This is a genomic window from Candidatus Arthromitus sp. SFB-mouse-Japan, assembly GCF_000270205.1.
Classification (GTDB): Bacteria; Bacillota; Clostridia; order Clostridiales; family Clostridiaceae; genus Dwaynesavagella.
On the sequence record NC_015913.1, the window covers coordinates 230,685 to 1,153,430 of the forward strand.

Here is a 922,746-nt window from a genome sequence, read left to right on the forward strand (position 1 = left end):
ATATAGAAGTTTCTTATTCTTCTGTAGATAGTATACCAAGTGATGCTCAAGTTGTTGTAACGCATGATAATCTCAAAGATAGAGTTTTAAATGCAAATAAAAATTTACAGGTTATAGGAATACAAAACTTTTTAAATGATCCAAATATTGAGAATTTATTTAAAAATATTTTGGAGAATGGGAGAAAAAATGATAGTGATAGTCCATCAAATAAGGGAAATCATAAAAATACTCAGGATATTTTCAATGAGAATAATATTATTTTAAATGCTTCAGTTAAGACTAAGGAAGAAGCTATTGAAATGGCAGGAAAACTTTTATTTAAAAATGGCTATGTTAAAGAAGATTATATAGATGGAATGCTTAGACGTGAATCTTTAGTATCAACTTATATTGGTATGGGGGTTGCGATTCCGCATGGAGAGAATGATGTTAAAAGTAGTATTATAAAGAGCGGTATAACATTTATTCAACTTAGAGATGGGGTTTGTTTTGGAGAAGATATGGCTTATTTAATTGTTGGTATTGCTGGAGTTGGAGATGATCATATAAAAATACTTTCAAATCTCGCTGAGATTATTGGAGATGAGGAAAATTTAAAAAGACTTAAAGAGAGTAATAGCAAAAAAGAAATATTAGATATAATTTTAAGAGAGTAATAACTGTATATGAGTAAATTAAAGTTAACTTTTAGACAAAAACAAATAATTTTAATACTTATTGATAATTTTAAAAATCCCAAAAGAATAAAAGATATATCAAATGAGTTAAATGTGAGTTCTCGAACTATTATGAGGGAACTCCATCTTATTGAAGAATTTTTTGATGAGAGGGAGATATTATTTGTTAAAAAAAGTGGGGTTGGGATATTTTTAGATGGTGAGTATGAAAAGATAAATAAATTGAGAGAAGAGATGAGCTTAGAATATCCTTTAACTAAATATTCAAAAAATGATAGAGTTATATGTATACTTGAGAATATTTTACATTCAGAAACTAAGAGTACTTTATTTTTAAATAAGTTTAAGATATCTTATTCTACTTTTTCAAAGGATTTGGATTACATAAAAAGTAAAATTTTAACTAAGTTTGATTTAAAACTTTTAACTAAAAAAGGTTTAGGGATATATATAGAGGGAAGTGAAGATAAATTAAGAGAGCTTTCTTCTTATTTGTTTTATGAAAAGTTTTCAGGAAGGAATTTGTATTTAATTTTCCAAAATTATTCTTTGAATTTATATGATGATTTTGGTGGATTGCTTGAGGAACATCTTAAAATTATAAATCAAGTGGTAGAAGAGACTTTTTTATTATTTAATATAAAGTTATCGCATAAAGCGTATTCATCTCTTATGGTTCATCTTATTGTAACGCTTCATAGGATGAAAGATTCTTATAATTGTGAATTTCCATTATCTAAGATAAATGAGTTTAAAAAGGATATAGAGTTTAATATTTCAAAGATGATATTGAATAAATTGGATGAAAAATTTGAAATTGAAGTTAAAGATGGGGATATATGTTACATATCAATGCATCTTAAGGCAAATAATATATGCGGTGATAATTATGAGTATAGTGATGATTTTAATTTTGATCGTTTAGATAGGATTAAGATTTCAGGAGATATTATATGTGAGGTTCAAAAGATACTTGGAATATCTCTTATAGATTCAAGAGATCTTATAAAAAATTTAAGCCTTCATCTTGGACCTGCTATAAATAGATTATTTATGAATATGAACATTAGAAATTCATTTTTAGGGATGATGAAAACAGAGTATAAGGAAATATTTGATGCGACAAAGAAAGCATGTTTGGTTTTAGAAAATGTAATATCGAGAGAGGTTCCAGATAGTGAAGTTGGATATATAACGATGCACATAGTTGCAGCTTACGAAAGAAAGCTCCAATTAAAATTTAAATATAGAGTTTTAATATATTCAGAGGGAGAGAGGGGGGTTACCTCCTTTTTATATAATAAAATAACAAAGGAATTTCCAAATGTTGTTATTGTAAATACGATTGATTCTTTTGATGAACTTAGGAATTCATATGATGAAAATATAGATTTTATTATTTCAACAAGTGATATAAAAGATAATATGAACTATATAAAAGTTGGTGTTGATTTAAGTATAAGTGATATATTAATTATAAATGATAAGATAAAAGAAATATTTAAATTAAAGTCCAAAGCTATTAAGAATGTAGAAAATAAGAATAAGTCATTAGATATAGATGTGATAAATTATTTAGGAAATATGATTAAGTTTATAGAAGAAAACTTTAAGGTAAATAAAATTGATACATATGGATCAATACAAAATGTAATCAGAGATTTTGTGTATAAAACTCTTTCTTATAATAGGGATGAAATATTTCATGAAATATTAAGAAAAGAGATGATATCGAGTTCTTATGTAAAGGAATTAGGGATAATAATTCTTCATACAATAAGCAAATTTTCAAAGGATATATATATAGGGAGTTATATATTAAGTAAAGATATACCAATTTATAATGGAAATTTAAATATTATTTTTTATTTTATTATACCAGAAGAGTTAAATACGAAAGTTTTAAGGAAAGTTATAGGGGAGTTAACTTCAAATTTAGTAAAAGATGACACTTTTATAGATATTTTAAAAAAACAGGATATATTGATTATTAGAGAGTATATAAGAAATATATTATCAATTTATTATGTGGAAGAATTAAAGGGAATTATAGAGAAATTTGAAAATGGTATCATAAAGGAGAGGTAAAATATGAAAAGGGCAATACAATTTGGTGCAGGAAATATAGGAAGGGGATTTATTGGATATCTTTTAAGTAAGTCTTTATATGATGTTTTATTTGTTGATGTAAATAAAGATATAATAGATAAAATAAATGAAAATAAACGGTATAGAGTTGTAATTACAGATAATGTAAAGAGTGAGGAGATAGTAGAAAATATACGGGGTATGTATTCTTATGACGAGAATCTCATAAATGAAATATCTAATTCAAATATAATAACAACCGCAGTTGGTGTATCGATTCTTCCAAGAATATCTGAGATTATATCAAAAGGTATAATAAAAAGAATTGAGGATGGAAATAGATCATATTTAAATATAATTGCTTGTGAGAATTCTGTAAACGCAACAGATGTCTTAAAAAATGAGATTTTAAAATATTTAAGTGAAGATCAAAAGATCCAAATAGAAAATTTAGTAGGCTTTCCAAACTGTTCCGTTGATAGGATTGTTCCTCCATGCGATATAGATTCTATAGATGTAAATGTTGAAGAATTCTTTGAATGGAATGTTGAGAAAGATAAAATATTGGGTGATTTAGATATAAATGGCATGAATAAAGTATGTAATTTACATTCGTATATAGAGAGAAAATTATTTACGTTAAATACAGCTCATTCAATGACTGCTTATCTTGGATTTAATAAGGGATATGAAACGATTTTTGAGAGTATAAATGATCCATATATTTATAAAAATGTTTGTGATGCTATGGTTGAGAGTGGAGAAGGTCTTATATCAAAATACTCTTTTGATAGAGAAGAGCATATGAAATATATAAATAAAATAATTAATAGGTTTAAGAATCCATATTTAGTTGATTCTGTCTTGAGGGTTGGTAGAGAGCCTATGAGAAAATTATCAAGAAATGATAGATTTATAAAACCTATATTAACATCAAGTAGTTATGGAAAAGATATAAATGCACTATGTTTGGGAGTTGCATATGCTCTTAAATTTATAACAGATAAAGATGAGAATAGTCTAAAGATGAAATCTATAATAGATGAAAAAGGTATAAGGGATGCTATAGTTTATATTTGTAAAATTGATGATGAGGCTATAGTAGATAAAATTGTAAAACATTATGACAATATATAATTATTAGTAAATAGGAGTTATTTAATAACTCCTATTTTATTTTGCCTTTAATTAGATATTTATAGTATTATTATTCTGTTATTGTAATTTTTGGTGAGGGGCATATGAAAAAGGGGATCTTAATAGCATCATTTATTATTATAATTTTGGGTTTCATATTCATCTTTAAATATTTTAATAGAGGGAAATTAGGGCAGGTTATATCAAAGAGAATAATAGTTATCGATGCAGGACATGGTGGTGTTGATACTGGATCTATAGGATATAGTAATACACTTGAGAAGGATGTAACGCTTAATATTTCATTAAAGCTTGGTCAAAAGCTTGAGGAAAATGGATTTGATATTTATTACACTAGAGAGGAGGATGTTTCTTTGGGAGATAGCGAGTTTTATGATTTAAATAGTAGGATTAAAATTATAAATAATTTGAAGCCAGATGTATTTTTATCCATACATTTAAATGGGAGTGAGTACGAAAGTGCTAGGGGAGTTGAAACCTATACCAGATCATTAGATAATAAAAGTTATCTTCTTGGTGAGTGTATACAGGATGAACTATCTTCTATAGAGTATACAACAGATAGAGGAGTTAAAACAACTAAGGATAGAAGGCTTGCTATTTTAAATAGAACAAAATATGTGGGAGTATTACTTGAACTTGGATTTATAACTAATGAAAGTGATGAGGAATATTTAATTTCAGTAAGTGGACAAGATATTATAGTTGGTTGTATAGTATCCGGAATTTTGGATTATTTCAATAAAATTCAATAGTGAGGTCATATTATGAAAAGGATGGATCTTTTAAATGACGATTTAAAAAAAATATTTATTAGATATTTGATACCAGGAATTCTTTCCTCTTTGGCAATCTCTCTTTATATATTTGTTGATACTATGTTTGTGGGAATAGGGGTTGGTAGAGATGGTCTTACTGCTCTTAATGTTACAGTACCTCTTTTTACTTTATTTACATCGATCAATTTATGTATAGGAATAGGTGGATCAAATATACTTTCTTTGAATAAGGCAAGTGGTGGAAAAGACAGTAACAAAATATTTACTATTGCATTCCTATTTACAATTATGATAGGAATTATCATATCTGTTTTAGGTGTTGTATTTACTGATCAAATAGGTAAAGTTTTGGGAGCTACACCTGATATTAGTTATTTATTTAGGGATTATTTTAGAATACTTGTAGGATTTACTTGGGCATTTTTAATATCGGGAGTACTTGGATGTTTTATAAGAAATGATGGTGCACCAAAGCTTGTTATGACTGCAACAGTAGTTGCAAATATTACGAATGTAGTTTTAGATTATATATTTATTTTTGAGTGGAATTTGGGTATTAAAGGAGCTGTTATAGCGACTGTAATTTCCCCCATTGTGAATATATTGATATTGAGTACTTATTTTTTTAAAAAGAATAGTAATATAAAATTGTGTAAGGTTAGATTTGATTTTAGGTTATTATCTAGAATTTTAAATAATGGATTTGGAACATTTCTTTTAGAGATGAGCAGAGGAATTAGTATATTTATATTTAATAATATACTTGTAAGATTGGGAGGTAATATATATGTTGCATCTTATGGGATAATATTAAATGTATCATATGTTATAATTTGTATATTTTCAGGTATAGCGCAAAGTATACAACCTATAGTGAGTATGAATTATGGACATAATTCAATTAAGAGAACTAAAACAGTATTTAGATATGGCTTTATAACATCTATTTTTATAGGAGTATCGTCTTTTTTAATTGCACTTATGTTTTCGGAAAATATCTCATCTTTATTTATAAATAATGATTTTGAACTTCTATCTATAACAATTTATGGGATGAAGATTTATTTTATAGGATGCATCTTTATGGCATTTAATATTGTAACTATTTATTTTTTCCAGTCTATAAATCAATCGCAAAAATCTATATTAATTTCATTATGCTCAGGAATACTTTTCATAATACTAGGGTTTTTAATTTTGATTCCTATATTAAAAATAAATGGAGTTTGGTTTGTATATCCATTTTCAGAATTTTTAGGATGTATTGTATGTTTGTTAATTATAAAAAGAACAAATATTGAAAACAAAAAGGAGCTTATATTATAAATATGAGCTCCTTTTACATGAACTAAATGTTTAAACAATTTAAATATTGTTAACTAATTATGTAAAATTATTGTATAAAGTATTAAATTAAAGGAATAAATTAGTATTATGAATATATATTCATTTACAAACATACATCTTATATTATATTATTAATATGATAAGTTACAAAATTTAGGAAAATGAAAGAGGAATAATAGCTTTATGATTATCGCAAATATTAAAGAAGTAGCAGAAATTTTAAGGGTCTTATCTAATGAAAATAGACTCAATATAGTTTGTTATCTTCTAGAAAGACCAATGACAGTAAGTGAACTTCATAGTAAACTAAATCATGTAACCCAATCGGCATTATCTCAGCATTTATCAACTTTAAAGGCGCATAAAATATTAGTTTCTAATAAATCAGGACTTGCGATTACATACTCGATAAATGACCAAAATTTAGGAAAATTAATACAGGTATTAAAGGAAAATTATGGATATTAAAATTCGCTATTGTTAAGTTATAGCTTACAAATAGAGGTAAGATATTTATGATATATAGGAGTTTTAGAAGTTTATTTATAGTTGATGATTAATTAAGCATGTAGGATTATTTTTAAGAATACGCATGCTTTATTTTTTTATAATAATTTAGGTATACTTGATATGAATGAATAGATATATGGTGTATTCATATGAAGTTTGCGTAATAAATAAAGGAGACCTTTATGGTCTCCTGTTTTTTAGTCATTCCAAAAATTTGATCCACAACATTGGTTGTTTGAACAAGTTCCACTTTGAGGTTGAGTGTTACAAACATTTTGTATATATCCAAAGTTTTGAGTTGGATAACCATCTTGAAGTTCTTGAACGTTAGAGTATCCAGTGTTGCAGCATCCATCAGTGTTTGTAGTATTACAAGTACTGCAGTTATTATATACTCTGTTTTGGTTAAATGATGAAGTTTCACTACCTAAATACTCAACAGTGTATTCGCAACAGTTGTTTTGACTAGTATAGGCACAAGAATCCTCAGGATTGTTACAGCAGCATGAATTTCTCGTTTGAGAACATCCCCCTGAAACATAAGGTGTAGAGGATATTGGCATTACTGGTTGAGTAGTTTGACATGGCATGCTTGCGACTATTTTATATTTTTTACAACCAGAATTTCTATTTAGGAATAGATTGAATTCATACATTCCTCTGCAGTTTGAAGTTGTATAAGCTATGAGTTTATATTGACATCCGCAATTGCTTTTTTCAAATAATTGAAGATTTGCATAAGGTATAGATAATCCAGTACAGCTGTTTACAACCTCTCCTGTTATATATAATTTTTTAAATGGATTGATTGGAATGTTAACTCTAACAGTACAACTATTTTGGCTACTTCCTGGTTCTACATTTATATTAACAGAGTTTGAAATTGTATTTTGAGCAGTATTGCAACAATAAGACATTTTTAGTCCTCCTAAAGTGTATATATAATATTTTTATCAAACTTCCTTATGGAAGTTTTAAATGTTCTTATAGGGTATATTATTCATTTTAAGTAATTTGTGTTAACGGAAAATAAGAAAATATTAAAATTATTTTTTTAAACATTATTATATTGTTATATATAGAGGTCTTTGTTAATAAAAGAGGATGTGCATTTTGCACTTCCTCTTTAGTTTATAAAAGAATTATATGAAGAGTCTGAACTCATCTTAAAATCTCCTCTTGGAGAGAGTGATATTTCAGTTATTTTTGGACCATCAGGCATGGCTGATCTCTTAAATTGATTTTGAAAAAATCTTTTTATAAAAATATTTAATGAATTTTTTATGATATCGTTAGGATAGATGTCTTTAAATGCATTTAGAGCTAAAAATTCTATTTTATTAAATGAGGCATTGTGTTTCATAAAGTGGTATATGAAAAAGTCATGTAATTCATATGGACCTACGATGTTCTCAGTTTCTTGTAAAATTTTATCATTGCTATCTGTAGGAAGAAGTTCTGGTGATATCGGAGTGTTTATGATATCTATGAGTATTTTTTTTATATTGTCAGATATTGGATAATTTTCATAATAATGTTTTAATAAATGTTTTATTAATGTTTTTGGAATAGATGAATTTATGTTGTACATACTCATGTGATCTCCATTATAGGTCGAAAATCCCAAAGCTATTTCAGATAGATCTCCTGTACCTAAAAGTATTGCACCTTCTTTATTTGATAAATCCATGAGAATTTGTGTTCTTTCTCTTGCCTGTGAATTTTCGTAAGTTATATCAAAAATATTTTCATTATGATTAATATCTTTAAAGTGTTGTTTAACTGATTTTGTTATATCTATAGATTTTAATGTAACATTTAATTCTTTGCATAGATTTATTGCGTTATTTTTAGTTTTATTTGATGTTCCAAATCCTGGCATTGTCACAGCTATTATATTTTTGATATCTATGTTCATGAGATTAAATGCGTTATATGATGATATAAGTGCAAGGGTTGAGTCTAATCCCCCACTTATTCCAAGTATAATTTTATAACTATTTATGTGAGACAATCTCTTTTCAAGTGAGCATTTTTGCATAATAAATATCTCTTCAAATAATTCTTTATTCTTTTCATGATTCTCATATATAAACGGGTTTAATTTTATTTTTTTATCAAATTCTCCATATGAAATATCGTCAAATGGGATATTAATTATTTTAATATCTCGCTTGTAATATTTAAATGAATCTCTAAATGTTATGTTATTAATTCTACTAGTGTTTAGGTATTCTATATCTATTAATCCTGAGCATACAGTGTTCTCAAATAAAAATCTATTACTTTCTTTAATTAGCTCACCATTTTCATATATGGCGTTATAAGATGAAAATACAATATCTGTTGTTGATTCAGATGGGCTTGAATTTGCATATATGTATGCTGCATTTATTTTGTAACTATGATATTTAATCAGGTTTTTTCTATATTCATGTTTGAAGCTTGTTTCATTTGATGCAGATAGATTACATATTATGTTTGCTCCATTTATTGCAAGATATGAGCTATTTGGTATTGGAGCCCATAGATCCTCGCAAATTTCAATTCCTATTTTAATATCTTTATAACAAAATAAAATATCGGTTCCGAAGTATGTTTTATCGCCCATGAATGAAACTTCTATGCATTTTATAAAGCCTTCTGAAAAATATCTTTTTTCATAAAATTCTTGATAGTTTGGGAGATATGTTTTTGGGATAATACCGAGAATTCTTCCTTTGTGTACCACAAATGCTGAGTTGAAGAGCAAATTATTGTATTCAAAAATGCTTCCAATAATAATTAAAATATCCTTATTATTTGAAAAATCTAAGATTTCTTTGATACCTTCATAGCTTTTTTCGAGAGTAGTTCTTTTTAGGAACATATCAAAACAAGAGTAGGATGTTATTGAGAGCTCTGGGAATACAATGAGTTTTGATTTATCATTTAATGCTTTATTTATGCATTTTTTAATATTTGACACATTGTGAGAAATATCGCATACCTTTGTATTTATACTCGATGCACTAACTCTTAAAAAATTCATTTAATTCACTCCTTGAAATTAAAATATATAGTTTTTATACTAAATTGTATAGGGATAAATTTTGTATAGGTCAGGGGTATTTTTGTGGATTTGTTGAAGGAATTTGATATTTTAAAGGTTAAAGAGAAGTTCAGGGAAATTATATTAAGAGAAAGTCAGCATGAATATTTTAAAAGATTGATGAGTGATTTAAAAGATGAATATGAAAATAATACTATTTTCCCTAAAAAGAGTGACGTGTTTAATGCATTTAAATATAGGGATTTTCATGAGATAAAGTGTGTAATAATTGGGCAAGATCCTTACTATAAGAAAAATGAAGCACATGGATTATCTTTCTCTATTTGTGATAAAGATATAAAAATACCGAGTTCGCTTAGAAATATTTTTAAGGAGCTTGAATATGATTTGGGAATAAGTATACCATGTCATGGGGATTTAAGTTCGTGGTGTGAAAATGGTGTACTACTTTTAAATTCTGTATTAACTGTACGAGAAGGATTCCCAAATTCTCATAAAGATATAGGGTGGAGTATATTTACAGATAGTATTATAAAAAATTTATGTAAAAATAGGAGTAATTTAGTTTTTATTTTATGGGGTAATTTTGCTAGGAAAAAAGAAAAATTAATAGATAAAAATAGACATTTAATAATAAAATCATCCCATCCTAGTGGACTTTCAGCTCATAAGGGTTTTTTTACATCAAAACCATTTTCAAAGACTAACGATTATTTAAAAGATCACTTAGTAGGTGAAATTGATTGGAAGATAAATTGAAATTTAAATTATAGAAAATACTTTTGATGAAATAATATAAAAAATATTATTGGGAGATATGATTTTAAGTGGAAAATTTATATTTAGAAGTTAATTTATATAATATAGATAAAAATATTGGTATAATTAGGAATATTTTGGGGAATAAAAAATTTATAGCAGTTGTTAAGGGGGATGCATATGGGCTTGGGATCCATAAAATATGCGATTTTATTAAGGAAAAGGTAGATTTATTTGGTGTTTCAGATATTGATGAAGCTATAACGCTTTATAATATAGGGATTGAAAATGAAATTTTAATACTAACTCCAATTATTATGAAGGAATATTTTAAAAATCCGCTAATAGAAAAGTTTACTGTAACTATAGATAATAGGGAAATTTTAGATTTTATACCTAAGGAATTAAATATAAATGCACATATATATGTATGCACTGGGATGAATAGAAAAGGAATAAAGATTGAAGAATTAAATGAATTTATAAGATATGTAGAAAATAATTATAATAATATAAATATAACTGGTATATATACCCATTTACATAATGCAAAAGATGAAAAATATACATTAAATCAGATAGATATGTTTAAAAATGCTGTTTTAAAATATAAGGGGAAGTATTTAATACATGTTTTAAATTCAAAGGGATTTATAAATAAAAATATCAGGGAGAGGGCAGATTTTTGCGATGGAATAAGAATTGGAAATTTAATATATGGATATGATGGATCGAGTTTAGGAATATCTAAGAGTTTTAACTATTATTCAAAAGTTATATCTTCTTATATGGTTAAAAAGGGCGAATATGTAGGATATGGGAATAAGGTTAAGTTAAAAGATGATACAAATGTGTGCATACTTGGTATTGGAAATATACACCATATAGGATTTTATAGAGAATTTAAGAGGAATTTTATATATGATTTATTAAAATTTGTATATAGATATTTTGTTAAACCATGTGAGATATATAAAGGGAATACAAGAGTTAAAATACTTGGAAGTAGTAATATGAATTTAACGCTTGTTGATGGAGAAGGGCTTGAGATAGGTGATTATTTAAAAGTTTGCATATCTCCTATACTCGGAGATAGCTCTATACATAAAAAATATATAATTAAGGAGTGATTTTTTTGTCTACATATTTGTTTAATAATAAGAGGGACCGAGAAACTAATAAATTGATGGGAGTAGTTATATTTTTAATTTTATCCTTAGTATTTACTATAGTTATTTCTTTATCTATTTTTTTAGTTTATTTTGATGATTATATGAGTATACAAAAACAATATTCTATACTTGAAGAAAGACTACAAAGAATAAATGTTGAGAATTATGAGAGAAATAGTTATTATAATCGTTTAAATGATGAGCTTAATCAAGCTAAGAATGAAGTGAATAAACTAACATTAGAGAAGGATATATCTGATAAAAATATTAAGTTGGTTGAATATTTTATAAATGCTGTTAATTCTGGAAATTCTAAAGATATTAATAGATTTTTAGACGTTAGTAAGAGTAATCTTTTTACTATACCGAAGAATTATACATTTCCAACTGGAATGGAACCTGGGAGATTTGTATTGAATGATGATTTAGAAAGTGGAAGTGTTACATATTTTTATACACAGACGGGTCAACGAACTGATAAATACGTGTTTAATATGATTTTAAAAAATGATATTTGGTATGTAGAAAATTTTGAGTTAATTGAGTATACATTTGAAAAGGAGTTTTTAGAGTATTAAAAAAGCGCCATTAAGATTTTTATAATGGCGCTTTTTTGTTATAATTTTTTGAAGGAGGTAGAGTTATGAGAAAAATTTTTAAATATGAAGCATTAGGAAATGATTATATAGTTATTGATCCAAGAAATTTTGATATCCTTATGAGTGAAAAAAATATAATTAAAATTTGTAATAGAAATTTTGGATGTGGATCTGATGGTATATTGTATGGACCAATTTTTAAGGGTAATGATATATTTTTAAAAATATTTAATCCTGATGGAAGTGAAGCTGAGAAAAGTGGAAATGGAATAAGAATATTTTCAAAATATTTGAAGGATGAGGGATATGTGAAAGATAGTAGTTTTAGGCTTCAAACAAAGGGAGGAGAAGTTTTAGTTAGATATTTAAATGATGATGGAACTTTAATAAAGGTATCTATGGGTAAGGTATCATTTAATTCCAAAGATATTGGAATTACAGGGAATGAGAGGGAAGTTATAAATGAGAATATAGAGGTGTTAGATAAGAAGTTTAAGGTAACTTCTTTAACTATTGGAAATCCACATACAGTTTGCATATTTGACAAATTAGATGATGAGAGTATACATAAATACGGTCCATATATTGAGAATCATGAAATGTTTATAAATAGAACTAATGTTCAATTTGTTGAGGTATTGGATAGAAATACTATCAAAATAAAGATATATGAAAGAGGTGCTGGGTATACATTAGCTTCTGGATCAAGTAGTTGTGGGGCCGTTAGTGCTTGTTATAAATTATCTTTAGTGGATTCTGATGTTTTAGTTAAATGTGATGGTGGAGATATTAGAGTTGAAATTGATGACAATGGGGAAGTGTCTATGACAGGGAAGGTTTCTAAAGTTTATGATGGTATTCTTAGGATGGATTTATGATGGAGTTTGACTTTTTTGGGAAAACTGTTTTAGTTACAGGATATTTTAGTGACATAGGTTATGGTATATGTGATATGTATTTTAAAAATAATGCAAGAGTAATATCAACATACAATAGAACTTATATGATAGATAGGATAAATAGTAGTGTAGAATTATTCCATTTAGATTTAGAAGATTTAAATAGTGTATATGAATTTATAAATAATCTTAAAGATAAGGGTATAAATAAAATAGATATTCTCGTTAATAATATAGGGGTATATGATATAAATCCGCTTATATTTCAAGATGATTATAAGATTATATCTTTAATAAATATAAATTTAACTAATACGATAATTTTGACAAAGTATATTTTAAAGGATTTTATGGGTGAAAATGGTAAGATAATAAATATATCTTCAATTTGGGGAAGAGTTGGTGCTTCTTGTGAAATTCCATATTCAGTATCAAAGGGAGGTATTAATTTATTTACAAAGTCATTATCACAGGAAATGAACTCAAGAAATATAAAGGTTATAGGGATATCTCCTGGTTTTATAAAAACAAAAATGAATAAACATATAAAAGATGATGATATTAAGGAGATTATAGGGGAAATTCCACTTGGATTATTTGGCGAAGTTTATCATGTAGTTGATAGTATTAAATTTTTCTCAAGTGACTATTCGAATTTAAGTGGGGAAATTATTAATATAGACGGTGGATGGATGTTATAAGGATTATAAAATTATTTTATTTTATATATCTAAATGTTAAAATTATTTTAATAATTTTATAGGAGGATTTATAATTAATGAGTGCGTTCACGTTAAAATCGATAGCATTTGTTTTAATGATTTTAGATCATATTTTTTACTACATAGTTGATGTGCCAATATTTTTTACATATTTAGGACGTATTGTTGCACCTACATATTTTTATCTTTTGGTTGAGAGTTTTTTTCATACGAGGAATAGAAAGAAATTTACTATAAGATTGTTTGTTGCTGCATTTATAGTAATGATAATTTTAAATATTATTTTTAAGCAACCTATGAATATATTTTTGTCTATGGCTTTAGGGATTTTGATGTTAGATATAATCGAGTTCATTAAAAATAATAGAGGAAGCATGTGGAAAACATTATTCTCATGTATTGCTATAATTTTTATAATTATACTATCCTTGTTTACAGAGGGATCATACTTGGGAATTGGAATGGTTTTGATTTTTTATTTTTTAAGAGATAAGAAGTTTTGGATGATATTGTCTTACATTATATTATCATTAATTGAAATGCCATTTTTGTTAGCTGTACCTAATTTTATTAAGTATATTTTCATGGTAAATTATCAATGGATGATGGTATTTGCAGTTATACCTATTATGTTATATAACGGTAAGGTTGGATTAAGAAATAAGTTTTTTAATTATTTTTTTTATATAGCATATCCTATTCATATAATAATCATCTTAATAATTGGGAATACAATTAATCCTAATTGGTATTATTTTTAATTTAAATGTGAGATCTTATGTGATACAATTTATGTAACAATTAAGAGACAAATATATTAAGGAAAGGTTTGTTCAATTATGAAGCAAAGATATATCATTAATATGCAAGATATAGATAATCTAGATAATTTACAAATAGAGGTAGCTCCATTTATTATTTTTACAGGTGATAATAATAGCGGGAAGAGTACTGTTATGAATGTAGTGTATGGTATTTTTACATTATCTAAAGAAATAATAAAAAATGGAGATAAGGATTCTAAAGAATATTCTATATGTATGGAGTATATAAAGAATTTAAAAGAAACTAGAGAAGGATATATAGATAGTGAAGTTGGAAATATTTTTTGTAACTTTTTTAATATGTCTTTGCTTAAAAATAAGGAGGATTTTTTTAATAAGATATTCAATGTAAGTATTGAGAACAATTATAAGAGGTTTGAGAATTCCAATATTTTTATATCTAATTATAGAATTTTTCCAAAGGTATATATATCTGTAGATGATTTTTGCGATGAGATTTTAATCGAAGGGGATTATGTAAAAATACCATCCAATTTATTTGAGGATGAGGATTATGTTTTGGAACTCATATGCAATAAAATAATTGAGGATGGGTTCATGGACACAAATATTTCTAATTCTATTTTTATACCTTCAGGAAGAAGTACTTTTTTATGTTATCATGATATTTTTAGAACTATAAAGTATCAAAATTTAAGTACATCTGATTTTATAGATCGGGTTGAGAACCTTGAATGTATAGAGGATGGGGTATATTCTAGTATATATAATTTTATAGAGAGAGATATAGTTAAAGGTGTTTTTACGAATGATTCTTATAAGTGCAGTTTAAATGGGATAGAGATACCAATTAGCATGGCTTCAGATTCTATTAGAGAAATTGCATCTCTTGTGTTATTTTTGAAGTCTAAGGAAAGAATTACTTCATTTTTTATAGAAGAAGTTGAGAGTCATCTTGATTTGAAATTGCAAAGAAGTATTGTAAGTGCACTTGTTAGAATTATAAATTCAGGTACAGGTATTTTCATGTCTACAAATAGTAGTATTATATTAGATCAAATATGTAACTTTATATTGCTCAATAATTTAAATAGGCATAAAATTGAGGGATTTGGATACATAATAAATGATGTTTTAAACTCAAATGATGTAAGGATATATGAATTTAATCATAGTGATAATGATAGAGTATTTGTTAATAAACTTAATGTAGATTATAATGGGTTTAAAATTAATATGAGAGAAGAAATACTTGAGGATATATCAAAAGAGAATCTACAACTCAAATTTGAAATGTTTGATAATAATGGAAGATAGGGCTATCTATTAATAGATAGCCCTATCTTTTAATTTTTTTAATTAAATATTAAATAATAGAAAAAATAATTAATATATGGTAAAATTTATTAACAATGATAATAGAATTGTGGAGATAAATTACTATGGGAAAGTATAATTTGAAATTATTTAATAGTGATATAAAGAGTTGTAGAGTTTCAAATAGTGACATTAAGAGTGAAGATATTACGGTATTACATCCTTTTATTCAGATCAAACAAAATAATATTTGTATTTCATATAAAGAATATGATTTGAAAATGTGTGGCTTTTTATATATAGATAAGATTGAAATATATAAAGGTTCTTATTTTATTTGTGGTAGGGACAATATTTCAAATTATTATACTGAATTTCCATATTTTTCGTCAGACGGTATATATGAAATAAGAACTATGTTTTCGAATCATGATAATACAGTTAGTAGATGTGTTATTAGTTCTTTTGAGTTTTTTGGATTTAAGAGAGAGATTGAATGTGATAATCTTAATTTAAATTTAATTCATCAAGGTAAAAATTTAAATATAAGTTTACCTAAAAGAATTGGTCACATTGATTTATCAAATATAGTTTTGCCAGATGTACATATTTTTGATTCGAATGATCTAGAGATTAAAAATTTTGTTTCTAAATTACAGGTAAAAAATAATGAGATTGAGATTTTAATTTTGGATGTATTTAATGTCAATAATGTAAACAGGCTTGTACCAAATGAGGTTTATACTTTTAAAATAAGTACTATTGGGGGAGAAATATATTCCTCCTTTTCTTTTGAATATGAAAATTTAAATGTAGAATTATTTAATTTTGTAGAAGATATTTATTTTGAGGTGTTATCAAAGGGAAAATTTGGATTATTAGCTCTTAAGGTATTTATTAAACTAAGTAATTTAATCGATATAGATAATTATGAATATATGATATGTAATGTGTGGGGTAAGTTTCTGTATTTTAAGTCGTCAGATGGGGAAAGAAATGATACTTTAGTATTTGAATGCTTGATTAAAGAGGAGAAGGGATACTTTGAATTAAATATATTTAATGGAAGTAAGTTAAATAAAATAATTTTTAATTATGATTTTTCTAGTGAGGAAAATTATTTCATAAGTGAGAGAAGATGTGGACATGTCGAGTATATAGAGAAGGATAAGAATAAGTATGATTTTTTATTTAAAAGTGAATGTGATTATTTAGATGGAGCACCTAAGTTTTTTAAGTTTCAAAATATTGGGGAAGAGCCAACAAATAATTATATAGAAGGAGTTAAATTAAATGATTGCGAATTTTTATTTAAAGAGATTAATTTTTTAAATAAGTTTAGCGAGGTTTACGTTTTAGATTTTGGAGGATCTATAGCTCAGTTATTTGTTATATCTAATTCTATAGGTATTAAATTTATGAGATTCGATTGTGTGTGTAGGTTTGATAATACAAAGATATTTTTAGATATACTTAATGATAATTTTATTCATGGTAAAGGGCTATTTAAAAACGGGCGAGAAGAGGTATTTGATATACAACATGGGAGTGTTGAACTTAGAGTACATAATAAACTGGATAACCAATTTATATATCTTAAGTGTTACGATAAAGATAATAAAGTTTATCGTTCAACGTTAAGTTTTTACAATAATGAGAGAAAGGCCTTTATAAATAATTCAATTATTGAGAATGCTTATTTAAGTTCATCAAATGAATTGTTCATTATGAGTAAGAGTTTATTTAACGATTTTAAAAGTGATTTTGATGCTATGATCATCTCAAAAAATGGTGAGATAATAAGCTCTGTAAATATAAGTGGTGATGAGAATTTCAAGATATGTTTTAAGGACATAAATATAAGGAAAAGTGATTTATATTATTTGAGAGTAAAAGGTGGCGATAGGTTTAAGGTTTATTCTATGTTTATAAAACCTTTAATTCCTAAATGGAGTATTTATGTAGGCGATTTAAATAATAAAGGTATGGATCTTTTTGTGACTAGCTTTTCGGAAGAGTTTACACTAAGTATGAGTTTATTTATTATTTTTTATGGAAAGAGATATATGATTATAGAAGGAAATTGTACTTTTTATTCCTGTAGTTTTAAAGAGAAGTTTCTTCACAAATTTTTAGTTAAGGGTAATGAGTATTTGTTTTGTTTCAAATTGGGTAAAGATAGATATTATGATGTACATTTTACATATTTAGGAGATGATGGGGAGGAGTATATTTACGATCTTAATCATGAAATTGATATATAATTTTAAAAAGCAAATAAGGGGACTGTTTAGCCCCTTATTTATTTTTTGAGAAGAGGGGTTTTATAAATTTTAAATTATAATTTTTGCTATTTGGATATCTTGATTTAATATCTACTTTAACTGATTTAATTAATATGCTTTTTTTGTGAGTAAAAGTGTCAAATGAATATCTGCCATGATAAGCACCTATTCCACTATTTTTCAATCCACCAAATGGTAGATTATTTTCACAAACATGAACGATAGTGTCGTTTATACATCCACCTCCAAATGGAACGTTTAAGAATCTATTTATTATGGTTTTATTAGTTGTAAATAAATAGAGTGCAAGGGGAGGAGGGGTGCATTTTAATGAATATATAATATCATCTAAAATATCATAAGTTTTAATTTGAAGTATTGGACCGAAAATTTCGCATGGGATGATTTCATTTTTATCTATAATAGTTGGAGCGATTTTTAATTTTTCTTTAGAACTTTCACCTCCAAATATTATGTTGTCTCTATGATTTTCAAGTATTTTAATCAATCTCATAAAATGAGGTTCATTTATGATTTTTGAATAATGTTTAAAATTTAGAGGATCTTCAGAGTAAAAATGTTCTATATAAAATATAATTTTGCGTATAAATTCATCTTTAATTTTGTGATTTATATATATTATATCTGGAGCTAGACATGTTTGACCAGAATTTAGGAATTTTCCATGTACAATTCTTTTGCATGAAACATCTATTTTGCAATCATCATGTACGATACAAGGATTTTTACCTCCAAGTTCAAGTGTTATGGGTATTAAATTTTTCGATGATTTTTCATAGATTAATTTTCCGAAATTTGGATTTCCTGTTCCGAATATGTAATCAAAGTTTAAATCTAAAAGTTCATTTAGTTCATTTTCATCACCATATGTAGAGAAAATATAGCATTTTTCAAATATTTCTCTAAGTATTTTTTCTATTAATTTGTTTGTGTTATGGCTAAGAGGATGAAGTTTTAATATACAAGTGTTACCTGATGCTATTGCACCTATAAGTGGCATGAGCGAGAGATATAGAGGGTAGTTCCAGCATGATATTATTAGACATACTCCGTAAGGTTTTTTATATATGTAAGCCTTGCTTTTAAAATTAATAAAAGAAGTTTTAACTTTTTTTGGCTTTGATAGAGAACGAAGATTTTTAATGAAGTAGTTTATTTCATTTAAACAATGGGAGAATTCTGATATAAATGCATCTTCTTTTGATTTGCCGAGATCTTCATACAGTGCTGTGTAAATTTCATTTTCATTTTTTAATAATTCTTTTTTTAGTTTTATAAGGTTTACCATTCTAAAATTTATTGGGAGTGTTGCTTCTTCATTAAAGAACTCTTTTTGGCTGTAGAAAATACTTTTTATACTCATAATATCCTCCATTTTTGCAATATACCTTAATTTTAAATTAAATGAATAAAAATTAAAAGATTTTGTTTTTGGAATAATTGGAACTAATTTAGAGGAAACTACAATAAAAATTTTAGTTAATGATTAGGAGATGTTATGGATAAGATTATAATTAAGTTTTTATTATTTTTTACGATCTTATTTGGAATTATGAGTCATAAGGTCTATGCAAATGATGGTATGGTGATAGATGATTCTTTAGAGGAAATTCTTTATAGGTTTGATCAGATAAATGAAAATGGTGATGTGATTTATGATAAAAAATCTCCTATAATGGTTGATGGTAAGAAGATAAAACTAAAGAAGATATATGATTCAAATAAGGAGATGTTTAGGGGAACTTGGATAGCTACTATATCTAACATAAATTTTCCAAGCAGAAGAGATATGACTTTTGATGAACTTAAGGATGAATTTGATTTTATGCTTAATAGAGTTAAGGAGCTTAATTTGAATGCAATTTTTTTCCAGGTAAGCCCAGAACTTGATGCTTTTTATGAATCATCTTTTAGGCCGTGGTCTAAGTATCTCTCAGGAGAGCAGGGTAAGTCACCTTCTTATATAAGTGAGGGAAAGGATTTTTTAAAGTATGCAATTAATGAAACTAGAAAAAGAGGAATTGAGTTTCATGCATGGTTTAATCCTTATAGGGTTACGAAAGATCCTCTTATTAATAATACAAAAGAGGAGATATTAGAGACTTTACATAAAAATAATTTTGCAAGGCTTAATAAGGATTTGGTTTATTTATTTCAGGGTAAATTGTTTTTAGATCCAGGAAGATATGAGGTTATTGAGTTTGTTAAAAACACGATTCATGAATTTATAACTAAGTATGATGTTGATGGAATACATTTTGATGATTATTTCTATCCTTATGGATCTCAAAATATAAAGGGCGTTAATTATAAATTCGGAGATATGAATGAAGATTTAAAAACATTCAATGAAAATAATAGAGGAATAACTGATATAAAGGACTGGAGAAGAGATAATATAAGTATTTTAATAAAAGAGATTTCATCTATAATAAATCACCATAATTACATGAATGGTAAATCTGTTCAGTGGGGAGTATCTCCTTTTGGCATATATGCACATAAAGGTGAAGAAATTAAAGATGGAGTGAAGACTGGAAATTTATTAAATGGATCTAATACTCCACATGGATCATTATCTAGTTATAGAGATATTTATGTAGATACATTGAGATGGATAAATAATAATTTTATAGATTATGTAATCCCCCAGATATATTGGACCTTTGGTAAAGATGAGGCACCATATGAAGAACTTATAAATTTTTGGAGTGAGGCTGTTAAAAATAAAAGGTGTCAATTGTATATAGGTCATGGGAATTATTGTGTAAGAGAAGTAAAGGGTGATAAAAATTGGAATAATCCTTATGAGATAATTAATCAAATTAAATTTAATTCCAATTATGATGAAATATTAGGTAGTGTTTTTTTTAGTATTAAGGATTTATATAAGAGATTAGATTTCCCAGATAAAAGGGAAGGAGTATATAGAAAATATATAAATTTATTGGAGAGAGATATACTTAAGTTTAAGGCTATTGTACCCAGCAAGCCTTGGCTTGATTTTAAAACTACATTCGAAGTTTCAGATCTTCGTGTATTAAGAAGTGATGAGAATAAACATTATTTATTTTTCAAAGATAAGATATCAAATGATAGCAAATTTTATATAGTATATGGTTTTGAGAGTGAAGATAAGATTGATTTAAAAGATAGCAAGAATATATTAGGAATTTATGGCAGAGATTATACTAAGGAATCCCAGCATATTGTAATTGATAATTTGAAAGATAGTATTAAGATTTTTGTTGTAACTGTTCAAGATGAATCTGGTATTGAGAGTAGTGGAGTTAAATATACATTTGGAATTTAATAGAGAATAATTTATAAATACATGATAAAATATAAATTGAATCATTAAAGATATATGGAGGGATAAAATGAAAACTATAGTAGTTAAAAATTCGGATGAAGCATGCAAGAAAGCAAGTGATATAATATGTTCTGTAGTAAGAGATAATAAAAATGCATTGCTTGGATTGGCAACAGGTGGAACAGCAGAGGGTGTATATAAATATATTGTTGAAGAGTTTAAAAATGGAAAGATAGATTTATCAAATGTTAAAACTATTAATTTAGATGAGTATGTTGGAATAGGGGGGGATCATCCTCAAAGTTATAGAAGGTATATGGATGATCACTTTTTTAATCATGTTAATATAAATAAGGAAAATACATATGTTCCGATTACAACTGGGGACATAGATAGGGAACTTTTAAATATTAAAGAGATAATAGATGGAAATGGTGGAACGGATATACAGTTACTAGGGGTTGGTAGAAATGGTCATATTGCATTTAATGAACCAGGGGAGTGTTTAAATGCAAGTGCCAGTATTGTTGATTTAAATGAGGATACCATAAGAGCAAATTCTAGATATTTTTCTAATATAGATGAGGTTCCTAAGAAAGCTTTAAGCCTTGGAATAGGGGATATACTAAAATCTAAAAAGATAATTTTATTGGCTTTTGGAAGTGAAAAAGCTAATGCAATTAGAGAACTTTTAAGTAATGATTTTATTACAACTAAGGTTCCATGTACCTTATTAAAGGCTCATAATGATGTAACTATAATTATTGATGAAGCTCTATCAGAAAAGCTTTAGATTTATTTTAATTAAAATAGGTTTAAACTTTTTAAAAATGTAAATAATTAACATATACAATATTTGTTGGGGGTTTAAAAATGTTTTTATCATTATTTACAGATAGAGAAAGAGATTTATTTTATGCTTTATCTCTTCATTTAATTGAGAGTGATGGTATTATAACAGGGGAAGAGAAGACTATGCTCGAAGGTTTTAAGCTTGAGAGCGGTAGAGAGCTTGAGAGAATACAGGGAACTCCTAATGAGATTATAAGTGAGTTGAGTTTAAGTAGTGATAAGATTAAAAATTGCATATTGCTCGAGCTTATATATGTAGCTCTTGCAGATAACAATTATACAGAGAATGAGAAATCGATAATTTCTAAAGTAGTTAGTGAATTCGATATATGTGAGGATAAGTTTAGAGAGATTTTTGATTGGGTTATAAACTTAAAAGGAATGTATTCAAAGATACTTGAGCTAGTTATGTAAGGTAGTTTTTTAACTACCTATTTTTATTTTTTAGTTTATTTTAACAAAAAAAATAAATGCTTACTCATAAATTACTAAAATTTGAGCAAAATAGAATTAAGATGAAATGAATGAAAAAATATATATTATAAAAAATTCAGATTTGGAGGAATAACTATGAGTAATTTGAGTTTAAATAAGATTACTGTATCGTTATTGTTAATTTTGACATTTAGTCTAAAGACGGTTATAGGAGCAAAAGCTGTAGAGGTTTTTAATAATGAATCATTAGAAGAGTCAGGAAATTTTATATTTAAAGAGTTAGATGAGGTTAAGGATATATACAGTGATATATTAGTTGATAGAATAACTAATGATAAGAATGTAATAAGTGGTAAAACATTTAAAAATTCTATAGTAAAGTTTAACATAAATAATGTTGAGTATGTTTCAAATACTGATGATGAAGGAAACTTTGTTGTTTTGGTTGAAGAAGGGTTACTTGTTGATGTTGATCAAATACGTGTTAAGGTGTGTGATTATCTAGATAATGAGTTATCTAATTTATCTTTAGTCGTTCACGATATACTACCTCCTATTGATCCAAAGATTAATGGATTAGTTAATAATTCAGATATTATGGTTAGTGGTAGTGGTGAGCCAAATTCTATTGTAAAATTACTTATTGGTGATAGGGAATTTTTAGGATACATATCAAATGATGGGAATTTTGAAATAGAGGTTGGAGATTCTTTAAGAAATGTTGATAAGTTAAGATTGATTTCATATGATTATTTTAATAATTATTCCAATATGATTGAAAAAAGTGTGGAAGATGTTATATCACCAGATAGACCTAGTATAACAAATGTTGATTGTATTAATAGTTTTGTTTATGGAAATGGTGAAGCTAATTGTGAGGTTGTAGTTAGTTTTGATGGAAAGACTTATAAATCATATATAGATGAAAATGGGTATTTTTATGTTCAAGATGATGAAGGACTACTTGAAAATACTGAGCATATAAAAGTTCGAGTTGTTGATTTAAGTGGTAATAGTTCTGAGGAAGTATTTTTTGGAATAGAGAAGCAAAATGTTGGAGCGATAACGTTAAGGAGTTTAGATCCAGATAATAATGTTATAAAAGATGCTATGATAAGATTAAATGGAGCTGATGATTATTTGTATAATAATGAAGATAGAGTATTTAATTTAAATAGTGAAGGCAATCTTATGATAGAAGATATACCTTTTGGTGACTATGAACTTTTAATAAGGTATAGAACGATCAATAATAAATTAGAAGAAAATCTTCTTAGTATAAGTTTAAATGAAGAAAATTCTGATATAGAAATTTTAATTGATTAAGTTTTTAGTTTAGGGAAGTGGATAAATGAAGATATTTAAGATATGGCTTATCTTTAGTATTATTTTTATAATATCTGTAATTCCTTTAAATGCCACTTATGCTTGTGAAGAAAATAATGTTAGAGAACATAATATTTATACTATGGATGATGAGTATGTTTATAGGTTATCTGAAGATGGTATAGAGATTATAAAGATAAATAATTATGAAGATATGTATTTTGATTATAGATTAGATGAATATAAAATGAAAAATAGTAAGATCTATGTTTATAATAATAGATTATTTATTAGTGGAATTGAAAATGATGAAGACAAATCTTATATAAAGATATGTGTGTATGATATTTATGATAAAAAAAATCCTATTAAAATGAATGATTTTAAACTTGAAGGATATGAGTATTTATTTAAATATGATGATAATGGGAGTATTTATTTAGTAATTCAACAAACAGAGAGTAATATTCAGATTGTTTCTATAGATTTAAATAAAACAGAGGTAGATTTAAATATAGATTGTTTTGAAGGTGGAGAAATTAATTTTATATACTTATCAGAAAACGATCTATATGTTATTTGTAATGATGATATGATTGATAGATATTTTACAACGATACATAAATTTAATATAAATAGAAGTGAGTTTAAATATATAAACAAAATTTCATTTGATGGGATTATATACAATGATAAATTTATACATAAGTATGATGGTAATTTAAGAGTACTTGCAACATGTGAAAATTCAAAAAATAAAGTATATATTTTAGATAGAGATTTTACTTATGTAAATTTTATAGATGTTATACTTGACAATAAAAATATAAATAGTGTGTATTTTGATGGAGAATTATGTTATATATCTGGATTTTTAAAGGATGGATATTTTTCAATTTATAATTTAAATTACAGCAATCCAAACTATATGGGTAGTATAAAATTGACATCTTCTTTTAATTATATATATAAATTGAGTGATGATAAGTTCGTAGTTGTTGGTAATGAGCATAGAGCAGATACATATAAAAATATGCAAAGTGATAAAGTATTTGAGGTAATTAAAAACACAGGTATAAAAATTAATTTAATAGATGTTTCAGATAAGAATAGCCCTAAAATATTTGATGAGTATTTTATAAAGGGGAAGGAAGCTTATTTATCAGAATTTTTAGATGAAGGGAAGATGTTATTTTCTAAGGATAAAAACCTATTAGCATTTACATTAGATATGGGTGATAATAGTATAGATATGGATATAAATACTGCTATGGAAGTTAATTCAGATATTTTAATTCCTAACTGTGATAAATTATTTACAGGTGTATATGTTTTTGATTTGGATGACAAAGAGGGTATTGGTTTAAAATTTATAATAGAATCCAATGATAACTTATTTAAAGATAAGAGTATAGAGGGTATAAGTATACATAAAGATAGTATATTTATATTTTCAGATGACTACTTTGAAGTTTTTGATTTAGATGGGAAATTATTAGGAGAATATACATTCAAAAAAGAGGAAACAAGATAATTGTTTCCTCTAATTATTTTTACCTTCATTTATTATGTTTTGAACATAGTTTGGTAAAACAAAACTTGCTTTATGGAGTTTAGTATTATAATAATTTGTTTTGATATTATTTGAATTCCATTTAGAAATATCATCATTTATTGGATTTATAGATTTCGATGCAAATCCAAATAACCAATGACCAGATGGGTAAGTTGGAATGAATGATTGATAATATTTAAGTATTGGGAAAATTTTATTAATTTTTGATGCGGATCTTTTAAGTTCTTTTATATTAAATGGATAATAAGGACTCTCACTTTGATTTACAAGAATACCATCATCTTTTAGAATTCTATAGCAATTATTGTAGAAATTTAAACTAAATAATCCTTCACCAGGTCCTATTGGGTCTGTTGAATCGACTATTATTAAGTCGTATGATTTATCGTTAGAATTTTCAACGAATGTTATTCCATCTTGAAATAACAAATTAACCCTAGAATCTCTTTTAAGTGATTGAGAAACATTTGGGAAGAATTCAAGAGAAACATTTACAACTTCTTCATCTATTTCAACCATGGTAATAGAACTAATATTTTTATATCTACATAGTTCTCTAACTGTGCCACCATCACCAGCCCCAATAACAAGAACATCTTTAATATTAGGATTACTAGCCATTGGAGTATGAACTATCATTTCGTGGTATATAAACTCGTCTTTTTCAGTTATCATCATTATATCATCGATAACTAAATAATTCCCAAATAATTTATTATTATAAACGTCTATAGTTTGAAATTTACTTTTTTTGTGACAAAGATGTTTATCGATTTTATATGATATTTTAACATCATCATCGTATTTTTCTGTGAACCAAGTCATTATAAAAACCTCCTAAGCATTAGGTTTATGGAATATAGTATCAGCATTAAAATTTCCATGTTTGGCTATCTTTTGAGTAAGGCCTCTAGGAATTTCTGTAGATTCGCTTATATCAGCTAAGAGCTTTTTTTCTAAATAATCAAAACCAACCCATGGATCTATAGTTCCACAAGTAAACAAATCAACAGCTGCATAACCATATTCAGGCCATGTATGGATTGTTAAGTGAGACTCAGAGATTATAACTGCGCCACTTACGCCATAAGGGTTAAAATGATGAAAGCAACTTTCAACTATTGTAGCCCCCATTTTAATAGCAGATTCTTTCATGTAAGTCTCAATAAGTTTTGGATCTTTTAAAATTTCATTATTACAATTATAATATTCAACTAAAATATGACGACCTAATGCATTAATAGTATGCACTTTACACCCTCCCTCAGAGATACAAAAGTTTACTTAATAAATATATAAAGTTTAGTATAATTAAACTTTATATCATAAAAATTTAAGCCACTATAATATCTAATTAAGCTCAATTAAATACAATAATGACTTATATAAATTATTTAGAAATGACAATATATTAAACTTTAACTTGCAATATATCTAACTTAAAATATATAATAAATTTATTTCATAGTCAATAAAAAAATAAACTATTTGTTACAAAGTTAGTGAATTTATTTTCATTATATATAATTTATTATTTTTACATTTAAAACATTATAGCATAGGGAGAAAGTTTAATATGAATGATGATAGAGGTAGTATAGTTTCTCACTGTGAGAGTCATATGCCGATTGGAGCGAAGAAAAGTGTTAAGGAAATTGAGCAGAGTATCATAAAGAGGTATAGAAAAAGAATATGGACTAAATTTACGAAAGCGATAAATGATTATAATTTGGTAGAAGATGGAGATAGAATTGCGATTGCTATATCTGGAGGAAAAGATTCGCTTCTACTTGCAAAATTATTTCAAGAGCTTAAGAGACATGGTAGAAATAATTTTGAGTTAGAGTTTATAACAATGGACCCTGGATATCACAAACATATACGTATTTTATTGGAAGAAAATTGTAGACATTTAGAGATACCACTTAAGATATTTGATTCAGATGTGTTTACTGTTGTGGATAAGATAGCAAGAGATTATCCATGTTATATGTGTGCACGTATGAGAAGAGGGTTCTTATATGCAAAGGCTAAGGAACTTAATTGTAATAAACTTGCACTTGGACATCATTTTAATGATGTAATAGAAACAACACTTTTAAATGTGTTTTACTCGGGTAATTTTAAGACGATGTTACCAAAGTTAGAAGCGGATAATTTTAAAGATATAGAATTAATTAGACCAATGTACTATATAGAGGAGCAATCTATAATTACATTTATAAAAAATTCTGGTTTGATGGCACTTAACTGTGCTTGTATGGTATCAGCTAAGCGTATAGGTAGTAAAAGATATGAAATAAAAGATTTGATATCTAATATGAAGAAAAGTTATAAGCATGTAGATAAATCTATATTTGCAGCAGCTCAAAATGTAAATATGGACTCTATACTTGGGTGGATTAAAGATGGTAAAAATATTTCTTATTTAGATAGGTATGGTAAAAAATAAAGTAGAAACTAAAAATTTGTATTATTTTTAATAATAATTTCATTTAAATTTATTCTAATGTTATTATATAATAAGGTGTATGTTTATTATTAAGTATTGCAATATATTAGAGATTGAAATAATTTGTAAATTCAAAAAATAAATTAAATAAATTTTTAAAAATTCATAAATCTATTTATAAAATTAGAAATTAATTATATAATGATATATAGATTGATTTTATGGGGATTTAATATCTATAGTTTTATATTATTATAGGTTAGTTAAACATGTTTAATTAATGTTAAGGTAAGTTTTAATTATGACTTTTTATTTTTACAAGGAAGGAGATAACTATTTTTATAAATAGTTTTAAAATTTAGATGCCAAAATCGGTTCTATGTGATAAAAAGGAAATTTGTGAAAGAGTTAAGAATTTATTTCTTGTAAATGGATACTCAGGAGTAGATATAAAAACTATTGCTCAAAAGTGTAAAATGGCAGTAGGAACATTTTATAATTACTATGAAAATAAGGAAGAGATATTTTGTGAGGTTATAAGTAATAGTTGGAATTTATTTTTGGAGACTTTAAAAAGGAAAGAAGATTTAGCTAGTTTTATTAGGGAAATATATTATTATATTAAGAATAATAAAGGGTTTGGATTAACATTTAAGAGTATACCTATTGAGAAAGCTGCTAATGTTAATAAGTTGTATGATGCAATTATAACTGATGTTGAAGGTATTATTGTTAAAATTATAAATGAAAAATACAGGGATATAGCAAGAAGGATAGTATTATCTTTGTTTATGTCTGTAATATTATTTATAGATTCTTATGAGTTTAGCGATGAGGATAATATTAAGTTTATTTGTAATTTATTTTTGTATTATGAAAAATAAAAAGAACAGGCATTATCTTGCCTGTTCTTTGTGTTTAAATAGATATATTATGCAAAAAGCAATACTTCCTATTGTATTTGCTATTATATCTGTCATTGTATCAAGTAAGCTATTATTTTGAGTGTTTAGTAGAAGTAGTTTATCTACTGAAAATTCATATATTTCCCATAACATTCCACATGATGCTGCGAATCCAAATATTATAAGGATTATAAAACCCATTTTTAAATTACTTATTTTTAGGTTTGATTTATTGCAAAAATACCTTATGATTGGTATTGAAAGTATAGAACATACAAATCCAAAGAATAAGTGTAGATAAAAATCAAATTCTGGTAATATTGAGTAGAAGTTTAAAGTAGTTCCCAAGAATATGGAAATAAAAATATGAAATTGGAGTATATTGATTTCAAATTTATTGAAATCAATTGGTAATATTTTAATAAATAGTATCGAGATAATCGATGCAATTAATAATGATCCTCCGCCATAAATTAGATCATATTTGGTTGATATTAACGATAATACTAATGTTAGTATTGATAATACTAAATTTATTAATTCAAATGATGTCAATTTGAAAATTTTTTTGGTAATCACACTATAAATCTCCTTTATATACTTGTGCATATTTTTAATACTAGAATTGTACACTAAAGATTTTAAATATGCTATAGTTAAATAAATAAGAAAAATAGGGGTTAGAAAGGATTTTGTATGATTAATGAGAACAGAGTATCAAATTTTATTAGGAATATCATAATTGATGATATTAAAAATGGGAAAAATGATTCAATAATAACTAGGTTTCCACCAGAACCAAATGGTTATTTACATATAGGTCATGCTAAGTCTTTAGAGATAAACTTTTCTTTAGCGTCTGAATTTAATGGAAATACCAATTTAAGGTTTGATGATACAAATCCTATTAAAGAGGATATGGAATATGTTGAATCAATAAAAAGGGATGTTGAATGGCTTGGTTATAAGTGGGATAAGATAATTTTTGCATCTGATTACTTTGAAATTATGTACGATAAGGCGATACTACTTATAAAAAAAGGATTAGCATATGTTTGTGATTTAAATGGAGAAGAGATCAAAAAATATAGAGGAACTCTCCAAGAACCTGGAGTTGAATCTCCATATAGGAATAGATCGGTTGAGGAAAATTTAGATTTATTTTATAGGATGAGGAATGGAGAATTTAAAGATGGAGAGAAGGTATTAAGGGCAAAAATAGATATGTCTTCTAGCAATATTAATATGAGAGACCCTATAATATATAGAATTTCTCATGCGATTCACCATAATACGGGTGATAAGTGGTGTGTTTATCCTATGTATGATTTTGCCCATCCTATTGAGGATGCTATTGAAGGTATTACTTATTCGATATGTACCCTTGAATTTGAGGATCATAGACCACTTTATGATTGGTTTGTTCGTGAGTGTGAGATGGAAAATATACCAAGACAAATAGAGTTTGCAAGACTTAATCTTACAAATACTGTTATGAGTAAAAGGAAACTAAAAGCTTTAGTTGATAATAATGTTGTGGATGGTTGGGATGATCCGCGTATGCCTACGATATCGGGATTTAGAAGAAGAGGGTTTACTCCTGAATCAATAAGAAATTTTTGTCGTGCCATAGGTGTATCAAAGGCTAATAGTTTGGTTGATTATCAAATGCTTGAGTATTTTTTAAGGGAAGACTTAAATCCTAAGTGTGCAAGAATAATGGCAGTTATCGATCCAATTAAAGTTGTTATTACAAATTATGAAGAGGGAAAAGTTGAGGAATTGGTTATAGAAAATAATAAAGATGATGAGTCTATGGGTACTAGAAGAATAACATTTTCAAAGTATATATATATAGATAGAGATGATTTTATGGAAAATCCTCCTTCTAAATATTTTAGATTGTTTAAAGGAAATGAAGTTAGGCTTAAGGGTGCTTATTTTATAAAGTGTAATGATGTTATAAAAGATGAAAATGGTAAGATTTTAGAACTTCATTGTACTTATGATCCTGAGACTAAAAGCGGAAGTGGATTTACGGGAAGAAAGGTTAAGGGTACGATTCATTTTGTTGATTCAACAACAGCTATGAGAGCTCAATTTAGATTATTTAAACCTCTTATTTTAGATCAAGAAATTGTTAGTGATAATTTTTTAGATAACATAAATGAGGATTCTTTAGAGATATTTGAGGGATTTATTGAAAATAATGCGAAAGGTAGTATCCCTTATGATAAATATCAAATATTTAGGCATGGATATTTTTCTGTAGATCCTAAATATACAACGGATGATAAGCTTGTATTTAACAGAATTACTGCTCTTAAAAGTTCATTTAAACTAAATAAATAAATTTATTTTAAAGTAGCTTAATTGAAGAATAGTTTTTCAAAAAGTGTTAACTATATAAAGATGATTAGTTTCTTTTGTAGGTGATTTGTTTTGAAAAAATATTTTAAGCTACTTTTATTTTTTTTATGTTTATTGTTTCAGATTTTATTCGTACATAAGATTGTAATGGCTAAAGAAATTAAATATGAGATGAGAGGTGCATATCTTTGTTTAGATGCTATTAATTTAAATGGAGAATTTAATTTAATTGATTTTAGAAATTACATAACACAGTCGTACGACGATTTTAAGGATAGTGGATTTAATACCATATTTGTTGATATATCGTGGTTTATTGATTTAAATATCACAGGTAAATTTAATGATTTACATAAAAATGCATTGGAAGTTATTGTGAAAGAGGGAGTTAAACGTTCATTAGACATTCATGGGACTTTTTCAGATTTTCATTTAAAAGGTGTTGAGATAGGTAATTTGGAAGAGTATTTAATTTCTTTAAGTGATAAATCGTTTATAAAAGATAAACTGGATTGTATTATAAAATTTAATGATATGTACTACTTAGATCCAGGTGTTCATGAGGTTAGGGATTATTTAATAAATGTTATTGTAGACATTGGAACAAAATATAAGTTTGATGGGATTTATTTAGATGGTATTATTTATCCTAAAAATATAGATAAGTATACTTTTAATGATTCCTACAGCTTTAATACATATAATGAAGATAAACTTTCAAAGGAAAATTTTAGAAGGCAGAATGTAAATGATTTTGTAAAAGTTTTGGGAGATAAGTTTAAAAGTTATAAGAGTGAATTGAAATTTGGAATCGGGGTTAATTACATTTGGAGAACATTTAACGATGATTTTAATGGAATAAATTATGAAGGGTATTCTGATTATGATAAGGGTGCTTTTGATTCTTTGAATATATGTAAAATGGGATATGTAAATTATATAGTTATAAAGATTGATAATAGTATAAGTGAGATTTCTGATATAGAGAGTATAATGTGTTGGTGGGAGAAAAAATTTAGAACTCATTTAGTTGATGTATTTGTTCAAGGTGAAGATAATATTTTAGATGTTATAACTACCACTAGAAATAATAGTTTTATAAATGGATTTTTGTGCAAAAATTTTGATGAAATTGATAGACTCAGGGGACTTATGACTACAAAAGCAGTTGTTCCTAGATTTAAATCTTTTGATAGTTATTATACTTTATGTGATTTTAACATAACCTCTAAATTGAATGGAAATAAGATAGAGTTTAATATTTTAGACGAAGGATATGAGAATACTAAAAATATTTTAGTTTATAAATTTCCTTATGATGATTTGGATACGGAAAATGGAAATTATATAAAAGATATATTGCCGAGTGATGGATTGAGTACTAATATAACTTTAAATAAGGAAGATGGAGTTTATGCGATAACTAAACTGAATTATAATTCTATTGAAAATAGAATTGTTTGTGCTTTTATTGTGAATGATGAATTTGGACTTATTGAAGAGAGATTTGTAGATGATGGACCTAAAATTATAAATAGTAATATAGAATTTATGATAAAGTCTTACAATAAAAATAATGAATTTAAATTTGTATTAGAAAAAGATGGAAACGATGTATTAGAAAGAGATTTTGATAAAGATGGCTTGTATACATTTACTACAGATGATAGTGGGATATATAAATTAAATGTGATAGTTAGTAATTCTAAAAATAGGGAAAATATTTTAAAATTTTATTTTAGCTTTGAGGTTAAAGATAAGTATATAGTGGTGCTTGATGCTGGTCATGGTGGAGATGAACCTGGAGCTAAAACTCAAGAAGATATATTAGAGAAGGATATAAATTTATCTATTTGTAATTATACAAGTAATTTATTAATGGATAGTAATAAGGTTAGTATAAAAAATACGCGTATAAATGATATTAAAATAGATTTGAGTGATAGAGTTAAGTTATGTTCTTTTTTAGGTGGGGATATATTTATCTCTATTCATCAAAATGCTTTTGACAATGAAAATGCAAATGGTATTGAGACTTATTATTATTTTAAGGAAAATGATAGCAAAGATTTATGTAATTTGATTCAGAAAAATTTAATTGATAATACAGATGCCTTTGATCGTGGAGTTAAAACTTCGAATTTTGTCGTATTAAGAGAGAATATTATACCTTCGGTATTAGTAGAGTGCGGGTTTATTACAAATAAAAATGAATCAAATAATTTAATAGATGATAATTATCAGAGGAATATATCAGAAGCTATATACAGGAGTATACTATCCTATTTAGGGATTGAAGAAATATAATAAGTGGTTACTTTAAAAGAGTATCCACTTTATTTTATTATCGAAAAATATATATAATTTTGTCAAAAAATGAAATATACTTTTACTAAAAAATATATTATAATGAGTTTTAAGATTGACTGAAATTATAGTTTTAGAGTTTAGGAGAGCAATTAGATATGGTAGTGGTTTCTTTAGATATGTTTTTGAATAGTACCCAGGATAATTTTGTTAAATATAGAAATGATAAATTTTGCTTAGTTAAGGGTAAGCGAAATTCTGGTAAGACTATAGCTACAATTTTTAAAGCGCTGTATTTGAAGAGAAACTATTGTTTTGATTTGAATGATAAAATATTATTTTTATCATGTGAAAATGAAATTGAACAAGTTATAGATATATTTAATTACATAAATAGGAGCAACTTATATAAATCTATACTTCCTTCTGATGATATCGAAGTACATATTTTAACTATTGATCAATTGAGTAATTTAAATATTGGACGAGTGTATACCCATATAATAATTGATAATATCGAAAACTTTATTAAAAGTGACGTGTACAAAGTGTTTTCTATGTTTAAAAATTTATCTTATTCTAAGGTTTATTTTATACAAGATTCAAATGATAATATTGAGAGTGTGAATGATTTAGTTGAGTATTCTCGCAAAATTATTAATTTAAAAGAGGTCTTATATAAATTTAGATATGTAATTGAAGATGATGATCAAGATGAATTTACTCAAATAGATATGGATCCTGAGATTAAATATTTAAATTATGAATATAAGGATTATGTAGATTTTAATACTAAAGAAGTATTTAGATATTATACAAGTTGTAAATCTATATACAAAGATATGGGAACTTTTTTATATGATTTGACTTCTGAAAGTATAGATATATTTTTAATTGATAGATATTTAAATATAAAAGACACAATTAAAATATTGAAAGACTGGATATCATATGAAGAAGGTTTGTATTTTGTTGAAATAGATGATGAAGGCATGAGTAAGTATGATTTATTTATAGGAGATATGGTTTTAATTGATTCTAGTTGTGAGATAAATAATGGTGATGTCGTTGTAATAGTAAAAGAAAATCATTTGTATGCTAGGAAGTATGTGAAGGAAGATGGAGATGTAAAATTTATATCTGATTATAGTATTTTTAGTGATATATATTCAAATGACGATGTGAAGGTAGTTGGAAAGGTATTAGCTTATATAAGAAAGTATAATAATTTTTAACTAAGGATAGATATACAGTTATTTTATGTTATAATATGGTATAAAATTTTTTAGATTAATATTTGAGGTGATATTGTGAAGTATTTTAAATTGGGATTACTTGCTGTTACTTTGTCATTAACGGCTCTTATTATTGCACTTGATAAAAAAGAAAGTAAAAAATCTATAAATGAGCAATGTAATGAAGAAGATGTGGATACATGTGAATCGCCTAATGCAATAGTTATAGAAGAGTAGATATTATGAGTAGAAACTTCCTTAATTTATTTATAGGAAGTTTTAAGTTTTTTAGATAAAATAGGGGGATTGAAATGGATTTTTTAAAGATGGATAAAAATATGTTTTTTAGCATTGTTAATATGAAACTTAGAGATGAGTTTGACAGTATGGAGGAATTTTGTAATTATTATGATATTAGTGTTGAAGATGTTATGGAAAAATTAAATTCCTTAAATATGAAATATCATAAGGATATAAATCAAATTAAAATGTTATAGGGGATGGATTATGAAAAAAGTACTAAAAATAACAGGAATGACTTGTGCTGCTTGTTCATCATCAATTGAAAAGTCGCTTTCTAGAAAAAAAGGGGTAAATAATGTTGTGGTTAACTTGTCAACTGAGAAGTTAACCATAAATTTTGACGAGAAAGAGATAAATCTTGATCAGATTGAATCGTATGTAATTAAACTCGGATATGGAATTGATAAATTGTCAGAGGATAACTATTATGACCGTGAAAATGAGTATATAAGAAATATTTTGAAAAGATTTATTATATCCCTTGTATTTACTATACCACTTTTATATATATCCATGGGTCATATGTTTTCTTATAAGGTTATTGATTTCTTCGATCATATGAGCAATCCTTTTAATTTTACAATTGCTCAATTAATTTTGGTTATGCCCGTTATGATTGTTGGATTTCCATTTTTTAAAAAAGGTATTAAGAGTCTTATAAATCTTAAACCTAATATGGATAGTTTAATAACAATAGGAACATTTGCAGCATTTTTATATTCTCTCTATGAAACCATAAAAGTTATATTAGGTGATCATAGTAGAGCTATGAATTTATATTATGAATCTTCTGCGACTATATTAACTTTAATTACACTTGGGAAGTATTTAGAGGGTGTAACTAAGGGTAAAACTTCAAAGGCTATAAAGAAATTGATGGGATTATCGCCTAGGACTGCCTTGATTGAGAAAGATGGAGATGAGGTTGAAGTAAGCATTGATGAGGTTAAGGTTTCAGATATAGTTATTGTAAAATCTGGAGATAAGTTTCCTGTTGATGGGGAGATAATATATGGTAGCTGTTTAGTTGATGAATCTATGCTTACAGGTGAAAGTGTACCTGTTTATAAAAAAGTTTCAGATGATGTAATAGGTGCAAGTATAAATAAAAATGGATTTGTAAAATATAGGGTTACAAAAGTAGGTGACAATACCATGTTATCTCAAATAATTAAGCTTGTTGAGGAAGCACAGAACTCTAAGCCTAAAATTTCAAAACTTGCGGATACGGTTTCTTATTATTTTGTGCCAACGATTATAGCAATTGCACTTTTATCATTTATATTTTGGCTAATTTATGAAAGGAATTTTGGTTTTGCATTTTCAATATTTGTATCGGTTTTGGTCATAGCGTGTCCATGTGCCTTAGGACTTGCAACTCCTACATCTATAATGGTTTCAACTGGAATTGGTGCGGAAAATGGGATACTTATAAAATCTGGCAAAGCACTTGAGGATGCTCATAAAATAAATGTTGTAGTACTTGATAAAACAGGTACTATAACCGAGGGTAAACCTAAGGTTACAGATTTAATAATCGATAAGGATGTATTTAAAGATAATGAAGAGATGATCAAGTATGTAACTAGCATAGAAAAGGGATCTGAGCATCCACTTGGTGAAGCTATATTGGAGTATGGGAAAGAGAAAAATATAGATACTTTAGATGTAGATAATTTTAAGATTATAGAAGGTATGGGAGTTTATGGTGAAGTTGATGGAAGGAAAATATTTATAGGTAATAAAAAACTATTGGATGTGAATCATATAAGTATAGATAAATTTAAGGATGTAAGTGATGACTTATCGATGCATGGTAAGACTACGATGTTTGTCGTTATAGACGAAGTTCTTGGGGGAATTTTTAGTGTTGCAGATACGGTTAAAAAGAGTTCTAAGGATGCAATTTCAAAGTTAAAATCTATGGGTATAAAAGTAATAATGCTTACTGGGGATAATTTTAAAACTTCATTTGCTATAGGAAATCAGGTAGGTATTGATGAGGTGATTTCGGAAGTTTTACCTAAAGATAAATCCTCTGAAGTTCAGAAACTTAGAGATAAGGGATACAAAGTTTGTATGGTTGGTGATGGAATAAATGATGCTCCAGCACTTATGAATTCAAATGTTGGTATATCAATTGGATCTGGAACTGATATAGCTATCGAATCATCTTCCGTAATTTTAATGAAAAGTGATTTAATGGATATTCCAAAGTTTTTGAAACTTTCCAAGAGTACGATAGGGAATATAAAACAAAATTTATTTTGGGCATTTTTATATAATGTAATTGGAGTTCCTGTAGCTATGGGGGTATTTTATTTATTTGGAGGAATTCTTTTAAACCCAATGATTTCAGCTATTGCTATGAGTTTCAGCTCTGTATCTGTTGTAATAAATGCATTAAGACTTAAATTTATAAAACTGATCTAAATTTAGGAGGTTTTGAATTGAAATTTAAGTTTGTATATCTATTTATGGTTTTAATCATTTTATTAGGTTTTACAATGTCTTGTTCTTTTGAAGATAAGAATTTGCACAAGGTTCAATTTAATAAGGTTATAGATGGAAATACAATAAAGGTTATAATAGATGAAGAATTAAAGGATGTTAGATTAATTCTTGTTGATTCTCCAGAACTTAGAGGGAACTATCCTTTTGGAGTTGAAGCTAAGAAATATTTAGATAATAAGCTATCAAATGTTGACTATGTTTATTTGGAATTAAATGGCGAAGAGATGGATAAACATGGCAAGATATGGGCTTATGTATGGTATTATAATGATAAGAAAGAGCTTGAGATGATAAATGAGGATATTATAGAGAATGGATATGGAAGGCTTGCTTATATATTCGATTCTGCTAAGTATTTAAAAAGGCTTAAAGCATCTCAAGATAGAGCTAAGGAAAGACAAGAAAATATTTGGAGTATAGATGGGTATGTTACAGAAGATGGATATAAGAAATCGAAATAAAGGAGTGTTTATCAATTGAAAAAGATATATATAAATGGTATGAAGTGTTCTCATTGTGAGAAAAAGGTTAGGAGTGCATTAGAGGAGATAGGTGGAACAGATATAAAAGTTGATTTAGATACCAAGACAGTTATGTGTAATATAGATAGATCAAACGACGAAATAGTTGATATAATTGCGGATTATGGATTTGATGTAGATAATATAGAATAAATTTTATATAAACTGACAATTTTATAAGAGTTTTTCTTATAAATTGTCAGTTTTTTTGTATTTTATATGGAAATTTATTGGTGTAAAATTATTAGAAAAGGGGGAGTTGAAATAAGTGGATCGAAGAAGGTTGTATTATATATCATTTGGCATTGTTTCTTCAGTGTTTTTTATTACAATCTTTTTATTGCAGGTTTATTTTAAATATGGTGATACAAGACTGGTTAATGGTAGGATTAGTGAATTTAAGGAGAATGCAAATTTAGTTGATAAGGTTTATCTTGATTGGTGGAATACTTCTATAAATAAGGTATCATCTCAGGGGGCTAAGGATATTTATGAACTTAAAAATACATATGAGAATTTAAATATTTTAATAAGTAATAGTTCTGTATTAAATGATGTTATTTTAAATGAGATAATTATAGACAAGAAGCCACTTGGTGAGTATGCGTATGAGGTTATAGACTCAAAGGATGGGAAGAGGATATTTAAGATAAAATTAAAAGATCTAGACGATGGCAGTACAAATAAGATCACAAAACTTGTTAATATATATAATAGATACAATAACACATCTTATAATATAGAGATTGATTCTTTTGAGTTTAGGTTCAGTTACTCTAAAGATTCAGATTTTATATATTTAAATTTTGAAAATTACATATCGAACTTTTATGATAAGGAATTTAAAATAGAGAGCAATTATTATAGCGATTTAGATGGGAATTTTATTTATAATTTTGGTCATATAAACAAGAACATAAAGATTCCTGTTATAAATTCATTAAGTGCTCAGGTAGATGAGAATACTAAGAATTTATTTCTTAGAGATAATGTTAATTTTACTATTTATAATAGATTTCATACTCCTGTTATAACTTTTAGTGCTGGAAGTTCAGGAGATTTAAAAATAAGTAATACATATAGTTTGTCTAATATTTATGAGAGTGAGCTTAGGAATCAGGTTTTTATATTTGATTCTAGAGATGATAATATTTTTAAGATTGATAAAAGAGAAGATGGATCGGTTGATATTATAAATTTGATTGATAATTACAAGTTGTATTTTGATGATAATTTAATGAAAACATATAAGGCGTATGAAGAAAACGGTGAAACTATAGGAGATAATCTTATAAATTTTAAGATGTATAGAGATCTAAGAGGAGGAAACTATGTGTTTACTCCAAACAAGACGTTTGATATATATAAATTTTATGATATTAATGAAAATAAATTTTTGTCTTATGATTCGGGAACAAATATGTTTATTTTAAGTGATTTTCCATCTGATTTTATATTAACGTCAGAGAATAGAATATTTGATATATCAAATAGGGTATTTATGAAAAAAAACAAATCAAAAGATAAGACTTATTATTATACGGGAGATGCTGAAATTGAAAATGGAGATATATTTAGGTTTAATGATATGTCATCTTCAATTTTAAAAAAGGTTACTTATGGTGAGATGAAGGAGGAAATATTATCTTCAAATTATGTTCAAGTGATGTTTAAAAATAAAGAAACAGGTGAATTTTTAAGTGTAAATCCAAAAGATGGGGATGCGATGAATGAAACATTATATAATGATTCGTATTTAAATGGATATTTTAATTATGAAAAAGGGATAAATGATTTAGGTAAGTTTATCTTTGAGATAAGAACAAACAATGATGATTTTACGACTTTTAATTTATATAATAAGCTTGTTGGAACTTCTGTTAGTACGGATTATGGATTTTTAAATAACAAATTAATTTTTGATAAGAATAAGAATAATAAGGTTAGATTTATTATTGAGAAAAATGATGGTCGTGATGATGAATTTAAAATAAAAGATGATTATGGAAGTTACTTATCTTTTAAGGATTCAGATGATTTTGCTAGAGTTGTATCTTCTGGTTTTATGAAAAAATTCTTCAATATTGAAGATGAATTTGATGTATTTGAAATCTATATGCTTGATTTTAAACAGATTGATAAGATTAATTCGGGGAATTACATATCGTTATCTTCTAAAGGTTTTAATGATAAATATTTTTTAGATAAGACGAGTACTGAAGATAAACAAATAGAATCTAAGGGGATTGATGAGTACATTGTATTTAGGAATAAGGAGCTTATATTTTTGGAGGGGGACTCACTTTTAAATGATATGGTGGGTATTAATAATTTTAAGGATATAAAAGGAATAAATACATCTATGTTTCCAACTACAAATACTGAAAATAAAGGATATAGGTTTAATATATTAAATGGAATCTATTAGTTATGTTTGCTTATAAATTACAAAAAGGTTAAAAACTATTGAAGGCAAATATGAAATATTATATAATATTGTTAATATATCGTAAATTATAGTTTCTTAAATTTGAATAAATTATATGGTAGGAGGGATTGTTTTGGCTGTTGGAAGAGGAGTTAGTATGAGTACAGCTATAGTGACTGGATTTTTAAGTCTTGCGACTGTAGTTGGATTTTCGGTAGGACTCGGAATTGAAGGGAATAAAAGTACGTTAAGAGATACCGAACTTGATAGATTAAGAAGAGAAATAAAGACTGTTGAGGATATAACTAAAGATATAAATGTAACGCCACCAAATGGATTTATTAATTAATATAAGTAGGGGGTGATAATAAATGCAAGTGCGTTGGTTAATTGGAGGGATTGGAGTATTTACTACGTTAAGTTTAGCTGCTGCCTTAGCTGGAGTTGGAATTACGAATCAATCTAAATTAGATGAGATAGAAAAAAAGAAGTTGGAGCTTAATGCAAAAGAGGGAGTATATCCACCACCGGAATCTAGGGTTTTAAGAAGTCCATCTTCTCCTGCATATCCATCACCTGGATATGAAAATTAGTAATTTAAACATATTATAAAATTTCTACATAATTGACAATTTTTGAGTATGAACTTATAATTTTAGAAAAATGATTTAAATACTTCACCTTATTTGTTAAGGTGAAGTATTTTTAATTTAAATATTAGCTTGGAGGGTTTATGTATAAAAAGGTCGAATCTAATGCTCCTATGAGTCAAATAGATAAAAATATACTAGATTTTTGGGTAAAGAACAATATTGTAAAGAAGAACTTTGATAGAAATGAAGATGGTGAATATTTCAGCTTTTATGATGGTCCACCAACAGCTAATGGTAAACCACACATAGGTCATGTCATAACAAGGGTTATTAAAGATATAATACCTAGGTATAAGGTTATGAAGGGCTATAAGGTTTTGAGAAAAGCTGGATGGGATACCCATGGCCTTCCTGTTGAACTTGAGATTGAGAAGAAACTTTCTATTTCAGGTAAGAAAGAAATAGAGGATTTTGGTGTAAATAAGTTTGTTTTAGAATGTAAAAATAACGTGTTTAAATATGTTGAAATGTGGGAAGAAATGTCCAAGAAGATTGGATATTGGGTAGATATGGAAAATCCATATGTAACATATCAGAATAATTACATAGAGTCTGTTTGGTGGGCACTCAAAACAATGTGGGGTAAGGATTTGCTTTATAAAGGACATAAGATTCTTCCGTATTGTTCAAGGTGTGGAACTGGTCTTTCTTCTCATGAGGTTGCTCAAGGATATAAAGATGTTAAGGATAATACAGTAGTTGTTAAATTTAAGGTTAAGGGGTTTAACAATAAGTACATATTGGCTTGGACAACAACTCCTTGGACCCTTCCATCTAATACAGCTCTTGCGATAAATAGAGCTTATACATATGTTGAAGTTTCTGTAAACGATGAGATTTATATATTAGCAAAAGACCTTTTAAAAGTTTTGGGCGATACAGAGTATGAAATCATAAGTGAGTTTAAGGGAGATAAACTCGAAGGAATTGATTATGAGCAATTATTTACTTATATAAGACCAGAGGGTCGTGGTTTTTATGTAGTTCATGCAGATTATGTAACATTATCTGATGGAACGGGTATTGTACACATAGCTCCTGCATTTGGGGAAGATGATAACAAAGTTGGTCAGAAAAATAATTTGCCTTTTATAAATCCTGTCGATCTTCAAGGTAAATTTACAGATGAAATAAGTGACTTTAGTGGAACGTTTGTAAAAGATTGTGACCTTAAGATAATTAAGCTGCTAGAAGAGAGAGGTATGCTTTTTAAAAATGAAAAATATATGCACGCATATCCTCACTGCTGGAGATGTGATACACCTCTTTTGTATTATCCAAAAGATAGTTGGTACATTAAGATGACTTCAATTAAAGATGATTTGCTCAAAAATAATGATAAGGTTTCATGGTATCCAGATAATATAAGGACAGGAAGATTTGGAAACTTTTTAGAGAACGTTATAGATTGGAGTATATCAAGAGATAGATATTGGGGAACTCCACTTCCTATTTGGGAATGCGAATGTTTGCATAGAGATTGCATTGGTTCTATAGAGGAGCTTAAAGAGAAAGGAATAAATGTTCCAGATGATATAGAATTGCATAAACCATTTATAGATGATATTAAGCTTAAATGTGAAAAGTGCGGGGGAGAGATGACTCGTACAAAAGAAGTTATAGATTGCTGGTTTGATTCAGGTAGTATGCCTTTTGCTCAATATCATTATCCATTTGAAAATAAGGAATTATTTGAGAAAAATTTTCCAGCTCAATTTATATCAGAAGCTGTTGATCAGACTAGAGGCTGGTTTTATACTTTAATGGCTATATCTACAGCTATTTTTGATAAAAATCCATTTGAGAATTGTGTAGTTTTAGGACACGTTTTAGATAAGCATGGGAAGAAAATGTCTAAGCATTTAGGAAATGTTGTTGACCCAAATGAAGTTATTGATTCTCAAGGAGCTGATGCTGTTAGATGGCATTTTTATACATCGAGTTATCCATGGCTTCCATCAAGATTTTCAGAAGATGATGTAAAAGAAGTTCATAAGAGATTTTTATCAACATATTGGAATGTATATTCTTTTTATGTTCTTTATGCGAATTTAGATAAATTTAATCCAAATGATTATAAAGACTACGATGTATCAAACATTATGGATAGATGGATATTATCAAAATTAAATACTTTGATTAAAGAAGTAGATGAAATGCTTGATTCTTATAAGATAACTAATGCAGCTTATAAAATAGAAACTTTTGTTGATGAGCTTTCAAATTGGTATGTAAGGCGTAATAGATCAAGATATTGGACAAATGGTTTTGATGAAGATAAGATAAGTGCCTTTATGACACTTTATTTAGTTTTAATTGATTTATCTAAAATATTAGCTCCATTTATCCCATTTATAACAGAGGAAATTTATCAAAATCTTGTAAGGAATTTTGATAAAGATTCAAAAGAGAGTATACATTTGTGCGATTTTCCTAAATGTAATTACGATTTAATCGATAAAGAACTTGAGAGTAGAATGGACCTCGCATACAAAATAGTTAAGCTTGGAAGAAGTGCAAGAAATAATGCTAATATTAAAAATAGGCAACCACTTCAAAAGATACTTGTGAGTGGGGAAGATTTAGAAGTTTATTACCATTCTATTATAAAAGATGAGCTCAATATAAAAGAAATTGAATTTAATGCTAATGTAAGTAAGTATGTAAGTTTCAATCTTAAACCAAACTTACCTGTATTAGGGAAAGATTATGGTAGATATATTCCTATAATTAGGGAATTTTTATCAAAGAGTAATCAAATGGAATTATCATTAAAACTTAAAGATGGTGAGAGCATAGAGATTGACTTGGGGGATAATAAGGTTTCTTTAAATAAAGATAATGTATTAATTACAATGGATGGATTAGAAGGATATGCATTCTCTGGAGAAGGAACTATTGGGGTTGTACTAGATACTACTATTACAGATATATTAAGAGAAGAAGGGTTTGTACGCGAAATAATAAGTAAGATACAAAACTTAAGAAAAGAAAAGGGATTTGAAGTAAGTGATAAGATTAATATTTATGTAAAAGATAGTTTTAATTTAATCAATATAATCGATAAATATAAGGAGATTATACAAAGAGAAACGTTAACTCTTAACATTTATTTTAATGAAGATAAATTAGGTTTGAATTATGTAGATTTAAATATTAATAAGGAAGCTTTAGTTTTAGATGTTTTAAGGGTGTAAAATTTTTAGAAAGGATTAAGTTACCAAGTGTAGCGATTGTATTATGGCTATTTCAATTAAGGATGTTGCGAAAGAAGCAGGAGTATCCATTGCAACTGTTTCAAGAGTTTTAAATGGAATTGAAGTTGTAAATGAAGATACTCAAAAAAGAGTAAGAGAAGCAGTAGTTAAATTAGGATACAGGCCAAATATTATAGCAAGAAGTCTGAAAACACAAAGAACGAGGACAGTAGGTATTTTAATCCCTGATATATCTAATTCATTATATCCAGAGATAGTTAGAGGAATCGAGGATGTTGCAAATATTTATAATTATAATATAATTCTATGTAACTCAGATTTAAATCTGGATAAAGAAAAGGAATATATTTATATTCTTAAGGAGAAAATGGTTGACGGCATTTTGTTTATGAGTAATTCTCTTGAGGATATGTGTTTGGATATTATACAGAAATTAGATATAAAGACAGTTTTAATAGAAACTACAGTTTATAATAAAAATATTCCAAATATAACAATAGATAATATTAAAGCAGCAAATGAAGCTGTAAATAAACTTATATCAAATGGAAGACGAAGGATATTATACATAGGGGATCATAAAGATACTTTAAATGCATCAGCCTATAGATATAAGGGTTATATTAAAGCTTTAGAAGAAAATAGTATTGAGATAAACAAGGAACTTATATGTTTTTGTAAGCCATTTTTAAATAATGGATATGAGTATATACAAAAGAAAATTAAAGGTGGCATTTCTTTTGATGGGGTATTTTGTACATGTGATGAACTTGCCATAGGGGCGATGGATGCACTTCGTGAAAATGGAGTTAATATCCCTCAGGAGTGTGAGGTTATAGGATTTAATAATATTTTAATGTCATCGGCATTTTCTCCAAAGTTAACAACAATTGATACGGCAAGCTATGATTTAGGATCCATTGGTATGAGAACACTCATAAAGATAATTAATAATGAACAAATAGATGGTTTCAATTATGTAGTTCCATATAATTTAATAGAAAGAGAGAGTACAAGATAATTGTACTCTCTTCTTTTTTAACATAAAAACTTAATAAGAAAAATAAAATTATCTTAAAAAGGAGCGAGGTGATTATTTGATAAATTATATTTGGTTTTTTATGATAGGATCGGGACTTATTTATTCATTGATAGGGAATAATGGTGATAAAATAAGTAAATCGATCGTGGATTCTACATCATCAACAGTAACGTTAATTATTTCTCTTATAGGTGTTATGTGTTTGTGGTGTGGAATTATGAAGATAGCAGAGGAAAGTGGCCTCACAAAGAAACTTGCAAGCATATTAAGACCAATGCTTAGGCTTTTATTTAAAGAAAAGAATAATGAAAAGGTTATGGGACCTGTTGTTATGAATTTAACTGCTAATATATTAGGACTTGGAAATGCAGCAACACCATTTGGAATTAAAGCTATGGAGGAACTTGATGTGGTCAATGAAAATAAACATGTTGCATCGAATGATATGGCTTTATTTTTAGTACTTAATGCTAATTGTATACAGCTTTTTCCTACTACTATTTTATCTATAAGAAGTATGGCTGGGTCTGTAGATCATAGTGGAGTTATGCTTGGAATTATTGTAACAACATTTTTAACTAGTATTATATCGATAATCATATGCAAGTTACTTCAGAGAGTATTTTAGGAGGGATTTAATGAGTTTTTTATCGTCGTCATTTATTCCGCTTATAATATTGTTTATTGTTGGATATGGGGTAATTAAAAAAGTTAAGGTTTATGAGGTGTTTGTTGAAGGGGCTAAAGATGGTCTTAAAATTTGTAAAAACATATTTCCATATCTTTTGTGCATGCTACTTGCTATAAAAGTTTTTAGAGATTCAGGCATGCTTGATTACATAGTAAATCTTATTAAACCTTTTTTAGATATGATAGGTATACCAGCTGAGGTTATTACACAGATTTTTGTAAAACCATTATCAGGAAGTGGTGCGTTAGGTATATATACAGATAATATTAAGACATTTGGTCCAGATTCTTATTTAGGAGTGCTGACATCTGTGCTCATGGGATCGACAGAAACAATATTTTATACAATAGCACTTTATTTTGGATGCGTTAAAATTAAAAAAATAAGACATACTTTATGGACGGCTATATTTTCCGAGATAATAGGTATTATTATTGCGATAAATATTACTAAAATAATATTTTTTAATTAAACATAAAAAATAAATAAAACACATAAATTTAAGTAGGGTTTTTTAATATTGTACCAATGAGAATTAAGTTTAAGGAGATGTATTCCTTTGAAAGTAATAAAAAGTTTTCTTATGATAGTTGGATTACTTACTTGTTTTGTTGGTGTTGAACCTATACAGGATTTTTTAATAGGGAGTAGAAAACTTATTCTAACCTTTATTATAAAGGTATTTCAAACTACTATTTCTTGTTTTTTATTTTTAACTATGACTTCATTTGCTATTAATGGATTTATGGGAGTTTATATATGAAGAGTAGTGGATTAAAGGTAATTAGAAATGATGATTATGATAAATTTTTAGATTTAAAGAGTGGAAATGGGAAAAAACAAAAGGATTTAATTAAATTTGGATTATTTATTGCTTTATTTTTATTTATGTTTGGTATAATATTTTTCGCGAAAAATAGAATAGACACTTACAAAAATTTAGGAGAAGATTTGAATTTTCAGAAACAAAAAATTATGGAAGAACGTATGATTATGGAGAGGACATTAAAAGAAGAAAGAGAAAGGTTGTCAGCTCTTCAACTTGAGTATGAAAATAAAAATAAAGAGTTAGATAACAAATTGGAATCTATTAAAGAAAAACAGATAGAGTTTGATAATGAACTTAAGAAGGTTTATGAGCTTCGGGATATACTTAAGAATCAATTGGTTGAAATATATAATTTTAATATAGATAACATACATGGATTAACAAATGATAATGAGGATTTGAGTAGTTCAAATAAATTAATAGATGATAGTGATAATACAGAAAATCCTATACATACAAGTACTTTTATGGGAAAAGATGACAATGATGTACTTAATGATGTGGGAGAAAAAATACTTGGAGTTGCATATCCAGATTGGTTTATAAAATTCAATTCTTTAGGGGAATTTAGATATTAATTATTAAGGTGGTTTATAATGACAATAAGAGATATAAAAAATGATATCGAACAAGGTTTGCGTGAGATGAGTGCAAAAGAGAGACTTCAGTTTTATGTTACGGTTGGTATAGGAATATTTTTTATATTAGCAGTTATATTTTAAGGGCAATATTTTTGCCCTTAAAAATTTTTTTTGTAAGGATTTACTTTATACATATTCTTTATAATTATAGAAAATATTTTATTCATGATATAATATCTATGTTTCGGTAGATAAAATGAGATATTATATTTTTATGGTATTATTTTTAATTTTATATAGGAGGGGTAATTATGGAAAATATTTATTTATTAAGAAGAAAGAAGCTCTCATCTAATATGAGAAATGGCGATATGTGTATAATTTTTTCAGGTAAACAAGTTAGGATAAGTAGAGATGAATATTATGAGTTTAACACTAATAAGAACTTTTACTATCTTACTGGACTTAAAGATGAGAATCTTATATTATTTATAAGGAAGATAAATGGGGATGTTAAATCTACACTTTTTATAGAAAATAGACCAGAAGATATGATTAAGTGGATAGGAAAGACAATTTTAAAAGATGAGGCTATTTCTATAAGTAGTGTTGATGAGGTGATTTATATAGATGAGTTTTATTCGTTTTTAAATAATATAATCCTTGAGGAAGAATCTCCAACTGTGTATTTTGATTTTGATAGGGATGATTATAGACATGCCCATATTTATTCTGAGGAGTGTGCAAATAAGCTTAAGGTAAAGTATCCCCATGTGGATATTAAAAATATATATGTACATATTAAGAATCTTAGGATTATAAAAGATGATTATGAAATTTCAAAAATTAAGGGAGCTATTGATATAACAAGACTTGGGATACTTAACATAATGAGGAATTTAAAACCTAATATGTATGAGTATCAAATAGAATCCTATTTTGATTATATGATAAAATATAGTGGAGCAAATGGATATGCATTTAAGTCTATTGTGGCTTCTGGGGAAAATGCAGTTATTTTACATTACATAGAGAATGATAATAAAATTAAAGATGGAGATTTAGTTTTATTTGATTTAGGAGCTGAGAAAGATTTTTATAGAGCTGATATATCTAGAACTTTTCCTGCTAATGGAAAGTTTACGGATAGACAAAAGGAAATATATAATATAGTTTTAAATGCTCAGCTTAAAGTTATTGATGCGATTTGTCCTGGAGTTTCTCAGAGTGATTTAAATGAGATTGCTAAGGAGAATTTATATTTGGGGCTTAAAAAAATAGGTAAGATAGCTAATAGGGAAGAGTTATCTAACTATTATTATCACGGAATAGGGCATTTACTTGGACTTGATACTCATGATGTTGGTGGAAGAGATTTTGTATATAAAGAGGGAATGGTTGTAACTGTTGAGCCAGGTCTTTATATAAAAGATGAGGGTATAGGAATTAGGATAGAGGATGATATCTTAGTTACAAAAGATGGTCATGAGGTTTTGTCTAGTGGTATAATTAAAACCGTTGATGAGATTGAAGGATTTATGCGAGAGAATTGTAATTAATTATTGGAGGTAAAATGGATAAAATATTGTTTCCTAATCTTGGGTTGGAATTTACAGTAAATAAGATTGCGTTTTCTATCTTTGGTATAGATATCGCTTGGTATGCTATTTTAATTACTTTGGGTATTATAATAGCTATGATAATTTCATATAGAAATGCGAAGAAGATTGGGCTAGATACGGAGAAGTTTATGGATATGTTTTTCTATATGATAGTATTTGGAGTAATAGGTGCTAGGATTTATTACGTGTTATTTAATTTTAGTTTATATAAAGATGATCTTTTAAGTGTGTTTAATATAAGAGAGGGAGGAATTGCAATCTATGGTGCGATATTGTTTGGAGTTTTAACAGTTTTTATTTACACGAAGATTAGGAAACAGAAATTTTTAGATTGTACAGATTGTATAGTACCTGGACTTGCACTTGCTCAAGGAATAGGTAGATGGGGTAATTTTGTAAATCAAGAGGCATATGGATATGAAACGAATTCTTTATTTGGCATGAGTATTGTTGAAAATGGAAGAACCATAACTGTTCATCCAACTTTTTTGTATGAGAGTATGCTTAATATATTTGTATTTATTGTTTTGATGATATTTTTTAATAAGTATAGGAAAAATAGTGGAGAGGTAACCTGTATATATGGAATATTATATGGAACTGGAAGATTTTTTATAGAAGGTATGAGGACAGATAGTTTATATTTAGGTATGTTTAGAGTGTCTCAAATTGTTTCTTTAGCGTTTGTGATTATTGGAGTTGCTTTATTTATATATTTAAGAGTTAAATCTACTAAAAAGGCTTAATAGCTCACATAAATGTGAGCTATCTTTATTTTTTGAATTTGACTTATTTTGTTTTAAAGCTGAAATGTTTTTGAAGCTTTTGGCTAGCTTTCGTAAGATCCGACTTACTTGTATCAACTGCAGATTCTATAGTAGTTTTACCAGTAGTACTATCTTTTGATACATTTAATCTTAAAGTTGATGTTTGTGTGTCTTTGCTTTGAGTAGTGCTTGTTTGTGTAGATTGATTTTTAGTTAATGGACTTTTTGATGATGTTGCAACTTGTTTTTCCACTGCCATTATTTGTTTCGTTGCAGGAGAGTGTTTTTTAACAGTTGTATCAAATGCAGAGTTATCTACAAGAGAATCAGATTTAGGTGTTCCTTGATAAGCTGATCCATTTGATGTTGTAGATCCTGTATTTATAGATCCTTTTGATCCATTCAAGCCTCTAGATGTAGTTACAGTAGCACTACTATTACCAGCCTTAAATTTTGAGAACCCTTTATTATTTACAGTTGATACAGATTTTTGAATACCCTGATAAGCTGATCCATTTGATGTATTTAATCCAGTAAATATAGCTTTAAGTCCACCTAAGATTCTCATAGCTTTAGCATCTTTCATATTTGATGCTGCGATTGATCCTGCACCGATAGCTGCTATTCCTGCAAGAGTAAGTGCTACTGCTTTTGTTGCTTTAGAGTTTTTTGTTTTTTTGTTCATAAAAATTCTCCTTTTTATTATGGTTACTCTAAAATTATCGTTAAATGTTGTTGTAGATTTATGGTAAGTTCTAAAATAAAAATTTTAAATTGTTTTATTTTATTTTTTATAGTGATAAAATAGATTATAAGTTTCTTTAGGAGGTGCAGGGGTATTTATAAAAATCTGTTTATAGGTACTATTTAATTATGGATAGAGATAATAAGATCATGGAAGAATCACTTAATTTTAAAAAAATTAGAAAAGGAACAATATTAAAAGGAGAGGTTGTATCATCATATAAGGATGAGGTTGTTGTTAATATAAATTATTTTTGTGATGGAATAATAAAGAAAGATGAACTTTTGAGTGAAAACTATGAAAAAGGGAGTATTATCGATGTTTATGTCGTATCTCTTGATGATGGATTTGGAAATGTAGTGCTTTCTGAGAAAAAAGCTAATTACATAGTTGTTTCAAATGAGCTTAAGGATATATTAAAAAGTGGGAGTAGGGTTTCTGTTTACGTTAAAGATAGAGTCGATTCTGGGCTTATCTGTGATTACAAAGGAATTCGTGGATTTATACCAGGATCTAGAGTATCAACGCATAGGATTGATTTAAATGATTATATAGGGAAAACTTTGGAAGCTATACTTATAGAACTCGATTTAAATAAAAATAGAGTTATATTTTCATCTAAGGAAATTGAAGTAGAGAGAAAAGAGGAAGAGAAAAGGAAATTTTTTAAATCTTTAAGTGTAGGAGATAAATTTTTAGGTACGGTTAAGAGCGTGAAAGATTTTGGAGCATTTATAGATATTTCAGGATTTCCAGCATTCATACACAAGTCAGAAGTTTCGAATAAACACAAATTTGATATTAACGATATATTAAAAGTATCGAAGAAGGTAAGTGTATCTATACTAAGAATTGATGAGGAAAATAATAAATTATATTTAACTATGAAAGAATCTAATTATAACCCATATCTTGAATACAAAAATGATTTTGTTGAAGGGAATGTATATGATGTAGATGTAATTAAAATATTACCTTATGGTCTTGTAGTATCTTTGAATGATTATCTTACAGGATTTATTCATATAAGTGAGATTTCAAATGAGATTTTAGATTTAAATAAATTATTTAAAATAGGAGATAGCATAAAAGCAAAAATAACTTCAATTGACCATGATGAAAAGAAAATATTTCTAAGTTATAAGGATATAGATGAATGCACAAATTATGAAAAAGGATATACTGATAAGGATACCTCAAATAATACTCTAGGAGATGTTTTTAAAGATATATTTTCTAAATTAATGTAATAAGAGAGAGGAAGTTGTTACTATGAGTAGAGTTTTAGATAATATTGAACCAAGGGAAGTTTTTAAATATTTTGAAGATATAAGTATGATACCAAGACCATCTAATGATGAAAAAAGAATAAGTGATTATTTAATGAATTTTGCAAAAGAATTGGGTATAGAAGTTGTTCAAGATAAAAGTTTAAATATATACATGAGAAAGCCTGCCACTAAGGGATATGAAAATGGTAAAACTGTTATATTACAAGGTCATATGGATATGGTTTGTGAGAAAAATGAGGGGATAGATCATGATTTTTATAAAGATCCATTAAAGCTTAGAATTATTGAAGATAAAATTTATGCAACTGATACTACTCTTGGAGCTGATAATGGTATAGCTGTTGCATATATTATGGCTATAATGGCATCTAAAGATATTGAGCATCCAGAGATAGAAGCTCTTATAACTGTAGGCGAGGAAACTAGTATGGTTGGGGCTAAGAGTTTTGAGCCTAAATTTTTTAGAGGTAAATATTTAATTAATATAGATTCCGTGGATGATTCTAATCTTTTAGTTAGTTGTGCAGGTGGTTTGCGTGCAATTGTTATGAAAAAAGTTACAACTGAAGAGTTAAATGGGTGTGTTATAAGTATAAAAGTTAAGGGACTTAGAGGAGGACACTCAGGTATTGATATAAATAAGGAAAGAGGGAATGCAAACAAAATTTTGTCAAGAATTTTGATAAATGTTGAGAAAAATTATTCTAATATAAACATAGTGTCTATATCGGGTGGAGCAAAAGATAATGCAATTCCAAGAGAAGCTAAGTGTGAAATTAGGGTAGATAAGGAGGATATAGATAATGTAATACTTTCTATTAAGTCTGCAGAAGATGTTATTAGAGGTGAGTTAGAAGGAGAAGAAAATTTTTTCGTAGAAGTTTTTAAAGAAGATATTCCTCTTAGACCTGATATGATAAACTCCAAAGATTCTAAGGATTTAATAGAACTTATGTATCTTATGCCTAATGGTATTATATCAAATTCTGTAGATATAGAAGGCTTGGTTGTGACATCAAATAACTTTGGAGTTATAGAGTATGATGGAGAAACTGTGATACTTAAAAACGCAGTTAGAAGTTCAATAGGGTCTGCAATGTATAATGTTGCTCGTGAGATAGATGTATTAAGTAGAGCTTTTAGAGCAGTTACAAAAGAATCTTCTCCATATCCTGGATGGAAATATGAAAAAGATTCAAAACTACGCGATATATCACAAGAAGCATATAGGGAGATATTTGATGGTGAAATGGGAATTTATGCTATTCATGCTGGAGTTGAATGTGGTATTATAAAGGAAAAATTGCCAGATTTAGATATGGTATCTTTTGGCCCACTAGTTAAAGATAACCATACACCAGGGGAATGGGTTTCTATTTCTTCAACAGGTAAAGTATGGACTTTATTGAAAGGAATATTAAAGAAAATAAAATAGTATTGTATTAGTTAAGATAGGGAAAATGGAGGATTTTTAATGAAGACTTCAAAAATTAAGGGTAGGCGTGAAAACTTTGGTATCAAGGATTTAATGTTTATAATTTCTATGGCAAATTTACTAGTTTATGTATTATCAGTTTTCGGGAATACTAATTTGTCATTAGCTCTTGCACTTATTCCCGAAAAAGTTTTACAGGGTGAAGTTTGGAGGATTATAAGCTATATTTTTATACCACCAACGTTTAATCCGTTTTTCTTTGTGCTTGTAATATATTTTTATGTATTTATAGGACGAGAACTTGAAAGATATTGGGGTACATTTAAATTTAATATATATTATTTTACTGGTGTAGCAATAATATCTTTAGTATCTATGGTATTTAATGTACCTGTTACAAGTGTTTCAAATTTAAATATGTCATTATTTTTAGCTTATGCAATATTAAATTCCGAACACATAGTTTATTTGTTTATGATTATTCCAGTTAAGATGAAATATCTTGCTATAGTTATGTCGACTATTATTGTATATGATTTTATAAATGCGGGATTTTGGCAACTTAGAATTGTAGTATTAGCACCTATTATCAATCTTCTTATATTTTTTGTACCACGTTTTATTAAGAATACATCAAGTGGTGTTAAAGCAAGAAAACGAACACAGGAATTTGAAAGCAAAGTACTTAAGTTTGAAAAGGAGGATTCTTTTATACACAAGTGCTATATTTGCGGTAAAACCGATAGAAGCGATGAGAATATGGAGTTTAGATATTGTTCTAAATGTAATGGACATTATGAGTATTGTAATGATCATATTTTTGATCATGAACATAAATAAAAAAATAATCGGATTAATATCCGATTATTTTTATGTAAACTTATAAATAATATAGTAATATATTATTTTATAAGGGGGAATTTTAATGAAATTTAAATTACATAACATAAGAGTTTTTGTAGTTGCTCTTATATTTAATCTTTTAGGGGGTTATATTTCAAATAGGTTATCTGGAGATGTTAAGTTATTATATGATTCTTTAGAAAAACCTATATTTGCCATTCCAAGTAATTTATTTCCTATATTATGGGGAATAATTTATGTGCTTATTGCTGTAGCGGTTTATTTAAATTATAAAAATGGTGGTAGAAATTTTATTGCATATGTTTTATCTATGCTTGTTAATTTTTCTTGGAGCATTATATTCTTTGGACAAAGACTATATGGGATAGGATTTTTTATAATATTATTGCTTATTGTGTTTTCTGTATATTTAGGTATAAAATATTTTAAGAATTCAAAAGTTGCATCGTTTATCATGTGTGTGTATATAGTTTGGTTAAGTTATGCAGGTGTGCTTAATTATTTTATATGGATGTATAATGAGATGTAATTGATAATTATATCTTAGGAGGAGTTTAATTTATGTTAATAAGAAATGGTAAAATCTATACTATGAGTGATAAGGGAATAATAGATGGTGGAGATATTAGAGTTGAGGATGGTAAAATAGTTGATATAGGTAAAGATTTAGAGATGCGTGATGGAGAAAAGGTTATAGAGCTTAATTCTGAATTTGTATATCCTGGATTTATTGATTCACATTGTCATATGGGATTGTATGAATGGGGTATGGGATTTGAAGGAGCAGATGGAAATGAAATGACAGATCCTATAACACCACAAATGAGATCAATCGATGCTATAAATCCATTTGATAAGTGCTTTGAATATGCAAGAGCAGGTGGAGTTACGACTGTTGTATCTGGACCTGGAAGTGCTAACGTTTGTGGTGGAGTATTTGGTGCTTTTAAAACTTATGGTGAGTGTATTGATAAAATGGTAGTCAAAAATCCTATAGGTATGAAGATTGCTTTTGGAGAAAATCCTAAGAGAGTTTATAATTCAAAATCTAAAATGCCGATGACTAGAATGGGTACAGCAGCTCTTTTAAGATCTTTTATAGTAGAATCCATAAATTACTTAAATAAAAAGAGGAGAGCAGAGAGTGAAAATAAAGTTTTTGATATTAATTTAAAATATGAAGCTATGATACCTGTATTAAATAGAGAAATACCTCTTAAAGCTCATTGCCATAGAGCTGATGACATTTTAACAGCTATAAGGATTGCAAAGGAATTTGATTTAGATTTAACACTTGATCATTGCACTGAAGGTCATTTAATTTCTAAATACATAAAAGAGTCTGGATATCCAGCAATTGTAGGACCAACAATGACCATGGCATCTAAGATAGAACTTAATAATAAAACATTTAATACTCCTAGTGTATTAATTAATGAAGGAATAAAAGTTGCAATAACAACTGATCATCCAGTAATAGAGGAGCAGTATCTTGCATTATGTGCAGGCCTTGCTATGAAAGATACAGGACTCAGTGAGATTGATGCATTGCGTGCGATAACTATTAATCCGGCAGAAATAGTTAATATACATGATAGGGTTGGTAGCATTGAGATCGGGAAAGATGCAGATATAGTTATATTTAATAAGAGTGCATTAGTATCAGATTCAAAATGTTTATATACAATAATTGATGGAAACATAGTTTATAGTGTGTAATAATAGGAAATAAAAAATGTAATACTAAATCTGTATTACATTTTTTATTATGGTAAGATTAGGAATGATTTTAATTGAAACGTATTGACTTTATAGATGTTTTTAAAGGTATTGGAATATTTTTTGTTATACTTGGACACATGCCAATTAAATCTGAATTATTTTCATATGTTTTCTCTTTTCAGTTATCTATATTCTTTTTTGTAGGTGGATTTTTATATAGAGATGCACATTATATAAATTCATTTTGGGACTATGTAAGTAAGAAATTTAGGAGTATAATCATTCCATATATTATATTTAGCATAGTATCTATGATTATTTATATTTTGTATAGTGATTATCTAGGGAAAGAGTATGATATTTTAGATATAGTATGGAGTATTTTAATATCAAAGAGAAATGAAATTTATATAAATGTTCCATTATGGTTTTTAACATCATTTTTTACTGTTGAGATACTCTATTATATATTGAAATGCTTTTTTAACAATTATGTTATTTCGTTTATAATTCTTGTATTTGGTTTTATTGGAGTAGTTATTTTTAGGACAACAGGTTCTTTAAACACTTTACCATTTAGTTTTGATGCATCATTATATTTTATAATTTATTATTTTATTGGAGATTTATTTGGAGGGATAAACAAGTATTCGAATAGAGATTATAAGTATTTTTTTAGAAATTTATCTCCTATATTTATTGTTTCAATTATTGTAAATGTAATGAATTTATTAGGAAAGATAAAACATGCAGATATTATTTATTATGATTTTGGGTTTATAATTGCCTTAATATCATATTTATTTCATGTATTTATAAGTTTAACAGGTGTTTGTACATATTTATATTTATCATATATTTTTAGATGGGTCGGGATAATAAAATTTGTTGGAAGAAATTCAATTTATTATTTTGCTTTTCATATGCCGCTATATCAAATTTTATACAATGAGGGAATATTTGATACTTTGATTGGCAATTATTTGACGTATGATATTAATTTAAATCTAATTGGGATTATTTATTCTATTATAATCATATTGATTTTGACAATGCCTGTTTTATTGATAAATTTATACAAGAGTTTAATATATAAAATTAAAACATCTATATAGCTATAGGTGTTTATTTTTTTTAAAAAATATGTTAGATTAATTGTTAATGGGTTTATTTAGAATACAGAAAAGGTATTTTTACATATTATGTTTAGATTTAATATAAGTGAAGAAATTATTTTCGAATTGAAGAACAAGGATTTTAAGGTAAATACATTTATAACAGATAGTTTTTTCAAAGAAGTGTTAAAGAATCTTAATGATAAAAAAATTTTTATATGTTATGGTCTTTCAAATGATTTAAGAGAAAAGTTTTGTTTTAGACTTATATACAAGTATTTTAATGATAGATATGTACGGGATTTAGATGTAGGTGTTTTTAAGATATCCAGCGTTAGTGAATTAGATGAAATCTATTTAGAAGATGAGCTACAAATTTTTTATTTTTATGATTTCTTTGGAAGTGTAAAATTTACAGATAAAAAATTTGAAAATTATATAAATAGGATAAAAAATTCTGATAATAAAATATTATTAATTAATACTAGGAGTTTTTTAAAGGAAGAAATTATTTTATCTAAATTTTTTGAATATAAACAAGACTTAGAGTGCCATAAGGACGCAATTATTGAGTTTTTGGGTGTAGATTTAAATACTGATATTGATGATTGCTGTGATTTGGATTTTGAATATCAAAACTTTAATTATATTGATAAACTTGTTTTATTTTATGTTTTTATGAATTTTTCTTATGATATTAATAAGTGGATTGATACAATGGAGAAGTACTTACTTTATAGGGATATTTTTAATGATCATAATGAATTTAAAGAAATTGTTATTAATTCATTTAGGAAGTTAGAAGATTGTTTTATATGTGTTTATGACAATAGGAGATTTAATATAAAGAATCTTATAGTATATAATTTCATATTAGATAGGTTGAAAGATGATGTGAATATTATTAAAGATTTATTTAATAATATTCATAGTTATGATGATTTATATTCTGTATGCAGTATATTAAGTCAGAATAATATAAAATTATGTTATACTTTATATGAATACGAAAATAATTTTAAAGATAATTTACATAATATAGTTTTGTATAATGATTGTGTGGATGCGTTTTTACTTCTTAAAACAGTGTTTATATCTTTTTATGTACTTGATTTGTATGATATAGATATAATAGAAAATTTGAATGTAAGAATAACTTATTCTAAGCTTAATATAGATAGTGCGATAGAGTATTTTTTTTCTATAAGTAATTATAAGAAGTTTATGATTAGTGGTGAAATATTTAGGAATAAACTCTTAAATTTAGTTTATGAACATGAGATTGAAAGTAGTTCTGAGTTTTATAATTATAGTTTTAAATATTATTTATTTGTAAGTGAGTTTTATAAGTTATATGGTAATATAGATAATGATGGATTACTAAATTTGAGAAACCAATTTGATATATTAATAAGTATAATTTTAAATAATATAAATTCGTATTTTACGGTTGAATACTTTAATATTAGTAGTGAAATTAGAGATTCTTTAATAGATTTAAAGGAGCTTATTGATAAGTATAATGTAAGATTTATATTTGATAGGAATGTTTATGAGTTTTTTAATTTTATAGAGGACAAGTTATTAGATTTAATAAATAATGTTGATAGTTTTATGCCGAGAAATGTAGAGGAGTATCATAATTTAAAATATTTTGGTAGTGAACTTGAGAGGAATGAGGATTTTATAGAGAATGTTTTTACCACTATAAATTTAAAAAGTATTATTGAAAGAATAAATGAAAAAATTTGTTTATTTGAAGCATAAAAGAACAAATTTTTTAGTGATGATATAGTATAATAATTTTAAAGCAAGTGAGATTTTAGTTGTATTTTTAAGTTATTATAATTTTAAGGGGTGTCTAAGTGAACAATAACGACATAATAAACAATAATATTGATGTTATTATAAGGGGCATTTGTTGTTATGATTGTAAAAATAGAGGAGAGTATAACGAGTGCGAAATATATGGGAAGATTCCAAATAGTATTTTAAAAGAGCAGGAAGATTGTTCTTTTTTTCATAGTTAATTTTAAATAATAACATGAGCATAAAAGTGCTCATGTTATTATTCAGTATAAGAAATGGATTCAATATCTTTAAGCTTATTTTGTATTTTTTTAGTTTTATTATCAGATAAGGAAATTAAATCATTACTAACTTGTTCTAATTTATTTTTTGCTTTTTCCAATATAGTCGAAAAACTCTCAAATTCTTTTTTGACCTCTCCTAGTACTTTCCAAACTTTACTTGAATGTTTTTCAATTGAGATTGTTTTAAATGCCAAATTTAAGCTGTTTAATAGTGCGTATAGTGTAGTTGGACCTGTTATTATTATTTTATATTCTCTTTGTATAAATTCTATTAAATTAACTCTTTTTGATATTTCAGAATAAAGGCTTTCTATAGGTAAAAACAGTATTGCAAAGTCAGTTGTATTATTTAAATCTATGTATTTTTCATTTATATCTTTTGAAAATTTTTTAATCGATGTTTCCAAAAGTTTTGAGTATTTTTCTATGTTATCTTTGTCTGAAGACTCATATGATTCCACAAGTTTTGAATAGTTATCGAGAGGAAATTTTGAGTCAATTGGAAGAAGTAGTTCTTTATTTGAATTTTTTGAAGGTATCTTTAGTGCAAATTCAACACGATCTTTTGAATTATTTTTTGTTATAACGTTTTTAATATATTGATTTTCATTTAATGTTTGTGAAAGAAGATTTTCTAATTGGTATTCTCCTATTATTCCTCTAGTTTTTACATTAGATAAAATTTTTCTGAGATCATTTATTGATATAAATAATGTATTTATTTCTCCTATGCCTTTATATAAAACTTCCAAACGGTTACTAACTATTTCAAATGATTTAGATAATCTATTATCAAAAGTTTGTTGTAATTTTTCATCAACTGTATTACGTATAATATCTAGTTTTTTTTCTGTAGATGAAATTAAGTTGTTTTGTGTATTAGTAATATTTTTAAGTTGTTTTTCGAGAGATATAGATATTTTTTCAAAAGATTTTGATAATTCATCTCTGTTCATTTTAGACTCTAAGAGAGTTTGTTTTTTAAGAGAATCTAAAGATGTATTTAAGTTTATATTAGTATCATTTAGACGATTTGTAATTAAATCTATGATAGATATTATTTGTGTTCTTATCTCATCTCTTAAGTTTTTTTCATACGATGTTAGGGCATTATTTAATTTAGTATTTATGTTATTTAGCGAATGTTCTGTATTTATAATGTGATTTAAATAATTGTTTGTTTGAAATTTACCTATGTATTCTCTAAGACAGAGTATTAGAAATATATTTAGTAAGACTATTATTAATAGGAAAATAATTATAATGGTATTTATCATGTGTTAATCTCCTTTTAAAATAAATTTTAATTTCTAGAGAGGTATCGATATGGAAAGGGTTTTAATATTAGATAGTAATAGTATTTTAAATAGGGCTTTTTATGCTCTTCCACTTCTTAGCTGTTCTGAAGGAATACATACTAATGGAATACTTGGATATTTGACGATGTTTTTTAAAATGCAGGAAGAATTTAATGCTACATATGTGATTGCAACTTTTGATAGAAAGGCTAAGACATTTAGACATTTGGAGTATAGTAACTATAAATCTGGTAGAAAATCTATGCCTAATGAATTATTTGAGCAACTTGAACCACTAAAAGAAATATTAAAAGCAATGAATATAAATATTTTTGAGCTCGATGGTTTTGAGGCTGATGATTTAATAGGAACATTGTCAAGAATATATGAGGAAGAAGGATTTGAACCTATAATAGTTACAGGGGATAAAGATGCACTTCAGCTTAGTTCAAGTATAACAAAAGTAATTATAACAAAAAAAGGTATAACAGATAAAGAAGTTTATAATGAAGAAAAGATGATTGAGGTATATGGAGTAACTCCAACTGAGTTTATAGATGTTAAGGCTATTATGGGTGATAAATCTGATAATATTCCAGGTGTTTCTGGTATTGGAGAAAAGGGAGCAATTTCTTTAATAAAAGAGTTTAAGAGTATTGAAAATCTTTATGAGAATTTAGAATGTTTAAAGGAAGGTAAAATTAAAAAGAATTTAATAGAAGGAATGGAGTCGGCTTTTTTATCGAAGAAATTGAGTAAGATAAATAGATTTGTACCCATTGATTTTTCTTTGAATGATATGAAAGTTTATAGTGAGTTAGACCACTTAAGAGTGTATGAATTATATAATAAATATGAATTGAAGTCTTTATTGAATAAAATAAATTCAAATAATGAGTCTTATGAAATATTAGTTAATGAAATTTCTAGTACAGAAGATTTAACAGATTTATTAAATAAGATATATAATTCTAATTGTAATTTGTATATTTATTGTGATGTTTTAGGCAATAAGGTTTCTGAGATGCATTTTGGGAATATGTATATTAATTTTAATAATGAAAATTACATATTGAAAGAGAATTTTATATGCGAAAATTTTGATGATGTGAGTAGGATTTTTTCTTCTAAGAATGATAAAATATGTTTTGATTCAAAAATGATACATAAAGTTATGCTTATAAATGGTAAAGAAGTAAATAATATAATTTTTGATTTGGTTATAGGGGATTATTTATTAAAACCAGGTAGGGAACGCACTCTTATAAGTTTGTGCAGGGATTATGTATCTGTATCTTTAGATGAGGATGATACTTGTTTAGCAGTTTCATTTTTTGAAGATATCTATAAAACTATTTTAAATAAAATAGATAAATGCAATATGAGAGAACTTTATTTTGAAATCGAACATTTATTATCTCCAATTTTAGCTAGTATTGAATTAGAAGGATTTAGGGTTTCTGTTGAGATGTTAGGAGAATTGAAGGAGAAGTTTGATATAAAAATAAAGGAACACTCTGAAAAAATATATAGTTTATCAGGCGAAGTATTTAATATTAATTCTCCTAAGCAATTAGGTAAGATACTATTTGAAAAGCTGGATTTACCAGTTATAAGGAAGACTAAGACTGGGTATTCAACTAATGCTGAAGTTTTAGAAGCTTTAATGGACAAACATGAGATTATAGAGGAAATTGTAAATTATAGACAGATAACAAAGCTACAATCAACTTACATACTTGGACTTATGGATGTTATAGATTATGATTTTAAAGTTCATACATCTTTTAATCAAACATTAACAGCTACAGGAAGATTATCTAGTGTAGATCCTAATCTTCAGAATATACCTATTAAATATCCTCTAGGTCGAGAAATAAGAAAAGCATTTATTGCGGAGAAAAATAGCTATATATTATCTGCTGATTATTCTCAAATTGAACTTAGAATGCTTGCGCATATATCAGAAGATGATAATATCATAAAAGCATTTAGAGAAAATTTAGATATTCATAAAATGACTGCATCAGAGATTTTTTCTGTTGATGAAGATGATGTAACAAGTGAGATGAGAAATAAGTGTAAGGCTGTTAATTTTGGAATTATATATGGAATAAGTGATTTTGCTTTATCTAATGATTTGAAGATATCTAAAAAAGAAGCTAGAGAGTATATGGATAGGTATTTTAATAGATATGTTGGGGTTAAGAGATATCTAGATGAAATCGTAGTTAAGGCCAAGAAAGATGGTTTCGTGACAACTATTTTTAATAGGAGAAGGGATATTCCTGAGATAAAGTCATCTAATAAAATTATAAGATCTCTTGGAGAAAGACTTGCTATGAATACACCTATACAAGGCAGTGCTGCTGATATAATAAAACTTGCCATGATAAAAGTTTACAATAGGTTAAATGAAGAAAATTTAAAATCTAAAATAATACTTCAGGTTCATGATGAACTTGTGCTAAATGTGTATGAAGATGAGATTGATAGGGTATCTTTAATAGTTAAGGAAGAAATGGAATTATGCTATGATGGGATATTAGTTCCATTGAGTATTAATTTATCTTATGGAAAAAATTGGTTTGAAGCGAAGTAGTGTTGGGGGGAATTATTTGAAAAAGATAGGGTTAACTGGGGGTATAGCTACAGGTAAGAGCACATCAGTTAGAATGTTATTGAAAAAAGGGTTTAAAATTATAGATTCAGATAAGATTGTAGGAAGTATATTAGATGAAGATGAGGAAGTTTTATTGTATATAAAAGATGAATTTGGATGCAAATTTGTTTGTGATAATAAAATCTTAAAGCGTGATTTTGGGGAATATATTTTTTCTCATGACAGCGAGAGGATAAGATACGAAGATTTTATAATGCCTAAAATTTTAAAATGCATAGATAAGGAATTTAAATTTTATGAAGAGAGTAGTGAAGATATTTGTATACTAGATGCTCCTATTTTAATTGAAAAAGGTATACATCTCTCAATGGATTATGTTATATTGGTATGGGCTAAAAGAGATCAACAAATAAGTAGAATTATGCAGAGAGATAATTTGAATAGAGAAAGTGCTATCAAAAGAATAAATGCACAGATGGATATTGATATAAAGAAGAGATTTGCTGATTTCATAATTGATAATTCGAAGGGAGAAGAATGCTTAAAGGATCAAATAAATAAATTGAGTTTATTTTTAAATAATCTCTAATTTGAATGGTGGTACAATTAAATGGTAAAAGTAAGAAATATTATTGCAATTTTAATAGGTCTTGCATTAGCCTTTTTTGTTTCTGTAAGTATTTTGAAATCTCTATATACAGTAAAATATTATAATTATATTGAGAAGTATTCTGCTATGTATGATTTAGATAAATATTTGGTTATGTCTGTTATAAAAGCTGAGAGTAATTTTGATAAAGATGCAGTATCTGTAAAGGATGCAAGAGGTTTAATGCAAATAACACCTCTAACTGCTAATTGGATAGCAGAACAAATAAATTTAATAGAATTTTCTTTAGATAAGTTAAATGATCCAGAGATTAATATATTTATGGGTTGTTGGTATTTAAATAATTTAAGGAAGGAGTTTAATGGAGATTATGTTTTGATTTTATCTGCATATAATGCTGGAAGAGGGAATGTTAATAAATGGTTAAAGAACGAGGAATTTTCTAAGGATGGTAAAAAATTAGATTATATACCATTTAAGGAAACAGAATTATATATAAAGAAAATAGGATTAAATTATAATATTTATAAATATTTGTATAGAGATAAATGATAATATAATTGACAAATAATAATAATATAATTATAATTCTAAGTATATTTATATATTTGCAGGTATGCTGAAATTGGCAGACAGGCTAGATTGAGGGTCTAGTGTGCGTATGCACGTATGGGTTCAAGTCCCTTTACCTGCACCATTTTTGATAGCGATTGTATATAGTACATCGCTATTTTGTTTTTATATTTTATAGGTGGTGTATTTTATGAGTAAAGTGTTAAAGTTAAACCCTCTTTATATGGAGAAAATATGGGGGTATGAGAAATGGATTTTATCAACTCACAAAAATGGAATTTCTTTTGTTGATTCTGATCAGAGAAATTTGCTTGAGTGTATAGGTAGAGAATTGCCTATTCTGATAAAGGAAATAAAGGCGAATAATAACCTGTCAGTACAGGTTCACCCATCAGACGATTATGCTAATAAATATGAGAATGATTTTGGTAAAACAGAGTGCTGGTATGTATTAGATGCTGATAAGGATGCAACTCTTATTTGTGGTTTAAAGGATGGAGTTACTAAAGAAGATTTTAAAAATGCATTGGAATGTTCGAATGTGGAAGGATTGTTGAAAAGAATTAATGTTAAAGTGGGAGATATGATATATATACCAGCAGGAACTGTTCATGCTGTAGAAGGTGGAATAAAAATACTTGAGATACAACAATGTAGTGATGTTACTTATAGGATATATGATTGGGGAAGGGATAGAGAAGTCCATATAGATAAGGCACTGGATGTTATAAATTTTAATAGTGATGTAAATTATGGTAGGATAGAAAATTTTACAAGGTTGGAATCACCTTATTTTATAGTTGAAAAATTAATCATTGACGGGGAATACATAGATCATTGTGGTGATAATTATTGTGTTTATATTTGCTTAAATGGGAGTGGAACTATAACAATGAAAAAAAATGGAAATGCAATAAGTATATCAGAGTTAGATACAATATATATTTCTCAAAACATTGGCTGTAAAATTAACGGGAGCATAGAGGTATTAAAAGTGGTAGATAAAATCACCTTAAATTAGGTGGTTTTATTTATAGTTACAATTCAAGCGATTGTATAAATAGTTTATCAACTACGAAATCATTTTTAAAAAAAAGTAATATATTTGCCTTAGTTTTGATTTTATTATTAATTTGTATGTCATAATGTGTTATATTTTGAGTGATGTATGATGATATATCTAATATATTTTTAGCTTGTAAAATAGAATATAATTTATTAAAACCCTCTAAATTATCGGAATAATTGTTAAATAACAAGTATATTAAACAATCAATTAGATTTTTTAAAACTAAGGTTACTCTTGGCTTAGACAAACTTAGTAATTCTAATGAGGATACAAGTTCATTTTTTATCATGATAATTCCTCCCTTTGTAAATTTTTAAAAATGAATCTAAGTTCATCTTATAATAAATTTGAACTGTTTACTATTATACATTTGTCATATAAAATTGTACAGCAATTTAATATAATTTAAATTTTAACTATAGATGATACTGTGCTTAAAAAGTTAGTATATATAAAAAAGATAGTTATAATATTTTCCGAATTTGGTATAATTATTTAATATGTTAGGCTTTTAGGGTGATATTTAATGAATGAAATTAGAGATAAATATAATAAGTATATAGGAAATGAATTAAGAGACAAAATTTCAAATTTAAATATAGTGATTGGTAATTTCAATAATATTAAGTATACACATAATTTGGGAATATGTACTGCGCTTGAGAAACTTTATAGAGTTTTACCTTACAAAGAAGAGGAAATTAGTTTTTTAAATAAAATTATAAACTCTATTAAGAAATTAGATTTAAATTCTATAATTACATTATGTGATGATTATGAGTTTAGATTTTTTAAGATTTATGATTATTTAATTGATAATTTAAGTCAAAAATTTTTTGATTATCATTTAGCTAGTTTATTTATAGACGTTTTATTGAATACTCACACTGTTAATGGAGTGAATTTATCTTTATTTATATTAAGTTTTTTTAATCCTACAGGATTATGTGAATTATATATTGATAATTTGCAGGAGGATATGGATTATTTAGAGATCGGCTCTTTTGTTATATTAGATAGAAATATTATTAGTAATGAATATTTTTTAGTACTTAATTTGTTTTATAGTGGTAAAAAAATTAATTATCTTTTAAATGAATTTGGAAGAAATTGTAGTATATCTTTAGGATTATTATCATTTGTATTTTATTTATATGAAATTGATTTTTATAATTTAAATGATAACAATGGTATAGAAGATTTAAAAGTTTTAAGATATTTAAATAACTTAAGAAAGAAATTAAATCTAGTTTTTAAAAAGAACATATTTTCAAATAAGTTTATATATTTAGAACTGTTTAAGAAAGTTGAGGCTGTTATAAGTAATTTTAAGCATTTAGTGATGGGTAAAGAGGTTTATATTGATATTGAATATATACGAATTTATTTAGAATTAGTTGGTACAGGAAACAAGTTTTTTAATAATGAGGTTCAAGATTTTATAAAAAAAGAACTTATAAATAGCATAGGATATTTTAATATTAAAAAATGTAAAGACATATTTACTATATATGATATGTTAAATATAAATATTTCAGATATTATTAATGAATTAATTATAGAAAATTATGATAATGTTACATTTGCAGATTTATTATTTAGATCTATTAGGGAATATAGATATGGAATAGATATAGTTAGATATTTCGAGAATACATTTTATTTTAATAAATTGATATATAATAGAAAGATAATTACAACTGTATTAAGAGTGTTAGTTTTGATATACGAAAAAAATCAATCAGTTAGTGATGTTGGACTTAGGATTGTACGAAGTGTAATTAATGATAAGCATTTATATCTTACATATAGTGATTATGTAAAATATTTTGCTATTAAGATTATAGAAAGGGGGTAGATATATGTCATATATAGGATATTCTGATAAATTTCATGTATTTACTAAAATAATATCAGATATTGTCTTAGATAAAGAAACTGATATTTTAAATGATAATAACTATTTAAAATATTATAATAAGATATGTGATTATTTAAATCTTTACATAGATGAAAACGATTTGATTGCGTTTATCAATTGTAATAAATTTCCTATTATTAAAGCAGAGTTAATGATTTATAATTTGAATAATTTAATAGAAAAGAATGTGGAATATAAACAAAGATTACATAAATTTATTTCAAATAACATTAGACTTTTTTCGAAAAATATAGTTGTATCTATATTAGCTTTACTATTTGATGATTTTTTAAATCAGTATAAATCATGTATTTTAAGTGGTAATAATTTCTATATCTCATTGTTTGGTATGTATATTTCTCTAGAAGACAATGAGTTTTTACAATTAATAAGTTCTATTTTAGAAGATGTTATATTGGATGAAAATGAGTTTTATTTTTTGTTATTGTTTTTATCAGATGCTGTTGATTTTACTAGTTATAATAAATATATAAAGAATTTTATTGATTATTATTCATTTCATAAAGAATTAGGATTACAAAAAACTAATTATTTGTCTATAGTGATATATGAGATTTTTAGAATAGATAGTTTTTTTTCGTATATGTGGGAGGATAGAAAGGAAAATTTAATAAAAAATAAGGAGTTTTTATTAAATTTATTAAATTTATTAATTTCGTACCATTTAGAGTGTAAATGTGATTTTTTAATCAAACAGGATAATGAAAATATTGAGACTTATTTTGAATTGATATACAAATTATTAATTAGTTTGTTTGAATTTGAAGTTGATGATTTTGAATATAAGATTTTATTGGATATTTGTGAATATATTATTCTTGATGATTTAGATTTTGAAAGCAATTCAATTAAGAAGATAAGGGATGTAGTGTCTTGTATATTAAAGCCATATTATGATAAATTGGAGATTTGCTCTAAAGAAGAATTGAATATTAGTGATTATAATAAAAAGGTTATTTTGTTATGGTTATTTCAGGAAGATTATATTTATGTACTCGATGAGGTAATTAAATTTAATTTAGTTAAGTATGAGTTTGTGATTATTATTTTAAAACTTATATTTGGGGATATGTTAGATAATCGTGTGCGTTATTTATTGAAATTTAATGAAACTTTATTGTTAAATATAGATTTGTTTAGTGATGAGGAAATAAAGGAAATTGTTAATTATATGTTATGGATTTTAAAAGATATTTTGAAATATGATAATAACGGAAATTTATTATCAATTTTATTAACAGTTTTTAAATACTCTACTTTTAGTGATGATAGCATTTATGAATTAATAAATATAATATTTGATATTAAGTCCATGATTAGTAATAGTTTGATATTTGATGGTAAATCATTTTATAATAATTTATTGGAAAATAGTAGTGTGATTTATTGTAGATTGGACAGAGAATATGCATACGCCAAGAATATATTTACTAGATATAATAGTAAAATTTTAGATGAGAGGGATAGGCTTATATTTTATTTAGAAAGCTATCTTTCATGTAGTAATAGAGAGAATAGAGAAAAGAGAATTACATATTATTCGTATTTGTTAACCTTAAAATATTTTGATTTATATAAATTTGAAATTAAGTCTTATTTCGAACCTATAAAGTATAGATATAATAAACTAAAAAGTGAAATTAGTTTTTTAATTTATGATGCTATCCATGAAGAAGGATTTAAATTAGGGATTATATTATCTTTGCTATTTAAATCCGATGAGTATATTGATGTATATAAAAGCGTAGTTAATAAAGTGAGTTGGGGAGATATCTTTTATGGAATATACCAAATTTATGGTGATGAAATAGTAGAACTTAGTGATTTAATGAATCATAGTTGTTATATTTTTAGAATTAAGTTTAAACTTATCTCTATTTATGGTAGTACAAGATTTAAAAGTTTAAATAAGAGAAATGCTGTTATAAGAGAAAAAATATTTGAAGATTTAAATGCTTTTACAGGAAAACTTAATTCGTATGTATTTATATATAGTATAATTTTTTCTGATTATTATTCTGATAAAACAAGTAGTATAAATATATTAACATTAAATTTAAAGACTATACTTAAATTGATAAATGAAGATTTAAATGATGATATAATATTTGATAGTTATATATATTATAAATTTAGATTTTATATTTCGTTGTATTGTAATAAAATTATATCTTATACTCAAATACAAACATTAGATCATATAATTAAAACTCTTAGAAACAAATTTTTTGATATTAATAAAGAGATGGTTGTTAAGGAAATCGAAAATGATATAAGTTATAAAAATTTAATATCAGGCAAAAATATAAAAAGTGAATATAATGATATACTATATTTTTTAGATAAGGTTATAAATGGTGTTAAAACAAGTGATTACTATGATGAGATTTTTTATTCTGAAAATATAGAATTAATCACGAGTATATTGAATTCTGAAAAAAAATTTTATAATAAAGAAATGGAATTATTCTATAGTTATATAGAAACTATAAATTTTTTTATATTGGATAAAATATATTTATGTAGTTTGAATAAGCCTATTATAGCTAAAGTATTCATAAAGGTATTAAATAATTATCCTATAGTTCTTTATAAAACGTTAAATGATAATAATAAATTTTATATTTACAAAAAAATAGTGGAAATTAATAAATAATTTCCACTAAAACGATTTTAAAATATATTAAAAAAGTTATTGACTTATTTAATATGATTTGATATTATACTAAGGTAAGTTAAGTAATGTTATTAGATCATTGACAATTGGATAGGGAAAAGGAATGAAGAGAAGAAGTCAACGTTAATTTTGAGAGACTGGGAGAAGGATAAGAGTTTGATCCTGGCTCAGGACGAACGCTGGCGGCGTGCCTAACACATGCAAGTTGAGCGGAGATATATGGAGCTTGCTTTATATAACTTAGCAGCGAACGGGTGAGTAACACGTAGATAATCTATCCTATACTGGGGGATAGCCCGATGAAAGTTGGATTAATACCGCATATAGCTATATAGTTGCATGATTATGTAGTGAAAGATTTATTGGTATAGGAGGAGTCTGCGGCACATTAGCTAGTAGGTGAGGTAAAGGCTTACCTAGGCGACGATGTGTAGCCGGTCTGAGAGGATGAACGGCCACAATGGAACTGAGACACGGTCCATACTCCTACGGGAGGCAGCAGTGGGGAATATTGCACAATGGGGGAAACCCTGATGCAGCAACGCCGCGTGAGTGAAGAAGGTTTTCGGATTGTAAAGCTCTGTTAGCAGGGAAGAGGAAGGACGGTACCTGCAGAGGAAGCCACGGCTAACTACGTGCCAGCAGCCGCGGTAATACGTAGGTGGCAAGCGTTGTTCGGAATAACTGGGCGTAAAGGATGCGTAGGCGGTTAAACAAGTTATATGTTAAATATATAGGCTTAACCTGTAGAAAGCATATAAAACTGTTTAACTAGAGTGCAGGAGAGGTAAGTGGAATTCCTAGTGTAGCGGTGAAATGCGTAGAGATTAGGAAGAACACCAGTGGCGAAGGCGACTTACTGGACTGTAACTGACGCTGAGGCATGAGAGCATGGGGAGCAAACAGGATTAGATACCCTGGTAGTCCATGCTGTAAACGATGGGTACTAGGTGTGGGTTGTGAATAACAATTCGTGCCGTCGCAAACGCAATAAGTACCCCGCCTGAGGAGTACGATCGCAAGATTAAAACTCAAAGGAATTGACGGGGACCCGCACAAGCAGCGGAGCATGTGGTTTAATTCGAAGCAACGCGAAGAACCTTACCTAAACTTGACATACCTTGAATTACCTTGTAATGAGGGAAGCTCGCAAGAGCAAGGATACAGGTGGTGCATGGTTGTCGTCAGCTCGTGTCGTGAGATGTTGGGTTAAGTCCCGCAACGAGCGCAACCCTTGTTGTTAATTGCTAACAGGTTAAGCTGAGCACTTTAGCGAGACAGCCTAGGTTAACTAGGAGGAAGGTGGGGATGACGTCAAATCATCATGCCCCTTACGTTTAGGGCTACACACGTGCTACAATGGTGAGAACAGAGAGAAGCAAGCTAGTGATAGTGAGCAAAACTTATAAAACTCATCTCAGTTCGGATTGCAGGCTGAAACTCGCCTGTATGAAGATGGAGTTGCTAGTAATCGCGAATCAGAATGTCGCGGTGAATACGTTCCCGGGTCTTGTACACACCGCCCGTCACACCATGAGAGTTGGCAACACCCGAAACCTGTGGGCTAACCATATAGGAGGCAGCAGTCTAAGGTGGGGTCAGTGATTGGGGTGAAGTCGTAACAAGGTAGCCGTAGGAGAACCTGCGGCTGGATCACCTCCTTTCTAAGGAAAGAAAGAAGTGGATAACTTTTTCCTATTCAATTGTGAGTGACCTATAATTGGAAGGTTACTAAGAGGGACTATAGCTCAGTTGGTTAGAGTGCACGCCTGATAAGCGTGAGGTCGATGGTTCGAGTCCATTTAGTCCCACCATTACCGTTTAACATAGATCTTTGAAAATTGTATATAAATAGTAAAGATGCGAAAGGTAGCAAGTTAAATTATTAGCAATAGTAATTTAAGAGCTGGAAGAATATAGAAAGAAAAATAGGTCAAGCTACTAAGAGCGCACAGAGGATGACTTGGCATCAGGAGCTGATGAAGGACGTGATAAGCTGCGATAAGCTACGGGTAGACGCAAATAGTCATGGATCCGTAGATTTCCGAATGGGGGAACCCACATAGTGAGAGACTATGTATCTAGTAATGAATTAATAGTTATTAGAAGGTAGACGCAGGGAACTGAAACATCTAAGTACCTGTAGGAAGAGAAAGAAATATCGATTCCCTAAGTAGTGGCGAGCGAAAGGGGAAGAGCCCAAACCCAAGGAAACTTGGGGGTTGAGGGGGTCTATAATTGAGAAAGTAGGTTAGATGAATATAGATGGAAATCTAAGCCGAAGAGTGTAATAGCCACGTAATTTAAAACTGAAATTGAGAGAGACTTACCCAGAGTACCACGAGACACGAGGAACCTTGTGGGAAGCAGGGTGGACCACCACCCAAGGCTAAATACTACCTGATGACCGATAGAGGAGTAGTACCGTGAGGGAAAGGTGAAAAGAACCCCGGGAGGGGAGTGAAATAGAACCTGAAACTGTGTGCTTACAACCGCTCAGAGCACGTAATATGTGTGATGAGGTGCTTTTTGTAGAACGAGCCAACGAGTTACGATGTGTAGCGAGATTAAGGTCTTAAGGACTGTAGTCGAAGAGAAATCGAGTGTTAATAGCGCGAATAGTTGCATGTTGTAGACCCGAAACCGGGTGACCTATCCATGATCAGGTTGAAGCGAAGGTAAAACTTCGTGGAGGACCGAACCACGTTGGTGTTGAAAAACCATGGGATGAATTGTGGATAGCGGAGAAATTCCAATCGAACTCGGAGATAGCTGGTTCTCCCCGAAATAGCTTTAGGGCTAGCGTTAATACATAGAATATAGGAGGTAGAGCACTAAATGGGCTAGGGGCCGTAAGGTTACCGAACCTTATTAAACTCCGAATGCCTATATTTGTTTATTAGCAGTCAGTCTAAGAGTGATAAGATTCTTGGACAAAAGGGAAAAAGCCCAGATCACCAGCTAAGGTCCCAAAGTATGAGTTAAGTGGTAAAGGATGTGGAGATTCTAAGACAACTAGGATGTTGGCTTAGAAGCAGCCATTCATTTAAAGAGTGCGTAATAGCTCACTAGTCGAGAGTTTCTGCGCCGAAGATAAACGGGGCTAAAACTCATCACCGAAGCTGTGGAATGGAAACATTGGTAGGGGAGCGTTGTATAAGAGTTGAAGCTAAAGCGGGAGCAATAGTGGATTTTATACAAGAGAGAATGTTGGCATAAGTAGCGAGAATTAGGTGAGAATCCTAATGGTCGAAAGCCTAAGGTTTCCTGGGGAAGGTTCGTCCGCCCAGGGTAAGTCGGGACCTAAGCTGAGGTCGAAAGGCGTAAGTGATGGATAATCGGTAGATATTCCGATACCACTAATTATTGATTGATCGATGGAGGGAAGCAGAAGGATAGGATAGCCAACAGATGGAGGTTGGTCTAAGAGAAGAGATAGCATGTAGAGGCAAATCCATATATGCGATTAAGTTGATTCTTTATGGGGAGACGAATGAGTTGAAGTATCTGATTTCACACTGACGAGAAAAACTTCTAGGTAGATAATTAGTGCCCGTACCACAAACCGACACAGGTAGGCGAGGTGAGAATCCAAAGACCAGCGGAAGAATTGCAGTTAAGGAACTCGGCAAATTGACCCCGTAAGTTAGCGAGAAGGGGTGCCATAGAGATATGGTCGCAGAGAATAGGCCCAAGCAACTGTTTATCAAAAACACAGGTCTCTGCAAAAGCGAAAGCTTAAGTATAGGGGCTGACGCCTGCCCGGTGCTGGAAGGTTAAGGGGAGCTGTTATCGTAAGAGAAGCAGTGAACTTAAGCCCCAGTAAACGGCGGCCGTAACTATAACGGTCCTAAGGTAGCGAAATTCCTTGTCAGGTAAGTTCTGACCCGCACGAATGGCGTAATGACTTGGGCGCTGTCTCAACTGCAAATCCGGCGAAATTGTAGTGCAAGTGAAGATGCTTGCTACCCGCGATTGGACGGAAAGACCCCGTAGAGCTTTACTGTAATTTAGCATTGAGTTTTGGTAATATTTGTACAGGATAGGTGGGAGACTGGGAATCTAGATCGTCAGATTTAGAGGAGTCGATGTTGGGATACCACCCTGATATTGCTGAAATTCTAACTGGGATCCATGAACTGGGTACAGGACACTGTTAGATGGGCAGTTTGACTGGGGCGGTCGCCTCCAAAAGAGTAACGGAGGCGTTCAAAGGTTTCTTCAGAAGGGATGGAAATCCTTCGTAGAGCGTAAAGGCATAAAGAAGCTTGACTGCGACACCTACAAGTGGAGCAGGTACGAAAGTAGGACTTAGTGATCCGGTGGTACCTCGTGGGAGGGCCATCGCTCAACGGATAAAAGCTACCTCGGGGATAACAGGCTGATCTCCCCCAAGAGTTCACATCGACGGGGAGGTTTGGCACCTCGATGTCGGCTCGTCGCATCCTGGGGCTGAAGTAGGTCCCAAGGGTTGGGCTGTTCGCCCATTAAAGCGGCACGCGAGCTGGGTTCAGAACGTCGTGAGACAGTTCGGTCCCTATCCGTCGCGGGCGCAGGAGATTTGAGAGGAGCTGTCCTTAGTACGAGAGGACCGGGATGGACTAACCAATGGTGAACCAGTTGTTCCGCCAGGAGCACGGCTGGGTAGCTAAGTTAGGAAGGGATAAACGCTGAAGGCATCTAAGCGTGAAGCCCACCTTAAGATAAGATCTCCCATAGCGTAAGCTAGTAAGACCCCTTGAAGAACACAAGGTTGATAGGTAAAAGGTGTAAGTATGGTAACATATTTAGCTGATTTATACTAATAGGTCGAGGGCTTGACCAAAATTAGCAATATATTATTTATATACAATTTTGAGAGATTAAAATATTTCTCAATATCTGGTGATTATAACGTGTAGGCAACACCCCTATCCATACCGAACAGGAAGGTTAAGCTACACTGTGCTGATGGTACTATAGGGTTACCCCTATGGAAGAGTAAGTCATTGCCAGTTTGTTCCGCGGTAGCTCAATGGTGGAGCACTCGGCTGTTAACCGATAGGTTGGAGGTTCGAGTCCTCTCCGCGGAGCCAATTATTAGATCATTGACAATTGGATAGGGAAAAGGAATGAAGAGAAGAAGTCAACGTTAATTTTGAGAGACTGGGAGAAGGATAAGAGTTTGATCCTGGCTCAGGACGAACGCTGGCGGCGTGCCTAACACATGCAAGTTGAGCGGAGATATATGGAGCTTGCTTTATATAACTTAGCAGCGAACGGGTGAGTAACACGTAGATAATCTATCCTATACTGGGGGATAGCCCGATGAAAGTTGGATTAATACCGCATATAGCTATATAGTTGCATGATTATGTAGTGAAAGATTTATTGGTATAGGAGGAGTCTGCGGCACATTAGCTAGTAGGTGAGGTAAAGGCTTACCTAGGCGACGATGTGTAGCCGGTCTGAGAGGATGAACGGCCACAATGGAACTGAGACACGGTCCATACTCCTACGGGAGGCAGCAGTGGGGAATATTGCACAATGGGGGAAACCCTGATGCAGCAACGCCGCGTGAGTGAAGAAGGTTTTCGGATTGTAAAGCTCTGTTAGCAGGGAAGAGGAAGGACGGTACCTGCAGAGGAAGCCACGGCTAACTACGTGCCAGCAGCCGCGGTAATACGTAGGTGGCAAGCGTTGTTCGGAATAACTGGGCGTAAAGGATGCGTAGGCGGTTAAACAAGTTATATGTTAAATATATAGGCTTAACCTGTAGAAAGCATATAAAACTGTTTAACTAGAGTGCAGGAGAGGTAAGTGGAATTCCTAGTGTAGCGGTGAAATGCGTAGAGATTAGGAAGAACACCAGTGGCGAAGGCGACTTACTGGACTGTAACTGACGCTGAGGCATGAGAGCATGGGGAGCAAACAGGATTAGATACCCTGGTAGTCCATGCTGTAAACGATGGGTACTAGGTGTGGGTTGTGAATAACAATTCGTGCCGTCGCAAACGCAATAAGTACCCCGCCTGAGGAGTACGATCGCAAGATTAAAACTCAAAGGAATTGACGGGGACCCGCACAAGCAGCGGAGCATGTGGTTTAATTCGAAGCAACGCGAAGAACCTTACCTAAACTTGACATACCTTGAATTACCTTGTAATGAGGGAAGCTCGCAAGAGCAAGGATACAGGTGGTGCATGGTTGTCGTCAGCTCGTGTCGTGAGATGTTGGGTTAAGTCCCGCAACGAGCGCAACCCTTGTTGTTAATTGCTAACAGGTTAAGCTGAGCACTTTAGCGAGACAGCCTAGGTTAACTAGGAGGAAGGTGGGGATGACGTCAAATCATCATGCCCCTTACGTTTAGGGCTACACACGTGCTACAATGGTGAGAACAGAGAGAAGCAAGCTAGTGATAGTGAGCAAAACTTATAAAACTCATCTCAGTTCGGATTGCAGGCTGAAACTCGCCTGTATGAAGATGGAGTTGCTAGTAATCGCGAATCAGAATGTCGCGGTGAATACGTTCCCGGGTCTTGTACACACCGCCCGTCACACCATGAGAGTTGGCAACACCCGAAACCTGTGGGCTAACCATATAGGAGGCAGCAGTCTAAGGTGGGGTCAGTGATTGGGGTGAAGTCGTAACAAGGTAGCCGTAGGAGAACCTGCGGCTGGATCACCTCCTTTCTAAGGAAAGAAAGAAGTGGATAACTTTTTCCTATTCAATTGTGAGTGACCTATAATTGGAAGGTTACTTAAGGATATAGATCTTTGAAAATTGTATATAAATAGTAAAGATGCGAAAGGTAGCAAGTTAAATTATTAGCAATAGTAATTTAAGAGCTGGAAGAATATAGAAAGAAAAATAGGTCAAGCTACTAAGAGCGCACAGAGGATGACTTGGCATCAGGAGCTGATGAAGGACGTGATAAGCTGCGATAAGCTACGGGTAGACGCAAATAGTCATGGATCCGTAGATTTCCGAATGGGGGAACCCACATAGTGAGAGACTATGTATCTAGTAATGAATTAATAGTTATTAGAAGGTAGACGCAGGGAACTGAAACATCTAAGTACCTGTAGGAAGAGAAAGAAATATCGATTCCCTAAGTAGTGGCGAGCGAAAGGGGAAGAGCCCAAACCCAAGGAAACTTGGGGGTTGAGGGGGTCTATAATTGAGAAAGTAGGTTAGATGAATATAGATGGAAATCTAAGCCGAAGAGTGTAATAGCCACGTAATTTAAAACTGAAATTGAGAGAGACTTACCCAGAGTACCACGAGACACGAGGAACCTTGTGGGAAGCAGGGTGGACCACCACCCAAGGCTAAATACTACCTGATGACCGATAGAGGAGTAGTACCGTGAGGGAAAGGTGAAAAGAACCCCGGGAGGGGAGTGAAATAGAACCTGAAACTGTGTGCTTACAACCGCTCAGAGCACGTAATATGTGTGATGAGGTGCTTTTTGTAGAACGAGCCAACGAGTTACGATGTGTAGCGAGATTAAGGTCTTAAGGACTGTAGTCGAAGAGAAATCGAGTGTTAATAGCGCGAATAGTTGCATGTTGTAGACCCGAAACCGGGTGACCTATCCATGATCAGGTTGAAGCGAAGGTAAAACTTCGTGGAGGACCGAACCACGTTGGTGTTGAAAAACCATGGGATGAATTGTGGATAGCGGAGAAATTCCAATCGAACTCGGAGATAGCTGGTTCTCCCCGAAATAGCTTTAGGGCTAGCGTTAATACATAGAATATAGGAGGTAGAGCACTAAATGGGCTAGGGGCCGTAAGGTTACCGAACCTTATTAAACTCCGAATGCCTATATTTGTTTATTAGCAGTCAGTCTAAGAGTGATAAGATTCTTGGACAAAAGGGAAAAAGCCCAGATCACCAGCTAAGGTCCCAAAGTATGAGTTAAGTGGTAAAGGATGTGGAGATTCTAAGACAACTAGGATGTTGGCTTAGAAGCAGCCATTCATTTAAAGAGTGCGTAATAGCTCACTAGTCGAGAGTTTCTGCGCCGAAGATAAACGGGGCTAAAACTCATCACCGAAGCTGTGGAATGGAAACATTGGTAGGGGAGCGTTGTATAAGAGTTGAAGCTAAAGCGGGAGCAATAGTGGATTTTATACAAGAGAGAATGTTGGCATAAGTAGCGAGAATTAGGTGAGAATCCTAATGGTCGAAAGCCTAAGGTTTCCTGGGGAAGGTTCGTCCGCCCAGGGTAAGTCGGGACCTAAGCTGAGGTCGAAAGGCGTAAGTGATGGATAATCGGTAGATATTCCGATACCACTAATTATTGATTGATCGATGGAGGGAAGCAGAAGGATAGGATAGCCAACAGATGGAGGTTGGTCTAAGAGAAGAGATAGCATGTAGAGGCAAATCCATATATGCGATTAAGTTGATTCTTTATGGGGAGACGAATGAGTTGAAGTATCTGATTTCACACTGACGAGAAAAACTTCTAGGTAGATAATTAGTGCCCGTACCACAAACCGACACAGGTAGGCGAGGTGAGAATCCAAAGACCAGCGGAAGAATTGCAGTTAAGGAACTCGGCAAATTGACCCCGTAAGTTAGCGAGAAGGGGTGCCATAGAGATATGGTCGCAGAGAATAGGCCCAAGCAACTGTTTATCAAAAACACAGGTCTCTGCAAAAGCGAAAGCTTAAGTATAGGGGCTGACGCCTGCCCGGTGCTGGAAGGTTAAGGGGAGCTGTTATCGTAAGAGAAGCAGTGAACTTAAGCCCCAGTAAACGGCGGCCGTAACTATAACGGTCCTAAGGTAGCGAAATTCCTTGTCAGGTAAGTTCTGACCCGCACGAATGGCGTAATGACTTGGGCGCTGTCTCAACTGCAAATCCGGCGAAATTGTAGTGCAAGTGAAGATGCTTGCTACCCGCGATTGGACGGAAAGACCCCGTAGAGCTTTACTGTAATTTAGCATTGAGTTTTGGTAATATTTGTACAGGATAGGTGGGAGACTGGGAATCTAGATCGTCAGATTTAGAGGAGTCGATGTTGGGATACCACCCTGATATTGCTGAAATTCTAACTGGGATCCATGAACTGGGTACAGGACACTGTTAGATGGGCAGTTTGACTGGGGCGGTCGCCTCCAAAAGAGTAACGGAGGCGTTCAAAGGTTTCTTCAGAAGGGATGGAAATCCTTCGTAGAGCGTAAAGGCATAAAGAAGCTTGACTGCGACACCTACAAGTGGAGCAGGTACGAAAGTAGGACTTAGTGATCCGGTGGTACCTCGTGGGAGGGCCATCGCTCAACGGATAAAAGCTACCTCGGGGATAACAGGCTGATCTCCCCCAAGAGTTCACATCGACGGGGAGGTTTGGCACCTCGATGTCGGCTCGTCGCATCCTGGGGCTGAAGTAGGTCCCAAGGGTTGGGCTGTTCGCCCATTAAAGCGGCACGCGAGCTGGGTTCAGAACGTCGTGAGACAGTTCGGTCCCTATCCGTCGCGGGCGCAGGAGATTTGAGAGGAGCTGTCCTTAGTACGAGAGGACCGGGATGGACTAACCAATGGTGAACCAGTTGTTCCGCCAGGAGCACGGCTGGGTAGCTAAGTTAGGAAGGGATAAACGCTGAAGGCATCTAAGCGTGAAGCCCACCTTAAGATAAGATCTCCCATAGCGTAAGCTAGTAAGACCCCTTGAAGAACACAAGGTTGATAGGTAAAAGGTGTAAGTATGGTAACATATTTAGCTGATTTATACTAATAGGTCGAGGGCTTGACCAAAATTAGCAATATATTATTTATATACAATTTTGAGAGATTAAAATATTTCTCAATATCTGGTGATTATAACGTGTAGGCAACACCCCTATCCATACCGAACAGGAAGGTTAAGCTACACTGTGCTGATGGTACTATAGGGTTACCCCTATGGAAGAGTAAGTCATTGCCAGTTTGTTCCGCGGTAGCTCAATGGTGGAGCACTCGGCTGTTAACCGATAGGTTGGAGGTTCGAGTCCTCTCCGCGGAGCCAATTATTAGATCATTGACAATTGGATAGGGAAAAGGAATGAAGAGAAGAAGTCAACGTTAATTTTGAGAGACTGGGAGAAGGATAAGAGTTTGATCCTGGCTCAGGACGAACGCTGGCGGCGTGCCTAACACATGCAAGTTGAGCGGAGATATATGGAGCTTGCTTTATATAACTTAGCAGCGAACGGGTGAGTAACACGTAGATAATCTATCCTATACTGGGGGATAGCCCGATGAAAGTTGGATTAATACCGCATATAGCTATATAGTTGCATGATTATGTAGTGAAAGATTTATTGGTATAGGAGGAGTCTGCGGCACATTAGCTAGTAGGTGAGGTAAAGGCTTACCTAGGCGACGATGTGTAGCCGGTCTGAGAGGATGAACGGCCACAATGGAACTGAGACACGGTCCATACTCCTACGGGAGGCAGCAGTGGGGAATATTGCACAATGGGGGAAACCCTGATGCAGCAACGCCGCGTGAGTGAAGAAGGTTTTCGGATTGTAAAGCTCTGTTAGCAGGGAAGAGGAAGGACGGTACCTGCAGAGGAAGCCACGGCTAACTACGTGCCAGCAGCCGCGGTAATACGTAGGTGGCAAGCGTTGTTCGGAATAACTGGGCGTAAAGGATGCGTAGGCGGTTAAACAAGTTATATGTTAAATATATAGGCTTAACCTGTAGAAAGCATATAAAACTGTTTAACTAGAGTGCAGGAGAGGTAAGTGGAATTCCTAGTGTAGCGGTGAAATGCGTAGAGATTAGGAAGAACACCAGTGGCGAAGGCGACTTACTGGACTGTAACTGACGCTGAGGCATGAGAGCATGGGGAGCAAACAGGATTAGATACCCTGGTAGTCCATGCTGTAAACGATGGGTACTAGGTGTGGGTTGTGAATAACAATTCGTGCCGTCGCAAACGCAATAAGTACCCCGCCTGAGGAGTACGATCGCAAGATTAAAACTCAAAGGAATTGACGGGGACCCGCACAAGCAGCGGAGCATGTGGTTTAATTCGAAGCAACGCGAAGAACCTTACCTAAACTTGACATACCTTGAATTACCTTGTAATGAGGGAAGCTCGCAAGAGCAAGGATACAGGTGGTGCATGGTTGTCGTCAGCTCGTGTCGTGAGATGTTGGGTTAAGTCCCGCAACGAGCGCAACCCTTGTTGTTAATTGCTAACAGGTTAAGCTGAGCACTTTAGCGAGACAGCCTAGGTTAACTAGGAGGAAGGTGGGGATGACGTCAAATCATCATGCCCCTTACGTTTAGGGCTACACACGTGCTACAATGGTGAGAACAGAGAGAAGCAAGCTAGTGATAGTGAGCAAAACTTATAAAACTCATCTCAGTTCGGATTGCAGGCTGAAACTCGCCTGTATGAAGATGGAGTTGCTAGTAATCGCGAATCAGAATGTCGCGGTGAATACGTTCCCGGGTCTTGTACACACCGCCCGTCACACCATGAGAGTTGGCAACACCCGAAACCTGTGGGCTAACCATATAGGAGGCAGCAGTCTAAGGTGGGGTCAGTGATTGGGGTGAAGTCGTAACAAGGTAGCCGTAGGAGAACCTGCGGCTGGATCACCTCCTTTCTAAGGAAAGAAAGAAGTGGATAACTTTTTCCTATTCAATTGTGAGTGACCTATAATTGGAAGGTTACTTAAGGATATAGATCTTTGAAAATTGTATATAAATAGTAAAGATGCGAAAGGTAGCAAGTTAAATTATTAGCAATAGTAATTTAAGAGCTGGAAGAATATAGAAAGAAAAATAGGTCAAGCTACTAAGAGCGCACAGAGGATGACTTGGCATCAGGAGCTGATGAAGGACGTGATAAGCTGCGATAAGCTACGGGTAGACGCAAATAGTCATGGATCCGTAGATTTCCGAATGGGGGAACCCACATAGTGAGAGACTATGTATCTAGTAATGAATTAATAGTTATTAGAAGGTAGACGCAGGGAACTGAAACATCTAAGTACCTGTAGGAAGAGAAAGAAATATCGATTCCCTAAGTAGTGGCGAGCGAAAGGGGAAGAGCCCAAACCCAAGGAGACTTGGGGGTTGAGGGGGTCTATAATTGAGAGAGTAGGTTAGATGAATATAGATGGAAATCTAAGCCGAAGAGTGTAATAGCCACGTAATTTAAAACTGAAATTGAGAGAGACTTACCCAGAGTACCACGAGACACGAGGAACCTTGTGGGAAGCAGGGTGGACCACCACCCAAGGCTAAATACTACCTGATGACCGATAGAGGAGTAGTACCGTGAGGGAAAGGTGAAAAGAACCCCGGGAGGGGAGTGAAATAGAACCTGAAACTGTGTGCTTACAACCGCTCAGAGCACGTAATATGTGTGATGAGGTGCTTTTTGTAGAACGAGCCAACGAGTTACGATGTGTAGCGAGATTAAGGTCTTAAGGACTGTAGTCGAAGAGAAATCGAGTGTTAATAGCGCGAATAGTTGCATGTTGTAGACCCGAAACCGGGTGACCTATCCATGATCAGGTTGAAGCGAAGGTAAAACTTCGTGGAGGACCGAACCACGTTGGTGTTGAAAAACCATGGGATGAATTGTGGATAGCGGAGAAATTCCAATCGAACTCGGAGATAGCTGGTTCTCCCCGAAATAGCTTTAGGGCTAGCGTTAATACATAGAATATAGGAGGTAGAGCACTAAATGGGCTAGGGGCCGTAAGGTTACCGAACCTTATTAAACTCCGAATGCCTATATTTGTTTATTAGCAGTCAGTCTAAGAGTGATAAGATTCTTGGACAAAAGGGAAAAAGCCCAGATCACTAGCTAAGGTCCCAAAGTATGAGTTAAGTGGTAAAGGATGTGGAGATTCTAAGACAACTAGGATGTTGGCTTAGAAGCAGCCATTCATTTAAAGAGTGCGTAATAGCTCACTAGTCGAGAGTTTCTGCGCCGAAGATAAACGGGGCTAAAACTCATCACCGAAGCTGTGGAATGGAAACATTGGTAGGGGAGCGTTGTATAAGAGTTGAAGCTAAAGCGGGAGCAATAGTGGATTTTATACAAGAGAGAATGTTGGCATAAGTAGCGAGAATTAGGTGAGAATCCTAATGGTCGAAAGCCTAAGGTTTCCTGGGGAAGGTTCGTCCGCCCAGGGTAAGTCGGGACCTAAGCTGAGGTCGAAAGGCGTAAGTGATGGATAATCGGTAGATATTCCGATACCACTAATTATTGATTGATCGATGGAGGGAAGCAGAAGGATAGGATAGCCAACAGATGGAGGTTGGTCTAAGAGAAGAGATAGCATGTAGAGGCAAATCCATATATGCGATTAAGTTGATTCTTTATGGGGAGACGAATGAGTTGAAGTATCTGATTTCACACTGACGAGAAAAACTTCTAGGTAGATAATTAGTGCCCGTACCACAAACCGACACAGGTAGGCGAGGTGAGAATCCAAAGACCAGCGGAAGAATTGCAGTTAAGGAACTCGGCAAATTGACCCCGTAAGTTAGCGAGAAGGGGTGCCATAGAGATATGGTCGCAGAGAATAGGCCCAAGCAACTGTTTATCAAAAACACAGGTCTCTGCAAAAGCGAAAGCTTAAGTATAGGGGCTGACGCCTGCCCGGTGCTGGAAGGTTAAGGGGAGCTGTTATCGTAAGAGAAGCAGTGAACTTAAGCCCCAGTAAACGGCGGCCGTAACTATAACGGTCCTAAGGTAGCGAAATTCCTTGTCAGGTAAGTTCTGACCCGCACGAATGGCGTAATGACTTGGGCGCTGTCTCAACTGCAAATCCGGCGAAATTGTAGTGCAAGTGAAGATGCTTGCTACCCGCGATTGGACGGAAAGACCCCGTAGAGCTTTACTGTAATTTAGCATTGAGTTTTGGTAATATTTGTACAGGATAGGTGGGAGACTGGGAATCTAGATCGTCAGATTTAGAGGAGTCGATGTTGGGATACCACCCTGATATTGCTGAAATTCTAACTGGGATCCATGAACTGGGTACAGGACACTGTTAGATGGGCAGTTTGACTGGGGCGGTCGCCTCCAAAAGAGTAACGGAGGCGTTCAAAGGTTTCTTCAGAAGGGATGGAAATCCTTCGTAGAGCGTAAAGGCATAAAGAAGCTTGACTGCGACACCTACAAGTGGAGCAGGTACGAAAGTAGGACTTAGTGATCCGGTGGTACCTCGTGGGAGGGCCATCGCTCAACGGATAAAAGCTACCTCGGGGATAACAGGCTGATCTCCCCCAAGAGTTCACATCGACGGGGAGGTTTGGCACCTCGATGTCGGCTCGTCGCATCCTGGGGCTGAAGTAGGTCCCAAGGGTTGGGCTGTTCGCCCATTAAAGCGGCACGCGAGCTGGGTTCAGAACGTCGTGAGACAGTTCGGTCCCTATCCGTCGCGGGCGCAGGAGATTTGAGAGGAGCTGTCCTTAGTACGAGAGGACCGGGATGGACTAACCAATGGTGAACCAGTTGTTCCGCCAGGAGCACGGCTGGGTAGCTAAGTTAGGAAGGGATAAACGCTGAAGGCATCTAAGCGTGAAGCCCACCTTAAGATAAGATCTCCCATAGCGTAAGCTAGTAAGACCCCTTGAAGAACACAAGGTTGATAGGTAAAAGGTGTAAGTATGGTAACATATTTAGCTGATTTATACTAATAGGTCGAGGGCTTGACCAAAATTAGCAATATATTATTTATATACAATTTTGAGAGATTAAAATATTTCTCAATATCTGGTGATTATAACGTGTAGGCAACACCCCTATCCATACCGAACAGGAAGGTTAAGCTACACTGTGCTGATGGTACTATAGGGTTACCCCTATGGAAGAGTAAGTCATTGCCAGTTTGTTTTAGAAGTAAGAGCATCGCTCTTACTTCTTTTTGTTTACTATAATATATTATTTGGAGGAATTATGAATAAATGTTTGGAGCGAGGTTTGATATTGTCTTTGGATTATTTTTATGATAATATTAATTCCTATATATTAAATAAATTATTGTTGAATATTAATAGTTCTTTTAATAATAATGTATCAGCTATTAAAACTAGTTATTCAAATCTAATTTTGGAACTTAAATATTCTGTCGACTTACCTGTTATAGGATGTGTTAATAAAGTTTACCCTGATACAATTGTTAATCTTACACCAACTGTTAATGAGATCTATGAACTTGCAAAAGCTGGTGCTAGTATTATTTATTTAGATGCTTCTACTAAAATGAGATCTAATTTTATTACTATACATGAGTTTTATTATAAAATAAAGTCATTATTTCCTGAATTGTATTTTATAGGTGAGGTTTATACTTTAGAAGATATAAAAAATATATCTTGTTTAAAATTTGATGCAATATGTATAAGAAATGATTCATATACAATTAGTAATTTTGTTGATTATATTGATATAGATGTACCACTTATTTTTGATTCTATTGTAGATAATAACTTGTTAAATGATGATAAATATAATGAATTATTTAATGCTGGATTTAATAATATAATTGTTAATTCTAAAATTATTACACCTAAATATCAATTAAAAGAATTTATAGAAAATGTATTTAATTAGGAGTGATTTAATATGAAATTAAAGATCTTGTTTAATTGTACTATTATTGCACTATTCTTTGTTTGTTTTACAGTTTTTTATAGTAAAGCAAATGTAGTAGATAAGTTTATTTATAGTCCAAAAGATATTATGGAAGGTCAAAATACGACAATTGAAGGTGGAAGATTTTCTTATGATTCTATGAAAGTGCAGAAGAATTTATTTAATGCTGAAAAGATAAATAATGGTGAAAAAACAGTGTTTTTGACTTTTGATGATGGTCCATCACTCGATAATACACCAAAAGTATTAGAAGTACTTAAAAACTATGATGTCAAGGCAACTTTTTTTGTGCTTGGTGTGAATTTAGATAGGGGAGAGGAGTATAGACAACTTTTAAGGAATATTGTTAATGATGGACATGCGGTGGGAAATCATGGATATAGTCATAATTATTCTTATTTATATCCTGGGAGAGTTATAAGTTATGAGAATCTTATGAGTGATATGAATAGATCACTTGATATTATGAAAGATATATTAGGTCAAGACTTTGATACTAGAGTTTTAAGATTGCCAGGAGGACTCAGATCTTGGAAGAAGCAAGATGAAACTCTTGAAAGACTTAATAATGAAAATTATTCAGTTATTGAATGGAATGCTATGAGTGGAGATGCTGAGGGTAAAAATATTAAAGATCCTGATGTTTTATTTCAAAAAGCTATTGATACTGCAGGAAATTCAAAGTCTGTTGTTATGCTTATGCATGATTTCTCAGGAAGTGCTGGAGAAGTATCTAGCAGAGCTTTGCCTAAGATTATTAATTATTTTAAAGAAAATGGATATGAATTTAGAACTTTATATTAAGTTAAAAGGTGATAAGATGTTTTGTTCTTATCACTTTTTTTATGCTATAATTAATTTAATTATATATTATCGTAGGGGTATAGGAATGGAAAAAAAGATTTTGTTAGTGGAGAATGAAGTAAGTATTAGACAGTTTTTAAAGATAAATTTTGATAGGGAGGGTTTTAACGTTATTGAAGCAGATAGGGGAGATACTGCTATTGAAATTGCTTTAATTGAGAAACCGCAAGTTGTATTATTGGATGTAGGTCTTGAGGGAGATATGGATGGATTTCAGGTATGTTCAAATTTAAGAAAGCATTTTCCAAAGATGGGTATTATTATGCTTACTGCTAGATCTCAAGAAATGGAAAGAGTTATGGGACTTGAATTTGGAGCAGATGATTATGTTGTGAAACCATTTAATCCTTTAGAAGTTATGCTTAGGGTTAAGGCACTTATTCGTAGAATAGATGAAAAATTTAATAGTGATATGATAATTAATGGACCTTTTAAGTTAGATTTATATTCTCAAAAAATATATAAGAATGATAAGGAAATTGATGTTACACCTAAGGAATATATGTTATTTAAGATATTTGTAGAAAATCCAGGTAAGGCTTTGAGTCGTGATGAGCTTATGAATATGATATGGGGATATAATTATTTTGGAGATCTAAAGATAGTTGATGTTAATATACGTAGACTTAGATCAAAAATTGAAGATGAGTCTTCTAAACCTAAGTATATAGAAACAGTTTGGGGAACAGGTTATCGTTGGAATAATGAAAAATAATTTTATTAAAAATATATTTGTAAATTCAAGTATAAGATATAGTATTATAAAGAGTTCTATAAGTGTTTTTTTATTTATAATACTAGCTTTATCATTAAGTATATCCTATTATGTGCGTAAAGCCTACTATGATACTATAAGGGATAATTTATCTAATCAAATAATTAAAGCTGTTGAAAATTATCAGAATAATTATAAAAATTCGTCCCTTGAGACAAATATACTCTTAGATTTAGATGATTTTATAAATTCCACGAGTGCTCAGGTTCAGGTTATAGATTTGGATGGTCGAGTTTTGATGGATACTATAGGTGTTACATATGAAGAACCAATAGATACTCAAGATTTTAAGATTGCTATACTTGGAGGTTTAGGTCAGTGGATTGGAAAGGTATCCTATAGTAAATCTAAGGTGATGAGTGTATCTTATCCAATTGAAAATTATAATCAAGTTATTGGAGTATTAAGATTTACTGTTTCACTTGATTATGCAAATAAGAATATTACTAAGATAATTTTTACGTTTACTTTAGCAGTTGTTATTGCACTTATATTTTACATAATAATAATTGGATTAGTTACTGAAAAGATTATACAGCCGATAAAAACACTTACTAATATTGCGAAAAAGATGGCATTAGGAGATTTAGGTGTTAGGTGTAAGAATTTACCTAATAATGAAGTTGGAGCATTAGGAGATACCCTTAATTATATGGCAGATGAAATATCTAAAAAAGATCAATTAAAGAATAATTTTATATCCACAGTATCACATGAACTTAGAACGCCTCTTACATCAATTAAGGGATGGGCAATAACTCTTCAGTATGATGAGTTTGATAATCCAGCTATATTAAATGGGCTTAAAATTATAGAGGGTGAGACAGAAAGACTTGCTGTTATGGTAGAAGAACTTTTAGATTTTTCAAAGTTTATTTCTCAAAAAGTTACTTTAAACTTTGAGAAGATAGATATAAAAGATATAAATGAGTATATAGTTAATTATATAAAACCTCGAGAAGATAGAGAAAATTTTGAATTTATAATTAATGATATTAGTGAGGATATAGTATTAAATATAGATTTTAATAGAATAAAGCAAGTTTTAGTTAATGTTTTAGACAATGCTATAAAATTTCTAAAGGAAAATGGTAAGATAACAGTTAAATATTTAATTGATAGAAATAAGAATATTATTTGTTTAGAGATAACTGATAATGGTATGGGTATACCTAGTGAAGAATTATCACGAGTTAAGGAAAAATTTTTTAAGGGGAAAAGTAGTAAGTCTAAGAATGGATTAGGTTTATCGATAAGTGATGAAATTATGAAACTTCACGGTGGGGAACTTTTAATAGATAGTATATATGGAGAATGGACTAAGGTAACTTTAGTTTTACCTATGGATAAATAAGGAGATAATATGAAATTTAGGAAAATTATTAAGTTTAATTTTATATTACTTTTCATGTATTTAATTATTAATGTTATGTCTTGTTCTACATTTAATGCAAGTTTAGATAGTTTGCTTGTAGCACCTAAGGTTGAGAATATTTTAGTTAAAGGTACATGGAATCTCGATAGTTTTTATTATATGTATAATAAAAATACTGGGATTACGCCTAAAATTCCTTCAGATAGTTATTTATTTATATCTGATTATTACTTAAGGATTAATGATTTATTATTTGAGTATGATACGTTTAAAGTAAAGACATTTATGCTAAGCGACTATATGAGAGTCAAGTTTAAGATAGATGATTTTTCTTTTTTAAACCTTGAGGATAAGAGTGTAAATATTTTTACTATACAAGATGAAGATAAGAATATGCATGAATTTATAAAGTACGATGATGACACTATATTGTTTTATTATGATGATGATATTATGTACTCTTTTAAGAAAGTTAGCAATAAAATAGATACTGAGATTGAGGGATTTGTTAAAGATAATTTAAAGAATAATGTAATTACATATGATGGAGAGTACATGAATAATGTTGGATTTTTAATATCATTTAGATCTGAAAGAAAAGTTACGGATCATTCTATTCCAAAAAGTGTTTATAAAAGTATATGGGTATATCAGAATAATGATGGAACTTATGCGCATAAGGTATTTGATGATATAATTGTGCCAAAAGATGGTAAGATACTAAATATAAGTGTTGAGTCTAGCGATAAGAATGATTTATATGAAAAAATAGCTATTGATGATTTATTATCTGATGATGTATTTATTTTGGATGGTGATAATAATACAAATGAGGAATTTATAAATCAATTTATAGATATTACATATGTTAATGAAAATTATATTGGTATAAATTATGATCAAAATATAGAATATTTAGGTAATATTAATATAGATAAATGTGCTATGTTATCTATTGATGATCCTGTTATTGAGAGAAGACTTAAATTTTCAGATATATTCCAAAAGAGTGTTAAGATATTTTATAATAGTTATTATAAATTTATAAATTTACTTAAAAAGGTAAATTTAGATGCTTATGATACGGAACCTAGAGAAGATAGCTTTAAGCTTGAGAGATATGGTGGAGATTGGTTTTTGAAGGGGAGAGTTAACACAAAATTACCAAGCAGTACTCTTAAGCCACTTGATTTTGATATAGAGCTATTACCTAATAAAAAACTTATTAGTGAGAATAACGTATCTGCAAATCTTGGACAAATAAAACTTAGGAACCCAGAAGCAAGAGATGCATTTATGTCTCCAGATAGAGATCTTGTAGTAATTTTGACATCTACAACTATGGGAGTTTATAAAATTATTGGAGATAAGATAAGTAATAATGCAATTTTAGAACTATCTATAGATTCTGGAGACAATGTTATATTGGGTGAGTGGTATACTGGAGATAAGGCGGTAGAAGTTGAGTTATTGCTTGAAAAGTTAGAATAAATATAGGGGTGATTTTTAATGATAGAGTTAGATTTGAGGAAAAAGAGTTGTCCTATCCCATTAGTTGAGACAAGGAAATTTATTAATAATAATAAGAATGTTGATTTTAAGATAATACTTGACAATGAAGTATCATTTATTAATATTAAAAAGTTTTTAGAGAACAACAAAATAAATTATTCATCCAATAAGAGTGGTAATGATTTTTTGTTTGAAGTTATTTTTGATGGGAATGAACAATTATCTAAAAATGATTTCCAAATAAATAATTTTACAATATTAGTTATGAGTGAGCTTTTTGGAAATGGATCAGATGAATTGTCAAATGTATTGATGAAGTCTTATTTCTATGCATTAGATGAGAGTATAACTCTACCGAGTAATATTATATTTATAAATTCAGGAGTTAAACTTCTTACGAATGAGAATATAATAAAAAATATAGATTCTTTGAGAGAAAAGGGAGTAAGTATATATTATTGTGGTATTTGTGTAGATTATTATAGTATTAAGGATAAAGTAAGACTTGATGAAATAACAAATATGTACTCTATAATAGATATATTAAATAATAGTGATAATGTTATTAGAATATAAATAATCTTAAGCAAGGATATTAATTTATCTTTGCTTAAATTGTTTTTTTAAGACATTTTTTACATAAAATTAAGTTTGAGTTTGATATTTTTACAAAATCATTATTTTTTATGATATTTTCACAGACATAGCAAATTATTTTGTCTTTATCTAATAATATATTATCTTTTTCTAAAGGAACTCTTTTTGATTTAGATCTAGTATATAATACCTTATTTAATGGGATTTCTCTTTTTTTGATAGTTATGTCTATATCATATAAATGATTTTCAAAAAGAGTTAATTCAAATCTTGGGTTTTCTCTATCATAAAACTCTTCTATAAATAGTTTTGTTATTTGAGAATCATTTAGTATTATTCCACTTTTTTCGATTCCATCACAAATACTTTTTGTTATGTTATTTGTATCTGGATGTTTTTTTTCATATTTGTAAAAAACCTTAAGTATTGCTGTTAGAGATGTATTAAATTTTATATTTGGATATTGTTTTTTGATTTCGTATGCTATATGTTCTTCATAAATTCCATACCTATCGTAATAATTTCCAGTATTATTTGGCAATATATATCTTCCATATTTTGAGTTGAGTTTGAAATTTGATTTGGATATAGGAGTTCCTAAAACAGTTATTTTAACTATATTTTCCATAAATTCTCCTTAAAGAAAAGATTTAGAATATTTAGTTTGATAATAAAAAAATTTTTAATTATAATATTAATATAGGATATAATAAAAATTGGAAATTTTCAAATTTTATATTTTAGAAAGAGGTTTAACTAATGAATGATATATTAGTTTTATCAATAGAAACAAGTTGTGATGAAACATCTATTGCAGTAGTTAAAAATGGAAGAGATATATTATCAAATAAAATTTTATCTCAAATAAATATACATAATGAATTTGGCGGCGTTGTTCCAGAAATTGCATCAAGAAAGCACCTAGAAGCTATAAATATAGTTTTATATGAGGCATTAAAAGAGGCAAATGTGGAGTTAAATGATATAGATTTAATAGCTTCTACATATGGACCTGGACTTGTCGGTGCATTATTAGTTGGACTTCAATATGCTAAAGGATTGAGTTATGCTTTAAATAAAGATTTCATCGGGGTAAATCATATAGAAGGACATATAAGTTCTTGTTATTTAGAGCATAAGGATTTAGAACCACCTTTTATGAGTTTGGTTATATCTGGGGGACACACTATATTATTAAATGTAAATGATTATGGAATATATGATAAGATTGCTGAAACTCGAGATGATGCAATTGGAGAAGTTTTTGATAAGGTTGCTAGGAAATTAGGATTATCTTATCCTGGTGGACCGAATATAGAACGACTTGCAAAATTTGGAGATGAAGATGCAATTAAATTTCCTAAAAGTAGATTTGAGGATGATACCTTAGATTTTTCTTATAGTGGTATTAAATCCTCGGTTCTTAATTATATAAATCATTGTAATTTAAAAGATGTAGAGTTAAATAAAGAAGATATATGTGCTTCTTTCCAAAAAACTTCAGTTGATATGTTAATTGAAAATGTTGAAAAAGCCTTTAAAAGATATGGAGGTAAAAAGCTTTGTATTGTTGGAGGAGTTTCTTCTAATAATTATTTGAGAAATAGATTTTTAAGTTATTTTAAGGATATTGAGATATACTATCCAAGTAAGGAGTTATGTACAGATAATGGGGCTATGATTGCATCTGCTGCTTACTATTCGTTTTTAAAAAATGGAAAAAGTGATTATACACTTAATGTATCATCTAGTGTAAAATTTTAGAAATAGGGTAGTATTGTATGAAGTTTATAGAGCATTCTAATTCTGTATATAAAAGTAATAAAAAATTTATAAGCCCTAAACAAAAAAAAATTAGGAGAATTATTCTAGAGCTTAGTATTTTTGTTGTAATATTATCTATTTTGTTAGGAATTTTAAGTGAGGTTATACAGAGTAATAATACACTTTCATCATTAAAAAAATCTCATAGGCTTAGTGGATATGGTGAATATAAGATAGCTTATGCTGTATCTGGCATTGGAGATAATTTAGTATTGTTTGAGTCAGATATTGGGGAAACGCTTCTTGAATGGAATCCCATAGTAAGAGATGCTATAAGCGGTGTTAAAATGCTTTACTATGATAGATTTGGATATGGTGGAAGTGAAAAATACAAAGATAAAACATCTGTAGATACACAGGTTGATGTATTAAATAATCTTATAATTAATACGGGATATGATGGAAAACAGATACTTGTTAGCGAAGGATATGGTTCTCTTATACACATGGAGTATTTGGATAAATATAAGGATAAGGTAGGAGGAGTTATATTTATCAATCCCACTATATTTAATCATAGTGGGATTAACAATTCTGAAAAAATTAAGAATGAAGTACTTGGTATGTACTTTAAGTTAATCGCAACGCTTAATATTCCAAAGTTATTAGATAAGTTTTCTTGTTTGGATAATAGATTTATAGATTTATATAGAGAATCAGCTATATCGAGAAATCTAGATAATTATTTAAGCAGAATGATGAGTAGGGATTACTATAATACGGTTTATAATGAGGTTAAGATTAGGGATAAGTATTTATCAAATATAGATTTATCTAAATTTGGAACATATGATTTGCCTGTGATAGTTATAGAATCGGAGAGTAACAGGAACAGCGAATATGAACGAATGCTTAAGAGTCATTTTAGTAATTTAGAGATAATATATTTTGAGACAATTGATGATTTTACATACAATCATTCAGATTATTTAAAAAACTTAATTAAAAATATGAACTCAAGATTAGTAGAGTATAATTAAGAATTAATGAAAGAGGAGTTAAATATGGATAATAATTTTGATGAGAGGGAGTATAGTACTGTTTCGCAGAATAATAGAGATACTATTCCTGAGGTAAGTAACAAGATAGTATTAGCTAATAATAGGAGGAGGGGAAGTGGTTTTAGTGGTAAGTTTGTTATTTTAATAGTTATCATATGTGTTTTATGTAGTTCTATATTGGGTAGTTTGTTCACTTTATATATAGCTCCTAATTTTTCTTTTTTCCAGGGAACACCACTTTATAGTCAAATAGGAGGATATAAAACTCAATATGTCGGTCCTACATATTTTGAAGATGAGAAGGATTCGTTAACTGTAACAGAAATTGTAAATAGAGTTGGTCCAGCAGTAGTAGGTGTTAGTACAAAATCGATTGTTGATAGAGGATTTTTTGGACTTCAGCAACAAGAAGGGATAGGATCTGGATTCATTATAAATGAAGAAGGACATATTTTGACCAACTATCATGTTATAGAGGGAGCTCAGACCGTAAAAATAATATTCTATGATGGTACTGAAACTGATGGTAAAGTCATAAATTACGATGAATTAAATGATATTGCATTAATTAAACTTACAGATTCTACGGTTACAGTACCAGCTACCGTTTCTCTTGGAGATTCAGATGAATTATTAGTTGGTGAGTCTGTTGTTGCTATAGGATCGCCACTTGGAAAAGAATTTATAGGAACGACAACTAAAGGTATAGTGAGTGCTCTTGATAGAGATGTTCCAATTAATGGCAAAACTTTAAAATTACTTCAAACTGATACAGCGATAAACCCTGGAAATAGTGGAGGACCTCTTATAAATTCAAGAGGTGAGGTTATAGGAATAAATACAGCAAAATATGATAATACTGGAACAACAAGTGTTGAAGGAATAGGTTTTGCTATACCTATAAATCAAGCTAAACAAAAATTAGATGAATTATCTAAGCCTATTTTAAGAATTGGAATTAGGGGTAGAGTTATTGATCAGAGTATGTCTAGCAACTTGAATTTACCTGAGGGTATATATGTAGTAGAAGTTGAGAGTTTTTCAAATGCTGAGAAAGCTGGTATAAAATCAGGAGATGTTATTTTAAAATTTGGTGGGAATGATGTTAAGACATTTGATGATATTAATAGTGTAAAAGCTAATCATAATGTTGGTGATACTATTAAAGTTGTTGTTTATAGAAATGGATCTAATCAAGAAATTGATTTAGTTTTGAATGAATAGAGAAAAAGCATAGTGCAAATATTGTACTATGCTTTTAAATTTTTTAAATTAAGTTTTCCCATTCCTCGTATAGAGAAGATAAGTTGTTTTTGAGAGATGTTATTTCTTTATTTACTTCACTTAATTTTTCATAATTAGAGTAGATTTCTTCAAGTGACAAACTTTCTTGAAGTATAGAGATATTTTCTTCAATTTTATTAATTTCACTTTCAATTTTGGATAATTTTTTTATCACCTCTTTCCCTTTTTTGTTCTTTTGATGAATTTTATTTTTGTTTTTTGATTTTGTTTTACCATATCTTGAATTAACAGTATCTTCTACTAATTTAATAGAATCTTCTTTAGTTAATAAATTTTGTCGTGATATATAATAATCATAATTTCCTAAGTATTCTATAAGGGAATTATTTTTAAATTCATATATTATATTTGAAATCTTGTTTAAGAAATATCTATCATGGGATATTATAAGGCAAGTTCCCTCAAAGTTAATTATAGCATCTTCTAGTATTTCTCTTGTGTATATATCTAAATGATTTGTTGGTTCATCCATAAAGAGTACATTTGAATTAGATAATATTATTTTTAAAAGGTTTAATCTACATTTTTCTCCACCACTTAAAAGAGAAATTTCTTTATGTATATCATCATTTTTAAATAGAAAATTTGATAAATGGCGTCTTATAACTTGTGTTGTTATATGAGGGAATGAATCTCTTATTTCTTTAAATATGGTTTTATTTTTATTTAAATCTGATTGTTCTTGATCATAATATGTAATATTTAGCCCACTTCCATAAATTATTTCCCCTGAGCTTGGAGGTATTTTCTTACAAAGTATTTTAAAAAAAGTAGTTTTACCTATTCCGTTTTCTCCTATGATAGCTATTTTTTGATTTTTTGTGACACATAGGTTTATATTTTCAAATATTTTCTTATCTCCATAATATTTTGTTAGATTTTTTACTAGTAAAATATCATTTCCTGTTTTTTCAAAAAATTCGAATTTTATATCACGTATTTTGTTTATTGATTCAGGTTTATCTATCAGATCGATTTTGTTTAATCGTTTTTCTCTACTATCAGCTGCTTTGATTCTCTTTTTACTATAACACGCTCTATAGTTTTTAATGATTTCAAGTTCTCTATTAACAAATTTTTGCTGGACATTATATTTGTGTAGTAGAGTGTCAACATAGTTTTTTTTAAGATTTATAAATTTTGTGTAGTTTGAGTTAAATGTAAGTATATTTTTATTTTCGAGTTCAAAAATATGGGTTACTATTTTATCTAAGAAATATCTATCATGAGATACAACTACAATTGTGCCCTTGTAATTTTTTAGGTAATTTTCAAACCATTCAATAGAATCGAGATCTAAGTGATTAGTTGGTTCGTCGAGAAGGAGTATATCGGGTTTTTTTAATAATAGTTTAGCTAAATCAAGTCTCTTTTTTTCCCCACCGCTTAAATGTTTTGAGGATCTATGCATTTTTTCATTATCAAATTTTAAGTAATTTAAGATTTTTATTGTTTCAGTTTTATATGTATAACCGCCATTATCATTAAATTTTGCCATAAGATCAGTGTATTCTAGTATCAAATTTTCATCTTGACTTTTTTGAAGAAGTAATTCTAGCTCATGTAATCTGTTTTCCATTTTTATAAGATTATTAAATACATCTAAGGCATTTTCATATATGGATAAATTGGGATTTAATTTAGAATTTTGATTTAAATATCCAATGGTTTTATGTTTATTTATAAATATTTCCCCAGAATCATTGGATATTTCTTTTGTTAATATTTTTAGGAGAGTTGACTTACCTCCACCATTTTGGCCAATTAATCCAACTTTGTCTCCTTCATTAATATTGAAAGATACATTTGAAAGTACTTCTTTAACACCATAACTTTTATAAAGATTTTTAGTACTTATTACAAGCATGGTTTCACCTACAATTACATAAATTTTAATAAATTAGATTATAATAAACTTACATATAATTTTAAATATACATTGCGTAAAAATTATATTTTCTGTTATTATATTTCTATATCGATGTTTAATTATACCAGGAAAAATGTTTATACGCAATTTTGAAGAAGGGGGATGGAAAATTTATGTTAAATAAGATAAAAGATGGACTTGTGATATCTTGTCAGGCATTATATGATGAGCCATTACATAGTCCGTTTATCATGGGAAGGATGGCACTCGCAGCAAAAGAGGCAGGGGCAGTAGCCATAAGAGCACAAGGAGTGTCTGATATAATAGAGATTAAAAGAGCAACTAATTTACCAGTAATTGGTATTATAAAGAGAGATTACGAGGATTCAGATGTGTATATAACACCAACAATAAAAGAGGTAAATGAACTTTTAAGTTCTGGATGTGAAATGATTGCGTTAGATGCTACGCGTAGATCAAGACCGAATGATGAAAAACTTAAAGATTTAATTTTACACATAAAAGAAGAGAATATTTTGGTTATGGCAGATATTTCGAATTACGAAGAGGGGGTTATAGCTGAGGAACTTGGATGTGATTGTGTATCCACGACATTATCTGGATATACTTCTTATACACAAAGAATTGATGAACCAGATTTTGAGCTAATGAAAAGACTAGTTAAAGATTTGAGGATACCTGTTATTGCTGAAGGAAGAATAAACACTCCAGAAGATTTGAAGAGTGTGTATGATATTGGTGTATATTCTGCAGTAGTTGGATCAGCAATAACAAGGCCACAATTGATAGCTAAGAAATTTATTGATATTATAAAAGGCAGATAGAAGGAATTTTAAATTTGTTTAATAATTTATAGGGTTTTTATATATTATATGAAAACGTTTTATTAAGGAGGTTTTATTTATGAAAGGTATTTATTCAGCACTCTTAACTTCTTTTGATAAAGAGGGAAATATAAATGAAAGAGGTATAAGAGAACTTATTAGGCACAACATAGACTATGTTAAAGTTGATGGAATTTATGTTAATGGTAGTACTGGTGAGAACTTTATGTTGTCAACAGATGAGAAAAAGAAGATTTTTGAGATTGTAAAAGATGAAGCTAAAGACGATGTTAAATTGATCGCTCAGGTGGGTTCAATAAATTTAAAAGAAAGTGTTGAGCTTGGGAATTATGCAACTGAACTAGGATATGATTCTTTGAGTGCTGTGACACCATTTTATTATAAGTTTACATTTGAAGAGATAAAGGATTATTATGATACTATAATAAAGGAAACTCAAAATAGTATGATAATATATTCCATACCATACCTTACAGGGGTTAATATGGGACTTGATAACTTTAGAGAATTATTTAAAAATCCTAAAATAATAGGAGTTAAATTTACAAATCCAGATTTTTATTTACTTGAGAGGATAATATGTGCTTTTCCAGATAAGCTAGTTTATTCAGGATTTGATGAGATGCTTTTGCCTGCTGCATCAGTTGGTGTAGATGGAGCCATAGGCTCTACATTTAATGTAAATGGTAGAAGAGCAAAAGAGATATTTGAACTAGTTAGTGAAGGGAAAATAAAAGAAGCAAGGGGATTACAAACTCTTACAAATAATTTAATTACAGAAATATTGGATAATGGATTATATCAAACAATTAAATTGATATTAGAAGAATTTGGAGTAAATGCTGGTTATTGCAAGAGACCTTTTAGAGAAGCAAGCGAGGAAATGAAAAAAATAGCAAAAGAAATATTTAATAAGTACTTTTAGTTATGGATGGTAATTTATTATGGGATTTACTTTAATAGATCTTGGAGTTCTAATTGTTTACCTCGTAGCAGTTTTATTTATTGGGCTTTATTTTTCAAAAAAGGATATGGATGGAAAAGAATTTTTTAAGGGTGATGGAACAATACCTTGGTGGGTTACGTCGGTATCTATATTTGCTACACTTTTAAGTCCTATATCATTTTTATCATTAGTTGGTAATTCTTATAGTGGAACTTGGTCTTTGTGGTTTGCACAGCTTGGAGTTCTTATAGCAATACCGCTTACAATAAAGTTTTTTTTGCCAGTATTTAGTAAGCTTAAGATAGATACAGCATATCACTATTTAGAGATAAGATATAAAAGCAAAGGACTTCGTGTCATAGGAGCTATTATATTTATCATTTATCAAATTGGTAGAATGTCTATAATAATGTATTTACCATCCATGGTTTTATCTAGGTTATCTAATATAAATGTAAATATATTTATAATTCTTATGGGTGCTATTGCGATTGTATATTCTTATGCTGGAGGTATAAAGTCTGTTTTATGGACTGATTTTATACAAGGTGTAGTTTTAATTCTTGGTGTTATTGGAACACTAATCTTTATATTATTTAAACTTAATGATGGTTTTGGAGATATAGTAAATGCATTGTTTAATGAACAGAAGTTCTTATCGAGCAATGATGTATTATTTGATCCAAATTTGCTTAAAACTAGTATATTTATGCTCGTTGTTGGAGGAGGATTAAATACATTTTCTTCTTATATATCTAGCCAAGATGTTGTTCAAAGATTTACAACTACAACAGATATAAAGAAATTGAATAAAATGACATATGCAAATGGAATATTGTCTATTGGTGTTGCAACGTTATTTTATTTAATAGGTACAGCATTATTTGTATTTTATAGACAGAATCCAAATTTCTTGGTAGATGTTGCTCAAGATCAAATTTATGCGTCTTTTATAGCATATCAACTACCGGTGGGTATAACAGGATTACTATTAGCCGCTATATATGCAGCATCTCAGTCTACTTTATCCACAGGATTAAACTCAGTTGCAACGAGCTGGACATTAGATATACAAAATTATATAACTAAGGGTCTTAGTTTTAAAGCTCAAACTAAAATTGCTCAATTAGTTTCGCTATTGGTTGGAGTTGTTTCTGTAATCGTTGCGATGATTCTTGCAACAAGTGAAATTAATTCGGCATATGAATGGTTTAATGGATTTGTTGGAGCTGTTCTTGGGGTTTTAGCGGGAATATTTGTACTTGGAGTTATATGTAAAAATGCAACGAAAATATCTGCTTATTTGGGATTTATTACTGCAACAATAATTGTACTTTCACTCAAATATATGAATTTAAATATTGAAGTGTCTATATGGGCATATTCGCTTATAACTATAGTTGTGACTGTAGGAGTTGGGTTTGTAGTTAGTTTATTTAATCGAAAAAATAATTAAATATAAAAATAAAAATTTATGGATATTCTAGAAATAAGTGAATATCCATTTTATTATTTACTAAAAAATTCTTAGAGATTATACTATAAAAATAATTAAATTGGAGGTAGTAAAGTTATGGATTTGAAATATTGTTTATCATTTGATATAGGTGGAACATTTATAAAATATGCTATTATTGATAATGAAGGAGTAATCCATGAAAAAGATAAGATTAATACGCCTGGATATCCAGCACGAGAGACTATACCTGCTGCATTAATTGATATATTTGAAAAATTAAAATTAAAATTTAACATCATTTGTGTAGGAGTATCCACAGCAGGTCAAGTAGATGTTGATAAATGTGAAGTAATATATGCAACAGATAATATACCAGGATATATTGGGACTAATTTTAGAGATATTTTAGCAAAGAAATTTAATTTAGATGTGTTTGCAGATAACGATGTTAATTCAGCAGCTATTGGGGAAATGTGGCTCGGAAGTGCTAAAGATGCTAAAAACTTTTTATGTATGACATTGGGAACTGGAGTTGGTGGTGCTATTATAATAGATAATAAATTGCATAGAGGTAATAATTATTCAGCAGGTGAGATAGGACATTTTATTATTTTTCCAAATGGAGATAAATGTACTTGTGGTTTGAATGGATGTTATGAAAGATATGCCTCTACATCTGCTTTAATTAAGATGTATAAGGAAGAATTGATTAAAAATAATATGATATGTAAAGATAATTATACGGGTGAGTACATAGTTGATTTGTGTTATAGGGGGGATAGTATAGCCAGTTCAGTTTATAATAGATTTTTAGATTACATAGCATATGGTATAGCAAATTTAGTTCATATTTTAGATATTGGACTTGTAATAGTTGGTGGCGGTATATCAGAACAAGGAGATTTATTTTTTAATGAAATAAATAATAGGTTTAAGAAATATGTACTTAATGTTTATAAGAATGGTACTATAATAAAACAGGCTGGACTCAAAAATGATGCTGGAGTTATTGGTGCAGCTTTTAATACATTTTCCTATATAAATATTATGTAATTTATAGAATTTTGGAGGTATAAAGTGGAAATTTTATTGATTCCAATAGCACTAGCTTTAGATGCTTTTGGCGTAGCATTAAGTTTAGGGTTTTCTAATAAATATAAATTCAAACAACTTATGTTATTTTGCTTGAGTTTTGGATTTTTTCAATTTTTATTTTCCTTTATGGGAGGAGTTTGTGGAGAATTAGTAAATTCATATATTTTAGCGATTCCTAAGTTATTTGGTGGAATTGTAATTTTAATTGTAGGAATACTAATGTTCAAAGAGGCTATGTCGCATTGTGATGAGGATGATTATGAAGATAAAAAATTATTTAATAATTTATATATAACTCTTGGTATATCTGTTAGTATAGACGCATTAGTTGTTGGATTTACAGCGTATAATTTACATAATTTAAGTTTAATATTTTTAAATACACTTTTGGTTGGAATTGTAACATTAATTTTATCAATGTTTGCAGTGGTTTTATCTATGCATTTAAAGAAGATAAAAATTATAACAAAGTATGCTGATTTTTTGGGAGGAGTTTTGCTTATATTATTTGGTCTTAAAATGATCTTTTTTTAGATTTAAGGTATATTTATTCAACAGGAAATTAAAATGGTATTTATTAAGAATGTAGAGTAAAATACAATAAATATGTTATAATTTATAAAATGATTAGTAAGAATTTAAAATTGTAAGTCTAATGATCTAGAGGTAGTTGTTTATGGAATATATAGATATTTTAAATAAGGTAGGATTAAAGGTGACAAAATCTAGAAGTGTTGTTTTAAGCATATTTGAGAATGCCGATAGGATTTTAAATGTATCTGAAATTTATGATGTATGCAGGGATAGAGGTTTTGCCATAAATTTATCTACTATATATAGAACATGTGAAACATTTTCTGAAAAAAGGATATTGGATAAGGTTATTGGTAATGATAGAGTGAGTGGATATAGGCTTTCTATAAGATCTCATGTACACGAGATAAAGTGTAGTTTTTGTAATAAAATCGTACAGATAACGTGTCCATTTAATATTTTAAGGCAATACATAGAGAATAATACCGGGTTTACTTTGACAAAGCATAGTATAGATATAGCTGGTATATGTGACGAATGTAAAAAAAACAAGAGCTAATATTAGTTCTTGTTTTTTGTTATTATAAGACAAATTATTAAAATTGTTATGGAAGTGAGAGCTATTGTACCACCGGGCGCTGTATTTAGATGATAGGATAAAAAAAGCCCTAAAATAACGCACATAATTCCTAAAATAATTGAAATTAATATTGTCTTGGAGAATCCTTTTTTAAATCTAAATGCTGCTGCCACAGGTATAATCATAATTGATGATACTACAAGTAACCCAACGACTTTTATGGATGCAGATATTGTTAAGCTTAGCAATATGGAAAATAAAATATTATAAAATGACGTGTTAAATTTAGATATTCGAGAGAAATCTTCATCTAGTATTATTAAGGTAAATTTCTTGTAGTGAATTATTAATGTTATTAATACAATTAAGCTTGTACATATTATAAACATTAAGTCTTTTTTATTTAGCGTTAGTATACTTCCGAATATAATGCTTTCTATATTTATGTTGACAAGACTACTACTCGATATGATTATAGCTATGCCTAAACTTAAAGTTAGAATTATAGAGAGGGATATTTCTGAAAAATTCTTATAATAGTTTCTTAGGTATTCAATGAGAATAGCACAAATTATAGTGTATCCTATTGATACAAGTAATGAATTAATGCCTAGTATGTACGATAATGCAACGCCAGCGAAAGAAGCATGGGATAGTGTATCACTTATATATGAGTATCTCTTAAGAACGATAAAATTTCCTATAAATGGACATATTATGGATATAAAGAATCCTGCAATAAATGCATTTCGTATAAATTCATATTTAAACACGATATATTGAACCCTCTTTAACCAAAAATACTTTGTTAGCGTAACTATTTGAAAAATCCTTATTATGTTCAACTACAACAATCGTTATATTGCTAGATACATTTAATTCTTTTAAATTATCATATATCATAGATTTACTGTTTTCATCTAAGTTGTTTGTAGGCTCATCTACTATTAATAAATCTGTTTTTTTAAGAAGTGATCTTATTAGCATTAGTTTTTGCAATTGACCGCCAGATAGTTTTCCAATTAATGAGTTTAGATTATCTATTAAATCGTATTTTTTACATAAGTTAGTGACATGAGAAAATGGTACATTCAATTCTTTAGCATTATATTTTAAAAATTCTTTGACAGTTATAGGAAAATCTTTGTTAAAGTTAAATATTTGAGGAATATAGGATACATTTTTGGTTTCTATGTTTATATTAAAATTTTTATTTTTTATTAGATTTAGCATGAGTCTAAGCAGGGTACTTTTACCGCATCCATTTTTTCCTATTATGCATGCAAAATCTCCTCTATTTATAGATAGATTTGCACCTTTGAAAATATATTTTGAGTTATCATAACTGAAGGTTAAGTTTTCAATATTTATAATTTGATCTGAAGAAATATTTTTATTAATCATAAAATCATTTACACCTGCAATATTTAACATAAAAAACCTCATCTATATTATTGACACTTAATATTTTTATATGTATTATAAACTTAATGCGATTCGTTTGCAATAAAAATATATTAAGTTATAGGGGTTTAATTGTTATATGGGTAAAATGAAGAACATTATTTTGGGACTAGGTATTTTATTATTTGTATCTTGTACAAGCCAAATTGAAAAAGAAGGTATAAGTGTTGTTACAAGTTTAAATCCTAATTATAATCTTATTAAATACATAGCTCAAGATAAGGTTAGTGTATATAATATTTCATTTAGTGGAGATTCTCATAATTTTGAATTTACTCCTCAAGATATTAAAAATGTTCAGGATTCAGATATGGTTTTTTATAATGGATTAGGTATTGATGATAAGATTTTAGAATTGAGTGATGATAAAAATAAATTTGTACAAACGACTAAAGATGCAAATTTAATAAGTTTGGAAGATGAACATCATAATGATCATGATTCACATAATTATGATCATGGGGAATATGATCCGCATGTATGGTTGAGTATAAATGAATACAAGACTATGGGTAAAGTTGTATTAGATAGTCTTATTTTACTTGATCCTGATAATAAAGATTTTTATACCAATAATTTTACGAGTTTTAGCAAAAGAATTGATGATATATATAATTCATATATAAATGATTTTAAACTTGTAACTAATAAAGAATTTGTAAGTAATCATGCATCTTATGGGTATTTAGCAAGAGATTTTGGATTAGTAAATAGTAGTTTATATGATGTGAATAATCATGGTGAAGTAAATCCTAAAAATTTACAAGATATAATAGATATAGTTAAACAAAAGAATGTGAAACTTATTATAGGGGATAAATATGAGTCTAATAAAGAACTTGAGACTATATCTAATGAAACAAATATTACATATAAAGTTGTTAATAATCTAGAGAGTCAAGGAGATTATTTTACTGAATATGAAGAATTATTAAGTTCAATTTATGATGGATTAAGGTAGAGGTATTTATGGTATTTGAGAGTTTATTACTTATAGATAAGGGGAGAGATAATTTATTTAATGATGAATTTAGGATTTATATAGAAAATTGTTTTGATAATATAATAGAATTTTATCGTGAGGATAATAAAATATTTTTAGTTTTGGAACTAAAACAAGAGTATAGTGATTATGAGTTTGAAGATATAATATCTAAATTTCCGTATGATGAATTTGAGAATATAGGTGTAATTTCTTATCCAAAAGACGATGAATATTATCCTACTTTTATAATGGAAATGGATAATGATATTAGAGAAAATATACAATTTAAGATTGATAATTTAATGGACTTGTTTATGAAAAAGATAGTTAAAATTTATTGTAATAAAGTATAAATTAGTATAGAATATGCTATTATAGCTACCTATAACTTAAGTAGTTAACTTTAAGTTATAGGTAGCTTATTTTTAGGTGATTATTTATGAAAAGAGTTCGAAACATAAAGAATATTTTAATCTCTTCTTTTGAAAATGAGATTAATTTAAATAATTTATCTATATATTCTGAAGCACATAATAGAGAGATCCATCTATATGTAAAAGAGGTGAAGGATTATGTATTATGTATAGCCTTTGCATCTTTAAATTCGTATATAAGTATGAATAGGTGTATAGATAGTTATTTTAGTTCTAAGGGTATTAAGTATAATATAATAAATATATTTATAGTTGGTGATTTATCTAATGTTAGAGACACATATTTCCAGAGTGAGCTCTATGAGGAAGCAATTTTTATTGATCAAAAATCTGGGAAAATAGAGTGTTTTAATGTACATAGTGTAGGTTTTTTAAATATTTTAAGAAACGTAATTGAAAAACCATATTCTAGGTTTATGTCTAAGGGGAAGAGTAACCACTTGACAATGTTTATTATTTTGATTAGCATTATAGTTTACTTTATTATGGGTAATATAAATGGTGATATAGTGTCAATTCGTGATGAAGTGTTACTTTGGGCAGGAGGTAAAATGGATCCATATATACAAAGTGGCGAGTATATGAGGATATTTATATCACCATTTTTACATAAAAATTTTTTGCAATTATTAGTTGGGATTATAACATTATTTTTTACAGGTAGTATAGTTGAAAAAAATACTAGTAAAATTAAATATTTGATTCTTATAATACTTGGTATATTTTTCGGTAATTTTTCAAGTTATTTATTAAATTTTTCAAAAGTATTTGGAGTTGGACTATATGTAATAAATTATACTTTGATAGGGGCATTATTTGTTTTAGCGTTCAAATATAAATCAAAAGTAAATAAGTTATTTTTTGTATTTATATTTTTATTTATAGTATTAAATTTATTAAATAGTATATTTTTGAGTAACAATATAGATAACATTGGAAGTTTAGCTTCATTTATATTTGGTTTGATATTTATGAGAGGGATTGATTTGATTAAGAAGTAATTTACTATAAAATTAAGTAGCATGAGGAATAATTTGTATGGAAAATGAAAATTATAATTTAGATATTGATACTATAAAGATAGATAAAGATGATATTGTTAAGAATTTAATTAAGAAAAGACCAGTTTTTACTAATAACGAAGCATTTCCATGGCTTATGATAGGAAGTATAATTTTTTATGTATTATTTTATGTTTTATTAGTATATGGTAAAAATAATTTTGTTGATGTAGATTTGAGTTCGCTTAATTTATTTAGTGTATATACAGGATATGATATTATAAATGGAAATTATTTTGGAGTTATAACTAACATTTTTATACATAGAAGTTTGTGGGACTTAGTAAATACAATATTTGTATTATTATTTTGTGGATTTTTTATGGAAAGATATATAAAAAGGAATGTGATAGTTTTTATTTATGTACTATCAATTATATCTTTTAATTTAATCTCAATTTTTGTGTATCCAGACCAGTATTACTTGGGATCATTTACCATAGTTTCATCTTTGATTGGAATGTGTATATATTTTTGTTATAGATTTAGGAGATTTATATTTAAGATAGATAGATATATATATATATCTTTGATGTTTATAGGTTTTTTTATAAGTTATATGGTAGATTTTTATAGTATTTTGCAGTTTTTAGTTTCATATTTAATTGGTATATTTGTAATGTTTGTTTTAGATACTAAATGTTTAAGAAATAATAAATAGTAATCGGTATTATATAGTATATTGATTTATTAACCTTAATAAGTTGAGCAGTTTTGTATTATTTTGATAGACTTTAAGGTTTGCTTAAAATTATTTTTAATAGAATTTTATATTATTAATGTTAACTAGTTGATTTTGAGGAGTGATATTTTGAATTTATTACAAGTTGGAGTTAAGTTAAAAGCTGATAATATCCAATCATTTATAGATGATTTTCTTAAAATAGATGGTATTAATATTTCAGACATTCGATTACATGATGATATGATTTTGATAAATAAAATTAAATATAAATCATTTGGTACTATTTCTATAGGGCTTAAATTTCATAGAATAGAGGATGGGATTTTATCAATTGCCATAAAAAAACTCAAGGCGATAAGTATACCTATTAATGTTTTTACTGTAAATTTCATATTAAAAATGGTTATTAATAAGTTAAATATTAAGGGTATTAGCTGTGATGGTAAACAAATAAAGATAGATTTAAGGAAGGTATTTAAAGAATTTAATCTGAATTTTTTAGAAGTAGATATAAAGGATATACAAATAACTGAGGAAAGTATTAATGTTACTTTTGGGAATGTCGATATTGATATGATCGAACTTATAAATAGTAATAAAAAATCTCCATCTCAAGGATGTGAGATGGAGATTCAAAATGTTGAAAATAATATAGAACATAATGTTTCAGATATTAATGAGAATATAATATATAATGTTAAAAATATGGAAAATGATGAAGAATATAGGAAGTTTTGCAGTAATAATTTTACAGGATTTTGTAAGAATGATAAGGGTTATTTTTTAGAATATTCTAGATTTAGAAATAGGTTATACAATGGAAAATTCAAACAAACAAATAAAATAATTTTGGGTAAGATTGTATTTATAATGTCAGATATAGGTGTACTTTGTTACAGATTATTAAGGGATAATAGGGTTAGAAATAGTACTAAGATATTGATAGGATTTACAATATTTTATTTATTGAGTCCCATAGATTTTATAAATAATAAGTTTAGTATTTTAGATAAGATAGATGATGGTTTATTATTAGTATTTACTTTAAATAAAATATTTGTATCTGTTGATAGGGAAATATTAAATTATCATTTTGATGGTGATGAGGATACGCTTAATTTTTTAATGGATTCATTTGATTTATTAAATTCGATGTTAGGTATGAATAATATAGATAAGTTATATAGTGTGTTTGAAAAATTTGTTAGATTTTAAATTAGGAATAAAAATTATGATTGAACAAATAATAAGTCTATAAGGAAATTATATGGCTTATTATGGAGGTGGTTTAATTATGAAAGGTATCGTTTTAGGTACTACAGCTGGTGCTTTAATTGGTGTTATGATTTCGGTGATAGTTCCACAATCTAGTAAAAAACTTAAAAATAAAATAGGTAAAAATACGAGTAAGTTTATTAAGAAAGGAAGGAAAACTAAATCTCAAATAATGAAGAAAATAGCTAAAATTATGTATGAAGTTGCTTAAAGACTCCATAAAAGGAGTCTTTTTATTTTAGATATTTATTTATATGTAGAAATAAGAGATATGGTAATCCATATCTCTCGTATAATTATTTTAATCCATTTTCATATTGTTCAACCATTCTTTTTACCATTTCTCCACCGACAGATCCACATTGTTTAGAAGTTAAATTACCATTATAATCAGTGAAAGGTACACCCATTTCATTGGCAACTTGGCTCTTAAATTGTTCTAATCCATTTTTAGCATCTGGAACTAATTTACCCATGTTTAAATCCTCCTAAAAATTAAAACTTTTTAATATCCTGTAAATAATTAATTAACAGGACAATATTAGTATTAACTTATATTTTAAATATAATCCTGAAATATAATGGTATTTAGACATAGATTATCCATATAATTTTAAAGATTATGTAATCATTAAAATTGATTAATATTTTGAAATATGTTTCTTAAGATATATTTGGAGATATTAGGGAATATATCAACAGGAATAATAGGTATAGATATGATAAGATAAATATGTTATAATCTGAGTGTATATTTTAATTAAGCAATAAAACCTATTATTTTTTATAGTTGTGGTTTGAATTTTAGGAGGATAGTTTGGTGAATAAAAATAAGACACTTAGGTTATCAGTGTTTTTAATAATTGTATTTATTTTTGTAGTAAATAGTGATGCTATGGCAAGTGTTAAAGATTCATTAGAACAACAAATACAGCAGAATAATAAAAAAATTGATAATGTGCAAAACGAAATATATAGTATAAATGAAGAAATAGATGCTATTGACGATGAATTATCTAAAATTAAGAGTGAGATAGACCAAAGAAATGGCGTTATTAATGAATATTTGGAAAATATAGAATTACATCAAAAGAATATAGATGATAAAGCTTTATTAATAGACGGTATTGAAAAGCAGATGATTACTATGGAAGAAAATATAGAAAAACTTAATAAGGAAATTGAAAATAATCAGGCTGAATTAGTAAAATTAGAGGCTATACTTGCTGATAGAATAAAAGAATTTTATAAATATTCTCAAAATAATTCATTAGGATTAGATTTGTTTTTTTCAATGGTATTTGATATGAATAAGGATTTACAGGATGTATTGGATACCGTTCATAGTATGTCTAAAATAACTGAGAGCGATAGGAAGTTAATTGAAAATATAAAGCAAATTAAGGATAACATAAATAGAGACAAGGAAAATTTAGAAAAAGAGGTTCAGAGTTTAGCTCTATATAGAAAGGATTTAGAGAATCAGATACAAGAGATAGAGAACTCTAAAAATGAGTTAATTGTAAAGAAAAATGAGTTAGATGCAGAATTGCAAGTTGTTAGGGATTTAGAAAGAGAGTATCAAGAAAGATATGATGCTTTAGATGAGGATTCTAAAAGAAAAAGGGAGGAACTTATAAATATTCAGCAAGATAATGAACAATTACAACAGCAGTTAACAGATTATTTAAATTCGATAAATAATTCAGGTTTAGTTGGTGGTAGTAATGAAGTAAGTCCAAGTGGATACTTAAGACCTTCTACAGGACCAGTTACATCTGAATATGGTTGGAGGGTTCATCCAATAAGAGGTACAAAATCGCTTCATACAGGTACTGATTTTGGAGGTAAAATTGGAGATACGATAATTGCAAGCAGAGCTGGGGAGGTTGTATTTGCTGGTTGGTATAATAATGTTTATGGTAATGTTGTTATTTTAAATCATGGTGGAGGATATCAAACGTTTTATGCTCATATGTCTAGAGTTGCAGTATCTGAGGGACAAGTAGTTGATCAAGGAGTTAGAATTGGTTATATGGGTTCTACTGGTATGAGTACGGGGGCTCATTTACATTTTGAGATTAGAAAAGATGGAGTTAGTTTAGACCCATTTAATTTCTTATCTAGATAGAAATTTAAAAAGGATGCTATTAATTTAGCATCCTTTTTATTATAATTAAATTAAAAAATATGTATAAGTATGGGAAAATGGTTATAATTTAAATATAATTTAAATTTTGCATTATTTATTAGATATTTCATTGTAGAATATTGGAGGGAAGAATGAGGAGAACTAATATTTTTAGTAGGGAGTATGAAAGGAGAATAAGGAAAAAGCGCTTTTTTATATTAATAATAATTTTAACTATTTTGGTTATGGTTGTATTATATATGGTTAATTTTTCTGAGGTAAATAATTATGTAAGAGATAGATATTACTCAATTATATCTAAGGAAATTGTTAATATTAGTGAAGCAGAATCTGATAATTATAATATAAATGATGTAAGCAACATTAATGAAGAAACTCATACTCCCTTGGAAGAAAATATTTATAATAGTGAAAGTGATAAATTAATACATAATGTTGTTTTAGGAAATGATGAAATAAATATTTTATATACAAAGGATGACAATAATGTTCAGTATTTTGGATTAGAAGATAGTTTAGATTTTAAGTATAGTTTTGATATATCCCCAGATAATCTAAAGATTTTAATAGAAAATAATATTACTCAAGATACATATATGATTGATGAATCATTTAATACATTTAAGTTAGATCCAGAATTTTTTTATTCTAATTCGGCTAGAAGTAGATTTTATAAGGAAGATATAAAGAATACATATGAGGGATATTCTTGGTACAAAGGAGCCAGATTTTTAGATAATAATACTGTAGTATACATTAGTAATCTACCATGGTTTGGTAAAAATGAAGAGTATATATGGAGAACAGATGTGAGTGACACTCAGGATATAAAGCATTTTATGACGAGTATAGCGGGTGAAAATATTGAGTTTGGAGAGTTGACAGAGCAGGGGATTAAAGTTAATATAAATAATGAAATGAAGTTATTAACATTTTCTTTTGTTCTTAATTAAGAATTTTATATTGGTTTTAATAATTTATTGGTTTATATATTTTTCAGAAGTATTGGTTAATCGGGAGGAGTTTTGTAATGAACGTTCAGTTAAATAATCTTGAAAATAGTAGGGTAGAATTTATTATTAAGATAGATAAGAAAGAATTTTCTGATGCTATACAGATGTCTTTTAAGAAAAATGTTTCTAAATATAATATACCAGGATTTAGAAAAGGTAAAATTCCGTTTGAAATATTCAGGAAAATGATTGGAGTCGAGGCGCTTTATAATGATGCTGCAAATATTTTGATAGAGAGAACTTATAAAAATGCTGTTGAAGATCATAAGGTTGAAGTTGTAGATTATCCTAGTATAGATATTATAAATTGTAAAGGGGGAGAAGACTTTGAATATAAAGCAACTGTATATGTTAAACCGAATGTAGTACTTGGAGAGTATAAGTATTTAGATGTAGAGGAAGTTAGCTATGAAGTAAATGATAATGATATTGAACAAGAATTGCAAAATTTAAGAGAAAAAAATGCACGCTTAATTTTAAAAGATGGGACTATAGAGAATGGTGATATAGTTGTAATAGATTTTAAGGGATTTATAGATAATGAACCGTTTGATGGTGGAGAAGCTAAGGATTATAATTTAGTGATAGGATCAAATAGTTTTATAGATAATTTTGAAGATCAGCTTATTGGTAAATCTAAGGGTGATAAGGTAGATGTAAATGTTGTGTTTCCAATTGACTATGGTGTTGATAAATTAAAGGGTAAAGAGGCTAAATTTGAAGTTAATATAAATGAAATAAAAGTTAAAGAATTAGAAGAATTGGATGATAATTTTGCAAAAACTTATTCTGAATTTAGTACTTTAGATGAATTGAAAAATAGCATAAGAGAGAAGAAAATTAAAGATAATGATACGAAGCAAAAATATGAGTTTGAGAATTCTGTTATAGAGAAAGTGTGTAGTAATTCCCAAGTTGATATTCCTGAACCAATGATACAAAGTGAAATTGATAGACTTATACATGATTTTGAGAATAAAGTAAAGTACCAAGGCACAACTTTAGAACAATATTGTCAATATTATGGTATAGGTTTGGATGATATAAGAAATAATTTTAGAGATAGGGCAGTTAAACAAGTTTTATCTAATTTGGTTATAGAAGAGATATCTAAAAAAGAAAATATATCAGTAAATGGGGATGAGCTTGATGTCAAGGCATTAGAATTAGCTAAGATGTACTCTCATGATGAGGAAAAAATTAGTTCTATTAAAGAGAGTCTTTTATCATCATATAAGGATTCTTTAAAGAGAGATATAGTTATGTCAAAGACTGTAGAATTTTTAGTAAATCAAAATAAAAAAAGAGGTATTAAATAGAGTGTATTTTAAAGGAGGAGACTTATGGCTTTAGTACCTATAGTTGTTGAGCAGACAAGTAAGGGTGAACGCTCTTACGATATATATTCAAGGTTATTAAAAGAACGTATAATCTTTTTAGGAGATGAGGTAAATGATGTTACCGCGAGTTTAGTAGTTGCTCAATTATTATTTTTAGAAAGTGAAGATACAGATAAGGATATACATTTATATATAAATAGCCCTGGAGGGTCTATAACAGCAGGTATGGCTATATATGATACTATGCAATATATAAAGCCAGATGTATCCACAATTTGTATAGGTATGGCTGCATCTATGGGAGCATTTTTATTATCTTCTGGAGCTAAGGGTAAGAGATTTGCATTACCAAATAGTGAGATAATGATACATCAACCATTAGGTGGGTTTAGAGGTCAAGCAACAGACATAGATATACATGCAAGAAGAATATTAAGAATGAAGAATGATTTAAATAAAATATTGAGTGAAAATACAGGTAAATCACTATCCCAAATAGAGTTAGATGTTGAGAGGGATCATTTTTTGAGTTCTTATGAAGCTAAGGAATATGGATTAATAGATAATGTTATAAGTAAGAAGAAATAATATTTATTGAGTCTATTTGCGGGGTGTAGTTATGGCGAAATTAGATGAAAGCAAGCAATTAAAATGTTCTTTCTGTGGTAAAAATCAGGAGCAAGTGAGGAGGTTAATTGCTGGTCCTGGGGTATATATATGTGATGAATGTATAAATTTATGTTCAGAAATAATAACAGATGATTGTGTAGATGAACAAAAGGTTGAGGTATCTAAGGTACCTAAACCTATGGAGATAAAGGATTATTTAGATCAATATATTATAGGTCAGGATAAAGCAAAGAGATCAGTGTCAGTAGCTATATATAATCATTATAAGAGAATTAATTCACTTATAAAAGATAATAGCGTTGAGATACAAAAAAGTAATATATTATTACTGGGACCAACTGGTTCTGGAAAGACTTTAATAGCCCAAACTTTGGCAAAATTTTTGAATGTACCATTTGCTATAGCTGATGCTACGACGTTAACTGAAGCTGGATATGTTGGAGAAGATGTAGAAAATATATTGTTGAAGTTGATACAGAATGCGGATTATGATATAGAGCGTGCTGAAAAAGGCATAATATATATAGATGAAATAGATAAAATTGCTAGAAAGTCTGAAAATCCTTCTATAACTAGGGATGTATCTGGCGAAGGTGTTCAACAGGCACTACTTAAGATATTGGAAGGTACGGTAGCATCTGTACCACCACAGGGTGGGAGAAAGCATCCGCATCAGGAATTTATACAAATAAATACTTCTAATATATTATTTATTTGTGGTGGTGCTTTTGATGGTATGGAAAGGATTATAGAGCAAAGAATTAATGTTAGAGCTATGGGATTTGGAGCGGATATAAGTTCTAAGGAGAATAAGGAATTAGATAAAATATTTGCTAATATATTACCAGAAGATTTATTGAAGTTTGGATTAATACCTGAGTTTATAGGGCGTTTACCTATACTTGTTTCATTAAATGCATTAACTGTGGATGCATTAGTTAGAATATTAAAAGAACCTAAAAATGCTATAGTAAAGCAATATAAGAAATTATTTGAATATGATGAGGTTGAATTAGAGTTTGAAGAGAAAGCGCTCGAATGTATATCGAGGAAAGCTATTAGTAGGAATACTGGAGCTAGAGGTCTTAGAACTATAGTTGAAGATTTGCTGATTGATGTTATGTATAATATACCTTCAGATAAAAATATAGATAAAGTTGTAGTAACTGAAAGGAGTGTAGATGATAAAAAAATAGATATTTTTTATAAAAAAGATGGAAAAGGTAATAATGACATAGAAAGTGCTTAGTTAAATAAAAATGTTAAGTAGGATTTAGAATGTTTATATATGATAGTAAATTTATAAAATCAGCAGTAAGTTGTAAAGATTTTCCTAATGATGGATTAAAGGAAATAGCTATTGTAGGAAGGTCTAATGTAGGTAAGTCTAGTTTAATAAATTCGTTATTACAACGTAAAAGGATAGCAAAGGTTAGTTCTACTCCAGGTAAAACAAGGACTTTAAATTTTTTTTTGATAAATAATTCATTCTATCTAGTAGATTTACCTGGATACGGTTACGCTAAGGTTTCTAAAAGTGAAAGGGATTCGTGGAAGTATATAGCAGAATCATATTTTAATAATAGAGTGTATATAGATAGGGTTATACTTTTAATAGATTCGAGGCATGATCCGTTTGAAAGTGATGTAACGATGTATAATTGGATTAATAGTTTGAATTATAAGATAGATATTATAGCCACTAAATCTGATAAATTAAGCTATTCTCAGATTAAAAAAAATGAGCATATTTTTAAGAGACAGTTTAGTAAGTCTAATATATTATTTTACTCCTCTTTGAAAAATTATAATAGGGATGAATTGGTAAATTTTATATTTTCATAGATTAAAAAGTATATTATTTTTAGATAATATACTTTTTTTATTGTAGCATATTTTATTTTTATACATAAAATTATTATATAAATTATAAAATTAAGAGGAGATTAATAATGGATTTTATGAATTTTATGAATCAAGTTGGCAATAATTGTGAAGTAGGCCATAGAAATCATATTCACGATAATTGTGGATGCTGTTCACCAAACATTGGAAATCATCATAATGGATTTTCTGGTTTATTACCATTACTTTTTTTATCTGGTTTGGGTCAGACATCAAGCTGTAATTTAGGCAATATGGTTTGTTATCCAAATCAATGTCAAACACAACAATATGTAACCCCTACTTCTGTACCTTGTTTTAATAATGGATTAAAATATAAAACTAAAAAAGTTAGACAAGCATATATGGAAGTTCCTGTTTCAACTTATCAGGTAGCTCAACCTTACTACCCTTATCCGCAACAATTACCAATAACTGCAAATATGGGTTCTATAAATGGTAATAGGTGTTCATTTGATTTATCTACTATTCTATTATTTTTGCTTTTATGTAGTAGAAATAATAATAGATGTATGAATGTATGTAATCCACCACATCATAATAGACCATGTGGAAGTTGTTCAACTGAAATATAATTATTAAGAAATAATTATAAAAATATATGTTCAATTTTTATAGATTGAAATATTAGGAGGGCCTTTTGCCCTCCTAAATATATATATAGGGGTGTATTTATATGTCAAAACGCAAAAAGTCCTATGATAGAGCAGAATATGAAAATAATTATTATAATAATAGACTTATAGATAGTAATTATGTAGGTAATAATTTTAATCCATATTTAAATACTAAATTTCAATTTAATAATTTTAATGATATTTATAATAATTTGAATAATATTATGGATGTACTTAATAATGTAGATATTAATAATTTGAATAACATTTTTTCTTTATTATCTAATGGTTTTGATATTAATAATAATTTTAATGTTGAGAATAAAACGAATAATATATTTGATGAAATTCATAATAAAAATGAAATAATTATTAACTTTTTAAATTCTTTAAAACCTTTATTGGGAATTGAATTTGGTAATATAATAGATAGATTTATAGATTTTTATATGGAAGAAATAAATTCTGAGAAAGGTTGTATGTAAATTATTTTAAGATATGTATAATTTTATTGAAAATTGAAATAATATAAATGTAAATGGAGATGATATTTTTCTCCACTAATCCCCCTTTAATAAGACCATCTTTTGTTGATGGTCTTATATTTTTTGTAGAGATTTTTATATTTATTATCATGGTGGAATAAAGTAAAGGATTTAGAGATATATAAATTTTAAAAAATTAGAAATTTATATTATATATTATACTTTATTGAATATGATGATTTTGTTTGGGATGTATATGTTTAAATATTTATCACATTCTACAGTTTTCTTATAGTGTTATTTGAATATATTAATGTTATTATTCTTGTTAAAAATAAATCGTATATTATAAATATAGTAGAAAATATGAGTATTCCTGTTAGCATAATAAAAGGTGTTATTTTTATAGGAAAAAATAATTTAGAATACATAAAAAATATGGGTAAAAATATTACGTTAAAATATAGTATTTTAAGTGTAAGTTCAAGCTTTATATTATTTAATCTTTCTATGTAAAACTTTATTAAGGGATATGAACCGAAAAAGATAAAATATATAATACTATATTCAATTATACCTAATATTAAAGAGGATATTATAGATGATACCATTATTAACAATGAATGCTTACTTCCAAATTTTATTATCGATATGCAAATTAATAATGAGGATAAAGTTAATAAGCTTAAATCTGCAGTTGATATTAACCTACATAATATAAAAAGCATTACTGTAAGAGATGTCATTATTGAGGATTTTGTTAATTTATGTGTATTTTTCATTAACAGCAAGTTATAAAATCACAGCCACAACATTCGCAACATGAATCTATACACCATAATGTACAACAAGTATCGCAGCATCCATATCCATGATTTGTAGTAACTCTTTTTGAATAGGTTTTTCTAAATTGATTGTTTATGTTTTCAAATGAGTTGTAAGCATTGCTATATTCGAAGTTATTGGGCTCTAAATTATATGCGATTTCAAAGTGATTTCTACTCTTATCATACCAGCCTTCTTTGTAGTATATCTGACCCATTAAATAATTCCATTCTGCATTTCTATCTTCAATTTTCCAAAGTTTATTTTTTGCTTCATCTAGTTTGTTTAAATTTATCAATTCTCTAATTTGTGATAGTGATATTCTTTGATTATTAGGATTAATAAATAAATTATTCATTAAATAATCGTAGGCACTGTTTAACTCTGAGATTTTTTTATTTATTTCTTCATAGTTTGAGCTGTTGTTAATAAGTTGTTCATTATATATATTAATTAAGTTTTTATAGGAGGATTTTACTTGATCTAATGATGCATTTTCATGCAATTTTAATATTTCAAAATATTTTTTATACATTCATAGACACTTCCTTTTTATTATTGCAATTAAAGTTATTTATGATTTTATCTGTTTTAAAAGGCATTCCTAATTGTAGTATATTTTCAATTAAATCATAGTTTTTATTTAATTTCAAATACTTAAAATTTTCAAGACAATTGTAGTTAACATGAGTTAAGAGTGGATAATATTTATCTTGTATTGACTTTTTAAATTTTTCTATGTTTATTTTTTCTTTTGTAATATTATGTATATGAATTATGGGATTAAAGGAGCTAGTTTTGAGATCTTTTTCTATATCATTTAGTGAATCTATTATATATATCCATTTACCTAGACTGTAAGATAGTCTATTTATATGTACTAGGGTTTTATTGTCGAAATCATTAAATTTACAATAAAAATTAAATATTTCTTTCATTAGATTGCTAAATGGATGTGCATATTCGTCTATTGATAAAATTTTATTTTTATTTTCAAGTTCTTTTAAATTTTTCAGATGATTATTTATTTTATGTTTAATATTATTAAGATAGTTTGGTAAATTTTGCATATATTTATTGGAAATTGGGAGAAGTATTTTTGAAAGTAAATTATTTTCATCATTAATATCGTCAACAATTTTATTATGTGTTAAAATTATATTTATGTGACTTGAGTATTCTATGCTAGATATATTTTTCATTATATATTTTTTTTCAATTGGATGAATCAAGCATACCTTTTTTTCTATAACTGGTTTTTTAATTGAGAAACTATCAAGGAATATAGCCATAAAAGTTATATCGAAATTAAGGCTTATTCTCGGGATATTTCCATAATTTTTTTTAATTGTGTGACATAGGCTACAATAATAGCTTTTAAATGTGTTATAGTGTTTTAATTTTAAATCCATTTTAAATGGATATATATATCCAAACATTTTACATTAACCTTTCCTAACATTTTTTATCTTAAGAGTATAACATAAAAAAGTAATTATTAAATAAAAATTGTGTAATAAAAATAAATATTAAATTTATTAGATTAGATAATTTATTCGGAGGTGATGGTATATGGAATGTTATTTTTTGTCAACTTCGGTTGAAATTGTAGAATGCTTTAAAGAATGTGTTTATTATAATGTGAATAAAGAAAATCCAGCTGAAGATTGTCCTTTTGCACAGGTATTTAATGGGAAAAGTTATAGAGATTCAGATCAACAAGCTATAAATAATTAGTAAAAATCAAATTATTTACATAGAATCTAAGTATTTTTGATTTTAAAATACTTAGATTTTTTATAGATAAAATCATTTTAGTATTGTAATATTTATTTATATATTTATTTTGGAGTTGGTTATTTTGTTGAATAATATAGATTTTTTGAAAGAGGCTATAAACTTAAGAAATGAGATTATAAATCATAGAAGGCATTTTCATAAGCATCCTGAGATGGGATTCGAAGAGTTTGAAACGTGTAGAACAATATTAAATTATTTGAATCATTTGGGAATTGAAAATAAAGTTTTATCAGGAACAGGGATTGTGGCTATTATAAACGGGAAAGAGAAAGGAAAAACAATTGCACTTAGATCTGATTTGGATGCACTTCCAATTGACGATTTAAAAAATGTAGAATATTCATCAAAGATATCGGGTAAGATGCATGCCTGTGGACATGACGGTCATATTTCAATTTTAATGGGTGTAGCTAGAATACTTAATAATCATAAAGATAAGTTTAAAGGTAGTGTAAAACTTATTTTTGAGCCTGCTGAAGAAACTGTAGGTGGAGCTAAATTTATGATTAGAGATGGTGTTTTAGATAACCCTAAAGTTGATGCTATAGTGGGATTACATGTTTCTGAGCTTATAGACTCAGGATGTATTGGAATGAAATATGGAGTTGTTAATGCTGCTTCTAATCCATTTGAGATAATTATTAAAGGGAAAGGTGGACATGGAGCACATCCAGAAGATTGTATTGATCCTATAGTTGCTGCATGTAACATTGTTACATCTCTTCAAACTATTATAAGTAGAGAAATTAGTCCACACAATCCATCTGTTTTAACTATAGGGAAATTTATTGGTGGGACGGCACCTAATATTATTCCTGAGGAAGTTAAACTTGAAGGAGTTATTAGAACTTTAACCAAAGAAGATAGAGCAATGGTGATAAAGAGATTGAGGGAGATATGTAATGGTATTGCTGTGTCTATGAGGGTTAATGTTGAGGTTGAAATAGTAGATGGATACCCATGTTTGTATAATGATGATAAAATGGTATTTTTGGGAGAAAGAGTATTTAAAAAGGTAATAGGTGATGAAAATGTAATTATGGATATAAATCCATCTATGGGAGTTGAAAGTTTTGCATATTTCTCTCAAGAAGTGCCCTCACTTTTTTATTTTTTAGGTACAAGAAATATATCAAAAGGTATTATTCATCCAGCTCATGGAGGATTGTTTGATTTAGATGAAGAAGGTCTTGTGCTCGGAGTTGCACTCCAAAGTGCGATAGCGTTTAGTTATTTAAATAATTTAGATTAGGAGAAATAATGAAACAGGAGATTAGAATTGGTGGTAATGAGAAGAACCAAAGATTAGATAAGTTTTTAAGGAAATTATTTAAAAATGTTGAATTAAATTTAATATTCAGGGATATAAGAAAGGGGAATATACGAGTTAACGGTAAGAAACAAAAGATAAATTATAAGATACAAGAAAATGATATTTTGAGAATATTTGGATATTATTATAAGTTAGGTAATGATAGTCAAGGTATAGATACTGAAGAATATGTAGAATATAATAAACCAAAGATATGTTATGAAGATTCAAATATATTGGTTGTAGTGAAGAATATTGATACTCTAGTTCATTCAGATGGTAACCGTGATACAAAAGATTTAAGTAAAGATGTTAGGATGTATTTGTCTAAGAAAAAAGATATTAATTTAAATAATAATTTGATTTTTAATCCATCACCTGTAAACAGATTGGATAGAAATACTTATGGATTAGTTATATTTGGAAAAAATAATTTAGCTACAAGAGAGTTATGTGAACTTATTAAGGATAGAATAATCTCTAAGTATTATAGAGTTCTTGTTGAAGGTAAAATAAAAGATGGGATTTATACTGCATACATAAAAAAGGATAGTAAATTGAATAAATCAATAGTATATAAGTATAAAATACCGGAATCCAAGGAAATACAAATGGAAGTTAGGGTTATTGATACAAATGGTGTAGTTAGTTTGTTAGAGATAAATTTAATAACTGGAAGAAGTCACCAGATAAGAAGCCACCTTCAATTTTTAAATAATCCAATAGTTGGAGATATAAAATATGGCAATAAAGGATTAAAGAACTATTTTTTCAACAAATATGGAGTACAAAATCAGTTGTTATTTGCATATAAATTGTCCTTTAATGGAATAGATGAAAATATGAGCATAAATTATTTAAATAGTAAGGTGATAGTGGCACCGCTGCCGTCACAATTTAAAAGGATTATAAAACAGGAATTTAAAATTACAATTTAGAGGGATAGCACAATGAAAGAACAATCTACTGGTAGGAGTTTTATATCTTTATCTTTTGCAAGTATTCTTGTAAAAATTATGTCCCTTTTATATGTTCCAATAATTATAAGAATATTGGGAGATGAAGGATATGGGATTTATTTAGCTTCTTATGATATATTCAGTCTAATATATGTTATAACAAATTCTGGTATGCAAATCGCTATATCTAAGCAAATTGCTGAATTTGTTGCTATTAATGAATCGCAAAACATTTTAAAAGCATTTCAGATTGGGAATAGGATCCTATTTATTATAGGTTTTGTAGGTTCCATTGTTTTATTTTTAATTGCCAAACCAATTTCTTCATTGATAGGTAGTGAAAGAGCATATTTAGGAATTTTATTTCTATCTCCAACTATATTTTTCACATCTATATTAGCGGGGTATAGGGGATTATTTCAAGGTATATCAAATATGACACCCATAGCATTATCTCAAGTGCTTGAACAAATATGTAATATTTTTATAAGTATATTTTGTGCGTCGATGCTGGTAAATAATAGTTTAGAATTAGGAGCTGCAGGAGGTACAGTTGGTACTACAGTTGGTGCGATTATAGCTATTATATTTTTATGTATGACTATGAGGAAACAAAGAATATTGTATAATTTGAACATATCGGTGCCATATTTAAATTGTGAACTTGAGAGGAGAGAAAGCGATTCTACAAAAGATATAATATTTACATTTTTTAAATATGGTATACCTGTAATATTGACATCTGGAATACAGTATGTGGGGGCTGTTATAGATTTAGCTCTTGTTAAAAATAGACTTATGTTTGCTGGTTTTGATTACTCAACAGGGGATATTTTATATGGGTTACTTGGGAAATATAAAACTCTTATATATGTACCACTTGCTATTATTGCGGCTTTATCTGCAGCAGTTATACCTAGTTTGGTTAAATCTGTCGTACTTAAGGATAGAAATAATTTATTTAAAAAAATAAGATTTGCATTAAAGACAAGTTTATCAATATCAATACCTTCGTGTGTTGGATTAGCTTTGTTAAGTAGACCGATATATCTTATTTTATTTTCTACAGAGTATAGTAGTGGATATACCTTAATGCTTTATGGATCTAGTCTTGTAGTATTTATGTCTATTGTGCAAATTCAAACTACTATACTTCAAGGATTAAACAAATTTTATTCGGTATTTACAAGTTTATTTATTGGTGTCTTATTAAAATTATTGAGCAATTATTTTTTAGTTGGCATACCGAGTATAAATATAAATGGGGCTATTATAGGGAGTATAGTTGGATTTTTAGTACCTATGATTATAAATGGTATATTGATTAAAAAATATATAGGATTTAAGGGTATGGGTTTAATAAATAGTATAAAGCCATTCATTTCTTCTATTGTGATGGGTATTTTTATAATAATATTTTATAAATTTAATTCATTTTTATTTATGAATAATAATTCTATTATAATTAAATATTTAACTTTTGGTTTAGTAGTGATATTTGGATGTATAGTATATTTTGTATTTATAGTTGTTTTGAGATATTTTAATAAGGAAGATTTGGAATTTATACCTTCGTCTATTATTAGAATTATACCTAAAAAAATAATGAGTAAATTCTTTAATTAGGAATTTACTCATTATTTTTATTTAATATTAAATGGGCGTTGTCTTATATCACGGACGAGAGTTATTCCAAAAGCACCGAAGCCACAGAAAATTATTAATAGGTTTTGTATAATATCAAACTTAGGTGGTATATAAGATTTTATTAAATATAGTACTAATATCATCAATATACCTAAAAGTATATAAATGATATATTTTGTTATTTCTAGTTTAATTTTAATGTTCTTTTTAATTTCTTTAACATTTAAAATTATGGATAAACATGAATCTACTATTATTGCTATAGCGTAGCTAAATATATTTATTTTTGTAAAACCAGCTAATATATATATGATTAAAATTTCTATTATTGAACATATTAGAGAATTTAATAATATTTTATTTTGTTTGCCTAGTCCGTTTAAAATACTGTATGTAGTTATTGAAATGAAAAATACTGGAGTTACGATACTTGCAAACCAAATATATGATCCTAAATCAGTTCTCTTATAGAACATATATGATAATTCATCTGGTATTACAAAACATATAACCATAGTTGCAAGCCCGAGTATAAATGATATTTTTATTACTTCTCGTATTCTCTTTTCAGCAGACTTAATTTCATTTTTGCTTATGGACTTTGATAAATCTGGAATTAATAAAGTAGAGATCGAACTTATTATTATAAGTGGAAATAGTACAATATTTAGAGCCATACCATTGAATTTACCTATTACGGATAAGGCTTGTGTATAATTAAGACCAGATTTAATAAGTCTTCTGGGGATTATAAGTGTTGTTAATGTACTTAATAGTGTTGTAATTAAACCATTTATACATAATGGAAATGCTATTTTTAACATATCTTTTAATAATCTTCTTTTTGTAGTGGATATAGGTAGATTATTATTATATTTATTTTTAATTTTCCTATAATAAGAGTATAAAAAAACATAGCTTAGAAATTCGCCTATACAGATCGATACATATGCTGCAGTTACTGTAGCTTCTACAGTTTTTAAATTAAATGATTTAATGACTATTATCAATACTATTATACGTATAGATTTTTCTAATATATCGATTATAGATGGTATATTTATTTGGGATGTACCGTAGAAGTATCCCTTAAGTATATTTGATATAGAAATAAATATCATAGCAGGGCAAATTATTTTAATAGAAGTAATTATTCTTATATCTTTTATTATAAATTTGGCAATAATAGGGGCAAGAGTATATACGATTATTGCAATTATTAGTGACCATATCAGAGTAAATATCATTGATGTTTTTATTGTTATATTAACTTTATTAAAGTACTTATTATCAAAATATATAGAAGTTAGCCTTGATATAGCAGCTAATATACCACCACACATTAGACATATGAAAAGATTGTATATGGGCATAAGAAGACCATATAATCCTAAGGCTTCAGCACCAAGTTCTTTTGAAAGAATAATTGAGAATATAAAACCTAATATACCTGTTAATATATTTGAAGAGCTCAAAATAAAAGATTTTTTATAGAAATTTCTATTTTCCAAAAATTATACCTCCTTTTTACAGAATATTATATTAAAAAGGTATTATAGAAAAAAAAATTTATTCTTAATTAAATTTAGGGATAATGTTTTTGTTAAATAATCCGTAATACATATTAGGAAGAAAGTGTTAAATAATATATTTGTGATATTACATTATGTAAATATATATTTTTAAATAAGTTATGGAGATATGTTAAGTTATTTGATATAATTTTGATAATTATTATTAGATTGTTATTTTGTATATTAAGTTAATTTAGTAAATAAAGTCGAGTTTATATATATTAGGATTAAATTCCAATAGAGTGAGAGGGGAAAGTCGTATGGGTAGAGTTGAGTTAACGTATGGAAGAGCAGTTAAAAAAATAATGGGTATTACAAATCCTATAAAAAAGGTGTTAATGAAGACTCATTGCATTACACATAAATTTATAAATAATAATTCTATACAAATATTGAATAATGAAAGTTTATATAATATCAGTATTTTTATGAAAAAATATATGAATTTTATAAATGATGGTGTTGTTTGGGCGGATCAGGATTACAAAAGTAGTAACCATTTTTATAATATAGATACGTTAAGAGGATTATATGGATTTTCTGATCTTTTAAATGAATTTAAAAAGTATTATAGAACAGCAATGTATTATTTGGATAAAAATAAAATTGAAAAATGCATGTTTTATGTAGGGGTATGTTTACACCTTATACAGGACTCAACGGTTCCTCAACATGGAAGTGGAGATTTATTTAAGGAACATAGGACATTTGAACTTTGGATAATATCTAAGATATATGATGAAGATAAATTTAATATAGAATCAGGTGTTGTCAGATTTAATAGAATTGATGATTATATTGTTAAAAACATAGTATTTTCTCAAAATGTTAGTATGATTAATAAAAATATAAGTGATAGAGAGATACGGTATATGAATATAGCTTGTGAAATTTTGAGGAGAGCACATGAAACTACGGCTGGATTTTTAATTGATATATATGAGAAAATAAATAATGTGATTTAAAAAAGAGATATCCTAACATTTATTGGGATATCTTTTGTTTTGTGGTACATAATAATTGTTGTATTGGATTTGTATTTTTATTTTGAGTGTTGTATTATAGTATTTAGTTACTTAAATTTACTAGATTATTTATTTAATTTTTGGGTAAAAATATATGAAAATGAATATAAAAAATTAGGAATATTAGCTTAAATTATTGTATATTTTTATTTCTATCACGATATTAATTTATAAAATTGGGGTGATAATTTTATGGATATTAATGTTATACAGGAAATACAGCGTGCTGAGGAACAGGCAACTTTGATTTTAGATAAATCTAGAGATGATAGTAAGAAAATACTTAACGATGCTTTGATTAGAGCTAACAATGAGTATAATACTATAATTGATTTAGCTAATATAGAGTATAAAAAAATATTACAAGATTATGAAAATCAAGGGAAAAATGCAGTTACAAATTTAGATAGTAAGCATCATACATTTGAAGTATCCAGTATTTCTAATGATAAAAGAGAATTAGCTATAAATAAGATAATGCAGGAGATTATTAATTTATGGCAATAGTTAAAATGAAGAAATTTTCTTTATATTTCTTAGAGAGTGATAAAGAAAGAATTTTAAATGAATTACAAGCATTTGGAGGATTGGAATTTAATAATTTTGATAAATGTATTGATGGTAAAGAAGATAAGAAATTATCAGATATATTAGGTAAATTAAGACATTTAGAGTTGGATAATCAGAATATAGCTTTTGAGCAAAACTTGAATAAATTGAAGTATTGCTTAGATGTTTTAAAACCTTATGCGAATAAAAAATCTATGTTAAAGGTATTAACAGATGATAAATTAGAGATAGAATATCCCAAACTTGTAGAACATATGGAAAATAATAATTGGGAAAGAGTGTACAATAATTTACAGGAAATAAATAGTAGAATAGTCGAACTAGATTCTGAGTATTTAAAGTGCATGTCCGAAATAGATACAATTAAATATTGGAGAAATATAAGGGGCAATATTAAAGATTATAATAATTTAAAATATTCTACATGTTTTTTAGGTAATATTTCTAAACAATTCGAAAATGAAATAATAAATAAATTTGAACAAGATTTTAAATATTCATTTATTGACTTAGTTCATTCTACCCAAAAGGATTCATATTTTTTGATTGTAATTCACAATGATTTTAAGGATGAAGTATTGGAATTTTTAAAGAATAGAGGATTTAACTTTCAGACATTTCATTATAATACTAGTATTAATGAATGTTTACGTAACCTTGAAGAGAGTAAGAAAAATATATCAATAGAGAAAGATAGATTGAAAAAAAGTATAGAGAAGTATTCAAGTAATTATCTAGATTTGCAATATGCTTATGAATATTTTAATTCAAATAAGGAAAAAGCACATTTGTTACAAAAATTTGTGAGAAGTGATTCTGTTATAATTTCACAAGGGTATGTAGAAAGTGATAATGTGGTAAATTTAGAGAAATGTTTATTAGATATTAAGGAACTTGATTTTTATTTGCATATTGAGGATATAAATGATGAAGATATATTGGATGTACCAGTAAAGTTAAGTAATGGTTATGTAGCAGCACCTTTTGAAGGAGTTGTAGAGATGTATAGCTATCCCATATATAGTGAAATCGATCCTTCTCCTGTAATATCTGTGTTTTTTATAGTGTTTTTTGGCATGATGCTTGCAGATGCAGGATATGGAATTTTAATGGTGTTGATATCAATATTTTTATATATAAAGTCTAAAACTAGAGAGAAGAAAAATAGTTATAGATTATTTATATTTTCTGGTATATCTACTACTATATGGGGTGTATTGTATGGAGCATATTTTGGTGATCTATTAGAAAGATATTTTGGAATAAATGTACCAGTAGTGCTTGATGTAAATAACGATATAATGACAATATTTTTGATTGCTATTGCATTTGGGTTTGTACATTTAGTTTTAGGTTTAATTATGAAGGCTATAGTTTATTTTAAAAATGGGAAAATTATAGATATTTTATATGATGTTTTACCATGGTTAATGATTTTAGTAGGTGTTTTGATAATTGCATTACAAAATGTTATAACGTTTATTGCACCTCAAATACCAGGTATTATTATTGGTTTAGGGATATTAATTTTGTTATTTACCCAAGGAAGAGATGCGGAAAGTTTGGTAGGGAAGATAGGTGGAGGAGTTTATGGAGTTTATGGAATAAGCTCATATCTAGGAGATATAATTTCATATTCCAGGTTATTAGCATTAGGATTAGCTTCTGGATTTATTGCAAATGCTTTTAATATAATGGGTGGCTTGATTCCGTTTCCATTTAATATAATAATAACTCCACTTATGTTAATACCGTTACATTTATTTAATTTGGGTATAAATGCGTTAGGTACTTATGTACATTCGTCTAGATTGCAATACCTAGAATTTTTTGGGAAATTTTATTCAGGTGGCGGAAGAAAGTTTATGCCATTTAAGTATACAGATGAGTATATAAGAATTAAAAAATAATAATTGTTTTAAAATAGGAGGAAAAATAATATGACATTTTCAGATTTTTTAGTACAATATGGTGGTTTAATATTAGCTTTGTTAGGAGCAGCTTTATGTGTTGGGTTATCAGGGACTGGGTCAGCTAAGGGAGTATCTATTGCAGGTCAAGCTTCAGCCGGATTATTATCTGAAGAACCAGAGAAGTTTGGCCAAACGATATTATTAACGGCATTACCAGGAACACAAGGCTTATTTGGATTTGTTATCGCATTATTAATTTTTCTTAATTCAGGTGTTTTTAATGCTCAATTTCCACAGGTTGCGCAAGGATTTCAGTTTTTTATGGCTGGATTACCTATGGGATTAACAGGGTTATTTTCTGGAATAGCACAAGGGAAGGTTTGTGCAGCTGCAGTACAGATATTAGCTAAAAATCCAAAGCATACAACTAAGGGTGTAATATATGCTACATTAGTTGAAACTTATGCTGTTTTAGGTTTTGTTGCTTCATTATTTATGGTTTTATTTTTTAAATAGATTTGGAGTGATTTAAAGCATGTCAAATTATAAAAATTTAATTAACAGAATTATAGATGATGCTGAAATTAAAAAAAATGAAATAGTAAATAGGGCTAATGATGAAGCAAATAAAATAATAGATAATAAGATCATTGAGGCAAATAAGATTAGGGAACAGATAATTTTTAAGGCTCATAGTGATGGGGAACAATTAAAAAATAAAATAATTTTTAAATCTGAATCTAATATTAGAAAAAGTAGATTAAATTTTAAGAAGCAAATTTTAGATGATTTATTTATGGAATCTTTAGAAAGATTGATAAAGTTAGATAAAATCGAATTAAAAAATTATATAAGTTATACATTAAATAATTTAGATTTAGAGGGTGAATATGTACTAATAATTCCTAAAAATTATAGTAGTTATGATTTTGAAGATTTAATAAACTTTAGTAGTTATAAGTTTACAATAACAAAAATAAAACCATCTGATATTTTGAAAGGTGGTTTTATTCTAGAAAAAGATGGTGCTCTTATAAATTATTCTTTTGAAATTATAATGGAATTTATTAGAGAAGAAATTGAATTTGAAGTATCTAAAATTTTATTTGATTGAGGAGGTATATTATGGATAAATACTCGTATTTAGATGTTATACCTAAGATCAGAGTTTATGAAAAAAATTTAATAGATAATTCAATAATGGATAGGATGTTATCATCTAATAATATAGATGAATTATTAAGATTTTTATCAGAAACTACTTATAGTAGAAATGTAGATGGAGATATTACTCCTTTTAATTATGAAAAGGTACTTACTACTGAATTAGATAGTTTATTTACTGATATGAATAGTGTACTTAAAAATAATAATTTAATAAATATTTTCACATTAAAATATTTATATAACAATTTAAAAATAATGTTAAAAAGTAAGTTATTAGATATTGATTCATCTAATTTAACGTTCGAGTTTAATGTTATTAATAATTTAGGTATATATGAAGCTGTATATAATGAAAATTATAAATATTTAGAGGAAAGAATTAGTAGTATTATCAAATTATTAATGAATAATTTTAATGATAATAAAGATCTTAGTGAGATAGATATTATGTTGGATAAATTTATGTTTGAAGATTTGAAAAAAAAATCGCGTGAAATTGGAGATAGTTTTATAATTAGTTATATAGATAAGTTAATTGATATATTTAATGTTAAAGCGTTATTTAGGATTAAAAAACTTGGATTAGATAAAAAAATATTAGATAGAGTAATTTGTGTTTCAGGAAATATAGATTTGGAAAGAATAAAATCTCTATTTATAGAAATTAATGATAATTTATTGATAAAATTTTCGAGTATTTATATATACAAATATATCAAAAGTGGAATTGAGAAATTTATTGATAACAATGAGGTTAGTTTGTTAGATATAGAACTAGATAATTATTTAATGAATTTCCTAAAAAAAGGTAAGATATTTACATCTGGACTATCTCCTATTGTAGGATATATCAATGCTAAGGAGATGGAAGTAAGGAATCTTAGACTTATTATAATGAGTAAAATTAATAACATTCCTTCAGAAGTTATAAGGGGGAGGTTAGTAGTAAATTATGTATAGTATTGGGATTATAGGTGATAAAGATTCTGTATTTTCTTTTAAGGCTTTGGGTGTTGAGACTTTTTTTTGTAATGAAAGAGATACAGATGGATGTATTCAGATCATAAAAAAATTAATATCTATGAATTATGGAGTTATATTTATTACTGAAAATATAGCTAGAGGTGTATTGGATGTAATAGATAGATACCAGAAACATTATCTTCCGGTTATAGTTCTAATACCAGGTAGTCAAGGAAGTTTAGGAATTGGTATTTCTAGATTAAATGATAACGTTGAGAAAGCTATTGGTATAAATATTTTATAGAAAGGAGATATAAGGTTTGGATAATGGTAAAATTATTAAGGTTGCTGGACCATTAGTTATTGCTGAAGGTTTAGGTAATATCAAAATTTATGATGTTGTAAAAGTTGGTAAGAGAAAATTAATAGGTGAAGTAATAGAGATTAGATATAATCAAGCGTCTATACAGGTATATGAAGAAACATCTGGTATAGGTCCTGGAGATGAAGTAATATCTACAGGAGAGCCACTTAGTGTTGAGTTAGGACCTGGATTAATAGAGTCAATGTTTGATGGTATACAAAGACCATTAGAGGAGTATATGAAAGTATCTAATTCAAGTTTTTTAGAGAGAGGTGTAGAATTATTTTCTCTAAATAGAGAAAAAGTATGGGATTTTAAGCAGAGTGTTAATGTAGGAGATAAGGTTTCTACTGGAGATGTAATAGGTACTGTACAAGAAACACCATTGATTTTACATAAAATAATGGTACCTTATAATACGACAGGTATAGTTAAGGAAATAAAGACAGGGGAATTTAATATTACAGAAATTATATGTGTAATAAGTACAGATAATGGCGATAAAGAAATAAGCATGTTACAAAAATGGCCTGTGAGAAGAGGTAGGCCTTATGTTAAAAAATTGAAGCCAGAAGAACCCCTGATAACTGGTCAAAGAGTAATAGATACTTTTTTTCCTGTTAGCAAGGGTGGTAGTGCATCAGTTCCTGGACCTTTTGGTGCTGGGAAAACTGTCGTTCAACATCAAATTGCTAAGTGGGGAGATTCGGATATAGTTGTATATGTAGGATGTGGTGAGAGAGGAAATGAAATGACAGATGTTCTAATGGAATTTCCTGAACTTATAGATCCTAAGACTAATCAAAGTATAATGAAACGTACTGTTTTAATTGCCAATACATCTAATATGCCAGTTGCTGCTAGGGAAGCATGTATATATACTGGTATAACAATAGCAGAATATTTTAGAGATATGGGATATTCTGTTTCGATTATGGCAGATTCAACATCTAGGTGGGCCGAAGCCTTAAGAGAAATGTCAGGAAGATTAGAAGAAATGCCGGGAGATGAAGGATATCCTGCTTATCTGGGATCTAGATTAGCTGAATTTTATGAAAGAGCTGGAAAAGTAGTATGTTTTGGAAATGATGAGAGAATTGGTGCTATTACTGCTATTGGAGCTGTATCTCCGCCAGGTGGAGATTTGTCTGAGCCAGTAACGCAAGCGACTTTAAGGATAGTTAAGGTTTTTTGGGGACTAGATGCTCAATTAGCATATAAGAGGCATTTTCCAGCTATTAATTGGTTAAATTCGTATTCTTTATATGCGGATAGTGTAGGGAAATCAATTGAGAAAAATAATATTTATAGTAACTGGAATTTAATGAGATCTGAGGCCATGGAATTATTACAAGAAGAGTCTCAATTAGAAGAAATAGTTAGATTAGTTGGGGTTGATGCATTGTCAGATAAAGATAGATTAAAATTAGAATCTGCTAAGTCGATTAGGGAAGATTATTTGCAACAAAATGGATTTCATGAAGTGGATACTTTTTCATCAATTGAAAAGCAATATAAGATGTTATCAGCAATATTAAAATTTAAATCTCAAGCAGAATGTGCTTTAGAATCAGGAGTATATTTAGAAAAAATACTAGAATTACCTATAAGAGATAAAATAGCAAGATTAAAGTATGTGCCTGAAAAAGATATAAATAAAATCGATGATGTAGTAGAAGATTTAGAAATGGACATAAAAAATTTGATTGAGAAGGAGGGAGTAATCGGTGATTAAGGAATATAGCACTATTAGAGAGGTTGTTGGACCGCTTATGATGGTTGATGAAGTGTTTGGAGTAAAATATGATGAACTAGTGGATATAGAACTTGGTAATGGTGAGAAGAGAAGAGGTAAAGTATTAGAAGTTAATGGTTCAAAAGCTATGGTTCAGATTTTTGAAGGTTCTAGTGGAATATCTCCGTTTATGACTAAATGTAAATTTCTAGCAAGACCTCTACAATTAGGTGTATCTGAGGATATGTTAGGTAGAGTTTTTGATGGTATGGGTAAACCTAAGGATAATGGACCAGATATAATTCCTGAGTTTAAAAGAGATATAAATGGGATAGCGATTAATCCTGTTGCAAGAGATTACCCATCAGAATTTATACAGACCGGTATATCAGCAATAGATCATTTAAATACTTTAGTTAGAGGACAGAAATTACCAGTATTCTCTGCTTCAGGATTACCACATTCTCAGTTAGCTGCACAAATTGCTAGGCAAGCAAGAGTTTTAAATTCAGATTCTAAGTTTGCCATTGTTTTTGCAGCTATGGGTATAACATTTGAGGAAGCACAATTCTTCATAGATGATTTTACAGAAACCGGAGCTATAGATAAGTCTGTATTATTTATGAATCTTGCTAATGACCCTGCTATAGAGAGAATAGCTACACCTAAAATGGCATTAACATGTGCTGAATATCTAGCCTATGATAAAGGGATGCATGTACTTGTTATAATGACAGATATGACTAATTATGCAGAGGCTCTTAGGGAAGTATCAGCAGCTAGAAAGGAAGTGCCTGGAAGAAGAGGATATCCTGGATATTTGTATACTGATTTATCCAATTTATATGAGAGAGCTGGAAGATTGAAAGGAAAATCAGGATCAATAACTCAGATACCTATTTTAACTATGCCTGAGGAGGATAAGACGCATCCAATTCCAGATTTAACTGGTTATATAACTGAAGGTCAAATAATTTTATCTAAAGAGTTATATAAAAAAGGTATATTTCCTCCTATAGATGTATTACCGTCTTTGTCCAGACTTAAGGATAAAGGAATTGGTAAAGGTAAGACAAGAGAGGATCATGCAGATACTATGAATCAATTATTTTCTGCGTATTCTCAAGGTAAGCAGGCTAAAGAATTATCTTCTATTCTTGGGGAATCAGCGTTATCGGAAATTGATTTGAAGTATGCCAAGTTTGCGGAAGCATTTGAAGGTAGATATTTGAATCAAGGATTTGATACAAATAGATCTATAGATGAAACTTTGAAATTGGGATGGGAATTATTAGGAATTATTCCAAGGTCAGAGCTTAAGAGAATTAGAGATGAGTATTTAGATAAATACTTTAAAATAGATCAAACTTAAGGATGATTTGTTATGAATAAATTGAATGTTAATCCAACAAGAATGGAGTTAACAAAATTAAAGAAGAGACTGTCTGTAGCTACTAGAGGATATAAACTTTTAAAAGATAAGCAAGATGAATTAATAAGGAGATTTATAATACTCATAAAGTATAATAATGACCTTAGAAAGAAAGTTGAGAATAAATTATCTGATTCTTTTAAAGATTTTGTAATATCACGAGGAATTTTAGGGAACGAATTTTTAGATGAAGCTATGATATATTCATCTAATAAAGTTAGATTAGATATTGGCACTAAAAATATAATGAGCGTTAATGTTCCAGTTTTAAAATTTGATGATGTTCCAAATTATTCAGATCGCATTCAATATGGATTTTTTAATACCAATTCCGAACTTGATAGTGCAATTATAAATTTAAGATCTATATTTTCAGAGTTACTTGAATTAGCAGAAGTTGAAAAATCATCTCAACTTATGGCAGATGAAATAGAGAAAACTAGACGTAGGGTAAATGCTTTGGAATATAGAACTATACCAGATTTGAAAGAAACAATAAAGTATATTAGAATGAAATTAGATGAGAATGAAAGGGGAGCATTAACAAGATTAATGAAGGTTAAGGATATAATTAATGATAGATAAGGTTAAGAGACTACTTTATATTTAGTGGTCTCTTAATGTCATTGGAATTTAATGATGTACAAACTATAATAATGATATGTATAAAAGGTAAGAATGATTAATAGATTAAAGTTTAATAATAGATTGATTTATATTTTACTATGGATTATTTTTATAATTATAATACCTGTTTATCTTGCCAATAATTTAGTAAAAAGTGTATTTTTTGTAACTGTAACTTCCAATTCTATGTATCCAACAGTGAAGAGTGGTGATAGGTTAATAATTTATAGAAATTATAGAAATATTAAGAGGAATGATATAATTGTATTTTATTCAGAAGAATTGGATAAGAATCTTATTAAAAGAGTTATAGCTGTCCCTGGAGATATTATAGATTTAGATGAAAATTTAAACCTTATGGTTAATGGAGAGAAGGTTGCTGAATCTAATTATTTTATTAATAGAAATTGTCTTATACATAATCAATTTGTTGTACCAGATGAATCATATTTTGTAATAGGAGATAATTTTGATAATTCATTTGATTCTAGATTTTGGAATAATAAATTTGTATGTAGTAATTCGATATTGGGACGTGCAGTTATATTATTTTATCCTATTGAAAGATTTAAGTATTTGTTTATATAGATTAATTGTGTATTAATAATTTAAAATATAATATAGTTTATTTTTTACTTAACTATATATGTAAATTGTTCATAATATATATATAAGATAATAAAAATTTTAGGGTTGATATTATGACTTATGCTTTGATATTGGCAGGTGGGAGAGGTCTAAGGTTATACCCACTTTCCAGAAGGAAAAAACCAAAACAGTTTTTAGATATGATAGAGGGTAAAAGTCTATTATATAATACTATTTCTCGGGTTTCTAAAATAATTAGCAGTGATAGGATATATATTGTTACAAATAAGGAATTTGTAGATAATGTTGTTTTAGAATCTATGAATTTTATAGATAAATCTAATATAATTATTGAACCTTATGATAAAGAAACTGCTGTATGTATTGCTCTAGCATCAGTTAAATTACTAAAAAAAGATAAAGATGCTAATATCTTAATATTTCCATCGGATCATTATATAAAAGAATGTGATAATTTTTATGAGGTTATAGATTGTGCTATTAATATATCAAATAGAAAGAGATATATAGTTACTATAGGAATTAAGCCTACTATGCCTAATATGGGATATGGGTATATAAAAATTGGAGAAAAATTGAATTATAATTGTAATTTAGATATATATAGAGTAGCTAATTTTATAGAAAAACCCAATTTTGAAATGGCAAAGGATTTTATATCAGCTGGCAATTATTTGTGGAATAGTGGTATTTTTTGTTTTAGGGCAGATATATATTTAGGAGAGGTGAAAAAATATTTACCTAATATATATAATTCTATGATTAAAATATATAAGACTATTGATGATAAAAATCAAGATTTTTTTGTAAATAGTATTTATTCTGAGTTAGATGCTATTTCTATAGATTTTGGCGTCATGCAAAAAACTAGGAGGGCATATGTCATTGAAGGATTATTTGAGTGGGATGACATAGGTAGTTTTACATCCCTTAAGAAATTTTTGTATTTGTATGATACTAATTTTGTTATGGGAAATGTTTTATGCGAAAAAAGTAAAAATTGTATAATTTTCGGTAATGATAATTTAACAATTACTTTTGGTGTTAAGGATCTTATTGTTGTTAATTCTGATAATGTTACTCTAATTTTAGATAAGAATAGAGAACAAGAGATGAAATATATTTCTAATATTTTAAGTGATAATGATAATTTTGATAAATTTATATAATGAATGTTTATTAAGAGGTATATAATCTTGAAAAAAGAAAAGTCAGTATTTAAAACAGCATTTAGTGATACTAAAGAAAAGACGATAATAGATATTGGCAAATTAGAGAGTTTAAGCATAAATGAAGTGAAAATTAATTCTAGATATTTTGCATGTGTTAATGTTTATACTGATAATCTATACAGAGGTCTAATTTTAGATAATCCAATAATTGATGTTATTATAAATGATCAATATGTTCAAATAAGTGGTCTTGTAGTAGGTAAGATATATGATAATATGATTCTTAGTTTGGAGTATATAGATGGTAGTAAGTTATATTTATTAGAAACTTTTACTTTGAGTAATTCTGATAAATTATCAGAATATATATGTAAAAATTATAAATTAGCTTTTAAAGAAGATATTAGTGAAGAGGAGTTTAATGATTGGTATTTTAAAATACAGAATGATAATAGTAAAATAAATGATTTTATATATGATGTATTGAGTAATATTGATACATTAGAGTTAGATAGATTTATTAATTTAGTATATAGATTAATTTTTGATAAAGATATAGATAATGAATCGTTTAATTATTGGAAAAACTTTTATGAATATGAGCTTAAGAGTGGTAAATTTGAACGAAATATTAAAATAGATATTATAGATAAGATTTTTAATTCTAAGCAGATTTAAAAATTTATTTTAGAAATCATTAGGAGGATAGTAATGGAAAACATAATAAATCCATCAATTTTATCAGCGAATTTTATCAATTTAGAAAGGGATTTATATCAATTAAAAGAAAGTGGTATAAATAAGATACATGTTGATGTTATGGATGGACATTTTGTACCTAATATAACTTTCGGGGTTGATCAGATAAAACAATTAAAGGAATCTACTGATTTTTATTTAGATTGTCATCTTATGGTTCAGAACCCTGAAACTATAATAGATAAATTAATAGATATATCCGTAGGATGTATAACATTGCATGTAGAATCAAGCAATCATATTTATAAACTTGTACAAGAAGTAAAGAAGTGTAATGTTGACTGCGGCATAGCATTAAATCCAGGAACTTCTATATATAATATCATAGATTTATTAGATATAATTGATAAGATATTAATAATGACGGTTAATCCCGGATTTGGTGGACAAAAATTTATAGAGCATATGTTAAAAAAGATAAGATTGTTAAGTAGTATAATGAATAGATATAATATTAATAGTAAAATTATACAAGTAGATGGAGGAATAAATTTGTATAATATAGATACAATATACGATTTGGGAGTTAGGGATATAGTTGTAGGTTCTTATATTTTTAGTGGGGATTCTATTTACAATAATATAAATGGATTAAAAAATAAGATAAGTCGATTTATGTAGATTGACTTATCTTGTTTTTGTATATAAAGTAAAAAAAATGAAATAATTCATACTAGAATTGGAGGAGGATACATAGATGATTAAATATTTTTTTGTTATAATGATATTTTTATGTATTAATAAATTTTTGATTTTTATAAGAATACGTATTGAAACTAAGTTTAAAAATAATTTTAAAACAAGATCAATAATTAATAGAATTGATTTAATAGATTATGGAGTAGATTATTATTTATTATTGTGTAAGTATATAATATCTAAAATGAAAGATATAAGTGATATTGTTATTGAAGATATTAGTGGAAGGGAAGTTGTAGACATAAAATTTAATCAAAATGGCAAAATGGTATATTGCTCCTGCATATTAAAGGATAGATTAGAAAATAAAAAATTTGATTTAGTTACGTATTATGAAGTATTGGATTTATTAAATTATATGATTAAAGATAATGTAAATAGAGGTATAATATTTGTTAATTCAGATTTAATTGAAGATGCAAGTAAATTTATAAACGATATAAATTTAAATTCTAATAAGTATAAAATAGATATAGTAAGTGGGTATGATATAATTAAATTTGCTCGTAAACGTAATGAAGAGTATAACAAGGAGCTATTATATGCTTAATTTTTATGGATTTATGATATTTATATGTGTATTGATTATTTTACCAATTTTAATTAATATATTTGATAATTTATTTAATATATTTAAAATATTAAATAATAGAATATCTGTATTAGATAAGGTTTTAGAGTTTGATAATATGGAATTATCTGACTTTGCTTTAGAATTTTTAATGCGAGCATACAACTATAGATTTAAGATTAAGAATGATAGTATATATTTATATGATGATTTTTGTGAATGGTTTTTATATTATGATAATAGTACTTGTAATGTACTGAGTTTATACGATGTTAGAAATATAATTGGAATTTGTGAAAGTAAGGGATGCAAAAATATATTTATTTTTACAACAGGAATTATAAATGATGATATAAGAAGTTTTTTAGATAGAACATATAGTTATAAATTTAAATTCATTCATGGAGATGATTTGAAACTAGATTATAGTCAGTTAGTTAATAAGTTTTATATTTATAAGATGTAGTATTTATTTTATTTTGCTTTAAAATAGTGTAGAATTAGTTAATCATATTGTCAATAGTAGAATTTAGAAATGTATATTTATTAATTAAAGGGGATATGTAACAATGTCTAGTAAGATATCTAAAGTAGTAATAAAAAGGTTGCCTAAATATTTAAGAGTTTTAGAAGGTTTTTTGATACGAGAGATTGAGAGAGTATCATCTAGGGAACTTGCAATAAAATTAGGTTCGACAGCATCTCAGGTTAGACAAGACTTTAATTGTTTTGGAGATTTTGGACAACATGGATATGGATATAAAGTTAAGGAACTATACTTAAAAATTAAGGAAATATTAGGTTTAAGCAAAAAATATAACTGTATTGTTATAGGTGCTGGAAATATAGGACAAGCTATTATGAATTATTCAAAGTTTTTTACTATGGGTTTTAATATAGAAGCTATATTTGATATAAATCCTAAGATTATTGGGTTATCTTTTAGAGGTATAGAGGTATTGGATATTGAATTATTAAATGATTACATAAAAAATAATAAAATTGATTTAGCGATATTGTGTGTTCCTGAATTTCAAGCTGAATCTATATATACAGTATTAAAAGATAGGGTAATTGGAATTTGGAATTTTGCAACAGTAGATTTAGTATCTACTGAAAAAACATTTGTTGAAAATGTCAACTTAAATGATAGTTTATTTACATTAACATATTTTATAAATAATGGAGTTTAAAGATAAGTAATGGATTTTAAAAATTATAGATATTTGGATAATAAGATAATTGTAAAAAAAACAAACAATTTTGTATTAAAACATATATTTGAAAATGGACAGTGTTTTCGATGGGAACGGACTAATATAGGTACATATATTATTGTTGCCAAGGGAAGAGTTATAGAATTAGAAATGGATAGTGGGGATTTGCTTATACATAATTCAAATGTAGATGATTTTGAAAATATTTGGATAAATTATTTTGATTTTGAGAGAGATTATTGTAAGTTAAAGGGAGAGCTAAAACATGATAAATATCTAGATATTGCTATTAATTTTGGACATGGTCTCAGGATATTAAATCAAGATCCATTTGAAATGATTTTATCTTTTATAATTTCATCCAATAATAGGATACCTATGATAAAAAAAGCTATACTAAGTATAAGTGAGAAATATGGTGATCCTATTTCCTATAAAGGAAGAATATATTATAAATTTCCAAGTTTAGAAAATTTGGCTAATCTTAGCCAAGAAAAATTTAGAGAATGTTCTGTTGGATTTAGAGATAAATATTTATATAATACTGTAAAATTACTTAATGAAGATAATGATATTGAGTATATTATGAATTTAAATGATGATATGTGCCATAAAGAATTACAAAAATTTAGTGGTGTTGGATCAAAAGTATCTGATTGTATAATGTTATTTTCTATGAAAAAATATTCGGCATTTCCAGTTGATGTTTGGGTGAAAAGAGCTATGATGAAATTTTATGTTGCTCCAGATACTTCATTAAAAGGCATACGCGATTTTGGAAGAGAATTATTTAAAGACTCTAGTGGACTTGCTCAGCAGTATTTATTTTATTATGTAAGGGAGAATAATATAAAAGTTTGAATAATATTTTTAAAATTCAAAACTTTTTAAATGATAAAAATTGTCTTTATTATTGAGATTATTAAACTAAGAGGTATATAAAAATGAATAAAAATAAAATATTTTCTTTAGGATTAGCTAGTTCTTTATTTATGTTAGGTCTGAATGTTAATGTTAATGCTGTTGAAAGTAAAGGAGTTGTATCAAGTGAATTAACAAATAATATATATGAAGAATTTAAAGGATATAGTAGAATAGATATATTAGGAAATAATTATGATTTATCTAACGTAGATAGTGCAGTTTTACAGATTATTGCTAAGAAGTTTGATGCAATAAATGGAGGCAGTTTATCTGATGATAAAATAAAAGAATATCAAAAAGAAATTATGGATTTGTTAGATGATTATAATAAAGATCCTAAAAAATATGAGAATCTTCCAGTTACATTAGATCTTAATCCTGTTACTTTTCTGAGAGAGGAGATAGTTATTGTACAAAATAAAATTAATAGTTTAAAAGCAGAGCAGGATAATTTAAAAATAAGTGATATTGGGCAAGATTATATAGACAAAAAAGTAGAAGAAATACAATTATATATAGATAATTTAATTAGTTGGATAAATTATTCTGTAGTTAATTTCAAATCATCAGAATATAAACAAACCTTTACTGAAAATTTATTTAAAGAAAATAAATTTAGAAATGAACAACTAATTAATATGGTTTATGTTGATAGTGAGTATAAAAATGTTTTTATTGTGAATGTAAATTTAGATGGTAGTTTTAGTTCAGATAGTAATGATATTACAGATTTGGATTTAAATCAAGTTATTAAAAAAGGATTAGAATATGAAAATTTAAAGATAAGGAATATTAATGAAGAAATAGACAAGATTAGGAAATCCAAGATAGATGTTATTGATCAAGAAAATATGATAAATGAGTTGAATAGACAAATTGAGAGTGCTAAAGCTTATTCTTTAGCTCAAGAGATTGTCTTATTGAATTTAGAGATAGATGCAATTAAGAGTTCGAAAGCAAGTGTGGACTTTATTAATAATAAAGTAGAGGAATTGACTGATGAGATTAATTCAAGAATAGATAGTATAATAAAGCATAATAGTGATCCCAAATATGTAATAAATGATTTTGAAGTTGGTAAAAAGCCAACATATTTTGGATATGTTTTAGGCAATGAGGATGGTTTTTTATTTAAACTAAATTTAGATTCTGATTTTAAAATGTTGGTTGATAATGTAATTGGTGAAGAGTATAAATTTACTACTGAACAAAAAGATGTACTAAAAAATTTACTAAATAATAGTATTAATGATAGTATTGAGAAAATTAGTAAACTTAAAGATAAGAAATTAGAAATTTCAAAAAGTATGAATAATAATAAATATTATTTAACTGATTCTATAGATAAAGATATATCTATTTTAGAAAATAATATTTTAAATTATAAATCAATGATTTCCCAAATTTAGTTAAGGCTCCTTAAGGGCCTTAATTTTTTTACATAAAATTAAATTTATGAACACAAAATATATATATGTAATTTAATGTTTTGTAAGAGGTATTTTTATGAAATTGGGTATGGATGTTTTAGAAAATAAGCTTGATTTTCTTTATATCCTTGTAGAGGGTATAAGTAAGCATATTAATATTAATTTTGATTTTTTTATGTTTGTCATAAATAATAATTTGACTTGTACTGATGTTGTATTAATTACTAAAGCTTTAACAATTATGAATTATAGACGGTTTGGAGTGTTAGATGATAATACTATAGAATTTAACGATGATGGTAGGTTAAAAGGAATTTTGGTAGATAAGACTCCTAATTTTAAAGAGTTTAAGGATTTTCTATTAAGTATAAATTTGAATATAAATGCTGAAGAACTTTTAAATAGTTTAATTAATCAGAAAATTGGGATTAATATATGTAAATTTTTACTAGAAGATGGGGTGAATAATTGATATAATTTACTTGTCTAAGTGTTTTTAGACAAGTTTTTTGTGCTGTAGGGGGATAAAAAAATGGGAGTTTTTAGTACGTTAATGGGAAATGCTTCTAATTCTGATCCCAATAAATTGCAAGAAAAGGTATCAGATATATTATTTGAGGGTGAAGAAGTAGTATTTGCATTTTCATATGTAAGAGATTTTATTTTATTTACTAATTATAGAATAATGTTTACAGATAAACAGGGAGTTAGTGGAAAAAAGGAGAGCATAGAATCTATACCTTATAGAAGTGTAGTAAGATTTTCTATTGAAACTAAAGGAGTGTTTGATTTAGATTCTGAATTTAAGATTTGGATTAGTGGAGTAGATTCACCTATAGAGAGTAAGTTTTCTGGAGATAAAAATATATTGGAACTTCAACAGTTTTTAGGAGAGAAAGTTTGTAAAAAATAGTTTTAAAGGATAAGAATATGAGTTATTATAGTAAAGATGATAGATTTTATATGGATTTTATGGATGAAGATGGTAATAAAATAACCTTTGAAATTATCACAGAAATATTTCTGGATGGGAATAAGTATTTAATACTTGGAGATGATTCTCAAAATAATGAGGATTCTTATGTTGTACGTGAAGATTTTTCAGATCAAGGTGTGGAGTATAATTTTCTTGATAATGAGGAAGAATTTAGTCGTGTAAAAAAGGAATATAAGAAGATCATATATGGATAATATTAAATTTCTGCAGTTAACGTCAGGTTTTTATACTTAACCTACATTTCTTAATTGGGATTTCTAATACTAATATTGATGTCAAGCTTCCAGTTTTTTAAAGCGAAGTAGGCAGATAGATATTATGAGGATTGCCCACCTGTTGGAGAACAGGTCTTAAGTTTATTAGCCAGCGTCTCTGTGGATATATAAAAACACCTAGTTTACTAGGTGTTTTTATATTTTTTATACATTAAGAATGAATATATAGCCGGTATTATAGCTGATACTATTAATGAAATTGTTAGGGTGTAAAACGACAGATTAGGGAATATAATGGTTATAAGTATATTTAATATTCCAGATATAACAAATAGTAAACCAGCTAATCTATGTGTTTTTTTCCAATTTTCTTTATTATTTAATGTCCAAGGTAATCGTATTCCTATTGTATAATTTTGTCTACATTTTGGTAGATAATTACCTATGAATATGAATATAATTGACATAAAAACTGGTGCAATTACTGACATATTTATATTAATTCCAAGGCTGATTAATATAGTTGTAGGGATAAATATTACTGACATTAGTGGAGCTAAAAAATAAATTAGTATTTTTAAGGATTTGTTATGATTTTTTTTGTTTGGATCATTGTTAATAATGAGATGCGTTATTATATTAAAAATACAGAGAATTAATGGAAGAATTATACATATAAAAAGTTTGCTTCCATAGGAATCTATATTTCCATTTATATCAAAATGAGTTGGAATTTTGTCTGGAAGTTTATTGTATATAAATGAACACAATATTGTAGGTAATAAACATAATGCTAAAGATAGTATTAGGGGATTGTTTATTATTTTTTTATTCATTTTTTTTTACCTCCAAATTCTGAGAACCATAATATTACTTCTTCAAATATTGAAGTATTAATCTCATAATATATAAAATTTTTATATTTGGATTCAAATATAAGTCCTGATTTTTTTAGTATTGATAGATGATAAGATATAGTTGCTCCAGTCAAATTAAAATTCTCAATTATTTCTCCCACAGATAATTTATCTTTTTTAAGTAAAGTTAGTATTTCCCGTCTAATAGGGTCGGATAGAGCCTTAAATGTTTCTTTTAAACCCATAAGTTCCTCCAACTATTTAGAAATTTATATAAATAGATTATATATTTATATTCGATATTTAGTCAATATCTATTTAGATAGTTATAAAAATAGATCTCAGACTTTATTATTTTAGATATGATTATGATATTTAAATTAATTTAAATAATTTAGAGTGTAATTGAAGAAAAAAGCTAAATTATATATACTTAAATAAAGTTTATGAATTGAATTTTTTGGAAGGGAATTATTTGGATTATGAAACAAATGATAGATAGAATAAATTATCTGTATAATAAATCTAAAAAATTTGGATTAAGTGATGATGAAAAGCTTGAACAAGAGAAATTAAGAAGGGAATATGTAAAAATAATTAGGGGAAATTTTGAGAATCAGCTCAAAAATTATAAGAAAAAGGATGATAAATAAATGTGTGTAAGCATTAGTGATTTAATAAAAACCTTTAAATTTGAAGTTATTGTTGGAGGGGATTTTTCTATAAAAGTTAAAACAACACAATTAAATAGACCTGGACTTCAACTTACGGGGTATTATTCATATTTTTCGAATGATCGAATTCAATTAATTGGAATGACTGAGTGGTCTTATATGAATTCTTTAGATGAAGAAAGTAGGGATGAAAAATTTAAAGAATATTTAGAAAAATCTACTCCATGTATAATAGTGACACGTGGACTCGAAATTTTTGAATCATTAGAAAAGTATGCGCGCATATATGGGAGGACTATTTTAAGAACTAATGAGGATACCACTGGAATCATAAGCAGACTTAAAAGATATTTAGATGAGAAACTTGCAGCAGAGACTCGTGTCCATGGTGTTTTAGTTGATATATATGGATTTGGTATTTTAATTACAGGAGATAGTGGGATTGGTAAGAGTGAGACTGCTCTTGAACTTATAAAAAGAGGACATAGGATGATTTCTGACGATGCTGTCGATTTTCGGGAGATTGATAGGGAGATAATAGGATATTGTCCGAGTATAACTTTTGGTATGCTTGAGGTTCGTGGAGTTGGTATAATAGATATTACAGCTTTATATGGCTTATCTTCTGTTCTTGAAAGTAAGAAGTTAGATTTAATAATACAACTTGAGCATTGGAAAGATGATGATTCTTATGATAGGCTTGGGATTGATGATTTGTATAAAGATATTTTAGGAGTTAAGGTAAAACTTGTACGTATACCAATACGTCCTGGAAGAAATGTGTCCGTTCTCGTTGAAGCTGCAGCTGCAAGTTATAGATATAAGTTAACTGGTAGATTACCTGCAATAGATGTGATAGGTGAGAGGATGAAAGAAATCTATTAAGGTAATTAATAACGCATTTAATTTATTATAATAAGAGATACTAATTTATATAAATTAGTTAAGTTGGTGATTTGCTTTGACCATATATAACATTTCTAAGCTTTTTGAAGAGGAAGAAAATTATGATCTTAATAAATATTTATATTGGTTTATTTTGAGTGAAGATGAAATTTCTTCAATACCTTTTGAAATTGATAGAGAATGTATATTTGATTTAAATTCACTTAGAAGTTTTTCCCAAATTAATTTTTACAATGAATATACATTTATGGCTTTAGATGTGTTAGAATTTAACAATGATATGTTAAGTTTTAAAAATCTTAATATATTTTTTGGAAAAAATTATTTGATAACCGTATATAAGAATAACTTAGATGTTATAGATAAATTAATCCTAGATTTAAAGGAAAATAAAAATTGCTTTGTTGTTAAGAATAATCCTAAAATATCAACACTTTTATATATGATTATAGATAGGGTAATACTTAAAAATTATTCTACAATAAGCTCTATAAGTTCAGAGTGTGATAAAATTGAAATAAGTATATTAAAAGAAGATTCTCAGAAAAATTTTGAAGAATTAATTCGTCTCAGAGGTCAGGTATATAGAGTCAAGAAATATTTGTATCCTCTTAGATATATTGGTGACTCTTTAATATTAAATGAGAATGGCATTATAGATAATTGTGATATTGTTTTGTTTGAGAGGATAAATGAAAAATTCCAAAAGTTAATGGGAGCAATTGAAAGTTTAAATCAGCAATTATCTCTTGTTAGAGAAGCATATGAATCTGAACTTTCAAATAAGACCAATCAGCTTATGAAGGTTTTTACACTCGTTGCATCTATTTTTCTTCCTCTTGATTTATTGACGAGTTTTTTTGGTATGAGTTTTGAGATTATGCCACTTAGGCATTCGTGCTATTCTATACATATAGTTGTTGTTGTTATGATTGTAATTGTATGTTTGCTTATAATTTTATTTAAGAGGAAAGATTGGTTATAAAAAATTTTAAAAAAATGGAGGAGTGTTATTTATGGGCGATAAAACATTATCAAAGATCGCATGGGAAAATTATAGTGAAGAAAATTTATTGGAACTTGAGGATCTATGTAGTAAATATAAGGATTTTTTAAGTAAGAATAAAACTGAAAGAGAATGTGTTAATTATTTTATTAATGAAGCTGTTAAGCATAATTTTAAAGATTTAAGAGAAGTAATAAAAAATAGGGAAAAACTTAATAAGGGAGATAGAGTTTATTATTCTAAAATGGATAAAACTCTAATTTTAGCGGTAATTGGTGATGAAAGTTTAGAAAATGGATTTAATATAATAGGTTCACATATTGATGCTCCTAGAATTGATATAAAGCAATCTCCTGTATATGAATCTGATGGATTATGCTATTTTGATACTCACTATTATGGTGGTATAAAGAAATATCATTGGGTTGCACGTCCTATGTGTTTAAAGGGGGTAGTAATAAAAAGTAATGGAGATAAGGTTGTTATAAATATAGGTGATGATGATAATGATCCATATTTAGGATTTTCAGATTTACTTCCTCACTTGTGGAAAGATCAAGCTATGAAAAAAGGTGTTGATGTTATTGAGGGAGAACAGTTGAATTTGCTTGTAGGATCTAGGTCATTAGATGGTAAAAAAGATAAAGTTAAGAAATTAATATTATCAATATTAAGTGAAAAATATGGAATATGTGAGGAGGATTTAATTTCTGCAGAACTTGAGGTTGTGCCAGCTGGCCCAGCTAAGGATTATGGATTAGATAGAAGTATGATAATTGGATATGGTCAAGATGATAGAGTTTGTGCATTTACTTCATTTATGTCCATGCTTAAAATGGATGGTATACCTAAGAGAACAAGTATTTGTATGTTGGTTGATAAAGAGGAGATTGGGAGCACTGGGGCAACTGGGATGGAATCAAAATTATTTGAAAATTTTTCGGCTGAACTTTTAAATTCTTGTAGAGATAATTATTCAGAGATAGTTTTGAAGAGATCCTTAGATAGATCATATATGTTATCAGCTGATGTAACCTGTGCATATGATCCGAATTTTCCAAATGAGACTCCTAAGCAAAGCACGGCATTTTTTGGTAAAGGTGTTACGATATCCAAGTATACAGGTTCAAGAGGGAAAAGCGGATGCAATGATGCAAATCCTGAGTTTTTGGCAAAATTGAGAGATATATTTAATAGAGAAGGTATTTGTTACCAAGTTGGAGAACTTGGTAAGGTTGATCAAGGAGGAGGAGGAACAATAGCATATTTTTTGTCTAGGTATGGTATGGAAGTTGTTGATATTGGAGTTCCATTGCAAAATATGCATGCTCCTTTTGAGGTTTCATCAAAGGCAGATATTTATGAAACATACAAGGCATATGGTACATTTTATAAATATTTAGTTTAATTTTTTAAGAGGGTACGCTTTAGGGGTACCCTCTATTTTGTATTTATATTACTAAATTGTAATAATTATTAAATTCTTGAAAACTATTAAGAAATATGGTAAAATGTTAACAATAATAAAACATATTTAAATTCATATTAATAAATTGAATAAATTTAGGAGGGGTGTAGTTGGCTAGCAATAAAAAATCTAAAAATCTAAGAAAAGGAATTGCAACTACTACAGCTGTAGCAAGTGTTGTTTTACAGGCAGGAGTAGTTGCAGGTGCTACTGTTTCGTCTGAAAATCAAACAGCTCAGGATCAATTGACTCAAGATCAGACTAATCAAAATAAAACAAATGAAGATCAGAATCAAACAACTCAGAATCAATTGACTCAAAATAAAGATGCCCAAACAAGTTCTAATCATCCTGAGGTTCCTTATTTTTATTACTGGACTACTGGGGATAAAGTTTATATAAATTGGGATTATGGACATGTAGCTAATAGGCCTAGTAAGATTGAGGCTGTGATAGATAAGGATATTAGTTTTTTAAATCCAAGTTACATAGAGGTTAAACCTAAAGGGGCAGAATTTACACCTAACATTAAAGGAGAGTTTTATTTAAGAGTAAGATTCTTCGATTCTAAAGGAAGTGTTACTCATGAGAGTGTTAGGAAAGTTTCTATAAATTCAACTGAAACTAGAGATATAAAAGGTTTAAAATATGAGTTTGTAGGTGCAGGGGTAAAATTAAGCTGGGCGAATTTTGTTGAAGGTATTAAGACTGTAAAGATATCTGTTGATGGAAAACTTTATAAAGAATTAACAGCATCTGATGTAAAAGATAATTCTTATATTGTTGAAAATGTTAAGGATGGATCAGAAATAAAGATTACTATTATAAACGGGACTGGATTGGAGTATAATGGATCTGTTATTGTAAAAGAGGGTGCTATTCAACAATCATCGCTTATTAAGTTAGGTTTAAGTAAGGACTTAATAGGTATAGAAGTAAATTTATCTAATTCTAATTTTAAAGCTGGAAATGAATTTTTGGTTAATGTAGCTGAAAAGAGTAGCGGCACATCTATAGTTTCTAATTTTAAAGCCACTCTAAATGAAGATAGGGGTTCATTTACTGTTTATCCAGATGAAGGAAAATCTTTGTTTAATGGTGAGTATTCTGTTAAGATAACAGACGTTAAAACAGGAACTGTTTATACATATGATTATACTCATGTAGTACATAACCTCTCTAATTTTGTATATGCATCTGATAATGGTCAAGTAATGGCTTCATGGGATAGGTTGGAGTCGATGGTATATAGCGATCTTATGTGGAGTACATCAGAAGATTTTTCAACTTATAATACTGTAGAACTTGGTGATGGAAAGAGCGGAGTTAAATTTAATACTGACATTAAAAGTGGAAATATTTATTTATTACTTACAACTTATGATGCTAATAGAAGAGTTCTTTCCCAAAATTACGGTGTTTTAGATATGACTCAAATTAGTTCTGCAATTAATAACTTTAAGGGATATTATAAAGCTAATAATACGGCTGAGTTTAGCTGGGATAAGGTAAATGCGAATATACAAAAAGCAATGGTAATGGTTAATGATAATGTATTTGTTTTATCTAGTGCAGAGTTAGGTATTTTAAACAGTACAAGTACATTGACATTAGGTGGATTTGAAAAAGGAAATAAGTATGACGTGAGTTTGTATTTAATAGATGAAAATAATAAGTTATATTCAGCATCTACTTCATCTATAAGTGAAAGTTCAGATTCTCAATCATCTGATGTAACTTTAGTTGCTCCAAGTGGAATTAGTGCTAAATATATATTGAATCCAGGAGTATTAAGTCTCTTATTTGATACTAGCATTTATGATATTTCACAAAATTCTTCTATATCTATAACTGTTGATGGTAAAGAAATACCGAGCTTATTACCAGTGTTTGTTAAAGAAACAAATGCTATTAATATAAAAGGGTTAATTCCAGGAAAGACTTATAGCAATATCGTTATTGGTTATATGGATAGTAAGGGAGAGGCTAAATCAGTAAAAATAGATTCTCTTTTAATTAATAAGGGAAGTTCATTAGATTCATTCCTTATAAATGCGTATAATAAAGCTTTGAGTAGGGACACTCAAAATATTGATGAAGAAGGATATAATTACTGGAAGAATGGACTTTTGAGTAAAAATATAAATTTAAGTTATTTCATAAAGAATTTAGGATATGTTCCTGAGTTTATGAATTTAATAAAATCACCTGATGATTTAATAACAAGACTTTACCACGTTTTAGTTTTAAGAGATCCAGAACCTCAAGGTCTTCAATTCTGGACAAATGTATATACTGAATTGATTGCAAATGGAGTTTCTCATACAGAATCAGTTATGAAGATTCTTAGTGATATGACAACAAGTAGTGAGTTTGCTGATCTTTCTGCAAGAATTGGAGTAAATCCATAAGGAAAATTAATTTATTGAATGAAATAGAATATTAATTTATTATAAAGGTAGAGATAATTTCTCTATCTTTATTTTTTAAAGGATTTTTAAGGAGTGTGAGTGTGTGAGAAAAATATTAGCATCGGATTTAGATGGTACACTTATTTTTAATAGTAAACTTGATAATATAAATAGAGAAAGTATATTAAAAATGAAAAAATGTGGACATTTGTTTGGTGTTTCAACGGGAAGGCCATATAATGGGGTTAAATTTCTTTGTGATGAGTATAATATAGATCCAGATTTTTATGTTTTATTAAATGGGGCATTAGTTATAAACAAAGAAAATCGTGTGTTGAAGCATGAAGTAATACCTTATGAGATAGTAAAAAAAATTTATGATAAATATAAATACTCAAGCTTTATAGGGATTGATAATGGATATGAAAGCATAACCTTAAGAGGTATAAATGAGTATTCTTGGGATTTTATAAAACAGGGGACAATTAATGATTTAGTGAATAACAAAAATTCTTTAATGTCATTAGATTTTTCGAATGTAGATATTGAGGAAGTTGATCAAATGTGTAATGATATAAATGATGAATTTGGAGATGTGATTGTTGCATATAGGAATTCATATTTTATAGATATTGTACCTAAGGGATGTTCTAAAGGAAATGGAGTTGATTTGATATTAAAAGAATTTGGAGTAAATAGAGAAAATTTATATGTTATTGGTGATTCATATAATGATATTAGTATGTTTAATGAAACAAAAAACTCATTTACTTTTCATACAGTTGAGGAAAAATTAAAAGATCATGTGAATTTTATTGTTAATTCAGTTAGTGAGTGCATAGAGAAATATATTTTATGATTTATTGTATAAAAGTAAAATTATTATTATTGAAATATTTATGTAATTTAAATATAATAATTATTATTTAAGTATTTCGAATTTATGGATTTAGTATATCGATATAATTTATTATTTTAGTTTTTAATATATAGAGTTTTATTTAATAAAATAGTTTGGATATTTTTTATCTATTTTGGGAATAAAAACTCTATAAATATTTTAAAGTATTTTATTAAAATAAGAATATTTAATTTAAATTTGTGTCCAGTTGATTTACAATATTAATATAAATTAATTGTCTATTTCAACTTAAAATTTTTCAACCAATATTGCTTTGAGAAAACGTTTTCTAGTATAATATTTATAACGTTATGTAAAAATTAAGGGGGAATTAAATTGGTAGGAATTATTCTTGCTAGTCATGGTAAATTTGCTGATGGTATCTTACAATCTGGATCAATGATTTTTGGTGATCAAGATAATGTAGAATCGGTTATATTGTTACCAAATGAAGGTCCTGATGATATAAGACTTAAAATGGAGAATGCCATAGGTCGAATGGATAATAAAGATGAAATATTATTCTTAGTTGATATGTGGGGAGGAACACCATTTAATCAGGCAAATAAATTAGTTACTGAAAATGGTGGTAAGTGGGCTATAGTTACAGGATTGAACTTACCTATGTTGATCGAAGCATATGCTTCTCGTTTATCGATGTATACTGCCCATGATATTGCAAAACATATACTCTCTGAATCAAGGAGTGGTATAAAAATTCTTCCAGAGGAGTTGGAGCAGAAAATTGAAAAGAAACAATCTTCTACAACAAAAGTAGATGATAGTTTGAATACTGGTAAAAGAATAAGCTATGTTTTAGCTAGGATAGATACAAGGTTGTTACATGGACAAGTTGCTACATCTTGGACTAAGTCAGTTAATCCAACTAGGATTATAGTTGTATCAGATAATGTATCTAAAGATGATTTAAGGAAAAAAATGATTGAACAAGCTGCTCCTCCTGGGGTTAAGGCTCATGTTGTTCCAATAAGTAAAATGGCTCAAGTAGATAAGGATACTCGATTTGGGAATACTCGTGCTATGCTTTTATTTGAAAGTCCTGAAGATGCACTTAGAGCAGTTGAAAGTGGAATTGACATAAAAGAAATTAACTTAGGTTCGATTGCACATTCAATAGGTAAAGTTGTTGTAAATAGAGCAATAGCAATGGGTAAAGATGATGTTAAGGCAATTGAAAAATTGATATCTCTTGGCATAAAGTTCAATGTAAAAAAGGTACCTAGTGATTCAGGAGAGAATATAGATAATCTTTTAAAGAAAGCAAAATCAGAATTATCAAATAATTAGAGGAGGAAGGATATAATGTCTGCCATTACTATAATTTTAATTATTATAATAGCACTACTTGCTGGTATGGAGGGTATTCTTGATGAATTTCAGTTTCATCAACCACTTGTAGTTTGTACATTAATAGGTTTAGTAAGTGGTCATTTAACTGAGGGAATTATATTAGGGGGATCACTTCAAATGATAGCACTTGGATGGGCAAATATTGGGGCTGCTGTAGCACCAGATGCTGCACTTGCATCAGTTGCATCATCTATACTTATGGTTTTAGGACTTCAAAATGGATCAGTAGATACTCAAACAGTAATTTCAACATCTATAGCTGTTGCTATACCGTTATCAGTTGCAGGGTTATTCCTCACAATGCTATGTAGAACTATAACGATTCCAATAGTTCACTTTATGGACAAGGCAGCTGAAAAAGGTAAAATAAAGGTTATAGAAGTTTGGCAAATTTTATGTATATTTTTACAAGGTATACGTATAGCAATACCAGCAGCAGCACTTTGTATTATTCCAGCATCAGCTGTAACAGATGCTTTAAGCATGATGCCAGATTGGTTATCAACAGGTATGGCAATTGGTGGAGGTATGGTAGCAGCAGTTGGTTATGCAATGGTAATCAATATGATGTCAACTAAGGAAACTTGGGCATTCTTTATATTAGGATTTGTACTTGCAGCACTAGGACAATTAACATTAATTGCTTTAGGTGCTATTGGACTTGCGTTAGCAATTATATATTTAACACTAAAAGAGAATTCAGGAAATGGTAGAGGTGGAACTGGTTCAGGTGATCCACTTGGAGATATTTTAAATGATTATTAGGATTTTAATGGAGGAGATAAGTAATGCAAGAGAAAATTAAATTATCGAAAAAAGATCGTATAAGTGTTGCTTGGCGTCACCAGTTTCTTCAGGGTTCTTGGAACTATGAGCGTATGCAAAATGGAGGATGGTGTTATTCAATCATTCCTGCTATAAAGAAACTTTATAAAACTGATGAAGAAAGAGTAGCTGCATTAAAAAGACACTTAGAATTTTATAATACGCATCCATATGTATCTGCACCAGTTATGGGTGTAACTCTTGCCTTAGAAGAAGAAAGGGCTAATGGGGCAGATGTTAATGATCAGTCTATACAGGGTGTTAAAATAGGTATGATGGGACCACTTGCAGGTGTTGGTGACCCAATATTCTGGTTTACATTGCGTCCAATACTTGGAGCTTTGGGAGCGTCATTAGCATTAAGTGGAAATATTATAGGTCCACTAATATTCTTCTTTGTTTGGAATATTATTCGTATGGGATTTTTATGGTATACACAAGAGTTTGGATATAAGGTTGGGAATTCAATAGCGAAAGACTTGTCAGGAGGACTTCTTAGAAAGATTACTCAAGGAGCATCTATACTTGGTATGTTTATCATTGGTTCTCTTGTGCAAAGATGGGTTAGCATTTCTTTTACACCTGTAGTATCTAGAGTTACTCAGCAAGAAGGAGCATATATTGATTGGAGTAAAATACAGTCAGGTGCAGAGGGAATAAAGAGTGCGCTAGAACAATACAGTGCTTTAGGAGCAAATGGGTTGAATATTGAGAAAGTTACTACACTCCAACAAAACTTAGATCAATTGATACCAGGACTTGCAGCATTGCTATTAACTCTTTTATGTTGTTTCTTACTTAAAAAGAAAGTTTCTCCTATATTAATAATAATAGCTTTATTCGTAGTAGGTATAGTTGCACATCTCCTTGGAATTATGTAGGATAAATGTAATTTATTTAGGAGAAGATGTATGATTACCTCTTTAAATACAAAAGTAGATTTAGCAATAAAAGGTATATCTTATTTAAATGTTCCAAGTTATGGAAATATTATGATAGGAAATAAATCATTTGAGTTTTATAATGAGAGGAATGTTAAAGATAATATACAAATTCCTTGGGAGGAGATAAGTCATATAGTCGTATCTGTTAAATTTAACGGTAAATGGATACCGAGATTTATGATTGTAACTCATAAAAATGGAACATTTACTTTTTCGTCAAGGAATAATAAATTGCTTTTAAGAGAAGTTTGTAAGTATGTAGATAAGGACCGTATGTTTAGATCTCTTGGATTTTTTAAATCTATAGTTGGTGGAATACGGAAGATATTTAATAAAAATTAGGGACTGTATATACAGTCCCTTTTTAATTAATTATGATATTTAATTAGATAATCTGCGATATTGAATAAATTAGTTCTAGTATGTAAATTGGATATATCTATTAAATCTGGTTCATATGATCCATCCCATGGATAAATAGTAATATATTTATCGTTTAGTATATCTATAACAAAAATGCTTTTTTCATTTAGATATACTGTCAATCTATATTCTGGATTTTTTGTATCAAGGTTAGATGTTGAATAATCTAAAAAGTATTCAGGTTTTAATGAATTAAAAAATGAACTAATATTTTCTATATATTCTTTAGGAATCGTTTTGTTTTTACCAAGTTTAGAGTAAAAGATTGAAATTGTTAAATTACTATTAGCGGAGTTATTAATAGTTTTGATTAGATTGTTAGTATATAGACTTAATGATGGTTTTTTTATTTTTAATGGAGATTTTAGGGTATTTATAAAATTAGAATTACAACTTAATATGAAGAATGGAAATATTAAACATATTAATAGAATTTTAAGATATTTAATCATAATGTTACCTCTAATGTTTTTAATTATGTTAACTCTTTCTTTTATTCTAAAGGTATGTTTTTTTTTTAGGATTATGATAAAAATATATAAAAATTATTGAAAAAGGATAATTATTGTGATAGAATCACTTATGTTATTTGATATGCCGCTGTGGCGGAATTGGCAGACGCATACGACTCAAAATCGTACGGGAAACCATATGGGTTCGAGTCCCATCAGCGGTACCATGGTTAAAAGAGAAGATTACTTTGATAGAGTCTTCTCTTTTTTTGTGTAATTATCTATTTTTGTAAATATATTGTTTTTTAACATGTCCTCTAGTAAATTAGCCATCTCTAATGAACTCATTTCTGATTGATTTTTGATCCATCGACTTATGACTGAAATTATTGCAGACAAATAAAAATCCAGTATATATTCAGCTCTAATATTATTTTTAGGAAGATTAAATGCATCCATGCATGAACTAAATAGTTCCTTTTTTAGTCGATCTGTAAAATGAGCACTATTTTGGTTACTGAGAAGAACTTTTATATATGATTCCCAATTTTCGTAAATATTTAAAAATGTATTTATAAATTGTTTGCTCGGATTTTCTTTTTTCATATCTATTATAATGTTTTTCTTAACATAGCGTATGCTTGAGTTTTCTATATAATCTAAAACATCGTAGATGTCGCTGAAGTAATTATAAAATGTAGTTCTGTTATATCCAGCGGTATCTGTTAATTCACGTATTGAAATTTTCTCTATTGGTTTCTTCATATAGAGTTTACAAAAAGAAACTATAAATGAATTTTTCGTTTCGTTAGTTGTGTCCTGTTGTTTTTTCATATTATATCCTCCCTAAGTTTTTAAACAAAATGTGTATGATTGTCCATTGATAATGTTAAATTGATAATGTAATAATTATATATAATTAATTATGTAATTAACAGGAGGTTAAAAATAATGTATTATTCAAGTGGAAATTATGAGGCATTTGCAAGACCTATTAAACCTGAGGGTGTTGATAATAAATCTGCGTATCTTATTGGATCAGGACTTGCATCTTTAGTAGCTGCATTTTATCTTGTTCGTGATGCTCAAATGAAAGGAGAAAATATCCATATACTTGAAAAAGATTCAATCCCTGGAGGAGCGTGTGATGGGTTCGATTATAAAGGTATTGGATATGTAATGAGAGGAGGACGTGAAATAGATAATCATTATGAAATACTTTGGGATGTATTTAGATCCGTACCTTCTATTGAGATTGAAGGAGCATCAGTTTTAGATGAGTTCTATTGGCTTGATAAGAAAGATCCAAATTATTCTTTAAGACGTGCTACCGTAAATAGGGGCGAAGACGCAAAAATGGAGAATAAATTTGGATTATCAGATAAGGCATCATTACAAATAATGAGATTATTTTTTACTCCAGACGAAGACTTATACGATAAACCTATAACTGATTATTTTGATGATGAAGTTTTAAAATCTAATTTCTGGTTATATTGGAGAACTATGTTTGCATTCCAAAATTGGCACAGTGCATTAGAAATGAAATTATATATAAAGAGATTCATACATCATATAGGAGGAATGCCAGATTTTAAAGCTGTAAGATTTACTAGGCGCAATCAATATGAATCAATGATTCTCCCTCTTATTAAATATTTGGAGTCTCATAATGTTGATTTTCAATATAATACTAAGGTAGTTGATGTTGAATTTGATATTCAGCCGCACAAAAAGCAAGCAACTTCGATAAAAATATTAAGAGATGGTAAGGAAGAAGAAATAAAATTAACTGAAAATGATTTATTATTTATAACAAATGGTGGATGTGTTGAAAATTCATCAATTGGTTCTCAAAATACTCCAGCAGTACTTAATTCTGAGATTAAAGAAGGTGGTGGCTGGGATATGTGGAGAAGAATCTCAGTTAAGGATCCATCATTTGGTAATCCTGATAAGTTTTGTTATGATGCTGAAAAAAGTAACTGGATGAGTGCAACAGTTACAGTACTTGATGATAAAATTGTTCCGTATATAAAAAATATTTGTCAACGTGATCCATTTTCAGGAAAAGTTGTAACGGGAGGAATTGTTACTGTCAAAGACTCTAAATGGTTGCTTAGTTGGACATTTAATCGTCAACCTCAGTTTAGAGAACAACCTAAGGGTCAATTAGTCGGGTGGATTTATGGACTATTTAGTGATGTAGCTGGGGATTATATAAAGAAACCTATGAGAGATTGCACTGGTAAAGAAATTTGTATGGAGTGGTTATATCATTTAGGTGTTCCTGAAGATCAAATAGTGGATTTAGCTGAGAATCATGCTAATACTGTTCCTTGTATGATGCCGTATATTACTGCATTTTTCATGCCAAGGTCTAAAGGAGATAGACCAAATGTTGTACCGACTGGATCTGTAAACTTTGCATTTATTGGACAATTTGCTGAAACTGAAAGAGACACAATTTTTACGATAGAGTATTCAGCAAGAACTGGTATAGAATCTGTATATACTTTATTAAATGTTGATCGTGGAGTTCCGGAAGTTTGGGGAAGTACCTTTGATATAAGAGATTTAGTAAATGCAACTTATTGTATGAGGGATGGTAAGAAGATTACGGATATGAAATTAGGATTTAAGGAGAATATCGCATTAAAGGAATTACTTAAGAAGATATCTGGGACTGATGTTGAGAAACTATTGAAAGAATATAAATTAATATAAAATATATATTTTAGGTAGTACTTATGTGCTACCTTTTTTAATTAAAAAGCTAGAATATGTATAAAAAACTATTGATTTATGTATTAAAATAATTGAATATATAGTTAAGAATAATTATAAAGATGGAGTATTTAATATGAAAAACATATTAGTTACAGGTGCTACTGGATTTATTGGTAGTCATACAAGTGTTGAACTTTTAGAAAATGGATATAATGTAATAGGTATAGATAATTTATATAATTCAGATAAAGATGTTTTGAGCAGTATAGAATATATAACAGGGAAGAGTGTTAAATTTTATGAAGGAGATATACTAGATTATAGTATTTTAAAGAAGATATTTTTAGAGAATAATATAGATTGTGTTATACATTTTGCAGCATTTAAAGCAGTAGGGGAATCTGTTGAAAAACCCCTTGATTATTATTATAATAATGTTTCAGGTACTTTAAATATTTTAAATTGTATGAGGGAATTTAATTGTAAGAAGTTTATTTATTCATCTTCTGCAACCGTATACGATAAAGATAATCCAATTCCATATTTAGAGCATTATAAAAAATCTGCAACAAGTCCTTATGGATATACAAAAGTTATGGTTGAGCAAATATTATCTGATATTTATGTTTCTAATAAGGATTTTAGCTGTGTCATGCTTAGATATTTTAATCCGATTGGTGCTCATAAAAGTGGTTTAATAGGAGAGAATCCTAAAGGTGTTCCGAATAATTTAATGCCATACATATGTGATGTTGCAATATCTAAGAGAGAGTTTTTAAATGTGTTTGGAAATGATTACAATACTGTAGATGGAACAGGTGTTCGTGATTATGTTCATGTAGTTGATATAGCTAGAGGTCATTTGGAAGCTATGAAATATGTTTTAATATCAAAAGGTAATATAGGTATCAATCTAGGTACAGGAAAGGGAACTAGTGTTCTTGAACTCGTTGAGTGTTTTGAGAGGGTTAGTGGTAAGAAAATAAATATTAGGATTTGTGGTAGAAGGGATGGAGATATCGATGAATTCTACGCAGATACGACTAAAGCTAGAGAAATTTTAGGATGGGAGTCTAGGTTTGATATAGAGGATATGTGTTTAGATTCATGGAATTATATCAAAGCTCACATTTAACTTAGATACAATTTTATTATTATACAAGTATTTGAAATTATATCAATAAAGGAGGATAAATTGGATAGTATAAATAAAAAGAGGGAATTTATCATTAAGTTCCTATATTTTTTAATAATACTAGGAATTATAGTCTTTATATTTAAGTATGCGTTACCTATATTATCTCCATTTATTTTTGCATTTTTAATTTCTGTGATTTTAAAGAGGCCAGTTGATTACATATCAACTAAATTTAAGATAAATAGAAAATTTGTTGGAGTTATTAGTTTATTATTTATATATATAAGTATTTTTATAATACTTATATTTTTTGGCACTAAATTTTTTAGATATATTGGTAGTATTTTTCAAAAACTACCTGAGATATATACATTTAATGTAGAACCTGTACTTAATGTTATTATATATAAAATACAAGATATAATACCGGAATTAAGTACTGTAATAGATTTAGAAAATATAAGTAAGTATATAATGAATATTATTAATTCTATATCTTTATCAGCTGTTGATTTAATTGCATCTATTGCAACTAAGATTCCATCTTTTTTAGTAAAATTTATTTTTGCTATAATTTCATCATTTTTGTTTACCTTGGATTATTACAGATTTACAGGGTTTGTAATGAGGCAATTTCCAGAACGTGTACAGCATATAATTTTAAATATAAAAAGAAATATTTTTGGAACTATATTTAAATTAATGAAAGCGTATTTTATATTGATGACGTTAACATTTATCGAATTGAGTATAGGATTTACTATTTTTAGTATACCTAATGCTATATTGCTTGCGGTTATTATAGCTATTTTGGATATATTGCCAGCAATTGGAGTGGGTGGTATACTTATACCGTGGTCAATAATCGAATTAGTAAAAGGAAATTATAATTTATCCATAGGGTTAATTGTTATTTATGCTATTATCACAATAATCAGATATATATTAGAGCCTAAGATTGTCGGAAGTCAAATAGGACTTAATCCTATTGTAATCATCATAAGTATATTTCTTGGTGCTCAAATATTTGGATTTTTAGGAATATTTATCCTTCCTATAATTGCAACAATTATAAAATATTTAAATGATAGTGGAACAATTAAACTATTTAAGTAATTAATAGAATTTTGATTTTTGGTAGGAGTGGTTATCTTGAATAATGAGGAATCAGTATTTTTTAAGATTTTTAATTTTAAAAAAACACGCACTAATATTGATGGATTAATTGGGAAAATAGGATTAGTTACTAAAGATATTGACAATATTCAATCACTTGGAGAGGTACAAATTAATCATGATTACTGGGGTGCTATAAATTATGATGAATGTGAGGTTATAAAAAAGGGTACAAAAGTTGAAATTTTGGATATAAGAGGAGTTAAACTCATAGTTAGAGAAGTTAAATAAGGAGAATAATTATGCCGATAATAAGTTTATTAGCTGTGATTTTAATAGTTTTTATTGTTTTAGGAATAATTTTTAGTTGTGTGATAGTGGTACCTCAAGCCTATATTTATGTAATTGAAAGGTTTGGGGCATACTATAAGACATTTGAGGTTGGCATACATTTTAGGATTCCATTTATAGATAGGGTAGCTAGGAAGATATCAATTAAAGAGCAGGTTATAGATTTTGATCCTCAACCAGTAATAACTAAGGATAATGTAACTATGATGATTGATACTGTAGTATTTTATCAAGTTACAGATCCTAAACTATATGTTTATGGAGTTGAACATCCTATTTTAGCAATAGAAAATTTATCAGTAACTACGCTTAGAAATATAATAGGAGATCTTGAATTAGATGAAACGTTAACATCTAGAGATATTGTTAATGGTAAAATGAGATCTATTTTAGATCAGGCAACTGATTCTTGGGGTATAAAAATAAATAGAGTTGAACTTAAAAATATAATACCACCTCAAGAAATTCAAGATTCTATGGAAAAACAGATGAAGGCAGAACGTGAAAGAAGAGAACTTATACTTAGAGCAGAGGGAGAGAAGAAGTCTTCTATACTTAGAGCAGAAGGTGAGAAGGAGTCCGCTATTCTTAAGGCAGAAGGACAGAAACAGGCTGCAATAAAAGAAGCGGAAGGTAGAGCCGAATCAATATTGAAGATTCAAAAGTCTCTTGCAGATAGTATAAAATATATGAATGAAGCAAATCCAACAGAGAAGGTATTATCTCTTAAAGCATTGGAGGCTTTAGAAAAGGTTGCAGATGGGAAAGCTACGAAAATAATAATACCTTCAGAGATTCAGAATTTGGCTTCATTAACGACTTCTTTAGGGGAAATATATAATTCAACTAAAGAACAATAGAGTTTATTTAATATCAGCCTATAATTTTGTAGGTTGATATTTTTTTAAAAAAGTATATAGTTAAAAATAATACTTAGTTAGAAATGAGGAATTGTATTGGGAGATTTAAGAAATATTTTAAATGGGGTAGTCTTAGGTGTATCAAATATTATTCCTGGAGTATCTGCTGGTACCATGTTAGTAGTTTTGGGAATATACGATAAACTAATAAAATCTATATCCACCATATTTTGCAAATTTAAGGAAAACTTTAGATTTTTGTTTTTTTTAGGACTTGGAATACTGTTAGGAATTTTACTTTTTAGTAATATTTTATCTTATTTCTTAGATAGGTATCCTTGGCAAATGAATTATTTATTTATGGGCCTTATTTTGGGAACATTTGGTATCTTATTTAAAACTGTTAAAGATTTTAATCCGAATAAATTGAGTTATACATTTTTTTTGATAACCTTTCTGATTTTGATAGGTATTAGATTTATGGATATATCGATTTATAGTCGTGATATTATAGATGAATTGAGTTTAAGGAATGCAATTATGCTTTTTGCTAGCGGGTTTGTAGCTGCAAGTGCAATGGTGATTCCTGGTTTGAGTGGATCTTTTATTTTAATAGTTTTTGGTGTTTATAATTCTATAATAGTAGCAGTATCTGAATTGAATATTTTGATATTAATTCCATTTGGTGTTGGAGTAATATTAGGATTTTTGTGTATGATTAGAGTGATTGAATATCTTTTAAAAGCATTTAAAATTCAAACATATATGGGAATACTTGGTCTTGTTACAGGATCACTTGTACTGATTTTTCCAGGTTTTGAATTTTCAATGGTTGGATTAACGTGTATATTATCTTTAATTCTTGGATTTGCGATTTCGTATTTTATGTGTAAGATTGATGGACATATTAAAGATAACAGAAAATAATTTTATTTAAAAGTTATTTACATAATATAGGTATTTTATTTAAAAAGCCTACATCATTAATGATGCGGGCTTTTTTCTTTGAATGATTTTAGTATTATAAATGATAGTATTAAACTTAGTCCAATTACGATAAATGGTAGTTTAAACCATACATTGAATAATAGTCCAGATAAAATTGATCCTAAGAATGATCCTATTGCTTTGAATCCATTTTGAATTCCTAATATTTCTCCCTGATTTTGAGTTGAGTTTTCAAGTAATAATGTTTGTATAGTTGGGGTAATTAGAGTGTGTGTTATAATGAATATTAGAAGAGCTATAACTGTTATATATTGATTTGTTACAGACATTGCTATTAGTATGCTTGATCCAGATAGTAATATTGAGAACATATACAGAGATTTAGAGTTAAATTTTTTTCCTACTATAGGTATTATTATTAAATTAGTTATTAATGTAAACATTCCACTTGATCCAAGTATAACGCCATTTATACTTGTTGGTAAATTTAAGATATCTTCAACATAATAGCTAATTGTAGAGGCATATCCTTGAATCGCTAAGAATGTTAAAATCATTATTAGTAATATTAAGTATACAAATTTATTTGATTTTTTTATTTTAGATAAATCTTTAAAGTTTAATATTTTTAAGGTGAATTTAGAATCCTTATTTTTAGGTGTATTATCTTTAAATAATATAGTTATAAGAATTATTGATAATAAAGATATCGATATTTGAGTAAAGAATGTGAGTTTATAATCATTTATGCCTAAAATCCCACCGATTAAGGATCCTAATATTACACCTATGCTATTAGAAGCATTAAAGTATGAAATCTTTTTTAGTTTAAGTTTGACAGGAGTTATGGATGATACGTAAGCCATACTAGAAACAAAGTAACCAGCTATAAATATTCCAGATATGATTCTTGCTATGATTACACTTACATTGTTTGGGAAAAATCCAAATATAATTTGTCCTATAGTATAACCTATGAGTGAAATCAGCATTGTTATTTTTTTTCCGTAAATATTGCATATAATGCCGAATGTTGGAGCACTTATAAATGTTGATATATTGAGGCATCCTTGAAGTAGTCCAAAATAAAATGTAGGTAAATTATTTTCATTGATAAATTTTGGAGTAATAGGATGCACCATCGTTAATGATATGTATACAATCATGTTAAGTAAAAAAATTTTTGTAAATTGTCTATTGGATTTATTCAATCTATAACTCCCCTTAAAATAATTATGGAAGTTATTATATAATAATTAATGTTATAATGGAATAAAAAATTTGGAGTGGTTATTGTGGAAATAGAAGTTAGGATTTTAGATGTGGATATTCATGAAATTAGAAGAAAAATTTTTGAATATAATGGAGTTCTTGTTAAAAAAGAAAATCAAATTAATAAGTTATTTGATTTTGATGATGATAGACTTTTACGAAATAATGGTTATGCTAGAATTAGAATTATTAAGGATTTAATTTCTGATAAGAATTTTTATTATATGACTAGCAAGAGGAAGTTATCGAAAAGTAGTGATAAATATAAAGTTATGGATGAACAGGAAGTCTTGATTGATAGTTGGGAGATTGGAGAAAATATATTTAAGTCATTAGGTCTTTCTATGAAAAATGAGATAAAGAAGTATAGAGAGAGTTATAAAATAAATGATGTTTTAATTGAGATTGATATTAATGATAAGAGTTTTTATCCGAACCCTTATGTGGAAATAGAAGGGGAAAGTATTAATGAAATAGAAGAAGTTGTAAATATTTTAGGATACAGCATGGAAGATACAACTTCAAAGAGCATTTTTGAATTAATTGAAGATCTTAATAAAAATAAAATTGATTATGAATAAATATTTTTATATAATTATTGAATGTAGAATGATTATATAGGTTAATCAAATTTTAATTTTGGTTATTAAAAGGGAAATAGGTTAAAATCCTATACGGTCCCGCCGCCGTGATGAGGAGTGTTTATTTATATGCCACTGGATAATATCTGGGAAGGTTAATAAATGCAGAGATACTAAGTCGGAATACCTGCCTATGTAATGGGCTTATAGCTTTACGGAGTATGAGGTTATTTGCGTAGGTTCATTATAGAGTGTTTTTTATAATGTGTTTTTACGTTTAAATAATAGTGCCTTGTGGAGTATAGCCATGAGGCAATTTTATTTTTTTAAATATTTAGGAGGTATAGATACATGAGGCTTGTAAAAAATTTTTTAGCATTCGTAATTTTTATATTTTCATTTTCTATATTTGTTTCTTGTGGAAGAAATATAGATACAGGTATTAGTGAAAATAAGGAGATTAGAATTGTTTCCCTTGCACCTTCAAATACTGAAATATTGGTTGGTTTAGATTTGGGTAATAATATTATTGGAATTGATCAATATTCAGAAGGTATTAAGGGAGTAAGTGAAAATATTCAAGTATTTGAGATTGGTGTTCCTAATATAGAAGCGGTATTGAAATTGAATCCAACTCATTTGTTATTATCTGGATATACATCTGATTTATCTAAGTACGTAGAGCTTGAAAATAGTGGAGTTAAGGTTATAAATATAGATACACCAACGAGTATTCAGGGAATATATGATTCTATTGAGTTAATTGGTAAAAGTTTTAATATTGTTAGTAAGAGTAAAGAAATGATCGAATCAATTAAGAGCAGTATTGAAGATATAATTGGTAATAATAATAGCGAGAAGGTGAGCGTTTATTTTGAAATTTCTCAGGCGCCTTATTTGTATAGTTTTGGAAGAAGTACATATTTAAATGAAATTATTGAACTATCTGGTGGGGAAAATATATTTGGAAATTTAGAAGGATGGATTTCTCCAAGTGAGGAATCAATTATAAAAGCAAATCCACAAATAATTTTTACAAATGTTAATGTAGAAAGAAATATTGATGAGATAAAAAATAGGCATGGGTGGGAAAATATAGATGCTGTAAAAAATAATAGGATTTATTATATTGATAAAGATATGTCTTCAAGAGCATCCCAATTTTTTCTAGGTGCGTTAAAGGATATTACTAGATATATAAGAGAGTATAACGATGAGGTCTAGTACCTTATTTAAATTTTTATTGATAGTTATATTTTCATTTATTGTAATTATTTTAGGATTAATAATTGGCGGTGGGATAAAGAATACAGTACATATTTTTGAAATAATTTTGCATGGATTATTTGGATTAGATTTGAGAGATAGCATATCAAGTGTGGAAGTAAGCATTATTTGGAATATAAGATTCCCAAGAGTTTTATTAGCTTTTATAGTTGGAGGAATGTTGTCTATTAGTGGAGTTATTATTCAATCTGTATTAAGAAATCCTCTAGCTTCTTCATATACCATAGGTGTATCTTCAGGAGCATCTCTTGGCATTGGCATTTTTACAATATGTAATATTACATTTTTAGGATATTTTACTTATCCAGTGATTGGATTTATTTTTTCAGTTTTAACTATAATATTTGTTATTAGTTTATGTAAGAAACTCGATAGTAGTATGTCCAATAATACAATTATATTGATTGGAATGGTAATGTCTTTATTTTTAAATGCGGTTTTTATTCTTATAACATCTGTTAGGCATGAGAGTTTATCTTCTATAATTATTTGGCAACTTGGATCATTTTCATCTAGAGGATGGATATATGTCATTTCAATTATACCGTTTTTAATTATAGGAGTGTTTGGAACAATGTTTTATAGCAGAGAACTTGATATTTTAACTTTTGGAGATGATATGAGTAAAGCCGTAGGAGTTAATGTATCCAAAATAAAAATAATCATGCTTTTATATGTGTCTATATTGACTGGAGCCAGTATTGCAGCTAGTGGAGTTATAGGTTTTGTTGATTTAGTTGTGCCTCATATATCGAGGAAAATGTTTGGATCGGGGCATAGCGTTGTTATCTTATCTAGCTTATTTATTGGAGGAATTTTAATGGTAATTTTTGATATTATATCAAGGGTTATAATTTATCCAGCAGAAATTCCTATAGCTACGGTTAATGCTTTAATAGGAACACCTATATTTTGTTATATTTTTTTCAGAGAATATAGGAGGTAGTAAAAATTTTAGAAGTTTCAGATTTAAGTTATTCTTATAAAAAAAATAATAAGATATTAGATAATATAAGTTTTTCGCTTAAAAGTGGTGAACATTTGAGCATAATAGGATTAAATGGATGTGGTAAGTCAACTTTACTCAAATGTATATGTAATTTTTTGGATTATGAGGGTAGCATAAAAATTAGAGGGAAAGAAGTAAGACAAGTTAGAAATAGAGAGCTTGCTAAAAATGTTAGTATATTATTTCAACAAAATAATATGTACTTTGATTATAAGGTTTCAGATGTTATAAGGTTTGGTAGATATATTTACGAAAGATGGAATTTTAGATATGGTGATTGTGAAAATTTAGATATTATATTAAAAAATATGGGGATATATCATTTGAAAGATAGATTTATGAGTGAGCTATCTGGAGGAGAAAAGCAAAGAGTATTTATATCTAGAATTTTGTATCAAGATCCATATATAATTTTGCTCGATGAATTTAATAATAATATAGATTTAAGTACTCAAATTTACATAATAGAGAATTTTAGAGATATTTTTAAAGATAAGATTATTGTGTCAGTTTTTCATGATTTGAATTTAGTTAGAAATCTAGATAGTTTGGTAATGGTACTTAAAGATAGTAAGATTTATAAATATGGTGATGTTGACTCCATATTTAATAAAAATATTTTACAGAGTGTATATGGGGTGGATGTTCAGAAATTTATGATAAATTCTTTTAATAAATGGAATAAAAAATAATATGGTTTTAATTAATCAAGGAGGTAATTAATGGTGATAGTTGTTGGTGGGATGATAGGCCTAGGTAAGACAAGCGTTTCAGAAATTATAGCAAAGGAATTCAATTCTAAAGTATTTTATGAGAGTGTGGAAGATAATCCGATTTTACCATTGTTTTATAATTCAACGGATGAGGAGATAAAATTAAATAGATATCCTTTTTTGCTTCAATTATTTTTTTTAGATAAGAGATTTAAATCCATAAAACAGGCATTAACTAGTAAGAATAATGTATTAGATAGAAGTATATATGAAGATTGGTATTTTTGTAAGAGGAATATGGATCTTGGAAGAATTTCAGAACTTGAGATGAGTGTTTATGAATCATTGTTAAATAATATGATGGAAGAGCTTGATGAGCTTCCAAAGAAGAGTCCAGATATATTTATATATTTGAGAGGAAGTTTTGATACGATTATAAATAGGATAAAAATGAGAGGAAGATCTTATGAAATTGATAATAAACTTGTAGATTATTATAGATATATTTGGGAAGGTTATGACGATTGGATGTATAACGTATATAGTAAATCGTCGGTTTTAACGATTGATATGGATAATATGGATGTTGTAAATAATTTTGAAGATAGGAATAATTTAATAAAGATTGTTAAAGAAAAGTTATGCCTAGCTTAAAAACTGATTTATTTATTTTTATGATTATTGTATTATACTATATGTAATATCTTAATTTTAGGAGGGAAATATAATGGATACTCCTCATATTAATACTGGTGGTAATAAAATTGCAGAAAGTATACTATTACCTGGAGACCCACTTAGATGTAAATTTATTGCAGAAAACTATTTAACTGATGTAGTACAATTTAATTCTGTAAGAAATATGTTTGGTTTCACAGGTAAATATAAAGGTAAAGAAGTTTCTGTAATGGGTACAGGAATGGGAATGCCGAGCATAGGGATTTATTCTTATGAGCTTATAACAAAATTTGGAGTAAAGAATTTAATTAGAATTGGTAGTTGCGGGGCAATACAGGAAAATCTTAATTTATATGATATAGTAATAGGTCAAGGTGCTTCTACTAATTCAAATTTTGCATCTCAATATGGACTTCCGGGAACATTTGCTCCTATAGCATCTTATGATTTGTTATCTAAAGCTGTTGAATCTGCAAATAAATTGGGTATACATGTAAATGTAGGTAATATACTATCATCGGATATTTTTTATGACGATAATAATGATTCATACTTATTATGGAAAAAGATGGGAATATTAGCGATTGAGATGGAAGCAGCGGCACTATACATGAATGCTGCAAGACTTGGAGTTAAAGCACTTTGTATATTAACAGTAAGTGACAATATAATAACTCGTGAGGAAACTACAGCTGAAGAAAGACAAACTGCATTTAATAAAATGATGGAACTTTCTTTAGATGTCGTATAATATGTGCACATAAAATTTAAGTGTTAAATTACATAAATATTTTTATAGATCCTTATTTTTAAAGTAAGGATCTATTATTTTTTAATATTCATTTAAGTAAAACTTACTATTTTAAAAATTAAGAGTGGTTATAATCAAATTAGTAAATAGGATAAATGAATTAGGAAATTGAATATGATTTGATTTATTTGGAGTATGATGGATATGTTAAAAAATAAAATTAAAAATATTATGTAGGAAGTAGGTTTAGGAGTATTGATTGTATTTAGTGCAAGTAGTATAAAATCTATGGGAATGTTAATACGATGTAAGCTGTATAGGATATTACTGTAAATGAGAATTCAAATGAGTATTCGCATAAATTTGATCGAGAATATTATTATTCTGATTTTTAAAAGGAAATGTTAGATTTTAGATGTATAGATCAAGCTAAGGCAGATAGTTTTACAAAAGATATAGATTCTGAAAATATAAAAGCAGAGATTAATAATATTTATGATTTATTTATTATTGATTTATTTGTAAAAGGGGGGTATTATACGGCAAAAATTGGAGAATTAGAGAAATGGTTAACAAAGATAAGCTATTCAGGAGATGGTAAATTATATGAATAAATTATGAAAAATATTGTGATCTAATTGGTAAAGAAGGATTATTGATTATAGATAATTTAAATATAGCAAGTTATTTAGAAGAAGGTGTAGAAATATAGGGTTATTTTAAAGTGATTTTAGAGAGTTTTATTTTTTATGTGAATATAGGTTATAAAATATATCATATTTTTAGGCGCATCTTAATAATAATTGATGTGTGTATTTTTATTATAAAGAGAATATATAAGCAATAAGTAGGAGCAGAATAATTAGTGTTGTATTTATGTAGTTTAGTAATTGCGATTATATATTTATATATATTCTTATATATTTTTAGATATAAATTATTAGATTTTATAAAAAAATTTATATTTAGGATAGTGCCAGAATCACTTATATTAATTTATATAAGTTTTTTTATGATAAGCATAATAAATTCTAAGATAATTAATTCTCTAAGTAAAACTCAAATATATAATTTTGCTAATCAGATAAATAATATATTTTTTCATAAATTTTATAATTTAACATTGTTCGATTTTATTATAATACTTTTATGTTTTTATTTTATTATTATTATTGTGATGACTTGTCAAAAAAGGGGTTATATAAGTAAGCTTAGTTATTTAAAATGCACTGTAGTTTATAAGTATTTTACTGAGATAAAGATTATAGTTATAATATTTTATATTGTTTATCTTATATTGCTATATGTTTCAAGGGAATATTTTATATATGATTTTAAACATTATGTGGGAATATTTACAATATTTAATATATACTCTATATTGAATTTGTTTCTTATAATGACGGAACTCGAGTTTCTATTATTGCCAGATTTATTTGAAAATAAAGTGAATAAATTTAGCAAGAAAAATTTTATTAAAGATGATAATTATATTATATATGATTTTAATATGATGTTTAATGAAAAAAAACATTTATTTATAGAATTGTGTAATTATTTAAAATATTATCATAAGGAACCATTAACTATATGTATTGATGGGGAATCAGGAGTTGGTAAGAGTACGTTTTCATACGTGTTACAAAAAGAATTGAATGATGATTATTATGTATTTAATATTAATAGTCTTATATTTACAGAGAACAATAAATTAAATGATTATTTTAATTATATAATAGAAAATTTATTTAAGGCACATGGAATATATAATTCTAAATCTTTAAAAAACTATATGAATATAATAAATTATGTCATGAATGATAAAGTTTCCAATTTAGTTAATTATTTTATGAATGATAAAATCCAAAAAAATTATTTTGAGATAAAAGATGAAATAAACAATTGTATAGTTAAGATATTTGGAAGTGATTCTGAGGTAAAATTTAAAAAGGGAATTATATTTATAATAGATGATTTAGAAAGAATTTATAATGATTCTCAAATAGTTAATATATTGATTTTTTCTCAATATATATTGGGATTTGATTATATAAAATTTATTTTAGTAACAAATTTAGGAATATTAAGAAATAAGATAGATAATCAGTATTTAGATATGTTTATACACAAAATATTTAAGATAGATAGTACAAGTATTAATAGCATATTAGTTAAATATTTTGGTGAATTAATTAAGATTGAGAGATGTGAAGATAGTAGTTTAAATATAGGTAGTTGGATAACACATTTACTTGATATAGAATTTGATAAATATATAAAAGAGTTTGGAGTATATCTTTATAATAATATAAATCTGGAATATTATATATTAAAAAAGAAATGGATAGATTATAAACGAATATTATTGGAAGATTTAAGAAATGGTGGATTGATAGATAACAAGAATAATATTGTGTTTAATTTTAATAATTCTGGATATGAAATGATAAATGAGTATTATAATTATATTTATTTTAAGAAGTCTTTTTTAGGGGATAATAGGGAAGTAATATTAGATAATATATATAATTTAATAAAAGAAGAATACATTAATATGGATCTATATGATGATGAACAAGTTATAGCCATATGGATATATATGGAGAAAAATAATAAATTGTTAAATTGTATTAAATTTAATATAAATCATTATAGAGTTTATAAAAATTTAACGTTATATAAAAATAATATGAATAAGGTAAATTATTTAATAGATTTAAAATTAGATAATAGTCCGAGAAATTTGAAGAGACAGGTGTCTTTTTTCTTATACAGCTTTGAAAAATTAGATGAATATTTGTGTAACTTAAGAAATGATAAAAATTTCTGTTACATTATAGATATAGTAAATCAGAGAGATTTTATATTATTTTTTATGGTGATATGTTTTTTTAGGATATCAAATTTTATAGTTTCTGATTTTGATGATAATAGTTTTAAATCCGATAATAATATAAATATTTTAAGTATATATAAATTTTTAGTATCTAATCATGAAACTCTTAAGGGATATTCTGTAAAAGGTATTATATCATTTGTGTACGATAATATAGATAAAATAGACATAGATAAGTATATAAATTTAAAAGGTTTTGATAAAGGTATAAATTATATATATCTATGTTTTTATATACAAACGTATATATATAAAAAGTTAATATTGGAAGATGTTAACGAAGAGTCTTTTGAAATATTAATTGATTTCATATATAATTTGATAAGTGTTTAAAAACAGAGTAACTATTTTTATGTAGTTACTCTGTTTTTATATTATTTAATTTTTTGTACTCAATGATTAAATTATTTTCCTAAAAATTAATAAGTAATGAGTTTAAATTAGTATATAAATTTATTGATTTTCACAAAATATATTATAGCCTTTTAATTTCATGGGAGAAGTATTGATTGTTATGGGACTTAATATTTTGGATAAATTAATAGAATATGCTATAATAGATATCTTTGAGGATACTAAGCTTAAAATTTTGGGTTTTCCATATAAATGTAAGTTTGTAAAGAGGAGAGAACAAGATAGTTTTTACATAAAAGATGCAGTGCTTAATTTTACTATGATGACTCAAAAAAATAAAATTGTACATTTTGAGTTCAAAAAAGAGTATTTTTACAATGATATATATAAATTTTTGGTGTATTCATCGTTTCTTATATATGAAAATAAGTATGATTATGAATTAGTTTTAGTTTATCCACATAGGTCTCGTAAAATAGTAAAAAATATGGCATTTACTTCTTTAAGGTTTTTTTATACAGATGTGTATTTAGATTGTTTTAATGGAGATAAGATTTTAATGAGATTGTCCGCTAAGGCATCTAAAAAGAAGAAATTTACTGATGAAGAGTATTTGATACTTTCCCTTACTCCATATATGTATTCAAAGAGGGAAAAAATAACATTGATACTTGAAGGATTACGAGTAGCTAATGATTTAAATACAAAAAAAAAACACAGTATAATTATAATAATTTTAGTTTTAGCAGAGTGTTTTTTGGATGAATCAGATATGTATAAAATAAAGAAGGAGGTAAAGATGTATAAGATTGGAAAAATGATATTTGAAGAGGGAATAAAAAGTGCATCTAGTGATGTTGAAAGAGAAATTTCTGGTAAAATGATACAGAAAGGCAAAAATCAGGCAAAGGTAGAGTTTGCAGTTGAGATGATGAAAAATAAGGAAGAGTTAAATAAGATTATTAAGTATACTGGTTTTACTAAGAAAGAACTTGAAAAAATTTATTATACATTTAAATAATGGTTCGGAATTTTTATTCCGAGCCATTTTTATGTAAATTTAAGTTTAAAGTGATATAATCGTATATATGAGTTTATAAAGGATGTTTGTTTATGAGAATATTATTGGCTGAGGATGAAAAAGAACTTTCAAATGCTATTGTAGCTGTTTTAAAACATAATTATTATTCAGTTGATGCTGTGTATAATGGTGAAGATGCTTTAGATTGGGCATTAAACGACGAGTATGATTTGATAATTTTGGATGTTATGATGCCTAAGATTAATGGATTAGATGTTTTGAAGGGTCTGAGAGATAAAAATATAGATGTACCAGTACTAATATTAACAGCTAAGGGAGAAATAGATGATAGAGTTATAGGACTGGATTTGGGTGCAGATGATTATATGTGTAAGCCTTTTAATATTAAAGAATTTTTGGCTAGAGTTAGAGCTATTATTAGACGTAAGCAGGGAATTGTATCAAATAATTTGGAATTTAATAACATGATTTTAAATAAGGAAAATTTTGAATTATCATATGAAGATAAAAGTATTAGACTTGGTAATAAAGAATATCAAATACTTGAGATGCTTATGAGCAATCCTAATGTTATAATATCTACTGAAAAGTTTATGAGTAAAGTATGGGGATATGATTCTGAAGCTGAAATTAATGGTGTTTGGGTTTATATTTCTTATTTAAGGAAGAAGCTTATTTCAATTAATTCTCCTGTGGAGATTAAGGCTTTTAGAGGCATAGGATATAAATTAGAAAATAAGAGTGAGAACTAATGGTTGATAGATTGCAACGCAAATTTATGTTGATTACGACAACAACATTATTTTTAGTGTTATTTATTTTTGTAATTACTTTAAATTTAATTAATATTATAAATATTAATCGTCAGTCAGATTCTTTATTGAGTTTGATTCAAGAATATGATGGGAATTTACCCAGAGAATTTAAGGATGTTAAGCCTAAAAATATATATGATTTTTATGGGTTTATTAATAAAAATGATTACAATAAAAGAGTGCCAATTCATAACATATATTTTTCTGTAAAAATTTTTTATGATGGAAGTATTCTTGTAAATATTAGAAATAATGATTCAATAGATATTCTAGATGCTAAAAGTTTGGCTGAGAATGTTATAAATTCAAATAGATATAAAGGATATAAAGGATTTTATAAGTTTTTAGTTTCAGATATGTATGGATATAAACTTGTTTCTTTTGTAGATTCTAGCAATGATATATCTAAATCAGTTGATTTTGCCATCATATCTATGTTTGTGGTTATTTTATTTGTATGTATATTTGGTATTATCTTGAATTTTGTATCTAAATATGCAATTAAACCATTTATAGATAACATAGAAAAGCAAAAAGTGTTTATAACTAATGCAGGTCATGAAATTAAAACTCCTCTTGCAATAATTTTAGCTAATACTGAAGTTATAGAGATATTCAATGGGGAAAATGAGTGGACAAAAAGTACTATAAATCAAGTTAAACGTTTAGATGGGTTGGTTAAGAGGCTATTATCTTTATCTAAAATGGATGAAAATAATTTTAGAATTGATAGAAAAGAAGTTTATTTTGGGAAAATTGTTTCAGAAATAGTCAATGACTTTGAAGTCTATGCTAATACTAAAAACTTAAAAATTATAAGAAATATTGATGAGGATTTAATGTTTAATTGCAGTGAAGAATATATACGTGATTTAGTTTCCATTTTGATTGATAATGCGATTAAATACTGTGATGATTGTGGAAAGATTGAGGTGTTTTTAAATTATAAAGGGGGAAAAATAGAGTTTTGTGTTTCTAATACCTTTAATAATGGAATAAATGGAAATATGGATTATTTATTCGATAGGTTTTACAGAATGGATAATTCAAGATCGCGTGATACTGGAGGATATGGACTTGGATTGTCTATTGCTGATTCTATAGTTAGGCATCATAAAGGAAAGATAGATGCCTTTTATAAGGATGGTAAGATAAGTTTTAATATAGTATTCAATAAGATAAATTAATATCAATCTCTATTACAAATATAGTGATGGTACACATCCAGTTGATTGAGTGCATTATTTTAAGTTTTTTTTGGATATTTTATTATAAATCCTAGACTTATAGAGTTTGGGATTTATTTTTTTGCAAAATGGTTCTCATATTAATTTTTAGTGTTATATTCCTTTTGTTGTTTTTGATTATTTATATCTTTAAAGTTAATTTAAGGTTAATTATACATACTTCATTACATAGAGGAGTGAGCTTAATGAAAACTTTTATGAGATATGAAAAAAAGTATATGTTAAATGAGGAAAAGTATTCATGTTTAATGGATGTTTTTGAAAGTCAGATGGAAGACGATATTTTTTCAAGATCTAGTATATGTAATATATACTTTGATACACCGAATTTTGAGTTAATAAGAAATTCTTTAGATAAGCCAGTTTATAAGGAAAAGCTCAGAATGAGGAGTTACGGAGTTCCAGATGAAGATGGATATGTGTTTATTGAACTTAAGAAAAAGTATAATGGTATTGTCTATAAAAGACGTGAAAAAATGAATATATATGATGCGGAAAATTATCTTTATTTTAATAATTATCCTGAAAGTGATACTCAAGTAATTAGAGAGATAGATTGGGTATTAAATTATTATAAAAGTATAATGCCTAAGATGTATATTTCTTATGATAGAATTGCTATGCGAGGTATTTATGATGATGATTTAAGGATTACTTTTGATAAAAATATTTTATATAGAGATGATTGCCTTGATCTTAAAAGCGGAATATGGGGAGATAGGGTAATTAGAGAAGATGAATATTTGATGGAAATAAAGATTACTGGTGGAATGCCTCTTTGGCTCTGTAGAATTTTAAATGATTTAGGTATTTATCCTATTTCTTTTTCTAAGTATGGTGTTGCTTATCAAATTAAAGAAGGGTATAGAAACAGTATTGGGAGTGTTTCTCCATATATTGGTGGATTTGCTTGTTAAAAAATTTAATTTAAGGAGAGTGTTGATGGAATGTTTGATTGGTTTTTTAATTCTATTTTGATTGGGAACGCATCGAGTAGTGTTTCAGGTAAAAATATTTTAATTTGTATGGCTGTGTCACTTGTTCTTGGATTTTGTATTGCTTATATATATATGTTTAAAAACGTTTATTCTAAAGGGTTTATAGTAACGTTAACACTCATGCCTGCTATTGTACAATTGGTTATTATGCTTGTTAATGGTAATTTAGGGGCTGGAGTTGCTGTTACTGGAGCATTTTCACTCGTTAGATTTAGATCAGCACCTGGGAGTGCTAAAGAAATAATTAGTATATTTCTAGCTATGGCAGTTGGTCTTGCAACTGGTATGGGATATATTGGAGTTGCTGTTTTATTTGTCATTGTAATGGGGATTTTAAATATTATATTGAATGCGACAAAATTCGGTGAAGGTCCACCACGCCAAAAGACACTTAAGATAACTATTCCTGAATCGCTTGATTATACAAATATTTTTGATGATATATTTACTAAATATTTAAAGAACTGGGAGATTTATCAAGTTAGAAGTATTAATATGGGGAGTTTATTTAAGATAGAGTATAAAGTAGTTATAAAAAATTCTATAAATGAGAAACAGATGATTGATGATATCAGATGTAGGAATGGAAATTTAGAGATTATGATTGGTAAGAATTTACCTTCTAGGGAGGAGTTATAATATTATGAGAAAATCTAATAAATTAATGCAAGCAGTTATGGCCGGTATTTTATTATTTACATTTAGTGGATGTGCGACTAATAGTGTTAGTTCAGCCACTAATTCATCTCAAAATGTATCAAGTGAAAATACTAATGGTTCTTCAACAAATTCGACGCCAACAAATCCAAGTACAGCTTCAGGTGTAACAACACTTACTCAATCTGTGATAAGTAAGGAACTTAAGTCTAAAGATTATGAAATTGATTATGATGAGAATTCTTCTACTAAAATTAATTTATTAAATGATCAGATAAATTTTAGTGGTGATGGAGTTTTGGTTAAAGATAAAACTGTTACTATTAATAAAGCTGGTACTTATATTATAGATGGAAATTTGGAGAATGGTCAGATAATTGTTGATGTTGATAAAACAGAGGATGTTAGAATTGTTTTAAATGGTGTTAATATCCATAATGAATCTAGTACAGCTATTTATGTTAAGAGTGCAGATAAGCTTGTTATGACTTTGAAAGAGGGAACTATAAATACATTGAGTGGTGGAGATAATTACATAAATATAGATGATAATAATATTGATGGGGTTATATTCAGTAAAGATGATTTAACTATAAATGGTAATGGTCAACTTAATCTGACTTCTAATTATAAGCATGCTATAGTATCTAAAAATGATTTAAATATTGTTTCTGGTATATTTAACATAGTATCTGCAGATCAAGGTCTTTCTGGTAAAGATTCTGTGAGAATCTACGGAGGAGTGTTTAATATAAAATCAAATGGTCAAGGAATTAGGAGTAAAAATGAGGAAGAGCTAGAGAAGGGGAATATTTATATTGCTGGAGGTAATTTTGAAATTGAAAGTGTGCAGGATGCTATGAATGCAACAGGAAGTGTTGTTATAGATGATGGTGTTTTCAATATTAAAACAGATGATGATGGAATACATGCAGACGTTGAAGCTGTAATTAATTCAGGAGACATAAATATTTTGGAATCTTATGAAGGTATTGAAGGATATAGGGTAATTATAAATGGAGGGAATATTAATATTTCATCAAGTGATGATGGTATTAATGCATCTAATCCTAATGTAACGAGTAATGAACCAGCAGGTGGGCGTAATTTGCCACAAGGAAATAATAGTACTGATGTAACCAATACTTTAAATAATAATCCTGCACCCCCAAATGATGGAATGATGAGAAATGGAGGAGGGAGAGGACCAATGATGGCTGATGAGAATGTTTATATAACAATTAATGATGGTAATATAGTTATAGATGCTCAAGGAGATGGTATTGATTCAAATGGTAATATAACAATTAATAATGGTAATATTTTGGTATCATCTAAATCAGATAATGGAGAGAATGCACTTGATTATGATGGCAATATTACGATAAATGGTGGAATTTTGATTGGTGTTGGGGGGTCTCCTATGCATCAAAATTTAAATGAGAATTCCAGTCAACCAAGTATATCTTATAATGTATCGAATGGTAATGGGAATGATGTGGAACTTAAGGATTCGAATTCCAATGTTATAGTTTCTTGGAAGGCTCCAAAAACATATAATTCTATATTTATAACTCATCCAAGTTTAAAATTAAATGAAAAATATACTTTGGTATCAGGTACAGAGAGTATAGACATTACGATTGATAATCTTCTTACAACAAATATAACACGAGGAAGTGGCGGACGAGGACAAAGACCACCGCGTTCAGAAGAATTTCAACCATCAATGGAACCGACTAATGTACAATAAAAGAGAGTAAGAATTTTTCTTACTCTCTTTTATTTTTTATGGGTAAAAGCTTTTAATAATTCGCTTATTATAAATGGTATTAAAGATAAGATTATTGATATAATCCAATCATTTGTGCTTAGATTTTGAGTGTTGAAGAATGAATTAAATGATGGGATTTTTATTAAAATTATCTGTATAATTACCCCAAGTAATATTGAGTAAATGAGTTTCATATTTGAAAATAATCCTATCTTAAATAAATATTCTTTTTCAGAGCGTATGCTTAAAGATAGAAATAATTGAGAAAATGATAAAACTATGAATGCCATACTTTGGGCATATATGAGATTTACTTTTTTATATCTAGTTAAGAAGGATGTTATACTTACAATTCCAATTATGAATCCATTTAAGATTAGTTTAATTATATTTGATTTTGAAATCAAATTTTTGTTACCTTTTCTGGGTTTATTATTCATTATATTTTTGTCGTAAGTATCAACGCCAAGGCTAAGAGCAGGTAGAGAATCTGTTATTAGATTTATCCATAATAAATGTATAGGACTTAATGGTACTGGAAATTTAAATAAAATTGATATAAAAATTGTTAATATTTCTCCAAGATTACATGTTAATAGAAATATTATAGATTTTTTTATGTTGTTAAATATGTTTCTTCCTTCTTCAACTGCTGTAATTATAGTTTTAAAATTATCATCTGTAAGTATAATATCCGATGCGTTTTTACAAACATCCGTTCCAGTTATACCCATAGCGATACCAACATCGGCCATTTTAAGTGAAGGTGCATCATTTACTCCATCTCCAGTCATAGATACTATATTTCCAACTGATTTTAGAGCCCTAACGATCTTAACTTTATGTTCTGGAGAAACCCGCGCAAATATAGTTACGTTTTTAATTTTATTATTTAATTCATCATCTGTTAGTTTATCTATTTCAGATCCAAGCATAGTCTCACTAATATCATTGGCTATATTAAGTTCTTTGCCAATGGCAAAAGCTGTATTTTTATGATCACCGGTAATCATAATTGTTTTTATTCCTGATCTTTTTGCAATTTCTATGGATTGTTTGACCTCTTTTCTAGGAGGATCGATCATTCCAACCATTCCAAGGAATATTAGGTTATTTTCATAATTATCTTTAGTTAAATTTATAATTTCTTTGTATGCAAATGCAAGGGTTCTTAATGCACTATTTGCCATTTCTTCGGCTGTATTTAGTATGTTGTTTCTTATATCATCAGTTAATTCTACGATTTCACCTTTTATGGAAATTTTATCACATAGATTAAGAAGATTATCGAGTGCCCCTTTTGTAAATGAGTAGAAAATATCATGAATATTGTTTACTGTAGTCATTAATTTTCTATCGGAGTCAAATGGTATCTCTCGTATTCTTTTGAAGGTATCATTTTCTATATTTTTGCCAGCGAATTTAAGAAGTGCAATTTCTGTAGGATCACCTACCTCTTCATCGTTAGAGTAACTTGCATCATTACATAGAGTCATACTTCTTATAAATAATTTTTTGGTGTTATCATCATTTTTAAACTCTCGAGCGTCAAACTTTGAATTATTTATGAAATATTCTATAACTGTCATTTTATTTACGGTAAGTGTTCCAGTTTTATCTGAACAAATAATATTGACAGATCCTAAGGTTTCAACAGATGAGAGCTTTCTTATGATTGCATTTTTTTTGATCATCTTTTGTACTCCAAGAGCTAAAACTATAGCAACAATAGTAGAAAGACCTTCGGGTATGGCAGCTACAGCTAAAGATATTGCGATGAAGAATATATCAAATAATTTATTACCTTGTATAAGCCCAACAATCATAATGATAATACATATTATAATTGTAAGAATTCCAATATTTTTCCCAAGGATATTTAATTTTTTTTGGAGGGGTGTAAGTTCATTTTTTGAGTTATTTAGAAAAGAGGCTATTTTACCTATCTCTGTGTTCATTCCTGTTGAAACTACAATTCCTTCTCCCCGTCCATATGTAACTATAGTTGACATATATCCTATATTTTTTCTATCTGCTATTGGGATAGATTCATTATTTGAGATTATATTAGTGTTTTTTTCTGTTGGAAGAGATTCGCCAGTTAGGGCAGATTCATCAACTTTAAGATTCACACATTCAAAGAATCTAATATCAGCAGGTATTATTCTGCCAGCATCAAGTATAATAATGTCTCCAACCACTAAATCTTTTGAACTTATTTCAATAATTTTATTATCACGTTTAACAATAGCTTTTGGAGATGATAGATTTTTTAATGCTTCAAGGGACTTTTCAGCTTTATTTTCTTGGATGATTCCTATAGTTGCGTTTAAGATAATAACAATGAATATTATTATACTTTCTTCAGGCTCTCCGAGGAAAAATGATATTATACCAGTTAGTATTAAAATGTAGACTAAAATGTTATTTATTTGATCAAATATAAGTTTGATTAGGCTCCTCTTTGACCCTTCAGTTAATTCGTTTTTACCATTTTCATTTAAAAGTTTAGAGGCACAGGAGTTAGATAGGCCTGTTTTTATATTTGTATTTAGGGTTTTTGATATATCTTCAATTGATTTTGAGTGCCACATTATTTTAACCTCCGTTTGGTATTTAGAATATTATTATTTTATTTTGTACAAAAATTATTAGTTTATAAAAAATAATTTAAATATAAATTAAAAAAAGGATAATCATAATAAACGAGTTTAATTATTGTGAGGTAATAGTTTTATGAGGATATCTGGATTAAAATCTAAAGATAATAAAAATAATATAGTGAGCAATATTAAGGTAAATAGAAATAAGGTTGATAATTTAAACAGTGAAATAGATAATAAGTTTTCAGATAAGTCTAAAAAAGAGTTAAAGGAACTTTTAGACTCTATAAAAAAGAAGGGGAATAAGGTGGTTGCAACTAAGGAATACAATGATGTTATCGAATACAAAAGATTGGTTAAGCAGTATTTAAATAAAGTACTTGATGATATATATTCTTTAAATAAGTTTTCAGATGCATTTAATTCGAGATATTATTTAACAGTTGATATCATAGATCAAAAACTTAAGGATCTAACTAATCAAGTTATAGGTGAAGAGAAGGATAATTTATATATAGTTACAACTATTGATGAAATTCAAGGACTTATATTGGATGTTTATAAATAATCTCTAAATTAATTTGTATAAGGAAAAGTTTTTTGATAAAATTTCGACATCAAACATTTCGGAGAGAGTTAGCGGTAGTAAGGATATAGATGGTATTTATAGCATTGTAGATGATTATGTTGACCTGGGGAAAACTATAATTGATAAATCTAAAGGATTACTAGAAGATAAGAAAAAAGCTTTTGATATTATTAATGGTTTGGATGATAATATGCATAGAATAGTCTTAATTGAGCGTTATTTCAATTCTGAGCCTTGGAAATCTATAGATATACATATTAGTTCGAAGTGAAAAAAGAACCCGTTAGATCCACGATAAAGCGATTAAATTGTGTGAGATAGGACTTAAGAAAAAAGTTTAATGCATTGAATGTAAATGAAATATTTATTATGTCATATATGCTATTATATAAAGTGTAAAGAGATTGAAATTAAAGAAGTTAAAGATATGCCCGAGATATGTAGGTTTAGAGGAATTATAATATCTATAAATTGGAATGATCATAATCCACCACATTTTCGTGCTACGTACAGTGATTATGAAGTTAGTGTTGATATTCTAAACTTAGAAGTTAGAGATGGAAAATTTCCAAATTTACAACTAAAAATGCTTTTGGGTTGGGCGGCATTTCATCAGATAGAATTACTCGAAAACTGGGAATTAGCTAGAGAAAATAAAACATTATTTAAAATAGAGCCTTTGAGATAGAGGCTATATATATAGAGAGGAGGTTTTATTTTGAGTAAAGATGTGCACTATTATATGTCTAAAGGTATGGAAAGAAAAGTGGCTGAATATTTTGCTTCAGGAATTAAAAAGATAATTTCTGTGAATCCGAATAAGGATTATACTTTGACTCTTAGTTATGATGATGGATCGATTAGATTATATGATTGCAAGCCTTTTTTATTGAAGGACACTGTTTTTGAACCTTTTATGGAGTGGGATAATTTCAGAAGGGTTTATTTTTCATCGAATGGGCGTAAATTTTGTTGGGATGTAGACCCTGAAGTTGATAGTAATGAAGTATAGGATAATGTGGTTGATCTTTGTGCTGATGCGGTATATATAGATAGTATACCTTATGAAGGTGGGAGTAATGGATGAACTTATTGATTGCTTGATTGCACATAGAAAGGCAAGGAGGTGGAGTCAGAGAGACCTTGCGGATGTTTTGTCGATGCCGCTGTCAGTTATAGCTCGGTTTGAAACTAAGAAGGTTGTTCCTGACTCAATATGATTTTAAAAGTTGCTGAAGCTTTGGACTGTGAGCTCGAGATAAAACCTAAGGAATAAGTTTGATATAAAGGTGGGAGTCTTGTCATATTGAGGGCAGGTTTAATTCAAAGGCATAAGGAATTTAGTACAATTTTACAATATTTTTAATCCGTTGACTTTATTAATATTATAAATTATATAGATTAAAAAGGTATGAAAAATAAAAAAAGTTTATGAAGTGGTATTGCTATTAAGCAAGTACCACTTTTTGTATTTAAGTGAATAAAGAAGGAATGTGATTTTAGTAAAGATATTAAAAAAGTTCCGTAAATTTCCCATCATTTCCATCTTGCGTTGTGAGATAATTAGAATGTGAAAATTTGTGATAACGAGGAGGTGAGGTATGACTAAGAAGCAAGAAAGATTTATAATTGAATATCTAATTGATTTGAATGCAACTCAAGCGGCAATTAGATCAGGATATAGTAAAAAGACTGCGTACTCGATTGGGAGTGAGCTGCTGAGCAAACCTGAGATAAAATCACGCATTGCGGGGTATATGCAAGAAATGAAGAGTGCTAGAGTAGCAGAACTTGAAGAAGTACTTGAGTATCTCACGTCTGTTATGCGAGGAGAATCTAGAGCTTGTGTAGTTGCTGTTGAGGGTACTGGTGATGGATGCTCATCTGCCAATATAATTAGTAAACCTCCAGATGAGAGAGAAAGATTGAAAGCTGCTGAGTTACTTGGTAGGAGATATGGGATGTTTAATGATAAACTTAAGGTTGATAGTGTTATACCTGTTGTTATAAAGGAGGACTTATGAGGACTTTTGCAAGTGGAGCTATAAGAGATGACAATGATTGTAAGGGTAGATGCGATTTGCTACCCCTTGATATTGTGATTAATGTAAAAGAGGATAAGCCTTTAAATTTAATACATAATTTTAAAGTATCGGGAGAAGTAGAGCATCTTATTGATTTATTAAAATTAGAGATGAATGAAGATATATATAATGTTTTGTTGGATGTTAGTCATAGGTTTGGCTTAGGTGCAATTAAATATGGAGACCATAATTGGCAAAAAGGTATACCAGCTAATGTGTATATTGATAGTGGTACTAGGCATTATCTTAAGTACATGAGGGGTGATGATGATGAAGATCATCGTGCTGCGTATATCTGGAATATTATGTGTTGTATTTGGACATGCGAGCATTTACCTGAATTGAATATATATGGTATACTCGTGTGAGAAGGAGTTGATTTAATGCCGGAGATATCTTTGTTTTATGGTATAAGAATAACAATGAACTGGAATGAACATAATCCACCACATTTCCATGTTGAGTATGCTGGCTATAAAGCGTCCGTATTAATACAAAATGGGGTTATAGATAAAGGATATATACCTAATAGGCAACTAAAACTTGTGCTTGCTTGGTGTGAGATACATAGAGATGAGCTAATGCAAAATTGGGAGTTGGCTAGACAGGATAAACCTCTTAATCGTATAAATCCACTTATTTAGGAGGTGCGTAGCTGTGCAAGATTTAGATTTTACATATTTTTATCCAAAAGTGTGCCAGGTATTTCCCAATGAGTCTTACGGGTTGTATGTTTACTTCAACGATGGATCTGTTAGATTTTATGATGTTAGGCATTTGTTAAACAAAGATACAGTTTTTGAGCCTTTGCAGGATATCAATGTATTTAAATCTACGTTGACTATACTTAATGATACAGTTGCATGGGATTTAAAGGGCAATAGGGATGAGAGAGATTGTATAGACATTGACCCGTTAGTGCTTTTTGAGGCTCCTATAGTGGAGGATCCTTTAATTTGATATCTTTAAAAGATGTTGTAGGTAATGGATATAAGGATTTTTGGGAGTTTACAGGACGGTATAGAGTTGTTAAAGGTAGTAGAGCTAGTAAGAAATCTAAGACTACGGCCTTATATTATATAGTTAATCTTGTGAAACACCCTAAAGCTAATCTATTAGTTGTACGTAAGACTTATAGGACGCTTAAGGATTCTTGTTTTACGGAGCTCAAATGGGCTATAAATAGATTAGGTGTACAGGATTATTTTGATATTAAAGAGAGTCCTTTGGAGATTATATACATACCTACAGGGCAAAGGATTTATTTTAGAGGTTTAGATGATCCATTTAAAGTAACATCGATCACAGTTGAGGTTGGTTATTTATGTTGGATGTGGCTTGAGGAAGCCTATGAGATCAGCAATGAAGATGATTTTAATGTTTTGTATGAATCTATAAGGGGTAGCTTAGATGCTGCTCCTTTTTTATTTAAACAAATAACTCTCACACTAAATCCTTGGAATGAAAAGCATTGGATTAAGAAAAGGTTTTTTGATACTAAGGATGATGAAATTTTAGCTATGACGACAAATTATATGTGTAATGAGTGGCTAGATAAATCTGATTTAAGAGTGTTTGAGACTATGAGGATCAATAATCCTAAAAGATATAAAGTCGCTGGATTAGGTGAGTGGGGTATAGTTGATGGACTTGTATATGATAATTGGGTAGAGCAGAGTTTTGATTTGAATGAAGTGCTAAAAATATCAGGTATACAATCAGCGTTTGGATTAGATTTTGGTTACACCAATGATCCATCAGCTTTGTTTTGTGGACTTATTGATAATGCTAATAAGATTATTTATGTGTTTGATGAGATGTACCAAAAGAGTATGTCTAATGAGGATATATATAATGAGATATTGAAACAGGGGTATGCAAAAGAAAGAATAATAGCTGATAGTGCTGAACCTAAATCTATTGATAGGCTTAGAGTATTAGGTCTCTATAGGATTAGAGGAGCTAGAAAAGGTCGGGATAGTGTTAATAACGGTATTGATTATATACAGGGATTTAAAATTGTAATACATCCCAAATGTGTGAATTTTGTAACGGAGATCAGCAACTATACTTGGGATGTCGATAAGAGGACAGGTCAAAAGATTAATAAGCCTATTGATGATTTTAATCATTTGATGGATGCTATGAGATACGCACTAGAAGGGTTTATAAGAGGTGATATATTTAGTTTTGATTAATAATAAAAGGGATTGCTGCAAAATATGCAATAATCAGTTTCTACGGGGAGGTGGCTGGTTGGACAAAAGAATTGTAGAGCTTGATATAGCAAGGTGGAGGACAAGTCTTAAACGTAAGATAATGATTGATGGAGAAAGGTATTATAGAGGAGATCATGATATTTTAAGGCGTAAGAGGACTGTCATAGGGGATAACGGAGATCTTAAAGAAGTTGATAATCTACCTAATAATCGTATTGTAGATAATCAGTATAAAAAGATGGTTAACCAGAAGGTTGATTATTTACTTGCCAAGCCTTTAACTCTTGAATGTGACAATAAAAAATATTTGAGTTTGCTTAAAACTATTTTTAATAAACGATTTCAAAGGATTTTGAAAAATGTTGCCGAAGATGCCCTTAATTGCGGTCTAGGTTTTTTATTTGTCTATTATGATGATCTTGGAGAGCTTAATTTTAAGAGATTTAAGCCCTATGAGGTTATACTGCATTGGTTAGATGACGAGCATACTAAATTAGACTATTTAATTAGGTGTTTTAGCGTCGAGGTTTTTGAAAATAATATGTATCGTTCAGTTGATAAAGTGGAAGTGTATTCTCCTGACGGGATTGATTATTATGAATATACAAATGGTAATTTAAAACCCGTTGAACCTTATCATAATAATTATTTTACACGAGTTGTAGATGGCGTGGAAAATCATTATACGTGGGATAAGATACCTGTAATATCTTTTAAATATAATCATAAAGAAATACCTCTTATTAAAATGGTCAAAACCCTTCAAGATGGGCTTAATCTCATCGAATCTAATTTTCAGAATCAGATGGAAGAGGATGCAAGAAATACAATCCTGATACTTAAAAATTATGATGGTGAAAATCTAGGAGAGTTTAGACGCAACTTAGCTACTTACGGAGCTATTAAGGTTAGGACTGAGTCTGGAGCTGATGGTGGTGGAGTTGATGCCTTGCAGGTTGAAATCAATGCAGATAATTATAGGACACTCTTAGATGTGTTTAAGAAAGCCATTATTGAGAATGCTATGGGTTATGATGCTAAAGATGAAAGACTCTCAGGTACTCCTAATCAGATGAATATTTTATCTATGTATTCGGATATTGAATTAGATGCGAACTCTATGGAAACTGAGTTCCAAGCATCTTTGGAAGAATTATTGTGGTTTGTTAATGTGCATTTTGGACTTAAGGGATTAGGTAATTACGATAACAGTATAGTTGATATTATTTTTATCAGAATGTGTTATTAGGCAAACCTCCTAAGGATCTTATAAATAATCTTGTTAAAAAATTTAATACAACTAAAGCTAACGCTAGCAGGTTGGTGATGACCGAGCTAGCGTTTTTTCATACAGTTTCGCAGAGGGATGCCTTTAAGGAGCTTGGTTCTGAGCAATATACGATACTAGCAGTACTTGATAATAAAACATCCTTAGTTTGTCAAGATTTTGATGGTAAGGTATTTGATACAAAGGATATGTCTATTGGTATAAATGCACCTCCTTTCCATCCTAATTGCAGGAGTGTAATCTTACCTTATTATGATGACGATTACGAGATTGGTGAGAGAATAGTAAGTGGTGATGATGGTAAGTCAGTGTATTACGTGCCAGAAGATATGAATTATAAGGAATGGCATGCTAAATATGTTGATGGAGTTAGCGTTAAAGGAGTAAAGCCTCCTGAGAAGAATTATAAGACAATCTCTATTAGTGATTTAACTAGGTTCCAGGATTTAAGTAATTTGTGTTTCAAAGCGTTTATGGAAAGTGAAAAGGATACTTTACGATTTTATACAGATGATGGTTATAGTGTTATAAATGCCTCGCTTCAAAGTGGCGATATATCTGACGATATTTGGGATAAAGTTAAAAATATAGATGACTCTATAGAACGCTTTGAATTATCCGAAGATATAATAGTTTACAGGGGAACTAAGATGGATTATTATAAAGATGTTAAGGTTGGAGATATAATTGATGCTAAAGTGTTTTATAGCACTTCGTTTTTAGAATATATAGCTCAGGATTTTGCCGATCAACTTAATAATCCAGTTATGTTAGAAATAAAGGTTCCTAGCGGCACTAAATCCCTTTACATAGGCTATAATAGTTCTGTAGGTGATGAAGCAGAATTATTACTCAGCAGGCATTTAAAATATAGAGTTTTGAAAATGGAACTTGGAAGATTATTTTTAGAAGTGGAGGAGTAGCAAATGAGCAGAGCTTGGTTTGATATTACTGAGTATTTTAGGCAACGTGGGAAAAACTGGAGCAACTTGAATGATCAAGAGAGAGAGGTTTGGAGGGCTGCTTATAGAGAACAGTTTGGGAAAGAGTACAAACCTAGAACTCTTGCAGATCGTTGGGCTAGAGAGGATCTGACACCTACCATAATCCATAGAGAAAAGAGAGATTCGTAATATAAATATGATTGTGTATTGGGGTGGTAGTTTTGGCAAAAGATGATTATTATGTGATTGTATATAAGCTTTTATCTTATTTGTATAGTTGTTTGAAAAAAGGCACATATGTAGACATTGAGAATCTAAGAGATGTTATAAAGGTAGATATAGTAGATTCGTATTGGAATTACATAATTCTAGAGTTATATAAAGAGGGATATATTGATGGAATTACTAAAATTAAATATATAGGTGATATCAATGAGAATGTTAAAATTAACAAAAATATCAGAATTAAGCCTAAAGGAATTGAATTTTTAGAGAGCAATTCATTTGTTGCTAAAGCTAAAGAGTTTATAAAAGAAGCGGGGGAAATATTATTTTGGTTGTAAACACTACTAATTGATTTAGGTATTGATTTTTAAACACTGTTTATTTAGCAGTGTTTTTTTATGCCTTTTTGGTATTGTAGGCGAATAAAGAACAAGACAAAAAGAACTGGACTGAACCAGGTAAAAAATGATTTTGAAAGGATTTTACCATGAAGAAAGATGATTTTTTAAAATTAGGGTTAGATGACGAAATAGCGAAAAAGTGTGAGGCTGCATCGCTTGAAGAACTTAAAGAGTATATACCAAAAAGTAGGTTTGATGAAGTTAATAGTGCTAAGAAGAAATTTGAATCTGATGTAAAAGATAGAGATAAACAATTGGAGGATCTTAAGAAATCTACAGGTAATATTGAAGATTTTAAAAAGCAGATTGAATCTTTACAAAAAGAAAATAAAGAGAAGGCTGAGCATTATGAATTAGAGATGCAAAAACTTAAAGTAGATACAAAAATAGATTCGACCTTATCTAGTTTTGGTGCTCGGAATATTAGATCTGTTAAAGCTTTACTTGATGGGGTTGATAAATTTAAATTTGACAAAGATGGAAATATTGAAGGGTTAGAGGATCAGATTAAGCAAATTAAGAAATCTGATCCTTATTTATTTGCTAATAATGATACATCGTCTGTTAAAGGTGTAAAGCCTGTCGAATCTACAGCTGAATCTAAATCAGTTGATGTAAATAATATGACGTACTCTGAGTTAGTGTCTTATATGTCTAATAACCCAGATTTTAAACTTAATAATTAGGAGGTATTATGAGATTTGATTCAAAACTTTTTAATCCACAAGCATTTGGTAGTTATGTAGACCGTATACCAAATGTGACTAAAAATGAATTAGCAAGGAGTGCTGCAGTTGGAACAAATGAGCAAGCAGCGAGATCATTATCCACTCAAACAGGATCTTTATATACGAGAGTACCTTATTTCGGAAGGATAAGTGCTCAAACATCTCAAAACAATGATGGTGCTACTGATATAACATCTACAAATACATCAACTTATTCTCAGGGATTTGTTGTTGCTAGCAGGATGGATGGCTGGACAGAGCGTAGTTTTAGTAAAAATATTACTGCAGGCGTTGATTTTATGGATAACGTTGCTAAGCAAATAGCAGATTATAAAATGGAAGTTAAGCAAAATATATTGTTAGCTATGCTTAAAGGTATTTTTTCTATGTCTGTTTGTACAAGTACAATAGAGGAGCAAGCAGCTAAAGAATTTATTGAAAAGAACACTTATGATTTAAGTACTAAAACAGGTGATTACAGCAAGGATTTATATTCCATTATAACCTTACCAAATGGAGAAAAAAAGGCTATAAAATCTGTGATTTTTGAGTCGTATGGTACAAATAGGTTTATGAATTTATTTCCTATATTAAATTTAATTATCAAAAAAGGTGGAACTTTAATTATTGATGAATTTGATGCATCTATTCATCCTATGGCTATTATAAACATAATTAATATTTTCCATAACGGTGAAATTAACATTAAAAATGCACAATTGATTTTTAACACCCATAATCCAATATTTTTAAGGGATACTGTATTTAGAAGAGATGAAATAAAATTTACAGAACGTAATGATGGGGATTATAGTATTTTATATTCTTTGTCATATTTTAAAGGAATTGATAAATCACGTAAGGCTAGAGATTACTCAGAAAATTATTTTATAGGTATGTATGGAGCGGTTAAAGATATTAATTTTACATCTATTTTCACTCAAGAGAATTAATATTTATGGATAGGAAACAAACAAAAAAATATTTGATTTTAGTTGAAGGTCAAGATGAAGAGTTATATTTTAAGAGGCTCGAACAATTTATTAATTTATGTGAAGATGTAAAATATAAAGTTAGTATAAACATTAAAGTAATAAGAAATAATTTTTCTAGTTTTATTAAGAAAAATAGTAGTATTTCTTTGAATACCGTGATTTATTTTGTATATGATTATGAAGGTAATGAGGAGTATTTTAAGAAAAATGTATTATCTAATATTAAAAGCTGCAGGAATATAAAAAAGGGTATGCAATTTGTATTAGGATATAATAATTTAAGTATAGAACTATGGATGTTATTACATAAGACTATGTTTAAAAGAAGTGTTATTCATATTGGAGACTATTTGGAATTTATAAATAGGCAGTTTAATGAAAAAATTGAATCGATAAATACATTCAAACAAGAAACAAATTTTAAAAAATGTCTTAGTAAAATAACTTTAGATAATGTTAAAAAGGCTGTTAAAAGAGCTGATAAAATAATGGAAGATCTAAAAAAAGACGAACAACAAATGGAGTATAAGGGATTTAGATATTATAGAAAAAATCCGTCACTTACAACACATGAAATAGTTAGGATTATATTATCGGATTGTGAAATTTATTAATTTAAATATAAATTAATAATAATCTTAATATCATCTATATTAAATTCGGCGGGCTAAATTAAGTTAAATAGAAAGCAATACATCAATTTATAAAATATTTCTGTTTAACTTAATTGTTTTTTATAAGATGTATGTTTAGGTTGGATATATGCTTGGTTGAGATAGATCGAATTTGCTAAGGGTACATAACTTGACGGCTGAACAATGATTTCGGTATGCTTACCAATTTCAAAAACCAATAAATTATGTTGAATCATATAAGCTATAAAAAGAGGTTCTAAATTGGACTAAGCGCTGTAAAGTTTTTAATTAATGATTTGGAGCTGCTAGGAGATTATATAGGAAATGGGATAATGTAAAACATATTAGGCAAAATATCAAAACTATAAAAGGCAGAAATAAAAAGGCAAAAAATAAGATAGGTAATGGATTATGGGGAATAAGTGTAAAAATAAAGGAACGATTAAATGGTAAGGATTTAAAATTTGGTGTTATTGTTACATTGAGGGAGGTTAGCGTTATTAATAGAATTCAAGAATGTATACAGCAATGTCATTTTAGAGGGTGGATAGTTAGTAGAATAGACGTAGAGAATAGAATCGATTTATATAATAAAGTGGAAGAAGAAATTGTATTTGATTAATTAAATAAGCCCTAAATTTTTATAAGAGTGAGGGTTAATAATATAATTATTATTGAAGTTGATAAGAATATCAAAGAGAGAGCTTAAGCTCTCTTTTATTTTTGTTGGCATCAACTATTATTCGCAAACATTGAGTAAACAACTATAAGTTATTATAAAACCTTTTAGATGAGGTTTTATAAATATCAATGTTTGACTTACTATAATTTGTGTAATATTATTTATTTGGGGAAGTGTTATGTTTTTATTGTATTACTTAATAATTTTATTTACTCATAGAATATATTGAACTATTGTAGGTAATATTTAAGAGTGAAATAAATGTTGGCATTTTCTGCAATTTGCCAACATTGATCAAATAAATATAAGTTATGATGAAACATGGTACGTTATTTAAAATATTTTAGATTCGTTAAAAATACAGTTTTGTTCGTAGTGTAAGTTATTAAGAATTATATGTGATAAGCGTAGAGTAAAATAGCACTACATCTGAATATTTTATGGAGGTTAGCTACTAAATGCTTAAGAAATTAAACTTAAGAGATTTAATATTCTTTTTTGGTGGGATGATTTTATTAGCTTTAGGTATAAGGATTATTAGTTTATCAAATCTTGGGTTATCCTTTTCAGATGCACTTTTCCTAAGGATTTCTGAAATTTTTAATATTCCAGCATTGTTATCTAGTTTTATAGTTGGAGTATTTACCATTATTGTAGCTAGTATTATTTTAAAAAAACGCCCAAGAATTGAATGTTTATTGATATCTTTTATGGTTGGGTTTTTTGTTGATTTTTGGAACTTACTTATAAGTGATGTTCCAGTTAATAGTGTTTTAATGAATATTTTAGTTTTTTTTGTTGGGGTATTTATATTATCAATCGGTATTTCTATATATCTTCAACCAGGATATCCACCTCACCCTAATGATTTCTTATTTATGTCCATAAAAAATAGGTTTAATATTTCAATTTTTAAAGCTAAAATTTTAATGGATTTAATATTTGCAGTTTTTTCGTTATTGTTTATGGCAAAAATAGGTATAGGAAGTATTTTTAATACTTTATGTTTAGGTTTTTTTATAAATAAAGGGTTTGATATATTTCGAAAGATATATAATAGTAAATAATTTTTGTGTCAAAATTTATGGTTATCCATATAATATAGTTGAAGTTTCATATATTTTTGGGAGATATATTTATGGATAACATGGATATAAAAAATAAACTTAAGGGAACGAAGACTGAAAGAAATTTATGGGAAGCATTTATGGGAGAGTGCGAAGCTAGGGTACGCTATGAATTATTTGGGAATATAGCAAGGAGAGAAGGCTATGAGCAAATTGGTTCTATATTCGATAAAACGTCTTTAAATGAAAGGGAACATGCAGAAATTTGGTGTGAATATCTTGGACAATTGTCTGATACTGTTAAAAATTTAAAGACTTGCATAAAGAATGAACATTATGAAGCAAAAGAGATGTATATAAATTTTTCAAATACTGCTAGAGATGAAGGATTTTTGGAATTAGCAGAAAAGTTTAAGATGGTTGCCCAAATTGAAGATGTTCATGAAAAGAGATTTTCAAGACTTGAGAATAACATATTAAATGGAGAAGTTTTTTATAAGGCTCAAGATGTTATATGGCAGTGTAGGGTTTGTGGATATTTAGAACATGGGGAATATGCTCCAGAAGTTTGTCCTGTTTGTACTCATCCACAATCATTTTATCAGTTGCAACAAGATAATTTTTAATTTAAAGAGCAATTAAGTAAGCAGAATTTTATTCTGCTTACTTAGTTGCTTTTATTATTATATTTTTTAATGTTGATATCATTAGATAAATTAATCGCATGTTTATTCTTGAATCGAATTTAACTTTTGGTTTTGAAAATTTATGTTTATCTTGTAAAAAGTGTATGTTTTTACATATTATGGGGGTCAGGTTACATTCGCTCATAGTCTTGTATAATGACGGTTTAAAGTATTTATCTGGTATAATATTTTCGGCTTTATAATTAAATTGAAAGTATTTTTCGCTCTCATAATTTTTTGGAATGTTTGGAAACGATGAGAAGATTTTTGAAGGTATGAGTACATCATTATAAAATTTTAAAGATTCATGTTTATTAAATTTTAGAAGATATAGCTCGTAAGCTATGATATCATAGGTGTCTATTATCTCGTTTTTACATAAATTTTTATCCAAAAATATTTCGTCTAAGTCCCAAATGTATTCTGAAATTAATTTTTTTTGTTCAGAGAATGCGTCATTGTTTTGTTTTAATACACTTGATTTTAACTCTATAAGGACGTTGTATAGTAAAAATTTATTATATGTGGATATTGATGATAGCGAGTACTTGGAGAAGAAATTTTCTACTATATCTAAGGATAAACTGATAATTGCAGTATTTGTGCAATTATCCACATTTATATACAGAATTAAAGCTTGAAGTAATTCTATAGATTTTTTGTTGGGATAATTTAATATATCATTTTTAAATTCAATAAACATATTTTCAATTTCTTTTGAAAAGTTTAAAAATGGAAGTTTATATGGGCTTGTATCTTTTAAGAAGACTGAACATTTATAGAAACAAACCATTAAGTATGCCTGAGCTGAAAATTCAAAAGACGAATCAGATGAACTAAATGTAATATTATGATCTTTATTTTTATTATCATCTAATGTAATTTTATTTACGAATAAGCCAAGTTCATTTCTAAAATTGTTAAGATAGTAATTTAATTGATATTTAGCACACGATACATAAAATTTAACTATATCGTTTCGTTTTTTTTCATTATATATTATTTTATCGTAGTATTCGGCTAGGTTTAAAATAGATAATGTCATATATGCATTGCTTAGTATATCAATATTTTTTTTAATTTTTTCTTGTTTCCAATGGTAAATATTATTTTCAGATTTTATCTTTGGCTTAGCTTTTTTGTATAAACATGCAAGTGGATATATGTGTTTGGTATTTAAAAGATCTGTAATTGGTGGCCTATTTTTAAATTCTTTTCCATTTATAATTTCCCCACACTTTGAGCTTAGGAGTATTTGTTTTAAGCTTTCTTTGGAAAAATTGAATAGTTGGTATTCAATCAAGGGATATTCAAGGGAATTTAATTTTAAAAATTTTCCTAAATGATTTTGATCCATAAAATCACCTCATAATTATTATATTGTATTATGTATTTACAAAATACTAATATTAAAATTTTAATTAATATGTATGTTATAATATTTCAGAGGTGTTTTAAATGAGAATGGGAAAATTGAATTTAAATGATCTTGATGACATAATCAAGAATTATACTGGAATAAGGAAAAAGAGTACGTTGTTAGCATCAGGTATTGGAGAGGATACTTGTATTATTGATATTAAATCAATTAAAGATAATTTGATGCTTATATCATCAGATCCAATTACATTTACTTCAAAGGATATTGGGAGATTTTCGGTGATAATAAATTCAAATGATATATATGCAACAGGAGGAAATGGTTATGGAATTATTTTGACTGTATTAATTCCGCCTAATAAGACGATTGAAGATTTTAAAATTTTAATGGAAGAAATAAATAGTGAGTGTATAGAACATGATTTGGAAATTTTAGGAGGACATACAGAAGTTACAAATGTTGTTAATGATATAGTAATATCTGCAACTATCATAGGTACAGGAAATGAAAATGATATTGTAAGAACATCAACATCTAAAAAGGGGGATTTGATTTTTATTACAAAGCCATTAGGCATAGAGGGAACTATTCTTTTATTTGATACAGTTAAAGATAAATTGAGTCTAGATTATTATGATGATATTAAAAAATTTAGAGAATGGTTGAGCGTACGAAAAGAGAGTATGATACTTAGAAATTTCGATATAAGTTCAATGCATGATATAACAGAAGGTGGTCTTATTGGAGCATTATTTGAAATGAGCTATGCATCTAGAAATGGTTTTAGGATTTTTTGTGAAAATATAGAAGTTCACCCATTAACAAGAGAGATATGTTCGATGTTAAATAAAGATGTATTGCGACTTATATCTTCTGGAAATTTGATTTTTACATCGCATGAAACATATAAGGATGAAATATTAGAGGCGTTTGATAAGGAAAATATAAAATGTAGTGTAATAGGTGAAATTATAGATGAGGGTAATTATTTCATAAAATATAATGGAATTAATAACAAGATTGTAAACACTATAGAGGATTCTTATTTGTTTTAAGGAGGTTTTAATTATTAAGATGATTATTGCAAGTAATAATGTGAATAAGGTAAGAGAGATAAGGGAGATATTTAATGATTTAGATTTTGATATTGTATCTTTAAAAGATGAAGATATTTTTATCAATGTGGTTGAAAATGGTAAAACAATACATGAAAATTCTTATAAGAAGGCTAGAGAAATATATGAATATTTATTAAGAGTTGGTTATAAAAATTTTTGTGTATTAAGTGATGATAGTGGACTCATTATAGATTCATTGTCTGGATTACCTGGCGTTATGAGTGCAAGGTTTTTTGGGGATAACGCTACGGATGATGAAAATAATAATAAAGTTTTGAAATTAATGGAGAATATAGATGATCCTCATAGGACTTCAAGTTTTTTGACTGTTTTAACATTAATATTAGAATCGGGAGAAGAAAAACAGTTTGAAGGAGAATTAAAAGGTAGTATTTTAAAGGAAAAAAGAGGAAAAAATGGATTTGGATATGATCCGATTTTTTATGTAGATGTGTTTAGAAAGACACTCGGGGAAGTTTCTTGCGAGGATAAGAATTCTATATCTCATAGGTATATTGCATTAAATAAGGTTAGAAAATATTTAATTAAGTATAGTTTAAAAAAACATTAAAATGTATATTGACAATATAACTATATTGATATATAATGGATTATGTGGAAAGTAAGGACACGTTGAGTATGTTAATTTGCTTAGGTTCTTAATTTATCGGGGTGTGGCGCAGATGGGAGCGCGCGTGCTTTGGGAGCATGAGGTCGCAGGTTCGAGCCCTGTCACCCCGACCATTTGCGGGTATCGTATATCGGTAATACTCCAGCCTTCCAAGCTGGCAAGGTGGGTTCGATTCCCACTACCCGCTCCAAAGGTGTGGTGAATGTAGTTCAGTTGGTAGAGCGCCAGATTGTGGTTCTGGTTGTCGTGGGTTCGAGTCCCATCATTCACCCCATAAAATAGGGATATAGCCAAGTTGGTAAGGCAACGGACTTTGACTCCGTCATGCGTAGGTTCGAGTCCTGCTATCCCTGCCAATATGGTTCGTTAGCTCAGGTGGTAGAGCACATGACTTTTAATCATGGTGTCCGGGGTTCGAGTCCCCGACGAATCACCAGAAAATGCAGGTGTGGCGGAACTGGCAGACGCACTAGACTTAGGATCTAGCGCCTTACGGCGTGGGGGTTCGACTCCCTTCACCTGCACCATATAAATTTTGTTTTGTTGCGGGAGTAGCTCAGTTGGTAGAGTGCCACCTTGCCAAGGTGGATGTCGCGAGTTCGAGCCTCGTCTTCCGCTCCAGATGTGCGGGTATCGTATATCGGTAATACTCCAGCCTTCCAAGCTGGCAAGGTGGGTTCGATTCCCACTACCCGCTCCATATTGTGTGTCTTTAGCTCAGCTGGATAGAGCAACGGCCTTCTAAGCCGTAGGTCAGGAGTTCGAATCTCTTAAGACACGCCAAATTATTAATTTAGATGAAAGAAACGATATAGAAGTATCGTTTCTTTTTGTTTAATTAAGATTAATAATAAAAATTAATTGTATAGGAGAATTGATTTATGCAAATAGGATTGATTGGTTTAGGAAGAATGGGATTTAATTTAGCTTTAAATATGAGAGATAAGGGTCATAAAGTTGTTTGTTTTAATAGGTCTAAGGAAAAAGTTGAAGAAGCTATGAAAGAAGGATTAGATGGTGTTTTTTCAATTGAAGAATTAGTTAATAAGTTAGAAGGTAGAAGAGTTATTTGGATTATGCTTCCAGCAGGTGAAATTGTAGATAAAGTTATTGATATATTAGTACCTCTTTTAAATAAGAACGATATAATTATTGATGGTGGAAACTCAAACTATAAAGATACATTGGAAAGATACGAATCTTTGAAATTAAAGGGTATAGATTTTGTTGATGTTGGTACAAGTGGAGGAATTGATGGAGCTAGGAATGGTGCTTGTACTATGATTGGTGCTGAGGGTGAAGTATTTTCATATATAGAAGAGCTTATTCGTGATATCAGTGTTGAGAATGGTTATCTGCATTGTGGTAATAATGGATCTGGACATTTTGTGAAGATGGTTCATAATGGTGTTGAGTATGGTATGATGGCTGCTATTGGAGAAGGATTTGAGATCTTAGATAAAAGTAGATTTGATTTAGATCTTGAAAAAGTTGCTAAAGTTTGGAATCATGGTTCTGTTGTAAGAGGATGGTTGATGGAGCTTGCTGAAAATGCATTTAGAAAGGATCCTAAATTAGATAAAATACAAGGTGTTATGTATTCATCCGGTGAGGGACTTTGGACTGTACAAGAGGCACTAGAGCTGAAAATTCCAGCAACTATAATAACTCAATCACTTTTAATGAGATATAGAAGTGAACAGGATGATTCTTTAACAGGTAAATTAGTTGCTGCTCTTAGAAATGAATTTGGTGGTCATGTTGTTAAGGACAACAAATAATGTTTTTTAATTTGGGGGGGTAATATGGATCAAATAAGTATTAATGAACCAAATATTTTTGTTATATTTGGAGCAACGGGAGATTTAACATATAGAAAATTAGTTCCAGCAATTTATAATTTGTATATACAAAACTTGTTACCTGAGAAATTTAATTTTGTTTGTATCGGACGTAGAGATTTTTCTCAAGAAGATTATAGAAATAATGTAAAGAAATCTTTAGGAGAGTTTTCAAAAAGGACATTTACAGAAGAAAATTTTAAAAAATTTTCTGGTATTTTTGAGTATTTGAAATTAGATTTTGTTGAAGATAAGGAATACAGATCTCTTAAAGATTTGATAAAGAGCATGTGTGTGAAACATGGGTATAATGAAAATATACTTTATTATATGGCCGTATCCCCTGAATATTTTTCTATTATAGTAGATAGATTGAGATTAAATGATTTAGCTGATAGTACTAGGGGGATAAAGAGAGTTATAATTGAAAAACCTTTTGGAGAGAATTTAACATCTGCTAGAGAATTGAATGAAAAGATGACAAAGACTTTTACGGAGAAGGAAATTTACAGAATTGATCATTATTTAGGAAAAGAAATGAGTCAAAATATAATGGCAATAAGATTTGCAAATCCAATACTTGAATTCATATGGAATAATAGATACATTGACAACATTCAAATAACTAGCAATGAATCTTTAGGGGTTTTAACGAGAGGGAAGTATTATGAAAAGTCTGGTGCCCTTAAAGATATGTTTCAGAATCATATGCTTCAATTGTTGACACTTATTGCTATGGAACCACCTGTGTCTTTGAATACAGAGGATATAAGGGATGAGAAGGTTAAGGTTCTTAAAGCTATGCCAAAGATTGATGAAAAATTTGTTAGAGAAAATATTGTTAGAGGTCAATATATTGAAGATAGTAAAGGTACTTTAAAGGGATATAGGTCAGAGCAAGATGTATCCAAAGATTCTATGATTGAAACATTTGTTGCTATAAAATGTTTTATTAATAATTATAGGTGGACAGGTGTCCCTTTTTATATAAGAACAGGGAAAAGACTTAGCAAGAAAATAACAGAGGTTGTTATTGAGTTTAAGAATGCGCCATTTGTTTTATATAATGAAGATAATAAGTTACAACCAAATCTTCTTGTTATAAGGATACAACCGGATGAAAGAATATTTCTTAATTTGAGTGTAAAAAAACCTGGAAATGAAAATGAGATTATACCGATTCAAATGGATTTTTGTCAGAATTGTCACTCTCTTATTTCTACAGAGGCATATGAAAAGCTAATGTATGATGCTATAAGAGGAGAATCTACTTTGTTTACAAGATGGGATGAAACAGAATTTTCTTGGAAGTACGTTGAGAAAATATTTGAGATATGGGACAACAATAAGGATATTCCTTTATATAATTATCACTCTTTGAGTGATGGACCTTGTGAAATAAATAAATTATTGCATAAAGAAAATATGAAATGGTGGGATATTTAAATGAGAATACATGATATATCAGCTTTAATTCATCCTGATATGATTGTTTATAAAAATAAGGAAGACAAGAAACCTATAATTACAGTTGTTAGTGATTATAATATGGGAACTAGTTATGAAAGTAGAGCTCTTTTAGATATGCATGTTGGCACTCACATGGATGCTCCTCTTCACATGATTGAGGGCGGAGATAGTATTGAAAATCAAGATTTATATAAATGTGTTACTGATTGCAAAGTTTTTGATTTATCTCATGTTGAAGAGAAAATTGAGATGAAAGATATAGAGAAATACAATATTTCTGAAAATGATTTTATAATTTTTAAAACTAGAAATTCTTTGGCTACGGAATTTGATTTTAAGTTTGTATTTATATCAACAGAGGTAAGCGAATTTCTCGCAGAGAAAAAGATTAAGGGCGTTGGAATTGATGCATTGAGTGTTGAAAGGGATCAACCTAATCATGAAACCCATGAGGCTTTTCTTAAAGAGGGTATTGCTGTTCTTGAAGGATTAAATCTTAAAGATATTATTGAGGGAGAGTATTTCTTGGTTGCTCTTCCACTTAAAATAAAGGGTGCTGAGGGAGCCCCTTCTAGAGCTATTCTTATAGAGAGATAACGTAAGTTATCTCTCTATTTTATTACCATAAATTACACCATTATAAGTTAAATTTAAACATAGTTGATTGAACATACTAATTATAATAAATTTTGCGGTTTAGATTTGAGGTTATAAGATTATGTTTGATAAATTAAAATGTTTATTTAGTTTTAAGTGGTTTTATATTGTACTTTTTATAATCTTAAGTATTTATACATTTTGGGATGAAATTGCAATTGGAAGTGAGACAATTAAGTTTATAAGGGATAGTAAGAAAATTGAAGGGGAGCATGAGGTATACTCTTTTAAAGAAAACAAAGTAAATATTATTAATCTTGATGAAGATTATTTTGGAGATGATGAGTCCATTTATGATGGAGATGTTAAATATATGTATTTTAGACCTATTCCTAATGAAAAGTTATATAGTCTAGATAGTAATAATAAAAAATTTTATGATTCATTTATAAGCATGGATGAATTTAAAGGTGTCTTAGATGTTTTACACAAAAATAATTATATGATAATTAATATCGCAGATCTTTATGATCAGGTTTATAGGGAAGGGAGCTTTAGAGTTAAGCGTAAGATACTGAATATACCAAAGGGTAAGATACCATTTGTTTTATTTGTTGATGATTTTGGGTATAGTTCTTCGAGGCTTATTATTGATGATGAAGATATGCAGGTTAAGATGATTAAAGTTAAAAATGGGAATGAGGAAATAACTGAGGATAATAATGTCATAACAATTATAAATAAATTTGTTCGAGAGAATGAGGGATTTTCTTTTAATAATGCTAAAGGTGTATTATCTATTGTTGATTCTGAGTCTATATTTGGATATAACACTGGTAGGAATATAAGTAAGAGATCACGTATTAGTACTGATAAGATTAAGAAACTATCAAATGATATTTATGAGGCTAAGAGGATAGCAGATAATCTTAAGAATGACGGTTGGATATTCGCGTGTAATACATATGGAAATATAGATTTTAAAGATGTAACACTTAATTTAGTTAAAAATGATATGGATAATTGGTATAGGTATGTATCAAATATAATTGGATATACAAACTTATTTGTTTATCCTTCAGGTAATGTAATAGATAAAAATGATGAGAGGTTTAAGTATTTAAATGATAGTGGATTTAATATTTTTTGTTCATCAATGAAGAAAATGAATAACAAAGATTGCTTCAAAATACAACCGTATGTAAATATAAGCAGGGATTTAATATGTTATGATATAACTAGCTTGCATCACAATGAGTATTATGATATATTGAAGGACATTATAATAAATCCTAGGAAGGCTAAAAAACTATATAAGGAGGGTATTCGTGAATAGGATTGTTGAGTTTAAAAATGTTTCCAAACAGTATAAAGTTGGAGAAGTTATTATTAATGCTCTACACGATGTTAATTTTTCTATAGATAGAGGTGAGTTTGTAGTAATTTTAGGGGCAAGTGGTGCTGGGAAAACTACTATTTTGAATATTCTGGGTGGAATGGATTCTGCATCTGTTGGAGATATTGTTGTTGATGGTGAATCTATTACTAACTTTAGTAAGAATCAGTTAACAAAATATAGAAGAGAGAAAATTGGATTTGTATTCCAATTTTATAATTTGATACCCAATTTAACTGCTATTGAAAATGTTGAATTTGCAACAAGTGTTTGTAAAAATTTTTTGGATGCTAAAGACATGTTAACTAAGGTTGGATTATCTGAGAGAATAAATAATTTTCCGACTCAGTTATCAGGAGGAGAGCAACAAAGGGTGGCAATTGCAAGAGCTATTGCTAAGAATCCGTTACTTCTTTTATGTGATGAACCAACTGGTGCACTTGATTATGATACGGGAAAGAAAGTGCTTAAGCTTTTGTATGAAATAAATCAGACACTTAATAAGACGATTGCTTTAATTACACATAACTCTTTAATAGCACCTATGGCTGATAAAGTTATACATGTTAAAAATGGAACCATAGATCGTATAGATTTTAATGAAAATAAAGTTCCTGTTGAGGAGATTGAGTGGTAGATGAGAGTTTTATTGTTAAAATTATTTAGGGATATTAAAACATCACTTGGTGGATTTATTTCAATAATATTTGTCATTGGGGTAGGTTCTGTATTTTTTTCTGGTCTTTCAAATTCTGTAAGTTCTGTTAGAAATTTAATAGAAAATTATTATGAAAATCAAAAATTTATGGATTATACTGCCTATTTTAGTCAATTATATTCAGATGATATAGAAGCCTATAGATCTAATGAGAAAATCAAGGAAATAAAGCTAAGATATACTATGAATGTTATTAGTAATGTTAATAATAAGGATACTAATTTGAGGATACATACCTTAACTGAAAATATAAATGTTCCTTATATTTATGAGGGAAAGCTTCCCTCAAAAGATGAGATAATACTTGATAAGATTTATATGAAGCTAAATAAATTAGAGATCGGAGATTATATTAGTTTTGACTATAATGGTATAGAATTTAATCTTAAGATATCTGGTATTATGGACTCCCCAGAATATGTTTCTAAAATTAAAGATGATTTTTCTGCAAATGTGGATCTTGATGGATTTGGAGCAGGATATGTAATGGAAGATACTATTAAATTAAAATTTGATGAAAATAATATATCTTATTTCTATACTGAAGCACTTATTAAGTCAAATGAAGATTTAAATGGTGATGAATTTGAGGGAATACAAACTTTTGTAAAGATGATTAAAAGAGAGGATCATGTAAGTTATTCTTCGTTTGATGGAGCCTTAAACCAAATAGACAAGGTTGTTGTAATTTTTCCTATAATATTTTTTATTGTTGCAGGAATTATAACGTTTATATCGATGTCTAAGACGGTTGAAAATCAAAGATCACAAATAGGAATAATGGGAGCACTTGGATTTTCAAGCTATAGGATTTATTTTTCGTATATAATGTACTCAGTTATTGCGTCGGTTTTTGGATCACTTATTGGAGGATTAATAGGTATTTATAGCCTGCCAGGAATAATTTTAAAAACTTTTTCATCTCAGTATACATTTCCAGTATCTAGGCTTAATATTTATTCGGAATATATACTGTATGGGATATTGATTTCTATATTTTTTTCAATTACTGCTACTATAATTTCGTGTCACAAGACACTTAAAGAAGCACCATCTGATGCATTAAGACCAAGACCTCCGAAAAATTCAAAGCACATCTTTTTAGAGAAGCTTAAGTTTTGGAAGAAGATTTCTTTTATTTATAAAATTATTATAAGAAATATATTTCACAATAAGATGAGAATAATATTGAGTTCTGTTGGAATGATAGGAAGTATTTCGTTTTTGATCACTGGATTTTCTTTAAAGTCATCAGTTAATGAACTTTTGGATTATGAATCTAGAATTAGAGATTATGATTTCGAAATAAAGATGGTTAATAGTGTTAATGAGGATGAAATTAAGGGTTACAGTAATTACATTGATGTTGTTGATTTAAATTTTACAACAATTGGGAATGTTCATCTTGAAGACGAAGATATAGAGATACCTGTAGTTATTGTAAAAGGAAGTAATTCCGCTTTAAAACTTGAAGATAAAAAGAGTAATATTATAGGATTTAATGATAGTAGTGTGGTAATCCCATCTAAGCTTTTGGATGACTACAATATTAATATTTCTGATAGTATTAATATTGATATAAATTTTGGTATGAGTTCTTCTAATTTAAATTTATCTGTGAGTGATATTGCACAAATGTATTCAAGTCAAATGATATATGTATCAAGTGAAGTATTAAAGAGGGATAATATAGATATTTCGTTTAATGGTGCGTTTATTAAATTAAGAGGTGAGGATAATATTACAAATATAGTTAATGAGTTAAAGAAAAATGATAACATAAGTTCTATAACTTTATCTGGAGATCTAAGAGATTTTGCAGAGGATATTTTAAGTATGATAAATAGCGTTATAATGATAATTATAGTTGGATCAGCTGTTCTTGCAATATCTGTAATATATAATATTACTTCTATTAATATTTTTGAGCGCATTAGAGAAATTGCTACTCTTTTGGTACTTGGGTACTATGATAGAGAGATAAATAGACTTATATTTATTGAAAATATAGTTCTTAGTGTGTTTGGTAGTATAATTGGAATACCATTTGGTATTTGGTTGTTTAAATATATGCAGATACTTATATCTGATAGAGGCGCAACCTTACCCCAAAATATTTCGGGGTATAGTATACTTTTGTCTTTTATCATGGTTATGCTTTTTTCAATATTTACAAACTTATTATTAAAGAGAAAAGTTTTAAAGGTTAATATGATTGAGGCACTTAAGGGTGTTGAATAAAGGTTTAAGGATTATACTTAAACCTTTTTGTTTGTAAAAAAGTTTAACATATTTTAAAAGTCTTAAATAAACTAGTTATTATTAATAAATCAGGGTGAATTTATTTGGAAAAAGGTTATTTAGTTTTTGAGATTAGTAAGGATAATGGAGCAACTCCAGTTTCTAATGCTCAGATAAAGATAGTTAGTATTGATGGTCGGGAAGTTAATAAGATACTTGGAGTTAATGAGGATGGTAAAAGCGATAAAATTGAAATTTATACAAAAGATAGTAGTTTAACTTTTGATAAGTCAAATGAATGCATTCCATATACGGAAGTGGATGCTGAAGTGAGATTTGAAAATGATAAGATAGTAGAGATTAAAGGAATACAAGTTTATTCGGACATTACATCTGTTCAAGAACTTAAATTTGATAGTAGAGATTCGTTTAGAAAACATCATAAGGATAAGAAAAGTAAGTCTAAGAAAGAACATATTTGCTTTAAGAATGAAGCACCTTGTGTATTAAAATCAAATGAGAATGATGTTAAAATAAAGAGTGGATTGTTAAAAGATGATAAGAGTATAAAACCTGTTGTTAAGGTTGAAGATCTTTCTATACCCGAGTTTATAACAATACATCTTGGAGAGCCTAATGAAAATGGGGAAATTATAACGGTTCCATTTGTTGATTATATAAAAAATGTTGTTTGTTCAACTATTTATCCTACATGGAATGATGAAGCTATAAAAGCAAATGTATATGCTATTGTATCTTTATCATTAAATAGGATTTATACAAATTGGTATAGAAGTAAGGGCTATGGATTTGAAATTACAAGTAGTCCAAGTTATGACCAAATGTATGTCAAAGGTAGGAATTTATTTAGAAATGTTTGTAATATTGTAGATGATATATTTGATAAGTGCATTAAGGTTAATGGATTTCATCAACCTTTTCTTGCTAAGTGTGATAATGTAACTAGTGATTATAGAGTATTATCAAGATGGGGAAGTTTTAGGCTTGCTGAAGATGGGATGGATGCCTTAAATATATTAAAAAAATATTTTGGAGATAATATTGAACTTATAGAGGTTCCAAATATTGAGTGCATTATTAAGAAATATCCGGATAGAGAATTACATCAGGGAAGTTATGGAAAAGATGTTAAGTTTCTTCAGAAAGCTCTGAATTTGATTGGATCAAAATATCAGGGGATATCCAAAATATCGGATATTACTGGGAATTTTGGAGAGCAGACAGAGAAAGCTGTGAGAGATTTCCAAAAAATATTCAATTTAAAAGTTGATGGAATAGTTGGGAAGAAAACTTGGAAGAAGATATGTTTAGTTTATTCACTGATTAAAAGATTGTTTGGAGATTATAATGATGTTGAAGAGGGAGCAATTAATAATGTGTCACTAAGGTTTGGGAATGAGGGACCTTTAGTTAAAGAACTTCAGCATGATTTAAACGATATTTTGAAGTATACTTCTTGGCATGAAAAGTTAGAAGAAGATGGAATTTTTGGGGAAAAGACTAAAAAATCAGTTGAAGATTTCCAAAAAATATTTGGGTTAATTGTTGATGGAATTGTAGGTAAGGATACATCTTCTAGGATTAAATACGTTAAGAAAAATATAAAGAGTCTACAAGATTTTATAAAAAATAGTTTAGATAAAAATAAGAGAGATGATAAGGGTTCTTGTTCGCATGAAAATAGAAATGAAGATAAAAAATTTGAAGCTATACTACCAATTAAGTATGGAGATAAGGGGAAACACATAGAAAAACTTCAGGAGCTATTTAATACTGTGTCTAAATATTATAATTTTTTAGATACTTTAGTTAAAGATGGAATTTTTGGTCCTAATATGGAAAGATTTATAAAAAATTTCCAAAGGAGATTTGGACTAATTGTTGATGGAATTGTTGGGAATGAAACTTTAACTAAGTTGAAAGCTCTTGAAAATGCAATAACTGAATTTAATATGGATTATGAATTAAAAAAAAATGATAAGCAAAAAAATGATGTTAAAGAAGATAATAAGACCGATCTAGAGAGATTATATAGGCAAGAGGAGAGTGAAATTTTTAGTGGATCTTTTAGATCTGAAATTTCTATGGAGTATCCAGGATTTGAATTAGAATTTGGAGATGTGTGCGGATATGTGACTTTGGCTCAACAATATATAAATTTTATAAGAAGTAATTCTATAGGGTACTTTAAAACTAATGTTGAACTTAAGGATGATGGAGTATTTGGGGAGAATACATTAGCCTATATAAATGAAATTCAAGACAAATTTATGTTTAATAGATCACGAAAAATTAATAAGGATGTTTGGAATAGATTAGTTTTGGAATATGAAAAAATTTATAAAGAATAGTTGAATTTATAAGATTTTCTAGCATTATTTTAATGTTTAGGAAATCTTTTAATTTTTAATATGTTAAAATGTTATATAATAGAGTTGAATATGTAGATATAGAGGTGTAGAATGATAAAGTCAAATTTCATTAAGAAGAGTGCGTCATTTGTAGCTGTCATAATGTTATTTTTATTTACCTTGATTTCATGTGGGTCAAATCATCAGAAAAATGTAGTTGATGATTTTTTAAATCATTTAAAAGATGGAAAATTTGAAGAGAGTTTAGTATATCTATCTGATAATGAATCTAAGGAAATGTATGTTAAATATATAGAAAGTTTAACAAGTATGGATGATTTGGATGATGATACAAAAAAGATTTATGATGTTGTAAAAAGTAAGGTTATGGATTTTACATATAGTATAGGGGAGTCCCAAGATATTACTGATGATAGAATAAAGATTAAGGTAACTATAAATAACTTTAATTTATATGATGCGTATAAAAAAACGCTTCAACATATTTTATCAGAAGTTCTAGTTGATCAAGATGCAAGTAATGTATCAAATACAGAGAATATTTCTAATTTATTTATTTCATACGTAGAAGAGCTTAAAAGAGAGAGTAATAATGGGGAATTTACATTAATTAAGCAAGGTGATAATTGGGTTATAGAATTAGATGATGAAGCGTTATCTATTTTATTTTCGAGTTATTTAGATATGATTAATTATTTGAATTAGGATTTAGATTTATTGTATTATTAGTATAATTGATCAAAAATTAACGAATAATAGAGATTATAAAAAATTTTTTAAGATTTATGTTTTTTAATTAATAAAGTGTGTTATAGTATATAGGGAAAATATGTTAAAGGATTTTAGGAGGATGAAGCATTTGAGTAAGATTGTTTTTATTGGAGCTAATCATGCTGGTACGGCAGCTATTAATACTGTTTTAGATAATTATAAAGATAAAGAAGTTGTAGTTTTCGATAGAAATTCAAATATAAGTTTCTTGGGATGTGGAATGGCACTTTGGATTGGTAATGTAATTGATGGTCCAGAAGGATTATTTTATTCTTCTAAAGAGAAGATGGAGGCTAAAGGTGCAAAAGTGCACATGGAGACTGAGATAGAGGACATAGATTTTGATAATAAAGTTATAACTGGAAGAAATAAAAATGGAGAAGAAATTAAGGAAAGTTATGATAAATTAATATTAGCTACTGGATCTCTTCCGATTTCTCCAAATATACCAGGAAAAGATCTTGATAATGTTCAATTTGTTAAATTATATCAAGATGCAGCTCAAACAATAGAGAGGCTTAAGGATCCTAGTATAAAGAAAATAACTGTTATTGGTGCAGGATATATTGGAGTTGAGCTTGCTGAGGCATTTGAAAGACATGGTAAGAATGTAACTTTATTAGATTTAGCATCAACTTGTTTGGAAAGATATTATGATGAGCCATTTACAAAAATGATGGAAAAGAATCTTTCAGATAATAATATAAATTTGAGATTTGGTGAGAAGGTTGTTGAACTCAAAGGTAATGGAAAAGTTGAAAAGGTTGTAACGGATAAAGGTGAAATAGATGCTGATATGGTTGTGTTGGCGATTGGATTTTTACCAAATACATCTATTGGGAAAGGTAAGATAGAGACAATAGGAAATGGTGCATTTAAGGTTAACCTAAAGGGTCAGACTAATATTAAAGATGTTTATGCTATAGGTGATTGTGCAACTATTTATGATAATTCGAAGGATCAAACTAGTTATATAGCACTTGCATCAAATGCTGTTAGAACTGGAATAGTTGCAGCTCATAATGCTTGTGGTACAGAAATTGATTCAATTGGGGTACAAGGATCTAATGGTATTTCAATATATGGATTGAATATGGTTTCTACAGGTTTGACTGTAAATACTGCTAAAATGTTTGGATTTGAACCAGAGTATACCGAATATGAGGATTCTCAAAAGCCAGCATTTATGAAACACAATAATAATAATGTTAAGGTTAGAATTGTTTATGATAAGAAGACTAGGAGAATATTAGGGGCACAAATGGCATCTAAGCAAGATATATCTATGGGTATACATATGTTCTCTTTAGCTATACAAGAGAAAGTTACCATAGATAAATTAAGATTGTTAGATTTATTCTTCTTGCCACACTTTAATCAACCATATAATTATATAACAATGGCTGCTCTTACAGCTAAGTAATAAATAAAGAAACCTATCTTAAGATAGGTTTCTTTATTTTAATCATATTTATAGTTTGATATCCATTTTTCATCAGCTTCAAAAATTTCCATTTTTGAATTGTTATTCTTGCATATTAATATTTTTGTTTGTGAAAATTCATTTGTTACTACGAATGGAAATTCATCTCTATTGGTTGCCACTCCGAAATTTCCATTTTTATCTAAGGCTATTACAGACATACTGCCAGCTTTATATTTTGATAAATTAAACCTTTCAGTATGTTCTTTTATAGCATCTTCACATGATGATTGAATATCTTGTTTAAGTTTCATGCGATTAATTATTGAAATCGAAAGGCATCCTTTCATGATATCTTCTCCAACACCAGTTGCAGCAGCCCCACCAACTAGTGAATCACAATAAAAACCGGATCCTATGACAGATGAATCTCCTACACGTCCTGCCTTTTTTAAAAATAAACCAGAAGTAGATACCCCAACAGCCATATTTTTATTTGAATCTAAACCTATCATGCATACTGTATCATGTCCATCGTATGCTTCTAAGTTGTCCAAATCGAAATTATTTTTTATCTCATGTTTCCATCTATTGATACAATCATCATTTAACATATTTTTAAATTCAAATTTGTTTATGTGTGCAAATTTTTCTGCTCCAATAGAGCTTAAATAACAATTTCTTTTAAATTTACTTAAAGCTATTGCAACTTTTATAGGATTTTTAATATTTTTAACTGAACATATGGCACCAAATGATAAGTCATTACCATCCATAAAAGCAGCATCAAATTCTAGTTCCCCTTCAATATTTGGTAGACTTCCAAAACCAACAGAATTGAATGATGGATTATCTTCAGTTAGTGATATAGCTTTATCAATTGCATCTTTTATGTTGCCATTATTTTTTAAAATATTTTCACCGAGTTTGATACCATCAAAAGCCATTTTCCAAGTTCCAATCATTGAATACTTCATAAGTTTACCTCTATTTTATATATTTTCTAGTTAAATATATAAAGATATATTCTTAAAGTCAACCTAAAAAATTTTAAAAAAATAATTGTATAAAAAATTTTAAAAATGGAATTAATTAAATATCCTTAATTTTTACTATAACTTACTATACAAATTTTTTAAGTTCCTAGCTTGTATTATGAGCTAGGAATTTTTATTTTTTACGATTTACTTAAAATAAACTGATAATAGTACGAAAGATATATAAACATAAATTGTTAATTTTTAAGATTGAGCGGAGTGAGTGAAATGCGGACTTGTGAATTTTGTAAATCTATTATATCTGATGATTTAAAAGTATGTGATAATTGTATTAGCAAGGTTAATGGACTCAGAGAAATACTTGGTAAGAATAAGGAAGAATCGCTTTTAGAAGATCAAGAAATTAAGGAAAAAACTAGGATAGATAAAGAAGAGAGCAAAAAATTTAAACGTGAACTGAGTATGTTGGCTTTTATAATTTTCGTACTTGTTATTTGTATATTCTTGGTATCTTCTCAAAGGAAGTATTACATGGAAGAGAATATGATGTATGAAAATATACAAGATAATTTGAATAATAGAGAATATGATGAAGCCCTGTATAAAATTGATAATTTACTTAAAAATACATTAAATACAAATTATAAAAAAGAACTTACACAGATTAAAAATGACATTAAGTATGACAAAGAATTTGCTAGTAAAGGGTTTGGAAATTTAAATTCACATAATGATTATAAAGAATTTAATTCTATTTATTATAATGGAAATGATGACTTAAATTTGAATAGTCAACAAAATGATTTAGTTGGAAATGGACTCTATTATAATTTCAATTCATTGTATGGACAAGTATCTAACATTGAAAATGATGATCAGATATTATCAAATTACTCAAATAATATATTAAACAAAGATTTGAACTCTCAAACAGATTTTAAAGGGGAAGTAGGAGACATAGAAGATTATATAGATGTTACAGATGAAGAAAAGCAAAAGTTTGTAAAAATAAGCAAATATATAGTTAATTTATCTCATGAATTCTCGATTGTGACGAGATTTCCAAGTATTAAAACGAATATGAAAGATTGGATTATTCAAAGGAATGGAGATATGATTAGGATCAGATCTTATTTGACATATATAAGTGAGTATTCATCAATTATTAAAGATACGTTTGAGATAATTTTGAGAGAAGATACTGGAGGTTATAAACTTATTGATTTATTTATAAATGAAAATAGAATTAAAAATTTAGTTTATTGAAAAAATTATGCCCTTTAAATTTTATAATAATTGGTTTAAAATGTTTGTTACCAAATAATTAATATATTTAAGAAAAAGGAGTTAATTTTATGTATGACAAAAAGAGAGCATTGTTTTTAACTAAATTGGCTATTTTAATTGCAATAGAAATTATAATAGCAGTTACGCCTCTTGGATCATTACCTGCTATAGGTCTAATTGTTATGACACTTGCACATATTCCAGTTATAATTGGTGCTATTGTACTTGGAATAAAAGGTGGATTAATAATGGGGTTTGTGTATGGTCTTCTCAGTTTTCTTGTGTGGACATTTATGCCGCCTTCACCGATAGCATTTTTATTTACTCCATTTTATTCGCTTGGAGAAATCAGTGGTAACTTTTTTAGCTTGGTTATTTGCTTTGTACCGAGAATATTGATCGGATTATTAACTTATTTTTTCATAGCAATTATATTTAAAAATGTTAAAAGTTTATTTTTTAAGACTTTTATTGGTGCTACGATAGCAAATTTTATTTGTTCAGTTATTCTTCTTACACTTGTTTATGTGTTTTTTGGACAAGAATATGCTATGGCTTTAAATGCTCCATACGAAGCTTTAATAGGAATAATAACAACTACGATAGTGACTAGTGGAATTCCTGAAAGTATACTTGGAGGATTGGTAGCATATGGAGTAGCGAAAGTATACAAGGGAGACACTAACTTGGTGGATTAATTATGAAAATAGTTTTAGGAATAGATGCAGGGGCATCTACAACGAAAATAGTTGGATTTAGGGAAAATATTAAAGTAGGATCTATTCAAGTTAATGCAGAAGATCAACTTACATCTATTTATGGAGCAATAGGTAAATTTTTAAATTTATATAGTATTTCTCTCAAAGATGTTTATTCTATTGTGTTAACTGGAGTTGGAAGTTCATTTATTTTAGATGATATATATGGGATAAAAACTTATAGAGTAAATGAGTTTGATGCTATTGGATATGGAGGGCTTTATTTATCACAAAAGAAATTAGCACTAGTAGTAAGTATGGGGACAGGTACGGCATATGTAAAGGCTTGTGATGACTCTATGATACATATTGGTGGTAGCGGAGTTGGGGGAGGAACATTGCTTGGATTGTCTTCTATACTATTGGGTACTAAAGATATTGATATAATTAATGGATATTTTAAATCTGGACAATTAAAAAATGTAGACTTAAGTATAGGAGATATATGTAATGAACCTATTCCTTCTCTTCCTTTAGATTTAACAGCTTCAAATTTTGGGAATATTTTGGTAAATGCTAGTAAAAGTGATTTGTCGATTGGAATACTAAATATGATTTGCCAGACTATAGGACTTCTTGCTATATTTTATGTTAAAAATGACGATATCAAAGATATTGTTCTTACAGGAACTTTAAGTAAGTTTTCTGTTATAAGACAGATATTCGATAGACTTGAATTGCTTCATAACGTAAAATTTATTATACCAAATGACTCTACATTTGCAATATCCATGGGTGCAATTATTTATTATAATAAGTTTTTTAGATAAATTTAATCTTGAAAATTGTATATTTATGTAGATAAAGGAAATAATCTTTTTAAGAGATATTATTTTCCGGAGGGAATATTATATGGTAAAGAATATAGTAATGTTGTGTGTGAGTCTTCTATTGTTGATGTTTTTAGTTAGTAATAAAGTTTCAGCACTTAAAGATAATACGCAGGAGTATTGTGTTGATAGTGAGATGTATTTTTTAAATAGTATTGGGATTGATAAGCTTAGGAATAATTTTGTGGATAAGTTTATTATTTTAGACGCTGATACTGAGAAAAATAATATTTTGATACGTGAAAATAGAGAATTAAATAATAAAATTAAAAAAAGATTAGATGAAATAAAAGTTGAGATTGGGAATAATATATGGAAAGAAATTAGAAATTATAAAAATGAAATAAATGATAATAAGATATCTACAAGAAATAGAATTAAGCAATTGATAAATGATCAAAAGCAGATTTTAGAGCTTGAAAATTATAGTGACGAATCTCTTTCGGAATTTATAAATGTGCTTATAAATGCTCAAAAGCTTAAACGAGAGAGTATCGAGTTTGAGAAAATACATTTAAATAAAATAAATGATTTGATATTATGAGAGTAAAGGCATATCTTGCCTTTACTTTTTTTAGTGTTAGAAATAATTTGGATTAAGGGGTGTACAAGAATGGTATCTATAATATCTCCTTCTATTATGATGAAAGAGGTAGACGATAATCATAAAAATCTAACTATACCGGTCTATATTGAAAAAACTAAGGAAATAGTAGATAAAATTAACTCGATGAGTGATGAAGAGATGAGTAAGTTAATGGTAATAGATGGAGATTTATTAAGAATTAATAGATTTAGGTATAATAAGTTTAGATTTGATTCAAATGGAAGTCCGGCAATTTTATCTTATACAGGAAGTGTATATAAAAATATTAATGCTAATGTATTTGATATAAATGATATAGAATTTTGTAAAGAACATATAAGAATTTTAAGTGGACTCTATGGGATTTTAAGACCTTATGATAGCATATACGAATATAGACTTGAGCTTAAGAGTAAATTAAGAATCGGAAAATTTAAAGATCTTTATGGATATTTTGGAGAATGTATTTATCAAAATCTTGTAAAACATGATAGGGAAATATTAAATTTGTGTTCAAATGAGTATAGTAAGGCTATAATTCCATATTTGTGTAGTAAGGATATGTTTATAACGTGTAGTTTTAAGATTAAGAGAAATAATATCATTAAATCTTATGCAATGGATTCCAAGATAACACGAGGGAAAATGGTTAATTTCATTATAAAAAATAAAATTGATAAATATGAAATGTTAAAAGAATTTGATGACAATGGATATTTATTTGATAAGGCATTATCAAATAAATATGAATATGTATTTACAAAGTAGAGGTACTCATAATTGAGTATCTCTACTTTAAAATTATATCTAACATTAATAACAATAAGAAACCAAAAACGAAACCAATTGTACCGAAATTTTTGTATGAGCTCGAGTTATATTCAGGAATAATTTCATCTACAACAGTTATTATGATTGTACCTGCGGCAAAAGCTAAGATTATAGGCATATAACTTACGAGTATAGTTGATAGAAGTACACCTATTATTCCACCAATTGGTTCTAGAAGGCCTGGAATGGATCCGATAAAGAACGATTTTAAATTTGAGTATTTTTCATTTTTAAAAGGTATTGATAGAGCAAATCCTTCTGGGAAATTTTGGAGTACCATAGATAGAGATAATGCGATTGCTCCAGCAAAGCTTCCTAAATTTTCGGATTTAGTCAATGAAAATGCAATCCCTATAGAAATTCCCTCTATTAAATTTCTTAGAGCAGATGATAAGATGAGTAGAAATTTTTTTCTTGCAGATAATGTTACAGGTAGATTTATCCTTAGTATTATATTGGATATTAATTTATCTAGTAATTTAAGTAAAATAGCTCCTAATATAAAACCTAATGATATGCCTAATAAATTATTTAGTTTGTTTTCAGATAATTCAGTTGCAGGAATAATTAATGACCATATAGATGATGAGATCATAATACCAGCAGTAAAACCTAAAAATATTTTATAGCACTTTATATTTAAACTATTTTTAACAAAGAAGATGCATGATGAACCTAATATAGTTGAAAACATTGCAAATATTGTATTCATTAATGTAAGAGTCAAAGGTGAAAATATATCCATTTCAATATTAAATACTCCCATGATTACTTAGAAAAATGAAAAAGTAAATTTTGTATTATACTATTAATATGATATATATTTGTTACTTGAAATTAAATTTTTAAAATTTTAGCTACTTTGATTAGGTTTTAAATTTAAAATGTGCATAAAAAAGATGTGATTAAGTTAATAAAATATTAAATATATCATAAATAAATATTATAATATTAAAATATTTCAATAAATATTATTAAATAGATAATTTGTTGGTTTGATTTTTTGATTTATAATGTTATAGTATAAATGGACCTTGCTAATGGTAAATATGTTGAATAGAGAATTAGATTAAAATTAGAATCATTGTCATCATGTTTAAGTGGTTTGATTGTTTGATTTGCATTTAATTTGGTTTTAAATTTTAGGAGGTTTTCATGAACAGTAGATTAAAAAGGTTTTTGGTAGTTTTAGTACTTAATTTTGTTTTGACTGCGAGTTTTCCAAAAGCTGAACCGCTACCTGTTAGTGAACAAGATGGACAGTATAGTAATAATGAAGAGATTGCAGTAACTATTTATGATAAAATAGTTACTGGTCAGACATCTATTAATATTTCGAACGATAGTGATTTAGAGATAAGAGCTGATATTGATGTTAATGAAGTTGAGAAAAGCAATGTAGTATCTAAAGAGGTAAGTTATAATCAGGAATTAGGAGTTAGAATTGCCGATTTTGCGAAGAGTTTAATTGGCAAACCGTATATGTACGGTAAAACAGGCCCAAATTCATTTGATTGTTCTGGATTTGTTAAATATGTATATGGAAATTTTGGGATTAATCTTCCAAGAACTAGTCAAGCACAAGCATATGTAGGAACTAGAGTAAGTAGAAGTGAATTAAAGCCAGGGGATTTGGTTTTTTCTAACACTTATTCATCTCTATCACATGTAGGAGTTTATGTAGGAGATGGAAAATTTGTTCATGCTGCGAATTCTAGTACCGGTGTTACTGTTTCTAGTGTGAATGATGGATATTATGGTGCTAGGTATGCATGGTCTATGAGACCTTATTAAGTGGCGATACTTTTAAAGTATCGCTTTTTGTTTTTAAATTATATTATAATTATAAAAAAACCACATATATATTTTTATATAAATTATATATGGAGGGATAAAATGAAATATAGAAGAGCAACAGTTAATAAAAGAAATATAAAATATGGGGATTTAATTAAATTTATTACATCTTTTGTGTTGGTTTTAATATTATCAATATTTATTTCTAGTAATATAGCTAGTTTTATATATGAAAGCAGTACATATAAAAAATCGGAAATTGATCTTGTAAGTGAAGAAAATGAAAATAATGAGAAATTAGAAGAAGAAAAATTAGAGAATTATTCTAAAAGTTTATTAAGTAATAATATAGTTTTGTTTCAGGGAGGAGTATTTAATGACTTAGATAATGCTGAAGAATTCAGAAGAAAGATAGATAATAAAGTATTATCTAGTATTGTAAATGATGGCAAATATGAAAGAGTAATCTTAGGAGTATCCACTAAAAATAATTTTTTAGATATGGCGGATTTTTTGAAAAAGAATAATATTCAATTTGTGAAACAAGTTTACAAAATTCCATTAAATGTTGAATATAATGAGGAAATATTGAAGATATTAGAGATATTTTCTAATTTTATTTTGAATGATATAAAAAATGTATTGAGTGATGAGGTGGATGTAACAGACCTTAAAAGCGATATTGATTTTTTAGATATAAATTATGGGAATAAAGGATCTTATAAGTTATTTAATGATTTAAGGGATTTAATACTTGACTTAGATGATAAAGTTGAAAAAGAAGATTTAGAAAGTGTATTTAATTTTGTATATTCAAGTTTTGCTGATTATAAATTATAGTGTAAAACAGTGTATAATTTTGCAAAAATATATCTATTAGTGTTTATTTATGCTTGTTAAAATTATTACTAAATGATAAAATAATAATTAAATTTTGTGTTTATAATGCATTAATATGAAGTAGTATGTGTGTTCATTTTAGTTGATTAATCCAAAAAATACAAAAATTGTATATTTATTGAATAATAACAAATAAAAATGTAACAATATTTAAAGAAATAATGTGGTAGTGTTATGTTGAGAAATTAAAAAATCATAGTAGTATTTTATCGAACCAAGTTTTGTTAAAAATGATTGTTTTATTTGAAAGGAGATAATTTATGGGATTATTTGGCATAAGTAAAGATATGGGCATAGATTTGGGAACTGCTAATACGCTTGTATATGTTAAAGGCAAAGGTATAGTCTTGAGAGAGCCATCTGTAGTTGCTATAAATGATGTTACGAAGAGGGCTTTAGCTGTAGGAAGAGAAGCTAAGCAAATGATTGGAAGAACACCAGGTAATATTATAGCCATAAGACCTTTAAAAGATGGAGTTATAGCTGATTTTGAAGTTACTCAAACTATGTTAAAGAAGTTTATAGAAAAAGTTACTTCAAGAAGTATTTTAGCTAGTCCAAGAATAATAGTTTGTTTTCCATCTGGGGTAACGGGTGTTGAAAAGAGAGCCATTGAAGAGGCAACAAAGCAGGCAGGAGCTAGGGAAGTTGTTTTAATGGAGGAGCCTATGGCAGCGGCAATAGGTGCTGGATTACCAGTTGATGATGCTACCGGAAGTATGATAGTAGATATAGGTGGAGGTACAACTGAAGTAGCCGTTATATCATTAGGGGGAATTGTTACGAGTAAATCATTAAGGATTGCTGGAAATGAATTAGATCAATCTATAACTAGTTACATAAAAAGAGAGTTTAACTTGATGATTGGTGAAAGAACAGCTGAACAGGTTAAGATGGAAATAGGATCTGCATTTCAGTTAGATGAAGTAGAAAGAGTCATAGATATAAAGGGTAGAGACCTTATTACAGGATTACCTAAGACTATAAAGGTTACAGAGGATCAGATAAGAGATGCTTTGAAAGAACCTGTTTCTGCAATAATTGATTCCATAAAAACTACTCTTGAGAAAACGCCACCTGAGTTAGCAGCAGATATTATGGAAAAAGGCATAATGTTAGCTGGTGGAGGAGCATTGTTAAGAAATTTAGATGCTTTAATAAATCATGAGACTCATATGCCGGTACATATTGCAGAACAACCGTTAGATTGTGTAGCATTAGGAGCTGGGAAAGCATTAGAAAATTTTGATAGAATAGCTAAAAATCAAAGAGGACATTAAAATTTAGATGAAATTCATGAAAAATAAGATAAATCTTATAATATCTTTGTTAATTATAATCATGATTGTTCTCATATTATTTTCTTCTCAGAGGACTAGTAAATCTTACATTGAGGGCATAACAGGAAATGTAATGAATCCTATACAGAAGGTTATGTATAATATTTCTAAATCTATATCTGATATATATTATGGAGTAATGCATTATTCAGAATTGATGGGTAAATTGGAAGATTTAAATGAGGAAAATGGAAGGTTGAAATCTGAAATTATAGAGTATTCTAAATTAAAGGAAGAAAATGATAAATTGCGGGATATATTAAATTTAAAAGATAGATTGGATGATTATACATTTGTAGGAGCAAATATTATAGGGAAAAATGGATCGTACACGAATGATTACATAGTAGATGTAGGTATAAAAGATGGACTCGAAAATGGCATGATAGTTGTGGCAAATGGAGGACTGTTTGGAATGGTTATATCTGTATCCGATTATTGGAGTATTATATCTCCAATAATTAATGGAAGTATATCGGTAGGAGGTATAGTTCAAAGGACTAACGGAAGTCAAGGGATAGTTAAAAAATATAAGAATTCGTCTGGAAATTACATACTTAAGATGGAGTATGTACCTATAGATGAAGATGTAGTTGTGGGGGATATTATTGTTACTTCTGGATTAGGAGGAGTGTATCCGTCTGGAATAATTATCGGGGAGGTTATATCCATAGAAAATGATAAAAGAAATTTAAGTAAAAGTATTTTAATTAAATCCCATATAGATTTTGATTTTGTGAGCAATTTATTTATAGTAATCCCCAAAAATAAATATAAGGTAGAATACTAAAATTATGAAGTTTTTATTATTATTTATTATAGGTATATTTTTTTTCTTATTAGATATATCGGTAATTCCTCTTTTTACTATAAATGGTTCGTATACAAGTTTAACTAGTGTATATTTTTTTATATGTTGTATGAATATTGAAAAATATGAAATTGTATATTTTTCTGTTGTTATAGGATTTCTCCAGGATGTGTTTTTTATTAATGGGTTTGGAGTTAATATATTTTTAAATATTATTTTAGGTGTGTTATTTTATTATGTATCTATTAAATATAATAAGAACAAATATTTTTTATCTGTGTTAATTGTGTCTATATTTTGTATATTTAAGAGTTTTATTACGAATATATTTTTAATGATATTTTTGGGTGTAGGTATAAGTGGTTTATATATGATTTATGAATTGATTTATATATTTGTTTTTTCAGTTTTTTTGTATTTGTTTTTAGGTAGAATATTTAAAGGGAGATTGTTTAAGAAGTCACTAGAATTTTAACTAACGGGGGGATTAAGATAAATATTAAGCATAGAAATAGTACAGATTATAGATATTTGGTAATTGTCATATCTATGTTTGTACTTTTTTTTATTATAATAATTAGATTATTTAATCTTCAAATTATAGGATTTGAGGACAACTTAAAATTATCAACATATTATTCTCAAAGGCAAGTATCTATAAGGGCATCTAGAGGTGAAATATTAGATAAGAATGGAGAGGTTCTTGCTACTAATGTAGAAAGTTACATACTAGAATATTCAGGCATTAATAATAGTGATAGCTTTTTTGAAGTAATTACAGAGGTTCTTGATATATTGGATAAAAATGGTGAAGATTTATATAATAATTTTGAAATAAAGGTTGATCCATTTAGATTTGAATTTGCAGTGACCTCTGAGTCTGAGATAAGAGGCAAAGAGCTTAGATTTAAAAATGATAGAGGTTATTATGATAAATTGAAGAAGAAATATTTTTCTTCTATTAGAGATTTGACAGACAATCAAAAAAGAGAATTGGAAGATAGTATTATAAATATAAAAGCCGAAGATATGTTTTATGATTTAATAGAGGAGTACGATTTATATAAGCTATTGGATAGTTCATTTGAAATGAAAAATAGTACTGGAAAGGAAATATATGATAAATTAATTAAAAAATTTACACCTAAACGTATAAGAGATTATGTTTTTATAAGAGATAGTATTAAAATGAATAGTTTTTCTGGCTTTAATCCTATAATATTGGCAATTGATTTGGACAAGGAAACTGCTTTTGAAATAATGCAAAAGGAGATTATGTTAAAAGGTATAACAGTTTCACCTAGATCTATAAGATATTATCCTGAAGGAGAGTTTGCATCTAATATTATAGGTTATATAGGTGCAATAGATGATAATCAAAAAGAAAAATATCAGAAAGATGGTTATAATACCTCATATGATACAATTGGAAAGTCTGGTATAGAGGCTATATTTGAATCTAATTTAAGAGGAAAACATGGAAGTAATATTATAAAGGTTGATAATAATGGTACTAAGAAGGAAGATATTATGCAAATTGACCCAATACCTGGAGATAATATTTATTTAACTATAGACAAGAAGTTACAGAAAGTAACTGAACGGGCATTGAATGATGTAATGACTGGATTACAGAATACAGGTAATGGACATGGAACAGGGCTTGATACAAGTAATGCAACGCGTGGTGCCGCTGTTGTTATTGATGTTAATAATGGAGATATATTATCATTAGTATCATTACCTAATTATGATCCTAATGTGTTTGTTAGTGATGAAAATATGACTCCAGATATAAGAAAACAATATTTTGCTACTGATCTTAAAGAATTTGGAGAAGAATATATAGAAAGTAGAAAGTTAAATATAGATGTAGATGAATTATTTCCATTATCAGATATTAATGATCCTAATAGTTTAAGAGAAGATCCAAATGATGTATATCCAAAGGTGTTTTTTAACTATGCGACCCAAGGTTTAATACCTCCAGGATCGACATTTAAGCCTTTGACAGCAATAGCTGCACTTGAGGAAGGGGTTATTGGACCTAATGAAACTATAAAAGATAATTTAGTATTTGAAGCTTATAATAATAAATGGACAAATCTTGTTAATTATACACTTGGAGACATTGATGTTAGAGATGCGTTAAGATCATCAAATAATCACTACTTTTATCAAGTTGCATATAGACTGTATAATAAGGAAGGATTTTCTAATAAAGAAGGATTAGATATATTGGCTAAATGGGCATGGCAATTTGGATTAGGTAGACCACCCAATACAACAAATTATATTTCTACAACAGGTATAGAATTGATAGAAACCACAGGGCAAGTATTTAATTTACAAAGTATGAAATCAAATGTAATAGCTTTATCTACATATAATATAATAGATATTTTAAATAAGGGGGAGTTTGGCAGATATATATTTAATCCAATAGATATATCTAAAAAGACCACAGATAGTGAAAAATTATCGAAATTAAAGAAGGAAATTAAAGACTTCGTAAAGAAAATATTAGATGAAGATTTGCCATTAGACGTGGATAAAGGAATATTGAAAGAAAAAACTGATTATTTAAATTCAAATTTAAACATGTTATTTTCTGATATAGTTAATTATTACAATGAAGAGTCTGATACTGAGTATACAAATAATGATATTGAAAATATGACAAATGCGATAACAGAATATACAATATATTCATTAAGAACTGAAATTTATACTCCAGGGAATGTTATAAATGCATCTATAGGTCAAGGTATAAGTTTATTTACGCCTATACAGCTTGCAAATTATATTGCAACTCTTGTCAATGGGGGTATAAGATATAAATTAAATTTAGTAGATAAGATAGTAGATATAGATAATAATATAGTTAAAGAATATAAACCTGAAATATTAGATAAAGTTATTTTAAAATCTGAAAATGTGGATGCTGTAATAGAAGGCATGAGAAGAGTTACTAGGAATGGTAGCACTGCAAGTGTATTTACTAATGGTCATTATTTTCCTATTGAAACAGGTGGCAAAACAGGTACAGCAACATTTAAAGAAAATGGAATGCAAGAAAGAGTTGGTAGAGCGGCATATGGTGTATTTGTTGGATTTGCACCTATAGATGATCCAAAGATAGCTGTATGTGTAGTTATATATGATGGTGGTCATGGATATTTTAGTTCTTATGTAGCTAGAGCAATATTTGAGGCATATTTTAAGGATGAATTACAAAAAAATTATCCTGAATATATTCCAATGTTTCCTTATGCATATACTTTAATGGATTAATTTTTGGAGGGGAAGTTATTATGGATAGCAACGGAGTTAAAATTAAGGGTGTTAGAGAAGGCTTAGAAATAATATTTGATGATGAAAAATATACATATGATAAGTTAGCTGTTGAATTGATAGATAAGATGAAAGGAAATTTAAGGTTTTTTCGTGAATCTTCTATAAAATTGATTATAGATTTTAATAAAATTGATAATGATATTCTTAAAGATATTAGAGGATTTTTTGAGAGAGATCTAAAGGTAAAAGAATTTATTTTAGAGGATAAGAATAGCTATTACATAGAAAATAGTACTTATTTTAATGGTATAGACGAAGGTAAAACAAAGTTTATATATAAGACAGTTAGGAGTGGACAAAAAATATTTTTTAATGGGAATATAGTTGTTATAGGTGATGTAAATAGTGGAGCTGAGGTTATATCTACAGGGAACATAGTAATTTTAGGAGAATTAAAGGGTAGAGTTCATGCTGGATTTAAAGGTAATGATAAAACTATAATTGCAGCATTTAAATTATCTCCAGAAATTTTACAGATAAGTGATATTGTTTCTACATCTCCAGATGGAGATAATCCAAGATATCCTGAGGTAGCTAAATTAAAAAATGGTTGTATTGAGGTAGAACCATATAGTATAAATAAATATGTATACTAGCAAAAATTTCCATATACAATTTATAGTATATTGATTAAATATTAATATTATAATGATATAGTTAGTGGGAGGTATGTTATGAGCGAATCAATAGTTATAACATCAGGAAAAGGTGGTGTAGGCAAAACAACAACAACTGCAAATATTGGAACAGCACTTGCTTCTTTTGATAAAAGTGTAGTAGTTGTTGATGGGGATACAGGATTGCGAAATTTAGATGTATTGATGGGATTAGAAAATAGAATTGTATACACGTTACTAGATGTAGTTGAAGGTAAATGTAAACTTAAACAGGCTATTATAAAAGATAAAAGATTTAATAGTTTATATTTACTTCCTACAGCACAAACTAGGGATAAGAATGATATAACAACCAAACAAATGCAGAAATTAGTTAATGAGTTAAAACAAGATTTTGATTATGTTTTAATAGATTGTCCGGCAGGGATTGAACAAGGATTTGAGAATGCTGTTATAGGTGCTGATAGAGCTATAGTTGTAGTTAATCCTGAAATAACATCTGTGAGAGATGCGGATAGAGTCATAGGGAAATTAGATGCAAAAGGATTAGATAGACATCAATTAATAATTAATAAGTTAAATTATTCTATGACTAAAAAAGGTGATATGCTGGATGTAGAGGATATAATGGATACGCTATCTATAAAATTGTTAGGAGTTGTTCCAGATGATAAAAATATAACTATATCTACTAATAAAGGTGAACCAGTGGTATTATCAAATAAATCTAAAGCTGGAAATGCTTATATAAATATTGCACGGAGATTGATGGGAGAAGAGATTCCATTTATGAATTTGGTAGAAGGGAACAATATATTAAGATCGTTAGTTAATATATTCAAGAAATAATAATTGGGGGCGACATAATGATTAGATTACTTCATAATAGACCTTTATCAAAAGATATCGCTCGGGATAGGTTAAAAGTTATAATAATAAATGATAGAGAAGGGATAACGCCTTATGTTTTGAATATAATTAGGAGTGAGATATTAACAATAATTTCAAAATATATTAATATTGATACTAATAAAGTTACATTTGATTTAACAAATAGTTCACATGATAATGCAGGATATAGTTATTCTGAATTGGTAGCTAAAATTCCTTTATATAGAGATAATATAAATAGTAAGTAAAGGTGAATTTTATTGAAACATGTTTTGTTTAAGTTTCGTCAACTTAGAAAAATTGATTTTATTCTTTTAATTAGTGTTGTAATTTTGTGTTTATATGGAGTAATAAATATATTTTATGCTACTAATTTTAATTCAGCTAGAAAGCAGTTGCTATTTGTATTGATATCTTGTATTACATTATACATAATATTATTTATAGATTATTCATATTTTAAAAAGTTTATTCCTATTATTTATTTTTTAAATATAGCATTATTGATATTTACTAAATTATTCAGTAAAGAAATTAATGGAGCGAATGCATGGATACAAATAGGTAATTTTACATTACAACCAGCAGAATTTATGAAAATTTCGCTAATATTAATGATTTCAAAGGTTATAGATGAGGGGAGTAATAAAATAAATGATAAAAAATCTATATATAAATTAGCGTTTTATATTTTATTACCATTAATTGCTATTGTTATACAACCTGATATGGGTATGACTATAGTTTGCTTTGTAATGAGCATAGGTATATTATTTATAGCTGGTATAAATATAAAGATATTTTTTGCTGGTTCACTTTTAAGTATATTTTCTATTTTATTAGTATGGGATACCAATTTATTACCTGAGTATTGGAAAAATAGGATTGTATCTTTTTTAAATCCTGCATTGGATTCTATGGGAAATGGATTACAGGTTTCTCAATCAAAGATAGGTATAGGTATAGGCGGTTTTATGGGTAGAAATGGTAATAGCAGTTATGTTTCACAGTTTGTACCTGAACCACAAAATGATTTTATATTTTCTATTATAGGAGAATATTGGGGGTTTTTAGGATCAGTTTTGTTATTAGTTGTATATATAATTATAATAATGAGAGTATTGAAAATAGCACGAACGGCTAAAGATAAGTTTGGTGAGTTGTTCTGTATAGGTATGGTTTTTTATATTTTATATTCTGTATTTCAAAATATAGGTATGACTATAGGGTTGATACCAGTGACGGGTATTAATTTACCTTTTGTGAGTTATGGAGGAAGTTCTATATTGAGTAATATGATAGGAATAGCTATAGTTTTGAATATTAATATGAGAAAACAAAGTATAGTTTTTATAGATTAGTAATATATAATATACTTAAAATATATTTATATAAAATAATAATATATTTTAGGTATTTTTATGAGTTATTTTAAAATATTAAAGATAATTTTAGTTATTTTATATAGTTTTTTTATCATAGGAGGTTATAAATATTTATTGCTATCATTGATAGCAATATTTGTACATGAGATAACCCATTTGTTATTTTTAAAACTAAGTAGTATTTATACTTTTAAATTAAAATATATTATATTGGGATTCAGTATAAATTTAGATGATTGTAATATATCAAATAATAAGTTGCTTGTACTTTATTTTATAGGTAGTTTATCTAATATAATTTTAGGCTTAGTATTAAATTTAATACAAATATTATTTGGAATAGATATATTTAGAGATTTTATAATGGCGAATTTTGTTATTGGATTTATTAATTTATTACCAGCATTTCCATTAGATGGATCGAGTATATTAAGAAATATATTGATTAGATTTATTGACTGTAAAATAGTGAATTATATTAGTATTTGTTTTAGTTTTTTAATAGGTAGTGTTATATTAATTTATGGTTTAATTTTTAATGGCTTAATGGAAATAAGTATAAATTATTTAATTTTATCCATTTTTATATTTATTAATACATTCAATGAGTTTATACGTTTTAATAAATTCAACAATATTATTTATAATTTGGGAAATAGTTGTAAGTGTAAGTCAACCATAATATCAGTGCAACTAGGGAGTATAAGGACATTGTTTGATACTATTAAATTATATATGGATTATGATATAAGTGTATTTTATATTGTTAGTACGGAATTTGAAATTATTGATGTTTTATTTATAAAAGATATATTTAGATATTATAGGATATATGGGAATATAAATTTTTTAGATTTATATAAATGATTTATATAATATTAGGTATATATTGGAATATTTAAGCTATTTATGATTAATAATTTAGTAGTGGTATTAAGTAAGTGCGATACCACTTTTTTATTTTTTAGATAAATAAGATTTATTTTGTATAATTTACTATTTTTAAAATTCTGGCGATATATTGATTTGAGTTTGAATAATAAGTTATTTATTGTTAATTTTATGTAATTTATAATTGATATATACTTATATAAAAATCGGTGTGTATAGTGTGTGTTGTTTTTATTTGAAAATAATATATTTATTATAAATAAAGTTATTTTAGGTTTTAAATTTATTTTAATTATTTAAATTTGTAGTTTTTTTCTAATATATAGGACTTTATAGTGATAATTTATAAAATATCGTGTTACATAAGCTAGGAGTGTATTATCAATAAATTTTTCAAACTACTTGTTATTTTTATATTACTTTACTGTAAATTTTATTTAATTTTTGTTATTAATGTTCAATTATTCAGCTAAAAACAGATAAGGTAGATTGCAGAATATAAAAAATATGATATAATAGGAAAGGTATCCGCACTTGATTGGGTTTTTAAAAGTTGTGTTACCTAATGAGGCGAGTCTTAGTTTATTGAGGAGGATTATAGTGATGCATGCCATTGTAGAAACAGGTGGAAAGCAGTATAGAGTTAAAGAAGGAGATACTGTGTATGTTGAAAAGCTAGATTTGGATATTGATTCATCTAGTGAATTTGATAAAGTTTTAGCTATATTTGATAAAAATAACATTAAATTAGGTAGCCCGTTTTTAAAAGGTGCTAAGGTTAAATTTGATGTTGTTGCGCATGTTAAAGGTAAGAAAATAATTGTTTTTAAGTATAAGCCTAAAAAAGATTACAGAAGAAAGAATGGACATAGGCAGCCGTATACTAAGATTACTATTAGTAAGATTGAGTGTTAATTAGTGATTAAAGTAGAATTGATACATAAAAAAGATAAGCTCTTTGGGTTTAAGGTCTATGGTCATTCTGGTTATGATATATCAGGAAGAGATATTGTTTGTGCTGCAGTTTCATCAATTACACAAAGTGTTATAATTGGGTTGAATAAGGTTATATGTGATAATTTTTGTTATTGTGTTGATAAAAAAAAACCATTAGTTTATGTTAATATATCTGATTATAAAGAAAGTGATATTGAAAAAGCGCAAATATTGTTGAATACTTTTAAGTACACATTAAGAGAACTAGTTAATGAGTATAGGAATTATATTAAAATAGAGATGAAGGAGGACAATGGAGATGAGGTTTGATATCCAGTTATTTGCATCTAAAAAAGGTGTAGGTAGTTCTAAAAACGGTAGAGAAAGTCATTCAAAGAGATTGGGAGTTAAAAGGTCCGATGGTCAATTCGTTTTAGCTGGTAATATATTAATGAGGCAAAGGGGAACTAAAATACATCCAGGTTTGAATGTAGGATTAGGTAAAGATCATACTTTATTTGCAAAAGTTGATGGTGTTGTAAAATTTGAAACATTTGGTAAGGGTAGAAAAAGAGCTAGTGTTTATCCAGTTGAAGTTACTGTCTAAATTTGGATTATTTGTTTAAAGGGTGATTAATTAATGTTAATCATCCTAATTTTTTAATTAAAATTATTTTGAAGGAAGTTAAAGATTATGTTTATAGATGTAGCTAAGATTTATGTTAAATCAGGAAAAGGTGGAGATGGTTGTGTTTCTTTTAGGAGGGAGAAGTATGTACCTTTAGGTGGACCTGATGGTGGTGATGGTGGAAAAGGAGGGGATATCATATTTGAAGTTGATCACAATATTAATACTCTAATTGATTTTAGGTATAATAGTAAATTTTTAGCAGAAGATGGGGGGGATGGAGGAACTTCAAAGTGTTATGGTAAAGATGGAAAAGATGTTATTATAAAAGTACCTGAAGGGACAATTTTAATACATTCTGAAAGTGGTAAAGTTATAAAAGATTTATCTAGTGAAAATAGTAGGTTTGTTTTACTAAAAGGTGGCAAAGGTGGTAAGGGAAATTGTAAATTTTGTACACCTACTAGGCAAGCACCAGATTTTGCTGAGCCTGGTATGCCTCATGATGAAATGAACTTAACTTTGGAGCTTAGACTTATCGCAGATGTAGGATTAATTGGGATGCCAAATGTTGGAAAATCTACTTTGATATCAAAAGTTAGTAATGCAAAACCTAAAATTGCTAATTATCATTTTACAACATTACATCCGAATTTGGGGGTTGTTGATTATAAAGGTATAAGTGGATTTGTTATTGCAGATATTCCAGGAATAATTGAGGGAGCATCGAAGGGTATTGGTCTTGGACTTGAGTTTTTAAGGCATATTGAAAGAACTAGAGTACTTGTACATATATTAGATATTTCGGGGATCGAAGGAAGAGATCCCATAGATGATTTTAAATTAATTAATAATGAACTTGCTGAGTATAATTATGATTTGATGAATAGACCTCAAATTGTTGTTTTGAATAAAGGTGATATGTTATATGATGGAAGAGAAAAGATTCAGAACGTTAAGAATGTTATTAAATCTCTCGGGTATAGTGATGTATTTGAAATATCGGCGGTTACTGGAAATGGATTATTGGAGTTACTTAGGAATGTAAAAAAATTGGTTGATAAGACACCAAAGCCTATTTTGAACTTTGAAGAAGATGAAGTGTATGTTTTTGAACCTAAAAGATTTAGTTATACTATTTCAAAAGAAGTCAATGAATTTGGGGATGAATATTATTTAATTACTGGAAGTTTTGTTGATAGATTACTTAATTCTGTGAATATTTATAATTTTAGTTCGCTTAGATATTTTCATAAAGTTTTGACTAATAAGGGCGTTATTGATGAACTCAAATTGATGGGAGTACAGGAAGGTGACCTTGTTAGATTGAATGATTTCGAATTTGAATTTATAGGATAGAAATTTTTATTCGAGGTGTTTGAAATTGAAGATAGGAGTTTTGGGTGGGACATTTAATCCTATTCATAATGGACATATTAATATAGCTAATAAAATATATAATGAATTTAAATTAGAGAAGGTTTTATTTTTATTGAATAAAATACCTCCTCATAAGAATTACATAGAACTTTTAAGTGATCATGTTAGGTTAGAAATGTTGAGAAAAGCTATCAAAGATTATGTGTATTTTGATATTGAGTATTATGAACTAAAAAAAGACTCAATATCTTATACTTATGAAAGTTTGGAATATTTGAAAAATCATTTTGGATATAATGAATTATTTTTTATAATTGGTTCAGATAATCTAATTAATTTTGAAAGTTGGAAGGGAATCGATAGAATATTTAAAAGTGCAGTTATTGTGGTTTATTTAAGATTAGATAGTCATCTAAATGATGTATTAAATCTTAAGAAATATTATGAGGATGTTTACAATGCACATATAAAGATATTTTTAGGAGAAATAATTAATTTATCTTCAACTGAGATTAGAGAAAAGATTATTAAAAATGAGAATATTTTTGGACTTGTTCCAAATGATGTTTATGATTATATTATCTCAGAGAGATTGTATTTGGAGTGAATTATGGATTTTTTAGCTGTTGATAGGTATATAAAAGAAAATCTTAATAATTTTAGATATGAGCATACTCTAAGAGTTGTGGATATGGGTATGATTTTATGTAATAAGTTATCTTATTGTGATGAGGAAAAAGTTAAAATTGCTTGTTATTTTCATGATGTAGGAAAGAATTTACCTGAAGATACGATTTTAAATATGACACTTAATGAAGGATATGAATTAAATGAATATGAATTGAAGAATATACATATCTTTCATGGCGTTGCATCTATGGTAATTGCAAGAGATAAATTTAATGTAGATGATATACAAATATTAAATGCTATTAAAAATCATGTTACAGGTGCAGAAGATATGTCTATTATTGATAAAATTGTATTTCTTGCAGATTTTTTTGAGATGGGGAGAAATTTTGAAAGAGTTTATAAATCTAGGGATGCTGCTTTGATTGATTTGGATTTAGATAAATCTATGTTATTTGCTTATAATTCTATAATTGTAGAGCTTTTAGAAAAAGGAAGATTTATTCATGAGAATACTATAAAAGCGAGGAATTTTATTTTGAAAAATTTGTGAAAGGATAGTATGAATTGGATTTTTTAGAATATGAGATTTTAGATGAAGTAGATGGTTTAAAGATTAGAGATTATTTGAAATATGATAAGAAATTGAGCTCCAGGTTTATTAAGCAGTCTGCTATTGAGAAAAGAATTTTTGTAAATAATTTAAGTGTTAAGCTTAATTATTATTTAAAAAAAGGTGATAAGATAAAAATAAAGATACATAGAAAGAATGAAACTCAAAGTATTGTTCCAATTCAGGTGGATTTTGAAATTGTGTATGAGGATAGTTTTATTTTGATTGTAAATAAACCTAAAGATTTGGTTGTATATCCTAGTAAAAGTCATGATGTATCTTTATCTAATGGTATAATGTATTATTTTAAAACTAATAATATTGATTCAATTGTAAGACCTGTAAATAGATTAGATATGAATACAACAGGTCTTTTAGTTATAGCGAAGAATCAATATTCCCATATGTTTTTATCTAATTGTATGATTGATAATATTTTTTATAAAGAGTATATAGCTATTGTTCAAGATAATATGAAAGATACTAAGGGAATCATTGAGAAAAATATTTTTAGACCTTCTGAAGATTCTGTAAAAAGGACTGTGCATGATAGTTATGGTAAATTTGCTAGAACTATATATGAAGTTGTGAAAAGATTTGATAGTTGTGATTTAGTAAGAGTTAAGATAGAGACAGGTAGGACCCATCAAATACGTGTACATATGAGTTATCTTGGCAATCCAATTGTAGGAGATAAAATGTATGGGAGTTGTGTTTCAAGTGTATCTAGATATTTGTTGCATGCATATAAAATTAAATTTCCTCATCCATATACTAATGATATCATGGAGTTTAAAGTTGATATTCCAAGTGATATGATGGATTATATAAAAAAACCAAAATAATCTTAATGATTAGATTATTTTGGTTTTTTATTTTGATGAGATACTTATCTTTTTGATTTTACTAAAACCATAGTTAAATAGATTGATTATATCTTGAAGATATTCATCCTTGCTTGAAGCTTTTAGTGCTACAGCTATTAAATCCACATTATTATTCCTTGCAGATGCAGCAAATGTATATTGAGCAGGTGTCGTGAACCCTGTTTTTCCTAATAATGCGTGTTCATAATAATATTTTCCGTTTTTTAAGATCAATTGATTTTGATTATATATGTTAAAGGAATCTCCACTTGTTCCAAGTATATCATGTGATTTTGATGTTGATATTTCTATAAATTTTTTGTTTTTGATAGCGTAAGATAAAATTTTACTTAAATCATATGCACATGTATAATGTTTATCGTTATGTAAACCACTTGCATTTACGAAGTTTGAATAGTATGCACCTATAGTTTTGGCTTTTTTATTCATTAGTTTTGAGAAATTTTCTTCAGATCCACATGTATGTTCGGCTAGTGCTATTGCACAATCATTTCCTGAATTTAATAGTAATCCATATAGTAAATCCTCAACTGTATATAATCCACCTTGGCAAAGTCCAACTTTAGTGCCGTTGATACTCGAAGCTTTTTTAGAAACCTCGACTCTTTCATTTAAATCAAGTGTTTCTAAAACTACTATTGCTGTTAAAATTTTTGTTGTTGATGCTGGGTAGAACTTATCATACGCGTTCTTTTCGTATATTATGCTAGATGTTTGATGTGTAATCAGTATTGCAGATTTACTATTTATTATCAAATTTGGATCTGTTAAACATTTTGCTCTTATTGGTAGTGATATAAAATTTATCAATATGTATATAAAAATTAACTTATGTAACTTATGTAAGGTTCTCATTTAATCCTCCAGAACAAAAACTAAAAGCATTCTTTATTATTTACAACTTGTATTTAAATTATTAATTAATATAAGGATATATTTTGTAAAAAGTTGAGTGTTTTTTGTTTAAATAATATTTAAAAATGGAATTAATATTAAAAAATATTTTGTTGGGGGACATCATGTTTAAAAAAGATAATTTGGTTAAAGTTGTATCTATGGGTATAGTTGGAATTGTATTTTTATCGGTATTTTTTATTTACAATAAATCAGCTAAAAATAGTTACAATGAAGTTGTTTCTTTAAATGAATTTATTCATGATGATAAAAATCAAGATGAAATCATTGAAAATAATTTTTATTTATCAGAGGAGGATAACATTAAGAAGACTATTTTTGTTGAGGTTAAAGGTGAAGTTCTGAATCCGAATGTGTACAAGATGGAAGAGGGGAGTATTGTTTATGATTTGATTTTGATGGCAGGAGGTATTACAGATAAAGGTAGTCTTGATGATATTAATCAGGCACGTGAAATTAAAAATGGAGAATGTATTATTGTACGTTCTATAGATGATGAGGGGGTTTTAGATAAGCAAGATTTTGTAGATAGTCGATTTAACGAGACATCTTATAGGCATAGTGGGAGTGATAATAATTCATTTCTTATTAATATTAATACTGCATCAAAGGAAGAGCTTAAGACTTTAAATGGAATTGGCGATGTTTTAGCAGATTCTATTATAGAGTATAGGGAAGAGAATGGAGTATTTGAATCTATTGATGATATAAAGAATGTATCTCGTATTGGGAGTAAGACTTTTGAAAAATTTAGAGATAAAATAACAGTTTAAAATAATATTTAAAGATGTTATAATTTAGTTTATTAGATTTTGGAGGAGGGATGTTTAGGATGTATAGCAAATATAAACTTACACACCTTAGTCAAACTTCTGGGTGAGGAGCTAAGATAGAGCCGGAGGTTCTTTCGAATATTTTAGATAAATTACCAGTTTTTAATGATAAAAATTTAATTGTTGGATTCGAAAATAATGATGATGCGGCTGTATATAAGTTCGGGGATGATTTAGGAATTATATCTACCTTAGATTTTTTTACTCCAATAGTTGATGATCCATATGTTTTTGGACAAATTGCTGCTGCAAATTCTTTAAGTGATGTTTATGCTATGGGAGGAATACCTGTACTTTGCCTAAATATTGTTGGTTTTCCTAAATGTCTTCCTATTGAGGTTTTATGTGATATTTTAAAAGGTAGTGCAGATAAGGTAAAAGAGGCTGGGGCTATCGTTACTGGAGGTCATTCAATTCAAGATAATGAACCTAAATTTGGACTTTCTGTTATTGGTAAAGTTTGTCCTGATAGTGTTTATAAAAATTATGGAGCGAAGATTGGAGATAAGCTTGTTCTAACTAAAAGGCTTGGTGTTGGGACGATTATTACGGCGATAAAAGGAGAGATTTGTTCTGACGATGCTTATAATGATGCTGTTGCTTCAATGACTACTTTAAATAAATATGCGTATGAGGCTTCCATTGGTATAAAAATAAATGCTTGTACAGATATAACAGGATTTTCACTTTTAGGTCATGGATATGAGATGGCATATGGTTCTAAAGTTTCATTACATTTGGATAAAAAAAGTATTCCAGTGATTGAAAGTTCTATTGAATACTTAAGAAATGGATTTATTCCAGAAGGTACGTATTCTAATAAAAAATACCTATCCAATAATGTTTATTGCAAATGTGAAGAGTGGGTCGAGGATATATTATTTGAACCACAAACGTCTGGAGGATTATTGTTTTCTGTTGAAGAAGATGATTTGGAAAGGTTTAAGAAAAATTTGGAGAGTAGACACGTTTTTTACAAAGTGATTGGCGAGGTTAGAAAACTTGAAGATAAATTTTTATATGTAGAATAAAAAGGAATGATATGTTATTGAAAAATTTATATAAGAAGATTCCTAAGGTTGATGAATTATTGAGTTTGGATAATGTTAAAGAGGCACTTGAGTTATATCCGAGGGAAGTTGTATTGAATATATTAAGAAATATTTTAAATACATACCGAGAGATGATTAGGGATGGAAAAGTTTTTGATATAAGTTTTCAAATAATATCACATATATTTAATGATGAATTACGTAAGGAATTGAGATATAGCATTAGGAAAGTTATTAATGCAACTGGTGTAATAGTACATACAAATCTTGGAAGAAGTAAAATATGTGAAGATGGCATTAGGCATATGATTGAGGTTGCAGAAAATTATTCAAATTTGGAGTATGATTTAGAACAAGGATCAAGGGGTAATAGATATTCTCATGTTGAGGGAATTATATGCAGAGTTATTGGTTGTGAGTCAGCTCTTGTTGTAAATAATAATGCAGCAGCTATAATGATTGTATTAGATACTTTGTGTAGGAATACAGAGGTAATTGTTTCAAGGGGAGAACTTGTTGAGATTGGAGGATCTTTTAGAATTCCTGATGTTATGAAGTTTAGTGGAGCTATATTGAAAGAAGTAGGGTGTACTAATAGAACTCATTTATTTGATTATGAGAATGAGATAAATGATAATACTAGTGCTTTTCTTAAAGTGCATTCTTCTAATTATTATATTGGAGGTTTCACGAAAAAAGTTAGTATTAAAGATTTAAGTGAACTTAAGGAGAAGTATAGAAAAATAATAATTGAAGATATTGGTAGCGGTTCTATAATAGATTTGTCTAAATATGGCATTAGATTTGAAGGTAATTTAGTTCAGACATCTCTGATGGATGGCGCTGATATTGTAACTTTTAGTGGTGATAAAATGCTGGGTGGACCACAAGCAGGAATTATTGTTGGTAAGAAACATTTGATTGATAAAATAAAGAAGAATCATTTGTTGAGAGCTTTGAGAGTTGATAAGTTTATTCTTGCTTCTTTGGAATCAACTTTTAGATGTTATTTAGATGAAAAGTTCGCGATTAAGAATATACCCACTCTTAAGATGATTACATATGAATTAGGATTTTTAAAAAAAAATGCTCTTGAGTTACTTGAGAGACTTAATAAAATAAAAGGTTTTAATATAAAAGTTGATAAGGGATTTTCTATTATAGGTGGAGGATCTATGCCAAGAGAGAAAATAGGAACGTATGTTTTATTAATTAAACATGATAATATGTCTGTATATGAAATTGAAAGAAGGTTAAGAAACAATACCATTCCTATTATAGTAAGAATTGAAGATAATTTTGTTAAGTTAGATGTTCGAACTATAGAAAAATGTGAATTTGATGAAATTTATAGAGCATTTATTAAATTGGAGTGTTAGAAGATTGAAAAATATTATATTAGGTACAGCGGGACATATTGATCATGGGAAGACCTCGCTTATAAAATGTTTAACTAATATTGATACTGATTCATTAGAAGAAGAGAAAAGAAGAGGAATATCTATAAATTTGGGATTTGCTTTTTTTGATTTGCCATGTAAAATTAGGGTAGGAGTTATAGATGTTCCTGGACATGAAAAGTTTATTAAAAATATGATAGCAGGTTCAGTTGGAATTGATATAGTTCTCTTAGTTATTGCTTGCGATGATAGTATAAAGCCTCAAACTAGAGAACATATAGATATTTTAAGTTTTCTTAATATTGATAAGGGAATAATTGTCCTAACTAAAAGAGATTTAGTTGATGATGAGTGGTATGAGTTTATAAAAAGTGAAATAAAAAATGAATTAAAAGGTACTTTTTTAGAAAATTCTGTTGTTGTGGGGTTTTCATCTAAAACTAGAGATGGATATGATGAACTTGTTAATGAAATAGAAAGATTAATTGATTATGATGATTATAAGAGTTCTGATGGTATATTTAGGATGCCTATTGATAGGTGTTTTAGTTTGAGTGGTTTTGGAACTATTGTAACAGGAACTATAATGTCTGGTAAAATTAGTTTAAATGAGAGTATATTTATATATCCATCTGGTATTGAGTGTAAGGTTCGTAATATTCAAGTTTATGAGGAAAATAAAAAAGAGGCATTCTCAGGTCAGAGGTGTGCAATAAATTTATCTAATGTTAAGAAGGAAATAAAAAGAGGAGATGTTGTATCAACAAATGCTTCATTAGCTTTAAGCTATATGATAGATTGTAGGTTTTATTCAGTTAAAAATTTAAGTAAAGATATATTAAATGGCCAGAGAGTACGTTTTCTCCATGGAACTAGTGAAGTAATGGGTAGAATACATATTTTAGATAAAGAAAATATTGGGAAAAATTCTGAGGCTTATGTTCAAATTCATTTAGAGAAACCTATTTTATGTTTAAAGGATGATAGATATGTGGTTAGAATGTATTCTCCTGTATTAACAATTGGTGGGGGGTACATTATAAATCCATTAGCTAAAAGGATTAAAGATAATAACGTAAAATATTTAGAAGAAGTTAAAATAAAAGAGAAGGAGCTAAACGAAGAATACTTAGCATTATTAATTGAAAATGATAAGAATTATATAATTGATATTAAATATATTTGTAAAAATTATTTATTATTAGAAGATGAAATCTTAGATAAATTTGATATCTTGGTTAGTAATGGTATATTGATTGATTTTCACGATGGGAATAATAGATATTTTATTCATAAAAATAATTTAGATAAGATTTATTTAGAAATTAAAAATATACTTACTGAATATCATTCTAAAAATAAATTCAGAATTGGTTTTTTAAAAGAAGAATTAAGAGGTAAATTGAATTTAAAAGAATTTAAGCCTAAAATTTATATGCTTATACTTAATTATTTTGAAGATATGGGATATATAAAGTCTACATCAAAATATATTTCATTGAGTGATTTTAAAATAGAGTTATCAAATGACATAAATAAAATGATTGATGGAATTATTAATGAATATAAGGAGTCTAAGTTTGTACCACCTAAGATTAAGGATTTAGAGAATAAGTTTGATTGTAAGGATTTTATGGAGGTACATTATTATTTAGAGGAAATTGGAGTTTTATACAAAGTTAATTCAGAGATGTATGTTTTAAGGGAAGATTTTATATCTGCAAGAGATAGGATAATTAATTTTATAGCAAAAAATGGGTTTATTGACCTTAATTTGGCAAAAGAACTTTTAAATTCTAACAGGAAATATTCTGTTTTTTTTCTTGAACATTTAGATCAATTAAAGATAACTGTAAGGAAAGATAATATTAGGGTTTTGTTTTGATAGATGGTGCATTAGTTTGTATCATCTTTTTTTATTTTAAGATAAATATTATTATATGAATTTTTAAGTTTTAAATGGAGAAAATAATTTCGATATATTATAGGGAGGGGATATAGGTTGACATTTACTAATGTTTTTTTAGGTATAGCGATATTTTTAAATAGTATAAGTTTTATAAGCTCTAGTAAAGCTTGCAAAAATCAATCATCTGTAGAAAAAAGTGACATAATGGTTTTAAATTATAATGAGGATTTATTTGATTTATATGAAAGTTCTCCCAAATATTTTTTAGATAGTTTGGTATATGAAAGCAGAGTAAAGGGTATATTAAACAAAAATTTTGAGAAAAGTTTTGATGAATTTTACGATCAAATTAATACTAAGATATCTTTTTTGGAAGGAGAAATAGAGAAGATTGAAAATAATACGCAAGCATTCTCTAGTGAGTACATATTTCATAGGAAAAATCACATAATGACAGAAATTCAAAATTTAAGGAATAGGATAGAGAATATGAGTACGCGAGAAAAGAGAAAGCTCATATGTTATGAATATAGGAATACAGATGTAAATAATTATGAAGGGATTTTAGGATTTAGTGTTATATATGCTGATAAAGATAAACCATTTCTAATTGGAACTGTAGCAATGCCTGATTATATTGGTAAGATTGAACCGTTAATTACATTTAGATCTTTGGATACATATAGGTCTAAGTATAAAACAACAGCTGATAAATTTTATACTGAACCACTGAATTATTTTGACAGGTATTTTTTAGAAACGGTAGGATTTAAATAAATTATTAAATATTATTTATAAACTTGTAAAATCAATTAAAATAAATTAAATTATAAATAACAAATTGTTTACATGTATGATTTACGAAAGGAATACGAATGATAAAAGTTATAGAGGCTTTTGATGATGACTTCTTAGAAGATTATTTGCTAAGAGAAATTGGTTTTACTGCTGGATTTCATAATAGTATTTTGTTTTATGATTATGTTGTAAAAGACAGATTATTTAAATTTATTTTGGAGTATTTTAATAAGAACTCTATTTATATAATAAGTGGATTTAATATGAAACCATATCTAAATATAACGGAAAATATTTATGATATATTAAATATTGATTTGGATATGGATTCTTGTAATAATTCAATTTTTGATATGTATTGCAATATTTTAGATTTTAAAATGATTAATCGTCAATTTCATTTTTTGACTTATATGGATAAATTAAAGAGTATGATTATTACATCTTTATTGAGTAAAAATAAGGTTATAGTGTTTGATTGGACTTATTCTGATGATGTAATAAAGTGTGCAGAAGAATTAATGGATAAGATAAATACTTTAGGATTATTTTCAGATAGAGTATTTATTGAATTTAAAAAAGCAAGTTGACATTTATAAAAACTTGCTTTTTTGTGTTTTATAGATGTTTGAGCAAAATATTGTTATTAGTATTGATGTTAAAAATTTGACTAATAATCGATGATTTATTTTTAAAAAATTATTTTCAATTGGAATGTTCATGAATGTTGGTATGATTTCATCATCATTTTGAAAATTATTTTTATTATATTCTTTGATTGTTGATTTGATTTCTTTTAATGAAAAATCTTTGTTGTAGATAACTTTTGGTGATAGCTTTTTAATTTTGATAAAATCTTTGTATAATTCATCTATAGAAGTTTTTGGATCATCAAATGTATCACCATATATTTGTATCAATATTCCATCATAATCTTTTGTTTTTACAGTATTTTTAACATCTTCATAAAATAAATGAATTGTTCCATTATCACTTACATTAAAATAGTTATTATCTAAAGGACATTTTAAATTTAAATTTGTATTATTAACTTGTTTTAATTTATATCTACCTTTTGGTAAATCGAATATCTCTATTTTGTTTGATCCATTATGAGATAAAGTTTTAATTATTTTATTGTTATGATAGAGATCGTATTTTATATTTTCAAGATTTGATTGATCATTTGTATCAGTTATTATAATTAATTGTTTATTTCTATTTAAGATAGTTTTATATAGGAGTGATATACAATTTGATAAGTTATTTAATGATTTTTTCTCAATGTTGTTTAATATATAGTTTAGATTATCTTTATATGAATGAATAATCATTCCAAATTCTTTATTTCTGTATCTAGGATATCCAGTATGCATATTTATATCATCCCAACTTGTAGATTCGAAATACGCAAAGGGTATGCCTTCGTATCTAAAGTATACATGATCACTGTAATCGTAACATTCACCTTCTAAAATTGAAATTTCATCATCGTTATTGGATATTAATTTAGGACTAGTCTTTATATTTATGTTTTCATTTTTTGAAATTTCAATAACCTCGTCTCTAAACCATCCTTTGTTTCCGTTATTTCCGTATATGTAGAGGTCATCTCCAGTTAATATACTATCAATATTTATGTATAATAAGGTATTTGATTTTTCATCATTGGTCATATTTTTAACATAATGTCTAGAACCAAATAGCCCTAGTTCTTCTGCATCGAAGGCTATGAATTTTATGTTATAAGGGAGTGTTATTTTATTTAATTTTTGAGCTATTTCTAAAAGAGCAGATACACCTGATGCATTATCATCTGCCCCATTTGATGAGGTAGAGTCGTAATGTGCTCCGATAATTATTTGATTATTATTTAAACCTTTTTTAGAAGCGATAATATTTTTGGATGTTATATTTTTTGAATTAATGAGAGGCCAATTAAATATTTGTTCTTGAACTTCATATCCACATTTTTGAAATTCATTTTTAATGTATTTTTGGGCATTTAAGATTGATTTTGTTCCACTTATACGTGGGGTTTTAGATAAATAAGAAATGTGTTTTATAGCATCTTCCCCAAATGTTAGTGTATTTTGTGAATAAGGATATGTTTTAATAACTGTAATATTTGAAGTTATAAATATGAAAAGCAATAATGTATTAAGGAATTTAAAAATATTTTTAAATTTTTTCATTTTAATATCTCCTTGAGAATTATCTGTTAGTTGTAGTTTTAGTATTTTCTTTATAAAAAATTATTTTATGTGGTAAATATTTATTGAATTTTATATTTACCATGATGTTAGTTTGTGTTACCATGGAGTTATTTAATTGAGAGGATAGTTTTTTAAGTGATTATAAAGTTTACTTTTAAGAAAAATAAAAGAAGACTAATAGCTTATGGTTCATTTTTATTATTAAATTTTATATTGATGGTTTATTCCCTATTAAATTGGGATAAAGGTTTATTATTTATATCAGTTTCAGGTTTGATTTTATATTTGATAGTTTTGATAAGAAATTTAGGTAAAAAATAATTTGGAGGGTTGTATTATGAATAAAAATCCTATTGGAGTTATGGTAATAGAAAATTTTGGGGAAATTAAATTTGAGTTATATCCAGAAATTGCACCAGTTACTGTTACGAATTTTATAGACTTAGTAAATAAAGGATATTATAATGGACTAACTTTTCATAGAATTATAAAAGATTTTGTAATTCAGGGAGGATGTCCTTTAGGATCAGGAGTTGGAGGACCAGGATACTCTATAAAGGGTGAATTTAAGATAAATGGAGTTAAAAATGATATAAAGCACGAACTTGGAGTTTTATCTATGGCAAGAGCAAATGATCCAAATTCTGGAGGGAGTCAGTTTTTTATAATGGTTGGTAATTCGCCACATTTAGATGGGAGTTATGCAGCATTTGGAAAGGTTACTGATGGTATTGAAATTATTTTAAATATTGCAAATGAAGAGGTATTTGGGGATACTCCTAAAAACAAACCAATTATAAATAAAATAGAAATTGATACTTTTGGAGTAGATTATGTATTATCTGAGGATCAAAAAATTAAGTAGTATAGAGGTGTGGGTTTATGATAGAGATTATTCTTAAGGATGGATCTAAAAAGGAAATAGATTCTCCTATAAGTGTAATTGACTTTGCAAGGTCTATTAGCAATGGTTTGGCAAAAATTGCCACATGTGCTGAAATTGATGGTAAAATTGTAGACTTGAGATATGTAATTGAAAGAGATTGTAGTGTTAATATATTAACATTTAATGATGAAAATGGTAAGCAAGCATTTTGGCATACTACGAGTCATGTGTTAGCCCAAGCTGTAAAGAGATTATTTCCTGATGCAAAAATCGCGATAGGACCTAGTATTGATAATGGATTTTACTATGATTTTGACATAGATACTCCTTTTTCACAGGATGATCTTAATAAGATCGAAGAAGAGATGAAAAAAATATCCAAAGATAACCTATCAATTGATAGATTTGTTTTAAATAGAGATGAAGCAATTAGTAAAATGAGTAAATATAATGAGATTTATAAGATTGAACTTATAAATGATATAAGTGATGAATGTGAGATTTCTTTTTATAAACAAGGAGAATTTGAGGATTTATGTTCAGGACCACATTTATTATCCACAGGTCCTATTAAGGCAATTAAATTACTGAGTGCTACTGGAGCTTATTGGAGAGGAAATGAAAAAAATAAAATGCTTACTCGTATTTATGGAATATCATTTCCTAAGGCCAGTATGTTAACAGAGTATTTAGATAAACTTGAGGATGCTAAAAAGAGGGATCATAATAAAATAGGAAGAGAGCTTGAATTTTTTACTACAAATGAATTTATAGGTCAAGGATTACCGCTTCTTATGCCTAAAGGAGCAAAACTTATGCAAATTCTTCAGAGGTTTGTTGAAGATGAAGAAGAGAGGAGGGGGTATGTTCTTACTAGGACTCCTACTTTTGCTAAAAGTGATTTATATAAAATATCTGGACATTGGGATCACTATAGAGATGGTATGTTTGTTTTAGGAGATGAGGAGAAGGATACAGAAGTATTTGCTTTGAGGCCTATGACTTGTCCATTTCAGTTTATGATATATAAAGCATCTCCCAAAAGTTATAGAGACCTTCCTATAAGATATGGTGAAACGGCAGTTCTTAGTAGGAACGAGGCATCTGGAGAAATGCATGGTCTTATACGTGTAAGACAATTTACTTTGTCAGATGGACATATAGTTTGCACAAATGATCAGCTTGAGGATGAATTTAGATCAGCTGTAGATTTAGTAAAATACATAATGGAATGCCTCGGAATCAATGAAGATGTTACTTATAGATTTTCAAAGTGGGATAAGGAAAACAAAGATAAGTATATAGGTGAAGCGGAAGTCTGGGAAGAAACTCAGAATAATATGAAGCAAATATTAGATAATCTTAATCTGAATTATAAAGAACAAGATGGAGAGGCCGCATTCTATGGACCAAAGCTTGATATACAATTTAAGAATGTTCATGGTAAGGAAGATACAATAATAACAATCCAGATAGATTTCAGTTTAGCTGAGAGATTTGGTATGTTTTATATAGATTCAGATGGTAAGAAAAAACATCCTATGATAATTCATAGAAGTTCTATAGGATGTTACGAGAGAACAATTGCCATGCTCATTGAAAAATATGCTGGTGCTCTTCCAACTTGGTTGAGTCCGATTCAAGTTAGGGTATTACCTATTTCTGAGAAATTTAATGATTATGCGAAAAAAGTTACAGATAAGCTTAAAAATTTAGGGATTAGGGTAGAATGTGATTATAGATATGAAAAAATAGGATATAAAATAAGGGAAGCAAGGATTGAGAAGATTCCGTATTTATTGATAGTTGGAGAAAAGGAGCAAGAATCAGGAAGTGTGTCTGTTAGGGATAGATTCAATGGTGATAGAGGCATTGTTAGATTAGGGGAATTTATAGATAGTATAAATGAAGAAATACTTAGCAAAAAATAGAGTAGTATATTTTGGATTTATAACTTTTATGAATTAATCTTTAAAATAGTATAAAACTTGAGTAAAATATTGAAAATATGGAATAATTTAAGAAAAACGACTAATTTTGGTATTTAATTTAATTTGTAATTTTTGGTTTATTTAATTATATTAGTAACATGCTTTTAGCACTCTTGATAAATGAGTGCTAATTAAGGATGTTTATTTTAATAGGAGGTTGTATTTAATGAATATAAGACCACTTGCAGATAGAGTTGTTCTTAAAAGACTGGAAGCAGAAGAAAAAACAAAATCAGGAATAGTTTTAGCGGGTAGTGCTAAAGAAAAACCGCAAGAAGCAGAAGTTATAGCTGTTGGACCTGGTGGGGTTACAATAGATGGTAAGGAAATAAAAATGGAAGTTAAAGTTGGAGATAAAGTTTTAATCTCTAAGTATTCAGGTACTGAGGTTAAGGTAGATAAAGAGGAATATATAATAGTTAAACAAGAAGATATATTGGCTGTTGTTGAATAAATTTTTGGAGGTAATTTATAATGGCAAAAACGATTTTATTTAGTGCTGAAGCTAGAAGATCTATGCAAAATGGTGTAGATATATTGGCTGATACTGTGAAAGTTACACTTGGACCAAAAGGTAGAAATGTTGTTTTAGATAAAAAATTTGGTTCGCCACTAATTACAAATGATGGTGTTACAATAGCAAGAGAAATTGAACTTGAAGATCCGTTTGAAAATATGGGTGCTCAACTTGTTAAAGAAGTTGCGACTAAAACTAATGATGATGTTGCTGGAGATGGAACGACTACTGCGACTGTTTTAGCACAAGCTATAATAAGAGAGGGTCTTAAAAACGTTACGTCAGGTGCTAATCCAATACTTATAAGAAATGGTATAAAACTAGCTGTAGATGCAGCAGTTGAGGAGATTAAAAAACTTTCTAAAAATGTAAATGGTAAGCAAGATATATCTAGGGTTGCATCTATATCTGCAGGTGATTCAACTGTTGGAGAGCTTATAGCTGATGCTATGGAAAAAGTAGGTAATGAAGGCGTTATAACAGTTGAAGAGTCTAAAAATATGGAAACTAGTCTTGAAGTTGTTGAAGGTATGCAGTTTGAAAGAGGTTATGTAAGTCCATATATGGTTACTGATGCGGAAAAAATGGAGGCATCTTTGGAGGATCCATATATTTTAATAACAGATAAGAAAATTTCTAATATTCAAGAGATACTTCCTATTCTTGAGCAGATTGTGCAACAAGGTAAAAAACTATTGATAATAGCTGAAGATATAGAAGGTGAAGCTTTGGCTACTTTGGTTGTTAATAGATTAAGAGGAACATTTACATGTGTTGGTGTTAAAGCTCCAGGATTTGGTGATAGAAGAAAAGAGATGCTTAAAGATATTGCTATATTAACTGGTGCACAAGTTATATCTGAAGAATTAGGGTATGATATAAAAGAAACAACAGTTGATATGTTAGGAAGAGCAGAGAGTGTTAAGATAACTAAAGAGAATACTACAATTGTTGATGGTAAGGGAAGTAAGGAAGAGATAGCTAATAGAGTTTCTCAAATTAAAAGACAAATTGAGGATACAACTTCAGAATTTGATAAAGAGAAGCTTCAAGAGAGACTTGCCAAACTTTCAGGTGGAGTTGCTGTAGTTAAAGTTGGAGCGGCTACTGAAACTGAACTTAAAGAGAAAAAATTAAGGATAGAGGATGCTCTAGCAGCTACTAAAGCAGCTGTAGAAGAAGGAATTGTTTCAGGTGGTGGAACAGCATATGTTCATGTACTTAGAAAAATATGTGGCTTATCTTCTGAAGTGCATGATGAGCAAGTAGGAATAAATATAATTTTAAGATCTTTAGAGGAGCCAATTAGGCAGATTGCATTTAATGCTGGAGTTGAAGGGTCTGTAATAATTGATAAAGTTAAGCAAAGTGAAGAAGGAATTGGATATGATGCCTTAAATGGTAAGTATATAAATATGGTTGAGAATGGAATAGTTGACCCAGCTAAAGTTACAAGAACAGCTCTTCAAAATGCAGCATCAGTTGCAGCTACATTTTTGACAACAGAAGCTGCCGTTGTAGAGATACCTGAGAAAGATAAACAAGTGCCACAAGCTCCAGGAATGGGAATGGATGGTATGTATTAAAGGTTTGGATTATCCAAACCTTTTTTTGTTTTTACTTGTAATAAAAATTTTAATATAGCACAAATTAATAGTATTAATTTATAGGATTTGTTTAGAGGAGAGAGGTTTTTGTTTAAAAGAATTTTGAGAAAAAATGGACCCAATAAGGTTAAATATGATAAAGATTTAATTGATAAAAGAGATAAAGATGAGGATAATGAATTCGAGTATGTAAACAGTAATAGTAGTCGAAGTAATGAGGAAAAAAATAATTTTGAGAATATTAGTAAGGCATTGTTAAATATTGATACAAAGAATGTGGAGTTTAATGAAAAGGCAGATAAAATTTTAAAATATGCCAATTCTCAAAATAATATGTTTGATACGTTAGAAAAGAGAGCAATAGATGGAATAGATGATTATAGTAATTTAAATCAGATAATATCAGATATTTTTAAAATTATAAAGGATGAAGAAATATTAGTATCAGAAGGTGAGGATAAGATTGTATTTTTGATATCTAATGTTGATAAATTAATTCAGAATTTTTCAAATATTAACAAAGTTTTTGGGAGTTTGAATAACAAAATAACGGATATAAATAAATTTACGGAAGTTATAAATAAGATCTCAAGTCAAACTAATCTTTTAGCATTGAATGCGTCTATTGAGGCTGCTAGAGCTGGTGAAGCTGGTAAGGGATTTGCAGTTGTTGCTGATGAAGTTAGAAAATTAGCAGAAGAGACTAAGAAAGCATCGGAACACATAAATAAAACTATAGATGAAATAACTAATGAGACAGAAGAGATTTCATATGAAATGATACAAAATATATCTGATGTGAGTGTAATAAAAGAGTCTTCAGAAGAAACTTTTGGTATGTTAGATTCACTAAAGCAAATGAGTTATAAAAGATATACCCAAATTGAGATGGTTAGGGATAAATTACAGGAATTAAGAACTGGTATGCAATCTATATCTAGTAAATTTTCAAAAATAAAGGATGTGTTTGGACTTAAGGAAGAAATAATAAAAGATATCTTAGAACTTTGTGTTTATTATGTTGATAAGTTGGAGCTATTGAAAGAGATGGTAGATAAAAATGACTAAAAATGTCTACATAAATTTGAATAATAAATAGATTTTGTTGAAAATATTTAAATATATTATGGATATTTAAATAGGGGGTAAACAAAATGAAATTTAAAAATAGAAAAAAGGATGGGTTTAGTATTATAGAGGTTATGGTATCATTTGTTATTATAATTATAATAGTACTTTTAATAGGACCTAATTTATTTTCTACATATGAGAGATCTAAGGAAATGTCTAAGGTAAGTGATGCAAGTGCTATAGTTAATGCAATTGATATGCATAATTTAAATAGGTTTATAGAAGGTGAGATTGAAGCGGTTTCGGATACTCTGACAATGTCTGAATTTCGTAAAATTAATGAACAATATAAATATTTGAATAATTGGCCTAAATGGATAACTGATTCGATGACACTAAAAGATATTAAAGATATAGCAAATAGTTCTGGGAATAAAAACATTATATCTAAAGCAATAGATAATAGAGTGTAAATATGATCTCATATGTATTTATATGTATTTTATTAAGCATTTTAATGAGTATCATATTAAATCTTATAATTATGAAGATTATAGGAAGTTTAGATTATAAGATTTTTGGATTGAAAGATAAGAATAGTTCTATATTCATAATATGCAAAAATATTTTAAAAGATAGGATATTGTTACTTAGGATTTGTTTTTGTAGTTTATTATTTATAGTATTTAATACTGTAATTTTAACTAAGATTTTAGATAATTTTAGTTTTATAATGATTTATACATATTTAAAATATTATTATTTATTTTTAGTAATTTATATATTTGCATTTATAGATTACATAACTTATTATGTTTATACGGTTTTATCTTATCCAATAATTATATTTTCTTTATTTATTTTCATATTATCTTTTTTGGATATAAAAAATATTAGAATTAATTTAGAAACTATTATTTTAATTGGATTTTTATATTTATTGATAAATAAATTTAAATTTTTGGGTGAAGGTGATTTTGACATATTTTTAATAATAGCCTTAACGCTAGGGGTGTTACCTACAGTGTTTATTTTCTATTTATCAATAATTATGTCTGGTATAATAAGTATAGTGATCTTAATTAAGAATTGTTTTAAGTTACAAAATAATAGATTAGCGTTTATTCCATTTATTTTTATAGCGACTACGGTTTTTATAGCTATAAAAGTATAAATATTAATTTGCTTTAATTAATATTTAAATATTACATTGAAACTTAATTATATAAGTAGTATAATTGTATAAATATACTTTGTTTGTATAGATTAAAAAGTAGTTTCATATTTGTTAATATTTAGGGTCACTTGAGAGGATATTTGTAACGTAAAGAACCAAATAATTACATAAAGGTTTATATAAAAAATTATTTTATATTTTTATAATTTAAGATTAGTTATCTGGATGCCCTGATTAACGTATTACTTTGAGTCAATTATTGTAGTAAGTTAATGTTGTGGCATTTTTTTATTAATATTTAGGTGGTGTACTTAATGAAGCAATATATAATAAGGAGATTACTCTTATTTATACCAATAATATTTGGAATATCATTTATTTTATTTTTTTTATATGTATCATCGCCAGGTGATCCATTGTCGGGTATAATATCAACACAGCCTGGTATAACACCAGAAAGAATACAAGAGCTAAGGACTCTCTATGGACTTGATGGAAGTATTATTCAGAGATATTTCAACTGGTTAAAAAATGCTATAAGATTTGATTTTGGGGTATCACTTAATTATAGGGAGCCTGTTAGTTCAATATTAGGTGTATATATTTGGAATTCATTTTATTTGAATGTTTTATCATTTTTGTTTTCAGTGTTTGTATCAATTCCATTGGGGATATATATATCAACAAAACATGGTAAAGCACTAGATAAATTTGTTCTTACTTTTTCATTACTATTTACATCTTTACCAACATTTGTTTTAGGTATTATAGCTATAAAATATGTGGCTCCTGTATTTGGATTGCCGATTATAGGTATGACGAGTATAGGGAGTAATTATACAGGGATTGCATATGTAAAAGATGTTTTGCTTCATACTGCTCTACCTTTTATAATTTTAAGTTTGTTTAGTTTAGCAGGCACCTTAAGAGTTGTTAAAACATCCATGCTTGAGGTAATAAGGCAAGATTATATAAGGACAGCAAGGGCGAAGGGAGTAAGTGAGAAAGTTGTTATATATAAACATGCTTTTAGAAATGCATTAATTCCATTAATACCTATTATCGTTGGAGGTATTGTTACTCTATTTAGTGGATCAATAATAATTGAACAAGTTTTTGGTTGGCCTGGTATAGGTAATATAACTTATCAAGCTATTTTAAATAGGGATTATCCTTTGTTAATGGGATCTGCTATGTTCTATGCAATATTGACTATTTTTTCAAATTTATTGACTGATATTGTTTACGCATTTGTTGATCCAAGAATAAGGCTTAAATAGGAGGTTAAGATTTATGAAAGAAGGCAAAGATTTAGTTATTAAAAATAATAGTAAATTTAATGAAGAGAATTATAAAATTGAATCTCCAACTAAGATTATGTTTAAAAGATTATTGAGAGACAAATTAGCTATATTTGGATTTGCCATGCTTACAATAATTTTGATATTAATCTTAATTGTCCCATTTTTTAGCCAGGATTCATCTGTAATAAATGTATTAACAAAAAATCAACCTCCATCTTCTCAGCATATTTTAGGAACGGATGCACTGGGTAGGGATATGTTTGCTAGAGTTCTCGAAGGTGGGAGATTTTCATTTTTTGTGGGATTTGCAGCAACAATTATATCTGTACTTTTAGGAACGGTTTTTGGACTTGTATCAGGTTATTATGGTGGAGTAATTGATATGGTTATAATGAGAATTGTTGATATTTTGATGAGTATACCAACACTTCCACTACTTATCATATTGGCTGCATTTTTATCTGATTTAGAGGTAAATCCTAAATATAGAATTTACGTAACTTTAGGATTATTGGCTTTTATATTTTGGACTACTTATTGTAGGAATATAAGAGGTATAGTTCTTTTGTTAAGAGAGCAGGAGTACATGCAAGCTACTGAAGCCTTGGGATTTTCGACTTTCAGGAAATTGTTTGGACATTTGTTACCTAATATATTGCCTTATATAATACTTTATATAGCAAGTGGATTAGGAACAATGATGATTTTTGAAGCAAGTCTGAGCTATTTAGGTTTAGGTGTTCAAGCACCATATGCATCTCTTGGGAATTTATTACAAACCACACGTAATTTCTTCGATTTAACTAAGAGAGTATGGCTATGGATTCCACCTACTGTTTTATTATTTGCATCGGTTTTGTCTATAAACTTGGTCGGTGAGGGTTTAAGAAATGCTATAGACCCAAGACTTAAGAAATAGGGGTGATTTTGATGAGTAAAAAAATAGTAGAATTTAAAAACTTATGTGTTTCTTTTAAAGTAGAAGAGAGAATAGTTAATGCTGTAAATGATGTTAGTTTTGAAATTAGACAAGGTGAAGTACTCGGAATTGTAGGAGAATCTGGATGCGGTAAATCAGTTACATCTATGTCTTTAATGAGATTATTAGCAGTTCCTCCAGCTAAGTATGAGTCAGGGAGTATTTATTTAAATGGAATAGATATTTTAACATTATCAGAAGAAGAAATGAGAAAAAGGAGAGGTTCTGAGGTAGCCATGATTTTTCAGGAACCGATGACATCTTTAAATCCAGTTATGAAGATTGGATATCAAATTTCTGAAGTAATAACTATACACCATAAAGTATCTAAAAAAGAAGCAAAAAAACGATCTATTGATATGATAAAGTTAGTTGGTATACCGAGAGCTGAGTCGATTTATGATTCGTATCCACATGAATTATCAGGAGGTATGCGTCAAAGAATAATGATTGCTATTGCCTTAGTTTGTAATCCTCAGGTTTTAATTGCCGATGAGCCAACTACGGCATTAGATGTTACTATACAGGCACAAATATTAGATTTAATAAAAAACATGAGAGAAAAGCTTGGAACTTCTATTATGATGATAACTCACGATTTAGGAGTTATAGCAGAAATGGCTGATTATGTTATTGTTATGTATGCAGGTAAGGTTGTAGAAAAAGCAAAGGTAAGAGAAATATTTAATAATTCGAGGCATCCATATACAATTGGTCTTATGAAGTCAAAGCCTACGTTTGAAGGTAGTACAAGTAAGTTATATTCTATACCTGGGCAGGTACCTAATCCTATGGAGCTCCCAAATTATTGTTATTTTTATGATAGATGCGATAGAAGGCAAGATACGTGTAAAAAAGGTATACCGGAACTAGTGAAGGTTAATGATGCACATTATGCTTCCTGCTATATTTTGGGTAAGGAGGGAAATAATGAGTAGTAATAGAATTCTTGAAGTAACGAATCTAAAAAAATATTTTCCTATTAAAAATGGTGTTTTACAAAGAGTTGTAGGTAATGTAAAAGCAGTTGATGATGTTTCTTTTACTATAAATAAGGGAGAAACGTATTCACTTGTTGGTGAATCAGGATGTGGAAAATCAACTTTAGGTAGAACTGTTATTAAATTATTAGATAAAACTGATGGAACAGTTCGATTTAAAGGTATTGATATTCATAGTATGTCTAGAAAGGAAATGAAGGAACTTAGACTTAAGATGCAGATAATATTTCAAGATCCATTTAGTTCCCTAAATCCAAGAAAACCTGTTAGTGAGTTGATAGGAGAGGCATTAATTGCTCATAAAGTTGTAAATAGCAAGAAAGAGTATTATAATAGAGTTGGAGAAGTTATGGAAATATGTGGTCTTGCGAAGTATCATATGAAAAGATATCCACATGAATTTTCAGGAGGTCAACGTCAAAGAATATGTATAGCTAGAGGATTAATTTTGAATCCAGAATTTATAGTTGCTGACGAACCTGTATCGGCATTAGATGTTTCTATACAGTCGCAGATAATAAATCTGCTACAACAGTTTCAGGAAGAGTATAACCTGAGTTATTTGTTTATATCACATGATTTAAGTGTTGTGAGACATATAAGTCATAGGGTAGGTGTTTTGTATTTAGGCTCTTTGGTTGAGGAGGGTAAAAAAGAGGATTTATATGAAAAACCATTACACCCATATACACAGGCTTTAATATCTTGTGTTCCTTTACCTGATCCGGATAGGAAAAATAATAGGATAATATTAAAGGGTGATATACCTAGTGCATCTAATCCTCCATCTGGATGTAAATTTCATACGAGATGTTTATATGTAAAAGATATATGTAAACATGAAATACCAATTTTAAGAGATTTAGGTAATGGTCATAAGGTTGCATGTCATTTGTATTAAATTAGTTTAAAATATTTTTAATAAATATAAAATTTATATTTATTAAATTTAATTAATTTTTATGATTTTTAGGAGGAATAAATGAAAAAGAGAAAATTAATTAGCATATTGGGATTGGTTTTGGGATTTATGTTTGTTGTATCTTCTTGTTCTTCATCAGATTCAAGTCAATTAGATAATCCTGATTTTGCAATTCAACCATCTGATAATGTAGTTCTTACAAATGGTACTGGTAATTATGATAGAGAAACTTTGTATTTATCTGCTATGTTACCAGAAACTTTACCTGTAAATTCAGCAAATAGAAAAGATACACTTATAATTGGAATAATAAGTCCAAATGGTGTTTTTAATCCACTTCTTGAAGAATCGCAATATGATTCAGATGTAAATGATGCTATGTGGGCTCCATTACTTGAAATAAATTATGATGGAACAATAATAGAAGGACTTGCTTATATGCCGGAGATATCTGAGGATGGAAAAACTTATACATTTACTTTAAAAGATGATATCAAGTGGCAGGATGGTACACCTATAACATCACAAGATTTTGATTTTACATTTAAATATATAATGGATAAGACTTATACAGGAAGATTTGAAAGAGAAACTTTAAATGTATTAGGTTGGGAAGCGTATAGAGATGGTACATCTACTGAAATTGAAGGATTTAAAATAATTGATGATAAAACTTTTTCAGTTACAATGGCTTCACCAAATGCTAAAACATTAGCCTATTTTTCAAAAGATCTCAAGCCTTTAGCAAAACATGTATATGGTGCTGATTATGTTCAAGGTAATGCTAAAGATTTAGATAAGTTTAATAGGAATCCATTTGGTAACGGAGCTTATAAGTTTGTAAGTTATAAGGATGGAGAAGAAGTTACTTTAGTTGCTAATGAAAATTACTATAAGGGTGCTCCAAAGATTAAAAATTTAGTATTTAGAGTGGTAAATGAAACTAACCAAATGTTATTGTTAGAAAATGGTGATGTAGATATAATGGCTAGTACTGTAGCTGTTACTGCAGAGAATTTATTACTTTTACAACAGCTTGGATTTATTAATGCAAATATAGTTGAATTTTTGGGCTATGGTTATGTTGCTATAAATCATAATGAACCAATTATGCAAGATTTAAATGTGAGGAAAGCATTAGCTTATGGTTTAGATAGAAGTTCAGTTGTAGAAGCTGCATTTGGAGGACAGGCGAATGTAATAGATATTCCACAATCTACGGTTTCTTGGGCTTATCCTGAGGATGGAGATTATACGCATTATGAATATAATCCAGAAAAAGCAAAACAACTTTTAGAGGAAGCGGGTTGGAAAGTTGGATCTGATGGAATAAGGGAAAAAGATGGAGTGAAATTATCGCTTAAATTTTTAGCATCTTCTCCAAATCCAGTTAATGATGTTTTGGTTCCTGTAATGATTGATAATTATAAAGCAATTGGTATAGAATTAAAGGCTGAGCAAATGGAATTTAGAACTTTAGTTGATAAGCAAAGTGAAGCTAAAGAAGGGAAATTTTCTTATCATTTAGCATTTTTGGCTTGGTCACTTGATATAGATCCAGATTCAACTTCTACATTTGCTTCAAATGGGGCAAATAATAAAGTTGGGTATTCAAATCCTACGGTTGATAAGTTGTTGAATGATGCTTTAAATGAAATGGATACAACAAAAAGAAAAGAATTGTATGCACAGTTATATAAAGAGATTTCAGAGGATTTACCTTATTTATTCTTGTATCAAAGAAAAGATATGAATGTTTATTCTTCTAAAGTTAAGGGTATGGAAGGAGGAACTCCTTACAGATCATTTAAAGATGAATTAGAGAAGATTTCATTCGAATAGTGTGTTGATTAAAATCTTGCTTATATATTAACTTTGGTTTAATATATAGGTAAGATTTTTTATTTACATATAGAAAGAGGATGATTAAATTAAATAAGTTTTTAGTTTTTACTTTAATATTCATTATGTTTACATTTTGTTCTTGTAAAAAGGAAGGGGATGTTACACAGAATAAAGAAGTTGTATTTGTTAATGGGGTAGATGAATTTGATAAAGAAACTTTATATTTAGTTCCATCGAATCCTGAAGCTTTACCTAAAAATTCTTTGAATAGGAAGGATACATTAATAATTGGAATGCCTTCACCTAGTGGTGTATTTAACCCATTATTTGCAATTTCAACAAATGATGTTGATGTTAATGATACTATGTGGGATCCTATTTTGGAAATTGGTGGTGATGGAAATGTTACGAATGGTATAGCTTATTTACCAGATATTATAGAGAGTGAAAATACTTATAATTTTATTATTAGAGATGATGCTGTGTGGCAAGATGGTGAGCCTATTACTTCTTATGATATGGAGTTTACGTTTAAGGTTTTAATGGACAAGACTTATACTGGGACTTTTGAGAGAGATAATTTTGATATGGTAGGTTGGGAAAATTATAGGGATGGTGTAACTGAAGATATAGAAGGATTTAAGATAATTGATGATAAAAGATTTTCAATTAAATTTAATTCTATAAATGCTAAAAAGAATTATTACTTTGAGAGGATTAAGCCACTTGCTCTTCATGTTTATGGTAAAGATTATATACAAGGAGAAGCATCTAAAATTGAATTGTTAAATAGAAAACCTTTTGGTAATGGTCCATATAAGTTCGTTGAGTATATAGAGGGTGAAGAGGTACGGCTTGTAGCAAATGAAAATTATTATAATGGTGAACCTAAGATTAAAAATTTAATACTTAGAGTAATTAATGATTCCAATCAAATTTCTTTAATAGAAAATGGAGATGTTGATATAGTAAGAAAAACAATTTTACCTACACAAGAGAATTTTACTATTTTAAATGATATGGGGTTTGTTGGTGGAATTTTGACTGATGTTTTAGGTTATGGATATATTGCAATAAATCATAAAGAAGAGATTATGCAGGATAGGAATATTCGTCAAGCACTCGCATATGGCCTTGATAGGGAATCAATAGTTGATAGTAGTTTTGGAGATTATGGAAGTGTTTTAAACATACCTCAGAATAAAAATTCTTATTTTTATCCAGATGTAGAAAGCTTTACTAAGTATGATTATAATCCGGATAAGGCTCGTAAACTTTTAGAAGAGTCGGGTTGGTTCTTAGGTGATGATGGGATAAGGGAAAAAAATGGGAAAAAGTTGACCTTAAAATTTTTGGCAAGTTCTCCAAATGAGGTTAATGATATATTGATACCTATAATGCTTGATAATTATAAAAAAATCGGGATTAATGTTATAGTTGAATATATGGAATCTAAAACATTAATTCAGAGGCAAAAAGATGCTAAAGAGGGGAAATTTTCTTACCATTTATCATTTATGTTTACACCATTTGCAAGTCCTGATCCTGATTCATCATCAAGATTTTCTACGGATGGTCCTTCAAATAGATTTTCTTATTCAAATGAAAGGGTAGATAAACTCCTTAATGATGCATTGAATGAACTTGATAATTCAAAGAGAAAAGAAATATATGCAGAATTATATGAGGAACTTTCGTATGATCTACCATATATATTTCTGTTTGAGAGAAAGAATATTGATGTATATACATCAAAAGTTAAGGGGATTAAAAACTATAATTTAAATAGATGGTTTTCTAAAGATTTAGAAAAATTATATTTCGAATAAAAAGCTATCTTATTTTTAAGATAGCTTTTTATATTGTTACAATTGGTCTTATTTGTTTTCCTTTAAGAGCAAGTAGTATTGTGTCAATAACTTTTGAATAGTCTGTAACAAGAGAATTTGGTTTTGATATAACATTGTCTTGAATCATTGGGGAAAAATAAATATTTTTAGTATTTATAAGTGAAGATATATTTTTAAGAGTGAGTCCTAATGCATCATTTGATGATAATGCAATTACGACTGGTTTATCTTGTCCTCGTAGAAAAGATTTAATTGCCATAGTAACAGGAGTGTCGTTTATGCCATTTGCAACTTTTCCTAATGTATTAGATGTACAAGGGGCAACTAATAATAAATCTAAGAAGTTTTTAGGTCCTATAGATTCAGATTCTTCGATGCTTTTTAATATGGCATGATTAGTTTTGACTTTCAAAAATTTCATAGTTTCTTCTGGAATTGCAAATCTATTTTTGATTTTTTGAACATTGAAAGAAACAATAGGATATATATCAGCACCTAATTCTATAAGTTTTTCCATTAGAGCAAAAGATTCATTAAAAGTACAGAATGATCCTGTTATGGCATATCCAATTTTTAGACCTCTCAAATTTTCCATAAATAACCTCTTAAAATATTGATAAAAAGAAAATCATATATAAGAAAATATTCTTTAATATATTAAAAGGTTACTATCACAAGAAATATTTTCAGAGTATTTATTTAATCCTCTGATATATTTTTATAAAAAATATATCATATTCTTTTTGGTCAATAAGTTTAAAGTTATTTAATTGTATATTTAATTTTACGGACTGATTTATAGGGTAGACTTTGGTGTATTTATCTTTTATCATTGTTAAGTGTATTTCATCATAGAAATCTGTAAAATATTTATATATTTTACTTCCTCCTATTATAAAGATATCTTTTGGTGTATTTAGTTTTAAAACACTATTTATATCATTGAAGACAGTATAAGATTTGTCCTTAGGATTACATAAATTTCGAGATATAATTATATTTTCTCTATTTGGAAGAGGTTTGTTATTTAAACTATTGAAGGTTTTTCTACCCATGACGACTATATTATTAATAGTTTTTTCTTTGAAGATTTTTAAATCTTCTTTGATGAAATAAATGAGATTATTATTTATGCCTAGTGAACTGTACTTGTCTATACATGCAATTAGTTTAATCATGATTAAATTCCTAACTCAAATTTTAATTGTGGTGATGTATATTCATAGTTTTCAATTTTAAAATCATTAATTGTGAAATTATAAAAGTCATTTTCATTAGTATTTAATTTTAAAATGGGTTGTTTACCAATTTTTCTATTAAGTAAGATATGTGCTTGATTAATATGCCGATCATAAATATGTACGTTATTAATAACGTGGGTAAATTTTCCGGGTTTTAAATTACACGTTTTTGATATCATCATTTGAAGGGATACATATTGTATTGAATTTATTGAAGATGCTACTAGAAAATCTGAGCTTCTTTGTATTAGCATAGTATCTAAAAAATCTCCTCTTACAGAGAATAGAGTTTGAAATGCACATGGATTAAGTCCATCGCTATCATTAAAATCTTTTTCTTGCCATAAATTCATAATATGACGTCTTCCGTATGGGTCTTTTTTTATTCCATTGATTAATTTGTTTATTAGGTCATATCTTTTTACAGTTTCTCCATATCTTATACCAATTGTATTTGGATATTTCTTGCTTTCCCATTCATCCCACCAAAAAATATTGTATTTATTTCTTAGTATGTTTAAGTCTGATGTCTGGTCTTGATATATCCAAAGTATTTCTTTTATAGCATTTTTGACTGGAATATGTCTTAATGTTATTATGGGGAATTCATTTTTGGATATGTCATAACTTTCTATATAGTGAGTTATGAATTTTGAATATGCAGGAGATCCATCTTTATATTTTGGACGTGGATTTTTATCAAATATTCCATTATCCAATATATTTTGAATGCACTTTTTATGGTTTATATCAGCAATACAAATCATCTTTTAAATTCCTTATAATAAATATTATTTAAATGATACTAGATTTTTAGTGTAATTTCTATATTAAAGTTAAAATTAATGAATAAATTGAAGTATTATGATAATATATTTAATTTAAAAATTTAACACTTAGCATGATGATTCAGGGGTGATAGAATGGATTGTTGTTTAGTTATAGATATCTCAAAAATAAATTTGAAAATAATGTGTATTACACTTAGAAATGATAAAATATTTCTACAAGAGGTTCATAGATGCTCAAAAATTACTGCAAATGGTTTGAATTCTATGAAATATTTAAATGTAGATAAAATAATAAAGGAAATAAATGAGGCTTTAGTTAGTGTTAAACAAATAGGGTATAATATTGAATCAATTTCTATAAATTCTTCTATAAATGAACCCGTTATTTTGGATGATAAAAATAATTTAATAATGGAAATATACTTAGGCATAAATATGAAATCTATTTATTTAAATAAAATAGTAAATGAATTAGGGGCTGCGTATATTTATAGAAAAACAGGAGTTGAACTTAATAGTAATGACACTTTATGTAAACTTTTAATGTACAAAGATTTGTATAAAAGTGAATTTAATAATATCAGAAAAATTGTTTATTTAAGTGACTATATAGGCTATAGGTTAACTGGAAATTTATTCAATGAGAGAACTCAACTTGGATTTTCGCAGTTATTTAATTTTAAAAACCAAAATATTGATAATGATATAATTGATTATGTAGGCTTTGGAAACGAAGTAGAGTTTAATATAGTAGATTATGGGAAAAGTATTGGTAAGTGTAAAGTGAATGGGGTAGATGTAATATCACCTTATGGTAATACATTATTATCATCATTATTTACTACCCGTATATTAAATAAAAATTCTATATTTATAGTTAATTCTAACGAGGGTATTATTGGATGTACCGAAGATTTTTCTAAAATGTATCTTGAAGGTTCTAAATTTGGATTAAATCATCAGATGATTAATAGTGATTTAGTAAAAATATTTAGATATATACCTTGTTATAAGTTAGTTGATGATTTTTTGAAAAATATAGAAAATAACTTTATGGTCGAGAACTTATGGAATATTTTAGATAGTAATGGAGATATAAACTATATTATAGATTTTGATAGTGATATATTTAAAAATTCGGCGGTATTAATGAATATCGTAAAATATTATTTTGATTTTAAATTAAATAGTATGCCAAATTCAATTTCTGATTTTATAAGAATTGTTTACAATAGTTTTGCTGTGTATTATAGGAAGTGTATAAAAGATTTTGAAAAAGTAACAGGTGGAATATTTGATAGTATATGTATGGTTGGAGAGTATAGTTTAAATAATTTTTATAATCAATTTATATCTGATATTACATTGAAGGATTTGGAAATTGGACCTAAAGATTCTGGAATTATAGGGAATGCAATAAATCAGTTTATTGCGATTGGTAAGATAAAAAATATTTATGATATAGATGATTTGCTTAAAAATTCATTTAATTATTCAAAGATAAAATATAGTGGGAGAAAGATTGAGTACCAATATATAGAAAATATAGTTTAATTTCTAAATAGCTACCTCTAGGAGGTAGCTATTTTATTGTTTAAATATGGATTTATTAGAATATTTTATGGTATAATTAGGGATAATTTTAGTTTGGGGGATAGTTTGATGAAAAAATATGTAACACTTGTTCCGGAGTCAAGTCATCATATATATAAGATAGGATTGGGTACATATGATATATTAAAAAGTGGATTATCTGATGAAAAATTGAGAGAATTATTGACTGATTTTTTAGATATGGGAGGAAACGTAATAGATACCTCAATATCTGAGTTAGGATTGAGAAGGGATGAAGTAGAAGAATCTCAAAAATTTATTGGTAGATGGATTAGTTCTTGTAATAGACGTGAAAGTATTTATTTGATTTCTAAAAGTTCGTTTCTTTTAAGTAATAATACTTTTGATTCTTTATTGAATGATTTAAATATTAGTCTAAAAAATTTAAATACCGATTATTTAGATTTATTTTTAATTGATGGCGATGATGAGAAAACAGATGTTTCATTAATACTTGGATATTTAGAGGATATCAAAAAGGATGGAAAGATATTAAATTATGGATGCTCTAATTGGAAGCCTTATAGAATTAGACAAGCTATGGAATATGCAAAGAAACATAATATAGGAGGTTTTGTAGTTAATCAAATGTTATGGAATGCGGGAGTTTTTGGAATGGATGAATCTAAAATAGAAGATAAGTATGTAAAGATGGATTCTGAAATGATGGATATACATAATGAATTTAATATATTAGCCATGCCATATTCCGCATTAGCAAATGGTTTTTTTGCAAAACTTTATTTAAATGAAATGGAGCCACAAACTGTAGATATGGAAGAATTAAAACTAACTTCACCATATTATACAGAAAAAAATTTGGATTTATATGAAGAATTGAAAATCATAGGTGAAAAGTATATAGCATCACCCTCATGGGCTGCACTTGGATATTTATTTAATCAGAATATAGAAACGTGTTCTATAATATCTGTTAATAATTTAAACCAGTTAAAGGAAGCCTTTGAAGCTGTTGATATAAAATATACTTTCGAAGATTTTAAGAGTATAGATATGTTTAATATTGATGAAATTTTAGTTTAATATTTTAAGAGATGAATATATAAAAAGTGTATTTTTAGGGGAAGTTATTAAAATATATCTATATATAGAGTTTTGTATTATTAAATTTCGGAGGGGAAATTTTGAGAGAATTTTGGAAAGATATTAAGAGTCATAAGTTTTTTACAATTTTTATTATGGTTATTATATTGATTCTGTTATATAAGGGTATTGATTATGTACCAGAAGTTTGGGGTAATATTAAAGTATTTTGGGTTAATTTATTTAGTATATGCCAACCAATAATTATTGCGGCAATTATGTCATACATATTAAAACCATTGGTAAATTTACTAGATAAAGGATATTTTAGATTATTTTATAAAATTAAGAAAGATCAAGATCCATTAGAAGTTGTTTCTAAGAAACAATTTGGTAGGATAAGGCTATTAACTATTGTAACAGTAATGTTAGTTTTAGGATCTGCGGTTGCTATACTTATAGCATTTATATTGGAACCGTTTTTAAATAGTTTAAAAGCTCTTATAAAAGAGTTGCCAGCCTATGTCGATATAATTATAAGATTTTTAAATAATTTTGAGATTGATCCAAATATTATTAATGTAATAAATGAGAAAGTAGGATATTTCCTAAATAATAATTTTAAAAATCTTTTGGATGTGTCTATTTCTGCTTTGACGGCTTTTATTTCCAGCACTGGTGTATTTATATTTAATTTATTGGTAGCTGTAATTTTATCTGTATATATGTTAAGAGATAAAGAAAAAATATCAAAATTTTTCTCAACATTATCTGATATCATATTTAAAAAGCATATTAGTACGAAGATTAAAAATTTTACATTAGATTTTGATCAGGTGTTCGGTGGATATTTTACAGGACTTATAGTAGATGCAGTATTTGTTGGGGTTTGTTCATTTATTTTAACGTATATTATAAAAAATCCATATGCAGTTATAATTGGGGTGTTAGCTGGTATGAGTAATGTTATACCTTATTTGGGTCCACTGATTGGGGCTATAGGTGCTTTTGTATTGGGATTACCATCCGGATTTAGCGTAGCTATACTTGGATTTTTATTATTAATGGCATTTCAGCAGATAGAAGGTAATTTAATTCAGCCTAAGATACTAGGGGATTTTGTTGGATTGCCGCCACTTGTTGTTATAGTTTCTTTAATAATAGGTGGAGGATTGTTTGGAATTGGTGGAATAATATTATCATCACCTGTTGTTGGTGTAATTTCTCTCTATTATAGGAGATATTTGAAGAAGATAGATAAAGAAATTTAATAAGTGTAAAGGTGTATTGATGTGATATCAGTACACCTTTATGTTTGTTTAAGTGAAAATATATTTCCATCATCATCATTGAATTCTGTAAAGATTCCATATCCTGTATCTAAGGGTTCTCTTAAAAATTTTACACCTTTTGAAGAGAGTTCGTTGTATGTTGATTGTATATCATCGGTAAAGAATGTTATTTCTTTATATGATTTTTTAGAATCAGTTCTTAAACTTTTTGGATATAGTACAAGTGATGTCGTGCCTTCCTGAGGGATTACTTCTGTCCAAGTATATTTTCCTTCTATTTGGATATCTTCTTTTATTTTAAAGCCCATTTTTTTTGACCAAAATTCTTTAGCTTTATTTTGATCTTTAACGAAAATAAATACATTACATAGATTTTTAATCATAATTTTCACCCCTATAAAAAATTAAGGTTAATAAATTTTTATGATTATATCGTAAAATACTTATATTTATTCAATAATTTTTAGTAATTAACGGTTAATTAATAAATTGAATAAATTAGTTAAATAATTTAATTAATTAATATTAATACTAAAGAGTGTGGTAATGAAATTTTTACATAGAGTTAAGGTGATATTTATGAGTGATAGTTTGAGAAAGTATCAAGATATTTCTGTTAATTTAACTTTAGATAATAGGACAATATATTTAGATAATCTTCACGATGAGGATTTTTTAGATTTATATATTTTAAAAAGTTATAACGAAGAAGTTTATTCCAATTTTATTAATTTTATATTTTCAGAGAATTGGGATATATTAAAAATTGTTGAAGACCCTTTAACTTGGCAGAGTGATAGATTATTTAAAATTAGGGAGTTAGCTAATAGGAATAAAAAAGAAAAGCTTGAGAAGTTTGAGGTGAATGATGATTTTTCAAGCATAAAAGAGTATGAGATATTTTTAGATGATTTTTATAAGGGAAACATAAACAAAAATTTGGATTTATTAAATGCGCAGTATAGTAGCATGAATGATGTTATTTTAAATTTAGATAAGTTGTGTAAAGAAAATAAAAGTAGGGATTTATATATAGGGTATCCGTTTGTTGAGGGATATATTGACAGCACAAGTTTTGTTCGTATGCCATTTTTTTTAATACCTGTTGAAGTTTTTAATGATAATAATGAGTGGTTTATAAGGAAGAAGATTGAAAGTAAAATAAAGATAAATAGATATTTGATTATTATACTTCAAAGGATTTTTAAACACAAGAATTTGGAAATTAAGCTTGATTATGAGTTTAAGAAAGATTTTAAAAGAGATATTTTAAAATTAGCATTAGATTTTTTGAAAAGTTTAGATATAAGTTTTAGTAATAATGAAGGAATTTTAGATAATAAGTTTGATGAATTTTCAGGTGTATTAAGAAGTTTAAGTAGTGATAATCCATATTTAGAGATTAAAAATTATTTGGTTCTTGGTGATTTTCAGGTAATAGGAGAAGAGTATGAAGATTATGAATCACTCATTTATGTGGATATATCTAATACTCTTGTAGGGAGATTAATTTCTGGAAGTGATAACAAAGAGAAATACAAGGAAGATATAAACAAAGAAATTTATGTGAGAGATAAACTTGATTTTAGTCAGAAACAATCTATTTGTCTAAGTGATGAGAGTTATATTACACTTGTAAATTCAAATTTGGATGTGGGCAAGGATACTACTATAACTAATTTTGTATTTGATAAGATTTGTAAAAATAAGAGTTTGCTTATAATTTCTAGGGATAAGGAATATTTGGAAAAATTGTATAATGAATTCTCTTTTACAAAATCAATTATTATGGACTTATTCCAAAATGATTTTTATCAAAAATTTTATAGAAGTTTTGATAGGATACTTAATTTTCGAGAAGATTTTGAAATAAAAAGGGTATTTAATGAAATTTTAAAAGAGATTAATGAAAAGTATAATTTTATAGAAGATTCTAATGGCATTTACAATAAAATAGAGAGCTTTGGTTTGTCGCTTAAGGATATGTATGAATTAACTATGGATGTAAGTGACAGTAGTATTGATAAAATGTCATTTAATAAATTTAAATTGAATAATCCTGTTTCTGGTTGTACATTCAATGAGATTGTGCACGCAATTGATGAAATTAAAGATAAAAATTTGATAGATATTTTTATATCTCATAAGGAATATTTAAATAAACATAAAATTTTAAATTTAATCAGAGAAGATTTTAATTTCGAAGATATAAATTTATATTTAGATAAATTAAAGGCTCTTAGACAAAAATATGATAAGTTAGCTTTAAATTTTGAAAAAAATAAATGTAGTCTTAGTGTGATTAGGTTATTCAAAGAGAATAAATTTTCTAAAGATGAGATTATAGATAAGTGTTTTAAATATAGTGAATACTACATTGAATCTGAAAATGATAATAATTATGATTCTTCAGAATCTTGGTTTAAAAGTTTAGGTTTTGGGAAAATCAAAAGAAAAAGTATTGAACTTAACAGGCAAGCTTTATTAAATACTGAGATGTATTATGAAGCTATAAAAGAAATTGATCATGATATTAGTTTTATTGGAGATATAGTAAAGCATGATAAATTTGAATTTATTAGGAATAGAATATTTGATTTTAATGATGTAACGCATTATACAGGTAATCTTTTGAATATGATGGATACTTTTCATGAATTTATAGAGTATAGTTATAAAATTAAAAATTTCAGTATGCTTGTTAATGATATATTAGAATATATATATGATAATTCTATCAATGAGAAAATGATGCGAGATAATTTAGATAAAATTTTGAAATTTTCTATATTTGTAAATATTTTAAGACGTCATAATAAACATGGGGATACACTTGAGAATTATAAAATGGTTGATAGATATTTTGATAATCTTATGAAATTATTTGATAAGAGAGCGTGTAATTTAGAAAGATTTGTATTAAATAAGGTTCTGTCTGAAGCAAAGGAAAGTTTAATTAATAATGATAATAAAATAGATAAAAATTCTTTTTCAAATATTTCTAGATATTTAATTAAAGATTTTATAAGCACTTTTAATAAGGAATGTTTAAAATTATTTCCATGTTTTTTAATCGATTATGATAGTTTGTCTTCAAATATACCTTTAATCGAAGGATTATTTGATTATATAGTTTTTGTAGATGGACATAATTATTTTTTAGAAGATATTTTACCTGTAGTGTATAGAGGTAAAAGATTGGTTGTATTCGGAAGTGATAATCAAATTAATTGCAGTAGTAAGAGTTATAATATAATATCTTATGATGTTACAGAGATTTCAAATAATGTGTTTAAATTTGTGAGTGATAAATTTAATAGGGTAAATTTAAAATATATGTATCCGTCTGGAAATGAAATTTTTAGGGATATATTAAATAGTTTATTTAGTATTGAAGACATTATTTCATTACCTAGAGACAGGAAATATTCAGATATTGACAATCCATTTATGATATTTACTATAGGGAATAAAGGTATAGAGAATATAAATGAATATGAGGCTAAATTTGTTGTAGATCTTTTATTTAAACATTTGAAAATTAAGAAATATGAGGATTCTATTGGAATAATTACAATTAGTAAAAGTCACGCAGATTTAATAAAAAAAGTAATTAGTGATAGATTGAAGGTAGATGAGGAATTTAATTTCTTGTATAACAGGGAATGTAAAAAGTATAAATCAAATGCTGGAATATACATAAGTAGCATTCCTGAAATTTTATATAAGAAGATAGATATTGTGATATTTTCTCTAGGTGGTGAGAGAAATATAGAAAATGAGGTAGAAATTAAGTTTAGTGATATAGAAGGTCGGAATTGTAGAAATAAACTAAATATGTTTTTAATGATGACTCAATATGAAATGGATATAGTTACGTCACTCAGTATAAGTGATATTGAGAGTAAAGAATATTCAAATGAAAACGCAAATATTTTAAAAAAATATTTGCATTATGCCAATGAAATTTATAATGGTAATGTGGATAAAATTATGAATGAGTTAAATTGTGATGAAAGTGATAATAGTAAAGTTAATAAAATATTAGATATTATTTGTGATAAGTTACTTGATAGGGGACTTATTGTAGAGAAAAATTTCGGAACTTCATTTTATAAATTTGATTTTGCGATATATGATAAAGACCTTAAAAAATATGTTTTATTTGTAGAACTTGAATCCAGTATAGTTGATAAATTCAAGTGTAGGTTGGAGCAATATATAGATTGTTTTATTTATTTTGATAAACTTGGATATAATGTTTTGAAAATTTGGAGTAAAGATTTGTGGAGTGATATAGATTTTCAGGTTGAGAATATAATTTATAATTATTTTTTAGTTAGGGATAAATTGTTGAAGTATAATTCTAATAGAAAGTGCGTTGATAGTTTGATTAATAGAAATGGAGTATTAAGCAAGTTTGTTAAGATTATTGAAAATAGAAGAATAGGAATGCTTTTCTCTGAGAAGGCTGATAAAGATTTTATAAAAAGATAGTAGGTTACTACTATCTTTTTTTGATTACAAAATTATTTCAAAATGTTGAACAAAATATTGAAATATGTTAATATGTTGTTTACAAAATATTGATAAAATTTGTAAGAGGGGATTATGAAAAGGGTAAAAATTTATGTTTTCTATAAGAACAAGCTTATAGAATGGAATATTGAAAGCTTTCAAAATAGTTCAGTTGAATTTTTATTAGATAAAGATATAACCTTATTTTCAAGAGACTATACATTTCATTTTGAATATGAAAATGGGAATTATATATTGAAATCTTTTAATGATTTTGAGCTTATTTATAAAGATCAAAAATTAAACTCAAAATTGATTATAGATGGAGATATAATTATATGTGATTTAATTAGGGATAAATCTAAGGTTATTTTATCAATACAGTACGAAGATTTTTCAAATTGTAATTTTTATAAGTGTAAAGTGAATGAAATTTCACAGATAAAGATTGGAAAAAATGAATATGCTGATATTATTTATGATAATGATGATATGCTTGACTATCATATTATTTTAAATTTTAGGAAAAATAGTGTGGAAGTTATAAGTAATGGTATTGGTTGTTATCTAAATAATAGGAAGATTTCAAAAGGTGAAGCTTTATTTGGAGATACAATTTTTATTTATGGACTTAAGATTATTTATTTAGGAAAGTATATTGCAGTAAATAATCCAAATGGAAAAGTATCTTCAAGGTTAAAATTTTCCAATGATGATATTGAAGTAATGGAAACTAGGAGTTTTACTAATATTAATAGGGAAATTGAAGATGATGGTAAAGTATATTTGGATTTAGATGAAAATGTAGAGTTTAGGGTTGATGCACCTGTTATTTATAATCATAATTCCTTGAAATTTTTGTTTATTGGATTAATCCCATTAAGCTTAATAGTTTTAGCAGTTTCTATGTTATTTTTGTATTATATAGGGGCAAATTCTTTTTATTATCTTTTAGTTAGTTCGATTGGAACTTTAGTTATTGTATTACTTATATGTTTATTATTTTATTTTAAAGTAAATAGGAGAAGACAAGAAGAAAAGTACAATTCTTATTTGGATGATAAGTTTAAGGAAATATCAGTAATTAAAGATGAATGGGTAAGGGCTTTATCTCAAAGATATCCAAGGACTATTGATTGTTATGAAAGTGTTATTAATTTTGATAATAATGTTTGGAATAGAGTTGGAAGAGATAATAATTTTTTGAATTTGACAATAGGACAAGGTGAATCTTATTTTGGGAATTTAAAAATATTAACTAAAAATGTTCATGATAATAGACTTTTTGATTCCCATAAAATACTTAAGAAGGTGCCAATAACTATACCTCTTAAAAAGATAAGTAAGCTTGCAGTTGTGTCAGACATGCATAAAATTTATGATGTATTTAAAAATTTTATAGTACAATTTACGAGCAATAATTCTTATAAGGACTTGAAAATTGTTACGATTGCATCAAAAGATCATGAAGAAAACATAAATTATTTAAAACTAATTCCTCATGTGTATTCTGATAAAAATGATTTTAGATATTTTGCTATAACTGATGATGAAGTAATTGATGTTTTACATAATTTACGCAAAATAATTAAAGAAAGGGAGAGCATTTTAAGACAGAATACTAATTATGTTTTTAAGACATCTTACGTTGTTTTTTTATTTCATAATTTTACTACCCCAATGAATCAATTTTTAAATTATATAAAGAGTGTTAGTAGTAAGATAGATGTTCATTTTGTGATTTTTACTATAAATAATAAGGATATACCTGAGTGCTTTAAATATATACTAAATGTTGGTGAAAGAGAGCAGATTCTTTATAACATTCGAGAAAATGGAATTAAAAAAGTTGTTTTATCTTATGACTATGTTGACATAGCTAATTTGATTGATATAGATAAATTTACGGATACATTATCTAAGATCAAATTAAGCACAGAAGGAGTGATTAAAGGATTTGAAAGTAGATCAATTTTTGGTTTATATAATGCTTCTTCTGTTAAAGATCTAAATATAGAAGATAGATGGAGAAAGAATAAGTTATTAAGTTCTTTAAATATTCCTGTGGCTACTAAGAATTTTAAAGATGTATTTACTCTTAATATACATGAGAAGCATGATGGAATAAATGGAATAATATTCGGTGAAAGTGGAGTTGGAAAGACCGAATTATTGAAAAATATGATTCTTTCTTACTCAATAAACTTAAGTCCAAATCTTTTAAATTTCATAATACTTAAATCTAATTATAATATAAAGTTAAATAATTTTGTACATCTTCCACATGTGATTGATATTTTGGATAAGGAAGATATTTCAGAGAAGAATAGATTAATAGAACTTATAAAAAATGAAATTAGTAGGAGACAAAAATTATTTGATAGTATAGGTGTTAAAGATATAAACGCATATTTGAATACTTATGAAAATTATTCCGATACTATAATAATTCCACATTTGATTATTATTATAGATGATGTTTGTAAAAATGATATCGACTTTATACGTGAGTTATCACAGTTATATTCATCGATATTGAGTATTGGAATTCATATTATTGTATCTTCTAATTGTGTTAGTGCATTTGTTAAAGAAGAGAAAATTTTGAGTAATTTTGATTTCAAAGTATGTTTTAGGTTATCTGATGTGAGAGATTTGTTTGAAATTATGGGAGAAAATGAAATTTTAAATCCCAATTCCACAGGTAAATTTAATATAAGATTGTCGGATAGTGTTATAGTTAATAATGTGCAAATTGTATATTCGAATTGTTATGTTGGGGATTATGAGGAGCAATTAGCTATAGAACTTGTAAATAATTGTGGTACTATTAGCAAAAAGATCATAAGAGCTTATGAGACGAATGAATTTTTGCTTCAGGAAGATGAAATAATTAATGAAATTTCAAGTCTTTCAACAAATATAAATATGAGATATATGTCAGCATTTAATAGTTCACTTAGATATTTAAGTCTTTATGATTTATCTGGATATAAGAGTAATTTTAATGGGTTTATGTGGACTGAATCTGAGAAACCTTGTTCGGCAATCGTAGGAGTTGTTGATGATCCTAAGTATCAGGTTCAAAGATTTTTAAGTGTGGATTTTAAGAATATTGGTAATTTATTTGTATTTGGATCACCGGGAACAGGAAAGAGTAATCTTATTAAGACACTTATTTATTCTTTATGTTGTGAATATAAGGAAAGGAATTTAAATGTGTATATAGTTGATCCTAATACTAGGAATACAGATTGTTTTGGTTATGCTCCACATGTTAAGAATATAGCTTATACTAAAAGTGAAATTAACTCGTTATTTAAAAAAATATTGGAAGAGTTTGAACTTAGAAAAAAAATATTTGATAATTTAGATATTTCAACTATAGATCAATATAAACTTAGAGTTGGGGAAGAATTACCAAATGTAATTTTAACAATTGATAGTGTACAAGAAATTATAGATGATAAGTGGGATTATATGAAATTTATCAGAATGATAGCAAGAGACGGTAAATTTTATGGAATCTATGTTTGCATAACTTCATCTGAATATGGAAATATAGAAATGAACTTAAGTGAGTATTTTGATAATAAATTCGTATTGAGGTTTAATGATGAATCTTTATACAAAAAAATATTAGGAAGGGAATATAAATTGAATTCCAAATTTAAAGGAAGAGGTATAGTTAATTATAGAGATTCTTTAGGTGATAGGATTCTTGAGTTCCAAGTTGCTCTTCCTATGTTAAGTAATAATGATGTTGATCTTAATAATAAATTAAAGCGTTTATTTATTCACATGAATGAAATAAATAATAAGATTTATGGTGGATCAGAAATTATGGATGTATTAGAACATGAGAGTAATGAAGAGAAGCAATTAATTGAAAGTAGAACGGAATTAGATTTAAATAGTTTTTTAGATAATTTTATTAATGATTGTAATAATTTGTGTGTTGTACATGATTCTAAAAACAATGATGGAATTTTATATAATATCTATAAGATTGTAGAAGAAAAGGGAATTAAGTCTTATTTTTTTCAAAATAGAGATTTAGATGAGAATGAGGTAAAAGAATTTATAAATTGGCTAGATTCTGTTACTGATGAGAGAGTTTGTGTAATTATAAGTAATATAGAGAAATTGATATCTTTGTGCAATGATGAGATGATAGGATCATTAAATTCTATTTTAGAGAGGCAATCAAGAAAAATGTATTTTGTTACGTCGATATATAGGACTAGTAATATAGATAATAGATGTTCAAAGGTAATAGATTTATTACTTTTAAATGGGGCAAGCATAATTGTAAATGATGATGAGAATGCAACTATTTTATATAAATCTCAAGAGAATCTCATCAAGATAAATTAGGAATTTTGGAGGACCTATATATGATTTATATACAAGTATATGTGCCAGATAAAAATAGATTTTTTGATTATAAGGTATCTAGGAAAATAAATATTTGTAATTTAAAAAGCTTAATTGTTGAATCAATATATAATGTGAAATGTAATGATGAATTTATAAAATGTAATTATGCATTAATGGATTTTAATTGTAGAAAAAGATTGAAAGATGATGTAAATTTGTATAATTATCCTGTTTATAATGGATATAAATTTTTGTTAATATAGAACTTACAATGGCATGCTTATATATAAGCATGCCCTTTAATTTTAAAACATATATAATAAATGAATATTTTTATTTTATTTTTGGAGGTAAGATGATTAATAAAATAAAAACTCTTATTATGATAGGTTTTATTGCAGGATTAATAACTAATTTTAGTGTAATCACTAATGCTAAAAATAATATGGGAACAGAAATTTTAAATGGTTATGGTACCGGCGAATTAATTTATTTAATTAATGAAAATGGAGAATTGGTTATATTAAATAGTGATATGGAAGATATAGTTCCAGAGGATATGCCTAAACTTTTATCTATTGATATTTATGATGATGGTTTTGTTGCATTAACGAGGGAACATGAACTTATTTCTTCAAAAAATTTTACAACATCAAAAAATATAAGTAAAATTGATGGTAGATTTTTATTAACATTAGATGGTAAAGTATCTTCATTTGATATGGAAAATTCTAGAATATTTAAAGATTTTAAAAATGTTAGGGATATAAAAGCTTTAACTGATAATGCACTTATGATATATGAAGGTGAGGATAATGTAAGTATTGTTAATATTGGGAATTCTAAAGTAATGAGTATAAAAAATTTATTTGAAGTGAAAGAGGTAAATATTTTTAGTGATGATTTGATATTAATTATTAAAGAAGATGGGAGCATGATAGGATTCGGTGATGAATATAATAAAGTCTCAAAAATTGTAGAATCAATTAAGAATGCAAAAAAATTTATACATCAGGCAGATAATTTATATGTTGTAACTTATGATAATAAGGCAATACCAATAATTGAAAATGGTTTTAAAGCACCTGAAGAATATTTATTGGATGTATATGACATTACTGTTAACGAATTTTCAAATAGCGAAGGTGAATTTTATAAGTCTTATTTTGTAACTACGGAAGGTAAAGTTTTTTATTATATACAAAGTGATAATGAAATAAGTGATTTTAATAGGCAAAAAATTGAATATATGAATAGTTTTGATAATGTAGAGAAGGTATATGAATCAGGATATTTAACTATAGTACTTCATAGGGATGGATCTATAACTATACCTTTTAATATTCATCATGAATTAAATGGTATTACTGGAGTAATTAGTGTTGAGCTTAAAAATCAAAGTTATGTCGTTTATTTAGATGATGGACAAGCTATAACTTCACTAGATAATATTATTTTAAATGATAGAAGTTCATTTGTTAAACGAGATGAAATTTCAGATTTATATGATTATTTCAATGTAATTTCTTTAAATACTGTGAATAGAGAACTTAATAAGGAAGATTTTGAAAAGATGAGAGAATCTATTTTAAATGATAAGGAATCATTTAAAAATGTTATAAGGAGTTTATGTTTAGATAGGAAATTTATATTGATAGATAATAAATATGATGAAATAATGGATAAATTATATTATTCTATTTTAAATGTGAAGCCAAGTTCTGATGAATATAATCATATGTTATATGCAATAATTGAAAAATCAGAGGAGAATAATATGACTAAGGAACAAATTTTAATTCAGATTGTGAATTATATATTTGAAAATCCACTATTTGAGGACATATTTAAGAAATTTACTCAAATATAGTTGTTGTAGTTGAATATATTTCTATCCTTATGTATATTAACTAGTATGTAAGAATTTTATAGTAATTCGTGGAGGAATGTTAAGCATGAATAAAATAATTACTATAGGTCGTGAATTTGGGAGTGGCGGTAGAGAATTTGGGAAGCGACTTGCTGAATATTTGGGTATTGCATATTATGATAAAGAAATAATAATTGAGATATCCAAAAAAACGAAACTTGCAGAAGAATATATTCAGCAGGTTATTGAGGATAAACCTATTTCATCATTTCCTATTACTATAGGGAACAGTTTTTATGCAATTTTTAACCCTATGACAGAAAATTTAGAAGCAAATATTTATGCAGAGCAAAATAATATTTTAGTTGATATGGCTAAAAAATCTAGTTGTGTTATTATAGGAAGATGTGCAGATTATATACTTAAGGAATATAATCCATTTAAAATATTTATTTATTCTGATATGAAAACAAAGATTAATAGATGTATTGAAAAAGCACCTGAACATGAAAATTTAAGTGAAAAGCAGTTAAGGCATCAAATTTTAAATATAGATAAAAATAGAGCTAAGTATTATCAATTTATAACTGGAAGTAAATGGGGAGATAAATTGAATTATGATTTATGTGTAAATACTAGTTCTGTACTTATAAAAGATGCAGCAGAGTATATTGGTAAGATGATTGAAAATAGAATCTAAAAATAAAAAGCCAGTGTAATTTTACACTGGCTTTTTATATTATTTCGATATTATAGGTTTTGATAATGTTATTTACTTCAATTGTTATAGTTCCTTTAGATGGAACATTTATTGGGTGAAATATATAATCTGAATCAAAGTAACCAATATTACTTGATAATTTTAGATCTGGTAATGTGTATATATCTATTGGATTGAAATTTTTATCGTAAGATACAAAATTTAGTTTTTTTGATTCGTTTGAATTTATTTTTGGAGAATCATGAAAATAGAAATCTTCTATATCAAGAGTATAGGGCATTTTATTTATAATCATGATTGAATTTGATATTAAACGATTTTCTCTTGGGAGATTTGTATATTTCAGCGAATGTATTCCAGGTTCTCGAATCATCATTGACGTTGACCCTCCACCATCTAGGTTTATGGCTTTATATGCCCCTTTTGATTTTAGGAAGTGAGCGAGTTCTATTAAGGACATTCCTTTAAAATCATTTTTTTTGTCAACTGTTAAAGCTAAAAGTGTATTTCTATTTGTGAGGGCTAAAGCTGTTCTATGATTTTTTGAAGTAGTTGAGCCTTGTGACCATGTTCTTGAAAAATAATTTTGTGGTAATATTTGGTTATCATAGAGGATGAATTCATGACCTGTTAGAAGATGTTTTATCTTTGGAGTTGAATAGTTGCTAGATTTTCTTATTTCAAAATTTATTTCCACATCCATATCTAAGAAAGCATTATTAAATAGTGCCTTTTTTTTGTCGTATGAAATTACTATAATTTCATCATTTCTAATCTTATAGGTGTTTGGAGGATCATTTATTATTTCTTTGATTTTTCCTGATATTAAACTTTTATTGTAAAAGGAAGTGTTTTTATTGTTTGGTATTATGGATATAATAGTTGCATCCTCTTTATTGTCTGGTAGAAATATTGTCGATGATTCGTTGTCTTTGCAGTTGAATATGTTTACAGTATCTTCTAAATAGTCACTTCTGTTAATTGAATCTATGTTTATTTGCGTTTTATAGGAATTTGAATCTATTAAATTTATGTATCCTGTAAAATGATAGTTGTCTATATCAATACGATTATTTTCAAATATTGTAAAGCATGGCCTCATTACTTCTTCATCTCTTGTTAATGAGGTTGAAAAAATCTCACCATTTATTAAATTGCTACATACGGGAATACCATTTGACATATTGAAGAAATCACCGTTGATTGCACCGATTATATTATTTCCATTTTTTTGCTCATGATTAACTTGATCATTTAATGTGGATTTTCCATTAGTTATGTTTTGGGATTTATGACACATGAGTGAGTATGTTTGGTTAATTAAGTTTAAATCCATCTCAATATAGTTAATATTTTGGTGATTAAATTGTTTTCCCATAAAATTATAGATTATTTCATTTTTATGAGTTACTCCAATTGCTAAGGGAGTAGATGATATAATTTGTGAATGTTCATTAGATGATTTTGAAAAACATGGCTGATTTTCAAGTAAGGTAAAAATTATAAATACAAATAAAATTTTAATAAAACTTCTTATATCTCATCACCTCAAATTATTTACTTACATAATAGCTTAGTATTTCTTAATTATTAAAAAAAATACTTGATATTTTAAAGGGGGAATTATTTGTGAGGATTATGATCGTAGATGATGAAAGGAAATTGGTTAACATACTTAAAACTTATTTTGAAAAAGAGGGATTTAATGTGATTTGCTCATTTAATGGTGAGGATGCTGTAGATAAGTGTTATTCAAATAAAATAGATCTGGTTATTCTGGATTGGATGATTCCGAAATTAAGTGGGAATGAAGTATGTAAATATATAAAGGAAAATACATCATCTAAAGTTTTAATGTTAACTGCAAAGACTACAACAGAAGATGATTTGGAGGCACTAAGTGTTGGAGCTGATGAGTATATCAAGAAACCTTTTGATATTAGAGTTTTAATAATGAGGGTAAATAAATTATTAAATCTACATAAAGAAATTGGTTTTAAGGATATTAGAATTAATATAAAAGACAAAAGGGTATATAAAGATGATAGAAATTTAAATTTGACTAAGCTCGAGTTTGATTTATTAAGCTATTTTATAAAAAATAAGGGAATTATATTATCAAGGGATAGAATAATCACTTCGGTTTGGGGATCTGATTACGAAAGGGATTATAGAACAGTAGATACTCATATTAGGAGGCTTAGAAACAAAATAGGAGAAGAAATCATAAAGACATATAGAGGAATGGGATATACTTTGGGGGTCGATGTAGATTAAAATTAAGAACAGAATTTTTGTAGGGAATGTATTTTTTATATTAGTTACGTTTGTTTTAATTGGTATTGCAAATTTATTTTTTATGGACAAGTTTTATATATTAGAAAAGAGGAAATTATTAGATCAAGTTTATAAGATTATATCCTCAGAAGATATAAATATCGTTTTAGATATGATTGATGATATAGAGAAGGAAACATCTACAGTTATTGTTTATATGAAGAATATAGATGATATTAATACATTAAATAATTATATTTTCAATTCCTTTTTTAAAAAGAATATAAAATTAAATAAGTTTTGGATCACAGAAGAGGCAATAAATAAACTGGATATAACAAGTGTGAATAATATATATAATCAGGAAGCTGTTAAGTATAAATTTTATACAAAAGTTTTTAAAAAAGATGATTACATATTTGTTGTTGGAACAACATTGTCAGATATAAATGAAATAATTAAGATAATTAATAAGTTTATAGTGTTTATAAGTATATTTTCTATTTTTATAAATTGGTTACTTGTCAATATAAATATAGGAATAATTACAAGACATATTAAAAATATAAAATATTTGTTGAGAGATATTGCTTCTTTAAATTTTAGAACAGAAGGAATAAAAACATGCGATGAGATAGAAGATTTATCTAGAAGTATAAATCATATGAGTAATAGTTTGAGGAAGGCTCATGAAGAAATAAATTCTCAAAATTTTAGATTAAAAGAACTATTAAGTAATGTTGCCCATGAAATAAAGACTCCATTATCTATTATAAAGGCATATGTTCAAGGAATTGAGGATGGATTTGATGATGGTACATATTTAGATATTGTATATGATGAGATTGGTAAGATTGATGGATTAATTGAAAATTTGTTGTTGTGGTTTAAAATTAAAAGGGAGGATAAGAAAGAAAGGAAAATTGATTTATTAAAAAAACTAGATGAGATTTTGGACAAATATAGATTAATATTTCAAGAAAATGATATTTCAATAAGCTTTAGATATAGTCAAAATGATGTTTTTAATATTTTGATTAATGATGATCATCTAGATATTATTTTGGAGAATTTATTAACTAATGCTATAAAATATACTTCTAACAAAAAAATAGATATTGTTTTATTAAAAGAAGGTAATAGTATAAAGTTTGAAATAACTAATGGTGTTAGAAATCTTGATAAGGATATAGATAAGATTTGGGTTCCATTCTATGTGGGAGATATATCTCGTGATAAAAATTTTTCTGGAACGGGATTGGGTCTTTCTATAGTAAGGGAAATATTAAATAGGTACAAATTGCCGTTTAATGTTAAACTTGAGGATAATAAATTCAAATTTTATATTTACTTCTCTTAAATTAGATGTAAAATTTTATATTCATGTAACATTGCCTTGATATTATTAATTTCGAGGTGAGGTTAATTGAGAAAATTGTGTTTATTATTACTTATTTCTTTGAGTATGGTGTCTTGTACTAATAGAACTATAAATATGAAAAGCTCCAATAATGCAGAGGTTTTAAGTGTACAACGGAATTATTTTAAATCTGATTTTGATATCGAAGTAAATTCAGAAACTTTTACTTTAATGGTTAAGGTGAATGGAAGTAGTGAGTATATATCAAAATCATTAAGTGAAAGGAAAGTGTCAAACTTTAAGAAAGAAAGTGATAAGATATCATGGACTTATGAAGAAGAAGGAATTGATGTTTTAATCGAAAACAAGGGAGATCATATAGATGTATCGATTAAATCGACTAAAGATGATGAAAATGAGTTCACTTGGCCAAAGATTTCAGGAGATGAATATATATTGCCTATTGGACAAGGCAAAAAGATACCATCAAATGATGAAGTATGGAAGAAATATTTTACTCAAATTGAATCTATAAAGGGAATTGAAGGATTATCTATGCAGTTTTTTGGAGTTAATAAAAAAGATTATGGGTTGGTTTATATAATAAAGAATCCATATAATAATGAAATTAATTTTGATGTTGGGGATGAAATAGAATTTGATTTTAATCATGAATTTCCATCAATTAATGAGCAAAGAGAATATGGATTTAAAATTTATGTTACAGATAAAAATGTTACAGATATGGCTAAAGTTTATAGAGATTATATGATAAAGAATGGAAATTTTAAAACACTTAAAGAGAAAGAAGAGGATAATGATAATATAAAGAAACTCTATGGAGCTCCTCATGTATATTTCTGGAATAGTAGAGTAATTGCAAAAGATAATATAAAATGGCAACAGTTTAAAAATAATTTACCAGAAGACTTAAAATCATGGATTATTTATCTTTTAAAAGAGTATATAGAAGATAGTGAGTCACTATCATCATTATTTGATGAGATTAAGGAGGAGGAGTATATCAATGATTATATAAAAAATGGAATTATAAATGCACTTAGTCATGTTTTATTGTTAAAAAACTTTTATAATCCTGATGTATTTATAGATGAAATTAGTTTTAAAAGTGATTTAGAAAAGGGAATAGAAAATCTTAATGGAATCGAACTTGTAGAATTTAATAAGAAAGTTTTAAAGTCGAAACTTAAAGATATAGTTGATCCTGTAGAAAATTGGGGAGATTCAGTTACATTAGATGTTATAGAAGATATGAAAGACTCGGGTATATCAAATCTTTTAATAAATTTTGATGATTGGAGAATCGGTTTTGCTAAGCCAGAATTTGTTAAAAATGCAAATGAATATGGATATTTAATTGGAACATATGAGTCATATCATTCAATACATAAACCAGGAGAAGAACAGTGGTTGACTGCTGCATTTGATGATGTGACACTATTTGATGATGCGACTGTTACGGATAAAAATGGGGAAAAAATAGAAGGATTTAATGGAGTTGGTAGAAAATTAAATCCAACACTTGCAATGCCTAGCGTTAGGAGCAGAGTTGATAGCATTTTAGGTACAGGTATAAATTTTAATACCTGGTTCTTAGACACAGATGGCACTGGTGAAGTATTTGATGATTATTCTAAAGATCATATAACGACTGAGGGAGAAGATATAAATGCAAGAATTGAACGAGTTGAATATTTAAATAATGAAAAGGATATGATTGTTGGAACTGAAGGTGGGAATGATTTTATAAATAAATATGTTGTATATGCTCATGGTATAGATATGGGAGCTTTTCAATGGATAGATAAAGATTTAAAAGATAAGGATAGTGAATACTATTTTGGACAATATTATTCACCAACAGGTGGAGTAGCTAAAATATTTTCAAAGCAAGTTTCTCTTAAAGATTATTTTAGAGATATATTTTTGGATTATAAATATAGCATACCACTATATAAACTTGTTTATAATGACTATATAATTACGACATATTGGTGGGGAAATGGTAGTTTGAAATTTATAGATGATATTGAAGATAGGATGTTATATGAGATTTTATATAATATACTTCCTTTGTATCATATCGATGAAGAAGAATGGGAGAAGCATAAAAGCTTAATTGTGAATCACTACAATGTGTGGGGTGATTTTTCTAAGAAAGTTATAAATAAAGAGATGGTAGATTTTGAAAATTTAGAAAGCGATGGTTCTGTTAAGATGACCCAATATGGTGATGATATAAAAGTTATAGCTAATTTTACAGATAGTGAATATGATTATGGGTAGATTAAGATATCTCCAAAATCTGTTTTAATTAAAAATGATAATGGAGAATTGGTACATTATACACCTTGAGTATAAGTTTTATGGTTGTAATTTAGTTTGATTTTTATTACAATAAAGCAATGAATATTTATTCTAAAGATATGTTCTAGAAGGAGAATAGTATGGGTAATCAATCCATTGTAAGAATAAAAAATTTTCAAGCTGATTATGATTTTAGGATTTGCAATTTAAGTGTGAGTATTTATTGTGTTGGAAGTGGAAATCTAGTTTTAGATATGATAAATAAACAAACTAAGGAATTAGTTCTTGAAAACATAGAAGTTAGGGATGGGACTCAATCGATTCAGTGTGATTTGGATAACGGAATATATAATTTTAAGATATATGAGGTTTTTTCTAGAGAAGATGTTTCTGATAGGTATTTGTTATATGAAGCAAATTTTACATATAGTAATCCTTATGATGCTAAAGATGGGGAGATAATTATTAAGAATATCAAATATAAGTGTGATGAGTATGCATTAAGATATTATTATAAAATTACAGATATCGTTAATGATGAAGAAAATAAAAATATATCTTATGCTAAGATGGTTGGATACGATAAGTTTGATATATTAAAAAGTATAAATGAGCCATATGAGATTAGGATTACTTATTTAGATGAAAAACAAAAAGAGATTTTCATAGAATTTGAAGAAGATGGGGAGTATATGTATTTTTTATTTCATAGAGATAAGAGGATGCTCCTTAAGGAAGAAGATAAAAATGATCAAATAAATTATGAGAGATATTTTGAGTTAATGGATGAGAATAGCAGTTATTTAACTACTAATTATAGATAGAGGTATCACTTTTAAAGTGATACCTCTTTTATTTGTTAATATGTATTGATTTATTTATAAATCTACAAATCTTGGGAAGAGTATGGAATTTTCTATCTGTGAATGAGTTATAACATCATCTTTAAATTCCTTTAATTCAAGATAAAATTTAGATATGCTTCCACATGCATTTTTTGGAGCCACAAAATCATTTGTAAGATCAGTTATCTTTTTTAGTGAAGGTCCTATTACATAGTGTTCTTCTACAGCTTCTTTTATAGATCTTTCCATTAATTCATATTCAGGACTATTTTTTGTGATTTTTTGTGAATTGAATTTTTTCATAGGTTCAAAAATTAACTTTTCTTCTAATATTAAATGAGATTCAAATATACCTCTTATTTTTGAAAATATTTCATGTATTTCCCAAAATAAGTCTTTGTACTCGTGGATATGGTGATCCATAATTTTTAATAATGTTTTAGTTAAATTTGGTATTGTTTTTCTAAGATTTGCATGATAATGATCTATGATAAAAGATATAATTTCATCTGAACTTTTTGATAAAAAATCTTCGAATTTTATAGTCTTTTTTAATTCACCAAATTGTAAAAAGTTACCTTGAGCAGGCTTCTTATTATCTAATTCCATTGTAAAACTCCTTTTTAAATTAGTATATTTAATATTTTACAATAGTTTAATAATTATTAAAAGAGAAATAGCAATTAGGGAATTTTTGATCATTCAGTAAACCTTGGGAATAAAACATTATTCTCAAGTTGTGTATGAGCCATTAAGTGATTTTGGAGTTTTTGGAGATTTTCGTATACTTTTATTACTGTATTACAAGCATCTTGTGGTGGAGTGTAGTTGTTTGTGATATCTGAAATTTGATTTAAATATGGTCCTACAACTGAATGTTCGGTTATCGATTCATTTATTGAGCAGATCATTGTTTTATATTCTACACTGTCTTTGTTAATTTTATTTGATTCGATAGATATCATAGTTTTGAAAATATTTTCTTCTTCAAGTATGAGATGAGATTCCAATAAAATTTGGATTTTTCCAAATAACTCATGAATTTTCCAAAATAGTTCTTTATGATTTTTTATATGAGCCCTCATAATTTTTAATATTAATTTGCTGATTTCTGGAAGATCACATCTTAATTCTTCATGGAAATGATTGATTATGAAATCTATGATATCTTTTGATGGTTTTAATAAAAAATCTGTTGATTTTAATATTTCGTCTTTACTATAATTTTGTATTTTATTGGATTTAATCTCTTTATAAAGTTCATTTAAAATTTCCACATTTTCAATATTAAGTTCAATAAGAACGTTCTTTAATTTCTTTTGTCCTCCACAGCAAAAGTCAATTTTATATTTGTCAAAAAAGTTTTTGGAATTTGGAAATTTATTTAGTATATCTCCAATTTTTTCGTTCAATAAGTCCATTTTATGCCTCCTATATATAATTTTTATTTTAGTATTATATTAGTATTCTAATATAATTAAATATCTAAACGCAAAAAACCGATATATTTTAAAAATATATCGGTTAAAAATAGGGAAAACGGAGTGTTATATTATGATTAAGTAATTGAAAAGTTTAAAATGTACCTTTGTACATTAACTATATCGTATATATTATTTAAATATTTATAGTTTGAAATAAAAAAATATATTATGTACATAATAAAAATTTACTAAGTAATAATTTATGAGGTAAATTTATGTTGAAGTTTAAAAATGTATTGATAAAATTCATGATATTTTGTATGTGCTTAAATTTACTTTGTGCGTCAGAAGATACTTTTAACCAAGAGATTGATAAGAATAATAAGAAAATTAGAGAATTATATGAATCTGATGTTAAGTTTAATACAGAAATGGATTTGATACAGAAGAAACTTCTAGAATTGAGTGGTGAGATTGACAAAAAACAGAAAATTGTAGAAGAGTATAGTAAACAGATAGAGTTAAGTGAACAAAAAATTTATGATGCAAATAAAACTATAGAGAGTTTAAATAATGAGATTAATGAACTTGAAGAAGTAATTCATCAGAATTTATTGGATGTTCAAAAATATGAAGAAGAGATAAAAAAGTTTAAACAAATTATTGATAATAGATTGAGAAATTTATATAAAAACATAGATACATATACAAATAATTTAATTAGAATTTTTTATACCTCAGAGAATGTAATAGATTGTATTGATAAAGTTGTGAGCATGAATAAATTTTTGGAAATAGATAGAATTACAATTGAAAAATTTGTAAATAATATTGATTTAATAAAGGTAAAGAACCAAAATATTGAATTTTCAAAAGGTTTGATTGAAGATAAGATAAAACTTGTAAATGAAACCATAGCTGAGAATGATAGGAATTTGCAAAATATGGAACAGCAGAAAAATGAAAAGCAAAAGCAATTGGATGACATTAATCAATTAAATGCACAGTTGAATGCACAATATGAGAATTTATCTGAAGATAAAAAACAAATTCAACAAGAGATTATAAGAATCCAAGAAGATAATATAAAATTACAGAATGAATTAAAGAAATATATGGAAGAGCTTAATAAAAATAATAAGGATGCAAAAAAGAAAGTTAAGTATGGTAAATATTTGAAACCTGTTAATGGAAAGATAACATCAAGGTTTGGAAAGAGAGTACATCCTGTAACTGGGAAAGAAAGTAATCATACAGGGATTGATATTGCAGCACCAATGGGTGAAAATGTAAGGTCATCTTTGGGTGGTGAGGTTGTTTTTTCAGGATGGCATGGTAATGTTTATGGGAATGTAGTTATAGTAAATCATGGGAATAATATACAAACTTTCTATGGTCATTTAAGTAAAGTTTTGGTTAAACAAGGAGAGGAACTTAAACAAGGGGATGTAATTGCAAAAGTTGGAACTACAGGGCTAAGCACAGGACCACATTTACATTTTGAAATTTATGTAAATGGTGAAAGAGTTGATCCAGAAAAAAGAATTTTCAAATAGAAAATTGAAAATTATTGAATACAAAAGTTAAATAATTGAAATAACTAAAACGGTATGAATTACCATTCAACTGTTTATAAAAAAATTATTTAATTTAAATAAAAATTATCATAAAAAATGTTTTAAATTATAAATTAATGAGCATTATTAATTAGTAGATTAAAATTTGTATATTTAAGATAAAAAGCAACATATAATGTACGGTGATATGAAGGGAGTGATATATTTGGTATTAGTCAGAGTAGTTTATGAGGGAAAAGAAAAAATATTGAATGATATAAAAGATGCTCTAAGAAGTATGGAACAATATGAAACTTCACTAAGAGTTTCAATTAAAAAATTTCAGAATATAAGTTTTATAGACATTGAATGTGATCCCTTAAAATATGCAGATAGATTGAAGGATGGGGTTATAAATACTGTAGCTAAGGGAATTTATAGCTTTGTAATAGATATATTTATTAATAAAGAAATGGACTATTTTTTTGATAATTCTTATTTTTTTATTAAATATGATGAAATTTCTGATGTTAAAGAAAAAATAATAGATATACTTGAAAATGATGATTTTGGTGAAGAAATTGATTCATTTTGTTTTAGTAAGAAACAGGATATATTAAATAAAATCATCAAATGTATAGATGAAAATAATGAAATAAATATAAATGGATTTATTAGATTTAGATTAAGAGAATTATTAAATGATTTTGAAATGATCGTTGATAGAGTTGTAGAACGATATATGGTTGAGAAGGAGTATAATGAATTTATAAAGCTTCTTAAGTATTTTGTAGATGTACAGGAAAATAAAATTGATGAGGTTAATATTATAATAGATAAATTAGGCAACTATACGATATTAGATGGGCAACACAATGATATATATGATTTGTTTTTGGATGATTTAAATGATTTTAATATGTCTTCTATGATGGTTAATAAAGATGATTTATTAATAAGTGGACTTATAACTAATTCTCCAAATAAGATAGTTATTCACGGGGTAAAGAATAGCATAAATATAGAAATAATTGAAACAATAAAACAGGTTTTTGAAAACAAGGTTGAGTTTTGTTGTGGATGTTTGGATTGTGTAGAAATTGCCAATAAATTAATAAAATAAATTATTTACAAATAGTTTGAAATGATTTATAATAGTTTCAGATTTAAGAAGAGACTGCCGTTTCTCACCTTGGGGCTAAAGCTACCTAGGTAACCTGAAGTTTTTTATTTATCGTTGAATTTTTTTGTTCGATGGTGTAGGTTTGCTTATTTAGAGGACGGTATATAATTATACCGTCCTCTTTTGTTTTTTAAGGTAGATTGATTTTTAAATTCGTAAATTATTTGGAGGTGGCTAATATAGCAAAGGATGTTCAAATTAATGGTGAAATTAAATTTAAAGAGTTGAGAGTTATAGATAGTGATGGTTCTCAGCTTGGTATTATGCAAGCGAGAGATGCTTTGAGAATTGCAGAGGATAGAGAATTAGATTTAGTAGTTATTTCACCAACTGCGAATCCACCAGTATCTAGGATAATGGATTATGGTAAGCATGTTTATGAGTTGTCTAAGAGACAAAAAGAAGCAAGAAAGAATCAAAAAACTATAAATATTAAAGAGATAAGAGTTAGTCCGTCGATAGAGGAACATGATATTAACATAAAGGCTAATAATGCTAAAAAGTTTCTTAAGAGTGGAGATAAGGTAAAGATTACTGTAAGATTTAGAGGAAGAGAAGCGGACTATAGTTACATAGGAGAGAAAATATTAGACAATTTTGTTGAAATATTAAAAGAATATGGAGCTCCAGATAAGAAAGCTAAACTAGAGGGTAGAAACATGAGCTTAATTATGTCTCCAAAGAAATAATAAATATTAACGATTTATGGGAGGTATTTTGAGATGCCAAAAATGAAAACTAAGAAAGCTATTTCAAAAAGATTTAGAGTTACGGGAACTGGAAATTTGAAAAGAGCACGCGCCTTTAAACAACATATTCTTACTAAGAAGTCTGCAAAGAGGAAGAGAAATTTAAGAAAAGTTGGTTATGTTTCAGTTACACAATTAAAGACTATGAAAAAATTATTACCATATGTTTAGAAGTTGGAGGTAGGAATAAATGGCTAGAGTTAAGAGAGCTGTTAATGCACGTAAGAATCATAAAAAAGTGTTGAAATTAGCTAAGGGTTATTATGGAGCAAAATCAAAGTTATTCAAAACTGCTAATGAAACGGTTATTCGTGCTTTGTGGAATTCTTATGTAGGAAGAAGATTAAGAAAGCGTGACTTTAGGAAACTTTGGATAATAAGAATAAATGCTGGTGTTAGGGAGCATGGATTAAGTTATTCAAGATTTATATTTGGTTTAAAGAATGCTAATATTAATATAAATAGAAAAATGTTATCAGAGATGGCTATAAATGACAAAACTGCTTTTGCTGAACTTGTGAGGATTGCTAAGGAAAATTTGAATAAATAAATGCGACTTTTTTTGTCGCATTTATTTTTATATTAAAGATGTGAGGATTAAATTGAAAAATTTTAAAAAATTGTATCCTGTACAAATATTAGCATTGTTTTTTATAGTGGTAATAATAATTGGCAGTTTTTTATTAACTATGCCTATTTCTAGTAGTTCAGGTGTAATGACTAATTATCTAGATGCTTTGTTTACAGCTACTTCTGCTACTTCTGTTACTGGTCTCGTAACTTTAGATACTGGTACATATTGGAGTCCATTTGGAACAACAGTAATTTTAATGTTAATACAAATTGGTGGACTTGGCATAATGTCATTTACTACATTTGGAGTCCTTAAATATGGAAATAAAATTTCTTTGTATACTAGTCTTTTGATGAAAGAGGCTTTGAATGTAGATGAGTTCCAGGGAATGTCTCGTATGATTCGATATGTAATTATATTTGTTGTGGCTGTTGAATTACTTGGGATGATTTTTTTAAGTTTTGTATTTGTACCTAAGTATGGTTTATTTCATGGACTTTATGTGAGTTTGTTTACATCTATATCTGCATTTTGTAATGCAGGATTTGATATATTTGGAAATTTTTCTAGTCTTACATCTTACTATAGTAGTGCTTATGTTCTTATTATATGCATGGCTCTTATAATATTAGGAGGTATAGGATTTAGTGTAATAACTGAGTTTATAATTTACAGGTATACAAAAAAAATATCAGTCACGACTAAGGTTGTATTAGTTACTACGTTTTTTTTGGTATTAATAGGAGCGGCTTTATATTTTATATTTGAGTATGATAATCCATTGACTTTCCAAAACATGAGTTTAGGTAATAAAGTGTTAAATAGTATTTTTTCATCAGTATCCCCAAGAACTGCAGGATTTAATTCTATAGATCTAAGTGGTATTAGGTCTGGAACAGTATTTTTAACGTGTATTCTTATGCTTATAGGTGGATCACCTGGGTCGACAGCAGGAGGAATAAAAACTACAACATTTGGTGTTATAATATTATCAATATACCATTACATAAGAAATAAAAATAGAACTATTGTATTAGGAAAGGAAATACCTGCAAAAACAATAAATAAGGCTTTTATTGTATCATTTGTGGCTTTGTTTTTTATAAGTACATTTGTTATATTAATCTCTATGACTAACAAGGATGCATCATTTAGATCTATAGTATTTGAAGTTTTTTCAGCTTTTAATACTGTTGGTTTGAGTTTGGGTCTTACTTCTGAACTTAATGGTTTAGGTAAAATATTGATTATTTTGGCTATGTATTTAGGAAGAGTTGGAACTTTGACTTTAATTTTTGCATTTACGAATAAACATGATAACTCTAAAAAAAGTAGTAGTATAAAGTATCCAGAAGTTAAGATTACAGTTGGATAAAAATTTTTAAGGAGATGTTTCTGTGAGGAAAAAACAATTTGTTGTAATAGGGATAGGACGATTTGGTTTTAGCGTTGCTACGAGTCTTTATAGAGCAGGTTATGATGTGTTAGCGATAGATAAAGATTTAGAAAAGATTGAAGAAATTTCTACTGAGGTTACTCATGCTTTAGCACTTGATGCAACAGATGAGAAAGCATTATTTAGTGTTAATATTTCAGATTATGATACGGCCATAATTGCAATAGGAGGAAGTATACAAGAGAGTTTACTTGTTACCCTACTTGTGAAAGATGCAGGTATTTCTGATATTATTTGTAAAGGACAAGGAGAACTTCATGGAAAGTTATTAAGAAAAATAGGGGCTCGTAGAGTTGTTCTTCCTGAACAAGAAATGGGATATAGGCTTGCAAATAATTTAAAATTTCAAAGTTTATTTGATTATATTGAAATATCTAGAGGATCTTCAATTGCAGAGTTTACTGCACCGAAAGAGTGGATTAATAAAACTATAGGTGAGATTGATATTAGAGCAAAACATGAAGTCATATTGATAGGTATTAAGAAGAGTCCAGATTGTGAAATGAACGTTGATATAAATGCTAATACAATAATTAAGGAAAATGATTTACTTATACTTTTAGGTAGAGATGATAGGTTATGCAGGATACAAAATAAATTTACTTTTGTTCAAAAAGAGGATTAAAAGAATTGAATCATATAAGTAGTCTAGATAATAAATTTTTTAAAGAAATTATGGGATTGAAAAATAAAAAAAATAGATGTAAAAGTAGGCTATATCTTATCGAAGGAATAAGGTTTGTAGAAGAAGCTATAAAGAATAATTGTGAAATAAAATATATAGTAGTTTCTGAATCAAAGAAAGATTATATAATTGACAAATTTGAATTCCAAGATAAGCTATTTAATGTTATGGTATTTTCAGATGAATTATTTGGGAAAATTAAGCAAACAGAAAATACTCAGGGTATAATTGCCTGTTTAAGGATTAAGGATACTATTATAAAATTTAATTTTAATGAAGGAATATACTTTTTAATTGATAAAATTCAAGATCCAGGGAACTTAGGGACTATAATAAGAACTGCAGTTGCTGTTAATGCATTAGGTGTTATATTGATGAAAGGTAGTGTTGATTTATATAATGATAAGGTTTTAAGAGCAACAATGGGTTCTATTTTTAAGATAAATATTAATTTTATAGAAAGCTATTTAGAATTAAATGAGTTTATAAAAAATGATTTTAAACTTGTTATAGCAGATGCTCATGGTGATAATAATTATTATCATGAAGATTTAAAAGGTAAGATTATTTTAGCTGTTGGGAATGAAGGAAATGGAATTTCTGATGAAATTAAAAATTTTCATCATGTTAAAGTTCGTATTCCTATGTGTAATGATCTTGAATCTTTAAACGTTGCTCAGGCACTTAGTATTATTGCTTTTGAACGTGTGAGACAATTGGATGTGTGATTTTTGCAAATATGTTCCTTGATTTTAACCTGAATCAAGGAGTTTTTTTGTTTTTTAGGTATATAGGGAGGATGATGATTTTGAAAGAAAAGTTAGATCAGTTATTTAATTCTGCAATTGAGCAACTTAAGAAAGTTGATTCAATTAGTAAATTTGAAGAGTTAAGAGTTAGGTATTTAGGGAAAAAAAGTGAACTATCAAATATATTGAAGAATATGAAAAATTTGTCTAATGAAGAGAAAATTTCTACTGGGAAAATTATAAATGAGATAAAGAAGAAAATAGAGTTAAAATTTTCGGAGACTTTTGAGTCTATCAAGAACTTTGAGATAGAGAGAAAATTAAAAGAAGAGATAATTGATATTACTTTACCAGGCAAGAAAATAGCTATTGGTCATAAAAATCCAATTCAAATTGTGCTGGATGAAATAAAAGAAATATTTCTTAATATGGGATTTGTAATTGAAGAAGGTCCAGATATTGATACGGAATATTATAATTTTGAAGCTTTAAATATTTTAAAGGATCATCCAGCAAGGAGTGAGCAGGACACTTTTTATATAGATGACGATTATGTTTTGAGAACGCATACTTCTACTATTCAAATTAGAACGATGGAAAATAAAAAGCCACCTATAAAAATTATTGCACCAGGTCGTGTTTATAGATCAGATGAATTAGATGCAACACATTCTCCAATATTTTGTCAGATGGAAGGACTTGTTGTAGATAAAGATATCAGAATGTCTCATCTTAAATCTACTCTAAATAAATTTATAAAGTCTATGTTTGGTTCAGAGATTAAGACTAAGTTTAGGGCTCATCATTTTCCATTTACGGAACCTTCTGCTGAGATGGATGTTAGTTGTTTTGCTTGTAAAGGAAGTGGATGTTCTGTTTGTAAAAATAGTGGTTATATTGAGATATTAGGTTGTGGGATGGTTCATCCTGATGTTCTTAGGAGATGTGATGTAGACCCTGAAGAGTATAGTGGATTTGCTTTTGGGTTTGGTATAGATAGAATGGTCATGCTTAAGTATGGGATTGAAGATATAAGGCTTTTATATGAAAGTGATTTAAAATTTTTATCTCAATTTTAATTTATAGGGGGATATTTAATGAAAGTTTCATTTGAATGGATTAAGGAATATTTTGATGAGGAATTAAAGTTGAATGATGTATGTGATAAGTTAACTATTAGTGGAACAAAGGTTGAAAATGTAGAATCTAATAAGGTTGAAGTTAAGAATATTGTTACTGGTCTTATTGAGGAAATAAAACCTCATCCAGATGCTGAAAAACTCGTTGTATGCAGTGTTAATATTGGAGAAAGTTATGTTCAAATAGTTACTGGTGCAAAGAATATGAAGGAAGGAGATATTGTACCTGTTGCATTGCATGGGGCGATTTTAGCAGATGGTACTAAGATTAAGAAAGGAAAGCTCCGCGGTGTTGAATCTCAGGGAATGATGTGTTCTGAAGAAGAATTAGGGCTTTGCGACCATGCTGATGGACTTATGATTTTGAAAGATGTTCCAATTGGAGAAAATATAGTTAATGTTTTAGATTCAGGACAGGAGATTGTTGAATTTGAAATAACATCAAATCGTCCAGATTGCTTAGGAATTTTAGGAATAGCAAGAGAGATTAAAGCGATATATGGTTTTGATTTAAAAAATCCAAAATTTGATTTTAAATATAGTGGATGTAAGGATATTAATGATCTTTTAAGTGTTGATGTTCAAAATAAAGATTGTAGACGCTATTCTGCTAGAGTCATTGAAAATTTGAAAATTTGTGATTCGCCTAAATTTATACAAGATAGATTAATAGCGTCCGGAATTAGACCGATAAATAATATTGTGGATTTAACAAATTATGTAATGCTTGAGATAGGTCAACCAATGCATGCTTTTGATTATAATGTTGTTAGTAATTCAAAAATTATAGTTGGGAATACTATAAATGGTGATAAGTTTATTACTCTTGATGGTATAGAAAGAGAACTTGATGATTCTATAATCTGCATAAAAGATTCTGAAAAGGTATTAGCTTTAGGTGGGATTATTGGAGGAGAAAATTCGAAAGTTAATGATGATACTAAAAGAATTATACTTGAGAGTGCAAATTTTAAATTTGATGTTATACGTAGGTCGTCAAGAAAATTAAATTTAAGATCTGAAAGTTCTTTAAGATTTGAAAAAAATATAGATGATAATTTGACTCTTATTGCTTTGAATAGGTTTTGTAGTTTAGTTGAAGAATTATCTTATGGAGATGTAGTAAACGGAACAATAGATATAATAAATGAGAGTTATGAGAGAGTTAACATAGAGGTGACTCCTCAATATATAAATAAATTTTTGGGGACTGATATATCTAAAGATAGTATTATAAAAATATTTAAAAATTTAGATATGGAAGTAAAAGAGGATAATGAACTTTTAATAGTAACACCTCCTACATTTAGACGTGATATATTTATTAAAGAGGATTTGGCTGAGGAGATTGCGAGAATTTATGGGTATGATCAAATTAAAGAGGAAGATTTAAAGAGTGTATCACAGGAGATTGGTAAAACTAAAAAGCAAAAATTTATTGATAATATTTTAAATACGATGATATCTTTAGGATTTAGTCAATCAATGAGTTATTCATTTTATAGTCCAAGATCTTTTGACAAGATGAATTTGGAGAAAGATAATGAACTAAGAGATGCAATTACTATAAGAAATCCATTAGGGGAAGATTATAGTGTAATGAGAACAACTATGGTTCCATCTATGATTGAAGCTTTATATAGAAATATTTCTTATTCAAATAGTGAAGCTTGTATATTTGACATAGGTAAGACATATGGCAGAGGTAAGGATGGGAAAATTTTAGAAAATAATGTTTTAGCTATGGGAATGTATGGTAAAAATTTTGATTACTTTACCATAAAGGGAGTTATTGAATCCTTATTTGAACATATTGGTATAACTTTTATGCTTGAGAGAGAAGGAGAAGTTTTTTATCATCCGGGTAAATCAGCAAGAATAGTCTTAGGGAAAAATGTATTAGGTAAATTTGGATCAATTCATCCTTATGTGCTCAGAAATTATGATGCTAAGGTAGAATTATTTATTTGTGAAGTTTATTTAGATAAGATCTTTAACTTTTATAAATCTGATAAAAAATATAAGCAAATTCCTAAATATCCGAGTGTAACTTTTGATTTAAATGTGGTTGTGGATGAGGATGTATTAGTTCAAGATATAGAAAAGATTATTAAATCAAAGTCTGGCAATATTTTAGAAAGTTTGAATATTTTTGATATTTATAGAGGATCACAAGTTCCTGAGGGTAAAAAAAGTATATCTTATAGTATAATATTTAGAGATAGAAGCAAAACTTTAAATGATAAAGAAATAAATAAGTTAATTGAGATTATCTTAAATGCTCTTAAATTAAGTTTAGGGGCAGAACTTAGAAAGTAACAAATAAGGAGGCAATTAAATATGAAGTTGATATTATTTGATGCGAAGAAATATGATAAGGATTATTTTGATAAGTATTCTAAAGAGGCTAATGTAGATATTGTTTATGAAGAGCAGAAACTTACACCTGAAACGTCTCATTTAGCGAATGGATATGATGCAGTTTGTGTATTTGTTAATGATATTGTTAATAGAGAAGTTATTGATAAGTTATGTGAATTTGGAATTAAGTTAATTGTTTTAAGATGTGCAGGATATAATGGAGTTGATATTAAATATGCAAAGAACAAGATAACCGTGGTTAGAGTTCCAGCATATTCACCAAATTCAATTGCAGAAATATCAATTGGGATGATATTAACATTAACAAGAAAAATTAACAAGGCTATTGAAAAAACAAGAAATTATAACTTTTCACTTGAAGGATTAGTAGGATTTGATTTGTTTAATAGAACTGTTGGTATAATTGGAACAGGTAAAATAGCACAAGAATTTATGAAAATTTTATCTGGTATAGGTATGAAAATATTAGCTTATGATGTGTATCCAAATTATGAAATTGAAAAAGAACTAGGATTTAAATATGTTGATTTAGATACTATTTATAGAGAAAGTGATGTTATTTCCTTACATTGTCCATTAACAAGTGATAATGCACATATGATAAATAAGGATTCAATATCTAATATGAAAAATGGAGTTATAATTTTAAATACAGCTAGAGGAATGTTAATTGATACAAAAGCCTTAATCGATGCAATAAAATCTGGAAAAATTTATGGTGCAGCTTTGGATGTATATGAAAATGAAAAAAATTATTTCTTTAATGATTGTTCAAAGACGGGTGTTGATGATGAAATTCTAAAAGAACTTTTATCACTTGATAATGTTATAGTTTTCTCGCATCAAGCTTATTTAACAGAAGAAGCACTAACAAGTATTGCATTAATTTCATTAAATAATATCAAAAAGTTTTTAAATAATGAATTTTTAAATAATGAAGTATTTTATGATGAGACACAAGATAAGATAGTTGATTTTAGGAAATAGATTAGTAAGTTTATTGCAGTAATAATCACTATTACTGCAAATTTTTTTAAGAATTTATATATAGAGTCATATGAGGAGCAGATGAGGATGAAGAGATATAAAAATTTAGCACTATTTTTAGTTATAGTTTTATTGATGGTAATACAAAATAATTTGTTTTTAAATATGAGTGTACATGCTATAACAAATAGATATTTTGAGGATACTTTTGAAATAAGTGTAGCAGGACTTCCAAGCAAGTATGACAATATAAAGTGTAGTTTAGAAGATGTAAGGGTTGAAATAAAGGGGGACAAGATAGTAATATTGGATCTCGTACCTGATCAAGTTTATCATGACGTTAAAATTACATTTACAGATGATATTGGAAGGAAATATGAATTTAATTTTGACAATGTTATAACTTCACTTCCAAATAAAGCAAACAATAAATTTGTTTATGATGCTTATTCAAATGGTTTAGGTAGAAAACCAGAGCATACAGGATTTAAATATTGGTTTGGAAGATTAAGTAGTGCTACTATTACAGCTGTGGATTTTATAAATGAGATGGTGAATTCGGAAGAATTTAATTTAATTTATAAAACACCAAGGGAAAAAATAGGAGCATTATATAAAACTGTAGTTGGAAGAGAAGCAGAAAAGGAAGGACTTGACTTTTGGTTAAATCAATTTAATTTGTTAGTAGAAGAAGACGGTATGGAAAGCAGTGAGGCGGTATCAGATTTAGTAAATAGAATGGTAAGTGAGAATGAATTTAAGAGTATAGTAAAAGAAGCGGGATTTATATACAATTAAAGGGAGATTTATATCTCCCTTTTTATATATTAAAATAGTTTTAGACTTAGTTCATCACCATGATTATTGAAAAGATCAACAAATTTAATTTTTATAGTTATGTAGTCATCGACTTCTAAAATAGATTCTTCTGTAAGTTCTGAATATTCACCATCATTTATTTTATACAATATTTTTTTAACTGAGTTGTGATTAGATAAATCTAGAGTTACTCTAAAAATTGAGTCGCTAGTCGAAACAGATGGAATGGTTGGTTTATTCAATATATCAGAGATTATTTCAATTAAGAAGTTGGCACATTTAGTTATATCAGTTACATTTGTTTCAGAAACAATTCTTATGAAATCAATATTATTGTTTAAAATGTTATTGAATTGGGTTTTATCTATGATTTCTGAAAAATTAATAAAGTTAAATGAATTAAATTTAATAGAATCGTTAACAAATGTAGATATTTTAGATTCAGTATTTAAATTTAGTACATTAACTTTATTAAGAGTATTCTCAAACTGTAAATCTATTATAGATAATATATCAAGATATAATACGTCATTTAGTGAACTATCAATAGAATTACTAAAACTTGATGAGTTATTAACAAATAGTATAGAAAGATGATATTTTTTGGTGAAATTTTCAAATAATCTGAGTATTTCAAATATTATTGAAATATTTTTTGGGCTGAACTCATTATTGGAATTAAAATATGTTGTGGTAATTAAAAGAGTTTTAGTATTAATATCGCCTAATTCAGATCTTTTAGTAAATAGAAGATTATTATTTTTTGATTGTTGTAGGAAATTATATTCAATTTCTTCATCAAATCCGATATTATCAAGAGTATTTATAATTTTTGCACTAATATTTTTTATGAATTCATCATTTGATGATGAGTCTTGGTATATTTTTTGCAGTTCATTAGATTGGGAATTTATATTTGATATTTCAAAAGTTACCTCATTAACGGTAAGATTTTTATTTGATCTATTAATTTCAACATTAACGTTAAATTTTTTAATAGTATTATTAGTTCCATAATATTTGTTTGATATAGTAGGTTGTGAACAAGATGTAATTGAAAAAATTATGAGAAATATAAAGAGATATTTTTGTAATTTCATTAGTAAAATCCTCACTAAGTTAAGTTTAGTTTATGTTATTTTTTATATTATTTAGTCTTGAATCTATAGAGTTCATTAAAGTATTTTGTGTAGAGTTAGCATAATTGTTTATATTTAGATTATTGGCTTCCAGTATTTTTTTGATTTCTCCCAATTCGGAGTCAATATTATTGAGTTCAATTTCACTATAATTTGTATTAAAGTTATCTAAATAAGAATTTATATTATTCATATTTGAATTTATTTGATTAACAGAGTTTAATAAATTTTTTATTTTAGGGTCATTCATCTTATATTCCTCCAAAAAATAATTATAATATTAAATTATGTAAAAATAAACTTTAAAGGTTACAATTATAAAAATTAAATGTACATTTTTTAAAACAACAACTAATAAAATAAAAAAATAAAATAGAATTTTTGGAGGGTAATGTGACCAAAATTAAACTATTTAATTTTATTTTATTTATGAACTTTATTATATATATTTTTTCAAATTTAATTATATTTAAATATGTTACACAAAGTACATATTATGTATTTTACATGTGTTTAAGAGATATAATATTATTTTTATTTTCTATAGCACTGTATTTAAATTTTTATAATTCTAGAATAAGTTCAATGTTAGTATTTCCAAAATTAAACGGTAAAATTATTAAAAATTCAATAATAATTGGAGTTTCATTTTATTTAATAGCTAATGGTGCAAATTTAATTTTCACATCGATATTTAAATTTACTTTAGGTAATGGATTTTATTTGAATAGTATTTATATTAAGGATTATTTTGGTTTTGAATTTATTGTATATATTTTTATTCATACAATTTTTACAGAATTATTTTTTAGATGTATTTTAAAAGATGCATTTAGATTTTTATCAAATAAATCTAGATTAATATTAACATCTATTATATTTTCATTTTTCTTTTTTGGATTGTCACAAATTGTATATGGATTTATCATTGGCATTTTGCTCATGAGTTTTTTAGATAGGATAGGAAGTGTAACTACCATAATAATAACTAGTTTAACCATAAATATAGCTGATTATTTTGTTAGGGTAATTGGAAATAATTTTACACAAACTTTAATTTCATATAAAACATTTTTCAAGAGTACTGATGTATTTGTTAATCTTATATTTCCAATTATTATAATTCTTATTGGGATGATAATTTATTCGATTTTGAGAGAGAACATAAACATAAATACTAAATCAGTTTCAGCTTTACCTCCAAATGTTAAAGAAGGTAATTTTAATACTAGTATAGATAGTGTAGCAGATATTTATATTTTATTGTTTTTTGTAACATATTTTATTATCACATTCATAGGGTATAAAATATCTCTTTAATTAAATTTTTAGTTCAGCTTTGTCGATTTGGAGAATATATTGAATTGTTAGCTGTTTAAAAGGAGTATTATTTTATGTTTAAGAATAGATTAAGAAATTATGGTTTATGGGTATCTGTAGCAGCACTTATTCCTTTATTATTATCAGCATTTGGAATTAATCTTATTAATGAAGATAAATATGTACAGGTAATAAATTGTATATTGTCTATACTTGTAGCTCTAGGATTAATAAATAATCCAGATACAAATAATCGTTGGTATAAAGATGACAAAATAGAAGAGTGTAAAAATGAAAAGTTAAATTAGTTATTATTTGTGGGAATAAATGTTAACATTTATTCCCACTTTTTTGTATAAATAAACTCTATTATGGAAGTATAGATAATACATTAATAATAAAATGAGGATGAAATGAAGAATAAACCATTACTAAGAAGTGTAATAGTTATTTTATGTATAGGACTATTTATAGATTTACATATAGAAACTGTTTATGCTAATATGAATCTTAATGAGAATATTGCAAATATAGATAGGATTGAAAAGCACTGGTGGGGATATAGAAGGTATATTAGTAGTGATCAGATATCTAAATTTTCAACTGAACTTGATTTATTAGCAGCTGAGCTTAGTTTAATTGGGGGATTGACGACTCCTATAAGTTTTTTAAATCCTTTAGCTGGAGTTATTGTAGGTAGTATGTTTGAAATAACATCATCTTATTGTTGGTTGTTATCTACTTATTTTATCAAGATAGATAAAGGTAATGGTATTATTGTAGATTTTGCAAATGGATTTATATTTAGAGTAAGGGCTATGTAGATAGAGAGGACTAAAATAACTAGTCCTTCTCTTTTTGTTTATAGGTTTAACATCGAGTTCATATTGTATATTCCGGAATTTTTACCAAATAGATAGAGTGCAGCCTTTAATGCACCTTGTGCGAAAACATCACGTGATATAGCAGTGTGCTTTAATTCTATAATTTCATTATTTCCACCAAATAAAATTTCATGTGATCCTATCATGTTTCCACATCTTATTGAATGGACTCCTATTTCTTTTTTTTCACGTTTCTTTTCACCCAATCGTCCATGATTAAAATCAACATCTTCATTAAATTTATCCTTCACAAAATTATTTATTGTGTCCATGAGCATTATTGCAGTTCCACTAGGTGAATCAAGTTTTTGGTTATGATGTTTTTCGGTTATTTCTATATCATAATCTTTATAGAGTGATTGGAGTGCCGTTTTTAATAATTTTTGCAAAACGTTTATTCCAATACTCATGTTGTAAGATATAAAAATAGGGATTGTTTTGCTTGCATCGTTTATTTTATTTAATTGTTCTTTTGTATGACCAGTTGTGCAGATTACAATTCCTATTTTTTTGTTTAAGGCATAAGTTAAAATGCTATCTAATGAGTTTGGATGTGAGAAGTCGATTATTATATCAACCTTTTCTTGTACATCATTTATATTAAGATAGGTTTTAACTTTATTTTCATTATTTTGTTTATTATCAACACCACATATAATTTCTAAGTTATCATACGTGTGACTTAATTCCTCAATTGTTTTTCCCATACGTCCATTTATACCATTTAGAAGTATTTTTAACATTTTTCCTCCAAAGTTTTTTAGATTTTAAAGTAATTCAATATTTTTCATTTCGTCTTTTAATTTGTTTAAATTGTTTTGATCCATTTCTACAAGGGGTAATCTGAATCCTCCAACATTTTTACCCATTAAATTTAATACAGTCTTTATTGGTATTGGATTTGTTTCTATGAAAAGTGAATTTGTAAAATTTAGATATTTAAGTTGAAGTTCTAATGATTTTTTGATATTGCCATTTATATATTCATGTGTGATATCATGAACGATTTTAGGGAGAATATTACCTAATACAGTAACTGTACCTTTTCCTCCTATACTCATAAATGGAACAATTTGATCATCATTTCCAGAATATAAGTCGATTTGAGGACAAAGCTTTCTATATAGTATAGCCTGGCTTATATTTCCAGAAGCTTCTTTGATTGAGGTAACATTTTTAAGTTTAGAAAGTTCAAGTAATATTTCAGGTGATATATTCATTCCAGTTCTTGAAGGAACGTTGTATGCCATAATTGGAAGATTAATATGATCATTTATAGTTTTAAAGTGTTCAATTAATCCTTTTTTAGAGGTTTTATTATAATACGGTGTTATAACTAATAGTCCATCAGCTCCAACTTCTTTTGAAAATTTAGAAAGTTCAAGAGTTTTTTGAGTATTATTTGTTCCAACTCCAGCAATTACTGGGATTTTTTTGTTTATAATTTCTACAGTTGTCTGAATTAATCTTTTCTTTTCGTTATCAGTGAGTGTAGAACCTTCCCCAGTAGTTCCACAAATTATAATTGCATCTGTGTTATTTTTAACATGCCAATTTAAAAGTTCTTCCAATTTGTCTAAATTAATATCACCATTTTCATTAAAAGGTGTAACAATGGCAACGCCTGAACCAATAAATAAACTCATAATATTACTCTCCTTTATTATTTAAAATATATTCAGCTATTTGAACTGCATTTAAGGCAGCCCCTTTTAGAATATTATCAGCAACAACCCAAATGTTTATTGCTTTGTCGCAAGACTCATCAAGTCTAATTCGTCCAACAAATACTTCATCTTTTCCAGAAATATATCTTGGCATTGGGTACTTATTTTTTTTAATATCATCTATTAATGTAATTCCTTTAAAATTTTTAAGCTCATTTAAAATATCGTCTAGTGTAAAGTCATTTTCAAATTCTACATTTATACTTTCACTGTGAGAATTTTCAATAGGAACCCTAACACAAGTAGCAGTTATTTTGAGAGATTCGTCTTGCAATATTTTCCTAGTTTCATTTATCATTTTCATTTCTTCTTTTGTATATCCATTATCAGTGAATACATCAATTTGAGGGATCAGATTTCCTTTTATTAAATATTGGAATTTGTTTAAATTTACTTCAATATCTACATCTAGATCTTTAATGCCTAAGTTCCCAGCACCTGAAACTGCTTGATAGGTTGAATAAATTATTCTTTTTATTTTAAATTTATCATGAAGTGGTTTAAGAGCTACGACAGCTTGTATAGTTGAGCAATTTGGATTTGCTATAATTCCATTATTTTTCAAAGCTTCTTTTCCATTAACTTCAGGAACTACAAGAGGTGTATTTTTATCCATTCTAAACGCACTAGAGTTATCAATAACAAGAGCATTTTTTTGTACAAATAAATGGGAAAATTTGAGGCTTGTATCACTGCCAGCAGAGAAGAATGCAAAATCTATATCATCTTTAATATTATCTCTGTTTAATTCAATAACTTCATATTCTTTATTTTTAAAATTAAGCTTGGACCCTTCAGATTTTTTGGAAGCGTATAGATAAATATTATTGACAGGAAAATTCCTTTCTTCTAATACTTTAAGAAAGGTTCTTCCTATTTTTCCTGTTGCACCAACAACAGCTACATTATATCGCATAGAAATAACCTCCAGATTTAAAATATAATATCTATTATAGTATAAATGAATTTAATTTAATAATCAAAAACTAATATAAAGTATATTTGAAATAAGTTGTGGTTAAACTGTTATTATATAAATATATACTTTTTTTGAAAGAGGTGATTTATTATAAGTAATAGTAGTTCTCTAAAAAGGGTAATAAAACAAAAGTTGAAGTCGAATAAGAAATTAACTGAATTAGAGCAATTAAGGGAAAATCTAAAGTATGAAATAGCTGAGGAGCTTGGACTGAAAGATAAAGTTGATAAATACGGATGGAGCGGGCTTACATCTAGTGAAACAGGAAAAATTGGTGGGATAATGACTAAAAGGAAGAAGGAATTGAATGTTCCTAAAAATTCGGATATATTGAATCGTTCAAAATAATAACCTTCTGTAAAAAATGGAGGTTTTTTGTTTTTTGATTATTGACTTTTATGTAGGAATTATGCATAATAATATCTGTGGTTTGTATTTGATTTGGCTGGATAGCTCAGTTGGTAGAGCAGAGGACTGAAAATCCTCGTGTCGCTGGTTCGATTCCTGCTCTAGCCACCAAAGAATTTAAGGCAGTGCAAAAGCACTGCCTTAAATATTTTTTGATTTTTCATAAATAAATGATTTAACTTCTTTATCTAGTTCAATAATGGTATTTAAATCTGGATTTTCTATAACTCCATAATGTGATAGAGATTTTTCAATTAAATTTTCTATATCTAAAAATGATATTTTCTTGGTTAAAAATAATCTAACAGCCTCTTCATTTGAAGAATTAAATACAGTTGTTGCTGTACCTCCAAGTTTACCAGCATCAAATGCCATTTTTACACAAGGATATCTAGATAAATCCACTTTAGAAAAGTTTAATGAGGATATTTCTTCAAAATTTAATGGTTTAAAATTTTTATTTTGTATTCTATCTGGATATGTCAGAGCGTATTGAATAGGAACCCTCATGTCTGGAGTTCCAAGTTGAGCTATTATACTTGAATCATTAAATTCGACCATCGAGTGTATGATACTTTCACGATGGAGTATTACTTTTATATTTTGATAATCTACATTGAATAGAAAGTGTGCTTCGATTATTTCAAGTCCTTTATTTGCCATTGTTGCAGAATCTATTGTTATTTTTGCCCCCATTGACCAATTTGGGTGTTTTAGTGCATCTTCAATAGTCACATTTTTAAGTTCTTCTCTTGTTTTATCTCTAAAACTCCCACCAGATGCTGTTAAAATTATATTTTTTATGTCCTCATGGGTTTTTCCATTTAAACATTGAAAGATAGCTGAATGTTCACTATCAAGTGGTATAAGTTCTACATTATATTGTTTGATTTTTTTATTTATTATGTGACCTGCTGTAACAAGGGTTTCTTTGTTTGCAAGAGCAATATTTTTATGAGATTCTATTGCGTATATTGTTGGAAGAAGTCCGATATTTCCAACTAAACTATTTATAATAGTATCTGATTTGTTAAATGTAGCAATCTCTAATAATCCTTCGTTTCCGTATGTGAATTTTATATTTGGATATTCCGCATGCATACGCTCAAAATCATCTTTATTTTTTAAGCATACAAGTTCTGGGGAAAAATGTTTTAAAATCTCTCTAAGTTTAGTTATATTTTCACCGATAGAGATTGAATTTAATTTAAATTTGTGTGGGTTATTCTTTATAACATCGAGAGATTGTATTCCAATGGAGCCTGTTGCTCCTAGAATAGAAATATTTTTCATTTTCAAAATCTCCTTATAAGTTAGTGTATGTATGCAAGTGATTTTATTTTATTTACTATGAGTTCAGGGTCAAGACCAGATATTTTTCTCAAGCTATTGGTATCCCCATGATGAAAGAAATTATTTTCAATTCCAAATATTTCGATGTCATTCTTATATTTATGCTTAATTGCAAATTCACAAATACCTGAACCGAATCCTCCAATTTTGCATGCTTCTTCTATTGTTACAATTGGTACATTTGATTTAAATATTTCATGAAGCATATCTTCATCCATTGGTTTTATAAAACGTGCATTTACAATTTTAATATTTATATTTTCACTCTTTAATGAGTTGCATATTTCGTGGGCAATATCAAGCATTGGACCGAAGGTTAAAATAGCTAAATCATTTCCTTCTTTTTCAACTGTCCATGAACCGAACCTGATATTTTTAAAATGCGGAACATGGGTTAATTCAGAATATCCTCGAGGATATCTATAGGATATGATTCCCTTATCTTCATAATTATAGAGACAATTATGCAATAAGTGTTGGGCTTCTATTTGATCTTTTGGCATTACTATTGATATGTTTGGTATTGGTCTAAGAAAGCTAATATCATAGATACCATGATGAGTATCGCCGTCACCTGTTGCGAAACCACATTTATCTATTGCAATTACCATATTTATATTTTGTCTTGCTATATCATGTATTATTTGGTCATACGCACGTTGTAGGAAAGTTGAATATACGAAAAATATTGGTTTGAGTTTTGATAAAGCTAATGCAGCAGAAAACGTTGCCCCGTGTTGTTCTGCTATTCCAACATCAAAAGTTCTATTTGGGAACTTATTTTTAAAAAATTCTAACTTAGAGCCTTTAGTCATTGCGGGTGTGATACAAATGATATTTTTATCCTTTTTTGCAAGATGTTCTACAGTTTCTGATATAACTGCCCCCCAGGCTCTATGATTTTGTTTTTTGGATTTAATTTTTAATCCAGTAGATTTATCAAAAGGACCAATACCATGCCATGATCCTACAGCATCATTTTCTGCATTATGAATTCCTTTTCCCTTTTTTGTGATTATGTGAAGAACACATGGTTTAGAAATATTTTTAATTTCAGTTAGATTATTTATTAAACTTTTGATATTGTGTCCATCGATTGGTCCGGAATAATGCAAATTCATACTTTGAAAAAAATTTTTAATTGAGTAATTTATTGATTCATTTTTTTTAAGATTGGATATGTATGATGACGAGTCATATATGTCTTTATTATTGCTATTTTTAGGAATTATGGCACAGATGTTTTTTGAGATGGACATTTGATTGTCATTTAAAATGATTATAAGTTTTCTTTGCTCATATCCAATATTATTTAGAGCTTCTAAAGCCATCCCACCAGTTAATGCACCATCACCTATAACTGAAACTATATTTTCTGACGTATTTTTAAAATCTCTGCTAACTGCAAATGCTAGGGCAGCAGATAAAGATGTTGAACTATGTCCTGTCTCCCAGACATCAAAATTACTCTCACTTCTTCTTGGGAATCCTGAGAGTCCATTAAATTTTCTTAGAGAATTAAAAAATTTTGCTCTACCTGTAAGAATTTTGTGAGCATAGCATTGATGGCCAACATCAAAGATTAGTTTATCTTTTTCAAAATTAAAAATATAATGTAGTGCTATTGTTAGTTCTATAACTCCAAGGTTTGAAGATACATGTCCACCTGTAGAACTTAATGATTCAATTAAAAAATCCCTTATTTGATCAGAAAGTAAGTAAAGTTCATCAATTGAAAGTTTCTTCAAAAAACTTGGATTATTTATTCTATATAAATGATCAAATTTTTTCATTTTCTTACCATCCTAAAATGTTTTTTAAATCAAAAGGATAGTTAATTATAACATTAAAACAACAATTAAAAAATTAAAATTGATTGATTTATTTAAATTTAATCTAAAACACTAGGATTATAAAAAACAGGAAATAATATAGCACATATAATTAAGTTTATTAACAGCGTTCTATCATTTTTAGATTAATTTTTTGTATTAATACTACTATTTACTTTGTTTTTTTTGTTGGGATAATTTGATTGAATTGTTTGTTGATTTACTCTTTGAGCATAAGCATTTAAGACCATTGTATTAGGAGTATTGGGAAGTGGAACGTATGCATGTATATCTTTATTTTTATCTAATGGGATTCTTATCATAGAGCTTGAAGATAAGCAGGTTGATATAATCATAGAAGAAACTAGAGAAGTTCCTAATAATAATTTTTTCATTTAACATCCTCCAAATTAATATTAAGTTAAAAATATTAAATAACTATTAATAAATTATACTATGAATATTTTAAATTGCAAGAGTTAAGTGGTTGGTTGCATACATTTTATATCCAAAATAGTTAATGATTTTGCATATAAAATTACACTTATTAACTAAAATACAAAATTAGATACAAATTTTTATAATTTGAATAGCTTAGTTTTTTATAGAAACCATAATAAAAATTTTTAAAACTGAGAAAACTTACTATTAGTAAAATTAAGGAGGAAATTAATTTGAATAGTAGGGTGAGTAGAAGTTTATTTATATTTTTTATGGTAGTTATTTATTGTTTTAATAGTGTTGTGACGGTATCGGCTATATCATTTTCAAAGAGTATAAATGGATATGATCTTTTGAGGGAAGAGTATGTTGAAACATTAAAATCAAAGGTTTTGTTATATGAACATAAAAAAAGCGGGGCTAAGATTATTCATATAAAAAATGATTCGAAATTAAAACTTTTTGATATAACGTTTAAAGTTCCTACAGTTAATAATAAAGGTACTAATCATATTTTAGAGCATATATTTTTTTCAGGATCTGAGAAATATCCGATCAAAGATGTATTCCCTGCATTGTTTTATTTGAATAATTTGGAGTATATAAATGCAGCAACGGATACAAATTATGTTACATATTACGTATCTTCAAGGGATAATAACCAGTTAAAAACTATTATTGATTATTATTTAAGTGCTTTATTTTATCCAATTGTATATAAGGAAGAAAATATTTTTAAGCAAGAAGGATGGAGATTTGAGTTAGAAGAGATGAATTCTCCATTAAAGTTAACAGGTGTTGTTTTAAATGAGATGAAGGGTTATGTTTTTAATAATGAATTTTATAAATCAATTGCAGCCGTAGACAGTTTATATAAGGGAGCTCCTGGATCATTTAATGGTGGTGGAGATCCTTATGTTATACCAGAGTTAACTTTAGAAGAATTGTTAGAGTCGCATAAAAAATATTATGTTCCTTCAAATTGTTTGGTAATACTCTATGGTGACATTGACACTAATGAGGTACTTAAGTTTATGGATAAAGAGCATTTAAGTTTGCACGATAGAAAAGAACAGATTCAAGAATATAATATCAGTGACAATTTAAGTGAGAAGGTTTATACAAATTTGAAATATCCTGTGCCAGAGAGGGAAAACAGGAACAATAAGCACATCTTTATTAATTCTTTTGCTACAGGAAGTATTAATGATGTGAGAGAAAGCTTTGCTATTAAGTTTTTGGTTTCAATGATGGGTGCGGAATTTTCTGGAATAGAAAAGCGGTTTAATGAGATGAATATCGGAACGGATTTTTCAATTGATTTTAGAAATGTTGGGTCGAAACAATCTTACGTAATGTTCTCTGCTAATTCGGAGCAAGAGTTTGGGGAAGAGTTTGAAAAATTTATTTATAGAGAACTTGAGAATTTTAGGGATAATATTTTAAATGAAGAGTACTTGGAGAATTATTATAATATAACGAGCAATATCATAAATAGGAAGATAACGGATACGCCTGATAGTTTTGTTATGTGGAATGTGATAAATGCTTGGTCATCAGGTGGAGATATCATAGATAGTATTAGATTTTATGAGAACTTGGAGTATCTAAAAGAATATGGAGTAGAAGATTTTATTAACATAATTGATATGCATTTTATAAATAATAAGCATTCAGCTTTTGTAACACTTGAGCCTGATTTTGGAATAATTGAAGAGAAGGAGAGAATCTTAAGAGAAGGTCTTAATAATTATAAGGAATCTATGAGTGAAAATGAAAAAGTTAATTTGATTAATGAAACAAATGATTTTAATTCATGGATTGAGCAAGAAGATTCTATGGTTGTACTTGAAAAGTTATCTAATCCATTTAAAAATGAACACAATAAGCTTGGTGACGCTAAGGTTCAAAGTAAGAATGGAATTTATGAATATGTTTGGGGAAAAATCGGTGAAAATGATTTTATAAATGTATCTCTTAACTTTGATTCGCGAACAGTTCCAAAGAGTAAGCTACATTATTTAGCTTTGTTTTCTGATTTGATGAAAGAAGGATTTGGTACTTATGATAAAACAAATATAGAATTGATGAGTGATATTAAACAAACACTATTTAATCTTAATATAACATTAGAGGAAAATTTAAATTGTTTTGATGGGAATATTTATAATCCAACCTTTAGGATATCATTTGATACTACTAAAAATAATTTAGATAGATCTGTAAAGTTATTAAATGAGTTTATAAACAACATAAATTTTAAAAATGTAGATTTATTACAAAATAATTTTAATAGATTGAAATTCTACTATGAGTCAAATTTAATTAATCCTAGCATCGTTTATTATGAAATTGATGGATCAAATTATGATGGGGGAAAATATAAAAATTATGTGAAGGGATTGCCTTATATAAAATTTTTAATCAATGTATTTGGGAAATATGGAGAGGATCACGATTTTATACATACTGTTAACAAGGAAATTCAAAATGTTAGTAATACGGTGTTTAATATAAACAATTTAAAAATCGGAGTTGTTTCTAATAATGAGAATTATAAGCTTGTTAAAAAGAATTTGGAGTCAAATTTATTACCTAATTTGAGGAATAATACAAATAGGAAATATAAATATAAATTTGATGCAGTAAGGGAAAGAATATCAATAAAAGCTCCATCTCCAAATGTGACATTGTATGCATTATTAAATTTTAAGGCTAGTGGTAGAAATTATACACCTAAGTTCTTAGTTGCAGAGTCAGTTTTGGGTGAATATTTGTATAGGAATATGAGGGTTAAGAATGGTGCATATCAGGTAAATTCTTTGGCTACAACTCAAGGAACATTTGCTGTTGTTGCAGGATTTTCTCCGGTATTGAAGGAACAAATAAAAGTTGTAAATAATATAGGTAATTATTTAAGTGAAATAGATATAACTGAATCATTACTTGAAAAATATAAGATAATAACTATTTCATCTCTTGCAAATACTTGCGATGAAATTGATAGAGCAAAAACAGAAGTACATAATTATTTGATAGGGATGACTAAGAAAGAATTTAAAAATATGATCGATGAGATTAAGTCAACAACGATTCAAGATATTAAAAGTATTGGGAAAACTATTTCAGATATTGGTTTTAATAAGATAGGTGTGTTTGGCAATATGAATATAATAGAAGATAGCAGCAAGAATTTCAGCAATATTTTTACTTTACCACTTAAAGAATAGTTTAAGGGTGTATCAAATTTAATTTGATACACCTTTTATTTGGTATCTGCTAAGTAACAATTAATATTAAATTTTCATATATTAATATGTACTTAAATTATAGAGAGGCTATTCATGGATCAATATATAAGTAGTTTGAAGAGGTTAGTAGAAGAAAATTATGACATAACAATATTTGATATAATAAAATTCAAAAATATTTATAAGATATCGGCGGTTGAGGGAAATTTTTGTTTAAAGCAATGTAAATATAAATTTAGTAAATTCAAATATATATTGGATGTTTTGGATTATTTAAAAAAACAAGAATTTGATAATGTTTTGAGTATAATTGAAACGTATTCAGAGGGGAAATACATTGAGCTTAATGGTGTTTATTTTTATATGACCAAGTGGTTAGAAAGCCGTGAATTAAATTATAGCAATTATTATGATGTTATACGAGCATCACAAAATATTGCTAATTTTCATAATTACACAAAAGGATATAAGCCGTCACAAAATATTTTGCCAGACTCTAGATGGATGAAGTGGATTGATCTTTTTAATTCTAAGCTTAGTGATATTATTTCATTTAAAGAGTTATTACAAGATAGAAATGATTTAAACACATTTGATAAAATTTATTTGGAAAATGTGAATAAAAATGTTGATTTAGCCAAGGAAAGTATTGAATTGTTGTATAAGTTTGAGTACGAAAAAATTATAAATGAGCATTCTAAACTGGGTTATATTTGTCATCATGATTTGGCAAATCATAATCTATTGATCGATTCAAAAGGGAAAATTTATTTTATAGATTTTGATTATGTAATTTTAGATACTTATCTTCATGATTTAGGAAGTTTTATTAATAGATGTTTGAAGCTCGGTAATTGGAATGAGCATAAATTTAATATGGTGATTAATTCCTATAGAGATGTTAAGTATTTACCTAGACGTGAAATTTTGCTTACACTTTCTTTTATATTGTTTCCAAATGATTTTTGGCAAATAGGTATTCAGCGTTATAGAGAGAGTATTGGGTGGGATAATGAGAAATTTTTAAAACGTTTAAATAGATCTGAAAATGATAAAGATGATAGGACGAATTTTATAAGAAGTATAATTTTTAAATAGTTTTGTAGGAGTTCTTATGAGTTTGAAAAGTTTTGCTATCTCAAAAAAAATATATGAGTTTGAAGAATTTCAAAAAAATAGAGTGAAGGATTACACGGAAGGAGGTATTTTTGAGCATATTAATATACTTTCTGATTTACATGGACGTTTGAGGGGATGTCCAATACCTTTAACTAATTTGATTAATAAGATGGTAGAAAATTTTAAGATTTCAGAAATGTTTTTAAGTCAAGATATTGAGAGATATAGATTTAATTCAAGAAATGAATTTGAAGAAAATGTAGCACGATTTGGTGAAAAGATATTATATAGAATAAGGAAAATATTAGATATAATACATGAAAATAATTATGAAAACATGATATTAAGAAGTATAAGAAATAAAGAAATTTGCGTTTATAATGTGAATATTAATGATTTTTGTGTTGATTCAGATTCTAAAATATATGTAAGAAATATTAATAATTTTTGTGAAAATATTTTAGAGTATGATTATGTGAAGTTTTTTACCAGATTGAAAAGATCAAATAGAAACATTGAATTTATTAAAATGTGTTCTTATGTTTGTAGCAAAGAGAATTTTGGGATTAATAGTTATAATTTTATTTTGGCTTGCACGAGTTTTCCATATGAATTTGTAAAAGTTATATCAAGATATAGAGATTTAGGGCGTGAATTATCTGATTATTCTAGAGAGTGTGATTTTGGTGACGTCTTAATTAAGGATGGAGAGAGTCTTGTATGATTAATCAAGATATAGATATTTTGGATTTAAATGAATATAATTTGTCTTATGATTTTTTAAATAGTGTTATAGGAATAGATGTGAATGAATGTTACCCGTATAAAAATGGATTTTTTATAATTGATCAAAATGGAAATAATTATTTGATATTTAAAATTTTGGAGAGGGATGTAGAAAAATATATTCAGATATTTGATGTTTTACAGAATATAAATTCCATAAATAGATCAATTCAAGGTATGCATTTTTTTATGGGTAATAAATATTTTATAGATAAGTCCACAGGGCATTATTATGTTGTATTTAATTATCCCAACGGGGAATATATTAAGTGGCTAGATTTTAATATTAATTCTATCAAAGATATTTTAATTAATTTTTACAATGGATCTCAGGATATTCTTAAAGATTTGTATAATTTTAATTTAAAAGAAGATGTAAAGTTACTGACCATAGGTGATGAGGTAAAAGAAATAGATGAATATCTTTTAAACATACAAAACATAGAAATTTTCATTTTGCATAAGTACAATAAGGATAGGTTTGATGATTTATTTCTTGAAAATAAAACTTACATGAAGGATGAGCTAATAAAAATTAGAAAGTTTTTCACTAGCTCTAAGTTTAAAAATTACGTTAGTAACCATAAAAATATAAGATTTATAAATGGAAATTTATCGAATAAGTCTTTTATATTTAATAATGATAGAAGTTATATTATAAATTTTTATAATGCATCTATTGATTTATTTATTAAGGACATAGGTATTTTATCTGAGAAGGCAATATTCAATATTAATGTGGATGAGTTTAAAACATTTATTATAAATTTTTTGAGTAACTTTGAAGGAAATATTAATGAACATATAGAGATGTTATTTAATTATATTAGACTTAATAATCGCATGTTTAAATGGTTTAATACTCAATACAAAAACATTCATTATAGTGGTAGAAAAGTTGATTTAGATAGTAAGATATCAGAAATTTATATGTATAAACAAAATATTAACGATTTTATAAATATATTATCCTTCACTTAGTGTGAAGGTTTTTTTATAGTTTGTTGTTATTTATAATGTGTTTTAATAGAGAATCGCATCCAGCTTTAACGAGTTCAAATGTTAAATCAAAATTTCTTGTATAATAAGGATCAGGAATAAATTTATGTGATGTATTTTCAATAAAATCTGTTAATTTATACACTTTTATATTAGGATTTATGTTCATGACATCATTCATATTTGAATCATCCATAACAATTATATAATCGTTTGTATTTAAATCTTTTTCTGTAAGTTTTTTTAGATACAATGTTTGAAAAATCTATATTTAATTTTTTAAGGATTGTTTGAGTACCGTGATGAGGAGGATTTCCCACATTGTATCCAGATGTAGCCCTAGATGATACGTTAATTTTATCACTAAGATTATTTTGTTTAATGATATGTCGCATATAGGCCTCACTCATTGGAGATCTGCAAATATTGCCCAAACATATGAATAAAATATTGACCAAAGTAATCACCTCAAATATAATTTTCTTAAGATTATATCATAATATAATTATAAATAGATGTTGTTTTTATTGGTATATTTCGTATAAAATTAAGTATAGACTCAAATACTAACTATTAAGATAATAATCAGTAGGGGTGAAATAAGAAGAATGTACATATATTCACACTTAAACATAACAGATGTTTTAGAAATAATTAGGAAAGTGAATCCCGTAAAGATATTAGACGTTAATGTTGGATTTGGACGTTGGGGCATCTTGTGTAGAGAATTATTAGAGAGAGACAATATGGGAAAGGTTCGAAGGCCTGACTTATGGAATATTAAGATAGACGGAATAGAAAATATCACTAGTTCTTGTATACAAACCTATCATGATATCTTTTATGATAATATATATAGGCAAGATTTAGAGGGATTCTTTAAAAACCATTTAGCACTATATGATTTAACAATTTTTTCAAATGTATTGGAATATAGGTCAAGAGAAGAAAGTATTAGAATGTTAAGTAGTGCAATGGAGATATCGAGATTTATATTGGTTTATGTTAAACTTGGAAAACATAATGATCAATACACACCAGATGAAAGACAAGTTAGTATCTGGAAAAAAGAGGATTTTAATGGATATGATGTTGTTAACAATATCATTTTAAATGATAGATATGGAAATAAATATGGGATTTTCTTGATTGAGTGTAATACGATTAAGAGAATATACAATAAAAATGTTGTTATATATGGAATAGATGATTATTTTGATTTATGTGTTAAACCATTTATAGATGAAAATAAAATCATATGTTTTATGGAAGAGAATGTATTTAAACAAGGACTTTTTCATATGGGAAAGATAATTCATACTATAAAGGGAGTTAAAAAAATAAAGGATGATTTTGTAATAATAATAGCAAGTGTATTTTATAGAGAAATAAGGAAAAAACTTGAGGCCGCTAGCTTATATAATTTTATATAATTGTAATTTTTGACGCAAGACCTAATTCTTGTGTCTTATTATTTTTTAAAGGATATTTTTCATTTAATATTGAATTCTTGGTTTAATATAATTTTAATAATGTTCTAGAAATAATTTATTTTAAATAATGTAAAATTGATTGAAGTTTTTTAAAAATAATGTATTTAATGAATGATTTATTTAGGAGAGATTGATATTATGGACAATTTGAGTACAGAGGTAGTCACAGGAAAAGTTCGTTTTAATTGTGTGTATTTATGGGAACCTAGAATTATTAATAGTAATCCTGAATATTCAGTATGTTTATTAATACCAAAATCAGATGAAAGGACACTGAATGATATTAGACAGGCTATGAAAAATGCAAAGGAAATAGGGATAAGTATTTTAAATTACAATATGGATTTAGATCTTAAAATGCCATTAAGAGATGGCGATATTGAACGATCAGATGAGGTTTACGAAGGATGTTATTTTATGTATGCTAGTAGTGCTAATAAGCCACTTATATTAGATGAATTTAACAATCAAATTAATAATAAGGAAGATTTTTATAATGGTTGTTATGGATATGCATCAATTAATTTTTATGCTTTTAATACAGATAAGAATAAAGGCATAGCGTGTAGGATTAATAATATTGTCAAGATTGAAAATGGAGATTTACTAGATGATAAATCGACTGTAAAAGAAGATATGATATCTATAGAGGCTATAAAATTAGAAAATTTAGAAGGTTTTATGGTTTAGTGAAATTATATAAATTTAGATATAAAGTATTTTGTTTCATAGAAGTTTGAAACTTGTTTGTTATAGAGTTCTATAGAGCAAATGCAGAGCATTTGCTCTATATTTTTTATAGGAAAAGATACAATTAATTTAATGATTTCTCATTAAAAGATACTATTTCAAAATTTTATATTTGTATATAATTAAAACATTAAATAGAACAAGCAAAACAATATATAAATAATTTTTAGTAGATGATTAATATGTTAAAAGATAAGATTAAGAAGATAGTATCAGCGGTGGTTTTAGGGGCATTGTTAACAATTGGAGTAGGAAGTATAAAATCAATGGCAACAACAGACAATACACAACAACAAAATTTATAAGAAGTTTATATGGACTTTGATAGTGTAGACGGAGATTATTATGAATATGATGAGTCTACTTACTCTGAGATTATAAAAGAATTGCTAGATTCAGGATATATAGATCAAGCTAAAGCTGATAGGTTTATACAAAATATTAATTCTGAATCAGTACAAGCGGAAATTATTAAAGAGTATAATTTATATGCAGTTGATTCATATGTGAAAGAAGGATATTATAGTGCGGAAGCTGGGGAATTAGAGAAGCAGTTAATAGAAGCACAATATGCAGGGAATGATGCACTAGTTGAAGAGTTAAATAATAAATATATGGAACAATTAGAAAAAGATGGAGTGGTTTTTGATCTTTATGATAATACGTATTATCAAGATGCTGTGGATCATCTATTGAGTGAAGGATATATAGATCAAGCTAAAGCTGATAGCTTTACACAAAACATTGATTTTGAATCAGTACAAGCAGAAATTGTTAAAGATTATACTTTATACGCAATTGATTTATGGGTAAAAGATGGATATTACAGTGAAGAGACTGGAAAATTAGAGAAACAAATAGTAGAAGCAGAATATGCGGGGAATGATTCACTAGCTGAAGAGTTAAGGAATAAATACATGGAACAATTAGAGAATGATGAACTAGCAAGTTTTTATGAACTTGGATAAGAAATTATTTAGATATGATGGTATTTTAAGAAAGCTTTATAATAAAGCTTTCTTTTTTTATGTGAGTGTATCTTTTACATAAACAACATCACAATTTAAATGAGTGAATAATGGTTCTATTGATGTTTTGAATTCTCCAATTTCGTAATTTAAAGATTGGTTAAATAAAATTTGATTTGTTACATTGTTCATAACTAATAGATTTCCACTTGAAATATCATAGGTAACTGATAAGTCTGTATCATTAGATCTTATGTAATTTAATAAATCGTCGATTGAGTCGAACATAATAACACCTCCTAATTTATACATAATTTAATTATTTCAAGTAAATTAGAAATTATTCAACATATTTTAAAAAAATTAGTTTGTGTGGTAGAATTGCAGTATGGTTTTAATAGGAGGAATGTATGTTAGAGCGGTGGATTTTGAGAAATAGAAATACCTTAATAGAAGGGATAGAAAAGCTTGAAGTATCTAGCAAGCTTTTAAAGATACTCATTAATAGAGATTTTAAAAATTTTGATGATATGAGAAGTTATATGTATCCGAGTGAGGTTTTATTAAATGATCCATTTGAATTAAAAGATTTTCAAAAGGTTATTGATATTTTGATTTCATTAATTGAAAGTGGAGATAAGATAAGAATTGTTGGCGATTATGATGTTGATGGTATAATTAGTGTCTACATATTATATACAACTTTTAAGAATATTGGAATTGATGCTGATTTTGTAATACCTGATAGGGTTAAAGACGGTTATGGAATAAATAAAAAGATAGTTAGTGAGGCTAAAAATGATGGAGTTAAGGTTTTAATAACGTGTGATAATGGTATAGCTGCTATTGATGTTATAAAGTTTGCAAAAGAGAATGATTTAATTGTAATTGTTACGGATCATCATGATATTCAAATTATACACGGTGAAGATGGAAATTGTGATAGGGTTTTGCCTGATGCTGATGCGATTTTAAATCCAAAGCAAGATGAGTGTGCATATAAGTTTAAAAAACTTTGTGGAGCTGGTATTTGTTTTAAGCTTTGTTCTGAGCTATATAAGAAGTTTGGGTTAGAATATAAGATAGATGATTTGATAGAGGTAACTGCTATTGCAACTATTTGTGATGTTGTTGATTTGGAAGATGAAAATAGATTTTTAGCAAAGAAGGGTATTGAGTTATTAAGATCAACAAATAATATTGGCTTGAATGCTATAATTGATATAAATTCTATATCAAGAGAAAATATTTCTTCGTATGAGATAGGTTATATAATTGGTCCTTGTTTGAATGCACTTGGAAGGCTTGAGAGTGGTATGAAGGGACTAGATTTATTATTGTGTGATGACAATGATAAGGTTTATGAACTCGCATCAGAAATAAAGGATTTAAACGATAGAAGGAAGTCTATGACTTTGGATGGTTTTATTGAGTGTTTAAATATAGTTATGGATGAAGGATACTTCAATTCAGATATAATTGTTGTTTATAATGAAAATATTCATGAAAGCATAGCGGGTATAATTGCTGGAAGGATTAAGGAAAGGTTTTATAAGCCTACAATTGTTTTAACAAAAGGTGAGGAAATTTGTAAAGGATCGGCTAGGTCAATTGAGGGAATAAATATTTTTGATTTAATTTCTGAAAATCGAGATATACTTGAGACATTTGGAGGTCATCCTATGGCTGCAGGATTATCTATTAGAGAAGAAAATATAAATTTATTTAGAGATAGATTGAATTCATCAAATAGAATTGATAAGGAGAAGTATTTAAATACTGTGTATATTGATATCTTTTGTCCAATTCAGGATATAGATTATGATTTTGTCAGAGATTTGGACAAACTTGAGCCATTTGGAAAATCAAATCCAAAACCAATTATTGGTGATAAAAGGTTAAGATTATATTCCATCAAAAGAATTGGTAAAAATAGGAATTATATTTCTATGAAATTAATTTCGAGGGATAACAAAATTTTTGATTTTGTTTATTTTGGATATGCTGATGAATTTGATAAATCATTTAGTAATTATTATTCAAGAGTTGATCTCGAGAAACTATATTCTGGAAGATGTAATATGAACAGTCAATTTTTTATTGATGTTTTATATGAAGTTAAGATAGATAATTATAATTTTAGTGAGACGATAAAGTATTTTTTATTAAAGTATAGATTTTAAAGGTGATTTTATGGAAATATATGAGCTTGATAAGCAGATTGACATTATTAATTCGTTTAACGATATTGTTTTGGTTACAGATCTTAACAATATCATTAGATCGTATAATAAAAGGGCCTATGAATCATTTTCATTTGATAAGGATTTTTTAAGAGATAAAAGTATAATTGATTTTATTAGTGCGTTTGAAGTAAGAATATATGATGAATTTATTGATGGGAAAAATTTTGATTTAACGAGCAAAATGCCAAGGAATATATTGAACTATGATATGAAGACTGTTGTTTTTAAGAGAGTTTTTAAGCGTAAAGAATTATTTTTTAAGCTTGGGATTTATGAACATAAGTTATATGGTAGGGAAATAATAGGAAATATTTACATATTGACGGATATAACGGACATTTATATGGCTTATAATGATTTAAGTAAAAATAATGAAGCGATGAGAAATTATATTGTTGATATGAAGGGTCTCATTGATATAAAGCATAGATTGAATAAAAAGAAACATAATCAATTTATACATATAAATAATATAATTAACAATTTGCATGAAGGAATCATAGTAGTAGATAATATGTTTTCTGAAATTTACTGTAATGATGTCTATAAAAACACTTTTGATTTTACAGCAAGAGAATTTTTATCTTTAAAATTTTTGGATAATTATAAGGTTGAATCTATAGGAAATAATTTTATTGATATTAGAGAATTTTTGAAAAATATTAAATGTAAGAATGAAAAGCGGACGGGGCAATTTTTATTTAAGAATATTGAATATAATATTGAAAAATATTTTCAAATAACACTGAACACGATAGATTATCATGAAAATTCTAAGCTTAAATATCATAATATAATTACATTTTCAGATATAACTCAGCTTAAAATTCAAGAGTTGTTGAAGGATGATTTTTTTAATATGGTATCTCATGAATTAAGAACACCTATTACTTTAATAAAATCATCTCTTCAGGCACTTGAAAATTTGTGTAAAAACGAACTGACGATGGGCATGAAAAAATATTTGAGTATGATGAATAAAAATAGCTCAAGATTGTTAAAACTCATTAATAATATTTTGGATTTATCGAGAGCTGAATCTGGTTATATGTTACCTGTTATGAGTTATTTTGATATAGTAATTATAACAGAAGACATAGTTACATCAATAAATTTGCATGCTAATCATAAAAAGAACATAAAGGTTATATTTGAACCAAATGTAGAGGAAGAATATTTATTTTTTGATAAGGATATGTACGAGAAAATTTTACTTAATTTATTATCTAATGCAATTAAATTTACTCCAAATAATAAGATGGTTTATGTTAATTTGATTATAAATAGTGATAATTTTGTATTGAAAGTAAGAGATCAAGGGATAGGAATACCTAAAGATAAATTAGATGGTGTTTTTGATAAATTTAGTCAGGTTAACTCTGTTTTAAGTCGTGGTGCAGAGGGAAGTGGAATAGGATTATCTATAGTTAAGAGATTTGTAGACATTTTGAAAGGTAAAATTGTTGTTAATAGTGATATTGGAATTGGGACAGAATTTATTTTAACATTTGATAGATCTATTGTAGACAATAATTTTGATACAATTGAGGAGGATATATTGATAAATGATGAGATTGATGTTAAAGTAGATATTCATTTTTCTGATATTTATCCTTAAACTAAGATTAAATTAGAATTTATTTTAATATAAAGAGGGTATTCTAGATGAGTAAGAAGATTATATTAACTGGTGGTGGGACGGCAGGCCATGTTATTCCAAATATTGCAATAATACCTAAATTAAAGGAAATTGGATATGATATTGTTTATATTGGAAGCAGGACTGGGATAGAAAAAGAGCTAATACAGGCACATAAAATTAAGTATTATGGTATAAGTACGGGTAAGCTCAGACGTTATTTTGACATGAATAATTTTAAAGATCCCTTTAGAATAGTTAAGGGTGTTTTTGAGGCAGTTAAAATAATGAGAGATGAAAAACCTGATATTGTATTTTCAAAAGGTGGATTTGTTGCTATACCTGTAATATTAGGGGCATTTATAAATAAAATTCCTATTGTTTCTCATGAGTCAGATATCACTCCAGGACTTGCAAATAAAATTGCTATGCCTTTTATAAAAACTATATGTACGACTTTTCCAGAAACGGAGAGATATATTGGAAGTAAAAAAATTGAGCTTACAGGTACTCCAATACGGAAAGAACTATTTTTAGGAAGTGAAATAAAGGGGAAAGAAATTTGTAAATTTAAGAATAATAAGCCTATTATACTTGTAATGGGAGGAAGTCAAGGTTCTACTTTTATAAATAATTTAATACGTAAGAATTTGGATAGACTTTTGGTTAAATTTAATATAATTCACATTTGCGGCAAAAATAATCTAGATAACAGTTTAGATAATAAGGAAGGATATATTCAAAATGAATATATTAAATCTGAATTACCTCATTTATTTAAAATAAGTAGCTTAATAATATCAAGAGCGGGATCAAATAGTATATATGAAATACTTGCGTTAAGAAAACCTAACATACTGATTCCATTATCAAGACGAGCTAGTAGAGGAGATCAAATTTTAAATGCAAAGTCTTTTTTTGACAGGGGATTTAGTGAATTTATAGAGGAAGAAGATATAAAGAGTTTTGATGAATTAAATAATTTAATTAATAAGGTTTATGATAATAGAGAGATGTATATAAACAATATGAATATAAATTCTGATAATCCAATTAAAAATATAATTAATGTTATAGTTAAATATTCAAAATAAGAAAGGAGAATTCAATTTTAAGTTGAATTCTCCTTTTATGTTATAAAATTTTTATAGATACCAGATGTCAATATATTTAAAAGTTTGTCTGAAACTATCATATACCACTGATTATTTTTTTTAGATAATTGTATATCTAATATGCTGGAAAATTTATATTTTGTAGATTTTAACGATTCTAAAAAAATTTCGTATTTATTTTCATCATCTGGAAAAGATGGATCATTTTTAAAAAAGTTTATTATGTGCTTAGCTATATCGTAATATGTAAATCTTATTTTAAGTGTTGATGAGTTAAAAAATGTTTTTGAGGATAATATTTCGTAATCTATGTTGAACATCATATTTTGTATTTCGCTAATTATTTCCATTTTACTCTCATTGTCTGATTGACTTAATACATTATCAAACACATGATTTATATTTGGTATAGAGATATTTAATAAATATTTATTGGCTTGTTCAATATCTTTTGAGGTATATGAATTAATAAAATTTTGAAATGTGATTTCACTATCTTTAGATATTGATAGGGAAAATAGGATAGCAAAACCTAAGACTATAGAAATTAGTATTACACAACAAAATTTTAATAATATATTTTTACTTGTAATTTTCACATTACTCCGTCCTTTATATTAGATTATTTTAAAATTAAAAGGTGATCTTATGAAAAAGAATAACAAAAAATTAAAGAATTATACTGATAGAAAATTAATTAATTTAAGATTATTACAAATAAGGTTAATAAGTAGATTAAATGCACCTGATTTGGAGTACAAGCTATATAATTTACAACAATTAATTACTATTCTTGAAGAAGATGAATTTTATGATCATAAATTAGGTAAACAATACTTAGAAGATATAAAAAATAATAATTTTAATTGCATTGAGCAGTTTAAAGAGGATAATTCAACTATAGATTTAAATTTTCAAAGTGATTTTAAAGAATTAACATATAACCTTAGAAAGATAATTTACGATGGAAATTATGAAAAAGCAATAGAACTTGGAAATAAAATAGGAGAAATATATCAAAAAAAGGATTTAATATGGTTTTTAATAGCTTTATGTCATGACTTAAATGGTGATAAAGAAGAAAGTGTATTCTATTATAAACGATCTATATTGTTAAATGAATCAGAAGTTAAATATTATTATTATTTAGCTAATGTATATATAGATATAGGGGATTTAGAAAATGCTAATAAATATATTTCGTATGCATTAAAATTAGATTGTGAAAGCAGATATATACTTGAATCCCATGCTTATATTTTATTACACAACAATCAGTATGATAGTGCAATTAGTATTTTTAAAGAATTTATGTCTGATACTGAACAGTATAAAAATGTCAATAGAATAATTTCAATTATATATTTTTTGAAGGGTATTAATTATTCTTATAAATCAAAGGATGGATATCTTTATAACATAGATAAGAATGATACTTATAATGTTATTGCGTGTATAGATAAGGCTATGGATTTTGATAGTAGCGATTTATATTTTAAGGAGCATATTGATAATGCAAGAAATTCTTTAAAAATGTGTTTTGATTTAAAGAGAATATGGATTCTTTTGATAACGAGTTTATTTTATATATTAAATGTTCCTTTTATTAAAGTTTTAGTTATTATTATGTTGTTTGTTATATTTATATCTAGTTTTAAAATGGTATGTGTACTTGAAAGATTTAAAATAACAAATGATGGGAGTAAAATAGATAATTTCTGTGATAGAATAAATAAAGTATTTTATTTTAAAAGATAGTTGAAATTGGAGGTATCAAGTTGACTACATTGTATGAACATAATATATTGGGATCTAAGATTTCGATGATTAGTGCTATTTTTAATATACCATTTCTTGTTGGAGAAGGTACAATCTGTTTATATGAGCAAGGAATAACTCTTTTAGATAAAAATGGCAATGAAAAATACATTATAGGATTGGATGAATTAGTTATTAGCTATGAATCCTTTGTTAACACAAGAAATTTAAAATACATTTCTAATATAAAGTTTTTTACATATGATATTAGTTCTAAATTTAGAAACTTAAATAAAAAACTTAAGCATGTTAATGGATCTTATTATGGTAAGATGGTAATAACAATATCTGAGATTGGTGAAGTAGAACTTTTTGATAATCAATCATTTAAATATAGAAAGTTTTATAATCTTGTTAATGATTTAAAAAATGGAATTAGCCCTTTAAAAAATATAGAGGAACAAAAAGGAACGTTTTTATCAAAGTTATTTAAATATAAATTATTTTAAAAACTTTTGGCAAGTATTTGCCAAAAGTTTTTTTTATAAAAAATGAATATTAATTTATTTAATTTTAAAAAATATTAAAGATTTTAATTATTAAGTTCAAATGAGTATGTACCAATACCATTATCGTATTTTAAATCTATGTAGTATATTTTTTCACTGTTAGGTTTAAGAGTAACTTCTTCTTTTGAAGAAGAACTTATATGTAAATATTCTTTACCATCTTCATCTACAACAGTTATATATGTTTTACCTGTTCTAAGTTTTAATGAAGATTTTAGAGTAGATTCTTTTGAAATTGTGAATTTATAGGATTCAGTGCCAGAAAACTTTGAAAAATCTTGTGTTATTTGGGAATTTGGTTCTATTTCACCAATTATTGTTCTTTTTGTTTTAGGAGCATTAGAACATGAAGTTAAGAAAAGAGTAAGTGTTACAATAAATGTCCCTAATATTAAGTGTCGTGATTTCATTATTGAACTCTCCTTTTAAGTACTTTGGATTTAGTATTGCACAAAAATAGGAAAAATTTCAAACAGTTTTACGATTTAACAATTATTTTAAGAATTTAGGAAAGGAAGGAATTAATTTGAATAATGGAGCTTTAAAAATTTTAAATTCAATATTTTTACTCTTGTTTGTGGTAAATTGCTTGGGATTTTCTAGTGCATATTCTAAAAATAAAGTAGTTAAACAATCGAGAGCATATGATTTGGAATTAAAGATTGATAATGTGAATTTCAATTCAGCTAAATTTAGTTGGGTATATCCGGAAGACATTGAATTTACATTTGGAGATTACATAAGTTTGATTTTGATTAATGAAGAGAATGGAAGTCAAGGAGAAACTCCTATATTTTCTGTCATTCATGGTAAAGATGAGGCAGATTTATCAGAGATTACAAGTTTTGAAATTAATTCACTAATACATTCAACAAAGTATCAGTTGAAATTAGAATTAAGCAAAATACAAGGGGATTATTATTCTGTTGAGGAAAGTTTTGAAACATCTGATTTTGAAATATTTGATATTCAAATAGAGGGAGCAGAGGAGGGAGTAGTTAGAAATAAGCTATTGAAGGTTAATTGGAAAACAAATCCTGAAACAGTAGATTTTGGAGAAAATGATAAGGTTGAGATATTTTTAAAGAAATTAAGTGACAATGATTTTTCGAAAAAGCCAATTTTTTCATCAGATAAAGATGTTAAGAGTGCAGAATTTTCTCTCCCTGTGTTTGAAGAAATGTATGATTTCAAAATAGCGTATCGCTTGAAAGGAAATGTAATTTATAGTGATTTCTTTTACTGTGATTTAAAAAGTGGGGGAGCAATTCCTGAAATGCAAGATATAAAATCTTCATCGGCTAAGCTTACTTTGAATTATCTGAATGAGGAAATGTTAACTGAAAATAGTAAAGTTAATATCTACATTAAAGAAGATAGGAATCTTGATTATAGTAAAGATCCGATTGTTTCATTTGATGGTAAGGAAGAGATTATTAAAAATAAAGAATATGTATTTAATAAACTTAAGTTTTCAACAAAATATTATGTTAAAGTTCAACTTGTTGTTGAAAGTTTTAATGAATTTGGAAAAGATATGCTAGCTATGGATGAGAATAGATGTGAGTTTGAAACGAAAAAATTTGATATAAAGGATTTAGTTTTTACTGATGGAAATGAAAATATCTCAAAGCTTAGTTGGAATTTTGATGGTGAGGATATTTCATTTTCTGAAGGAGATAATTTGAAAGTTTACATAAAAGAGAGCTCAAAAGATAGCTATTCAGAGGATATTTTAAAAGACAGTACTTTAAGTGTAGATGAATTATTGACAAAAAAAGAGTTGAATATTACGTTTCCTAAGTATGATACAAAATATGATATCAAGTTAATTTATACTATTGGGGGTAAACAGCTTTCTAAATATTTAACTCATACTGTTTCTTTACCTAAAATTGATTTTGGAGTAAAGGTGTTAAGTGATGAAAGTTTGGAATTTAAATTTAATTTTGATCAAAATAAAACTAGGTTTGAAAAAAATGAGAATGATAGAATAGAAATTTTTGTTAAAAAATATGGTGAAAAAGATGAGGCTTATAAGTCTATAACATTTAACGATGAGGAGTTAAATGATATGGAAGTTTCATCAAGAGAGGGAGAAGATGTAACTGAGAACAAAATAGAGCGAAAATTGAAGATTGAAAATATTTCATCTGTTGTTAATGGAGCTTCGGGATCAAGAGAGGGAAGTCAGGATGAAGGAGATCAAGTTAACAGTAGTGGAGGAGGTCAAGATGATTCAAGTTCCACGCAAGAGGAGAAAAAGCAATATGATTTTAAAATCGTTGTAACAAAAGATGGGGCTTTGTTCCAAGAGAAGTTTTATAGAGTGTCAATGGAAAAGGATTCACTTCAAATTGTTGATGTGGTTTTTAAGAAGATAAATGAGAAAAAGGTTGAGACAAGTGTTGAGTATGCACCTTATGATTATGATTTTAATGATAAGGTTGAATCGCTTAGTTATACAAAGGAGAAGAATTCATCTTCTAAAAGTAAAAATCCTGAATTTAAGAGGTCATCGAATAAGACTACATCAATAACTAATGATTTTAAAACAAATAACAAATTTGAGATAGAGTTTGAAGATTTCGGAGTTTATAAATTGAAATTTTCGTATAAGATGAAGGAAAATGGAACTACAGATGGGGTTACTACTACTACTAGAAATTCAGAAAATCAGTTTAAATGTAACGAGATGGAAAAAATTTATGATAATAAGTTTGATGTTTTTAAATTTGAGTTAGTAGATGATGTTTTTAATGAAATAAAATTAAATTTAAATTTTGTGAATTATTATAAGCCTAAAAATGGAGATAAAGTTGATATATTTTTCAAAGTAAGTGGTGATGAAAGTGAATCTGAATCCGGAGATGATAGTTTTAGTAAAGATCCATTAGTCACATTTGTTCATAAAGATAATGAACTCAATTTAGTAAATATGGGAGCTTTTGATTTATCTGGACTTGATGCTGGAACTAAGTATACTTTTAGAGCGAAATTCACCGCTAAGGATCATATATCAAATGTGATACAAGAAGATAAAAATGCAGCTACTAAAGATATTAAAATTTCTAATTTGAGGATTGATCATGTATCTGACATAGTTGCATATGTAAGATGGGAGCTTGAAGAGGGATTTGAGTTTGGAGTTAATGATAAAGTGGATATTTTCTATAAAGTAGATGGAGAGGAATATCCAGAAGAAGCAAACCAACAGGAAGAAGATTTATATATTAGTGATGGAGTTATTATTTATTTAGATACAGTTGATACTCAATATAAAGTAAAGTTTATATTTAGGAGTGGAAGTAAAACTCTTGAGAAAGAAATAGATTTTAATAATAAAATAGATGATTTAGATGCCGAAATTACAGATGTTTATGAAACATCCACTTATATAAAATGGAATTATCCTTCTAATTATGATTTTACAGATGGAGAAAGTATTGCAATATTTATAAAAACAAAGGATGGAACTTATGATGAAGAGCCAGATTATTATGTTGAACAAAATGAAGAAGAGGGCGAGGATGTAAAAACATTTAAAAGTATTAAAATGACAAATTTGTATCCAAATACAGAATATGATGCAAAAATTTTATTAGATTTTGGGGATGTAGGGAAGAAAGAAAAGGAAGTTAGTTTTAAGACTAAAGAAATTGATATGTTAAATATTTCACTTAAGGCGTTGTCTAATAATTTTTTTGATATAGGCTGGGAGTTTTCTTCAGATACACTTGATTTTGATGAATATGTGGATTCTTTAAATATATATAGGAAGCTTGAAGATGATGATTTTTCGGATTCTAATATTATTTATAAAATTGAAAATGGTATTGATAAAAGAAATAGTATAAGACTTGAAGTAGATGATATTTATGAGAGTTATGATATTAAGATTGAATACAAATTTTTATCTGGAAGTATAGAGAAAACGATTTCTGCAGGAGGGTTTCTTGCGGAGTTTGAAGGGGATACATCTAATTTGATGGTGAAATATCCTGAATCTTTAGTATTTGAAAAAGGTGATTTTATAAAAGTTCTTGCAAGAGAAGGATTAGAGGGAGATTATGAAGATTTTATAAATATAGAACATTCATCTTCTGAAAATTTAAATAAATTAGAAAATATAGAATTAGATAGTTTACTTAGTGGAACATCGATTATTTTGAGCATTAACAATAAAAATACTCAAGTTTTTCCTGTAGAGATTACTTATGAATATGAGGAAGTTGGAGATGAAGACGGGGGAGAATCAGAATATCCAGTTTTAGATATTGTAAGTGAAATGAAAGGAAATTGGGTAGATATAAGTATTCCAGATGAATATGATATTGATACTTCATCAGAAGTTTTAAATAGCATTGGTGGTAATTCTTACTATGACCAATTAGAAGATGGAACGTATGTAATAGTAATAGATAGAATTGTACCTAAAAAAGTTTACTCTAATGTATTTGTTTTAACATCTGATATGAGTGGAAATGAAGTTAGGTTTGATATAGGTGAATTTCAATTAGAACCATATAATTTGTTAGAAGATTTTCTATTTAACTCTTATTATTTTGCTTTTGATAGGGAACCTGATGAAAACGGATACAATTATTGGAAAGATCAACTTGAAGTAGAGGGAAATTTGTCAGGGAAGTATTTTCTTATTAATTTAATGTTTGCAGAAAGAGAGTTTGCAGATAGAAATCTGAGTGATGAAGATTTGATTAAAGCTTTATATCAAATTGTAGTTAACAGACAGTATGATACTGAAGGATTAAATTATTGGATTTATATGTATGGTGAATATTTAAATGAGTTCGGCGGTGATAAATATGAAGCGAAGAAAACTTTAGTTTTAAGGATGGCTTATGAACCTGAGTTCGGAAGATTATGTGATGAAATGGGAATAGCTTGGTAATTTTGTATTTATGGAGGAGAGGAATGAAAATATGTATGAAGAGATTCATTATTAATCTTATGACTCTTATATTTTTGTTTGAATTGATACCATTTGGGGAAATGGGAATTAAGTTCGGCTTTTTTAAGAAAGCCGAAGCTTATTATACCCAACTTGAAATGGTTGCACCAGGTTATGTGATAAGCCCTGAGGAAGGGGGGATTGTATTTGATTTAAGTCAAAGATTATCATCTTCAATGAGTGTTGAATCGTTTAGTGTAAAGAATACAAATCCTGAACAGCAGAAGAAAGATTTAAAAGAGGAATCTTCTGATGGAGTTAGATGGTTATCAAAGGATGAAATGATAAATGGTCATATTTATGAAATTGAAAGTAAGATTTATGATACTGACACGCAGGAAACAATAACATTTATAAATTCTTTTAAGTATATAGATAAAAATATAGCTTATAATCCTAAGCTATCTTTTTCGAAGTTTGATTCTAGTAGAATGGTTACTCAAGATGTTATATTTGATTTTTCTGAGTGCAGGGAATTAATAGATAATTCAAATAATCTTAAGCTTGAGATTTTAAATTCTGATTTAACAAGAGCAGAGATAGATCCTATGAATATTAATAAAAATGATGTTGTAAATAATGGATATAAGTATACTATTTCTAGAGCAGCTTCTTTATTTAGACCAAACAAAGATTATATAGTTAGACTCCATGCAGATGGTATTATTTGGGATAAAATGATTTCTTGTCCAGTAAAGGGGAATCCTACGATAGTTGAAAATATTAAACCTGTAGCTATGGATTTTAGATATTATCCTGAAAGCAGAAATTTTTACTTTCATACAATAGATCTTGGAATTTTTAAAAAATTTGAGGATAGGATTAATGTTGTGGTTAAGGCTATTTTAAATAATCCAAAAAAAGGTTTTGTTCCAGTTGAGGTAACAGCTGAAATACCACATGTAATAGAAATTAAAGTTCCAGAAGAATATTATACTACATCAATACCAAGTGATTTGAGGGTTTATGTTATTGATAAGAGTACTGGACTTGTACTTGCTGAATATTTATTTCAGTTTACATTTAGGTCTGATAAGGGAATTATGATGTGGAGAAATTTAAAGCATTCAGCTGAAAAAGAAGCAACAGGATATAAGATTAATAAAATAAAATTAGATCATACTGACGATAACAATACTATTCCACATTCATGGGATGGACTTCCTAGGGCACATTATATAACTCTTTATGATAATAAATTAGAAAATCAAATAGGTGGAGAATTCAGATTTGATGTTACAGATCCTGAGTATAGAAAACAATTCCTTGAGCCGACTCATGATGTTAGAGGAGCTAATTTTAAGATACCATTTACTGATATGAAGCAAGGGTTTAATAGTTATAATTTTAAAGTTGAATCTAGTAGTCAGTATCCAGAGTGGGCATATGCACATATACCATTTGGATTTTATGCAGATGTTGCTGAAATAAAAGATTTAGATATTAATATAAAAAATGTAAAACCAAATGAAAATGGAGATAAGTATAGTTTTACTCTTGAAATAAAGAATCAAAAAATTGTTATTGGCGATAAGATGAGCTTTATAGATGATGACGGTAAGGAGCATATATCTACTTCAAATAGTTCGAAGACATTTGACTTTAAAGATGTCCCAATGGTATTTGGAGGGAAATATGTGGTAACTTATAATCAAATAAGTTCTTTGCTTCATTTTAAATCTACAGATTTATCTATATTGTTTAATCCAGTTGTTATAGGTACTTTTTCAGATGAGAGGGATAGTATTGAAATTACTATCGATAATAAATATGAAAAAATTTTGAGCACTGATAAAGGTCAAAATAAGTTAAGAATACTTAATATGAATGGTACTAGTACGGGAAATGATTTTTCAAATTTTGGGATAGGAAAAACTAAATTTGCGTTAAATGGAAATTTGATTGAAGGAGAAAATTATATAGCAGAGGTATCTAATTCTAAGGGAGAAGTATATAAAACTACTTTCCAGTATTCTACAATGAAACTTGATTTATCGGAGATAACAGGTACAACAGCAAAGCTTGACTGGGAATATCCTGATAATTACCTAATAACTGATGGAGATGCATTAAGTATATATTTCAAAAAAGATGGATCTGGATATCCTGCTGTTCCCGATGCAAAAATAGTGCATGGTTTTCAAGGAGTAGATTTCAATGACGTTACTACATACACGATTAAGAATATGAGCCCGAATGTAAACTATACGGCAAAGCTTGAACTTGCAACAAATGAAGGCATGACTTATGTGGATGAAGTTGAATTTGTAACGAGTACTTTTAAAATTTTAAATGAAGAAATTGAGGGTATTTCTGAAGATGGAACCGTAAATAGTAAATCTATAACTTTTAAGTGGGATATAAATCTTGGTGATATAGAATTTTATGAAGGTGATAAAGTTGAGGTTTTTCTTAAACCACTTTCTCATAATGCATTTCCCAAAACACCGACGGCAACTATTGATAAAGATTTAAATAGAATGAAACGGATTAAATTTGATGTACCAAATTATTATGAATCTTATAGTGTCAAAATTGTATATACAATAGGTGGAGTTAGGCATACGAGTAAAGTATTAAATTTTACTGTGAATATGCAAGATGTTGAAGTATATATGAGTACTATTACTCAGTGTACAGCTAATATTAACTGGAAGTATCCAAAGGATGTAGATGTAGATAGTAATTTTGAAGAGGTTAGGATTTATACAAAAAAACACAGTGATTTAGAATTTAAGCTTGAAAAAACTTATAATAAATCTGAGAAAGCTCTTAATGATGTAGTTAAACATGTGATTAAGAATTTAGGTATCGATACCAAATATAAAGCTAAATTAGTATTTAAAATTGGTGAAAAGTCAGTTGCAGGAGTGAAAGAAGAGATAACTCAAGTTGTTGAGACTGAATTTAAAACAGAGAATTTTGTTATAGAAAAATTTAATGTTACGAATGATATAAGTAATTTCATAATAGCAACATGGGATATAAAAGATGATAGTTATCCTTATACTACAAATGATAGTGTGGCACTTTTTGTAAAAGAAAGAGGAGAACCATCACAAAATTATATTAGAATTAATTCTATGGGAGGAGATATTGCAGGGAAAAGATCATTTAATGGATCTATGGTACCTAAATACAATGTGGATTACGATGTAAAATTGACCTATACCTTAGGAGAAAAAGAAGTTAGTGCTTATTCAGCTATTAAATTAGATATTGGTTATATAAAACTCAAGATAGACGAAATAAATGATACTAAAATTAAACTTTCTTGGACTTATCCAAATGAGATTTTAAGAGGTGATAAGGTCGAAATAAGTTTAAAAAATCTTAGTAATGAAAATGACGTAAAATCTGAATCAAAGGTTCAGAATTTTGATCATGGAAATACTGTTATGATTGAAGAGTTTAGAGAAAAAGAATTTGATTTAACTAAGGATAATATGTATGAAGTTAAACTTAGGTTAACTTCAGATTATTTTTATCCTATGGAAGAATCATTCAGGTTTAAGGCTACTTCTGATTTTCAAATTTTAAGTTTAGATGGTGAGTCTATGGACTCTAGTACATTTAAACTTGATTGGGATTTTTATAATAATAATCAAGAATTTAATACAAGTGATAAAGTTGAAATTTTATATAAACGATTGAATGAATTAGATTTTCAAAGTAATGCTAGGACGACAAGTGAAGATGATCAATTTACAGGTATTAGTTCTGTTAATATGCAAACTGGAACTGAATTGAGCAGATTTAAATCCTACATAGTTCAGGGACTTGATGTGAATAAGGATTATTTATTTAGAGTACGTTATACATTTAATAAAGATAGAATTCAAAAGGTAGTATATAAAGATTTAGTAGGAAAAACAGAGCCTAAAAAACTGAATTCAAGTGTAATTGATGTACAGCCAACAGGTGTTAAAATTATGCTTGAGTATCCAGAGGCCTATGAAATAGTGGAAGGCGATATTTTAGATATATTTATAAAGGAAAAAGAAGGAGCAAATTATGGAGTTAATCCTAATTTTACTGGGAAACATGGTAATGAAGAGGGCGATTTTGATTTAAATGAGGTAACTATGCTTGATATACTTGGATTATCTCCAGATAAAGAGTATAATGCTAAAGTTGTATTTTGGCCAGATGGTGGGTCAGGAAATAAAGAAGAGGTAGAACTTAGTTTCAAAACAGATACCGTAAAAGGTATAGCTGAAGTATCTATAGGTGATGTATTGGATTATGTTGTAAAAGTTGGTATCAAGATGAATCCAGAAGAAATTATTTTAAGTGATAAGGATAGTTGTAAAATTTTTATAAAGAAAAAGGATCAACCACATTATCAAGATACACCAAATGGTGAAATGCGAGGAGATATATTCAACGAAGAAAGATTTGTATCAGCATATTTCGATGAGTTGAATGCAGAGTATACTGTAAAAGCTGTGGTAAATATCGGAGGTAGTGAATTTGAATATGAGACCGACTTTGTAAGCAAAGTTGATGATTTTAGTATTGATGTTATAGAAATTAATCCGATGACAACACAAGTTGAATGGAAATATCCAGATAACTATACTCTTGTAAATGGTGAAAGTATTCAAATATTTATTAAGTATAAAGATGAAGAAGATTTCTTGAGTGAACCTGATCTTGAACTTATTCAATCAGAAGAAATGAGCTTATATGATACAAATTTGGTTGAGTTATATTCACTAATACCTGATACAGATTATGAAGTTAAAGTTAAATTGAATTTATTGGAGGCAGATATTGAACCGATTATTAAAGAATTTACAACAACGACTTTTGAAATAGAAAATTTGGAGATAGCAGATGTAAGCAGTGATGGAATGTCTCTCACATGGGAGTTAAGTACAGAGGAATTGGATTTTTTAGATGATTATGATAATTTAGCTATATTTATAAAAAATAAGAATGAAGATGATTATGATTTTTCGAATCCTGTGGCGGAGTTTACTGAAGACTTAAATAATATAAGATCTGTGTCTTTTGAGACAGAAGAGAGTATAGCAGATATTGATATTTATGTATCATATTTAATTGAAGATTATGAAGCAGCTATGGAAATATCATATACAGCAATTGAACTTAGTGTTGAAGTGCAAGATGAGGGTGTATTAGTTGAATGGAGTTATCCTCCTGGAATAGAATTTGAACCTGAGGATAAACTCGATATTTATTTGAAACACGCAAATAAGTCAGGATATAAAACAGAGCCAAATTTTAGATACACTCATGAAGAAGATGGGGATTTGACTGAGTTGAATCAAATATTCTTTAAGAAATTAGAAAAAGGGAACTATAAGATGAAATTTTCTTTAATTACTGCTGATATGAGATATAATCCTATAGAAATTGAGTTTAGTACGGAAGGTAGTCAAGAAGTAATAGATGGAATAGAACTTAAGTTTAATGGTAAATCGAGTGGAAGAAAAATAGAACTAAATATTGTTGGAGATGAAGAATTTGATTATGAAAAAGGATTTTATATTGATCCTGAAGGATTAGATCTTGAAATAGATGAAGATAGAAATAAGTTTATAGTTTTAAATTTAGTTCCAAATAAGGAATATAAAAATATAATTATAACGTTCTTTACAGCAGATGATGAAGAAGTTAATTTTGTTGTTAAAAATGTGAAAATAGATCCAGAAACTCTTTTGGAAGAATTCATAACAAATATTTATAAGTTTGCGTTTGAACGTTATCCAGATGAAGAAGGATATAGCTATTGGTTAGGGAAACTTCTTGAAAAAGGTGAAATTACAGGTAAATTTGTTTTATATAATTTGATGTTTTCAGAACGTGAGTTCTCTGATAGAAATCTTTCTGATGATGATCTCATAAAGGTTTTATATCAGATAGTGGTTAATAGAGAGTATGATGAGGGAGGACTTAATTATTGGATAGGTGAATATAGAAACACATATTTACCTCAAGCAAATAATGATAGTTATGAAGCACAGAAGGCTATAGTAGAGAGAATGTTACATGAACAGGAATTTAAAGATTTGTGCAACAAAATGGGAATCTTATGGTAATATATTAACCATCAATATTAATTGATGGTTAATTTTTTGGCAAATTTGGAAATAATTAATTTTGTAAAGTTAATAATGATAATTTGAGTTAAAAATAGTAGATAGACTTCAGGTGCAATTATAAAGTAAGATATAAATTATTGGTAATAAACGTAGGAGGTGGATCATGAATATTGTGACAATTAATGTAAATGGCGTTGAATATAAGTTGAAGGGTGAGGAATCAAAGGAGTATTTAAATAGCATAGCTAAAGAGGTGGATGATAAAATAAAAGAGATGATGGCATTAAATACGAATCTTACGTTGCACTCCTCATCAATTTTATTAGCAATAAATTATTGTGATCAGTTACATAAACTAGAAAATGATAAGGAAAATTTAAATAATAGCATTGAAAATTGTAATTTTAAAATACAATCTCTTATTGATGAAAATAATGAACTTAAAGAAAGAATAATACATATTGAAAATGAGAATTGTGAAATTAAATTAAAGAATGAAAATCTTGAAGAAGAAATAGAAGCCTATAATATTGTTTTAAAAGATGGAAATAAAGATTTATTTTCTAATAACAATGAGATTGAAGAGCTAGAGAAAGAAATAGAGCTCCTTAAAGATACAGTGAGAAAAATTAAAGATGAAAATTTTGAATTACAAAATAAATTGAAGGGGAAAATATCTTAATATTATCAATACTTTAAAGTATTTTATTAAATACTAAGGATAATAGGAGGTATTTGAGATGAATTTAGCTAACAGTCAAACTAAAGAGAATTTAATGAGAGCGTTTGCGGGTGAGTGCCAAGCTCATATGCGTTATGATTTTGGAGCCAATTTAGCGAAAAGGGAAGGATTTCATGTTATTGAGAAGGAAATTAAAATTATTTCTACACAAGAGATAGCACATTCCAATGTATTTTATAAATTTTTGAGAGAATTTAATGGTCAACATATAACCTTACAAGGAGCTAAGTATCCAGTTGATTTGTATGATAAAACTTTAGATTTTTTGAAAGCTTCACATGAGAGAGAATTAGAGGAACATGATAGTATATATAAAGAATTTGCTGATGTAGCAGCTAAAGAAGGTTTTATGGATATAAGCTATAAGTTTAAAGAAATTAGTGAAATTGAAAAATTACATGCAGATAGATTTATAAAATTATATAATGATTTATCTAGTGGTATGATGTTTAAGAAAAATACTAAGATAAAATGGTTTTGTACAAATTGTGGTCATGTGCATGAATCTGAGGAGGCCCCAGAATACTGTCCTGTTTGTAGTCATCCACGTGGATATTTTACCCCATATACTAATCAAGCTTAATTAAATTTTAGGAGTATGATAAATTATCATACTCCTAAAATTTTTTTAAAGCATTTGAAAATGTGATAAAAATTTGAGTATTTGTTATCCTTGAATTGACTATCTTTTTTAATTCTTGCCGAATTTCATCTAATTCATCTATGGAAAATCTGCCGTTTAAACTTAATGTGATGTATATTTCGGTGAATTTACCAAGTTTTGATATAAATATATCATAAATTCTAATTTCTGGATAATTATGTTCAATTAATAACATAAGTTCTTGTTCAGATTTATAGTGAATTCTTTTATAAGTTAAGATATTTATTTGATTTTTTAAGAGTTGTATTGGTTGATATGCGAAAAAAATAGTTAGAATGATGACAATAATTGCATCCGAGATTGGGAATAGAGGTTTAAGAAATGGAATTACATTAAATAAAATAAATGCAATAGATGCGCCAAGGCTGAGTATTGCATCAATGCTTGCACCGATTGCTTCAGATTTTAAGACTTCTGAACAATTTTCATTTTTTTTGTTGTAGTGCTTATAGATTAAATATAAAGCAAAACAAAGGAGAGTCATTAATGCTCCATTAGTAATGATCAAATTTAAATCTACTTTGGGAATTAGATTTGGATCAGAAATAAATGTGGAAATAGTCATCATACTTGAGAAAATAGATGAGACAAGCAATATTATTATAAGAATTGATTTGAATAAAACATAAAGAGTCTCTTTGCTATATTGACCCAAAGGATATTTTTTCCTACTCGAGGTTTCGATGTCTTTAGAAATTTTTATTGCTATTATGACTGAAATAAATTGTATGAATGAGAACAATCCGTCTATTAATACTGCTTTTGATTTGGAAAATATAAATAATATAATTCCTATAATAGCCATTAATAAGTTTAATATATTTCCACGTTTTAATGCTTTTTGCTCAATTGATAAATCCATTTTATCACCCTAATTTTTATTAGAAATTCTACTTATAATTATTTTAACATATTTGGGTTATGGTGTTCAAAAATAAAATTAAAAATAAGCGTTTATTTTGTGGTAAAATATCGTAAGGCATATTTTTAAACAATTTATTGGAGGTTATTAATTTTGTTTTTTGTAAAGGATAAGAATTTCTATAGGAAAATATTAACTATAGCTGTGCCTATAACATTACAAAGTCTTATAACTTTTGCAACTAATATGATGGATACAATAATGGTTGGAAGTCTTGGTGAGATAGCTTTGTCGGCAGCATCATTATCAGGACAGATTTTTTTTGTATTGAGTGTTTTATGTTTTGGTATAGGTGGAGGAGGAGCAGTTTTAACTTCTCAGTTTTGGGGTAAAAAAGATATTAGTTCAATTTCAAAAACATTATCGATAACGATTAAGTTAAGTTTAGTGGTTGGAATTATAGCCATGATACTTGCTTTAACTATGCCAGATAAATTACTCGGATTTTATATAAATGATTCAGCGGTTATACAGGCTGGAGTTTCTTATTTAAAATTGGCATCTCTTATTTATCCGATTTTTGCTGTATTAACTATAACATCAATAATACTCAGAACTACATCTCAAATTAAAATTTCTGTTTTGGGAAATAGCGTAGCATTTGTACTTAATGTGTTTTTCAATTATATTTTTATATTTGGTAAATTTGGAATGCCACAGATGGGTTTAACGGGAGCAGCGGTTGGTACAGTAATTTCAAGGATTGTTGAATTCTGTATAATAATGGGATATTTATTTTTTGTAGATAAAAAAATACAATTCAGATTTAAGGATTTAATTAGTTTTGACAAATTGATATTTGTAAAATATCTTAGGAGTGGTATTAATGTTCTTATAAGCGATGCACTATTAGTTGCAGGACTTACAAGTCTTACAATGATATTAGGAAGGCTTGGACCTGAAATGATTGCAGCAAATAGTATTTGTAGTATAGTAATTCAACTTTCGACGGTATTTATAAATGGAATATCAAGTTCAGGACTTGTTATAATAGGAAATACAATTGGAGAAGGGAAATTTTCGCTTGCGAAGGAGCAATCTAGGACGTTCTTATTAATTTCTATAATAGTTGGAATAATAGCATCTTTATTAATTATTATAATGAAACATTTCATTATAGATTTTTATAATGTTGAACAAGTAACAAAGGACATAGCTCATGAATTAATGAATGGGGCAATATTTATTATAATTTTCCAAGTTCCATCTTCTGTATTAACGAAAGGTATTTTGCGTGGAGGAGGAGATACAAAATTTTTGGTATTTGCTGATGTTTTGTTTTTATGGCTATTATCAATACCACTTGGTATGTTAGCAGCATTTGTGTTTAAATTTTCACCAGCTTTTATATATATTTGCTTGAAATTTGATGAAATAATAAAGGCCATTTGGTGTAGCGTAAGAATGATTGGTAATAAATGGATTAAAGATGTTACTGTAAAAAATTAATGTACTTTAATTAGAGAAGGGATTTATATGGGATGTTTATTTAGGATAATTAAATCATTCATAGTGGTATCATTATTTGTTATTATTTTAGTTCTAGCGAGAGGTTTTTTATTTTATAAGGATGCATTGGACAAGACGCCTTTAAGTGTTAAAGTGAGTGAGATTACTTCAAACTCAAATTATGTAACTATAGATAATATTTCAGATAGTATGAAAAAGTTTATTGTAACTGTTGAAGATAAGAGGTTTTATACACATAGTGGTATTGATATAACCGCAATAGTAAGTTCGATGATCAGTAATTTATCTGTTGGATATTATAAATATGGTGGGAGTACGATAACTCAACAATTAGCGAAGAATATGTATTTTTCGAATGATAAGAATATTACGAGGAAAATTGCTGAAATGTTTACTGCGTTTAAAATTGAAAGAGAGTACTCTAAAGATAAAATTTTGGAAATGTATTTAAATCAGATATATTTTGGACACGGATATTACGGAATAAATTCTGCAAGTTATGGATACTTTGGGGTATCTCCAAAGGATTTAACAAGATATCAATCTTCATTACTTGCTGGTATACCACAATCTCCTAGCATGTATGATTTAAAAACTAAAAATAAATCAATGGGAAAGCGATATTCAGTTGTTCTTAAGAATTTATTGAAAAATGGGGATATAACAATTGACGAGGTAAAGAAGTTTGAAGATGATTATAAGGCATCATGATTTGATTCATGATGCCTTTTTATTTATGTTATAATGTAATTGATTTATGTTAACTCATATTTATTAGGATAAAATTAAGGAGAATTGAGATGAATTTAAATAAAACTGAGCGAAATATAATTATAGATATTGATAATTACAAAAATAAGTATTTAAATGATCCGATTTTTACGAAATACGTAATAGAGTTTTCTGAAAAGGGTGGGGCTACAGCATTTTTAACTAATAATTTTACAAATTTTAAAATATTAAAAGAGTCAACGAGTTTACCAGTATTTTTTGAAGTTGATAGACAATTTAATGGAATAATAAATATAGATCCTGAATTTTTAATTATAGATATAGTTAACTTTGATGGTATTTATGAACAATTAAATGAATTTTTAAATGGAATTAGAGATAAATTTAAGGGAAAAATAATCGGTAAGATTTTTAATAAGAAACAGGCTATATTGGCGTGTAAATTATATTTGGATGGTATTTTGATTGATGTATCTGAAAATAATTTTGATAAAGATTTTATAGCCGAAATTTATTTTGATATAAATATATCTGTTATATTAAGAATTAAATCTTTAGATATAAATAGTTGCAAGGATTTAGTTAAAATTGGTATAAATTACTTTATTTTGGGGGAGGATATAACTAATCCTAATAAAATTCTGAGTAAGATTTAAAAAAACTATACTTCTTAACTGAAGTATAGTTTTAATTTTTTGCTGAACTCATTATCAAAATTTTTAAAACCTTTTCTTTATATATCAATTCTGTAATCATATCCAAATTTTTAATTATTTCATCAAATGATATATTCAAATTCAAATATAAATTACTATCAATTATTCGCTTTGATTTTAGAAAATATTTTTTATCAAATGAAAAATATTTATTGTTTAATTTAGGTGATGATATATTTTCATTGAAGACGTCTTTATGATTAATGTATAAAAAATCTATTATGTTTGGATAAAGATCAAATAAAGAAGGATTGTAGAATACTAAATCATTGATCTTAATTCCACAAAATTTTTTATACCCTAGGGTGTACTCATTAGCTGGTATGTTTTTAAAATATATCTTTACTTCTGAGGTATTATTTAATTTGGCAGCAGACATAATTATATTTTCGATTTCTTCATTTTTGAGGTTATAGGTATTTTTTTCATGATTATTGTTACGAATAATTTTGAATTTATAATTTTGATTATTTTGCATAATTAGTCTCCATATTTTAAAGTAGTATATTAAATATTGTATTTATATTTTAAAAAAGTATGTAGAGGCATATTTAATTTTTAATATTGACTAGTTCGATTAGTTTTGAAATTATAAGATCAATGAAGATGAAAAAATTACCACTGCAATTTAAATTGTATGTTTTCATTAGTTTGTTTTCTGGTAAAAATACAAATAACGAAGCTGAGTTATTTATATTTTTTATCATTGTATTTGATAAAACGATAATTGTTTTGTTTGATAATCTCTCTAATGAATTTCTTAGAGCAATATCTCTAATAGAATCAACTATGTAAATGATTAATGGTGCATCTTTATTTTTTGAGTTTATTTTTAAGGATGATGTTATGCTTGTTTTAATATTTAGGCATTTTAGTTTATCCTCAAAATACTGTGCTATTATTTTATATGATTCTGAAAATAGGAGTGACACTTCTTTGTATTTGAAGAGGAAATCGGATATTAGATTTATATGGGTTTCGTTGAGATTTTGAATGAAATTGTTTAACAAATCTTTTGATATGTTGTACATATTATTTTTATTTGATAGTTCTGCTTTAGAACATTCATTTAGTATAGAAATTAAATTTTCGTAGCTATCCAAGTTTAATTTACTGCAAAATTTATTTATTGAATATTCGCTTAAGTTTAAAGATAAACTGAGTTCTTTTATATTCATTTGTGAGACGTGTGATATGTTGCATGAAATAAAATTGAATATAAATTTTTCCTTTTCAGACAGAGAATTAAAAAAGTCTCCAAACATTTCCTTAAATAAATTCATATTATCACCACCTAGAAAATAATTTTACTCCTAATAAATTTTTAAAAACTTACGATTTAAAAGTTGATTGATAAATTTTTATTGGGAGGTTTATACGATGAATAGTTTATGTGAACATAAATTGAATAAAAAATTTTTAAAGTATGCCCTCCTGCTAGGCGGAGTGGCAATAATTTCATTACACATAGGTAAAAGTATGTTAAAGAAAAAACGTAATGAGCATTCTTATAATTTAATAGATTGCTATATTTCAAAGATCAATAATTTTGATGATTTGGAAGGTTTGGTTTACAGTAATGGAACCCAAGTTATTTTAGATGAGACGAGTGGAGTAGTATCAATAGTGTTTATTAATGCTGATGGAAAAGCTGAAATCATTGAGATATCTGATAGCGATTTAAGTGAATTAATTTCTAATAGGTTTTTTGATACAGCTAAGAATTAATTTTATTAGAAATTTTTTATGTTGTAAACCATGCATAAATATTTTAAAATATTTTATAAATGTTTGGAAATTAACCACTATTTTTATAGTGGTTAATTTTATATATTTGGAGGAAGAATTTTATGTCAGTTGAGCTATTAGCTCCAGTTGGAAGTTATGAGTCTTTTATCGGTGCAATTAATGAAGGTGCGGATGCTATATATTTGGGGGGTGAAAAATTTTCTGCAAGGGCGAATTGTGAGAAATTTTCAGATGAAGAATTTCAATATATGATTGATTATGCTCATGAATATGAGGTCAAAGTTTATGTTGCTTTCAATACTCTTATAAAGCAAGAGGAGCTTAAAGAAGCTTTTGAATATGGGTTGAAGTTGTATAACATGGGTGTGGATGCTTTAATAGTTCAAGATCCTGGGCTTATATATATGTTTACAAAATTTAAGGAACTTGAGGTTCATGCGTCAACTCAATTAAGTATACATAATTTATTTGGTGCAAAGTATTTTAAAGATAACGGAATAACTCGTATTGTGGTTGCGAGGGAATTATCTATTGAGGATATAAGAACTATTTCTGAGGAAGTTGAAACTGAGGGATTTATTCATGGAGCAATTTGTGTTAGTTATTCGGGTCAATGTACTATGAGTGGACTTATATCAGATAGAAGTGGGAATAGGGGAAGGTGTGCTCAGCCCTGTCGTATGGAATATTCTTTGATAGATGATAATAGTAAATTTCATAAAACAGGTTTTCTCATGAGTACAAAAGATTTGATGACTATAAATATTTTGCCAAAACTTTTAAAGGAAACGAAGATTAAATCATTAAAGATTGAGGGAAGAATGAAACGTGGAGAGTATGTTGTGAATACGGTTCGTTCTTATAAGGAAGTAATAAGGGAGATTGAAAAAAATAAGGAAGTTACAGATTTATATATAAAGAAAAAGGAAGATGATTTATTAAAAGTATTTAATAGAGAGGGATTTACAAATGGATATATGCTTGGTTATGAAGGTGAGAAGTTTTTATCTGTAAATAACCCTAAAAATCAAGGCACATATTTAGGAGAGATGTTAAATGATGGATATATTATTTTGAAGAATGATGTGTCACTTGGAGATGGAATTTCTTCGTTATATGATGGATGTATTTTAACAAAGATACTTTATAATAATGAAAAGGTATCTGTAGGAAAGTCTGGCATGAAGGTTAAATTATTTCCAACGAGATTTTCAAAAGGAGATAAAATTTTTAAGACTAATGATCAAAAATTTGAGAGAGAATTGAGGGAGAGTTTTAAAAAAGAATATGTAAATAAAAATTATGTTAATGCTAATTTTGTATTTGAAGTTAATAAACCTATGACTTTAGAACTTAAATATAAGGGTTATAGGGTGAAAGTATTTGGTGGGGTTGTTGATGAAGCCATAAATACTCCTTTAGACAGAGATAGGATTATAACTCAGTTAAAGAAAGGAAGTATTGGAAGCTTTTCTATAGGTGAGGTTAGTTTGAATTACCAGGAGGGATATATAAATATTTCAAAGATAAATGAATTAAGAAGAGAGTCTCTAACTAAGTTAAGAGATAAGGTGGTTAATAGTTATCACAATAATTTTGAATTTAGTTTTGATGAAAATTTTTTAGCTGATAAAAAAGATATTCAAAATGATGATGAAAGTTATATTATTTATGTTTCAACTCAAGAACAGTTTAATGTTGTTTATGAAAATGGATATAGAAATATTATAATATCTCCTTTTATATATAGAAGAAAATTAGACTTTGAAAGTATTTTATCGAAGGGTGATTTAAATTTATATGTGAAATTTCCAACAATAATAAAAGATAGTGAAATGGAAAAAATATTTAGAGTATTTGAAAAATTTAAAGATAGTATAAAAGGAATTTTAACAAGTAATGCAGGTATACTTAGACATTTTAGAGGTTCAGACTATGAAATAATAGGAGATGTTAAACTAAATGTATTCAATGAAGTTTCAACTAGATTTTATAAAGAAATAGATATTTTTACAATAAGTGTGGAACTGTCTAGGAAAGAAATATTTGATTTATCTACGATAAGCGATAAAAAACTTTGTATGTTTGTTTACGGGAAGACGGACATAATGGTTAGTGAATATTGTCCAATAGGAACATTTGTAGGGAAAAGGTCTTTAAATAATAAGTGTTCACGACCTTGTACTAGGGACAATTTTTATTTAAAAGACAGGGTTAATAATAAGCTACTTTTAACAACGGAAATTAATTGTAAAATTCATACATATAAAGAGAAACCTATTGATTTAATAAGTCAGATTAATGAGATTAAAAATAAAAATATAAATGTTTTTAGGTTAGATTTTATTGATGAAAGTTGTGAAGATGTTCAGAAAATATTAAATAATTTGTTTGAAAAACGTTCAGCTAAAAATGCATTTAGTGGGAACTATTATAAGCCTGTTGAGTAATAGGGGAGGTAATCAAATGAATTCTAGAGTTTTAAAATTGCTCGAGTTTGATAAAGTGAAAGAGAAAATTTTTAAATATGTTAGAACTCAGAATGCAAAAAAAATTATAAATGAGTTGCAACCATTTTCAACAATAGATGAAGTCATACAAAATTTAAATGAAACGAGTGAAGCAATTGAATTTATAAAAGAGTTTAGTTCTCCAGATTTTGTAGGATTAGATGATGTCTATATATATCTCGAAAAAATTGATAAGGGTGGGAGTGTATCGATTAAAGAAATATATAAGATTGGTACAACTTTAAAATGTATAAGAGAAGTTAAGGATTATTTGTCAAAAAGAAGTTTAAATTATCTGAATTATTATTATGATAATATTTCTACATTTAAATATTTAGAGGATGATATTTTTAAAGCCATAAAAGATGGAGAAGAGATAAGTGATTTTGCTAGTGACAATTTATTTAAAATTAGAAAAGAGTTAAAGAGTAAGACTGCCTCAATTAAGAGGAAATTATCTGAAATACTAAAGACATATTCAAAATATCTTCAAGAAAATGTATTTACAGTGCGTGGCGATAGATATTGCATTCCTGTCAAATCAGAGTACAAATCTCAAATTCAAGGCATTATACATAATCAAAGTTCTTCGGGATCTACATATTTTATTGAACCGCTTGTTCTAGTTAATTTAAATAATGAAGTTAATGAATTGATAGAAAATGAAAAAGAAGAGATACAGAGAATTTTAAGATTAATTTGTATGAAAATTCAAGATTCTATTGATAATATATATCTAAGTATAAAAATTATTTATTCTCTTGAATTTATATTTGGTAAGGGAAATTATTCTATTGAAATTGACGGAATAAAACCTGATGTTAATGATGGGGAAGATATATATTTAATTTCTGCAAGGCATCCACTTATCAACAGAGAAGATGTAGTGCCACTTAATCTTGATTTTACGAAAGATAGAAAAGCGATAATTATAACAGGTCCTAATACTGGAGGTAAGACTGTAACCTTAAAGACTTTAGGATTAATGCATTTGATGGCACATAGTGGATTGTTTATACCTGCATATGAAGGAAGCAGGGTAATGTTTTTGAATGAGATTTTTGCAGATATAGGGGATGAACAAAGCCTTGAGCAAAATTTATCAACTTTTTCTTCTCACATAAAAAATATAATTAGTATGACAGATAATATTAAAGATAAAACTTTAGTATTGCTGGACGAAGTTGGTTCTGGGACTGATCCTGAAGAAGGAGCAGCTTTAGCGATTTCTATAATGGAACATTTTATAAATTCTGGATGTAAACTTATGGGTACAACTCATTATAGTCAACTTAAGACTTATGCTATAAACTCAGATAATGTTGAAAATGCATCGGTTGAATTTGATGTTAAAACTCTTAGGCCAACGTATAGGTTAAATGTTGGTATACCTGGGAAATCTAATGCATTTATAATTGCAGATTCTTTAGGTATGAATCAATCAATAATAGAAAATGCACAAAAATATTTATCTGAAGATATAATAAAATTTGAATCTATAATAAAAACATTAGAGGAGAAGACAACAGAAGCTATTAAAAATAATAGAGAGATAGAGATTTTAAGAGAAGAAAATAAAATTTTAAATGATAAATTGAAAAAACGTCTTGAGAATATTGAGAAGGAAAAACTTAGAATTATTGAATCAGCAAAGGATGAGGGATATCAAATTATAAGTAATGCAAAAGGAGAAATAGATAAAGTACTTAAAATAATAAATGCTCTCGAAATGAATGGAATTGATTTAAGTAGTGTAAAAGATTTGGAATCAGCACGACGAGAAATTAAGAAGAAAATCGATAAACAAAATAAGATGAATGAAGAGAAGAGTTTTAAAAATAGTTCTAAATTTAACATAGAATTCAAGTCTGGAATGACAGCATTTTTAAAAAGAATAGGTCAAAATGTTATAATTCTTGAAAATCCTGATTCTAAAGGTAATGTATTGGTTCAAGCTGGGGTATTGAAATTAACAGTAAATATAGCAGAACTTGAAAGTCCTATAAAAGATAAATTTAGTAAAGTTATTAAGAGTAAGAGGGATTTGAAACTTAGAACAAATACTATATCTACATCTCTCGATTTAAGAGGAATGGATGAATTAAATGCAATAAGTGAGGTTGAGAAATATTTAGATGATGCTTTTGTTTCTGGACTTAATGAAGTGTGTATAATACATGGTAAGGGTACAGGAGTGCTTAAAAATTCTATAAATAATCTTTTAAGGAATCATATTCATGTTAAGGCACATAGACTTGGTGAATACGGTGAAGGTGGGAATGGAGTTACAATAGTTTATCTTAAATAAAAGAATCCAATTATTTAATTGGGTTCTTTTTTTTCTTTTTAATCATAAAATTTTATTAAATTGAGATAAAGGAGATTATTATGGGAAAATTTATTGGTGAGATCAAAGATGTTATGGTTAATAAATTAGATATTCCTCGGGAAATCGTTAAAAATTCGTATAAAGTTATAATAGATGGTGATGAGTTTATAACGATTGAAAATCATAAAGGTATTTTAAAATTTCAAAGTAATGAAGTTGTATTGAGGGTTGAAGGTGGTAAATTTATTATTAATGGTAGTAATTTTGTGATAGTTTATATTTCTGGCAAGACAATAAAATTGATGGGGAGTATTAAGGGGGTAAATTATGATCAACTTTGATAAATTCCCATTTATAAATGGAAAGATACAATTAAGAATAATTTCTAAGAATTCTGAGCAATTGCTCAATACAATTTGGAAAAGAGAGATAAAAGTCACAGATGTTATAAGAGAGAATCTTTATAGTATGTGTTTGATGATTAATTCTGAAAATTTTAAAGAGATTAAGAAAATTTGTGATGAAACAAATAGTGAAGTAAGTGTTATTAAGATGGGGAAACTTATTAAGTTTATATATAATCTAAAGGTTTATTTTACTTTATCTATTGGAATAGGTGTATCTATAGGTATAATAATGTTTTTATCTATGTTTATATGGAGAATTGATATAGAAGGTGATAAACATGTGTCACCTTATGAAATAAGACAAGCTATAAAAGATCTCGGTGTACATAAAGGAATGTTAAAATTTAAAATTGATACAGATAAATTAGAAGAGGAGATAGTGGCAAATAATAAAAATCTATTGTGGAGTAAAGTTAGAGTTCAAGGATCTACTCTTCAAATAGAAGTTATTGAGAGTTTTAAGCCTCCAGTGATAGAGGTTGACTCATCTCTTGGAGATATTGTTGCAGATAAAGATGGAGAAATTGTTCGTGTATATACTCAGTCTGGAACATCTGTAGTTAAAGCTGGAGATATTGTTAAGAAAGGAGATATTTTGATAGGAGGATATCAAGGTAAAGAGGGGAATGTTTATGAAGTAGCCCCTATTGGAGATGTAATTGCGAAGACTTTTATGGAGTTTGAAGAAATAATTGAATTAGAAGGAACAAAAAATGTAAATACTAAAAATATGATAGATGAGTATTATATCAATATTTTTGGAAAGAAACTTTATATTAAAAAATATAAAGATGAGTTTGAAAATTATGAGAAGATTAGTTATGATGGAAAATTTATTAAAAAGAATATATACTATGAAGTAGATAAGGTATCGTACACATTAAGTCCAGATAATGTGAAAAAAAGTTTAGTTGACCATTATACTAAGTATGTTAAACAAAATTTAAAACAATCAGATTCTATTGCTGGAGTTATAGTTAAGGATGAAATTGTTGATAACAAGCTTAAATTTAAAATTTCATTTGTTATAGAGGAGAAAATAGGGGTTAAGGTTTCTAAAGCTCAAGATGATCAAGAATTGCAAAAAATAACTAATGAAAGTCAGAATGTAGAAAATATTCAATAAGCATTAATTAGATATTGGTATAAGATAAGTTTTATAGTAGAGTTTAAGCAGAATATTGGTTAAGGAGGAATGATTATTGAAGATACCTAGATTTACTAGTAGTATTTGGAAATATAAAAATTATTTAATGTTATTGTTTCTTATGTTATTTGTAGTGATTGTTGTATTATCATCTACACTTGAGAGGAAATATGATCTAAAACTTGGAGAAGTATCAACATATACAATAAAGGCACCAAGGGAAACGCTAGATAGGATTTCTACAGAACAAAGAGTAAAAATTGCAAGAGAGGAAGTATCGGCTCAATTTAATCATGTAAAAGAGGTAAGATATGATGTTTTAGATAAATTAAGTAATTTATTTAAAGAATTATATGAACTAAAGAATTATTCTTCAATTGCAACTGTAATATTTGATGAATTGAATCAAAAATATGGTATTGCTTTAGATGCAGCAGGTTATAGAAAGATATTAGCTCTAGATACAGAATCAATGACAAATTATGAGAGGTTGTTAACTGATATTATAAACAAAATATATGAATTGAAGATTGAAGAGGGAAATTTAAGCGATATCGAAAATGTAAAGTCTTTTGCAAGGGAAGAAATAAATAAAAGAATGTCAGATAATAATTTTATTGATATTTCTCTTAATATAATTTTTCCAATGATAAAGCCAAACTTTTTCTATGATAGTGAAAAGACAGAGCAAAAAAGGGAAGAGGCTGTAAAAAATATATCTCCTGTTATAATCAAAAAAGATCAAATAATAATTAGTGCAGGGGAGGTTGTAACTGAAAATCACATCTCTATTTTGGATAGTTTAGGATTGCTCAAAACTTCAAATGTGAATTGGAAATTAAACATTTCTATAATTTCATTGATTTTATTTACATTTTTAATTGAGTATTTGTATTATAAGAAGTATAGGAAAGAATGTATTTCCAATACTAATTATTTAAATGTTATTATGATAATAAAGCTTATTATTATAATTTTGGTTAGAGTAATTAGTGATCAGTATATATACATAGTTCCATTTGCCCTTGGACCTCTTGCTATAACAGCTTTGATTGATAACAAAGTATCTCTTATGACTAATTTGATGACACTTGTATTAATAGCAATAATAATTAAATTTAATATTGTTGTGGTTTTTATAGGATTGTTCGATGTTATTTTAGGAGGTTTATTTTTAAAGAGAATAAGAAATAGGATGCATTTTATTAAATTGTCTGTTTGGTTTGGATTAACTAATGTGATAGTATTAATGACTGTTTCATTTATAATAGCAAATGTAAAGTCTATTACTTTTATAGATATAATTTTATCGTTTTTTAGTGGAATACTTTCTTCTATACTGGTTGCAGGTATATTACCTATATTTGAAAATTTGTTTAATATAGTTACTTCTATGAAATTATTAGAATTGATTAATCCGGAACATCCTCTTTTAAGGAAATTGGTTGTTGAGGCTCCAGGAACTTATAATCATAGTTTAATGGTTGCAAATTTATCTGAGGCTGCTAGTGATGCAATTGGAGCAAACTCGCTACTTACAAGGGTTTCTGCTTATTATCACGATATTGGTAAGACGGGGAGACCATATTTCTTTAAAGAAAATCAGGTAGGTAATAAAAACCCGCATGATAGGATTGATCCACTAACAAGTGCTAATATAATTTTTTCACATGTTAAGTATGGGTTACAGCTTGCTCGTGAATATGGTTTACCTAAGTTTGTTGAACATGCAATAGAAGGTCACCATGCAAATACACTTGTTAAATATTTTTATATTATGGCTAAGAAAAATGCTGAAGATCCTGATCTTATTAAGGAAAAAGATTTTAGGTATGGGGGAGAGTTACCTAGGACAAAAGAGGTTACTATTCTCATGTTTGCTGATAGTGTTGAAGCTGCTGTTAGATCGCTTAGTGATCCTACACAGGAAAATATACGAAATACTATTGAGAATATAGTTAATGATAAAATAAGCGATGGTCAATTGAAGAATAGTCCAATATCATTTAGGGATATTGAAATTATTAAGCAATCATTTGAAAAAACACTTAAGGGTATTTATCATGAAAGGATAGAGTATCCAAAAGAAGATGATATTAATGGTAAATCTAAAGGAAAAGGATTAGATACTAATGGATATTAATATAGAAAATTGTCAGGATATTTTTGAGATAGATGTTCATGAGTTTATAGATAATGTTGTAAGACATGTATTGAAATTTGAGGAAGTAGATATCGAATGTGAACTAAATGTATTTTTGGTTGATAATAAGAAGATAAGAGAAATTAATTTAGAGTATAGGGGGATAGATAGATCAACAGACTGTCTATCCTTCCCTATGCTTAATTATAAAAAGGGTAATGTTTTTAAAGATCAATATAAAAATTATGAGTTTAAAAATTATGAATTAGATGATGGGAAACTTATTTTAGGTGATATAATTATTTCTCTTGAGAAAGCAAATGAACAATCTATAGAGTTTAATCATAGTTTTGAGAGAGAAACTAAATATTTATTAATACATTCTTTATTGCATTTGCTTGGTTATGATCATATTGAAGATTCTGAAAAACAAATAATGAGAGTTCGAGAAAAAAGTATAATTAAGTATTTGAAAATATTTAGGTAAACTTTATAATTAGGGAGGAAGATAACCATTAAGATAAAGAGGATAGTTGATAGTTTTAATAATGCATTAGAAGGCATGCTTTACGCTGTTAGAACTCAAATGAACATGAAAATACATTTATTGATAGCATTTTTTATAATGAGTATATCTTTATTTTATGATATAACTAAAATTGAATTGATAATATTATCTTTGACGATAACTTTAGTTGTTTTTGCAGAGCTTGTTAACACAGCCATTGAAATTGCCATCGATGCTACGACAAATTATTATCATCCGCTGGCTAAAATAGCTAAAAATATATCTGCAGGGGCAGTATTACTTACAGCTCTTAATGCGACGTTTATTGGTTATTTAATATTTTGGGATAAAATAAGTAACTTTAGTTTTACAGTTATAAATAAAATTAAGCAAAGCAATCCATATATGGTATTTATGATTTTGTTAATGGTAGTGATATTTACAGTAATAGCAAAGGCTATATATGGTGAAGGAACACCATTAAGGGGTGGAATGCCAAGTGGGCATAGTACTATTTCCTTTTCTATAGCAACAATAATTTCATTTATAACAAATGAACCCATAATTGTAGGGTTGAGCTTTATTATGGCAATTATTGTAGCTCAGAGTAGAGTAGATACTGGAGTACATAGTTTAAATGAGGTTATCGTTGGAGCTATACTTGGTATAGGTCTGACTATTGTAATACTTAAAATATTTTTGTGAGTAATTTAAGGAGGAATGTTTCTTGGATAAATTATTGATACAAAATCTTATAGATAATGCACTAAAAGTTAGAGAAAAGGCATATGTTCCATATTCTAAGTTTCCTGTAGGAGCTAGTATTTTATTTAAAAATTTTGAAATATTTACTGGATGTAATATAGAGAATGCATCTCTAGGTGCTACTAATTGTGCCGAAAGAACTGCTGTATTTAAGGCAGTTTCTGAAGGCTATAAGGAGATACATGCAGTATGTGTTGTTGGATCTTTTTGTGATTTTACATATCCATGTGGAATATGTAGACAAGTTTTAGCAGAATTTGCTTTTGATATGGATATTCCAGTAATTGTAGCTAAGAGCAAAGAAAATTATAGAGTACATAAATTAAGTGAAATTTTGCCATATGATTTTGGAATAAAAAATTTAGTTTAGAAAGTATATGAGGTTGTTTAATGCACAAATCTGGATTTGTAAGTATAGTTGGAAGGGCAAATGTTGGAAAGTCGACCTTACTTAATAATTTTATAAATCAAAAATTGAGTATTGTATCGAGTAAACCGCAAACTACGAGAAATAATGTAATTGGGATATTGAATAATGATGATTATCAAATAGTTTTTACAGATACTCCAGGGTATCATAAACCAAGGTATAAATTAGGAGATTACATGATAAAATCTATTTCTAGTGGTTTGAAAGAAACAGATGTTATTATTTTTGTAGCTAATATTAGGAAAGAAATTCCAAAACTTGATCTTGAAATTTTGGATAAGATAAAAGATTTAAGTATTCCAAGGATTTTTGTACTTAATAAGTGTGACGAAATAAGTAGCAAAGATATAATGGATACTTTATCCAAATATAGTAAGATTGTTAACTTTGATGAGTATATACCGATATCAGCACTTAATGGTAAAAATATTAATAAATTATTAGAGTTAATATTGAAATATTTGCCTAATGGACCTAAATATTATGATAGTGATTGGACAGCTACTAATAATGAAAAATTTTTTATATCTGAGATTGTGAGAGAAAAGATTTTGAAACTTATACACGATGAGGTTCCTCATGGAGTAGGGGTTGAAATAATATCGATGAAATATGATGATCAAAAAAATAGATATAATATTGAGGGGAATATTTTTTGTGATAAGGAAACTCATAAAGCTATAATAATTGGGAAAAATGGAGATATGTTAAAGAGGATATCGACTTATTCGCGTCAAGATATGGAGAAATTTTTAGGTAGTAAAGTGTACATAAGATTGTGGGTTAAGGTTAGAAATAATTGGAGAGATGATAATAATCATCTTAAGAGTTTAGGATATAAATAATTTTTAGGAAGTATTTAGTATGCTTCCTTTTTATTTTGTAGTGATATTTTAATTAAGATATAATGATTATATATGCTTTGAATTTGTTAATAGGAGGTGTAAATTTCATAAGTATTTTTATGAAGTTAAGATTTGAAGTTAATTGATATAAGGGGTTTTGTATTAAAAGAGCAGACATATAAGGAAAATGATAAAATTGTATGGGTATTATGTGAAAATATAGGTAAGGTATCCATATTAGCAAAAAACGCTAAAAAAATGAAAAATTCAAAATTTATACTTACTCAACCATTTAGTTTGGTACAATTTACTCTCATTAAGGGTAAAAGTTTCTATTATATACAAGATGGATCACTTATTAAAAATGTAAATTTTATAAATAATGAGGATGTAATCTTTTATCTTTCTTATTTTTTTGAATTATTAGATATTTGTTTTCAAGATAAAGATATTTTGGATACAAACTTTTTTAAAATTATAATGAAAACTTTTTTAGTATTGGAATCAAATAGTATGGACAAGGATCTAATGATGAGAATTTTTGAATTCAAATTATTAAATAAGTTAGGGTGTAGTATAGAATTTGAAAAATGTTATTATTGTTCGCAAAATTTAAAAGAAAGTATAGGATATTTTGATTTTACTTTTCAAAGTGTTGTATGTAATTCTTGCTCTAAATTAAAGGAGTTTAAGATTGAAAATAGAATTATAAATATCATGAGATTTTTAAATAAAATTGATATGAGAAATATACCAAGGTTGAGCGTAACTAATAATGATATGAAATTGATTTTTGATTTTAATAAGATTTTGTTAGATCAAAATCTTATTAGAATGCCTAACAGTATAAAGTTTTTGGGAGGATATGAGTGATATGGGTGATAATTTATTGTTTCAGAATATGGAAATATTAAAAGAGAAATTTGGAGTTACTTATAAAGAGGCAAAGGAAGTTTTACAGAACAGTAATAACGATTTAATAGAAGCTTTGATATATCTTGAGGAAAGGTATCCTATTAAAGAGTGTTGTTCAGTAAAGTCATATATTTTAGATTTTAAAAAGCGTTTGCTTGAATTATATGTTGAGGGCAGTAATCAACGTGTTATCTTTAGTAAAGGTGGTAATGTGTTAATGGACATTCCTCTTACAGCATTTATAGTTGGATCATTTACATTTGTATTGTATCCTATACTTCTCCCTTTTAAGATAGGCGGTATATTATTATTTGATATACATGTTAAGGTTGTTGATAAATCAGGAAATGTTTATGATGTGAACTCAAATGTTAAACAAAGAGTAAATGATACGATATCGACATCTAAAGAGAAAATAAGTGATATTATTTCAAATGTAAATTTTAGAGCTAAAACAGATGATATTAAAACAAAAGCAGTTGAATTTGGTAAAAAAGCAATGGAAAATTTCAATGGTATTGTAGAAAACAAAATCGCTAGTACAATAAAAGAAAAGTCCTCAAATTATGCTAAATTTATTTATGATGTTGAAAGTGATCAGATAACTAAAGAAGTTAATTACAATATAGATGGTGATAATGAAAATCATGATTTTATAGAGGTAACTGAGTTTATAGAAACCTTAGAAAGTAAAGATAATGGAATAAAAACTGAAAAAACAGAGGAAAACGAGTAAAAATTTGCGATAAACTGGTTTTAATTTCTTAGAATAGTATATATTTAAATAATTTAATTTATATACAATAATTGTGAAATAATGTATAATTAAGTAGGTTTTAGTCAAACATTAAATTATGCGCAGCAGTATAATTTTATTTCTTAAGAATAAAAGGAGTGAATTAAATGTCTAAGAAGTATGTTTACCTTTTTAGTGAAGGTGATTCTTCGATGAAAAACCTTCTTGGGGGTAAAGGAGTTAACCTTTGTGAAATGACAAAGATTGGAGTTCCAGTTCCTCAAGGGTTTATCGTAAGTACAGAAGCATGTAATCAATATTATGAAGATGGAAAAGTTTTAACTTCAAGTATTGAGCAGGAAATTTATGAAACAATGAAAAAATTGGAATCCATAACTGGTAAGCAGTTTGGTGGAACAACTAATCCTCTATTAGTTTCAGTTAGATCAGGTGCTAGAGTTTCTATGCCTGGAATGATGGATACAATTTTGAATTTAGGATTAAATGATGAAGTTGTTGAAGTTATATCGAAGTCAACAAATAATGAAAGATTTGCTTATGATTCTTATAGAAGATTTATACAAATGTTTTCAGACGTTGTTATGGGAATTGAGAAGAAAAGCTTTGAGAATTTAATGGATGAAATGAAAGAGAAAAAGGGCGTTAAACTTGATACTGAATTGGATGCTAATGACTTAAAGGAATTGGTAAAACAATTCAAGGATCACTATAAGAAAGAGAAAGGCGAAGATTTTCCAAGTGATCCTAAGAAACAATTAATTGAGGCAGTTGTTGCTGTATTTAGGTCATGGAATAATCCAAGAGCCATAGTTTACAGAAGAATGAACGATTACCCTTCAAGTTGGGGTACAGCAGTTAATGTTCAAGAAATGGTATTCGGAAATAAAGGTGATCAATCCGGAACTGGAGTTGCTTTTTCAAGAAATCCATCTACAGGAGAAAACAAAATATTTGCAGAATATTTGATGAACGCTCAAGGTGAGGACGTTGTTGCTGGTATAAGAACACCAGAGCCAATTGAGACATTAGAGAAAAGAAATCCTGCTATATATAAAGAATTTATGGATATAGTTGAAAAATTAGAAAAGCACTATAAAGATATGCAAGATATGGAATTTACGATTGAAGAAGGAAAACTTTATTTCTTACAAACAAGAAATGGTAAGAGGACAGCTCAGGCGGCTTTAAAGATTGCGGTTGATTTAGTTGAAGAAAAATTAATTAACAAAGAAGAAGCTATGCTAAAAGTTGAACCTAAGCAATTGGATACATTGTTACACCCTACATTTGATCTTCAAGTAATTAAAAATTCTACTCCAATAACAAAAGGTCTTCCAGCATCACCTGGAGCAGCTACAGGTAAGATTGCATTTACGGCTCAAGAGGCTAAAGAAAGAGCTGGTAATGGAGAGCAAGTTGTATTAGTTAGACTTGAAACATCTCCAGAAGATATTGAGGGAATGGTTGCAGCACAAGGTGTACTTACGGTAAGAGGAGGAATGACTTCTCATGCGGCTGTTGTTGCTAGAGGAATGGGAACTTGTTGTGTTGCAGGATGTGGTGATATAAAGATTGATGAAGATGCTAAATTATTAGAAGTTAATGGCAAAAAGTATACATCGAATGACTTCATATCTATAGATGGTTCTACTGGTAATGTATATGGAGAAAAAATTAAGACTGTTGCTCCAGAAATAAGTGGTTATTTTGAAATATTTATGAATTGGGCAGATGAGATTAGATCTTTAAGAGTTCGTACTAACGCAGATACTCCAAAAGATGCTGAGCAAGCTGTGAAATTTGGGGCAGAAGGAATTGGATTATGCAGAACAGAACATATGTTCTTTGAAGCTGACAGAATTCCAGTGGTTAGAGAGATGATAGTTTCTAAAACAGAGGAACAAAGAAGAGCTGCATTAGACAAATTGTTGCCAATGCAGAGGAAAGATTTTGAAGGTCTTTATGAAGCTATGGAAGGTCATCCAGTTACAATAAGATTTTTAGATCCACCTTTACATGAATTTTTACCACATAAAGATGAAGAAATAAAAGAGCTTGCTAACGAGATGGGGTTAACTTTTGATGATTTAAAAAATACTGTAGAGAGTTTACATGAGTTTAATCCTATGATGGGTCATAGAGGATGCAGATTAAGTGTTTCATATCCTGAAATAGCTGAGATGCAAACTAGAGCAGTAATAGAGGCAGCAATAAATGTAAATAAGGCGAAGGGATTAAACATAGTTCCTGAAATAATGATTCCACTAGTTGGTGAAATAAAAGAGCTTAAATATGTCAAGGACATTGTAGTTAAGACAGCGGATAAAATAATGGAAGAAAAAGGTATTAAGTTAGAATACATGGTTGGTACGATGATTGAAATACCTAGGGCGGCTCTTACTGCTGATGAAATAGCAAAAGAAGCTGAGTTTTTCTCATTTGGTACAAATGATTTAACTCAAATGACTTTTGGATTTTCAAGAGATGATTCGGCTGCATTCTTAAATGATTACTATGATAAACAAATTTATGAATCAGATCCATTTGCGAGAATTGATGAAAATGGTGTAGGACAGTTAGTTAAGATAGCTGTTGAAAAAGGAAAGAAAACAAGACCAAATATTAAGCTTGGTATTTGTGGGGAACATGGAGGAGATCCATCATCTATAGAGTTTTGTCATAATACGGGATTGAATTATGTATCATGTTCACCGTTTAGAGTTCCTGTTGCAAGGCTTGCTGCGGCACAAGCTCAAGTTAAAAATAAAAGATAATTTTTAGAAAGCTGACTATTAATTTAGTCAGCTTTTATTTTATAGGTATATTGAATTTAGAATTAATATATTTTTCAAATTCTTTGAGAAAGATTAATTGTCTCTTAATATCATCACAGGATTTATTTAAATTATTTTCATAGTCAAGTATTTCTTTATTTGTTAAATTATGATTAGCATAAAAATATAATTTTGATATTTTTAAAAATCTATATGGTAGGGATAAATAAGATAGTAAATATAGATATTCATCTAAGTATATTGGGTTATTTGCATTATAATAATTTATAAATATTAGAGTATTTTCTATATCCCAAGGATTAGGAGAGTGTCTTAGATATCTTTTAAGAAAATATGCTAGATCAGATATAGAATAATTTATACAGCATCTGTCGAAATCTATTGGAACAACAGAATTGTCATTTATAATGATATTTTTATTTACATAATCTCCATGACATAAACTAATATTTAGATTTTTAAAATTTATTATTAATGAGTATCTGTAAGACATAGTTGCTAAGTATAAGGAATCATCAAAATTATTTAAAAATATTTGTGAAAAATTATCATATTTAACTTTAGCTAATTCATCTATTTTATGTAGATCTTGAATATATTTGGCAAATTTTTGTTTAATATTAGACAAATTTATGGTTGGAATTGAGAATTTTATAAATTTAATTTTATCTGAGTTATAATGCATTTTAGCAATTATTTCAACGGCTTTTATACAATGATCAATTTTATTATATAAAAGTTTAGTGCCGCTTATCCAATTGGTTAATATATAAATTTTGTTATCATATATTGTAAATGGTTTATTATTGATGGACTTAATAAAATACGGAATTTTAAACTCATGTAATTTTAACCATTCTAAATATGAATAAATAAATAATATTTTTTGAATATTAAAGTACGTTTGTTTGAGACAAAATAATTTGTCGGAAGATTTTATTTTATATACAATTCTAGGTTTTTTTGATATTTTTTCTTTTATTTTTTCAATTTCATAAGTTTTAATATTAAAATTAGATAAAATATAGCTAAAATCTACATTTTTATACATATATTGGTCCTTTTTAAATTAAATATATAAATAAGAATATTTTAAAAATCATTATATTATACATTATTTTTTAAAAATATATTTTAAAGTTAGAAGGAAAATATATTTGAACAGAGAATATTAATATATGAGATATCACTAAATATTATTTTTTGTAGAAAAATGGAAAAAATAATTTCATATTTTTTAATTAAAATTATTAATAGCGAATAATAATGTTAAAAGATGGAAAAATTAAAAAATAATTTATAATTCACACCCTTGGGTATAGTTTATATAAGGTAGTTATTAATGAGAGTTTCTGATGATATTATAAGAGATATAGAAAATAGAAATGATATCGTTGATGTATTGAGTGAATATTTAACTTTTAAAAAAAGTGGAGATAATTATTTTGCTTTGTGTCCTTTCCATAGTGAAAAGAGTGGATCATTTGTTGCTTCTAGAAGCAAGCAGATATTTAAATGTTTTGGTTGTGGTGAAAGTGGAAATGTTATTTCTTTTATCATGAAATATAGAGGATTAGATTTTTTACAATCGTTAAATTTCTTGGCACAGCGTGTTGGTATTGCATTAGATTTTGATTCTAAAAAAATAAATTTAGATAAATATTATAGAATACTTAAGGATGCTGCAAGGTATTTTTATTTAAATCTAAAAAAAAATAACAATATTAAACAATATTTAATAAATAGAGGATTATCTGAATCTACCATTATTAAGTTTGGATTAGGATATGCTTTAAATGATTTTAAAGCATTAAGTATGTATTTAGAGCATAAAGGTCATAGAATAAGTGACTTGTTAGAATTAGGATTAGTTAATGAAAAAAATAAAATTGTATATGATCGTTTTATAAATAGAGTAATATTTCCTATATTTGATGTTAATGGTAATGTTATAGGATTTGGAGGTAGAATTTTAGAAAATAGATTGCCTAAATATTTGAATTCCAAGGATAGCTGTGTATTTAAAAAAGGTAGTAATCTTTATGGATTAAACTTTTTAGTTAAAGATAGCATATCGTATGATTTTATTATTATTGTTGAAGGTTATTTGGATTGTATATCTTTGCACAATAGTGGTATAAAAAATGTAGTCGCATCTTTGGGGACAGCTTTAACAATTGATCAGATTAAACTTATAAGTAAATATACGAATAAAATATATTTGTGCTTTGATATTGATGAGGCTGGTAAAAAAGCCACTGTTAGATCTTTTGATTTGTTTAAGGAATTTATTAGCGATAGCATAATTGAAGTTTATGTTATAGAGTTGTATGGTGTTAAGGATCCCGATGAATTTTTGAATAGGAATTCTATAGATGATTTTTGGAATTGTATTAATAACAGTAAGACATTAGTGGAGTATATATTGTTATATCATATGAAAAATTTAGATTTATCTAAAAATATAGACAAAAAAAAATATTTGCATATCGTAAAGAATATAATAGGACAATTAAGTATTGTTGATAGAGATTATTATATAAAATTTATATCAGAGCATCTATCGATTAGAGAGGAATTAATTAAAGATTACTTAGGTAATAATTTTTCTAAATTTAAATTAGAAGGTTATGATATTGAAAATAATTGCATTGAAACTGCAATTATTAAGGCTGAAAGGCAATTATTAAATTTGATGTTAAATAAAGAATATTTAACATATATCTTAAATAATAATGTGGATGAGAACTTATTTTGCATAGAAGAACATAAAGAAGCATTTAAATTGATATGTAATTTTAATGGGAATGGATTTGATATAGTAGATTATTTAAAGACTAAGTTAAATACCTATGAAGGAATTAAATTATTAATATATTTTAAAGAAAATATAGGAAATTACGATAATAACAATATTATTAGCCAAATTGATGATTTTATAAGAGTTCTAAGAAATAATATAGTAGCTGATTTTAAAAGTAAAATTGCACATTTAATAAAGGAATATGAGTCTACATGTGATGAAGATAAGTTTATAGAATATCTGAGTATATTGAATATGGTATCTAAACTGGAGAGAGATGGAAAATTATCAGATATTATAGATTTTATTAGTAATTTTAAGGTGTGATTGTAGGAAGGAGGACAATTCTGTGAAGGATAATAGTTATGTTATGTCTGTCTTAAAGGGTTTGTTAACTAAAGGGAAAGAGTCAGGCGGATTATTATCCAAAGACATAATGGATGAATTAGAGGATGTAGATTTAACCCCAGAACATGTTGAAAAGCTGTATATGGCTTTAGATAAAATGGGAATAGAAGTGGTAGATAATTTTTCTAATGAATTTGTTGAGGATTTGGATTTAAATTCTGTAATACCTGAAGGTATTACAATGGATGATCCTGTTAGAATGTATTTGAAAGAAATAGGAAGTGTTCAACTTCTTACATCAGAAGAAGAAATTTTGTTGTCTAAGAAGATAAAGCAGAATGACACGACTTCTAGAATAGCTAGAAAGAAATTGGCAGAGGCAAATTTAAGATTAGTTGTTAGTATTGCTAAGAGATATGTAGGTAGGGGAATGCTTTTTTTAGATCTAATACAGGAGGGTAATTTAGGGTTAATAAAAGCTGTGGAAAAGTTTGATCATACGAAGGGATTTAAATTTAGTACTTATGCTACATGGTGGATTAGACAATCTATAACTAGAGCAATTGCAGATCAGGCTAGAACTATTAGGATTCCTGTTCATATGGTAGAAACTATTAATAAATATACAAGAGTATCTAGGCAGTTATTACAAGAATTAGGAAGAGATCCGCTGTCTGAAGAAATAGCAAAAGAAATGAATATGCCTGAAAATAAGGTAAGGGATATTCGTAAGATTGCTCAAGAGCCAGTATCATTAGAAACTCCCATTGGTGAAGAAGAGGATAGTCATTTAGGAGATTTTATTCCTGATGATGATGCACCAGCACCTGCTGAAGTAGCTGCATTTACTTTATTGAAGGAACAATTAATGAATGTTTTAGATACTTTAAGTGCTAGAGAGAAGAATGTATTAAAACTTAGGTTCGGATTAGATGATGGGAGGGCTAGAACCTTAGAAGAAGTAGGTAAGGAGTTTAAAGTTACTAGGGAAAGAATTAGACAAATAGAAGCCAAGGCTTTAAGAAAATTGCGTCATCCAAGCAGGAGTAAAAAGTTAAAAGATTATCTGGAGTAGCTTTGTTTCGGCTACTCTTTTATTTTTAAATTAGTAAGAAGGAATTATATTATGAAATCAAGCAATAGAATAAGGCATATAATTAATATGTGTAAATACAATGAAACTATTATAGATGTAGGATGTGATCATGGATATATATCAATTGGACTATTGAATTCTAATAAGTGTTCAAGATGTTATGCTGTAGATATCAATAAAGATCCAATTAATATTGCAATGAACAATATAAAAAAATATAATTTAGATACTAAAATAAGATGTATTTTATCGGATGGATTTAATTGGTTCGATAGTTTGGAGAATACAAGTGCGGTTATTGCTGGAATGGGAGGTTCTACGATTGCATCTATAATAAATAGAAATATAAATAAAATTAAATATATGAACTATATTTTAATCCAACCTAATGCTTATTCTAAGGATATAAGGAAATATTTATATGATAAACAGTTTCATGTAGAAAAGGAAGATGTTATTTATAGTAAGGGAATATATTATGAGTATATACTAATTTTACCTAAACAACAAGAAAATTTAGATAAAGAATATATTAATTTTTTGGTGTGTTTTGATTATGATATGCCATTATGTATTTTTAATAATGCAGAGGGTAAATATAATGATTTTATAAAATATAAAATAAATAAATATAAGGGAGTATTATTTCATTTAAGAAAAAATAAATTATCTAATACGATTAAGTATGAAACGTTTAGTCGTAGAATTGAAATACTTGGGAGGTTTTTATTGTGAAAATTAGTGAGTTCATTGATAGAATGGAATTATTAGTTCCAAGTAACTTAGCATTATCATATGATAATGTAGGTTTATTGATAGGAAATATGGAAAGTGATATTACGGGATTATATATTTCATTAGATATTAATGAGGATATAATTAATAAAATATTAGATTTAAAAATAAATACTGTGATAACTCATCATCCAGTTATATTTAATTCAATCAAAAATTTAAGTTTTCAATATGATAATACAGACATATTAAAATGCATAAAGCATGATATCAATGTTTTATCTTATCACACTAATTTAGATATGATAAATAATGGGGTAAATGATGAATTAATTAACATACTGAAATTTGAATATAATAATATATCTATTTTAGAACCTAGTGAAATTGATTCTAATTTAGGAATAGGTAGAATTGTGGATCTTTCTAGACCTTTGAATATTAATGTAATTATAGATAAAATTAAAACTAATTTATACATAAATAGTATGAGATTAGTGAATAATAGAAATGATAGCATTAATAGGATATGCGTTATTAATGGATCGGGTAATAGTTTAATTAAACTATGTTATGGTAAGAATATAGATTTGGTTATCACTGGGGATATTACATACCATACTGCTTTTGAGGCGTATAAAAATAGGTTATCTATATTAGATATTGGTCATTTTAATTCAGAAAATATTGCATATATGAATGTAATGAAGAAGATATGTAGAACTTTAGATATAAATGATAATTTAAACATAGTTTATGATGATATTTTAACCGATATTTATAATTATATTTGATTATATATGGAGGTATAGTGAAGAAAAATTTATATATTAGTGTAGGTATTTGGTTATTTGGGACAGTGCTATTATTTGGAGTATTACTTAGTTTTATTTATTATAGGACAGATTATAATATCAAAAATTTTGTGCTATATGAATCTAAGTATTTAGATTTTAAATATACTAATGATTATATATCCTTAAGTAATAAAATTAATAGTAGTGATGAGTTTGGATTAATATTTTGTCCTGGAGCATTTATTAAAGAAGAGGCGTATTTACCTGTTTTATCTGAATTATCAAAGCAAGGCATGAAGGTTTATCTGCTTAAATATGGACATAATTTTGATATGTTTAATATTGGCAATATAAATAAAATATTAAGTAGTTCAGATATTAAGAATTATATTTTAGTAGGACATTCTTTTGGAGGTAGTAAGATACTTAATTATTTGAAACAGAATGGATCAAATTTAATAAAGTGTGTTGTACTACTATCTTCTTATGGAACTAATAGTCAGGATTTTTCTGATAGTAATATAAAGTTTCTTTCTATTGTTGGTAGTGAAGATAAAATTATTAATTTTAAAAAATATGAAAACTATAAAAATAATTTACCTAGTACAACTAAATATGTTTACATAGAAGGTGGAAATCATTCTTATTTTGGTAATTATGGTTTGCAATTTGGTGATTCAGTTGGGTCAATTAGTAAAGAACGTCAACAATTTATTGTAATAAATGAAATATTAAAATTAGTAGAGGAAATATGATTTTTTTAGAATCATATTTCCTTTTTCTTAATATATTTTAAAATCAAGCTTTTATTAATGAGGTATAATTATTTATGAGTAATAGTTCAAATGTTAGGAATGAAATAGAAAGTATTGTAAGGTATGTTTATGTTAATATTTTAAAATCGAATATTAGTTCTGATACTTTAAATTCATGGGTTAATAGATTAACATCAAAACAAGTTACTTTGTATGATTTTTTATTTACTGTGATATCTCCTAATATAAATTCTTTATCTATTTCAACTTTAATTCAAAATTTATATATTGGCATACTGGGTAAGGATATCAGTATGACTAAAAATTCAGAATTGGTTGCTGTTTTTAATAATGAATTAAGAAAATATGGGAATAAGAAACGTGCATTGCGGAAAGTTTTATTGAGTTTTGTTGGTGATGCTTCTTTAAAGAAATATTGCAAAAGATTAGGAATAAATGCTAAATAGATTTGTTTTTTGGGTTTATCTTATGTTATAAGATAAACCTTTTTATTTGATTTAATATCATTTATTTGGTAGAATATATAACGGAGTAAGTCAGACAATCGCTGCTCAATTTTTATTGAGGAGAGGAAAGTCCGAGCTCCATAGGGCAGGGTGCTTGGTAACACCAAGTGGAGGCGACTCTAAGGAAAGTGCAACAGAAATAAACCGCCTAATTTTTTAGGTAAGGATGGAAAGGCGAGGTAAGAGCTCACCAGCAGTATGGTGACATACTGACTATGTAAACCCCACCTGGAGCAAGACTGAATAGGATAGCGTTAAAGTTGCCCGCTTTGCTATCGGGTATGTCGCTCGAGTCTATTGGTGACGATAGACCTAGATAGATGATTGTCTAATACAGAACTCGGCTTATAGATTTGCTCTTTTTTTTAAAATGGATACTCTTTTGAGTATCCATTTTTTAATAGGACAATTCTCTCTTATATATTCTTAATATTTCCATTTTTTCGTTTTCTAATCTGTTTTTAATACCATTGTATAGTGAGACTATGCCAGGATTTGAGCTATTTGGTGGGTAGGATTTTGATATTATATTTAATCTTTCTGTGTATATTGATTCTATAATTGAGTCCATTGATGAATTTAATGATATTTTTTTAATGATATTTACAGCCCCGCTAGCTCCATGTTGTACTGCTGTTGACCATATCATATTTGATGTTGAATTATAGTTTAGCAAAGAATCAACATTTAAGTTATTTTTATTGGCTATTTTTATAAATGAATCGTAGTAGTTCTTTTTTATAAATAATCTTTGTAATTCGTAGAAGTGTTCATATTGATTGTATGCTATCTCTTTCCACGTAGATATAAAGTTTTCTTCAAAATTTCCATTATCTTTATTTTTGGCTTCTGTTAATTTTAGATATATTAATTCATCTTTATCTTTTATAAATTTTATAAATTCATCTACAGATCCTGTCTTACTAGCTAACTGCCAAACACCGAATGAGGCTCCACCTTTATCATTTGGATTTAATCCAATAGCTCCAGGATCACCATTAGATTCTTCTCTGGCAGATATGTAGCCAAGTTGTGATCGGTTTATATCATCTTGAATTATGTCTATATAGCTTGGTATGTATCCAGTTTTTAGATTATTATTTTCATCGTAATATAAAACGTTGTAAAATCCATTTATAATATTACTTACTTCTAGTAAAACTCCTTCTGGAATCATTATGTCTGTTCTTGCACTCATCTTTGGCTCACTTCTTAAATTGACTCTTTCTCTTGTAACTCCAATTATCTTTCTAAAATTTAGATTTTTATTGTATACGACATTTCCATTCTTAGATATTACAATAGAATCATCTAATAATGATGCAGAGTCTACTGCATTGCGGAGTGATTTTGTGGATGTATTCGGCTCATTATTTGAATACACAAAGTAACTATTATTGTCCCAAATTATAAAATCGTTATATTTAACTACTCCATTATTTTGGGAAGCTAAGGATATAGCATTTATTAAATTGTCTTTTGAAAAATTATCTAAAGATATACCATTTTTATCGTAAGCTGTGAATATTGCTTCTGAATCTTGACTAGAAGGTATTTGTTTTGCAACTATAGCTATATCTAAAGCATCAACTATTCCATCATTATTTATATCATATTGTTTATTATCAGATCCTGTATGAATTGAAATTGTATGTAGATCTAAGTGATTTATAATACCATCATTGTTTACATCAATATTTTTAGCGAGAGTTATATTATTTGGATTTAAAAATAAATAGAATATGCATGATAAAATTATTGTCTTTATATTTAATTTCAACAATGAATTTACCTCCTTAGTTGTTTATAGGTTAATATTATCTACAAAAAAGTAAAAAAAATTTAAATTATTATTACTAAAACACCAAAAATTTGTAAGTAAATAAAATAATTGTATAAGCAATATTTAAGGTGGTGATTAGGTTGTATTTGTATGTAAATGAATTTTTAAAAGTAATTATGTGGCTTGTAATTTCATTGATATTTTTTATGATTGAGTTAAATAGGAAAGAGATATTTTTTATATATTTTTCAATTTCTTCATTATTATCATCAGTATTATCTTTATTTGTAAATGATATAGGTAATCAAATTGTATTTTTTATAATTAGTTCAATTATATTTATAATTTTTGTTAAGACAATATTGGATAAAATGATTGAAATTAACATTAGATTTAAGCATAGTCCTAAATTTAATGAAGATAAGTTATGTTTAATTTTAAGAGAGGAAAAAAAGGATGAGTCATTGTATAAAGTTATATCAAAAAGTGGAATTTACACTGCAAAATTTATAAATTGTGGAAGGAATGCTGTTAAATTTAAAGTTTGTAACATCATACATGATGATGGAGAATTAATTATTATAAGATGATGTTTAGATTAAAAAGCATATATAATTTGATATATGCTTTTTAATTTTTTAGATATACTTATTTGAATATTTGTTCAATAAATCTTGGTGACTATTCCATAAGTTTTTTGATAAATCAACAAAGTAATTTTGAGGGTTTTCAAGTCTGGTAATTTCTGGCCATAATTTAGAGAATTCTTTATTTTTAATTTTGTGTATTTCCATAACACTAGGAGATTTGTATACACAAACTCCTTTATCAAATATTTTTTTGTGTAATTTTATGGTATAGAAATCAGTTATCACCTTTTTTTTCCATGTAAAATTTGGATCAAATATAGTAAGTGGTTTTGTTTCGTCTATTGTATCATAAAAATTTGTTATAAGATCTGCTATTGCCATATTTGTTTTAGAATCGAATATTCTATAAACTGTTTTAAGTCCTGAAATTGTGATTTTATCATGGTTTTCACTAATTTTAATTTTAGGAATGAGGACATCGTTTTTATATAATGCACAAAGCTTGTATACTCCTCCTAATACGGGTTCGCTCTTTGATGTTATGAGTCTTTCTCCAACACCGAACATATCTACTTCTGCCCCTTCAGATAGAACATTTGTTATTATATTTTCATCTAATGAATTTGAAACTATTATTTTAACCTCGTGCAAACCTTCCTTATTTAATATTTCCCTAGCTTTTTTGGTAAGATAAGTGATATCTCCACTATCAATTCTAATTCCGAGAATTCTATCGTCATTTTTAGGAAGTTCCTTAAATACCCTTATTGCGTTTGGTAATCCTGATTTTAAAACATTATAAGTGTCAATTAATAGAACACAATTTTTGGGTGAATATTTAGCCCATGTTTTGAATGCTTCATATTCTGAATCAAACATTTGAATCCAACTGTGAGCCATAGTACCAAATGAAGGTATATTAAATTTTTTTTCCGATATTGTACATGATGTGGCAATACATCCGCCTATTATTGAAGCTCTTGCACCATAAATTGCTCCACTGTATCCTTGGGCTCTCCTAGAGCCAAATTCTAAAACATCTTTTCCATTAGCTGCAGTACAAATTCTACTAGCCTTTGTCGATATTAATATCTGATGATTTAAAGTTAATAAAAGCATAGTTTCAATTAGTAGGCATTCTAAAATAGGTCCTTTGACTGTAACAATAGGTTCTTTTGGGAAAATTGGAAATCCTTCTTCTATTGCGTATACATCACAAGAAAATTTAAAATTTTTAAGGTAGTCTAAGAATTTTTTATCAAATAAATTTTTGGATTCTAAAAATTTTATGTCTTCTGGAGTGAATTTTAAATTTTTTATAAATGTAATAATTTGATCTAAGCCAGCCATTATACAGTATCCACCATTATCAGGTATTTTTCTAAAGAACATATCAAAACAAGCTATAACATCTTCTTGTTCATCTAAAATGAAGTTATTAGCCATAGTTAGTTCGTAAAAATCTACGAGTAATGATAAATTCATTTCATGATTTTCAAACATTAAATAAACACATCCTAAAAATTATTATAGATAAGATAGTAATTGTAAATATAAAAATTTTCAATATTAATAATTACAATATTTATTAAAAATTGTTTAAAATTAGATTTTTTTGGAATAATTTTAAAAAAGGGAATTAGGGGTGAGTTTATGTTTGATGAATATCAAAATGATGCAATCTTTTCTAATGAGGATAAAGTTTTGTTAGTGGCATCACCTGGCAGTGGTAAGACAACAGTTCTTATAGAGAAACTTATGCATTTTATTAGTTGTGGTTTTAAAGAAGATAGTATTTTGGTGATTACATTTACTAAGAAGGCTTGTGAAAATATGAAACAAAGGTTTGCTGTATCAAGTAAATCGTCAACATCACCTCACTTTTATACTTTTCATGCTTTGTTTTATAAAATTATAAAAGACAATATAAGTTTTAATTTTGAAATTATTACAGAAGATCATGTTTATAAATTTTTAAGTAATATATTGAAGAATTACATAGATTCAGTAAGTGAGTATAAGATTCAATTGCTTGTGTGTGAGATTACTAGATTCAATGGAAGTAATAAGAGTATAGATGAGTTTGAGACAAATTTACCAAAGCATGTGTTAGATGATGTTGTAAAAAAATATAAGAGATATAAACTTGATAATAATTTATATGATTTTGATGATTTGGAAAAAGAAGTATTAAAATTATTTCAAGAAAGAAAAGATATTTTAGAATTTTATAGAGATAAGTTTAAATACATATTGGTTGATGAATTTCAGGATTGTAACAATGTTCAATTTGAAATTTTAAAAATGTTAAGCATGAAATCTAAATTATTTTGTGTAGGTGATGATGATCAGAGTATTTATAAATTTAGAGGTGCAAATCCATCTATAATGGTTGATTTTTGTGATGTGTTCGAAGGAGCTAAGAAATATTATTTAAAATATAATTATAGATCTAAGCATTCTATTGTTAAATTTTCACGTAATGTTATTGAAAACAATAGGATAAGGAATAAAAAACAATTAGTTGGTAAGAAGGAAGAAGAAGGTGAGGTTATTTGTAAAAAGTTTTTAGAGGATTCTGATCAGGGAAAATATATTGTAGATGATATAGATAATTTGCAAAGAAGAGGAGTAAGTTTATCTGATTTTGCAGTTTTATATAGGAATCATAAAGATTCTTTCAGTATATTGAGTGAATTTATTAAGAGGAATATCAAAATTAACTTTCTTGATAATAACTTTAATATATTTGAGCTTTTTTATATAAGAGATATAATAAATTTACTTTTATTTATAGATAATCCAACTATAAATAATTTTAAAAATATATGTGATAAGGTCACATTTTTGTTTAGTAGGAGAGTTAATCAGATTATAAATAAATTTGATTATGGCTTGAACTTTTTTAGTGTGATGGATGCAAGTTTTGATAAAATTTCTTATAATGATAAACGAAGTATATATAATTTGAGGAAAATGATTAAAAAATTTATGAAATACCCTATAGGTAGTAGAATTAATGGTATTTTAAATAAACTTGGGTATTCAGTGTATCTTAATAATATTATTGTACAAAAAAATCTGAATAAAGCGGAGATTGATTATTTTATAGAGTATTTTTATAATTTGATTACGAATTTTAAATCCATAGATGAGTTTAATAAAAATATTAGATTGATTAATTCTGTGCATGGAGTAAATTTTGGAACTATTCATTCTTCAAAGGGTATGGAATTTAGATACGTTTATATTATAAATGCTCAAAATATAGAAAGAGATATAAGTTTGAATAGTAATATAAGTATACTTTATGACGAAGAAGAGGAAAGGCGTATTTTTTATGTAGGAATTACTAGAGCTATAGATTCATTGAAGATTTTATCTCCATATTTTATAGATGGAAGATTTAATAATAGACCGTTAAAATTTGTTGGGGAAGGATTGATGAATCCTGACTATGGGAATATAGACACTTGTAATGTAAAAAAAATATATAAGAACAAGGTTCTTTTGTATGTTGATGGTAAAAAGAAGAGTTTAGATACTAAAGATTATTTAAAGATAACTTAGTTGAGAGATACTTATTTTATGATAAGTATCTTTTATTATTTTAAATTGAATTATGTAAAATTCGTAATAATGCTATAATATAAGTTGATGTATATTATTAAGTTGGGAGTTTTGTGGTTATGAGTAATGATTCAATTGTTTATGTAAATGGTAAATATGTACATAAGAATGAAGCTTTGGTTTCAGTATTTGATAGAGGTTTGTTGTATGGTGATGGATTTTTTGAAGGAATAAGGATATATAATGGGAAGATATTTATGTGTAATGAACATATAGATAGATTTTTTGATTCGGCTAAGTTTACTAATATAATTTTAAATTATTCCAAAGAAGAAATAGTTAATATTATTTATAAACTTATAGAAGTGAATAATATCAAAGATGGGTATATAAGACTTGTAGCTACAAGAGGGTCTTACAATTTAGGACTTACACCTCCTAAAGATAATATAATTAATCCTACGTTAATTTGTATAGTGTCAGATATAACTCTTTATGATAAGAAGTTTTATGATAATGGAATGAGTGCTGTTTTTTCATCTTTTACTAGAGTTAGCCCATCTATGTTGGATCCTCAATGTAAATCTTTGAATTACCTGTTAAATATTTTGGCTAAGATGGAGGCTGGGAATAGGGGTGCTCAAGAGGCGATTTTCTTAAATTCTAATGGAATTGTTACAGAATGTACAGGAGATAATATTTTTATAATAAAAGATAGTGTCATTTATACACCACCTAGTTATATAGGAATATTAAATGGTATTACTAGAATTTTAGTTATTAAAATTTTGAAAGATTTAGGATATGATGTTAGAGAACAAGAGTTCACAAGATATAATGTTTATACAGCAGATGAATGTTTTTTAACAGGAACCGCTGCAGAGGTAATAGGTGTTGTTAATATTGATGGAAGGTATGTAAATGACGGAAATGTTGGAACTCATACTAGGATTATAATGAATGAATATAAGAAATATATAGATAGTGTTTGTAATTAGAAGAAGCTCAGGGCGATTAATTCACTCTGAGCTTCTTATTTATTTTATCCCATTATTATTTAACCTTGATCCATTAGGTAAGAAAATTGTAGGTAAAGCACTTCTATGACTAGTTAAAATAGTAGTTATACCACCACTACTATTAGCACGCAATTTTAAAAGTAAACTAGCTGGTGTAGGTTTACTTGGATCAACTCTTTCTATGGGATTAATGGAACGATTTGAAGTAAAAATAATATTAGGAATTCTAGGTGAAGCGTTTGCTATTATTGGTAATCCTCCAAACAAGGATAAAGAAGCAGCTACTATAATCTTTTTATGTAATTTTTTCATAATTATGCCTCCAAAAATTTAGTCAATTATAGAGTGTATATTAACATATAATTTTCAAAAAATCAATAATTTATTAATAATTTTTTCGGAAAAAATTTACTAAAAAGCAATAAAAGTGATATAATTTAATCGTAATTTAACTCTGGAGGAATTTTTTTAATGAATAGTAAAGATTCTGAAATAGTTTTAGAATATACTAATAGAAGATATATTGAAGATTATATAATAAACAATCAAAAGTATTTATACAGGATTGCATTTAGTTATGTAAAAAATAAGGATGATGCTTTTGAAGTAGTTCAAAATACTATTTATAAATCTTTGTCATCTAGTAGATTGATTAAAGATTTAAATTCGGTTAAACCCTGGGTTACTAGAATACTTATAAATACTAGTTTTAATTTTTTGAAGAAGAGATACAGAGATATTACCAATGATGAAGTATTTGATTCAGTTGAAGACTGTAATGTTAGTGTATTGGATAAAATTATTTTAAAAAATGCTTTGGAAAACCTCCCAATTAAATTGAAAACTATAGTCATTTTAAGGTTTTTTGAAGATTTTAAGATTAAGGATATTTCAAATATTTTGGATATGAATGAGAATACAGTTAAAACTAATTTATATAAAGCATTGAAAATACTTAAAATTAATTTAGAGGAGGAGGGTATTAATGTATAGTGATAAGGATTTAGATTCTTTAAAAGAAGATTATTTAAGTCAAGACTATCCTGATGATTTAAATGAATATGTTATGGGGTGTATTTCTAAACAAGCTATTAAAACATCAAATAAGTCCAAGAGTATAACTACTTTTTATGTTGGAGTAGCCTTTGCTGTATGCTTATTGCTTGCAATTTTACCAAAAACTCTAAAAAAATATGATACTGATAATAATCAAATTGTTGATGGGTCAATTGATTCTCATTTATCTAGAATTACCGTTTATGGTGATAATCCTGAAAATAAAAATTCTATAGTAGAGAACGAGTCAATAATTTCAATATATACTATTAATGAAGAAATTACTTTAAAAGATAAGATTTACAATATAGATAAGAATAAGGGTGTTTTGATCGAGTTAAGAGATATATTAATTGAAGGGATTGAAAATATAGAGATAGATAATAAGCTGAAAGAAATTTTAATTAATCCTGACACTAAGTTCTTTTTAGGTGAGAGTGGAGATTATATTATTTTATCTGAAGATGGCAAAATTGTAATTGATGATATTTTAAGTCACAAAATATTTAAATCTGAGTATGTGTTTAAAAGCTAGTAATTTTTATTATTAGCTTTATATTTTTTCAAAGTTCGGATAACTCCATTGCAAGAAATAAGTTTGAGCATTAAAAATTGATTTGAGTGCAAGTATGAGGAAATGGAGTTAACCAAACTTAAAAAAAATATATTTTTAGGTAATTTTAGTATTAATATTTAGTTGTTATATATTCTTTATAGGTATGTAAGTTTATATTTTTAGTATTTAAAAATACATAATATTTTAATGATTTTTCATTAAATGACATTATTTTTTAATATTTATATAGTTAAGGATACTAGTTTTTAATATTTATTTAATTAAAAGTTCCTATTTTTAATTTATTAATGATCGTATAATTAAATCATCAAGTAGGACAAATAAATATTTGATATTGATAGAATAGAATTATTTAGGAGATGTTTAATATGTTAAAAGATAAGATTAAGAAAATTGTATCAGTAGTAGCTTTAGGAGCATTAATAACATTTGGAGCAGGGGCTGTAAGCTCTATGGCAACTACTAATAGTGAAGCACAAATAGTTCAATCATATGGTATGGATTATAGTCACTCTAATTTAGTGAAAGAGATGTTAGATGCAGGGTATATAGATCAAGCGAAGGCGGATAATTTTAATAATAATATAAATTCTGAAAGCACACAAATGGAAATAGATAAGACATATGATTTATTTTTAGTTGATTTGAATGTAAAAGAAGGATACTATAGTGCGGAGTTAGGAGAATTAGGGAAGCTAGTAATAGAGGCAGAGTATTCAGTGGATGGATTATCAGAAGAATTATACAATAGATATATGGATCAATTAGAGAAAGAAGGATTTTTATCATATAGTTATCCTGATTTAGTGAAAGAGATGTTAGATGCAGGGTATATAGATCAAGCGAAGGCGGATAATTTTAATAATAATATAAATTCTGAAAGCACACAAATGGAAATAGATAAGACATATGATTTATTTTTAGTTAATTTGAATGTAAAAGAAGGATATTGTAGTGCGGAGCTAGGAGAATTAGAGAAACAATTGATAGAAGCAGATTATGCAGATAATGATGCATTATACAATGAGATATATGTTAGATATATGACTCAATATTATTTAGATAGTGTAAAAGAGTTGCTAAGTGCAGGTTATATAGATCAAGCGAAGGCGGATAATTTTAATAATAATATAAATTCTGAAAGCACACGAATGGAGATAGATAAGACATATGGATTATTTGTAGTTGATTTGAATGTAAAAGAAGGATACTATAGTGCGGAGTTAGGGGAGTTAGAGAAGCAAGTAATAGAAGCAGAGAATTCAGTGGATGGATTATCAGAAGAATTATACAATAGATATATGGATCAATTAGAGAAAGAAGGATTTTTAGTTGAATAGTTAACCAATTTTAGTGATTAATTATGTTTTAAGGAAGTTTTGTTGTAAAGCTTCCTTTTTTGCATAGATGATGAATATTTAACAAATTTTCATTAAATGACATTATTTTTTAATATTTATATAGTTAAGGACATTATTTTTTAATATTTATTTAATTAAAAGTTCCTATTTTTAATTTATTAATGATTGTATAATTAAATCATCAAGTAGGACAAACAAGTATTTAATATTAGTAGAATATAATTATTTAGGAGATGTTTAATATGTTAAATAATGATAATGATAATGATAAGGTTTCAAGTAAAGAAATTAAAGATTTAAATAAAGTAGGTAAGAGTTTAAGTAAGAAAACAAAGATAGTGTTGTTATCTGTTGGAGTGGGAGCTTTTATTGCGTTAGCAGTATATGGTATATATAAGGGATTAAATAAAAATATACAAAATGATGTAGCACAAAATATACAAGTTTCTGGAAGTTATCCAAATGAATTTTATAGTGAAAGTGACCGGTATATTGATAGTATTAGTGAAATGTTAGATGCAGGATATATAGATCAAACGAAAGCGAATAATTTTATAAATAATATAGACTCTGATGATATAAAATTGGAGATAGGTAAGACATATGATTTATTTTTAGTTGATTTAGATGTAAAAGAAGGATACTATAGTGCGGAGTTAGGAGAGTTAGAGAAACAATTGATAGAAGCAGATTATGCAGGTAATGATGCATTATACAATGAGATATATAGTAAGTATGAAGAACAGTGGGAAAAAGATTTTGGAGATAGTGGAGATAGTTATGTATCAGATGATTATCCTAGTTTAGTGAAAGAGATGTTAGATGCAGGGTATATAGATCAAGCGAAGGCGGATAATTTTAATAATAATATAAATTCTGAAAGCACACGAATGGAAATAGATAAGACATATGGATTATTTGTAGTTGATTTGAATGTAAAAGAAGGGCACTATAGTGCGGAGTTGGGAGAGTTAGAGAAGCAAGTAATAGAGGCAGAGAATTCAGTGGATGGATTATCAGAAGAATTATACAATAGATATATGGATCAATTAGAGAAAGAAGGATTTTTAGTTGAATAGTTAACTAATTTTAGTGACCAATTATATTTTAAGGAAGTTTTATTGTAAAGCTTCCTTTTTTGCATAGATGATGAATATTTAACAAATTTTCATTAAATGACATTATTTTTTAATATTTATATAGTTAAGGATACTAGTTTTTAATATTTATTTAATTAAAAGTTCCTATTTTTAATTTATTAATGATCGTATAATTAAATCATCAAGTAGGACAAATAAATATTTGATATTGATAGAATAGAATTATTTAGGAGATGTTTAATATGTTAAAAGATAAGATTAAGAAAATTGTATCAGTAGTAGCTTTAGGAGCATTAATAACATTTGGAGCAGGGGCTGTAAGCTCTATGGCAACTACTAATAGTGAAGCACAAATAGTTCAATCATATGGTATGGATTATAGTCACTCTGATTTAGTGAAAGAGATGTTAGATGCAGGATATATAGATCAAGCGAAGGCGGATAATTTTAATAATAATATAAATTCTGAAAGCACACAAATGGAAATAGATAAGACATATGATTTATTTTTAGTTGATTTGAATGTAAAAGAAGGATACTATAGTGCGGAGTTAGGAGAGTTAGAGAAGCGAGTAATAGAGGCAGAGTATTCAGTGGATGGATTATCAGAAGAATTATACAATAGATATATGGATCAATTAGAGAAAGAAGGATTTTTATCATATAGTTATCCTGATTTAGTGAAAGAGATGTTAGATGCAGGGTATATAGATCAAGCGAAGGCGGATAATTTTAATAATAATATAAATTCTGAAAGCACACAAATGGAAATAGATAAGACATATGATTTATTTTTAGTTGATTTGAATGTAAAAGAAGGATACTATAGTGCGGAGTTAGGAGAGTTAGAGAAGCGAGTAATAGAGGCAGAGTATTCAGTGGATGGATTATCAGAAGAATTATACAATAGATATATGGATCAATTAGAGAAAGAAGGATTTTTATCATATAGTTATCCTGATTTAGTGAAAGAGATGTTAGATGCAGGGTATATAGATCAAGCGAAGGCGGATAATTTTAATAATAATATAAATTCTGAAAGCACACAAATGGAAATAGATAAGACATATGATTTATTTTTAGTTGATTTGAATGTAAAAGAAGGATACTATAGTGCGGAGTTAGGAGAGTTAGAGAAGCGAGTAATAGAGGCAGAGTATTCAGTGGATGGATTATCAGAAGAATTATACAATAGATATATGGATCAATTAGAGAAAGAAGGATTTTTAGTTGAATAGTTAACTAATTTTAGTGACTAATTATATTTTAAGGAAGTTTTGTTGTAAAGCTTCCTTTTTGTTTTTTAGAGTTTGAAATAATGATAAATTCTAGCTTTGATATACTAATTGTGTTAGAATATTTTTAAATTTGTGTTTAGGAGGTATAGTGTAAGTGTTAAATAGTCTGGAAAAGAGATATGGGTTTTGGACAGCCGTTGCGATGGTTGTAGGGATTGTTATAGGGAGTGGTGTGTTTTTTAAAGCAGAAAAAGTCATTCAAATTACCGATGGTAATATATACATAGGTATATTTTCTTGGATTGCTAGTGGAAGTATAATGGTTATTTGTGCTTATGCTTTTTCAATTTTAGCAGGACGGTATTCTAAAGTTAATGGAATTGTTGATTATTCAGAGGCTTCTTTTGGGAAAACATATGGTTATATTGTTGGTTGGTTTATGTCTGTTGTTTATTATCCATCGCTTACTGCTATATTGTGCTGGATATCTGCACGATATACGTTAACTCTATTTGGGATCAACATTGGTGCAAATAGTACAGAAGTGTATGTAATAGGTATAATTTATTTAGTTTTAATTTGTGCTTTGAATATATTTGCTCCGATGTTAGCAGGAAAAATTCAAGTTTCTACAACTTTTATAAAATTAATTCCACTAGTTCTTATGGGAGTTATAGGTATAATTAAGGGGATTTCAAATGGACAGATAGTACAAAATTTTGTTAGTGTATCAACTGATATTGTTACTTCTAATTCAATATTTGGGGCAATTGTGGCTACAGCGTTTGCCTATGAGGGTTGGATTGTTGCTACAACTATAAACTCTGAATTAAAGAATTCACGTAAAGATTTGCCTAAAGCTTTGATTGTAGGGAGTATTTTCATAGTTGTTGTATATACGTTATATTTTATAGGAATCTCTGGACCATTGTCTGTTAATGATTTTATACAAGGTGGAGAAGACTCAATTAAACATGCATTTTTTAATATTTTAGGAAATTTTGGAGGAAGTACATTATTTATTTTTGTCATAATTTCTTGTCTTGGAACTTTAAATGGTATGATGCTTGCAACTATAAGGGGATTATATTCATTATCGATTAGGGGAATGGGACCATGTCCTAAATTTTTCTCAAAGGTGAGTGAGAAAACTAATTTACCCGTTAACTCAGGGTTATTTGGAGTTATAATAGTATTCATATGGATATTATTGTGGTATTTAAGTAATAAAGGTTTTTTTGGTCTGTTTTTAGATTTTTCAGAGTTACCAGTTATTAGTATGTATGCATTGTATATTCCTATATTCTTATGCATGAGTAGGAAACTTGAGGGTTTGAATATATTTAATAAGTATATCATACCTTATGCAGCTGTAGTATGTTCATTATTTATGATATATGCGACTATTCTTTCTCATGGAATTGTAGCTGTTAGTTTGTATTTTGTATTATTTGTATTTGTGATTGTAGTAGGATTGATATTTAAAAATGGTTCAAAAAAAGAGAGTCTGTAATCAGACTCTCTTAATATTTTATACCGATTAATTTTATAAGATTTTTAAATTCAGATTCACCAACCATTTTAGTTACAATACTCTCAACAGATTTTTTATCATCATTTGTAATTTTAAAATTTTCTTCGTATTCCTTTATCCAGAAATTAAGCCCTTCATCATCAGGAGTTCTATTGTACATAACAGCGTATATTTTGGTTATTTTATCTATAGAATTTTGTGAAACCTGTAAGAATTCTTCAGTATTTAATAAATTTAATATAAAATCTCTTGCACTTATATTAAAATTAGAAAGTTGAATAAACCAATACTTAAAACCACTTTTATCTAATTCAGTTCTATTTAATGCTGTAGAATAGGCATTTTCAATATATGATGCAAGTTTCTTTAAATCAATATTAACGATATTTGTTGAAAAATTATTAATTATAAAGTTGTGTAGTTTGTTATCTGTATCCTGAACGATTAATTTAACATTTTTATATTCTTCATTTTGCTTTAGATTGGTTAATATAAGCTCATTTGTTTCTTTATTTATAACAAAGCTTAAATTAGTATCAGATAGTTTGGCATCTTTTATTACTAAATCATTTGGCAAAAGAACTTTACCTTGTATGTTGTTGTTATTTTTGCTTAGCTTTATATCAATGTAACTAAAGTTTTTGTTTACAGTTGTGAATTCATTTAGATTAAACATATGTTGATTATTTTGATCATCTAAAATTGTTAATGTTAAATGTGAATATGTAGTTTCAGGTTTTAGTGCAAGTAATGTAATAATACCATCTGAAACATCAATTAATAAATTATTACTGGATATACTGGCAGATACTGGATATATGTATGTTGGAAGTACAACTTCTCCGCTAAAATTATTTTTATATGAAGAAACTTTTACATCAAGAGATTTGGTAACTTGGCTAGGAGTTTTAAAATCGTTCAGTTTGAATGTATAAGTTTTATTAGATAAATCGGTTAATTTTATTGAAATATTTTCATATGTGGTTTCAGGTTTTAAGTTATATAATTTGACTTGATTATCAGCGATGTCAATGGATAGGGAAGTATCAGAAACTTCCGCAGAAGTGAAGTTATATTTATTAATTTCTGGAATTATCACTTTAGCCACTATCATATCGCCTTCATGTATAAAGAATCTAACATTTAATTTTTCTGATATGTTATATGTACTTTGATTTTCTATTGATAAAGTTTTAATGCCTGTATTAATTATGTTACTTAAAGGAAATAATGCAGTTGTTGATGCAATTAATAATTTTACAAATGATTTTTTCATGAAAGAAAATATCCCCCCATTAAATTACAATTCTATAATGTAACTAAAACGAAATTAAATCTTAAAAAATATTACAATATGATTATATATTAATTAAAAATATATTGTCAATGTATAATTAAGTTTGTGTTTTACTGAAGTTTAGAGTGATATAATTTTCGAAAATAATGTAATAAAAAATTGAAATTATTTTATATGTGGTAAAATTTTTTATATATATTTTACAATCATTAACAATTTTTATTATTATAGTTATAATTTCTATTATTTTTAGAAATAATTTTAAAAATATGTTGTATTGGAGGTAATTTTATTTTTGCTAGAATTGTAGATACTGAAAAGCTTGTGAATATGGATAATGTTTGCATAATAGATGTTAGGTCTGAGAATGAATTTAAAAATGGAACGATAAGTGGTGCGATTAATATTCCTATATTGAACAATGGAGAGAGAGAAGAAGTAGGATTTGTTTATGTTAATAAGAGTGTTCGTGAAGCGAAAAGATTAGCTTTAAAATATGCAGGATATAAACTTGAAGAGATTTTTGATAAAGTTTCTAATCAGTTTGAAAAAAATAAAGATATAGTATTTTTCTGTGCACGTGGAGGAATGAGAAGTTTAACTATACATAATTTATTTAATTCTATTGGTATAAAAAATTTTAAGTTGGATATGGGATACAAAGGCTATAGAAAATTTTTGAGAGAGAATTTTGAAAATTATTTAAATAAGATAAGGTTTATTGTAATTCACGGAAAAACTGGAATTGGAAAAACAAAAATATTAAATGAGTTGAAGGCGCAAGGATATCCTGTTATTGATCTTGAATATGCGGCGAATCATCGTGCTTCATTTTTGGGTGGAGTTAATCTTGGAGAACAAAATTCCCAAAAAAATTTTGAATCAATAATTTTTCATAATATTTTAGAAATAATCAAGAGAAATAAGCACAATAATCAAGAGAAAATTAACGTTTTTATAGAGGGAGAAAGTAAGAGGATAGGTAAGATTATTATGCCTGAGTACTTTTTTAAATTTATGAATGAAGGTATTCATGTTTGTGTAGACTTGCCTGTTAAACTCAGAGTTGAAAATTTGATTGAGGATTATTTGAAAGTTTCACTAAGTGAATTGAATACAAGGAAAATAAATGTTGATAGAGAGATTTTGGAAGATTTTAGAAAAAATATGACTCTTTTAGATAAATACTCAAGTAAGAATGATATGAAAGAATACAATAATTTATTAGAAAATGGAGAGTATGAGAGATTAGCAGAGACGTTGATTAAAAATTATTATGATCCTAAATATTTAAATTCGATGAGTAAGCATAATTTTGAGTTTAATTTCGAGTTAGATTCTTTGGAGAAATTTTTAAGAGAATTAAAAGATTTATATAAATCATTAGAATAAATTAGATATGGATAAAATTAATTTATATGGGAATACTACTAATTAAATTATGGGTAATTAATGCTTTAATTTTTTAAGAGGTAGTTTAATGGGGAAAATAATTATTTTTATTATAGGATTATGTTTAATTTTTGGTGTGAACGTTAGTGCTAGGAGTTTTACTAAGGATGTTAATTTGATTGATATCATTGTATTTGAGAATTTTGAATATAAGGAATTAAAAGATGATTTTTTAAAGCAAGTTGGTATTGATGTGAATTATATTACTATTTTTAATAATGCCAAGAAAGAAATTACTGAATCTAATTATAAAGAATTTTTAACTGATTTTCATAATGAATTAATATACGATTACAAAGATGTGTTTGGTAAGAAGGTATCTAAAACTAGAAATGTGTATATTTTACCTGAGGATGAATTTAGAAATAGTGTATTTATAAATAGCAAAATAAAGATAAAGAATGTATCGGTAGATACTGTTTATAATGATACATCTGCAAATAAAATATTGGTTGGTAAGATATATTCTTCACCTAAATTAGAGGATAATAAGGATTGTTATATTATAAAGTTAGATAGAGATAACAATATTATTTGGGGGAAATTGTTTGAAGATTCTAGAATAAATAGATTTAATAAAGTTATAGGGATTTTAGATGATGAATATTGCATAATAGGATCAGGATATAGAGAATCAGATTGGACTGATGGATTTATAGCAAGATTTGATGGACTTGGAAACTTGCTTTGGAGTGGATTCTATGGCTCATCTCATATAGATGATTTTAAGGATGTTGTATCTATAGGAGATGGGGAAGTTATTGTATTAGCTGAAGTTAGCAATCAAGACGGAGATGTTAAGACAACAATAAGTATAAATAATCCTTTAAATAAAGATTTGGTATTATTAAAATATAATAATGATGGAGAAATAATTTGGCAAAATAGTATAATGAATGAGAATGATTTGTCTGGATTAAAAATTATAAACAACTTTGGTAATATTATGGTAGTTGGTGAAGTTTTAAATTATAAGAACTTAGATAAGAGAAGAGATATAATTTTATCTACATTTGATTTGGATGGTAAGATGAAATTATGTACAATAATAAATGATTGTGATGAAAATATGTTAAATAAATTATACTAAAGATGTACATAATAAGTAGGTATCAGATTTTTCTGGTACCTATTTTTTATTTAGGAGCGTGTAATGATTAATTATGTAAATTATGGAGGAGCTGATGGAATAACAGGAGCATGTCATATGATTTGTACAGATTATGGAAATATATTATTGGATTGTGGGATATTTCAAGGTAAAGATATAAAGAAATATTCTAATGTGGATTTTTACTTTGATCCATCGAAAGTTGATGCTATTGTTTTAAGTCATGCTCATATTGATCATTGTGGACGGATTCCTATTTTATATAGCATGGGATACAAAGGAAAGGTTTATGGGACAAAAGCAACAAAGCTTCTTTCAAAAGTTTTGTTAGAAGAGAGCTTAAAAATATATAATTCTTCTGAAGATAGTGATAAATTATTTGATGATAAAAGCCTTGATATGTTTATGGAAAATTATGTTGAAATAGGTTATAGAAATAATAGTAAAATTTTAGATAATGTATATGTTGAATTATTTGATGCTGGTCATTTGCTAGGTTCTGCCTCTGTTGTATTGAAGATTAAGGATAAATCAATATTTTACAGTGGGGATATAGGTAAATTAAATACTCCTATACTACGAGATCCAGAGCAAGTTACTGATGTTGATTATGCAATAATTGAAAGTACTTATGGAAGTTTAGAAGAGCACGAACCGAATGAGTTTTTTGATAAATTTAAAGAAATTATTATTAATACCTTAATGGAAGGTGGTAAATGTATAATACCAGCTGCTACAGTTGGTAAAATGCAAGAGATATTATATTTGTTGAATGATATTTATGAGGAAAATAAATTTGAATATAAAGTTTATATAGATAGTCCTATGTCTGCTAAGATTATAGATATTTATGAAAAGTGTGAAGATATTTACGATGAAGAGGCTAAATGTAGATTGGACAATGGTGACAACCCTTTATATTTTGATTCACTTAGATATATAACAACTAAAGAGGAATCTATTGAGGTTCAAGAAAATAATGAGCCTTATGTTGTTTTAGCCGCAGGGGGAATGTGTGAGGGTGGAAGAATAGTATATCATTTAAGAAAGCAAATTGAGAATTCCATTAATTCTGTTATATTGATAGGAAATCAAGCTCAGGGGACATTAGGGTGGAAGCTTAGTAATGGAGTTAAAGATATAAAAATATTTAAAGATAAGCTTAAAGTTAATGCTAAGATCTTTAATTTTCCAAGTTTATCTGGGCATGGAGATTGTAATAGTTTGGTTAAATATATATCATTTATGGAAGGGAAGCTTACAAAATTATTTTTAGTTCACGGTGACAGAAAAAGTCAAATAGATTTAAAAAATAAATTGGGTATTTACAATATTGAATACACAAAATTTTTAGAGAAATATACTTTAAAATAGAATCAAAAAATAACATACTTAACAAAAAATACACAAATTATTTAAAAATTATCAATAAAAATTTGTTATAATTTATTAGCGATAAGTTATAAATTCTTCAAAAAAATGTTCTTAAGTGTTAGGATTAGTATGGAAAGAAGGAATTAAAGTGATTAAAAGAAAGACAATGACTGTTGATGGTAATGGTGCTGCAGCATATGTCGCATATGCATTTACAGAAATAGCAGCTATTTATCCTATATCACCTTCAAGTGGTGTTGGAGAAAATATAGATGAAATGGCATCACAAGGCAAAAAAAATATATTTGGGAGAGTTGTTGACATTGTAGAAATGCAATCAGAGGCAGGGGCAGCAGGTACGGTTCATGGCTTACTACAAGGCGGAACTCTTACAACTACTTATACAGCGTCTCAAGGATTATTATTAATGATACCTAATATGTATAAGATTGCTGGAGAGTTGCTTCCAGGAGTGTTTTATGTAACAGCAAGAGCTGTAGCAGCACAAGCACTATCTATATTTGGTGATCATCAAGACGTTATGGCAACTAAACAAACAGGATTTTCTTTGTTAGCAGTTAGTGGAGTTCAAGAAATTATGGATTTAGCTCCTATTGCTCATTTATCTGCAATTAAAGGGAAAGTTCCATTTCTTGTATTTTATGACGGATATAGAACATCACATGAAGTTCAAAAGGTAGAAGCATTTGAATACGAAGAATTAAAGAAATTAGTTGATTTTGATGCTTTGAATGAGTTTAAGAGCAGAGCATTAAATCCTGGAAATCCTGTAAGTAGAGGTACTGCACAAAACCCTGATATATATTTTCAGGCTAGAGAGGCTGCAAATACTTATTATGAGGAATTACCAAAAATAGTTGAGCAGTATATGGGCAAAATAAATGAGCTTACTGGTAAGAATTATAAATTGTTTAATTATTATGGGGCACAGGATGCTGAAAGAATAATAATTTGTATGGGATCTTCTGCAGAGACTGTAGAAGAAACTGTTGATTATTTGATGTCAAAAGGTGAAAAAGTTGGTGTTCTCATAGTTCATTTATATAGACCGTTTAGTGTTAAGCATTTGTTAAATGAGATTCCTATGAGTGTCGAGAAAATAGCTGTTTTGGATAGAACCAAAGAGCCAGGATCTCAGGGTGAACCATTATACAAAGATGTTATATCAGCTTTTTATGGAACGGATAGAAATCCAACAATAGTTGGTGGACGTTATGGATTAGCTTCTAAAGAGATTAATCCTACTCATGTGGTTTCTGTATTTGAATTATTAAAATCTAATAGTGTAGTTAATGGATTTACTGTTGGTATAGTAGACGATGTTACAAATACTAGTATAGATTTAGTAGATGATGTATTAATAGAGGATTCGGCAATGATTAGCTGTAAGTTCTGGGGATTGGGATCTGATGGAACTGTTGGAGCTAATAAAATGGCTATTAAAATAATTGGAGATAATACTGATAAACATGTTCAAGCTTATTTTGAATATGATTCTAAAAAATCTGGTGGGATAACAATTTCTCATTTAAGATTTGGAGATAGCAGGATTAGATCTACTTATGGAATAGTTAAGGCTGATTTTGTAGCTTGTCATAATCAGGCGTATATGAGTAAATATGAAACAATTGTTACCGGTGTAAAAAATAATGGTGCATTTTTGTTGAATACATTGTGGACTCCTGAAGAATTAGAGGAAAAATTGCCTGCACACGTTAAGAGAACGATTGCAAATAATAATATACATTTTTATACAATAAATGCTGTTAAGATTGCTAGAGAGTTAGGTCTTGGTGGAAGAATTAATATGATAATGCAATCAGCGTTCTTTAAACTAGCGAAAATAATACCTATAGAGGATGCTGTTAAATATTTAAAGGCATCTGCAGAAAAAGCATATGGTAAAAAAGGTGAAAAAATTGTAAAAATGAACTTTGATGCTATAGATGCAGGTGTTTCTGCTATAGTTAAAATTGATGTTCCAGAAAGCTGGAAGAATGCACAGGATATTGATAAAAAAGATGTTTACACTTGTAATTTAGGTAAAACTGATTACGTGAAGAGTATTCTTGAACCAGTAAATAAACTTCAAGGAAATACTTTACCTGTAAGTGTATTTAAAGGTAGAGAAGATGGTACATTTGAGCATGGAACTTCTAAGTTTGAGAAGAGAGGTATTGCGGTTACCGTACCTAAGTGGAATCCTGAGACATGTATCCAATGTAATATGTGTGCGTTTGTTTGTCCACATGCCGTTATTAGACCGTTCCTGTTAACAGATGATGAGATGAAAAATGCTCCAGAAGGATATTTATCTGCTGAGGCAAAAGGTATTAAGACAGAAAATAAATTACAATTTTCTATGCAAGTTTCTATAGAAGATTGTACAGGATGCGGTAACTGTGTAGATGTATGTCCATCTAAACCAAAATCATTGGAAATGGTTTCTACTGATGGTGAACGTGATAAGCATAAGCAAGAGCATTATGATTATTCATTTGATCCAGAAAAAGTTTCTCCTAAAAAGAATCCACTCCCACTTACAACAGTTAAAGCGAGTCAATTCCAAGAACCATTGATGGAATTTAGTGGGGCTTGTGCTGGATGTGGCGAGACTCCTTATTCTAAACTTGTAACTCAATTGTTTGGACCAAGAATGGTAGTTGCCAACGCAACTGGATGTTCTTCTATTTGGGGTGGATCTGTACCAGCTATGCCTTATACTAAAAATAGTGAGGGAAGAGGACCAGCTTGGGCTAACTCCTTATTTGAAGATGCTGCCGAGTTTGGTTATGGGTTATATTTAGCTTCAAAAAATAGAAGAAACGATAATCTTTCTTTGGCTAATGAATTGATTGAAAAAGGAAATATTTCTTCAGAACTAAGTGCGTTATTAAAAGAGTGGTGTGAGAATTTTAATAATGGTGATATGACTTTGGAATTGCAAAAGAAAATAGTTCCATTATTAGAGAAAGAATCAGACGCTATAGCTAAGAAATTGTTAAATAATAAAGAGTTTTTTGTTAAAACTTCTAATTGGATATTTGGAGGAGATGGATGGGCTTATGATATTGGATTTGGTGGTCTAGATCATGTTATTGCACAGAATCAAGATATCAACATTCTAATATTTGATACCGAAATATATTCAAATACTGGAGGTCAATCTTCTAAGTCAACTCCATTTGGTGCTATAGCTAAGTTTGCTGCACAAGGTAAGAGAGTCAAGAAGAAAAATTTAGCTGCAATGGCTATGAGTTATGGATATGTTTATGTTGCTCAAGTATCTTTAAGTGCTGACTTTAATCAAGCATTGAAGGCTATAAAAGAAGCTGAGGCTTATCCAGGACCATCAATAGTAATTGCATATAGTCAGTGTATAAGTCACGGAATATTGACTGGAATGGGTACAGCTCAAAAGCAAGCTAAGAGAGCTATAGAGGCTGGATATTGGAGTTTATTTAGATATAATCCGGCATTGAAAGATGAAGGAAAGAATCCATTTATATTAGACTCTAAAGAGCCAACTCAAGACTTTAAAGAGTATATTAAGAGTGAGATAAGATTTAATTCTTTATCTAAGATTGTTCCAGAAGAGATGGAAAAAATATTTGATCAAGCAGCTAGAGATGCTGAAGAGAAAAATAAACAATATAGAGATCTTGCTGGTTTAGAATAAATTTAATATTAAATGTGAGTTATTTATTAACTCACATTTGTTTTTGATAGAATAGTTTTTATCATAAAAAATTTTTGTAATGTGGGTTTATTTTAACTCACATTTATTTTTAGGGAGATGGTTTTTATATTAAAAAGGGTTTTGATCCTAGTATTTTTGGGTTTGTTTACTTTGGGTTCTTGCTCATATTACTATAAGAAAGATGAAACATATATTTCAGTGAAAGTTAGTGAGCCAGATGAAATATTAGAGAGAATAAATGCTATGAGTTTAGATGAGAAGATTGGGCAATTATTTATAGTTGGATTTGATGGTGGATCATATTTAACTCAAGAGGATATTTCTCTTATAAGAGATTATAAAGTTTCTGGATTTATATTTTTTAGGAGAAATATTCAAACTTCTGATCAGGTTGTTAAACTTATTAATGAAATTAAGAGTGTTAATAATGCAGAATGTACTGTTCCGATGTTTCTTTCATTAGATCAGGAAGGTGGGACTGTCACAAGACTTCCTGATGAAATTATTAAATTTAATCGTGCACATGATATTGGAAAATTAAATGATGAAAATTATGCTTATGATGTTGCGAAGCTTATGGGTGAGATAATACATAGTTTAGGGTTTAATATGAATTTTGCTCCAGTTTTAGATGTATATACTAATTCTGAAAATATGGTTATCGGATCAAGATCTTTTTCTTCGGATAAGGAAGTTGTTGCGAAATTGGGAATAGCTACTATGAACGGACTTAAAGATAATGGCATTATTGCTGTAGGAAAACATTACCCAGGTCATGGAGATACGAAAGAGGATTCTCATTATGAATTGCCTGTACTTGATCATGATTATGAGAGAGTGAAGGGTGTTGAGATTTATCCGTTTAAAATGGCTATAGAAAATGGTATTGATTCAATTTTAGTATCACATTTATTTTATAAAAATATTGATCCAGAGAATATTGTTACTCTGTCTAAAGTTTTTTTGTATGATATACTTAGGAAAGATTTAAAATTTAGAGGGCTTGTTATAACAGATGATATGATAATGAAAGGACTTACTAACCATATTTCTATTCCTGAAGCTTGTTTTGAAGCTTTTAAGGCTGGTGTTGATGTGTTACTTATTGGATCAGGATATCAAAATATCGTAGAATCTATTAATTATATTAAACAATCAGTTTTAAACGGGAAAATTCAGGAGTTTGAAATCGATAGGAAATTGTATAATATTTTAAGGATTAAACAAAAGTATAATGTAAATAATGACAGTGTATCAAGGATTAATGTTAATGAATTCAATGATAAAATAAGAAGTTTAATAGATAAAAATTAATAGAAAAATAATATATTTACAAAAAATTCAAATTGTGTTATGATTAACTCATGTCATTGTCATAGTGTTTTTAAAAGAGGTGAGTTAATTGGCAGTTAAAAGGGAATGGACAGATAGTGAAAAACAAAGTCTTTTAGAACATGTAACTGAGTGTAAGAAGAAAAATATAACTATTAAAGATGCGGCGAAACTTTTTTCAAATATGTATCCATATATTACACCAGGGCAGGCTAGGGTTTATTATTATAAATTAATTAATGAAACAGAAAATTTTAGAAAGAGATATCTTCAAAGAGTATGGACTAATGAGGAGAATAATATATTATTTGATTATGTGGCAGAGTTTAAAAATAAGAGAAAGATAGAAATATTTGATATGTTATCTGTTAAGCTCAATAGGCATCCAAAAGCTATAGCATCACATTATTATTCTTTGAAAAACAATAGTTATAGGAAAAATGTAAAGTATTATTCACAAATAATAAATAATACAAGTCCAAGTAATTTTGGTACTTTGTTTTTTAAAATTAGCAAGATACATGAAATTTATGAAAAGGCTTTAGAGATTGAATCAATTTTACATAAAGAAGAATCGATCATTGAATTAAAAGTACAATTAAGTGAGGTTTGCAGCAGGATTAATAGTATAGAGCGAAAGATTGTATCTTTTTAATAAGTGTTTTTTAAAACTTCTAGTTTAAAATTTACTAGAAGTTTTGTTATTTGTTTAAAAGTTAATTGACTAAAATACTTATATGTAATAGAATTGTTTTGTAAATGTTGAACATTTTAAGTATTAGTACGAGGAAGTGTAAATTATGAAAAAAGTAGATATTTGCGAGAGTAATTTTGCTTTGGGCACAGATAAAGTTGTAGAAGAATTAGAAAAGTCACAAGAATTTGAAGTTGAAGTTCACGGCTGTTTAGGTCATTGTGGAGAATGTTGTGAAACTCTTTTTGTTTTATTGGATGGTGAAATGATTTCAGCAGATTCACCAGAAAAATTACTTGATGAAATAAATAATAACAAATAACATAATTTTATTTTAATTGTTAACAATATAAATAGGTACGAAAGTTTAAAATAGGGAGGTGTATTCCTTTTTAGGATAATTATTATGGTGAATGAAGATAAAGATAAAGAATTATTAAATGATGAAGAATTTGAACATGAACCAGTGTTTGTTGAATTTGAAGACGAGAACCAAAACACTATAAGGTGTGAGGTTATTGATGGATTTGAATACAAAGATAAAAATTATTGTGTTGTTCATAATGATGAGGATGGTTCGTCATATGTTTTTAGATTGACTGACGATGATGAGTTAGTTGTACCAGAGGAAAAAGAGTTCGAAGAAGTTGCCGCTTATTATGATAGCATGATAGAGGAAGATTAAGAACTTTTTTAGGTGTCCTTATTTTAGGGGCACTTTTATTTTACATATTGGGGGATTAAATGAAGTTTGCAATATTTGATGTTGATTTAACATTGACAAAGAAAGATACATTTATTGAATTTTATAAATTTTTATGTAAAGAGGATAAGCGGTTTTATGCTTATTTTAATAAGGCTATTTTTTCAGGTTTGATGTATGTACTTAAAATATATGATGAGAAAAAATCTAAGGAGCAATATTTATCTTTTTTGAACGGGATTCGTGAAGACGTTTTAAATAGATTTGCGAGAAAATTTTTTTATGAGTATTTGATAAATGAACTTATTTACAGGGATGCTATAATTGAAATTGAAAAGCGTAAGAGTGAAGGATATGTTATAATTTTAATTTCAGCTTCTCCTGAATTTTATTTAAAATACTTTAATGAATTGAGTTGTATTGATTATGTTTTGGGGACAAGATATGAAATTATAAATGGATTTTATACGGGTAAGATGATAGGCTTTAATAATAAAGGTAGGGAAAAAGTTTTTAGATTTCGAGAGCTTTTGTTTGAAGAGAAGATAAGGAATTATGATTTTGATAGTTCAATAATGTATTCGGATTCTCTACATGACCTCCCTATGTTTAGTATTGTTGGGACTGGTTTTTTGATAAATAGTAATAAAAGGGTAGATAAATTAATTAATTTGAATTGGAATTAGTGGAGATGGAATTTAAGTTTAAGAAATTTTTGTTTAATGGTGAGTTAATATCTGAGACAGAATTTAAAGATTATTATGAGTATCATAAGAAGAACGTTTATGAAGTTATTAGAATTATAAATTCAAAAATATTGTTTTTGAATGATCATATAAGTAGGCTTAGTAATTCGATTTTGTTAATGTATGGAAATAAAATTAATTTAGATGATTTAATTCCAAATATAGAGAAAGTTATACAAGAAAATGAAATTTTTAATGGTAATATAAAGATTGAATTTATATTTAAGGATGATAAGGTTAATATATACATTTATCCTATTAGTTTTTATTATCCTGATACACGGTTTGGGGTAACAAGTGTTACACTTAACATTGAGAGGGATAATCCATATATAAAATCTTATAATTATAGTTTGAAGAAGAAGATGGAAAAGTCTATTGAAGATAATGGTGTGTATGAGGTTTTGTTGGTTAATAAAGATGGTTTAATTACTGAAGGGAGTAGGAGTAATATATATTTTATTAAAGATGATAGTTTTTTTACTGCACCAATTCATATGGTTTTGAATGGAGTTACTCGTATCAATGTAAATAAGATTATACGAAACTTAGGCTTTAATTTATTTGAGAATGCTGTTCATGTTGACGATATAGATAAGTTTGATGCTTGTTTTCTTACAAGTACGTCGTCAAATGTTTTGTCTATAAATAGAATTAATGATATTCAAATTAATTCGTCTGAAAATAAATATTTAAATATGGTTAGTTCTTCCTTTGAAAAATATTTAAAAAAAATATAATATAATAAAATATTCTAGGCTATTTGTGAAATAATAAAAACAAATAGCCTTGAGTTTTTTTGTATGTTTTTGAGATGAATGGGAGTTTATTAAAAGGAGGTCAGTTGTTTTAATGTTTAGGAGTAAGCTTTTGATGTTTAAAGTCGGTAATAGTAAATATGCGTGTAATATAAAAGACGTTGATAGGATTATTAAATATGAAAATTTGACGCATGTACCATCAAATCAACCAAGTTTTGAAGGGTTTTATAATCATGAGGGAAGAGTTATAAAGATATTTAATTTGTCTAAAAGATTTGGTGTAGAAGATGATCATTCTGTAGATTTAGCACATAAAAAAATAATTATTGTAAAGGATGAGGATATATTAGTTGGTATAGTTGTTGATGAGGTTCTAGAGGTTTTTAATTATGGAGATTCAAGTATTAAGACAGAAATTAAGGATGAACTCAATACAATTAAGAAGGAAAAAGGAAAGTCTATAGATTTACATTATGTTAAAGATATGATTTTGCTAAATGGTGAAATTATTATATATATTTCGATAACCAAAATAATTGCAATAGAATTGGAAGAGAGTGATTTATAGATTTTATGGATACAAATGTAAATGTTGGAATCGGAGATGTAAGAGTTGGAACATATCCAATGATTTTAGAAACAAGAGGTTTAGGATCATGTGTTGGAGTTACAATGTATGATCCGACAAAGAAGATAGGTGGTTTAGCACATATTATGCTACCAAATTCTAATCCAGATGAAACATTAACAGATTTGACAAAATTGAGGTATGCTAATTATGCTCTACCTTTTATGGTTGGGAAGATGATATTTATGGGTTGTTCTAAAGAAAACATAGTTGGGAAATTAGTTGGAGGAGCCTCAATGTTTAGAAAAAAGTCTCCAACTCTTGATATAGGAAAGAAAAATATTGAGGCAGTTAAACAGTTTTTTCATGAAAATTCATTGTCTATTGTAAGTGAACACATTGAAGGGGTAGTGGGAAGAAGTTTATTTTTTGATTTGAATAGTGGTAAAGTCATTATAAAAATTTATGGGAAAGATAGGCAAGAATTTGAAATATAGAGATCAAATTATAAAAACAAAACTTATTATATATGATGAATCAAATTTAATGAGAAAACTTGTATATGACAGATTGGCTAAGGACGCTGGAATAAATATTATAGATATTTTTGATGATTATGATGAAATGAAAAATTTCATCTTGGGTTCAGGCATTGTATTAGATGTAATAATTTTGAATCAATCGTTTTATGAGAATGGAGATTTTATTAAATATTTATTAGATTTAAAAAATTTTGCTGTTAATTTAATAGTAATATCGAATCTTGATGACAGTACAATTTCATTTATAGAGCGAACTGTAGGAGCTGAAAAATTAATATTTATAAGATGTTTAAATAAATCAGGATTAAAAGATATTTTTGACATAAAAGAAAAATTGATAGATGTAGTCTATGGAATAAAAAATAGCCGTATTAAGCGTGCTATATTTGATGTGCAAAAAGCTATAGTAATTGCATCATCAACGGGTGGACCAAAAGTGTTAGAATATATATTTGGGAATTTGGAAACCAAAATAGATATGCCTGTATTTATAGTTCAACATATGCCAGAAGGTCATACGAAACACTTTGTTGATAGATTGGGTGAACTTTGTAGTTACAAAGTTTGTGAAGGGAAAAATGGAGAAATTGCAATGGCTAATGTGGTTTATGTTGCACCAAGTGGTTATCATATGGAAATTGACAACAAAAAACAGATTAATTTAAACGGTAACAAACCATTAAATAATGTTAGACCATCTGCTGATGCTTTGTTTTGTTCAGCATCTAAGATTTATAAAAAAGGTCTTTTAGGAATAGTACTAACTGGAATGGGTAGAGATGGTTCTGATGGAATTAGGTATATAAAAATAAATGGAGGGATTACTATAGCTCAAGATGAGGGAAGTAGCACTGTTTTTGGAATGCCTAAATCAGCAATTGAAACTGGAATGGTAGATAAAGTTTTATCAAAAGATGAAATATTATTTGAGATTGTTAAACATTCAGGTAAACTATAGAGTATTTTTCAAATGAGGTATTGATAATGTATGATATTAACAGGATTCATGACTATGTTTATAAGGAATTTAATATAAGATTAGATGCGTATAAATCTGTTCAAATGAACCGCAGAATTGAAAATTTTATTTCAAAGTTGGAATTTAATACAACAAGTGATTTTATAAGAGAATGTAGTATAGATAAGCATTTGCGGGAGGATTTTTTAGATTTAATAACAATAAATGTGACACAGTTTTTTCGAAACTCAGATATATTTTTTAGATTAGAGGAATTATTTAAAAAATATATACCTAAAAGAGATGTTTATAGGATTTGGAGTAGTGCTTGTTCCAATGGTTCAGAAGCTTATTCTGTAGCTATGATACTTGAGAATATCAATATGCCTAATTATGAAATATTAGCAACAGATATTGATAAAAAGATGTTAAATTATGCAGAAAAGGCTATTTATACAACATATGATTTGCGCAATGTTTCATCAGAGTATATAGATAAATATTTTAATTTTTTCAATGATAAATTTAAAGTTAAAGATTTTATAAGAAATAAGATAGAATTTATACGGCATGATTTAATACTAGATTATTTTCCTAGTTGTTTTGATTTGATACTATGCAGAAATGTTGTTATATATTTTACTAAGGATGAGAAAATGAAGATATATAATAAGTTTTATGATTCACTGAATAATAATGGGGTTGTTTTTATAGGGGCTACAGAAAATATTTATGATTACAAACAAATTGGTTTTAATAAATTAGGTACATTTTTTTATCAGAAGGTGGTGAAATAAATTGGATGTTTCACAATACTTGTCAATGTTTCTTGAAGAGTCTATGGAAAATTTATCAAAATTAAATGATTCTCTATTAGAACTTGAGCAAAAGCCAGATAATTTAGAAGTTGTTAATGAGATATTTAGAGTTAGTCATACAATTAAAGGAATGTCCGCAACAATGGGATACATGAAAATGTCTGAATTAACTCATAAGATGGAAGATGTTTTATCTAAATTCAGAGATGGTACTCTTAAAGTTAATAGAGATGTTGTTACGCTTTTGTTTAAATGTCTTGATACATTGGAATCTATGATTAATAACATAAGTGATGGTAATAATGATGAAATGGATATTGAGGCTATTGTTGTGGATTTAGCTGGAATTTTGGAAGATAAACCAATTGAGAACATAAATGAAACCATAGAGGAAAAGTTGAAACTTGAAGATCATCACATGAATATTATAAATATAGATAAAACTCCTTATTTTGTTTATGAGATAAAAATTGTTTTAGCTGATACTGTTTTGTTAAAAACTGCAAGAGTATTTATATTTTTTAGAGAGATAGAAAAGTATGGAGATATTATTCATACATTACCATCTACCCAAGATATTGAAACAGAAAATTTTGATTTAGAAGTTGACATACTTTATGTAACTATGATGGCCAAAGAGAAACTTCAGGATATTATAAAACATATTTCTGAGATAAAGAAGGTTGCTATAAAAGAAATAAATTCTGACAATGTTAAGAAATCTTACGGTAATGAAGTATTTATAAATCTTGAAGAGGCTTCAGAGAATTTAAAAAATAATATTAAGAGTGATGATGCAAAATCTGAAGAGATATCTCAGGTAAAAAATAACAGAGTAGTTAATGAAGAAAATATAAATAAAGTTCAAATAAATGCAAATAATAAGGATGTAACTAAAGAAAAGGCGTCTAAATCTAAACAATCTATGTCGATTAAGAAAGGGACACAATCTGTTAGGGTTGATTTGGATAGATTAGACATGGTTATGAATATGGTGTCAGAGCTTGTGATTCACAGAACAAGGCTTGAGCAGATTAGTAATACATATAATTCTTCAGAGTTGAATGAAACGCTTGAACAAATTGCTCGGTCTACATCAGAATTACAAGACTTAGTTATGAAAATTAGAATGTTACCATTAGAAGTTGTGTTTAATAGATTTCCTAGAATGATAAGGGATTTATCTCTAGAACTTAATAAGGATATACAATTCATTATTGAGGGAGCGAGTACTGAACTTGATAGAACTGTTATTGATGAGATCGGGGAACCTCTTATACATCTTCTAAGGAATGCAGTAGATCATGGGATAGAAACTAAAGAGAAAAGAGTTGAAGCTGGGAAGAATCCAACAGGGCAAATACAACTATATGCTTATCAGGAAGGTACTAAGGCCGTAATTAAAATACGAGATGATGGAAAGGGTTTAGATGTTGATAAGATTAAAGCTAAGGCTGAAAAGGTCGGTATAAGTACTAATGGAATGTCTGATACAGATATAAAAAATTTGATTTTTTTAGAAGGGTTTAGTACTAATGATAAGGTTACAGATATTTCAGGTAGAGGGGTTGGTATGGATGTTGTTAAGACAAAAATATCATCTCTTGGTGGAACGATAGATCTTCAAAGTGAAGTGGGTAAAGGATCAACTTTTGTAATAAAATTGCCATTAACTTTACAAATAATTAAAGCTTTACTTGTTAAAGTTAATGGTGAAACTATGGCGATATCATTAGGTTTTGTAGATAGTGTTATAAATTGGAAAGAAGATTTGATAAAGAAGAGTAATAATAAGGAAGTTTTATCTTATAGAGATGAGATTATTCCGCTTATACGAATGTCTAAGAAGTTTAGTTTAGATAGTGGAATATGTAATTTAAACAATGAGAGTAGTTATATAATTGTTGCTAAAGTTGGAGAAAAAATTGCTGCTCTTTTGGTAGATGATCTTCTTGGTCAGCAAGAGATAGTAATAAAAAATTTAGGAAAAAGCTTACAAGGATTAAAAGAGTATATAGGAGCAACAATATTGGGAGATGGCCTTGTTACCCTTATAGTCGATGTAGCATCAATTATATCTTGAAAAATGGGAGGAGAGAGGTATGCTCGAATACTCTGAAGAACAATTAGATATGATGAAAGAAATATCTAATATAGCATTAGGAAATTCAGCAACATCGTTATCTAATTTGCTTAATGCTAGAATTAATATGTCTATTCCGAATGTTCATATCGAATCTATAAGTGATTTTATAGAGGAAATTGATGATGTTGAAGTAATAGGGAAAATTTTGATTTTAAAAGGCGATATAGAGGGAAGTGTTTTATTATTATTTGATATTAATACAGCAAAGAAAATAGTAAAAGATATAGCTAGTGGGCAATTATTGTTTCAGGATGAGTTGGATGATATAAGAATTTCTTTTATAGAAGAGGTTTGTAATATAGTTGGTTCGACATACATAAGAAATGTTGCTGATTGCCTTAATTTAAGAATTGAAATTGAAAGTAGTAGTTTGCTCTACGACAGTCTTACTGCAATTTTATCTTACACATTAATGGAAGAGGAGCAATTTTATGATGAGATATTAAATATAAATACAGATTTCAAATATGAATTAGATACTGAAATGATGAATGTATATTTTTACTTTGTTCCCAGAAAGGGTAATTTAAATAAAATCTTTAAAACTGAAAGTCAATTTTAGGAGGAATTACAATGAGTAGAATTTTAATAGTTGATGATGCAGCTTTCATGAGAATGATGCTTAAGGATATATTGGAGAAGAATGGTTATCAAGTTATTGGAGAAGCGAGTAATGGTCTTAAGGCTATTGAACTTTATAAAAAAGATAGACCAGATGTTGTTACAATGGATATTACAATGCCAGAGATGGATGGTATTGAGGCATTAAGGGAAATTATGAGTTTCGATCCTAAGGCAAATATCATAATGTGTAGTGCTATGGGTCAACAAGGAATGGTTATGGATGCTATTAAGTCTGGAGCTAAAGATTTTATAGTTAAACCTTTCCAATCAGAGAGAGTTATTGAATCAGTTAAAAAAGTTTTGGGATAATTTAAAATTATGCAATTAGTCATATTTAAAATTAGAGAGGAATTCTTTGGGGTTGAGGCTTCAAAAGTTCTAAGTATAAATGATATGATGACTATTACAAAGGTTCCTAATGCCCCAAGTTATATTAAGGGACTTATAAATTTAAGAGGAATTATTATTTCACTTTTTGATATTTCTATATTATTAAATTTAGATCATCGCTCTTATGATAATGTAAGTTTAAATGATAGTAGTGTAATTATACTTGATATTGAGTTTGAAGAAATTGGGATAATAGTTGATAAGGTTGATGAGGTGGTGGATATAGATCCAAATTTTATTAAAAGATCTATAGATACGAAAATTCCATTTGTTAAAGGTGTATTGGAACTCAATTTTAAATTAATTACTGTTATAGATATTAATAAATTTGTTCCGAAAGATAGTGGGGTGAATTGAGGTTTTGGGTGATAATGTATTAAGCCAAGAAGAAATTGATAAGCTTCTGAAAAGCATTGAGTCTGAAGGTACTTCATATAATAGGTCTAATATTTTGCAGAAGAATGTAAAGAAATATGATTTTAAAAGACCTCAAAAGTTCACAAAAGAACATATGAAATCTTTAAGTATCATACATGAAAATTTTACTCAGTATCTTTCGAGTTATTTTGTTTCGGTATTTGGCATTCAGATTAAAGTTGATATTATGTCCACTGAACAAATTACATTTCATGAGTTTATTTTTTCGATGCCTAATCCAACTACAATAGTATCATTTGAGATGCCACCTTTATTTGGAAGTATTTTTATGGGATTGGAGTCAGCTTTGTCTGTATTATTATTAAATTCTCTTCTTGGATCCAACGATAGAAAAAATTTGGGAATAATGAGGGAATTTAGTGATATTGATAAAAAGATTTTAACTCAAGTATCAAATGAGATACTTAATATAATAAGAGTGTCATGGGATGATATTATAGGTGTTGAACCTAAGTTCATTAACTTAGAAACTAATCCATCTACTGTTCAATCAATGGGTCCCAATGAACCAATTTTATTTGTAACTTTTAAGATTGAAATTGAGGGAACGGCATATTTTATGTATATTTGTTTGCCTTATATTTCAATAGAGAAGATAGGTGATAAGTTAAATAGAGATTATTTAGTTAAGACAAATACAGAAGAAGAAGTAGAACTTATCAAGAAATCTATTAGGAAAGAATTGAATAGTGTAAATATAGAGTTAGAAGCTATATTGGATAAAAAATTGATTAGTGTTCAAGATTTCTTATCTCTTCAAACTAATGATATCATAATTTTAAATAAAAAGTGTAATAGTCCAGTTGAGATATATATTGAGAATAGGTTGATTTTTAATGGAGTATTGGGACTTGTTGGGGAGAATAAAGGTGTAAAGATTTTAGATATTTATTATAGTGAGGAGGTTATGAAAAATGGAGAAGGAAAATCAAAACCAGAGTGATGTAAATCAGACTGAAAATGGTACGGATCCAATTGTTACTAATGAAGAACGAGATCTTCTTGGTGAAATCGGTAACATTTGTATGGGTAATGCATCAACAAGTTTTTCCAAGTTATTACAAAAGCCTGTTACGATAACTACTCCTACTGTTGAAGTTGTTAATATATCCGATATAGCTAAAGAGTTTATGCAACCACATATAGCTTTAAAGGTAAAGTATACGAGAGGCATTGATGGAAATAACGTACTTGTTATGAGTATAAGGGATGCTATAATTATTGCTGATATCATGATGGGTGGAGATGGTAAAAATGTTGAAGATAGGGAAACGCTAAATGAAATAGAAATAAGTGCCGTTTCTGAGGCGATGAATCAGATGATAGCTTCGTCGGCTACTTCTATGTCTACGATGTTTCAAAAAACTATAGATATTTCAACCCCAGAAACAGTTATAAGTTATAACAGTAAAGATAGCGAAAAGATATTTGGTAATAGCAATGAGAAAATTATAAAAATAAAATTCCAAATGAATGTTGCAGATTTAATTAATAGTAACATTGTGCAGGTCGTGAGTATAGAGACAGGTAAAAATATTATAAATATTATGCTTAATGATCAAAATGGATTTAAAGAAGGATCAACTGATCATAGATATGATGATCAAAGTTTGGATAACCAAAATTTGAAAGCAGTTGAGAATTCTAATAATTCAAAGCCGATTAAAAATTATGATGTAAGTGATGCTGTTTTGATGCCATTGAGTCAAGGAGCTACACCAGCAACCCCTAATAATATCGATTTAATTTTGGATGTTCCTCTTGAAATCTCTGTTGTCCTTGGGAAAACGAAGAAGAATGTTGGAGAGATTTTAAATCTAGGTACAGGTTCGCTTGTTGAGCTTGAGAAGTTAGCAGAAGAGCCGGTTGATATATTAGTTAATGGAAAGCAGATTGCGACAGGAGAAGTTGTTGTTGTTAACGAAAATTTTGGTGTAAGGATCACAGCAATTTTAAGTAATACAGAACGGGTTAAAAACTTAAATTTATAGTTATTTAGTTTTTAACTTTTTTTATATAAAAATATACCTATGTTTATTATATTGGAGGTAATGAGTTTGAACAAAGAAGTTAATGGTATAATTCTTAATCAAATTAAATTATTTGACACTTTACAAAAATATTTGGAAGAGCAAAAAGAATTTATAAGGAACAATAAATTGTTTGAACTTGATGGGATATCGTTTAAAATTAATAATGTTTGTAAGAGTATTGCAGATGAAGAGGTTAAGCTGAGAAAATTATTAAATAATGAGTATATTAAAGATTTTGTTATGAAGAACAAAGATGATAAAGAATTATATGAAAGCTATATACTTCTTGTTTCTTTAGTTGAAAAGATAAATTTGATTAAGGATGATAATAAATTTCTTATTAAAAAATCATTGAGCTTTACAAACAAACTGTTATCTTCTATTAATAAGAATGCAAATCAACCTAATGTTTATACGAGGAAACCTAATTATTAAATTTAATTGTTGTTTCTAGAAAGGGGGCGTTTTATTATGGCAGGTTTGTTTAATACTCTTAATATTTCTAAGCGTGGTATAAATGTTATGCAGGCAGGTCTTAATGCAACTTCTCATAATATTAGCAATGCATCACGAACAGATTATACAAGACAAAGGATAAGAGTTGAGGCGTCCTCACCATTGACGACTGTTGGGAGTGCTGGTCAAATTGGAACTGGTGCTCAGGTTGCAATGGTTGAGAGGGTTAGAAATACTTTTTTAGATTATCAGATTAGAAATGAAAATTCATCACTTGCAGATGCAAACGTTCGCCAAAATGTTTTATCTGAAATAGAGAGTCTTGTTAATGAAAGTGGCGATAAAGGACTTAGTAAGATGTTTGATAAGTTTTTTGACAGTTGGCAGGATTTGTCAAAGAATCCATCTGATATTAATACGAGAAATATTGTTTTGCAAGAAGCATCCAATATGGCTACAGAGATAAATCGTATTTATTCAAAACTTCAAGAATCAAAGGGTGATGTAAATGATACGATTAAAAATTCAGTCGTTGAGGTTAATTTAATTCTTAATGAAATAAATGAGCTTAATCAAAAGATACAAGAAATTTCTATGGTTGGGAATCAACCAAATGATTTAATGGATAAAAGAGATGCTCTTCTTGATCAACTCAGTGGTAAGATGGGAATATCACTTGAGAATAAAAAAAATAATGGAATTAATGTTACTGGGAAAGATATAGCATTAGGGAATTTGGTAAGCAGTAAAGAAGGAGAAGGTGATTTAAGATTAACATATATAGAAGAAATTGAAGTAAATGGACAAGGTGCTTTTCCTAAAAGTGTAGTGATAACTTATTATAAGAATAATGATTCAAGTGATCCGAATAATAGAGCTACCCTTGAAATAGAGAACATGAGTGAGAAAGATTTTAATGATCTACAAAAGAATAGAATTGTTTTATCGAATAAGGAAGGAAATCTTATTGATAAAGCAGGGAAGGAAATTACAAATCCTCAGGTCAACGCAAATAATTTCTCATCGCTTAGTCTAAGCACTGGAGAACTTGGAGGTCTCCAAAAATCCCATGATGAACTCGATTCTTTTATAAATCAATTAAATCAATTGACGAAGTCTATTGTTTTTTCCCTAAATGCTGTTCACAGTGGTAAAACAGATGCTGCTACGGATAATTTGCCATTTTTTGTAAACTCCGATGGTGGAGATGAAAATTCTATAACTGCAGGTAATATTTCTGTGAATACTACTCTTTTAGATGATCCCATGAAATTAAAAGTCAGAAAGAATGATCATATGTTCGATGATGCTACTCAGAATACTATTGATGGACAAGGTGACGGAGATAGAGCTTTGGCTATTGCATCTTTGAGAGATAAATTGTTTAACATCTCTGATATTGGGAAAACTATTAATAGCAGAGAAGATTTTTTCAATCCTAATAAGGGCGGAAGCGAGCTTATTAATAATGGACTTGACATCAATAGTGCAAAAAGTGGGACAAAGATTGAATCACAATATAAAAATATGGTGACAACTGTTGGTATAAGATCACAAGAAGCAGCTAGGGAAGCAGATAATTTTGAGGATTTGGTTTATAATCTTGAAATTTCTAGAATGAGTGTTTCTGGGGTTTCTCTTGATGAAGAAATGAGTAATCTTATAACTTTTCAGCATGCTTATAATGCGAGTGCTAGAGTTATTTCTACAGTTGATAAGTTATTAGATGTTATTATAAATGGATTGATGTAGTTGTTAGGAGGGCATGATAATGAGAATTACAAATGGTATGACCAATCGGAATTTTAATTATAACCTTCACAAAAATCTTACAAGGATGAACAAGATAGATAATCAATTGAATACAGGAAAAGAGATTAATAAGATTTCCGATGATCCAGCAAAGGCTTCAAAGATTATGCGTCTTAAAACTGATATCGCAAAGAATGCTCAATACAATAAAAATATTGTTGATGCGACCAATCATCTTGATGTTACAGATAAGGCATTAGAGCAAGCTAATGATGGACTTCAAAAAATGAGGGAACTTTTGGTTAGTGCGGGTAATGCAACTTATGGGTCAGATGAGAGAGCTGCACTAAAAGAAGAGATATCTCAACTTGTGAATAAAATGGGAGATATTTTAAATACAACTTTTGACGGGAAATATATATTTGGTGGTGAAAGAATTGATCAAAAGCCTGTAGAAATATCAAAAGATCCAATTAGTGGCAATATTAAGCTTGATTATAATGGAAAAAATGGTCAACAAATAACGCAAGTTGAACTTGATCAAATTAAACATCCACTTGAAATGGAAATTTCTTCTGGTGTAAAGATTGATTATGGAGTTAATGCAATTCAAATGTTGGAATTTAAGGATAAAGATGGAAATGATATTAATCTTATGGAGAGTTTCGGTGAAATTTTGCAAAATTTAGATGCAACAGATGAAACAGCTTATAAAAAACTTATAACAAAAAATTTGGAACAAATTGACAATGCACTTCAAAATATTTCAAATATTAGGGGTCAAATTGGTTCAAAACAAAACAGAATGGAAGATGCACTGGAAAGAAATGAAGAAGAAAAATTTAATATTAAGGAAATTTTATCGAGTATTGAAGATATAGATTTTGCAGAAAAAACAATCGATTATGTAACAGCTATGACGATGTATACGGCTTCACTTCAAGCAAGTTCAAAGATAATGCAACCGTCATTGATCGATTATTTAAGATAAACTTGATTGTATATATTTTTTAAACAGGATAATAATAATATTAAAAATATTTTTAAAAAGTATTTTAAATTTTTTAATTTTTGAATTTAGGAGGAATTTAATCAATGGGAGAGCAAATGGTTTTAAAAAATGGTAGTGTAGTATTTGAAAAAGGGTTACCTGGATTTGATGGGCTTAAAAATTTTGAATTGGCGGCATTAGAGCAAGTTGGATTTTTTAATTTAAGTTCTTCTGAGCAGGAAAATATTTCTCTTCTATTAATTGATCCATATATTTATTTTCCTAATTATGAAATAGAAATTGATGATAATACAACAAAGAGATTAGGAATAAAAGATGCAACTGATGTTTTAGTTTTAAGTGTTGTAACATTAAATGATGATGTAGAAAAAATAACTGTGAATTTAAGAGCTCCTATAATTATTAATCTTACAACTGGAAAGTGTGAGCAAGTAATATTAGATAGAGAAGATTATTTGGTTAGACAATCATTAGTAGTCAAAAGAGGGTGATTTTTAAGTGTTAGTTATTTCGCGTAAGAAAGAGGAGAGTTTATTCATTGGAGATGACATTGAGATAAAGGTTGTGAAGATTGAGGACAATTGCGTTAAACTAGCAATAGAAGCTCCGAAAGAATTAAAGATTTTAAGAAAAGAGCTTATACAAGATATTAGTTCCCAAAACAAAAAATCTGTTTCTTCTAATATGATTGACGTTATTTCTAAGATTGATAATCTAAAATAGGTAGGTTTATATAATTATTATTTGAAAATAGGTAGGTAATATTTATGTTAAACGCAAGGGATACTTATAAGAACAGCAGTATTAACAATGTGTCGAAAGAAAAGCTCTTGATTATGTTAGTTGAAGGTGGAGTCAAGTTTTGTAAAATTGCAAAACTTGCCTTTAAAACTAATAATTTAAAAGAGATTCATACGAACTTGGTTAAAGCTCAAGATATTTTTTATGAGCTAATGATAACATTAGATACTGAAAAAGGTGGGGTTTGGGCAGAAAACCTAAAAAGTATATACGCTTTTATAATAGATAGGCTTTCTAGATGTAATATTGAAAAGAACGAAGCGATACTTGATGAAGTTTTCCCTGTTGTTCAAGAAGTGAATGATATGTGGCAAGAGGTTTACAAGAAGGTAGTTAATTCAAAATAATTGTAGGAGGGATATATATGTCATCGATTCAAATGACTGGTATGGCCTCTGGTTTGGATACAAAAGCTATTGTAGAAAGTATGCTTCAGACCGAAAAAAGCAAGATTGATCGCATTAATCAAAATAAACAAATACTGGAGTGGAGACAAGAACTTTATAGAGAATTAATAAATGATGTTAGAGATTTTACTAAAAAGTATTTTGACCCATTGAATAAAGAAACGTATATAATGGGTTCTTCATCTCTTTCTGGGATAAAAGCTGATTCAACGGTTGATAAAACTATAGCAAATATTATAGCTGGAGGGACAGCTGAACCAGGAAATTATGAATTAAAAATGACGCAAATGGCACAATCTGCGAAAGTTAGTGGCTCGAATGTAATAAACCAATCTACGGTTAAAGGAGATTTGAGGATACCGGTTATTGTTGGAGATAGCAATAACACAATAAAAATTGACGGCTATGAGATAAAATTAGATTCAAAGGCATTTGATAGTAAAGAAAGTCTAGCTAAAGCTATAAATGTAAAAATCCAACATAATGAATCAACAAAAGATAAATATGAGGTTTCAGTTAATAAAGATGGACAACTTGAAGTTAAAAGTAATTTTGTTGTAGATGATACCAACAATTCTATAGAAATTAATGTTGGTGGTAAGTATTACACGATTAAGTTAGATAAAGGAGCATATAGTCAGGATAAACTTGTAAGTGAAATAAAGTCAAAACTTAAAAAGCAAATACCTGATGAGGAATACAAAGAATTAAAAGTAGAAGTTGATGAAAGTGGACAAGTTAAAGTAAATGATACCGCATTAGATTCAAAATATAAATTTGAAACTCCAAAGGTTTCAATTAAAGGACAAGAATCAACCAAAGCTGATGGAGCAAGTAATATTTTGAATTATGAATCTAAATTCGTAAAGGGTGAAAATTCAGATTTAGTTATAAGCGTTAGAGGACAAACTCCTACTGTAATAGATTTGTCAGATGTAGATAATTCAAAAAGTAAACAAGAAGTACTGGATCAAATTTCAGAAAAGATCAATGAACATAAGGATGTAACAAATGTAAGTAGTAGCGTAGTTAATGGAAAACTTGTGTTTAAGACAAACAGCAAGGAACAAATCGTTATTAGTGGGAATGCTGCAAATTCAATTGGTATCGGTAACAGTTTAGACATGACCCTTGATGTTAAGACTGAAAAGATGGTAAATGTTTTAAACTTTGATGATCCAAATAATAAAAAAGTTGAATTTACGATTAATGGTGAAACTTTTAAATATGATTTTGGATCTAAAGAAGATAAAGATGGATATAAAGGTGGACAAGATTTGACAATAAAACAGGTATTTTCTGATATTTCATCAAGAGCAAAAGTTAATATTTCTTATAATACGATTTCTAGGACTTTTAACATAGAGTCCAAAGAAACAGGAAAAGAAGTTGTGTTAACAGGAAGTGATACTTCGGGGAAATTTATTGAATCTTTATTTGGTACCGGTACATTAGATGCAAAAGGAGAGAGTGCTGTTGTGGAATTTACAGACGGAGATGGGAACAGTAATATCTTTGAATTTGCATCAAATAATTTTACACTTTCAGGAATTACTTTTGATATAAAAACTCTACCAACAGAACCTATAAAAGTAAGCATTGTTGAAGATATGGATAAGACTGTTGATTTGATGAAGCAATTTGTTGAAGATTTTAATGAGATTATGGATGATCTCAACACTAAGACAAGAGAGAGGAAGAACTCAAAGTATTCACCTTTGACTGAGGCACAAAAAGAGGCGATGACTGAAAAGGAAATTGAGCTTTGGGAAAAGAAAGCAAAGCAGGGAATACTTGGAAATGAGACAAAACTTGAAAGTTTTATGTATGAGCTCAGAAATGCAATTTTTACACCAGTTGATGGTGTGAGTGTGGGTATGCGTGAAATTGGACTCGATACATCGAATGATTATAAGCAAGGTGGAAAAATTATATTTGATGAAGAAAAGTTTAGGAAAGCTTTGGCTAATGATCCACAGAATATTTCAGAATTATTTACAAAGACTTCTGATAGTGGACATGAAAATTATGATCCTGATTTGACTGCTGAGGAGAGGAAAGCAAAGAATGCTGATCAGGGTATTTTTAGAAGAATAAACGATGTTGTGAATGACTATACGAGAACGACAAGAAACAAAAATGGGGAAAAGGGTACGTTTATTGAGATTGCTGGTATAGAAGGAGATACAACGTATACGAGCAACACTATATCAAACAAGATTAAGGAATATGATAAAAAAATTGATAGACTCAATGATTTGATGACTACAAGAGAAAATAGATATTATGCACAATTTACACGGTTAGAAACTGCGTTAAGTAAGCTACAATCTCAGGCATCGATGTTCATGCAATAATATTTAATTTTGAGGTGAGTGTTTATGGAAGAGTTGGTTTATAATCAGTTAAAAATATTTAAAGATCTTACCATGAGAATTATTGATGCTGTGAACTTTGAAGATACGGAAATGGTCTTGGATCTTATAGATGAAAGACAGATTGTATTAAATGAATTAGATGGATGCGATAAAGATATATTGATTAAATGTGCTAAAGATTTAGATATTATAAAGATGGATTCATTGCTTGAATCTCTTATGAAAAATAAGATAAGCGACATTTATGATGAGATTAAAAATATTAGTAAAGAGCGTAAAACAGTGCAAGCATATAACAATAATAATTCATCAAATTATTCTGCATTTGTGTATGAAGTCTAAACAATTTTTTGTAAATGAGTAAATGAGGTGATTTTATGATTAGAGGTATGTATGCAGGTATCAGTGGTATGAAGGCTCAACAGAATAAATTGGATGTTATTGGTAACAACTTAGCAAACGTTTCAACGACAGGTTTTAAAGGTTCAAGGGTTGTGTTTAAAGATATGATGTATCAGAATTCATCAAATGCAGTTGGGGCGTCAAATAACCTTGGAGGAAGTAATGCGAAGCAAGTTGGTCTTGGTGCTAGTGTGGGAAGCATTGATAGAGTAATGGGACAAGGTATGATGCAACCAACAGGACGTCCACTAGACTTGGCTATGGATGGCGAAGGATTTTTTATGGTAGCAAAAGGTCCAGTTGCACACAAGGATGGTGACATAACAATTGATCAAGACGGAAAACTTGATGCAGGTGGCCGTGAAATAATGTATACAAGAGATGGATCGCTATCTTTGGATTCTGAAGGATATCTTGTTACATCAAGTGGTGAGAGGGTACTTGGTTATGTTATGACTGATGGTATGGACGATGATGGAACTATTAATTATGTTGATGCTGATTCTCCAGATCTAGAGGCAGCAGATGGATTAAGAACGCTTAGAATACCAGATAAAGTTAAGTTTCCAGCAGCAAATGGTGGACAAGATGAATACAAAAAAGTTATATCATATTCAATTGGGAAAGATGGGGTAATAACTGGAGTTGTTGAAGGTGGACAAATGACTGTTATTGGACAACTTGCTACAGCTAGTTTTAAAAATGCCGAAGGTCTTGAGGCAGTAGGGAATAATATGTATTTGAACTCTGCAAACTCTGGAACTCCATTAATATCAACAGGACTTGGAGATGATGAGCCTATAGAGAATGGCAGCATAATGCAAGGTATGCTTGAGATGTCAAACGTTGATATAGCTGAGCAATTTACAGATCTTATAGTTACAAGTAGAGCGTTTCAGGCTTCATCAAAAATTATTTCTGCTAGTGATGAGATACTTCAAGAAGTTGTTAATTTAAAAAGGTAGCATAACAGGAGGCACTAAAATTTTAGTGGCTTTTGTTATTTTTTTAATAAAGTTATTTTTAGATTCTTCGATAATGAGAAATGTAACGCTTTGATTGTGTTACATGCTAGATAAAAATTCCTAACATGTTTATAAATACAACATTTTAAAAAGTATATGAAATAGATAAAATTACAATAATAAGTAATGTCTGAATATTTGTTTAACACAAGGATGTAAGATGAAATTCAAGGAGGAATGAACAATGATAATTAACCACAATATGAATGCGATGAACGCACATAGAAATATGGGAAGTACAACAGTTTCACAAGGTAAATCAATGGAGAAATTAAGCTCAGGTTTGAGAATTAATAGAGCAGGGGATGACGCAGCAGGTCTTGCGATTTCTGAGAAAATGAGATCACAAATAAGAGGACTTAACCAAGCGTCAAGAAACGCACAAGATGGTATTTCAATGATTCAAACAGCAGAAGGAGCATTGTCCGAGACTCAAGCAATAGGACAAAGGATGAGGGAACTTGCAGTTCAATCTGCAAACGGAACTTATACAGATGAAGATAGAGAACTTATTAACCAAGAGTTTAATCAATTGAAATCTGAGATTGATAGAATAGCTAACGATACTGAGTTCAATGGTAGTAAGGTTCTTAATGGAGATAAATCAGGAGAAAAAATTGAATTTGATACTGGTTCAATTACAAGTACAGCAGTTAATGGTGGTACTCCATTAGATGCTGCAAATGCAGTAAATGTTTTTTTGGAAACTGATTTAAAAAATGTTAATACTTTAGGTGAAGGTACGTTCCATCTTAAGTTAACAGTTGATGGGAATGAGGCAAAAATAGAATTAACAGATACATCTAAGTTTAATGATAATAAGGCGTATGTATTAGATAGTATAGTTATTAAAGATGGAGCTGTTGGTAATGATGAACATGAGATAACACTAGGTGGAGCGGATTTTAAATTAGCAAAATTGAAAACTCATATACAAGATGCAAATGTAGAAACAGTTGACCTTACTTTGAATAACAAAGTTACAGAAAAAACTGATGGTGTTGAACTCCAAGTTGGTGCTAACAAAGATCAAATGATAGGTGTAAGCATCGGGAATATGGGTTCAAGAGAGTTAGGATTAGGTGGAGTAAATGTTTCTACTGCTGAAGATGCAAAAGATGCAATCGGAAGATTAGATGAGGCAGTTTCAAGAATTTCTGCACAAAGAGCTGACCTTGGTGCTGCTCAAAACAGACTTGAGCACACAATCGCATCAACAGATAACACAGCTGAAAACTTACAAGCTGCTGAATCAAGAATAAGAGACGTTGATATGGCAAAAGAAATGATGAACTTAACAAAGTTAAACGTTCTTCAACAAGCATCTCAATCAATGCTTGCACAAGCAAACCAAGCACCACAACAAGTACTTTCTATATTGAGATAATGAAGGGATGCCTCAGGGCATTCCTTTTTATTTTTAAATCTGAAATTTATACCAGTATAGCAAGCAAATAAACCACTAATAATATAACTATGTCTAGGATGTTTGGCAGGGACGTAAGGATGAAATTCAAGGAGGAATATAACAATGATAATTAACCACAATATGAATGCGATGAACGCACATAGAAATATGGGAAGCACTACAATTGCCCAAGGTAAGGCAATGGAAAAATTGAATTCAGGATTGAGGATAAATAGGGCTGCAGATGATGCGGCAGGTCTTGCGATTTCTGAAAAGATGAGATCACAAATAAGAGGGCTTAACCAAGCGTCAAGAAATGCTCAAGATGGAATTTCAATGATTCAAACAGCAGAAGGAGCTTTATCTGAGACACAAGCAATAGCCCAAAGAATGAGAGAACTTGCAGTTCAATCTGCAAATGGTACTTATACAGATGAAGATAGAACTTTAATAGATCAAGAGTTTAATCAATTAAAATCTGAAATCGATAGAATAGCAACTGACACAGATTTCAGTGGTAGTAAGGTACTTAACGGTGAAAAATCAGGAGAAAAAATTGAATTTGAAAGTGGTACTGTTGCAAGTACTGGAACTGGAACTTTGAATAATACAGATGCAGCTGCAGTGTTTTTAAAAACAGATCTTGAAAATGTTAATACCTTAGGAGAAGGAACATTTAAGCTGAATTTATCACTTGATGGAGATGATGTGAAACTAGAGTTGATAGATGAATCTAAGTTTAATGATAATAAGGCCTATGTTTTAGATAGTACAGTTATTAAAGATGGAGCTGCTGATAATGATGAACATGAGATAACACTAGGTGGAGCAGCATTTAAATTAGCACAATTGAAAGATAAAATAAAGGATGCAAATGTAGAAACAGTTGAACTTACTTTGAATAACGTTGTAAAAGAAAAAACTAATGGTGTTGAACTTCAAGTTGGAGCTAACAAAGATCAAATGATAAGTATAAGTATTGGTAATATGAGAAGTCGTGAACTTGGTCTTGGTGGAGTTAATGTTGCTACGACTGATGATGCAAAAGATGCAATCGGAAGGTTGGATGAGGCAGTTTCAAGAATTTCTGCACAAAGAGCAGATCTAGGAGCATCTCAAAACAGATTAGAACATACGATAGCATCAACTGATAATACAGCTGAAAACTTACAAGCTGCTGAATCAAGAATAAGAGACGTTGACATGGCAAAAGAAATGATGAACTTAACAAAGTTAAATGTTCTTCAACAAGCGTCACAAGCAATGCTTGCACAAGCAAATCAAGCACCACAACAAGTACTTTCATTATTGAAATAAAAGGCTTAGATTATAAATGTAAGTCTTTCATATTTTTATATATGTTAACAAAAGGAATGTTTAGTAACATTCCTTTTGTTATTTGCTATCTAATTATCTGCAGAGTAATGAATAAAGTGCGATTAGTCCAAGTGTGCTACTACCACATCCACCGCCGAAAAATCCAAAGTTATTACCACAGCCACATCCTCCGTATCCATAAGATGCAGGATAGCAAGTATAATTAGGATAATTGTATCCGTAGTATGGCATCATATAGTTATATCCGTATGAATTACAACAGCTCATCGTTTTTGCTCCTCTTTATTTTAAATTTTAGTTATACAATATACTACGAAAAAGAAAAAAAATTGTTACTCTGATTTATAGTTTTTGTTGATGATAGGACAAATGTATATTTGTTCTTCATTTTCAAAAATTTTGAGTGTTCCCAAGTTCTCAAATTCATTAATTTCGTCATCATCTTTTGAATGTTTGATGTTCTCATTAAGGGTAATAACACTCTTAACTTCCATACCTTTTGTTACAGGAACAATTACATCATCCTTTAATATTCCTTCAATCTTTATACCATTTTCTAAACTTTCGTTAATAATTAAATCATTTGAAGAAAATAATTTTTGATACTCATAATTATCTTTTGCATAATTGTAAAGCCATTCGCTAGATTTCCATCTTGGTGTGCAATTAAGCACAACAACTACAATCTCATTGTTGTTACCCATGTTAAATGATGATACTAAACATTTACCGGCCTGACCTGTGTATCCTGTCTTTGTGCCTGTTGCCTGAGGAACCATATATAAAATCTTGTTGATGTTTTGATATGATCTTGAAAATCCAGTATCTGTGTATTCTTTTGTCTTTGAAAGCTCATTAAAAAAATCTATTTGCTTTGTTTTAGATGTAAGCATTGCTAAATCATAAGCAGTTGAATAATGATTTTGACTATCAAGACCATGAGGTGATTCAAAATGTGAATCAAGTATTCCGATTTCTTTTGCATATTCATTCATAAGATCACAAAATCCTTCGATTGAACCAGCAATTCCCTCGGCAATTGCAATTGCTGCATCATTTCCAGATTTAAACATAAGTCCGTAAATAAGTTCTCTTAAAGAAATTTCTTCATCTTTTTTATATCCAACTTTGGATCCTCTAATGGACGCAGCATTAGGTGAAATTTTAATCTTCTGATCCAAATCACCATATTTAATAGCAACTAAAGAAGTAAGTATCTTTGTTGTACTTGCCATAGGTAGAATATTTCGGCCATTTTTATCAAAAAGCACTCTGTGCGTTTTTGCATCAATAACAATGGCAGCATGAGCATTTAAATCATAAGGCTTTTGTTTTTTCACGCTGGCAGAATTAACCTCGATATGTACAGTTGAAACACTAAATATCACGCAAAGTATTCCTACTAAAAGTTTAGAAAATTTTTTCAAAAATAACCACCGCCTAAAAAATAAAATATATTAGTATAGTATGATTAATTAAAATAAAAACTATTCTTAGGGAAATTTTGCATAATAGAGGATATATTTGGTAAAAACTATCTTGAAATAGAACTTAATAGGTTGGGTTGATAAGATGATAAAACTTTTAATTATCCTTTTCATTATTTTAACTCTTTTCATTTCTATAAAAATAAAATTTGATATGAGATATGATAAGAATAAATTAGATTTTAAAGTTTATATTTTTAATTTTGATATAACAAAAATGATAATTAAAACAAAGAAGACCAAGAAAAACGGTGAAGAATTAGTGAAATCTCATAAAGAACGACGAGCTTTTGATACAAAAATTTCTCTCAGAATCTTCAGAGAAATTTTATCGAGAATCAAGTACTTAAAACGCAAACCAAAATTTATTATTACAAACATACTTGAGTTTGGAGTAGAGGACGCAGATGTTACAGCAGTTTTGTACGGTCACATATGCACTATTGTTTATTCAATATTTGGAATAATATCGTGCTATGCTTACACACAAAATAGTAAGATTGATGTAATTCCAAAATATAACACCACACTCTTTAAATTACATTTTGAAGGTATATTAAAAATAAAAATAGCTCAAATTATCTATATAACTTTTTTATTTATTACTTTGGGGAGGAAATTAAATGGAACAACATCCAATAGAAAACTTAATGAAAACTACTCTTGAAAATATAAAAGATATGATTGATGTTAATACAATCATAGGGGATGCTGTAAACACACCAGATGGAACAACAATAATACCTATATCAAAAGTCGGATTTGGATTCGGAACAGGTGGTTCAGATCTTCCAATGCCAGAAAATGCTTCTAGTACAACAAAGCCAAATCTATTTGGAGGAGGAGCAGGTGCAGGTATATCTATTAAGCCTGTGGCATTTTTGGTAGTGAGAGAGGATGCAATAAGATTATTGCCAATAGATCATAACAACTCATACGAAAAAATAATAGATTCAATCCCTCAATTAGTAGAAACATTTAAAGGAATGTTCGAAAAAAATGAAAATTAAATAAATATCCCAAAGGCTTTTAGTTCAATTGTGTGACTAAGAGCCATTTCTATTTTTTATCTATGCTGAAAGTGTATAATATTTTTAAAAAATCATTATTGACTTAGAGTTAACTCTAAATTGTATAATTTATTTGACCATTGGAACAAATGATGTAGGAGGATATTGATGACTATAAAAGAAGTATGTGAAAGGTGTGGAATTAGTGCAGATACGCTCAGATATTATGAAAGGGTTGGAGTAGTTCCACCAGTTGGTAGAACAAAGGGAGGTATTCGTTTTTACACTGATGAAGATATTAGTTGGGTAGAAAATGCTATCTGTATGCGTAGAGCTGGTCTTTCAGTAGAAATGTTATCGGAGTATGTTCGTTTGTTCCAAAAGGGAGATAGTAGTATTCCTGCAAGACGTACTTTACTCATGGAGGCGAGAGAAGAAATTAATAGTCAGTTAAAGAAGTACCAGGAAACTATGGATAAATTAAATTATAAGATTTCTCTATATGATGAAGCAATGAGAAGTGGAGTCTTGAGATGGAATATGTCAAAGAAAAGGAGAGATTTTCAAATGGAATTTATGACACTAAATAATGGACAAAAATGTCCAGTAATTGGGATTGGTACATTTTTGATAAAACCAGTTGATGCAGAGAACAGTGTAAGAGAGGCTCTTAAAATGGGTTATTCTTGTATTGATACGGCGGCTGCTTATTGTAATGAACGTGCAGTTGGAAGAGGAATGAAATCAAGTGGTGTTGCTAGAGAAAACATATTTCTTTCAACAAAAATTTGGCCATCTGATTATGAAAATCAAAATGCAGTAAACGAAACGCTAGAACGTCTTGATACAGATTATGTTGATTTGTTATATATTCATCAACCTGCAGGTAATTGGATGTCAGGATACAGAATGTTAGAGAAAGCATATAGAGATGGGAAAGCGAAGTCAATTGGAATTTCAAATTTTGAAGGTGAATTTATTGAAGAGCTAGAGAAAAAATGGGAGATTGTACCACAATTTATGCAAGTTGAGGCACACCCATATTTTACACAAGACAAATTACGCACAAAACTTGATGAATTTGGAATTAAATTAATGAGTTGGTTCCCACTTGGTCAGGGTGACAAAGCATTAATTGGAGAAACTATTTTCGAAGAATTAGGTAAGAAATATAATAAAACTTCTGCGCAAGTTATTCTTCGTTGGCATACACAAATGGGATTTGCAGTTATTCCAGGAAGTAAAAATATAGATCATATTCGAGATAATTTAAATATTTTAGACTTTAAACTTACTGATGAAGAAATGGCTGAAATTTCGAAATTAAATAAAGGTACACGTTATTATAATAGAACAGATGAACAGTTAGAAAAATTTGTTTTATGGCATCCAGAATTTGAAACAAAATAAAAAATGTGAGGAATTGAATATGAAATATGCTGAATTAGGTAATACAGGTATACAGGTTTCAAAGATTTGTATAGGTGCAATGTCTTTTGGGAAAGCAAGTCAGAAATTTTTGCAGTGGACTTTAAATCAAAATGAAACAGAAGATATGATTGCTCATGCATGGGAACTTGGTATTAATTTCATAGATACTGCAAATTTTTATGGCGGTGGAACAAGTGAAGAGTACACGGGGAAAGCACTAAAAAATCTTGGTATACCTAGGGATAAAGTTATTCTTGCGTCTAAGGTTTATTTCAATGAGGGAAAACTTTCTCGTGCGGCAATTTTGAGAGAAATTGATGGTACATTGTTACGACTAGGAACTGATTATTTAGATTTGTATCAAATCCATCGTTTTGACTATGATACACCGATAGAAGAAACCATGGAGGCTTTAGATTCGCTTGTAAAATCAGGAAAAGTTCGAGCATTAGGTGCATCAGCAATGTATGGATATCAATTTCATAATATGCAAGTTTGTGCAGAACAAAACGGATGGACAAAATTTTCAACTATGCAAAATCATTACAATCTTTTGTATCGTGAAGATGAAAGAGAACTTATTCCAATTTGTAAACAGTACAATGTTTCTCTTATCCCATATAGTCCATTAGCAGGTGGACATTTGACTCGTATTGAGTGGGAATCTGGTAGTAAACGTAGTAACACAGATAGTTATTTAAAAATCAAATATGATGGAGCAAAAGAAAACAATATGGAAATTATTAATCGTGTAAATGGACTTGCAAAAAAATATGACGTTTCTATGGCACATATTGCTCTAGCATGGCACTGGAAAAAAGGTGTGATATCACCAATTGTTGGAGCAACAAAAATTTATCATTTAGATGGAGCAGTGAAAGCCCTTGATATAGAGTTGTCAGATAGTGATGTAATATATCTTGAAGAACTATATAGAGCACATGAAGTAATTCTGACTAAAGTAGAAAATTAAAAAAGTTTTAAACTTGTACAATAAGAATTGGAAAAGTGAGACAGCTAAAATGAATGGTGAAAAATTAATATTAACAAATATTTGGGATAAGACATTTTCGAAGAGTGATAAAGTAAATCATCAAAAAGTGACTTTTTATAATCGTTATGGTATTACATTAGTGGCAGATCTTTATATTCCAAAGGATGTTTCTGGAAAGTTACCTGCTATAGCAGTTAGTGGACCTTTTGGAGCTGTAAAAGAACAAGCGTCTGGCTTATATGCACAAACTATGGCAGAGAGGGGTTTTCTAACGATTGCCTTTGATCCTTCTTTTACTGGTGAAAGTGGAGGTTACCCACGTTACGTAGCATCACCTGACATTAATACAGAAGATTTTCAAGCTGCAGTTGATTTTCTTTCTGTACAAGAAAATGTTGATTTAGAAAGGATAGGTATTATTGGAATTTGTGGATGGGGTGGCATGGCCCTTAATGCTGCAGCAATTGATACTAGAATTAAGGTAACGGTTATTTCTACTATGTATGATATGACTCGTGTAAATGCAAAGGGATATTTTGATTCTGAAGATAGTGTAGATGCACGATATGAGAAACGAAAAGTCATGAATGATCAGAGAATTAGAGATTATAAAAACGGAATGTATGCACTTGCAGGTGGTGTGCCTGATAAAATACCAGAAGATGCTCCTTTTTACCTTAAAGATTATTATAATTATTATAAAACAGATCGAGGATACCATTCACGTTCTTTAAATTCTAATGCTGGATGGAATATAACATCTTCTTTATCATTTTTAAATATGCCAATTCTACAATACGCAGATGAAATTCGAAGTGCAGTTTTATTAATTCATGGTGAAAAGGCACATTCTTGTTATTTTAGTAAAGATATATATGAAATCTTAAAAGGAGATAATAAGGAATTATTTATTATTCCAAATGCTGTTCATATAGATTTGTATGATAACATTGAAGTTATTCCATTTGATAAAATAGAAGACTTTTTCAAATTAAATTTCAAGTAATAGTGATAGGCATATGTTTATAATGTTAGAGTGCATGGATTGTTAAAAAATAAGTTTAGATATGAATATTAAAATATAGTCTTTAAATGGAATGGGCTATATTTTTTTGTTTTTGAGTTCTTTAATAAATAAAAAACACATAATATATAATGTATGAATATTAAAAAACCCGTCTAATACAACAAATGTTAAATATATTTTTATTTTTAGAAATACCTTAAGTTTATAAGTTGGAGAATAGAGGATAAGAAGAATAGTAATAATTAGAAATTTTTAAATCTGAGTATATTATATGTGTCTTAACAATTTAGGAGGTTAATAATGGCAAGGTTAAGTAAGCAAATTAAAAATAAACTTGTCGCTTATGTAAACGATCGTGAAAAAGGAAAAAAAGCTGGCCAAGCTATTATGGAATTTTACGCATTGAATGAGGAAGAACTTAAAAAATATCAAGATGATGTACCTATGGAAGAATTTATACAGAAGTTATATATAGCATACAGAAATGAATATTTTTTGAAAAGTGTTGCTAACAAAAACATAAAGACGGTACCAATTGAGACAGATAAAGATCAATTATTGAATGAACTTAGTGAGACTATAGATAAAATGAATGAATTATATAACAAAGTTAAAAAGATGCTTAATGCTTAGTTAAATAAAAGCATGTTGACTTATGATAAGTAACATGTTTTTATTTTAACAATCAAGTATAAAAGTTTGTTATTTAAGGTATTTTATTATAGAATCAAGGTATACATAAATTGATTATTGGTGAACGTAAAGGAGTAATTTTATGAATATATATATTTCATCAGACCATGCAGGATATGAACTTAAGTTTAATTTGGTTTCAATGTTAATCGAGGAATTCAAAAATCATGAAGTATTTGACTGTGGACCATATTCAGAAGAATTAGTTGATTATCCAACATTTGCTGAAAAAGTTTGTGAAAATGTTTTATTTAATGAGGGTTCTTTAGGTATATTGATATGTGGCACAGGCATTGGGATGAGTATTGCAGCTAATAAGATAAAAGGAATAAGAGCAGCTTTGTGTAATGACATATTTAGTGCTAGACTTGCAAGGCAACATAATAATGCAAATGTCTTAGTTCTTGGATCAAGGGTAATAGGGAACGGTTTAGCTCAAGAAATTGTAACATCTTTTTTACAAAGTGAGTTTGAAGGTGGAAGACATAGCGAAAGATTAGCGTTAATAAAAAATTTAGAAAATAGAAACTAATTGTATATTAATACAAAAAGAGTACAAACTATCTATGTAGCAATTTAAGGGGGATTTCTTGCATGAAGGTTTGTAAAAAAGGAGATTATAAGGAGGTTGCTAAAAAAGCAAGCGAATTATTAAAAGAAGGAATAGGGATTTCTGAGATCATAAATTCGACACAGAAAAGCTTAATGAATATTAAAAAGTTAAATAAAAAAATTAAATAGGTTTTTATATTTATGGATTATTCCTTATGTTATTTTTAGATTGGGATAATCCATTTTTTTGAATAATTTTTTATTGAATTTAAATATTTTTATTTATATAATAATCTTATTATATTTTTATATATACTATATGTAGAATTTAGTTTTATTTATTTTTAAGCTGGATTAGAGGGATGATAATATATGAGTATCAAATTTATTAATATAGGTTTTGGGAATATAGTGTCTGCTAATAGACTAATTGCTATTGTAAGTCCTGAATCAGCTCCTATAAAGAGAATAGTAACTGAGGCTCGAAGTAGAGGTATGTTAATTGATGCTACTTATGGTAGGAGAACTAGAGCAGTTATAGTTACAGATAGTGATCATGTTATACTTTCTGCAGTACAACCTGATACTGTAGCACATAGACTGGATATTAAGGAAAATAATTTGAAGGAACATTTGATGGAAGAGGATGAGTAGTATTTTATGGATGAAATGTACAATAAGGGATTATTGATTGTTCTTTCTGGACCTTCTGGTGTCGGGAAAGGTACGGTTTGTAAAGAACTTATGAAAAAGTATGATTATAAGGTTTCTATTTCTGCTACTACTAGGTCTCCGAGAGAAGGAGAAGTTGATGGAGTTAATTATTATTTTTTAGATAAGGATACCTTTAAATCAAAGATTGAAAATAATGAATTTTTAGAGTATGCTGAAGTTTATGGGAATTATTATGGTACGCTTAAAAGTCAAGTTGAAGAAGAGTTAAGTAGAGGGAATAATATTATACTTGAGATTGATATTCAGGGGAGTATGCAGGTGCAAAGTGTTTTTGAAAATGCAGTGTACATATTTTTATTACCACCGTCTATAAACGAGCTTAAAAGTAGGATTTTGAAAAGAGGAAGTGAAACTGAATCTTCGTTCAATTTAAGATTTTCTTCAGTTAGTGAAGAATTAAAATGTATGGTTAATTATGATTATGCAGTTATAAATGATGATGTTGAGGGTGCAGTTGAGAAAATAAATGGTATAATAAGGACTGAAATGAGTAGAATAAGTAGAATGAATTTAGAAAAATTTATTGGTGGATATATTTTTTAGTTTTTATAAGAGGAGGGATCTTATGAAAGATTCTATTGTTTACCCATCTATAAGTGAACTTATGAAGAAAGTAGACAATAAATTTTCACTTGTTATACTTTCTGCAAAAGTTGCGAGGCATAATATAGATAAAGATAAGGATGTAAAAAGAGATAAACACATTAATTATTTAACTCAATCTGTTCTTGATATTTATAATGATAAGATAGATTTTAGTACAATTGATTCCGAATAATTTTTTTGTAAATACTTAGGTATAAAATTAGCCTAAGTATTTTATTTTAATTTCATAGGAGATCTGATGAGTAAGTATGCAAAAGTAATTATACAATCTATAAGTGATAAGTTAGATAAATTCTTTACATATATAATACCAGATGAGATGAAGGATGAAGTTTCTTTAGGAAGTGTTGTGAAGCTTCATTTTGGATTTAATAAGAAATTAGTTTTTGGATTTGTTTTTGAGATATTAGATGAGGAAGATTTATTTGAAGATGATAAAAAGTATTTAGATAAAATAAAGAGTTTAAATTCTATTGACAAGAGATTTCACTTGAATAACGATTCATTGGAGCTTATTAAATATATTCGAAATAAATATTTATCTTCTTATTATGAAGCTATATCTTTATTTATACCTTCAAAGTTTTTAGATGATGCAAGTTTAAAGATAAAGGATTATTTGTACTTGGATTGTGAGGTTGCTGTTCCTGAAAGATTTAAGAAAGATCCATATATAAGCATAATGGAATTTGTTTTTAGCAATCCGAATGTTTATGATAAAAATGAATTAAGTAAGATTAATAATTTTTCTAAGAGCTCTATATCTACTCTCATAAAACATGGAATATTGAAGATTAATTCTAAAGAAAGGTCTATATTACCATCTTTTCGAGATTCAACTTATACAAAAAAACACCTTAACGATGAACAAAAAACAGTTTATAATGAGGTTATACATGGAGATGAGAAGATTTTCTTAGTTCATGGGGTTACTGGTAGTGGCAAGACGGAAGTTTATTTATCAATATTTAAAAATTTTGTTAGTAGAGGTTATGATTGTTTAATACTTGTACCAGAAATTTCTCTTACTCCTCAAATGATTGATAGAGTGAGAGAACAGTTTGATAATGATGTAGTTATATATCACAGTAAGTTAACTACTAATGAACGTTTTACTGAGTGGCAAAAAATTAATAGTGGTAAAGTTAAGGTTGCTATAGGAACTCGTTCAGCTTTATTTTTGCCTTTTAAAAATTTGGGATGTATTGTAATTGATGAGGAACATGAGGGTACATATAAGTCTGATAGTGATCCAAAGTATTTGGTGAGAGATATTGCTGTTAAATATTCTGAACTTAAGGATGATTTAAAGATTGTACTTGGATCAGCAACACCAAGTATAGAATCGTATACTATGGCAAAAAATAGAAAATATAAACTTTTAACCATTAAAAATAGAGTTAATAATAGAAGTTTCCCAAATGTTTTTGCTGTTAATATGAAAGATGAACTTAAGTGTGGGAACAAATCTATTTTTAGTAGACTTTTGTATGATAAGATAAATGATAGGATCTCTAAGTCTGAACAAGTAATATTGTTTATTAATAAGCGTGGTTTTTCCAGTTTTGTTTCATGTAGAGCTTGCGGATATGTATACAAATGTAAGTATTGTGATATAACATTGACATACCATGGTAATAATAGTCATTTGATATGTCATTACTGTGGATATGCACAAGCTATGAGTAACATATGCGTGGAATGTGGAAGTAACTATGTCAAACATTTTGGAATTGGTACAGAGAAAGTTGAGTTTATAACTAAAAAGATATTTCAGAATGCTAGAGTTTTAAGAATGGATTTTGACACGACTAGAAGAAAGGATTCATATTCTAAATTTTATGATGAAATTAAAAACAAGAATGTCGATATTGTTATTGGAACTCAAATGATTGCCAAAGGATTTGATTTTGAAGATGTTACTCTTGTCGGTGTTTTAGCGGCAGATTTGAGCATGAATGTTCCGGATTATAAAGCTTATGAAAGAACATTTCAACTTTTGAATCAGGTTTCTGGAAGATCTGGTAGAGGATCAAAATTGGGTGAAGTATGTATACAAACATATAATCCAGAGAATTATGTTATAAAACATTCAATGAATAATGATTATGAATCATTTTATAATGATGAAATTAAGCTCAGAAAGATACTTGATTATCCACCATTTGTGGATATATTAAATATATTATTCCAAGCAAAAGATGAAAATTTATATACTGAAGTTCTTATTCCCTTATATAGGGAACTTAAAAGTAAGTTTGGAATAAAATATCAAATTTTAGGTCCTTCATCTTGTATGATATCTAAAATTAATGATTATTATAGGTGGCAGATTATTTTTAAAGGGGATCAGGATAATGAAACCTATAATAATATAAAGGTTTTAATCAATGATAAATTGAGTAATGTAAAATCTAAATATAAAATTAGTTTTGATGTAAATCCATATTCAATATTTTAAGGAGGAAAGTTAAATGGCATTGAGACAAATAAGAGTTGATGGAGATGAAATTTTAAGAAAGATAAGTAAAAAAGTTGATGTAATAGACGATAGTTTAAAAAGTCTAGTAGATGATATGTTTGAAACTATGTATCATGCTGATGGAGTTGGATTAGCAGCACCACAGATCGGTATATTGAAAAGAATAATAGTTATTGATATAGAAGTTATAAAAAAAGTTATGATAAATCCAGAAATAATTTCTGAGAGTACAACAGATATGCAAGATGGTCCAGAAGGATGTTTAAGTGTTCCAGGTATTGAGGATACTGTAAGGCGTCCAAAGCTTTTAACTGTTAGATATATGAATTTAGATGGAGAGATTGTAACAGAGGAAGCAAGAGATTTATATGCAAGAGTTATTTGTCATGAGGTAGATCATTTAAATGGAATTTTATTTACAGATAAAGTTTTAAAATAATAAGAAGGTGTTTGCTTTGTTTAAAGATAAATTTAATGTATTGTTTATGGGAACTCCAGAGTTTGCAGTTGATACACTCGAGATGCTTATACATAACCATAATGTTTTAGCTGTTGTAACTCAACCAGATAAACCTCAGGGTAGGGGATATAAATTAAAGTCATCACCTGTTAAAGAGGTTGCACTTAAATATAGTATAGATGTATATCAGCCTGATAAAGTTAAGGATAATGATGAATTTATTAATAAAATTAGAAATATGGATTTGGATTTAATTATTGTTGTTGCTTATGGTAAAATATTACCATCAGATATTTTAAATATACCTAAGTTTGGATGTATAAATTCTCATGCTTCATTGTTACCAAGACATAGAGGAGCAGCACCTATTAATTTTGCTATAATATCAGGAGATAATAAGAGTGGAATAACTACAATGTTTATGGATGAAGGGTTAGATACGGGTGATATAATTGAAAAATATGAAGTGGAAATTGAAGATTATATGACTGCAGGTCAATTACATGATAAATTGAAACTAATAAGTGCTTATGGTATGAAGGATACACTTCAAAAAATTAAAAATGGAACCATAAAGAGACAAAAGCAAGATGATTCGAAAAGCACATATGCTCCGATTATCACGAAAGAATTTGCTCATATTGATTTTTCTAAATCTGCACGGGATATATTAAATTTAATAAAAGGATTAAATCCGTGGCCTGTTGCATATTGTTTATATGAAGAAAAAAAAATAAAATTATATGAGGCTAAAGAGGTTTCGATTAATGAAGATAAATATATAGATTTTAGTTATGGTCAAATAGTAGAAATTAATGATGATGGACTTTTAGTTAAATGTGGACAAGGATTTATTTTAATAACTACCATACAATTTGAAAATAAAAAAGTTATGTCTATTAAATCTTTTTTAAATGGTAATATTATAAGTAAAGTTAGATTGAATTAAGGAGTGATTTTAATGTTTTATTTTGATAGGACGATAATTTTGTTAATACCTGCAATAATTGTTAGTGCTATTGCTCAATTTAAAATTTCATCTGCTTATAATAAATATTCTAAAGTTACAAACCAAAGAGGAATTACTGGAGAACAGGCAGCTATTAATATTTTGAAGGCAAATGGAATTTATGATGTTGAAGTGGAAATGGTAAATGGTCGTATGACAGATCATTATGATCCTAGAGCGAAAAAATTGAGATTATCACAAGAGGTTTATTTTGGAACGTCAATAGCAGCAGTTGGAATTGCATCTCATGAGGTGGGTCATGCGATACAACATAATGTTAGTTACACACCTTTAATTTTAAGAAATGCTATTGTTCCAGCAGTAAATTTTGGAGCTGGATTCTCTTGGATATTATTTTTATTAGGTTTAATAATGGGTATCAAGCCATTACTTACTATTGGGATAGTTTTATTTTCACTTACAGTTATATTTCAATTGGTAACACTTCCTGTTGAATTTAATGCGTCAAATAGGGCGATAAAGTCAATTAAAAACATGGGATTATTAGTTGGCAATGAAGTTAATGGCGCAAAAAGTGTTTTATCATCAGCAGCATTAACGTATGTAGCAGCAGCACTAATGTCGATTATGAGCTTACTCAGACTTATAGTATTAGCAAGGGGAGACGAATGATAAATAATTTAAGATATGATTGTGTTATTATACTTGATGAAGTCTTAAATAGAGGTGCTTATTCGAATATTACACTTAAAGATTATTTAGATAAATCGAGTTTAAAAGATATAGATAAAAGATTGGTTACAGAGATTGTTTATGGGACAATACGTTATAAGTTAACTATCGATGATATATTAAATAAGTTTGTTAAGAAACTTGATGAAAATAATATTTCAACTATTATTCTTAGAAGTGCAATTTATCAATTGAAGTATCTTGATAAAATTCCTGAATATTCTGTTTTAAATGAGAGTGTGGAAGCTGCTAAAAGGTTGTGTAAGAATAAAAGTGGATTTGTGAATGGAGTTTTAAGAAATTATTTGAGAAATAAGAAATTCATTGATAGTGGTAAGAATACTCTGCAATATGAGTATTCTTTTTCTTCATGGATGGTAAAATTATTTAAGTCTCAATATCCTAAAAATTATATAGAATTGATGAGGGCTTTGAATAAAAGAAGTGAAACTTGTTATAGGATAAATTCTAAAATGATTTCTAAGCAAGATTTTATAGAAAGGTTTAAAGATGAATTTAGAATTGAAGATATCAAAGAGTTTAAAAATTCTATAAAAATAAAATCTCCAATTAACATATCTAAACTAGATTTATATAAAAACGGATTTATTAGTGTTCAAGGTTTGAGTTCTCAGATAGCCTGTGAAATATTAAATCCTAAAGAAGGTGATGTAATTATTGATTTATGTGCAGCACCTGGAGGAAAGTCTACATATATTGCTGAACTTTCAAATGATAAGTGTAAATTGATTTCTTGTGATATATATGATCACAAGATAGACCTAATTAAAAATAGTGCAAACAGGTTGAAACTCAGTTCTATAGATTGCTTTATAAATGATGCTACTATTTTGAATGAGAAGTTTATTGATAAGGCAGATAAGGTTTTGGTTGATGCTCCGTGTTCGGGATTGGGAGTAATTAATAAGAAACCTGAAATAAAATGGTTTAAAAATACTTATGATTTGAAAGAAATTATTGATATACAGAGGAAAATTATTTTTAATGCATCAAGATATGTTAAATCAAATGGTGTTTTAATGTATACTACATGCACTCTTAACAAAAATGAAAATGAAGATATAATTAATTGGTTTTTGGAAACTAATAATGACTTTATTTTAGAGTCGATTGATGATTATGATTTTAGTAATTTATTTTTTGAAAACAATAAAGGAATGATTACTATTTTTCCGACTGAATTGAGCAATGGATTTTTTATAACTAAATTGAGAAAAAAATTAAGAGGATTATATGTTTAATGTATTGAATTTTAAAAGTGATGAACTTAGAAAATATTTAGAAGAAAATAAATTTAGAGGATTTAAAGCAAATCAAATAATAGATTGGATTTATAATAAAAAGATTTTTGATTTCGATGATATGACAAATCTTAGTAATATAGAGAGGAAACAATTTAAAGATATTTTAAAAATTGAACTTCCATTAATTGAGAAAGTCCAAAAATCTATAGATGGTACAATTAAATTCTTGTTAAAATTAGTTGATGGAAATTTAATTGAATGTGTGTTTATGGTGTACGATTATGGAAATACTATTTGTATTTCTACTCAGGTTGGATGTGCTATGGGATGTAAATTTTGTGCATCTACTGTAAATGGATTTTTAAGAAATCTTGAATTGTGTGAGCTCATGGGTCAAGTTTTAGTTGTTGAGAGATACACATCGAAAAAAATAAATCGTATAGTTCTTATGGGTACTGGGGAACCGTTGTATAATTATGAGAATATAATAACATTTATACATGAGATGAGAAGCAAAATGGGTATGAGTAGCAGACATATAACTTTGTCTACTTGTGGAATAGTGCCTAAGATTTATGATTTAGCAAACGAGGGTTTGAGTATAAATCTTGCTATATCGTTGCACGCTATTAATGATGATAAGCGTAAGACAATTATGCCTATAGCAAATAAATATTCTATAAATCAGTTAATTGATGCATGTTTGAATTATTTTGATAAAACTAAGAGGAGGATATCTTTTGAATATCTTCTTATAGATGGTGTTAATGACAGCGATGATGATGTAAGGGAATTAGTTTCTTTGTGCAAGAAAAGTAAGGCTCATGTTAATTTGATACCAGTTAATGAAATAAATGAAAATGATTTTAAAGAATCTAGGAGATTAAAGAAATTTTATAACTATTTGTTGGATTCAGGAGTTAATGTGACAATGAGACAGAAAAAGGGAGTAGATATAGATGCAGCATGTGGTCAGCTTAGATTAAGTTATAGTAAGTAGGGGGATATTCTACAATGGTTGGAGCTATGAGTGATATAGGTAATCTTAGAGTTGTTAATGAGGATTATTTAGATTATTATATATGTGGTAGTTATCAATTATACATTATTGCTGACGGCATGGGAGGACATAATGCTGGTGATATTGCTAGTAAAATCTGTGTTCGAATGATTAAAGAGTATATAATGAAAGAATATTTTGATGGAATTGATTTGGAGTTACTTTTAAAGAATGCTGTTCAATTTGCGAATAGAGAAATTTACTTTAAGTCTTTAGAAAATAAAAAGTATAAGGGTATGGGTACTACTCTTACTCTTTCTCTTGTTCATGGAGATAAAATTTATATTGTTAATGTTGGAGATAGTTGTTTTTTCTCTATAGGTGGTAGTGAGATAACCAAGATAACTAAAGATCATTCATTTGTCCAACAATTAATAGATAATGGTGTATTAAGTCAGGATGAAGCTAAAGATTATCCTAATAGGAATATTATAACTAGATCTGTTGGAATTAATGTTAGTGTAGAAGTAGATATGTTTATTATAGATAATGATAAGAATTTTTATTTGTTGTGTACAGATGGATTAATAAATGAGATAAATCAGGATGAAATAGTCCCATATATAGAAAATAATAAAAATGATTTGTATAAGGCATGTAATGATTTGATTACTTTAGCTAAAGAAAGAGGAGGCAGAGATAACGTATCTCTAATAATTTTTGGAGGCACTAGCAATGATAGGTAAGGTAATAGGTGGCAGATATGAAATAATAGAAAAACTTGGTGAAGGTGGAATGGCTAATGTATATAAGGCCAAGTGTAAAATATTAAAGAGATTTACTACAATTAAGATTCTTAAACAGGAGCTTACTAATGATGAGGAATTTGTACGTAAGTTTAAGGATGAGGCAATGGAAGTTGCTAAGTTATCTGATAATAATATAGTAAAGGTTTATGATATAGGAGTCGAAGATAACTTGCACTATATTGTAATGGAATATATAGATGGAAAGACTTTGAAGGAGTACATAAGTGAAAGAGGAGTACTTTCTATAAAGGAAGCATTAGATTTTAGTATACAAATTTGTAATGGGTTGGTTATTGCCCATGATATAGAATTAATACATAGAGATATAAAGTCTCAAAATATTTTAGTTTCGAATCATGGTAATATAAAAGTGACTGATTTTGGAATAGCAAAGTCCTCTGATTCTGCCACAATAACTAATTCAGGAAAGATATTAGGATCGGCATATTACATATCTCCAGAACAGGCTCGTGGAAATTTCGTAGATTGTAGAAGTGATATTTATTCTTTTGGTGTTGTGATGTATGAAATGTTTACAGGAAGGTTACCATTTACTCATGGAACGCCGGTTAATGTTGCGTTGCAACATATACAAGTAGATCCAGTTGAACCTATGGATATAGTTAAGAAATTACCTATTGGGATAAATAATCTTATAATAAAGTGTCTTCAAAAGAATCCTGCATTAAGATATCAAAATTCTAAGGAGTTAAGAGATGATCTGAAAGCACTGCAAAATAATAAAAAGCACTTTGTTACAAGATGTAATATGCTTGATAAAACCACAGTTATGTCTGCAGTAACACCACCAATTCCAACTAAGTTAAAGAAAAATAATGTATTTAGAAATATTGTCATCGTTCTTTTGCTTATACTCGCTATTATTGTTTTAATAATGAGTTTTAAATTTAGTGGATTAGTTGGAAAATTTTCTGCTGATATCAGTGTTCCTTCATTTTTGGGGAAAACTGGGGTTCAATATGAGCGAGAGTTGGAAGAATTAGGTTTAAATTATAAAATTTCTGGATATGTGGAAAGTGATTTAGAAAAGAATTTTGTAGTTGATATTTATCCTAAAGAGGGAACAATAGTAAAAAAAGGAGATACGATTAAAATTGTATTAAGTGATGGAGTTGAACTCGTAGATGTTCCTAATATAGTTAATATGACTTTAGATAAAGCTAGATTGGTATTGCAAAGAGAAGGACTTACTATTGGGAATATAGAAGAAAGATTTAGTGATGTATATGAGCGTGGTGTAATAATGATTCAAAATCCTAGTCAGACTTCAAAAATAGGTAAGAATGAAACTATATCTGTTGTTATAAGTAGGGGATCTGAAACGGAACTTGTTGTTGTTCCTCAATTTGTAGGTAAGGATATAGTTGAGGCACAGAATTTAGCTGTATTGAATGGGATTAATATAAAATTGAAGTCGGTTGATACAACTAATCAAGAGAATGATAAGAAAATATTTTATCAGTCTGTTCCAGATGGAATTGAGATTAAGCCAACAGTTGAGATTGAGTTAAGTTATTATAACTATGTTAAAAAGCAATTTGATGATGATACTTCTCCAGATAAAGATTTAGATAAAGAACCAGATGACACTGTTGAAGATAATGTTAAAGATGAGCTTACCAGCAGTGAAAGTAATGATGAGACTGATGAAGGCAATAAAGAAAATTTAATAGGACAAAGTGAAACTATTAATCAAGAAGGTAATATGACTAAGGTACCAGATATAATTGATTACACTGTGAAGGATGCACGTGAAATTCTTAAGGAGAGTGATCTTGAATTAGATGCTAACAATTTTGATGATACAGATGTTATTAAAAAAATTGATTGCTTAGTTGGAGATGAAGTGATTTCAGGGTCGCAAATAAAGATAGAAGAAGTATATTGATATTTATAGCTTTTTAAAAATTTATGTTTAAATTTTTAAAAGCTATTTTTTTAACTATATAAAGTATGATGAGGAATTGTTATGGTAGAGATTGGTGGAATTATAACAAAAGCTATAGATGGTTTTTATTATATATTGGTTGATAAGGAAGAGTATTGTTGTAAATCTAGGAAAAAATTTAGATTTAAAGAAATTGAACCTAAAGTGGGAGATAGAGTAACTATAAAAATAATTGATCGAAATAAAAAAGAAGGAGTTATTGAAAACATTCATAAAAGAGTTTCAGATTTTATAAGACCGCAAATTTCTAATGTTACTCAAATATTTATAGTACTATCTTATTTAGAGCCTAAGATTAATTTTGAAATGTTAAATAAAATGCTTATTAATTTTGAAGCTGATGGAGTTAAAATCAATATAGTAATTAACAAGTGTGATTTACATACAGATGTAGATGATAAAGAAGTTGATGAATTATTTAAAAATTTTCCTTATGATGTGATTAAGATAAGTGTTAAACACGAAAATAACATAGATATTATAAAAGATAAATTATGTAATAATATATCATGTTTTTGTGGGGCATCTGGAGTTGGAAAATCAAGTTTGTTAAATAAGATCGTGGATAAAAATATAATGGATACTTCAACATTGAGTCAAAAAGTCAAAAGAGGTAAGCACACGACTAGGTTTTCACAATTGGTATATATAGATGAGTTAGATGGATATTTAATTGATACTCCAGGATTTAGCTCTGTGAATATTTCAAAACATATAGATATAGATAATTTAAGAGAATATTTCATTGAGTTTAAAGATTATTATGAAGGTTGTAAATTTAGAGGATGTAAGCATATTAATGAAATTAAATGTAATGTAAAACAAGCATTACAGAATGATAATATAAATAGAACAAGATATGAGATGTATGTAAAATTTTATAATAAATTTAATCAAAAGGAGAAGTAATTATATAGTGGAATGTGTTATTTTTGGAAATGGAGGCTTTAATAAATTTGACATAGTGAATAAATTTGTAGATTTAGACAATATATTTACTATTGCTGTTGATGGCGGATGTAATTATTTAATTGAAGAAAATAGAAGGATAGATTTAGCTATAGGAGATTTTGATTCGCTGAAATATAAAGAAGTTATTTACAATAATAGACATATTTTAAAGACAGATATGGATTATAATGATTTAGAAATAGCTATGGATTATTGTTTGAAAAATGGATTTAAAAAGATTTATCTTTTTGGATTTACTGGTAAGAGATCGGATCATTTTCAATTTAATTTGAGAGTGATGCAGAAATTTATTGAACGTGGTTTAGATATAGTTATGATTGATGAGTTTAATGTTATATTAGGATCTATTGGCTGTAATAATTTTGATAGGGGGTCTTATAAATTTTTTTCAATCTTACCTGTATATGACGACACTATTATTTCTATATGCGGTGCAAAGTATAATTTGAATAATTTTCATTTAAATCTTATTGATACTCTTACACTCTCCAATGAATGGATATCGGAAAAAGTAAAAATATCTTCAAATAAATTAATTTTTATTTATTTAATATTTTGAAGATCATAAATTGATTAAACATACAATATATTGGTAGTAAAAGTTTTTTTATTTTTGAAATTAAGGAGAGATGACAATTATGAAGATTATAGCTATAAAGCTACCTAAATGTTTAGCTAAGATAGTTAAAATATTTAAAAAATAAGATATTTAGGTAATAAAGAGTGTGTATCACTCTTTATTATTTTGTTTAAGTACTTAAAATTATTTAAATTAAGAGTAATTTAATTTATCTTAAATGGAAAATATAATTGTAATTGACTCAATAGTAATAGTACTATTATAGTAGGCATTACGAAAAATTAATTAACAAATTTAAATATGAAAGGAAAGTGTGTAGATAATGTTTAGAATTAATACAAAAGTTTTAGGGTTTGGATTGTTTGCTTTTGTATTTTGTTTTGGATCAACTAGTAGAGTAAAGGCTTATGAGAACCAAGTAAGTGAACCTTATACTTGGACAGGCCAAATGAGTAGTGAAGCTGAAGATTACGATTTAAATCTTAGAGAACAAAGAGATACTTTGTTAAAGGAAGTGCTATTCATTAATGATGATGATTTAGAAAGATATCTAGATGATTATAATTTGTTTTATGATGTTTCTGTTCAAAAAGGTAAAGTAGAGGAAGTCGAAGATATTATTACACAATATGAAAAAGAGTATATGTATTACGAATTATTTTTGCTAACTGGAGATGAGGATTTAGCTAATCAATATTATACTGATCCTCAGATTCATTTTAGTTTTGAGAATATAATATAGATGATCTGTAAAGATTGAATCCTGTTAAATGTATATTTTAACAGGATTTTTTATTTAATAAATTAATATAAAATTTGAATTTATATATTTTACAATAAAATATTTTTTTGGTACAATATTAGGTCTGAAATTAAGGATAAATATCTATTTTAAAGGAGTGTTTTTATGGTAGTATTTAGGAAGTCTATATTAGCGGGAATTATAGTTTCTATTGCTGCGTATAATTATCTGTTAAATTATGATACATTATCAAAAATAGTATTTTCTGCTGCATTGTTAGTAATTTTAGCAATGAATTTAAATTTGTATACAAGTAAAATTGCTAAATGGTGTTGTTGTAATGAAGAGTTGACTTGTAAGGTTAAGAATATAGCTATTATTCTTTTAGGTAACTTTATTGCTTGTGTTATATTTGGATATTTGTTTTCTTTTTTAGGTGAAACTCATGCGGGATCAATTTGGGAATCCAAAATGCAGACACCGTTATTAATTGCACTTTTTAAGTCTATAGTAGTTGGTATACTTATGCAAATTGCTGTATTTAGTAAACATGATTTGGTTACTATCGGAATTGTATTATTATTTTTAGGAACTAAAACAGAGCATAGTATAGCAAATATAGTTTATATGAGTGTAGCTAGAGCTTTTTCTTTAAAGTCTTTATTTTATATTTTAATTTGTTTGATAGGAAATGCGATTGGAGGAAGTCTTGTTTATTTATTGAATAAAGATGATAAATCAGCGTCCTATTAAATTTATTATGTTTATATGAATAAATCCATTAGAGAGTTATCTCTAATGGATTTATTTTTTTTTATTTTAGTAATTATTTAGATAAAAAGAAAATATATATTAATCATTATAATCTACAAGGAGGAAAAATTGGTGAAAGATAATGGATTATTAAATGGTTTGACTAAAGAACAGGTTGAAATAAATGTCAAAGAATTTGGCAAAAATAGAATAAAAGAAAAAAATAAGACCTCTATATTTTCTATTTTATTATCTCAATTCAATGATATTATGATTTGGATTTTAATAGTTGCAACTATAATTTCAGGTATCATAGGAGATGTTGCTGATTCAATTGTAATTGTTGTAATTATTGTAATAAATGCTATACTTGGATTTATTCAGGAATTTAGAACTGAGAAATCTTTAGAGTCACTTAAGAAACTTTCATCACCAACTACTAAAGTTATACGTGACGGAAATTTGAAAATAATAGATGCAGTTGAATTAACTATAGATGATTTGATTTTGTTAGAATCTGGGGATAGGATTCCTGCAGATGCTAAAATTATAAGAGGTGATCTGACTGTAGATGAATCTTTGCTTACTGGTGAGTCCGTAGGAGTTATCAAGACTAATAAAAATAAAGAAAATAATATTTTTATGGGAACTATTGCTTTGAAAGGTAAGGCATATGCTAAAGTTACTAATATTGGTATGAATACTGAAATGGGTAAAATTGCAAATATGCTTCAGGATATTGATGAGGATAAGTCGCCATTAAAAGAAAGATTGGAAGGACTTGGGAAGGTTTTAGTTGTTATATGCTTGTTAATATGTGCTGTAGTTACTGTTATTGGTATAGCAAGAGGACAATCTGTTACAGATATGTTTTTGATTGGTGTGAGTTTGGCTGTTGCAGCAATACCTGAAGGGTTACCTGCTATAGTTACAGTTGCTTTAGCTCTTGGTGTTTCTAAAATGCTTAAGAGGAGAGCTTTGATTAGGAAACTTCCATCAGTTGAAACACTTGGATGTACATCAATAATTTGTAGTGATAAGACAGGGACTTTAACTGAAAATAAAATGTCAGTTAGAGAAGTTTATTTTGATGGTAAGGTTTATGAAAAAAGAGAAGCCGAAGTAGATAAGAATGAAATTTTGAAGGAAATATTTGTAGTATGTAATGATTTTAATATAAATAAGAATGAAAAGAATTTTAAAAATCAAATAATCGCTGATCCGACAGAGAAGGCTCTTATTGAATATTATTTTGATAATGTTGAAAATTTAGTTAGTTATCACAGTTCATTTAAGAAATTGAGTGAAATTCCATTTGATTCTGATAGAAAGATGGCATCTGTAGTTGTAAGAGATCCAAAGACTGATGAAAGTATTTTATTAGCTAAAGGAGCACCAGAAAAAATACTTTTAATGAGTAAATATTATTTACATAAAGGCAATGTTGTTGATCTTACTAATGCTAAAAGGCAGGAAATCATTAAAGAAGTTGAAATGATGTCGCTTAAGGGACTCCGATGCCTTGGAGCGGGATTTAAGAAAAATAATCTTAATGATAAATCTAATTTAGAGAAAGATCTTATTTTTGCAGGTTTTTGTTCAATAATAGATCCACCAAGAAAGGATTCAAAGGATGCTGTTATTAAATGTAAACAAGCAGGAATAAATACGATTATGATCACTGGAGATCATAAAAATACAGCATTTGCGATTGCTAAGGAGCTTCAAATTTGTACAGGATTAAATGAAGTATTAACAGGTGATGATATTGAAAAGATGTCAGATAAAGCCTTATCAAAGGTAATTGATTTCATAAGAGTATTTGCTAGGGTTACACCAAAACATAAATTTAGAATTGTTAAAGCATTTAAAGAAAAAGGACATGTTGTTGCAATGACTGGAGATGGTGTTAATGATGCACCAGCTATAAAAGAAGCTGATATCGGTATTTCGATGGGGATAGCAGGTACAGATGTAACTAAGGAAGCATCTGCCATGATATTGATGGATGATAATTTTAGTACTATAGTTTCTGCAGTTGAGGAAGGAAGAAAGATTTACCTGAATATAAGGAAGTTTATAAGATATCTATTATCTTGTAATATTGGGGAAGTTTTAACAATGTTTCTAGCTTCTATATTCAGTCTTCCAAATCCACTTACTCCTATTCAAATCTTATTTGTTAACTTAGCGACAGATGGACTTCCAGCTCTTGCACTTGGAGTTGATAATTCGCATGATAATATAATGAGTAAACCACCGAGACCACGAAATGAAAGTATTTTTTCAAGAGGTCTTTGGGAAAAAATTTTATTTAGAGGGGCTTTAATTGGAATTAGTACAATATTTACATTTATTATTGGTCTTTATCTTGGTTTTAGTGTACGTACTTGTAGAACTATGACTTTAGCAACTCTTGTATTATCCCAATTGATACATGTGTTTGAATGTAAATCTGAAACAAGAACTTTGTTTGAAATAAATTTATTGTCTAACAAATATTTGTTGTTATCAGTTATTATTTCGGTGGTGATGATTTTTGGAATAATATATATTCCATTTTTCCAAGCTATATTTAAAACTACAAATATAAATTTATTGCAATGGGGAATTGTATTATTATTTTCAGGAATTATAGCAGTTTCTAGTAGTGGATTCGGTTTGATAAAACGAAAGAAGTCTTAAAATAAAAAGGTAAGCTCATTTGCTTACCTTTTTTGTTATTTAAATTAAATTTTTTAAAATTAAATAAATGTGTATTTTTGATTGATATTGACGATAAATTTAAAATATGATATATGTATATTGTTAATCAGTCGGAGGGTTAGTAACATTTTAAGTTGCGAGCTGGATAAGATTGCAGGTGAAATCCCTGTTTTCTTATCCAGCTTTTTTTTAGAAAGGAGTATAAAATGAAACAATTAAAAGAACAAAGTTTAATTAAAGGAAATATTTTTAAATCTCTTATTTCATTTGCATTTCCTGTATTATTAGCACTTATGGTGCAGCAGACTTAATTATTGTTGGTAAATTTTCTGGAACTTATGCTCAGTCTGGTGTTGCATCTGGTAGCCAATTATTTAATATGATTACTATGGTAATTACAGGACTTACAATGGGTATAATCGTATTTTTAGGTGAGTGTATTGGATCTAAAAACCGTGGCAGGTATAGTTGTTGGAAATGGTGTTGTTATATTTTCAATTTTAGCTATTGTTATAACTTTTTAGTAGTTCCATTTAGTGATAAATTATATACTTTTATGCATGCACCAATAGAATCTTTTGAACAAACTAAACAATATGTACAAATTTGTGGTATGGGTATGATATTTATTATGTTATATAATATAATAGGATCTGTTTTTCGAGGAATTGGTGATTCTAAAACGCCACTTATGATTGTAACAATTGCTTGTATTATTAATATTTTAGGAGATTTTATATTGGTGGCTGGTTTTAGAATGGGAGCTATTGGAGCTGCTATTGCTACAGTATTTGCACAAGCAATTAGTGTAATATTCTCTATTTATTTTATTATTAAGAAAAAATTTCCATTTGATTTTTCTAAAAAGAATATATGTTTTGATAGCGAATGTGTTAAAATGATTTTGTTGATTGGTATGCCTATAGCTTTGCAAGAATTGTTAGTTCAATTTTCTTTTCTTTTTATTCAAGTAGTAGTTAATAGAATGGGAGTTATAGAATCTGCTGCTGTAGGAGTAGCAGAAAAAGTTTGTGTATTTTTGATGTTAGTAGCATCTGCTTATATGCAATCTATTTCTGTTTTTGTGGCTCAAAATAATGGAGCAGGTGAATTTGAAAGATCTAGAAAGGCTTTGATTTATAGGATTAAAACTGCGTTAATTATTGGATTTATAATGGGTATTATCTCATTTTTTGGAGGGAATATATTATCTTCTATTTTTTCGGGCGAGTATCAAGTGACTATTCATGCTCACGATTACTTAAAAGCATATTCTATTGATTGTTTACTCACTGCTGTTCTTTTCTGTTTTGTAGGATATTTTAATGGTTGTGGAAAAACTATTTTTGTTATAATACAAGGGATTATTGGTGCTTTTTTTGTTAGAATCCCTGTTGTTTTTATTATGAGCCAAATAAATGGAGCTACTTTATTTCATATTGGATTGGGTACACCAATTTCTTCTTTGGTTCAAATTATTTTATGTGTTATTGCATATTTTATTTATAAAAAGAGATATGAATCAATTGAGTATGGTATATATAATTAAATTGAAATTAATTAATAGAGGGGAATCTGTTTATGGAGAAAATAGATTAATAGTTCATTAAATAAGATTAATTTATTAAAAGAACAAAAGAAGAGAGATATAATTTTTAAAAATATACAAAATAAAATGAAATCAAATAAGTATAATGATGAATGTATACAAGATATGATATCAGATCTTTTTAATTTTATGAATAGGTTTTATAGATGTTCTATTGGAATGTTTAGAGGATTAGCTGAGGTATATGAATTTAATACTAATTTTTCTAGAATTTTATCTAGGAATTATGGAGAAGAAATGCCAAAGTATATAGCTAAAGCTATGATTTATTTTTGTGATATTAAAGAGGGTAAGGAAGTTTTTAAAGACTGATATTTAAGTTAAGAGTGTAATTAAATTTCTAAATTTAATTACACTCTTAACTTAGGAATATCTCTGTATTTTATTAGACTGTAAACATTCAATACAAATTTTTACAGTCTTTTTTGAATTATCAATAATAGCTTTAATTTTTCTTAGATTAGGAATCCATTTTTTATTAGATCTACAGTGATAATGGATATATTGTCCACCTCAAAACTACACTTTTGTCACAAATTTCACATCTTTATAGAAATATTATATATGCCTCCATATTAAAATCTATGGCACATAAATAATACAATACTATGAAATAATAAAAGAATAATACATCATTTAATGTTATATTATTTATGGAATTCGATATAATAGCTTTGACAATAGGTTTTAAATAAAAAGATGAGATAAGTAGTTTTATAAAATTAATGAAATTGTTTATTTATTACTTAATATTTTTATTTATAAAATCAAGAGATACTTCATTAAATAAATGTGCATATCCAATACCTTTTTCTGCATGAGCACCCCATACTATTCCTACGACTTTACTATCTTTTAATATAGGAGAACCTGAATGTCCGGATTCTGTAATTGAATTAAAAAAAAATTGTATTATGAAGAAAAATTGTATCAGTATTATCAATAGTTGGTTTTGTACTTCCATAAAGAGTAGTTATAACTGCAACATCATAAAATAAATCTGGTTGTTTAAGCATAGGATATCCAGCATATTCAATTGTATCTCCAACTTTAATTTTTTGAATTTCTTCAAGTGCAGCAATTTCAAATGAACCAAAACTATCTGATAAATTTTTTCCATCCTTAGGTTTAACTTGAATTACTGATAAATCTACATTAATTCCTTCAATACCATATACTCCATCTGTATTATCAAATGGAATGATTTTATCAATTTCAAAAGTAGTTGTAGTTCCATTTTTATTTAATTCAACAAATAATTCTTTTTCAGGATTTAAAATATGGTCATCGGGATCTGTATCTGTAATATGTTTATTAGTTAAAACAGTGTTTGGTCCGACAATAAATCCAGTACCACAATAAATTTTAGAATTATTTTTATCTCTTCTAGTTATAGGAACAACTAAATTATATTTGCTATTTTCAATATCTTTGGCCTCTATTTTAACTTTAGGACTAGTAAAGTTAGGTTCATTATTTCTAGAACATTGAATTAAACTTATTCCTAGAACTAATAAGCATAACATTTTAATAAATCTGTTTTTCATTAAACATATCTCCTGGTAATTAAAATTTGATTCACACATTTCTCATTGTAACATAATTTAATTTTTAAATATAGTTTTAATGGAAATAAATAAGATTATTAATATTTAATTATATTTTATTTGTTTTTTAAAGTTAATTGTATTATAATTTGATGTGAAGTAATTAATTTATAGGTGATTTAAGTTGGCGGAAAGAATAAATTATAGTTCATTAAATAAGATTAATTTATTAAAAGAACAAAAGAAGAGAGATATAATTTTTAAAAATATACAAAATAAAATGAAATCAAATAAGTATAATGATGAATGTATACAAGATATGATATCAGATCTTTTTAATTTTATGAATAGGTTTTATAGATGTTCTATTGGAATGTTTAGAGGATTAGCTGAGGTATATGAATTTAATACTAATTTTTCTAGAATTTTATCTAGGAATTATGGAGAAGAAATGCCAAAGTATATAGCTAAAGCTATGATTTATTTTTGTGATATTAAAGAGGGTAAGGAAGTTTTTAAAGACTGATATTTAAGTTAAGAGTGTAATTAAATTTCTAAATTTAATTACACTCTTAACTTAGGAATATCTCTGTATTTTATTAGACTGTAAACATTCAATACAAATTTTTACAGTCTTTTTTGAATTATCAATAATAGCTTTAATTTTTCTTAGATTAGGAATCCATTTTTTATTAGATCTACAGTGATAATGGATATATTGTCCACCTCAAAACTACACTTTTGTCACAAATTTCACATCTTTATAGAAATATTTTATATATGCCTCCATATTAAAATCTATGGCACATAAATAATACAATACTATGAAATAATAAAAGAATAATACATCATTTAATGTTATATTATTTATGGAATTCGATATAATAGCTTTGACAATAGGTTTTAAATAAAAAGATGAGATAAGTAGTTTTATAAAATTAATGAAATTGTTTATTTATTACTTAATATTTTTATTTATAAAATCAAGTGTTGTCTGATTTAATATGAATCCAGTTCCTTCTTTTTCATTAGAAGCTCTTAGCAGGCCTACAATTTTATTTTCTGAATTTAATAACGCTGAACCTGATTGACCACCTTTTGCTATAGATTGAAATGTAATATAATTAGTAGAGTTTGTTAATGTATTAACTTTTATTTTATCGCAAAATAAATCAGGTTGTAATTCAGATGGATATCCAGCGTATTCAATTTGGTCCCCAACTTTTAAACTATTAATTTCCTCAACTGTAGCAAATTTAAAAGTTTCGATATTGTCAGATAAATTTCTACCATTATTAGGTTTAACTTGAATTATTGCTAGATCTACATTAGCTCCAGCCTTTCCATTTGATTCTTCATCAAATTCTATTATATTTTCGATTTCAAATGGAATTGTTGTATCACCTTCATTTAATAGGACATACATCGTATCTTTTGTTTCTTCTGTTGTAACGTGTTTATTAGTTATAATTGTATTTGTTCCAACTATAGTACCTGTGCCCATATAGCGATTATAAAACTCTGGATTTTTAGAAACGATAGGTACAACTGATTTATATTTGCTAGCACTGATGTCTTTGGCAATAATTTTAGTGAAAGTATCTTGTGGTTTTTCTACTTGGTTTTCAATAACAATACCATCTGGAGAATTAGGATCAGGAATAACAGTTATTTGTTCATTATTTTGAGATGTTGAATTATTAGAACTTTGACTGGAGCATTGAACTAAACCTACTCCTAAAATTAATAAGCATAACATTTTAATAAATTTGTTTTTCATTAAACATACCTCTTGATAATTAAAATTTGATTTTTATAGTATCTATTATAAATATATTTCGTTTAATTTAAAAATTATTGTAGTCCTTATGGAAATAAAAAATAACTTTTATTTGTAATTAAACTAATAATTAGATACTATTTTATGGATGTTTTAAAAGTGTAATTAAATCTGGATTTAATTACACTTTTAATTTTATGCAGACCTTTCTATTTTACCAGAACGCAAACATCTAGTACAAACTTTTATAGTCTTTTTAGAATTATTAATAACAGCTTTAATTTTTCTTAGATTAGGAGTCCATTTCCTATTAGATCTACGATGAGAATGGCTGTATTGTCCGCCAAAAACTACACCTTTATCACAAATTTCACATTTCTTAGACATATTACATACACCTCCATATCTAAAAACATGATATACAAACAAACTTAATAATAACATGAAATAATAAAAGAATCAATATATAATTGAATAATATACTCATTTAATATAAAATGAAAAAGAGGAAAGGAGAGCCGTTTTATGTTACATGTTAAAACACCAAGTGGGAATATTTATTATAACGAAGAGCTTATTAAAAATATTGTTGCTTTAGCTACAATGGAATGCAATAATGTTGTTGGTTTAGCAAATCGTAATTTCAAAGAAGATAATAGCAATTTAAGTAGTGGAATTAAGATAAATTTAACGGAAGATAAATCAAAGTTAAATATACATGTTTTTGTAATTATAAAATATGGGATTAAGATCTCCATAATAGCAAGTGATATAATTCATTTAATTAAGGATAGTGTTGAAAGATTTTTAGAGCTTTCTATTAATTCTATAGTTGTCAATATTCAAGGTATTAGATATGAAAATTAAAGCTTCATTTTTATTTATAGAAGGGTAAGTATGCTAGAAAAAAGTATTATAAGTGTTAAAGGTGTAGGTCAAAGATACGCTGATTTATTTTCAAAAAATGGCATTAATACAGTTGAAGATTTGATTATGTATTTTCCGAAATCATATGAATTTATGGGAGAGTGCTCTTCTGATAAATATGTATTTGAGGGAATTGTCACAGAAATACTTAGAGATGTAGCTGTCAAACAAAAGTTGATATTGACAACAATAAAATTAAAAAATACTGAAGGTAGGGTTGCGAAATTAATATATTTTAATAAACCATATATGAAACATAGTTTTATTTTAGGTAATACATATAAAGTTTACGGATCTTGTAAGGAAACAAAAAATTATATAGAACTTGTCAATGCAGAGAAAATTAAAGAATTTTCAAATGATATTATACCGAAATATAAATCAATTAAAGGAATTGGTAACAATCAAATTATAAATATAGTAAGTAATGCCATTGAGAAAATTAAGCTTAAAGATAATCTACCGAAATTTATTATTGAAAAGAGAAATTTGATTTCTTTGGATGATGCCGTTATAAATATACACTTACCTAAAAATAAAGAAATGCTTACTAAAGCTATAGATAGATTTAAATATCAGGAACTTATGTATTTTTTTGTTAATATAAAGCTTTTAAGAGATAAATTAGCTTCTAAAGGAAATGGGATTAAGTTTAGTATTTTCACTGAAAAATTAATTGAATTAAAGAATCAACTTGGTTTTCAGTTAACTAGTGATCAAAATAATGCAATAAAGCAGATTTTGATTGAACAAAAAAGTGATTTTTCAATTAATAGGTTACTTCATGGAGATGTTGGTTCGGGTAAAACTATTGTGGCATTTATTACAGCATTTAATGTTCTATTAAATGGATATAAAGTTGTATTAATAGTTCCAACTGAAATTTTAGCTGTTCAACACTACAATGAAGCGATTAAATTATTTGAAAAATTTGATATACAAATTCGGCTTTTAGTTGGGAGTATTAAAGAAAAGGAAAAAGATAAAATAAAGGAAGAATTAAAGGAAGGATATTCAATTTTATTGATAGGTACTCATGCAATACTTGAAGATGATGTTGAACTTAAAAATTTGGGGTATATAATTTTCGATGAGCAACATAGATTTGGTGTGAGTCAGAGGTCCAAACTTATACAGAAAGGAAAAGATAAAAATTGTGATGTATTGGTTATGACTGCGACTCCTATTCCGAGAACTTTATTTTTGTACATATATAATGGAATGGATATTTCATCGATTAAAGAGCTCCCATCAAATCGTAAGAAAGTTAATACGATTCATATTAAGAGAGAAGATAAGAAATCTAAATATAAAATTATATTAGATGAAATTAATAAGGGTGGTCAATGTTATATAGTTTGTCCTCTCATTGAAGATAATGAAAAGGTAGATTTATTTTCTGTTGAATCATTATACGAGGAATTGAAGACATCTATTTTATCTTCTTGTAGTATTGGAATTTTGCATGGCAAAATGAACAACAAGGACAAGAACGGAGTTATGAATAAATTTAAAGAAGGATTAATTGATATATTGATTTCTACTACTGTAATAGAGGTTGGTATCAGTGTTTCTAATGCAACTGTAATGGTAATTGAAAATGCTGAGCGTTTTGGAATTTCACAGATACATCAACTTAGGGGTCGAATTGGTCGTGGATCTAAAGAAGGTATATGCATTCTTGTTACTAACACTATGAATTCTGTAACTATGAAGAGAATTTCAACGCTCCTTGAAAGTAATGATGGGTTTTATTTATCTGAACAAGATTTGAAGATAAGAGGAAGTGGAGATATTTTTGGATATAAACAACATGGGAATACTGGATTTGTATTTGCGGATGTTATTAATGACATAGGTATTCTGAAAAAAGTTAAAGAAGATATTGATTATATGGATTTACTTAATACAGATGAAATAAGAAATTTTTATGATGGTGTTCAGAAAAAATTAGATGGAATTGATAATACTATTTGTTTTAATTAAGGAGATTTAAATGAGAATAATTACTGGGAAAGCTAAGGGTAGAAAGATTATTTCTCCAGATGGGTATGATGTCACACGACCAACACTTGATAGAGTTAAGCAATCTATTTTCAATATAATTCAAAATGATTTAACTAGAGATAGTATTGTTCTTGATTTATTTGCTGGAACTGGAAGTCTTGGACTTGAGTCTGCTAGTAGGGGAGCTAAGAAAACTTATCTATGTGACAGAAATGATATTACATTTTCATATTTAAAACAAAATATTAGGAATCTAGGATTGTCAGACTGTGCATTTGCAATAAAAGGGGAGTTTGATGTAAATCTTAGAAGATTTGAGGGTAAGGAAAAATTTAATTTAATGTTTATAGATCCGCCATATAACTCAGATTATGTTAGTAGAAGTATAAACTTAATTGATGAGTTAAATCTTCTTGATAAATATGGGCTTATAGTGGTTAAAATATCAAGTTCAGAAAGCAAGTTTATAGAATCTAAAAATATAAATTTAGTTGATTATAGGAAGTACGGCAACACTACTGTGTGTTTTTATAGATATAAGGAGAATTATAATGAATAGGGCAATAATACCTGGAAGTTTTGACCCAATAACTCTTGGGCACATTGATATAATAGAACGTTCTTTAAAGATTTTTGATGAGATAACAGTATGTGTTTTAGTTAATCCTGATAAGAATACATTATTTTCTATTGAGGATAGGAAGAGATTAATAAGTAAATCTGTATGTAATCTAAATGATAGTGATAAAATAAAAATAGATAGTTATGAAGGCTTGTTAATTGATTATATGAATAGAAAAGATATAAATATAATTATTAAGGGACTAAGAGCTTTTTCGGATTTTGAGTATGAAATACAAATGGCATTTTTAAATAATAAAATGGCACCTAATATAGAAACTTTTTTCCTTATGACAACGGAGAACTTATCTTATATAAGTTCGTCGTCTATAAAGCAAATAGTAAAGTTTGGTGGTAATATATCAGGGTTAGTACCTTCTGTTATTGAACAAGATATTATTCATAAAATTTTGGAGTGATTATATGGATGTTTTACAGTTATTAGATTATTTACAAGAAGTTATTGAGAATGCTACTGAAATTCCTATAACTGGGAAGATTGTTTTAAATAAAAAAGATATATTAGAGTTAATAAAGAAGATTTTACATGATTTACCTGATGAATTAAAGAGGTCTAAATGGATAATTAGCGAGAGGGATAGGATAATAGGTGAGGCAAAAAAGTTTAGTGAAGAAGCTATGAAAGAATCCAAGCTTATGCTTGAAAAAGAGATAGAAGAACATGAAATCGTAATTGAGGCGAACAATAAAGCTCAAAGTATTATAGAAATTGCGAAAGGTGAAGCAAAGGCTATAAGAGGTGGAGCTAATGATTATGTTCGAGAGGTGTTAAGATCATTAGTTGATGATATTGAAAATACTAAGAATAGTGCTATTGAAACATTGGGATCATTATATTCTAAGAATATATCAGAAATATCTAATTTTTATGATGATATTTCTTACAAGATAAAGAATGACTTGGATAAAATAAAATAAATAAGTTAGTGAGGGATTGATCTTGTATAAATTAATAGCTATTGACATGGACGGTACTCTTTTAAATAGTGATGGTCAAATTTCTAATGAAAATATTTCTGCTGTAAAAAGGGCTCTCGATAAGGGAGTAAAAGTGGTTTTTACAACTGGAAGAGGGATTAGAGCAATCATAAAATTTATCGAAAAGGTTGGATTATCCGATAAAGATGAATACATTATAACAAATAATGGTGTATCATTGTATAAAAGCAATGATTTGAAGTGTTTGAAGGCCAATTTATTATATGGAGATGAAGTGAAAACATTAGTTGATGTTGGTATAGATTTAAATGCTAAAATATTGATATATGATTATAAAACTGAGGGAACAATTGTTTTAGAAGAAAATGAGTTTTCAAAATTTGAGAGAGATCATATAGGTATGACTGTTCGTGTTGAACCAGATTTTCCAAATAAAATAAATAAGGAAACAAAAGTATTTAAGATAATTTATACAGAAGAGCCATCAAAACTAGATGTAATACAAAAAAATATTCCAGAGTATATAAAAGATAATTATACAGTTGTTAGAACTTTACCTATATGTCTTGAATTATTTCATAAAGGTTCAAATAAGGGTAATGCTGTTAAAGATTTATCAAATATTTTTGGTATTTCAAAGGAAGAAGTAATTTGTATTGGTGATCAGCAGAATGATATGGAAATGATAAAGTACGCAGGACTTGGTATAGCTATGGGTAATGCAATAAATCCGATAAAGGAAATTGCAGACTATGTTACAGATACAAATGATAATAATGGAGTTGCTAAGGCTATTGAAAAATTTGTATTATAAATTTTTATGAGTATAGGTTTTTTAAAACCTATATTTTTTTTGATAAAATATATTGAAATTTAATTTTAGATATGATACAGTTAATAACGTAGTAATGATAATCACTATCAAATTAATTTCTTTATTCCTACTGATTTAAAATTGTTAGATTTAATATTGAAGCTAGATTTTATACCTCCAAAATGTAAAATGTTTGATTGAAGTATTATATTCTAACTTAAAAAGCCTCTGTACATAGTACGGAGGCTTTTATATTGTAAATATACAAATAATAAATGTTATAACAAATGCAATTATAGATTGTATAAGTTTGTAAAATATATATTTACTTATTTTGAATGAAGTATTTTTGTATACAAATGAGTAACATTGAAGAATTATACATGATCCACTAAAACTACAAAGAGTACTAATAAGTGAGAGTTTTAATTTAATTGGAATAATAGCATCACTTAATAATTTAATACCATTTGTTATTTCAAAAATTCCAACGATAATTGATTTTAATATAGGAAGATCTTTAAGTATAACTTGGGTATAGAAATTATTTAGTAAGATCTCTTTTATTAAAGAAAATAGTATTACAAATCCTCCAACTATCGCACATGTTTTTAATGCATTTTCTAAAGCATTTTTTAAAATATTACCAAAATTATTTTTGGCTTTAATTTGGCTTGGTTTAATATTTAAAATTGATGTTTCTTTTCCCTTTGGAATTATAAACGACATTAGTATACAAGATAAATAATTAGCAAATAAAAGTATGTATCCAAAAGTTTTATTTTGAAGCATTGATACCCCGATAGTGCCAATAATAAATAATGGGCTTGCATTTGATGCAATATTTGTCATGCGTATAAATTCATTTTTACCAATAATTTTTTCGGTGTACATATCGTTTAAGTATTTTATGCCTAATGGGTAACCACATATAAAACTTATAAGTAATGGGAAAATAGAATTTTTAGAAATTCTTAAAGGTTTTGCAAGTATAGAACCAAGGAGTTTACCAAAAATATCTATTCCTCCGTAGTTTATTAAAATATTTGTTAAGATTAAAAATGGAAATAATGTTGGGAAAACTGAATTTATAAATAAATTGGTTCCATTTAGTACTGCATCAATTGATGATTTTGGGAAAATGATTAAGTATGTTATGCTTATCGTAATTGTGAAAGTGATTAGAGCATTTATTTTAGATTTTCCACAGATATAAAAAATTCCTAATATCATAATAGATAAAATTAAAAATACCAACAATTAATTTACATCCTTTCTTTTGTCTTTATTAATTGTTATGAATAAAAAAAAATATTATGATATTAGAAAATATAAATAGACTATTATTCTATAATTGGTGGATGTGTAAAGTCATCCGTTGGTGATACTGTTTTGTTTATAATAGAGTATGCTATCGTGCTTAATATATCTAGTGGTGCTAAAGATGAGTTTTTTTTGTCAAATTTTGATATTATATTTATATTACAAGATTTTTTGATGGTGTTTAATAAATTTTTTCCTTTTGAGTCAAATCCTAGAACTCTAACATAATTACTAAAATTTTTAATTGTTTCCACATCGTAAGATTCAAATCCTATAAAAAATTTGCATAGGATACGACTTAATCTTGAATAGGTGTATCTTTTTGATTTTACATTTAAAATTAATTCATTTAAAGAATTTGATTTATGTATTTCTGTGTAAAATTTATTGTCAAGACCTTCATTTACTCCACTAATTTTTGATAGGTTTTTACTTATTGAAAGCTTGTATTTCAAATAAGGGAACATATCTTCTTTATTAACGAAACAACCTTTTATGGAAGATTTTTCTAAAATTTTAAAGGTTTTTTCAGGGACGTGATTTTTAATAATATTTATATCAGATTTAGTGTTTAGAATATTTCTTATAGCTGTTGCAGATGAAAAAAGTTTGTTTAAAGATGTATCATTATAATTACTTCCAATTCGTTGTATAAGTATAGGTTTTATTCTGCTGTTTAAAATTTTTAAAGATTTAAGATATTCTATAGCTAGAATATTGTTAGAGGATTTCATTAAATTTTTTAGGTTTTCATCTTTCGATTTTTCATGGACAATTAATTCTTGTACTTTTGCAAATGAGTAACCTTTATTTAAATATTTGGAATAATTTATTTTGTTTGATTCTATTAAGATGTTTGAAATTAAGTTTAATTTTTCTTCATTTGGAATTTCACATCCAAAACAAATATAATCAACGCATTTTAATGAGTCGAGAATTTTAATTGCTCCATATGAAAATTTTTCTGCAGAGGATAGAGATATATGTACAGGAATCTCTAAGCATAGGTTAATACCGTTTTTAATAGCAGATTTACAACGCTCAAATTTGTTTAAAATGCTAGGTTCTCCTCTTTGTATAAAATTTCCACTCATAATTGAGATGATTACAAGTTCTTCAGGATGGAATATTTTTTTTATTTGTTCTATTTGGTTAAGATGTCCGAGATGAAATGGGTTATATTCGGATATTATGGCGACTACTTTCACAATAATAAACTCCTTTAAATAAATAATAAAAAATATATTACAAATCATAATAGAAAGTAAAGTGTAATTGAAATAAATATATTGCTTTACCTTATTTCTTAAAGATAATATGTTGAAGAGTATAATTAACTGGTTTATAATAAAAATGAGTTTATTATTTGTTGGTTTGGAAGGAGTCATATATGAGACTATTAGAAAAAATTTTAGAATTGGCTAAAAGTGACAAAAAAAAGATAATTTTGCCAGAAGGAACTGAAGAAAGGACTATTAGAGCGACTGAAACAATTATTAAGGGGAAAATAGCGGATATTGTTTTAATAGGCAATGATGATGAAATTAAGTCTAAAGCTAAAAGTTTAGGAGTTAATATAGATGGTTCAATTATAGTTGATCCAATTAAATCTGAAAAATATGAGGAATATGTGAATTTATTTTTTGAGTTAAGAAAAAATAAAGGGATAACTATTGAAAAGGCTAGAGAGGTAGTAAAGGATGAAATGTATTTTGGGACGTTAATGCTCAAAAACGGAGATGGTGATGGTTTGGTTTCTGGAGCTATACATACAACAGCGGATCTTCTAAGACCTGGAATGCAAATAATAAAAACTTCGCCTGGAACAAAGATTGTTTCGAGTTTCTTTATAATGGATGTGCCTAATAAAAATTATGGTCATGATGGAATAATGTTTTTTGCTGATTCAGCTGTTAATCCGAACCCAACAGCTGAAGAGTTAGCGTGTATTGCTATATCTACTGCAGATAATGCTAAAGCTTTAAGTGGTATAGAGCCTAGGGTTGCATTGTTGTCTTTTTCATCAATGGGAAGTGCAAAGCATGAGTTAGTAGACAAAGTTGTCGAAGCGAATAGAATTGCAAATGAATTAAGACCTGATTTAATGATTGAAGGTGAGCTTCAATTGGATGCAGCAATAGTTTCTGATGTATGTAAAACTAAGGCTCCTAATAGTAAGATACAAGGAATGGCAAATATCTTAATATTTCCGGATCTTCAGTCAGGCAATATAGGATATAAGCTTGTTGAGAGATTAGCTAATGCTGATGCTATAGGACCAATATGCCAAGGATTTGCTAAACCTTTAAATGATTTATCAAGAGGTTGTAGTGTAAATGATATTGTAAGTATGGTTGCAGTTACGTCGGTTCAAGCTAAAATGAGTTAGTTATGTATCTAAAATAAAATTCATTTATAAGGAGATAATGAAATGAAAATTTTAGTTATAAATTGTGGGAGTTCTTCCTTAAAATATCAATTGATTGATATGAATACAGAAAATGCAATTGCAAAAGGATTAGTTGAGAGGATAGGAATACCTGGATCTAATCTTGAGCAAAAAGTTGATGGATCTAATGAAAAATATAAAGTGGAAGTTGATCTTAAAAATCATAAAGAGGCTATCGCATTAGTTTTAAAAACACTATGTGATGATAGATTTGGTTTAATAAAAGATTTAAGTGAAATTAATGCTATTGGGCATAGAGTGGTTCATGGAGGAGAAAAATATTCAAAATCTGTTATTGTGGATGAGGAAGTTATTAAAAATATAGAAGAATGTATTAAACTTGCTCCACTTCATAATCCTGCAAATCTCATTGGAATAAAAGCGTGCAGAGAATTGATGAAAGATACTCCTATGGTTGTTGTGTTTGACACAGCATTTCATCAAACAATTTCAGATAAAGCTTTTATGTATGGGTTACCATACGAGCTCTATGAGAAGTATTCAATAAGAAAATATGGATTTCATGGAACAAGTCATTTTTATGTTGCGAATGAATGTGCAAGAGCTATGGGTAAAAGCATAGAAGATTTAAAAATAATAACTTGTCATTTAGGAAATGGTGCTAGTGTTAGTGCTGTTAATGCCGGTAAGAGTGTTGATACATCAATGGGATTTACACCCCTACAGGGTTTAATGATGGGAACAAGATGTGGGGATATAGATCCTGCGGTTGTAACATTTTTAATAGATGAGCTTAATATGAGCGGAAAAGAAGTTAATGAACTTATGAATAAAAAATCTGGATTCCTTGGAGTTTCAGGGAAAAGCAGTGATTCAAGAGATATTGAGGATTTAGCACAACAGGGTGATAAGAGAGCTAAGTTAACTTTAGATATGTATTGTTATAGAATTAAGTCTTATATTGGGTCTTATATTGCTGCGATGAATGGAGTAGATGCTATCGTATTTACTGCGGGTATAGGTGAGAATTCCGCAATTACAAGATATGGTGTTTGTAAAGATATGGAGAGCCTTGGAATTATAATTGATGAGAATAAAAATAATGTAAGGGGAAAATTGACTGAAATTTCTGCAGATAATTCTAAAGTTAAGATTTATTTAATTCCAACAAATGAGGAACTTGTTATAGCAAGAGATACTCAGGATTTATTGAAGTAATTTTAAATATTGACAATTTGTGTAGTAGAATTATATAATCTATATGATAATGTATAGTTAGTCACACATTTAAACTATTAGGTGAGGTTAATTAAGTCATGCATATAAATTTGAGAAAGTATCAAAAGAGTAAAGTTTTAAAACAAGATGGAGAATTTTCTATTCCATTACAAGACCTCGAGGTTTATAATGGTGATGATTTTAAATTTGTTGATGATGTTCGAGTTAAGGCAAATGTTTTTATTTCTGAAGATTTAATGAAACTTAAGTTCGACATTTCTACGAAATTTAAATTTAATTGTTCTAGATGTTTAATTGAATTTATTGAAGATTTTAATTTGAGGTGTGACGATGAAATTTTATTGAGTAATTTGGATGAGGATATTATTTTAGATTCTGAACAAAATTTGGATTTTAGAGATTATATAAAAAATTGTGTAATTATTAATATACCTCAGAAAAAATTATGTAAGGATGATTGTTTTGGTTTGTGTCAAAAATGTGGCATAAATTTAAATAATAATAAATGTAGCTGTGAAAAAGAAGAGTTTAATAATGTATTTTCTAAGCTAAAAGATACTTTCGTAGATTTTAAGGAGGTGGAGTAATGGGAAATCCAGCACGTAAATTTTCTAAGGGAAGAAGAGATAGTAGAAGAGCACAAACTTTTAAGTTATTAAGCCCAAATGTTATGGAGTGTCCACAATGTCATGAGGTTAAGTTGCCTCACAGAGCATGTAAAAAGTGTGGTTTCTACAATGGTAAGCAAGTTATATCAGTTGAAAATTAATGATACTGCCTAAATTAGTTTTTCTAGTTTAGGTAGTTTGTTTTTTAGGGGTAGAAAAATGGTAAGGATAGTACTTGATTGCATGGGAGGAGATAATTCTCCGAAAGCTCATGTGGAAGGTGCCATATTAGCTTTAAAGTGTAATAAATATTTACATATAATTCTAGTAGGAAATAGTGAGGAAATTCTACAGGAATTAAATAAGTATAAATTTGATAAAGATAAGGTTGATATAATTGATGCAAGAGATATTATTTATGGCTATGATGATCCAGTTAATTCTATAAGAACTAAGTTGAAATCTAGTTTAGTTGTTGCACTTAATGAGTTGGTTGATAAAGATTATGATGCAATTGTATCTACAGGTAATAGTGGTGCTTTTTTAGCTGGATGTTTGTTTATTATAGGAAAGATTAAAGGCGTTGCTAGACCCGCTCTTGCACCTATAATAAGTAGAGAACATGGAAGATTTATTTTGTTAGATTCAGGTGCTAATGTTGATTGTAATGTAAAAAATATTATACAATTTGCCGATTTTGGTCGACTTTATTATAAAATATTATTTAATGAAAGGAATCCAATTGTAAAGTTATTGAATATTGGAACAGAAGGAAATAAGGGTAATTCTGTCATTAGAAAAGCACATGAGGAGTTAAGTAATGATCCAAATATTAATTTTAAAGGTAATTTAGAAGCAAGAGATATATTTAATGATGACGCAAATGTTATTGTGTGTGATGGATTTGTTGGAAATATTGCTTTAAAGATAATAGAAGGAACTAGTAAGTATGTAATGTCAGTAGCTATTAAAGATATTTCGAACTTTTTTTTGTATAAGATAGCTAAGAGAATTATGCCATCTTTTTTTGAGAAGATTAGGACTAAATATGATTATAGAAAATATGGTGGAGCTGTGTTCTTAGGGGTTAAGAAGGTATGCGTAAAGTCTCATGGAGATTCGAATGAGATTGCTATAAAAAATTCGATTGATACAGCATTTAAACTTGTGGATGAAAAAATTATAAGCCTATTAGAAAAACTTTGCTTGTAAAAAATAAAATATTGACTGTTAAACTTTTATAATTTATTATGTTTATGTGATAAATAGGAGGTGAATGTAGTGTTTGAAAAAGTAAGAGAAATAATTTCTGAAAAGTTAAATGTTGATCCAGATGAGATTAAATTAGAATCATCTATAGTTGATGATTTAGGAGCTGATTCTATAGATTTAATTGAACTTATAATGAACCTTGAAGAAGAATATGGTATAAGTATATCTGATGAAGAAGCTGTTAAACTAAAAACAGTTGGAGATGTTGTAGATTTTATAAACTCTCAAGTAGAAAATTAAGTTTATTTACATATTAGTCGTCTTAAACTGTTATTGTGTTTTGGACGACTTTTAAATTTTGGGGAGATGCATCATATGGATGAAATGTTTATTGAGAAATTTCAGGAAAAAATAGGGGTTAAATTTAGAAATATAGAGATATTAGATTTGGCATTAACTCATAGTTCTTATGCTAATGAACGTGGTTTAAGTGAATATAATGAGAGATTGGAATTTTTAGGAGATTCTGTGCTTCAATTATGTATAACTGAGTATTTGTATAAAAATTGCAAAGATAATAATGAAGGTGATCTTACTCGTAAAAGGGCATCGATAGTTTGTGAAGCATCATTATATAAAGTTGGAGAGCGATGGAATCTTGGAGAGTTTATTAAATTAAGTAAGGGAGAAAAGTTGAGTGGTGGTAAAACGCGAATTTCTACGATAGCTGACGCAGTTGAGGCAGTTATTGCAGCTGTTTATTTGGATAGTGGATATGATTTTGTACAAAAATTTATACTTAAATTTTTTTCAGATATTTTGAAAACAGGTGCGATAGTAAATTATTTAGATCATAAAACAAGGCTTCAAGAATATATTCAATCTAAAACTACTGATAAGATAAAATATAATCTGATTAAGGAAGAAGGTCCGCCACATGATAAGATATTCTATGTCCAAGTTATTATTGGGGACAAAAATTACGAATCAGGAACTGGAAAGTCTAAAAAAGAAGCTGAGCAAAATGCTGCACAAAAAACTTTAAAATTATTTGAGTAGTACATTGAATTAGTAGTTTATTTTAATGAAACTATTAATTCAATGTAAATGTTTTAACATAGCAACGTCGAAATATTTTGAAAATTTTTATATATATTTTAAAAGGAAAAAAAAGGAAAAAAGAAAAATTAATAGAAGTATATAGGGGACAAATGTTTAATAAAACTTAAGAGAATTTGGGAGGAACACTTATGGAAATTTTAAAAGTATCAGCGCAATCTCAACCTAAAGCAGTTGCAGGAGCTCTAGCAGCAGTATTGAGAGATAAAGCAGTAGCTGAAGTACAAGCAGTTGGAGCTGGAGCTGTAAATCAGGCAATAAAAGCAATTGTAATTACTAGAGGTTTTGTAGCTCCAAATGGGATTGATTTGGTTGTTATACCAGCATTTTCTGAAATATCAATTGATGGTGAGGAAAGAACAGCAATCAAATTTATTGTTGAGCCTAAATAAATTTTTTATATATAAAATGAAAAGGAGTAAAGATATTACTCCTTTTCATTTTTTTGATTATATATTTTCATAAATGTTTTTCATTAACAATGCATCTTTTTCGAGAATTGGGCTTTCACATATTATGCAGCCTTTAACATCGTATTTGACAAAAGCTCTTAGACATTCAGTTATATTGAAATCACTTTCTTCAAATGGAAGATGATTTTTTTCTCCTTTTGCAGTGTACTCAATTCCAGATAAGTGTACGTGAAAATCTTTGAGGGCATCTTCACCTAAATGTTCGCCAATGAATTCAAAGATTTTTGCAAAGTCATCGTATTCTTTCAATATCCCGTTATACCTTGCATGTATGTGTGAAAAGTCTACACATAGTTTTACATGTTCATGGTTTTTTACTAGATTACAAAGTTCTTTTAGGTTTCCGAATTGAGTTTCTTTTCCTGTTGTCTCAAGTCTGTAATATGAACCAGGTATTATTGGAAGTTTCCCTAATTCTTCGTTTATAGAGTTGTAAGCATCTTCTTTTGTTGAATCTAAGTAAAATCCTGGATGGAATATAATGTCAGTTCCACCTACAGATGATAATGCTACTATACCTTTTTCTAGTCGTTCTATTGACTTCTCTTTTTTATCAATTTCTTTTGCATTCATATTTATAAAGTATGATCCATGGGCAGTTAAATGGAAATTATATTTTTCGCGAGTAGCTTTCACAGCTTCACGATTTTTATCTGTGATATTCACAGATCGAACAAATGGGAGCTCCATCGCAGAAAGCCCTAATGAGTGCAGATATTCTATTCCAGTTACATATGTAAATTTTTCTGATCCGTTTCCCATAGGTAGACCAGAAATTCCAAATATAAGCTTATCCATTTTCAATAATTACTCCTTTATAATAATCATTATTTCAATTATAACATAAAAGGTTTTATTATAAAATTTGATAAAATTTTATTTATCTTGAATAATAATTACACCTAATCTATAATTAAAATTAATTTATAAAATGGAAGTAATTGTATTATGAGCTTTTATCAAATTACGGATACAGTTAAGAAACTGTTGCTTGATAATGTGAAAGAAAAGAATATATCAGTTGATTTCACTTTAGGTAGGGGTAATGATACCATTTTTCTTAGCGAAAATTTTAATTATGTTTATTCTTTTGATTTACAGAAAGAATGTATTGATGATTTTGAATTGAAAAATATTCAGAATGTGAAATTGATTTTGGATAGTCACGAAAATGTTGATAAATATATAGATGGTTTTGATTGTGGTATGTATAATTTAGGATATTTACCTGGATCTAATAAAGAGATAACTACAAATGCTGAATCTACACTTATTAGTTTGTATAAAGCTGTAAATATTTTGAATATTGGTGGTTTTATATCTATTGTTTTATATATTGGTCATAATCAGGGTAAGAGAGAAAGCCAAGAAGTTTTAGAATTTTGTAGTAGACTTGACAATAAGAGATTTAATGTTGCTTATCTTAATTTATTAAATAAAAATAATCCACCATCTTTAGTATTAATTAATAAAATGAGGTAGTTTTGATTATGAAGAATGTAATAGTTGTTGGATCAGGACCTGCTGGTATGATGGCTGCTATATCTGCTTCTAAATGTGGACATAGGGTGACATTGCTTGAAGGAAATAATAAAATAGCTAAAAAATTGTACATATCGGGAAAAGGTAGATGCAATGTAACAAATAAGAAAACAATAGATAATTTTTTTGAGAATGTATTAACAAATAAAGAGTTTTTGTATAGTGCACTTTATACTTTTACAAATGAGGATACGATAAAATTTGTTGAAGATGGTGGGACTAAGCTTAAAGTTGAGAGAGGCGATAGGGTTTTTCCAGTTTCTGATAAATCAAGTGATATAATTAAAAGTTTTGAAAAACAATTGAAGAGAAATAATGTAGAGATTTTGATCAATTCAAAGGTTGAAAGGATAAATGTACATAATAATACGATTGAGTCTCTGAAATTGTCAAATGGGAAAAAGGTTATAGGAGATCATTATATTTTTGCAACCGGAGGTGCATCATATCCTTTGACTGGATCCGATGGTAAATTATTTAGTGAGTATAAAAGGATAGGTCATAATGTTATAGAGTTAAAACCTTCGCTTGTACCAATAGAAATAAGGGAAAAGTGGCCTACGGAACTTCAGGGTGTTAGCATAAAGAATGCGAGTATGACACTTTATAAAAATAACAAAAAGGAAATTTCGTTTCAAGGTGATTTTATATTTACTCATTTTGGATTATCAGGACCAATTGTTTTAAAAATGAGTAGATATATTTCTGATGATGAAAATTATTCTATAGAAATTGATTTAAAACCTGCACTTGATGATAAGGAGTTTGATTTAAGACTTCAGAAAGATTTTATGAAATATAGCAATAAAAATTTTAAAAACTCTCTGGACGATTTGTTACCAAAAAAATTTATACCGGTTATGATCGATATTGTAAAAATTGATCCATACAAAAAAATTAATTCTATTACAAAACAAGAGAGGAAACGGATACTTGATTGTTTTAAACATCTTATTGTTAATGTCGAAGGATTAAGACCAGTTAGTGAAGCAATAGTAACAAGTGGAGGGATAGATGTTTCTGAAATAAACCCAAGTACTATGAAATCAAAAATTATTAGAAATCTTTCTTTTGCAGGTGAAGTTATGGATGTTGACGCTTTTACTGGTGGATATAATGTTCAAATAGCAATATCCACTGGATTTTTGGCAGGAAACAGTATTTGAAATTTGAGAGGAATGAAAATATGAATATATCAATAGCTATTGATGGACCAGCTAGTTCTGGGAAGAGTTCGATTGCAAAATGCATTGCGGATAGATTTAATTTTAAGTGTATAAATACAGGCCTTTTATATAGACTTGCTACTTATATTTCCATAGATGAAAATATAGATTTTGTACTGGAGGAAAGTAGACTAATAGATAAGTTGAAGAATGCTAAGATTGATATACATAGTGATTACTTAATTTATAATGGATTGATTTTATGTAATCAATTAAGAACTCAAGATATAGATAGTAAGGTGTCATTATTGTCAACTAGACCTGCTGTTAGAAGATTGATAAATGAAATTTTAAGATATTTCAAATCCGAAAGTGGTATTGTTATGGATGGTCGAGATATTGGAACTGAAGTTTTAAAAGATGCCAGTCTTAAATTTTTTATAGTAGCTGATCCAGAAATTAGAGCTAGGAGAAGATATGATCAACTCATTAAAATTGGGATTGATACAGAATATAAGAAAATATTAAATGAAATTGAAAAACGTGATAATATAGACTATAATAAGGAGGAGGGTCCTTTAAAGAAAGCAAATGACGCTAAAGTTATAGACACATCTAACTTAAACTTTCAAGAGTCAGTTGATGAAGTTTCGAGGGTAATTGTTGAATATATGGTACCTAAGATGAAGTTTAAAAAAGTTAGAGTTGCAGAAAATAATGGATTTTGTCATGGAGTTTTAAGAGCAGTAAATGAATTGGATAAGGTAGTAAAGAGTGAAAATAAGAAAAATATTAGTACTCTTGGAGAGATAATTCATAATAAACAAGTCATAAATCATTTCTCTCGCCAAAATGTTAATATAGTCAAAAAAGAAGACTTAGATACTTTAAAAGATAGTGAAGATATTTTGATAGTAAGAGCACACGGTATTCCTAGGGATGTTGAAGATGTTTTAATAAGTAATTCTATAGAATATATTGATGCTACTTGTGGCAGAGTTAAAGTTATACATAAAAAAGTAAGAGATTACTATGAAAAGGGATATGATATTGTAATAGTTGGAAACAAAAATCATCCGGAAATCATTGGAGCTAACAGTTATTGTGATTATAAGGCGAAATTTTTTTTTGAGGACAAGCTAGATGGTGAAATTTCGTCGGATAAGGTTTGTGTTTTGTCACAGACAACAGAGAAATATGAAAATTTTGAAAATGCGATAAAGTTAGTAAGTGAAAAATGTGAGGATGTTGTTTCGCTAAATACTATTTGTGATGCTACATACCTTAGACAACGTGATGCAGCGCAATTAGCAAAAGATGTAGATTGTATGATAATTGTTGGAGATAAGTTAAGTTCTAACTCTAATAAATTGTACGAGGTTTCGAAAAAATATTGTGAAAACTCTATAATAATTGAAAGGGCTTCCGATTTAAAAAGTGACATTTTAAAGGATATAATTACTAATTGTTGCAAAGTGGGAATAACATCTGGTGCTTCAACGCCAGATTGGATTATGAAGGAGGTAATTTTAATGATAGAAAATAGAACCGAAAACAACATAAAAATAGGAAAGCTATTACGAGGAAAAATCGAATTTATAGATGAAAAAAATGTGATTTTAAGTGTTGATGATAATTTAGAAGCAGTTTTACCAATTACTGAGATTAGTTCAGATGAGAAAAACAATTTTAGTGAAATATTTAAAGTTGGAGAGTATATAGATGGTAAAATTATTTCTTTAAGTAATTCAGATGGGAGAATTGTACTGTCTAGATTAGAAATTTTTAGGGAAAAATCTCTAGAAATACTTAAAAATAAGTTCAATAATAATGAAAGAATTTCAGTTGTTGTTAAAGAAGATGTAAAAGGTGGAGTAATTGTTGAGTTTAATAGCATTAAATTGTTTGTGCCTGCTTCACATTTAGATTTTGTACATATTGAAAATTTAAATGAATTTGTTGGTCGTGAATTAGAAGTTAAAGTTATTGAAATGAAAGAAGAAAAGAATCAATTTAAGATTATCGGTTCAAGAAGAGCTGTATTAGAAGAGGAAAAAAAGATTAGAGAAGATGAAATTTGGAAGAGTCTAGTTTTAGGTGATGTTGTCGAGTGTGAGGTAAGGAGAATAAATACATTTGGGGCTTTTGTTGATGTAAAAGGTATAGATGGATTATTACATATATCTGAAATATCTTGGGGTAGAATAGATAAAGTAAGTGATGTTTTAAATATAGGTGATAAAATTAAGGTTAAGATAATTGATCTTGATATAGAAAATCGAAAATTATCTTTGAGTATGAAAGTATTGCAAAATGATCCATGGTCAAATGTGGATGAGAAATATCCTGTTGGAGCTGTAGTACTTGGTAAGGTTGTTAGGTTTGCCGAGTTTGGAGCTTTTGTTGAGTTGGAGCCAAGTATAGATGGTTTGGTTCATATATCACAAATTAGTCATAAGAGAGTTAATGATATAGCTGACTTTTTGCAAATAGGACAAGAAGTCAAAGCTAAGATTGTTGAGATAAATAAAGAAAATAAGAGAATAGAATTGAGCATTAAAGTTATAGAATAAATTTAGGCTTAAGGGTGATCTGCCCTTAAGTTTTTTTTATAAGAGGGGTGGAGTAAGTTTGGCAAAAAAGTTTTATGCTGTTAAGAAAGGACATAAGAAAGGTATATTTGAAAGTTGGGATGAATGTAAGAAAAATATAAATGGATATTCCGGAGCTATTTATAAAAGTTTTAAGACACTTAATGAGGCGAATAATTTTTTGGATAATAATGAAGAAATTTTTGAATCAAGTGATTTAGTTGCATATGTAGATGGAAGTTATAACTCTGATACGAAAGAGTATTCATATGGTATGGTTATAATAAATGGTGATAGTGAGGAACACTTTTATGAGAGATTTAATGATCCAGAATTGTGTGAAATGAGAAATGTTGCTGGGGAAATTATGGGGTCAATGAGTGCCATGAAATATTGTTTAGATAATAAGTTTGAGAGTATTGTAATTTATTATGATTACGAAGGAATAGAAAAATGGTGTAAGGGATATTGGAAAGCAAATAAGGTTGGCACTCAAAATTATAAAAAATATTATGATAGCATTAAAGATAAGATAAATATTGTATTTAGAAAGGTTAGGGCTCATTCTGGTGATAGATATAATGATTTAGCCGATAAATTAGCTAAAAAGGCTCTGAAGACTTAAAAATTTAATGCAATTATGTTTTAATCATTGTATAATTATTGAAACATATGAACGAAGAAGATAAGGAGTGTGGATTATATGGCGAGAATTATTAAAAATGCATATACTTTTGATGATGTTTTATTGGTACCAAATAAAGCAGAGATTTTACCAAATCAAGTTAGTTTAAAGACAAATCTTACTAGAAAAATATCTCTTAATATACCTCTTATGAGTGCTAGTATGGATACTGTTACAGAAAGTAAAATGGCAATAGCTATGGCTGTACATGGAGGAATAGGAATACTTCATAAAAATATGTCAATTAAGGATCAAGGTAAACAGTTAGAGAGTGTTAAAAACTTTAGTGGTAACAAGCTAGAAATATCTTCTTTGGATAGTAAAGGTAGACTTTTATGTGGTGCATCGATTGGTATTACTCAAGATATGATTGATAGAGTTAAGGAACTTGTGAATAAGGAAGTAGATATTTTAGTTTTAGATACAGCTCATGGGCATTCAAAGGGTGTAATTGATGGAGTATCCATTATAAAACAGTTGTATCCAGATGTTCAAATAATTGCGGGGAATGTAGCAACTGGCAAAGCAGTATATGATTTGGTTCATGCTGGTGCAGATGCTGTTAAGGTAGGTATAGGACCTGGATCAATATGTACGACTAGAATAGTTGCAGGTGTCGGGGTTCCACAACTTACAGCTATAATGGATTGTGCTGAAGAGGCTATAGAGCATAATATACCTATAATTGCTGATGGTGGAATTAAATATTCTGGGGATATTGTTAAGGCATTAGCAGGTGGTGCGAGTGCTGTTATGCTTGGTTCTATTTTTGCTGGGTGTGATGAGTCTCCTGGTGATAAAGTTGTATTTGGTGAAAATATTTATAAGTCTTATAGAGGCATGGGGTCTCTTGGTGCTATGGATAGTGGATCAAGTGATAGATATTTTCAAAATGGGAGTAAAAAATTTGTACCTGAAGGAATTGAAGGAGTTGTTCCATATAAGGGAAAGATTAGTGAAATAATCTATCAACTAATTGGAGGAATAAAGTCAGGAATGGGATATCTTGGATCAGCAGATATTAAAACTTTATTCAATAATTCAAGATTTGTTGTGCAAACTGCTTCAGGTATAAGAGAAAGTCATCCACACGATATAAGTTTGATGAAAGATGCTCCAAATTATACGAAATGAAGGATTATAAGATAAATTTGAGTGTATTATTATATTTTTATATTGACTTTTTTAGTTAATGACTTTAACATTAAATTATTAGTATTGGATTATCCCGTATATAATCGATAATATGGTTCGAAAGTCTCTACCTACTTACCTTAAATGAGTAGACTACGGGTGCTTATTAAATTGATAGATTTAGATTGTTGTTGTATGTTGATTTACTATGCTAATTAGGGACTTTCAACTTTTGAGCTGATAGTCCCATATTATATTTTTTGCTAAATTTATTAAATAAAATTAGTTGGAGGTATGAACTTTTATGCTGAACAAGTTTTTCAAATTAGAAGAACGAGGTACAACGGTATCTAAAGAATTTATTGGAGGATTAACAACATTTTTATCTATGGCTTACATAATTTTTGTTAATCCAAATATTCTCTCAGTTACAGGAATGGATCAAGGTGCAGTATTTACATCAACTATTTTAGCTGCAGCAATCGGAACTCTTATAATGGGATTGCATGCAAATTTCCCTGTGGCTCTCGCTCCTGGTATGGGATTAAATGCGTTTTTTGCTTACACCGTTGTATTATTATTGGGTTATACGTGGCAACAAGCTCTAGCAGGAATATTTATTTCAGGAATTTTATTTATGATATTATCTTTAACTGGTTTGAGGGAAATAATCATTAACAGTATTCCTACATCTTTAAAGCACGCAGTTGGAACTGGAATTGGATTTTTCATTGCATTTTTGGGATTTCAGAATGCAGGAATTATTGTAAATAATGATTCGACATTAGTTGGATTAGGTGATTTTACAGATTTTAGTGTATTAATTGCAATAATTGGATTGGTTATAACTTTAATTTTAATGGTGAGAAAAATTCCAGCAGCTATATTTATCGGTATGGTTATTACAGCAATTATTGGAATATTTTTAGGAGTTGTAGATTTGCCACAGCAAGTTATCGCACCAATACCTTCTATAAGTCAAACTTTCGGAGCATTGTTTGAAGCCTTACCTACTATTTTCTCAAAAGATATTATATTAGTTATATTTTCATTTTTATTTATAGATTTTTTTGATACAGCAGGAACTTTGATGGCAGTTGGATTTAGAGCAGGATTTGTAAATGAAAAGGGTGAATTACTAAGAGCTAATAAAGCTTTATTGGCTGATTCAACAGCGACAGTAATTGGAGCTATTTTGGGAACATCTTCAACAACTTCTTATGTTGAGTCTTTAGCAGGTGTTGAAGTTGGTGCAAAAACTGGACTTGCTTCTGTGTTTACATCAATTTTCTTTTTGTTAATGTTGTTTTGTTCTGGACTTTTAACAGTTGTAACACCTTCAGTTACTGCGCCAGCACTTATTACAGTTGGTGTTTTGATGGCTTCATCGTTAAGTAACATTGAGTGGGGTAAAATTGAGATAGCGATTCCAGCATTTATTACTATTATTATGATGGTACTTGGATACTCTATATCTGAAGGAATAGCATCAGGATTTGTTTTGTATCCAATTATGATGTGGGCAGCTGGTAGAAGAAAAGAAGTTCATCCTATAATGTGGGTACTTACTTTGATCTTTTTAGTGCATTTTATATTTTTATAATTAATTGGTGAAGAAATATTTTATTAGGGGTGATTAAATGAAGAGTGATCAAGTGCTGGTTATTGATTTTGGGAGTCAATATAATCAATTGATTTGTCGACGTATTCGAGAACTTGGAGTTTATAGCGAACTTAAGTCTCATAAAATAACGGCACAAGATATTAAACAATTGACGAATGTTAAGGGAATTATATTAAGTGGTAGTCCAAATACTGTTACAGATAAAGGCTCCTTTGTTATGGATCCAGATATACTTAATCTAGGAATACCTATTATGGGAATTTGTTATGGTATGCAACTCATAACTCATATGAATGGTGGAGTTGTTGAGAGGTCATCTGAAAGAGAGTATGGGAAGACAGAAATTAAGACCGATGGCAGTGGAATTTTTGAGAATATCCCAATAGAGCAGATTGTTTGGATGAGTCATGGGTATCATGTTAAAACTCTTCCATTAGGTTTTATAGCAAATGCTAGTAGTGAGTCTTGCCCAATTGCTGCTGCATTTAATGAAGATAAGAATATACATCTGGTTCAATTTCACCCAGAAGTTGAACATTCTGTTTATGGAACTGAAATATTAAAGAATTTTGTATTTAAAATATGTAAAGCTAATGCAAATTGGTCTATGAGTAATTTTATTGAGGATCAAATTGTTAAGATAAGAGATCAAGTTAGAGATAAAAAAGTTTTGTGTGCACTTAGTGGGGGAGTTGATTCTTCTGTTGTAGCAGCACTTATTTATAAAGCTATTGGTAATCAATTGTTATGTATGTTTATTGATAATGGACTTCTTCGTGAAGGAGAGGCTCAGGAGGTTGTCGATACTTTTGATGGAAAATTTAAAATGAATTTTGTTAAGGTTGATGCTCAAGATAGATTTTTGAATAAATTGAAAGGTGTTTCTGATCCAGAGCAAAAGCGTAAAATTATAGGTAATGAGTTTGTGTTTTGTTTTGAGGAAGAAACGTCTAAATTAAATGATTTTGAATTTTTAGCTCAGGGTACTCTTTATACTGATGTTATAGAATCAGGCACTAATACAGCTCAAACAATAAAATCTCACCATAATGTTGGCGGACTTCCTAAAAATATGAGATTTAAATTAATCGAACCATTAAATACTCTTTTTAAGGATGAGGTTAGGGAACTTGGATTAGAAGTTGGATTGCCTGAAAGCATTGTTTATCGTCAACCATTTCCAGGACCAGGACTTGGGATAAGAGTTATTGGTGAAGTTACAAATGAAAAACTAAAAATATTAAGACGAGCGGATAAAATTTTGAGAGATGAAATTGAAAATGCGGGGTTGAATAAGGAAATATGGCAGTATTTTGCTTGTTTAACGAATATGAAGTCTGTTGGTGTCATGGGTGATGAAAGGACATATAGTTATACGGTAGCTTTGAGAGCTGTGACATCGAGTGACGGGATGACTTCAGATTGGGCAAGAATTCCTTATGAAATTCTTGATGTTATTTCAAGACGCATAGTCAATGAAGTTAGTGATGTAAATAGGATTGTTTATGATGTTACTTCGAAACCACCATCAACAATAGAATTCGAATAAAAATTTTTGCCGAAGAATGAGTGATTTTATTCTTCGGCATTATTATTTATTTGATGTTGATAATTATATCTAATAATAGATCTGTACTTATTGGATTATTTGTTGTTATAGAAAATGTATATCCATTGTTTGTCCAAATTGCTACGCTGATTTTTCCGTTGTTTCCTTTCGTCGTTACGTCTAAATTATTTATGTAGATTCTGTTTATTTCTGAGTAATCATTGTAATCGCCACTTATGTCTTCAGTTCCAGTGGATTTTCTAATAAATAGAGTGTGTTGATTTGCATTGAATGAATCAAATGTTATATTTTTTAAATCTTCTTCATTTATACTTTCGAGTTTTTTCTCATTATAATAAGTAATTTGAATTGTTTCGTCATTAATAATTGAATATTGTTTATTTTCATATCCAACAATTGTATCAGGTATAGAAAATTTAAATCCACAAGCCTCTATAGCTTCTTCAAGTGTTTCATATTTTACTATTGAATTAGGTAATTTAATTATTTTATTGCTTTCGGTTTCTGAAATTATAGGATTGTTATTAGATACGTTTTTGTTTTTGTTTGAAGTGTTACAGGATGTAATAGCAATTGCCATTGATGCTAATACAGTGAATGAAATTAATTTTTTCACGTTTTTTCCCTTCTTTGTCAAAAAATTATATTAAATGTTTCTCAAATATATTTTATATTTAATTTTTGTTTAAGTCTATTGTAAAGATTTCTTATCTTACCAACAAATAATTTAAGTATTTTCACATAAGAAATTTAAATTGGTACAACTTATTTTATAGGAAATGAAGTTTGGAGAGTATTAAGATTATGATAATAAATCACAATATTAATGCGATGAACGCACATAGAAATATGGGAAGTACTACAATTGCTCAAGGTAAGGCAATGGAAAAATTGAATTCAGGATTGAGGATAAATAGGGCTGCAGATGATGCAGCAGGTTTCGCAATTTCTGAAAAGATGAGATCACAAATAAGAGGACTTAATCAAGCTTCGAGAAACACACAAGATGGTATTTCAATGATTCAAACAGCAGAAGGAGCACTTTCAGAAACTCAAGCAATAGCACAGAGAATGAGGGAACTTGCAGTTCAATCTGCAAATGGTACTTATACAGATGAAGATAGAACTTTAATAGATCAAGAGTTTAAGAAATTAAAATCGGAGATTGATAGGATATCAGAGGATACAGAATTTAATGGTAGTAAACTTATCAATGGGAGTATTTCTGGGAAAGAAATCAAGACTCGTGATAAAGATTCAGTTATTATTAATGGAGATATTAAGAATCCAAATTCAATTAATGAGGTTATGAAAGAAATAGATCCAAATGAATTAGTTAGACTTGGAGAAGGAACATTTGATTTAATTATTTCTAAAGATAGGAATCTTGATGTTACTATTAGTATAGTTGATCGATCCCATTTTAATGGATGGAAACCATATGTTATTGATAGTATAATTATAGATAATCCTTCAGTAATTGAAGATGTTGAATTGGCAGGAATTAATTTAAGATTTAACAATATTCACGCTACATCGTCTTATCTTCCCGCTGGGAAAGAAATAAGAATTTCCTTTTTTAATGATTCAGAGAAGAAATCAAATGGTGTGGATTTTCAAGTAGGATCGAATAAAGGTCAGATGGTTGGACTTGATATAGAGAATATGAGAAGTCGTGAACTTGGTCTTGGGGGAAGTGATTTATCTACAATAGAAAATTCAAAGGAGGCAATTGAAAGATTAGATATAGCAATTTTTAGAGTATCAGAACAGAGAGCCAATCTTGGATCTGTACAAAATAGACTTGAGCACACAGTATCTTCAATTGGGAATACAGCAGAGAATTTACAAGCAGCAGAGTCGAGAATACGAGATGTTGATATGGCAAAAGAGATGATGAATTTAACAAAATTAAATATTCTTCAACAGGCAACCCAATCAATGTTAGCACAAGCAAATCAATCACCGCAACAAGTTATTTCTATTTTAAAATAAAGATTATCTCCTTTTTAGATTTTATTATATTATTTGATTAGAATGTTATTAGATAGTCATAACATAATTCTACATTTTTTATAAATTTAATATAGACAATAAAAATAATTTTATATTAAAATGTACATAGAACGATTAAATTTTAGCATTCTGATTGAAAAACATAATGATTCTTTACGTTTTTTAATGTAATTTTTAATAAATAGCTCTTATAGCCGTTTATTTTAAATATAAACCATTATACAAAAAGGAGATAAATTATGAAAAAGCATGTTACACGTATACTAACTTCTGGTTTTTTGGCATTATCACTTTTAACTGGTTGCATTGGTTCACCTTCAACTGATGGCTCAAATACTTCATTAAATTCTGATACAACAACAAATACTATAAATATTGATAAGTTAAATATAGCTTTTGTTCCTTCGAAAGACCCGGATCAAATTATTACAGCAACAGAGCCTTTGAAAGATATGTTAAAAAATGAGTTGAATAATCAAGGATATTCAATTGGAGAAGTTAATATTTCAGTTGGGACAAACTATGAAGCTGTAGGAGAGGCTTTGGTATCTGGTACTGTCGATATTGGATTTATTCCAGGTGCTACATATGTATTATACGATGATGGTGCTGAAGTGTTATTAACAGCTACAAGGGATGCAGTAAGTCATAGTTCTGAAAATGCAATAGATTGGAATCAATCGCCTACAGAATACATACCACAACAAGCTACTTCATATAGATCACTTATTATTGCTGGACCTTCTGCAAAAGGGAAGGAACTTAGTCAAAAAGTAAATAATGGACAAGAGTTAACATGGGAAGATTTAAATAGTGCAAAATGGGCTGTAATGAGTCCAGCATCATCTGCAGGATATATTTATCCAACTTTATTATTAAATGATAAGTATGGTAAATCTGTAGCAGATTTAGAAAATAAGGTTCAATCTGATTCTTATGGAAGTTCCATTGCTAGATTAGCAGCTGAACAAGTAGATGTTGTAACAGTTTTTGCTGACGCAAGAATTGATTATGTTGAAAATTGGATAAATGATTATGGACGTACAGGACAAATTTGGGATGAAACAAATGTTATAGGTGTGTCTGATCCAATTTATAATGATACGATAAGTGCAAGTAAAAATTCTCCTATTATGACACCTGAATTCAAAAATGCATTTGCGACAGCTATGATAAATATAGCAAATACTGAAGAAGGTAAAAAGGTAATCTCAGTTTATAGTCACAAAGGGTATGAACGTGCTCAATCTGCCGATTATGATAATGAAAGAAGAGTTCAGGAGATTATTCGTGAACTAAGATCTCAATAATTTTGAAAGTTATGGCGGGGACGAGTCCCTGCCTTTTTTATAAATAAAATAAATGAGAGGATTAATTAATGATAGAGTTTAAAAACGTTTCAAAAGTATATCCAAATGGCACTAAGGGACTTGATAATGTTAACTTAAAGATAAATCGAGGAGAATTTGTTGCAATTATCGGTTTATCTGGTGCGGGTAAGTCGACTTTAATAAGGACAATAAACAGAATGATTGATATTACAGATGGAAATTTAATTGTAAATGGCAAAAATGTTAAGGAATTAAAAGGAAAGCAACTTAGAGAATTTAGGAGAAAAATTGGTATGATTTTCCAATCTTTTAATCTTGTAACTCGCACAAGTGTAATAAAAAATGTTTTAACTGCAAAAGTACCAGATATCCCATTTATAAGATCAGTCTTTGGGATATTTACGAAAGAGGAAAAAATACAAGCATTAGAGGCCTTGGATAAGATGGGAATTGTTGACAAAGCATTTATAAGAGCAGATCAACTTTCAGGAGGACAGCAACAGAGGGTTGCATTATCAAGGACTCTAGCACAAAATCCTGAAATTATCTTAGCTGATGAACCTGTTGCGGCTTTAGACCCTATTACAGCAAGAAAAGTTATGGAAGATTTTAAGAAAATAAATAGAGAAATGAACATTTCAATTTTGATAAATATTCATCATGTTGAACTTGCCCTTAATTATGCAGATAGGATTGTTGGGATTAAAGATGGGAAAATAGTTTATGATGGCTCTTCATCTGAAGTTACGGAAGAAATATTAGAAACTATTTACAAGGGTAAGGTGGAGGTGGTTGCGTGAATATCTATGATAAGATATTTAGACCACGAGTTATAGAATTTGGAAATGGAAAGCAAGTTGAAGAAAAAAGATCGAGAATGCCACTTATAATTTTGATTTTTATTATTGCCATTATAGTGTCTGTAAAAATTACAGGATTTAACTTTACCACATTAATTCAACGTGGAAAAAATTTTTTTAGTATTATAGGACAAATGTTTCCGCCAAATATTGATTACATAAATAAGATTTTGAAACCACTTTTTGATACAGTGAAGATGTCTCTTTTGGGATCTGTAATAGGATCTCTGGCTGTTATACCGTTTTCTATAGTGTCATCAAGTAACATAATAAAAAGCAAATTTGTTGTGTCATTTATGAGATTTTTACTTAGTATAGTGAGAACGCTCCCTACTCTTGTTATCGCACTTATTGCTACATATGTTTTTGGGCTTGGAACTTTTGCGGGTACTGTTGCGATTTCTATATTTACTTTTGGATATGTTGGAAAGAAACTTTATGAGCAAATAGAAACGGTTGATATGGGAGCTTATGAAGCGATTCAAGCTTTAGGTGCGAGTAAATTAAGAGCATTTTTAAGTGCAATTATACCACAAGTTTTACCATCGTATATCGCCACAAGTTTATTTTGTTTTGAAGGTAATGTTAGACATGCAGCTATATTAGGTTATGTTGGTGCTGGAGGAATAGGATTAATTCTTAATGAGAATCTTAGTTGGAGAGAGTATGGAAATGTTGGGATGGTACTTATATCTTTATTTATGGTTGTAATCTTGATTGAATTGTTGAGCCATTATCTCAGAAAGAAATTAACTTAGGAGGTAATATTTATGAGTGAGATGGTTTTAAGACAATACGAAAAAGAACCTCGTAACTTTATTTGGAAAATAATTACTGCTTTAATTTGTGTTTTCCTTATTGTATGGTCAAGCAGTACAGTTAGTTTAGAAGGAATATCACAAAATGGTCTTCAGATAGCTAAAAATATTTTTCTTGGAATATTTGCTCCAGATACAGAACTTCTTTTTGATTTTGTAGGTGGTGTTCCATACCTTTTACTTGAAACAATGTGTATTGCATTTCTTGGTACACTTGTTGGTTCAGTTCTAGCAATCCCAATTTCATTTATTTCTGCTACAAATATTGTTCCTAAGCCAATAAGTGTTGTTGGAAGATTTATAATTATGTCAATTCGTACAGTTCCATCAATTGTGTATGCATTAATGTTTATAAGAGTAACGGGACCAGGTGCATTTGCAGGACTTCTTACTATGTCTTTGGCATCTATTGGAATGATTTCAAAAATGTATATTGAGTCAATAGAAGATTTAGATACTAAAATTTTAGAATCGTTAGATGCTTGTGGATGTAATTTTTTTCAGAAGATTCGTTATGGAATACTTCCTCAACTTTTTCCAGATTTTATTTCGACAGTTATATATCGTTTTGATATGAATTTGAGAGATGCTAGTATATTAGGGATAGTTGGAGCAGGAGGAATTGGTGCACCATTAATATTTTCAATGAATTCTTATAGGTGGAATGAAGTTGGGGCGATTATAATAGGACTTATAGTTCTTGTGCTTATTATAGAATTTATTTCAACTAAGATAAGAGTGAAGCTAGCTAGGGGGTAAATATGAACAAGAATTTAAGAATAATTTTCACATCTGATATCCACGGATATTTTTTTAACACCGATTATATGGACAGAGAAGTCAAGCATCAAGGATTATTACATTTAGCAACAAGATATAATAAGGATGATGAAACTCTAATTATTGATGGGGGAGATATACTTCAAGGCTCCCCATTTACATATTTTAGTCAGATGCAAAAGTCTCCTGATAAAATCGCACGAATTATGAATGAAGTAGGGTACGATTTTGTTACTATTGGTAACCATGATTTTAATTATGGCTATGAATATTTTAAAAAATATTTGGAGCATTTAGATGCTGAATGTGTTTGTGAGAATTGTCTTGATGAGAAAGGTAATTCATTATATCCACATAAAATAATTACAATGAAAAATGGACTTAGGGTTGGAATTGTTGGATGTGTAACTGAGTTTGTGAAATTTTGGGAGAGTCCTCAAAATTTAAGTGGAATATTAATCGGGAATATTATTGAAAATTTAAAGAAAGCTTATGATCAAATGAAAGATAAAGTTGATGTAAGTGTATGCGTTTATCATGGAGGATTTGAATGTGACATTGATACTGGGAAAATAGTTGAAACGAGTGGGGAAAATGTTGGTACAAAAATTTGTGATGAGTTAGATTTTGATGTACTTTTAACAGGTCACCAGCATATTGGAATTAAAGGTAGGTATTTAAAAAACACTTATGTTGTGCAAAATTTATTTAATGCTATGAGTTTTCATGAGATAAAGATATCAAGAGAAAATAATGAAAATATTATTGAGTCTGATATGATACTTGCAAAAGATATACCGCTTTCCGATAAAAAAGTTCCATTCTATGAAGAAAATGAGAGAATTCAAAATCTTATAGATAATTTTGTTGGCGAGATAGATGAGGAGTTACTTCCTGATACTCATTTAAACATGGCACTTAATGGAAGTAAGCTTGCTGACTTTATAAATAAAGTTCAAATAGAATATACTGGAGCAGATATTTCTTCAACGAGTTTTGCTAATAGAATTTCAGGTCTTCCAAGAAAGGTTAGAATGAGAGATCTTTTATTGACGTATCCATTTCCAAATACTTTAGTTCTTTTAGAAATAAATGGTAAAAATTTAAAGAAAGCTCTTGAAAGAAGTGCCGAATACTTTGACATGAAAGATGGAGAAATTATTATTTCTGAAAGATTTTTGAAACCAAAGATTGAACATTATAATTATGATTATTTTATGGGTGTGGATTATAAAATCGATTATGAAGGGGATCTTGGGAATAGAGTTTATGATGTTAAAGTAAATGGAAAAGAAGTATTTGATGATGACACTTTTACAATTTGTTTAAATAGCTATAGAGCAAAAGGAACAGGCGGATATTCAATGTATAATGATTGTAAAGTAATAAAAAAATATGATGAAGAAATATTTGAAATATTAGTAGATTATGTTAAAAATTTTTAAAGATATATTGAAATTAAATAAATTATATTATACAATATAATTGGGAGCTTAGAGAGTCACACAAAAAATTTTTTTGTGTGACCTTTTTTGTTTTTAAATATTTTAGTTAACTTATTGTTTATATCAGGTGATTATAGTTGATTAATTAGCAAATACTTAAAAAAAACTTTAAATATTTATGAAAATCTAAAATTTTCGAAGGAAATAGCATGGAAATTTACTAATTAGATTAATACATCTTGATTAGTAAGTTTATAAAGTGTAATATATACTTGTCTAATATGTAAAAGGAGGCGTACGGTGATGATAGGTTCTTTAGGAAGTAAACTTAAGTTTAACAATGGAATTGAAATTCCTGCATTTGGTTTAGGTGTATATAAGGTTCCAGATAATGAATGTATAAATCTTGTCAAAGGTGCAATCAAGAATGGATATCGTCTGATTGATACAGCTTCATTTTATGATAATGAGGTGGGTACGGGTAAAGGTGTTCATGAAGGAATTAAAGAAGTAGGTTTAAAAAGAGAAGATATTTTTGTTACTACGAAAGTTTGGAATGCTGGACTTTCTTATGAACAAACTATGGATTCTTTTAATCAAAGTATGAACAAGCTTAAACTTGATTACTTGGATTTATACTTAATACACTGGCCAGGTAATCCATATTCTTTTCAGGAACCATGGAGAGCTTTGGAAGATTTATATTTTCAAGGCAAAGTTAAATCTATAGGTGTTTGTAATTTTAATGAAGAACATTTTGAAAATCTTATGACATTCGCCAAGGTTAAACCAGTGCTGAATCAAATTGAAATTCATCCAAAATTAACTCAAGAAGCTTTAAGAAAATATTGTAAAGATCATGATATATTAGTTCAAGCATGGTCACCTCTTATGAGAGGTCAGGTATTTACAGATGATGTGATTGTAGAACTTTCAGAAAAGTATAGAAAAACTCCGGCACAAATAATTCTTCGTTGGCATTTACAACAAGATATTCTAGTTATATTTAAGTCTTCTAATATGGAAAGGATTATAAGTAATGCTGATATTTTTGACTTTAAAATCAGTCCCGAGGATATTAATAAAATATCATCATTGAATGAAGATTTAAGAACAGGACCTGATCCTAAAGTTTTCAACTTTGTAAAATAGGAGATTAGTGATTTAACAGGAGGATATTCTTATGAAGAGGCTAGGAATCTCCATTTACCCCGAAAAAACTTCGAAAGAGGAATTGCTGGAATATATTGATAGAGCATCTTATGCTGGATTTTCGAGAATATTTTCTTGTTTACTTTCTGTGGTAGATGATAAAGAGAAGATAAAAAAAGATTTTACGTATATAAATGAGTTTGCAAAGTCTAAGGGTTTTGAAATTATCGTGGATGTAGCTCCAAGTGTTTTTTCTAAATTAGGAATTACATATAATGATTTGAAATTTTTCAAAGAAATTCAAGCGGATGGTTTTAGATTGGATGAGGGGTTTACAGGAAACGAAGAGGCGTTAATGACCTTTAATGAGTATAATTTAAAAGTTGAAATAAATGCAAGTATTAATGTTCATACTATAGATACAATTATGGATTATTATCCTAACAAATATAATTTGTATGGATGTCATAATTTTTATCCTCACGCTTACTCGGGTTTGGCTCTTGATTATTTCGATGAATGCACAGATAGATTTAAAAGATACGGATTAAGAACGGCTGCTTTTGTTACGAGTCAGAATCAAAATACATTTGGACCATGGCCTGTTACTCAAGGATTGGTTACCCTTGAGATGCATAGAAATTTATCATTACTGACACAGGTTAAACATTATTTATCTATGGGAAATATTGATGACATCATAATATCCAACTGTTATCCATCGGATGATGAATTAGAGCAATTTAAGGATTTAGACCTTAGGTTCGTGACTTTTGATGTGACTGTGGAAGATGGGGTGCCTGAACTTCAACGTAGAGTTATGTTTGAAGAATTGCACATTAACAGAGGGGATGTTAATTCTAACATGATCCGATCAACTCAGCCTCGGATTAAATATAAAGGAAATAAATTTGAATTATTTAATGTCCCAGAGATAATTAAACGTGGAGATATTGTAATAGAAAGTAGTGAATATGGTCATTATGCAGGAGAGTTGCAAATTGCAAAAAAAGATATGAAGAATACAGGATTTTCAAATGTTGTTGGGAAAATAACAGAAGAAGAATTATTCATATTAGATTATTTGAAGCCTTGGCAGAAATTTAAATTAAAAATTAGTGGTTGATAAATGATTGTATAAAATAGGTTTGTAAAATAATGTGTATGTCTAATATATAGATTAGCTATTAAAAAATTATTAGAGAAAGTATATTAAGATAAAAAAGGTTAGACTAAGGTTATAAGAGATTATAGAATGATAAATTTAAACTAAAAAATTAATTCTAATGAGGGAGAAAGCCTAAGATTTAAATCTTAGGCTTTCTTTATTTTATTATTCATGTTTTTTGTTAACATTCCAAGTATCAAAGCTCCAATAATTGATCCAATAAGTATTGATACTAAATACATTATCCAATTTTCAACAATTGGAAATACAAATATTCCTCCATGTGGTGCTCTAAGCGTGCAATTAAAGATCATTGATAAAGCTCCAGTAATTGCAGATCCTATAACACAAGACGGTATAACTTTAAGTGGATTAGCTGCAGCAAAAGGAATTGCTCCCTCTGTGATAAAGGATAATCCCATTATATAGTTAACTTTTCCTGCATTGACTTCTTCTTTAGTGAAATTATTTTTAAATAAAGTTGTGGCAATAGCTATTACTAGAGGAGGAACCATTCCGCCAGCCATAACTGCAGCCATTACATAGAAGTTTCCAGATTCAATTGATGCAATACCAAATACGTATGCAGCTTTATTAATAGGGCCTCCCATATCTATTGCCATCATGGCTGCAACTATAGTTCCCAATAAGATTTTTGAGTTAGTTCCTAAATTTGATAAAAATGTAATAAGTGAATTATTTAGAAATGTAATTGGTGGATTAAATACAAATGTCATTATAATGCTTATTAATAACGTTCCAAACAGTGGGTACAGGAGTACTGGCTTGATTCCTTCGAGTGATTTTGGTAAAAATGAAAAGATTTTTCTAAGTGCAATAACTAAGTATCCAGCAAGGAATCCGGCAATTAGTGCTCCTAAAAATCCAGCACCGCTAGTTTTTGCTAAAATTCCTCCAACAAAACCAACAACCATAGCAGGCCTGTCAGCAATACCTACAGCAATAAATCCAGCAAGTACTGGCAATAAAAATTCAAATGCTATGTCACCAGTTGTTTTAAGAAATTTTGATAGAGGAGTATTTGATCCAAAATTTTCAGGATTTATTTCGTAATTATCGAATAAGAATGCGAGTGCAATTAAAATCCCACCAGCAACAACAAATGGTAGCATATGAGATACGCCATTCATTAAACTCTTGTAAATTTTACGTCCTGCATTTTCTTCAAAGCTTTCATCATTTCTATTATTTATTCCAGAATTATAAGTTGGAGCATCTCCAGAAATGGCACGTCTAATTAATTCTTCTGGCTTATGTATTCCATCTGCAACTTTAGTTTGAATAACTTTCTTACCATTGAATCTTTCCATTTCAATTTTCTTATCTGCTGCTACTATTATTGCATTACAATTGTCAATTTCATCTCTTTTTAATGCATTTTTGATTCCAGAAGAACCATTTGTTTCAACTTTGATACTAACACCCATTTCACGAGCTTTATTTATTAAAGATTCGGCTGCCATAAAAGTATGAGCTATTCCTGTTGGACACGCTGTAACAGCAAGCACTTTTGGAAAGGGTGAATCTTGGTTAGATGTATCATTTTCTTCAGCCCCAAATTTTTCGTTTTCCTTTTTGTCTATAAGAGATATAAAATCTCCAGGAGATTTTGCACTAATTAGAGATTTGCGAAAATTTTCATCCATTAGTAGAGTAGATAGTCTTGCAAGTACATCTAAATGGATATTGTTAGCTCCTTCTGGAGCACCAATCATAAAGAATAATTGGGCATCAGAACCATCTAGGGATTCATAATTGATCCCATTTTTACTAACACCAGCAGAAAGACAAGCATTTTTGACAGCTGATGTTTTAGCATGAGGTATTGCAATACCTTCTCCTATTCCTGTTGTGCCTTGATTTTCACGTTTTAAAATTTCTTCTTTATATAATTTTTTATCAGATATATTTCCACTCTTTTCGATTAGATCTACCAGTTCATTAATCACATCTAGTTTATTTTTTGAACTTAAATTTAAACTTATTGAATTTAAATCTAATAAGTCAATAATTTTCATAAATTATTACCCCCAATTGTTATAATTTTTTGATTTGTATTTGGTTTACTAAAAGATTAATTAGGGATATTTTGCCCAAATTATCTGAAAATGCAGTGGCACTTCCACTAGCAGCTCCAAGTTTTAAAGCCTGAGTATAATCGTTTGTTTTTAAATATCCAGCAATGAATCCAGCAACCATTGAATCTCCAGATCCTACTGAATTTTTCAAAACACCATTAGGTATGTTGCTTAAATAGATTTCATTAAATTCATTTATTAAAATTGCTCCATCTTTCCCCATTGATATAAGAACGTTTATAGCTCCCATTTTTTTAAGTTTTTTTCCGCACTCAATTAAATCTTCAATAGTAGGATCAGATAAATTAAATATTTCCATTACTTCATGATTGTTTGGTTTTATCAAAAAGGGTTTATACTTAAGTACGTTAAGTAACAAATTCTTTCTAGCATCAACAATCACTTTTATGTTTTTGGATTTAATTCTCTCTATGATATCTTCATAGAAGTTGTCTGATAGTGAATTTGGGATACTACCTGACAATACAATGATATCACTATCACTAATTGCATCAATTTTACTATTCAAAAGTTGAACATGAGAGTCTGATATTCTAGGTCCCAAACCGTTAATTTCAGTTTCAGTTTCTCCGATTTTCATTTTGATATTGATACGTGAAAAGTTATTTTCAACGCTTATAAAGTCAGTTAAGATATTGTCATTATTAAGAGATTCTTCAACAAATTTTCCTGTAAAACCACTAATGAAACCTAATGTCTTACTTTTAATGCCGTGTTCGCTTAGAATTTTTGATACGTTTATTCCTTTTCCTCCAATGTAGACATCATTAGAATTTACTACGTTTATGCAATTTTCATTTAATTTTTCTAAATTTATTACGTAGTCAATAGAAGGATTTAGTGTAACAGTGTAAATCATTTTATTTAAAATGCCTCCTTTAGATATTTTTTTATTTATTGATAAACTTATACACTTATCGATTATAGTAGTAAATTTAAATAAAATAAATATATAAAGTAGTTAATTTTGTATTTTTAATCTCAAGAGTTGTTATGATTATGATATAATTAATTTAAAAAGTTTTTAAGATTAGGAGATAATAATTTAAGAAAAATTATGGGTGGTTATAGAAGTAAATCAAGGGAATTACTTTTGCAAATTATATTTTGTTTAAATTTTAATAAGGTTAATCAGGGATATAAAGAATTTATAAATGATTTTGAGAAAGAATTTAAAGAAAATGATTCTGATATCGAAATGAGGTTCCTAAATAAAGATTATTGTTTGAATGTTTTGAATGGAATAAATATTCATAAAGATGAAATTGATGATCTTATACAGAAAAATTTGAAGCGCTGGAAAATAAATAGAATATCAAAAGTAGATTTATCGATTCTTAGATTAGCTGTTTACGAAATGTGTTTTGATGAATTGCCTCCGAATATTGCAATAAATGAGGCGTTAAATCTTACCAAAAAATATAGTATAGATAGATCTAAGGGGTATATTAATGGGGTTTTGGATTCCATTAAAAGATTTAGAGAGGGCAATTTAAATGAAACTTAAAAAATTTACTGTCTCATCTCTAACAAATTACATAAAAGTTAGTCTTGAAAGTGATATTCTTCTTTCAAACATAAATGTAAGTGGCGAAGTTTCAAATTTTAAAAAGCATTCTAACGGGAACATATATTTTTCTCTTAAAGACGATGTATGTAAGATTAATTGTGTGATATTTACAAAATATATGGATGAAATGGATATTGTTGATTTTAAAGATGGAGAAAAGATTGATGTTTTAGGAAAGATATCTGTGTACAGTAAAGAGGGATCGTATCAAATAATCTGTTATATGGTAGAGAAGCAAGGCGTTGGGGATTTACATAAAGAATTTGAAAAATTAAAGGATAAACTTAGGGAGAAGGGATACTTCGATGAATCAAATAAGAAACAAATCCCTTCTTTTTCATTTAATATAGGAGTTATTACTTCAAAGACTGGAGCAGTAATACAAGATATTTTAAATGTGGCGAAGAGAAAGAACCCTTTTGTTAACATAAAAATTTTTGATTCCCTCGTGCAGGGTATAGATGCATACAAAGATATAATACAAGGCATTAGGTATTTTAATATAGAAAATAATGTCGATGTGATAATAATCGCAAGAGGTGGAGGATCCATTGAAGATCTTTGGACTTTTAATAATGAAATTTTAGCTGAAGAAATTTATAAATCAAAAATACCAATAGTGAGTGGTGTTGGTCATGAAACAGATTTTACTATTTGCGATTTCGTTAGTGATTTGAGGGCATCTACGCCTACGGCATCTGCAGACATATGTATACATGATATGGATTCTATTTTGTTTTTGATTGATAGTGCTAGAGATAGTTTAAATAAAAACATGGATAGAGTAATCAGTAATTTTAAAAATAGAGTTTATGAATATAAAATGTATATAAGTTCCTATTCGCCTAAGAAAATTTTAAATGAAAAATCAATTAAAATTAATAATGTAGCACTATATTTAAATGGGAAAATGAAGGATTTGATTTTTGAATTTAAAGATCGACTTAATGAATTAAGATTAAAACTTGAAAAAAATGATATAAATCAAATACTTGATAAAGGATTTGTTTTGGTTTGTGATGAGGATTTAAATATAATAAAAGATCCTAAAAAGATGAATAGAGAGAGTGATATTTCACTCATGTTTAAAAATGAAACTATAAGAGGGAAATTTATTAAAAAGGAGGTTTAGATGATTGAATAATATGACATTTGAACAGAAGATGGGATTACTTGATAAAATTGTAAAGGAACTTGATAAAGGTAATTTATCCATAGAAAAGATTTTTGAGAAATATAAAGATGGAATTGAATTATGCAATGAACTTAATGGTTTTATAAAGGAATTAGAAGGTAAGGTTGAGTATATAGAATCATCCTTAAAGGGAGATTAATATTATGAAGTTTGATTATTTAAAACAAGAAGTTGATTATGAAATAAATAATTTGTTTTCAAATAAAGAGGGTTTAAATAAGATAATCTATGAATCTATGTCTTATAGTTTATCAATCGGGGGTAAGAGGGTTAGACCTATTTTATTTTTATATACATATTTGCTTTTTAAGGATAATTATAAGGATCTTATTCCATTTGCGTGTTATATAGAAATGATTCATACATATTCACTAATACATGATGATTTGCCAAGTATGGATAATGATATGTTAAGGAGAGGTAATTTAACTAATCATGTGAAATTTAGTGAGTCCATTGCGTTATTATCTGGTGATGGTCTCTTGACTGAAGCTTTAAAAAATATGATTGAGTTTTCTATAAGGTATGGAATGAAGGCATTGTATGCAACTTTTGTAGTTGCTAAAAGTATTGATTGTGATGGAATGATTGGCGGACAAGTAGTAGATATTATAACAAAGAATAAAGAACTTAATGAATATACCCTAAAGTATATAAACAGAAATAAGACAGGAGCACTCATAAAGGCTTCTGTGTTATCTGCAGCTTATTTTGGTGATGCTAGAGATGAAGAAATTGTAAAATTATCCGAGTACGCTCATTATATAGGTTTAACTTTTCAAATAATTGATGACATTTTAGATAAGACAAGCGATACTCAGACTCTTGGTAAAACTTCTAATATTGATAATCGAAATAAGAAGTTTACATACGTTGATTTGTATGGAATTGATGAGTGTAAAAAGATTTGTGAGGAGAATACGAATAAAGCTATAAATATACTTAATTCTTTAGATAAAGATGTATCTAATTTAATTGATTTTACAAAATATATGTTGAATAGGAAGTTTTAATTATTTATGGGTGAGAAAAAGAGATTAGATATTATCTTAGTTGAGAGAGGATTTTTTGACTCAAGGCAAGTATCTAGGACAAACATAATGTGTGGTAATGTTGTTGTTGATGGTATTAAAATAACTAAGGCTGGAGAAAAAGTTGATTGTGACTTGAATATTGAAATACTTAAGCAAAAAGAAACAACTTATGTTAGTAGAGCAGGAGCGAAGTTAAAAAAGGCAATTGATGTATTTGGAATTAATTTAAGTGATAAAATATGTTTTGATATTGGTGCATCGACTGGTGGATTTACTGATTGTATGCTCCGTGAAGGTGCTTTTAAGGTTTTTGCTATTGATGTTGGGTATGGACAATTTGATTACAAACTTAGAACAGACGAGAGAGTTGTAGTGTTTGAAAGGATGAATGTTCGTTATGCAGATTCGGAGAATTTTCCAAATAAAGGGGATTTTGCATCAATTGATGTTTCATTTATTTCTTTAGAGAAAATATTAAATAAGGTTCGAAGTTTTTTAAAAGATAATGCACATATTGTTGCATTAATAAAGCCGCAGTTTGAAGCTGGAAAAGGGAAAGTGAATAAAAAAGGAATAGTTAAAGATAAGGAAGTACATTTTGAGGTTATAGATAAAATTGTAAAGTTTGTTAGAGAAAACAATTTTGGAGTACTTGATTTAACATATTCACCCATAAAAGGTGGACATGGGAATATTGAATTTCTTGTATATCTAGGTGTTAAGAATGCACATAGTAATACTGTGGTTGATAATGAATTTATTGAACGAGTTATAAATGAGGCACATATAGAGCAAAACTATAATTAAGGAGAAATCTAAGATGATATTTGGTATATCAGTTAATACCTCTAAAAACAATTATGACAAGATTGTTAGTATGATAGAATTTGTACTGAAAGAGAAAATCGATAATTGTGAGGTTAGAATATTTTTAGATGGAGCTAACCTAGAGAATGAAAAACATGAACTTTCATTTTTGTTTATAGTTGGTGGTGATGGAACAATTCTTAGGGTTGTGAAAATTATAGATGCCTATGATCTCCCTCTAATTGGAGTTAATTATGGAACTTTAGGATTTATGGCAAGTATCGAGTTGAATGATATTGAAAGGGCAGTCGATCAGATAACGAATAATGAATATTACATAGAAAAGAGATTGATGATAGAAACTTGTGTAGATGGATCTTATGATAAGGGATATATGGCTTTAAATGATATAGTTATAACTAAATTGCCGCTATCAAGGTTATTAAAATTTAATATATTTATTGATGATAAATATTATGCTTCTTTTTATGGTGATGGAATGATAATTTCAACTCCTACAGGCTCAACGGCATACTCTTTATCTGCTGGGGGGCCAATAGTTTCTCCAGATATTGAATCAATCATTATAACTCCAATATGTCCACATTCGCTGAATGCTAAAAGCTTAGTGATTAGTCCACGAAGTATTATAAATTTAGAAATTGATGGAGCAGATGATAATTTATATGTGATTATAGATGGACAAAATCAAGAGATGAAGATAGAAAATAAAATTCTTAAAATACAAAAATGTAAGAAATATTGTTCACTTGTTAGATTTAATTTTTATGATTATTATAGTGTTTTACGCGAGAAACTGATTAATAGGATTTAAACTTTAGGGAGATTTGGGAAATGATAAAAAATAAACGCCATGAGAAGATAATAGATATTATAACAAATAAAGATATTGAAACTCAGGAAGAATTGGCAGATGAACTAAGAAGTGCGGGGTTTGATGTAACTCAGGCAACAGTATCTAGAGACATAAAGTTATTGAAACTTATAAAAATTTCTACAAATTCTGGGTCTTATAAATATGGAATTTTAAATAATCAAGAATTTAGTGAAGTTACTAAAGTTGAAAGATATAAAAACATAATAGCTAGTAGTATTTTATCGATGGAACAAATCGATAAAACTTTAGTAATACGTACACTTCCAGGAGCAGCTTCAGTTGTTGGTGAAGTTATAGATTCATTAAATATAGAAGATATTGCAGGGAATGTAGCGGGCGATAATACTATTTTTGTTATGGTTAGAAATGAAAATTCTATAGCTAGTATACAGGAAAAAATAAATTACCTTATAAAGAATTAGGTGAATTTTAATGTTAAATAAAATGAGGATAGAAAAGTTTGCTTTAATAGATAATATGGATTTGGAATTTAAAAATGGATTTACAGTAATTTCCGGAGAAACGGGATCAGGGAAATCTATTTTAATCGATGCCATATGTTTTATACTTGGATTTAAATTTAGCAAAAGCATTGTTAGAAATGGGGAAGACAAAACGTCTGTTGAAGCAATTTTTGATATATATCATGAAAAAATAAATGAAATTCTTAATGAAAATGGCATTGAAATAGAAGATTATCTATTTATAAGGCGTGAAGGCTATGTAAATGGAAAGAGTATCGTTAGAATAAATGGTCATGTTGTAACAAATAATACCTTAAAATTAATCTCTAAATATTTGATGGATATACATACACAGCATCAAAATTATGAGTTGTTAAATAACGCTAAGCATATTAATTATTTAGATAAATATATAGGTAAGAAAATTGATTTTAAAAATTATTTGGACGTATTTAGAGAATGGAATGAGATAAGATATAAAATAAATGAGATTAAAAATAATGATCTTAATGATAGTTATATAGAATATGTGAAGTTTCAAATAAATGAGCTTACTTCTGCAAAACTTATTATAGGTGAGGACTATGAATTAGAAGAAAAGATAAAGTTGCTTAATAATAGTGAAAAAATTAGCAAGACTCTTAATTTTTCATTAGACTCGTTGATTTATAGAGAGCAGTTTGCTATAAATAGTGAGTTGATTAATATTATAAAGTCTATTAGAATGATTGATTTGAAAGATCTTAATGAAATTTCAAATAAATTGGAAGGAATTTACTATGATTTAGAAAGTATAAGTGAAGATATAAAAGCGATATGTGATAAAACTCATTTTGATGTAAATGAATTTGATTGTATAAATGCGAGAATATATAAAATAAATGCTTTGAAGAAGAAATTTAACAAAATGAATGTTGAAGAGCTAGTTAAGTATAATGAGGAATTACAATTATATTTGGATAATGTTTTAAATCAAGAGAGGGTTCTTAAAGATTATGAAAAAATCGAGTATGAAAAGCGTAAGCAACTTAAAATAGAGGCAGATAAAATAACAGAAATACGTAAAAAGTATGCAAAAATGATTGAAAATGAAATAGTTAATGAATTAAATTACATGGGAATGGAAAATATAATTTTTAAGATTAATATTGAAAAAGATAAATATTTTACACAAACTGGAAATGATAACGTTAACTTTTTTATTTCTACAAATAAAGGTGAACCCTTAAAAGATTTATCAAAAGTTGTATCTGGAGGTGAATTATCTAGAATAATGCTAGCCTTAAAAATTGTATTTTTAGGAAATGAACCTATTTCTGGGATAATTTTTGATGAGATTGATACTGGAGTTAGTGGTAAGATAGCTCAGAAGGTCGGAGAAAAAATGTATTCATTATCTAAGAGATGTCAAGTTTTTTGTATAACTCATCTTGCTCAAATTGCAAGCTTATCTGATAATCACTATGTTGTTTCAAAAAAGATAGAAAATGATAAGACATATTCTCATATAAAAATGATAGGTGATGAAGAAAAGGTAAGTGAGATTGCTAAGATGATTGGTGGAGAGAGTATTACTGAAGGAGCATTTATTAGTGCTAAGGAACTTATTGGCAATAAAAAATTATTAGAATAAAATATGCCCAAAATGAAACAATAAATCGTGAGTGTATATGCTCATGATTTTTTTTGTCTATATAGTTAATGTAAAAGGAGGAATGAGTATGCGAATAAAAAAGTTTTTAAAGATTTTCGCAGTATTTACTCCTATATTAGTATTATTTTTGTATATTTCCTCTGTTTTAGTTAGTATACCAGAGGTTGTATTTTTGAGAGATGGAAATAATTTAAAATCTAATAAAGGGATAATAAATTATACACTAGATAAGATTTACGATAATATTGCAGAGTATAATGCTGAATTTTTGGGTTTTAAAATTCGAACAGTTGAGGTTATGGCAATTTCTAAAGAAGTTGAACTTTATCCTGGAGGTCATATTGTTGGAATTAAATTAAGAACTAATGGTCCACTTATTGTTGGATTTTCTGATATAGAGAATGATTTGCAAAAACCTTATAGTCCATCAAAAGATGGTGGACTTAATGTAGGAGATATAATTTTATCTATAAATGATATTGAGATTAATTCATCTGAACTTTTATCAGAAACATTGAATAGTTTGGATGCTGATGAATTGGATATTAAAGTAGAGCGAGATGAAAAAATTATTGTAAAGAAGATACATCCAATTAAAAGTGTTGATGGTAAGAATAAAATAGGACTTTGGGTTAGAGATTCAACAGCTGGGATTGGGACAGTAACATTTATTGATCCTGTTACTGGTATTTACGGAGCGTTAGGCCATCCTATAACAGATGTTGATACAGGGGATATAATTAAAATTAGTAAAGGTAATATTGTTAGTTCTTCGATTGTCAATGTTAAGCGTGGAGAGAAAGGAAATCCTGGAGAACTTAAGGGAGTTTTTATAAATGATGATATAAATTTAGGAAGTGTTGAGCAGAATACGAAGTTTGGTATATTTGGAAAATATAGTTTAGAGAATATTTATACTGAAAAGTTAAAGATAGCCTTAAAAGATGAAATTCAGGAAGGACCAGCTCAAATAATTTCGACAGTTGATAATGGAGAACCAAAGTTATATGATGTTGTTATTGAAAAATTGCTTCAACAGGATAATCCAAGTTCTAAGAGTATGATAATTAAGGTAGTAGATGAAGATTTACTTAAAAAGACAGGAGGAATTGTACAAGGAATGAGTGGAAGTCCTATAATACAAAATAATAAAATAGTGGGCGCAGTAACTCATGTATTAGTTAATAAACCAGATACTGGTTATGGGATATATATAGAATGGATGCTTAAAGAAAGTAAAATTTTTGATTAGAAACTACATTAATTTAATTAATGTAGTTTTTTGTTTAGATAAAAAAAGATAAAAATAAAAGGAAATGTATTTTCTTTGTCGAACAAGTTTAGGGAAGGTTATAATGAGGCGAATTTTAGAAGGGGCGAAAAAACATTGGAAAATAAGAAAATAAGAATTTTGATTGCTGATGATAATGATGAGTTTTGTATAATTTTAAAAGATTATTTGAATAATGAAGGTAATTTTGATGTTGTTGGGGTAGCTAAGAATGGGATTGAAGCATTGAAGCTCATATCTGAAAGCAAACCTGATCTACTTATACTTGATATAATAATGCCGCATTTGGATGGATTAGGTGTATTAGAAAAATTAAGTTTAAATAAGGATTCAGAGTTAGCTCCTAAAATTATTGTATTGTCAGCTGTTGGACAAGATAAGATAACACAGAATGCTATTAAGTTGGGTGTAGATTACTATGTTTTAAAGCCTTTTGATATGGATATTTTTATCAGAAGAATAAAAGAAATGTTTAGTATTACATTAGATCAAAAGTATTTTGTCCAAAAACCAGAAAATATGATTAATTCTAATAATGGTGATTCGACTAATTCTTTTAAGCAATCGGAACCTGTTGATTTAGAGAGTGAAATCACGAGTATAATACATGAAATTGGAGTCCCAGCACATATTAAAGGATATTTTTATTTAAGAGAAGCGATTTCGATGGTTGTTAATGATATAGAATTATTATCTGCAGTTACAAAAGAGTTATATCCTTCTATTGCTAGAAAGTATAATACGACATCAAGTAGAGTTGAGAGGGCTATACGTCATGCTATTGAAGTTGCATGGAGTAGAGGACAAGTAGAAAGTATAAATAAAATATTTGGATATACTATACATAATGAGAAGGGGAAACCAACAAATTCTGAATTTATTGCGATGGTAGCAGATCGCTTAAGACTTAAAAATAAAGTTGGATAAAAATAAAAGCAAGAGTTTTAAACTCTTGCTTTTAAAATTATTTTCTGATTCTTTGTATCTTAGTTATACTTTTAGGTTGAGGTTGGTTAACAGGAATTAAGTCTTGTTTGTTTGAAAGATTTCTTATATTTAATATCTTTAAATTTTCATGGTTTTTCTTGTCCCTTAGAGCTTGAATTATAACTAAATGTCCTTGGTTGATATTCATGAAGTGAGGTTTTTTAAACCAACGTTTCTTTTTGTAAATGCATTTTATAATATTTCTGCTATTCTGTGGCTTTATAACAACTATAGCTGTTAATATGTAGAATATCCATAGATATTTTTTGATGTTAACTTTTACTGAAAGTATATTTCCTTGAGATTGAGTTAATCTATCACCATATTTTTTGAAATATGATTTTGTATAATATTCTGTTAGTTTATCTCTAAAACCCATGTACAAACTCCTTTTTCCACAAACTATATATCTATATATAGTATTATTTTATTTTTTGTAATTCAATATTTTTTTAATAAATAATATGTAATTTTTAATTTATGATAGAATTGTACTATAATTTAAATTAAAGGAGTTTTTAATATGTTTAGTAAGTATTTTGATCACACTATATTGAGTGCTAATTTAACTAAGAATGAAATTATTAAATTATGTAATGAAGCAAAAGAATATAATTTTGCTTCAGTATGCGTGAATCCTTGTTATGTAAAACTCTGTTATGAACAACTTAGAAATACAGATGTTAATATTTGTACGGTTGTTGGTTTTCCCTTAGGAAGTATGACTACAGAATCTAAATTATTTGAAACAAAAGAAGCATTGAAGAATGGTGCTTCTGAAATAGATATGGTTATAAATATTGGAAAACTAAAAGATAAGGAATATGATTATGTTAAGAATGAAATTAAGCTCCTTAAGGACGCTTGTGGAAATAAAGTTTTGAAAGTTATAATAGAAACTTGTCTTTTAACTGACGAAGAAAAAATAATGGCTTGTAAATTATCAAAAGAGGCTGGAGCTGATTTTGTTAAAACATCTACAGGAATGTCTAAAGCTGGAGCTACTAAAGAAGATATAGAATTAATGAGAAAGGCAGTTGGTAACGAGTTAGGGATTAAAGCATCTGGAGGGGTTAGAGATCTTGAAACTGTAAATTGTATGATAGAGGCTGGTGCTACGAGAATAGGATCTTCTTCAACAGTTAAAATTATTAAAGATTATATCGAATTAAATAAATAGAATGATTTATAATACTTAATAATATAATTCTGGAAATAAATTTTATAATTTATGCCAGAATTTATTTTCATAACTTGGACTATTTTAAATGGGGGCATATCTTTGGGTGTTATAAATTAAAAGAGAGGGGGAACTAAATATGAAAAAAGGAGAAATTAACATTATAACAAAATTGGATGATCAAGATTATAAAGATATAATAAATGAATCCTTAAAGGAGACACTTTAGTAAAATTATATTTAATTGAGTATTATTTTGAAATTATGTAATAGTATTATTTTGTAAGACATTTTTATTTAAGGTGGTTTAAGATTGCAAGAATTTAAGTATATTTATTCAGATTTTCAGATTGAAGAATATATGTTAACATTTTTAAGAAGTGTCATTTCGACTGAATGGGATGGAGATAAAAAAGAAGTTGTTTTTTTGGGGGATTCTATAATTAGAGATTATGATTTAGATAGATTTTTTCCAAAAATAAAAACAAAGTTATTTAATTGTGGTGTATCAGGTATAACAACGCAAGGTTTGCATAATATTATAAAGCAAGGCGTGATTCGTCATAAACCGAGTACTATTGTTATTCTTGTTGGAACAAATGATATGAGTGAAGAAAATAGTAAAAGGGATAACGAAATAATTGATAATATCGCCAAATTAATAATCGATTTAAAAATTATATTAAATGGAGTTAATATAGTTTTTATATCTATTTTGCCATGTGATGAGGATAGATATGGTAAAAATTCTATAGCTGGTGGTGGGCGTACCAATGAGCGTATAGAAAAATTAAATAGTGTGTTTAAAGAATTTGAGAAGTACTATAAAGATTATATCTTTGTAGATGCATTTAAGGAATTATCTGATGATAATGGTAATTTAATTAAACAGTATACTCATGATGGATTGCATCTTAATGTTGATGGATATGAAAAATTAACGAAAGAACTTAATCCGATTATTGAAAAATTGATAAAGAAGTAACCCGATTATTTTAATTTATTTACAATTATTTAGGGGTGAATCAAATGAAAAATAACAGAAAAAAAACACTTATATCAATTATAACAGTTGCAATTTTGTTAATTTTTACGATCAGTATTTTTTTAGGATTGTTTATGAATTTTTAGTTTTTATATAATATTACAGAGAGATAATTTATGAATTATCTCTCTTTTTTTATGTTGGAGTCAAAAACTTTTTGGTGCTACTTAGAGGTTACATATTATAATATCCTTGAAAGAATTTTGTTTTTATGAGATAGTTTAAGTGAATATCTCATGTTTATTAAAATTTAATTATTAGAGGGGATTTAAATTTATTATGATTCTTAAATCAATAGAGATAAGGGGATTTAAATCTTTTGCAGACTCAACTGAACTTATATTTAAACAAGGTATAACATCTGTGGTAGGACCGAATGGAAGTGGTAAGAGTAATATAGCAGATGCGATAAGATGGTGTTTAGGGGAACAAAGTGTAAAAAGTCTCAGGGGTGGGAAGATGGAAGATGTTATTTTTTCCGGAACTCAATATAGGAAACAATTATCTTTGGCACAGGTGTCATTAATTATAGATAATTCGGAAAGGGAACTTCCAATAGATTATAGTACTGTTATAATATCTAGAAAATTATATAGATCTGGAGAGAGTGAATATTTAATAAATAATAAACCGTGTAAATTGAAAGATATAAATGGGTTATTTTTTGATACAGGTATCGGTAAGGAAGGTTATTCTTTAATTGGACAAGGAAAGATAGATGTTATATTAAATGGAAATTCTAATGATAGAAGAGCTATAATTGAGGAGGCAATAGGTATAACTAAATATAAATTTAAGAAGGAAGAAGCATATAATAAAATTAATCATGCCAATGAAAATATTGTTAGGATTAATGATATGCTTTTTACATATGAAGAATATTTGGAACCATTAAAAATTGAGAGTGAAAAAGCTAGAAAATTTATAGATTTATCAAATGAACTTAAAGATTTGGAAATTTTAATTTTGTATAATAATTTATATGATATTCATGAAGAAATACAGAGTATAAAAAGGGATATAAGTTACCATAATTTGAAATTAAGTGAATTAAGTAGCGAAAAAAGAATTATGGAAAATAAGAGGTATTCATTTGAAAAAGAATTTGAAAATCTGAAAATAATAGAGAAGAAAGATAAGAAGAAATATTATAAGATTAAGGATATTATACATAAAAATACAAATATTGTAAATCTTAAAAATAATGACATAAGTATACTTATTAATTCAAATAAGATATATGAGAAGCAGATTTATGAAAATAAATCTAAAATAGATAATATAATCCTTAGAGAAAATATAATTAATAAAACAAGAGATGAATTGGAGAATGAATTTAATAGTATTCTATGTAATCTAGAGGAAAATAAAAAATTAAGCACGGATAATAGTATGACATTACATAATTTAGAAAATAAGATTAATACTATTCTACTAGAAAAGAATAAAATTGTTAATATCAATAACAATATACAAAATAAAATTGAATTTATAAGAATGAGTTTTTCTAATATAGATAATGATAAGAAGGCATACTTAGATGAAAAACAGTTGATAGAAGATAGAATTAAAAAAATTGATAAAGATATAGAACATATAGAACATATTTTATATGATTTACATATTCGTGAAAGTGAAGTTAAAGTTTTATCTGAAAATTTATTAAATAGTATTGAAAAAGAAAACAAAAAAATAGAGATAGTTGATAGTCAATTGAATGATTTAAATAAGGATGTAATAATAAGGCAGGCAAATCTTGATGCATTAAGAGGGCTTGATAGTATTTATGATGGATTTAATAAATCTAGTAAAACTTTAATGAATGAAATTAATTCTGGTTCATTAATTAGATTCAAAGATAGATGTTTTATTATAGGAAATATTTTAGATACGGAAGAGAAATATACATCTGCTATTGAGACGGTTATTGGAGGACATATTTCTGACATAGTGATTGATGATTATGTTTTCGTAAATGATCTTATAAATCATCTTAAAGAGAATAATCTTGGGCGTGTTACATTTCATCCTTTAAATAGTGTTAGTAAATATAATATAAAATTTAATAATGAAGTTAAGTTGTATAAAGGATTTATAAATTTTGCCATAAATTTAGTTAAGTATGATTCAAAATTTAGTAATATTATTAGTAATATCTTAGGAAATACAATTATTTGCGATAATATTGATAATGCATTAAATATTGCTAAGAGTATAAATTTCTCTAATAGAATAGTTACTTTGGATTCCCAAATTATAAATTCTGGAGGATCTATTACAGGTGGATCAAGTTATTTTAAGAAATTTAATATACTTGGTAGACAACGGAAAATTTCAGTTGAGGAAGATGATATTAATAAGAAATTATTATATATATCTGAATTGAAAACTAAGTTAAGTAATTGTCATGATGTAAAAAATAATATACAGAGTGAGTTTGATATAAATAATAATTTATTAAAGGATATCACTATAGATATATTTAAGAAAAATGAAGAGTTAAAGAGATATATTGACTTAAGATCAAGAGATCTTAAAGAACTAGATAAGAAGAATATTGTATTGAATAATCTAGATGATATTTATAGTTCAAATGACGAGGAAATTAATAAGTTGAATTATGAATTGAATTTAAATAATGAGAAGTTTAGCGTTTTAGAAAATGATGAGAAAAATATAAGGATAGAATGTGAAAATTATAAGAAGATAATTGAAGGTATGGAAAATGAAATTACAAATTATAAAATTAGGAAAGCAAAAATTGAAGAAAATATTTCAAATATTTATGATGAAAGCAAGAGAATTGCATTAGAAAAGAAAGATCTAATTTGTGCTAACGTTAAGATTAACGATAATATAAATTTAAATAATGTTAATATATTGAAAATTGAAGATAGTATACAAATTTTTAATAAGAGAATAGATAATTTAAACCAGAAATTTAATGAATATAATTTTGATTCCTATATATTAGATCAAAATAGGATACAACAAGATATAAAAAAATTAAATGGGGATATTAATGAACTGGATTTAAGTATACATAAAATCGAACATGATATTAATGTTTTAAATATTAAAAATACTAAAAAAGAAGTGGAATTTAACATAAATAATGATAACTTATTTGACAAATATTCTATCAATTTTGATACAAATGATGCAGAAAAGTACATAATAGATTCGAATGAACTTAGTAAGTATAGTATAAAAATGAAAAAGATAACTAGTGATATAAGTGATTTAGGGAATATAAATATTAAGTCTATTGAGGAATATGAAGCACTTAATGATAAAGTAAACTTTATCACTAGACAGAAGGAAGATTTAGAAAAGAGTAAAATGGAGCTTGAGGATTTTATTAAAAATATAACATCAGAAATGCGGAATATGTTTAATCAAAGTTTTAAGCTCATAAATGAAAATTTTAATTTTACATTTAAAGAATTATTTAAGGGTGGAAGTGCACAACTTTTATTAGGAGATGGGGATGAATTAGAAAGTGATATTGAAATAATCGTGCAACCACCAGGTAAGAAACTTCAAAATATTAATTTATTGTCGGGTGGTGAAAAAGGACTTTCTGCAATATCTCTTTTATTTGCGATTTTAAAGTTAAAACCTGTTCCATTTTGTGTTTTAGACGAAATTGAGGCTGCACTTGATGATAATAATGTTATTAAGTTTTCTACATTTTTAAAACAATATTCTTCTAACGTACAATTTATAGTTATAACTCATAGGAAGCCTACAATGGAGGCAAGTGATGTTATCTATGGTGTTACTATGGAAGAAAAGGGTGTATCTAAGGTGGTATCGATTAATTTAGCCAATTATAATACATAGAAGGGGAAATAAGTAATGTTAAATAATTTTTTCTCAAAATTGAAAGATAGTTTAACGAAGACTAAGGAAAATTTTACAGATAAATTAAATTCTATATTGGGATTAGCTATAACTATAGATGATGATTTATATGAGGAAATTGAGGAAATGTTAATTTTAGGAGATATAGGTATAGATGTTTCATGTGATATTATAGAAAAACTAAAAACTATAGTACGTGAAAGAAAAATTAAGGATCCTAATATGATTAAGCCTGTTATAAAGGAAATTATATTGGATATGTTGAATGAATCAGTTGATATAACTCAAGAGAAATTTCCTAAGATAATAATAATGATAGGTATAAATGGAGTAGGTAAAACAACTAGCATAGGTAAGATGGCTAATTATTTTAAAAATAATAATAAAGATGTTGTTATTGCTGCAGGAGATACTTTTAGGGCAGCAGCAATTGATCAATTGCAAGTTTGGGCTGATCGAGTTGATGTTAAAATGATACGACATAATCAAGGTTCCGATCCTTCAGCGGTTATTTTTGATGCAATAAAATCATTTAAATCTAAAAATTCAGATGTTTTGATTTGTGATAGTGCTGGGAGGTTGCATAATAAGAAGAATTTAATGAATGAATTAAGGAAGATGAACAGAATAATAGAAAATGAATGTAATGATGTTGATAGAGAAATATATCTGGTTTTGGATGCAACGACTGGACAAAATGCTTTAAATCAAGCTATAGAGTTTAAAGAAGTTGCAAACATTACAGGGATTATTTTGACTAAACTTGATGGAACTGCAAAAGGGGGAATGATCATTTCAATTAAAAATAAACTAGCTATACCAGTTAAGTATATAGGTACTGGTGAAGGAATTGATGATATTCAACCGTTTAATGCAGAAGAGTTTGTTGATGCTTTAATATAAAAATGTCAAGTTATTTTACTTGACATTTTTTTTTGTGCTGATATAATGAAATAGATAATGGATAAGAAAGATTTGAAAAATAGAAATGAAATTATATTGCTTATAGATATCTATGGAGAGTTATTGACGGAGAAGCAAAGGAAAATTCTTGAGCTCTATTTTTTTGATGATTTTGCATTAGTTGAGATAGCATCTATTAATAAATCGAGTCGCCAGTCTATACTGTATTCTATTAATAAGAGTATCGAACAGTTGTATAGTTTTGAGGAAAAGTTAAAAGTATTGGAAAGAGATAGGGAGCTGGATAATAAAAAAGATCAGTTAATAGAAAAATTAGAAGAGTTTTTGGATTTTAGTTTAAATCAGGAATTATATAATTTTATTCAAAATTTATAGATTGGAGGTAGGGTATGGCTTTTGATGGTTTAGCGAGTAAGCTTCAAGGTGTTTTTAAAAAACTCAGAGGTAAAGGTAAGTTGTCAGAACAAGATATAAAACTTGCTATGCGTGAAGTTAAGTTAGCCTTGCTTGAATCGGATGTTAACTATAGGGTTGTTAAGACATTCATAAGCAGTGTTAGTGAAAAGTCCTTGGGTAAAGAAGTGTTGGAAAGTTTAACTCCTGCACAACAAGTTATAAAAATTGTAAATGATGAACTTAAAGCTATAATGGGAAATGATCAAAGCAAGTTAAACTACAATGTTAATGGTACTACTATTATAATGCTTGTTGGTCTTCAAGGAGCTGGTAAAACTACTATGGCTGCTAAACTTTCTCTTTATTGTAGAAAGTCAGGTAAGACTCCTCTTATGATTGCATGCGATGTATATAGGCCTGCTGCAGTTAAGCAATTAGAGGTGTTGGGAAATCAAATTAATATACCAGTATTTTCAATACCAGACAGCAAAGATCCTTTATATATTGTTAAAAAAGGTCTTGAAGAAGCTGAAAAAAATATGAACAATGTTGTTATTATTGATACAGCAGGACGTTTACATATTGATGATGCGCTTATGAATGAGTTGAAAGAAATAAAGGAACTTTCAGATCCTTCTGAAATATTGATGGTCATTGATTCGATGATTGGTCAAGAATCTGTAAATATAGCAGAGACATTTAATGATAAATTAGATGTTACGGGTTTTGTTTTAACCAAATTGGATGGAGATACTCGTGGTGGGGTAGCACTGTCTATAAAAGAGGTTATTGGAAAGAATATTAAATTTATTGGTGTTGGTGAAAAGATTGGTGACTTGGAAGTGTTCCATCCTGATCGAATGGCATCTAGGATTTTAGGAATGGGCGATGTCTTATCGTTGATTGAGAAGGCTCAAGAAGCTATTGATCAAGATGAGGCACAGAAACTTAGTGAGAGAATGCTTGCTAATGAGTTTAATTTTGAAGATTTTAAGAGTGCTATGCAACAAATGAAGAAAATAGGTTCTTTTTCAAAAATACTTCAAATGATACCAGGTTTTGGAAATTCTATGAAGGAACTGAAAAATATAAATTTAGATGATAGTGAAAAAGAGTTATGTAAAATTGAAGCTATTATTAATTCGATGACGATAAAAGAGAGGAAAAATCCAAAATTGCTCATGGGTTCGGCATCAAGAAAATCTAGGATAGCAAAAGGTTCTGGAAGTACAGTTAATCAAGTTAACAAGCTTATAAAAGATTTTGAAAATATGAGTAAAATGATGAAACAATTTAAAGGAATGGCTGGAAAAGGGAAATTTGGAAAGAAGGGATTTTTTCCTAAATTGCCGTTTTAGGTAATTAGGATTAAAATATTTAAATTTTATTAGGAGGAATTTTAAATGGTAAAAATTAGATTAAGAAGAATGGGAAGCAAAAAGAAACCTTTTTATAGAATTGTTGTTGCTGATTCAAGGAGTCCAAGAGATGGGAAATTTATAGCTGAAGTTGGAACATATAATCCAATGAAAAATCCAATTGAGTTTACATTAAAAGAAGAAGAAGTTAAGAAATGGATTTCTAATGGAGCTCAGCCTACTGACGCAGTTAATAGATTATTAGTTAAAGCAGGTATAAATTAATTTAGTATGATAAATTTATTTTCTATTGGTAGAATTTCTAAGCCACATGGTATTCGTGGTGAAGTGAATGTTATACCATTTGATGAGAATTTGGATATATTTAAGAATTTGGAATGCGTTTTTTTAAGTAAGAGTGATACTTTAGAGGATGATTTAACTCCAGTTAACATAACATCTATAAAATTTAAAAATAACAGAGTTGTTATGGGTATTGAGGGTTGTTCTACTTGTAATGAAGCAGAACTGTTCAGGAATAAGTTTATAAGAATAAAACGTGAAGATATACCTATACAAGATGGTGATTATTTTATTGCAGATATAAAGGAATGCACTGTATATGATGAAAATGGTGTGTTTTTGGGTAGAGTATCGGAGGTTATAAAAACCAAGAATAATGATGTTTATTGGATAAAGAAGACCAATTTAAATGATGAATTGCTTATACCGGTACTTAAGTCTATTGTGGTAGATATAGATATCGATGAAAAGAAGATTATTATTAAAGAAGTTAAAAGTTGGACCTTATGAAGATTAGTATTTTAAGCTTATTTCCACAAATGTTTGAGGTTTTCAATCATAGTATTGTGGGGAAAGCACGGATGAATAATTATGTTGATATTGAAATTATCAATATCAGAGATTTTTCTAATAATAAACATAATAAGGTTGATGATTATCCTTTTGGTGGTGGAGCAGGTATGCTCATGAGTGTTGAACCGATATATAATTCTATATGTTATGCTAGACGTAATTTGGATGGGAGGGTTATATATCTAGGACCAAGAGGGGATACTTTTAATCAAAATAAGGCATATGAATTGTCTGATAATAATCATTTGATATTTTTGTGTGGTCATTATGAAGGTATAGATGAGAGATCCTATAATTTTATTGATGAAGAAATTTCTTTAGGTGATTTTATATTGACAGGTGGAGAAATGGCGGCTATTCCAATCATTGATAGTATAGTTAGACTTTTGTCTGGGGTTATAAATAAGAATAGCTTAGATAATGAGTCTTTTACTAATGATTTAATGGATTTTCCACAATATACAAGACCGAGAGAATTTATGGGAATCTCTGTTCCTAATGTTCTATTATCAGGGAATCATAAAGAAATCGATAAATGGAGACGAGAAGAGTCTTTGAAAATAACACGAAAATATAAAAGGTATTTATTAAAAGATAAATAATTTTTAGGAGGGTTTTATAAAATGCATGATTTAATTAAATACATAGAATCACTACAAATGAAAAAGGAAGTTCCTTCTTTTAGCGTTGGGGATACTGTTAAAGTTAGTATTCTTATAAAAGAGGGAAATAAAGAGAGAGTTCAGGTTTATGAAGGTACTGTTATAAAAAGGCAAAACGGTGGAATAAGAGAAACTTTTACAGTTAGAAGAATTGCTTATGGAGTTGGTAGTGAGAAGACTTTCCCATTACACTCACCTAAAGTTTTAAATATTGAAGTTGTAAGATATGGTAAAGTTAGAAGATCTAAGCTTTATTACTTAAGAGATAGAGTAGGAAAAGCGACTAAGGTTAAAGAGAGAATTGTAAATAGAAATAAATAAAGCTGGATCATATTTTAGATAGTAAATTTCTTTTTGGGAATTTACTATTTTGTTTTTTAAGGAGGATATGAAAATTATGAATATAAATTGGTATCCAGGTCATATGTTTAAGACTAAAAAAGAGATAAAGAATATGATAAATTTAGTAGATCTTGTGATAGAAATAAGAGATGCAAGATCTGTTATTTCAACGACAAATCCAGATATTGAAATGTTGACTAAGGATAAACCTAAAATTATTGTTTTGAGTAAAGTTGATTTGGCCGATAATAATACGACAAATAAATGGATTGAGTACTATAAGAATCAAGGAATCCCATGTATAGATGTGGATATTATAAGAAATAAAAATATTAAGAATATCAAGGCTCAAATTAATTTTCTTATGAAAAGTAAGCTTGACAGGTACAGGAGTAAAGGGGTTAAGAATTATACATTACGAGGTATGATTTTGGGAATTCCGAATGTTGGTAAATCATCTCTTATAAATAAAATTTCTAACAATAAGATAGCGAAAGTAGGAAATAGGCCCGGTGTTACAAAATCTAATCAATGGATTAAGACGAAGTGGGATATAGATTTATTAGATACTCCAGGGATTTTATGGCCTAAGTTTGATAGTACAGAGGTTGGTCTTAATCTTGTTTATATTGGATCGGTAAAGGATGAAATTTTAGATGTTCAAGATGTTTGCTATAATATGCTTGAATATCTTTTGAAAAATTATAGAATGAATTTGGAGAGTAAATATAAAGTTGAAGTATCGGATGATGTGTCGGACAGCATGGATATTTTAGGAAAGAAACTTGGTTGTTTATCAAAAGGAGTTTCGATTGACTATAATAGGCTTGCACATATAATAATTGGAGATTTTAGATCAGGGAAAATTGGTAATATATCACTTGAACGACCTGAAGATTTATTGAAAGAGGAATAAATGAGGAATAAATATGGATTTTAAAAATTTGACGGTTTCTCAAATAAAAAATTTATTAAATGAGATTGAGATTATAGATGAAAATATTGATGAAGTTATAAATTCACTTTTGAAAGATGTGAGGATATCAGTCAATAAACTTGCGAAACAAGTTGAAAATAAATATGATATTCTTAAAAATAATAGGATAATGAATGAAAAGTTTTATGGGTTTGACAAAGAATATATTCTTAACAACAATTATGTAGTAGCTGGATGTGATGAGGTAGGTCGTGGACCGCTTGCTGGACCGATTGTATGTGCTTCGGTTGTTCTTGATTTGTATAATAGTTCAAAAATTATAAGTGATATAAATGATTCTAAGAAAATAAAGAGTAGATATTTCAGGAAAGTTCTTAGTGATAAGATTATGGAAAATGCAAAAAATTTTAAAATAATAGAGATATCTAATGATGAAATAGATAATATTGGTATTAGTGAAGCAAATCAAAAAGGTTTTAGAGATTCAATACTGGGTCTAAATATGGATATTGATTTAGTTTTGTCTGATGGATATCCAGTGAAAAATTTAAACTTTAGAAATATTCATGTGGTGAAAGGTGATACAAAGAGTGCTAGTATAATGTGTGCTTCTATTATAGCAAAGGTTTATAGAGATGAATTGATGTTTAGATATCATGATGAATTTCCTCAATATGATTTTTTGAATAATGTTGGATATGGTACAAAGAAACATCTTGAAGCTATAAAAAAATTTGGTATATGTAAATATCATAGGAAGACATTTTTGAAGAATTACATTTAGAATGTTGAAAATTTATTAGTATGATTATATAATTTTTTAGAAATGACAGTAGAAAATAATTATTATAAAGGTGTATTTTTAACAATGAATACAAAGCACGGTAATTTATTTGAACAATTTAAATTTAAAAATTGTATTACACTCAAAAATAAAATTGTTATGTCTCCGATGACAACTTGGTCTAGTAATAATGATAATACGATTTCTGATGAAGAGATAGAGTATTATAAAGTGAGAGTTAATTGAGTGGGGCTTGTCATAACTAGTTGTACTTATGTGCATCCAAATGGTATAGGATTTTTAAATGAGTTTGCAAGTTATGATGATAAGTTTATTCCAAGTTTACGTAAGTTAGCAAATGATGCAAAAAGTGGAGGAGCTAATGCAATACTTCAGATTTTTCATGCTGGCAATAAAGCTCTTCCTAATTTAGTTCCAAATGGTGACGTAGTTAGTGCTAGTGCTATTAAGACTGAGGCTAGTGCATTTGCACCAGCATTATTACCAAGAGAACTTTCACATGAAGAAGTCTTAGATATTGTTAATGCATTTGGAGAAACAACAAGACGTGCAATTGAGGCAGGTTTTGATGGAGTTGAGATTCATGGAGCACATGGTTTCTTAATCCAAAATTTCACATCTCCATTGTATAATAAACGTAGTGATGAGTGGGGTGAATCACCAGAAAAACGATTAATGTTTCCACTTGCAATTGTAAATAAGATAAAGGATGTAATTAAGGAGTACGTTAAAAAGCCTTTTATTTTAGGATATAGACTTTCTCCAGAAGAATCTGAAAAGGGAGGATTAAGAATAGGAGATACTTATAAATTGATTAATCATCTTATTGAAATAGATATTGATTATATCCACATTTCATTGACAAGTGCACTTTCATCAAAACCTATTGATAGCAAAGATGAAAAAACATATCTTGAGTTAATTAGTAAATATGTGAATGGAAAAGTTCCAATAATAGTTGCAGGTTCTATGTTGACACCAGATGATGTAGAACAAGCATTAAATAATGGGGCATCTTTGGCAGCCATAGGACGTGCTTTAGTGATTAATCCAGATTGGGTAGAGAAAGTTAAAAATGATAAAAAAAATGAAATTAAGATGTCAATTAATTCTTCGAAAGTAAATGAGTTTACATTACCTCAAAATTTATGGAATGTAATTAAAGCTTCTGCAGCTTGGATTAATATTGAAGAATAGACTATTCTATCATTAGAATAGTTGTTTTAAAAAATATTTTCGATGTAATTGTAACTATATTTTTTGTTACCCCAAAATTTTATTTCCATTAGATCAAATTTGTAAAAAATATTATTTAGGTTATTTATTGTTAGAAAATAGTTTGCTGTATTTCTGATTTTAAATATTTTTCTATTATTAATTTGTTCTCGTGGTTCTAAGATAAAATTATTTTTGAACATACATATACTTTTTACCTCAACGAATGATATAACATTATCTTTAGAGCATATGATATCAATTTCACCTCTTTTGGATCTGAAATTTTTATTTATGATTTTAAAATTTTTGTTTAATAGGACTTTTACTGCTAAAATTTCTCCTAAATTTCCAATATCTTTTGTTGTCATTATTGGATTTCACCTCCTAATATTAACAGTGTTGACACATTTTTGTAAAAAAATAACTAGAGTTTATCTTAAATAAAAAAGGATACAAGTTTTCTTGTATCCTTTTTTTTGGACATCAATAATATCAAATTTAGCAGTTTAACTAATAAAAGACTAGATAAATTAGCATAAGCTACTACTTGTAAGTTGATAATGTTATACAGGTATGATTTTTGAGAAAAGACATACATATGATGTTTGTTTAAGAATTATTAACAATCTTCCAGTTAGAATACAAAGTTAATATGATTTTACTGATGGAAAGTATTTTAAGAAAGTAAATTATAGTGATGTTAATTTAGTTAATGGAGAATCTTATGGTGAAGATGGATGGTTTGTCTATATGTAATGATAATATTGCGAAATTTAAAGCGATATTAGTTTCCTATATTGATTTTGGCAATAACACATAGTACAATTTATTACTGGAATAATTCAAAAAAAAATTATACGAAGATACGAAATTAGTTAAGTAGAAGAAATTATTTAGATTTTATACATGGAGGATTTTTATATGAACTTAGATAATCATGAAAAATCAGAATTTGACGGAGGAATATTAGGACTTATAGGAGTTAATATATTGTCTACTATAATTACTTTTGTAACTTTTGGGCTTGGATTTACATGGGCTATGTGTGTTAGAGAAAGATATATAGTTAATCACACCATTATTAATGGACAAAGGTTAAGGTTTATTGGGAGTGGGGGAGATTTATTTCTGAATTGGATTAAATGGGCGATATTGACAATAATAACATTAGGAATATATGGGTTTTGGTTGACTATAAAGTTACAACAATGGAAAGTTAAAAATACTATATTTGATTAATAAATAAAGGATAGCTGAACAGCTATCCTTTATTTTAAATTATTTAAACCACCTTGAATAATACTCGATATTTTGACGAATTTATAATGCGTTGGCACACTGGAAGTAATATATCATTTTTTTGTATTTTTTCTAGATATTCTTTCTTTGTAAGAGTAGATATAATATTATCTTTATCATGATTTGGATTTTTTTCTCCTACTTGTAGAGCGTCTTTTAATAGTTCGTCTAAAACATCAGTTATGTTTGAAAAATGTAAGTAAAACGTGGTCCTTGTAATTTTAGCTTGTCGGCATATATTAGAAACGGTTATCTTATCAAAGGTTTCTTTTTTTAATAATTCTAATAGTACGTCTTTAATTGTATTGATTGTATAGGTAGTACGTCGATCTGGTTTTCTTTGTTTTATATTACTCAATTTTAAGGCCTCTTTTTATTTATTTGTTTACAGATTTATAAATATGTTAAGAACAATCCCTACTTTGTATAATGTGTTATTCTATTATATAAATTAATTATAATATAATAAAGTCCATTACATGTAATAGGTAGCAATTTTTATAAAGGAGAATAAAATAATGTTTATTACTTAAGTTAGAAATGCAACATTATTAATTTATTATGCAGGTAAAAAATTTTTAATTGATCCTATTTTTGCTGACAAAGCGACATATCCACCGTTCCCAAGTATACTTAGGAGTACTGAAAAAAATCCTCTTTATGATTTACCAATTTCCATATCTGAAATGATAGAGGTTGATGCTGTTATTATTACGCATTTGCATATAGATTACTTTGATGAGGAAGCAAAGCAGCAGTTACCTAAAAATGTACCCATATATGTATAAAATTAAGAGGGTAAAGAGGTATTAATTTCAGCTAATTTTCAAAATGTATAGATTTTAGGTAGTGATACTATGTTTGAAACAATACATCTTATAAAAACAAATGGACGACATGGATATGAAGATGAAATTGTAACGATATTGGGAGATGCTTGTGGCGTTATTATGCAATATGAATATGAAAAAACTTTATACATTGCAGGTGATACAGTATGGTGTGATGAAGTAGATAAGGCTATTTCTAAGTATAGTCCACATATTATTATTGTTAATGCAGGTGCTAATAGTGTTATAGATAAACGACTTATTATGGGAAAAGAAGATGTATTAAAAGTTCATAAAGCTTATCCATCTGCCCAGATAATTGCTACGCATATGGAAAGTGTTAATCATTGGGTACTTTCTTGATCAGAATTACGATTATTTTCAGAAGAAAATAGATTTGAAAGACAGTTATTTATTCCAGATGATGGAGAAACATTAGAATTTTAATATTATGATAGAGTAAATAATAAGTTGCTTTTAATTAAGCAACTTATTATTTTTTATGTTTCGATATGTAAAATCTTTATGTGATATATTATAATAATCTTGAATTTATAGTGAATGGAGTAGAAAAGTTTGATAGATAATAAGAAGGAGCAAGAGAGGGAAGAAGTATATAGGGCGATATAGAGTATAGCAGATGATTTAAGAGGTAATGTTGACGGCATATATCTGAAGATTTCAGGAATTATGTAAATAAAAATGAAATTTAAGATGGAAAAATTAATTTTGATTATGCAAAACTTAGTGATGAGGAAACTGGTCAGATTAAATATAAAATGACTGTTAGTAAAGTATTTTTTATTTTTCCTTCAGAGCTTTTTGAAAATTTTAGAGCTAAAGCAAAAATTGAAGATATCTGTGATTTATAATTATGGAGTTAATGAAGAAAATACTGGCGGACTTGTAGATGATGAAAATTCTGATAGCATAGAAGGACTCTCTGATTCTTCAAGGGATTTTTTAGAAATGGCAATAAAAGATTATAATAAAAAATTTGGTACATCTTATGATACTTCAAGTTAAAAATTTTCAAACTTTTATAAAGATGTTTCTTATAAAATGAAATCTAGAGAACTCGATTTACTTATTGTAGTGAATATGTTTTTAACTGGGCTTGATGCTACGACATTAAATACTCTATGGGTTGATAAAAATTTAAAAATGTATGGACTTATTTAAGCTTTTAGTAGAATAAATAGAATATTAAATTCAGTAAAAACTTTTGGAAACATTGTGTGTTTTAGAAATTTACAGAAAGAAACAGATGAGGCAATTGTTCTTTTTACTAATAGTGAGGCAAGAGGAACCATAATCTTAAGAATTTATGAGGATTATTATTATGGATATGAAGATGAAAATGAAAAATATTATAGGGATATAGTGAAATAATTGGGGGAAGAAGTAGAAAAAAGTTTTATCGCTTTATTCAGCAGTGTATTAAAGCTTAAAAATATATTATCTAGTTTTGATAACTTTGAAGAAAATAAAATTTTAAATAAAAGAGAATTTTAAGATTATACAGGTATGTATAATGATTTACATGAAAAAATAAGACACGTAGGAAATGGTGATAGAGAAAATATAAATGATGATATCGTTTTTGAAATGGAACTTGTAAAATAAATTAAAGTTAATATCGATTATATTTTAAATTTACTAATACAATTAATGCAGAAAGTGAAGTAATAGATGATTGGAGAAAATTTGTTAAAAATATTTTTAGAGATGGCGAAGTTAAAATTATAGGAACAAATATTTTGGAATAGTTTATAAAGAAGATGTTAGTGAAAATTATAAGGAAGTTGTTTTGATTTAAGAAATATAATTTTTATATTTCGTAACATTATATAAGTCGAGATAGAGATTTAAAGTTGGAAGCTGCGGGTAGATTTCATAGATTTTTGAATATCTAGCTCGCTTTTTTTGTGTATAGATATGTTCCAGCAAATCAATATGGTGTTAAGGCACCCTTTGAAGTCGAAGATGAAAATTTTATGGCAGTATGCTTTAATGAAAACAAAGACAAATTGAATGGAATTATAGAATACGAATCAGCTTTTGGGATATAGTTTAAATTTTAGTTTATCATAGCAAGGATAAAAATTGTTATTTATGTAAGTTATTATATATGAATTATGAAAGGTTTGAAAGAAGGTCTTTAACAATTTGAGAGTGGGGGATGAAAATATGTTTTATATGAAAGCAAAAAAAGAACATAACATATCAAAAACACGGTTTGAATGTAGAAGAGATAACCTCACAATTCGTGGAACGGGGTATAGACCAATAGGAATAAATTTACCAATAGCAATAGTTTGTCATGGGTTTATGGCATTTCAAAGTATTGTAAGACAATATGCAATCGAATTAGCAAATATGGGATATTTAACATATACTTTTGATTTTTGTGGAGGGAGTGTCATAATGGGGAAAAGTGATGGCTTAACCACTGAAATGTCTGTATTAACAGAAGTTAAAGATTTAGAAAGAGTTATTGACTATGCTATTAACAGAGAATATGCTGACAAAAATAATATTGTTGTTATGGGATGCATTCAGGGAGGTTATGTTTCTGCCTTGACTGTAGCAAAGGGAAAATATAATGTAAATAAATTAGTTCTTTTTTATCCAGCATTTTGTATTCCAGATGATGCTAATGCAGGAAAGATGATGTTTGCAAAATTTGATCCGAACAATTTACCAGAAATTATTAGATGCGGTCCTATGAAACTTGGGAAATGTTATGTTGAGGATGTCATAAAAATGAATCCATTTGAGGAAATTAAAGGCTATAAGAATGATGTTTTGATTGTTCATGGAGCGAAAGATAAAATTGTAGACATTAATTATTCAAAAAGAGCTTTTGATGTATATAAAAACAGTATTTCAAATAGGAATGTCAGATTTGAAATAATAGAAAATGGAAGACATGGGTTTTCTAAAAAAATCGATAAAATTGCTATAGAAACATTGAGAGATTTTATAATATCTTAATATTATATGTACTGTTAAAAAATTAAAGAGAACTTGTTAGTTCTCTAAAAATAAAATTTCATAAATTATTGTAAATTCAAAATTTCTACCTTTTGATTCACAATTTTTCTTGTTTTAGAATCTTTTTTAAACTGTAGTAATAGTACGCTATCATTGAAAGTTACTTTTTTGTTACTTTTTGTATTTTTAGTTTGAATTGATTCGGAAATAGTAGCAAGTGGTGATACTCTTTTTAATATGGGTTCTTTTTTTGAGTTTTGTGTATTTGATTTAAGAAAGTCATAAGAACTACTTCTACTAGTAAGAGGTTTAAAACCTGAACGTATGCTTTGTAAAATTCTAGTAAAGACAGATGCACTACTTATGCTAGAATTTATAGCGATAGGACTTGCAATAACTATACCTAGAAGTGTTATAATACATTTTTTATTAATTTTCATTAAATCATCACCTATAAAATTATTATTATAAATTTAAAAATTTACTCTGATATTAAAATATAGTGAGTTCAATTATATTAAAATAATCTTTGATATACAATAAAATATTTAATATTTGGTGTATTTAAAAAACAAGGTAGCCAGTTATGGCTACCAATTTTTATATTATCTGCTTACTATTTTTAAATCAGCTGCTATTTCTTTATCAACAGTTTGATTATTGTCAATTTTTTGTGCAATTTGTACTCCAAGTTCACCAATTAAATCTGGTTGTTGTGCAACTGTTGCTTGCATTTCACCATTTTCAATGGCGTCTAGAGCGTCGTCTCCTCCATCAAATCCTATAACAGTAGCATCTATGTTATTTGCCATTATTGCTTTTGCTGCACCCAATGCCATTTCATCATTATGTGCAAAGACAACCTGTATGTCTTTATTTCCTTGTATTATGTTTTCCATGACAGAGAGACCTTTTTGTCTATCAAAATCTGCTGCTTGACTTGATATAAAAGTTACATTTGATTTATCATCTAGTACACTATGGAATCCAGCCCCTCTATCTCTTGTAGCTGAAGCACCTGGAATGCCTTGAATTTCTACTATGTTTACATTTTGAGTAGTACCAAATTTTTCTAACACAAATTCTCCAGCCATTGCTCCACCTTTAATATTGTCTGAAGCTATATGCGTTGTTACTTCACCACCATTTGATTGTCTGTCTAAAGTTATTACTGGAATATTGCTTTGATTTGCAACTTCTATAGCTTTGACAACTGCATCACTATCTGTTGGGTTTATCAATAAAGCTACAATGTCTAGTTGTATTAAGTCTTCTATATTTGATCTTTCTTTTACTGGATCATTTTGAGAGTCTAAAACGATTAAATCATATCCTAATTTTTTTGATTCTCTTTCAGCTCCATCTTTCATGCTTACAAAGAAAGGATTATTTAATGTTGATAAGACTAATCCTATTTTTTTATTATTTGTCTTATCTGAACAACTCGTAAAAAGTCCAATTGTTAAAAAAGTTACTAAACTTAAAGATAATATTTTTTTTAGAAATTTCATATTATCCCTCCTTACTTTGTAAATCATGCTTTCTTTCTGCTCTTTTTATCTAATAATACAGCTATTAAAATAACTAAACCTTTTACAATTGATTGATAAAATGGAGATACGTTCATTAAATTTAATCCGTTATTCAATACACCAATAATTAAAGCACCTATTATAGTTCCAGTAATTTTTCCTTCTCCACCAGATAATGATGTACCACCAATAACAACGGCAGCTATTGCATCTAATTCAAAACTAGTTCCAGCATTTGGAGAAGCAGATCCTATTCTACTAGTAATTATAATTCCAGCGATCGATGACGCAAATCCAGATATAACATAAACAAGTGTTTTTATTTTATTTGTATTTATTCCCGAAAGTTTCGCTGAATCTTCATTTCCACCTAAAGCATATAAATATCTTCCAAATCTCGTTTGAGTTAAAAGATATATTGAGATGATTAAAATGACTATAGTAATTATTACTGGAATTGGAATAAATCCTATTTTTCCATTACCAATTTTCACGAAAGTTTCTGATAATTTTGATATCGGGGTACCATTTGTAAATACTAATGTTGCACCTCTAAATATTGTCATAGTTGCAAGTGTAACTATAAATGCTTGTAATTTACCTTTTGATATTAATATTCCATTTATTAATCCAATAACTATACCAGTTATAGCAGCTACTAAAATAGCTAAAGGTATATTATTTGTAGACTTTAATATAGATGCTGCTAAAGCACCACTTATTGCTACAGTTGATCCAACAGATAGATCTATCCCACCTGTTAGAATAACAAATGTCATACCTATTGCAATTATTGCATTTGTTGAAACTTGTGTAAAAATATTTGTTATATTAGATAGAGTCATGAATGCAGGTGATACAATGGTTATTACAACACATAAAACAATTAAACCTATTAGTGATTTATATTTATCTAGGATTTCTTTAAAATTATTGTTCATTTTTAATTCCTCCAAATTATTGATTAATGCCAACGGATAATTTCATAATTTTCTCTTGAGTTGCTTCTTCTCGATTTAATTCACCAGTAATTTTTCCTTCACTCATTACTAAAATTCTGTCGCTTATTCCTAAAACCTCGGGTAAATCTGAAGAAATCATTATTATTGCTTTACCTGATTCTTTAAGTTCATTTAATAATTCATATATTTCTTTTTTGGCTCCTACATCTATTCCTCTTGTTGGTTCATCTATTATAAGAATGTCTGGTGATAGAAGAAGCCATTTTTTGCAAGTATAACTTTTTGCTGATTTCCACCACTTAAATTTTTAATTAATTGATCTTTATTTGGAGTTTTAATATTGAGTTTTTTTATATAGAAGTCAATATCTTTTTTTGTCTTATTTTTGTTTATAATTTTAAAACCATTTTCATATTTACATAAATTTGATAATATCATGTTATCTTCAACAGATAACCCGAGTATACATCCTTCTTTCTTCCTATCTTCTGATAAATAGCAAATTCCATTATTTATTGCTTGCTGAATATTTTTGATATTTATTCTTTTACCTTTTAATTTGATAGTTCCTTTTTCCTTCTTATAATATCCAAATATAGTTTTTGCAAGCTCCGTTCTTCCTGCTCCCATTAGGCCAGCAATACCAACTATTTCTCCTTCTCGAACAGTAAAAGATATATTATTAATGCCAACTTTTGAAGTTAAATTTGAAACTTCAAGTAATACTTTTCCTTTTTCAATTTTCTTATAAGGGAATTGTTCTTCAATTGTTCTTCCAACCATCATTGCGATTAATTTATTGTTGTCAATTTCTTTTATTAAAGCATTTCCAGCATATTTACCATCTCTTAAAACTTCAACTCTATCACATATTGCAAATATTTCTTCCATCCTGTGAGATATATAAATGATTGCTATACCTTTCTTTTTTAAATTTTCTATGACTTTAAAGAGGTTTTGAGTTTCAATTTTTGTTAAAGCAGTTGTTGGTTCATCCATTATTATAATTCTTGCATTTTTAGTTAAAGCTTTTGCGATTTCAACCATTTGTTTTTCACCAACATTGATACTACTTACTAATTTATTTGGATCTAAGTTGCATCCTATTTGATCTAAAAATAATATGCTTCTTTCAACCAATAGCTTTTTATTTATCTTCTTTGTAAATTTATTAAATTTTTCATTTCCAAGAAAAATGTTTTCAGCGATAGTTAAATTATTAATAAGACTCATTTCTTGATGTATTATTGTTACACCATATTCTTCAGCAGATTTTATATTTTTGATATGAGCTTCTTCACCTTCAATAAAAATTTTTCCTTCATCTTTTTGATAAACTCCGCTTAATATTTTCATCAATGTTGATTTACCAGCACCATTTTCTCCCATTAAAGCAGTTACTTCTCCTTTATAGGCAGTTATGTTTATATTGTCTAGTGCCTTAACACCAGGGAATATTTTAGAAACACCTTCCATTTTTAACATTGGGATTCGTGTATTCATAGTTAAACCTTCCTTTTAATTAAAATACAACTCCTGATTTTAAAATTATATTTGCATATGGTGTTTGTTCTCCCGTTCTGATTACAGCCTTACATTCTTTTAAATTCGTTTTGAATATTTCATGAGATACAAATGTTATTTTGGCATTTCCAATCAAATTTTTAATTTCGTTAAATATTTTTGGGCTTGTCTCTTCTGTTTCTTTAGCTATTATGATTTCTTCAATTTCTAATTCTGTAAGAGTAGTTTTTAAGGTATCTAAAAAACTTGGAATTCCTTTGGTTAATGCTAGATCTATTCTTTTAGTTTCTTTTGGAATTGGCAATCCACAATCACCTATTGCAATCATATCTGTGTGACCCATTTTTGAAATTACTGAACTTATGCTATTATTTAATAAACATGTTTTCTTCATAATTATTAATTCTCCTTATAAATCTTTTTTACTTCTTCAAGATAAGGTATAGATGGTTGAGCACCTTTTCTTTGTACAGTTATTGAAGATACTTTGTTTCCAAAATATACAGATTCTTTTAATGTTTCTCTAGTTAAATTTTTGAAATTTAACTTTGAACTTAAAGCTCCTATAAAACTATCACCAGCTGCAGTTGTGTCTACAGCATTTACTTTAAATGATTTTACTAATTCGTAAAAATCGTTTCCTATGATAAGAGCTCCATTTTCTCCTAATGTAATTATTGCGAATTTAACTCCTTGGTTTATGAAAAATTTTCCTGCTCTTTTAGCATCATCTATAGAAGTTATTTTGATTCTTGTTAAGACTTCAGCCTCTGTTTCATTAGGTATTATGATGTCTGTTAATTTTAATAGCTCAATATCTATTTTTTTTGCTGGAGCTGGATTAAGTATAGTTATTTTATTGAACTCTTTTGCTTTTTGAAAAGATTTTAAAGTCATTTCTTCATTAGTTTCAAATTGTGCTATTAGTATATCTGATTCTTTAATTTTTGAAATTGATTTATTTATTTCACTATCATTAATTTTCATATTTGAACCTGGAACAACTATTATTGAATTATTTCCGTTTTTATTTACCATAATCAAAGCAAGTCCAGTTGGATTTTGTTCGTCTTCGAAAATACAACTTACGTCTATTCCATCTTCCTTAAGTTTTCCTTTCAATATTCTACCATTTTCATCTTTTCCTATTTTAGCTATCATGGAAACATCAGCACCGCATCTTTTGGCAGCGATTGCTTGATTTGCTCCTTTACCTCCTGCTATTTTTTCATATGAGTTAGATAGGATAGTCTCTCCTATTTTTGGTATATCATTAACTTTTAAAACTAAGTCCATGTTTAAACTTCCAAGAACACATACTTTATTCATAAAATCACATCCTCAATATATATAATACATTTTTGAAAAGATGATGTAAACGTTTTTTTATTTTTTAAAAAATATAGAAAATAATTGTCGAAAAGTATATAATTTTAGTGGTTTATATTTTTAAAACCATTTGGGAGGAAAAATGAAGTACACAGAAAAGCTAGCTAGACGGATAGAAAAGGAAGATGGGAAGATTGAGTACCAGAAATTAATAGATCATATATGTGGAGTTTCTGAGTTTTCAGAAGAGTTCGTAAGTAAATTCTTTTTGAAGAATTCAGGAAAGATTTTAAGTATTTTACATGATTTGGGAAAATATTCTGATGAATTTCAAGATAGAATACGTGGAGCAAACATAAGAGTGGATCATTCAACAGCAGGTGCTATAATTTGTGATGATTTGGAAAAAGAATTTAAAGGTAGGGGAGAGTATGTAATTTATAAAATTTTTAAGTACATAATTATTGGACATCATTCAGGACTTTTAAATTATGGGACAGAAATGGATGATGAGGGCACTATAAGTTCAAGACTTAATAAGAGAGATATATTATGCGATTTTTCAGATTGGGAAAATGAAATAAGTATCGATGATATTAAGCAAATTAATTTTAGTGAAGAGGTATTGGGGTTCTTTAAAAATAATTTTTCGGTGCAAATGCTCATAAGATTCTTGTTTTCTTCTCTTGTTGATAGCGATAGGCTTGATGCACAAAGGTTTGTAGAGGGAGAGAATTCAATTGTTAATTCTAAAAAATTAATGAGCTTAGAAGAAATGTTAAACGTTTTTAATGATTTTATGAAGTCAAAGAGACTGCAAGAATCGGATAATCCAATAAATTTAATACGTAATGAAATTTTTAATGATTGCATTAATAAATCAAGAGGGGATAGAGGATTTTATTCACTATGTGTTCCAACTGGTGGAGGAAAAACTCTTTCATCTTTAGGTTTTGCTTTGAATCATGCAAAACAAAATGGTCATGATAGGATAATTTATTCTTTACCGTTTACAAGTATAATAGAGCAAAATGCAAGAGTGTATTCTGAAATCTTTGGTGAAGAAAATGTATTAGAACACCATTGTAATTTTAGTTTTTCAAATGAGATCGGTGAGGATGAATACTCAGAAAATCAACTAAAATATAAGCTTGCAATTGAAAATTGGGACATGCCATTAATCGTAACTACTAATGTTCAATTATTTGAGAGTATGTATTCGAATAAACCTTCTTCCGCAAGGAAGCTCCATAATATTTATAATAGCATAATAATTTTAGACGAAGCTCAGGTAATACCTAATGAATATTTGAAACCATGTATAAAGGCCTTAGAAGAATTAGTTAGAAATTATTCTTGTACAGTATTGTTTTGTACAGCAACTCAACCAGAATTTAAGAAGAATGGTTTAATAGAAAATTTTGATGTAGTTGAGATAATAGACGATACATATAAGCTTTTTGATGATTTGAAACGTGTTAGTGGAAAATTTATTGGAAAGAAAAGTGTGGAAGATATATGTAATGAAATGAATTCACATAAGCAAGTTTTGACTATTGTTAATACAAAAAAACACGCTAAAGAAATTTTTGAAAACTTAGGTGAGAGCGAAGGGAATTTTCATCTCTCAACAAATATGTACCCTAATCACAGAAAAGAGGTTATTAAAATTATAAGAGAGAGATTGAAGAATGGGGAAGAGTGCAGAGTTGTTTCAACTCAATTGATTGAGGCTGGAGTTGATGTTGATTTTCCTGTTGTATTTCGTTCAATCGCAGGAATTGATTCGATTGTTCAAGCTGCAGGTAGATGCAATAGAGAAGGAAAACAAAAAAATTCAACTGTATATGTATTTAAACCTGAAGAAGAATCTCATTTGGGATTGGGATATCTAAAACTCACATCACAAATTGGTGAAGGGATAATAGATGATTTTGAAGATTTTCTATCAATAGATGCAATCTCTAAATATTTTTTTGAATTATTCATTGATACTGACCATAGGCAAGATAAACATAAGATTTTGAAAATGATAAATAAACACAAAAAACTAGAAATTAATTATGATTTTAGAGAGATTAATGATGAATTTAGATTCATTGAAAATTTAGGTGCACAGGTCATTGTACCAATTAATGAAGGAGAAAAGTTTTTAAATATTCTCAAGTATTCTAACAGAGGAGTTAAGAGTGTTTTAAGAAAACTAAGTGGATGCTCTATCAATATACCAAATTATATTTTGAGGGAATTATTGAGAGATGGATGCGTTGAACAATTTTCCGATGATATATTTATCTTAAAAAATATAGGCATGTATGATCTGAAGATAGGTTTTGATAAAGATAACTTAAAGAATTATGAGTATATTATTTAATTTTATGGAGGAAATTTATGGGATTTACTTTAAGAGTTTGGGGAGATTATGCTTGTTTCACAAGACCAGAGATGAAAGTTGAGAGGGTTAGTTATGATGTTATAACTCCTTCTGCAGCTCGAGCTATATTTGAAGCAATTCATTGGAAGCCAGCTATAAGATGGGTTATAGATGAAATAAATGTAATTAAGCCGATCAAATTTCAAACAATTATGAGAAATGAAGTTGAGAGTGTTATGAGCACACAATCAATAAAAAAGTCAATTAATAACAAAGAAGAACAATTTTATATTGATTCTAACAAGGTAAGACAGCAAAGAAATTCAATGGTACTTAAAGATGTTGAATATATTATAAAAGCTCACTTTGAAATGACTAAGCACGCAGGTGGTAGTGATGATGAAAAGAAACATTATAACATCTTTTTAAGACGAGCTAGAAATGGAGAATGTTTTTCTCAACCATATTTTGGATGTAGAGAATTCTCATGTAATTTTGAGCTTTTAGAAAATGAAGATCTGCCATTAAATATTCAGGAAACAAGAGACTTGGGATGGATGCTTTATGATATAGATTTTATGAAGAAAGGAGATTCGTATAAAGGAGTTAAAGAATATAATCCGAAATTTTTTAGAGCTAAAATGATTAAAGGTAAGGTAACTATTCCTAAAAATCTTCAGATGGAGGTTAATAAATGATTCTAAAAGAATTGGTAGATTGTTATGATCTGATGGTAAATTCAGATAAATTTGAAGTTTCCGATAGTAATTTTAGCAATGAAAAGGTATCTTTCAAAATTACTATTGATGAAGATGGATTGATAACAAAGATAATTGATTTAAGAGAGGGTTCAGGGGCAAAGAAAAAAACTATATTAGTTAATGTTCCATATCAATCTGGACGAACAAGTGGAATTAAACCTTATTTTTTATGTGATAATGCTAAATATTTTTTTGGATATGAAATAGACAGTAAGTCATTGGAATTGAAAAGATGCGATCAACATATTGAGGCATCGAAAAATTTACATATGGAAATATTAGAGAATTCGTATTCTAAATATAAATTAATTCTTGAAAGATTTTTTGATAATCATGATAAAAATTTAGAGATTATTAAGGAAAAGGATCCAGAAGTATTAAAGGGTGGATCTATCATTTTGCGTCTTAAAGACGATATGAAATGTATTCATGAACAAGGTGAGGTAAAGAAAGCATTTGCTTTATACAGGCAAAACAAATTTGAAAATGTGGAAGAAGTAAGGGGAACTTGTTTAATAAATGGAGATTCAAATGCTCCAATTGCAAAAATTCATAAGACAATTAAAGGGGTATCAGGATCAAGTATTTCTGGAGCAATGATTGTTAGTTTCAATGCAAGTTCTTTTGAATCTTATGGGAAAAGTCAGGGTTATAATGCGAGTATTTCTACTGAAAATGAATTTAAATATACAACTGCATTAAATAAACTTTTATCTACCGATGATAACAATATGTATTTGTCAGGAAATACAATTGTATTTTGGAGTAGTAAGCTTGGTGCTGAAGAAGAACAAATCATACCAGCTTTTATGAAAGATGATGATGAGGTTGAAGATGATAATGGAGAAACTGGTGGAGCTAAGTATAACCAGGAAGGGATTGATAAGATTGAAAGTATTATAAAACTTATTAAGCAAGGAAAGACAGTTAATGTAGATAGAATAAATTTAGATGATTCAGTAAATATGTATGTGTTGGGTCTTTATGGAAGTAGGTCTAGAATATTTGTTAGATTTTGGTTTAAAAATTCTTTAGAAGATTTTATAAAATTAACAAATAAACATTTCGAAGATACAAAACTTAAGAAGAAACGCAAGTTTAGCAAAAAAGATTTTATCTATGAGGAAGTTGGTGTGAAATTATCATCAATATTAAAAACAATAACTCCTTACGGTAAAAGTCAAAACACACCGAAGACTTTAATCAATAGTCTTTTTAAAAGTATTTTAACTGGAGGAGTTTATCCGATATCTATTTATAATAAAATTCTTGAAAGGATTAGAGCGGAGTCTGGAGAAGATTTTGCTATTAATCACACAAGAATTTCATTTATAAAGGGATATTTAAAAAGATATTATAGATTAAATAATTTAAAAGATAAAGAGGAGGAAGTAACTGTGTCATTAAATAAAGAAAGTACAAATATTGCGTATAATTTGGGAAGAATTTTTGCAATACTTGAAAAGATACAAATGGATTCTAGTAATGGTGCAACCAATATTAGAGAAAAATATTTATCTTCAGCATCTTCTACACCAAAATCCATTTTCCCAAATTTATTAAATTTAGCACAATATCATATAGCTAAGATAAATAAAGAGAACAATACAAAATTTAATTATTATGACAAAGTAATAGGTGAAATATTGCTGAATGTTAATGAGTTTCCGGCAGTTTTTTCAAGTGATGAGCAAGGAATGTTTATACTTGGATATTATCATCAAAGGGAAGATATATATATAGCTAAAAAAGATAAGGAGGAAAATTAATTATGTTATTGAGTAAAAGATATGAATTCGTAATATTATTTGATGTTGAGAATGGAAATCCTAATGGAGATCCGGATTCAGGAAATATGCCGAGGATTGATCCGGAAACAGGTCATGGAATTGTAACAGATGTTTGTATCAAAAGGAAAATTAGAAATTACATAGAAGTAGTTGAAGGTGAAAGACAAGGATTTGATATATACGTTAAGAATGGGGCTGTTTTAAACGAACAGCATAGAAAAGCCTATGAAGCTTTTGAATTAAAACCTGAAAATAAGAAGCTTCCAAAAGATGAAAAGCTCGCAAAAGAACTCACAGGATATATGTGCAAGAATTTTTATGATATAAGGTCGTTTGGAGCTGTGATGAGTAATGAAGTTAATTGTGGACAAGTTAGAGGACCTATACAGTTAAATTTTGGAAGGAGTATAGACCCGATTTTTTCTCAAGATCTAACAATTACTAGATGTGCAGTTACAAATATGAAAGACTTAGAAAAAGGACAAACTATGGGAAGAAAACAAATAGTTCCGTATGCTTTGTATAGAATGGAAGGATATGTTTCAGCACATTTAGCACAAAAAGTTACAGGATTTAATGAAGAAGATTTAAATATTTTGTGGCAATCTATTATTAATATGTTTGAATATGATCGTTCTGCATCGCATGGGAAAATGGCAACAAGGAAACTTTATGTTTTTGAACATGAAACAGCACTTGGGAATGCCCCATCTCATAAATTATTTGATTTGATAGAAGTTGAAAGGAAAGATAAATCAAAACCTTCTAGACATTTTAATGATTATGAAATTAGCATAGATAGGGATAGTTTACCTAAAGGCGTAGATCTTATTGAAAAACTTTAGTATGGATTATTTGATGATTTCAGGAATTCAACATTTTATTTTTTGCCCACGTCAGTGGGCACTTATACATATAGAACAAATTTGGGAAGATAATGTTAGAACTTTTAATGGACATAAATTTCACAAAAAGGTTGATGATCCATATATTTTTGAAAAAAGAGGAGAAATTATAATTTCTCGTTCTTTGCCTTTAATTTCACATAAATTATCTGTAAAAGGTATTAGTGATTGTGTTGAATTTCATATGAGAAATGATAATTTGGGAGCTAAGCTTGTAGGTAGAAATGGAAGTTATGATGTAATTCCAATTGAATATAAGGTTGGGGATATTAAAAAAGATGATAGTGATATTTCGCAACTTTGCATTCAGGCTATTTGTCTTGAAGAAATGTTTGATACGACAATTGAAAAAGGATATCTATATTATGGTAAATTAAGAAGGAGAGTTGAGGTTAACTTTACAAATGAGCTTAGAGAAAATATTAAAGAATTAGTTGAAAAGATGAGGTATTATTTTGATAATGGAGTAACTCCAAAAGCTCGTTATAAAAAACAATGCATAAATTGTTCACTATATGATATTTGTTTACCTAAATTAAATTGTAGTTATTCTAAGGTTAAAAATTATATTGATTCTTACGTTGAGGATATTTAAATGAGAAAACTATTGAATGTTTTATATGTAACCAACGAAGATGCTTATTTATCAAAAGATGGTGAGGATATATCTATTCGTATATCAGATCAGAAACCTATAAAAATTCCAAGTCATAACTTAGAAGGAATTGTATGTTTTGGATATCAAGGAGCAAGTACAAAGCTTATGGCAATGTGTGCTGAAAAGAATATTGGAATGAGTTTTCATACCCCATTTGGCAAATTTCTTTGTAGAGTACAAGGAAGAGTCTCGGGTAATATTTTGCTTAGGAAGAAACAATATAAAATTTCAGATGATGAAAATAAGTCTTGTTTGATTGCTAAAAATTTTATTATTGGAAAGCTTGTTAATTATAAAAATGTATTAAATCGTTTTAAAAGAGATTATAGAGATAAATTTGATGAAAATATGAGGAGATCAATTGAATATTTGTCAGATACTATAAAAAGTGTTTCTAAATCTGAAGATTTAAATAGTTTGAGAGGACTTGAAGGTATTGGTAGTAAATATTATTTCGATGTTTTTGATAATTTGATATTAGTTGATAATAAAAGTTTTAGATTTGATTCAAGAAATAAAAGACCGCCTCTTGATAGAGTTAATGCATTACTTTCTTTTGTATATGTGATTCTTTCACATGATATTGAATCTTCTCTCGAAAGTGTTGGACTTGATCCTCAAGCAGGATTTTTACATAGAGATAGACCAGGAAGAAGTGGATTAGCTTTAGATATGATGGAAGAATTGAGATCTTATTTGTGTGATAGATTTGTATTAAAATTAATAAACACAAGAGTTATAAAAGAGAATGATTTTATTGTAAAAGAAAATGGAAGTGTATTTATTTTAGAAGAGGCACGTAAAAATATACTTACTGCCTGGCAGAAAAGGAAGAAGGATTTTATAATACATCCATTCCTAAATGAAAAAATAGAGGTTGGACTCATACCATACGTTCAATCTTTATTACTTGCTAGGTATTTAAGGGGAGATTTGGAAGAATATCCTCCATATTTAATGAAGTAGTGAGGTGATTCAATGCTTATTTTAGTTACATATGATGTGGGATTGAATTTTGATGATGGCGCAAAAAGACTTAGAAAAGTATCAAAAATTTGTGAGAATTATGGGATTAGAGTTCAAAATTCTGTTTTTGAATGTGTAGTTGATAATTTACAATTTGAGATGCTTAAGTCAGATATAGATAAAGTTATAGATAAAGAACGAGATAGTGTAAGATATTATAATTTAGGTAATTCTGGAAGAAAAAAGGTAATTCATATAGGTAATAAACATTCCATTGATGTTGAAGATGTTATTATAATTTGATTGCGAAGTATAAGCTTACATTAAATTTATAAGTGCTTCGCGAAGCTATATTAATACTTGATTGTAGCAGAATAATTGGTATTGATATTTATAGATAAATTATGTAGAATATTAGTGTTCGCATAAGTAATATGTCTATTTATGATTATCAGCTATTTTTAAATTTAACGGTCGCACCTCACGCAGGTGCGTGGATTGAAATTCAAGTCCAATAAAATTACCATTAGAATCAAAAGGTCGCACCTCACGCAGGTGCGTGGATTGAAATTGGGGAATTGTATTCAGTTGAATCATCTGCATATTGTCGCACCTCACGCAGGTGCGTGGATTGAAATTTTCAATCAATAAATTTTCCAGCTTTTCGAAATGTCGCACCTCACGCAGGTGCGTGGATTGAAATCATCATATATTTACTAGTTTTTCCAACTCTTAAACGTCGCACCTCACGCAGGTGCGTGGATTGAAATAAACTCATATGTATTATCATTAAACGCTCTTATACGTCGCACCTCACGCAGGTGCGTGGATTGAAATTAAGTATATTAGACAACCATTTAATTATACAAAAGGTCGCACCTCACGCAGGTGCGTGGATTGAAATAAAAATATATGTATCGTCATCAAACATCAACAAGTGTCGCACCTCACGCAGGTGCGTGGATTGAAATTTTAGTTTGGATATATGATTTAATAGCTCCTATTGTCGCACCTCACGCAGGTGCGTGGATTGAAATTTCATCTATACAAGATAAAATTTTATTTTCTATTGTCGCACCTCACGCAGGTGCGTGGATTGAAATATTAAGAGGTGTCGATGCTTGAGTTAAATAAGATATGTCGCACCTCACGCAGGTGCGTGGATTGAAATTATGGTGGCTTGATAGGCTCCAACACAAGTAAAAAGTCGCACCTCACGCAGGTGCGTGGATTGAAATAAAGTGTTTTGTAACTATGATATAGATGTTAAAAGTCGCACCTCACGCAGGTGCGTGGATTGAAATGTATAAATCTGCCCTAATTAAAAATCTTATAGTTGGTCGCACCTCACGCAGGTGCGTGGATTGAGAAATTAGCTTAAAATAGTTACGAATTATTTGGTATAGATCCGTTGAGATAAACGGTTCTATAGGAGGAATAATATGGATAAAAAAATAAAGTATTATCTTGATAGAGGCATGGATTATGATATGGCTAAATATTTTGCAACAGCTGAAAGAACAATTATATAAGTTATTCCAAATAATGATTATACATTGACTCTTAAATTTGATAATGATGAGATACGGAAATATGATTGCAATGATTTAATAGAAAAAGGAACTGTATTTGAATTTTTAAGTGATTATGATAACTTTAAAAGAGTATATCTGGATGAAAGTAACGTAGTATCTTGGGATAAAGATTCAAATATTGATAGTAATTTAAATTGGAGTAATAAAGTTGATTTAAGTTCTGACACTTTGTATGTTAAAAGTATTCCTCAAGATCTGGGCAAAATGAAATTGTAGACTATTTTTATAATCAGTTATACTTTGAACTCTGAAAATTACTTGGAAATGTAAATAGTAGATGCAATAGAGATATAGGGAAAGTCCTAATTTATTTATTTATTTGGATGATTTATAAATTTAAATTAAGTGTGTAAAATGAATCTTATAATTTATATAAATATTTTTGATATACGCATTTGCAATATACGCGTATACATGATATAATATCAAAGTTATGTCAATCAACATCCTTAGAATTAATATGGAGGTTAATTTAAATGATAGTTTCATATCCAGCTGTTTTTTATAAATATCAAGAAGGTAATTATGGTGTTTCACTACCTGATTTTGATGTTGCTACATGTGGAGAAGATTTAGAAGATGCAATAAAAATGGCAATTGAATGTCTTGCTGGAGAGATAAAATGGTGTAAAGAACAAGGTGAAGAAATTCCTAAACCAACTTTAGATTTAGATTTAGTTGAGGTTGATGAAAGGGATGAAGAAAATAATTATGTTGAATTTATCAAACAAATAATAACAGTTGATGCGGATGAGTATGCTAAAAAGTATTTTAATAAATCAGTAAAGAAAAATTTAACTATACCTAAATGGTTGAATGATGAAGCGGTGGCATTGAATATAAATTTTTCTAAAGTTTTACAGAAAGCGTTATTAGATGAAATTAATCGCCTTAAAGATTAAGAATACGGAATTGAAAAATAAGGTAAATAGTAACTTTATAATAATATGAAATTTTTAATTGAAGAGCTGTATAGCTCTTTTTTATTTGATATTAAAAACATTGTTGGCTTTAACTATATTTTCTTTCACAGGATTTGGTACATACAATTTTGGTATTAATGATATAAGAGTTGTACAAGCATTAACTATATATTATATAATAAGGGTAAATTTATATATCTTAAACAAGTAGAAGATTTTTTAATTTATTTAAAGCTGAAAAGTTGAAAAATTTTTAAAAGGTCTTGCATCGTTTTTCTAGGTATGTTATTATCTACTCAAATTAATAAGGAACGGAAGACTATTACTGGTAGTGCAGGCAAGATCGGATGTAAGATTAGCTGATGTGTAAATATCGTGTCAGTATTCTTATCCGGTCTTTTTTTGTTCCTGATTTTCTGATGTTTTGATCAGAACTGACGAAAGCGAATTTCCAAATATATTTAAGGAGGGTATTTATGGATTACAAGAAAATTGCCGGTGACATTATCCAGAACGTCGGCGGCAAGGAAAACATCAAGGGTATGACGTACTGTTTTACCAGGCTCCGCTTTGTATTGAAGGATAGTAAGAAAGTGGATAAGGCTGTTATAGAACGGTTGGAAGGTGTTATCTCTGTTGTGATTGCAGGCGGTCAATTCCAAGTTGTTTTGGGAAATAAAGTGACTAAAATCCATGACGCAGCGGTAGAACTTTTGGGCGGCGAGGTTGGCGAAAGTGGCGATACAAGCCATGTATCGGCAGAAAAGCAAAGCATCGGTAACGTGATTATTCAAAAGCTTGGTGAGATATTTACTCCACTGGTTCCAGCAATAGCGGCGGCTGGTCTTATTAAGGGCCTGCTGGCAGCAGCTGCGAAGATTCCTGGTTTTGATTCTACGGCCAGCACTTATGTCATTATGAACACCGCTAGTAATATTATTTTCTATTTTATGCCGATTTTCTTGGCCTTTACTACTGCAAAGGCACTTAAGTGCAATACCATTATTGCTATGATGTTAGGTGGATTTATTTGCCATCCCACTATTGACGCCATCGTACAGGATGTAGCGACAAAGTCCAACATATTCGGACTACCAGTAATAAAAATGGCGTTTACTGTAGGTGAATCTTCTAGGGTATTTGCTTATACAGAGTCCGTTATACCGATTATATTGGGAGTTATTGTCCTGAGCTTTCTGGAGAAATTCCTGAAAAAATATGTCCCTGAAATTCTCCAGCTGATCCTTGTTCCTGGTATTTCCTTGATTGTTATGGTACCAGTTATGCTGGTAGTTGTTGGTCCCGTGGGAATTTATGTTGGTTATATTGTTCAGTTTCTGTATACTGCACTTTACGGATTCAGTCCAATTTTGGGTGGTATCATAGTTGGCGGTCTGTGGGGTATATGTGTAATTTTTGGTGCACATCGTGCTCTTCTACCTATCGGTTTGAATGATGTAGCACTGACTGGTACGAATACGCTTATGTGCTTTGCCGGTTCCGCAAATTTTGCCCAGGCTGGTGCCGCGCTTGGAGTTATGTTCAAGACCAAAAGTGCGAACCTTAAACAGGTCTCCGCTTCTGCTGCACTTTCGGCCTGGCTGGTGGGTGTCACTGAACCTGCCGTTTATGGATGTAACCTTAGGCTGAAAAAGCCTATGATTTGTGCAGTTATTGCTGGTGCAGTAGGTGGTGCAATTATGGGAATTGGCCATGCAGTCAATACAGGCTTTGCCAACAATGGTATCTTGACTATTATGTCCTATTGGGGCGAAGGTACTAGTTTCGGGCAGTTTGTGGCATATATCCTTGGTATCTGCGTTGCTTTCTTCGGTTCAGCTGTGCTAACTTATATTGTAGGCTTTGAGGATGATCCTATTGCTACTCCGGTGGTACAGTCTGCTATTGATACTCCTACGGATAATGTAACTGAGGTATCTGGCGACACTGTTCTCGTTTCTCCTGTAAAGGGAAGTGCTGTTGCACTCTCTCAGGTGGATGATAAGGTTTTTTCTACAGGTATGTTAGGACAGGGGTATGGTGTGATTCCAACGGAAGGAAAGATTGTGGCCCCTGCAGACTGTCAGATTCAGGTTATTCATAACACCAACCATGCAGTTGGACTGTTGACAGATGATGGTGTTGAACTATTGATCCATGTTGGTATCGATACAGTCAAATTGAACGGTACACACTTCACTCGCGTTTCTAAAGACGGTACACATGTTGCTAAAGGAACGACACTACTTACTTTTGATATTGATAAAATCAAAGCTGCTGGTTATGATACTACTGTCGTTATTATTGTGACTAATTCTGATGACTATTCTGAGATCCGTACCATTACGACTGGGCAGGCTGATAGCAGCAAAAATGCCATAGCTGTTGTCCGCTAAACATATTTTCTGATAGGAGGTTATTATGAAACAAAAATTTCCTGAAAATTTTCTTTGGGGTGCATCTTCATCCGCTTTTCAAATCGAAGGTGGATGGGACGAGGATGGAAAAGGTAAAACTGTTGCTGACTTTAATTCTTTCAAGCGTTCCGACAAACAGGCTGATACTAAGGTAGCTAGTGATTTTTATCACCATTGGAAAGAAGATATCGCTATGATGAAAGAACTGGGAATGCAGATTTATCGCTTTTCTCTTTCCTGGGCTAGAATTGTTCCAGATGGTGACGGCGATATTAATGCGGCTGGTATTGACTTCTATAACAAAGTAATCGATGAGTTGATTGCCAATGGTATTCAGCCGTTTGTTACATTATATCATTTCGATTTGCCTTATGCACTGGTAGAGAAGTACAACGGATGGGAGTGCCGAAACTGTGCGTTTGCTTTTGAACGCTACGCACGGGTGTGCTTTAAGGAGTTTGGCGACCGTGTCAAATATTGGCAGGTTATCAATGAGCAGAATTTGATGATTCGTGTTAACGAGCGGATGAATATCTATGTTGATGATTTGTGGGAAGCTGATAGAATTCGGGCTCAGATGGACTACCATATGTTCCTGGGTCACGCCTTGGCTGTTAACTCTTGTCATGAACTAGTGGAAGGCGGAAAGGTAGGTCCAGCAGTGTCTTCCACTTGTACTTATCCATTGACCAATAAGCCGGAGGATGTCTGGGCAGCTAAGATGAATGATTGGCTCAAAACTAACTATTGTTTGGAAATGCACATTAACGGTGAATATCCTGGATATTATATGCGCTATTTACGAGAACGTAATATTGTACCGAAGATGGAGCCAGAGGATGTGGCAATTCTGAAAAGTGCAAAGATTGATTATATTGCACTAAACTATTACCGAACCCTCTGTGCTAGTTATCTACCTGCATCGGAGGAACATCCAATTGGCGAACGAGTTTATCGGGATAATGAGGTTGACTTTGATCAGTATGGATACTGCCGTAATGAGAAAAACGCAAATCTTTCTGCAAGCGAATATGGTGCACAAATAGATCCGATGGGTCTTCGTATTGTACTTAATGAATACTATCGCCGTTATCATCTTCCTATGATTATCACGGAAAACGGACTAGGAATGGCAGACGTATTGACAGAGGATGGGAAGGTGCATGACTCTTACCGTATCGATTATATACGAAGTCACATCCAAGCCTGCGCGAATGCGATTGAGGATGGTGTGGAGTTGATTGGCTATAGTCCTTGGTCTGTAATGGATCTGTTGAGCTCCCACCAGGGTTTCCGCAAACGTTACGGTTTCATCTATGTGGATCGGGACGATTTTGATGTGAAGCAACTTCGACGTATAAAAAAAGACAGTTTCTATTGGTATAAGCACGTAATTGAGACCAACGGCGAAGAACTGTAATAATATAGTGTTAAAGGTTGACTCTATTAAGAGTCAACCTTTTACTGTTTTTTAAAATTACTTAAAGAAATAGTATGATTAAAAAATATATAAGTGGTTGATGAATAACATATAAAGCTAGGGAGTTGCGTCCTATCCATTCAAGAGATTTGATTTTACTTATTTTTAAATATTTAAGGAATCCTTGACGCTTGAATATTTGGTATGAAAAGTATCCTGAAATATATAAGAATATCCATGGCATTAAAGAAAAATAATCAGTTGAATAAAAGTTTGGCATAGGAAATCCTAGATATGTAGTTATAGAATTTTTGTATAGATTACTTGGTAATTTTATTAAATTTAAATTATTAAATCCAAGATAACCATCATTAATATTTTTTGTTAGGAGAAATAACGCAATAGAAAGAATTAATCCAAATATTGATGGAAACTTTTCTAAAAATTTTTTTGCAGGAATTATTAAAATTGCACATGATCCAAGTAGTGTTAGAATGCCAAATCTTACTCGATTTTCTGGCGTTGCAATCATTGTGACTATCTCTATTAAAATTCCAAGTCCTAAAATTATAATACCTCTTTTAAGTTTTCTAGTACCTAGAGGTTCACAAAAACCAGAGATAAAGATAAATGTGTAACATATAAATTGTTGCCATATGTATGAGATTTCTGACTCAAACCAAGGTATATCAAATCTAAATATATAAACTAAATCCCAAATGAAATGATAGATAATCATATTTATTACTGCAAATCCTCTTATTCCATCTAGAATAAAATATCTTTTTTCATTCATTTTGATATATCCTTTCAAGATTAAATTTAGCAAATGTATTTTATTTATATATCATTATTTATTCGAAAAAATATTGTACTTTTGTTGCGTTAGAAATATTTGCATTATTGACTCTAGGCATTTTTAAACCTGTATATGTATCTACAAAATCAGATCCATCTAGGTAAAGTTTCCACATTGGTCGTGGGAATATACCGTTTTGCATTGCACGTGCATTATTTGAAAACACCATCTCATTTCTCAATTTTTGGAAATCATCTGTATCATTTAGATTAGATACACTTGCTGAAGTTCTAGTAGTCATGATAGGTTGACCAAACTCAAAAAATTTTCTAAAATTTTCATTAAACATGTTGTTAAATGTTATATTGGGTAAACTTTTAGATCTTCTTAGAGGTGATGAGTTAGCATTAATAGTTGATAAGATAGTGAATGGTATGCAAGCAATAATTGTGTTTTTAATAATTTTTCTTAAAGTATTCATGTTTATTTTATACCCTCTTACTATAAATTTTATCTTATGTGTTTATTAGTTTTTATGAGAGAATATTAAGAATTGAAAGAACAATAAGATAATTAATAATTTAATTAATACAATTATATAACATTCAAAGATTAATGCAATATTTTGAATTACTTAGTATATCTTTAGAAAATGTATTTTATAGTATAGGATGGGCAAATTATTTAAGACTAGTTAAATAAGATTTGTTAATAATGTGGTTATATAAGGGGAATTTTTTATGCGTCCATGGTATTTTGAGGAATCAGAGTTTGATGGAAAATTAGCAGAACTTTTGGGTATTAATATACTATCATTTTTACTTATTATTGTAACTTTAGGAATTGGTTTTTCATGGGCTATGTGTATGAAGGAAAAATATAGGATTAATCACACTATAATTAATGGACAAAGGTTAAGTTTTGTTGGGAGAGGTGGAGATTTATTTGTTAATTGGCTTAAATGGATTCTTCTAACAATAATAACATTAGGAATATATGGTTTTTTATTGAGTATAAAACTGAGACAGTGGAAGGTAAGGAATACCATATTTGATTCTTATAAAGTGGGATAGCTATTAGCTATCTCACTTTTTTTTAAATATAGATTAGGTGCGGTAAATAACAAATTTCTTATTATTTTGCATTTTAAATGAAGATATTTGATAAAATATTGATAAAATTGACATTTTGGTAGTTGACAGCCGTTTTTTTTTATAATAGTTGCGATATTTGTTTATGGAGGTTAAATTATGTGTCGTTTTAGATGTTGAAGTTTATAAATAGAAAGGGGAGTTATTTTAGAACATTTTATAAAATTCATGTATTCGCTTTATATCTTTTAGTTATACATTCAAGTATGTGAGTTATGGGGAAAATGAATCTATACGTTTTGATATAAAAAGTTGGACATAGCTAATTTAAATAATTTTGTGGAATATCTTTTTTCAAAAGGTGGATTGTCTACATAAGAAAACCTTCAAATTCTTTTTTGGAAATGTAATCGTACTAAAGGAGCTAAATTAATTAGTTGATTTTAAGGAGGATAAAATATGTTAATAAAATTATTAATAATGATGTTTATTGTAGCTGGAATTGGTGTTTCAACTGTTTCTTGCGGTTCAAATAATAATACTAATAGTACAAGCAATGTAATGAATAATCAAGATTCAACTAATGTAGAGGATAAAGTATCTGAACCTAAGAAAGAAGATAAAAAGGATATGACTTCAGCAGAGCTAGATGAGGCATTGAATAATCAACCTGTGAAAATTATAAGAACTGAGTATATTTCTCAAGAGGATCAATTTTTACGTCCTGATCTTTTGTCCGCAGTTTTTCAGAATGATAGTGGTGTTGATATAAAAAATGCTGTATTAGGATATGTAGCATGGGATAGTAATAATCTTCCGGTTAAAATACAAAGTCAATACGATTTTACCGATGGAGAGTATTTTAAGAAAGTAAATTATAGTGATGTTAATTTAGTTAATGGAGCATCTTATGGTGAAAATGGAGGTTTGTCTATAGGTAATGATAATATCGCAAAATTTAAAGCGATAGTAGTTTCCTATACTGATTTTGATGGAAATATATGGGACAATCCTTTGTTAGAAGAATTTCAAAAATTATATGAAGATAAGAAATTAGCTGAATAGATTAAATTTATTATACTTTAGGGAGAAAGTTATTAATTATGAAGAGAAGTAAATTGTTATTAGTATCTGCTATATTGAGTACTCTTTATTTAATATATATTTTCATTTATTTTTTTAATGGTATATCTTCATCTTCAAATGGAGCAGAAGCATTAGGAGTAGGTTTAGCAGGTGTTTTGGTTGCACCACATATTCTTTTTGTTGGATTGGGTGTTTTGTTTAATTGGATAGGATGGGGAATGAATAAAAGATGGGCAGCATTAGTATCAGGCATATTATACTTTGTATCTATTTTCCTTATGATTTTATATGCGATATTTGTTATTGTACAAGTTATTTTGTGTTTTGTTGGATATGCTAAAATGAAAAAAGAAGGATAGCTAATTGGCTATCCTTCTTTTTATATGATATTTGACAAAATAAGGACAATCCGCTATAATGAACATTGTTCATATTGAGGTGATTAGATGAATACAGTTGTTACATCAAAAGAGGATATTTTGAAAGCTAGCCGAGAATTAATTAGGAAACAAGTATGTTCTGTTATTAATATTCGTTCTGTTGCGGCGGCTTGTGGAGTGTCAGTAGGGTCTATTTACAATTATTTTGATTCTAAAGCTGAGCTTGAAGGGGCTACTATAGAAAGTATATGGTATGAAATTTTTCAATGTAAGGGTAGTGAAGTATTTAAGGATACGCAAGATTATATTAGATGGATGTATAATCAGATGGAGTATGGATGTCAACAATATCCCGGATTTTTTACGTTTCACTCTTTGAGTTTTATGTATGAAGATAAATCTAGTGCTAAATGGAGAATGCAAAGAGTTTGGCAATATATTATAGATAGGCTGTGTTGTGTTTTGAAACAGGATAAGAGAATCAGGATTGATGCTTTTACGAAGCAGTTTACTGTTGAAAAATTTGCAGATGTATTATTTTCTCTTATACTATCTAATTTGTTAAAGAAGGATTATAATCCAGCTACTGTACTGGAAATAATTAATAGGACTATTTATTAAAATTCTACTGAGGTTAGTATTTTTTATATAGTAAATTGAACAATGTTCATTAAAGTAGGTAGATTATAAAAGTGGAATGAAATACCTTGTTGTTGTTTGATATTACCATGATTTAAAATGAAATGTAAGTAAAGGAGAGGAATAAATTATGAAACGTTATATAAATATGGCTATACTATATTCTATTCTTGCGATGGTTGGTGGTGTATTTTATCGAGAGTTTACTAAATTCAATGTATATACTGAAAAAACTGTTCTTTCGGTCATTCATACTCATTATTTCTTTTTAGGTATGGCATTCTTCTTATTGTTACTCTTGTTAGAAAAGAGTTTTTCTTTTACTAATGCAAAGACTGTGCGTATATTAACTGTTTATCATATTGGATTAAATTTGACTGTTGCGATGTTTGTTGTGCGAGGAATCATTCAAGTTTTTTCGTATGTTCTTTCTGCTGGAATAAATGCAGCAATTTCTGGAATTGCTGGAATTGGTCATATTTTATTAGGTGTTAGTATAGTTCTCCTGTTATTGCAAATTAGAGATAGTGTTTTGAGAGTACAGGCTTGATTTGACATATGGGGATTTGAATGTTGAAAAAAGTTGATAAATATTAATTATAATTAATGAAGGATGGATGAAAATGAAACTTGTTGTAAAGTATTTTGATGATTTGACAACTAAGGAGCTATATGAACTTTTGAAAGCAAGAATATCAATTTTTGTGTTAGAACAAAATCGTGTGTATCAAGATTTAGACGATAAAGATTATCATAGTCTTCATGTATTTTTTGAAGATAATGGAGAAGTAGTTGCATGTCTTAGAGCTTTTTTGAAGGAAGATAACGTTGTACAGATAGGAAGAGTATTAACACTTTATCATGGTAATGGACTTGGAGGTAAACTTTTGAAAGAGGGTATTGCACAAATTCAGAATAAGATGAATCCTAAGAAAATTTATATTGAAGCACAATGCTATGCAACAGGATTTTATGAACGCGAAGGATTTAAGATTTGTTCTGAGGAGTTTCTAAAAGATGGGATTCCCCACGTCGCAATGGATTTGAAATTATAAATTCTATAAAAATTATTTTATTGATTGACTTACATTCTTAATTATTATAAAATGTTTGTTGGTAAGTGAATTAAATTTGGCTGTTACTGGTAATGCAGGCAAGACCACACAATAAATCATCTATATATAGATGTTTTCTTGTTGTGGTCTTTTTTTTATTGTCAATAATTTAATTGGGAAAGATGATGTTTAGTGGATTATAAAAAACTTGCTTACGATCTTTTGTCACTTTTAGGCGGAAAGGATAATATAAGTAAACTTACGCATTGCGCAACAAGATTACGATTTGAATTTTATGATCGCGATAAGGTTGATGTAAATGCTATTGAAAAAACAAATGGAGTTATTAGTGTAGTAGAAAAAGGTGGGCAATTTCAAGTAGTAGTAGGAAATGATGTTCCAATTACTTATCGTGCTTTGATTAATGAAATAGGGGGAGTTGTTGGCAGTGATGATAAAAGTGAGCCAAAACATAAAAATTCTATAATTAATAATATTGTTAGTACTATTTCAACTACTTTTACACCTGTAATTCCTGCACTTATTGGTTGCGGTATGATTAAGGCTGTATTGTCAATTTTAGTTTTATTAGGACTGAATGATCAGACTCCGACATATCAGTTGATGAATTTTATTTCAGATGCAGCTTTTTATTTTATGCCTGTTTTGCTTGCTTATGGTGCATCAGTAAAATTTGCTTGCAATCCTGTTTTGTCAATGACTCTTGCTTGTGCTTTATTGCATCCAACTTGGAATAGTATGGTCTCATCAGGTGAGGCTATTAATTTTTTCAATATCCCAGTTAAACTTGTAGAGTATTCATATTCTGTAATTCCGATTATACTCAGTATATGGATCCTTTCATATGTAGAACGTTTTGCAGAGAAGTATACGCCATCTATTATTAAATTTTTCTTTAAACCACTTATTATTTTGTTTGTATCTGTGCCGATTGCACTTATTATAGTTGGTCCATTTGGAGCATTTTTAAATACTGTTATTGAAAGCGTAGCAAATACTATAAATTCTTACGCGAATTGGTTATTGCCTATGTTAATGGGAGACCTTCAACCATTTTTAATATTGACAGGTACAGCTTGGGCAATGACTCCAATTGCAACTGTTCAAATTTCATCTCTCGGATATGAAATTGTAAATGGACCAGGTATGTTGGCATCTAATATTGCACAAGGTGCTGCAACTCTTGCGGTTGCTGTAAAGTCTAAAAATAGTCAACTTTGTCAGATAGCATTTTCTTCTGGATTTACCGCAGTAATGGGAATTACGGAACCTGCTCTTTATGGTGTTAATTTGAAACTTAAAAAGCCTCTTATTGTTTCCATGATAGGTGGTGCAATAGGTGGTGTATATGCTGGTTTATCTGGACTTGTAAGATATGCATTTGTATCTCCAGGAATTGCTGGATTACCTGCGTTTATTGAAGAGAATCCAATGAATATAGTTCATGCAATAATTACTTGCTTAATTTCTCTTATTTCTGCATTTGTGGCAACATGTATTATGGGATTTGGAGATGTGGAAAAGAATCAATATTCTAAGTCTCATGATACTATAGAAATGTATAATAAAGAAATTAGATATGATTATCAAGCTGAAGTTTTTTCTTCAATTACAGGAGAAATTATTTGTTTATCAAATGTTCCTGATGCAGTATTTTCACAAAAAGTTATGGGGAACGGAATTGCAATAAAGCCAAGTAAAGGTAAAATTTATGCACCATTTGATGGTGAGATTGCATCCTTGTTTGAAACAAAACATGCTATTGGATTAATATCTGATACGGGAATAGAACTTCTAATATATGTTGGCATTGATACTGTGAATTTGGGTGGTAAATTTTATGAAGCACATATGAAAGTTGGAGATAAAATTAAATATGGAGATTTAATATTAATATTTGATAAGCAACAAATTGAAGATGCTGGATTTGATGTTATAACGCCTATTATAATTACAAATACAGATAAGTTTTCTAGTATTGACCTGATGGAAAATCAAATTGTAAGTCACGGAGATAAAATTATAGGCGTGAAGAATAGGGAGTGATTTTAAAATGATATATAATAAATTATTGGATTTTCCTGAAAATTTTCTTTGGGGAGCTTCTACTTCAGCTTATCAAGTTGAAGGTGCATGGAATGAAGAGGGTAAGACCTCTTCAATAATTGATATTTACGAGCATCCAGAAGGTTATGAGGATTTTACTATTGCAAGCGATCATTATCATAGGTTCCGTGAAGACATAGCGTTATTTGCAAAGATGGGTTTAAAGGCGTATAGATTTTCTATTGCTTGGAGTAGGATTATACCTAATGATGATCAGAAAGTAAATAGATTAGGAGTAGAACATTATCGTGATGTAATCGAAGAATGTAAAAAATATAATATAGAGCATATTGTTACTATGTATCATTTTGATTTGCCATAGTATTTAGAAATTAAGGGTGGGTGGGTAAATCGTGAAACAATAGATAGGTTTGAGTCGTACTGTAATGTATTGTTTAATGAATACGGGAAAGATATAAAATACTGGCTAACTATTAATGAACAAAATACAATGATTTTGCATCCAAGAGCAATCGGATTACCGCCTAATAAATCTCTTCCAACAAAAAAAGAGCTCTATCAAATGAATTATCACATGATGCTTGCACAGGCAAGAGTTATGAAACTTTGTCATAGAATATGTCCCAATTCTAAAATAGGTCCAGCACTTAATTTAACAGCTATGTATTCTGCAACTTGCAAACCACAGGATGCTATTGCAGCATATAACTGGGAGGTTTTACGTTGTTGGAATTTTTCAGATGTGCCTGTATTTGGTTGGTATCATCCTTTGGCACTTAGTTATTTGCGAGATAGGGATTTGATGCCAGAAATTTATCCAGAAGATAAAGAAACACTTTCAAATGCCAAACCAGACTTTATAGCCATGAATTATTATTCCACAGCAACTATTGCAGCAAGTCATGGAGATTCTTCTGATGTATCTGCTCGTGCAGGTGATCAACAAATTATGCTTGGTGAGCAAGGGGTATATAGAGCTTCTGAGAATCCTTTTGTTGATAAAAGTCAATATGGATGGGTAATTGATCCGACGGGATTTAGACATACACTCAGAAAAGTGTATGATCACTATAGACTTCCTATTATTATTACAGAAAATGGAATTGGTGCTTCTGATAAGCTTGAAGAAGATGGATCAATTCATGATTCATATAGAATTGATTTTTATAAAAATCATTTACATGCTATAAAGCAGGCTATTACGGATGGGGTTGATGTATTTGGTTATTGTCCGTGGTCAGCTTTGGATGTTGTGAGTACACATCAAGGTTATGCTAAAAGATATAGATTTATATATGTAGATCGTGAAGAGCAAGATTGTAAACAAATGAAACGCATAGAGAAGGACAGTTTTTATTGGTATCAAAAAACTATTGAAGAAAATGGTAAAAACATATAGAATAAAAGTGTTGACGTATCTTTAGGGGAGTGGAAAAATTGATTGTAGAGAAGATTCTAAATAACAATTTGATTTTAACGATAGATGAAAATGGAATTGAACAAATTGTTATGGGCAAGGGACTCAGATTTATAAATCAAGTTGGTAAAGAGTTAAGACAAGAACAAATTCAAAAGGTTTACATATTGAAGGATGAAAATATAACAAAGCAATATATACGTTTGTTAAGAGATATTCCAAGTTCCTCAGCTGAAATAATTGAAGAAGCTTTACAAATTGCCTATGAATCCTTTCCTGATACTTTAAGTGATCAATTATTCGTGACTTTATTTGATCATTTAGTGTATGCTCTAGAGAGATACGAAAAAAATATATTCTTGCCTAATAGGTTACTTTGGGAAGTGAAAAGATTTTATCCTAATGAATATGTCGTAGGAGAGAAAATTCGAAAATTTTTGAATAAGCAATTAAATATTAATTTACCTGAAGAAGAGAGTGGTAACATTGCTTTTCATATTGTTAATGCTCGTATGCAAGATTTTAATATTAAAAAAACTTTGTGTACGGTAAATTTATTAAAAGATATATGTGGGATTATTCAGTTTTCCTTTGGGAAGCAAATAAATGAAGATTCCATACATTACTCTAGATTTTTAACACATATACAATTTTTCATACAACGTGTTTTGGATAATAAAATGTTAGATGGTCAACATGTAAATATTTTGAAAGCAGTTATAGATGAAAATTTAGCAGCTTATAGTTGTGCAAAGAGGGTAGCAAGTTATATACAGAAAAATTTAAATATTGAAACATCACAGGAAGAACTCATGTATCTCACACTGCACATTGAACGGATAATGCGATAAAATATAGTAGATGAAAAATTGTTATTTATATAAATAAAGGACTTTTGATATGCTTTTAGGGATCAGAAGTCCTTATTGTTTTATGTAATTTAATAGAGATAAGTATTTTTAAAATGATTGTTAAGGAATTAATCTTAATTTATAATGTTTTAAAATAGTAAATTTTTTATTTTCTATGTTTGGGGGTGCAAGGATGGCAGTGTGTAACCTTAGTGAACGGTGTAAGAAAATTATACAAGTTCTTTTGAGGGAGAATGATTATGTTTCACTTAAGAAAATTGCAGATATAACGGGAGTGTCTAGAAGGAGTATTTATTATGATTTGTGCAATATTAATGAATGGCTAGACGAACAAGGAATAAAAGAACTTAGAGTTGAGCGAGGAAAGGGAATTTTACTTTCTCAAGAGGACAAGTTAAAAATTAAAGAATCTCTGGGGAAGAAAAGTTCAGAAGATTATCATGTGTTCTTGCATTCAGAAAGAGTTAAAATTAATATTTGTTATATTATATATAGCAAGGATCCTGTATATATAAATCATATTATGGATGCATGTAAAGTTAGTCGGAATACTGTATTTGGTGATATGAGGATTGTTATCCAAAAGCTTCGTGAATACGATTTAGATTTAAAATATGAAGCTAAGAAAGGATATGAAGTATGTGGAGATGCTGTTAGAAAATGTGCTTTATTTTTTTTATACTTCAATACCTTGAGGCCTTTATTTGATAATGGAACTCTTAAATTTTTCGATAGAGATGAGATACATAAACATTATGAGCGTTTGAATTCATTGAAGAGTGAATTGAAAGTTGAATATATGGAAGGAGACTTATTATCTTTGGCAGCTTTGATGCCTGTTATGCGTAATTGCAGAGAGAAATTATATTTTGCTGGATTAAAGAAGGATGAAATTTTTCGATCTAGAGAATTCCAACTGGTTGAAAAATATTTTTATGAGTTAGAGGAGGAGGAAAAAGTATATTTGAGTCTTCATTTACTCGGATCACGTGTATCGGTAGTAACAGATAAGTTTTTTGAAGATAGAGCCGATCAATCAGTATATGGAATTACAAAATCTCTTGTAACAGAATTTGAAAGGACTGCGTGTGTTAATTTTGAAAATAAGGAGGAGCTAGAGCGGGCATTATTTGTTCATATTAAAACATCTATGTATCGTTATAAATATGGAATACAAATTGGAAATCCATTGAGAGATGATATTGTTAGAGAGTATCCGAATTTGTTTGATATTACAAAAAAGGTATCCCAATATTTAGAACAAATGATTGGTTTACCAATACCAGATAGTGAAGTAGCTTATCTTTCATTACATTTTGGTGCATATTTAAAGGTTTCTAAATGTCAAGGGAACAAGCTCCGTATATTAATTGTGTGTGTTAATGGAACTTCAACGGGGAATATGATAAAGCGTGAAGTAGTTAAATTGATTTCAGATGTAGAAATTGTTGGTGTTGTATCGGCTGTAGATATAATTAACGCACAAAATATTTGTGATCTCATAATTTCGACGGTGAACATTAAAAGTATAGTTCCAGTTATCGTAGTTAATCCTATACTTATGGATGAAGATAAAGATTATATATTGAATCATTATATGGTGAATGGAATACAGAAGAATAAAATCTACAATATATTATTTGATACAATAAAAAAGTATGTAGATCATTCACAGCATGATAATTTAAAGAAAGATATTATTCATTGTTTACAAGGTCAGTCAAAAAGTCTTGATATTGCTTTATTAGAAAAGGAAAATGGAATACTGGAATGTCTAACTTTATCAAAGATAGCAGTAATTCAAGATAGTTTTATGTGGCAAGATAGCATTTATATTGCAGGCAAATATCTTGTTGAAAGTGGAAGTATAGAAAAAAGATATTTAGACGTTATGATTTCCCAAACAATGTACTATGGACCTTATATGTTTATAACTGATAGAGTTATGCTTGCACATGCAAAGCCTGAAGATGGGGTAAATAGGATGGATATTTCTATGACTATATTTAAAAACCCAATTTTCTTTAAAGAAGGGAAACGAGCTGAGATTATATTTGTTTTGGCTACAGTAGATCATGAAAGACATTTAAAAATTCTGAATGATGTTTTTAAAATTGCTGAGAATTCAGAAAATATTAGAAGGATTGTTAATGCTAGTACGGAAATAGGAGTCTTTGAAATTTTGAATGAAATATTATAGGGCATCACATTTTAGGTGGTGTCCTTTTATTTTTGATGAGTATTGTTATTTGCACATTTATATGATTACATTTGTACTTCTAGTTTTTATATTGTAGTGTTATGATTTTTATATAAAGAAACAGAAAGGAGATAGTGAAGTATGGATTTGCTAGATAAAAAAAATGTAAGAATTCTAGATGGAGCTAGCAATTGGAAAGAAGCTATCAGGATGTCGGTGATTCCGCTTGAAGAAGATGGATGCGTAGAACCGAGATATAAAGAAGCTATTATTTCAGAAATTGAGAAGCTTGGAACTTATATCATTATAGCACCGTACATTGCTTTGCCACACGCAAGACCAGAGTATGGGGTATTGAAAAGCCAAATTGCAATTACTCTATTTAGGAATGAAGTAAAATTTGATAAAGAAGATATCGTAGCACGATTATTTTTGACATTGGCAGCAACTGATTCTAGCAGTCATCTGAATGCACTAATGAAAATTTCTGAGATTCTACAGAATAAGGAAAAAGTTGAGAAAATCTTAAAATCAAGTGATACAGAAGAGTTATATAGTTATTTTAATTAGTTAGGAAGGAAAGAGAAGCAATGCGAGATATTTTAAATATTATCCAACAAATTTTATCTACACCTGCAATCTTTGTAGGATTGATAGCGATGCTTGGATTATTACTACAAAAGAAGGATTTTCAATCTATTATCAAAGGAACTATTAAAACAATTTTAGGATTTCTTGTATTGAATGCTGGAGCTTCTGTTGTTCAATCAGCAATCATTCCGTTTGGTGATTTATTTCAATTGGCATTTGGTATACAGGGAGTAGTGCCTAATAATGAGGCTATAACCTCACTTGGATTGAATGAATTTGCAGTTGAAACTTCTGCTATATTTGCATTGGGAATGTGTGCTAATATTGTAATGGCACGATTCTCTAGATGGAAATATATCTTTCTTACAGGACACCATTCATTATATATGGCTTGTTTGATCGCTATCATTTTGTCAATAGCAGGATTAACTGGATGGCAACTCATTGTGGGAGGAGCATTACTTTTAGGATTTGTTATGGCTATGTTCCCTGCATTGATGCAACCAATTATGAGAAAAATTACTGGAGATGATTCTCTTGCTTTTGGTCACTTCGGAAGTAGTTGTTACTGGTTAAGCGGACAAATTGGGAAGTTGTGCAATAAAAATAATAAAGGGCGTACAACTGAAGATGTAAAATTCCCAAAAGGATTATCTTTTCTCAGAGATAATATGGTATCGATTGCTATTGTAATGTTTTTTTGTTATATAGTTGTTGCAGGGGTTGCAAATTTTGGACATAATGTTGAAGCTTCAGCTATTTTTGGCGAAAGTAACTGGATTTTATATTCAATAATAAATTCGATTACGTTCTCTGGAGGTATTTACATTGTATTATCTGGTGTTCGTATGTTGATTGGAGAAATTTTACCTGCTTTTAAAGGTATTTCAGAAAAACTTGTTCCAAATGCAAAGCCTGCATTAGATTGTCCAACAATTTTTCCATATGCACCTAATGCGGTGTTGATTGGATTTTTAAGCTCTTTTGTTGGAGGAATTATTGGGTTAATAGCTTTAGCTTTTATGGGTAAAGCTGGATTAGCAGTAGCAATTATTTTACCTGGGGCAGTAGTTCACTTTTTCTGTGGTGCAACCGCTGGTGTATGTGGAAATGCGACAGGAGGCTTAAAAGGATGTGTTATTGGGTCGTTAATACATGGCATTGCGGTTACATTTTTATCTGCAGCTTTGCTTCCAGTATTAGGATCTCTTGGTTTTGCAAATACAACATTTTCTGATGCAGATTTTACGGTTGTTGGTATCTTGTTTGGTAATCTATCTAGATTTATTACGGGCAATGGATTATTTGCAATAATTGTAGTTTTATTTGTTATACCAATTGTTTATAATTTTGTGGCTAGAAGAAAAAATGTAGAATCAAATTAAGGTAATAGGTCAAAAGAATTCTTAAGATAAAATATAAATTAATAAAAAGGAGAATAGATATTATGGCAGAAATTAAAAAAATATTATGTGTTTGTGGTTCAGGTCTTGGATCATCTTTTCTAATGGAAATGAATGCAAAGAAAGCTTTAAATAATCTTGGAATTACAGATGTAGAAGTTGATCATACTACAATTGGTGACATTACTTCAGGATCAGCTGATTTGTTTATTTGTGGATCTGATTTACTTTCCAATGCAGAAAAATTTGGAAGAGCAATCGGAATGAATAATATAGTTTCCATGGATGAAATGACAGAAAGATTAAAAGAAGCTTTTGGATTATAAAAAATTGAGTAATAATGTAAAGTAAGAATCTAGTTTTATTCTAGATTCTTACTTTTTTTAATATTATTTCCATTGATCCATTGTAATTGATACTGATACGATAATCTAATATTTCAAAACCTAATTTCTTTATAATATTTTCCAAGCCAGTTTTAGAAAAATAAGTTAAATGATAAGGTTCATTCCACATAGCAGTATTTATTTTATGAAGTTTGTTAAATGCACTATTATAGTTTGGTGTTGAAATCCATAATACACCATCGTCATTTAATAATGAATAAGCTTTTTTAAGCCCATTGATTGGATTTGATAAATGTTCAATTACATCTCCCATAGTTATTATGTCATATGTTTTATCCGTCCTAAAATTTAAGAAGTCACAACAAATAATATCATGGTTTAATATGTTTGAAATTTCATACGCAATATTTTCATCTATTTCTATACAATCTATAGAGTATCCAAATTCTAACGCTGTAGCTATTAGAGCTCCTTTGCCTATTCCAATTTCAAGAATATCAGTTCCATTTGAATATTCAGAAATATTATTTAATATATCACACCAATTCCTTAATGTATGTGTGCTAACATTCGATTGTAAATGGGATGGGGTGGGGGTAACTCCATTTCTAATTACTTTAATTGAATGATTAGTATTAAAAAATTTATGAGGATAATATTTTGAATATAGATTTTCGCATGAATTACATTTCATCCACAACTTACTTGGCAAAAAATTATCAGTATAGTTAATCATGTTATAGCATGGGGCATTATGAAAAGGTGCACCTTTTTCACCACAGATTGGACAATTATCTACTAGCAATTGCTCAGATAATACCTCTTCCTTAAAAATATAATTTTTAAGATGATCGAGCCCTAAAAATTTAGCTAAATCATTTTTTATTTTGAAAGCTTCCATAATTAAATCAAAAGATATAGATGGCAATGAAGTTCTACATAACTTAGATGTAAAAATTAATAATAGAGAATGTGTTAAATCATCTAGATTAAAGTTATCTTTAATACCTAATATTAAATCTAATTGTCCCTTATTTATTTGGGGATAAATATTTTTAAAATCTATATAAAATGATTTTAAATGTTCTAAAATTGTTTTTATTGAGGTAGAGAATAAGAATTGCTTGTATTTATCTACTAGTTGCATATTATTTGGATTTATAATTATATTATTTTTAAGATTTTCTAGTTCTTCAGGTATTTGATCTGTTAAATTTCTAAATTGATTAAAGGTTTTTGTAAGTATGTTTTCATTGTTTGATTGAATATCATCAAAACTGAAGCTGCTATTTATAAATTCATATATGGTAGATAAAAAATCAGTTATTTGTTCAATATGTATCATAATTTAAACTCCTTAAATTTTTAGATAGTTTTAAAATACTAGATTTGTTTACAATTGTAGCATTAACATAAAAAAAGTGGAACTTAATAATTAAGTTCCACTTTTAAAACAATAAAACAAATAATCTACATATGGATTCTTCTAGTTTTACTAATAGAGGTTTGTTTTTTTCAAAATTTTCATCTAATTTTATTGAATGGTTTATATCTTCATAAAATATTTCTTTTACCTGCCTAGTTATTTCAAGATCCGTAATAAATGCATTAATTTCAAAATTTAATGAAAAACTTCTCATATTAAAATTGGCAGTTCCGACTGATGTAACACTATCGTCCATGACAATAACTTTTGAATGTATAAATCCATTATATAAATAGACTTCTATTCCAGATTCTATTAATTGATTGATATAAGATGTTGAAGCCCTATAAACAATTCTTTTATCATATATTTTTGGAATTATTATTTTGACTTTAACCCCTGATTTAGCAGTGCTTATGATTGCTGATAGTAGATTATCATCAAATGCGAGATACGGAGTTTGAATTAAAAGTTCTTTTTTAGCACAATAGATCATTCTTGTGTATGATGATTTAATATTTTCATAATTCTTCGAGTCTGGACCACTTGCAACGATTTGCGTACATGTTTTATTTTTAATTTCAGATTTGGGAAAATATTTTTCCATAAAGTTATTTTCCGTTTCAATTCTATGATTACTTACATAAGATAAGTCTTGTATGAATTGGAGTTGGAGGAAATTAACGGCTTCACCAATAATTTTAACATGGCAATCTTTCCAAGGTCTGAGCCTCTTGTGTAAAGACATATACTCATCTCCGACATTTACACCACCGACATATCCTATTTTTCCATCTATAACAACTATTTTACGATGATTTCTGTAATTAAGATTAAGATTTATAAATTTCAAATATGAAGGAAAGAATGGATAAACTTCTCCTCCAGCGTTTGTAAGTTTTTTAAATAGGGACTTAGAAACGCAAATACAACCCACATCATCGTAGATTACTCTTACTTTTACACCTTCCTTTACTTTATTTATTAAAGTATCAATTAGAAGATTTCCTATATTATCATTTTTAATTATGTAATAGAGGATATGGATTGTGTGTTTAGCACTCTTAATAGTTTTAATGAGATCCTCAAATTTATCGTAAGCTGTGTTAAAAATTTTTATATCATTGAACTGTGTTATGGCCGATTTATTATGAAGAAAATTAAATTTTGCAATAGAAGTATCCAAGTTTGGATCATCTGGTAATGAATCGTATTCGCTATAATCGATCATTTTTTCCAGCTCATTAAAAATTCTGTAGTTCCTTTTTTCTATCTTCTTCTTATTTAATTTGGGACCACATCCAAATATGAAATATATGTAGAGAGAAAATATAGGAGGTAGCAATAAAAATGCAAGAATCCAAGATTGTATACTCCTAATGTCTTTTCTTTCTAGAAATATCATAATTAATACACTTAATATGTTTAAAGATATACATACCCACGAGAATGCTAAAACTAATATTGTCATAAAATACTCCTTCAATAATTATAACAGCGATTATAAAATACTAAATGTAATTTATATTTTACAAAAATTAATTCAAAAATACTATATGTTGGTGAATAAAATTATTTTCTATTGTAATACTCCGACTGAGGGGTGATAAAATTTGGTAATTTCATTGAAGAGTGCTACCTTCAATTATATAAAAGGACGGATTATAGATATAGAGGTATCTATTACAAAGGGGATACCATCTTTTAATATAGTGGGACTACCTAATGTTGAGATTAAAGAATCTAGGGAGAGAGTAAGAAGTGCAATTCTAAATAGTGGTTTTAAATTTCCTCTTGGGAAAATTACTGTTAATTTAGCACCAGCGAACATTAGAAAAGAAGGATCGCTTTTAGATCTTTGCATAGCAACGGGAATACTTATATGTTCTAAACAAATAAATCCAATTAAAAATCTGTTTAATACAATAATACTTGGAGAATTGTCATTAGATGGGCATATCAAAGGTATCAAGGGGAGTATACCAATTATTTTGGACGGAAAAGATGATGGGTATAATAGCTATGTTTTATCTGAGGATAATTATTTTGAAACAAAAATCATACAAAACACAGATATAAATTATTTTAATAATTTTAAAAGCTTTGTAGATTATGCTGAGAAGGGAGTAGTTAATAATAATACTAACTTAAGACGCGATAATAGTTGTAATATTGTGAAGGATAATATAAATTTGGAAGATGTTTTGGGACATGTTAGTAGCAAAAGAGCTATCCAAATAGCAGCGGCTGGATTTCATAATATAATACTCTATGGTCCAGTTGGAAGTGGTAAGACTATGCTTGCAAAATCATTTAAATCAATTTTACCTAATCTTACATATGAGGAAAGTCTGGATAAAGGAAGAATTTATAATTTTACTTCAATACAAGAAAATTATAGACAACCTGTATTTAGAGAAGTAAGTCATACGATTTCTAAAAGTTCATTGATTGGCAGTGGTCGTGAAAATAAAGTGGGCGAAATGATTTTGAGCAATAACGGTGTTTTATTTTTAGATGAAATGCTTGAGTTTAAACGTGAGACTCTAGAAGTTTTAAGAAAAGTTTTAGAAGATAGAAAGATACAATTAAATAAAAATAATGAAATGATAGAATTTCCAAGTAATTTTATATTGTTAGGAGCGACGAACCTTTGTCCATGCGGTAATTATTTAAACAATAGTGCTATAAAACAATGTGTTTGTGATACTGTGAAAAGAGAAAGATACATAAATAAAATTTCTAAGAGTTTACTCGATCGCATTGATATATTTTCATATACTCCTGTGATTGATTATGTTGATGTAGGAAACAAAAAAGACATGAGAGTAACTAGCAAAAAGATTTTGGAGACTGTAGTAAAAGCACGGGAAATTCAATATTTTCGATTGAAAAAATTTGGGATTAAATATAATTCTCAAATGAATAATGATTTAGTTAATAAATTTTGTGAGTTAAGTTCATCTAGCAAACAAACTCTTGAAACAATCTATCGTAAAGAAAATATATCGACTCGTTCATATTTTAAAATATTAAAAATAGCAAGAACAATAGCAGACTTAAATCAAAGTGAAAATATTAATGATGAACATATAATGGAAGTTATAAATTATAGAAAGTTTATAAGTAATCAGATTATTTGATGGAGGGTAATCATGAATTTTTATGATTATTGGATTTTAAAAACAAATGTAAGTTCAAATATTAAGATTAAATTAATAGAAGATTTTAAAACATCTGAAGAAGTGTACAAGGGGTTAATAGAAAATGGAAATTTAAATTATATAAATTTAAATGAGTATGACAGGTTTGTTAAAACTTATAAGCAATTAAAAGATGATTTTGATTTGCATAAATACAGCAATATCTTGGATAAATATAATATAAAATTTGTGAAATATGGTGATGATAATTATCCAAATAAATTAAAGGATATTGATAACAAACCATTTTCTATATTTTATAAGGGAAATATAGATTTATTAGATGCATATTGTATATCTATTATAGGGACTCGAAATGCTACACCATATGGAGAAGAAGTTTGCAAAAAAATATCGAGAGAATTAAGTGTAAATAATGTTGGTGTAGTTAGTGGTGGAGCAAGAGGAATTGATATATTATCTCATAAAATTTGTTTAGAAAGTAATGGCATGCCTATATGTGTACTTGGATCTGGATTATTAAACTATTACCCAAAGGAGAATTTTAAGTACTTTGATGAAATAGGGGATAAGGGGTGTATATTGTCTGAATACGATGTGTATACAAAACCTGATAAATTTAATTTCCCTCAACGCAATCGTATAATTAGTGCTATTGGGGATGGACTTATTGTTGTTGAAGCTAGAGAAAAAAGTGGAACTATGATTACTGTAAAATATGCGTTAGATTATGGAAAAGATATAGCAGCGGTACCAGGTCCAATTTTTTGGGATAAAAGTATGGGGTGCAATAAGTTGATAAGAGATGGTGCTCATATAATTTCAGAAATTAAAGATTTGTATGATATTTTTAAATTAAATAGCAATACTACTAGTATTAATTATGGGAATCATGAAAAATTACTATCTGATCCTTTCAAGTATAAAGTATTTTCATTGATAAAGAAGAAACCTAGTAATATTGATGAAATTGCTAATGAAACAGGAATTAGTGTAGTAGATATTTATAAGATATTATTTGAGCTTGAAAATTTAAATATTATAGAAGCATCTGTAGGTAACTTTTATCAATTAAAAGTAATTTAAAAATAATTTAAAAATAATTTTATTATCATATAAATTATTTTTTGTGATTGACTATATGTGAAAAAAAATATATTATATTTTAAAAATTATTACTTTTGATAATGTTGTTTAATTGAAATGGGGGGATTATCAATCCTTTGGGATTAAACTATGGCAAAATATTTAGTTATCGTTGAATCGCCAGCAAAAGCTAAGACTATAAAAAAATATTTGGGATTGAATTATGAAGTTGTAGCATCAATGGGACATATTAGAGATTTGCCTAAGAGTCGATTAGGAGTATCTGTTGAAGATGATTATGAACCAAATTACATAAATGTTAGGGGAAAAGCTGATTTAATTAAATCACTTAAAAAGGCTTCTAAAAAGAGTGAAAAAGTTTTTTTAGCAACTGACCCAGATAGGGAAGGTGAGGCTATATCTTGGCATTTAGCTTATATATTAGGGATTGATGTTGATGATAAATGTAGAGTTGAATTTAATGAAATAACAAAAACAACCATAAAAAACTCTATTAAAAATGCTAGAAGTATTAATTTGAATTTAGTTAATGCTCAGCAGGCTAGAAGAGTAGTAGATAGATTAGTTGGATATGGTATAAGTCCTATTTTATGGAAAACAGTGAAGCCTAAGTTGAGTGCTGGTAGGGTGCAGTCCGCGGCTCTGAAGTTAATATGTGATAGAGAAAATGAAATAAATAGTTTTGAAGTTAAACAATATTTTACGATAGAAGGCAGTGGAAAAAAGAATTCTAAGAAATATGTGTTCAAACTTCATTCTAAGCACAAGGAAAAATTGGATGAATTAACAGAAAATAAAGTTTTAGAAATATTAGATGAGTTGTCCGAAGGAAAGTATATTGTAGATGAAATAAAGGAAGGCTCAAAAAATAAGTATCCATCACCACCTTTTACTACAAGTACCCTTCAGCAAGAGGCTTATAAGAAATTAAATTTTCAGACAAAGAGGACTATGTCTGTTGCTCAGTCACTATATGAGGGAGTTGAGGTTAAAGGATATGGAGTTGTAGGATTAATCACTTATATGAGAACGGATTCTGTTAGATTATCGGCTGATTCTTTAAATCAAGCAAATGAATTTGTGGCTAAAGTATATGGAGACAAATATAAACTTGATATACCGAGGCAATATGGGAAGAATAATAAAAATATTCAAGATGCACATGAAGCTATAAGACCTACCAATGTAGAAATTACACCAGATATTGCAAAGCAAACTTTAAAAGATGATCAGTATAAGTTATATTCTCTAATATGGAGAAGATTTTTGGCAAGTCAGATGCGTAATGCTGTATACAATACAATGGCTATTAGTATAAAAAATGGAGATTATTTATTTAAATTAAATGGATCTCAGTTGCAATTTGATGGATTTTTGAAAGTTTATGAAGTTGATAAGGATGATAAAGACTTAATACTTCCAGCATTTGAAGAAGGGGAAGAATTAAAGAATGTTAAAGTGGAAAGTATAGAACATTTCACACAACCACCTCCAAGATATACCGAAGCATCTTTTGTTAAATTATTGGAAGAAAAATCTATAGGAAGACCAAGTACTTACGTTCCAACTATAAGTACTCTTTTCGATCGTATGTATTTAAAACGTCAAAATAAACAATTTGTTCCAACAGAATTAGGAATTATAGTCAATGATTTAATAAAAAATAATTTTACAGAGATTGTTGATATAGAATTTACAGCTGACATGGAAAAAAAATTAGATGGGATAGAAGAAGGTAAAGCAAGTTGGAAAAGTATAGTTCATGAGTTCTATAAACCACTAAAAGAAAAAATTGATATAGCCGAGAATACAGTTAAGAAGGTTGTGATTGAAGACGAAGTTACTGATGTTTTATGTGATAAATGTGGGCGTAATATGGTTAAAAAACATAGTAGATATGGTGTTTTTCTAGCATGTCCAGGATATCCGGAATGTAAAAATACTAAGTCTATTATTCAAAAATTGAACATTCCATGTCCTAAATGTGGTGGGGAAATCAATGTTAGGAAGAGTAAAAAAGGAAAAGTATTCTATGGATGCAGTAAGTATCCTGAATGTGATTTTATATCATGGAATGAACCGAGCAATGTTAAGTGTCCTAAATGTGGTGGTATTACAGTTAAGAAAATTAAAAGAAAACAGGAGTTCTATGAATGTATTGATCAAGATTGTAAAGATAAATAAAAATTTTTATTGATGCTTGATTAGCTATATGGTATATTATTAACGTAATTAAGCACACTCTCTAATTTAAACTTTGGTGCCTTTGGATTAGGTTTGGTTTGGAGTATAGATAGTGGAAGATTTAACCAAATGGAGGATTTTAAGTATGTCAATTATTTCAATGAAACAATTATTAGAAGCTGGTGTTCATTTTGGACATCAAACAAGAAGATGGAATCCTAAAATGAGTAGATTTATTTTTGCAGAAAGAAATGGAATATATATAATAGATTTACAAAAAACTGTTAAGAAATTAGAAGAAGCATATGAGTTTGTAAGGAGTTTGGCTACAGAAGGTAAAGATATTTTGTTTGTTGGAACGAAGAAACAGGCTCAAGAAACAATAGGAGAAGAAGCACAGAGAGTAGGAATGCATTATGTTAACCATAGATGGTTAGGAGGAATGCTGACTAATTTTAGGACTATCAAGAATAGGATTAAACGTCTTGAAACTTTGAAAGAAATGGAAGAGAATGGAACATTTTCTTTGATGTTAAAGAAAGAGGTTATAAAGCTTCGTTCTGAAAGGGAAAAATTAGAAAGAAATTTAGGTGGGATAAAGAATTTAGATGCTAATAATATTGGAGCAATGTTTATAATAGACCCTAAAAAAGAGAGAAATGCTATTTATGAAGCAAAAAAATTAGGGATTCCTATTGTATCAGTTGTGGATACAAACTGTGATCCAGATGAAATAGATTTTCCTATTCCAGGAAATGATGACGCAATAAGAGCTGTAAAATTAATAACTAGTAAAATAGCTGATGCTATTGTTGAAGGAAGACAGGGTGTAGACGTTATAGAGGAAGTTCAAGAGACTCAAGAAGCTTAAAAGGAGGAATATACAATGGTAACTGCACAATTGGTTAAAGAGCTGAGAGAATTAACTGGAGCTGGAATGATGGATTGTAAGAAGGCTCTATCTGAAACAGATGGTGACCTTGAAAAAGCTATAGATGTTTTAAGAGAAAAAGGTCTAGCATCGGCAGCTAAAAAAGCTGGAAGAGTTGCTGCTGAAGGGGTTGTTTCTTCTTATGTTAGCACAGATTTTTCTAAAGGGACTTTAGTTGAATTGAATTGTGAAACAGATTTTGTAGCTATTAACCCATTATTTGTAAAATTATCCAAAGAAATTTGTGAGATAGCTTCCGAAAATCAGTGTGATGATGTTCAAACAATTGAGAGCTTAAACTATAAGTTTAATCAGGAGTTTAGTACTGTTAAAGATGCTCTTATTGGGTTAGTATCCAAACTTGGAGAAAATATATCATTAAGAAGAGTGGTTAATTATTCAGCTAATAATGGAGTTATTAATACTTATATTCATGGTGATGGTAAGATTGGTGTTATAGTTGAGTTAGAGAGTGATAATAAAAGTGAGGATGTTTTTAAAGTTGCTAAAGATATTTGTATGCAAATAGCTGCTAGTAATCCTCTATTTTTAGATGTTAATAGTGTAGATCAATTAGTGGTTGAAAAAGAACGTCAAATTTTGAAAACTCAAGCTCTAAATGAAGGAAAACCAGAACAAGTAGTTGAAAAAATGGTTGAAGGAAGAATCAAAAAATATTATCAGGAAGTTTGTTTAACTGAACAAAGTTTTGTTAAAGATCCAGATTTAACAGTTGCAAAGTTTATTAAAAATAAATCTAAAGAATTAGGCTCAAAAATTCAAATTATACGTTTTTCTCGTTTTGAAAAAGGGGAAGGTATAGAAAAAATCGAAGAGAATTTTGCTGAAGAAGTTCAGAAACAGATGAATAAAGGTAATAAATAGGAGTTGTTTTATTAAAGAGAACATGTTTGGCATTGTTCTCTTTTTTTGAAATTAATTTAAGTTTATATAGGGGGAAAAATGGAGTATAAGTTTAAAAGAGTTTTGTTGAAATTATCTGGTGAGGCACTTGCGGGTAATATAGGATTTGGAATAGATTTTGAAGTATGCAGAAGGATTGCTAGAGAAATAAAAGAACTTAAAGATAATGGTTTAGAAGTAGGCGTTGTTGTTGGTGGTGGAAATATATGGAGAGGTAGAGCTGGGCGTGGTATGGATCGAACAACTGCGGATCATATGGGTATGCTTGCTACATGCATAAATTCATTAGCTCTACAGGATTCATTGGAAGAGTATGGTATAATTACTAGAGTATTAAGTGCGTTAGAAATAAAACAGATAGCGGAACCATATATAAGGAGAAAAGCTGTAAGACATCTAGAAAAAGGTAGGGTTGTAATATTTTCATCTGGTACAGGTAATCCATTTTTTTCAACAGATACAGCTGCGGCATTAAGAGCAGCAGAAATTGAAGCAGAGGTTATACTTCTTGCAAAAAAAGTAGATGGTATATATAATAAAGATCCAATGAAATATGATGATGCTATAAGATACAACGAATTAAGTTATTTGGAAATTTTAAAAAATAATTTACAGGTTATGGATTCGACTGCTACATCGTTGTGTATGGATAATAATATACCAATAATTGTTTTTAATTTAGATATTGAAGGAAATATATTAAAAGCAGTTAAAGGCGAAAAAATAGGAACCTTTGTAAGTAAATAAGTGAGGTGTTTAGTATGATTAGTCAAATAGTGGATGTATTGAAAGAAAAGATGTTAAAAACTATGGATGTATTGGTAGGAGAGTTAGGCTCTGTCAGGGTAGGAAGAGCTAATCCAAATATGCTTGATAGAGTGGAAGTTGAGTATTATGGAGTTATGACTAGACTTAATCAGCTTGCTAATATTTCTACACCAGAGTCTAGAATATTAATGATTCAACCGTGGGAAAAAAATATTCTAAAAGATATTGAAAAAGCTATATTAAAATCAGATTTAGGATTAATGCCAAACAACGATGGATCATCAATAAGATTAATTATTCCTGAAATGACAGAGGAGACGAGGAGAAATACTGTTAAAAAAGCTAAAAAGATTGCTGAAGATTCAAAAGTTGCGTTAAGAGCTTTAAGAAGAGATGCTAACGATAAAGTTAAATTATTGAAAAAAGATGGATCAATAACAGAAGATGATTTAAAAAAAGCGGAAGATGATATACAAAAACAGACGGATAAATTTGTTAAAAAAGTGGATGAAATAGTTGCAAATAAAGAAAAAGAAATAATGTCAATTTAGGAAGGTTCGATTGAAATTGAATTTGAAACATGGTAATCTTCCTAATCATATAGCTATAATTTTAGATGGTAATGGGAGATGGGCAAAAAATAGAAATCTTTCAAGAACTGAAGGCCATAAAGCCGGGGTCGAAAATTTAGAAATGCTTATAGATCAATGTAAGGATCTTAATATTAAGTACATAACATTATATGTATTTTCTACTGAAAATTGGAAACGTCCAGCCTTTGAAGTTAATAATTTAATGTTATTATTAAATAAATATTTAACTGAAAGACTAGATGATTTGATGCAAAAAAATATAAGATTAAATGTTATTGGCGACGTTAGTAAATTACCAAAGAAAACAATGAAATTGATAGCATTTGTAATTAATGAAACTAAAAATAATTCTAAAATGGTTTTAACACTTGCTATAAATTACGGGGCAAGGAATGAAATATTGAGGGCTGTTAAGAATTTAGCTGAAGATGCTAAAAATTCGAAATTAGATATTGATGATATTGATGAAAAATTATTTTCAAAGTATTTGTATACATATGATATACCAGATCCAGATTTATTGATTCGAACTAGTGGTGAGTATAGGTTAAGCAATTTTTTATTGTGGCAGTGTGCTTATACTGAGTTTTGGTATACAGATGTGTTTTGGCCAGATTTTAAAAAATCAGATTTATATGATGCTTTAGAGAGTTTTAAAAAAAGGAAAAGACGCTTTGGAAAGGTAGACGATGGGAATTGATTTTTCAAAAATAAATAAAAGATATATAGGATCATTAATAATTATCCCAATAATTATATCATTAATTTTAGGTGGTATGTTTTTAAAAATTGTGATGTTTACTATTACCATCTTATCTTTAATTGAGTTTTCAAATGTTTTCATGAAAAAAAATTTAAAAATTAATATATGTTTACTTATTTTTTTTGCAATAATATATTATATATTAGGGATTGAATACATAAATATTTTAGTACTTTTATTTTTACTTGTATTGCTATGTTTTTTATTAGATTATAAAAATCACATTATAGATATAAGTTTGAGTTTTATAGCTGTTTTTTATATAGTAATACCGTTTAGTTTTATTTTTATATTAAGTGAAATAAATAATTATCTACCATGGATTGTTTTTTTGTGTGCATGGACAACAGATACTATGGCATATGTAATTGGTAAAAATTTTGGTAGGCATAAATTGATTGAAAGAATAAGTCCAAACAAAACAATAGAGGGATTTGCTGGGGGAGTTATAAGTTGCATTATAGTTATTGTTCTTTATGGTACCATTTTTATGGATAAATTGGATATTCCGATAATTAATCTAATTTTATTGAGTTTTATAATAGGAGTTATTGGTCAAATAGGAGATTTGATCGCATCATCTATAAAAAGGTTTGTGGATATTAAAAATTTTAGTAATTTGATCCCCGGACATGGTGGTATATTAGATAGGTTTGATAGCATTTTGCTCATATCTATTGTGGTATTTATTTATTCGCAAATTTTTATATAAAGGAGCATTAAATGAGTAATTTAATTGTAATACTTTTGGTTGTATTAAGTTTTGGTATTCTTATAGTAGGTCATGAGTTTGGTCATTTTATAGTGGCTAAGATGAATGGAGTTTTAGTTGAAGAATTTGCTATAGGAATGGGACCATTAATATTTAAAATCAAAGGCAAGGAAACTATGTACTCTATAAGATTATTACCTATTGGAGGATATGTTAAAATGTTAGGGGAGTATGATGAGTCTGATGATGAAGTTAGCCATTACGACAAAGATAGAGCGTACATACATAAGAGTCCCTTGAGAAAGATATCCATAATTTTAGCTGGTCCAGTCATGAATTTTATTTTAGCGTTTTTAATTTTTGGGGGTATTAGTGCATTCACTGGGTATACTTCCACAGTAATAAATGAGGTTATTGAAGGTAGTCCAGCTGAGGTTGCTGGCTTAAAGGTTGGAGATGAATTGGTGTCAATAAACTCTAAAAAGTTTTTGAATTGGAATGAGTTTGTATTTAGATTGCAAACATCTGAAAGTAAAGAAAAGATTAATATAGGAGTTTTAAGAGATAACCAGAAGATGAATTTTGATGTTTTCCCAAAGATTGAAAATAATTCTTTGATTATAGGTATAAAACCAAAATTTATAGAAAATCCTGGTTTTTTTGAAGCTGTGTTTAATGGATTTAAGCAGACTTTTTCAGAAATTAAACAAGTATTATCTTCTTTGGCGCAACTTATAACAGGCAAAGCATCTGTTAAGGATTTAAGTGGACCAATAACTATTTTTAAGGTTTCTGGTCAAGCAGCTAAAGCTGGTATACAACAGTTATTAAATTTTACAGCTTTCTTAAGTGTAAATTTAGGTATTTTTAATTTGATACCTTTTCCAGCTTTGGATGGCGGAGCTGTTGTAGTTAATTTTATAGAATTGGTATCTAAAAAACGAATTAAGCAGGATATTTTAGCTAAGATAAATTATGTTGGATTTACTTTATTGATTTTGTTAATGATTTTTGTTACTTTGAAGGATATATTTTTTCCTGTGAGTTTATAATTTTTATTTTAAGTAAGGAATGGTTTTAAGTTGGATAGAATTTTAAAAAAGGAAGTTAGGATAGGAAATGTAATGATTGGTGGATGCAATCCAATAGCAATTCAATCTATGACTAATACTAATACTAAGGATGTAAATGCAACTATAAATCAAATTAATGTTTTAGAAAAAGAAGGTTGTAATATAGTTAGAATTGCCATTACTGATAATCAAGAAGTGGATTGTATTTCTAAGATTAAAAAAAATACAAATATTCCTTTAGTTGCGGATATTCAATTTGATTATAGGATAGCGTTGGCTTGTATAAAAAATGGAATTGATAAAGTTAGGATAAATCCTGGAAATATTGGTAATGAAGATAAGATACGAGAAGTTGTTAATGCTTGTGAGGAATATGGAGTTCCTATAAGAATTGGAGTTAACGGTGGTTCTCTACAAAAGGATATTCTCAGCAGGTATGGGAAAAAGACTACTGATGCATTAGTTGAAAGTGCTTTAAAAAATGTTGATTTGTTGGAAAAGTTTGGTTTTAGGAATATAGTTATTTCTGTCAAATCATCTGATGTTGAGATGATGATTGAGTCCTATAAAAAAATTTCAAGTGCTGTTGATTATCCATTGCATTTAGGCGTTACTGAAGCAGGTTTGTTTTTATCAGGTGCTGTTAAATCAAGCATAGGTATTGGAACTTTATTACATAATGGTATAGGTGATACTATTAGGGTTTCTTTAACTGATGATCCTGTAAATGAGGTTAAAGTTAGCAAGGAAATATTAAAATCTTTGAATATTTATAATAAGGGTGTGAATTTGATCTCTTGTCCAACTTGTTCTAGAACAAAGTTTAATCTTATAGATCTCGCTAACAAAGTTGAGCAGTTGACAAAAGATATAGATAAAAATATAACTATTGCTGTAATGGGATGTGCTGTTAATGGACCAGGTGAGGCTAGAGAGGCTGATATTGGAGTAGCTGGTGGAAATGGTGAAGGATTAATTTTTAAAAAAGGTGAAATACTTAGAAAAGTTAAAGAGGAATATCTATTAGATGAATTGAAAAAGGAAATAGATACATTATGAAGAGAGGAAGTAATTCCTCTCTTTTAAATTGTGATATTATGGGTGAGTGGGAATAATGAAAGTTTTAAAAATAGAAATTTGGGAAGATAAGAGAAATGTTTTAATTTATATTGAATACGAAGATGATTTTAATAAGGATGATTTGAAAGCAAAACTTAGAAATCAAGTAGATAAAAATTTTAATTATGAAATTATTTTAATAAAAAACTGCTATTCTAAATCTGTGGATGATTTTTTACATAATAATTATGATTCATTTCTTGAGTATGTTAAGTTCACTAATCCAATATTTTATCCAGTTTTTTTTGTGAAACCTAATGTAGTTGATAGTAAACTGATTTATATATCGTCAAATAATTTTATAATAAATAAGTTTAATAACAATAATGTAAATATCGAGCTTGAAGGTTTTGTTAAATATTTCTTCAATATAGATGTGAATATAGAAATTGTTTATGGTAATCAGAAAGAAGATTTTATTAAAGATGATATAATTGTTGAAAATAAAACTATTGATTCTATCCCTAATGATCCAGTTTTTTTAAATAGTAAGGTTAAGGTAGATAATAATAAGTACTCAGATGATAGTGTCATTGTTGGGAAACAAATTCTTGAAAATGCGATTGAGATATCTTCGATTACTATTCCTGAAAAAAATATAGTTATTCAAGGATGTATCTTTAACCAAAAAGTTTTGACAACTAAAACAGGTAAAAAAATTCTTAATTTTTATATCAATGATGATACATCATCTATAAATGTAAAGTATTTTTTGAGATTAAAAGATAATGAAAATATTTTAGACAAAGTGAAAAATGATTCCAATGTTAAAATTAAAGGTGAGGTTGTGATGGATAACTTCACAAATGAATTAGCAATTATTGCGTATAATATTAGTTCTATTAGTAAGATAGAACGAAGAGATGATTATGGAGAAAAACGAATTGAATTACATTCTCATACAAATCTTAGCACAATGGATTCTGTGATTAATGTTAATGCATTATTTAAAACTTTGAAAGATTGGGGACATAAATCAGTAGCAATTACTGATCATAATGTAGTTCAAGCATATCCAAATGTTATGGATGCTTCTAAAAAGTTTGGGATTAAACCTATTTATGGTATAGAGATTAATATGGTTGATGATTTGAAACCATTAATTAATGATGATTTTGGTAAAACAATTAATGATACTTTTGTAGTTTTTGATATTGAAACCACGGGATTTTCAAATGTGAATGAAAAAATAATTGAGATTGGTGCTGTTAAAATTATAAATGGAGAAATTGTAGATGAATTTTCTACATTTGTTAATCCAGAGATGAATATACCGTATAAAATTACAGAATTAACATCAATAAGTAATGAAATGGTAGCAGGTGCTCCTATTATTGAAAATATTATTGGAGAATTTTATGATTTTTGTTCTGGAGCAATACTTGTTGCTCACAACATAGATTTTGATATGTCGTTTATTAGGAGAAATGGTAATAAATTTGGATATAGTTTTAAAAATTCTTTACTGGATACTATAGACATATGTAAATTCTTATTTCCTGAACTTAAGAGATATAGGTTAAATGTAGTTGCTAAACATTTAGCAATACCTCTTGATAATCATCATAGAGCGGTAGATGATGCTAAAGCAACAGCGATGATTTTAATTAAATGTTTTGAGCGATTAAAATCACAAGAGATTTTGAGTTTAGAGGATCTGAATAAGAAGTATAGAGAAAATATACATATATCAAAAATTTTTACATATCAAACTGTATTGCTTGCAAAAGATTATAATGGTTTAAAAAATATATATAAGCTTGTATCTAAGGGTCATTTGGAATATTTTTTTAAGACATCGAGAATTCCAAAGAGTGAGATATTGAAGCACCGAGAAGGTATATTAATAGGTGCATCATTTAGAGAAGGAGAAATATTTAAGGCTATTACTGATTATTTAGATGATGATAGGATTAATGATATAATAGACTTTTATGATTATTTTGAAATTTCTCCTCCTGTTAATTGTACAGAGCAGATTAGATCTGAGAGATTTAAAGATTATAAAGAGATTGAAGATGTTATAAAGGAAATTTATAAGTTAGGGAAGAAAAATGAAAAATTAGTAGTTGCTGTTTCAAATGCTCATTATATAGAAAAGAAGGATAATATTTATAGAAATATTTTAAGGGTTTGTCAGAATTTTAAAGTAAATTTAGATGATACGAGTTTATATTTAAGAACTACTGATGAAATGTTTAAAGAGTTTGAATTTTTGTCAAAGGATGTTAGAGATGAAGTTATACTTTTAAATCCAAGCAAGATTAATGATATGGTTGATGAAATTTTGCCAATACCAAATGGAACTTTTCCTCCTAAGATAGAAGGATCAGATGATGAGATAAGGATGATGGCTTATGAAAAGGCTCACTCTATTTATGGAGAAAATCTTCATCAAATAATAAAAGATAGGCTTGATAAGGAATTGAATTCTATTATATCGAATGGATATGCTGTACTTTATTTAATTGCACATAAACTTGTTAAAAAGTCCTTAGACGATGGATACTTAGTTGGTTCAAGAGGATCTGTTGGATCATCGATTGTTGCGACATTTTGTGGAATAACTGAGGTTAATGGACTTCCACCCCATTATGTTTGTCCAAAATGTAAGGACACAGAATTTATATCAGATGGTAGTGTTAATGCTGGAGTAGATTTACCATCAAAAGATTGTGTTAAATGTGGTACAAAATATTTAAGAGATGGATTTGATATTCCATTTGAAACCTTTTTAGGATTTGATGGAGATAAAGAGCCTGATATTGATTTAAATTTTTCTGGAGAATATCAACCATTGGTTCATAAATATACTGAGGAGTTATTTGGTAAAGGTTATGTGTTTAGAGCAGGCACTATTGGTACTATTGCTGATAAAACAGCCTATGGTTATGTTAAAAAATACATAGAAGAAATGGGTATTAGAGTACCTCAACCAGAAATTGAGAGGTTATCCAAAGGATTAACGGGAGTTAAAAGAACAACTGGCCAACATCCAGGGGGTATAATGGTTGTACCTAAAGATAATGATATATTTAATTTTACACCGATACAACATCCAGCAGACGATATGGATGCAGATGTAATAACTACTCATTTTGATTATCACTCAATAAGTGGACGTTTATTAAAACTTGATATTCTTGGACATGATGATCCAACTATGCTTAAGATGCTTAAAGATTTAACAGGATTGAATCCTCAAGAAATACCGTTAAATGATGAAAAAGTGCTTAGTTTATTTACTGGTATATCTGCTCTTAATATGGAGCCAGGATATATAGACTGTTCTGTAGGTACGCTTGGAATTCCTGAATTTGGGACTAAGTTTGTACGGCAAATGTTACTTGATACCAAGCCGACAACGTTTTCAGACCTTGTAAGAATATCGGGTTTATCACATGGAACAGATGTTTGGATTAATAATGCTCAGGAATTTATTATGAAAGGATATACAACACTTAAAGATTGTATATCCACAAGAGATGATATTATGGTTTATTTGGTTTATAAAGGACTACCAGCTAAGAAAGCATTTGATATTATGGAAAGTGTGCGTAAAGGTAAAGGTCTAACAAAAGAATATGAGGATATAATGGCAGAAAATAAAATAGAGTCTTGGTATATTGAGTCTTGTAGAAGAATTAAGTATATGTTTCCTAAGGGTCATGCTGTAGCTTATGTTATGATGGCTGTTAGAATTGCTTATTATAAGGTTTATTATCCGATTGAGTATTATACTGCTTATTTTACTGTTAGAGCTGATGAGTTTGATGCAAATTTAATTTGTAATGGAGCAGAGTTTATTAAAGAGAAAATTGGTCAATTAAATGCTTTAGGAAATAATTTAACTCAAAAAGATAAAGGACTTTTGACAGTACTTGAGATAGCTTTGGAAGCATATGCACGAGGTGTTAAATTCTATAAGGTAGACTTATATAAATCACATTACAATGATTTTAAGATAGAAGATGGAGGAATACTTCCACCTATTAATGCATTGCAAGGAGTTGGTGCTACAGCCGCAAAAAATTTATATGAGGCTGGTAGATTTTGTGAATTTATATCTATTCAGGATTTGAAAAATAGAGCAAAGGTATCTAAAACAGTAATTGAAACACTTCAGTCCCATGGATGTATAAGAGATTTGCCTGAAAATAATCAATTGTCAATGAATTTACAATTTTAGAGTGATTTTTTACAGATAAGAACGTGATGGAAATAGAATCATAAAATCGAAATTCTCTGAAACCATTATAGATTGGTATCAGAGAATTTTTATTATTCCATTATAGATTCGCTTTGCTAAACACATAATACTAAAAAATGCAGATATTTCTACACTAGAAAAAGATTTAAATAATATATTAAACTAAATATAGTTCTAATATTAAATAGTTGCAATGAAAATATAACTGTGCTATAATTCGATAATACAATGTTTATTTGCATTATTTATTTGAGAGAGAGTAGGTTTTAAGACCTGCTCTCTCTGTATTTTACGATGGAAAATTTTTATAATAAAAGAGGAAGGTAGTTTTGGATAGTTTGGTTAACTTAATTAGAGAAAATATTAGTAGCTCTATAGATGATTTAGGATATGAAATTTATCATATTGAGTATGTAAATGAACTTGGTCACAATTATCTAAGGGTAATGATTACCCATGAAGATATAAACGAGAAGATTACTGTTAAAGATTGTGAGATTGTTGCAAAAACTATAAATTTCATTATAGATAGTCTTGAGATAAATGATAAATTCTTTTTGGAGGTATCTTCTCCTGGGATAAACAGGAAATTATACACTTTAAAGCAAATGATGGATGCAATAAACAAGGTTGTTTGTGTTAGACTATCAAAAAGTTTCGAAGGTGTTAAGAAATATATTGGAATTTTAGTTAATGTTAATGATCATGGCATTAAAGTTAAAGTTGAAAATAGAGAGTTAGAATTTGACCTCAATATGATAAAAAATATAAATTTAGAGGAAATATCTTAGGGGGATATCCATGAATAAAGAATTTATAGATGCACTTAAAACAATAGTTAAAGATAAAGGAATAAGTGAAGATCTAATCTTCACAACAATAGAGGATGCTCTCATAGCAGCATATAAAAAAAACTACGCAAATCAAGGAGCCTCTCAAAATGTAAAAGTAACAATGAATAGGGTTACTGGTGAAATAAAAGTTTTTGCACAGAAGTTAATTGTAGAATCAATTAGATATTCTTCTTTAGAGATTGTTTTAGATGATTCTAGGAAAATAAGTCCTTACTATAATATTGGTGATATATGTGATGTTGAGGTTACCCCAAAAAGCTTTGGACGTGTGGCAGCTACTCTTGCTAAGCAGGTAGTAACTCAGAGAATTAAAGAAGCAGAACGTGATTTGTTATACAAGGAGTATGTGAAAAAGGAGTTCCAGATTATAACAGGTACGGTTCTTAGGAATGATAAAGACCATGTTTTTATTAACATAGGAAGAATTGAAACAATTTTGAGGACAAATGATAAAATTCCTAGAGAAAGATTTATGAGAAATGAGAAAATAAAACTTTATGTTTCAGAAGTTATAAATTCACCTAAGGGTACTCAAGTTCATGTATCAAGGACTGATCCTAATTTTGTGAAGAAGTTATTTGAATTAGAAGTTAGTGAGATACAGGAAGGCATCGTAGAGATTAAAAATATTGTCCGTGAAGCTGGTGCTAGAACAAAGATGGCAGTTTTCTCTAATATGGAAGAAGTCGATCCTGTGGGAGCATGTGTTGGAGAACAAGGACTTAGGGTAAGAAGCATTGTTAACGAACTTAAAAATGAGAAAATTGATATTATAAAATGGAATGAAGATCCTGAGATATATATATCAAATGCTTTAAGTCCTGCTAATATATCTAAAATATCAATTGATCCAGAAAAAAAATTAGCTGATGTTGTAGTTGATGATTCTCAGCTTTCTTTAGCTATAGGTAAAGAAGGACAAAATGTGAGATTAGCTGCTAGATTAACAGGATGGAAGATAGATATAAAACCGTTATCGAAAGTTGAGAGTTTTTATGATGAAAATAATGAGAATGAAGAAGTTTTTAAAATTGAAGAGAACATTAAAAATGATGCAACTAAATTTGATGATGGCATATTCCAAGAGGAAATAGCTAATGAAGAATAGGGGAGTTTTGTTTAGAAGATGTATTGGATGTAATGAACGACGAAATAAGTATGAACTTATAAGAATATGTAGGACTCCAGATAAAATTGTTAAAATTGATGAAACTTATAAGTCTGATGGTAGAGGGGTATATGTTTGTAAAGATAATCTGAAATGTTTAGAGAAAAGTATTAAGTTTAATAAGCTTTGCAGATCTTTGAAAATAGAAATTCCGTTAGAGGTTGTGAATGAATTACAAAATAAATTAGGGAAAATTTAGAATTTATATTAGGGAGGTAGATTTTATGTCCAAAGTTCGAATTTATGAGTTAGCGAAAGCTGTAAATAAACCAAGTAAAGAGTTGATATCGATTCTTAAAAATGAGTTTGATGTAGATGTAAAAAATCATATGAGTGTTTTAAGTGATGAGGATAGTGAGTTAATAAAAGAATATTTTGAGATAAAGGATAAAGATTCTGTGTCGGAAAATGAAATGTCAATGGATTATGATAAATATCAAGAAAATGTTAATAGAAACGATATTGTTCAGGAATATGAAGAAATCATGATTGAACAAATAGATAAACAATCCTCAAAAAATAAGAATAAAAACAAAAATAATAGAAGACAGTCCTCATTGAAACACAAAAAAAATAATGTAGCAGCCAATGACAGTGGAGAAAATAATGGAATTATAGAAATTAGCAGAACTATAAGTGTCAAAGATCTTGCACAAAAACTTAATAAATCAACAGCGGATGTTATTAAGAATTTAATGTTCTTGGGTTTGATGGTTTCAATAAATCAAGAAATAGACTTTGAGGTTGCAAAAAAACTTTGTGATAAATACGAAGTTGAATGTGTTAAAAAAGAAGAAACTTCAAATGATGATAAATATGAATTAATTGGAAATTCAACTGAAACGAAATCAGAAAATTTATCAAAAAGGCCTCCAATAATTACTGTTATGGGTCACGTAGACCATGGAAAAACATCATTACTTGATTGTATAAGAAAAACAAATGTATCTCAAAAGGAAGCTGGTGGTATAACTCAACACATTGGAGCTTATAAAGTTCAAGTTGGTGATGAAATTATAACATTTATAGATACACCAGGGCATGAAGCTTTCACCCAAATGAGAGCAAGAGGTGCAAAGGTTACAGATATAGTTATTCTTGTTGTTGCTGCAGATGATGGAATAATGCCTCAAACAGTTGAAGCTATAAATCATTGTAAATCTGCCAATGTTCCAATAATAGTTGCTGTTAATAAAATTGATAAGCCTGAAGCGAATATTGATAAAGTTAAGCAAGAGCTTACTGAATATGAAATTATTGCTGAAGACTGGGGAGGTAGTACAGTATTTGTAAATGTTTCTGCTAAAACTGGAGAAGGTATAGATGAATTGTTAGAAATGATTATATTGACTGCAGATATACAGGAACTTACTGCAGATAAAAGTTCGCCAGCAAAGGGTACAGTTATAGAGTCTAGACTTGACAAAGGACGTGGACCTTTAGCAACTTTACTTGTTCAAGATGGAACTCTTAAAATTGGAGATTGTGTTGTTGTTGGTAATACATATGGTAAAATTAGAGCAATGTATGATGAAAATGATGTGCCAATGAAAGAAGCTGTACCATCAATACCAGTACTTGTTCTTGGATTAAATGAAGTTCCAGATGCTGGAGATAGGTTTGAGTCTATAAAAGATGAAAAAGTTGCTAGGCAAATTTCAAATGATAGGAAACAGCAAATTAAAGATAGTCAGATGAATAATTCAAAAATATCACTTGAAACTGTTTATAGTCAAATTAAGGATGGAACTATAAAGGAGTTAAGTATAATAGTTAAATCTGATGTTCAAGGATCTTCAGAGGCGTTAAAACAATCTTTAGAAAAATTATCATCTGAGAATATTAAAGTTAAGGTTATTCATAGTGCTGTTGGAGCAATAAACGAAAGTGATATTATATTTGCTAGTACATCAAATGCTATAATAATTGGATTTAATGTAAGACCTGATAATAACGCTCTTTTACTAGCTGACAAAGAGAAAGTTGATATAAGAACATATAGACTTATATATGAAGCTCTTGATGATATTAAATCAGCTATGATAGGACTTTTAGATCCAGATATTAAAGAGGTTTATCTTGGACGTGTTGAAATAAGACAATTATATAAAATATCAAATGTTGGAACAGTTGCAGGATGTTATGTTTTAGATGGTAAATTAACAAGAAATTGTAATGTAAGAATTTTACGTCAAGGGGTTGTTATCTTTGAATCCAAGTTATCGTCGTTAAAGAGATTCAAAGATGATGTTAAAGAAGTTAATAAGGGATATGAATGTGGTTTATCTATAGAAAATTTTAATGATTTAAAAGAAGAAGATATAATTGAAGGATTTGAAATGAAGGAATTTAAAAGAAATAACCTTTAATTAATATAGAGGTGATAAATTTTGGGAAAATTTAGGATAGATAGAGTTAATGAGGAGATAAAGAAAGCGGTAAGTTCTTGTATACAAAATGATTTACGAGATTCAAGAATTACAGGATTAATAACTGTAACAAGAGTTGACACTGCTACAGATTTTAAAACTACAAAGGTTTATTTAAGCATTTTTGATAAGAATAGAGAAGAGATATTTGAAATTTTAAAGAGATCTGTAGGGAAAATGAAGAGATCGATATCTCAAAATGTTAAAATTAGATTTACTCCTGAGATTGATTTGAGAATTGATAACTCGATAGAATATAGTTTTCATATTGATGAAATATTAAAGAAAACAAATAAAGAGGATTCTTGTAATGATTAATTTTGATAATATTAAATTGTTAATTGAAGATTCTAAAAGTATAGGGCTCAGTTACCACGTATCACCTGATGGTGATGCAGTTGGTAGTTTGTTATCCTTGTATTTTGCGTTAAAAAAATTAAACAAAGATGTTATGATTTTCTCTAAGGATGATCTAACTAATACTATTAATTTAAAATTTTTGCCGTTAATTAATGAAATAAATGGTGAAAATTATATTGTAACTTCGGATATTGATCTTTTAATAATTTTAGATTGTGGTAATATTGAAAGAATTTCATGTGAAGTTGATTTTGATAAAACTATAACGCTAGGAATTGATCATCATATCAGTAATGATAGATATTGTAAATATAATTTTGTAGATGGTGGTGCTAGTTCTACGGGAGAAATTGTATTCGATGTTATAAAGAACTTGGGAGTTGAATTAGATCAAGATATTGCTAAATGTATATACACATCTATAATGACTGATACTGGTGGTTTAAGATTTGAATGCACATCACAAAAAACTTTTAATATAGTTGGAGAGTTAATTGCTACCAAATTTGAATTTTGGAACATATATGAGCAATTATTTTTATATAAAACATTCTCTAAGGTTAAACTTTTGGGATTGGTTTATAATGAAATTAAGTTAATTGACAATCAAATTTGTGTTATACATGTAACAAATGAAATGTTAAATAAATCTAATTCAACTGATGAACAAACAAATGATATTGTAAGTTATGGATTAACTATTGATGGTGTTAAGGCAAGTATTTTGATTAAGGATTTTAATGGTAAACATAAGGTTAGTTTAAGGAGCAAGAACTCTATAAATGTTTGTAAAATAGCCCAGAAGTTTGGTGGCGGTGGACATATTAAGGCAGCTGCATTCGTTACAAATTTAAAAAGAGATGATATAGAAAGAGTATTGGTTGAGGAGTTTAGGAAACTTTTGAAATGATTAATGGAGTTATAAATATTTATAAACCTCAAAATATTACTTCAAATTATGTTGTAATTAGAATTAAAAAATTATTAAATATAAAAAAGATAGGACATACTGGAACTTTAGATCCATTAGCTTGTGGTGTACTGCCAATTTGTATTGGTAGTGCAACTAAAATAAGTGAATATTTACTTAATAAAGATAAAGTTTATAGTGTTAAAATTAAATTTGGTATTTTAACTGATACATATGACTGTGAAGGAAATATAACAAAAATGGATTTAGAGTTTATTCTAGATAAAAATAAATTATTAAATGTGTTAAATGGTTTTATTGGAGAACAGGAGCAGGTTCCACCAAATTATTCTGCTTTAAAAGTTAATGGTAAAAGAGCATATGAATTAGCAAGAGGAGGAATTGAATTTGAACTTAAATCTAGAAAAATAGTAGTTTATTTTATAAATAGTGTTGTAGTTAATGAAGAAAATAATGAGTGTTCTTTTACAATTAAATGTTCTAAGGGAACTTATATAAGAAGTTTGTGTAGAGATATAGCAAAAGCAATGGGTACATATGGGACAATAACTTTTTTAGAGAGAGTCGAGAGTGGAGATTTTAAAAAGGATACTGCATTGGATTTTGAAACTATAGATTCCAAAAAAATTCGAGATAATTTAATTTTAATAGATGATATTATTGATTATCCTAAGATTGAGATAAATGATCCAGATATTATAAAACTTTTAATGAATGGAGTTTCTGTTAAAAATCCAAAATATATACACAAGATTGCTGAAGGAATATACTTATTATATACTAAAGGGAATTTAATAGGTATTTGTGAACGAAAGATGGTTTCTTTAAGAGTTATTAAATTTTTAAGTCAAGGTAATAGTTATGCAAATAATTAATTCAATTTACAAAAAAATAAATCATAATACAGTCTTATGTATTGGTAATTTTGATGGAGTACATAGTGTTCACCAGAAAATAATAAATAAAGTTATTAAAGATGCTAAAGAACATTCTTATAAAAGTATGGTTGTAACTTTTAAAGAACATCCTGTAGCGTTTCTAAATCCAAGTAAGGCTCCTAAGATATTGACGCCAATCGATGAAAAAATTCATATATTGGAGAATATGGGAGTCGATTATTTATGTTTATATGATTTTCTAGAAGTTAAAAATATTATAGCTAATCAGTTTATAACATATTTGACTAGCAATTATGGGATGAAAAAAATTATATGTGGATTTAACTTTAAATTTGGATATAAAAATCAGGGGAATATTCAATATTTAACTGAGCTAGGTAAGGAACTTGGTTATGAAACAGAAGTTGTTGAATTATTGAATTTATATAACAAAAAGATAAGCAGTACGAAGATAAGGGTTTATATCAAGTATGGTGAGATAGAAAAAGCTAATAAATTTTTAGGTAGATTCTTCAATATTACAGGTGTAGTTATTCGTGGGAAACAATTAGGTAGAAAATTGGGATTTCCAACTGCAAATTTAAAATATGATGCTAAATTTTGTATACCACAAAATGGAGTATATGCAACCATAACAGAATTTGACGCTCGTAGATATATATCTATGACTAATATCGGTTATAATCCTACCTTTAGGAACAAATATATCTCTATTGAAACATTCATATTAGATTTTAAAGGTGATTTATATGATAAAAAAATTAGAGTTAATTTTATAAAGAAATTACGTAATGAAATTTTGTTTTCGGACGTACATGCACTTATAGATCAACTTGAGAAGGATAAAATAGATTCCATAAATATAGTAAAAAAATATTTGAAATAAATTAAATATTTGCTATACTTAACTTATGTAAACCTTGAACTAGGTTTTAGCATTGGGGGCTATAACTTGGTTTTGGGCGATTTATTAGGAGGATAATTTTATGATAAATAAAGAGAAAAAGCAAGAAATAATTAGAGAGTATTCAAGACACGAAAAAGATACAGGATCGGTTGAAGTTCAAATAGCTTTACTTACTAAAAGAATTTCTGAATTAACGGAGCATTTAAAAATACATAAAAAAGATCATCACTCAAGAAGAGGATTGCTCATTATGGTTGGTAAAAGAAGAGGTTTGTTGAATTATTTAATGAAACAAGATATTAATAAGTATAGAGGTCTTATTAAAGATTTAGGAATTAGAAGATAAGTTGTTTTAAGTTATTTATGGTAAGAGCGGTTTTTTTATCCGCTCTTAAATTTATATAAAATCGAAAAGGAGGAAATGTTTAGTGCTAGACATTTTAGAGACTGTATTTGAAGGTAGAAAGTTGTCCCTTAAACTCGGTGATTTGGGTATGTTATCAAATACGTCGATTATTGTTAGTTACGGAGATACATGTGTTCTCGTAAATGTTAATGCTTCTGAAAAACCAAGGGAAGGAATAGATTTTTTTCCACTAAGTGTTGAATATGAGGAGAGATTATATTCTGTTGGTAAAATTCCAGGAGGATTTATAAAAAGAGAGGGAAAACCATCCACTCAAGCTATATTGAATGGGAGAGCTATTGATAGACCATTAAGGCCATTATTTCCTAAGGGGTACAGAAATGATGTTCAAGTAGTTTGTACAGTAATGTCTGTGGAAAATGATAATTTACCAGAAATTTTAGCTATTAATGCATCCTCATTAGCATTGTGTATATCTAATATTCCTTACACTGAACCTGTTGGAGCAGTCATGGTAGGATTAGTTCATGGAGAGTTTGTAATAAACCCTACATCTAAACAAAGAGAAGAAACTATATTAAATTTAACAGTATGTGCAACTAGAGAAAGAGTGATAATGATTGAAGCTGGCGGTTGTGAAATACCAGAAGATATTATGTATGATGCAATAAAGTTTGGATTTGATGCTTGTCAGAAATTAATTAAATTTCAACTAGATGCCGTTGAAAAATATGGTAAGGATAAAATTGAACCAGAGCTTTATTCAGTTTCTGATGATATAGCTGAGGAAGTACATAAATTTTGTTATGATAAAATTAAGAGTGTCATGTATACGACTGATAAGATTGAACGAGCAGAGGTAATGGGTGACCTTAAAAATGAAATTAGTGATCATTTTAAAGAAATATATCCAGATAATATGTTAGATGTAAACTACATTGTTAATAATATTCAAAAAGAAATTGTTAGAAAAATGATATTGGATGAAAATAGGAGACCTGATGGTAGAGATTTTGATGAAATAAGGCCTATATCATGTGATATATCCATACTTCCTAGAACTCACGGGACAGGATTATTTACGAGGGGACTCACCCAGGTATTAACTATAGCAACTCTTGGACCACTTGCTGATGTTCAAATTATTGATGGAATTGGTGAAGAAGAGTATAAGAGATATATGCATCATTATAATTTTCCATCATATAGCGTTGGAGAAGTTAAGCCACTCAGAGGACCTGGAAGACGTGAGATAGGACATGGAGCTTTAGCAGAAAAAGCCCTTGAGCCATTAATACCTCCAACAGAAGAATTTCCATACACAATACGATTAGTATCAGAAGTTTTAAGTTCGAATGGTTCAACATCTCAAGCATCTGTTTGTGGAAGTACACTTGCATTACTTGATGCAGGAGTTCCTATAAAAAGACCAGCAGCAGGTATTGCGATTGGATTATTTACTAATGATGATTTAACTAGAGAGGAAATTTTAACTGATATACAAGGTGTAGAGGATTTTTTTGGAGATATGGATTTTAAAGTTGCTGGGACAGAAAAAGGAATAACAGCAATTCAAGTTGATACAAAGATAAGAGGATTGTCTTGGGATTGTATTAAAAAGAGTTTAGAATCTGCTAGGAAGGCTAGGCTTGAAATTTTAGATAAAATAAATAAATGTATTCCAAAACATAAATCCAGTTTATCTGAGTATGCTCCTAAAACAAAGATTATAAAAATTGATCCAGATAAGATAAGGGATGTAATAGGTATTGGCGGTAAAGTTATAAATAAAATTATCTCTGACGCTAATCTTAAAAAGCAAGCTATACATATAGAAGATGATGGACGTATATTTATATCTGATTATGATGTTAACAAAATTGATTATGCATTAAACCAAATAGAGATTATTACAAAAGAGATTAAAGTTGGGGAAGTTTATCTTGGAAAGGTTGTTAAGATAACAAGTTTTGGTGCTTTTGTAGATATTTTTAATGGTAAAGAAGGATTAGTTCATATTTCTAAGCTTTCTAATAAAAAGTTTAATAAAGTTGAGGATACTGTTTCAGTTGGTGATGAAATACTGGTTAAGGTAATTGATATTGATTCACATGGAAGAATTAATTTATCTAGGAAAGATATTTTAGATAACAAACAAGAACAAAAAGATAATTGAAGTGATAGAATAGAATAATTTTTTACGAGAAGGCAAGAGATTGAATATCCTTGCTATTTTTATTTTTTTAAGTACTAAAAAATAAAAAAAACAATACCTTATATTAGGAGGTAGATACCCATGCATAAAAAAGATAAACTTTATAGTGATATACAACGCTATGAAATTATTAATATAAATGATGCTGAGAAATATGGATGTTTATTTAATCATGATTTGATTATTGATAGGTATGGAAATTTTAAATTTATAGCTTTGAGTTTGGGAAGAGTAGGAAATCCATTTTTTAAAACTTCAAAGCAATTTTGTAAAATACCGTGGAATTCAATTAAAAAGATAGGAAGCAAAACAATTATAATTGATTTTGATAATATAGATGAAAATTTACTTGATTCAGATGTTTATTAATTTAAAGATGGAGTTTGAATAACTATGGAGCTTATATTACAAAAATTTGGTGGAACATCAGTACAAACAAAAAAATCTAGATTAATGTGTATTAATAAAATAGAGCAATTTTTGGAAAATAATAATAAATTAGTTGTAGTTATATCAGCTATTGGTAGAAAGAATGATCCTTATTCAACAGATATGTTATTATCATTGATTTCAAATGATTTTAAAAAAAGATATCCTAAATATATGGACAAACTTATAAGTTGTGGTGAAATAATTAGTGCAATAGTATTTGCATCAGAACTTAGAGATAGGGATATAAATGCAATCCCTGTTGTTGGAAAGGATATTGGAATAGTTACTGATGATAATTTTGGAAATGCTAGTATTTTAAATATAAATACAGAGAAAATAGTTTCTTTATTAAATGATGGTATTATACCAATAATTGCTGGATTTCAAGGAGTAACATGTGATGGCGATATAACAACTCTTGGCAGAGGTGGAAGTGATATATCTGCTGTTAAGTTAGCTGAAGTTTTAGGATGTAATAAAGTTCAATTTTTTAAAGATGTCGATGGACTTATGACTGTAGATCCTAAGATAGTTGTTAATGCGAAATCTATTGATGAAATAAGTTATAAAGAATTATTTGAATTATCTATATTTGGAAATAATATTATTCATCCAAAGGCTGTTAAAATTGCCATGGATAATAATATACCTATTATTATCAAGAATACATTTAATGATTTTAAAGGTACTATCATAAATAATAATTCAAGAGATAATGATGATATATTTAAAGGAATGACTTATCTTAAAGACTGTATTCAAATAAAAATATCTAGAGATGAAAATGAAGATAATCAAAATTATTATAAGGTATTTCAAGAAATATCAACTAAGAATATAGTAATTGATTTTATAAATATTTTTACGGATCATAAGGTGTTTACTATATATAAAAACAATTTTGACGATATTATAAAAATTTTAAATAATTATAATTTAAAATATAAAATTATAGAAAATTGTTCTAAAATTGGTATAGTTAAAGCAAATCTTAAAAATATTTCTATAACTATGGCTAAACTTATTGAACTCCTTCATAGAGAAAATATTGAAGTTATGCAAACAAATCATTCTAATATGAGTATTTGGTTACTTGTTAAGAATGATGATCTTGACAGGAGTCTTAATGCAATTCATAATAATTTCTTTATTAATAAATAAAAATTAGCAAGTTTAATATGAACTTGCTAATTTTTATTTTTTGTATAAATTAAATATTTGTTCACAAAATAGTAATGAGTATTTTTGTTTAGTAATTGAAAGGAGCAAACTTTATGTTTTATGATATGCCTAGTATTTATAAGAATGCTTTCCAATTTTTATCTGCCACAGGACAATTAGGAGATGGTAAAGATCAAAAGTCAGATCCAACAGAAACTGCAAAAAATATTAAAGATTTTGGAATGATTGAAGTTGTAAATTCTCAGGATCCAGCCAATTATATACAGACAATAAATATAATTGGACAAATTGAAGGACATGGTGTTGCATCACCTCAAACTAAGAGCACTAAGTATGAACATGTTATACCTCAACTGATTGCAATGGAACAAAATCCAAACGTAAGAGGAGTTCTTATAACTTTAAATACTCTTGGAGGAGATGTTGAGGCTGGACTTGCTATAGCTGAAATGATAAATAGTTTAAGTATGCCTACAGTATCATTGGTTTTAGGTGGAAGTCATTCTATTGGAGTTCCGCTTGCAACTGCATCAGATTATGCATTTATAACGCCATCTGCAACGATGATATTACATCCTATTAGAATGAATGGTCTTATCATTGGTGTTCCACAAACTTTTGATTACTTTAAGAAGATGCAAGAGAGAATTAATGATTTTATTGTTAGGACAAGTAGTATTAAAAATGATATTTTAGATAAGTTATTACAACAAACTGGAGATTTATTAAATGATATGGGTACTATTTTGATTGGACAAGAGGCCGTTGATGTTGGATTGATTGAGGAAGTTGGAGGAATAACTGATGCACTTAAAAAGTTAAATTCCATGATTAAAGATAGAGAGAATGAAAAGGAAAATAAAGCTTCTGAAGAGAATAAAAAAGATAAGTAATTTATTATTGAAATAACTGTATATTTATGACAAAATATTCTGTACTAAATAGTTCTTTTCAATAAGGTATGTATAAATTTGAAATAAATTTTAAAGAGGTTTTGGGAAATATGAGCAAAATATCTAATGTAGACAAAAAGAAAGAAATTATAGGAGTTATATTAATTTTAATTGCATTATTGCTGTTAATAGGATTTTATAGTAACACAGATGCGTTTTTATTGGTTTTTATAAGAAATTTAGTTAATAATGGAATTGGCGTTGGAGGATATGTATTGCCTATTATAGTAGGATTTATTGGCATAGGACTTATAACAAAAAAAAAGATTAGCAATCTTAACAAAAAGTTTTATGCACTTATTAGTTTTTTGATAATGATATATCTTATTATAAGTTTAGTTACTTTGGATAAATTTAATGGTAAAACATATCTTTCTACTCTTCAAGCTGTTATGTCAAGTACATCTAATTTTCATGGTGGAGTTCTTGGTATTACTGTAATGCGTTTATTTAAATCATTTATTGGATTTGCTGGTAGTTTAGCTTTACTTATTACAATTCTTGTTATTAGTATAATACTTATATTTGATAAATCTTTATATGATATTGCACAAATTATCAAAAAAAAAATAAATAGGATTTCCAATAAAAGGGATGATATAAATTCTAAATCTAAGTTAGATAACTTAACAAATACGAAAAATAATGATATAAATTTTAACAAGAAGAAAAAAAGTAATGCATCTATAGTTAAGTTCTTATCTAAGTCATTATCCATTGAAGAACCTCAAGAAATTTCAAATATTATTAAAAAAGAACCTGATGTGGAATTTGCAGAAGAAGTTTGTGAAGAACCTATCGTTAAAAATGTTGTTGAAGAAGATATTGTTAAAGAAAATTATAATAAAAATGAATTAATTTCTAATGATTTAAAAAAGACATATGAAGTTAAGAATGAATATAAAAGAATTAGTTATGATGATATTAACAATGCACTTGAGGATACTGATATAAATGATTTTAATGAAGTTTCTGAGGAACTTAAGCGAAAAAAGGATTTACTTCAAAAAACATTAGATGATTTTAAAGTAAAAGCTGAAATTAAAAATGTTCAAAAAGGACCTGCAGTAACTAGATATGAGATAGAACCACACAAAGGTGTGAAAGTTAGTAAGATATTGAATTTATCAGATGATATAGCACTAGCACTTGCTACTAGTGGAATAAGAATTGAAGCTCCTATACCTGGGAAATCCCTTGTAGGAATTGAAGTTCCAAATGATGTTGTTTCTATGATAAAATTAAAAGAGATCATAAATTCTGAAGAATTCGACTCTTCTAAACTTAAAATTAGCATTGGACTTGGTAAGGATATAAGTGGTAAAAGTATTGTTGCAGATCTTGCGACTATGCCCCACTTACTAATTGCTGGTGCAACTGGTTCAGGTAAATCAGTTTGTATAAATACAATTTTGATAAGTATATTATGTAAGTATCTTCCTGATCAAGTCAAAATTATACTTATTGACCCTAAGGTTGTTGAACTTAATGTTTATAATGGAATTCCTCATCTATTGATTCCAGTTGTAACAGATCCTAAAAAAGCATCTCACGCTTTAAATTGGGCAATAAGTGAGATGACAAGTAGATATAATAAATTTGCTGAAAAAGGGGTTAGAAATATAGATAGCTACAATGAGTTATATAATAATGGAGAAATTGATGAGAAAATACCGTACATAGTTATTGTAATTGATGAGCTTGCTGACCTTATGATGGTTTGTCATAATGAGGTTGAAGATGCTATAGCTCGACTTGCACAAATGGCTCGTGCTGCAGGAATGCATCTGGTAATAGCGACTCAAAGACCATCTGTTGATGTTATTACTGGTGTTATAAAAGCTAATATACCTTCTAGGATATCATTTTCTGTTTCGAGTTCTATAGATTCACGTACAATTTTAGATCAATCTGGAGCTGAAAAATTATTAGGGCGTGGAGATATGTTGTTTTATCCTATGGGTTATTTGAAACCTCAACGTATACAGGGTGCGTTTATCTCAGAGTCTGAAGTTGAAAAATTTGTAAATAGCATAAAGAACAACTATGAATCAAAAGTTGAGTATAATGAAGAAATTATTGAGCATATAAACAATGCAACTTCAAAAGTTGAGCTTGGAAGTTTTAAAGGAGATGAGTTGTTAGAAGAAGCTATAAAGATAGTTGTACAATCTAATAATACAAGCACCTCATTTATTCAGAGAAAACTTAAAATTGGATATAATAGAGCAGCAAATTTAATGGAAGAAATTGAAGCTAGGGGTATTATTGGAATAGGTTCATCTGGTAAAAAGGAAGTTTTAGTTAGAGAAGAAGATTTATTTTAAATTATTTTTTATGAGTGAGGAAGTAGAATTGAAAAATTTAAAATTAGGTGTTATAAGTCTTGGATGTGATAAAAATACTATTGATACAGAAATGTTTTTAGGAACTTTAGTTGATAAATTTGAAATTACATTAAATGAAGAAGCGGCAGATATTTTAATAATAAATACATGTTCATTTATTGAGTCTGCAAAACAGGAGTCTATAGATACTATACTTGAGGCTGTTAAGTATAAATCTAAAAATTTAAAAGTATTAGTGGTTACTGGATGTTTATCAAAAAGGTATGGTAAGGAGTTATTTGAAGAAATTCCAGAGATAGACATACTCCTAGGAGTTATGAATTATGATAACATTCTTAAATACATAGAAGATTTTATAAAAACTGGTAAAAGAATTATTGATAATGAAAATAAAGAAAATATAATATTTGAATCAAATAGAATTTTAACAACCCCTAAGCATTATGCCTATCTCAAAATATCCGAGGGATGTAATAATAATTGTACATTTTGTATAATTCCGAAGATTAGAGGACGTCATGTAAGTAGAAATATTGAAAGTTTAGTAAATGAGGGAAAGTTTCTTGCTGAACAGGGAATTAAAGAGCTTATATTAATAGCTCAAGATATAACTAAGTATGGTATTGATTTGTATGGGGAAAAGAAACTTATACAACTTATTCGTGAATTATCTAACATAGATGGTATTAAATGGATAAGACTTCATTATGCTTATCCAGAGGATATAGATATTGATTTAATAGAAGAATTAAAGACAAATCCTAAGCTTTGCAAGTATATTGATATTCCGTTACAACATGTTAGTGATAAAATTTTGATAAGGATGGCAAGACATACAAGAAAAGATAAGATTTATAAACTTATAAAAAATTTAAGAGATGTTCCTGATATTACTATAAGAACTTCTTTGATAGTAGGATTTCCTGGTGAAACTGATGAGGATTTTAAAATGCTTGAGGAGTTTATAGAACAAAAAAATATAGATAATATTGGTGTATTTACATATTCGCAAGAAGAGAATACGGCTGCTGCTACGTTCGATGATCAAGTTGATGAGAACATTAAGATTAAAAGGCGTAATAGAATTATGAGTATTCAACAAAATAATTCGAAGGAACTTCTTGAGAAAAAAATAGGAAGGATTTTTGAAGCTATTATTGATTCTAAGAACAATGATTATTATATTGGACGATTAAATTTTCAAAGTCCTGGAATTGATGGTATAATTTATATAAAATCTAGTCATAATCTCAATATGGGAGAATTTGTTAATGTTAAAATCGTTTCTTGTATGGAATATGACTTTATAGGAGAGGTTATTTAATGAATTTACCCAATAAATTAACTATATTTAGGGTGTTATTGATACCTGTTTTTTTAATATTACTAAATTTAAATTCTAAAATAGGTGTTCTTGGAGCATTAACTGTTTTTATAATAGCATCTATTACTGATCAATTAGATGGATATATTGCGAGAAAATATAAATTGATCACGGATTTCGGCAAGTTTATGGATCCTCTGGCAGATAAGTTATTAGTGTTAGCAGCATTTGTTTCTTTTGTAGATCTTGGTATAGTTGAATCTATACTAGTTATAGTTGTAATTTCCAGAGAATTTATTATTACAGGAATAAGACTTATATTAGCAACTAAGAGTGGAGAAGTTGTAGCTGCTAATATTTATGGTAAACTTAAAACTGTTTTTCAAATTTTGGCTATAATATTCCTTTTAATAGAATTATATCTTATCAATTTTGTTAGTAATTCATTTTTTATAAGTGTAATACAAGTAATTGCAGATGCCGCATTTTACTTGTGCGTGATTCTAACTGTTTTATCCGGTTGGGATTACGTTAGGAAAAATATTAAAGTATTAAAGGAGAGTTTATAAAAATGTCTTTTGATTTAGATAAAATGAAAGCTATTGAAATGGCTATGAGTCAAATTGAAAAACAGTATGGTAAAGGTTCGATAATGAAACTTGGTGAACAAAGTGCATTAAATATTGAAAGTGTATCTACAGGTTGCTTAGATTTAGATATTGCATTAGGGATAGGTGGTTTACCTAAAGGAAGAATTATTGAAGTTTATGGACCAGAGTCTTCAGGGAAAACCACAGTTGCTTTACATGTAATTGCAGAAGCTCAAAAAAAAGGAGGAGCTGCAGCATTCATCGATGCTGAACATGCGTTGGATCCGTCATATGCAAAAAACTTAGGAGTAGATACGGAGAATTTAATAATTTCTCAACCGGATAATGGTGAGCAAGCACTTGAAATTGCAGAGGCATTAGTAAGATCAGGGGCTATTGATGTTATTGTTATTGATTCTGTCGCTGCACTTGTTCCTAGAGCTGAGATAGAGGGGGAAATGGGAGATTCACATGTTGGACTTCAAGCTAGACTTATGTCTCAAGCACTAAGAAAACTTGCAGGTCATATAAATAAATCTAAATGTGTGGCAATATTTATAAATCAATTGAGAGAAAAGGTTGGTGTAATGTTTGGTAATCCAGAAACTACTCCAGGAGGAAGGGCATTAAAATTTTATGCTTCTGTCAGATTAGATGTTAGAAGGATTGATTCTATAAAACAAGGTGATGAAATTGTTGGTAATAGAACAAGAGTTAAAATAATGAAAAATAAAGTAGCACCACCTTTTAGGATTTCGGAGTTTGATATTATATACAATAGAGGTATATCTAAAGAAGGAAGTCTTTTAGATCTTGCAGTTAAGGAAAATATAATTCAAAAAAGTGGATCATGGTTTTCATATAAAAATGAAAAGTTAGGACAAGGAAGGGAAAATGCGAAACAGTTTTTACTAGAAAACAAATCTATACTGCAAGAAATAGAGAGGTTGATTTTAGAAAAATACAACATTGAAAAAAGTGGGACATCGAAAGAAACAAAAGATGATGTTAACTGTTTAGAAATGAATACAAATAATGATAATATAACGGTTTAAAAAGCTTATTATTTATTTGTGTTAATAGATTTAGTTATAATTGACATTAAATAAAAATTAATATAAAATTATTTATGATACTGGTTACTAAAAGTTTTAAGTGTTTTCAGTAAGAATAAAATATGGCACCAACACGCTTTTAATAAATTTATTTTGAGAGCAAGGGGGTGTTATAAAATGATAAATAATAATATTTTAAATATAATTTTACCTGCTGTGAATACTATTTTGGTTGTATTCATGGTGGTTATGATAATTTTAATGAAAAAACGTTTAAAGGAACGTTATGATGCTTCTATACTTAAGATTGAGAAAGAAGAAGAAGAAAGAAAGATTTTGTTTGAAAATACTAAAAAAGAAGCTGAAGCATTGAAGAAAGAGTTATTGCTTGAAGCTAAAGAAGATGCACATAGATTAAGAATGGAAGTCGAAAAAGAATCTAGGGAAAGAAGAACTGAAATACAAAGATTAGAAAGAAGATTGTTGCAAAGAGAAGAAACCCTAGATAAAAAGAGCGATATGTTAGATAAAAAAGAGAGAGAATTAAGTTTACGTGCATCAGAAGTTGATAAACTTGAGGAAAATATAAAAGAAATTGATAGCCAGAAAAGACAAGAGTTGGAAATAATTTCAAATATGAGTTCGGAAGAAGCTAAAACTTTTTTACTTAATGAAATCAAGAAAGAAATAACTTATGAATCAGCAGTTTTAATAAAAGAATTTGAAACAAAATTGAAGGAAGAAAGTGAAAATAAAGCTAAGGAAATAATAACAGGAGCTATTCAAAGATATGCTGCTGATCATGTTTCTGAGTCTACTGTTCATGTGGTCGCTTTACCTAATGATGAAATGAAAGGGAGGATCATAGGAAGAGAAGGTAGGAATATAAGAACTTTGGAAATGTTGACGGGTGTCGATTTGATTATAGATGATACTCCAGAAGCTGTAGTTTTATCGAGCTTTGACCCTGTTAGAAGAGAGATTGCAAAAATAGCTTTGGAAAGATTAGTGTTAGATGGAAGGATTCATCCTACTAAAATTGAAGAAATGGTTGAAAGGGCAAAAAGAGATATAGAAAATGAAATAAAAGAGACGGGTGAGCAAGCATTATTTGAGACGGGTATTAATGGAGTACATACGGAGATAGTTAAGTTGCTAGGAAAATTAAAATTTAGAACTAGTTATGGGCAGAATGTACTTAAACATTCTATAGAAGTTGCATATTTAGCTGGAACTATGGCTTTAGAGCTTGGTTTAGATGCTAATATTGCAAAAAGAGCGGGGTTGCTTCATGATATAGGTAAAGCTTTAGATCATGAGATAGAAGGACCTCATGCTGTAATTGGATATGAATTTGCTAAACGTTATAATGAGAGTGATGCTGTTGCTGAAGCTATTGGAGCTCACCATGAAGATATACCTATGACTAGATTAGAATCTATATTAGTGCAGGCATCTGATGCTATATCAGCAGCGCGTCCTGGAGCAAGGAGAGAAACCTTACATGCGTATATAAAGAGGTTGAATCAGTTGGAATCTATAGCTAATTCATATGAAGGTGTGGAGAAGTCTTATGTTATTCAAGCTGGAAGAGAAATAAGGATAATAGTTAAACCAGATATTATCGATGATTTGAGTGCTAATTGTATGGCTAGAGATATAGTTAAGAGGATAGAAAGAGAATTAGAGTTTCCTGGACAAATTAAAATAAATGTTATAAGGGAGACGCGAGCAATTGAATTTGCGAAATAAAAAGTGTTTTGGTGTTATAAATTAGATTTGATAATGTTCTATTCTTTGGTTAGAATAGTTTATTATATATTTTAATGGATTTTTATATGTGATGTAGTTTTTTTAGATTAATAATAGGGGGACTAAATATGGAAGTGTTAAAAGTTTCTACAAAATCAAATCCAAATTCAGTGGCAGGTGCATTAGCGGCAATTTTGAAGGAAAAGTCTTTAGTGGAAATTCAAGCAATTGGAGCTGGTGCTATAAATCAGGCTATTAAGTCTGTAGCTATAGCTAGAGGTTTTATAGCACCTAGTGGTAAAGATATAGTTTGTATACCTGCTTTTACAGATATACAAATTGATGGGGAAGAGAGAACTGCTATTAAATTAATAGTTCAACCTAGATAAGTGAATTAATTTGAATTAGTAAAAGCTTTGCAAGAGTTATATTGACTCTTGCTTTTGCCTATCTTAAATTTTAAAAATTTATAAAAGGAGAATAAAAAGAATGGAATCAATTAAAGTTAAAATTTCAAATAATACTGGTTTGCATGCTAGACCAGCAACATTATTAGTTAAAAAGGCATCTTCATTTGCTTGTGATGTAAGTGTTGAAGCCAATGGAAAAAAAGTTAATGCTAAAAGCCTTATTGGAATTTTATCTTTAGGAGCAACTAAGGATACAGAAGTAACTATTATAACTTCAGGTAAAGATGAAGTTGAGGCTGCTAATGAATTAGCTAAATTAATTGAAACATTAGAAGATTAATCCAATTTTATATTCGGTATAAATATAAAGTAAAAAGGATTTTTACAAAAATCCTTTTTACTTTCTTATTATTATAAAAAAGATAAGTGGTGAAAGTGTGGAAGAGTTTTTTATTAAAGAATGTAGTATAGATGATATATATAAAGTGAAGTTTATAGCTGAAAAGACATTTTGTGAAACATTTTCTAATGATAATACAAAGGATAATATAGAAAATTATTTAAAAGAAAACTTTTCATATGATCAAATAAAAAGCGAAATAAATAATAGTTATTCGAGGTTTTATATAGTATAAAGTGGTGAAAAAATAGTTGCGTATATGAAATTAAATTTTGACAAAGCTCAAACAGAAAAAAATTATGATAATACTTTAGAGGTTCAAAGAATATATGTGTTGCAATAATATAAGGGAAGGAAAATAGGTGGAAAATTAATATATAATGCTATAAAAATTGGGTTAAAAAACAAATTAAGATATATTTGCTTGGGCGTATGGGAACATATAATATAGATGCAATAAAATTTTATGAAAAACTATGGTTTAAAAAATTTAGTATGCATATTTTTGAATTAGGTAATGATAAGCAAATAGATTATTTGATAAGATTGATTTTATAAAATTAACTTCGCAAAATTTATATTTTGCGAAGTTTTTGATAATCTAATATAACAATGTATTATGATATATTTTGATTTAAAAAGGATGAGTAACTATGGAATATAAAAAATGTTCAATAATAATATCTGATTTTTTAGATTATTTGTCAGGTATTAAAGGAGCCTCTGAGAAAACTATAAAAGAATATCGAATAGATTTATCTGGATTTTTTAACTTTATAATAAAAAAAAGATTGAATTTGAAAATTTCGCATCATGAAATGGATTTAGAGAGCCTTAAAAAAATTTCAATAAGTGATATGTATGCTTATATAAGATATCTTGATAAAGAGCGTTTAAATGGACATAATGCACGTGCTCGAAAAATTTCTTCTTTGAGAACGTTTTATAATTATCTTACAGATAAAATTAAGGTTATTGATAAAAATATCGCCTCTGAATTAGAAACTCCCAAAATACCTAAACGTAATCCTATTTATTTGGATCTCGATGAGTCTAAAAATATTTTAAGTAATATAAAGAGTCGACGATTTTATTCTCGTGATTATTGTATAATTTCTATATTTTTGAATTGCGCATTAAGATTATCAGAACTTGTTTCTATTAATCTTGGAGATATAGATTGGAGAAATAATTCCTTATCTATTATAGGTAAAGGAAATAAAGAAAGAGTTATTTATTTAAATGAAATGGTTATAAATTCAATAAAAAATTATTTAAAAGATCGTAATGAATATAAAATTAAAGAAGGTTGTGAGAATGCTTTATTTATAAGTTCTGTCGGAAGAAGAATAAGTAATAGAGCTATAGAAGAAATGGTTAAGAAACATGTGAGGAATTCAAATATTAATAAGAAGATTACACCTCATAAGTTAAGGCACACTTCAGCCACTCTTATGTTTAAGCATGGGAAGATTGATATAAGAACTCTTCAGAAAGTTTTAGGTCATGAAAATATTTCTACAACTCAGATATATACACATGTTGATGATGAAGGAATTAAGAATGCTTTTAATTCTAACCCTTTGAATTTATAATATAAAAAACTAACCCTATTTATTTTTGGGTTAGTTTTTTTATGCTATTTAAGATAGCTAATTGCCCATGCTCAAAAGTTAACGATCCTTGTAAGTATGCTACATATGGTTCTCTTATTGGAGCATCACATGATAATTCAATTGATGATCCAGATATAAATGTGCCTGCTGCCATTATTACTTGATCATTGTATCCTGGCATATCCCAAGGTTCACATTCTAAGAAAGAATCCACTGGTGAATTTTTTTGAATTTCTTTGCAAAAATTTATTAGTTCGTCAGATGTATTGAGTTTGATTGCTTGAATTATATCACCACGTTTTACATCATATTTTGGATATACATCATAACCAAGTTTCTCAAAAATTCTTGCAGTAAATATGGCTGTTTTCATAGCTTCTACAACAATATGTGGAGCAATAAATAATCCTTGAAATACCTGTCTTAAGTCTGTAAGACTCGCTCCACACTCTCCTCCTATACCAGGAACTGTTAATCTATACGCAGCATTTTTGATCAAATCAGTATTCCCTACTATATATCCTCCAGTTGGAGTTAATCCTCCACCAATATTTTTAATTAAAGAACCAGCCATTAAATCCACACCAATATTTGTAGGCTCAATTATATCAGTAAATTCACCGTAGCAATTATCAACAAAAACACATAAATTTTTATCTACGCTTTTTATAATTTTTACTATATCTTTTATGTCGTTAGGTAGAAGTGATTTTCTAAGAGAATATCCTCTTGATCTTTGAATGTAAATTATTTTTATATTTCGATTTTTGTTAAGGATTTCTATGATATTTTCTATATCAAAATTACCATCATCTTTTAAATTACATTCAAGATAAGACACCCCAAGATCTTTTAAACTACCTTTTTGTTCATTTACATTATTTAATCCAATTATATTTTTTATTGTATCGTATGGTTGACCTGTTATTGAAAATAAAATATCCCCTTTAGATAAATTCCCAAGAAGAGCACAACCAATTGCGTGAGTTCCATTAACAAATTGAAGTCTGACTAGAGCACTTTGTGTTCCAAAAATATCTTTATATAAATTTTCAATACCATCTCTTCCTAAGTCTGTATATGCATATCCAGTTGTTGTTTTAAAGTGTGAGTCAGATATTTTATTATCTTTAAATGCTTTTAAGACTTTATATTCATTTTGTAATTTTACTTGGTTTAAGTTCTCAAATATACATTTTATATCGTTGCAACTTTCATTATATAAATTTTCAATATAATCTCCAAATAAAGTTTTAATAAAATTGCTCATAAATTTTAAGTATTAACTCCCGTTAAAATCATTAATTATAAATTCTAAAATTTCATTTTCATTCATTTCATCTTTGGAAATAAATATATTACCCTCTTCTTTTCTAAACCAAGTCATTTGACGTTTCGCATAATTCCTTGAAGATTGTTTTATTTTTTCAATTGCATCCTCATAATTTGTAGTATTATCTAAATAATCTAAAATTTCTTTATATCCAATTCCTTGCATTGATTGAAGATCTTTAGTGTATCCGAGTTCTTTCAAATGCGTTACCTCATTTAAAAGACCATTTTTAATCATATTATAAACTCTAATATTGATATTTTTATATAAATCATCTTTGTTTAATGTTAAAGTGTAATATTTGTAATCAAAGATTGGGATATTTTTTTGTTTGAATGAGCTGAATGGTTTATTTGTTATATGATATACTTCTAATGCTCTTACAACTCTTTTTACGTTATTGTAATGTATTTTATTGTAGCTTTCTAAATCAACATCCTTCAAAAAATTATGTAAATATTTGTTTCCATTTTTATTTGCTAAAGTGTATAAATATTGTCTATATTCTTTATCTTCACCTGCTTCACAAAAGTTTTGATCATAAATAATTGATCGAATATATAAACCTGTTCCACCAACAATAATAGGTAAATTACCTCTGCTTACTATATTTTTAATTGCACTTTTTGCAAGTATTGAGTATAACGATACATTAAAAATTTCATCAGGCTCGCAAATATCGATTAAATGATGTGGTACTCCATCCATTTCACTATTTGATATTTTTGCAGAACCAATATCCATATATTTATATATCTGCATTGAGTCAGCAGAAATTATCTCTCCATTTAATTTTTTTGCTAGCTTAATTGATAAGCTAGTCTTACCAACTCCAGTTGGACCTGATAATATCAAAATTTTTTCTTTCATATTTAAGTCCTTTTAAACATTCTTTCAATTTCATTTAATGAGAATTTTATTATTATTGGTCTTCCATGTGGACAAGTAAATGGATTCTCTAATTTCATAAGTTTTGATATTAAAATTTTTATTTCCTGATCGTTAAGTATACAGTTTGCTTTAATTGCATTTTTGCATGCCTTTGTTGCAATCAAATCATATTTAACTTCGGCAAGAGTTCCTGATCCAAAATTATCAATGTTTTGGATTATATCTAAAATTAAAGATTTAGCATCACAATCTCTAAATTCAAATGGAACTTCCCTAATTATTATTGAGTTATCTCCAAATGTTTCTATTGTAAAACCGCAATTATCAAAATAATGTTTGTTATTTTGATATGTAGAATACGACAATTCATTTAAATGTACTATAGAAGGAATTATTACTTGTTTTAGGATATTTCCATTTTTAATCTTATTTATAAATTCTTCAAATAAAATTTTTTCATGAGCGACATGTTGATCAATTATGTAAAAATTATCATACCACTCACCTATTATGTAAGTCTTATTGTATTGTCCTATTATTCTAAAATCTGAAGTCTGAGTATTATTCAAGATTTCAAACTTTAAATTTTCATTAAGTTCTTCAAAATGATTTTTATCAAATTCTTCGTTATTTACTAGGTCGTAAGGTAATGTTTCTATCTTGTTATTAGTATTGTAACTATCTAATTTATCTCGTTTATCCATTAATCTTTGTAACTCTTCTTTTGAAAACGGTGATACATTCTTTTTAGATAAACTTAACAATTTATCATTTGAAGTAATAATGCCGGTTATATCATTTTTCTTTACTAAAGTTGAATTTGATAAACAATCGTTTAATTCATTTGCATATGTTTTATATAAAAAGCTATATATCATTCTTTCATCTTCAAATTTGATTTCAGCTTTAGTTGGATGTATATTAACATCTATATCTTTTGGATCAATATTTAAAAATGTAATAAAGAATGGATATTTATTTACTGTCAAATAATCTCTGTAAGCATTCTCAATAGATAAAATCAAATTTCTATTTTTAACTATCCTATTATTTACAAATAGATATTGATTGTTTCTTGAACTCTTACAGAAGTTAATATCTCCAAGATATCCAAAAATATGCACTTTTTCACATTTATTTTCTACAAAAAATAAATTATTTAGTATATTAAAACCAAATATATCAATTATTGCATCCCTTAAACTCATGCCATTTGTTTTAAAAATTAATTTTCCATTTGATATGTATTCAAAACCTATTTCATAATTTGATATAGCAAGTTTAGTCATAACATCACGGATTATTGCAGTTTCACGACTTTCACTCTTTAAAAATTTAAGTCTTGCAGGAGTGTTAAAAAAAATATCTTTGACTATTATTTCCGTACCAATATTGCATGAACATTCTTCTTTATTAATAATTGTTCCACCTTCTAAACTGATGCTCATCCCGTAATCAAACTCTTCACTTCTAGATTTCAATGATACTCTAGAAACTGATGCAATACTTGGAAGTGCTTCCCCTCTAAATCCAAATGAGTTTATATTAAATAAATCTTCTTCTGATGATATTTTACTTGTGGCATGCGGAAGAAATATTTTTTCAATATCATCTCTATGAATACCTTCTCCATCATCTATAATTTCTATAGAATTTTTTCCTCCACTAGTAATTTTAACTATGATATTTTTAGATTTGGCATCAATGCTATTTTCAACTAATTCTTTAACTATTGCAGCAGGTTTTTCAACAACTTCACCTGCTGCAATTTTATTTGTAATGGAACTATCTAAAATATTTACTCTACTCATATTACATCTCTTTTTTATTTATCATTTATGAAGTTTTTCAATTATCCTCATATTTTTTATAATCTTTTACTATTTTCAACTAGTTCATTTAATTTAGTAAGTGCATCCATTGGAGTTATATTTAAGATATCTATGGATTTAATTTTTTTAATGAATTCTTGTGTTTCATCAATTTCTTCAACAATTATTTCTTCTTGTAAGTTTTGGCATTCTATGATGTCTTTACATTCTATTTGTTTTTCTAGAGTTTTAAGTACGTTCTTAGCTACATCTATAATAGATTGATTTATTCCTGCAAGTTTTGCAACTTCAATTCCATATGAATCGTCAACAGCTCCTTTTGATACTTTTCTTGAAAATATTAGATTATCACCAATTTTTTTTGCAGATACACTATAATTTTTTACATTAGGTATAACTTCTTCAATTTGTGTAAGCTCATGATAATGAGTTGCAAATAATGTTTTCGGTCTAACCTTGCTAATAGATGTTAAATATTCTATTATCGCATAAGCAATACTTAAACCATCATATGTACTTGTACCTCTTCCAACTTCATCAAGTATTATCAAACTATTCTGTGTGAAGTTGTCCATTATGTGAGCAACTTCCTTCATTTCAACCATAAACGTACTCCTTCCAGTAGATAGATCGTCTGATGCTCCTATTCTTGTAAAAATTTTATCGCATATGGATATTTGGGCATTTTTTGCAGGGACAAAACTCCCTATTTGAGTCATAATTACAATTAAAGCAATTTGCCTCATGAATGTTGATTTACCTGCCATGTTTGGACCGGTGATAATATGTAATTGTTCTTCAAAATTATTGAGATACACATCATTAGGAACGTAGTTAAATTTATTTAAGAGTTTTTCAACAACTGGATGACGTGCATCAGTTATATCAATTACTCCGTCTTCGGTTATCTTAGGTTTAGTATATTTATTTTCTATCGCAACTACTGCGAGTGAAAATAAACAATCGATCGTTGCAAGATATCTTGATACATCTTTCATTCTGATAACATTCTTCTCTATTTTATCTCTGACATCCACAAATACTTTATATTCCAACTCATTCAATTTTTCTTCAGCAGATATAATCTTTTCTTCAAGATTTTTAAGTTCCTCTGTTATATATCTTTCAGAGTTAGATAAGGTTTGTTTTCTTATATAACGATCTTTTGGAACCGAATCATAATTAGATTTGCTTACTTCTATGTAATATCCAAAAACTCTGTTATATCCTATTTTCAATGATCTTATGCCAGTCTTTTCTTTTTCGCTGTTTTCAATATTTAAAAGACATTCCTTAGAATTAAACTTTATGTTTTTAAGTTCATCGATTTCTAGGTTATAGTTTTCTTTTATAATTGAACCATCTTTTATAGTTATACTTGCATTATCTGATATTGACTCTTCTATAAGATCATAGATATCATCAAGAACATCAAAATGGTTATAAATATCTCTAAATAATGATGAATTAAATTGTATTAAAACTCTTTTGATATCTGGAAGAAGTTTAAGACATTTTTTTAATGCGAGCAACTCTTTTGGATTAACCGTTAATGAGGAAATTTTAGATATTATTCTATCTATATCTGTTATTTCACACAATAATCTTTTTAAATTTGCATGGAGTTCGTATTTTTCAATTAATTCCTCTATGCAATTTTGTCTTCTTATTATTTTCCCAATTTTAAGCAAAGGTTTTTCGATCCATTGTTTCAAAAGTCTTGAACCCATAGATGTATTTGTTTTATTTAAAACCCAAAATAAACTTGATTTTTTAGAATTATCATAAGTGTTTGTTATAAGTTCTAAATTCTTCTTAGTATTTTTATCAATAAGAAGATAGTCATGAATATTGTAGAACTCAACTTGTTTTATATTTGATAAACTCATCCTTTGAGTTTCATACACGTAGTTATAAAATCCACCAATTGAATTAAATTGATGATTATCTGATTTCTTGATTTTGTCAATGCTTTTTGGAAGCTTTGACTTGATAAAGAATATATTTTCTCTTTTAGTTATTAGGAATTCATTTTGAAATGGTGAGAAAAACTCATCAAAATTAAAATCTTCATTAACAATAAGTTCTTTTGGAGAAAATTTCATTAGTTCATCAACTAGAAGAGAAATATCGTCCAATGATGTACTATATACTTCACCAGTAGTTATATCTCCAAAAGTTACACCAAAAACCTCATTGTCTGCGTCGTAAAAAATACTTCCGAGAAATACATTAATATAACTTTCACTTGAATTTTCATCAAAATATGTACCAGGAGTTATTATTTTAACAACATCACGATTTACGATGCCTTTAGATGAGCTAGAATCTTCTACCTGCTCACAAATAGCAACTTTAAATCCTTTGTTTATAAGTTTATTTATATAATTAGATGATGCAACATAAGGAATGCCACACATAGGTGCTTTTTCTTCAAGTCCACATTCACGTCCAGTCAAAACTAGTTCTAGTTCTTTTGATGCAATTTTAGCATCTTCAAAGAACATTTCGTAAAAATCACCCAGTCTAAAAAATACTATACAATCTTTGTATTTATCTTTAATTTGTAAATATTGGTTCATCATTGGTGTTATCATAATGAATTTCTCCTATCGATATTTAACTCTTTATTTTTGTTAGTTTTTTCATTGACTTCTTCCAAAAATAGTTTTACATCAATATTTGGTAGTTGTTATAAAACAACTACCATTAAGATTTAAATTTGTTCTCCTTCTAATGAAAATGATTTAGGATTTGTAATTTTAACATCCACAATCTTTCCTATAGAATTTTTATCACCAATAAAGTTTACAAGTTTACCATTATCAGTTCTTCCAGAAAGTTTAGTTTCATCATTTTTAGAATTTCCTTCAACAAGAACCTTAACAATTTTACCTTCATAAGTTTTATTTATTTCAGCACAAATTTGATTAACTGTTTCAACAAGCCTATTAAACCTTTTATGTTTAACTTCATCAGGAATTTGATTAGGCATCATGTCAGCACCTGTGAACTTCCTATTTGAATATAGAAACATGAATGCTGAATCGTATCTAACCTCACGAACAAGATCTAATGTTTCTTCAAAATCTTCTTCAGTTTCTCCAGGAAAACCAACAATTATATCTGTTGTTATAGCAAGATCAGGAATTAGGCTTTTAATTTTTTTGATTTTATCTAGATATTCTTCTTTTTTATAATGCCTATTCATAACTCTTAATATTCTATTTGAACCACTTTGAACAGGAAGATGCAATTGACTGCAAACCTTATCACAATTTTTCATAACTTCAATTAAATCATCAGAAAAATCTTTAGGATGTGATGTCATATATCTAATTCTCTCTATACCATCAACCTCATTTACTTTCTTTAAAAGTTTAGGAAAATCAATATCTTCTTCTAATCCTTTTCCATAAGAGTTAACATTCTGACCTAAAAGAGTTATTTCCTTATATCCATCTTTAGCAAGTTCTCTGATTTCATTTATTATATCTTCAGATTTCCTAGATTTTTCACGTCCACGAACTTGAGGAACAATACAATAAGTACAGAAATTATCGCAACCATACATTATAGTAACGAAAGCTTTTAAAGAGCTTTTTCTGTCTATTGTCAGTCCTTCTATAATTTCATCAGAGCCAGCCTCAATCTCGAGTATTCTTTCATCGTTCATTAAAACACGATTTAAATACTCAGGGAATTTATGTAGGTTATGTGTTCCAAATATTATGTCTACAAAAGGATATTTTTTAGATATTTCTTGTGGTATACCTTTTTGTTGCATCATACAACCGCATACAGCTATTATTAAATCTTTTTTAGATTTCTTTAATCCCTTAAGTTGTCCCAAGTTTCCATGAACTTTAAGTTCTGCATTCTCACGGACACAGCAAGTATTAAATATTATTATGTCAGCATCGTTTCGATTTTCGCACGATGAGTATCCCATAGAGATGAGCATCCCAGATAATTTTTCAGAGTCTTCTTCATTCATCTGACATCCCCATGTTTCAATGAAATACAGTTTGTCTTTTTTGTTAGTTTGCAAAAAATTCAATATTAACCCTACTCTCCTTTCTTTTTATAAGAATTCGTACTAATTATAACATAAAAAGCTGAATAATTTCTAATAAAGTATGATATAATGTATCATTGTTTAATATTAATGGAGGATGAATTATGGATCAGACAAACATAAAAACAGAAGATACAATTAAAGATGAATCATTTATAAATTTGTTTTTATTAACTAATAAAAGATTTTTACCTGCATCAAAGATGGATTTAATCAGAGAAAAACTAATGAGGATGGATAAGAATGGACTTAATAGTTTGCTATCTTTAGATTTTAAAGATCCAATAACGACTTTTATGTTTTCAATTGCTTTTGGAATATTTGGTATAGATAGATTTACTATTGGGAGTATAGGAATAGGAATTTTAAAGCTATTAACATTTTGGTTTTTGGGACTAGCATTTTTTATAGATTTATTTTTTATCCAGAATGCGACAAAAGAATATAACTATAAGAAGTTATTAGAGATTACTGGGTAAATAAAAAGGAGCAAATTTATTGCTCCTTTTTATTTTTTAAGAATTCATGAATGTAAATCCCCATCCATCTTTATTAGTTGTACTTGAACTTGATCCAGAATTATTTCCACTTCCACTTGTATTATTAGATGAACTGTTTGTTTTATAGTTGAGATCTATAATTTCTTCTATAAGTCCTGCTCCTGGAAAGTCTGAAACAACAATTCCAGTAAATCTTACGTCTTTTTCTACAATATAGTTAAGTGTTAAAACATTTGTTCCTTCAAAGGCAATTGAAGAAAAGATACCAAATCTACTAACTCTTGGGAAATCTGGATAATATGATTTAAATCCTGGTTCAGTAAGTCCAGTTAACAGCCTGCTATCTCCAGTTCCAGAACTAGAATGACCACTTGCAACAAAATAAGGTAAAACTCCACCATGACCATTCAAATAATTTATATATCTAGTACTTTTACTATGAGAGTTATTTGTATCTGTTAAATGTTTTTTAACCTTTTCCCATTTTGAATATAAATCCCAATTAGTCGAAAGATAATTGCTATCCTGTATTCTTGCATTTTGGCTATAAGGTATAGTTTTCCACCTTTTACCAGAATAGTCAGATAAAATAATTATTTGTCCTCTTGCTTCTCCTAGAGTAGGATTGTTTGTATTGGAACCATCAAATATATATTGACTATAACCTGATTTTTCAAGAGTCCTCTGAACTTCTGATGCAAAATTTCCTGTTTTATCCCCATATTCAGAAATTTTAACTAGTACCACTTCTTCTTGATGTCTGTTGAGAAATTCAGAAATAGTTTTAATTACATCATTTAGACTATATCCTAAATATACCATATCTTTATGTATACCAAGATTTAATTCTCCATTATTTTTAACTGATAAATCAATAAATCGTATTCCAGACTTTAATTGAGTTTCAAGATCCATACTTTGAGTTAAAGTAAAGTCAGTATGATTTCCATATGCCATTGAATCATGAGTTCCTGGTATAGATAACTCATTCATTGTTAGATTATCTGATAACCCAGACATCCAGTTTGATTTGTTTAAATTTACACTCGAATCGTGAGAATATCCACTGTGAGTGTGGGAGCTTGCCTTAATAGGGACCATAAAAAAGCACAAACATAAAAATAAAGATAGAATTCTTATAACTTTTTTCAATTGTTTCACCTCTTGAAAATTTACAAATTTTATTAAAAAATTTGAATTTATTAAACTTTCGTTTACCTTTCATTAATACTTTACCATTTATAAGAAATTTTTTAAATAGTTTTAAAGATATTTTAAAAATTATGAATAAATAGTTAAAAAATAATTTACCAATTATTAATATTATGTTATTATGTGCTCATAATTTTTATATATGGAGTTTTAAAATGAATAAAAATAAATTTGTAATTGACTCTATTGTAACGCTATCATCGTCTATCATTTTTTTAAGTAGTACATATCAAATGGTTCATGCAATAAAACCAATTTCAATAAAATTACCTGCTAATTTTCCAGATGTTACAGCTAAATCTAGTAGTTCTAGAAAACCATCACCACTTCAAAGAACTTCACTAGGTAGGACACCTATAAAAGATCCAAGCACTTCAAATAAATTTGGATTGCAAAGAGATGGATTTGCTAGAAGTCCTGTAAGATACCCAGATAGCAGCAGGGATCCACGAAAAGTACCGAGAATTACTAGGGATAGATATAACAATTTTGGATTTAAAAAATGAAATAAATAAATATATAGTGTCTCTTTATTCCTATATAGGAAAAGAGGCACTTTTTTTGTCTATTTTATGGTCTATGAGAAAAAGATTGATATATAACTGTTCTATGTGTTATACTGTTATCATTAATAATATAACAGTATAGTCAGTTGGGAGGGTGATTGTGAAACTCATTATTTCAAATATATCGGGAGTACCAATATATGAGCAAATTAAACAACAAATTAAATCAGCTATAATGTCTGGTGATTTGAAAAAAGATGAAACACTTCCTTCACTACGCACGCTTTCTAAAGAATTAAAAATTAGTGTTTTGACTGTAACTAGAGCGTATACGGAATTGGAACAAGAAGGTTTCGTAAAGAATATCCAAGGACGAGGTTGTTTTGTCTTAGGGCAAGGTTCTGAACTTTTAAGGGAACAACTTATTTGTAAAATAGAAAACAATTTATTGGAAGCAATAAATACGGCACGTGTTGCGAACATTTCTAAAGAAGAATTACATAACCTTTTAAATATTTTAATGGAGGAAAAATAAATGGATAATTATCTAGAGGTAATAAATCTATCAAAGTCTTTTAAAAGTTTCCAATTACATGATATTACCTTTACACTTCCCAAAGGATATATTATGGGATTGATTGGACCGAATGGATCTGGGAAAACAACTACAATAAAACTTATATTAAATATGATAAAACGTACGGATGGTGAAGTGAAAATTTTAGGGTTTGATAATATCATCGATGAAAAGGAAGCAAAGAAAAATTTAGGAGTTGTTTTTGACTCTAATTATTTTAATGATGAATGGAAAGTTTCACAAATTGAAAAATCTATATCATCATTTTATAAAAATTGGGATACGCAAAAATTTTCAAAAATACTAAAGCAGTTTCATATTTTGCCTTCTAAGAAAGTAAAAGAATTATCGAAAGGTATGCAAATGAAACTTATGCTTGCATGTGCTTTTTCATATGACGCAAAATTATTGATATTAGATGAGCCCACTAGTGGTCTTGATCCTGTTTCAAGAGATGAACTTCTTGATATTTTATTGGAATATATCGAAGATGGTGAACACAGTGTTTTATTCTCTACACATATTACTGAGGATTTAGAACATGTTGCTGATTATATTACTTATATCAATTATGGAGAATTATTTTTTAGTGGAAATAAAGATGAATTCGTAGATATGTTTCAGATAGTCAAAGGAGGATGTGAAGAATTATCTGAATATTTAAGTAAAAAAATGATTAATATCAGAAATTTTGCTACTGGATTTGAAGCTCTTATTAAAACTGAGGATTCAAATTACTTTGCACATTTAAATATTGAACCAGCAACTATTAATGATATTATTATATTTACTAGTAATAGAGGTGAAAGGTATGAGTAATATTTGGAAATTAACAAAATTGGACTTTTATATAATAAAACCATATATGAAATCAATATATTTAAGAATGTTAATACCTATTATTTTTGCTGCTATTAATCGTTCTTTGATAGCAGGAATTTCATTTGCAATGTTTTTTGTACCTACAACAATAACTCTATATACTTTTTCCATTATAGAAAAGAATTCTATGGAACGACTTTATAGTATTTTGCCAATCCAAAAGAGTGAAGAAGTTATTGGAAGATATACTTCTTCCATTATAATAGGTTTAATTTCATTAATATTTTCTTTAATTTCTCAATCTATTATATTAATGATTTTAGGGGAATTTGTTAGTGTGTTTGAATTTATATTGTCTACTTTTATAGGAATAATACTCTTTATTTTTTATCTCTCTTTTCAATTACCTGGATATTATAAATTCGGGTTTATTAAAGGCAAAATATTTATGTATATTCCTCTTGTTGGATTCCTCATAACGTTTTTTTTAATTATAAAAGTTTCTACCAATATAATTAATTTATTTTCATTTATTGATAATTCACCTACCTTATTTATGTCGTCGTTCATAATTTTTACAATTATAACACTTATTATTTCTGTATTAATATCTATTAAAATATTGAAAAATAAAGAGATATGATAAAAAATATGGATTTTACTATATTAACTCTTCTATAATAAATTTGAATTCTTTGTTAATAATATATTATAATTAATTCATAAGTTTTATATGTAGGAGTTAATAATAATGAATAGAAATAAACCTTCAATTATCTACAAATCAGTTGCAGCATTGTCATTATCTATTATATTTTTAGGACTTGGGAAACAAACATCTCAGGCATTAAAATTCAGTTCAATTAAAGTGACTAATTGGTTACCGGGTTTTAAATTTAACACAAATAGTGGTGGGGGTAGTAATTTAGGTAAATTAAAAAGCCAAATATCTACTAATGATAATGTAGGTGTAAATTTGAAAGGTATTAGTGATCCTAATGGTGATTTTCCTAGGAAGCCTGCTCCTAGTGGTTTAGTATTTAGACTTAAATGTTTATAGACTAAATTTAGTTTTAACTTCAAAACAGCAAATATCTGAATGAATACAGTATAATTATTCTTATACAGAATGTTATACTGTTTTTTTATTATTTATTTAGGTTAACTATTAAAAAATTGATAAAATCATTATTTAATTCTAAAATATTGATATAATACATAATGAAATATTTTAATAATTTTTAAATTGTTTACTAAATAAGTTAGGATGTGATTATTTGTTAATTTCAAACAGAATAAAAAATACAAAAATATCAGCTATTAGAAAATTAACACCATTTGCAAAAGAAGCTAAACAAAAAGGATTAAAGGTTTATCATATGAACATAGGACAGCCTGATGTTGCTACTCCTAAAGAATATTTCGAAGGACTTAAAAGTTATGATAAAAAAGTTTTAGGTTATGAGTCATCTGAAGGAATTGATGAGTTAAGATCGGCATTCTCAGATTTTCTTAAGAAAAATAACATATACTATTCTCCCGAAGAAATTTATATAACAAATGGTGGTAGTGAGGCTTTATTATTTTCATTTCTTATTATGTGTGATGAGGGAGATGAAATACTTGTTCCTGAACCATATTACAGTAACTATAACACAATCGCAAGTTCTTGTGGAGTAAAATTAGTACCATTTAAAACTTCAATAGATGATGGTTTTCACATTAAAAATAAGGAATCTATAGAACTAGGAGTTACAGCAAAAACAAGGGCAATTTTATATTCAAATCCATCAAACCCTACTGGAGTTGTTTATTCAATAAATGAACTCCAAATGATTGCAGATGTAGCTTATGAAAAAGAACTATATATTATATCTGATGAGGTTTATCGTGAGCTTGTGTATGATGGAATAAAATATGAATCCATATTTTCTATTGAAAAGATAAGAGAAAATCTAGTGTTAGTAGATAGCTTATCCAAAAGATATAGTGTTTGCGGTTCAAGGGTTGGAATGATAGCAACTAAAAATAAAAATTTAAGAGAAGAAATTGTTAAACTTTGTCAATCACGCCTTAGTACATCATCCGTTGAACAATATACAGCCTTATCTTTATTGAAAATTCCTATGTCCTATATAGAAAGTGTTAGGGATTTATATCAAGAAAGAAGGAATGAGGTTTGCAGAATTCTAGAAAAGATAGAAGGAGTTAAAATATATAAACCTGAAGGAGCATTTTATTTAATAGCCTCCTTACCTGTTGATGATGCTGAGGATTTTTGTAAATGGCTCTTAACTGATTTTAGTATAGATAATGAAACAGTTATGTTCGCACCTGCTGAAGGATTTTATATTGATAGAGAACTTGGAAAATCTCAAATAAGGTTATCCTATTGTATATCAGTTGAAGATTTAGAGAAAGCACTTAATATTTTAAAAGAAGGATTAAAAGTTTATAATAGTAAAAATTAAAGGAGAGTTAATTAGGAGCTTTCACATAGGGATTGAATAAAAACTTAAGTGACGGCTTCAAGCGGCGCAAAGGAAAGACCACACTAGAGAATAAAATCTTTAGTGTGGTTTATTTTTAGTAACCTCTTATTGCGTTAACTATTGAATTGGTATTCCAACCTACAATTTTATCAGCCGCATTTTTAACTACAATTGAGGTTCTTTCTGAACCCCATGGTTCTATTGCAATTATTCTTTTACCTAACTCTTTTGCAAGCTCAATCTCAATATTTATCCACTTACTATATGTAGAATAAACACCAGCCAGTATTAAAACACAACTAGTTGAGGACATCTGCCTTCTAATTGCTTCTTTTAAAGCTACATTTGTTGGAGCATTGTGGATAGGGTCATCTTTAGGGACAGAATAATTTCTGTAAGAGAAGTACGGTGCAGCATCGAGTAATTTTACTAATCCATCATACTGATGATGGTATGTCCATGAATGACTAATAAATATGTTATACATTTTATACCTCCTAGATTATATTATAATATATAAAACTATCCTTTAAGTGAACAAATCAAATATTTAAGCTGAGCAAGAATGCAGGATGAATACAAAAAAATAAAAATCCAAGGCAGAAAAGTTTCTAAATATGTAAAACGCTTATATTTATCTTCCTCATTTATTAGCTTCCATTCATACTCATGTGGTGATATAGGTAGCATTTTTTCTATTTCATTTATTATCCTATACTTTACTCTATTTAATTCTTTATAACTTTTAATTGTGCTTTGCCATAATATACTAACTATAATTCCTACTATAGACATAACAATACTTTTATAATCTAATGAAAATGAAAATGAAGTTAATGCAATTATTGCTGCATTTATGGCAATATAAATGTTGTTGCTATTTATTCTGCGTTCACTATTGCAATTAGCCATTTCAGCACAGGTTTTCCATTGTTCCAATATATGATCATTAAACTGGTCTCCATATTCATCTTTCTTAATATTTACTAAGTTCAACTAACCACCTCTTTTATAACGTAAAGGCTTATTATTTATAATCTAATATATCTAATAATACTTCTGTTTTATGTTTGTGACAATATCCTAATTCATTTATCTAATTCTCATCAATATTTGTTTCTGATACTTTTAAATTATGGTCTTGTACATTGTCTCTTGAAAAATAGTTAATAGAATTATATGATTTGATTTTTTTATCAAAGGAGACTATATTACTATCGTCTAGTGTGTTTTTCTTAAAGTTTTCAGCTTGTTCCATTACTTTCTCAAATATCTCTTCATCCCATTCTGGAGGATAACCATGGTTATATAATAGAACTGTTAAATCCATATTAAGCTGATTTTTTATATCGTCACGACTTGCCCAATCTGCGTATTGTGATTTGTCGTCTACTAATTCTTTAATGGCTTTAGCTAAAACCAAGCATTTATCATCCTCATAGACAAAATTATTATCATCCCTAACCTTTATCAATATGTCATAGAAAGCTTTTTCTTCATAGCTAATACCCATCTTCTCAAAAGATAATTTATCTTCCTGAAGATCCTTTAATATCTCTAATAGTTCATCAGATAAGTTGTTAATAAAGTCAGATACAACTTCACTTACAAAAACTTGAGAATCACGATTATTATATAATTCAACTACTTTCTTTAAACGCTCGGAAAATTCAATTGCTTTTACCTTGTTATTCTCACCATATTTATTTATTGCCTTACGAAGTAATTTTATTAAAGCATTAAATTTTGAAATAGGCATATCGATTTCTTCTACTTGTTTTTGAAAACCTTCATCAAATAGCTCATCCGTTCCTTTATTAACTATATCTTCAACTCCAGTAGATGTAATGGCATCATACACCATTTTTTTCAACAACCTTATTCATAACTTCAGCATCTGGAGCATTACCTTTAGTTTGCTTATAAATTATTGAATGTATTGCTAAATAAAACTGTGCTTTATTTGTTTCTTTGTCTGTAAGATGCCCTGATGGATAGCATATCTCATAAGCTGCTTTCATTTTTCTAGACAAATCCATAAATCCCATTTCTGTTTTTTTAGACGTTTGTATAAACTCAGCGGCTAAATTTAAGCAGAGCAGACGCTCAGTAGGATTCCCATTATAAAACCTTGATGAATCAAATCCAATAAACAAATCATCTATTAATGATAAAGGTTTCTAAAGATGCTTAAAGATACATTTAATTCATCAATAGGACTTTCTTGAGGGCTCCCATATTGTTTTGCTGCTTTTAGCATATTTTCTTTTATTCCTATATAGTCCACTACAAGACCAGACTTCTTACCTTCAAATACTCTGTTAACCCTTGATATAGTTTGAATTAAGGTATGTTTCTGTAATGGCTTATCAATATACATTACTGCAAGAGAAGGAACATCAAACCCAGTAATCCACATATCCACAACTATTGCAATTTTAAAATTAGAATCATTATTTTTGAACTGCTCATCTAACATTTGCCGATAGCTTGAATTACCACATAAATCAAATAATTCTTGTGGGTCATTATTTCCTTGAGTTGCCACTAAATTTACTTTAGCAAGTTTTTTTAATTTTTCTAGTTGAACTTCGTCCAGGTCATCTCTTTCAGTTTTCTTAGCAACAAACCATTCTGGCTTTATTTCTTCTAATTTTTTATAAACTAAGAAGGCTAAAGGCCTATTTGCACAAACTATCATTGCCTTTTGTACAATATTAGGTTTTTCACTACTAAGCCTTGTATAATGTTCTACAATATTATAAGCAATCTTACTTATTCTATCTGGATGACCAAGTATCTTAGTTAATTTACTCATTGCACGTTTACTTGCTTCTACTTGCTCTGGATTAGAGCCTTCTTGGACAACCTATTCGTAATACTTATCTATTTCGTTTAATTGGTTTTCTGAAACAATAACTCTAGCCAATCTAGGCTCATATTGGATTCGCATAGTGATTCCATCATCACTACTTTCTTTCATCGTATAACTATCAACAATATCCCCAAAAACGTGAATAGTTTCATCTATTGGTGTTCCAGTAAAACCTACATAGGTTGCATTTGGAAAACTATCTCTTAGATATTTGGCAAAACCATAAGTAGTTTCGACACCTTTTTCGGTATATTTTAGTTTAGAGCCAATATTAGTCTGTGTCCTATGAGCCTCATCTGAAATACATATAATATTATTTCTTTCAGAAAGTAAGCCTGTAGTCTCACAGAATTTTTGAATAGTTGTTATATAAATTCCACCACTTTGATTATTAGAAAGTTCATTATTTAATGCTTGTCTATTGGGTATAGACACGATTTTTTTATCTTTTAAGAATTTCTTTGAGTCCTCGAACAATTTACTTGTTTGTTTGCTTAAATCATCTCTATCTACAATAATAATAATTGTAGGTGCTCTAAAAACATCTCTATAATGTGTTGCCAGCATTCTTGATAAAAATAACATTGCATAGGTTTTGCCACTTCCTGTTGCTCCAAAGAAGGAATATTACTCTTCAAAATCTTAGTAAACTTCATAAACTTTTCTCCATATTCTTATTTCTAACCTTATCATTAATTAGTTTCTTAGATTTTTCTTTAAACTTGTTTATAACTTCAAGGGTTGATTCTTTTATAGCTTCTTTCTTCTCAACTTTTAAGATTGCATTTTTAAAAGCCTTATCTATAACAACTGTATCTTTTGATTGAAAAAACAAAGAATACTCATTACTCTTCTTATCTCTCATAACACTAAATTTAACTCCATATTTGTTTAAATCTTTTTTAAGCTCCTTAAAGTCCCTATCCTTAAGAGTAATACTTTCAAGTTGACCTTTCTTAACTAAATCTTTTAATGGAACTGAATTACTTTTAACTTTTTCATCTAAATAGTTTGATAATTTCTTCCCTTGTTTTTCTGCCTCTAAATTTATCTTCTTAAACACTTTAATAACTTCACTTAACACAAGTTTTGAAACTCTAACTTCCATATTTATAGCTCTATTACTTATCTCTTCATTTACCATAAAATCACCACCTTAAAATTGAATCTACCTTAAAACTCTTATAAAACTTTTCTTCCTTACTTAAATAACTTCCAAGAACATAAACTAAATCTCCATTTCTATAATTTAAACTCTCATTCCCATAAAACACGCATCTTATATACTCACTTCCTCTATTTTTAAACAATATAAATTTTGTTTCTATAACTTCTTTCTCATCTCTAAACACTTTTCTTCTCTCTATTTCTCCAAGTAAACTCCCTCTAACACTAATTTTCTTTCCCATACCTACCTTCCTAAAAAACAAAAAGAGATGCAATTTGCATCTCTTAATTATCAAAATATTAAGTTGTAATTATTTTAAATATTTTTCTGCCTCTTCTTTTGTTAAACCATACTTCTCTATTAGTTTTTTCTCTATAATTTCATCTTCAAAATCTAACTCTCTGTAAACCCCAACTAATGTTTTAATACTCTTTTCTCTTTCTTTTTTTATTCCTTCTTCTCTTCCTTTAACTACACCTTCTGCTATTCCTTCTTCTCTTCCTTCCTGTCGCCCTTTGACTACTCCTTCAGCCATTCCTTTTTCAAAGTTATCTCTTGCTATTTCTTGTTCTCTCATTAAAATCGTCATAAACTCCGCCCTCCATTCCTTGTTTTCTTTTATATTTCTTATCTTTTGTTCTATCTTCTTTACAAAATTGTTTTCATTCAACTTTTCTTTTTCAATATATTCTAAAAATGATTTTGCATCTTCACTTCTTTCTTTATAATAATCTTTCGTATTGAAAAATACTTTACTTGTTCCATCTTTTAAGTATAATTCCTTATTTTCATTACAAATATTCTCAAAAGTATATTTTGATAATCCTTCTCCAAAAGGATCAAACTTACAGATAAATATGACAATGCTTTCTTTTAAGTCTCTATAAATTTCTCCTTTTTCTATTGCGTTTAAATCTATCATTGACTGATAATATCTACTTCTCTTAGCTAAGTTCTTCTTATTTACAACTTGCATTTCTATATTGTAAATTCTGTTTTCATCTTCAACGTAAACATCTAGTCTTACACTTTTTGCATCATAATTTATGTCAATTGTCTTTTGATTATCTATGTAAGTTATTTCTCCAATCTTCTTGTCTAAAAGAATCTCGAGAGTTTCTCTACAAATTTCCTTATCTCTCATAACTTTTGAAAACATAAAGTCATTACTTAAAGTTAAACTTTCCCAAAGTTCCCACTTATCTTGCTCCATAACTAACTCCCTTTTTATTTATTATATCAAATTTTACTTTAATACTAATTTATAATTTCTAAAATTATTTTATTTCTTCCGATTTCTAAAACTTTATATTTGGTATTTCTACCAATTAACATTTCTTGTTCAAATTCAAAAGATCCATTATTTCCAATATACAAAACATTACTTCCTTTAGGTGCTCTTATTTCAACCAAAATACCATCAGAGGGATTTTTTCTATCTATTACAAACTGCTCAGCAACTTCTTTAGATAAAGAAGTACTATAATAAACTTTTTCTTGAATAATGTCATCTTCATTTAAATCTTCATAATATTTTCTCTCAGTCCCTCTATAAACAATTATATCATCTTCCAAATTATATTTAGCTATAGCACTATCTATATTTTTAATCTTTTCTTCAAGTTTAGTGTTTTGTTTAGGTTCTCCTAAGAGAAATCTATTTATTTTTTTATAGTCAACAAGAGAATACTTTCTTATTGATTTTATTTCATTTTTTGTTAAAGTTTTTAAAAGTAAACTACTTGCTTTTTCATATTCTTTAATTTCTCTAAAAGATGGATTTTTTTAATTAATATTATGAGATAACTTACTAGAAGAACTTTGTCTAACTGATAAATTAGATATTGCACTTCTTGAAACTGAACTTTTTATATTACTTGAATTTCTTTTAGATGAAAATTTTATACAACTTAGTGATTTAACATCAATTGTATAATTACAAATAATTACGCATGATGCTATTCCTAATAAAACTATTTTATTTTGAATTTTACTCATAATAAACCTATTAATTTCAATAACGCTTTATATAAAATACTATATCATATTTTTTATTATTTCTTCACACTCATGGATACATTATTTATATGAAACTTACAAAAACAAAATGTGATTAATTATTTTGATTTTAAAATATTATTTTTGCATTGTTATATCAATTTTAAGAGATTATTTTATATTTTTAATAATAAACTCTCCTATTTAATTATATATATTGTCTTAAAATCCATTTAAAGTATATATAAATTAATATACTTATTTTTTTCATTCATTCCTCTCTAATTACCTTTAAAATAATTATCTGAAATTATCCAATTTTTTTACTTTTTATTAGATTTTCACTCATCATCGTTCAAATCACAATTAACCTGGTTATTGTAATATGAACTCATGGTAAATGGTGCATTAAAAACTGTCGTGAGTATGTACGATCTTATATTTTTTATCTTGTTCATCTTTTTATCTAAACACTCAACTATGTAATCCATGTGTAAAGAATTCAGTGATAAAAATCTCTCTCTAACATATTTCATTCTCATAGGTAATTGATTTATTAATATTTCTCCTGTTTTTTGTATAAGTACATCTGCTAAAAGTTTTAAAATATCATCATACTTCTTTGCTTTAAACTTATCTTCTTCTAAAACTTTATAATAATCTGTGTTTATCCTAAGTTCTTCAAGATAATCTTCTCTATCTCTCTCATCTATCATTTCTTCACATATAGATTGATTGTTATTCTCTGTTTTAATCTCTGTAGTATTCTCTGGTAATGGTTTATTCATTTTACACAATTGCATTTGGTCATTTTGACTAAATGGATTTATACAATTTGACTCAATGCATTTAGTCATTTTGACATCTTCCATTTGGTCATTTTGACTAAATGCATTTGGTGTAGCTTCAAATCCATTTTCTTTTAACTTTTCATTTTCTAATCTTTTCTTCCTATCTTCTACTTCAAAATATAGTTCCTCTAACTTCTTATCATTTATTGTATACCATTTTGTTTTATCTCTTGGATCTTTGTTATAGTTACCTGTTATTATAAATCCACTTTTCTCTAATTTCGTAAATACTCTTCTTACTGTTTCTACACTTAAAAATTTAAAATTCTTTTCATGCCATGACTTTATAGAATTATATGTCCAGTACTTTCCATCATAATAATTCTTTCCTGCCTTCTTATTTATCTCTATCCAATAATTTATTTGTTGAAGAACTATCGCTTCATTTAATCCTATTTCATTTGCAAGTGTTGTGTTTACAACTATTGGTGAATCATCAAATAAATACATACTCATTTTTCCTTTCCCTCCTTCTTTAAAAATAAAAAGCAACTAGACAAATAATCTAATTGCTTTCTCTCTGCTTCAGTACCTCGATATATTGTTTACAATAATTACCTTTTATCTTTTAATTACTCTAAACAATATACCAGATACTTACTATTCTTATATTATTGTAGTATAAGCCTCTATCCCTTATATCTTCTAACTTATCTGCCTGTTTCATTATTATGACACGATACCCACAACAGGGGTCATAGACAGTTCCACTGTAAGGCTCTATTAACTCAGCTATTAACTCTACAACACAAGCTGGTGTGTAGAATTCTCCATCTTCTTTTGAACTTGCGACAGCATAACTCTGAAGAAAATATTCATATACCCTTCCAATTAAATCTTCTTCTTGAAACTTTTCCTCATTTATCTTATTGATTTCATCTATTAAGTTTTTTAGAGTTCTGATATCTGCACCTAAATTACTATAAAAGTTAGAAAGTAACGCTCCTTGTAAAGGTGGGTTATCTTTTTCAATATCTGCCATTGCAGTATCAAGTTTTACAGCAATGTCATTACTATTTGCTTCTTTTACGATATATGACCATCTACAATGTGGTTGTAAGTAAAAAACATTTTTCGCCAGATAAAAAGACTTCTTCTCCAAAAAGGTAGGTATATCACCATATTCCTCTTTTATTTCTGCATATCTTTTTTCAAATTTATCTCCAGCAAACTTTACAAATACAAGACCTATTACAGCATCTCGGTTTTTCTCTGTTCCTCCAGCACCTCTAAGTGCATTTCTACAGTTAAATAAAATAGATTCTAATGTTTGCTCTTTTATTTGATTGTTTTTTTAGCCATAAAACTTCTCTCCTATAAACTATATTTTAATTAGTAAATTCAATCTTATCTCCATTAGACAAAACAAAGGACTGCTGATAAATTATACCTAGTACATCTGCTATTTTTATAAGATCCTTTTCTCCTATTGTTCCTCTTTTTAATTTGGCATTAAAATTTTGAGGTGAATAGCCTATACGTCGTGCAAGTTCGGAAACACTTATTCCCATTCTTACACACAAAACTTTTATTTGCTCTGATGTATCCATAACACACCCCCGTAAATATCTTGCTTTATATTATAAACGATTTTATTGATAACTTCAATTAAGAAATAATAAAAATTAATTTAGCGTCAAATATAACCAAACAAAACATTAGTTAAAACTCAGTAATACCCATCAACCTACTTTCTAATGAAGGTAGGTTTTTATATTTTCTTTTTCAAATACCTCAACTTTTATCCTTTCTCGTGGCTATTAGGTAGGAGGTAATTTTATTTTCATTTTCTACTACGGATTTTTGCTCCTGCTGTCCTTTAGATAGTGGTAGTAAAATTTACCTCCTAACCTCCAAATAAAAACTGTACCTTGACAATTGAATACCCCAGAGCATGAATAATACTTTTATATGAATATGCCATGACGAAATTTCCGAGCGTATCTTTGACTGTATACGAGACTGTGTCGAGCAGGACAAGTCCTTAGGAAGGATAGTGTTTTGGGCTTAATTAATTTTAAGGAGGTGAAATGTCTGAAAGATAAATACGAAAACTTACCTCAATACCTTAAGGACAAGGCTGGGTTTTGCCTATGGAAGAGTGAAGTTGGCAAAGGTAAAGTTCCCTACCAAGTAGATGGTAAAAGGGCTAAAGCTAATAATATTTCTACCTTTACAGACTTTAAGGATGCTCTATGTGTAGTAAATAAGTTTGATGGTCTAGGCATTGGTATCTTTAATAAGATATCTGCCATTGATATAGATAACTGTATAGATGCTAGTGGTAACTACTCGGATTTAGCCAAAGATGTAATGGGCATTTTTAAAGATTCATATATAGAGAAAAGTCCATCTGGAAAAGGAATAAGAATCATCTTTCTAATAGATGGCTTTTCTTATGACAAGAGCCTCTATTATATCAACAATCAAAAGCTAGGCTTAGAAGTTTATGTTGCAGGTAGCACCAATAAGTATGTGACTATTACTGCCCATGTAATTAACCAAGGAAAGATCATTCAAGCTAATGACAAGCTTCAAGTTTTGCTAAATAGGTATATGCAAAAACCAAAGACTAATACAGGCATAGCAAATAAAGAAAGCAGCTCTTTCTTATCCGATAGTTCGGTTATAGAAAAGGCAACTGCATCTGCTACAGGAACTAAGTTTAAGGCTCTATGGAAAGGCGGTACAAGTTCTTATCCTTCCCAGAGTGAAGCTGACCTTGCTCTATGCTCCATCTTAGCTTTCTGGTGTGGCAGAGACATTAATCAAATGGATAGGCTCTTTCAGCAAAGTGGTCTAATGCGTGATAAATGGCATAGAGTTCAGTCTGGCTCAACCTATGGCCAGATAACTTTAGAGAAGGCTGTTACAAACACAAAAGAAACCTATAATCCTATGGGCAAGAATTCATCTGCTAGTGAGGACTTTATGGCAGACAAGCTTATGGATTTATGTAAGATGGAGCCTTTTAAGAACCCTAGATATTACAGTAACGATATTGGCAACAGTAATCTTTTTGCAGACTTCTATAAGTCCGTAGCAAGGTATGTGCCAGAGAGAAAGAAATGGTTTGTATATGATGGCAAAGCTTGGAGGAGCGATACAGGAAATTTAAAGGTTATGAAACTATGCAAGAATCTAGCAAATCAACTCATATATTATGCCCTTTCAATAAAAGATGAAAACCTTAGAAAAAGCTATATAAAATCAGCTAGCAAGTGGCAGGAAAGAAGAGCAAGAGAAATTATTTTAAGAGATGCTGGAGATGTCTATCCTTTATCCATGTCTGAATTTGATAAGGATATCTATCTGCTCAACTGCTTAAATGGGACTCTTAATTTAAAGGATGGTAACTTTTATCCCCATAAAGCCAGTGACTATATAACAAAGATAGCAGGAGTAAATTATGACCCTAAAGCTGTATGTAATCGTTGGATAGATTTTGTTGATGAGGTTATGTGTGGTGATAAAGAAAAGGCAGAGTTTTTTCAGAAAAGCCTCGGATATGCTTTAACTGGTGATACCCGTTATGAAAGTATGTTTATTTTATTTGGAGCAACTACTCGTAATGGCAAGGGTACATCCATGGAAACCTTCCTAAATATTTGTGGAAGGGTGAAGATCATTCCCTTTGAAAGGCACTTTGAAGAATGGGAGCAGGACAAGAACCTAAAGAGTCTCTTTTCCAAGGAAGAAAACCTAAGTGGTATTTTAAATTGGGTTATTGAAGGTTATAGAAAACTTCAAACAGATGGCTTTAAAGTTCCTGCTACTGTTAGGCAGGCTACTCTTGACTACCATAAGGAAAATGACAAGATAGGACTATTTGTTGAAGAAAGACTTACCAAGGATGCGAATGCAGAAGAAAGGACATCTGCTCTTTATTTTGCTTATCAAAATTGGTGTAGGGATAATGGCTACTATACAGAAAATGTTAGGAACTTTAAATCTTCTCTAGCTAGTATAGGAAGAATCGCTAGGAAGAGACCAAAGGCTGGTGGAGGCATGACCACACTATTAATAGGCTACAAGTTAAATGATGATTTCACAGATTTTCTAGAGTAAAAGAAAATGTAGCAGATGTAGCAGGTAAAAAGGTAATTCCCTTATGAGAAAGCAATATATGAAAGCTCTGCTTTTTCCTGCTACAAGTGGCTACAAAAATCTAAAGCCTTGTTTTTAAGGCTTTTTATTGTGGAAAAGAAAGGAGGAAAACCATGAGAACATTAAAACTGGTAAGAGAAGGCGGAGTATTAAAGCCTAGACATTTCTATGGTAATTCATTAAGAATCGCTTATGAGTGTGGTTGTGACTATTACATGACAGATCATGATGACCACAGAGCAAGAGTTCATCGTGCAAATTCTAATGACTACACAGACTTAGAAAGCCTTTATGTCTGTTGTCCTAAGTGCATAAGCAAAATGGTGCCTATTCATTCTTCATTTAACAATGACAATACTCAAGTCTTTAAGTGTGTCATATGTGAAGGTATTAGGGGTAGGGACTAGTAAATATCTAAAACTTTTAAAGACGGACAGCGGCGTGGGGCATCGTGTAAAAAAACGCAGTTTCAAACAAAGTAATAGGCCTAGACCTAAATAATAATTAAATGGAGGAAAGAATATGTTAAACACAAGAATTTATAATCAAGCATTTTGTAGCAAAATGAGAGGCACTTTGGTAAATCATGATGATTTAAAAGAAGGCCAAATAGATGGAGGTTTTCAGCTTCCTAATGATAACCTAGACAAATTCTATAAGGCTCTAGAAAAAGATAACCTTTTTAGAAGGCTTGCAACTGTTCTTAGCCTAACAAATCTTGAAGGTACAGTTCATGCTACTACTTCTACAGGCAGTGCTGGGGTTGTAGAGGAAGGAAATCTTATCCCAGAGGATGGAGATAAGTTCACTCAGTTTCCTGTAAGGTCATATAAGATTGCTAGTATAGCAAAGCTTAAGGAATCATTTGTGTCCAATAATAACTTTAATCTAGAAAAATATCTAAATACTGATTTTGCTAGAAGATTTGGTAGAGCTAAAGAAGATTTATTCATCAATGGTAATGGAACAACAGAGCCTACAGGCATCTTATCTGTTAGTGAATCAATAAATGCTAAGGCTACTAATATATTATCTTATGATGAGATAGTGGAACTGTATTTTTCAATAGAAGTAGAATACAGAAAAGATGCTGTATTTATTATGAATGATGAAACAGCTTTTTATCTTAGAACATTAAAAGATGATGATGGTAACTATTTATGGAATTCTAATAATGATACGATCTTTGGTAAAGAAGTTATTACATCTCCCTATATGCCAAGTATTGAATCTGGCAAACAGCCTATTATCTTTGGAGATTTATCCTTCTACTGGGTAATTGAAAGAAAGCCTTTAGCTATACAGGTATTAAGTAAACTATACAAAAATCAAGGTCAAGTGGGCTTTATAGGCTATGAGAGAGTTGACGGTAAGCTTATAAGACCAGAGGCAGTTAAAACAATTAAGATGGCTTAAAAACATACGAACCCTTTAGCTTAAAAATGAGCAATAGCTAAAGATGTATATGTATAAATTATTCCTAAGCACTGAACCCAAATCTGGGCTCAGTGCCTAACTCTTTAAAAGGAAGGAGTGGTTTTGTGATTAAAGATGAGAAATTTAGGACTAGCAAAAAAGAAATAGCTGGTACTACCTATATAGTTGAATCTGGGGAATGTGAAGAGGCTAAAGAAACTCCCTATTCTAAAATTGAAAGGTTAATTTCAAGTAATGCTAAGGAACTAGAAAAAGCAAGAAATAGCTTAGAAAGATATAAGAAAATTAGCTCGACTAGTCAGGGATAGTATTGTAATATACACAGTGCTAACCGCTTGAAGGCTGTCGGAAAGGATGGATGAAAATGTTTAGACAGTTAAATAAGGTAAAGACACATATGGTTAGCACTGGTAATAGAATTACAGCCCTTTACTGCAGACTATCAAGAGATGATGAATTATCTGGTGATAGTAATAGTATTAAAAATCAGAAGGCGATTTTACAAAAGTATGCAGATGATAATGGCTTGAAAAACACAGTATTCTATATAGATGATGGCTTTAGTGGCACTACTTTTGATAGGCCAGACTTTAATCTTATGATTAATGATATAGAAGCTGGGAAAGTAGAAACTGTTATTATTAAAGATATGTCTCGTTTTGGAAGAAATTATCTAAAGGTTGGCTATTACCGAGATAATCTTTCCCGAAGCTGACGTAAGATTCATAGCCATAAACAATGGGATTGACAGTGCTAATCAAGAGGATAGCGATTTTACTCCCTTTTTGAATATCATTAGATTAGAGAAGGCAAACGCAGACCTTCAAGGCTTGGTGAGATGGGTATCTTGTCTGGAATGATGTTTTGTGCTGATTGTGGTAAAAAACTCTATCAAGTAAGAGGCAAAACCATACCTAAAGAAAGAGAGCATTTTGTCTGCTCTACCTATCGTAAGGTTAAAGGTGGTTGTTCTTCTCATCAGATAAGAAACATAATTGTGGAAGAACTGCTTCTGGAGGACTTGCAAAAGATAGTAGCTTTTGCTAAAAATCACGAAGCTGAATTTGTAAAATTAGTTATGCATAAAACTGAGCAGAATTTGCTTAAGGAGCAAAGGCAAAATCAAAAGGAGCTAGATGAAGCTGTAAACAGAATATCTGCCCTTGATACTATTATTGGCAAGCTCTATGAAGACCATGTCTTTGGTAAGCTAACAGAAGATAGGTTTATTAAGATGTCTTCTGACTATGAAAAAGAGCAAGAAGAACTAAAAGAGAAAGTAGAATTTCTTAGTGAAAAAATAAAGACTGTCAAAGACCAAGCTTTGAATACAGATAATTTTCTAAAGCTAGTAAAAAAGTACACTGAGATTGAAGAACTTGATGCAGAAATTATTAGGGAATTTGTGGACAAGATAATCGTCTTTAAAGCTGAGAAAATAAATGGCAAAAGACAGCAGAAAATAAGGATATACTATAACTGCATTGGTGCTATAGATATTCCTAATACAGAAAGCAAAACGGCATAGCCGATACAGCCGACTATGCCGAATTATTTAAGAGATTATAAATCCCTATGGTAAAGCACCATTAACTCCCCTTTTTTTATTTTGAAGTTTTGAATTCCTTATTATTTATTATTCTATTTAATATCAATCCAACAATAGCTGCTAGACTTAATCCTGTTATAGATACATTTGAAGTTATTGGAATACCGATTGATATCCCCTTATTTCCTAAATAACTTGTTCCTATTCCTATTATTAAAATAGATGCTATTATTATTAAATTTCGTTTATTTTTAAAACATTTGCTATCTTTTATTGTTTTTGCTCCTATAAAAGCTATCATTGAAAATAACATTATACTTATCCCACCCATAACTGCTGATGGTATACTTTGAAGAAATGCACCAAATACTCCTATGAATGAAAGAAGTATTGCGTATATAGCAGTAAATCTTAATAAAGATGGGTTATAGTTTTTGGTAATTGCTAGTACTGCAGTATTCTCTCCATATGTTGTATTTGCAGGTCCTCCTATAAGACCTGATATAATTGTAGCAAGTCCATCTCCAAGTAAAGTTTTATTTAATCCTGGATCTTCTATAAAGTTCTTTCCAACAACTGTTCCATTAGTTGTCATGTCTCCTACATGCTCCATAAATACAGCTATTACTATTGGCGCAATTATTATTATTGCTTCCAAACTAAATTTTGGTAATGTAAAATTTGGAATTTGGAATAAGTTAGCGTTTAATATAGAAGTTATATCAATTTCACCAAAAATTAAACTTATTATATATCCAGATGTAACAGCAAGTAAAATTCCTAGTTGTTTTATAAATCCTTTACCATACACATTTATTAATATTGCTATACTTAGTGTTATTATAGATATCATTAAGTTTTCTATTGCCATATCAATAGCACTAGGCAATAAATTAAGACCTATAACGGCAATCATAGCACCTGTTACTTGAGGAGGAAAATATTTTTTGATTTTATCGATACCGATAAATTTAATTAGGAAGGAAAGTATAACATATATAAGACCAGCAATAATGATACCACCTTGTGCAAAAGCCCTATCACCATTTGAAATTTGATTTGCTGATATAACGACTGGTATGAATGCAAAACTTGAACCTAAAAATACTGGAACCTTACCTTTTGTACAAAGGTGGAAAATTAAAGTCCCAAGACCTGCACAAAATATTGCAACAGATGGATCGAACCCTGTAAGTATTGGAACGAGTACCGTTGCACCAAACATAGCTAGAAGATGTTGAATTGACAAAATAAAATTTTTCATAAGAAACCTCCTTATAATCAGGAGAACACGTCTCCTTTTTTAGCATCTCTGTACTAATTTAAAAGGGTATATTAATTTGATTTTTTAGTTATTGTGATAGAATCTTCTACATCGTCAATTTCTTTTAAATTCACATGTATAATTTCATCTTTTGATGTTGGAATATTTTTACCTACATAATCAGGACGTATTGGAAGTTCTCTATGACCTCTATCAACTAACACAGCTAATTGAATTGACTTTGGTCTTGCAATATCTATTAAAGCGTCTAATGCACTTCTAATTGTCCTTCCTGTATATAAAACATCATCAATAAGAATAATAACCTTGTTTTTTATATCGAAATTTATCTTTGAACCATTTATAGTTGGCTCTTCTGAGATGGTTTGGAGATCATCTCTGTAAAGACTTATATCAAGCTCTCCAATATCCAAAGTTTTATTTTCGAAACGTTTTATTTCTTCACCGATTCTTCTTGCAAGATAAATTCCTCTCGTTTTAATACCGATAAGTACAATGTTATCAGAGCCTTTATTTTTTTCGATTATTTCATGACTTATTCTTGTTATAGATCTACTGATAGATTTTTCATCTAATAACTTCCTCACAATTATCCTCCTCATAAAACAAAATAAAACAAAAATAATCCCCTATCACAAGGATAGAGGACTATATAAACAAAATGGAGCAAATATCTATTTGATATGACAAAATAATTTTCAACGTAATCCTGATCCTTATGATATCACTGTATCATTTAAAAAACCCTTTACACCATTATAAATATTAATTTATATTTTTTCAATAATATTTTTACGTTTTATTTGTATAAATTCTTTAAATTTTTGAACATTTGTATTAATTATTAGTTCATGAGGAAAATTAACCTCATTTATTAATTTAATAGCAAGTTCATTTTCTCCAACTTGTGTATAAAAATGGGAATCACTCCCAATTGTAATAAATGCTCCAATTTTTTTGCATGTTTCTAAAAGTTTTTTAAGATTCTCATGAGTATTAGTCCTACTACTATTTGGTTTTAGAGAAGAATTATTTACTTCTATTAGAGTATTTGTATTTTTAGCTTTTTCAACAATTGCCTCAAAATTAATTGGAACACTTCCATTTTCAGGATGTCCAATTATATTTACATATGGGTTATCCATAACTTTAAGAAAAGTATTTGTATTTTCTTCAAGTGTTCCAGATTTTAAACAAATAGTATGAAAGCTTGCAATGCAAACATCTAACCGACGTAATACATTAACTGGAAGATCAACTCCCCCTTCATAATCTATGAGATTTAATTCTGCCCCCATAAAAACCTCAACACCATGAAGAAACCTATCTATTACCTTAAAATTTCTGAAATATATTTCGTGAGCAGCACCTGGCATATTAGGTGTATGATCTGTAATACATAAAAGCTTTAACCCTTTTTTACTTGCAGCTAATACCATTTCATTTATTGTAGAATAAGCATGACCACTGGCAATTGTATGTGAATGAGTATCTATTAAAAACTTCATATTTTAAAACTCCAATCTTTAACTTTGACTTTTTAATCTATTCATTGGTAAGATTTTGTATAAATAAATTAAATAATGAATTACTGAATAAGAAACTAATATTATTGCTATGAATATTTCAATATTAACAAGTGCTGTCATCCATATAGGAATTGTTGCAACTGTACTTATATTAGCCACAACTTGTTTTAACGCTGTCGCAGTAATCACAAAAGGAAATGTAAATGCAGCAAAACTAGGATAAAATTGTGATCTTAATAATTTTGGTAATTGAGTCAAAACAATTAAATACAAAAGTTGAGCTATACATCCAGCAATAAATAAAAATTTAAGTGACTTCTGTTCAAAGACAGCACTATACCCAGCAATCGCTAAACTCATAGGTGCTGTATAAATACAAAACAAAGGTTTTAATGACACATGAACTTCATGTTTAATGTATCTAAGTGTAATTAGGATAAACAAAACGACATAAGCAGCTAATCCGAAAACAAAAATTACTTTTCCTACAGGTTGCATTTTAAAGGGAACAGATGTGATCGCTGCAACTATAATTCCAACATAAGTAACAAAATAAGTTGGGAAAATATCTTTAAGTGAGAAATTATATACTCTACGTATTGTGAAATATATGATAAGAATAATGTGACCGATAACACTAAAAACCCAAATTATAAATGCAAATGTAATGAATCGATCTGCTATATAATTTGTTAATACCATAACAGCCATAAAGAATGAGGCGAATACACTCGACGTTACAGGCATTCTAAACTCTTCTATAAAAGTTGGAGTACAAAAAATAATTTTAGATATCATTAATAGTAAAAAAATAAGTGCAAGAATACCACAGAACGCATACAGAAATTTGGAGGACGGTTTTAATAAATTTCCTAGAGATGCTAATCCTAAACTAACCGCAACTATAGGCACTGGTATTTTTGATAAAAAATCTTTCATGTTATTCATTCCTTCTAAAATTTAATTGTTATACTAATAAGTTTAATAAAAATTATTTAAAAATTACAAGTACAATTTTTATATATAAAAAGCAACTAGAGCTCATTCTAGTTGCTTAATTCGTATTCTGCATACTTTTTTAATTTATTTATCAATTTTTCACGCTCAAATTGCTTATTTCTTAAATAAAACCTTATTCCAAATTTTATAAATTTATAAGGATACTTCATATATAAATTGAACAAATGTTTTTCTGTATCATTAAACTTATAATATAAATTATAATAATCAAACATTTCATTCAATAATCGCATATTAAATTTATTTTTATAAAATACTCTTCGAGCGAACTTAGACAAATCATAAATGGAATTATTGATGCACACTCCACCAAAATCTATCAAATAAATATTGTTCTTTTTCAATATGAGGTTTTGATAGTAAAGGCTATCATGACATATTGACTTGTTGTTAATTAAAAAGTCTTTTATATCATTGTTGTATAATTCTGAAACAATGTTATGTAATATTCTCAGTGCTGTATCTATATTTTCATAATAAAATCTATCTATACAACACCATACATCCTTATTTAAAATGATATTTTTTATATTATAAAGATTAATGATGCTTTCTTCAAATTTTAAATCCCAACTTGAATTATCTTTTATATCCATACATGAATAATCTAAATCACTAAGATATTTATGAAATAAATAAATAGATTTTATAGACCTCTTAATGTTTTTAATTTCTCTAAGATCAACCTCTTTCCCATTTATCCATGAGAAACAAGAATAGTACTTATCATTAAGCTTAAAATAAAATCTATCATTATTATTATAAAAAATTTTTTGACAAAATTTAAAATTCTTATTGCATAAATGAGAAATTATAATTTTAGTATTTAAAACTTTTGTTTTGGATTTAAATCCTTTTAATAGAATATTGCGATCTTTCGTTGATATTTTATAAACACTTCTGAATTTTTGAATTTTATAATTTGTTATATTATAACTCTTTAGAATTTCATCTAAGCTTTCACTAAATTCTATCATATTAAATTCCTCTAAATAATTATAATACAACATATTAATATATAGATGTTATTATAACCAAATATTATAAATTAATGTTTAAATGGTTAACTCCTATAATTATATCGGATATCTTCATATATTTGAAATTAAAATTTTCATTCACACGTTTAAATTCATCTAGTTCATAGAAATAATCTTTAAATTCATTCTTGCCAAAAATATATCGACACCTACCGAAATCATATGAAATTTCATCTATGTAATTATCAAAAACATTTTTCTTTAATTGATCTTGTGAAAAATTTATATACATAAGATTATCATAGTTTATATCTATATCAAAAGATTTATTAACTTTTATTTCTTCTGAATCATTGATAATACTATAATTAATTATTATATTACTCTCATTTAAATAACTATTATTTATTAAACAATAAACCATAAAACTATACCTAACTTTCTAAAAAAAGAAGTAATAGGTACTATTATATTCATATTTTTTTTATTTATTATTGAAAATTTTAACAAGCTAATTAAGCAATTTATACTAAGTTTTTAAATAAAAAAGAGGTGTTTATTAACACCTCTTTTTTATTTTTGAATACCACTAACTTCAATTTCATAAATTCTAACAGCAGAATCTGAACCTTGCGTTGGTTTTGTTGCTATTACTCTTACATATCTTGCAGAAATTGCTTTAAATGTATCTATTGTATTAGCTTTAGAATTCTTCTTAACATTAACAATTTCAGTAAAATTATCACCATCTTCACTAACCTCTATGATATAGTCTGATGTATTCATAGAGTTACTTTCTCCTCCAGCTTCAGCGTGAGCTATTTTAACTTCACTAATAAGTGACACACTTCCGAGATCGACAGTTATATTATGAGGAGGTGTCCCAGTAGCACACCACTTAGTATCTAATTTACCATCAAAGGCAAAGTTTGGAGCTTCATTGCTGTTAACAAAGCTTGATGCTCCAGCATTTTTTGAATTAGATAAATTTTTAAAATTTTCGGCATCTTTTGTCACAGTGATATAATTTTCAATTGTTTTAATATCTTCACCAGAAGAATTTTTAGCTTTTAATGAAACTTTATATGTTCCTTCATTTTCGTACTTTACTGTTGGTGAAATTTCAGTACTGTTTTGTACAGTTGCTCCTTCAAACGTCCATTCTAAATTTTCAGTAACTTGTGAACTTAAGTTTGTAAATGTTATTTCTTCACCTGGTGAAATAAGTGTTTTTGATGCTGTAAAATCTGACTTGGGAATACTATTATCAGGCCATTCTATCTTAGTTCTCATACCATTTCCCCTAGATAAATCATTATTTACAGCTACAACTTCAAAAGTTGTAGTGTTAGATTTATTATCTCTTGTTAGTGCATTTACAAAATAATTTTCATTAATTGATGCACCTAAAAATGTTAAAGATTCATCCTCATTTACTTTATAGATTTCATAATGTTTGACATCATTTTTATTTGATGCATCAAATGAAAGTCTAACTCCTGCATACATATCTTCTTCTTCAAATACAACATTATCTACATTAACAGATATAATATCTGAAACGTTTGCATTTTTAGAATTTATACTAATATTTCCAAAATTAACAGATATATTGGAAACATCTTTATCACTTAAAATTTTATAAGATATAGAACGTATGACTTTACCGGTAAATTTCGATACATCAAAATTCACTTTTGTCCAATCACTAGATACGATAGTATTACCTTCAATTTCTTCAGAACTTCCATCATCAAAATCTAAAATTAATTTTATGGAAACATCAGAACTAGCAGAAAGTATTGTTGTAAATTGAGTATCGTTTTCTATTTTTAAATCTGAACTAAATAATTTTATTTCACTAGGAGTATTAGCTTTAAGATTTCCTGCTAATTTTATGGAATTTCCTCCATAATAAGCTTTTGAATAATCAATTGAAGCCTTAAGAGAATTATCTCCTTCATTATCTATTATCCATCTATAAGTTGGCATGACATCAGCAAGACTTCGGTTATTCCAATCCATTGATGAAACCTTTTCACCATTCACAAAAAAATTATATCCATTACCTATATTAAAGTTTGTTGTGAATGGTATCGAATTAATTACTGTATTTTCAACAGCATAAGTGGACATTCCTATAAATCCTGCATTTTCAATATTTGCTCTTGGATCTCCAAGCTCATTAACCCATAAACGATTTTCTTTTGACATAAATTCATCTACATTATTTGAAGAAAAGAATGTCCAGCTTGGACAATATATACCTAATGAAGTGTAAGGTATATTATTATCATCAGTTAAAAGACCCCAACGAATTTGAGTATTTGTGCCATTTGCTTGTATATCTATACCAGCATACAAACTATATGGATTGATGCCGAGAGAAATTGCTCTTAAATTAGATTCTCTTAAAAGCTCTTGTTCTGCTAAACGATTAGTTGTCCACCAAAAATTCAAAAACATACTATCAGCGACTTTTTCCTTATCTGCATCAATTAAAAAATAATCATTTTTTTCGGTTAATGCATTTTGCCAATCCATTTCCCCATCTTTTGTTAAAGAATCATACCACATAATTTCATAATCAGATTTTTTATTAAATTCTCTTATAAATTCTTGCATGAGTTCAGCATGAGTTTTTGTGATTTTTGCTCCCTCTTGTACTGTTTCACTTTGGTCTATAAAATTATTTTCTTTAATAGTAAGTCCTGTTTCTTGATTTATAAACCATCCATCAAATCCTAAAACTTCACAAACCTCAATAAGTTTATCGATCATTGGGAAATTTCCATTTTCATCTTTGTATAAAAATTGTTCAACCCACTCAGCCTTTCCACCATGTTCTGTGGTTGGGAAGAATATAGTGCCTAATACAGGAACTCCATTTTTGTGAGCTGAGTTAATAACATCTGCACTAGGAGGAACTATTATTCCTTCACCTGAAGATCCTCCCCAATAAACTAACTTATCTATATACTGCCAATAAGAAAATGTATTAGAATCAAATTTATTTAAACCTTGAGGAGAATTGCCACTTGTGCTTTCATTCATCATAGATAAAACAACTATATTAAAATCTTTATTTTGAGTTTTGTTAATTAATGGAAGGTTTTCTTTAGAAACTCTTTCAGCTAGAGGAATAGTAGCTTTATTGTACTTAATATCCTCATCTTTAGTTGGATCCCATTTTAGGAGTTCTTCGGGAAACCAAAAAGGAGTTATTGGCATGTTTGAGATCTTTATATTTTCTGCTTCTTCTGCTTCTCCAGTTACGCTGTAATTTATAGTTGAAATATTATTTGATGATGTTGTTACAGTTCTTTCACTGCAAGACATAATACCAATAGCTAAAAACATGGACATGGCAATAATTCTTTTTAATTTTAGCTTATTCATAATTTACCTCCGAAAAAATAATAGTGATTATTTATTTATTTTTAGATTCTATCATAGCAAGTGCAATAGCCCCTAAAACTCCAATCTTTGAACCTAAACTAGACTTTGATATTTTACAATTTCTAAGTATTGGTCCTAAACATCTTTTTTTCATTTCTTTATGAATAATTTCAAACATTAAATCTCCACTATCAGTAATACCTCCTCCTATTATTATTAAGTCTGGATCTAATATGTTAGCATAATTTGATATTGCAACCCCTAAATAGCTCATAGCTGTTTCAACTATTTCCATTGATACTTTATCACCTTTATTAGCTTCTAAAAATAATTCTTTTGCCGTTATATTATTATAATTTTTTAATGAAGTTTCAACTCTGCTTGATATCGCATCTTTTGCTGCCTTCATCATAGCAGTACCAGATGACATTGCCTCAACACATCCAATATTACCACAACCACATCTTCTTCCATAAACAGATACTGTTGTATGTCCTACTTCTAAAGCATTTGATGTGCTTCCCCTATATATTTTACCATTTAATATAGCACCTCCACCAACTCCTGTGCTAACTGTAACATAAACCATATTATTTGTTCCTTTTCCAACACCAAACATATATTCAGCCAAAGTTGCAACATTCGCATCATTATCTAAATAAATTTTTATATTAAATTCATTAAATAACTCATCAACTATGGGAAAGTTAACGAATGGTAAATTAGCAGGTTCAGCAATTAATCCATTTTTAATATCTAATGGACCTGGAGATCCTAATCCTATTGCTTTTATTTTAGATTTATCTATATCTTTTATAACATATTTAATACTATCTTTTATTTTTTGTACTATTTGTTCTGCTCCCTTTTCTGCTTCTGTTTTAAGAATTATCTCATTAATGAATTTTCCATTTCCATAACACAAAGCAGTATAGATTTTTGTCCCACCTAAATCTACACCTACATATAAATTATCCATTTTTAATCCCCCTAAAATATAGTTTTTTGCTCATTTTCATCAAATAAATGAATTTTATCAATATCTATTACGAATCTAATTTTTCCGATAGTACTTATATTATCTGATGTAGGTGTTTTAATAACCATATTTCTACTTCCAGCTTTTGCATAGATATATGTTTCTGCTCCAAGATTTTCTGTAATATCTATATCGAGTTTAAAAATTGTATTTGATTCATTTTTAAGATCTTCTTCTTTACAACTAATATTTTCAGGTCTAATTCCAACAATAAGCTTAGTATTCAAATTATTCGTATCATTTAAAATTTTAGCTTTATCTTTAGGTAATATAATTTCTTTATCTAAAACTTTAAGAATAATACTATTATCTTTTTTATAAGTTTCCCCATATAAAATATTCATTTGTGGGCTTCCTATAAAGCTTGCAACAAATAAATTCTTAGGATGATCATATATACGTTTTGGTGTGTCTACTTGTTGTATAACACCATCATTCATTACAACTATTCTAGTACCTAAAGTCATAGCTTCCGTTTGATCATGAGTAACATATATAAAAGTTGTTGCTAATTGATTATACAATTTTGCAATTTCTGTTCTCATTTGTACCCTTAATTTTGCATCTAAATTAGATAAAGGTTCATCCATCAAAAAAACTTTAGGATGTCTAACTATTGCACGTCCCATAGCAACCCTTTGTCTTTGCCCTCCAGATAATGCTTTTGGTTTCCTATCAAGCAAATGTTCTATATCTAAAATTTTAGCAGCTTCGCGAACTTTTTTGTCAATTTCATCTTTTGGTACTTTTCTTAATTTAAGTGCAAAAGCCATATTTCCATAAACTGTCATATGAGGATATAATGCATAATTTTGGAATACCATTGCTATATCTCTGTCTTTAGGAGCGATATCATTCACCATAACACCATCTATGTATAATTCGCCACCAGAAATTTCTTCAAGTCCAGCAATCATTCTTAAAGTAGTTGATTTACCACAACCTGAAGGTCCTACAAAAACTATAAATTCCTTATCTTTTATTTCTAAATTAAAATTATTTACAGCCTTATAACCATTTTCATAAATTTTATCTATATTTTTTAATAATAATCCTGCCATAATAATTCTCTCCCTAAAAATTTAATATTTATTTCAAAATATCTAAATCATGCTTAAATATCATTGGATTAATCTTTTCACACATCTTCTGAAGATTTTTGTCCATTGCAAGCTTATATCCAATTGAATTTGAATCATTAACTCTAACAATTAAAATATTTTCTGTTAGTTTTTTTGTTTTAATTCCACTTAAAGTTAAATTGATAATCTTAATGTCTTCATTGATATATGAATTTGAAGATTTAATTTTAATTACATCATTAATATTTATGTTAGCAACAATTTTTCTATTTTTTTTGTTAAATATCTTTGATACAATTAGTTCACTTCCTGTCAACTCATACTCAAATTCTATAAACTTATTACGAGCAATTATTGAAAGAATGACATAAACTAAAAATGTCAGTATTGCTATGATTTTTCCTAAAAAAATCATATTGAGTAATGTAAGAATCAATAGTGCCTGTTTAGCTGATTCAACTTTCTTTCTTTTAAATTCATAATCTTTTGTTAAGAATTGTTCGTAAAAAATATCCATATACTCACTTCTTTCATTTATATTCATAATAAACGTTTTTATAATTTTTAATAATATTCTTTCTTAAAATTTGATAATGCACCTATAAGATTTGCATCTTTTTTATAAGTACAAGTCCTTATTTGTGGTTTTATTTTTGCTAATTCAATTTTGTTCACTAAATAATCTAAATTATCATTTATTTTATCTAAGAAGTCTTCTCTTTCAGATATAGCACCACCAAGTAAAATAAGTTCAGGATCATACATATATTGAAGATTATAAATTCCTTTTGCCAAATTCAAATAAAATTTATTAATTGCATTAATGCAAATCATATTTCCACATTCCGCTTCTCTAAATATTTTTTCTCCATCCCAATCTCCACTATAAAATCTCTTTACTCTTGTAACCATAGATATTGTGGAAGAAATTTCACTAAATGTACGAAATTTATCATCTTCATTTTCCATTATCATAAATCCAAATTCTCCACAATGAAGATTTTTACCATTAATTATTTCCCCATTATAGACTATAGATCCACCTATTCCAGTTCCACAAACAATAAATATCATGTTATTTACATCTTTTGCTGAACCATTAAAAACTTCAGCAAGAGCTGCACAATTTGCATCATTTTCAATACTTACATTAAGATTTAATCTTTCTCCTAATATTTTTTTAAAGTTAGGACCATGGATACAATTTAAAGCGCTTGATCCATAAATTACACCTTCTTTTGTGTCTACTGCACCAGGAGAACTTATAGCTAAACCTTCAATTAAAAAATTTCTTTTAGATCTCTCGACAAAATTTACTATGATATCAAATAATTTATCTATATCATCAATAATTTTTAAAGTTTCTCTAAATTTAATTTTACCATTTTTATCTAAAACTCCTGCCTTTATTGATGTTCCTCCAATATCAATACAAGCTATCATATTTAAAACACCTCATAATGAAATATAATTAAAGGAGATATAAATTCAATAAAACGAATAAATACCTCCTCCAAAAGTTATATTAGTTATTACTTTTCCAGGCATCAAGTTGGGATTGCATCTCATTAATTACTTTATCAATACCTTGTTCTTTTAATTTATTATTTAATTTAGTTAAATACTCATCAACATCAACAGATCCACTATATAAAGTGGCTTTAAATTCTTCGAGAACATTATTAATAGCGGCAATTTCACTAGATACTCTAGATGCATCAAATTTAAATCCTAATGCTGGAGATACTTTAGCTTTATCATTAAATTCTTTGAACTCTTCCCATTTTGTGTCAGGCTCATTATCTAAAGTATAAGTTATAAACATATTTCCTAATCCAAAATAAGGAATTTCATATCTACGTTGATCTTGGTTAAGAAGTTTAATACTGTTTTCAGATACTTTTTCATAATGGACACCTTCTATACCATAGTTAAGTAAATTTCTCAATTTCTTATCAGTATTTAATAGTGTCAAAAATTCAAACGATTTCTCTTTGTTTTTGGAATTTTGAGATATAGCTATTAGCGCTCCAGTTGCTGATGCGTTTGTAACTAATGTATCCACTATCGGAGATGCTACAACTTCATATTTCAAATCTTTAGACCAAATTTTTTCAGCATAAGGCTGACCATCGCCTTTAGTAACAAGTCTTTTGACTGATTTATCGTCTTGAGCAGTTGCTGAATCTGCATTTATATAACCAAGCTGATAATATCTTCTTAATGTATCTAAAGATTTTTTCATTTCAGCTGTTTCAAACATATTTCTAATTGTAAGAGTTTCATCATCAGATAAAATCCCCACAGGATCTACTAATTGATCAAAGAATACAGTATAAGAGAATCCTTTAGTTATATATAAAGGAACTACCCCTGGTTCATTTTCTTTTATAATTTTTAGCCATGGCTCTAAATCCTCTAAGGAATGAATGCTTTCATAAGGTATATTATATTTATCTACATATTCCTTAGTAAAAACCCACATAGGAGCAACTCCCAATTCTTTTTGATTAGGAACCCCATATATTTTTCCATCTATAGATGCACCATCCCAAAATCTTTTATCGATTGTAGTAAATAAAAGATTCCCAGAATCAGAATTTAACATATCATTTAGTTCTAAAAATGCACCCTTTCTAGAATTACCTAAATAGTCACCAGCCCATGAACACGTAAATGCTAAATCATAGTCTTCGCCAGAATTTATAATAACAGACATTTTTTGAGTATAATCACCAAAATCTATGAATTTCATATTTAGATGTACATTTATCTTCTCTTCTAAATATTTGTTAACTTCCGTAATAACTTGTTTGTAATCTTTAGGTTCAAGACCTATTGTATACCAAGTTAATTCAGTAATTTTTTGACCACCTGAACCAACTTTGTTTGAATTATTCCCACAACTTGTAAAAAAAGTTAATGTCATGATGAAAAATAAGACAATTGATAATGATGATATAAGTTTCTTGGTTTTAATACATTTAATTCTTCCCATTTCATTACTCCTTTCAGTAAAATTAGAAAGAGTTTTTATAACGTTTACAATCGAATTATATCATATGAATTAGCTATCTTTGTAGTGTACTTTTTATATATTTAGTTGAAAATTTCCCACTATAAAGACAATTAATTTTTATAATTTAATTTTAAATGTTTTAATTTCAAATGGTTTAATCTCAAAGTCAAATTTATTGGCATTTGGAGTAATAATTTCTAGATTATTTTCTAATAAATCACACTCATATGCTAATTGTATATTTTTTATAAACTCTATAGATACACTAGTACGTTTATTATGGAACTCATACAATCTAACTATTAAATAATCTGAATCTTCTGCTTTTTTAATTACTTCAATCATTACATTTTCTTTATTTAATTTAGCTAAACTTAAGTTATTATTAAGTTCTCCACTATGAGCATTACATACTTTTGAAAATAATTTTGTATTTAAATTATATGCAAGTTGTACTGTTTTTGCTTCTTGCCATGTTTTATCATGTGCATATATTGAATATGTGAAAAAATGTTCTTCTTTATCAGCATCTGGATTTGGATCTCCTGTTGACTTCAATAATGTAAGTCTCATATTTCCATTTTTAATATCATGTCCGTATTTAGAATCATTCAACAACGATACTCCAAAATTTCCTTCAGATAAGTCAACCCATTTGTGTCCACAAACCTCAAATGCTGCAAGATCCCATGAAGTATTGTTATGTGTAGGTCTTGTTACATTTCCATATTGTATTTCATAAGTAGCATCTTTTGCATTAACTTCAATTGGAAATGAAACCTTAACAAGAATGTCATTTTCTTTCCAATCAACATAAGTATTAAAATCCACTCTCTCTATATCATTATAGATATACACATACTGAATAATAATTGAATCCAAAAATTTTCTTTTAATTCTAAGGGTACTTCTAACGGGTCCATTTTCTATAACTTCAATGTCTTGAATATCGTCAATTAACCACATTTTTTCTTTATAATAAATATCTATATCCCAGTTATCAAAACACATTGGTTTATCTTCAAATGCCTGAAGTTGATTCCCAATATGTCCAATTTTAATGATTTCTCTATTTTGCATTTTATTTATAAATGATGTTATTTGCCCTTTATTATCAAACTTAATTTTGAAAAATCTATTTTCAGCGAAATCAATTGTAAGTATAATATCAGTTTTAATTTCTTTATTCATAGATTCTATAATTTTAAATGTTTTATATCCATTAGCAGGTATAGCTTTGGCGAAAAATATAGCTTTAGATTCACTTATTAACTGACAAACAATTTCATTTCCATTATCATCAATTAATAGAGGATTTTTAATATTCTTTGGAATATCAAATTCAACAATATCATCTCTTTCGAAACCTAAAGTATTAAATACAACAACACTTTGATTTTTTAAGTTTATTTTATCTGAGATACTATCAATAGTCTTATCTATTAATTGAGTAACTTTATCTAACAATTCTTTATACTCAACTTTGGTTACATCGTAAACATCCTTTATAGATGATCCTGGTATTATATCATGGAATTGATTTAGTAATATTGTTTCCCATGCATCATTTATTTCTTTTTGAGTGTAGTTATCTCCAAAAATCATAGATAATGAATTGAGTTTTTCTAAAGCTAGGTATAAATTTTCACATTTTCTGTTATCTCTCTTATTTCTAGCCATAGATGTATAAGTACCTCTATGATACTCGAGATATAATTCACCGACCCATTTTGGAAGTTTTTTATGATTTGAAATTTTATTTTCTAATTTCTGGAAAAATTCTAGAGAAGTACCCATTTTAACTCTAGGAGCTCCTGGTATACCTTTGGCAAGTCTTCTTCCATTTTCTAGCATTTCAAGGGTAGCTCCACCGCCACCGTCTCCCCATCCAAAAGAAATTAAAACATCATTTGTTAAATTTTTATTTTGAAATCTTCTCCAACTTCCCATTACAGCATCTGGTTGAATGTGTCCATTATACGTAGTAAAGAATGATAATTTATCTTGTCCTGGTCCTGATGTAGTTATAAAATAAGTAAGCACTTCACTTCCATCTATCCCCTGCCACATAAATGCATCATTAGGAATTTTATTAAATTGATTCCATGAAATTTTAGTTGTCATAAAATATTTAATTCCAGATTTTTTTAGAATTTGTGGAATTGCTGCAGAATATCCAAATACGTCGGGAAGCCATAAAATTTTATTATCAACCTCAAACTCTTCTTTGAAAAACCTTTTTCCATGAACAATTTGTCTAATTAACGATTCTCCAGAAGTTACGTTACAATCTGATTCAACCCACATGGCACCTTCTGGTTCCCAAACTCCTTGCTTAATCTTTTCTTTAACTCTTTTATAAACTTTAGGATGATCCTCCTTTAGCATTTTATATAATTGCGGCTGTGATGACATGAATATATATTCCGGATATTCTTCCATTAATTTAAGAACTGTTGAAAAACTCCTAGCAACCTTTTCTCTTGTCTGAGCTACTGTCCATAGCCAAGCAATATCTATATGAGTATGTCCAACACATGTAGCTATAACATCTTCATGACCACATAATTCTCCATAGAATTTAGTATTTAAAAATTCATTAGCTTTCTTTATACTATCATCATATTCTTTGGAGTATGGCTTTCTTAAATCAATGATATTTATAGCATCATTTAATACTGTTATCATATCTACCCTATTTTTATCTTCTTTATCTAGTTCTTTACAAACATCAAGAGGAACTTTTAAATTCCAATAAAGTTCTCTAGCATTCATATCAATAACAGTAAATTTTCCATTTAATGTTGCTTTTTTATCTGCAAGCATTCCTGCATATGCATGTAAATCAATATCATATTTTTTGCCAGCTATAGCGTTATGAGTTAATATAATTTCCCTATGATTTATGTCAACACCTTGAATGTGTTCACCGTCAACATAAATAATAAATTGAGGATTTGTAGCATCCCAACCTTCCTCGAAGGTAGATAAATTAAGAGCTATTGTTTGTCCAGTAAAATTTTCCGGAACAACAACACTAAATTTGAACCACCCATGACAATCTCTTCCACCCCATAAATCTCCACTCTTAAATTTTCTCCATTTATCTTCACTAACTTCTTTGATTAATTCAATATTATGGTAATTTCCATCGACATACATAAAATTGTCAATATTAATTGTATTTTTATATATGTGTTTTTGAATTTCTCTGCAGATTTTATCAATTCTTTCTAATAAATAAGTCATTTTAAAATAATCCCCTCTTTTATTATTCTTTTACAGCTCCAACAGTCAATCCACTTACAAAATATTTCTGAAAAAATGGATATGCACATATTACTGGTAGTGTTGATATTACAACTATAGCCATTTTTATTGTATCTTTCGGTAGTTTCGATGCTTGTTCAACAGCAGCTATACCAAGGCTAGATGAATTATTAGTCAAAAACTCTATAGATTTTTCTAATTTCACAAGTAAATATTGAAGTGGCATTAAACTATTGTTATCTATATAGAGCATTGCATTAAACCAATCGTTCCAGAATCCTAAAGTTAAAAATAAAGCTATTGTCGTTATTGCTGGAAGTGATATTGGTAAAACTATTTTTAAAAACAATAGCCACTCCGATGCTCCATCAATTTTTGCTGATTCAATAATTGCATCGGGTACTGTGGTTTTAAAAAATGTTCTAAGAATTATTATGTGGAAAGAACTAACACAAATAGGTAAAATAAGTGCTAGTAGATTATTTTTTAATCCTAAAAATCTTGTTACAACTAAATAAGAGGCAACCATACCTCCTGAAAACAACATAGGTATAAATATAAGTTTTGTAAAAAATTTTCTATAAGCAAAATTTTTACGAGATAAGGCATATGCATATGTCGTCATGATTATTAAACCAAGTAAAGTTCCCGTTATTGTAACAAATATTGTAATTCCATAAGCATTTAAGATATTACTTCCAGATGCAAAAATATATTTATAAGCATCAAGGCTCCATTCAGAAGGCCAAAACTGGTAACCATTTAATTGAAGTGATTGCTCACTTGTAAACGAAATAATAAGTACAAATACAAATGGAACAATACATAATGCTGCTAATATGATAAATAGCAAATTAAACATAAAATTAGTTTTTTTAGATATAGCATTAAACTTCATAATTTTTTCTTCTGATTGTGATACTTTTTTAGTCTTTGATACTCTACTCATAAATTAAATCACCCCATTTCTAGAAGAATGCATTTTCTTCATCAACCTTTCTAACTATTCCGTTTGTAACTAAAATAAGAACTAGTCCAACAAAAGATTGATATAATGCAGCAGCAGAACTCATACCGATATCTCCTAAATTGATAAGTCCTCTATAAACATAAGTATCAATAACATTTGTTACAGAATATAAAGCTCCTGAATCTTTAGGTAGTTGATAGAATAATCCAAAATCAGCTCTAAATATTCCCCCAACGGCCGTTATAAACATAATTATCAAGACAGGTTTTAATAAAGGAAGTGTTATATATTTTATTTGCTGAAATTTATTTGCACCATCTATCATAGCAGCTTCAAAATAAGACTTGTCTATACCACAAATGGATGCTAAGTAAACTACAGTTCCATATCCAACACCTTTCCACTGACTCATAAAGATAATTATAAATATCCAATATTTAGGCTCTGTGTACCAGGATATCCGATCCCCACCTAGAGAAGTGATTATATTATTTAAATATCCTTTATCTGGACTTAAAAAAGTATATAAACAATAACTCACCACAACCCAGGATAAAAAATATGGAAGAAACATTGCGCTTTGATAAAATTTTGATAATTTTTTGTTAAGTAATTCCTTTAAAAGTATTGCAAGTGTTACAGGAATAACTATACCTAAAATTATAAAAGTTATATTATAAAGAATGGTATTTTTTGTAATAAGCCACGCATCACTACTTCCAAATAAGAATTTAAAATTCCGTAATCCAACCCACTCACTTTTAATTAAACTTTCTAAAAAACCACCGTGAATTCTCCAATTTTTAAAAGCTAAGACTATACCGAACATAGGTAAATAAGCAAAAACCAAAAACCATAGTGTGCCTGGTATCGTAAGAAATAAAAGCTCTTTATTCTCTTTAAACGTTTTAAATATAGATTTTTTATTAGCTTTATTAGAACTTTTAACTCTAGACAACCAACTCAACTCCTTTACATATATTTGTGTAAATTTTCCATCAAACAATTAAACTATAACATATAACTATTGATGCTTTGAGTTTAAAAATTTTAGATTTAGTGAACAAATTAAGGATTTCAAAAAAGTATTTATACTTATCTGTAGTAAATATAAATACTTTGATTTTAATATTTTTTCATATTTCTTAAAGTTGATGGACATACACCAAAATATTTTTTAAATTTCCTATAAAAATAACTCGTATCTATATAACCTACAGATCTTGCAATATCGTTAATCCTCATATTTGTATTCAATATAAGATCCTTTGCTTTAGTATTTTTAATCTTGTTTAAATACTCAGAAAATGAAACACCAACTTCTTTAGTAAATATTTGTCCTAAATAAGAACTATTTATGTTGTATTTTTGTGCAAGTGTTTTTAAACTTAATTCTTTATGATAATTTTTATTTATTAGATTGATAACTTGTCTAATTACAGGACTATAACAAACATCAGTATTATTCATAAGTTCAATTATTTCTCTAAGCTCGCTTGTAATAAATGTTTTAACATTTTCTCTAGTATTTTCACTACAAAGTTCTAATATCATATTGCCTAAACTATCATCTTCATATTTATCACTTGACTTTTTTAATTTGAATTCTTCAAGTATGTTGTGTATTAAAAATATTATTTTTATACAAAGATCGTAAATATTCTTAGGACTCAGCTGATTGTTGTCAAAAATATTTTCAATATAATTTTCAAGCTCGTAGAGTTTTTTCTCTATTATCAACTTGTTTATATTTTCAAGTTCTTTTGAAAATGTTAAATTGTTATCATTAATATAATTCAAAGAGTATCTATCAAGACAAATGTTACTTCCCTCTGTAAGCATATATTTATTCAAAGCTTTTGCTATATCATAAGTGAATTCGATTTTATCGACACTATCTGTTAAATCTCCAATTGATATAAAAACTTTCTGGTTTAATTTTTCAATTATATTATTTTTAACTTCTTCATAGTAATTCTTTATTTCTAAATACTCAGTATGTTTATTCCAAGAATTTATTATAATTATTTGACCGTCATATCTATGTAAAATTTCATATCCTTCTTTAAAAATTCCTTTAAATATATTTTCTATATATAGGGTTAGATCTTTTTTACCCTTATTTATAAATGTTATGATTGCAACAGTGTAATTTTTATGTTTAAGAGAAAAATCTAAATGATTCTCAATTTTTACTAATTCTTCCTTAGATGCATTTCCGTTTATATATTGAAATAAAATTCTATTTTTAGTTAATATCTTATTCTCTATGTTCTTATTGTTATTTATCTCCATCACTATTTTATTTAAAGTTAATTTAAGTTCATCCTCATCTATGGGTTTTAAAATATAATTATCAGCACCATATTTTATGGCTTCTTTTGCATAGGAAAATTCATCATATCCACTTATAATAATAAATCTAGTTTTATCGTTGATAGATTTAATCCTTTTTAATAATTCAAGTCCGTTTAACTTAGGCATATTTATATCACTAATAATAATATCAACTGGATCTTCCGTAAATTTCTCAATTGCATCTTTCCCATTGCTCGATGTTTTAGTAACTTTTAGATCGAGTTCCTCCCAGTCTAATATATTTAATAGACCTTCGATTATTAATTTTTCATCATCAACTAACATAACTTTATTCATGATAAACCTACACACCTTTACATGGTATTTTTATAATAACAATATTTTCACCTTCATCATTAGTCATTAAGGATATACCATACCCTTTACCATATTCTAATAAAATTCTCTTATGTACGTTAATTATTCCCATAGAATTATTATTGCTATATATGTCATTTTGAATTTTATGATTTATTAAGTTCCGTTTTTCCTCATCAATACCTATTCCATTATCTATTATTTTAATAAGTATAACATCAGAATTTATAGAAGAGATAAGTATCTTTAAAATATTATCGCTATTCTCAAAATTTATCCCGTGAATAAAATAATTTTCAATTAATGGTTGCAGTGTAAATTTTGGTATCCCTTTGTCTTTAAGTGAATCATCACATTCTATATAAAAATCAAATAAATCATTGTACCTAAATTTAAATAACTCAACATATTTAGTGCAATATTTAAGCTCTGTATTTATCGTTATGATATTTTTATCTTTTAACTGATTTCTAAATAACACAGATAATATATAAAGCATCTTTCCAACTTCTTTATCGCCATTACATATTGCCTTCATCCTTATGGACTCAAGTGTATTATACAAAAAGTGAGGATTTATTTGATTTTGTAAAGATATCATTTCTGCTTTTTTAAGCTCTAATTCCGCTCTATATCTCTTATCTATATGGGTGTTTAAATCTTTACACATTTTATTAAAATTATCTGCTATATAATTTATTTCATCTAAATCTGAAGTCAAAGGTATTTCAATGTCTAAATTTCCGTGCCTAACTTTATCCATAGCATTTAAAATTTCGTTTGTCCTATTACCTAGATTTTTAATTTTAAAGAAAGCTATTAATTGAGATAAGAATATGAGAGATAATGCTATAAAAATTATCAAAGCTATACTACCATATAGATTTTCTATATTTTTAGATTCCATCATCGATATAACTGTAAGTCCATCTTTATTCAAATACGTTTTAATATAGTAAAGTGTATTTAGCATTATTTTTTTGTCATCATCATGATGAATCACATCTTCATAATACATATAAGGCTCATATCCTAATTTTTCATCCGAATCATATACGACATAACCTATATTATTTAAAATTAAAACATTAGACTTTTGATCATACTTTTCTAACACTTTCTTCAGGTATTCCAAATTATAAGTTAGAATCATTAATCCTTTGGTTTCTAAATTAATTGGATCATTGATTTCTTTTAAAAGACTTATACTATTTTTATCTGTTAGTATATTTAGCAATCCTACATCACTATAAAAATCCTCTTTATTAACCTTTGTTACATTTATTTGATTTGATCGATTGAATACACTTTTGGTATTCATATTAAAACTCACAAATCCAATTTCTTTTAAATTCTCATTTGACATAAATGAGCTTCTCACAAATTTTTCAATCCCTATATGATAAGATGAATTACTCAATGACAGCTTGTCTAACTTTTGAGTTAAATAGTTTATTGTGTCAGCATTTAGAAATTTAATTATATCCTCCACAACAAAATCATCAGTATAAATATCATTAACAATTCTTAACGAATGATTATAAATATACTCAAGTTCATTATCAACATCATTTAAAATTTTCTCATTAATATACAATTGAGATTCTTTAACATTTGAAATTAAATATCTCATTAAGTAAATATCTAAAGTTAACATTAAAAAAATGACTGTGATTGTATTTATCCAAAAAATTTTTTTGTAAACTTTGGATTTATTTTCAACCATATTTTATCTCCTAAAATTAACTCATGTTTAATTACACGAATGTGGGATAAATTAATTTTTTATGGAATTATTATATAATTTTAATTAAATTATACAGTAATGTTTGAATTTGTAAACCTTTTAAATTATATTAGTATTAGATTAGTAGAAAATTTTTGGAGGTGGTGTATGCTAAACGAAATCTTTAATTTTGAAAAATTGTTTGATACTTTCAACTATGTATTTTGGTTTTTCATACTAAATCTTCTCTTCTGGATATTTAATATCCCAATTATTTTATTTTTCATGTTTATAGGAATTAGTAGAATAACTACATATTTCCCTCTATTTTTAGTTTGTTTATTACCGACTGCACCAATATTTACAGTGTTATTATACTGTGTGAACAAGCTTTACAAAAATAAGAATATATCTATACTATCTGACTTTATACGAGGATTTAAATTAAACTTTATACAAGCATTGGTTGTGTGGATAATTGAATTGATAATTTTATTTATCATTTATTCAAATATTAAATTTTTTACACTAATATTCGACAGCTTAGTACTAAATGGATTATTTATAGGAATTTTAATTTTACTTGGAATTATTACACCATTTTTATTTTTAATTATCAGTAGATTCTCTATGAAAAATCTAGATGTATTAAAACTTGGTTTTACTTTGGCATTTACAAGACCTATTTTAACTATAACAAATACACTTTTAATACTTGTATTTTTAATTTTATTTGAACTTAATAGTGCAATTTTATTGTTTGTTTCATCTATATTTGCGTTTTGCTTGGTGTTTATTAATAGAACAGTATTTAGTGAACTTGAAGAAATTTCAAGGAGAAATAATAAATAGGAAAGGATATTTATTATGAATAAATGTACGTATAAAAATTTAGATGTATTTAAAGATATTATTAAAAAAATAGCAGTTGATCTATCTAACTCCATTAATGATGAGAAGCTAAAAAAAATGTTTTGTAATTGCTTTATAAATACTCTTGAAACCACGATGAGTTTTGAAAAAGACGATACATTTGTAATAACTGGAGATATTCCAGCAATGTGGTTACGAGATTCAACTTCTCAGGTTGAACATTATATACCCTTTATAAAGCAATATCCAGAGCTAAAAGATATGTTTATCGGTCTAATTAATAGACAAGTTAAATGTATTTTAATTGACCCTTATGCTAATGCATTTAATAAAGAACCGAATGGTAATAAATGGGATAATGATATTACGGAGGATAATCCTTGGGTATGGGAGAGAAAGTATGAAATAGATTCACTTTGTTTTCCTATAAGATTAATATATAAATATTGGAAAGAGTCATCGGATTCTAGCTTTTTTAACGATGATATTTTAAAAGTTTTTAAGACAATTATTGGAATTTGGAAAACCGAACAATACCATTTTGAGGAATCAAAATATAAATTTCAGAGATTAAATTGTTCTGAAAGTGATACTTTATCCCACAATGGTATGGGAAATCCTGTAACTTACACTGGCATGACTTGGTCAGGATTTAGGCCTAGTGATGATTCTTGTGAATATGGATATCTTGTTCCTTCCAATATGTTTTGTGTCGTCGTGTTATCATATATATCAGAGATAGCTAATGAAATTTATAACGATAGCGATTTAAGTAAAAATGCACTTAATCTTAGGGATGAAATTGAGAATGGAATAAATAAGTTTGCTATTATTAACCATAAAATTTATGGAAAAATATATGCATATGAAGTTGATGGATTTGGAAATTATAACCTAATGGACGATGCAAACGTTCCAAGTTTACTCTCTATACCATACATTGAATATAGAAATTTTGATGACAAGATTTATCAAAATACTAGAAAATTTATTTTAAGTAATAATAATCCTTATTATTATGAAGGATCTTTCACATCAGGAATTGGAAGTCCTCATACACCAGAAAATTATATATGGCATATAGCTTTATGTATGCAAGGAATTACAACTAAAGATAAAAATGAAGTTAAAGAATTACTAAATACAATTATCAGATGTGATGGTGATACTAATTATATGCATGAAGGATTTAACAAGGATAATCCCAAAGAATTTACTCGTGATTGGTTTGCTTGGGCTAATTCACTTTTTGCAGACTTTATATATAAAAAATTAATAAAAGAGTAGTCGTAAATGACTACTCTTTTTTATATAAAAACATATTTTGATTGTTCCTCATAATCAAGTCCCTTATTTAAAAAATGTTCAATAACTTCTTTCATATTTACCTTAATTACTTTAAAATTATATTTTCCATTTCTATATTCATTTGTTATTCCATCATCATAATAATAAGTCCCTTCTGCAACATTTCCATAAACATTAAAAGTTACAGTATTTGGTCTGTTTTTAGTATTTAAATACTTTTCTTCATAAGTTGGTATTATACTTCCCTCTCTAATAAAAATAATGACTGTATTTAAATCACATTTTAATCTGTATCTCTGCCCACCATTATAAATTTTATTAGTCATAAAATCATACCATTTACCCTTCGGAAGATAAACAGTTTTATATATTTCACTCTTGTGCAATACAGGAGCAATTAATATAGAATTTCCAATCATAAATTCTTCTTTCATATTAATAACATTTATATCATTTTGATATTCCATGATTAGAGGCCTAAACATAGGAAGACCATATTTATGAGATTCATAAAAACATGTATAGATATAAGGTATTAATCTGTATCTAAGTTCTATAGCATTCCTTGCTATTTTCTCAGCTCTAAAACCAAAAGACCATGGCTCCTGCCTTCTTGTATATTTATTTGAATGATTCCTAAAAATAGGAAGAAATGTTCCAACTTGCATCCACCTTATAAATAATTCCTCATCACAATCTAGCGAAAATCCCCCAACGTCATTCCCAACAAAAGAAAAACCACTAATTCCTAAGTTACAATTCATAGATATGGACATCCGAAGTTGACTCCATAAACTCATATTATCTCCAGTCCAAACTGATGTATATCTTTGACCACCAGAATATATGGCTCTACTCATAGAAAAACTTCTTAAATTTGGATTTAATTCTTCTTGTGCTTCATAGGAACATCTGCTCATTTCAAATCCATATCTATTATGAAACTCCTTATGCTCTAAAACACCATAATCACTATTATGTATACAATTTTCAGGTATAGTTTTAAAATCATTATTAAATACACATGGTTCATTCATATCATTCCAAATTCCATCTATATTATAGTCAGATATAAATTTTTTGAGTTCACTCTTCCACCATTCCCTCGATTGTTTATTTGAAAAATCAGGAAAGGAACTATCATTAGGCCATACAGCTCCAATATATACAGTGCCATCAGGATTCTTTACAAAATGATCACCTTCTATACCATTTTTATAAATATTATAATTTTCATCAACTTTTACTCCAGGATCTAATATTGTTATAGTTCTAATTCCTTTATCTTTTAAAGTTTTTATAAGTGATTTAGCATCTTCAAACTCTGGAACTTTAAAAGTCATAACTCTAAAACCATCCATATAATCTATATCAAAGTAGATTACATCAATCGGAATTTCCTTATCTTTAAATGTATTTACTACATTAAGAATTTCTTTACTATTCATATAACTAAATCTATTTTGTTGATATCCGAGACTCCATAATGGTGGCATATCCATTTTACCTGTAAGATTTGCATATTCACAAATAACTTTTTTTATATTTTTACCTAATATGAAGTTGTATTGTATATGACCACCTATAGCTCCAAAAAATATTCTATCTTCATAACTTTTACCCATATCAAAAAAACTTCTAAAGCTGTTATCAAAAAATATTCCATAAGTTTTTTGATCGTTCAATGCAACATAAAAAGGTATTGTTTTATAATAAACCAATGATTCATCATCTGTCTCTGGATCATCAATATTAAAATTTTCTATATAATAACCCTTTTTATTTAAATCTCCACCTTTTTCTCCAAATCCATAGTAAGCATAACAGTCATCAATTTTTGAAATATAAACACATCCATCTTCATCTTTAAATGATGGTTCAAAATCTTCGCATAAAATTTTGCCAGAAATATCTTTAAACATAACTCTTGAGTCAATTTTGTTAATGCACGTTATTATTTTATCTCCAGATATAACTATTTCATCTTCTATATTATGGATTGTAAGAGTTATGTCTTCACTTTTTAATACAGTTGAATTTGTATTTGATTTTTCATCGCAAATACCAGCAATAAATATAGATACAATATTTTGATTAATGTATTCCACACAAACTTTTCTAGAATTATAAATTATAGTTGTTACGTTACCTTTTGAAATAAATTTTTCATAAATAAGAGAGTTGCCTTTATATGATTTGAATTTTTGATTTAAATGCTCTCTATACTTTAATTGTTCCATTTTGGTTATCTCCTAAATTTTTCTCTAGTCTAACACAAATATTTAAATATGTTTTTATCTTGATGTAACAATGTTGAATTTAACCACATAAAGTATAATTTTTTCATATAAAAAAAGCACATGGCTTATAAAATATAGCCAAATGCCTTTTTATTCAGATTTGAATTTATAACATTTATCTAAAAAATACTTATGTATCCTATTATCTTTTGTTAATTCTGGATGAAAAGATAATGCAATTTGATTTCCATACTCAACGCCAACAATCTTATTATCAACTTTACTTAAAATTTTAGCTTTAGGATCTACATAAGATATATAAGGTGCTCGTATGAATCTCATTGGAAAAATTCCAATACCTTTAACTTCATGCTCTATGGCAAAACTTCCAATTTGTCTTCCATATGCATTCCTCTTTATTGTCATCGGAATAGTACCAAAACATATATCATTCTGATCTTCAATTCTTTCTGCAAGAAGTATAGCTCCAGCACAAGTTCCCATAACAGGAAATCCTATTAATATTCTTTCTCTAATATCATCAAATATATCAAGCTCGTATAAAAGTTTTCTCATCACCGTGCTTTCACCGCCTGGTAATATTATCCCATCAATTTCATTATTCATATGAGATTTTTGTCTTATCTCAAAACATTCTATTCCAAGATTATTAAGTACATTTTCATGTTCAATAAAAGCCCCTTGTACAGATAAAACTCCTATTTTCATATACGATTATCTACCTCTCTCAGACATAAGAAGTTCAATTTCATTTGGATTGATTCCAACCATAGCTTCTCCAAGATTTTCTGACAACTTAGCAATTATTTTGCTATCATTATAATTTGCGACAGCTTGGACAATTGCTGTGGCTCTCTTTACAGGATCTCCAGATTTAAAAATTCCTGATCCTACAAAAACTCCTTCTGCTCCAAGTTGCATCATAAGTGCTGCATCCGCAGGTGTAGCAACTCCACCAGCCGCAAAATTAACTACAGGTAATTTTCCATTTTCATGAACATAGCATAAAAGATCATAAGGAACTTGAAGTTCTTTAGATTTATTATAAAGTTCGTCTTTTCTCATAGATAAAATTTGAGATATTTCACTATTCATTTTTCTTATATGTCGTACTGCTTGTACAATATCTCCTGTGCCAGGCTCGCCTTTTGTTCTTATCATACTAGCCCCTTCATTGATTCTTCTCAAAGCCTCGCCCAAATCTTTTGCACCACAAACAAAAGGAACACTAAATTCTCTTTTATCAATATGGAACACATCATCAGCTGGTGACAAAACTTCACTTTCATCAATATAATCAATCTCTATTGCTTCTAATATTTGTGCTTCTACAAAATGACCAATACGACACTTTGCCATAACAGGAATAGAAACAGCCTCTTGAATACCTTTTATCATTTTTGGATCACTCATACGAGATACTCCTCCAGCCGCACGAATATCAGCAGGTATACGTTCTAAAGCCATAACAGCACAAGCTCCTGATGCTTCAGCGATTTTTGCCTGTTCAGGTGTCGTAACATCCATAATAACTCCACCTTTTAACATTTGCGCTAACTCTTTATTTAACTCATAACGGTTATTATCCATTTTTACATGTCCTTTCTTTTAATATTAAATTTGAATATAATTATATCACTCCATGCTATTAAGAAGAACATACAAAAATGTATCCTAAGTTAAAATTACTTCTTTAATATTTTTTTCAATATCTTCTTTGTGAATTATTCCAGAATATTTATTGAAAAACTCCCTAATTTCCTCAACCAATTGTTGTTTTTTATAATATCTGCTTTCATTTTTATCTCCAAAACGAGAAACTGGTTTCATAATTTCATTAATTTCTGTGCCTATTGATTTAACCTCAGCATCTCTGAACATATTTTTAATGTATTTCCTAAACAAATCTTCATTTAATCTTTGTTCATTTATAAGTCTTTTAATGTCTTTTTCCATTTCTTCTGAAACAAATTCTTTCCAATCATTAATTACTTCATCTTCAACATTAACTTTATTAATGAAATCAGTAATAAGTTTCTTCTTGCTTTTTAACATAAATTTATCAATAAGATCTTTTTTATTCCTCAAATCTGGACTTGATTTTACAGCTTTATCTATTGCAACAAAAATTTCCTCATCTTTATTATTTGATTCGTGATATTTTATAAGTAAATTTAAAATATAATCGATATTAACTTCAATTTGTTTTACAAGTTCCATTTCAAAAATAATGTCATCATTAATATTTTCTTTATCATTATTTTCAACATTTCTTACTTTTTCATATAAATCATTGTACTTACCTGTGAAATCTTGAAATTCAATTTCTGTTAAAATTTCATTTCCTTCAAAATCATCAAAACTTGACAATATATTTCTAAGTTTTAAAATTTCACCGAACAAATATATGAATTCTTTTTCTGCATTCTCTCCAATAATTTGGTCAGAAAAATTATTAACTAATTCTTCAATCATTTCCCCGTAACCCCTATGATAATTCCCATTCTCATCTTCATATCCGTAATAATAATCCTCATAAGTTTTCAAAATTACAGTTTCTCTTATACTATTTCTTTCACTATCATTACCAAAAATAATAAGTGCATCATCTGTTTCCTTTATTAGATCCCTGAAACAAACAATATTACCGAATTTCTTTACTGAATCTAATATCCTATTTGTCCTACTAAAGGCTTGAATAAGTCCATGGGCCCTTAAATTTTTATCAACCCATAAAGTATTTAAAGTTGTAGCATCGAAACCAGTCAAAAACATATTTACAACAATAAGTAAATCAAGTTTTCTATTTTTCATTTTACGAGAAACGTCTTTATAGAAATTTGGGAATTTTTCGCTTGAGGTATCATATGATGTACCAAATTCTTTATTGTAATCTTTTATTGCCATTTCCAAAAAATCTCTTGAAGAATCTGAAAGTCCATCTGTATCATCAGAATTTTCATCATCCATAAATTCAGCGTTACTTTCTTCATTAACTCCATAGCTATAAATTAGAGATATTTTTAATTTCTTACTTGGATCTTCTTCCATTTGCTTTTTGAATTCCAAATAATATTTTTTTGCTGCCTCAATACTTGAAACTGCAAAAATCGAATTAAATCCATTAAATCCATAACTTCTTTTTGTTTTTTGATTAAAATGCTCTAGAATATATTCAGTTACAGATGAAATTCTCTGAGGTGCAAGCAAAGCCTTTTCATAATCTATAGCACTAACTTTCTTGTCTGATATATTTTCTTTTATTTTCATCGTATTTATATAATCAATTTTAAAAGGAAGTACATTTCCATCATTTATGGCATTTACAATTGTATAAGTATGAAGTCTATCTCCAAAAACATCTTGAGTTGTCTGCAAATCTTTAAATTTTCCATTAACAGAATTTTCTTCAAAAATTGGTGTTCCTGTAAATCCAAAAATAAAGTAATTCTTAAACTTCTTTGTAATAGCTCTGTGCATATTTCCAAATTGGTTTCTGTGGCACTCATCAAAAATCATTACAATATTTTTGTTATAAATTGGATGATTTTCATTTTTTGAAATGAACCTATCTAATTTTTGAATTGTTGTAATTATAATTTTGTATTCATGGAAATTACCATTTTCATCTTTGTTCTCTAATTGTCTTTGTAGAGTTTTAGTGTTTTTACTTCCATTTGCCGAACCTTTTTCATAACGTTCATACGCTTCGATTGTTTGATAATCCAAATCCTTTCTATCAACAACAAATAAAACCTTGTCTATATACTCAAGTCTTGATGAAAGCTGAGAAGTTTTAAAAGATGTTAGAGTTTTTCCACTACCTGTGGTATGCCAAATATAACCCCCTGCTTTTATAGTTCCCATTTTTTTATAATTTTTAGAAATTTGTATTCGTTTTAATATTTCTTCTGTAGCCATAATTTGATAAGGTCGCATGACAACTAGTTTATTTTCAGATGTAAATACACAATACTTAGTTAAGATATTTAAAAGTGTGTGTTTTGCAAAAAATGTTCTAGCAAAATCAACAAGATCTGGAATTATTTTATTTTTACTATCTGCCCAAAAGCTAGTAAACTCGAAGGAATTACTAGTTTTATTCTTTTTGTTGGCTTTTTCCCTATCCTTAATTGCAGATTCACGAGTTGTGTTTGAGTAATATTTCGTATTTGTACCGTTTGAGATAACAAAAATTTGTATATATTCATACAAACCGTCTCCAGCCCAAAAACTATCTCTTTGATATCTTTCAATCTGATTGAAAGCCTCTTTTAAAGCAACCCCTCTTCGCTTAAGTTCAACATGAACAATAGGAATTCCATTAATAAGTATCGTTACATCATATCTATTTTTATATTTTCCATCATCTGTTGAATATTGATTGATAACTTGAAGGAAATTATTATGTATATCTTTTTTGTCAATCAACAAAATATTTTTACTTGATCCATCATCTCTTTTTAAAATTTGAACAAAATCCTCTTGTATTTTTCTTGACTTTTGTACAATTCCCTCATTTTTATTAGCGATACAATCTTTATAAAAATTTTTCCACTCATTATTTGAAAATTTGATATTGTTTAATTTTTCGAGTTGGAATCTTAAATTCGAAATCATTTCTTCAGAAGAATTAATATCTTTTGCATATTGATATCCTTGAGAAGATAAAATTTCTATAAATTCCTTCTCCAAAGATGCTTCACTTTGGTAAGCTCCAGATCGTTTTTTTTGAGATGTATATTCAGTTACAAGCGTACTTTCATCTGTAGAAACTATAATATTATAATTGCTCATCAAACCATCCCCTATAAAAATTATTTATTTCCTAAAATATCTTCAAAAAAACCAAAAAATTATCTATATAATAATCGTAATATTTTTATAAACTTCAATCTTTATGCTCTGAAATATTTTTAAAAGTCAAAAGTTTGTCCCTGTAATACTCATATTGTTTCTTCCTCGCATCAATTTCTGCCGGAAGTCCTTCGGATATATCATTACATAATTTATCAAATTTATCGAGAATTGAGACTATTCTTTCCTGTTCTGGAAGTGAAGGAACACATACAGGAAATTCAATAATCACATTTTGATTAAGATGTTTTATTGTTCCACCAGTTAACCTACTTCGTGCAAAATTCATCAATTTGGGTGATCTTAAATAATAAAACAAATATTTACTTAGAACAACACTTTCATCATTGCATCTTACAACAAATATACCACTATTTAATGTTGATGGTTTTATAAGCTTATTAATATATGCAATTTTTCCTAGCGTACCATCCTTAGTTACTAAAATATCTTTTTCCTTAATCTGAATATTTTTATCTTGTAAATACCTTTCTTCTGATACAAAATAACATTTAGAAAAATCAACGCTACCATTTACAAAATTCACACCTGTTATTAGTTGATATTTTCCGTCTATTAAATACTCTTCCTTTGTTAAACCTTGCCAACCTATTCTAGCCTTTATTGTTGCAATATCCTTCAATTTTACTCTTTCAATATCATCACCAAAAGTAAGCAAACTATCTCTATAGAATTCATATTGTTTCCTTCTTGCTGTAAGCTCTGCTGTAAGCTCTGCTGTAAGCTCTGTAAACAAATCTAAAATATGTACAATCTCTTCTTGTATTTCTAATGGTAGGATTGGGATTTTAATATTACTTATATCTCTTCCATAAACATGAGCAACACCAGCTCCTTTTTTAAGTGAATAAATTAAATCCTGTTTATTTTTTAAAAAATAATATGTGTACTTTACACTTAATATGGAATAATCTCTTATATCCACAGTAAAAGAATCCGCACAAAATATTGGTTTGTCCCAATAACTTACAAATCCCGCATAAGCACCTGAACCAGCTACTGTTATACAATTACCATTCCTATTTGAAACATTGTGATAAAATGCTGGTTTTTGTCCTCCAGATATTACTGGTACCTCACCCCCAACTGCATTTGTTGATTTTATAGACTGCCCTCTCTTAAAACCACAAAGTTCTCCCAATTCTTTCCACTCAACACCATCAGGACAAAGTTTTTCTATTAACTCATCAAGTCTACTCACTCTTGTCCCCCTCAATTTCTGCGATAATCTTATCTATCTCTTTCCTCAAAACTTCCTCTCGTGCAACAATCTCTTTAATCTCTTCGTTTAATTTTACAATATCAATTTTCTCTCTCGTATCTTCCTGCTCAACATAAGTGGACACAGAAAGATTATATTTTTCATTCCTTATTTCCTCAAGGCTTACGAGTTTCGCAAAATATTCAATATCTTTTCTTTCAGCATAAGCCTTAACAATATTCTCTATATTTTCTTTGCTGAGTTTATTGTTATTAGTAGCTTTTTCAAATTCCTTAGATGCATCAATAAACAATACATTCTTATCTTCCTTACTTTTTTTGATAACCATTATGCAAGTTGCAATACTTGTTCCAAAAAATAAATTACTTGGGAGCTGAATAATAGTATCAATAAAATTTCCTTCAACTAAATATTCTCTAATCTTTTGCTCCGCTCCCCCTCTATACATAATTCCAGGGAAACATATAATCGCCCCAACCCCATTAGGTGCAAGCCATGAAAGTGCGTGCATAATAAAAGCAAGATCAGCTTTAGATTTTGGAGCCAAAACTCCTGCAGGGGCAAACCTTTCATCGTTAATTAATACGGGATTATTATCCCCTTCCCATTTTATTGAATAAGGAGGATTGGAAACTATTGCTTCAAAAGGTTCTTCATCAAAATGTTTTGGATTAATAAGTGTATCCTCACATTCAATTTTAAATTTTTCATAACCGATATCATGTAAAAACATATTAATTCTACAAAGATTGTAAGTTGTTATATTAATTTCTTGTCCAAAATATCCACGTCTAACTCCATCTTTACCAAGAATTTTAGCAGCTTTTAATAAAAGCGAACCACTCCCACAACACATATAATAAATTTTATTGACCTCCTTCTTACCATGAACAACAATTCGTGTAAGAAGTTCAGAAACCTCTTGAGGAGTAAAAAACTCTCCCCCACTTTTTCCAGCATTAGAAGCATACATACTCATCAAAAACTCGTAAGCATCACCAAAAGCATCAATAGTATTTTTTCTATAATCTCCAAGATTCATATTCCCAATACCATCTAAAAGTTTAACAAGTTTTTCATTTCTCTTAGCAACAGTTGAACCAAGCTTATTGCTATTCACATCAAAATCATCAAATAATCCTTTGAGATCTCCTTCACTTTCATGACCCTTAGCCGAATCTTCAATATTTCTAAAAACTTTTTCTAAAGTTTCATTTAAATTTTCATCATCTTTTGCCCTAGCTCGAACATTTTCAAAAAGTTCTGAAGGAGGGATAAAGAACCCTTTATCATTAATCATTTCTTCTCTAATTCCTTCAGCCATTTCATCACTAATTTTTGCATAATCAAAATCAGTACTGCCTGCTTCAATCTCATTTCTATTAATATCATTTTTAAAATTCTCAGATATGTAACGATAAAACATTGTACCTAAAACATAAATTTTAAAGTCCCATCCATCAACACTTCCTCTTAACTCATCAGCTATACTCCATATTGCCCTGTGTAATTCATCTCTCTCTTGTTCCTTTTTATTATCCGCCATTTTATCAACTCCATTTACATTTCAAATTCAAAACCATTATAATATACCATTGATTTTTATTGTAGGTATAAAAACAAAAAAAGACAATTAAAACTAATTGTCTTTAAGGATGTATCTTATATTTTTTAGAATATTCTTTGAAATGTTTTTCACCATGATTTTTTTCTAAACATGACTTAAAATCATTAATTAGTTCGATCTTAGATATTCCACTTAAATCATGTTCAAAATCATCAATTGAATGAGAGTTAACATCACATGCTTTTTTGAAAAATGGACTATTTTCATAAAAACCACCTTGATCTAAACAATTAAATTTAATATATGTTTCTAAAATTCTCCTCATAGGATTATATAATATATCTGATGATGCGTTATTATTATAAAGATTTCCCAATTCTTTCCAAAGCAAATCATAACTTGTTGTAAAATCATCTTCTCTTTTCTTTACATATTCAATATTAGTTTTCTTACCATCCGATATTAATTTAATAAATTTACTAATTTTATTATCATTTATATATTCTAATTTATCATCTTCATACTTTCTATCATGTTTAACATTTAAATAGAAATGGCAATTATGAGTTAGAATAATTAATTTTTTATCATCTTCTCTTTCAATCTTTCTCATAATTCTTTGCAAATCATTAATTATCAAATACTGTTTAGTATCATCATTAGAACTCATAGGGTCATCAAATACCATAACCCTAATACTCCCAGGTACTTCTCTTTCAATATCCTTAAATTGCTCAATGAAATATAAAAATGCAATTATATTTTTTTCGCCAGTAGATAATTCCTTAACACTACGATACTTAGATGATCTTAAACATTTCACCCTATAAAAGGCCCTCTCTTTCTGTTCATTCTCATTATAAAGAGAAAGTTCAAATGATACAAATGTTCTTAATTTCTTATTTATATTATTAACTGCCTTTTCTACATTTTTCATTCTATTTTTTAAATTTATAATATCTTTTTTAAAATTATCTATTTCCCCCATAAGTTTTTTACGTGCTTCTTCTTTATTAAAATAATCTTCTTCTACATTTTTTTTATGATATTCTAAATTATTCATTTTTTCAATTTCAACACCATATTTAAAACCATCAAGATATTTTTTGATTTCATTATATCTTATTTTTTCTCTTGCTTCTTTTTTTATTTTTAATAAATCATTTGAATTATGTTCTCTAACTAACTTATTATATTCTGCAATATAATCCGATAATTTTTTATCTTCATTTAATAATTCAGGTAAATCCAATTCAATTTCATCAAAAAGTTCACTTCTCTTTTTTTTCAATTTCTGAATATATTTTTCTAACAAGTTAATATAATATAATTTCTTTTCATTTATTTTCTTATCTATTTCTTGGACTCTTTTATTTTTATCGGTATATAAATTATTTAAATCAATATTAATTGATTCTAGTATTTTTTTATATCCTTCTAATTCCTTACATTTATCCTCTATCTTATTTTCAAATTGTTTTATTTCTGTTCCAGAAAAATAATTTTCCAATTCATTTAATATATCCGCTGTTATTATACTTCCACAAAATCCACATTTTTCACCGACCTTATGGATGTCAAGTCCATACTTAGCAAAATTAGACTTCTTAGGATCGTTATTTAATTTACTAATAATTTTTTGGGGTTTGACTCTATCTTTTAAAATTTGCTCTACCTCATTTGATATCTGAATAATATTTATAGGTGTTTCGTATATCTCATTAAGATTTTTTTTCTCTAATTTTAAAATATTATTAAACTTATCAATTTCATATTCAGATAATAGACAATTATTTCCCATATTTTTAATATCATTTTTTATATCATTAATATCATATTTATTTCCTTCATGTATTTTATAGCTGCAACCTTTTATTTCACTTGCAAAACGTTTTAAAGCATTATCTATATATATTTTTTGTTTTTTAAATTCAGCTATCCTTTCTTCTTTCATACTAAATAAATTTTTCTCATTATTTAAAGGATTGTTTATCTTTTTATTAATTTCTTCAATCTTTTTTTGATTTTCTAGAATTAATGACTCTTTTTTTTCAATTTCTTTATTTATTTTAGAATTTTCATTACTTAGGGTAATACAATTTAAATTTTCATTTTTACCTATTAAAATATCAAATCCCTGAAAAATGCGAATATCATATTTTTCATTATTTTCGTATTGTTTTTGTAATAAATTTGTAATGGTTGATTTTCCTGTTCCATTTTTACCATATACAAAATTTACTTTCTTATCAAATTCAATTACATTTTCATTAAATAGATCTTCATTGCTTAAATCTATTTTCATATTAACTACACCCCCTATTTTTGATAATATTTAATTATCTATAAAATTTCTCAATTAAAATTATACAACATCACCTTATAACATGAATTTTGTAAATGCATATGTTTATATGTACTTATTTCTTTATTTTCTTTAAATAAATCAATAGATTTCATAATATAATTTAAATACTTCTCGTAAATATCTAAAGATATCCATTTTATTATTTTGATCTTATCTGTAGATTCAATGTAAAGAAAAAATCACCGCTATCCTCGAAAATCTCAAGCATATGATATCTAGATGTACTCGGCGAATCGAATTTAGATTTATAATATAAATAATTTTCTAATATTTCATTATGATAAATTTTATCCAATAAAACAACTTCTCCTGAGTTTTTAGTCACCATAATTCCACCATTAACTGAATATTTTCCATCCCATTCTTCGGAAGGGAAAAATCCAAAACATATTCCATATAAAAAATCTATTAACTTTTTTCTTAGAAAAACTTCGTCATTTCCATGATTCGACTTTAAAAACGCTTTTTGTAAATCCTTTTCATTTTCAACATAAGAATAAAGCAATGCATTGGCTAATAATTTATCCATCGATGAATCTATTAACCTAATATTCCTTTCCAAAGTATTACTAACGATTTTATAAAATTCAATTTTACCTTCAAGTTCTTTGATCTTATAAATCCTATCTAACAATTTCTTTTTTGTTTTTATACGATTAACTTCTTGCATTTTATCTTTATCAAAACCTTGAACTTTATGCATGAAATTCGTATGCTTACTTGCATTCAATAATGTTGCAGGACTTCCAAATTGAGATTTGAGACTATATGTAATATTAACATCCTTACAAATTTTGTTATCCTTTACATTTGCACCAAGATCTGCTTTACTTTTAGCTTTACCTTTAATGCTATATCCATCTGTAAAATTTTCAATAAATTCATTTAGTGAGGGAAGCTTTATTGAACCTCCGTTCAACGGTTTCTTATTAATAAGTGTTTTTAATAAGAATTCTTTCGCTTTTATTACAGCATCCAAAGATACCACACCAATCTTTTGTGTATTTTTAAATATAATAATTTCATCATCAACTTTTTGATATGTTAAAGATGTTTCTCCTTGAGTAACTAACTTATTTATGAAAAAAATTGCAGAATCTATTACACATAAATCTGAATCCACTATACTAATATTGTTATTTTCCAATAAATATAATAATGCGTAAAATTCATTCCATTCACCTTTATTTAATCCTAACATTGTTCATTCTCCTCCAAAACTTCTATCATTTTTTCTGCACACGCTTGAATCACAGGTATTGCAACTGAATTTCCTAATTGTTTCATTGCAATCGAATCACTAATAGGAAATTCAAATTCATCGGGAAATCCTTGCATTCTTTTCCCCTCTTTTGGTTTCAAACGTCTTACTTTACCATCAACTAGATATCCATCCCAATTTCTTCTATCATCAATCGGTGAACCTTTACCGCCTACCCTTAGCGTATAACCTATTTTTTTATTCACTTCTGCACCATCAAACACATCACTCATGGTCATAGTTAATGGTATAGCTTCTGGAAATTCAAATGTATCTTTAATATCACTACGCATACAAATTATATAAATTCTTGGACGATGCTGTGGTAATCCAAAATCGCTAGCTTTAATTATTTTATAGTTTACAGTATAACACAATTCACGTAAGGTATTTTCAATGACATTAAACGTTCTTCCATTATCATGTTTTAACAAACCTCTAACGTTTTCTAAGAAAACTGCTTTTGGTTTTTTAGCCCGAATAATATCCGCAACATTAAAAAATAAAGTTCCTCTTATATCTTCAAATCCTAATTTATATCCAGCTTGAGAAAAAGGTTGGCAAGGAAAACCTGCACAAAGTACATCATGATTAGGTATTAAATTAACATCTACCTTTGTTATATCTTCAGCAAATAATTTTAAATCGCTATCATTTTTTTTAAAAATACTGGGAGATATTCTATCAAAGTTTTTTCTATAAGTCTTTCTACAATTAGAATCCCATTCTGATGCGAATACACATTTTCCGCCGATATTATGCATAGCAATATGAAAACCACCTATTCCAGCAAATAAATCTATAAATGTAAATCTATTATTTCCCATATTAAAACTCTCCTTAAATATTTCATTCTCCTAACTACTACTTGAGCAATTACAGCTTAAATATCCTAATATACTTTTTTACAATTTATAAATTTAACAAAACTATTAAAATTATTTAAACTTTGATTTATATTCATTAATTTTAACATATTCTACAATATCAGAAATATCACATTTCAAAACATCGTATATTCTCAGCAATACATTTGTAGTAATATTTTCACTATTTTTCATTTTATAGAGTGTACTCTTACTAATTTTCGATTTTTCCATAATTTCTGTATTTGTCATATCTATCAACATTTTAAATAAGTTCTCATAGCTTAATTTTAAAATCAATTTCCATTCATTTCTATTTTAAAATTCCCCATATTATTGTAACATAATATATTAACTTTTATGGCATAATATCGATACAAAAAAATAATCTCACATTCTTAAAACATAAATTTTAAAGTCCCATTCATCAACACTTCCTCTTAACTCATCAGCTATACTCCATATTGCTATATGTAATTCATCTCTCTCTTGTTCCTTCTTATTATCCGCCATTTTATCAACCCCATTTACATTTCAAATTCAAAACCATTATAATATATCATTGATTTTTATTGTAGGTATAAAAACGAAAAAAGACAATTAAAACTAATTGTCTTTAAGGATGTATCTTATTTTTTTAAAAGTGTTAGGATTCCTTGAATAGTCAATCCAATAATTAGAAAAACTATTACACCTATTAAAATAGCCCATAACCAATCTGAGCGTCCATTTCCATTTTTTCCAATAATAACTGTTACCAATACCCCAACAAATAGAGAAGCACCCCAAAAAGCTCCAATAGATGAATCAACTTTACCTGGATACATTTACTTACACTCCATTTCACTTAAGATTATCAAATTACAATTATAGTAATTATAAAAAATAATTATTAATCTGTAAATAAGAACTCTGCATAACTTAAAATTCATTCTATAATACAAAAAAATTAAGCACTTACATAAATGTAAATGCTTAATTTTATAATATGTTAATTAAAGAATTATACAAATCAAACCGCCACTGCCTTCATTAACAATCTTCTGTAATGTCTTTTGAATTTTAGCTTGAACATCATCGGGCATTTTATATAATTTATTTTGAAGTCCCTCTTTAACTAATACCTCCAAGCTCTTTCCAAACATATTTGATTGCCACATACTAGATGGATCATTCTCAAATTGTTCGAGTAAGGACTTAACAAGTTCTTCAGTTTCTCTTTCTGTACCCATTATAGGAGATATTTCAGTTTGAATATCAGCTTTAATTAAATGTAGAGATGGTGCAGATGCTTTTAATTTTACTCCATAACGAGCACCCTGTCTTATAATTTCAGGTTCTTCAAATCTCATTTCAGATAATTGAGGTGCAACCAAACCATATCCAGTTTCTCTAACATCATTCAAAGCTTGTTCAACTTTACTATATTCAACCTTAGCTTTGTATAAATCTTTTATAAATTCTAATAAATGTCCTTCATCTTGAATTTCTTGTTCACATATTTCACTTAATATTCTATAAAATATATTACTGTGAACATTGAATTTAACTCTAGATTTACCATTTCCAAGACTAGTTTCTATTATGTCTATTCCACTTATAAATTCATCTCTTTCTGTTATATAATCAGCAATTTTTTTAACGTCACTTATTTTATTGATATCTTGACTCATGTCTTTTATTAAAGATATGAAGTTTTCTTTTAACCAATGTTTAGGGTCAAGTCCATTTATCCAAGTTGGTAAATCAATATGAAGTTCTTTAACTGGAAATTCTGTCAATACTCTCTTAAATAACTTTTCTATATCTTCCTCAGTCATTTTAGCAATATCTATTGCTACAACTGGAACATCATATTTTTCTTCAAGATCTAATTTTAATTCTTGAGTTTCAAATGTATTAGGATGTTTTGTATTTAAAATTACTACAAAAGGTTTATTTATACTTTTAAGATCGAGTATGACTCTTTCTTCAGCATCAACATAACTTTCTCTATCTATTCCTGTAAATGAACCATCTGTAGTAACAACTACTCCAACAGTTGAATGATCTGTTATAACCTTCCTTGTACCAATCTCAGCAGCTTCTTCAAAAGCAATTTCTTCATCAAACCAAGGTGTTTTAACCATTTTAGGAGCATCTCCTTCTAAATGCCCTAATGCTTCATCGACTATGTATCCAACACAATCAACTAATCTAACTTTTAACTTTAAATTCTCATTAAAGCTAATCTCGATCGCTTCATTAGGTATAAACTTTGGTTCAGTTGTATGAATGCTCTTTCCTGATCCACTTTGAGGCAATTCATCTCTTGCTCTCTCTTTTTTGAATGAATTCTCAATACGAGGAATCACCATTTTATCCATAAAAGTTTTTATAAAAGTTGATTTACCTGTTCTAACTGGCCCAACAACTCCTATATAGATATCACCTTGTGTTCTTTTTGCTATGTCTTCATATATATTTAAGTTTTCCAATCTAAGTACCTCCACAAATTAACTTAATCTATTAAATATATATTTTCTTTTTTTCACTTTATTCCACTTAGTGTTAATTAATCTAAAAAACAAAAATAGAACACTACTAAAATTTAGTAGTATTCTATTTAAAGATTTTTAATTATAGTAAAACTAAAATTTATATCTTAAATTTTTCATCTTTTTTATCCCTAGACATTAAAGTTGTTTCAATGTATCGTAAATCCTTATTATTGAATAAGACTTCATAAATTGATTCTATTATAGGAACTTCAATATTTTTTTCTTTAGCGATATTGTAAAATATTTTGCAAGCTGTTATACCTTCAACAACCATACCTATCTCTTTAATAGCTTCATCAAGTTTCATTCCTTGACCAATGAGAAGACCACATCTTCTATTTCTACTGTGATTACTTAAACAAGTAACAATTAAATCACCGATTCCTGTTAAACCAAAAAATGTTTCTAATTTCCCTCCCATTACAATACCCATTTTTATAAGATCGTTTAGTGATCTTGTAATAATTGCTGCACTTGAATTATCTCCATATCCCATACCATTAATAATACCTATGGCTAAAGCAATGATATTTTTCATTGCACCACCTATTTCAACACCAATAATATCAGAATTTGTGTAAATTCTTAAAACATCATTGGATAACATATCTCTAATTAAAATTGCCTTATCCATATTTTTTGAAGTAGCAACAAGTGCAGTAGGTTGTTTTGTAGCAACTTCTTCTGCATGACTTGGTCCAGACAAAACAACAATTGGATTATTTGGGAATTCTTCTTCCAAAACTTCTGACAGTCTTTTATATGTAGTTAATTCTATTCCTTTAGATAAACAAACCATAATACTATTTGATTTCAATTTACTATGTATTTTTCTAGATATTTCTCTTATGGCTTGTGATGGTACTGAAAGAAAAATTATATCACTATCATAAATAGCTTCATCAATATCATTAGTAGCCATAACTTTTTCAGGAATGGTAATATTTTTTAAATATTTTATATTTCTTTTATCACGGTTAATACCAAGAACAACATCGGCATTTCTATCATACATTTTTATATTAAAATTATATTGTGAAAAAATTACAGCAAGTGCTGTTCCAAAACTCCCACTTCCTAAAAATGTTAAATTCATTTCCTTTCTTTCCTCTCCTTATATTGTATTTCTATACCTGTTCCTTCAAAATCAAAACTCTCTCTTATCTGGTTATTTAAATATCTTATGTATGAAAAGTGTAAAGTACTTTCATCATTTATAAAAAATATAAATTTAGGTGGCTTAACATCAACTTGAGTGCAATAATATATTTTTAACCTTTTAAGTCCAACTATTGGAGGCTCTTTTATCATCGTAGCTCTTCCTATAATTTCATTTAAAATTCCAGTTGGAACCCTTCTTGAATAATTTTCATAACATTTTTTTGAAATTTTTAAAACTTGATGAATTCTTTGTCCTGTCAATGCAGATATAAATAAATACGGAGCATATGTAACAAAATTCAATTGATTTTGTATTTTATTTTTGAACTCATTATAAGTTCTATTATTTTTTTCAACAACATCCCATTTATTTACAACTATAACTATAGCTTTATTTCTTTCATGAGCATAACCAAGTATTTTTTCATCTTGCTCAGTCACTCCTTGAGTTGCGTCAATCATAAGGAGACAAACATCACATCTATCAATACTATAAAGACTACGAATAACACTATAATGTTCAACATTTTCTTTTATTTTAGCCTTCTTTCTAATACCTGCTGTATCAATCAAAGTAAATTTACCAACTTCATTTTCAAAATATGTATCAATAGAATCTCTAGTAGTTCCTGCAATATCACTTACTATTGACCTATTATATCCTAATAATTTATTTATTAATGAAGACTTTCCAACATTAGGCTTGCCAACAAAAGCGATTTTAATTATATCATCCTCACTATCTTCAAAATCACTATCTTCAAAATGTTTAACAACTTCATCAAGCATATCACCAAGTCCTAAAGCCTGACTTGAAGATATAGAACAAGGCTCACCTAGACCAAATTCATAAAATTCATACAAATTCATCTCGTCTTTTTTAGAATCAATTTTATTTACAACAAGTACAATAGGTTTCTTACTTTTACGAAGTATACGAGCAACTTCTCTATCTCCATCTACAAGACCAGTTTTACCATCAACAATAAACAAAATTACATCAGCAGTTTCTATCGCAAGCTCCGTTTGAATTCTCATATTTTTAAACATATCATCATTAGTTTTAAATTCAATACCACCAGTATCAATCATTATAAATTTATATTTAAGCCATTCTGCATCTCTATAAATTCTATCTCTAGTAACACCAGGAGAATCATCAACTATAGAAACTCTATCTCCAACAATTCTATTAAATAATGTAGACTTTCCTACATTAGGACGACCAACAATTGCAACAATCGGTTTTTTCATTTTATATTCCTCCAACATATTTATAAATAAAATATGTTTCACATTTAAATTCTTAAATTATCAATTTTATAAATTCATTTACATTATAACACAATTATCAATTACATCACTCTCAGATGTTAAAATATCTCAGTTAAAAATAATATCAAATGTACTGTTGTTAATATGCTTACCTACTGTAAACTTCCATAAATTTGTACACTCAATAGGTGACTACGTAAGCTCTCCTGTTTTTCATCATACCTAACCCTATAAATCAAATTTTTACACTCTAATTATTTCACACTATAGGATAAAAAGAACAAAAAATTTATGAAAATATTTCAAATAACAATAAAAAAGGTACAGTAATTAAACACTGTACCAAACATTAACCAATTAAACTTCTATTGGATCTTTCTTAGCAATTGCATTTTTATCATTGAATCTCAAAAATCCACAAATATGATCAACCAATTTATTTAATCTTTCAACATCTATATTATTTTCTAAAGTATCTGTTGTTTGATGAATTAGATCATCATCATAAGTATCCATAAAGAAAATTGACTGAATTCCATTTTTCTCAAAGGCCATATGATCACTAGTATAGTTTCTAATTTTTGTGTCTTTATTAATAGCCTCACCTGTTGTATCCATATATTGAAAAATTAGTGGAGATAACTCTGGAGATCTTTTATCACTACTATAAACAATGAGAGGAGACCCATTCTTTACTCCAACGCAATCTATATTTATATTGTAAATATTTTTATATCTATCTTTTATATCATTAATCAATGCTCTTGAACCAATATATCCTATTTCTTCATGATTAACTGCTGCTACTATTATATCTGTTTCAAATGGAGTTTCCTTTGACATTTCTTTAATCTTATGTGCAATTCTTAAAAGTACTGCTGTACCAGAAGCATTATCTACTGCACCAGGATGAATTGTTTTATCATCTTTTGGGTTAAATCCTCTACCAATATGATCAAAGTGTGCTGTAATTACTACTGCTTTACTCTTTTCACTATGATTAGTACCTTTTATCAATCCAACAACATTACTTTTTTCACCATCTGGGTCAATAATTTTGTAAGCATTAATGTTACTTTTAAATTTGTATTTATGCAAATATGTATCCTTAAATAAATAATCTAAACCTATATTTTCAAATTGAGAGTTTAAATATTCTACAGCTTTATCATTACCATCAGTATCGCTTGCTCTTCCCTTAAATTCTTCTGAGGTTAATATCTGAATAATTTTTTCAGTTTCATCTATTAAATCAGGATTTTGAACTGGAGCATTATCTGATTCATTAAACTCATTTTTAAGTGGAATAGCTTCTGAAAGAGCCCCTGTTCCTTGATAAATTTCTTTAAAATTATCTGGATTTTTTATACATGAGCTCGTACTAAATAAAATGACAAACGCAAGTAATAAGACTTTCATTTTTTTAAATAATTTCATAATTTTAAAATATTACCTCCAAAACTTATCAAAATATCATATTCAACATTATATCATTTTTTACATTTAATTCACAATATATCATAAAATTTATTTAAAAATAAATTCTCTTATTTTAAAGTTTTGATTTTTTAACTTATTATATTCCTCTTTTTATACTGATTTACAGTATATTTCGTATTAAGATTGATATAATTTATACCTGAATTGCCATTATTTTTAACTGAACACTACTACATCATATTTTACTAGAATCAGTACCTTTTTAATATAAAAGTCCACTCCTTCCATACATATAAAATGCAGATATAGTATCTGGTTCAAACTTAATGCTCCGTCCAATTCCAGCTTTAAATTTCTGTTCCAACTTTCATACTATTGGCAACTCGCATAATTTTATTCTTTCTTTTGTATCAACAAAATTCCAATGATTGCCACAATAAAGATAATCGGTGATACTCTAACAAACATCCATTCTAATGAATGAAATGCCACCCCAAGGACAGCAGTTTCTGGCTCACTATAATTCCACCCCAAATAAGAACTTTCCAATAACAATAATATTGCAAAAATTATTACTATAATTGCACATAACGAAATAAGTCCACAATGAATAATTTTTCTTATCGTGCTTTTCTTTTGTGCTAGTTGTAAGTTTATCACTTCCAATTTTTCTGAAATAACTTTTAAGGTATCAGCTTCTATTTCAGTAATAGTTTCTCCTAACAATGTACTTACAGATATTTCAAAAACTTCCGATAAGGAGATTAACATATCGGAATCAGGAACTGACAGTCCTTTCTCCCATTTGGAAACTGTTTGTCGTACCACATTTAATTTAACAGCAAGCTCCTGTTGTGAAAACCCTTTTGATTTCCTAATTACTTTAATATTTTCATTAAGCATATGAAAAAAGTCTCCTTTCTTTCAGTTGTTACAACTATTATAAGAAAAACCTACCATTACTACAAGCAACGTAAATTAACATTGACTTTTTGTATCAAACTAAAAGAGAAAAAAGCTTTTGCTCACATTAAATGAGCAAAAGCTTTTATTTTAAATATATATTTTTAAACTCATCGCTATCAGCTATACGTTTTAGCATATCTCCATAACTTAACCCATTTTCCAATTCGTCATTCCAAAATTTCAATCCCTCGTCATCGGGCTCTCGCTTAAATAAATTTTCATATAATAATCGTATAAATCTTGTATAATTAGTTGAACTATAGTCCATATTTTCTATATCCTTTTTAAATTTTTTCCACTTCTCCCAGTTATTTTCTCTCATCGACAATGGACATATTTTTCTGCTGGCGTCATAATGCCTAACAACACACTCAAGCGGAATATTATATTTATCCATTTGATATTTGGTCAACTTAAGTGTATTATTGTAAATTTTTTCATAATTACCATCAGAATTAACGCACATCTCTATTCCAATACTATTTTCATTTGTAATTCCGTATTTTCCATGTCCATCACCACAATGAAAAGATTTATCTGAGTCTTTAACAATTCTTAAAATTTGAGTATCATCTATGAAATAATGTGCAGATGCATCTCTATACTCTGAATTAAAAAAATGATAATGAGCATCAGCATTTGCTCCAACACTAGTATTATCTGTATCGTGTATTACTAAATACTTAATTTTTTCTCCATTCCTCGAGGAAAAATTATATTTAATTAACTTTTCATTAATCTTGATTTCCATTCAAATCATCCTTTGATTGTTAAATTAATTTTTAATTAGTAATATATACAAAATTCCTTCAAATTGTTACAAAAAAACCTTAAGATATATAATACCTTAAGGTTTAAACATTAAATTATTTATTTAATCTTCTTTTAAAAAACTCACCGGACTTTAAATACATAATATTTTCACAAATATTATTTATATGGTCTCCTGCTCTTTCAAAATATTTAATAACAAATAAGGTTTGAACTGCTATATTATTTGTAATTTTGCCTGAGTTCATTTTTTCCATAGTATTTGAAAAGACTTTAGTATACTCATCATCAATTGCTTCATCACTCTCGTATATTTCAATAGCCTTTTTCTTATTATTATCAACATAAGCTTGAATTACTTCTTTGACCATTTTCTTAATTATGCTTGAAAAATAGTCTGATATTTCAGAATCAATATTTTCATTCTCAGGTATATACATAGATACTTTTGCTAGATCTACAGCATAATCACCTATACGCTCTAAATCCTGGATTATTTTTATTGTTGTAAATAGTCTCCTCAAATCACTTGCAAGCGGATTCTGAGTCGCAATTAATTTTAAACACTTATATTCCATTTCTTCTTTAAGAAAATCTATATTATCATCATTTTCAATAATTAATTTTGCTAACTCACTATCCTTAGTTCTTAAAACTTTCTCTGATTTTTCGAACTGTTCTATAACAAGATCTCCTAATTTCAATAGAGCTTCATTTAACTCATCTAAAACTCTTCTAAATTTTATGCGCATAACAATCCTCCTAAAATTCTATCCAAATCTTCCCGTGATATAGTCTTCCGTAAGTTTATTAGCCGGATTTTGGAATATTTTTTCAGTCTTATCCATTTCTTCAAGTTTACCATTCAAAAAAAATGCTGTGTAATCAGAAATTCTTCCGGCTTGTTGCATATTATGAGTAACTATAACAATAGTATATTTCTTTCTAAGTTTAACTAACAATTCCTCTATTTTTATAGTCGAAATTGGATCTAATGCCGAAGTTGGTTCATCCATTAAAATTATTTTTGGCTGAGTAGCCAAACATCTTGCGATACATAATCTTTGTTGTTGTCCTCCAGACAAATTATAAGCACTTTTCTTTAAGTCATCTTTAACTTCATCCCAAAGTGCCACATCTTTTAATGTAGTTTCAACCAATTCGTCCAATATACTCTTATCTTTTATTCCATAATTTCTAGGGGCAAAAGCTATATTATCGTAAATAGATTTAGGAAATGGGTTTGGTTTTTGAAAAACTAATCCAACCTCTTTACGAAGAAGAACAACATCTTGATCTTTTATATCTTTGCCATCTAAAAGTATATTGCCAGTATATCTGGCATAATCAAACATTTCATTCATTCTATTTAAATTTCTTAAAAACGTAGATTTACCACATCCTGAAGGCCCAATAAGAGCTGTAACCTTATTTTCATATATATCAATATTTATTTCAAATAAGGTTTGTTTTTCTCCATAAAAAAAATCTAAGTTTTCAACTTTTATAATAGCTTTTTTCATTAAATATTAATCCCCTATCTTTTAATCATATTTTTTTTCGAATTTTTTCCTTATAATAATTGCTACGATATTAAATGCTAAAACGATCAATAACAAAATAATTATTCCTGACGATGCTAAATACTGAAATTCAATTTCTGGTCTTGAAGTCCAATTGTATATTTGTATAGGCAAAACTGTAAATCCATCGAATAAACTTACAGGTATAAATCTTATAAAAGTTGCTGCTCCAACCACAATAAGTGGAGATGCCTCACCAATAGCACGAGCAAGAGATAAAACTATTCCAGTAACTATATTGGATAGAGCACACGGAAGAACTACACCTCTAATAGCTTTCCATTTTGATACACCAAGTGCTAAAGCTCCTTCATAAAATGAATACGGTACAGCCCTAAATGCCTCTTGTGAAGAAATTATTATTGGTGATAAAACCAACAAGGAAAGCGTTAATGCTCCTGATAATATACTTGATCCAAACATAAATAATTTTACAAAAACCCCAAGACCAAGTATACCGTATACAATAGCAGGAACACCCGCTAGGTTTTGAATATTTAATTTAATGAAATTTGTAATCTTTGATGGTTTAGCATACAATTCCAAATAAATAGCTGTACCAATTCCAAATGGTATAGAAATTACTGCAGTCAAAACTAATATATATATGCTTCCAACAATTGCTGGTGCTATCCCAGCTTTTAAAGGTCTACTGGATGGAAAGTTCGTTATAAACTCCCAATTTAAATTTTTTAATCCATTTGAAAAAATCTGAACTAATAAAGCAATTAGAAAAAATATTCCTATACCCGTTGCAATTAAAGTTACGGTTTTTAGCATTTTATCTTTAGCTTCTCTTTTCTTGAGATTATTTTTTATAAGTTCCCTATCATATAATTCACTTTTCATTATTTACCCGCTTTCATTCCTAAAACTTATATTTATTTTTGTTTATAATTCTACGAGCTATAATATTTAAAATTAATGTAATTAAAAACAATACAGCTCCACAAACAAAAATAGTTTTATATTCAATAGAATCAAAAGATACATCTCCCATACTAACATTAGCCATATAAGTAGTTAATGTTTGAACACTCTTTAACGGATTAACATTAAAAAGTGGATTACTTCCAGATGCAATTGCAACAATCATTGTTTCACCTATCGCACGGGAAATAGCTAAAATAAATGACGATATAATTCCTGATTTAGCTGCTGGAATTAAAACTTTAGTTGTAACTTCATATTTTGTACTACCAAGAGCATAAGCCCCTCTTTTTATTGAGCCAGGTACACTTCTTAATGCATCCTCACTCAGTGATGCAATCATAGGAATAATCATTATACCTATAGCAATACCAGCACTTAATGCATTGTATATCTCCAAATTATGTATAAATAATTTTAATATAGGTGTGATAAAAGTTAGTGCAAAAAATCCATAAACAACAGATGGAATAAATGCCAATGCCTCTAAAACAGGTTTTAAAAAACCACGAACTTTTTTAGATACATATTCACTTAAATAAATTGAAATTAAAAGTCCTATAGGTATTGCTATTAAACATGAAATAACAGCTATCATTATAGTCCCAATTATTAAAGTCATAATATTATAAGTAGGTGTACTTAAAAGTGGATTCCATGAATTTCCTTTAAACAATTCAAAGAAACTCACCTCTTTAAAAAAATCTTTAGCTTCAAATAATAATAGAAAAACTATAACTATTGTTATAAAAATTGAAATAAAGGCAAATAATTTTAAAAGACTTTCTATAAACTTCTCCTTCACTAAAATAAAACCTCCAAACCAATATTAAATTACTTAAATGTACAATTATATTTAAAAATTATTTTAAATTCTTTAATTGATCCTCGTAATCCTTATCTGATAGTCTGACTAAATTAACTTCCTCAGAAAGAGTACCAGAATTTAAAAGATAAAATTTAAGAAATTCATTTATTTCTTCCCTATCAAGATCATTTTTATCAAAATATATTCTGAGAGGTCTCGATAATAAATAACTTTCATCATTTATAGTTTGCATAGAAGGTATAACATTATCAATAGATAGTAAATTAATCTTATCTTTATTCGATTCGTAGTAACTATAACCAAAATATCCTATTGAATACTTATCACCACTTATCCCTTTAACCAAAATATTATCATCTTCACTAACTATAGCATCTTCCCTTTGAACTTTAGCCTTACCATTTACAACCTCAGTAAAAAATTCAAAAGTTCCAGATGCTGTACCTGGTGTATAAACCTTTATTAATTCATTTGGAAATCCTTCCCTTACATCACTCCAATATAACGCAGGATTATCATATCTAAAAATATGAGAAAGCTCTTCTTTAGTTAAATTTGTCACAAAATCATTATCTTTACTAACAATAACCGATATTCCATCATTTGCTACAATTAATTCCTGAGCATCAATTCCATTATTTTTAGCTTGCTCTAATTCTGAATCTTTAATCTTTCTAGAAGCATTAACTATATCTATTTCACCTTCTATAAATTTTTTCATTCCTCCACCAGTTCCAGATTCAGCTATAGATATCCTAATCTTTGGATTAACTATGGAAAATTCTTCAGCTACTATCTCTGTAATTGGATAAACTGTTGATGATCCATCAATTACAATATTGCCACGCAAACTGGATTTATTTTGATTGTTACTTGCACAAGAAACAAACGAAAATAAACACAATGCCAAACCTAAATTTAATAATTTAAAGATTCCTTTGCTCATAAAATTACTCTCCTCAAACTAATCTAATATTTATTCTAAATTAAATTAGTTAAGTTTATATTTTGTCAATGTTAAATCTATATTAAATATAATAGCCACCTCCAAAAATAGATTTTGAAGATGGCTCAATTTCTATAAATATATTTATTAGTAATACTCCAACCTAATAAAACATTTCGTTTCCATTATAAAAAAAATGAATAAAGTAGAGCAATTGACTTACTCTACTTTATTTTTAGGAATATTAACTTTAAATGTCACACCTTTATCTTCATTATTAAAAACCTCAAGATTGCCAGAAATCTTTTTGACAGCACCATAAACTATGGACAAACCTAAACCAGTTCCTCGAAATTTTGTTTTAGAAGTTGGAATTTTATAAAACCTCTTGAATATGTTTTCAATTTCGTTTTTTGGTATTCCAATTCCATCATCTGAGAATTTAATACATACATTTTTACTATCCTCTTTGCAAATTATATCTATATTTTCTCCAAAAGAGTGTTTTATAGAATTATCAATTATATTTAAAAATATTTGCATAATATACTTTTCGCAACTTAAAATTTTAATTCTATCTCCAATAATATTAATATTAATATTATTAGATATCTGAGGAGTAAGTAATTGTTTAACACTATATAACAACTGCATGATATCTATCTTTTGCTTTGTTATATCATTCTGTGTTTGAATTTCTGAAAAAATAAGTATATCACTTATTAAATTGTTGAGCCTTATAGCTTCCTTCGATATTATATCATAAAATATTTGTCTATCATTTTCATCCTCAACCTCTTTTAACGTATCAGCAAATCCTATTATAGATGTTAGAGGTGTTTTTAATTCATGTGTTATATTTGAGATAAATTCTGCACTCATATTATCAATCTTCTTTTGTTCGGTTATATTTTTAAATGTATATACAGTAAAATTATTATTTATCTTTTTTATATAACACGATATATTAATAAATGAATATTCTTCAGGTATCTCAAAAATAGTATCATTACTAAATTCAAGCAACCATCTTAAATTAGTTTCTTTAAGTAATTTATTATGTATTTCTTTCAAACTTAAAATATTAAATAATTTACCTAATTCATCATTTACATAATAAATCCTATTTTTACTATCTAAAATCAGGACTCCATACTCAAGAATATCTATTGTTCTCTCTAAAACATAATTATCTTCACATAATTTATCATACTTTTTATACACTTTATTAAACTTAAGCTTTATCAAATCTAATATATTTTCTAATCTAAAACTTTTTTTATTGGCCATATTAACAAGTGATTCTAAATAATCATTAGAATTAATTGTTAAAATATTTAACAAATTACGCTTAATTCTATTATTAAACTTTAGAACCCAAATAGACATACTTAAAATTAGTATTAATAAGAAAACTATCAATATTAAATTAAAATTCTTCATTATCCTTTAAATTAAATTTATATCCTATTCCTCTCACAGTCTCAATAAATATAGGATTTTTGTCATCATTTTCTATCTTTTTTCTTAAATTTCTAACGTGAACATCTACAGTTCTAGTTTCACCTATATAATTGTATCCCCAAATATTATCAAGTATATATTCTCTAGTTAAAACACGTCCATTGCTTTTTATTAGCATAACTAATAACTCAAATTCTTTAAAAGTCATATCTAGCTTTCTGCCTTTTTTATATACTTCTCTCTTTTTTAAATCTAACAATATATCACCAAATTTGAAATCATAAGATAAGTTAATTCTACTTATATTCAATTTTTCCATTCTTCTAAATACAGCTTTTATTCGAGCAATTACTTCATTTATGGAAAACGGTTTACAAATATAATCATCTGCTCCAAGATCTAGTGCTAAAATTTTATCAAACTCTCTATTTTTTGAAGAAACTATTATTATCGGTATTTTATTAGTATTCTCATTAGTAGATAACTCATTACATATTTCAAAACCATCTTTTTCAGTTAGCATTAAGTCAAGCAATATCAATTCGGGTCTAAATTCTGTTACAACATTAATTATATCTAATCCATCTAAAGTACATTTTACATCAAATCCATTTTTTGTCAAATTATATCTTAATAATTCAGCAATATTTAATTCATCTTCAATAATTAAAATCTTTTTACCCATAATCACTTAATCCTCTGTAAAGTTTATTTAATAAAAATAAATGAGAATATTCTGTTTAAAGATTTTGGATCTTTTCTATATGAATAAAATTTTACATCATTACTACAATGAACACAATAATCTATAACATTTATATTCTCAAGCGGAATATTACAATTCAATACAGAAGTCTTAATACATTCCAATAGATTAAGATTATTTCCATTAAATATATTATTATTTTGTTTAAATTTATAATGCTCACTAAACTTACGTTTAAGCTCCTCTCCAATTTCATAACAACAAACTTTATTATGAGGTCCTATATAAATAACTATATCATTAATATTTGAATAATATTTTTCTAAAAAAATATTAATTGCATTTACTGTTATTTCGTTATAAGTTCCCTTCCATCCACTATGTAAAATCGATACAATATATTTTTGAGAATCAAATAAAAATATAGGGACACAATCTGCAGTAAATACACCTATCCCATAATTCCTTTCTTGTGTTATTAATCCATCAGCTTCTATACCACTTGAAAAATTTTTATCACATTCAACAACAGTACTACCATGTATTTGAGATGCTACAAATACATCGTGTAAATCAAATTTTTTCTTAATAAAATTTATATTTTTATTATAGTTTTTAAGATTTGGGTGTATTCCAAATTCAGAATTAGCTGTGGTAATAACAAAACAAATATTATTTACCTGTTTATATAGAAAATATTTATTATCAATTTCTATTAATTCCATAAAAATCACCCTATAACAAACTAAATTAATATACCTAAGAAATACAAAAATCCTCCAAAAACGATTGAAGGAATTTCAAAAATTTATACAGTTAACAAACTACATAAAACTACTAGAAATAGTATCTTGTCATTTCCTTTAAAACATAATAACATAACCAAAACAAAAATTACAATAAAATTTAAAACCGAATTATTAATTAATAAAAATATCAAATTTCAAAAAATACCATTAGTTCCTTGCTTCTAATAATAAATCAATATTGCTTCCATCTACCAATATAACATCTAAACCTATATTTATTATCTTATCCCATGGAATTTCCAAATAATTATTTTTAAAAAACCATGATCCCTTTGTATAAGAAACTATAATTGATAACACCCTAAATGTATCTGTATCAATAACAAAATCATTTATATATCCTACTTTAGCACCTATACTTACATCTATGACTTCCATAGTCTTTAAGTCATTTAATGAAAATGACATATCTAACATAAAATCATTCCTTTGTATTTAAAAAAATTTTTTATTAATCTATATGATTCAATAACTTTATTTATACTATCTAAGTGTTATAATAACCATATAATTATTTATATTGAAAGGATTGTATATGAATAATCACACTTTAAAATTTAAAAATATGAATTGTTATGAATGTGCAGGAAAAATTAAAAATGAACTACTAAAATTAAGTTATATATCTAAAGTTGATATAGATGTATTAACCCAAAATCTTAACTTAGAATTTAAAGATACTTTAAATATAAACCAAAAACTACAAGAAATTATGAAATTATGCATACAAATAGAACCTGATATGAGTTTTAACACATCCAATCATCTAAATGAATCTAAAAATAAAATAAACTCCTTAGAAGTCATCTCATTTTCCATAGGTATAATCTTATTTATAATTTCATTTTTTATCAAAGAATCTGAATTATCCCAAGCTACACATCAAACTTTAATTTTTAAATTTTATGTATGCTTTGCAAGTTATTTACTAATAGGATTTAATATCTTAAAAAAAGCAGTTATGAATATAAAAAGAGGGATAATATTTGATGAAAATGCATTGATGATGATTGCAACAATTGGTGCATTAATCATAGGAGAATTTCAGGAAGCTGTAGCAGTTATGATTTTCTCAAGAGTTGGAGAATTTATACAAGATAGGGCTATCAATAAATCACGATCATCAATATCAAGTCTAATGGACATAAGACCTGATACTGCAAATTTAGAAACTAATGATTCTATAAAAATTGTTGATCCAAGCAAAGTTAAAATTGGAGATATAATTGTCGTAAAACCTGGTGAAAAAATTCCTCTAGATGGTGAAATTATACAAGGAATATCACAGTTAGATACAAAAGCATTAACTGGTGAATTTTTAACTAAAGAAGTAACAATTGGAGATAAAGTAATATCAGGATGTATAAATATAACATCTCTAATCAAAATAAAAGTAGAATCGGAATTTAAAAATTCAACAGTATCTAGAATTCTTAATCTTGTAGAAAATGCAAATTCAAAAAAATCAAATACTGAAAATTTTAATAACTAAATTTTCAAAGATTTATACACCTACTGTTATAATAATTGCTTTTATAATTTCAACAATTCCACCAATTATTCTAGGTTACAACACTCTATCAGAATGGATCTATAGAGCCTTAATCTTTTTAGTTATATCTTGTCCTTGTGCACTAGTAATATCAATACCATTAAGTTTCTTTAGCGGCATAGGTGTAGCATCTAAAAATGGTATACTTATAAAAGCTAGTAATCACTTAGAGGCACTAAATAATTTATCAACTATAGTATTTGATAAAACAGGTACACTAACAGAAGGAAAATTTTTTATAACTAAAGTTATACCCAAAAACTGTGAAATAGATGAATTAATAAAATATTCTGTAATGGCTGAGAGTTTTTCAAATCATCCAATAGCTAAATCCATAATTGATTATTATAACAAACCCATTGATAAGTTAAAAATATATAAATTCGAGGAGATTCCTGGATATGGAATCAGTATCTGTATAGACAATGATATTATAATAAGTGGAAATAAAAAGATGATGGATAAATTCAATATTAATGTTGATTTTATAGATGAGAGTGGAACAAAAGTGTATGTAGCAAAAAATAATACCTATCTCGGATGCATTTTGATATCAGATAAAATAAAACAGAATTCATCTAAAACTATATTTGAATTAAAAAAGATGAATATAAATAATTTAGCAATGCTTACGGGGGATAATAATAAGACAGCTCAAGCTATAGCAGATACATTAAAAATTACAAAAGTATATTCAGAGTTGTTACCAGATCAAAAAGTAAAATATGTAGAAGAATTACTATCTAATAAACCTCCAAAATCAACTTTAGCATTTATTGGAGATGGTATAAATGATGCTCCTTCTCTAGCTATGGCAGATATTGGAATATCTATGGGAAGCATTGGAAGTGATGCTGCTATTGAAGCATCTGATATTGTTTTAATTGATGATGACCCATATAAGATAGTAAAGGCAATAAAAATAGCAAAACAAACAAGAACAATTGCTATGCAAAATATAGTATTATCTTTAACCGTAAAAATATTGGTAATAATATTAGGGGCCTTAGGATTATCATCTATGTGGACAGCTATACTGTCAGATGTTGGTATATCACTTATTGTAATCCTAAATTCAGTTCGTATATTAAAAAATGAAATATAAATAATAAGAGGCTATCTATAACAGATAGCCTCTTATTATATGTACTTTCTCATATGTTTCAAAGCTGTTTTCTCTAACCTGGACACTTGTGCTTGAGAAATACCAATTTCCTCAGCAACCTCCATTTGAGTTCTTCCAGTAAAAAATCTTAAATTTAATATCATAGTTTCTCTTTTATTTAATTTTTTCATAGCCTCTTTTATAGATATATCTTCTATCCAATTTTCATAACAATTCTTGGAATCACTTATCTGATCCAACACAAAAATTGAATCTCCTCCATCATGATAAATAGGCTCAAACAATGATATTGGATCTTGTATAGCATCTAAGGCAAATACAACTTCCTCTCGGGGAATATCTAACTCTTTAGCAATTTGAGATACAGTAGGCTCTTTATTATTCTCCGACATAAGCTTATCTTTTACGATTAAAGCCTTATATGCTATATCTCTCAAAGATCTGCTAACCCTAATAGCATTATTATCTCTCAAATATCTTCTAATTTCTCCTATTATCATAGGAACTGCATAAGTAGAAAATTTAACATTTTGTGTTAAATCAAAATTATCTAAAGCTTTAATAAGTCCTATACAACCGACTTGGAACAGATCATCTACATTTTCTCCCCTATTATTAAATCTGTGTATAACACTCAATACTAGCCTCAAATTTCCTTGTATAAACACCTCTCTAGATTTTGTGTCACCATTTCTCATTTTTAATAAAAGTTCTTTCATCTCTTTGTCCTTAAGCACAGGTAATTTAGCTGTATTAACACCACATATTTCAACCTTACTTATCATAATATCAGTCCCTTCAGAGTACTTATCCTTCTTAGTATTACCGACATCATTCGATATTATTCATCTTTTTTAACTCTTTTGTAATTTTTTTGTAGTATTTAAATCATTTAAATATTTATTCATAATAAGCCTTAATTAATCAATTTCAATACATGTAGTATTCTCAAAAAATATTTAAGGGAAAATTACTACTATATTTAAAGTAATAATTTTCCCTTAAAATCCTAATAATAAATATAAATTATCTTTATATAAAAACTATAGCATTTTATTTATTTCTTTCTTTAATTTTTTAATAATTCTCTTCTCTAATCTGGATATATATGATTGAGAAATTCCTAAAATATCTGCTACTTCCTTCTGGGTTTTTTCTAAGTATCCATTTAAACCAAATCTTAAAGATATTATTTCATGTTCTCTATTATTTAATGATTCCATTGCTATAACAAGAAGTCCCCTATCAATTTCCTCTTCAATAAATTCAAAGACATTGCTATCACTAGACCCAAGTATATCAGATAATAATAATTCATTCCCATCCCAGTCTGTATTTAATGGTTCATAAAATGAAATTTCTCCCTTTACTCTATTCATTCTCCTTAAATACATTAATATTTCGTTTTCAATGCATCTAGAGGCATATGTTGCTAATTTTATTTTTTTATCTGGATTAAAAGTGTTAACCGCTTTAATAAGACCAATAGTTCCAACAGATATAAGATCTTCTACCATAATCCCAGTGTTTTCAAATTTCTTGGCAATATATACAACCAATCTTAAATTTCTTTCTATCAATATTGTTCTTACATTTTCTGTATCAGTTATTAATAATTTATTTATAAGATCATCTTCTTCGTCACGAGTTAATGGTGGCGGTAATGCATCACTACTTCCTATGTAAAAAATAGCACGAGTTATACATTTAAACTTGTAAATCAAATTATTAATGAAAATTATTATCTTCCTCATTAACCTTCCCCCTAAATTATGCACCTAGATAATATTGCTTCAAAACGTTTATTAGAATCTAACAATGTGTTGGTTGTACACAAAATAACATCAGCATAAAAATCTCTATTGTTATTTTTAAAATAAACATTCTTGATCTTTATACCTTCAAAATATGATGTATCCCCCGTTATAACCTTATACGGTATTTTATAAAAATACTTTTCATGATAAAAAACACCTGGAATACATCTTTTCTCTACAATTATTACTGGTAAGCCAGATACTGGTTCATATAATTCATTACCTGTATCTAAGAACCCCCTAAATTTATAAATTTTATTTTGATAGTTTAATTCTATCTCAAATATGTAATTATTAAAAAATGCACTCCTAGTTATATATTTTTTTACCACGCTATATATGACAAAAACAACAATAAAAATTATTAATATAATTCTATAATTTATAGTTATTAACCATACATTTAAAAATTTAATAATTCCAAATAATACAAATGATGTGAATAACATACTTACAATTATTTGTACAAAATAATAAAGTCTAATGCTAGGCATACATAAAATCAATCCACTTAATATACTTAGTAATGTAATAAATAATAAATAAAGCACAGAATTTAAATTTATTAAAATCAAACTAGCTATAAATGATGATATGGCAGATGCAATTAATAACCTAAGTAAATTTAATTTTAAATTCAGCATTTTAAAAGACGTATATAAAACAAATAAATTAAAAATGAAGTTCTCAAATACAAATAAGTCATAATAAATAACCATATTCAAGTCCTCCTATTTAAATCTCTATATATTATAGGAGTTATACAATTAAAATTTTGTTGTTTTTACTGTAATCAATATATTTTTTTATGTAATATTTTACAATCTTTATAAACCTATATAATTTCAAAAATAAAAATAAGAAGACTAGTATTATCATATAAAAATATACTAGTCTTCTTATTTTTACCTATAAAATATGTACTATTTATTAAAATCACGTTTCCTTAAGAAAGCTGGAATGCCATAATCATCATCCTTATCATTAGAATTATTTTTCTTAAAGTCCTTTCTTTCTTCTTGGGATTCCTCTTTTTTATCATCATTGATTGTTTTAGGAACATCTGTTTTAGTTGTTAAAATCTCTTCCTTTAAAATTTCACTTACTTTTCTATTTATACTTCCTTCAAAACCAGTAGCTATTAAAGTTACTCTAATTTCATCTTTTAAATCTTCATCTATAACAGCACCAAACATAAATACAGCATCTTCATCTGTAGATTCCTGAACCATATTCCCAGCTTCATGAATTTCATGCAACGATAAATCAGGACCACCCGTAACATTCATCAATACACCTGTAGCTCCAATTATAGAAGTTTCTAATAGCGGTGATGATATTGCTTGTTTAGCTGCTTCTATAGCTCTATTCTCACCAGTACCTCTACCTATACCCATATGAGCAAGTCCCCTATCGCTCATAATAGCCTTAACATCAGCAAAATCTCTATTAACTATACCAGGTATAGTTATAAGGTCTGATATACCTTGAACACCCTGTCTTAAAACATCATCTGCTTTTTTAAAAGCTTCAAGTAATGATGTTTTCTTATCAACCATTGTAAGCAATCTTTCATTAGGTATAGTTACCAATGTATCAACCTTACTCATTAAATTCGATATACCCATATCTGCCTGTATCATTCTTTTTCTTCCTTCAAATGGGAAAGGTTTCGTGACAACACCAACTGTCAATATACCTAATGATTTAGCTATTTCTGCAACGACTGGAGCAGCACCTGTACCCGTTCCTCCTCCCATTCCTGCAGTTATAAATACAAGTTCAGCTCCTTGTATCGCATCTTTTATCATATCCTTACTCTCTTCAGCAGCCTTCTCACCAATATCTGGATTTGCTCCAGCTCCAAGACCTCTTGTTAACTTCTCCCCTATTTGGATTTTAGATTCTGCTTTAGATAATCTTAATGCTTGATTATCGGTGTTAACAACAATAAATTCTACATTTTTAAGACCATCTTCTATCATTCTATTAACAGCGTTCCCACCGCCGCCGCCACATCCAATTACTTTTATTCTTGCGTTTTGAAAAATACTATTCATATCAAAATCTAACACACTAATTCCTCCTATTTATTAGAAAAGCTAAAATTTAAATTTTGTACTAAAAAACTGGAAAATTTATATATAAAAATTTAAATACACCGCAGCTTAAAGAACTATGTACACGAGAGATATATTCAACAAAAATCCTTAAACTCCTTGTTTAATTCTTAAATTTTTCTAGTTCATTAATACTTACATTTCTTGAATGATCTGTATGAAACCATTCTTTTTTATTTTTATTTAAAATTCCCTGTATAGATATAGGCACCCAAGTTATTATATAAAATGGGTATATAAATATATAATAAAGTAAAACTTTAAATGTTAGTTTAGAATCTAAATGTATCATTATAGGAGTTATCATAAGTTGAAATATAAAATAGGCTAATGATATGAATCTTATAGCTTTAAATTCGAAAATTAATGGTTGTCCCATAAGAACAGCACTTAATGATAACGATAACTTACAAATATTAAACATCGAAACTATTCCAAGTATAGTTATTACTATAGGTTGTATGGAATATAAGGCACAGTCTAATGCTCTCAAATCTTTATGAGAAAACACCCTTTCTGTTAGCTTCCAAAAATATCTACTTGATACATCAGCGAATCCTTGCATCCACCTTCTTCTTTGATTCCATGATTGTTTTAATGTAAGAGGCTTTTCATCATAAACCACAGCCTTATAGGCAAATACAACTCTCATATTATTCATTATTAATTTACAAGTAAACTCTAAATCTTCTGTAAGGCACGTAGCTCCCCATCCAACTTTTTTAAGAGTTTCAATATCTAAACAAAATCCTGTACCTGATAGCTGACAAGACAACCCTAAATTATCCCTACATAACTGAAATAATCTATTATTACTCCAAAAAGCTATAGAATAACTCATTGTAAGCCAATTATCATTTGGATTTTTACTATCAATATAACCTTGAATAACTTTATGTCCATTATTTAATTTCACATTCATTTCTGTTAAAAAATTAGGTGATACAATGTTATCAGCATCTAAAACAATAATAGCAGAATATTTATCTCCCATATCAAATATTTTATTAAACATCCATTCTAGAGCATAGCCTTTCCCTTTATTCTTATCATCAAATCTTTCGTATACTAATGCTCCCTGAGCTAAAGAATATTCTTTTGTTCTATCCGTACAATTATCCGCTATAACAAAAATATCATAAAATTCTTTATCGTAATTCAAATTTTTTAAACTATTTAAACTATTAGAAATAACCTTTTCTTCATTATGAGCTGCAATAACAATAGCAAATCTATTTTTATTTTCAATTTTTCTATTTTCTCTATTTCTCAAAAGAAGACCCAATATTGAAACTGCTAAATAATAAAATGAAATAATATAAACTAAATTTATGATAATTGAAGCTATTTTTTCAATCAAATCAAAAAACAAATTGATATACCCCCTCTTAATAGCTACTTCTCTAAATACATTACTACAATATCACTTAATAATTCAATATAATTTTTGCAGCAATTTCTTTGTTAGACACATTTTGGACAAAAACTTCCCTTGTTATAAGTCCACATTTATAAGCTTCTATAAGAGAATTATCCATGGTATACATACCTAATTTCGTATTATTTTGTATTAAAGTGTATAGATTTTTAATATTATTTTCTTTTATACAATTAGCTATCATCGGAATATTAATCATAAATTCAAATAAATACAAGTCTTCTTGATTTTTATCAATAATATTTTTTTGATTAATTATACATCTTAACATGTTTGCCAAAACATTTTTTAAATAAAATTTGTTTTTAGGTTCCATTTCAAACAAAGATTCTAATGTATGCTGTATATTATTTAAATATACTGACGCTATAACAAGTACTCCAGCATCACAACACTTCATTATTAGTTTTAATACATCATAATTAGGTATATCATCTATAACCAATATATTTGGTCTTTCCCTAAACGCAGATTCAATACCACTTACATATGAATACGTATCTGTACCAATTTCTCTCTGATTGACTATAGATTTATTGTGCTTATATAAAATTTCAATAGTTGATTCAAGTGTAATAATATATTTTGAAGATGTTTTATTGATTTTTTGAATAATATTTGAAACAGTTAAATTTTTTCCACTATTAATTGATCCAATTATCAATACTAATCCATTATTTAATTGTGATACAAAATTATAAATATTATCTGGAATATTAATCTCATTATTAAATTCACTTTTAGATAATATTTTAATTGATATGGCAATGCTATTTCTCTGTTTGAAAATATTTGCTCTAAATCTCCCAATACCTGACATCGAAAACGATGTATATTTTTCACCAATTTCACATAGCTCTGCAAATTTGTCTCCTAAAATTTCCTTTGCATAACTTATAAGCTCATCCTGATTTAATATTTTTTCAACTACTAATTCTAAATTCGAGTTAGTGCGTCCCAATATATTCGCGCCAACACTTAAATATATATAGGAGAATTCTTTATCACAAGCTATTTTTAATATCTGTTGTAATGTTAACATATGTATCGTAAAAGAGCATAAAACTCTTATCCCTCTCTCAAAAATAGATTCTATATAGTTTATACTTTCCAAAAATACACCTATTTATACAAAAATAACCATCTCTAATTATGAGATGGTTATTACATTATTTTTTAAAAAGTAATTCTTTATTTAATTTACTTAATGCCTTTTTTTCAATTCGTGAAACATACGATCTTGAAATATTTAATTTCTTAGCTATTTCCTTTTGAGTTTTAATTTTCCCATCTATTAATCCATATCTTAATTTTATTATAATTTGTTCTTTCTCATTTAAAATATTATTAAGCTTTTTATACATCTTCTTTATAGTTAATTTTTGTTCCACAATGTCAATTATTGTGTCATCACTACTATTTAGTATATCTATAAGTGAAATTTCATTCCCCTCTTTATCTGTTCCTATGGGATCTTGAAGAAATACTTCATTCTTTGTTTTCTTAGTATTTCTTATTAGCATAAGAATTTCATTTTCTATACATCTCGCAGCATAAGTTGCAAGTTTAGTTCCTTTTACATAATCAAAAGATTCAATACCTTTTATAAGACCTATTGTTCCAACAGATATCAAATCTTCCACATCCTTTATTGACGAAAATTTCTTTGCTATATGAACAACTAATCTTAAATTTCTCTCAATCAAAATATTTTTAGCTTCCAAATCCCCTGCTTTAAATCTATCTATATATTCTTTTTCCTGTTCGCTAGTTAACGGGGTTGGGAATGAATTATTTCCGACTATATATCCTACAAATAAAACGACGCTACCTATGATCTCAAATAAGTTATCTAACAATTAAGATCCCCCTATTTAAATGCTCAAAAATACGAAATTAAAAAGTATTAGTATAATATTCCACTATTTCCTTAAAAATTGGACCTGCAGTATTTCCTCCAAATTGTCCTTCTTCGTTTATATTTTCAACAAATACAAACATTGAATAGTACTTATTTCTATGTTTAAAATATCCTAAAACCCATCCATCTGAAACAATATTTTCTCCATCAAACCTCTCACTTGTACCTGTCTTAACACCACTCTCTACACCACTAATTTTGATATTCTTTCCCGTACCATTTTCCAGAGTATTTATTAACATACTTTTTAATATATTTGCAGTATCTTTTTTCAATACTTTGTCGGAAGTATTACTAAACTCTTTTATAACCTCATTATTTTCATTAACAATCTTATCAATTAATTTTAGTTTAGTATAAATACCATTATTTAAAATTGTATTTGTTATATTTAAAGCTTGTAATGGTTCAATTAACATATTTTGACCCATAGATAAAAATAAAGGTCCATCTTCATATTCTTTAGGTTCAGCATAGCTTCCACTAGCCTCTCTTAAGTCGCTAAATCCTAATACTTTTTTAAAAAATCCTTGATCCTCAGCATAATTTTTAATTAAGTCCCATCCAACCTCTTTTCCTATTTCTGCAAATATATTATTGCAAGAAACAGCAAGAGCATCTTCCATAGTTAATTTTCCTGCATGCCTATCTTTACATAGATTATATCTGCTATTTTCACAACTAAATTCATGCTTAGATGTAAAAATTCCAGAATCAATCGCAGCTTCCGCAACCACTAATTTAAAAACCGAACCTGGTACATATCCAAGACTTGTGGATCCAAGAATAATATTAGGATTATACTCATTTTTTTGAGTTAATGCTTTTATTTCTCCAGTTGATGCTTCCGATATAGCAATTGCTATGCTATCAAATTCATCATATTTTTTATCACTAATTATATTTTTTACACCATCTTGTAACTCCTTATCTATAGTTAATTTGAAATTGTTATTATTTGGATCCACAACATCTTTACCAGTTTTAACATAATTAAAATCAATCTTTGGATATTTGTTATTTTCTATATAAGTATGATAATTTTCTTCTGTCGAATTTTCGGAAATTTCTTTTATCAAAATATTTTCAATTGACCATGCTTCTTTTTCATTAAACTCATCATATTCATAAAGATAAATTCCATTTATATCTTGTACAGTTTGTAATTTCTCATATGTATATTTATCAACCTCAAATTTGAAATTATATCCAGGATTCTCCTGAAATTTTTGAATTAAATCAAAATCCTCATTATAGTTCTTTAAAATAGATGTGAATGTTAAAATCTTCTCCATTTCTATATTATTGTTAAAATTCTTAAATATGTTAGATTTTACTTCTACTATATATTTAGTACTATACTTAATAAGATCATTAGACTTATCATCTAAAATCCTATAATTTAAATTACTTGTCCTATAATCTAAGTTATATTGATTCATTGCTATAGATACATACTTGTCTGCCTTTGCACCTAACTGTATAAATGCAAGTCTAAAAATTATAATAGAGATACTCAATCCAAATAAAATATTTATAAACCTTATTCTCAATCTAACATTTTTCTTGTCCATAATAAAACTCCATCCTATTTACCCAAACAAATATTTGTATAAGTCATTCCAAATCATAGCAAAAATATTCACAAATATTAATAAATTTTCAAAAAATGAATTTAAGGTTAGGATAATACCATCCTAACCTTAAACTTCTAGCTTAATGAAATTTCATTTTTCTTCATAATTATAAAATCATTTTGTTTTAATTCAGTTTCAACATGTGCTGTGAAAATCATTTGAGCATGATTTGCCTTCTCAATACTTTCACCTTTACTATTTTTCATATCATTCAATACGACCTCAAAATTTTCAGTTTTAGGTCTTATAATTTCAACCTTATCTCCATTAAATACTCTATTTCTTTGTTCAATAGTTGCTATCTTTGTTTCTCTATCATAATCTTTTACAATTCCAATTATATCATATTCTCTAACATATGTTGCACTCTCATAGCTTTGCTCTCCAGATTTACCATAAAAGAAACCAGTAGAGTATCTTCTATGACTTATCTTTTGAAGATTTCTTTTCCACTCAGGATTAACTTTAAAATTTTCAGGATCTGCGTAATAAGTATCAATTGCTTCTCTATACATCTTTACAACCATTGCAAGATAAAATAAACTTTTCATACGCCCTTCAATTTTAACAGAAGCAACACCAGATCTAATAACATCATCAATATGTTCAATCATACATAAATCTTTTGAGTTCATTATGTAAGTTCCATCTTCATCCTCAAAAACTGGATAATACTCATTTGGACGTGTTTCCTCTACAAGATAATATTTATATCTGCATGCCTGAGAACACGCTCCTTTGTTTGAATCTCTTGATGTCATATAATTTGATATCAAACATCTTCCAGAATAAGCCATACACATAGCACCGTGAACAAACACTTCTATCTCACAATCTTCTGGCAATTTATTTACGAATTCTTCTATCTCTTTTAATTTTAATTCTCTAGCTAAAATTATCCTTTTTAATCCATAATCATACCAAAATCTTGCAGTTTCATAGTTCATTGCATTTGCCTGAGTACTTAAATGTATATCTATATTTGTATTCTTTTTAATTATTGAAATTAAACCAGGATCTGCAACAATAGCCCCATCAACTCCAAGAGATTCACATTTTTTAACATATTCCTCAATACCATTCATATCAAAGTTTCTTGGAATTGCATTTAAAACTAAATAAACCTTTACCCCTCTATCGTGAGCATATTCAATTCCTTCCTTCAATTCATCAAAATCAAAGTTATCTGCAAATGCTCTCAGGTTCAATCTTGGACCGCCAACATAAACAGCATCAGCCCCAAAGTCGACTGCGACTTTTAATTTTTCCAAACTACCTGCTGGTGCAAGTAATTCAACCTTTTTCATTTTCTTCATTCCTCCTTAAAATCATTACACCGTCGCCAATAGGCAATAACCATGTCGAAAATAGTTTATTATTGACAACATTTTTCAAAAACTTTCTCATGTTATTTATGATAGTTTTTTTGCGTTTCACAATCAAACTATCCGATGCAACCATACCTTTATATAAAACATTGTCAAACATGATTATACCATTTTTATTTAAATTTTGGATACAATTGTTCAATAGTTTTTCATAATGAGATTTAGACGAATCAATAAATATAAAATCATAATCACAATCTAAATATTCAAAATTTTCAAAACAATCGCCTTCTATAAGTCGTATATTATCCTCATAATTAAACTTTTTAAAATTATCTTTTGCAAGTATAATACGATCTCCATCCCTTTCAACAGTTGTTATTTTTACATTACCTTTAAGCTGTTCACACATAAATATAGATGAAAATCCTATGGCTGTTCCAAATTCTAAAATATTCTTAGGCCTATTAAGCTTAAATATCATACTAATAAAATTTTGGACCTGCTTATCAATTATTGGAATATGATTTTCCAAAGCGTATTCCTCAAGCTCCATAAGATCTTCTGATAAATCCAGATTTATATTCTCAATTATAAATTTGTTTATATCATCATTAATTATATTACCCATGCTAATTTCTCCTAAATCGACATAATCAATAAAAAATAATTTTTTGTTGTATTTTGACTATTTATAAAACTATAGTCAATAAACTTATTTATGTCAACAATCGTATACCCTTAAATCTTATTAAAAAATAAAAAGACCACTTATATTAAAATGGCCTTTTAGAATTTATTTTTTTACAGCAAGAGTTGTATCTCTAATAGCTTTCTGTTTCAAGAAATCTGAATAATTCTCAAAGAAATAATGGTAATTTGTTTCATCATTTAATATAAAATATAAATAATTTGTATCACTTGGACTAATTGCCGCTTTAATAGACTCTCTTCCTGGCGATGCAATAGGTCCTATAGGTAAGGATGAATATTTATATGTATTGTATTTAGAATCAACTTCCAAATCAGAATTATATAAAACCTCTTTATGCTTTCCTAAAGCATAAATAACAGTTGCACATGATTGAAGTGGCATTCCAACCCTCAATCTATTATAAAATACAGATGCAGCCTTAACCCTTTCTTCATCGTGTATAATCTCTCTCTCTACAATAGATGCCATCGTTACAATATCATCTATTTTATCTTCAGGAACCGAAACCTTCAATTCAGTTTCTATTTCTTTTAAAACTTGCTCAAATCTATCAATCATAGTTTTTATAACTACATTTGGTGTTGAATCCTTATCAAAATGATAGGTATCTGGAAATAAAAAGCCTTCCAACAAATATCTTCTTTCTTCGATATTTTTAACGTATTTGGGTAATGGATAATATCTTACTTCATTCAAAAAATCTTGTTTTGTAAAATTGAGTCCTGATTTTTCAAATAATTCTCCCATTGCCTCTATAGAATAACCTTCTGGAACAGTAACTTTAACAAATTCATTTAACACTCCTTTATTAAGGAAAGCCATGAATGTCCCTAAAGATACATCATTTCCAAAAGAATATTCTCCTGGTTTTATATTTGTATCATAGTTAAATACCTTAAGAGAAATTTTTACAAATAAATGGTTCCTGAGTTTACCTTGATTTGCTAATTCATCTATTACATTATTTAAGGTATCTCCCTCTTTAACATTAATCTTTACATCCGATGAAAATGGTCTATTATTTATCGATTGAAAATTATAAACAAAGTATGCAACAAAACATAATAGCACCGAGAAAACTAAGATTAAAATTTTTGATAACCAAGATATTCTCATTAAATCCTCCTATATATTATCAACATTTATAATTCATTAAAGCCAAAATAGATACACGCCATTATTCATATAAAAAATAAAACAAAAAAGCCAAAGTGTAAAAAGTCAATACACTATGGCTAAAATCTAATTAAACAAAACTTTGTATTCCAAAAGCTTCATTTAATATCTTCATTATGTCATCAACAATTATACCAACTTTTTGTTCGTATTGAACATATTCAGCTACAACAGGGTTAGCCATAACTTTTTGAGATACTACTTTAAACTTCTCTTCTGTTTCCTTCTCTAGTTTTCCTGATGAGCGTTGCTCATTGAAAACCAAAAATTGAACATCTCTTAACTCTTTTAAAAGAGACTTCAAGCTATCATCCGCATTAATTTTTTCACTTATCTCTTTTAATTTCTTAACCTCTTCCATTTGCTTAATAGAACTAGCTAGTTCATGAGCTTTATCATGAATATTAACCATTAATTTCTCCTCCTAATATTAATGTAATATAAAAATTATCCTATATTATTATATTTCCATTATAATTGGTAAAATCATAGGACGTCTCTTAGTTTTTTCATATAAAAAGCTTCTAAGTGTATCTTTAATGTTCGACTTCAAAGTAGACCAATCCATTATTCCATCTTCTTCACATTCACGAAGAACTTCTCTAACTAAGTCCCTAACATTATCAATTAGTTTCTCAGATTCACGCACATAAACGAACCCTCTTGATATTATATCCGGACCTGCAATTATTGTTCCATTTTGACTGTCTATAGTAACAACAACTGTAAGAACTCCATCCTGTGATAAATGCTTTCTATCTTTCAATACTATATTACCTACATCACCAACACCAAGTCCATCAACAAATATTTGACCTGATGGAACAGTTCCTACTTTGCTTATAGAATTTCTCTTTACCTCTGCAATTTCTCCACATTCCATTATCAACATATTTTTTCTGCTGATTCCTAAGCTCTCAGCTAATTCAACATGATGATTTAGATGTCTAAATTCACCATGAATTGGTATAAAGAATTTTGGTTTTGCAAGTGCAAGCATCAACTTAAGTTCTTCTTGACAAGCATGACCTGAAACGTGAACCTTAGCTTTGGATTCATATATAACATCAGCACCACTCTTAAATAATCTATTTACAACCTTAGATACAAGTTTCTCATTTCCTGGAATTGGAGTCGCTGAAAATATAACAGTATCTCCTGGAGCTATTGATACTTTTTTATGATCTCCTGATGCCATTCTCGCAAGAGCTGACATAGGCTCTCCCTGAGTTCCAGTAGTTATAATAACAATTTTATCTGGAGCCCATCTATTAATCTCATCAATTCCTATTAAAACATTGTCATCAAATTGTATATATCCAAGTTCTTTAGCAACACCTGTTATATTTTCCATGCTCCTACCAGATATAGCTACTTTTTTTCCGTACATAGAAGCCGCATTAATTATTTGTTGAATCCTATGAACATTAGATGCAAATGTTGCAACTATAATTCTGGATTTTGCTTTGCCAAATATATCTTCAAAAGTCTTACCAATTACCCTTTCAGAAATTGTATATCCTGGTTTCTCAACGTTCGTACTCTCACCAAGCATACAAATTATACCTTTTCTTCCTAATTCTGCAATCCTACCAAGGTCAGCAATTTCTCCATCTATCGGAGTAAAATCAACCTTAAAATCTCCAGTATGATAAACTATGCCAATAGGAGTATGTATTGCAATTGAAACAGCATCTGGAATACTATGATTATTTTTTATAAATTCCATACTAATACTGTCAAACTTGATAACATCTTTAGGCTTTACAACATTTAACTTAGCATAATCAATATAATGTTCTTTAAGTTTCACTGATAGTATACCCAATGTTAACCTTGTTCCATACACAGGCACATTAATCTGTTTTAATATGTAAGGAACAGCACCTAAATGGTCCTCATGACCATGAGTTAAAAATATTCCTTTAACTCTATCTTTATTTTTAATTAAATATGTTATATCAGGTATTACCAAATCAATCCCATACATATCATCATCTGGGAATTTTAATCCACAATCTATAACAAAAATATCATTTTTATATTCTATTGCTGTTATATTTTTCCCAACTTCATTCAATCCACCAAGCGGTATGATTTTTATAGAATTTTGAGTTCTTTTAGAATCCTTGTTAAAAGCTTTTTCTCTCCTTTGTTGACTAGACTCTTTTTTCGAACCCCCATCTCTCTTATTAGCTTCATCTTTTTTAGAATAATTATCTCTTGATCTATAATTATTCTTAGAATCAATAACATCATGTTTTGATTCCACTTTTAAATCCATTACTTAATTCCTCCTATTCCCTTTTACATTCACTACAAATCCCTAAAATTTTTAAATTATGGTCAATAATTTCAAATTTGTATTTATTCTCAACCTGTTTTTCAAGATCTTCTAACAAATCCTCTTTAACCTCCATAATTTTATTACATTTAACACAAATTAAATGGTGATGCGTATGTTCCTCATCAAAAGAAGACAATTCATATCTAATAACTCTACCATCAAATACTAGTTTGCTAAGAACTCCTAACTCCTCAAATAACACGATAGTTCTATAAACAGTAGCAATCCCTATAGTCTTATTCCTTTTATTTACATAGTTATAAATCTCATCAATTGTTAAGTGCTTATCTCTATTTTCAATTATCACACTTAATATGCATTCTCTTTGAGCTGTTAATTTATATCCTTTTGACTTTAGGTATATTTTTATATCTTCTATATCATTTAATCCTCTCTGCATTAAAACTACTCCTTAGACATAAAGTCCAAATTATATCATTTATTTAACATATTCAAATAATCCTGTAAAATTATTTGAGCTGCCATCTTGTCAACTATATTTTTCCTCTTTTTCCTAGACATATCTGCTTCTAACATAAAATTATTTGCCAAAACCGTAGTCAATCTTTCATCCATAAATTCAATTTTGATACCCTCATCTAAAATCTTTTCCAAATCTTCACAAAACTTAATAACCTTTTCCCCTTGAAATCCAATGCTACCATTCATATTCTTGGGTAAACCAACGACAAGCTTACTAACTTTATTATCTTTTATAATTTTATTAATGTAACAAATATCCTTATCGTACTCACTACGCCTATATGTACCAATACCTTGAGCTATTATTCCTGAACTAATAGCAATTCCGATATTCTTATCACCTATATCTAATCCCATATAATTCATCCAATTAACCTCTGCACAACTAATAAAAAAATCCAAGTAAGCTAACCGCAAACTTGGATAAAATTAATTACTTTTTTAAGTAAGTTTTCAATACTTCTTCTAATATCTCATCACGCTCAAGTTTACTTATCAATGCCCTGGCACCGTTATAATTTGTAATATAAGTTGGATCACCAGATATAAGATATCCTACTAACTGATTTATTGGTTTATATCCCTTTTGTTCTAAGGAATTATAAACCTCTTCCAATATTTCTTTAGTGTTCAATTGATCTACAGGTCTGACTTTGTTGTCAATCAAGTTCCGATCATATTTTATAAACATAGTAAAATCTTTTTTCATAATCCATACGCACCTCCTCTTTTGGAGTCGTCTTACAGTAATTATATAACAATAATTATCATTTGGCAATTAAATAATTTCATATATCTGATCAAAAGCATTCTTAAGCTTTTCGATATTCGTTGTAGATCCTTGTGCCATATCTTTTCTACCGCCTCCGCTTCCATCAGCCAACTTCAAAGTTTCCTTTAACAATTTTCCACAATCAATGCCAAACTCAATTGCTTTTTTACTTGCCATACAAACAACACTTGCTCTTCCATTTATCACAGAGGCAAGCATAAACACTCCACATTCTACTTTATCTCTTATATTAGCACAAGTATCTCTAAGTCTATTAATATCAACATCATTAAATATATTAACAACTATCTTTATACCATTCTTCTCTTTACAATTCTCAATAATATTGTCTATATCTTTTAGCTTTTCATTTGATATTGCTGAAACTAAGTTTAGTATTTCACTATTTTTATTTTTTATATCCAATACCAAATTTTTAACTTTATTTACAATTTCATTAGTTGATGAAGCCTTAATTTCAGACGAAATTTCGTTCAGTATATTTCTATTAGACTTTACAATGTCAAACACGTTACTTCCAGTAGTTGCCTCTATTCTCCTTACTCCTGAAGATACAGAACTTTCACTAATTATAACAAAACCACCAATAAATCCAGTATTATCAACATGTGTTCCACCACACAATTCTATACTAAAATCATCTACACTAAGTACTCTAACCTCATTTTCATATTTTTCATCAAATAGAGAAATTGCACCCTTTTCTTTAGCAGATCTTATATCCATAATCTCAGTTTTTACATTTATTTGCCTATATATATATTCATTTACTATATTTTCAACTTGTTGTATTTCATCAGAAGTTAGAGCCTTAAAATGGGTAAAATCAAATCTAAGTTTCTTATCATCTAAATAGGACCCAGATTGTTTAACATGGTTACCCAAAACTAGTCTTAAAGCACTTTGAAGCAAATGTGTAGCAGTATGATTTCTACAAATCGACCTGCGTCTAGATTCATTAACAATAAGCTCAATTTCATCATCTTTATTAATAATTCCGTCTAAAACTTCTACAAGATGATATATCTGCCCCTGCATATTTTTCTTAGTTGAAATAACTCTTGCAACTCCATTTTGGGATTTTATTGTACCTATATCTCCAATTTGCCCTCCCATTTCAGGATAAAAAGGTGTTTCATTTGAAATCAAAAACCCCTTAGTGTCTTTTTTAATACTATCACTAAAATTATTATCAACTATTAAATCCTTAATTTTAGATTTAGTCTTCAAACTTTCATATCCAACAAATTCCGTCTCGTAATTTTCAGTTAAGTTCAATACACCAAGATCATTCCCCAAGTAATTATCAGTTTTTCTAGAATCTCGAGCCATTTTTTGTTGATTTTTCATCTCAAACTCAAATCCATCAATATCAACTTTTATATTCTTCTCTTTTAAAATTTCTTCAGTAAGCTCAATAGGAAATCCATATGTATCGTACAATTTGAATGCTTTACTTCCTGAAAGAATAAACTCGTTCCTATCCTCTAATTCTTTAACATAATTATTAAGCAAAATATCTATTCCTTTATTCAAAGTCCTACTAAAATTATCTTCCTCAACATCAACTATATTATTTATATATTCTTTCCTTTCAATTAACTCAGGATAACTATTTTTATATTTATCAATGACTCTGCAAACAATATCATTTAAAAATTTTCCATCAATGCCTATAAGTTTTGCATGTCTAATACTTCTTCTCATTAATCTTCGTAGAACATATCCACGACCTTCATTACTAGGAATTACTCCATCACAAATAAGAAAAGTTATACTACGAGAATGATCAGCAATTACTTTTGATGAATAATCTAATTGATCATCTCTACACAATGCACTGGCCATATTCTTTACACTATCAACTATAGATTTAAGAAGATCAGTTTCAAAAACATTACTAACTCCTTGAGTTATGATAGCTAATCTCTCAAGCCCCATACCAGTATCAATATTTTTATACTCTAAAGCTTCATATACCCCATCTTCATTTTTGTTAAACTGAGTGAATACAAGATTCCATATTTCAAAAAGTTCACCTTTATCTTGTAATTCTAGAAATTTTTCTACAGAATCAATTTTCTCATCCACGAAAGAATAAAATATCTCAGAACAAGGTCCACAAGGTCCAACACCAATTTCCCAAAAATTATCTTCCTTACCGATCCTAAAAATTCTATTGCTACCAATGCCAATTTCTTTTTCCCAAATCTCAAAAGCTTCATTATCTTCCTCATAAACACTTACATACAACTTATCAATAGGTATACCAATAACTTTAGTTAAAAACTCCCAAGCATAGGCTATAGCATCCCTCTTAAAATAATCTCCAAACGAAAAATTTCCAAACATCTCAAAAAAAGTGCAATGTCTTGCTGTCTTGCCAACACTGTCAATATCTCCAGTCCTTATACATTTCTGACACGTTGTAACTCTACTAGATGGAGGAAGTGCAGCCCTCGTAAAAAACTTTTTCAAAGGTGCCATTCCTGCATTAACAAGCAATAAACTATCATCATCTTTAGGCACCAAAGGGAAACTACTCATTACATAATGTGATTTGTTTTTAAAAAATTCAGCAAATAAATCTCTCAAATCATCATAAGTATATTTTTTCATAACACACATCACTCCATTTTAATTAAAATCTGTCGAACTATGTCTAAAAATATTTTCTCATAATTCCACCACCTAGAACCAAATCACCCTGATATAGTACTAGAGATTGACCACAAGTCATTGCACGCTGTGGATCATCAAAAACAATTTTTATCTTACCATCATTAACCCTAAACATTTTAGCAGAACACAGCTTTGCTTGATAACGAATTTTAGCCTCAACTTCTAATCCATCTTCAAAATCTTCAATATGTACAAAATTAACATTATCAATTATAGCATTTCTAAAAAATAGATCTTTTTCCGAACCAATAATAACCTCATTAGTTTTGGAATTTATACCTATAACATATACTGGTTTCCCAAGTGGCAAATTAAGTCCCTTCCTCTGACCTATTGTATAATAAACAATTCCTTTATGTTCTCCTAAAACTTTTCCATCCTTATCAACAAAATTTCCTTTAACAATCTTCTCTCTATTTGATATAAAATTACCGTGCTTACCATCAGGAACAAAACAAATTTCTTCACTATCTTTTTTATTATGTATATCCATTCCAATTTCTTTAGCAATCTCTCTAACTTGTTCCTTTGTATATTTCCCACAAGGCATTAAAATATTCTTGAGTTGATCCTGATTAAGAACATACAGCATATATGTTTGATCTTTCTTATGATCAATTCCTCTCTTCAATATAAACTTTCCATTAAATTCTTCAATATTTGCATAATGACCTGTAGCTATATAGTCAGCCCCCAACTTCTTTGCCCCTATTAAAAATTCCCCAAACTTTATATGTCTATTACATTCAATACAAGGATTTGGAGTATTACCAATCATATAATCTTTAACAAAATAATCAACTACCTTATCCTTAAATATATCCTTATAATTCAAAACATAAAATGGTATATCTAAAAGTTCCGCAACCTTACGAGCATCAAGAACTGACGAAAGTGAACAACATCCACCTTCCTTAAGCAAATAAACTTCATCATTCTGAGATAAATTCAACATAATGCCTATAACTTCATATCCTTCTTTTTTCAAAAGATATGCAGCAACAGCACTATCAACTCCACCACTTAAACCAATAACAACTCTCTTTTTATCCAAAACACATCACCCAAACTCAATCTATTATCCTCTATATCTCTTAACTATATCTTTTAATTCTTCTATCACATAATCGGCATCCTCTTTTTTCGAGTTCTTTCCTAAGGTAAATCTAACAGAACCTTGAGCTTCTAAGGACGAAAGACCTATTGCCTGAAGAACATGTGACGAATTAACAGATCCAGAGTTACAAGAACTTCCACTAGACGCACATATACCTTTCAAATCCAGAGCAAGAAGTATTCCCTCATCTTTGATTCCTTCAAAACATACATTTATATTATTACTTGTTCTATATTTAAGTGATCCATTAATACGACTATTTGGTATTTCCTTCAAAATTCTATCAATCATATAATCTCTAAGTTCTTTTAATTTTCTATTCTCTTCATCAATATCCTCACACACAAGTTCAATCGCTTTGCTTAATCCAACAATTCCATAAACATTTTCAGTACCAGATCTACGTCCCTTTTCCTGACTTCCACCATGTATATAATTATCAATACTTGTTCCATCTTTTATATACAGAATTCCAATTCCCTTAGGTCCATATATTTTATGTCCTGATATAGATAACAAATTTACAAACTCATATTTATCAAGTGATATATCAATTTTACCTATGGCTTGTATCGCATCAGTATGAAAAATAATATTTTTATTATGACAAAGTTCAGATATAGCCTCGATATCTTGGATTGTTCCAATTTCATTATTAACAAAAGCAATAGAAACAAGTATTGTTTTATCAGTAATTGCATTATTTATATCATTTACATTAACAATACCATCAGAATCAACATCCAAATATGTAACTTTAAATCCATTCTGCTCTAAATATTTACAAGTATACAAAACAGAATGATGCTCTATCTTTGTTGTTATAATATGATTTCCCTTTTTTCTATTAGCAAAAGCAACTCCTTTAATCGCCCAATTATTCGATTCTGTTCCACCACTAGTGAAAAACACTTCTTTTCTTTGACACCTTAAAACTCTTGCAATATTTTCTCTTGAATGCTCTATTGCATTTTTTGCAACTCTTGAGAATTCATGTATTCCAGAAGGATTCCCAAAACATTCAGTAAGATATGGTTTCATCGTATCTATAACTTCATCCCTTAAAAAAGTTGTGGAAGCATAATCCATGTAAATTCTTTCATTCATCGATATTAACCCCTATATTTATAAAATTTAATTTATTATGTTCATCTATTATATCCTGAAGCGTAACTGATGAGAAAATACTATCAATGGCATCTTTTATCCTAACCCACAAAACACGAGTAGCACATTTATCTAAATTATCACAACTTGAATCCTTTTCGACACAATCGGATATATTAACAGGACCTTCAACTACATCTATAATATCTTTAATTGTAATTTCTTTAGGAGTCCTTGTTAATGAATAACCTCCCTTAGCTCCTCTAACACTTTTAATAAGATTGGCTTTCTTAAGAATAGAAAATAATTGTTCTAAATAAAGCTCAGATATCTTTTGTTTTTGTGCAATACTACGCACAGACATCATTCCGGTATCATAAACCAAAGCAAGCTCAAGCATTGCCTTTATTCCATATCTACCTCTAGTAGACATTTTCATGTAAATTCTCCTTAAACTTAATAATAATTCAAAATTATAGCAATTTCATTTTTTATAGTCAACACGACCAAACTATATAAAAAATAAAAATCTAATCCTAATAAACAATCAGATTAGATTTTTAAAATTACTCAATTCCATATTTACTAATTTTTCTAAATTTTTGATATCTTTCTTCTTTAATTTCACAACTCGACTTATTTTTGAATCTCTTAATAAAATCAATTATATCGTTTCTCATAGACTCAGCGATCTTATCTTTAGTTACATGAGCACCTTCACCGTACTCATCAATTATCTTGTCCGCAATACCAAATTCCTTCAAATCATAAGATGTAAGTTTCAAAAATTCAGAAGCCTCTTTAAATTTGCTAGAATCTTTCCATAAAATACTAGAACAAGCTTCTGGAGATATTACAGAATAAATTGAATTTTCAAGCATCCAAATTTCATTAGCTACAGAAATACCTAATGCTCCACCACTTCCACCTTCAGATATTACAATAGATAATATAGGACAAGTAAATCCCATCATTTCAAATAAATTTTTAGCAATAGCTTCACCTTGTCCTCTCTCTTCGGCTTGTTTACCACAAAACGCTCCAGGAGTATCAACAAAAGTTATTATTGGCCTATTAAATTTATTTGCCTGTTCCATCAATCGTAGAGATTTGCGATATCCCTCAGGACTAGGCATTCCAAAATTCCTTAAAATATTATCCTTAGTATTTTCTCCCTTCATTTGTGCAATTATTGTCACAGGCGTATCGTTTATAAATCCAATTCCTCCAACTATAGCTCTATCATCTGAATAATATCTGTCACCATGCAATTCTTCAAATGAATCAAATACATTTTCCAAATAGAATCTTGACGTAGGACGCATAGGCATTCTAGCAAGTAAAACCCTATCCCAAACACTCAAATTACTCATTTGCATCTCTCCTATGTGCCTTTAATATGTAAGTTATAATATTTTTCAAATCTTTTCTATGTACTATTTTATCTATAAAACCCTTATCTAAAAGAAATTCAGCCTTTTGGAAATTATCAGGTAATCTTTCATTAATAGTCTTTTCTATAACTCTCTTACCTGCAAATGCAATATACGCATTCGGTTCACTAATTATTATATCACCAAGCATAGCAAAACTCGCCGTAACTCCACCTGTAGTAGGATCAGTTATTACTGTTAAATATAATAAACCACTATCAGATAACCTCTTCAAAGCACCACTAATTTTAGCCATCTGCATTAAAGACAATATTCCTTCCTGCATCCTTGCACCACCTGATGCTGTAAAAATTATCACAGGTAACCCATTCTCTATAGCATACTCTATAGCACGAGTTATTTTTTCACCAACAACACTCCCCATACTTCCTATCATAAAAAAACTATTCATGATACAAACAACTGTTTCATAACCACTAATTAAACACTTACCACATACAACAGCATCTTTTTCTGATGAAACTTTCTTAGCATCTTTAAGTTTTTTATCATAATTAGGAAAATCTAATGGATCAACACTAACCATGTCACTATCAAATTCTTCAAAGGTATTTTGATCTACCAAATACTCAATTCTTGTCCTCGGATCTAATCTAAAATGATACTCACAGAAAGGACAAACCATTAAATTGTCTTGAATATCTTCCTTATATAAAATCCTCAGACAATTATTACACTTAATCCAACGATCATTTGGAATATACACCTTTCTCTCTTCTTCAAAAGGCATCGTACTTACAGTAACATACTTGTTTTTCTTAAAAAAATCGATTATCATCACTTGATATTCACCAACTTATTCAAAAATCCTGTATTATAATTACCTCGAGCAAAATCTTCGTGATTCAAAATATCAAAATGGAAATCAATATTGCTTGTAATTCCATCAATAATAAATTCAGCCAATGATCTCTTCATCTTCATTATAGCTTCATCTCTAGTATTACCATGAACAATAAGTTTAGCAATCATTGAATCATAAAACGGAGGTATTGTGTATCCCTGATAAACAGCACTATCTAATCTAACACCCAGTCCTCCTGGTACATTCAACTGATCTATCTTTCCTGGACATGGAACAAAATTTTTCTTAGCATCTTCAGCGTTAATTCTACATTCAATAGAATGACCATTAATCTTTAAATCATTTTGATTAAAAGATAATCTCTCACCAGCAGCAATCCTAATTTGCTCTTTTATTAAATCTATACCTGTTATCATCTCTGTTATAGGATGTTCAACCTGAATGCGTGTATTCATTTCCATGAAATAAAAGTTTTTATCATCATCAACCAAAAATTCAATTGTACCTGCATTCACATAGTTGACAACTTTACAAATCTTAACAGCAACCTCACCCATTTTTCTTCTTATATCATCATTTAAAAATACGGAAGGTGCCTCTTCAACTATTTTTTGGTTCTTACGCTGAACTGAGCAATCACGTTCAAATAAGTGTACAACATTTCCATAATTATCTGCTAAAACTTGAAATTCTATATGATGTGGATTCCTAACATATTTTTCTATATATACAACATCATTATTAAAACACGCAAGAGCCTCAGCCTTTGCCATTAAATATGCGTCCTTGAAGTCATCTTCCTTCTCTACTATTCGAATACCTTTACCGCCTCCACCAAGTGCAGCTTTTATCATAACAGGAAAACCAACTGATTTAGCTATTTCAAGAGCATGCCTCTCATCTCTTATAAAACCCTCATAGCCATCAACAATGGGTATACCATGATTTTTCATTGTAATTCTCGCATTTGCCTTATCACCCATCATATCCATAGTTTCTGGAGTAGGGCCTATGAATATAATATTACAATCTTTACACATCTTAGCAAACTTAGAATTTTCAGAAAGAAATCCAAATCCTGGATGAATAGCTTCTGCACCACTTAATGATGTAGCCTCCAAAATATTGGGTATATTTAAATAAGAATCCCTAGCAGAGTTTGGACCTATACAAATAGCTTCATCAGCAAGTTGAGTATGTAATGCTTCCTTATCAGCCTCTGAATAGACAGCCACGGACACTATGCCCAATTCTTTACATGCCCTTATTATCCTTACAGCTATCTCTCCTCTATTTGCAATCAAAATCTTGTTTATCATAAAAATCTCCTAACTACTTAATAGCAAACATTATTTCTGCCTCACAAGCAATTTCACCATCTACTTTAGCAACAGCCTCTGCTTTTCCAAAACTAGACCTCATTTTTAAAATTTCGCACTTAAGTTCCAAAACATCCCCCGGAACAACAATTTTTCTAAATTTTATCTTATCTGCTCCAGCAAAAAATGCAATCTTTCCTCTATTTTCTTCACTTGCAAGTATAGCTGCCGCACCTGTCTGAGCCAATGCTTCCAAGATTAATACCCCTGGCATCACAGGTTGATCTGGAAAATGCCCTTGAAAAAAATTTTCATTAAAAGTAACGTTTTTTATTGCAGTAACGGTTTTCTCTGTCATATCTATTATTTTATCTATAAGTAGAAATGGGTATCGATGCGGAATAATCTTTAATATTTCTGTTATATCCAACACTTTTTTCATTTAGAAATTCACCTTCTATTAATTCTTTTTAATCTTAAATAGTTTTTGTCCAAATTCTACCATTTGTGCATTTTTAACCAAAATTTCTATAACTGTTCCTGAAAATTCACTTTCAATTTCATTCATCAGTTTCATCGCCTCTACTATACATACAGTATCACCACATGATATACCCTGTCCTACAGAAATATAAGGCTGTTTCTCTGGAGAGGATGCCAAATAAACGGTTCCAACCATAGGAGAAGTTATGTACTCTATATTTTCTTCAGAAACCTCTTCCTTAACATCATTTGATAAGTTATCAATTACACTATTGATGTCATTTTCAGATCTAATATTATTATTAAAATTAGGTTTAGTAATTTGATTGGTTGAGACGCTATCTAAACGATTTGATTCTTTATCAAGTTTTAAATATAAGTCTTGATAATTTATTTCCATCAAAGAAAGGCTAGAATTATTTATCTTGTCTATCAATTCCATTATTTCTTTAAACGATATCATTCTTTAACCCCTCCATTTCTTGAAAAGCAACACAGCATTATGGCCACCAAAACCCAAAGAATTAGACATTGCGTAATTCACTTCTTTTTTAATACCTTTATTAGGAACATAATTTAAATCACATTCTTCATCTTTAACTAAATAGCTAGCCGTTGGATGTATAAAATCCTCTTCACAAGATTTTACACAAGCTATAGCTTCAACAGCCCCTGAAGCTCCTAAAAGATGTCCAGTCATAGATTTTGTTGAACTTATCTTAAGGTTATATGCATGCTCCTTAAAAACTTCCTTAATAGCAATAGTCTCAACAGCATCATTCATCTTCGTACTTGTTCCATGAGCATTTATATAATCAACCTGATCATAAGATATTCCTGCTTCATCTAAAACATTTTGCATAGCTTTAGCACTCATCTTACCATCTGGCATAGGAGCAGTAATATGATACGCATCAGTAGTAGAAGAATATCCAACTATCTCAGCATAAATATAAGCTCCTCTTTTCTGTGCACTTTCTAAAGTTTCCAATATTAATATACCTGCTCCTTCTCCCATAACAAATCCATTTCTTTCTTTATCAAAAGGTATCGATGCACGTTCTGGATTATCTGTCGTGTTTAAAGCTGTAAGTGCTGTAAAACCACCTAAAGCCAAGCTAGTTATTGCAGACTCACTCCCACCAGTTATACAAATATCCAAATATCCATGTTTTAATAATCTATACGCATCTCCAACTGAATGCGTTGATGTAGCACATGCAGTAACAACGGACTTACTTTCACCCCTAGCTCCATATTTAATAGCGATATTCCCAGCAGCCATATTTATAATTAACTTGGGTATAGTCAATGGAGATAATCTAACAGAATCAGTTTTTTTTAACTTATTTATAACTTCTTCTAAAGTATTGAATCCACCAACTCCCGATCCAACAATAACTCCAAATCTATCTCTATCAATACTTTCCAAATCTAACTTAGAATTTTGAATAGCTTCTTCTGCTGCGTATAATGCAAATGTAGAGTATGGATCCAATCTTGAACATTCTTTTGCATTAAGTCTCTTAGATACATCAAAATTCTTTATTGGGGCTATTACCTTCACTTTATCATTACCAATAATTTTATCTCCTATTGCTTCTATTCCAATAACGCCTTCTTTTGCATTCTTCCAAAACTCTAATACATCATTTCCTATGGGTGTAATAGCTCCCATACCTGTAACAACAACTCTATTATCCATAAAGAACTTCCTCCTACATCACCATTCCGCCATCTACAGTTATAACTTGACCTGTTATATAATCAGACATATTACTAGCCAAAAACACTGCTAAATTTGATACATCTTCGGTTTTACCCATTTTTTTTAATGGTATATGAGATAAAATAGTTTCTTTGACATTATCACCTAATACATCTGTCATATCAGTTTCTATAAATCCTGGAGCTATAGCATTAACATTTATACCTCTTGAACCTAATTCTTTAGCTAAAGATTTAGTCATACCTATTATTCCAGCTTTAGAAGCAGCATAATTAACTTGTCCAGCATTTCCAATAATCCCTATTACTGAACTAATATTTATAATTTTACCACTCTTTTGTCTAAGCATAATACTTGATGCATGCTTAGCACAATTAAACGATCCTTTTAAATTCACATTAATTACACTATCAAAATCTTCTTCTTTCATCCTCATAACAAGTGTATCCCTTGTTATACCAGCATTATTAACCAGAATATCAATTCTCGAAAACTTTTCCTTACAGAAATTCATCAATTCCTCTGCTACATAAAAATCACTCACATCACCTTTATGTAATATTGCAACTCCACCGTTTTGTTCAATCTCTTGTTTTGTTGTTTCTGCACCATTATCATCACTTCTATAGTTTAAAACTACTTTAGATCCTTGCCTTGCAAAATTAATAGCTATAGACTTACCAATCCCTCTAGATGCTCCCGTAACAATAGCAACTTTATCTTTAAGCATGCTTACACCCCACTCAAAACTTTTAAAGATTTGTTCAAAGATGATTCATCTTCAATATTTAATACCGTTACTCTTCTATCTATTTTCTTAACAAAACTTGATAAACTTCTCCCCGGTCCTATTTCAACAAAAGTATCAATTCCCATTTCAATAATTTTCAATATACTATCTTCCCAAAGAACAGAACTCATAATCTGATTGGACAATAATTCACAAATTCTATTTCTATCCATCTTATCTGCCGTAACATTTGATATGACAGGAATATTAAACTCTATGTTAAATTCTGTGTTTTCTAATTCTTTTTTGAATTTCAATGCAGCCTCCTTAAGAAAGCTTGTATGAAATGGAGATTTAATTGGAAGTCTTACACTTCTCAAAGCTCCTCTTTTCTTAAACATCTTATCCGCTATATCAAGTGCAGAAGCCTCACCAGAAACAACGATTTGAGAAGGACAATTATAATTTGCAATTTCCAAATGTCCATAAGACTTAACATCATCTATAACTTGCAATATTTTATCCTTATTTAATCCAATGACTGCCGTCATACCATATGAATTTCCATCCAAAGAATTAACCATAAAATCTGCTCTTTTGTTAACTAATGGAATTGATTTATCGAAATCTAAGATACCAGAACATACAAGTGCTGAATACTCTCCTAGACTCAAGCCAGCAGTACAAGCTGGTCTTATATCTACTAAACCCTTCAAAGCCTCCATTATGGCAATACTAACTGCCAGTATAGATGGTTGCGTTATTTTTGTATCGCTTATTTCATCCATACTTCCATTAAATATTTTATCAGAAATAGAAAATCCTAAAATTTCGTTAGTTTTCTCAAAAACTATTCTCGATTCACTAAAATTTTCATAAAAATATTTTCCCATACCAACATATTGGGATCCTTGACCAGGAAACATAAATGCTACATTCTTCATTACCTATTTCTCCTATGTTACTAATTACCATTTAATTAATACTGAACCATAAGTAAGTCCACCACCAAAACCAACAAGTATAACTAAATCTTCCTTAGATAAAGAACAAGAATTTCCTAATTCACTAAGTGCAATTGCAATACTTGCAGCTGAAGTATTACCATATTTACCTAAATTAGTAAAAAACTTATCTACATCAACTTTTAAACGTTTAGCAGCTGCTTCTATTATTCTTTTATTAGCCTGATGTGGAACAATAAACTTAATATCACCTATAGAAATATCATTATTTTTAAGTAATACATCAATTCCTTCAACCATAGATGAAACCGCAAATTTAAATACTTCTCTACCATCCATATGTATACTAAAATCTATGTCCAACTCTCTATCCATCATAAAATTAGATAAAGGAATAGCCTTAGATATTAAAGAATCTGATTTTTCTCCAACTGATCTCGTATATGTATCAATAATAGCAGACCCATTCTCGGAGCGCTCGATATAAATAGCACCTGCACCATCTCCAAATAATACACAGGTATTCCTGTCTTTCCAATCTATAATTTTCGATAGCACTTCACTTCCTATTACAATAGCATTTCTATATTTTCCACTGCTCAAAAGAGAATCAGTCACAACAATACCATAAATAAAACCTGTGCATGCTGCATTCAAATCAAAAGCTGTAGCATTTAAAGCACCAATACTTTTTTGAACTAAACACGCACATGAAGGTGTATTATTATCTGGGGTAATAGTACAAAAAATAATAAGGTCTATATCTTTAGGATCCTTATTTATTTTATTTAATAAATTTTCTACTGCTCTAATCCCTAATACAGATGTATTTTCTGTAGAAATACGCCTCTCTCTTATACCTGTTCTACTATATATCCATTCATCACTTGTATCAACCATTTTTTCTAAATCATTATTGGTTAAAATTTTATCAGGAACATACATACCCATACCCAAAATGCAATTACGTATATAACTCATTTAAAATCTCCTCAGATTGTAATTAGCATTTTTAGTATATTACATTATAAAATCCATGTCAACTCTCCCAAATTTTTACATTTAAAATTAATATCTAAATAGTGGAAAATGTTTTGTAATATTTTTAACACGTTTTCTAAAATTTTCAACATTATTTCCTTTGCTTTCGATTACACCATCTATTATGTCTGCTATTAATGGCATTTCATGTTCACTAAACCCTCTTGTCGTAATCGCCGCAGTACCAATTCTTATACCACTTGTAATCAATGCCCCCTGTGTATCAAATGGTATACAATTTTTATTAACGGTAATCCCTACATTATCTAATAGTTTCTCACATTCTTTCCCTGTTATATCTTTATTTGTTAAATCAATCAAAATTAAATGATTATCTGTTCCATCAGATACTAGTTTAAAATCTCTCTCTTTTAATTCCTCAGCTAATCTTTGTGAATTCTTAATTATATTTTTTGTATATTCCTTAAAATTATCACTCATAGCCTCTTTAAAACAAACCGCTTTAGCTGCAATCACATGAATTAACGGACCTCCCTGAATTCCAGGAAATATAGACTTATCTACTTTTTCACCATATTCCTTTTTACAAAGTATTGCACCACCACGCGGACCACGTAAAGTCTTATGTGTTGTAGTTGTAACAAAATCTGCATATATTGTTGGATTTTCATGAACACCACCTGCTATAAGACCAGCTATGTGTGCCATATCAACCATCATATAAGCTCCAACAGCATCACAAATTTCTCTAAACCTTTTAAAATCAATTTTCCTAGCATAAGCACTATAACCACAAACAATTAACCTAGGTCTAACTTTTAAAGCTAAGGATTCAACTTCATCATAATCGATAACTCCTGTTCCCTTATTCACACCATAAAACTTAAAATTATAAGTTTTACCAGAAAAATTAACTGAACTTCCATGAGTTAAATGTCCACCATGACTTAAGTCCATAGATAAAATGGTATCATTATGTTTCAAAACTGAAGAATAAACAGCCATATTAGCTTGTGATCCAGAATGTGGCTGTACATTTACATGTTCAGCATCAAACAATAATTTCATTCTCTCTATAGCTAGACTTTCAATCTTATCTACAACTTCACATCCACCATAATATCTTTTATTTGGATAACCTTCAGCATATTTATTCGTTAAAATTGTTCCCATAGCATGTAAAACATCATTGCTAACAAAATTTTCAGATGCAATAAGTTCTATATTATTAATTTGCCTATCTTGTTCATCTAAAATCAAATTAGCTATTTCTCTATCTATTATCATTAATATCATCTCCCATATTTTGTTATAAAAAATAAATGCTATGCTAACATATCACTTTATTAAAGCAATTACATTAAACATAGCATTCTATTCAATAAATTTATAAACTTTATTCTTTTATATATATCCCTAGTTCATGTAGTTGAATATCGCCAACTCTACTAGGTGCATTTGATAACAAACACTCCGCTTTCTTATTCTTTGGAAAAGCCATAACATCTTTTATGTCAATAACATTAGCTAAAAACATGACAATCCTATCAAGACCAAAAGCAATTCCTCCATGTGGTGGAGTCCCATATTTCAAAGCCTCTACAAAAAAACCAAATTTTTCATTTATCTCACAATCTGACATACCCAATGCTTCAAACATTTTATTTTGAACTAAGTCATTATGTATTCTTATACTACCACCTCCAATTTCTTCACCATTTAAAACCAAATCATAAGCTTTAGCTCTAATCTTAGAATATTCTTTGGTATCAAAATATTTAATATCATCTTCATTAGGCATAGTAAACGGATGATGAGAAGCATAATATCTGCCATCTTCTTCGCTATATTCATATAATGGAAAATCTTTTACCCATAAAAACTTAAACTCCGTATTATTATTAAGTATCCCTAACATATTTGCAAGCTCAATTCTTAATGCGCCTAACGCACCTAATACAGTTTTCTTTACCCCTGGAATTATAAATAAACAATCATTATTTTTCAATTTATATTTTCCTACAATTTTAATTTTATCCTCATCACTTAAAAATTTATTTATTGAAGATATCACTTGATCTTCTTTATACCTTATATAGATTAATCCTTTAGCATTAAAATGATCTTTAACAAAACAATTAAGAGTATCTAATTGTTTCCTTGTAAAATCAACATTTTCAGCTTTTATAGCTCTAATTTCCAAATTATTTTCTATACACTCTTTAAACATTAAAAATTCTGAATTAATAAAATCATGTTTAACATCTATAATTTCCATATCAAATCTCAAATCCGGCTTATCTGTTCCATATTTTTCCATGCATTCATCATAACCTAACTCAATAAATTTATCTACAATATTTAAATTAAGTGTAGAATTAAAAACATGTTTGATAAGTAACTCCATTTTATTTTTAATATCTGTTTCATCAACAAAACTCATCTCAATATCAATTTGAATAAATTCAGGTTGCCTATTTGATCTAAGATCCTCATCCCTAAAACATGTAGCAACCTGATAATACTTATCAAATCCACTTACCATTAACAATTGTTTATATATTTGTGGAGATTGTGGCAAAGCATAAAAATTACCATTATTAATTCTACTAGGAACCAAAAAATCTCTTGCTCCCTCTGGTGTACTTTTATTTAATATTGGCGTACTCATTTCTATAAATCCATCATTATGTAAAAATTCTCTAAATGCATTAAGTGCTTCACTTCTAAGTTTAAATATTTCTTGATATTTATTATTCCTCAGGGAAATATATCTATATTTAAATTTCAAACTATCATTAACATCAAAACCATCTTCAATCATAAAGGGCAATTGTTCTGATTTTGAGTAAACTTCTATATTGTCGCATATAACCTCAATATCACCATTTTTAATCTGTGTATTTTTTGATTCCCTCTCCTTAACAATTCCTCCAACCTTTATACAATACTCCGACTTTAAAGAATCTCCAATGTCAAATATAGGACTACCTTCCTTAAATACAATCTGTACAATCCCTTCTCTATCTCTTAAATCAACAAATATAAGGGATCCTAAATTTCTCTTTCTATTTACCCATCCTTCTAATATTACTCGTTGATTTAAATATTGTTTATCAATTAATCCACAATATTCTGTGCGATGTAATTTCTCAAATTTCATAAAAGTGTAATCCCCTTATAAAAAATATTTTTGTATCTCTTTATCATTATTTAAATTTAAAATAGTTACTTCACTAGTATCCATATTCTTTATCTTAATCATACCAGTATACAATTCATCTCTACCTATAACTACTATATTTTTAGCATTTATCTTATTAGCATACTTCATCTGTTGCTTAAAACTTCTATTTAAACAATCTGTATCACATTTAATATTAAATTTTCTTAATTTATTACATATTTTTAGAGCATCAGTTTTATACTCTTCGCTATGATTAATTACAAATAAATCAATTCTATCATCTTTTACATACCTATATAAATTATCACCTAGCGATAGTAAAAGTCTCTCAATCCCCATTCCAAAACCAACAGCAGGACAATCCTTTCCACCAAGTTCTTCTATTAAATTATTATATCTTCCTCCACCGCATAGAGTTGTATTCGATTCATCTACTATCTCAAATACAGTTCTAGTATAATAATCCAATCCTCTAACAATACTACTTTTTACTTCAAAATCAACATTAAACATATTCAGGTATAGTTGAACATCATTAAAGTGTTTAGTGCAAGTTTGACATATGTAATCAAGTATACTAGGAGCATCTTCTAAAAGCATATTTTTACATTCTTCATTTTTACAATCCAATATCCTTAATGGATTTTTTTTCAATCTTTCTTGGCAAATACTACATAAATTTTCACTAATACCTTCCAAGAATTTTTTAAATTTTTGGTTATAAATACTTCTACATTCATCACACCCTAAAGAATTTATATATACCTTAATATTTTTCAAATTAAGGTCATCATATATACTATATGCCATACTTATAATCTCTGCATCAGATATAGGTGAATCAGTTCCAAATATCTCAACTCCAAATTGATGATGTTGTCTTAATCTTCCTTTTTGCACATTTTCATATCTAAATACAGGTGTTATATAAAATAACTTCGTTGGTTGAGGATTTGAATACATACCATGTTCAATAAACGATCTTATAGTAGGAGCAGTACCCTCAGCTTTTAACGTTATACTTCTATTTCCTTTATCATTAAAAGTATACATTTCCTTTTGTACTATGTCCGTTGTATCACCAACACCTCTTAAAAACAAATCTGTATATTCAAATATCGGTGTCCTTATTTCTTTAATACCATATATTCTAGCTTTATTCCTTAAAAAGTTTTCTATATATTTCCATATGTAAGTTTCCCAAGGCAAACAATCCTTTGTTCCCTTGGGTGATTTAATAATTTTATCCATCCAAATTTTCATCTCCTAATATATCTCTTAAAAACCTATTATTAATTTTTTCTTCTCCTATGCTACTTTCCTCACCATGACCTGGATAAACTATCGTATCATCTGGTAAGCTAAATAATTTAAATCTAATGCTCTCTATAATCGTATTAAAATCTCCACCATACAAATCAGTCCTTCCTATTGTTCCCTTAAAAAGAGTATCACCAGTAAAAAGCAAATCATCAATCCTATAACTTACACTTCCAAGAGTATGCCCGGGAGTAGCTATTACTTCCACCTCAAAACTATCAAAATTTAATATCAAATTATCGTATACAGGATTTATATTATATAATTTTGTAAATAAATATGGCTCATCATATTGAGATTGTAAATCTGGTAGAGACATAAAAAATGTTGTGTTAAAATGACGTTGTATATACTCTACTCCCATAGTATGATCAAAATGTCCATGTGTAAGTAATCCATATTTTATATTTAAATTAAGATTATTTTTCTCAATGTAGTTAACTAATTCTTTACCATCCCCACAATCAATAATGATTGTATTATTATCAGCCGTGTTATGAACCAAATAACAATTACACTCATAACTCCCTAACGGAACTCTATAAACATTAATACCACTCACAATTTGCCCTCCAAAATAGCATGATCAAAAATTTAATATTAATTATTATTATATATTATAACTAATTACTATTTGTATTCGGTCTAAAGACGTTAAATACTCCCTTAACCCCTCTTAAAGAAGCAATTAATTTGTCAAGTTTTTCTCTAGAATCAATATTAATCCTAATATCTGCCTTAGATATTTCGGAATCTACTTCTCTAAAATTAATACTTTTAATATATACATTAAAACTCTTAACAACTTTTGAAATGTCTTCAATTATAAATGATGTTACATTTCTAAAAGTCACACAAATATCTACATCATATTTTCTATTATTAATATAATACCACTCTATATTTATAATTCTTTCTTTATCTGAACATTTAATTGCATTTTGACAATCTTTTCTGTGTACAGTTATTCCCTTACCTCTAGTTATAAATCCAACTATATCATCTCCACAAACTGGAGTACAACATTTAGCAAATTTAGTTAATAAATTACTTTGCCCCTCTATTAATACTTCATTTTTATAACTAGATTTAGGTGAAGTATGGTGCTGCTTATATTCTATGTTAGAGTAATCTTTTTTATCAGTTTTCTTGTCGATGAAATTTTCTGATGACAAATCAGTTATCTTAGATAAAACAGTATGAAATGTTATATTCCCTGTTCCTAAACTAAAGTATAACTCATCTAAGTTAAATACAGATAGAGACTTTAGAAGTTTATTAATATATACATCATTTAAACGTATAGACCTTTTCTTACATTCCTTTTCAAATAAATATTTACCTCTAGCTATATTGTCCTCCTTAGCTATTTTATTAAACCATTGACGTATTTTACTTTTAGCATGATTACTTTTAACAAACCCTAACCAATCTATACTAGGACCTTTCATTTGCTTAGAAGTAATAATCTCAACTATGTTTCCTGTTTCCAGTATATGATCTAAAGTAACCATTTTTTTATTAACTCTAGCCCCTTCACACCTATACCCCACATCCGTATGAATTCTAAAAGCAAAATCTACAGGAGTAGATCCAATAGGCAAAGATATAACTTTCCCTTCAGGGGTAAAAACAAATATTTCTTGGAATATCAAATCTGTTTTAAAATTTTCCATAACTTCTGTAGGATTTTTTGTCTCAGTAAGCCACTCTACAACTTCTCTAATCCATACAAATTTTTCATCAAAACTATCCTTTGTATCTGTTTGCTCCTTATATTTAAAATGTGCCGCTATTCCTAATTCTGCAACTTTATGCATTTGTTTAGTCCTAATCTGTATTTCAAAAGGTTTCCCGCTTTTAGTAAGAACTGTTGTATGAAGCGATTGGTAATTATTCGACTTAGGCATTGCTATATAATCCTTAAACTTATTAGAAATCGGATTATACTTTTCATGTGCTAAACCTAAAGCTATATAACAATTCTTTATATTATCAACAATAACTCTTATAGCTATCAAATCAAAAATTTCATCTATAGTTTTATTCTTCTGAATTAATTTTTTATATATACTATATAAATGTTTGGGCCTGCCTTCAATAATAGCATTTACATTAGATTCGCTTAAGACTTCTTTAAACTCCGTTATTATTTTATTAGTTAACTTTTCCCTATCATCCCTTTTTTCAGAAACCAATTTAGCTATTTTATAATATTCATCTGGATTCAAATATCTAAAAGATAAATCTTCTAATTCCCATTTTATTTTGCTTATTCCTAATCTATGTGCTAAGGGTACAAATATATTTAATGTTTCTTTAGACTTCTCCTGTTGTTTATGTTCAGATAAATATTTTAAAGTTCTCATATTATGAAGCCTATCAGCGAGTTTAATCAAAATAACCCTAATATCTTTTGTCATAGCCATTAACATTTTTCTAATATTCCCCGCTTGTGCTTCTTCTTTTGTCTTATAATTTATTTTATCTAATTTAGAAACACCTTCAACCAGAATAGCAACCTCCTCACCAAAAGTTGTCGCTATATCTGAATATGTGAATTCAGTATCTTCAATAACATCATGTAAAAGTCCACCTATTATAGTATTTACATCTAAATTCATTTCTGATAGAATATACGCAACTTCAAGAGGATGTACAATATAAGGCTCGCCATCTATTCTTTTTTGATTTATATGTGCATTAAAAGCAAAATTAAACGCTGTTATTATTGAATCTCTATTTTCACTGCTTAATCTACTTATTATAGATTCTAATTTCTGATACATAATAGCCCCCTTGAAAATATAGCAATTTAGGGAGATCAAATTCTATTGAAACTCCCTGAAAATATGTATTAACTTATAAACACAAACAATATTTATTTAGACAATTATAATATATATACTACAGAATTACAACTATACATCATACTTTACAAATGAATGTACATTATATCCTTTTAATATATCCCTGCCACCAATCTTCTCCAACTCTATGACAAAGTCTAACTCTACAACTTCTCCTCCAGCTTTTTCAACAAGTTCTGCCACAGCTTTAATTGTACCACCTGTTGCTAATAAATCATCAATTATAGCAACTCTAGGATTATTCTTCAACGCATCTTTGTGCATCTCTAAGGTATCTTTCCCATATTCCAAGTCATAACTAACTCCTATAGTATCACCAGGTAGCTTACCCTTTTTTCTTACAGGTACAAATCCTATTCCTAAAGCATACGCAACAGGTATTCCAAATATAAATCCTCTAGCTTCTGGAGCAACTATTAAGTCTATCTTCTTATCTTTTAAATTACTTACCATTAAATCTATAACATACCTAAATATCTTACCATCCTGTATAATGGTTGTTATATCCTTAAAGCTTATTCCTTTTTTAGGAAAATCTTCGATAATTCTTATACTTTCCTTCAAATCCATGATTTTTCCTCCAATTTACAATTTACCTCTTTAATTAGATACTTACAAATTTGATTAGCCTTTAGAGAATTTGATACTGTAAGCAATTCAACTATTAATCTAGCATTTGTAACTTTATTTTTATTTATATACTCGGGGTCAATAAAATTAATTAACTCGTTAATAGTTATATTATTAGAACTAATTTTAACTAACTCACGCAATCCATAATTCTTAGTATTTTTCAAAAAATACGATCCTTCTTTTAAAAGTTTATAATTCTCACCATATACCTTAACATTGTCATTAAATAAACTTATAAAAACTAAATCCAAAAACTTAACCATACTTTTCAAATTATAAAATCTACTTATGCCCTCCAAAATTTTATAAGTTAAAGCTGGTAGTGTTAAATCCTTAAATGAATATACACAATCATCTGAATATGGGTTTATTAGTATATATTTTGAAGAATTTACTGTATCTTTCTCTTTATTGGAAATATTTATAATCTTTATAGGTGAATCTATTTCTATAATCTTATTTAATGAAAATACTATATCTACTCTCATAAGTTCGATGTGTTCATTAAATCCATCTATATCAAACTCTTGATCATCATCATAAATATAATGATACACATTCAATTTCAAATACCTCAATGCTAACATCAAAATAGATGTAGATAATACACCATCCAATGTTCCTGGAGCATAAATCAATATATTAGTATGCTTACTAATCACATCATCAATTATATCAATTACTTCTTTGATACCATTAATTTCAAAAGGATTATAATTATCACCAATATATCCCTTTTCCAAAACAAGATTACGATAATCTACCATAAATATAATCCTCCAAATCATTAGAAAAACAAATTTAATTATAGTTTACAACGTTAATTTTTACAATATATTTAACAAAAATAATAGATAGATTAATTTATTAAAATAATCTATCTATGTTACAACACTTATTTATTTAATTTATTATCTTTTTTAGAAGCTAACATCGACCACAATGGGGTAGCAATAAAAATAGATGAATATGTACCTGAAATTATTCCAATTAGTATAGGAAATGAAAACTCTCTTACATTAGGCACAAAAATATAAACGCAAAGTATAATAATAATCGTTGTAATAGATGTGTTTATACATCTAACTAAACTTTGTTTTACACTTAAATCTGCAATATACCTATTTGATTTTCCCGAATGCAATTTCTTATTTTCTCTTATCCTATCAAATATAACTATGGTGTCATTAATTGAATACCCAACTATTGTTAATATTGATGCTATAAATGGAGAATTTATAGGTACCATAAATATAGAATACGCACTTAATGTTATCAAAACATCATGTATTAATGCTACCACAGCAGCTATACCAAAATAAATTTCAAACCTAATAATTATGTATACAAGCATCACTATAGTTGCTATTAATAATGCTATTAATGCTCTTATAGTAAGTTCTTTACCAATAGATCCACTTATTTCTGTTTGAGATAATAATGCGGAATCTTCTAACGAATATTTATCTTTAAGTTCATTAAAAAAACTAGCTACCTCATCAGTTTCAAAATTCTTACCCCTCACTTCTATTTGAGTCCCATTCACTTTTTTCGAAACTGCATTTTGAGAATATTTCTTCAATATCTCATCTACTTCTAACTTATCAAATTCCTTACCAATATCTATTAATACCGTAGTTCCTCCAACAAAATCAATACCTATATTGATCCCTCTATAAAAAAATAGAGCAACCCCTATTAATATGGTAATTATAGATATAGAAAACCATACTTTATACTTTTTCGTTATGTTCATCTATAATCACTCCTTCACTTTTCTTATGTTCATTTTCATTAAATCCATAACTCCTTTTAGACCTTAATCCCATATTATAGAAAAGCTCAATCAAAAATCTAGTTATAACTATAGAACTAAACATACTTAGAACTATACCTATTAATAAAGTTGTTGCAAAACCTTTTACACTACCTGTACCAATAAAATATAAGACTAGACCAGCTATTATAGTTGTAATATTAGAATCTAGGATAGAATTCATAGCTTTATCAAAACCAATTTTGATAGATATTTTAACTGATTTTCCTTTTTTTAATTCTTCTCTTATCCTCTCAAATATCAAAATATTAGAATCAATAGCCATTCCCAAAGTTAGTAATATACCCGCTATACCTGGCAATGTTAAAACAGCACCTATAAGTGCAAATACAAATAAAAATAAAATCATGTAAATTGCTAAAGAAAATACAGAAAGAATTCCGGGAAACCTATATCTAATAAACATAATAATTAATATGAAAATGAATCCTATTAAACCAGACTTTATTGTATTTGGGAGAGATTCTGCCCCCAACGTCGGACCAACCTTATTCACGGATATAGTCTTAAGTGTAACTGGCAATGCTCCTGATTGAATAATACTTGCAATTTTATTAGCCTCTTCGAAACTCATCGAACCTTCTATTATTGCTTCTCCATCAGTTATTTGAGTATTAACCACAGGTTTTGTTAATACTTGATCGTCCATGCTTATCTCTATAGTTTTATTTATATTATTCCCTGTAGCTTCAGCAAATTTCTTTGTTCCTTCATCCGTGAATTTTAATTGTATTATTGCTTTCCCATCCTGCGTTAAAACTGCAGTGGCATTTTTAACATCATTACCAGTAAGCAGTACATTTCCTTCTTCATTTTTAAAATTTAACTGACCTGTAGATGTAAGAGTTTTAACTATATCATTAGAATCAAATTCGCCTGCAAGATCGATTCTTATACGATTACTCCCCTCTATAGTAACAACAGGTTCACTCAATCCAAATTTATTAACTCTTAAAGATAATAACTCTCTAGTATTTTGAAGTGTTTCTTTAGTTATATTTTCATCAACTATCTCTTGTAAAACAGAAACTCCACCTTGAAGATCTAGTCCCTTTTGTATAGAATCATTAAAATTTTTAAATTTGTATCCTGAAATTTCAAATCCTTTAAATCCCCAAAATGTACAAAATAAAAATAATAATAACACTAAAATAAAAATAAATAGCGAGGATCCTTTCGAAGTAAGTTTATCTTTTTTCACAATATACCTCCTCAAATAAACTTATCTCTATAGTAATAATTTTATTAGTTAGTTACTTTTTCTTTAGATTTTTCATAGGCCTTCAATGCTATGGCCATTTCAATTCTTTTTTTCTGCAATGCACATCCTATCTTATATGGGCTTAATATTGAATTTGTAAATTCATGATTATTAGCCTGACAACCACCACTACAATAAAACCTTGCCCAACACTTATTACAATCTTCTTTTTTATATATGTTAGCATCTTTGAACTCACTTACAATCTGTGGTTCTGTTATTTTATCCTTATATAAAGAATTAATATTTCCAATAATAAACTCTTTCTTGCCAACAAATTGATGACATGGATAAATATCTCCACTTGGAGTAATAGCTATATATTCAAATCCAGCACCACATGCAGAAACTCTTTTATAAACACAAGGACCGCCTTGCAAATTTATATTATAATGATAAAAATTAACATTCTTACCTTTATCAATAGAGTCCCTTAAATATCTATAAATTTTATCATATTCATCATAAATTTGCTCTAAATCTTCAAAACGTATAGATATTTCTGTATCTTCCTTAACAACAACTGGTTCAAGAGAAATTTCTTTAAATCCCTTATCAGCTAGATGTAAAAAATCATTTGAAAAATCCAAATTTTGATGCGTATAAGTACCCCTTACGTAATACTCTTTCCCTTCCTCTCTTCCTTCCACAAGTTTCTTAATCTTATCAATTATAATATCATAAGAGCCTGTTCCTACTGCTGTTAATCTCATATTATCATTTACTTCTTTTCTACCATCTATTGACAATATTATATTTTTCATATTCTTATTTAAATATTCAATAATTTCATCATTTAATAAAATCCCATTTGTTGTTAAGGTAAATCTTATATTTTTATTGACCTTTTTCTCTATGCTTCTTGCATACTCAACTAATTGTTTTATCATATCAAATGCCATAAGCGGTTCACCACCAAATAAATCAACTTCAATATTATATCTTGGTCCACTTTGACTTATCAAAAAATCCAATGCTCTCTTGGCAACATCCAGAGTCATAATTTCCCTTTTACCCTTGTACTCTCCCTCATCAGCAAAACAGTATTTACACTTTAAATTACAATCATGAACAACATTTAAACACATGGCCTTCATATATTCTTGTTCATTATTTATTTTAACTTTTTCTTCATACATATCTTTAGTATATAATATATTATCACTAATTAACTCTTCTATCTCTGATAAAACTTCCTCTAAATCAGCTTCAGAATATTTATTTTCAAACCTTCTAACAGCCTCACTTAATGTAAGAGGCTCGTTCGCATCTAATACATCATAAGTAATCTCATCAATTTCCATAAGAGACCCTGTATTAACATCCAAAACATATCTGAAATCATCTATAAAAAATTTATGAATTAACTCCATAATACTATCTATTCCTCCATATCATATAAAAAATAAATAGACCGATCAAATCAGCCTATTAAAATAATCTCAAAAAATAATCTATATATACCTCACTTATTTTTCACAAACTATATTAGCTACTGTGCACGAAGTCTTACATGCAGATTGACAAGAATTTGCACATTCCTTACAATTTGTATCTTTTAATGTATCTTTTATTGTATTTTTAACCAAAATTTTAATATGTTTCACTAAACTTACCTCCCAAAATGAACTCCGGAAAATTATAACATATTTGTTTTCTAAAATCTAGAATTATTATTTTTTATAAAACCTCCTTATAGCATAAAAAAGTTCGATAGAATTACAATTCTATCGAACTACGAACATTTATTTAAAATATCAATTCTATTATCTTACTCGATAAATTATTATTCAAATATTCGTCCTTTGCTGAAAAAAATCTTTGTTAAATAACTATTCACATCTTTTGGTAAATCCTTTATTATTTACCACATTCTCCTATCAATATTAGATTTAAATAATTCTTTACATCTATTGATAAATTCTTCTTCGTTAACCATTCTATTAGCAATTTGTGATAAAGATACTGATTCAGTATTTCCATTAGCAAGTAAAGAATTATACTCATCTAACCAAAATTTCAAACCTTCTTCATCAGGATTTCTTCCTAAAATTACTCCATAAAACGCTTCTATCTTTTCTTCTGCTGTATCGTATCTATCTATAAATTCTTTTTCAGTCAAAATATTCAATACAAAAGTTTGAGGAGATACAGTTTTACTTTCGATGTTTTTATACCAATATGCAAAACCCACTTCATCTGGATGTCTACCCATAGATTTTTTATACACATCTACTACAAACTCCCCAATTGAATTCCTAGGCATACCAGCTCTAAAAAATGTAATATTCACAATTTTTTTTACATTCTTATTATCTACATAAGTAAGAGACAAATTTTTATATTCCTTGTCTGGAACAAGACCTTCTAATTTAAGTATTGATCCGTCAAAAGATACGCTTATACCCTCAATACCAACTGAAAAATCTTTTCCTGTCTTAAAACTTTCTAGTAAAGATTCATCAGTAATATTAACTGCTATGCTTACATCATTCAATCTCACTACATCAGAAGATAGTATACTAATTATACGATTATTAGAACTTTCACTACCCATATCTGAAAGAGTTTCAAAAGTTTCTTTTGAAATCTCATTTCCTAAATTATCTCTTAAAGTAGCAGTATAAGTTGTATTAGGTAACAAATTATTTATCGTATAAGATTTTCTATCTCCTTCTTTTCCTTCTAATATAAGCATTTCTTTAATAATTCCTGAACCATCTTTAATCTCAAGAGTCAATGGATACTGCCTCTTCCCATTTTTATCATTACCATTTGTACCAAAAAAAACACTTAAACTTACACTATCATGCGTTAAATTTGCACGCTCTAAATTAAAAGTATTAAAATTTAAAATATTAGCATATATAATAAACTGATTTTCTTGTTCATCAGTATAGTCAATATCAGGTATTAAATTATAAGTATATCCCCCATCTAAATCGATTATTTTTCCATCTTCTACAGATTTAAATTCCATATTTCCTGATTTTTCAAGATCTAAGTTCATAGTACCCATATGTTTTTGAGTAGAAAGGAAACACTGAATAAGTAAATTCAAATTATTAGAAAAATCAACAGGTGATTTTAATACAGCAGACATATCTATATAATCTTGTCCAACAATCTTCGATGTGGATTCCACAACAAAATTATTATTACTAGATACTGGATTTAAAAAACCATTAAAAATTTTATTTGAAGTAAATACTAGCTGCACATTATCTACTCTATCAATTATAGGTTGATCTATTAAATCATTTTGAATCTCTATACCTTTAATATTAATAGGAGTATTCAAGGTTTCTGCTTTTAATAAAGATCCCTCTTTTCCCCCACCTCTAATTATTCTAAATCTATTCGGATCATTAACTATAAGATCAGCTTCTATTACTAAAATTCCTTTTCCATAAATTTCAAAATTGATATAATCTTCATTATTAATTTTTGCTTTAATAGCTTCTATAATCTTTTTAGTTAACTTAAACTGCTCGGTAACTGCAAATTCTGAATGCTCACTCAAATATTTAATAAACTCTTCTTCTGTTGTAGCACTATTAACCAATATCGGACCCTCTTCACTCGGTAATGGTTTAGATTCTTCACTTTCATTACTATCTCCATCTCTTAATAGAATAGATCTAAGATTGACATTTTTAAAATCTTTTGATTCTACATTATGTGAAAAATTAGGACATAAAAACGCAATTGAAACAATAGCTAAAACTAATTTTAGAATTTTTTTAGATAACATATATCTTCTCCTTAAACTAAAATATAAATCACATAAATATTGTAATATATTTGTAAACTTTTTTCAATAACAATTTAAAACACTTATAAAATAAAAGAGGACATTAAAACAACAAACATCCTCTTTTAAACTACGAATTATCAGATTTAATATCAATCTTTTCTACAGACTCAACTACTATAGTTCCTATAGAATTTTTCAAAAAAGTCATTCTTGTCCTATCAGGAGCAGTCTCTAAAACAACCTCATTTTTATCATTATCTATAGATATAACCTTAGCAACAACTCCACCTCTAGTAATAACCTTATCATTAACTTTTATATTATCAAGCATCGATTGATACTTCTTTCGTCTTCTCGTCTCTGGAAGTATCATTATTACATACAAGATTATTAAAAATCCTATAGGTATAAGTAGATTAACAAAAGAACTCATAAAAAATCTCCTTTTAGCGTATTCCCCATTCTCTAAACTTTTGATTCTTAAATGCAGAGAATTGATTTAATTCAATAGATTTTCTAATTTCTTCTAATAGTTTATTATAAAAATTCAAATTATGCAATACACATAATCTCATAGCAAGCATTTCTTTAGCCTTAAATAAATGGCGTATATATGCTCTAGAATAATTTTTACATGCCTCACAAAAACATTTTTCATCAATAGGATTATCATCAAGTTCAAATTTTTTATTGGTCAAATTAACTTTACCTGTACTAGTAAAAACTTGACCATGTCTACCATTCCTCGCTGGCAATACACAATCAAAAAAATCTACCCCCCTGTATACTGCCTCTAGAATATTTTCAGGTGTACCTACACCCATCAAATATATAGGTCTATCTACGGGCAAATATGGTACCACTTCCTCTATAACGTTATACATTTCCTCTTTGGTTTCCCCAACTGCTAGTCCACCTATAGCATAACCAGATAAGTCCAAATCAGATATCTCTTTCGCATGCTCAATTCTTATATCATTATATATTCCACCCTGATTAATCCCAAATAACAACTGTTTACTATTAATAGTATCCGCCATATTATTTAACATATTTAATCTAGTTATGCACCTCTTTAACCATCTAGTAGTACGGGAAACAGAATTAATAACATAGCTTCTCTCAGATGGATTTGGTATGCATTCATCAAAAGCCATAGCTATAGTTGAGGCTAAATTACTTTGTATTCTCATGCTCTCTTCTGGACCAATAAAAATCTTTTTACCATCTAAATGCGAATTAAACTCTACTCCATCTTCTGTTATTTTCCTTAAATTAGAAAGCGAAAAAATCTGAAAACCACCTGAATCAGTTAAAATCGGCTTATCCCAATTCATAAATTTATGTAAACCACCTAATTTTTTCACATTTTCATCACCAGGTCTAATATGTAAATGATAAGTATTAGATAATTCTACTTGACAATTTATTTTATTTAAATCTACTGTCGAAATAGCCCCTTTAATCACACCCAAAGTTCCTACATTCATAAAAACTGGAGTCTGTATTATACCATGTACTGTTTTAAATTCACCACGTCTAGCCCTACCATCTACATTTAACAATCTATACATAATCATCCTCCAAAGATACATCAATCAAATTATAATCATACTATCACCAAAACTAAAAAATCTATAATTATTTAATATTGCTTTTTCATATATAGTTAATATTTTTTCTCTATTATAAAATGCGCTAATTAATATGATGAGTGTAGATTTAGGTAAATGAAAATTAGTTATTAATGAATCAATAGCTTTAAATTTATATCCTGGTTTTATAAATATATCTGTATATCCCTTATCCCCTATACATTTGCCATTTCTAGTAAATACAGTTTCGAGAACCCTAACAGTAGTAGTTCCAACAGATATAATTTTATTTCCTCTAGACTTTGCGAAATTAATAACTTCAGCAGTATAATCACTAATTTCATAATACTCAGAATGCATAAAATGATCACTTAATATTTTTAGTTTTAACATGCATAAATGTCCCTAAACCAACATGTAATGTTACATAAACGATTTTTACACCTTTATTTTTTATTCTACACAATAATTCCTTCGTAAAATGAAGACCAGCCGTAGGTGCCGCAATTGATCCCATTTTATCTGAGTATACAGTTTGATATCTTTCTTTATCATACAATACTTCTTTTATATATGGTGGTATCGGAATATCCCCATTCCTATTCAATACATCATATATATTACCATCATAAATAAGTTCAACAATCCTATTTCCATCTGGTTTTATGCCTATTACGGTAGCTTCAATTTCACCATTTCCAAAATGAAATTTTTTACCAATAGAAGCTCTTTTCCCAGGCTTACACATAACCTCCCAAATTCTTCCTTCTATATTTTTAACTAATAAAAACTCTATTTTACCTCCGTAACTACTTACCCCATAAATCCTAGCAGGTACAACCCTCGTATCATTTAAAACCAATACATCATCTTTCTCCATATAATTAACTACATTAAAAAATTCACTATGTACAACACTATCTTCTTTTCTGTTAACAATCATTAATTTAGACGATTCCCTATTTTCTAATGGTTTTTGAGCTATAAGTCTATCTGGTAAATTAAAATCAAATAAATCTATATCCATAAATCACTCCATATTTCATCTGTTAATATTAAAGTATTTATATGTCTTATCAGTTACAATTCTACCCCTAGGTGTCCTAATTATGAAACCTTGTTGTATAAGAAATGGTTCATATACATCTTCTAATGTACTGATTTCTTCTGATAAAAAATGTGCTATAGTTTCAATTCCTGTGGGACCACCTTTAAAATTAAAAACTAAAGCCTCTAAAATTCTCTTATCTATTTTATCTAATCCAAATTCATCAATTTCTAAAAGATCTAGAGAGTGTCTAGCTAAATCTATATCAACTAAATTATTTTTCTTGACTTGTGCAAAATCACGTACTCTTTTTAAAATTCTATTAGCAACCCTCGGCGTACCTCTGGAACATTTTGCTATTTCAAGAGCTGCATCATCAGTTATTTCCATAAATAAAATTTTAGACGACCTTATTATTATTTCCTTCAACTCATCATTTGTATAATAATCCATTGGTAATAATACACCAAATCTATCTCTTAAAGGTGAAGTTAAAAGTCCTAATCTAGTAGTAGCTCCAACCAATGTAAACTTAGCCAAATCTATTCTTATAGACTTCGCTTGTGGCCCTTTACCTATAATAATATCCAAAGCGTAATCTTCCATAGCACTATATAAAATTTCTTCAACTGTTCGACTTAATCTATGTATTTCATCTATAAATAATATCTCCTTTTCCTCAAGTGATGTCAATATAGCAGCTAAATCTCCAGGCTTTTCAATTGCTGGACCCGAAGTTATTCTAATGCTACTATTCATTTCTTTGGAAATAATACTAGCAAGTGTGGTTTTCCCAAGTCCTGGTGGGCCATAAAATAAAACATGATCTAATGCATCACCTCTCATATTTGCTGCTTCAATAAATACTTTTAAATTACTTTTAACTTTACTCTGACCTATATATTCATTAAAATTTACAGGTCTTAAACTATACTCCTTTGAATCATTCATAGAAAATGATGTGTTAACTAATCTACCATCCATAACATCACCTCATCAAACTTTTCAAACACTCTTTTATTATAAATTCTAATGATTTATCAGAAAACTCTTCTACCACTTGATCCAAGACTTTATTTATACTCTTTTCATCAAATCCTAAAGATAACAATGCCTCCCGTGACTCAGTTAAAATACTGCTAGATTTATAGTCAACACTAATTTGACTAACTCTATCAGGTACTGCTAGCGATATCTTATCTTTTAGTTCAAGTATTATACGTTGTGCTGTTTTTTTCCCAACACCATTTGCTTTCATCAATACAGATTCATCAGAATAATAAATTGCTTCTCTCAATGTATCCACAGTATTAATAGACAATATCGCTAATGCAGCTTTAGATCCAACTCCATTTATATTTATTAACTTTAAGAACATTTCTAATTCATATTGATTTATAAATCCATATAAACCTATAAAATCTTGTCTCACTATCTGTTCAACATAAAGTCTAACCTTACTATCTATATTTGGCATTGAATAAATACTGTTACCCGAAGTAAAAATCCTATATCCAATACCTTGATTTTCTATAATTACATAATCTTTATTTAAACCTCTATATATTCCCTCTATATATTCATACATACAACATGACCTTTTTTAATTTTAAAATTAATTATTATATACTAAATTTACCATTCGTATTAATTTTTTTCAACTAAAGTTAATCAAATTATTTAAGTTTCAAGTTCGCTTAATATATACTGCATCTCATCTCTATTGTCAGAGCTTAATTGGTAATTTAATACTAAATTTCTATCAGATACAGGTAAAGAATCCACCTTCTTACTGCTTATATCTACTTTTTCATTTTCAATAAATAATTTACCATTATTGTCTGATTTAAATACAGTTATATAACCATTTTTCTCACCTATGTAATACATATTTGGATTAAAATTATTTTCATCTTTTTCTTTTAAGACAATAGATTTATCATTAAAATCGATTATTTCATACTTTCCTAATGGATATACGTCAGTAAAAATTTTATTAATATCCATTAATTCTAGTTTCATCCTATTTTTTTCCATAAATTCACCATCATCATTTTGGCTCACTATAACTAAATCTCTAGTATTATTTTTAGATATCGATTCATAACTATTCCTATTCACAAAATTTGTATCATTTTTAAAACTAATAACTTTATAGGTAATCATATAGGCACTCAAAAAAATTACTATAGATATACCGATTATCCCTAATATTATAAAATTATTTTTATTATTATTTAAAAATTTATTTTTCATTATCTCTCACTCCTTGTTAGGATTATGTATAAAATATTCAATTTCTATACATATTTAGATAAAAAATGAAAAGAGTGTATTGAAATCACAATACACTCTTAAAAATTTAACTATTCAAATTCATATTCTGCATTACAATAGACTTCTTGAACATCCTCATCATCTTCTAACATATCTATAAATTTCTCTATCTTTTCAATATCCTCGTCTGAAGTTAATAAAACATTCGTATCTGCTTGCAATCTTATTTCGGCTTCTAAAAAATCAATATTTTCTGAATCAAGCTCATCTTTTATCTTCTTAAAATTATCGGCATTGCTTTTAATTACATATACATTTTCCTTTTCGTGTGTTTGAAAATCATCAGCTCCATAATTAAAAGCAATTTCCATTATTTCATCTTCACTTATATCCTGAGACCTATCAACTACAATTTCACCAATTTCTTTAAACATATAACTAACACAACCACTAGATCCGAGATTACCAGAAAATTTAGAAAATATATGTCTTATATTCCCTGCAGTTCTATTTTTATTATCTGTCAAAGTTTTAACTATAACTGCAACTCCAAATGGACCATAACCTTCATAAATTAAAGTTTCATAATTATCCCCTGTTAATTCTCCTGCCCCTTTTTTTATTGCTCTCTCTATTGTTTCTCTTGGAACATTATTATGTTGAGCCTTTTTCTATAGCATCTTTGAGTTTTGAATTGCCTTCAATACTTGATCCACCCATTTTAGCTGCAACAGATATCTCTTTTATAAGTTTTGTAAATATTTTTGATCTTTTTGCATCAACTTTACTTTTACGCGCTTGTATATTATGCCATTTACTATGACCTGCCATTATTTATTCTCCTTACTTTTCTTAGGATATTTTATAGAATTTTTATACAGTTTCTCCATTATATTTCCATATAAATCGATATCTAAACTGTTAGCTAAAGAAATTGAATAGATCATCACATCTGCTAATTCTTCGCAAAAATGATTAAACTTATCACTATTTTTTATGTTATATGCCTCATCAGTTGTATCCCACTGAAATATTTCCATAAGTTCTGCAGCTTCGATAGCTATACTCATACTAAGATCCTTAGGGTTTCTAAATTTATCCCATCCTCGTTCCAATTCAAAATTCTTTATTATTTTCTTAAGCTCTTTTAGATTGATATTTGAATCATTTAACTCCATAACTTAATTCTCCTAATTTTATTAAACCTCATTATTTAGAAAATACTTTCCCTCATCTTTAAAATACATAACATCATCACTAATTTCAACACTCAAATTATTTGAAGTTAAATCAGTTATATCGGATAAAAACTTGTTTACATCAATTTTCTCACATCTAACTTTAAAAATAACCCTATCTTCATATAAAGTATCTTTTATATGGATTTTATTTTCATTAAAAAAGTATTGTAATTTACCAACCAAATCATACTTAACAATTATTAAAATTTCATTTCCCAAAACTTTGTCAACTATCCTTGCATTATTAATTGCCCCATTGGCTCCATTCACATAAGCTCTAGTTAATCCTCCAACACCTAGAAGAATTCCCCCAAAATATCTTGTTACCACAATAATAACATCCGTTAATTTTCTCTTTTTTATTAGTTCTATTATTGGTATACCAGCAGTACCTTGGGGTTCACCGTCATCTGTATATCTTTGAATTAACATATCACCACCAACTATGTACCCGTAAACATTATGCTTAGAATCATAATGCTTACTATTTATGTATTCTATAAAATTTTTAGCCTCATCTTCTGATTCAATATGTTTAATATATCCAATAAAGACAGACCTCTTCTCTTCGAATTCGTAATATGCATCGCCTATAATAGTTTTATAACTCAATTTCTAATTCTCCAAATCTTCAATAATATATTTTTTAAATCTATCTAATTCACTCTTCGGTATATCAAAATTAACAAATGTACCTTTATCCAAATGCTTTTCTTTTATAATTTTATAACTTTCATAAACACTATTTAATATCGAATAATCATCATATGGAATTAGCAAAGATACATTTTGGTAATTTAAACTTAGAGTTTCCTCAACTAAATTTAGTAACTTATCTATATTAATTTTTTCGATGACAGAAATAAATACTATTTTATCAGAAGGATATAATTTATATATTTTTGATTTCAATTCCTCAAGCTCACTATTTTTTAATTTATCTATTTTATTAAATATTAGTATCCTGTTTAAATTCTTAATCCCTATTTCTTTCAAAACATTATCAGTCGTATTTATTTCAACTTCAAAATTATTTGAAGAAATATCTACAACATGTAAGAGTAAACTGCTATAAATAACCTCTTCCAATGTTGACTTAAATGCATCAACCAAATCATGTGGCAACTTTTTTATAAAACCAACTGTATCTGTCAAAGAAATTAAAGTTTTTCTCGGTAACAAAATTTTTCTAACGGTTGTATCTAAAGTCGCAAATAACATATCTGCTTCAATTACAAGTTTTTTATCCAAATCCACTTCACCGACATTAGATGTTGAATAAATATAATTTCTTAATGTAGACTTCCCAGCATTTGTATAACCTACAATCGAAACCTGTGGTATATTATTTTTTATTCTTGCATCTCTTTGTACACTTCTCTCTAACTTTATTTTCTCAATTTCTTTCTTCAAATAATCAATCTTACTTCTTACATATCTCCTATCAGTTTCAAGTTTAGTTTCTCCTGATCCTCCTCTTAAACCAATTCCCCCAGATGTTCTGTTTAAGTCACTACTCAATCCTCTCAATTTTGAATATTTATATTTCAACATAGCCAATTCAACTTGATATTTAGAAACTTTAGATTTTGCCCTCCTATTAAATATTTCTAAAATCAATGTTGTCCTATCTATAACTCTAATTCCTGACATTTCTTCAAGAACGCGTATTTGAGATCCTGACAAATCATCATCAAAAATTAATAGTGTTATGTTCCTATGATAAATAGAGTTTAATATTTCTTTAATTTTTCCCTTACCTATGTAATACACAGAATCAGCCTTATCTCTATTTTGAAAAAACATATCTTTAACATTTATGTTGCAAGCATAAGCTAACTCTCTTAATTCTTCAAGACTTTCAAGAGTATCACACCCTATTAAAACACAATTATCACTAATTTCATTTTCATATATTTCAACTTTAAAATTCTTCTCTATGTCTTGAATCTTAGAGAAAATATTAAAATCTAAATAATCTTTTAAATTATAAAAAACATACTCTTCATACTCATTATCACCATTATTTAACATTCCTATTGAAAACCCATTGAATAAATTTTCATCAGTAACATTAACTGCTGATATTGCATCCAATCTTAAATTCTTTAAACTTGCAATATCAACATCCGACAACTTAGGGGATGAATTTAAATGTGTATGAATTACCCTGCATCCACTTAACTTCTTTTTATCCTTTAAATCAATATGAATCTTTGCATCAGCATTTGTTCCAATCGAAATACTATGAACATTTCCATTTCTTAATAAAACAATACATATTTCCTTGTTAATCTTAAAACTTATTTCACATATCTTATATAAAATTTCTTCGCTAATAATTAAATTCTTATCAAGTCTAATATCATATATATCTTCAAGTTCATTAAGATAACTTCTTTTAATACCATTCGTATCACCGTATATCATAGAATCACTCCTAAATCATAATTATAATTTTTCAAAAACTACTCACTCTGAAAGTATAGATTATTAATTTCATGAAAGAATTAAAAATATAAGTCAAATAAAAAATAATTACAAGTATCCTTGAATTTTATATTTGTTTCGATATTGCCATATTTACATTTTTTTTTGATAGTTATATAATTTAATGGATTACCTAATTAAACAAGGAGCAAGAATTTACTAGGAGGAATATATGTCAAATAATAATTCTAGCAATAGTTCAAACTTAAATAACGAAGACAAAAATAGTGAAACTATTCAGAATAATATTAATAATAAAAGCAGTAAAAAAACAAAAAAAATTATTACAACGTTTCTAATTTTCTTATTAGCTATATTTTTAATTGGTGCTATTACTGTTTTTGGATTTACTTTTGCAATAATTAAGACTTCTCCTCCATTAACTATAGAGGCCGTTACTGATCTTGATCAAGCATCACAACTCTTTGATGCTGATGGCGAGTTTATGGATGAAGTATTAAAAGCTGAAAAAAGGTATGTAATTTCATTAGATGAAATGCCTCTTCAATTACGGAATGCATTTATCGCTATAGAAGACGAAAGATTTTATCAACATTCAGGGATAGATATACAACGTATAATAAGTGCGGTAATAACTGATATTAAGAAAATTTTAAATAAACAATCAGGATTGCATGGAGCTTCTACATTAACCCAACAAGTTATTAAAAATAATATTCTCACTAATGAAGTATCTGTGGTTAGGAAAATACGTGAAATTTATTTAGCCTTGGAATTAGAAAAACAAATGTCAAAAGATCAGATATTAGAAATATATTTGAACACAATATTTGTTGGTGGTAATGCTTATGGCGTTGAAGCTGGCGCATTACAGTATTTTTCGAAAAATGCAAAAGATCTTACACTTGCACAATCTGCATTCTTAGCTGGATCAACACAACATCCTACAAAATATTATTCGAGTGCTGTAAACTCTGAAGATAGTCAATTTTATAAAAATAGAGCGATAACAGTCTTGAATAAAATGCTCGAGCTTGGATACATTGGTCAAGAAGATTATAATAAAGCGGTTGAAGAAATAAATACTGATAAAATAGGCTTTGATATTAAAAAAGTTAATGATAGTTACAATTATGAATGGTTCGCAAGACCTGTGGTTGAAGAATTAACTAAAGATTTAAAGGAAGTTTACGGATATACTGATGAAGAAGTAAAACTTCACTTGAGAAATGATGGACTTAAAATTTACACTACAATGGATAAAAGTTTACAAGACCATGCTCAATATGTACTTGATAATGCAACAAGTTATATAAATTTAGCTGAATGGACAGATGAGAATGGTATAATTCAACCCCAAATGTCTGCCGTCGTTATTGATTTTAAAACTGGTCATACTAAGGCAATTATTGGTGGACGTGGAGATCAAGATGCTAACTCATATAATAGAGCTGCTTCTGATAAATTTTTGCGTTCCATCGGATCAACAACAAAACCATTAACAGCTTACACTCCTCTTATTGACTTAAAATTAGGTCATGCTGGAACAGGAGTTGAGGATTCACCTCTATCTAAAGAATTATCTTCAAAATATGGTGGCTGGAATCCAACAAACGAAGTTAAAAATAATTTTATAGGATACACAAATGTTAGATACTCTCTTGAAAGATCTATTAATTTATCAGCCATAAAAATAGTTGATAAAGTTGGAACAAAAAATGCACTAGAGTATGGTCAAAAATTCGGTTTACATTATAATGAAAATTCAAAAGATAGCATTGCAACATTAGCTTTAGGTCAATTTAATAATGATCCTAATAATTTAGATGGCGGTAACCCGTTAATTTTAGCTTCAGCATTTAGTGTTTTTGCAAATGGTGGTATTTTGACTGAACCTATAACTTATACCCACGTTGTAGATAAAAATGGTAAAGTAATATTAGAAAATAAACCAGAAAAAACCCAAGTCGTTTCTCCTGAAACTGCATATATAATGTACGATTTATTAAAAGGTCCTGTTGAAAGATATTCTTCTAGACCTGCTAAATTCGGTGATATACCTGTGGTTGGTAAAACTGGTACAACTGAAAATATCAAAGATTTATGGTTTGCAGGTACAACTCCTTATATGGCTGCCGCTATATGGATTGGAGCAGATAAACCTACAGAACTTACGGATAAATATGGTAAAAAACCTTTTAGTGGATCTACAGCCAGTGCATTATTCGGTAAGATCATGGAGAAAGCACATGAATCTCTTCCACCTGTAGAGATTCCAAGACCTGAAAATATAGTATCAGCAAACATTTGCAGTGTATCTGGACTATTGACTACTCAATATTGTGCCTCTGATCCTAGGGGAAGTAAAGTTTATACAGAGTTATTTATAAAAGGTACTGTTCCAACTCATACTTGTGACGTACACGTTCCTGTAACTATTAACTCTTTAACAGGAGCAATAGCTACAGCAAATACTCCTGAGTATCTAAAAGAAACTCGTGTGTTCCTAAATAGAAAATACACTCCTAGCGTATATTTGAGTGACCAAAAGTACGTTGCACCCAAAGTATACGATAATGGATCATATGAATTACCTGACAACGACGACAATTTAAATCAAGACGGAGTAGATCCAGATGAAGAATGGTTTGAAGATGAAAATAACACTCCAACCACTCCAGATGACAGTAATACATCAAATCCAGATAATAGTGATGCATCTGACAATAATACAATACCACCTATAGATAATAAGCCTCCTATAAATGATACAGAAACAGACATAGATGATCCACCATTAATTGAAGATATTCCTATCCTTCCTGATTTTGAAAATTCGAATAATGGTAGTTCTACGATAACTCCTTCTCCTCCTGGAGATGGAAATGGTTCTGGTTCTAATAACAGCACAGAAGTGCCACCAAATAATGATAATAATAATGAAAATACAGATAATACTAACAATGGTAATGGCAATACAAACAACAATGAAACTACTATTCAACCTCCATCTACACCAGATAACAATGATACTTCAAATGGGACCGAGATAGATAATGTTGAAAATGAAAGTCTAGATTCAGCTGATTTTGATTTCGGTTAAAATTTAAATTAAGGAGATTAAACAAATGAAGATAACTATAAAATATTGTACTGTTTGAAATCATCTTCCTAGAGTAGTTACTCTATTGAATAAAATACTAGATGAATACAAAACTAATATTTCTAATTTTGAACTACTTCCATCTGTCAATGGTGTATTCGATGTATTTATAGATGGTGCGTTAGTTTTCTCCCGTAAAGCTATTAATAGGATGCCTAATGAAAATGAAATTGAAGATTTAATCGCATCAAAGATGTAAAAAATTAAAAAGACCACATAACAGATTACAACCTCTGCTATGCGGTCTTTTTTATGTTTATTAAAGCAATATTTAATTTTATTATATCTGAAAAAATTTAACTTGTATTTTATTTTCAATATTTATAACTGCTAAACTTATTGGAAGGGAAAATCTCTTTGGACCAAAACTTCCTGGATTTAAAATCAATGTATTGTTTATATATTTTTCTGATGGATTATGAGTATGACCATGTATAACTATATCATAATTTATGTATTCCTCATTCATATAACTTAAATCATGTATAACATAAACATTAAGACTATCATTTATATTTAATTTTTTATTATCTGGGTATTTATTATGATCTAAATTAAAATCGTTATTTCCACTAACTGCCTCAACTTTACATATAGTTTCAAGCTCATATATTGTGCTTTCCTTCACTATATCTCCTGCATGAATAATAAGATCACAATCTCTAAAAAATTCATAAACTTCTGAGCGTATTAAACCATGTGTATCAGAAATAACCCCAATATTTTTTACCATAATACCTATATCCTCCTAAAAATAAAAAACTCCCATATTAACTTATAGGGAGTTTTTTGTGCAAATATTAATTTTTCTTCCACCATTTTTTTGAATTCTTCTTAGCATCTAACTTACTTCTTAAATATGGAATATTTTCATCAAATTTTGATGCTCTTTCTTCAAGCATTTCTAAAGTTTTATAATACATTGTTTCTTGTAACAATTGTTCCCTATCTTTCTCCATAAGAAATTGACTATTTTCGATTATAGACATCAATTTTTTAATCTGATTATCTTTCTCCTTAATCTGTTCTGTAAGAAGATTTATTGACTCATCTGGATTTTTTTTATCTAATAAAGATTCTTCATTAATATGTAAAGTCTCATCATCAATTTTAGAAGAATCAGTTGTAATTTCTATCTGTTCAATCTCAGGTTCATCTCTATCAATAATATCATTTGATGTTTCAATATCTTTGCACATTATATCAGTTAATATTTGTAATCCTGACTCATCTAAATATGTTTTTTTACTCTTGTAAATGATGCTTTCATTAAGTTCCTTTGTTTTCCTTAATTCTTCATAGATGTGTTTTTCTGACACATTAAATTTTTGTGATAATTCCTTAATGCTATACAATTTTTCCAAAGCCATTCCCCTTTTGTCCCATTTTTTTCCATAACTATATGTTCAATTATATAATATCCAAAAAATTTTTCAAATAATAATAATAAATATTTACATTATTTTAACTGTTTTAGATGAATATTTTTATTGTGTTTGTATCGAATATGCTTTTACAACGTTACTCAATAAATTAGTTACTGTTAATAATCCAACTCCACCTGGTACCGTTGTTATTTTTGAACACTTCTCTATGCAATCAAAAAAATCTACATCCCCACATAATTTATCATCTACAAAATTTATACCAACGTCTAAAATAACTGCATCATCTTTAATAAAATCACTTTTCAAAAAATTAGGCTGTCCTATACCAATAACCACAATATCTGATCTTAAACATATCTCTTTCAAATTATCAGTATAAGAATGACACACTGTTACAGTTGCATTATTTTGTAAAAATAAATGCATTAATGGTTTACCTACCAAATCACTTCTATTAATTACTGCTACATTTTTACCAGAAATCTCTATATTATTATGCTTTAATATTTCTATAACTCCTTGAGCAGTACATGGAACTAAACAATCTTGATTATTATAAAGTTTTCCTTTATTAACAATTGAAAATCCATCAACATCTTTCATATACAATATAGAATCATTTATAACTTGTGAATCAATATGTGATGGTAATGGAGATTGAACAATAATACCTGTTACATTATCACTTTCATTCAATCTATGTATAATTTTTAGCAATTCATCTTGACTCACTTTTTCATCTAGCTTTATCAATTCTGATTCAATTCTACATCTCTCACATGCCTTTAATTTGTTGTTAATATATGAATTACTTGCAAAATCATCACCAACTTGTATAATAACCAATCTTAATTTTAAGGAATTTTCCAATATAAACTTTGCTATACCTACTTCTTTAAGATCTCTATATTCCTTGCAATTAAGAATCTTATAAGAATAATCCTTCATGAACATCACCTCTTAATAATCATATAAAAATATTTTTCTAAACTCAAGTTTAAATAAATATAAAATCATACAAATCATTCTTTCCTTGGGTAATCAAACTATCTCTAATATGCTCATAATTACATTTGTCCACTATAAAAATATAACTTTTTCCCAAATCAGCAAACTTATCGTTAGTATATTCATAAATAATTGAATCTCCAATCTTAATATTGTTATTTTTTAAAATTTTGTACAATGTATTTGAATATTTACTCTTACCAACTATACATACCTCTCTATTTTTTATATAAGATTGTAAAAATTTAAGTTTAGATTTTAAAATCTCCTCATTATATTTTTCATTTAAATATTTTTGTTTATGAACAAATTCCGAATCAACCCTATTTAAATAAAATCTCTTTTCTATTATACCCACTTTAAAATTTTTACTTATCAAATTAAATATAAAATCTAAATCTTCAGAAGAATTGAGATTAATATTATACTTAACCTCTTCAAATATTTTTGCCCTACACATGAAAGTTCCATGACACATCCTGTGACCATTCAAAAACTTTATTGAAGAATTTTTATCATCAATCTTAAAATTAAATATATCTTCACACAATTTGACATCATCTTTATTCTTATAATCTGTTAACTCAACTTCAACAAAAGATCCAACCAATCCAACGTCACTGTTTTCTTTTAAATATTTAAGTTGCTTTTCAATACGATCTGGAAATGAATAATCATCTCCATCCATCCTAGCTATATAATCACCTTTTACATATTTAAGTAACTCATCAATTGAGTTTGCAACTCCTTTATTATCTCTAGAAACCAATCTTATATTTTTATTATGCATAGCATAATTTTCAATAATTGAAAGAGAACTATCAGTAGATCCATCATCCAAAATCAGTAATTCAATATTTTTATGAGTTTGATTTAAAACACTTTCAATTGCACCAGATAAATATTTTTCATTGTTATATACAGGCATTATTATAGAAACCAAAATATTTTTCAACTTTTATACCACCCTTTTATTAAACTAATTATTATAGAACATTATTATTATTTATCAATAAAATATTTATATACTAAATTTAAATATCAAGAAGGAGCAACTAAATGAATTTTTCAATTGATATAAGGGGATCTCATTTATATCATGGTACTGGAATAGGAACTTACACGAAGAATTTAATAACTCATTTACTTAAAATAGATAAAGAAAATTTCTATAATCTAATGTATTGCGGAAATAATTCTACTCAATTTAAACAATTAAACTCACAAATACATTTCATATCAAGAAAACATAGCTCGTATTTTGAAAAAACTTATATACCAAATTTGCTATACAAAAATAATTTATCGCTCTTTCATATGCCACAAAATGGGATTGGATATAAAGATCTCATCTTGTCAAAAAATTTTAAATCTATAGTAACTATTCACGATCTAATTCCTTACGTTCTTCCTCAAACAGTCGGAAAATCATATTTAAAAAACTTTCTAAAACAAATGCCATATATAATAGATGAAGCATCTGCAATAATAACTGTATCAGAATACTCAAAGCAGGAAATCATAAGATTTTTTTCAGTTGATCCTAATAAAATTTTTGTTACTCCTCTTGCTACAAACAAAAATTTTAGACCTCTAGATATTTCATATTGCAAAAATTTCTTAAAAAATAAGTTTGGTATTGATTATGATTTTATTTTATATATTGGTGGATTTAGTAAGAGAAAGAATATATATAATCTAATCTCGGCTTTTAAAAAAGCTTATAAAAATTTTAATAAACCACTAAAGCTCGTACTACTCGGAAAAATAAGAGAAGAGTTCAGAAATTTAACAAAGATAATTAGGAAAGAAAATCTTGAAAATGATATTATATTTACAGGATTTGTTGATGAAAATGATTTACCAATATTTTATAATGCATCGCAATTTTTTGTGTATATTTCTTTGTATGAAGGATTTGGATTACCACTTCTAGAAGCAATGAGTTGTAGAAAAGCAATACTTAGCTCTAATGTAACTTCTATACCAGAAGTAGTTTGCAATACTTCATATCAAGTTGATCCACATGATACTTTAAAAATTTCAGAATCCCTATGTAAATTATCAAACGATGATAATCTAAAAATTAAACTTGGGGAAAAGGCATATGCACGATCGAAAATTTTTTCATGGGAAAAATGTAGTTATTCAACTCTAAAAATTTATAAAAGTTTATATAAAATATAAATTAATTTATGTATAAAAAAGTGAAATGCTCTTAAACATTTTGCTTTTTTAATTTAAATATTTTTCATTACAGTGGATATAATATTCTTCAAACAAATTTCAAAGGAGCTTAAGTAATGAAATTATTAAACAAAATTTTTATAATGTTATCTATACTATTTATTCTAAGTCCAATTCCATCAAAAGCTTTAGAAGATTCCCCAAAAAAATATGTGTACTTAACATTTGATGATGGTCCAACAAAAGGAAATACTCCTAGATTACTCGATGAACTTGAACGTTTAAATCTACCTGCTACATTTTTCGTCGTTGGAAGTTTGGTTAAAGAAAATCCAGAAGCAATGAAAAAAATGGTCGATAATAACCATTCGATAGGACTTCACACAATGTCACATAATAGAAACAAATGTTATGGATCACATGAAAGTTTCATTAAAGAGAACTCAGAATTGAGAGATTTGCTTAGAGAAAGATACAATATTGAATGCAATATTATAAGATTCCCATTTGGATCACAGAATTCATATCTAAGAATGGATAAAGTATTTGTAGACAAATTACATAATAATAATTTTAAAATATTTGATTGGCACATAGATACGACTGATGCATTAAATCCTAATAAAGGACCTCAAGAACTCTTAAACATATGTAAAAGACAATACGAAAAATTTTACAAAGATAATTCGAACATAATTATCCTAATGCACACAAACTCAAATAATGATAACACAATAAAATCTCTTGAAGGTATCAAAAATTATTTTTTAGAGCTTGGCTATGAATTTAAATCTTTAGATGATAATTCAAAAGAACTATATCATATAAGATAAAAAATCAAAACGTAGAATAGTTGATAAAAATATCGACTATACTACGTTTTTTATTATTTAAATTATTAAATATTGAAACATGTTAAACAGATAACCAACAGTAATAATTCCTATAATACAAATTATAACAAATACTCCTAACAACTTTGGTTTTATAATTTTTTTCAACATTATAAGTGAAGGTAAACTCAAAGTAGTTACAGCCATCATAAAACTAATAACCGTACCAAGCTGTGCTCCTTTTGCAATCAAAGCTTCTGCAAGTGGTATCATGCCAAAAATATCTGCATACATAGGAACACCCACTAAAGTTGCAAGAAATACCCCAAATGGATTATTATTCCCAAGAATCATCTGAATCCAAGTTTCTGGAATCCAATTGTGTATAATTGCTCCAATAGCAACGCCTATCAAAATATATACAAAAACCTTTTTAAGACTTTCAGCAACTTGCCTCTTAGCAAAAATCAAACGATCTTTTAAGGTAAAAACATATGATCCAATATCTAAACTCTTTGAGTTATGAATAAATTCTTCTATATAATTTTCCATATGCATTTTATCAATGATTGTACCTCCAACTACAGCTATGATAAGTCCAACTACTACATATAAAATAGCAATTTTAACTCCAAAAATACTTGTTAATAAAACTAAACTTGCCAAATCAACCATTGGGAGATGAAATAAGAAATGAAAAAGTTACACCAATTGGTAATCTAGAACTAGTAAACCCAATAAATAATGGATAGATAAACATGAACAAAATGGAGTTACAATTAATCTATAAATAAATAAAAAAACAACCACACAAAACCAAAGTATGATTGTTTTTATTTATTAAAATTTATGTATTAAACAAACTAACTAAATTTCTATATTCATTCTCTTGTTTCATTCGATAAACCACTTCATCTATTGAACTTTCAGTACTCTTTCCCTCTTTTTGAAGTTTGTCCATCACAGATACCCAATACTTTTTACCCTCTTCATCTGAATCTCTCAAAAGAACCATTTCATAAATACTCGATACAATATCATTATTTGATCCTTTTAGAGTTAAAAGTTTAATATTTTGAAAAGATTCTAAGTCTAAAGAAATTTCATTCAAAACATCAATTCTATCTTTCAAATCACATTTAGAAAGATCTATTTGAGCTATTGACCAAATTAAATTTACACTTTCTCTAATTTTATCTTCATTAAAATCATTATGTTCTTTTCTTACATATTTCTCAATCTTATCATAAATTATCTTATCTTCATCACTTAATCGTGATCGCTCAACTAGTAATACACTTAAAGATAATTTAAATAATTCTGCATCCGCTCCAACTAATTTTGGATTTGCTGTAGTCAAAATACTTACTATTTCGTCTGGTGTTAAATCTAAATACTTCAGACCCTCAATTAAACTTTCTCCATCTTCATGTGAACTTGTAATAAAAGCCCAATATATATTTATCCTAATTCTTAATTCTTCATCAGAATAATTTTTATTTTTTGAGTTATATATCTCAGATATTTTTTTCAAACTTTCATTATAAATATTTCTAGACTCACTATCCATAGAATCTAAATCTATTTTATCTATATCATCTAAAAAATCTTTAAAACTTTTAACTGATATAAAAATTTTTGGTTCTATATTCTTATTAGCTTGTACAATAACGCCACTAGTATTAACTAAAGATGATAGAGATAATAAAACAGCAATAATAAAATTCAAAACTTTATTCTTCATATTTCCTCCTAAACATTATATATAACAGAAAGTATATCATATTAAATCAAAAAATTCTTTAAATAAGATCTTAAAAACTAGATTATACACCTTCAATAGCTTGTTACCAACGGAACTCACAATAAAACAACCTAGTGAACTTAAGCTCACCAGGTTGTTTTAGAATCGATCTGTTTAAATTAAATGTGGAGGCACCAGCGGGATTCGAACTCGCGAATAAAGGTTTTGCAGACCTCTGCCTTACCACTTGGCTATGGTGCCATATATTTATATCATATTACAAAATCTAAAAATGGTGACAAGCACCATTTAATTTTTTTTGGTGGCTAGAGCAGGAATCGAACCAGCGACACGAGGATTTTCAGTCCTCTGCTCTACCAACTGAGCTATCCAGCCACAGCATAACTACAGTAATTTGGCGACCCAGAAGGGGCTCGAACCCTCGACCTCCGGCGTGACAGGCCGGCACTCTAACCAGCTGAGCTACTGGGCCAACTACTAAGTAAGTTTTAACTAACACTTACTGGTTAATTATATAATTAATTTGTTTAGTTGTCAACTGTTTAATACATTTTATTATATAAATTTTCCAAATCACCTTTATTAAATTTATATTCGCGCTTACAATAATCACAAATTATAGATTCATCCTTACCTTCATCTATTATATTTCTAAGTTCAAGCTTTCCTAAACTTATCAAAGCTCTCTCAACCCTATCAATCGAACAATCACATTTATAATCTATAGCATATTCATCTAAAATTTTAAGCCCCATATCATCAAACATAAAATTCAAAATATCATAAATCGTTTCTCCATTTTGAACACGATTTAACGCATTTCCTAAATCATCAAATCTATACGCTATTACATCAGCGAGCATATCCTCAGCTCCAGGTAACATCTGAACCATCAATCCCAATGAATTTTTAACACGTCCATTCATCTCCAAGTCTATATCAACAGAAATTGCTGTAGGTGTCTGTTCAGATAAAGTATAATAATACGCCAAATCATTACAAACATCAGATCTATACAAAGGAACTTTGCTTATATATGGGTTTTTAAGCCCTAAATCTTTTGTAATCACTAAAGATCCACTTCCAATTAAATCACTTATTTTTAAACTTTCACAAAAAGCATCAGAATTTGAAATATATCCCTTAAGTGTTCCATCTCCTCGTGTGACCGCTGTCATATTCTTCAAAGGTCCATTTCCATCAAATTTAATTGTGATGGTATCATTTAATGCTTTATTTGTTGATGAAATCATAGCAGATGATAACATTAATTTTCCAAATGCTATCATAGTAAGTTCATTTAAATTATGTATTTTCTTCACTGTATTTAATAAATCTGTAGAAGTAATCGCAATTATTCTTACAGTTCCATTCTTAGCAACAGCCTTAATAATTTTATCTTCCATAAAAATACCTCATGATAATATTAATCATTTTCTATTCTACAATGTATCAAAAATATTTCAATAAATACAATAAAAAAACACCTGTATATAAACAGATGTTTAATAAATTAATGCAAATCCATTTGAATCAGCTGCCATTTGTCTTTCAACCATGGCTCTTGTCTCTGGTTCTAACTTTTTAAGATCTTCTTCTGTAACCTTTTTAAATATAAGCACAGTTCCTTCACCTTTTTCTATTATTTCATGATTTCCATCTGCACTATATTTAAGTTTAGTTCCTTCCGCTAAAGTAATAATTTCACCATCTTTATAAACACTCTCTTCAGTTGTATTATTATTACCCATATTAACTTGCGGTTTCCTATTTCCTGTTTCTCTCTCAGGTTTAGTTGTATTTGAATCCCCAACAGCACTATTATTATTATTATTTTGATTACCACAAGCTGTGAATGATGTTGATAACCCTACAAATACTGCTAATGACAACAAAATATTTTTAATTAATTTACTCATATGTATTCTCCTCACGTTTTTAAAAAAATAGAACCATCCAAACTAAGAGTTAGATGATTCTATGTTTTGAGTTTTTATATAAATTTATTCATTAATTTTAAGTTGGAGCAGTATTTGCTTATTATTTCTTACAACCAAAACAGTCATAGTATCTTGTACACTTTTCTTAAGCTCATTTATTTGTTCAATAGAAGTTATCTTTGTCCCATTAAACTCAACGATAACATCTCCAGGCATTATTCCAATTTTATCTGATAAGGATCCTCTTTCAACTTCAACAACAAATACTCCAGATGAAACTCCAAATTTAACTGATGCTTGATCAGTTATATTAACACCAGAAAGCCCAAGAGTTATAACTGGTGTGCTTAATTCTTCGAGTTTAAGTTTTGCAATATTTATTGGAATTGCAAATCCAATCCCTTCAACACCTTCAACTGCAATTTTTGCACTATTAATGCCTACTACCTCTCCTTTTAAATTAAGTAGTGGACCTCCACTATTTCCAGGATTAATTGCTGCATCTGTCTGAATAAACGTTGAAATCCCATTACTTGTTTCAACTTTTCGTGATAATCCACTTACAATACCAACAGTTGCACTTCCACTAAATGTCAAATTAAGTGGGCTTCCTATAGCAATTACCCATTCACCAACTCTTGTATTATCTGAAGATCCAAGTTGAAGAACTGTTGAACTTTCAAATCCTGGTGTCGTAACCTCTAAGAGAGCAATGTCATTAACCTTATCTGTATTTATTACTTTTGCAGTAACTTTTTGACCATCATGAAGTATTATATTAACATTTGATGCATTAAGAACAACATGTTGATTTGTTAAAATCTTAGTAGGAGTTATAAAAAATCCACTTCCTATACCGTTAACCTGATTAATTCCATTATAAGAATTTACAATAGAATTAATACTTACTGTAACAACTCCTGGACTAACTGCATCTATAACATCTGCGATACTACCATAACTAGGTATCATTCTTTCTTCTAAACTTGATGTATTAGATAAAAGTTCAGTATTATTCGAAACTTGAAGTTTACTATATACGCTTGTACTAAAAATAAACGTACCAAATAATACAACAAATGCCACTATTAAAGACATAAATGATCTAAAATTTCTCTTTTTCAAATTCCGTACACCCCTTTTTCTCAAAAGTTAAAAAATTCTCATAATTATTAAGTATTAACTAAAACTAATAAAAAAATCTATCTATTTAAAATAATTTTTAACTATTGTTTTAATGAGATGATTAAACAAACTACATACTACTTTTTAATATTTCTCTAACATCATCACGAACTAATTCAACATATTCGCCTATTTTATCATTTATTGGGAATGTATTCTCTACCAAAATTTCCAAACTATCTTCTGTAATGCCACATTCTTTTAAAGATGTTTGTACTCCAATGCTTTTAAAAAATTCTTTAAACTTATTTGCAACCATATGACAAAATTCAATATCTGTTAATTCATCTTGATCAAGATTAAATAATTTTTTGCCTAATTTAATAATTTTATCTGGCTTTTTAGTTGCTACATACTTCATCCAATTTGGAGTAATTATAGCAAGTCCAACTCCGTGAGGAATATCAAATATCCCACTAATAGAATGTTCAATCTCATGAGTTGCCCAATCTCCACCCGCAACAGATAAAGTTCCATTCAATCCAACAAATGAAGTATACATCATAGCTTCTCTCAATTTATAATCATCTAAATTGTCTAAAAGCTTAGGTGCTATCTCCATCATATATGAAATAGATGATTCACAAAATCTATCAACAAGTTCTGCATTTTCTTCAGCATTAAAATATTGTTCTAACAAATGAGATATAGTATCAACGATACCATTTATTGTTTGATTACGTGGAACACTAATTGTATATGTTGGGTCTAATATTGAAAAAACTGGAAAAGTAAATGGCCTATGAGCAAATCCTACTTTTTGATTATTCTCATCATTTGTTATAACGCTGTTAGGATTCATTTCTGTACCCGTGGCAGACAAAGTTAAAATAGATCCCAAAGGTATTCTATCTACAGGAAACTCTTTTTTTATTATTAAATTCCATACATCTGTATCACTTTTTGCTCCAATAGAAATAGCTTTGGATGCATCAATTACACTTCCACCTCCAACAGCCAAAATAAATTCAACATTTTTATCTCTGCATATTTTAATACCATTTCTTACGCTAGAAAGTTTTGGATTAGGTTCAATCCCACTTAACTCATGTATTTCACAATCTAACTTTTCTAATATAGCTCTAACCTCATCATATAAACCATTTTTCTTTATACTTAAAGAGCCATAAGTCAATAATACCTTAGTTCCTTTCTTGATTTCATCATTTAGAAATCCTATCTTCCCACGTCCAAAATAAACTTTAGTTGGATTATGAAATGTAAAATTCATTTAATCACCTCTTTTTAATACTCATAAGTAAATTATAACCTATAGTAAAGCAAAAAAACAGATTGAATAAATCAATCTGTTTTTTTATAATATGTAATTACTTATTCCACTCTAAAATGGATTTCTTATTATCCTTATTTTCTTCATTTTTCGAAGTCAATTCGATGTTGAAAGGAACAAATACATATATACCTTTTTCAATTTCTTGTAGCTCGGCATTTAAAACATAACTTGCCCCACATAAAAAATCCAACATCCTATATGATATTTTATTATCTAATGAAGTTGTATTAATTAAAACAATTTTTCTTTCTTTTAAATCTTCACAAATACCTAAAACATCACTATAAACGACAGGCTTAATAATCTTCATTTTTGTGTCACTATAAAATCCATCATTCCCCCCTTTATTTACTATAGATTTAAAATTAGTAACCTTTCCGTAGTCATTATTTATATCGCCCTTAACATCTACATCTTCATCAGAATCGTCATCAAATTCAAACTCGCCATCTTTAAGTCCAAAGAAACCCCAAACCTTATCAGCAGCATTCTTTAATCCCATAAATACTCCTCCTTAATTACAAAACTAACTATACAAAACTAAAAATTACTATAAGTTCTTAATTTATTGTTATCCAATCATGTGAAATATATTTTAAATTAAACAATAACATTTTTTTAAGGTATTTTCTGTGATTCCTGTAGTATTATGGAAATACTTGATTTTTAACTTAACATAAACTTTTAATCACATTTTTAAAATGTTTAGGAAGACTCGACTTAAATTCAATATATTTATTTGACGTAGGATGAATAAAACCAATGAGCCTAGCATGAAGCAACTGACCATTTCTATAAATATTTTCATTCTTAATTCCATAAATAGGATCTCCAACCAAAGGAAAACCCAAATGACTCATATGAAGTCGAATTTGATGAGTCCTGCCAGTGTGCAATTTACATTTAACAAGAGTGCATCGTCTATATCTTCTCAAAACTTTATACTCAGTTATTGCCTCTTTTCCTTTTTGTACTACAGCCATCTTAATCCTATTTTGGGGATTTCTACCAATATTTGTTTTAATCAGACCTTCTGATTTTTTTATAACACCGTGAACAAGTGCCACATATTCACGTCTAATTGAATGAATCTTAAACTGCTCGCTCAAAAATTTATGCGATAAATCATTTTTTGCTACAACTAAAAGTCCTGAAGTATCTTTATCAATTCTATGTATTATTCCTGGTCGCTCAACTCCATTTATAGAAGACAAATCTTTACAATAATACATAAGAGCATTAACTAATGTATCTTTATAAATATTTTGTGCAGGATGGACAATCATTCCTTGTTCTTTATTAACAATAATAACATCACTATCTTCATAAACAATATCAAGAAATATATCTTGTGCTAATATATCAAGACGCTTAATATCAAAATCTAAAATTGAAACTACATCACCAATTTTCACTTTATATCCAGACTTAATGACCTTTTTATTAACAAGTATCTTTTCATCGCTAATAAGTCTCTGAATAAAACTTCTAGTATAAGATTCACCTAAATAATCTAAAATAAATTTATCAATTCTTTCATTTAAATTATTTTCATTATCAATAATAATTTCTTTCATACATATCTTCCTAATTTTTATATAAACAAAAAGCACCTAATGAAATAATCACTTAGGTGCCAACTAAATAAAATCAACTCTCACTTATAAAAAATTTCTTAATATTCTCAAGATCGGAATCAACATCTTGCGATGTTTTAAGTCTTGACGATACATTTTCATGTTCAAAAGAATTATCATCAAGATTTGTTTGTACAGTAACATCATTTTCATTAGATATTATTTCTGTATTATCTTGCTCTATTTCTTTATCCTTAAAAGCTATCCCATCATCTTCAGAATTTGCTTTATCCCTAACATTATTCAAATTATAATTCTTAATAAAATCTTTCTCCAAATCTTCAAAAGTATCCATTTGAACAGTAATAAAGTTTCTAAACTTCGCTCTAAATTTTACAAATTCTTGCTTAAGCCTATCATATTCTTGAGTTATAGAAACAACATCTGTATGAGCTTTATCCAAAATTTTCTTAGCAGAATCATTTGCATGCTTAATAACCATATCAGCTTCTTTTTGAGAAGAAACTTTCGCCTGCTCAGCAGCATTTTGTGCTAATAATAAAGTATTTTGAATAGTTGACTCAATTTTTGAATAATGCTCAATTTTTTCATTCATAGCATTAATCTTCTCTTTAAGAAGAGAATTCTCCTTAAAAAGCTCCTCATAATCTTCAACAATCTGATCTAGAAACTCATCTACTTCTTCAGGGTCATACCCCCTAAGCATTTTTCTGAATTCTTTATTTGTAATATCAACCGGAGTTATCTTCACACTCTTCACCTCAAATAATAAATTTAAATAAACTTGTCTACAATTATCTTATTTTTATTTTTAGATGTACTTCCTAAACTCTCTTTAAATTTAAATTTACCAAATCCAGCTATAACGATTATATCATTTTCACAAACTTTCCTATCTGGATTTGATTCAAAAATTCCATTTATCTTAACTTTACCTTCTTTTACAATAGCCTTTGCTTTATCCCTAGAAAGATTTATCAAAGACGATACTATATTATCAATACGAAGTGACGATACAATTTTATATAGAATTTCGAATCTTTTCTGAGGTAACCTATTAAATAACTCGACTGTAACATTAACTGGAGAATATCTAACTTTTGTTAAATTTTGAACTATATAATTCACAAAATCACTAACTACTGGCGTATAAACACAATTACCTTCTATAACTAAATCACCTATTTTTTCTCTAGAAAATCCTAATGACATAATGCTTCCTAAAAAATCCCTATGTGATAATTTGCTAAATTTATCATTGTAAGATATCTTTACCACCTTCGCAGCATTATCAAAAATCGAAACGTCAATACTTGCTAACGAAAAAGCAATTAAACATCTCTCAGCATCATCAGAAAAACCATAACCCGAAACATTAAGCTCTTTGCTAGATAAAAAATTTTTAAGAGTGTTGCAAACATTAATTGTATAAAATTCATTTGTAACAATCGTTCTTCCACTTTTCAGTGCCGATACATACAACGAAAACAGCTTGTCTGCATCTTCAATAGAATTACCACAACTTTTTATAAAATCATTCTTAGATAACAATTTTTACTTCGCCCAACTAAACAAACTACTCTTAGTTTGTATTTCTTTTTTAAGCTCATTAGTAACTTCAACATTTGAAGGAGCCAATATGTAAATTGATTTTTCAACCTCTTGAAATTCAGCATCAAGAGCATAGCTTGCCCCACATAAGAAGTCAACTGTTCGTTGAGCAACCTTAGGTTCTAAAATTGTTGCATTAACGATAACTATTTTTCTATTTTTTAAGTCATCACAAATGCCTAACACTTCTTCATAAGCAACAGGTTTTATGATAGTCATTCTAGCCAAACTATTTCCTGTGTGTAAGTTAACAACCTTACCATTCAAATTTTGTGATTCCATTGTATTATTTTGTTTATTCATTGAAAAAATCTCATCATCATTATTTTGTTTAATTTCCTTTTCTAAGGAATCCTCATATTCATCTTTCAAACCAAAAAAGCCCCATACCTTTTCAGCTGCATTTTTTAATGCCATACTATCTCTTACCTTCCCCCATAAATTTTCACATTGTTTAGTTAAAATATTCTATAAAAGTTCATAAAATCCTTCTTAAAAATATAGAAAATTTTTATATTATTGAAGCGAAACAACAGGATGACTTTTAGTTCTAACATCAATATATCCTGTCATTTTATTATATCCTTCATTAGAATTAATAGTATTTATAGCAATATTTAATTTTTGTCTAAGATCTGAATTATTTCCTATCTTAATTATTATATTTTTATATCCTATAACAACGTTATAAATATCTGTTAAATCAATATAATCAAATTTTATATTCGTTTTATTTAGCTTAAGTAAACTGCTCATGTTTTTAATCCAATCTAATTCTCTACTACCATCTTCAAACAATTGATCTCCAATATTTAAGTTTCCTGAAAATTCAATTCCCTTTATTTCTAAAATTTCAAAATCTTCTTTATAATCCAACACATCAACTAGCACTGAATTTGAATCAAATATGTAAAATGAACCATTAAAATAAACATAATAATCTATAACTTTTTCCTCAAGAATAATGTTTAATTTATTTGGAAACTTTTTCTTGTATGTAACACTCTCAACATATTTATTTTGCCTTAAAGTTGTAAGATTCTGCTCTATAGAATGAAATAGAAGATTTTTATTATATAACATATTTAGTTCTTGCTTTACATACTCCGGAGATAAAAGCTTATTTCCACTAACATCTATATACTTTATATTAAACAACGGTGAATTAATTAAAACTAATAAAAATATCACAAATATTAAAAATAATAAGATAATTCTTCTAATTAAAAATATTCTTCGTCTTCTTATCAATCTATTCTTATTTATTATTTTCTTATCCATATAATATAAGTTTACCTCGTATCGCTACCATTTGACCCTATTTCTAGATACATTTAAAAGAATTCCAACGGCTGTCATATTAAACAACAATGATGACCCTCCATAACTTATAAATGGAAGTGGAACTCCAGTAACAGGCATAGTACCAGTAACAACAGCTAAATTTATAATTGCCTGTATTGCAATAACAGATGTTATTCCCATTGCAAGTAATGTTCCAAAATTATCTTTACATTTTATAGCAATAACAATTCCTCTCCATATCAAAATTGCAAATAAAAATATAATTATTAACCCTCCTAAAAATCCTGTTTCTTCTGCTATAACTGAAAATATAAAATCATTATGTGGTTCAGGCAAATAATAAGCCTTTTGTCTAGACATTCCAAATCCTAAACCTAAAAATCCTCCAGAACCTAATGCTAATAATGACTGAATCAATTGATATCCATCTCCCCTAGGATCTGCCCATGGATCCATAAAACTCATAAGTCTCTTCAATCTATAAGGAGCTGCAAGTATAAGAGTCATACCAGCTGCAAGACCAATACCACCTAACGTAAAAAGATGCTTCTTTTTAGCCCCCGATACTGTTATAAGAATAAATGCAACAAACATTATAACAGATGTTATGCTGAGATTCTTTTCGGCAAGAACAAGTCCTGCAAAAATTCCGGCTACCATAAGTGTTGGAAACACTCCTGACCAAAATTTCTTTATTTCATCCCCTTTCTTATCCAAACTCCTCGCAAGATATATAACTACAACATACTTTGCCATTTCAGATGGTTGAAGCGACAAAGGTCCTAACTGTATCCATCTTTGAGCTCCATTTATTGGAGGAAATAAGAAAACCAACAATAAAAGTATTATTGTTATTATCATCAACGTTACAACAAGTCTTGGATTTCTAAATTTATGGTAATCCCACCTTATAAAGAAAACTATAGATACAGCACCCGCAAATACAAATATCAATTGTCTTTTTAAATAATACATACTATCTTGAAGTTCATTGGCAGCCCTATAAGAACTTGCACTATATATCATTATCGCCCCAATAGCAACAAGAAGTATTACGGTATAAAATAAAATGTAATCAATCTCACCATCTGCCTTGTTTAATTTAAAAAGTCTAGATATTCTAGTACTTTTAGGATTCAATTCATTTTCGTTATTTTCCATACAAGCGTCATTCCTTTCACAGCATTAAAAAAGACAAAATGCATGCTATTAATGTAATTGTACCGAACACATAAACAATTTTGTTTTCGCTCCAACCCAAATGTTCAAAATGGTGATGTATAGGTGCCATCTTAAACACTCTCTTCTTCGTTAACTTGTATACTAAAACTTGAATGATAACGGATAATGTTTCAATAACATAAATAATTCCTACAAAAATCATTATAACTTCAATTTTAAATATAAATGCGATTGCTGCAATCGCTCCACCCAGAGCAAGAGATCCTGTATCACCCATAAAAACCTTGGCAGGATTGACATTAAATATTAAAAATGCCATTAATGCTCCAACAAGTATGAATGCAAAAATGCTTAAATCAATTTTCCCAATCATAAATCCAACTACAAACAAAAACAACAATACAATTATTGATACAACTGTAGCTAGTCCATCTAATCCATCTGTTAAATTAACAGCATTAGTTACACCAGTAAAATAAACAAACAAAAACGGTAAATAAAAAAATGATAAATTTATAGTACTATTTAAAAATGGAATATATATCATCCTAAAGTCTTGATAATCTTTAGTGGTAAAATATATAGCCAAACTTATAATAATCAATAATGCCATCTTTTGATATGCTCTTAAACCCAAATTATTTTTTCGTAAAATCTTTAGATAATCATCCAAAAATCCAACAAATCCAAAAGATAAAAATATACCTAAAGCTATAATAACTTCATTAGAAAATGTCCCAACATAAATTATTGAATATAAGATCGTAACTATTGTTGTAGCAACTATAAAAATTAAACCACCTATTGTTGGTGTTCCTTGTTTTTTTAAATGGGATTGTGGTCCCTCTTCTCTTATACTTTGTCCATATTTCATACGATGTAAAATTGGAATTAAAATTTTGCCTAATATGTACGCTAAAACAAATGAACAAATCAAAGGAAGAACTAATAATACTAATATTTCCATAAATACGCCTAAACTTATACAGCCATATAAGTTTAGTCCCTCCCTTTCATTTCTTAAAATATATTTTTTATACTCTCAACAACTCGCTCGAGTTTAGCTGATCGAGAAGCTTTAACAAGCACAGTTTCATTCCCATTTAAGATGCTCTTTATATTTTTTTCAAACTCTTCTACATCCTCAAATAAAAAGCAATTTTCTTTGCTATTAAAATTAATACAATACTCATTTCTATATTTCCCAATGGCTATCAGTTTATCTGATCTACCATTAACATACTCAGAAATTTCTCTGTAATATTTATCTGCAAACTCTCCGATCTCTGCCATATCACCTAAAATACATACTTTTTCATTTTGGTATAAAGAAAGTATATCTAATGCACTCTTAATAGAAGTTGGACTCGCATTATAACAATCATTTATAATCGTAATATCTTTATATTTAATTATCTCCTGCCTCATACTAGCTGGAGTTAATGAATCAAATTTATTTCTAACAACATCCATGGGAATATTAAAGATTTCACATAATTTAAACGCGATAAGAGAATTTAGTACATTATGTTTACCATTGATTGGCAATGCAACTGTTTCATTCTTTCCATTATATAAAACATCGAATTTAATCTTATTTAATGATATTTCCTCATTACTCGCATACATATCACATTCTTCAGAAAATCCGATCCTACTAACTATAAAATCTGACGACTGAACTGTCTTTAATAAATCATCCTCATTATTTACAATTAAAATATCATCTTGATCAAAATAATTTACTATCTCCATTTTAGCTTTGAATATATTTTCCTTCGTTTTCAAAAACTCTATATGACTTACTCCAATGTTTGTTATAACCCCAATATGTGGCCTTAAAATACTCACTAAATGATCAATCTCACCCATCTTGTTCATTCCAACTTCAAATACACCAATTTCAGCATCATCATCGATATTAACAAGGGACATAGGCATACCCAAATGATTATTAAGATTTCCAAAACTTTTATAAACTTTATAATTTGAAGATAAAAAATCATAAATCAAATCTTTTGTAGTCGTCTTACCCACTGATCCTGTTACAGCTATCAAATCTATATCTAATTTTGACCTTACATAAATAGCAAGATTATTAAGTGCCTCAAGTGTATTGTCAACTAATATAATGGAAACATCATAAGGATCAAATTCTTTATCAACAAAATAATTTCTATCAATAATACAGAGCTTAACTCCTTTCTTTATTGCATCAAAAATATACTTATTACCATCAAAATTTTCTCCTCTTATTGCCAAAAATATATCTTGATCATTTATAGTTCTAGTGTCGATCGATATCTTATTAAATTCACGATATGTACCTTTAATTAGCAAATCCCCAAAGACACATTTAACAATTTCCTCAATATTAAGAGTCATTCTTATCACACCTTCAAAATAAAATATTGTCAAATTATTTCTGTTTTAATATTTCATCAATGACTTCTCTTTCATCAAAATGTATAACCTTATCTTTCAATATTTGATAATCCTCATGTCCTTTGCCTGCTATCAAAATTATATCATTAGTTTTTCTGTTTTTTATAGATTTTTTTATCGCATCAAATCGACTTATTACAACTTCATAATTCGACTTATTAACACCTGCAACAATATCATTTATTATGGATTCAGGATCTTCACTTCTCGGATTATCAGAAGTTATATAAACATAATCACTAAGCTCTGATGCAATTTTCCCAATTTGTGGTCGTTTCTCTTTATCTCTGTCTCCACCACATCCAACTACACAAATAATTCTTCCTTTGGAAATATTTCTTAAGGTAGAAAGACAATTTTTAAGACCATCTGGCGTATGTGCATAATCCAAATAAATGTCACAATCTAATCCATATTTTTTAGAAACATTTTCGAGTCTTCCGACTACAAAAATATTTTTTAAACTTTCATTAATTACATTTACCGAAATTCCCTCATTAAGTGCTATAGCAATGCAAGGTATAGCATTATATACATTAAACTTTCCTACAAGGTTGTAATCAAATTCATACCTATTACCAAATTTATCACAGACAGTAAACTTTGTTGAGTTATCATTAAACACAATATCCTTCGCAACAAAATCATTCATATTTTCATCAAGACCATATGTAATAACATTCGAAGAAATCATATCAATTATTTTTCTTCCATATTCATCGTCTTTGTTTATAATAATTCTCTCACTATTTTCAAATAATTTAAATTTAGCATTAAAATATTCTGAAAAATTCTTATGAAAATCTAAGTGATCTTGAGTTAAATTCGTAAAAATTCCATAATCAAATTTAATCCCATAAACCCTATCCAATTCCAAAGCATGTGAAGATACCTCTATAAAACAATACTCAACACCTTCTTTATCCATTTCATTCAACAAAGAGTTTAACTGTAAAGCTCCTGGTGTTGTACCTTCAGACTTTATTTTCTTATCATTGATAAAGTTACTTATAGTACCTATAACTCCCGTTTTAAAACCAGCATTCCTAAAAATCTCTCTAAGAATAAATGTCGTTGTAGTTTTACCATTTGTCCCTGTAACACCAATAATCTTAAATTTTTCATGTGGTCTTCCATAAAAATTTATGGACGCTACTGATAAAGCTTTTCGTGTATCCTTAACACAAATCAAAGTAACACTACCTACAAAATCAAACCTGCTTCCATAATTACTATCAACAACAATAGCTTTAACTCCCTTTGATAAAGCTAAATCAATAAAATTATGACCGTCAAAATTATATCCTCTTATACAAAAAAACAAATCTCCATCCAAAATATCATTTGTATTATCCGTTATTTTATTAATATCTACATCATCACTTCCAGAAATAATTTCATAATCAAATGACTTAAACAATTCTGATACTCTCATATTCCCTCCAGTATTATAATTAAAGAAGGATAAAAATCCTTCTTTAATTATTTTTTATTAATGAATATCTTTAACACTAAAGATTAATTCTACTACATCGCCCTTTTCTATTATTTTTCCTGCTTCAATGCTCTGACTGACAAGAAGTCCTTCACCACTTATATTATACTTAAGACCAATACTCTCAAGTATCTCAATGGCCCCCTGCTTGCTATAACCGTACAGATCGGGCATCAAAACCTGTTTATCTATCTGCGAAGAATCACCTCTATATATAACTATCTTAGTTCCTTCTTTAACTGAATAACCTGGTTTTGGTGTAATATCTACAATCTTATCACCCTCGCCAACAGTTTCATAATCTAAATTTAATTCTTTTAATAATTGTTGTCCATCTTTAACACCAAATTCTCTAATCTCAGGAACTATTACATCTTTAAGTAAGCTTTTTCTAACCTCTTCATCTGTAGACTTAACGTCTATAGCTAAATAATTAAATATATCTGAGAATAATTGTCTAGCAACAGGCGTTGTAATTACACCAGCATAATACTCGCCAGCTGAAGGCTCATCAATTGAAATAAATATACTAACCTTTGGATCACTTGCTGGTGCAAAACCAACGAATGATGAAATATATTTCCCTGCTCCATAAGTTCCTGTTTCAGTATCAACCTTTTGGGCTGTACCAGTCTTACCAGCTATTTCATAGCCTTCAATAAAAGCTCTTGAACCAGAACCCTCAGATACAACTGACTCAAGTATATCTCTCATGAGAGCTGAACTTTCTTCACTTACAACACGTTTCTCCCCATAATCATCAAATTTTTCATCAACAATATAATTAAATTCATCATCATAATGAGAAACTTCTTTCATAAAATGCGGTCTAACCCAAACTCCATCATTCGCAACGGCATTAACAGCTGCTAAAAATTGAATAGGAGTAGTTGTATTTGTTTGACCGAATGAAATTGTTGCAAGATCAACAGTTGATATATTTTCAACCTTCTTTATAATTCCTTTAGCTTCTCCAGATAAATCTAGTCCTGTCTTCTGACCAAATCCAAATTTTTCTATATATTTACTTAACTTCTCTGCTCCAAGTCTTTCCCCAATCTCCATAGTTCCAACATTACATGAATTTTGAAGAACTCCTTTAAAATCTAAAGTTCCATGACCTGTTCTCTTCCAGCAGTGTATAATCCTTCCTCCAACTTCCTTGTGTCCATTACAAACAAAAGTATCTGATTCAGATACAAGTCCTTCTTCAATGGCCGCAATAGCAGTAATAATTTTAAATATAGATCCAGGTTCATATATGTCATTAACCGCTTTATTCCTCCAAAGTTTTTGAAGTTCATCATAAGTAGCAACTTCATCTCTTACGGTATTAGGATTAAAATCTGGCTTATTGACCATTGCTAAAATTTCACCATTTTCAGGATTCATAACAATAACCGAAACTGCCTTTGCTTTATTATCATCAAGTGCTTGCTTTGCAACTTTTTCAGCAAAGAACTGTATCTTTTCATCAATTGTCAAAACAACATTTTTACCATCAATAGGTTCTATGTACTCACTTATTGAATATGGAAGATCTCTTGATTTTGCATCAAGCTCAACTATTCTAAAACCATCTACACCTGTAAGTTGTTCATCATACATAAGCTCAATTCCTGTAAGACCTCTTCCATCAATGTCTGTTGACCCAAGCACATGAGCTAAATAAGCATTATTTGGATAATACCTCTTTGTATCAGGAGAAATAATTATACCAGATATATTAAGTTCTTGAACTTTATCTACCTTTTGCTTTTCAACTCTTCTTATCAAATAAGCTGATCCTGCTGGATTACCTTTACTATCCTTAGTATTTAAAACTTTCAATACTTTCTGTTCATCCATCTCCAAAGCTTCAGATATTTTAGGAGCAATGTCTTCATATGTCAAAGAATTATTCTCTAAATATTCACGTATCGTCTTCAAATCTAAATCAACACGATAAACATTAGCACTAACAGCTAATTCTTTTAAATTTCTATCTAAAATCGATCCCCTTCTCGCTTGAATTTTAACAGAACTAGTCCATTGATCTTCTGCTATAGCGTAATACTCATCTCCCTTTATAATCATAACCCTAAAAAGATTAGCTAAAATGACTGATATCAAAAAATAAAATATAAACATAGTCACTATAGCTCTTTTCTTCATCAAAAATCTATCGGTAAACTTATGTTTCATGATTCACCTCTTTAAATAATAAAGAATCTAGATATATAATCTCCTCTATTCCTTTCCCATTATTTTATCATATATCCTAATAATAAACGGTCTATTGGGCTCTTCCTTTACTTCAACATCAAAATTATCTTTACTTAAATCAACAAATACAGAGTCACCAAGCTTAGCTGGAGTCATTCCTAAAAATTCTGCATATTCCATAACTTTATCAAACCCTTTTAGATTCAAAATCTCAAGTTGTAAACTTTCAAGTTCCTCTGTCAATCTACTAATTTGGGATTTCAAAACATTAACTTCCCTTTGCTTTTTATAGACCTTAGAACTGCTACTAATAAGAAATGCACTACAAATAATAAAAAATATAAACGTACAAAAAAAACTGCGTCTAACATAAATGTTAAAGGAACGTTTTTTTATAGACATCACCTCTTCTTCTTGACCATTAAAAATTTTTTTATTTTCTTCCATGTTTACTCACCTTTTAAGAATTTTATTACTTAATTAATAAATTAATTTTTCTGCAACTCTTAATTTAGCCGAAGCTGATCGTGAATTTTTAGAAAGCTCTGTTCCTGATGGCAAAACAGGTTTCTTATTTATGATTGATATTTCTTTTTTCTTTTCACATCTACAAACAGGAAAATCTTTTGGACAAACACATTCAGTCGCTAGATAATTAAAAGTATTTTTAACTATTCTATCTTCTAATGAATGAAAAGTTATAATTGAAATGCGTCCACCTACATTTAAATGATTAATAGCATCAATTATCGCTTTCTCCAATATTTCAAGTTCTCCATTAACTTCTATTCTCAACGCTTGAAAAACTTTTTTAGATAAATGTCCTCTCTTTTTTATCTCAAATTTTGGTATGACCTCATCTATTAACTTAACTAAATCATGTGTTGTTGATATTTTATTTAGTTTTCGTGATTCAACAATTTTATTTGCTATTCTTCTATGATACTTTTCTTCACCATAAACCTTAAATATGTAACTAAGTTTTTCTTCATCATATCCATTTATGATATCATAAGCTGAAAAACTTTGGGATGTATCCATTCTCATATCAAGCTTACCATTTCTTATGTAACTGAATCCTCTATCATCAGTGTCAATTTGATATGAAGAAACACCCAGATCCATTAAGATACCATCGACTTTTTCTATTCCAATCATTTTGAGTATTAAATCAATATTTTTAAAATTATCTTGTACGAAACTTATATTATCATATCCCGAAAATTTTTGTCTGCAATAATCAATCGCATATTGATCTTGATCTATTCCTATTAGTCTTCCTGTATTATTTAAACCATCCAAAATTTTTGATGAATGTCCTCCTCCTCCAAGGGTACAATCAACATATATTCCTTCTTGTTTTATATTAAGTGAATCTATACTTTCATCTAACATTACAGAAAAGTGATTAAATTGCAAAATTTTTCCCCATTTCTATTTAACTAATTTAAGTATATATTTTACTTAATTATATAAAAACCTTTTATAATCTTCAAAGTTTTTAATTAATAAAATGAAAGCTGAGCCTTTTATAGACTCAGCCAATCCTAAACTACTCTAGAATACACCATATTAAATTCATTAAACATATTTTTAAACTCAAATACGATATCATCAAGAGTAACTTTATTTAATTCATTGAAATAATCAAAAATATTTAAATTGTTATTGATCAATTTAATCATCAATTGTGAAATATAGTCAATATTATTAAACAAGTTGATATAATTTCCATACATGGCTTTCTTAACTCGATCAAAAACATGCTTATCTTTTGAAAAATCATAGTTATTGTAATGACTAAATAAAATCTCAGGAAGTTTTTTAAATGAATCACCATCACCACCGAATAAATAATATCCATAATCATTTTCATTAATATAATCAGTGTAATAACTTCCATTTATTATTCCATCTTTATAAATCTTTTCATAAAAGTTTGATGTCGCTCTAAAAAACATCCTATGTATCATTTCAAAAACTATAAGTTTTCTTATGTAATTTGTAGATCTAGTTACATCCTTAAATCCTATTAAGTTTGTTGGTACACTCATTTTCATATCTTGTTCTATATAATGAGTATTAATCTTATCAAGTGCATCAAAATTTTCTCTAATTACATTTCCACTAAATTTATTTACAACAAATCTCTCTAGCATAGTTTTACACTCTTCAGCTTTAACATTACCAACCAAAACCAGAAACATATTATTATTTGAGTAAAAGGTATTATAACAATCTTCCAGATGGCTTTTTTCAATAAATTTAATTGTGTTTACATCTCCACCAATATCAAATCTAACAGGATGATAGTTATACATTACAGAAAGTAAATTTCTATGAACTCTGTTATATGGATCATCATCATACATTCTAAGCTCTTGTTCAATAATTGGTTTCTCTTTCTCCACTCTTTCATTTGTCAAATTGAGATTATAAATCATATCACAAAGGTATTCGAGTGATTTTTCAAAATTATTAATTGTACTAAAATAATAATTAGTTATATTGTTTGACGTATAGGCATTAACATCCGCACCAATCTCTGAAAATTTCTTAAAAACTTCATCATCACCTGCACCGTCAAACATTTTATGTTCCAAAAAGTGGGCAATACCTAGTGGATATTTCTTAAATCTATCTTCACTGTCAAGTTTAAAAGAAATATCATTCGATCCATATTTTATGACAAATGAAGCTGAGGCAGTAGAAAATTGATTTTTCTCCATAACATAAACTTTAAGTCCATTGACTTCAAAACTTTTAACGGACTCACCTAAAAGATCATTTTTTAAAATATTCATCTATTCCACCTCCTTCATAGGCCTAATAGAAAATATAGCAGATTTGACTATTGTCTTAGAAACCTCAATTATTCTCTCTCTAGTAACTTGATTTATATTATTCAAAAACTCATCAACGTCTATATATCTATCGAAAATATACAATGGTGAAACAAACGAATGCATTGTTGAAACCCTATCATGTATGGATATCAAAAGACGTCTTATACTCATTTTAGCATTTTCTATTTCCAAATCTGTGATATCTCCATTTTTCATGCTCTCAATTTCTTTTAAAATAGTCTGCTTAGTATGCTCTAAATTTTTATCATCAACTCCGCACTCAATAGACACTAAGCCTTTGAACTTTTCATAATAAGAATTTATATAATATACAAGACTTTGTTTTTGACGAACTTCTCTATAAAGTTTTGAGTAACCGCCACCCAAAATACAATTAAACACAAAAAATGCATAATAATCTCCATTAAAAATAGTTACATCAGTTTTAAAATTTATAACTAGTTTAGTCTGAGTAACTTCATGATTTTCAAATTCTTCAACAAAAGGAGTACTTATAAACTTATTATTATTTGTTGAAAAACTTTTTTTAATATTATCGCCGAATCTTTCACTAAGCATCTCTTTTATCTTTTCTTCATCAAAGTCGCCCATAACAATAAAATAATATGGAAGAGTTTTTAAATTTTTATAATACTCATAAAGATTAAATTCATCAATCTTATCTAACCTTTCAATATTTCCATAAGAATAATTTGAATAAGGTTCATTTTTAGTCGCTAACTGTTCACATTTTATGTACGCATAATAACCTTTCGAGTCAACAAGACTCAAGATATTTGAACGAAGACTTTCCTTTTCAATTTTAAGAAAATCTTTTTTAAAACAATTTCCATCATTTAAAGTGTTATAAAAAATCTCATATAGAAAGTCTATAACTTCTTTCCACAACGAAATATTTTCTATGATATATTTATCTTTCAAGAAACTTATGTAAATTGTAAATATAACGACTTCACCATGCTTATTAAGATAACAATCAAATTGAGCTCCGTACATCTCTTGAAGTTTGCTATAAAGTTTTTTAAATGAATCATATTTCTTTGATCCTACCTTAATCATTTCTGTCACCAAATTTAAATCTGTAACTTTCTCATCTAAATCCATTGGAATATTCAATGTAATGCTATTAGATTTAAACTTATCATTTTTAATAAATTTTATATTCATACAAAAATGAAAACCTCACTTAATATTATTTTTGTTTGACATCCTAAAAATAATCAACTATAATCAATACATATTGCATGTGAGAGTAGATGAGTTCTGGTGGACTTGCGAGTCTTCAAAACTATGTTGTCGTGCTAATACCACGATAGGTGGGTTCGATTCCTACATACTCTCGCCACATTAATTCCAAAAATTAAAGCATATCTTACGATATGCTTTTTTTATTGCAAAAATATAACATATAAATTTGGATAAATCAATAACCTATTCAATGATAGTTTATAAATACTTAATCTAATGGTATATGCAAAGCTTCAAACACAAGTTTATCTGGATCAACACCATCTCTAAACTTAAAAATCCGTCTGAAGTCTTCTGTTTCAAGATTGATTTTAATTTTGTCTACTGAAGCGGTTAAACACGAACGATCAACTGTAAGTAAATGTTTTTCAAGCGTTGCAGGAGATCCATTACTAGGATATTTCAATTTATAAAGGGCTACTTTTTCTCCACCTTCAACGATTTCTTTATGAGTTAAAACTTTTACACCATCTGTATTAGGAACTATCTTACACAATTTTTTAATACCATCTTTTGACGTTGTATATATAGCCAAACCATCACCTGTATCAAGTTGTACATCATTATTTCCTCGAATAGTCCTTAAATTTTCAAACCCATAACCACCGCCGTTACTTTTCATTCTGTAGATTTCATCCCCTGGTTTTATATCCAATCTCCTACTTGCTGGCAAATGATAATTTCCTGCTGGTAATCTAAGTTTTACTAAGCTTGAGCCATCTTTATTCATTTTTACAAATCCACACTTCTTCCTAGTACCAAGTTGGGTAAAAACTCTCATAAAATTTCCTTGTGCATAAACAGAAATTTTTGGTAAAACACAAACACAAGATATCAATCCTAATGTTGCAGATACAAAAACACCTAATTTCTTTTTATTCATACATACTTATCCTCAGTATTTAAAAATATATTCATTCAGAAAATAATAATGAAGTCGAATAAAATTGATGTATTATATATACTCGTCCTAATAAGAAAATCAATTTAATCTTAATTAATACTTCTACTATTTTCCGTAATATCTTGAGGATTATCACTTGACCTTGTAAAAATTAATTTAAGCATACAACTAACGAGTCCAAATCTCCCTATGGTAGCTCTAAAGTATTAACCACACAAAATACAAGGAAAATATGTAAAGCAAGACAACACAAGCACATAAGCACTTAAATCTAAAAATTATTAACAAATATATATTCTCTATACTATCTTGAGAAAATCTACATATTTAATAATAATTTTTTATCTATAACTAGTTCTAGATTGTCCAGTAGGATTTGTAAGATTAGTCGATGAAATTGATACAGTAACTGATCTGTGAGTACCATCATTCTCATTAACTGTAATAGATTCCCTAGTAAGTATTGAAGGTGAACCATCACCTGAATTTTTAACCCTAATTTCCTTAATCCTACCATTACCATCAACAAATTTTTGAGTCAGGACTGTTACACTATCATTTCCTGGTTTTACAAAAATATCTTTACTTACTCCTGAACCTGATTTAGTTGCTATATGAAGTCCTTCTTCTGAACCTAAAACAACTTCTGAATTACCATCAAAAATACTAAGTTTTGTAGACCTACCACCATTACCAGTTTTATAAATCTTATCACCATCTCTCAAGCTCAATCTATGAGTTGATGGAGAAGATCCACCACCTGATTTTTGTAATTTTACAATTGTAGAACCTAGACCACCTTTCCTAATAAATCCTTCCCCAGTCAAAGCTAGCCTAGTCATAAGAGCTGTAACTCCAACCTTTCCTGGAGCAGCCGAAGCTTCAATTTTTGATAAAACACAAATTGAAGATGTCAATCCTAAAGTAGAAAGCACAGACTTCGCTAAATATTTTTTATTCATTAATTAATTATCACCTCTTAAATTTCTCAAACCTTCTTTTGTTAGTATCTCAGATGTAGATGTACCCAATCCTCTTGAGTCCCATTCTAACTTTTCCATTTCTGCTCTCGGAGAGTTAAAAGTTAGCTTATATTCAACCCATTTACCACTACCATCACTTCCCCTAGTTTCACTTGTAACTTTTAAACCAGTAGTATCATGTGCTTGCATTGTATATTTCTTTTCTATAAAAACTAATCCTAAAGATTTTGTCCTATCCACAATCAACTTTTCACAATTTCTTAATCCAACAAACTCAAATAAATTTGTTATAGGTATATCTTCGGGTTTACCATCAACATCTACCCTAGTCAATACATCTCATAATTTCAAAGTAAATCCCATCGTTCTAAGCATACAACTATCCTTAGTTCTGGTATGTATCTTAGTAAATCCATAAACTCTTCCAAAGAATGAACCTGTACCACTAATTGCTTGTTCCACAAGCCCTCTAACACCCGTAGTTAGTTGCTTCGTTGCTACATCTCCAGAACTTGCTCCTTGTCCAAGCATAGCTGAAGCTTTAACTCCAGGAATGATAGCAAATACAGATGCTAAACCTAATATAGCAGCCATACCTCCACTTAAAAGTTTTTTATTCTTAAATAAGGTTAATAGAGGTTTATATCCCCCCTCCTCTATTCTTGGAGATGTTTGCAATTATACCTTTGCTTGAAAATCTGTTCAAAGATTTTTTCACAACAACACTTTCTTTCCCTAAAAATAATTTATTTGATACTAAAAAATTATAACAAATAAGTTCATAATGTCAAATAAAATTTAAAATTATTAATAATATGTTTATTTTATTTTAATAAAAAATTACATAATATATTCAATTTTATTAATTATTTGATATAATCTAATGAATAAAATTTTATATTTTGAGGATAAAAGTAATATGAAAAAACATTATTTAAAAAATTATATAGTCGCATTTGGAGTAGCATCTTCTTTTTGTTTTTTCCCAAGTACTACAGCTAAAGCTGGACTATCAAAAAATCCAAGTGCTCTTAGTCTTTTATATAAATCTTTTACAAACCCAGATAAATCATTCGTTCGTCAAACAAATGATGGAAAAACTTTAGTTAGACTTTTATATTCAGATAATCCAACTACCACGACATCTAGACTGATACCACGACATCTAGACTGACTATACCAAAAAGCTCTGTTATTTTTACACAAAATGATAATGGTGAAAATATTAAATTAGTAGAGGGTGGTAAAACAAAGCAGACTGTAAATTTACAAACTAATCAAAGTATATATGTAAAAACAACAACTAAAAATGGAGGTAGAAAAATCATAACTGTAAAGCCTACCTCTACATCTTTAACAATTACCAGCGAAAAAATAAATAATAGAAATGAAGATGAAACAAAAGTTACAAAATTTAACTATCCGTCCGATCAAAATCCAAACGGAAGTTTCGAACAAGATATACATAAAAATAGTCGAACAGACCCATCATTACAAACTAGATATTACACTCGTGCTGATGGTTGGGATCTATCACTTTATAAAATATTTACTGAAAATAAAAATAGTGATGGTATTAATTCTAGATACGAAACCAAAGATTTAACTTTCGAAACACACGTAAATTCTAATGGTACTGCTCTGCAAAATGTTAAATTTAGCAGCGGAAATACCGAAACCACTTATACTACTACTGATGGCGTTACTGTCGTGACATCTAATAGTGGTGATAAATTTACTAGAAGTATATTTAATCCAGATAGTGAACTAATTTCAAAATTTGTTTCAACTCCTTTAGGATACGAAGAAACAACCTTCAATATTGATGGTAGCATTAAATTATCATATAAAGTGACCAATCATTAAACAAAATCTAAAAAGCAAAAAAGCAAGTACAAACCGTACCTGCTTTTTTGTTTTTATAAATTAATCCTAATTATTTTCTTCAAATTGACTGTTATACAAATCAGCATAAACACCATTTTGAGCCATAAGCTCATCATGATTACCATGCTCAATTATATTTCCTTGTTTCATTACAAGTATCATATCAGCATCTTTTATAGTCGAAAGCCTATGAGCAATAACGAAGCTCGTTCTATTCTTCATAAGATTCTTCATTGCCTTTTGAATTAAAACTTCCGTTCTTGTATCTACATTACTTGTAGCCTCATCAAGAATAAGAATCTTCGGATCGGCAACAATCGCTCTAGCAATAGTTAAAAGTTGCTTTTGTCCTTGTGATATATTTGAAGCATCTTCATTTAATACAGTATCATATCCGTGTTCAAATAACCTTATAAACTCATCTGTGTGAGCTGCTTTGGAAGCTTCTATTATTTGATCATCTGAAACATTCTCAGAGCTATAAGATAAATTTTGTTTTATCGTACCATTAAACAACCAAGTATCTTGAAGAACCATCGCAAAATTACTTCTCAAATAATCTCTTGTCATATCATTAATATCAACGCCATCAATCTTTATACTTCCACCGTTTATATCATAGAATCTCATCAAAAGATTTATAAGAGTCGTCTTCCCTGCTCCTGTATGACCCACAATAGCTACTTTTTGACCAGGTTTAACCTCAAAACTAATATCAGTCATAAGAGGTTTCTCAGGATTATATCCAAATTTTACATGTTCAAAAGTAACTCTCCCATGTACTTCTGTTATTCTAGCATCTTTTGTAGATTCTGGAGTAAGTTCCTTTTCATCTAAAAATTCAAACACTCTCTCAGCAGCTGCCAAGGTTGATTGAAATAAACTAGCAATACTTGCAATCTGGTTTATTGGCATTCCAAATTGTCTTGAATATTGAATAAATGCTTGAATATCACCTATCCCGATTTTACCTATTATACTAAAGTATCCTCCAAGTAAAGCTATAATAATATAGTTTATGTTATTAACAAACATCATTACAGGCATGATGACACCTGATATAAATTGAGCCTTCCAACCGCTTTCATATAAATTATTATTAATCTCATCAAACCTTTTAATATTATTAGGTTCACGTCCAAAAGCTTTTACAACATTATGTCCTGAATACATTTCTTCAATATATCCATTAAGCTCTCCTATAGTCTTTTGCTGTTTCTTAAAATATTTTTGTGATCTATTAACTAACGGCTTTATAATATTAGTACCAATAAATAAAACTGCAACAGTAATGATTGTCATAATAGGACTTATAGTTATCATAACAGCTATAACTCCAACTATAGTTATAATCGCAGAAATAAATTGAGTTAAGTTTTCTTGCAATGTTGTAGCAATCAATTCTATATCATTAGTTAATCGACTCAAAATTTCCCCATGAGTCTTAGTATCATAATAATTTAAGGGTATCCTAGAAATTTTCAAGTCTACATCACGTCTTAAATCATACATGGTACTTTGTCCAAAACCAGCCATTATATAGTTCTGTAAATAAGTAAACAAACAACCCAATAAATAAAGAACAATAAGTAGTAAAATTATCTTTCCAATAAATCCAAAATCAATTCCACCGATTCCAGTTGCTATTCTAATAGATCCATCAAACAATTCATTAATTGCTAATCCCATAATCTTTGGACCCACAATATTAAATGCTTGACCTAAAATAGCGAAAACAATAATCGATACTAAAATCCATATCCTAGGTTTAAAATATCCAAATAGTCTCTTGGCTGTCCCCTTAGATGGTTTGGTTCCTTTTAACTCTGAGAAATGTCCTACATCTTGTTTCTTCATGACAATTCCTCCTCTGATAACTGAGATTTTGCAATTTCTCTATATACTTCACAATTATTAAGTAATTCTCTATGCGTTCCTATTCCAACAATTCTACCATTATCCATAACAATAATTTTATCTGAATGCATTACAGATGTTACCCTCTGACCTACAATTAAAACAATAGCATTCTTTATATTTTCTTTAAGAGCAGCCCTCAACTTAGAATCTGTTTTAAAATCAAGTGCAGAGAAACTATCATCAAACATATAAATTTTTGAATCCTTAACTAAAGCTCTTGATATCGATAATCTTTGCTTTTGTCCTCCCGAAAAATTCGTTCCACCTTGCGAAACATATGAGTCAATTCCATCTTCAAGACCGCTTACAAATTCATAAGCCTGAGCAATTTTTAACGCTCTTTCCATTCTCTCATCAGTCGCAGATTCATCACCATATTTCAAGTTAGATCTAATAGTACCTGAGAATAACACAGCCTTCTGAGGAACATATCCTATACTATCTCTTAAATCCTTTTGAGTAATATCTTTAATATCAACACCATTCAAAAGTATTCTACCCTTAGTTACATCATAAAACCTCGTGATAAGATTCAAAATACTTGATTTACCTGAACCTGTTCCACCAATAATTGCAATCGTATCACCAGATTTGCATTCAAAATTTATATTTTCCAGATCATACTCTCCAGTATTATTGTAGGAAAAACTTACATTATCAAATTTTAAAGTAACTTCATTTGAATCAATTAATTTTTTAACATTCTCTATATCATTTATAGAAAAATCTGTTTCTAAAACTTCATTTATACGTTTTGCAGATGATATAGCTTTAGGTATCATACCAAAAAGCATGAAAAACATCATAAGAGAAATCATTATTTGATTTGAATACTGTATAAATGCAATCAAATCTCCAACCATAAGAGTACTATCAGCAACTCTATGACTTCCAAACCAAACAACAGCTAAAGAATTAAAATAAAATATAAGAAACATTATAGGAATTAACTTTGCGAAAATACGATATGCCTTACTAACCGAAAAAGTTAAATCTTTATTCGCATCATCAAATCTCTTTTCTTCATATTTTTGTTTATTAAAAGCTCTAATAACTCTTATACCAGTTAAATTTTCCCTAGAAATCAAATTAACCTTGTCAAGTTTTTTTTGTATTTTAGAAAATATTTTAATTGCTCTACTTCCTATTAAAAATACAACTATAAGAAGTATAGGGATTGATATTAAGAGTATTGTAGCTAACTTAATATCTTTATACATAGATACTATTAAACCACCTATAGCCATCATAGGACCTAATATCATCATTCTAAGTATTAATAATGTTACATTTTGAACTTGAGTTATATCATTAGTTGTTCTAGTTATAAGTGATGCAACTCCAAATTTATCAATTTCTTTTGAAGAAAATCCCTGAACTTTAATAAATACTCTCCTTCTTATCTCTTGTCCAAATTTGACAGAAACTACAGATGATAACAAAATTGAAAATAAAGAAACTATAATTGCAACAATGACAACTCCAAGCATTTTCAAGCCTTGAATACTTATGATTTTCATATCACTATTCAATATTCCTTCATCTACAACTTTTGACATTATCGTAGGCAATAACAATTCCATCATTGATTGTACAAAAATTAAGAAAAATATAAGTAAAATCAAAAACTTATACTTCTTAAGATATTTAAACAAAGAAAACATTTTGTTCCTCCTTCTTTTTATAATTTTATCGCAATTAAACTATTTTATCAGTTTTAAAATTAAAATTAGTTTCAAATAGGTTAAATTTATTAAATTAAGTTGAGTTATTAAATAAAAATTTATACAAAATTATAAAAAATATTTATCAAAAAATAAACATTCTATAAACTATATCGATTATAAAAATAAAAACACTGTTATAAACCCTAAATAATAAAACGAAATATCATTTATTTTATGTGAATTTCAAAATTTAATTTTGACACAATATTATTTAATTCCACCATTTTCATTTTGTTGCAATTTTAAATTCACGTAAAATATTTGAGATTTTGTTTTAAAATGAATCTGTGTCAATCAAAAAATTATAAGACTAAAATATAAATTTCACGTATTTTTAATGCTAGTTTGTTTAAAATATGTTAAAATTAAAACATAGTAAATGAAAATTATTAGTGAGATTTCTAAAGTTTTGGAGGTAATTTAATGATTGAGGTAATTATAAATGATAAAAAAATATCAGTTGAGAAAGGGAAAACTATACTACAAATTGCCAAAGATAATAACATAGAAATTAAAACACTATGTTTTATGGAAAATTGTTTAAATGTAAATCGTTGCGGAACATGTATGGTTGAAATTGAAGGGACTGGCGAAATCGTTCATGCTTGTTCGACTTTAGCTGAAGATGGAATGTTAATAAGAACAAATAGTGAAAGAGCAAATGAAAAAGTAAAAGAAAATATCTCAAAAATTCTTGATTCCCATAATTTTACTTGTGGTAAATGTAAACGTCGTGAGACTTGCGAACTTTTACCTATGGTTGTAAAAACTAAAGCTCGAGCATCTAAGCCATTTATTGTTAAAAATCATGAAGAATACATAGATAGTAGGAGTAAATCAATAGTTTTAGATAGATCAAAATGTATAAAATGTGGAAGATGCGTTGCTGTTTGCAAAGAACGTGTTGGAACTGAATCAATAATTTTTCATGATATAAATGGAGAAATTGTTGTTGGACCACAACATTTAGATTGTTTCGATGATACAAATTGTATACTCTGTGGTCAGTGTGTAAATGTTTGCCCTGTTGATGCATTATCTGAAAAATCACATATTGAAAGAGTTAAAGAAGCACTCGAAAATCCAGATATTCATGTAATTGTTGCTATGGCTCCGTCTGTTAGAACTGCTTTAGGTGAACTGTTTAAAATGGATTATGGAGTTGATGTTACAAACAAAATTTACACTGCATTAAGAAAAATTGGATTTGATAAAATATTTGATCTAAACTTTGGTGCTGACTTAACTATAATGGAAGAAGCAACAGAACTTGTAAACAAAATTAAAAATAATGATACAAATTTCCCAATGTTTACTTCATGTTGTCCTGGCTGGGTAAGACTTGCTGAAAATTATTTTCCAGAACTTTTAGACAATTTTTCTACAGCAAAATCACCTCAACAAATTTTTGGTGCTGCAAGTAAATCATACTATCCAGCTATAGAAAATCTTGATCCAAAAAAAGTATTTACTGTAACCATAATGCCTTGTACAGCTAAAAAATTTGAAGCTGATAGACCTGAAATGGTTAATAATGGAATAAGAAACATTGATGCTGTTATAACTACTCGTGAATTTGGAAGAATGCTAAAAGAATTAAAAATAGACTTTTCATCTCTTGAGGATGGAGAATTAGATGAGGCTATGGGACTTTATACTGGAGCTGGAGCAATCTTTGGAGTTACTGGTGGAGTTATGGAAGCTGCCCTAAGAAGTGCAAAAGATATGCTTGAAAATAAAGATCTTGACAAAATTGAATATAAAGATGTTCGTGGTTTCGAAGGAATCAAAGAAGCAACTGTTGAAATTAATAATAAAGAATACACCGTAGCCGTTGTTAATGGTGCATCTAACTTTTTCAAAATGATGAAAGACAATTTACTCGAGAAAAAACAATATCACTTCATTGAAGTTATGGCATGTTATGGTGGATGCATTAATGGTGGAGGTCAACCTTACGTTACTCCTGAAATGAGAAGTAAGATCGATTATAAAAAATTGCGTGGAAATGTTCTATATAATCAAGATAAAAATTTAAAATATAGAAAATCTCATCACAATCCTGCCTTACTAAAAATGTATGATACTTATATGGGGAAACCTGGAAAAGGATTGGCACACGAAATATTACACCAAAAATACAAAAAGAAAGAGAACAATTAATTGTTCTCTTTCTTTTTAAATATTTCTATCGATCTTTCAAGTATTCCAGTCAAATAAGCTAATACAACCCCATAATTTGTAATACTAATTTCCTTCTCTTGACAAAAATTAATGCGATTAATAACACTTTTCCTATTTATCATACAAGCACCACAATGTATAACCAAATCATATTCGTCAATATTTTCAGGAAAATCATTGCCAACATAAAAATCATATTTAAGTTCATATCCAACACGCTTATTTAATAATCTTGGAATTTTAACTCTTCCAATATCTTCATGTGAAATATTGTGACTACAACTCTCTGCAATCAATATTTTTGAATCTTTATTCAATTTTTCAATCCTCTTAACACCTTTAACAAAACTCTCTAAATTTCCCTTATGCCTTGCAAACAAAATAGAAAAACTAGTTAAAGGTATATTCTTTGGTACAATCTCCGAAACTTTTTTAAAAGCTTGTGAATCTGTTATAACAAGATCAATATCCTTCAGATCCTTTATACCTTCTTCAAGTTCTGTATCCCTCAAAACATAGCTCTTTATACCATGATCTAAACAATCACGAATACATTGAACTTGTGGCAAAATTATTCTCCCCTTTGGTGCCTCTGAATCTATTGGTACGACCATAACGACCTTACTATTATAAGGAAGGATATCTCCAATTATAGGGATATCATGCTCACTTTCAGTAAAGATTTTAATTATTCTATTCTTTAAATCGTCAATACCTTCTCCGCTCTCCGTTGAAACAAATATAGGACTTTCAAAATTATTATTTAATTCTTCACGATCCAAATTATCTAACAAATCAACCTTATTTATAACAACTATATGAGGTATATTAAATTTCTTAAAATTAACCCTCATTTTCTCATATGAATGTTTATCTAAATCGTTACAATCAAACACATATATAGAAAGATCAACTCTCTTTAACGTATCATATGTCTTATTAAATCTTAACACTCCAAGTTCTGTATTATCGTTACTTCCTGCTGTATCAATAAACAAAACAGGTCCTATCGGTATAAGTTCCATTGGTTTTAAAACTGGATCTGTAGTAGTTCCTCCAATCGGTGAAACAATAGAAACATTTTGTTCCATAATCTTATTAATTAAAGAAGATTTCCCAGCATTCGTCTTTCCATAAATTCCAATATGCTTTCTATTGGAATTTGGAGTGCTAAACATATAAATCCCTTTCTCCATTCCTTAATCTTTCTATTCTTTTCTCAATCATCTCACGGACATGTTTCTTTTCAAAATCATCTTTAATATTATCAATAAGTTTATCTACCTTATTCCTAATCTCATCATCACCATAATCAAGTGCATATTCTACCAAGCTCATCAATGCATTGGGCTCACAAACATTCTGTATTTGTCCAGTTTTAGCAAGACTCATAAATCTTTCCCCAGTTCTACCTTTTCTATAACAAGCAGTACAATAACTTGGAATATATCCATCATTAACAAGACCTTTTAATACTTCAAGAGGACTTCTATCATCACATGTCTCAAATTGATTAACACTTTTCCTATCTTCTTTTTCTTTATATCCTCCAACTCCTGTCACAGACCCTGCACTAATCTGAGAAACCCCATATCTTAAAAGTTCTCTTCTCATCTCTTGATTTTCTCGAGTAGACAAGATTATCCCAGTAAAAGGAACAGCTATTCTTATAATTGCTACAATCTTTTTAAAAGTTTCATCATCTAAAACATTTGGAAAATCCTCTAAATTCATACCTTCTGCCTTCTTAAGACGTGGGACAGAAATTGTATGGAATCCTACATTGAACTTTTCTTCCAAATGCTCATTATGCAACATAAGTGCCAAAACCTCAAATTTAGGATCAGCTAAACCAAATAAAACACCTGCTCCAACATCATCAATTCCAGCCTCCATAGCCCTATCAAATGAAGTTAAATGATAATTATAGTCTCCTTTTATTGATTTAGGATGCATCTTTTCATAAGTTGGCTTATGATAAGTTTCTTGAAACAATATATAAGTACCTATATTAGCATTCTTCAATTTTCTATAATTTTCAACAGTGGTTGCTGCAATATTTACATTAATACGTCTAATTTCTCCATTATCATTTTGAGTTTTATAAATCGTATCAATACATTCCAGAATATAATCAATTGGAACATTCACAGGATCTTCTCCAACTTCAAGTGCAAGTCTTTTATGACCCATGCTTTCCAAAATCTTAACCTCATTTTTAATTTCTTCTTGAGTTAATTTCCTTCTTTCAAATTTATTATCTCTTCTATAACCACAATATAAGCAATTATTGATACAATGATTGCTAACATACAAAGGAGCAAACATAACTATTCTCTTTCCATAAATAGATTCTTTTATCTCTCCCGCAATTTTATAAATACTATCTAATTGATCTTTATCTTCAAGCTGAAGCAATATCGCAACATCTTTATGATTAAGACCTTCCTTATTTTTAGCCTTATTAATTACAACTTGTACATCCTCTTTCGATACAAGTCTACTCTCATCCAAAATTTTTTCAATATAATCATGATCAATAAACATAAATACCCCCCTTATAAATTAAAATCCAAGTATACTATTTATAGAAACTTGCTGTTCATCATATTGCTTAACATCAGGATTATCCTGACTCCACTTAACATTATCACCTCGAGTCACAGCGATTTCAAAACCTGCATTATTCATCCTTCTCTCTATACATTTTCTACACTCTGCGGCCTCGTCACCAGTACAAATTTTACCATCATAAAGAGCATATTTTTCTCTAACATTAGTAGGAGACAAATTTGGCATAACAACATTGCCACCTGCCTTTATACCTTTTTCCCTTCCCATCTTATCAATACTCCCAAGAGCTGTTGTTGCAGGTAATAAAACATTAGGCAAAAGAAGTCTAACAAGTGCAAGCATAATAACAGTATCTTCCAAAGTTCCAGCAGTATACCCACCAAGAGATGTTTCCTTCTGAGGTATAAAAGGACCAATACCACACATATGGGGTTCAATTTCCTTAACGAATCTCAAATCTTTAACCAAATCTTTCTTCGTTTGCCTAGGTAATCCAACCATAAATCCAGCACCAAATTGATACCCTATCTCCTTGAGATTATAAAGACATTTTATCCTATCTCCAAAAACCTCCCCTGGATGAAGCCACTCATACAATTCTTTTGAAGCCGTTTCATGCCTTAACAAGTATCTATCTGCTCCAGCATCAAACATCTTCTTATAAGAATCATAACTTCTCTCACCTAAAGATAAAGTTATAGCGTTATTAGGAAACATTTTCTTAATTCCTTTTATGATTTCAATCATCCTGTCATCAGTAAAATAAGGATCTTCACCTCCCTGCAACACATAAGTCTTATAACCAAGCCTATCTCCAATAATTGCACATTCCATTATCTGATCATAAGTAAGTCTATACCTATCTGCCTTTTTGTTTTTTCCCTGTATACCACAATACTCACAATTTTTCTTACAATAATTAGTAAACTCAATAAGACCTCTCATAAAAACTTTATTTCCATAAGTTCTCATTCTAGTTTCATGTGACTTCTCTATTAAGTATTCCTGACTATCTTCGTCAATATTTTCTAAGATATATAAAAGTTTATCGTCTGACAAATCATTGAATTTGAACAATTCATCAATATATTCTTTTATCACAACAACTCTCCTTAAAATAAAATATTATAAATTCAATTATACATAATATAAAGTATCGCTTGAATAAAAATAAAGGTTATCATAAGATAACCCCAAAAAATTTAAATTAAACATTAAACCTAAAATTTATGATGTCCCCATCTCTAACTACATATTCTTTCCCTTCTAAACGATAATATCCCTTTTCTTTAGCAGCAACCTCACTCTTACACTCAATCATTTTATCATAAGATATAACTTCTGCACGTATAAACCCACGTTCAATATCTGAGTGAATTTTACCTGCTGCTTGAGGTGCCTTAGTTCCTTCAGTTATAGTCCAAGCTCTTACTTCCTGAACTCCAGCAGTTAAATAACTTATAAGACCAAGCAAACTATAACTCTTAACAATTAATTGATCCAACCCCGATTCTTTAATATCATACTCTTCCATCATTTGAGATCTATCATCTTCATCAAGCGAAGACAACTCCTCCTCAAATTTCGCACAAAGAGTAATTGCTTCAGATTTTTCATTCAAAGCAAATTCCTTGACTTTCTTAACCATATCATTTTCTATCTTATTAATAAATTCATCTTCAGATATATTACAAGCATAAAGAGTCTTCTTGCTGGTTATCAAAAAATACTTCTTAACCCTTTCCTCTTCCTCTTTGGTCAAATCCATACTTCTAACCATTTTACCTTGTTCTAAGTGAACCTTAACTCTTTCCAAAATATCAAGCTCTATTTTGGAATCTTTATCTCCAGATCTTGCTAACTTTATGATCTTATCTATTCTTCTCTGAACGATTTCCAAATCAGACAAAATTAACTCCAAATTTATAATTTCTATATCATCTAATGGATCAACTTGACCATTAACATGAACGATATTGCTATCTTCAAAACATCTTACAACATGAACTATTGCCTCAACTTCACGAATATGGGATAAAAATTTATTTCCAAGTCCCTCTCCTTGACTAGCTCCCTTAACTAATCCAGCAATATCATAAAATTCAATTGAAGCGTAAACCTTTTTCTTAGTATCATATATCTTTTCTAATTCATCCAACCTATTATCAGGCACTGTAACAATACCTACATTAGGCTCTATAGTACAAAATGGATAATTAGCAGATTCTGCTCCTGCCTTAGTGATAGCATTAAACAAAGTGCTTTTACCAACGTTTGGTAAACCAACAATACCTAATTTCATAAAAAACTACCTTTCTACATTAATTTTTAACATATATTTACACTTATTTATCAAATTAAATAAAGACATACTAAAACAATAAAATTTAAATTTATTAAATGGAGGATTTAAAATGAAAAAAAATATTATCACTTCATTTCTAATATTAACCAGTTTAATATCAACAAATTTCATTCATATAAAAACCAAAACATCATATAGTATCACAGCTAACTGTTCAAATTTAAACCCAAGTACTCAGGAACTAGACTGGTACATAGTCCCAAATAAAGAACATATATCTCCTGAACCAAATAAAAACGCTATACCTATATTAAATAATTTCTCAGGCTACTATTTAGGAGACACTGAAAAGAAAATACTCTATCTAACATTCGATGAGGGATATGAAAATGGCTATACATCTAAAATACTTGATATATTAAAAAATCAAAATGTACCAGCTGCATTTTTTGTTGTAAAACCTTATATTAAAACAAATAAAGATCTAATATTAAGAATGATGAATGAAGGTCACTTAGTATGTAATCACTCCTCCTCACATCCCTCAATGGCAAAAGTAACAGACCCTGAAAAATTTAAAAAAGAATTTACAGATGTAGAAGAAGAATACAAAAAAATAACAAATACTGATATGCCTAAATATTTTCGGCCACCTATGGGCAAATTTAGTGAATATTCTATGAAACTTACAAATGATCTTGGATATAAAAGTATATTTTGGAGTTTAGCTTACAAAGATTTTGATGTTAAAAACCAACCATCAAAAGAAATGGCTAAAGATAAAATTTTAAGTAGAATACACAACGGATCTATAATCCTATTACATGCAGTATCAAAAACTAATACTGAAATATTGGAAGAAATAATACTTGAATTAAAATCTCAAGGATACGAATTTAGACCTCTAACAGATTTCTAATTCAAGATTCATCTTTAACATATCCCATAATTAACCAAAATGCAATTCCAATTAAGCTTGGCGTATACAATAATACAGACTCAAACATACCTATGAATAAAAAACTCAATACAGCAGAATATAAAACTATATAATTAAATTTATCAATATTTTTTTTAAGTATCGTATACACCTTAACAAGATAGACAGATATAAATGAAACAAAGAGAATCAACGCTATAATACCATAAGATAGCAAAATATCAAGAAAAGTATTATGAGTTCCACCTTCTCTGACCCCAGACAAAAATCTTATAGTACTGTTAGCTAAAATATTTATCGAATCCGTCTTAGAATATCCGAACAAAATATTATCTTTGACTATAGATAATACTTGCTCCCAAATTTCATACCTTCCATTTAATAACCTGATCAGTAAATCATTATTAATCAATAGATAAACAGAAAACAAACAACACACTATAAAAAACAATATAACTATCCACTTATTTTTAAACGTTATAGCTGTAAAAACAAAACAAAATACCAAAAACGCAATAACAGCACTACGTGCACTAACTAAAAATAGCATTATAATCGACAATATAATATTAATTATAGCTATCTTCTTAAACAGAATATCTTTGTAATAATTCAAAAAAATAAATGAAAATACAATTCCTATAAAACAAATTATCCCCAAAATATTTTCATTATCATAAATACCTGTAAAAGAACCATCAAAATGGAATCCATAAACCTTATTTAAAACAAACCTAACCCTAAATATGTAAAAAATTATACTAAATATGTGAGATATAAAACAAATACCCAATATAACTGAAGAAAGTATTTTTAATTTTATATCCTTATTTTTGATAAGTACATTAAAAAATATAAAAAATTGAAACATTCCTAATAAAATAAACTTTATTTCATTAACATATTCACTCATACTATATGAATTTAAATACATCGTAACGACTGTAGATAATAAGAACAAAATAAAAATACAATTATAAAAACTAAATTCAAACTTGTTTTTATATATATCATAAACAAACATCAAAATAAATACCGCATAAAATAAATAATTTAACCCACTTATAAGATAAGATAATTCACCAATTATACTGATATAGGAAAAATTAAATATCAAATATGCCAATGTAATATAAAATTTAATCATATCAAAATCTAATTTAAGTCTGTTCCCTACTGGCTGTAAAATTTTTGATTCTAACCACTTAAACACGTTACATACACGTCCTTTAATTTATCTATGATAATGCTTTTCTCAAAATTATTTAAGAAATAACTGCGTATAGTTGTATATTTATACTTATTAATATTAAGAATCATTTCTACTATAGCCTTAGATAAATTATCCTTGCTATTTGTATCTACCAATATACCCACATCATCTATAATAATATCCTCAGCCCCTCCATTTTTTACTCCTATAACCGGTTTGCCACAAGCTAAAGCTTCTATATATACCACACCAAAGGTTTCATAAGAAGATGCCAAAATAAATGCATCACACTTATTCATATAAAATACAACTTCATCCCTATTAAGAATTCCCAAAAATTTAACATAATTGCATAGTTTTTTATCAATAATCTTTTTCTCTAACTCATTTCTTAAATATCCATCTCCACCTATTTCCAATACGAAATCATATCCCTTACCGATCAGATATTCACAAGAATCTATTAAATTTTCAAAACCTTTACCCTTAACTAAAAACCCTAATGTAAAAAAGGTAAATTTAAAATTAGACCTTATTCCTGTAACAATATTAAACTTGTTGCCATCAATAAAATTATGTATAACACTTATATCATTACCCACAAACTCTTTCAATTCCCTCTTCAAAGAATTACTAACGCTTATCAATTTGTCAGCATTGTTATATGCATCATAAATATATTTCAAATAACTTCTTTTAATCTTATTGGAATAATTTATACCTGTATGTTCAGTCAAAACATATGGTATATTAAATTTTTTCTTAATATATGGTCCACATATACCTGCCCAAAAACAAGAATGAAAATGAAGTATATCTATTTTCCCTTTATCTTCGATAACTCTATCTATTAATTTTTCGATCCTCTTGGCAAATATATTAAACCTCATACTACTATGTAATAAATAATTAAAATCTTTATATCTATATGTATCTAATCCATCTTCGACATTAAACGATATTTTTCTACTAAATATTGACTTAAATTCATTATAGCAATATATTGGTAAAATTTCATTGTAACAGACAGTAATATTTTCTCCAAATTCTTTAAGAGCTAATGCCTGTTCTTTAAAAAAACTGCCCAAAACTGCATTTTTCCTATTTGAATACCATGATGGTATAACTACAATATGCATTGATAAACCTCATTAAATATCTAAAAATTTAGATAACTTCGATAATATTGCATTATTGTTAAATTCATTTCTATTAAACTCAATATCCCTATTAAAATTAATCAAAATATCACACATAGCCCTCATTATATCATCACAATTATTAATGCAACAATAAATCCCATTTATACCACTAACCAATTCATATAATGGATCACTATAATCTTCGAGTATTGCTAAAATAATTGCATTCGATCCCATATAATCATATATCTTAGCTGGTATTTGAGAAAACTCCTTATTCCCAAATATAAGAAGTATATCCGCATTAACAACCATATTTATAATATCAGAATATGGAATACGCGATTTCAATTTTATACTACTTTCATTAGCCAACTCTTTTTGCTCTAAGTCATTTATGTTGCCAACAAAATTTACATTTAACTTATAAAATAAATCTGAAAAATTTATTTGAATCAAACCTAACGCTTTAATGAACTCTCTTATATTTCTTACACCCTTAACAATATCACCCGCATATAATACATTGATTTTATCTGACTGAAAATCTGAAGGATAATTTTTCTTAGAATCACAATATAATTTGTCATCAAATCCTCTATGTATTATCTCCATGGATTTTGGAGTTAATTTATAGTTCTTCTTATAATATTCCATGTTATTTTTAGTTACAAACAAAAACTTATCACTATTAATTATTATTTTATTTTCAATTCTTTTGTTAAAAAGTCTTACCAAAAGAGCCCTATTTCTCCTATTTACCTCATTACAATAAGGATCGCTAAAATACGATACAAGTTCTACACTATTATTGTATTTTTTTACCATATTTTTAATTTTATATGCACAGATTAAACTGGATGGTGGTTCATGCATTCCAATAATTATATCAAACTTTATATCACTCAAATATTTTTTGAAATATTTGCATGCCTTATTAATCCAAGAAGTATATGGATCAATAATTACAATTTTATTCTTAATCCAAATTAATCGTTTAGATTTTATATCCGTTTTATTTTTACAAACTACTTTTTTAGGTATCATCTTATTTAATATAAAACTTCCATTTACTCTATGTACAACTATATCTTTATTTACAAGCTTAGATAATTTTCCATCGTAGTAAATACTATCACTAGGAAAACTTAACGTTAAAAGATGTATTTTTAAATCTCTATTACTACTAGCAAGTAAGTTCATATAATATATCAACTCTATGCTAGCAGAATTATTTATATCAACTGAGTAACAAGAAACAAATAAGATATTAATCACTAGCATCTATCCTTTAAATGATATTTAAAACTTCGCATCATAAACTTAGGTATACTCGTTAATCTCTTTATTCTTACTGGTTCCTTCAATACCCTATACAACCACTCTAATCCTAAATTTATCATCACTCTTGGAGCTCTATTAAGCTTTCCAGCATACAAATCAAAACTCCCCCCAACTCCCATAAATAATTTACATCCAAGCATATCTATGTATTTATTTATAAAAATATCTTGGCGTGGGCTACCCATAGCAACAAATACTACATCAGTGTTACTTTGCTTTATTCTTTGAAAAACATCATGTGAATTATCACCAAAATAACCATTATTATGTCCAACAATATTTATATTTGGATATTTTTTTAATATATTATCAATAGCTAATAATAAATTTTCATCTGTAGTACCTACAAAATAAATTTTTAAAGATTGCTCATTGCAAATCTTTAAAACCTCATCCATTATATCAATTCCAGCAATCTTACAAATATTTATTTTCTTTAGTAATTTCAAAAGTATCTTTATACCAACACCATCTGGTATGACAACACTATCATCTCTACAAAAATATTTTTTAAGGGAATTATCATTTAATCCATTTAACAAAACTTCTGGATTACCAGAAACTATGTTTAATTTATCATTTTTATTTGATAACAAATGTTCACGTATTATATTTACTAAATCATCTTTACTTCCTGTATATATTTTATATCCTGTTAAATTTGTATACATAATTCAATTTATAAAATAATTTTTTCTAACTCCTTTAAAATTTCGTCATTACTATTTATTCCACGAGCTATTTCAAAATATTTCTTAACATTTTGCATATCATCTAATTTCAAATAACTCATTATTATGTTTGTGCACACTTCTATTGAATTTGTAACTTTAAATACAGTTTCAAAATATTTAATTGCCTCAGAATACATTTCTAAACTTGCATAGTTCAAGCCTAATTCATTTACAACCTCAACAATATCACTATCTATTCTTCTAGAATTCTCTAAATAATAAATTGCCTGTTGATTCATATTTAGTTTCCTATGTGCTACTGCAATATAATAATATATCAAAGCATCGTTTTTAAACATATCAATTAATGGAATTAACTTTTCCAGAGCTTCCTTAGGCGAAGAATATATTTTTTCCTTACCATCTTGATAATCTTTACAAGCCATTAAATGATCTTTAAACTCTTTTATTTCTTGGTCATCTTTAACCTTATATTTTTTTATACTATCGAGTGCAAGTACATAATTACCCTCATCTCTCTCAATTATTGCCTTATACAAATAAACCTTATTAAACGTTTTATAATTTTTTATTGCATCATCAATATGAAATTTTAATTCAGAATTAAAAGATTCATCCTTATCTTTTAAATTCATTAAAACTACTATTAACTTCTCTTTATATTCATCATTGAAATAAATCTTAGACAATCCTTTTAACATTATGTACGCATCAAACAATTCATCTTTTTGAATTAGTGAATATATGTACCCCTTATAAAACTCCTGACTATTATCAAAATTTAATATTATTTCCTCGTAGTAATTGTTATATATAAATTTTTCATTTCCACCAATGCATAAAATCATCCCTACAAAAAATTTATCCATTGTAAGATCACTACTTTTAGGATTATTTTTATCTGTTATAAGCTTTAGATCAACAGGGAAAAGAACATCTTTCCCCTGCAATTCTTTATACAAATATGGGCTTATTTTATCTAAAATTGTTAAATCTTTTAACTCAATAAATATTAAATTTGAAAGTCTTTCATTAATATTGTAACTCATACTTACTCCTAATCTTAACTCATGCAGTCCTTTATTAGATTTAATACATTTTTCTTAAACTCTTCCATTTTAGCAACTATATCTTCCTTATGGTTGCTCCTAACACTTAAATAAAATTTAATTTTTGGTTCTGTCCCTGAAGGCCTAGCTGCAAACCAACTTCCATCTTCAAATATTACTTTTAAAACATTTGATGAAGGTAAATCTATTTTACTCTTTGTATTATTTACAACATCCTTCTCTATTCCATATTTATAATCTTGAACTTTAACCGTATTCATATGCTCAATACTAACTTTATCCATACCTCTTAGCACTTCTAGACAATTAGAAATTTTCTCTTGTCCTTCTTTACCATTTAATTCTATAGAAACCAAATTCTCCAAAGAAAAACCATATTTATCATATAAACACTCTAAAGCATCACATAAAGTTTTTCCATTCTTTTTGTAGTACAATGCCATTTCAGCTATAATGTTTGTCGCAATAACAGCATCCTTATCTCTAACAAAATCACCTAATAAATATCCGTAACTTTCTTCAAATCCAAAAACATATTCACTATTATCATCAACTTCAAATTCTTTTATTTTCTCACCTATATATTTAAACCCAGTTAATACTTCAATTAGATTAACGCTATAATGATCACAAATATTTTTTACAACATCTGTTGTTACAATCGTTTTAATAATAGTAGATTTATTACTTAACTTTCCTTCTTCTTTTAAAGAATACAATATATACTCAGATAATAAACTCCCTATATGATTACCAGTCAAAAGTTTATACTCGCCATCTCTTCCTTTAGATGCAACTCCTACTCTATCACAATCTGGATCAGTAGCTAAAATCAAGTCACTATCATTTTTCTTGGCTAATTTTATAGGTAAATCAAATACAATCTCAAGTTCTGGATTAGGATATGGTACAGTCGAAAAATTGCCATCAGGATCCCTTTGCTCCTCAACAATTTTAATATCTGAATAACCCAATTCATCTAATACTTTTGTAACTGGAAGTAACCCAGAACCATGAAGTGGAGTATATACTATTTTTAATTCGTGGCTATGATTTTTAACCAAATCTTTTCTTATAACTAATTCCTTAACTTTATCAAAATATTTTCTATCTATGTTTTCTCCTATATATTCAAGTTTACATTTACTAATAGCCTCATCTTCACTCAAAATATTTATATCTTCAAATATATCAACATCACATATTCTATCATAAACTTCACTAGCCAAGATATCTGTTAACTGTCCACCATCTTCTCCATAAACTTTGTATCCGTTATACTCTTTGGGATTATGTGAAGCTGTTATAACAATACCACCCTTACACTTCAACTCCCTAACTGCAAAAGAAAGCATAGGTGTTGGTCTTAAACTTTCATATAAATAAACCTTTATATCATTAGCCGCAAAAATAAGTCCTGCCCTCTTTGCAAATTCATCTGACTTAATTCTAGAATCATAAGCTATAGCCACACTTATTTCCTGATCTTTGTATTTATCCTTCAAAAAATTTGCGTAACCTTGCGTAACCTTACCTATAGTATAAATGTTAATCCTATTTACACCAGATCCAATTATTCCTCTAAGTCCACCTGTACCAAATTCTAACTCTTTATAAAATCTATCTTCTAATTCTTTTTCATCCAAATCATATATTTCTTTTTTATGATCTTCACTGATATTACTCGATGACAACCACTTATCTGCCAACTTTTTATACACAATTACCACCTCATCAAGATAATATTAACATCTTGATTATACTACATCCACGAGAATATATAAATATAACAGTACAAACAAGATAATTTGTACTGTTATAGCATAATTAATTAATCTCTGATTCAGTTGATGATACTTCATTTGATTCGTCAACAAAGTTTTTGGCAAAATTTATTGAAGCTACTACAGACTCTAAACTATCTAGTATAGTTATTTCATCCCCTACTTCCATATCAGAAATCCTAACAGCGTGTCCTAACATTTGTTCCTTTATAACTAAATCAATTTTGTCAGGTATTTTACTAGCTTTACATCTAACTTTTATACTGCTTTTTTCCTTTTGTATAATCGCTCCATTTTTAGTTGCAACAAATTCATTAACATAATTAACAGGAACTTCTGCATTAATTACTTTATCTCCATTAAAACATTCAAAATCAACATGCAAGATATTATTTGTAATATGACATTTTTGAACTTCCTTAATTATTGCATTATATTTCTTACCTTCAAGGTTAACTTGCACAGTATTATGATCACCGCCATGAGTCAGTAATTCTTCTATATCTCTTTTATCTAAAATTATTTTAGTTGACGGTATATCAGTTCCATAAATATTCCCAACAACCTTACCTTCTCTTCTCAATTTTTTAGTTGATCCTTTTGTTGTCCCATTATTAATTATCGCGTTTATCATTTTATCAACTCCCTTTGTCTGTATTATCACACTTTTAAATATTTCTTATACAACTTTTTTAACTTATAGAAATTTTCTTCAATATTGTTGTAGAAATTATAATTTGTGTTATTATAACCATTAAGTATTGATATTTTGAAAGGATGGTTTAAGACTTTGTATAAGCTAGATCAAAATAAAACACCAATTTTTGACTCACTAATGAAATATGTAAATAACAACACAGTACCATTTCATGTCCCAGGACATAAAAAAGGAATTGGTATACCTGAAGAATTTAAAAATTTCATCGGAGAAAACGCATTTAAAATAGATGTTACAGTATTTAAATCGGTCGATAGTTTACATCATCCTACTTCATCTATAAAAAAAGCAGAAGAATTAGTTGCAGATGCATACAACTCTGATTATTCATTCTTCTGTATAAATGGAACCACTATTGCAATACAAGCAATGATAATGTCCGCAGTATCTAGTGGTGATAAAATATTAATTCCTAGAAACGTCCACAAATCCATAACAGCTGGCATTATTTTAAGCGGGGCAATACCTGTGTATATGAATCCAGATATCGACGAATTCCTTTCTATATCTCATGGTATACCATTTAATACAGTAAAAAAATCTTTAGAAAACAATCCTGATGTTAAAGCAGTTTTATTAATAAATCCAACTTACTATGGAGTTTCAACTGATATCAAAAAAATTGCCTCACTCGTTCATTCATATAACATTCCATTACTTATTGATGAAGCCCATGGTCCACATCTAATATTTAATAATAAACTGCCAATATGTGCGATGGATGCTGGAGCTGACATATGTGCACAAAGCACCCACAAAATAACATCATCATTAACTCAAGGTTCATTTTTACATGTAAAATCGAAATATATCGAACCATCAAAAGTAAGACAAAATTTAAATTTATTACAAACAACATCTCCATCATATATAATACTCGCATCTCTTGATTGCACAAGAAAACAACTTGTATTCAATGGAAAAGAATTACTAGATAAATCAATTGAGCTTGCTAATTACGCAAGAGAAGAAATTAACAAAATAGATTCTCTTTATTGTTTTGGAGAAGAATTGAAAAATGATGGTGGATTCTTTACGTTTGATCCAACAAAAATTACAATCAATTGCAGAAAACTTGGAATAAGCGGATATGAATTAGAAAAAAGACTTGCATCAAAATATAAAATTCAATTAGAAATGGCAGATGCTTACAACGCATTAGCTGCTGGATCTTTTGGTGATACAAAAGAAAGTATTGACAAATTAATAACTGCACTTAAAGATATAAGAGCAAATACAGAAAAGAAAGATACTAATAAATTTAATATAACTATACCTGAAATACCAAAACAAGTATATTCACCTAGAAAAGCTTTCCAATCAAACAAAAAATCAATTCCTCTTAAAAAAAGTGTTGATCAAATTAGTGCAGAATTTCTTCTTGCATATCCTCCTGGAATTCCTGTCCTTTGTCCAGGTGAAATAATCACACAAGAAATTGTTGATTATATAGAATATATAAAATCTATAGGTTTATTCGTTCAAGGAACAGAGGATCCTAAAATCGAAAATATTAAAATAATAGATTAAAAAAATAAAAGAGCCACATTATAAAATGTGACTCTAAATTTTCACTTTCTAACAATCACTTACCCTTAAAACTATTATTAAAATAATTTAAAACTAAAATTTATAACTTAATTTGTAGCTCGTCGAGGAGGGTGTAACCACCACAAAATATAACAATTAAAAACTGCTATTCCTCTATATATAACTTGCTATTTAAACTTTCTCTTTCTTGCGGCTTCAGATTTTTTCTTTCTTTTAACACTTGGTTTAACGTAATGTTCTCTCTTTTTAACCTCAGATAAAACCCCAGCTCTTGCACACTTTCTTTTGAATCTTTTTAATGCACTTTCCAAAGACTCATTTTCTCCAACTTTTATTTCAGACATATATTTCCCTCCCTCCGCTAGTACAAAATACAAACCTTATACTCATTTTGGGTTAGCGATTTCATCTAGAATTATACAATAAATAATTTTTTATGTCAATAAAGAAAACTTCAAGTATAAAGCACTTCTCAAAACTAATTTAAATGATTTTATCATAGTTAATTATGTACTTTTTTTTAATTAATTATTACATTTTATTAAATTAATTTTGTGAATTTAAAATATCCATTGGATTAAATTTATATATAGCTGACGGATCAGAAAATATAAAATAAAACTCTTTGGATCCATCAACAATATATTTTGCAACATTTACTCCCTCAACATTTGAAACATTTCTTGTTCTTCCAAGTTTTACAATTATATCAAAGAAAGTCATACCTTGTTTTATTTCCGATAGCTGTGATGAATTTATTGCTCTAATTTTGTTTTGTTTTGTTAATAATTCAGAATAAAATAAATTTAAATCAATTTTCTTAAAAATTATATTCATTCCTTTAATTCTATCTAAAAATTCTGTATTATCAGCAATATTTAAAACTATATTAACCATCCTTTGTGATGTTTTATCTTTTTGATATAGAGAAATCCAATAATTAAGTCCATCAGAATCAGCTTCTCTATTAAATAAAACCTGATATATTTCACTAATGAATTGTCTATCAGAAAGGTTCCTAGACTTAAATTCATCTAATTTTATAAATTCATTTATTAAATCTATCGCCCCCTTACTTTGAGACGTCAATTGATTTTTCCAATAATTAAACCCTTCATAATCATAATCTCTTCCTAAAAGATATGTATATGCATCACTTATAAACTCATCAAGATCACTACGCTTTTCAGGTTCAACTGTAGGCTCTTGCTTATACTTCTTAAATAAAATCCCCAAATTATTTATTTCACCCATGAATTCTTCACTATGAGCCATTTCATTAATTAGACTTAGCCTTTCATTTTTAGATGTATTGTCTCCTAGAATACCAGACCAATATTCAAATCCCTCTTGATCAGCTTCTCTATTTAATAATAACTCATAATTTTTATTTATAAACTCCTCATTAGATATATTAAGTTCTTCAAATTCTGGCTGATCCAAAATTTGATTTAATAAATCTAATACACCTATATTTTCATCCAACACTTGATTAATCCAATAATTTTTTCCCTCTTCATCAGCCTCTCTATTAAATATTATTCCATAGATATTCCCTACGAATTTGTCTAAATAATCTTCTTTTGTTTGTGCAAAAGAGACAGCTGATCCTAAGCAAATCGATATTGACAACAAACTACCAAAAATAATTTTTTTAATATTATTCTTCTTCATATTAAATCCTTTCAAACTTAAAGTCTATTAACAAAATGTTGGTGAAAGCTCTTCTCCTCCGACAATATGAAAATGCAAATGCTTTACAGATTGAAATGCATGTCCGCCACAATTATTTACAATTCTATATCCTGTTTCATCTATATTAAGAAGCTTAACTATCTTACCTATAGCTGAAAAAATATGCTCAATATATGAAATATTTTTCTCATCAATATCATTTAAACTTTGAATATGTATCTTAGGAATTACAAGTACATGATTAGTTGCAGAAGGATAAATGTCCTCAAACGCAATTACAAAACTATCTTCATAGATTATCTTACACGGTACTTCACCCTGAATTATTTTACAAAATATACATTCCATATTTTTATATCCTCCTATTTTAAAGCTTGTCCGATAAGGTGATCATTTTCCAGATCAACAATTCGCGTCGAAACAATCTTCCCTAAATATTTCTTTTCATCATTTAAAACAACTTTTATATAATTTTTCGTATATCCATAAACTCCATTATTATCTGAAAGTTCTGTACAATACAACACATCTAAGGTTTGTCCTAAATATTTCTTCTGAAAATCAATCTTATTTAATTTATTAAGATCTATAAGACTTTTACTTCTCTTCTCTTTTATATGGACATCAACCTGATTTTCCATTTCAGCTGCTTTTGTTCCATTTCTTTTACTGTATTTAAATACATGCATATCTTGAAGCTTTATATTTTTTAAAAAATTATACGTTTCATTAAACTCATCATCAGTTTCACCTGGGAAGCCAACTATAATATCAGTAGTTATACTTACATCTTCAATCTCTCTTCTAAGATCTTCTACAACTTTCTTGTAAAGAGAAATATCATATTTTCTTCGCATTCTCTTCAATACTGAATCACATCCACTTTGAAGTGATAAATGAAAATGCGGCATAAGTTTTTTTATCTTACTCATTCTCTCAACAATTTCTGTTGTAAAAAACTCCGGATCAACAGAACCAACTCTAATTCTTTCGAGTCCATCTATTTCATCAAGTAATTCTATCAAACTAACCAAATTAATATCTATACCTAAATCATCACCGTAAGAAGTTGTATTAATACCAGTTAATACAACCTCTTTATATCCGTTACTAACTAATGATCTAACTTCATCAAAAATTTTGCGTGGCTCCTTGCTACAAACCCCTCCACGTGCAAATGGGATTATACAATATGTACAAAACTTATTACATCCATCCTGAATTTTAATAAATGCTCTATGTTTATCTTTTAGAGTTCTTATACTTCTATCTTCAAAACTTATATTCCTCAAAATATTATCATCAACTTTTATAACCTGTTTTCCTGTTTCCAAAAATAATCTTATGTAATATGGCAATTGACCCTTAAACCTATTACCCAAAATGATATTTACATCCTTTATCTCTGATACTTCATCTTTAGAGACCTGTGGATAACAACCAACCATAGCAATAATAGCTTTTGGGTTGATTTTTTTACATTTGGATATAAACTGCCTTGACTTTTTATCACTTGTATTTGTAACCGTACAAGTATTAATACAATAAACATCTGCAAACTCATCATAAGAGACAACCTCAAAATCGTCTTCTTTCAAAGCAGAAATCATAATTTCTGTATCATAAATATTAACCCTACAACCTAATGTAGAAATTGCAACCTTCATTTTTTATTCCTCTTAAATTTTTAATTTATTTATCACCAAATTCATATTTTAATACAGATGAAATAAATATAGTCGCCGTTTCTGTTCGTAATATATTTTTACCTAATCCAACGGATATACCACCCAAACTTCTTATAAAATCAACTTCATCTTCTTCAAATCCACCTTCAGGTCCTATAAATACACAAATATTTTTAATATCGTCTCTGTCAAAACTCCTTATAACCTCCTTCAAATTAAACTCTTCTTTTTCATAAGGAATCAATATTAAATCATACTTCTTTATTCCATCTTGATCTATATCCGAAAACTTAATTGGAAATTTTATTGTTGGAATTGTAGATATTCCACATTGTTTACAAGCTTCCTTAGAAATTTTATTTAATCTATCCCATTTAAACTTACTTACATCAAGCTTACCATTAACTCTCCTAGTTAATAATGGTACTATTTCACGGATACCAATTTCTGTGAGTTTCTGAACAATAAACTCAAGTTTATCAGCTTTTGGATAACCTTGAAATATTGTTATATTAACTTTGATTTTATTAGTAATATCTATTTTATCTAATAATTTTACCTTACAAGTTTTAAGAGTTGTATCTATAATTTCTGCCTCAAAACTTTGATCGTTAAAATTACTTATTATAAATCTATCTCCAAGCCTTAATCTAAGCACTTTCAAAATATGTTTTGCTTCTTGATCATCAATTGACAAAATATTATTACCTTCTATAAATTCAAAATCTGTAAAAAATCTCCGCATTTTAAATACCTCACATTTGAATTATACCATATTTCCTTTAATTTTCACAGCAAAAGCATACCATCCATTCTCTTTGCTTTCATTTATAATTTCCATATTGTATTTTAATAAACTATTTTTAATAAGATTGACCTTACTATCAATTATACCTGATATAATAAAAATACCATCCTCATTAAGAACCTTTGTAACATCAGGTATCAAATCACAGATTATTTCTGCAATTATATTGGAAACAATGATATCTCCCTTTTCATTCATATTATCTAAAAGATTTCCCTCAATAATTTCAATATTCGAAATATTATTCAACTTAACATTATACTTTGCCGCACTAACAGAAACTTTATCAAGATCAATTGCAATAACTTTACGTGCATTTAATTTAGCTGCCAAAATTCCAAGAATACCTGACCCAGTACCAACATCATAAACAAAATAATCATCCTTCATATATTTACACATCATCTGAATACATAGTTTAGTTGTTTCATGTGTACCAGTCCCAAATGCCATACCTGGATCTATATTTATCAAAATTTCATCATTAAGCCTCTCATAATTTTCCCATTCAGGTTTAATAACAACTCTATTATCAATCTTAAAGGTATGATAATATTTTTTCCAATTATTAGCCCAATCTTCTTCAAGAACTTCTTGAGTTTCAATAAAACAATCTATATTTTCATATCGAATCATCGACTTTATAATATCTAAGAATTCAGTAACATTTTCTTTTTCACTTATATAATACCTAACAACACAAATTTCTTTTCCATCTACAAGAATCTCGTCTTCATTAAAATAAGTATCTAAATTTAAATTATTTTCTTCATATAAATGTCTCGGATCCTCCACATATAATTCAAATCTTCCAAGCTTATAAAAAATATTTTCAATATTCTCCAAATTATCTATATTAACTTTAATTTTAATCTCTACGTAACTATTATCCATTATTTCCTCCAAACCAAAACGTTATTTTTTAGATTATAACACCTAAATTAAACAAATTTCCATTACATAAATAAAACTTTAAAATACAAACTGTGGTATAATTAGAATGCAAATAATTTTGGGGGATAGATGATGTATGACATTTATACTGCTGTAATACAAACCGGTTTTAACAAAGACCGAAAAATTCTTAACCTTAATGATGAAGTAATTTTACTTAAAGAACCTGAGAATAATTATGATGCAGAAGCTATAATTTGTGTTGTTCCTGCATTTGGAAAAATTGGATATGTAATAAATAATTTTAAAGCTTTGCCCAAGGGATGTTTTAGTAGCGGCAGGATATACGATATATTTAAAATTGGTATTTTTGCAGAAGTAAAATTTATAATAAATGATATTTCTATATTAAAATTAAATTTAGATAGCAGAAATATATTAAATGATATCTATAAAACATCTTCTCCATCAAATTTAATATAAAAATAGTTAAAGCCACTTTTTAAGTTAAACTTAAAAGTGGCTTTAATTTCCTAAACAAGCAATATGTTATTATTTTTCAATTCGATTGGTTTATCTGGATTAAACTCTATACTCTTTTCACCAATATAAATAGTCTTAAACTTTATACTATTAAGATCTTTCCTAAATCCAATAAATTTTTTCCTGAATGCATCAATATTTTTAAGTTCAATTTTTCTCTTTTCTTTATTAATTTTCATATTTTTAATAAGTCTACCTATTCTTTTATCAAGTTTCTTTATATACTTGGATAATTGTTTTTCTACACTCAAAACACTATTTTCTATCAACTCATCAACATTCTTAAATATCTCTTTCTTGATATTTTCAAAAACTTCATTAATCTTACCCAAAAAATTATCCTTAAACTCTGCAATATCAACTGAATAAATAATCCTCTCTCTTATCCTAGTACTTTTCAATTTTTTCATATAAAAATATAAAAGTCCAATACCTGCACCAAAAGTTGCACCAATAGCCGTTTCCAAAACAGAAAGATTTTTCCCAAGAATTCCTCCAACAGCACTACCTGCTACACTTGTGGCTGCCATTCCCAAACTAAAAGTAGAGGTACTAAACTCATCGCACTCCTTAACTTGACTCTGGGTTTCCGTTATATTCAACTCATTAAAATCAATATTACTCATACAAATATCATCAAAATTATAAATTTGAAATTTAAACTTTATATGTTCATTTACATACTTATTAAACTCATCGCCGATTTTCCTAAAAGCTTCATTCAAATTTTTATTTATCTCTATTTGAGTATTAAAAGATTCATTATAAATATGATCATTGACCTTATTTAGAGTAACATTTAAACTCTCCTTAATATTATTTTCTATAACATTAATTTTATATAATAAGTCATCTTTATTCTCAAATTCCAAAATATTTTTTACAGGTAACATTTCATTAACAATATTATCTAAATACTGAGACATCTCATCAAGCTTATCATTAATAGTATTTTTTAAAATATTAAGAGAAACCTTAGGTATATTAATAACTTCAATAAATTCCTTTTTCAAATCATATAACTTACATTTAATATTTTCGATCTTAGTAAAAGAAATATTATATTTATTATCTATAACCGATATATCATTATCAAGACTATTTATTATATCATTATTAATCGCAATAATTTTTTCAATCCCAGCCTCTAAACTTTCCTCAGCAAAAGTAGAAAATATACAATTCAAAATCTCCTCTTCTATTATCTCAATTCTACTTTCTTCCAACAATTTATCACAATACTCAGAGGGTTCAAGTTTAAATTGCCTAATAGAACCATTTATCTCTATACTTTCCGTATACTTTGATCCATACAATCTATCAATTTCATCTAAAATTTCCTTTGACGCAAAATTATTTTTAACAATTCTAGCTAAAAGAGCCTGCCTTGCAGAAACATAATTAATATTGGGATTTTTTATACTAGGTATATACTCCTTAATCATCTCTCTAGCTTTTTCAATGCAATCATCTATACTTTCATCCTTACTATTAAGCAAATCAATCTTATTAATAACAAAAAATATCTTATTTCTATCCCGTTCTATCAATTTTTCATTGCTAGAAATTAATTTCAAAATTTTCCCATTTATATCTGACATAAAATTCTGATAATCCAAAACAATAATAAGAGCATCAGAATTTCTGAGTTCTTTAAAAGAAATTTTCTTAACATAATCCGTATTAAAGTTAGTTGTAGAAATCTCATCTAAACCAGGAGTATCTAATAAAACAAATTTATTTATTACATCTCCATACTTGGAGGTCTTTATACCATTTATAGGGGTATGTAATAAATATCTTTCTATAGTTGAGTGAGTATTATTTTTCCTAACTTCTTTTATATCACTGTGAAACATTTGTTCCAAAGTAAACCTCTTATTAGATGTTATATTTTCAAAACTACCATCACTAAATTGCTTTTTTACATAATTACAATTCTCATTTGAATGAAAAATTTCTATAGTGGATATTGTACATGGTGCATTTTGATTTGGAAGTAAATCTCTTCCAATAAAAGCATTTAATATTGTAGATTTACCAGATTTTATAGCCCCAACAACAGCGACTTTAAAAGTTTTTTGTGTTAAAATATACCTTATATTATTTAATGAAGTACTAAATTCATCATTTTCAATTAATTCTTTATTAGAGGTTAACTCTAAATTAATATTATCAATTAAAGAAATAGCCTTCTTATATTTATCAATATACAAAACTAATTTCACCTCAAAAATGGAATATTTTTACAACCATTATAATATATACAACTTATTTTTTAAATATATTTTTTATTTTTGTTTGGAGGATAACATGAAACCATTAGCTGATAAAATTAGACCTGAAAAAATCGAAGATTTTGTTGGACAATCACATTTAATAGGTAAAAATAAAATTATAAGTAGCATCATTAAATCAAAAAAAATACCAAATATGATAATATATGGACCACCTGGAACTGGAAAAACATCTTTAGCAAACATTCTTTCTAAACAATGTAATAAATCATTCTATAAACTAAATGGAACAATAACAAATACTGATCAAATAAAGCAAATAATAAAAGAAACTTACAATCTTTCAGAACACAACGGTATTATCTTATTTATAGATGAACTTCACTTCCTTTCAAAAAAACAACAACAGATCATTTTAGAATTCATTGAAAATGGATACATAACATTAATAGGTAGCACAACCGAAAACATAAATTTTTCAATTGTAGACTCAATTATTAGCAGATGTATCCTAATCAATTTTAAACCATTAACTAGCTCTGATATTAAAAACAAATTAATAAACGTTATCGATGAAAATTTTAAAGATTATGAATTTAACGAAGAGAGTATAAAATATATCGCAAACATATCTAATGGCGATCTTAGAAAGGCATTAAACATCTTGGAATTATGCACAATTACATTTAATCCAAATATAAGCATAACTATGGATAAAATAGAATCGCTATCTCAATCCACAGTGAATCTAAGTATCAAAAATAAAGACAATTTATATAATAATTTAAGCTATTTACAAAAATCAATAAGAGGATCAGATCCAAATGCAGCATCAATAGCACTTTCATTACTAATAGAATCCGGTGACTTAAACTCTATCTGTAGAAGATTGCTCGTAATAGCATCAGAAGACATAGGTTTAGCATACCCTCAAGCAATCTCCATTGTTAAATCATGTATTGACTCTGCCATAATGCTTGGATTTCCCGAAGCAAAAATACCACTTTCACAAGCAACAATATTACTAGCCACATCCCCAAAATCAAACACAGCATATTTAGCCATAAATAGAGCATTAGAAGATGTTAAAAAAAATCAAATAGAAATTCCTTCGTACTTATGTTCAAACTATTCAAACAATAAAATAAATGAAAAAACCAAATACCTTTATCCTCATGACTATCCTAATAATTATATCAAACAAGACTATCTCCCACATAAACTTAAAGACAAAATTTACTATAATTATGGTAATAATAAATTTGAACAATCCATTAAAGATTTTTGGCAAAAAATAAAGTAGGTAGCATAAAATAGACTACCTGCTTCATTTTAGAAAAATTTCTTAAAACCCTTCTTCTTACTATCTTGCTTTCTTTCAGTATAATGTTCTTGACTTCCTTCATAAGCCTCCCTCATCAATTCGACAGCTTGCCGTTGGCTATCATTATGAACACTAGGAACATCTACTACTATTCTAACATGATGTTCTCCTCTAAAATTCGAGTTAACTTTATAAACACCTTTACCTTTCAATACATGAACAGTACCTGATTGAGTACCTTCTTTAATATTTATTTTATGTTCACCATCAAGTGTTTCAATAACACTATCCCCACCAAGTATAGCAATCCAAATAGGTATATGATGATCAGTAAAAATATCATTATCCTTGCGTTTAAATTTATTACTACTCATTACATTTATAGCAATATATAAATCTCCAGAAGGTGCACCAAGATCTCCAACCTCTCCTTCACCCCTCATTGATATCACCTGACCAGTATCAATCCCTCTAGGTATGTCAATAGTTATCTTCTTCTCGGTATTAACTTTACCACTGCCTCTACACGTAGCACATGGATTTAAGTTAATCTTCCCTACACCAGAACATTTTGAACAAGTAGTCATAGATACCATACTTCCAAATGGAGTATTTCTCTGAACCTTTATCTGACCACTTCCATGGCATTTATCGCATGTAGTCCTATCAGTTCCTGTTTTACTTCCTGTCCCAGAACATGTACCACATCTATCTTTACGTCTTATAAATATATCCTTGGTACATCCAAAAACTGCCTCATCAAATGTTAGTGTCAATCTATATTCTAAATCTTCTCCTGGTTTAGGACCTCTCTTAGATCTTCCTCCACCAAATCCTCCTCCGGTGAAAAAACTAGAAAATATATCGCCTAAATCAAAATCCATATCGAATCCTTCAAATCCACCACCAGCTGAAGAAGATCCATAGCTAGCTCCTTTTGTATAAGCATCATGCCCTACTCTATCATAACTAGCCCTTTTACTACTATCACTTAAAACCTGATATGCTTCATTTATTTCCTTAAACTTTTTTTCAGCCTCAGCATTACCCTTATTTCTATCTGGATGATACTTTATAGCCTGTTTTTTAAAGGCACTCTTTATTTCTGACTCTGAAGCATTACTACTAACCCCTAAAACTTCATAGTAATTCTTATTAGACATACATCACCTCAGTTTATTACCAAAAATTATGGTACATAAAATATAATTATTAATTATTATCCTCTACTTTATAATCTTTTGCTTCATATGTTTGTTGATTTTCAGTATTTGTTGTCCCTTCCGTTCCTGCAACATTTGGGTCTTGCTGATACATTTTACTAGATAATGCATAAAATGCTTGAGTTAATTCTTCTTGACTCTTTTTAATCAACTCTAAATCATCACCTTTTAAAGCTTCCTTAAGTGAATTTAATTTAGTCTCTATATCTGTTTTTTCTTCATTACTTACTTTTTCTCCAAACTCTTTCAATGCATTTTCCATTTGATAAACAGAACTTTCAGCGGTATTTCTAATTTCTATAGACTCTTTACGTTTTTTATCTTCTTCAGCATACTTTTCTGCTTCTTTAACTGCCTTATCTATTTCATCATCACTTAAATTAGTTGTAGCAGTTATTGTTATATCCGCCTTTTTACCTGATGCTTTATCCATAGCACTTACTTTAACAATACCATTTGCATCAATATCATAAGTAACTTCTATTTGAGGTACCCCTCTTGGCGCTGGTGGTATACCAGATAAAGTAAATCTTCCTAGAGTCTTATTATCTACAGCCATTTGTCTTTCACCTTGAACAATGTGTATTTCAACAGATGTTTGATTATCTGCTGCTGTAGAGAAAACTTGGCTCTTAGTTACAGGTATTGTAGTATTCCTCTCTATAATAATTGTAGATACTCCTCCTAAAGTTTCAATTCCTAAACTAAGAGGTGTAACATCTAATAATAACAAACCAGAATTTTCATAATCACCAGCCAATATACCACCTTGTATAGCTGCTCCAACCGCTACACATTCATCAGGATTAACTCCCTTTGATGGTTCTTTCCCTGTAAAATTCTTTACTGCATCTTGTATAGCAGGAATTCTAGTAGATCCACCAACCAACACAACTTTATTTATATCTCCAATTTGCAATCCAGCATCTTGAAGTGCTTTTTTCATTGGTTCTAAAGTTCTATTCACAAGATCCAACGTTATCTCATTGAATTTAGCTCTTGATAATTGCAAATCAATATGCTTTGGTCCTGTAGCATCAGCTGTTATAAATGGTAAATTTATATTAGTTTGTTGTGAAGATGAAAGCTCAATCTTCGCTTTCTCAGCAGCCTCCTTTAACCTTTGAAGCGCCATTTTATCATTTCTTAAATCTATACTATTATTGGATTTAAAATCATCTGCTATAAAATCAATTATCTTTTGATCAAAATCATCTCCACCTAAAAATGTATCTCCATTAGTTGCAAGAACTTCAAACACACCATCTCCAAGTTCCAATATAGATACGTCAAATGTACCTCCACCTAAATCATATACTAAAATCTTTTCCTGAGTTGATGTCTTATCAATCCCGTAAGCTAGTGAAGCTGCTGTTGGTTCATTTATTATCCTCAACACTTCAAGACCAGCTATTTTACCAGCATCCTTTGTTGCTTGCCTCTGACTATCATTAAAATAGGCAGGAACTGTTATTACTGCTTGAGTAACTTTTTCCCCTAAATATGCTTCCGCATCCAACTTAATTTTTTGAAGAACCATTGATGATATTTCCTGTGGAGAATATTTTTTACCATCTATATCAACTTTATAATCTGTTCCCATATGTCTCTTGATAGAGATAATTGTTTTATCAGGATTAGTAATCGCCTGCCTCTTAGCAACTTGACCTACTAACCTCTCTCCATTATTTTGAAATGAAACTACTGAAGGAGTAGTCCTTCCACCCTCAGAATTAGGAATTACAACTGGCTCTCCACCTTCCATTACAGCAACACATGAATTAGTTGTTCCTAAATCAATACCTATAACTTTTCCCATAATAAACCTCCAAATTAAACTTATTTTTTGTCTCTTAATTGGCAACCTTAACCATACTATGCCTTATAATTTTATCTTTTATCATATATCCTTTTTGTAAAACTTCTACTATAGTATTCTTTTCTAAATTCTCATCATTTATATGCATTACAGCTTCATGCAAATTTGGATCAAATCTAGATTTGCAATCTATTTCTTTGACATCCATCTTTTCTAAAGTAGTATTAAATAATTTAATTACCATATTGATTCCTTGTTTAAGTGAATCCATATCAGCACTGGCAGAATTAGCTCTCTCCAGGTTATCTAATATAGGTAAAACTTCAGATATTATATCCACACAAGAATTACTATATAACTCACTCTTCTCTCGTGTACTTCTCTTCCTATAATTATCATACTCTGCACTAATTCTCAATATCTTATCCTTTAAAGAATCAACCTCTGATTTCAATCCTTCATTTTCTTTTTTTAACATATCAAGTTCATCTATATTGTTACATTGACACTCATCTTCTAAATTTTGATTTTTTTCTTCTGACTCCATATCATTTTCTTCTGACGATACATTATTTTCTTCTATCATTTTTAATTAACACCTCCGTAACACTAGACTTTTAATCAATATTTGTATTTATAAAATCTATTAAAAATTTGACCATTGTTACTATTTTAGCATAATCCATTCTTGTAAGACCTATTATCCCTATAGTTCCTAATACTTTCCCATTTCTTATACAATTACCTAAAACAACACTGTAATTTTTAGCCTCTTCTATACTATTTTCTTCTCCAATCTTAATCTGGATATTATTACCACAGTCACAATTAAGCAAACCATTAAATCTATTGATATTATTAAAAAAACATACTAATTCTCTTACTTTATCAATGCTATTAAACTCCGGATAACTCAAAATGTTATCAATTCCTTCAAAATAGTAACTAGCCTCAGTATCGTACATAAACAAATTACGTAAGATTAAAATTAATTGATCAAATATATTCCTATCTAAATTTAAACATTGTACAGATTCCCATACCAAATCCAAGTCTATATCTTCAAATCTACGCGAAATACAATGATCATTAATTATTTTATTAATTACACTAATACTTTTATGATCTATAATTCTATTTAACTTAATAATATTATTTCTTATAATACCTTCATTGGTGATAATAACAGCCAATAGACTATATGTACTTATTTCAATAAACTCAATTGATTTTATGGAATTTTCAATTACTGATGGTATTTTTAATACACAAGCCAAATTTGTCAATTTAGAAATGAGAGATAATTTAGATTTTAAAATATTTTCAAAGTCAAATAAATCCAAATTTAACAAATTAGATTCAATATATTTTTTTTCCTCATTACTAATTTGTTTTGGTTTCATTAACTTATCTACATATAATCTGTACCCTTTATTTGAGGGTCTTCTACCAGAAGAAATATGAACCTGCTCTAAAAATCCTAATTCCTCTAAATCCGACATTTCGTTCCTAATAGTTGCCGAACTTATCCCTAAATTGTACTTCCTAGATAACGTTCTTGATCCTACCGGCTCACCTGTATATATAAAATCCTGAATTATTGAATATAATATTTTACTTTTTCTCTCATTCATAATAATTAACCTCTCTTTATTAGCACTCCATATCCAAGAGTGCTAATGGCTTGAAAATAAAATAACATTTTAAATGGAATTTGTCAAATTTTTTTATTTATAACTTTCCCATAAAATCTTTTAAAATTAAATTCATTAAGATCATTCCTTCATTTGTTATAAAAACCATTTTATCTACAACATCCATTAATCCATTCTTTTTATACTTATTAACAACTTCACCAAATACGGAAAGAAAACTCGAATCAAATCTAGTGTTAAAATCTTCTAAAGATATTCCCCTTATTTTCCTTAAACCTAGCATTATGTATTCTTCAATATTATCAACAAACGAATTATTATAAACATTTTCATAAATAAGTTTGTTATTTTTTTTAAGCATCTCTATATATGTACTTATATTCTTCGTATTTTCAAAACGCACATTTTTATAAAATGAATGAGCAGAAACTCCTATACCTATATAATCATTAAAATTCCAATATATCAAATTATGTAAACAAGATTTATTATATTTAGAATAATTCGAAACTTCATATTGTTCAAATCCATTCAACTCTAAAAAATACTTAGTGTATTTATACATATCTATTTGAATATCTTCATCGCTCTCAACAAAATTCCCTTTTTTATACATATTGTAAAATTTAGTATTCTTCTCTAATATTAAACTATATGCAGAAATATGGGACAAATCATATTGAATTATTCTCTGCAATGTAACTTCATAATCATATAATTTTTCATTAGGTATCCCATAAATTAGGTCTACATTCAAATTTTCAAAACCAACATTTTGTGCGTAATTTATGCTTTTTTCAAAATCATCAAACGAATGAGTTCTACCAATAAAATTTAATGTAGACAAATTGGCACTCTGTAATCCTATACTCAATCTATCTATTCCATAGCATTCCATAATTTTCAGTTTACTATAAGTCAAAGTTCCAGGATTACATTCAATTGTAAATTCTAAAATCCTATTTAAATCACATCTATCACTTATACCCTTTAATAATTTTTCTAACTGCTTATCATTAAGATAACTAGGTGTACCTCCACCAATAAATATAGTATCGAATTTTTCATGCTTGTATAAATCTAATTCTAATAATAACGCACTTATATATTCATCAATCAAATGTTCACTTCTAATATAAGATGTAAAATCGCAATAATAACACTTACTAGCACAAAAAGGTATGTGAATATAAAGACCGATCATTTTAATCTACCTTTAAAACAGATATGAAAGCCTCTTGCGGTATTTCAACTGATCCAACCTGTCTCATCCTTTTCTTGCCTTCTTTCTGCTTTTCAAGCAATTTCTTCTTTCTAGTTATATCACCGCCATAACATTTAGATAACACATCTTTTCTAACTGCTTTAACTGTCTCACGAGCAATTATCTTGGCTCCGATAGCTGCCTGTATAGGTATCTCAAATAACTGCCTAGGTATAATAGTTTTTAACTTATCCACAATATTTTTTCCTCTCTGATACGCTTTCTCTTGCGGAACTATCATGGACAAAGCATCAACAGGATTACCATTTAACAAAATATCCAATTTAACCAATTTGGTTTTCTGATATCCGCTCAATTCATAATCAAATGAAGCATATCCTTTTGTTTTCGATTTTAATGTATCAAAAAAATCATATATTATTTCATTTAGAGGCATCACATATTTTAAAATCACTCTTGTTGTATCTAAATACTGCATATCAATAAAATTAGCACGTCTTCCTTGGCACAATTCCATAACACCTCCAACAAATTCTGAAGGAGTTATTATTGTAGCGTTAACTATCGGTTCTTCTGTAGACTCAACCTCTGTTGACTTAGGCATATTATACGGGTTTGTAATTTCTACAATATTTCCTGATGTCTTATTAACTTTATAAATAACAGATGGTGCTGTTATTATTATGTCTAAATTAAACTCACGCTCTAATCTTTCTTGTACTATTTCCATATGTAATAAACCTAAAAATCCACATCTAAATCCAAATCCTAATGCTAATGATGTCTCAGGTTCAAAAATCAATGCAGCATCATTTAATTGCAATTTCTCCAAAGCCTCTTTAAGTTCATCATATTTATCTCCAACTATTGGATATATGCCACTAAAAACTGTCGGTATTGCGGACTTATACCCCTCTAAAGGCTCACTAGCCGGATTTTCAATAGATGTTATAGTATCCCCCACTCTAGCATCTTTTACATTTTTTATAGCTGCTGTCACATATCCAACTTCTCCAGCCTGTAATAAATCTATAGATTTATAACTTGGCGTAAAAATACCCACCTCTGTAACCTCATATTCTTTATTAGAGAACATAAATCTAATCTTCATTTGAGGTTTTATATACCCTTCTTTTACTCTTATATAACAGATTACACCTCTATAAGAATCATACATTGAATCAAACACAAGTGCTTTCAATGGAGCATTAATATTTCCCCTAGGTTTAGGTATTTTTCTAACTATAGTTTCCAAAACATCCCCTATATTTAATCCTGTTTTAGCAGATATAGCAGGAGCATCTTGTGCCTCTATACCTATAATATCTTCTATTTCTTCTCTTACTTCCTCAGTTCTCTGACTAGGTAAATCAACTTTATTCAAGACTGGTACAACCTCGAGTCCAGCATCAGAGGCTAAATAACAATTTGCTAAAGTTTGTGCCTGAATTCCCTGACTAGCATCAACAACAAGTATCGCACCTTCACAAGCGGCTAAACTTCTGGAGACCTCATAATTAAAATCAACATGACCAGGAGTATCTATCAAATTTAATATGTATTCTTCATTATCAACTGGACTTGTATATATAAGCCTTACAGCCTGAGATTTAATAGTTATACCTCTCTCTTTCTCTAGTTCCATATTGTCTAAAACTTGAGCTTCCATCTCTCTCTTTGTCAAAGTTCCGGTAATCTCTATCAATCTATCAGCTAAAGTTGATTTACCATGATCTATATGTGCTATAATACAGAAATTACGTATATTATCTTGTTTTTTATTGTTCATCTAAAAATCACCTACAAATTAATTAAATATACATTTATAAATTATAAAATATAATTGTAGAAATTAACACTCCTTAATTTGATATGAATTTTCTATCTCTTCCAAGGGAACTTTAAACTAAAAATTTTTTCTTCTCCCTTTATCCTTAAAATCACATCATATCCATAACTTTCTTTGTAAATACTTATTAACGCTTGATCATCAAATGTTGTTATGTTTAAACTATCTTCATTTGTTCTATTTTCCTGAACCTCTCTAACACTATTTACAATTCCTGTAGAAGAATATACAACATTAATCTTTACAAAGCCTGCACTAAAAACAAAGATGAACAAAAAAATTCCAAAGATATATTTAAGATTTCTTCTTTTAAAAAACAAAATAACACCACCTAAATAGTTTTATTTAGATGATGTCAATTTTCTTTATATATTATTCTATTTTTTATATTATTGAGCTAAATATTCCCCTATAACATTTGATAATAATTTTGCTGAATTTATAGCTTCCTCCATAGTATTAAGTTGAGCACCCATCTCAATTAAGGCTAACTTAGAGGACTTAGTCTGATTAAATGCATTACTTCCTCTTTCATAATAAAAAACACTCCTTGCAAATCCAGGATATAAATCATTTGCTAAACTCGTTAAATCCATTGCAAGTTCTTCGTTATCCAAATAATTAGGATTATTTTTAGCAACGACACACATTATCTTTGCAACACTCTTACCATCTATATCCGTGGTAACTAAATTTTTATTATCCAAAGAATCTCTATGTAAATCTAATATCAAATCAAAATCTTCAATTTCAGATAAATATTTATCCAATGTTTCTCCGGATCTTTTATAACTTTCTAAGTAGCTCGTATTATGTATAGTTTTATCATGTATAACCTCGATATTATAATTTTTCTCAAGTTCTCTTTTAAGAACATCTCCCACACCTACAATATTATATTGTTCATAAAATGAATCGTTTTGAGCAGGTTTAAATGCTTCTGTTGTGTGTGTGTGATATATCAGTATCCTCTTCTTAGTATTATTCGAGTTAATAATTCCATTTGCTATCCTATCATTCGTATTTAAATTTTCAGATGAATTATTATACATATTAGATGATAAATTACCTTCATCAATGTTAGTTGAATTTAAAATATTTACCTCCTTCTCAATTATAGAAATAGGATTTAATATATCAATTCCCAACACATATTTCACATCTTTAATAAATGCTTCCTTGGAATTTTCAAAATACTCACTATCCCAAAAAGGTATGTAATTATTCTTTAATATCGAACTATAAGCATAATTAAAATTTCCTGATATATTAAAATATATTATATAAACTTTCAGTATTATCCACAAAATAATAATAGAAATTAATGTTACAATCCCTATTATTTTAAAATCTCTTAAGTTAATCTTATCTCTTTTTATCAATTGCATCTAAATTAACCCCCTATATAAAAAATATATGAAGGGGGTAATATTTTATTATCTTTTTCTCTAAATTTTTATTTTTTAATTTATAAATTTATTCAATTTATCTATGTCAAGATTGGGATGCAATGCTATATTTATACCCATAGCAATCATCTTAGACATCGATTCTATCACAGCATCAACATCCTTAGGTGTTACTATCATTTCGCCCATAGAAAGAGACAATGTCTTACGTATTATCTTCATTCTTTGGTTTATATCTATGAGTTTTTTTTCTATATATTTATTACCTATATCTCCTATTATATTATCTAAAATAGAATTAACACTGTCACTAACAATCGTAAGAGAGTCAACAACTGTCGGTATACCTATACCGATAACTGGCACACCTAAAGTTTCTTCATTAAGAGGAATCCTATGGTTGTTCACTCCTGCACCCGGATTTATGCCTGTACTACCTACCTGTATAGTTGTATTAAGTCTCGATACTTTTCTTGCAGCCAGAGAATCCACGCATATAACATAATCAGGTTTAATTTTATCAACAAGAGATTTTACTATTTCACTAGTTTCTATCCCTGTAGTTCCTAGTACACCTGGCGAAACAGCACATACAGATGAAATATCATCTTCAATAGACTGTGGCATAAATTCTTTAAGGTGTCTTGTCACAAACAACTTAGATATAACTTTAGGTCCAAGAGAATCCGATGTTACATTCCAATTTCCTAGTCCCACAACAAGTGCTGTTTTATTTGAATCCATGGAAATAAACTCTTTTAATACTCTTCCAAATATTAAACTAATCTTGTCCATCATTTCAACATCATAATATGTTAATTTTGGCAATTCTAAGGTTGAATAATATCCTATCTTCTTCCCAAGAAGTTCCTCGCCATATTTATTTTTAATTCTTATATTAGATATTTTTACATTCGAATCTTCAACTTGCTTAAAATCTATATTGGGATTTCCTTCAAAAATCTTATTTAAATCATTTTCTGCTGCTCTATCTTTAACCATAACTTGTCTCCTTATTTTGTAGACATTTTTAAAAACTACACTTTCTTATTCTGTGTAAAATTTCTTAAATTATTTAATTATGACTTGAATTTATTTTAAAATAATGATATTATGTTGACGTTATTTGTGTTCGATATAAAAGGATGGTGAAAAGATATGGCAAATATTAAATCAGCTAAAAAGAGGATTAAAGTTACTCAAGCTAAGACTCTAAGGAATCAAATGGTTAAGTCTGCGTTAAAAACTGCTATTAAAAAGTTTGAAACTTGTTTAAAAAATAGTGATATAGAATCAGCAAAATCTGAATTATCACAAGTTACAAAAGCATTAGATATGGCTGCATCTAAAGGAATTTTACATAGAAATAAGGCAGCTAGGAAAAAATCTAATTTAGCTATAAAATTGAATAAAGCTCAAACTTAAAAAACCTAATACCAATTGGTATTAGGTTTTTTAATTATCTACATACTGAAATAAGTAGAATTTCAAATTCTAAAAGTGGATCAACATCTGTCGATATTCTAATTTTATATTCTAGATCTAGGAAAGCATCAATAACATCCATAATATTTTTTAAACTATATTTTTTTGATAATTTAATAAAATTATTTAAACTATATTGATTAATTCTTGTTTTTTTCATTATATCCTCAAAACTAAATCCTTCTTCCAACAAAAGTTTCACATCTAAAAATTTAGAAAATTGATTACTAAGCATACTAAATATGTAATTAAAATCATTTCCACTAAGTATAAGTTCCCTAAAGCTTACCATAGATTTATTTAAATTCTTATCCAAAACATTATTTATAAGTACAAAAACATTATTCTCCAAACTTTTAGGTATAATATCATCTATATCCTTCCTAGTTACTTCCCTTTCATCCACAAAAAATTTCAATTTCTTAATTTCATTTTCTATGTAAAAAAAATCATTTACAATTATAGAACAAAAATATATAATAAGGTTTTTACTTATATTAACTTTATTTGATAAAAAAATTTTAGAAACTTCTCTATAAAAATTATCGCCCTTTAATTCTTGTATATTACAAACCTGACCAAATTTGGAGAATATCTTTAAATTATCCTTATTCTTATCTTTATTTTCAAATACATAATAAAAAACTATAATACAATACGATGGTAAATTTCCGAGATACTCTTTAAGTTTTGAAATAAACTCCTTATTATCATAATCATTCCTTAAAAATAATGAATTCTCAATAACTATCACTTTTTTATCCTGCATCATCGGAATTGTATCACAACATTCAAAAAAATAATTTATATCAAAACTATTATCAAATTTCATATTAATATAATTAAATTGTTTAAGATCTCGTAATATTAACTTCTTCTCTATACTCTCCAAAAAATTTTTAACAAGCTTTGCATCATAGCTATAAATAAAATAACAATTTTTTATATTACTTACTTCTTTCATCAACAAATCGTAATCTAACATACAACTCCTAAAACATAAAATAATATTTTTGTGGATAAATATCAGAATAATACTTAAAGTTATCTTCTATATTATCTACTTCTATCCTTTTCCCATTAATATGTAAAATAACATTATTATTTTTAAATTCTACCTTAACCATACTATTTAAAAATAAATTCTGTTTATCATTAACATTAGTAAAAACCTTATCTACACCAAGTTTATCAATTAGCTTGTCTGTATCCTTCAAATTCCCATCTAAGTACAAATAACTTCTAGATTTATCTCTAATTATCGCATAATTTTTATCGTAATATTTTCCTATCTCTACGCTAGAGTTAACCGTTGTAATAAACCCAATATAAACAAATAATAATATAACTACTAAATTATTAAAAGCTTTAAATGAAATCTTATTTTTCATAAAATATAACACATACAATAAAATTATAAAAATAATTAAACTGTTCATTAAGTATATACCTTCTGGAGTAACCATCTTTATCAAAATAATTCCCCCATCAATTATATCAAAAATAAGTTTTGTTAAGTAAACAATAATCTCCCTAAGCAGTGGCACAAAATTAAAAAATATAAATATAACACCTAAAATTACTAGCAAACTATAAAATGAAACTAGTAATATATTCGAAAACATAAATCCTAGCTCCAACTTCTTATTTATAATTAAATTAAGGGGTATAATAAAAACTTGAGCACTAAGTATTAGTGAAATAGATTCACATAAAAATTTGGGAAGCCTATATAAATAATCCTTTATCTTCCTATTAAATAATAAAATTCCAAGAGTGGATAAAAATGAATATATAAACCCTAGACTCAAAATCTCATATGGTCTTATAAATAATATAAAACTTCCAGCTACACACAATGCATTAATCCCATCATAATTCTTATGTACTCTATGTGACATTTCCTTAATAAACACCATAGAAAACGCTCTTATTCCTGACACCTTAAATCCAGTAAACATTAAATATATAAATGTCACCAAAATAGAAGGTAAAAAACTTAATATTTTAAATAAAATACCAAAAATTAAATTAATGTGAAAACCTGACACACTCAAAATATGTATAATACCGAGCTCTTTTAAATCATTTTTATAATCCTTGTCCAACTCTGAAGTATCGCCGAACAATAAGCTCGACAATATATTCCCCCGTTCAATTCCAAAACTTCCTATAAATAAATCCCTTATAATTGATCTCATTCCAATGAAAACAGAATAAAAATCATTTTTATACGAATTGATATTGTAATCAGTTATCTCTCCAACTACCCCAATATCATAATAATTATCTTTTTTCACTTTCCCATTTAAATTTAAAATCATTCCAATCTCAACTTCATCTATATTACCAAAATCTCTAATCAAATATTTTTTAGGTTTTATATTTCTTGAAGATACAACTATATCTTTCGATAATTTTTGTGCTACTCTAAAATTTTTACTAGATATGATCTCTTGATTACTGGAATAATATGATAGTATGTTAAAAAAACTAACTACACTCACTATAATTAGAGTTAATTTAAAAAATTTATATATTAAGTTTTTGAGTAAAAATGTAATTAGCATAAGTAATATAAATCCAAATGATATAAAATCATTTTTCATTAATTGGATTCCTAATAAATTAGACAATGCTATTACGGTAAAACAATAAACAAAAAATCTCATAAATCAAATATCCTTCTATTATTTATTATGATAATTCCAAATTTTCAGCTCATTTATTCAAAAAAATAAACCTCCAGAAAATACTTCCAAAGGTTATTTATTTATTTTAAAGATTTAGTCTTAGCTGTAAATATAAACGAAAATATAAAAGATATAAAGATGGCAAAAGTTATCCCAGCAGACACTCCACTAAGTCCTCCAGTTATCACCCCAAAAAGCCCACACTCTTTAACTTTTTCAATAACAGAAGTTCCTAAACTATAACCAAATCCTATTATGGGTATACAGGCTCCACCTGTTGCCTTCTTTATCAAAAAATCATATCCAGGAAATAATGATAAAATATTCCCAAGACAAACCATGAAAACCAAAATATATGCTGGCAATATTTTAAATTTATCCATAAAAATCTGACTGATACCGCATATAATTCCACCAAGCAAAAAACTCCACAAATAATTCATACTATATCATCCCCTGTTATTAAATTCTATGGCAACAGCATGTGCTATTCCAGGCACACTTTCACCTTGAAACGAAGTTGTTGGACTCATTAATGCACCAGTAGAAATTATAAGTATTTTACTAATTTTACCCTCTAGTAATTGCTTATAAAAATAACCTGTAAAAACTGAAGCAGAGCATCCACATCCACTTCCTCCCGAACAAGTATCTTGCCTTCCATTATCATAAATACTTTCACCGCAATCTACATACATTTTCGAAACATCATAACCCAAATCTTTAAGCATAGTTTCTGTGACCTTTCTTCCAAATTTTCCTAGATCCCCTGTAGCAATGCAATCATAGTAACTTGGATCTCTTCCAGTGTCCTGAAGATGCGTGTAAATCGTATCTACTGCTGATGGAGCCATAGCTGCACCCATATTATTCACATCTTTAACTCCATAATCCTTAACTTTACCTGTTGTTATATGCGTAATCTCTGGATAATTCCCTTCTCTTCCAAGAAGAACTGTACCCGCCCCAGTAACAGTCCACTGTGACGTTATTGCCCTTTGACTCCCATATTCCAATGGAAACCTAAATTGCCTCTCTGCAGAACTAAAATGAGATGATGCTCCAGTTACAACATAATCAGCAAATCCTCCATCAATAAACATTGCCCCCAATCCTAAAGACAGAGAAAATGTTGAACAAGCACCATACAATCCTATAAAAGGTATTTTTATTTCACGAGCTGCAAAATTTGAGGATGTTATTTGATTCTGTAAATCCCCACACAACAAATAGTCAATATCATCTTCGGTTAAATTTCCTTTCTTTATACTTTCTGTAATTGAAGTGTATAAAATGCTTGACTCTGCTTTTTCATAAGTTTCTTTACCATTCTTATCATCTTTAAGTGTAATATCAAAATAAGATCCGAGAGGTCCCTCGCCCTCTTTAGGTCCCACTACACTAGTTGCAGATATAATTTTTGGTCTATTCTTTAATTCAACTGTTTGCCTACCAATTCGTTTAGTATTATCCATAACTTATCCCTCTCATCTAACCTATAAATTTGCTAAAAACAAAATATATAAATCCTACTAAAACAGATGAAGTAACCCCAAAAGCTATTACAGATCCAGCTATTGTAAACATCTTTACACAAGTCCCAAATACAACACCTTCTTTTTTAAACTCTATAGCTGGAGAAGTCACAGCATTAGCAAATCCAGTTATCGGTACTATACTTCCAGCCCCTGCAAAGTTTGCAATTTTATCATACATACCAATCCCTGTTAAGAATGATCCTATAAATATCATTGTTATAGATCCCAGTGCTCTCACTTGAAGTTCGTCTGATATGTAATTAGCATACATCTTGAATAAGAATTCACCCAATATGCAAAATAACCCACCAACAATAAATGCCATAGCAAATCTCTTAATATAATTTGGTTTTGGTTCATTATTTGTTGAATAATCTTTGAAAGTTTTTCTAAGCTTCTTTTCATCAAAACTCAAACTCTTTTCCCTCCACATCTCCAAAATATCTTACATAAATATATTATGGGTGTATTAAAGTATTTTATACTTTACTTTTTTTGTTAACTATATTCATTAATAAAGAGTTTCAAAAATTAATTTTTATTGAATTATGTTTAAATTTATATTATTATATATACAATTAGTTAATTTTCTAATTGTGAGGTGTCTTATGTCAAAGTATTTAAATTTTACAAATGATAAAAATTTAGATTTCAATAATGATAAACACAAAAATAATTTATCAATTGAAATTAATTATTTAAACAAACGTCTTTCTTTTTTAGAAAAAGCAATTCAAAATAAATATTCTGACATTCTATGTCTTGCATCTGAAATTTGTAATGTGCATAATATAAACTTAAAATATGATTTGATTGACATATTAATAAAACACGGTTCTAACCTCTCTAATTACAAATCTGAAAGAAATGATATTAGAGATATAATAAATATTAATAAGAATAAAATAGACAAATCTCAGAATGATATTTCAATGGAAAAAGATATTGAACCACTTATTAACGACATTGACGACAAAAATCCTCATAATTCTGATAATGATGTAAAAGAGAAAACCTCAGAGAATGAATCAAAAATTGCATTAGAAGTTACTGGACAATATAAGGATTCTGAATCCAAAAATACTGAAAATTTTGAAAAAATCGATAATAATATTGAAAATTACGAGAGTACAATAAAAGAAAATGAGTCATTGAATAAAAATAATGGACAAGATAATAAAGAGGATATAAAAGAAAAGGAAATCGAAACTAACCATAAAAGTAAAATAGATATAGCTCGTGAAAAAATTCTAAATAATCTTAATAGGCTTATTTCATACAAAGAAAATACATTTAATGATTTAATTGAAATGATAGATTTTAATACAAATTCCAATTCTGATAAAACAAATTTAAGTAAATTTATTGAATGTCTAGAAAGTCAAATAGTTGAACTTAATCAATATAAAGAGAATATTCTGAAAAATTATTCTCTAAGTAAATCAATAGAATTAGGATCAAATGGAAAGATCACTTTCTCAAGAGTATTTATTGAAAAAGAACGTTTAATTGACAAAAATAAGGACGAGTATATAAAAACTGTTAATGAAATGTATGAATTATATTCAGAATTTGTTGATACTTATCTAAATAATATTAGTTCAATGAAATCTCATCTTAGTCATGAGAAAATCACTTCAATACAAAATAATTGTGCCAAAGTTATATATGATTTAAAATTAATAAGAACCCTTTATTCATCTCTAGATAAAATAAAGAGTGTATAGAACTTAGTTCTCTACACTCTTTTTATATTGGTAATGTATTTTACGATTAAACTCTATAATCCTTCTTATAACTTCATCAATACTTTCTTTCACTATATACGTCTTTCCATTTAATAAAATCAACGCAGTTTCTGGTATAAGTTCCATTCTTTCAATTTCATTTGAATTCAAATAAAATACGACATCATTTGTTCTCGTAAGCTTAATCATATAAACCCTCCTTTAACCCTCCTCTAAATATAAGTTTTACAAATTTTAATCTATATATTCCTTTCCATCAACTCTTATAACCTTATCAAGTGTTACTGTCCGTAGCTCATTAGTTGTATTAACTCTTACACTAAGTTTAATCATATAATCCTCAACTACTATTCCTTCAACTCTACCTATCATAGTTTCATATAGTTGTCCATTATTCTCATATGTCACAGTTTCCCCATTTGCTTTTCTTCCGGCTTGAATATCTTGCTCAAGTATAGCTTCCAATTCATCCATATCCCCTTCCTCATTTACTAAATCATCTACTCCTGATTCTGATTCATTCGTTATTACATCATCTTCAAATTCTTCATCATTACTTGAAGAAATAAATTCTATTTCTTTATTTATCATCGAGGAACCAACAAGCATTGCCATATTATTATTTATATAATCAAGCCTATTATCTTGTACATCAATAACATTCATAACATCATCTCTTTCAAAATCCCCGATTACAAATTCACCTTTATCATTCATATATTCAACATTAACAATTATTTTTGACCCACTTTGAGCAACTCCTCTTACGATACCAGTAATTGCATTTCCATTATTATCGTAAGAATTAAGCATAACACCTTGTCCTAATAATGATCTAGCTGAATATTCACTCATAGTAGTATTTAAGTTAGACATTTGTTCCATAGCTGCAAATTGTGCAAATTGAGAAACATATTCAGTACCATCTTGTGGTTGAGTTGGATCTTGATTAGACATCTGTGTTGCCAATATTCTTAAAAATGCGTCTTTATTCATATCTTCCCCAGGTTGTACAATCTTTGTTCCCTTCTCAGTATACTGCCCATTATAAACATTATTTGATCTAGTTTCTGCTCTTGACAATCCCGAATTATCATCCTCATTACCTGAAACCGTATTAATTTCATTATTAGTACTGGTTTTCTTTTGAATCTCTTCAACTAATTCATTAAATAAATTGTCATTAGTATTGCTTGGACTACCTATATTCATAGATTTATTTTTGGTAATCAATGGTATTTGAATATTATTATTGATATTTATCATAATTCTTTTACCTCAACTTAAACTAAAATTCCTTTTCTCAAATCTCTATTATCATCATTATTAATTCCTTCATCCTCAATTTTTATAGTTGGAGTCTTAGACGTACTAGAATTAGAATTATCACTATCTTTATTACCTCTTCCATCATTTGGATTAAATCCAAATTCTTGAAGATCAACTTGTATATTCTCCAAATTTATATTGTGTACTTCTTTTATCATATTTCTTATATCTAATATCGTTGTTTCCATAAATTTTACTGCATCTTGATTTTCAACTTTTATCATAAGCCTAATATTATCTTTGACCACTTCATACTTTATATCCATTCTTCCCAAATGATCAGGATTGAGTTTAACAATCATTTGATTTTTATTATTTGATGACATATACTCTATATTTTCAATAAATTCTTTAACAAACTTTTGGTGGTTTGATGAATCCAATACTTTATTGAGACTCAAATTTTGAATTTCCCCAGAATTATTTCTAAATACATTTACAAAATAGTTATCAATATTTTTATTAATTTGTACATCTCCAGAAATTTCTTTCAATATTGCATCATCATTATTAATTTTATCTCCAATTTTTCTTACCTCATTAAGATTACTAGCATTTTCAAATTTTCGATCTATAATATTATTAGAATCTCTTGAATAATCAATGGATATTTCAGTATTTAATTTTGTATTAAGTTTAATATTGATTTCATTTTCTATATTCTTAACTAATTCCTTATCTTCCAATAAAAATCCCTCAAAATTAATTTCTTCCAAAAGTTGATTTCCAAAATTATTTTCCCCTATTTTATCAAATTCATTCTTTACCAAACTCTTAAATCCTTCAATATTTCCCATAATTCTTTGTATAATTTCCTGATTTGAAATATCTTTTGATTCAATTTTATTTAAATCAAATCCAATCTCAACTAAAATATTTTTCATAACCTCCTGATTACTATTATCTAAATCTATATCTGTTAAATTTTTATTTTGTATTTTCTCAGCTGTAAAATTATAATCAGAAAATTTAAGATCGGAATTGCTTAATTCATGTTCAAAATCAATCAACCTTGAATTTTTCATTTTTTCACTATACACTTCTACTCTTGACATATCTCTAATTAATTTTGTATTGTCAAGTTCAACATTGTTATTTTCTTCATTTTCTCCAATAACAAAATCCTCATTAAACTCAAAAAAATTTCTCTGAACATCAATCTCTTCTGATCCTAAAATATTTAGTATACTTAAAATAACTTGTAATGATTGTTTATCAGCTTCATCTAAACTATCATATAAAGTTTCTACATGATTTTTAGGTTCTATTTTTTGCTTAATATTTGAGGAATCTTGATCTTGTAGATTAATAGACTCATTAAACGAATCTTTAAAATTACTGATCTCCGAATCATTTTTAACGTTTTTATTACTTTGTTTTACTCCATTTTGTTTAACTACTCCACAATTTAAATTATCTATCTTCATTCTCTTCCTCCTCCTTTTTATCCTCATTATCTTCAAAATATTCAATTTCATCTTCTTTATTTAAATCTTTATAATACATATTTAAGGATAACTCATCTAGAAAATCTTGTTCTTCCTTATCTTGCTCATGTAAAAATTCTGAATACTCTTTATCCTTTAGCTTATCTAAAATACTTCTATCCTTCTTTTTCTTCTTATAATCCTCAAATCTATACTCATATTCTTTACTCATTTTTTCTTTCTCTTTTTCGTTATATCGAATTGAATTTTCCAAGAAATAAGCATAGTTACTTCTTATAATTTCATCAACACGAGTTGTGCAAGTTGCAAATGCATTTTTTTTGTATAATTCATTTAAAGTTTCAATATTATCATCAATAATTTTTATTCTAGTGCTAATATCTGTAAATTTCTGAGATGCCTCTTTTTCAAGCCCTAACCTCATATTAAGCAATTTATTAAGCGAATACTTAAACCTTTTCATAACAATCACTACCTTAAATTAAATTATTAAATATTCCCTTCAATATAGTTAAATTTTGTTCATAACTAGTGAATTCAGTTGTGCTTTGTTTTAAATATTCATTTATTTGATTAATATATTGAATAGCCTTATCTATATCTGGATTACTCCCATGAACATATGCTCCAATATTTATTAAATCTTCAGCATCTTGATATACTGCGAGTAAATTTCTAACAGTTCCCGCTAACTGTTTATGTTCATCAGATGTTATCTTAGACATAAGTCTACTAACACTCTTTAATACATCAATAGCTGGATAATGGTTCTTATGTGCTAAAGCTCTTGATAATACAATATGTCCATCCAATATTCCTCTTACCGTATCTGCTATCGGATCATTCATATCATCGCCATCAACAAGTACAGTATAAAATGCTGTAATAGCCCCACTTTCAGAAGGTCCTGTCCTTTCTAAAAGTTTAGGAAGAAGTGCAAAGACTGATGGAGTATAACCTTTTGTTGCCGGTGGTTCACCAATAGCTAATCCAACCTCTCTTTGTGCCATAGCAAATCTCGTTACAGAATCCATCATTAAAATTACATTTTTCCCTTGTTCTCTAAAATACTCTGCAATTGCTGTTGTAACAAGTGATGCTTTAAACCTTATAAGTGCAGGTTCATCAGATGTAGCACACACTACAACAGACTTTCTAAGTCCTTCCTCACCCAAATCATGATATATAAATTCCTTAAGTTCACGACCTCTCTCACCAATAAGTCCAATCACATTCACATCTGCAGATGCATTCCTTGCAAGCATACCCATCAAAGTGCTTTTACCAACTCCAGATCCTGCAAATATTCCAACTCTCTGACCAACACCACAAGTAAGAGTTCCATCAATCACTCTCACACCTGTCTGCATTATCTCTGTAATTTCCCTTCTTTTCATAGCGATAGGTGGTTTATTATCTATCGTGAACTCTGTGTAATTTTCAGGTGATCTACCTATTTGAACTCTTCCAAGTCCATCCAAAACACAGCCCAATAATTCATCTGAAATTTTAACAGTCAATAATTTTTTAGTAGCAATAACTTTGCTACCTGTAGAAATTCCTCTCACATCTCCAAAAGGCATCAATATACTTCTTTCTTGATTAATTCCAACAACCTCACATTCTATCCGCTCATTGTACTCATTATATATGTAACAAATTTCCCCAACAAATGGAATTATACCCTCCGCCTCTATAGTCAATCCAACTAAACGCTTAACTCTGCCTTCTTCATAAATTGTTTCGATCCTCTCAAGAGAATTTTTCATTTTCCTAAAATCTATAAACATACTTAATTAATCCTCACTAAAAATTATCTTTCTTAAAATTTCTATATTTTCGTTGACATCATACTTTATAATCCCACCATTTCTTTCAATCAAAAACTCTCCTTTATCTATATCTTTGCTAATTACAACATGAAAATCTCCAAGAATTCCAGCTTTCTCTTTCAAAACATGAACCTCTTCACTTATTCCTTTATAATTAATTTCGTTACACTTTATAATTACAGGCATCTTATCTTTTATATTTTTTATACATTCATAGATTATATCATTTAATATTTTTTCATCATTCAATTGCCTTCTAATTATTTTAGAAACCATGGTAAATATCATATTTTTAATTTCATTTTCTTTCGCTACTATAAATTCCTCTGCTTCTTTTTTAGCATTTTCATAAAAAAGCATAGCATCACTTAATATTTTATCTTTTTCGATTTTAACTTCTTCCATAGCTTTAGCTTTTCCTTCTTCGAAACCTTCTTTATATCCTTGTACTTTACTCGCAACTCTTTGACGAACTACTTCAACTTGTGCATTTTCGATCATATCAGCAAAAATTTTAGATGATTCCTTCTTGGCTTTAGCTATCAACATATCACTTATTTTTTTAAATTTTAAAATTTCATCTCTTCTAACTCTATAAGTTTTCGTCCTTATACGCTTAATTATTTCATTATTAGTTTTAATTTCTCTTGATATATTATTCTGTGTACTATAAGCATCATATATATTAGGACTTATAATCGTTTTTGTAGAACGTGAAGAATTCTTATTATTGCCACTACGGATAATATTTTTATTTGAACTATTGAATAATGTCATCGTCTCCTCCTCGAACAATTAATATTTCACCTTGCTCATCTAACTTTCTAATCTGAGAAACAATAACTTGTTGAGCTTTCTCAACATCAGACAACTTAACAGGACCCATATATTCAATCTCTTCACGAACATTTTCTGCTGCACCCTTTGATAAATTGCTAAAAATAAGTTCTTTAACTGAGTCACTACTACCTTTAAGTGCAAGGGCTAAATCTTTCTGATCTATACTCCTTAAAACTTTTTGTATATCTTCAGATCCCAAAGTCACAATATCTTCAAACACAAACATAGATGCTCTTAATTTTTCAGCAAGCTCTTTATCATGATTTTCAAGTCCAGATGTAATATTTCTTTCTGTGTTTCTATCAACTCTGTTGAGCATATCAACAAGCGACTCAATTCCACCAATAACTGTCGCTTCAGGTTTCACAAAATTTGATAACTTGTATTCCAAAACCCTCTCAACTTCCTTAACAGCATATGGAGAAGTATTTCTAATTGTAGCAACTCTGTATGCCACATCATTTTGCAGATTATCAGGCAAACAACTCAAAATTTGTGCTGCTTTTTCAGGTTGAATATAACATAAGACTAAAGCAATCGTCTGTGGATGTTCATCAATTATAATATTTAATAATTGATTTGGATCAGCTTTCCGTGCAATAGTAAAAGGTCTATATATATCTGTTGCTTCCTTTATCTTATCTAAAATTTCAATAGCCTTATCTGACCCAAGAGCCTTACTCAAAATATTCTTAGCATAATCAAATCCACCTTCAAGTAAAAACTCTTTTGCTTTATTCATTTCTATAAATTCATGTAAGATATCTTTTCTTTCTTCAATTGTTACCGAATTTATAGTTGCTATTTCAAAAGAAATCTTATTTATTTCATCCTCATTTAAAAACTTCATTATTTCTGAGGCTACTTCTGAACCCAAGGTTATCAGTAAAATTGCTGTTTTTTGAACTCCCGAAATTTTCTTTTTCAAAAGCATCCCCTCCCATTATATTATCTTGTGTAAAATTTATATTTTTAAGCATAGTTTAAACAAATAAAAAACTTCTATCACATTATTTCGTGATAGAAGCTATAGATTTACTTCCCTATTTCCAGTGCTTTCATAAATATTTGTTTATTGGCATTAAAGTTATCAGCATTAGATTCATAAGACCTTGTTGCCAAAATCATTTCAGCCATCTCATTTAATATATTAACATTACTTCCTTCAACAAATCCTTCTTCATTTGCATAGGGATGTGTAGGATCCAAAATCATCTTAGATGGTGCATTGTCCTCCATTATTTTTGAAACTTTAACACCTCTAAATTTATCCAAACCAAACATTGAGCTTTCTAAATGCTCTTGAAACACTGCAATTTTACGTTTATATGCCTCCGTTTTATCTGTTTTAATGGAATTATAATTTGCAATATTTGACGAAATTAAATCCATTCTCATTCTTTCAGCAGCAAGTCCACTTGCACTAATCCTCATAGCTCTAAAAGCATTATTAAGCATAAGTCATCTCCTTTCATACTTTATCTTCCACCTATAATTGTTGAAAGACTTTGATATTTACCGTTTATAGCTGAAACTAAAGTATTATACATCAATGTATTTGCAGCTTGATTAGCCTTTTCTATGTCCAAATCAACATTATTACCATCATTTCTCATAATTGTTGAAGTATCTTGTACAATATCATAATGTTCATTCCCAATCTTCATATGTTTATCATTAGTTGTCTTAAATCCAACTCTCGGTATTTCAAAATTCAAATATTTTTCAAACACAACATCAGAACGTTTAAAATCTTTAGTATTAACATTAACTAAATTATTAGATATAACATCCTTCCTTACAGAAGAAACATCTAAAGCAGTTCTTAACAACTGATACATATTAGACTCCCCCAAGCTATTTTATTTATATAATTTACCCAAAACATCTATCAAATCATTAGGTAAATAAATTGTCTTACTCATATTTTTAATATTAGCTTCAGTTAACATTAACGTCCTAGAAAATTCAAGCATTTCTAAAGCAACATCAGCATCTTCTATTTTACTCTTAGCTCCTGTAACAACTTCCTCTATTGATTCTGATTGCTCAATTTTATCCTCAAAAGTTGCACTTATAGCTCCAAGTTTAGTTCTTGCATTAATAATTTGAGATGTAGCATTGTCTATTTTCTCCAAATTAAAACCAATATCATCTTTAACATTCATACCATCGATCCCCAAATTCTCAATAGATAAATTAAATGATGGTATTTCAGAAAACTCTCCAGAATTTCCAGTTGTTAATACACTTATTAACTTTGGATTACTGTTATCAGTAACATCCTTATTACCTAAAATATTTATTTCATTAAATGAAAAATGTTCAATATCATAACTCATACCCTCAAGAATACTATTAACCTCATTCTGAATAATATCCTTTTCATCACCCTGTATGCTCCCATTTCCTAAACTAATAGTTATCTCCTTGAGTCTTGTAACTCTATCATTAAGAGAACCCATAACACTATCTGCAGACTGAATCATACTTACAGTATCTTGTATATTTCTTCTTGAACTTTGATAACCTCTAATTTCCTTTTCAAAATTTGCAAGCTTAGAAATTCTACTGGGATTATCTTTTGCAGAATTAATTTGTTTCCCAGTTGATATATTTTTTATACTTTTTGAATGATCCGAAATAGTTTTTTTATAAGTCATAAATGTTTTCATAGCATTAGAATTAAAAGTCAACTTCATATTAAAACTCCTCATCTACCAAAAATTAAACACTTCTTAATTTTGATTGCCATTTAAACAAAATATATTTCAGTTCATACTTAAGTATTTGGCTACAAAGCTCGTAATCATCATTACTAAAAGCATCCCCAAAACTCTCAAGTGCAAACCTCAAATCAGTTTCTTCTGAAAATATTCTTAAATTCAATTGTTCATTTTCTTTTATAAATTTAACCAACAATTCTAATTGCTCTCCAAATTCAGCAACATAAGTCTTTGTAATTTCAATATTTTCATTCTTAACAAGAATATCATATACCTGATCCAAAAAATAAGACAATTGAAGTAAATAATTATTACATTCTTCAATAATATCATTATTTAAATTTATCATAATAATTGTTCTCCCATTAATAATATGTTCATTTTTTCGTTAATTATTTCGTGTATCTACGAAAAAAAATAATATATATACTTTTTTAATAACATAGATAACAAATATTTAATATTTGTTATATCAATTTAAACAAAATTATATTAATAGTAATATTGATTAATTTTAATAAGGAGTTTTTTATAAATGGAAAATGGTTTTTTAAAAGAGTTTATAATGATATCCTCTTTTAACACACTTGCATGGTTAATAGTACTAATATTACTTTTTACACTCATGCTTTTTCTTAAAAAGAAACCTATAAACTTCTCAAACAGAATGTTTATAGGTACAGGTTTAGGAATAATTTTAGGATTCGCAATTCAATTTGCAGCTAAATTCCCTAAAAACCCACTTGAAATAACATGGATAAATGAATCCACTAAATGGTTTTCTTTATTTGGGAATGGTTTTATAGATCTAATTAGAATGATTGTAATCCCACTGATTATAATCTCAATCATTCATATAATAATCAGCATGAAAAAAGATGCAAAAATAAAACAACTGACAATTTATACATTAGTAACTCTACTTTCAACTGTTGCTATCTCTGCAGTTGTAGGATTCATAATTTCATACGTATTTAAAATAGGATTAAACTCAACTATAGCTTCTGGATCATCTAATATAAAAGAAGTGCAATCATTAATTGACATATTTAGAAACTTGATTCCAAAAAATCCAATAGAATCCATGGCTAGCTCGAATGTTATTGCTGTTGTTATATTTTCAATTTTTATAGGCACAGCTGCAAAAAAAATGGGAAAAATATATGCAAAAACAATGGAAACATTTAACAAACTGATCGAGGCTTCTCACAAAATAATAGTTAGCATAACAATGAGCATAATAAATTTAATGCCTTATGCTATAATTCCATTATTAGCTAATACAATTGCCCAACGTGGAATTAAATCAATTTTAGATGTTATACTATTTATAGTTGCTTTATATATAGCAGTAATTATAATGTTCTTAGTTCATATGATTCTATTGTCTGTATTTGGATTCAATCCCATTACTTATATCAAAAAAGCCATTCCTGTACTTATACTAGCATTCACATCTAGATCAAGTCTTGGATGCTTACCTGTAACTATTGAAACACTTGAATCTATGGGATGCAATTCATCAACTTCAACTTTTGTTTCTAGTCTAGGTTCAACAACAGGAATGAATGGATGTGCTGGTATTTTCCCTGCAATGCTTATAATAATGATATCAAATATTACTGGTTATCCAATAAACTTAGGATTTATGATAATGGCTTTACTCGTAGTAACAATTAGTTCTATTGGTATAGCTGGTGTTCCTGGTACAGCAACAACAAGTGCATCAATAAATCTCTCAGCTGTTGGACTAGGCCAATATTTTGATTTAACAAGTCCTATACTTGCTGTTGATCCAATCTTAGACATGGCTAGAACAATGCTAAACATAAATGGTGTTTTAACAACTTCTCTAATTGTAGATAAAAATTTAAAACAAATAGATATGAATAAATTCAAAGATATGAATGCTAAAATAGATGGTTCATTTATGTAAAATAAAAAGACAGGAATATATTCCTGTCTTTATTTATCTATGTATTTAATAACTTTAGCTGGAATTCCAGCAATAATAGAATTACTTGGCACATCTTTATTAACAACAGATCCTGCTGCTACAATAGATCCATCATTAACTTTAACGCCAGGTAATATTGTTGACCTAGAACCAATCTAAACGTTCTTACCTATCTTAATCGGAGCTGGATGAAGTATTTCCCTCTTATTTGGATCAAAATCGTGATTCAATGTAGCTAAAATTACATTATGACCAATTAAAACACCATCATCTATATAAATTCCACCCTGATCCTGAAAACAACAACACGAGTTTATAAAAACATTTCTACCAATATTTATATTCTTACCAAAATCAGTATAAAATGGTGGAAATAACATAAAAGTATCATCAACTTTTTTTCCAATTAATCTCGAAAACAATTCAATAATTTCTTCTTTAGTATGATAAGTATAATTAAGATCACTCATTATCTTCCTAGAATGATCATTTACTTTCATCATTAAATTATACATTTCCATCCCACGTATATTATCACCATTTTTGACTTTTTTAAAAAACTCATCTAACTCCATTTTAGAAATTCTCCTATTTTAAATCGTTTTCTTTCATCCTCTTATAAATATCTATAAACTCATTAGCAATAATTTTAAATCCTTCAGCACTCATCAATTGATCCTCAGCATGCATCAAAATCAAACTAAAAGGAAATTCTTCATGATTAGCTTCCATTTGTATTAATCCAGCATGTGCCTTATGTCCTGAATTAAATGCCTCTATACCATCCTTCATTAAATTTTCAGCCATTTCAAAATCGAACTTTTTCGCATGAGAAATAGCCTCAATATAGCACGATCTAGCAGTTCCCACATTAGATATTATTTCAAAACTCTTCAATTCTAAATCTTTCATTGTGGTTAATCCTCCATTTTTTATAAACAAAACTCACAACAAATATCAAATCAATCCTATTCAGATTTATTTAAAACTCTCTGAACAAATACATTTATTTCTTCCATTTTAACACCTGTAAATGTTTCTACTTGAGTTTTAACATTTTCTTGAAGTTCTCTAATAACACTTGGAATCTTTATACCATATTCAACAGCAACACTTATATCTATACTTGTTTTATTGTCACTCAAATTCACTTTAATTCCTTTGGAAATATTCTTCTTATTAAAAGAATTATTACCATTACTATTATTACTAAATAGCGGATATACTCCCTTAATTTCGCTAGCGGCTATACCTGCTATAACAGTTATAACATCATCAGATATTTTAACAACTCCAATACTATTATTCACTTATCCAACCCCTCTACTTAATTACAAAATAATTATATCAAATGACAATTTTAAATACCATATATAAAACAAAAAAACTACTGATACCATATCAGTAGTTTTTTATCTTACTTCTTTAATTCTATCTCTACATTTTTAATTTTAGCTACACTCATAACCACTTCTTGAATTTGCTTTCTTTGACTTTCTGTAAGTTCAGAAGCATTCTTAACAAATATTCTAGCTTTATCATTCTCAATTAAACATAATATTTCTTCAAATCCTTTACCTTTAAGAGCAAGTTCAATTTTAGTTTCATTTTCTTGATCCATAACTAAAGCCATCTTCTGTTTAGCCGCCGTATCTCTATCCATTTGTGATACATTTTCACTATCTATTATTTCTGCTAAATACTCAAGAGTTTCAGCTGATTTCTTATCCCTAACAGATTTTGCTTCGTAGAAGAAGTCATACCCTATTTCATCTTGTTTGGAATTATTTATATTTGCAGCATCATCACCACTATCAGTTATAGATACTGTTCCTAAATCCTGCATTGAACTGTTAACCTTTGCTGCTAATACGCCAGCACATACAATTAATGCTAATAACGCAAGTATAACTCCAGCTTGTTTTTTATTCATAATCAAAATCCCCCTAAATTTTTCAAATTAGTTTTCCATTTTTTAATAATAGTCACTCTTTCATAGGTATGACATTAACCTTACTTTCACTTATATCATAAAGAGAAGACACCATTTTAGTTAATTTATATGAAAGTTTGTTATCATCTGCCCCTTCAGCAACTATAAGTATCCCAACTATCTTAGGATTATATGTTTTCAAAATTAATGGTTCAGTACTATTCCCCTGATTTGACATTACAACCTTAGTGCCATCTTTATTGTTATTATTAACTCTATTTCCTCCATTACTATCGCGTTCTTCTATTACTGTATTCGATTTCTCACTATCAAGTGCTGGAATTCTTTCTTCTCCGCCTTCAAAATGTATAACAACATCAACTTCCCCTACTCCTCTTACTTTAGATAAAATATTTTTTAATTCTAATTTAACTTTATCCTCATAGGAAAATTGAGTATAATCAACCCCATATTTATTTTGCTGCGATATTTCTCCACTTGAAACATTTAACAATGCTGGTGTTGAATTATTAAAATAACTAACTGCAAAAATCATAATTCCAGCTATAATAATTAATATAATCATATAAGTAAATTTATTACTTTTTTTTATAATTTTTTGTTTTATCTTTTCCATCTGCTACTGGACCCCTTAATTTAAATATACCTTTATAATATTTTCTGAAATATTTAACTCATTAGATAAAAATTTTCTTATTTCTTTAGCTTTTGCTCCCTCTTTACTTATAAATTTATTATCTTGTTTATCATCTATAATAACTTCTTCAATCGTTTCTATCTTCTTAACACCATGCTCCTCTACTCTTACAATAACTTCCAATATTTTAAAATCTCCATCCTGATAAACACAAGATGCTTCAAGATCAAATTTATTTTTTTTAAACTTATTTTCCAATATTATTTTACAATTTCTAGAAATATTTTCTTCAAAACTTTCTAAAGTTGTTTTCCTAGCTCTCTCACTATACTCCTCAAAATTATTTTTTAGATAATCATCAAATTTATCAATATAATTTTCATTTACAGCTATGTCCTTATACAAATTATTATCTTGGTTAACAAAATTAATAATTGGATTTATAACAACAACTATAAAAATAAGTCCTAAGACAAATTTTGCATATCTTTTAATACTATTCTCAGGTAAAACAAGTTCTATCGCTGTCATAAACAAGATAGTTACACAAATATCACTTACCCAATCTTTTAAAATTTCCATTTATAATAACTCCTAAACACCTATTATTAATTTCCCTGCAGATGCAATTATAGAAATCATTACAAAAAACAATATAGATACTACTATCACACACGACATTATAAGAATTAATGAATCACCTACAGAACTGATAGCAGAAACTATTCTATTATCAGAAATAGGTTCAATAATGGCTGCAGTTAATCTATATAATGTAGCCATTATAAAAATCTTAATTATTGGAACTAATACAATAGCTATAACAATTATAAGCCCCAAGGAACTAACGGCATTTTTCAAAAGTATAGAGTAACCTGCAACAGTAGCAATTGCATCAGAAATTGCCTTTCCTACTATTGGAACAAAATTATCTACAGCAAATTTAGCTGTTTTAGCTGTTACAATATCTAAAGATTCTGCTGTAAATCCTCTTATTGTAAGCATACTTATAAAAAACGTTATAAAAATTCCCTGAGCCCAAAGTACAATCTGATTGGTATGCTTTATTAAATTTGATATTTTAAAATTATTTGATATATTATTAGCAAACTGTAACATAAATCCTAAAAGTATAATTGGAATCAAAATATTCAAATAAAACGTAGGACCTATGTTCGTAAGCAAAATTATTATTGGATCAAGTGTTGCAACCTGACTAATTCCACCAGCAGATAAAAGTAATGTGCTAAGTACAGGTATCAATACTAATAAAAAATTATTTAACTCTTTTATAGTTTCCTTAGCTATATCAATTCCTATAAGAAAAGTTTTGGAAAGTATTATTATAAGCAGAGCATAGCACGCATAAAAAGCAACATTTGACAATGTTTGATTAGAAAAAGCATTTTGAAGATTCTGTATAAGTGAACAAATAACAGCTATTATTATTACGGTAGAAACTCCCTTTAAGACTAGAATAACTTCCTTTATAATGAATGATGTTATGTTTTTAAATATAGTTTTACCAATACTCATTTTCTCATTTCCATGACTCATAAGTGACTTTACATATTCCTTAGGATCCAAATCTTTCAATATTTCTATATCATCTTTCATGTTAATTATGTAATCATAAAGATTTGATATTTCCTTTTCATTTTCCTTAATTATTTCCTGCATATTATCGTTATTAAATACATTCTCATTATTGCTAATAGTTGCACTAACACTTAAATTCGGTAAAAAAAACAAAGTTAATAAAAAAATTAATAAAAATATTTTCTTTATCATAAATACCTTCCTACATAATGTTTAAAATTGATTGCAAAACAGCCATTAATATGGGAACTGCTAAAAACAATATTAAAATTTTCCCACCGAATTCAACTTTTGAGGCAATATTATTAGATCCTGCATCCTTACATATTTCACTACAAAAAGACGCTATGTAACTTATGGCCAATATTTTTAAAACAATATTTAAATAAACTGTATTTATATTTGCCTTTAATGCCATATCTTGAAGAAATAATATAATCGCATTAAATTTACCAAATATAAACACAAAAATAGAAACACCTACAAATAAGGAAATTATCACGGCCAGATCTTTTCTACTCTGTTGCACAATTATTATAAAAAATAATGCTATTAGTGCAAAAAACGCTATTTTTATAATCTCCATTTAATCACCTACAATTGAAACATTGTCTTAATAGTATTAAATAGATCACCTATAAGTTGTATAACCATAAATAAGATTAAAACTATACCTAAAATATTAGATAATGTTGCGTACTCTTCTCTACCAATACTTTTTAAAACCTTATCAAGAATTGCAATAAGGATTCCAACTCCACCAATTTTAAATATCATAGAAAAATCTAACATTTTACACACTCTCCCTATATGAGAAAAATAACAATCATAGCTCCTACTCCGATTCCTAAAGTACTATAAACTTTTTTATTTTTATTTCTAAATTCTATTGCTTCTATCAATTGATCTTCTATACGTTTTGTAAAAATACAAAATACATTTTCAAATGAATTAAGATTACTGTTTTCAATGTTATTAAAAAAATCATATATCATATCTAAATCAGATTGATTAAGATATAATTTAAGCTTATTCTTTTCAAAAACTCTTCTAACACAATCAACCAAATTATAAAAATCTCCATTTTCAATTTCATCTGCAATCTTATGTAAATTTATACTAAGTTCAGATTTTTGGGGACAGGACTCTCTCAATGCATAAGCTATCGGAGTTCGCATGAATGTTATGTTATTTTTTAACGAATAAAATACTGCTTCAAATTCTTGAAGTTCTTTTACCCTAAATTTGTAACCATTTCCTAATATTATTCCTATAAGAGAAATACACACAAAAATAATTAATAAAGCTATAAATTTCATAGTGATCCTCTCTAAACTATTTTTACTCTTTCTAAAGTTCCAATTCCATTCTTATTACTAAGTATCAAAATACATTTAAATATTTTCTCCATACTAGTATTTAAATTGCTCATACGTAACTTATTATAAAAATCTTCTTCACTGCTACCATGTATTGTTGAAATTATAGATACTCCCGAATTGTAAGCGATCAGCACACTTTCAAAATCCTCTCTTGTTCCAATTTCATCACAAATTATAACTTCAGGAGCCATAGATCTTATAGCAAGAATTATTCCTTTACTTTTTAGGCAATTATCATATACATCAGTTCTGATTCCCACATCTAACTGAGGAATTCCTCTAAAACTAGCTGCTATTTCACTTCTTTCATCTATAACAGATACTTTAAATCCTCTATTAAGAGGACTATCACCATTTGAAATAATCTTAGACAAATCTCTCAATAGAGTTGTTTTTCCACATTTAGGTGGAGAAATTATAAGAGTGTTCAAAATTTCACCACCCTTATATATATAATTAATAAATTTTCTTCCAAATCCCATAACTTCTTTGCATATCCTAATATTTAATGATGAGATATTTTTTAAATATTTTACTTGTCCATTCTCAAAAATCCATTCACCAGTTATTCCAACCCTATGTCCACCTTGTATCGTTATAAACCCCTGTTTTACATCTTCCTCAAAAGCAAAAATAGAATACTTACTAATCTTATTTATGGTAGCTCTAATATCTTCAGCAGAGGTCCTTACAGTTAATACGATTTCTTTATCTGAAAAAATTAATATAACAGGCTTATTAACCTTCAACCTAATCTCTTGCAAATTATTTAGAGATCCACTTTTTTCTAATTGGTACCTTAAATTTATAGAAAATAAATTTATTAACTCATATAAATTACTAATAATACTTAACCTCCTTCCAATAAATTATATTTTTTTATTCTTTTTTTAGTACAAAAACATAAAAAAGTTATTAGTGATATCACTAATAACTTTTTAAATTTATACTATGCCCTTTCCATATATTCTCCGGTTCTAGTATCTATTCTTATTTTATCACCCTCATTTATAAATAAAGGAACTTGGATTACAGTGCCTGTCTCAATTTTAGCTGGTTTTAAAGTATTTGTTGCTGTATTACCTTTAAATCCCGGATCTGTTTCAATAACCTTTAATTCAACAAAATTAGGTGCCTCAACAGAAAAAGCTTCTCCTCTATAAAATTTTATAATAGCATTCATATTTTCTTTTAAATATTTTATTGCATCCTCTACTTTTTCATAATTAAGTGGAATTTGTTCATATGTTTCCAAATCCATAAAATAATATAATGATTCATCATTGTATAAATACTCCATCTCTTTCCTCTCAATAACAGCCTCTTGAAATTTTTCTGATGGATTAAATGTTCTCTCAATAACCCCTCCAGCTATTACATTTCTTAATTTAGTCCTAACAAATGCAGCACCCTTACCTGGTTTTACATGTAAAAAATCTATAACTATGTACACTTGACCATCATATTCAAAAGTAATCCCTTTTCTTAAATCTCCCGCCGTTAACATAACGATAATTAAACCTCCACATCTATTTATTTCGCACATTCATTCTAACAAATTAAATTAATGTATTCAATATATCCAATTACATTTCAGCCGATATGTTCAAGTTGTAATCCAACTTATTTTTTATAATATTTATCCTATTTATTCTTAAATGTGGTATATTGCTCAAAAATTCTAAAAAATTATATGCATCGTTAATATACATATTTTGATTTATATCAAATCTAACCATATCACTATCTAAATACTCAATATTATCTAATATAACATTATTATTTAATAAATCATTCTTAAATTTTAAAAATTCATTTTCTTTAGCCTGTTTAAATTCAATTTCAGATGAAACAATATTGTCTTGTATTAATCTAAATTTATCTACTTTAATTTTAGTCACCATATTTATACATATCATAATAAATAGGAAAAAAATTAAAATTCCCAATACAAATTTATATCTCCTAATTACCTTATTCATCTTTTCTTTATACCCCTATATCTATTTTATATAAGTATAAACCGTCATTTTCTGACATATATTCATAAGACTTAATATATAAATTAGCTTGTATTAAATTATCCACTATGCTATATATATATTTTTTATCTGCAATTCTAACATTAATACTTATATTATCTAAAGTATATTCTATATTTTCTATAAACAATTTCATACTATCAAGTAATAATAAAATAATATCAACACTGTTTTTATGTTCAACCTGTAGATCACTTATAATTTTAGATTGTTTTGAATTCAATAGATTACTATATGTTTTTCTATTTATCAAAATATTTCCGGATACTCCTCCTATTAATATTAAAACTATACAAATATAGGATAAATATTTTTTATGCGTTCTTTTTAAAATTCTCTCTCTTTTTCCAAAACTTAAAAAATTTACTCCTGATATAGTCATGTTCCCTTAATATTTCCTCCACAGTATGATTTGAAAATATACATTTAAATTTGTAATTACATGATATATTTTCTTGATCACAATTCAAAAAATATATATCATTATTAATTGAAACATTAAATTCTTTCTTAACATATTGCATGCTATCAATTATATAAATATCCAAATTATTAAAAGTATCTGCATTTATATAATCATTTAATAATATTAACGAATTTCTAAACATAATAATATTATAATTTGAACTATCTATCTTATTTATTAAAATTCCATTTTTTGTATTAAACTTATTCGATATATATTCAACTATTATAAATTGTAAAGGTCTAACCACCAAATAAGACTTATCTATATATTTTAAAATTTCTTGTACATCTTTTTTTATCTTCATAGCATACAGTAATATTCGTACTTGCCCATTATTAATGTCAGAATCCAAAAGAAAATAATCATATAATATATCATCATTAAAACTATTAAAATAAAATTTTAATGAATTCAAAATTCTATCACCTATATAATTATCTAAAGGCATAAATAAAGACTTAATTAAAAAATCTCTAACTTCGAATATAATAATAGAATTTTTTATATTAAATTTATTTATATCTTTAATATAAACATCCGAGATATTAGATTTTTCATATTTATTTGTTATTTTTTTAAAATATATATCAAATTTATCCTTATTATAATATATTAAATTCTTCATAATCCCTCCAAAATACTAAATTCTAAAAATACGAGCAAGATCTAAATTAATATCTCTCCCATTTTCTTTAGCGTAAAAATAGTATCCTTTTTTATCCTCATCACTATAATACAGTAGAATTTTATCTCCATTTGGATTAATGATATTTCCTAAACTAAAGTTCAATATATATAAATTTCCCTTAAACAATTTAATATTATTATTCTTGATGTAGTCTAAAAACGTAACACCTTCAACTATTAAAGATTCATCAATAGCCCTATAATAATCATCCTTATAAATTTTAAGTTTAGATATAAAATTATTAATTGGATCTATCATGCCTACTTCAGAAATATTTTCATAATCCAAATAAGTAGAAATATTTTTGCTCATATAATTTGAATTCATTATTAAACTGAAAATTAATGTTAATACCATCAAAAATGGTATATAAACTACCCCTCTTTTTTTCAATTCAATCAGATATTATAAGACATAAGTGAAATTGGTTTTATTAACTCTATATCCCCCAATAAGATCTTAATAAAAACTAAATTTCCATTCTTATAAATTCTAAAATCATCTACATTCTTAAGTAAATTAGTTACATTTCTATCATCATATTTTAAAGTTATCGTTCCATTTCCAAAAGTTATATCCCGTTTTTTTACTTCACATTGTGAAGTACTTATAGGAATAATTTTTTTATAGGATATCTTCTTATCACTATTAACTTTAAAATCAAATGCATATTCATTAAGTTCACTATTTAAAAATACTTCTAACTCTCTAATTTTTAAAACATTCGTAAGATATATTAATATTGGAAATAAGATATTTAACACTACTTATAATATAATTATTCATAGATACAGCAATAACAACGAATATCGATAGACTTATAATCGATTCTAAAAGCATATGCCCTCTCTTTTTATGCCTTATAATATTAAATACACCTCCAATACTAAATTTCTAATTTATCCTTAAATATCATTTGGTCGTCTTTAATGTACTCTATAGTAATATCATTCATATATTCATCAAAATACAAACGAAAGTATTCAGAATTATCGCATTTGTAATTTTCGAAATATTGATTAAGTTCTTTATATTTATCAAGTTTTATATTATTTGCATTTATGTAAGTATCTCCTTTAATATGAATATATTGGTTATTAAAAAACAATTCATATTTTATGATATCAATCTTGTTTATAATATCTTTCGTCAATAATATAGATCGCATAGCCTTAACATTTATATTTATAACCCTCGAAATTGAAATATAAAGCATCGTTATTAATAATATTGAAAATAAATTTTTGAATAAAATAGATCCTCTCTTTTTATACTTATGCATAATTAACTTTTCCTGTTATAGTTGAAATTGTTATTTTATTTAACTTATCGCAAAAATAATATGAAAATGTTGCTCCTCTAGTTATTACACCGTTATCTTCTATAATTAATCTCGAATTATAAATTCCATTGAAACTTGCCATCCTTATCTGCTTTGGAAAATCAAATCTATCTACAACTTCATTACGATTATTTGCTAATAACATTCTTTTCTCATAAAATCTCAAAATATAAACACTAGAATCATTAACTGCAGAATATTTACCTCTATTAACAAAATCTATAAATTCCAATTTAAATTTTGTATGCATATAATTATTGTACATTTTCTTAAACATACCTACGTTAAGTGCTAATCCACCCACTATAACCATCAATATCATCAACGAAGTTAAATTTTCTATCAATATCATTCCTCTCTTTTTCATATCATCCACCCCACAAAGAGTTAAAATTTTCATATGATATCAAAGGAATAATAAATATTGAAATAAAAATTAAAACAATAAGGCCACAAATAACTATAAATATTGGTTCTATTAATTTTGTATATCTTTCCATACTCTCATAATGCTTTTTAGAGTAAGTTGTCCAAATATTTTTTAATGCTAAAACTAATTTTGAACTCTTTTCACCAATACTTATTATAGAGATAATTTCTGGATCAAAAATCTTACTATTTGTTAATGACTCACAAAAATCAAATCCTTGATTAATTTCCCCATAAATATAACTTGCATATTTGCTACAATCATCATTATCTAAATTACTAATTATCTTTAGTGCTGTAGCTAAATCTATCCCACTATCTATTATGTAATACAACATTTGAATAAATTTTAATTGACACTTCTTAAAATGAATCTTCCTAATTATAGAAATCTTAAATATTAACTTTGTAAAATATACTTTACTCTTAAATAATGTAATTAATAAAATTACGCCAGATATCACTAATATACAAAATAAAAAATAATTATCTTTAATAAATAAACACACATCTATAAAAATCCGGCTCATATTTGGTAAATTGGAAATTTGTGATTGAAATGAATTAAAATAACTAGGTATAAAAACTAAAATACATAGATTAAACATAATTATTAAAAATGTAGATAATAAAATAGGATATGACATAGAGGATTTAATTTTACTTGATATATTAATCTTATCTTCATAGTATTTACTTAAATTATTAAGCACATCTGCTAACTTACCTGTCTCTTCACTAACTGATATCAAAGATAGAAATATATTATCCAATTTATAATTTGTCTTATTAAGAGCATCATATAATAAGTTTCCATTTAATAACTTATTATATAATGAATCATAAAACTTAGTATAAGATTTCAATTTTGTATTGTTTGAATTATTCCTAAAAATTAAAATCGATTCTGTTAACGATATACCACTTTTTACTAAAAAGTATAGATCTTCACAAAATCTTTTGTACCAAATAGTTTTTAATTTTTTCTTAAGAACAAATATTTTCGGAATCTTAATCTTTAAATAAATTTTTGACTTGCATTCATTCAAAAAATCCCTAAAATTACCCCCATAAATTTTAAATTTAAATTCTCTCCCTTCCTTAACCAAAACAATATAATTATCCATCATCTCAAAATCTCCAAATCTTTTATATAAACTTCTCCACTATTAATAAGAGTTTCAACATTTTGGCTAAAAGAGTATTCAAAATATTTCGTATTGATATATTCCCTTATATATGCCATTGGTTTCTTTTTCAAAAGCATTTCCTTTATTATATCATCTATTATCAAAATCTCACTTAATAAAATTCTTCCACTATAACCTGTAAATTTACATTTTTCACATCCATGTGGTGAATAATATTTTGCTTTTTCGTACTTCTTGTTAAATACAATCATCTCATCAATACTTTTTTTCTTTTTACAATTACATAACTTTTTTACAAGTCTTTGAGATATAACTAAATCCAATGCATCTATAGCTAAAAATTCATTAACTCCTAAATCAATTAATCTTGTTATTACAGACAATGAATCCTTAGCATGTATTGTTGAAAAAACTTTATGTCCAACTACAGAAGACGACACAGCAACTTTCGCGGTTTCTTCATCACGAATTTCTCCAATCATCAATACATCTGGATCATGCCTTAATATGTTTCTTGATATTTCATTAAATGTTAAACCTGCTTTCTCATTAATAGAACTTTGATTTATTCCCTCAATTTCATATTCAACTGGGTCTTCTATGGTATAAATACTTATCCTCTCACTATTTATACTTTCTATAAATTTATATAAGGTCGTTGACTTACCACTACCGGTAGGACCCGATAATATAATCATTCCATTCTTTTTCGAAAGATATCTTTCTATAATTTTAATTTGCTCTTCACCAAATCCAAGATCACTTATATCCTCATATTCATTCTTGTTATTATGAATCCTAATAGAAATCTTCTCTCCTTTAGATGTAAGAAGTGTTGCAACCCTCAAATTATATTTAAAATCATTGTATTTATATGTAATTTTACCATCTTGAGATATCCTCTTTTCCGTTATATCTAAATTGCTCATAACTTTTATCTTCGTTGATATGAATTTATATACCCGAGGTGAAACGCATTTAAATAATTCAAGCTCACCATTACGTCTAAAACGAATATTAGCTCCAGATTTATTTGGCTCAATATGTATATCACTTACTTTCATGTCTATTGCCAATCTAAGAGTATCGTCATACACATCCTCTAAGTTGTCCTCTGATAAGTTTTGTCGTGATTTAAAAATTTCATAATAATGACATATATTTTCTGCCACAGTCTCCTTAGTGTGAATGTACGGAACAATGTTATCATTAAACATAATTTTTAAATCATTAATAACTTTATCTATAATTTCCGAACAAATTATTATAACTCCATTATTGTATCTCCTAATTGGAAGAACATTAAATTTTGTCGCAAAATCATAATTAACATAATTTAATAAATCTAATTCAATATCTTCTAAAACCAAAATAATCACCTCGACAATTAAATGTATTTTGATTATTTCATTAATTTTTAAAAATATACAAGCTTGTCTGAAAGAATAAAATTTTTCATATGTTTGTGTTATAATCTAGAATGAGGTGATATTTATGCCATTAGACGGAATTTTCTTACATTCATTAATTGATGAAATAAGACCTAAGATAATAAATGGTAAGATTAGAAAGATTAATCAATTTGATAAATATAGTTTTATTTTAAATATTAGGTGTAATGGTGAAAATCAAAATTTATTAATAAGTTCGAATTCTAAATATAATTCAATAAACCTAACTAATCAAAAATATGAAACACCTAAATCTAACCTTATGTTTTCAATAATTTTAAAAAAGTACATATTAAATGGAACAATCAATAATATTTCTCAAGTGGAAAATGATCGAATTTTAAAATTAGATATAGAAAATAGGAATGAACTTGGGGATGTAAATAAATTTGAATTAATAATTGAACTTATGGGAAAACATAGCAATGTTTCACTCATAGAAAAAGATACCCAAAAAGTATTAGATTCTATAAAACATCTTTCTTTAAATAATAATTCTTATAGGACTCTTATGCCAAATTCAATTTATAAGTACCCTCCAAAAGACAACTTGAAATTAAATCCAATGGATTTTACAATACAAAACTTTAAAAAGATATCAAACATCATAGAAAACAATCCATTAATGTATTCAAAAATATTTCAGGGTGTTTCTCCTCAACTATCAAAGTTTATATTTGAGTTAATCTCCAATGAATCATTTGATAAAAAATTTGAAGTTCTCAGTAAAATATTCAAAAATATTAAGATTCAGCCCACCCTATATAAAATTAATAATACTTATAAAGATTTTTATAGTTTTGACATTAATATAAGTGATGATAAAACTATAAAACAAGACTTAAACAGTTTGATAGATGATTTTATTATAAATAAAAATTCATCTGATGATATGAATGGAAAAGTCACAAATATACGAAAAATTATAAACTCTGTCATACAAAAATCTTCTAAAAAAATCTCAATTTTTAAGTCTGCAATTAAAGATAGTGAAAATAAAGATAAATTTAAACTCTATGGTAATTTAATCTCCTCAAATATATACATGCTAAAGGGTGGAGAAGATCATATAATAGCTCAAAATTATTTTAGTAAAGAATTAGAAGAAATCAAAATCCCATTAAATCCTAAAATTAACGCTTCTCAAAATATAGAATATTATTATAAGAAATTCAAAAAACTTAAAAAATCCGAAGAAATAAATCTAAATAATATTTTAGCATGCGAAAAAGAAATTGATTATTTAAATTCTGTTTTACTCAATCTAGACAATATACAAAATAACAATGATATTGATGATATAAGAATAGAACTTGGTCAAAGCGGATACTTGAAAGTTATAAAAACAAAGAACAAAGATAATATAATAAAATCATCACCACATCATTATATAACATCAAATGGCATTTCAATTTTTGTTGGAAAAAATAATATACAAAACGAGTCATTAACTTTCAAAATTTCAAAAAAAGACTATATTTGGTTTCACGTTAAAAATATCGCTGGTAGCCATGTTATCCTTGCACATAATAATCCAAATGATAAATTAATAGAAATAGCGTCAATGTTAGCAGCATTTTATAGCAAGGCATCATCATCTTCAAATGTTCCTATTGATTATACTAAAGTAAAAAACGTCAAAAAAATGCCACATGCAAAACCAGGAATGGTTATTTACACATCATATAATACGGCTTATGTTACTCCTCCTAAGGACATAAATGAACTCAATCTGACAATAAAATCCTGATTATTTTGATACATAAATCATAATTAAAGGTTAAATAATATAAGTGTATTCTAAAATAAAAGGTGGTTATATTATGGGAAGAAATGTTCAAGATCATGTTGATTCAAGTATAAGTTCAATGCAAAATGTAATAAGTGCTTTGCAAAAAGCTGAATGTAACTGTGAAAAAGAATCTAATAAGAAAGTTATAAGATCAGCAATAGAATCTATAAATTGTGCTTGTGATCATCTTTGTGAATACTGCGATTAAAACAAAAAATCCTATGAAAATTATCATAGGATTTTTATTATTTATTGTGTGCTGGAACATTCTTATCTACAACTACTTGTTTCTCTACCCAAGTATTATTTTCATATGTTAAATCAAAAGCCTTACCAAAACCTTTAACTAATCTTCCACTCAAGATATCTATTTCGAAAAAATCGAAATCCATTCCATATAATACTTCCATCATTCTCTTTCCATGTATTTCTTCAAACTTTTCCTTAATACAGTCTGAAATTTCATCAAGTTTCTTTGCATTACCCTTGAAGCTTACTCTTTCCCTTGCAAATAAGTTTTGAGATTTAGACTCATCACTTATAACCATTAAACTTACGTTACCATTTTTCTGTATATTGCTATGATGATCTGCAATTCTACTTATATAAATATAAATTTTATTATCTACCATTACATATGGCGAATAACTTATTTGTGGAAATCCATCACCATTAATAGATGAAATCATTATAGTTTTTTGTGAATTTAAAATTTCTTTCATTTAATTTCCCTCCAATATTTTAAGATTTATAATTACTAATTGGTATTATTATTGATTTATTTTTGTACTCACATATATGACAATTTATATCATATACCTCTCTTAAATTTTCGCAATTTATAACTTCTTTAGGTTTACCATAATCAAAAACTCTGCCACCCTTCATTAATATAATCTTATCACTATATTGAATAGCTTGATTCAAATCATGTAAAACCATAACTATAGTTATACTTTTGCTACTATTTATATCTTTAATAAGTCCCATAAGTTCCAATTGATGTGATATATCCAAATATGTTGTCGGTTCATCTAATAGCAGTAAATTCGGAGTTTGCGCAAGAGCCATAGATATCCAAACCCTCTGTCTTTCCCCACCAGATAAACTATTAATATTCGTATTCCTATATTTAAAAACTTTTGTGTATTTCATAGCTTGCTCTACTATTTCACAATCTATATTACTTTTCTTCTCATACCATCTCTTATGTGGAGATCTACCATAGTAAACTAATTGTTCTACTGTTATATCTCCTATCAACTCATTATGTTGCGATAAAATAGCCACTTGTTTTGAAAAATCTTTTAAAGATTTAGAATAAATATTTTTATCTTCAAAATAAATATCTCCAGATAAAGGTTTAAGATATCGAGTTAAACAATTAAGAAGAGTAGATTTACCTGAACCATTAGGTCCTAAAATTGTTACAATTTCTCCTCTTTGTATCTCAATAGATAATTTTTCTATTATAACCTTATCCTCATATCCAACTTTTAAATCTTTTACACTTAACAAAGATTCCTACTCTCCTTTCTTTTTTCTTAACAAATATAGGAAAAACGGTGCTCCTAACAATGACATTATTATACCAACAGGTAATTCTAAACTTCCACCTATCACCCTAGATAATGTATCAGCTAAAAGTACAATTATCCCTCCAAAAGAGATAGCCAGCGGTAAAGAATATTTATAATCATATCCAACTATCATTCTACAAATATGTGGTATTACAAGTCCAACAAATCCTATAATACCAACAATTGATGTACATACCGCTGCCAAAAATACCCCAACTATTGATACAAACAATCTCAAATGTGTAATATTAAAACCTAAATTCAAAATTGTTTTCTCTCCAAGAGCCAATATATTAGCTGGCTTTATACAAAATAAAGCTAGCAACAATCCAATAATAACATAAACACTTAAAACTTTAAAATCAGCCCATGTTTTCTGTGACAAACTCCCATTCAACCAAAGCAAAGCACTTTGTATCCTATCACTATAAAAAATCGTAAATATTGATATCACACTTCCAAATACAGAATTAATAGCAACACCAGATAGTATTATTCTACTTGGAGAAATTCCGCCATCTTTCCATGCTAATAAAAACACTAATGCACATGCTATAAGTCCACCTAAAAAAGATGCTATAGGTAATCCATAAGAAAATGATGGCAACGCTAAAAGTATTATAATCGCTACAACACTAGCTCCTGAAGACACTCCAGTTATACCTGGATCTGCTAATGGGTTTTTCATAACAGACTGTAAAAGCATACCCGATACAGATAAACTAGCACCAACTAAAACAGCAATGAGATTCCTTGGCAATCTAATCTCATAAATTATCACATTTAATAAGTCATTTCCATTTCCAAAAAGCGATAATAAAATCTCTTTTAATCCGAACTTTACACTACCAAAAGCACACAATACAAATGTCAAAATTAATAACACTATATATGAAATTATTATAATCGTTATAGATTTTTTTCTATTAACCATTAAATATTTCTCCAAGTTTAGTCAATGCTTGATCAATGTAAATATTTGCTGATGTTCCAAATAAGTTAGAGTCTAAATTATAAATCTTATTATTCTTTATAGCATCTAAATTTCTCCATGCTGGATTCTCTTCAAATAATTTTTCAAGCGACTTATTGGCTTCTTCTATATTTCCATGTCCAAAAGTCAGTATTACATCTGGCTGATTTACAAGTAATTGTTCCAAATTTAAGTTAACATAATTATTCACTGCCTGCATGTCTGAATTACTTTCCATTATCTCATTAGCTATATTTTTTAATCCTAAAGCCTTGACCAAACTTCCCACATAAGAATCTTCAGTTGCAAGCATATTACTCTCAGAAGTACCGAATATTATAGCAACCTTCAAATCTTCACTTACTCCACTTAAATTATTTATCGGCTCTCTAAACCTTTGTACTAACTTATTTGCCTGTTCTTCCTTGTTTATCTTTTTCCCCAATTCTTCTATATCATGTAAAAATTTGTCATAAGTAGAAGTATCAATATAAAACGTATCAATTCCATATTGTTTTGCTGAATCTTCAATTTTATCTTTAAACAAATAATCACCAATCAAAAGTTCTGTTCCAACAGAGAGTACCTTTTCAAAATCTGGAGAAAAAGAACTTCCTATCTCAGGAATATCAACATATTCATTTGGTAATTCTAATTTAGTTGTCGGTCTACCAACTATTTTTTGATTCATTTCAGATAAAACATGAGAAATTGAAACACTAGCTACAGATATTTTAATTTCATTCTGTTCCTCATTAACTCCAACATTACTACTAGTTGTAACATTATCTTTATATGTTTGTTCAGTGGAACTACATCCAACAAGTAAAAAAACAGTTAAAATAATACTCGATACTTTTTTAAAACTCATAAAACATACTCCAATATTTACTAATATTATTAATACTGATAATCAAAATCATTTATTTTATCGTTAATTTTAGGAGCAATATCAACTATTGCTCCTTTCAGTTCTTATATTAAAGTTTTCCAACTAAGTCAATTCCTGGTTTTAAAGTTTCACTTCCAGGTTTCCATTTAGCTGGGCAAACTTGATCTCCATATTGAGCTACAAATTGGCTAGCTTGTAACTTACGAAGTAATTCTGATGCATTTCTTCCAACGTTACCCGCGTTAACTTCATAACATACTATCTTACCTTCTGGGTTAACGATGAAAGATCCACGCTCAGCTAATCCATTTTCATCTATGTATACTTCAAAGTCTTTTGAAAGTACATGAGTTGGGTCAGCAAGCATAACATATTTGATCTTTTTAATGCTATCAGATGCATCATGCCAAGCCTTATGAACAAAGTGTGTATCTGTAGAAACTGAATAAACTTCGCAGTTATTATTCTTAAATTCTTCGTAAAGATCTGACAAGTCTTCTAACTCTGTAGGACATACAAATGTAAAATCTGCTGGATAAAAGAAAAATACACTCCATTTTCCTAAAACATCATTCTTAGTTACTGTTTTAAATTCACCATTGCAAAGTGATTGTACGCTAAAATCAGAAATTTCTTTGTTTATTAATGACATAATAGTAACTCCTTTTTATATTTTATTTGATAGTCACATTATAACAAATAAAAAACTAATTGTAAATAATAATAATTAATATCAATTAGTTATTTAATTAACATTAATTAAAATGTCATTATGATTGTCCCAAATACAATAAATATTAAACCTATAAATGATATTTTACTTAATTTCTCATTAAAAAATATATATGAAAATGCTACAACAACAACTATACTCAATTTATCTATTGGAATAACTAAACTTACAATTCCATTTTTTATTGCATAATAGTAGCATAACCATGAAGCTCCAGTAGAAATACCTGAAAGTGAAATAAAAATTAATTCCCGTCTATCAATCTTAAAAATACTTTTATATTCTTTTGTTACAATAATAATTATCCAAGAAATTATAAGTATAACAAACGTTCTTATTAAAGTAGCTAGATTTGAATCAATGTTATCAATTCCAATTTTACCAAGGATTGAAGTTAATGCTGCAAAAATTGCTGAAAGTATTGCATAAACAATGTAAATATTATTCTTTATATCTTTGTTTCCTTTCAAGCATAAAGATTGTTCCAATTAAAATAAGAACAATGCCGATTAATTTAATTAATAGTTTATCTGTTTCTTTGAATAAAACTATAGCAAACAATATGCTAAGTACTACGCTTGACTTATCTATTGCGGCAACTTTGTTTAAGTCGCCAATAGAAACAGCCTTGAAGTAAAATAGCCAAGAAACTCCTGTTACAACTCCAGATAATAAAAGAAATATTAATGATTTTGGTGTAATGTTATGAATCAAATTAAAAGATCCACTTATAAAGACTATCAGCAACGAGAAAATCAAAATTATAATCGTTCTTATTGCCATAGCAACATTTGATCCTATTTTCCTTATACCACACTTTGCAAGTATTGATGTTATTCCTGCAAAAAATGCAGACATTAAAGACATAATGATCCACATTTTAAATCCTCCTAAAAATATTTTTTATAAATAATAAACAAAAAGAGTAATAAACAAACTGTTCATTACTCTTTATTAGATTTTATATATGTTTCGATGGACTTTATAAGTCTTATTGCTCTTTTCTTTGATCTTTTCTTGTAGAAAAAATTCATAATCTTAAAGTTTAAATCCATACTGTTTGTTTTACCTATAAACTCTTCTTTATATATAACATCAATGTTCTCATCATCAACTTCCTCGATATTATAATATATAGTATTAATTCCCATTGCAGATTTAAAATTTGCACCATATAACTTCGGAGAAACAAAATGCGTTATAATAACGTCAACCTCTCCCCTTCTACCGAGTTTATTTTTAAGATTCTTTGTATATTTAAATCCATTGTATATATCCCTTGGAACTAGTTTCTTCCCAGTTGATTTCTCAATATCATATATTACAGATTCTTCTATCTTACTAAAAAAATCCTTCGCACTTACATTAAGTCTCTCTTTTACTTCAATCATTCCTATTAAAACCCATTATTATCATGTAATTCTTTAAACCAATAACCAGACTTTTTAATTATTCTTTCTTGAGTATCAATATTGAGTTCTATTAATCCATATCTATTTTTGTATGCGTTTATCCAACTCCAACAATCTATAAATGTCCAAACCTGATACCCAATACAATTACTTCCTTCACTAATTCCTTTGTGTAACCAACTTAAATGTTCTTTATAAAAATCTATTCTATAATCATCCTCAATGCGTCCATCTTTTTTGAAACGTTCCTCACCTTCAACTCCCATTCCATTTTCAGTTACCATCCATTCAATATTCCCATAATTATCTTTTATATTTATAGCAATATCATACAATCCTTTAGGATAAATTTCCCAACCCCTGTGTGGATTAATTTTTCTTCCTGGCATTATATAATCATCAAAATAATACTGTGGAAAGAAAGGAGCATCTGGGTTTGGCATATTTGCTTTTGCACAAACTCTAACCGGATGATAATAATTAACTCCTAAAAAGTCTACCGTGTTTTCTTTTATAGTTTTTAGATCTTCTTCTGTATATGTTGGCATCAAATCGTGTTTTTTGATTATATTAAATAACTCTTTGCTATACTCCCCTTTAACTGCTGGATCTAAAAAACTCTTATTTGCAAATAGCTCAGCAATTCTTGAAGCATCAACATCTTTTGGGTTATCACTTCTTGGATATGCTGGGGTAAGATTAAGTACTATTCCAATTTTCCCACCTTGATTTAGTGTGTGATACTCCTTTATTGCAGATGCACTTGCAAGTGCTGTATGATACGCAACTTGAACCGCAGCTTTTGGATCAACCTTGCATGGATAATGATAACAAAGTAAATACCCACATTCAACATGTACAATTGGTTCATTAAATGTAAACCAATGTTTAACTATATCTCCATAAAGTTCGAAACATTTCTTTGCATAATCTCTGTAATAATCTACAACTTTTCTATTTTCCCATCCTCCAATTTTTTGGAGTTCATATGGCATATCAAAATGAAACAAGCATACAAAAGGTTCTATTCCTTCATTTTTCAGTTCCTCAAATACATTGCGATAAAATTTTACGGCATCTTGATTTAATTTACCATATCCATTTGGAAACAATCTTGACCAACTTATAGATGTTCTAAAGGAATTATGGCCTGTCTGCTTTAGTAATTTTATATCAGATTTATAATTTTTATAAAAAGTTGATGTATCTTTTGGTCCAACACCACCAAAAAATTTATATGGCTCTTCCTCATACCAAATATCCCATATATCTTGTCCCTTTAAACCATCGTCATGAGATCCTTCGCTCTGAGTTGCACTAGTAGCACTACCATAATAAAAATTATTTGGAAACTTAATCATCCCTTTTTACCTCCAGATTTATTTTTTTTAAGCAAAATAATCCCCAATAAAATAATCACCAATCCTCCTACAATCATTATCATAGGATTAGGAGTTCTGGGTGACAACATAATACACAATAATCCAATTGATATTAAAAACAAAATCCAAGCTGATTTTTCATCTTTCATAATTAACTACCCTATTCCTAAAAATTAAGAGTAGGGAGATAACCCTACTCATTAATTTTATTTATCTTTAACTCTGTTTGCCAACAGAATAAAAGGAGTCCATATACAAGTAGATATGACAACGTTCAGTAATGCGACTCCTGCCGCTAAAATGCTACCACCTGTAGAGAAAAATGCGTAAAGCCCAACAGGCATTACCCAAGGTACTTGAATATATACAGGCGGAATGACTCCAATAGCTGTAAAGAAATATGCAACCATTCCACAAATCGGAGGAACAATTAACCAAGGTATCAAGTAAACTGGGTTTAAAACTATCGGCATACCAAATATTACAGGTTCATTTATATTAAATACTCCCATCGGCGCTGAAAGTTTCGCAACCGCCTTAGCATCATCACGTTTTGAGAAAATAAAGATGGCAATTATTAATCCTAGTGTTATACCTGATCCACCCATCTGCGCAAAAGCATCGATTGATCCTCTAGTCCACAAATAAGGCATTCCTTGTGTTGTTCCATTCTGTGTGAAATACTCCAAGTTTTTAAGAAGTGCTGGTGTATAAACTCCTTCAATTATTGGAGCCATAACATTTGATCCGTGCAATCCGAAGAACCACAATAGTTGCACTAGGAACAATACTATTATAACACTAAAGAAACCTTGTGACAAAGATAAAAGTGGCTCTTGTACCCATTTTATTATTAAATCATTTGGATATAGTCCTGTTAATGAGATACAGATCTGTGTTACTATTCCAAACGTATATATCGCAATAACTCCCGGTATAATAGCAGCAAATGCATTACTTACCGCTGGTGGCACTGATTCTGGAAGCTTAATTGTAACTTTTTTTACCATCAATTTTATATAAATCATTGATGATAAGAATCCTACAATTAGACAAGTAAAAAGTCCAGAGGCACTAGTATACCCCTGACTCATATACCCCCAAGAACTAACGCCTTGAAGTACAACATTATTATCATTATTTAGAGCCACATTGAGTCCCAAGTTTTTAAGGGTCTCAAATGCAGACGAATCTACATTTGGTAATATAAAATCAAAAATAGCACTTTGATTCATACAAGTAACAACTGCAGCAAAAGATACAATACCTCCTGCAATTGGGTTTACGTTATAAGCTCTAGCTAGATTATAACCAAACGCAAATGTAAACACAATTCCCAAAATTACAATTGAACCAAAATAAACATTACCATTAATATTAATAATTTGAGTCATTGACTCTACAAATTTATTTCCAACACCAAACCAAGTATTTGGAAGATCTCTTAAGAAAACATTAAGAAGTACAGCAATACTTCCAACCATTGTAATTGGCATTATTGCAACAAATCCATCACGAATAGCAACTAAATGCTTCTGACTTCCGATTTTAGAAGCAACAGGCATGAAGTACTTTTCCATCCATTTTAAAAATGCGTTCATTTATATCTCTCCCTAGATAATGATATAATCAAATACTCCTATGCCCTTAGTTACCAAGTAAATTTAAAGCTTGTTCTAAGACCTTTTCTCCATTCATAGTACCATAAGCTTGCATATCTATAACAGCAACAGGTTTATCTCCTGCAAGACCTTTCATTTTGGACTCTAAAAATCTAACTTGTGGTCCAAGAAGTAAAACATCAGCATTTGGCAAATTATCTATTGCCTCAGACTCAGAAACAGCCCAAATTTCAGCTTCTATTCCTTTTGCTTTTGCTGAATCCTTCATTTTTGTAACCATCAAGCTTGTTGACATACCTGCAGAACATACAAGTAGAACTTTAACCATAATAAAACCTCCTAATGATTTTGAAAAAAATAAATAATATATCAAAACGATATCACGTTTAAAATATTTAAGCAATCGTTTAGTTGAATTTTATCTTAAATTTTGGAAACGTTTAACATTAATTTAATCACATTTATATAGACATGTCAATTTAAACTGTGTTATAAAGTTACTATATTTTATTTGAAAAGTAGGTTAATTCAACATTTTATAAAATTTCAGATTTATGTTTCATTTAACTAGATAATTTTTAAGAAGTTAAAAATTAACAATACGAATCCAAAAAATTCTTAAAATAAGGAGGGCGTTTCATGGATATGAAACCAATCAAAATTGTCACAATAGGTGGTGGTAGTAGTTATACACCAGAATTAGTTGAAGGTTTTATAAAAAGATATAACACTCTACCCGTAAAAGAATTATGGCTAGTTGATATTGAAGAAGGTAGAGAAAAATTAGAAATCGTTGGCAATCTAGCAAAGCGTATGGTTAAAAAAGCAGGCGTGCCAATGAAAATAATTCTTAGTTTGAATAGACATGAAGCTTTAAAAGGTGCTGACTTTGTTACAACTCAAATTCGTGTTGGAAGACTACCTGCTCGTATACTGGATGAAAAAATTCCTTTAAGTCACGGAATGATTGGACAAGAAACAAACGGTGTTGGTGGAATGTTCAAAGCATTCAGGACAATCCCAGTTATACTCGAGATCATTAAGGATATAGAAGAAATTTGTCCTAATGCTTGGCTTATAAATTTCACAAACCCAACCGGAATAATAACAGAAGCAATTTTAAAATATACAAACTTCAGGAAAGCAATAGGTCTATGCAACGTTCCTGTAAACATGATTGACGGTTTTGCAAAAATACTCGAAGTTAATGAAAAAGACGTAACTATGGAAATACAAGGTACAAATCATTTCATATTTGCAACAGACATATTTGTAAATGGTAAATCAAGATTTGAGGAAGTTCTAGAGAAATACGCATACTTATCAAAGGAAGATTCAATACAAATGAAAAACTTTATTTCTCTTCCTTACTCTCCATCATTTATAAAAGGTCTAAATGCAATACCTTGTCCATATCACAACTATTACTTCTTCACAAAAGAACAACTTGAAGAGGAACTCGAACAATTTAAAAAAGGAGAAGTTCGTGGTGAAGTTGTATATAAAACTGAAGAAGAATTATTCGCACTATATAATAAGGAAAATTTGCAAGAAAAACCTGAACAACTATCTATGCGTGGTGGTGCTAAATATTCTGATGCTGCCTGTAATTTGATTCAAAGCATTTACAATAACACAGGCGATATACAATATGTAAACGTAAAAAATAACGGTGCTATATCTGATATGCCAAATGATTGTGCTGTAGAAATCGCTTGTAGAATTACTTCAGATGGTCCAAAACCAATTGCAACTGGTAATCTAAAACTTCAAATAAGTGGATATATCCAAATGATAAAAGCATTTGAAAGAATGGTTGCTGATTGTGCTATTAGTGGAAATAGAAATCTTGCTGTAACTGCTCTAAACATGAATCCACTTTGTCCTAGTGATGCAATAGCAAATGTCGTTATTGATGAACTTATTGAAGCACACAAAGAATATTTGCCACAATTCAAAAAAAAGATGTAGCTTAACACTACATCTTAAACACATCATCCAAAATATTTCTCAGAAATTTTACAGCATCAACACAAACTTCTCTCCAATCATCATTTCCAACATACCAAAACTCGCCATTAAACATTCTAACTCCCATTTCTTTAAGAAGAGTAACATTTTCTTTAAATTCAGTATGCCCACGCCCAAATTCTATTTCTCTATAATGATTCGGTATTGTTTCTTTTAGATGTGCTGCAAATATATGACCTTCTCCACTCTTTATATCATCATTAACACTGTGATTATATATAAGGCTGGCATTCTTAAGATTTCCGATATCTGGATAAACTCCAAGATATGGACTATTAATTATATTCACATAATGCATTGCCTTCTTAACTGTGTCCATAAAACTCGTTTCCATAGTTTCAAACCCAAGCATAACACCCTTAGTTGATGCAAGCTCTACACATTTGTATAAATTCTCTTCAAATATCTTCGCAGTTTCATTTGTTGACTCTTCATAGTAAACATCATATCCAGCAAGCTGTATTATTCGGACTCCAAGATCACTTGCAAGATTAATAGCCTTCTCCATTATATCTAGAGATCTATTTTGCATATCCTTATCCAAATGCCCTAAAGGAAATTTTCTATGTGCACTTAAACATATAGAATTTATTTTCTGCTTGCTCTCAAAAATATCATCTCTAAGAGCCTTAACTTCATGTGAAGTCCATTCAAGTCTCTTAAGTTTTTCATCAGTTTCATCAATGCTCATCTCTAAATAATCAAATCCAAACTCACGACTCAAAGTAAGTTTATCAATCCAACTCAAATTTGATGGCATACTCTTCTCATACTGACCTAGTAAATAGGATTTCATTTAAAAATCACCCCTGACCATAATACGAATTTGGACCATGTTTTCTCTTAAAATGCTTATTCAATAATACAGGATCCATATGTTCTAATTTATTTCCAGTTAATTGATTGCTCAAATATGCCATATTAGCACACTCTTCAAGAACAACGGCATTATGCACTGCATCAAAAGCATCTTTACCCCAAGAAAAAGGTCCATGACTTTTAACAAGCACAGAAGGAATATGCTTCGCATCTATATTTCTTGTATTAAAAGTTTCAACTATAACTTTTCCAGTTTCAGCTTCATACTCTCCATTTATCTCTTTTTCATTCATATCTCTTGTGCAAGGAATATTTCCATAAAAATAATCTGCATGAGTAGTTCCCAAAGCTGTTATATCTCTTCCAGATTGTGCCCAAGCTGTAGCGTATCTTGAATGAGTATGAACAACCCCTCCCACATCTTTAAAATTCTTATAAATTTCAATATGCGTCATAAGATCAGAACTAGGTTTTAAATTTCCTTCAATAACTTTCCCATCTAAATCACAAACAACTATATCGCTTTCCTTCATAATTTCATAATCAACACCACTGGGCTTTATCAAAACTAATCCACTTTTCCTATCAATTGCAGAAACATTTCCTCAAGTCATAATTACAAGATTATACTTAGGCAATAGTAAATTTGCCTCAAATACATCTTTCTTCAAATTTTCTAACACAATAACTCCTCCTTAATCCTCAACAATATAAACAACTGCCTCATTAGCGGTATGATTTGCACTCAAAATCAAATCTCTATTTCCTTCATTTATCAAATGTAAATTTGCAGGTTCCACACCTTTATCTATAACCTTTGTTACAAACTTTCCATCAATATATTGAACATAAAATAACTCAGCATCTAAACGCCTAACTCCAGCAATAAATATCGGAACACCTCTCAAATTTCCAGACACAAGTGAGTGTGCAAAATCAATTTCATTTTCATAAGTATAAACTTTCCTATACTCTCCATCTATCATCTTATGGATATGAATTTTATTTTCATGAAAAGCCTCTATCGTCATAATTTCTTTAATTCCATCATTATCTATGTCAATAAGAGAAACTTCACCGATCATTCCATTCATTACCTTCTCTATACTCCACTCATCTCCTAAATCTATAGGTGGTTTAACCTTATAAAGCCCATCATCACAACCAAAATATCCACAAACACTACCATCTTCGTCATAATCTCTTGAATATCCATGATTTCTAAACATTCCATCTTTCAAAACTTGAACCTTCAATTCTCCTTCAGGAGTTTCTGGAAGTACCCCTACATAAATTTTCCCTGCACGGCTCCAATCTTCTTTACTATCTTTTAACTCAGCTATAGTTGCAACTATGAAATAATTAACATTCCCAACTCTATAAATATCAAATCTATGAATATATGGAATCTGTAATATATCTTTATACTCCCATTTTCCATTAACGACTTTACCCCAAACAACCTTAGCAAGAGATGGAGAAACCTTCATATAAAATTCTTGAATTGCAAGAAACTCCTTTTCCTTATTTGGTATAGGAATAAGTGACATACATCCTCCAGCCTTCTTCCAAAGTTCACAATCAAATTCAAAATCTTCTCCCTCAAAGCTCTCACAAATAACATCAGGGTCTTCACTCGCAAAAATATAGTGATTAACATCGTCATAATACATGCTACTGACTGCGTAACACCTTTTTATATCATCTAACTTTTTCTTAGTAATTTTCATCTTTTAATACTCCTTTACAAATTCTAAATATGAAAAAAGCTACCTCTTATGGTAGCCTTAATTACTTTATACCAACACCAAGTAAAGACTCTTCAATTTCCTTTACTGAAATGACATTCTTTAATCCAATAACTTTTGTTCCTTTTTTCTCAGCTTCTTGAAACATTGGAACAAAATTCTTAGAGCATAATACGACCTCATATTGCGATGCTAATGATTTTCCTTCTGATATTGCACAGTGATAAATTGATTGAACATCTAAACCAATTTTTTTAATAACCTTTTCAACATTTAACTTTATCATCATGCTAGTTCCTGCACCATTACCACAACAAACTAACAATTTTAATTTTCCTGCCATAATATACACCTCAATTATTTATTATTAGTCTTTTCTTTGTAAGCATCCCAGTCTTCAACGATTAAAAAGTAAGTATCAGGTCTTTTACGATATTGAATCTGTGGAATAGCAATTAAAATTAAAATAACTATGGCAATTCCTGCATAACCTGTAAACCTCATAATAACTGTAAATATTGGCCATACAGTAGCCCAGTCAAACATTCCTATATATCCTCCAAATCCTGCAAGTTCTACCCAACCTGCAATAAGAGCTGATCCAAACACTTGTATAAGTCCAGATATAAATGGGAATAACATCGCTGCTCTTATTCCTCCACGATTATCTGCATAAACAGCTATTACTGCATTATCAAAGAACAAAGGAACAAATCCTGCAATAATAAGTGTTGGAGATTTAATAATTAAAAGAATTAATATAGCTAAAAATTGTCCTAATGCTCCCATAATAAATCCAACAGTTACAGCATTAGAAGAACCAAATCCAAATACTGCAGCACAATCTATTCCTGGAACAGATCCTGGTAAGAATGAATTTGAAATTCCTTGAAAGGATTGAGTAAGTTCTGTTACAAATGTCCTAACCCCTAACTGTAATATGGATAAATAAACTGCAAAATTTAATGAAGTCGTTAATATATAAAAGAAAAAGTTATCATTTGCAGTAAGGAATTGTGATTGAATCAAATAATCTTTTCCTAAAACTACAAGTATAATTCCAAAGAATATGAACATTAAACATGAAGTCGCAACTATATTTTCATTAAATATTGATAAGAATCCCGGGAATTTTATATCATCCAATTTCTTACCATCAGCTCTCTTAAGTTTTTCTGCAAATTTTGAGAAAAGAGCTATACCAAACATTTGTTGATGAGCAATACAAAATCCTCCGCCATCAGTTAATTCTTGAGTAATCTCAACCGTTAAATTTGAACCAACAGCCCAATAAAGTCCCAATATAATTCCCATTATTACAAGTATCGAAACATCATTTAAAAATGGGAAACAGAATAATATAAGCCAAAAAGTAGTTGATGCCTGTTGTACTTGAACGTGACCAGTTGTAAAAACAGCTCTCATCTTTGTATACTTTTTAAACTTAACTAACAAAAGATTCATTACAAAGGCAATAAGTAATAATATCAAAACATTAGAAAAAGTTTTACCAAAAGCCGAAGACAAAGCCTCATTTACAGCATTTTGTCCAAAATAAGGATCAATAACAGCCGCACTTAAATTAAACCTCTCTTTAAGTCCAACAAGTATCGGCCCAAAGTTATTTACAAGTCCTGATGATCCAACCGATAAAATCATATATCCAACGGTTGCTTTTATGAAACCAGAAAATGCATCATATATAGGTTTTTTCAACAACAAATAACCAATTAACACCACAAAACCTATAAGGTAAGCTGGCTTAGTTAAAATATTGTTTGCAAAAAATTCCCAAATACCAATTAAAAATTCCATAATCATACTCCTATTTATTTGTATTTATCTACAATCTTTCGGAACATATGTTCATTATCAGCCTCCAAAAGATCAGATATTAATTCCTCATTCTCCAATATCTCCATTAAATCCTGCAAATTCTTGACATGTTCATCATTATCTCGTATGGAGAGTGAAAAGAATAAACGAGCTTGCTTTTCATTATCATTAGGATCAAACATTACTGGTTTTTTTACTTTCATGAAAGCTATAGTTGTTTCTTTGCACCAATCCTCATTCACATTTGAATGTGGCATAGCTATATCCTTCATAAGAACAATATAAGGTTCATATTCCTCTACACTTCTAATCACATCATCTACGTAATAATCGTTTACAATCCCATTTTTAAGAAGTGGAACATAGCTACTCTTAATTGCATCTCTCCAATCATCGAAACTTTCATGAAATGAATAATAAGATTTATCTAATATTTTTTTTAGCACAAAATCATCTCCTATAAAATTGAACGGAACGGAACATTAGGTTCATCTGTGAAACAATCCTCAAAACCTCTTCTATAGTGATATTGACGTTTATCTTTGTCATTTGGATAAATGAATTTTCCTCCAACATCCCAGATAAACGGCTTAAACTTATATTGAAGTACATCTTTCTTATATTCATACAACATATTAACTTCCTGAGGATCAGCTTTAAAATTAGTCCAAACATCATAATGGAAAGGAATTACAACTTTACATTGAAGTGCCTCAGCCATACGTAATATATCAATTGATGTCATCTTATCCTGATTTCCAATAGGATTCTCACCAAAAGATCCAAGAGCAACATCTATTTCATGGTCTTTACCATGTTTTGCATAATAAACAGAATAATGAGAATCTCCACTATGGTATATGCTTCCAGCATCAGTCTTTATTAAATAGTTAACAGCTTTCTCATCCATATCATTTGGACAAACTCCTCTAATATCTTCATCAGCTGTAACCAAACAAGTTCTATCAAAACTATCCAAAACTACAATTTCAACTTCATTTACCTTTACTACATCACCAGGCTTAACTTCAATACATCTTTCAGCAGGTACTCCATAAGAAATCCATTTTTCTATACATTTCTTTGGTCCAATAAACGGTACTTCTTTATTAACATTTTTCATAACCGCAGCTGCATAAAAAGGATCTATATGATCGTTATGGTAATGTGTAGATAAAACTGCATCAACATTTTTAACCGCAAATGGATCAAAAACTATCGGAGCTGCTCTTAAATTTGGTTGAGTCGCTCTTCCCCCTGTCATATTTCTCATTTGATGATACTTATCCATCTCTTTGACTTTCTTAGTTCTCTTTCCATTTCCAAACCATAAGTCAATTGAAATGTTAGTATTTTGGTGCGTTTTAATCCAAATACCAGTACATCCAATCCACCACATTGCAAATATTCCTTTTTCTACTACTTCATCCTCTATATCTTCATTGAGCCAAGTTCACCACTCAGGAAACGCTCCAAGTATCCAAGACTCTCTAGTTATTTCATCTATCTTACTCAATTTAAACAACTCCTAAAATTAAATTAAAATATGTTTTTAATTTACTACTGTACAATAAATCGTTTCAATAACTTTTAGGAGCATTTTAATTTTTTATATGATCATTTTAAGTTAATCAATTAATAACAAATGGTGTATAATATTTAACAAACAATAATTATAATCTAGTTATAATAAAATTAATTCTTCAATTTATATTTAATTTTAAAAGTGGTGAGTATTTTGAAAATATCCAAGAAAATAATCAATACTCGTAGATGCAAAATACTAATGGAAATCCAAACTTGCGACAAAGTATTTGTGAATAATCTTTCTGAAAAGCTCAAGGTATCCCCCCTAACAATTAGGAGAGACCTACAAGTGCTTGAAGACAATGGCTTTGTTGAAAGATTTTATGGAGGTGCAAAATTCAAAGAAGAAAAATTATGTCTCAGAGAAAAAGAGGATTATATAGATTCAATTGCAAAAATAGCTTCAAGGTATATTGAAGATAATGATGTTATTTTTGTAAACTCTAGCAAAATAACTTTAAAAATGCTCGAGTATATCCATAGCAAAAACGTAAATGTAATAACTAATAATGCAAATGCAGTACTTATAAACAACCCAAACATATCAGTTATTTTAACTGGCGGTGAATTAAACATAAACAAAAAATCCCTAACAGGTGAATTTGCAATTAAAACATTAAATAATATTGTTGCCACTAAATGCTTTCTTGGATGCAGTGGAATCACTACAAATGGATTTACTTCAATTATTCCACAAGAAGCATATATTAATGAATGTATGCTTAAAAGATGTGTTGGTAATGTATTTATTTTAGCCGAAACTTCAAAGATTGGGCGTGAATATAACTTTTTAAGTGCTCCAATCAATATGATAAACACTTTAATAACTGACGCATCTCCATCTGATGAGCTTATAAATATTCAGAAAAAAGGAATCAAAATAATTTATTCACATTAAAACATTAATAAAGAGTATTTGAAAATCAAATACTCTTTTTGTTTTGAAATTTTATTTACTCCATCTCTTAACTTTAACTTTTCTGGTTTTATAACTTTCAAATTTTTGAGCAAACTTCTTAAATCCACCTAAAAAGTTTTTAGCAAACTTCTTATTCCTATCATCCATAATAAAAGATTTTGTTTTTCTAAAAATCTCTTGAGGGGAAAACTTATTATATCCTATAGTATGAACAACATTTCTCCTTGGTTTCCTCTTACTCCTACTTTCAATCATTTGTCTTAAACTAGCTATATCAAATTTAAAATTCATGACCATATTCTCCCTTTATAAATTCTAGAAATTATTTAAAATATCCTTAACTTTCCTTATCTCTTCTTCGTTAGTTCTCCATATTTCATACTCACTTAAACTCGGTATACCCATATTAACATTCTCATTTCTAAATTCCATTTTACTATTTAAAACTTGTTTAGCTGACATATGAAATGCCTTTATTTTAGTTTTTAATAAGAACTCCTTTATAATATTTGAATTCATACCTGAGCCTGCCATTATAGAAATTTTACTCTGAGATTTTTCATGCAACTTACTTATTAACTCCATTCCCTTTAAACAATTGTTCTGTTGTCCAGAAGTTAATATTGTATGAAGTCCAATCTCTATCGATTGGTTCAACACTTCAAAAGGATCACGACAAACATCAAAAGCTCTATGAAGTACAACATTCATATCTCCAGAAATTTCCTTAATCTCTTTCATAAAATCATAATCAAGTTCCCCATCTTTTTTTAATGCTCCAATAACAATTCCTTCAGCTCCAGCATCACGAAAAAGTTCAACTTCACACTTAATAATATTTTTCTCATAATCTGTGTATAAAAAATCCCCAAATCTTGGTCTCAAAAGAACATGCATAGGTATACTGGATATCTTTCTGATTTCTTTAAATAGAAATATGCTAGGACTAGTTCCTCCAATTGATAAGTTTGCACAAAGCTCTAATCTATTTGCTCCACCATTACTTGCATTTATAGCTGATTCAACGCTATCAACACAACACTCTAAAATAAACTTATTATTCATAAAGCACCTCTCCTAATTAAAAGATATCATTAATAAGATACTTTAAAATGATGATATTTTAAAGTATAATTTAAATAATAATTAAATTTAGATAATTTTGAGGTTTAATCAATGAAATATATTTTCATACTTTTAGGTGTTTTTTGTTTCATAATTGGAGTTATTGGGATAATTCTTCCCCTAATACCAACAACTCCTCTATTTCTACTCACTCTAATTTGTTTTGCTAAATCCTCTCCCAAACTTGAAAAGAGGTTCATTTCATCTAAATTTTACAAAAAATATTTGGAAGACTTCATGAAAAATAAAAGACTTCCTCTTAAACGTAAAATATTTTTAGTATGCTTAGCTACAACAATGATGTCTTTTCCTCTAATAATACTCGATAATATAATAATAAAAATATTAGTGGTAATGCTACTTGCATATCTTTATTACTACTTCTTCTTTAAAATTAAAAACTATTAGCTTGCATTCCATTTATAATTATTGTATAACTATAAGGTAATAAATTTTAAGGAGGTCTATGATGTTAGATTACAAAGTTAAATGTATAATAAAGGATTGTGTTCCAGTATTAAGAGACCGTGGAGTTGAATTAACAGAAAATTTCTATAATTTAATGTTTACAAATAATCCAGAGGTTAGATCTCTTTTTGATGATGATAGACAGAAAAGTGGGGAACAAGCCAAAGCTCTAGCATCTTCGCTTCTTGCAGTTGCTCAGAATATAGATAATTTAGAAAAAATTCTCCCAACTGTTAAAAAAATTGGCATGTCTCACGTTAAAGCAAATGTTAAACCTGAACATTATCCAATAGTTGGAAAAAATCTTTTGCTAGCAATTAAAGAAACTTTAGGTGATACGGCTACTGATGAGCTTATTAATGCGTTTTCAGAAGTTTACAAATATATTTCAAAGATATTTATAGATATAGAAAAAGAACTATATAATACTATTTAAACGCTCAAAAGGAACAATAAACTGCTATTTTATTGTTCCTTTTGATATTTTTTAAGATAATCAGAGTTGTATTATAAATCTTTTTGTTATAAAATCCAAAGTAAAAGTAAACAATTTATTTAAATATATTTCTAAAACCTGAGGGGGATAATGATGAATCAAAACGCTAAAAAAATTATCGAAAACCATATTCCAATTTTTAAAAATAAAGGAATGGAATTCTCAAATAATTTCTATAAAATTTTATTTGAATATAATAATAACGCTAAATTACTTTTTAAAGAAAATAGCTTAAAAAATGATGAGCAAATAAAAGATACGTCGTTTCTTTTTGTATCCATCTTTGAAAACGTAAACAACATTGATAAAATTATTCCTATTATAAAAGAATTTGTAAATAAACATATGAACATAAATTCTAATATTAAAATAGACTCTTGTCAGATTATTAAAGAAGCTTTCTTATCATCTTTTAAGAAAACATTTAACGAAATTGCTACAAATGAACTTATAACTGCATATTCCGATATATATGACCTAATTTCTAGAGAATTATGTGATAAGAAAAATAATTCGGGATACAAAAATGAACATGAATTCATTCAAGACCCTTGGGCAAGAATTACTACAAGAAATGGACTTGCTGGAGATGAGGTTATATCTTCACTTCAAAAGTGTATAAGACGTGGTCTTGTTGAAGATGCTTGTAAATTTGCATATGAAATGTACATCACATCCCCACAAATGGAAGATAAACTTTGGAGAAGACTTGTTACTATAACTGTTGAGGATATTGGTATGGGTGATGTTAATGCCCCAATATTAATAAACACATTAAACGAAATGAGAAAAAATTACGCATATGCTGACGGAGACAGACCAATATTTTTCATACATGCAATAAGATATTTATGTGCTTGTCAGAAAGATCGTTCAAGTGATCTACTTAAAAATATAGTTATAAAAAGTTTTGCTATGGGATTTATTCCTGAGATTCCAGACTTTGCTTTAGATAAACACACTATAAGAGGTGCAAAAATGGGACGTGATTCATTCCACTTCTTAAACGAAGCAAGTAAAGTAATTCCCCAACTTCCAATAGACAATGACTATAAACAACGTTATGAAGAAATACTAAAGACCTATAATCCTGATAATGTTTGTAAATCAGCATTTAAATACAATCCTTGGCAAGAATAATAGAACGAGAGGTTATAAAAAATGAAATCAAGTTCAATGTTTGAAAAATTAGATAAAGCACTATCTCCTATAAGTACAAAAATAGCTAATCAACGTCATTTAAGAGCCGTTTCAACGGGTATGATGTTAACATTACCTTTAATTGTAATTGGTTCACTGTTTCTTATAATAGCGAATCCTCCGGTAAACCCTGATATAATTGATCCTAATACTACAAATATATTTTTAAAATTCCTTCTTTTATGGAAATCATTTGCTGTACAAAATTATTCTCTAATCACTACGCCATACGATATGACAATGGGACTTTTAGGACTTGCATCAGCATTCACAATTTCATACGCTTTGGCTAATGAATACAAAATGAAAAGCATAATGTCTGGTCTTATATCAATGTGTGTGTACTTTATGGTATCTGCAACAGTAATTGACGGAAATATATCAACAGCATTTTTAGGATCTGATGGATTATTTGTAGCCATAATTATTAGTCTTTTATCAGTCGAAATAACTAGATTAATAGAAAGAAAAGGATTCCAGATTAAAATGCCAGATAGCGTTCCCCCTGCAGTAACATCATTTATAAATTCAATGTTCCCACTACTCGCAAACATTTTAATAATCTATGGCATAAATGTAATAATAAAAGTAAATTTTGATATGTCAATACCTCAAGCCATAATGTCTATATTAAACCCTGCTCTTTCTGTTGTTGACAATTTATGGGGATTCCTATTAATTATGACATTTGGTAATTTATTATGGATTATTGGCGTTAATGGTACATCAATAATATTCCCAATCGTATTCACTCTTGGGATAACTAATACTGGATTAAATGCCGATTTAATTGCATCTGGTCAAGCTCCAAATTTTTTAATGAACTTACAAATGTTTAGGGTCACAGTACTTGGTGGAGCTGGGAATACATTAGGACTTGTAATTTTAATGTTATGGAGTAAATCTGTTCATTTAAAATCCCTAGGTAAACTCTCTATTATTCCAGGAATATGCGGAATCAATGAACCTATAATTTTTGGTGGACCAATCGTATTTAATGCAATATTAGCAATACCATTTTTATTAACTCCAATAATAACGGTAAGTATGACATATTTTGCACAGAAAATTGGATTAATAGGACTTGGATATTTAGTTGATCCATCATTTACTCCTTTCTTTGCTCAAGCTTATTTATCATCATTAGACTTTAGAAATGTTATATTTTCATTCTTTTTAGTTCTTGTAAGTCTTGTCATATATTATCCCTTTTTCAAAGTTTACGAGAAAAACACACTAATCAAGGAAGCTAAATAAAAACAATTAAAGGTATAGCAGTTTTAGCTATACCTTTAATAATTAATTTATGAAACTAATATCTTGATCTTTTGGAATCTCTATATATTTAATTTTTGTATTATTAAGTTCTTTTTTAAGATCAATACAAGAAATTCTTCTATTAGTTGTTAAAGAGAAATAATATTTCAGGCTTTCAGAGCACATTATATCTATACTTTGTGTGAACTCAAAATCTGATCCCTTATCTGTTTGAAGCCCAACTATTCCTTCTGCCATATAAACTGTTGAAAACATATTAAACATTCTTGTTACTCCATCAAGCTCATCATTCCCCTTAGGAGAAAAATTTTTAGTAAGAGCAACTCTTATAAAACGATCAGTTGAAGCATATCCTCCTGGGAATCTTAACCCCCACACACCAAAAGCCTTAAACTCTTTTCCACATATAGTATCTTGTTTTACTCCAAGTGGTGATTGCCCCAAATAATTCCTAATATTTTGTTCATGCCATTCATAGTTAGGACTATTTGTCATAACACCTATAGTATTTCTATGTACAGTAACTCCTCCTTCATTAGGTTCAACAATTATCGCCTCACCTGTAGAATCAAAAAATATAAAATGAACTCTTATTTCATTCCCAAATACCTTCTCACTACTAAAGTTTATTGCTTTAGCCTCTCTCTCTACCTCATCTAAAGTTTTACAAGTAGACAACATATAGGTAACTATAAATGACGGATTAACACTAACACTATAATTATCATTTGTATCATAACAAGCAAAACCTGGATAATTTAGAAGTGCACCCATAAGTCCATGTTCATTGATTCCATCAACAAGAAATGGTGTATCTAGACCGTTTATATTCATTCCTGTTACTACATATTCTGATTTCACCATACTCTTAGTTTCAATAAGTGTACTAAACTCATAATTCCTTGGAATAACAACGAATGAATTACTATCTAAATTCCCAAAATAATCATAAGTTCTTCCGAGCAAATGTTTCCCGTCAATTGTCTGCCATGAAAAACTACTACAACCAATATTCATATCGATTACCAACCTTCAAATTTTATAATAATTTATTATACTCTTAATTTTAAGAATTAGCCAAAACACTCAAAAATTTTTTAGAGTATTTAATTCAAATATTGCAAACAATAATTATGTTTAATGATTTTTTACATTGCAAATTATCAGGAGTGAAATTAATGAAAAATATAGAAAATAATAATTTATTTCCAATAAGTTTATTAATAGATCGAATCATTTCTAAATTTAACCCCACAAATTGCAACAACTTACATATAGTTTATTCTCTTGTATTTGATAATCAAGATCCTATTTATTTGGAAGTTAAAGATGGATTTTGTAAACTTTTAGATCATATCCCTTCACACATAAATACGACAATCAAAACAACTCACGCAATTTGGCAAAAAATTTGCTTAAATGAAGCATCACTACAACACGCATTAGAAGAAAATCTAGTTAAATGTGATGGAGAAATCAAAAATTATATGTTGCTATGCAACTTACTCAATAAAGATTTACCTGATGATATCAAAAACTCTAATGCATTCTCAATTACTAAAACAACAACTGAAGAAATCAGTACAGAAAATAAAGAATTGCTACCACACCCAAATACCATAACGAAAATTGAAACTCCTTCAAATATCATAACTATAACAGAAACTCAAAATCCTGAAGTCAAAATAAATGGATCTACCCCTATAGATAACACAGCAATAGCAAACTTAGATAATTTAAAAAATAAGAACGTGGAAATACAAGATAAGAAAGTTCACAAACGTCAAAAAAAGAAGAAAGAAGAAAAGAAATGCAAGAAAATTATTGTCAAAGAAAATAAAAAACCTCAAAAAATAAAAGCTCCTAAACCACCAAAAGTTAAAAATAAATATAAAAATTTTATTTCAGCTAATTCCCTATTAAGTGTAATGGTAGCCAACTTCAACCCTACACAATCAAATAATCTAAATCTATCATATAAATTTATATTTGAAAATTCAAAACCAATTTATCTTGAAATTAAAAATAAAACCGCAAAATTACGTCATCGATTTAATGAGGAAGTAAACACTACAATAACATCAACTTATAAAACATGGTATGAAATTATTTTTAAGGATTTAAAAATTGAAACTGCATTATTAGATGGAAAAATTAAATGCGATGGGGAAGTCAAAAATTTAAAAATTTTACGTGAATTATTTAAAACTAATAGTGAAAACAAACAACTAAAAACAACAAATTTAAATCTCAATCCTATTATTTGGTTTGTACTCGCTATAATACCATGGTTATTTTACTGGATAGGTATAGATACTTTTAATTCACTAATTACTTCTACATTTGCAATACTATACACTACAATTTTTGTAACATTTATAAAACCCTCAAAGTTTAGAAAAATTACAAAACTTGAAGCATTAACATTAATTGTCTTTCCATTTTACAATCTATTTAATGTATTAAATCCAGTAGTATTTAATGAAATAGTCTCATCTTTTTTTCTTAACATAATACTAATTTTGATGTTCTTTATGAGTTCAGGATGTGAAATATCAGCTATGTCAGAATATTCTGAAATTTCATACAATTCTACAATTTCTGAAACACTGTTATTTAAGATTATAAATAAAAATTTAACAATATTATGGTCAATTATATTTACAATTAGATTTATTTTATCCTTGATTTTAGAAACACCTCTATATAATGTATCTTATATATTTATTATATTAGGAATAATTATTTCATGGATATATTTAAAATTAAAACTTAATATTAAGGACTAAAATATATTAATATTTTAGTCCTTTTTTATTTACATTTAGTTTTATTTTTTAATATTGACGTAATGTTAATTATTTTTTATACTATTCCTGCAGTCACATTTTTGCATAAAACCAAAAAGTATTACAAAAAAAATATCACATAGTAATAAAAAATATTAAATTTTTCTAAAGGGTTGGTGATTTATTTCAATGGAAAATTCATTTCTGAGTGGATTTTTAATGGTAAGCAATCCTTTAACGCTTACATTTTTAGTTTCATTAATACTATTGTTTGGCATCATGGTATTCTTGAAGAAAAAACATATAAGCTTTTCAATCAGAACAATAATAGGGACAATTATCGGTATTTTATTGGGTGTGGTAATCCAGTTAGTATCTAGAACTCCTGAGAATCCACTAGATATTACTTGGATTAATGAAACAACAAAATGGTATTCACTATTTGGTAATGGATTTATCGATTTGATAAGAATGATTGTTATTCCTCTAATTGTTATATCAATTATTCATGTTATTATTTCAATTAAAAATTCATCAAATATAAAAAACCTCACATCAAAAACCATTTTCGGATTTATTGTAAATGTTCTTATAGCATCCATTATAGGTATAGTAGTTGCCCAATTGTTCAAATTAGGAATATCAGGAAATGTAGTTTCTTCATCTGTAAAGATAAAAGAAGTTAAAAATTTCGTTGATATACTAAGAAATTTAATTCCAAAAAATCCAATTGAAGCAATGGTTAATACAAATATAATTGCTGTTGTAATTTTTTCTGCATTTGTTGGGATTGCAACCAAAAAGATGGCTTCAATTTATAAAACTCAAATCAGTACTTTTGTTAATTTAATTGATGCTCTTCATAAAATAATAGTTAGTATTGCAATGTCAATAATAAGTCTAATACCTTACGCAGTTATTCCACTAATGGCGAATTCAATTGCACAACGAGGTTTAAAATCAATTTTAGAAGTTTTGACATTTATAGTAGCTATGTATGTTGCAATGGCCATAATGTTTGTGGTTCATTTGATAGCCTTATCGATATTTGGATTAAATCCGATTATCTATTTAAAAAAATCTATCGCTCCTCTGTTCCTTGCATTCACTTCAAGATCTAGCCTAGGAACGCTACCTGTTGCCGTTGAATCTTTAACAGATTCTATGGGTGCTACTGACTCAACTTCCGCCTTTGTTATGGGGCTTGGTTCTACAGCAGGACAGGCTGGTTGTGCCGGAGTGTTTGGTGCAATGGTTATCATTACTATAGCAAATATGAGTTCTACACCAATGACATTTTCATTTTATTTAATGTCGGTTTTAGTTGTAACTATAAGCTCATTTGGTATTGCAGGTATCCCTGGTGGTGGACATACTGTTGCCTCATCAGTTTTATCTGGTACGGGATTAGCTCCATATTTTGAACTTGTTGGACCAATATTAGCTGTTGATCCTATAATAGATATGGGGAGAACACTTTTAAATATAAACGGTGCTATGACCATATCACTAATTGTTGATAAATCATTAAATCAACTAGATATAGAAAAGTTTAACAATGAGAGTCTAAAAATAAATTAAACACTTTGTAAAAATAAAACATAAAACAATCCAAAAATGACGGGTATAGATTTTTATCTATACCCGCTTTGAAAATATAAAAATCTTCTAACATTCAAAAATTAATACTCTTTCAAAATTCCTTTTAGCTTTGCTAATACCCTTTTTTCAATACGAGAAACCTGTACCTGACTAATTCCAAGTACAGATGCTACTTGAATTTGTGTCTTATCTTTAAAATATCTAAGCATTATAATTTGCCTACTTTTTTCATCAAGTTTACTTATCATTTCTTTTAACACGAGCCTATTTAAAATAATTGAATCATCAGAAACTTTTTCTTCAATTTTATCGATCAAAAGAATTGGTGATCCGTCGTCTTGATGTACAGTATCGTATAAATACTGCGTACTTGAACAAGAATCTATAGCCAAAATTATATCATCAACACTTAATTTAGTATATTCAGCCAATTCATAAACCGTTGGTTCTCTATTCAATTCTTTTGTAAGCTCATCACGCTTAAACATTATTTTTCTTGATATCCCTTTTACATTTCTACTAATTTTAACGATTCCATCATCTCTCAAAAACCTTTTTATTTCACCCAAAATCATAGGAACCGCATAAGTAGAGAATTTAACATTATAATCGCTATTAAAATTTTTAATAGCTTTAATAAGTCCAAGTGCTCCAACTTGGTAAATATCATCATAATCATATCCCCTACCTAAAAATTTTTTACTTAGTGATGCAACTAATGGTAAATTAATTTCCAAGAGCAAATCTTCAGCTTTTTTATCTCCATCTTTAACTCTCTTTAAGAGCTCATCATTTTCATAATGACGTAAAGTATTACTGGAGACTGCATTTTCATGTGCCATTATACACTCACCTTACTTTTTTATATACTTTACCATTCTAATATGAGTTCCTTTATCCTTGCCACTCTCCACATATAATTCATCCATAAAGCTTTCCATCACAGAAAATCCCATACCTGAACGCTCAAGATCAGGTCTTGATGTATACAAAGGCTCTCTTGCCTGAACAATATCATCAATTCCACATCCATGGTCTATAACACTTATTATAACTTTGTATTTGTCATTTTCATTTTCTTCTTCATCTTCGATACTAACATTAATAATCACATTAGTACTTTTATCTTCATTATAGCCATGTATTATAGCATTAGTAACAGCTTCTGATACTGCAGTTTTAACATCACTAATCTCTTCGAGCGTTGGGTCCAATTGAGCAATAAACGCAGCAACAGCAACCCTAGCAAAACTTTCATTGCTAGATCTACTGCTTAAAGTTAAACTCATAGTATTTTGCATACAAATCCCCCTAAGCATTATTCATAACCTCTGTCAAATCACTATGTATTTTCACAATCTTACTAATACCCGACAATTCAATAACTTTTTTGATCGTTTTATTCAAATTAATTAAAAACACTTGTCCATTCTTAGCTGTTATTTTCTTATGTCTTCCGATTATTATTCCAATACCTGAACTATCCATAAACGAAACGTTTTTAAAATCAAAAACTAAATTTTTAGAAGTGGACGTATCTATGTAGTAATCTATTTTTATCCTTATGTATTCAGCCGAATGATGATCTAATTCTCCATTAAGATAAGCTACAATGGTATTATTTTGTTCTTCACAAAAAACTTCCAAAAAAAACATCCTTTCTAAAAAACGAATTTGGGATATCTTGAATATGTAAAAATTTTACAATATTATAATAATAAATTCAACATAAAAATATAAATATTTTCTATATTATAATAAAAAAATTTCAGTACACAAAATTTTATGTACTGAAAACTTCTACTACTTTGTTAATTGTATAATCTTAACAATATCATTTATTTTATATATCAAATGATCACTATTTTTCATAACAAGAGATATATTTTCATCTTCATAAAGTTTCTTGAATAGTTTCAATTTGTGTTCAACATCTAGTAAAAATTTTTCATTTACTGCTTGTACCGATACGTCATTCTTATATGTAACTGAATCATTTATTTTTCCTAATATAAAAGATAAAACACTGTCTAAATCTTCATTTAATAAATACAAATAAATTTCAACAATACATAAAAGATCAATTTCTTCCAAAAGGTCAACAAGCTTTACACACAAATTGATATCAAACTTATTTTTTAATGTCATCCCTCTTAATATAGAACTTATATGAAATAAAATATTTTTTACATCATCGTTACTAAAAATCCCATTACAAATATTTTTGATATGTCCAACATTGATAGATCTATTTCTAATGTGAGCATTTAAGTTTAGTTGATTAATATAGCTTCTTACGATTTCAAAAATTCTCCCCGAAAAATCGCTAAATAATTTATAGAAAGTATTTCGAAATTCGTTTAATACTTTTGAATAATCAAAGGAATCCTCTAAGTCATTTAATAATTCTATAGCATTATGACCTTCATTAAATAAGAAAAAATATCTTTCATTGCAGTATTTCATCTGATTTTTACTCCTTATTTATTACCAAATTATTAACTAATTATTATTATTTTAACATATTATTTACTTTTTCTTCAATATATTTTGATCTAAAAAACAAAAAAAACCTCCTTCAGGAGGTTTTAAATACCAGTCAATATAAATTCTTTAATTAAACTTATATATCCTACTAAATGTTCTCTTATTCTTTCATCAAAAAAGTTCTCTAAAAAATTCATGTTATCCATTGGAGTGTGAATTATTCTTCCGAACATTTCAGTTTGTGTACGTCCATCATTCTCCCCAATGTTCCAATTTGTAGATTCAAAATACAGAACAGGTATTCCAACTTCAAAAAACGGATAATAATCACTTTTAGTATTTGTAAAGCTTAACTCTTCCCCATCTCTAGGATTAATCATTATATCTATCTCCATATTTTGAGCTACTTCTATCAGCTTTTGCAAAAATATATTGTCTATTTCATCAATTTTTTCATCTTTATAAACATTATAAACATACATATTATCACCAGATAGTAATGTATCTAAATTAATCATATACTTTATTTTTTCCTTATCAGAATCACTTAATGATTCAACATAATTATATGATCCATGAAGTCCTCGTCCTAATAAATTTATCTCTTCAGCTCCAAAAAATATAAATTTCAAATCATAATGGGTTTGTGTATTTCGGAATATTTCGCAAAGTTCTAAAAGCGTAGCAATTCCAGAAGCATTATCATCGAATGCATTACCTTCAATACGTCCGTCATAGTGTGCACCTAAAATTATAACTTTTGAAGAATCAAGACCTTTTTTATTTACCTCAATGTTTGCAGTTTCATATCCATCAACATCAAATTTATGAATATCTACTTCATATCCTAAATCTTTCAGGGTCTTTTCTATATAATTTCTAGAATTTATTTCACTTTGTGTAACTAATGCTCTACTTCCTATTAATGAAAATTTCAATAAATGTCTATATGCAATATCTCCATTAATTGCCATAACATTAAGTAAATCAAAATTACAAATCAATATTATAAAAACTACAACTATTTGTATATATTTTTTCAATCATACACACCCCTTCCGAGAATCATTTTCTCAAAATTATTTCATCATAATAAAATGTTTTAAATACATTAGTCGAATTTATTCCAAAAATTCTTCCATTATAAGCATCAAACTTTTTACGTTGAAATAATGGAATTACTGGCAAATCTTCTCTAAGAATTTCATAAGCTTCAAGATAAAAATTTCTATTTGCTTCTATATCAAAATTTGTATCTATATTCGTTAATAATTCATCTAAGCTTTGATTGGAGTAAGAAAAATAATTGTTTACTCCCGATGTATAAAAACTCTTGTACCAATTGCTGCCATAAGTAAACTCATCATCAACCAAAAACAAATCATAATTATGTTTTCTTGCACTCACATCTGAAAAATCATTAATATTGACATATTCTTTAATCAATGAAATTCCAATATTTTTAAGATTATTTTCTATTATCGGAAAAATATCTTGACATATGGAACTATTTTCCTGAACCAAAATATTAAATTGCAGAGCCTTACCATCTTTTTCTAAAATTCCAGATTTATTTTTAACCCATCCATGTTCATTTAAAATTCTGACTGCTTCGTTCTTGTTAAAATCATTTTTCATATTATCTTTATCATAAAAAAATTTTTGAAATGCTCCATCAATTGGAGCATCTATAATATTAAAATTTTTATCCGATATATTCTTTACAATTTGGTTTTTATCTATACATACATTAATTGCTTTCCTGATAGAAATATCTTTCAATAATTCATTTGAATGATTTATTCCGATAGAACCATAATCATATGTATCAAACATATATCCATTTAAAAATTGAGCATTTGATGCCTCTTCAATATTTTCATTATTTGGCAAAATATCATATGCTATATCAATATTTCCAGATATCAAATTATTTATATACGATTTTTCATCAACCTTTTTAAAAGTTAATGTTGAAATATCACTTTTATCCTTGTAATAATAATCATTAGTTTTAAGAATCAAATAATCATCTTCATAAGCAAAAAATTTAAATACTCCATTACCAAAAGGTTTTAAATTTTTTTCAACAATATCATTTGCTTTCCCTTGATAATAATATTGACCATAATATATGTAAGAAAGAGGATAAATATTTAAAAGTCCAATTGTTTGAATACTTGGATTTTCCACATTGACTCTAAAATTATAATCATCTATAATTTCAATTCCTTCAATTGTGTTACTTGTTCCACTGTTATAATCTCTCCAATTTTTTAAGTTCAATGTTTCTCGATCAAAACTTCCTCTATAATCTCCATCCATTAAAAATTTATATGTAAAATCAATGTCTTTTGTCGTCAACTTTGTTCCATCTTCCCATAATAAATTCTCTTTCAATGAAAACAAATAAGTTTTCTTATCTTCCGAAACTGTAGGAAGTTGTTTTAAAATATTTGGATAAAACTCACCATCATATCCTACCTTCATTAAAGGTTCCCAGATAGCATCAATCACATAATAATCAGATTTAGACTCAACGAAATATGGATTAAAATTAAACTTGCCTAAAAACTTCACACCAACATTTAATATATCTTGCTTTGCCATAGCATTATTAACATAAGTATTAAAATTACTAGCACTTATATATAAAGTATCCTTATCAAATTTACCCGATCCTCTATGTATGTTATCAACTTGTATTTTGTTTCCATTTTCCCCTTTCTTTCCTATACAAGATGAAAGTGAATAGAAAATTATCATAATAGATAAAATTAAATTAATTTGTTTTATATATTTTTTCATTTATATAAATGCCTCCACAATTTGTATTAAATATATTATTTACAGTAAAATTGGAATTTATTTAAAAAATAAAAAAAGGAAAGGAAAATCCTCTCCTTTTTTATTAATATCTTAGTCCCATAGAAGTAATATATTGTTTGAATTCTGATTCATTCATCATTTCACTAGCTATTCTTATTCTTAATTCTGCCAATGACTCTACTTGTAATTTATATTCATCATATTTTCCTTCCCAATACTTCTGTCCTTCTTCTTCAGGATCTCTTCCAACAACTATTTTATACATCATTTTTACGAATTCTTCTTTACTAAGATATCTGCTTATAAATTCATCTTGTTTCATCAAACCATAAATAAATTGAGTCACTGGTAATTCCTTAGATTCCAATTTTTGAACCCAAAATTTCCAACCCTCAACTTCTGGATCACGTCCAAGTGAAACAGAATAAATTTTTGATACAAATTCTGCAACTTTTCCAGTAGGTGGTTGTAATTCTTGTTTTGTCGTAAAAGAATCAATTTTATATCTAGTTATTAAACCATTCTCAAGTTTAAAAGTTATCTCTAAATCTCTGTAAGTCGTCATTGGTTTCAAGTCGCTTAATCTTAAAATTAATGAATTTGTATCCCAAGTAAATTTAATTTTTTCATCATTCAAAGCTACACTAGATATTTTTGATTTTGGAGATGCGAATAATTCAAATACAATTTCCGCACTCTTATCAGTAGTAGTTATTTTCGTTGATTTTACATCAACAGATGGAGATTGAGGTGTGGATATTTTTGCATATTTTGATAATGTTTGTTCTTTATTATCCTTATCTTTCCAAATAAAATCAAGTTTATATACTGATTCAGTCTTTGGCTCTAGATTTGTGAATTTTAAGAGTCCTCCCTCTAACTTAAGCTCAACATTAGGATTATTGCTTGGCTTTTGGAAGTCAATTCTTAAAAATCTTTCATTTAAATCATCAATTAATACTGGTATTTCAGCTTTTCTAGCCTCTAAAGTTTTGGCCTCAAATAAAGTTACATTAAATGAATCTGTTACACTCAACTCTGGTCCTGTCTGGTTATCAAGCGTTACATCTGGAACTTGGTGTATACCTGTAGTCGTAAAAACTGCACTTGGAGATGTAGGCGCACTAGGTATACTAACATTAGTTATTTTATTAATATCATTCAATACTTGTCTTGTAATAAGTTCTCTCTTATCGATGTCTATATAGCTAAGTTCAAGAATCAAAAATCCATAATCTCTCTTCTCTGACAAATTATACAAAGTTAAAATAAAATAAATTTTCTCTTTCCCTTCAATTTTTTCAACTTTGTATTTCTCTTCACCTTTAAGTCCATTAACAGTTAAATTCTTAATAGTTACATCACTATTATCAACTTCTATTACATATCTTAGAGATGTTTTATCATTCTTAACAGCAGGTATTATTGTTTTATTTGGAAGTTCAACATTTAATTTTGGAAAAAATACTTCAACTGTATCAGTGGAAGAAGCTGCTGACGAAAAAATTCCTTGTTTTATATCAACATATTTTTTTTCTGGATCAAGTTCTATATAGAGCTTAGGCTCTGTAAAGTTTGAAGTTCTAATTGATAAATTATGCGTGCTTACAGTTGTTACAGTTGTTACAGTTGAACTACCACTAGTAGTAGCAGATGTCATTATTTGTGAAAAGTAAAAAGTTTTTGTTATATCTTTGTCTTCTGGCTTCGCTGTTACATATAACTTTCTAAATGTATATGGAGTCGATCTCTGTAATCCTGTTATATTAAGATATCCACCTTTTTCTGGTTTATCTGTATTAATTAAAGAAACAGATGCTGAATATTTGTTAAGTCTATCATCTTCTACTTCCATCTTTGTTATTGTACTATCTTTATCAAATATCTTGAAAGTATTAAATCTTATGCTATTACCATTAGTTCTCAAGGCTATATTTGAAGCTGTAGTTGATATCATTTGTTCATAATCCAAATAAGTTGTATCATCTATAGAATTAAAATCAATATTCATTTTTGAACCTACATTACTATTAGGTAATGTATATATCATATTTGAAACTTCAAGTGATGAATTTGATGATGATACTAAATAAGTTTCAAAAAGTGGTAATTGTTTACCAGTCTTGAAGTTTGTCATGCCGAATCCTTCAAGATAGTTAACAACTGATAGATTATTAAGATCAGGATAAAAAGTAATATTCTTGTTTAACGCAATAAACTGGTAATTTGTGTTAGTCTTCAAAAATTCGTATGGTTGAAAATCAGATCCATTCTTTATATCAAATTTTATAGCCATTCCATCAGCATTCAAATTCAAATTAGATGCTTTAACATTACTAGTCACAGAATTATTGATTAATGAATCTTCTGCTATGATACTTCTTAAATAATCCATGCTTGTTGGAAATATAGTTTCTCCATCATAAATTACTGAAACTTGTTTAGGAGAAATATCATCAATATCTTTAAAACCAAATATTAATGGTAACGTATCACGATCATAATCAACATCATTAGACTGAAATACTTTTCTTAAAGCTAATGCCAAATGAGCTCTGTTTGTTATATTAGGTATTCCTGCAGGAGCACTAGGCGATGTCATCCCAGCTGGAGTTCTAACTCCATTAATATCATCAATCATCTCATTTGCAGCTTTGATCATAAAGTCTCTTAAACTAGCTGTTACAGTTGTCGGTGTACTAGAAATACTAGAAATACTAGAATCCATAAATACAACATCGTTTAAATTAAAAGATGAAACTAATGATACTGTTGCAATAACATCCAAAATTTTTCCAGTCAATACGAAATTTGACTTAGCCTTACCTTGGAAAGTATACATTCCACTCTCAACTGTAGTCTCTGCAGTAGATATTATTAAATCTACTCCTCCAATTGTACTCTTAAACTGCGAAATCGTTCCTGTTGGCTTAGTTACATTACTTGGAATTCTTGTATCTTCTACTGCTCTTGTCGCACCATAAACAGACATATTATCTAAATTATCTATTATTTCTTGATTAATTTTGGATTCATCTTGTAAATCACTTATAATTTCTGAACTATCATTCGAAACTACTTGATCAATACTTAAATCTGGAATGATACTATCTTGGACTCCATCCATCTGTTCTACTTCCGTGTTTCCTTGATTATATTCTCCTGATCCGGACACGGTAACTCCATTCTCTTGAGCATCCGTTTGATCTTGTGAATCGTTTGTATTGTCCTCACTGTTATTTTCACTTTGTAGTGCATTTTCTTGACTGTTTGTTTCGTCATTTTCAATAATTTGTTCAGAATCTTCTTTCTTTTCAAATTCCATTTGAACAACATCTCCTTCCTCCACTAATATTGTTTCCTCTTCTTTAGTGGATTCCTGAAAATCTTGTAATGGTTGTTCATTTTCACTCACGACCGTCTCCATATGTTCTAATTTTTCTACCTCATCTACGCTTTCAGCTGTATTTTTACTAATCCCACTATTAGCTTGCTCCATAATTTTATTATAAATTTCATTGAAATTTAATGAGTTATTATCATTTTGGTCTTTCATGAATTTTTTGATTCCTTTAAAATTAATTGATTCAATATCATTATTAGTTACCATTTTAATGTTTTATGACAAATTTAATGAACTTTATTTCATAAAAATAAATTAAAAAAATAAAGAACTCATAATAATGAGTTCTCTTTATACAAAATAACTGCTATTAAATAATCTACCTATATTAATCTGTTACACCATCTTCTATTAAGTTAGTAGTAACAAGCTTAACATCATATCTTGTGTGATCAACTAGTTCTGCTACAGCTCTCGCTGCTGCACTCAAAATATCATTTGTCAATCCTGACTTTATGTCTGCAATTGTTCTTGTAAATTTTCTCACAGTTCCATCAAGATTATCAGTATAAAAAGTTATTACAAGGCTAGTAGCTAGCGTTGTAGATGTTATTACTTGAGTGTTAAATAGATTGCTTACTCCCATGTCTACACATTCTCCACAGCTATTATTATTTCAAAATAGTAGATGAACTCGGTATAAGGGGCTTTTCTGGATAATTGGTGAATTCAAGTTCATCTACTTTAATATAATATTATCTGTTATAACAATTTATTCCAAAAATTTTAATACCTAAGTCCTATTCTAGTTACTAACTCTTTAAATTCTGGTTGATCCATCATTTCTCTTGCAATCTTAATTCTAAGTTGCTCAATAGTTGAAACCTGGTCCCTGTATTCGACATATTTACTTTCCCAGTATTTTTGACCTTCCTCTTCTGACTCCCTATCTACTATTAAAGTATACATCGTTGAAACAAACTTAGATTTAGTTAGCTCTCTATCAACAAATTCTGGTTGAGTCATTAAATTCTCAGCTATAAATTCTGTAGCACTAAGTTCTTTACTTTGTAATTTCTCTATCCAAAAATTCCATCCTTCATTTTCTGGTTCACGTCCAAGTGCAATCTTATAAACTCTCCTCACAAATTCAGCCACATCACCTTTTGGTCTATTCTCATCAATAACTGTCTTAAAAGTTCCAAGTGGATATTCAACACTCTTGCCATTTTCTAAAATTAATCTTATAATAACATTTGTGTAGGTGTAGTCTGGTTTAAGTCCTTCTAATTTTATAGTGCTTATATCTTTATCCCATGTTGCCTTAAGAGCATTGTTTAAATCATCAAGAACTGTAACTGACTTCACCTCCGATTTTGGATTGTTATAAATGTTTAATTTAATATTTACTTTAGTTAGGTCTACAACCTCAATATCCGTGGACTTAATATCATAATCTGGTGTTTCTGTAGTACTCAACTGAACATATTTTTTTATCTGTTTTGTTTCTCTAGAAACACCATTATCTTCGCAATTAAATATTATAGTAAACATCCCACTCGTTTCTGGTTTCAAATCGCTAAATTCCAATATAAAGTTATCATAACTTACTCTAGCATTTGGATTATCTACAGGATTTTCAACATCAATTGAAGTTACTCTATTTTCTAGGTCATCAATTAAAATCGGAACTCTTGCCACTCTTGCATATGATGATGTAAAACTATCACTCAATGAAATCTGCACGGCCTCTTCAATCGGTAAAGACTCGGCCTCAGTCATGTTGTCATATTTTGTATTTTCACCTTTTGTCGAATTTAATGTAGATAAACTCTTCCTAGAAGTTTGAACGTTACCACTATCATCTAAATAATTTAATTCCAAAATTACAAATCCATAATCTTTATTCTTCTCTAAATTGTTTAAAGTTACTATATAGTAGTTTTGTTTCTGAACCCTATCTACTATCTTCTCAACTTGATATGATTCCGAACCCGTAAGACTTATAACTTTAAGATCTAAAATATTTCCTTGCTTATTATCAACTTTAAAAACATATCTTAGAGCTGTATCAGAATTTTTAACGGTATTCATTTCAATACCATTTGGAAGTTTAACTGTCGAAGAATTTGTAGCTGCCAATTGAATTTTTGGTTCAGGTTGCTTAATAGTCCTTATAGGTATATAATTCTGTTTCACACTTCCATTATCATAACAACCCAAATCCAATTCTTGGCTTGTCATTCTTCCATCCGTATTTGATGTAATAAATAATTTTGTAAAAATATAAGACGTATCGCTTTCAAGACCATTAACTTCAATCGAAAAAGTATCTGTATATTCTGAAATTAAACTACAACTATATCTATAACCTCGATCATCCTGAATTTCAACCCTTGATATACTCCTATCAGGATCACGGAAAGTTATATTTTTAAATTTAATAGAATTTTCTGCGATAGAAATATCTGATTCACTTGTCCCATATGATCCCATATCCAAATAAACACCATTTTTAAATTGTGTAACATACATATCATTTTTTGATGTACCTTGTAAGTTTTGAGAATTTGTTTCATATAAATTAGGTTTCGCTGCATTTTTAGATATAAACAATGCTGGTGCTTTACCTGTTTTACAATTACTTAATCCAGTTAAAGTCAACTTAACATCATCGCCGACAGTTATATCTCGATTTGTTTGTGACTCCTCTAGAGCACCAAGACTATAAACTGTATTAGTTAGAAGTTTATCACCAACATTTTCATTTCTAACTACAATTCTCAAAGCAATATTACTTGGATCAATTCCATTATCTAATTTCGTATTACCTAGATCAATGATGCTTTTTATATAATCATCAGTATTAGGTACAAAATCTGAACTCATTTTAATCTTCTTCACACCATGTGTACTTTCAAATGATAATTGTGCATTCATATCATCTAATATCTTAGAAAGGGCATCACGAAGTTTCTTTCTCTCTGTTACAGTTTCAGAACTACGGTCACCTTTTGCCTCTTGATATGCTCTCTTAATTAAATCTCCAAGAGTTCCAGTTTCAAAATTTTTAACTCCATAAGTTAAAGGCTCTTCTTCAGTATCTTCTACATCATCTGTAATGTCACTATCCTCAGAGTCTGTTGGAGGTTTTGTTGATTCACTCGGTGATTCTTGTGATGGTGGTAAGCTTGATGATCCTTCCATATTAACTTCATCATCACTGGGTTGATCTGTACTTCCTCCATCAACTTCTGGTTTTTCTTCTTCACCAACATCTGGAGTCCCATTTACACCATTATCTGGAATTCCTTCTCCCTCATCTGGTTTATTACCACCATCTTCTGTTGGTGGTTTTTGTTCTCCATCTCCATTACTCGGTTTATCACTATCTTCTCCTGATGAATCTCCTGAACCATCATCAGTACCTCCCTCTGAAGGCTTGTTCTCATCTTCTCCATTATCTATATCACCTCCACCAGTTCCATCATCTGGTTGTTCTGGAGTTACTGGTATATCAATCTTTGACTCTAATATTTTTCCTGATAATTTCAAACTCAACTCTATTGTTCCATAAGGTGTATATGATTCTCCCGCTCCAACTAGCTCAGAACTTCCTGTACTTTTTACAATCTGAACTTGACTTTGATTTGTTACTGTTGGCTCTGAAGGTTGTTGATCTCCTCCACTTTCTGGTGGTGTTTGAGAAGTATCTCCATCACTACCAGTTGGTGGTGTTGTATCTCCTTCAATTGTTGGCGGTATTGCAACTTCATCGTTTGATGGAGGTTTACTTGAACCCCCTTCATCCACTGATGGTCCCTCTGAATCTTCACCTTCACCACCTTCAGAACCATCTCCTGAACTATCATCACTTGGTGGTATAGTTCCCTCTACTTGTTCTGTATCGTCAGGATTCTCACTTTCTTCACTAGATTCTCGAGTAATCGTAGTATTTAAATATGCGTACAATGAATCACTATCTTGACTTACCTCAGCTCTTGCGTAATTCAAAGCTGTTGCAACTTCCCTATTATATTGTGTACTATAAGGCACAAAGCATCCTGAAAAAATACTTGATGTAACAAACATCGTAATTAACATAAAACTAACTTTTCTCTTATTCATTTCAAACCCTCCCTGTTTTTAAAAAAAAAGATGGCTAGATAAGCCATCTTTCTTTTTTGAAATGATTAATATATCAATTGAAGTTTAGTCACTAACTCTTTAAACTCTGGTTGATCCATCATTTCTTTTGCAATTTTAATTCTTAACTCAGCTATAGACTTAACTTGATCCTTGTATTCATCATATTTTCTTTCCCAATAGTTTTGGCCATCACTATCTGGCTCCCTATTAACTATTAATGAATACATTGTCGTAACAAACCTCGATTTACTTAACTCCCTATCCACAAATTCTGGTTGAGTCATTAAGTTTTCTGCAATAAATTCTGTAGCTGAAATCTCTTTTGATGTTAATTTTCCAATCCAAAAATTCCATCCTTCAACTTCTGGCTCACGTCCAAGAGCTATTGTATAAACTCTTGCAACAAAATCTGCAACTGCTCCAGTTGGTTTAATAATTTCTTCGCTAGTTGTAAATGGAGTCAACTCATATTTACTTGTCAATTTATTTTCGAGAGTAAATGTTACTACAAGCTCACTATACTCTTTGTTTGATTCAAGATTATACAATGTTATAGTATTAGTTGTTTTATCCCAAGAACTTCTTATTACCTTAGAGTTTTTATCTTTAATTTCTATTGCCTTAATAGGTGATTTTGGATTTTCATAATACTCAAGTTTTATAGTCACTTCATTTCCTTTAACAGTTGCTGTATCGCTCTTAATATCTACTTCTGGCACAGCTGGAGTCATAACTTTTAAATATTTTGTTAATACTTTATCATTACCACTTGCATCTTTGTAATTAAATTCTAAAGTTATTGTTGTAGTTGCATTAGGTTTTAATCCTGTAACATCTAAATAAGAATCCTTATACTCAACTTTAACATCTGAATTATTTGTTACAGGTTTAAAAGTCATACCAGATACTCTTCCATAAATATCATCAACAAAAACTGGAACTCTTGCTTTTCTTGCATATTCACTCTTAAACTCATCATTCATTATTACGTTAACATCATTTAATCCTGTTAAAGCTTCCTTCTCTGTTCTATTATCCATTGTTGGATTTTTATCATCAGTCTTATAAATATTTCCTATAGATTGTCTTGTAGTTTTATCATTACCACTTGCATCCTTATAACCAAGCTCAAAAATCACATGACTATAATCAGTATTAGGTGTAAGACCTGTTAAAGTTACTATATAATAGTTAGTTTTTGTCTTACTATCTTCAATCTTTTTAACATCTGCTTTCTCATTTGAAGTTAAAGAAAGTACTTGTAAATCTCCAATATTTCCTTCATTATTATCAACTTTAACTATATATCTAAGTGCTGTAGAATCATTCTTAACTGGTTTTACTTTTAATCCATTAGGTAAAGTAACATCTTCAGTTACCTTTGCAGAACCTAATTCTATTTTTGGCTCAGAAACTTGAGTTGTTCTAACAGATAATTGGTTAGCTGTAACATTATTACTAGCATCCACGTTAGCTAAATCGATTGTAACCGTTTTATCTTTTACCCCAGTGTTTGAAGTTACAAGCAATTTTGTAAACGTGTATGACATATCCCTCTCAAGGTTATTTACTTGAACATAATATCCATTATCTTTATTTGAAAGATCAACTGGAACTAGACTACACGTATATTTTGTACCTCTAGCATCCTGCATTTCAATTTTCACAATAGTACTATCTGGATCGTTTAAAACTATATTTTTATATTTAATTGATGTTCCACTAGCTACTATTCCTTCTTTAACATTTTCGTGATAATCTGTCATGTTTAAATAAATTCCTGGTTTAATCATCGTTGTTATATATTTATCTTTTAAAGTACCCTTATCAGTACCTGATGAAGTCTGATATATAACACTTGTAGTTTTATCTTCCTTCTGAGCTGTTAAAATTGAAGGTGATTTACCCGTTCTACATTCTGGTACTGTAAAGCCTGATATGAATTGATTATCATTTGCATCTACCTTAATATTATTTCCATCACTGTTAGTTCCACCTATACCAACAAATGTATAGTCAGTGTTGGTTTTTAATATTGAGTTATCATTATTTGATGCAGAACTATTTCTTATCATCATTCTTAATACAACATCTTTAGAATCCGTAGATCTTGCAGTTCTCATAGTTCTTCCTGTAGTCCTCATACTGTTTAAATCTATAATACCTCTTACATAATCCTTGTTACTAGTTTTATCTGGGAATATATCGCTAATTGGAACATTTACAAGGGTACCTTTTGGATCTCTAAACATTAACGTTTTTCCTGTATTATTATCACAAATCACTTTTTTAAGAGCAGCTTGCAAAGCTTCTCTAGCTGTTGTTGTACCTTCTCCTGACCATCCACTGTTAGAATCTTTAATTGCTTCATCAAAGGCACCTGAAATTAATCCACTTAGATTTTCTTTATTTAATACTTCTCCTGATAACTTAAAGCTCAAATAAATAACACCTTGAATATTACCATCATCACCTGTACCTATTACTTCGCTTGATCCAACACTCTTTAATGGTACGAATTCTCCTATCGTTGTTCTTTCTGTGCTAGCTTGTGGAGAAATAGCAGATTGTGAATTAGACTGTGGAAGATTTGGATCATTTTGAGCATTATTATTAATAGTTACTCCACTAGTTGATGGTGTTGTTCCTTCGCTAACTCCATTATTTGGAGATATAATATTCCCTTGTCCTGAATTATCTACTACACCTGTACCTTGTGAAATGCCTGAATTATCTACTATATCTGTACCTTGTGAAGAATTTGAACCTGTTAAATCATTTGTATCAGTCAATGAAGAAATATCATCTTCTACAACAGCTCCCCCAAATCCTGTCATAGTATTACCGTTACTAAATGAATTAATATTATCATTTGATATTATTTCATCAGATGGAGACATTTCATATGGTGTCATTTCATAATCTGTTCCCATTTGATCAAATAAATTTGTATCATTTGACCTTGCACCCATTTTTATATCATTTGTTGTTTCACCATTTTGAATTCCATTGTCATATACATTTGTGTCACCACTAAAAATATTTTGATCATCCATTAATGCTCCATCTGTAATTTCATCACCATAGGTAACATTTGGATAATTTCCAGGATTATAATCTGGCGCTGTATTATCTGTATATGGGTTATTTACTCCATATCCATCTCCTGTATATTCTGTAACAGTTCTATCTGTTGCTCTTCTAAATGCATCCTCTCCTTGTGCTACATTTGCACCATTATCTGCACTCTTATTATTTGATGTGCATCCTGTTAACATACTTGAGGCAACAACTAATCCAGTTAATAGAAGTGTAATTTTTTTTCTATTCATAACCTTCTTAAAACCTCCTAATTTATAAAATAACCTTCGTAATTTTATCTAAATTAATATTTTAATCCTAATGAAGTTACTAACTCCTTGAACTCCTTCTCATTCATCATTTCTCTTGCTATTTTAATTCTCAAGGTTGCAACTGAACTTGTTTGTTCTCTGTATTCGTTATATTTTTTCTCCCAATAACTTTGTCCATCTTCATCTGGAGTTCTATTAACTATCAATGAGTACATAGTTGTAACGAATTGTTGTTTATTTAACTCTCTTTCAATAAACTCTGGTTGAGTCATTAAATTTTCAGCTATAAACTCTGTAGCTGAAAGCTCTTTAGACGTTAATTTATTAACCCAGAAATTCCATCCTTCAGCCTCTGGCTGACGTCCAAGTGCTATTGTATAGACTCTTGATACAAAGTTCGCAACATCACCTGTTGGTTTTGGAGTAACTGTACCAGTTTTAAATGAAGTTAATGGATACTCTATAACTTCTGTATTTTCTAAAGTAAACTTAGCAATCAATCCTTTAAACTCCGTATTTGCATCCAATCCTTGTATAAAAATTGAATTTGTTGATGAATCCCAATTAGAAGTATATTTTTTACCTGTTGAATCCTCAATTGATATAGATTTAATAGGAGATTTTGGTGTTGAATAATACTCAAGTTTAACTATAGCCTCATTTTCCTTAATAATCACTGTATCTGATTTAATATCTAAATCTCCTGTAACTGGTGTCTTTATAGTTACATACTTTCTCATACTTTTCTCTATACCAGCATCAGTTTTATAAACAAATTCTAAAGTAATAGTAGTGCTTGAATTTGGAGTTAAACCTGTTACATTTACATAAGAACCATCATACTCAACTTTAACATCTAAATTTGATTCTAATGGAATGTAATTCATCCTAACAAATCTTCCATTCATATCATCAATGAATAATGGAACTCGCGTACTCCTTGCATAATCAGCTTTATGATTTGTTTCAATATCTACTGTAAAAGTGCCTTGTCCTGTAATAGGAGTATTCTCTGTTACGTTATCAACTGTTTTATCATCTCTCTTAGTATTAATTTGAGCTAATGTTGTTCTAAGAACCCCATCTTTTCCATCATAATCTTTATAATCTAATTCTAAATTAACAAAATTATAATCTGTTCCTGGAGATAGACTACTTAAAGTTACTACATAATAATTAGTTTTACTTTTCTTATCTACAATCTTTTGAATCTTAGACTCTTCTCCAGGTCTTAAACTCGTTACTCTTAACTCCCCAATATTATCTTCGGAATTATCAACTTTTAAAACATATCTAAGAGAAGTTGCATCATTCTTAACAGCTTGTACCTTTAATCCACCAGGAAGTGTAACAGTTTGTTTTGGTCCATCTGCTCCTAACTCTAACTTTGGCTCACTAAAGTTAGTTGTTTTAATTGCTGTAGTATTAACTGTAGCCCCCGCAGTATCTTTTTTCATCAATTGAAGTACGTTTAATTGATCCTTACCTTCAGTATTTGTAGTTATATCAATTTCTGTAAAGATGTAACTACTATCAGTTCTTAATCCACTAATTTGCAAATATTTACCAGCTTTTTTGTTATCAGGATCTACTTGAATTAATGTTCCAGGATAAGTTTTGCCCTCTGAATCTTTCATTTCAATCTTAACTATACTATCATCAGAATCAACAAACTTAATCCCTTTAAATCTTATAGTTGTACCCCTAGCCTCTACTTTATCAGGACTATTTAAATCGAAATCTTCTACGTTTAGATAATTTTTCTTATTAAGTTTTGTTACATATACCGTTCCAGTAGTTACAGTTCCTGCTGAACCATTACTAAGATTTTCATATATAGCACTAGTTGAACTGTCTTTCATTATTTGTATAGTAGAAGGAGCTTTAGCTGTTGTTGCTTGAGGAATTCTTAATCCTGTAAGAACTTTATCATCTTTTATTGGTAACTCATTATTCTTAACTGTGCTACCAGTTAAACCTACAAATGTATAACTTGTATTTGTAGCTAACTCATCATTACCTTGTCCATCTGCACTTTGAAATCTCATAATAAGTGTAATTGGAATATCTTGTGAAGTAGCTCTTACTGATCTTTTTCCACCATCTCTGTACATACCATCAATGTCAATTATTCTTCTTACATACTGTGAATTTTTATTCTTATCAGGACAAATATTAGCAGCTGTATATGGTATGTTAATTATTTGACCCTTACTGTCCTGAAATGTAAAATTATTACCAGTATCTGTTGGATTAAATATCTCAGCTAATCCTTTTTGTAAAGCTTCTCTTGCTGTAGTATTTTGTGCAGCTCCTTCAAAGTTTGTATTCGCATCTTGTAAAGTTTCTTCATAAGCCTTTTGTATTAAATCAGCTAAAGTACTTTGAGTACTGCCATTGGTAACTTGTGTAGAAAGTACATCTCCTGTTAACTTGAAACTAAATCTAATAGTTCCTTGTGGTTTTTTACTTCCTTGAGCACCGGTTAATTCTACACCACCAATACTTCTTACAGGTACTATATTACCAGCTACAGTACTTTGAGTATTTCTACCCTCTTGTATTGTTTGTGGAGTATCCATGACTTGTCCATTAATATCTGAACTCATATTTGTATTTGGAGTCATTCCATTCTGAGTATTATTATTTACATCCATATCATTTTTAGTTGTGTCAGAATTATTAGATATATTTGGATTTTCAGTTGTATTTAGATTGCTATCAACTCCATTTATCCCAGACACATCTTGTCTACTTGAATTTGTTGACCCATCTGATAAATCACTTCCATTTGTTCTATCTGGTAATCTTCCAAAACCATTCAATGGCTCCATGATAGACGCATTGTTTTGGAATTCATTTATATTATCTTTTCCTGACACATCCTCTGATGAAATCAAATTATTTCCCGTTCCATTTTCATTTATTGACTCATCAGATGTTATATCTCTAGAATATCTATTTAAATTCTCATCTACTGAGTTATTAAATCCATTATCAGTTCCATTATCAAACTCATTAACTGTATCCATTCCCGTTATATCATCAGCATAAGCAACATCTGGATATCCTCCAGATTGATATTGATTATTAGAATTGTATGGATATTGCGCTTCTTCTTTAAACTCTGTTACAATTCTCTCTGTTGCTCTCTGCAATCCATTCTCATCATATTGAGAAACTTTATTGTTATCTTGAGTTTTGTTACCTGATGATGCACATCCTGTAAATATACTTGAGGCGATCGCTAATCCAGTTAATAGAAGTGTAATTTTTTTTCTATTCATAACCTTCTTAAACCTCCTAAATTTTTAAAATAGCACTTAATAAAAATAAATAACTCGAACCTTTTAAAAAATAAAAATATTTAATAAATCAGCAATTTCTTAACTACTGATAAAACTATTATGAACAATTTATTTTTTTATATTCATATTTTAAAATAAAAAAAATGACTACTCTAAGAATAGCCATTTTAATTAATAACCATATTCAGCCAATTTTTGTTTAAAAATGTCAATATCACTTCCACCTGGTATACTAACTCTCTCCATAGTCATATAATGATCAAAAAATTCCCCTGGCTCAGTCGACAAAGCCCATTCATATCCTACATCTTGAGCAACTCTTATAACCTCAGAGTTAAATGAAGAATTTGGATAAACTAAAAATAAAACAGGTTTATTTAATGTTTCCTCCAATATCTTCTTACTTATATACATTGACTTATGTACTTGAGCAAGCGATGTATTAATAAAGTCTTCGTTGTTATGTCCTTGACTTTCTATGTCTTGACCAGCTTCGTGCATCTCTACAAGATTATCCTTCGTAACATATCCTCTCTCTCCAAGTTGCCTTGTTGTAACAAAAAAGCTCGCCTTTAAATTCCTTTTTTGAAGTTCAGGGAACACCGTATCATATGAGCTTTTATCTCCATCATCAAAAGTTAAAACTAATGTTTTCTCTGGAATCTCCTCACAAGATTTACGTAATCTATAAAGTTCTTCTAATGTTATAACATTGTATCCATTTCCAACTATATAATCTAATTGTTTTCTAAAATCATCAATATGTACGTATAAATCATCTTCCTGACTAGCTTTCTTACTATTTGTTACATTATGATAAAGCAAAATTAACGCTTCATTCTTTTCTTTCCTACTTAACATTTCTTCATTTGTAAGTGATGGCTTTACTTCATCATATATTTTTTTAGCATCATAATAAGATTTTGCAACCTGACTTCCTATGGATAAAAAACTAACTAAAATTAATAACGGAAGCAAAACTTTATAAACTTTTTTTCCTCTCAAGTTAACACATCCTTATAAAGATAATATTAAATACGCAATATATATTAATATAATTGCCAAACTTAAGACTAAATAAACAATCTTCAATTTTTTATTGCTATTTTTAATGATAAGTAAGATTGCAATTAATACTGTTGCTATAAATCCAAATAATAATAATATTTTTGTTTGAGAATGATTTGTAATATAAAGTGATGCACTGACATATAAAAGATCTATTATCGAAATTATAAATAAGTTAAAAATATTACTCCCAATAATATTTCCCACTACTAAATTAAATTTTGCTTTTTTCGCAAGTGCAACACATGACGTAACTTCTGGAAGTGATGTTGCTATTCCTAAAAATAACGCTCCACTTAAACTTGCAGCTAGATTCAATTTTACAGAAATTATATCAGTTACATACGTTATAAAAACACTCGCAATAACTAATCCTATACTAACTAATATAAATCTCGTAAAAATTTGTTTAAGGGTAAGTTTACATTCCCCTTTGTCTTCCTCATCTGCATCTATGTCATTTGTCGCCATAAATTTAAGAGAAGTAAAATATAATACCAAAATCAAAATTGAAACAATACTCACATTAAAAATGTTAAAATCCTTTGAAAAATAAACTGGTATGAATAAAATTATGTTTATTATTATAACAAATAAAATCGTTTTAGTATGACTCTTGCTTATTTGACTTTGTACAAACCCTTTAATAAATAAAATAACAATAGCAGACAATGTAGCTAAATTAAAAATATTACTTCCTAAAATATTTCCTAAAACAAGCTCAGGATTATTTAAAATAAGTGCCCCAGAAATACTCGTAAATAATTCTGGAAGAGATGTTACTGCCGCAAGCATAACTCCTCCTATAAAAGCTCCAGATACATTTGTCTTTTTATCGATTAAATCAACATAATCAGCAGCTTTTATCGAAAATAATATTACAGTTATTGCCAATATGACATAAAGCAAATATATCAACAACATTTCCTCCTTTAAAAATTTTTTTGAAAATTATATGTAAAAACTATGTTTTATTATAATAGTTAATCTCTTTTTATACAATATGTATTAAATATCTAGTCGTCACTACGATTAATTATATTGAGGCTTGTTTACAAGGACGTATATTTTCGATCAAGGAGGATCTAACTATGAGAATAAATAAAAATTCTAATATCACAAAAGCCTTAAGTGTTTTTAAAATTGGAAAAGTAAATAATAATTTATCAAAAAATAATTCAAATTCAGACAATATTCAAATTAATTATCTTATGGATGAGCTTACAGAATCCCAATATATAACACGCAATTACCAAATAGGTATAACTTATGTACAAATAGCCAAATCCACTTTGAGTGAAGTAAAGAAAACTATTTTAGATATGAAAGAAATTTTTGATAAATGTAAAAATGAAGATAATACTTCTTTTGGTCGTGAATCACTAAATTTTAAATTCGAAGAATTGTGCCAAAAATTCAACAAAGAATCGAACAAATTAACTATAGATATAAGAGAAAATTTATTTTATAATAGCAATAACGAACTTGTATTTAAAGTATTCGATTCAAAGTCTCTAGAAAATTGTATTCTTATTCCTAAACTCGACGCAAACAAATTAAATCTTAGAAATATAAATATAAAAAACGAAATCAACGCTAATGAGGCATATAATAAAATGAATCAAGCTCTTGACTATATCCTTTTGTCAGAGAAAGCAATAAAAGATTCTGAAGAAAAACTTCTGCGAGTTAATCTAACAGATATTATGTCTGCAAATCTCATGGCGTTAAGTAGCAATGAAAACAAAGAATCTATTGAAAAATTATTAGAGCTAACAAGAAGAGGCTTGCTCAAAGAAGGCAACACCTATTTGAAAGAAATAAACAAAGATAAATAATCTAAAAAATAGAAAGTATCTTAGAGTCTAAGATACTTTTTGTATTATATACAAAAAACAAACTAAATGAAATTAGTTTGTTTATAACGAGCGATATCTTATTTCAGTGCTTTCCTTATTCTAGTGAAACACTCCTTAAGCATCTCTCTTGGATAAGCCATATTAATTGCAATCTTACCTTGAAGATTTCCTTCAATTTCTTCTCCAAACTTAAGTGTAAGTTTTCCATTTCGTAAAATTCTATACTCAAGTTCTTCAGGCATATATCCATATTTTGATAAGTCGATAAATGCCAATGTTCCGCTCTCAGGTCTCTCAAGTTTCATTGTTCCAAATATATCTTTAAGATAACCATCAAATAAATCAAAATTTTTATTAACATATTCTCTAAGTTTTCTTAACCAAATATCTATTCTACTATAAAAAATATTAAATATTTCAACATCTATTGCGTTAATTGCAAACCTACTATTATCACTCAATTGCATTTTCATAAAATCCCTAAACTTTTTGTTATTTATAACTAAATTACCCATGGTACTATCCATAAGATTTAATGTCTTACATGGACTTAGATATGTTATAACGTTACTACTATTATTAAGTGCCTTTGACAATGGAATATATTTAATTCCATCTCTTGTTAACTCATATCCCTCTTCAATACTTAAAATCCATAAATTATTTTTTCGTGCAATGTCTCCAAGTTTTTTTAATTCATCTTCACCAAAACACCTTCCAGATGGATAATGTGGATTGCTTATAACCATAACCTTAGCATCTTTAGAATATTTTTCTAAAAGTTCAAAGTCAAGCTCGGGTTTTTCTCCTTCATAAATAAGTGGTATTGATATAAGATTCCTACTTGATGCTAAAATCTTATATCTAAGTATTTTTTCTAAGGGTGAGAGTACAACCACATTATCATTCACTTGAGTTAAAGATTCAAATATCAAAGTATACGCCATTTCATCACTTGGTATATATTGTATATTCTGTATATCAATCTCCCACTCATATTCTTTCATAAAATAGGCACTCATGAGCATCTTATACGATTCTTTATCATAATAACCTTGACTTACTTGTTTCTCAAAAAGATTATAATTTTGTATTACAAACATTACAGGCTTAGGACTTAAAAAATACATTTTCTCAGTTTCATGCATTATTAAATCAAAATCATTCGTATCCAAATTTGAATATTGATAATTATTTTTACTCTTAGTTGCTTCCATACTTCTCCCCCTCAATCTAAAACTTCTACTTTACATCATTAATTTCATTCTTGTTATCATTTCCATTATTATCTCCAAAATTATCTTGATTCATAGAATAATCTTGATTCCTATCTACTATTTGTAAGTGGATATCTTCCGTAATTTTAAATTTATTTACAATATTGTTTAACTGAGATGTTGTAATTTTATTATCTTTAATAAATTGTTTCAAGCTATTTATCTTCTCAACAATTTGAAAATTCTTATCAGAAATATTTGATAATCCAATTGTTCCACTATTAACAGTCGTTGAAATTTCAGTTATTGATCCAACTATTGTTTCAACCGCATCGCTTACCTTTTTAGATATATCTAAGAAATTTTTCATAAAATCATTAATTTTAAATGTGTCACTCCTATACTCCTCACTACTATCTATAAAACTATCGTAATCGAGTATAATTTTATTATCTATAAAATCTAGAATCTGTCTTGAACTTATAATCAAACTTTCAATAGACGTATTTACATTTTGAGCTATGCTCTTAATATTATTTGCGGTAACTGAACTTTCTTCTGCAAGAGTTCTAATTTCCTCTGCAACAACAGCAAACCCTTTTCCAGCTTCTCCAGCCCTTGCAGCTTCAATTGCTGCATTCAATGCAAGCAAATTTGTTTGACTTGCAATACTCAAAATAGATTCTGTAAGAGTATTAATTTCATCAACTTCCTTTGATTTAGAAATTGCTGTCTCTAAATCACTCTTAACATTCTCGTAAATCTGTATAGCCTTATCTTTAGACTCTGTAATATTACTCTTTATCAAGTTAGTTCGCTTAGAAATATCTTGGGTGCTATCATAACCTTTTTCAGCATTCATTTTTATATTAAACATCTCATCACTTATAAGTTTTGATGATGCTGTTATTTCTTGAAGAGTCGCATTTGTTTGTTCCATACCAGCATACAAATTATCAGTTTCAGAAGATGTAATCGTAGTAGAATCTTTTAACTCTTTTGTCAATAATTCAATCTCACTATACTTAGAATTTAAATCAACTATCTTAATCTTAATAATTTTTATCACTTTACCAATATTCAATCTCATCCTAATTAAACCATTATAAGTATTAGTAAGCTCATCTTTAGAATTATTTTGAATCTTATAATTATCTATGAGTTCAAAATTAGCTGTCTTGTCAATTATCTTATCATTATCCTCTAATTTTGATAAAATAAGAATCTTAAGTGTAATCAATGATATACCAAAAAGTAGAATTGCAAATCCTGCTAATAATATAAATGACATAATTTGACTCTTTGTATATGATTCCAACATAGATGACACCGGTAGAAAATAAGAAATTTTCCATCTAAGATCTGAAATATAATAAGTCAACATCTTATAATTCTTTTTAGCAATTGTTATATCCCCTGAATACAAAACATTTCCAGAATCAGCTTTTGATATATTTGTGAGCATATTTTCATCAGTAAGATATTGCCCAACAATATTTTTAAAATCAGAATAAATTACACGCTTATCATGAGCATAAATTTCAACATTATTATTGTACATTATATCTAATTTCATATCAGAAACAATATCTTTAATTAAATTTGATGATAAAGTACCACATAAATAGCTAAATACAGATCCTCTAGAATTTAAAATTCTCAACACTAAAACAATATTGGCTTCTCCTCCATCAGAATCGAAGTCCAAATAAATCATATAATCATCGTTAAATTTATCATATTTTGCATTATTAGCTAACTCACTTACTATATCCCCTTCTATACTTTTACTTGTAGATAATTCAACCGTACCATCATGACTGATAAATGTAATATCTTTCACAAAATCACTATTTAGATTTTCATACTCTTTAATAATAGAATAAACTCTATCTTTATTTACTTGATTATCCCCAAATATGTACTCAGAATCATCACTTTTCAACAATAAGCCAAGGAATTTAAAATCTAAAATATAATTCTTTAATCGATGTTCAATTTCTAATGATGTGATTTGCGACTTTCCTCTTATAACATCAATCTTTTGCTCTAAAAAATCATTCCTAATTATAGAAAGTCCAAATACAGAAACTAAAATACTAAAAATAGATATAATCAAACAGAATATCATTATCTTAAATTTAAGAGACATATAAAAATTCCCTCTTTCCTAAAAACACAATAAGCAATAATATATAAAGTATTATTTGTTATTTTTCTGTATTTAAAACATAATTTATTAAGATTTTTAGAGGTAAAAAAAACAAGGGATTACATATAAATGAAATCCCTTGCTTTAAAATAAATCATAAATAACCTCATGTATATATTTAAAGGCTCTTATCTCTATATTTTTAAAACTACCTACCTTATAATTTTCACCATAAGGAACATAAACCCTTTTAAATCCTAATCTATCAACTTCCTTAAGCCTAAGTTCCATAGATGGCACTCTCTTTATTTCTCCTGTAAGTCCAACATCACCAATAAATACATATCCATTATTTACTGCCTTATTTTTTAAAGAAGAAACTATACTAATAATAACCGACAAGTTAACACACTGCTCCCTAAGTCTAATTCCGCCAGTAGATTTAATTACGATATTTTTATCAAATAATTTAATTCGACCTCGTTCTTCCAAAATTGAAATAAGAGTATTTAATTGATCCCTTTTTAAACAATCAGAAATTCTTGAAGGATATGGAGTTATCGAATTTGAAACAAGACTTTCAATTTCAACAACAATACATCTATTACCTTCTTTCACGACACTTAGACAACTTCCAAAAACCTCATTACTATCATCTCTCTGTGTCATAAAAAACTGTGATGGATTATCAATAGAAACCATTCCTTGCTCTGTCATGGAAAAAAAACCAACTTCTCCAGTACTGCCAAATCTATTTTTCGTACAAATAAGAGATCTTAATTCTTCAAGATTATCTCCTTCAATCATAAGCACACAATCAACTAAATGCTCTAATGCTCTGACACCAGCTAACTCATCCTCTTTTGTCATTTGTCCAACTATCATAACAGCTCTAGGTCTATTTGCATTTTTTGCAATTCTCAAAAGTTCATTTGCACATTCCATAGTTTGAGTAGGCGACCCTGGTCTTGATAAATATTCTTCCAATATAAATGTCTGTATACTATCAATTATTATAAAATCTGGATCAATCTCATTTATTACGCTAACTACATTATTTAACGAGATATCAGAATATATCCATATACTTTCATCTGATAATTCAGAAATTATTCTATCTGTTCTCTTTCTAATTTGACTCTCACTCTCTTCACCAGATGCGTATAAAACCCTAAATCCTTTTTTTGAAATATCATAAGCAACCTGAAGTAATAATGTTGATTTTCCAGCTCCTGGCTTTGCGGCAAGTATACTTATAGAATCTCGTACAATCCCACCACCAACAACCCTATTAAACTCATTAATATCAGTTACTATCCTATCGCTATTAAACACTTTTACTTCTGAAAGTCTTTGAGCCTTTTTTGTTACAGTTCCACTCTTTATGTATGTATTAACCTTAACATTTCCCTTCTTTAATATCTCAGATTCTTCAAAGGAATTCCAAGTATTACAATTTGGACATCTACCAGACCATTTGACTTGTTCAAACTTACAGTTTGAACATATATAGACTATTTTACTTTTCAAATTTACCTCCAACAAATTTAAATAAAGGTAAATCAATTATATCATATCAAATATCAGCAGCTATCTTATTGTTTAATATTTTATGTTTCATATAAAAAGCAGTAGGAACTGAAATATCCAAATTCTTTGCTGCTGTTCTTATAGTATTCTCATTCGTTACCTCTTTTACACACATCTGAATTTTTTCAAATGGTAACTTCGCATTATGAAATATTGTATTAGTCGTATCAGAAAATGTTTTTCTACACTCCTTACATCTAAATCTTTCTTTCGTAACTCCATCTTTATATTTTGTATATTTCTGATGCCTTGATATAGAAATACTATTACAATAAGGACATCTTCTATTGCTTTTATCATTTATAATTTTTAACAAATATATAATTTCTTTTCTGCTTAAAATAATTTTATCATTTGCCTTAAAAATATTTATGAGTGCATTGTAATCAATCCTATCTGTACTTTTCAGATAATTAATTATATCTTCCTTACTTTTAATTTTTATATTTATATCTGTAACTTTAATATTATCCATATTAAATAACCCCCGAAGTCATATTTATTGTCATTATTTCAAGCTGAAAAATTTTTATACAAAAAAGGACTTACCAAAAAAATTTTTTAGTAAGCCTTAAAATATTATCTTAAAATATCAAACACATTTCTTATATTTAAAATTCCATATCCCCAATATCTATTAGGATATTCATACCCTTTTGGAGTAATAGCTGAGCTCACAAATAGCCACATTATAATAGTAGAATTCAAATTTGGCTTATTCTTTTTTACAATTCCCCATTCCAAAATTAGTGCAATTCCTCCAGCAGAAACAGCCGCAGCGACAGAACTACCACTCATTAAAATTTCTCTTCCACCTTTTCCTATAGTCAAAATATCTATGCCACCTGCTGCAAGTAATGGTACAACTCTATTATCCAAAGTAAATCCTTGTCCTGACTTTGTAACAATCGAAGTTAAATTTTGATTGTAATAGGCCATGGCAATAGCAAGATGTGCTGAACTTGGTTGAGTAATTGTACTGATTGAGGTTGAATTCAAAAATCTAGTATCTGGCTTCAAAAGTTCCTTAATAGGCAAATAAGCATCATACTTTACTGGAAAATTATCTTTAGACATAATAATTATTTGCCAAATTCCAGATTTCAAATTATTAAACAAAATCTCAATATCTTGTATAATTGAAACAGATGTTTGCCTAATTTCACAAAATATTTTCATCTCTGTCTGCTCTAATAAAAATTTAAAACTATAATTGTTATAAATAACCCCTTTAACATCAAACTCTCTCGTTCTTTCACCTGAAGGAGAAATTACATAAAACGATACTTTTGAATAATTCTCTATAAATATATCAATTGCTAAACGTGTTTGACCCTTGTCTGCAAAAAATTCTATAACTCCTTCCTGATTTTCCTTATAAATTTGACCTTCAACATGAATTTGTTTATTTGCTTGATCTCCACATGGAACCGAAATAACAAATCCTGAATTTTGGGAATATTCTGTAATTTGTTTTGATACAAAAGACTCTCCAGAATGATATCCAGCATTAGTCTGAAGTGGCAACACAACAGAAACTGGCTTATTATATTTAAATCTAATCGATCTTAAATATCTAAGTGCTAAGTACAACACAACCTCATTATATATTGGTATATCTTTTGGAAAATCTAATACCTCTCTCAAATTACTAGACAACTCTCTCAATTTCACAACTACTATATTGCTTTCAGGTGCTGCTCCCCTAACCAAACCAATTCCAGAAGAACTCGTAATACCAGCCATAGATGTTCCATGTCCGTTTGTATCCCTAGATGGAACAATTGTATATGGATCTCCTCCATTTCTTTTAACTCTAATTGCAGAATCTATATCTTCCTTTGTATATATTTTACCAAAAAGAACATTAGGTTGATGTGTATCTTCATCAATTGTTTGATCCCAAATTTCTAAAATCCTAGTTTGATTAAACTCGTCCATAAAATTCTCATTTAAATAATCAATTCCTGTGTCTACTATAGCAACTATAACATTTCTTCCTGTCAAATCTAAATATTCATTACTTTGCGTTTGATAAATACCTGAATCTGACAATGGAGATATACTCTCACTACATAGTGTGTAATAATACGAAGTTTGAATATCTACTGACCCATCCGGAAAATATCTTTCATATAACACATCTAATTTATCTATAGGAACTGATAATATTGATAAATAGACTTCTTCACTCTCTTCTTTTAAAGGATAAATACAATAATCTCCATCAATAAACTTCATATTATTTTGAACAGTCATCAAAAATTCAACCCTGCTATCATCACTAAGACTATTAAGTGGGCACAAATTAATATTCATATCGTCATATTTTAAAACATTTATATTATCTAACGGGTCATAAGTCTGTATAGGATTTATAATTTCTTTATCTTCTTCCCTATTCGCTTGAATTTGAGTCATCCTTATATCATACAAAATATTATTAATACTTTCTTCAACATCTATAAAAGCTTTAGACCCACATACAAATCCATATCCATAAGAATTATTAGGATAAGATATATTTTTAACTCTATTTGCTCCTCTAATTAAAAAATATTTTATAACCTCTCCATATAAATTAGGTTTATTTTTATTAATAATTCCCCACTCCATCAAAAGTGCACATATCCCAGAAACTATTGGAGCAGAAAAACTTGTACCCGAAACCACATATTCCTTTCCTCCAATTCCTATTACTCTAACATCCTCTCCTGGAGCTAATATATCAGGCTTTAAATTATCCTTATTATTAATTGAACCTCTACCGGAAAAAATAGAAACACTTTCACGTCTATAATTATAACTTCCAACAGAAATTACATTATATACAGTTGCAGGCGAACCTAAAGTATCATTATTATCAGGTTTTAAAAATCTCGTACCCTTACCTACAGACTCATTTGTTGGTAGCCACATATTATAAGTACTCTCAAACTCATTACATAACTTAATGTTTATACTCCAGACCCCCTCCTCAATAGTTGAATTTCTATATGATTCAATGGTAATTAAACATTCACCAAAAACATTATACCTTGTAGGACCAGTATATAAAACATTAACGAGATCTCCTCCAACTCTCACACGTTGATTACCTTCAGTTAATCTTATAAGCTGACTTACTCCCGTAGATGGAGAACTTATTGTAATCACTACATCAGACAATATTCCTTTATAAAGCGAGACTATAATGACTTCATGATTACCTGAAATTTCAATTTCTACATTCTCACCTTCTGAAACTATATTCCCACTTTTGTGATGTGCTGCACCTCCTTCATTTCCAGCCGAAACCACCACAGTAGTATTTTCTCTAGCGGCAAAATTACTTACATATTCTGCAAGCAAAGTTGTGCCTGTGTGAGCTCCATAATTAGTACTAAAACTCAAATTTACTACTAGTGGAAATCCTTCCTCATCTTGTTTTTCTGCTAAAAAATCAAGTCCCATCATAATAGTGTGAAAAAGTACAATAGTTGAATCAATATTTGTTGTACTATTTACACTAATTATAGATGCACGAGGTGCTACTCCATACAAATTACTATTTATATTCCCACCTGCACAAGCAATTGAAGCGACCTCTGTCCCATGACCCTTATAGTCACCTTCATTAATAACACTAAAAGGATTCTCATTTCTTAATGCCTCATTTATTTGCTCAGAATTATAAAGAGTTCCAGTAGAAGGATTGTACATATATTTAATTCTTGTTGTTCCATCACTATTTCTAAATGCATTGATCGTATAATCAATTCCCGAATCTATAAATGCAATAACAACACCCGAGCCATATAACTTTTGAGAATTATTAAGATCAAAAACACAAGAATTAAAATTAGAACTCGAATCATCTAGTATAATCGGATATGAAAAATCAAAATAAATTTCCTTATCTAAAGCATTTGAAATATCATTTATCGTGTCCAAATTTCCAATATCTAAATGAATAATCCCAAAATCACCTCTTAATGGACGATGTTCAACATTTAGATCTCCCAAAAAACTTTTAACGCCTTCTACATTTCTAGAGCGGTAAATTATAGGTACTTTGTCATTTAGCGTAAACTTATCATGCACAAATGCCTTATAAAGCTTAGACCTCCTATAAATAGATCTCTCTTCCAAAATCAATTTTAAAATTTCACTCATTTACTACCTATTTTAAAAATTATTCTATAATAAACTATATTTTCAAATACTAATAGTTGATTGTTATTAAAAATATTTTTTGTTAAAATTGAATTAATAATAATTTTATGGAGGTTCTTATGTGCGGTATAGTTGGATATGCAGGATCGAAGAATGCTTTACCTATATTAATTCATGGACTAAAAAAGCTTGAATACAGGGGTTACGATTCATCAGGGATTGCTGTATTATCTCAAGGATCCATATTTATAGAAAAATCAAAAGGTAACATTTCAAATTTAGAAAGTAAATTATCTCATCTAAAAATAACGAGCAATATTGGAATAGGTCATACAAGATGGGCAACTCATGGTGAGCCTTCAGATATAAATTCTCATCCACATACAAATTCAATAAACACAATTGCTATAGTACACAATGGAATAATAGAAAACTACATTGAGCTTAAACACTTGTTACAAAACAATCTTAATATCAAATTAAAATCAGAAACTGATACGGAAGTTATAGCACACTTAATAGATCATCTATGGAATGGAAATTTATTGAGTACACTCTATAAAGTTGTTCAAAAATTAACTGGATCATACGCTATAAGTGTAATCGCAAAAGATGATCCTGACAAAATAATAGCCGTAAGAAAGGATAGTCCACTTATAATTGGAATTGGTGAAAATGAGAACTTTATAGCATCAGACATACCAGCAATTTTAAAATACACAAGAAAAGTATTATTAATCGAAAATAATGAATTTGTTGAAATTACAAAAGACTCTATCAAGATATACGATGAATTTGAAAATCCTATTGAAAGAAAAGAAATTGAAATTACATGGCAAATTGAAGAGGCTGAGAAAGAAAATTTTGATCATTTCACATTAAAAGAAATTCATGAACAGCCAAGAGCTTTAAAAAACACTTTAAATAACAATATAAATGGAAATAAATTAAATATCCAAGATCTAAATATAACAGAAGAAGAACTAAGAACCTTCAATAAATTTTACATTGTAGGATGTGGGACAGCCTATAATGCAGGATTAATTGGAAAATATATTTTTAGAAAATTTGCACATATAGATATTAACTGCGAAATAGCATCAGAATTTAGATATAACGATCCAATAATTGATGATAAAACCTTAGTCATTTGTATTTCACAGTCTGGTGAAACCCTAGATACTATTCAAAGTTTAAGACTTGCAAAGGAGAAAGGTGCAAAAATATTAAGCATAGTTAATATTGTTGGCTCTTCAATAACTCGTGAATCAGATTATATATTCTACACAATTGGAGGTCCTGAAATAGGAGTTGCATCAACAAAAATTTTCACATGCCAATTACTTGCTCTGAATCTTATTGCTTTAAAATTTGGAAAATTATTAAATATTTTAGATGACAAACAAGTCGAAGAGCTTTTAAAAGAACTTAAAACAATTCCAGAAAAAGCTCAAACGATATTAGACGACAAACAAAAAATTAAAGATATTGCACAAAAGCAATTCAAAAATGAAAACATATTTTATATGGGACGTAATATAGACATGGATATTTCATTTGAGTCTAGCCTTAAACTCAAAGAAATCTCATATATAAATTCTTTTGCAATAGGTGCTGGAGAATTAAAACATGGAACGATTGCACTTGTTGACGATAAAACTTTTGTTGTTGCTCTCTCAACTCAAGAAAAATTAATAGAAAAGATGATAGCTAATATAAAAGAAGTAAAAGCACGTGGTGCAAAAGTACTAACCGTTACAAAAGAAACTACAAAATTTTTAAATGATTGTTGTGACGAAATAATATTAATTCCTGAAACATTAGATATCTTCACTCCTCTATTATCTATAATTCCAATGCAACTTCTTGCTTATTATATTTCTACACTCAGAGGTAACAACGTTGACAAACCTCGTAATCTCGCAAAATCTGTAACAGTTGAATAAAAAAATATAAAAGGCTACTAGTTAACTAGTGGCCTTTTATTTATATTATTTTCCTTTATAAGCTCAATCATTACCTGCTCATTAAATCTACTGTAAAATTCATCACTGTTAGATATATCAATAAATATTTTTTTGATACTCTCCTTAGCACCTAAAATCCCTTTTAGATTATCAAATTCAGAAGACCAAAACTCAATTCCAGAATCATCTGGGTACCTGTCAAAAATAACATCATATATATTATTTATTACCCAAGTAGTTTCAACATTGTCTCCTTGACTTTCAATATAAGATTTAAAATTTGAAAACTTATGTTTATTAGAAACAAATAAAATTTTAAGATCATCGAGCTCATCTTCCAAAACATCTATATTAAATCTTTCTTTATAATAAATCTTAATAAACTCATCCATAGAATAATTTAGGTCATCAAGCATCATATATTTCAAATTCACAACATTATAAGAACCCAAATAATATATAGTCTTCCTAGTCTTAATCTTATCTATAAAAATCGTCTTCGTTTTTCCATTGAGCGTATATTTTATAACTACATCTTCATAAATTGTTGATGGTTCAAGATTTTCAATATAAAATTTTCCATTTTTATAGACCACTTCCGCATTATCAATAGAAATATAAAATTTAGTATAGGAATTCGGATAATTTTTAAATTCATCACTCAAAAATAATTCTACAGAATCAGTACTACCCTTACTTCTATTAAGTTCATAATAATCCATAACATAAAAATCTTCATGTTGGTTCCCATACCTAAAATCCATTTTATTATCAGAAAATTCCATATAAGTTGTAACTTCTGGAATTTCTCTCTCATCCATTTTAAGATCACTTAATATCGTCCTAAAATCTTCTGTATCCATCATATTTTTAACAATACGCATATACGCATCATTATCTTTCAAATAATAATTAGTTTTATATTGATAATGTATACTTTTCCAATGCTCCAATTCTTCCGCTGTTATATATTGAGCAAATACAGCTGAAAATATTCTACCTATAGTCTCATCTATTGAATTCACATTATATAAAACATATGGATCCTGAAGTATGTCTAAAATAAATTCTTCTGGAGTAATTTCCCTCATCAAAATTTTATGTTCCCAAATATGATAATCAATATATTTAACTGATGATCTAAGAGTATATTGCAATCTTTTTGATATAAATTGCTTCAACGGATCATTAGACTTAGTTGTCTTAAAATTTTTAATCTCAATCACATATCTATCTTTCCCACGAAAAGCTTCAATGAATACTGAATCATAAAAAAAATCTGGTATGAGATTAGATACTACTATATCCCCGTTATCATATTCAACTTTATAATTTTTATTATTAATTATGCAATCTGCCGCATTCAAAAACTCTTTGTTCAAATGTTCTGAAGTTATTCTTATAGATGAATCTGTAATTTTTGATGAGTTAATTTCATGAGAAGTAAAGGAGTAATCAATGCAACTCTCAACATAATTCCTGAAACTTACAGTTTTTGCATTATAAGAATTAATTGCTAAAACATTTTTTTCAAATAAAACAAAAGTGGATATGAAAATTAAACAAAAAACTACAAATATATATCTAATTTCCCTTAAAAACATTCAACATTGATAACCTCCTTATATATATATACTTAATTTATCGTTAATCTTCTAATACAAATTTACAAATAAATCAATACTTATTTGAAAAAAATACCTAATTAAGCAATTTTCTTTAATGATCTTTTTAAACCATTTACTATATTTCTAAATTCATTTTCATTAATCATAGTTTCAACAACAACACCCAAAGCAAATTCCTTAGAACATCCTTTAGATATAAGCATATCATATTTACCAATCCAATATCTTAACCCCTCATCATCGGATTCTCTATTAACGATAACCTTATAAAGTCCCTCAATCTTCGACTCAGTTGTTGGTCTTAATGTTAAAAATTCTTCTTCAGATAACAAGTTTCTCACAAAGTTTTCAAAACTAACTTGTTCATTAGATAAACTATCAACCCAAAATCTAAATCCTTTTTCATCTGGATTTCTATTAAAAGCATTAAAATAAACACTCTTAACAAAATCATTTATATCACTTGTTTCTTGAAGAGTTTTAAATGGTGCAATATTTAATACAATTCTATTTCCACGTTTTGAATCAAAATATATTTTTAAGTCAGAATAATGTTTTGACGGAATCAAATTATTAATAGTTAATTTACCATTCACAAATTTTATATCCAATCCTTCTATATTGCTTTTGAACTCTTTAACTCCTATAGCAAAATTTTGAATAATATCATTTAAAAATAAATCAATTTTAGTATCTTCAATATTAGACTTATTTATATCATCATTTGTCAATGTATAATATAAAATTTCTGAATTCATTGATCCTTGATTTTCATTTTTATCAGATTGAAATGTTTTAAACATACCATTATCTACAACTTTCTCAATATTTTCACCTTTAGTTACGATCTCATAAGTATAATTTAAATTTTCTCTTAATCCTGTAAGATTTAAAATTAAATTGTCTTTCTTAGGTAATTCGGCACTCTTAAATACTTGTCCATTAAGTTTCAAAACTAAATAAAGAGGATAATATTCATCTGGTAAATTGTTTTCTACAATTTTAATTTTTACATTATTGGTACCTTCGAACTCAACTTGCGTTTTAATTCTAAGAGTACTCGCATTAATTGATGGAGAAAATATTACATTCTTAGAATCACCTTCACCGTATGAATATGAAACATAAACACGATAATTAGTTGATTGCTCTAAGTTTTTAATTTCTGTATTAAATTGTCCTCTCCTATTTAAAACTAACTTCTCGCTCTCATAAACTTTATTGTTGTTTTCATCCAAAGCCACAACACGTAAATCTCCATTACTGAATTTTGGATCAACGTTTCCTCTAAATGAAATTGAATTTCTATGGCTTACCATATTTACATTTTGAACAAGCATTGTTTGTGATGCATTTACAGAAGTTGCAACCGTTCCGCACACGAAGATAGGAAGTGATGAAAGTAACATAGATAATTTTTTACACATAAACTTTCTCCTTAGAGTACAATTCATTTAAATCTTTATCTTAATAATATTTTAACAATTATGTAATGAATTTGCAACTATTTTTTTTAATAATTTTTTAAAAAATATAAAAAGCTTACCTATTAAAGGCAAGCTTCCGATTAAATTAAATACCTAATTCTCTAATTCTACGTTGGAATTCTGATTCATTAACCATTTCAGTAACTATAGATCCTAAAGCTGAAGAATCAGAATAACCGTTCTTTTGTAAAGTATCTAATTTATCTGTCCAATATTTTAAACCTACGGCGTCAGAATTTCTATTAACAATTACTTTATATAAAGCTTCAATTTTTGCATTAGTTGTTGTATTTAAGTTTAAGAATTCTCTTTCAGACAACAAGTTTGCAACAAATTTCTCAGGTAATGTACTTCTCCTTGATAATTGAGTTTCCCAATAAGCAAATCCTTTTTCATCAGCTTGTCTATTTAAAGAATACTTATAAACATCAACCATAAATTGTCTTAATTTAGTTTCAGAAGCTTTAGTTGTAAATATTGCAACTGTGACTTTTCTGCTAGTTCCATTTTTATCAGTATAAGATATAGTTAAATCTTTATATTGTTTTTCAGGAACTAATCCTACAAATTCTACATTACCACTTTTATATGTCACAGTAACACCTTCAACGTTAGTTGAAAAATTTCTACCTTCATTCATGCTGTTAGCTAAACTAGTATTTGAAACTGGAATAGATACTGTAACATCTTTTACAGCAGCTTTATTTACGTCATTTGTAGTTATTTCATAACTAATTGTCGTTGTGTTATTTGATGATGAAGCTAATGTTCTAAATGTTCCTCTATATATTATCCTTCTATTATCTGATTGGTTAATTATTTCATAGAAATAATCTGTACCTGGAACAAGATTTGTCAACCTAAATTGTCTTGAACCTCTTGAAGTTTCGCTGAAATTAGCAACAAAATTTTTGTTATTAGAATCTCTATATAAATCTAATGATAAGGTATGATTGATGTTTGTATTATACACATCTACAATAGCTGAATCAGTTGTTCTGTTTTTAATTTCGGCATATATACTTGAATTTGATCCTCCAGACGATGTTGATGAAGATAACGTCCTAAACGTCCCCCTATATACAACTTGGTTTCGTTCATTAAATATTTCATAATGATAATCTGTATTTTGAGCAAGATTTGTCAATCTAAACTCTCTTGAACCTCTTGAAGTTTCAAGGTAGCTATAAACTCTAGTATTATCATAATTTCTATACAAATCTAGCGTAAAATCTTCATAAGAATTTGTATATATACGCACGATAGCTGAGTTATCTGTTCTATTTGTAACATCTGCATATACGCTTGAATTTGAACTTGATCCTCCTGATGATATTGATGAAAATAACGTTGTAAATGTTCCTGTGGATACAACTTGTCCAGAAGCATTAACTACTTCATAATAATAATCTGTGTCTTGAGTAAGACCTGTTAAGCTAAACTCTCTTGAACCTCTTGAAGTTTCATTACGCTTATAAACTAAAGTATCATCATAATCTCTATATAAATTCAACGTAAACACACCAGTTGAATTTGTATATATATCCACAATAGCTGAGTTAACTGTTATATCTGAAACATACGAAGTCACGCTTCCAGATACAGAATCTTCTATACCTCCTATGATTAAATCTTCATAATCTGGGTCTAGAATACCAATTGTTCCAAATACTCTACTTGTTATATTGCTTTCTTTTACACTTTGAGTATCCATAGCGGAAGCTGTTATCGCTCCAGATACGAAAAAAGAAAGTGATAAAAGCAATGTACATAATTTTTTACACATAATTTTTCTCCTTAGAATACAATTCATTTAATGTTTGTTTTGATGAAATTCTAACAATTATATAACACACTTGCAACCCTTTTTAAAATAATTTTTTCAAATAATTAAAAGCCTACCATTAAAGGCAAGCTTTCAATTTAATTAAAGACCTAAAGCTTTTACTCTAGCCTGAAATTCTGATTCATTAACCATTTCATTAACTATATATCCTAAAGCTGAAGAATCAGAATAACCGTTCTTCTGTAAAGCATCAAACTTGTCTGTCCAATATTTTAATCCTGTAGCATCAGATTTTCTATTAACGATAACTTGATATAGAGCTTCAATTTTTGCAGTAGTAGTTGTATTTAAGTTTATAAACTCTTTTTCTGATAATAAGTTTCCAACGAATTTCTCAGGAGATGTAGTCTTCCTTGATAATTGAAGTTCCCAATAAGCGAATCCTCTTTCATCAGCTTGTCTATTTAAAGAGTATTTATAAACATCAACTATAAATTGTCTTAATTTAGTTTCAGAAACTTTAGTTGTAAATGTTGCAACTGTAACTTTTCTACTAGTTCCATTTTTATCAGTATAAGATATAATAAAGTTTTTGTATTGTTTCTCAGGAACTAATCCAACTAATTCTACATTACCATTTGAATATTTTACAGTAACACCTTCAACATTAGTTGAGAAATTTTTACCATCTCTCATACTATTAGCTAAATTAGTAGTTGAAACAGGTATAGATGCTGTAACATCTTTTATAGTTGCTTTATTTATGTCTGTTGTTTTAATTTCATAGCTAGTTGAACTTGATGAACTTGAAGTTCCTCCAGTTATTGTTGATCCTGATCCCGATACTGGTAATGTTCTAAATGTTCCAGTAAGTATAAGGGTTCTTCCATCAAATATTGAGTAAGTATATTCTGTATTCGAAGAAAGACCTGTTAATTTAAACTCACTTGAAGTTTGTGTTATAGGTTTAGGAATAGCTGCTCCAGTAGCTGTACTACTTAATCCTAAAGTTAACCCACCAGGTGTATTTACTACATATGATCCTTTTAATGTTATAGTAGCTGAATTAGATGTTATATTTGAAATTTCTAAAGCCAACTCACCTAATGTCTTGAAATCTGTTGTATTCGTACTAGTTATACCTTGATATGTATTACCATCCAAAGTAACTTCCGCAGTTGCAGCCACTGTATATAGTGTATTTGGATTCAACCCTGTCTCAAAAGTGTAAGTTAATTGGTTAGTACCTTCAGGTAGCGCATCATTATTAACAGTTTCTACATCTGTATTACCATTTTTAATACTCAATTTAATATCTTTGATACCCAAACCAGTTGTTAATCCAGCCTGATCAATTCCAAATACAGCATCTACATATTTAGATCCAATACTACCACTAGTTATAGTCATAGTTATAGCTACTTGATCTGCATACAACTTAGATCCAGCAGTAAATATATTTCCTTTAACATCAGTATTAGATGTAGGTTCTTTATCTACTAAAACACCTGTTACAGTATTATTTTGTACATCAACAATCTTTCCAACTGTATTTTGTAACTTAGCAATAAAAGGATCTTTCAGTGTAGTAGCCGAATCTACAAATGTAATACCTGATATAGTAACATTATCACCATATTGTATAACTGGTTTAGTATTGGCAGCATCTCTTGTTATTGTAAGTTTACTAGCTCCATCTAACTTAAGTCCAGCTGTTTTCATTAAGAATGAACCATTTTTAAAGTTTATAGTTAATGAGCCAGCTGCTAATCTTTTGGATAACTCAGCAATTATAGCTGCATCTAAATTTATATCCATAGTTATATCAATATTAATTGTTGTAACATTCGTATTTTGTAAAGCTGCTTTTAATTGATCAATAGGTGTTTGAGTAGTTCCTGTACCACCAGTTTGATCAGTTATATCAACTGTTGTTCTGCTTGATTTAAGTCTTTCATCTTCTACAGCTTGTCCTAATTCATCTGCAACAGTTTTTATAGGCATCATTGCTAATTTATCTTCAACAATTTCAAATTCACCTTCCATAGTAGCAGAAACTTGAATTTCTGGAGTAACTTGACTTGCTAAAGCTTGCTGATAACCTAACACTGATCCTGAACTAACTCCAACTATCGCTATACTTAATAAAAATTTAGCTAACTTCTTTCTTAACATTTTAAATTTCTCCTTATTTTTCTTAAGCTTAATTGACTATTCTCAAAAATTGTTCATAATATTTTTTAATATTGATGCTAAATCTTTTTTGTCATCTTTTTTACAATTTTATTAAATTTTGTAATATTTTGCAATATTTTTTTAATTTTATTGTAAATTTATTCAAAAAAAATGAGAGACCACTTAAGTGATCCCTCACAATTTCTAACTAACTCCATTTATTATATTTCCATTCAAAAACTCTTGTAAATTGATCTTCAATTGATTGAACAACCTCTCTCTTGCCTCAAATGGACACCATCCATAATGTGGTGTAATCACACAATTCTGAACTCCTAACAATACATTGCTTTCAAACATTGGCTCAACTTCAACGACATCTAGAAAAGCAATTCCTACTTTACCACTCTGAAGAGAATCCTTTAGATCCTGTTCGCTTATAAGCTGTCCTCTTGCGGTATTAATAATAATTACTCCATCCTTCATTATTGAAAGTGTTTCTTTGTTTATAATATGTCTTGTATCATTTGTCAATGGGCAATGTAAAGATATTATGTCACTATTCTTAAATAACTCTTCTTTTGATACAAATTTTATATTATCTGTATCTTCTCTTTTTGTAGTTGTATGGACTAATACCTTCATTCCAAATACTATTGCTATCTCTGATACTTTTCTTCCAATATTCCCATATCCAAAAATTCCAAGTGTCTTTCCAGCAATCTCAGATACTCTTCTATCATAAAAGCAAAAATCTTTTGACTTTACCCATTCACCGCTATGAACTCGCCTATTGTGTAAAGAAACTTTTCTGAAATATTCAAACATATATGCAAATACTAACTCAGATACTGCATTGGTAGAATAATTTGGAACGTTTGTAACCACTATATTATTTCTAGAACAAAATTCAACGTCTATATGATTAACTCCTGTTGCCATCGATCCAATATATTTAAGATTGCTACACTTCTCAAGAAGCTCACTTCTCAAAGGCACTTTGCAAGTAAAAACATAAGTTGCATCTTTGATTCTCTCAAAAATTTCATCTTCACTTGTTCTGTCATACCTTTCAACTTCATCGACACAATCTAGGAATATATTCCAATCAAATTCTCCAGGATTAACCGAATGTGCATCTAAAACAACAACTTTTTTCATTAGATCTATAACCCCATTCAAATTTAAATTCTTTATGATAGTAACACATAAATCAATACTGTTCAAATTTATTTATGAACTGAAGGTATAGTATCTTGGAAACTCTGTCCACAAACCTATATATCGTCCCAAATAATATAAACTTTACAAAGAAGTGGAAAAAATTTTTTAATTAATTTCCATAAAGTTAAATATTATTCCAGTGCTTACGATAATTTTAAAAAACTACAAATCAAGTGAGTAAGCCTTGATTAATATAGAATTTTGATTTATATTAATATTAACATTAAATTAATTATGTAAACTTTATATTAAAATATTAAACACTAATTTGTTTGATTAATTAAAAATTCAATAATTAAGGAGATTGATTATTATGAAGAAACGTACAAAAATAATTTGTTCTGCAATCATATTATCAACAGCTTGCATAGCATCATCTGCTCAAGCTGCAAAAGCTGCAGGTATATCATCTTTATTTTCTGGAGCTAGAGGTGTTGGAAATAGAATTTCAGGTGGAGTAAGAGGTGCTTTTGGTAGATTTGAAGGAGCTGTAAGAGGTCTTTGGAATGACATGACTAGCTGTTCTGGAAGAAGAGGCAATGCTGTAATTACAAAACCTAAAGGAGAAAGCCAACAAGAAGTAGTATATGCCTCACTTAAAATATCTGGTGGACCTACTAGCAATCTTCCTAAAAATTCTATTCTTCCTACCCCCAAAGATGACACAGCAGTAATATATACTAGTGTAAAAAAGCCTACAAATAGCACGAGTGGTAGAAGTAGTCTATCAAGTTTTAGTAGTACTAGTAGCGAATCACCATATGCTACTTCAAATCCTGTATCAAAAAACAATAGTAAAAACACAATTGATACTCAAGAACCACTATATCAAAATTCAGGATATACTGGACATGATTCTGCTAAAAATGAAATTTATTCTGATGTAACTAAATTACCTAGTTCATCTTCCAAAATTAATGTAAAAGCTCAGGTTCATAACCCTGAAAATACTACAGACTTATCATCTTCTAACACTACTACAACTAAAAAGACACCACCACCAGTTGCGAAAAAACCTGAAAAACCAACACCTCCTCCAAGAACTACCTCATTAAATTCTGAAAATACTAAACCTACACCAGCACCTAGAACTCTAAACACTAAATTTTAATTTTAATAGAAGTGATATCGCTTTAAGGTGTCACTTCTTTTTTTGTAAATTTTTTTAGATTCAAAACGATAATATTCATAAATCTAAAATTCGTTAAATTTTTAAGGATATGCGAGGTTTTAAATTATGAATAAAAAGTTAAAATCTTTATTGGCAGGGAGTGCCCTAATTGTTCCAATTATTACTCTATTTAGCTCACAAAAAGATGCCAATGCATTTAAAATAAATATGCTGAAATTACCTACTAGAACAACAAACCCAACTGTTAAACTTCAAACTCCAAAAATTACTCCAATAAAAGTTGGAAGTACTGTTAAAAAACATATACAAACATCTCCTAAAAAGACTCTTGAAAATATTCACAAAACAGATCCACAACTTGCTAAAAGCTTAGATAAACTTGGAGAAATAATAAAAACTAACAAACTTACAATAGTTAAAAACACTGATACCTCAAATAAACCCCCTACAGTACCTCCACGAAATGATCAAACATATGCAAGTGTAGGTGAATCTCCATATGAAAAACCTACTGATAACCACATTTATGAAAATGTTCTCACTCTAAGAAATAATACTAATACTAATTCCACTGGATTAAAGAAAAGACCTGCTTATAATCCAAATAAAGGTAAAGCACCTCAACCACCATCTGTGAAATCTTCAAGCTTAGCTAACGATCCTATATACGAAGAAATAGATTAGTATAGTGGTTAAAAAGGGGTGAAGATAATGAAGAGTAACAGAAGTAAAATATTATTAGCTGCATTAATCGTAGGAATACCAGCTGTTACAACGCTAATCAAATCTCAACAATCAAACGCAATATTAAGACCAGCTACAAATTCTGTCAAGAATATGGCATCAATGATTAATAAAACAGCCCTTACTAAACCAACGGTAGCTCCTAAACCATCCGGTGTTAAAATGGCTAACAAAAATTTAATATCAAATAGAGTATCAATATTTAATAACACTAACAACCAAACTAAAACAACATGCACAATAAAGCGTAACCAGTCAGTCGGAAAATTAGATCTTAACACAAATTTTGCTAGTAACTTAAATAGTCTTTTAGGCATTAACAATAATAATAAAGTTGGATTTAAAAAATCTGAAAGCGTATCTGTCAATAAATTAGATTCTAGCAAACAAAACAAACTTAGTGGACTTCTAGGTAGTTCGTCACAATTTAAGAGTAGCAGTCTAGACCTTAGCAAACTTCCTAAAACTCCTCCACCACCACCTACTCAAGGTCAAGGAACATCTCAGCAAACTTCATCACCACAACTAACAAACACTACAACAACACCATCAGTTGTTCCAGATGCTCCTCCTCTACCACCAATGAGTACTAACACTAGTACTTCATTCACAGGTGGGAGCTTAAAGAATCAACTTTCAAATAAACTAGATAGTGGACTTAAGAAAACTGAAACATCTAAACCTACACTTAAACCTACAACTCCTCAAGATAACATGTTAAGCGAACTAAAATTAAAACTTCAATCAAGACCAAAAAGTTAAAGTGTCTGTAAAATTTTTTACAGACACTTTTATTTTGCACTTACTGCATTAAGATCAAAACGTTTCCTTGATAAATCATTTAATTCATTCACTTCATCTAAACAGCTAATAATTTTTTGAACATATATCTTCTCTTCTCTTAATCCATGTATTTTTATATCATTATTAATTATAACAAAAGGAACTCCTGTAAGACCAACATCTATAGCATGAGATGCATCATTTGAATATTCAACATAACACTTTTTCAATTCTTCATCTGTGAGATTTGTTGGTATGCCAAGGTTTTCAAATACTTGCTGTATTTTATCAAGATCACTTATATTATCAAGACTTTCAAACATCATTTTATAAATAATATTTATATACTCAGACTCTTTGTTGTATTTTTTCGCAAACTTTGAAAGTATTAATGCCGTTTTAGTATTGTATTTAATTTTAACATCATTAATTTTAATACCGTATTGTATCCCTATATTGCCCAATATTTTCAAAATAGAAGAATAATTAGGCAATGCTCCTAACAATTCAGAAGTCTCAATACCATTTTCTGAAATATCAACATGTAATTCTTTAGCATAATATTCAACGTTTATTGGATATTCTTTCTCTAATTTATCAAACATTGCTTTACAAACATAACTAAATGGGCAAATAAAATCATAAAACAACTTTACATTAATCAATATTAATCCTCCTACAAATCAGTGCGAATTTATAGGCTTATTATTTGTTTAAATAAAATTTATATTCACTTAATAGCTACCAATCTATAAAAAAAGACTTTGCTATTGCAAAAATTTCCCTTAAAATATCTACTTTCCAAAATCTACTTCGATTTTTACTTCCTATTAAATTAACTTTTTTAAATCCAACTCTAAAAGCGAGCATCTTAGCTCTAAATAAATGATATCTACTCGAAATAATCATAATCTCTTCTGTATCTTTTATAAATTTTTTTGAATTATTTAAATTTTCAAAAGTACTCGTAGATTTATCTTCAACTAAAATTCTATCTGAATTAATACCATGCTCAACCAAATATTTTTTCATTACACTCGCTTCAGATACAACTTCATCCACACCTTGTCCACCTGTAACTATAACCTTTGATTCAGAAAATTTATTTAAATATTCAATAGCAAGCATAAGACGGCATTCTAATGTCTTACATGGAGTGTTTTCATCCAAAATTCTAGCACCAAGAACTATAACGTAATCACAAAACTTATTAGAATTAATCATATTAATTTTCAAAACCAAACAAAAAAATACTAACATCAAAATTAAAAATATTATAAGTACAACCATGCTGAACCCACCTCTTAAATTTCAATATCTATTTTTGGAAAATTTAAGAATAATTTTTATCATTTATTTAAAAACTATAGATATAATAAATTTTTTGATATATTAAGGAGAACATTATGTCATTAATACAAATTTATCTAGATAAATCAGATGATTCTTCAAAAAAGTATATAGACTTATTAAAAAGTAAAGATATTGATTTCTTACAAACAAATATTGAAAATGAACCAGATATTTTAAAAAGGTACAAACTAAGCAGTCTTCCTGCTATAAGATTTCAAAATAGTTTAGTTTACGACATAACAGAAAAATCAATAAACAAAATTGTTAAAAAATTCAATCAATACATCTATAATCTAATAGATCTAAATACGAATCACGGCGCAATAAACAAGTTCAAAAAATCTCTAAATCATACAAAATCCCAAAAAACTAAACTTAAAAAAACCAATGCAAATAAAATAAAGATTGAAAATAATCAAAACTTTTTAAAACTAACTAATACCCTCCTAAAATCCAAAAAATAAAATTCCCTTACTCCATATAATAAGTAACTTTTAAAATTAGGTTCTAATTTTCAAAAATAAAAACACCTTAAAAGGTGTTTTTATTCCAACTATTTATTGATAGTTTCTCTGAGCTTCTTGAAACCTTTTCTGATATCCATCAGCCAATTGCTTATTTAATTGACCAGCAAAGTTTTGATCTACTTTAAGTTTTGAAATATCCTCATCAGTTAGATTAGTTTCTACGGTCTTAGATAAAACTTGTAATTTACCATCTTGTTTTCCAACACTATAATGTATATTCCCATTCATATTAGAAGCTTTTGGCTTTTTATCCTCTTCAGATGCTGTTTCAAAATAAGTAGAAAGGGCTTGTACTTTACCTGCTTTTACAACTGATGTAGTATCTGATACAGTCACTGTTCTCTGCAAATGAGTCGTATCTCCTCTTTCTGGACTTTTAGTCTTAACCAAAGCACTTGAAGAAGTTCCAGTAGATGAACTATCTATATTTTTTTTTTGACCGGAACTAATAATTTGAGCAGTTCCAGTTAGTAAAATTTGATTTGATTTTTTCACGCTGTCTTTATTACTAGATCCTCCCCTTGTAGGAGCAGATGGCGTAATAGTAATCGAAGAAGTAAATCTAGTAGGCGTAACTGTTGTTGATGATGATGTTTGTCCATCCTTACTTCCAGTACTAGTTGAAGTTGGCGTTGATGGTGTCACTTGTCCACCTTGACCCCCTGTAGATGGCGTTGTAGTTGAAGTTGATGATGTTTCAGTTTTCACGCCACTAGCAGTAGATCCCCCCCTTGTAGGAGCAGATGGCGTAATAGTAACCGAAGAAGTAAATCTAGGAGGCGTACTTGTTGTTGATGTTTGTCCAGTTTGAGTAGTTCCTGAAGTTTCATTAGAACTTGAACCCGTTTCTTTCACTTTTAACTTGTTTGCTAAACCCTGAGCTGCACCAATTACACCTGTATTACCAAGCTTTACTACTCCACTACTAGAAGTTGTTGTATTTCCTTGATCAGTAGGTTTTGTTTCAGGACTTGTTTTAAGTCTGCTAAAAATTAATTTAGTTTGCTCTTCATAAACTGGATTTTTAAACGAAACTGTACCTGTAGGGGTTTGTTGTATACTACCTTTATCAGTTTCAGTTACATTGGTTACATCTCCTTGTGTACCTGAAGTCTGTGGAATTTTTAAAGTAACGTTTTTCACTGATTCTGTATATACCGGCTTAGAATCTTTTCCTCCAATTTGTATCCTTAATTCAGTACGATATCTAACTCCAGAAGTTCCTTGAGTTGAATGTTGTCCATCTTCACTTCCAGAACTAGTCGGACTTGTCATTGTTGATGTTACCTGTTTGCTAGAAGAAGTTGAAGTTGATGGAGTCGTCACTTGTCCAGTTTGAGAAGTTCCTGAAGTTCCAGTAGAACTTGAACTTGTATCCTTCACTTTTAACTTGCTTGCTAAATTTCTAGCTGGATCCATAACACTTGGATTATTAACTTTAACTGTACCTACAGAAGTACCAGATGTTACTGATTGTGAACTTTGACTATCAGTTTGTGAAGAAGTATTAGTAACTTTTACAATAGGTGTCTGAGTAGATTTATCTGGACTTCCTGTAAGTGTATCATTTGTTCCACTACTTACTTTTAATTTCGATGCAATTTGTTTTGCTACATCCATAACACTTGGATTATTAACTTTAACTGTACCTACAGAAGTACCAGATGTTCCTGATTGTGAACTTTGACTATCAGTTTGTGAAGAAGTATTAGTAACTTGTACAACAGGTGTTTGAGTAGATTTATCTGGATTCCTTAAAACAACATTTGTTCTTTCATTTACTTTTAATCCACCAGCTATTTTTTGAGCTGTAGCAATAAGTTCTGGATTATTAACTTTAACCGTTCCAACACTGCCTTTATCTTCTACAAAACTTACACCACCATCAGGATTTTTAACCATATTTAAATTCAAACTAGAAGTTACCCTATTACTTGCTACATTACTTGCACTACTATTTGCACTTACACTTGATACTGAACTCACAGCAGAGTTAACACTATTAATAGATCCTGTTTCTTCAAGTTTAGCTTGTTGTGCTTGAATTATATCTGAACCAATTATCCATTTTGGTTTAGAACGATATATGTAACTTGTCACTCTTCCAGTAGTAGGATCTACATATTTATCTCTTCCAATTTCTCCTTTTAAGAACAATTCAAATCTAGTTGCCATATTTCTCTCATATGTCCTTAATTCACCACTTGAAGTAACATATTGAACATACCTTTTATTTGGATCAATAGGTCCTACAGGTACAAATTCATCTACATTAACTCCAAACTTATGCGTAACTTTATGTGTTGGAAATTGACCTTGTCCTGACGTTGGAATATTAGTTTCTACTGTTGTCGCTAATCTCAGACCACTATCAGCTGGATTAGTCAAAGCTCTTCCACTCGAACCAGTATTAGAACCCAAACCACTTCCAGTTCTAGTTACTACACTTCCAGTTCTGCCAATCAAACTACTCGTAACTCTGCTAACTACAGAACCTACTCTACTTCCAACTGTGGCATTTGCTTTCTCAGCATCACTAAAATATAAAGACATGGTCGCAACCACTGATAATACATAAAGACTTCCGCTATACAGTCCGATATTTTTTTTATTTTTAACAGCCATGTATTCTCCTCCATCTTTAATAATTAAAATTAAAAAACAACTTAATCCTTCTTGCTTAATTCATTTTTTTGTAATAATTATAACATTATTTTTGACAAAATTCATTATTTTTTAATTTTTTATATAAATTTAATTCATATTTGCTAAAAAACTTAAAAAAAGAGATCATATGATCTCTTTCAAATTTTTATAAATTTACTTTCTCAAAGAGAGATCCTAAGATCTCTCAATAAATTCAATTTATTATGACGTTATTACAATTGTCCTGAACCAGTTGAAGTTGTTGAACTACTAGTTGTTCCAGTCGATTTGTAGTTCTACTAACAGATTCTAAAAATTGCTAAGTAAATAGATTCTTAAGACCTCTATATGAACCTTTCAAATCCTCCGTCAGAAGAAGTAGTAGTTACTTTTGTCTCTGAACTAGTAGCTGGTAATGAAATCGTACTTGTGCCATTAAGTTGACGTTTCTTTTAATTTAATCACACTCCTACTATTTGGAGTTGGTTGTGGTGATGACAATTTAAGCCCATTTAATGTACTTGTGCTTGGTGTTGCTGTATTCGTGCTTGAAGCACTACTACTAGTTGTAGTAGTGGTTACTGAGGTAGTACTTGTACCTGTGCTACCAGTTGTTCCAGTTAATGAAGAAGGACTAACAGTTGGAGTTGGAATAGTTCCAGTGCTAGTTACTACTGTTGTTTGTGCTCCTGAAGCAGATGTTTGAATATTACTTGTACTGCTACTAGAAACAGGCATCACAGTTGTAGTTGTGCTTGCACCTACACCAGTACTTGATGTCTTCGTACTTGAACTGCTACTAGTTGCAGTAGTAGTTACTGGAGTAGTGTTTGTACTTGTGCTACTAGTTGAAGATCCTTTTAATTTAATCACATTCCTACCAGTTATAGATGGTTGTGGTGATGACAATCTAATCCCACTTAATGTACTTTTAGTAGTAGGTGCTGGAGTCGTACTTGTACTTGATGTTGGTGTCTTCGTACTTGAACCGCTACTAGTTGCAGTAGTAGTGCCTATACTTATACTACTAGTTGTCCCAGTTGATAAAGAAGGACTGACAGTCGAAGTCGGAGTAGTTCCAGTGCTAGTTACTACTATTGTTTGTGCTCTTGAACTAGGTGTTTGTACAGGAGCTGTACCTATCCCAGTAGTTTGCGTAGAAGTTGTAACTGTAGTTGTCATAGGAGTCTGTGTTGAAGTTGATACACTTGTACCACCACTGGAAACAGGCGTTGTACTTGTACCTGTGTTACCATCTCTAAACCTATTATAAATATTTAGAGATTGTTCTAAAAAGCTAGGATTCCTAACCGTAACTTTATCTTTCTCTACAAACTTAACCTTATCTCCTTCTTTAATCACATATAAATTTAACCTAGATGTAAATTTCCCACTTCCTGTTCCAGTACCTCCTGAAGATGTAGATTGTCCTCCACTTTGAGTTGAAGAACCTGTAGATTGTCCCGCACCAGAAACAGATGAAGAAGAGCCGCTACTTGTTGAAGCTACAGGCATAGTTGAAGAAGATACAGTACTAGTTGGAGCTGTAGACGTAGTTGAAGAACTAGTTTTATACATAAATCTACGCTGTCGCCCATCACTCCCCGTATATTTCTGTACACCGTATGTACCTTCTTTCCACAACAATTTTTCTTTAGGTGCTGGACCCTGTCCAGGATATAACTTTGTTTTATTATTTTCAGAGTCAAAAAGTGCAACAAGTTTCTTTACTGGTGATGTAGGATCATCGGAAACTCTAAGACCAGTTATTTTACCTGAAGTAGAAAGAATATTCCTAGTTAAACCTGATGCTGAAGAAGTAAGCTTAGCCATCATGTTTCTGACCATAGCACTAGCATCTTCACCTTTAGATAAATATACAGAAACAGCGCTAATCACTGATAATGCACAAAGACTTCCACCATAAACTCTAATTTTCTTTTTGTTGACATCCATGTATTATTCTCCTTTATCAATCAAATTTTAAATAATGATTAATTTTTATTTAATTTATTGTTTCGAAATAATTATACCACTTTTCTCATAAAATTTAATTTTTTTAAATTTTATTTTAATTTGATTCACACTTATAAAATTTTATTTAAAAAAGAGATCCGAAGATCTCTTAAAATTCTACTTAACTACTTCCTATTCTAAACTTGATTCCTCTATTGTAGGAAAATTTGGAATATAACCTCCTAAACCAGGTCTATGTTTTCTACCTCCACCAGGTCTTGAATATCCATCTGTCTTATCACCTGATAGAGAAAGTAAACTTTGATCTACACTAGAAGTAAGGCCTCTAGAAGAACTTGTACTACTAGATGTTGTAGAAGTAACTGAGCTAGATGACATAGAAGAAGAACTTGATGTAACACTGGATCTACTACTTGTACCAGATGTACCAGTCGTAGTACTGCTAGTGCTTGTAGAAGCACCTGAACTAGAACTCTTAGTAGAAGGACTACCAGTACTAGTCAACTTAATTTTAGTTACAGTTCTAGTTGTTGGTGTAGGAGTTTGTGGCGTTGACAATTTAAGACCAGATAATTTTCCTGATTCACTTTGTGGGTTAGATCTGTAAATAAATCCATGCTCACTTCCATCGCTTCCCACATATTTTTGTATACCAAATCCTTGAGTTCCTAACCATAACAATTTCTCTTTAGGATTCGAAGGCTGATTAGGATATACCTTTCTTGTACCATCTGGGCTAACTAGTGAAACAATCTTATATCCTGAACCAAAAGCAGATGGTCTAACAGAAAGACCCCTATTTTTTAAACCACTACTTGTTTTACTACTAATAATTTTCTTTACACCAACAACTCCTGAATTAAGACTATCACCAATGCCTCTAAACATTTTTGTCAATGAAAAAAGAGCACCACCACCAACTGTAGCATTGGCATCTTTAGATCCAACTACACATAAAGAAACAGCAGTAGCCATTGACAATATACAAAGACACCCACTATATTTCACAACTTTTCTTTTATTCATTCATCAATTCTCCTTTCCAAATAACTTAAAATTAATCAATATCATAAACCATAACATATAAGTTCATTTTTCTGTAACAATTATAATATTTTTTTTACAAAATTGCACTATTTTTTCAATTTTTATCTAAAATTTTTAAAAAAGAGACCTTACGGCCTCTAAATAAAATACAAGAGATTAGTTATTCCTTGTAGTTGAGTTCTTAGGTCTTGCACCTAGCCTAGTAGAATCAATACCATTGCCACCATTAATTCCAGATACTACAGTAGGAAACATACCTTGTGGTCCCGATTCTACATTATTTGTTGGAGCACTCAAAGATCCAGCTCCACTGCTACCACTAAACCCACTATCAGCTAAAGGCCTTGGGCTATCAGTACCCGAATCATACAAATTAGGATAAGTTACTTTACTACCATAGTTTCTTTAATTCCAGCTGAACACAAGGAAGCAACAGTAACCATTGACAACATACAAAGACGTCCACCATACTTTATAGCTCTTTTCTTATTTTTTACATTCATTTACATATTTCTCCTTTTTTATACTTTAAAGTTAATCGGACTCCTAATCTCAATTGTCTAATTTATTCTCACTAACAATTATATCATCTTCTTTAATAAAATTCATCATTTTTTAACTTTTTTGTTAAATTTAGTTCATATTTTGATAAATATTCTAAGATTCAAATAATAAAAAAGGGAAATATCAACTTAATATTTCCCAATAAATTCAAATTCTAAATACATATTTTAATTTTGTCCCCCACTAGATGTAGACACTAATGATTTGGTAGAAGTTGAAGTCCCTAATCCACTACTACTGGTTCTAAATGGTAAACCATCAGTTGTTTGTAAAATAATTTTTTTAGTTGAACCATCCCTACCTACATAATCCTGTGTCTTAACTTCAGAATTCCCCAATAACAATACTTTTGTCTTAGGTGTATTTTGTCCTAAATATATGTGTAAATTACCTGCTGGATCCTTTAAACCAAGTATATGTTTTGATGGATTTTCAGGATCAGGCTAAACTTTAAGACCACCTACTCCACTAGTAAGTGAGATCGCAACTTTTTGAATAGTGGCACTAGTTTTTGGTTCGATGCCAGGCAAAATTGCATTAGCTTGCTTACTCCCATTTGCATATAAAGAAACAGCAGTGATCATTGATAACATGCAAAGACTACCACTATAAATTCCAATACTTCTCTTGCGTTTAAAATTCATTTTATTAATTCTCCCTTTAAAATAAATATGTAAATAATTAGTTAATTTATTAAAGTTTCTGTGATAATTATATCATTATTTTTTACAACATTTAGCTTTTTTTATAATTTTTTTCGCAATATTTTCGATAATTATAAAATTGTTTGCCTTTAAATCTTCTTAGAAATAAATTGATATCAACAAAAAAAGAGGTTGAAAAACCTCTTAACAAAATTTATCTATTTATATAATTTTCAATTCTAACTAGTCCTCTTTCAAGTTCATCAATAGAATTACAATAACTAAGTCGCATATATCCCTCACCCATTTCACCAAAAGCACTACCAGGAACACAAGCAACTCCCGCATTCTTTAACAAATCAACACAAAAATCATAACTTTTCTCATTAGTTATACCATCAAGAGATGGAAAAATATAAAACGCTCCCATCGGCTTTTCAACTCTAAATCCCATTTTAATTAATCTATCATATATAAAATCTCTTCTCACCCTAAACTCTTCTCTCATTATTTCAACATCTCTAAGAGCCTCATCAAAACCATACAAAGTACCATATTGAACAATAGATACAGCAGAAGATGTCGCATATAAATGAACTTTATTAAGCTCCTCTATATACGGACTCTTTGCACAAATAAATCCAAGCCTTAATCCTGTCATAGAAAACATCTTGGAAAATCCAGAAACCAAAATTATTCTATCCAATAAATCCTCATATTCACAAATAGTTTCAAATTTATCATAAATGATAGTACTATACATTTCATCACTTATTATTTTACAATATGGATACTTAGATAAAATACTATAAAACTTCTTCTTATCGTCTTCAGTCAGAGCAATTCCCGTTGGATTGTTCGGAAAACACATTACGATTCCTTTAATATCTTTACTCTTAAACTCGCTTTCTATCCTATCAAAATCAATTTTACCATCCTTATTCACACTATAAAAAACAGGATTAGCTCCTACAAATTTAAGAGTATTTTCATACGCAGGATAACCTGGACTCGGAGTTAAAACGTTATCTCCTTCATTAAAAATTGTATTGAAAGTTACAAAAAGTGCCTCACTTCCACCAACGGTTAAAATCATTTCATCTTTAGAAAACTTTATAGAATACTCATCATCCAAATATTTAGATATCCTCTCTCTAAGCTCAGGTATTCCTTGATTCATAGTATAATAAGTTTTTCCCTCATCTAAAGCTCTCAAAATTCCTTTCTTAAGAGACTTTGGAAGTTTAAAATCAGGTTGTCCTACTGTTAAAGAAACGGCATCTGGGTAATTCCTAACCTCATTAAAAAATTTTCTTATACCAGAATACTGAACATTTTTCATATGTCTATTCATAACAAATAATCCTCCTAAAAACTTTTAATATTCTATGCCGACTCTAGCTAAAATGCCATCATCATAATAATGTTTAACTTTATCAATCTTACTAACCAAATCAGCATTGTCTATTAAAGTTTGAGATGCATTTCTACCTGTCAAAACTAATTCAAGACTCTTCGGCTTATTCCTCATAACTTCAATTATCTCGGCTTCATCTATAAATCCTCCTTGAATTGCACCAAGAACCTCATCTAAAATTATCAAATCGTATTTTCCTGAATTTATAAATTCCTTAGCTTTATTCAATTCAACTTTAATTTCTTCTCTAAGCAAATTAAGCTGTTCTTCGTTGAGATTGTAAGTAAAACTCTTTTTGCTCTCAATCCTATAAATTTCAAATCTATCACCCAAAAGTTTAATGCTATCCAATTCAGACGTGTGCCAATTCTTAAGAAATTGAACCATCATAACTCTAAACCCCGCTCCAATACTCCTAAATGCAAGTCCTAAAGCACATGTAGTTTTCCCCTTACCGTCTCCCATATAAATATGTATATATCCATTCTTTTCCAAGCCTTTCCCTCCTCTAACATAAATTTTACATTACACTTTTATATTAATCCATTACTATTTAATTATTTTTTATCCTACCATCCAAAATCATCAATATATAATGTATAATACTTATGAATTAACAAAAAGGAAGGAATAATATTAAATGAATTACGATATGAAAAATCCTTATGATATCGCAAGATACATAAAAGATGCTAAAAAATCAACTCCTTTAAAAGTCTACTTAAAGGGAAATTTAACAGACGAAGATTTTAATAATTTAGAATTTTACGGATCAAACGGAAATTACACTCTATTTGGTGAAAAAGAAGACATTATTTCATTTCTATCCAAAAATCAATCTAAAATAAATAGACATAGAATTGAAAATTCAAAGAGAAACTCTGCAATCCCAATGCTGAATCTAATAGATATAGAGGCAAGAATTGAGCCTGGTGCAATAATTCGAGATATGGTAACAATAGAAAAGAATTGTATAATCATGATGGGAGCAGTTATAAATATAGGTGCTGAAATTGGAGAAGGTACTATGGTTGATATGAATGCCGTTGTTGGTGCTCGTGGAAAACTCGGCAAAAATGTACACCTAGGAGCAGGTGCTGTTGTAGCAGGAGTTCTTGAACCACCATCAAAAGAACCATGTGTAATAGAAAATAATGTTCTTATAGGCGCTAACGCTGTAATACTTGAAGGTGTACGTGTTGGTGAAAATTCTGTAGTTGGAGCAGGTGCTATCGTAACAAAAGATGTACCTCCAAATACAGTTGTAACTGGTTCTCCTGCAAGAATTATTAAAGAAATAGATCAAGCGGTAAAAGATAGAACTAAAATCTTAGAAGATCTAAGAAGTCTCTAAAAAACAGAAGAAGACCATCATAAGATGGCCTTCTTCTATCCAACATCCTCAGACGAATCAACAACTCTATTATCTTTATCTACTTTTTCCATTTTAGAGACTGACACCTCATATGCTACCTTTGTTACTTTCTCAGTTTCAGAAATCTTCTTTTGATATTCTCGACTTTGCAGTCGTCCCCAAACTCTTATATTATCTCCAACTTGTAAATTCTTACAAAATCTAGAATTCCTTCCCCATGCTATAGTAGGTATGTAATCAGATTTATTGTAAGCTCTATTAACCGCTAAAAGTACATCAGCAATTTCTCTACCAAAAGGAGTTGTCCTATAGAGTGGTTGTTTGCAAATATAACCGTCTAAATAAATTTCATTTGGATTCTTACTTCTTTCTGTACAAGGAGTAACATTACGAGCAAAAACAGTTAATATTAATTTATTTTTCCCATCCACAATTTTATTATAAGATCTCAATTGACCTTCCAACATTATCTCTGTTCCAATGGAAAAATCTATTCCAACCATTATTCTTTCTGATATAGTTACACTCAAAACATCTTTCGAATCACTTAAACGCATAACCTCTATGTCAAAATTATAAAATCCTTCTCCAAACATTTCGTGACTAAATTTAGGTTCATCTACTACCTTTCCTTCGAGCCATATCCTATTATTAACTAGGTTTATATCCATAATACACCTCTCCACATTAGTTTTTGTTCTCTAATATGTATATTAGATAGGATTTTTTTTATTACCTTGATTGTATACAATACATTATAAAATTCATTAACATATCTTTCAATATTTTAATTTTATTAACATTTAAGTAATATTTTTCAATTGTTTCTGGACACCCATATTATCTATCTCATAATTTTCTCTATATAAAAGTTCAGATAATGTAACAAATTCATATCCCTGATCTTTAAACTCCTTTAATATCCGCTCTAAATTCTCTGGTGTATTTTTAGCATTAGTATGAAACAGTGCAATTGATCCAGCTTGGAGTTTATTTTTTACACGTTGATATTCACTCTCCAATCCATCTTCTTTCCAGTCAATAGAATCAACATCCCATTGAATTGGAATATATCCTAAACTCTTAACTATCTCAACAGAATTTTGATTATACTCTCCCTTAGGAAATCTAAATAATTTGCTTCTCTTGTTTGTAATTTCATAAATTTTACTATCAGTTATCTCAAGTTCTCTAACTATTCTATCTCTATCTATGTTTGTAAAATCTGGATGTATATTACTATGATTTGCTACCTCATGCCCTCTCTTATTCATCTCTTTAACAAGATCAACATTCTCTTTGCTATAATCAATCCATTTTCCAATCAAGAAAAACGATGCCTTAGAATCATATTTATCTAATATATCTAATATTTGCATCGTATAATCCTTCCCCCAATTCACATCAAAAGTTATAGCAACTTTCTTTTCCTCCGTATCAACCCTATATATTGGTAATGATTTTTGACTGCTAAATGTAAGTACCGTTGGATTATAAAAATACACATATGTAACTATTACTGATAAGAATAACATAAAAGCTGTTCCAATAAATGAATATTTAACCTTCTTTTTATTTTTAATTTTATTACCCAATTTTTTCCTCCTAATTAATTATTTTATGTAAAATATATGCTAATTTAGTTTTTAATATTAAAAATTTAAAAAAACAAAAATATTTTTATTTGTATTATTTAGCTTTTAAGATTAGAATAACTATATATGATTAATGAGGTGAATTGATTTATGCTGAAAGATATCATAGAACTTGCAGATAATAAACTTTTGATTTTATATATAATAAAAAAATTAAAACACCCTTGCTCAAATGACTGTATAACAGATATCATACTGAGTAATAATTTTTTAAATTATTTTTTGCTCCAGCAATATTTAATTGAATTAGTCGAAAATGAATATTTAATAATTATACATTCAAAAAATGAAGAACTATATAAAATCGCACCCCTTGGAAGAAAAATACTCGAAATGTTTCAAAATAGAATATCTAAGTTTAAAATCGATTGTTTCAAAAATTATATGTCAGCAATCGAAAAGAAAAATCAAATCATTTCATCAGAGGTAAATATCAAATCCAATAACCTGGAAGTCACATTTTTAAAAAATAATAAACCTATATTAAATTTAATTATACCTAATCAATCCAAAGATCAAATTCAACTAATAACCAAAAATTGCAAAGATAATTCTGATCATATTTATAATTTAATTTTATCTGCCATAACTAAACAAAAAAAATGATACTTAGTTAAGCTAAAAAGATTCGCTTATTCTAAGTATCATTTTTTTAATACCCATATATTCTAGATGGATCTTCACCAATCCTTATAGTTTCCTTCTTACGGGTATACAAATCATATTTAATTAAAAGTTCTTTATCTCCTAACACAACATATAAAAATCTCCCATTCTTATAAATTCCTCTCGGATTTCCATTTACATATATCCTACCGATCTCTCGCAATTCTAACAAATCTATTATGCTTACACAATTTCCTAAATAATTTGATACAAAAACGGATTTCGATTCATAATCAATATACATATCTACAGGTGTATTTAATTTTATACTCTTATAATTTTGACCTGTATCAAAATCATAAATACTAAAAGTTCCATTAATTTCATCACCAAAGTTACTCTCACACACAAAGATATATTTACTATCCTTATAAAATTTTGAATTCATTGGAAAGTTTCCCGTCCTAATATTTTTTATAACATCGTTAATCTTATAATCAATCATATTTATTTGATCACTCTTGGAACTTGTAACACAGATCACTTCATATTTATTGTTTATCTCCATACTTTGTGGATAATTTCCACATTCAATCTGATAACACAAGCATTTGTTTGTCATATCATAGACCACAAGACAATTTGTATCACTACATATTAAATAAATAAAATCATCTATAATCTTTAAGTCATTCGTAAACATTCCAATTTCCCAAGATTTAATTCCCCATGTATTTATGTTAATCTCATAAAAATTGTAACTATTATTTCCTGCAATATAAATTTTATCATCTAAAAAATCAATTCCATGTATTCCTATAATTTTATTTTCATCTTCTAAATGTATTTTTTGATGAATACTATCCGTTAAATTAATCTTTGAAATATAATTTGATAATCCATTACAAATATACAAATCATTCATAGATTCCCCTTTCCAATAGTTGCTCAACAATTCATGATATTCAAGAAACAATTTATTTCCAAATGTTTTTTTATTTAATTACATAAAAAATAGGTAAGGCTAAATGCCTTACCTTTCATATACAATCTTTGAAATATCCGCTATTACTTTTTCTGCATTACTTAAATCCTTAGTATAAATTACCAAAATAAATGGTCTATCTCCAAAAACAATTCCTATATCATGATAATTCCCTTGAAATGATCCATACTTATTTGCAACAATCCCCTCAGGTATATATCTTCCCATTCTAACACCTGTTGAACTATCTTTTAAATATTGAATAATATTTTTATAATAAGGATTATTATCCTTGTTTTCGTATAACTTAAGTAAAAATTTTCTCATCTCATTTGTTGAAAAAAGATTGCCTGTCCTATTTAATGGTTCTTCCAAAATTTTTCCATATTCTCTATAAAGACTTGTAACCTGATTAATTCCAGTTATTAACATATTAGCTGCAATATTATCTGAATTTAGGAGAGATCTTTTAGATAATTCAGCAAAAGTCTGTGGAGGTAAATATTCTCCCACTAGATAACCTTGTAAAACTCCTGAACCACCTTCATAATGTTGTGAATGAACATATTCAACTTTGCTATTTAAATTTATTTTACCAGATTGTACAAGATCATATAAAACAATATTAAGTGGTACTTTGTGAGTACTTCCCGCCTTAAATAATACGTCCCCATTTATATCAAATGATTCTTTTGTTGTAACGTCATAAAACGAAACAGCAACATTATTAACCATATCTCCTAAATAAGTCAAAATTTTATTTTTCAACCTAGATGAACCTACTCTATTGATTAAATCTTGCTCAAGTCTTAGTGCCTCTTGTTTTCTCTTTTCAATCTCATCAGTATAATCCACAAGTTTTATATCATTCTCTAATAAATTATATATACTTAAAGCATCAGTCCTATTTACCGGTATATTAACATTATTCTTGTCCAACTTTATGTTCATAAGAGATATCCTTACAGCAAATTCATCACTAAAGATTAATTTGTTCATAACATCACTAATCACTTTAGGTGAATCATTTATATTCCACCTTAAAATAAGAATCTCACTATTTTTATATGTTGAAGGGTACTCACTTCTATAGTAATATAAAATCCTTCCATCTATATAATCTAACCAATATTGTTTACCCTGCTTGTCCGTATCTCTTCCAAATATAAATCTATAAATCTTACTTATAAATTCTTCCTTAAGTTTAACTGAATCTAAAAATTCCTTAGACTCCAATACAAACTTCTCTATAAATGTTCTCGCAGATACTTTACCAGTACTAAGCATATTGTACCAATATCTAAATCCATCTGAATCAGCCTCACGTCCATAAAAAATATTGTAAGCTGACCCAATAAAATTTCCTAATAGCTTGTCTGAGGTTTGAGTTATAATCATATTTGCCTTAGAAGATACTTCCACAGTTTTATACGTAGATAAACACATACTTAAAATTAGAAACAAAGCTAAAAAACATTTGGAAATTCTTTTCATCACTCTCTCCTTATTTTATAAAATTATTAAATATATATATATATATACTTATTCTATAAATAAAATAATCTTCCTTGAATTTTAAATCCAAGAAAGATTATTTGCACATAATGTCAAATTTATTCAGATGTAACTTTATTTCTATTAAAACTTAGACTTAAAATTTGCAATACTTTTATCTACTTCCTCAACCATAGATTCATATTTTCTAAGCTTATCTTTCTCTTCTTTTATAACTTTTTCTGGAGCCTTACTCACAAATCCTTGATTTGATAATTTATTATTCAAACGCTCAATTTCTTTATCCAATTTATCCTTCTCTTTAGATAAACGATCAAGCTCCTTATTAATATCAACTAAATCTAACAACGGAACATACATATTTGAAGATGATGAAACAACCGTCACTACTTTATTAGAATTTACAAGTTCTTCATCAATCTTCGAAACAATTTCTATATCTTTTGATAAACCCAACTTTTCTATATAAATCAAAGACTCTACATAAATATCTCTAAAATTACCCTTAGGAACAATATAAAGTTTTGCCTTCTTTGACGGTGGTATATTCATTTGTGATCTTAGATTTCTTATAGCTCTAATTGATTCTATAACATAATTCATATTATCTTCAAATTCGTTAAAATTTAAATTATTATCAAATACAGGAAAATTAGACGTAGTTATAAATTCATTATCAAAATCTTTTAAATTTACATACAATTTTTCTGTTATAAAAGGCATCACTGGATGCAATAATTTCAATGAATCTATCAAAACTCTCCTTAATACTCTCAGAGTAACTCCTTTTTGCTTCTCACTTTCACCATGTAAAATAATCTTTGATAACTCTATATACCAATCACAAAACTCGGTCCATATAAAATCATAAATCTTAGATAATCCAACACCAAGCTCAAACCTTTCAAAATTATTTGTAACTTCATCTACTAATGTATTTAATTTATTCAAAATCCATTTATCAGCTAAACTATATTCATTGCAATCCTTATACTTCTCAATTAATTCTTCATCCAAATTCATCATGACAAACTTAGAAGCATTCCATATCTTGTTTGCAAAATTAGATGCAGATTCAACCTTTTCTTCGATATATCTAATATCATTTCCTGGTGAAATTCCATTTATAAGCATAAATCTTAAGGCATCTGCCCCATATTTTTCAATTACATCCATAGGATCGACTCCATTATCGAGAGACTTCGACATCTTTCTTCCTTGAGAATCTCTTATAATTCCATGTATAAATACTTTTCTAAAAGGAACTTCTCCCATATTATGTAATCCTGAAAAAATCATCCTAGCAACCCAGAAAAATATAATATCGTATCCTGTTACTAAAGTTTCATTTGGATAAAAATACTTAAGATCTTCTGTTTCGTTCGGCCAACCCAAAATAGAAAATGGCCACAAAGCTGAACTAAACCAAGTATCTAGTACATCTTCATCTTGATAAATTTCTGTTGATGAACACTTATCACATTTATCCAAATCATCAGAAGAAACCATAACGTTATCACAATCTTTACAATAAAAAACAGGAATTCTATGTCCCCACCAAAGCTGTCTAGAAATACACCAATCTTTAATATTTTCCATCCAATTAAAATATATCTTTTCGAATCTCTCTGGTATAAAAGAAATTTCCTTATTTTTAACACATTCTATTGCCGGCTTCGCAAGTTCCTCCATCTTAAGATACCATTGAGTAGAAATAATAGGCTCAATAATTGTTCCACACCTATCATGACAACTCACATTATGATCATGATCTCTTATGGATAATAAGAATCCTTTCTTCTGCAAATCCTCAACTATTCTCTCACGGGCATCATATCTATACAAACCTTCATACTCAAAACCATTTTCATTTACACAGGCCTTTTCATCTAGCACTCTAATTTGTGGTAAATTATGTCTTAGACCAACTTCATAATCATTCGGATCATGAGCTGGAGTTACTTTAACAACCCCTGTACCAAATTCCATATCTACATATGAATCTGCTATAACAGGAATTTTTCTACCAACAAGAGGTAGAATAACATTCATTCCTATATACTTTTTATATCTAACATCATCTGGATGAACCATAACAGCAACATCTCCGAGAAGAGTTTCTGGTCTAGTAGTAGCAATTTCTAAATATCCATCTCCGATCTCTAATGGATACTTAATATGCCAAAACTTACCTTTCATTTCTTTATATTCAATTTCTGCATCAGAAAGGGCTGTTGTACACTTTGGACACCAGTTTGTAATTCTATTCCCTTGATATATGTATCCTTGATTATATAACTTTACAAAAACCTCTCTAACAGCTTTGCTCAAGTTATTATCCATTGTAAAAGCTTCTCTTGAGAAATCACAAGACGTCCCTATCGTTTCAATTTGCTTACGTATTTTTGCCCTATATTCATCTGTCCATTCCCAAACTCTATCTAAAAACTTTTCACGTCCCAAATCATATTTCTTTATTCCATTCTTTAAAAGTTCATTATCAACTCTTACTTCAGTTGCAATGCTCGCATGGTCTTCTCCTGGAACCCATAAAGCCTCAAAGCCTTGCATCCTTTTAAAACGTATCAAAATATCTTGCAACGTTAAATCCAAAGCATGACCCAAGTGCAACTTGCCTGTTATATTTGGAGGAGGCATTGATATAACATAAGGCCTTTTATCTTCATTAACCCTAGCCCTAAACAAATCATTTTTCTGCCAAGTATCAAAAATATCTTTTTCAAACTCTACGGGACTATACTTACCTAATTCTTCTCTCATTTAACCCTCCGTAAACTTCATAATTATCACTAATTTTTTTCTTCTACATTATCAATATTTTATCACATAGTATATCATTGTCAAAAATATTTATATGTTAAACTGAATAATCAAGGTAATTTTTGGAATAATAATATTAAGTTTAACAAGAGGTGATTAATTTTGGATTTTTACTTTAAAAAGGCGAATGATTATTACAATAAAAAAGATTACAAGAAGGCAATCTCATTATATAAAAAATCTATTCAACACCAAGGAAGTGAAGCATGCTCACTTTATAATTCTGCAGTTTGCTACATAAAATTAAAAGAATATGATGAGGCAATTAATTTATTAAAACAGGCTCTTGAAATAAAACTTGACCATAAGTACCTATTTAATTTGGCTTATTGTTACTCACTACTTGGTGATAATGCAAAAGCTCTTACATATTTTAATTGGTCATGGGCTATTAATAATGATGACTATGAATGCAAAAAAGCAATATCTATGATTTTAGATTCATTCGATAAAACTAAAAAATAAAAATAAAAGGGTAGTCTTAATCCCCCAATTAAAACTACCCTATAATTATATTTTAAACTGAAAATTCCCATATAACTCTTTCCCTTATGTGATCTTGTTCAAAATTATTAATATCAAAATAGTTGCCTGTCTCACCAAATGTAGTATCAACTTCAATCCAAGAATCTGATTCATCAATGTAAACCTCATTCCAAGCATGGTTTATCCAACTAGTTCCATTGTATCCTTTACCAACCACAATACGAGTTGGCAACTGTATACTTTCTGCAAGTACAGAATAAAGGCTCGCATAGTCAAAACAAATTCCCAATTTGCTTTCAAATGCAGAAATAGCTCCAGATAAATTACTGAAATCTTCATTTAATATATCATTTGATTTTTCCTCATCATATTCAAGCATATTTATCACATCATCATATAATTTTCTCGCCTTATCATAAGAGTTAACTAGTCCTTTCGTACTTTGTACAGCAAATTCTACAATTTCATCAGTACTTCTTGTTGCCTCATCTATCGTAACTCCATTATACAAATACTTTATGTTATTTGACCTAATATCATTAAATGTATCTAAAATAGGATTAAAAATATTAAGCATGATCTCATTTAAATCATACTTAAATGGAACTATAATTCTATTAGATATACTTTTATATAAGTTAGATGAATTTATAAGTTTATTAATCTTATTATTCTCTGTCAAAAACATGGAAAATGTATTAAGAGCGAAAATAAAAATTAATACAATAAGAATTGCTTTTGGAGCTTTTATAATTCCAAATACTACATATCTAAATATATTTGGAAGTTGAAATAAAAACTTATGAGATTTAATAACCATGTTTTTAAACAATATAATATGAATACACCTACATATTAAATTATAAATCATAAATACTAAAACGAATAATCCTACCTTCAATATAAATCCAATCAATGTATTATCTGCACGATTTATATTAAAAACATTCAAAACCAAATAATATAATTCATAAGCAATAATATCATAAGATAAATAAACAAGATAAATAGAAATTACATTTATATAAAATCCAATATCACGAAAAATATATTGTAACTTATTATACTTAACAATTCCTCTAAACAAAGTAAAAATAAACAATACCACAATAAAAATAGATATAATACCATTGTCTAAGGTATCTATTAATAAATTAAACAACCCGTAATCCCCTTTAAAGTAGACATCCAATGTAACAAAATCATCTAATTTTTCAAATAAACTTGATCTATTATTTTAGTCGCTAAGTCATAATCATATCCTTTTCCAATTAGGTGACAAAATAGCTTGTGTCTAATTTTAAATACCTCAAATTTATCTTTAATTACATCATACTTCTTTTGACATATCTTAACGCCTATTTCTATCTTTTGTTCATCAGATATTTTTGAAAATTCCGCCTTTAAAAATTCATTATCTAATCCCTTAAGAATTAAATCAAAAAATATTTTCTTTTCACCATACTTTAATAAGTTCTTATTTATGTAATTTCTAGCATATCTGTAATCATTTATAAAGTTGTACTCCAACAAGTATTTGATTACATCATCTGCTACATTTGGATCAACACATTTATCCAAAAGATACTTTTTCATTTCTTTTTGCGTTTTGTCATACCGATTTAATAACTTTAATGCTAAGTTTTTCGCAATTATAAATTCTCTACTCATAACTATTTTCCTTTAAGAATATGAACTGTTGGATTATTAAAATACTTTTTGCAAACTTCCATTATTTGTCGCTTATTAATATTCCCTATTTTTTCCAAATCTTCCATATATGATTCAATATTTTTATCATAAAGTAGTTTATCTATTAAATACAATCCAAGTTTTCTATTATCTTCAAGAATTGAATATATAGCTATCAATTGTAGCTTTTTCATCAAATTTAAATTATAATAATCAAAATTATAACTGCAATTCTTTATTTCTAATATACATTCATCTATAATTTTCCTAGCTCTATCTATGTTCTCCTTACCAGTCGTACAAAAAATATACATCCCCTTAAATTCGTCACTAATTTCTAATTGTGTATAAATATCATAAGCCAGCCCTTCTTCATCTCTTACTTTCTTAAATAATATAGAATTTGAGCCTCCTCCAAGTTTATACTCTGCTAATTTTAAAAGTATTTTCTCGCCTTGTTGTAAATCTTTAAACACAAACAAATATGTAACAGTACTTATTTCTAAATCGCTCTTTTCACTAACTATAGTCTTGGAAATATTTACCTCTTCAATCAATTTTTTATGTGAAATATGTTTTCTTTGCCAGGAGTTAAAATATTTTTTTAATAAACTAACTATGTACTCTTCACTGTATGAGCTAATAACAACCGCATACGCATTATTCGGAACATAATATTTATTATAAAATTTAATTAAATCATCAGTAGTTACACTTTCCAATAATTTTCTATCACCTGCTATGTCATACCTTATATGAGATTTTTCAAAAGCTTGTTCATTTAGCTTTAAAAAACTAAACTCCTCATAATTTGCATAACATGAATCTAATTCCGAAATTATTATATCTCTCTCAATGTCCATCTCTTCACTATCAAATTTAGGACTCATAACCATGGATGAAATTAATTCTATACATTTTTCTAAATCATCATCCAATCCATTTATAGATACTACAGTTGAACCATAATCAGTAAATGCATCATAATCCCCACCCAAAAATTCAATAATATTGTTTACTTCATAGTCTTTAAATTTACAATTTGATCTAAATAACATATGTTCAATAAAATGACTAAATCCTCTTTCATTGTCCGTTTCATATGCACTTCCAATTTTAATTCCAAGATTAAAATTAAAAAATTTACATTGCTTATTTAAAACAAGAATTTTAAATCCATTATCTAAAATAAATTCTTTAAAATTAATTTTTAAATTTTCCATACTTTCTCCTAACATTAGATAATAATACAATGTTTTGTAAAAATTTTCCAGTTCATAGGCTATAAATTTATAACTTTTTAATATGTGAATTTTTATTTAACTTTACGATATAAAAAAACTATGATCTAAAATTAATTAAATCATAGTCAAATTCTAAACTTTCAAACCTATTTCTTGCATCAATCTTAAGTATTCATCACATGTTAACATTTGTTTCAAAACAGCATCACGTGACGTTTTTTTAACTTCACCAACCCAATAATTTTTTCCATCATCATCAGGATCACGATCCAATATAACCTTATAAACCTTAGTAACAAAATCTTGATCAGATATTTGTTTGTTTTGGAACTCATTACTATGTATGATTTTTATGATCAAAGTGCTAACTGATAATGTTTTATCTATTAATTCCTGAGTATTATTTTTAAGTTCTGCACTTGACGGCTTTCTTCCTAATAAAGTTGTATAAATATTTTGTACAAGATTCTCTACAATATTTTTCTTCTGAAAATTATGTAAAAATATTTTAGTTACTTTATTAATAGATCCATCATTTAAACTCTTCTGGAATAACAAATTCAAAGTAATTTTAAGTGGATTATTTGATGGAAATCCTTCAAGATATATGTATGCATATTGTTTAAGCTCTCCAGATACTAAAATATATTTCACTTCAAAGGTAGTATTGAAATTACTCCTTAATTCTGGATACACAAGCATGGCTTGTACACTTTTAAGCATATCCCAAGGATCATCTATTTCAACTGCTAAAACTATTTGATTTTGGTTGTAATACAAAAGTCTTGGATCTCCAACCACTTTTGCAGCTCTAAATTTCTCATTCTTAGCAGTTAAACTTGCTATTCCCTTTATACTTTCCTGAGATCTATTCACAATAACATTTACACCCAATTTTACATTATTTATGTTATAAGATTTTGTATTTTGGTTAACAATTATAATGTATTTGTTTTCAGAAATCTGATATGTACTTACAGGAACAATCTTATTATCAATTTCAATGAAGAACTCTTTAATAACTCCATTGATATTCTTTTCAACATCCACACTAAATATAAATCTATTCTTACCAGATAATTCTCCCAAAAATTTAGTCTTAACGGTAATACTGTTACTATCAATGGTGTTCGCATTTGGTCTTACGGTGAAAATAGATAGTACTAAAAACATAGCAATAAATAAGGTAAATACTTTATGTTTACATTTAGACAACAAATTCCCTCCATTTACTCATTGTTTGATTACAATTATATAACATTCGTGACAATTTTTCTATAAATACTTTACAAATTAAGTATTGCTCATAAAACTTATAATTACTTTAAAATTAATTTATTATTTTAAAATATTATCTTGAAATTCAATAATCTTTCCGATATAATAATAATTGTTAATTGATAATTGAGTTGTTAATTGATAATTAATTTTTACATTTTGGAGGGTTTTATAATGAAGAAATTTGTTTGTACTGTTTGTGGATATATAGCTGAGGGGTCTGTTCCTGAAGTTTGTCCTATATGTAAAGCACCAGCTGATAAATTTAACGAACAAACTGGTGATATGAATTGGGCTGATGATCATGTAATTGGTGTTGCTAAAGGTGTTGATCCTAGAATTGTTGAAGGATTAAAAATGAATTTTGAAGCTGAGTGTACAGAAGTTGGTATGTACTTAGCAATGTCAAGACAAGCTGATAGAGAAGGTTATCCAGAAGTTGCTGAAGCTTATAAAAGAATAGCTATTGAAGAAGCTGAGCACGCTTCTAAATTTGCTGAACTTTTAGGAGAAGTTGTTGATAACTCTACTAAGATTAACTTAGAGAAAAGGGTTGCTGCTGAGTATGGAGCTTGTCAAGGTAAGAAAGATTTAGCTACATTAGCTAAACAATTAAATTTAGATGCTATTCATGATACAGTTCATGAAATGTGTAAAGATGAAGCTAGACACGGAAGGGCATTTAAAGGGCTTCTTGAAAGATATTTTAAAGCATAGTTTTATTTGAGAACTCATTGATTAAATCAATGGGTTTTTTTATTTTTTTGGTATCTTCCATTTAATACTTCATTTATAAATTTTATGAAATCTGTATATTAAGTTTTAAAATTCTATTTCGATATAAATCCATATATCTCGAGTTTAAATTATTTGGAATTCACTACTTTTATGGGAGAAATCAATATGAAAAATTCAAAAAATAATAATGATAAAAAACAAAAAAATTATAGAGACAAATCTTATAAAGCAATATCACTTGCTTCTTTATCTACTATAGCGTTAACTTTAGGATTAAGTAACTTTAAAGAAGTTAAATCTCTAATGACTAAAGGAGGAACTATTAGATGGTTTGGATCATCTGTTCAAAAAGTTATACAGCCTGGAAATATGGGGTCTACTGGAAATACAGGAGCTAAAGTTGTAGCTGCAAAGAGTGGTGCTGTTGCTAACGCTACTACAAAAGTTACTGGTGGTATTAATACTACTAGCCGTGGATTTGCAAAATTCAATCAACAATGGCATAATCCATTTGCTAAACCTTATTTAGATTCTCTTAAAAATCCTTCAATAGGAAGTACATCTTCAGTTAAAAAACCTACTAGTGGTACAACTTCATCCAGTACAAAAAATAATTCTAATAGCTCGACAGGAGCTACTGGTAGTTTAAAATTACCTGCTACTAATGGATCAACATCAGGATCCCTAAAATTACCAAATAATAACACTACAGAAACACCAAATAGTGGTAACACTACACTGGTAAAAAGACCTTCATCTAGTAGTACTTCTAGTAATACTTCTTCTAATGGTGCTGTTAAATTACCTATTGGAGAATACGAAGATGTAACACAAAATCAAAACACAAATAATCCAAATACAGGAATGTCAACTGCTAAAAAAGTAGGAATCGGTGTAGCTGCTGTAGCTGGAGCTGGAGCAATCGCTGGTATTATCGCAGGTATAATTAGTGCTACAAACAGTGCTGGAGGACAATCCTCAGGATCTAACGGTACTAAAGGTCCTACTGTTGTACCAACACCACAGACTCCAACAAATACAAATAAAGTAATTAACTCTGGATTAGGAAATCAATATACAGATACAAAAGCATAATAAAATCTAGTTTAATAATTCTCCTTCAATACGAAAAGAGGTGTAATTGTTATGAATAATTCTAAAAAAAATGATCACAAAGAACTTACTAAAAAAGCTGTAGCTATTGGTACTGCACTCGGAGTAGTCGCAACAATCGGAACAAATTTAAATATTAAAGAAGCTGAAGCTAGAAATCGTAATACTAAATCAAATAAAGAATCTAGAATAAATTCAGATAAAAAATTCTCGCACACTAAGAGACCTTATACAAATGCAGATAAAGCAAATCTTGATGAATATAAAGACCAACATATTACAAAGGATTTTATTCCTGAAAATACAGTCACTAAAGATACAAAAGATAATGGATTAGAAAATAAAAGTTCAAATAGAACTTCAAATAGAACTCCAAAAGTTATTCCTGTTAGTGTTTCAACTGCTAGAAAATAGTTTTATATAAGGGGATACCTCTCTAAGGTCTCCCCTATCTTATTTTTTGTCAATACCTTTTAAAATTTTTTGTTAATAAAATATAAATCTTCCCACATTTTCAACGAAATATATGATTGTAAAGCTTACAACTTAAAATTTTTATAGGATGTTTTCTAAAAACAAGGAGGTATTTTCAAATGAGTAATTCAAACAAAAAAAATAATAAAAAAGAGGTTGCTAAAAAAGCTGTAGCTCTTGGTGCTGCTCTTGGTGTTGTTGCTGGTATCGGTGCTACTATGGCTGGAGGGGCTGAAGAGGCTCACGCTGCTAGAAGACCTTCTCAATCAACTTCTTCTACAACTAATGCTGAGCAAAACACAACTACTTCAACTAAAAGACCAGCTTCTAATGCTTCTTCTACAACTTCATCAGGTACTTCTAGAAGTGCTAGAAGTGCTGGAAACAGAAAAGTTTCTGGTAAGGTAGCTGATGCTAAAACTACAGTAAATGAAAATGAAACTAATACAAGTGGCGGTAGAACTTCTGGAAGAAATACAACAACTAACAAAAAAGAGGAAACTAAAAAGACTACATCTCACTCATCTGTAAGTGCTAAAAAATCTAAATCTAAAGCTCAACAAAATAAAGATATGGCGTCAAGGTCTTCAGGCACTGAAAAAACAAATAAAGTTGTTGTTAGTGTTTCAACTGCTAGAAAATAATTTTAATATAAGGGGATACCTCTCTAAGGTCTCCCCTATCTTATTTTTTGCAAATACCTTTTAAAATTTTTTGTTAATAAAATATAAATCTTCCCACATTTTCAACGAAATATATGATTGTAAAGCTTACAACTTAAAATTTTTATAGGATGTTTTCTAAAAACAAGGAGGTATTTTCAAATGAGTAATTCAAACAAAAAAAATAATAAAAAAGAGGTTGCTAAAAAAGCTGTAGCTCTTGGTGCTGCTCTTGGTGTTGTTGCTGGTATCGGTGCTACTATGGCTGGAGGGGCTGAAGAGGCTCACGCTGCTAGAAGACCTTCTCAATCAACTTCTTCTACAACTAATGCTGAGCAAAACACAACTACTTCAACTAAAAGACCAGCTTCTAATGCTTCTTCTACAACTTCATCAGGTACTTCTAGAAGTGCTAGAAGTGCTGGAAACAGAAAAGTTTCTGGTAAGGTAGCTGATGCTAAAACTACAGTAAATGAAAATGAAACTAATACAAGTGGCGGTAGAACTTCTGGAAGAAATACAACAACTAACAAAAAAGAGGAAACTAAAAAGACTACATCTCACTCATCTGTAAGTGCTAAAAAATCTAAATCTAAAGCTCAACAAAATAAAGATATGGCGTCAAGGTCTTCAGGCACTGAAAAAACAAATAAAGTTGTTGTTAGTGTTTCAACTGCTAGAAAATAATTTTAATATAACAAGGACACTGCGAAGTGTCCTTTTAACATAATTAAATGGAATTTTGGAATTAACATGGAGGTGTACTAAATGTCTAAGCAGAAAAACAAAAAAGATATTGCTAAAAAAGCTGTAGCTCTTGGTGCTGCTCTTGGTGTTGTTGCTGGTATCGGTGCTAATATGGCCGGAGGAGCTGAAGAAGCTCACGCGACTACTAGAAGACCTTCTCAAACTAGATCAACTAAAAGTCAATCTAGCTCAACTTCTACATCTAAAAGACCAACTTCAAATGCTAAAACTACTGTAAAACAAGAGAATAGTGGAACAAATGAAAATACAAGAAACTCAAGAACAAACTCATCAGAAGAAAAACAAGAATCTACAAAAACAACAAGAAGAGGTAGGGGAGATAGCTCTACTGAAAGAAGAAAGAGCCAAGCTAAAGTTATGTCAAATTCTAATGTTGAAAGCGAAGAAGTAGACATAGATAATGAAGAAACAACTGAAGAGACTACAACATCTAAAAGACCAACTACAAACACAAGTAAATCATATAGAAGTATAAATGAGAAAAAACAAAAATCAAGAGCACTCGTTGAACAAAATAGATCTACTACATCAACAGATAGTACTTCACAAAATAAAATTGTTGTTAGAGTATCTACAAAATAATAACTCTTTAGAAACAGCAAGATTTTAACTTGCTGTTTATTTTTTTGCAAAAAAATAAAATGGAGAGGAAATTAACCCTCTCCAAAAAATTAATATTTTAATCCCATTCCAACTACCATCTTCATAAACTCTTCTTCATTAATCATTCTATCTACAATATATTTCTTTGCATTAAATACATCACCATTTGCATTATTAAGTGCCTCATTGTTGTAGAAGTTTATCCAGAAATTTAATCCTTCTGCATCTGGATCTCTATCCACAACTATAGAATAAAGTATCTCAATTAATTTTTCTGTTGTATATTCAAGTTCTGAAAACTCCTTTTCAGCAAATAGTAAATTAATTAGAAAATCCCTTGCCCCAATATCATGGGTATTTAATCGATTAATCCAATAATCATAACCAACCTCGTCTGGATCTCTTAAAAATGCTCTTCCATAAACATTATATAAGAATGCTTGCCTAGGATTTTCTGCCTCTAAAGTTATATTTTGTATATTAAATGTAATTTCTTTTCCGGTTTCTATTATAATCTTAATTTCTATTGAAGGATATTCTTTCCCTGGTACAAGTCCCATAACTCCAATATTTCCATTATCATCAATTTGAGCAGATATTCCTTCGATATCACATGATATATTCATCTCTTTTGTCAAACTAATATCCCCCAAATCTGGAACAGAAAATGCGAATTGATTGCCTTTACCATTAAACTCTTCAATTTCAACAGGATGTTCAAAGATAGTTTCTTCTACTGGTTTGGTATGAACAATTTTATCTACAGAGAATTTTGTCTTTCCTCCTCCTATTGTAAATTTCTCACTAACAGGCTCTATCATAACGCTATAATCCATATTTTCACTTACAAAATTATCTAAATTAAAACTTGTAACCGATATTATATCCGTTTCAATAGTATGAATTTTTACATACTCGCTACTAGTTGTAGTATTAGATTCTTTTTTCTTATCTGTTTCCTCTGTATTATCCTCACTATCTTCTGGCTTTTTAGTTCCTTTTAAATAAATATTTAATTTATCGCCTTCTGAAAATTTCGTGTCTAATCCATAAGACCATTTAAGATCAAATGTACTCTTTTTTACCCCTTCTTCTTCTTTTTCACCCTCCTCAACGGTAGCTTTAATACCTCGATACTCTAATTCAAAATCTATAAAATAAACTTCATTAAAATATCCATGAGGATTATAAGAAATCAACAAGTCGTAATCTTCTGTATAATCTGGAATTTTACATTCAAAATCAAAAATATCATAGCTAGAAGCACTTGCAATAATTTTATCACTATATTGTTTGTGTTCTGGAAGTTTATAAAACACATCTACATATGTTTCTAAATACTTAATTACTTCCATATCATTAACAAGATCACTCTTTATTCTTAAAGTATTTCCATTCCTAGAATCTATCCTACAATTCTTAATTTCCAATTTTTTTGATCTAAAATCTATAGTTGTATCTGCAATATCATTCGCTTTCGTCTTATAAGTAAGAAGAACATCATACTCTATATCCGGTAAAATCGGAAGTATATTAAATTTAGTCAGGTCTTCTAATTTATTCCCTCCATCATGATATGTTATTATATTAGGCTCTTTAGGATAATTTTTTTCACTTTTATGTTTAGTATATATTTCCAATGAATCCCCATCAGAAAATATATAATCTTTTGGATGATGAATATCTACAATAGCATAATACTCAGTTACATCACCTATATTTAGAGACGAATTTGCAGAAATTGTTTTAAACTCCAAAGTCTTTTCAAATTTTACATTACTTATTGTATAAACAAGTTTAGCTGTATAATCCATATCCATATAAGTTACAATTCCTTCACCTTTCAACACACCACTAACTTCAGATCCAATTCTTGAAAAAGAAGACCCAGCAGGATATCCATTGATAATTTTTCTCTTAATATAAATCTCAACTTTATCTTTTTCATCAAAGTTTATAAATTCTTCAGATACTTTCCATTCAAAACTAGCACTATTAGGTCTAATCGCTGTTGTTTTAAATTCATCTATAGTAAATTGGTTAGTCTTTTGATTTTCAAATTTCTTTTCCAAAGTTTTTATTCCATCTCCATTTGTAGAACTCTCTCTCGTCTTAATATTCCTTGTAACTAAATTTTGTGTTTCTTCTGTTCCTTCTTCTTCCTCAGATGAATCTCCACTATCTACATCTTCTGATGTCTCACCATCTCCGCTACCTTCAACAGTTTCACCAGATCCATTACCACTACCTGATTCACTATTATCTTCTCCTCCAGTACCAGTTCCATTATCTCCTCCCTCAGATGAACCTGTATCACCTTCGCCAGATCCTTCAGTACCAGTTCCACCATCTTCTCCTTCAGATGAAATAGTATCTTTATCTTTTAGCTCATTCTTTGTCTTAAACTCAATTTTAAAATCATATTCTTTATCTGGAACCAAGTACCCAATAATTACCTCGTTTAAACTCAACAAATTAACTGGATTATCTCCACTATTACTATGAATATATTCTTTATCTGGATCAGTAGAAAAAGTCTTACTAGTTCCATTCCTAAGTTTCTTAAATAACCTTATACTGTCTCCTTCTTCAAACTTAAAATTTTCTGAATATTCCAATTGAAATATAACTTCATTTACTTTCTTATCTTTAATTGAAATTTTCACTGTATCACTAGTGCTAGTATTTGATCCACTGCCTTCTCCACCCTCTGAATCTGTTGAATCTTCTTGCGAATTATCACTTGCACTATCTGATTCACCTTCTTTAATCAATTGGTATCTAACAAATGAATTATTAGTCAAATCACTATAACTTACATATTCTCTGCCATCAATGTAATAGACAAATTTGAAATCATATTCCTTACTTATATCTCTTCCTAAAGTCAAAATACATGATCTTAACTTATTTAAATCTCTATTTGCATAAAATTGTGGCTCATTTGGATATTCTGAACTCTCTTTTTCCTTGATAAAAATCTTAAAAGAATCATCATTTCTGAAATTAAAATTAGGTGCTATCAATTCCCATGTAAATTTCACATTTACATTATTATCACTATCCACTATAGGTTCAACATAAATATCCTTTATACTAAATGGAAGAGTCATAAAACTTTCACTTTTAATCGCCAAAGATCTCCCATCTGAATATTCAATTTCATAATCAATATTGTATTTTGTATTTGCTTTCAAATCTTTGTACTCAAACACATATTTATCTATTTTTGAAAAATTCATTAAATCCTTAGAAAAAACTTTTTTCCTAGACAATTTATCATTCTGCTCTTCAATATAAATATTTAGCTTATCTTCAAATTTAAAATTTACATCATTTATAAAACTAAATTGGATCAATAAATCTTTCAAATTAATTACGCTTACATCTGTATATAAAGTAAAAAAATCATTAATCTGTCTTATTTCTCTCTCAATTGTTCTTCCTCCGAACATATACAAGAGCTTTATATCGTATAGCTCAGATAATTCTTTCAATTCGACCAAACTTAATTTAGCTTCCTCATCAGTTATCTTAACATCGGGGATAATCGAATAATTTATATCATTTTTTCCCTTAATATAAATATTAATTGAATCATTATCAATAAATTTAAAATCATTTGATGTAGTATCCCATTTTACTTCAATCAAATTGTTGTTAATCATCATTGAACTCATATTTGAGATATCAAAATCTTTGCTCCTTATAACCTTATCAAATACTAAACTAACATTATCCTTTAAATTAATGACATATCTAACATCGTATGTGGTAGCTGGGTGTAATGAAATATCTTTGAATTTAAAAATATTTCGAAGATTGTTTATTTCCTTATTTGATTTCTTAATATGAAAATC

The 922,746-nt window shown here is 28.3% G+C and carries 866 protein-coding genes, 19 tRNA genes, 9 rRNA genes, 1 other RNA gene, 11 pseudogenes, 1 CRISPR repeat array and 2 riboswitches (2 of these 909 running past the window's edge); of the genes and pseudogenes, 547 read left to right on the forward strand and 359 right to left on the reverse strand.

The genetic code is table 11. The features are described from left to right. From SFBM_RS01125 to SFBM_RS01150, 6 genes are all read left to right on the forward strand, one after another. Positions 1-659, forward strand: partial view of a PTS mannitol transporter subunit IICBA gene (locus SFBM_RS01125; protein WP_005807342.1) — the 3' portion only. Its footprint begins 1,186 nt before the window's first position; 659 of the gene's 1,845 nt are visible here — the last part of the coding sequence; its start codon lies off the left edge, out of view; it ends in the stop codon at positions 657-659. 9 nt (positions 660-668) lie between these two features. Continuing rightward, the gene (locus SFBM_RS01130) at positions 669-2,768 is read left to right on the forward strand and encodes a BglG family transcription antiterminator (protein WP_005807340.1); all 2,100 of its coding nucleotides are present in this window, start codon (positions 669-671) and stop codon (positions 2,766-2,768) included. 3 nt (positions 2,769-2,771) lie between these two features. Beyond that, positions 2,772-3,905 (forward strand): mannitol-1-phosphate 5-dehydrogenase, encoded by a 1,134-nt coding sequence (locus SFBM_RS01135; protein WP_005807338.1) that lies wholly within the window; start codon positions 2,772-2,774, stop codon positions 3,903-3,905. 104 nt (positions 3,906-4,009) lie between these two features. After that, positions 4,010-4,681: an N-acetylmuramoyl-L-alanine amidase family protein gene (locus SFBM_RS01140; protein WP_014017821.1), complete on the forward strand. Its 672-nt coding sequence runs from the start codon at positions 4,010-4,012 to the stop codon at positions 4,679-4,681. A 12-nt stretch (positions 4,682-4,693) separates the two neighbouring features. Next, on the forward strand, positions 4,694-6,031 hold the full coding sequence (locus tag SFBM_RS01145; RefSeq protein WP_005807334.1) for an MATE family efflux transporter: 1,338 nt from the start codon (positions 4,694-4,696) through the stop codon (positions 6,029-6,031). 204 nt (positions 6,032-6,235) lie between these two features. After that, complete coding sequence (locus SFBM_RS01150) at positions 6,236-6,520, forward strand: ArsR/SmtB family transcription factor (RefSeq protein ID WP_005807332.1); 285 nt, start codon at positions 6,236-6,238, stop codon at positions 6,518-6,520. 239 nt (positions 6,521-6,759) lie between these two features. Here the strand turns inward: SFBM_RS01150 and SFBM_RS01155 are convergent, their stop codons facing one another. Together SFBM_RS01155 and SFBM_RS01160 are read right to left on the reverse strand one after the other, a co-directional pair. Continuing rightward, positions 6,760-7,479: a hypothetical protein gene (locus SFBM_RS01155; protein WP_005807330.1), complete on the reverse strand. Its 720-nt coding sequence runs from the start codon at positions 7,477-7,479 to the stop codon at positions 6,760-6,762. 209 nt (positions 7,480-7,688) lie between these two features. After that, positions 7,689-9,593, reverse strand: a complete 1,905-nt coding sequence (locus SFBM_RS01160; protein ID WP_005807328.1) for an NAD(+) synthase — start codon at positions 9,591-9,593, stop codon at positions 7,689-7,691. An 84-nt stretch (positions 9,594-9,677) separates the two neighbouring features. Here SFBM_RS01160 and SFBM_RS01165 point away from each other — a divergent pair, with 84 nt between their 5' ends. The 8 genes from SFBM_RS01165 (at position 9,678) to SFBM_RS01200 (ending at position 18,131) form a co-directional block, all read left to right on the forward strand. Next, the gene (locus SFBM_RS01165; protein ID WP_005807325.1) at positions 9,678-10,373 is read left to right on the forward strand and encodes a uracil-DNA glycosylase; all 696 of its coding nucleotides are present in this window, start codon (positions 9,678-9,680) and stop codon (positions 10,371-10,373) included. Between the two features lie 68 nt (positions 10,374-10,441). Further along, positions 10,442-11,503: an alanine racemase gene (locus SFBM_RS01170; RefSeq protein WP_005807323.1), complete on the forward strand. Its 1,062-nt coding sequence runs from the start codon at positions 10,442-10,444 to the stop codon at positions 11,501-11,503. A gap of 5 nt (positions 11,504-11,508) precedes the next feature. Further along, a complete protein-coding gene (locus SFBM_RS01175) occupies positions 11,509-12,123 on the forward strand; it encodes a hypothetical protein (protein WP_007440310.1) in 615 nt (204 codons plus the stop codon). 65 nt (positions 12,124-12,188) lie between these two features. Further along, entirely contained in the window at positions 12,189-13,022 is an 834-nt protein-coding gene (gene dapF, locus SFBM_RS01180) for a diaminopimelate epimerase (protein WP_005807319.1), read from the forward strand. Beyond that, positions 13,019-13,744 carry an SDR family NAD(P)-dependent oxidoreductase gene (locus SFBM_RS01185; protein ID WP_005807318.1) on the forward strand — a complete coding sequence of 242 codons (726 nt, stop codon included), beginning with the start codon at positions 13,019-13,021 and terminating at the stop codon, positions 13,742-13,744. Before dapF ends, SFBM_RS01185 begins: the two co-directional genes overlap by 4 nt. A 77-nt stretch (positions 13,745-13,821) precedes the next feature. Then, on the forward strand, positions 13,822-14,526 hold the full coding sequence (locus SFBM_RS01190) for a TraX family protein (protein WP_005807316.1): 705 nt from the start codon (positions 13,822-13,824) through the stop codon (positions 14,524-14,526). A 78-nt stretch (positions 14,527-14,604) separates the two neighbouring features. Then, a complete protein-coding gene (locus SFBM_RS01195; RefSeq protein WP_005807314.1) occupies positions 14,605-15,867 on the forward strand; it encodes an AAA family ATPase in 1,263 nt (420 codons plus the stop codon). A gap of 125 nt (positions 15,868-15,992) precedes the next feature. Beyond that, a complete protein-coding gene (locus tag SFBM_RS01200) occupies positions 15,993-18,131 on the forward strand; it encodes a hypothetical protein (protein WP_005807313.1) in 2,139 nt (712 codons plus the stop codon). Positions 18,132-18,165: 34 nt separating this feature from the next. Here SFBM_RS01200 and SFBM_RS01205 read toward each other — a convergent pair whose 3' ends face one another. Continuing rightward, positions 18,166-19,536, reverse strand: a complete 1,371-nt coding sequence (locus tag SFBM_RS01205) for an aldehyde dehydrogenase family protein (RefSeq protein WP_007440235.1) — start codon at positions 19,534-19,536, stop codon at positions 18,166-18,168. 135 nt (positions 19,537-19,671) lie between these two features. Here SFBM_RS01205 and SFBM_RS01210 point away from each other — a divergent pair, with 135 nt between their 5' ends. The 5 genes from SFBM_RS01210 (at position 19,672) to SFBM_RS01230 (ending at position 25,633) form a co-directional block, all read left to right on the forward strand. Continuing rightward, entirely contained in the window at positions 19,672-21,486 is a 1,815-nt protein-coding gene (locus SFBM_RS01210) for a glycoside hydrolase family 10 protein (RefSeq protein WP_005807308.1), read from the forward strand. Positions 21,487-21,553: 67 nt separating this feature from the next. Continuing rightward, positions 21,554-22,279 carry a glucosamine-6-phosphate deaminase gene (nagB, locus tag SFBM_RS01215; RefSeq protein WP_014017822.1) on the forward strand — a complete coding sequence of 242 codons (726 nt, stop codon included), beginning with the start codon at positions 21,554-21,556 and terminating at the stop codon, positions 22,277-22,279. 80 nt (positions 22,280-22,359) lie between these two features. Further along, positions 22,360-22,752: a hypothetical protein gene (locus SFBM_RS01220; protein WP_005807305.1), complete on the forward strand. Its 393-nt coding sequence runs from the start codon at positions 22,360-22,362 to the stop codon at positions 22,750-22,752. Positions 22,753-22,908: 156 nt separating this feature from the next. Beyond that, a complete protein-coding gene (locus SFBM_RS01225; RefSeq protein ID WP_014017823.1) occupies positions 22,909-24,099 on the forward strand; it encodes a hypothetical protein in 1,191 nt (396 codons plus the stop codon). A 25-nt stretch (positions 24,100-24,124) separates the two neighbouring features. After that, positions 24,125-25,633: a beta-propeller domain-containing protein gene (locus tag SFBM_RS01230; protein ID WP_005807299.1), complete on the forward strand. Its 1,509-nt coding sequence runs from the start codon at positions 24,125-24,127 to the stop codon at positions 25,631-25,633. Between the two features lie 9 nt (positions 25,634-25,642). Here the strand turns inward: SFBM_RS01230 and speE are convergent, their stop codons facing one another. Together speE and speD are read right to left on the reverse strand one after the other, a co-directional pair. Beyond that, on the reverse strand, positions 25,643-26,500 hold the full coding sequence (speE, locus tag SFBM_RS01235; protein ID WP_005807297.1) for a polyamine aminopropyltransferase: 858 nt from the start codon (positions 26,498-26,500) through the stop codon (positions 25,643-25,645). A gap of 12 nt (positions 26,501-26,512) precedes the next feature. Then, positions 26,513-26,917: an adenosylmethionine decarboxylase gene (speD, locus tag SFBM_RS01240; protein ID WP_278214749.1), complete on the reverse strand. Its 405-nt coding sequence runs from the start codon at positions 26,915-26,917 to the stop codon at positions 26,513-26,515. A gap of 334 nt (positions 26,918-27,251) precedes the next feature. On the opposite strand from speD, the gene SFBM_RS01245 reads away from it, so the two are divergent. Beyond that, positions 27,252-28,127 carry a tRNA 2-thiocytidine(32) synthetase TtcA gene (locus SFBM_RS01245; protein ID WP_005807293.1) on the forward strand — a complete coding sequence of 292 codons (876 nt, stop codon included), beginning with the start codon at positions 27,252-27,254 and terminating at the stop codon, positions 28,125-28,127. A gap of 362 nt (positions 28,128-28,489) precedes the next feature. Continuing rightward, a complete protein-coding gene (locus tag SFBM_RS01250; RefSeq protein WP_005807291.1) occupies positions 28,490-29,011 on the forward strand; it encodes a TetR/AcrR family transcriptional regulator in 522 nt (173 codons plus the stop codon). 12 nt (positions 29,012-29,023) lie between these two features. Here SFBM_RS01250 and SFBM_RS01255 read toward each other — a convergent pair whose 3' ends face one another. Further along, positions 29,024-29,611, reverse strand: a complete 588-nt coding sequence (locus tag SFBM_RS01255; RefSeq protein ID WP_005807289.1) for a hypothetical protein — start codon at positions 29,609-29,611, stop codon at positions 29,024-29,026. Between the two features lie 117 nt (positions 29,612-29,728). Between SFBM_RS01255 and SFBM_RS01260 the strand changes: the two genes are divergently transcribed. From SFBM_RS01260 to lgt, 20 genes are all read left to right on the forward strand, one after another. Continuing rightward, positions 29,729-31,384, forward strand: a complete 1,656-nt coding sequence (locus SFBM_RS01260; RefSeq protein ID WP_005807287.1) for a glutamine--tRNA ligase/YqeY domain fusion protein — start codon at positions 29,729-29,731, stop codon at positions 31,382-31,384. 90 nt (positions 31,385-31,474) lie between these two features. Next, on the forward strand, positions 31,475-33,709 hold the full coding sequence (locus tag SFBM_RS01265) for an N-acetylmuramoyl-L-alanine amidase (RefSeq protein WP_007445792.1): 2,235 nt from the start codon (positions 31,475-31,477) through the stop codon (positions 33,707-33,709). A gap of 158 nt (positions 33,710-33,867) precedes the next feature. Next, complete coding sequence (locus SFBM_RS01270; protein WP_005807283.1) at positions 33,868-34,944, forward strand: LexA family protein; 1,077 nt, start codon at positions 33,868-33,870, stop codon at positions 34,942-34,944. Positions 34,945-35,019: 75 nt separating this feature from the next. Beyond that, entirely contained in the window at positions 35,020-35,181 is a 162-nt protein-coding gene (locus SFBM_RS08030; RefSeq protein WP_005807280.1) for a hypothetical protein, read from the forward strand. Between the two features lie 74 nt (positions 35,182-35,255). Then, complete coding sequence (locus SFBM_RS01275) at positions 35,256-35,441, forward strand: DUF4250 domain-containing protein (protein ID WP_005807278.1); 186 nt, start codon at positions 35,256-35,258, stop codon at positions 35,439-35,441. Between the two features lie 10 nt (positions 35,442-35,451). Further along, a complete protein-coding gene (locus tag SFBM_RS01280) occupies positions 35,452-37,680 on the forward strand; it encodes a heavy metal translocating P-type ATPase (protein WP_005807276.1) in 2,229 nt (742 codons plus the stop codon). 17 nt (positions 37,681-37,697) lie between these two features. Next, on the forward strand, positions 37,698-38,222 hold the full coding sequence (locus SFBM_RS01285; RefSeq protein WP_007439724.1) for a thermonuclease family protein: 525 nt from the start codon (positions 37,698-37,700) through the stop codon (positions 38,220-38,222). Between the two features lie 15 nt (positions 38,223-38,237). After that, positions 38,238-38,435 (forward strand): heavy-metal-associated domain-containing protein, encoded by a 198-nt coding sequence (locus SFBM_RS01290; RefSeq protein WP_007439723.1) that lies wholly within the window; start codon positions 38,238-38,240, stop codon positions 38,433-38,435. Between the two features lie 115 nt (positions 38,436-38,550). Beyond that, entirely contained in the window at positions 38,551-40,710 is a 2,160-nt protein-coding gene (locus SFBM_RS01295; protein WP_014017824.1) for a hypothetical protein, read from the forward strand. Positions 40,711-40,843: 133 nt separating this feature from the next. Next, positions 40,844-41,059, forward strand: coding sequence for a hypothetical protein (locus tag SFBM_RS01300; RefSeq protein ID WP_014017825.1), 216 nt, complete (start codon positions 40,844-40,846; stop codon positions 41,057-41,059). Positions 41,060-41,081: 22 nt separating this feature from the next. Beyond that, complete coding sequence (locus SFBM_RS01305; protein WP_005807267.1) at positions 41,082-41,303, forward strand: hypothetical protein; 222 nt, start codon at positions 41,082-41,084, stop codon at positions 41,301-41,303. Between the two features lie 140 nt (positions 41,304-41,443). Further along, a complete protein-coding gene (ileS, locus tag SFBM_RS01310) occupies positions 41,444-44,560 on the forward strand; it encodes an isoleucine--tRNA ligase (protein WP_014017826.1) in 3,117 nt (1,038 codons plus the stop codon). A 43-nt stretch (positions 44,561-44,603) separates the two neighbouring features. After that, the gene (locus SFBM_RS01315) at positions 44,604-45,602 is read left to right on the forward strand and encodes a LacI family DNA-binding transcriptional regulator (RefSeq protein WP_005807262.1); all 999 of its coding nucleotides are present in this window, start codon (positions 44,604-44,606) and stop codon (positions 45,600-45,602) included. Between the two features lie 76 nt (positions 45,603-45,678). Then, complete coding sequence (locus SFBM_RS01320) at positions 45,679-46,251, forward strand: nucleoside recognition domain-containing protein (RefSeq protein ID WP_005807260.1); 573 nt, start codon at positions 45,679-45,681, stop codon at positions 46,249-46,251. 10 nt (positions 46,252-46,261) lie between these two features. After that, positions 46,262-46,786 carry a spore maturation protein gene (locus SFBM_RS01325; protein WP_005807258.1) on the forward strand — a complete coding sequence of 175 codons (525 nt, stop codon included), beginning with the start codon at positions 46,262-46,264 and terminating at the stop codon, positions 46,784-46,786. An 87-nt stretch (positions 46,787-46,873) separates the two neighbouring features. Then, positions 46,874-47,077, forward strand: coding sequence for a hypothetical protein (locus SFBM_RS01330; RefSeq protein WP_007441046.1), 204 nt, complete (start codon positions 46,874-46,876; stop codon positions 47,075-47,077). Then, positions 47,074-47,721 carry a hypothetical protein gene (locus SFBM_RS01335; protein ID WP_014017827.1) on the forward strand — a complete coding sequence of 216 codons (648 nt, stop codon included), beginning with the start codon at positions 47,074-47,076 and terminating at the stop codon, positions 47,719-47,721. The genes SFBM_RS01330 and SFBM_RS01335 overlap by 4 nt, the downstream gene beginning before the upstream one ends. An 18-nt stretch (positions 47,722-47,739) precedes the next feature. Beyond that, positions 47,740-47,865 carry a hypothetical protein gene (locus SFBM_RS08220; RefSeq protein WP_005807252.1) on the forward strand — a complete coding sequence of 42 codons (126 nt, stop codon included), beginning with the start codon at positions 47,740-47,742 and terminating at the stop codon, positions 47,863-47,865. A 170-nt stretch (positions 47,866-48,035) separates the two neighbouring features. Next, on the forward strand, positions 48,036-49,283 hold the full coding sequence (locus tag SFBM_RS01340; protein WP_005807251.1) for an aminopeptidase P family protein: 1,248 nt from the start codon (positions 48,036-48,038) through the stop codon (positions 49,281-49,283). A 14-nt stretch (positions 49,284-49,297) separates the two neighbouring features. Next, positions 49,298-50,092 carry a prolipoprotein diacylglyceryl transferase gene (gene lgt, locus SFBM_RS01345; protein ID WP_005807249.1) on the forward strand — a complete coding sequence of 265 codons (795 nt, stop codon included), beginning with the start codon at positions 49,298-49,300 and terminating at the stop codon, positions 50,090-50,092. A gap of 43 nt (positions 50,093-50,135) precedes the next feature. Here the strand turns inward: lgt and SFBM_RS01350 are convergent, their stop codons facing one another. After that, positions 50,136-50,798, reverse strand: coding sequence for a hypothetical protein (locus tag SFBM_RS01350; RefSeq protein ID WP_014017828.1), 663 nt, complete (start codon positions 50,796-50,798; stop codon positions 50,136-50,138). A 188-nt stretch (positions 50,799-50,986) separates the two neighbouring features. Between SFBM_RS01350 and SFBM_RS01355 the strand changes: the two genes are divergently transcribed. The 8 genes from SFBM_RS01355 to SFBM_RS08035 all read left to right on the forward strand — a co-directional run bounded on the left by SFBM_RS01355 (position 50,987) and on the right by SFBM_RS08035 (position 59,316). Next, complete coding sequence (locus SFBM_RS01355) at positions 50,987-52,108, forward strand: 30S ribosomal protein S1 (protein WP_005807246.1); 1,122 nt, start codon at positions 50,987-50,989, stop codon at positions 52,106-52,108. Between the two features lie 22 nt (positions 52,109-52,130). Beyond that, the gene (locus tag SFBM_RS01360; protein ID WP_005807244.1) at positions 52,131-53,585 is read left to right on the forward strand and encodes an aminoacyl-histidine dipeptidase; all 1,455 of its coding nucleotides are present in this window, start codon (positions 52,131-52,133) and stop codon (positions 53,583-53,585) included. Between the two features lie 39 nt (positions 53,586-53,624). Further along, positions 53,625-54,425, forward strand: a complete 801-nt coding sequence (locus SFBM_RS01365) for a rhomboid family intramembrane serine protease (RefSeq protein WP_014017829.1) — start codon at positions 53,625-53,627, stop codon at positions 54,423-54,425. Between the two features lie 85 nt (positions 54,426-54,510). Further along, positions 54,511-54,978 carry a TspO/MBR family protein gene (locus tag SFBM_RS01370; RefSeq protein ID WP_005807239.1) on the forward strand — a complete coding sequence of 156 codons (468 nt, stop codon included), beginning with the start codon at positions 54,511-54,513 and terminating at the stop codon, positions 54,976-54,978. 32 nt (positions 54,979-55,010) lie between these two features. Further along, positions 55,011-56,168, forward strand: coding sequence for an amidohydrolase (locus tag SFBM_RS01375; protein ID WP_014017830.1), 1,158 nt, complete (start codon positions 55,011-55,013; stop codon positions 56,166-56,168). Between the two features lie 74 nt (positions 56,169-56,242). Further along, on the forward strand, positions 56,243-57,286 hold the full coding sequence (locus tag SFBM_RS01380; protein WP_005807236.1) for an acyltransferase family protein: 1,044 nt from the start codon (positions 56,243-56,245) through the stop codon (positions 57,284-57,286). An 87-nt stretch (positions 57,287-57,373) separates the two neighbouring features. Continuing rightward, positions 57,374-59,053 (forward strand): hypothetical protein, encoded by a 1,680-nt coding sequence (locus SFBM_RS01385; protein WP_005807235.1) that lies wholly within the window; start codon positions 57,374-57,376, stop codon positions 59,051-59,053. A 98-nt stretch (positions 59,054-59,151) separates the two neighbouring features. After that, positions 59,152-59,316, forward strand: coding sequence for a hypothetical protein (locus tag SFBM_RS08035; RefSeq protein ID WP_005807233.1), 165 nt, complete (start codon positions 59,152-59,154; stop codon positions 59,314-59,316). 38 nt (positions 59,317-59,354) lie between these two features. Here the strand turns inward: SFBM_RS08035 and SFBM_RS01390 are convergent, their stop codons facing one another. Further along, the gene (locus SFBM_RS01390) at positions 59,355-60,656 is read right to left on the reverse strand and encodes a DNA recombination protein RmuC (RefSeq protein ID WP_005807232.1); all 1,302 of its coding nucleotides are present in this window, start codon (positions 60,654-60,656) and stop codon (positions 59,355-59,357) included. Positions 60,657-60,705: 49 nt separating this feature from the next. On the opposite strand from SFBM_RS01390, the gene polA reads away from it, so the two are divergent. From polA to SFBM_RS01415, 5 genes are all read left to right on the forward strand, one after another. After that, positions 60,706-63,279: a DNA polymerase I gene (polA, locus tag SFBM_RS01395; protein WP_005807230.1), complete on the forward strand. Its 2,574-nt coding sequence runs from the start codon at positions 60,706-60,708 to the stop codon at positions 63,277-63,279. Positions 63,280-63,295: 16 nt separating this feature from the next. Then, positions 63,296-63,889, forward strand: coding sequence for a dephospho-CoA kinase (gene coaE / locus SFBM_RS01400; RefSeq protein WP_007440486.1), 594 nt, complete (start codon positions 63,296-63,298; stop codon positions 63,887-63,889). A gap of 21 nt (positions 63,890-63,910) precedes the next feature. Continuing rightward, complete coding sequence (locus SFBM_RS01405; RefSeq protein ID WP_005807226.1) at positions 63,911-64,462, forward strand: lytic transglycosylase domain-containing protein; 552 nt, start codon at positions 63,911-63,913, stop codon at positions 64,460-64,462. A gap of 58 nt (positions 64,463-64,520) precedes the next feature. After that, positions 64,521-64,607, forward strand: a tRNA-Leu gene (locus tag SFBM_RS01410). A 66-nt stretch (positions 64,608-64,673) separates the two neighbouring features. Then, positions 64,674-65,504: a class I mannose-6-phosphate isomerase gene (locus tag SFBM_RS01415; protein WP_014017831.1), complete on the forward strand. Its 831-nt coding sequence runs from the start codon at positions 64,674-64,676 to the stop codon at positions 65,502-65,504. Between the two features lie 16 nt (positions 65,505-65,520). On the opposite strand, the gene SFBM_RS01420 is transcribed toward SFBM_RS01415, so the two are convergent. Then, a complete protein-coding gene (locus SFBM_RS01420) occupies positions 65,521-65,841 on the reverse strand; it encodes a hypothetical protein (RefSeq protein WP_005807222.1) in 321 nt (106 codons plus the stop codon). A gap of 237 nt (positions 65,842-66,078) precedes the next feature. Between SFBM_RS01420 and SFBM_RS01425 the strand changes: the two genes are divergently transcribed. The 20 genes from SFBM_RS01425 (at position 66,079) to yedF (ending at position 90,880) form a co-directional block, all read left to right on the forward strand. Continuing rightward, complete coding sequence (locus SFBM_RS01425) at positions 66,079-67,410, forward strand: hypothetical protein (RefSeq protein WP_005807220.1); 1,332 nt, start codon at positions 66,079-66,081, stop codon at positions 67,408-67,410. Between the two features lie 4 nt (positions 67,411-67,414). Next, complete coding sequence (locus SFBM_RS01430; protein ID WP_014017832.1) at positions 67,415-70,150, forward strand: hypothetical protein; 2,736 nt, start codon at positions 67,415-67,417, stop codon at positions 70,148-70,150. Between the two features lie 165 nt (positions 70,151-70,315). Then, a 16S ribosomal RNA gene (locus SFBM_RS01435) occupies positions 70,316-71,835 on the forward strand. 73 nt (positions 71,836-71,908) lie between these two features. After that, positions 71,909-71,985, forward strand: a tRNA-Ile gene (locus tag SFBM_RS01440). Positions 71,986-72,102: 117 nt separating this feature from the next. Beyond that, positions 72,103-74,996 (forward strand): 23S ribosomal RNA (locus SFBM_RS01445). A gap of 55 nt (positions 74,997-75,051) precedes the next feature. Next, positions 75,052-75,168: ribosomal RNA gene (gene rrf / locus SFBM_RS01450) — 5S ribosomal RNA — on the forward strand. A 3-nt stretch (positions 75,169-75,171) separates the two neighbouring features. Beyond that, positions 75,172-75,246, forward strand: a tRNA-Asn gene (locus tag SFBM_RS01455). Between the two features lie 77 nt (positions 75,247-75,323). Further along, positions 75,324-76,843, forward strand: a 16S ribosomal RNA gene (locus SFBM_RS01460). Positions 76,844-77,024: 181 nt separating this feature from the next. Next, positions 77,025-79,918, forward strand: a 23S ribosomal RNA gene (locus SFBM_RS01465). Between the two features lie 55 nt (positions 79,919-79,973). Next, positions 79,974-80,090: ribosomal RNA gene (gene rrf / locus SFBM_RS01470) — 5S ribosomal RNA — on the forward strand. A 3-nt stretch (positions 80,091-80,093) separates the two neighbouring features. After that, positions 80,094-80,168, forward strand: a tRNA-Asn gene (locus tag SFBM_RS01475). Positions 80,169-80,245: 77 nt separating this feature from the next. Continuing rightward, positions 80,246-81,765 (forward strand): 16S ribosomal RNA (locus tag SFBM_RS01480). 181 nt (positions 81,766-81,946) lie between these two features. Then, positions 81,947-84,840 (forward strand): 23S ribosomal RNA (locus tag SFBM_RS01485). A gap of 55 nt (positions 84,841-84,895) precedes the next feature. Continuing rightward, positions 84,896-85,012, forward strand: a 5S ribosomal RNA gene (gene rrf / locus SFBM_RS01490). The 16S, 23S and 5S rRNA genes sit together here with 3 tRNA genes alongside, the layout of an rRNA operon. 67 nt (positions 85,013-85,079) lie before the next feature. After that, complete coding sequence (locus SFBM_RS01495; protein WP_009068440.1) at positions 85,080-85,736, forward strand: N-acetylmannosamine-6-phosphate 2-epimerase; 657 nt, start codon at positions 85,080-85,082, stop codon at positions 85,734-85,736. A gap of 12 nt (positions 85,737-85,748) precedes the next feature. Next, positions 85,749-86,582, forward strand: a complete 834-nt coding sequence (locus SFBM_RS01500) for a polysaccharide deacetylase family protein (protein ID WP_007444940.1) — start codon at positions 85,749-85,751, stop codon at positions 86,580-86,582. Positions 86,583-86,667: 85 nt separating this feature from the next. Then, complete coding sequence (locus SFBM_RS01505) at positions 86,668-87,357, forward strand: response regulator transcription factor (RefSeq protein ID WP_014017833.1); 690 nt, start codon at positions 86,668-86,670, stop codon at positions 87,355-87,357. Further along, a complete protein-coding gene (locus tag SFBM_RS01510; protein WP_014017834.1) occupies positions 87,347-88,771 on the forward strand; it encodes a sensor histidine kinase in 1,425 nt (474 codons plus the stop codon). Before SFBM_RS01505 ends, SFBM_RS01510 begins: the two co-directional genes overlap by 11 nt. A gap of 9 nt (positions 88,772-88,780) precedes the next feature. Beyond that, the gene (locus tag SFBM_RS01515; protein WP_005807167.1) at positions 88,781-90,283 is read left to right on the forward strand and encodes a hypothetical protein; all 1,503 of its coding nucleotides are present in this window, start codon (positions 88,781-88,783) and stop codon (positions 90,281-90,283) included. 18 nt (positions 90,284-90,301) lie between these two features. Beyond that, positions 90,302-90,880 carry a sulfurtransferase-like selenium metabolism protein YedF gene (gene yedF, locus SFBM_RS01520; RefSeq protein ID WP_005807166.1) on the forward strand — a complete coding sequence of 193 codons (579 nt, stop codon included), beginning with the start codon at positions 90,302-90,304 and terminating at the stop codon, positions 90,878-90,880. Positions 90,881-90,914: 34 nt separating this feature from the next. Here the strand turns inward: yedF and SFBM_RS01525 are convergent, their stop codons facing one another. Further along, positions 90,915-91,529, reverse strand: a complete 615-nt coding sequence (locus SFBM_RS01525) for a RusA family crossover junction endodeoxyribonuclease (RefSeq protein ID WP_005807164.1) — start codon at positions 91,527-91,529, stop codon at positions 90,915-90,917. A gap of 131 nt (positions 91,530-91,660) precedes the next feature. On the opposite strand from SFBM_RS01525, the gene tsaD reads away from it, so the two are divergent. The 3 genes from tsaD to SFBM_RS01540 are packed head-to-tail and all read left to right on the forward strand — an operon-like array spanning position 91,661 to position 94,950. Further along, a complete protein-coding gene (gene tsaD, locus SFBM_RS01530; RefSeq protein WP_014017835.1) occupies positions 91,661-92,665 on the forward strand; it encodes a tRNA (adenosine(37)-N6)-threonylcarbamoyltransferase complex transferase subunit TsaD in 1,005 nt (334 codons plus the stop codon). 17 nt (positions 92,666-92,682) lie between these two features. Then, positions 92,683-93,705: an alpha/beta hydrolase gene (locus tag SFBM_RS01535; protein WP_014017836.1), complete on the forward strand. Its 1,023-nt coding sequence runs from the start codon at positions 92,683-92,685 to the stop codon at positions 93,703-93,705. Between the two features lie 24 nt (positions 93,706-93,729). Next, positions 93,730-94,950 (forward strand): S1C family serine protease, encoded by a 1,221-nt coding sequence (locus tag SFBM_RS01540; protein ID WP_007440377.1) that lies wholly within the window; start codon positions 93,730-93,732, stop codon positions 94,948-94,950. A 43-nt stretch (positions 94,951-94,993) separates the two neighbouring features. Here the strand turns inward: SFBM_RS01540 and abc-f are convergent, their stop codons facing one another. Next, positions 94,994-96,898, reverse strand: coding sequence for a ribosomal protection-like ABC-F family protein (gene abc-f / locus SFBM_RS01545; RefSeq protein WP_005807156.1), 1,905 nt, complete (start codon positions 96,896-96,898; stop codon positions 94,994-94,996). Between the two features lie 176 nt (positions 96,899-97,074). On the opposite strand from abc-f, the gene SFBM_RS01550 reads away from it, so the two are divergent. The 6 genes from SFBM_RS01550 (at position 97,075) to SFBM_RS01575 (ending at position 102,360) form a co-directional block, all read left to right on the forward strand. Beyond that, positions 97,075-97,746: an N-acetylmannosamine-6-phosphate 2-epimerase gene (locus tag SFBM_RS01550; protein WP_007440376.1), complete on the forward strand. Its 672-nt coding sequence runs from the start codon at positions 97,075-97,077 to the stop codon at positions 97,744-97,746. 79 nt (positions 97,747-97,825) lie between these two features. Then, positions 97,826-98,692 carry an N-acetylneuraminate lyase gene (locus SFBM_RS01555; protein WP_005807152.1) on the forward strand — a complete coding sequence of 289 codons (867 nt, stop codon included), beginning with the start codon at positions 97,826-97,828 and terminating at the stop codon, positions 98,690-98,692. A gap of 19 nt (positions 98,693-98,711) precedes the next feature. Then, positions 98,712-100,169 carry a sodium:solute symporter gene (locus SFBM_RS01560; protein ID WP_007440816.1) on the forward strand — a complete coding sequence of 486 codons (1,458 nt, stop codon included), beginning with the start codon at positions 98,712-98,714 and terminating at the stop codon, positions 100,167-100,169. Positions 100,170-100,286: 117 nt separating this feature from the next. After that, entirely contained in the window at positions 100,287-101,225 is a 939-nt protein-coding gene (locus tag SFBM_RS01565) for an ROK family protein (protein ID WP_005807151.1), read from the forward strand. A gap of 24 nt (positions 101,226-101,249) precedes the next feature. Continuing rightward, entirely contained in the window at positions 101,250-101,801 is a 552-nt protein-coding gene (locus SFBM_RS01570) for a manganese efflux pump MntP (RefSeq protein WP_005807149.1), read from the forward strand. A 142-nt stretch (positions 101,802-101,943) separates the two neighbouring features. Next, positions 101,944-102,360 (forward strand): Fur family transcriptional regulator, encoded by a 417-nt coding sequence (locus tag SFBM_RS01575; RefSeq protein WP_005807147.1) that lies wholly within the window; start codon positions 101,944-101,946, stop codon positions 102,358-102,360. A 2-nt stretch (positions 102,361-102,362) separates the two neighbouring features. Here SFBM_RS01575 and SFBM_RS07880 read toward each other — a convergent pair whose 3' ends face one another. Both SFBM_RS07880 and SFBM_RS01585 read right to left on the reverse strand, forming a co-directional pair. After that, positions 102,363-103,154 carry a metal ABC transporter permease gene (locus SFBM_RS07880; RefSeq protein ID WP_005807146.1) on the reverse strand — a complete coding sequence of 264 codons (792 nt, stop codon included), beginning with the start codon at positions 103,152-103,154 and terminating at the stop codon, positions 102,363-102,365. After that, positions 103,147-103,815: a metal ABC transporter ATP-binding protein gene (locus SFBM_RS01585; protein ID WP_005807143.1), complete on the reverse strand. Its 669-nt coding sequence runs from the start codon at positions 103,813-103,815 to the stop codon at positions 103,147-103,149. Before SFBM_RS01585 ends, SFBM_RS07880 begins: the two co-directional genes overlap by 8 nt. 109 nt (positions 103,816-103,924) lie before the next feature. On the opposite strand from SFBM_RS01585, the gene SFBM_RS01590 reads away from it, so the two are divergent. The 6 genes from SFBM_RS01590 (at position 103,925) to SFBM_RS01615 (ending at position 108,496) form a co-directional block, all read left to right on the forward strand. After that, positions 103,925-104,806, forward strand: coding sequence for a metal ABC transporter substrate-binding protein (locus tag SFBM_RS01590; protein ID WP_005807141.1), 882 nt, complete (start codon positions 103,925-103,927; stop codon positions 104,804-104,806). Positions 104,807-104,814: 8 nt separating this feature from the next. Continuing rightward, positions 104,815-105,183, forward strand: coding sequence for a DUF6762 family protein (locus tag SFBM_RS01595; RefSeq protein ID WP_005807139.1), 369 nt, complete (start codon positions 104,815-104,817; stop codon positions 105,181-105,183). 86 nt (positions 105,184-105,269) lie between these two features. Then, positions 105,270-106,265: a rhomboid family intramembrane serine protease gene (locus SFBM_RS01600; protein WP_005807136.1), complete on the forward strand. Its 996-nt coding sequence runs from the start codon at positions 105,270-105,272 to the stop codon at positions 106,263-106,265. Positions 106,266-106,302: 37 nt separating this feature from the next. Further along, positions 106,303-106,986 (forward strand): rhomboid family intramembrane serine protease, encoded by a 684-nt coding sequence (locus tag SFBM_RS01605; RefSeq protein WP_005807133.1) that lies wholly within the window; start codon positions 106,303-106,305, stop codon positions 106,984-106,986. A 150-nt stretch (positions 106,987-107,136) separates the two neighbouring features. Next, positions 107,137-108,225, forward strand: a complete 1,089-nt coding sequence (locus SFBM_RS01610; protein ID WP_005807131.1) for a YkvA family protein — start codon at positions 107,137-107,139, stop codon at positions 108,223-108,225. A gap of 79 nt (positions 108,226-108,304) precedes the next feature. After that, complete coding sequence (locus tag SFBM_RS01615; protein WP_242821360.1) at positions 108,305-108,496, forward strand: YtxH domain-containing protein; 192 nt, start codon at positions 108,305-108,307, stop codon at positions 108,494-108,496. A gap of 85 nt (positions 108,497-108,581) precedes the next feature. Here SFBM_RS01615 and SFBM_RS01620 read toward each other — a convergent pair whose 3' ends face one another. Further along, positions 108,582-108,761 (reverse strand): alpha/beta-type small acid-soluble spore protein, encoded by a 180-nt coding sequence (locus SFBM_RS01620; protein ID WP_005807127.1) that lies wholly within the window; start codon positions 108,759-108,761, stop codon positions 108,582-108,584. Between the two features lie 344 nt (positions 108,762-109,105). Between SFBM_RS01620 and SFBM_RS01625 the strand changes: the two genes are divergently transcribed. The 9 genes from SFBM_RS01625 to SFBM_RS08040 all read left to right on the forward strand — a co-directional run bounded on the left by SFBM_RS01625 (position 109,106) and on the right by SFBM_RS08040 (position 116,943). Then, positions 109,106-110,416, forward strand: coding sequence for a murein hydrolase activator EnvC family protein (locus SFBM_RS01625; RefSeq protein ID WP_041568915.1), 1,311 nt, complete (start codon positions 109,106-109,108; stop codon positions 110,414-110,416). A gap of 152 nt (positions 110,417-110,568) precedes the next feature. Next, positions 110,569-111,390, forward strand: a complete 822-nt coding sequence (locus SFBM_RS01630; protein ID WP_014017839.1) for a hypothetical protein — start codon at positions 110,569-110,571, stop codon at positions 111,388-111,390. A gap of 77 nt (positions 111,391-111,467) precedes the next feature. Then, positions 111,468-112,769, forward strand: coding sequence for a trigger factor (gene tig, locus SFBM_RS01635; RefSeq protein WP_005807118.1), 1,302 nt, complete (start codon positions 111,468-111,470; stop codon positions 112,767-112,769). Between the two features lie 24 nt (positions 112,770-112,793). Continuing rightward, a complete protein-coding gene (clpP, locus tag SFBM_RS01640; protein WP_005807117.1) occupies positions 112,794-113,378 on the forward strand; it encodes an ATP-dependent Clp endopeptidase proteolytic subunit ClpP in 585 nt (194 codons plus the stop codon). 31 nt (positions 113,379-113,409) lie between these two features. After that, positions 113,410-114,669, forward strand: coding sequence for an ATP-dependent Clp protease ATP-binding subunit ClpX (gene clpX, locus SFBM_RS01645; protein WP_005807114.1), 1,260 nt, complete (start codon positions 113,410-113,412; stop codon positions 114,667-114,669). A 29-nt stretch (positions 114,670-114,698) separates the two neighbouring features. Next, a complete protein-coding gene (gene yihA, locus SFBM_RS01650) occupies positions 114,699-115,265 on the forward strand; it encodes a ribosome biogenesis GTP-binding protein YihA/YsxC (protein WP_007440720.1) in 567 nt (188 codons plus the stop codon). Positions 115,266-115,372: 107 nt separating this feature from the next. Continuing rightward, positions 115,373-115,900, forward strand: coding sequence for a hypothetical protein (locus SFBM_RS01655; protein WP_005807108.1), 528 nt, complete (start codon positions 115,373-115,375; stop codon positions 115,898-115,900). A gap of 101 nt (positions 115,901-116,001) precedes the next feature. After that, the gene (locus SFBM_RS01660) at positions 116,002-116,427 is read left to right on the forward strand and encodes a hypothetical protein (RefSeq protein WP_007440721.1); all 426 of its coding nucleotides are present in this window, start codon (positions 116,002-116,004) and stop codon (positions 116,425-116,427) included. Between the two features lie 366 nt (positions 116,428-116,793). Next, positions 116,794-116,943 (forward strand): hypothetical protein, encoded by a 150-nt coding sequence (locus tag SFBM_RS08040; protein ID WP_173362454.1) that lies wholly within the window; start codon positions 116,794-116,796, stop codon positions 116,941-116,943. Between the two features lie 265 nt (positions 116,944-117,208). On the opposite strand, the gene SFBM_RS01670 is transcribed toward SFBM_RS08040, so the two are convergent. Continuing rightward, complete coding sequence (locus SFBM_RS01670) at positions 117,209-117,787, reverse strand: tetratricopeptide repeat protein (protein WP_005807101.1); 579 nt, start codon at positions 117,785-117,787, stop codon at positions 117,209-117,211. Continuing rightward, a complete protein-coding gene (locus SFBM_RS01675; RefSeq protein WP_005807099.1) occupies positions 117,780-118,691 on the reverse strand; it encodes a DUF5685 family protein in 912 nt (303 codons plus the stop codon). Before SFBM_RS01675 ends, SFBM_RS01670 begins: the two co-directional genes overlap by 8 nt. A gap of 133 nt (positions 118,692-118,824) precedes the next feature. Between SFBM_RS01675 and SFBM_RS08045 the strand changes: the two genes are divergently transcribed. The 4 genes from SFBM_RS08045 to SFBM_RS01690 all read left to right on the forward strand — a co-directional run bounded on the left by SFBM_RS08045 (position 118,825) and on the right by SFBM_RS01690 (position 122,949). After that, positions 118,825-118,989 carry a hypothetical protein gene (locus SFBM_RS08045; RefSeq protein WP_005807098.1) on the forward strand — a complete coding sequence of 55 codons (165 nt, stop codon included), beginning with the start codon at positions 118,825-118,827 and terminating at the stop codon, positions 118,987-118,989. A gap of 124 nt (positions 118,990-119,113) precedes the next feature. Then, complete coding sequence (locus SFBM_RS01680; protein ID WP_005807096.1) at positions 119,114-120,304, forward strand: M20 metallopeptidase family protein; 1,191 nt, start codon at positions 119,114-119,116, stop codon at positions 120,302-120,304. 8 nt (positions 120,305-120,312) lie between these two features. Then, positions 120,313-121,302: a pseudouridine synthase gene (locus SFBM_RS01685; protein ID WP_005807094.1), complete on the forward strand. Its 990-nt coding sequence runs from the start codon at positions 120,313-120,315 to the stop codon at positions 121,300-121,302. A gap of 12 nt (positions 121,303-121,314) precedes the next feature. After that, positions 121,315-122,949 (forward strand): putative polysaccharide biosynthesis protein, encoded by a 1,635-nt coding sequence (locus SFBM_RS01690; RefSeq protein ID WP_005807092.1) that lies wholly within the window; start codon positions 121,315-121,317, stop codon positions 122,947-122,949. 17 nt (positions 122,950-122,966) lie between these two features. On the opposite strand, the gene spoVB is transcribed toward SFBM_RS01690, so the two are convergent. Beyond that, entirely contained in the window at positions 122,967-124,481 is a 1,515-nt protein-coding gene (gene spoVB / locus SFBM_RS01695) for a stage V sporulation protein B (RefSeq protein WP_005807090.1), read from the reverse strand. 323 nt (positions 124,482-124,804) lie between these two features. Between spoVB and SFBM_RS01700 the strand changes: the two genes are divergently transcribed. From SFBM_RS01700 to SFBM_RS01805, 22 genes are all read left to right on the forward strand, one after another. Next, positions 124,805-125,509, forward strand: a complete 705-nt coding sequence (locus tag SFBM_RS01700) for a zinc dependent phospholipase C family protein (RefSeq protein ID WP_007440689.1) — start codon at positions 124,805-124,807, stop codon at positions 125,507-125,509. Between the two features lie 252 nt (positions 125,510-125,761). Next, a complete protein-coding gene (locus SFBM_RS01705; protein ID WP_005807084.1) occupies positions 125,762-126,076 on the forward strand; it encodes a hypothetical protein in 315 nt (104 codons plus the stop codon). Then, positions 126,067-128,049, forward strand: coding sequence for a V-type ATP synthase subunit I (locus SFBM_RS01710; RefSeq protein ID WP_005807082.1), 1,983 nt, complete (start codon positions 126,067-126,069; stop codon positions 128,047-128,049). The genes SFBM_RS01705 and SFBM_RS01710 overlap by 10 nt, the downstream gene beginning before the upstream one ends. A 30-nt stretch (positions 128,050-128,079) precedes the next feature. Further along, positions 128,080-128,568 (forward strand): V-type ATP synthase subunit K, encoded by a 489-nt coding sequence (locus tag SFBM_RS01715; RefSeq protein WP_005807081.1) that lies wholly within the window; start codon positions 128,080-128,082, stop codon positions 128,566-128,568. A 19-nt stretch (positions 128,569-128,587) separates the two neighbouring features. After that, positions 128,588-129,166, forward strand: coding sequence for a V-type ATP synthase subunit E (locus SFBM_RS01720; protein WP_005807079.1), 579 nt, complete (start codon positions 128,588-128,590; stop codon positions 129,164-129,166). An 11-nt stretch (positions 129,167-129,177) separates the two neighbouring features. After that, on the forward strand, positions 129,178-130,179 hold the full coding sequence (locus SFBM_RS01725; protein WP_005807077.1) for a V-type ATP synthase subunit C: 1,002 nt from the start codon (positions 129,178-129,180) through the stop codon (positions 130,177-130,179). Continuing rightward, positions 130,172-130,486, forward strand: coding sequence for a V-type ATP synthase subunit F (locus tag SFBM_RS01730; protein WP_005807075.1), 315 nt, complete (start codon positions 130,172-130,174; stop codon positions 130,484-130,486). The genes SFBM_RS01725 and SFBM_RS01730 overlap by 8 nt, the downstream gene beginning before the upstream one ends. A gap of 16 nt (positions 130,487-130,502) precedes the next feature. Then, positions 130,503-132,281, forward strand: coding sequence for a V-type ATP synthase subunit A (locus SFBM_RS01735; RefSeq protein ID WP_005807073.1), 1,779 nt, complete (start codon positions 130,503-130,505; stop codon positions 132,279-132,281). Further along, positions 132,274-133,653, forward strand: coding sequence for a V-type ATP synthase subunit B (locus SFBM_RS01740; RefSeq protein WP_005807071.1), 1,380 nt, complete (start codon positions 132,274-132,276; stop codon positions 133,651-133,653). Before SFBM_RS01735 ends, SFBM_RS01740 begins: the two co-directional genes overlap by 8 nt. 12 nt (positions 133,654-133,665) lie before the next feature. Further along, positions 133,666-134,298, forward strand: a complete 633-nt coding sequence (locus tag SFBM_RS01745; protein WP_005807069.1) for a V-type ATP synthase subunit D — start codon at positions 133,666-133,668, stop codon at positions 134,296-134,298. 93 nt (positions 134,299-134,391) lie between these two features. Continuing rightward, positions 134,392-134,928: a signal peptidase I gene (gene lepB, locus SFBM_RS01750; RefSeq protein WP_005807067.1), complete on the forward strand. Its 537-nt coding sequence runs from the start codon at positions 134,392-134,394 to the stop codon at positions 134,926-134,928. A 113-nt stretch (positions 134,929-135,041) separates the two neighbouring features. Continuing rightward, complete coding sequence (locus SFBM_RS01755; protein WP_005807065.1) at positions 135,042-136,118, forward strand: mannose-1-phosphate guanylyltransferase; 1,077 nt, start codon at positions 135,042-135,044, stop codon at positions 136,116-136,118. 27 nt (positions 136,119-136,145) lie between these two features. Further along, entirely contained in the window at positions 136,146-136,799 is a 654-nt protein-coding gene (locus SFBM_RS01760; RefSeq protein ID WP_007442545.1) for a hypothetical protein, read from the forward strand. A gap of 33 nt (positions 136,800-136,832) precedes the next feature. Next, positions 136,833-137,501 (forward strand): ribulose-phosphate 3-epimerase, encoded by a 669-nt coding sequence (gene rpe, locus SFBM_RS01765; protein ID WP_005807061.1) that lies wholly within the window; start codon positions 136,833-136,835, stop codon positions 137,499-137,501. A gap of 76 nt (positions 137,502-137,577) precedes the next feature. Then, on the forward strand, positions 137,578-138,129 hold the full coding sequence (locus tag SFBM_RS01770) for a hypothetical protein (protein ID WP_005807060.1): 552 nt from the start codon (positions 137,578-137,580) through the stop codon (positions 138,127-138,129). After that, on the forward strand, positions 138,122-138,616 hold the full coding sequence (locus SFBM_RS01775; protein WP_005807059.1) for a hypothetical protein: 495 nt from the start codon (positions 138,122-138,124) through the stop codon (positions 138,614-138,616). The genes SFBM_RS01770 and SFBM_RS01775 overlap by 8 nt, the downstream gene beginning before the upstream one ends. Before the next feature lie 103 nt (positions 138,617-138,719). After that, entirely contained in the window at positions 138,720-139,343 is a 624-nt protein-coding gene (locus SFBM_RS01780; protein WP_005807058.1) for a redox-sensing transcriptional repressor Rex, read from the forward strand. 9 nt (positions 139,344-139,352) lie between these two features. Continuing rightward, entirely contained in the window at positions 139,353-140,228 is an 876-nt protein-coding gene (locus tag SFBM_RS01785; RefSeq protein WP_005807056.1) for a DNA-3-methyladenine glycosylase family protein, read from the forward strand. 83 nt (positions 140,229-140,311) lie between these two features. After that, a complete protein-coding gene (locus SFBM_RS01790; RefSeq protein ID WP_014017840.1) occupies positions 140,312-141,700 on the forward strand; it encodes a hypothetical protein in 1,389 nt (462 codons plus the stop codon). Between the two features lie 97 nt (positions 141,701-141,797). Then, positions 141,798-142,193 (forward strand): hypothetical protein, encoded by a 396-nt coding sequence (locus SFBM_RS01795; protein ID WP_005807053.1) that lies wholly within the window; start codon positions 141,798-141,800, stop codon positions 142,191-142,193. Between the two features lie 60 nt (positions 142,194-142,253). Continuing rightward, positions 142,254-142,634 carry a PH domain-containing protein gene (locus SFBM_RS01800; protein WP_005807052.1) on the forward strand — a complete coding sequence of 127 codons (381 nt, stop codon included), beginning with the start codon at positions 142,254-142,256 and terminating at the stop codon, positions 142,632-142,634. Between the two features lie 17 nt (positions 142,635-142,651). Then, positions 142,652-142,912, forward strand: a complete 261-nt coding sequence (locus SFBM_RS01805) for a DUF1292 domain-containing protein (RefSeq protein WP_005807050.1) — start codon at positions 142,652-142,654, stop codon at positions 142,910-142,912. A 206-nt stretch (positions 142,913-143,118) separates the two neighbouring features. Here SFBM_RS01805 and SFBM_RS01810 read toward each other — a convergent pair whose 3' ends face one another. Beyond that, positions 143,119-143,769 (reverse strand): SdpI family protein, encoded by a 651-nt coding sequence (locus tag SFBM_RS01810; RefSeq protein WP_014017841.1) that lies wholly within the window; start codon positions 143,767-143,769, stop codon positions 143,119-143,121. Next, positions 143,766-144,035, reverse strand: coding sequence for an autorepressor SdpR family transcription factor (locus SFBM_RS01815; protein ID WP_014017842.1), 270 nt, complete (start codon positions 144,033-144,035; stop codon positions 143,766-143,768). The genes SFBM_RS01810 and SFBM_RS01815 overlap by 4 nt, the downstream gene beginning before the upstream one ends. Before the next feature lie 237 nt (positions 144,036-144,272). Between SFBM_RS01815 and SFBM_RS07885 the strand changes: the two genes are divergently transcribed. From SFBM_RS07885 to SFBM_RS01860, 10 genes are all read left to right on the forward strand, one after another. After that, positions 144,273-144,443: a DUF896 domain-containing protein gene (locus tag SFBM_RS07885; RefSeq protein WP_005807045.1), complete on the forward strand. Its 171-nt coding sequence runs from the start codon at positions 144,273-144,275 to the stop codon at positions 144,441-144,443. Then, a complete protein-coding gene (gene hprK / locus SFBM_RS01820; protein ID WP_005807044.1) occupies positions 144,444-145,349 on the forward strand; it encodes an HPr(Ser) kinase/phosphatase in 906 nt (301 codons plus the stop codon). It begins immediately after the preceding gene. A 76-nt stretch (positions 145,350-145,425) separates the two neighbouring features. After that, the gene (locus SFBM_RS01825; protein ID WP_005807042.1) at positions 145,426-146,355 is read left to right on the forward strand and encodes a magnesium transporter CorA family protein; all 930 of its coding nucleotides are present in this window, start codon (positions 145,426-145,428) and stop codon (positions 146,353-146,355) included. Between the two features lie 31 nt (positions 146,356-146,386). Then, complete coding sequence (locus tag SFBM_RS01830; RefSeq protein WP_005807041.1) at positions 146,387-147,784, forward strand: aminopeptidase; 1,398 nt, start codon at positions 146,387-146,389, stop codon at positions 147,782-147,784. 170 nt (positions 147,785-147,954) lie between these two features. Next, positions 147,955-150,255: a hypothetical protein gene (locus SFBM_RS01835; protein WP_014017843.1), complete on the forward strand. Its 2,301-nt coding sequence runs from the start codon at positions 147,955-147,957 to the stop codon at positions 150,253-150,255. Positions 150,256-150,358: 103 nt separating this feature from the next. Then, positions 150,359-151,114: an HAD-IIB family hydrolase gene (locus tag SFBM_RS01840; RefSeq protein WP_005807037.1), complete on the forward strand. Its 756-nt coding sequence runs from the start codon at positions 150,359-150,361 to the stop codon at positions 151,112-151,114. Between the two features lie 378 nt (positions 151,115-151,492). Then, on the forward strand, positions 151,493-152,464 hold the full coding sequence (locus SFBM_RS01845; protein ID WP_005807036.1) for a PTS sugar transporter subunit IIB: 972 nt from the start codon (positions 151,493-151,495) through the stop codon (positions 152,462-152,464). Positions 152,465-152,479: 15 nt separating this feature from the next. Then, positions 152,480-153,292 (forward strand): PTS mannose/fructose/sorbose transporter subunit IIC, encoded by an 813-nt coding sequence (locus tag SFBM_RS01850; protein WP_014017844.1) that lies wholly within the window; start codon positions 152,480-152,482, stop codon positions 153,290-153,292. Positions 153,293-153,315: 23 nt separating this feature from the next. Beyond that, positions 153,316-154,233: a PTS system mannose/fructose/sorbose family transporter subunit IID gene (locus SFBM_RS01855; RefSeq protein ID WP_014017845.1), complete on the forward strand. Its 918-nt coding sequence runs from the start codon at positions 153,316-153,318 to the stop codon at positions 154,231-154,233. 30 nt (positions 154,234-154,263) lie between these two features. Continuing rightward, entirely contained in the window at positions 154,264-154,638 is a 375-nt protein-coding gene (locus SFBM_RS01860; protein WP_005807032.1) for a DUF956 family protein, read from the forward strand. Between the two features lie 26 nt (positions 154,639-154,664). On the opposite strand, the gene SFBM_RS01865 is transcribed toward SFBM_RS01860, so the two are convergent. Further along, positions 154,665-155,171, reverse strand: coding sequence for a DUF4883 family protein (locus SFBM_RS01865; protein ID WP_005807030.1), 507 nt, complete (start codon positions 155,169-155,171; stop codon positions 154,665-154,667). Between the two features lie 144 nt (positions 155,172-155,315). On the opposite strand from SFBM_RS01865, the gene SFBM_RS01870 reads away from it, so the two are divergent. Next, positions 155,316-155,398 (forward strand) — tRNA-Leu (locus tag SFBM_RS01870). A 16-nt stretch (positions 155,399-155,414) separates the two neighbouring features. On the opposite strand, the gene SFBM_RS01875 is transcribed toward SFBM_RS01870, so the two are convergent. Next, positions 155,415-156,005 (reverse strand): TetR/AcrR family transcriptional regulator, encoded by a 591-nt coding sequence (locus tag SFBM_RS01875; protein ID WP_005807028.1) that lies wholly within the window; start codon positions 156,003-156,005, stop codon positions 155,415-155,417. Positions 156,006-156,122: 117 nt separating this feature from the next. On the opposite strand from SFBM_RS01875, the gene SFBM_RS01880 reads away from it, so the two are divergent. From SFBM_RS01880 to SFBM_RS01905, 6 genes are all read left to right on the forward strand, one after another. Then, the gene (locus tag SFBM_RS01880) at positions 156,123-157,898 is read left to right on the forward strand and encodes an oleate hydratase (RefSeq protein WP_005807027.1); all 1,776 of its coding nucleotides are present in this window, start codon (positions 156,123-156,125) and stop codon (positions 157,896-157,898) included. 136 nt (positions 157,899-158,034) lie between these two features. Further along, positions 158,035-159,036 carry a UDP-glucose 4-epimerase GalE gene (gene galE / locus SFBM_RS01885; RefSeq protein WP_005807025.1) on the forward strand — a complete coding sequence of 334 codons (1,002 nt, stop codon included), beginning with the start codon at positions 158,035-158,037 and terminating at the stop codon, positions 159,034-159,036. 60 nt (positions 159,037-159,096) lie between these two features. Next, on the forward strand, positions 159,097-160,155 hold the full coding sequence (gene ytvI, locus SFBM_RS01890) for a sporulation integral membrane protein YtvI (protein WP_005807023.1): 1,059 nt from the start codon (positions 159,097-159,099) through the stop codon (positions 160,153-160,155). A 27-nt stretch (positions 160,156-160,182) separates the two neighbouring features. Further along, a complete protein-coding gene (locus tag SFBM_RS01895) occupies positions 160,183-160,446 on the forward strand; it encodes an NfeD family protein (RefSeq protein WP_005807022.1) in 264 nt (87 codons plus the stop codon). An 11-nt stretch (positions 160,447-160,457) separates the two neighbouring features. Then, complete coding sequence (locus SFBM_RS01900) at positions 160,458-161,366, forward strand: SPFH domain-containing protein (protein WP_005807020.1); 909 nt, start codon at positions 160,458-160,460, stop codon at positions 161,364-161,366. Positions 161,367-161,462: 96 nt separating this feature from the next. Continuing rightward, a complete protein-coding gene (locus SFBM_RS01905) occupies positions 161,463-162,293 on the forward strand; it encodes a DUF368 domain-containing protein (RefSeq protein WP_005807017.1) in 831 nt (276 codons plus the stop codon). Between the two features lie 56 nt (positions 162,294-162,349). Here SFBM_RS01905 and SFBM_RS01910 read toward each other — a convergent pair whose 3' ends face one another. After that, positions 162,350-163,525 carry an MFS transporter gene (locus tag SFBM_RS01910; RefSeq protein ID WP_005807015.1) on the reverse strand — a complete coding sequence of 392 codons (1,176 nt, stop codon included), beginning with the start codon at positions 163,523-163,525 and terminating at the stop codon, positions 162,350-162,352. An 84-nt stretch (positions 163,526-163,609) separates the two neighbouring features. On the opposite strand from SFBM_RS01910, the gene SFBM_RS01915 reads away from it, so the two are divergent. The 14 genes from SFBM_RS01915 to SFBM_RS01980 all read left to right on the forward strand — a co-directional run bounded on the left by SFBM_RS01915 (position 163,610) and on the right by SFBM_RS01980 (position 178,367). Continuing rightward, positions 163,610-164,167 (forward strand): class IV adenylate cyclase, encoded by a 558-nt coding sequence (locus SFBM_RS01915; protein WP_007441524.1) that lies wholly within the window; start codon positions 163,610-163,612, stop codon positions 164,165-164,167. A gap of 21 nt (positions 164,168-164,188) precedes the next feature. Further along, positions 164,189-164,376: riboswitch (cobalamin riboswitch) on the forward strand. A 142-nt stretch (positions 164,377-164,518) separates the two neighbouring features. Beyond that, positions 164,519-165,391: an ABC transporter substrate-binding protein gene (locus SFBM_RS01920; protein ID WP_014017846.1), complete on the forward strand. Its 873-nt coding sequence runs from the start codon at positions 164,519-164,521 to the stop codon at positions 165,389-165,391. Beyond that, positions 165,381-166,400 (forward strand): FecCD family ABC transporter permease, encoded by a 1,020-nt coding sequence (locus SFBM_RS01925; protein WP_005807010.1) that lies wholly within the window; start codon positions 165,381-165,383, stop codon positions 166,398-166,400. The genes SFBM_RS01920 and SFBM_RS01925 overlap by 11 nt, the downstream gene beginning before the upstream one ends. Positions 166,401-166,495: 95 nt before the next feature. Further along, positions 166,496-167,155, forward strand: coding sequence for an ABC transporter ATP-binding protein (locus SFBM_RS01930; RefSeq protein WP_014017847.1), 660 nt, complete (start codon positions 166,496-166,498; stop codon positions 167,153-167,155). Positions 167,156-167,185: 30 nt separating this feature from the next. After that, on the forward strand, positions 167,186-167,830 hold the full coding sequence (locus tag SFBM_RS01935; RefSeq protein WP_014017848.1) for a deoxynucleoside kinase: 645 nt from the start codon (positions 167,186-167,188) through the stop codon (positions 167,828-167,830). Positions 167,831-167,903: 73 nt separating this feature from the next. Beyond that, entirely contained in the window at positions 167,904-168,605 is a 702-nt protein-coding gene (gene deoD, locus SFBM_RS01940) for a purine-nucleoside phosphorylase (protein WP_005807004.1), read from the forward strand. A 401-nt stretch (positions 168,606-169,006) separates the two neighbouring features. Then, the gene (locus SFBM_RS01945; protein WP_005807002.1) at positions 169,007-169,219 is read left to right on the forward strand and encodes a hypothetical protein; all 213 of its coding nucleotides are present in this window, start codon (positions 169,007-169,009) and stop codon (positions 169,217-169,219) included. A 251-nt stretch (positions 169,220-169,470) separates the two neighbouring features. Then, entirely contained in the window at positions 169,471-171,834 is a 2,364-nt protein-coding gene (locus SFBM_RS01950) for a P-loop NTPase fold protein (RefSeq protein WP_007445043.1), read from the forward strand. Positions 171,835-172,015: 181 nt separating this feature from the next. Next, the gene (locus tag SFBM_RS08125; RefSeq protein WP_014518675.1) at positions 172,016-172,876 is read left to right on the forward strand and encodes a hypothetical protein; all 861 of its coding nucleotides are present in this window, start codon (positions 172,016-172,018) and stop codon (positions 172,874-172,876) included. 92 nt (positions 172,877-172,968) lie between these two features. Next, positions 172,969-173,649 carry a response regulator transcription factor gene (locus tag SFBM_RS01960; protein WP_005806996.1) on the forward strand — a complete coding sequence of 227 codons (681 nt, stop codon included), beginning with the start codon at positions 172,969-172,971 and terminating at the stop codon, positions 173,647-173,649. After that, positions 173,649-174,899, forward strand: a complete 1,251-nt coding sequence (locus SFBM_RS01965; protein WP_005806994.1) for a sensor histidine kinase — start codon at positions 173,649-173,651, stop codon at positions 174,897-174,899. The genes SFBM_RS01960 and SFBM_RS01965 overlap by 1 nt, the downstream gene beginning before the upstream one ends. Before the next feature lie 245 nt (positions 174,900-175,144). Further along, positions 175,145-175,876 carry a polyphosphate polymerase domain-containing protein gene (locus SFBM_RS01970; protein WP_014017850.1) on the forward strand — a complete coding sequence of 244 codons (732 nt, stop codon included), beginning with the start codon at positions 175,145-175,147 and terminating at the stop codon, positions 175,874-175,876. A 30-nt stretch (positions 175,877-175,906) separates the two neighbouring features. After that, complete coding sequence (locus SFBM_RS01975; protein WP_005806990.1) at positions 175,907-176,596, forward strand: DUF4956 domain-containing protein; 690 nt, start codon at positions 175,907-175,909, stop codon at positions 176,594-176,596. Positions 176,597-176,600: 4 nt separating this feature from the next. After that, positions 176,601-178,367: a carbohydrate-binding domain-containing protein gene (locus tag SFBM_RS01980; protein ID WP_014017851.1), complete on the forward strand. Its 1,767-nt coding sequence runs from the start codon at positions 176,601-176,603 to the stop codon at positions 178,365-178,367. 29 nt (positions 178,368-178,396) lie between these two features. Here the strand turns inward: SFBM_RS01980 and SFBM_RS01985 are convergent, their stop codons facing one another. Further along, a complete protein-coding gene (locus tag SFBM_RS01985; RefSeq protein ID WP_014017852.1) occupies positions 178,397-180,982 on the reverse strand; it encodes a cation-translocating P-type ATPase in 2,586 nt (861 codons plus the stop codon). A gap of 142 nt (positions 180,983-181,124) precedes the next feature. Between SFBM_RS01985 and SFBM_RS01990 the strand changes: the two genes are divergently transcribed. From SFBM_RS01990 to rbr (SFBM_RS02080), 20 genes are all read left to right on the forward strand, one after another. Continuing rightward, positions 181,125-181,559 (forward strand): YaaR family protein, encoded by a 435-nt coding sequence (locus tag SFBM_RS01990; RefSeq protein ID WP_005806984.1) that lies wholly within the window; start codon positions 181,125-181,127, stop codon positions 181,557-181,559. A gap of 13 nt (positions 181,560-181,572) precedes the next feature. After that, a complete protein-coding gene (locus tag SFBM_RS01995) occupies positions 181,573-181,851 on the forward strand; it encodes a hypothetical protein (protein WP_014017853.1) in 279 nt (92 codons plus the stop codon). 84 nt (positions 181,852-181,935) lie between these two features. Next, positions 181,936-182,268: a DUF4160 domain-containing protein gene (locus SFBM_RS02000; protein ID WP_005806979.1), complete on the forward strand. Its 333-nt coding sequence runs from the start codon at positions 181,936-181,938 to the stop codon at positions 182,266-182,268. Between the two features lie 30 nt (positions 182,269-182,298). Then, positions 182,299-182,592, forward strand: a complete 294-nt coding sequence (locus tag SFBM_RS02005) for a DUF2442 domain-containing protein (RefSeq protein ID WP_007439761.1) — start codon at positions 182,299-182,301, stop codon at positions 182,590-182,592. 67 nt (positions 182,593-182,659) lie between these two features. After that, positions 182,660-182,800 (forward strand): helix-turn-helix domain-containing protein, encoded by a 141-nt coding sequence (locus tag SFBM_RS02010; protein WP_007439762.1) that lies wholly within the window; start codon positions 182,660-182,662, stop codon positions 182,798-182,800. A gap of 381 nt (positions 182,801-183,181) precedes the next feature. After that, positions 183,182-183,604: a terminase small subunit gene (locus tag SFBM_RS02015; RefSeq protein WP_005806970.1), complete on the forward strand. Its 423-nt coding sequence runs from the start codon at positions 183,182-183,184 to the stop codon at positions 183,602-183,604. Then, complete coding sequence (locus SFBM_RS02020) at positions 183,601-184,032, forward strand: dATP/dGTP diphosphohydrolase domain-containing protein (protein WP_005806968.1); 432 nt, start codon at positions 183,601-183,603, stop codon at positions 184,030-184,032. Before SFBM_RS02015 ends, SFBM_RS02020 begins: the two co-directional genes overlap by 4 nt. 15 nt (positions 184,033-184,047) lie before the next feature. After that, the gene (locus SFBM_RS02025; RefSeq protein ID WP_005806966.1) at positions 184,048-184,308 is read left to right on the forward strand and encodes a DUF4160 domain-containing protein; all 261 of its coding nucleotides are present in this window, start codon (positions 184,048-184,050) and stop codon (positions 184,306-184,308) included. A gap of 13 nt (positions 184,309-184,321) precedes the next feature. After that, complete coding sequence (locus SFBM_RS02030; RefSeq protein ID WP_005806964.1) at positions 184,322-184,624, forward strand: DUF2442 domain-containing protein; 303 nt, start codon at positions 184,322-184,324, stop codon at positions 184,622-184,624. Next, the gene (locus SFBM_RS02035) at positions 184,621-185,862 is read left to right on the forward strand and encodes a PBSX family phage terminase large subunit (protein ID WP_007440545.1); all 1,242 of its coding nucleotides are present in this window, start codon (positions 184,621-184,623) and stop codon (positions 185,860-185,862) included. The genes SFBM_RS02030 and SFBM_RS02035 overlap by 4 nt, the downstream gene beginning before the upstream one ends. 58 nt (positions 185,863-185,920) lie before the next feature. Next, the gene (locus SFBM_RS02040) at positions 185,921-187,132 is read left to right on the forward strand and encodes a phage portal protein (protein ID WP_014017855.1); all 1,212 of its coding nucleotides are present in this window, start codon (positions 185,921-185,923) and stop codon (positions 187,130-187,132) included. Next, positions 187,123-188,094, forward strand: a complete 972-nt coding sequence (locus SFBM_RS02045; RefSeq protein ID WP_242821634.1) for a minor capsid protein — start codon at positions 187,123-187,125, stop codon at positions 188,092-188,094. Before SFBM_RS02040 ends, SFBM_RS02045 begins: the two co-directional genes overlap by 10 nt. 3 nt (positions 188,095-188,097) lie before the next feature. Next, positions 188,098-188,304, forward strand: a complete 207-nt coding sequence (locus SFBM_RS02050) for a hypothetical protein (protein ID WP_005807519.1) — start codon at positions 188,098-188,100, stop codon at positions 188,302-188,304. Positions 188,305-188,327: 23 nt separating this feature from the next. After that, positions 188,328-188,678 carry a YjcQ family protein gene (locus SFBM_RS02055; RefSeq protein WP_005806954.1) on the forward strand — a complete coding sequence of 117 codons (351 nt, stop codon included), beginning with the start codon at positions 188,328-188,330 and terminating at the stop codon, positions 188,676-188,678. A 149-nt stretch (positions 188,679-188,827) separates the two neighbouring features. Next, on the forward strand, positions 188,828-189,427 hold the full coding sequence (locus SFBM_RS02060; RefSeq protein ID WP_005806950.1) for a phage scaffolding protein: 600 nt from the start codon (positions 188,828-188,830) through the stop codon (positions 189,425-189,427). Positions 189,428-189,435: 8 nt separating this feature from the next. Then, positions 189,436-190,422 carry an AAA family ATPase gene (locus SFBM_RS02065; protein ID WP_005806949.1) on the forward strand — a complete coding sequence of 329 codons (987 nt, stop codon included), beginning with the start codon at positions 189,436-189,438 and terminating at the stop codon, positions 190,420-190,422. A gap of 5 nt (positions 190,423-190,427) precedes the next feature. Continuing rightward, entirely contained in the window at positions 190,428-191,078 is a 651-nt protein-coding gene (locus SFBM_RS02070; protein ID WP_005806947.1) for an RloB family protein, read from the forward strand. A gap of 502 nt (positions 191,079-191,580) precedes the next feature. Beyond that, positions 191,581-191,721, forward strand: coding sequence for a hypothetical protein (locus SFBM_RS07975; RefSeq protein ID WP_005806945.1), 141 nt, complete (start codon positions 191,581-191,583; stop codon positions 191,719-191,721). Between the two features lie 518 nt (positions 191,722-192,239). After that, complete coding sequence (locus SFBM_RS02075) at positions 192,240-192,848, forward strand: YczE/YyaS/YitT family protein (protein ID WP_005806943.1); 609 nt, start codon at positions 192,240-192,242, stop codon at positions 192,846-192,848. A gap of 71 nt (positions 192,849-192,919) precedes the next feature. Next, complete coding sequence (gene rbr / locus SFBM_RS02080; protein ID WP_014017857.1) at positions 192,920-193,474, forward strand: rubrerythrin; 555 nt, start codon at positions 192,920-192,922, stop codon at positions 193,472-193,474. A gap of 37 nt (positions 193,475-193,511) precedes the next feature. Here rbr (SFBM_RS02080) and SFBM_RS02085 read toward each other — a convergent pair whose 3' ends face one another. Next, a complete protein-coding gene (locus SFBM_RS02085) occupies positions 193,512-194,891 on the reverse strand; it encodes a hypothetical protein (RefSeq protein WP_014017858.1) in 1,380 nt (459 codons plus the stop codon). A 101-nt stretch (positions 194,892-194,992) separates the two neighbouring features. Between SFBM_RS02085 and SFBM_RS02090 the strand changes: the two genes are divergently transcribed. The 20 genes from SFBM_RS02090 to nox all read left to right on the forward strand — a co-directional run bounded on the left by SFBM_RS02090 (position 194,993) and on the right by nox (position 209,514). Then, the gene (locus SFBM_RS02090; protein WP_005806938.1) at positions 194,993-195,970 is read left to right on the forward strand and encodes an AIR synthase-related protein; all 978 of its coding nucleotides are present in this window, start codon (positions 194,993-194,995) and stop codon (positions 195,968-195,970) included. A 19-nt stretch (positions 195,971-195,989) separates the two neighbouring features. Next, the gene (gene rdgB, locus SFBM_RS02095) at positions 195,990-196,604 is read left to right on the forward strand and encodes an RdgB/HAM1 family non-canonical purine NTP pyrophosphatase (protein ID WP_005806936.1); all 615 of its coding nucleotides are present in this window, start codon (positions 195,990-195,992) and stop codon (positions 196,602-196,604) included. Between the two features lie 97 nt (positions 196,605-196,701). Continuing rightward, a tRNA-Pro gene (locus tag SFBM_RS02100) sits at positions 196,702-196,777 on the forward strand. Positions 196,778-196,780: 3 nt separating this feature from the next. Next, positions 196,781-196,854: transfer RNA gene (locus SFBM_RS02105), tRNA-Gly, on the forward strand. Positions 196,855-196,862: 8 nt separating this feature from the next. Then, positions 196,863-196,938: transfer RNA gene (locus SFBM_RS02110), tRNA-His, on the forward strand. Positions 196,939-196,944: 6 nt separating this feature from the next. Then, a tRNA-Gln gene (locus SFBM_RS02115) sits at positions 196,945-197,020 on the forward strand. A 4-nt stretch (positions 197,021-197,024) separates the two neighbouring features. Next, positions 197,025-197,100: transfer RNA gene (locus SFBM_RS02120), tRNA-Lys, on the forward strand. A 6-nt stretch (positions 197,101-197,106) separates the two neighbouring features. After that, positions 197,107-197,191: transfer RNA gene (locus tag SFBM_RS02125), tRNA-Leu, on the forward strand. A gap of 18 nt (positions 197,192-197,209) precedes the next feature. Continuing rightward, a tRNA-Gly gene (locus SFBM_RS02130) sits at positions 197,210-197,285 on the forward strand. Between the two features lie 5 nt (positions 197,286-197,290). Then, a tRNA-Gly gene (locus SFBM_RS02135) sits at positions 197,291-197,364 on the forward strand. Positions 197,365-197,370: 6 nt separating this feature from the next. Further along, positions 197,371-197,447 (forward strand) — tRNA-Arg (locus SFBM_RS02140). A gap of 98 nt (positions 197,448-197,545) precedes the next feature. Further along, entirely contained in the window at positions 197,546-198,445 is a 900-nt protein-coding gene (gene gnd, locus SFBM_RS02145; RefSeq protein ID WP_005806933.1) for a phosphogluconate dehydrogenase (NAD(+)-dependent, decarboxylating), read from the forward strand. A 24-nt stretch (positions 198,446-198,469) separates the two neighbouring features. Next, positions 198,470-199,951 (forward strand): glucose-6-phosphate dehydrogenase, encoded by a 1,482-nt coding sequence (zwf, locus tag SFBM_RS02150; RefSeq protein ID WP_007440556.1) that lies wholly within the window; start codon positions 198,470-198,472, stop codon positions 199,949-199,951. After that, on the forward strand, positions 199,952-200,572 hold the full coding sequence (locus tag SFBM_RS02155) for a cyclase family protein (RefSeq protein WP_005806929.1): 621 nt from the start codon (positions 199,952-199,954) through the stop codon (positions 200,570-200,572). Between the two features lie 121 nt (positions 200,573-200,693). Then, complete coding sequence (locus SFBM_RS02160; protein WP_005806927.1) at positions 200,694-201,908, forward strand: hypothetical protein; 1,215 nt, start codon at positions 200,694-200,696, stop codon at positions 201,906-201,908. Further along, entirely contained in the window at positions 201,901-202,605 is a 705-nt protein-coding gene (locus tag SFBM_RS02165) for an ABC transporter ATP-binding protein (protein WP_005806925.1), read from the forward strand. The genes SFBM_RS02160 and SFBM_RS02165 overlap by 8 nt, the downstream gene beginning before the upstream one ends. Next, entirely contained in the window at positions 202,606-204,927 is a 2,322-nt protein-coding gene (locus SFBM_RS02170; RefSeq protein ID WP_005806923.1) for an ABC transporter permease, read from the forward strand. Positions 204,928-205,031: 104 nt separating this feature from the next. Beyond that, positions 205,032-207,299 carry a peptidoglycan-binding domain-containing protein gene (locus SFBM_RS02175; protein WP_005806921.1) on the forward strand — a complete coding sequence of 756 codons (2,268 nt, stop codon included), beginning with the start codon at positions 205,032-205,034 and terminating at the stop codon, positions 207,297-207,299. A 111-nt stretch (positions 207,300-207,410) separates the two neighbouring features. Continuing rightward, the gene (locus SFBM_RS02180; protein WP_005806919.1) at positions 207,411-208,025 is read left to right on the forward strand and encodes a hypothetical protein; all 615 of its coding nucleotides are present in this window, start codon (positions 207,411-207,413) and stop codon (positions 208,023-208,025) included. Positions 208,026-208,179: 154 nt separating this feature from the next. Then, a complete protein-coding gene (nox, locus tag SFBM_RS02185) occupies positions 208,180-209,514 on the forward strand; it encodes a H2O-forming NADH oxidase (RefSeq protein ID WP_014017859.1) in 1,335 nt (444 codons plus the stop codon). 38 nt (positions 209,515-209,552) lie between these two features. On the opposite strand, the gene SFBM_RS02190 is transcribed toward nox, so the two are convergent. Further along, positions 209,553-210,491, reverse strand: coding sequence for an isoaspartyl peptidase/L-asparaginase (locus SFBM_RS02190; protein ID WP_005806916.1), 939 nt, complete (start codon positions 210,489-210,491; stop codon positions 209,553-209,555). Positions 210,492-210,779: 288 nt separating this feature from the next. Between SFBM_RS02190 and SFBM_RS02195 the strand changes: the two genes are divergently transcribed. The 5 genes from SFBM_RS02195 to SFBM_RS02215 all read left to right on the forward strand — a co-directional run bounded on the left by SFBM_RS02195 (position 210,780) and on the right by SFBM_RS02215 (position 214,741). Beyond that, positions 210,780-211,778: a hypothetical protein gene (locus tag SFBM_RS02195; protein WP_005806915.1), complete on the forward strand. Its 999-nt coding sequence runs from the start codon at positions 210,780-210,782 to the stop codon at positions 211,776-211,778. Positions 211,779-211,867: 89 nt separating this feature from the next. After that, positions 211,868-212,497, forward strand: a complete 630-nt coding sequence (locus tag SFBM_RS02200) for an ECF transporter S component (protein WP_005806913.1) — start codon at positions 211,868-211,870, stop codon at positions 212,495-212,497. Between the two features lie 2 nt (positions 212,498-212,499). Then, positions 212,500-213,327 carry a pantothenate kinase gene (locus SFBM_RS02205; protein WP_014017860.1) on the forward strand — a complete coding sequence of 276 codons (828 nt, stop codon included), beginning with the start codon at positions 212,500-212,502 and terminating at the stop codon, positions 213,325-213,327. A gap of 82 nt (positions 213,328-213,409) precedes the next feature. Beyond that, positions 213,410-213,931: a hypothetical protein gene (locus SFBM_RS02210; RefSeq protein WP_005806909.1), complete on the forward strand. Its 522-nt coding sequence runs from the start codon at positions 213,410-213,412 to the stop codon at positions 213,929-213,931. A 69-nt stretch (positions 213,932-214,000) separates the two neighbouring features. Further along, the gene (locus SFBM_RS02215) at positions 214,001-214,741 is read left to right on the forward strand and encodes a YaaA family protein (RefSeq protein ID WP_014017861.1); all 741 of its coding nucleotides are present in this window, start codon (positions 214,001-214,003) and stop codon (positions 214,739-214,741) included. A gap of 22 nt (positions 214,742-214,763) precedes the next feature. On the opposite strand, the gene SFBM_RS08130 is transcribed toward SFBM_RS02215, so the two are convergent. Then, positions 214,764-215,549, reverse strand: a complete 786-nt coding sequence (locus tag SFBM_RS08130) for a ZIP family metal transporter (protein ID WP_242821357.1) — start codon at positions 215,547-215,549, stop codon at positions 214,764-214,766. 410 nt (positions 215,550-215,959) lie between these two features. Here SFBM_RS08130 and SFBM_RS02225 point away from each other — a divergent pair, with 410 nt between their 5' ends. The 18 genes from SFBM_RS02225 (at position 215,960) to SFBM_RS02310 (ending at position 231,825) form a co-directional block, all read left to right on the forward strand. Then, positions 215,960-216,598 carry a C40 family peptidase gene (locus SFBM_RS02225; RefSeq protein ID WP_005806899.1) on the forward strand — a complete coding sequence of 213 codons (639 nt, stop codon included), beginning with the start codon at positions 215,960-215,962 and terminating at the stop codon, positions 216,596-216,598. A gap of 102 nt (positions 216,599-216,700) precedes the next feature. Then, positions 216,701-217,441: a hypothetical protein gene (locus tag SFBM_RS02230; protein WP_007441234.1), complete on the forward strand. Its 741-nt coding sequence runs from the start codon at positions 216,701-216,703 to the stop codon at positions 217,439-217,441. A 320-nt stretch (positions 217,442-217,761) separates the two neighbouring features. Then, positions 217,762-218,781 (forward strand): rod shape-determining protein, encoded by a 1,020-nt coding sequence (locus tag SFBM_RS02235; RefSeq protein ID WP_005806895.1) that lies wholly within the window; start codon positions 217,762-217,764, stop codon positions 218,779-218,781. A 7-nt stretch (positions 218,782-218,788) separates the two neighbouring features. Beyond that, complete coding sequence (gene mreC / locus SFBM_RS02240; protein WP_005806893.1) at positions 218,789-219,631, forward strand: rod shape-determining protein MreC; 843 nt, start codon at positions 218,789-218,791, stop codon at positions 219,629-219,631. A gap of 4 nt (positions 219,632-219,635) precedes the next feature. Then, positions 219,636-220,127, forward strand: a complete 492-nt coding sequence (gene mreD / locus SFBM_RS02245; RefSeq protein ID WP_005806890.1) for a rod shape-determining protein MreD — start codon at positions 219,636-219,638, stop codon at positions 220,125-220,127. Between the two features lie 74 nt (positions 220,128-220,201). Continuing rightward, a complete protein-coding gene (locus SFBM_RS02250; protein ID WP_005806888.1) occupies positions 220,202-222,946 on the forward strand; it encodes a penicillin-binding transpeptidase domain-containing protein in 2,745 nt (914 codons plus the stop codon). Positions 222,947-222,966: 20 nt separating this feature from the next. After that, positions 222,967-223,605, forward strand: coding sequence for a septum site-determining protein MinC (gene minC / locus SFBM_RS02255; protein ID WP_005806886.1), 639 nt, complete (start codon positions 222,967-222,969; stop codon positions 223,603-223,605). A gap of 78 nt (positions 223,606-223,683) precedes the next feature. Continuing rightward, the gene (minD, locus tag SFBM_RS02260; RefSeq protein WP_005806884.1) at positions 223,684-224,475 is read left to right on the forward strand and encodes a septum site-determining protein MinD; all 792 of its coding nucleotides are present in this window, start codon (positions 223,684-223,686) and stop codon (positions 224,473-224,475) included. Positions 224,476-224,492: 17 nt separating this feature from the next. Then, a complete protein-coding gene (minE, locus tag SFBM_RS02265) occupies positions 224,493-224,765 on the forward strand; it encodes a cell division topological specificity factor MinE (protein WP_005806882.1) in 273 nt (90 codons plus the stop codon). 12 nt (positions 224,766-224,777) lie between these two features. Next, complete coding sequence (gene rodA / locus SFBM_RS02270) at positions 224,778-225,878, forward strand: rod shape-determining protein RodA (protein WP_005806880.1); 1,101 nt, start codon at positions 224,778-224,780, stop codon at positions 225,876-225,878. Positions 225,879-226,016: 138 nt separating this feature from the next. After that, a complete protein-coding gene (locus tag SFBM_RS02275) occupies positions 226,017-226,769 on the forward strand; it encodes a peptidase (RefSeq protein WP_014017862.1) in 753 nt (250 codons plus the stop codon). A 627-nt stretch (positions 226,770-227,396) separates the two neighbouring features. Then, on the forward strand, positions 227,397-227,708 hold the full coding sequence (gene rplU, locus SFBM_RS02280; RefSeq protein WP_005806876.1) for a 50S ribosomal protein L21: 312 nt from the start codon (positions 227,397-227,399) through the stop codon (positions 227,706-227,708). Between the two features lie 3 nt (positions 227,709-227,711). After that, complete coding sequence (locus SFBM_RS02285; protein ID WP_005806875.1) at positions 227,712-228,059, forward strand: ribosomal-processing cysteine protease Prp; 348 nt, start codon at positions 227,712-227,714, stop codon at positions 228,057-228,059. Further along, positions 228,049-228,336, forward strand: a complete 288-nt coding sequence (gene rpmA / locus SFBM_RS02290; protein ID WP_005806873.1) for a 50S ribosomal protein L27 — start codon at positions 228,049-228,051, stop codon at positions 228,334-228,336. The genes SFBM_RS02285 and rpmA overlap by 11 nt, the downstream gene beginning before the upstream one ends. Positions 228,337-228,423: 87 nt before the next feature. Continuing rightward, the gene (gene obgE / locus SFBM_RS02295) at positions 228,424-229,716 is read left to right on the forward strand and encodes a GTPase ObgE (protein ID WP_005806871.1); all 1,293 of its coding nucleotides are present in this window, start codon (positions 228,424-228,426) and stop codon (positions 229,714-229,716) included. Positions 229,717-229,741: 25 nt separating this feature from the next. Further along, a complete protein-coding gene (gene nadD / locus SFBM_RS02300) occupies positions 229,742-230,344 on the forward strand; it encodes a nicotinate-nucleotide adenylyltransferase (RefSeq protein WP_007440329.1) in 603 nt (200 codons plus the stop codon). A gap of 3 nt (positions 230,345-230,347) precedes the next feature. Further along, entirely contained in the window at positions 230,348-230,920 is a 573-nt protein-coding gene (yqeK, locus tag SFBM_RS02305; RefSeq protein WP_005806868.1) for a bis(5'-nucleosyl)-tetraphosphatase (symmetrical) YqeK, read from the forward strand. Positions 230,921-230,934: 14 nt separating this feature from the next. After that, on the forward strand, positions 230,935-231,825 hold the full coding sequence (locus SFBM_RS02310; RefSeq protein WP_005806866.1) for an RluA family pseudouridine synthase: 891 nt from the start codon (positions 230,935-230,937) through the stop codon (positions 231,823-231,825). A gap of 27 nt (positions 231,826-231,852) precedes the next feature. Here SFBM_RS02310 and SFBM_RS02315 read toward each other — a convergent pair whose 3' ends face one another. After that, complete coding sequence (locus tag SFBM_RS02315; RefSeq protein WP_005806863.1) at positions 231,853-232,722, reverse strand: D-alanyl-D-alanine carboxypeptidase family protein; 870 nt, start codon at positions 232,720-232,722, stop codon at positions 231,853-231,855. A gap of 164 nt (positions 232,723-232,886) precedes the next feature. Here SFBM_RS02315 and SFBM_RS02320 point away from each other — a divergent pair, with 164 nt between their 5' ends. From SFBM_RS02320 to SFBM_RS02345, 6 genes are all read left to right on the forward strand, one after another. Next, positions 232,887-233,555 carry a helix-hairpin-helix domain-containing protein gene (locus tag SFBM_RS02320; protein ID WP_005806862.1) on the forward strand — a complete coding sequence of 223 codons (669 nt, stop codon included), beginning with the start codon at positions 232,887-232,889 and terminating at the stop codon, positions 233,553-233,555. A gap of 59 nt (positions 233,556-233,614) precedes the next feature. Continuing rightward, complete coding sequence (gene selD / locus SFBM_RS02325; protein WP_005806860.1) at positions 233,615-234,646, forward strand: selenide, water dikinase SelD; 1,032 nt, start codon at positions 233,615-233,617, stop codon at positions 234,644-234,646. 11 nt (positions 234,647-234,657) lie between these two features. Further along, positions 234,658-236,046 carry an L-seryl-tRNA(Sec) selenium transferase gene (gene selA, locus SFBM_RS02330; protein ID WP_005806858.1) on the forward strand — a complete coding sequence of 463 codons (1,389 nt, stop codon included), beginning with the start codon at positions 234,658-234,660 and terminating at the stop codon, positions 236,044-236,046. Positions 236,047-236,050: 4 nt separating this feature from the next. Beyond that, complete coding sequence (gene selB, locus SFBM_RS02335; protein ID WP_007441412.1) at positions 236,051-237,952, forward strand: selenocysteine-specific translation elongation factor; 1,902 nt, start codon at positions 236,051-236,053, stop codon at positions 237,950-237,952. 117 nt (positions 237,953-238,069) lie between these two features. Continuing rightward, entirely contained in the window at positions 238,070-238,753 is a 684-nt protein-coding gene (locus tag SFBM_RS02340; RefSeq protein ID WP_005806853.1) for a hypothetical protein, read from the forward strand. A 98-nt stretch (positions 238,754-238,851) separates the two neighbouring features. Beyond that, positions 238,852-239,364 (forward strand): hypothetical protein, encoded by a 513-nt coding sequence (locus tag SFBM_RS02345; RefSeq protein WP_005806851.1) that lies wholly within the window; start codon positions 238,852-238,854, stop codon positions 239,362-239,364. A gap of 3 nt (positions 239,365-239,367) precedes the next feature. Here SFBM_RS02345 and SFBM_RS02350 read toward each other — a convergent pair whose 3' ends face one another. Continuing rightward, complete coding sequence (locus SFBM_RS02350) at positions 239,368-240,969, reverse strand: M28 family metallopeptidase (RefSeq protein ID WP_005806849.1); 1,602 nt, start codon at positions 240,967-240,969, stop codon at positions 239,368-239,370. Between the two features lie 358 nt (positions 240,970-241,327). Between SFBM_RS02350 and SFBM_RS02360 the strand changes: the two genes are divergently transcribed. The 13 genes from SFBM_RS02360 to SFBM_RS02420 all read left to right on the forward strand — a co-directional run bounded on the left by SFBM_RS02360 (position 241,328) and on the right by SFBM_RS02420 (position 256,119). Continuing rightward, positions 241,328-241,855, forward strand: a complete 528-nt coding sequence (locus SFBM_RS02360) for a peptidylprolyl isomerase (protein ID WP_005806845.1) — start codon at positions 241,328-241,330, stop codon at positions 241,853-241,855. 17 nt (positions 241,856-241,872) lie between these two features. Next, positions 241,873-243,807 carry a threonine--tRNA ligase gene (gene thrS / locus SFBM_RS02365; protein WP_005806843.1) on the forward strand — a complete coding sequence of 645 codons (1,935 nt, stop codon included), beginning with the start codon at positions 241,873-241,875 and terminating at the stop codon, positions 243,805-243,807. A 226-nt stretch (positions 243,808-244,033) separates the two neighbouring features. Continuing rightward, entirely contained in the window at positions 244,034-244,321 is a 288-nt protein-coding gene (groES, locus tag SFBM_RS02370; RefSeq protein WP_005806841.1) for a co-chaperone GroES, read from the forward strand. Positions 244,322-244,341: 20 nt separating this feature from the next. Next, a complete protein-coding gene (groL, locus tag SFBM_RS02375) occupies positions 244,342-245,970 on the forward strand; it encodes a chaperonin GroEL (RefSeq protein WP_014017864.1) in 1,629 nt (542 codons plus the stop codon). 108 nt (positions 245,971-246,078) lie between these two features. Continuing rightward, positions 246,079-247,059 (forward strand): methyl-accepting chemotaxis protein, encoded by a 981-nt coding sequence (locus SFBM_RS08255; RefSeq protein ID WP_007440459.1) that lies wholly within the window; start codon positions 246,079-246,081, stop codon positions 247,057-247,059. An 86-nt stretch (positions 247,060-247,145) separates the two neighbouring features. Further along, a complete protein-coding gene (locus SFBM_RS02385) occupies positions 247,146-247,535 on the forward strand; it encodes a prepilin-type N-terminal cleavage/methylation domain-containing protein (RefSeq protein ID WP_005806835.1) in 390 nt (129 codons plus the stop codon). A 2-nt stretch (positions 247,536-247,537) separates the two neighbouring features. Beyond that, positions 247,538-248,236, forward strand: coding sequence for a prepilin peptidase (locus tag SFBM_RS02390; protein WP_007440460.1), 699 nt, complete (start codon positions 247,538-247,540; stop codon positions 248,234-248,236). A 317-nt stretch (positions 248,237-248,553) separates the two neighbouring features. Beyond that, a complete protein-coding gene (locus SFBM_RS02395) occupies positions 248,554-249,519 on the forward strand; it encodes an ABC transporter permease (protein ID WP_005806831.1) in 966 nt (321 codons plus the stop codon). Positions 249,520-249,532: 13 nt separating this feature from the next. Continuing rightward, positions 249,533-250,462 (forward strand): ABC transporter permease, encoded by a 930-nt coding sequence (locus SFBM_RS02400; protein WP_005806829.1) that lies wholly within the window; start codon positions 249,533-249,535, stop codon positions 250,460-250,462. 11 nt (positions 250,463-250,473) lie between these two features. Next, entirely contained in the window at positions 250,474-251,460 is a 987-nt protein-coding gene (locus tag SFBM_RS02405) for an ABC transporter ATP-binding protein (RefSeq protein ID WP_014017865.1), read from the forward strand. Continuing rightward, positions 251,453-252,424, forward strand: coding sequence for an ABC transporter ATP-binding protein (locus SFBM_RS02410; RefSeq protein WP_005806826.1), 972 nt, complete (start codon positions 251,453-251,455; stop codon positions 252,422-252,424). The genes SFBM_RS02405 and SFBM_RS02410 overlap by 8 nt, the downstream gene beginning before the upstream one ends. A gap of 81 nt (positions 252,425-252,505) precedes the next feature. Continuing rightward, the gene (locus tag SFBM_RS02415) at positions 252,506-254,287 is read left to right on the forward strand and encodes an ABC transporter substrate-binding protein (protein WP_005806824.1); all 1,782 of its coding nucleotides are present in this window, start codon (positions 252,506-252,508) and stop codon (positions 254,285-254,287) included. 80 nt (positions 254,288-254,367) lie between these two features. Then, a complete protein-coding gene (locus SFBM_RS02420; protein WP_005806821.1) occupies positions 254,368-256,119 on the forward strand; it encodes an ABC transporter substrate-binding protein in 1,752 nt (583 codons plus the stop codon). 28 nt (positions 256,120-256,147) lie between these two features. On the opposite strand, the gene SFBM_RS02425 is transcribed toward SFBM_RS02420, so the two are convergent. From SFBM_RS02425 to SFBM_RS02435, 3 genes are all read right to left on the reverse strand, one after another. Further along, complete coding sequence (locus SFBM_RS02425; protein ID WP_005806819.1) at positions 256,148-256,735, reverse strand: dipicolinate synthase subunit B; 588 nt, start codon at positions 256,733-256,735, stop codon at positions 256,148-256,150. Positions 256,736-256,835: 100 nt separating this feature from the next. Further along, a complete protein-coding gene (locus tag SFBM_RS02430; RefSeq protein ID WP_005806818.1) occupies positions 256,836-257,318 on the reverse strand; it encodes a dihydrofolate reductase in 483 nt (160 codons plus the stop codon). A 2-nt stretch (positions 257,319-257,320) separates the two neighbouring features. Continuing rightward, positions 257,321-258,148 (reverse strand): thymidylate synthase, encoded by an 828-nt coding sequence (locus tag SFBM_RS02435; RefSeq protein WP_005806816.1) that lies wholly within the window; start codon positions 258,146-258,148, stop codon positions 257,321-257,323. A gap of 156 nt (positions 258,149-258,304) precedes the next feature. Between SFBM_RS02435 and SFBM_RS02440 the strand changes: the two genes are divergently transcribed. The 3 genes from SFBM_RS02440 to SFBM_RS02450 all read left to right on the forward strand — a co-directional run bounded on the left by SFBM_RS02440 (position 258,305) and on the right by SFBM_RS02450 (position 262,101). Continuing rightward, on the forward strand, positions 258,305-259,726 hold the full coding sequence (locus SFBM_RS02440) for an FGGY family carbohydrate kinase (protein ID WP_005806814.1): 1,422 nt from the start codon (positions 258,305-258,307) through the stop codon (positions 259,724-259,726). 36 nt (positions 259,727-259,762) lie between these two features. Further along, positions 259,763-260,830, forward strand: a complete 1,068-nt coding sequence (locus SFBM_RS02445) for an aldo/keto reductase (RefSeq protein WP_007439937.1) — start codon at positions 259,763-259,765, stop codon at positions 260,828-260,830. Positions 260,831-260,931: 101 nt separating this feature from the next. After that, a complete protein-coding gene (locus SFBM_RS02450; protein WP_005806811.1) occupies positions 260,932-262,101 on the forward strand; it encodes an AI-2E family transporter in 1,170 nt (389 codons plus the stop codon). 38 nt (positions 262,102-262,139) lie between these two features. Here the strand turns inward: SFBM_RS02450 and SFBM_RS02455 are convergent, their stop codons facing one another. Next, positions 262,140-262,505 (reverse strand): VOC family protein, encoded by a 366-nt coding sequence (locus tag SFBM_RS02455; protein ID WP_005806809.1) that lies wholly within the window; start codon positions 262,503-262,505, stop codon positions 262,140-262,142. Between the two features lie 163 nt (positions 262,506-262,668). Between SFBM_RS02455 and SFBM_RS02460 the strand changes: the two genes are divergently transcribed. The 5 genes from SFBM_RS02460 (at position 262,669) to SFBM_RS02480 (ending at position 273,590) form a co-directional block, all read left to right on the forward strand. Then, positions 262,669-266,619 (forward strand): helicase, encoded by a 3,951-nt coding sequence (locus SFBM_RS02460; RefSeq protein ID WP_014017866.1) that lies wholly within the window; start codon positions 262,669-262,671, stop codon positions 266,617-266,619. A gap of 114 nt (positions 266,620-266,733) precedes the next feature. Beyond that, a complete protein-coding gene (locus SFBM_RS02465; RefSeq protein WP_005806805.1) occupies positions 266,734-271,017 on the forward strand; it encodes an FtsK/SpoIIIE domain-containing protein in 4,284 nt (1,427 codons plus the stop codon). A gap of 20 nt (positions 271,018-271,037) precedes the next feature. Continuing rightward, the gene (locus SFBM_RS02470) at positions 271,038-271,283 is read left to right on the forward strand and encodes a hypothetical protein (protein ID WP_005806803.1); all 246 of its coding nucleotides are present in this window, start codon (positions 271,038-271,040) and stop codon (positions 271,281-271,283) included. A gap of 92 nt (positions 271,284-271,375) precedes the next feature. Beyond that, positions 271,376-272,890: a hypothetical protein gene (locus tag SFBM_RS02475; protein ID WP_007442410.1), complete on the forward strand. Its 1,515-nt coding sequence runs from the start codon at positions 271,376-271,378 to the stop codon at positions 272,888-272,890. A gap of 85 nt (positions 272,891-272,975) precedes the next feature. After that, entirely contained in the window at positions 272,976-273,590 is a 615-nt protein-coding gene (locus SFBM_RS02480; protein ID WP_005806800.1) for an AAA family ATPase, read from the forward strand. Between the two features lie 34 nt (positions 273,591-273,624). On the opposite strand, the gene SFBM_RS02485 is transcribed toward SFBM_RS02480, so the two are convergent. Beyond that, positions 273,625-274,989, reverse strand: coding sequence for a phosphodiester glycosidase family protein (locus SFBM_RS02485; protein WP_005806799.1), 1,365 nt, complete (start codon positions 274,987-274,989; stop codon positions 273,625-273,627). Between the two features lie 251 nt (positions 274,990-275,240). Here SFBM_RS02485 and SFBM_RS02490 point away from each other — a divergent pair, with 251 nt between their 5' ends. From SFBM_RS02490 to SFBM_RS02505, 4 genes are all read left to right on the forward strand, one after another. After that, positions 275,241-275,888, forward strand: coding sequence for a response regulator transcription factor (locus SFBM_RS02490; protein ID WP_005806798.1), 648 nt, complete (start codon positions 275,241-275,243; stop codon positions 275,886-275,888). An 82-nt stretch (positions 275,889-275,970) separates the two neighbouring features. Continuing rightward, complete coding sequence (locus tag SFBM_RS02495) at positions 275,971-277,248, forward strand: sensor histidine kinase (RefSeq protein ID WP_005806797.1); 1,278 nt, start codon at positions 275,971-275,973, stop codon at positions 277,246-277,248. 66 nt (positions 277,249-277,314) lie between these two features. Further along, positions 277,315-279,555, forward strand: a complete 2,241-nt coding sequence (locus SFBM_RS02500; protein WP_014017867.1) for a glycoside hydrolase — start codon at positions 277,315-277,317, stop codon at positions 279,553-279,555. Between the two features lie 161 nt (positions 279,556-279,716). Further along, entirely contained in the window at positions 279,717-280,400 is a 684-nt protein-coding gene (locus SFBM_RS02505) for a hypothetical protein (protein WP_005806794.1), read from the forward strand. Between the two features lie 54 nt (positions 280,401-280,454). On the opposite strand, the gene SFBM_RS02510 is transcribed toward SFBM_RS02505, so the two are convergent. After that, entirely contained in the window at positions 280,455-281,030 is a 576-nt protein-coding gene (locus SFBM_RS02510; protein ID WP_005806792.1) for a hemerythrin domain-containing protein, read from the reverse strand. Positions 281,031-281,119: 89 nt separating this feature from the next. Then, positions 281,120-281,842 carry a DUF542 domain-containing protein gene (locus SFBM_RS02515; protein WP_005806791.1) on the reverse strand — a complete coding sequence of 241 codons (723 nt, stop codon included), beginning with the start codon at positions 281,840-281,842 and terminating at the stop codon, positions 281,120-281,122. Between the two features lie 278 nt (positions 281,843-282,120). Here SFBM_RS02515 and SFBM_RS02520 point away from each other — a divergent pair, with 278 nt between their 5' ends. The 12 genes from SFBM_RS02520 (at position 282,121) to SFBM_RS02575 (ending at position 294,103) form a co-directional block, all read left to right on the forward strand. After that, complete coding sequence (locus tag SFBM_RS02520) at positions 282,121-283,401, forward strand: murein hydrolase activator EnvC family protein (RefSeq protein ID WP_014017868.1); 1,281 nt, start codon at positions 282,121-282,123, stop codon at positions 283,399-283,401. A 217-nt stretch (positions 283,402-283,618) separates the two neighbouring features. Then, positions 283,619-284,524 (forward strand): putative sporulation protein YtxC, encoded by a 906-nt coding sequence (ytxC, locus tag SFBM_RS02525; RefSeq protein WP_242821371.1) that lies wholly within the window; start codon positions 283,619-283,621, stop codon positions 284,522-284,524. A 230-nt stretch (positions 284,525-284,754) separates the two neighbouring features. Beyond that, positions 284,755-285,273 (forward strand): translation initiation factor IF-3, encoded by a 519-nt coding sequence (gene infC, locus SFBM_RS02530; RefSeq protein ID WP_007440535.1) that lies wholly within the window; start codon positions 284,755-284,757, stop codon positions 285,271-285,273. Between the two features lie 33 nt (positions 285,274-285,306). Then, entirely contained in the window at positions 285,307-285,504 is a 198-nt protein-coding gene (rpmI, locus tag SFBM_RS02535; protein WP_005806787.1) for a 50S ribosomal protein L35, read from the forward strand. A 19-nt stretch (positions 285,505-285,523) separates the two neighbouring features. After that, positions 285,524-285,883: a 50S ribosomal protein L20 gene (gene rplT / locus SFBM_RS02540; RefSeq protein WP_005806785.1), complete on the forward strand. Its 360-nt coding sequence runs from the start codon at positions 285,524-285,526 to the stop codon at positions 285,881-285,883. A 52-nt stretch (positions 285,884-285,935) separates the two neighbouring features. Further along, positions 285,936-287,282, forward strand: a complete 1,347-nt coding sequence (locus SFBM_RS02545; protein WP_009068510.1) for a TrkH family potassium uptake protein — start codon at positions 285,936-285,938, stop codon at positions 287,280-287,282. A 22-nt stretch (positions 287,283-287,304) separates the two neighbouring features. Next, the gene (locus SFBM_RS02550) at positions 287,305-287,988 is read left to right on the forward strand and encodes a potassium channel family protein (protein ID WP_014017871.1); all 684 of its coding nucleotides are present in this window, start codon (positions 287,305-287,307) and stop codon (positions 287,986-287,988) included. A gap of 5 nt (positions 287,989-287,993) precedes the next feature. Beyond that, the gene (locus SFBM_RS02555; protein ID WP_005806781.1) at positions 287,994-288,776 is read left to right on the forward strand and encodes a TrmH family RNA methyltransferase; all 783 of its coding nucleotides are present in this window, start codon (positions 287,994-287,996) and stop codon (positions 288,774-288,776) included. 80 nt (positions 288,777-288,856) lie between these two features. Then, entirely contained in the window at positions 288,857-289,876 is a 1,020-nt protein-coding gene (gene pheS / locus SFBM_RS02560; protein ID WP_007442024.1) for a phenylalanine--tRNA ligase subunit alpha, read from the forward strand. A gap of 18 nt (positions 289,877-289,894) precedes the next feature. Next, entirely contained in the window at positions 289,895-292,255 is a 2,361-nt protein-coding gene (gene pheT, locus SFBM_RS02565) for a phenylalanine--tRNA ligase subunit beta (protein ID WP_014017872.1), read from the forward strand. 21 nt (positions 292,256-292,276) lie between these two features. Continuing rightward, positions 292,277-293,305, forward strand: coding sequence for a 2-hydroxyacid dehydrogenase (locus SFBM_RS02570; RefSeq protein ID WP_005806777.1), 1,029 nt, complete (start codon positions 292,277-292,279; stop codon positions 293,303-293,305). Between the two features lie 87 nt (positions 293,306-293,392). Then, positions 293,393-294,103 (forward strand): DUF4214 domain-containing protein, encoded by a 711-nt coding sequence (locus tag SFBM_RS02575; protein ID WP_005806776.1) that lies wholly within the window; start codon positions 293,393-293,395, stop codon positions 294,101-294,103. Positions 294,104-294,132: 29 nt separating this feature from the next. Here the strand turns inward: SFBM_RS02575 and SFBM_RS02580 are convergent, their stop codons facing one another. Together SFBM_RS02580 and SFBM_RS02585 are read right to left on the reverse strand one after the other, a co-directional pair. Further along, complete coding sequence (locus SFBM_RS02580) at positions 294,133-295,224, reverse strand: hypothetical protein (protein WP_005806775.1); 1,092 nt, start codon at positions 295,222-295,224, stop codon at positions 294,133-294,135. A gap of 25 nt (positions 295,225-295,249) precedes the next feature. Further along, positions 295,250-295,513, reverse strand: coding sequence for a hypothetical protein (locus SFBM_RS02585; RefSeq protein ID WP_005806774.1), 264 nt, complete (start codon positions 295,511-295,513; stop codon positions 295,250-295,252). 143 nt (positions 295,514-295,656) lie between these two features. Between SFBM_RS02585 and SFBM_RS02590 the strand changes: the two genes are divergently transcribed. The 3 genes from SFBM_RS02590 (at position 295,657) to SFBM_RS02600 (ending at position 297,407) form a co-directional block, all read left to right on the forward strand. Further along, on the forward strand, positions 295,657-296,583 hold the full coding sequence (locus SFBM_RS02590; RefSeq protein ID WP_014017873.1) for a type II CAAX prenyl endopeptidase Rce1 family protein: 927 nt from the start codon (positions 295,657-295,659) through the stop codon (positions 296,581-296,583). A 74-nt stretch (positions 296,584-296,657) separates the two neighbouring features. Next, a complete protein-coding gene (locus SFBM_RS02595; RefSeq protein ID WP_005806770.1) occupies positions 296,658-296,891 on the forward strand; it encodes a phage holin in 234 nt (77 codons plus the stop codon). A 105-nt stretch (positions 296,892-296,996) separates the two neighbouring features. Further along, complete coding sequence (locus SFBM_RS02600) at positions 296,997-297,407, forward strand: hypothetical protein (protein WP_005806768.1); 411 nt, start codon at positions 296,997-296,999, stop codon at positions 297,405-297,407. 38 nt (positions 297,408-297,445) lie between these two features. On the opposite strand, the gene dapB is transcribed toward SFBM_RS02600, so the two are convergent. The 3 genes from dapB to SFBM_RS02615 are packed head-to-tail and all read right to left on the reverse strand — an operon-like array spanning position 297,446 to position 300,110. Continuing rightward, positions 297,446-298,210 (reverse strand): 4-hydroxy-tetrahydrodipicolinate reductase, encoded by a 765-nt coding sequence (gene dapB, locus SFBM_RS02605; RefSeq protein WP_005806766.1) that lies wholly within the window; start codon positions 298,208-298,210, stop codon positions 297,446-297,448. A 24-nt stretch (positions 298,211-298,234) separates the two neighbouring features. Continuing rightward, the gene (gene dapA / locus SFBM_RS02610; protein WP_005806764.1) at positions 298,235-299,113 is read right to left on the reverse strand and encodes a 4-hydroxy-tetrahydrodipicolinate synthase; all 879 of its coding nucleotides are present in this window, start codon (positions 299,111-299,113) and stop codon (positions 298,235-298,237) included. Between the two features lie 4 nt (positions 299,114-299,117). Then, on the reverse strand, positions 299,118-300,110 hold the full coding sequence (locus SFBM_RS02615) for an aspartate-semialdehyde dehydrogenase (protein WP_005806762.1): 993 nt from the start codon (positions 300,108-300,110) through the stop codon (positions 299,118-299,120). A 153-nt stretch (positions 300,111-300,263) separates the two neighbouring features. Between SFBM_RS02615 and SFBM_RS02620 the strand changes: the two genes are divergently transcribed. Beyond that, entirely contained in the window at positions 300,264-300,521 is a 258-nt protein-coding gene (locus SFBM_RS02620; RefSeq protein WP_242821370.1) for a small, acid-soluble spore protein, alpha/beta type, read from the forward strand. Between the two features lie 95 nt (positions 300,522-300,616). Next, positions 300,617-300,692: transfer RNA gene (locus tag SFBM_RS02625), tRNA-Phe, on the forward strand. A gap of 30 nt (positions 300,693-300,722) precedes the next feature. Here SFBM_RS02625 and dxr read toward each other — a convergent pair. Both dxr and dxs read right to left on the reverse strand, forming a co-directional pair. Further along, positions 300,723-301,874 carry a 1-deoxy-D-xylulose-5-phosphate reductoisomerase gene (gene dxr / locus SFBM_RS02630; protein ID WP_005806759.1) on the reverse strand — a complete coding sequence of 384 codons (1,152 nt, stop codon included), beginning with the start codon at positions 301,872-301,874 and terminating at the stop codon, positions 300,723-300,725. 20 nt (positions 301,875-301,894) lie between these two features. Continuing rightward, positions 301,895-303,727, reverse strand: coding sequence for a 1-deoxy-D-xylulose-5-phosphate synthase (gene dxs, locus SFBM_RS02635; RefSeq protein ID WP_005806757.1), 1,833 nt, complete (start codon positions 303,725-303,727; stop codon positions 301,895-301,897). A 303-nt stretch (positions 303,728-304,030) separates the two neighbouring features. Between dxs and SFBM_RS08225 the strand changes: the two genes are divergently transcribed. The 5 genes from SFBM_RS08225 to SFBM_RS02660 all read left to right on the forward strand — a co-directional run bounded on the left by SFBM_RS08225 (position 304,031) and on the right by SFBM_RS02660 (position 310,344). Next, the gene (locus SFBM_RS08225) at positions 304,031-304,165 is read left to right on the forward strand and encodes a hypothetical protein (protein WP_255325488.1); all 135 of its coding nucleotides are present in this window, start codon (positions 304,031-304,033) and stop codon (positions 304,163-304,165) included. A gap of 275 nt (positions 304,166-304,440) precedes the next feature. After that, entirely contained in the window at positions 304,441-307,437 is a 2,997-nt protein-coding gene (locus SFBM_RS02645) for an insulinase family protein (RefSeq protein WP_007440787.1), read from the forward strand. Positions 307,438-307,551: 114 nt separating this feature from the next. Next, positions 307,552-308,556: a CotS family spore coat protein gene (locus SFBM_RS02650; protein ID WP_005806752.1), complete on the forward strand. Its 1,005-nt coding sequence runs from the start codon at positions 307,552-307,554 to the stop codon at positions 308,554-308,556. Between the two features lie 16 nt (positions 308,557-308,572). Then, positions 308,573-309,301 carry a hypothetical protein gene (locus tag SFBM_RS02655; RefSeq protein WP_005806751.1) on the forward strand — a complete coding sequence of 243 codons (729 nt, stop codon included), beginning with the start codon at positions 308,573-308,575 and terminating at the stop codon, positions 309,299-309,301. Then, positions 309,298-310,344, forward strand: coding sequence for a spore coat protein S (locus SFBM_RS02660; RefSeq protein ID WP_005806749.1), 1,047 nt, complete (start codon positions 309,298-309,300; stop codon positions 310,342-310,344). The genes SFBM_RS02655 and SFBM_RS02660 overlap by 4 nt, the downstream gene beginning before the upstream one ends. A gap of 13 nt (positions 310,345-310,357) precedes the next feature. Here the strand turns inward: SFBM_RS02660 and SFBM_RS08140 are convergent, their stop codons facing one another. Then, positions 310,358-310,543, reverse strand: a complete 186-nt coding sequence (locus SFBM_RS08140) for a hypothetical protein (RefSeq protein ID WP_371137053.1) — start codon at positions 310,541-310,543, stop codon at positions 310,358-310,360. A 7-nt stretch (positions 310,544-310,550) separates the two neighbouring features. Further along, positions 310,551-310,757, reverse strand: a complete 207-nt coding sequence (locus tag SFBM_RS08145; protein WP_242821636.1) for a hypothetical protein — start codon at positions 310,755-310,757, stop codon at positions 310,551-310,553. A 213-nt stretch (positions 310,758-310,970) separates the two neighbouring features. Here SFBM_RS08145 and SFBM_RS02670 point away from each other — a divergent pair, with 213 nt between their 5' ends. The 4 genes from SFBM_RS02670 (at position 310,971) to SFBM_RS02680 (ending at position 313,573) form a co-directional block, all read left to right on the forward strand. Continuing rightward, positions 310,971-311,795, forward strand: a complete 825-nt coding sequence (locus SFBM_RS02670) for a hypothetical protein (RefSeq protein ID WP_014017874.1) — start codon at positions 310,971-310,973, stop codon at positions 311,793-311,795. Positions 311,796-311,993: 198 nt separating this feature from the next. After that, positions 311,994-312,545 (forward strand): DUF2815 family protein, encoded by a 552-nt coding sequence (locus tag SFBM_RS02675; RefSeq protein WP_007445760.1) that lies wholly within the window; start codon positions 311,994-311,996, stop codon positions 312,543-312,545. 233 nt (positions 312,546-312,778) lie between these two features. Next, positions 312,779-312,910, forward strand: a complete 132-nt coding sequence (locus tag SFBM_RS08230) for a hypothetical protein (protein ID WP_005806742.1) — start codon at positions 312,779-312,781, stop codon at positions 312,908-312,910. A gap of 9 nt (positions 312,911-312,919) precedes the next feature. Beyond that, a complete protein-coding gene (locus tag SFBM_RS02680; RefSeq protein WP_005806741.1) occupies positions 312,920-313,573 on the forward strand; it encodes a hypothetical protein in 654 nt (217 codons plus the stop codon). A 57-nt stretch (positions 313,574-313,630) separates the two neighbouring features. Here SFBM_RS02680 and SFBM_RS02685 read toward each other — a convergent pair whose 3' ends face one another. Next, positions 313,631-313,861 carry a hypothetical protein gene (locus SFBM_RS02685; protein WP_007439870.1) on the reverse strand — a complete coding sequence of 77 codons (231 nt, stop codon included), beginning with the start codon at positions 313,859-313,861 and terminating at the stop codon, positions 313,631-313,633. A 122-nt stretch (positions 313,862-313,983) separates the two neighbouring features. On the opposite strand from SFBM_RS02685, the gene recJ reads away from it, so the two are divergent. From recJ to SFBM_RS02700, 3 genes are read left to right on the forward strand one after another with little or no spacing between them, the layout of a single operon-like run. Further along, positions 313,984-315,756 (forward strand): single-stranded-DNA-specific exonuclease RecJ, encoded by a 1,773-nt coding sequence (recJ, locus tag SFBM_RS02690; protein ID WP_005806738.1) that lies wholly within the window; start codon positions 313,984-313,986, stop codon positions 315,754-315,756. Between the two features lie 10 nt (positions 315,757-315,766). Further along, positions 315,767-317,437 carry a sensor histidine kinase gene (locus SFBM_RS02695; RefSeq protein WP_014017875.1) on the forward strand — a complete coding sequence of 557 codons (1,671 nt, stop codon included), beginning with the start codon at positions 315,767-315,769 and terminating at the stop codon, positions 317,435-317,437. A 47-nt stretch (positions 317,438-317,484) separates the two neighbouring features. Beyond that, positions 317,485-318,552, forward strand: coding sequence for an undecaprenyldiphospho-muramoylpentapeptide beta-N-acetylglucosaminyltransferase (locus tag SFBM_RS02700; RefSeq protein WP_005806734.1), 1,068 nt, complete (start codon positions 317,485-317,487; stop codon positions 318,550-318,552). A 35-nt stretch (positions 318,553-318,587) separates the two neighbouring features. On the opposite strand, the gene SFBM_RS02705 is transcribed toward SFBM_RS02700, so the two are convergent. Further along, positions 318,588-319,172, reverse strand: coding sequence for a hypothetical protein (locus SFBM_RS02705; protein WP_007443677.1), 585 nt, complete (start codon positions 319,170-319,172; stop codon positions 318,588-318,590). Positions 319,173-319,221: 49 nt separating this feature from the next. Between SFBM_RS02705 and SFBM_RS02710 the strand changes: the two genes are divergently transcribed. Together SFBM_RS02710 and SFBM_RS02715 are read left to right on the forward strand one after the other, a co-directional pair. Continuing rightward, entirely contained in the window at positions 319,222-320,331 is a 1,110-nt protein-coding gene (locus SFBM_RS02710; protein WP_005806730.1) for a tetratricopeptide repeat protein, read from the forward strand. 20 nt (positions 320,332-320,351) lie between these two features. Further along, positions 320,352-320,840 carry a hypothetical protein gene (locus tag SFBM_RS02715; protein ID WP_007443676.1) on the forward strand — a complete coding sequence of 163 codons (489 nt, stop codon included), beginning with the start codon at positions 320,352-320,354 and terminating at the stop codon, positions 320,838-320,840. Between the two features lie 83 nt (positions 320,841-320,923). Here SFBM_RS02715 and SFBM_RS02720 read toward each other — a convergent pair whose 3' ends face one another. After that, on the reverse strand, positions 320,924-321,310 hold the full coding sequence (locus SFBM_RS02720; RefSeq protein WP_014017876.1) for a hypothetical protein: 387 nt from the start codon (positions 321,308-321,310) through the stop codon (positions 320,924-320,926). A gap of 116 nt (positions 321,311-321,426) precedes the next feature. On the opposite strand from SFBM_RS02720, the gene SFBM_RS02725 reads away from it, so the two are divergent. From SFBM_RS02725 to rbr (SFBM_RS02740), 4 genes are all read left to right on the forward strand, one after another. Further along, positions 321,427-325,812: a DUF4214 domain-containing protein gene (locus SFBM_RS02725; protein ID WP_014017877.1), complete on the forward strand. Its 4,386-nt coding sequence runs from the start codon at positions 321,427-321,429 to the stop codon at positions 325,810-325,812. Positions 325,813-325,835: 23 nt separating this feature from the next. Then, complete coding sequence (locus SFBM_RS02730; RefSeq protein ID WP_014017878.1) at positions 325,836-331,940, forward strand: DUF4214 domain-containing protein; 6,105 nt, start codon at positions 325,836-325,838, stop codon at positions 331,938-331,940. A gap of 166 nt (positions 331,941-332,106) precedes the next feature. Further along, on the forward strand, positions 332,107-332,625 hold the full coding sequence (locus tag SFBM_RS02735; RefSeq protein WP_005806720.1) for a cell division protein ZapA: 519 nt from the start codon (positions 332,107-332,109) through the stop codon (positions 332,623-332,625). A 58-nt stretch (positions 332,626-332,683) separates the two neighbouring features. Continuing rightward, positions 332,684-333,268 (forward strand): rubrerythrin, encoded by a 585-nt coding sequence (gene rbr / locus SFBM_RS02740; RefSeq protein WP_005806718.1) that lies wholly within the window; start codon positions 332,684-332,686, stop codon positions 333,266-333,268. Positions 333,269-333,302: 34 nt separating this feature from the next. Here the strand turns inward: rbr (SFBM_RS02740) and SFBM_RS02745 are convergent, their stop codons facing one another. Further along, a complete protein-coding gene (locus SFBM_RS02745) occupies positions 333,303-334,211 on the reverse strand; it encodes a cation transporter (protein ID WP_005806717.1) in 909 nt (302 codons plus the stop codon). Positions 334,212-334,364: 153 nt separating this feature from the next. Between SFBM_RS02745 and SFBM_RS02750 the strand changes: the two genes are divergently transcribed. From SFBM_RS02750 to SFBM_RS02760, 3 genes are all read left to right on the forward strand, one after another. Next, a complete protein-coding gene (locus tag SFBM_RS02750; protein WP_005806715.1) occupies positions 334,365-335,720 on the forward strand; it encodes an MATE family efflux transporter in 1,356 nt (451 codons plus the stop codon). A 27-nt stretch (positions 335,721-335,747) separates the two neighbouring features. Beyond that, positions 335,748-336,452, forward strand: coding sequence for a transglycosylase domain-containing protein (locus tag SFBM_RS02755; protein WP_005806713.1), 705 nt, complete (start codon positions 335,748-335,750; stop codon positions 336,450-336,452). A gap of 89 nt (positions 336,453-336,541) precedes the next feature. Then, on the forward strand, positions 336,542-337,129 hold the full coding sequence (locus SFBM_RS02760) for a hypothetical protein (protein ID WP_005806712.1): 588 nt from the start codon (positions 336,542-336,544) through the stop codon (positions 337,127-337,129). A 31-nt stretch (positions 337,130-337,160) separates the two neighbouring features. Here SFBM_RS02760 and SFBM_RS02765 read toward each other — a convergent pair whose 3' ends face one another. Together SFBM_RS02765 and SFBM_RS02770 are read right to left on the reverse strand one after the other, a co-directional pair. Beyond that, positions 337,161-337,667, reverse strand: coding sequence for a hypothetical protein (locus tag SFBM_RS02765; protein WP_005806710.1), 507 nt, complete (start codon positions 337,665-337,667; stop codon positions 337,161-337,163). A 73-nt stretch (positions 337,668-337,740) separates the two neighbouring features. Next, positions 337,741-338,472: a MurR/RpiR family transcriptional regulator gene (locus SFBM_RS02770; RefSeq protein ID WP_007440843.1), complete on the reverse strand. Its 732-nt coding sequence runs from the start codon at positions 338,470-338,472 to the stop codon at positions 337,741-337,743. Positions 338,473-338,569: 97 nt separating this feature from the next. On the opposite strand from SFBM_RS02770, the gene SFBM_RS02775 reads away from it, so the two are divergent. From SFBM_RS02775 to ppdK, 13 genes are all read left to right on the forward strand, one after another. Further along, positions 338,570-338,917: a hypothetical protein gene (locus tag SFBM_RS02775; protein ID WP_005806706.1), complete on the forward strand. Its 348-nt coding sequence runs from the start codon at positions 338,570-338,572 to the stop codon at positions 338,915-338,917. Positions 338,918-339,039: 122 nt separating this feature from the next. Next, on the forward strand, positions 339,040-341,388 hold the full coding sequence (locus tag SFBM_RS02780) for a U32 family peptidase (protein ID WP_005806703.1): 2,349 nt from the start codon (positions 339,040-339,042) through the stop codon (positions 341,386-341,388). Between the two features lie 16 nt (positions 341,389-341,404). Beyond that, entirely contained in the window at positions 341,405-343,756 is a 2,352-nt protein-coding gene (locus tag SFBM_RS02785) for an endonuclease MutS2 (protein WP_007440465.1), read from the forward strand. An 80-nt stretch (positions 343,757-343,836) separates the two neighbouring features. After that, a complete protein-coding gene (gene yqfC / locus SFBM_RS02790) occupies positions 343,837-344,118 on the forward strand; it encodes a sporulation protein YqfC (protein WP_005806699.1) in 282 nt (93 codons plus the stop codon). Next, complete coding sequence (yqfD, locus tag SFBM_RS02795; RefSeq protein ID WP_005806697.1) at positions 344,105-345,310, forward strand: sporulation protein YqfD; 1,206 nt, start codon at positions 344,105-344,107, stop codon at positions 345,308-345,310. The genes yqfC and yqfD overlap by 14 nt, the downstream gene beginning before the upstream one ends. Before the next feature lie 76 nt (positions 345,311-345,386). Further along, the gene (locus SFBM_RS02800) at positions 345,387-347,474 is read left to right on the forward strand and encodes an HD family phosphohydrolase (RefSeq protein WP_005806695.1); all 2,088 of its coding nucleotides are present in this window, start codon (positions 345,387-345,389) and stop codon (positions 347,472-347,474) included. Next, complete coding sequence (gene ybeY, locus SFBM_RS02805) at positions 347,464-347,961, forward strand: rRNA maturation RNase YbeY (RefSeq protein WP_005806693.1); 498 nt, start codon at positions 347,464-347,466, stop codon at positions 347,959-347,961. The genes SFBM_RS02800 and ybeY overlap by 11 nt, the downstream gene beginning before the upstream one ends. Positions 347,962-348,036: 75 nt before the next feature. Next, a complete protein-coding gene (locus tag SFBM_RS02810; protein ID WP_005806690.1) occupies positions 348,037-348,687 on the forward strand; it encodes a diacylglycerol kinase in 651 nt (216 codons plus the stop codon). 22 nt (positions 348,688-348,709) lie between these two features. Beyond that, complete coding sequence (locus SFBM_RS02815) at positions 348,710-349,117, forward strand: cytidine deaminase (protein WP_005806687.1); 408 nt, start codon at positions 348,710-348,712, stop codon at positions 349,115-349,117. Positions 349,118-349,137: 20 nt separating this feature from the next. Then, positions 349,138-350,022 carry a GTPase Era gene (era, locus tag SFBM_RS02820; protein ID WP_005806686.1) on the forward strand — a complete coding sequence of 295 codons (885 nt, stop codon included), beginning with the start codon at positions 349,138-349,140 and terminating at the stop codon, positions 350,020-350,022. A 132-nt stretch (positions 350,023-350,154) separates the two neighbouring features. After that, positions 350,155-350,895 (forward strand): DNA repair protein RecO, encoded by a 741-nt coding sequence (recO, locus tag SFBM_RS02825; protein ID WP_005806684.1) that lies wholly within the window; start codon positions 350,155-350,157, stop codon positions 350,893-350,895. A 1-nt stretch (position 350,896) separates the two neighbouring features. After that, positions 350,897-351,673, forward strand: coding sequence for a DUF4342 domain-containing protein (locus SFBM_RS02830; RefSeq protein ID WP_007440417.1), 777 nt, complete (start codon positions 350,897-350,899; stop codon positions 351,671-351,673). A 167-nt stretch (positions 351,674-351,840) separates the two neighbouring features. Then, positions 351,841-354,468, forward strand: coding sequence for a pyruvate, phosphate dikinase (gene ppdK / locus SFBM_RS02835; protein ID WP_005806680.1), 2,628 nt, complete (start codon positions 351,841-351,843; stop codon positions 354,466-354,468). A gap of 34 nt (positions 354,469-354,502) precedes the next feature. On the opposite strand, the gene SFBM_RS02840 is transcribed toward ppdK, so the two are convergent. Then, the gene (locus tag SFBM_RS02840; protein WP_005806678.1) at positions 354,503-355,540 is read right to left on the reverse strand and encodes a CotS family spore coat protein; all 1,038 of its coding nucleotides are present in this window, start codon (positions 355,538-355,540) and stop codon (positions 354,503-354,505) included. 291 nt (positions 355,541-355,831) lie between these two features. Between SFBM_RS02840 and dnaG the strand changes: the two genes are divergently transcribed. From dnaG to rnpB, 7 genes are all read left to right on the forward strand, one after another. Next, a complete protein-coding gene (gene dnaG, locus SFBM_RS02845; protein WP_005806676.1) occupies positions 355,832-357,619 on the forward strand; it encodes a DNA primase in 1,788 nt (595 codons plus the stop codon). A 43-nt stretch (positions 357,620-357,662) separates the two neighbouring features. Then, positions 357,663-358,715: an RNA polymerase sigma factor RpoD gene (gene rpoD / locus SFBM_RS02850; RefSeq protein ID WP_014518691.1), complete on the forward strand. Its 1,053-nt coding sequence runs from the start codon at positions 357,663-357,665 to the stop codon at positions 358,713-358,715. 51 nt (positions 358,716-358,766) lie between these two features. Further along, a complete protein-coding gene (locus SFBM_RS02855) occupies positions 358,767-359,471 on the forward strand; it encodes a tRNA (adenine(22)-N(1))-methyltransferase (protein WP_005806673.1) in 705 nt (234 codons plus the stop codon). Beyond that, complete coding sequence (locus tag SFBM_RS02860; RefSeq protein ID WP_005806671.1) at positions 359,468-360,265, forward strand: Nif3-like dinuclear metal center hexameric protein; 798 nt, start codon at positions 359,468-359,470, stop codon at positions 360,263-360,265. The genes SFBM_RS02855 and SFBM_RS02860 overlap by 4 nt, the downstream gene beginning before the upstream one ends. Before the next feature lie 17 nt (positions 360,266-360,282). Further along, positions 360,283-361,023: an alpha/beta hydrolase gene (locus tag SFBM_RS02865; RefSeq protein WP_014017881.1), complete on the forward strand. Its 741-nt coding sequence runs from the start codon at positions 360,283-360,285 to the stop codon at positions 361,021-361,023. Positions 361,024-361,097: 74 nt separating this feature from the next. Beyond that, positions 361,098-361,490: a hypothetical protein gene (locus tag SFBM_RS02870; protein ID WP_005806668.1), complete on the forward strand. Its 393-nt coding sequence runs from the start codon at positions 361,098-361,100 to the stop codon at positions 361,488-361,490. Between the two features lie 82 nt (positions 361,491-361,572). Next, positions 361,573-361,914, forward strand: an RNA gene (gene rnpB / locus SFBM_RS07835) — RNase P RNA component class A. A gap of 33 nt (positions 361,915-361,947) precedes the next feature. On the opposite strand, the gene SFBM_RS02875 is transcribed toward rnpB, so the two are convergent. Further along, positions 361,948-363,333: a dockerin type I domain-containing protein gene (locus SFBM_RS02875; protein ID WP_007439810.1), complete on the reverse strand. Its 1,386-nt coding sequence runs from the start codon at positions 363,331-363,333 to the stop codon at positions 361,948-361,950. Between the two features lie 131 nt (positions 363,334-363,464). On the opposite strand from SFBM_RS02875, the gene SFBM_RS02880 reads away from it, so the two are divergent. Further along, positions 363,465-363,923, forward strand: coding sequence for a hypothetical protein (locus SFBM_RS02880; RefSeq protein ID WP_242821482.1), 459 nt, complete (start codon positions 363,465-363,467; stop codon positions 363,921-363,923). 48 nt (positions 363,924-363,971) lie between these two features. Here the strand turns inward: SFBM_RS02880 and SFBM_RS02885 are convergent, their stop codons facing one another. Then, positions 363,972-365,426, reverse strand: coding sequence for a nicotinate phosphoribosyltransferase (locus SFBM_RS02885; RefSeq protein WP_014017882.1), 1,455 nt, complete (start codon positions 365,424-365,426; stop codon positions 363,972-363,974). A 150-nt stretch (positions 365,427-365,576) separates the two neighbouring features. Here SFBM_RS02885 and SFBM_RS02890 point away from each other — a divergent pair, with 150 nt between their 5' ends. Together SFBM_RS02890 and ilvE are read left to right on the forward strand one after the other, a co-directional pair. Next, entirely contained in the window at positions 365,577-367,493 is a 1,917-nt protein-coding gene (locus tag SFBM_RS02890) for an ATP-dependent helicase (protein ID WP_014017883.1), read from the forward strand. A 119-nt stretch (positions 367,494-367,612) separates the two neighbouring features. Then, positions 367,613-368,491, forward strand: coding sequence for a branched-chain-amino-acid transaminase (gene ilvE, locus SFBM_RS02895; protein WP_005806660.1), 879 nt, complete (start codon positions 367,613-367,615; stop codon positions 368,489-368,491). Between the two features lie 39 nt (positions 368,492-368,530). Here ilvE and SFBM_RS02900 read toward each other — a convergent pair whose 3' ends face one another. After that, on the reverse strand, positions 368,531-368,824 hold the full coding sequence (locus SFBM_RS02900; RefSeq protein WP_005806658.1) for a hypothetical protein: 294 nt from the start codon (positions 368,822-368,824) through the stop codon (positions 368,531-368,533). Positions 368,825-368,983: 159 nt separating this feature from the next. Between SFBM_RS02900 and SFBM_RS02905 the strand changes: the two genes are divergently transcribed. The 6 genes from SFBM_RS02905 (at position 368,984) to SFBM_RS02930 (ending at position 375,357) form a co-directional block, all read left to right on the forward strand. Beyond that, entirely contained in the window at positions 368,984-369,505 is a 522-nt protein-coding gene (locus tag SFBM_RS02905) for a sigma-70 family RNA polymerase sigma factor (RefSeq protein WP_005806657.1), read from the forward strand. Further along, positions 369,498-370,103, forward strand: coding sequence for a hypothetical protein (locus SFBM_RS02910; RefSeq protein ID WP_005806655.1), 606 nt, complete (start codon positions 369,498-369,500; stop codon positions 370,101-370,103). Before SFBM_RS02905 ends, SFBM_RS02910 begins: the two co-directional genes overlap by 8 nt. Before the next feature lie 410 nt (positions 370,104-370,513). Continuing rightward, on the forward strand, positions 370,514-371,485 hold the full coding sequence (locus SFBM_RS02915; protein ID WP_009068548.1) for a hypothetical protein: 972 nt from the start codon (positions 370,514-370,516) through the stop codon (positions 371,483-371,485). A gap of 263 nt (positions 371,486-371,748) precedes the next feature. Further along, a complete protein-coding gene (locus SFBM_RS02920; RefSeq protein WP_009068550.1) occupies positions 371,749-372,585 on the forward strand; it encodes a hypothetical protein in 837 nt (278 codons plus the stop codon). Positions 372,586-372,848: 263 nt separating this feature from the next. Then, a complete protein-coding gene (locus SFBM_RS02925; RefSeq protein WP_014017884.1) occupies positions 372,849-373,844 on the forward strand; it encodes a hypothetical protein in 996 nt (331 codons plus the stop codon). 154 nt (positions 373,845-373,998) lie between these two features. Continuing rightward, entirely contained in the window at positions 373,999-375,357 is a 1,359-nt protein-coding gene (locus tag SFBM_RS02930) for an APC family permease (protein WP_014017885.1), read from the forward strand. 10 nt (positions 375,358-375,367) lie between these two features. Here the strand turns inward: SFBM_RS02930 and SFBM_RS02935 are convergent, their stop codons facing one another. Further along, positions 375,368-376,654, reverse strand: coding sequence for a hypothetical protein (locus SFBM_RS02935; RefSeq protein ID WP_007439879.1), 1,287 nt, complete (start codon positions 376,652-376,654; stop codon positions 375,368-375,370). A 351-nt stretch (positions 376,655-377,005) separates the two neighbouring features. Here SFBM_RS02935 and mnmH point away from each other — a divergent pair, with 351 nt between their 5' ends. The 31 genes from mnmH (at position 377,006) to SFBM_RS03090 (ending at position 408,044) form a co-directional block, all read left to right on the forward strand. Next, complete coding sequence (gene mnmH / locus SFBM_RS02940) at positions 377,006-378,067, forward strand: tRNA 2-selenouridine(34) synthase MnmH (RefSeq protein WP_005806644.1); 1,062 nt, start codon at positions 377,006-377,008, stop codon at positions 378,065-378,067. Between the two features lie 88 nt (positions 378,068-378,155). Continuing rightward, positions 378,156-379,217: a hypothetical protein gene (locus SFBM_RS02945; RefSeq protein ID WP_005806643.1), complete on the forward strand. Its 1,062-nt coding sequence runs from the start codon at positions 378,156-378,158 to the stop codon at positions 379,215-379,217. Positions 379,218-379,280: 63 nt separating this feature from the next. Then, a complete protein-coding gene (locus tag SFBM_RS02950) occupies positions 379,281-380,612 on the forward strand; it encodes an MBL fold metallo-hydrolase (protein WP_005806641.1) in 1,332 nt (443 codons plus the stop codon). Positions 380,613-380,778: 166 nt separating this feature from the next. Beyond that, complete coding sequence (gene nifJ, locus SFBM_RS02955; RefSeq protein WP_014518695.1) at positions 380,779-384,312, forward strand: pyruvate:ferredoxin (flavodoxin) oxidoreductase; 3,534 nt, start codon at positions 380,779-380,781, stop codon at positions 384,310-384,312. Between the two features lie 117 nt (positions 384,313-384,429). Then, positions 384,430-385,647 (forward strand): beta-N-acetylhexosaminidase, encoded by a 1,218-nt coding sequence (nagZ, locus tag SFBM_RS02960; protein ID WP_005806639.1) that lies wholly within the window; start codon positions 384,430-384,432, stop codon positions 385,645-385,647. Positions 385,648-385,735: 88 nt separating this feature from the next. Further along, positions 385,736-386,320, forward strand: coding sequence for a hypothetical protein (locus tag SFBM_RS02965; RefSeq protein WP_005806637.1), 585 nt, complete (start codon positions 385,736-385,738; stop codon positions 386,318-386,320). A gap of 145 nt (positions 386,321-386,465) precedes the next feature. Beyond that, positions 386,466-386,681, forward strand: coding sequence for a DUF1450 domain-containing protein (locus tag SFBM_RS02970; protein ID WP_005806636.1), 216 nt, complete (start codon positions 386,466-386,468; stop codon positions 386,679-386,681). Positions 386,682-386,765: 84 nt separating this feature from the next. Next, a complete protein-coding gene (locus SFBM_RS02975; protein ID WP_005806634.1) occupies positions 386,766-387,044 on the forward strand; it encodes a DUF1292 domain-containing protein in 279 nt (92 codons plus the stop codon). Between the two features lie 59 nt (positions 387,045-387,103). Next, positions 387,104-387,748 carry an HAD family hydrolase gene (locus SFBM_RS02980; RefSeq protein WP_005806633.1) on the forward strand — a complete coding sequence of 215 codons (645 nt, stop codon included), beginning with the start codon at positions 387,104-387,106 and terminating at the stop codon, positions 387,746-387,748. Positions 387,749-387,753: 5 nt separating this feature from the next. Then, positions 387,754-388,548, forward strand: coding sequence for an aminotransferase class IV (locus tag SFBM_RS02985; protein ID WP_007440015.1), 795 nt, complete (start codon positions 387,754-387,756; stop codon positions 388,546-388,548). Positions 388,549-388,660: 112 nt separating this feature from the next. Beyond that, entirely contained in the window at positions 388,661-389,137 is a 477-nt protein-coding gene (locus SFBM_RS02990; protein WP_007440014.1) for a chemotaxis protein CheW, read from the forward strand. Between the two features lie 5 nt (positions 389,138-389,142). Next, positions 389,143-389,634: a chemotaxis protein CheD gene (locus SFBM_RS02995; RefSeq protein ID WP_005806629.1), complete on the forward strand. Its 492-nt coding sequence runs from the start codon at positions 389,143-389,145 to the stop codon at positions 389,632-389,634. Further along, a complete protein-coding gene (locus SFBM_RS03000; RefSeq protein ID WP_041568916.1) occupies positions 389,603-390,637 on the forward strand; it encodes a CheB methylesterase domain-containing protein in 1,035 nt (344 codons plus the stop codon). Before SFBM_RS02995 ends, SFBM_RS03000 begins: the two co-directional genes overlap by 32 nt. 26 nt (positions 390,638-390,663) lie before the next feature. After that, positions 390,664-391,434: a CheR family methyltransferase gene (locus SFBM_RS03005; protein WP_014017888.1), complete on the forward strand. Its 771-nt coding sequence runs from the start codon at positions 390,664-390,666 to the stop codon at positions 391,432-391,434. A gap of 1 nt (position 391,435) precedes the next feature. Further along, positions 391,436-393,538, forward strand: coding sequence for a chemotaxis protein CheA (locus SFBM_RS03010; protein ID WP_014017889.1), 2,103 nt, complete (start codon positions 391,436-391,438; stop codon positions 393,536-393,538). Between the two features lie 19 nt (positions 393,539-393,557). Further along, the gene (locus SFBM_RS03015; RefSeq protein ID WP_005806623.1) at positions 393,558-394,163 is read left to right on the forward strand and encodes a chemotaxis protein CheC; all 606 of its coding nucleotides are present in this window, start codon (positions 393,558-393,560) and stop codon (positions 394,161-394,163) included. A gap of 11 nt (positions 394,164-394,174) precedes the next feature. Beyond that, positions 394,175-394,534 (forward strand): response regulator, encoded by a 360-nt coding sequence (locus SFBM_RS03020; protein WP_005806621.1) that lies wholly within the window; start codon positions 394,175-394,177, stop codon positions 394,532-394,534. A gap of 9 nt (positions 394,535-394,543) precedes the next feature. Then, positions 394,544-394,972 (forward strand): chemotaxis protein CheW, encoded by a 429-nt coding sequence (locus tag SFBM_RS03025; RefSeq protein ID WP_005806618.1) that lies wholly within the window; start codon positions 394,544-394,546, stop codon positions 394,970-394,972. A gap of 4 nt (positions 394,973-394,976) precedes the next feature. Continuing rightward, positions 394,977-395,996 carry a flagellar motor switch protein FliM gene (gene fliM, locus SFBM_RS03030; RefSeq protein WP_005806616.1) on the forward strand — a complete coding sequence of 340 codons (1,020 nt, stop codon included), beginning with the start codon at positions 394,977-394,979 and terminating at the stop codon, positions 395,994-395,996. Further along, a complete protein-coding gene (gene fliY, locus SFBM_RS03035) occupies positions 395,968-397,044 on the forward strand; it encodes a flagellar motor switch phosphatase FliY (RefSeq protein WP_007440009.1) in 1,077 nt (358 codons plus the stop codon). Before fliM ends, fliY begins: the two co-directional genes overlap by 29 nt. A gap of 66 nt (positions 397,045-397,110) precedes the next feature. Further along, a complete protein-coding gene (locus tag SFBM_RS03040; RefSeq protein ID WP_014017890.1) occupies positions 397,111-397,521 on the forward strand; it encodes a flagellar protein FlgN in 411 nt (136 codons plus the stop codon). A 36-nt stretch (positions 397,522-397,557) separates the two neighbouring features. After that, positions 397,558-399,294 carry a flagellar hook-associated protein FlgK gene (flgK, locus tag SFBM_RS03045; protein ID WP_005806610.1) on the forward strand — a complete coding sequence of 579 codons (1,737 nt, stop codon included), beginning with the start codon at positions 397,558-397,560 and terminating at the stop codon, positions 399,292-399,294. Between the two features lie 19 nt (positions 399,295-399,313). After that, the gene (gene flgL, locus SFBM_RS03050) at positions 399,314-400,285 is read left to right on the forward strand and encodes a flagellar hook-associated protein FlgL (RefSeq protein WP_007440693.1); all 972 of its coding nucleotides are present in this window, start codon (positions 399,314-399,316) and stop codon (positions 400,283-400,285) included. A gap of 104 nt (positions 400,286-400,389) precedes the next feature. After that, positions 400,390-400,797 (forward strand): flagellar assembly protein FliW, encoded by a 408-nt coding sequence (locus SFBM_RS03055; protein WP_005806606.1) that lies wholly within the window; start codon positions 400,390-400,392, stop codon positions 400,795-400,797. Between the two features lie 7 nt (positions 400,798-400,804). Further along, positions 400,805-401,029 (forward strand): carbon storage regulator CsrA, encoded by a 225-nt coding sequence (gene csrA / locus SFBM_RS03060; RefSeq protein ID WP_005806604.1) that lies wholly within the window; start codon positions 400,805-400,807, stop codon positions 401,027-401,029. 44 nt (positions 401,030-401,073) lie between these two features. Further along, the gene (fliS, locus tag SFBM_RS03065) at positions 401,074-401,454 is read left to right on the forward strand and encodes a flagellar export chaperone FliS (protein ID WP_005806602.1); all 381 of its coding nucleotides are present in this window, start codon (positions 401,074-401,076) and stop codon (positions 401,452-401,454) included. Between the two features lie 17 nt (positions 401,455-401,471). Further along, positions 401,472-403,871: a flagellar filament capping protein FliD gene (fliD, locus tag SFBM_RS03070; RefSeq protein ID WP_014017891.1), complete on the forward strand. Its 2,400-nt coding sequence runs from the start codon at positions 401,472-401,474 to the stop codon at positions 403,869-403,871. Between the two features lie 24 nt (positions 403,872-403,895). After that, the gene (locus tag SFBM_RS03075) at positions 403,896-404,234 is read left to right on the forward strand and encodes a hypothetical protein (protein WP_005806598.1); all 339 of its coding nucleotides are present in this window, start codon (positions 403,896-403,898) and stop codon (positions 404,232-404,234) included. Between the two features lie 35 nt (positions 404,235-404,269). Continuing rightward, positions 404,270-405,259, forward strand: a complete 990-nt coding sequence (locus SFBM_RS03080; protein WP_014017892.1) for a flagellar hook-basal body complex protein — start codon at positions 404,270-404,272, stop codon at positions 405,257-405,259. Between the two features lie 244 nt (positions 405,260-405,503). Then, positions 405,504-406,706: a flagellin gene (locus SFBM_RS03085; RefSeq protein ID WP_014017893.1), complete on the forward strand. Its 1,203-nt coding sequence runs from the start codon at positions 405,504-405,506 to the stop codon at positions 406,704-406,706. Between the two features lie 144 nt (positions 406,707-406,850). Continuing rightward, the gene (locus tag SFBM_RS03090) at positions 406,851-408,044 is read left to right on the forward strand and encodes a flagellin (protein ID WP_014017894.1); all 1,194 of its coding nucleotides are present in this window, start codon (positions 406,851-406,853) and stop codon (positions 408,042-408,044) included. A 93-nt stretch (positions 408,045-408,137) separates the two neighbouring features. On the opposite strand, the gene SFBM_RS07895 is transcribed toward SFBM_RS03090, so the two are convergent. Next, positions 408,138-408,332 (reverse strand): hypothetical protein, encoded by a 195-nt coding sequence (locus SFBM_RS07895; protein WP_005806592.1) that lies wholly within the window; start codon positions 408,330-408,332, stop codon positions 408,138-408,140. Between the two features lie 65 nt (positions 408,333-408,397). Next, entirely contained in the window at positions 408,398-409,492 is a 1,095-nt protein-coding gene (locus tag SFBM_RS03095) for a D-alanyl-D-alanine carboxypeptidase family protein (protein ID WP_005806590.1), read from the reverse strand. A gap of 145 nt (positions 409,493-409,637) precedes the next feature. Between SFBM_RS03095 and SFBM_RS03100 the strand changes: the two genes are divergently transcribed. The 26 genes from SFBM_RS03100 (at position 409,638) to SFBM_RS03220 (ending at position 433,961) form a co-directional block, all read left to right on the forward strand. After that, a complete protein-coding gene (locus SFBM_RS03100; RefSeq protein ID WP_014017895.1) occupies positions 409,638-410,219 on the forward strand; it encodes a DUF2953 domain-containing protein in 582 nt (193 codons plus the stop codon). Further along, on the forward strand, positions 410,176-410,562 hold the full coding sequence (ytfJ, locus tag SFBM_RS03105; protein ID WP_005806586.1) for a GerW family sporulation protein: 387 nt from the start codon (positions 410,176-410,178) through the stop codon (positions 410,560-410,562). The genes SFBM_RS03100 and ytfJ overlap by 44 nt, the downstream gene beginning before the upstream one ends. 168 nt (positions 410,563-410,730) lie before the next feature. Beyond that, the gene (locus SFBM_RS03110; protein WP_005806584.1) at positions 410,731-411,972 is read left to right on the forward strand and encodes an aldo/keto reductase; all 1,242 of its coding nucleotides are present in this window, start codon (positions 410,731-410,733) and stop codon (positions 411,970-411,972) included. Between the two features lie 19 nt (positions 411,973-411,991). Beyond that, positions 411,992-412,966, forward strand: a complete 975-nt coding sequence (locus SFBM_RS03115; RefSeq protein ID WP_007440520.1) for an aldo/keto reductase — start codon at positions 411,992-411,994, stop codon at positions 412,964-412,966. A gap of 49 nt (positions 412,967-413,015) precedes the next feature. Beyond that, complete coding sequence (locus SFBM_RS03120) at positions 413,016-413,993, forward strand: alpha/beta hydrolase (RefSeq protein WP_007440519.1); 978 nt, start codon at positions 413,016-413,018, stop codon at positions 413,991-413,993. Positions 413,994-414,314: 321 nt separating this feature from the next. Beyond that, positions 414,315-414,647, forward strand: coding sequence for a hypothetical protein (locus SFBM_RS03125; RefSeq protein ID WP_005806580.1), 333 nt, complete (start codon positions 414,315-414,317; stop codon positions 414,645-414,647). Between the two features lie 142 nt (positions 414,648-414,789). Then, entirely contained in the window at positions 414,790-415,239 is a 450-nt protein-coding gene (gene rpiB, locus SFBM_RS03130; RefSeq protein WP_005806578.1) for a ribose 5-phosphate isomerase B, read from the forward strand. A 62-nt stretch (positions 415,240-415,301) separates the two neighbouring features. Next, a complete protein-coding gene (locus tag SFBM_RS08050) occupies positions 415,302-415,448 on the forward strand; it encodes a hypothetical protein (RefSeq protein WP_005806576.1) in 147 nt (48 codons plus the stop codon). A gap of 183 nt (positions 415,449-415,631) precedes the next feature. Next, complete coding sequence (remA, locus tag SFBM_RS03135; protein ID WP_005806575.1) at positions 415,632-415,913, forward strand: extracellular matrix/biofilm regulator RemA; 282 nt, start codon at positions 415,632-415,634, stop codon at positions 415,911-415,913. Between the two features lie 15 nt (positions 415,914-415,928). Continuing rightward, positions 415,929-416,537 carry a guanylate kinase gene (gene gmk, locus SFBM_RS03140; protein ID WP_173362457.1) on the forward strand — a complete coding sequence of 203 codons (609 nt, stop codon included), beginning with the start codon at positions 415,929-415,931 and terminating at the stop codon, positions 416,535-416,537. Positions 416,538-416,559: 22 nt separating this feature from the next. Continuing rightward, positions 416,560-416,772, forward strand: a complete 213-nt coding sequence (rpoZ, locus tag SFBM_RS03145; RefSeq protein ID WP_007440518.1) for a DNA-directed RNA polymerase subunit omega — start codon at positions 416,560-416,562, stop codon at positions 416,770-416,772. 66 nt (positions 416,773-416,838) lie between these two features. Then, complete coding sequence (gene priA, locus SFBM_RS03150) at positions 416,839-419,061, forward strand: replication restart helicase PriA (protein WP_014017896.1); 2,223 nt, start codon at positions 416,839-416,841, stop codon at positions 419,059-419,061. A 13-nt stretch (positions 419,062-419,074) separates the two neighbouring features. Continuing rightward, positions 419,075-419,521: a peptide deformylase gene (def, locus tag SFBM_RS03155; RefSeq protein WP_005806567.1), complete on the forward strand. Its 447-nt coding sequence runs from the start codon at positions 419,075-419,077 to the stop codon at positions 419,519-419,521. Between the two features lie 16 nt (positions 419,522-419,537). Further along, entirely contained in the window at positions 419,538-420,491 is a 954-nt protein-coding gene (gene fmt, locus SFBM_RS03160) for a methionyl-tRNA formyltransferase (RefSeq protein WP_007443331.1), read from the forward strand. Positions 420,492-420,503: 12 nt separating this feature from the next. Continuing rightward, complete coding sequence (locus tag SFBM_RS03165) at positions 420,504-421,184, forward strand: zinc metallopeptidase (protein WP_005806563.1); 681 nt, start codon at positions 420,504-420,506, stop codon at positions 421,182-421,184. Next, positions 421,181-422,506, forward strand: a complete 1,326-nt coding sequence (gene rsmB / locus SFBM_RS03170; protein ID WP_005806561.1) for a 16S rRNA (cytosine(967)-C(5))-methyltransferase RsmB — start codon at positions 421,181-421,183, stop codon at positions 422,504-422,506. The genes SFBM_RS03165 and rsmB overlap by 4 nt, the downstream gene beginning before the upstream one ends. Next, positions 422,499-423,509, forward strand: coding sequence for a 23S rRNA (adenine(2503)-C(2))-methyltransferase RlmN (gene rlmN, locus SFBM_RS03175; RefSeq protein ID WP_005806559.1), 1,011 nt, complete (start codon positions 422,499-422,501; stop codon positions 423,507-423,509). Before rsmB ends, rlmN begins: the two co-directional genes overlap by 8 nt. A 14-nt stretch (positions 423,510-423,523) precedes the next feature. Next, positions 423,524-424,255: a Stp1/IreP family PP2C-type Ser/Thr phosphatase gene (locus tag SFBM_RS03180; protein ID WP_005806557.1), complete on the forward strand. Its 732-nt coding sequence runs from the start codon at positions 423,524-423,526 to the stop codon at positions 424,253-424,255. After that, positions 424,245-426,227 (forward strand): protein kinase domain-containing protein, encoded by a 1,983-nt coding sequence (locus SFBM_RS03185; RefSeq protein ID WP_007441778.1) that lies wholly within the window; start codon positions 424,245-424,247, stop codon positions 426,225-426,227. Before SFBM_RS03180 ends, SFBM_RS03185 begins: the two co-directional genes overlap by 11 nt. An 81-nt stretch (positions 426,228-426,308) precedes the next feature. After that, positions 426,309-427,196 (forward strand): ribosome small subunit-dependent GTPase A, encoded by an 888-nt coding sequence (gene rsgA / locus SFBM_RS03190; protein WP_005806554.1) that lies wholly within the window; start codon positions 426,309-426,311, stop codon positions 427,194-427,196. Between the two features lie 7 nt (positions 427,197-427,203). Continuing rightward, positions 427,204-427,818: a thiamine diphosphokinase gene (locus SFBM_RS03195; RefSeq protein ID WP_005806552.1), complete on the forward strand. Its 615-nt coding sequence runs from the start codon at positions 427,204-427,206 to the stop codon at positions 427,816-427,818. A 343-nt stretch (positions 427,819-428,161) separates the two neighbouring features. Continuing rightward, the gene (locus SFBM_RS03200) at positions 428,162-428,581 is read left to right on the forward strand and encodes a hypothetical protein (protein WP_005806550.1); all 420 of its coding nucleotides are present in this window, start codon (positions 428,162-428,164) and stop codon (positions 428,579-428,581) included. 165 nt (positions 428,582-428,746) lie between these two features. Next, positions 428,747-429,334: a formate/nitrite transporter family protein gene (locus tag SFBM_RS03205; RefSeq protein WP_005806548.1), complete on the forward strand. Its 588-nt coding sequence runs from the start codon at positions 428,747-428,749 to the stop codon at positions 429,332-429,334. A gap of 132 nt (positions 429,335-429,466) precedes the next feature. Then, entirely contained in the window at positions 429,467-432,019 is a 2,553-nt protein-coding gene (locus SFBM_RS03210; protein ID WP_081484484.1) for a calcium-translocating P-type ATPase, PMCA-type, read from the forward strand. A gap of 334 nt (positions 432,020-432,353) precedes the next feature. Then, a complete protein-coding gene (locus tag SFBM_RS03215) occupies positions 432,354-433,589 on the forward strand; it encodes an MATE family efflux transporter (protein ID WP_100181638.1) in 1,236 nt (411 codons plus the stop codon). A 126-nt stretch (positions 433,590-433,715) separates the two neighbouring features. Continuing rightward, complete coding sequence (locus SFBM_RS03220) at positions 433,716-433,961, forward strand: TipAS antibiotic-recognition domain-containing protein (RefSeq protein ID WP_005806543.1); 246 nt, start codon at positions 433,716-433,718, stop codon at positions 433,959-433,961. 51 nt (positions 433,962-434,012) lie between these two features. Here the strand turns inward: SFBM_RS03220 and SFBM_RS07900 are convergent, their stop codons facing one another. Both SFBM_RS07900 and SFBM_RS03230 read right to left on the reverse strand, forming a co-directional pair. Continuing rightward, complete coding sequence (locus SFBM_RS07900; protein WP_369727697.1) at positions 434,013-434,150, reverse strand: L28 family ribosomal protein; 138 nt, start codon at positions 434,148-434,150, stop codon at positions 434,013-434,015. Between the two features lie 395 nt (positions 434,151-434,545). Then, positions 434,546-435,196 (reverse strand): trypsin-like peptidase domain-containing protein, encoded by a 651-nt coding sequence (locus SFBM_RS03230; protein ID WP_007440662.1) that lies wholly within the window; start codon positions 435,194-435,196, stop codon positions 434,546-434,548. Between the two features lie 184 nt (positions 435,197-435,380). On the opposite strand from SFBM_RS03230, the gene SFBM_RS03235 reads away from it, so the two are divergent. Next, positions 435,381-435,722, forward strand: coding sequence for a TipAS antibiotic-recognition domain-containing protein (locus SFBM_RS03235; protein ID WP_007442276.1), 342 nt, complete (start codon positions 435,381-435,383; stop codon positions 435,720-435,722). 51 nt (positions 435,723-435,773) lie between these two features. Here the strand turns inward: SFBM_RS03235 and SFBM_RS07905 are convergent, their stop codons facing one another. The 3 genes from SFBM_RS07905 to rpmB all read right to left on the reverse strand — a co-directional run bounded on the left by SFBM_RS07905 (position 435,774) and on the right by rpmB (position 437,363). Further along, positions 435,774-435,911: a L28 family ribosomal protein gene (locus tag SFBM_RS07905; protein ID WP_369727697.1), complete on the reverse strand. Its 138-nt coding sequence runs from the start codon at positions 435,909-435,911 to the stop codon at positions 435,774-435,776. A gap of 243 nt (positions 435,912-436,154) precedes the next feature. After that, positions 436,155-436,976 carry a S1 family peptidase gene (locus SFBM_RS03240; RefSeq protein ID WP_005806540.1) on the reverse strand — a complete coding sequence of 274 codons (822 nt, stop codon included), beginning with the start codon at positions 436,974-436,976 and terminating at the stop codon, positions 436,155-436,157. A gap of 195 nt (positions 436,977-437,171) precedes the next feature. After that, the gene (rpmB, locus tag SFBM_RS03245; protein WP_007440604.1) at positions 437,172-437,363 is read right to left on the reverse strand and encodes a 50S ribosomal protein L28; all 192 of its coding nucleotides are present in this window, start codon (positions 437,361-437,363) and stop codon (positions 437,172-437,174) included. A gap of 138 nt (positions 437,364-437,501) precedes the next feature. Here rpmB and SFBM_RS03250 point away from each other — a divergent pair, with 138 nt between their 5' ends. Genes SFBM_RS03250 through SFBM_RS03275 form a run of 6 tightly spaced genes read left to right on the forward strand, consistent with a single transcriptional unit; the run spans position 437,502 to position 442,305 of the window. Then, positions 437,502-437,843 carry an Asp23/Gls24 family envelope stress response protein gene (locus SFBM_RS03250; protein WP_005806536.1) on the forward strand — a complete coding sequence of 114 codons (342 nt, stop codon included), beginning with the start codon at positions 437,502-437,504 and terminating at the stop codon, positions 437,841-437,843. Between the two features lie 30 nt (positions 437,844-437,873). After that, positions 437,874-439,889, forward strand: coding sequence for an ATP-dependent DNA helicase RecG (gene recG / locus SFBM_RS03255; RefSeq protein WP_014017898.1), 2,016 nt, complete (start codon positions 437,874-437,876; stop codon positions 439,887-439,889). A gap of 10 nt (positions 439,890-439,899) precedes the next feature. Next, positions 439,900-440,469: a 16S rRNA (guanine(966)-N(2))-methyltransferase RsmD gene (rsmD, locus tag SFBM_RS03260; RefSeq protein WP_005806532.1), complete on the forward strand. Its 570-nt coding sequence runs from the start codon at positions 439,900-439,902 to the stop codon at positions 440,467-440,469. Then, entirely contained in the window at positions 440,462-440,950 is a 489-nt protein-coding gene (coaD, locus tag SFBM_RS03265) for a pantetheine-phosphate adenylyltransferase (RefSeq protein ID WP_005806530.1), read from the forward strand. The genes rsmD and coaD overlap by 8 nt, the downstream gene beginning before the upstream one ends. Positions 440,951-440,954: 4 nt before the next feature. Continuing rightward, on the forward strand, positions 440,955-441,470 hold the full coding sequence (locus SFBM_RS03270) for a hypothetical protein (RefSeq protein WP_007440039.1): 516 nt from the start codon (positions 440,955-440,957) through the stop codon (positions 441,468-441,470). Between the two features lie 22 nt (positions 441,471-441,492). Then, positions 441,493-442,305, forward strand: coding sequence for a Cof-type HAD-IIB family hydrolase (locus SFBM_RS03275; protein WP_005806526.1), 813 nt, complete (start codon positions 441,493-441,495; stop codon positions 442,303-442,305). 249 nt (positions 442,306-442,554) lie between these two features. Here SFBM_RS03275 and SFBM_RS03280 read toward each other — a convergent pair whose 3' ends face one another. Together SFBM_RS03280 and SFBM_RS03285 are read right to left on the reverse strand one after the other, a co-directional pair. Next, the gene (locus SFBM_RS03280) at positions 442,555-443,565 is read right to left on the reverse strand and encodes a nucleoside recognition domain-containing protein (RefSeq protein ID WP_014017899.1); all 1,011 of its coding nucleotides are present in this window, start codon (positions 443,563-443,565) and stop codon (positions 442,555-442,557) included. A gap of 83 nt (positions 443,566-443,648) precedes the next feature. Further along, on the reverse strand, positions 443,649-444,836 hold the full coding sequence (locus SFBM_RS03285) for a nucleotidyltransferase (protein WP_014017900.1): 1,188 nt from the start codon (positions 444,834-444,836) through the stop codon (positions 443,649-443,651). Positions 444,837-445,018: 182 nt separating this feature from the next. On the opposite strand from SFBM_RS03285, the gene pta reads away from it, so the two are divergent. The 8 genes from pta to SFBM_RS03325 all read left to right on the forward strand — a co-directional run bounded on the left by pta (position 445,019) and on the right by SFBM_RS03325 (position 450,608). Further along, positions 445,019-446,017: a phosphate acetyltransferase gene (gene pta, locus SFBM_RS03290; protein ID WP_005806521.1), complete on the forward strand. Its 999-nt coding sequence runs from the start codon at positions 445,019-445,021 to the stop codon at positions 446,015-446,017. Between the two features lie 42 nt (positions 446,018-446,059). Continuing rightward, positions 446,060-447,256: an acetate/propionate family kinase gene (locus SFBM_RS03295; RefSeq protein WP_005806520.1), complete on the forward strand. Its 1,197-nt coding sequence runs from the start codon at positions 446,060-446,062 to the stop codon at positions 447,254-447,256. A gap of 98 nt (positions 447,257-447,354) precedes the next feature. Further along, positions 447,355-447,864: a YceD family protein gene (locus tag SFBM_RS03300; protein ID WP_005806518.1), complete on the forward strand. Its 510-nt coding sequence runs from the start codon at positions 447,355-447,357 to the stop codon at positions 447,862-447,864. Next, on the forward strand, positions 447,864-448,046 hold the full coding sequence (gene rpmF / locus SFBM_RS03305) for a 50S ribosomal protein L32 (protein ID WP_005806516.1): 183 nt from the start codon (positions 447,864-447,866) through the stop codon (positions 448,044-448,046). The genes SFBM_RS03300 and rpmF overlap by 1 nt, the downstream gene beginning before the upstream one ends. Positions 448,047-448,104: 58 nt before the next feature. Continuing rightward, complete coding sequence (plsX, locus tag SFBM_RS03310) at positions 448,105-449,097, forward strand: phosphate acyltransferase PlsX (RefSeq protein WP_014017901.1); 993 nt, start codon at positions 448,105-448,107, stop codon at positions 449,095-449,097. A gap of 69 nt (positions 449,098-449,166) precedes the next feature. Next, on the forward strand, positions 449,167-449,397 hold the full coding sequence (acpP, locus tag SFBM_RS03315) for an acyl carrier protein (RefSeq protein WP_007440386.1): 231 nt from the start codon (positions 449,167-449,169) through the stop codon (positions 449,395-449,397). Positions 449,398-449,472: 75 nt separating this feature from the next. Further along, the gene (gene rnc, locus SFBM_RS03320) at positions 449,473-450,156 is read left to right on the forward strand and encodes a ribonuclease III (RefSeq protein WP_014017902.1); all 684 of its coding nucleotides are present in this window, start codon (positions 449,473-449,475) and stop codon (positions 450,154-450,156) included. 191 nt (positions 450,157-450,347) lie between these two features. Further along, positions 450,348-450,608: a stage V sporulation protein S gene (locus SFBM_RS03325; RefSeq protein WP_005806504.1), complete on the forward strand. Its 261-nt coding sequence runs from the start codon at positions 450,348-450,350 to the stop codon at positions 450,606-450,608. Positions 450,609-450,665: 57 nt separating this feature from the next. Here the strand turns inward: SFBM_RS03325 and SFBM_RS03330 are convergent, their stop codons facing one another. Further along, positions 450,666-451,487 carry a TIM barrel protein gene (locus SFBM_RS03330; RefSeq protein WP_005806500.1) on the reverse strand — a complete coding sequence of 274 codons (822 nt, stop codon included), beginning with the start codon at positions 451,485-451,487 and terminating at the stop codon, positions 450,666-450,668. A gap of 150 nt (positions 451,488-451,637) precedes the next feature. On the opposite strand from SFBM_RS03330, the gene SFBM_RS03335 reads away from it, so the two are divergent. From SFBM_RS03335 to guaA, 7 genes are all read left to right on the forward strand, one after another. Then, positions 451,638-452,171, forward strand: coding sequence for a tRNA (mnm(5)s(2)U34)-methyltransferase (locus SFBM_RS03335; RefSeq protein ID WP_005806498.1), 534 nt, complete (start codon positions 451,638-451,640; stop codon positions 452,169-452,171). 8 nt (positions 452,172-452,179) lie between these two features. Continuing rightward, positions 452,180-453,397 (forward strand): NAD(P)/FAD-dependent oxidoreductase, encoded by a 1,218-nt coding sequence (locus SFBM_RS03340; RefSeq protein ID WP_005806497.1) that lies wholly within the window; start codon positions 452,180-452,182, stop codon positions 453,395-453,397. 20 nt (positions 453,398-453,417) lie between these two features. After that, positions 453,418-455,970, forward strand: coding sequence for a bifunctional 4-hydroxy-3-methylbut-2-enyl diphosphate reductase/30S ribosomal protein S1 (locus tag SFBM_RS03345; protein ID WP_007439919.1), 2,553 nt, complete (start codon positions 453,418-453,420; stop codon positions 455,968-455,970). A gap of 58 nt (positions 455,971-456,028) precedes the next feature. Next, complete coding sequence (locus tag SFBM_RS03350; RefSeq protein ID WP_005806494.1) at positions 456,029-456,613, forward strand: ribonuclease H1 domain-containing protein; 585 nt, start codon at positions 456,029-456,031, stop codon at positions 456,611-456,613. 78 nt (positions 456,614-456,691) lie between these two features. Further along, the gene (guaB, locus tag SFBM_RS03355) at positions 456,692-457,807 is read left to right on the forward strand and encodes an IMP dehydrogenase (protein WP_005806492.1); all 1,116 of its coding nucleotides are present in this window, start codon (positions 456,692-456,694) and stop codon (positions 457,805-457,807) included. Between the two features lie 74 nt (positions 457,808-457,881). Beyond that, positions 457,882-457,983, forward strand: a riboswitch (purine riboswitch). 128 nt (positions 457,984-458,111) lie between these two features. Next, the gene (locus SFBM_RS03360) at positions 458,112-459,410 is read left to right on the forward strand and encodes an NCS2 family permease (RefSeq protein WP_005806491.1); all 1,299 of its coding nucleotides are present in this window, start codon (positions 458,112-458,114) and stop codon (positions 459,408-459,410) included. A 37-nt stretch (positions 459,411-459,447) separates the two neighbouring features. After that, on the forward strand, positions 459,448-460,980 hold the full coding sequence (gene guaA, locus SFBM_RS03365) for a glutamine-hydrolyzing GMP synthase (protein WP_005806490.1): 1,533 nt from the start codon (positions 459,448-459,450) through the stop codon (positions 460,978-460,980). A gap of 46 nt (positions 460,981-461,026) precedes the next feature. Here guaA and SFBM_RS03370 read toward each other — a convergent pair whose 3' ends face one another. Continuing rightward, the gene (locus SFBM_RS03370) at positions 461,027-461,581 is read right to left on the reverse strand and encodes a hypothetical protein (protein WP_242821638.1); all 555 of its coding nucleotides are present in this window, start codon (positions 461,579-461,581) and stop codon (positions 461,027-461,029) included. 224 nt (positions 461,582-461,805) lie between these two features. On the opposite strand from SFBM_RS03370, the gene SFBM_RS03375 reads away from it, so the two are divergent. The 8 genes from SFBM_RS03375 (at position 461,806) to SFBM_RS03410 (ending at position 470,529) form a co-directional block, all read left to right on the forward strand. Continuing rightward, positions 461,806-462,996, forward strand: coding sequence for a flagellin (locus SFBM_RS03375; RefSeq protein WP_005806486.1), 1,191 nt, complete (start codon positions 461,806-461,808; stop codon positions 462,994-462,996). Positions 462,997-463,256: 260 nt separating this feature from the next. Continuing rightward, positions 463,257-464,327: a phosphate/phosphite/phosphonate ABC transporter substrate-binding protein gene (locus SFBM_RS03380; protein ID WP_005806485.1), complete on the forward strand. Its 1,071-nt coding sequence runs from the start codon at positions 463,257-463,259 to the stop codon at positions 464,325-464,327. Positions 464,328-464,395: 68 nt separating this feature from the next. Further along, on the forward strand, positions 464,396-465,148 hold the full coding sequence (phnC, locus tag SFBM_RS03385) for a phosphonate ABC transporter ATP-binding protein (protein WP_005806483.1): 753 nt from the start codon (positions 464,396-464,398) through the stop codon (positions 465,146-465,148). Further along, positions 465,145-465,966, forward strand: a complete 822-nt coding sequence (gene phnE, locus SFBM_RS03390; RefSeq protein ID WP_007439752.1) for a phosphonate ABC transporter, permease protein PhnE — start codon at positions 465,145-465,147, stop codon at positions 465,964-465,966. Before phnC ends, phnE (SFBM_RS03390) begins: the two co-directional genes overlap by 4 nt. Positions 465,967-465,978: 12 nt before the next feature. Continuing rightward, positions 465,979-466,785 (forward strand): phosphonate ABC transporter, permease protein PhnE, encoded by an 807-nt coding sequence (gene phnE / locus SFBM_RS03395; RefSeq protein WP_007439751.1) that lies wholly within the window; start codon positions 465,979-465,981, stop codon positions 466,783-466,785. A gap of 2 nt (positions 466,786-466,787) precedes the next feature. Then, a complete protein-coding gene (locus tag SFBM_RS03400; protein ID WP_005806481.1) occupies positions 466,788-468,251 on the forward strand; it encodes a bifunctional metallophosphatase/5'-nucleotidase in 1,464 nt (487 codons plus the stop codon). Between the two features lie 303 nt (positions 468,252-468,554). Continuing rightward, on the forward strand, positions 468,555-469,403 hold the full coding sequence (locus SFBM_RS03405; RefSeq protein WP_005806479.1) for an aldo/keto reductase: 849 nt from the start codon (positions 468,555-468,557) through the stop codon (positions 469,401-469,403). Between the two features lie 31 nt (positions 469,404-469,434). Then, positions 469,435-470,529, forward strand: a complete 1,095-nt coding sequence (locus SFBM_RS03410; protein ID WP_014017904.1) for a DUF871 domain-containing protein — start codon at positions 469,435-469,437, stop codon at positions 470,527-470,529. Between the two features lie 188 nt (positions 470,530-470,717). Here the strand turns inward: SFBM_RS03410 and SFBM_RS03415 are convergent, their stop codons facing one another. Both SFBM_RS03415 and pfkB read right to left on the reverse strand, forming a co-directional pair. Further along, a complete protein-coding gene (locus SFBM_RS03415; RefSeq protein ID WP_005806477.1) occupies positions 470,718-472,610 on the reverse strand; it encodes a PTS fructose transporter subunit IIABC in 1,893 nt (630 codons plus the stop codon). Positions 472,611-472,629: 19 nt separating this feature from the next. Next, positions 472,630-473,550: a 1-phosphofructokinase gene (gene pfkB / locus SFBM_RS03420; protein ID WP_005806475.1), complete on the reverse strand. Its 921-nt coding sequence runs from the start codon at positions 473,548-473,550 to the stop codon at positions 472,630-472,632. Positions 473,551-473,748: 198 nt separating this feature from the next. Here pfkB and nusB point away from each other — a divergent pair, with 198 nt between their 5' ends. From nusB to spo0A, 10 genes are all read left to right on the forward strand, one after another. Then, a complete protein-coding gene (gene nusB, locus SFBM_RS03425; RefSeq protein WP_005806474.1) occupies positions 473,749-474,198 on the forward strand; it encodes a transcription antitermination factor NusB in 450 nt (149 codons plus the stop codon). After that, positions 474,188-475,393: an exodeoxyribonuclease VII large subunit gene (xseA, locus tag SFBM_RS03430; RefSeq protein WP_005806472.1), complete on the forward strand. Its 1,206-nt coding sequence runs from the start codon at positions 474,188-474,190 to the stop codon at positions 475,391-475,393. The genes nusB and xseA overlap by 11 nt, the downstream gene beginning before the upstream one ends. A 13-nt stretch (positions 475,394-475,406) precedes the next feature. After that, positions 475,407-475,595 carry an exodeoxyribonuclease VII small subunit gene (gene xseB, locus SFBM_RS03435; RefSeq protein ID WP_005806470.1) on the forward strand — a complete coding sequence of 63 codons (189 nt, stop codon included), beginning with the start codon at positions 475,407-475,409 and terminating at the stop codon, positions 475,593-475,595. 4 nt (positions 475,596-475,599) lie between these two features. Then, positions 475,600-476,469: a polyprenyl synthetase family protein gene (locus SFBM_RS03440; protein WP_005806469.1), complete on the forward strand. Its 870-nt coding sequence runs from the start codon at positions 475,600-475,602 to the stop codon at positions 476,467-476,469. A 6-nt stretch (positions 476,470-476,475) separates the two neighbouring features. Further along, entirely contained in the window at positions 476,476-477,297 is an 822-nt protein-coding gene (locus SFBM_RS03445; protein WP_005806467.1) for a TlyA family RNA methyltransferase, read from the forward strand. A gap of 13 nt (positions 477,298-477,310) precedes the next feature. Next, positions 477,311-478,132: an NAD(+)/NADH kinase gene (locus SFBM_RS03450; RefSeq protein ID WP_005806465.1), complete on the forward strand. Its 822-nt coding sequence runs from the start codon at positions 477,311-477,313 to the stop codon at positions 478,130-478,132. Positions 478,133-478,155: 23 nt separating this feature from the next. Beyond that, complete coding sequence (locus tag SFBM_RS03455) at positions 478,156-478,617, forward strand: arginine repressor (protein WP_040054093.1); 462 nt, start codon at positions 478,156-478,158, stop codon at positions 478,615-478,617. Positions 478,618-478,627: 10 nt separating this feature from the next. Continuing rightward, complete coding sequence (gene recN, locus SFBM_RS03460) at positions 478,628-480,292, forward strand: DNA repair protein RecN (RefSeq protein WP_007440083.1); 1,665 nt, start codon at positions 478,628-478,630, stop codon at positions 480,290-480,292. 88 nt (positions 480,293-480,380) lie between these two features. Further along, the gene (gene spoIVB, locus SFBM_RS03465) at positions 480,381-481,565 is read left to right on the forward strand and encodes a SpoIVB peptidase (protein ID WP_007440729.1); all 1,185 of its coding nucleotides are present in this window, start codon (positions 480,381-480,383) and stop codon (positions 481,563-481,565) included. Positions 481,566-481,700: 135 nt separating this feature from the next. Continuing rightward, entirely contained in the window at positions 481,701-482,531 is an 831-nt protein-coding gene (spo0A, locus tag SFBM_RS03470; RefSeq protein ID WP_014017905.1) for a sporulation transcription factor Spo0A, read from the forward strand. 37 nt (positions 482,532-482,568) lie between these two features. Here spo0A and SFBM_RS03475 read toward each other — a convergent pair whose 3' ends face one another. Beyond that, on the reverse strand, positions 482,569-482,970 hold the full coding sequence (locus tag SFBM_RS03475) for a hypothetical protein (RefSeq protein ID WP_005806455.1): 402 nt from the start codon (positions 482,968-482,970) through the stop codon (positions 482,569-482,571). 144 nt (positions 482,971-483,114) lie between these two features. On the opposite strand from SFBM_RS03475, the gene deoC reads away from it, so the two are divergent. From deoC to SFBM_RS03540, 13 genes and pseudogenes are all read left to right on the forward strand, one after another. Next, the gene (gene deoC, locus SFBM_RS03480) at positions 483,115-483,771 is read left to right on the forward strand and encodes a deoxyribose-phosphate aldolase (RefSeq protein ID WP_005806452.1); all 657 of its coding nucleotides are present in this window, start codon (positions 483,115-483,117) and stop codon (positions 483,769-483,771) included. 313 nt (positions 483,772-484,084) lie between these two features. Next, positions 484,085-484,756 carry an SGNH/GDSL hydrolase family protein gene (locus tag SFBM_RS03485; RefSeq protein WP_005806447.1) on the forward strand — a complete coding sequence of 224 codons (672 nt, stop codon included), beginning with the start codon at positions 484,085-484,087 and terminating at the stop codon, positions 484,754-484,756. A gap of 339 nt (positions 484,757-485,095) precedes the next feature. Beyond that, complete coding sequence (gene smc / locus SFBM_RS03490) at positions 485,096-488,662, forward strand: chromosome segregation protein SMC (RefSeq protein WP_014017907.1); 3,567 nt, start codon at positions 485,096-485,098, stop codon at positions 488,660-488,662. A 15-nt stretch (positions 488,663-488,677) separates the two neighbouring features. Then, positions 488,678-489,586, forward strand: coding sequence for a signal recognition particle-docking protein FtsY (gene ftsY / locus SFBM_RS03495; protein WP_005806444.1), 909 nt, complete (start codon positions 488,678-488,680; stop codon positions 489,584-489,586). Between the two features lie 57 nt (positions 489,587-489,643). Continuing rightward, complete coding sequence (locus SFBM_RS03500) at positions 489,644-489,982, forward strand: DNA-binding protein (RefSeq protein WP_005806442.1); 339 nt, start codon at positions 489,644-489,646, stop codon at positions 489,980-489,982. Between the two features lie 14 nt (positions 489,983-489,996). Then, entirely contained in the window at positions 489,997-491,361 is a 1,365-nt protein-coding gene (ffh, locus tag SFBM_RS03505; protein ID WP_005806440.1) for a signal recognition particle protein, read from the forward strand. 45 nt (positions 491,362-491,406) lie between these two features. Continuing rightward, entirely contained in the window at positions 491,407-491,646 is a 240-nt protein-coding gene (rpsP, locus tag SFBM_RS03510; protein ID WP_005806438.1) for a 30S ribosomal protein S16, read from the forward strand. A gap of 6 nt (positions 491,647-491,652) precedes the next feature. Then, positions 491,653-492,174, forward strand: a complete 522-nt coding sequence (rimM, locus tag SFBM_RS03515; RefSeq protein ID WP_005806436.1) for a ribosome maturation factor RimM — start codon at positions 491,653-491,655, stop codon at positions 492,172-492,174. Then, the gene (gene trmD / locus SFBM_RS03520; protein WP_005806434.1) at positions 492,171-492,839 is read left to right on the forward strand and encodes a tRNA (guanosine(37)-N1)-methyltransferase TrmD; all 669 of its coding nucleotides are present in this window, start codon (positions 492,171-492,173) and stop codon (positions 492,837-492,839) included. The genes rimM and trmD overlap by 4 nt, the downstream gene beginning before the upstream one ends. Before the next feature lie 21 nt (positions 492,840-492,860). Beyond that, the gene (gene rplS / locus SFBM_RS03525) at positions 492,861-493,220 is read left to right on the forward strand and encodes a 50S ribosomal protein L19 (protein ID WP_005806433.1); all 360 of its coding nucleotides are present in this window, start codon (positions 492,861-492,863) and stop codon (positions 493,218-493,220) included. A gap of 76 nt (positions 493,221-493,296) precedes the next feature. Continuing rightward, the gene (gene ylqF, locus SFBM_RS03530) at positions 493,297-494,157 is read left to right on the forward strand and encodes a ribosome biogenesis GTPase YlqF (protein ID WP_007440102.1); all 861 of its coding nucleotides are present in this window, start codon (positions 493,297-493,299) and stop codon (positions 494,155-494,157) included. Between the two features lie 13 nt (positions 494,158-494,170). After that, positions 494,171-494,962, forward strand: coding sequence for a ribonuclease HII (locus SFBM_RS03535; protein ID WP_005806430.1), 792 nt, complete (start codon positions 494,171-494,173; stop codon positions 494,960-494,962). A gap of 159 nt (positions 494,963-495,121) precedes the next feature. Next, positions 495,122-496,180, forward strand: a pseudogene (locus SFBM_RS03540) (NADH-dependent flavin oxidoreductase). A gap of 26 nt (positions 496,181-496,206) precedes the next feature. Here the strand turns inward: SFBM_RS03540 and SFBM_RS03545 are convergent. After that, positions 496,207-496,569, reverse strand: a complete 363-nt coding sequence (locus SFBM_RS03545) for a YraN family protein (RefSeq protein ID WP_005806428.1) — start codon at positions 496,567-496,569, stop codon at positions 496,207-496,209. A gap of 553 nt (positions 496,570-497,122) precedes the next feature. Here SFBM_RS03545 and SFBM_RS03550 point away from each other — a divergent pair. After that, positions 497,123-497,440, forward strand: a complete 318-nt coding sequence (locus SFBM_RS03550) for a DUF898 family protein (RefSeq protein WP_007440160.1) — start codon at positions 497,123-497,125, stop codon at positions 497,438-497,440. 43 nt (positions 497,441-497,483) lie between these two features. Here the strand turns inward: SFBM_RS03550 and SFBM_RS03555 are convergent, their stop codons facing one another. Continuing rightward, positions 497,484-497,858 (reverse strand): TetR/AcrR family transcriptional regulator, encoded by a 375-nt coding sequence (locus SFBM_RS03555; protein ID WP_005806423.1) that lies wholly within the window; start codon positions 497,856-497,858, stop codon positions 497,484-497,486. Between the two features lie 499 nt (positions 497,859-498,357). Here SFBM_RS03555 and SFBM_RS08100 point away from each other — a divergent pair, with 499 nt between their 5' ends. The 6 genes and pseudogenes from SFBM_RS08100 (at position 498,358) to SFBM_RS03575 (ending at position 501,327) form a co-directional block, all read left to right on the forward strand. Further along, complete coding sequence (locus SFBM_RS08100) at positions 498,358-498,693, forward strand: MBL fold metallo-hydrolase (RefSeq protein WP_005806422.1); 336 nt, start codon at positions 498,358-498,360, stop codon at positions 498,691-498,693. Between the two features lie 498 nt (positions 498,694-499,191). Next, positions 499,192-499,521 (forward strand): annotated as a pseudogene (locus tag SFBM_RS08285) (type I restriction enzyme subunit R domain-containing protein); the annotation flags it as partial. A gap of 45 nt (positions 499,522-499,566) precedes the next feature. Then, on the forward strand, positions 499,567-499,722 hold the full coding sequence (locus tag SFBM_RS08160) for a hypothetical protein (protein WP_007440158.1): 156 nt from the start codon (positions 499,567-499,569) through the stop codon (positions 499,720-499,722). Further along, a pseudogene (locus SFBM_RS08165) lies at positions 499,723-499,956 on the forward strand (type I restriction endonuclease subunit R, EcoR124 family). A gap of 302 nt (positions 499,957-500,258) precedes the next feature. Further along, positions 500,259-500,402 (forward strand): hypothetical protein, encoded by a 144-nt coding sequence (locus SFBM_RS07990; protein ID WP_005806420.1) that lies wholly within the window; start codon positions 500,259-500,261, stop codon positions 500,400-500,402. A gap of 118 nt (positions 500,403-500,520) precedes the next feature. Next, positions 500,521-501,327 (forward strand): alpha/beta hydrolase family protein, encoded by an 807-nt coding sequence (locus SFBM_RS03575; protein ID WP_014017908.1) that lies wholly within the window; start codon positions 500,521-500,523, stop codon positions 501,325-501,327. A gap of 65 nt (positions 501,328-501,392) precedes the next feature. Here the strand turns inward: SFBM_RS03575 and SFBM_RS03580 are convergent, their stop codons facing one another. The 6 genes and pseudogenes from SFBM_RS03580 to rbsK all read right to left on the reverse strand — a co-directional run bounded on the left by SFBM_RS03580 (position 501,393) and on the right by rbsK (position 506,674). Continuing rightward, positions 501,393-501,767 (reverse strand): hypothetical protein, encoded by a 375-nt coding sequence (locus tag SFBM_RS03580; protein ID WP_005806417.1) that lies wholly within the window; start codon positions 501,765-501,767, stop codon positions 501,393-501,395. Positions 501,768-501,932: 165 nt separating this feature from the next. Then, positions 501,933-502,838 (reverse strand): ribose ABC transporter substrate-binding protein RbsB, encoded by a 906-nt coding sequence (gene rbsB / locus SFBM_RS03585; RefSeq protein ID WP_007440332.1) that lies wholly within the window; start codon positions 502,836-502,838, stop codon positions 501,933-501,935. A 23-nt stretch (positions 502,839-502,861) separates the two neighbouring features. After that, entirely contained in the window at positions 502,862-503,800 is a 939-nt protein-coding gene (locus SFBM_RS03590) for an ABC transporter permease (protein ID WP_007440333.1), read from the reverse strand. A gap of 16 nt (positions 503,801-503,816) precedes the next feature. Next, a pseudogene (locus SFBM_RS03595) lies at positions 503,817-505,324 on the reverse strand (sugar ABC transporter ATP-binding protein). Between the two features lie 19 nt (positions 505,325-505,343). Then, entirely contained in the window at positions 505,344-505,739 is a 396-nt protein-coding gene (gene rbsD / locus SFBM_RS03600; protein WP_005806407.1) for a D-ribose pyranase, read from the reverse strand. A 5-nt stretch (positions 505,740-505,744) separates the two neighbouring features. Beyond that, positions 505,745-506,674, reverse strand: coding sequence for a ribokinase (rbsK, locus tag SFBM_RS03605; protein WP_005806405.1), 930 nt, complete (start codon positions 506,672-506,674; stop codon positions 505,745-505,747). 142 nt (positions 506,675-506,816) lie between these two features. On the opposite strand from rbsK, the gene SFBM_RS03610 reads away from it, so the two are divergent. The 11 genes from SFBM_RS03610 to SFBM_RS03660 all read left to right on the forward strand — a co-directional run bounded on the left by SFBM_RS03610 (position 506,817) and on the right by SFBM_RS03660 (position 520,483). Beyond that, positions 506,817-509,048 (forward strand): CRISPR-associated helicase/endonuclease Cas3, encoded by a 2,232-nt coding sequence (locus tag SFBM_RS03610; RefSeq protein ID WP_005806403.1) that lies wholly within the window; start codon positions 506,817-506,819, stop codon positions 509,046-509,048. Between the two features lie 17 nt (positions 509,049-509,065). Next, positions 509,066-509,746 (forward strand): type I-C CRISPR-associated protein Cas5c, encoded by a 681-nt coding sequence (cas5c, locus tag SFBM_RS03615; protein WP_014017909.1) that lies wholly within the window; start codon positions 509,066-509,068, stop codon positions 509,744-509,746. Beyond that, a complete protein-coding gene (gene cas8c, locus SFBM_RS03620) occupies positions 509,743-511,578 on the forward strand; it encodes a type I-C CRISPR-associated protein Cas8c/Csd1 (RefSeq protein WP_014017910.1) in 1,836 nt (611 codons plus the stop codon). Before cas5c ends, cas8c begins: the two co-directional genes overlap by 4 nt. A 2-nt stretch (positions 511,579-511,580) precedes the next feature. After that, positions 511,581-512,444, forward strand: coding sequence for a type I-C CRISPR-associated protein Cas7/Csd2 (gene cas7c / locus SFBM_RS03625; RefSeq protein WP_014017911.1), 864 nt, complete (start codon positions 511,581-511,583; stop codon positions 512,442-512,444). Continuing rightward, positions 512,431-513,099 (forward strand): CRISPR-associated protein Cas4, encoded by a 669-nt coding sequence (gene cas4, locus SFBM_RS03630; RefSeq protein ID WP_014017912.1) that lies wholly within the window; start codon positions 512,431-512,433, stop codon positions 513,097-513,099. Before cas7c ends, cas4 begins: the two co-directional genes overlap by 14 nt. Then, on the forward strand, positions 513,100-514,128 hold the full coding sequence (cas1c, locus tag SFBM_RS03635; RefSeq protein WP_014017913.1) for a type I-C CRISPR-associated endonuclease Cas1c: 1,029 nt from the start codon (positions 513,100-513,102) through the stop codon (positions 514,126-514,128). Between the two features lie 12 nt (positions 514,129-514,140). Then, complete coding sequence (gene cas2, locus SFBM_RS03640; protein ID WP_005806392.1) at positions 514,141-514,431, forward strand: CRISPR-associated endonuclease Cas2; 291 nt, start codon at positions 514,141-514,143, stop codon at positions 514,429-514,431. Between the two features lie 170 nt (positions 514,432-514,601). Then, positions 514,602-515,499: direct repeats of the CRISPR family, unit length 32 nt; unit sequence GTCGCACCTCACGCAGGTGCGTGGATTGAAAT. Between the two features lie 185 nt (positions 515,500-515,684). After that, complete coding sequence (locus SFBM_RS03645) at positions 515,685-515,939, forward strand: DUF2442 domain-containing protein (RefSeq protein ID WP_242821639.1); 255 nt, start codon at positions 515,685-515,687, stop codon at positions 515,937-515,939. 260 nt (positions 515,940-516,199) lie between these two features. Continuing rightward, positions 516,200-516,625, forward strand: coding sequence for a type II toxin-antitoxin system HicB family antitoxin (locus SFBM_RS03650; protein ID WP_005806385.1), 426 nt, complete (start codon positions 516,200-516,202; stop codon positions 516,623-516,625). A 497-nt stretch (positions 516,626-517,122) separates the two neighbouring features. After that, positions 517,123-519,042 carry a beta-glucoside-specific PTS transporter subunit IIABC gene (locus tag SFBM_RS03655; protein WP_005806381.1) on the forward strand — a complete coding sequence of 640 codons (1,920 nt, stop codon included), beginning with the start codon at positions 517,123-517,125 and terminating at the stop codon, positions 519,040-519,042. 25 nt (positions 519,043-519,067) lie between these two features. Beyond that, positions 519,068-520,483: a glycoside hydrolase family 1 protein gene (locus tag SFBM_RS03660; RefSeq protein WP_005806379.1), complete on the forward strand. Its 1,416-nt coding sequence runs from the start codon at positions 519,068-519,070 to the stop codon at positions 520,481-520,483. 61 nt (positions 520,484-520,544) lie between these two features. Here the strand turns inward: SFBM_RS03660 and SFBM_RS03665 are convergent, their stop codons facing one another. Together SFBM_RS03665 and SFBM_RS03670 are read right to left on the reverse strand one after the other, a co-directional pair. After that, positions 520,545-521,279 (reverse strand): heparan-alpha-glucosaminide N-acetyltransferase domain-containing protein, encoded by a 735-nt coding sequence (locus SFBM_RS03665; RefSeq protein WP_014017914.1) that lies wholly within the window; start codon positions 521,277-521,279, stop codon positions 520,545-520,547. Positions 521,280-521,337: 58 nt separating this feature from the next. Next, entirely contained in the window at positions 521,338-521,763 is a 426-nt protein-coding gene (locus SFBM_RS03670) for a hypothetical protein (protein ID WP_014017915.1), read from the reverse strand. A gap of 259 nt (positions 521,764-522,022) precedes the next feature. Here SFBM_RS03670 and SFBM_RS03675 point away from each other — a divergent pair, with 259 nt between their 5' ends. The 13 genes and pseudogenes from SFBM_RS03675 (at position 522,023) to SFBM_RS03740 (ending at position 534,430) form a co-directional block, all read left to right on the forward strand. Continuing rightward, positions 522,023-522,355: a DUF898 family protein gene (locus SFBM_RS03675; protein WP_005806373.1), complete on the forward strand. Its 333-nt coding sequence runs from the start codon at positions 522,023-522,025 to the stop codon at positions 522,353-522,355. A 477-nt stretch (positions 522,356-522,832) separates the two neighbouring features. Then, positions 522,833-523,438 (forward strand): DUF5780 domain-containing protein, encoded by a 606-nt coding sequence (locus SFBM_RS03680; RefSeq protein WP_005806371.1) that lies wholly within the window; start codon positions 522,833-522,835, stop codon positions 523,436-523,438. A 38-nt stretch (positions 523,439-523,476) separates the two neighbouring features. After that, positions 523,477-523,818: a hypothetical protein gene (locus SFBM_RS03685; RefSeq protein WP_005806369.1), complete on the forward strand. Its 342-nt coding sequence runs from the start codon at positions 523,477-523,479 to the stop codon at positions 523,816-523,818. Positions 523,819-523,905: 87 nt separating this feature from the next. Beyond that, entirely contained in the window at positions 523,906-524,460 is a 555-nt protein-coding gene (locus SFBM_RS03690; protein ID WP_005806368.1) for a TetR/AcrR family transcriptional regulator, read from the forward strand. A 148-nt stretch (positions 524,461-524,608) separates the two neighbouring features. Beyond that, the gene (locus SFBM_RS03695; RefSeq protein WP_005806366.1) at positions 524,609-525,028 is read left to right on the forward strand and encodes a DUF2871 domain-containing protein; all 420 of its coding nucleotides are present in this window, start codon (positions 524,609-524,611) and stop codon (positions 525,026-525,028) included. A gap of 73 nt (positions 525,029-525,101) precedes the next feature. Then, positions 525,102-525,533, forward strand: a complete 432-nt coding sequence (locus tag SFBM_RS03700; RefSeq protein ID WP_014017916.1) for a GNAT family N-acetyltransferase — start codon at positions 525,102-525,104, stop codon at positions 525,531-525,533. 192 nt (positions 525,534-525,725) lie between these two features. Further along, entirely contained in the window at positions 525,726-527,600 is a 1,875-nt protein-coding gene (locus SFBM_RS03705; protein ID WP_014017917.1) for a beta-glucoside-specific PTS transporter subunit IIABC, read from the forward strand. Positions 527,601-527,607: 7 nt separating this feature from the next. Then, positions 527,608-529,020 (forward strand): annotated as a pseudogene (locus tag SFBM_RS03715) (glycoside hydrolase family 1 protein). A gap of 38 nt (positions 529,021-529,058) precedes the next feature. Then, positions 529,059-529,889: a PRD domain-containing protein gene (locus SFBM_RS03720; RefSeq protein ID WP_014017918.1), complete on the forward strand. Its 831-nt coding sequence runs from the start codon at positions 529,059-529,061 to the stop codon at positions 529,887-529,889. A 193-nt stretch (positions 529,890-530,082) separates the two neighbouring features. Continuing rightward, the gene (locus SFBM_RS03725; protein WP_007440602.1) at positions 530,083-532,110 is read left to right on the forward strand and encodes a BglG family transcription antiterminator; all 2,028 of its coding nucleotides are present in this window, start codon (positions 530,083-530,085) and stop codon (positions 532,108-532,110) included. Between the two features lie 141 nt (positions 532,111-532,251). Continuing rightward, positions 532,252-532,680, forward strand: coding sequence for a PTS sugar transporter subunit IIA (locus tag SFBM_RS03730; protein WP_005806350.1), 429 nt, complete (start codon positions 532,252-532,254; stop codon positions 532,678-532,680). Positions 532,681-532,700: 20 nt separating this feature from the next. Next, positions 532,701-534,086 (forward strand): PTS ascorbate transporter subunit IIC, encoded by a 1,386-nt coding sequence (locus SFBM_RS03735; RefSeq protein WP_005806348.1) that lies wholly within the window; start codon positions 532,701-532,703, stop codon positions 534,084-534,086. Between the two features lie 62 nt (positions 534,087-534,148). Then, entirely contained in the window at positions 534,149-534,430 is a 282-nt protein-coding gene (locus SFBM_RS03740) for a PTS sugar transporter subunit IIB (protein WP_005806346.1), read from the forward strand. Between the two features lie 40 nt (positions 534,431-534,470). On the opposite strand, the gene SFBM_RS03745 is transcribed toward SFBM_RS03740, so the two are convergent. Further along, positions 534,471-535,796 (reverse strand): class I SAM-dependent methyltransferase, encoded by a 1,326-nt coding sequence (locus SFBM_RS03745; RefSeq protein ID WP_005806345.1) that lies wholly within the window; start codon positions 535,794-535,796, stop codon positions 534,471-534,473. A 103-nt stretch (positions 535,797-535,899) separates the two neighbouring features. Beyond that, positions 535,900-537,348, reverse strand: coding sequence for a cardiolipin synthase (cls, locus tag SFBM_RS03750; protein ID WP_005806343.1), 1,449 nt, complete (start codon positions 537,346-537,348; stop codon positions 535,900-535,902). Between the two features lie 142 nt (positions 537,349-537,490). Between cls and SFBM_RS03755 the strand changes: the two genes are divergently transcribed. From SFBM_RS03755 to SFBM_RS03920, 35 genes are all read left to right on the forward strand, one after another. Next, positions 537,491-539,020, forward strand: a complete 1,530-nt coding sequence (locus SFBM_RS03755; protein ID WP_005806341.1) for a YifB family Mg chelatase-like AAA ATPase — start codon at positions 537,491-537,493, stop codon at positions 539,018-539,020. A 12-nt stretch (positions 539,021-539,032) separates the two neighbouring features. Continuing rightward, positions 539,033-540,127, forward strand: a complete 1,095-nt coding sequence (dprA, locus tag SFBM_RS03760; RefSeq protein WP_005806339.1) for a DNA-processing protein DprA — start codon at positions 539,033-539,035, stop codon at positions 540,125-540,127. Positions 540,128-540,277: 150 nt separating this feature from the next. Continuing rightward, positions 540,278-542,332 (forward strand): type I DNA topoisomerase, encoded by a 2,055-nt coding sequence (gene topA / locus SFBM_RS03765; protein ID WP_014017919.1) that lies wholly within the window; start codon positions 540,278-540,280, stop codon positions 542,330-542,332. Between the two features lie 145 nt (positions 542,333-542,477). After that, positions 542,478-543,203, forward strand: coding sequence for a 30S ribosomal protein S2 (gene rpsB, locus SFBM_RS03770; protein ID WP_007440586.1), 726 nt, complete (start codon positions 542,478-542,480; stop codon positions 543,201-543,203). Positions 543,204-543,218: 15 nt separating this feature from the next. After that, positions 543,219-544,148, forward strand: coding sequence for a translation elongation factor Ts (gene tsf / locus SFBM_RS03775; RefSeq protein ID WP_005806334.1), 930 nt, complete (start codon positions 543,219-543,221; stop codon positions 544,146-544,148). Positions 544,149-544,226: 78 nt separating this feature from the next. After that, complete coding sequence (pyrH, locus tag SFBM_RS03780) at positions 544,227-544,934, forward strand: UMP kinase (RefSeq protein WP_005806332.1); 708 nt, start codon at positions 544,227-544,229, stop codon at positions 544,932-544,934. Between the two features lie 14 nt (positions 544,935-544,948). Continuing rightward, a complete protein-coding gene (gene frr, locus SFBM_RS03785) occupies positions 544,949-545,506 on the forward strand; it encodes a ribosome recycling factor (RefSeq protein ID WP_005806330.1) in 558 nt (185 codons plus the stop codon). Between the two features lie 10 nt (positions 545,507-545,516). Continuing rightward, positions 545,517-546,248 (forward strand): isoprenyl transferase, encoded by a 732-nt coding sequence (locus SFBM_RS03790; protein ID WP_005806328.1) that lies wholly within the window; start codon positions 545,517-545,519, stop codon positions 546,246-546,248. Next, entirely contained in the window at positions 546,238-547,023 is a 786-nt protein-coding gene (locus tag SFBM_RS03795) for a phosphatidate cytidylyltransferase (protein WP_005806327.1), read from the forward strand. The genes SFBM_RS03790 and SFBM_RS03795 overlap by 11 nt, the downstream gene beginning before the upstream one ends. 11 nt (positions 547,024-547,034) lie before the next feature. Continuing rightward, positions 547,035-548,075 (forward strand): RIP metalloprotease RseP, encoded by a 1,041-nt coding sequence (rseP, locus tag SFBM_RS03800; protein ID WP_005806325.1) that lies wholly within the window; start codon positions 547,035-547,037, stop codon positions 548,073-548,075. A gap of 30 nt (positions 548,076-548,105) precedes the next feature. Further along, positions 548,106-549,155 (forward strand): flavodoxin-dependent (E)-4-hydroxy-3-methylbut-2-enyl-diphosphate synthase, encoded by a 1,050-nt coding sequence (gene ispG / locus SFBM_RS03805; RefSeq protein ID WP_005806324.1) that lies wholly within the window; start codon positions 548,106-548,108, stop codon positions 549,153-549,155. Between the two features lie 55 nt (positions 549,156-549,210). Further along, positions 549,211-553,404, forward strand: coding sequence for a PolC-type DNA polymerase III (locus SFBM_RS03810; RefSeq protein ID WP_014017920.1), 4,194 nt, complete (start codon positions 549,211-549,213; stop codon positions 553,402-553,404). Between the two features lie 350 nt (positions 553,405-553,754). After that, positions 553,755-554,216: a ribosome maturation factor RimP gene (gene rimP, locus SFBM_RS03815; RefSeq protein WP_005806320.1), complete on the forward strand. Its 462-nt coding sequence runs from the start codon at positions 553,755-553,757 to the stop codon at positions 554,214-554,216. 10 nt (positions 554,217-554,226) lie between these two features. Then, a complete protein-coding gene (gene nusA / locus SFBM_RS03820) occupies positions 554,227-555,387 on the forward strand; it encodes a transcription termination factor NusA (protein ID WP_005806318.1) in 1,161 nt (386 codons plus the stop codon). Then, entirely contained in the window at positions 555,377-555,646 is a 270-nt protein-coding gene (gene rnpM / locus SFBM_RS03825; protein ID WP_005806317.1) for an RNase P modulator RnpM, read from the forward strand. Before nusA ends, rnpM begins: the two co-directional genes overlap by 11 nt. Before the next feature lie 25 nt (positions 555,647-555,671). After that, a complete protein-coding gene (infB, locus tag SFBM_RS03830) occupies positions 555,672-557,816 on the forward strand; it encodes a translation initiation factor IF-2 (RefSeq protein ID WP_014017921.1) in 2,145 nt (714 codons plus the stop codon). Positions 557,817-557,837: 21 nt separating this feature from the next. Beyond that, positions 557,838-558,194 (forward strand): 30S ribosome-binding factor RbfA, encoded by a 357-nt coding sequence (gene rbfA / locus SFBM_RS03835; RefSeq protein WP_005806313.1) that lies wholly within the window; start codon positions 557,838-557,840, stop codon positions 558,192-558,194. Continuing rightward, on the forward strand, positions 558,187-559,146 hold the full coding sequence (locus SFBM_RS03840; protein ID WP_007445250.1) for a DHH family phosphoesterase: 960 nt from the start codon (positions 558,187-558,189) through the stop codon (positions 559,144-559,146). Before rbfA ends, SFBM_RS03840 begins: the two co-directional genes overlap by 8 nt. Next, positions 559,143-560,042: a tRNA pseudouridine(55) synthase TruB gene (gene truB, locus SFBM_RS03845; protein WP_005806310.1), complete on the forward strand. Its 900-nt coding sequence runs from the start codon at positions 559,143-559,145 to the stop codon at positions 560,040-560,042. The genes SFBM_RS03840 and truB overlap by 4 nt, the downstream gene beginning before the upstream one ends. Then, positions 560,029-560,952, forward strand: a complete 924-nt coding sequence (locus tag SFBM_RS03850; RefSeq protein WP_005806307.1) for a bifunctional riboflavin kinase/FAD synthetase — start codon at positions 560,029-560,031, stop codon at positions 560,950-560,952. The genes truB and SFBM_RS03850 overlap by 14 nt, the downstream gene beginning before the upstream one ends. 103 nt (positions 560,953-561,055) lie before the next feature. Continuing rightward, on the forward strand, positions 561,056-561,319 hold the full coding sequence (gene rpsO, locus SFBM_RS03855; RefSeq protein WP_040054077.1) for a 30S ribosomal protein S15: 264 nt from the start codon (positions 561,056-561,058) through the stop codon (positions 561,317-561,319). 82 nt (positions 561,320-561,401) lie between these two features. Next, positions 561,402-563,516 carry a polyribonucleotide nucleotidyltransferase gene (locus SFBM_RS03860; protein ID WP_005806304.1) on the forward strand — a complete coding sequence of 705 codons (2,115 nt, stop codon included), beginning with the start codon at positions 561,402-561,404 and terminating at the stop codon, positions 563,514-563,516. Positions 563,517-563,636: 120 nt separating this feature from the next. After that, on the forward strand, positions 563,637-563,924 hold the full coding sequence (locus tag SFBM_RS03865) for a YlmC/YmxH family sporulation protein (RefSeq protein ID WP_005806302.1): 288 nt from the start codon (positions 563,637-563,639) through the stop codon (positions 563,922-563,924). Positions 563,925-563,948: 24 nt separating this feature from the next. Then, on the forward strand, positions 563,949-565,148 hold the full coding sequence (locus tag SFBM_RS03870; protein WP_005806301.1) for an aspartate kinase: 1,200 nt from the start codon (positions 563,949-563,951) through the stop codon (positions 565,146-565,148). A gap of 113 nt (positions 565,149-565,261) precedes the next feature. Beyond that, on the forward strand, positions 565,262-566,062 hold the full coding sequence (locus SFBM_RS03875) for a ClpP family protease (RefSeq protein ID WP_005806299.1): 801 nt from the start codon (positions 565,262-565,264) through the stop codon (positions 566,060-566,062). A gap of 110 nt (positions 566,063-566,172) precedes the next feature. After that, positions 566,173-568,449: an FtsK/SpoIIIE family DNA translocase gene (locus SFBM_RS03880; protein WP_007442287.1), complete on the forward strand. Its 2,277-nt coding sequence runs from the start codon at positions 566,173-566,175 to the stop codon at positions 568,447-568,449. Between the two features lie 28 nt (positions 568,450-568,477). Continuing rightward, the gene (gene rimO, locus SFBM_RS03885) at positions 568,478-569,794 is read left to right on the forward strand and encodes a 30S ribosomal protein S12 methylthiotransferase RimO (protein WP_007442286.1); all 1,317 of its coding nucleotides are present in this window, start codon (positions 568,478-568,480) and stop codon (positions 569,792-569,794) included. Further along, positions 569,794-570,363 carry a CDP-diacylglycerol--glycerol-3-phosphate 3-phosphatidyltransferase gene (gene pgsA, locus SFBM_RS03890; RefSeq protein WP_014017922.1) on the forward strand — a complete coding sequence of 190 codons (570 nt, stop codon included), beginning with the start codon at positions 569,794-569,796 and terminating at the stop codon, positions 570,361-570,363. Before rimO ends, pgsA begins: the two co-directional genes overlap by 1 nt. Positions 570,364-570,365: 2 nt before the next feature. Continuing rightward, positions 570,366-571,439 (forward strand): recombinase RecA, encoded by a 1,074-nt coding sequence (gene recA / locus SFBM_RS03895; protein ID WP_005806285.1) that lies wholly within the window; start codon positions 570,366-570,368, stop codon positions 571,437-571,439. Between the two features lie 177 nt (positions 571,440-571,616). Beyond that, entirely contained in the window at positions 571,617-573,191 is a 1,575-nt protein-coding gene (gene rny, locus SFBM_RS03900; protein WP_014017923.1) for a ribonuclease Y, read from the forward strand. A 128-nt stretch (positions 573,192-573,319) separates the two neighbouring features. Beyond that, complete coding sequence (locus tag SFBM_RS03905; protein ID WP_007440222.1) at positions 573,320-573,580, forward strand: stage V sporulation protein S; 261 nt, start codon at positions 573,320-573,322, stop codon at positions 573,578-573,580. A 100-nt stretch (positions 573,581-573,680) separates the two neighbouring features. Continuing rightward, complete coding sequence (locus tag SFBM_RS03910) at positions 573,681-573,941, forward strand: HPr family phosphocarrier protein (RefSeq protein WP_005806279.1); 261 nt, start codon at positions 573,681-573,683, stop codon at positions 573,939-573,941. Between the two features lie 97 nt (positions 573,942-574,038). Beyond that, positions 574,039-574,236: a hypothetical protein gene (locus SFBM_RS03915; RefSeq protein ID WP_005806277.1), complete on the forward strand. Its 198-nt coding sequence runs from the start codon at positions 574,039-574,041 to the stop codon at positions 574,234-574,236. A 197-nt stretch (positions 574,237-574,433) separates the two neighbouring features. Next, positions 574,434-574,559, forward strand: coding sequence for a hypothetical protein (locus SFBM_RS08235; protein WP_005806275.1), 126 nt, complete (start codon positions 574,434-574,436; stop codon positions 574,557-574,559). Positions 574,560-574,654: 95 nt separating this feature from the next. Beyond that, positions 574,655-575,596: a tyrosine recombinase XerC gene (locus SFBM_RS03920; protein ID WP_005806273.1), complete on the forward strand. Its 942-nt coding sequence runs from the start codon at positions 574,655-574,657 to the stop codon at positions 575,594-575,596. 19 nt (positions 575,597-575,615) lie between these two features. On the opposite strand, the gene SFBM_RS03925 is transcribed toward SFBM_RS03920, so the two are convergent. From SFBM_RS03925 to miaB, 5 genes are all read right to left on the reverse strand, one after another. Continuing rightward, positions 575,616-576,887, reverse strand: a complete 1,272-nt coding sequence (locus tag SFBM_RS03925; protein ID WP_005806272.1) for an aminotransferase class I/II-fold pyridoxal phosphate-dependent enzyme — start codon at positions 576,885-576,887, stop codon at positions 575,616-575,618. Between the two features lie 12 nt (positions 576,888-576,899). Further along, positions 576,900-577,820 carry a tRNA (adenosine(37)-N6)-dimethylallyltransferase MiaA gene (miaA, locus tag SFBM_RS03930; protein WP_005806270.1) on the reverse strand — a complete coding sequence of 307 codons (921 nt, stop codon included), beginning with the start codon at positions 577,818-577,820 and terminating at the stop codon, positions 576,900-576,902. Between the two features lie 2 nt (positions 577,821-577,822). Further along, positions 577,823-579,652, reverse strand: a complete 1,830-nt coding sequence (gene mutL, locus SFBM_RS03935; protein WP_014017924.1) for a DNA mismatch repair endonuclease MutL — start codon at positions 579,650-579,652, stop codon at positions 577,823-577,825. A 56-nt stretch (positions 579,653-579,708) separates the two neighbouring features. Then, complete coding sequence (gene mutS / locus SFBM_RS03940) at positions 579,709-582,270, reverse strand: DNA mismatch repair protein MutS (RefSeq protein ID WP_005806266.1); 2,562 nt, start codon at positions 582,268-582,270, stop codon at positions 579,709-579,711. Positions 582,271-582,389: 119 nt separating this feature from the next. Next, positions 582,390-583,670, reverse strand: a complete 1,281-nt coding sequence (gene miaB / locus SFBM_RS03945) for a tRNA (N6-isopentenyl adenosine(37)-C2)-methylthiotransferase MiaB (RefSeq protein WP_014518722.1) — start codon at positions 583,668-583,670, stop codon at positions 582,390-582,392. A gap of 185 nt (positions 583,671-583,855) precedes the next feature. Between miaB and SFBM_RS03950 the strand changes: the two genes are divergently transcribed. Beyond that, on the forward strand, positions 583,856-584,230 hold the full coding sequence (locus tag SFBM_RS03950; protein ID WP_014017925.1) for a TM2 domain-containing protein: 375 nt from the start codon (positions 583,856-583,858) through the stop codon (positions 584,228-584,230). A gap of 36 nt (positions 584,231-584,266) precedes the next feature. Here the strand turns inward: SFBM_RS03950 and SFBM_RS03955 are convergent, their stop codons facing one another. Then, positions 584,267-585,412 (reverse strand): phosphatidylinositol-specific phospholipase C domain-containing protein, encoded by a 1,146-nt coding sequence (locus SFBM_RS03955; RefSeq protein WP_242821617.1) that lies wholly within the window; start codon positions 585,410-585,412, stop codon positions 584,267-584,269. 206 nt (positions 585,413-585,618) lie between these two features. On the opposite strand from SFBM_RS03955, the gene SFBM_RS03960 reads away from it, so the two are divergent. From SFBM_RS03960 to SFBM_RS03985, 6 genes are all read left to right on the forward strand, one after another. Beyond that, positions 585,619-585,969 (forward strand): hypothetical protein, encoded by a 351-nt coding sequence (locus SFBM_RS03960; protein ID WP_007440034.1) that lies wholly within the window; start codon positions 585,619-585,621, stop codon positions 585,967-585,969. Between the two features lie 160 nt (positions 585,970-586,129). Next, positions 586,130-586,504 (forward strand): GntR family transcriptional regulator, encoded by a 375-nt coding sequence (locus SFBM_RS03965; protein ID WP_014017927.1) that lies wholly within the window; start codon positions 586,130-586,132, stop codon positions 586,502-586,504. Further along, the gene (locus SFBM_RS03970) at positions 586,505-587,365 is read left to right on the forward strand and encodes an ABC transporter ATP-binding protein (protein WP_014017928.1); all 861 of its coding nucleotides are present in this window, start codon (positions 586,505-586,507) and stop codon (positions 587,363-587,365) included. It abuts the gene before it with no gap. After that, positions 587,358-588,011: an ABC-2 transporter permease gene (locus SFBM_RS03975; RefSeq protein WP_014017929.1), complete on the forward strand. Its 654-nt coding sequence runs from the start codon at positions 587,358-587,360 to the stop codon at positions 588,009-588,011. Before SFBM_RS03970 ends, SFBM_RS03975 begins: the two co-directional genes overlap by 8 nt. Before the next feature lie 108 nt (positions 588,012-588,119). Then, positions 588,120-588,428 (forward strand): hypothetical protein, encoded by a 309-nt coding sequence (locus tag SFBM_RS03980; protein ID WP_014017930.1) that lies wholly within the window; start codon positions 588,120-588,122, stop codon positions 588,426-588,428. A 217-nt stretch (positions 588,429-588,645) separates the two neighbouring features. Next, on the forward strand, positions 588,646-589,839 hold the full coding sequence (locus SFBM_RS03985) for a pyridoxal phosphate-dependent aminotransferase (protein WP_005806252.1): 1,194 nt from the start codon (positions 588,646-588,648) through the stop codon (positions 589,837-589,839). Between the two features lie 115 nt (positions 589,840-589,954). On the opposite strand, the gene SFBM_RS03990 is transcribed toward SFBM_RS03985, so the two are convergent. The 14 genes from SFBM_RS03990 to SFBM_RS04040 form a co-directional block, all read right to left on the reverse strand. Beyond that, entirely contained in the window at positions 589,955-590,347 is a 393-nt protein-coding gene (locus SFBM_RS03990; protein ID WP_014017931.1) for a TIR domain-containing protein, read from the reverse strand. Between the two features lie 35 nt (positions 590,348-590,382). Continuing rightward, the gene (locus SFBM_RS03995; RefSeq protein ID WP_014017932.1) at positions 590,383-590,856 is read right to left on the reverse strand and encodes a RipA family octameric membrane protein; all 474 of its coding nucleotides are present in this window, start codon (positions 590,854-590,856) and stop codon (positions 590,383-590,385) included. Positions 590,857-590,956: 100 nt separating this feature from the next. Next, the gene (locus tag SFBM_RS08170) at positions 590,957-591,724 is read right to left on the reverse strand and encodes a type I restriction enzyme endonuclease domain-containing protein (protein ID WP_050979185.1); all 768 of its coding nucleotides are present in this window, start codon (positions 591,722-591,724) and stop codon (positions 590,957-590,959) included. Next, positions 591,714-592,016: a type I restriction enzyme endonuclease domain-containing protein gene (locus SFBM_RS08175; RefSeq protein WP_050979186.1), complete on the reverse strand. Its 303-nt coding sequence runs from the start codon at positions 592,014-592,016 to the stop codon at positions 591,714-591,716. The genes SFBM_RS08170 and SFBM_RS08175 overlap by 11 nt, the downstream gene beginning before the upstream one ends. An 8-nt stretch (positions 592,017-592,024) precedes the next feature. Further along, a complete protein-coding gene (locus SFBM_RS08180; protein ID WP_050979187.1) occupies positions 592,025-592,678 on the reverse strand; it encodes a type I restriction enzyme subunit R domain-containing protein in 654 nt (217 codons plus the stop codon). A gap of 51 nt (positions 592,679-592,729) precedes the next feature. Further along, positions 592,730-593,320, reverse strand: coding sequence for a DEAD/DEAH box helicase family protein (locus tag SFBM_RS08185; RefSeq protein WP_050979188.1), 591 nt, complete (start codon positions 593,318-593,320; stop codon positions 592,730-592,732). 67 nt (positions 593,321-593,387) lie between these two features. Next, the gene (locus tag SFBM_RS04005) at positions 593,388-593,879 is read right to left on the reverse strand and encodes a PcfB family protein (protein ID WP_014017933.1); all 492 of its coding nucleotides are present in this window, start codon (positions 593,877-593,879) and stop codon (positions 593,388-593,390) included. Positions 593,880-593,883: 4 nt separating this feature from the next. Then, the gene (locus SFBM_RS04010; protein ID WP_014017934.1) at positions 593,884-594,144 is read right to left on the reverse strand and encodes a triose-phosphate isomerase; all 261 of its coding nucleotides are present in this window, start codon (positions 594,142-594,144) and stop codon (positions 593,884-593,886) included. A 69-nt stretch (positions 594,145-594,213) separates the two neighbouring features. Beyond that, complete coding sequence (locus tag SFBM_RS04015; RefSeq protein ID WP_014017935.1) at positions 594,214-595,116, reverse strand: Rpn family recombination-promoting nuclease/putative transposase; 903 nt, start codon at positions 595,114-595,116, stop codon at positions 594,214-594,216. A gap of 44 nt (positions 595,117-595,160) precedes the next feature. Further along, a complete protein-coding gene (locus tag SFBM_RS07925; RefSeq protein WP_081484486.1) occupies positions 595,161-595,667 on the reverse strand; it encodes an ADP-ribosyltransferase in 507 nt (168 codons plus the stop codon). A 21-nt stretch (positions 595,668-595,688) separates the two neighbouring features. After that, positions 595,689-595,901 carry a hypothetical protein gene (locus SFBM_RS04025; protein ID WP_014017937.1) on the reverse strand — a complete coding sequence of 71 codons (213 nt, stop codon included), beginning with the start codon at positions 595,899-595,901 and terminating at the stop codon, positions 595,689-595,691. 341 nt (positions 595,902-596,242) lie between these two features. Next, entirely contained in the window at positions 596,243-597,208 is a 966-nt protein-coding gene (locus SFBM_RS04030) for a DUF6017 domain-containing protein (RefSeq protein ID WP_014017938.1), read from the reverse strand. A 121-nt stretch (positions 597,209-597,329) separates the two neighbouring features. Next, on the reverse strand, positions 597,330-598,034 hold the full coding sequence (locus tag SFBM_RS04035) for an N-6 DNA methylase (RefSeq protein WP_371137055.1): 705 nt from the start codon (positions 598,032-598,034) through the stop codon (positions 597,330-597,332). Between the two features lie 46 nt (positions 598,035-598,080). Further along, entirely contained in the window at positions 598,081-598,302 is a 222-nt protein-coding gene (locus SFBM_RS04040) for a helix-turn-helix domain-containing protein (RefSeq protein ID WP_014017940.1), read from the reverse strand. Between the two features lie 451 nt (positions 598,303-598,753). Between SFBM_RS04040 and SFBM_RS04045 the strand changes: the two genes are divergently transcribed. The 5 genes from SFBM_RS04045 to SFBM_RS08005 all read left to right on the forward strand — a co-directional run bounded on the left by SFBM_RS04045 (position 598,754) and on the right by SFBM_RS08005 (position 603,824). Next, a complete protein-coding gene (locus SFBM_RS04045; protein ID WP_014017941.1) occupies positions 598,754-600,820 on the forward strand; it encodes a phage NrS-1 polymerase family protein in 2,067 nt (688 codons plus the stop codon). A 561-nt stretch (positions 600,821-601,381) separates the two neighbouring features. Next, entirely contained in the window at positions 601,382-602,275 is an 894-nt protein-coding gene (locus SFBM_RS04055; RefSeq protein ID WP_014017943.1) for a phage major capsid protein, read from the forward strand. 125 nt (positions 602,276-602,400) lie between these two features. Continuing rightward, positions 602,401-602,604 carry a hypothetical protein gene (locus SFBM_RS04060; RefSeq protein WP_041568917.1) on the forward strand — a complete coding sequence of 68 codons (204 nt, stop codon included), beginning with the start codon at positions 602,401-602,403 and terminating at the stop codon, positions 602,602-602,604. Positions 602,605-602,660: 56 nt separating this feature from the next. Then, the gene (locus tag SFBM_RS08000) at positions 602,661-603,011 is read left to right on the forward strand and encodes a recombinase family protein (protein WP_050979189.1); all 351 of its coding nucleotides are present in this window, start codon (positions 602,661-602,663) and stop codon (positions 603,009-603,011) included. A gap of 141 nt (positions 603,012-603,152) precedes the next feature. Then, positions 603,153-603,824, forward strand: a complete 672-nt coding sequence (locus SFBM_RS08005) for a DUF4368 domain-containing protein (protein ID WP_242821644.1) — start codon at positions 603,153-603,155, stop codon at positions 603,822-603,824. A gap of 76 nt (positions 603,825-603,900) precedes the next feature. On the opposite strand, the gene SFBM_RS04070 is transcribed toward SFBM_RS08005, so the two are convergent. The 17 genes from SFBM_RS04070 to SFBM_RS04150 form a co-directional block, all read right to left on the reverse strand. Next, positions 603,901-605,109 carry a uracil-xanthine permease family protein gene (locus SFBM_RS04070; RefSeq protein WP_014017945.1) on the reverse strand — a complete coding sequence of 403 codons (1,209 nt, stop codon included), beginning with the start codon at positions 605,107-605,109 and terminating at the stop codon, positions 603,901-603,903. Positions 605,110-605,180: 71 nt separating this feature from the next. Beyond that, positions 605,181-605,732, reverse strand: a complete 552-nt coding sequence (pyrR, locus tag SFBM_RS04075) for a bifunctional pyr operon transcriptional regulator/uracil phosphoribosyltransferase PyrR (protein ID WP_005806249.1) — start codon at positions 605,730-605,732, stop codon at positions 605,181-605,183. Positions 605,733-605,900: 168 nt separating this feature from the next. Beyond that, positions 605,901-606,638, reverse strand: coding sequence for a phosphatase (locus SFBM_RS04080; protein ID WP_014017946.1), 738 nt, complete (start codon positions 606,636-606,638; stop codon positions 605,901-605,903). Between the two features lie 18 nt (positions 606,639-606,656). Next, positions 606,657-607,598 carry a TDT family transporter gene (locus SFBM_RS04085; protein ID WP_014017947.1) on the reverse strand — a complete coding sequence of 314 codons (942 nt, stop codon included), beginning with the start codon at positions 607,596-607,598 and terminating at the stop codon, positions 606,657-606,659. 107 nt (positions 607,599-607,705) lie between these two features. Further along, positions 607,706-608,656 carry a hypothetical protein gene (locus SFBM_RS04090; protein ID WP_007440030.1) on the reverse strand — a complete coding sequence of 317 codons (951 nt, stop codon included), beginning with the start codon at positions 608,654-608,656 and terminating at the stop codon, positions 607,706-607,708. A gap of 64 nt (positions 608,657-608,720) precedes the next feature. Next, entirely contained in the window at positions 608,721-609,083 is a 363-nt protein-coding gene (locus SFBM_RS04095) for a hypothetical protein (protein ID WP_005806244.1), read from the reverse strand. Positions 609,084-609,232: 149 nt separating this feature from the next. After that, complete coding sequence (locus SFBM_RS04100; RefSeq protein WP_014017948.1) at positions 609,233-612,058, reverse strand: endo-beta-N-acetylglucosaminidase; 2,826 nt, start codon at positions 612,056-612,058, stop codon at positions 609,233-609,235. 31 nt (positions 612,059-612,089) lie between these two features. Beyond that, positions 612,090-613,037, reverse strand: coding sequence for an ROK family protein (locus tag SFBM_RS04105; protein ID WP_005806242.1), 948 nt, complete (start codon positions 613,035-613,037; stop codon positions 612,090-612,092). 11 nt (positions 613,038-613,048) lie between these two features. Continuing rightward, positions 613,049-614,158 carry an ABC transporter ATP-binding protein gene (locus tag SFBM_RS04110; RefSeq protein WP_014017949.1) on the reverse strand — a complete coding sequence of 370 codons (1,110 nt, stop codon included), beginning with the start codon at positions 614,156-614,158 and terminating at the stop codon, positions 613,049-613,051. Between the two features lie 28 nt (positions 614,159-614,186). Beyond that, on the reverse strand, positions 614,187-614,723 hold the full coding sequence (locus SFBM_RS04115) for a hypothetical protein (RefSeq protein WP_005806240.1): 537 nt from the start codon (positions 614,721-614,723) through the stop codon (positions 614,187-614,189). A 20-nt stretch (positions 614,724-614,743) separates the two neighbouring features. Next, entirely contained in the window at positions 614,744-615,622 is an 879-nt protein-coding gene (locus SFBM_RS04120; RefSeq protein WP_014017951.1) for an ROK family protein, read from the reverse strand. 82 nt (positions 615,623-615,704) lie between these two features. Further along, positions 615,705-617,177 (reverse strand): ABC transporter substrate-binding protein, encoded by a 1,473-nt coding sequence (locus SFBM_RS04125; protein ID WP_014017952.1) that lies wholly within the window; start codon positions 617,175-617,177, stop codon positions 615,705-615,707. A 138-nt stretch (positions 617,178-617,315) separates the two neighbouring features. Further along, positions 617,316-620,447, reverse strand: a complete 3,132-nt coding sequence (locus tag SFBM_RS04130; RefSeq protein WP_005806236.1) for an alpha-mannosidase — start codon at positions 620,445-620,447, stop codon at positions 617,316-617,318. A gap of 22 nt (positions 620,448-620,469) precedes the next feature. Then, complete coding sequence (locus SFBM_RS04135) at positions 620,470-621,417, reverse strand: carbohydrate ABC transporter permease (protein WP_014017953.1); 948 nt, start codon at positions 621,415-621,417, stop codon at positions 620,470-620,472. Between the two features lie 19 nt (positions 621,418-621,436). Further along, positions 621,437-622,396, reverse strand: coding sequence for an ABC transporter permease (locus SFBM_RS04140; RefSeq protein WP_007439881.1), 960 nt, complete (start codon positions 622,394-622,396; stop codon positions 621,437-621,439). A gap of 167 nt (positions 622,397-622,563) precedes the next feature. Then, a complete protein-coding gene (locus SFBM_RS04145; RefSeq protein ID WP_014017954.1) occupies positions 622,564-624,093 on the reverse strand; it encodes a response regulator transcription factor in 1,530 nt (509 codons plus the stop codon). 7 nt (positions 624,094-624,100) lie between these two features. Then, positions 624,101-625,840, reverse strand: coding sequence for a sensor histidine kinase (locus tag SFBM_RS04150; protein ID WP_005806228.1), 1,740 nt, complete (start codon positions 625,838-625,840; stop codon positions 624,101-624,103). 168 nt (positions 625,841-626,008) lie between these two features. Here SFBM_RS04150 and SFBM_RS04155 point away from each other — a divergent pair, with 168 nt between their 5' ends. After that, positions 626,009-626,692, forward strand: a complete 684-nt coding sequence (locus SFBM_RS04155; RefSeq protein ID WP_005806226.1) for a DUF624 domain-containing protein — start codon at positions 626,009-626,011, stop codon at positions 626,690-626,692. A gap of 15 nt (positions 626,693-626,707) precedes the next feature. Beyond that, positions 626,708-628,000 carry a glycoside hydrolase family 125 protein gene (locus SFBM_RS04160; RefSeq protein ID WP_005806224.1) on the forward strand — a complete coding sequence of 431 codons (1,293 nt, stop codon included), beginning with the start codon at positions 626,708-626,710 and terminating at the stop codon, positions 627,998-628,000. A 20-nt stretch (positions 628,001-628,020) separates the two neighbouring features. On the opposite strand, the gene SFBM_RS04165 is transcribed toward SFBM_RS04160, so the two are convergent. The 27 genes from SFBM_RS04165 to SFBM_RS04290 all read right to left on the reverse strand — a co-directional run bounded on the left by SFBM_RS04165 (position 628,021) and on the right by SFBM_RS04290 (position 658,281). Beyond that, on the reverse strand, positions 628,021-630,261 hold the full coding sequence (locus SFBM_RS04165) for a glycoside hydrolase family 31 protein (RefSeq protein ID WP_005806222.1): 2,241 nt from the start codon (positions 630,259-630,261) through the stop codon (positions 628,021-628,023). 150 nt (positions 630,262-630,411) lie between these two features. Further along, entirely contained in the window at positions 630,412-630,990 is a 579-nt protein-coding gene (gene pdxT / locus SFBM_RS04170; protein ID WP_005806220.1) for a pyridoxal 5'-phosphate synthase glutaminase subunit PdxT, read from the reverse strand. Between the two features lie 6 nt (positions 630,991-630,996). Then, positions 630,997-631,872 (reverse strand): pyridoxal 5'-phosphate synthase lyase subunit PdxS, encoded by an 876-nt coding sequence (gene pdxS / locus SFBM_RS04175; RefSeq protein ID WP_005806218.1) that lies wholly within the window; start codon positions 631,870-631,872, stop codon positions 630,997-630,999. Positions 631,873-631,956: 84 nt separating this feature from the next. Beyond that, positions 631,957-635,079 carry a type I restriction endonuclease subunit R gene (locus tag SFBM_RS04180; protein WP_005806216.1) on the reverse strand — a complete coding sequence of 1,041 codons (3,123 nt, stop codon included), beginning with the start codon at positions 635,077-635,079 and terminating at the stop codon, positions 631,957-631,959. A 94-nt stretch (positions 635,080-635,173) separates the two neighbouring features. Continuing rightward, positions 635,174-636,361 carry a restriction endonuclease subunit S gene (locus SFBM_RS04185; protein ID WP_005806214.1) on the reverse strand — a complete coding sequence of 396 codons (1,188 nt, stop codon included), beginning with the start codon at positions 636,359-636,361 and terminating at the stop codon, positions 635,174-635,176. Then, positions 636,354-637,928, reverse strand: coding sequence for a type I restriction-modification system subunit M (locus SFBM_RS04190; protein ID WP_005806212.1), 1,575 nt, complete (start codon positions 637,926-637,928; stop codon positions 636,354-636,356). Before SFBM_RS04190 ends, SFBM_RS04185 begins: the two co-directional genes overlap by 8 nt. Positions 637,929-638,031: 103 nt before the next feature. Then, positions 638,032-640,254, reverse strand: coding sequence for an AAA family ATPase (locus tag SFBM_RS04195; protein ID WP_007440453.1), 2,223 nt, complete (start codon positions 640,252-640,254; stop codon positions 638,032-638,034). A gap of 202 nt (positions 640,255-640,456) precedes the next feature. After that, entirely contained in the window at positions 640,457-641,518 is a 1,062-nt protein-coding gene (locus SFBM_RS04200) for an HpaII family restriction endonuclease (protein WP_014017955.1), read from the reverse strand. Continuing rightward, positions 641,512-642,405 (reverse strand): DNA cytosine methyltransferase, encoded by an 894-nt coding sequence (locus tag SFBM_RS04205; protein ID WP_005806206.1) that lies wholly within the window; start codon positions 642,403-642,405, stop codon positions 641,512-641,514. The genes SFBM_RS04200 and SFBM_RS04205 overlap by 7 nt, the downstream gene beginning before the upstream one ends. Positions 642,406-642,516: 111 nt before the next feature. Beyond that, complete coding sequence (locus SFBM_RS04210; RefSeq protein WP_005806204.1) at positions 642,517-642,708, reverse strand: helix-turn-helix domain-containing protein; 192 nt, start codon at positions 642,706-642,708, stop codon at positions 642,517-642,519. Between the two features lie 126 nt (positions 642,709-642,834). Next, positions 642,835-642,957: a type I restriction-modification system subunit M gene (locus tag SFBM_RS08105; RefSeq protein WP_007440389.1), complete on the reverse strand. Its 123-nt coding sequence runs from the start codon at positions 642,955-642,957 to the stop codon at positions 642,835-642,837. A 116-nt stretch (positions 642,958-643,073) separates the two neighbouring features. After that, positions 643,074-643,271: a hypothetical protein gene (locus SFBM_RS04215; RefSeq protein WP_005806202.1), complete on the reverse strand. Its 198-nt coding sequence runs from the start codon at positions 643,269-643,271 to the stop codon at positions 643,074-643,076. Positions 643,272-643,439: 168 nt separating this feature from the next. Then, positions 643,440-644,921 carry a stage IV sporulation protein A gene (spoIVA, locus tag SFBM_RS04220; protein ID WP_007440682.1) on the reverse strand — a complete coding sequence of 494 codons (1,482 nt, stop codon included), beginning with the start codon at positions 644,919-644,921 and terminating at the stop codon, positions 643,440-643,442. A 160-nt stretch (positions 644,922-645,081) separates the two neighbouring features. After that, a complete protein-coding gene (locus SFBM_RS04225) occupies positions 645,082-646,080 on the reverse strand; it encodes an NAD(P)H-dependent glycerol-3-phosphate dehydrogenase (protein ID WP_005806199.1) in 999 nt (332 codons plus the stop codon). Next, positions 646,077-647,399 (reverse strand): ribosome biogenesis GTPase Der, encoded by a 1,323-nt coding sequence (der, locus tag SFBM_RS04230; RefSeq protein WP_005806197.1) that lies wholly within the window; start codon positions 647,397-647,399, stop codon positions 646,077-646,079. Before der ends, SFBM_RS04225 begins: the two co-directional genes overlap by 4 nt. 378 nt (positions 647,400-647,777) lie before the next feature. Beyond that, positions 647,778-648,857, reverse strand: a complete 1,080-nt coding sequence (locus SFBM_RS04235) for a M28 family metallopeptidase (RefSeq protein WP_005806196.1) — start codon at positions 648,855-648,857, stop codon at positions 647,778-647,780. 396 nt (positions 648,858-649,253) lie between these two features. Continuing rightward, the gene (locus tag SFBM_RS04240) at positions 649,254-649,763 is read right to left on the reverse strand and encodes a helix-turn-helix domain-containing protein (protein ID WP_005806194.1); all 510 of its coding nucleotides are present in this window, start codon (positions 649,761-649,763) and stop codon (positions 649,254-649,256) included. 145 nt (positions 649,764-649,908) lie between these two features. Then, positions 649,909-650,577 carry an N-acetylmuramoyl-L-alanine amidase gene (locus SFBM_RS04245; RefSeq protein ID WP_005806192.1) on the reverse strand — a complete coding sequence of 223 codons (669 nt, stop codon included), beginning with the start codon at positions 650,575-650,577 and terminating at the stop codon, positions 649,909-649,911. A gap of 115 nt (positions 650,578-650,692) precedes the next feature. Beyond that, positions 650,693-651,349 carry a phosphate signaling complex protein PhoU gene (gene phoU, locus SFBM_RS04250; protein WP_005806190.1) on the reverse strand — a complete coding sequence of 219 codons (657 nt, stop codon included), beginning with the start codon at positions 651,347-651,349 and terminating at the stop codon, positions 650,693-650,695. Positions 651,350-651,367: 18 nt separating this feature from the next. Beyond that, positions 651,368-652,120 (reverse strand): phosphate ABC transporter ATP-binding protein PstB, encoded by a 753-nt coding sequence (gene pstB, locus SFBM_RS04255; RefSeq protein ID WP_005806188.1) that lies wholly within the window; start codon positions 652,118-652,120, stop codon positions 651,368-651,370. Between the two features lie 21 nt (positions 652,121-652,141). Next, complete coding sequence (gene pstA / locus SFBM_RS04260; protein ID WP_005806186.1) at positions 652,142-653,029, reverse strand: phosphate ABC transporter permease PstA; 888 nt, start codon at positions 653,027-653,029, stop codon at positions 652,142-652,144. A 19-nt stretch (positions 653,030-653,048) separates the two neighbouring features. Next, positions 653,049-653,915 carry a phosphate ABC transporter permease subunit PstC gene (gene pstC, locus SFBM_RS04265; protein ID WP_005806184.1) on the reverse strand — a complete coding sequence of 289 codons (867 nt, stop codon included), beginning with the start codon at positions 653,913-653,915 and terminating at the stop codon, positions 653,049-653,051. 58 nt (positions 653,916-653,973) lie between these two features. After that, entirely contained in the window at positions 653,974-654,885 is a 912-nt protein-coding gene (locus SFBM_RS04270; protein ID WP_005806182.1) for a PstS family phosphate ABC transporter substrate-binding protein, read from the reverse strand. A 219-nt stretch (positions 654,886-655,104) separates the two neighbouring features. Further along, positions 655,105-656,328 (reverse strand): sensor histidine kinase, encoded by a 1,224-nt coding sequence (locus SFBM_RS04275; protein WP_005806180.1) that lies wholly within the window; start codon positions 656,326-656,328, stop codon positions 655,105-655,107. Further along, entirely contained in the window at positions 656,315-657,034 is a 720-nt protein-coding gene (locus SFBM_RS04280) for a response regulator transcription factor (RefSeq protein WP_005806177.1), read from the reverse strand. The genes SFBM_RS04275 and SFBM_RS04280 overlap by 14 nt, the downstream gene beginning before the upstream one ends. A 23-nt stretch (positions 657,035-657,057) precedes the next feature. Next, complete coding sequence (gene pgeF, locus SFBM_RS04285) at positions 657,058-657,780, reverse strand: peptidoglycan editing factor PgeF (RefSeq protein WP_005806175.1); 723 nt, start codon at positions 657,778-657,780, stop codon at positions 657,058-657,060. Positions 657,781-658,011: 231 nt separating this feature from the next. Further along, positions 658,012-658,281, reverse strand: a complete 270-nt coding sequence (locus tag SFBM_RS04290) for a YlmC/YmxH family sporulation protein (protein ID WP_005806173.1) — start codon at positions 658,279-658,281, stop codon at positions 658,012-658,014. 118 nt (positions 658,282-658,399) lie between these two features. Between SFBM_RS04290 and SFBM_RS08290 the strand changes: the two are divergent. Further along, positions 658,400-660,521 (forward strand): annotated as a pseudogene (locus tag SFBM_RS08290) (heavy metal translocating P-type ATPase). A gap of 35 nt (positions 660,522-660,556) precedes the next feature. On the opposite strand, the gene sigG reads toward SFBM_RS08290, so the two are convergent. From sigG to hflX, 51 genes and pseudogenes are all read right to left on the reverse strand, one after another. Continuing rightward, positions 660,557-661,327, reverse strand: coding sequence for an RNA polymerase sporulation sigma factor SigG (gene sigG, locus SFBM_RS04300; RefSeq protein ID WP_005806171.1), 771 nt, complete (start codon positions 661,325-661,327; stop codon positions 660,557-660,559). Between the two features lie 258 nt (positions 661,328-661,585). Next, positions 661,586-662,296, reverse strand: coding sequence for an RNA polymerase sporulation sigma factor SigE (gene sigE / locus SFBM_RS04305; RefSeq protein WP_007440624.1), 711 nt, complete (start codon positions 662,294-662,296; stop codon positions 661,586-661,588). Positions 662,297-662,307: 11 nt separating this feature from the next. Beyond that, positions 662,308-663,078, reverse strand: coding sequence for a sigma-E processing peptidase SpoIIGA (locus SFBM_RS04310; protein ID WP_007440625.1), 771 nt, complete (start codon positions 663,076-663,078; stop codon positions 662,308-662,310). A 204-nt stretch (positions 663,079-663,282) separates the two neighbouring features. Beyond that, positions 663,283-664,434, reverse strand: a complete 1,152-nt coding sequence (gene ftsZ, locus SFBM_RS04315; RefSeq protein WP_005806164.1) for a cell division protein FtsZ — start codon at positions 664,432-664,434, stop codon at positions 663,283-663,285. A gap of 148 nt (positions 664,435-664,582) precedes the next feature. Next, entirely contained in the window at positions 664,583-665,851 is a 1,269-nt protein-coding gene (locus tag SFBM_RS04320) for a glycosyltransferase family 2 protein (RefSeq protein ID WP_014017958.1), read from the reverse strand. Between the two features lie 55 nt (positions 665,852-665,906). Next, a complete protein-coding gene (locus SFBM_RS04325; RefSeq protein ID WP_007445694.1) occupies positions 665,907-667,031 on the reverse strand; it encodes a type IV pilus twitching motility protein PilT in 1,125 nt (374 codons plus the stop codon). A 55-nt stretch (positions 667,032-667,086) separates the two neighbouring features. Continuing rightward, a complete protein-coding gene (gene sigK / locus SFBM_RS04330) occupies positions 667,087-667,776 on the reverse strand; it encodes an RNA polymerase sporulation sigma factor SigK (protein ID WP_005806158.1) in 690 nt (229 codons plus the stop codon). A 37-nt stretch (positions 667,777-667,813) separates the two neighbouring features. Further along, entirely contained in the window at positions 667,814-669,412 is a 1,599-nt protein-coding gene (locus SFBM_RS04335) for a penicillin-binding transpeptidase domain-containing protein (protein WP_014017959.1), read from the reverse strand. A gap of 137 nt (positions 669,413-669,549) precedes the next feature. Further along, on the reverse strand, positions 669,550-670,782 hold the full coding sequence (locus SFBM_RS04340; RefSeq protein ID WP_014017960.1) for a peptidase U32 family protein: 1,233 nt from the start codon (positions 670,780-670,782) through the stop codon (positions 669,550-669,552). After that, complete coding sequence (locus SFBM_RS04345) at positions 670,769-671,434, reverse strand: O-methyltransferase (protein WP_014017961.1); 666 nt, start codon at positions 671,432-671,434, stop codon at positions 670,769-670,771. The genes SFBM_RS04340 and SFBM_RS04345 overlap by 14 nt, the downstream gene beginning before the upstream one ends. A 165-nt stretch (positions 671,435-671,599) precedes the next feature. Then, positions 671,600-672,634 (reverse strand): endolytic transglycosylase MltG, encoded by a 1,035-nt coding sequence (gene mltG / locus SFBM_RS04350; protein WP_005806149.1) that lies wholly within the window; start codon positions 672,632-672,634, stop codon positions 671,600-671,602. Between the two features lie 130 nt (positions 672,635-672,764). Then, positions 672,765-673,106, reverse strand: a complete 342-nt coding sequence (locus SFBM_RS04355; RefSeq protein WP_005806147.1) for a YlbF family regulator — start codon at positions 673,104-673,106, stop codon at positions 672,765-672,767. Between the two features lie 48 nt (positions 673,107-673,154). Then, positions 673,155-674,978, reverse strand: coding sequence for a ribonuclease J (locus SFBM_RS04360; RefSeq protein WP_005806146.1), 1,824 nt, complete (start codon positions 674,976-674,978; stop codon positions 673,155-673,157). Positions 674,979-674,991: 13 nt separating this feature from the next. Further along, complete coding sequence (locus tag SFBM_RS04365; protein ID WP_005806144.1) at positions 674,992-675,441, reverse strand: Fur family transcriptional regulator; 450 nt, start codon at positions 675,439-675,441, stop codon at positions 674,992-674,994. Positions 675,442-675,476: 35 nt separating this feature from the next. Further along, a complete protein-coding gene (gene ruvX / locus SFBM_RS04370; protein WP_014017962.1) occupies positions 675,477-675,890 on the reverse strand; it encodes a Holliday junction resolvase RuvX in 414 nt (137 codons plus the stop codon). Positions 675,891-675,957: 67 nt separating this feature from the next. Beyond that, on the reverse strand, positions 675,958-676,233 hold the full coding sequence (locus SFBM_RS04375; RefSeq protein WP_005806140.1) for an IreB family regulatory phosphoprotein: 276 nt from the start codon (positions 676,231-676,233) through the stop codon (positions 675,958-675,960). Positions 676,234-676,302: 69 nt separating this feature from the next. After that, on the reverse strand, positions 676,303-678,936 hold the full coding sequence (gene alaS / locus SFBM_RS04380; RefSeq protein ID WP_041568918.1) for an alanine--tRNA ligase: 2,634 nt from the start codon (positions 678,934-678,936) through the stop codon (positions 676,303-676,305). A gap of 43 nt (positions 678,937-678,979) precedes the next feature. Beyond that, positions 678,980-680,053 carry a tRNA 2-thiouridine(34) synthase MnmA gene (mnmA, locus tag SFBM_RS04385; RefSeq protein ID WP_005806136.1) on the reverse strand — a complete coding sequence of 358 codons (1,074 nt, stop codon included), beginning with the start codon at positions 680,051-680,053 and terminating at the stop codon, positions 678,980-678,982. A gap of 24 nt (positions 680,054-680,077) precedes the next feature. After that, positions 680,078-681,223: a cysteine desulfurase family protein gene (locus SFBM_RS04390; RefSeq protein WP_005806134.1), complete on the reverse strand. Its 1,146-nt coding sequence runs from the start codon at positions 681,221-681,223 to the stop codon at positions 680,078-680,080. Then, positions 681,216-681,662 (reverse strand): RrF2 family transcriptional regulator, encoded by a 447-nt coding sequence (locus tag SFBM_RS04395; RefSeq protein ID WP_005806132.1) that lies wholly within the window; start codon positions 681,660-681,662, stop codon positions 681,216-681,218. Before SFBM_RS04395 ends, SFBM_RS04390 begins: the two co-directional genes overlap by 8 nt. Before the next feature lie 127 nt (positions 681,663-681,789). After that, complete coding sequence (locus SFBM_RS04400) at positions 681,790-682,596, reverse strand: acetyl-CoA carboxylase carboxyltransferase subunit alpha (RefSeq protein ID WP_007439859.1); 807 nt, start codon at positions 682,594-682,596, stop codon at positions 681,790-681,792. After that, complete coding sequence (accD, locus tag SFBM_RS04405; protein WP_005806127.1) at positions 682,589-683,455, reverse strand: acetyl-CoA carboxylase, carboxyltransferase subunit beta; 867 nt, start codon at positions 683,453-683,455, stop codon at positions 682,589-682,591. The genes SFBM_RS04400 and accD overlap by 8 nt, the downstream gene beginning before the upstream one ends. Beyond that, positions 683,455-684,801: an acetyl-CoA carboxylase biotin carboxylase subunit gene (locus tag SFBM_RS04410; protein ID WP_005806125.1), complete on the reverse strand. Its 1,347-nt coding sequence runs from the start codon at positions 684,799-684,801 to the stop codon at positions 683,455-683,457. The genes accD and SFBM_RS04410 overlap by 1 nt, the downstream gene beginning before the upstream one ends. 13 nt (positions 684,802-684,814) lie before the next feature. Next, complete coding sequence (fabZ, locus tag SFBM_RS04415) at positions 684,815-685,243, reverse strand: 3-hydroxyacyl-ACP dehydratase FabZ (RefSeq protein ID WP_005806123.1); 429 nt, start codon at positions 685,241-685,243, stop codon at positions 684,815-684,817. Between the two features lie 18 nt (positions 685,244-685,261). Next, positions 685,262-685,747: an acetyl-CoA carboxylase biotin carboxyl carrier protein gene (gene accB, locus SFBM_RS04420; RefSeq protein ID WP_005806122.1), complete on the reverse strand. Its 486-nt coding sequence runs from the start codon at positions 685,745-685,747 to the stop codon at positions 685,262-685,264. Between the two features lie 3 nt (positions 685,748-685,750). Continuing rightward, the gene (gene fabF / locus SFBM_RS04425) at positions 685,751-686,989 is read right to left on the reverse strand and encodes a beta-ketoacyl-ACP synthase II (protein ID WP_005806120.1); all 1,239 of its coding nucleotides are present in this window, start codon (positions 686,987-686,989) and stop codon (positions 685,751-685,753) included. Positions 686,990-687,002: 13 nt separating this feature from the next. Next, the gene (gene fabG, locus SFBM_RS04430; protein ID WP_005806118.1) at positions 687,003-687,743 is read right to left on the reverse strand and encodes a 3-oxoacyl-[acyl-carrier-protein] reductase; all 741 of its coding nucleotides are present in this window, start codon (positions 687,741-687,743) and stop codon (positions 687,003-687,005) included. Positions 687,744-687,745: 2 nt separating this feature from the next. Beyond that, positions 687,746-688,687: an ACP S-malonyltransferase gene (gene fabD, locus SFBM_RS04435; protein ID WP_005806116.1), complete on the reverse strand. Its 942-nt coding sequence runs from the start codon at positions 688,685-688,687 to the stop codon at positions 687,746-687,748. A gap of 24 nt (positions 688,688-688,711) precedes the next feature. Next, positions 688,712-689,689 carry a beta-ketoacyl-ACP synthase III gene (locus SFBM_RS04440; protein WP_014017964.1) on the reverse strand — a complete coding sequence of 326 codons (978 nt, stop codon included), beginning with the start codon at positions 689,687-689,689 and terminating at the stop codon, positions 688,712-688,714. A gap of 87 nt (positions 689,690-689,776) precedes the next feature. After that, positions 689,777-690,997 (reverse strand): serine hydroxymethyltransferase, encoded by a 1,221-nt coding sequence (gene glyA, locus SFBM_RS04445; RefSeq protein WP_005806112.1) that lies wholly within the window; start codon positions 690,995-690,997, stop codon positions 689,777-689,779. 109 nt (positions 690,998-691,106) lie between these two features. Further along, the gene (gene aspS, locus SFBM_RS04450; RefSeq protein WP_005806111.1) at positions 691,107-692,873 is read right to left on the reverse strand and encodes an aspartate--tRNA ligase; all 1,767 of its coding nucleotides are present in this window, start codon (positions 692,871-692,873) and stop codon (positions 691,107-691,109) included. A gap of 15 nt (positions 692,874-692,888) precedes the next feature. After that, entirely contained in the window at positions 692,889-694,148 is a 1,260-nt protein-coding gene (hisS, locus tag SFBM_RS04455; protein ID WP_007439860.1) for a histidine--tRNA ligase, read from the reverse strand. Continuing rightward, positions 694,141-694,779 carry an MBL fold metallo-hydrolase gene (locus tag SFBM_RS04460; protein WP_005806108.1) on the reverse strand — a complete coding sequence of 213 codons (639 nt, stop codon included), beginning with the start codon at positions 694,777-694,779 and terminating at the stop codon, positions 694,141-694,143. The genes hisS and SFBM_RS04460 overlap by 8 nt, the downstream gene beginning before the upstream one ends. Positions 694,780-694,840: 61 nt before the next feature. After that, positions 694,841-697,006, reverse strand: coding sequence for a RelA/SpoT family protein (locus SFBM_RS04465; protein ID WP_005806106.1), 2,166 nt, complete (start codon positions 697,004-697,006; stop codon positions 694,841-694,843). Between the two features lie 132 nt (positions 697,007-697,138). Beyond that, complete coding sequence (locus tag SFBM_RS04470) at positions 697,139-697,657, reverse strand: adenine phosphoribosyltransferase (RefSeq protein WP_005806105.1); 519 nt, start codon at positions 697,655-697,657, stop codon at positions 697,139-697,141. After that, positions 697,648-698,487, reverse strand: coding sequence for a DHH family phosphoesterase (locus SFBM_RS04475; protein WP_005806103.1), 840 nt, complete (start codon positions 698,485-698,487; stop codon positions 697,648-697,650). Before SFBM_RS04475 ends, SFBM_RS04470 begins: the two co-directional genes overlap by 10 nt. A 128-nt stretch (positions 698,488-698,615) precedes the next feature. Beyond that, positions 698,616-699,476 (reverse strand): protein translocase subunit SecF, encoded by an 861-nt coding sequence (gene secF, locus SFBM_RS04480; RefSeq protein WP_005806102.1) that lies wholly within the window; start codon positions 699,474-699,476, stop codon positions 698,616-698,618. Then, positions 699,454-700,758 carry a protein translocase subunit SecD gene (gene secD / locus SFBM_RS04485; protein WP_005806100.1) on the reverse strand — a complete coding sequence of 435 codons (1,305 nt, stop codon included), beginning with the start codon at positions 700,756-700,758 and terminating at the stop codon, positions 699,454-699,456. Before secD ends, secF begins: the two co-directional genes overlap by 23 nt. A 44-nt stretch (positions 700,759-700,802) precedes the next feature. After that, complete coding sequence (scfB, locus tag SFBM_RS04490) at positions 700,803-702,191, reverse strand: thioether cross-link-forming SCIFF peptide maturase (RefSeq protein WP_005806099.1); 1,389 nt, start codon at positions 702,189-702,191, stop codon at positions 700,803-700,805. Between the two features lie 96 nt (positions 702,192-702,287). Beyond that, positions 702,288-702,425, reverse strand: a complete 138-nt coding sequence (gene scfA, locus SFBM_RS04495) for a six-cysteine ranthipeptide SCIFF (RefSeq protein ID WP_005806098.1) — start codon at positions 702,423-702,425, stop codon at positions 702,288-702,290. Between the two features lie 257 nt (positions 702,426-702,682). After that, positions 702,683-704,572, reverse strand: a complete 1,890-nt coding sequence (locus SFBM_RS04500; protein WP_014017965.1) for a DUF4214 domain-containing protein — start codon at positions 704,570-704,572, stop codon at positions 702,683-702,685. Between the two features lie 130 nt (positions 704,573-704,702). After that, positions 704,703-705,008 carry a preprotein translocase subunit YajC gene (gene yajC / locus SFBM_RS04505; RefSeq protein ID WP_005806095.1) on the reverse strand — a complete coding sequence of 102 codons (306 nt, stop codon included), beginning with the start codon at positions 705,006-705,008 and terminating at the stop codon, positions 704,703-704,705. Positions 705,009-705,021: 13 nt separating this feature from the next. Beyond that, positions 705,022-706,149 (reverse strand): tRNA guanosine(34) transglycosylase Tgt, encoded by a 1,128-nt coding sequence (gene tgt, locus SFBM_RS04510; protein WP_007440369.1) that lies wholly within the window; start codon positions 706,147-706,149, stop codon positions 705,022-705,024. Between the two features lie 24 nt (positions 706,150-706,173). Continuing rightward, a pseudogene (gene queA / locus SFBM_RS04515) lies at positions 706,174-707,197 on the reverse strand (tRNA preQ1(34) S-adenosylmethionine ribosyltransferase-isomerase QueA). Between the two features lie 15 nt (positions 707,198-707,212). Continuing rightward, on the reverse strand, positions 707,213-708,202 hold the full coding sequence (gene ruvB, locus SFBM_RS04520; protein WP_005806091.1) for a Holliday junction branch migration DNA helicase RuvB: 990 nt from the start codon (positions 708,200-708,202) through the stop codon (positions 707,213-707,215). 4 nt (positions 708,203-708,206) lie between these two features. Beyond that, the gene (ruvA, locus tag SFBM_RS04525) at positions 708,207-708,806 is read right to left on the reverse strand and encodes a Holliday junction branch migration protein RuvA (RefSeq protein WP_005806090.1); all 600 of its coding nucleotides are present in this window, start codon (positions 708,804-708,806) and stop codon (positions 708,207-708,209) included. Between the two features lie 92 nt (positions 708,807-708,898). Beyond that, positions 708,899-709,474, reverse strand: a complete 576-nt coding sequence (locus SFBM_RS04530; protein ID WP_005806088.1) for a hypothetical protein — start codon at positions 709,472-709,474, stop codon at positions 708,899-708,901. 110 nt (positions 709,475-709,584) lie between these two features. Further along, a pseudogene (locus SFBM_RS04535) lies at positions 709,585-710,326 on the reverse strand (YebC/PmpR family DNA-binding transcriptional regulator). Next, positions 710,326-710,673 carry a nucleotide pyrophosphohydrolase gene (locus tag SFBM_RS04540; protein ID WP_005806085.1) on the reverse strand — a complete coding sequence of 116 codons (348 nt, stop codon included), beginning with the start codon at positions 710,671-710,673 and terminating at the stop codon, positions 710,326-710,328. Before SFBM_RS04540 ends, SFBM_RS04535 begins: the two are co-directional and overlap by 1 nt. Before the next feature lie 21 nt (positions 710,674-710,694). Then, complete coding sequence (locus SFBM_RS04545; protein ID WP_005806083.1) at positions 710,695-711,348, reverse strand: YigZ family protein; 654 nt, start codon at positions 711,346-711,348, stop codon at positions 710,695-710,697. Positions 711,349-711,351: 3 nt separating this feature from the next. Next, on the reverse strand, positions 711,352-713,166 hold the full coding sequence (gene hflX, locus SFBM_RS04550; protein WP_014017966.1) for a GTPase HflX: 1,815 nt from the start codon (positions 713,164-713,166) through the stop codon (positions 711,352-711,354). 232 nt (positions 713,167-713,398) lie between these two features. Between hflX and SFBM_RS04555 the strand changes: the two genes are divergently transcribed. Beyond that, a complete protein-coding gene (locus SFBM_RS04555; RefSeq protein ID WP_005806079.1) occupies positions 713,399-716,290 on the forward strand; it encodes a transglycosylase domain-containing protein in 2,892 nt (963 codons plus the stop codon). Between the two features lie 85 nt (positions 716,291-716,375). Next, entirely contained in the window at positions 716,376-716,549 is a 174-nt protein-coding gene (locus SFBM_RS07935; RefSeq protein ID WP_005806077.1) for an Rdx family protein, read from the forward strand. 81 nt (positions 716,550-716,630) lie between these two features. Here the strand turns inward: SFBM_RS07935 and SFBM_RS04560 are convergent, their stop codons facing one another. From SFBM_RS04560 to SFBM_RS04575, 4 genes are all read right to left on the reverse strand, one after another. After that, positions 716,631-717,083, reverse strand: a complete 453-nt coding sequence (locus SFBM_RS04560; RefSeq protein WP_005806075.1) for a metallophosphoesterase family protein — start codon at positions 717,081-717,083, stop codon at positions 716,631-716,633. 67 nt (positions 717,084-717,150) lie between these two features. After that, positions 717,151-717,720, reverse strand: coding sequence for a hypothetical protein (locus SFBM_RS04565; RefSeq protein WP_005806073.1), 570 nt, complete (start codon positions 717,718-717,720; stop codon positions 717,151-717,153). Between the two features lie 117 nt (positions 717,721-717,837). Beyond that, positions 717,838-718,686, reverse strand: a complete 849-nt coding sequence (locus SFBM_RS04570) for a bifunctional 5,10-methylenetetrahydrofolate dehydrogenase/5,10-methenyltetrahydrofolate cyclohydrolase (protein ID WP_005806071.1) — start codon at positions 718,684-718,686, stop codon at positions 717,838-717,840. Between the two features lie 49 nt (positions 718,687-718,735). Further along, positions 718,736-719,701 (reverse strand): glycosyltransferase family 2 protein, encoded by a 966-nt coding sequence (locus SFBM_RS04575; protein WP_005806069.1) that lies wholly within the window; start codon positions 719,699-719,701, stop codon positions 718,736-718,738. A 104-nt stretch (positions 719,702-719,805) separates the two neighbouring features. Between SFBM_RS04575 and SFBM_RS04580 the strand changes: the two genes are divergently transcribed. Together SFBM_RS04580 and SFBM_RS04585 are read left to right on the forward strand one after the other, a co-directional pair. After that, on the forward strand, positions 719,806-720,933 hold the full coding sequence (locus SFBM_RS04580) for a glycosyltransferase family 4 protein (protein ID WP_005806067.1): 1,128 nt from the start codon (positions 719,806-719,808) through the stop codon (positions 720,931-720,933). A 116-nt stretch (positions 720,934-721,049) separates the two neighbouring features. Continuing rightward, complete coding sequence (locus tag SFBM_RS04585) at positions 721,050-721,766, forward strand: polysaccharide deacetylase family protein (protein ID WP_005806065.1); 717 nt, start codon at positions 721,050-721,052, stop codon at positions 721,764-721,766. A 57-nt stretch (positions 721,767-721,823) separates the two neighbouring features. Here SFBM_RS04585 and SFBM_RS04590 read toward each other — a convergent pair. The 24 genes and pseudogenes from SFBM_RS04590 to yfmF form a co-directional block, all read right to left on the reverse strand. Next, positions 721,824-722,543, reverse strand: a pseudogene (locus SFBM_RS04590) (permease); the annotation flags it as partial. 70 nt (positions 722,544-722,613) lie between these two features. Next, positions 722,614-723,510, reverse strand: a complete 897-nt coding sequence (locus SFBM_RS04595; RefSeq protein WP_005806061.1) for a hypothetical protein — start codon at positions 723,508-723,510, stop codon at positions 722,614-722,616. Between the two features lie 186 nt (positions 723,511-723,696). Then, positions 723,697-723,771: transfer RNA gene (locus SFBM_RS04600), tRNA-Cys, on the reverse strand. Between the two features lie 59 nt (positions 723,772-723,830). Further along, positions 723,831-723,906 (reverse strand) — tRNA-Phe (locus SFBM_RS04605). 20 nt (positions 723,907-723,926) lie between these two features. Beyond that, positions 723,927-724,003: transfer RNA gene (locus tag SFBM_RS04610), tRNA-Asp, on the reverse strand. Positions 724,004-724,073: 70 nt separating this feature from the next. Then, positions 724,074-724,937 carry an Hsp33 family molecular chaperone HslO gene (hslO, locus tag SFBM_RS04615; protein ID WP_005806059.1) on the reverse strand — a complete coding sequence of 288 codons (864 nt, stop codon included), beginning with the start codon at positions 724,935-724,937 and terminating at the stop codon, positions 724,074-724,076. 99 nt (positions 724,938-725,036) lie between these two features. Continuing rightward, a complete protein-coding gene (locus tag SFBM_RS04620; RefSeq protein WP_005806057.1) occupies positions 725,037-725,450 on the reverse strand; it encodes a hypothetical protein in 414 nt (137 codons plus the stop codon). Positions 725,451-725,534: 84 nt separating this feature from the next. Beyond that, positions 725,535-726,596, reverse strand: coding sequence for a S1C family serine protease (locus tag SFBM_RS04625; RefSeq protein ID WP_005806055.1), 1,062 nt, complete (start codon positions 726,594-726,596; stop codon positions 725,535-725,537). 130 nt (positions 726,597-726,726) lie between these two features. Further along, positions 726,727-727,887, reverse strand: coding sequence for an iron-containing alcohol dehydrogenase (locus tag SFBM_RS04630; RefSeq protein WP_005806054.1), 1,161 nt, complete (start codon positions 727,885-727,887; stop codon positions 726,727-726,729). Between the two features lie 97 nt (positions 727,888-727,984). Beyond that, positions 727,985-728,452 (reverse strand): cell division protein SepF, encoded by a 468-nt coding sequence (locus tag SFBM_RS04635; RefSeq protein ID WP_005806052.1) that lies wholly within the window; start codon positions 728,450-728,452, stop codon positions 727,985-727,987. Between the two features lie 169 nt (positions 728,453-728,621). Next, complete coding sequence (locus tag SFBM_RS04640) at positions 728,622-729,527, reverse strand: RluA family pseudouridine synthase (protein ID WP_005806050.1); 906 nt, start codon at positions 729,525-729,527, stop codon at positions 728,622-728,624. 73 nt (positions 729,528-729,600) lie between these two features. Next, complete coding sequence (locus SFBM_RS04645; protein WP_005806048.1) at positions 729,601-730,299, reverse strand: DivIVA domain-containing protein; 699 nt, start codon at positions 730,297-730,299, stop codon at positions 729,601-729,603. Positions 730,300-730,322: 23 nt separating this feature from the next. Then, positions 730,323-731,099 (reverse strand): YlmH/Sll1252 family protein, encoded by a 777-nt coding sequence (locus tag SFBM_RS04650; RefSeq protein ID WP_005806046.1) that lies wholly within the window; start codon positions 731,097-731,099, stop codon positions 730,323-730,325. 3 nt (positions 731,100-731,102) lie between these two features. After that, positions 731,103-731,576 carry a cell division protein SepF gene (locus tag SFBM_RS04655; protein WP_005806045.1) on the reverse strand — a complete coding sequence of 158 codons (474 nt, stop codon included), beginning with the start codon at positions 731,574-731,576 and terminating at the stop codon, positions 731,103-731,105. A gap of 99 nt (positions 731,577-731,675) precedes the next feature. After that, the gene (locus SFBM_RS04660; protein WP_007440456.1) at positions 731,676-732,440 is read right to left on the reverse strand and encodes a cell division protein FtsQ/DivIB; all 765 of its coding nucleotides are present in this window, start codon (positions 732,438-732,440) and stop codon (positions 731,676-731,678) included. A gap of 24 nt (positions 732,441-732,464) precedes the next feature. Further along, positions 732,465-733,625 (reverse strand): stage V sporulation protein E, encoded by a 1,161-nt coding sequence (gene spoVE / locus SFBM_RS04665; RefSeq protein ID WP_005806041.1) that lies wholly within the window; start codon positions 733,623-733,625, stop codon positions 732,465-732,467. Between the two features lie 16 nt (positions 733,626-733,641). Next, entirely contained in the window at positions 733,642-734,613 is a 972-nt protein-coding gene (mraY, locus tag SFBM_RS04670; protein ID WP_005806040.1) for a phospho-N-acetylmuramoyl-pentapeptide-transferase, read from the reverse strand. A 53-nt stretch (positions 734,614-734,666) separates the two neighbouring features. Next, on the reverse strand, positions 734,667-736,031 hold the full coding sequence (locus SFBM_RS04675) for a UDP-N-acetylmuramoyl-tripeptide--D-alanyl-D-alanine ligase (protein ID WP_005806038.1): 1,365 nt from the start codon (positions 736,029-736,031) through the stop codon (positions 734,667-734,669). A gap of 34 nt (positions 736,032-736,065) precedes the next feature. Continuing rightward, positions 736,066-737,526: a UDP-N-acetylmuramoyl-L-alanyl-D-glutamate--2,6-diaminopimelate ligase gene (locus SFBM_RS04680; protein WP_005806036.1), complete on the reverse strand. Its 1,461-nt coding sequence runs from the start codon at positions 737,524-737,526 to the stop codon at positions 736,066-736,068. Positions 737,527-737,583: 57 nt separating this feature from the next. After that, positions 737,584-739,770, reverse strand: coding sequence for a stage V sporulation protein D (locus tag SFBM_RS04685; protein WP_005806033.1), 2,187 nt, complete (start codon positions 739,768-739,770; stop codon positions 737,584-737,586). Between the two features lie 45 nt (positions 739,771-739,815). Continuing rightward, a complete protein-coding gene (locus tag SFBM_RS04690; RefSeq protein WP_007442421.1) occupies positions 739,816-740,238 on the reverse strand; it encodes a hypothetical protein in 423 nt (140 codons plus the stop codon). A 33-nt stretch (positions 740,239-740,271) separates the two neighbouring features. Then, positions 740,272-741,210 carry a 16S rRNA (cytosine(1402)-N(4))-methyltransferase RsmH gene (gene rsmH / locus SFBM_RS04695; protein WP_005806028.1) on the reverse strand — a complete coding sequence of 313 codons (939 nt, stop codon included), beginning with the start codon at positions 741,208-741,210 and terminating at the stop codon, positions 740,272-740,274. A gap of 128 nt (positions 741,211-741,338) precedes the next feature. After that, positions 741,339-742,595, reverse strand: a complete 1,257-nt coding sequence (yfmH, locus tag SFBM_RS04700) for an EF-P 5-aminopentanol modification-associated protein YfmH (protein ID WP_005806027.1) — start codon at positions 742,593-742,595, stop codon at positions 741,339-741,341. Then, complete coding sequence (gene yfmF, locus SFBM_RS04705) at positions 742,596-743,825, reverse strand: EF-P 5-aminopentanol modification-associated protein YfmF (RefSeq protein ID WP_005806025.1); 1,230 nt, start codon at positions 743,823-743,825, stop codon at positions 742,596-742,598. 81 nt (positions 743,826-743,906) lie between these two features. On the opposite strand from yfmF, the gene SFBM_RS08010 reads away from it, so the two are divergent. After that, a tRNA-Sec gene (locus tag SFBM_RS08010) sits at positions 743,907-744,003 on the forward strand. A gap of 111 nt (positions 744,004-744,114) precedes the next feature. Here the strand turns inward: SFBM_RS08010 and SFBM_RS04710 are convergent. The 4 genes from SFBM_RS04710 to SFBM_RS04725 form a co-directional block, all read right to left on the reverse strand. Next, positions 744,115-744,789 carry a hypothetical protein gene (locus tag SFBM_RS04710; protein WP_014017967.1) on the reverse strand — a complete coding sequence of 225 codons (675 nt, stop codon included), beginning with the start codon at positions 744,787-744,789 and terminating at the stop codon, positions 744,115-744,117. Positions 744,790-745,151: 362 nt separating this feature from the next. After that, the gene (locus SFBM_RS04715) at positions 745,152-745,772 is read right to left on the reverse strand and encodes a hypothetical protein (protein ID WP_014017968.1); all 621 of its coding nucleotides are present in this window, start codon (positions 745,770-745,772) and stop codon (positions 745,152-745,154) included. Between the two features lie 3 nt (positions 745,773-745,775). After that, positions 745,776-746,126, reverse strand: coding sequence for a hypothetical protein (locus tag SFBM_RS04720; RefSeq protein WP_005806016.1), 351 nt, complete (start codon positions 746,124-746,126; stop codon positions 745,776-745,778). Positions 746,127-746,132: 6 nt separating this feature from the next. Next, positions 746,133-746,387 carry a hypothetical protein gene (locus SFBM_RS04725; RefSeq protein ID WP_014017969.1) on the reverse strand — a complete coding sequence of 85 codons (255 nt, stop codon included), beginning with the start codon at positions 746,385-746,387 and terminating at the stop codon, positions 746,133-746,135. A gap of 325 nt (positions 746,388-746,712) precedes the next feature. On the opposite strand from SFBM_RS04725, the gene SFBM_RS04730 reads away from it, so the two are divergent. Both SFBM_RS04730 and SFBM_RS08055 read left to right on the forward strand, forming a co-directional pair. After that, positions 746,713-746,967: a hypothetical protein gene (locus SFBM_RS04730; RefSeq protein WP_041568920.1), complete on the forward strand. Its 255-nt coding sequence runs from the start codon at positions 746,713-746,715 to the stop codon at positions 746,965-746,967. 536 nt (positions 746,968-747,503) lie between these two features. Beyond that, the gene (locus SFBM_RS08055; RefSeq protein WP_014017972.1) at positions 747,504-747,659 is read left to right on the forward strand and encodes a hypothetical protein; all 156 of its coding nucleotides are present in this window, start codon (positions 747,504-747,506) and stop codon (positions 747,657-747,659) included. A 66-nt stretch (positions 747,660-747,725) separates the two neighbouring features. Here the strand turns inward: SFBM_RS08055 and SFBM_RS04735 are convergent, their stop codons facing one another. Both SFBM_RS04735 and SFBM_RS04740 read right to left on the reverse strand, forming a co-directional pair. Further along, on the reverse strand, positions 747,726-749,537 hold the full coding sequence (locus tag SFBM_RS04735) for an ABC transporter ATP-binding protein (protein WP_014017973.1): 1,812 nt from the start codon (positions 749,535-749,537) through the stop codon (positions 747,726-747,728). Then, positions 749,534-751,264, reverse strand: a complete 1,731-nt coding sequence (locus SFBM_RS04740; RefSeq protein ID WP_014017974.1) for an ABC transporter ATP-binding protein — start codon at positions 751,262-751,264, stop codon at positions 749,534-749,536. Before SFBM_RS04740 ends, SFBM_RS04735 begins: the two co-directional genes overlap by 4 nt. Before the next feature lie 486 nt (positions 751,265-751,750). Here SFBM_RS04740 and SFBM_RS04745 point away from each other — a divergent pair, with 486 nt between their 5' ends. After that, positions 751,751-753,490 (forward strand): ferredoxin hydrogenase, encoded by a 1,740-nt coding sequence (locus SFBM_RS04745; RefSeq protein WP_005806004.1) that lies wholly within the window; start codon positions 751,751-751,753, stop codon positions 753,488-753,490. On the opposite strand, the gene hydF is transcribed toward SFBM_RS04745, so the two are convergent. The 4 genes from hydF to ychF all read right to left on the reverse strand — a co-directional run bounded on the left by hydF (position 753,487) and on the right by ychF (position 758,387). After that, the gene (hydF, locus tag SFBM_RS04750; protein WP_007441086.1) at positions 753,487-754,689 is read right to left on the reverse strand and encodes a [FeFe] hydrogenase H-cluster maturation GTPase HydF; all 1,203 of its coding nucleotides are present in this window, start codon (positions 754,687-754,689) and stop codon (positions 753,487-753,489) included. The two genes, SFBM_RS04745 and hydF, sit on opposite strands and share 4 nt — an antisense overlap. Then, complete coding sequence (hydG, locus tag SFBM_RS04755) at positions 754,682-756,058, reverse strand: [FeFe] hydrogenase H-cluster radical SAM maturase HydG (protein WP_005806001.1); 1,377 nt, start codon at positions 756,056-756,058, stop codon at positions 754,682-754,684. The genes hydF and hydG overlap by 8 nt, the downstream gene beginning before the upstream one ends. 18 nt (positions 756,059-756,076) lie before the next feature. Continuing rightward, entirely contained in the window at positions 756,077-757,186 is a 1,110-nt protein-coding gene (hydE, locus tag SFBM_RS04760) for a [FeFe] hydrogenase H-cluster radical SAM maturase HydE (RefSeq protein ID WP_005805999.1), read from the reverse strand. A gap of 106 nt (positions 757,187-757,292) precedes the next feature. Next, positions 757,293-758,387: a redox-regulated ATPase YchF gene (gene ychF, locus SFBM_RS04765; RefSeq protein ID WP_005805997.1), complete on the reverse strand. Its 1,095-nt coding sequence runs from the start codon at positions 758,385-758,387 to the stop codon at positions 757,293-757,295. Between the two features lie 112 nt (positions 758,388-758,499). Between ychF and pdaA the strand changes: the two genes are divergently transcribed. Next, positions 758,500-759,309 carry a delta-lactam-biosynthetic de-N-acetylase gene (gene pdaA, locus SFBM_RS04770; protein ID WP_005805996.1) on the forward strand — a complete coding sequence of 270 codons (810 nt, stop codon included), beginning with the start codon at positions 758,500-758,502 and terminating at the stop codon, positions 759,307-759,309. A 1-nt stretch (position 759,310) separates the two neighbouring features. Here pdaA and SFBM_RS04775 read toward each other — a convergent pair whose 3' ends face one another. The 7 genes from SFBM_RS04775 to SFBM_RS04805 form a co-directional block, all read right to left on the reverse strand. Then, the gene (locus SFBM_RS04775; protein ID WP_005805994.1) at positions 759,311-760,543 is read right to left on the reverse strand and encodes an O-antigen ligase family protein; all 1,233 of its coding nucleotides are present in this window, start codon (positions 760,541-760,543) and stop codon (positions 759,311-759,313) included. Continuing rightward, the gene (locus SFBM_RS04780; protein ID WP_005805992.1) at positions 760,528-761,682 is read right to left on the reverse strand and encodes a glycosyltransferase; all 1,155 of its coding nucleotides are present in this window, start codon (positions 761,680-761,682) and stop codon (positions 760,528-760,530) included. The genes SFBM_RS04775 and SFBM_RS04780 overlap by 16 nt, the downstream gene beginning before the upstream one ends. A gap of 12 nt (positions 761,683-761,694) precedes the next feature. Further along, entirely contained in the window at positions 761,695-762,969 is a 1,275-nt protein-coding gene (locus SFBM_RS04785) for a hypothetical protein (RefSeq protein ID WP_014017975.1), read from the reverse strand. Beyond that, the gene (locus tag SFBM_RS04790; RefSeq protein ID WP_005805988.1) at positions 762,963-763,700 is read right to left on the reverse strand and encodes a WecB/TagA/CpsF family glycosyltransferase; all 738 of its coding nucleotides are present in this window, start codon (positions 763,698-763,700) and stop codon (positions 762,963-762,965) included. The genes SFBM_RS04785 and SFBM_RS04790 overlap by 7 nt, the downstream gene beginning before the upstream one ends. Before the next feature lie 8 nt (positions 763,701-763,708). Further along, positions 763,709-764,773, reverse strand: coding sequence for a tetratricopeptide repeat protein (locus SFBM_RS04795; RefSeq protein ID WP_005805987.1), 1,065 nt, complete (start codon positions 764,771-764,773; stop codon positions 763,709-763,711). A 14-nt stretch (positions 764,774-764,787) separates the two neighbouring features. After that, the gene (locus SFBM_RS04800) at positions 764,788-766,515 is read right to left on the reverse strand and encodes a phospho-sugar mutase (RefSeq protein ID WP_005805986.1); all 1,728 of its coding nucleotides are present in this window, start codon (positions 766,513-766,515) and stop codon (positions 764,788-764,790) included. A 106-nt stretch (positions 766,516-766,621) separates the two neighbouring features. Next, on the reverse strand, positions 766,622-767,212 hold the full coding sequence (locus SFBM_RS04805; protein WP_007440052.1) for a 50S ribosomal protein L25: 591 nt from the start codon (positions 767,210-767,212) through the stop codon (positions 766,622-766,624). A gap of 156 nt (positions 767,213-767,368) precedes the next feature. Here SFBM_RS04805 and SFBM_RS04810 point away from each other — a divergent pair, with 156 nt between their 5' ends. Beyond that, positions 767,369-768,826, forward strand: a complete 1,458-nt coding sequence (locus SFBM_RS04810; RefSeq protein WP_007442964.1) for an aminotransferase class I/II-fold pyridoxal phosphate-dependent enzyme — start codon at positions 767,369-767,371, stop codon at positions 768,824-768,826. Positions 768,827-769,014: 188 nt separating this feature from the next. On the opposite strand, the gene rpsU is transcribed toward SFBM_RS04810, so the two are convergent. The 6 genes from rpsU to prmA all read right to left on the reverse strand — a co-directional run bounded on the left by rpsU (position 769,015) and on the right by prmA (position 773,932). Further along, positions 769,015-769,191, reverse strand: a complete 177-nt coding sequence (gene rpsU, locus SFBM_RS04815) for a 30S ribosomal protein S21 (protein WP_005805980.1) — start codon at positions 769,189-769,191, stop codon at positions 769,015-769,017. A 202-nt stretch (positions 769,192-769,393) separates the two neighbouring features. After that, entirely contained in the window at positions 769,394-770,521 is a 1,128-nt protein-coding gene (locus SFBM_RS04820) for a DUF4214 domain-containing protein (RefSeq protein ID WP_005805979.1), read from the reverse strand. Between the two features lie 27 nt (positions 770,522-770,548). Then, positions 770,549-770,890, reverse strand: coding sequence for a histidine triad nucleotide-binding protein (locus tag SFBM_RS04825; protein WP_005805977.1), 342 nt, complete (start codon positions 770,888-770,890; stop codon positions 770,549-770,551). 14 nt (positions 770,891-770,904) lie between these two features. After that, entirely contained in the window at positions 770,905-772,209 is a 1,305-nt protein-coding gene (gene mtaB, locus SFBM_RS04830) for a tRNA (N(6)-L-threonylcarbamoyladenosine(37)-C(2))-methylthiotransferase MtaB (RefSeq protein WP_005805976.1), read from the reverse strand. Between the two features lie 25 nt (positions 772,210-772,234). After that, the gene (locus SFBM_RS04835; protein WP_005805974.1) at positions 772,235-772,975 is read right to left on the reverse strand and encodes an RsmE family RNA methyltransferase; all 741 of its coding nucleotides are present in this window, start codon (positions 772,973-772,975) and stop codon (positions 772,235-772,237) included. A 21-nt stretch (positions 772,976-772,996) separates the two neighbouring features. Continuing rightward, positions 772,997-773,932, reverse strand: a complete 936-nt coding sequence (prmA, locus tag SFBM_RS04840; protein ID WP_005805973.1) for a 50S ribosomal protein L11 methyltransferase — start codon at positions 773,930-773,932, stop codon at positions 772,997-772,999. 129 nt (positions 773,933-774,061) lie between these two features. On the opposite strand from prmA, the gene SFBM_RS04845 reads away from it, so the two are divergent. Then, positions 774,062-774,415, forward strand: coding sequence for a hypothetical protein (locus SFBM_RS04845; RefSeq protein WP_005805971.1), 354 nt, complete (start codon positions 774,062-774,064; stop codon positions 774,413-774,415). Between the two features lie 50 nt (positions 774,416-774,465). On the opposite strand, the gene SFBM_RS04850 is transcribed toward SFBM_RS04845, so the two are convergent. Next, the gene (locus tag SFBM_RS04850) at positions 774,466-776,691 is read right to left on the reverse strand and encodes a dynamin family protein (protein WP_007440036.1); all 2,226 of its coding nucleotides are present in this window, start codon (positions 776,689-776,691) and stop codon (positions 774,466-774,468) included. Between the two features lie 97 nt (positions 776,692-776,788). Between SFBM_RS04850 and SFBM_RS04855 the strand changes: the two genes are divergently transcribed. After that, positions 776,789-778,015, forward strand: a complete 1,227-nt coding sequence (locus SFBM_RS04855) for a replication-associated recombination protein A (protein ID WP_005805968.1) — start codon at positions 776,789-776,791, stop codon at positions 778,013-778,015. A 29-nt stretch (positions 778,016-778,044) separates the two neighbouring features. Here the strand turns inward: SFBM_RS04855 and dnaJ are convergent, their stop codons facing one another. The 9 genes from dnaJ to gpr form a co-directional block, all read right to left on the reverse strand. Continuing rightward, the gene (dnaJ, locus tag SFBM_RS04860; protein ID WP_014017976.1) at positions 778,045-779,199 is read right to left on the reverse strand and encodes a molecular chaperone DnaJ; all 1,155 of its coding nucleotides are present in this window, start codon (positions 779,197-779,199) and stop codon (positions 778,045-778,047) included. A 49-nt stretch (positions 779,200-779,248) separates the two neighbouring features. Further along, positions 779,249-781,078 (reverse strand): molecular chaperone DnaK, encoded by a 1,830-nt coding sequence (gene dnaK, locus SFBM_RS04865; RefSeq protein WP_007442967.1) that lies wholly within the window; start codon positions 781,076-781,078, stop codon positions 779,249-779,251. Between the two features lie 34 nt (positions 781,079-781,112). Further along, positions 781,113-781,664 (reverse strand): nucleotide exchange factor GrpE, encoded by a 552-nt coding sequence (gene grpE, locus SFBM_RS04870; protein WP_005805964.1) that lies wholly within the window; start codon positions 781,662-781,664, stop codon positions 781,113-781,115. A gap of 31 nt (positions 781,665-781,695) precedes the next feature. Next, positions 781,696-782,712 (reverse strand): heat-inducible transcriptional repressor HrcA, encoded by a 1,017-nt coding sequence (gene hrcA, locus SFBM_RS04875; RefSeq protein WP_005805963.1) that lies wholly within the window; start codon positions 782,710-782,712, stop codon positions 781,696-781,698. A gap of 97 nt (positions 782,713-782,809) precedes the next feature. Next, a complete protein-coding gene (gene hemW, locus SFBM_RS04880) occupies positions 782,810-783,937 on the reverse strand; it encodes a radical SAM family heme chaperone HemW (protein ID WP_005805961.1) in 1,128 nt (375 codons plus the stop codon). A 1-nt stretch (position 783,938) separates the two neighbouring features. After that, a complete protein-coding gene (gene lepA, locus SFBM_RS04885) occupies positions 783,939-785,747 on the reverse strand; it encodes a translation elongation factor 4 (protein ID WP_005805960.1) in 1,809 nt (602 codons plus the stop codon). 92 nt (positions 785,748-785,839) lie between these two features. Then, on the reverse strand, positions 785,840-786,127 hold the full coding sequence (locus SFBM_RS04890; RefSeq protein ID WP_005805958.1) for a hypothetical protein: 288 nt from the start codon (positions 786,125-786,127) through the stop codon (positions 785,840-785,842). 69 nt (positions 786,128-786,196) lie between these two features. Then, positions 786,197-787,195: a stage II sporulation protein P gene (locus SFBM_RS04895; protein WP_005805956.1), complete on the reverse strand. Its 999-nt coding sequence runs from the start codon at positions 787,193-787,195 to the stop codon at positions 786,197-786,199. A 75-nt stretch (positions 787,196-787,270) separates the two neighbouring features. Beyond that, positions 787,271-788,218, reverse strand: coding sequence for a GPR endopeptidase (gpr, locus tag SFBM_RS04900; RefSeq protein ID WP_005805954.1), 948 nt, complete (start codon positions 788,216-788,218; stop codon positions 787,271-787,273). Positions 788,219-788,374: 156 nt separating this feature from the next. Between gpr and rpsT the strand changes: the two genes are divergently transcribed. Further along, positions 788,375-788,641, forward strand: a complete 267-nt coding sequence (gene rpsT, locus SFBM_RS04905; protein WP_005805951.1) for a 30S ribosomal protein S20 — start codon at positions 788,375-788,377, stop codon at positions 788,639-788,641. Positions 788,642-788,675: 34 nt separating this feature from the next. On the opposite strand, the gene holA is transcribed toward rpsT, so the two are convergent. The 5 genes from holA to spoVAC all read right to left on the reverse strand — a co-directional run bounded on the left by holA (position 788,676) and on the right by spoVAC (position 793,347). After that, positions 788,676-789,686, reverse strand: coding sequence for a DNA polymerase III subunit delta (gene holA, locus SFBM_RS04910; RefSeq protein WP_005805949.1), 1,011 nt, complete (start codon positions 789,684-789,686; stop codon positions 788,676-788,678). Between the two features lie 7 nt (positions 789,687-789,693). Next, positions 789,694-791,373, reverse strand: a complete 1,680-nt coding sequence (locus SFBM_RS04915) for a ComEC/Rec2 family competence protein (RefSeq protein WP_014017977.1) — start codon at positions 791,371-791,373, stop codon at positions 789,694-789,696. 101 nt (positions 791,374-791,474) lie between these two features. Further along, positions 791,475-791,837 carry a SpoVA/SpoVAEb family sporulation membrane protein gene (locus SFBM_RS04920; RefSeq protein WP_005805944.1) on the reverse strand — a complete coding sequence of 121 codons (363 nt, stop codon included), beginning with the start codon at positions 791,835-791,837 and terminating at the stop codon, positions 791,475-791,477. Positions 791,838-791,843: 6 nt separating this feature from the next. After that, entirely contained in the window at positions 791,844-792,869 is a 1,026-nt protein-coding gene (spoVAD, locus tag SFBM_RS04925) for a stage V sporulation protein AD (protein WP_005805942.1), read from the reverse strand. Positions 792,870-792,885: 16 nt separating this feature from the next. Then, positions 792,886-793,347, reverse strand: a complete 462-nt coding sequence (spoVAC, locus tag SFBM_RS04930; protein ID WP_007439929.1) for a stage V sporulation protein AC — start codon at positions 793,345-793,347, stop codon at positions 792,886-792,888. Positions 793,348-793,540: 193 nt separating this feature from the next. Between spoVAC and SFBM_RS04935 the strand changes: the two genes are divergently transcribed. Then, complete coding sequence (locus SFBM_RS04935) at positions 793,541-794,659, forward strand: hypothetical protein (RefSeq protein ID WP_007441960.1); 1,119 nt, start codon at positions 793,541-793,543, stop codon at positions 794,657-794,659. A 3-nt stretch (positions 794,660-794,662) separates the two neighbouring features. On the opposite strand, the gene SFBM_RS04940 is transcribed toward SFBM_RS04935, so the two are convergent. The 11 genes from SFBM_RS04940 to SFBM_RS04990 form a co-directional block, all read right to left on the reverse strand. Beyond that, positions 794,663-794,869, reverse strand: a complete 207-nt coding sequence (locus tag SFBM_RS04940; RefSeq protein ID WP_005805935.1) for a flagellar FlbD family protein — start codon at positions 794,867-794,869, stop codon at positions 794,663-794,665. Between the two features lie 45 nt (positions 794,870-794,914). Continuing rightward, positions 794,915-795,946, reverse strand: a complete 1,032-nt coding sequence (locus tag SFBM_RS04945) for a flagellar hook assembly protein FlgD (RefSeq protein WP_005805933.1) — start codon at positions 795,944-795,946, stop codon at positions 794,915-794,917. A gap of 17 nt (positions 795,947-795,963) precedes the next feature. Continuing rightward, positions 795,964-797,436, reverse strand: coding sequence for a flagellar hook-length control protein FliK (locus SFBM_RS04950; protein ID WP_005805931.1), 1,473 nt, complete (start codon positions 797,434-797,436; stop codon positions 795,964-795,966). Further along, positions 797,423-797,920 (reverse strand): flagellar export protein FliJ, encoded by a 498-nt coding sequence (locus SFBM_RS04955; RefSeq protein ID WP_007442523.1) that lies wholly within the window; start codon positions 797,918-797,920, stop codon positions 797,423-797,425. The genes SFBM_RS04950 and SFBM_RS04955 overlap by 14 nt, the downstream gene beginning before the upstream one ends. A 13-nt stretch (positions 797,921-797,933) precedes the next feature. Next, positions 797,934-799,247 (reverse strand): flagellar protein export ATPase FliI, encoded by a 1,314-nt coding sequence (fliI, locus tag SFBM_RS04960; protein ID WP_014017978.1) that lies wholly within the window; start codon positions 799,245-799,247, stop codon positions 797,934-797,936. A gap of 6 nt (positions 799,248-799,253) precedes the next feature. After that, a complete protein-coding gene (locus SFBM_RS04965) occupies positions 799,254-800,066 on the reverse strand; it encodes a FliH/SctL family protein (protein ID WP_005805924.1) in 813 nt (270 codons plus the stop codon). Further along, positions 800,050-801,063 (reverse strand): flagellar motor switch protein FliG, encoded by a 1,014-nt coding sequence (gene fliG, locus SFBM_RS04970; RefSeq protein ID WP_014518744.1) that lies wholly within the window; start codon positions 801,061-801,063, stop codon positions 800,050-800,052. Before fliG ends, SFBM_RS04965 begins: the two co-directional genes overlap by 17 nt. 101 nt (positions 801,064-801,164) lie before the next feature. Next, on the reverse strand, positions 801,165-801,587 hold the full coding sequence (gene flgC, locus SFBM_RS04975) for a flagellar basal body rod protein FlgC (RefSeq protein WP_005805921.1): 423 nt from the start codon (positions 801,585-801,587) through the stop codon (positions 801,165-801,167). 20 nt (positions 801,588-801,607) lie between these two features. Beyond that, positions 801,608-801,970: a flagellar basal body rod protein FlgB gene (gene flgB, locus SFBM_RS04980; RefSeq protein ID WP_005805919.1), complete on the reverse strand. Its 363-nt coding sequence runs from the start codon at positions 801,968-801,970 to the stop codon at positions 801,608-801,610. Between the two features lie 21 nt (positions 801,971-801,991). Then, entirely contained in the window at positions 801,992-802,831 is an 840-nt protein-coding gene (locus SFBM_RS04985) for a flagellin (RefSeq protein ID WP_007440450.1), read from the reverse strand. 25 nt (positions 802,832-802,856) lie between these two features. Then, on the reverse strand, positions 802,857-803,204 hold the full coding sequence (locus tag SFBM_RS04990) for a hypothetical protein (protein ID WP_005805915.1): 348 nt from the start codon (positions 803,202-803,204) through the stop codon (positions 802,857-802,859). Between the two features lie 186 nt (positions 803,205-803,390). Between SFBM_RS04990 and SFBM_RS04995 the strand changes: the two genes are divergently transcribed. Beyond that, positions 803,391-804,791: a cation:dicarboxylate symporter family transporter gene (locus SFBM_RS04995; protein WP_005805913.1), complete on the forward strand. Its 1,401-nt coding sequence runs from the start codon at positions 803,391-803,393 to the stop codon at positions 804,789-804,791. 176 nt (positions 804,792-804,967) lie between these two features. Here SFBM_RS04995 and SFBM_RS05000 read toward each other — a convergent pair whose 3' ends face one another. The 21 genes from SFBM_RS05000 to SFBM_RS05100 form a co-directional block, all read right to left on the reverse strand. After that, the gene (locus SFBM_RS05000) at positions 804,968-805,387 is read right to left on the reverse strand and encodes a hypothetical protein (RefSeq protein WP_005805909.1); all 420 of its coding nucleotides are present in this window, start codon (positions 805,385-805,387) and stop codon (positions 804,968-804,970) included. Between the two features lie 13 nt (positions 805,388-805,400). Further along, a complete protein-coding gene (locus SFBM_RS05005) occupies positions 805,401-805,724 on the reverse strand; it encodes a PTS lactose/cellobiose transporter subunit IIA (RefSeq protein WP_005805908.1) in 324 nt (107 codons plus the stop codon). Between the two features lie 56 nt (positions 805,725-805,780). After that, complete coding sequence (locus SFBM_RS05010) at positions 805,781-806,122, reverse strand: Asp23/Gls24 family envelope stress response protein (RefSeq protein WP_005805906.1); 342 nt, start codon at positions 806,120-806,122, stop codon at positions 805,781-805,783. 107 nt (positions 806,123-806,229) lie between these two features. Beyond that, positions 806,230-806,745, reverse strand: coding sequence for a SpoIIIAH-like family protein (locus SFBM_RS05015; protein ID WP_005805903.1), 516 nt, complete (start codon positions 806,743-806,745; stop codon positions 806,230-806,232). A 52-nt stretch (positions 806,746-806,797) separates the two neighbouring features. Further along, on the reverse strand, positions 806,798-807,382 hold the full coding sequence (gene spoIIIAG, locus SFBM_RS05020) for a stage III sporulation protein AG (RefSeq protein WP_005805901.1): 585 nt from the start codon (positions 807,380-807,382) through the stop codon (positions 806,798-806,800). Between the two features lie 15 nt (positions 807,383-807,397). Continuing rightward, a complete protein-coding gene (spoIIIAF, locus tag SFBM_RS05025) occupies positions 807,398-807,985 on the reverse strand; it encodes a stage III sporulation protein AF (RefSeq protein ID WP_005805899.1) in 588 nt (195 codons plus the stop codon). Positions 807,986-807,997: 12 nt separating this feature from the next. Beyond that, the gene (spoIIIAE, locus tag SFBM_RS05030; protein ID WP_005805898.1) at positions 807,998-809,194 is read right to left on the reverse strand and encodes a stage III sporulation protein AE; all 1,197 of its coding nucleotides are present in this window, start codon (positions 809,192-809,194) and stop codon (positions 807,998-808,000) included. Between the two features lie 10 nt (positions 809,195-809,204). Then, on the reverse strand, positions 809,205-809,588 hold the full coding sequence (spoIIIAD, locus tag SFBM_RS05035) for a stage III sporulation protein AD (RefSeq protein ID WP_005805896.1): 384 nt from the start codon (positions 809,586-809,588) through the stop codon (positions 809,205-809,207). A gap of 8 nt (positions 809,589-809,596) precedes the next feature. Continuing rightward, the gene (spoIIIAC, locus tag SFBM_RS05040) at positions 809,597-809,794 is read right to left on the reverse strand and encodes a stage III sporulation protein AC (RefSeq protein WP_005805894.1); all 198 of its coding nucleotides are present in this window, start codon (positions 809,792-809,794) and stop codon (positions 809,597-809,599) included. A gap of 14 nt (positions 809,795-809,808) precedes the next feature. After that, the gene (locus SFBM_RS05045) at positions 809,809-810,321 is read right to left on the reverse strand and encodes a stage III sporulation protein AB (RefSeq protein WP_005805892.1); all 513 of its coding nucleotides are present in this window, start codon (positions 810,319-810,321) and stop codon (positions 809,809-809,811) included. Positions 810,322-810,332: 11 nt separating this feature from the next. Further along, complete coding sequence (gene spoIIIAA, locus SFBM_RS05050; protein ID WP_242821366.1) at positions 810,333-811,193, reverse strand: stage III sporulation protein AA; 861 nt, start codon at positions 811,191-811,193, stop codon at positions 810,333-810,335. Positions 811,194-811,333: 140 nt separating this feature from the next. After that, positions 811,334-811,891 (reverse strand): elongation factor P, encoded by a 558-nt coding sequence (efp, locus tag SFBM_RS05055; protein WP_007439853.1) that lies wholly within the window; start codon positions 811,889-811,891, stop codon positions 811,334-811,336. Positions 811,892-811,970: 79 nt separating this feature from the next. After that, on the reverse strand, positions 811,971-812,366 hold the full coding sequence (locus tag SFBM_RS05060) for a hypothetical protein (RefSeq protein ID WP_005805887.1): 396 nt from the start codon (positions 812,364-812,366) through the stop codon (positions 811,971-811,973). A gap of 7 nt (positions 812,367-812,373) precedes the next feature. Next, complete coding sequence (locus SFBM_RS05065; protein ID WP_007439852.1) at positions 812,374-812,679, reverse strand: hypothetical protein; 306 nt, start codon at positions 812,677-812,679, stop codon at positions 812,374-812,376. Positions 812,680-812,740: 61 nt separating this feature from the next. Continuing rightward, positions 812,741-813,520 (reverse strand): hypothetical protein, encoded by a 780-nt coding sequence (locus SFBM_RS05070; protein WP_005805882.1) that lies wholly within the window; start codon positions 813,518-813,520, stop codon positions 812,741-812,743. 15 nt (positions 813,521-813,535) lie between these two features. Next, a complete protein-coding gene (locus SFBM_RS05075; RefSeq protein ID WP_242821619.1) occupies positions 813,536-813,895 on the reverse strand; it encodes a hypothetical protein in 360 nt (119 codons plus the stop codon). 86 nt (positions 813,896-813,981) lie between these two features. After that, positions 813,982-814,347, reverse strand: a complete 366-nt coding sequence (locus tag SFBM_RS05080) for a hypothetical protein (protein ID WP_014017980.1) — start codon at positions 814,345-814,347, stop codon at positions 813,982-813,984. 122 nt (positions 814,348-814,469) lie between these two features. Beyond that, complete coding sequence (locus tag SFBM_RS05085; RefSeq protein WP_005805877.1) at positions 814,470-814,865, reverse strand: hypothetical protein; 396 nt, start codon at positions 814,863-814,865, stop codon at positions 814,470-814,472. Beyond that, positions 814,858-815,292 (reverse strand): hypothetical protein, encoded by a 435-nt coding sequence (locus tag SFBM_RS05090; protein ID WP_007439850.1) that lies wholly within the window; start codon positions 815,290-815,292, stop codon positions 814,858-814,860. Before SFBM_RS05090 ends, SFBM_RS05085 begins: the two co-directional genes overlap by 8 nt. Position 815,293: 1 nt before the next feature. Further along, complete coding sequence (locus SFBM_RS05095) at positions 815,294-816,484, reverse strand: type II secretion system F family protein (RefSeq protein WP_005805873.1); 1,191 nt, start codon at positions 816,482-816,484, stop codon at positions 815,294-815,296. Further along, positions 816,481-817,884 carry a GspE/PulE family protein gene (locus tag SFBM_RS05100; protein WP_005805871.1) on the reverse strand — a complete coding sequence of 468 codons (1,404 nt, stop codon included), beginning with the start codon at positions 817,882-817,884 and terminating at the stop codon, positions 816,481-816,483. The genes SFBM_RS05095 and SFBM_RS05100 overlap by 4 nt, the downstream gene beginning before the upstream one ends. A gap of 115 nt (positions 817,885-817,999) precedes the next feature. Here SFBM_RS05100 and SFBM_RS05105 point away from each other — a divergent pair, with 115 nt between their 5' ends. Both SFBM_RS05105 and SFBM_RS08060 read left to right on the forward strand, forming a co-directional pair. Continuing rightward, the gene (locus SFBM_RS05105) at positions 818,000-819,706 is read left to right on the forward strand and encodes an Rqc2 family fibronectin-binding protein (protein WP_005805869.1); all 1,707 of its coding nucleotides are present in this window, start codon (positions 818,000-818,002) and stop codon (positions 819,704-819,706) included. 73 nt (positions 819,707-819,779) lie between these two features. Beyond that, complete coding sequence (locus tag SFBM_RS08060; RefSeq protein ID WP_007439848.1) at positions 819,780-819,956, forward strand: hypothetical protein; 177 nt, start codon at positions 819,780-819,782, stop codon at positions 819,954-819,956. A 37-nt stretch (positions 819,957-819,993) separates the two neighbouring features. Here the strand turns inward: SFBM_RS08060 and SFBM_RS05110 are convergent, their stop codons facing one another. The 12 genes from SFBM_RS05110 to SFBM_RS05165 form a co-directional block, all read right to left on the reverse strand. Next, entirely contained in the window at positions 819,994-820,470 is a 477-nt protein-coding gene (locus tag SFBM_RS05110; protein ID WP_005805865.1) for a HugZ family protein, read from the reverse strand. 19 nt (positions 820,471-820,489) lie between these two features. Further along, positions 820,490-821,266 carry an ABC transporter ATP-binding protein gene (locus SFBM_RS05115; protein ID WP_005805862.1) on the reverse strand — a complete coding sequence of 259 codons (777 nt, stop codon included), beginning with the start codon at positions 821,264-821,266 and terminating at the stop codon, positions 820,490-820,492. Positions 821,267-821,272: 6 nt separating this feature from the next. Next, the gene (locus SFBM_RS05120; protein WP_005805860.1) at positions 821,273-822,262 is read right to left on the reverse strand and encodes a FecCD family ABC transporter permease; all 990 of its coding nucleotides are present in this window, start codon (positions 822,260-822,262) and stop codon (positions 821,273-821,275) included. Continuing rightward, entirely contained in the window at positions 822,255-823,172 is a 918-nt protein-coding gene (locus tag SFBM_RS05125; protein ID WP_005805857.1) for an ABC transporter substrate-binding protein, read from the reverse strand. The genes SFBM_RS05120 and SFBM_RS05125 overlap by 8 nt, the downstream gene beginning before the upstream one ends. A 109-nt stretch (positions 823,173-823,281) precedes the next feature. Further along, positions 823,282-823,845: an alkyl hydroperoxide reductase subunit C gene (gene ahpC, locus SFBM_RS05130; protein WP_005805855.1), complete on the reverse strand. Its 564-nt coding sequence runs from the start codon at positions 823,843-823,845 to the stop codon at positions 823,282-823,284. Positions 823,846-823,952: 107 nt separating this feature from the next. Beyond that, positions 823,953-824,396 carry an EamA family transporter gene (locus SFBM_RS08295; protein WP_005805852.1) on the reverse strand — a complete coding sequence of 148 codons (444 nt, stop codon included), beginning with the start codon at positions 824,394-824,396 and terminating at the stop codon, positions 823,953-823,955. Then, complete coding sequence (locus SFBM_RS08300) at positions 824,368-824,805, reverse strand: EamA family transporter (RefSeq protein WP_005805850.1); 438 nt, start codon at positions 824,803-824,805, stop codon at positions 824,368-824,370. The genes SFBM_RS08295 and SFBM_RS08300 overlap by 29 nt, the downstream gene beginning before the upstream one ends. 65 nt (positions 824,806-824,870) lie before the next feature. Next, on the reverse strand, positions 824,871-825,317 hold the full coding sequence (locus tag SFBM_RS05145) for a DUF3284 domain-containing protein (RefSeq protein WP_014017981.1): 447 nt from the start codon (positions 825,315-825,317) through the stop codon (positions 824,871-824,873). Positions 825,318-825,322: 5 nt separating this feature from the next. Then, positions 825,323-826,699 (reverse strand): glycoside hydrolase family 1 protein, encoded by a 1,377-nt coding sequence (locus SFBM_RS05150; protein WP_005805843.1) that lies wholly within the window; start codon positions 826,697-826,699, stop codon positions 825,323-825,325. After that, positions 826,696-826,869 carry an LPXTG cell wall anchor domain-containing protein gene (locus tag SFBM_RS05155; RefSeq protein WP_005805841.1) on the reverse strand — a complete coding sequence of 58 codons (174 nt, stop codon included), beginning with the start codon at positions 826,867-826,869 and terminating at the stop codon, positions 826,696-826,698. Before SFBM_RS05155 ends, SFBM_RS05150 begins: the two co-directional genes overlap by 4 nt. Before the next feature lie 57 nt (positions 826,870-826,926). Further along, a complete protein-coding gene (locus SFBM_RS05160) occupies positions 826,927-828,321 on the reverse strand; it encodes a PTS sugar transporter subunit IIC (RefSeq protein ID WP_005805839.1) in 1,395 nt (464 codons plus the stop codon). Between the two features lie 46 nt (positions 828,322-828,367). After that, positions 828,368-828,670 carry a PTS sugar transporter subunit IIB gene (locus SFBM_RS05165; protein WP_005805837.1) on the reverse strand — a complete coding sequence of 101 codons (303 nt, stop codon included), beginning with the start codon at positions 828,668-828,670 and terminating at the stop codon, positions 828,368-828,370. Positions 828,671-828,981: 311 nt separating this feature from the next. Here SFBM_RS05165 and SFBM_RS05170 point away from each other — a divergent pair, with 311 nt between their 5' ends. Further along, complete coding sequence (locus SFBM_RS05170; protein ID WP_007439844.1) at positions 828,982-830,313, forward strand: 6-phospho-beta-glucosidase; 1,332 nt, start codon at positions 828,982-828,984, stop codon at positions 830,311-830,313. 7 nt (positions 830,314-830,320) lie between these two features. Here SFBM_RS05170 and SFBM_RS05175 read toward each other — a convergent pair whose 3' ends face one another. The 7 genes and pseudogenes from SFBM_RS05175 to ulaG all read right to left on the reverse strand — a co-directional run bounded on the left by SFBM_RS05175 (position 830,321) and on the right by ulaG (position 836,292). Continuing rightward, on the reverse strand, positions 830,321-831,169 hold the full coding sequence (locus SFBM_RS05175; protein WP_007439843.1) for an L-ribulose-5-phosphate 3-epimerase: 849 nt from the start codon (positions 831,167-831,169) through the stop codon (positions 830,321-830,323). 7 nt (positions 831,170-831,176) lie between these two features. After that, positions 831,177-831,875, reverse strand: a pseudogene (locus tag SFBM_RS05180) (L-ribulose-5-phosphate 4-epimerase). A 12-nt stretch (positions 831,876-831,887) separates the two neighbouring features. Further along, positions 831,888-832,922, reverse strand: coding sequence for a hypothetical protein (locus SFBM_RS05185; RefSeq protein WP_005805830.1), 1,035 nt, complete (start codon positions 832,920-832,922; stop codon positions 831,888-831,890). Between the two features lie 61 nt (positions 832,923-832,983). Further along, positions 832,984-833,283 carry a PTS sugar transporter subunit IIB gene (locus tag SFBM_RS05190; protein WP_014017982.1) on the reverse strand — a complete coding sequence of 100 codons (300 nt, stop codon included), beginning with the start codon at positions 833,281-833,283 and terminating at the stop codon, positions 832,984-832,986. 14 nt (positions 833,284-833,297) lie between these two features. Next, positions 833,298-834,755 (reverse strand): PTS ascorbate transporter subunit IIC, encoded by a 1,458-nt coding sequence (locus SFBM_RS05195; protein ID WP_014017983.1) that lies wholly within the window; start codon positions 834,753-834,755, stop codon positions 833,298-833,300. Between the two features lie 14 nt (positions 834,756-834,769). After that, positions 834,770-835,222 (reverse strand): PTS sugar transporter subunit IIA, encoded by a 453-nt coding sequence (locus SFBM_RS05200; RefSeq protein WP_014017984.1) that lies wholly within the window; start codon positions 835,220-835,222, stop codon positions 834,770-834,772. An 11-nt stretch (positions 835,223-835,233) separates the two neighbouring features. Next, positions 835,234-836,292 (reverse strand): annotated as a pseudogene (gene ulaG, locus SFBM_RS05205) (L-ascorbate 6-phosphate lactonase). Between the two features lie 222 nt (positions 836,293-836,514). On the opposite strand from ulaG, the gene SFBM_RS05210 reads away from it, so the two are divergent. Next, the gene (locus SFBM_RS05210) at positions 836,515-837,261 is read left to right on the forward strand and encodes a DeoR/GlpR family DNA-binding transcription regulator (RefSeq protein ID WP_242821620.1); all 747 of its coding nucleotides are present in this window, start codon (positions 836,515-836,517) and stop codon (positions 837,259-837,261) included. A gap of 51 nt (positions 837,262-837,312) precedes the next feature. Here the strand turns inward: SFBM_RS05210 and SFBM_RS05215 are convergent, their stop codons facing one another. Next, positions 837,313-837,573, reverse strand: a complete 261-nt coding sequence (locus SFBM_RS05215; RefSeq protein ID WP_007439839.1) for a hypothetical protein — start codon at positions 837,571-837,573, stop codon at positions 837,313-837,315. Positions 837,574-837,597: 24 nt separating this feature from the next. Then, positions 837,598-838,347 (reverse strand): copper homeostasis protein CutC, encoded by a 750-nt coding sequence (locus tag SFBM_RS05220; RefSeq protein WP_005805815.1) that lies wholly within the window; start codon positions 838,345-838,347, stop codon positions 837,598-837,600. Positions 838,348-838,458: 111 nt separating this feature from the next. Here SFBM_RS05220 and SFBM_RS05225 point away from each other — a divergent pair, with 111 nt between their 5' ends. The 4 genes from SFBM_RS05225 to SFBM_RS05240 all read left to right on the forward strand — a co-directional run bounded on the left by SFBM_RS05225 (position 838,459) and on the right by SFBM_RS05240 (position 841,828). Continuing rightward, positions 838,459-838,815 carry a YbaN family protein gene (locus SFBM_RS05225; RefSeq protein ID WP_005805812.1) on the forward strand — a complete coding sequence of 119 codons (357 nt, stop codon included), beginning with the start codon at positions 838,459-838,461 and terminating at the stop codon, positions 838,813-838,815. 61 nt (positions 838,816-838,876) lie between these two features. Beyond that, entirely contained in the window at positions 838,877-839,311 is a 435-nt protein-coding gene (locus tag SFBM_RS05230) for a globin domain-containing protein (RefSeq protein ID WP_007439838.1), read from the forward strand. A gap of 153 nt (positions 839,312-839,464) precedes the next feature. Then, complete coding sequence (locus SFBM_RS05235; protein WP_007439837.1) at positions 839,465-840,511, forward strand: globin domain-containing protein; 1,047 nt, start codon at positions 839,465-839,467, stop codon at positions 840,509-840,511. Between the two features lie 21 nt (positions 840,512-840,532). After that, positions 840,533-841,828: a PTS sugar transporter subunit IIC gene (locus SFBM_RS05240; RefSeq protein WP_005805805.1), complete on the forward strand. Its 1,296-nt coding sequence runs from the start codon at positions 840,533-840,535 to the stop codon at positions 841,826-841,828. A gap of 42 nt (positions 841,829-841,870) precedes the next feature. On the opposite strand, the gene SFBM_RS05245 is transcribed toward SFBM_RS05240, so the two are convergent. Further along, positions 841,871-842,866: a linear amide C-N hydrolase gene (locus tag SFBM_RS05245; RefSeq protein ID WP_014017985.1), complete on the reverse strand. Its 996-nt coding sequence runs from the start codon at positions 842,864-842,866 to the stop codon at positions 841,871-841,873. A 161-nt stretch (positions 842,867-843,027) separates the two neighbouring features. Between SFBM_RS05245 and SFBM_RS05250 the strand changes: the two genes are divergently transcribed. Further along, a complete protein-coding gene (locus SFBM_RS05250; RefSeq protein WP_007445197.1) occupies positions 843,028-844,638 on the forward strand; it encodes an alkyl sulfatase C-terminal domain-containing protein in 1,611 nt (536 codons plus the stop codon). Positions 844,639-844,827: 189 nt separating this feature from the next. Then, entirely contained in the window at positions 844,828-846,219 is a 1,392-nt protein-coding gene (locus SFBM_RS05255) for a cation:dicarboxylate symporter family transporter (RefSeq protein ID WP_005805801.1), read from the forward strand. Between the two features lie 101 nt (positions 846,220-846,320). Here SFBM_RS05255 and sigF read toward each other — a convergent pair whose 3' ends face one another. The 13 genes from sigF to SFBM_RS05320 all read right to left on the reverse strand — a co-directional run bounded on the left by sigF (position 846,321) and on the right by SFBM_RS05320 (position 867,695). Next, positions 846,321-847,082, reverse strand: a complete 762-nt coding sequence (gene sigF / locus SFBM_RS05260; protein WP_005805799.1) for an RNA polymerase sporulation sigma factor SigF — start codon at positions 847,080-847,082, stop codon at positions 846,321-846,323. Between the two features lie 12 nt (positions 847,083-847,094). Then, the gene (gene spoIIAB, locus SFBM_RS05265; protein ID WP_014017986.1) at positions 847,095-847,541 is read right to left on the reverse strand and encodes an anti-sigma F factor; all 447 of its coding nucleotides are present in this window, start codon (positions 847,539-847,541) and stop codon (positions 847,095-847,097) included. Between the two features lie 10 nt (positions 847,542-847,551). Next, positions 847,552-847,896 carry an anti-sigma F factor antagonist gene (gene spoIIAA / locus SFBM_RS05270; protein WP_005805795.1) on the reverse strand — a complete coding sequence of 115 codons (345 nt, stop codon included), beginning with the start codon at positions 847,894-847,896 and terminating at the stop codon, positions 847,552-847,554. Positions 847,897-848,043: 147 nt separating this feature from the next. After that, complete coding sequence (locus SFBM_RS05275; RefSeq protein ID WP_005805794.1) at positions 848,044-848,706, reverse strand: hypothetical protein; 663 nt, start codon at positions 848,704-848,706, stop codon at positions 848,044-848,046. A gap of 122 nt (positions 848,707-848,828) precedes the next feature. Further along, positions 848,829-849,770 (reverse strand): M28 family metallopeptidase, encoded by a 942-nt coding sequence (locus tag SFBM_RS05280; RefSeq protein ID WP_014017988.1) that lies wholly within the window; start codon positions 849,768-849,770, stop codon positions 848,829-848,831. 22 nt (positions 849,771-849,792) lie between these two features. After that, a complete protein-coding gene (locus tag SFBM_RS05285; RefSeq protein WP_005805790.1) occupies positions 849,793-851,535 on the reverse strand; it encodes an ABC transporter substrate-binding protein in 1,743 nt (580 codons plus the stop codon). A 103-nt stretch (positions 851,536-851,638) separates the two neighbouring features. Next, the gene (locus tag SFBM_RS05290; RefSeq protein ID WP_014017989.1) at positions 851,639-855,112 is read right to left on the reverse strand and encodes a DUF4214 domain-containing protein; all 3,474 of its coding nucleotides are present in this window, start codon (positions 855,110-855,112) and stop codon (positions 851,639-851,641) included. Between the two features lie 175 nt (positions 855,113-855,287). Beyond that, a complete protein-coding gene (locus tag SFBM_RS05295; RefSeq protein WP_005805787.1) occupies positions 855,288-855,545 on the reverse strand; it encodes a hypothetical protein in 258 nt (85 codons plus the stop codon). Positions 855,546-855,685: 140 nt separating this feature from the next. Beyond that, positions 855,686-859,027 (reverse strand): DUF4214 domain-containing protein, encoded by a 3,342-nt coding sequence (locus SFBM_RS05300; RefSeq protein ID WP_014017990.1) that lies wholly within the window; start codon positions 859,025-859,027, stop codon positions 855,686-855,688. Positions 859,028-859,092: 65 nt separating this feature from the next. Then, a complete protein-coding gene (locus SFBM_RS05305) occupies positions 859,093-862,380 on the reverse strand; it encodes a DUF4214 domain-containing protein (protein WP_014017991.1) in 3,288 nt (1,095 codons plus the stop codon). 53 nt (positions 862,381-862,433) lie between these two features. Next, a complete protein-coding gene (locus SFBM_RS05310) occupies positions 862,434-865,688 on the reverse strand; it encodes a DUF4214 domain-containing protein (RefSeq protein ID WP_014017992.1) in 3,255 nt (1,084 codons plus the stop codon). Positions 865,689-865,880: 192 nt separating this feature from the next. Beyond that, a complete protein-coding gene (locus SFBM_RS05315; RefSeq protein WP_005805783.1) occupies positions 865,881-866,714 on the reverse strand; it encodes a polysaccharide deacetylase family protein in 834 nt (277 codons plus the stop codon). A gap of 12 nt (positions 866,715-866,726) precedes the next feature. Continuing rightward, entirely contained in the window at positions 866,727-867,695 is a 969-nt protein-coding gene (locus SFBM_RS05320) for a sodium:calcium antiporter (RefSeq protein WP_007440162.1), read from the reverse strand. A gap of 173 nt (positions 867,696-867,868) precedes the next feature. Here SFBM_RS05320 and SFBM_RS05325 point away from each other — a divergent pair, with 173 nt between their 5' ends. Next, the gene (locus SFBM_RS05325) at positions 867,869-868,615 is read left to right on the forward strand and encodes a hypothetical protein (RefSeq protein WP_005805779.1); all 747 of its coding nucleotides are present in this window, start codon (positions 867,869-867,871) and stop codon (positions 868,613-868,615) included. 98 nt (positions 868,616-868,713) lie between these two features. Here the strand turns inward: SFBM_RS05325 and SFBM_RS05330 are convergent, their stop codons facing one another. From SFBM_RS05330 to SFBM_RS05350, 5 genes are all read right to left on the reverse strand, one after another. After that, positions 868,714-869,853, reverse strand: a complete 1,140-nt coding sequence (locus SFBM_RS05330; protein WP_005805777.1) for an aminotransferase class I/II-fold pyridoxal phosphate-dependent enzyme — start codon at positions 869,851-869,853, stop codon at positions 868,714-868,716. A gap of 25 nt (positions 869,854-869,878) precedes the next feature. Beyond that, positions 869,879-872,005 carry a methyl-accepting chemotaxis protein gene (locus SFBM_RS05335; RefSeq protein ID WP_005805774.1) on the reverse strand — a complete coding sequence of 709 codons (2,127 nt, stop codon included), beginning with the start codon at positions 872,003-872,005 and terminating at the stop codon, positions 869,879-869,881. Between the two features lie 144 nt (positions 872,006-872,149). Beyond that, positions 872,150-873,535 (reverse strand): DNA repair protein RadA, encoded by a 1,386-nt coding sequence (gene radA, locus SFBM_RS05340; RefSeq protein WP_007440163.1) that lies wholly within the window; start codon positions 873,533-873,535, stop codon positions 872,150-872,152. Positions 873,536-873,581: 46 nt separating this feature from the next. Continuing rightward, complete coding sequence (locus tag SFBM_RS05345) at positions 873,582-874,070, reverse strand: hypothetical protein (RefSeq protein ID WP_005805771.1); 489 nt, start codon at positions 874,068-874,070, stop codon at positions 873,582-873,584. Positions 874,071-874,174: 104 nt separating this feature from the next. Then, a complete protein-coding gene (locus tag SFBM_RS05350) occupies positions 874,175-877,750 on the reverse strand; it encodes a S8 family peptidase (RefSeq protein ID WP_014017993.1) in 3,576 nt (1,191 codons plus the stop codon). Positions 877,751-877,869: 119 nt separating this feature from the next. On the opposite strand from SFBM_RS05350, the gene glmS reads away from it, so the two are divergent. After that, a complete protein-coding gene (gene glmS, locus SFBM_RS05355; RefSeq protein WP_014017994.1) occupies positions 877,870-879,696 on the forward strand; it encodes a glutamine--fructose-6-phosphate transaminase (isomerizing) in 1,827 nt (608 codons plus the stop codon). A gap of 17 nt (positions 879,697-879,713) precedes the next feature. Here glmS and SFBM_RS05360 read toward each other — a convergent pair whose 3' ends face one another. From SFBM_RS05360 to SFBM_RS05380, 5 genes are all read right to left on the reverse strand, one after another. Then, the gene (locus SFBM_RS05360) at positions 879,714-881,321 is read right to left on the reverse strand and encodes a DUF4214 domain-containing protein (RefSeq protein ID WP_005805765.1); all 1,608 of its coding nucleotides are present in this window, start codon (positions 881,319-881,321) and stop codon (positions 879,714-879,716) included. A 101-nt stretch (positions 881,322-881,422) separates the two neighbouring features. After that, positions 881,423-882,772: a DUF4214 domain-containing protein gene (locus tag SFBM_RS05365; RefSeq protein ID WP_014017995.1), complete on the reverse strand. Its 1,350-nt coding sequence runs from the start codon at positions 882,770-882,772 to the stop codon at positions 881,423-881,425. A gap of 145 nt (positions 882,773-882,917) precedes the next feature. Beyond that, on the reverse strand, positions 882,918-884,618 hold the full coding sequence (locus SFBM_RS05370; RefSeq protein ID WP_014017996.1) for a DUF4214 domain-containing protein: 1,701 nt from the start codon (positions 884,616-884,618) through the stop codon (positions 882,918-882,920). A 141-nt stretch (positions 884,619-884,759) separates the two neighbouring features. Further along, a complete protein-coding gene (locus tag SFBM_RS05375; protein WP_014017997.1) occupies positions 884,760-886,793 on the reverse strand; it encodes a DUF4214 domain-containing protein in 2,034 nt (677 codons plus the stop codon). Between the two features lie 204 nt (positions 886,794-886,997). Beyond that, positions 886,998-887,954: a D-2-hydroxyacid dehydrogenase gene (locus tag SFBM_RS05380; RefSeq protein ID WP_007440166.1), complete on the reverse strand. Its 957-nt coding sequence runs from the start codon at positions 887,952-887,954 to the stop codon at positions 886,998-887,000. Between the two features lie 376 nt (positions 887,955-888,330). On the opposite strand from SFBM_RS05380, the gene SFBM_RS05385 reads away from it, so the two are divergent. The 3 genes from SFBM_RS05385 (at position 888,331) to SFBM_RS05395 (ending at position 890,655) form a co-directional block, all read left to right on the forward strand. Further along, positions 888,331-889,128 (forward strand): hypothetical protein, encoded by a 798-nt coding sequence (locus SFBM_RS05385; protein ID WP_014017998.1) that lies wholly within the window; start codon positions 888,331-888,333, stop codon positions 889,126-889,128. Between the two features lie 126 nt (positions 889,129-889,254). Next, positions 889,255-889,833, forward strand: a complete 579-nt coding sequence (locus SFBM_RS05390) for a hypothetical protein (RefSeq protein WP_005805751.1) — start codon at positions 889,255-889,257, stop codon at positions 889,831-889,833. A gap of 27 nt (positions 889,834-889,860) precedes the next feature. After that, positions 889,861-890,655, forward strand: coding sequence for a hypothetical protein (locus tag SFBM_RS05395; RefSeq protein WP_005805749.1), 795 nt, complete (start codon positions 889,861-889,863; stop codon positions 890,653-890,655). 29 nt (positions 890,656-890,684) lie between these two features. Here SFBM_RS05395 and SFBM_RS05400 read toward each other — a convergent pair whose 3' ends face one another. Together SFBM_RS05400 and SFBM_RS05405 are read right to left on the reverse strand one after the other, a co-directional pair. Beyond that, complete coding sequence (locus tag SFBM_RS05400; RefSeq protein WP_007440167.1) at positions 890,685-891,341, reverse strand: DsbA family oxidoreductase; 657 nt, start codon at positions 891,339-891,341, stop codon at positions 890,685-890,687. Positions 891,342-891,417: 76 nt separating this feature from the next. After that, positions 891,418-891,966: a YdcF family protein gene (locus SFBM_RS05405; RefSeq protein WP_005805746.1), complete on the reverse strand. Its 549-nt coding sequence runs from the start codon at positions 891,964-891,966 to the stop codon at positions 891,418-891,420. 116 nt (positions 891,967-892,082) lie between these two features. Here SFBM_RS05405 and SFBM_RS05410 point away from each other — a divergent pair, with 116 nt between their 5' ends. Next, positions 892,083-892,493 (forward strand): hypothetical protein, encoded by a 411-nt coding sequence (locus SFBM_RS05410; protein WP_014017999.1) that lies wholly within the window; start codon positions 892,083-892,085, stop codon positions 892,491-892,493. A gap of 93 nt (positions 892,494-892,586) precedes the next feature. Here the strand turns inward: SFBM_RS05410 and SFBM_RS05415 are convergent, their stop codons facing one another. From SFBM_RS05415 to SFBM_RS05445, 8 genes are all read right to left on the reverse strand, one after another. After that, complete coding sequence (locus SFBM_RS05415) at positions 892,587-895,181, reverse strand: hypothetical protein (RefSeq protein WP_014018000.1); 2,595 nt, start codon at positions 895,179-895,181, stop codon at positions 892,587-892,589. A gap of 456 nt (positions 895,182-895,637) precedes the next feature. Next, positions 895,638-897,158, reverse strand: coding sequence for a hypothetical protein (locus tag SFBM_RS05420; RefSeq protein WP_005805738.1), 1,521 nt, complete (start codon positions 897,156-897,158; stop codon positions 895,638-895,640). A gap of 192 nt (positions 897,159-897,350) precedes the next feature. Continuing rightward, positions 897,351-898,205, reverse strand: coding sequence for a hypothetical protein (locus tag SFBM_RS05425; protein ID WP_014018001.1), 855 nt, complete (start codon positions 898,203-898,205; stop codon positions 897,351-897,353). Positions 898,206-898,382: 177 nt separating this feature from the next. Beyond that, positions 898,383-898,598, reverse strand: coding sequence for a hypothetical protein (locus tag SFBM_RS05430; protein WP_005805734.1), 216 nt, complete (start codon positions 898,596-898,598; stop codon positions 898,383-898,385). Positions 898,599-898,957: 359 nt separating this feature from the next. After that, the gene (locus tag SFBM_RS08015; protein ID WP_005805731.1) at positions 898,958-899,128 is read right to left on the reverse strand and encodes a hypothetical protein; all 171 of its coding nucleotides are present in this window, start codon (positions 899,126-899,128) and stop codon (positions 898,958-898,960) included. Between the two features lie 105 nt (positions 899,129-899,233). Beyond that, a complete protein-coding gene (locus SFBM_RS05435; RefSeq protein ID WP_014018002.1) occupies positions 899,234-899,434 on the reverse strand; it encodes a hypothetical protein in 201 nt (66 codons plus the stop codon). A 214-nt stretch (positions 899,435-899,648) separates the two neighbouring features. Beyond that, on the reverse strand, positions 899,649-900,788 hold the full coding sequence (locus SFBM_RS05440) for a pyridoxal phosphate-dependent aminotransferase (protein WP_014018003.1): 1,140 nt from the start codon (positions 900,786-900,788) through the stop codon (positions 899,649-899,651). A gap of 24 nt (positions 900,789-900,812) precedes the next feature. Next, positions 900,813-901,346: a cob(I)yrinic acid a,c-diamide adenosyltransferase gene (locus SFBM_RS05445; RefSeq protein ID WP_005805727.1), complete on the reverse strand. Its 534-nt coding sequence runs from the start codon at positions 901,344-901,346 to the stop codon at positions 900,813-900,815. A 145-nt stretch (positions 901,347-901,491) separates the two neighbouring features. Between SFBM_RS05445 and dapD the strand changes: the two genes are divergently transcribed. Then, entirely contained in the window at positions 901,492-902,205 is a 714-nt protein-coding gene (gene dapD / locus SFBM_RS05450; RefSeq protein ID WP_005805726.1) for a 2,3,4,5-tetrahydropyridine-2,6-dicarboxylate N-acetyltransferase, read from the forward strand. Positions 902,206-902,240: 35 nt separating this feature from the next. Here dapD and SFBM_RS05455 read toward each other — a convergent pair whose 3' ends face one another. Both SFBM_RS05455 and SFBM_RS05460 read right to left on the reverse strand, forming a co-directional pair. Then, positions 902,241-902,897 (reverse strand): single-stranded DNA-binding protein, encoded by a 657-nt coding sequence (locus SFBM_RS05455; RefSeq protein WP_005805724.1) that lies wholly within the window; start codon positions 902,895-902,897, stop codon positions 902,241-902,243. Positions 902,898-903,029: 132 nt separating this feature from the next. Beyond that, positions 903,030-903,821, reverse strand: coding sequence for a polysaccharide deacetylase family protein (locus SFBM_RS05460; protein WP_005805722.1), 792 nt, complete (start codon positions 903,819-903,821; stop codon positions 903,030-903,032). A gap of 150 nt (positions 903,822-903,971) precedes the next feature. Here SFBM_RS05460 and SFBM_RS05465 point away from each other — a divergent pair, with 150 nt between their 5' ends. Further along, positions 903,972-904,487 (forward strand): DUF4364 family protein, encoded by a 516-nt coding sequence (locus SFBM_RS05465; protein ID WP_005805720.1) that lies wholly within the window; start codon positions 903,972-903,974, stop codon positions 904,485-904,487. A 46-nt stretch (positions 904,488-904,533) separates the two neighbouring features. Here the strand turns inward: SFBM_RS05465 and SFBM_RS05470 are convergent, their stop codons facing one another. The 3 genes from SFBM_RS05470 to SFBM_RS05480 all read right to left on the reverse strand — a co-directional run bounded on the left by SFBM_RS05470 (position 904,534) and on the right by SFBM_RS05480 (position 909,768). Further along, on the reverse strand, positions 904,534-905,412 hold the full coding sequence (locus tag SFBM_RS05470) for a YncE family protein (RefSeq protein WP_005805718.1): 879 nt from the start codon (positions 905,410-905,412) through the stop codon (positions 904,534-904,536). Positions 905,413-905,520: 108 nt separating this feature from the next. Continuing rightward, a complete protein-coding gene (locus SFBM_RS05475) occupies positions 905,521-906,966 on the reverse strand; it encodes a serine hydrolase (RefSeq protein WP_007439687.1) in 1,446 nt (481 codons plus the stop codon). A gap of 144 nt (positions 906,967-907,110) precedes the next feature. After that, the gene (locus SFBM_RS05480; protein WP_014018004.1) at positions 907,111-909,768 is read right to left on the reverse strand and encodes a valine--tRNA ligase; all 2,658 of its coding nucleotides are present in this window, start codon (positions 909,766-909,768) and stop codon (positions 907,111-907,113) included. Positions 909,769-909,930: 162 nt separating this feature from the next. On the opposite strand from SFBM_RS05480, the gene SFBM_RS05485 reads away from it, so the two are divergent. After that, the gene (locus tag SFBM_RS05485; RefSeq protein WP_005805712.1) at positions 909,931-910,293 is read left to right on the forward strand and encodes a tetratricopeptide repeat protein; all 363 of its coding nucleotides are present in this window, start codon (positions 909,931-909,933) and stop codon (positions 910,291-910,293) included. Positions 910,294-910,345: 52 nt separating this feature from the next. Here the strand turns inward: SFBM_RS05485 and SFBM_RS05490 are convergent, their stop codons facing one another. The 4 genes from SFBM_RS05490 to SFBM_RS05505 form a co-directional block, all read right to left on the reverse strand. Then, positions 910,346-911,476: a transglutaminase-like domain-containing protein gene (locus SFBM_RS05490; RefSeq protein ID WP_007439689.1), complete on the reverse strand. Its 1,131-nt coding sequence runs from the start codon at positions 911,474-911,476 to the stop codon at positions 910,346-910,348. 44 nt (positions 911,477-911,520) lie between these two features. After that, positions 911,521-911,985, reverse strand: coding sequence for a regulatory protein RecX (locus SFBM_RS05495; RefSeq protein ID WP_005805708.1), 465 nt, complete (start codon positions 911,983-911,985; stop codon positions 911,521-911,523). A gap of 2 nt (positions 911,986-911,987) precedes the next feature. Beyond that, entirely contained in the window at positions 911,988-913,229 is a 1,242-nt protein-coding gene (locus SFBM_RS05500) for a M16 family metallopeptidase (protein WP_014018005.1), read from the reverse strand. A 153-nt stretch (positions 913,230-913,382) separates the two neighbouring features. After that, on the reverse strand, positions 913,383-914,465 hold the full coding sequence (locus SFBM_RS05505) for a DUF4214 domain-containing protein (protein WP_014018006.1): 1,083 nt from the start codon (positions 914,463-914,465) through the stop codon (positions 913,383-913,385). A 237-nt stretch (positions 914,466-914,702) separates the two neighbouring features. On the opposite strand from SFBM_RS05505, the gene SFBM_RS05510 reads away from it, so the two are divergent. The 6 genes from SFBM_RS05510 to SFBM_RS05535 all read left to right on the forward strand — a co-directional run bounded on the left by SFBM_RS05510 (position 914,703) and on the right by SFBM_RS05535 (position 918,865). Next, positions 914,703-915,245, forward strand: coding sequence for an NADH peroxidase (locus SFBM_RS05510; protein WP_005805703.1), 543 nt, complete (start codon positions 914,703-914,705; stop codon positions 915,243-915,245). A gap of 186 nt (positions 915,246-915,431) precedes the next feature. After that, positions 915,432-916,361 carry a hypothetical protein gene (locus tag SFBM_RS05515; protein ID WP_014018007.1) on the forward strand — a complete coding sequence of 310 codons (930 nt, stop codon included), beginning with the start codon at positions 915,432-915,434 and terminating at the stop codon, positions 916,359-916,361. Between the two features lie 51 nt (positions 916,362-916,412). Then, complete coding sequence (locus SFBM_RS05520; protein WP_005805699.1) at positions 916,413-916,793, forward strand: hypothetical protein; 381 nt, start codon at positions 916,413-916,415, stop codon at positions 916,791-916,793. 179 nt (positions 916,794-916,972) lie between these two features. Continuing rightward, positions 916,973-917,497, forward strand: coding sequence for a hypothetical protein (locus SFBM_RS05525; RefSeq protein ID WP_005805696.1), 525 nt, complete (start codon positions 916,973-916,975; stop codon positions 917,495-917,497). 180 nt (positions 917,498-917,677) lie between these two features. After that, complete coding sequence (locus SFBM_RS05530; protein ID WP_005805696.1) at positions 917,678-918,202, forward strand: hypothetical protein; 525 nt, start codon at positions 917,678-917,680, stop codon at positions 918,200-918,202. A gap of 81 nt (positions 918,203-918,283) precedes the next feature. Beyond that, a complete protein-coding gene (locus SFBM_RS05535) occupies positions 918,284-918,865 on the forward strand; it encodes a hypothetical protein (protein ID WP_005805694.1) in 582 nt (193 codons plus the stop codon). Between the two features lie 89 nt (positions 918,866-918,954). Here the strand turns inward: SFBM_RS05535 and SFBM_RS05540 are convergent, their stop codons facing one another. After that, on the reverse strand, positions 918,955-922,746 hold the 3' portion of the coding sequence (locus SFBM_RS05540; RefSeq protein WP_007440116.1) for a DUF4214 domain-containing protein. Its footprint extends 507 nt past the window's final position; only the last 3,792 of its 4,299 coding nucleotides appear in the window; its start codon lies beyond the right edge, outside the window; it ends in the stop codon at positions 918,955-918,957.

Excerpts from the sequence above, each read along its gene's own strand:
- dxs (WP_005806757.1), bottom strand. The coding sequence starts at position 303,727 with ATGAAAAAATTTGATCATTTATATAGAATAAATAATCCAAGTTTTTTG.
- SFBM_RS02915 (WP_009068548.1), top strand. The coding sequence starts at position 370,514 with ATGTTAAAAGATAAGATTAAGAAAATTGTATCAGTAGTAGCTTTAGGA.
- SFBM_RS04365 (WP_005806144.1), bottom strand. The coding sequence starts at position 675,441 with ATGCAGAGAGGATTAAATGATATAGAAGATATAAAAATATACCTAAAG.
- SFBM_RS04080 (WP_014017946.1), bottom strand. The coding sequence starts at position 606,638 with ATGAAGTTTTTAATAGATACTCATTCACATACAATTGCCAGTGGTCAT.
- tsaD (WP_014017835.1), top strand. The coding sequence starts at position 91,661 with ATGAATGATATATTAGTTTTATCAATAGAAACAAGTTGTGATGAAACA.
- SFBM_RS01775 (WP_005807059.1), top strand. The coding sequence starts at position 138,122 with ATGCTTAATTTTTATGGATTTATGATATTTATATGTGTATTGATTATT.
- SFBM_RS04310 (WP_007440625.1), bottom strand. The coding sequence starts at position 663,078 with ATGGTTATTTATTATGACTTATTTGTATTTGAGAACTTCATTTTTAAT.
- SFBM_RS03685 (WP_005806369.1), top strand. The coding sequence starts at position 523,477 with ATGAAGAGAAGTAAATTGTTATTAGTATCTGCTATATTGAGTACTCTT.
- clpP (WP_005807117.1), top strand. The coding sequence starts at position 112,794 with ATGGCTTTAGTACCTATAGTTGTTGAGCAGACAAGTAAGGGTGAACGC.
- SFBM_RS01560 (WP_007440816.1), top strand. The coding sequence starts at position 98,712 with ATGGGATTTACTTTAATAGATCTTGGAGTTCTAATTGTTTACCTCGTA.
- SFBM_RS03650 (WP_005806385.1), top strand. The coding sequence starts at position 516,200 with ATGATAGTTTCATATCCAGCTGTTTTTTATAAATATCAAGAAGGTAAT.
- rsmB (WP_005806561.1), top strand. The coding sequence starts at position 421,181 with ATGATAAATAATTTAAGATATGATTGTGTTATTATACTTGATGAAGTC.
- SFBM_RS04195 (WP_007440453.1), bottom strand. The coding sequence starts at position 640,254 with ATGAAAATAGATTTAAGCAATGAAGATCTATTTAATGAAAATGTAATT.
- SFBM_RS04715 (WP_014017968.1), bottom strand. The coding sequence starts at position 745,772 with ATGAATAAAAAATATTTAGCGAAGTCTGTGCTTTCTACTTTAGGATTG.
- topA (WP_014017919.1), top strand. The coding sequence starts at position 540,278 with ATGGCAAAATATTTAGTTATCGTTGAATCGCCAGCAAAAGCTAAGACT.
- SFBM_RS02680 (WP_005806741.1), top strand. The coding sequence starts at position 312,920 with ATGGACTTTGATAGTGTAGACGGAGATTATTATGAATATGATGAGTCT.
- nagZ (WP_005806639.1), top strand. The coding sequence starts at position 384,430 with ATGGTTTTTATATTAAAAAGGGTTTTGATCCTAGTATTTTTGGGTTTG.
- secF (WP_005806102.1), bottom strand. The coding sequence starts at position 699,476 with ATGAACATAACGAAAAAGTATAAAGTATGGTTTTCTATATCTATAATT.
- pyrH (WP_005806332.1), top strand. The coding sequence starts at position 544,227 with ATGGAGTATAAGTTTAAAAGAGTTTTGTTGAAATTATCTGGTGAGGCA.
- SFBM_RS05380 (WP_007440166.1), bottom strand. The coding sequence starts at position 887,954 with ATGAAAAAAGTTGTTGTTTTAGATGCACATTCGGTTAATCCTGGAGAA.
- deoC (WP_005806452.1), top strand. The coding sequence starts at position 483,115 with ATGTTTAGTAAGTATTTTGATCACACTATATTGAGTGCTAATTTAACT.
- nusA (WP_005806318.1), top strand. The coding sequence starts at position 554,227 with ATGAATAAAGAATTTATAGATGCACTTAAAACAATAGTTAAAGATAAA.
- SFBM_RS03250 (WP_005806536.1), top strand. The coding sequence starts at position 437,502 with ATGTTACATGTTAAAACACCAAGTGGGAATATTTATTATAACGAAGAG.
- SFBM_RS04985 (WP_007440450.1), bottom strand. The coding sequence starts at position 802,831 with ATGAAGTTGACTTTTAATTCTAATGCTATGAAAACATTTATGACTTAT.
- SFBM_RS01275 (WP_005807278.1), top strand. The coding sequence starts at position 35,256 with ATGGATTTTTTAAAGATGGATAAAAATATGTTTTTTAGCATTGTTAAT.
- SFBM_RS01705 (WP_005807084.1), top strand. The coding sequence starts at position 125,762 with ATGGATATTAATGTTATACAGGAAATACAGCGTGCTGAGGAACAGGCA.
- SFBM_RS05455 (WP_005805724.1), bottom strand. The coding sequence starts at position 902,897 with ATGGATATAAACCTAGTTAATAATAGGATATGGCTCGAAGGAAAGGTA.
- SFBM_RS05330 (WP_005805777.1), bottom strand. The coding sequence starts at position 869,853 with ATGGAAGCAACTAAGAGTAAAAATAATTATCAATATTCAAATTTGGAT.
- rplS (WP_005806433.1), top strand. The coding sequence starts at position 492,861 with ATGCATGATTTAATTAAATACATAGAATCACTACAAATGAAAAAGGAA.
- SFBM_RS01615 (WP_242821360.1), top strand. The coding sequence starts at position 108,305 with ATGAAAGGTATCGTTTTAGGTACTACAGCTGGTGCTTTAATTGGTGTT.
- SFBM_RS01375 (WP_014017830.1), top strand. The coding sequence starts at position 55,011 with ATGTTAATAAGAAATGGTAAAATCTATACTATGAGTGATAAGGGAATA.
- spoVAD (WP_005805942.1), bottom strand. The coding sequence starts at position 792,869 with ATGGATAATACTAAACGAATTGGTAGGCAAACAGTTGAATTAAAGAAT.
- SFBM_RS04740 (WP_014017974.1), bottom strand. The coding sequence starts at position 751,264 with ATGTTTTCTTTGTTTAAATATCTTAAGAAGTATAAGTTTTTGATTTTA.
- SFBM_RS02830 (WP_007440417.1), top strand. The coding sequence starts at position 350,897 with ATGGGTGATAATTTATTGTTTCAGAATATGGAAATATTAAAAGAGAAA.
- nagB (WP_014017822.1), top strand. The coding sequence starts at position 21,554 with ATGAAAACTATAGTAGTTAAAAATTCGGATGAAGCATGCAAGAAAGCA.
- SFBM_RS04820 (WP_005805979.1), bottom strand. The coding sequence starts at position 770,521 with ATGAAGAAGAATAATATTAAAAAAATTATTTTTGGTAGTTTGTTGTCA.
- SFBM_RS04390 (WP_005806134.1), bottom strand. The coding sequence starts at position 681,223 with ATGAATGAAAGAATTTACATGGATTATGCTTCCACAACTTTTTTAAGG.
- spoIIIAC (WP_005805894.1), bottom strand. The coding sequence starts at position 809,794 with ATGTTAGATTTTTCTATGATATTTAAAATTGGTGGAGTTGGAATCCTT.
- SFBM_RS05415 (WP_014018000.1), bottom strand. The coding sequence starts at position 895,181 with ATGGCTGTTAAAAATAAAAAAAATATCGGACTGTATAGCGGAAGTCTT.
- SFBM_RS01390 (WP_005807232.1), bottom strand. The coding sequence starts at position 60,656 with ATGATAAATACCATTATAATTATTTTCCTATTAATAATAGTCTTACTA.
- SFBM_RS04155 (WP_005806226.1), top strand. The coding sequence starts at position 626,009 with ATGCTAAACGAAATCTTTAATTTTGAAAAATTGTTTGATACTTTCAAC.
- speE (WP_005807297.1), bottom strand. The coding sequence starts at position 26,500 with ATGACTTGGTTCACAGAAAAATACGATGATGATGTTAAAATATCATAT.
- SFBM_RS04025 (WP_014017937.1), bottom strand. The coding sequence starts at position 595,901 with ATGAGTAAAATTCAAAATAAAATAGTTTTATTAGGAATAGCATCATGC.
- SFBM_RS03500 (WP_005806442.1), top strand. The coding sequence starts at position 489,644 with ATGGATAAGAAAGATTTGAAAAATAGAAATGAAATTATATTGCTTATA.
- SFBM_RS05365 (WP_014017995.1), bottom strand. The coding sequence starts at position 882,772 with ATGTGTAAAAAATTATCTATGTTACTTTCATCACTTCCTATCTTCGTG.
- SFBM_RS03970 (WP_014017928.1), top strand. The coding sequence starts at position 586,505 with ATGGATAATTATCTAGAGGTAATAAATCTATCAAAGTCTTTTAAAAGT.
- SFBM_RS03870 (WP_005806301.1), top strand. The coding sequence starts at position 563,949 with ATGGAGCTTATATTACAAAAATTTGGTGGAACATCAGTACAAACAAAA.
- SFBM_RS02510 (WP_005806792.1), bottom strand. The coding sequence starts at position 281,030 with ATGGAATTAGATAATAAGAAGCCTGCTCAAGGTAACTTTTTACAATTT.
- SFBM_RS01830 (WP_005807041.1), top strand. The coding sequence starts at position 146,387 with ATGGGCGATAAAACATTATCAAAGATCGCATGGGAAAATTATAGTGAA.
- SFBM_RS05015 (WP_005805903.1), bottom strand. The coding sequence starts at position 806,745 with ATGAATAAAAAACAAGCTGGAGTTATACTTGCGTTATTAGCATTAATT.
- SFBM_RS05145 (WP_014017981.1), bottom strand. The coding sequence starts at position 825,317 with ATGATTGAAGTAAAAGAGAGACTTAATGTAAGTGCGAAGGATTTTTTT.
- grpE (WP_005805964.1), bottom strand. The coding sequence starts at position 781,664 with ATGATAGAAGAAAATAATGTATCGTCAGAAGAAAATGATATGGAGTCA.
- SFBM_RS01270 (WP_005807283.1), top strand. The coding sequence starts at position 33,868 with ATGGTAGTGGTTTCTTTAGATATGTTTTTGAATAGTACCCAGGATAAT.
- SFBM_RS01190 (WP_005807316.1), top strand. The coding sequence starts at position 13,822 with ATGAGTGCGTTCACGTTAAAATCGATAGCATTTGTTTTAATGATTTTA.
- SFBM_RS02060 (WP_005806950.1), top strand. The coding sequence starts at position 188,828 with ATGAAGAAAGATGATTTTTTAAAATTAGGGTTAGATGACGAAATAGCG.
- SFBM_RS01850 (WP_014017844.1), top strand. The coding sequence starts at position 152,480 with ATGTCTGCCATTACTATAATTTTAATTATTATAATAGCACTACTTGCT.
- SFBM_RS02155 (WP_005806929.1), top strand. The coding sequence starts at position 199,952 with ATGAGAATACATGATATATCAGCTTTAATTCATCCTGATATGATTGTT.
- SFBM_RS03690 (WP_005806368.1), top strand. The coding sequence starts at position 523,906 with ATGAATACAGTTGTTACATCAAAAGAGGATATTTTGAAAGCTAGCCGA.
- SFBM_RS08140 (WP_371137053.1), bottom strand. The coding sequence starts at position 310,543 with ATGAATGATGTCATGAACATAAATCCTAATATAAAAGTGTATAAATTA.
- SFBM_RS01795 (WP_005807053.1), top strand. The coding sequence starts at position 141,798 with ATGAAATTGGGTATGGATGTTTTAGAAAATAAGCTTGATTTTCTTTAT.
- SFBM_RS03910 (WP_005806279.1), top strand. The coding sequence starts at position 573,681 with ATGGAATCAATTAAAGTTAAAATTTCAAATAATACTGGTTTGCATGCT.
- SFBM_RS04570 (WP_005806071.1), bottom strand. The coding sequence starts at position 718,686 with ATGAAGGATTATTCTTATAAGATTCTTAATTGCAAGGAATATAGAGAT.
- ytfJ (WP_005806586.1), top strand. The coding sequence starts at position 410,176 with ATGGAACAACATCCAATAGAAAACTTAATGAAAACTACTCTTGAAAAT.
- sigG (WP_005806171.1), bottom strand. The coding sequence starts at position 661,327 with ATGATAAGTAAGGTTGAAATATGTGGTGTTAATACAGCTAAATTACCT.
- cls (WP_005806343.1), bottom strand. The coding sequence starts at position 537,348 with ATGACAATATTAGTTTTAGCATTCTCGTGGGTATGTATATCTTTAAAC.
- SFBM_RS04690 (WP_007442421.1), bottom strand. The coding sequence starts at position 740,238 with ATGGAAGAAAATAAAAAAATTTTTAATGGTCAAGAAGAAGAGGTGATG.
- SFBM_RS04165 (WP_005806222.1), bottom strand. The coding sequence starts at position 630,261 with ATGGAACAATTAAAGTATAGAGAGCATTTAAATCAAAAATTCAAATCA.
- SFBM_RS04855 (WP_005805968.1), top strand. The coding sequence starts at position 776,789 with ATGAAACCATTAGCTGATAAAATTAGACCTGAAAAAATCGAAGATTTT.
- SFBM_RS02650 (WP_005806752.1), top strand. The coding sequence starts at position 307,552 with ATGGATCAATATATAAGTAGTTTGAAGAGGTTAGTAGAAGAAAATTAT.
- SFBM_RS08040 (WP_173362454.1), top strand. The coding sequence starts at position 116,794 with ATGAGTATTCCTGTTAGCATAATAAAAGGTGTTATTTTTATAGGAAAA.
- SFBM_RS04585 (WP_005806065.1), top strand. The coding sequence starts at position 721,050 with ATGAAATTATTAAACAAAATTTTTATAATGTTATCTATACTATTTATT.
- SFBM_RS03850 (WP_005806307.1), top strand. The coding sequence starts at position 560,029 with ATGCAAATAATTAATTCAATTTACAAAAAAATAAATCATAATACAGTC.
- rimM (WP_005806436.1), top strand. The coding sequence starts at position 491,653 with ATGATAAATTTATTTTCTATTGGTAGAATTTCTAAGCCACATGGTATT.
- rbsD (WP_005806407.1), bottom strand. The coding sequence starts at position 505,739 with ATGAAGAAAACATGTTTATTAAATAATAGCATAAGTTCAGTAATTTCA.
- SFBM_RS03005 (WP_014017888.1), top strand. The coding sequence starts at position 390,664 with ATGTATGATATTAACAGGATTCATGACTATGTTTATAAGGAATTTAAT.
- SFBM_RS02075 (WP_005806943.1), top strand. The coding sequence starts at position 192,240 with ATGCTTAAGAAATTAAACTTAAGAGATTTAATATTCTTTTTTGGTGGG.
- SFBM_RS05285 (WP_005805790.1), bottom strand. The coding sequence starts at position 851,535 with ATGAAAAAATATATAAAACAAATTAATTTAATTTTATCTATTATGATA.
- SFBM_RS05155 (WP_005805841.1), bottom strand. The coding sequence starts at position 826,869 with ATGAAAGATGAAAAATCAGCTTGGATTTTGTTTTTAATATCAATTGGA.
- SFBM_RS08050 (WP_005806576.1), top strand. The coding sequence starts at position 415,302 with ATGAAGGTTTGTAAAAAAGGAGATTATAAGGAGGTTGCTAAAAAAGCA.
- SFBM_RS01720 (WP_005807079.1), top strand. The coding sequence starts at position 128,588 with ATGTCAAATTATAAAAATTTAATTAACAGAATTATAGATGATGCTGAA.
- SFBM_RS02925 (WP_014017884.1), top strand. The coding sequence starts at position 372,849 with ATGTTAAAAGATAAGATTAAGAAAATTGTATCAGTAGTAGCTTTAGGA.
- SFBM_RS04360 (WP_005806146.1), bottom strand. The coding sequence starts at position 674,978 with ATGGATTTAAAAGTGGAATCAAAACATGATGTTATTGATTCTAAGAAT.
- fabZ (WP_005806123.1), bottom strand. The coding sequence starts at position 685,243 with ATGAAAAAAGTGTTGGATATAACAGAAATATTAAAGATTATTCCGCAT.
- pyrR (WP_005806249.1), bottom strand. The coding sequence starts at position 605,732 with ATGAGGAGGATAATTGTGAGGAAGTTATTAGATGAAAAATCTATCAGT.
- SFBM_RS04245 (WP_005806192.1), bottom strand. The coding sequence starts at position 650,577 with ATGGAAATCAAGATTAATGAAAAGTTAATTAAATATAATTTTTCCTCG.
- guaA (WP_005806490.1), top strand. The coding sequence starts at position 459,448 with ATGAAGAGTGATCAAGTGCTGGTTATTGATTTTGGGAGTCAATATAAT.
- SFBM_RS02170 (WP_005806923.1), top strand. The coding sequence starts at position 202,606 with ATGAGAGTTTTATTGTTAAAATTATTTAGGGATATTAAAACATCACTT.
- SFBM_RS01260 (WP_005807287.1), top strand. The coding sequence starts at position 29,729 with ATGATTAATGAGAACAGAGTATCAAATTTTATTAGGAATATCATAATT.
- groES (WP_005806841.1), top strand. The coding sequence starts at position 244,034 with ATGAATATAAGACCACTTGCAGATAGAGTTGTTCTTAAAAGACTGGAA.
- prmA (WP_005805973.1), bottom strand. The coding sequence starts at position 773,932 with ATGGATAATAGTTACGTAGAGATTAAAATTAAAGTTAATATAGATAAT.
- yfmF (WP_005806025.1), bottom strand. The coding sequence starts at position 743,825 with ATGAATATAAAATTTATTAAAAATGATAAGTTTAAATCTAATAGCATT.
- SFBM_RS04030 (WP_014017938.1), bottom strand. The coding sequence starts at position 597,208 with ATGAGTATGTATTTATTTGATGATTCACCAATAGTTGTAAACACAACA.
- rseP (WP_005806325.1), top strand. The coding sequence starts at position 547,035 with ATGAGTAATTTAATTGTAATACTTTTGGTTGTATTAAGTTTTGGTATT.
- SFBM_RS02720 (WP_014017876.1), bottom strand. The coding sequence starts at position 321,310 with ATGAAATCACGACACTTAATATTAGGGACATTTATTGTAACACTTACT.
- SFBM_RS01700 (WP_007440689.1), top strand. The coding sequence starts at position 124,805 with ATGGGTAGAGTTGAGTTAACGTATGGAAGAGCAGTTAAAAAAATAATG.
- SFBM_RS04120 (WP_014017951.1), bottom strand. The coding sequence starts at position 615,622 with ATGATAGCTTGTATTGATATTGGAGGAACATCAATAAAGGCAGGAGTT.
- SFBM_RS04580 (WP_005806067.1), top strand. The coding sequence starts at position 719,806 with ATGAATTTTTCAATTGATATAAGGGGATCTCATTTATATCATGGTACT.
- SFBM_RS03440 (WP_005806469.1), top strand. The coding sequence starts at position 475,600 with ATGAAGTTTGATTATTTAAAACAAGAAGTTGATTATGAAATAAATAAT.
- SFBM_RS02405 (WP_014017865.1), top strand. The coding sequence starts at position 250,474 with ATGAGTAAAAAAATAGTAGAATTTAAAAACTTATGTGTTTCTTTTAAA.
- SFBM_RS08300 (WP_005805850.1), bottom strand. The coding sequence starts at position 824,805 with ATGTGGATCATTATGTCTTTAATGTCTGCATTTTTTGCAGGAATAACA.
- minD (WP_005806884.1), top strand. The coding sequence starts at position 223,684 with ATGAGCGAATCAATAGTTATAACATCAGGAAAAGGTGGTGTAGGCAAA.
- minE (WP_005806882.1), top strand. The coding sequence starts at position 224,493 with ATGATTAGATTACTTCATAATAGACCTTTATCAAAAGATATCGCTCGG.
- mreD (WP_005806890.1), top strand. The coding sequence starts at position 219,636 with ATGAAGTTTTTATTATTATTTATTATAGGTATATTTTTTTTCTTATTA.
- phoU (WP_005806190.1), bottom strand. The coding sequence starts at position 651,349 with ATGCGCATAAAATTTAGAAGAGTTTTAGATGAGTTAAATGAAGCTCTA.
- accD (WP_005806127.1), bottom strand. The coding sequence starts at position 683,455 with ATGATAATCGATTTTTTTAAGAAAAACAAGTATGTTACTGTAAGTACG.
- SFBM_RS04475 (WP_005806103.1), bottom strand. The coding sequence starts at position 698,487 with ATGGTAGATTATCGTAATCTTGTTTTGGAAAAGGGATATATTGGTGAT.
- SFBM_RS01755 (WP_005807065.1), top strand. The coding sequence starts at position 135,042 with ATGACTTATGCTTTGATATTGGCAGGTGGGAGAGGTCTAAGGTTATAC.
- SFBM_RS05110 (WP_005805865.1), bottom strand. The coding sequence starts at position 820,470 with ATGAAAGAAATTTTAAATTCACAAAAAACTATAATGATTTCATCTATT.
- mutL (WP_014017924.1), bottom strand. The coding sequence starts at position 579,652 with ATGAGTAGAGTAAATATTTTAGATAGTTCCATTACAAATAAAATTGCA.
- SFBM_RS03665 (WP_014017914.1), bottom strand. The coding sequence starts at position 521,279 with ATGAATGAAAAAAGATATTTTATTCTAGATGGAATAAGAGGATTTGCA.
- SFBM_RS04240 (WP_005806194.1), bottom strand. The coding sequence starts at position 649,763 with ATGCTTAATGAAAATATTAAAGTAATTAGGAAATCAAAAGGGTTTTCA.
- SFBM_RS02840 (WP_005806678.1), bottom strand. The coding sequence starts at position 355,540 with ATGTATAAAAATGTAGATTTTAGCTATATTTTATCTAATTTTAATATT.
- SFBM_RS05420 (WP_005805738.1), bottom strand. The coding sequence starts at position 897,158 with ATGGATGTCAACAAAAAGAAAATTAGAGTTTATGGTGGAAGTCTTTGT.
- SFBM_RS04915 (WP_014017977.1), bottom strand. The coding sequence starts at position 791,373 with ATGAGATTTTTTGTTTATTGTTTTACCGTAATAGCATTGTCTAATTTA.
- SFBM_RS01250 (WP_005807291.1), top strand. The coding sequence starts at position 28,490 with ATGCCAAAATCGGTTCTATGTGATAAAAAGGAAATTTGTGAAAGAGTT.
- SFBM_RS05300 (WP_014017990.1), bottom strand. The coding sequence starts at position 859,027 with ATGAATAAGAGAAAAGTTAGTTTTATGTTAATTACGATGTTTGTTACA.
- SFBM_RS04745 (WP_005806004.1), top strand. The coding sequence starts at position 751,751 with ATGATTGAGGTAATTATAAATGATAAAAAAATATCAGTTGAGAAAGGG.
- obgE (WP_005806871.1), top strand. The coding sequence starts at position 228,424 with ATGTTTATAGATGTAGCTAAGATTTATGTTAAATCAGGAAAAGGTGGA.
- dnaK (WP_007442967.1), bottom strand. The coding sequence starts at position 781,078 with ATGGGAAAAGTTATAGGTATTGATTTAGGAACAACTAATTCATGTGTT.
- SFBM_RS05495 (WP_005805708.1), bottom strand. The coding sequence starts at position 911,985 with ATGAGTAGAGAATTTATAATTGCGAAAAACTTAGCATTAAAGTTATTA.
- SFBM_RS05225 (WP_005805812.1), top strand. The coding sequence starts at position 838,459 with ATGAAATATATTTTCATACTTTTAGGTGTTTTTTGTTTCATAATTGGA.
- SFBM_RS03345 (WP_007439919.1), top strand. The coding sequence starts at position 453,418 with ATGAATATATCAATAGCTATTGATGGACCAGCTAGTTCTGGGAAGAGT.
- SFBM_RS01220 (WP_005807305.1), top strand. The coding sequence starts at position 22,360 with ATGTTTTTATCATTATTTACAGATAGAGAAAGAGATTTATTTTATGCT.
- SFBM_RS03000 (WP_041568916.1), top strand. The coding sequence starts at position 389,603 with ATGGGAAAGATAGGCAAGAATTTGAAATATAGAGATCAAATTATAAAA.
- SFBM_RS04735 (WP_014017973.1), bottom strand. The coding sequence starts at position 749,537 with ATGAAGAAACAAGATGTAGGACATTTCTCAGAGTTAAAAGGAACCAAA.
- SFBM_RS04225 (WP_005806199.1), bottom strand. The coding sequence starts at position 646,080 with ATGAATTTAACATTTTTAGGAAGTGGGAGTTTTGGAACAGCACTTGCT.
- SFBM_RS05500 (WP_014018005.1), bottom strand. The coding sequence starts at position 913,229 with ATGGAAAATTTAAAAATTAATTTTAAAGAATTTATTTTAGATAATGGA.
- lgt (WP_005807249.1), top strand. The coding sequence starts at position 49,298 with ATGGATAAAATATTGTTTCCTAATCTTGGGTTGGAATTTACAGTAAAT.
- SFBM_RS02360 (WP_005806845.1), top strand. The coding sequence starts at position 241,328 with ATGAATAAAAATCCTATTGGAGTTATGGTAATAGAAAATTTTGGGGAA.
- SFBM_RS05405 (WP_005805746.1), bottom strand. The coding sequence starts at position 891,966 with ATGGTTGTACTTATAATATTTTTAATTTTGATGTTAGTATTTTTTTGT.
- SFBM_RS03020 (WP_005806621.1), top strand. The coding sequence starts at position 394,175 with ATGAGTAGAATTTTAATAGTTGATGATGCAGCTTTCATGAGAATGATG.
- SFBM_RS02460 (WP_014017866.1), top strand. The coding sequence starts at position 262,669 with ATGAAATTTTTACATAGAGTTAAGGTGATATTTATGAGTGATAGTTTG.
- tsf (WP_005806334.1), top strand. The coding sequence starts at position 543,219 with ATGGTAACTGCACAATTGGTTAAAGAGCTGAGAGAATTAACTGGAGCT.
- yfmH (WP_005806027.1), bottom strand. The coding sequence starts at position 742,595 with ATGAATATTTTAAAAAATGATCTTTTAGGTGAGTCCGTTAAAAGTTTT.
- SFBM_RS02770 (WP_007440843.1), bottom strand. The coding sequence starts at position 338,472 with ATGAATTTATTTAAGGAAATGTTTGGAGACTTTTTTAATTCTCTGTCT.
- SFBM_RS04010 (WP_014017934.1), bottom strand. The coding sequence starts at position 594,144 with ATGGGAAAGAAAATTAGTGTTAGAGGGAGTTTACTTGGAGAAATAGAG.
- SFBM_RS04395 (WP_005806132.1), bottom strand. The coding sequence starts at position 681,662 with ATGAAAATGTCTACTAGAGGTAGATATGGAATAAAGGCAATGCTTGAG.
- SFBM_RS05535 (WP_005805694.1), top strand. The coding sequence starts at position 918,284 with ATGTCTAAGCAGAAAAACAAAAAAGATATTGCTAAAAAAGCTGTAGCT.
- SFBM_RS02785 (WP_007440465.1), top strand. The coding sequence starts at position 341,405 with ATGAATTCTAGAGTTTTAAAATTGCTCGAGTTTGATAAAGTGAAAGAG.
- SFBM_RS05220 (WP_005805815.1), bottom strand. The coding sequence starts at position 838,347 with ATGAATAATAAGTTTATTTTAGAGTGTTGTGTTGATAGCGTTGAATCA.
- SFBM_RS04235 (WP_005806196.1), bottom strand. The coding sequence starts at position 648,857 with ATGAAATTATTTAAAAAAATGAAAGTCTTATTACTTGCGTTTGTCATT.
- rpoD (WP_014518691.1), top strand. The coding sequence starts at position 357,663 with ATGTCTGTCTTAAAGGGTTTGTTAACTAAAGGGAAAGAGTCAGGCGGA.
- SFBM_RS08220 (WP_005807252.1), top strand. The coding sequence starts at position 47,740 with ATGACAATAAGAGATATAAAAAATGATATCGAACAAGGTTTGCGTGAG.
- dnaG (WP_005806676.1), top strand. The coding sequence starts at position 355,832 with ATGAGAGTTTCTGATGATATTATAAGAGATATAGAAAATAGAAATGAT.
- SFBM_RS03670 (WP_014017915.1), bottom strand. The coding sequence starts at position 521,763 with ATGAATACTTTAAGAAAAATTATTAAAAACACAATTATTGCTTGCATA.
- SFBM_RS01655 (WP_005807108.1), top strand. The coding sequence starts at position 115,373 with ATGGATTTTATGAATTTTATGAATCAAGTTGGCAATAATTGTGAAGTA.
- SFBM_RS01195 (WP_005807314.1), top strand. The coding sequence starts at position 14,605 with ATGAAGCAAAGATATATCATTAATATGCAAGATATAGATAATCTAGAT.
- rlmN (WP_005806559.1), top strand. The coding sequence starts at position 422,499 with ATGTTTAATGTATTGAATTTTAAAAGTGATGAACTTAGAAAATATTTA.
- SFBM_RS02480 (WP_005806800.1), top strand. The coding sequence starts at position 272,976 with ATGAATAAAATAATTACTATAGGTCGTGAATTTGGGAGTGGCGGTAGA.
- SFBM_RS04095 (WP_005806244.1), bottom strand. The coding sequence starts at position 609,083 with ATGGTTTATTGTTTAATAAATAATAGTTATTTAAATGAGAGTAATATA.
- dprA (WP_005806339.1), top strand. The coding sequence starts at position 539,033 with ATGAATTTTTATGATTATTGGATTTTAAAAACAAATGTAAGTTCAAAT.
- SFBM_RS02855 (WP_005806673.1), top strand. The coding sequence starts at position 358,767 with ATGAAATCAAGCAATAGAATAAGGCATATAATTAATATGTGTAAATAC.
- SFBM_RS04015 (WP_014017935.1), bottom strand. The coding sequence starts at position 595,116 with ATGGAGCAAGATAAGTGGGAACTTTGGGAAAGTTTAACTTTAAGTAAT.
- SFBM_RS01405 (WP_005807226.1), top strand. The coding sequence starts at position 63,911 with ATGGTAAAAGTAAGAAATATTATTGCAATTTTAATAGGTCTTGCATTA.
- cas2 (WP_005806392.1), top strand. The coding sequence starts at position 514,141 with ATGCTTATTTTAGTTACATATGATGTGGGATTGAATTTTGATGATGGC.
- SFBM_RS04660 (WP_007440456.1), bottom strand. The coding sequence starts at position 732,440 with ATGGATAAGAAAATAATAAATAAGAATAGATTGATAAGAAGACGAAGA.
- SFBM_RS02890 (WP_014017883.1), top strand. The coding sequence starts at position 365,577 with ATGTTTGATGAATATCAAAATGATGCAATCTTTTCTAATGAGGATAAA.
- SFBM_RS05060 (WP_005805887.1), bottom strand. The coding sequence starts at position 812,366 with ATGAATAAGGTAATTAGGAGATATAAATTTGTATTGGGAATTTTAATT.
- SFBM_RS04560 (WP_005806075.1), bottom strand. The coding sequence starts at position 717,083 with ATGGTAAAAAATATTGGGGTTATTTCTGATACACATGGTTTAATACGC.
- SFBM_RS01975 (WP_005806990.1), top strand. The coding sequence starts at position 175,907 with ATGTTTGATTGGTTTTTTAATTCTATTTTGATTGGGAACGCATCGAGT.
- SFBM_RS01150 (WP_005807332.1), top strand. The coding sequence starts at position 6,236 with ATGATTATCGCAAATATTAAAGAAGTAGCAGAAATTTTAAGGGTCTTA.
- ruvX (WP_014017962.1), bottom strand. The coding sequence starts at position 675,890 with ATGAATTATATGGGATTAGATATAGGTGATAAGAATATCGGAATTGCT.
- SFBM_RS03840 (WP_007445250.1), top strand. The coding sequence starts at position 558,187 with ATGATTAATTTTGATAATATTAAATTGTTAATTGAAGATTCTAAAAGT.
- SFBM_RS05105 (WP_005805869.1), top strand. The coding sequence starts at position 818,000 with ATGCCATTAGACGGAATTTTCTTACATTCATTAATTGATGAAATAAGA.
- SFBM_RS03980 (WP_014017930.1), top strand. The coding sequence starts at position 588,120 with ATGAATAGAAATAAACCTTCAATTATCTACAAATCAGTTGCAGCATTG.
- SFBM_RS01200 (WP_005807313.1), top strand. The coding sequence starts at position 15,993 with ATGGGAAAGTATAATTTGAAATTATTTAATAGTGATATAAAGAGTTGT.
- SFBM_RS02020 (WP_005806968.1), top strand. The coding sequence starts at position 183,601 with ATGAGGACTTTTGCAAGTGGAGCTATAAGAGATGACAATGATTGTAAG.
- SFBM_RS02975 (WP_005806634.1), top strand. The coding sequence starts at position 386,766 with ATGGTGAATGAAGATAAAGATAAAGAATTATTAAATGATGAAGAATTT.
- SFBM_RS01385 (WP_005807235.1), top strand. The coding sequence starts at position 57,374 with ATGTTTAGATTTAATATAAGTGAAGAAATTATTTTCGAATTGAAGAAC.
- SFBM_RS02190 (WP_005806916.1), bottom strand. The coding sequence starts at position 210,491 with ATGAAGTATTCAATGATTGGAACTTGGAAAATGGCTTTTGATGGTATC.
- SFBM_RS08180 (WP_050979187.1), bottom strand. The coding sequence starts at position 592,678 with ATGAGTAAATTAACTAAGATACTTGGTCATCCAGATAGAATAAGTAAG.
- SFBM_RS02010 (WP_007439762.1), top strand. The coding sequence starts at position 182,660 with ATGGATGAACTTATTGATTGCTTGATTGCACATAGAAAGGCAAGGAGG.
- SFBM_RS04110 (WP_014017949.1), bottom strand. The coding sequence starts at position 614,158 with ATGGCAGGATTATTATTAAAAAATATAGATAAAATTTATGAAAATGGT.
- SFBM_RS01710 (WP_005807082.1), top strand. The coding sequence starts at position 126,067 with ATGGCAATAGTTAAAATGAAGAAATTTTCTTTATATTTCTTAGAGAGT.
- SFBM_RS05425 (WP_014018001.1), bottom strand. The coding sequence starts at position 898,205 with ATGAATAAAAGAAAAGTTGTGAAATATAGTGGGTGTCTTTGTATATTG.
- SFBM_RS02495 (WP_005806797.1), top strand. The coding sequence starts at position 275,971 with ATGGACAAGTTTTATATATTAGAAAAGAGGAAATTATTAGATCAAGTT.
- SFBM_RS03990 (WP_014017931.1), bottom strand. The coding sequence starts at position 590,347 with ATGTATAACATATTTATTAGTCATTCATGGACATACCATCATCAGTAT.
- SFBM_RS01415 (WP_014017831.1), top strand. The coding sequence starts at position 64,674 with ATGAGTAAAGTGTTAAAGTTAAACCCTCTTTATATGGAGAAAATATGG.
- SFBM_RS04895 (WP_005805956.1), bottom strand. The coding sequence starts at position 787,195 with ATGCAATTGATAAAAAGAGATAAGATTAACTTAAGAGATTTTAAAATA.
- SFBM_RS03415 (WP_005806477.1), bottom strand. The coding sequence starts at position 472,610 with ATGAAAATTATTGACTTATTAGATTTAAATTCAATAAGTTTAAATTTA.
- SFBM_RS08060 (WP_007439848.1), top strand. The coding sequence starts at position 819,780 with ATGGGAAGAAATGTTCAAGATCATGTTGATTCAAGTATAAGTTCAATG.
- SFBM_RS05310 (WP_014017992.1), bottom strand. The coding sequence starts at position 865,688 with ATGAATAGAAAAAAAATTACACTTCTATTAACTGGATTAGCGATCGCC.
- SFBM_RS05095 (WP_005805873.1), bottom strand. The coding sequence starts at position 816,484 with ATGATGGATAATTATATTGTTTTGGTTAAGGAAGGGAGAGAATTTAAA.
- rplT (WP_005806785.1), top strand. The coding sequence starts at position 285,524 with ATGGCTAGAGTTAAGAGAGCTGTTAATGCACGTAAGAATCATAAAAAA.
- SFBM_RS08230 (WP_005806742.1), top strand. The coding sequence starts at position 312,779 with ATGATTAATATGTTAAAAGATAAGATTAAGAAGATAGTATCAGCGGTG.
- hrcA (WP_005805963.1), bottom strand. The coding sequence starts at position 782,712 with ATGAATGAGAGAAAAAGTAAAATATTATATTCAATAATTCAGGATTTT.
- SFBM_RS03120 (WP_007440519.1), top strand. The coding sequence starts at position 413,016 with ATGAATGGTGAAAAATTAATATTAACAAATATTTGGGATAAGACATTT.
- SFBM_RS02505 (WP_005806794.1), top strand. The coding sequence starts at position 279,717 with ATGGGTAATCAATCCATTGTAAGAATAAAAAATTTTCAAGCTGATTAT.
- SFBM_RS03115 (WP_007440520.1), top strand. The coding sequence starts at position 411,992 with ATGAAATATGCTGAATTAGGTAATACAGGTATACAGGTTTCAAAGATT.
- sigF (WP_005805799.1), bottom strand. The coding sequence starts at position 847,082 with ATGGCACATGAAAATGCAGTCTCCAGTAATACTTTACGTCATTATGAA.
- rpoZ (WP_007440518.1), top strand. The coding sequence starts at position 416,560 with ATGAAAGATTCTATTGTTTACCCATCTATAAGTGAACTTATGAAGAAA.
- clpX (WP_005807114.1), top strand. The coding sequence starts at position 113,410 with ATGGCGAAATTAGATGAAAGCAAGCAATTAAAATGTTCTTTCTGTGGT.
- mraY (WP_005806040.1), bottom strand. The coding sequence starts at position 734,613 with ATGGAAATATTAGTATTATTAGTTCTTCCTTTGATTTGTTCATTTGTT.
- rpmA (WP_005806873.1), top strand. The coding sequence starts at position 228,049 with ATGAGGTTTGATATCCAGTTATTTGCATCTAAAAAAGGTGTAGGTAGT.
- rdgB (WP_005806936.1), top strand. The coding sequence starts at position 195,990 with ATGATTATTGCAAGTAATAATGTGAATAAGGTAAGAGAGATAAGGGAG.
- SFBM_RS05255 (WP_005805801.1), top strand. The coding sequence starts at position 844,828 with ATGGAAAATTCATTTCTGAGTGGATTTTTAATGGTAAGCAATCCTTTA.
- SFBM_RS04785 (WP_014017975.1), bottom strand. The coding sequence starts at position 762,969 with ATGCTAGTGATTAATATCTTATTTGTTTCTTGTTACTCAGTTGATATA.
- SFBM_RS03400 (WP_005806481.1), top strand. The coding sequence starts at position 466,788 with ATGAACAAGAATTTAAGAATAATTTTCACATCTGATATCCACGGATAT.
- SFBM_RS01725 (WP_005807077.1), top strand. The coding sequence starts at position 129,178 with ATGGATAAATACTCGTATTTAGATGTTATACCTAAGATCAGAGTTTAT.
- yedF (WP_005807166.1), top strand. The coding sequence starts at position 90,302 with ATGATAGAGTTAGATTTGAGGAAAAAGAGTTGTCCTATCCCATTAGTT.
- SFBM_RS04440 (WP_014017964.1), bottom strand. The coding sequence starts at position 689,689 with ATGAGTTATATACGTAATTGCATTTTGGGTATGGGTATGTATGTTCCT.
- SFBM_RS02950 (WP_005806641.1), top strand. The coding sequence starts at position 379,281 with ATGATTAATTATGTAAATTATGGAGGAGCTGATGGAATAACAGGAGCA.
- rpmI (WP_005806787.1), top strand. The coding sequence starts at position 285,307 with ATGCCAAAAATGAAAACTAAGAAAGCTATTTCAAAAAGATTTAGAGTT.
- SFBM_RS02655 (WP_005806751.1), top strand. The coding sequence starts at position 308,573 with ATGAGTTTGAAAAGTTTTGCTATCTCAAAAAAAATATATGAGTTTGAA.
- SFBM_RS02210 (WP_005806909.1), top strand. The coding sequence starts at position 213,410 with ATGGTAAAGAATATAGTAATGTTGTGTGTGAGTCTTCTATTGTTGATG.
- SFBM_RS02065 (WP_005806949.1), top strand. The coding sequence starts at position 189,436 with ATGAGATTTGATTCAAAACTTTTTAATCCACAAGCATTTGGTAGTTAT.
- SFBM_RS02585 (WP_005806774.1), bottom strand. The coding sequence starts at position 295,513 with ATGAATGACCCTAAAATAAAAAATTTATTAAACTCTGTTAATCAAATA.
- tig (WP_005807118.1), top strand. The coding sequence starts at position 111,468 with ATGAACGTTCAGTTAAATAATCTTGAAAATAGTAGGGTAGAATTTATT.
- yqfD (WP_005806697.1), top strand. The coding sequence starts at position 344,105 with ATGATCAACTTTGATAAATTCCCATTTATAAATGGAAAGATACAATTA.
- der (WP_005806197.1), bottom strand. The coding sequence starts at position 647,399 with ATGAAAAAACCGATTGTTGCAATTGTTGGTCGTCCTAATGTAGGAAAG.
- fliY (WP_007440009.1), top strand. The coding sequence starts at position 395,968 with ATGGAGAAGGAAAATCAAAACCAGAGTGATGTAAATCAGACTGAAAAT.
- SFBM_RS04635 (WP_005806052.1), bottom strand. The coding sequence starts at position 728,452 with ATGGGATTAAAGAATGCTGCTGATAAGGTTTGGGGTTTCTTTGGACTT.
- SFBM_RS01505 (WP_014017833.1), top strand. The coding sequence starts at position 86,668 with ATGGAAAAAAAGATTTTGTTAGTGGAGAATGAAGTAAGTATTAGACAG.
- yihA (WP_007440720.1), top strand. The coding sequence starts at position 114,699 with ATGTTTATATATGATAGTAAATTTATAAAATCAGCAGTAAGTTGTAAA.
- SFBM_RS04040 (WP_014017940.1), bottom strand. The coding sequence starts at position 598,302 with ATGGATACATCAGAGCAAATAAAAGTTTTGTGTGTAAGAATGGGAATA.
- glmS (WP_014017994.1), top strand. The coding sequence starts at position 877,870 with ATGTGCGGTATAGTTGGATATGCAGGATCGAAGAATGCTTTACCTATA.
- ruvA (WP_005806090.1), bottom strand. The coding sequence starts at position 708,806 with ATGTATGAATATATAGAGGGAATATATAGAGGTTTAAATAAAGATTAT.
- SFBM_RS02685 (WP_007439870.1), bottom strand. The coding sequence starts at position 313,861 with ATGTTCGACTCAATCGACGATTTATTAAATTACATAAGATCTAATGAT.
- SFBM_RS03795 (WP_005806327.1), top strand. The coding sequence starts at position 546,238 with ATGGGAATTGATTTTTCAAAAATAAATAAAAGATATATAGGATCATTA.
- SFBM_RS01730 (WP_005807075.1), top strand. The coding sequence starts at position 130,172 with ATGTATAGTATTGGGATTATAGGTGATAAAGATTCTGTATTTTCTTTT.
- SFBM_RS02900 (WP_005806658.1), bottom strand. The coding sequence starts at position 368,824 with ATGAAAAAATTACATAAAAAGATTATAGTAGCTGCTTCTTTATCCTTG.
- SFBM_RS04835 (WP_005805974.1), bottom strand. The coding sequence starts at position 772,975 with ATGCGGAGATTTTTTACAGATTTTGAATTTATAGAAGGTAATAATATT.
- era (WP_005806686.1), top strand. The coding sequence starts at position 349,138 with ATGCACAAATCTGGATTTGTAAGTATAGTTGGAAGGGCAAATGTTGGA.
- SFBM_RS05510 (WP_005805703.1), top strand. The coding sequence starts at position 914,703 with ATGAAGAAATTTGTTTGTACTGTTTGTGGATATATAGCTGAGGGGTCT.
- SFBM_RS03410 (WP_014017904.1), top strand. The coding sequence starts at position 469,435 with ATGAAGAGGCTAGGAATCTCCATTTACCCCGAAAAAACTTCGAAAGAG.
- SFBM_RS02205 (WP_014017860.1), top strand. The coding sequence starts at position 212,500 with ATGAAAATAGTTTTAGGAATAGATGCAGGGGCATCTACAACGAAAATA.
- SFBM_RS05215 (WP_007439839.1), bottom strand. The coding sequence starts at position 837,573 with ATGAATTTTAAATTTGATATAGCTAGTTTAAGACAAATGATTGAAAGT.
- SFBM_RS03370 (WP_242821638.1), bottom strand. The coding sequence starts at position 461,581 with ATGGCAATTGCTATTACATCCTGTAACACTTCAAACAAAAACAAAAAC.
- SFBM_RS05525 (WP_005805696.1), top strand. The coding sequence starts at position 916,973 with ATGAGTAATTCAAACAAAAAAAATAATAAAAAAGAGGTTGCTAAAAAA.
- SFBM_RS02410 (WP_005806826.1), top strand. The coding sequence starts at position 251,453 with ATGAGTAGTAATAGAATTCTTGAAGTAACGAATCTAAAAAAATATTTT.
- SFBM_RS04935 (WP_007441960.1), top strand. The coding sequence starts at position 793,541 with ATGTCAAAGTATTTAAATTTTACAAATGATAAAAATTTAGATTTCAAT.
- gmk (WP_173362457.1), top strand. The coding sequence starts at position 415,929 with ATGTACAATAAGGGATTATTGATTGTTCTTTCTGGACCTTCTGGTGTC.
- SFBM_RS05240 (WP_005805805.1), top strand. The coding sequence starts at position 840,533 with ATGAAATCAAGTTCAATGTTTGAAAAATTAGATAAAGCACTATCTCCT.
- SFBM_RS01515 (WP_005807167.1), top strand. The coding sequence starts at position 88,781 with ATGAAATTTAGGAAAATTATTAAGTTTAATTTTATATTACTTTTCATG.
- SFBM_RS01970 (WP_014017850.1), top strand. The coding sequence starts at position 175,145 with ATGAAAACTTTTATGAGATATGAAAAAAAGTATATGTTAAATGAGGAA.
- SFBM_RS05440 (WP_014018003.1), bottom strand. The coding sequence starts at position 900,788 with ATGAATAGACATATGAAAAATGTTCAGTATTCTGGTATAAGAAAATTT.
- rsgA (WP_005806554.1), top strand. The coding sequence starts at position 426,309 with ATGGTAGAGATTGGTGGAATTATAACAAAAGCTATAGATGGTTTTTAT.
- SFBM_RS04965 (WP_005805924.1), bottom strand. The coding sequence starts at position 800,066 with ATGACATTATTCAATAGTTCAAATAAAAATATTATCCGTAGTGGCAAT.
- SFBM_RS01185 (WP_005807318.1), top strand. The coding sequence starts at position 13,019 with ATGATGGAGTTTGACTTTTTTGGGAAAACTGTTTTAGTTACAGGATAT.
- ruvB (WP_005806091.1), bottom strand. The coding sequence starts at position 708,202 with ATGGATGGTAGATTAGTTAACACATCATTTTCTATGAATGATTCAAAG.
- SFBM_RS02730 (WP_014017878.1), top strand. The coding sequence starts at position 325,836 with ATGAAAATATGTATGAAGAGATTCATTATTAATCTTATGACTCTTATA.
- SFBM_RS08170 (WP_050979185.1), bottom strand. The coding sequence starts at position 591,724 with ATGGTGTATGATGCCATTACATCTACTGGAGTTGAAGATATAGTTAAT.
- SFBM_RS01210 (WP_005807308.1), top strand. The coding sequence starts at position 19,672 with ATGGATAAGATTATAATTAAGTTTTTATTATTTTTTACGATCTTATTT.
- SFBM_RS08235 (WP_005806275.1), top strand. The coding sequence starts at position 574,434 with ATGGGAACATATAATATAGATGCAATAAAATTTTATGAAAAACTATGG.
- SFBM_RS03975 (WP_014017929.1), top strand. The coding sequence starts at position 587,358 with ATGAGTAATATTTGGAAATTAACAAAATTGGACTTTTATATAATAAAA.
- SFBM_RS08045 (WP_005807098.1), top strand. The coding sequence starts at position 118,825 with ATGGAATGTTATTTTTTGTCAACTTCGGTTGAAATTGTAGAATGCTTT.
- SFBM_RS01620 (WP_005807127.1), bottom strand. The coding sequence starts at position 108,761 with ATGGGTAAATTAGTTCCAGATGCTAAAAATGGATTAGAACAATTTAAG.
- spoVE (WP_005806041.1), bottom strand. The coding sequence starts at position 733,625 with ATGGAAAATAACGAAAATGAATTGAATCCTAAAAGTACTAGAATATCT.
- SFBM_RS01140 (WP_014017821.1), top strand. The coding sequence starts at position 4,010 with ATGAAAAAGGGGATCTTAATAGCATCATTTATTATTATAATTTTGGGT.
- SFBM_RS04620 (WP_005806057.1), bottom strand. The coding sequence starts at position 725,450 with ATGAGTAAATTAATTAAAAATATTTTGTTGTCATTAGCAGTATTTGTA.
- frr (WP_005806330.1), top strand. The coding sequence starts at position 544,949 with ATGATTAGTCAAATAGTGGATGTATTGAAAGAAAAGATGTTAAAAACT.
- SFBM_RS02025 (WP_005806966.1), top strand. The coding sequence starts at position 184,048 with ATGCCGGAGATATCTTTGTTTTATGGTATAAGAATAACAATGAACTGG.
- SFBM_RS02520 (WP_014017868.1), top strand. The coding sequence starts at position 282,121 with ATGTTGAAGTTTAAAAATGTATTGATAAAATTCATGATATTTTGTATG.
- SFBM_RS08005 (WP_242821644.1), top strand. The coding sequence starts at position 603,153 with ATGATGTTTTGTGCTGATTGTGGTAAAAAACTCTATCAAGTAAGAGGC.
- def (WP_005806567.1), top strand. The coding sequence starts at position 419,075 with ATGGCATTGAGACAAATAAGAGTTGATGGAGATGAAATTTTAAGAAAG.
- SFBM_RS03905 (WP_007440222.1), top strand. The coding sequence starts at position 573,320 with ATGGAAGTGTTAAAAGTTTCTACAAAATCAAATCCAAATTCAGTGGCA.
- SFBM_RS02200 (WP_005806913.1), top strand. The coding sequence starts at position 211,868 with ATGTATGACAAAAAGAGAGCATTGTTTTTAACTAAATTGGCTATTTTA.
- SFBM_RS01305 (WP_005807267.1), top strand. The coding sequence starts at position 41,082 with ATGCAAGTGCGTTGGTTAATTGGAGGGATTGGAGTATTTACTACGTTA.
- SFBM_RS02735 (WP_005806720.1), top strand. The coding sequence starts at position 332,107 with ATGAATATTGTGACAATTAATGTAAATGGCGTTGAATATAAGTTGAAG.
- SFBM_RS05345 (WP_005805771.1), bottom strand. The coding sequence starts at position 874,070 with ATGGATAATATTAAAGTTACAGATATAAATATAAAAATTAAAAGTAAG.
- SFBM_RS01815 (WP_014017842.1), bottom strand. The coding sequence starts at position 144,035 with ATGGGTTTAAAAGAAACATTTAAGGCTCTATCCGACCCTATTAGACGG.
- SFBM_RS03960 (WP_007440034.1), top strand. The coding sequence starts at position 585,619 with ATGAATAAAAATAAATTTGTAATTGACTCTATTGTAACGCTATCATCG.
- SFBM_RS03580 (WP_005806417.1), bottom strand. The coding sequence starts at position 501,767 with ATGAAAATTAATAAAAAATGTATTATAACACTTCTAGGTATAGTTATT.
- SFBM_RS03735 (WP_005806348.1), top strand. The coding sequence starts at position 532,701 with ATGCGAGATATTTTAAATATTATCCAACAAATTTTATCTACACCTGCA.
- SFBM_RS02780 (WP_005806703.1), top strand. The coding sequence starts at position 339,040 with ATGTCAGTTGAGCTATTAGCTCCAGTTGGAAGTTATGAGTCTTTTATC.
- lepA (WP_005805960.1), bottom strand. The coding sequence starts at position 785,747 with ATGAACAATAAAAAACAAGATAATATACGTAATTTCTGTATTATAGCA.
- SFBM_RS01960 (WP_005806996.1), top strand. The coding sequence starts at position 172,969 with ATGAGAATATTATTGGCTGAGGATGAAAAAGAACTTTCAAATGCTATT.
- SFBM_RS04555 (WP_005806079.1), top strand. The coding sequence starts at position 713,399 with ATGTCAAATAATAATTCTAGCAATAGTTCAAACTTAAATAACGAAGAC.
- truB (WP_005806310.1), top strand. The coding sequence starts at position 559,143 with ATGATTAATGGAGTTATAAATATTTATAAACCTCAAAATATTACTTCA.
- SFBM_RS03300 (WP_005806518.1), top strand. The coding sequence starts at position 447,355 with ATGCATATAAATTTGAGAAAGTATCAAAAGAGTAAAGTTTTAAAACAA.
- SFBM_RS01900 (WP_005807020.1), top strand. The coding sequence starts at position 160,458 with ATGCCGATAATAAGTTTATTAGCTGTGATTTTAATAGTTTTTATTGTT.
- SFBM_RS02345 (WP_005806851.1), top strand. The coding sequence starts at position 238,852 with ATGATAAAAGTTATAGAGGCTTTTGATGATGACTTCTTAGAAGATTAT.
- flgB (WP_005805919.1), bottom strand. The coding sequence starts at position 801,970 with ATGTATCAGTTGTTAAGAACTGCTTTAGATGTTTCTTCTGTAAGGAAG.
- SFBM_RS04340 (WP_014017960.1), bottom strand. The coding sequence starts at position 670,782 with ATGAAAAAGGTTGAATTACTTGCACCAGCAGGTAGTTTGGAAAAATTA.
- SFBM_RS04530 (WP_005806088.1), bottom strand. The coding sequence starts at position 709,474 with ATGAAAAATAAATTTTTAAATAATAATAAAAATAATTTTATAATATTA.
- SFBM_RS04825 (WP_005805977.1), bottom strand. The coding sequence starts at position 770,890 with ATGGAATGTATATTTTGTAAAATAATTCAGGGTGAAGTACCGTGTAAG.
- SFBM_RS02990 (WP_007440014.1), top strand. The coding sequence starts at position 388,661 with ATGTTTAGGAGTAAGCTTTTGATGTTTAAAGTCGGTAATAGTAAATAT.
- SFBM_RS08130 (WP_242821357.1), bottom strand. The coding sequence starts at position 215,549 with ATGGATATATTTTCACCTTTGACTCTTACATTAATGAATACAATATTT.
- SFBM_RS01500 (WP_007444940.1), top strand. The coding sequence starts at position 85,749 with ATGAAATTAAAGATCTTGTTTAATTGTACTATTATTGCACTATTCTTT.
- SFBM_RS04675 (WP_005806038.1), bottom strand. The coding sequence starts at position 736,031 with ATGACTCTTAATATTGAGGAAATTGTTAAATGTGTCTTTGGGGATTTG.
- SFBM_RS01525 (WP_005807164.1), bottom strand. The coding sequence starts at position 91,529 with ATGGAAAATATAGTTAAAATAACTGTTTTAGGAACTCCTATATCCAAA.
- spoIIIAE (WP_005805898.1), bottom strand. The coding sequence starts at position 809,194 with ATGATAAAGAAAATATTTTTATTAATTTTTTTATTAACTTTGTTTTTT.
- lepB (WP_005807067.1), top strand. The coding sequence starts at position 134,392 with ATGATTAATAGATTAAAGTTTAATAATAGATTGATTTATATTTTACTA.
- SFBM_RS02745 (WP_005806717.1), bottom strand. The coding sequence starts at position 334,211 with ATGGATTTATCAATTGAGCAAAAAGCATTAAAACGTGGAAATATATTA.
- SFBM_RS03295 (WP_005806520.1), top strand. The coding sequence starts at position 446,060 with ATGAAAATTTTAGTTATAAATTGTGGGAGTTCTTCCTTAAAATATCAA.
- fabG (WP_005806118.1), bottom strand. The coding sequence starts at position 687,743 with ATGCTTAAAGATAAAGTTGCTATTGTTACGGGAGCATCTAGAGGGATT.
- SFBM_RS05045 (WP_005805892.1), bottom strand. The coding sequence starts at position 810,321 with ATGAAATTTATAGCTTTATTAATTATTTTTGTGTGTATTTCTCTTATA.
- phnE (WP_007439751.1), top strand. The coding sequence starts at position 465,979 with ATGAGTGAGATGGTTTTAAGACAATACGAAAAAGAACCTCGTAACTTT.
- SFBM_RS04725 (WP_014017969.1), bottom strand. The coding sequence starts at position 746,387 with ATGGCTGCTATATTAGGTTTAGCATCTGTATTTGCTATCATTCCTGGA.
- infB (WP_014017921.1), top strand. The coding sequence starts at position 555,672 with ATGTCCAAAGTTCGAATTTATGAGTTAGCGAAAGCTGTAAATAAACCA.
- SFBM_RS05170 (WP_007439844.1), top strand. The coding sequence starts at position 828,982 with ATGGATATGAAACCAATCAAAATTGTCACAATAGGTGGTGGTAGTAGT.
- SFBM_RS05435 (WP_014018002.1), bottom strand. The coding sequence starts at position 899,434 with ATGAATTTTAAACGCAAGAGAAGTATTGGAATTTATAGTGGTAGTCTT.
- SFBM_RS01550 (WP_007440376.1), top strand. The coding sequence starts at position 97,075 with ATGTTAAATAAGATAAAAGATGGACTTGTGATATCTTGTCAGGCATTA.
- rplU (WP_005806876.1), top strand. The coding sequence starts at position 227,397 with ATGCATGCCATTGTAGAAACAGGTGGAAAGCAGTATAGAGTTAAAGAA.
- minC (WP_005806886.1), top strand. The coding sequence starts at position 222,967 with ATGGATAGCAACGGAGTTAAAATTAAGGGTGTTAGAGAAGGCTTAGAA.
- SFBM_RS04180 (WP_005806216.1), bottom strand. The coding sequence starts at position 635,079 with ATGAGCAATTATAATATTATAGTTTCTACAGATGAAAGTACGCTTGTA.
- SFBM_RS03725 (WP_007440602.1), top strand. The coding sequence starts at position 530,083 with ATGGCAGTGTGTAACCTTAGTGAACGGTGTAAGAAAATTATACAAGTT.
- SFBM_RS03450 (WP_005806465.1), top strand. The coding sequence starts at position 477,311 with ATGATATTTGGTATATCAGTTAATACCTCTAAAAACAATTATGACAAG.
- SFBM_RS05120 (WP_005805860.1), bottom strand. The coding sequence starts at position 822,262 with ATGGTTAATAGAAAAAAATCTATAACGATTATAATAATTTCATATATA.
- SFBM_RS05385 (WP_014017998.1), top strand. The coding sequence starts at position 888,331 with ATGAAGAAACGTACAAAAATAATTTGTTCTGCAATCATATTATCAACA.
- dnaJ (WP_014017976.1), bottom strand. The coding sequence starts at position 779,199 with ATGTCTAATAAGAATTACTATGAAGTTTTAGGGGTTAGTAGTAATGCT.
- SFBM_RS02215 (WP_014017861.1), top strand. The coding sequence starts at position 214,001 with ATGGTATCTATAATATCTCCTTCTATTATGATGAAAGAGGTAGACGAT.
- SFBM_RS01540 (WP_007440377.1), top strand. The coding sequence starts at position 93,730 with ATGGATAATAATTTTGATGAGAGGGAGTATAGTACTGTTTCGCAGAAT.
- SFBM_RS02435 (WP_005806816.1), bottom strand. The coding sequence starts at position 258,148 with ATGATTTGTATTGCTGATATAAACCATAAAAAGTGCATTCAAAATATA.
- SFBM_RS01340 (WP_005807251.1), top strand. The coding sequence starts at position 48,036 with ATGGAAAATATTTATTTATTAAGAAGAAAGAAGCTCTCATCTAATATG.
- pdaA (WP_005805996.1), top strand. The coding sequence starts at position 758,500 with ATGAAAAAAAATATTATCACTTCATTTCTAATATTAACCAGTTTAATA.
- SFBM_RS01365 (WP_014017829.1), top strand. The coding sequence starts at position 53,625 with ATGAAGACTTCAAAAATTAAGGGTAGGCGTGAAAACTTTGGTATCAAG.
- hisS (WP_007439860.1), bottom strand. The coding sequence starts at position 694,148 with ATGGATAAAATTATTAAATCACCCAAGGGAACAAAGGATTGTTTGCCT.
- rpiB (WP_005806578.1), top strand. The coding sequence starts at position 414,790 with ATGAATATATATATTTCATCAGACCATGCAGGATATGAACTTAAGTTT.
- SFBM_RS07885 (WP_005807045.1), top strand. The coding sequence starts at position 144,273 with ATGAAACAAATGATAGATAGAATAAATTATCTGTATAATAAATCTAAA.
- SFBM_RS03110 (WP_005806584.1), top strand. The coding sequence starts at position 410,731 with ATGACTATAAAAGAAGTATGTGAAAGGTGTGGAATTAGTGCAGATACG.
- SFBM_RS05530 (WP_005805696.1), top strand. The coding sequence starts at position 917,678 with ATGAGTAATTCAAACAAAAAAAATAATAAAAAAGAGGTTGCTAAAAAA.
- rbsK (WP_005806405.1), bottom strand. The coding sequence starts at position 506,674 with ATGAATAAAGTATGTGTTCTTGGAAGTTTAAACATGGACTTAGTTTTA.
- SFBM_RS01130 (WP_005807340.1), top strand. The coding sequence starts at position 669 with ATGAGTAAATTAAAGTTAACTTTTAGACAAAAACAAATAATTTTAATA.
- SFBM_RS01800 (WP_005807052.1), top strand. The coding sequence starts at position 142,254 with ATGGGAGTTTTTAGTACGTTAATGGGAAATGCTTCTAATTCTGATCCC.
- pgeF (WP_005806175.1), bottom strand. The coding sequence starts at position 657,780 with ATGGAATTAATAGAAATTGATAATAAATATTTTCTATATAAACAGGTA.
- SFBM_RS03270 (WP_007440039.1), top strand. The coding sequence starts at position 440,955 with ATGGATGTTTTACAGTTATTAGATTATTTACAAGAAGTTATTGAGAAT.
- deoD (WP_005807004.1), top strand. The coding sequence starts at position 167,904 with ATGGATACTCCTCATATTAATACTGGTGGTAATAAAATTGCAGAAAGT.
- SFBM_RS01865 (WP_005807030.1), bottom strand. The coding sequence starts at position 155,171 with ATGATTAAATATCTTAAAATTCTATTAATATGTTTAATATTTCCATTC.
- SFBM_RS04685 (WP_005806033.1), bottom strand. The coding sequence starts at position 739,770 with ATGAAACATAAGTTTACCGATAGATTTTTGATGAAGAAAAGAGCTATA.
- SFBM_RS02485 (WP_005806799.1), bottom strand. The coding sequence starts at position 274,989 with ATGGGAAAACAATTTAATCACCAAAATATTAACTATATTGAGATGGAT.
- SFBM_RS03695 (WP_005806366.1), top strand. The coding sequence starts at position 524,609 with ATGAAACGTTATATAAATATGGCTATACTATATTCTATTCTTGCGATG.
- SFBM_RS02710 (WP_005806730.1), top strand. The coding sequence starts at position 319,222 with ATGAAAAAGAATAACAAAAAATTAAAGAATTATACTGATAGAAAATTA.
- SFBM_RS05185 (WP_005805830.1), bottom strand. The coding sequence starts at position 832,922 with ATGAAAATTACTAAGAAAAAGTTAGATGATATAAAAAGGTGTTACGCA.
- SFBM_RS01160 (WP_005807328.1), bottom strand. The coding sequence starts at position 9,593 with ATGAATTTTTTAAGAGTTAGTGCATCGAGTATAAATACAAAGGTATGC.
- SFBM_RS01715 (WP_005807081.1), top strand. The coding sequence starts at position 128,080 with ATGACATTTTCAGATTTTTTAGTACAATATGGTGGTTTAATATTAGCT.
- SFBM_RS04280 (WP_005806177.1), bottom strand. The coding sequence starts at position 657,034 with ATGGGTAAAAAGATTTTAATTATTGAAGATGAATTAAATATTGCTGAA.
- SFBM_RS03075 (WP_005806598.1), top strand. The coding sequence starts at position 403,896 with ATGGAAGAGTTGGTTTATAATCAGTTAAAAATATTTAAAGATCTTACC.
- SFBM_RS04210 (WP_005806204.1), bottom strand. The coding sequence starts at position 642,708 with ATGTTGATAGATATGACAAATACAGAAATTATGGAAAAATCGAAAATT.
- selA (WP_005806858.1), top strand. The coding sequence starts at position 234,658 with ATGTTATTGAAAAATTTATATAAGAAGATTCCTAAGGTTGATGAATTA.
- SFBM_RS03875 (WP_005806299.1), top strand. The coding sequence starts at position 565,262 with ATGTTTTATGATATGCCTAGTATTTATAAGAATGCTTTCCAATTTTTA.
- SFBM_RS01360 (WP_005807244.1), top strand. The coding sequence starts at position 52,131 with ATGAGTAGAGTTTTAGATAATATTGAACCAAGGGAAGTTTTTAAATAT.
- SFBM_RS02575 (WP_005806776.1), top strand. The coding sequence starts at position 293,393 with ATGAAGAGATATAAAAATTTAGCACTATTTTTAGTTATAGTTTTATTG.
- SFBM_RS02945 (WP_005806643.1), top strand. The coding sequence starts at position 378,156 with ATGGGGAAAATAATTATTTTTATTATAGGATTATGTTTAATTTTTGGT.
- SFBM_RS04270 (WP_005806182.1), bottom strand. The coding sequence starts at position 654,885 with ATGAGCAAAGGAATCTTTAAATTATTAAATTTAGGTTTGGCATTGTGT.
- nifJ (WP_014518695.1), top strand. The coding sequence starts at position 380,779 with ATGACTGTTGATGGTAATGGTGCTGCAGCATATGTCGCATATGCATTT.
- yqfC (WP_005806699.1), top strand. The coding sequence starts at position 343,837 with ATGGGAAAATTTATTGGTGAGATCAAAGATGTTATGGTTAATAAATTA.
- SFBM_RS03335 (WP_005806498.1), top strand. The coding sequence starts at position 451,638 with ATGAGCTTTTATCAAATTACGGATACAGTTAAGAAACTGTTGCTTGAT.
- SFBM_RS04565 (WP_005806073.1), bottom strand. The coding sequence starts at position 717,720 with ATGGCTTTGGAAAAATTGTATAGCATTAAGGAATTATCACAAAAATTT.
- SFBM_RS02810 (WP_005806690.1), top strand. The coding sequence starts at position 348,037 with ATGCTTTACGCTGTTAGAACTCAAATGAACATGAAAATACATTTATTG.
- SFBM_RS01810 (WP_014017841.1), bottom strand. The coding sequence starts at position 143,769 with ATGAATAAAAAAATAATAAACAATCCCCTAATACTATCTTTAGCATTA.
- SFBM_RS02160 (WP_005806927.1), top strand. The coding sequence starts at position 200,694 with ATGTTTGATAAATTAAAATGTTTATTTAGTTTTAAGTGGTTTTATATT.
- SFBM_RS01875 (WP_005807028.1), bottom strand. The coding sequence starts at position 156,005 with ATGAAAAAACAACAGGACACAACTAACGAAACGAAAAATTCATTTATA.
- SFBM_RS02320 (WP_005806862.1), top strand. The coding sequence starts at position 232,887 with ATGTTTAAAAAAGATAATTTGGTTAAAGTTGTATCTATGGGTATAGTT.
- SFBM_RS03085 (WP_014017893.1), top strand. The coding sequence starts at position 405,504 with ATGATAATTAACCACAATATGAATGCGATGAACGCACATAGAAATATG.
- SFBM_RS02765 (WP_005806710.1), bottom strand. The coding sequence starts at position 337,667 with ATGCAAAATAATCAAAATTATAAATTCAAAATTATTCGTAACAATAAT.
- hflX (WP_014017966.1), bottom strand. The coding sequence starts at position 713,166 with ATGATATACGGTGATACGAATGGTATTAAAAGAAGTTATCTTAATGAA.
- SFBM_RS05410 (WP_014017999.1), top strand. The coding sequence starts at position 892,083 with ATGTCATTAATACAAATTTATCTAGATAAATCAGATGATTCTTCAAAA.
- SFBM_RS03610 (WP_005806403.1), top strand. The coding sequence starts at position 506,817 with ATGAAGTACACAGAAAAGCTAGCTAGACGGATAGAAAAGGAAGATGGG.
- spoIIAA (WP_005805795.1), bottom strand. The coding sequence starts at position 847,896 with ATGTTTTTTTTGGAAGTTTTTTGTGAAGAACAAAATAATACCATTGTA.
- SFBM_RS03025 (WP_005806618.1), top strand. The coding sequence starts at position 394,544 with ATGCAATTAGTCATATTTAAAATTAGAGAGGAATTCTTTGGGGTTGAG.
- SFBM_RS02695 (WP_014017875.1), top strand. The coding sequence starts at position 315,767 with ATGGAAATATATGAGCTTGATAAGCAGATTGACATTATTAATTCGTTT.
- SFBM_RS03925 (WP_005806272.1), bottom strand. The coding sequence starts at position 576,887 with ATGAGCAATTTTATTAAAACTTTATTTGGAGATTATATTGAAAATTTA.
- pfkB (WP_005806475.1), bottom strand. The coding sequence starts at position 473,550 with ATGATTTACACTGTTACACTAAATCCTTCTATTGACTACGTAATAAAT.
- accB (WP_005806122.1), bottom strand. The coding sequence starts at position 685,747 with ATGATATCGTTTAAAGAAATAATGGAATTGATAGACAAGATAAATAAT.
- SFBM_RS04335 (WP_014017959.1), bottom strand. The coding sequence starts at position 669,412 with ATGGACAAGAAAAATGTTAGATTGAGAATAAGGTTTATAAATATTTTA.
- SFBM_RS03545 (WP_005806428.1), bottom strand. The coding sequence starts at position 496,569 with ATGACAACAAAAGATATTGGAAATTTAGGAGAAATTTTAGCAGTAAAA.
- SFBM_RS02395 (WP_005806831.1), top strand. The coding sequence starts at position 248,554 with ATGAAGCAATATATAATAAGGAGATTACTCTTATTTATACCAATAATA.
- SFBM_RS02675 (WP_007445760.1), top strand. The coding sequence starts at position 311,994 with ATGGACAATTTGAGTACAGAGGTAGTCACAGGAAAAGTTCGTTTTAAT.
- abc-f (WP_005807156.1), bottom strand. The coding sequence starts at position 96,898 with ATGCTTGTAATAAGTACTAAAAATCTTTATAAAAGTTATGGTGTTAAA.
- SFBM_RS03360 (WP_005806491.1), top strand. The coding sequence starts at position 458,112 with ATGCTGAACAAGTTTTTCAAATTAGAAGAACGAGGTACAACGGTATCT.
- dapF (WP_005807319.1), top strand. The coding sequence starts at position 12,189 with ATGAGAAAAATTTTTAAATATGAAGCATTAGGAAATGATTATATAGTT.
- SFBM_RS02670 (WP_014017874.1), top strand. The coding sequence starts at position 310,971 with ATGTACATATATTCACACTTAAACATAACAGATGTTTTAGAAATAATT.
- SFBM_RS01430 (WP_014017832.1), top strand. The coding sequence starts at position 67,415 with ATGTCATATATAGGATATTCTGATAAATTTCATGTATTTACTAAAATA.
- SFBM_RS03550 (WP_007440160.1), top strand. The coding sequence starts at position 497,123 with ATGAACTTAGATAATCATGAAAAATCAGAATTTGACGGAGGAATATTA.
- mreC (WP_005806893.1), top strand. The coding sequence starts at position 218,789 with ATGAAATTCATGAAAAATAAGATAAATCTTATAATATCTTTGTTAATT.
- SFBM_RS01595 (WP_005807139.1), top strand. The coding sequence starts at position 104,815 with ATGGTATTTGAGAGTTTATTACTTATAGATAAGGGGAGAGATAATTTA.
- SFBM_RS05470 (WP_005805718.1), bottom strand. The coding sequence starts at position 905,412 with ATGAATGATTTGTATATTTGTAATGGATTATCAAATTATATTTCAAAG.
- ileS (WP_014017826.1), top strand. The coding sequence starts at position 41,444 with ATGTATAAAAAGGTCGAATCTAATGCTCCTATGAGTCAAATAGATAAA.
- dxr (WP_005806759.1), bottom strand. The coding sequence starts at position 301,874 with ATGAAAAATATTTCTATTCTAGGAGCAACAGGCTCCATTGGAATACAA.
- SFBM_RS01590 (WP_005807141.1), top strand. The coding sequence starts at position 103,925 with ATGGGTAAAATGAAGAACATTATTTTGGGACTAGGTATTTTATTATTT.
- SFBM_RS03730 (WP_005806350.1), top strand. The coding sequence starts at position 532,252 with ATGGATTTGCTAGATAAAAAAAATGTAAGAATTCTAGATGGAGCTAGC.
- fabD (WP_005806116.1), bottom strand. The coding sequence starts at position 688,687 with ATGAAGAATGTAGCATTTATGTTTCCTGGTCAAGGATCCCAATATGTT.
- SFBM_RS05465 (WP_005805720.1), top strand. The coding sequence starts at position 903,972 with ATGCTGAAAGATATCATAGAACTTGCAGATAATAAACTTTTGATTTTA.
- SFBM_RS02050 (WP_005807519.1), top strand. The coding sequence starts at position 188,098 with ATGAGCAGAGCTTGGTTTGATATTACTGAGTATTTTAGGCAACGTGGG.
- SFBM_RS04920 (WP_005805944.1), bottom strand. The coding sequence starts at position 791,837 with ATGAATTATTTGTGGAGTTTTTTGCTTGGTGGAATTATATGCGGTATC.
- rnpM (WP_005806317.1), top strand. The coding sequence starts at position 555,377 with ATGAAGAATAGGGGAGTTTTGTTTAGAAGATGTATTGGATGTAATGAA.
- SFBM_RS04780 (WP_005805992.1), bottom strand. The coding sequence starts at position 761,682 with ATGCATATTGTAGTTATACCATCATGGTATTCAAATAGGAAAAATGCA.
- SFBM_RS01495 (WP_009068440.1), top strand. The coding sequence starts at position 85,080 with ATGAATAAATGTTTGGAGCGAGGTTTGATATTGTCTTTGGATTATTTT.
- SFBM_RS05090 (WP_007439850.1), bottom strand. The coding sequence starts at position 815,292 with ATGAAAAAGAGAGGAATGATATTGATAGAAAATTTAACTTCGTTGATG.
- recN (WP_007440083.1), top strand. The coding sequence starts at position 478,628 with ATGTTAAATAAAATGAGGATAGAAAAGTTTGCTTTAATAGATAATATG.
- trmD (WP_005806434.1), top strand. The coding sequence starts at position 492,171 with ATGAAGATTAGTATTTTAAGCTTATTTCCACAAATGTTTGAGGTTTTC.
- SFBM_RS04205 (WP_005806206.1), bottom strand. The coding sequence starts at position 642,405 with ATGGGAAATAATAGATTTACATTTATAGATTTATTTGCTGGAATAGGT.
- plsX (WP_014017901.1), top strand. The coding sequence starts at position 448,105 with ATGGTAAGGATAGTACTTGATTGCATGGGAGGAGATAATTCTCCGAAA.
- SFBM_RS02870 (WP_005806668.1), top strand. The coding sequence starts at position 361,098 with ATGAGTAATAGTTCAAATGTTAGGAATGAAATAGAAAGTATTGTAAGG.
- SFBM_RS03015 (WP_005806623.1), top strand. The coding sequence starts at position 393,558 with ATGCTCGAATACTCTGAAGAACAATTAGATATGATGAAAGAAATATCT.
- guaB (WP_005806492.1), top strand. The coding sequence starts at position 456,692 with ATGGCGAGAATTATTAAAAATGCATATACTTTTGATGATGTTTTATTG.
- SFBM_RS04215 (WP_005806202.1), bottom strand. The coding sequence starts at position 643,271 with ATGTATCCAGGTAAAGTTGATTCATCTATTGGAGCTTTTTGGGGTGCT.
- SFBM_RS02935 (WP_007439879.1), bottom strand. The coding sequence starts at position 376,654 with ATGAAAAAATCATTTGTAAAATTATTAATTGCATCAACAACTGCATTA.
- SFBM_RS04190 (WP_005806212.1), bottom strand. The coding sequence starts at position 637,928 with ATGGCGGATAATAAAAAGGAACAAGAGAGAGATGAATTACACAGGGCA.
- SFBM_RS01925 (WP_005807010.1), top strand. The coding sequence starts at position 165,381 with ATGAGGTCTAGTACCTTATTTAAATTTTTATTGATAGTTATATTTTCA.
- SFBM_RS02070 (WP_005806947.1), top strand. The coding sequence starts at position 190,428 with ATGGATAGGAAACAAACAAAAAAATATTTGATTTTAGTTGAAGGTCAA.
- SFBM_RS02920 (WP_009068550.1), top strand. The coding sequence starts at position 371,749 with ATGTTAAATAATGATAATGATAATGATAAGGTTTCAAGTAAAGAAATT.
- SFBM_RS05000 (WP_005805909.1), bottom strand. The coding sequence starts at position 805,387 with ATGGAGTTAGATGAGTTTTTTAAAAAAGTCAAAAATGGTGATAATATA.
- SFBM_RS05375 (WP_014017997.1), bottom strand. The coding sequence starts at position 886,793 with ATGTTAAGAAAGAAGTTAGCTAAATTTTTATTAAGTATAGCGATAGTT.
- SFBM_RS02600 (WP_005806768.1), top strand. The coding sequence starts at position 296,997 with ATGAAGAATAAACCATTACTAAGAAGTGTAATAGTTATTTTATGTATA.
- SFBM_RS02425 (WP_005806819.1), bottom strand. The coding sequence starts at position 256,735 with ATGGAAAATTTGAGAGGTCTAAAAATTGGATATGCCATAACAGGATCA.
- SFBM_RS03200 (WP_005806550.1), top strand. The coding sequence starts at position 428,162 with ATGTTTAGAATTAATACAAAAGTTTTAGGGTTTGGATTGTTTGCTTTT.
- SFBM_RS02430 (WP_005806818.1), bottom strand. The coding sequence starts at position 257,318 with ATGATTAAACTAATTGCATGTATAGACAAGTACAGTTCACTAGGCATA.
- SFBM_RS02615 (WP_005806762.1), bottom strand. The coding sequence starts at position 300,110 with ATGCGATATAATGTAGCTGTTGTTGGTGCAACAGGAAAAATAGGAAGA.
- SFBM_RS03380 (WP_005806485.1), top strand. The coding sequence starts at position 463,257 with ATGAAAAAGCATGTTACACGTATACTAACTTCTGGTTTTTTGGCATTA.
- SFBM_RS03880 (WP_007442287.1), top strand. The coding sequence starts at position 566,173 with ATGAGCAAAATATCTAATGTAGACAAAAAGAAAGAAATTATAGGAGTT.
- SFBM_RS01245 (WP_005807293.1), top strand. The coding sequence starts at position 27,252 with ATGAATGATGATAGAGGTAGTATAGTTTCTCACTGTGAGAGTCATATG.
- efp (WP_007439853.1), bottom strand. The coding sequence starts at position 811,891 with ATGTTAACGGCGGGAGATTTAAGAAAAGGGATTACTTTTGAATATGAT.
- rnc (WP_014017902.1), top strand. The coding sequence starts at position 449,473 with ATGGATGAAATGTTTATTGAGAAATTTCAGGAAAAAATAGGGGTTAAA.
- SFBM_RS01230 (WP_005807299.1), top strand. The coding sequence starts at position 24,125 with ATGAAGATATTTAAGATATGGCTTATCTTTAGTATTATTTTTATAATA.
- SFBM_RS03375 (WP_005806486.1), top strand. The coding sequence starts at position 461,806 with ATGATAATAAATCACAATATTAATGCGATGAACGCACATAGAAATATG.
- rny (WP_014017923.1), top strand. The coding sequence starts at position 571,617 with ATGATAAATAATAATATTTTAAATATAATTTTACCTGCTGTGAATACT.
- SFBM_RS01670 (WP_005807101.1), bottom strand. The coding sequence starts at position 117,787 with ATGTATAAAAAATATTTTGAAATATTAAAATTGCATGAAAATGCATCA.
- fliS (WP_005806602.1), top strand. The coding sequence starts at position 401,074 with ATGTTAAACGCAAGGGATACTTATAAGAACAGCAGTATTAACAATGTG.
- SFBM_RS01335 (WP_014017827.1), top strand. The coding sequence starts at position 47,074 with ATGAAGAGTAGTGGATTAAAGGTAATTAGAAATGATGATTATGATAAA.
- cas5c (WP_014017909.1), top strand. The coding sequence starts at position 509,066 with ATGGGATTTACTTTAAGAGTTTGGGGAGATTATGCTTGTTTCACAAGA.
- SFBM_RS01370 (WP_005807239.1), top strand. The coding sequence starts at position 54,511 with ATGAAATTTAAATTACATAACATAAGAGTTTTTGTAGTTGCTCTTATA.
- SFBM_RS03745 (WP_005806345.1), bottom strand. The coding sequence starts at position 535,796 with ATGATACATATTGAACAAATAACTGATTTTTTATCTACCATATATGAA.
- rbsB (WP_007440332.1), bottom strand. The coding sequence starts at position 502,838 with ATGAAATTTCTAAAAAAAATATTATCTTTAAGTTTAGTAACTTTTTTA.
- SFBM_RS03590 (WP_007440333.1), bottom strand. The coding sequence starts at position 503,800 with ATGAACAATAATTTTAAAGAAATCCTAGATAAATATAAATCACTAATA.
- SFBM_RS01985 (WP_014017852.1), bottom strand. The coding sequence starts at position 180,982 with ATGTGGCACTCAAAATCAATTGAAGATATATCAAAAACCCTAAATACA.
- SFBM_RS05160 (WP_005805839.1), bottom strand. The coding sequence starts at position 828,321 with ATGAACGCATTTTTAAAATGGATGGAAAAGTACTTCATGCCTGTTGCT.
- xseB (WP_005806470.1), top strand. The coding sequence starts at position 475,407 with ATGACATTTGAACAGAAGATGGGATTACTTGATAAAATTGTAAAGGAA.
- SFBM_RS03240 (WP_005806540.1), bottom strand. The coding sequence starts at position 436,976 with ATGAAAAACAAATTTATTAAAATGTTATGCTTATTAATTTTAGGAGTA.
- SFBM_RS01535 (WP_014017836.1), top strand. The coding sequence starts at position 92,683 with ATGAAGTTTATAGAGCATTCTAATTCTGTATATAAAAGTAATAAAAAA.
- spoIVB (WP_007440729.1), top strand. The coding sequence starts at position 480,381 with ATGCGAATAAAAAAGTTTTTAAAGATTTTCGCAGTATTTACTCCTATA.
- sigE (WP_007440624.1), bottom strand. The coding sequence starts at position 662,296 with ATGAGGAAGATAATAATTTTCATTAATAATTTGATTTACAAGTTTAAA.
- SFBM_RS04990 (WP_005805915.1), bottom strand. The coding sequence starts at position 803,204 with ATGATAAATTTAAATAATGATATTATTGAAGAATGTAATAATTATTTA.
- flgC (WP_005805921.1), bottom strand. The coding sequence starts at position 801,587 with ATGCTTAATAATGCTTTTAGAGCTATGAGGATTAGTGCAAGTGGACTT.
- polA (WP_005807230.1), top strand. The coding sequence starts at position 60,706 with ATGGAAAGGGTTTTAATATTAGATAGTAATAGTATTTTAAATAGGGCT.
- SFBM_RS04540 (WP_005806085.1), bottom strand. The coding sequence starts at position 710,673 with ATGGAGTTAAATGATTCAAATATCAATCTAAAAGAGCTTAAGAAAATA.
- SFBM_RS04410 (WP_005806125.1), bottom strand. The coding sequence starts at position 684,801 with ATGATAAACAAGATTTTGATTGCAAATAGAGGAGAGATAGCTGTAAGG.
- SFBM_RS03700 (WP_014017916.1), top strand. The coding sequence starts at position 525,102 with ATGAAACTTGTTGTAAAGTATTTTGATGATTTGACAACTAAGGAGCTA.
- SFBM_RS02660 (WP_005806749.1), top strand. The coding sequence starts at position 309,298 with ATGATTAATCAAGATATAGATATTTTGGATTTAAATGAATATAATTTG.
- SFBM_RS04950 (WP_005805931.1), bottom strand. The coding sequence starts at position 797,436 with ATGAAGATAGATAATTTAAATTGTGGAGTAGTTAAACAAAATGGAGTA.
- SFBM_RS04005 (WP_014017933.1), bottom strand. The coding sequence starts at position 593,879 with ATGGTAAATGAAGAGATAAGTAATAGAGCTATAAATATGGAAGTTAGA.
- ilvE (WP_005806660.1), top strand. The coding sequence starts at position 367,613 with ATGAGTAATGATTCAATTGTTTATGTAAATGGTAAATATGTACATAAG.
- rbr (WP_014017857.1), top strand. The coding sequence starts at position 192,920 with ATGGATAACATGGATATAAAAAATAAACTTAAGGGAACGAAGACTGAA.
- SFBM_RS03865 (WP_005806302.1), top strand. The coding sequence starts at position 563,637 with ATGCATAAAAAAGATAAACTTTATAGTGATATACAACGCTATGAAATT.
- SFBM_RS03090 (WP_014017894.1), top strand. The coding sequence starts at position 406,851 with ATGATAATTAACCACAATATGAATGCGATGAACGCACATAGAAATATG.
- SFBM_RS04160 (WP_005806224.1), top strand. The coding sequence starts at position 626,708 with ATGAATAAATGTACGTATAAAAATTTAGATGTATTTAAAGATATTATT.
- SFBM_RS02515 (WP_005806791.1), bottom strand. The coding sequence starts at position 281,842 with ATGGACTTATTGAACGAAAAAATTGGAGATATACTAAATAAATTTCCA.
- SFBM_RS01315 (WP_005807262.1), top strand. The coding sequence starts at position 44,604 with ATGGCTATTTCAATTAAGGATGTTGCGAAAGAAGCAGGAGTATCCATT.
- SFBM_RS01425 (WP_005807220.1), top strand. The coding sequence starts at position 66,079 with ATGAATGAAATTAGAGATAAATATAATAAGTATATAGGAAATGAATTA.
- SFBM_RS01145 (WP_005807334.1), top strand. The coding sequence starts at position 4,694 with ATGAAAAGGATGGATCTTTTAAATGACGATTTAAAAAAAATATTTATT.
- SFBM_RS05150 (WP_005805843.1), bottom strand. The coding sequence starts at position 826,699 with ATGATTAAGTTTCCAAATAATTTTTATTATGGTAGTGCTACTAGTGCA.
- SFBM_RS04070 (WP_014017945.1), bottom strand. The coding sequence starts at position 605,109 with ATGAAAAATTTTATTTTGTCAATTCAACATCTTCTAGCTATGTTTGGT.
- spoIIIAD (WP_005805896.1), bottom strand. The coding sequence starts at position 809,588 with ATGGAGATTATAAAAATAGCGTTTTTTGCACTAATAGCATTATTTTTT.
- rpmB (WP_007440604.1), bottom strand. The coding sequence starts at position 437,363 with ATGTCTAAGAAATGTGAAATTTGTGATAAAGGTGTAGTTTTTGGCGGA.
- zwf (WP_007440556.1), top strand. The coding sequence starts at position 198,470 with ATGGATCAAATAAGTATTAATGAACCAAATATTTTTGTTATATTTGGA.
- pstA (WP_005806186.1), bottom strand. The coding sequence starts at position 653,029 with ATGAAAAGTGAATTATATGATAGGGAACTTATAAAAAATAATCTCAAG.
- SFBM_RS04125 (WP_014017952.1), bottom strand. The coding sequence starts at position 617,177 with ATGGGAAGAATTAAATGTATTAAAACCAAGAAACTTATATCATCATTA.
- dapD (WP_005805726.1), top strand. The coding sequence starts at position 901,492 with ATGAATTACGATATGAAAAATCCTTATGATATCGCAAGATACATAAAA.
- SFBM_RS04680 (WP_005806036.1), bottom strand. The coding sequence starts at position 737,526 with ATGAGAGTATCAGAATTGTTTAAGTCATTTGATTATGAAATTATTTCT.
- SFBM_RS04500 (WP_014017965.1), bottom strand. The coding sequence starts at position 704,572 with ATGTTATCTAAAAAAATTCTAAAATTAGTTTTAGCTATTGTTTCAATT.
- SFBM_RS01565 (WP_005807151.1), top strand. The coding sequence starts at position 100,287 with ATGGATTTGAAATATTGTTTATCATTTGATATAGGTGGAACATTTATA.
- ybeY (WP_005806693.1), top strand. The coding sequence starts at position 347,464 with ATGGATATTAATATAGAAAATTGTCAGGATATTTTTGAGATAGATGTT.
- SFBM_RS02885 (WP_014017882.1), bottom strand. The coding sequence starts at position 365,426 with ATGTTTGAAAATCATGAAATGAATTTATCATTACTCGTAGATTTTTAC.
- SFBM_RS02400 (WP_005806829.1), top strand. The coding sequence starts at position 249,533 with ATGAAAGAAGGCAAAGATTTAGTTATTAAAAATAATAGTAAATTTAAT.
- SFBM_RS01510 (WP_014017834.1), top strand. The coding sequence starts at position 87,347 with ATGAAAAATAATTTTATTAAAAATATATTTGTAAATTCAAGTATAAGA.
- SFBM_RS03950 (WP_014017925.1), top strand. The coding sequence starts at position 583,856 with ATGGATCAGACAAACATAAAAACAGAAGATACAATTAAAGATGAATCA.
- SFBM_RS01575 (WP_005807147.1), top strand. The coding sequence starts at position 101,944 with ATGGAATATATAGATATTTTAAATAAGGTAGGATTAAAGGTGACAAAA.
- smc (WP_014017907.1), top strand. The coding sequence starts at position 485,096 with ATGATTCTTAAATCAATAGAGATAAGGGGATTTAAATCTTTTGCAGAC.
- hslO (WP_005806059.1), bottom strand. The coding sequence starts at position 724,937 with ATGGAAGATAAAATTATTAAGGCTGTTGCTAAGAATGGAACTGTAAGA.
- mltG (WP_005806149.1), bottom strand. The coding sequence starts at position 672,634 with ATGAGAATATCTTGGTTATCAAAAATTTTAATCTTAGTTTTCTCGGTG.
- SFBM_RS04200 (WP_014017955.1), bottom strand. The coding sequence starts at position 641,518 with ATGTTAGGATTAAATAAAGGTGAATGGAATGAATTTTACGCATTATTA.
- cas8c (WP_014017910.1), top strand. The coding sequence starts at position 509,743 with ATGATTCTAAAAGAATTGGTAGATTGTTATGATCTGATGGTAAATTCA.
- SFBM_RS01350 (WP_014017828.1), bottom strand. The coding sequence starts at position 50,798 with ATGAACAAAAAAACAAAAAACTCTAAAGCAACAAAAGCAGTAGCACTT.
- SFBM_RS05515 (WP_014018007.1), top strand. The coding sequence starts at position 915,432 with ATGAAAAATTCAAAAAATAATAATGATAAAAAACAAAAAAATTATAGA.
- flgL (WP_007440693.1), top strand. The coding sequence starts at position 399,314 with ATGAGAATTACAAATGGTATGACCAATCGGAATTTTAATTATAACCTT.
- hemW (WP_005805961.1), bottom strand. The coding sequence starts at position 783,937 with ATGATCGGTCTTTATATTCACATACCTTTTTGTGCTAGTAAGTGTTAT.
- remA (WP_005806575.1), top strand. The coding sequence starts at position 415,632 with ATGAGTATCAAATTTATTAATATAGGTTTTGGGAATATAGTGTCTGCT.
- SFBM_RS04655 (WP_005806045.1), bottom strand. The coding sequence starts at position 731,576 with ATGGCATTAAAAAATGCAGCTGAAAAGGTATGGGGCTTTTTTGGTTTG.
- SFBM_RS02995 (WP_005806629.1), top strand. The coding sequence starts at position 389,143 with ATGGATACAAATGTAAATGTTGGAATCGGAGATGTAAGAGTTGGAACA.
- SFBM_RS02970 (WP_005806636.1), top strand. The coding sequence starts at position 386,466 with ATGAAAAAAGTAGATATTTGCGAGAGTAATTTTGCTTTGGGCACAGAT.
- SFBM_RS02250 (WP_005806888.1), top strand. The coding sequence starts at position 220,202 with ATGTTTGTACTTTTTTTTATTATAATAATTAGATTATTTAATCTTCAA.
- fliD (WP_014017891.1), top strand. The coding sequence starts at position 401,472 with ATGTCATCGATTCAAATGACTGGTATGGCCTCTGGTTTGGATACAAAA.
- SFBM_RS02420 (WP_005806821.1), top strand. The coding sequence starts at position 254,368 with ATGATTAAATTAAATAAGTTTTTAGTTTTTACTTTAATATTCATTATG.
- miaA (WP_005806270.1), bottom strand. The coding sequence starts at position 577,820 with ATGAAAGAAAAAATTTTGATATTATCAGGTCCAACTGGAGTTGGTAAG.
- nusB (WP_005806474.1), top strand. The coding sequence starts at position 473,749 with ATGGGTGGTTATAGAAGTAAATCAAGGGAATTACTTTTGCAAATTATA.
- galE (WP_005807025.1), top strand. The coding sequence starts at position 158,035 with ATGAAAAACATATTAGTTACAGGTGCTACTGGATTTATTGGTAGTCAT.
- SFBM_RS03325 (WP_005806504.1), top strand. The coding sequence starts at position 450,348 with ATGGAAATTTTAAAAGTATCAGCGCAATCTCAACCTAAAGCAGTTGCA.
- SFBM_RS03055 (WP_005806606.1), top strand. The coding sequence starts at position 400,390 with ATGGGAGAGCAAATGGTTTTAAAAAATGGTAGTGTAGTATTTGAAAAA.
- SFBM_RS01605 (WP_005807133.1), top strand. The coding sequence starts at position 106,303 with ATGGAAAATGAAAATTATAATTTAGATATTGATACTATAAAGATAGAT.
- rpmF (WP_005806516.1), top strand. The coding sequence starts at position 447,864 with ATGGGAAATCCAGCACGTAAATTTTCTAAGGGAAGAAGAGATAGTAGA.
- SFBM_RS03185 (WP_007441778.1), top strand. The coding sequence starts at position 424,245 with ATGATAGGTAAGGTAATAGGTGGCAGATATGAAATAATAGAAAAACTT.
- SFBM_RS04730 (WP_041568920.1), top strand. The coding sequence starts at position 746,713 with ATGAAAAAACATTATTTAAAAAATTATATAGTCGCATTTGGAGTAGCA.
- SFBM_RS01920 (WP_014017846.1), top strand. The coding sequence starts at position 164,519 with ATGAGGCTTGTAAAAAATTTTTTAGCATTCGTAATTTTTATATTTTCA.
- SFBM_RS04630 (WP_005806054.1), bottom strand. The coding sequence starts at position 727,887 with ATGAATTTTACATTTCATAATCCAACTAAAGTTTATTTTGGACGTGGG.
- SFBM_RS03575 (WP_014017908.1), top strand. The coding sequence starts at position 500,521 with ATGTTTTATATGAAAGCAAAAAAAGAACATAACATATCAAAAACACGG.
- SFBM_RS02455 (WP_005806809.1), bottom strand. The coding sequence starts at position 262,505 with ATGATTAAAAATCTATGTAATGTATTTATTTTCGTTAAAGATCAAAAT.
- mtaB (WP_005805976.1), bottom strand. The coding sequence starts at position 772,209 with ATGAAGGTTGCAATTTCTACATTAGGTTGTAGGGTTAATATTTATGAT.
- SFBM_RS05305 (WP_014017991.1), bottom strand. The coding sequence starts at position 862,380 with ATGAATAGAAAAAAAATTACACTTCTATTAACTGGATTAGTTGTTGCC.
- SFBM_RS03220 (WP_005806543.1), top strand. The coding sequence starts at position 433,716 with ATGAAATCAAATAAGTATAATGATGAATGTATACAAGATATGATATCA.
- rpe (WP_005807061.1), top strand. The coding sequence starts at position 136,833 with ATGGAAAACATAATAAATCCATCAATTTTATCAGCGAATTTTATCAAT.
- SFBM_RS03125 (WP_005806580.1), top strand. The coding sequence starts at position 414,315 with ATGGCAAGGTTAAGTAAGCAAATTAAAAATAAACTTGTCGCTTATGTA.
- SFBM_RS01585 (WP_005807143.1), bottom strand. The coding sequence starts at position 103,815 with ATGTTAAATATTGCAGGTGTAAATGATTTTATGATTAATAAAAATATT.
- SFBM_RS04640 (WP_005806050.1), bottom strand. The coding sequence starts at position 729,527 with ATGAAAGAAATTATTATTGATAATGAAAATAATTTAAATGAAAGAATT.
- recJ (WP_005806738.1), top strand. The coding sequence starts at position 313,984 with ATGTTAGAGCGGTGGATTTTGAGAAATAGAAATACCTTAATAGAAGGG.
- SFBM_RS04055 (WP_014017943.1), top strand. The coding sequence starts at position 601,382 with ATGTTAAACACAAGAATTTATAATCAAGCATTTTGTAGCAAAATGAGA.
- SFBM_RS02905 (WP_005806657.1), top strand. The coding sequence starts at position 368,984 with ATGAATAGTAAAGATTCTGAAATAGTTTTAGAATATACTAATAGAAGA.
- SFBM_RS02235 (WP_005806895.1), top strand. The coding sequence starts at position 217,762 with ATGGGATTATTTGGCATAAGTAAAGATATGGGCATAGATTTGGGAACT.
- SFBM_RS05230 (WP_007439838.1), top strand. The coding sequence starts at position 838,877 with ATGTTAGATTACAAAGTTAAATGTATAATAAAGGATTGTGTTCCAGTA.
- hydF (WP_007441086.1), bottom strand. The coding sequence starts at position 754,689 with ATGTTTAGCACTCCAAATTCCAATAGAAAGCATATTGGAATTTATGGA.
- SFBM_RS05325 (WP_005805779.1), top strand. The coding sequence starts at position 867,869 with ATGAGAATAAATAAAAATTCTAATATCACAAAAGCCTTAAGTGTTTTT.
- SFBM_RS08100 (WP_005806422.1), top strand. The coding sequence starts at position 498,358 with ATGTTTGAAACAATACATCTTATAAAAACAAATGGACGACATGGATAT.
- SFBM_RS02315 (WP_005806863.1), bottom strand. The coding sequence starts at position 232,722 with ATGAGAACCTTACATAAGTTACATAAGTTAATTTTTATATACATATTG.
- rpsP (WP_005806438.1), top strand. The coding sequence starts at position 491,407 with ATGGTAAAAATTAGATTAAGAAGAATGGGAAGCAAAAAGAAACCTTTT.
- pdxS (WP_005806218.1), bottom strand. The coding sequence starts at position 631,872 with ATGGATAATAACCGTTATGAGTTAAATAAAGAGTTAGCGCAAATGTTA.
- SFBM_RS01600 (WP_005807136.1), top strand. The coding sequence starts at position 105,270 with ATGAAAAGAGTTCGAAACATAAAGAATATTTTAATCTCTTCTTTTGAA.
- SFBM_RS03660 (WP_005806379.1), top strand. The coding sequence starts at position 519,068 with ATGAAACAAAAATTTCCTGAAAATTTTCTTTGGGGTGCATCTTCATCC.
- SFBM_RS02595 (WP_005806770.1), top strand. The coding sequence starts at position 296,658 with ATGTTTAAGAATAGATTAAGAAATTATGGTTTATGGGTATCTGTAGCA.
- SFBM_RS04470 (WP_005806105.1), bottom strand. The coding sequence starts at position 697,657 with ATGGATTTGAAGGAAAGTATAAGAATTATCGAAGATTTTCCTAAAAAA.
- SFBM_RS03080 (WP_014017892.1), top strand. The coding sequence starts at position 404,270 with ATGATTAGAGGTATGTATGCAGGTATCAGTGGTATGAAGGCTCAACAG.
- SFBM_RS03330 (WP_005806500.1), bottom strand. The coding sequence starts at position 451,487 with ATGGATAAGCTTATATTTGGAATTTCTGGTCTACCTATGGGAAACGGA.
- SFBM_RS01880 (WP_005807027.1), top strand. The coding sequence starts at position 156,123 with ATGTATTATTCAAGTGGAAATTATGAGGCATTTGCAAGACCTATTAAA.
- SFBM_RS05085 (WP_005805877.1), bottom strand. The coding sequence starts at position 814,865 with ATGCATAAGTATAAAAAGAGAGGATCTATTTTATTCAAAAATTTATTT.
- SFBM_RS02985 (WP_007440015.1), top strand. The coding sequence starts at position 387,754 with ATGGAATTTAAGTTTAAGAAATTTTTGTTTAATGGTGAGTTAATATCT.
- pgsA (WP_014017922.1), top strand. The coding sequence starts at position 569,794 with ATGAATTTACCCAATAAATTAACTATATTTAGGGTGTTATTGATACCT.
- coaD (WP_005806530.1), top strand. The coding sequence starts at position 440,462 with ATGAATAGGGCAATAATACCTGGAAGTTTTGACCCAATAACTCTTGGG.
- SFBM_RS01790 (WP_014017840.1), top strand. The coding sequence starts at position 140,312 with ATGAATAAAAATAAAATATTTTCTTTAGGATTAGCTAGTTCTTTATTT.
- pta (WP_005806521.1), top strand. The coding sequence starts at position 445,019 with ATGAGACTATTAGAAAAAATTTTAGAATTGGCTAAAAGTGACAAAAAA.
- SFBM_RS04105 (WP_005806242.1), bottom strand. The coding sequence starts at position 613,037 with ATGGATAATTTATATGTAGGTGTAGATTTAGGTGGGACAAAAATCTAT.
- SFBM_RS03810 (WP_014017920.1), top strand. The coding sequence starts at position 549,211 with ATGAAAGTTTTAAAAATAGAAATTTGGGAAGATAAGAGAAATGTTTTA.
- SFBM_RS02910 (WP_005806655.1), top strand. The coding sequence starts at position 369,498 with ATGTATAGTGATAAGGATTTAGATTCTTTAAAAGAAGATTATTTAAGT.
- SFBM_RS04135 (WP_014017953.1), bottom strand. The coding sequence starts at position 621,417 with ATGAGTAGAGTATCAAAGACTAAAAAAGTATCACAATCAGAAGAAAAA.
- SFBM_RS02465 (WP_005806805.1), top strand. The coding sequence starts at position 266,734 with ATGAAAAGGGTAAAAATTTATGTTTTCTATAAGAACAAGCTTATAGAA.
- holA (WP_005805949.1), bottom strand. The coding sequence starts at position 789,686 with ATGTTAGATTACGATTTGTTGATGAAAGAAGTAAGTAATATAAAAAAT.
- cas1c (WP_014017913.1), top strand. The coding sequence starts at position 513,100 with ATGAGAAAACTATTGAATGTTTTATATGTAACCAACGAAGATGCTTAT.
- miaB (WP_014518722.1), bottom strand. The coding sequence starts at position 583,670 with ATGAATGAAGAAGACTCTGAAAAATTATCTGGGATGCTCATCTCTATG.
- SFBM_RS01225 (WP_014017823.1), top strand. The coding sequence starts at position 22,909 with ATGAGTAATTTGAGTTTAAATAAGATTACTGTATCGTTATTGTTAATT.
- SFBM_RS05475 (WP_007439687.1), bottom strand. The coding sequence starts at position 906,966 with ATGAAAAGAATTTCCAAATGTTTTTTAGCTTTGTTTCTAATTTTAAGT.
- SFBM_RS04085 (WP_014017947.1), bottom strand. The coding sequence starts at position 607,598 with ATGAAAGATTTTTTATCAAAAATACCAGTGCCTATAGTTGCGGTTAGT.
- SFBM_RS01355 (WP_005807246.1), top strand. The coding sequence starts at position 50,987 with ATGGATAGAGATAATAAGATCATGGAAGAATCACTTAATTTTAAAAAA.
- SFBM_RS03230 (WP_007440662.1), bottom strand. The coding sequence starts at position 435,196 with ATGAAAAACAGATTTATTAAAATGTTATGCTTATTAGTTCTAGGAATA.
- rpsB (WP_007440586.1), top strand. The coding sequence starts at position 542,478 with ATGTCAATTATTTCAATGAAACAATTATTAGAAGCTGGTGTTCATTTT.
- flgK (WP_005806610.1), top strand. The coding sequence starts at position 397,558 with ATGGCAGGTTTGTTTAATACTCTTAATATTTCTAAGCGTGGTATAAAT.
- SFBM_RS03340 (WP_005806497.1), top strand. The coding sequence starts at position 452,180 with ATGAAGAATGTAATAGTTGTTGGATCAGGACCTGCTGGTATGATGGCT.
- spoIIAB (WP_014017986.1), bottom strand. The coding sequence starts at position 847,541 with ATGCAAAATACTATGAGTTTAACTTTAAGCAGTAGATCTAGCAATGAA.
- SFBM_RS04955 (WP_007442523.1), bottom strand. The coding sequence starts at position 797,920 with ATGAAAAGGTTTAAGTATTCGCTTAATAAATTGCTTAATATGAGGTTA.
- SFBM_RS02000 (WP_005806979.1), top strand. The coding sequence starts at position 181,936 with ATGAAATATTTATTATGTCATATATGCTATTATATAAAGTGTAAAGAG.
- SFBM_RS02230 (WP_007441234.1), top strand. The coding sequence starts at position 216,701 with ATGAAATATAGAAGAGCAACAGTTAATAAAAGAAATATAAAATATGGG.
- pheT (WP_014017872.1), top strand. The coding sequence starts at position 289,895 with ATGAAAGTTTCATTTGAATGGATTAAGGAATATTTTGATGAGGAATTA.
- SFBM_RS04275 (WP_005806180.1), bottom strand. The coding sequence starts at position 656,328 with ATGAAGAATTTTAATTTAATATTGATAGTTTTCTTATTAATACTAATT.
- SFBM_RS01945 (WP_005807002.1), top strand. The coding sequence starts at position 169,007 with ATGTTAGATTTTAGATGTATAGATCAAGCTAAGGCAGATAGTTTTACA.
- SFBM_RS01675 (WP_005807099.1), bottom strand. The coding sequence starts at position 118,691 with ATGTTTGGATATATATATCCATTTAAAATGGATTTAAAATTAAAACAC.
- SFBM_RS05395 (WP_005805749.1), top strand. The coding sequence starts at position 889,861 with ATGAAGAGTAACAGAAGTAAAATATTATTAGCTGCATTAATCGTAGGA.
- SFBM_RS01855 (WP_014017845.1), top strand. The coding sequence starts at position 153,316 with ATGCAAGAGAAAATTAAATTATCGAAAAAAGATCGTATAAGTGTTGCT.
- SFBM_RS01935 (WP_014017848.1), top strand. The coding sequence starts at position 167,186 with ATGGTGATAGTTGTTGGTGGGATGATAGGCCTAGGTAAGACAAGCGTT.
- SFBM_RS05350 (WP_014017993.1), bottom strand. The coding sequence starts at position 877,750 with ATGAGTGAAATTTTAAAATTGATTTTGGAAGAGAGATCTATTTATAGG.
- SFBM_RS04375 (WP_005806140.1), bottom strand. The coding sequence starts at position 676,233 with ATGAAAAAAGATTTTACTATGTTTATAAAATATGATCGGAACTTGATT.
- SFBM_RS05360 (WP_005805765.1), bottom strand. The coding sequence starts at position 881,321 with ATGTTTTTAAGGGAAATTAGATATATATTTGTAGTTTTTTGTTTAATT.
- SFBM_RS04345 (WP_014017961.1), bottom strand. The coding sequence starts at position 671,434 with ATGGGTAATATAATTAATGATGATATAAACAAATTTATAATTGAGAAT.
- aspS (WP_005806111.1), bottom strand. The coding sequence starts at position 692,873 with ATGAAATTTGAGAAATTACATCGCACAGAATATTGTGGATTAATTGAT.
- SFBM_RS01155 (WP_005807330.1), bottom strand. The coding sequence starts at position 7,479 with ATGTCTTATTGTTGCAATACTGCTCAAAATACAATTTCAAACTCTGTT.
- SFBM_RS05290 (WP_014017989.1), bottom strand. The coding sequence starts at position 855,112 with ATGAAAGACCAAAATGATAATAACTCATTAAATTTCAATGAAATTTAT.
- pdxT (WP_005806220.1), bottom strand. The coding sequence starts at position 630,990 with ATGAAAATAGGAGTTTTATCTGTACAAGGGGCTTTTATTGAACATGAA.
- SFBM_RS05275 (WP_005805794.1), bottom strand. The coding sequence starts at position 848,706 with ATGAAATACTGCAATGAAAGATATTTTTTCTTATTTAATGAAGGTCAT.
- SFBM_RS03475 (WP_005806455.1), bottom strand. The coding sequence starts at position 482,970 with ATGGGTTTTAGAGATAAACTAACAGAATATTATACAAAATCATATTTC.
- SFBM_RS04710 (WP_014017967.1), bottom strand. The coding sequence starts at position 744,789 with ATGAATAAAAAGAAATTAGGTGTTTTTGTATCTGCAACATTAGGATTG.
- SFBM_RS02440 (WP_005806814.1), top strand. The coding sequence starts at position 258,305 with ATGGATTGTTGTTTAGTTATAGATATCTCAAAAATAAATTTGAAAATA.
- dapA (WP_005806764.1), bottom strand. The coding sequence starts at position 299,113 with ATGAGTTTATTTATTGGTTCAGGCGTTGCCATTGTTACACCTTTTAAT.
- SFBM_RS01780 (WP_005807058.1), top strand. The coding sequence starts at position 138,720 with ATGTCTAGTAAGATATCTAAAGTAGTAATAAAAAGGTTGCCTAAATAT.
- gnd (WP_005806933.1), top strand. The coding sequence starts at position 197,546 with ATGCAAATAGGATTGATTGGTTTAGGAAGAATGGGATTTAATTTAGCT.
- glyA (WP_005806112.1), bottom strand. The coding sequence starts at position 690,997 with ATGATAATAGATAGAGAAATAGCTAATTTGATTTTAGATGAACAAGAT.
- SFBM_RS04795 (WP_005805987.1), bottom strand. The coding sequence starts at position 764,773 with ATGAGTTACAATATTAATGAAAGACTTTCAAATTTAATATTTATTGAG.
- scfB (WP_005806099.1), bottom strand. The coding sequence starts at position 702,191 with ATGGAGTTAATTCATAAATTTTTTATAGATGATTTCAGATATGTTTTG.
- yajC (WP_005806095.1), bottom strand. The coding sequence starts at position 705,008 with ATGAGTTCTTTTGTTAATCTACTTATACCTATAGGATTTTTAATAATC.
- SFBM_RS02775 (WP_005806706.1), top strand. The coding sequence starts at position 338,570 with ATGAATAGTTTATGTGAACATAAATTGAATAAAAAATTTTTAAAGTAT.
- SFBM_RS03180 (WP_005806557.1), top strand. The coding sequence starts at position 423,524 with ATGGTTGGAGCTATGAGTGATATAGGTAATCTTAGAGTTGTTAATGAG.
- SFBM_RS01630 (WP_014017839.1), top strand. The coding sequence starts at position 110,569 with ATGAGGAGAACTAATATTTTTAGTAGGGAGTATGAAAGGAGAATAAGG.
- SFBM_RS08125 (WP_014518675.1), top strand. The coding sequence starts at position 172,016 with ATGGGACTTAATATTTTGGATAAATTAATAGAATATGCTATAATAGAT.
- SFBM_RS05070 (WP_005805882.1), bottom strand. The coding sequence starts at position 813,520 with ATGAAGAATTTAATATATTATAATAAGGATAAATTTGATATATATTTT.
- SFBM_RS02350 (WP_005806849.1), bottom strand. The coding sequence starts at position 240,969 with ATGAAAAAATTTAAAAATATTTTTAAATTCCTTAATACATTATTGCTT.
- SFBM_RS01990 (WP_005806984.1), top strand. The coding sequence starts at position 181,125 with ATGAGGATATCTGGATTAAAATCTAAAGATAATAAAAATAATATAGTG.
- SFBM_RS02580 (WP_005806775.1), bottom strand. The coding sequence starts at position 295,224 with ATGAAATTACAAAAATATCTCTTTATATTTCTCATAATTTTTTCAATT.
- SFBM_RS04790 (WP_005805988.1), bottom strand. The coding sequence starts at position 763,700 with ATGTATACAAATTTAACAGGATATAAAATATATACAGGAAGTAAAGAT.
- spoIIIAF (WP_005805899.1), bottom strand. The coding sequence starts at position 807,985 with ATGGAAATTTTAAAAGATTGGGTAAGTGATATTTGTGTAACTATCTTG.
- SFBM_RS04130 (WP_005806236.1), bottom strand. The coding sequence starts at position 620,447 with ATGACTTATTTATTAGAAAGAATTGATAAAATCTGCAGAGAAATTCAA.
- SFBM_RS02415 (WP_005806824.1), top strand. The coding sequence starts at position 252,506 with ATGAAAAAGAGAAAATTAATTAGCATATTGGGATTGGTTTTGGGATTT.
- SFBM_RS03205 (WP_005806548.1), top strand. The coding sequence starts at position 428,747 with ATGGTAGTATTTAGGAAGTCTATATTAGCGGGAATTATAGTTTCTATT.
- SFBM_RS02085 (WP_014017858.1), bottom strand. The coding sequence starts at position 194,891 with ATGGATCAAAATCATTTAGGAAAATTTTTAAAATTAAATTCCCTTGAA.
- SFBM_RS04355 (WP_005806147.1), bottom strand. The coding sequence starts at position 673,106 with ATGGTTAATATTCATGATAAAGCTCATGAACTAGCTAGTTCTATTAAG.
- SFBM_RS02755 (WP_005806713.1), top strand. The coding sequence starts at position 335,748 with ATGGGATGTTTATTTAGGATAATTAAATCATTCATAGTGGTATCATTA.
- SFBM_RS01860 (WP_005807032.1), top strand. The coding sequence starts at position 154,264 with ATGATTACCTCTTTAAATACAAAAGTAGATTTAGCAATAAAAGGTATA.
- SFBM_RS01745 (WP_005807069.1), top strand. The coding sequence starts at position 133,666 with ATGAATAAATTGAATGTTAATCCAACAAGAATGGAGTTAACAAAATTA.
- SFBM_RS02760 (WP_005806712.1), top strand. The coding sequence starts at position 336,542 with ATGAATTTAAATAAAACTGAGCGAAATATAATTATAGATATTGATAAT.
- SFBM_RS02180 (WP_005806919.1), top strand. The coding sequence starts at position 207,411 with ATGATAAAGTCAAATTTCATTAAGAAGAGTGCGTCATTTGTAGCTGTC.
- phnC (WP_005806483.1), top strand. The coding sequence starts at position 464,396 with ATGATAGAGTTTAAAAACGTTTCAAAAGTATATCCAAATGGCACTAAG.
- SFBM_RS05295 (WP_005805787.1), bottom strand. The coding sequence starts at position 855,545 with ATGGGAGTAAGCAATCTATTTAACACTCAAGTAATAACATCTACAACG.
- SFBM_RS04995 (WP_005805913.1), top strand. The coding sequence starts at position 803,391 with ATGGAAAATGGTTTTTTAAAAGAGTTTATAATGATATCCTCTTTTAAC.
- ylqF (WP_007440102.1), top strand. The coding sequence starts at position 493,297 with ATGAATATAAATTGGTATCCAGGTCATATGTTTAAGACTAAAAAAGAG.
- SFBM_RS04090 (WP_007440030.1), bottom strand. The coding sequence starts at position 608,656 with ATGATAGAATTTAGTGAAAGCTTAGATGAAATTCTAAAGAGTTATAAT.
- SFBM_RS02700 (WP_005806734.1), top strand. The coding sequence starts at position 317,485 with ATGAGTAAGAAGATTATATTAACTGGTGGTGGGACGGCAGGCCATGTT.
- fliI (WP_014017978.1), bottom strand. The coding sequence starts at position 799,247 with ATGTTTATAGATTTTAGGAAAATGAAAAATTCTCTTGAGAGGATCGAA.
- SFBM_RS01785 (WP_005807056.1), top strand. The coding sequence starts at position 139,353 with ATGGATTTTAAAAATTATAGATATTTGGATAATAAGATAATTGTAAAA.
- SFBM_RS03680 (WP_005806371.1), top strand. The coding sequence starts at position 522,833 with ATGTTAATAAAATTATTAATAATGATGTTTATTGTAGCTGGAATTGGT.
- SFBM_RS02475 (WP_007442410.1), top strand. The coding sequence starts at position 271,376 with ATGATTAATAAAATAAAAACTCTTATTATGATAGGTTTTATTGCAGGA.
- SFBM_RS05195 (WP_014017983.1), bottom strand. The coding sequence starts at position 834,755 with ATGGAATTTTTAATTGGTATTTGGGAATTTTTTGCAAACAATATTTTA.
- SFBM_RS05370 (WP_014017996.1), bottom strand. The coding sequence starts at position 884,618 with ATGTGTAAAAAATTATGTACATTGCTTTTATCACTTTCTTTTTTCGTA.
- SFBM_RS08145 (WP_242821636.1), bottom strand. The coding sequence starts at position 310,757 with ATGCGACATATCATTAAACAAAATAATCTTAGTGATAAAATTAACGTA.
- SFBM_RS02390 (WP_007440460.1), top strand. The coding sequence starts at position 247,538 with ATGATCTCATATGTATTTATATGTATTTTATTAAGCATTTTAATGAGT.
- SFBM_RS03445 (WP_005806467.1), top strand. The coding sequence starts at position 476,476 with ATGGGTGAGAAAAAGAGATTAGATATTATCTTAGTTGAGAGAGGATTT.
- alaS (WP_041568918.1), bottom strand. The coding sequence starts at position 678,936 with ATGAAAAAATATACTTATGATGATTTGAGAGATTTATTTGCTGAATTT.
- ychF (WP_005805997.1), bottom strand. The coding sequence starts at position 758,387 with ATGAAATTAGGTATTGTTGGTTTACCAAACGTTGGTAAAAGCACTTTG.
- SFBM_RS01420 (WP_005807222.1), bottom strand. The coding sequence starts at position 65,841 with ATGATAAAAAATGAACTTGTATCCTCATTAGAATTACTAAGTTTGTCT.
- SFBM_RS04150 (WP_005806228.1), bottom strand. The coding sequence starts at position 625,840 with ATGGTTGAAAATAAATCCAAAGTTTACAAAAAAATTTTTTGGATAAAT.
- rbr (WP_005806718.1), top strand. The coding sequence starts at position 332,684 with ATGAATTTAGCTAACAGTCAAACTAAAGAGAATTTAATGAGAGCGTTT.
- mnmH (WP_005806644.1), top strand. The coding sequence starts at position 377,006 with ATGGATAATGTTTGCATAATAGATGTTAGGTCTGAGAATGAATTTAAA.
- SFBM_RS05480 (WP_014018004.1), bottom strand. The coding sequence starts at position 909,768 with ATGAGAGAAGAATTAGGTAAGTATAGTCCCGTAGAGTTTGAAAAAGAT.
- SFBM_RS05190 (WP_014017982.1), bottom strand. The coding sequence starts at position 833,283 with ATGGCAGGAAAATTAAAATTGTTAGTTTGTTGTGGTAATGGTGCAGGA.
- fliG (WP_014518744.1), bottom strand. The coding sequence starts at position 801,063 with ATGCTTTTGAAAAAGAAAATTTCGGGAGTTCAAAAAACAGCAATTTTA.
- SFBM_RS01135 (WP_005807338.1), top strand. The coding sequence starts at position 2,772 with ATGAAAAGGGCAATACAATTTGGTGCAGGAAATATAGGAAGGGGATTT.
- SFBM_RS04290 (WP_005806173.1), bottom strand. The coding sequence starts at position 658,281 with ATGTTAGATATGTCATTTTCATTAAATGACTTAAAGACTATGGAAGTC.
- yqeK (WP_005806868.1), top strand. The coding sequence starts at position 230,348 with ATGGATTTTTTAGCTGTTGATAGGTATATAAAAGAAAATCTTAATAAT.
- mutS (WP_005806266.1), bottom strand. The coding sequence starts at position 582,270 with ATGATAACACCAATGATGAACCAATATTTACAAATTAAAGATAAATAC.
- SFBM_RS05165 (WP_005805837.1), bottom strand. The coding sequence starts at position 828,670 with ATGGTTAAAGTTCTACTTGTATGTTCTGCAGGTATGTCAACAAGCTTG.
- SFBM_RS04145 (WP_014017954.1), bottom strand. The coding sequence starts at position 624,093 with ATGAATAAAGTTATGTTAGTTGATGATGAAAAATTAATAATCGAAGGT.
- SFBM_RS04115 (WP_005806240.1), bottom strand. The coding sequence starts at position 614,723 with ATGAATATAAATGAAAGAAGTGAGTATATGGATATTTTTTACGAACAA.
- fabF (WP_005806120.1), bottom strand. The coding sequence starts at position 686,989 with ATGGATAATAGAGTTGTTGTTACAGGTATGGGAGCTATTACACCCATA.
- SFBM_RS04805 (WP_007440052.1), bottom strand. The coding sequence starts at position 767,212 with ATGATAAACGCGATAATTAATAATGGGACAACAAAAGGATCAACTAAA.
- SFBM_RS01660 (WP_007440721.1), top strand. The coding sequence starts at position 116,002 with ATGTCAAAACGCAAAAAGTCCTATGATAGAGCAGAATATGAAAATAAT.
- thrS (WP_005806843.1), top strand. The coding sequence starts at position 241,873 with ATGATAGAGATTATTCTTAAGGATGGATCTAAAAAGGAAATAGATTCT.
- SFBM_RS08105 (WP_007440389.1), bottom strand. The coding sequence starts at position 642,957 with ATGGCGGATAATAAGAAGGAACAAGAGAGAGATGAATTACATATAGCA.
- SFBM_RS04465 (WP_005806106.1), bottom strand. The coding sequence starts at position 697,006 with ATGTATCAGAAATTAGAATCTATAATAAGTAGATTAAGCAGTGAAAAT.
- SFBM_RS01685 (WP_005807094.1), top strand. The coding sequence starts at position 120,313 with ATGAAACAGGAGATTAGAATTGGTGGTAATGAGAAGAACCAAAGATTA.
- SFBM_RS05520 (WP_005805699.1), top strand. The coding sequence starts at position 916,413 with ATGAATAATTCTAAAAAAAATGATCACAAAGAACTTACTAAAAAAGCT.
- recA (WP_005806285.1), top strand. The coding sequence starts at position 570,366 with ATGTCTTTTGATTTAGATAAAATGAAAGCTATTGAAATGGCTATGAGT.
- SFBM_RS03165 (WP_005806563.1), top strand. The coding sequence starts at position 420,504 with ATGTTTTATTTTGATAGGACGATAATTTTGTTAATACCTGCAATAATT.
- SFBM_RS03675 (WP_005806373.1), top strand. The coding sequence starts at position 522,023 with ATGCGTCCATGGTATTTTGAGGAATCAGAGTTTGATGGAAAATTAGCA.
- SFBM_RS01965 (WP_005806994.1), top strand. The coding sequence starts at position 173,649 with ATGGTTGATAGATTGCAACGCAAATTTATGTTGATTACGACAACAACA.
- SFBM_RS05250 (WP_007445197.1), top strand. The coding sequence starts at position 843,028 with ATGAAAAATATAGAAAATAATAATTTATTTCCAATAAGTTTATTAATA.
- SFBM_RS04400 (WP_007439859.1), bottom strand. The coding sequence starts at position 682,596 with ATGAGTAATTTGAGTGTTTGGGATAGGGTTTTACTTGCTAGAATGCCT.
- rpsU (WP_005805980.1), bottom strand. The coding sequence starts at position 769,191 with ATGTCTGAAATAAAAGTTGGAGAAAATGAGTCTTTGGAAAGTGCATTA.
- SFBM_RS07895 (WP_005806592.1), bottom strand. The coding sequence starts at position 408,332 with ATGAGCTGTTGTAATTCATACGGATATAACTATATGATGCCATACTAC.
- xseA (WP_005806472.1), top strand. The coding sequence starts at position 474,188 with ATGAAACTTAAAAAATTTACTGTCTCATCTCTAACAAATTACATAAAA.
- tgt (WP_007440369.1), bottom strand. The coding sequence starts at position 706,149 with ATGTATAGATTGTTAAATGTAGATGGTAGGGCTAGACGTGGTGAATTT.
- SFBM_RS05125 (WP_005805857.1), bottom strand. The coding sequence starts at position 823,172 with ATGAGTTTTAAAAAAGTATCGAGTATTATTTTAACTGTTTTTTTACTT.
- SFBM_RS03920 (WP_005806273.1), top strand. The coding sequence starts at position 574,655 with ATGGAATATAAAAAATGTTCAATAATAATATCTGATTTTTTAGATTAT.
- rpsT (WP_005805951.1), top strand. The coding sequence starts at position 788,375 with ATGGCAAATATTAAATCAGCTAAAAAGAGGATTAAAGTTACTCAAGCT.
- pstB (WP_005806188.1), bottom strand. The coding sequence starts at position 652,120 with ATGAAAAAAGCTATTATAAAAGTTGAAAACTTAGATTTTTTTTATGGA.
- recG (WP_014017898.1), top strand. The coding sequence starts at position 437,874 with ATGCTAGAAAAAAGTATTATAAGTGTTAAAGGTGTAGGTCAAAGATAC.
- SFBM_RS01555 (WP_005807152.1), top strand. The coding sequence starts at position 97,826 with ATGAAAGGTATTTATTCAGCACTCTTAACTTCTTTTGATAAAGAGGGA.
- gpr (WP_005805954.1), bottom strand. The coding sequence starts at position 788,218 with ATGGTTAAAGATAGAGCAGCAGAAAATGATTTAAATAAGATTTTTGAA.
- hprK (WP_005807044.1), top strand. The coding sequence starts at position 144,444 with ATGTGTGTAAGCATTAGTGATTTAATAAAAACCTTTAAATTTGAAGTT.
- SFBM_RS03740 (WP_005806346.1), top strand. The coding sequence starts at position 534,149 with ATGGCAGAAATTAAAAAAATATTATGTGTTTGTGGTTCAGGTCTTGGA.
- dapB (WP_005806766.1), bottom strand. The coding sequence starts at position 298,210 with ATGTTAAAAATACTTCTAAATGGTATAAATGGACGTATGGGAAAAACA.
- SFBM_RS02980 (WP_005806633.1), top strand. The coding sequence starts at position 387,104 with ATGAAGTTTGCAATATTTGATGTTGATTTAACATTGACAAAGAAAGAT.
- ppdK (WP_005806680.1), top strand. The coding sequence starts at position 351,841 with ATGTCTAAGAAGTATGTTTACCTTTTTAGTGAAGGTGATTCTTCGATG.
- SFBM_RS01280 (WP_005807276.1), top strand. The coding sequence starts at position 35,452 with ATGAAAAAAGTACTAAAAATAACAGGAATGACTTGTGCTGCTTGTTCA.
- SFBM_RS01325 (WP_005807258.1), top strand. The coding sequence starts at position 46,262 with ATGAGTTTTTTATCGTCGTCATTTATTCCGCTTATAATATTGTTTATT.
- SFBM_RS01770 (WP_005807060.1), top strand. The coding sequence starts at position 137,578 with ATGATTAAATATTTTTTTGTTATAATGATATTTTTATGTATTAATAAA.
- SFBM_RS02090 (WP_005806938.1), top strand. The coding sequence starts at position 194,993 with ATGAGAATGGGAAAATTGAATTTAAATGATCTTGATGACATAATCAAG.
- SFBM_RS02015 (WP_005806970.1), top strand. The coding sequence starts at position 183,182 with ATGACTAAGAAGCAAGAAAGATTTATAATTGAATATCTAATTGATTTG.
- ahpC (WP_005805855.1), bottom strand. The coding sequence starts at position 823,845 with ATGTCATTAATAAACAAAGAAATTTCTGATTTTAGCGTACAATCACTT.
- SFBM_RS02195 (WP_005806915.1), top strand. The coding sequence starts at position 210,780 with ATGCGGACTTGTGAATTTTGTAAATCTATTATATCTGATGATTTAAAA.
- SFBM_RS01805 (WP_005807050.1), top strand. The coding sequence starts at position 142,652 with ATGAGTTATTATAGTAAAGATGATAGATTTTATATGGATTTTATGGAT.
- SFBM_RS08185 (WP_050979188.1), bottom strand. The coding sequence starts at position 593,320 with ATGTTATTTTTATCAAGAATGCTGGCAACACATTATAGAGATGTTTTT.
- SFBM_RS01980 (WP_014017851.1), top strand. The coding sequence starts at position 176,601 with ATGAGAAAATCTAATAAATTAATGCAAGCAGTTATGGCCGGTATTTTA.
- priA (WP_014017896.1), top strand. The coding sequence starts at position 416,839 with ATGAGTAAGTATGCAAAAGTAATTATACAATCTATAAGTGATAAGTTA.
- SFBM_RS02225 (WP_005806899.1), top strand. The coding sequence starts at position 215,960 with ATGAACAGTAGATTAAAAAGGTTTTTGGTAGTTTTAGTACTTAATTTT.
- SFBM_RS04100 (WP_014017948.1), bottom strand. The coding sequence starts at position 612,058 with ATGAATAAGCTAAAATTAAAAAGAATTATTGCCATGTCCATGTTTTTA.
- SFBM_RS05005 (WP_005805908.1), bottom strand. The coding sequence starts at position 805,724 with ATGAAAGATTTAGAATTGAAGAGTTTTGAAATAATATCTAATGTGGGA.
- SFBM_RS02470 (WP_005806803.1), top strand. The coding sequence starts at position 271,038 with ATGATTTATATACAAGTATATGTGCCAGATAAAAATAGATTTTTTGAT.
- SFBM_RS01690 (WP_005807092.1), top strand. The coding sequence starts at position 121,315 with ATGAAAGAACAATCTACTGGTAGGAGTTTTATATCTTTATCTTTTGCA.
- SFBM_RS03655 (WP_005806381.1), top strand. The coding sequence starts at position 517,123 with ATGGATTACAAGAAAATTGCCGGTGACATTATCCAGAACGTCGGCGGC.
- SFBM_RS05235 (WP_007439837.1), top strand. The coding sequence starts at position 839,465 with ATGAATCAAAACGCTAAAAAAATTATCGAAAACCATATTCCAATTTTT.
- SFBM_RS02570 (WP_005806777.1), top strand. The coding sequence starts at position 292,277 with ATGAAGTTGATATTATTTGATGCGAAGAAATATGATAAGGATTATTTT.
- hydG (WP_005806001.1), bottom strand. The coding sequence starts at position 756,058 with ATGTTTATTGATCATGATTATATTGAAAAAATTTTGGATGAGAGTAGA.
- rsmD (WP_005806532.1), top strand. The coding sequence starts at position 439,900 with ATGAGAATAATTACTGGGAAAGCTAAGGGTAGAAAGATTATTTCTCCA.
- SFBM_RS01205 (WP_007440235.1), bottom strand. The coding sequence starts at position 19,536 with ATGAGTATAAAAAGTATTTTCTACAGCCAAAAAGAGTTCTTTAATGAA.
- SFBM_RS03535 (WP_005806430.1), top strand. The coding sequence starts at position 494,171 with ATGGATTTTAAAAATTTGACGGTTTCTCAAATAAAAAATTTATTAAAT.
- SFBM_RS08000 (WP_050979189.1), top strand. The coding sequence starts at position 602,661 with ATGTTTAGACAGTTAAATAAGGTAAAGACACATATGGTTAGCACTGGT.
- SFBM_RS02385 (WP_005806835.1), top strand. The coding sequence starts at position 247,146 with ATGAAATTTAAAAATAGAAAAAAGGATGGGTTTAGTATTATAGAGGTT.
- cas7c (WP_014017911.1), top strand. The coding sequence starts at position 511,581 with ATGTTATTGAGTAAAAGATATGAATTCGTAATATTATTTGATGTTGAG.
- SFBM_RS05075 (WP_242821619.1), bottom strand. The coding sequence starts at position 813,895 with ATGAGCAAAAATATTTCTACTTATTTGGATTATGAAAATATTTCTGAA.
- SFBM_RS03100 (WP_014017895.1), top strand. The coding sequence starts at position 409,638 with ATGATAAAACTTTTAATTATCCTTTTCATTATTTTAACTCTTTTCATT.
- groL (WP_014017864.1), top strand. The coding sequence starts at position 244,342 with ATGGCAAAAACGATTTTATTTAGTGCTGAAGCTAGAAGATCTATGCAA.
- SFBM_RS05390 (WP_005805751.1), top strand. The coding sequence starts at position 889,255 with ATGAATAAAAAGTTAAAATCTTTATTGGCAGGGAGTGCCCTAATTGTT.
- SFBM_RS04945 (WP_005805933.1), bottom strand. The coding sequence starts at position 795,946 with ATGATAAATATCAATAATAATATTCAAATACCATTGATTACCAAAAAT.
- SFBM_RS05335 (WP_005805774.1), bottom strand. The coding sequence starts at position 872,005 with ATGTCTCTTAAATTTAAGATAATGATATTCTGTTTGATTATATCTATT.
- ftsY (WP_005806444.1), top strand. The coding sequence starts at position 488,678 with ATGTTAAATAATTTTTTCTCAAAATTGAAAGATAGTTTAACGAAGACT.
- SFBM_RS05175 (WP_007439843.1), bottom strand. The coding sequence starts at position 831,169 with ATGAAATCCTATTTACTAGGTCAGTATGAGAAGAGTATGCCATCAAAT.
- ffh (WP_005806440.1), top strand. The coding sequence starts at position 489,997 with ATGGCTTTTGATGGTTTAGCGAGTAAGCTTCAAGGTGTTTTTAAAAAA.
- SFBM_RS03405 (WP_005806479.1), top strand. The coding sequence starts at position 468,555 with ATGATAGGTTCTTTAGGAAGTAAACTTAAGTTTAACAATGGAATTGAA.
- SFBM_RS05245 (WP_014017985.1), bottom strand. The coding sequence starts at position 842,866 with ATGAATATTGGTTGTAGTAGTTTTTCATGGCAGACAATTGACGGGAAA.
- SFBM_RS04845 (WP_005805971.1), top strand. The coding sequence starts at position 774,062 with ATGATGTATGACATTTATACTGCTGTAATACAAACCGGTTTTAACAAA.
- SFBM_RS04940 (WP_005805935.1), bottom strand. The coding sequence starts at position 794,869 with ATGATTAAGCTTACGAGAACAAATGATGTCGTATTTTATTTGAATTCA.
- spoIIIAG (WP_005805901.1), bottom strand. The coding sequence starts at position 807,382 with ATGGAAAAGATAAAACAAAAAATTATAAAAAAAAGTAATAAATTTACT.
- SFBM_RS04595 (WP_005806061.1), bottom strand. The coding sequence starts at position 723,510 with ATGAAGAATAAAGTTTTGAATTTTATTATTGCTGTTTTATTATCTCTA.